The organism is Pseudomonas shirazica (assembly GCF_015168335.1).
Classification (GTDB): Bacteria; Pseudomonadota; Gammaproteobacteria; order Pseudomonadales; family Pseudomonadaceae; genus Aquipseudomonas; species Aquipseudomonas asiatica.
Genome location: NZ_CP063456.1, coordinates 742,501 through 1,653,536 on the forward strand (window position 1 = coordinate 742,501; position 911,036 = coordinate 1,653,536).

Annotated in this window: 817 protein-coding genes, 10 tRNA genes, 2 rRNA genes, 1 other RNA gene and 16 pseudogenes (2 of these 846 only partly in view); 464 read left to right on the plus strand and 382 right to left on the minus strand. The window is 63.1% G+C overall.

Annotated features, from left to right (window positions below):
- From IMX18_RS03375 to IMX18_RS03430, 13 genes and pseudogenes are all read left to right on the plus strand, one after another.
- A 23S ribosomal RNA gene (locus tag IMX18_RS03375) occupies window positions 1-2,177 on the plus strand; it begins 715 nt to the left of the window's first position.
- Window positions 2,178-2,308: 131 nt separating this feature from the next.
- Window positions 2,309-2,424: ribosomal RNA gene (gene rrf, locus IMX18_RS03380) — 5S ribosomal RNA — on the plus strand.
- A 363-nt stretch (window positions 2,425-2,787) separates the two neighbouring features.
- The gene (locus IMX18_RS03385; RefSeq protein ID WP_015271514.1) at window positions 2,788-4,431 is read left to right on the plus strand and encodes an acetolactate synthase large subunit; all 1,644 of its coding nucleotides are present in this window, start codon (window positions 2,788-2,790) and stop codon (window positions 4,429-4,431) included.
- 144 nt (window positions 4,432-4,575) lie between these two features.
- Window positions 4,576-4,929: pseudogene (locus IMX18_RS27895) on the plus strand (FAD-dependent oxidoreductase); the annotation flags it as partial.
- Window positions 4,922-5,254 (plus strand): annotated as a pseudogene (locus IMX18_RS28330) (FAD-dependent oxidoreductase); the annotation flags it as partial. The pseudogenes IMX18_RS27895 and IMX18_RS28330, both read left to right, overlap by 8 nt.
- A gap of 144 nt (window positions 5,255-5,398) precedes the next feature.
- A complete protein-coding gene (locus tag IMX18_RS03395; protein WP_054571840.1) occupies window positions 5,399-6,295 on the plus strand; it encodes a nitrilase family protein in 897 nt (298 codons plus the stop codon).
- A 10-nt stretch (window positions 6,296-6,305) separates the two neighbouring features.
- Window positions 6,306-7,460, plus strand: a complete 1,155-nt coding sequence (locus IMX18_RS03400) for a hypothetical protein (protein WP_015271512.1) — start codon at window positions 6,306-6,308, stop codon at window positions 7,458-7,460.
- Window positions 7,457-8,446: an asparaginase gene (locus IMX18_RS03405; RefSeq protein WP_015271511.1), complete on the plus strand. Its 990-nt coding sequence runs from the start codon at window positions 7,457-7,459 to the stop codon at window positions 8,444-8,446. The genes IMX18_RS03400 and IMX18_RS03405 overlap by 4 nt, the downstream gene beginning before the upstream one ends.
- Window positions 8,447-8,537: 91 nt before the next feature.
- A complete protein-coding gene (locus tag IMX18_RS03410; RefSeq protein WP_015271510.1) occupies window positions 8,538-9,089 on the plus strand; it encodes a UPF0149 family protein in 552 nt (183 codons plus the stop codon).
- A 5-nt stretch (window positions 9,090-9,094) separates the two neighbouring features.
- The gene (locus tag IMX18_RS03415) at window positions 9,095-9,652 is read left to right on the plus strand and encodes a UPF0149 family protein (protein WP_015271509.1); all 558 of its coding nucleotides are present in this window, start codon (window positions 9,095-9,097) and stop codon (window positions 9,650-9,652) included.
- Between the two features lie 279 nt (window positions 9,653-9,931).
- Complete coding sequence (locus IMX18_RS03420; protein WP_015271508.1) at window positions 9,932-10,561, plus strand: glutathione S-transferase family protein; 630 nt, start codon at window positions 9,932-9,934, stop codon at window positions 10,559-10,561.
- Window positions 10,562-10,588: 27 nt separating this feature from the next.
- Complete coding sequence (locus IMX18_RS03425; RefSeq protein ID WP_217190953.1) at window positions 10,589-12,625, plus strand: pyridoxamine 5'-phosphate oxidase family protein; 2,037 nt, start codon at window positions 10,589-10,591, stop codon at window positions 12,623-12,625.
- A 374-nt stretch (window positions 12,626-12,999) separates the two neighbouring features.
- Window positions 13,000-13,896, plus strand: a complete 897-nt coding sequence (locus IMX18_RS03430) for a LysR family transcriptional regulator (RefSeq protein WP_015271506.1) — start codon at window positions 13,000-13,002, stop codon at window positions 13,894-13,896.
- Window position 13,897: 1 nt separating this feature from the next.
- Here the strand turns inward: IMX18_RS03430 and IMX18_RS03435 are convergent, their stop codons facing one another.
- The 3 genes from IMX18_RS03435 to IMX18_RS03445 form a co-directional block, all read right to left on the minus strand.
- Window positions 13,898-14,488 carry a hypothetical protein gene (locus IMX18_RS03435; protein WP_170304005.1) on the minus strand — a complete coding sequence of 197 codons (591 nt, stop codon included), beginning with the start codon at window positions 14,486-14,488 and terminating at the stop codon, window positions 13,898-13,900.
- Between the two features lie 71 nt (window positions 14,489-14,559).
- On the minus strand, window positions 14,560-15,207 hold the full coding sequence (locus IMX18_RS03440; protein ID WP_223997998.1) for a hypothetical protein: 648 nt from the start codon (window positions 15,205-15,207) through the stop codon (window positions 14,560-14,562).
- Between the two features lie 79 nt (window positions 15,208-15,286).
- Window positions 15,287-15,487 carry a hypothetical protein gene (locus IMX18_RS03445; RefSeq protein WP_052329232.1) on the minus strand — a complete coding sequence of 67 codons (201 nt, stop codon included), beginning with the start codon at window positions 15,485-15,487 and terminating at the stop codon, window positions 15,287-15,289.
- A gap of 505 nt (window positions 15,488-15,992) precedes the next feature.
- On the opposite strand from IMX18_RS03445, the gene IMX18_RS03450 reads away from it, so the two are divergent.
- Both IMX18_RS03450 and IMX18_RS03455 read left to right on the plus strand, forming a co-directional pair.
- Window positions 15,993-16,448 (plus strand): hypothetical protein, encoded by a 456-nt coding sequence (locus tag IMX18_RS03450; RefSeq protein WP_015271502.1) that lies wholly within the window; start codon window positions 15,993-15,995, stop codon window positions 16,446-16,448.
- Between the two features lie 31 nt (window positions 16,449-16,479).
- The gene (locus tag IMX18_RS03455; protein WP_085721554.1) at window positions 16,480-16,941 is read left to right on the plus strand and encodes a hypothetical protein; all 462 of its coding nucleotides are present in this window, start codon (window positions 16,480-16,482) and stop codon (window positions 16,939-16,941) included.
- Between the two features lie 593 nt (window positions 16,942-17,534).
- Here IMX18_RS03455 and IMX18_RS27905 read toward each other — a convergent pair.
- The 3 genes from IMX18_RS27905 to IMX18_RS03470 form a co-directional block, all read right to left on the minus strand.
- The gene (locus IMX18_RS27905; RefSeq protein WP_224765897.1) at window positions 17,535-17,819 is read right to left on the minus strand and encodes a BRO-N domain-containing protein; all 285 of its coding nucleotides are present in this window, start codon (window positions 17,817-17,819) and stop codon (window positions 17,535-17,537) included.
- 199 nt (window positions 17,820-18,018) lie between these two features.
- Window positions 18,019-19,269 (minus strand): ribonucleotide-diphosphate reductase subunit beta, encoded by a 1,251-nt coding sequence (locus IMX18_RS03465; RefSeq protein ID WP_015271500.1) that lies wholly within the window; start codon window positions 19,267-19,269, stop codon window positions 18,019-18,021.
- A gap of 246 nt (window positions 19,270-19,515) precedes the next feature.
- On the minus strand, window positions 19,516-22,395 hold the full coding sequence (locus IMX18_RS03470; RefSeq protein WP_015271499.1) for a ribonucleoside-diphosphate reductase subunit alpha: 2,880 nt from the start codon (window positions 22,393-22,395) through the stop codon (window positions 19,516-19,518).
- Window positions 22,396-23,208: 813 nt separating this feature from the next.
- On the opposite strand from IMX18_RS03470, the gene IMX18_RS03475 reads away from it, so the two are divergent.
- A complete protein-coding gene (locus IMX18_RS03475) occupies window positions 23,209-23,907 on the plus strand; it encodes a response regulator (RefSeq protein ID WP_015271498.1) in 699 nt (232 codons plus the stop codon).
- A complete protein-coding gene (locus tag IMX18_RS03480; RefSeq protein ID WP_100413311.1) occupies window positions 23,904-25,511 on the plus strand; it encodes an ATP-binding protein in 1,608 nt (535 codons plus the stop codon). The genes IMX18_RS03475 and IMX18_RS03480 overlap by 4 nt, the downstream gene beginning before the upstream one ends.
- 3 nt (window positions 25,512-25,514) lie before the next feature.
- Here IMX18_RS03480 and IMX18_RS03485 read toward each other — a convergent pair whose 3' ends face one another.
- Together IMX18_RS03485 and IMX18_RS03490 are read right to left on the minus strand one after the other, a co-directional pair.
- Window positions 25,515-26,216 (minus strand): 4'-phosphopantetheinyl transferase family protein, encoded by a 702-nt coding sequence (locus IMX18_RS03485; RefSeq protein WP_015271496.1) that lies wholly within the window; start codon window positions 26,214-26,216, stop codon window positions 25,515-25,517.
- A gap of 178 nt (window positions 26,217-26,394) precedes the next feature.
- Window positions 26,395-27,186, minus strand: coding sequence for a dienelactone hydrolase family protein (locus IMX18_RS03490; RefSeq protein ID WP_015271495.1), 792 nt, complete (start codon window positions 27,184-27,186; stop codon window positions 26,395-26,397).
- A 129-nt stretch (window positions 27,187-27,315) separates the two neighbouring features.
- Here IMX18_RS03490 and IMX18_RS03495 point away from each other — a divergent pair, with 129 nt between their 5' ends.
- The 4 genes from IMX18_RS03495 to IMX18_RS03510 all read left to right on the plus strand — a co-directional run bounded on the left by IMX18_RS03495 (window position 27,316) and on the right by IMX18_RS03510 (window position 31,758).
- The gene (locus tag IMX18_RS03495; RefSeq protein ID WP_013973837.1) at window positions 27,316-27,921 is read left to right on the plus strand and encodes an outer membrane beta-barrel protein; all 606 of its coding nucleotides are present in this window, start codon (window positions 27,316-27,318) and stop codon (window positions 27,919-27,921) included.
- A 150-nt stretch (window positions 27,922-28,071) separates the two neighbouring features.
- Complete coding sequence (locus IMX18_RS03500) at window positions 28,072-28,749, plus strand: response regulator (protein WP_100413312.1); 678 nt, start codon at window positions 28,072-28,074, stop codon at window positions 28,747-28,749.
- A complete protein-coding gene (locus tag IMX18_RS03505) occupies window positions 28,746-30,092 on the plus strand; it encodes an ATP-binding protein (protein WP_015271494.1) in 1,347 nt (448 codons plus the stop codon). The genes IMX18_RS03500 and IMX18_RS03505 overlap by 4 nt, the downstream gene beginning before the upstream one ends.
- A 343-nt stretch (window positions 30,093-30,435) precedes the next feature.
- Complete coding sequence (locus tag IMX18_RS03510; RefSeq protein ID WP_015271493.1) at window positions 30,436-31,758, plus strand: dicarboxylate/amino acid:cation symporter; 1,323 nt, start codon at window positions 30,436-30,438, stop codon at window positions 31,756-31,758.
- 180 nt (window positions 31,759-31,938) lie between these two features.
- On the opposite strand, the gene tsaA is transcribed toward IMX18_RS03510, so the two are convergent.
- From tsaA to IMX18_RS03535, 5 genes are all read right to left on the minus strand, one after another.
- Window positions 31,939-32,631 (minus strand): tRNA (N6-threonylcarbamoyladenosine(37)-N6)-methyltransferase TrmO, encoded by a 693-nt coding sequence (gene tsaA, locus IMX18_RS03515; RefSeq protein ID WP_102084089.1) that lies wholly within the window; start codon window positions 32,629-32,631, stop codon window positions 31,939-31,941.
- A gap of 6 nt (window positions 32,632-32,637) precedes the next feature.
- Window positions 32,638-33,099, minus strand: coding sequence for a YehS family protein (locus IMX18_RS03520; RefSeq protein WP_015271491.1), 462 nt, complete (start codon window positions 33,097-33,099; stop codon window positions 32,638-32,640).
- A 48-nt stretch (window positions 33,100-33,147) separates the two neighbouring features.
- Entirely contained in the window at window positions 33,148-33,858 is a 711-nt protein-coding gene (locus IMX18_RS03525) for an rRNA pseudouridine synthase (RefSeq protein WP_015271490.1), read from the minus strand.
- Window positions 33,859-33,935: 77 nt separating this feature from the next.
- On the minus strand, window positions 33,936-34,388 hold the full coding sequence (locus tag IMX18_RS03530; RefSeq protein ID WP_015271489.1) for a GNAT family N-acetyltransferase: 453 nt from the start codon (window positions 34,386-34,388) through the stop codon (window positions 33,936-33,938).
- Window positions 34,348-34,749 (minus strand): hypothetical protein, encoded by a 402-nt coding sequence (locus tag IMX18_RS03535; protein WP_217190956.1) that lies wholly within the window; start codon window positions 34,747-34,749, stop codon window positions 34,348-34,350. Before IMX18_RS03535 ends, IMX18_RS03530 begins: the two co-directional genes overlap by 41 nt.
- On the opposite strand from IMX18_RS03535, the gene IMX18_RS03540 reads away from it, so the two are divergent.
- The 4 genes from IMX18_RS03540 to IMX18_RS03555 all read left to right on the plus strand — a co-directional run bounded on the left by IMX18_RS03540 (window position 34,642) and on the right by IMX18_RS03555 (window position 38,870).
- Window positions 34,642-35,307, plus strand: coding sequence for a hypothetical protein (locus IMX18_RS03540; RefSeq protein ID WP_225903935.1), 666 nt, complete (start codon window positions 34,642-34,644; stop codon window positions 35,305-35,307). The genes IMX18_RS03535 and IMX18_RS03540 overlap by 108 nt on opposite strands.
- A 197-nt stretch (window positions 35,308-35,504) precedes the next feature.
- The gene (locus IMX18_RS03545) at window positions 35,505-36,350 is read left to right on the plus strand and encodes a DUF6502 family protein (RefSeq protein WP_217190960.1); all 846 of its coding nucleotides are present in this window, start codon (window positions 35,505-35,507) and stop codon (window positions 36,348-36,350) included.
- Complete coding sequence (locus IMX18_RS03550; RefSeq protein WP_217190961.1) at window positions 36,347-38,065, plus strand: DUF5666 domain-containing protein; 1,719 nt, start codon at window positions 36,347-36,349, stop codon at window positions 38,063-38,065. The genes IMX18_RS03545 and IMX18_RS03550 overlap by 4 nt, the downstream gene beginning before the upstream one ends.
- A gap of 55 nt (window positions 38,066-38,120) precedes the next feature.
- Window positions 38,121-38,870, plus strand: a complete 750-nt coding sequence (locus IMX18_RS03555) for a hypothetical protein (RefSeq protein WP_039613960.1) — start codon at window positions 38,121-38,123, stop codon at window positions 38,868-38,870.
- Between the two features lie 71 nt (window positions 38,871-38,941).
- Here the strand turns inward: IMX18_RS03555 and rimO are convergent, their stop codons facing one another.
- Window positions 38,942-40,273: a 30S ribosomal protein S12 methylthiotransferase RimO gene (gene rimO / locus IMX18_RS03560; protein WP_013973825.1), complete on the minus strand. Its 1,332-nt coding sequence runs from the start codon at window positions 40,271-40,273 to the stop codon at window positions 38,942-38,944.
- A 235-nt stretch (window positions 40,274-40,508) separates the two neighbouring features.
- Between rimO and IMX18_RS03565 the strand changes: the two genes are divergently transcribed.
- Window positions 40,509-42,419 carry a potassium transporter Kup gene (locus IMX18_RS03565; RefSeq protein ID WP_100413315.1) on the plus strand — a complete coding sequence of 637 codons (1,911 nt, stop codon included), beginning with the start codon at window positions 40,509-40,511 and terminating at the stop codon, window positions 42,417-42,419.
- A gap of 108 nt (window positions 42,420-42,527) precedes the next feature.
- Here the strand turns inward: IMX18_RS03565 and IMX18_RS03570 are convergent, their stop codons facing one another.
- The 4 genes from IMX18_RS03570 to IMX18_RS03585 all read right to left on the minus strand — a co-directional run bounded on the left by IMX18_RS03570 (window position 42,528) and on the right by IMX18_RS03585 (window position 47,010).
- A complete protein-coding gene (locus IMX18_RS03570) occupies window positions 42,528-43,820 on the minus strand; it encodes a virulence factor family protein (RefSeq protein WP_015271483.1) in 1,293 nt (430 codons plus the stop codon).
- Complete coding sequence (mprF, locus tag IMX18_RS03575) at window positions 43,820-46,462, minus strand: bifunctional lysylphosphatidylglycerol flippase/synthetase MprF (protein WP_015271482.1); 2,643 nt, start codon at window positions 46,460-46,462, stop codon at window positions 43,820-43,822. Before mprF ends, IMX18_RS03570 begins: the two co-directional genes overlap by 1 nt.
- Window positions 46,463-46,723: 261 nt before the next feature.
- Window positions 46,724-46,800 (minus strand) — tRNA-Met (locus IMX18_RS03580).
- 133 nt (window positions 46,801-46,933) lie between these two features.
- Window positions 46,934-47,010, minus strand: a tRNA-Met gene (locus tag IMX18_RS03585).
- A 219-nt stretch (window positions 47,011-47,229) separates the two neighbouring features.
- On the opposite strand from IMX18_RS03585, the gene dinB reads away from it, so the two are divergent.
- A complete protein-coding gene (dinB, locus tag IMX18_RS03590; protein ID WP_161551482.1) occupies window positions 47,230-48,288 on the plus strand; it encodes a DNA polymerase IV in 1,059 nt (352 codons plus the stop codon).
- Between the two features lie 160 nt (window positions 48,289-48,448).
- On the opposite strand, the gene IMX18_RS03595 is transcribed toward dinB, so the two are convergent.
- The 3 genes from IMX18_RS03595 to IMX18_RS03605 form a co-directional block, all read right to left on the minus strand.
- Window positions 48,449-49,402, minus strand: a complete 954-nt coding sequence (locus IMX18_RS03595; protein ID WP_100413317.1) for a hypothetical protein — start codon at window positions 49,400-49,402, stop codon at window positions 48,449-48,451.
- A 20-nt stretch (window positions 49,403-49,422) separates the two neighbouring features.
- On the minus strand, window positions 49,423-51,138 hold the full coding sequence (locus tag IMX18_RS03600) for a proline--tRNA ligase (protein WP_015271479.1): 1,716 nt from the start codon (window positions 51,136-51,138) through the stop codon (window positions 49,423-49,425).
- Window positions 51,139-51,298: 160 nt separating this feature from the next.
- Complete coding sequence (locus tag IMX18_RS03605) at window positions 51,299-52,567, minus strand: OprD family porin (RefSeq protein ID WP_013973818.1); 1,269 nt, start codon at window positions 52,565-52,567, stop codon at window positions 51,299-51,301.
- 690 nt (window positions 52,568-53,257) lie between these two features.
- On the opposite strand from IMX18_RS03605, the gene IMX18_RS03610 reads away from it, so the two are divergent.
- Together IMX18_RS03610 and IMX18_RS03615 are read left to right on the plus strand one after the other, a co-directional pair.
- Window positions 53,258-53,677 carry an HIT family protein gene (locus tag IMX18_RS03610; protein ID WP_054571827.1) on the plus strand — a complete coding sequence of 140 codons (420 nt, stop codon included), beginning with the start codon at window positions 53,258-53,260 and terminating at the stop codon, window positions 53,675-53,677.
- 1 nt (window position 53,678) lies between these two features.
- The gene (locus tag IMX18_RS03615) at window positions 53,679-53,885 is read left to right on the plus strand and encodes a SlyX family protein (protein WP_015271477.1); all 207 of its coding nucleotides are present in this window, start codon (window positions 53,679-53,681) and stop codon (window positions 53,883-53,885) included.
- Window positions 53,886-53,979: 94 nt separating this feature from the next.
- On the opposite strand, the gene IMX18_RS28195 is transcribed toward IMX18_RS03615, so the two are convergent.
- Entirely contained in the window at window positions 53,980-54,573 is a 594-nt protein-coding gene (locus IMX18_RS28195; RefSeq protein ID WP_015271476.1) for a cold-shock protein, read from the minus strand.
- Between the two features lie 280 nt (window positions 54,574-54,853).
- Between IMX18_RS28195 and IMX18_RS03625 the strand changes: the two genes are divergently transcribed.
- The 18 genes from IMX18_RS03625 (at window position 54,854) to IMX18_RS03710 (ending at window position 68,573) form a co-directional block, all read left to right on the plus strand.
- A complete protein-coding gene (locus IMX18_RS03625; RefSeq protein WP_013973814.1) occupies window positions 54,854-55,327 on the plus strand; it encodes a Dps family protein in 474 nt (157 codons plus the stop codon).
- Between the two features lie 238 nt (window positions 55,328-55,565).
- On the plus strand, window positions 55,566-55,895 hold the full coding sequence (locus IMX18_RS03630; protein ID WP_015271475.1) for a ribbon-helix-helix domain-containing protein: 330 nt from the start codon (window positions 55,566-55,568) through the stop codon (window positions 55,893-55,895).
- 92 nt (window positions 55,896-55,987) lie between these two features.
- Window positions 55,988-56,209 carry an FmdB family zinc ribbon protein gene (locus tag IMX18_RS03635; RefSeq protein WP_003254776.1) on the plus strand — a complete coding sequence of 74 codons (222 nt, stop codon included), beginning with the start codon at window positions 55,988-55,990 and terminating at the stop codon, window positions 56,207-56,209.
- Window positions 56,210-56,304: 95 nt separating this feature from the next.
- Complete coding sequence (gene aspS / locus IMX18_RS03640) at window positions 56,305-58,080, plus strand: aspartate--tRNA ligase (protein WP_015271474.1); 1,776 nt, start codon at window positions 56,305-56,307, stop codon at window positions 58,078-58,080.
- A 114-nt stretch (window positions 58,081-58,194) separates the two neighbouring features.
- The gene (locus IMX18_RS03645) at window positions 58,195-58,941 is read left to right on the plus strand and encodes a YebC/PmpR family DNA-binding transcriptional regulator (RefSeq protein WP_013973810.1); all 747 of its coding nucleotides are present in this window, start codon (window positions 58,195-58,197) and stop codon (window positions 58,939-58,941) included.
- Between the two features lie 185 nt (window positions 58,942-59,126).
- Window positions 59,127-59,651, plus strand: coding sequence for a crossover junction endodeoxyribonuclease RuvC (gene ruvC / locus IMX18_RS03650; protein ID WP_004375291.1), 525 nt, complete (start codon window positions 59,127-59,129; stop codon window positions 59,649-59,651).
- Window positions 59,652-59,760: 109 nt separating this feature from the next.
- A complete protein-coding gene (ruvA, locus tag IMX18_RS03655) occupies window positions 59,761-60,378 on the plus strand; it encodes a Holliday junction branch migration protein RuvA (protein ID WP_015271473.1) in 618 nt (205 codons plus the stop codon).
- Window positions 60,375-61,421, plus strand: coding sequence for a Holliday junction branch migration DNA helicase RuvB (gene ruvB / locus IMX18_RS03660; protein ID WP_004375289.1), 1,047 nt, complete (start codon window positions 60,375-60,377; stop codon window positions 61,419-61,421). Before ruvA ends, ruvB begins: the two co-directional genes overlap by 4 nt.
- Before the next feature lie 125 nt (window positions 61,422-61,546).
- Window positions 61,547-61,999 carry a tol-pal system-associated acyl-CoA thioesterase gene (gene ybgC / locus IMX18_RS03665; protein WP_015271472.1) on the plus strand — a complete coding sequence of 151 codons (453 nt, stop codon included), beginning with the start codon at window positions 61,547-61,549 and terminating at the stop codon, window positions 61,997-61,999.
- A gap of 2 nt (window positions 62,000-62,001) precedes the next feature.
- Window positions 62,002-62,697, plus strand: coding sequence for a protein TolQ (tolQ, locus tag IMX18_RS03670; RefSeq protein ID WP_139657458.1), 696 nt, complete (start codon window positions 62,002-62,004; stop codon window positions 62,695-62,697).
- Between the two features lie 14 nt (window positions 62,698-62,711).
- A complete protein-coding gene (tolR, locus tag IMX18_RS03675; protein ID WP_003254760.1) occupies window positions 62,712-63,164 on the plus strand; it encodes a protein TolR in 453 nt (150 codons plus the stop codon).
- Window positions 63,164-64,270, plus strand: coding sequence for a cell envelope integrity protein TolA (gene tolA, locus IMX18_RS03680; RefSeq protein ID WP_013973804.1), 1,107 nt, complete (start codon window positions 63,164-63,166; stop codon window positions 64,268-64,270). Before tolR ends, tolA begins: the two co-directional genes overlap by 1 nt.
- Window positions 64,271-64,296: 26 nt before the next feature.
- Entirely contained in the window at window positions 64,297-65,568 is a 1,272-nt protein-coding gene (gene tolB, locus IMX18_RS03685) for a Tol-Pal system beta propeller repeat protein TolB (protein ID WP_043935851.1), read from the plus strand.
- Between the two features lie 55 nt (window positions 65,569-65,623).
- Window positions 65,624-66,124, plus strand: a complete 501-nt coding sequence (gene pal, locus IMX18_RS03690) for a peptidoglycan-associated lipoprotein Pal (protein WP_015271469.1) — start codon at window positions 65,624-65,626, stop codon at window positions 66,122-66,124.
- A 6-nt stretch (window positions 66,125-66,130) separates the two neighbouring features.
- Window positions 66,131-66,937, plus strand: coding sequence for a tol-pal system protein YbgF (gene ybgF / locus IMX18_RS03695; protein ID WP_061304911.1), 807 nt, complete (start codon window positions 66,131-66,133; stop codon window positions 66,935-66,937).
- A 160-nt stretch (window positions 66,938-67,097) separates the two neighbouring features.
- Window positions 67,098-67,745 (plus strand): 7-carboxy-7-deazaguanine synthase QueE, encoded by a 648-nt coding sequence (gene queE / locus IMX18_RS03700; protein WP_015271468.1) that lies wholly within the window; start codon window positions 67,098-67,100, stop codon window positions 67,743-67,745.
- Window positions 67,746-67,762: 17 nt separating this feature from the next.
- On the plus strand, window positions 67,763-68,437 hold the full coding sequence (gene queC / locus IMX18_RS03705; RefSeq protein ID WP_015271467.1) for a 7-cyano-7-deazaguanine synthase QueC: 675 nt from the start codon (window positions 67,763-67,765) through the stop codon (window positions 68,435-68,437).
- A gap of 60 nt (window positions 68,438-68,497) precedes the next feature.
- Window positions 68,498-68,573: transfer RNA gene (locus IMX18_RS03710), tRNA-Lys, on the plus strand.
- 234 nt (window positions 68,574-68,807) lie between these two features.
- Here IMX18_RS03710 and IMX18_RS03715 read toward each other — a convergent pair.
- From IMX18_RS03715 to IMX18_RS03725, 3 genes are all read right to left on the minus strand, one after another.
- On the minus strand, window positions 68,808-69,767 hold the full coding sequence (locus IMX18_RS03715) for a cation diffusion facilitator family transporter (protein ID WP_015271466.1): 960 nt from the start codon (window positions 69,765-69,767) through the stop codon (window positions 68,808-68,810).
- A 155-nt stretch (window positions 69,768-69,922) separates the two neighbouring features.
- Entirely contained in the window at window positions 69,923-71,986 is a 2,064-nt protein-coding gene (locus IMX18_RS28605) for a methyl-accepting chemotaxis protein (RefSeq protein WP_100413319.1), read from the minus strand.
- 66 nt (window positions 71,987-72,052) lie between these two features.
- Entirely contained in the window at window positions 72,053-73,405 is a 1,353-nt protein-coding gene (locus IMX18_RS03725) for an APC family permease (RefSeq protein ID WP_015271464.1), read from the minus strand.
- A 445-nt stretch (window positions 73,406-73,850) separates the two neighbouring features.
- Between IMX18_RS03725 and IMX18_RS03730 the strand changes: the two genes are divergently transcribed.
- On the plus strand, window positions 73,851-75,359 hold the full coding sequence (locus IMX18_RS03730; protein WP_217190964.1) for a YdgA family protein: 1,509 nt from the start codon (window positions 73,851-73,853) through the stop codon (window positions 75,357-75,359).
- Window positions 75,360-75,656: 297 nt separating this feature from the next.
- Entirely contained in the window at window positions 75,657-76,715 is a 1,059-nt protein-coding gene (gene nadA / locus IMX18_RS03735) for a quinolinate synthase NadA (protein ID WP_100413321.1), read from the plus strand.
- Window positions 76,716-76,833: 118 nt separating this feature from the next.
- On the opposite strand, the gene IMX18_RS03740 is transcribed toward nadA, so the two are convergent.
- Window positions 76,834-78,270, minus strand: a complete 1,437-nt coding sequence (locus IMX18_RS03740) for a M48 family metalloprotease (RefSeq protein WP_217190966.1) — start codon at window positions 78,268-78,270, stop codon at window positions 76,834-76,836.
- Window positions 78,271-78,392: 122 nt separating this feature from the next.
- On the opposite strand from IMX18_RS03740, the gene IMX18_RS03745 reads away from it, so the two are divergent.
- Both IMX18_RS03745 and IMX18_RS03750 read left to right on the plus strand, forming a co-directional pair.
- Window positions 78,393-78,632 carry a sulfurtransferase TusA family protein gene (locus tag IMX18_RS03745; protein WP_004375233.1) on the plus strand — a complete coding sequence of 80 codons (240 nt, stop codon included), beginning with the start codon at window positions 78,393-78,395 and terminating at the stop codon, window positions 78,630-78,632.
- Between the two features lie 19 nt (window positions 78,633-78,651).
- Window positions 78,652-79,722, plus strand: a complete 1,071-nt coding sequence (locus IMX18_RS03750; RefSeq protein ID WP_015271461.1) for an AI-2E family transporter — start codon at window positions 78,652-78,654, stop codon at window positions 79,720-79,722.
- 114 nt (window positions 79,723-79,836) lie between these two features.
- Here the strand turns inward: IMX18_RS03750 and IMX18_RS03755 are convergent, their stop codons facing one another.
- Both IMX18_RS03755 and IMX18_RS03760 read right to left on the minus strand, forming a co-directional pair.
- Entirely contained in the window at window positions 79,837-80,310 is a 474-nt protein-coding gene (locus IMX18_RS03755) for a peroxiredoxin (protein ID WP_004375231.1), read from the minus strand.
- Window positions 80,311-80,321: 11 nt separating this feature from the next.
- Entirely contained in the window at window positions 80,322-80,882 is a 561-nt protein-coding gene (locus tag IMX18_RS03760; protein ID WP_013973793.1) for a glycine cleavage system transcriptional repressor, read from the minus strand.
- A 259-nt stretch (window positions 80,883-81,141) separates the two neighbouring features.
- On the opposite strand from IMX18_RS03760, the gene dapA reads away from it, so the two are divergent.
- The 6 genes from dapA (at window position 81,142) to IMX18_RS03790 (ending at window position 85,934) form a co-directional block, all read left to right on the plus strand.
- Complete coding sequence (dapA, locus tag IMX18_RS03765; RefSeq protein ID WP_015271460.1) at window positions 81,142-82,029, plus strand: 4-hydroxy-tetrahydrodipicolinate synthase; 888 nt, start codon at window positions 81,142-81,144, stop codon at window positions 82,027-82,029.
- A 15-nt stretch (window positions 82,030-82,044) separates the two neighbouring features.
- Complete coding sequence (gene bamC / locus IMX18_RS03770; protein ID WP_004375223.1) at window positions 82,045-83,166, plus strand: outer membrane protein assembly factor BamC; 1,122 nt, start codon at window positions 82,045-82,047, stop codon at window positions 83,164-83,166.
- The gene (locus IMX18_RS03775; RefSeq protein ID WP_015271459.1) at window positions 83,167-83,925 is read left to right on the plus strand and encodes an MBL fold metallo-hydrolase; all 759 of its coding nucleotides are present in this window, start codon (window positions 83,167-83,169) and stop codon (window positions 83,923-83,925) included. It abuts the gene before it with no gap.
- Between the two features lie 30 nt (window positions 83,926-83,955).
- Window positions 83,956-84,666, plus strand: coding sequence for a phosphoribosylaminoimidazolesuccinocarboxamide synthase (gene purC, locus IMX18_RS03780; protein ID WP_004375217.1), 711 nt, complete (start codon window positions 83,956-83,958; stop codon window positions 84,664-84,666).
- 91 nt (window positions 84,667-84,757) lie between these two features.
- Window positions 84,758-84,847, plus strand: a tRNA-Ser gene (locus IMX18_RS03785).
- Between the two features lie 109 nt (window positions 84,848-84,956).
- The gene (locus IMX18_RS03790; RefSeq protein ID WP_217190968.1) at window positions 84,957-85,934 is read left to right on the plus strand and encodes an integrase; all 978 of its coding nucleotides are present in this window, start codon (window positions 84,957-84,959) and stop codon (window positions 85,932-85,934) included.
- Between the two features lie 289 nt (window positions 85,935-86,223).
- Here IMX18_RS03790 and IMX18_RS03795 read toward each other — a convergent pair whose 3' ends face one another.
- The 8 genes and pseudogenes from IMX18_RS03795 to IMX18_RS03830 form a co-directional block, all read right to left on the minus strand.
- Window positions 86,224-86,475 carry a helix-turn-helix transcriptional regulator gene (locus IMX18_RS03795; protein WP_161551452.1) on the minus strand — a complete coding sequence of 84 codons (252 nt, stop codon included), beginning with the start codon at window positions 86,473-86,475 and terminating at the stop codon, window positions 86,224-86,226.
- The gene (locus tag IMX18_RS03800) at window positions 86,472-86,879 is read right to left on the minus strand and encodes a hypothetical protein (protein ID WP_217190970.1); all 408 of its coding nucleotides are present in this window, start codon (window positions 86,877-86,879) and stop codon (window positions 86,472-86,474) included. Before IMX18_RS03800 ends, IMX18_RS03795 begins: the two co-directional genes overlap by 4 nt.
- A gap of 2 nt (window positions 86,880-86,881) precedes the next feature.
- The gene (locus IMX18_RS03805; RefSeq protein ID WP_217190972.1) at window positions 86,882-87,661 is read right to left on the minus strand and encodes a hypothetical protein; all 780 of its coding nucleotides are present in this window, start codon (window positions 87,659-87,661) and stop codon (window positions 86,882-86,884) included.
- Window positions 87,651-87,854, minus strand: a complete 204-nt coding sequence (locus IMX18_RS03810) for a hypothetical protein (protein ID WP_217190973.1) — start codon at window positions 87,852-87,854, stop codon at window positions 87,651-87,653. The genes IMX18_RS03805 and IMX18_RS03810 overlap by 11 nt, the downstream gene beginning before the upstream one ends.
- A 203-nt stretch (window positions 87,855-88,057) precedes the next feature.
- Window positions 88,058-88,237, minus strand: a pseudogene (csrA, locus tag IMX18_RS27915) (carbon storage regulator CsrA); the annotation flags it as partial.
- Between the two features lie 160 nt (window positions 88,238-88,397).
- Window positions 88,398-88,796 (minus strand): response regulator transcription factor, encoded by a 399-nt coding sequence (locus IMX18_RS03820; RefSeq protein WP_217190977.1) that lies wholly within the window; start codon window positions 88,794-88,796, stop codon window positions 88,398-88,400.
- Between the two features lie 139 nt (window positions 88,797-88,935).
- The gene (locus IMX18_RS03825; protein ID WP_225903918.1) at window positions 88,936-89,682 is read right to left on the minus strand and encodes a LexA family protein; all 747 of its coding nucleotides are present in this window, start codon (window positions 89,680-89,682) and stop codon (window positions 88,936-88,938) included.
- A gap of 513 nt (window positions 89,683-90,195) precedes the next feature.
- Window positions 90,196-90,681 (minus strand): hypothetical protein, encoded by a 486-nt coding sequence (locus IMX18_RS03830; RefSeq protein ID WP_217190979.1) that lies wholly within the window; start codon window positions 90,679-90,681, stop codon window positions 90,196-90,198.
- A gap of 179 nt (window positions 90,682-90,860) precedes the next feature.
- Here IMX18_RS03830 and IMX18_RS03835 point away from each other — a divergent pair, with 179 nt between their 5' ends.
- From IMX18_RS03835 to IMX18_RS04050, 44 genes are all read left to right on the plus strand, one after another.
- Window positions 90,861-91,193 carry a hypothetical protein gene (locus IMX18_RS03835; RefSeq protein WP_217190981.1) on the plus strand — a complete coding sequence of 111 codons (333 nt, stop codon included), beginning with the start codon at window positions 90,861-90,863 and terminating at the stop codon, window positions 91,191-91,193.
- Window positions 91,194-91,497: 304 nt separating this feature from the next.
- Window positions 91,498-91,794: a hypothetical protein gene (locus IMX18_RS03840; RefSeq protein ID WP_217190983.1), complete on the plus strand. Its 297-nt coding sequence runs from the start codon at window positions 91,498-91,500 to the stop codon at window positions 91,792-91,794.
- Window positions 91,791-92,573 carry an ORF6N domain-containing protein gene (locus IMX18_RS03845; protein WP_217190985.1) on the plus strand — a complete coding sequence of 261 codons (783 nt, stop codon included), beginning with the start codon at window positions 91,791-91,793 and terminating at the stop codon, window positions 92,571-92,573. Before IMX18_RS03840 ends, IMX18_RS03845 begins: the two co-directional genes overlap by 4 nt.
- Window positions 92,567-93,217 (plus strand): hypothetical protein, encoded by a 651-nt coding sequence (locus tag IMX18_RS03850; protein WP_217190986.1) that lies wholly within the window; start codon window positions 92,567-92,569, stop codon window positions 93,215-93,217. Before IMX18_RS03845 ends, IMX18_RS03850 begins: the two co-directional genes overlap by 7 nt.
- Window positions 93,214-93,441 carry a hypothetical protein gene (locus tag IMX18_RS03855; RefSeq protein ID WP_217190987.1) on the plus strand — a complete coding sequence of 76 codons (228 nt, stop codon included), beginning with the start codon at window positions 93,214-93,216 and terminating at the stop codon, window positions 93,439-93,441. Before IMX18_RS03850 ends, IMX18_RS03855 begins: the two co-directional genes overlap by 4 nt.
- Window positions 93,438-94,190: a helix-turn-helix domain-containing protein gene (locus tag IMX18_RS03860; RefSeq protein WP_225903919.1), complete on the plus strand. Its 753-nt coding sequence runs from the start codon at window positions 93,438-93,440 to the stop codon at window positions 94,188-94,190. The genes IMX18_RS03855 and IMX18_RS03860 overlap by 4 nt, the downstream gene beginning before the upstream one ends.
- Window positions 94,177-94,995 carry an ATP-binding protein gene (locus IMX18_RS03865; RefSeq protein ID WP_217190988.1) on the plus strand — a complete coding sequence of 273 codons (819 nt, stop codon included), beginning with the start codon at window positions 94,177-94,179 and terminating at the stop codon, window positions 94,993-94,995. The genes IMX18_RS03860 and IMX18_RS03865 overlap by 14 nt, the downstream gene beginning before the upstream one ends.
- The gene (locus IMX18_RS03870; RefSeq protein ID WP_217190989.1) at window positions 94,992-96,404 is read left to right on the plus strand and encodes a replicative DNA helicase; all 1,413 of its coding nucleotides are present in this window, start codon (window positions 94,992-94,994) and stop codon (window positions 96,402-96,404) included. The genes IMX18_RS03865 and IMX18_RS03870 overlap by 4 nt, the downstream gene beginning before the upstream one ends.
- The gene (locus IMX18_RS03875; RefSeq protein WP_217190990.1) at window positions 96,391-96,897 is read left to right on the plus strand and encodes a hypothetical protein; all 507 of its coding nucleotides are present in this window, start codon (window positions 96,391-96,393) and stop codon (window positions 96,895-96,897) included. Before IMX18_RS03870 ends, IMX18_RS03875 begins: the two co-directional genes overlap by 14 nt.
- Entirely contained in the window at window positions 96,894-97,451 is a 558-nt protein-coding gene (locus IMX18_RS03880; protein ID WP_217190992.1) for a hypothetical protein, read from the plus strand. Before IMX18_RS03875 ends, IMX18_RS03880 begins: the two co-directional genes overlap by 4 nt.
- Window positions 97,448-97,735 (plus strand): hypothetical protein, encoded by a 288-nt coding sequence (locus IMX18_RS03885; protein WP_217190993.1) that lies wholly within the window; start codon window positions 97,448-97,450, stop codon window positions 97,733-97,735. The genes IMX18_RS03880 and IMX18_RS03885 overlap by 4 nt, the downstream gene beginning before the upstream one ends.
- On the plus strand, window positions 97,732-98,121 hold the full coding sequence (locus IMX18_RS03890; protein ID WP_161551353.1) for an antiterminator Q family protein: 390 nt from the start codon (window positions 97,732-97,734) through the stop codon (window positions 98,119-98,121). Before IMX18_RS03885 ends, IMX18_RS03890 begins: the two co-directional genes overlap by 4 nt.
- 451 nt (window positions 98,122-98,572) lie before the next feature.
- A complete protein-coding gene (locus IMX18_RS03895) occupies window positions 98,573-99,238 on the plus strand; it encodes a hypothetical protein (protein ID WP_122048425.1) in 666 nt (221 codons plus the stop codon).
- A gap of 82 nt (window positions 99,239-99,320) precedes the next feature.
- Complete coding sequence (locus tag IMX18_RS03900; RefSeq protein WP_239688277.1) at window positions 99,321-99,599, plus strand: phage holin family protein; 279 nt, start codon at window positions 99,321-99,323, stop codon at window positions 99,597-99,599.
- Window positions 99,600-99,656: 57 nt separating this feature from the next.
- Window positions 99,657-99,947, plus strand: coding sequence for a hypothetical protein (locus IMX18_RS03905; RefSeq protein WP_217190994.1), 291 nt, complete (start codon window positions 99,657-99,659; stop codon window positions 99,945-99,947).
- Window positions 99,948-99,989: 42 nt separating this feature from the next.
- On the plus strand, window positions 99,990-100,148 hold the full coding sequence (locus IMX18_RS03910; protein ID WP_163002512.1) for a hypothetical protein: 159 nt from the start codon (window positions 99,990-99,992) through the stop codon (window positions 100,146-100,148).
- Window positions 100,148-100,486 carry an HNH endonuclease gene (locus IMX18_RS03915; RefSeq protein WP_122048424.1) on the plus strand — a complete coding sequence of 113 codons (339 nt, stop codon included), beginning with the start codon at window positions 100,148-100,150 and terminating at the stop codon, window positions 100,484-100,486. The genes IMX18_RS03910 and IMX18_RS03915 overlap by 1 nt, the downstream gene beginning before the upstream one ends.
- Before the next feature lie 158 nt (window positions 100,487-100,644).
- A complete protein-coding gene (locus IMX18_RS03920) occupies window positions 100,645-101,136 on the plus strand; it encodes a terminase small subunit (RefSeq protein ID WP_217190995.1) in 492 nt (163 codons plus the stop codon).
- Window positions 101,137-101,139: 3 nt separating this feature from the next.
- Window positions 101,140-102,819, plus strand: coding sequence for a terminase large subunit (locus IMX18_RS03925; RefSeq protein ID WP_085600385.1), 1,680 nt, complete (start codon window positions 101,140-101,142; stop codon window positions 102,817-102,819).
- Between the two features lie 2 nt (window positions 102,820-102,821).
- Window positions 102,822-104,036, plus strand: a complete 1,215-nt coding sequence (locus IMX18_RS03930) for a phage portal protein (RefSeq protein WP_217190996.1) — start codon at window positions 102,822-102,824, stop codon at window positions 104,034-104,036.
- Complete coding sequence (locus IMX18_RS03935) at window positions 104,023-104,664, plus strand: HK97 family phage prohead protease (protein WP_015271426.1); 642 nt, start codon at window positions 104,023-104,025, stop codon at window positions 104,662-104,664. The genes IMX18_RS03930 and IMX18_RS03935 overlap by 14 nt, the downstream gene beginning before the upstream one ends.
- The gene (locus tag IMX18_RS03940) at window positions 104,661-105,857 is read left to right on the plus strand and encodes a phage major capsid protein (RefSeq protein ID WP_085600389.1); all 1,197 of its coding nucleotides are present in this window, start codon (window positions 104,661-104,663) and stop codon (window positions 105,855-105,857) included. The genes IMX18_RS03935 and IMX18_RS03940 overlap by 4 nt, the downstream gene beginning before the upstream one ends.
- Window positions 105,858-105,906: 49 nt before the next feature.
- A complete protein-coding gene (locus tag IMX18_RS03945) occupies window positions 105,907-106,263 on the plus strand; it encodes a hypothetical protein (RefSeq protein ID WP_217190997.1) in 357 nt (118 codons plus the stop codon).
- Window positions 106,264-106,563: a head-tail connector protein gene (locus IMX18_RS03950; protein ID WP_085600393.1), complete on the plus strand. Its 300-nt coding sequence runs from the start codon at window positions 106,264-106,266 to the stop codon at window positions 106,561-106,563.
- Complete coding sequence (locus tag IMX18_RS03955) at window positions 106,563-106,889, plus strand: phage head closure protein (protein ID WP_217190999.1); 327 nt, start codon at window positions 106,563-106,565, stop codon at window positions 106,887-106,889. The genes IMX18_RS03950 and IMX18_RS03955 overlap by 1 nt, the downstream gene beginning before the upstream one ends.
- 8 nt (window positions 106,890-106,897) lie before the next feature.
- Window positions 106,898-107,074 carry a hypothetical protein gene (locus tag IMX18_RS03960; RefSeq protein ID WP_217191001.1) on the plus strand — a complete coding sequence of 59 codons (177 nt, stop codon included), beginning with the start codon at window positions 106,898-106,900 and terminating at the stop codon, window positions 107,072-107,074.
- Between the two features lie 3 nt (window positions 107,075-107,077).
- Entirely contained in the window at window positions 107,078-107,653 is a 576-nt protein-coding gene (locus tag IMX18_RS03965) for an HK97-gp10 family putative phage morphogenesis protein (protein WP_217191003.1), read from the plus strand.
- Window positions 107,646-108,032, plus strand: a complete 387-nt coding sequence (locus IMX18_RS03970; RefSeq protein ID WP_108479916.1) for a DUF3168 domain-containing protein — start codon at window positions 107,646-107,648, stop codon at window positions 108,030-108,032. Before IMX18_RS03965 ends, IMX18_RS03970 begins: the two co-directional genes overlap by 8 nt.
- A gap of 55 nt (window positions 108,033-108,087) precedes the next feature.
- The gene (locus tag IMX18_RS03975) at window positions 108,088-108,588 is read left to right on the plus strand and encodes a hypothetical protein (RefSeq protein WP_217191005.1); all 501 of its coding nucleotides are present in this window, start codon (window positions 108,088-108,090) and stop codon (window positions 108,586-108,588) included.
- Window positions 108,589-108,627: 39 nt separating this feature from the next.
- Window positions 108,628-108,957, plus strand: coding sequence for a hypothetical protein (locus IMX18_RS03980; RefSeq protein ID WP_085600403.1), 330 nt, complete (start codon window positions 108,628-108,630; stop codon window positions 108,955-108,957).
- A gap of 41 nt (window positions 108,958-108,998) precedes the next feature.
- Complete coding sequence (locus IMX18_RS03985) at window positions 108,999-109,208, plus strand: hypothetical protein (RefSeq protein ID WP_085600513.1); 210 nt, start codon at window positions 108,999-109,001, stop codon at window positions 109,206-109,208.
- 49 nt (window positions 109,209-109,257) lie between these two features.
- Window positions 109,258-109,515 carry a hypothetical protein gene (locus IMX18_RS03990; RefSeq protein ID WP_217191007.1) on the plus strand — a complete coding sequence of 86 codons (258 nt, stop codon included), beginning with the start codon at window positions 109,258-109,260 and terminating at the stop codon, window positions 109,513-109,515.
- Between the two features lie 61 nt (window positions 109,516-109,576).
- On the plus strand, window positions 109,577-112,831 hold the full coding sequence (locus tag IMX18_RS03995; RefSeq protein WP_217191009.1) for a phage tail tape measure protein: 3,255 nt from the start codon (window positions 109,577-109,579) through the stop codon (window positions 112,829-112,831).
- Between the two features lie 45 nt (window positions 112,832-112,876).
- Window positions 112,877-113,461, plus strand: coding sequence for a hypothetical protein (locus tag IMX18_RS04000; RefSeq protein ID WP_217191011.1), 585 nt, complete (start codon window positions 112,877-112,879; stop codon window positions 113,459-113,461).
- Window positions 113,461-114,066 (plus strand): hypothetical protein, encoded by a 606-nt coding sequence (locus IMX18_RS04005; protein ID WP_135002682.1) that lies wholly within the window; start codon window positions 113,461-113,463, stop codon window positions 114,064-114,066. Before IMX18_RS04000 ends, IMX18_RS04005 begins: the two co-directional genes overlap by 1 nt.
- Window positions 114,067-114,068: 2 nt before the next feature.
- Window positions 114,069-114,467 carry a DUF6950 family protein gene (locus IMX18_RS04010; protein WP_217191014.1) on the plus strand — a complete coding sequence of 133 codons (399 nt, stop codon included), beginning with the start codon at window positions 114,069-114,071 and terminating at the stop codon, window positions 114,465-114,467.
- Window positions 114,464-119,806, plus strand: coding sequence for a phage tail tip fiber protein (locus tag IMX18_RS28345; RefSeq protein ID WP_425355269.1), 5,343 nt, complete (start codon window positions 114,464-114,466; stop codon window positions 119,804-119,806). Before IMX18_RS04010 ends, IMX18_RS28345 begins: the two co-directional genes overlap by 4 nt.
- A complete protein-coding gene (locus tag IMX18_RS04020; protein WP_217191359.1) occupies window positions 119,806-120,861 on the plus strand; it encodes a hypothetical protein in 1,056 nt (351 codons plus the stop codon). The genes IMX18_RS28345 and IMX18_RS04020 overlap by 1 nt, the downstream gene beginning before the upstream one ends.
- A 9-nt stretch (window positions 120,862-120,870) precedes the next feature.
- A complete protein-coding gene (locus IMX18_RS04025) occupies window positions 120,871-121,452 on the plus strand; it encodes a hypothetical protein (protein ID WP_217191361.1) in 582 nt (193 codons plus the stop codon).
- A gap of 2 nt (window positions 121,453-121,454) precedes the next feature.
- The gene (locus tag IMX18_RS04030; RefSeq protein ID WP_217191363.1) at window positions 121,455-122,006 is read left to right on the plus strand and encodes a tail fiber assembly protein; all 552 of its coding nucleotides are present in this window, start codon (window positions 121,455-121,457) and stop codon (window positions 122,004-122,006) included.
- A gap of 56 nt (window positions 122,007-122,062) precedes the next feature.
- Entirely contained in the window at window positions 122,063-122,281 is a 219-nt protein-coding gene (locus IMX18_RS04035; RefSeq protein ID WP_217191366.1) for a hypothetical protein, read from the plus strand.
- Complete coding sequence (locus tag IMX18_RS04040) at window positions 122,278-122,724, plus strand: structural protein P5 (RefSeq protein WP_217191368.1); 447 nt, start codon at window positions 122,278-122,280, stop codon at window positions 122,722-122,724. The genes IMX18_RS04035 and IMX18_RS04040 overlap by 4 nt, the downstream gene beginning before the upstream one ends.
- Window positions 122,721-123,233: a DUF2514 family protein gene (locus IMX18_RS04045; protein ID WP_217191254.1), complete on the plus strand. Its 513-nt coding sequence runs from the start codon at window positions 122,721-122,723 to the stop codon at window positions 123,231-123,233. Before IMX18_RS04040 ends, IMX18_RS04045 begins: the two co-directional genes overlap by 4 nt.
- A 189-nt stretch (window positions 123,234-123,422) precedes the next feature.
- Window positions 123,423-123,635 carry a hypothetical protein gene (locus IMX18_RS04050; protein WP_217191253.1) on the plus strand — a complete coding sequence of 71 codons (213 nt, stop codon included), beginning with the start codon at window positions 123,423-123,425 and terminating at the stop codon, window positions 123,633-123,635.
- Window positions 123,636-123,668: 33 nt separating this feature from the next.
- Here the strand turns inward: IMX18_RS04050 and IMX18_RS04055 are convergent, their stop codons facing one another.
- The 4 genes and pseudogenes from IMX18_RS04055 to IMX18_RS04070 form a co-directional block, all read right to left on the minus strand.
- On the minus strand, window positions 123,669-124,121 hold the full coding sequence (locus IMX18_RS04055) for a hypothetical protein (protein ID WP_217191251.1): 453 nt from the start codon (window positions 124,119-124,121) through the stop codon (window positions 123,669-123,671).
- A gap of 423 nt (window positions 124,122-124,544) precedes the next feature.
- Window positions 124,545-124,625, minus strand: a pseudogene (locus tag IMX18_RS04060) (chloride channel protein); the annotation flags it as partial.
- Between the two features lie 38 nt (window positions 124,626-124,663).
- Window positions 124,664-126,025 (minus strand): Na+/H+ antiporter NhaA, encoded by a 1,362-nt coding sequence (gene nhaA, locus IMX18_RS04065; RefSeq protein ID WP_015271374.1) that lies wholly within the window; start codon window positions 126,023-126,025, stop codon window positions 124,664-124,666.
- A gap of 161 nt (window positions 126,026-126,186) precedes the next feature.
- Window positions 126,187-127,641: a TrkH family potassium uptake protein gene (locus tag IMX18_RS04070; RefSeq protein ID WP_217191249.1), complete on the minus strand. Its 1,455-nt coding sequence runs from the start codon at window positions 127,639-127,641 to the stop codon at window positions 126,187-126,189.
- A 219-nt stretch (window positions 127,642-127,860) separates the two neighbouring features.
- On the opposite strand from IMX18_RS04070, the gene IMX18_RS04075 reads away from it, so the two are divergent.
- Window positions 127,861-128,052 carry a YhfL family protein gene (locus tag IMX18_RS04075; protein ID WP_003254720.1) on the plus strand — a complete coding sequence of 64 codons (192 nt, stop codon included), beginning with the start codon at window positions 127,861-127,863 and terminating at the stop codon, window positions 128,050-128,052.
- A 152-nt stretch (window positions 128,053-128,204) separates the two neighbouring features.
- Here the strand turns inward: IMX18_RS04075 and IMX18_RS04080 are convergent, their stop codons facing one another.
- Window positions 128,205-129,257 carry a proline racemase family protein gene (locus tag IMX18_RS04080; RefSeq protein WP_015271372.1) on the minus strand — a complete coding sequence of 351 codons (1,053 nt, stop codon included), beginning with the start codon at window positions 129,255-129,257 and terminating at the stop codon, window positions 128,205-128,207.
- A gap of 404 nt (window positions 129,258-129,661) precedes the next feature.
- On the opposite strand from IMX18_RS04080, the gene mqo reads away from it, so the two are divergent.
- The 3 genes from mqo (at window position 129,662) to IMX18_RS04095 (ending at window position 132,805) form a co-directional block, all read left to right on the plus strand.
- The gene (gene mqo / locus IMX18_RS04085; protein ID WP_085721527.1) at window positions 129,662-131,299 is read left to right on the plus strand and encodes a malate dehydrogenase (quinone); all 1,638 of its coding nucleotides are present in this window, start codon (window positions 129,662-129,664) and stop codon (window positions 131,297-131,299) included.
- 244 nt (window positions 131,300-131,543) lie between these two features.
- Entirely contained in the window at window positions 131,544-132,188 is a 645-nt protein-coding gene (locus IMX18_RS04090; protein ID WP_085721526.1) for a hypothetical protein, read from the plus strand.
- Window positions 132,188-132,805, plus strand: a complete 618-nt coding sequence (locus tag IMX18_RS04095; RefSeq protein ID WP_054573752.1) for a helix-turn-helix transcriptional regulator — start codon at window positions 132,188-132,190, stop codon at window positions 132,803-132,805. Before IMX18_RS04090 ends, IMX18_RS04095 begins: the two co-directional genes overlap by 1 nt.
- Before the next feature lie 119 nt (window positions 132,806-132,924).
- Here IMX18_RS04095 and IMX18_RS04100 read toward each other — a convergent pair whose 3' ends face one another.
- Entirely contained in the window at window positions 132,925-133,260 is a 336-nt protein-coding gene (locus tag IMX18_RS04100; protein WP_003259528.1) for an ArsR/SmtB family transcription factor, read from the minus strand.
- Window positions 133,261-133,310: 50 nt separating this feature from the next.
- Between IMX18_RS04100 and xenA the strand changes: the two genes are divergently transcribed.
- Window positions 133,311-134,402 carry a xenobiotic reductase XenA gene (xenA, locus tag IMX18_RS04105; RefSeq protein WP_015271369.1) on the plus strand — a complete coding sequence of 364 codons (1,092 nt, stop codon included), beginning with the start codon at window positions 133,311-133,313 and terminating at the stop codon, window positions 134,400-134,402.
- Window positions 134,403-134,519: 117 nt separating this feature from the next.
- On the opposite strand, the gene IMX18_RS04110 is transcribed toward xenA, so the two are convergent.
- The 5 genes from IMX18_RS04110 to IMX18_RS04130 form a co-directional block, all read right to left on the minus strand.
- A complete protein-coding gene (locus tag IMX18_RS04110; RefSeq protein ID WP_217191246.1) occupies window positions 134,520-135,767 on the minus strand; it encodes an NAD(P)/FAD-dependent oxidoreductase in 1,248 nt (415 codons plus the stop codon).
- A 2-nt stretch (window positions 135,768-135,769) separates the two neighbouring features.
- On the minus strand, window positions 135,770-137,347 hold the full coding sequence (locus IMX18_RS04115; RefSeq protein ID WP_054573755.1) for an aldehyde dehydrogenase (NADP(+)): 1,578 nt from the start codon (window positions 137,345-137,347) through the stop codon (window positions 135,770-135,772).
- A 156-nt stretch (window positions 137,348-137,503) separates the two neighbouring features.
- Window positions 137,504-138,451, minus strand: coding sequence for a dihydrodipicolinate synthase family protein (locus IMX18_RS04120; protein WP_217191244.1), 948 nt, complete (start codon window positions 138,449-138,451; stop codon window positions 137,504-137,506).
- 45 nt (window positions 138,452-138,496) lie between these two features.
- Entirely contained in the window at window positions 138,497-139,423 is a 927-nt protein-coding gene (locus IMX18_RS04125; protein WP_137137664.1) for a 4-hydroxyproline epimerase, read from the minus strand.
- Window positions 139,424-139,570: 147 nt separating this feature from the next.
- Window positions 139,571-141,187 (minus strand): APC family permease, encoded by a 1,617-nt coding sequence (locus IMX18_RS04130; RefSeq protein ID WP_100413333.1) that lies wholly within the window; start codon window positions 141,185-141,187, stop codon window positions 139,571-139,573.
- A 380-nt stretch (window positions 141,188-141,567) separates the two neighbouring features.
- Here IMX18_RS04130 and IMX18_RS04135 point away from each other — a divergent pair, with 380 nt between their 5' ends.
- On the plus strand, window positions 141,568-142,350 hold the full coding sequence (locus tag IMX18_RS04135) for an AraC family transcriptional regulator (protein WP_015271364.1): 783 nt from the start codon (window positions 141,568-141,570) through the stop codon (window positions 142,348-142,350).
- On the opposite strand, the gene IMX18_RS04140 is transcribed toward IMX18_RS04135, so the two are convergent.
- Window positions 142,338-143,225: a LysR family transcriptional regulator gene (locus tag IMX18_RS04140; RefSeq protein WP_015271363.1), complete on the minus strand. Its 888-nt coding sequence runs from the start codon at window positions 143,223-143,225 to the stop codon at window positions 142,338-142,340. The two genes, IMX18_RS04135 and IMX18_RS04140, sit on opposite strands and share 13 nt — an antisense overlap.
- Window positions 143,226-143,365: 140 nt before the next feature.
- Between IMX18_RS04140 and moaB the strand changes: the two genes are divergently transcribed.
- Window positions 143,366-143,905, plus strand: coding sequence for a molybdenum cofactor biosynthesis protein B (moaB, locus tag IMX18_RS04145; RefSeq protein WP_003259533.1), 540 nt, complete (start codon window positions 143,366-143,368; stop codon window positions 143,903-143,905).
- A 130-nt stretch (window positions 143,906-144,035) separates the two neighbouring features.
- On the opposite strand, the gene IMX18_RS04150 is transcribed toward moaB, so the two are convergent.
- Window positions 144,036-144,935 (minus strand): bestrophin family protein, encoded by a 900-nt coding sequence (locus IMX18_RS04150; protein ID WP_015271362.1) that lies wholly within the window; start codon window positions 144,933-144,935, stop codon window positions 144,036-144,038.
- A 20-nt stretch (window positions 144,936-144,955) separates the two neighbouring features.
- Window positions 144,956-145,960 carry a GTP 3',8-cyclase MoaA gene (moaA, locus tag IMX18_RS04155; protein WP_015271361.1) on the minus strand — a complete coding sequence of 335 codons (1,005 nt, stop codon included), beginning with the start codon at window positions 145,958-145,960 and terminating at the stop codon, window positions 144,956-144,958.
- A 349-nt stretch (window positions 145,961-146,309) separates the two neighbouring features.
- Between moaA and IMX18_RS04160 the strand changes: the two genes are divergently transcribed.
- The gene (locus IMX18_RS04160) at window positions 146,310-148,640 is read left to right on the plus strand and encodes an FdhF/YdeP family oxidoreductase (RefSeq protein ID WP_054573757.1); all 2,331 of its coding nucleotides are present in this window, start codon (window positions 146,310-146,312) and stop codon (window positions 148,638-148,640) included.
- A 127-nt stretch (window positions 148,641-148,767) separates the two neighbouring features.
- Here IMX18_RS04160 and IMX18_RS04165 read toward each other — a convergent pair whose 3' ends face one another.
- A complete protein-coding gene (locus tag IMX18_RS04165; RefSeq protein ID WP_013973772.1) occupies window positions 148,768-149,229 on the minus strand; it encodes an Lrp/AsnC family transcriptional regulator in 462 nt (153 codons plus the stop codon).
- 92 nt (window positions 149,230-149,321) lie between these two features.
- Between IMX18_RS04165 and IMX18_RS04170 the strand changes: the two genes are divergently transcribed.
- Complete coding sequence (locus IMX18_RS04170; protein WP_015271358.1) at window positions 149,322-150,506, plus strand: trans-sulfuration enzyme family protein; 1,185 nt, start codon at window positions 149,322-149,324, stop codon at window positions 150,504-150,506.
- Window positions 150,507-150,652: 146 nt separating this feature from the next.
- Here IMX18_RS04170 and IMX18_RS04175 read toward each other — a convergent pair whose 3' ends face one another.
- Window positions 150,653-150,892: an HP1242/YdcH family protein gene (locus tag IMX18_RS04175; RefSeq protein WP_054573758.1), complete on the minus strand. Its 240-nt coding sequence runs from the start codon at window positions 150,890-150,892 to the stop codon at window positions 150,653-150,655.
- A gap of 117 nt (window positions 150,893-151,009) precedes the next feature.
- On the opposite strand from IMX18_RS04175, the gene IMX18_RS04180 reads away from it, so the two are divergent.
- The 5 genes from IMX18_RS04180 (at window position 151,010) to IMX18_RS04200 (ending at window position 155,759) form a co-directional block, all read left to right on the plus strand.
- On the plus strand, window positions 151,010-151,375 hold the full coding sequence (locus tag IMX18_RS04180) for a 5-carboxymethyl-2-hydroxymuconate Delta-isomerase (protein ID WP_085665276.1): 366 nt from the start codon (window positions 151,010-151,012) through the stop codon (window positions 151,373-151,375).
- Window positions 151,376-151,540: 165 nt separating this feature from the next.
- Window positions 151,541-153,178 carry a phosphoethanolamine transferase gene (locus tag IMX18_RS04185; RefSeq protein ID WP_054573760.1) on the plus strand — a complete coding sequence of 546 codons (1,638 nt, stop codon included), beginning with the start codon at window positions 151,541-151,543 and terminating at the stop codon, window positions 153,176-153,178.
- 222 nt (window positions 153,179-153,400) lie between these two features.
- Window positions 153,401-154,534 (plus strand): ribonuclease D, encoded by a 1,134-nt coding sequence (gene rnd / locus IMX18_RS04190; RefSeq protein ID WP_013973768.1) that lies wholly within the window; start codon window positions 153,401-153,403, stop codon window positions 154,532-154,534.
- Window positions 154,531-154,824: a YcgL domain-containing protein gene (locus IMX18_RS04195; RefSeq protein ID WP_015271354.1), complete on the plus strand. Its 294-nt coding sequence runs from the start codon at window positions 154,531-154,533 to the stop codon at window positions 154,822-154,824. The genes rnd and IMX18_RS04195 overlap by 4 nt, the downstream gene beginning before the upstream one ends.
- Window positions 154,825-154,826: 2 nt before the next feature.
- On the plus strand, window positions 154,827-155,759 hold the full coding sequence (locus tag IMX18_RS04200) for a D-2-hydroxyacid dehydrogenase (RefSeq protein WP_217191242.1): 933 nt from the start codon (window positions 154,827-154,829) through the stop codon (window positions 155,757-155,759).
- 116 nt (window positions 155,760-155,875) lie between these two features.
- On the opposite strand, the gene IMX18_RS04205 is transcribed toward IMX18_RS04200, so the two are convergent.
- The gene (locus IMX18_RS04205; protein WP_015271352.1) at window positions 155,876-156,469 is read right to left on the minus strand and encodes a nitroreductase family protein; all 594 of its coding nucleotides are present in this window, start codon (window positions 156,467-156,469) and stop codon (window positions 155,876-155,878) included.
- A 144-nt stretch (window positions 156,470-156,613) separates the two neighbouring features.
- Here IMX18_RS04205 and IMX18_RS04210 point away from each other — a divergent pair, with 144 nt between their 5' ends.
- Both IMX18_RS04210 and IMX18_RS04215 read left to right on the plus strand, forming a co-directional pair.
- Entirely contained in the window at window positions 156,614-157,063 is a 450-nt protein-coding gene (locus IMX18_RS04210; protein WP_015271351.1) for a YcgN family cysteine cluster protein, read from the plus strand.
- 41 nt (window positions 157,064-157,104) lie between these two features.
- Window positions 157,105-158,313, plus strand: a complete 1,209-nt coding sequence (locus IMX18_RS04215) for a hypothetical protein (RefSeq protein WP_015271350.1) — start codon at window positions 157,105-157,107, stop codon at window positions 158,311-158,313.
- A 159-nt stretch (window positions 158,314-158,472) separates the two neighbouring features.
- On the opposite strand, the gene IMX18_RS04220 is transcribed toward IMX18_RS04215, so the two are convergent.
- From IMX18_RS04220 to IMX18_RS04230, 3 genes are all read right to left on the minus strand, one after another.
- Window positions 158,473-158,814 carry a YgaP family membrane protein gene (locus tag IMX18_RS04220; RefSeq protein ID WP_015271349.1) on the minus strand — a complete coding sequence of 114 codons (342 nt, stop codon included), beginning with the start codon at window positions 158,812-158,814 and terminating at the stop codon, window positions 158,473-158,475.
- Between the two features lie 62 nt (window positions 158,815-158,876).
- Window positions 158,877-159,347 (minus strand): RNA methyltransferase, encoded by a 471-nt coding sequence (locus IMX18_RS04225; RefSeq protein ID WP_015271348.1) that lies wholly within the window; start codon window positions 159,345-159,347, stop codon window positions 158,877-158,879.
- Between the two features lie 73 nt (window positions 159,348-159,420).
- Window positions 159,421-159,792, minus strand: a complete 372-nt coding sequence (locus IMX18_RS04230; RefSeq protein ID WP_003259546.1) for a YajD family HNH nuclease — start codon at window positions 159,790-159,792, stop codon at window positions 159,421-159,423.
- Window positions 159,793-159,923: 131 nt separating this feature from the next.
- On the opposite strand from IMX18_RS04230, the gene IMX18_RS04235 reads away from it, so the two are divergent.
- On the plus strand, window positions 159,924-160,202 hold the full coding sequence (locus IMX18_RS04235) for a hypothetical protein (RefSeq protein ID WP_015271347.1): 279 nt from the start codon (window positions 159,924-159,926) through the stop codon (window positions 160,200-160,202).
- A 112-nt stretch (window positions 160,203-160,314) separates the two neighbouring features.
- Here IMX18_RS04235 and IMX18_RS04240 read toward each other — a convergent pair whose 3' ends face one another.
- A complete protein-coding gene (locus IMX18_RS04240; RefSeq protein ID WP_217191240.1) occupies window positions 160,315-162,357 on the minus strand; it encodes a S9 family peptidase in 2,043 nt (680 codons plus the stop codon).
- A 199-nt stretch (window positions 162,358-162,556) separates the two neighbouring features.
- Between IMX18_RS04240 and IMX18_RS04245 the strand changes: the two genes are divergently transcribed.
- The 3 genes from IMX18_RS04245 to IMX18_RS04255 are packed head-to-tail and all read left to right on the plus strand — an operon-like array spanning window position 162,557 to window position 164,382.
- Window positions 162,557-163,063, plus strand: a complete 507-nt coding sequence (locus IMX18_RS04245) for a hypothetical protein (protein ID WP_015271345.1) — start codon at window positions 162,557-162,559, stop codon at window positions 163,061-163,063.
- A gap of 14 nt (window positions 163,064-163,077) precedes the next feature.
- Window positions 163,078-163,851, plus strand: coding sequence for a class II glutamine amidotransferase (locus tag IMX18_RS04250; protein WP_013973756.1), 774 nt, complete (start codon window positions 163,078-163,080; stop codon window positions 163,849-163,851).
- Window positions 163,852-163,860: 9 nt separating this feature from the next.
- On the plus strand, window positions 163,861-164,382 hold the full coding sequence (locus IMX18_RS04255; RefSeq protein ID WP_023661383.1) for a DUF2937 family protein: 522 nt from the start codon (window positions 163,861-163,863) through the stop codon (window positions 164,380-164,382).
- A 134-nt stretch (window positions 164,383-164,516) separates the two neighbouring features.
- On the opposite strand, the gene IMX18_RS04260 is transcribed toward IMX18_RS04255, so the two are convergent.
- Complete coding sequence (locus IMX18_RS04260; RefSeq protein ID WP_217191238.1) at window positions 164,517-165,428, minus strand: LysR family transcriptional regulator; 912 nt, start codon at window positions 165,426-165,428, stop codon at window positions 164,517-164,519.
- 128 nt (window positions 165,429-165,556) lie between these two features.
- On the opposite strand from IMX18_RS04260, the gene IMX18_RS04265 reads away from it, so the two are divergent.
- The 4 genes from IMX18_RS04265 to IMX18_RS04280 are packed head-to-tail and all read left to right on the plus strand — an operon-like array spanning window position 165,557 to window position 169,229.
- The gene (locus IMX18_RS04265) at window positions 165,557-166,843 is read left to right on the plus strand and encodes an MFS transporter (RefSeq protein WP_013973753.1); all 1,287 of its coding nucleotides are present in this window, start codon (window positions 165,557-165,559) and stop codon (window positions 166,841-166,843) included.
- A 9-nt stretch (window positions 166,844-166,852) separates the two neighbouring features.
- Complete coding sequence (locus IMX18_RS04270; RefSeq protein ID WP_015271342.1) at window positions 166,853-167,632, plus strand: 5-oxoprolinase subunit PxpA; 780 nt, start codon at window positions 166,853-166,855, stop codon at window positions 167,630-167,632.
- On the plus strand, window positions 167,629-168,315 hold the full coding sequence (pxpB, locus tag IMX18_RS04275) for a 5-oxoprolinase subunit PxpB (RefSeq protein WP_015271341.1): 687 nt from the start codon (window positions 167,629-167,631) through the stop codon (window positions 168,313-168,315). The genes IMX18_RS04270 and pxpB overlap by 4 nt, the downstream gene beginning before the upstream one ends.
- Complete coding sequence (locus IMX18_RS04280) at window positions 168,312-169,229, plus strand: 5-oxoprolinase subunit C family protein (RefSeq protein ID WP_015271340.1); 918 nt, start codon at window positions 168,312-168,314, stop codon at window positions 169,227-169,229. The genes pxpB and IMX18_RS04280 overlap by 4 nt, the downstream gene beginning before the upstream one ends.
- 114 nt (window positions 169,230-169,343) lie before the next feature.
- On the opposite strand, the gene IMX18_RS04285 is transcribed toward IMX18_RS04280, so the two are convergent.
- From IMX18_RS04285 to IMX18_RS04295, 3 genes are all read right to left on the minus strand, one after another.
- A complete protein-coding gene (locus tag IMX18_RS04285) occupies window positions 169,344-170,522 on the minus strand; it encodes a vWA domain-containing protein (protein WP_013973749.1) in 1,179 nt (392 codons plus the stop codon).
- 13 nt (window positions 170,523-170,535) lie between these two features.
- Window positions 170,536-171,381, minus strand: coding sequence for an AAA family ATPase (locus tag IMX18_RS04290; RefSeq protein ID WP_015271339.1), 846 nt, complete (start codon window positions 171,379-171,381; stop codon window positions 170,536-170,538).
- A 228-nt stretch (window positions 171,382-171,609) separates the two neighbouring features.
- A complete protein-coding gene (locus IMX18_RS04295) occupies window positions 171,610-172,683 on the minus strand; it encodes a DUF748 domain-containing protein (protein ID WP_015271338.1) in 1,074 nt (357 codons plus the stop codon).
- Between the two features lie 134 nt (window positions 172,684-172,817).
- Here IMX18_RS04295 and cysK point away from each other — a divergent pair, with 134 nt between their 5' ends.
- Together cysK and IMX18_RS04305 are read left to right on the plus strand one after the other, a co-directional pair.
- The gene (gene cysK, locus IMX18_RS04300) at window positions 172,818-173,792 is read left to right on the plus strand and encodes a cysteine synthase A (protein ID WP_013973746.1); all 975 of its coding nucleotides are present in this window, start codon (window positions 172,818-172,820) and stop codon (window positions 173,790-173,792) included.
- Window positions 173,793-173,965: 173 nt separating this feature from the next.
- The gene (locus tag IMX18_RS04305; RefSeq protein WP_013973745.1) at window positions 173,966-174,901 is read left to right on the plus strand and encodes an aspartyl/asparaginyl beta-hydroxylase domain-containing protein; all 936 of its coding nucleotides are present in this window, start codon (window positions 173,966-173,968) and stop codon (window positions 174,899-174,901) included.
- A gap of 136 nt (window positions 174,902-175,037) precedes the next feature.
- On the opposite strand, the gene IMX18_RS04310 is transcribed toward IMX18_RS04305, so the two are convergent.
- The 3 genes from IMX18_RS04310 to azu form a co-directional block, all read right to left on the minus strand.
- Complete coding sequence (locus tag IMX18_RS04310) at window positions 175,038-176,195, minus strand: ATP-binding protein (protein WP_102083962.1); 1,158 nt, start codon at window positions 176,193-176,195, stop codon at window positions 175,038-175,040.
- Between the two features lie 154 nt (window positions 176,196-176,349).
- Window positions 176,350-178,002: a cyclic peptide export ABC transporter gene (locus tag IMX18_RS04315; protein ID WP_015271335.1), complete on the minus strand. Its 1,653-nt coding sequence runs from the start codon at window positions 178,000-178,002 to the stop codon at window positions 176,350-176,352.
- Window positions 178,003-178,036: 34 nt separating this feature from the next.
- Entirely contained in the window at window positions 178,037-178,486 is a 450-nt protein-coding gene (gene azu, locus IMX18_RS04320) for an azurin (RefSeq protein WP_085721507.1), read from the minus strand.
- A gap of 181 nt (window positions 178,487-178,667) precedes the next feature.
- Here azu and IMX18_RS04325 point away from each other — a divergent pair, with 181 nt between their 5' ends.
- Both IMX18_RS04325 and IMX18_RS04330 read left to right on the plus strand, forming a co-directional pair.
- Window positions 178,668-179,651, plus strand: coding sequence for a TauD/TfdA family dioxygenase (locus IMX18_RS04325; RefSeq protein WP_217191236.1), 984 nt, complete (start codon window positions 178,668-178,670; stop codon window positions 179,649-179,651).
- A gap of 644 nt (window positions 179,652-180,295) precedes the next feature.
- A complete protein-coding gene (locus tag IMX18_RS04330) occupies window positions 180,296-180,556 on the plus strand; it encodes a DUF3077 domain-containing protein (protein WP_015271332.1) in 261 nt (86 codons plus the stop codon).
- A gap of 178 nt (window positions 180,557-180,734) precedes the next feature.
- Here IMX18_RS04330 and IMX18_RS04335 read toward each other — a convergent pair whose 3' ends face one another.
- The 3 genes from IMX18_RS04335 to IMX18_RS04345 all read right to left on the minus strand — a co-directional run bounded on the left by IMX18_RS04335 (window position 180,735) and on the right by IMX18_RS04345 (window position 183,132).
- On the minus strand, window positions 180,735-181,103 hold the full coding sequence (locus IMX18_RS04335) for a hypothetical protein (protein ID WP_015271331.1): 369 nt from the start codon (window positions 181,101-181,103) through the stop codon (window positions 180,735-180,737).
- Window positions 181,104-181,346: 243 nt separating this feature from the next.
- The gene (locus IMX18_RS04340; RefSeq protein ID WP_054573777.1) at window positions 181,347-181,733 is read right to left on the minus strand and encodes a hypothetical protein; all 387 of its coding nucleotides are present in this window, start codon (window positions 181,731-181,733) and stop codon (window positions 181,347-181,349) included.
- Window positions 181,726-183,132, minus strand: a complete 1,407-nt coding sequence (locus IMX18_RS04345; protein ID WP_217191234.1) for a PAAR domain-containing protein — start codon at window positions 183,130-183,132, stop codon at window positions 181,726-181,728. Before IMX18_RS04345 ends, IMX18_RS04340 begins: the two co-directional genes overlap by 8 nt.
- A 476-nt stretch (window positions 183,133-183,608) precedes the next feature.
- On the opposite strand from IMX18_RS04345, the gene IMX18_RS04350 reads away from it, so the two are divergent.
- From IMX18_RS04350 to IMX18_RS04370, 5 genes and pseudogenes are all read left to right on the plus strand, one after another.
- Complete coding sequence (locus IMX18_RS04350) at window positions 183,609-190,073, plus strand: non-ribosomal peptide synthetase (RefSeq protein WP_217191231.1); 6,465 nt, start codon at window positions 183,609-183,611, stop codon at window positions 190,071-190,073.
- A 1-nt stretch (window position 190,074) separates the two neighbouring features.
- Window positions 190,075-197,928 carry a non-ribosomal peptide synthetase gene (locus IMX18_RS04355; protein WP_217191230.1) on the plus strand — a complete coding sequence of 2,618 codons (7,854 nt, stop codon included), beginning with the start codon at window positions 190,075-190,077 and terminating at the stop codon, window positions 197,926-197,928.
- 555 nt (window positions 197,929-198,483) lie between these two features.
- Window positions 198,484-201,222: pseudogene (locus IMX18_RS28350) on the plus strand (amino acid adenylation domain-containing protein); the annotation flags it as partial.
- Window positions 201,205-208,017, plus strand: a complete 6,813-nt coding sequence (locus IMX18_RS04365; RefSeq protein ID WP_425355284.1) for an amino acid adenylation domain-containing protein — start codon at window positions 201,205-201,207, stop codon at window positions 208,015-208,017. The pseudogene IMX18_RS28350 and the gene IMX18_RS04365, both read left to right, overlap by 18 nt.
- 22 nt (window positions 208,018-208,039) lie before the next feature.
- Window positions 208,040-216,637 (plus strand): non-ribosomal peptide synthetase, encoded by an 8,598-nt coding sequence (locus IMX18_RS04370; protein ID WP_223175414.1) that lies wholly within the window; start codon window positions 208,040-208,042, stop codon window positions 216,635-216,637.
- A gap of 157 nt (window positions 216,638-216,794) precedes the next feature.
- Here the strand turns inward: IMX18_RS04370 and IMX18_RS04375 are convergent, their stop codons facing one another.
- Together IMX18_RS04375 and pvdO are read right to left on the minus strand one after the other, a co-directional pair.
- Window positions 216,795-219,257, minus strand: a complete 2,463-nt coding sequence (locus IMX18_RS04375; protein WP_054573781.1) for a TonB-dependent siderophore receptor — start codon at window positions 219,255-219,257, stop codon at window positions 216,795-216,797.
- 126 nt (window positions 219,258-219,383) lie between these two features.
- The gene (pvdO, locus tag IMX18_RS04380; protein WP_015271324.1) at window positions 219,384-220,244 is read right to left on the minus strand and encodes a dihydropyoverdine dehydrogenase; all 861 of its coding nucleotides are present in this window, start codon (window positions 220,242-220,244) and stop codon (window positions 219,384-219,386) included.
- A gap of 388 nt (window positions 220,245-220,632) precedes the next feature.
- Here pvdO and IMX18_RS04385 point away from each other — a divergent pair, with 388 nt between their 5' ends.
- Together IMX18_RS04385 and IMX18_RS04390 are read left to right on the plus strand one after the other, a co-directional pair.
- The gene (locus tag IMX18_RS04385) at window positions 220,633-220,797 is read left to right on the plus strand and encodes a hypothetical protein (protein WP_170304001.1); all 165 of its coding nucleotides are present in this window, start codon (window positions 220,633-220,635) and stop codon (window positions 220,795-220,797) included.
- Between the two features lie 116 nt (window positions 220,798-220,913).
- Window positions 220,914-221,795, plus strand: a complete 882-nt coding sequence (locus IMX18_RS04390; RefSeq protein WP_041505660.1) for a DMT family transporter — start codon at window positions 220,914-220,916, stop codon at window positions 221,793-221,795.
- 3 nt (window positions 221,796-221,798) lie between these two features.
- Here IMX18_RS04390 and IMX18_RS04395 read toward each other — a convergent pair whose 3' ends face one another.
- Window positions 221,799-222,257 (minus strand): DUF4265 domain-containing protein, encoded by a 459-nt coding sequence (locus tag IMX18_RS04395; RefSeq protein WP_054573782.1) that lies wholly within the window; start codon window positions 222,255-222,257, stop codon window positions 221,799-221,801.
- A 13-nt stretch (window positions 222,258-222,270) separates the two neighbouring features.
- Complete coding sequence (locus tag IMX18_RS04400; RefSeq protein ID WP_223175415.1) at window positions 222,271-223,146, minus strand: DMT family transporter; 876 nt, start codon at window positions 223,144-223,146, stop codon at window positions 222,271-222,273.
- 248 nt (window positions 223,147-223,394) lie between these two features.
- Between IMX18_RS04400 and aceK the strand changes: the two genes are divergently transcribed.
- The gene (gene aceK, locus IMX18_RS04405) at window positions 223,395-225,110 is read left to right on the plus strand and encodes a bifunctional isocitrate dehydrogenase kinase/phosphatase (RefSeq protein ID WP_013973730.1); all 1,716 of its coding nucleotides are present in this window, start codon (window positions 223,395-223,397) and stop codon (window positions 225,108-225,110) included.
- Between the two features lie 128 nt (window positions 225,111-225,238).
- On the opposite strand, the gene IMX18_RS04410 is transcribed toward aceK, so the two are convergent.
- Window positions 225,239-226,099 (minus strand): DUF6279 family lipoprotein, encoded by an 861-nt coding sequence (locus IMX18_RS04410; RefSeq protein WP_015271320.1) that lies wholly within the window; start codon window positions 226,097-226,099, stop codon window positions 225,239-225,241.
- Between the two features lie 131 nt (window positions 226,100-226,230).
- On the opposite strand from IMX18_RS04410, the gene IMX18_RS04415 reads away from it, so the two are divergent.
- The gene (locus IMX18_RS04415) at window positions 226,231-227,067 is read left to right on the plus strand and encodes a CvfB family protein (protein WP_217190731.1); all 837 of its coding nucleotides are present in this window, start codon (window positions 226,231-226,233) and stop codon (window positions 227,065-227,067) included.
- Here IMX18_RS04415 and IMX18_RS04420 read toward each other — a convergent pair whose 3' ends face one another.
- On the minus strand, window positions 227,068-227,448 hold the full coding sequence (locus IMX18_RS04420) for a hypothetical protein (protein WP_013973727.1): 381 nt from the start codon (window positions 227,446-227,448) through the stop codon (window positions 227,068-227,070). It abuts the gene before it with no gap.
- A 186-nt stretch (window positions 227,449-227,634) separates the two neighbouring features.
- On the opposite strand from IMX18_RS04420, the gene IMX18_RS04425 reads away from it, so the two are divergent.
- The 3 genes from IMX18_RS04425 to def all read left to right on the plus strand — a co-directional run bounded on the left by IMX18_RS04425 (window position 227,635) and on the right by def (window position 229,466).
- Window positions 227,635-227,814 (plus strand): CsbD family protein, encoded by a 180-nt coding sequence (locus tag IMX18_RS04425; protein WP_015271319.1) that lies wholly within the window; start codon window positions 227,635-227,637, stop codon window positions 227,812-227,814.
- A 159-nt stretch (window positions 227,815-227,973) separates the two neighbouring features.
- A complete protein-coding gene (locus tag IMX18_RS04430; protein WP_013973725.1) occupies window positions 227,974-228,933 on the plus strand; it encodes a YihY/virulence factor BrkB family protein in 960 nt (319 codons plus the stop codon).
- Complete coding sequence (gene def / locus IMX18_RS04435) at window positions 228,930-229,466, plus strand: peptide deformylase (RefSeq protein WP_015271318.1); 537 nt, start codon at window positions 228,930-228,932, stop codon at window positions 229,464-229,466. The genes IMX18_RS04430 and def overlap by 4 nt, the downstream gene beginning before the upstream one ends.
- Here the strand turns inward: def and IMX18_RS04440 are convergent.
- Window positions 229,421-229,789 (minus strand): GNAT family N-acetyltransferase, encoded by a 369-nt coding sequence (locus IMX18_RS04440; RefSeq protein WP_015271317.1) that lies wholly within the window; start codon window positions 229,787-229,789, stop codon window positions 229,421-229,423. The genes def and IMX18_RS04440 overlap by 46 nt on opposite strands.
- Window positions 229,790-230,143: 354 nt before the next feature.
- Between IMX18_RS04440 and IMX18_RS04445 the strand changes: the two genes are divergently transcribed.
- The 7 genes from IMX18_RS04445 to IMX18_RS04475 all read left to right on the plus strand — a co-directional run bounded on the left by IMX18_RS04445 (window position 230,144) and on the right by IMX18_RS04475 (window position 233,840).
- Window positions 230,144-230,401, plus strand: a complete 258-nt coding sequence (locus tag IMX18_RS04445; protein ID WP_004375752.1) for a DUF2790 domain-containing protein — start codon at window positions 230,144-230,146, stop codon at window positions 230,399-230,401.
- 141 nt (window positions 230,402-230,542) lie between these two features.
- A complete protein-coding gene (locus IMX18_RS04450; protein ID WP_085721171.1) occupies window positions 230,543-230,797 on the plus strand; it encodes a type II toxin-antitoxin system HicA family toxin in 255 nt (84 codons plus the stop codon).
- On the plus strand, window positions 230,794-231,126 hold the full coding sequence (locus IMX18_RS04455; protein ID WP_015271315.1) for a type II toxin-antitoxin system HicB family antitoxin: 333 nt from the start codon (window positions 230,794-230,796) through the stop codon (window positions 231,124-231,126). The genes IMX18_RS04450 and IMX18_RS04455 overlap by 4 nt, the downstream gene beginning before the upstream one ends.
- A 154-nt stretch (window positions 231,127-231,280) precedes the next feature.
- A complete protein-coding gene (locus tag IMX18_RS04460; RefSeq protein WP_054573787.1) occupies window positions 231,281-231,706 on the plus strand; it encodes a YybH family protein in 426 nt (141 codons plus the stop codon).
- Window positions 231,707-231,750: 44 nt separating this feature from the next.
- Complete coding sequence (locus IMX18_RS04465; protein WP_013973721.1) at window positions 231,751-232,095, plus strand: YciI family protein; 345 nt, start codon at window positions 231,751-231,753, stop codon at window positions 232,093-232,095.
- 21 nt (window positions 232,096-232,116) lie between these two features.
- On the plus strand, window positions 232,117-232,602 hold the full coding sequence (locus IMX18_RS04470; protein WP_013973720.1) for an SRPBCC family protein: 486 nt from the start codon (window positions 232,117-232,119) through the stop codon (window positions 232,600-232,602).
- Window positions 232,602-233,840, plus strand: coding sequence for an RNA polymerase sigma factor (locus tag IMX18_RS04475; RefSeq protein ID WP_054573788.1), 1,239 nt, complete (start codon window positions 232,602-232,604; stop codon window positions 233,838-233,840). Before IMX18_RS04470 ends, IMX18_RS04475 begins: the two co-directional genes overlap by 1 nt.
- Window positions 233,841-233,966: 126 nt before the next feature.
- Here IMX18_RS04475 and IMX18_RS04480 read toward each other — a convergent pair whose 3' ends face one another.
- Complete coding sequence (locus IMX18_RS04480; protein WP_012273633.1) at window positions 233,967-234,437, minus strand: MaoC family dehydratase; 471 nt, start codon at window positions 234,435-234,437, stop codon at window positions 233,967-233,969.
- A gap of 34 nt (window positions 234,438-234,471) precedes the next feature.
- A complete protein-coding gene (locus IMX18_RS04485) occupies window positions 234,472-235,416 on the minus strand; it encodes an alpha/beta hydrolase (RefSeq protein ID WP_054573789.1) in 945 nt (314 codons plus the stop codon).
- Window positions 235,417-235,635: 219 nt separating this feature from the next.
- Here IMX18_RS04485 and fadD2 point away from each other — a divergent pair, with 219 nt between their 5' ends.
- Both fadD2 and fadD1 read left to right on the plus strand, forming a co-directional pair.
- Complete coding sequence (gene fadD2 / locus IMX18_RS04490) at window positions 235,636-237,324, plus strand: long-chain-fatty-acid--CoA ligase FadD2 (protein ID WP_054573790.1); 1,689 nt, start codon at window positions 235,636-235,638, stop codon at window positions 237,322-237,324.
- A gap of 359 nt (window positions 237,325-237,683) precedes the next feature.
- On the plus strand, window positions 237,684-239,381 hold the full coding sequence (fadD1, locus tag IMX18_RS04495; RefSeq protein ID WP_023663600.1) for a long-chain-fatty-acid--CoA ligase FadD1: 1,698 nt from the start codon (window positions 237,684-237,686) through the stop codon (window positions 239,379-239,381).
- A gap of 158 nt (window positions 239,382-239,539) precedes the next feature.
- Here the strand turns inward: fadD1 and IMX18_RS04500 are convergent, their stop codons facing one another.
- Both IMX18_RS04500 and IMX18_RS04505 read right to left on the minus strand, forming a co-directional pair.
- Window positions 239,540-240,847: an NAD(P)/FAD-dependent oxidoreductase gene (locus IMX18_RS04500; RefSeq protein ID WP_191472255.1), complete on the minus strand. Its 1,308-nt coding sequence runs from the start codon at window positions 240,845-240,847 to the stop codon at window positions 239,540-239,542.
- A 23-nt stretch (window positions 240,848-240,870) separates the two neighbouring features.
- Window positions 240,871-242,235 carry a glutamine synthetase family protein gene (locus IMX18_RS04505; RefSeq protein WP_015271307.1) on the minus strand — a complete coding sequence of 455 codons (1,365 nt, stop codon included), beginning with the start codon at window positions 242,233-242,235 and terminating at the stop codon, window positions 240,871-240,873.
- Between the two features lie 570 nt (window positions 242,236-242,805).
- Here IMX18_RS04505 and hrpA point away from each other — a divergent pair.
- A complete protein-coding gene (hrpA, locus tag IMX18_RS04510) occupies window positions 242,806-246,711 on the plus strand; it encodes an ATP-dependent RNA helicase HrpA (protein ID WP_047933722.1) in 3,906 nt (1,301 codons plus the stop codon).
- A gap of 157 nt (window positions 246,712-246,868) precedes the next feature.
- Window positions 246,869-247,990: a beta-ketoacyl-ACP synthase III gene (locus tag IMX18_RS04515; protein ID WP_015271305.1), complete on the plus strand. Its 1,122-nt coding sequence runs from the start codon at window positions 246,869-246,871 to the stop codon at window positions 247,988-247,990.
- A gap of 221 nt (window positions 247,991-248,211) precedes the next feature.
- On the opposite strand, the gene IMX18_RS04520 is transcribed toward IMX18_RS04515, so the two are convergent.
- Window positions 248,212-249,456, minus strand: coding sequence for a putative porin (locus tag IMX18_RS04520; RefSeq protein WP_015271304.1), 1,245 nt, complete (start codon window positions 249,454-249,456; stop codon window positions 248,212-248,214).
- 262 nt (window positions 249,457-249,718) lie between these two features.
- Between IMX18_RS04520 and IMX18_RS04525 the strand changes: the two genes are divergently transcribed.
- The gene (locus IMX18_RS04525) at window positions 249,719-250,846 is read left to right on the plus strand and encodes a GNAT family N-acetyltransferase (RefSeq protein ID WP_043936234.1); all 1,128 of its coding nucleotides are present in this window, start codon (window positions 249,719-249,721) and stop codon (window positions 250,844-250,846) included.
- 126 nt (window positions 250,847-250,972) lie between these two features.
- Here IMX18_RS04525 and IMX18_RS04530 read toward each other — a convergent pair whose 3' ends face one another.
- The 4 genes from IMX18_RS04530 to IMX18_RS04545 all read right to left on the minus strand — a co-directional run bounded on the left by IMX18_RS04530 (window position 250,973) and on the right by IMX18_RS04545 (window position 255,169).
- Window positions 250,973-252,805 (minus strand): ABC transporter ATP-binding protein, encoded by a 1,833-nt coding sequence (locus tag IMX18_RS04530; RefSeq protein ID WP_015271302.1) that lies wholly within the window; start codon window positions 252,803-252,805, stop codon window positions 250,973-250,975.
- Window positions 252,806-252,868: 63 nt separating this feature from the next.
- Window positions 252,869-253,426: a peptidylprolyl isomerase A gene (locus IMX18_RS04535; RefSeq protein ID WP_015271301.1), complete on the minus strand. Its 558-nt coding sequence runs from the start codon at window positions 253,424-253,426 to the stop codon at window positions 252,869-252,871.
- Entirely contained in the window at window positions 253,420-254,232 is an 813-nt protein-coding gene (locus IMX18_RS04540) for an alpha/beta fold hydrolase (RefSeq protein WP_013973707.1), read from the minus strand. Before IMX18_RS04540 ends, IMX18_RS04535 begins: the two co-directional genes overlap by 7 nt.
- 13 nt (window positions 254,233-254,245) lie before the next feature.
- Entirely contained in the window at window positions 254,246-255,169 is a 924-nt protein-coding gene (locus tag IMX18_RS04545) for a LysR family transcriptional regulator (protein ID WP_009683100.1), read from the minus strand.
- Window positions 255,170-255,217: 48 nt separating this feature from the next.
- On the opposite strand from IMX18_RS04545, the gene IMX18_RS04550 reads away from it, so the two are divergent.
- The 4 genes from IMX18_RS04550 (at window position 255,218) to IMX18_RS04565 (ending at window position 258,858) form a co-directional block, all read left to right on the plus strand.
- Entirely contained in the window at window positions 255,218-255,532 is a 315-nt protein-coding gene (locus IMX18_RS04550) for a hypothetical protein (RefSeq protein ID WP_012051530.1), read from the plus strand.
- A gap of 110 nt (window positions 255,533-255,642) precedes the next feature.
- Window positions 255,643-256,242 (plus strand): FMN-dependent NADH-azoreductase, encoded by a 600-nt coding sequence (locus tag IMX18_RS04555; RefSeq protein ID WP_013973705.1) that lies wholly within the window; start codon window positions 255,643-255,645, stop codon window positions 256,240-256,242.
- A gap of 285 nt (window positions 256,243-256,527) precedes the next feature.
- Entirely contained in the window at window positions 256,528-257,409 is an 882-nt protein-coding gene (locus IMX18_RS04560; RefSeq protein ID WP_015271300.1) for a carboxylate/amino acid/amine transporter, read from the plus strand.
- Between the two features lie 72 nt (window positions 257,410-257,481).
- The gene (locus IMX18_RS04565; RefSeq protein WP_043935828.1) at window positions 257,482-258,858 is read left to right on the plus strand and encodes a purine-cytosine permease family protein; all 1,377 of its coding nucleotides are present in this window, start codon (window positions 257,482-257,484) and stop codon (window positions 258,856-258,858) included.
- A gap of 144 nt (window positions 258,859-259,002) precedes the next feature.
- Here IMX18_RS04565 and IMX18_RS04570 read toward each other — a convergent pair whose 3' ends face one another.
- Window positions 259,003-260,304 carry a mechanosensitive ion channel family protein gene (locus tag IMX18_RS04570; protein ID WP_015271298.1) on the minus strand — a complete coding sequence of 434 codons (1,302 nt, stop codon included), beginning with the start codon at window positions 260,302-260,304 and terminating at the stop codon, window positions 259,003-259,005.
- A gap of 104 nt (window positions 260,305-260,408) precedes the next feature.
- On the opposite strand from IMX18_RS04570, the gene IMX18_RS04575 reads away from it, so the two are divergent.
- Complete coding sequence (locus IMX18_RS04575; RefSeq protein ID WP_191472259.1) at window positions 260,409-261,770, plus strand: DEAD/DEAH box helicase; 1,362 nt, start codon at window positions 260,409-260,411, stop codon at window positions 261,768-261,770.
- A 125-nt stretch (window positions 261,771-261,895) separates the two neighbouring features.
- Here IMX18_RS04575 and IMX18_RS04580 read toward each other — a convergent pair whose 3' ends face one another.
- A complete protein-coding gene (locus tag IMX18_RS04580; protein WP_191472261.1) occupies window positions 261,896-262,168 on the minus strand; it encodes a hypothetical protein in 273 nt (90 codons plus the stop codon).
- Between the two features lie 249 nt (window positions 262,169-262,417).
- Between IMX18_RS04580 and IMX18_RS04585 the strand changes: the two genes are divergently transcribed.
- The gene (locus IMX18_RS04585) at window positions 262,418-262,813 is read left to right on the plus strand and encodes a hypothetical protein (protein ID WP_013973698.1); all 396 of its coding nucleotides are present in this window, start codon (window positions 262,418-262,420) and stop codon (window positions 262,811-262,813) included.
- 107 nt (window positions 262,814-262,920) lie between these two features.
- A complete protein-coding gene (locus IMX18_RS04590; RefSeq protein WP_015271296.1) occupies window positions 262,921-263,847 on the plus strand; it encodes a DMT family transporter in 927 nt (308 codons plus the stop codon).
- A gap of 127 nt (window positions 263,848-263,974) precedes the next feature.
- Here the strand turns inward: IMX18_RS04590 and IMX18_RS04595 are convergent, their stop codons facing one another.
- Complete coding sequence (locus IMX18_RS04595; RefSeq protein WP_217190728.1) at window positions 263,975-265,147, minus strand: MFS transporter; 1,173 nt, start codon at window positions 265,145-265,147, stop codon at window positions 263,975-263,977.
- Window positions 265,148-265,253: 106 nt separating this feature from the next.
- Between IMX18_RS04595 and ptrR the strand changes: the two genes are divergently transcribed.
- Window positions 265,254-266,147, plus strand: a complete 894-nt coding sequence (gene ptrR, locus IMX18_RS04600; protein ID WP_217190726.1) for a putrescine utilization regulator PtrR — start codon at window positions 265,254-265,256, stop codon at window positions 266,145-266,147.
- A gap of 124 nt (window positions 266,148-266,271) precedes the next feature.
- A complete protein-coding gene (locus tag IMX18_RS28200; protein WP_009683677.1) occupies window positions 266,272-266,400 on the plus strand; it encodes a PA1414 family protein in 129 nt (42 codons plus the stop codon).
- A gap of 189 nt (window positions 266,401-266,589) precedes the next feature.
- Here the strand turns inward: IMX18_RS28200 and IMX18_RS04605 are convergent, their stop codons facing one another.
- Complete coding sequence (locus IMX18_RS04605) at window positions 266,590-267,969, minus strand: sodium:solute symporter family protein (protein WP_015271293.1); 1,380 nt, start codon at window positions 267,967-267,969, stop codon at window positions 266,590-266,592.
- Window positions 267,970-268,102: 133 nt separating this feature from the next.
- Window positions 268,103-269,053, minus strand: coding sequence for an agmatinase (speB, locus tag IMX18_RS04610; RefSeq protein ID WP_013973693.1), 951 nt, complete (start codon window positions 269,051-269,053; stop codon window positions 268,103-268,105).
- A 225-nt stretch (window positions 269,054-269,278) separates the two neighbouring features.
- Here speB and IMX18_RS04615 point away from each other — a divergent pair, with 225 nt between their 5' ends.
- The 4 genes and pseudogenes from IMX18_RS04615 to IMX18_RS04625 all read left to right on the plus strand — a co-directional run bounded on the left by IMX18_RS04615 (window position 269,279) and on the right by IMX18_RS04625 (window position 272,641).
- The gene (locus IMX18_RS04615) at window positions 269,279-270,172 is read left to right on the plus strand and encodes a LysR family transcriptional regulator (protein ID WP_013973692.1); all 894 of its coding nucleotides are present in this window, start codon (window positions 269,279-269,281) and stop codon (window positions 270,170-270,172) included.
- Window positions 270,173-270,317: 145 nt separating this feature from the next.
- A pseudogene (locus IMX18_RS28355) lies at window positions 270,318-270,620 on the plus strand (PAS domain-containing protein); the annotation flags it as partial.
- A 228-nt stretch (window positions 270,621-270,848) separates the two neighbouring features.
- Entirely contained in the window at window positions 270,849-271,877 is a 1,029-nt protein-coding gene (locus tag IMX18_RS04620) for a methyl-accepting chemotaxis protein (protein ID WP_371035233.1), read from the plus strand.
- A gap of 164 nt (window positions 271,878-272,041) precedes the next feature.
- Entirely contained in the window at window positions 272,042-272,641 is a 600-nt protein-coding gene (locus tag IMX18_RS04625) for a tRNA-uridine aminocarboxypropyltransferase (protein ID WP_015271291.1), read from the plus strand.
- Between the two features lie 128 nt (window positions 272,642-272,769).
- On the opposite strand, the gene IMX18_RS04630 is transcribed toward IMX18_RS04625, so the two are convergent.
- The 3 genes from IMX18_RS04630 to IMX18_RS04640 all read right to left on the minus strand — a co-directional run bounded on the left by IMX18_RS04630 (window position 272,770) and on the right by IMX18_RS04640 (window position 275,400).
- Entirely contained in the window at window positions 272,770-274,128 is a 1,359-nt protein-coding gene (locus IMX18_RS04630) for a TolC family outer membrane protein (RefSeq protein ID WP_003259075.1), read from the minus strand.
- Between the two features lie 311 nt (window positions 274,129-274,439).
- A complete protein-coding gene (locus IMX18_RS04635; protein WP_003259078.1) occupies window positions 274,440-274,805 on the minus strand; it encodes a YbaN family protein in 366 nt (121 codons plus the stop codon).
- 7 nt (window positions 274,806-274,812) lie between these two features.
- Entirely contained in the window at window positions 274,813-275,400 is a 588-nt protein-coding gene (locus IMX18_RS04640) for a YecA/YgfB family protein (RefSeq protein ID WP_013973687.1), read from the minus strand.
- Window positions 275,401-275,646: 246 nt separating this feature from the next.
- Here IMX18_RS04640 and recQ point away from each other — a divergent pair, with 246 nt between their 5' ends.
- Together recQ and IMX18_RS04650 are read left to right on the plus strand one after the other, a co-directional pair.
- Complete coding sequence (gene recQ, locus IMX18_RS04645) at window positions 275,647-277,794, plus strand: DNA helicase RecQ (RefSeq protein WP_039612594.1); 2,148 nt, start codon at window positions 275,647-275,649, stop codon at window positions 277,792-277,794.
- A gap of 150 nt (window positions 277,795-277,944) precedes the next feature.
- Window positions 277,945-278,382, plus strand: coding sequence for a MarR family transcriptional regulator (locus tag IMX18_RS04650; RefSeq protein WP_013973685.1), 438 nt, complete (start codon window positions 277,945-277,947; stop codon window positions 278,380-278,382).
- Between the two features lie 129 nt (window positions 278,383-278,511).
- Here the strand turns inward: IMX18_RS04650 and IMX18_RS04655 are convergent, their stop codons facing one another.
- On the minus strand, window positions 278,512-280,698 hold the full coding sequence (locus IMX18_RS04655; protein WP_013973684.1) for a patatin-like phospholipase family protein: 2,187 nt from the start codon (window positions 280,696-280,698) through the stop codon (window positions 278,512-278,514).
- A 67-nt stretch (window positions 280,699-280,765) separates the two neighbouring features.
- On the opposite strand from IMX18_RS04655, the gene IMX18_RS04660 reads away from it, so the two are divergent.
- Window positions 280,766-281,047 carry an Rdx family protein gene (locus tag IMX18_RS04660; protein WP_003259082.1) on the plus strand — a complete coding sequence of 94 codons (282 nt, stop codon included), beginning with the start codon at window positions 280,766-280,768 and terminating at the stop codon, window positions 281,045-281,047.
- A 1-nt stretch (window position 281,048) separates the two neighbouring features.
- Here the strand turns inward: IMX18_RS04660 and IMX18_RS04665 are convergent, their stop codons facing one another.
- Both IMX18_RS04665 and IMX18_RS04670 read right to left on the minus strand, forming a co-directional pair.
- Entirely contained in the window at window positions 281,049-281,939 is an 891-nt protein-coding gene (locus IMX18_RS04665) for a DMT family transporter (protein WP_054573795.1), read from the minus strand.
- A 174-nt stretch (window positions 281,940-282,113) separates the two neighbouring features.
- Window positions 282,114-282,887 (minus strand): helix-turn-helix transcriptional regulator, encoded by a 774-nt coding sequence (locus tag IMX18_RS04670; RefSeq protein ID WP_015271288.1) that lies wholly within the window; start codon window positions 282,885-282,887, stop codon window positions 282,114-282,116.
- A 131-nt stretch (window positions 282,888-283,018) separates the two neighbouring features.
- Here IMX18_RS04670 and IMX18_RS04675 point away from each other — a divergent pair, with 131 nt between their 5' ends.
- Entirely contained in the window at window positions 283,019-283,831 is an 813-nt protein-coding gene (locus IMX18_RS04675) for a UDP-2,3-diacylglucosamine diphosphatase (protein WP_015271287.1), read from the plus strand.
- A 41-nt stretch (window positions 283,832-283,872) separates the two neighbouring features.
- Here IMX18_RS04675 and IMX18_RS04680 read toward each other — a convergent pair whose 3' ends face one another.
- Entirely contained in the window at window positions 283,873-284,184 is a 312-nt protein-coding gene (locus IMX18_RS04680) for an Mpo1-like protein (RefSeq protein WP_015271286.1), read from the minus strand.
- A 153-nt stretch (window positions 284,185-284,337) separates the two neighbouring features.
- On the opposite strand from IMX18_RS04680, the gene IMX18_RS04685 reads away from it, so the two are divergent.
- Window positions 284,338-285,399, plus strand: a complete 1,062-nt coding sequence (locus IMX18_RS04685) for an AraC family transcriptional regulator (protein WP_015271285.1) — start codon at window positions 284,338-284,340, stop codon at window positions 285,397-285,399.
- Here the strand turns inward: IMX18_RS04685 and IMX18_RS04690 are convergent.
- Entirely contained in the window at window positions 285,356-286,810 is a 1,455-nt protein-coding gene (locus tag IMX18_RS04690) for a TrkH family potassium uptake protein (RefSeq protein ID WP_013973677.1), read from the minus strand. The two genes, IMX18_RS04685 and IMX18_RS04690, sit on opposite strands and share 44 nt — an antisense overlap.
- Window positions 286,811-286,912: 102 nt before the next feature.
- Between IMX18_RS04690 and IMX18_RS04695 the strand changes: the two genes are divergently transcribed.
- Window positions 286,913-287,470: a nitroreductase family protein gene (locus IMX18_RS04695; RefSeq protein ID WP_013973676.1), complete on the plus strand. Its 558-nt coding sequence runs from the start codon at window positions 286,913-286,915 to the stop codon at window positions 287,468-287,470.
- 148 nt (window positions 287,471-287,618) lie between these two features.
- On the opposite strand, the gene IMX18_RS04700 is transcribed toward IMX18_RS04695, so the two are convergent.
- The 5 genes from IMX18_RS04700 to IMX18_RS04720 all read right to left on the minus strand — a co-directional run bounded on the left by IMX18_RS04700 (window position 287,619) and on the right by IMX18_RS04720 (window position 291,314).
- Complete coding sequence (locus tag IMX18_RS04700; protein ID WP_054573796.1) at window positions 287,619-288,959, minus strand: sensor histidine kinase; 1,341 nt, start codon at window positions 288,957-288,959, stop codon at window positions 287,619-287,621.
- Window positions 288,960-289,019: 60 nt separating this feature from the next.
- Window positions 289,020-289,436 carry a Spy/CpxP family protein refolding chaperone gene (locus tag IMX18_RS04705; protein WP_013973674.1) on the minus strand — a complete coding sequence of 139 codons (417 nt, stop codon included), beginning with the start codon at window positions 289,434-289,436 and terminating at the stop codon, window positions 289,020-289,022.
- Between the two features lie 101 nt (window positions 289,437-289,537).
- Window positions 289,538-290,215, minus strand: coding sequence for a response regulator transcription factor (locus IMX18_RS04710; protein WP_013973673.1), 678 nt, complete (start codon window positions 290,213-290,215; stop codon window positions 289,538-289,540).
- A gap of 204 nt (window positions 290,216-290,419) precedes the next feature.
- On the minus strand, window positions 290,420-290,719 hold the full coding sequence (locus IMX18_RS04715; protein WP_015271283.1) for a YciI family protein: 300 nt from the start codon (window positions 290,717-290,719) through the stop codon (window positions 290,420-290,422).
- Between the two features lies 1 nt (window position 290,720).
- Complete coding sequence (locus tag IMX18_RS04720) at window positions 290,721-291,314, minus strand: septation protein A (protein WP_003259096.1); 594 nt, start codon at window positions 291,312-291,314, stop codon at window positions 290,721-290,723.
- Window positions 291,315-291,381: 67 nt separating this feature from the next.
- Here IMX18_RS04720 and IMX18_RS04725 point away from each other — a divergent pair, with 67 nt between their 5' ends.
- The 6 genes from IMX18_RS04725 to IMX18_RS04750 all read left to right on the plus strand — a co-directional run bounded on the left by IMX18_RS04725 (window position 291,382) and on the right by IMX18_RS04750 (window position 297,935).
- Complete coding sequence (locus IMX18_RS04725; RefSeq protein WP_217190723.1) at window positions 291,382-292,242, plus strand: PHP domain-containing protein; 861 nt, start codon at window positions 291,382-291,384, stop codon at window positions 292,240-292,242.
- 13 nt (window positions 292,243-292,255) lie between these two features.
- Window positions 292,256-292,885 (plus strand): L-threonylcarbamoyladenylate synthase, encoded by a 630-nt coding sequence (locus IMX18_RS04730; RefSeq protein WP_038408376.1) that lies wholly within the window; start codon window positions 292,256-292,258, stop codon window positions 292,883-292,885.
- Between the two features lie 125 nt (window positions 292,886-293,010).
- A complete protein-coding gene (locus tag IMX18_RS04735) occupies window positions 293,011-293,736 on the plus strand; it encodes a segregation and condensation protein A (protein WP_161551480.1) in 726 nt (241 codons plus the stop codon).
- A complete protein-coding gene (gene scpB / locus IMX18_RS04740; protein ID WP_191472264.1) occupies window positions 293,723-294,493 on the plus strand; it encodes an SMC-Scp complex subunit ScpB in 771 nt (256 codons plus the stop codon). The genes IMX18_RS04735 and scpB overlap by 14 nt, the downstream gene beginning before the upstream one ends.
- A 212-nt stretch (window positions 294,494-294,705) precedes the next feature.
- Entirely contained in the window at window positions 294,706-295,773 is a 1,068-nt protein-coding gene (gene rluB / locus IMX18_RS04745; protein WP_013973666.1) for a 23S rRNA pseudouridine(2605) synthase RluB, read from the plus strand.
- A gap of 743 nt (window positions 295,774-296,516) precedes the next feature.
- Complete coding sequence (locus tag IMX18_RS04750; RefSeq protein ID WP_161551429.1) at window positions 296,517-297,935, plus strand: amino acid permease; 1,419 nt, start codon at window positions 296,517-296,519, stop codon at window positions 297,933-297,935.
- 176 nt (window positions 297,936-298,111) lie between these two features.
- Here the strand turns inward: IMX18_RS04750 and IMX18_RS04755 are convergent, their stop codons facing one another.
- Window positions 298,112-298,996 carry a LysR substrate-binding domain-containing protein gene (locus IMX18_RS04755; RefSeq protein WP_015271277.1) on the minus strand — a complete coding sequence of 295 codons (885 nt, stop codon included), beginning with the start codon at window positions 298,994-298,996 and terminating at the stop codon, window positions 298,112-298,114.
- Window positions 298,997-299,148: 152 nt separating this feature from the next.
- Between IMX18_RS04755 and ydiJ the strand changes: the two genes are divergently transcribed.
- Window positions 299,149-302,169 (plus strand): D-2-hydroxyglutarate dehydrogenase YdiJ, encoded by a 3,021-nt coding sequence (gene ydiJ / locus IMX18_RS04760; RefSeq protein WP_054573799.1) that lies wholly within the window; start codon window positions 299,149-299,151, stop codon window positions 302,167-302,169.
- A 138-nt stretch (window positions 302,170-302,307) separates the two neighbouring features.
- On the opposite strand, the gene IMX18_RS04765 is transcribed toward ydiJ, so the two are convergent.
- The 4 genes from IMX18_RS04765 to phhA form a co-directional block, all read right to left on the minus strand.
- On the minus strand, window positions 302,308-303,504 hold the full coding sequence (locus tag IMX18_RS04765; RefSeq protein WP_015271275.1) for an MFS transporter: 1,197 nt from the start codon (window positions 303,502-303,504) through the stop codon (window positions 302,308-302,310).
- A 91-nt stretch (window positions 303,505-303,595) separates the two neighbouring features.
- Window positions 303,596-303,724: a hypothetical protein gene (locus IMX18_RS28205; RefSeq protein ID WP_015271274.1), complete on the minus strand. Its 129-nt coding sequence runs from the start codon at window positions 303,722-303,724 to the stop codon at window positions 303,596-303,598.
- 190 nt (window positions 303,725-303,914) lie between these two features.
- The gene (locus IMX18_RS04770; RefSeq protein WP_003254532.1) at window positions 303,915-304,271 is read right to left on the minus strand and encodes a 4a-hydroxytetrahydrobiopterin dehydratase; all 357 of its coding nucleotides are present in this window, start codon (window positions 304,269-304,271) and stop codon (window positions 303,915-303,917) included.
- Window positions 304,272-304,310: 39 nt separating this feature from the next.
- Window positions 304,311-305,099 carry a phenylalanine 4-monooxygenase gene (gene phhA, locus IMX18_RS04775; protein ID WP_003260109.1) on the minus strand — a complete coding sequence of 263 codons (789 nt, stop codon included), beginning with the start codon at window positions 305,097-305,099 and terminating at the stop codon, window positions 304,311-304,313.
- 256 nt (window positions 305,100-305,355) lie between these two features.
- On the opposite strand from phhA, the gene IMX18_RS04780 reads away from it, so the two are divergent.
- A complete protein-coding gene (locus IMX18_RS04780) occupies window positions 305,356-306,915 on the plus strand; it encodes a sigma-54-dependent phenylalanine hydroxylase transcriptional regulator PhhR (protein ID WP_025340129.1) in 1,560 nt (519 codons plus the stop codon).
- Between the two features lie 153 nt (window positions 306,916-307,068).
- Here IMX18_RS04780 and IMX18_RS04785 read toward each other — a convergent pair whose 3' ends face one another.
- Entirely contained in the window at window positions 307,069-307,323 is a 255-nt protein-coding gene (locus tag IMX18_RS04785; RefSeq protein WP_003260110.1) for a DUF2790 domain-containing protein, read from the minus strand.
- Window positions 307,324-307,721: 398 nt separating this feature from the next.
- On the opposite strand from IMX18_RS04785, the gene acs reads away from it, so the two are divergent.
- The 13 genes from acs to astE all read left to right on the plus strand — a co-directional run bounded on the left by acs (window position 307,722) and on the right by astE (window position 322,548).
- Window positions 307,722-309,683: an acetate--CoA ligase gene (acs, locus tag IMX18_RS04790; protein WP_015271271.1), complete on the plus strand. Its 1,962-nt coding sequence runs from the start codon at window positions 307,722-307,724 to the stop codon at window positions 309,681-309,683.
- A gap of 526 nt (window positions 309,684-310,209) precedes the next feature.
- Window positions 310,210-310,995: an ABC transporter substrate-binding protein gene (locus IMX18_RS04795; protein WP_015271270.1), complete on the plus strand. Its 786-nt coding sequence runs from the start codon at window positions 310,210-310,212 to the stop codon at window positions 310,993-310,995.
- 88 nt (window positions 310,996-311,083) lie between these two features.
- Entirely contained in the window at window positions 311,084-311,773 is a 690-nt protein-coding gene (locus IMX18_RS04800; RefSeq protein ID WP_003260113.1) for an ABC transporter permease, read from the plus strand.
- Window positions 311,770-312,468, plus strand: coding sequence for an ABC transporter permease (locus IMX18_RS04805; RefSeq protein ID WP_003260115.1), 699 nt, complete (start codon window positions 311,770-311,772; stop codon window positions 312,466-312,468). The genes IMX18_RS04800 and IMX18_RS04805 overlap by 4 nt, the downstream gene beginning before the upstream one ends.
- A 22-nt stretch (window positions 312,469-312,490) precedes the next feature.
- Window positions 312,491-313,255: an ABC transporter ATP-binding protein gene (locus tag IMX18_RS04810; protein ID WP_013973655.1), complete on the plus strand. Its 765-nt coding sequence runs from the start codon at window positions 312,491-312,493 to the stop codon at window positions 313,253-313,255.
- Between the two features lie 98 nt (window positions 313,256-313,353).
- Window positions 313,354-314,334, plus strand: a complete 981-nt coding sequence (argR, locus tag IMX18_RS04815; RefSeq protein WP_102083780.1) for a transcriptional regulator ArgR — start codon at window positions 313,354-313,356, stop codon at window positions 314,332-314,334.
- 559 nt (window positions 314,335-314,893) lie between these two features.
- Window positions 314,894-316,114 (plus strand): aspartate aminotransferase family protein, encoded by a 1,221-nt coding sequence (locus IMX18_RS04820; protein WP_100412927.1) that lies wholly within the window; start codon window positions 314,894-314,896, stop codon window positions 316,112-316,114.
- Between the two features lie 147 nt (window positions 316,115-316,261).
- Entirely contained in the window at window positions 316,262-317,281 is a 1,020-nt protein-coding gene (aruF, locus tag IMX18_RS04825) for an arginine/ornithine succinyltransferase subunit alpha (RefSeq protein ID WP_013973652.1), read from the plus strand.
- A gap of 78 nt (window positions 317,282-317,359) precedes the next feature.
- The gene (gene astA / locus IMX18_RS04830) at window positions 317,360-318,388 is read left to right on the plus strand and encodes an arginine N-succinyltransferase (protein WP_013973651.1); all 1,029 of its coding nucleotides are present in this window, start codon (window positions 317,360-317,362) and stop codon (window positions 318,386-318,388) included.
- Window positions 318,389-319,852 carry a succinylglutamate-semialdehyde dehydrogenase gene (gene astD, locus IMX18_RS04835; protein WP_039612610.1) on the plus strand — a complete coding sequence of 488 codons (1,464 nt, stop codon included), beginning with the start codon at window positions 318,389-318,391 and terminating at the stop codon, window positions 319,850-319,852. It abuts the gene before it with no gap.
- Window positions 319,853-319,875: 23 nt separating this feature from the next.
- The gene (gene astB, locus IMX18_RS04840) at window positions 319,876-321,225 is read left to right on the plus strand and encodes an N-succinylarginine dihydrolase (RefSeq protein WP_015271266.1); all 1,350 of its coding nucleotides are present in this window, start codon (window positions 319,876-319,878) and stop codon (window positions 321,223-321,225) included.
- Between the two features lie 14 nt (window positions 321,226-321,239).
- A complete protein-coding gene (locus IMX18_RS04845) occupies window positions 321,240-321,530 on the plus strand; it encodes a topoisomerase II (RefSeq protein ID WP_003256592.1) in 291 nt (96 codons plus the stop codon).
- A 10-nt stretch (window positions 321,531-321,540) separates the two neighbouring features.
- The gene (gene astE / locus IMX18_RS04850; RefSeq protein WP_217190721.1) at window positions 321,541-322,548 is read left to right on the plus strand and encodes a succinylglutamate desuccinylase; all 1,008 of its coding nucleotides are present in this window, start codon (window positions 321,541-321,543) and stop codon (window positions 322,546-322,548) included.
- 21 nt (window positions 322,549-322,569) lie between these two features.
- Here the strand turns inward: astE and IMX18_RS04855 are convergent, their stop codons facing one another.
- Window positions 322,570-323,850 (minus strand): M91 family zinc metallopeptidase, encoded by a 1,281-nt coding sequence (locus tag IMX18_RS04855; RefSeq protein ID WP_085721189.1) that lies wholly within the window; start codon window positions 323,848-323,850, stop codon window positions 322,570-322,572.
- Between the two features lie 265 nt (window positions 323,851-324,115).
- Between IMX18_RS04855 and alaS the strand changes: the two genes are divergently transcribed.
- The 7 genes from alaS (at window position 324,116) to mgtE (ending at window position 330,883) form a co-directional block, all read left to right on the plus strand.
- Complete coding sequence (gene alaS, locus IMX18_RS04860) at window positions 324,116-326,740, plus strand: alanine--tRNA ligase (RefSeq protein ID WP_015271263.1); 2,625 nt, start codon at window positions 324,116-324,118, stop codon at window positions 326,738-326,740.
- Window positions 326,741-326,824: 84 nt separating this feature from the next.
- Complete coding sequence (locus IMX18_RS04865) at window positions 326,825-328,060, plus strand: aspartate kinase (RefSeq protein ID WP_013973645.1); 1,236 nt, start codon at window positions 326,825-326,827, stop codon at window positions 328,058-328,060.
- A 166-nt stretch (window positions 328,061-328,226) separates the two neighbouring features.
- Window positions 328,227-328,415: a carbon storage regulator CsrA gene (gene csrA / locus IMX18_RS04870; RefSeq protein ID WP_003254503.1), complete on the plus strand. Its 189-nt coding sequence runs from the start codon at window positions 328,227-328,229 to the stop codon at window positions 328,413-328,415.
- Window positions 328,416-328,487: 72 nt separating this feature from the next.
- Window positions 328,488-328,578 (plus strand) — tRNA-Ser (locus IMX18_RS04875).
- Between the two features lie 106 nt (window positions 328,579-328,684).
- Window positions 328,685-328,761: transfer RNA gene (locus IMX18_RS04880), tRNA-Arg, on the plus strand.
- A 71-nt stretch (window positions 328,762-328,832) separates the two neighbouring features.
- Window positions 328,833-328,909, plus strand: a tRNA-Arg gene (locus IMX18_RS04885).
- Between the two features lie 531 nt (window positions 328,910-329,440).
- A complete protein-coding gene (gene mgtE / locus IMX18_RS04890; RefSeq protein WP_015271262.1) occupies window positions 329,441-330,883 on the plus strand; it encodes a magnesium transporter in 1,443 nt (480 codons plus the stop codon).
- 81 nt (window positions 330,884-330,964) lie between these two features.
- On the opposite strand, the gene IMX18_RS04895 is transcribed toward mgtE, so the two are convergent.
- Window positions 330,965-331,291, minus strand: a complete 327-nt coding sequence (locus IMX18_RS04895; protein ID WP_015271261.1) for an Arc family DNA-binding protein — start codon at window positions 331,289-331,291, stop codon at window positions 330,965-330,967.
- 345 nt (window positions 331,292-331,636) lie between these two features.
- Between IMX18_RS04895 and phnN the strand changes: the two genes are divergently transcribed.
- Window positions 331,637-332,230 (plus strand): phosphonate metabolism protein/1,5-bisphosphokinase (PRPP-forming) PhnN, encoded by a 594-nt coding sequence (phnN, locus tag IMX18_RS04900; RefSeq protein WP_054573231.1) that lies wholly within the window; start codon window positions 331,637-331,639, stop codon window positions 332,228-332,230.
- A gap of 111 nt (window positions 332,231-332,341) precedes the next feature.
- A tRNA-Arg gene (locus IMX18_RS04905) sits at window positions 332,342-332,418 on the plus strand.
- A 74-nt stretch (window positions 332,419-332,492) separates the two neighbouring features.
- Here IMX18_RS04905 and IMX18_RS04910 read toward each other — a convergent pair.
- Both IMX18_RS04910 and IMX18_RS04915 read right to left on the minus strand, forming a co-directional pair.
- Complete coding sequence (locus IMX18_RS04910; RefSeq protein ID WP_015271259.1) at window positions 332,493-332,819, minus strand: AzlD domain-containing protein; 327 nt, start codon at window positions 332,817-332,819, stop codon at window positions 332,493-332,495.
- Entirely contained in the window at window positions 332,816-333,550 is a 735-nt protein-coding gene (locus tag IMX18_RS04915) for an AzlC family ABC transporter permease (protein ID WP_217190719.1), read from the minus strand. Before IMX18_RS04915 ends, IMX18_RS04910 begins: the two co-directional genes overlap by 4 nt.
- 121 nt (window positions 333,551-333,671) lie before the next feature.
- Here IMX18_RS04915 and IMX18_RS04920 point away from each other — a divergent pair, with 121 nt between their 5' ends.
- Window positions 333,672-334,550 (plus strand): LysR family transcriptional regulator, encoded by an 879-nt coding sequence (locus IMX18_RS04920; protein WP_015271257.1) that lies wholly within the window; start codon window positions 333,672-333,674, stop codon window positions 334,548-334,550.
- Between the two features lie 93 nt (window positions 334,551-334,643).
- Window positions 334,644-335,642, plus strand: a complete 999-nt coding sequence (locus IMX18_RS04925; RefSeq protein ID WP_085721193.1) for a sensor domain-containing diguanylate cyclase — start codon at window positions 334,644-334,646, stop codon at window positions 335,640-335,642.
- A 179-nt stretch (window positions 335,643-335,821) separates the two neighbouring features.
- On the opposite strand, the gene lpdA (IMX18_RS04930) is transcribed toward IMX18_RS04925, so the two are convergent.
- From lpdA (IMX18_RS04930) to IMX18_RS04945, 4 genes are read right to left on the minus strand one after another with little or no spacing between them, the layout of a single operon-like run.
- Window positions 335,822-337,201 (minus strand): dihydrolipoyl dehydrogenase, encoded by a 1,380-nt coding sequence (lpdA, locus tag IMX18_RS04930; protein WP_217190717.1) that lies wholly within the window; start codon window positions 337,199-337,201, stop codon window positions 335,822-335,824.
- Between the two features lie 2 nt (window positions 337,202-337,203).
- Complete coding sequence (locus IMX18_RS04935; RefSeq protein ID WP_015271254.1) at window positions 337,204-338,490, minus strand: dihydrolipoamide acetyltransferase family protein; 1,287 nt, start codon at window positions 338,488-338,490, stop codon at window positions 337,204-337,206.
- Window positions 338,491-339,549 (minus strand): alpha-ketoacid dehydrogenase subunit beta, encoded by a 1,059-nt coding sequence (locus IMX18_RS04940; protein ID WP_015271253.1) that lies wholly within the window; start codon window positions 339,547-339,549, stop codon window positions 338,491-338,493.
- A 1-nt stretch (window position 339,550) separates the two neighbouring features.
- Window positions 339,551-340,783, minus strand: a complete 1,233-nt coding sequence (locus IMX18_RS04945; protein WP_013973636.1) for a 3-methyl-2-oxobutanoate dehydrogenase (2-methylpropanoyl-transferring) subunit alpha — start codon at window positions 340,781-340,783, stop codon at window positions 339,551-339,553.
- A 198-nt stretch (window positions 340,784-340,981) separates the two neighbouring features.
- Between IMX18_RS04945 and bkdR the strand changes: the two genes are divergently transcribed.
- Entirely contained in the window at window positions 340,982-341,467 is a 486-nt protein-coding gene (bkdR, locus tag IMX18_RS04950) for a Bkd operon transcriptional regulator BkdR (RefSeq protein WP_012273540.1), read from the plus strand.
- 24 nt (window positions 341,468-341,491) lie between these two features.
- Here the strand turns inward: bkdR and IMX18_RS04955 are convergent, their stop codons facing one another.
- Window positions 341,492-342,076 carry a hypothetical protein gene (locus IMX18_RS04955; RefSeq protein ID WP_102059496.1) on the minus strand — a complete coding sequence of 195 codons (585 nt, stop codon included), beginning with the start codon at window positions 342,074-342,076 and terminating at the stop codon, window positions 341,492-341,494.
- Window positions 342,077-342,326: 250 nt separating this feature from the next.
- Between IMX18_RS04955 and IMX18_RS04960 the strand changes: the two genes are divergently transcribed.
- Entirely contained in the window at window positions 342,327-343,667 is a 1,341-nt protein-coding gene (locus tag IMX18_RS04960; protein ID WP_015271251.1) for an MFS transporter, read from the plus strand.
- Between the two features lie 56 nt (window positions 343,668-343,723).
- On the opposite strand, the gene IMX18_RS04965 is transcribed toward IMX18_RS04960, so the two are convergent.
- From IMX18_RS04965 to flgA, 5 genes are all read right to left on the minus strand, one after another.
- Window positions 343,724-344,302, minus strand: a complete 579-nt coding sequence (locus IMX18_RS04965) for a hypothetical protein (RefSeq protein ID WP_015271250.1) — start codon at window positions 344,300-344,302, stop codon at window positions 343,724-343,726.
- A 119-nt stretch (window positions 344,303-344,421) separates the two neighbouring features.
- Window positions 344,422-345,165, minus strand: coding sequence for a flagellar brake protein (locus IMX18_RS04970; RefSeq protein ID WP_015271249.1), 744 nt, complete (start codon window positions 345,163-345,165; stop codon window positions 344,422-344,424).
- 79 nt (window positions 345,166-345,244) lie between these two features.
- Window positions 345,245-345,712, minus strand: coding sequence for a flagella synthesis protein FlgN (locus tag IMX18_RS04975; protein ID WP_015271248.1), 468 nt, complete (start codon window positions 345,710-345,712; stop codon window positions 345,245-345,247).
- A gap of 49 nt (window positions 345,713-345,761) precedes the next feature.
- Complete coding sequence (gene flgM, locus IMX18_RS04980; RefSeq protein WP_015271247.1) at window positions 345,762-346,076, minus strand: flagellar biosynthesis anti-sigma factor FlgM; 315 nt, start codon at window positions 346,074-346,076, stop codon at window positions 345,762-345,764.
- Window positions 346,077-346,240: 164 nt separating this feature from the next.
- On the minus strand, window positions 346,241-346,993 hold the full coding sequence (gene flgA, locus IMX18_RS04985) for a flagellar basal body P-ring formation chaperone FlgA (RefSeq protein WP_054572691.1): 753 nt from the start codon (window positions 346,991-346,993) through the stop codon (window positions 346,241-346,243).
- 77 nt (window positions 346,994-347,070) lie between these two features.
- Here flgA and IMX18_RS04990 point away from each other — a divergent pair, with 77 nt between their 5' ends.
- From IMX18_RS04990 to IMX18_RS05100, 23 genes are all read left to right on the plus strand, one after another.
- The gene (locus IMX18_RS04990) at window positions 347,071-348,000 is read left to right on the plus strand and encodes a chemotaxis protein CheV (RefSeq protein WP_039612677.1); all 930 of its coding nucleotides are present in this window, start codon (window positions 347,071-347,073) and stop codon (window positions 347,998-348,000) included.
- Between the two features lie 51 nt (window positions 348,001-348,051).
- A complete protein-coding gene (gene cheR / locus IMX18_RS04995) occupies window positions 348,052-348,879 on the plus strand; it encodes a protein-glutamate O-methyltransferase CheR (protein WP_015271244.1) in 828 nt (275 codons plus the stop codon).
- A gap of 521 nt (window positions 348,880-349,400) precedes the next feature.
- Window positions 349,401-349,811, plus strand: a complete 411-nt coding sequence (flgB, locus tag IMX18_RS05000) for a flagellar basal body rod protein FlgB (protein ID WP_015271243.1) — start codon at window positions 349,401-349,403, stop codon at window positions 349,809-349,811.
- A 2-nt stretch (window positions 349,812-349,813) separates the two neighbouring features.
- Window positions 349,814-350,257, plus strand: a complete 444-nt coding sequence (flgC, locus tag IMX18_RS05005; RefSeq protein ID WP_003257260.1) for a flagellar basal body rod protein FlgC — start codon at window positions 349,814-349,816, stop codon at window positions 350,255-350,257.
- Between the two features lie 15 nt (window positions 350,258-350,272).
- Entirely contained in the window at window positions 350,273-350,977 is a 705-nt protein-coding gene (flgD, locus tag IMX18_RS05010; protein WP_003257261.1) for a flagellar hook assembly protein FlgD, read from the plus strand.
- A 31-nt stretch (window positions 350,978-351,008) separates the two neighbouring features.
- The gene (gene flgE / locus IMX18_RS05015; RefSeq protein ID WP_015271242.1) at window positions 351,009-352,364 is read left to right on the plus strand and encodes a flagellar hook protein FlgE; all 1,356 of its coding nucleotides are present in this window, start codon (window positions 351,009-351,011) and stop codon (window positions 352,362-352,364) included.
- 72 nt (window positions 352,365-352,436) lie between these two features.
- Window positions 352,437-352,622, plus strand: coding sequence for a hypothetical protein (locus tag IMX18_RS05020; RefSeq protein ID WP_015271241.1), 186 nt, complete (start codon window positions 352,437-352,439; stop codon window positions 352,620-352,622).
- A 273-nt stretch (window positions 352,623-352,895) separates the two neighbouring features.
- On the plus strand, window positions 352,896-353,636 hold the full coding sequence (locus IMX18_RS05025) for a flagellar basal body rod protein FlgF (protein WP_015271240.1): 741 nt from the start codon (window positions 352,896-352,898) through the stop codon (window positions 353,634-353,636).
- Between the two features lie 47 nt (window positions 353,637-353,683).
- Window positions 353,684-354,469: a flagellar basal-body rod protein FlgG gene (gene flgG / locus IMX18_RS05030; RefSeq protein WP_015271239.1), complete on the plus strand. Its 786-nt coding sequence runs from the start codon at window positions 353,684-353,686 to the stop codon at window positions 354,467-354,469.
- A gap of 50 nt (window positions 354,470-354,519) precedes the next feature.
- On the plus strand, window positions 354,520-355,215 hold the full coding sequence (flgH, locus tag IMX18_RS05035; RefSeq protein WP_015271238.1) for a flagellar basal body L-ring protein FlgH: 696 nt from the start codon (window positions 354,520-354,522) through the stop codon (window positions 355,213-355,215).
- Window positions 355,216-355,227: 12 nt separating this feature from the next.
- Complete coding sequence (locus tag IMX18_RS05040; RefSeq protein WP_015271237.1) at window positions 355,228-356,337, plus strand: flagellar basal body P-ring protein FlgI; 1,110 nt, start codon at window positions 355,228-355,230, stop codon at window positions 356,335-356,337.
- Between the two features lie 11 nt (window positions 356,338-356,348).
- Complete coding sequence (gene flgJ / locus IMX18_RS05045; RefSeq protein WP_054573091.1) at window positions 356,349-357,503, plus strand: flagellar assembly peptidoglycan hydrolase FlgJ; 1,155 nt, start codon at window positions 356,349-356,351, stop codon at window positions 357,501-357,503.
- 12 nt (window positions 357,504-357,515) lie between these two features.
- The gene (gene flgK / locus IMX18_RS05050; RefSeq protein WP_054573092.1) at window positions 357,516-359,549 is read left to right on the plus strand and encodes a flagellar hook-associated protein FlgK; all 2,034 of its coding nucleotides are present in this window, start codon (window positions 357,516-357,518) and stop codon (window positions 359,547-359,549) included.
- 13 nt (window positions 359,550-359,562) lie between these two features.
- On the plus strand, window positions 359,563-361,146 hold the full coding sequence (locus IMX18_RS05055) for a flagellar hook-associated protein 3 (RefSeq protein WP_173895923.1): 1,584 nt from the start codon (window positions 359,563-359,565) through the stop codon (window positions 361,144-361,146).
- A gap of 76 nt (window positions 361,147-361,222) precedes the next feature.
- Window positions 361,223-364,789 carry a glycosyltransferase gene (locus IMX18_RS05060; protein ID WP_054573094.1) on the plus strand — a complete coding sequence of 1,189 codons (3,567 nt, stop codon included), beginning with the start codon at window positions 361,223-361,225 and terminating at the stop codon, window positions 364,787-364,789.
- 279 nt (window positions 364,790-365,068) lie between these two features.
- Window positions 365,069-365,842 (plus strand): glucose-1-phosphate cytidylyltransferase, encoded by a 774-nt coding sequence (gene rfbF / locus IMX18_RS05065; RefSeq protein WP_054573095.1) that lies wholly within the window; start codon window positions 365,069-365,071, stop codon window positions 365,840-365,842.
- Window positions 365,824-366,906 carry a CDP-glucose 4,6-dehydratase gene (gene rfbG / locus IMX18_RS05070; RefSeq protein ID WP_054573096.1) on the plus strand — a complete coding sequence of 361 codons (1,083 nt, stop codon included), beginning with the start codon at window positions 365,824-365,826 and terminating at the stop codon, window positions 366,904-366,906. The genes rfbF and rfbG overlap by 19 nt, the downstream gene beginning before the upstream one ends.
- The gene (locus IMX18_RS05075) at window positions 366,903-367,463 is read left to right on the plus strand and encodes a dTDP-4-dehydrorhamnose 3,5-epimerase family protein (protein WP_054573097.1); all 561 of its coding nucleotides are present in this window, start codon (window positions 366,903-366,905) and stop codon (window positions 367,461-367,463) included. Before rfbG ends, IMX18_RS05075 begins: the two co-directional genes overlap by 4 nt.
- Window positions 367,460-368,686, plus strand: a complete 1,227-nt coding sequence (locus IMX18_RS05080; RefSeq protein WP_054573098.1) for a class I SAM-dependent methyltransferase — start codon at window positions 367,460-367,462, stop codon at window positions 368,684-368,686. The genes IMX18_RS05075 and IMX18_RS05080 overlap by 4 nt, the downstream gene beginning before the upstream one ends.
- Window positions 368,683-369,561: an NAD-dependent epimerase/dehydratase family protein gene (locus tag IMX18_RS05085; RefSeq protein ID WP_054573099.1), complete on the plus strand. Its 879-nt coding sequence runs from the start codon at window positions 368,683-368,685 to the stop codon at window positions 369,559-369,561. Before IMX18_RS05080 ends, IMX18_RS05085 begins: the two co-directional genes overlap by 4 nt.
- A gap of 34 nt (window positions 369,562-369,595) precedes the next feature.
- The gene (locus IMX18_RS05090) at window positions 369,596-370,333 is read left to right on the plus strand and encodes a cephalosporin hydroxylase family protein (protein WP_054573100.1); all 738 of its coding nucleotides are present in this window, start codon (window positions 369,596-369,598) and stop codon (window positions 370,331-370,333) included.
- Between the two features lie 24 nt (window positions 370,334-370,357).
- Window positions 370,358-373,288, plus strand: a complete 2,931-nt coding sequence (locus IMX18_RS05095) for a glycosyltransferase family 2 protein (RefSeq protein WP_054573101.1) — start codon at window positions 370,358-370,360, stop codon at window positions 373,286-373,288.
- 264 nt (window positions 373,289-373,552) lie between these two features.
- Window positions 373,553-374,491 (plus strand): ketoacyl-ACP synthase III, encoded by a 939-nt coding sequence (locus IMX18_RS05100; protein WP_054573102.1) that lies wholly within the window; start codon window positions 373,553-373,555, stop codon window positions 374,489-374,491.
- Between the two features lie 57 nt (window positions 374,492-374,548).
- On the opposite strand, the gene IMX18_RS05105 is transcribed toward IMX18_RS05100, so the two are convergent.
- Together IMX18_RS05105 and IMX18_RS05110 are read right to left on the minus strand one after the other, a co-directional pair.
- Window positions 374,549-375,271 carry a TylF/MycF/NovP-related O-methyltransferase gene (locus IMX18_RS05105; RefSeq protein ID WP_054573103.1) on the minus strand — a complete coding sequence of 241 codons (723 nt, stop codon included), beginning with the start codon at window positions 375,269-375,271 and terminating at the stop codon, window positions 374,549-374,551.
- Entirely contained in the window at window positions 375,268-376,134 is an 867-nt protein-coding gene (locus IMX18_RS05110; RefSeq protein ID WP_054573104.1) for a 2OG-Fe(II) oxygenase family protein, read from the minus strand. The genes IMX18_RS05105 and IMX18_RS05110 overlap by 4 nt, the downstream gene beginning before the upstream one ends.
- A 412-nt stretch (window positions 376,135-376,546) precedes the next feature.
- Here IMX18_RS05110 and IMX18_RS05115 point away from each other — a divergent pair, with 412 nt between their 5' ends.
- The 40 genes from IMX18_RS05115 (at window position 376,547) to IMX18_RS05310 (ending at window position 415,260) form a co-directional block, all read left to right on the plus strand.
- On the plus strand, window positions 376,547-377,389 hold the full coding sequence (locus tag IMX18_RS05115; protein ID WP_054573105.1) for a flagellin domain-containing protein: 843 nt from the start codon (window positions 376,547-376,549) through the stop codon (window positions 377,387-377,389).
- A 69-nt stretch (window positions 377,390-377,458) separates the two neighbouring features.
- Window positions 377,459-377,821 carry a flagellar protein FlaG gene (locus tag IMX18_RS05120; protein WP_054573106.1) on the plus strand — a complete coding sequence of 121 codons (363 nt, stop codon included), beginning with the start codon at window positions 377,459-377,461 and terminating at the stop codon, window positions 377,819-377,821.
- Between the two features lie 77 nt (window positions 377,822-377,898).
- On the plus strand, window positions 377,899-379,317 hold the full coding sequence (fliD, locus tag IMX18_RS05125; protein ID WP_054573107.1) for a flagellar filament capping protein FliD: 1,419 nt from the start codon (window positions 377,899-377,901) through the stop codon (window positions 379,315-379,317).
- A gap of 133 nt (window positions 379,318-379,450) precedes the next feature.
- The gene (gene fliS, locus IMX18_RS05130; protein WP_054573108.1) at window positions 379,451-379,846 is read left to right on the plus strand and encodes a flagellar export chaperone FliS; all 396 of its coding nucleotides are present in this window, start codon (window positions 379,451-379,453) and stop codon (window positions 379,844-379,846) included.
- Between the two features lie 14 nt (window positions 379,847-379,860).
- On the plus strand, window positions 379,861-380,157 hold the full coding sequence (locus IMX18_RS05135) for a flagellar protein FliT (protein ID WP_191472267.1): 297 nt from the start codon (window positions 379,861-379,863) through the stop codon (window positions 380,155-380,157).
- 166 nt (window positions 380,158-380,323) lie between these two features.
- Entirely contained in the window at window positions 380,324-381,799 is a 1,476-nt protein-coding gene (fleQ, locus tag IMX18_RS05140) for a transcriptional regulator FleQ (protein ID WP_015271222.1), read from the plus strand.
- A gap of 521 nt (window positions 381,800-382,320) precedes the next feature.
- Window positions 382,321-383,538 (plus strand): sensor histidine kinase, encoded by a 1,218-nt coding sequence (locus IMX18_RS05145; protein WP_225903922.1) that lies wholly within the window; start codon window positions 382,321-382,323, stop codon window positions 383,536-383,538.
- Window positions 383,538-384,893: a sigma-54-dependent transcriptional regulator gene (locus IMX18_RS05150; RefSeq protein ID WP_047595711.1), complete on the plus strand. Its 1,356-nt coding sequence runs from the start codon at window positions 383,538-383,540 to the stop codon at window positions 384,891-384,893. The genes IMX18_RS05145 and IMX18_RS05150 overlap by 1 nt, the downstream gene beginning before the upstream one ends.
- A gap of 224 nt (window positions 384,894-385,117) precedes the next feature.
- Complete coding sequence (gene fliE / locus IMX18_RS05155) at window positions 385,118-385,450, plus strand: flagellar hook-basal body complex protein FliE (protein ID WP_013973606.1); 333 nt, start codon at window positions 385,118-385,120, stop codon at window positions 385,448-385,450.
- Between the two features lie 15 nt (window positions 385,451-385,465).
- Complete coding sequence (gene fliF / locus IMX18_RS05160; protein ID WP_015271219.1) at window positions 385,466-387,244, plus strand: flagellar basal-body MS-ring/collar protein FliF; 1,779 nt, start codon at window positions 385,466-385,468, stop codon at window positions 387,242-387,244.
- Window positions 387,237-388,256, plus strand: a complete 1,020-nt coding sequence (gene fliG, locus IMX18_RS05165; protein WP_003257289.1) for a flagellar motor switch protein FliG — start codon at window positions 387,237-387,239, stop codon at window positions 388,254-388,256. Before fliF ends, fliG begins: the two co-directional genes overlap by 8 nt.
- A 101-nt stretch (window positions 388,257-388,357) precedes the next feature.
- On the plus strand, window positions 388,358-389,152 hold the full coding sequence (gene fliH, locus IMX18_RS05170) for a flagellar assembly protein FliH (protein ID WP_015271218.1): 795 nt from the start codon (window positions 388,358-388,360) through the stop codon (window positions 389,150-389,152).
- Entirely contained in the window at window positions 389,142-390,500 is a 1,359-nt protein-coding gene (gene fliI / locus IMX18_RS05175) for a flagellar protein export ATPase FliI (protein ID WP_015271217.1), read from the plus strand. Before fliH ends, fliI begins: the two co-directional genes overlap by 11 nt.
- A gap of 6 nt (window positions 390,501-390,506) precedes the next feature.
- A complete protein-coding gene (gene fliJ, locus IMX18_RS05180) occupies window positions 390,507-390,959 on the plus strand; it encodes a flagellar export protein FliJ (RefSeq protein ID WP_015271216.1) in 453 nt (150 codons plus the stop codon).
- 244 nt (window positions 390,960-391,203) lie between these two features.
- Window positions 391,204-391,509, plus strand: a complete 306-nt coding sequence (locus IMX18_RS05185; RefSeq protein WP_015271215.1) for an STAS domain-containing protein — start codon at window positions 391,204-391,206, stop codon at window positions 391,507-391,509.
- A gap of 8 nt (window positions 391,510-391,517) precedes the next feature.
- On the plus strand, window positions 391,518-393,209 hold the full coding sequence (locus IMX18_RS05190; RefSeq protein WP_191472271.1) for a fused response regulator/phosphatase: 1,692 nt from the start codon (window positions 391,518-391,520) through the stop codon (window positions 393,207-393,209).
- A 48-nt stretch (window positions 393,210-393,257) separates the two neighbouring features.
- On the plus strand, window positions 393,258-393,605 hold the full coding sequence (locus IMX18_RS05195; RefSeq protein ID WP_043935791.1) for an Hpt domain-containing protein: 348 nt from the start codon (window positions 393,258-393,260) through the stop codon (window positions 393,603-393,605).
- Between the two features lie 72 nt (window positions 393,606-393,677).
- Window positions 393,678-394,940, plus strand: a complete 1,263-nt coding sequence (locus IMX18_RS05200) for a flagellar hook-length control protein FliK (RefSeq protein ID WP_137137638.1) — start codon at window positions 393,678-393,680, stop codon at window positions 394,938-394,940.
- Window positions 394,941-395,126: 186 nt separating this feature from the next.
- Window positions 395,127-395,624, plus strand: coding sequence for a flagellar basal body-associated protein FliL (gene fliL / locus IMX18_RS05205; protein WP_015271211.1), 498 nt, complete (start codon window positions 395,127-395,129; stop codon window positions 395,622-395,624).
- Window positions 395,625-395,633: 9 nt separating this feature from the next.
- The gene (gene fliM, locus IMX18_RS05210; protein ID WP_013973595.1) at window positions 395,634-396,602 is read left to right on the plus strand and encodes a flagellar motor switch protein FliM; all 969 of its coding nucleotides are present in this window, start codon (window positions 395,634-395,636) and stop codon (window positions 396,600-396,602) included.
- Window positions 396,603-396,649: 47 nt separating this feature from the next.
- On the plus strand, window positions 396,650-397,120 hold the full coding sequence (gene fliN, locus IMX18_RS05215; protein ID WP_003257291.1) for a flagellar motor switch protein FliN: 471 nt from the start codon (window positions 396,650-396,652) through the stop codon (window positions 397,118-397,120).
- Window positions 397,121-397,132: 12 nt separating this feature from the next.
- Window positions 397,133-397,567, plus strand: a complete 435-nt coding sequence (fliO, locus tag IMX18_RS05220; protein ID WP_043936227.1) for a flagellar biosynthetic protein FliO — start codon at window positions 397,133-397,135, stop codon at window positions 397,565-397,567.
- Entirely contained in the window at window positions 397,567-398,322 is a 756-nt protein-coding gene (fliP, locus tag IMX18_RS05225) for a flagellar type III secretion system pore protein FliP (protein WP_003257293.1), read from the plus strand. Before fliO ends, fliP begins: the two co-directional genes overlap by 1 nt.
- A 21-nt stretch (window positions 398,323-398,343) precedes the next feature.
- Window positions 398,344-398,613 (plus strand): flagellar biosynthesis protein FliQ, encoded by a 270-nt coding sequence (gene fliQ / locus IMX18_RS05230; RefSeq protein ID WP_003257294.1) that lies wholly within the window; start codon window positions 398,344-398,346, stop codon window positions 398,611-398,613.
- A gap of 7 nt (window positions 398,614-398,620) precedes the next feature.
- Complete coding sequence (fliR, locus tag IMX18_RS05235) at window positions 398,621-399,397, plus strand: flagellar biosynthetic protein FliR (protein ID WP_015271209.1); 777 nt, start codon at window positions 398,621-398,623, stop codon at window positions 399,395-399,397.
- Between the two features lie 2 nt (window positions 399,398-399,399).
- Entirely contained in the window at window positions 399,400-400,542 is a 1,143-nt protein-coding gene (flhB, locus tag IMX18_RS05240; protein ID WP_015271208.1) for a flagellar biosynthesis protein FlhB, read from the plus strand.
- Between the two features lie 462 nt (window positions 400,543-401,004).
- Window positions 401,005-403,134: a flagellar biosynthesis protein FlhA gene (flhA, locus tag IMX18_RS05245; protein WP_015271207.1), complete on the plus strand. Its 2,130-nt coding sequence runs from the start codon at window positions 401,005-401,007 to the stop codon at window positions 403,132-403,134.
- 11 nt (window positions 403,135-403,145) lie between these two features.
- The gene (gene flhF, locus IMX18_RS05250) at window positions 403,146-404,453 is read left to right on the plus strand and encodes a flagellar biosynthesis GTPase FlhF (protein WP_015271206.1); all 1,308 of its coding nucleotides are present in this window, start codon (window positions 403,146-403,148) and stop codon (window positions 404,451-404,453) included.
- 93 nt (window positions 404,454-404,546) lie between these two features.
- Window positions 404,547-405,380 (plus strand): flagellar synthesis regulator FleN, encoded by an 834-nt coding sequence (fleN, locus tag IMX18_RS05255; protein WP_003254408.1) that lies wholly within the window; start codon window positions 404,547-404,549, stop codon window positions 405,378-405,380.
- Window positions 405,377-406,117: an RNA polymerase sigma factor FliA gene (gene fliA, locus IMX18_RS05260; RefSeq protein ID WP_003257298.1), complete on the plus strand. Its 741-nt coding sequence runs from the start codon at window positions 405,377-405,379 to the stop codon at window positions 406,115-406,117. Before fleN ends, fliA begins: the two co-directional genes overlap by 4 nt.
- A gap of 103 nt (window positions 406,118-406,220) precedes the next feature.
- Complete coding sequence (locus tag IMX18_RS05265; protein ID WP_161551427.1) at window positions 406,221-406,595, plus strand: chemotaxis response regulator CheY; 375 nt, start codon at window positions 406,221-406,223, stop codon at window positions 406,593-406,595.
- Window positions 406,596-406,615: 20 nt separating this feature from the next.
- Complete coding sequence (locus IMX18_RS05270; protein WP_015271204.1) at window positions 406,616-407,404, plus strand: protein phosphatase CheZ; 789 nt, start codon at window positions 406,616-406,618, stop codon at window positions 407,402-407,404.
- A gap of 12 nt (window positions 407,405-407,416) precedes the next feature.
- Window positions 407,417-409,657 (plus strand): chemotaxis protein CheA, encoded by a 2,241-nt coding sequence (locus IMX18_RS05275; protein WP_054573506.1) that lies wholly within the window; start codon window positions 407,417-407,419, stop codon window positions 409,655-409,657.
- A gap of 46 nt (window positions 409,658-409,703) precedes the next feature.
- Window positions 409,704-410,843, plus strand: a complete 1,140-nt coding sequence (locus tag IMX18_RS05280) for a protein-glutamate methylesterase/protein-glutamine glutaminase (RefSeq protein WP_054573507.1) — start codon at window positions 409,704-409,706, stop codon at window positions 410,841-410,843.
- Window positions 410,843-411,583, plus strand: a complete 741-nt coding sequence (locus IMX18_RS05285) for a flagellar motor protein (protein WP_054573508.1) — start codon at window positions 410,843-410,845, stop codon at window positions 411,581-411,583. The genes IMX18_RS05280 and IMX18_RS05285 overlap by 1 nt, the downstream gene beginning before the upstream one ends.
- Window positions 411,584-411,586: 3 nt before the next feature.
- A complete protein-coding gene (motD, locus tag IMX18_RS05290; RefSeq protein ID WP_013973579.1) occupies window positions 411,587-412,444 on the plus strand; it encodes a flagellar motor protein MotD in 858 nt (285 codons plus the stop codon).
- 216 nt (window positions 412,445-412,660) lie between these two features.
- Window positions 412,661-413,449: a ParA family protein gene (locus tag IMX18_RS05295; protein ID WP_013973578.1), complete on the plus strand. Its 789-nt coding sequence runs from the start codon at window positions 412,661-412,663 to the stop codon at window positions 413,447-413,449.
- Entirely contained in the window at window positions 413,449-414,342 is an 894-nt protein-coding gene (locus tag IMX18_RS05300) for a CheW domain-containing protein (protein ID WP_015271200.1), read from the plus strand. The genes IMX18_RS05295 and IMX18_RS05300 overlap by 1 nt, the downstream gene beginning before the upstream one ends.
- Window positions 414,343-414,383: 41 nt before the next feature.
- Window positions 414,384-414,863, plus strand: a complete 480-nt coding sequence (locus tag IMX18_RS05305; RefSeq protein WP_003254393.1) for a chemotaxis protein CheW — start codon at window positions 414,384-414,386, stop codon at window positions 414,861-414,863.
- A gap of 1 nt (window position 414,864) precedes the next feature.
- Window positions 414,865-415,260, plus strand: coding sequence for a DUF2802 domain-containing protein (locus tag IMX18_RS05310; RefSeq protein ID WP_015271199.1), 396 nt, complete (start codon window positions 414,865-414,867; stop codon window positions 415,258-415,260).
- A 56-nt stretch (window positions 415,261-415,316) separates the two neighbouring features.
- On the opposite strand, the gene IMX18_RS05315 is transcribed toward IMX18_RS05310, so the two are convergent.
- Both IMX18_RS05315 and IMX18_RS05320 read right to left on the minus strand, forming a co-directional pair.
- Complete coding sequence (locus IMX18_RS05315) at window positions 415,317-418,181, minus strand: dermonecrotic toxin domain-containing protein (protein WP_217190715.1); 2,865 nt, start codon at window positions 418,179-418,181, stop codon at window positions 415,317-415,319.
- Entirely contained in the window at window positions 418,178-420,931 is a 2,754-nt protein-coding gene (locus tag IMX18_RS05320; protein WP_217190713.1) for a dermonecrotic toxin domain-containing protein, read from the minus strand. Before IMX18_RS05320 ends, IMX18_RS05315 begins: the two co-directional genes overlap by 4 nt.
- A 233-nt stretch (window positions 420,932-421,164) precedes the next feature.
- On the opposite strand from IMX18_RS05320, the gene IMX18_RS05325 reads away from it, so the two are divergent.
- The 6 genes from IMX18_RS05325 (at window position 421,165) to IMX18_RS05350 (ending at window position 426,323) form a co-directional block, all read left to right on the plus strand.
- Window positions 421,165-421,740 carry a GNAT family N-acetyltransferase gene (locus IMX18_RS05325; protein WP_100412950.1) on the plus strand — a complete coding sequence of 192 codons (576 nt, stop codon included), beginning with the start codon at window positions 421,165-421,167 and terminating at the stop codon, window positions 421,738-421,740.
- A 73-nt stretch (window positions 421,741-421,813) separates the two neighbouring features.
- Window positions 421,814-422,536, plus strand: coding sequence for an iron-containing redox enzyme family protein (locus IMX18_RS05330; protein ID WP_015271195.1), 723 nt, complete (start codon window positions 421,814-421,816; stop codon window positions 422,534-422,536).
- Window positions 422,537-422,559: 23 nt separating this feature from the next.
- Window positions 422,560-423,789: an MFS transporter gene (locus IMX18_RS05335; RefSeq protein WP_003257315.1), complete on the plus strand. Its 1,230-nt coding sequence runs from the start codon at window positions 422,560-422,562 to the stop codon at window positions 423,787-423,789.
- A gap of 50 nt (window positions 423,790-423,839) precedes the next feature.
- On the plus strand, window positions 423,840-425,105 hold the full coding sequence (locus tag IMX18_RS05340; RefSeq protein ID WP_054573513.1) for an aminotransferase class I/II-fold pyridoxal phosphate-dependent enzyme: 1,266 nt from the start codon (window positions 423,840-423,842) through the stop codon (window positions 425,103-425,105).
- Window positions 425,098-425,325, plus strand: coding sequence for a hypothetical protein (locus IMX18_RS05345; RefSeq protein WP_015271192.1), 228 nt, complete (start codon window positions 425,098-425,100; stop codon window positions 425,323-425,325). Before IMX18_RS05340 ends, IMX18_RS05345 begins: the two co-directional genes overlap by 8 nt.
- Before the next feature lie 71 nt (window positions 425,326-425,396).
- Window positions 425,397-426,323, plus strand: coding sequence for a dienelactone hydrolase family protein (locus tag IMX18_RS05350; protein WP_054573514.1), 927 nt, complete (start codon window positions 425,397-425,399; stop codon window positions 426,321-426,323).
- Window positions 426,324-426,335: 12 nt separating this feature from the next.
- On the opposite strand, the gene IMX18_RS05355 is transcribed toward IMX18_RS05350, so the two are convergent.
- The 3 genes from IMX18_RS05355 to fliK form a co-directional block, all read right to left on the minus strand.
- The gene (locus tag IMX18_RS05355; protein WP_015271190.1) at window positions 426,336-427,307 is read right to left on the minus strand and encodes a GlxA family transcriptional regulator; all 972 of its coding nucleotides are present in this window, start codon (window positions 427,305-427,307) and stop codon (window positions 426,336-426,338) included.
- 90 nt (window positions 427,308-427,397) lie between these two features.
- The gene (locus IMX18_RS05360; protein WP_015271189.1) at window positions 427,398-427,742 is read right to left on the minus strand and encodes an EscU/YscU/HrcU family type III secretion system export apparatus switch protein; all 345 of its coding nucleotides are present in this window, start codon (window positions 427,740-427,742) and stop codon (window positions 427,398-427,400) included.
- The gene (gene fliK / locus IMX18_RS05365; RefSeq protein ID WP_015271188.1) at window positions 427,739-429,295 is read right to left on the minus strand and encodes a flagellar hook-length control protein FliK; all 1,557 of its coding nucleotides are present in this window, start codon (window positions 429,293-429,295) and stop codon (window positions 427,739-427,741) included. The genes IMX18_RS05360 and fliK overlap by 4 nt, the downstream gene beginning before the upstream one ends.
- 266 nt (window positions 429,296-429,561) lie before the next feature.
- Between fliK and ccmA the strand changes: the two genes are divergently transcribed.
- The 16 genes from ccmA (at window position 429,562) to IMX18_RS05445 (ending at window position 441,956) form a co-directional block, all read left to right on the plus strand.
- Window positions 429,562-430,194 (plus strand): cytochrome c biogenesis heme-transporting ATPase CcmA, encoded by a 633-nt coding sequence (ccmA, locus tag IMX18_RS05370; RefSeq protein ID WP_013973564.1) that lies wholly within the window; start codon window positions 429,562-429,564, stop codon window positions 430,192-430,194.
- Window positions 430,182-430,859, plus strand: a complete 678-nt coding sequence (gene ccmB / locus IMX18_RS05375; protein WP_013973563.1) for a heme exporter protein CcmB — start codon at window positions 430,182-430,184, stop codon at window positions 430,857-430,859. Before ccmA ends, ccmB begins: the two co-directional genes overlap by 13 nt.
- Before the next feature lie 46 nt (window positions 430,860-430,905).
- Window positions 430,906-431,673, plus strand: coding sequence for a heme ABC transporter permease (locus IMX18_RS05380; RefSeq protein WP_012273476.1), 768 nt, complete (start codon window positions 430,906-430,908; stop codon window positions 431,671-431,673).
- The gene (gene ccmD / locus IMX18_RS05385; protein ID WP_003257324.1) at window positions 431,670-431,846 is read left to right on the plus strand and encodes a heme exporter protein CcmD; all 177 of its coding nucleotides are present in this window, start codon (window positions 431,670-431,672) and stop codon (window positions 431,844-431,846) included. The genes IMX18_RS05380 and ccmD overlap by 4 nt, the downstream gene beginning before the upstream one ends.
- Window positions 431,843-432,298 carry a cytochrome c maturation protein CcmE gene (gene ccmE / locus IMX18_RS05390; RefSeq protein ID WP_015271187.1) on the plus strand — a complete coding sequence of 152 codons (456 nt, stop codon included), beginning with the start codon at window positions 431,843-431,845 and terminating at the stop codon, window positions 432,296-432,298. The genes ccmD and ccmE overlap by 4 nt, the downstream gene beginning before the upstream one ends.
- Window positions 432,299-432,309: 11 nt before the next feature.
- Window positions 432,310-434,283, plus strand: a complete 1,974-nt coding sequence (locus tag IMX18_RS05395; protein WP_217190733.1) for a heme lyase CcmF/NrfE family subunit — start codon at window positions 432,310-432,312, stop codon at window positions 434,281-434,283.
- On the plus strand, window positions 434,280-434,816 hold the full coding sequence (locus IMX18_RS05400; RefSeq protein ID WP_015271185.1) for a DsbE family thiol:disulfide interchange protein: 537 nt from the start codon (window positions 434,280-434,282) through the stop codon (window positions 434,814-434,816). The genes IMX18_RS05395 and IMX18_RS05400 overlap by 4 nt, the downstream gene beginning before the upstream one ends.
- Entirely contained in the window at window positions 434,813-435,301 is a 489-nt protein-coding gene (locus IMX18_RS05405) for a cytochrome c-type biogenesis protein (RefSeq protein WP_003257333.1), read from the plus strand. Before IMX18_RS05400 ends, IMX18_RS05405 begins: the two co-directional genes overlap by 4 nt.
- A complete protein-coding gene (ccmI, locus tag IMX18_RS05410; RefSeq protein WP_015271184.1) occupies window positions 435,294-436,484 on the plus strand; it encodes a c-type cytochrome biogenesis protein CcmI in 1,191 nt (396 codons plus the stop codon). Before IMX18_RS05405 ends, ccmI begins: the two co-directional genes overlap by 8 nt.
- Window positions 436,485-436,496: 12 nt before the next feature.
- A complete protein-coding gene (locus IMX18_RS05415) occupies window positions 436,497-436,913 on the plus strand; it encodes a hypothetical protein (protein ID WP_013973557.1) in 417 nt (138 codons plus the stop codon).
- A gap of 630 nt (window positions 436,914-437,543) precedes the next feature.
- The gene (locus IMX18_RS05420) at window positions 437,544-437,726 is read left to right on the plus strand and encodes a hypothetical protein (RefSeq protein ID WP_217191039.1); all 183 of its coding nucleotides are present in this window, start codon (window positions 437,544-437,546) and stop codon (window positions 437,724-437,726) included.
- 54 nt (window positions 437,727-437,780) lie between these two features.
- A complete protein-coding gene (locus IMX18_RS05425; RefSeq protein ID WP_015271183.1) occupies window positions 437,781-438,719 on the plus strand; it encodes a 2-hydroxyacid dehydrogenase in 939 nt (312 codons plus the stop codon).
- 50 nt (window positions 438,720-438,769) lie between these two features.
- The gene (locus tag IMX18_RS05430) at window positions 438,770-439,558 is read left to right on the plus strand and encodes a PhzF family phenazine biosynthesis protein (protein WP_100413683.1); all 789 of its coding nucleotides are present in this window, start codon (window positions 438,770-438,772) and stop codon (window positions 439,556-439,558) included.
- Between the two features lie 174 nt (window positions 439,559-439,732).
- Complete coding sequence (locus IMX18_RS05435; protein WP_015271181.1) at window positions 439,733-440,140, plus strand: GFA family protein; 408 nt, start codon at window positions 439,733-439,735, stop codon at window positions 440,138-440,140.
- A gap of 112 nt (window positions 440,141-440,252) precedes the next feature.
- Window positions 440,253-440,591 (plus strand): FKBP-type peptidyl-prolyl cis-trans isomerase, encoded by a 339-nt coding sequence (locus IMX18_RS05440; RefSeq protein WP_003254365.1) that lies wholly within the window; start codon window positions 440,253-440,255, stop codon window positions 440,589-440,591.
- Between the two features lie 702 nt (window positions 440,592-441,293).
- A complete protein-coding gene (locus IMX18_RS05445) occupies window positions 441,294-441,956 on the plus strand; it encodes a hypothetical protein (protein ID WP_015271179.1) in 663 nt (220 codons plus the stop codon).
- A 77-nt stretch (window positions 441,957-442,033) separates the two neighbouring features.
- On the opposite strand, the gene IMX18_RS05450 is transcribed toward IMX18_RS05445, so the two are convergent.
- The 3 genes from IMX18_RS05450 to IMX18_RS05460 all read right to left on the minus strand — a co-directional run bounded on the left by IMX18_RS05450 (window position 442,034) and on the right by IMX18_RS05460 (window position 445,304).
- Window positions 442,034-442,762: an aspartate/glutamate racemase family protein gene (locus IMX18_RS05450; RefSeq protein ID WP_182328502.1), complete on the minus strand. Its 729-nt coding sequence runs from the start codon at window positions 442,760-442,762 to the stop codon at window positions 442,034-442,036.
- Between the two features lie 16 nt (window positions 442,763-442,778).
- Window positions 442,779-444,311: an NCS1 family nucleobase:cation symporter-1 gene (locus IMX18_RS05455; protein WP_039614451.1), complete on the minus strand. Its 1,533-nt coding sequence runs from the start codon at window positions 444,309-444,311 to the stop codon at window positions 442,779-442,781.
- 555 nt (window positions 444,312-444,866) lie between these two features.
- On the minus strand, window positions 444,867-445,304 hold the full coding sequence (locus IMX18_RS05460) for an Lrp/AsnC family transcriptional regulator (RefSeq protein WP_003260363.1): 438 nt from the start codon (window positions 445,302-445,304) through the stop codon (window positions 444,867-444,869).
- 134 nt (window positions 445,305-445,438) lie between these two features.
- Between IMX18_RS05460 and IMX18_RS05465 the strand changes: the two genes are divergently transcribed.
- Window positions 445,439-446,338: a DMT family transporter gene (locus IMX18_RS05465; RefSeq protein ID WP_217191037.1), complete on the plus strand. Its 900-nt coding sequence runs from the start codon at window positions 445,439-445,441 to the stop codon at window positions 446,336-446,338.
- A 246-nt stretch (window positions 446,339-446,584) separates the two neighbouring features.
- Window positions 446,585-447,511, plus strand: coding sequence for a class I SAM-dependent methyltransferase (locus IMX18_RS05470; RefSeq protein ID WP_043936224.1), 927 nt, complete (start codon window positions 446,585-446,587; stop codon window positions 447,509-447,511).
- A gap of 124 nt (window positions 447,512-447,635) precedes the next feature.
- Here the strand turns inward: IMX18_RS05470 and IMX18_RS05475 are convergent, their stop codons facing one another.
- Window positions 447,636-448,637 carry a sulfate ABC transporter substrate-binding protein gene (locus IMX18_RS05475; protein WP_015271174.1) on the minus strand — a complete coding sequence of 334 codons (1,002 nt, stop codon included), beginning with the start codon at window positions 448,635-448,637 and terminating at the stop codon, window positions 447,636-447,638.
- 216 nt (window positions 448,638-448,853) lie between these two features.
- On the minus strand, window positions 448,854-449,675 hold the full coding sequence (locus tag IMX18_RS05480) for an ion transporter (protein ID WP_054573077.1): 822 nt from the start codon (window positions 449,673-449,675) through the stop codon (window positions 448,854-448,856).
- A gap of 158 nt (window positions 449,676-449,833) precedes the next feature.
- On the opposite strand from IMX18_RS05480, the gene IMX18_RS05485 reads away from it, so the two are divergent.
- The gene (locus IMX18_RS05485; RefSeq protein ID WP_015271172.1) at window positions 449,834-450,655 is read left to right on the plus strand and encodes an RHS repeat-associated core domain-containing protein; all 822 of its coding nucleotides are present in this window, start codon (window positions 449,834-449,836) and stop codon (window positions 450,653-450,655) included.
- A 15-nt stretch (window positions 450,656-450,670) separates the two neighbouring features.
- Here IMX18_RS05485 and IMX18_RS05490 read toward each other — a convergent pair whose 3' ends face one another.
- The 6 genes from IMX18_RS05490 to gcl form a co-directional block, all read right to left on the minus strand.
- On the minus strand, window positions 450,671-451,546 hold the full coding sequence (locus tag IMX18_RS05490; protein ID WP_217191036.1) for an urea transporter: 876 nt from the start codon (window positions 451,544-451,546) through the stop codon (window positions 450,671-450,673).
- 212 nt (window positions 451,547-451,758) lie between these two features.
- A complete protein-coding gene (pyk, locus tag IMX18_RS05495; protein WP_013973542.1) occupies window positions 451,759-453,174 on the minus strand; it encodes a pyruvate kinase in 1,416 nt (471 codons plus the stop codon).
- Window positions 453,171-454,445, minus strand: coding sequence for a glycerate kinase type-2 family protein (locus IMX18_RS05500; RefSeq protein ID WP_015271169.1), 1,275 nt, complete (start codon window positions 454,443-454,445; stop codon window positions 453,171-453,173). Before IMX18_RS05500 ends, pyk begins: the two co-directional genes overlap by 4 nt.
- A gap of 258 nt (window positions 454,446-454,703) precedes the next feature.
- A complete protein-coding gene (locus IMX18_RS05505; RefSeq protein WP_003259509.1) occupies window positions 454,704-455,597 on the minus strand; it encodes a 2-hydroxy-3-oxopropionate reductase in 894 nt (297 codons plus the stop codon).
- Between the two features lie 181 nt (window positions 455,598-455,778).
- Entirely contained in the window at window positions 455,779-456,561 is a 783-nt protein-coding gene (hyi, locus tag IMX18_RS05510; protein WP_003259508.1) for a hydroxypyruvate isomerase, read from the minus strand.
- 68 nt (window positions 456,562-456,629) lie between these two features.
- Window positions 456,630-458,405, minus strand: coding sequence for a glyoxylate carboligase (gcl, locus tag IMX18_RS05515; protein WP_015271168.1), 1,776 nt, complete (start codon window positions 458,403-458,405; stop codon window positions 456,630-456,632).
- Between the two features lie 257 nt (window positions 458,406-458,662).
- On the opposite strand from gcl, the gene IMX18_RS05520 reads away from it, so the two are divergent.
- Window positions 458,663-459,103: a GlcG/HbpS family heme-binding protein gene (locus IMX18_RS05520; protein ID WP_013973539.1), complete on the plus strand. Its 441-nt coding sequence runs from the start codon at window positions 458,663-458,665 to the stop codon at window positions 459,101-459,103.
- 139 nt (window positions 459,104-459,242) lie between these two features.
- On the opposite strand, the gene IMX18_RS05525 is transcribed toward IMX18_RS05520, so the two are convergent.
- Window positions 459,243-459,854 (minus strand): TetR/AcrR family transcriptional regulator, encoded by a 612-nt coding sequence (locus IMX18_RS05525; protein WP_015271167.1) that lies wholly within the window; start codon window positions 459,852-459,854, stop codon window positions 459,243-459,245.
- A 132-nt stretch (window positions 459,855-459,986) separates the two neighbouring features.
- On the opposite strand from IMX18_RS05525, the gene IMX18_RS05530 reads away from it, so the two are divergent.
- Window positions 459,987-460,901: a DUF808 domain-containing protein gene (locus tag IMX18_RS05530; RefSeq protein ID WP_015271166.1), complete on the plus strand. Its 915-nt coding sequence runs from the start codon at window positions 459,987-459,989 to the stop codon at window positions 460,899-460,901.
- 137 nt (window positions 460,902-461,038) lie between these two features.
- On the opposite strand, the gene IMX18_RS05535 is transcribed toward IMX18_RS05530, so the two are convergent.
- The 7 genes from IMX18_RS05535 to puuE form a co-directional block, all read right to left on the minus strand.
- On the minus strand, window positions 461,039-461,821 hold the full coding sequence (locus IMX18_RS05535) for an outer membrane protein OmpK (protein WP_003259506.1): 783 nt from the start codon (window positions 461,819-461,821) through the stop codon (window positions 461,039-461,041).
- 351 nt (window positions 461,822-462,172) lie between these two features.
- Window positions 462,173-462,958 carry an outer membrane protein OmpK gene (locus IMX18_RS05540; protein WP_015271165.1) on the minus strand — a complete coding sequence of 262 codons (786 nt, stop codon included), beginning with the start codon at window positions 462,956-462,958 and terminating at the stop codon, window positions 462,173-462,175.
- Between the two features lie 140 nt (window positions 462,959-463,098).
- The gene (locus IMX18_RS05545; protein WP_013973535.1) at window positions 463,099-464,454 is read right to left on the minus strand and encodes a nucleobase:cation symporter-2 family protein; all 1,356 of its coding nucleotides are present in this window, start codon (window positions 464,452-464,454) and stop codon (window positions 463,099-463,101) included.
- Between the two features lie 225 nt (window positions 464,455-464,679).
- The gene (locus IMX18_RS05550; protein ID WP_217191034.1) at window positions 464,680-465,999 is read right to left on the minus strand and encodes a urate hydroxylase PuuD; all 1,320 of its coding nucleotides are present in this window, start codon (window positions 465,997-465,999) and stop codon (window positions 464,680-464,682) included.
- 59 nt (window positions 466,000-466,058) lie between these two features.
- Window positions 466,059-466,562: an ureidoglycolate lyase gene (locus IMX18_RS05555; protein WP_003259500.1), complete on the minus strand. Its 504-nt coding sequence runs from the start codon at window positions 466,560-466,562 to the stop codon at window positions 466,059-466,061.
- A 56-nt stretch (window positions 466,563-466,618) separates the two neighbouring features.
- On the minus strand, window positions 466,619-467,134 hold the full coding sequence (gene uraD / locus IMX18_RS05560) for a 2-oxo-4-hydroxy-4-carboxy-5-ureidoimidazoline decarboxylase (protein WP_013973532.1): 516 nt from the start codon (window positions 467,132-467,134) through the stop codon (window positions 466,619-466,621).
- Complete coding sequence (puuE, locus tag IMX18_RS05565) at window positions 467,134-468,060, minus strand: allantoinase PuuE (RefSeq protein ID WP_013973531.1); 927 nt, start codon at window positions 468,058-468,060, stop codon at window positions 467,134-467,136. The genes uraD and puuE overlap by 1 nt, the downstream gene beginning before the upstream one ends.
- A gap of 398 nt (window positions 468,061-468,458) precedes the next feature.
- On the opposite strand from puuE, the gene uraH reads away from it, so the two are divergent.
- A complete protein-coding gene (uraH, locus tag IMX18_RS05570) occupies window positions 468,459-468,812 on the plus strand; it encodes a hydroxyisourate hydrolase (RefSeq protein ID WP_003259496.1) in 354 nt (117 codons plus the stop codon).
- A gap of 179 nt (window positions 468,813-468,991) precedes the next feature.
- Window positions 468,992-469,234 (plus strand): annotated as a pseudogene (locus tag IMX18_RS27930) (RHS repeat-associated core domain-containing protein); the annotation flags it as partial.
- A 485-nt stretch (window positions 469,235-469,719) separates the two neighbouring features.
- Here IMX18_RS27930 and IMX18_RS05580 read toward each other — a convergent pair.
- Window positions 469,720-471,069 (minus strand): NCS2 family permease, encoded by a 1,350-nt coding sequence (locus IMX18_RS05580; RefSeq protein ID WP_013973528.1) that lies wholly within the window; start codon window positions 471,067-471,069, stop codon window positions 469,720-469,722.
- A gap of 282 nt (window positions 471,070-471,351) precedes the next feature.
- On the opposite strand from IMX18_RS05580, the gene IMX18_RS05585 reads away from it, so the two are divergent.
- Together IMX18_RS05585 and aqpZ are read left to right on the plus strand one after the other, a co-directional pair.
- Complete coding sequence (locus IMX18_RS05585; protein WP_015271161.1) at window positions 471,352-472,107, plus strand: GntR family transcriptional regulator; 756 nt, start codon at window positions 471,352-471,354, stop codon at window positions 472,105-472,107.
- A gap of 234 nt (window positions 472,108-472,341) precedes the next feature.
- Complete coding sequence (gene aqpZ, locus IMX18_RS05590) at window positions 472,342-473,040, plus strand: aquaporin Z (RefSeq protein ID WP_013973527.1); 699 nt, start codon at window positions 472,342-472,344, stop codon at window positions 473,038-473,040.
- Here the strand turns inward: aqpZ and guaD are convergent.
- The 4 genes from guaD to xdhA all read right to left on the minus strand — a co-directional run bounded on the left by guaD (window position 473,037) and on the right by xdhA (window position 479,215).
- Window positions 473,037-474,341, minus strand: a complete 1,305-nt coding sequence (gene guaD, locus IMX18_RS05595) for a guanine deaminase (protein WP_015271159.1) — start codon at window positions 474,339-474,341, stop codon at window positions 473,037-473,039. The two genes, aqpZ and guaD, sit on opposite strands and share 4 nt — an antisense overlap.
- A gap of 10 nt (window positions 474,342-474,351) precedes the next feature.
- Window positions 474,352-475,197: a xanthine dehydrogenase accessory protein XdhC gene (gene xdhC / locus IMX18_RS05600; protein WP_015271158.1), complete on the minus strand. Its 846-nt coding sequence runs from the start codon at window positions 475,195-475,197 to the stop codon at window positions 474,352-474,354.
- A 171-nt stretch (window positions 475,198-475,368) separates the two neighbouring features.
- A complete protein-coding gene (gene xdhB / locus IMX18_RS05605; RefSeq protein WP_015271157.1) occupies window positions 475,369-477,768 on the minus strand; it encodes a xanthine dehydrogenase molybdopterin binding subunit in 2,400 nt (799 codons plus the stop codon).
- Entirely contained in the window at window positions 477,761-479,215 is a 1,455-nt protein-coding gene (gene xdhA / locus IMX18_RS05610) for a xanthine dehydrogenase small subunit (protein WP_217191032.1), read from the minus strand. Before xdhA ends, xdhB begins: the two co-directional genes overlap by 8 nt.
- A 268-nt stretch (window positions 479,216-479,483) precedes the next feature.
- Here xdhA and IMX18_RS05615 point away from each other — a divergent pair, with 268 nt between their 5' ends.
- From IMX18_RS05615 to ffs, 5 genes are all read left to right on the plus strand, one after another.
- Window positions 479,484-480,143, plus strand: a complete 660-nt coding sequence (locus tag IMX18_RS05615) for a GntR family transcriptional regulator (RefSeq protein ID WP_015271155.1) — start codon at window positions 479,484-479,486, stop codon at window positions 480,141-480,143.
- A 3-nt stretch (window positions 480,144-480,146) separates the two neighbouring features.
- A complete protein-coding gene (smc, locus tag IMX18_RS05620; RefSeq protein WP_217191030.1) occupies window positions 480,147-483,635 on the plus strand; it encodes a chromosome segregation protein SMC in 3,489 nt (1,162 codons plus the stop codon).
- Window positions 483,636-483,840: 205 nt separating this feature from the next.
- Window positions 483,841-484,731, plus strand: coding sequence for a cell division protein ZipA (gene zipA / locus IMX18_RS05625; protein WP_015271153.1), 891 nt, complete (start codon window positions 483,841-483,843; stop codon window positions 484,729-484,731).
- Window positions 484,732-484,969: 238 nt separating this feature from the next.
- A complete protein-coding gene (gene ligA, locus IMX18_RS05630; protein ID WP_217191028.1) occupies window positions 484,970-487,300 on the plus strand; it encodes an NAD-dependent DNA ligase LigA in 2,331 nt (776 codons plus the stop codon).
- A 330-nt stretch (window positions 487,301-487,630) separates the two neighbouring features.
- An RNA gene (gene ffs, locus IMX18_RS05635) (signal recognition particle sRNA small type) lies at window positions 487,631-487,727 on the plus strand.
- Between the two features lie 154 nt (window positions 487,728-487,881).
- Here ffs and IMX18_RS05640 read toward each other — a convergent pair.
- The 3 genes from IMX18_RS05640 to IMX18_RS05650 all read right to left on the minus strand — a co-directional run bounded on the left by IMX18_RS05640 (window position 487,882) and on the right by IMX18_RS05650 (window position 489,530).
- The gene (locus IMX18_RS05640; RefSeq protein ID WP_223997978.1) at window positions 487,882-488,439 is read right to left on the minus strand and encodes a hypothetical protein; all 558 of its coding nucleotides are present in this window, start codon (window positions 488,437-488,439) and stop codon (window positions 487,882-487,884) included.
- 106 nt (window positions 488,440-488,545) lie between these two features.
- The gene (locus IMX18_RS05645) at window positions 488,546-488,971 is read right to left on the minus strand and encodes a hypothetical protein (protein WP_015271150.1); all 426 of its coding nucleotides are present in this window, start codon (window positions 488,969-488,971) and stop codon (window positions 488,546-488,548) included.
- Between the two features lie 124 nt (window positions 488,972-489,095).
- On the minus strand, window positions 489,096-489,530 hold the full coding sequence (locus IMX18_RS05650) for a helix-turn-helix domain-containing protein (protein ID WP_054572353.1): 435 nt from the start codon (window positions 489,528-489,530) through the stop codon (window positions 489,096-489,098).
- A gap of 82 nt (window positions 489,531-489,612) precedes the next feature.
- Between IMX18_RS05650 and IMX18_RS05655 the strand changes: the two genes are divergently transcribed.
- Both IMX18_RS05655 and IMX18_RS05660 read left to right on the plus strand, forming a co-directional pair.
- On the plus strand, window positions 489,613-490,101 hold the full coding sequence (locus tag IMX18_RS05655) for a DUF2938 domain-containing protein (RefSeq protein WP_015271148.1): 489 nt from the start codon (window positions 489,613-489,615) through the stop codon (window positions 490,099-490,101).
- Window positions 490,102-490,488: 387 nt separating this feature from the next.
- Window positions 490,489-490,764: a hypothetical protein gene (locus tag IMX18_RS05660; RefSeq protein WP_013973508.1), complete on the plus strand. Its 276-nt coding sequence runs from the start codon at window positions 490,489-490,491 to the stop codon at window positions 490,762-490,764.
- A gap of 181 nt (window positions 490,765-490,945) precedes the next feature.
- Here the strand turns inward: IMX18_RS05660 and IMX18_RS05665 are convergent, their stop codons facing one another.
- Window positions 490,946-491,713 (minus strand): substrate-binding periplasmic protein, encoded by a 768-nt coding sequence (locus IMX18_RS05665; protein ID WP_100413679.1) that lies wholly within the window; start codon window positions 491,711-491,713, stop codon window positions 490,946-490,948.
- 123 nt (window positions 491,714-491,836) lie between these two features.
- On the opposite strand from IMX18_RS05665, the gene dnaX reads away from it, so the two are divergent.
- The 3 genes from dnaX to recR all read left to right on the plus strand — a co-directional run bounded on the left by dnaX (window position 491,837) and on the right by recR (window position 495,202).
- The gene (gene dnaX / locus IMX18_RS05670; RefSeq protein ID WP_054572349.1) at window positions 491,837-493,909 is read left to right on the plus strand and encodes a DNA polymerase III subunit gamma/tau; all 2,073 of its coding nucleotides are present in this window, start codon (window positions 491,837-491,839) and stop codon (window positions 493,907-493,909) included.
- Between the two features lie 64 nt (window positions 493,910-493,973).
- On the plus strand, window positions 493,974-494,309 hold the full coding sequence (locus IMX18_RS05675; protein WP_003259671.1) for a YbaB/EbfC family nucleoid-associated protein: 336 nt from the start codon (window positions 493,974-493,976) through the stop codon (window positions 494,307-494,309).
- A gap of 290 nt (window positions 494,310-494,599) precedes the next feature.
- Complete coding sequence (gene recR, locus IMX18_RS05680) at window positions 494,600-495,202, plus strand: recombination mediator RecR (RefSeq protein ID WP_003259670.1); 603 nt, start codon at window positions 494,600-494,602, stop codon at window positions 495,200-495,202.
- A gap of 142 nt (window positions 495,203-495,344) precedes the next feature.
- Here the strand turns inward: recR and IMX18_RS05685 are convergent, their stop codons facing one another.
- From IMX18_RS05685 to ccoN (IMX18_RS05760), 16 genes are all read right to left on the minus strand, one after another.
- Complete coding sequence (locus IMX18_RS05685) at window positions 495,345-495,893, minus strand: adenine phosphoribosyltransferase (RefSeq protein WP_054573138.1); 549 nt, start codon at window positions 495,891-495,893, stop codon at window positions 495,345-495,347.
- A 55-nt stretch (window positions 495,894-495,948) separates the two neighbouring features.
- Window positions 495,949-496,683, minus strand: coding sequence for a Crp/Fnr family transcriptional regulator FnrA (gene fnrA, locus IMX18_RS05690; RefSeq protein WP_015271145.1), 735 nt, complete (start codon window positions 496,681-496,683; stop codon window positions 495,949-495,951).
- Between the two features lie 184 nt (window positions 496,684-496,867).
- Window positions 496,868-498,250 (minus strand): oxygen-independent coproporphyrinogen III oxidase, encoded by a 1,383-nt coding sequence (hemN, locus tag IMX18_RS05695; RefSeq protein WP_015271144.1) that lies wholly within the window; start codon window positions 498,248-498,250, stop codon window positions 496,868-496,870.
- 185 nt (window positions 498,251-498,435) lie between these two features.
- The gene (locus tag IMX18_RS05700) at window positions 498,436-499,119 is read right to left on the minus strand and encodes a sulfite exporter TauE/SafE family protein (protein ID WP_054572587.1); all 684 of its coding nucleotides are present in this window, start codon (window positions 499,117-499,119) and stop codon (window positions 498,436-498,438) included.
- The gene (gene ccoS / locus IMX18_RS05705; RefSeq protein WP_013973501.1) at window positions 499,112-499,327 is read right to left on the minus strand and encodes a cbb3-type cytochrome oxidase assembly protein CcoS; all 216 of its coding nucleotides are present in this window, start codon (window positions 499,325-499,327) and stop codon (window positions 499,112-499,114) included. Before ccoS ends, IMX18_RS05700 begins: the two co-directional genes overlap by 8 nt.
- Window positions 499,306-501,780 (minus strand): heavy metal translocating P-type ATPase, encoded by a 2,475-nt coding sequence (locus IMX18_RS05710; RefSeq protein ID WP_054572586.1) that lies wholly within the window; start codon window positions 501,778-501,780, stop codon window positions 499,306-499,308. The genes ccoS and IMX18_RS05710 overlap by 22 nt, the downstream gene beginning before the upstream one ends.
- A gap of 155 nt (window positions 501,781-501,935) precedes the next feature.
- Window positions 501,936-502,460, minus strand: coding sequence for a FixH family protein (locus tag IMX18_RS05715; RefSeq protein ID WP_054572585.1), 525 nt, complete (start codon window positions 502,458-502,460; stop codon window positions 501,936-501,938).
- A gap of 15 nt (window positions 502,461-502,475) precedes the next feature.
- Window positions 502,476-503,891, minus strand: a complete 1,416-nt coding sequence (gene ccoG, locus IMX18_RS05720) for a cytochrome c oxidase accessory protein CcoG (RefSeq protein WP_054572584.1) — start codon at window positions 503,889-503,891, stop codon at window positions 502,476-502,478.
- Window positions 503,892-504,150: 259 nt separating this feature from the next.
- Window positions 504,151-505,131, minus strand: a complete 981-nt coding sequence (gene ccoP, locus IMX18_RS05725) for a cytochrome-c oxidase, cbb3-type subunit III (RefSeq protein ID WP_015271139.1) — start codon at window positions 505,129-505,131, stop codon at window positions 504,151-504,153.
- Window positions 505,128-505,325: a CcoQ/FixQ family Cbb3-type cytochrome c oxidase assembly chaperone gene (locus IMX18_RS05730; protein ID WP_015271138.1), complete on the minus strand. Its 198-nt coding sequence runs from the start codon at window positions 505,323-505,325 to the stop codon at window positions 505,128-505,130. Before IMX18_RS05730 ends, ccoP (IMX18_RS05725) begins: the two co-directional genes overlap by 4 nt.
- Before the next feature lie 5 nt (window positions 505,326-505,330).
- Window positions 505,331-505,939: a cytochrome-c oxidase, cbb3-type subunit II gene (gene ccoO / locus IMX18_RS05735; protein WP_013973496.1), complete on the minus strand. Its 609-nt coding sequence runs from the start codon at window positions 505,937-505,939 to the stop codon at window positions 505,331-505,333.
- A complete protein-coding gene (ccoN, locus tag IMX18_RS05740; RefSeq protein ID WP_015271137.1) occupies window positions 505,939-507,381 on the minus strand; it encodes a cytochrome-c oxidase, cbb3-type subunit I in 1,443 nt (480 codons plus the stop codon). Before ccoN (IMX18_RS05740) ends, ccoO (IMX18_RS05735) begins: the two co-directional genes overlap by 1 nt.
- A gap of 460 nt (window positions 507,382-507,841) precedes the next feature.
- Window positions 507,842-508,783, minus strand: a complete 942-nt coding sequence (ccoP, locus tag IMX18_RS05745; protein WP_038410020.1) for a cytochrome-c oxidase, cbb3-type subunit III — start codon at window positions 508,781-508,783, stop codon at window positions 507,842-507,844.
- Window positions 508,780-508,974, minus strand: a complete 195-nt coding sequence (locus tag IMX18_RS05750) for a cbb3-type cytochrome oxidase subunit 3 (protein ID WP_015271135.1) — start codon at window positions 508,972-508,974, stop codon at window positions 508,780-508,782. The genes ccoP (IMX18_RS05745) and IMX18_RS05750 overlap by 4 nt, the downstream gene beginning before the upstream one ends.
- A gap of 5 nt (window positions 508,975-508,979) precedes the next feature.
- Window positions 508,980-509,588 carry a cytochrome-c oxidase, cbb3-type subunit II gene (gene ccoO, locus IMX18_RS05755; RefSeq protein WP_013973492.1) on the minus strand — a complete coding sequence of 203 codons (609 nt, stop codon included), beginning with the start codon at window positions 509,586-509,588 and terminating at the stop codon, window positions 508,980-508,982.
- 13 nt (window positions 509,589-509,601) lie between these two features.
- On the minus strand, window positions 509,602-511,026 hold the full coding sequence (gene ccoN / locus IMX18_RS05760; protein WP_013973491.1) for a cytochrome-c oxidase, cbb3-type subunit I: 1,425 nt from the start codon (window positions 511,024-511,026) through the stop codon (window positions 509,602-509,604).
- Window positions 511,027-511,076: 50 nt separating this feature from the next.
- Between ccoN (IMX18_RS05760) and IMX18_RS05765 the strand changes: the two genes are divergently transcribed.
- Window positions 511,077-511,769 carry an alpha/beta family hydrolase gene (locus tag IMX18_RS05765; protein ID WP_054572583.1) on the plus strand — a complete coding sequence of 231 codons (693 nt, stop codon included), beginning with the start codon at window positions 511,077-511,079 and terminating at the stop codon, window positions 511,767-511,769.
- 112 nt (window positions 511,770-511,881) lie between these two features.
- Here IMX18_RS05765 and ppnP read toward each other — a convergent pair whose 3' ends face one another.
- Together ppnP and IMX18_RS05775 are read right to left on the minus strand one after the other, a co-directional pair.
- Window positions 511,882-512,166: a pyrimidine/purine nucleoside phosphorylase gene (gene ppnP, locus IMX18_RS05770; protein WP_003259920.1), complete on the minus strand. Its 285-nt coding sequence runs from the start codon at window positions 512,164-512,166 to the stop codon at window positions 511,882-511,884.
- 74 nt (window positions 512,167-512,240) lie between these two features.
- On the minus strand, window positions 512,241-512,792 hold the full coding sequence (locus IMX18_RS05775; protein WP_003259919.1) for a 3'-5' exonuclease: 552 nt from the start codon (window positions 512,790-512,792) through the stop codon (window positions 512,241-512,243).
- Window positions 512,793-512,964: 172 nt separating this feature from the next.
- Between IMX18_RS05775 and IMX18_RS05780 the strand changes: the two genes are divergently transcribed.
- Window positions 512,965-513,765, plus strand: coding sequence for a substrate-binding periplasmic protein (locus IMX18_RS05780; protein WP_015271132.1), 801 nt, complete (start codon window positions 512,965-512,967; stop codon window positions 513,763-513,765).
- A 63-nt stretch (window positions 513,766-513,828) separates the two neighbouring features.
- On the plus strand, window positions 513,829-514,842 hold the full coding sequence (locus IMX18_RS05785; protein WP_217191027.1) for a GNAT family N-acetyltransferase: 1,014 nt from the start codon (window positions 513,829-513,831) through the stop codon (window positions 514,840-514,842).
- A 53-nt stretch (window positions 514,843-514,895) separates the two neighbouring features.
- Here the strand turns inward: IMX18_RS05785 and IMX18_RS05790 are convergent, their stop codons facing one another.
- Window positions 514,896-515,426 (minus strand): RNA polymerase factor sigma-70, encoded by a 531-nt coding sequence (locus tag IMX18_RS05790; RefSeq protein WP_015271130.1) that lies wholly within the window; start codon window positions 515,424-515,426, stop codon window positions 514,896-514,898.
- Between the two features lie 682 nt (window positions 515,427-516,108).
- On the opposite strand from IMX18_RS05790, the gene IMX18_RS05795 reads away from it, so the two are divergent.
- Window positions 516,109-529,062, plus strand: a complete 12,954-nt coding sequence (locus IMX18_RS05795) for a non-ribosomal peptide synthetase (RefSeq protein WP_217191025.1) — start codon at window positions 516,109-516,111, stop codon at window positions 529,060-529,062.
- A gap of 213 nt (window positions 529,063-529,275) precedes the next feature.
- Here IMX18_RS05795 and IMX18_RS05800 read toward each other — a convergent pair whose 3' ends face one another.
- The 5 genes from IMX18_RS05800 to dsbD form a co-directional block, all read right to left on the minus strand.
- Window positions 529,276-530,004, minus strand: a complete 729-nt coding sequence (locus tag IMX18_RS05800) for an ATP-binding cassette domain-containing protein (protein WP_015271128.1) — start codon at window positions 530,002-530,004, stop codon at window positions 529,276-529,278.
- Between the two features lies 1 nt (window position 530,005).
- Window positions 530,006-530,758, minus strand: coding sequence for an ABC transporter permease (locus IMX18_RS05805; RefSeq protein ID WP_043935785.1), 753 nt, complete (start codon window positions 530,756-530,758; stop codon window positions 530,006-530,008).
- A gap of 717 nt (window positions 530,759-531,475) precedes the next feature.
- Window positions 531,476-532,234, minus strand: a complete 759-nt coding sequence (dsbG, locus tag IMX18_RS05810) for a thiol:disulfide interchange protein DsbG (protein ID WP_100413674.1) — start codon at window positions 532,232-532,234, stop codon at window positions 531,476-531,478.
- Window position 532,235: 1 nt separating this feature from the next.
- Window positions 532,236-533,072, minus strand: coding sequence for a TlpA disulfide reductase family protein (locus IMX18_RS05815; protein WP_100413673.1), 837 nt, complete (start codon window positions 533,070-533,072; stop codon window positions 532,236-532,238).
- The gene (dsbD, locus tag IMX18_RS05820) at window positions 533,072-534,787 is read right to left on the minus strand and encodes a protein-disulfide reductase DsbD (protein ID WP_100413672.1); all 1,716 of its coding nucleotides are present in this window, start codon (window positions 534,785-534,787) and stop codon (window positions 533,072-533,074) included. The genes IMX18_RS05815 and dsbD overlap by 1 nt, the downstream gene beginning before the upstream one ends.
- A gap of 369 nt (window positions 534,788-535,156) precedes the next feature.
- Between dsbD and IMX18_RS05825 the strand changes: the two genes are divergently transcribed.
- The 5 genes from IMX18_RS05825 to IMX18_RS05845 are packed head-to-tail and all read left to right on the plus strand — an operon-like array spanning window position 535,157 to window position 541,269.
- Window positions 535,157-537,988, plus strand: a complete 2,832-nt coding sequence (locus IMX18_RS05825; RefSeq protein WP_217191022.1) for a xanthine dehydrogenase family protein molybdopterin-binding subunit — start codon at window positions 535,157-535,159, stop codon at window positions 537,986-537,988.
- The gene (locus tag IMX18_RS05830) at window positions 537,981-538,517 is read left to right on the plus strand and encodes a (2Fe-2S)-binding protein (protein WP_013973477.1); all 537 of its coding nucleotides are present in this window, start codon (window positions 537,981-537,983) and stop codon (window positions 538,515-538,517) included. The genes IMX18_RS05825 and IMX18_RS05830 overlap by 8 nt, the downstream gene beginning before the upstream one ends.
- A 2-nt stretch (window positions 538,518-538,519) precedes the next feature.
- Window positions 538,520-539,731, plus strand: a complete 1,212-nt coding sequence (locus tag IMX18_RS05835; RefSeq protein WP_015271122.1) for a cytochrome c — start codon at window positions 538,520-538,522, stop codon at window positions 539,729-539,731.
- A gap of 3 nt (window positions 539,732-539,734) precedes the next feature.
- Window positions 539,735-540,706, plus strand: a complete 972-nt coding sequence (locus tag IMX18_RS05840) for an XdhC family protein (RefSeq protein WP_015271121.1) — start codon at window positions 539,735-539,737, stop codon at window positions 540,704-540,706.
- Window positions 540,703-541,269, plus strand: a complete 567-nt coding sequence (locus IMX18_RS05845; RefSeq protein WP_015271120.1) for a nucleotidyltransferase family protein — start codon at window positions 540,703-540,705, stop codon at window positions 541,267-541,269. Before IMX18_RS05840 ends, IMX18_RS05845 begins: the two co-directional genes overlap by 4 nt.
- 16 nt (window positions 541,270-541,285) lie before the next feature.
- Here the strand turns inward: IMX18_RS05845 and IMX18_RS05850 are convergent, their stop codons facing one another.
- Genes IMX18_RS05850 through IMX18_RS05860 form a run of 3 tightly spaced genes read right to left on the minus strand, consistent with a single transcriptional unit; the run spans window position 541,286 to window position 543,912 of the window.
- On the minus strand, window positions 541,286-541,912 hold the full coding sequence (locus IMX18_RS05850; RefSeq protein WP_015271119.1) for a GAD-like domain-containing protein: 627 nt from the start codon (window positions 541,910-541,912) through the stop codon (window positions 541,286-541,288).
- 22 nt (window positions 541,913-541,934) lie between these two features.
- Window positions 541,935-542,546 carry a GAD-like domain-containing protein gene (locus tag IMX18_RS05855; protein WP_015271118.1) on the minus strand — a complete coding sequence of 204 codons (612 nt, stop codon included), beginning with the start codon at window positions 542,544-542,546 and terminating at the stop codon, window positions 541,935-541,937.
- A gap of 19 nt (window positions 542,547-542,565) precedes the next feature.
- Window positions 542,566-543,912 (minus strand): DUF6861 domain-containing protein, encoded by a 1,347-nt coding sequence (locus IMX18_RS05860; protein ID WP_085720457.1) that lies wholly within the window; start codon window positions 543,910-543,912, stop codon window positions 542,566-542,568.
- 297 nt (window positions 543,913-544,209) lie between these two features.
- Between IMX18_RS05860 and IMX18_RS05865 the strand changes: the two genes are divergently transcribed.
- From IMX18_RS05865 to IMX18_RS05875, 3 genes are all read left to right on the plus strand, one after another.
- Window positions 544,210-544,893, plus strand: coding sequence for a response regulator (locus tag IMX18_RS05865; RefSeq protein ID WP_015271116.1), 684 nt, complete (start codon window positions 544,210-544,212; stop codon window positions 544,891-544,893).
- Window positions 544,890-546,212 carry an ATP-binding protein gene (locus tag IMX18_RS05870; protein WP_015271115.1) on the plus strand — a complete coding sequence of 441 codons (1,323 nt, stop codon included), beginning with the start codon at window positions 544,890-544,892 and terminating at the stop codon, window positions 546,210-546,212. Before IMX18_RS05865 ends, IMX18_RS05870 begins: the two co-directional genes overlap by 4 nt.
- Window positions 546,213-546,429: 217 nt before the next feature.
- On the plus strand, window positions 546,430-547,821 hold the full coding sequence (locus tag IMX18_RS05875; RefSeq protein ID WP_015271114.1) for an aspartate aminotransferase family protein: 1,392 nt from the start codon (window positions 546,430-546,432) through the stop codon (window positions 547,819-547,821).
- Window positions 547,822-547,962: 141 nt separating this feature from the next.
- On the opposite strand, the gene IMX18_RS05880 is transcribed toward IMX18_RS05875, so the two are convergent.
- On the minus strand, window positions 547,963-549,084 hold the full coding sequence (locus tag IMX18_RS05880) for a cupin-like domain-containing protein (protein ID WP_217190193.1): 1,122 nt from the start codon (window positions 549,082-549,084) through the stop codon (window positions 547,963-547,965).
- A gap of 142 nt (window positions 549,085-549,226) precedes the next feature.
- Between IMX18_RS05880 and IMX18_RS05885 the strand changes: the two genes are divergently transcribed.
- Window positions 549,227-550,195: an alpha/beta hydrolase gene (locus tag IMX18_RS05885; protein WP_015271112.1), complete on the plus strand. Its 969-nt coding sequence runs from the start codon at window positions 549,227-549,229 to the stop codon at window positions 550,193-550,195.
- 133 nt (window positions 550,196-550,328) lie between these two features.
- On the opposite strand, the gene pvdN is transcribed toward IMX18_RS05885, so the two are convergent.
- Together pvdN and pvdM are read right to left on the minus strand one after the other, a co-directional pair.
- Window positions 550,329-551,615 carry a pyoverdine-tailoring periplasmic protein PvdN gene (pvdN, locus tag IMX18_RS05890; protein WP_217190191.1) on the minus strand — a complete coding sequence of 429 codons (1,287 nt, stop codon included), beginning with the start codon at window positions 551,613-551,615 and terminating at the stop codon, window positions 550,329-550,331.
- Window positions 551,616-551,632: 17 nt separating this feature from the next.
- On the minus strand, window positions 551,633-552,979 hold the full coding sequence (gene pvdM, locus IMX18_RS05895; RefSeq protein WP_054572527.1) for a pyoverdine-tailoring dipeptidase-like protein PvdM: 1,347 nt from the start codon (window positions 552,977-552,979) through the stop codon (window positions 551,633-551,635).
- A gap of 346 nt (window positions 552,980-553,325) precedes the next feature.
- Between pvdM and pvdP the strand changes: the two genes are divergently transcribed.
- Complete coding sequence (gene pvdP / locus IMX18_RS05900) at window positions 553,326-554,945, plus strand: pyoverdine maturation tyrosinase PvdP (RefSeq protein WP_015271109.1); 1,620 nt, start codon at window positions 553,326-553,328, stop codon at window positions 554,943-554,945.
- A gap of 136 nt (window positions 554,946-555,081) precedes the next feature.
- On the opposite strand, the gene IMX18_RS05905 is transcribed toward pvdP, so the two are convergent.
- The 3 genes from IMX18_RS05905 to IMX18_RS05915 are packed head-to-tail and all read right to left on the minus strand — an operon-like array spanning window position 555,082 to window position 559,641.
- The gene (locus IMX18_RS05905) at window positions 555,082-556,500 is read right to left on the minus strand and encodes an efflux transporter outer membrane subunit (RefSeq protein ID WP_015271108.1); all 1,419 of its coding nucleotides are present in this window, start codon (window positions 556,498-556,500) and stop codon (window positions 555,082-555,084) included.
- 3 nt (window positions 556,501-556,503) lie between these two features.
- Window positions 556,504-558,468, minus strand: a complete 1,965-nt coding sequence (locus IMX18_RS05910; RefSeq protein ID WP_015271107.1) for a MacB family efflux pump subunit — start codon at window positions 558,466-558,468, stop codon at window positions 556,504-556,506.
- Window positions 558,469-559,641 carry an efflux RND transporter periplasmic adaptor subunit gene (locus IMX18_RS05915; protein ID WP_015271106.1) on the minus strand — a complete coding sequence of 391 codons (1,173 nt, stop codon included), beginning with the start codon at window positions 559,639-559,641 and terminating at the stop codon, window positions 558,469-558,471.
- Between the two features lie 234 nt (window positions 559,642-559,875).
- On the opposite strand from IMX18_RS05915, the gene IMX18_RS05920 reads away from it, so the two are divergent.
- The 3 genes from IMX18_RS05920 to IMX18_RS05930 all read left to right on the plus strand — a co-directional run bounded on the left by IMX18_RS05920 (window position 559,876) and on the right by IMX18_RS05930 (window position 562,398).
- On the plus strand, window positions 559,876-560,352 hold the full coding sequence (locus IMX18_RS05920) for a sigma-70 family RNA polymerase sigma factor (protein ID WP_015271105.1): 477 nt from the start codon (window positions 559,876-559,878) through the stop codon (window positions 560,350-560,352).
- 168 nt (window positions 560,353-560,520) lie between these two features.
- On the plus strand, window positions 560,521-561,000 hold the full coding sequence (locus IMX18_RS05925; RefSeq protein WP_015271104.1) for a hypothetical protein: 480 nt from the start codon (window positions 560,521-560,523) through the stop codon (window positions 560,998-561,000).
- A 72-nt stretch (window positions 561,001-561,072) separates the two neighbouring features.
- Entirely contained in the window at window positions 561,073-562,398 is a 1,326-nt protein-coding gene (locus IMX18_RS05930) for an MFS transporter (RefSeq protein ID WP_217190189.1), read from the plus strand.
- A gap of 182 nt (window positions 562,399-562,580) precedes the next feature.
- On the opposite strand, the gene IMX18_RS05935 is transcribed toward IMX18_RS05930, so the two are convergent.
- Window positions 562,581-564,245 (minus strand): electron transfer flavoprotein-ubiquinone oxidoreductase, encoded by a 1,665-nt coding sequence (locus IMX18_RS05935; protein ID WP_015271102.1) that lies wholly within the window; start codon window positions 564,243-564,245, stop codon window positions 562,581-562,583.
- Window positions 564,246-564,801: 556 nt separating this feature from the next.
- Here IMX18_RS05935 and IMX18_RS05940 point away from each other — a divergent pair.
- The 9 genes from IMX18_RS05940 to IMX18_RS05980 all read left to right on the plus strand — a co-directional run bounded on the left by IMX18_RS05940 (window position 564,802) and on the right by IMX18_RS05980 (window position 571,863).
- On the plus strand, window positions 564,802-565,551 hold the full coding sequence (locus tag IMX18_RS05940) for an electron transfer flavoprotein subunit beta/FixA family protein (RefSeq protein WP_015271101.1): 750 nt from the start codon (window positions 564,802-564,804) through the stop codon (window positions 565,549-565,551).
- The gene (locus IMX18_RS05945; RefSeq protein WP_085691592.1) at window positions 565,552-566,481 is read left to right on the plus strand and encodes an electron transfer flavoprotein subunit alpha/FixB family protein; all 930 of its coding nucleotides are present in this window, start codon (window positions 565,552-565,554) and stop codon (window positions 566,479-566,481) included.
- A 77-nt stretch (window positions 566,482-566,558) separates the two neighbouring features.
- Window positions 566,559-567,380 (plus strand): substrate-binding periplasmic protein, encoded by an 822-nt coding sequence (locus IMX18_RS05950; RefSeq protein WP_191472291.1) that lies wholly within the window; start codon window positions 566,559-566,561, stop codon window positions 567,378-567,380.
- A 9-nt stretch (window positions 567,381-567,389) separates the two neighbouring features.
- Window positions 567,390-567,743, plus strand: a complete 354-nt coding sequence (locus IMX18_RS05955; protein ID WP_013973451.1) for a DUF4398 domain-containing protein — start codon at window positions 567,390-567,392, stop codon at window positions 567,741-567,743.
- Window positions 567,740-568,552, plus strand: a complete 813-nt coding sequence (locus IMX18_RS05960; protein WP_015271099.1) for an OmpA family protein — start codon at window positions 567,740-567,742, stop codon at window positions 568,550-568,552. Before IMX18_RS05955 ends, IMX18_RS05960 begins: the two co-directional genes overlap by 4 nt.
- 289 nt (window positions 568,553-568,841) lie before the next feature.
- A complete protein-coding gene (locus tag IMX18_RS05965; protein WP_013973449.1) occupies window positions 568,842-570,284 on the plus strand; it encodes an aminotransferase-like domain-containing protein in 1,443 nt (480 codons plus the stop codon).
- A 63-nt stretch (window positions 570,285-570,347) separates the two neighbouring features.
- A complete protein-coding gene (locus IMX18_RS05970) occupies window positions 570,348-570,839 on the plus strand; it encodes a hypothetical protein (protein WP_085720468.1) in 492 nt (163 codons plus the stop codon).
- Between the two features lie 130 nt (window positions 570,840-570,969).
- The gene (locus tag IMX18_RS05975) at window positions 570,970-571,224 is read left to right on the plus strand and encodes a YkgJ family cysteine cluster protein (protein ID WP_023661894.1); all 255 of its coding nucleotides are present in this window, start codon (window positions 570,970-570,972) and stop codon (window positions 571,222-571,224) included.
- A gap of 33 nt (window positions 571,225-571,257) precedes the next feature.
- Window positions 571,258-571,863, plus strand: a complete 606-nt coding sequence (locus IMX18_RS05980) for an START domain-containing protein (protein WP_061304243.1) — start codon at window positions 571,258-571,260, stop codon at window positions 571,861-571,863.
- Window positions 571,864-571,931: 68 nt separating this feature from the next.
- Here IMX18_RS05980 and gltA read toward each other — a convergent pair whose 3' ends face one another.
- Complete coding sequence (gene gltA, locus IMX18_RS05985; RefSeq protein WP_013973445.1) at window positions 571,932-573,221, minus strand: citrate synthase; 1,290 nt, start codon at window positions 573,219-573,221, stop codon at window positions 571,932-571,934.
- A 352-nt stretch (window positions 573,222-573,573) separates the two neighbouring features.
- On the opposite strand from gltA, the gene sdhC reads away from it, so the two are divergent.
- The 11 genes from sdhC to IMX18_RS06040 all read left to right on the plus strand — a co-directional run bounded on the left by sdhC (window position 573,574) and on the right by IMX18_RS06040 (window position 587,750).
- Window positions 573,574-573,960 (plus strand): succinate dehydrogenase, cytochrome b556 subunit, encoded by a 387-nt coding sequence (gene sdhC, locus IMX18_RS05990; protein WP_012315350.1) that lies wholly within the window; start codon window positions 573,574-573,576, stop codon window positions 573,958-573,960.
- Complete coding sequence (gene sdhD, locus IMX18_RS05995; protein ID WP_003254214.1) at window positions 573,954-574,322, plus strand: succinate dehydrogenase, hydrophobic membrane anchor protein; 369 nt, start codon at window positions 573,954-573,956, stop codon at window positions 574,320-574,322. The genes sdhC and sdhD overlap by 7 nt, the downstream gene beginning before the upstream one ends.
- Before the next feature lie 3 nt (window positions 574,323-574,325).
- Window positions 574,326-576,098, plus strand: a complete 1,773-nt coding sequence (sdhA, locus tag IMX18_RS06000; RefSeq protein ID WP_013973442.1) for a succinate dehydrogenase flavoprotein subunit — start codon at window positions 574,326-574,328, stop codon at window positions 576,096-576,098.
- An 11-nt stretch (window positions 576,099-576,109) separates the two neighbouring features.
- Window positions 576,110-576,814 (plus strand): succinate dehydrogenase iron-sulfur subunit, encoded by a 705-nt coding sequence (locus tag IMX18_RS06005; RefSeq protein WP_011534752.1) that lies wholly within the window; start codon window positions 576,110-576,112, stop codon window positions 576,812-576,814.
- Between the two features lie 245 nt (window positions 576,815-577,059).
- Window positions 577,060-579,891, plus strand: a complete 2,832-nt coding sequence (locus IMX18_RS06010; protein WP_013973441.1) for a 2-oxoglutarate dehydrogenase E1 component — start codon at window positions 577,060-577,062, stop codon at window positions 579,889-579,891.
- 42 nt (window positions 579,892-579,933) lie between these two features.
- The gene (gene odhB, locus IMX18_RS06015; protein ID WP_139657837.1) at window positions 579,934-581,154 is read left to right on the plus strand and encodes a 2-oxoglutarate dehydrogenase complex dihydrolipoyllysine-residue succinyltransferase; all 1,221 of its coding nucleotides are present in this window, start codon (window positions 579,934-579,936) and stop codon (window positions 581,152-581,154) included.
- A gap of 93 nt (window positions 581,155-581,247) precedes the next feature.
- Entirely contained in the window at window positions 581,248-582,684 is a 1,437-nt protein-coding gene (gene lpdA / locus IMX18_RS06020; RefSeq protein WP_013973439.1) for a dihydrolipoyl dehydrogenase, read from the plus strand.
- A 172-nt stretch (window positions 582,685-582,856) separates the two neighbouring features.
- On the plus strand, window positions 582,857-584,023 hold the full coding sequence (gene sucC, locus IMX18_RS06025; RefSeq protein ID WP_003254205.1) for an ADP-forming succinate--CoA ligase subunit beta: 1,167 nt from the start codon (window positions 582,857-582,859) through the stop codon (window positions 584,021-584,023).
- On the plus strand, window positions 584,023-584,907 hold the full coding sequence (sucD, locus tag IMX18_RS06030; protein WP_004376004.1) for a succinate--CoA ligase subunit alpha: 885 nt from the start codon (window positions 584,023-584,025) through the stop codon (window positions 584,905-584,907). The genes sucC and sucD overlap by 1 nt, the downstream gene beginning before the upstream one ends.
- 484 nt (window positions 584,908-585,391) lie before the next feature.
- Window positions 585,392-586,705 (plus strand): branched-chain amino acid transport system II carrier protein, encoded by a 1,314-nt coding sequence (gene brnQ / locus IMX18_RS06035; RefSeq protein WP_015271095.1) that lies wholly within the window; start codon window positions 585,392-585,394, stop codon window positions 586,703-586,705.
- Between the two features lie 295 nt (window positions 586,706-587,000).
- A complete protein-coding gene (locus IMX18_RS06040) occupies window positions 587,001-587,750 on the plus strand; it encodes a DUF599 domain-containing protein (RefSeq protein WP_015271094.1) in 750 nt (249 codons plus the stop codon).
- A gap of 67 nt (window positions 587,751-587,817) precedes the next feature.
- Here IMX18_RS06040 and IMX18_RS06045 read toward each other — a convergent pair whose 3' ends face one another.
- On the minus strand, window positions 587,818-588,111 hold the full coding sequence (locus tag IMX18_RS06045) for a hypothetical protein (protein ID WP_015271093.1): 294 nt from the start codon (window positions 588,109-588,111) through the stop codon (window positions 587,818-587,820).
- Between the two features lie 154 nt (window positions 588,112-588,265).
- Here IMX18_RS06045 and IMX18_RS06050 point away from each other — a divergent pair, with 154 nt between their 5' ends.
- The 4 genes from IMX18_RS06050 to IMX18_RS06065 all read left to right on the plus strand — a co-directional run bounded on the left by IMX18_RS06050 (window position 588,266) and on the right by IMX18_RS06065 (window position 592,002).
- Complete coding sequence (locus IMX18_RS06050) at window positions 588,266-588,742, plus strand: PaaI family thioesterase (RefSeq protein WP_004375991.1); 477 nt, start codon at window positions 588,266-588,268, stop codon at window positions 588,740-588,742.
- A complete protein-coding gene (locus IMX18_RS06055; protein ID WP_217190188.1) occupies window positions 588,739-589,221 on the plus strand; it encodes a PaaI family thioesterase in 483 nt (160 codons plus the stop codon). Before IMX18_RS06050 ends, IMX18_RS06055 begins: the two co-directional genes overlap by 4 nt.
- A 71-nt stretch (window positions 589,222-589,292) precedes the next feature.
- The gene (htpG, locus tag IMX18_RS06060; RefSeq protein WP_023661535.1) at window positions 589,293-591,197 is read left to right on the plus strand and encodes a molecular chaperone HtpG; all 1,905 of its coding nucleotides are present in this window, start codon (window positions 589,293-589,295) and stop codon (window positions 591,195-591,197) included.
- Between the two features lie 79 nt (window positions 591,198-591,276).
- A complete protein-coding gene (locus tag IMX18_RS06065) occupies window positions 591,277-592,002 on the plus strand; it encodes a dienelactone hydrolase family protein (protein WP_015271090.1) in 726 nt (241 codons plus the stop codon).
- 129 nt (window positions 592,003-592,131) lie between these two features.
- Here IMX18_RS06065 and IMX18_RS06070 read toward each other — a convergent pair whose 3' ends face one another.
- On the minus strand, window positions 592,132-592,995 hold the full coding sequence (locus IMX18_RS06070) for a pirin family protein (protein WP_015271089.1): 864 nt from the start codon (window positions 592,993-592,995) through the stop codon (window positions 592,132-592,134).
- Between the two features lie 117 nt (window positions 592,996-593,112).
- Between IMX18_RS06070 and IMX18_RS06075 the strand changes: the two genes are divergently transcribed.
- The gene (locus IMX18_RS06075) at window positions 593,113-594,117 is read left to right on the plus strand and encodes an amidohydrolase family protein (RefSeq protein ID WP_015271088.1); all 1,005 of its coding nucleotides are present in this window, start codon (window positions 593,113-593,115) and stop codon (window positions 594,115-594,117) included.
- 94 nt (window positions 594,118-594,211) lie between these two features.
- Here the strand turns inward: IMX18_RS06075 and fabB are convergent, their stop codons facing one another.
- From fabB to IMX18_RS06100, 5 genes are all read right to left on the minus strand, one after another.
- The gene (gene fabB / locus IMX18_RS06080) at window positions 594,212-595,432 is read right to left on the minus strand and encodes a beta-ketoacyl-ACP synthase I (protein ID WP_013973429.1); all 1,221 of its coding nucleotides are present in this window, start codon (window positions 595,430-595,432) and stop codon (window positions 594,212-594,214) included.
- 11 nt (window positions 595,433-595,443) lie between these two features.
- The gene (fabA, locus tag IMX18_RS06085; protein WP_003251509.1) at window positions 595,444-595,959 is read right to left on the minus strand and encodes a 3-hydroxyacyl-[acyl-carrier-protein] dehydratase FabA; all 516 of its coding nucleotides are present in this window, start codon (window positions 595,957-595,959) and stop codon (window positions 595,444-595,446) included.
- Window positions 595,960-596,166: 207 nt separating this feature from the next.
- Window positions 596,167-598,098, minus strand: coding sequence for an ATP-binding protein (locus IMX18_RS06090; RefSeq protein WP_217190187.1), 1,932 nt, complete (start codon window positions 598,096-598,098; stop codon window positions 596,167-596,169).
- Window positions 598,095-598,985, minus strand: a complete 891-nt coding sequence (locus tag IMX18_RS06095; RefSeq protein ID WP_015271086.1) for an ABC transporter substrate-binding protein — start codon at window positions 598,983-598,985, stop codon at window positions 598,095-598,097. Before IMX18_RS06095 ends, IMX18_RS06090 begins: the two co-directional genes overlap by 4 nt.
- Window positions 598,985-601,132 (minus strand): TonB-dependent receptor plug domain-containing protein, encoded by a 2,148-nt coding sequence (locus IMX18_RS06100; RefSeq protein WP_015271085.1) that lies wholly within the window; start codon window positions 601,130-601,132, stop codon window positions 598,985-598,987. Before IMX18_RS06100 ends, IMX18_RS06095 begins: the two co-directional genes overlap by 1 nt.
- Window positions 601,133-601,316: 184 nt before the next feature.
- Between IMX18_RS06100 and IMX18_RS06105 the strand changes: the two genes are divergently transcribed.
- From IMX18_RS06105 to IMX18_RS06165, 13 genes are all read left to right on the plus strand, one after another.
- Window positions 601,317-602,342 carry an NAD(P)H-dependent glycerol-3-phosphate dehydrogenase gene (locus IMX18_RS06105; protein WP_013973425.1) on the plus strand — a complete coding sequence of 342 codons (1,026 nt, stop codon included), beginning with the start codon at window positions 601,317-601,319 and terminating at the stop codon, window positions 602,340-602,342.
- A gap of 36 nt (window positions 602,343-602,378) precedes the next feature.
- On the plus strand, window positions 602,379-602,726 hold the full coding sequence (locus IMX18_RS06110) for a DUF4389 domain-containing protein (RefSeq protein WP_013973424.1): 348 nt from the start codon (window positions 602,379-602,381) through the stop codon (window positions 602,724-602,726).
- Window positions 602,723-603,181 (plus strand): phosphohistidine phosphatase SixA, encoded by a 459-nt coding sequence (gene sixA / locus IMX18_RS06115; protein WP_015271084.1) that lies wholly within the window; start codon window positions 602,723-602,725, stop codon window positions 603,179-603,181. The genes IMX18_RS06110 and sixA overlap by 4 nt, the downstream gene beginning before the upstream one ends.
- 235 nt (window positions 603,182-603,416) lie before the next feature.
- Complete coding sequence (locus IMX18_RS06120; protein ID WP_015271083.1) at window positions 603,417-604,205, plus strand: alpha/beta fold hydrolase; 789 nt, start codon at window positions 603,417-603,419, stop codon at window positions 604,203-604,205.
- Entirely contained in the window at window positions 604,202-605,056 is an 855-nt protein-coding gene (locus IMX18_RS06125; protein WP_015271082.1) for an alpha/beta hydrolase, read from the plus strand. Before IMX18_RS06120 ends, IMX18_RS06125 begins: the two co-directional genes overlap by 4 nt.
- A gap of 109 nt (window positions 605,057-605,165) precedes the next feature.
- On the plus strand, window positions 605,166-605,960 hold the full coding sequence (locus IMX18_RS06130; protein ID WP_054572520.1) for a DUF4892 domain-containing protein: 795 nt from the start codon (window positions 605,166-605,168) through the stop codon (window positions 605,958-605,960).
- 12 nt (window positions 605,961-605,972) lie between these two features.
- Entirely contained in the window at window positions 605,973-607,025 is a 1,053-nt protein-coding gene (locus IMX18_RS06135; RefSeq protein WP_015271080.1) for an AI-2E family transporter, read from the plus strand.
- 239 nt (window positions 607,026-607,264) lie between these two features.
- Window positions 607,265-607,354 carry a K(+)-transporting ATPase subunit F gene (kdpF, locus tag IMX18_RS06140; protein ID WP_003251485.1) on the plus strand — a complete coding sequence of 30 codons (90 nt, stop codon included), beginning with the start codon at window positions 607,265-607,267 and terminating at the stop codon, window positions 607,352-607,354.
- 9 nt (window positions 607,355-607,363) lie between these two features.
- Window positions 607,364-609,058: a potassium-transporting ATPase subunit KdpA gene (gene kdpA, locus IMX18_RS06145; RefSeq protein WP_015271079.1), complete on the plus strand. Its 1,695-nt coding sequence runs from the start codon at window positions 607,364-607,366 to the stop codon at window positions 609,056-609,058.
- A gap of 9 nt (window positions 609,059-609,067) precedes the next feature.
- The gene (kdpB, locus tag IMX18_RS06150; RefSeq protein ID WP_015271078.1) at window positions 609,068-611,122 is read left to right on the plus strand and encodes a potassium-transporting ATPase subunit KdpB; all 2,055 of its coding nucleotides are present in this window, start codon (window positions 609,068-609,070) and stop codon (window positions 611,120-611,122) included.
- A 10-nt stretch (window positions 611,123-611,132) separates the two neighbouring features.
- The gene (kdpC, locus tag IMX18_RS06155) at window positions 611,133-611,684 is read left to right on the plus strand and encodes a potassium-transporting ATPase subunit KdpC (RefSeq protein ID WP_015271077.1); all 552 of its coding nucleotides are present in this window, start codon (window positions 611,133-611,135) and stop codon (window positions 611,682-611,684) included.
- Window positions 611,685-611,846: 162 nt separating this feature from the next.
- Complete coding sequence (locus IMX18_RS06160; RefSeq protein WP_015271076.1) at window positions 611,847-614,501, plus strand: sensor histidine kinase; 2,655 nt, start codon at window positions 611,847-611,849, stop codon at window positions 614,499-614,501.
- Window positions 614,498-615,193 (plus strand): response regulator, encoded by a 696-nt coding sequence (locus IMX18_RS06165; RefSeq protein WP_013973414.1) that lies wholly within the window; start codon window positions 614,498-614,500, stop codon window positions 615,191-615,193. Before IMX18_RS06160 ends, IMX18_RS06165 begins: the two co-directional genes overlap by 4 nt.
- A 123-nt stretch (window positions 615,194-615,316) precedes the next feature.
- On the opposite strand, the gene IMX18_RS28245 is transcribed toward IMX18_RS06165, so the two are convergent.
- The 16 genes from IMX18_RS28245 to gloB all read right to left on the minus strand — a co-directional run bounded on the left by IMX18_RS28245 (window position 615,317) and on the right by gloB (window position 637,065).
- A complete protein-coding gene (locus IMX18_RS28245) occupies window positions 615,317-616,087 on the minus strand; it encodes a DUF6708 domain-containing protein (protein ID WP_311165642.1) in 771 nt (256 codons plus the stop codon).
- Window positions 616,087-619,269 (minus strand): T6SS effector BTH_I2691 family protein, encoded by a 3,183-nt coding sequence (locus tag IMX18_RS06170; protein WP_015271075.1) that lies wholly within the window; start codon window positions 619,267-619,269, stop codon window positions 616,087-616,089. The genes IMX18_RS28245 and IMX18_RS06170 overlap by 1 nt, the downstream gene beginning before the upstream one ends.
- Window positions 619,266-620,225, minus strand: a complete 960-nt coding sequence (locus tag IMX18_RS06175; RefSeq protein WP_217190186.1) for a hypothetical protein — start codon at window positions 620,223-620,225, stop codon at window positions 619,266-619,268. Before IMX18_RS06175 ends, IMX18_RS06170 begins: the two co-directional genes overlap by 4 nt.
- A gap of 122 nt (window positions 620,226-620,347) precedes the next feature.
- A complete protein-coding gene (locus IMX18_RS06180) occupies window positions 620,348-621,253 on the minus strand; it encodes a LysR family transcriptional regulator (protein ID WP_013973410.1) in 906 nt (301 codons plus the stop codon).
- Window positions 621,254-621,616: 363 nt separating this feature from the next.
- Complete coding sequence (locus IMX18_RS06185) at window positions 621,617-624,547, minus strand: aminotransferase (RefSeq protein WP_217190185.1); 2,931 nt, start codon at window positions 624,545-624,547, stop codon at window positions 621,617-621,619.
- A 214-nt stretch (window positions 624,548-624,761) separates the two neighbouring features.
- Window positions 624,762-625,337, minus strand: coding sequence for a PIN domain-containing protein (locus IMX18_RS06190; RefSeq protein WP_015271072.1), 576 nt, complete (start codon window positions 625,335-625,337; stop codon window positions 624,762-624,764).
- Window positions 625,334-625,801: a helix-turn-helix domain-containing protein gene (locus tag IMX18_RS06195; RefSeq protein WP_015271071.1), complete on the minus strand. Its 468-nt coding sequence runs from the start codon at window positions 625,799-625,801 to the stop codon at window positions 625,334-625,336. The genes IMX18_RS06190 and IMX18_RS06195 overlap by 4 nt, the downstream gene beginning before the upstream one ends.
- Window positions 625,802-625,982: 181 nt before the next feature.
- Complete coding sequence (locus tag IMX18_RS06200) at window positions 625,983-626,246, minus strand: DUF3077 domain-containing protein (RefSeq protein WP_015271070.1); 264 nt, start codon at window positions 626,244-626,246, stop codon at window positions 625,983-625,985.
- A 156-nt stretch (window positions 626,247-626,402) separates the two neighbouring features.
- Window positions 626,403-626,645 carry a hypothetical protein gene (locus tag IMX18_RS06205; RefSeq protein WP_015271069.1) on the minus strand — a complete coding sequence of 81 codons (243 nt, stop codon included), beginning with the start codon at window positions 626,643-626,645 and terminating at the stop codon, window positions 626,403-626,405.
- A gap of 457 nt (window positions 626,646-627,102) precedes the next feature.
- Window positions 627,103-628,716 (minus strand): ABC transporter ATP-binding protein, encoded by a 1,614-nt coding sequence (locus IMX18_RS06210; protein WP_085720482.1) that lies wholly within the window; start codon window positions 628,714-628,716, stop codon window positions 627,103-627,105.
- 1 nt (window position 628,717) lies between these two features.
- Complete coding sequence (locus tag IMX18_RS06215; RefSeq protein ID WP_013973404.1) at window positions 628,718-629,737, minus strand: ABC transporter permease; 1,020 nt, start codon at window positions 629,735-629,737, stop codon at window positions 628,718-628,720.
- A gap of 1 nt (window position 629,738) precedes the next feature.
- Entirely contained in the window at window positions 629,739-630,812 is a 1,074-nt protein-coding gene (locus tag IMX18_RS06220; protein ID WP_009686399.1) for a microcin C ABC transporter permease YejB, read from the minus strand.
- A 1-nt stretch (window position 630,813) separates the two neighbouring features.
- Window positions 630,814-632,649 carry an extracellular solute-binding protein gene (locus IMX18_RS06225; RefSeq protein ID WP_039613094.1) on the minus strand — a complete coding sequence of 612 codons (1,836 nt, stop codon included), beginning with the start codon at window positions 632,647-632,649 and terminating at the stop codon, window positions 630,814-630,816.
- Window positions 632,646-634,475: an extracellular solute-binding protein gene (locus IMX18_RS06230; RefSeq protein WP_217190184.1), complete on the minus strand. Its 1,830-nt coding sequence runs from the start codon at window positions 634,473-634,475 to the stop codon at window positions 632,646-632,648. The genes IMX18_RS06225 and IMX18_RS06230 overlap by 4 nt, the downstream gene beginning before the upstream one ends.
- A 279-nt stretch (window positions 634,476-634,754) precedes the next feature.
- Window positions 634,755-636,185: a lytic transglycosylase domain-containing protein gene (locus tag IMX18_RS06235; RefSeq protein ID WP_015271065.1), complete on the minus strand. Its 1,431-nt coding sequence runs from the start codon at window positions 636,183-636,185 to the stop codon at window positions 634,755-634,757.
- A 100-nt stretch (window positions 636,186-636,285) separates the two neighbouring features.
- Entirely contained in the window at window positions 636,286-637,065 is a 780-nt protein-coding gene (gene gloB, locus IMX18_RS06240) for a hydroxyacylglutathione hydrolase (RefSeq protein ID WP_015271064.1), read from the minus strand.
- Between the two features lie 85 nt (window positions 637,066-637,150).
- On the opposite strand from gloB, the gene IMX18_RS06245 reads away from it, so the two are divergent.
- The 4 genes from IMX18_RS06245 (at window position 637,151) to IMX18_RS06260 (ending at window position 641,710) form a co-directional block, all read left to right on the plus strand.
- A complete protein-coding gene (locus tag IMX18_RS06245; protein WP_013973399.1) occupies window positions 637,151-637,924 on the plus strand; it encodes a class I SAM-dependent methyltransferase in 774 nt (257 codons plus the stop codon).
- A gap of 13 nt (window positions 637,925-637,937) precedes the next feature.
- Window positions 637,938-638,384 (plus strand): ribonuclease HI, encoded by a 447-nt coding sequence (gene rnhA / locus IMX18_RS06250; RefSeq protein ID WP_003261021.1) that lies wholly within the window; start codon window positions 637,938-637,940, stop codon window positions 638,382-638,384.
- 51 nt (window positions 638,385-638,435) lie between these two features.
- Window positions 638,436-639,194 carry a DNA polymerase III subunit epsilon gene (gene dnaQ, locus IMX18_RS06255; RefSeq protein ID WP_015271063.1) on the plus strand — a complete coding sequence of 253 codons (759 nt, stop codon included), beginning with the start codon at window positions 638,436-638,438 and terminating at the stop codon, window positions 639,192-639,194.
- 266 nt (window positions 639,195-639,460) lie between these two features.
- A complete protein-coding gene (locus IMX18_RS06260) occupies window positions 639,461-641,710 on the plus strand; it encodes an Orn/Lys/Arg family decarboxylase (protein ID WP_015271062.1) in 2,250 nt (749 codons plus the stop codon).
- On the opposite strand, the gene IMX18_RS06265 is transcribed toward IMX18_RS06260, so the two are convergent.
- Complete coding sequence (locus IMX18_RS06265; RefSeq protein WP_015271061.1) at window positions 641,694-641,912, minus strand: hypothetical protein; 219 nt, start codon at window positions 641,910-641,912, stop codon at window positions 641,694-641,696. The two genes, IMX18_RS06260 and IMX18_RS06265, sit on opposite strands and share 17 nt — an antisense overlap.
- 157 nt (window positions 641,913-642,069) lie before the next feature.
- Between IMX18_RS06265 and chrR the strand changes: the two genes are divergently transcribed.
- Window positions 642,070-642,627 carry a class I chromate reductase ChrR gene (gene chrR / locus IMX18_RS06270; RefSeq protein ID WP_015271060.1) on the plus strand — a complete coding sequence of 186 codons (558 nt, stop codon included), beginning with the start codon at window positions 642,070-642,072 and terminating at the stop codon, window positions 642,625-642,627.
- Between the two features lie 142 nt (window positions 642,628-642,769).
- Here chrR and IMX18_RS06275 read toward each other — a convergent pair whose 3' ends face one another.
- Complete coding sequence (locus tag IMX18_RS06275; RefSeq protein WP_139657830.1) at window positions 642,770-644,836, minus strand: TonB-dependent receptor family protein; 2,067 nt, start codon at window positions 644,834-644,836, stop codon at window positions 642,770-642,772.
- 220 nt (window positions 644,837-645,056) lie between these two features.
- Here IMX18_RS06275 and IMX18_RS06280 point away from each other — a divergent pair, with 220 nt between their 5' ends.
- The 3 genes from IMX18_RS06280 to IMX18_RS06290 are packed head-to-tail and all read left to right on the plus strand — an operon-like array spanning window position 645,057 to window position 646,019.
- Window positions 645,057-645,305 carry a helix-turn-helix domain-containing protein gene (locus IMX18_RS06280; protein ID WP_003261017.1) on the plus strand — a complete coding sequence of 83 codons (249 nt, stop codon included), beginning with the start codon at window positions 645,057-645,059 and terminating at the stop codon, window positions 645,303-645,305.
- A gap of 11 nt (window positions 645,306-645,316) precedes the next feature.
- Window positions 645,317-645,664: a head completion/stabilization protein gene (locus tag IMX18_RS06285; RefSeq protein WP_023662584.1), complete on the plus strand. Its 348-nt coding sequence runs from the start codon at window positions 645,317-645,319 to the stop codon at window positions 645,662-645,664.
- Entirely contained in the window at window positions 645,657-646,019 is a 363-nt protein-coding gene (locus IMX18_RS06290; RefSeq protein WP_023662583.1) for a hypothetical protein, read from the plus strand. The genes IMX18_RS06285 and IMX18_RS06290 overlap by 8 nt, the downstream gene beginning before the upstream one ends.
- Here IMX18_RS06290 and IMX18_RS06295 read toward each other — a convergent pair.
- A complete protein-coding gene (locus IMX18_RS06295; RefSeq protein WP_003261013.1) occupies window positions 646,016-646,408 on the minus strand; it encodes a helix-turn-helix domain-containing protein in 393 nt (130 codons plus the stop codon). The two genes, IMX18_RS06290 and IMX18_RS06295, sit on opposite strands and share 4 nt — an antisense overlap.
- A 200-nt stretch (window positions 646,409-646,608) precedes the next feature.
- Here IMX18_RS06295 and IMX18_RS06300 point away from each other — a divergent pair, with 200 nt between their 5' ends.
- Window positions 646,609-646,872, plus strand: a complete 264-nt coding sequence (locus IMX18_RS06300) for an Ogr/Delta-like zinc finger protein (RefSeq protein WP_023662582.1) — start codon at window positions 646,609-646,611, stop codon at window positions 646,870-646,872.
- A gap of 78 nt (window positions 646,873-646,950) precedes the next feature.
- Here the strand turns inward: IMX18_RS06300 and nuoN are convergent, their stop codons facing one another.
- The 14 genes from nuoN to IMX18_RS06370 form a co-directional block, all read right to left on the minus strand.
- Complete coding sequence (gene nuoN, locus IMX18_RS06305; RefSeq protein WP_013973390.1) at window positions 646,951-648,420, minus strand: NADH-quinone oxidoreductase subunit NuoN; 1,470 nt, start codon at window positions 648,418-648,420, stop codon at window positions 646,951-646,953.
- Window positions 648,421-648,427: 7 nt separating this feature from the next.
- Window positions 648,428-649,960, minus strand: coding sequence for an NADH-quinone oxidoreductase subunit M (gene nuoM, locus IMX18_RS06310; protein WP_015271056.1), 1,533 nt, complete (start codon window positions 649,958-649,960; stop codon window positions 648,428-648,430).
- 49 nt (window positions 649,961-650,009) lie between these two features.
- Window positions 650,010-651,863 carry an NADH-quinone oxidoreductase subunit L gene (nuoL, locus tag IMX18_RS06315; protein WP_013973388.1) on the minus strand — a complete coding sequence of 618 codons (1,854 nt, stop codon included), beginning with the start codon at window positions 651,861-651,863 and terminating at the stop codon, window positions 650,010-650,012.
- Window positions 651,860-652,168 (minus strand): NADH-quinone oxidoreductase subunit NuoK, encoded by a 309-nt coding sequence (gene nuoK / locus IMX18_RS06320; RefSeq protein WP_003251446.1) that lies wholly within the window; start codon window positions 652,166-652,168, stop codon window positions 651,860-651,862. Before nuoK ends, nuoL begins: the two co-directional genes overlap by 4 nt.
- A gap of 3 nt (window positions 652,169-652,171) precedes the next feature.
- Entirely contained in the window at window positions 652,172-652,672 is a 501-nt protein-coding gene (nuoJ, locus tag IMX18_RS06325; protein ID WP_003261007.1) for an NADH-quinone oxidoreductase subunit J, read from the minus strand.
- 10 nt (window positions 652,673-652,682) lie between these two features.
- Window positions 652,683-653,231 carry an NADH-quinone oxidoreductase subunit NuoI gene (gene nuoI / locus IMX18_RS06330; RefSeq protein ID WP_003251442.1) on the minus strand — a complete coding sequence of 183 codons (549 nt, stop codon included), beginning with the start codon at window positions 653,229-653,231 and terminating at the stop codon, window positions 652,683-652,685.
- Between the two features lie 11 nt (window positions 653,232-653,242).
- Window positions 653,243-654,250, minus strand: coding sequence for an NADH-quinone oxidoreductase subunit NuoH (nuoH, locus tag IMX18_RS06335; protein WP_003251440.1), 1,008 nt, complete (start codon window positions 654,248-654,250; stop codon window positions 653,243-653,245).
- Window positions 654,247-656,961, minus strand: coding sequence for an NADH-quinone oxidoreductase subunit NuoG (nuoG, locus tag IMX18_RS06340; RefSeq protein WP_015271054.1), 2,715 nt, complete (start codon window positions 656,959-656,961; stop codon window positions 654,247-654,249). The genes nuoH and nuoG overlap by 4 nt, the downstream gene beginning before the upstream one ends.
- A 132-nt stretch (window positions 656,962-657,093) precedes the next feature.
- Window positions 657,094-658,473: an NADH-quinone oxidoreductase subunit NuoF gene (gene nuoF, locus IMX18_RS06345; protein ID WP_015271053.1), complete on the minus strand. Its 1,380-nt coding sequence runs from the start codon at window positions 658,471-658,473 to the stop codon at window positions 657,094-657,096.
- Window positions 658,470-658,967, minus strand: coding sequence for an NADH-quinone oxidoreductase subunit NuoE (nuoE, locus tag IMX18_RS06350; RefSeq protein ID WP_003251433.1), 498 nt, complete (start codon window positions 658,965-658,967; stop codon window positions 658,470-658,472). The genes nuoF and nuoE overlap by 4 nt, the downstream gene beginning before the upstream one ends.
- Before the next feature lie 2 nt (window positions 658,968-658,969).
- Window positions 658,970-660,751, minus strand: a complete 1,782-nt coding sequence (gene nuoC, locus IMX18_RS06355) for an NADH-quinone oxidoreductase subunit C/D (RefSeq protein WP_013973384.1) — start codon at window positions 660,749-660,751, stop codon at window positions 658,970-658,972.
- A gap of 78 nt (window positions 660,752-660,829) precedes the next feature.
- On the minus strand, window positions 660,830-661,507 hold the full coding sequence (locus IMX18_RS06360; RefSeq protein WP_003251429.1) for a NuoB/complex I 20 kDa subunit family protein: 678 nt from the start codon (window positions 661,505-661,507) through the stop codon (window positions 660,830-660,832).
- 9 nt (window positions 661,508-661,516) lie between these two features.
- Window positions 661,517-661,930 (minus strand): NADH-quinone oxidoreductase subunit A, encoded by a 414-nt coding sequence (locus IMX18_RS06365; RefSeq protein WP_003251427.1) that lies wholly within the window; start codon window positions 661,928-661,930, stop codon window positions 661,517-661,519.
- Between the two features lie 383 nt (window positions 661,931-662,313).
- Window positions 662,314-662,976 (minus strand): lysoplasmalogenase, encoded by a 663-nt coding sequence (locus tag IMX18_RS06370; RefSeq protein WP_217190182.1) that lies wholly within the window; start codon window positions 662,974-662,976, stop codon window positions 662,314-662,316.
- A gap of 740 nt (window positions 662,977-663,716) precedes the next feature.
- On the opposite strand from IMX18_RS06370, the gene IMX18_RS06375 reads away from it, so the two are divergent.
- Together IMX18_RS06375 and IMX18_RS06380 are read left to right on the plus strand one after the other, a co-directional pair.
- Window positions 663,717-663,959, plus strand: a complete 243-nt coding sequence (locus IMX18_RS06375) for a hypothetical protein (protein ID WP_015271051.1) — start codon at window positions 663,717-663,719, stop codon at window positions 663,957-663,959.
- A 156-nt stretch (window positions 663,960-664,115) separates the two neighbouring features.
- Complete coding sequence (locus IMX18_RS06380; RefSeq protein ID WP_015271050.1) at window positions 664,116-664,379, plus strand: DUF3077 domain-containing protein; 264 nt, start codon at window positions 664,116-664,118, stop codon at window positions 664,377-664,379.
- Between the two features lie 229 nt (window positions 664,380-664,608).
- Here IMX18_RS06380 and aceA read toward each other — a convergent pair whose 3' ends face one another.
- On the minus strand, window positions 664,609-665,934 hold the full coding sequence (gene aceA, locus IMX18_RS06385; protein ID WP_013973380.1) for an isocitrate lyase: 1,326 nt from the start codon (window positions 665,932-665,934) through the stop codon (window positions 664,609-664,611).
- A gap of 489 nt (window positions 665,935-666,423) precedes the next feature.
- Entirely contained in the window at window positions 666,424-667,188 is a 765-nt protein-coding gene (locus IMX18_RS06390) for a secretin N-terminal domain-containing protein (protein WP_013973379.1), read from the minus strand.
- Between the two features lie 134 nt (window positions 667,189-667,322).
- On the opposite strand from IMX18_RS06390, the gene IMX18_RS06395 reads away from it, so the two are divergent.
- The gene (locus IMX18_RS06395) at window positions 667,323-668,765 is read left to right on the plus strand and encodes a SulP family inorganic anion transporter (RefSeq protein WP_137137609.1); all 1,443 of its coding nucleotides are present in this window, start codon (window positions 667,323-667,325) and stop codon (window positions 668,763-668,765) included.
- Window positions 668,766-668,877: 112 nt separating this feature from the next.
- Here IMX18_RS06395 and fusA read toward each other — a convergent pair whose 3' ends face one another.
- Complete coding sequence (fusA, locus tag IMX18_RS06400; protein WP_013973378.1) at window positions 668,878-670,989, minus strand: elongation factor G; 2,112 nt, start codon at window positions 670,987-670,989, stop codon at window positions 668,878-668,880.
- Between the two features lie 73 nt (window positions 670,990-671,062).
- Window positions 671,063-671,488 carry a hypothetical protein gene (locus IMX18_RS06405; protein WP_015271047.1) on the minus strand — a complete coding sequence of 142 codons (426 nt, stop codon included), beginning with the start codon at window positions 671,486-671,488 and terminating at the stop codon, window positions 671,063-671,065.
- A 245-nt stretch (window positions 671,489-671,733) separates the two neighbouring features.
- Between IMX18_RS06405 and IMX18_RS06410 the strand changes: the two genes are divergently transcribed.
- Window positions 671,734-672,036, plus strand: coding sequence for a hypothetical protein (locus IMX18_RS06410; protein ID WP_100413759.1), 303 nt, complete (start codon window positions 671,734-671,736; stop codon window positions 672,034-672,036).
- 3 nt (window positions 672,037-672,039) lie between these two features.
- On the opposite strand, the gene IMX18_RS06415 is transcribed toward IMX18_RS06410, so the two are convergent.
- Complete coding sequence (locus IMX18_RS06415) at window positions 672,040-673,290, minus strand: 2-aminoadipate transaminase (RefSeq protein ID WP_100413760.1); 1,251 nt, start codon at window positions 673,288-673,290, stop codon at window positions 672,040-672,042.
- Between the two features lie 236 nt (window positions 673,291-673,526).
- Window positions 673,527-674,423: a transcriptional regulator GcvA gene (gene gcvA, locus IMX18_RS06420; RefSeq protein ID WP_015271044.1), complete on the minus strand. Its 897-nt coding sequence runs from the start codon at window positions 674,421-674,423 to the stop codon at window positions 673,527-673,529.
- Between the two features lie 255 nt (window positions 674,424-674,678).
- On the opposite strand from gcvA, the gene IMX18_RS06425 reads away from it, so the two are divergent.
- The 3 genes from IMX18_RS06425 (at window position 674,679) to IMX18_RS06435 (ending at window position 677,403) form a co-directional block, all read left to right on the plus strand.
- Window positions 674,679-676,061, plus strand: a complete 1,383-nt coding sequence (locus IMX18_RS06425; protein ID WP_054572495.1) for an amino acid permease — start codon at window positions 674,679-674,681, stop codon at window positions 676,059-676,061.
- Between the two features lie 61 nt (window positions 676,062-676,122).
- Window positions 676,123-676,620, plus strand: coding sequence for a PaaI family thioesterase (locus tag IMX18_RS06430; protein WP_015271042.1), 498 nt, complete (start codon window positions 676,123-676,125; stop codon window positions 676,618-676,620).
- 87 nt (window positions 676,621-676,707) lie between these two features.
- A complete protein-coding gene (locus IMX18_RS06435) occupies window positions 676,708-677,403 on the plus strand; it encodes a glutathione S-transferase N-terminal domain-containing protein (RefSeq protein ID WP_015271041.1) in 696 nt (231 codons plus the stop codon).
- 136 nt (window positions 677,404-677,539) lie between these two features.
- On the opposite strand, the gene IMX18_RS06440 is transcribed toward IMX18_RS06435, so the two are convergent.
- A complete protein-coding gene (locus IMX18_RS06440; protein WP_015271040.1) occupies window positions 677,540-679,156 on the minus strand; it encodes an inorganic phosphate transporter in 1,617 nt (538 codons plus the stop codon).
- 128 nt (window positions 679,157-679,284) lie between these two features.
- On the opposite strand from IMX18_RS06440, the gene IMX18_RS06445 reads away from it, so the two are divergent.
- The 8 genes from IMX18_RS06445 to IMX18_RS06480 all read left to right on the plus strand — a co-directional run bounded on the left by IMX18_RS06445 (window position 679,285) and on the right by IMX18_RS06480 (window position 686,187).
- Window positions 679,285-679,671 (plus strand): DUF488 domain-containing protein, encoded by a 387-nt coding sequence (locus tag IMX18_RS06445; RefSeq protein WP_015271039.1) that lies wholly within the window; start codon window positions 679,285-679,287, stop codon window positions 679,669-679,671.
- Window positions 679,672-679,813: 142 nt separating this feature from the next.
- On the plus strand, window positions 679,814-680,245 hold the full coding sequence (locus IMX18_RS06450; RefSeq protein WP_015271038.1) for a GNAT family N-acetyltransferase: 432 nt from the start codon (window positions 679,814-679,816) through the stop codon (window positions 680,243-680,245).
- 117 nt (window positions 680,246-680,362) lie between these two features.
- Complete coding sequence (locus IMX18_RS06455) at window positions 680,363-680,752, plus strand: helix-turn-helix domain-containing protein (RefSeq protein WP_054572496.1); 390 nt, start codon at window positions 680,363-680,365, stop codon at window positions 680,750-680,752.
- A gap of 63 nt (window positions 680,753-680,815) precedes the next feature.
- The gene (gacA, locus tag IMX18_RS06460; protein WP_015271036.1) at window positions 680,816-681,454 is read left to right on the plus strand and encodes a response regulator transcription factor GacA; all 639 of its coding nucleotides are present in this window, start codon (window positions 680,816-680,818) and stop codon (window positions 681,452-681,454) included.
- A gap of 6 nt (window positions 681,455-681,460) precedes the next feature.
- Window positions 681,461-683,284, plus strand: coding sequence for an excinuclease ABC subunit UvrC (uvrC, locus tag IMX18_RS06465; RefSeq protein WP_013973365.1), 1,824 nt, complete (start codon window positions 681,461-681,463; stop codon window positions 683,282-683,284).
- A 32-nt stretch (window positions 683,285-683,316) separates the two neighbouring features.
- Entirely contained in the window at window positions 683,317-683,877 is a 561-nt protein-coding gene (gene pgsA / locus IMX18_RS06470) for a CDP-diacylglycerol--glycerol-3-phosphate 3-phosphatidyltransferase (protein ID WP_039613116.1), read from the plus strand.
- A gap of 64 nt (window positions 683,878-683,941) precedes the next feature.
- Window positions 683,942-684,017: transfer RNA gene (locus tag IMX18_RS06475), tRNA-Gly, on the plus strand.
- A 226-nt stretch (window positions 684,018-684,243) separates the two neighbouring features.
- Window positions 684,244-686,187: a tyrosine-type recombinase/integrase gene (locus IMX18_RS06480; RefSeq protein ID WP_217190181.1), complete on the plus strand. Its 1,944-nt coding sequence runs from the start codon at window positions 684,244-684,246 to the stop codon at window positions 686,185-686,187.
- 66 nt (window positions 686,188-686,253) lie between these two features.
- Here the strand turns inward: IMX18_RS06480 and IMX18_RS06485 are convergent, their stop codons facing one another.
- On the minus strand, window positions 686,254-686,895 hold the full coding sequence (locus tag IMX18_RS06485) for a substrate-binding domain-containing protein (RefSeq protein ID WP_012614047.1): 642 nt from the start codon (window positions 686,893-686,895) through the stop codon (window positions 686,254-686,256).
- A gap of 89 nt (window positions 686,896-686,984) precedes the next feature.
- Here IMX18_RS06485 and IMX18_RS06490 point away from each other — a divergent pair, with 89 nt between their 5' ends.
- A complete protein-coding gene (locus IMX18_RS06490; protein WP_021205759.1) occupies window positions 686,985-687,293 on the plus strand; it encodes a helix-turn-helix domain-containing protein in 309 nt (102 codons plus the stop codon).
- A gap of 26 nt (window positions 687,294-687,319) precedes the next feature.
- Here the strand turns inward: IMX18_RS06490 and IMX18_RS06495 are convergent, their stop codons facing one another.
- Window positions 687,320-688,213: a LysR family transcriptional regulator gene (locus IMX18_RS06495; RefSeq protein ID WP_012614048.1), complete on the minus strand. Its 894-nt coding sequence runs from the start codon at window positions 688,211-688,213 to the stop codon at window positions 687,320-687,322.
- 320 nt (window positions 688,214-688,533) lie between these two features.
- Window positions 688,534-689,103, minus strand: a pseudogene (locus IMX18_RS06500) (4-hydroxyphenylpyruvate dioxygenase family protein); the annotation flags it as partial.
- Between the two features lie 25 nt (window positions 689,104-689,128).
- On the opposite strand from IMX18_RS06500, the gene IMX18_RS06505 reads away from it, so the two are divergent.
- A complete protein-coding gene (locus tag IMX18_RS06505; protein ID WP_017511446.1) occupies window positions 689,129-689,347 on the plus strand; it encodes an Lrp/AsnC ligand binding domain-containing protein in 219 nt (72 codons plus the stop codon).
- 100 nt (window positions 689,348-689,447) lie between these two features.
- Window positions 689,448-689,642 carry a heavy-metal-associated domain-containing protein gene (locus IMX18_RS06510; RefSeq protein ID WP_012614049.1) on the plus strand — a complete coding sequence of 65 codons (195 nt, stop codon included), beginning with the start codon at window positions 689,448-689,450 and terminating at the stop codon, window positions 689,640-689,642.
- A 74-nt stretch (window positions 689,643-689,716) separates the two neighbouring features.
- On the opposite strand, the gene IMX18_RS27935 is transcribed toward IMX18_RS06510, so the two are convergent.
- The 5 genes from IMX18_RS27935 to IMX18_RS06530 form a co-directional block, all read right to left on the minus strand.
- Window positions 689,717-690,085 carry a MauE/DoxX family redox-associated membrane protein gene (locus tag IMX18_RS27935; RefSeq protein ID WP_223656233.1) on the minus strand — a complete coding sequence of 123 codons (369 nt, stop codon included), beginning with the start codon at window positions 690,083-690,085 and terminating at the stop codon, window positions 689,717-689,719.
- 95 nt (window positions 690,086-690,180) lie between these two features.
- The gene (locus IMX18_RS27940; RefSeq protein WP_012614050.1) at window positions 690,181-690,453 is read right to left on the minus strand and encodes a glutaredoxin domain-containing protein; all 273 of its coding nucleotides are present in this window, start codon (window positions 690,451-690,453) and stop codon (window positions 690,181-690,183) included.
- A gap of 223 nt (window positions 690,454-690,676) precedes the next feature.
- A complete protein-coding gene (fdx, locus tag IMX18_RS06520) occupies window positions 690,677-691,015 on the minus strand; it encodes an ISC system 2Fe-2S type ferredoxin (RefSeq protein WP_012614051.1) in 339 nt (112 codons plus the stop codon).
- Between the two features lie 15 nt (window positions 691,016-691,030).
- Window positions 691,031-691,510, minus strand: a complete 480-nt coding sequence (cueR, locus tag IMX18_RS06525) for a Cu(I)-responsive transcriptional regulator (protein WP_012614052.1) — start codon at window positions 691,508-691,510, stop codon at window positions 691,031-691,033.
- Between the two features lie 15 nt (window positions 691,511-691,525).
- Complete coding sequence (locus IMX18_RS06530; RefSeq protein WP_017511447.1) at window positions 691,526-694,021, minus strand: heavy metal translocating P-type ATPase; 2,496 nt, start codon at window positions 694,019-694,021, stop codon at window positions 691,526-691,528.
- A gap of 379 nt (window positions 694,022-694,400) precedes the next feature.
- On the opposite strand from IMX18_RS06530, the gene IMX18_RS28360 reads away from it, so the two are divergent.
- The gene (locus IMX18_RS28360; protein ID WP_425355277.1) at window positions 694,401-694,613 is read left to right on the plus strand and encodes an ArsR/SmtB family transcription factor; all 213 of its coding nucleotides are present in this window, start codon (window positions 694,401-694,403) and stop codon (window positions 694,611-694,613) included.
- A 109-nt stretch (window positions 694,614-694,722) separates the two neighbouring features.
- Here the strand turns inward: IMX18_RS28360 and lpdA (IMX18_RS06540) are convergent, their stop codons facing one another.
- From lpdA (IMX18_RS06540) to IMX18_RS06565, 6 genes are all read right to left on the minus strand, one after another.
- Entirely contained in the window at window positions 694,723-696,150 is a 1,428-nt protein-coding gene (lpdA, locus tag IMX18_RS06540) for a dihydrolipoyl dehydrogenase (protein ID WP_015912827.1), read from the minus strand.
- Between the two features lie 105 nt (window positions 696,151-696,255).
- Window positions 696,256-696,654: a hypothetical protein gene (locus tag IMX18_RS06545; RefSeq protein WP_015912828.1), complete on the minus strand. Its 399-nt coding sequence runs from the start codon at window positions 696,652-696,654 to the stop codon at window positions 696,256-696,258.
- Window positions 696,655-696,707: 53 nt separating this feature from the next.
- Window positions 696,708-699,854, minus strand: coding sequence for an efflux RND transporter permease subunit (locus IMX18_RS06550; RefSeq protein WP_012614056.1), 3,147 nt, complete (start codon window positions 699,852-699,854; stop codon window positions 696,708-696,710).
- Between the two features lie 13 nt (window positions 699,855-699,867).
- Entirely contained in the window at window positions 699,868-700,983 is a 1,116-nt protein-coding gene (locus IMX18_RS06555) for an efflux RND transporter periplasmic adaptor subunit (protein WP_003821159.1), read from the minus strand.
- Complete coding sequence (locus IMX18_RS06560) at window positions 700,980-701,531, minus strand: hypothetical protein (RefSeq protein ID WP_015912829.1); 552 nt, start codon at window positions 701,529-701,531, stop codon at window positions 700,980-700,982. Before IMX18_RS06560 ends, IMX18_RS06555 begins: the two co-directional genes overlap by 4 nt.
- A gap of 34 nt (window positions 701,532-701,565) precedes the next feature.
- A complete protein-coding gene (locus tag IMX18_RS06565) occupies window positions 701,566-702,777 on the minus strand; it encodes a TolC family protein (protein ID WP_223656232.1) in 1,212 nt (403 codons plus the stop codon).
- Between the two features lie 399 nt (window positions 702,778-703,176).
- On the opposite strand from IMX18_RS06565, the gene IMX18_RS06570 reads away from it, so the two are divergent.
- The 13 genes and pseudogenes from IMX18_RS06570 (at window position 703,177) to IMX18_RS06625 (ending at window position 721,230) form a co-directional block, all read left to right on the plus strand.
- On the plus strand, window positions 703,177-703,434 hold the full coding sequence (locus tag IMX18_RS06570) for a metal-sensing transcriptional repressor (protein WP_003821156.1): 258 nt from the start codon (window positions 703,177-703,179) through the stop codon (window positions 703,432-703,434).
- Window positions 703,435-703,443: 9 nt separating this feature from the next.
- Complete coding sequence (locus IMX18_RS06575; protein WP_003821155.1) at window positions 703,444-704,754, plus strand: MFS transporter; 1,311 nt, start codon at window positions 703,444-703,446, stop codon at window positions 704,752-704,754.
- A 133-nt stretch (window positions 704,755-704,887) separates the two neighbouring features.
- On the plus strand, window positions 704,888-705,910 hold the full coding sequence (locus IMX18_RS06580) for a cation diffusion facilitator family transporter (protein ID WP_003821153.1): 1,023 nt from the start codon (window positions 704,888-704,890) through the stop codon (window positions 705,908-705,910).
- Window positions 705,911-705,953: 43 nt separating this feature from the next.
- Window positions 705,954-706,331, plus strand: a complete 378-nt coding sequence (locus IMX18_RS06585) for an ArsR/SmtB family transcription factor (protein WP_003821152.1) — start codon at window positions 705,954-705,956, stop codon at window positions 706,329-706,331.
- A 229-nt stretch (window positions 706,332-706,560) separates the two neighbouring features.
- Complete coding sequence (locus IMX18_RS06590) at window positions 706,561-707,130, plus strand: DUF4148 domain-containing protein (protein ID WP_034018378.1); 570 nt, start codon at window positions 706,561-706,563, stop codon at window positions 707,128-707,130.
- Between the two features lie 166 nt (window positions 707,131-707,296).
- Window positions 707,297-710,011 (plus strand): heavy metal translocating P-type ATPase, encoded by a 2,715-nt coding sequence (locus tag IMX18_RS06595; protein ID WP_012614060.1) that lies wholly within the window; start codon window positions 707,297-707,299, stop codon window positions 710,009-710,011.
- 111 nt (window positions 710,012-710,122) lie between these two features.
- A complete protein-coding gene (locus IMX18_RS06600; protein ID WP_003821145.1) occupies window positions 710,123-711,430 on the plus strand; it encodes an efflux RND transporter periplasmic adaptor subunit in 1,308 nt (435 codons plus the stop codon).
- Window positions 711,427-714,603, plus strand: a complete 3,177-nt coding sequence (locus IMX18_RS06605; RefSeq protein ID WP_012614062.1) for an efflux RND transporter permease subunit — start codon at window positions 711,427-711,429, stop codon at window positions 714,601-714,603. The genes IMX18_RS06600 and IMX18_RS06605 overlap by 4 nt, the downstream gene beginning before the upstream one ends.
- A gap of 20 nt (window positions 714,604-714,623) precedes the next feature.
- Window positions 714,624-716,129 (plus strand): efflux transporter outer membrane subunit, encoded by a 1,506-nt coding sequence (locus tag IMX18_RS06610; RefSeq protein WP_003821143.1) that lies wholly within the window; start codon window positions 714,624-714,626, stop codon window positions 716,127-716,129.
- A gap of 49 nt (window positions 716,130-716,178) precedes the next feature.
- Window positions 716,179-716,565, plus strand: coding sequence for a MerR family transcriptional regulator (locus IMX18_RS06615; protein ID WP_015912830.1), 387 nt, complete (start codon window positions 716,179-716,181; stop codon window positions 716,563-716,565).
- A gap of 79 nt (window positions 716,566-716,644) precedes the next feature.
- A complete protein-coding gene (locus IMX18_RS06620; RefSeq protein WP_049285238.1) occupies window positions 716,645-717,775 on the plus strand; it encodes an MFS transporter in 1,131 nt (376 codons plus the stop codon).
- Between the two features lie 14 nt (window positions 717,776-717,789).
- A pseudogene (locus tag IMX18_RS28365) lies at window positions 717,790-717,891 on the plus strand (hypothetical protein); the annotation flags it as partial.
- Between the two features lie 27 nt (window positions 717,892-717,918).
- The gene (locus tag IMX18_RS06625; RefSeq protein ID WP_233454300.1) at window positions 717,919-721,230 is read left to right on the plus strand and encodes a molybdopterin-dependent oxidoreductase; all 3,312 of its coding nucleotides are present in this window, start codon (window positions 717,919-717,921) and stop codon (window positions 721,228-721,230) included.
- 230 nt (window positions 721,231-721,460) lie between these two features.
- Here IMX18_RS06625 and IMX18_RS06630 read toward each other — a convergent pair.
- Window positions 721,461-722,490 (minus strand): IS630 family transposase gene (locus IMX18_RS06630; protein ID WP_161789755.1). Its coding sequence is split into 2 segments (ribosomal slippage): window positions 721,461-722,037 and window positions 722,036-722,490, totalling 1,032 coding nucleotides; the frame shifts between segments, so codons are not numbered across the junction.
- Between the two features lie 119 nt (window positions 722,491-722,609).
- On the opposite strand from IMX18_RS06630, the gene IMX18_RS06635 reads away from it, so the two are divergent.
- The 3 genes and pseudogenes from IMX18_RS06635 to IMX18_RS06645 all read left to right on the plus strand — a co-directional run bounded on the left by IMX18_RS06635 (window position 722,610) and on the right by IMX18_RS06645 (window position 726,372).
- Entirely contained in the window at window positions 722,610-723,842 is a 1,233-nt protein-coding gene (locus IMX18_RS06635; protein WP_121314803.1) for an efflux RND transporter periplasmic adaptor subunit, read from the plus strand.
- Window positions 723,839-725,572, plus strand: a pseudogene (locus IMX18_RS06640) (efflux RND transporter permease subunit); the annotation flags it as partial. The gene IMX18_RS06635 and the pseudogene IMX18_RS06640, both read left to right, overlap by 4 nt.
- Before the next feature lie 104 nt (window positions 725,573-725,676).
- A complete protein-coding gene (locus tag IMX18_RS06645) occupies window positions 725,677-726,372 on the plus strand; it encodes a FadR/GntR family transcriptional regulator (RefSeq protein ID WP_003821135.1) in 696 nt (231 codons plus the stop codon).
- 155 nt (window positions 726,373-726,527) lie between these two features.
- Here IMX18_RS06645 and IMX18_RS06650 read toward each other — a convergent pair whose 3' ends face one another.
- Window positions 726,528-726,938 (minus strand): hypothetical protein, encoded by a 411-nt coding sequence (locus IMX18_RS06650; RefSeq protein WP_012614065.1) that lies wholly within the window; start codon window positions 726,936-726,938, stop codon window positions 726,528-726,530.
- 180 nt (window positions 726,939-727,118) lie between these two features.
- Between IMX18_RS06650 and copM the strand changes: the two genes are divergently transcribed.
- From copM to kdsA, 3 genes are all read left to right on the plus strand, one after another.
- Complete coding sequence (gene copM, locus IMX18_RS06655) at window positions 727,119-727,820, plus strand: CopM family metallochaperone (RefSeq protein WP_003821133.1); 702 nt, start codon at window positions 727,119-727,121, stop codon at window positions 727,818-727,820.
- 10 nt (window positions 727,821-727,830) lie between these two features.
- Window positions 727,831-728,088: a glutaredoxin family protein gene (locus IMX18_RS06660; protein ID WP_003821132.1), complete on the plus strand. Its 258-nt coding sequence runs from the start codon at window positions 727,831-727,833 to the stop codon at window positions 728,086-728,088.
- A 174-nt stretch (window positions 728,089-728,262) separates the two neighbouring features.
- Window positions 728,263-729,135 carry a 3-deoxy-8-phosphooctulonate synthase gene (gene kdsA / locus IMX18_RS06665; protein WP_003821131.1) on the plus strand — a complete coding sequence of 291 codons (873 nt, stop codon included), beginning with the start codon at window positions 728,263-728,265 and terminating at the stop codon, window positions 729,133-729,135.
- A gap of 50 nt (window positions 729,136-729,185) precedes the next feature.
- Here the strand turns inward: kdsA and mobH are convergent, their stop codons facing one another.
- Entirely contained in the window at window positions 729,186-731,057 is a 1,872-nt protein-coding gene (gene mobH / locus IMX18_RS06670) for a MobH family relaxase (RefSeq protein WP_003821130.1), read from the minus strand.
- 316 nt (window positions 731,058-731,373) lie between these two features.
- On the opposite strand from mobH, the gene IMX18_RS06675 reads away from it, so the two are divergent.
- From IMX18_RS06675 to IMX18_RS06685, 3 genes are all read left to right on the plus strand, one after another.
- Entirely contained in the window at window positions 731,374-732,000 is a 627-nt protein-coding gene (locus IMX18_RS06675) for an integrase (protein ID WP_003821129.1), read from the plus strand.
- A 12-nt stretch (window positions 732,001-732,012) separates the two neighbouring features.
- Entirely contained in the window at window positions 732,013-732,645 is a 633-nt protein-coding gene (locus IMX18_RS06680; RefSeq protein WP_012614066.1) for an RES family NAD+ phosphorylase, read from the plus strand.
- Window positions 732,646-732,729: 84 nt separating this feature from the next.
- A complete protein-coding gene (locus IMX18_RS06685; RefSeq protein ID WP_003821127.1) occupies window positions 732,730-733,095 on the plus strand; it encodes a DUF3742 family protein in 366 nt (121 codons plus the stop codon).
- Between the two features lie 11 nt (window positions 733,096-733,106).
- On the opposite strand, the gene IMX18_RS06690 is transcribed toward IMX18_RS06685, so the two are convergent.
- The 16 genes from IMX18_RS06690 to IMX18_RS06765 form a co-directional block, all read right to left on the minus strand.
- Entirely contained in the window at window positions 733,107-734,627 is a 1,521-nt protein-coding gene (locus IMX18_RS06690) for a conjugal transfer protein TraG N-terminal domain-containing protein (protein ID WP_003821126.1), read from the minus strand.
- Window positions 734,628-734,642: 15 nt separating this feature from the next.
- Window positions 734,643-735,014, minus strand: coding sequence for a hypothetical protein (locus IMX18_RS06695; protein WP_003821125.1), 372 nt, complete (start codon window positions 735,012-735,014; stop codon window positions 734,643-734,645).
- Complete coding sequence (locus IMX18_RS06700; RefSeq protein ID WP_122048404.1) at window positions 735,011-736,408, minus strand: integrating conjugative element protein; 1,398 nt, start codon at window positions 736,406-736,408, stop codon at window positions 735,011-735,013. The genes IMX18_RS06695 and IMX18_RS06700 overlap by 4 nt, the downstream gene beginning before the upstream one ends.
- Window positions 736,409-736,417: 9 nt before the next feature.
- Window positions 736,418-737,344: a TIGR03756 family integrating conjugative element protein gene (locus IMX18_RS06705; protein ID WP_205301664.1), complete on the minus strand. Its 927-nt coding sequence runs from the start codon at window positions 737,342-737,344 to the stop codon at window positions 736,418-736,420.
- A 17-nt stretch (window positions 737,345-737,361) separates the two neighbouring features.
- Window positions 737,362-737,808, minus strand: a complete 447-nt coding sequence (locus IMX18_RS06710; RefSeq protein ID WP_003821119.1) for a TIGR03757 family integrating conjugative element protein — start codon at window positions 737,806-737,808, stop codon at window positions 737,362-737,364.
- Between the two features lie 162 nt (window positions 737,809-737,970).
- Window positions 737,971-738,465 (minus strand): JAB domain-containing protein, encoded by a 495-nt coding sequence (locus IMX18_RS06715; protein ID WP_003821118.1) that lies wholly within the window; start codon window positions 738,463-738,465, stop codon window positions 737,971-737,973.
- 182 nt (window positions 738,466-738,647) lie between these two features.
- Window positions 738,648-739,433 (minus strand): DsbA family protein, encoded by a 786-nt coding sequence (locus tag IMX18_RS06720; protein ID WP_012614069.1) that lies wholly within the window; start codon window positions 739,431-739,433, stop codon window positions 738,648-738,650.
- A gap of 13 nt (window positions 739,434-739,446) precedes the next feature.
- Entirely contained in the window at window positions 739,447-742,332 is a 2,886-nt protein-coding gene (locus IMX18_RS06725; protein WP_012614070.1) for a conjugative transfer ATPase, read from the minus strand.
- Entirely contained in the window at window positions 742,332-742,772 is a 441-nt protein-coding gene (locus IMX18_RS06730; RefSeq protein ID WP_003149753.1) for a TIGR03751 family conjugal transfer lipoprotein, read from the minus strand. The genes IMX18_RS06725 and IMX18_RS06730 overlap by 1 nt, the downstream gene beginning before the upstream one ends.
- The gene (locus IMX18_RS06735; RefSeq protein ID WP_004350605.1) at window positions 742,753-744,171 is read right to left on the minus strand and encodes a TIGR03752 family integrating conjugative element protein; all 1,419 of its coding nucleotides are present in this window, start codon (window positions 744,169-744,171) and stop codon (window positions 742,753-742,755) included. Before IMX18_RS06735 ends, IMX18_RS06730 begins: the two co-directional genes overlap by 20 nt.
- Window positions 744,161-745,072: a TIGR03749 family integrating conjugative element protein gene (locus tag IMX18_RS06740; RefSeq protein WP_004350604.1), complete on the minus strand. Its 912-nt coding sequence runs from the start codon at window positions 745,070-745,072 to the stop codon at window positions 744,161-744,163. Before IMX18_RS06740 ends, IMX18_RS06735 begins: the two co-directional genes overlap by 11 nt.
- Window positions 745,069-745,761, minus strand: a complete 693-nt coding sequence (locus IMX18_RS06745; RefSeq protein ID WP_012614071.1) for a PFL_4703 family integrating conjugative element protein — start codon at window positions 745,759-745,761, stop codon at window positions 745,069-745,071. Before IMX18_RS06745 ends, IMX18_RS06740 begins: the two co-directional genes overlap by 4 nt.
- Window positions 745,758-746,168 carry a TIGR03750 family conjugal transfer protein gene (locus IMX18_RS06750; RefSeq protein ID WP_003821108.1) on the minus strand — a complete coding sequence of 137 codons (411 nt, stop codon included), beginning with the start codon at window positions 746,166-746,168 and terminating at the stop codon, window positions 745,758-745,760. The genes IMX18_RS06745 and IMX18_RS06750 overlap by 4 nt, the downstream gene beginning before the upstream one ends.
- Before the next feature lie 12 nt (window positions 746,169-746,180).
- On the minus strand, window positions 746,181-746,540 hold the full coding sequence (locus IMX18_RS06755; protein WP_003153634.1) for a TIGR03745 family integrating conjugative element membrane protein: 360 nt from the start codon (window positions 746,538-746,540) through the stop codon (window positions 746,181-746,183).
- Window positions 746,541-746,556: 16 nt separating this feature from the next.
- Window positions 746,557-746,790, minus strand: coding sequence for a TIGR03758 family integrating conjugative element protein (locus IMX18_RS06760; protein WP_003050225.1), 234 nt, complete (start codon window positions 746,788-746,790; stop codon window positions 746,557-746,559).
- Window positions 746,787-747,170 (minus strand): integrative conjugative element protein, RAQPRD family, encoded by a 384-nt coding sequence (locus tag IMX18_RS06765; protein ID WP_003090167.1) that lies wholly within the window; start codon window positions 747,168-747,170, stop codon window positions 746,787-746,789. The genes IMX18_RS06760 and IMX18_RS06765 overlap by 4 nt, the downstream gene beginning before the upstream one ends.
- Window positions 747,171-747,373: 203 nt before the next feature.
- Between IMX18_RS06765 and IMX18_RS06770 the strand changes: the two genes are divergently transcribed.
- From IMX18_RS06770 to IMX18_RS06805, 8 genes are read left to right on the plus strand one after another with little or no spacing between them, the layout of a single operon-like run.
- Window positions 747,374-747,844: a helix-turn-helix domain-containing protein gene (locus IMX18_RS06770; RefSeq protein WP_003050245.1), complete on the plus strand. Its 471-nt coding sequence runs from the start codon at window positions 747,374-747,376 to the stop codon at window positions 747,842-747,844.
- The gene (locus IMX18_RS06775; RefSeq protein WP_003153636.1) at window positions 747,841-748,416 is read left to right on the plus strand and encodes a PIN domain-containing protein; all 576 of its coding nucleotides are present in this window, start codon (window positions 747,841-747,843) and stop codon (window positions 748,414-748,416) included. Before IMX18_RS06770 ends, IMX18_RS06775 begins: the two co-directional genes overlap by 4 nt.
- A 17-nt stretch (window positions 748,417-748,433) precedes the next feature.
- Window positions 748,434-749,348, plus strand: coding sequence for a CBASS system CD-NTase-associated protein Cap6 (gene cap6 / locus IMX18_RS06780; RefSeq protein WP_003050256.1), 915 nt, complete (start codon window positions 748,434-748,436; stop codon window positions 749,346-749,348).
- The gene (gene cap8 / locus IMX18_RS06785; RefSeq protein ID WP_003153638.1) at window positions 749,345-749,815 is read left to right on the plus strand and encodes a type III CBASS phage resistance system CD-NTase-associated protein Cap8; all 471 of its coding nucleotides are present in this window, start codon (window positions 749,345-749,347) and stop codon (window positions 749,813-749,815) included. Before cap6 ends, cap8 begins: the two co-directional genes overlap by 4 nt.
- Window positions 749,812-750,312, plus strand: coding sequence for a type III CBASS phage resistance system CD-NTase-associated protein Cap7 (gene cap7, locus IMX18_RS06790; RefSeq protein WP_003090159.1), 501 nt, complete (start codon window positions 749,812-749,814; stop codon window positions 750,310-750,312). Before cap8 ends, cap7 begins: the two co-directional genes overlap by 4 nt.
- On the plus strand, window positions 750,312-751,214 hold the full coding sequence (locus tag IMX18_RS06795; protein WP_003153640.1) for a CBASS oligonucleotide cyclase: 903 nt from the start codon (window positions 750,312-750,314) through the stop codon (window positions 751,212-751,214). The genes cap7 and IMX18_RS06795 overlap by 1 nt, the downstream gene beginning before the upstream one ends.
- A gap of 38 nt (window positions 751,215-751,252) precedes the next feature.
- Window positions 751,253-751,978 carry a CBASS effector endonuclease NucC gene (gene nucC, locus IMX18_RS06800; RefSeq protein WP_003050273.1) on the plus strand — a complete coding sequence of 242 codons (726 nt, stop codon included), beginning with the start codon at window positions 751,253-751,255 and terminating at the stop codon, window positions 751,976-751,978.
- Between the two features lie 9 nt (window positions 751,979-751,987).
- Window positions 751,988-754,612, plus strand: coding sequence for an AAA family ATPase (locus IMX18_RS06805; RefSeq protein WP_003153642.1), 2,625 nt, complete (start codon window positions 751,988-751,990; stop codon window positions 754,610-754,612).
- A 40-nt stretch (window positions 754,613-754,652) separates the two neighbouring features.
- Here IMX18_RS06805 and IMX18_RS06810 read toward each other — a convergent pair whose 3' ends face one another.
- The 25 genes and pseudogenes from IMX18_RS06810 to merT form a co-directional block, all read right to left on the minus strand.
- Complete coding sequence (locus IMX18_RS06810; RefSeq protein ID WP_003153644.1) at window positions 754,653-755,402, minus strand: TIGR03747 family integrating conjugative element membrane protein; 750 nt, start codon at window positions 755,400-755,402, stop codon at window positions 754,653-754,655.
- Window positions 755,399-757,588, minus strand: coding sequence for a type IV conjugative transfer system coupling protein TraD (traD, locus tag IMX18_RS06815; protein ID WP_004350569.1), 2,190 nt, complete (start codon window positions 757,586-757,588; stop codon window positions 755,399-755,401). The genes IMX18_RS06810 and traD overlap by 4 nt, the downstream gene beginning before the upstream one ends.
- 4 nt (window positions 757,589-757,592) lie before the next feature.
- Window positions 757,593-758,141 (minus strand): integrating conjugative element protein, encoded by a 549-nt coding sequence (locus IMX18_RS06820; RefSeq protein WP_003109779.1) that lies wholly within the window; start codon window positions 758,139-758,141, stop codon window positions 757,593-757,595.
- Entirely contained in the window at window positions 758,138-758,728 is a 591-nt protein-coding gene (locus tag IMX18_RS06825) for a transglycosylase SLT domain-containing protein (RefSeq protein WP_003109780.1), read from the minus strand. The genes IMX18_RS06820 and IMX18_RS06825 overlap by 4 nt, the downstream gene beginning before the upstream one ends.
- Window positions 758,710-759,447 carry a TIGR03759 family integrating conjugative element protein gene (locus IMX18_RS06830; protein ID WP_003098886.1) on the minus strand — a complete coding sequence of 246 codons (738 nt, stop codon included), beginning with the start codon at window positions 759,445-759,447 and terminating at the stop codon, window positions 758,710-758,712. Before IMX18_RS06830 ends, IMX18_RS06825 begins: the two co-directional genes overlap by 19 nt.
- Before the next feature lie 12 nt (window positions 759,448-759,459).
- Window positions 759,460-760,104 (minus strand): hypothetical protein, encoded by a 645-nt coding sequence (locus tag IMX18_RS06835; protein ID WP_003098888.1) that lies wholly within the window; start codon window positions 760,102-760,104, stop codon window positions 759,460-759,462.
- Entirely contained in the window at window positions 760,101-760,700 is a 600-nt protein-coding gene (pilL2, locus tag IMX18_RS06840; RefSeq protein ID WP_003098890.1) for a PFGI-1 class ICE element type IV pilus protein PilL2, read from the minus strand. The genes IMX18_RS06835 and pilL2 overlap by 4 nt, the downstream gene beginning before the upstream one ends.
- A 138-nt stretch (window positions 760,701-760,838) precedes the next feature.
- Window positions 760,839-763,118 (minus strand): helicase-related protein, encoded by a 2,280-nt coding sequence (locus IMX18_RS06845; RefSeq protein ID WP_004350563.1) that lies wholly within the window; start codon window positions 763,116-763,118, stop codon window positions 760,839-760,841.
- A 136-nt stretch (window positions 763,119-763,254) separates the two neighbouring features.
- Window positions 763,255-763,560, minus strand: coding sequence for a hypothetical protein (locus IMX18_RS06850; protein ID WP_003116817.1), 306 nt, complete (start codon window positions 763,558-763,560; stop codon window positions 763,255-763,257).
- 89 nt (window positions 763,561-763,649) lie between these two features.
- Window positions 763,650-763,970, minus strand: a complete 321-nt coding sequence (locus IMX18_RS06855) for a hypothetical protein (protein ID WP_003116818.1) — start codon at window positions 763,968-763,970, stop codon at window positions 763,650-763,652.
- A gap of 50 nt (window positions 763,971-764,020) precedes the next feature.
- Complete coding sequence (locus tag IMX18_RS06860) at window positions 764,021-765,130, minus strand: DUF6094 domain-containing protein (protein ID WP_217190180.1); 1,110 nt, start codon at window positions 765,128-765,130, stop codon at window positions 764,021-764,023.
- A 64-nt stretch (window positions 765,131-765,194) separates the two neighbouring features.
- Complete coding sequence (locus IMX18_RS06865) at window positions 765,195-765,842, minus strand: hypothetical protein (protein ID WP_003116820.1); 648 nt, start codon at window positions 765,840-765,842, stop codon at window positions 765,195-765,197.
- A gap of 76 nt (window positions 765,843-765,918) precedes the next feature.
- Complete coding sequence (locus tag IMX18_RS06870; RefSeq protein ID WP_003090124.1) at window positions 765,919-766,179, minus strand: hypothetical protein; 261 nt, start codon at window positions 766,177-766,179, stop codon at window positions 765,919-765,921.
- A 16-nt stretch (window positions 766,180-766,195) separates the two neighbouring features.
- The gene (locus tag IMX18_RS06875) at window positions 766,196-766,603 is read right to left on the minus strand and encodes a hypothetical protein (RefSeq protein ID WP_003116821.1); all 408 of its coding nucleotides are present in this window, start codon (window positions 766,601-766,603) and stop codon (window positions 766,196-766,198) included.
- 104 nt (window positions 766,604-766,707) lie between these two features.
- A complete protein-coding gene (locus tag IMX18_RS06880) occupies window positions 766,708-767,049 on the minus strand; it encodes a hypothetical protein (RefSeq protein ID WP_003116822.1) in 342 nt (113 codons plus the stop codon).
- Between the two features lie 94 nt (window positions 767,050-767,143).
- Complete coding sequence (locus IMX18_RS06885; RefSeq protein WP_003116823.1) at window positions 767,144-767,833, minus strand: DUF3275 family protein; 690 nt, start codon at window positions 767,831-767,833, stop codon at window positions 767,144-767,146.
- Between the two features lie 94 nt (window positions 767,834-767,927).
- Window positions 767,928-768,755 carry a DUF932 domain-containing protein gene (locus IMX18_RS06890; RefSeq protein WP_003116824.1) on the minus strand — a complete coding sequence of 276 codons (828 nt, stop codon included), beginning with the start codon at window positions 768,753-768,755 and terminating at the stop codon, window positions 767,928-767,930.
- A 145-nt stretch (window positions 768,756-768,900) separates the two neighbouring features.
- On the minus strand, window positions 768,901-769,806 hold the full coding sequence (locus tag IMX18_RS06895; protein WP_003116825.1) for a DUF3577 domain-containing protein: 906 nt from the start codon (window positions 769,804-769,806) through the stop codon (window positions 768,901-768,903).
- A 310-nt stretch (window positions 769,807-770,116) separates the two neighbouring features.
- A pseudogene (locus IMX18_RS28370) lies at window positions 770,117-770,567 on the minus strand (XF1762 family protein).
- Window positions 770,568-770,708: 141 nt separating this feature from the next.
- Window positions 770,709-770,993 carry a DUF3085 domain-containing protein gene (locus tag IMX18_RS06905; RefSeq protein ID WP_031629745.1) on the minus strand — a complete coding sequence of 95 codons (285 nt, stop codon included), beginning with the start codon at window positions 770,991-770,993 and terminating at the stop codon, window positions 770,709-770,711.
- Between the two features lie 45 nt (window positions 770,994-771,038).
- Window positions 771,039-771,557: pseudogene (locus tag IMX18_RS28375) on the minus strand (Tn3 family transposase); the annotation flags it as partial.
- Window positions 771,521-772,036: a Tn3 family transposase gene (locus tag IMX18_RS28380; protein WP_003098931.1), complete on the minus strand. Its 516-nt coding sequence runs from the start codon at window positions 772,034-772,036 to the stop codon at window positions 771,521-771,523. The gene IMX18_RS28380 and the pseudogene IMX18_RS28375, both read right to left, overlap by 37 nt.
- 18 nt (window positions 772,037-772,054) lie before the next feature.
- On the minus strand, window positions 772,055-773,743 hold the full coding sequence (gene merA, locus IMX18_RS06915) for a mercury(II) reductase (RefSeq protein WP_003098932.1): 1,689 nt from the start codon (window positions 773,741-773,743) through the stop codon (window positions 772,055-772,057).
- Window positions 773,744-773,753: 10 nt separating this feature from the next.
- Entirely contained in the window at window positions 773,754-774,041 is a 288-nt protein-coding gene (gene merP / locus IMX18_RS06920) for a mercury resistance system periplasmic binding protein MerP (protein ID WP_003116826.1), read from the minus strand.
- A 12-nt stretch (window positions 774,042-774,053) separates the two neighbouring features.
- A complete protein-coding gene (gene merT / locus IMX18_RS06925; protein WP_003116827.1) occupies window positions 774,054-774,404 on the minus strand; it encodes a mercuric ion transporter MerT in 351 nt (116 codons plus the stop codon).
- Window positions 774,405-774,475: 71 nt separating this feature from the next.
- On the opposite strand from merT, the gene merR reads away from it, so the two are divergent.
- Window positions 774,476-774,883: a mercury resistance transcriptional regulator MerR gene (merR, locus tag IMX18_RS06930; protein WP_003098939.1), complete on the plus strand. Its 408-nt coding sequence runs from the start codon at window positions 774,476-774,478 to the stop codon at window positions 774,881-774,883.
- Between the two features lie 261 nt (window positions 774,884-775,144).
- On the opposite strand, the gene IMX18_RS06940 is transcribed toward merR, so the two are convergent.
- The 10 genes and pseudogenes from IMX18_RS06940 to IMX18_RS28610 form a co-directional block, all read right to left on the minus strand.
- Entirely contained in the window at window positions 775,145-775,969 is an 825-nt protein-coding gene (locus IMX18_RS06940) for a hypothetical protein (RefSeq protein WP_003098941.1), read from the minus strand.
- A gap of 288 nt (window positions 775,970-776,257) precedes the next feature.
- On the minus strand, window positions 776,258-776,536 hold the full coding sequence (locus tag IMX18_RS06945; protein WP_003116828.1) for a hypothetical protein: 279 nt from the start codon (window positions 776,534-776,536) through the stop codon (window positions 776,258-776,260).
- Window positions 776,537-776,633: 97 nt separating this feature from the next.
- Window positions 776,634-777,371 (minus strand): DUF5983 family protein, encoded by a 738-nt coding sequence (locus tag IMX18_RS06950; protein ID WP_003116829.1) that lies wholly within the window; start codon window positions 777,369-777,371, stop codon window positions 776,634-776,636.
- Between the two features lie 83 nt (window positions 777,372-777,454).
- Window positions 777,455-778,141 (minus strand): hypothetical protein, encoded by a 687-nt coding sequence (locus IMX18_RS06955; protein ID WP_003116830.1) that lies wholly within the window; start codon window positions 778,139-778,141, stop codon window positions 777,455-777,457.
- Between the two features lie 182 nt (window positions 778,142-778,323).
- On the minus strand, window positions 778,324-778,716 hold the full coding sequence (locus tag IMX18_RS06960) for a hypothetical protein (RefSeq protein ID WP_003116832.1): 393 nt from the start codon (window positions 778,714-778,716) through the stop codon (window positions 778,324-778,326).
- A gap of 21 nt (window positions 778,717-778,737) precedes the next feature.
- Entirely contained in the window at window positions 778,738-778,950 is a 213-nt protein-coding gene (locus IMX18_RS06965) for a hypothetical protein (protein ID WP_003116833.1), read from the minus strand.
- 337 nt (window positions 778,951-779,287) lie between these two features.
- Complete coding sequence (locus IMX18_RS06970; protein ID WP_223656317.1) at window positions 779,288-779,593, minus strand: hypothetical protein; 306 nt, start codon at window positions 779,591-779,593, stop codon at window positions 779,288-779,290.
- 342 nt (window positions 779,594-779,935) lie between these two features.
- Window positions 779,936-780,436 carry a signal peptidase II gene (lspA, locus tag IMX18_RS06975; protein WP_003098955.1) on the minus strand — a complete coding sequence of 167 codons (501 nt, stop codon included), beginning with the start codon at window positions 780,434-780,436 and terminating at the stop codon, window positions 779,936-779,938.
- 3 nt (window positions 780,437-780,439) lie between these two features.
- Entirely contained in the window at window positions 780,440-783,028 is a 2,589-nt protein-coding gene (locus tag IMX18_RS06980) for a heavy metal translocating P-type ATPase (protein WP_134576282.1), read from the minus strand.
- A gap of 138 nt (window positions 783,029-783,166) precedes the next feature.
- Window positions 783,167-783,445 (minus strand): annotated as a pseudogene (locus IMX18_RS28610) (heavy-metal-associated domain-containing protein); the annotation flags it as partial.
- On the opposite strand from IMX18_RS28610, the gene cadR reads away from it, so the two are divergent.
- On the plus strand, window positions 783,444-783,842 hold the full coding sequence (gene cadR, locus IMX18_RS06985) for a Cd(II)/Pb(II)-responsive transcriptional regulator (RefSeq protein ID WP_003098965.1): 399 nt from the start codon (window positions 783,444-783,446) through the stop codon (window positions 783,840-783,842). The pseudogene IMX18_RS28610 and the gene cadR overlap by 2 nt on opposite strands.
- Window positions 783,843-783,909: 67 nt before the next feature.
- Here the strand turns inward: cadR and IMX18_RS28385 are convergent, their stop codons facing one another.
- Both IMX18_RS28385 and IMX18_RS27950 read right to left on the minus strand, forming a co-directional pair.
- Window positions 783,910-784,284 carry a DUF3703 domain-containing protein gene (locus IMX18_RS28385; protein WP_011516992.1) on the minus strand — a complete coding sequence of 125 codons (375 nt, stop codon included), beginning with the start codon at window positions 784,282-784,284 and terminating at the stop codon, window positions 783,910-783,912.
- 12 nt (window positions 784,285-784,296) lie between these two features.
- Complete coding sequence (locus IMX18_RS27950; RefSeq protein WP_014747696.1) at window positions 784,297-784,506, minus strand: sterol desaturase family protein; 210 nt, start codon at window positions 784,504-784,506, stop codon at window positions 784,297-784,299.
- Between the two features lie 411 nt (window positions 784,507-784,917).
- Between IMX18_RS27950 and IMX18_RS06995 the strand changes: the two genes are divergently transcribed.
- Window positions 784,918-785,553, plus strand: coding sequence for a cation efflux transmembrane domain-containing protein (locus tag IMX18_RS06995; protein WP_003098972.1), 636 nt, complete (start codon window positions 784,918-784,920; stop codon window positions 785,551-785,553).
- Window positions 785,554-786,276: 723 nt separating this feature from the next.
- Here the strand turns inward: IMX18_RS06995 and IMX18_RS07000 are convergent.
- From IMX18_RS07000 to IMX18_RS07050, 11 genes are all read right to left on the minus strand, one after another.
- Window positions 786,277-788,307, minus strand: a complete 2,031-nt coding sequence (locus tag IMX18_RS07000; RefSeq protein ID WP_003116834.1) for a DNA topoisomerase III — start codon at window positions 788,305-788,307, stop codon at window positions 786,277-786,279.
- A gap of 283 nt (window positions 788,308-788,590) precedes the next feature.
- Window positions 788,591-789,031: a single-stranded DNA-binding protein gene (locus IMX18_RS07005; RefSeq protein ID WP_003098976.1), complete on the minus strand. Its 441-nt coding sequence runs from the start codon at window positions 789,029-789,031 to the stop codon at window positions 788,591-788,593.
- Window positions 789,032-789,104: 73 nt separating this feature from the next.
- Window positions 789,105-789,632 carry a DUF3158 family protein gene (locus tag IMX18_RS07010; RefSeq protein WP_049323458.1) on the minus strand — a complete coding sequence of 176 codons (528 nt, stop codon included), beginning with the start codon at window positions 789,630-789,632 and terminating at the stop codon, window positions 789,105-789,107.
- The gene (locus tag IMX18_RS07015) at window positions 789,629-790,408 is read right to left on the minus strand and encodes a PFL_4669 family integrating conjugative element protein (protein WP_011871436.1); all 780 of its coding nucleotides are present in this window, start codon (window positions 790,406-790,408) and stop codon (window positions 789,629-789,631) included. Before IMX18_RS07015 ends, IMX18_RS07010 begins: the two co-directional genes overlap by 4 nt.
- A 331-nt stretch (window positions 790,409-790,739) precedes the next feature.
- The gene (locus IMX18_RS07020) at window positions 790,740-791,990 is read right to left on the minus strand and encodes an STY4528 family pathogenicity island replication protein (protein WP_011871435.1); all 1,251 of its coding nucleotides are present in this window, start codon (window positions 791,988-791,990) and stop codon (window positions 790,740-790,742) included.
- A gap of 3 nt (window positions 791,991-791,993) precedes the next feature.
- Complete coding sequence (locus tag IMX18_RS07025) at window positions 791,994-792,554, minus strand: DUF2857 domain-containing protein (RefSeq protein WP_009876573.1); 561 nt, start codon at window positions 792,552-792,554, stop codon at window positions 791,994-791,996.
- A gap of 15 nt (window positions 792,555-792,569) precedes the next feature.
- Entirely contained in the window at window positions 792,570-794,234 is a 1,665-nt protein-coding gene (locus tag IMX18_RS07030) for a ParB family protein (protein ID WP_009876572.1), read from the minus strand.
- The gene (locus tag IMX18_RS07035) at window positions 794,227-794,487 is read right to left on the minus strand and encodes a hypothetical protein (RefSeq protein WP_009876571.1); all 261 of its coding nucleotides are present in this window, start codon (window positions 794,485-794,487) and stop codon (window positions 794,227-794,229) included. Before IMX18_RS07035 ends, IMX18_RS07030 begins: the two co-directional genes overlap by 8 nt.
- On the minus strand, window positions 794,471-795,346 hold the full coding sequence (locus tag IMX18_RS07040) for a ParA family protein (RefSeq protein WP_011871433.1): 876 nt from the start codon (window positions 795,344-795,346) through the stop codon (window positions 794,471-794,473). The genes IMX18_RS07035 and IMX18_RS07040 overlap by 17 nt, the downstream gene beginning before the upstream one ends.
- 42 nt (window positions 795,347-795,388) lie before the next feature.
- Complete coding sequence (locus IMX18_RS07045) at window positions 795,389-795,601, minus strand: AlpA family transcriptional regulator (RefSeq protein WP_009876569.1); 213 nt, start codon at window positions 795,599-795,601, stop codon at window positions 795,389-795,391.
- A 118-nt stretch (window positions 795,602-795,719) separates the two neighbouring features.
- A complete protein-coding gene (locus IMX18_RS07050; protein ID WP_011871432.1) occupies window positions 795,720-796,466 on the minus strand; it encodes a hypothetical protein in 747 nt (248 codons plus the stop codon).
- Between the two features lie 725 nt (window positions 796,467-797,191).
- Between IMX18_RS07050 and IMX18_RS07055 the strand changes: the two genes are divergently transcribed.
- Genes IMX18_RS07055 through arsH form a run of 6 tightly spaced genes read left to right on the plus strand, consistent with a single transcriptional unit; the run spans window position 797,192 to window position 801,464 of the window.
- Window positions 797,192-797,515 carry an ArsR/SmtB family transcription factor gene (locus IMX18_RS07055; RefSeq protein ID WP_009876567.1) on the plus strand — a complete coding sequence of 108 codons (324 nt, stop codon included), beginning with the start codon at window positions 797,192-797,194 and terminating at the stop codon, window positions 797,513-797,515.
- A 4-nt stretch (window positions 797,516-797,519) separates the two neighbouring features.
- The gene (locus IMX18_RS07060) at window positions 797,520-798,014 is read left to right on the plus strand and encodes an arsenate reductase ArsC (RefSeq protein ID WP_009876566.1); all 495 of its coding nucleotides are present in this window, start codon (window positions 797,520-797,522) and stop codon (window positions 798,012-798,014) included.
- A gap of 58 nt (window positions 798,015-798,072) precedes the next feature.
- Window positions 798,073-799,095, plus strand: a complete 1,023-nt coding sequence (arsB, locus tag IMX18_RS07065; protein WP_009876565.1) for an ACR3 family arsenite efflux transporter — start codon at window positions 798,073-798,075, stop codon at window positions 799,093-799,095.
- Window positions 799,096-799,097: 2 nt separating this feature from the next.
- Window positions 799,098-800,330 carry an MFS transporter gene (locus IMX18_RS07070; RefSeq protein WP_009876564.1) on the plus strand — a complete coding sequence of 411 codons (1,233 nt, stop codon included), beginning with the start codon at window positions 799,098-799,100 and terminating at the stop codon, window positions 800,328-800,330.
- Entirely contained in the window at window positions 800,327-800,749 is a 423-nt protein-coding gene (arsC, locus tag IMX18_RS07075) for an arsenate reductase (glutaredoxin) (protein ID WP_009876563.1), read from the plus strand. Before IMX18_RS07070 ends, arsC begins: the two co-directional genes overlap by 4 nt.
- The gene (gene arsH / locus IMX18_RS07080) at window positions 800,727-801,464 is read left to right on the plus strand and encodes an arsenical resistance protein ArsH (protein WP_009876562.1); all 738 of its coding nucleotides are present in this window, start codon (window positions 800,727-800,729) and stop codon (window positions 801,462-801,464) included. The genes arsC and arsH overlap by 23 nt, the downstream gene beginning before the upstream one ends.
- A 563-nt stretch (window positions 801,465-802,027) precedes the next feature.
- Here arsH and IMX18_RS28210 read toward each other — a convergent pair.
- Window positions 802,028-802,334: pseudogene (locus IMX18_RS28210) on the minus strand (type VI secretion system Vgr family protein); the annotation flags it as partial.
- Between the two features lie 77 nt (window positions 802,335-802,411).
- Here IMX18_RS28210 and IMX18_RS28390 point away from each other — a divergent pair.
- Window positions 802,412-802,516, plus strand: a pseudogene (locus IMX18_RS28390) (IS5/IS1182 family transposase); the annotation flags it as partial.
- A 905-nt stretch (window positions 802,517-803,421) separates the two neighbouring features.
- On the opposite strand, the pseudogene IMX18_RS28615 reads toward IMX18_RS28390, so the two are convergent.
- The 5 genes and pseudogenes from IMX18_RS28615 to IMX18_RS07105 all read right to left on the minus strand — a co-directional run.
- Window positions 803,422-803,922, minus strand: a pseudogene (locus IMX18_RS28615) (type IV secretion protein Rhs); the annotation flags it as partial.
- Between the two features lie 103 nt (window positions 803,923-804,025).
- The gene (locus IMX18_RS07090) at window positions 804,026-805,615 is read right to left on the minus strand and encodes a methyl-accepting chemotaxis protein (protein WP_085720513.1); all 1,590 of its coding nucleotides are present in this window, start codon (window positions 805,613-805,615) and stop codon (window positions 804,026-804,028) included.
- Window positions 805,612-807,858, minus strand: a complete 2,247-nt coding sequence (locus tag IMX18_RS07095) for a putative bifunctional diguanylate cyclase/phosphodiesterase (protein WP_217190179.1) — start codon at window positions 807,856-807,858, stop codon at window positions 805,612-805,614. Before IMX18_RS07095 ends, IMX18_RS07090 begins: the two co-directional genes overlap by 4 nt.
- A 170-nt stretch (window positions 807,859-808,028) precedes the next feature.
- Window positions 808,029-808,340 carry a hypothetical protein gene (locus IMX18_RS07100; protein WP_015271022.1) on the minus strand — a complete coding sequence of 104 codons (312 nt, stop codon included), beginning with the start codon at window positions 808,338-808,340 and terminating at the stop codon, window positions 808,029-808,031.
- Window positions 808,341-808,502: 162 nt separating this feature from the next.
- Window positions 808,503-809,189, minus strand: coding sequence for a FadR/GntR family transcriptional regulator (locus tag IMX18_RS07105; RefSeq protein WP_013973356.1), 687 nt, complete (start codon window positions 809,187-809,189; stop codon window positions 808,503-808,505).
- A 262-nt stretch (window positions 809,190-809,451) separates the two neighbouring features.
- Between IMX18_RS07105 and IMX18_RS07110 the strand changes: the two genes are divergently transcribed.
- The 4 genes from IMX18_RS07110 to IMX18_RS07125 are packed head-to-tail and all read left to right on the plus strand — an operon-like array spanning window position 809,452 to window position 812,294.
- Window positions 809,452-810,237, plus strand: coding sequence for a transporter substrate-binding domain-containing protein (locus tag IMX18_RS07110; RefSeq protein WP_013973355.1), 786 nt, complete (start codon window positions 809,452-809,454; stop codon window positions 810,235-810,237).
- 22 nt (window positions 810,238-810,259) lie between these two features.
- A complete protein-coding gene (locus IMX18_RS07115; protein ID WP_003258372.1) occupies window positions 810,260-810,925 on the plus strand; it encodes an amino acid ABC transporter permease in 666 nt (221 codons plus the stop codon).
- Window positions 810,926-811,573 (plus strand): amino acid ABC transporter permease, encoded by a 648-nt coding sequence (locus tag IMX18_RS07120; RefSeq protein WP_013973354.1) that lies wholly within the window; start codon window positions 810,926-810,928, stop codon window positions 811,571-811,573.
- A complete protein-coding gene (locus IMX18_RS07125) occupies window positions 811,560-812,294 on the plus strand; it encodes an amino acid ABC transporter ATP-binding protein (RefSeq protein ID WP_015271020.1) in 735 nt (244 codons plus the stop codon). Before IMX18_RS07120 ends, IMX18_RS07125 begins: the two co-directional genes overlap by 14 nt.
- 167 nt (window positions 812,295-812,461) lie before the next feature.
- Here the strand turns inward: IMX18_RS07125 and IMX18_RS07130 are convergent, their stop codons facing one another.
- The 4 genes from IMX18_RS07130 to IMX18_RS07145 form a co-directional block, all read right to left on the minus strand.
- A complete protein-coding gene (locus tag IMX18_RS07130; RefSeq protein WP_015271019.1) occupies window positions 812,462-813,460 on the minus strand; it encodes a transketolase family protein in 999 nt (332 codons plus the stop codon).
- Window positions 813,457-814,305, minus strand: coding sequence for a transketolase (locus IMX18_RS07135; RefSeq protein ID WP_015271018.1), 849 nt, complete (start codon window positions 814,303-814,305; stop codon window positions 813,457-813,459). Before IMX18_RS07135 ends, IMX18_RS07130 begins: the two co-directional genes overlap by 4 nt.
- 23 nt (window positions 814,306-814,328) lie before the next feature.
- Entirely contained in the window at window positions 814,329-815,627 is a 1,299-nt protein-coding gene (locus IMX18_RS07140) for an MFS transporter (RefSeq protein WP_061304193.1), read from the minus strand.
- A 76-nt stretch (window positions 815,628-815,703) separates the two neighbouring features.
- Window positions 815,704-816,453, minus strand: coding sequence for an SDR family NAD(P)-dependent oxidoreductase (locus IMX18_RS07145; RefSeq protein WP_013973349.1), 750 nt, complete (start codon window positions 816,451-816,453; stop codon window positions 815,704-815,706).
- 198 nt (window positions 816,454-816,651) lie between these two features.
- Between IMX18_RS07145 and IMX18_RS07150 the strand changes: the two genes are divergently transcribed.
- Together IMX18_RS07150 and IMX18_RS07155 are read left to right on the plus strand one after the other, a co-directional pair.
- Window positions 816,652-817,572: a LysR substrate-binding domain-containing protein gene (locus tag IMX18_RS07150; RefSeq protein ID WP_217190178.1), complete on the plus strand. Its 921-nt coding sequence runs from the start codon at window positions 816,652-816,654 to the stop codon at window positions 817,570-817,572.
- Window positions 817,573-817,811: 239 nt separating this feature from the next.
- Entirely contained in the window at window positions 817,812-819,002 is a 1,191-nt protein-coding gene (locus IMX18_RS07155; RefSeq protein ID WP_217190177.1) for a Bcr/CflA family efflux MFS transporter, read from the plus strand.
- Window positions 819,003-819,055: 53 nt separating this feature from the next.
- Here the strand turns inward: IMX18_RS07155 and IMX18_RS07160 are convergent, their stop codons facing one another.
- Entirely contained in the window at window positions 819,056-819,571 is a 516-nt protein-coding gene (locus IMX18_RS07160; RefSeq protein ID WP_217190176.1) for a DUF4880 domain-containing protein, read from the minus strand.
- Between the two features lie 437 nt (window positions 819,572-820,008).
- A complete protein-coding gene (locus tag IMX18_RS07165; protein ID WP_100412906.1) occupies window positions 820,009-820,320 on the minus strand; it encodes a DUF6124 family protein in 312 nt (103 codons plus the stop codon).
- A gap of 130 nt (window positions 820,321-820,450) precedes the next feature.
- On the opposite strand from IMX18_RS07165, the gene IMX18_RS07170 reads away from it, so the two are divergent.
- On the plus strand, window positions 820,451-821,116 hold the full coding sequence (locus IMX18_RS07170; RefSeq protein WP_100412905.1) for a LexA family protein: 666 nt from the start codon (window positions 820,451-820,453) through the stop codon (window positions 821,114-821,116).
- A gap of 86 nt (window positions 821,117-821,202) precedes the next feature.
- On the plus strand, window positions 821,203-821,817 hold the full coding sequence (locus IMX18_RS07175; RefSeq protein ID WP_217190175.1) for a LexA family protein: 615 nt from the start codon (window positions 821,203-821,205) through the stop codon (window positions 821,815-821,817).
- Between the two features lie 396 nt (window positions 821,818-822,213).
- Here IMX18_RS07175 and IMX18_RS07180 read toward each other — a convergent pair whose 3' ends face one another.
- The 4 genes from IMX18_RS07180 to IMX18_RS07195 are packed head-to-tail and all read right to left on the minus strand — an operon-like array spanning window position 822,214 to window position 827,772.
- Window positions 822,214-824,166, minus strand: coding sequence for an acetyl/propionyl/methylcrotonyl-CoA carboxylase subunit alpha (locus tag IMX18_RS07180; RefSeq protein WP_217190174.1), 1,953 nt, complete (start codon window positions 824,164-824,166; stop codon window positions 822,214-822,216).
- Window positions 824,163-824,978, minus strand: coding sequence for a gamma-carboxygeranoyl-CoA hydratase (locus IMX18_RS07185; RefSeq protein WP_217190173.1), 816 nt, complete (start codon window positions 824,976-824,978; stop codon window positions 824,163-824,165). Before IMX18_RS07185 ends, IMX18_RS07180 begins: the two co-directional genes overlap by 4 nt.
- A gap of 3 nt (window positions 824,979-824,981) precedes the next feature.
- A complete protein-coding gene (locus IMX18_RS07190) occupies window positions 824,982-826,589 on the minus strand; it encodes a carboxyl transferase domain-containing protein (protein ID WP_013973340.1) in 1,608 nt (535 codons plus the stop codon).
- A 19-nt stretch (window positions 826,590-826,608) separates the two neighbouring features.
- Window positions 826,609-827,772: an isovaleryl-CoA dehydrogenase gene (locus IMX18_RS07195; RefSeq protein WP_013973339.1), complete on the minus strand. Its 1,164-nt coding sequence runs from the start codon at window positions 827,770-827,772 to the stop codon at window positions 826,609-826,611.
- Window positions 827,773-828,093: 321 nt separating this feature from the next.
- On the opposite strand from IMX18_RS07195, the gene IMX18_RS07200 reads away from it, so the two are divergent.
- The gene (locus tag IMX18_RS07200; RefSeq protein WP_139657822.1) at window positions 828,094-829,776 is read left to right on the plus strand and encodes an AMP-binding protein; all 1,683 of its coding nucleotides are present in this window, start codon (window positions 828,094-828,096) and stop codon (window positions 829,774-829,776) included.
- A 340-nt stretch (window positions 829,777-830,116) separates the two neighbouring features.
- On the opposite strand, the gene IMX18_RS07205 is transcribed toward IMX18_RS07200, so the two are convergent.
- Window positions 830,117-830,278 carry a hypothetical protein gene (locus tag IMX18_RS07205; protein WP_015271006.1) on the minus strand — a complete coding sequence of 54 codons (162 nt, stop codon included), beginning with the start codon at window positions 830,276-830,278 and terminating at the stop codon, window positions 830,117-830,119.
- Between the two features lie 140 nt (window positions 830,279-830,418).
- On the opposite strand from IMX18_RS07205, the gene IMX18_RS07210 reads away from it, so the two are divergent.
- From IMX18_RS07210 to glgB, 3 genes are read left to right on the plus strand one after another with little or no spacing between them, the layout of a single operon-like run.
- Window positions 830,419-832,437 carry an alpha-1,4-glucan--maltose-1-phosphate maltosyltransferase gene (locus tag IMX18_RS07210; protein WP_015271005.1) on the plus strand — a complete coding sequence of 673 codons (2,019 nt, stop codon included), beginning with the start codon at window positions 830,419-830,421 and terminating at the stop codon, window positions 832,435-832,437.
- A gap of 56 nt (window positions 832,438-832,493) precedes the next feature.
- Window positions 832,494-835,811 carry a maltose alpha-D-glucosyltransferase gene (treS, locus tag IMX18_RS07215; RefSeq protein WP_100412901.1) on the plus strand — a complete coding sequence of 1,106 codons (3,318 nt, stop codon included), beginning with the start codon at window positions 832,494-832,496 and terminating at the stop codon, window positions 835,809-835,811.
- Complete coding sequence (gene glgB, locus IMX18_RS07220) at window positions 835,812-838,022, plus strand: 1,4-alpha-glucan branching protein GlgB (RefSeq protein WP_217190171.1); 2,211 nt, start codon at window positions 835,812-835,814, stop codon at window positions 838,020-838,022.
- Window positions 838,023-838,139: 117 nt separating this feature from the next.
- Here the strand turns inward: glgB and IMX18_RS07225 are convergent, their stop codons facing one another.
- The 9 genes from IMX18_RS07225 to IMX18_RS07265 all read right to left on the minus strand — a co-directional run bounded on the left by IMX18_RS07225 (window position 838,140) and on the right by IMX18_RS07265 (window position 851,990).
- Window positions 838,140-839,216: an autotransporter domain-containing protein gene (locus IMX18_RS07225; protein WP_100412900.1), complete on the minus strand. Its 1,077-nt coding sequence runs from the start codon at window positions 839,214-839,216 to the stop codon at window positions 838,140-838,142.
- Window positions 839,217-839,516: 300 nt separating this feature from the next.
- Complete coding sequence (locus IMX18_RS07230) at window positions 839,517-840,326, minus strand: endonuclease/exonuclease/phosphatase family protein (protein ID WP_015271002.1); 810 nt, start codon at window positions 840,324-840,326, stop codon at window positions 839,517-839,519.
- A 178-nt stretch (window positions 840,327-840,504) separates the two neighbouring features.
- Complete coding sequence (glgX, locus tag IMX18_RS07235) at window positions 840,505-842,658, minus strand: glycogen debranching protein GlgX (RefSeq protein WP_191472312.1); 2,154 nt, start codon at window positions 842,656-842,658, stop codon at window positions 840,505-840,507.
- A gap of 153 nt (window positions 842,659-842,811) precedes the next feature.
- On the minus strand, window positions 842,812-843,060 hold the full coding sequence (locus IMX18_RS07240) for a DUF2934 domain-containing protein (protein ID WP_085720526.1): 249 nt from the start codon (window positions 843,058-843,060) through the stop codon (window positions 842,812-842,814).
- Window positions 843,061-843,074: 14 nt separating this feature from the next.
- Window positions 843,075-845,849, minus strand: coding sequence for a malto-oligosyltrehalose synthase (locus IMX18_RS07245; RefSeq protein ID WP_015270999.1), 2,775 nt, complete (start codon window positions 845,847-845,849; stop codon window positions 843,075-843,077).
- Window positions 845,846-847,915, minus strand: coding sequence for a 4-alpha-glucanotransferase (gene malQ, locus IMX18_RS07250; protein WP_085720528.1), 2,070 nt, complete (start codon window positions 847,913-847,915; stop codon window positions 845,846-845,848). The genes IMX18_RS07245 and malQ overlap by 4 nt, the downstream gene beginning before the upstream one ends.
- Entirely contained in the window at window positions 847,912-849,654 is a 1,743-nt protein-coding gene (treZ, locus tag IMX18_RS07255; RefSeq protein ID WP_100412897.1) for a malto-oligosyltrehalose trehalohydrolase, read from the minus strand. The genes malQ and treZ overlap by 4 nt, the downstream gene beginning before the upstream one ends.
- Window positions 849,655-849,668: 14 nt before the next feature.
- Window positions 849,669-851,228, minus strand: a complete 1,560-nt coding sequence (gene glgA, locus IMX18_RS07260) for a glycogen synthase GlgA (protein ID WP_217190170.1) — start codon at window positions 851,226-851,228, stop codon at window positions 849,669-849,671.
- A 594-nt stretch (window positions 851,229-851,822) separates the two neighbouring features.
- Window positions 851,823-851,990 carry a DUF6026 family protein gene (locus tag IMX18_RS07265; RefSeq protein WP_015270996.1) on the minus strand — a complete coding sequence of 56 codons (168 nt, stop codon included), beginning with the start codon at window positions 851,988-851,990 and terminating at the stop codon, window positions 851,823-851,825.
- 203 nt (window positions 851,991-852,193) lie between these two features.
- On the opposite strand from IMX18_RS07265, the gene gnd reads away from it, so the two are divergent.
- The 4 genes from gnd to IMX18_RS07285 all read left to right on the plus strand — a co-directional run bounded on the left by gnd (window position 852,194) and on the right by IMX18_RS07285 (window position 857,540).
- On the plus strand, window positions 852,194-853,177 hold the full coding sequence (gnd, locus tag IMX18_RS07270) for a phosphogluconate dehydrogenase (NAD(+)-dependent, decarboxylating) (protein WP_015270995.1): 984 nt from the start codon (window positions 852,194-852,196) through the stop codon (window positions 853,175-853,177).
- Window positions 853,174-854,679: a glucose-6-phosphate dehydrogenase gene (zwf, locus tag IMX18_RS07275; RefSeq protein WP_039613154.1), complete on the plus strand. Its 1,506-nt coding sequence runs from the start codon at window positions 853,174-853,176 to the stop codon at window positions 854,677-854,679. Before gnd ends, zwf begins: the two co-directional genes overlap by 4 nt.
- A gap of 144 nt (window positions 854,680-854,823) precedes the next feature.
- A complete protein-coding gene (locus IMX18_RS07280; protein ID WP_217190169.1) occupies window positions 854,824-856,620 on the plus strand; it encodes a glycoside hydrolase family 15 protein in 1,797 nt (598 codons plus the stop codon).
- A 299-nt stretch (window positions 856,621-856,919) separates the two neighbouring features.
- Window positions 856,920-857,540 carry a TetR/AcrR family transcriptional regulator gene (locus IMX18_RS07285; protein ID WP_015270992.1) on the plus strand — a complete coding sequence of 207 codons (621 nt, stop codon included), beginning with the start codon at window positions 856,920-856,922 and terminating at the stop codon, window positions 857,538-857,540.
- Between the two features lie 147 nt (window positions 857,541-857,687).
- On the opposite strand, the gene preA is transcribed toward IMX18_RS07285, so the two are convergent.
- The 3 genes from preA to hydA all read right to left on the minus strand — a co-directional run bounded on the left by preA (window position 857,688) and on the right by hydA (window position 861,935).
- Entirely contained in the window at window positions 857,688-858,962 is a 1,275-nt protein-coding gene (gene preA, locus IMX18_RS07290; protein ID WP_102083428.1) for an NAD-dependent dihydropyrimidine dehydrogenase subunit PreA, read from the minus strand.
- Complete coding sequence (locus tag IMX18_RS07295) at window positions 858,963-860,330, minus strand: NAD(P)-dependent oxidoreductase (protein ID WP_054573016.1); 1,368 nt, start codon at window positions 860,328-860,330, stop codon at window positions 858,963-858,965. It abuts the gene before it with no gap.
- Window positions 860,331-860,495: 165 nt separating this feature from the next.
- Complete coding sequence (gene hydA, locus IMX18_RS07300; RefSeq protein WP_217190168.1) at window positions 860,496-861,935, minus strand: dihydropyrimidinase; 1,440 nt, start codon at window positions 861,933-861,935, stop codon at window positions 860,496-860,498.
- 342 nt (window positions 861,936-862,277) lie between these two features.
- On the opposite strand from hydA, the gene IMX18_RS07305 reads away from it, so the two are divergent.
- A complete protein-coding gene (locus IMX18_RS07305; protein ID WP_085720534.1) occupies window positions 862,278-863,768 on the plus strand; it encodes an NCS1 family nucleobase:cation symporter-1 in 1,491 nt (496 codons plus the stop codon).
- 136 nt (window positions 863,769-863,904) lie between these two features.
- The gene (locus tag IMX18_RS07310) at window positions 863,905-865,188 is read left to right on the plus strand and encodes a Zn-dependent hydrolase (RefSeq protein WP_015270988.1); all 1,284 of its coding nucleotides are present in this window, start codon (window positions 863,905-863,907) and stop codon (window positions 865,186-865,188) included.
- A 141-nt stretch (window positions 865,189-865,329) separates the two neighbouring features.
- Here the strand turns inward: IMX18_RS07310 and IMX18_RS07315 are convergent, their stop codons facing one another.
- The 6 genes from IMX18_RS07315 to nhaB all read right to left on the minus strand — a co-directional run bounded on the left by IMX18_RS07315 (window position 865,330) and on the right by nhaB (window position 870,360).
- Complete coding sequence (locus tag IMX18_RS07315) at window positions 865,330-865,869, minus strand: P-loop NTPase family protein (protein ID WP_015270987.1); 540 nt, start codon at window positions 865,867-865,869, stop codon at window positions 865,330-865,332.
- A gap of 34 nt (window positions 865,870-865,903) precedes the next feature.
- On the minus strand, window positions 865,904-866,863 hold the full coding sequence (locus tag IMX18_RS07320) for a ribonuclease Z (RefSeq protein WP_217190167.1): 960 nt from the start codon (window positions 866,861-866,863) through the stop codon (window positions 865,904-865,906).
- Window positions 866,864-866,879: 16 nt separating this feature from the next.
- A complete protein-coding gene (locus tag IMX18_RS07325) occupies window positions 866,880-867,341 on the minus strand; it encodes an NUDIX hydrolase (RefSeq protein ID WP_411829478.1) in 462 nt (153 codons plus the stop codon).
- Between the two features lie 80 nt (window positions 867,342-867,421).
- Window positions 867,422-867,967 (minus strand): lipocalin family protein, encoded by a 546-nt coding sequence (locus tag IMX18_RS07330; RefSeq protein WP_015270984.1) that lies wholly within the window; start codon window positions 867,965-867,967, stop codon window positions 867,422-867,424.
- A gap of 80 nt (window positions 867,968-868,047) precedes the next feature.
- The gene (locus tag IMX18_RS07335) at window positions 868,048-868,662 is read right to left on the minus strand and encodes a dihydrofolate reductase family protein (protein ID WP_061304169.1); all 615 of its coding nucleotides are present in this window, start codon (window positions 868,660-868,662) and stop codon (window positions 868,048-868,050) included.
- 195 nt (window positions 868,663-868,857) lie between these two features.
- A complete protein-coding gene (gene nhaB / locus IMX18_RS07340; RefSeq protein WP_054573019.1) occupies window positions 868,858-870,360 on the minus strand; it encodes a sodium/proton antiporter NhaB in 1,503 nt (500 codons plus the stop codon).
- 150 nt (window positions 870,361-870,510) lie between these two features.
- Here nhaB and IMX18_RS07345 point away from each other — a divergent pair, with 150 nt between their 5' ends.
- Together IMX18_RS07345 and nudC are read left to right on the plus strand one after the other, a co-directional pair.
- Window positions 870,511-871,323, plus strand: coding sequence for a crotonase/enoyl-CoA hydratase family protein (locus IMX18_RS07345; protein ID WP_015270981.1), 813 nt, complete (start codon window positions 870,511-870,513; stop codon window positions 871,321-871,323).
- A 36-nt stretch (window positions 871,324-871,359) separates the two neighbouring features.
- A complete protein-coding gene (nudC, locus tag IMX18_RS07350; protein ID WP_217190166.1) occupies window positions 871,360-872,190 on the plus strand; it encodes an NAD(+) diphosphatase in 831 nt (276 codons plus the stop codon).
- Here the strand turns inward: nudC and IMX18_RS07355 are convergent.
- The 12 genes from IMX18_RS07355 to IMX18_RS07410 form a co-directional block, all read right to left on the minus strand.
- Window positions 872,158-872,937 carry a TSUP family transporter gene (locus IMX18_RS07355; protein WP_139657814.1) on the minus strand — a complete coding sequence of 260 codons (780 nt, stop codon included), beginning with the start codon at window positions 872,935-872,937 and terminating at the stop codon, window positions 872,158-872,160. The two genes, nudC and IMX18_RS07355, sit on opposite strands and share 33 nt — an antisense overlap.
- A gap of 128 nt (window positions 872,938-873,065) precedes the next feature.
- Window positions 873,066-873,971: an RHS repeat-associated core domain-containing protein gene (locus tag IMX18_RS07360; protein WP_015270978.1), complete on the minus strand. Its 906-nt coding sequence runs from the start codon at window positions 873,969-873,971 to the stop codon at window positions 873,066-873,068.
- 226 nt (window positions 873,972-874,197) lie between these two features.
- Window positions 874,198-875,028, minus strand: a complete 831-nt coding sequence (locus IMX18_RS07365) for an alpha/beta fold hydrolase (protein WP_015270977.1) — start codon at window positions 875,026-875,028, stop codon at window positions 874,198-874,200.
- Between the two features lie 80 nt (window positions 875,029-875,108).
- Window positions 875,109-876,398, minus strand: a complete 1,290-nt coding sequence (locus IMX18_RS07370; protein ID WP_015270976.1) for an NAD(P)/FAD-dependent oxidoreductase — start codon at window positions 876,396-876,398, stop codon at window positions 875,109-875,111.
- Window positions 876,399-876,631: 233 nt separating this feature from the next.
- Window positions 876,632-878,587 carry a DNA topoisomerase III gene (locus IMX18_RS07375; protein WP_015270975.1) on the minus strand — a complete coding sequence of 652 codons (1,956 nt, stop codon included), beginning with the start codon at window positions 878,585-878,587 and terminating at the stop codon, window positions 876,632-876,634.
- A 161-nt stretch (window positions 878,588-878,748) separates the two neighbouring features.
- Window positions 878,749-879,177, minus strand: coding sequence for a GNAT family N-acetyltransferase (locus IMX18_RS07380; protein ID WP_003258855.1), 429 nt, complete (start codon window positions 879,175-879,177; stop codon window positions 878,749-878,751).
- A complete protein-coding gene (locus IMX18_RS07385; protein WP_013973298.1) occupies window positions 879,170-880,336 on the minus strand; it encodes a ribosomal protein uL16 3-hydroxylase in 1,167 nt (388 codons plus the stop codon). The genes IMX18_RS07380 and IMX18_RS07385 overlap by 8 nt, the downstream gene beginning before the upstream one ends.
- A gap of 81 nt (window positions 880,337-880,417) precedes the next feature.
- Window positions 880,418-881,788 carry an adenylosuccinate lyase gene (purB, locus tag IMX18_RS07390; RefSeq protein WP_015270974.1) on the minus strand — a complete coding sequence of 457 codons (1,371 nt, stop codon included), beginning with the start codon at window positions 881,786-881,788 and terminating at the stop codon, window positions 880,418-880,420.
- A 237-nt stretch (window positions 881,789-882,025) separates the two neighbouring features.
- A complete protein-coding gene (gene hflD / locus IMX18_RS07395; RefSeq protein ID WP_015270973.1) occupies window positions 882,026-882,652 on the minus strand; it encodes a high frequency lysogenization protein HflD in 627 nt (208 codons plus the stop codon).
- The gene (gene mnmA, locus IMX18_RS07400) at window positions 882,649-883,773 is read right to left on the minus strand and encodes a tRNA 2-thiouridine(34) synthase MnmA (protein ID WP_015270972.1); all 1,125 of its coding nucleotides are present in this window, start codon (window positions 883,771-883,773) and stop codon (window positions 882,649-882,651) included. Before mnmA ends, hflD begins: the two co-directional genes overlap by 4 nt.
- A gap of 60 nt (window positions 883,774-883,833) precedes the next feature.
- On the minus strand, window positions 883,834-884,274 hold the full coding sequence (locus IMX18_RS07405) for an NUDIX hydrolase (RefSeq protein WP_015270971.1): 441 nt from the start codon (window positions 884,272-884,274) through the stop codon (window positions 883,834-883,836).
- 202 nt (window positions 884,275-884,476) lie between these two features.
- Complete coding sequence (locus IMX18_RS07410) at window positions 884,477-886,702, minus strand: NADP-dependent isocitrate dehydrogenase (RefSeq protein ID WP_013973293.1); 2,226 nt, start codon at window positions 886,700-886,702, stop codon at window positions 884,477-884,479.
- 427 nt (window positions 886,703-887,129) lie between these two features.
- On the opposite strand from IMX18_RS07410, the gene icd reads away from it, so the two are divergent.
- Window positions 887,130-888,386 carry an NADP-dependent isocitrate dehydrogenase gene (icd, locus tag IMX18_RS07415; RefSeq protein WP_013973292.1) on the plus strand — a complete coding sequence of 419 codons (1,257 nt, stop codon included), beginning with the start codon at window positions 887,130-887,132 and terminating at the stop codon, window positions 888,384-888,386.
- A gap of 74 nt (window positions 888,387-888,460) precedes the next feature.
- Here icd and cspD read toward each other — a convergent pair whose 3' ends face one another.
- A complete protein-coding gene (gene cspD / locus IMX18_RS07420) occupies window positions 888,461-888,721 on the minus strand; it encodes a cold shock domain-containing protein CspD (RefSeq protein ID WP_013973291.1) in 261 nt (86 codons plus the stop codon).
- Between the two features lie 229 nt (window positions 888,722-888,950).
- Here cspD and clpS point away from each other — a divergent pair, with 229 nt between their 5' ends.
- Both clpS and clpA read left to right on the plus strand, forming a co-directional pair.
- Window positions 888,951-889,313 carry an ATP-dependent Clp protease adapter ClpS gene (gene clpS / locus IMX18_RS07425; RefSeq protein WP_217190164.1) on the plus strand — a complete coding sequence of 121 codons (363 nt, stop codon included), beginning with the start codon at window positions 888,951-888,953 and terminating at the stop codon, window positions 889,311-889,313.
- A gap of 30 nt (window positions 889,314-889,343) precedes the next feature.
- Window positions 889,344-891,614, plus strand: coding sequence for an ATP-dependent Clp protease ATP-binding subunit ClpA (gene clpA, locus IMX18_RS07430; protein ID WP_013973289.1), 2,271 nt, complete (start codon window positions 889,344-889,346; stop codon window positions 891,612-891,614).
- A 171-nt stretch (window positions 891,615-891,785) separates the two neighbouring features.
- On the opposite strand, the gene infA is transcribed toward clpA, so the two are convergent.
- The 3 genes from infA to aat all read right to left on the minus strand — a co-directional run bounded on the left by infA (window position 891,786) and on the right by aat (window position 893,550).
- On the minus strand, window positions 891,786-892,004 hold the full coding sequence (gene infA, locus IMX18_RS07435) for a translation initiation factor IF-1 (RefSeq protein WP_002553999.1): 219 nt from the start codon (window positions 892,002-892,004) through the stop codon (window positions 891,786-891,788).
- A gap of 102 nt (window positions 892,005-892,106) precedes the next feature.
- Window positions 892,107-892,814, minus strand: a complete 708-nt coding sequence (locus tag IMX18_RS07440; RefSeq protein WP_013973288.1) for an arginyltransferase — start codon at window positions 892,812-892,814, stop codon at window positions 892,107-892,109.
- A 55-nt stretch (window positions 892,815-892,869) separates the two neighbouring features.
- On the minus strand, window positions 892,870-893,550 hold the full coding sequence (aat, locus tag IMX18_RS07445) for a leucyl/phenylalanyl-tRNA--protein transferase (RefSeq protein ID WP_015270969.1): 681 nt from the start codon (window positions 893,548-893,550) through the stop codon (window positions 892,870-892,872).
- Between the two features lie 385 nt (window positions 893,551-893,935).
- Here aat and IMX18_RS07450 point away from each other — a divergent pair, with 385 nt between their 5' ends.
- The 6 genes from IMX18_RS07450 (at window position 893,936) to cysG (ending at window position 901,595) form a co-directional block, all read left to right on the plus strand.
- Window positions 893,936-896,485, plus strand: a complete 2,550-nt coding sequence (locus IMX18_RS07450) for a DNA translocase FtsK (protein WP_411829477.1) — start codon at window positions 893,936-893,938, stop codon at window positions 896,483-896,485.
- Between the two features lie 62 nt (window positions 896,486-896,547).
- The gene (gene lolA / locus IMX18_RS07455) at window positions 896,548-897,183 is read left to right on the plus strand and encodes an outer membrane lipoprotein periplasmic chaperone LolA (RefSeq protein ID WP_015270967.1); all 636 of its coding nucleotides are present in this window, start codon (window positions 896,548-896,550) and stop codon (window positions 897,181-897,183) included.
- A 12-nt stretch (window positions 897,184-897,195) separates the two neighbouring features.
- Window positions 897,196-898,521, plus strand: coding sequence for a replication-associated recombination protein A (locus tag IMX18_RS07460; RefSeq protein WP_013973284.1), 1,326 nt, complete (start codon window positions 897,196-897,198; stop codon window positions 898,519-898,521).
- Window positions 898,518-898,892 carry a fluoride efflux transporter CrcB gene (gene crcB / locus IMX18_RS07465; protein WP_015270966.1) on the plus strand — a complete coding sequence of 125 codons (375 nt, stop codon included), beginning with the start codon at window positions 898,518-898,520 and terminating at the stop codon, window positions 898,890-898,892. Before IMX18_RS07460 ends, crcB begins: the two co-directional genes overlap by 4 nt.
- Before the next feature lie 30 nt (window positions 898,893-898,922).
- Window positions 898,923-900,203 carry a serine--tRNA ligase gene (gene serS / locus IMX18_RS07470; RefSeq protein WP_003258877.1) on the plus strand — a complete coding sequence of 427 codons (1,281 nt, stop codon included), beginning with the start codon at window positions 898,923-898,925 and terminating at the stop codon, window positions 900,201-900,203.
- Entirely contained in the window at window positions 900,204-901,595 is a 1,392-nt protein-coding gene (cysG, locus tag IMX18_RS07475; protein WP_013973282.1) for a siroheme synthase CysG, read from the plus strand.
- 116 nt (window positions 901,596-901,711) lie between these two features.
- Here cysG and IMX18_RS07480 read toward each other — a convergent pair whose 3' ends face one another.
- From IMX18_RS07480 to IMX18_RS07515, 8 genes are all read right to left on the minus strand, one after another.
- Entirely contained in the window at window positions 901,712-902,671 is a 960-nt protein-coding gene (locus IMX18_RS07480; protein WP_013973281.1) for a glutathione S-transferase family protein, read from the minus strand.
- A gap of 92 nt (window positions 902,672-902,763) precedes the next feature.
- Window positions 902,764-903,768, minus strand: coding sequence for a glycosyl transferase family protein (locus IMX18_RS07485; RefSeq protein WP_100412889.1), 1,005 nt, complete (start codon window positions 903,766-903,768; stop codon window positions 902,764-902,766).
- Entirely contained in the window at window positions 903,765-904,100 is a 336-nt protein-coding gene (locus IMX18_RS07490; protein WP_015270963.1) for a TusE/DsrC/DsvC family sulfur relay protein, read from the minus strand. Before IMX18_RS07490 ends, IMX18_RS07485 begins: the two co-directional genes overlap by 4 nt.
- Window positions 904,097-904,393, minus strand: a complete 297-nt coding sequence (gene tusB / locus IMX18_RS07495; RefSeq protein WP_015270962.1) for a sulfurtransferase complex subunit TusB — start codon at window positions 904,391-904,393, stop codon at window positions 904,097-904,099. The genes IMX18_RS07490 and tusB overlap by 4 nt, the downstream gene beginning before the upstream one ends.
- Window positions 904,393-904,752 (minus strand): sulfurtransferase complex subunit TusC, encoded by a 360-nt coding sequence (tusC, locus tag IMX18_RS07500; RefSeq protein WP_102083439.1) that lies wholly within the window; start codon window positions 904,750-904,752, stop codon window positions 904,393-904,395. Before tusC ends, tusB begins: the two co-directional genes overlap by 1 nt.
- Window position 904,753: 1 nt before the next feature.
- Complete coding sequence (tusD, locus tag IMX18_RS07505; protein ID WP_013973276.1) at window positions 904,754-905,146, minus strand: sulfurtransferase complex subunit TusD; 393 nt, start codon at window positions 905,144-905,146, stop codon at window positions 904,754-904,756.
- Between the two features lie 184 nt (window positions 905,147-905,330).
- The gene (locus IMX18_RS07510; RefSeq protein WP_217190162.1) at window positions 905,331-906,710 is read right to left on the minus strand and encodes a nucleobase:cation symporter-2 family protein; all 1,380 of its coding nucleotides are present in this window, start codon (window positions 906,708-906,710) and stop codon (window positions 905,331-905,333) included.
- A gap of 317 nt (window positions 906,711-907,027) precedes the next feature.
- A complete protein-coding gene (locus tag IMX18_RS07515) occupies window positions 907,028-907,699 on the minus strand; it encodes a Bax inhibitor-1/YccA family protein (RefSeq protein WP_003251184.1) in 672 nt (223 codons plus the stop codon).
- Between the two features lie 134 nt (window positions 907,700-907,833).
- On the opposite strand from IMX18_RS07515, the gene IMX18_RS07520 reads away from it, so the two are divergent.
- Window positions 907,834-907,921: transfer RNA gene (locus tag IMX18_RS07520), tRNA-Ser, on the plus strand.
- Window positions 907,922-908,268: 347 nt separating this feature from the next.
- Here the strand turns inward: IMX18_RS07520 and IMX18_RS07525 are convergent.
- The 3 genes from IMX18_RS07525 to IMX18_RS07535 form a co-directional block, all read right to left on the minus strand.
- Window positions 908,269-908,454: a hypothetical protein gene (locus IMX18_RS07525; protein WP_015270917.1), complete on the minus strand. Its 186-nt coding sequence runs from the start codon at window positions 908,452-908,454 to the stop codon at window positions 908,269-908,271.
- 320 nt (window positions 908,455-908,774) lie between these two features.
- The gene (locus tag IMX18_RS07530; protein ID WP_013973221.1) at window positions 908,775-908,975 is read right to left on the minus strand and encodes a hypothetical protein; all 201 of its coding nucleotides are present in this window, start codon (window positions 908,973-908,975) and stop codon (window positions 908,775-908,777) included.
- Between the two features lie 120 nt (window positions 908,976-909,095).
- Window positions 909,096-909,674 (minus strand): cysteine hydrolase family protein, encoded by a 579-nt coding sequence (locus tag IMX18_RS07535; protein WP_100412886.1) that lies wholly within the window; start codon window positions 909,672-909,674, stop codon window positions 909,096-909,098.
- A 275-nt stretch (window positions 909,675-909,949) separates the two neighbouring features.
- Between IMX18_RS07535 and IMX18_RS07540 the strand changes: the two genes are divergently transcribed.
- Window positions 909,950-910,285: a hypothetical protein gene (locus tag IMX18_RS07540; protein ID WP_137109024.1), complete on the plus strand. Its 336-nt coding sequence runs from the start codon at window positions 909,950-909,952 to the stop codon at window positions 910,283-910,285.
- 227 nt (window positions 910,286-910,512) lie between these two features.
- On the opposite strand, the gene IMX18_RS07545 is transcribed toward IMX18_RS07540, so the two are convergent.
- On the minus strand, window positions 910,513-911,036 hold the 3' portion of the coding sequence (locus IMX18_RS07545) for a LysR family transcriptional regulator (protein WP_100412884.1). 382 nt of this gene lie beyond the right edge of the window; only the last 524 of its 906 coding nucleotides appear in the window; the start codon falls outside the window, past its right edge — the gene reads right to left on this strand; it ends in the stop codon at window positions 910,513-910,515.

Genomic DNA, 911,036 nt, shown 5'->3' on the forward strand with positions numbered 1-911,036 from the left:
GGAGGACCGAACCGACTACCGTTGAAAAGTTAGCGGATGACCTGTGGATCGGAGTGAAAGGCTAATCAAGCTCGGAGATAGCTGGTTCTCCTCGAAAGCTATTTAGGTAGCGCCTCATGTATCACTCCAGGGGGTAGAGCACTGTTTCGGCTAGGGGGTCATCCCGACTTACCAAACCGATGCAAACTCCGAATACCTGGAAGTGCCGAGCATGGGAGACACACGGCGGGTGCTAACGTCCGTCGTGAAAAGGGAAACAACCCAGACCGTCAGCTAAGGTCCCAAAGTCATGGTTAAGTGGGAAACGATGTGGGAAGGCTTAGACAGCTAGGAGGTTGGCTTAGAAGCAGCCACCCTTTAAAGAAAGCGTAATAGCTCACTAGTCGAGTCGGCCTGCGCGGAAGATGTAACGGGGCTCAAACCATGCACCGAAGCTACGGGTGTCATCTTTGATGACGCGGTAGAGGAGCGTTCTGTAAGCCTGTGAAGGTGAGTTGAGAAGCTTGCTGGAGGTATCAGAAGTGCGAATGCTGACATGAGTAACGACAATGCGAGTGAAAAACTCGCACGCCGAAAGACCAAGGTTTCCTGCGCAACGTTAATCGACGCAGGGTTAGTCGGTCCCTAAGGCGAGGCTGAAAAGCGTAGTCGATGGAAAACAGGTTAATATTCCTGTACTTCCAGTTATTGCGATGGAGGGACGGAGAAGGTTAGGCCAGCCTGGCGTTGGTTGTCCAGGTTTAAGGTGGTAGGCTGAAATCTTAGGCAAATCCGGGATTTCAAGGCCGAGAGCTGATGACGAGTTGCCTTTAGGCGACGAAGTGGTTGATACCATGCTTCCAAGAAAAGCTCCTAAGCTTCAGATAACTGGGAACCGTACCCCAAACCGACACAGGTGGTTAGGTAGAGAATACCAAGGCGCTTGAGAGAACTCGGGTGAAGGAACTAGGCAAAATGGCACCGTAACTTCGGGAGAAGGTGCGCCGGCGAGGGTGAAGGACTTGCTCCGTAAGCCCATGCCGGTCGAAGATACCAGGCCGCTGCGACTGTTTATTAAAAACACAGCACTCTGCAAACACGAAAGTGGACGTATAGGGTGTGACGCCTGCCCGGTGCCGGAAGGTTAATTGATGGGGTTAGCGCAAGCGAAGCTCTTGATCGAAGCCCCGGTAAACGGCGGCCGTAACTATAACGGTCCTAAGGTAGCGAAATTCCTTGTCGGGTAAGTTCCGACCTGCACGAATGGCGTAACGATGGCGGCGCTGTCTCCACCCGAGACTCAGTGAAATTGAAATCGCTGTGAAGATGCAGTGTATCCGCGGCTAGACGGAAAGACCCCGTGAACCTTTACTATAGCTTTGCACTGGACTTTGAATTTGCTTGTGTAGGATAGGTGGGAGGCTTTGAAGTGGGGACGCCAGTTCTCATGGAGCCATCCTTGAAATACCACCCTGGCAACTTTGAGGTTCTAACTCAGGTCCGTTATCCGGATCGAGGACAGTGTATGGTGGGTAGTTTGACTGGGGCGGTCTCCTCCCAAAGAGTAACGGAGGAGTACGAAGGTGCGCTCAGACCGGTCGGAAATCGGTCGTAGAGTATAAAGGCAAAAGCGCGCTTGACTGCGAGACAAACACGTCGAGCAGGTACGAAAGTAGGTCTTAGTGATCCGGTGGTTCTGTATGGAAGGGCCATCGCTCAACGGATAAAAGGTACTCCGGGGATAACAGGCTGATACCGCCCAAGAGTTCATATCGACGGCGGTGTTTGGCACCTCGATGTCGGCTCATCACATCCTGGGGCTGAAGCCGGTCCCAAGGGTATGGCTGTTCGCCATTTAAAGTGGTACGCGAGCTGGGTTTAGAACGTCGTGAGACAGTTCGGTCCCTATCTGCCGTGGACGTTTGAGATTTGAGAGGGGCTGCTCCTAGTACGAGAGGACCGGAGTGGACGAACCTCTGGTGTTCCGGTTGTCACGCCAGTGGCATTGCCGGGTAGCTATGTTCGGAAGAGATAACCGCTGAAAGCATCTAAGCGGGAAACTTGCCTCAAGATGAGATCTCACTGGGATCTTGAATCCCCTGAAGGGCCGTCGAAGACTACGACGTTGATAGGTTGGGTGTGTAAGCGCTGTGAGGCGTTGAGCTAACCAATACTAATTGCCCGTGAGGCTTGACCATATAACACCCAAGCAATTTGCTAACGCAGATTGCGGTGGTGAAGACGAAGCAACCGAAAGTTCGCAACATCACAAATATCGCATATCCGAATTCGCTGGGCTGTCCATCTGGACATTCTGGCAACAGAATTTCTTGACGACCATAGAGCATTGGAACCACCTGATCCCATCCCGAACTCAGCAGTGAAACGATGCATCGCCGATGGTAGTGTGGGGTTTCCCCATGTGAGAGTAGGTCATCGTCAAGATTCATTTCGCAAAACCCCTATCTGCGCATGCAGGTAGGGGTTTTGTCTTTGTGGCGCAAAAATTCCCGGGCATACGCAGTCCCTGTGGGAGCGGGTTCACCCGCGAACACTGGCATAGCCGGTGCCATCCACCACGTCGCCCGCTTCGCGGCGGTTCGACGCCTCGACACGCCTGCTCCCACCCCGACCGCAAAATACCCAGGTTGCGACAATATTCCCGTCACATTCACGTGACTTTCCCGCATCCACCCTACGTCAAGACTTTGGTTCGGGGCACTCTTGGCCCCGGGCTGAGCGATGCCAGCGTACCGTGCTGCGCATTTCCGGACTTCCACCGTCCCATCACTTGAGGTAGCAAGCAAGATGGCCAAGGCCGCCGATGTCGTTGTGCAATGCCTGGAAAACGAAGGTGTCGAGTATGTATTCGGTATTCCCGGTGAAGAAAACCTCGATCTGCTGGAATCCCTGCGCAAGTCGAAGATCAAGCTGGTACTTACCCGTCACGAGCAGTCCGCAGGCTTCATGGCTGCCACCTATGGTCGCCTGACCGGTAAGACTGGCGTCAGCCTGTCGACCCTCGGCCCTGGCGCCACCAACCTGGTCACCGCCAGCGCCTACGCCTACCTGGGCGGCATGCCGATGATGATGATCACCGGCCAGAAGCCGATCAAGAAGTCCAAGCAGGGCCGTTTCCAGATCATCGACGTGTGCGGCATGATGGACCCCATCACCAAGTACACCCACCAGTTCGCCTCCGCCGACAACATCCCGGCCCGTATGCGCGAAGCCTTCCGCCTGGCCGAAGAGGAGAAGCCGGGTGCCGTGCACCTGGAGCTGCCGGAAGACATCGCCGCCGAGCAGACCGAAAGCCTGCCGATTCCGCCTAGCCTGAGCCGCCGCCCGCTGGCCGAGCACAAGGCCATCGAAGCCGCCGTGGAAAAACTGCAGAAAGCTCGCAACCCGATCCTGGTGATCGGCGCCGGCGCCAACCGCAAGATGACCGCCAAGGTCCTCAAGCAGCTGATCGACAAGACCGGCATCCCGTTCATCACCACCCAGATGGGCAAAGGTGTGGTCGACGAGCGCCACCCACGCTTCCTGGGCAACGCCGCACTGTCGTCGGGCGACTTCGTGCACCGCGCCGTCGAAGCCGCCGACCTGATCGTCAACATCGGCCACGACGTGATCGAGAAGCCACCGTTCTTCATGGTCCGTGGCGGCACCGAGGTCATCCACATCAACTTCCGCTCCGCCGAAGTTGATGCCGTGTACTTCCCGCAGGTGGAAGTGATCGGTGACATCGCCAACGCCGTGTGGCAGATCAGCGAAGCGCTGACAGAAACCACACACTGGGACTTCACCCGCCTGATGGCGATCCGTGAAGCGAACGAAACGCAGATCGCCGAAGGTGCCGACGACAACCGTTTCCCGGTCTATCCGCAGCGCCTTGTGGCCGACATCCGTCGCGTGCTCCCGTCCGAAGGCATCGTTGCCCTGGACAACGGCATCTACAAGATCTGGTTCGCCCGCAACTACAAGGCGCACAAGCCAAACACCGTACTGCTGGACAACGCCCTGGCGACCATGGGCGCCGGCCTTCCATCGGCCATGGCCGCGCATCTGGTACACCCGGACCGCCCGGTGATCTCGGTTTGCGGCGACGGCGGTTTCATGATGAACAGCCAGGAGCTGGAAACTGCGGTACGCCTGGGCATGCACATCACCGTGGTGATCCTGCGTGACGACGGCTACGGCATGATTCGCTGGAAGCAGGCCAACATGGGCTTCACCGATTTCGGCCTGGACTACGGCAACCCGGACTTCGTCAAGTACGCCGAAGCCTACGGTGCCAACGGCCACCGCGTGGAAAGCGCCGAAGGCCTGCTGCCGCTGCTGGAGCACTGCATCAAGACCCCTGGCGTGCACGTGATCGACTGCCCGGTCGATTACAGCGAGAACGACCGCATCCTCAATAGCGAGCTGCGTGAGCGCGCGCTGGCGGTGTAAGGTGTAACGGCTTTATTGACATCAACCCGGCCACCACAGATATCTCCCGATCCTGTGGTGGCCAGTTGGTGCTAATTAACAACCTCCTCACGCATCTCTTGATTGATCATTCTCATGTTCCCAACTCATTGAGAACACGAGACCATGACCATCGGCTCAACACACAACCATCCTGCTGATCTGGCTATCGAGCCATCCCTGTCCGTAAAGCCGTGGGCTGCGCGTTACCCTAACCCTCCTGATCTTTGCTTTGATTATCGCCGTCTACTCGAACAAGAGGGCGGAGTTGCATACGCCACTCAGCCGGATCACCGGATATGTATTGTCGGTGCTGGTGTTACCGGGCTAACTGCAGCCCGAGAATTGCTACGTTGCGGCTTTACCCGTATCACCTTGATCGAGCAGTCCCGACGTGTGGGTGGGCGTCACCTTACGCTGGTGAATAACGCAGGAAATCACAAGCAACCTGTAACCCCTTTTGAAATGGGGGAGCAACGTGGCTGAACCCATATCGCCTTATATCGATACCTGAAACATTCGCATACAGCGTTGGATGACTGATCGAAACGCGCTTGGCTGCGCAAAGTTGTATCGGGCTGGGACCTATTACGATGCAGTGAGCCTGATGAAGTACAACCGTGATCTGAGTGCCAGTTCAGGGTTGTATCTGGCTGGAGAGTCCTTCTCTGTTGACGCCGGCTGGACCGAGCCGTGTTTACGCACGGCGCTTGATGTGGTCATCAACCTATGCAACAGAACATCGGCATCGTTCAATGGTGGCTTTACCCTGAACCACTACCCACGTTATCAAGCTGGGAAATAGCTGCATCCGGGAGTTTTTGTGGGGAATTTCCTACTGGAACACTTCTCTTGTCCTTCGATCCCATAGGAACTCCCCGACTGTCACTCCCCCGCCCAACCCCGCTTTACTGGCGCCCTTCCAAAACAACCATAAAAGGAAGCCGCCATGTCTGAACACTGCACGCCCGTTAGCCCCGTACGTATCGCTGTCATCCAGTACGACCCTCAGGTCGGGCTGGAGCATTGCGATGGCAACCTGAGCAAGGGCCTGGCATTGGCCCGGTGCGCGGCGCGTGAAGGCGCCAACCTGATCGTGCTACCCGAGCTGGCCAACACCGGCTACACCTTCCACACGCGTGCAGAGGCCTATGCCCATGCCGAAACGCTGGAGGAGGGGCGCAGCCTGAAAGCCTGGGCGGATTTCGCCAAGGAGTACCAGGTATATCTGGCTGCGGGTTTTGCCGAACGCGAGGGACTGAAACTTTTCGACAGTGCCGCACTGTTCGGTCCGCAAGGCTTGCTCGGGCATTACCGCAAGGCGCACCTGTGGAACCAGGAAAAGCTCTGGTTCACCCCTGGTGACCTGGGCTTCCCAGTGTTCGAGACACCGATCGGCCGTATCGGCCTGCTGATCTGCTGGGATATCTGGTTCCCGGAAGTGCCGCGGCTGATGGCTGCGCAAGGCGCCGACATCATCTGCAGCCTGAACAACTGGGTATGGACGCCGCCACCGCTGTTCGATGAATCAGGGCGCTGCATGGCGTCCTACCTGACCATGACGGCGGCACACGCCAACAACGTCTATATCGCTGCCGCCAATCGCATAGGTAGCGAGCGGGGTGGTCGCTTCCTGGGCTGTTCACTGATTGCCGGTACCAATGGCTGGCCTATTGGCGAGGTGGCCAGTGCAGAGGAGGAGGGTATTCTCTACGCCGATGTCGACCTCAGCAGCGCCCGCTCGGCGCCGATCTGGAACAGCCTCAACGACTTGCCGCGGGACAGGCGCACCGATCTTTACGATGCGACGCTTGGCTATCGCCTTCATGCACCTATGCCCCGCTGAGGAGTTGCACATGAAAACGCAACTCTTCCCCAACCGGCAGCGTTCGTCGGTGTTGATCCTTGCCTGCCTGCTGGTGCTGCTGGCCGCCAGCCTCGTACAGGGCCAATGGCCGGACTACACGCAATTGGCAGCGACGCTTGATCAGCCGCTAAGCCGCTTGCGTTGGATAGTTGGTGATATCAGCGAAGTGGCCTTCTATAAGCACGAGTTGCCCGCCCTGGGCTTGCTACTGGGAGCTTGCCTGGCGCATTGGGCCCATGTGCATGGGTATCGCTGGCACGGCTTTGCCATCTGCTACGGCAGCGGACTATGGCCGTGGGTGTTCACCAGTTCACTGCTGGGCTTGTTGCTCAGTCACGCGTTGTGGGGATGGACCTTGGCCAGTGGCACCTGGCAACCAACCTTCGTTGCTTTCGTATCCTTGCCAGCAGCCATGGTGCTGTTGTTTGGTGCGGGTTGGCAGGTGACCATCACCGGCGCACTGCTGGGAGCGCTGTTGGTAACACCAGCCAGCCTGTTGATGGTCAACTACCTGTGCTATCCCCTGCAGTTGCCGGTGGTAGTCGGCAACGTAAGTGGCATGGCGCTGGCAAGCGTGATTGCGTTCATGCTGTGCTGGCGCTTTCCATCATGGGTACGGCCCAGCCACCCGACCGCCGCACCTGAATCCGATGCGGCCCAGCCCGACTTCGGTGTGGCCTGGACCTTGCGGCGTGTACTGGCCGATTTCAGCGAAGCGCCATTCTTCGGTAATGAACTGGCCAGCCTCGGGCTACTGTTGGGGGTGTTCCTGGCATACATGCTGGCCCCCGCTGCGCCAGTCTACGGTTCGCTGCTGCTGATACCGCTGGTTGCCGGGCAGGCGCTGGCATCACTGGTGGGAGTCGTGTTCTGGCGTCGCCAATGGCAGGCGCGAGGCTGGTACCCCACTTACATTCCCATCGTCTCTATCGTACCTGCCGCTGTGCTCACCCACGGTGGAGGCTGGCAAGTGGTCGTAGCCAGTGCAGTGCTGGGCGCGCTGGTAGCGCCACCGTTGGCAGTGGCCATCAGTCAGCGCTTGCCGGCCTACATGCATGGTTACATCGGCAATGTAGTGTCGATGGCCATCAGCACACTGGCGATCGTTCCGCTGGTCGGGCTGCTTGCTGGAGGTGGCGTATGAAAGCGCATGCAAACCTGCCCAAGTTGGCGATTGCCAGCCTTGGAGGGACGGTGAGCATGCGGGCAAGTGCGAGCGAATGGGGGGTGATGCCCAAGCTTGACTGCGATGAACAACTGGCCGAGTTGCCGCAACTGCGTGAGATGGCCCAGCTTGAAGCTGCCACTCTGGGTCTGCTCCCCAGTGCCTCGCTGGGCTTTGCGGCGATGCTCGAGGTGCTGGCCTGGGCCCGGGGCGAGGTGGCTCGCGGAGCACACGCGGTGATACTGACCCAAGGTACCGACAGCCTCGAGGAAACGGCGTATTTCCTCGATCTGCTCTGGCCGTTCGATGCGCCATTGGTAATGACCGGTGCCATGCGCGCGGCCAGCCAGCCGGGCAACGACGGCCCGGCCAACCTGCTGGCTGCGGCGCAGGTTGCACTGGCGCCGGGCAGCCGTGGGCGCGGCGTTCTGGTACTGATGAATGATCAGGTTCACTGTGCTGCAAGGGTTCGCAAGACGGCAAGCCTCGCGATGGCTGCATTCGAATCGCCCGGGTGTGGAGCGCTGGGCGATGTTGTGGAAGGTGCCGTGGAATATCGTCAGCCACCTGGCCCACGAGAGGTGCTGCCGTTACCGCATCGCACCGAGCACCGGGTTGCAATGCTGGAAGCGTGCCTGGACGCAGATACGGCGTTGTTGAAGGCTACAGCGGCACTGGGCTACGAGGGGCTGGTCATCGCCGGTTTTGGTGCCGGCCACGTTTCCAGTAGCTGGTCCGAAGTGCTTGGCCATCTCGCGCCTACCTTGCCAGTGATTGTTGCTACCCGCACAGGCAGTGGCCCAACAGCCACGGCCTCTTACGGTTTTGCCGGTGCCGAGATCGATCTGCAGAGCAAGGGGGTACATATGGCGGGGCAGTTGTGTCCGCGCAAGTGTCGCATTCTGCTATGGCTGTTGATCGGAACTGGCAGGCAGCAGCTGCTGCATGGCTGGTTGCCACGTTAAGCAATCTGCCCGCAAAGCTGTAAGCGCGGGCAGCCCTTCGGGCGTTGCTGTGCTAGGGTGCACACACTTTTGCTTCCCAGGATGTTCACCCATGCTCCCCGCACTCAGCGAAAAAGAACTCGACCGCCTCGAAGACCTGCTGATCACCTACGGCAATGACTACTCGGTACTCAACCTGGCCGAGCTCAATGGCTTTTTCACTGCACTGGCCAGCTCACCGACCACTGTCACCCCGGAACAGTGGCTGCCCTCGGTGGCTGGTGGCAAGGTGCCGAAATTCAAGAAGCCGGCGCATGAAGAGGCGTATACGGCATTGATGCTGCGCTATGCCAGCCAGGTGGCGGAGGAGTTGGGGGACGACGTCGATCACTTCGAGCCGCTGTTCGAGGAAAGTGAAGGCGAGGCAGGCACGGTAGTCGTGATGGAGGAATGGTGCTTCGGCTATATGCGCGGCACCCAGGTCGCTGGCTGGGCCGAGCTGCCGCCGGAGCAGGACCAACTGCTCAAGGCCATTTCGCTGCATGGGCTGGAGGACAACTTCGAGTTGCTGGACCAGATGAGCGAAGCGGATATCCAGGCCTGCGTGCCTCAGGTGACCGAGGCAGCACGCAGGCTTTACCGTTACCACCGGCTGCAGGATTGACCTCTATGAGTAACCCCATCACCGACCAGGAGTTGGACGAGCTGGGAGAGCTGCTTTTCAAGTATGGCAATGATGACGCGATACTTGATGTCAGTGAACTCGATGGCTTTGTGAATGCCCTATGCAGCTCGCCGCATATGCTGCCACCAAGTGAGTGGCTGCCGGAGGTTTCTGGCGGCAAATTGCCTCGGTTCAAAAGCAAGGCCCAGGCTCAGCGCTACACGGATTTGATCATCAAGTTTTACAATACCGTCGCGATCATGCTCAGCGAAGCCACGGATGAGCTGAATCTGTTCTTTGAGGTCAGAGATACTGCGCAGGGCGAAATTGTAGTGCTTGAAGAGTGGTGCTTCGGGTACATGCGGGGTGTTCGTTTGGGACGATGGACAGAATTACCTGCCCATCTTCAAAAATATCTCGACGCTATTGCCTTGCACGGTTCGGAGGAAAATTTTTCCGTCCTGGACAAGATGAGCCTCGAAGAACACCAAGCCACTGTGTCGTTGGTGGTAGATGCTGTGCATGTTCTTTACCTCTACCAACGGCAGCAGCGATTGGGCTGATTTCTCTGATTTAGCAGGGACCTGTGGGAGCGGCTTTAGCCGCGAACACCGGCGCAGCCGGTGCCAGGCACCGCGTTGGATTCTTCGCGGCTAAAGCCGTTCCCACGGGAGGGTGTAGTGCTTTTGGAGCGGGCTTGCCCGCGAGGAGGCCAGAAGCCTGAGTGCATTATTCCGCTCCGCGAAATTATGGTTTCCCCGCCACACGGATTCTGCTGCCAGCCGAACCGGTGCAGCATGTGCTCCACCAGCCCACCCCGGTGCTGATCAGGAGCCAAGCCAATGTCGAACCCGATCAAGCTTTACAACTTCCCCAAGTCCGGCCACGCCCATCGCATCGAGCTGATGCTTTCGCTGCTGAACCTGCCCACCGAGCTGGTGTTCGTCGACCTGGCCAAAGGCGCGCACAAGCAGCCGGACTTCCTGGCCCTCAACCCGTTCGGCCAGGTCCCGGTCATAGACGACAACGGCACGGTGATCGCCGACTCCAATGCCATCCTGGTGTACCTGGCCAAGAAGTACGACAACGGCACTTGGCTCCCCGAGGAGCCCGCTGCCGCCGCCCGCGTCCAGCGCTGGCTGTCGGTCGCTGCCGGTCCGTTGGCCTTCGGCCCTGCTGCCGCGCGTCTGGTCACGGTGTTCGGAGCCTCGTTCAACACCGACGAAGTGATTACCCGCGCCCATACCCTGCTGAAGGTGATCGACGCCGAGCTGGCCAAAACGCCCTTCCTGGCCGGTAGCACACCCACCATCGCCGATATCGCCAACTACTCCTACATCGCCCACGCACCGGAGGGCAATGTGTCGCTGGAGCCCTATGCCAACGTACGCAGCTGGCTGGCGCGGATCGAGGCGCTGCCGCGCTTCGTGCCCATGCCACGCACCGTGATCGGCCTGCAGACCAGCGCCTGATATCCCGCCACTGCGAGGAACGCCGCCATGCAACAGAACCCGGACCACCACTCCTCGCCCTGGCATGCGGGGGAGAAGACCCTGCAGGAAAAAGCCGGTGTCTCGGAGCGCATGGAGGCGTTCGGGCAGAAGGTCATTCGTGACTACATGCCCGACCAGCATCGTATTTTCTATCACCAGTTGCCGTTCATGGTCGCCGCCAGCGTGGACGCACTGGGGCGGCCCTGGGCAACGCTGCTGGAAGGGCCGGAAGGTTTCGTCAGCTCGCCGGACCCGCGCCAGCTGACGATCGACACTCAACTGCCAGCAGACGATCCCGCCACCCCGGGGCTGGCTGCCGGGCAGGCGGTCGGCCTGCTGGGGATCGAATTGCACACCCGCCGGCGCAACCGCCTCAACGGCCAGATCCACCAGGCCGGCGACGGGCAACTGCAGGTGACTGTGGAGCAGTCGTTCGGCAACTGCCCGCAGTACATCCAGCTGCGTGACTACACCCGTGTCGCGGAACCCGCCCAAGGGCGTGTCGATGCGACGACACTCGATGCCTCGGCTGTCAGCATGATCCAGGCAGCCGACACCTTCTTTGTCGCCAGCTATGTCGAGCATGTCGACGGCCAGCGTTCGGTGGATGTCTCTCACCGTGGCGGGCGGCCCGGGTTCATCAAGGTCGAAGGCAATCGCCTGACCATCCCCGACTATGCTGGCAACCTGCACTTCAACACCTTGGGCAACCTGCTGGTGAACCCGCAAGCAGGGTTGCTATTCATCGATTTCAGCAACGGCAACGTGTTGCAGCTATACGGGCATGTCGAGTTGCTGCTGGACAGCCCCGCCATCCAGGCGTTCGAAGGCGCCGAGCGCTTGTGGACGCTGGAGGTCGAGCAGGTGGTGCGGCGCCCGGCTGCCGTTTCCCTGCGTTGGGCCTTCAAGGAGTACGCCCCGACCAGCCTGATGACCGGCACCTGGGCCGAGGCCGACATACGTCTGCAGCAACGCCAGCGGCAGCGCCAATGGCATGCCTGGCGTGTGCTGCGGGTGGAGCAGGAAAGCCGTGAGATCCGCTCGTTCTACCTTGAGCCTCCTGCTGGCAGTGCGATGGCCTTTGCGCCCGGGCAGCATGTTCCGGTGCAAGTCCAGCTCGACGGTGAGGCGGCGCTGATCCGCACCTACAGCCTGTCCAGCGCGCCTTCCGACGGTTACCTGCGCATCAGCGTCAAAGCCCAGGGTCGGGCCTCGCGGCACCTGCATGAGCACGTCGTGGCAGGCGATGTGCTGAACGTGCGCTCGCCGATGGGCAGCTTCACGCTGGACCAGCAGAGTACGCGGCCGCTGGTGCTGATCGGCGCGGGTGTGGGTATCACGCCGTTACTGGCCATGCTGCGCGAGCAGTTGAGCAAGGGGCAGGCACGGCGCATTCATCTGTTCCATGGTGCGCGCAGCCTGGCCGACCTGCCGTTCCGTGAGGAGCTGGCAAGTTTGCGGCAACAGGCCGGCGGCCTGCTGCACGTGTACTGCGCCCTGAGCCAGCCGGAAGAGCATGCGCTGGCGGGGCGTGATTACGAGTTTGCCGGTCGGCTGGGTATCGAGCAGGTCAAGGCGACGCTGGCGCTGGACGACTACGATTTCTACCTGTGCGGCCCAGGCAGTTTTACCCAGGACCTGTATGAAGGGCTGCGTGGGCTGCATGTGCCGGATGCGCGGATTCATGCCGAAGCCTTTGGCCCGTCAACGCTCCGGCGGCACACCGACGATGACCAGCCCACCCTGCAACAGCCGCCCGCGGCCAGCGAGCCGGTGCCGGTGTACTTTGCGGCTTCGGCCAAGGAGGCGCGCTGGGCGCCTGGTAGCGGGACGCTGCTGGAGCTGGCCGAGGCTCGCGGATTGTCGCCGGAGTTCAGTTGCCGAGGTGGGTCGTGTGGTACCTGCAAGACACGGTTGGTCAGTGGCCGGGTGCATTACCCGAATCCGCCGGCGGAAATGCCGGAAAGTGGGACTGCGCTAATCTGTTGCGCGATACCGGCGCGGGTGGAGGAGGGAGGGCAGGCGTTGGTACTGGATATCTGATATGCCTTTACCGACTCATCGCCGGCAAGCCAGCTCTCATAGAACAACACATGACTCATTGGTTCGGCGAGGTTCTGTAGGAGCAGCCTTGTGCTGCGAAGAGGCCGGGGCTGACAAAGCCTGTCTACTGGCTGTACCGGCCTCTTCGCAGCACAAGGCTGCTCCTACAAAGGACGCGTCAGACGAGCGATATTGGTTCTCTGCGCGAAAGCGCAGCCCAAAGGGCTGGGCAATCTCCCACAGGTACTCCACCGTTGCCGAAACCTGTGGAGTACCTGTGAGAGCTGGCTTGCCGGCGATGAGGTCAGAACAGGCAACACAAAACGCCCAGATGAAAGATAATCCCGGCACTTCATAGCCTCCCAGGAACCCGCATGGACCAGATCCACCTGATGAAGGTGTTCGTCGCCGTAGGCGAGCTGGAAAGCTTCGCCGCCGCTGCCCGCCGTCTGGACATCTCCCCTGCCGCAGTCACCCGCGCCGTCAGCGCCCTGGAGGATCAGCTGGGGGTCAAACTGCTGCTGCGCACCACCCGCAGCGTACGCCTGACCGAAGCCGGTGGCCGCTATCTGGAAGACACCCGCCATATCCTCGCCAGCATCAACGAGGCCAACGAAGCCGCCGCCGGCATCAACGCCACGCCCAAGGGCGACCTGGCCGTCACCGCGCCCATCCTGTTCGGCAAGAAGTTCGTCATGCCGTGCATCGTCCACTACCTGCAGCAGTACCCCGAGGTTGACGTTTCCGCCTACTTCCTCGACCGCATCGTCAACATGGTCGAAGAGGGCATGGATGTGGCCGTTCGTATCGGCCCCTTGCCCGACTCCGGGCTCAAAGCACTGCGGGTGGGCAGGGTACGGCGCATGCTGTGCGCCTCTCCCGAGTACCTGGCGCGCCACGGCGTGCCGAAGCACCCGTCCGACCTGGCGGGGCATGCGGTGATCGGCACCACCAACCTGTCGCCGCGAGCCGGCTGGCGTTTCGGAGTAACCGATGAACCAACGTTGGTGCGCATGAAGCCTCGCTTGACGGTGACCAGCAATGACGGGGCAATCGCTGCCGCCAGCGGCGGGTTGGGCATTGCCCGCCTGCTGTCGTATCAGGTAGCGGATGAGGTGGCCAGTGGGCAGTTGCAGGTGATCCTTGCCGAATACGAAGAGGCGCCGTGGCCAATCCATATACTGCACCGGGAGAGCAAGTACGGTTCGGCCAAGGTCCGCGCCTTCATTGACATGCTGGCGCAGGCGCTGAGGGCTCGGCAGCTGGACTGATTCAACCGAGCAGGGTGAATGTAAAGCAACCTGGGCACTGCTGTTCCAGCCACTCCTTGGCGCGTTCGCTCAGGAAATACCCACGATAGACATCCCCTTTGAATAAATCGGCTTGCTCGTCGGCCTTGAGCACCTTGAGATACTGGCCGAGGTCGGCAGGGTCATGCTGCGGGTCCTTGAGCAGGTAGAGCTTGCCCACCACGAATGCCTGCCAGTACTCCGGCATACGTGCGGCAAGCTCAGGGTCATGGGGCAGGGAATCGATGATCCAGGTCGGCTCGCCTTCCAGATCGAGGTATTCGGTAATGGGTTTGCTGGTATCCCAGTGCAGCCAGTCGATGTGCACGATATGGGTCTTCTCCAGGTGCTCGTAACGCCCGACCCCCTTCAGCCCGCTTTTTTCCAGGGCTTCCTTGACCGGCTGGGTGAGCACCAGAGAACCCGAACGTATGTAGGCGGCCGGGGTATACGGGCCGGCGCGCTTGATGCTGTCTACATCGGTATCTTCGTCCCAGGCGATCATGCCCTGGACCAGTGCCGCGCCCCAGTCTCCCCAAGGCGTTGGCGCGTTGTCTAAATGGTAGATATTCATACCAGGCCCCGAGATCTTGCCGTTCGTGCCGTAGCTATGTTCATGGGCGGACCTTGATCCTGGCTGGTCATTCAGGCGAACTGAATGAAGAAGAAACCGGCGTCGTCGCCTTGCTTGCCACGGCGTGCCTGCATGTCCACGAACAGATAGCCGTTACCTTCGCCGAACAGCCCCGCATGCTGAGGGCTGGCTTCGGCCACGTCAGCATCTATCAGTTGCATCATGAACATGTAGCGCGTTGGTTCGTAGATCGGGTCCTGCAGCCAGCAGGGCCTACCGCTGGGTTTGCTCAGGCCGATCCCGCTGTCCTCATCCTGATGTTCCTCGTCATGCTCTTCGTCAGTCATTTCTTCGAAATCTATGAACGCTCGCTCCAGCAGCAAAGGGGGATTGGCGGGTTCCAGTGGCTGGCTGGCGAGTTCATGCAGGATGACCCGGGCAAAGCCGCTACTGAGGACGTTCAGCAGTTCGGCTTGTTGATTGACCGTATAGCGACGCTGGAGAGGGCGGCTGAAACTGCCATCCTGATGTTGCTCGACGGCGAGGAAAACCGTGATGGCCATGCCGGGTGGGACAAACATGGCCGGTTGGAAACGCTCGCTCAGGGTCAGGATGGGCGTCATCAACATGCCGGTTTCCGGGTTTTTCGGCCACAAGGAGAGGTCCTTGAGCAAAGCCGCGCCACCGATCTGGCCGAAGCCGCGATCTTGTTGGGACAAGAGGATTTTCTTCATGGCTGGTAACACCCTTTGCGCTTGCGGACGACTTGGCGTAGCGACTGGTAGTCCGCGATTTCGGTTACCACTCGAACAGCCCTACGAAGTTTTTCTGGTCCACAGGGCCGCTTGAGCAACTGGCGCCACGTGCCAGGATGGAAGGCTCGAGGCGGTTGCCCATCTGGCGAACAGCCTGGTACTGGCTATCGCAACGTCCGGGCAGCGACAGGGCTGGCTGCACATGGCTGACAATGATGATCTGCACACCATTGAACTGTTCCACGCGAGGCTTGCCTCCATCCCTATCCGGGCTGAATTGGCAGGGCCAGGGCATGTCCAGCTCTAGCAGTGATGCATCGGAGCTGCGCAGTGCGCAACGACCTTCGTGGTTCACAAGTGCAAGCTTGTGCCCGGCAAGGATAACTTCAGGCCCCGCATTCGATGACGGGGCGGGCGCATGCGCGCATGCATTCAGGGCGATTGCAGCCAGCAGCGTCGGCAGGGCTTTGGACACACGCTTCATTTCAGTTCCCCAGAACCGGCCTGCGGGAACAGCGCTGAAAGCAACGGCGATTCATTCACCAGAATTCGATCTCCTATCGGCCCTGGGGAGGGCGTGTGCCTGTGCGGAGTTGTTAATGTGCACAGGTGCGAAACTTACATAAAGTGCCAAAGTGATATCGCGCTGGCAGGCACTTCGAAGTCGGGTTTTATGGTTTATTCATTCGCAATTGTCAAGGTAAGCTAGCCGCGCTCTACGGTTTTCAAGGACGACAGCGCTCACTCATATGAATGGATCGAAGTTTCAAAAGGGTCAGGAACTGCAAAGATTTCTTTCCCGCTATTTCGGCGTTTTCATCGCCGAGTTCCAGCTGTCCTGCTTTGCCATTGGCGGCAGTGTTTCACTGGTGTTCTCCACCTGGCTGCGCAGCCCGGACCAGTCGCTGTCGGTACTGGCCCTGGCGCTGGCATGCACGGTGAGCGCCGCTTCGCATATCGCGCTGGTGCGTGGATACGCCTGGGGCCTGCGGGGGCTGATCGGCCTGAACGGGCTGGCCGTGTTGGCCGCGCTGCCGAGCTACGCTTACCGGCCGCACATGGGCGGCTACGTCTCGGTTTTGCTGTTCGGGCTGCTGGCCTTGCTGGTCATCAATACCCAGCGCTACCGGGAAATGCGCGTGCGCCTGGTGGGCTACCGGGACATTCGCAGGGCCAACCGCCAGGCGGCGAAAGCTGCCAAGTAACGTGTTTTCGCTGATGTAACGAGGCTTCTGGATGAATTTGCGCCGCATGCCTATCGGGTTCGCTGGTTTGCTGTTGCCATTGCTTGCTGCGTGCAACGGGCACAAGGTCGAGCGCGTGGTGGTTTATGAGAACAATGTCCATCACTGGCGCATCGAGCACGTGGTGGCGCAGAACTGGCCGGTGGGGCCTCGTCAGTACTACGAGGTGTTTCTCAAGGACCGCTTGCTGATCCTGCCTGCCAATGTCTTCAACGACGAGCGCGACATTAGTGAGTTCGTTGCTGCGGGCGGTTTCGACATCAGCAACTGGCGCAACGACACGGTCATCGTGGCGTTCGAGAACGTGCAAAAGCGCGAGGGCGGCAACGAGCATTTTATCCGCTCGCTGATGATCACCCCGGAGTACAAGGAAGGGGAGGTGATACTGACTGACATGGCGACCCATATGCAGATCGTGGTGCAGCGGGTGGAGCCGGTTGGGGAGGGGAAGTAGCAGGGCAGTGGTGTTATAGACAGGCAAATGAACTAGCTATGGATGTCACCGGCATTTGTGGGAGCGGGCAAGCCCGCGAAGCAGGCGACGCGGTGTATGGCACCGGCTGCGCCGGTGTTCGCGGCTAAAGCCGCTCCCACAGGTACAGCGTGAACCCGAAGCCAACGCAGTACCTGTGGGAGCGGGCAAGCCCGTGAAGCAGGCGGTGCGGTGCATGGTACCGGCTGCACCGGTGTTCGCGGCCACGGCCGCTCCCACAGGTACAGCGTGAGCTCGAAGCCAGCGCAGTACCTGTGGGAGCGGGTTCACCCGCGAAGAGGCCCGCCCAGGCAAACCAGCCGCTTAAACCCCATGCAACCGCAGCGCCCGCTGCGCACACTCCCGCCAACTCAACTTCGGCTTCTCTACCGGCGGCAGCTGTTGCACTTCCCCAGCCAGCACCACCGGCATATCCCGCATCCTCACCCAAGGCTCACTCTGCCAATACAACAACGTCGCGCTCCGCCCCCCAGGCCAGCACATCTGCCCCAGTCGCGGGACATCTTCCACCCCGTCTTCCTGCCGATCACGCAACACCGCCACCACCTCATGCGTCAGCCACCAACGCAGATGCCGGTTCTCCGGCACATGGTGATGGCCAACAAGGTATAGGCCCCGGATTCGCTGACCATCGTGGTTTCCTGGTACTTGCCATAGCGCAGCAACTGCACGGAGCGGTACTGATCCGGGTCGAGTTTGCGCATGCAGTGTTCGTCGTAGAAGTGACCACTCAGCCGGCCGAGTTCGTGGGCGCAAAACCAGGCTTGGGATTCGAGCCAGAGGGTGTGGAGGGGGCGGTTGTGGCGGGTGAATAGGGTAGGTGTATTGAAACTGTTCATCTTGGCCATCCTGATTTGGAGAGCCGCTGCTAACGGGAACGGAATACCGCTGCGTGAGCGTTCTTAAGCGCCAACAGACGTTATCGCGACGATACAAAAGTCACAATGAGAACCTTGTAGGAAGCTTCCTCTTCGGCATTTTTCCTGCCAATAAAAAAGGCTGCCAATCGGCAGCCTTCTCTATGCTTCGCCCGGACTATCAATCCCAGCTCAACGCCCCGCCAGTCTGATACTCGATCACACGCGTCTCAAAGAAGTTCTTCTCTTTCTTCAAGTCCATGATCTCGCTCATCCAAGGGAACGGGTTGGTAGTCCCTGGGTACTCTTCCTTCAGGCCAATCTGGGTCAGGCGACGGTTGGCGATGAACTTGAGGTAGTCTTCCATCATCGCTGCGTTCATGCCCAGCACGCCGCGAGGCATGGTGTCACGGGCGTATTCGATCTCCAGCTGGGTCCCTTGCAGGATCATCTGGGTCGCTTCTTCCTTCATCGCCGCGTCCCACAGGTGCGGGTTCTCGATCTTGATCTGGTTGATCACGTCGATACCGAAGTTCAGGTGCATCGACTCGTCACGCAGGATGTACTGGAACTGCTCGGCCACGCCGGTCATCTTGTTGCGGCGGCCCATGGACAGGATCTGGGTGAAGCCGCAGTAGAAGAAGATGCCTTCCAGTACGCAGTAGTAGGCGATCAGGTTGCGCAGCAGCTCTTTGTCGGTTTCGACGGTGCCGGTGTTGAATTCCGGGTCGGAGATGGCGCGGGTGTACTTCAGGCCCCAGGCGGCTTTCTTCGCTACCGACGGGATCTCGTGGTACATGTTGAAGATCTCGCCTTCATCCATGCCCAGCGACTCGATGCAGTACTGGTAGGCGTGGGTGTGGATCGCCTCTTCGAAGGCCTGGCGCAGGATGTACTGGCGGCACTCCGGGTTGGTGATCAGGCGGTACACGGCCAGGGCCAGGTTGTTGGCTACCAGCGAGTCGGCAGTGGAGAAGAAGCCGAGGTTGCGCATGACGATGCGACGCTCGTCTTCGGTCAGGCCGTCCATGCTCTTCCACAGGGCGATGTCGGCGGTCATGTTGACCTCTTGCGGCATCCAGTGGTTGGCGCAGCCGTCCAGGTACTTCTGCCAGGCCCAGTCGTACTTGAACGGTACCAGCTGGTTGAGGTCGGCGCGGCAGTTGATCATGCGCTTTTCGTCAACACGCACGCGGGCGCTGGAGCCTTCCAGCTCGGCCAGGCCTTCGGCGATGTCGAGGTCGTTCAGGGCAGCCTTGGCGCGCTTGACGGCGTCGGAGTCGTCGGCGGTGGCGGCACGGGCTTCCAGGGCGGCGGCACCACCGGCGCTGTCGAGCTTGTCGAGGGTGGCGGCGGCAGCGGCCTGCGCAGGGGTGTTGCCTTTGGCGGCTACTTCGCCGTCTTCTTTATCGAATTCGTCCCAACTCAGCATGGTGAGATGCTCCTGCTTGAGGGCCATCTATCAAGTATGGCCGGTGGATCTTGGTTGCGGTGCGGTGCACGCAAATCTGAGGTGCCCGAAAAGGGCTGGCCGCGGCTTTGCAGCCACGGCTTGTTGTGTCTTGCTGTGGAGAGGCGGCGGGAGTGCCGGCCTCATCGCGGGTGAACCCGCTCCCACAGGGTCCGCAGTGGTGCGGAAAACGCGTTGAGGCTTCCCGCAGGAAGCCTCGGCCTGGCCTTACTGGCAGGCTTCGCAATCCGGCTCGTCGATCGCGCAGGCCTTCGGCACTGGCGCAGGGCCGGCTGCCTGGACCGGGGCGCTGTCGCCACCGCTGGAAACGGCGTTGAGCTTGCCGGTGTTGATGGTCGACTTCTCGGTGCTGGTCGCGGCCAGGGCACGGAGGTAGTAGGTGGTCTTCAGACCACGGTACCAGGCCATGCGGTAGGTCACGTCCAGCTTCTTGCCCGAGGCGCCGGCGATGTACAGGTTCAGCGACTGGGCCTGGTCGATCCACTTCTGGCGACGCGAGGCGGCATCGACGATCCACTTGGTCTCGACTTCGAACGCGGTGGCGTACAGGTCCTTCAGCTCTTGCGGAATACGCTCGATCTGCTGCACCGAACCGTCGTAGTACTTCAGGTCGTTGATCATTACCGAGTCCCACAGGCCACGGGCCTTCAGGTCGCGGACCAGGTACGGGTTGATCACGGTGAACTCGCCCGACAGGTTCGATTTCACGTACAGGTTCTGGTAGGTCGGCTCGATGGACTGCGACACGCCGGTGATGTTGGCGATGGTCGCGGTCGGCGCGATGGCCATGATGTTCGAGTTACGAATACCTTTCTTGACGCGCTCGCGCACCGGGGCCCAGTCCAGGGACTCTTCCAGGTTGACGTCGATGTACTTGGCGCCACGGGCCTCGATCAGGATCTGTTGCGAATCCAGCGGCAGGATGCCCTTGGACCACAGCGAACCCTGGAAGGTCTCGTACGCACCGCGCTCGTCGGCCAGGTCGCAGGACGCCTGGATGGCGTAGAAGCTGACCGCTTCCATCGACTTGTCGGCGAACTCGACGGCAGCATCGGAGCCGTACGGAATGTGCTGCAGGTACAGCGCATCCTGGAAGCCCATGATGCCCAGGCCGACCGGGCGGTGCTTGAAGTTCGAGTTACGCGCTTGCGGCACCGAGTAGTAGTTGATGTCGATCACGTTGTCGAGCATGCGCACGGCGGTGTTCACGGTGCGTTGCAGTTTGGCGGTATCCAGCTTGCCGTCGACGATGTGGTTCGGCAGGTTGATCGAGCCCAGGTTGCAGACCGCGATCTCGTCCTTGTTGGTGTTCAGGGTGATCTCGGTGCACAGGTTCGAGCTGTGGACCACGCCCACGTGCTGCTGCGGCGAACGCAGGTTGCACGGGTCCTTGAAGGTCAGCCACGGGTGGCCGGTCTCGAACAGCATCGACAGCATCTTGCGCCACAGGTCTTTGGCCTGGATGGTCTTGAACACCTTGATCTTGTTGTACTCGGTCAGGGCTTCGTAGTACTCGTAGCGCTCTTCGAAGGCCTTGCCGGTCAGGTCGTGCAGGTCTGGCACTTCCGAAGGCGAGAACAGGGTCCACTTGCCGTCATCGAAGACACGCTTCATGAACAGGTCAGGGATCCAGTTGGCGGTGTTCATGTCGTGGGTACGACGACGGTCATCACCGGTGTTCTTGCGCAGCTCGATGAATTCTTCGATGTCCAGGTGCCAGGTTTCCAGGTAGGCACACACGGCGCCCTTGCGCTTGCCACCCTGGTTGACGGCAACGGCGGTGTCGTTGACCACTTTCAGGAACGGAACCACGCCCTGGGATTTGCCGTTGGTGCCCTTGATGTAGGAGCCCAGTGCACGCACAGGGGTCCAGTCGTTGCCCAGGCCACCGGCGAATTTCGACAGCATCGCGTTGTCGTGGATCGCGTGGTAGATGCCCGACAGGTCGTCCGGCACGGTGGTCAGGTAGCAGCTGGACAGCTGCGGGCGCAGGGTGCCGGCGTTGAACAGGGTCGGGGTCGAGGCCATGTAGTCGAAGGACGACAACAGGTTGTAGAACTCGATGGCACGGGCTTCTTTGTCTTTCTCTTCCAGCGCCAGGCCCATGGCCACACGCATGAAGAACACCTGTGGCAGCTCGAAGCGCACGCCATCCTTGTGGATGAAGTAGCGGTCGTACAGAGTCTGCAGGCCCAGGTAGGTGAATTGCTGGTCACGCTCGTGGTCGATGGCCTTGCCCAGGCGCTCCAGGTCGTAGCCTTTCAGGGCCGGGTCCAGCAGCTCGAACTCGACGCCTTTCTCGACATAGGCCGGCAGGGCCTTGGCGTACAGGTCGGCCATTTCGTGGTGGGTGGCGCTCTCGGCCACGTTCAGGAAGCCCAGGCCTTCGGCACGCAGGGTGTCCATCAGCAGGCGGGCGGTCACGAACGAGTAGTTCGGCTCGCGCTCTACCAGGGTACGGGCGGTCATCACCAGGGCAGTGTTGACGTCCTTGATGGCCACGCCGTCGTACAGGTTCTTCAGGGTATCGCGCTGGATCAGGTCGCCATCGACTTCGGCCAGGCCTTCGCAGGCTTCGCTGATGATGGTGTTCAGGCGGGCCATGTCGAGCGGCGCCAGGCTGCCGTCGGCCAGGGTGATGCGGATGGTCGGGTGCGGCTCGACCACGGACTCGGCGTTCACGCGGGTGGCACGCTCCTTGGCGCGCTGCTCGCGGTAGATCACGTAGTCACGGGCGACTTTCTGCTCGCCGGCGCGCATCAGGGCCAGTTCGACCTGGTCCTGGATTTCTTCGATGTGGATGGTGCCACCCGATGGCATGCGACGCTTGAACGTGGCGGTGACCTGCTCGGTCAGGCGCGCGACGGTGTCGTGGATGCGCGACGAAGCGGCGGCGGTGCCGCCTTCAACTGCGAGGAACGCCTTGGTGATGGCCACGGTGATCTTGTCGTCGGTGTAGGGGACGACAGTGCCGTTACGCTTGATCACGCGCAGTTGGCCGGGAGCGGTGGCGGCCAGATCCTGGTTGGAATCGGCGGCCTGCGGCACCTTGGCCTGCGGGTTCTCGCGAGTTGTGTCGGTTTGCATGGGTGGGTGTCTCCACAGTTTCTATATTGTTCAGGCGCCTTTTGGGCGCCCACCGTTCCGTCCACTTGCTCGATGGCCTGGCGGGGATGGGCAATGCATGCGCATCCGCCCGCGCGGGCGTACCAACTTCGGGACAGACTCAGGAAAAAGGGGCAATGGCTCGCCGCTCCCTGGCCGAAGTCAAAGGTTCTGGGCCGGGCCCAAAAACTGTTGCTGATGGATGCCAGGCCTGGCCTGCAACACCCATACCCGAACAAGGCCCTGGAGGGGCTTGCCTCGGTCGCCTCCGCAGGAGCGGTTTGGCTGCTGGAATCACTTGAAGTTCACCCGATAAATCGCTTGATTTTGCGGGTTGACTTTTGTGTGTGATTTTGCACGAAACCCTATATCTAGTGGTTCGCTGCGATCGGGATACAAGATAATGCGGTATCGGGGGCTTTGCAAGGCGAGCGCCTGTGGATAACTTGTGCGTACTTTGTGAGTGAATGGTGGGTATTCGCTGTAGGCCTTGTGCCAAGTGGTTTGCAGTATTTTTCTGCGTCTTGCAGCCCCGGGGCAGAATTTTTCGGGCGCGAACCCTATCACAAAAAACGGTTCAGTCGAGGGGCTGCGAGGCGGCTTGGCAGTGCCGGGGGTGGGACGTAGTATCCGAAGCAGATGTTGCCTTTTGGTTAAAGGGTTATGTTGCCTGCACCGACCCCTTCGCAGCACAAGGCTGCTCCTACCGGGGAGCGCCATACCTTGTAGGAGCAGCCTTGTGCTGCGAAGGGGCCGGTACAGGCAACAGAAGAACAACAAGATAAGGCACAAGCCATGGACCACCCCGCACCCCGCATCCTCATCGTCGAAGACGACCAGCGCCTGGCCGAGCTCACCGCCGAGTACCTGCAGGCCAACGGCTACGAAATCAGCGTCGAGGGCGATGGCGCCCGCGCCGCGCGGCGCATCGTCGACAGCCAGCCCGACCTGGTCATTCTCGACCTGATGCTGCCCGGCGAGGACGGCCTGAGCATCTGTCGCCGGGTGCGCAGCCAGTACCCCGGCCCAATCCTCATGCTGACCGCCCGCAGCGATGAACTCGACCAAGTCCAGGGCCTGGACCTTGGGGCCGATGACTATGTCTGCAAACCCGTACGCCCACGGCTCCTCCTTGCGCGTATCCAGGCACTGCTGCGCCGCAGCGAAGCACCGGACAGCAAGCGCCAGGACCTGGCCTTCGGCGCGCTGCGCATCGACAATCGCCTGCGCGAGGCGCGCCTGGGCGAACAGCTGATAGAGCTGACCGGCGCCGAATTCGACCTGCTCTGGCTGCTGGCCAGCAATGCCGGCCGGGTGCTGACGCGCGAGCAGATCTTCACCGCGCTACGGGGGGTCGGCTACGACGGGCAGGACCGCTCCATCGACATACGCATTTCCAAGATCCGCCCAAAGATCGGCGACGACCCGCTCCAGCCAAGGCTGATCAAGACACTTCGCAGCAAGGGCTACCTGTTCGTCGGCGAGGCCCCATGAACAATTCGATCTTCCTGCGTATCTATGGCGGCATGCTGGCCGTGCTGGTGCTGGTGGCCCTGCTCGGTGTACTCAGCCTGCACCTGGTCAACGAAGTGCGTGCCGCCCAGCACCGAGAAGGCCTGGCCCAGGGCACCTTCAGCCTGATGGCCGACAACCTGGCGCTGCAGAACGATACCGAGCGCAAGCGCTCGCTGCTGATCTGGGAGCGCCTGCTCGGCGTGCCACTGGCGCTGCAGCCCATGACCGCGCGCACACTCGATGGCGGTCAGCGGGCGCGCCTGTACCGCGGGCTGGTGGTGGTCGAGAAGACCGGCCCGCATGCGGCCGAGGTGCTACGCAAGGTCGGCCAGGAAGACCTGATGCTTGTGGCGCAGATCAAACAGATCAGCGAGCAACTGGCGCGGGCCACCCTCTATCTGCTGGCCGACGAACTGGTGCGCTACCCGGTGACCGAACAGCAGCAGCGCCTGGCACAGATCAAGAAAGAAAAGGGCTTCGGCTTTGGCGTGGCCTTGCAGCGCATCGAGCGGGTGAGCCTGGACGATGACCAGCGGCGCCGGGTCGAGGAGGGCGATACGGTCATGGCCCTGGGCAAGGATGGCGACTCGATCCGTGTGTTCGCCGGGCTGGCGGGTTCGCCCTGGGTGCTGGAAATCGGCCCGCTATACCAGCTCAACCCCTATCCGCCGCAGTTGCTGATCCTGATAACCTTTCTTGGTCTGTGCCTGATCGGCCTGGTGGTCTACCTGCTGGTACGCCAACTGGAGCGGCGCGTGTCGGGCCTGGAGATTGCCGCCACGCGCATCGCCCAAGGCAGCCTGGACACCCGCGTGCCGGCCGGCGGCGCCGACTCGGTGGGGCGTCTGGCCGCGGCCTTCAACGGCATGGCCGAGCACCTGCAGCGCTCGCTGACCATGCAACGCGAACTGGTGCGGGCGGTTTCCCACGAGCTGCGCACGCCAGTGGCACGTCTGCGCTTTGGCCTGGAGATGATCGAAAGTGCCACCACCGAGCAGGCCCGGGCCAAGCACCTGGCGGGCATGGATGGCGATATCCAGGACCTCGACAAGTTGGTCGACGAGATGCTCACCTACGCCCGCCTGGAGCAGGGCGCGCCGGCGCTGAAGTTCGAGCGGGTAGACCTGGATGCCTTGCTCGACCGGGTGATCGAAGAACTCGCGCCGTTGCGTGCCGAGGTAAGGGTGGTGCGCGGTGAGTGCCAGGGCGCCGATGGCGAAGGCGCCTGGGTCGAAGCTGAACCGCGCTACCTGCACCGGGCGCTGCAGAACCTGGTGGGCAACGCCATGCGTCACGCCGAGGCCGAGGTGCGCCTGAGCTACCAGTTGGGGCAGCAACGCTGCCGCATTGATGTGGAGGATGACGGCCCGGGGATCCCCGAGGGCGTCTGGGACCGTATCTTCACACCGTTCACCCGCCTCGACGACAGCCGTACCCGCGCTTCGGGCGGGCATGGCCTGGGCTTGTCGATCGTGCGGCGGATCATCTACTGGCACGCGGGGCGCGCCACAGTGGGGCGCAGCGCCGCGCTGGGTGGTGCCTGCTTCAGCCTGAACTGGCCACGGCAGCAGGCACCGCTGTGACGGTCAGACGCTGACCAGGCTGAGCAGGTGGCCGTCCTGCAGGCAGAACTGGCCCTGCAGTTCGGCGCCATGCCGCCACTGCGGCGACAGGTCGGTGAGCAGTCGCAGGCGGGCCAGGCCTTCGGCGGACCAGTCCAGTACTTCGGCATGCTCGAAGTAGAAGCGCTGGCGGGTCAGCGGATAGAGCGTCTTGAACAGGCTTTCCTTCAGCGAGAAGGTCAGGGTGACTGCAAGGCCTGGCTGGCGGCGGTCGAGGCGTTCGAGCTCGGGCGGGGTGAGGATTTCGCCCATCAGTCGCTCGGCACGCTGGTCATCCAGCAACGCTTCCTGATCCAGGCCCAGGCCCTGGCAACTGCCCTCGGCAGCAACCACGGCAGCAGCCCAGCCTTTACCGTGGGTGATCGAGCCGTGGATGCCGGCGGGCCAGATGGGTGAGCGGTCCTCGTGGGTGCCGGGCACGTAGTCACGGCCGTCCAGGCGCTGCAGCGCGGCGCGGGCACATACCCGGCCAGCCAGGTACTCGGCCTGACGCTTGGCCACCGAGCGCTGCAGGCTGGCGCCTGGCACGACGCCGGCGCGCTGGAAGTCGTCGGGTGCCAGGCGGGTGGGGTCGAAGTAGCAACTGACCAGCACTGCGCCGGGTAGGGGGCGGGGCAGGGGCCAGTGGTGCTGGAGCGGGGCGCAGCAGGCGGGGAGTGTGTTCATGGGGGGGTATTGTGCCAGCCGAGGCGACGGTGTGGGAGATCGGATCGCAGGGGCTGCTTTGCAGCCCAATCGCCGGCAAGCCAGCTCCCACAGGTACAGGGCACGGCCCAAGCTTTGCGCGGCCCCTGTGGGAACTGGCTTGCCGGCGATTGGGCCGCAAAGCGGCCCCTCGCGTTGTTTACTTGAACACCTTCTTGAAGAACGCCTGCATATCCGCCCACGATCTTTCATCCGCCGCCTTGTTGTAGCCGATATCCGGCCCGCCATGCTCGCCATGGCTCAGCCGGTCTGCATCCGGGTTGGTAAACCCATGCTTGGCCCCTTCGATACTGACAAACTCATAGTTGACCTTGGCTGCATCCATCTCGGCCTTGAATGCCTCCACCTGCTGCTGAGTAACCATGCTGTCTGCCGCGCCGTGCTCGACCAGGATCTCCGCGCGTACCACCCCAGGCCTGGCCGGGGTCTGGGTGGCCAGTGCGCCATGGAAGCTCACCACGCCGTCCAGCTTTTCGCCGCGGCGTGCGGCATCCAGTACCACCTTGCCGCCGAAGCAATAACCGACCGCCCCCAACTGGTGCTTGTTGGTGTTCGGCTGCAGTTTCAGTAGTTCAAGGCCGGCATCGAAGCGCCGCTCCGCGGCCTTGGGGTCTTTCATCGCTGCTGTCATGAATGCCTTGGCGTCGGCAGGGTGCTCGGTTTGCTTGCCGTCGCCATACATGTCGATGGCCAGGGCGTTGTAGCCCAGTGCTGCCAGGTCGCGGGCGCGGCGCTTGGCATAGTCGTTCAGCCCCCACCATTCATGCACCACGACAATGCCGGGGCGCTTGCCTTCGATGGCGTCGTCATAGGCGTAGTAGCCGACCAGGCGATTGCCGTCGGCGTCCTGGTAGGGGATCTCGCGGGTTTGTACCGCCGCTTGGGCGAGGGCGGCGCTGCACATCAGGGTCAAGGCCAGCAGGGCGCGCATGGTCACTACTCCTTGTTCTTCAAACGGTTCGTTCAGCCGGGGTTCAGCCAGGGTTCAGTCGCGGTTCAGGGTGCCCTGCTTACTCTAGCTTCCAGACCGAAACAGCGCACTCAACTGGAGTATCCAGCCATGAAAACCTTCAACACCCTGCTTGCCGCCATGGCCGTCTGCGCCGCTGGCATTACCACCGCACAGGCCGCTGACGACAACTTCGCCAGCCTGACCTACGGCCAGACCAGCGACAAGGTTCGCAAGTCCGGCCTGCTGCAGCGCAACACCGACCACCTCAACGCCGACGGCATCATCGGCAAGGACGACACCTGGGGCGTGCGAGTGGGCAAGATCAATGACCAGGGCCGCTACTACATGACTTACGACAATGTCTCGGGCGACCACAGCGGCCTGAAGCTGCGCCAGGAAAACCTGCTGGGCAGCTACGACCTGTTCCTGCCGGTGGGAGATACCACCAAGCTGTTCGGCGGCGGCAGCCTGGGCGTGACCAAGCTGACCCAGGACTCGCCGGGGGCCAGCCGGGATACCGACTACGGTTACGCCTATGGCCTGCAGGCCGGCGTGATCCAGGACATCACCGACAAGGCTTCGGTGGAACTGGGCTACCGTTACCTGCGTACCAATGCTGCTACCGAAGTGGGTGCGCACGGCGGGCCGAAGGACGGCACCCTGCGCCTGACCAGCAGCGCGCAGACCTACCTGGCTGCAAGCTACAAGTTCTGACGGGCGAGCCGGGTTATCCTGTACCGGCCCTTTCGCGGGCACGCCCGCTCCCACAGGTACTGCACGAGCCTTGGAGCCTGTGCGATCCCTGTGGGAGCGGGCGTGCCCGCGAAGAGGCCGGTACAGGCAATACATATCAAGGAGCTGCACATGAAACTGATGGTGGTCGAGGACGAAGCCCTGCTTCGCCATCACCTCTACACCCGCCTGGGCGAAGGCGGCCATGTGGTCGAGGCGGTCGCCGATGCCGAGGAGGCGCTTTACCAGGCCGGGCAATACCACTTCGACCTGGCCATCATCGACCTGGGCCTGCCCGGCATCAGCGGGCTGGAACTGATCACGCGCCTGCGCAGCCAGGACAAGACCTTCCCCATTCTCATCCTCACCGCCCGCGGCAACTGGCAGGACAAGGTCGAGGGCCTGGCCGCCGGTGCCGACGACTACCTGGTCAAGCCGTTCCAGTTCGAAGAACTCGAGGCACGCCTGAACGCCCTGCTGCGCCGCTCCAGCGGCTTCACCCAGTCGACCATTGCCGCCGGCCCGCTGGTGCTCGACCTCAACCGCAAGCAGGCGACGCTGGACGAGCAGCCCCTGGCCCTGACCGCCTACGAATACCGCATCCTCGAATACCTCATGCGCCATCACCAGCAGGTGGTGGCCAAGGACCGCCTGATGGAGCAGCTGTACCCAGGTGACGAGGAACGCGACCCCAATGTCATCGAAGTGCTGGTCGGCCGCTTGCGGCGCAAGCTCGAGGGCGAGCACGGCTTCAAACCGATCGACACTGTGCGCGGCCTGGGCTACCTGTTCACCGAGCGCTGCCGATGATCCGTTCGCTGCGGGTGCGCCTGATGCTGGCGGCCGCGGTGCTGGCGCTGCTGTTCATGCTGGCGTTGCTGCCGGCCTTGCAGAAGGCCTTCAGCCTGGCCCTGCAGGAGTCGATCGAACAACGCCTGGCCTCGGATGTGACCACGCTGATTTCCGCAGCGCGTATCGAACACGGCCAATTGCAGATGCCGACGCTGCTGCCGGACGAGCGCTACAACCTGCCGTACACCGGCTTGCTCGGCTATATCTTCGACCGCGACGGCAAGCTGGTCTGGCAGTCGCGGGCAACCGCCGCGCAAAACATCAACTACCGCCCACGCTACGACGGCCGCGGCAACGAATTCGCCCGCATTCACCAGGCCGACGGCGAAGAGTTCTTTGTGTACGACGTCGAGATCAAGCTGCTAGGTGGCCAGAGCGCCGCCTATAGCATCGTTGCCTTGCAACCTGTGCGCGAGTACCAGCACACCCTTGATGGCCTGCGCGAAAAGCTCTACCTGGGCTTTGGCGCGGCCTTGCTGGCGCTGCTGGTGCTGCTGTGGGCCGGTTTGACCTGGGGCTTGCGGTCGTTGCGCCGGCTCAGTCGCGAGCTGGACGACGTGGAGTCGGGAGTGCGGGATGGCCTGAGCGGCGAACACCCACGGGAGCTGCTGCGTCTGACCGGCTCGCTGAACCGCCTGTTGCGCAGCGAGCGCGAGCAGCGTCAGCGCTACCGTGATTCGCTCGATGACCTGGCGCACAGCCTGAAGACGCCGCTGGCGGTGTTGCAAGGGGTGGGCGAAAGCCTGCAGCAGCGTAGCGGCGAGCGCGAGCAGGCGCGCGTGCTGCAGAGCCAGATCGAGCGCATGAGCCAGCAGATCGACTACCAGTTGCAACGCGCCAGCCTGCGCAAGAGCGGCCTGGTACGCCACAGCGTGTTGCTGCGGCCGTTGCTCGAAAGCCTGTGCAGCACCTTGGCCAAGGTGTACCGGGACAAGCGGGTGGACGTGACCCTGCAACTGCCCGATGCGGCGCAGGTGCCGATGGAGCAGGGCGCGTTGCTGGAGCTGCTGGGCAACCTGCTGGAGAACGCCTACCGCCTGAGCTTGCGCCAGGTGCGCGTGAGCCTGGAGCAGGCGCCTGGGCAGTTGACCTTGTGCATCGAGGACGACGGGCCGGGGGTGCCGGCGGACCAGCGTGAGCGGATTCTGGAGCGTGGGGAGCGGCTGGACAGCCAGCACCCGGGGCAGGGGATCGGGCTGGCGGTGGTCAAGGATATCGTCGACAGCTATGACGCCGAGCTGAGCCTGGGGGATTCTCCTCTGGGGGGCGCTGCGTTCAGGATTACCTTCAACCTCGAGTGATTTGCTGGCTTGGCCGGCCTCTTCGCGGGTTTACCCGCGCCGGAACAGGCAAACCACAATGGGCGGATTCCCGCCAATGCCCCTGTACAAATCCCGCCACCGGGCGGAAATCCGCCAGCCTTCCTCAGGCAATTCGCCCCGTCGTTGGGCGTTTATCCCTCGCAAATACGGCACTTGCACCCTTCGTGGGCATTTTGGCACCACCCTTGCTATTGATCCTCGCAGAGGCCTGCCCAGGCAGCTCGAACACAACGACAAATCCCTCCGGGTGCAGGAGGGTTAGCGATTCAGGTGCCCCATCGCCCTGGGAAGGGTGAACCGGCACACTTGAGGAAAATTAGCCATGACGACACGTCAGCCGCTGTACAAATCACTGTATGTCCAGGTGTTGGTCGCCATCACCATCGGTATCCTGCTCGGCCACTACTATCCGGAGACGGGCGTCGCCCTCAAACCCTTGGGGGACGGCTTCGTCAAACTGATCAAGATGGTCATCGCCCCGATCATCTTCTGCACCGTGGTCAGCGGCATCGCCGGCATGCAGAGCATGAAGTCGGTCGGCAAGACTGGCGGCTACGCGCTGCTGTACTTCGAAATCGTCTCCACGGTCGCCCTGATCATCGGCCTCGTCGTTGTCAACGTGGTCAAGCCGGGCGCTGGCATGCACATCGATGTCAGCACCTTGAACGCCAGCAGCGTGGCTGCCTACGCCGCCGCCGGCGCGCAGCAGACCACTGTCGGCTTCCTGCTCAACGTCATCCCGAACACCGTGGTCGGCGCCTTCGCCAACGGCGACATCCTGCAAGTGCTGATGTTCTCCGTGCTGTTCGGCTTCGCCCTGCACCGCCTGGGCAGCTATGGCAAGCCGGTGCTGGACATGATCGACCGCTTCGCCCATGTCATGTTCAACATCATCAACATGATCATGAAACTGGCCCCGGTCGGTGCCTTCGGTGCAATGGCCTTCACCATCGGCCAGTACGGCGTTGGCTCGCTGGTGCAACTGGGCTACCTGATGGCCTGCTTCTACATCACCTGCCTGCTGTTCGTGCTGGTGGTGCTGGGCGGTATCTGCCGCGCCCACGGCTTCAGTGTCCTCAAGCTGATCCGCTACATCCGTGAAGAACTGCTGATCGTGCTGGGTACTTCGTCCTCGGAGTCGGCCCTGCCACGCATGCTAGCCAAGATGGAGCGCCTGGGTGCGAAGAAGTCGGTGGTTGGCCTGGTGATCCCGACCGGTTACTCGTTCAACCTCGATGGCACCTCGATCTACCTGACCATGGCTGCGGTGTTCATCGCCCAGGCCACTGACACCACCATGGACATCACTCACCAGATCACCTTGCTGCTGGTGCTGTTGGTGGCTTCCAAAGGTGCTGCCGGTGTTACCGGTTCGGGCTTCATCGTCCTGGCCGCCACCCTGTCGGCCGTTGGCCACCTGCCGGTTGCCGGCCTGGCGCTGATCCTCGGCATCGACCGCTTCATGTCCGAAGCCCGCGCGCTGACCAACCTGGTTGGCAACGCCGTTGCCACCGTGGTCGTGGCCAAGTGGGTGAAGGAAATGGACGACGACAAGCTGGCATCGGAGCTGGCCTCCGGTGGTGCGCCGCTGGTCGATACCCGTCCGACCGACGACCTGGGCGTGGCTGAAGGCCCGGCTCGTTGATCGCGGGATGGTGAAAAGAAAAAGGCGACCTCAGGGTCGCCTTTTTTGTGGGTGATTATTGTGCTTTCAGGCCCGGCCCTATCGCCGGCAAGCCAGCTCCCACAGGGCCACCACAGGCGTGAGCATTGTGAGGTCCCTGTGGGAGCTGGCTTGCCGGCGATAGGGCCGGGCCTGTGATCTTCAATCTTTCACCACCTCCAGCACCCGGATCACGTCCGGCTGCGGGTAATGCCACCTTACTTGCACATCCCAAAACTTCACCCCATACACCCGCTCGGCCGGTGGCACCTGGTAGGCCGGCCGTGGGTCCTGCGCCAGGCACTGCTCGATCAGCTCCACTAGCGGTTCACCCAGGCGCAGTGCATGTTCGCGGGCCTGGGGCAGGGCGTTGTCGCCCCACTGCACGGCGATCGCGGCAGGCGCTTGGCTGGCCATCTGGTTGCTGGCGCCAGGGATGCTATCGGCGTACGGCACATACGGTTTGATGTCCAGCACCGGCGTACCGTCGAGCAGGTCGATACCAGACAGCAGCAGGCGCCCTAGCTCCACGCCTTCCAGGCGCACCACCGACTGGCCGATGCCATTGGGCCGGTGAGTGGCGCGGGTGGCGAACACACCCATGCTCTTGTTGCCACCCAGGCGCGGTGGCCGCACCTTCAGGCGAGGTTTGTCTTCCAGTGCCTGGTGGAACAGGAACAGCAGCCAGACATGGCTGACCTGTTCCAGCCCCTCGACCGCATCGCCCTGGTCGAACGGCGGCAGCAGCTCGAGCACACCGCGTGCGGCGGGCGCCAGTTGCGGCTGGCGCGGGATGGCGAACTTCTCCTTGAAACAGGAGCGGATGATGCCGACCGGGGTAACCGAATGCTGCATGGCCAATCAGCCGCGCACGCGCAGGGTCAGGCCCTTGAGGAAGTTGCGCAGCAACTGGTCGCCGCACGGGCGGTAGTTGTCATGGCCGGCCTTGCGGAACAGTGCGCTGAGCTCGGGCTTGCTGACCGGGAAGTTGACCGACTTGAGGATGGCATGCAGGTCGTCTTCCTTGAGCTCGAAGGCCACCCGCAGCTTCTTGAGGATGAGGTTGTTGGTCACCGGCAGCTCGATCGGCTGCGGCGGGCGGCTGTCATCCTTGCCGCGGCGGTAGATCACCAGGCCGTCGAGAAAGTGCGCCATGACCCGTTCCGGGCAACGCACGAAGCCTTCCTCGTCTTCCTTCTTCAGGTAGGTGGCCAGCACCAGGGGATGCACGTCGAGGCCGGATAGCCCGATGATTTCGGCCATCTTGGCGTCATTCACCTTGAGCATGTAGCGCAGGCTGCGCAGGACGTCGTTGTGGTTCATTGTTGCAGAATCCTGTTCAGGTGCCGCACCTGCGGCGCGGCGTATTGCTTAGAAACGTTCGGTAGTGGCCAGGTAGCGCCACTGGCCCAGGGGCAGCTTGCCCATAGACACGCCGCCCAGGCGAATGCGGCGCATGCCTACCAGCTCCAGGCGCAGGTAGGCGCACAGCTCGGCGATCTGCCCGGGCTGCGGGTTTTTCAGGGCCATGCGCAGGTGGGTCTCGTTCTGCCAGCTGGCCTTGGCTTTAGGCAGCTCGCGGTCATTGCGGGTGGCACCGCGTGCCAGGCGTTCCAGCGCCTGGGGTGTGGTCTCGCCGCGCACTTCAACGATGAATTCCTGTTCCAGGCGGCGCAGGTCGGCTTCGATCTTGCGGGTTACCCGCCAGTCCTGGGTGAATACCTGCAGGCCGCTGGCACCGCGCTCCAGCGGCGCCACGCAGGCCTGCCGGGCAAAATGCCCGTGCAGTGCGCGCACGCCTTCGCGGTGGGTTTCGCTGAGGTTGCCCATGTTCATGCTGGCGCGGGCGGTTTCGCTGTCCACGTTGGCCGCCTGGTTCAGCAGCAGGGTTACTGGTTCCAGCGTTTCGGCACGGGCACCCGGCAGCAGTTCGACGCGCTGCTGCTCGACCTTGAACTGCGGTTGCTCGACCACCACGCCATCGACCGTGACCCAGCCGCCTTCGATATACAACTCGGCCTCGCGGCGGGAGCAGCCAAGCTGCTCGATAAGGCGTTTGGACAGGCGGACGGGTTCGGACATGACGGTAATTCGCAAAGGCAGGGAAAGACCTGCATTGTACCTGCCCGCGCGGCAGAGGGGCTGGGAATCTGTGTCATTTACGCCGTTTTGCGCAGGCGCATGTGCAGCAGCGGGTAGGGTTGCCCCAGGCCGTCGGTTTCCGAACGGCCGATCACCTCGAAGCCCTCATGCAGGTAGAAGCCCAGGGCTTGCGGGTTTTGTTCATTGACGTCCAGGCGCTCGGCATTCAGTTCGTCGATCGCATAGTGCAGCAGGCGCTTGCCAACCCCTTTGCCACGGTAGTCCGGTGCGACGAACAGCATGTCCACGCGCCCGTTGGCAACACCGGCGAAACCACAGATGCGTTGGCGGTCCTTGCAGCAGATCAGCATCACTGCGTCGAGGTAGCGAAGCAGCACATGGTCGCGCAGCAAGGCAATATAGCTATCCGGCAAGAAGTCGTGGGTGGCGCGTACCGATTCTTCCCACACCTGTACCAGTTCGCCGTAGTCACTCAAGCGCGGGGTTTGCAGCGTCAGTACCGAATGCATGCCGGTGTTCCTCCATGACGATAAGGCAAACATAGCAGGTCAACCACCGGTCGGCTTCTCCGTGCGCTGCTTGAATCTCGGGGTTTGGCGGTCTATTAATTTCCTGTGGGAAAAATTCCCACAAAATGAAAAGCAAGAACCTGACACAGGATTCCCGGCTTGATTTGGCGTTCTCACGGCGACGACCTGGAGACGAAATATGCAAATCCATGTGCTGTTCAAAAAAGCGATATTGGCGGCTGCCGTTGCTGGCGTGCTGTCGACTTCCATCGTTCTGGTCCCTGACTCGATTTCCAATGGCTCCAGCGCCTACGCCAAGGATGGTGGTGGTGGAGGCGGTCACGGAGGTGGTGGTGGCCATGGTGGTGGCCATGGTGGTGGCCATGGTGGTGGTGGTGGTGGCCATGGTGGTGGCCATGGTGGTGGTGGTGGCCATGGTGGCGGCGGCGGTGGTCACGGTGGCGGCGGTGGAGGCCACGGTGGTGGCGGTGGTGGTCACGGCGGTGGTGGTGGCGGCCATGGCGGTGGCGGTGGTGGTCACGGCGGTGGTGGTGGCGGCCATGGCGGTGAGGGCGGCGGTCGCGGCGCTGGTGGGGATGGAGATGGCCATGCCGGCAACAGTGGGCGCGGCCATGACGGCTCCTCGAACTCTGGGCGCAGCGGCAACCACGCTGAAGCGGGTGACGATCATGGCAATCACGTTGGCGGTGAGCCTGGGGACGATCACGGCAATCACGTTGGCGGTGAGCCCGGTGACGATCATGGCAATCACGTTGGCGGTGAGCCCGGGGACGATCATGGCAATCATGTTGGCGGTGAGCCTGGCGATGACCACGGCAATCACGTTGGTGGTGAACCTGGTGATGATCGTGGCGACCATCTGGGTGGCGAACCGGGTGATGACAACAGCAGGAGCTGACTGGCTCTGAACGGTCTCATGCAGCGCCCACGGGGCGGGCCTGTATGAGGCCAGGTTCGGATACACGGCAGCCCCACTGAACGCGAATGCAATGAGCGCCGACGACTATCCCTTATCTCGTCAGGGATATGGTCACAGTTGGTGTGGGATCTTTTCCCGCGTCGTATACTGGGTTCATCTGTCAAGGAATGCGCTCAATGCAATCGCCTACCATCCCCCCTTCGATGTTAAGCGCACTGCGGCGTGTCATGCGTCCTCTGGTGCGCCTGATGCTGCGCAAAGGGGTCACCTACACGATGTTCGCCGACCTGCTCAAGGAAGTGTTCGTCGATGTGGCCCATCGCGAGTTTCGCCTGGAAGGTACAGTGCCGACCGACAGCCGCATCAGCCTGCTCACGGGCGTGCATCGCAAGGATGTCCGGCGTTTGCGTAGCGAGGGGGGCACATCGCTCGCCGCGCTGCCGGCAAACATTACGTTAGGTGCACAGTTGGTCAATATGTGGACCACTGGCAAGCCGTTCTGCTCGGAGCCTGGCCAGGCGCTGCCGTTGCCGCGTCTGGCGAGCGTTGGCGGCGATCGTTCCTTCGATGCGCTGGTGGCGAAGATCAGCACCGACATCCGCGGGCGGGTGGTGCTGGATGAGTGGTTGCGCCTGGGTATCGTCCGGCTCGACGACCAGGACTGTGTCCACCTGGAAGCCCAGGCATTCGTGCCGCAGAAGGGCTTCGACGAAAAGGCCGCGTACTTTGGCCACAACCTGCATGACCATGCCTGCGCAGCAGTGCACAACCTGAGTGGGGACGGCCAGCCGTTCTTTGAACGCAGTGTGCACTACGACGCCTTGAGCCCGGCCAGCGTCGACCATTTGCGTGCAGCGGTGGACAAGGACGGCATGCAGATGCTGCTTGCCTTCAGCCGGCTCGCATCAGGCCTGGAAGATGCCAATGTGCCCAGCGCCGAGCAACGTCAGCGCATCACGGTAGGGCTTTATTTCTACACTGAAGCTACCGACCCCGATTTGTCGAAGACATCCGACCCATGACTTCCCTCGCGCGCTGCCTCAGTGTGGTCACACTGGTCCTGGGTTTCGGGCTGAACCTGGTGGCGCCTGCCGAAGTGGCCGCAGCACCGGTATGTGTCAGCCGTGACGAAGTGGGTATGGCGGGGGCGGCGGGCTTGCAGTTTCCCGGCGGTATTGGTGGTACCGGGGCCAGGACGGGCGGTGTCGGTGGTACCGGTGTACGCAGCGAAAACGGCGAAGTGGGTGGCACCGGTGCGCCGCTGCCGCAGCGTCCCGGCGGCACGGGCGGGACCGGTGCGGTGGCCGACGGTGTGGACGGTACCTTCATCGATCACGGTGGGGCAGGTGGTACCGGCGCACCGATCCTGCGCCCGGGTGGTACCGGTGGCACGGGCATCGTCGGCACCATTACCGGGTTCGCCTCGATCTGCGTCAATGGCCTGGAAGTGCACTTTGGCAAGGACGTACCGGTGAGTGAAAACGGTGCGCCTGCCAGTACCGCTCACCTGGCAATCGGCCAGGTTGTCGCGGTTGAGGCATTTGCCGGCAAACGCGGCCTGCAAGCAGGGCGCATCTCGATCCTCAACGTTTACGAAGGGCCGCTGACGGCACTGCCCAATGCATCGGCCCCCCTGCGGGTCATGGGCCAACCTGTGCGGCTAGCTGCAGGGGCGCGGGTGGCTGAAGGGTTGCGCCCGGGCGATCCGGTCAGGGTCAGTGGCCTGCGCGATGCTAGGGGCGAAGTGGTAGCCAGCCGTATCGAACGGGCGCCGGGGCTCAGGGAAGCCAGTGCCATCGGTGCGGTAGACCGTGCCGGCAGCCTCCAGGGGCTGAAGCTGGGAACCCGTGTGGCACCTGCGAGGGAAGTGCTGGTACGTGGGCAGTGGACCGGACGCCAGCTGGAAGTGGCGCAAACCCGCCCAGACCCGAGCCTGCCTTTTGCTGGCCGTGTGCAGACGGCGGTGATCGAGGGGCTGGTACAGCGCAGCCACGCTCAACAACTGGTGGTGGCAGGCATCAAGGTGACGCTGGGGCAGGGTACCGTGATCGTCGGCAAGCAGCCCGCGGCATTGGCGCTCGATCAACGTGTGCGGGTGAGCGGGGTCTTCAATGGCAAGCACGAGCTGCGGGCAACCCGCGTGGAGTTCGATGACGGCCGTGCCGACAACTCGGACAGGGGGCATTCGGGGCGTGGCAGCGGGCACGGCACCCGTGACGCTGAAGGTTCCAGCAATAGCGGGCACGGCGGACGAGATGCGACCAGTGATCGCATTGAAAGCAGTGATGACCACAGCGGGCACGGCGGTGTTGACGATTCCAGTGGTCGGGACGGTACTGAACGCGTGGACAAGTCCGGAAAGTCGGAACATGTCGACACCATGGAGCGACCCGAGAGCAGCAATAGCGGAAGCTCTGACCGGGTAGAGAAGGTCGAGCTCGAAAAGGTGGAAAAAATTGAAAAAGCAGAGAAGGTTGAAAAGGTAGAGAAAGTAGAAAAAGTAGAGAAGATCGAGAAAGCCGAGAAGCCCGAAAAGGTCGAGAAGATCGAAAAGCCTGAGAAAGTCGAGAAGGTCGAGAAGATCGAAAAGCCTGAGAAAGTCGAGAAGGTAGAAAAAGTTGAGAAGGTCGAGAAAGTAGAGAAGGTCGAGAAAGTAGAGAAGGTCGAAAAGGTCGAAAGACCCGAGACAGTAGAGAAAGCCGAAAAAGTGGAGCATCCAGAGCGATCCGGGCATTAGGCAACTAGGCTGGGTAAGTGCGATCACCCTTCCCGTCCGGGATACCGAGGTGCAGATGAGACCCACGCTCCCTCTTTTCGCCTGCTTGCTGTCATGCGCCAGCGCGTCGGTCCTGGGCGATACCTTCAGCGCCGCCATAGGTATGGACTATTCAAGTGGCGACTATGGCACGGGTACAACCTCGGAAATCTGGTACATCCCCGTGGTCGGCAAGTATGAAACCGGCCCAATGACCTACAAGGTCACTGTGCCCTGGCTGCGCATCACCAACCCTGAAGTGGGCCCGAATGGTGACCCCTTGCCCGGTGGCTGCCGGGATGTGGAAAGCGGGCTGGGAGACACGGTTGCCAGCGCCGGTTACGCCCTGCTCGACGGCAGTGACGGTGGCCTGATGCTGGACCTGATCGGCAAGGTCAAATTCCCCACTGCCGATGAAGACCAGTGCCTGGGCACCGGTGAATACGACTACACCGGCCAGGTCGACATCGCCAAGGCCTTTGGCCCGGTGACCGGTTTCGCGACCTTGGGCTGGAAGAAGTTCGGCGACCCGCCCGACAGTGATTTCGACGACCCGATATTTGCCAGTCTCGGCTTTGCCATGCCCGTGGCTGCAGGTACTTCGGCGGGTGCCTCCTACGACTGGCGGCAGAAAGTCGTTTCGACGGGGGCGCAGATCAAGGAACTTACCCTGTTCCTGACACACAAGCTCAACCAGCAGTGGAAAGTGCAACTCTATGCAGTCAAAGGCTTCTCGGATGCCAGCCCGGATGCAGAGGGCGGCCTGATGCTTTTTCACGCGTTCTGACGAAAAAGCCCCTGGCCCGGGAGTTCCTTGTGGGGAATGGCGGGGCAGGGGCTTTTCAGTTTGCTGCTGCGTTAGATGGGTTCAGCCCACATGTCGTATTCGTCGGCATCCACCACGCGGCAACGTACCTTGTCACCCGGCTTGAAGCCGTGGTCGCCATCGATGAACACGCTGCCGTCGATTTCCGGGGCATCGAAGAAGCTGCGGCCAACCGAACCTTGCTCTTCCACTTCATCGATCAACACGTCGATTTCCTTGCCGATACGCAGTTGCAGGCGGGCGGCGCTGATGGCCTGCTGGTGGGCCATGAAGCGGTCCCAGCGGTCCTGCTTGACGTCGTCCGGCACTTCTTCAAGGCCCAGGTCGTTGGCCGGGGCGCCTTCCACCGGCGAGTACTGGAAGCAGCCCACGCGGTCCAGCTGGGCTTCGGTCAGCCAGTCCAGCAGGTACTGGAAGTCTTCCTCGGTCTCGCCCGGGAAGCCGACGATGAAGGTGGAGCGAATCACCAGCTCCGGGCACTGCTCGCGCCAGTTCTTGATACGTGCCAGGGTGCGGTCTTCAAAGGCCGGGCGCTTCATGGCCTTGAGCACTTTCGGGCTGGCGTGCTGGAACGGGATATCCAGGTACGGCAGGATCTTGCCGGCGGCCATCAGCGGGATCACGTCGTCGACGTTCGGGTACGGGTACACGTAGTGCAGACGTACCCAGGCACCCAGGCTGCTCAGGGCTTCGCACAGCTCGAGCATGCGGGTCTTGACCGGGCGGCCGTTCCAGAAGTCGGTCTTGTACTTGACGTCGACGCCGTAGGCGCTGGTGTCCTGGGAAATCACCAGGATCTCCTTGACCCCGGCCTTGACCAGGCGCTCGGCCTCGCTCAGCACTTCGCCGACCGGGCGGCTGACCAGTTTGCCGCGCATCGACGGGATGATGCAGAAACTGCAGCTGTGGTTGCAGCCTTCGGAAATCTTCAGGTACGCATAATGGCGCGGGGTCAGCTTGACGCCCTGCGGCGGCACCAGGTCGATCAGCGGGTTGTGATCCTGGCGTGGCGGCACCACTTCGTGCACGGCGTTGACCACCTGCTCGTACTGCTGCGGGCCGGTGACCGACAGCACGCTCGGGTGCACGTCACGGATGCTGCCTTCCTCGACACCCATGCAGCCGGTGACGATGACCTTGCCGTTTTCCTTGATCGCTTCGCCGATCACTTCCAACGACTCGGCCTTGGCGCTGTCGATGAAGCCGCAGGTGTTGACCACCACTACGTCGGCGTCCTCGTAGGTGGGCACGACTTCATAGCCTTCCATGCGCAGCTGGGTCAGGATGCGCTCGGAATCGACCAGGGCTTTTGGGCAACCCAGGCTTACGAAACCTACCTTGGGGGTGGCGGGCGTGGTGGACATGACTAACCTCGGTATTGAATGCAGGTCGCCCGGCCGGAATCGGGGGCGATCTTGACGGGCGCTTTTGGCGCCTCTGATCAAAAAGTGCGCAATTCTAGCGAGCGCAGGGTCGCTTGACCAGCAGAAATGCGACGAACGCTGCGCTATGCTTCGCGCCATTGCGCCGGGGGTATCAGTATCACCTGGCGCATCGGGAATTTTACTGGCCTTGCAAGGCCGTCTGCGGGAGTGGTCGATGGTTCAGGCAAGCAGTCACGCCGAGGGCGGGCACGAGGGGAAGCATGGGGCGACGCGGTCGTTGAGCCTGCTCGTGGCGGCGGTCGGGGTGGTTTATGGCGATATCGGCACCAGCCCGTTGTATACCCTCAAGGAGGTCTTCAGCGGCGGGTACGGAGTGCCGGTCAACCATGACGGCGTGCTGGGGATCCTGTCGCTGATCCTGTGGTCGCTGCTATGGGTAGTGTCGTTCAAGTACGTGATGTTCATCCTGCGCGCCGACAACCAGGGCGAGGGCGGCACCATGGCGCTGACCGCGCTGGCGCGGCGGGCCACGGCGGCCTACCCGAGGTTGCGTACGTTGATGGTGGTGTGCGGGTTGATCGGCGCTTCGCTGTTCTATGGCGACAGCATGATCACGCCGGCGGTGTCGGTGCTGTCGGCGGTGGAAGGCATGGGCCTGGCGTTTGATGGTATCGATCACTGGGTTGTACCGATTTCGCTGGTGATCCTGGTGGCGCTGTTCCTGGTGCAGAAGCACGGCACCGAGAAGATCGGCAAGCTGTTCGGCCCGATCATGGTCACCTGGTTCCTGGCGCTGGGCTCGCTGGGCGTGTACGGCATATCGCAGAGCCCGGAAGTGCTCAAGGCCTTCAACCCGGCCTGGGCGGTCAACTTCTTCGTGGTTCACCCCGGCATGGGCGTTGCCATTCTCGGTGCGGTGGTCCTGGCGCTGACCGGTGCCGAGGCGCTGTACGCCGACATGGGCCACTTTGGCCGCAAGCCGATCGCTCGGGCTTGGTTTGCCCTGGTGCTGCCGGCGCTGGTGCTCAACTACTTTGGCCAGGGCGCGTTGCTGCTGCAGGACCCGGATGCTGCACGTAACCCGTTCTACCTGCTGGCGCCGGGCTGGGCACTGCTGCCGATGGTCGGCCTGGCTACCATGGCCACGGTGATCGCTTCGCAGGCGGTGATCTCGGGGGCGTTCTCCCTGACCCGCCAGGCCATCCAGCTGGGCTACATCCCACGCATGCAGATCCAGCACACTTCCAGCGATGAACAGGGGCAGATCTATATCGGTGCGATCAACTGGACACTGATGGTCGGCGTGGTACTGCTGGTGCTCGGTTTCGAGTCATCCGGTGCCCTGGCGGCGGCATACGGCGTGGCTGTGACTGGTACCATGCTGATGACCACCATCCTGGTTTCGGCGGTGATGCTGCTGCTTTGGAAGTGGCCACCGGTGCTGGCGGTGCCGATCCTGATGGGTTTCCTGTTGGTGGATGGGCTGTTCTTTGCCGCCAACGTGCCGAAGATCATCCAGGGCGGGGCCTTCCCGGTCTTGGCCGGCGCTGTGCTGTTCCTGTTGATGAGCACCTGGAAGCGTGGCAAGCAGATCCTGATGGAGCGCATCGACGAAGGCGCGCTGCCGCTGCAGCTGTTCATCAGCAGTATCCGCATTCAGCCACCGCACCGGGTCGAAGGCACGGCGGTGTTCCTCACGGCACGCTCCGATGCGGTGCCCCATGCGCTGTTGCACAACATGCTGCATAACCAGGTGCTGCACAGCCAGGTGGTGCTGTTGACGGTGGTCAGCGAGGACCGGCCACGCGTGCCGGAACAGGAACGCTTTGAAGTGGAGGCCTATGGCGATGGGTTCTTCCGCGTGTTGCTGCACTTCGGCTTCATGGACGAACCGGACGTGCCTGCGGCGTTGAAGCTGTGCCACCTGGAAGACCTGGACTTCAGCCCGATGCGCACCACCTTCTTCCTCAGCCGCGAGACCGTGATCGCCTCACGGCTGGAGGGGATGTCGCGCTGGCGGGGCAACCTGTTCGCGTTCCTGCTGAAGAATGCCAACGGCAACTTGCGCTTCTTCAACCTGCCGCTGAACCGGGTGATCGAGCTGGGGACCCAGGTCGAGATCTGAGGGGCAACACAGATTTCAAGGCAGTACCCGCTCCCATATGCGCATAGCTTTCAAAGCTTGCGCTGTACCTGTGGAAGCGGGTTTACCCGCGAATGGGCCGCAACCTTATCAGTTCTGCTCAGCCACACTCGACTTGCCCTGGCGCGTCTCGATCTCACCGATCAGGCGCTTGGCCAGTGCCGGGTAGTTTTCGTCGAAGTGGTGCCCCCCCGGCAGCTTCAGGCGTTCACCCACCGCAGTCTTGTCGGTGCAACCGCTCTCGTCGGTTTCTTCCACGCCATACACACACACCACCTTGGACGCCGGCAGTTTGGCCATTTCCGGCCCGGTTGGCGCTTCCTGGCCTTCCTTGCCCAGCCAGCCCTCGACTTCGATCTCGAAGCTGCCGCTGCGGGCAAAGGCCAGCAGCATCACCGCGTCGATACGCTGCTGGTCCTCGGCCGGCAGGCGGTTGTAGATCGCCGGCAGGACGTCGGCACCGAACGAATAACCGGTCAGCACGAAGCGCTTGGTGCCCCACTTCTGTCTGTAGTGCTGCATCAGCTCGGACAGGTCGGCGGCGCTTTGTTCCGGGGTCTTGTGTTGCCAGTAGTAGCGCAGCGTGTCGATGCCGACCACCGGGTAACCAAGCTTGGCCATTTCCCCGGCCACGTCGCGGTCCAGGTCTCGCCAGCCGCCATCACCGGAAAGGAACAGGGTGACCGTGTCGGTGGTCTGCCCGGCTGGCACCTCGACTACCGGAATGGCCAGGGCGTTGCCGTCGTGGCCGACCAGGGCCTGGGTCAGTTGGGCCTTGAGCACTTGTGGCAGGTGGATGTCGTAGTCACTGATGCTGGTTTCGGCATTGGCCTGGTCGCGCACGAAGGCGGCGCTGGCGTCATCCGGGTTGTCGTTCCAGGCGACGTTCCAGTGGCCGTGGGCGGCCGACTTCGGCAGCGCTGTCTGGCAGCCCGGCTGTTCCAGGCTGAAGCCCACGGAAATCGCCCGCGCCTTGTCGTTGTTCTGGCTGGCCAGCCAGCGCCAGGCCTGGGCGGCGCCAGGGCCGATACCGGCAACCAGGGTCGGCTTCTCCGGTAACTGGCCCAAGGCCTGGTCCAGGGCCTGTTGTTGTTTGCTGCAGTCATTGGGCGGCAGGATCACCTGCACCAGTTGCGCTTCGCCAGCCTGGGCCAGGTCCAGCAGCTGCCTGTCGGTCAGCGCCTGGTCCTGGGGTACGCCGATGGCCACCCGGGCCTTGGGGTGCACGGCTGGGGTCACACGGGTGATGCGGGTGTCATTGATGCTCAGTTGTTCCAGGCGTGCCTCGGGAGCCGGGCGCGTCCATAACCAGAATGCCAGCGCGCCTCCCAGGGCAGCCAACAGCAGGGGAACCAGCAGGTACAGCCAAAAGCGTCGGGTCATCAACGTTTCACCAATCCAGTCAGGCCGCCTGCGATCAGGGCGGCGGTGTCGGCCAGTGCCACCAGCGGGTCGAGCCCGGCCGGCACGGCCATGTAACGGGGTTCCCAGTCCGGTTGGAACTTGTCCTTGAAGCGTCGAAGCCCCTGGAAGTTGTACAACTGCTCGCCACGGCGGAACACCATCGAGCCCAGGCGCTGGGTCAAGGGCGCCCCACGCCGTGGCTGCAGGCCGGAAAGCGGCACCATGCCCAGGCTGAAGCGAGCGTAGTCATGGCTTTTGTAGTGCAAGATCAGCCCGATCATCATGAATTCCATGGTCAGCTTCGGGGCCTCGGGGTGCGCACGCATAAGGTCGAGGCTGGCCAGTTCCTTGCCATGGGTTTCCAGCAGGTTGGCGAAAGCCACCGGGCGGCCTTGGAAGCGGATCAGGGCAATGCGAAAATGCTGCAGGTATTCAGGGCTGAAGCGCCCCAGCGAGAAGCCTTTCTCGCGCACGTTCTTGCCGCCAAGCCAGGCGTCGGAAATTTCCTTCAGCTCTGCCAGCGGGGCATGCCCGGGTTCATGGATTTCCAGGCTCAGGCCGTCACGGCCGCCACGGTTCCAGGTGTAGCGCAGGTCCTTCATCTCCTTGCCCTTGGCTTCGAGGTCGAAGCGGCGCAAGTCGACCCGGGCTTCTTCACCCAGCTTCAGCGCGGTCAGGCCGATGTCCATGTAGAACGGCAGGTTCTCGGCGCGCACCTGATAGAACACCGGACGGGCATGGTGCAGGTCGCACAGGTCGCGGAACTGCCAGATCATCTCGGCGCGCTCCTGGGCCGGGCCGATCGGGTCGTACAGGGCCACCAAGCTGCGACCGCGACGGGCGTACATGAGGAAGGCGTTGTTGCCAGGGTGGAACAGCAGCGCCTTGTCACCGGTCAGCGCCAGGCCGCCATCTGGCTGGTCGGATGCCAGCAGAATGCGGTTGGCACGCAGCAGCTCTTCTTCGTCAGGCAAGTGGATCACCGGTGGTGCGGTACGCAGCAGCCAGGTCAGGGCCACGGCCGCCAGCAGCAAGGCGCTGCCCATGGCGGCGCGCAGGCCACGCGGGGCATCGGCATCGAGGGTGAACTGCCACCACAACTGATGGCTGTAGGGAACATCCTGGTAGGCGAACAGCAACAACCAAACCGATGCGCCGACCACACAGGCGCTGGCTACCAGAAACACCGGCGAGAACGGCAACTCGAGCAGGCGGCTGGGACGGTAGAAGGAACGGCGGAACAGAGCGAGCAGGGCGGCAGTGAGGGTCAGCAAGCAGGCCTCTTCCCAATCGAAGCCCTTGAGCAGCGACAGCAGGGCACCGACCAGCAACAGCACGGTGGTCAGCAGCCAGGCGGCGGACAGGCGCCGGCGCAGGCCTTGGGCCAGCAGCAGGCACAGCACGCCGATCAGGCTGGCGCCAAAATGCGAAGCATCGATCAGGCGGTGCGGAACCAGGAAACCCATGTGCTCCAGGCGGGTGTCGATTTCGGGCGTGGCACCGGAGAACAGCAGCACCACCCCGGACAGGAATACCAGGATCGAAAGGATCGGTGCAGCCAGCCCGGAAGCGGCCTTGATAGCCTGTTGCGCGAACAGCAGGCGCCGGGCCTCGTTGGCCAGTAGCAGCGCGCAGGCCAGCAGCAGCGGCAGCACCACGTAGATCAGCCGATACAGCAGCAGTGCCGCTGCCAGCGGCGCCGCGCCAAGTTGGTCGGCAAAAGCCGCCAGTAGTATGGCTTCGAATACCCCGACGCCGCCCGGGACGTGGCTGAGCACACCTGCGGCCAAGGCCAGCAGGTACACCAGGACAAAGGCACCGAACGGCGGTGCTTCGGGCAGCAGCAGATACAGCACGGTGGCGGCAGCGGCGACATCCAGTGCGGTGATCAGCAATTGCAGGGCAGCCAGGCGTGCGCCCGGCAGGCGCAGCGTGCGGCGGCCCAGTTGTACCAGCAGGTTGTTGGCCAGTGGTTGTTCAGCCAGGCGTCGGCGGTACAGGCCGAACATCAGCACGCTGCACACCAGCAACACCGCTATGGCGATACCCGCCAGCAAGCCTGGCGCCAAACCCAGTGCGGCCGAGGCCGCCGGCAGGTCGCTCAAGGTCGCCAAGGCGGCCAGGGGCGGTAGCGCGCAGCCCAGTGACAGGCTGGCAAAAACGGTCATCCGTGCAACTTCACCTGCGCCAACCCCTTGGCGCGCATACAGGCGATAGCGCACCGAACCGCCCGAAAGCATCGACAGGCCGATGGCGTTACCTATGGCAAAAGCGCTGAAGCCGCCCAGCACCAGGCTGCTCGCGGGCAGTTTCACGCCGGCATAGCGGCTGGCCGACCACTCGTAACCAAGCAGGATCACGAAACCGAGCACAGTTGCCAGCAAGGCGCCAAGTAACGACTGGGTAGGCACGCTGAGCATGGCATCGTGCAAGGCATAGATGTCCAACTCGCTCAACAGGTGGCGACAGGCGACCAAGGCCATGGTGAACAACACCAGTGTCACTACCAGGCCGATGGGCTGGCGGTAACGGCTCATGCGCTCCAGCAAGGGCAAACGTTGCGCGGCACCAGGCAGCGTTGTGGCAAGCGGCACCGGGGATTCGGGGTTGTGCGAAGTCATGGATTGCCCCGGGCATGCAGCGCGAGGTGAGGGAAAAGTGTGGCCAAGTGAAAGTCCCTTAGGAAAAACGTATCCAATGTTACTCCGGCCTCGAGCGCTTTCAGCGGCCTGGCAGGGTTAAAGATAGTTCATCCTGGGCACGACCTCTCAAGCCTGCGGGTTGGCTGGAGGACGGGAGAATCGGGGGCGACGAAAAGCAGGAGGGGAGAAACAACAAACCCCGCGCTGCTGTTACACAGGCGGGGTTTGTTCTGACGAATATGGTTGCGGGAGCCGGATTTGAACCGACGACCTTCGGGTTATGAGCCCGACGAGCTACCAGGCTGCTCCATCCCGCGTCAGTGGGGCGCATTCTACAGTTTTCAGAATGGGTGTCAAGCGCTAGTCGTTGATTTTTTTGAAATTTCTATCAGCGCATTATTTGACGCAAAGAAAAAGGCCACTGCGTGAACAGTGGCCTTTTCTCGAATCTGGTTGCGGGAGCCGGATTTGAACCGACGACCTTCGGGTTATGAGCCCGACGAGCTACCAGGCTGCTCCATCCCGCGCCTGTGAGATCGAATTCTACGGATTTACCCGTGGGTGTCAAGCTTTTTTCTGAAAAAACCTTTCCTGTTCAAACTCTTAGCGTCTGTATATGGCCCGCAGCTCAGGCGCGACGGGGCTTTCAGGCCGATTATCGAGCAATGTCGCGCACAGGCTGCATACCCGAGGGCGCATGCGATACTATCTGTATGAATTTACAGTGCTGACGGTCATCCATGTCCTTGCGCAAGATCATCCACGTCGACTGCGATTGCTTCTATGCCGCGATCGAAATGCGTGACGACCCGCGCCTGGCCGGGCGGCCCATGGCGGTGGGGGGCTCGGCCGACCGCCGTGGGGTGATCGCCACCTGCAACTATGAAGCGCGTGCCTACGGCGTGCGTTCGGCCATGTCGTCGCGGCACGCGCTGAAGCTGTGCCCGGACCTGCTGATCGTCAAGCCGCGCTTCGAGGCCTACCGTGAAGCCTCGCGGGAAATCCACACGATCTTCCGTGACTACACCGAACTGATCGAGCCGCTGTCGCTGGACGAGGCCTACCTGGATGTAAGTGACAGCCAGTGGTACTCGGGCAGCGCCACGCGCATTGCCGAGGATATCCGCCGCCGTGTCGCCCGCACCCTGCATATCACTGTCTCGGCCGGTGTGGCGCCAAACAAGTTCCTGGCCAAGATCGCCAGTGACTGGCGCAAGCCCAATGGCCTGTTCGTGATTACCCCGGGCGAAGTGGAGGCATTCGTCGCCGCCCTGCCGGTGGCCAGGTTGCACGGGGTGGGCAAGGTAACGGCAGACAAGCTGGCGCGGTTGGGTATCGAAACCTGCCTGGAGCTGCGCGAATGGTCGCGTCTGGCGCTGGTGCGCGAGTTCGGCAGCTTTGGCGAGCGTTTGTGGGGGCTGGCACGGGGTGTCGATGAGCGTGCCGTGCACAATGACAGTCGCCGGCAGTCGGTCAGCGTGGAAAACACCTACGACACCGACCTGCCGGACCTGGCCAGTTGCCTGGCACGGCTGCCCGAACTTCTGGAGAGCCTGAACGAGCGTATCGCCCGCATGGACAGCAGTTACCGGCCGGAAAAACCCTTCGTCAAGGTCAAGTTCCATGACTTCAGCCAGACCACCATGGAGCAGGCGGGGGCGGGCAGGGACCTGGAGAGTTATCGCCAGTTGCTGGGTCAGGCGTTTGCCCGTGGTGGCAAGCCGGTGCGCTTGCTTGGGGTAGGCGTGAGGTTGCGCGACTTGCGCGGGGCGCATGAGCAGCTGGAGCTGTTCCCGCCTCAGTAAATGGCCCGCCAATTTAACGCGGTCCCTGTAGGAGCGGCCTTGTGTCGCGATGGGCTGCGAAGCAGCCCCGGCAATTCATGCATCAAGGCTGAAATCATGGGGCTGCTTCGCAGCCCATCGCGACACAAGGCCGCTCCTACAAGGTATTGCGTGATGCGGGTTACTGCGCGCCCGGGTCGGCCACCAACCGGCCAGTGGCCTTGGTCAGCGACTGCAGAAACTCCTGCTGCAACTCCGGATCGTTGCGGGTCAGTTCGATCAGGCTCTGTTCCATTTCACTGGCTTCTTCTTCCAGGCCGAGTTCGGACAAGCGCTTGACCCGGTGAACCCATTGGCCGACATCGTCATCTTCGAGGTCATCGAAGATCAGTTCATGGGCTTCGAGCAGTTTGTTGCGCAGGGTGGCGCTGACCAGCAGGCTGGCATCGCCACGTACCGCGTTGTCCTCATCCTGCACCTGCAGGTGCAGGGTACCGATGTGGTTGAGGTTCTGCTCGGAGAACGGGCTGTCGAGCAGGTTCAGGCGCAGCACGCCGTTCCTGTCGGTGGTCAGCTCGTGGGTCATCTTGCCGGCTTTGACCTCGACCAGGCGTTCGCTCCAGGGCACGCTGGTAGATTCCTCGCGCTTGCCTTTCTGCACTTCGCTGATTCCGGCCAGGTTCTGCTGGGCACGGCCGTTGGACGGCACGTTCATGAACGGGTTGAGCCCGTCCACGCCGTAGCTGAGCCAGTCGTGGGTGATGCTTTCCGGGAGGTTGCCCAGGGCGAAGACATTGACCACGTTGGCACCCACGCCTGCCACCACGGCCACCGCACCCAGCGGGATCTCGTAGATCTCCCGCCAGGGTTGGTAAGGCGTGTAGCGGTCATAGCTGCGGGTGACTTCGAATTCGGTGACTTCGAAGCGCTTCTGCTCATGCACGCGCACACGTCGTTGCGGAAGCTCCATCACCTTCGGCTCGCCGACATCGATCTGCAGGGTGTGCTCGAGCAGTTTGCGCTCGACGCGCTCCTCATGGTCGCTGCGCTGGGACATCTGGTTGGCGCAGCCGCTGACGAGCAGAGCGCCGCACAGTGCGGCGCCCCCCAGGGGAAAGGTACTTCGCTTGAACATGATCACTCGTGCATTGGTTATCAGCGGCGAACGCGGGCCTGCAGGAAGGTCAGCACTTCATTGAGCGGCAACGCCTGGGCGTCCTGCTCGGTGCGGTGCTTGTACTCCAGGTTGCCTTCGGCCAGGCCGCGATCGCTGACGACGATGCGGTGCGGGATGCCGATCAGCTCCATGTCGGCAAACTTGATGCCTGGGCTGGTCTTCTTGTCACGGTCGTCCAGCAGCACTTCGTAACCGGCAGCAGTCAGCTCGGCGTACAGCTTGTCGGTCGCCTCGCGAACCACCTCGGTTTCGTAGCGCAGCGGTACCAGGGCGATCTGGAACGGGGCCAGGGCGTCGTTCCAGATGATGCCCTTTTCGTCGTAGCTCTGCTCGATGGCAGCTGCGACCACGCGGGACACACCGATGCCGTAGCAGCCCATGGACAGGGTTACCGGCTTGCCGTTCTCGCCCAGTACCTGGCACTTCAGCGCCTCGCTGTACTTGGTGCCGAGCTGGAAGATGTGGCCCACTTCGATGCCGCGCTTGATCACCAGGGTACCCTGGCCGTCCGGGCTCGGGTCGCCTTCGACCACGTTACGCAGGTCGGCGACCTGTGGAACCGGCAGGTCACGCTCCCAGTTCACACCGAAGTAGTGCTTGTCGTCGATGTTGGCGCCAATGCCGAAGTCGCTCATCAGGGCAACCGAGCGGTCAATGACGATTTCCAGCGGCAGGTTCAGCGGGCCGAGCGAGCCGGCGCCGGCACCAATGGCCTCGCGCAGTTCGGCGTCGGTGGCCATGACCAGCGGGTCGGCAACCTGTTCCAGCTTGGCCGCCTTGATTTCGTTGAGCTCATGGTCGCCACGCACGATCAGTGCTACCAGCTTGCCTTCTTCGGCACCGCGCACGATCAGGGTCTTGACGGTCTTCTCGATCGGCAGGCCGAAGTTTTCCACCAGCTGGGCGATGGTCTTGGCGTTTGGCGTGTCGACCAGGCGCAGCTCCTCGGTAGGGGCTGGGCGCACGGTTTCACGCGGGATGGCCTCTGCCTTCTCGATGTTGGCGGCGTAGTCGGAGCTGTCGCTGAAGATCACGTCGTCTTCGCCGGACTCGGCCAGTACGTGGAACTCGTGCGAATAGCTGCCACCGATGGAGCCGGTGTCGGCCTGCACCGGGCGGAAGTCCAGGCCCAGGCGGGTGAACACGTTGCTATACGCCTGGTGCATGCGGTCGTAGGTTTCCTGCAGGGAAGCCTGGTCGGCATGGAACGAGTAGGCGTCCTTCATGATGAACTCGCGACCGCGCATCAGGCCGAAGCGCGGGCGGATCTCGTCACGGAACTTGGTCTGGATCTGGTACATGTTGAGCGGCAGCTGTTTATAGCTGGACAGCTCGTTGCGGGCCAGGTCGGTGATCACTTCCTCGTGGGTCGGGCCGACGCAGAAGTCGCGCTGGTGCCGGTCCTTCAGGCGCAGCAGCTCGGGGCCATACTGTTCCCAGCGGCCGGATTCCTGCCACAGTTCGGCGGGCTGGATGCTGGGCATCAGCACTTCCAGGGCGCCGGCGGCGTTCATTTCCTCACGCACCACGGCCTCGACCTTGCGCATAACCCGCAAGCCCATCGGCAGCCAGGTGTACAGGCCAGAGGCCAGTTTGCGAATCATGCCGGCACGCAGCATGAGCTGATGGCTGATGACCACTGCGTCGGCAGGGGTTTCTTTCTGGGTGGCGAGCAAATATTGACTGGTGCGCATGGTGAGCCGTGTCGATTGCCTAAGACATTGAAATGACCCCGCATTGTACGGGGGCGAAACGAAGGCGTACAGGATGCCCCAGGGCGTGACGCTTGTCAGCCAAGAAAAAGCCCGGCGTGATCGCCGGGCTTTTTCAAGTGCGGGGCACTGCAAGCCAGGCTTACAGGATGCTCAGCGGGTACTCTACGATCAGGCGCAGTTCGTCGATCGATGGGGAATCGTAGTAGACGCCATCGGAAGAGCGATAGGTGGCTTGACGCACGCGGAAGCTCAGGTCTTTTGCCGGGCCGCTCTGCAGCACGTACTTGATGTCGACGTCGCGTTCCCATTCCTTGCCGTTGCTGGTGCCGGCGACGTTGGCGTCGGTACCGCGTACATAACGGGTCATGAAGGTCAGGCCCGGGATGCCGTATTCGGCGAAGTTCAGGTCGTAGCGAGCCTGCCAGGACTTCTCGTCTTCGGCGTTGAAGTCGGAACGGGCCACGGAGTTGGCCAGGAAGATGGTGCCGCCACCGTCGATGCCATAGCCGTAGTCGCCGTCGCCGGTGACTTTCTGGTAGGCCAGTGTGAAGGTGTGAGCGCCAATGTTGTAGGCGCCCGACAGGCTGAACGCGCGGTTGTCCAGCTTGTCGCCATCGAATGCGCGGTACTCGGCCGAGCCTTCGCTCTTGGTGTCATAGATGTTGAAGTCGAACACCAGGCCTTGTTTGTCCGAGATCGGCAGAGCCCAGTTGACGTTGGCGTAGTATTTGCGCCAGTAGTCTTCAACCTTCGAGTAGTACAGGCTGGTGCTGAGGTTGTCGGTGAAGGCGTAGGTACCACCTACCACGTTGGCTTCCTTCAGGCCGAAGCTGTCGCGGTTGGTCTGCTCCTGGGCGGTCAGGCTGGTGAAATGACCAGCGTGCAGGGTCAGGCCCTCGATCTCGTTGCTGGTGATCAGGGTGCCCTGGGCGATTTCAGGCAGCAGGCGGCTGTCGTCGGTGGCGAAGACCGGCAGAGCGGTGAACTGGTCACCCACTTTCAGCACGGTGTCGGAGATGCGGAATTTAACCGCGCCGCCGGCCTTGGAGTAGTCATCTTGCGAACGGCCGTCAGAGCCGGTAGGGAACAGGCCAGTACCGGCGCGGCCCTTGCCGCTGTCCAGTTTCAGGCCGAGCATGCCGATGGCATCGACACCCACACCCACGGTGCCCTGGGTGAAGCCGGACTCGAAGGTGCCGAGGAAGCCCAGGCCGGTTTCTTCACGACGGCTCTGGGTGCCGGCTGGGTTGTTACGGAAGTCACGGCTGAAGTACAGCATGCGGGTCTTGACGTTCAGCTTGCTGTCTTCGATGAAACCTTTGGACTCGTCCTGGGAAGAGGCCAATGCCAACTGCGAGGTCCCTGCCGCAACGGCCAGGGCGATCATGCTCCACTTCATCACGCGCATCGTGATTTGCTCCTTTGGTTTTTAGGAAGAGTACCGCTGCGTCCAAGTGTTCTAGTTATATGGGGCAGCTCTTTCTTGTTATGTCGGCGAAAATGTATAGCACGCTGACTGTTCTTGGCGATATGGGTATAAGCATCCTTTTCGGAACTTTTTCTCCATGTCGCTTTTAGGTAGTTCCATGTCGCAAATCACGCCCCGGTTTAAGGGTCGTCAACACCAGCGCTGCTTCTTTCACCGTAAAGAACCTGTAACTACCGATTCCGGTTGGGAAACTCCCTGGTAACCACTGTCGCTGTTGTTATTTGTCGCGTTCACCCGCCGATGCAGATGTCGTGCCGACTTGGCGTGAAAGGAATGCAACAAGCGTGCTCAAAATTCACAACGCTTCATGAAATTTTCACAAAACCTGCTACCGGGGGTCGGAAAGTGCCGTAAACACGGGGCGGGAGCCGCCTGATGCGGTAGCGCAGTCAAGAATCGTTAAAATTTGAAAAGCTGTCATGAAAGTCAATGTGTTACCGCAACTTGTTCATGCCGCGTCACCCGCGGGGTGACAAGTGTGGTGCGAGGGGTATCGGTAGCCTCATTTTGGTGCGAAAAGTAGCGCTGTGTTACCGGGAACGTGCAGGGTATCCTTGCAGGCCTGTTTTCCGCGTGAAGCGGGTTGGTTCTGCCTGAAGGAGATTTGCCGTGTTCGTCCTCGATTCGCGTTTGCAGCAGGATTCGCTGGTGCTGGGGGAGTTTGCGCTGTGCCAGTTGCTGCTGAGCAAGGATGCCAACTATCCATGGTTCATCCTGGTGCCCAAGCGCGCTGGCATCAGCGAAGTGTTCGAGCTCGATGCTGCAGAGCAGCAGCAGTTGTGGCAGGAAACCATCGGCCTGGCCGAAGCGCTGAAAGCCAGCTACAGCGCCGACAAGATGAACGTGGCTACCTTGGGTAATGTGGTCAGCCAGTTGCACATGCACGTGATCGTGCGCCAGCGCGACGACGCCGCCTGGCCGGCACCGGTGTGGGGCAAGTGCCCGGTGGCGGCCTACACCGACGACCAGGTGCAAGCCATCCGCCAGCGCCTGCGCGGGCTGCATCTCGCCGGTTACCAGGAGGCCTGATATGCCGCTTGAATCACGAGTGGTCGAACTGGAAACCCGCCTGGCGTTTCAGGATGACACCATCCAGGCATTGAATGACGTGGTGGTCGAGCAGGGCCGGGTGATCGAGCGGCTGCAGTTGCAGATGGCCGAGCTGATCAAACGCTACGAAGAGATGGTTGGCCAGTATGGCAGCGAAGGGGACGAGGCGCCGCCGCCTCATTATTGATACCTGAACCTGCTACACATATTCCGCTGGATGCACACAAACCTTGTGGGCGCGGCATGCTCGCTCCCACAAGGGATGGTTTCTGCAAACAGGATCAGCGGCGGGTTACCGCGACCACATCCTCGGCCTGCAGGCCCTTGTCGCGGTGCATCACGGAAAACTCCACGCGCTGGCCTTCCACCAGGATGCGGTGGCCTTCGCCACGAATGGCGCGAAAGTGCACGAAGATATCATCGCCCGAGTCGCGGGAGATGAAGCCGAAGCCTTTGGACGTGTTGAACCATTTCACGGTGCCGGTATCACGATTGCCGGCATCCTGCGCCGCGTGCTGGCTGGTGCGTGCCTTGCGGGGGCTGCGGGCAAAGCCCACGGCCAGGTGCACGGCCACGGCCAGCGCTGCGCAGACCAGTGCGGCCAGGTTGCCCATTTCCGGGCGGGCCAGCAGTGTCAGGGTCTGCAGCACCACAGCCACCACCAGCAGGGCGCAGGCCAGATGCTGCAGTTGCTGCCGCGCGCCGCGGTAGTACAGTGGCACGACGGGGGCCAGTACGAGGTTGAGCAGGCCGAGCAGGGCGAGGTAGACCGCGTCGGGTTGTTGCAGGAAGGGTAACGCATCGGTTTTCAGGCTGGGCATGAGCGATAGCAGCAAGGCTGCCACGCCCGTCACCAGATGGACGATTTTGAACATGGGGTTGGCTCACAGTTGATAAGGCCGATCACAGGAAGAGCTGGTAGCACGGTGCGCATGAGGTGTAGAGCGCGAACACGCGGCAGGCCAGCCTATGCACCCGGCAAATGGCAATCCGCACGGGTGGCACCATGCCTATTTAACAGTAAAGCCGCAGGCTACTCAAACCGCTGTCCCCGAGGGGCGATGTGTTGCGCCATGTCACATGCGGTGCAAACCAAGTGTTGCTACAGTGGTCGGCACCCGCTTGGGTCTCACGCCTTATGGAAAGGGGAACTTCATGGCAATTGATATCGGTATCAGTGAAGAAGATCGCAAGTCCATCGTCGATGGGCTGTCCCGCCTGTTGTCGGATACCTATGTGTTGTATCTGAAAACCCATAACTTCCACTGGAACGTCACCGGTCCGTCGTTCCGCACCCTGCACCTGATGTTCGAAGAGCAGTACAACGAACTGGCGCTGGCGGTCGACTCGATTGCCGAGCGCATCCGCGCCCTGGGCTTCCCGGCACCGGGGTCCTATGCATTTTATGCGCGGCACTCCTCGATCAAGGAGGAGGAAGGGGTGCCGCATGCCGACGAGATGATCCGCCAGCTGGTGCAGGGCCAGGAAGCCGTGGTGCGTACCGCGCGCAGCATCTTCCCGGTGGTGGACAAGGTCAGTGACGAGCCGACCGCCGACCTGCTGACCCAGCGCATGCAGGTGCACGAGAAGACCGCCTGGATGCTGCGGGTACTGCTCGACGGCAAGTAGATACCCAGCGCTGTACCGGCCCTTGTAGGAGCGGCCTTGTGTCGCGATGGGCTGCGAAGCAGCCCCACGGTTTGAGCGCATTGCACAAATTTCCGGGGCTGCTTCGCAGCCCATCGCGACACAAGGCCGCTCCTGCAGGTCCTGCGCAATTTTGTGCAGGAAGATTTTGCCGCTGCTTTAAGCTCGCCCAACAGCGCTTCATAGGCCACCTGGTACCTGTGACGAGGAAGTGTGGCGCATGACGCAAGCAAGCAAGCGTGTGGCTGGCCAGGGGCGTTGGCCGGGTAAACAGTGCATCGACCCGTTCAAGGCGGATTTCGACATGTTGCAGACCCAGCCCGTGTCACGCTCGGTGCGGCTCAACGGTTTTTCCACCTGCCTGCGGCTGGAGGCCGTCTACTGGGGTATCCTGGAGCGCATCGCCGCGGCCAACCGCTGCTCGGTCAGTGCGGTCCTGTCCTATGTGGACCGTGAGGTGCACCTGCGACAAGGCGGGGTGCGCAACTTCAGCGGGCTGATCCGGGTGATCTGCGTCGCCTGGCTGCTGGACCCGCCAAGTGTGCGCTGATCGCCTGGCGGGCTGCGCAGTGCTTGTTAACCATATATAATCCCGCTTTTTGCTGCCCCGGCAGCCAGCGTTGTGGTTGACGAGAGACACCCATGCCCCTTTATGACTATCAATGTGCATCCTGCGAGCACCGCATGGAAGTGCTGCAGAAGATCAGCGCCGCGCCGCTGACCGATTGCCCGGCCTGCCAGGCGCCGGCGCTGAAGAAGCTGCTGTCGGTGCCAGGCTTCCGCCTGAGCGGTAACGGTTGGTACGAAACCGACTTCAAGACCGGGGCGAAAAAGAATCTGGCAGGCGGCGACAAGGCCGACTGAGTTGAATGCTGTGACCGGGTCTTGCAGTATTAGCCCTCTCCGGGCGGCCAAGGCCTCCACCGAATACACGAATCACGAGAAGCGAAACCACCATCATGATGCGCAGCCATTATTGCGGCCAACTGAACGAGAGCCTGGACGGCCAGGAAGTCACCCTTTGCGGCTGGGTCCATCGTCGCCGCGACCACGGCGGGGTGATCTTCCTCGACATCCGTGACCGCGAAGGCATGGCCCAGGTCGTGTTCGACCCGGATCGCGCCGAAACCTTCGCCGCTGCCGACCGCGTGCGCAGCGAATACGTCGTGCAGATCACCGGCAAGGTCCGCAAGCGCCCTGAAGGTGCGGTGAATGCCAACATGGCTTCCGGTGCCATCGAGATCCTCGGCTACCAGCTGAACGTGCTCAACGAAGCGGAAACCCCACCGTTCCCGCTGAACGAATACTCCGACGTCGGCGAAGAAACCCGCCTGCGCTACCGTTTCATCGACCTGCGTCGCCCGGAAATGGCCGACAAGCTGCGCCTGCGTTCGCGTATCACCAGCAGCATCCGTCGCTTCCTCGACGAAAACGGCTTCCTTGACGTCGAGACGCCGATCCTGACCCGTGCCACCCCGGAAGGCGCGCGTGACTACCTGGTGCCCAGCCGTACTCATGCCGGCAGCTTCTTTGCCCTGCCGCAGTCGCCGCAGCTGTTCAAGCAGTTGCTGATGGTTGCCGGCTTCGATCGCTACTACCAGATCGCCAAGTGCTTCCGTGACGAAGACCTGCGTGCCGACCGCCAGCCGGAATTCACCCAGATCGACATCGAGACCAGCTTCCTCGATGAAAGCGAGATCATGGGCCTGACCGAGAGCATGATCCGCAAGCTGTTCAAGGAAGTGCTGGATCTGGAATTCGGCGAATTCCCGCACATGACCTTTGAAGAGGCCATGCGCCGCTACGGCTCCGACAAGCCGGACCTGCGTATTCCGCTGGAACTGGTCGACGTTGCCGACCAGCTCAAGGACGTCGACTTCAAGGTGTTCGCCGGCCCGGCCAACGATCCGAAGTGCCGCGTTACTGCCCTGCGCCTGCCGGGCGGTGCCAGCATGCCACGCAGCAAGATCGACGAGTACACCAAGTTCGTCGGCATCTACGGTGCCAAGGGTCTGGCCTACATCAAGGTCAACGAGCGTGCCAAGGGCGTCGAAGGCCTGCAGTCGCCGATCGTCAAGAACATCCCCGAGGCCAACCTCAACACCATCCTCGACCGCGTTGGCGCCGTTGACGGTGACATCGTGTTCTTCGGTGCCGACAAGTTCAAGGTGGTCAGCGAAGCCTTGGGCGCGCTGCGTATCCGCCTGGGCCATGACTTCGAGTTGCTGACCTGCGAGTGGGCACCGATGTGGGTGGTCGACTTCCCGATGTTCGAAGAGAACGAGGACGGCAGCTTCACCGCGCTGCACCACCCGTTCACCGCGCCGAAGTGCACCCCGGAAGAGCTCGAGGCCAACCCGGCCGCGGCCCTGTCCCGTGCCTACGACATGGTTCTGAACGGTACCGAGCTGGGTGGCGGTTCGATCCGTATCCACCGTAAAGAGATGCAGCAGGCCGTGTTCCGCCTGCTGGGCATCGAAGCGGCAGAACAGGAAGAGAAGTTCGGCTTCCTGCTCGACGCCCTGAAGTTCGGTGCACCGCCTCACGGTGGTCTGGCCTTCGGCCTGGACCGTCTGGTCATGCTGATGACCGGCGCCCAGTCGATCCGTGAAGTGATCGCCTTCCCGAAAACCCAGAGCGCCGCGTGCGTCATGACCCAGGCTCCTGGCATGGTCGACGCCAAGGCCCTGCGCGAGCTGCACATCCGACTGCGCGAACAGACCAAGGTCGAGTAAGCAGTCCCCGGGCGCATCCACATGGATGCGCCTTTGCGTTTCGGCGCAGGCAATTTCCCGTCCCGCCCCGTACAGGGGCGGGGCTGTTTGTGATTCAAAGGATTCGGAGTCGTTATGGCTGGTCATTCCAAGTGGGCGAACATCAAGCACCGCAAAGAGCGCCAGGATGCCAAAAGAGGCAAGATCTTCACCAAGTGGATCCGTGAGCTGACGGTCGCCGCCAAGCAGGGCGGTGCTGACCCGGCATCCAACCCGCGCCTGCGCCTGGCGCTGGACAAGGCCTTGGGCGCCAACATGAGCCGCGACATCATCGATCGTGCCGTGGCCCGTGGTGCCGGCACCAACGAAAGCGACAACGTCGAAGAGCTCAGTTACGAAGGTTACGGTCCGGGTGGCGTGGCGATCATGGTCGAGGCCATGACCGACAACCGCAACCGTACTGCCGCCGCCGTGCGTCATGCTTTCACCAAGTGTGGTGGCAACCTGGGCACCGACGGTTCGGTGGCCTACCTGTTCGAGCGCAAGGGGCAGATCAGCTTTGCTCCGGGCGTGGAAGAAGACGCGCTGATGGAAGCGGCGATGGAAGCCGATGCCGACGACGTGGTGGCCAACGACGACGGCTCGTTCGACGTGTTCACCTCGTTCAACAGCTTCTACGCCGTGCGCAATGCCCTGGAAGAGGCTGGCTTCAAGGCCGCTGACGCTGAAATCGTCATGCAGCCGACCACCAGCGCCGAACTCGACCAGGACGGTGCCGAGAAAGTACTCAAGCTGATCGACATGCTCGAAGACCTGGATGACGTGCAGAACGTCTACTCCAATGCCCAGATTTCCGATGAGATCATGGAAAACCTCGGCTAACGTGTCCTGGCGATCCATGCCAGTTCTTCAAGTTTGTCAGCGCCTGTACCGGCCCTTTCGCGGGTAAACCCGCTCCCACAGGTACTGCACCACATTCAGAGTCGGTGCAGTACCTGTGGGAGCGGGTTTACCCGCGAAAGGGCCGGTACAGTTTGCAGAGATGCATCAATTTTTCGACAGGCACTATGACTCTGATTCTTGGTATCGACCCCGGCTCGCGCATCACCGGCTATGGCGTGGTACGCCAGACCGCCCGTGGTTGCGAGTACGTGGCGTCGGGCTGCATTCGCACCGGCAGCGGCGAGCTGCACGAACGGTTGCAGATCGTTTTTCGTGGCGTGGGTGAAATCATCGCCCAGCACGGCCCGGTAACCATGGGCATCGAGCGGGTGTTCATGGCCCGTAACGCCGACTCGGCGCTCAAACTCGGCCAGGCCCGTGGCGCGGCCATCGTCGCAGCCGCCGAAGCCGGCCTGGAAATCGCCGAGTACAGCGCCACCCAGGTCAAGCAGGCGGTAGCCGGTACCGGTGGGGCGAACAAGGAGCAGGTGATGATGATGGTCATGCACCTGCTGAAACTGACGCAGAAGCCGCAGATCGACGCTTCCGACGCCCTGGCTATCGCCCTGTGCCACGCCCACACCCGTTCCAGCCTGGTGCCGCATGGCCTGGCCACGGCACGGCGGCGCGGCGGGCGCTTGCGTCTGTAGGCGCTTCATGCGCTGATACACATTTTGTTCGGGTGATGCGTTCACCCGCTGCATTTGCTGATAGGGTTGAGCGGTCTTTGACCGGCTCCCCGAGAGGAAGGATCGGAACGTGATTGGACGTTTGCGCGGCACCCTGGCGGAAAAACAGCCGCCGCACCTGATTATCGACGTCAACGGCGTAGGTTACGAACTGGAAGTTCCCATGACCACGCTGTACCGTCTGCCCAAGGTGGGCGAACCCGTAACCGTGCACACCCACCTGGTGGTGCGCGAGGATGCTCACCTGCTCTACGGTTTTGCCGAAAAGCGTGAGCGCGAGCTGTTCCGCGAGCTCATCCGCCTGAACGGCGTAGGGCCGAAGCTGGCCCTGGCGCTCATGTCCGGGCTGGAAGTGGACGAGCTGGTGCGCTGCGTGCAGGCCCAGGATACTTCGGCCCTGGTGCGCGTGCCCGGTGTCGGCAAGAAGACCGCCGAACGCCTGCTGGTCGAGCTCAAGGACCGCTTCAAGGCTTGGGAAACCTCCCCGGCCATGTTTACCCTGGTCTCCGACGGGCCGCTGCCGGTCGCCAGCGCATCCACAGCCGAAGCCGATGCCGTCAGCGCCCTGGTTTCGCTGGGCTACAAGCCGCAGGAAGCCAGCAAGGCAATCGCCGCGATCAAGGACAAGGCCGGCCTGAGCAGTGAGGAACTGATTCGTCGCAGCCTGAAAGGGATGATTACCAAGTGATCGAAGCCGACCGCCTGATCGCCGCCAGTGGCCGCGACCGTGAAGAAGTCCAGGACCGTGCGATTCGCCCGCTGCGGCTGGACGAGTACATCGGCCAGCCGGTGGTGCGCGAGCAGATGGCGCTGTTCATCCAGGCCGCCCGTGGCCGCAGCGAGTCGCTCGACCACACGCTGATCTTCGGCCCGCCCGGCCTGGGCAAGACCACCCTGGCCAACATCATCGCCCAGGAAATGGGCGTGTCGGTCAAGAGCACTTCGGGGCCTATCCTCGAGCGCCCGGGCGACCTCGCGGCCATGCTGACCAACCTCGAACCGCACGACGTGCTGTTCATCGACGAGATCCACCGGTTGTCACCGGTCGTCGAAGAGGTGCTGTACCCGGCGATGGAGGATTTCCAGCTCGACATCATGATCGGCGAAGGGCCTGCGGCCCGCTCGATCAAGCTGGACCTGCCGCCGTTTACCCTGGTCGGTGCCACCACCCGTGCCGGCATGCTCACCAACCCGCTGCGGGACCGCTTCGGTATCGTCCAGCGCCTGGAGTTCTACAGCGACAAGGACCTGGCCACCATCGTCAGCCGTTCGGCCGGCATCCTCGGCCTGGCCATCGAAGACCAGGGTGCCTACGAGATCGCCCGCCGGGCCCGCGGCACGCCACGTATCGCCAACCGCCTGCTGCGCCGCGTGCGCGACTACGCCGAGGTGCGCGGCAAGGGCCAGATCACCAAGGCCGTGGCCGACATGGCGCTCAATCTGCTGGATGTCGACGAGCGCGGTTTCGACCACTCCGACCGCCGCCTGCTGCTGACCATGATCGAGAAGTTCGACGGTGGCCCGGTCGGCGTGGACAACCTGGCGGCAGCCATCAGCGAAGAGCGTCACACCATCGAGGACGTGCTCGAGCCGTACCTCATCCAGCAAGGCTACATCATGCGCACGCCGCGCGGCCGCGTGGTCACCCGGCATGCCTACCTGCACTTTGGCCTGAACGTACCCGGGCGCCTGGGGGAGGGTGGGGATTTTTCCGAAACGGGCGATGAGTGACAGATCGAAAACAGCTTTTCGTGGTCCTACCGCTGGCATGCCGAGGGTGCGCTGGCAATAAGACATAAATGAAGAAAAAACAGTTGCCACAGCGGATTGGCAAGCTGAGGAGTAAGCACTAGAGTATGCGCGCGCAAAATGGCCTGGAACCGTTCGCACACCGTTGTCGTGTCTATTACGAGGATACCGATGCCGGTGGTGTGGTGTATTACGTCAATTACCTGAAATTCATGGAGCGCGCGCGTACCGAGCGGCTGCGGCACCTGGGCTTTTCCCAGGCGCAACTGGCCGAAGACAACCTGCTGTTCGTGGTCCACTCCAGCGAAGCGCGCTATCACGCGCCGGCGCGGCTGGACGACGAGCTTCGGGTTACCGCGCAAGTACTTGAACTCAATCGCGCCAGCCTGCGCTTCGTGCAGCAGGTCTGGCGGGAAAAGGATGAAACGCTGCTCTGCGAAGGGCAGTTCCTGGTGGCCGCCGTGCGCGCCGACACTTTCAAACCCCGAGCCATACCCCCGGAGTTGCGCGACGCGTTTGCGGCGGACGGCTCGGGTACTCAATCGAATGCAGGAGAATAAGCGTGGAAGCTAACGTCGTCGACCATACCTCCATGTGGAGTCTGGTCAGCAATGCCAGCGTGTTGGTACAGCTGGTAATGCTGACCTTGGTGGCCGCCTCGGTCACCTCATGGATCATGATCTTCCAGCGCAGCACCATGCTGCGCGCCGGTCGTCGTGCGCTGGATGCCTTCGAGGAGCGCTTCTGGTCGGGCATCGATCTGTCCAAGCTGTACCGTCAGGCAGGCAGCAACCCAGACCCGGATTCCGGTGTCGAGCAGGTCTTCCGTGCCGGCTTCAAGGAATTCTCGCGCCTGCGTCAGCAGCCGGGCGTCGACCCGGACGCAGTCATGGAGGGTGTTGCCCGAGCCATGCGCGTAGCCATCTCGCGTGAGGAAGAAAAGCTCGAGCAGAGTCTGCCGTTCCTGGCCACCGTCGGTTCGACCAGCCCGTACATCGGCCTGTTCGGTACCGTATGGGGCATCATGAACTCCTTCCGCGGCCTGGCCAGCGCCCAGCAGGCCACCCTGGCCACGGTCGCCCCGGGTATTGCCGAAGCGCTGATCGCCACCGCCATCGGCCTGTTCGCGGCAATTCCGGCGGTCATCGCCTACAACCGCTTCTCGGCGCGCAGCGAAGTGCTGATCGGCCGTTACTACACCTTCGCCGACGAGTTCCAGGCGATCCTGCACCGCAAAGTGCACACCAGCGAAGAGTAATCAGGTAGAAGCCCATGGCCCGAGTTCGCCACAAACGCAAGCCCGTCGCCGAGATGAACGTGGTGCCCTACATCGACGTGATGCTGGTACTGCTGGTCATCTTCATGGTGACGGCGCCCATGCTCAACCAGGGCGTCAAGGTAGACCTGCCCAAGGTTTCCAGTGAAGCCTTGCCGCAGGACAACAACGTCCAGATCCTCACCATCTCCATCAAGGCCGACAAGACCTACTACTGGAACCTCGGCAGCGAAGTCGATACCGACAAGCAGATGGACAAGGCCATGACCTTGCCAGCCATGACCGACGCGGTGACCAAGATCATTGCCGCCGGCCGTGACCAGGGCAAGCAGACCCAGGTGTTCATTCGTGGCGACAAGGCTGTCGACTATGGCGCGGTCATGGGTGCCATGGGCGGGTTGCAGAAGGCCGGTGTCGGTAACGTTGGCCTGATTACCGAGGCGCCCTGATGCAACAGCGAGAGCCATCCGCCTCGGAAAGCTACTTCTGGCCCAGTATCTGGGCCATCGGCCTGCATGTGCTGGTGTTCGCCCTGCTGTTCGTCAGTTTTGCCATGACGCCTGAGCTGCCGCCATCCAAGCCGATCGTCCAGGCTACCCTGTACCAGCTCAAGTCCAAGAGCCAGGCGACCACCCAGACCAATCAGAAGATTGCCGGGGAAGCGAAGAAAACCGCTTCGCGCCAGACCGAAGTCGAGCAGCTGGAACAGAAGAAGGTCGAGCAGGAGGCCGTGAAGGCCGCGGAACAAAAGAAAGCCGACGCTGCTCAAAAGGCCGAGGAGGCCCGCGAGGCCGCCGAAGCCAAGAAAGCCGAGGCAGCTGCCGAGGCCGCCAAGGCCGCCGAGGCCAAGAAGGCCGCCGAAGCCAAGAAGGCCGAAGAGGCGAAGAAGGCTGCCGAGAAGCAGCAGGCCGACATCGCCAAGAAGAAGGCCGAGGAAGAAAAGAAAAAAGCCGAAGAAGAGGCCAAGAAAGAGGCCGCTGAAGAGGCGAAGAAACAAGCCGCCGAGGACGCCAAGAAAAAGGCGGCCGAAGAGGCCAAGAAGAAAGCAGCCGAGGACGCCAAGAAGAAAGCGGTAGCCGAGGAAGCGAAGAAGAAGGCAGCTGAAGAGGCCAAGAAAAAGGCCGCTGCAGATGCCCAGAAGAAAAAGGCACAGGAAGCGGCCCGCAAGGCGGCGGAAGACAAGAAAGCCCAGGCCCTGGCCGAGCTGTTGTCCGACACCACCGAACGGCAGCAGGCGCTGGCCGACGAGCAGGGTGACCAGGTGGCCGGCGACTTCGACGACCTGATCCGCATGCGCGCGGCCGAGGGCTGGGCTCGTCCGCCTTCCGCGCGCAAGGGCATGACGGTGGTCCTGCAGATCAACATGTTGCCGGACGGTACCATCACCAGCGTCAGCGTGGCCCGGTCCAGTGGTGACGGCCCGTACGACAGCTCGGCGGTGGCAGCAGTGAAGAACATCGGTCGTCTGACCGAGATGCAGGGTATGAAGCCGAGCGATTTCAACCAATATCGTTCGTTCAAGATGACATTTACACCTGAGGATCTAGCGTTGTGATTAAACGTCTGAGAGGACTGCTGGTCATGCTGTGCTGCGTGGCAGGCATGGCCGTTGCAGAGGAAAAGAACATCCTGGTCACCAGCGGCAGCGACCGGGCCACGCCCATCGCGGTAGTGCCGTTCGGTCTGCAGGGCGGCAGCGTGCTGCCGGAAGACATGGCCGACATCATCGGCAACGACCTGCGCAACTCCGGCTACTACTCGCCGATTCCGCGGCAGAACATGATCAGCCAGCCGTCGCAGGCCAGCGAAGTGATCTTCCGTGACTGGAAAGCGCTGGGCGCGCAGTACGTGATGGTCGGCAGCATCGTGCCGTCGGGCGGTCGCCTGCAGGTGCAGTACGCACTGTTCAACGTCGCCACCGAGCAGCAAGTGCTGACCGGCAGCGTGGCGGGCAGCGTCGATCAGCTGCGCGACATGGCGCACTACATTTCCGACCAGTCGTTCGAGAAGCTCACCGGCATCAAGGGGGCGTTCTCCACCCGCATGCTGTACGTGACGGCCGAGCGCTTCTCTACCAACAACACCCGCTATACCCTGCAGCGCTCGGACTACGACGGTGCACGTGCGGTCACCCTGCTGCAATCGCGTGAACCGATCCTGTCGCCACGCTTTGCGCCGGATGGCAAGCGTATCGCCTATGTCTCCTTCGAGCAGAAGCGCCCACGCATCTTTGTCCAGCACATCGATACCGGTCGCCGTGAGCAGGTCACCAACTTCGAAGGCCTGAACGGCGCGCCAGCCTGGTCGCCGGACGGCTCGCGCCTGGCGTTCGTGCTGTCGAAGGACGGCAACCCGGACATCTACGTGATGAACGTGGCTTCGCGCCAGATCACCCGCGTCACCGCTGGCCCGGGCATCAACACCGAGCCGTTCTGGGGCAAGGATGGCAACACCCTTTACTTCACCTCCGACCGTGGCGGCAAGCCGCAAATCTACAAGCAGTCGATCGGTGGCGGTGGTGCCGAGCGTGTAACTTTCGTGGGTAACTACAACGCCAACCCGAAACTGTCGGCGGACGAAAAGACCCTGGTGATGATCCATCGCCAGCAGGGCTTCACCAACTTCAAAGTTGCGGCCCAGGATTTGCAACGCGGAAGTGTAAAGATTCTCTCGGAAACGAGTCTTGATGAGTCTCCCACTGTTGCGCCAAACGGCACCATGCTAATCTACGCCACCCGCCAGCAGGGCCGGGGAGTCTTGATGCTCGTGTCGCTTAATGGCCGCGTGAGGCTCCCACTTCCTACCGCTCAAGGCGAAGTCAGAGAACCGTCCTGGTCCCCTTACCTGAACTGATTGCGGCGTAATAATTTTTTGCTTAACACACTGGGGTTTCATTAGGAGTTTCACGATGGAAATGCTGAAGTTTGGTAAATTTGCTGCGCTGGCTCTGGCCATGGCCGTAGCTGTAGGTTGCTCCTCGAAGGGCGGTGACAACGCAGGCGAAGGCGCTGCTGTAGATCCGAACGCTGGCTACGGTGCCAACGCTGGCGCTGTTGACGGTTCCCTGAGCGAAGAAGCCGCCCTGCGCGCAATCACCACCTTCTACTTCGAATACGACAGCTCGGACCTGAAGCCAGAAGCCATGCGCGCTCTGGACGTTCACGCCAAGGACCTGAAAGCCAACGGCAACCGCGTTGTCCTGGAAGGCAACACCGACGAGCGCGGCACCCGCGAGTACAACATGGCTCTGGGTGAGCGTCGTGCCAAGGCCGTTCAGCGTTACCTGGTTCTGCAGGGCGTTTCCCCTGCTCAGCTGGAACTGGTCTCCTACGGTGAAGAGCGTCCGGTTGCCACTGGCAACGACGAGCAGTCCTGGGCTCAGAACCGTCGCGTAGAACTGCGTAAGTAAGTTCTCATGCGTATGTGCCGTCGTGTAGTAACCGTCCTCGCACTCAGCCTGCCGCTCGCGGCCTGGGCTGAGGTTCCTGTAGTTGATGACAACGCAGGCAGCTATCCGCCTGCGGGTTATGGCACGAGCGGCGCCTATGCCGGGTCAGGGGCTTCGGCCCCTGCCTCTGCACAGGGCCAGCTGTTCATGCAGCTGCAACAGATGCAGGATCAGCTTTCCCGCCAGCAAGGCATCATCGAAGAGCTGCAGAACGATGTGTCGCGCATGAAGCAGGAAAACCTGGAGCGTTACCAGGACCTGGACCGTCGCATCAACAGTGGCGCCGCACCTGCCGCGACCCCTGACAATTCCTCCGGTGGTGGTGCATCCAGTACCTCCCCCGATGCAGCAGCAGGTGCTGCTGCTCAACAACCGGCCGCCAGTAGCGAGCCCGGTGATCCGGCGAAAGAAAAGCTCTACTACGATGCCGCTTTCGACCTGATCAAGCAGAAAGACTTCGACAAGGCCAGCCAGGCGTTCAACGCCTTCCTGCGCAAGTACCCCAACAGCCAGTACGCCGGCAATGCCCAGTACTGGTTGGGGGAAGTGAACCTGGCCAAGGGCGACCTGCCGGCTGCCAGCCAGGCCTTCGCCCAAGTCAGCCAGAAGTATCCGAAGCACAGCAAGGTGCCGGATTCGCTGTACAAGCTGGCCGACGTCGAGCGCCGCATGGGCCACACCGACAAGGTCAAGGGTATCCTGCAGCAGGTCATTACCCAGTACCCTGGCACCTCGGCCGCGCAACTGGCCCAGCGTGACCTGCAAAAGCTCTAGGCAGTTACGTTTGAAAGAAACCCGCGCTTGTCGCGGGTTTTTTCGTTAGAATCAATGCCCTTTTTTCGTAAACACGCTGCTGCGGATAACGCTATGTCGAGTCCGCGACAGTGCCTGACGGAGGCGGGCAGCCTGTTTAGCTGTCACGCCCGTGGCGAGCATGCAAGACACATTACGCATCACCGAAGTCTTTTACTCCTTGCAGGGTGAAACGCGAACGGCTGGGTTGCCCACGGTATTCGTGCGCCTCACCGGTTGCCCCCTGCGCTGCCAGTACTGTGACAGTGCCTATGCCTTCAGTGGCGGCACCGTTCGCACCCTCGATTCGATCCTTGAGCAGGTCGCCGGCTTCAAGCCGCGCTACGTTTGCGTCACCGGCGGCGAGCCATTGGCCCAGCCCAACGCCTTGCCGCTGTTGCAGCGCCTGTGTGACGCCGGTTACGAAGTGTCGCTGGAAACCAGCGGCGCGCTGGATATTGCCGGCACCGACACCCGCGTCAGCCGCGTGGTCGACCTGAAGACCCCAGGCTCCGAAGAGTCGCACCGTAACCGCTACGAGAACATCGAGCAGCTGACCCGCAACGACCAGGTCAAGTTCGTCATCTGTTCCCGTGAGGACTATGACTGGGCGGTCTCCAAGCTGATCCAGTACAACCTGGCCGAGCGTGCCGGCGAGGTGTTGTTCTCGCCCAGCCACCACCAGGTGAACGCCAGCGAGCTGGCGGACTGGATCGTCGCCGACAACCTGCCCGTACGCTTCCAGCTGCAGCTGCACAAGCTGCTGTGGAACGACGAACCCGGACGTTGATTGAGGAGCAAGTACACATGACCGACAAACGCGCAGTAATCCTGCTGTCCGGCGGCCTGGACTCGGCCACCGTGGTCGCCATGGCCAAGGCCGAAGGCTACAGCTGCTACACCATGAGTTTCGACTACGGCCAGCGCCACCGCGCCGAACTGAACGCCGCCGCCCGCGTTGCCCGTGACTTGGGCGTGGTCGAGCACAAGGTGATTGGCCTGAACCTTGACGGCATCGGTGGCTCGGCATTGACCGACAGCAGCATCGACGTACCGGAAACCCCGGGTGAAGGCATCCCGGTCACCTACGTGCCGGCGCGCAACACTGTGTTCCTGTCCCTGGCCCTGGGCTGGGCAGAGGTGCTGGAAGCCCGCGACATCTTCATTGGTGTGAACGCCGTGGATTACTCCGGCTACCCCGATTGCCGCCCCGAGTTCGTCGAAGCCTTCGAACGCATGGCCAACCTGGCGACCAAAGCCGGCGTCGAAGGGCAGGGCTTCCGTATCCAGGCGCCCCTGCAGAACCTGAGCAAGGCGCAGATCGTGCAGGCCGGCATGGCTCGCGGTGTGGATTACAGCCTGACCGTTTCCTGCTACCAGGCTGATGATGACGGCCGTGCCTGCGGCAAATGCGACAGCTGCCGCCTGCGTGCCGACGGCTTCAAGGCAGCTGGTGTCGAAGACCCGACGCGGTACTTTTGAAAAAAGTTTGATGGGGTGTTGATTTCCCGTTAGAAATCAGTATTATACGCGCCATCCAACGGGTCGTTAGCTCAGTTGGTAGAGCAGTTGGCTTTTAACCAATTGGTCGTAGGTTCGAATCCTACACGACCCACCATATGCAGTACGTCAAAGCCCGCTACCGGCAACGGTGGCGGGCTTTTTCGTTTTCCGTTGGCCGAGTTTTATTGCTCGGTTTACGCGATTGCTTGTAGGAGCGGCCTTGCGTCGCGATCGGGCTGCGTAGCAGCCCCAGCAATTTGTGCGTTTTTGCTGAAGCCCTGGGGCTGCTGCGCAGCCCGATCGCGGCGCAAGGCCGCTCCTACAGGGGGCTGTGAAGACTCCAGATGTCTTACTCTGCCCACTCCGGATCCCCGGTAAACACCACCGTCAGCCAGCGGTCCGGCCCTTCACCACCCACGGCATCACCGATCTCGTTGCGCCACGCATCCCATTCATCGATGGTTTTCGCGGCCATGGCCTTCGGCACGATGAAATACAGTTCGATCTCCCGCGAGCGCCCGACCTTGGCCACATAGGCGCGGTACGACTGCAACCCATGGCGTGCGACGAAGGCCTTGGCGACTTCATCCACGTGCAGCTTGAGGTCGCCAGGGGTCACCAGGAAAATTTCCGACAGGGCCTGGCGCACCACCGACATCGGCAACGGCACGATCACCAGGCAGACCAGCGCCAGCACCGCCGGGTCGATATACGGCGACACCCACTCCAGCGATGTGCCTTGCACCGCATAGCCAAAGCAGAAGGCGATCAGCAGCGCGGCGGTGATGCTGGCCGACATCACCCAGCCCTTGACGTCCATGCGCACGAAGTCCGAGCCCAGCTTGCGGTTGGCGCGGGCCTCGACAACAGCGATGGTCACGCAGGCGATCACGGTCAGCACCGCGTAGACCATGGCGATGCCGAACTCCAGGTGGCGCCCGCCTTGCAGCAGGCTGCTGACGGCGTTGATCAGCGCATAGATGGCCACGCCGCTGAGCAGGATGCCGTTGAGCGCCAGCACCATCGGCTCCAGGTGCCAGAAGCCCATGGTGAAGCGCTCGCGCAACTTGCGTGACATCTGCACGCTGGTGGTATGCGCGGTAATCAGCCTGACCACCACCAGCGACAGCCCGCTCATGCTGGCATCGACCAGCGAATAGACGCCGTCGAACACGATGGAGAACGAGCCGGAGGCCAGGCCGAAGGCGATGCCGATCACGGCGATGAACAGGGTGACGGCGATCGAGGTGCGTAACAGGCCCTGTTCGCTGCTGATGTCGAAGAAGGTGGGGCGAGTCGGGTTTTGCATAGGTTGTGCTCGATAAAATCAATAATGCTGTATTGCCTGTTGGGGCCTCTTCGCGGGCTCGCCCGATCCCACAGGGTATGGCGCCACCCCGAAGGGCTGGGCATTTCCTGTGGGAGCGGGCATGCCCGCGAAGAAGGCGCACTGGCCCTGACAGGTTAGACGCGGAACTGCTCCATCAGCGCCTGCTGCTGGTTGGCCAGCCGGTTCAGGGCCTGGCTGATCCGCGCTGACTCATCGGCCTGGCCTGCCAGCGATTCGGTCACATCGCGAATGCCAGCCACATTGCGGTTCACCTCTTCGGCTACTGCGCTCTGCTCTTCAGCCGCCGAGGCAATCTGCAGGTTCATGTCGCTGATCACTGCCACTGCCTCGCCAATACGTTGTAGCGCCGGCAGCGCCTGTTCCATCCGCGCGGCGCTGTCCTGGGCCTGGCGCTGGCCTTCGTGCATGGCGCCCACCACATCCTGGGTGCCTTGCTGCAAGCCTTCGATGACCTGGCGAATTTCCTCCACCGACAACTGGGTACGCTGGGCCAGACCACGCACTTCATCTGCCACCACGGCAAAACCACGCCCGGCTTCGCCTGCACGGGCGGCTTCGATGGCGGCGTTGAGCGCCAGCAGGTTGGTCTGCTCGGCAATGGTGCGGATCACTTCCAGCACCGATCCGATCTGCCCGCTGCGGCCTTCCAGCGCGCGCGCCTCGTCCATGGCGGTGTTCATGCCAGCGGCCAGGCGGTCGATGCCCTGCCGGGTGCTGTCGATCAGCTGCAGGCCCTCGCGGCTGGCTTGGTCGGCAGCGCGTGCGGCCTGGGCCGCCTGCGAGGCGTTATGGGCGACATCCAGGGCGGTGGCGCTCATTTCATTGGCGGCGGTGGCCACCTGTTCGATTTCGCGGTGCTGTTGCTGCATGCCGGTGCTGGTCTGGCTGGCGATGGCTGCCGACTGGTCGGCGGTTCCGCGGGCTTCCTGCAGTGAGCCTTTGACCTGGGCTATGACTGGCTGCAGCTTGTCGAGAAAGCGGTTGAACCAACCGGTAAGCTGGCCCAGTTCGTCCTGGCGGGCATACTCCAGGCGGCGGGTAAGGTCGCCTTCGCCGCTGGCGATGTCTTCCAGGCGCGCGGCCACGGCCAGGATTGGCCGGGTCACCCCGCGTGCGGTCAGCCACACCAGCAGCAAACCGACTACCGCAGCGCCCAGACCAACCAGCAGGCTGGTGAGGTTGGCGCTGTGGTTGTGCGCATCCAGGCGCTGGTTGAGGGCGACGGCAGGCGCCTGCAGCACGCTTTCCGGCAGTTCCAGCAATACCTGCCAAGGGGCTGCATCAGGGATTGGCGTGAACGGGTGGGCAACACGCAGCAGGCCGTCGGCTACCGCCTTGTCCATCGGCTCGCCGAGCTTGCTGTCGTCGCGGCTGTTGCCGGCCAGCAAACCGGCCGCGCTGGCGATACTGACCTGGCCCTGGCCGTCGAACAGCTCCCGGCGGCCATCCACGCTCAACTGCTGCAGGTTGGCCAGGCCGATGTCCAGACCGACCACGCCGACCACCTTGCCGTGCTCCTGCAGCGGCAGGGCGATGCTGGTCATCAGTACCTGGCGGCCATTCACCTCGTCGAGATATGGCTCGAGCATGCAGGTTCTGGCGGTGTCCTGCGGGCAGGTCAGCCAGCGGTTCTTCGCCACGCCGTTGCTGCCGATGCTGGCGTCTCCGAGCATCGACTCCGGCATGGCTTCAAGCTCCAGGGTGCCGGGGCGGGGTTGTGACCAGTACAGCGAGAAGCGCCCGTTCTCATTGCTGCCCAATGCATCCTGGCCGAGGTACTGGCTGTCCGGGTCCAGGGCGTTGGGCTGGAACACCAGGTACAGGCCGATCACATCCGGGTTGCCCGCCAGGCTGGCACGGGCCTGGCGCGTCAGTTCGGCGCGCAGGTCGTTGCCGCCACGGGCCTTGAGCACCTGCACCAGGCGGGCAAAGCCATTGCCGTACTGGTAGGCGTCCATGAAATAGCGCTGGATGCGCAGGGCCTGGGTTTCGGCATGGGCCTGCAGGCGCAGGCGTGCGCTGCTGTCGAGCATTTCGGTATTGGCCTGGTTGACCAAAGCCGCGCTGCGCCGCGCCTGGGCCAGCGATGTGGTTACCAGCAGGGCGACGATGGCCAGCAGGCAGAGGCCGGCGAGCAGGGTGATCTTCCACTGGATGGAGAGGCGACGCAGCGGCATGAGGGCTTTCCTTTTCGAGCAAATGCAACGCCCGCGATCAGGCGCGGGCGTTGTCGGCAGCATGGGTCATTCAGCGATGTAGTTGGGTGGGGAGTCCCTGAAGGCTTTGGTCAGCCAGGCCAGGTACAGCAGGCCGAGCAGTGCCCAGACGCCACCGAACAGCAGCGAGTGTGCGTTCAGGTCCAGCCACAGCGAGACGATGATGCAGAAGCCGATGGTGGGTGCCACCAGGTATGTCAGCTGGTTGGCCAGGCCCTGGCGCTTGCCTTCGCGCAGGTAGCAGTGGTTGATCACCGACAGGTTGACGAAGCTGAACGCGACCAGCGCACCGAAGTTGATGATCGAGGTGGCGGTAACCAGGTCGAAGAAGATCGCCGACAGTGAAATCAGCCCCACCACCGCAATATTCAGCACTGGCGTCTTGTAACGCGAGTGCAGGCGGGCGAACAGGCTGGCCGGGATCACATTGTCGCGGCCCATCACGTACAGCAGGCGCGACACGCTGGTCTGCGAGGCCAGGCCCGAGGCGATGGTGTTGATCACGGTGCAGGCGATGAAGATCGACTGGAACAGCTTGCCGCCGACGTACAGGGCGATTTCCGGCAGTGCTGCTTCCTGGTCGTGGAAACGGGACATGGTCGGGAAGTAGGCCTGGATGAAGTACGACACGGTGATGAACACCAGGCCGCCAATCAGGGCGGTGAGGAAGATCGCGCGAGGGATGGTCTTGCCCGGGTCGCGGGTTTCTTCGGACAGGCAGGTCACCGCGTCGAAGCCGAGGAACGAGAAGCACAGGATGGTCGCACCGGCGGCCAGGGCGCTGAGCTGGGTCTGATTGTCGGCGAACGGCAGCAGGCTCCAGGCGGTACCTAGCCCTTCACCCTGGTCCAGGCCGCGCACGCACAGGTAGATGAACACGGCGATGATCGCCACCTGCACGGCCACGAACAGCAGGTTGAAGTGCGCCACCAGGTTCACGCTGCGCATGTTGATCAGGCTGATCAGGGTTACGAAGCCTGCCACCCACATCCATTCCGGTACTTCCGGGAACATGGCCGAAAGGTACAGCTTGGCCAGCAAGGCGTTGACCATTGGCAGCAGCAGGTAGTCCAGCAACGACGACCAGCCGACCAGAAAGCCGACGTGCGGGTTGATCGCGCGCTGGGTGTAGGTGTAGGCCGAGCCCGACTGCGGGAAGCGCCTTACCAGGGTGCCGTAGCTCACGGCGGTGAACAGGATCCCCGCCAGTGCCAGGATGTAGGCGCTGGGTACGTGGCCGGCAGTTATACCGGAAACGATGCCGAAGGTGTCGAACACGGTCATCGGGGTCAGGTAGGCCAGACCGATGATGATAACGTGCCAGAGACGCAGGGTTTTACGGAGTTGGCCGTTGCCGGAAGCGCTGTGGTCAGGCTGCATGCTGGCATGGCTCCTGCGGCTGGGCGTAAACGGCGGGCACGGTGTACTGCGCATGCGGCAAGGGCGAGCGGGTGGGCTCCATGTTGTTCACCTTTATTGTTGGAGCAGCGGGGGCGCGGGGGAGCGCGCAAAGTGGTGAAAATAAAAAACGATGGGTAGCTTAGTGTCAAGTTAAACATGACAAGATGTTGCTGGATTGAAATATTTATCGATTAAAGTGGGGTTTTGTTCGGTTTTTGCGCGTTTTTTTGCGGTTGTGATCAATTTTGGTGTTCGCAAAAATTAACGAATGCCCGTCTCCCTTGGCAGGTCTGTCAGGCGTTTCCCAAAAACCGGATTTCTCGAGCCTGGCCAGCGCCAGGGCTGGGCGGCAGTGGTACTCTTGGCGTCCTGTGTGGCCCTTGGCCGCCTACGAAGCCCATATGGACAGCAATCGGTTCTATTCATGAAGAAATCAGTTGGCATCCTTTCCGGCCTGGCTATCGCCATCGCCGTCGCAACCACCGCTGGCGCCTGGTACACCGGCAAGCAGCTGCCTGCGGAGCTGGACAACGCCCTGGTCCGCAGCAACGCGGAACTCAAGAAGGCCCTGGTGAGTACCGGTGGCAGCATGAGCATCGAACGGGTATCGCTGGAGCAGCATTTCTTCAGCAGTACCGCCCAGTACCGGCTCAAGGCCCGCGATATCAACCTGGGCGAAGGCGAAGTGGTGAGTTTCGACGTTGGCGTGACCGACCAGATCGAGCACGGCCCGTTCCCCTGGTCGCGGGTAAAGGCACTGAAGCTGATGCCGGTGCTGGCAGTCAGCAACAGCACGTTGCAGAAGGACGACGCCACCGCGCCGTGGTTCGCCGCAGCGGGCGAGCAGGCCCCGGTCAGCGCACAGACCAGCCTGGGCTACGACGGCAATGTGGTCAGCCAGGTGCACCTGGCCCCGGTCAAGCTCGACCAAGCGGATGGCAACAGCCTCGACTTCTCGGGCATGCAACTGCAAGTCGGTGGTGATCAGGAAGGCAAGGCCTCGAGCTTCCACGGCCAGGCCGATCGGTTCGTGATGAAACTGGTACGCGATGACCAGCCGCCTGCCACCTTCGAGCTCAATGGGCTGAAGGTCGGCGGCCAACTGGCGGCCACCGCGCACGAGGTCATCTACGTGGGCAACGTCGACCTGGCGCTGGCCGAAACCAAGGTCACCCTAGGGCCGAAACAGCAGGTGCTGGTGGTCAAGGGGCTGGAGCAGAACGCCCTGCAAACCCTTGAGGGCCCGGATACCGTGGGTGGCCGCGTGGAGTACAAGGTCGGGGATATCACCTGGGATGGCCGTGCGGTGGGCAAGGCGCAGATGGCGGTGAGCATCACGTCGGTCAACGCGCCGGCGCTACAGGCGTTGTCGACGTGGTACCAGGCGCATCTGCCGGAATTCGAGGCCGCAGCTGCCGCTGGCCAGCCGGTGCCGGAAATCCAGATGGACGATGAGGAGAAGGCAAGGTTCCAGGGCGAGCTGCAGAAACTGCTGGCTGCCAAGCCCCGGGTGGCGGTGGAAAACCTGTCGTTCAGGACTGCCAATGGTGAAAGCCGCTTCGACCTGTCGATGGGCTTCGCCGCCCCGGCCAGCTTCGACCTGCCGCCTGACCAGTTGAGCAAGCAACTGATCACCGAGGTGAAGAGCAAGCTGTCGTTGTCCAAGCCGATGATCGGTGACCTGGCAACCTTGCAGGCACTGCTGGATGGCCAGACCGACGCCCAGGCCATCGCCATGCAATCGAGCCAGGCCGGGGAAATGGTCGGCATGATGGCGCTGCAGAGCGGCATGGCCACCGTGCAGGGCAATGATGTGGTGAGCAGCCTGCACTATGCCGACGGCATGGTCGACTTCAACGGCAAGAAGATGACCGTGGAAGAGTTTGCCATGCTCATGGCGGCGCAGCTGGCGGCCCTGTCTCCGCAGGGCTGATCGGCTAGGCCTGTACCGGCCCTATCGCCGGCAAGCCGGCTCCCACAGGGATTGCACAAATGTTGCTGGCAGTAGTGATCCTGTGGGAGCTGGCTTGCCGGCGATAGGGCCAGCACAGGCAACACAAAAACCACTTTAGAATTCGCTGGATTGTCTGTAGCCTTCGGCCTCCGATAATAATCCGCGCCCGCAGAGGGCCGTGGCGGCCTTTGTGCCGTCCGGCACCCTTAGCCGATCTGTCAGGGCCGGGTGATACACTCGATTTGACGCGCGCACGCGCCTGCAGGTCCAGCGATCATGACCCAGATTTCCGAACGCCTGTTGGTTCAGGCCCACCTCGACGCCAAGCAGCCAAGCCCGCTGACAGCCGAGCAGGAGGCCGAATACCGTGCGGCCATCGCTGCCGAGCTCAAGGCCCAGAACGCCGTGCTGGTCGCCCACTATTACTGCGACCCGGTCATCCAGGCGCTGGCCGAAGAAACCGGCGGCTGCGTGTCCGACTCGCTGGAAATGGCCCGTTTCGGCAAGAACCACCCGGCCGAAACCGTGATCGTTGCCGGTGTGCGCTTCATGGGCGAGACGGCGAAAATCCTAACCCCGGAAAAGCGCGTGCTGATGCCCACCCTGGAGGCCACCTGTTCGCTCGATCTGGGCTGCCCGGTGGAAGAGTTCTCGGCCTTCTGTGACCAGCACCCCGAGCGCACCGTGGTGGTTTACGCCAACACTTCCGCAGCCGTGAAGGCCCGTGCCGACTGGGTGGTGACCTCGAGCTGCGCGCTGGAAATCGTCGAAAGCCTGATGGACAACGGCGAAACCATCATCTGGGGCCCGGACCAGCACCTGGGGCGTTACATCCAGAAGCAAACCGGTGCCGACATGCTGCTGTGGGACGGTGCCTGCATCGTTCACGAAGAGTTCAAGTCGCGCCAGTTGGCCGACATGAAGGCGCTGTATCCGGATGCGGCGATTCTGGTGCACCCCGAGTCGCCTGAAGCGGTGATCGAACTCGCCGACGCGGTGGGCTCCACCAGCCAGCTGATCAAGGCTGCCCAGACCCTGCCGAACAAGACCTTCATCGTCGCCACCGACCGCGGCATCTTCTACAAGATGCAGCAGCTGTGCCCGGACAAGGAGTTCGTCGAAGCCCCCACCGCCGGTAACGGCGCGGCATGCCGCAGTTGCGCGCACTGCCCGTGGATGGCGATGAACACCCTGGAGCGTGTGCTGGATTGCCTGCGTAATGGCACGAACGAGATCTTTGTCGACCCGGCGCTGGTGCCGAAGGCGATCAAACCGTTGAACCGGATGCTGGACTTTACCCAGGCAGCGCGCCTGAAGTTGTCCGGTAACGCCTGAGATTGCTGGGGCCGCTCTGCGGCCCATTCGCAGCACAAGGCTGCTCCTACAAGAGATCACATTCCCTTGTAGGAGCAGCCTTGTGCTGCGAATGGAGCGCGAAGCGCTCCCTCAATATTCAGCGCCCCATCATTTCCTGAACCATGCGCTGCTGCTCCATGATCTCGCGCTGGCGCTGGTCAATCTGTGCTGCCAGCGGGAAGTTCTCGCCCGACCTGCGCTTGGCGTAATCCAGCTGCTGGATCGCCTGGTCGAAATCGCCCACCAGGGTGAAGTACTCTGCCCGCGCCCGGTGCAAGCCAATGGTATTTCCCGAAAGGCCCCGCACTTCGGCCATGTCGTACCACACGTCCGGGTCATCCGGCCGGCTCTTCACCAGTTCGTTCAGCACCTTTTCCGCCTCGGCGGGCTTGTTCAGTTTCACCAGCAGATCGGCACGCACCTGCTTCAGCGGGTAGTTGCCCGGGTACAGCCCCTGCATGCGTTCAGCACGCTGCTGCGCATCCGCCAGGCGGTTGTTGGTGATGTCCAGGTCGATCTGCGCCAGGTTGTAGGTAATGTCGTTGGGCGCCTTGGCCAGCAGGGGCTTGAGCAGTTCACGCGCCTCGTTCAGCTGGCCGCCCTTGATCTGCGCCAGGGCCAGGCCGTAACGCGCGGCGTCCAGCTTGGGGTCTTCGTCCAGTTGGGCGCGGAAGCGTTTGGCCGCCAGCCCCGGGGTGCCTTCGTAGGTCAGCGCCAGCCGGGCACGGATCAGCTGGTAGCGCATGCTGTCCTCGACGCCGCCCTTGGGTGCCTGCTCGGCACGGTTGCGGGTGTCGGCGATACGCGACTCGGTTACCGGGTGAGTCAGCAGAAATTCCGGCGGCTTGGCGTCGTAGCGGTACTGCCGGGCCAGGCGCTCGAACATGGTCGGCATGTTGCGCGGGTCGTAGCCGGCCTTTTCCAGGTTCTGGATGCCGATACGGTCGGCTTCCTGTTCGTTCTGCCGCGAGAAGCGCCGCTGTTCCTGGATCGCCGCCGCCTGGGTGCCGGCGATCACACCGATACCGGCATCACCGCCGCCACCGGCCGCCAGCACGATACCGGCCAGCAGCGCCGCCATCATCGGCAGTTGCATGCGCTGCTGGGCCTCGACGCCGCGGGCGAAGTGGCGCTGCGACAAGTGCGCCAGTTCGTGGGCCAGTACCGAGGCGTACTCGCCTTCCGTCTGGGCGTTGAGGAACAGCCCGCCGTTTACCCCGACGATGCCGCCCGGGGCGGCAAAGGCGTTGAGCTCGCGGCTATCGATGAGGATGAATTCCAGGCGGCGGTCCTGCAGCTGGCTGGTTTCGGCCAGGCGATACACGCTGGTCTCGACGTAGTCCTTCAGCTGCGGGTCGTTGAGCTGGTTGACCTGGCCGCGCAGCAGGCTCAGCCAGGCACGGCCGAGCTGGTGCTCCTGTTGCGGCGAGACGATCGCGGAACTGGCATCACCCAGTGATGGCAGGTCGTCAGCATGGCCAGGAAGGGCCAACAGGCAGGCCAGCGTCAGCAGGGTAGGGCGCAGTAGATTCATGCATGAAGCTCGCGTCGGTCAAAGATACCTACTGTAGCGGGCTCACACGTTGGCGACCAGTGGCGCTATCCTAGCCGGCCAAATCCAGATACAGCCTGGCAATGCCTTTGGAGAGCCCCGCAATGAGTGAAACCCTGACCTGTGACGCCGAACTGGACGCCAGCGGGCTGAATTGCCCTTTGCCGCTGCTGAAGGCCAAGATGGAACTCAACCGCCTGGCCAGCGGCGCGGTGCTCAAGGTAATCGCCACCGACGCCGGCTCCCAGCGCGACTTCCGCACTTTTGCCCAGTTGGCCGGTCATACCCTGCTGCGGGAAACGGCCGAGGCCGGTACCTACACTTACTGGCTACGCAAGGCCTGAGTCTTTCCAAGGATCGTCAATGTTCAAAGTGCTTCGCGACTGGATGCAGCGCTACTTCTCCGATGAGGAAGCGGTGGTGCTGGCGGTCCTGTTGTTCCTGGCTTTTACTGCGGTACTCACCCTCGGTGGCATGCTTGCGCCGGTGCTGGCGGGCATGGTGCTGGCGTTTCTGATGCAGGGGCTGGTCAATGCCCTGGAGCGCTTGCGGGTACCCACCCGGTTGGCGGTGATGCTGGTGTTCGCCCTGTTCATGGGCGCGTTGGCGGTGTTCATGCTGGTGCTGGTGCCGCTGCTGTGGCACCAGTTGATCACCCTGTTCAACGAACTGCCGGGCATGCTCGGCAAGTGGCAGTCGCTGTTGTTGCTGTTGCCCGAGCGCTACCCGCACCTGGTGTCGGACGAGCAGGTGCTGCATGCCATCGAGTCGGTGCGCGGGGAAATCGGCAAGTTCGGCCAGTGGGCGCTGACCTTCTCGCTATCGAGCCTGCCGCTACTGGTCAACGCCATGATCTACCTGGTGCTGGTGCCGATCCTGGTGTTTTTCTTTCTCAAGGACCGCGAACTGATCGGCCGTTGGGTCAGCGGCTACCTGCCGCGTCAGCGCAGCCTGCTGAACCGGGTGGGCAGCGAGATGAACCGGCAGATCGCCAACTACATCCGCGGCAAGGGCATCGAGATCCTGATCTGCGGCATTGCCACCTACATCGCCTTCATCAGCCTGGGGCTCAACTACGCCGCGTTGCTGGCGCTGCTGGTGGGGCTGTCGGTGGTGGTGCCTTACGTGGGCGCGGTTGTGGTGACCGTGCCGGTGACGTTGATCGCATTGTTCCAGTGGGGCTGGGGTGACCAGTTCATCTACCTGATGACGGTGTACGCGATCATCCAGGCGCTGGACGGCAACGTGCTGGTGCCGCTGCTGTTCTCCGAGGCGGTGAGCCTGCACCCGGTGGCGATCATCTGCGCGGTGTTGCTGTTTGGCGGGTTGTGGGGGTTCTGGGGGATTTTCTTTGCCATCCCGCTGGCGACCTTGATCAAGGCCGTGCTGGATGCCTGGCCGCGGCAGGAGCCTAGTGTGTCACCGATGCTGTAATTTTGGGGCTGCTTTGCAGCCCATCGCGACACAAGGCCGCTCCTACAGGGATACGCGATTTCCTGTAGGAGCGGCCTTGTGTCGCGAAAGGGGCGCAAAGCGCCCCCAACGATCTCAAGCCTTGTTCAGGGCCTGGGCAGCAGCCAGTACTGCATCCACATGCCCGGGCACCTTCACCCCGCGCCATTCGTGGCGCAGCACACCGTCCTTGTCGATCAGGAAGGTGCTGCGGTCAACGCCCATATATTCCTTGCCATACAGCTTCTTCAGCTTGATCACATCGAACAGCTGGCACAGGGCTTCGTCCTTGTCGCTGATCAGCTCGAACGGGAAGCCTTGCTTGGCCTTGAAGTTCTCGTGCGACTTGATGCCATCGCGCGACACGCCGAACACCACGGTGTTGGCTGCGGCAAAGGCATCGTGCTGGTCACGAAAACCCTGGCCCTCGGTGGTGCAGCCCGGGGTACTGTCCTTCGGGTAGAAGTACACCACCACCTGCCGGCCCTTGAGCTCGGCCAGGCTGACGGTTTGCCCGCTGGTGGCCTGGGCCTGGAAGTCGGCAACGGGTTGGTCGAGTGCTACGGCCATGGTCGGTTTCCTTACATTGGGTTCTGTGGACGCCATGGCTCGATCAGCGCATCGAGGTTCAGGGCATCGGCAAAGTCCAGGAACTGGTCACGCAGCCAGCTGATCTGGGTGCCGGCCGGCAGAATCACGGTGAACTGGGCGTTGAGCATGCTGCTGCCGGTCTGCGGTGCCAGGTAGGTATCGCAGGTCATGGCTTCCAGCTCGACGCGGTGGTCGAGGAAGAACTGGCACAGCTCGTTGATGATGTCCGGCCGGTAGGCGGCGCTGACGTAGGCGACGTAGGGCAGGGCCTGCGGGCGCACTTCCTGGTCGGCGCTGCGCACCACGTCCAGGGTCAGGCCGTGCTTCTTGCCCAGGCCCGGCAGCATGGCTTCGAGGCGTGCCAGGGCGTCCCAGCTGCCACCAACCTGCAGTACCAGGGCGCTGGTCTCGCCGTGGCGGCTCAGGCGCGAGGTGACCACCGCGCAGCGGTTCTCGAACGCAGCGCGGCTGAGGACGTTGGCCAGTTCCATGGGGTTCGGGCCCAGGGCACTGATGACAAGGAATTGTTCGCGGACGGTGGGGGTGGACATGCAGCATTCCTAAAGCGATGAGCGGTCGGCACAGGACGGGCGAAAGCCTCCTGTCGGCAGGGCCCGGGGCTCGCATGCGAGGTCGTGGACGCTGGCGGGGAGCAAGGTCGACGGCCCGGCGGGCCGCGCTGCACCGATCAAAGCATCAAGGGTAGCGAAATAAGGCGCCGAGGGGAATGCTCCGCCCGCCTGCTTCGCTTGTGCAAGGCCGATGCCCCCAGTACCATTACCGCTCTCTTTTTCCGGCAGGAGCAGTTACATGATTGCGGGCAGTATGGTGGCATTGGTCACTCCCATGGATGCACAAGGGCGTCTTGACTGGGACAGCCTCGACAAACTTGTAGACTTCCACCTGGAAAACGGCACCCATGCGATCGTCGCTGTCGGCACCACCGGTGAGTCCGCCACGCTGGATGTCGAAGAACACATCCTGGTCATCAAGCACGTGGTTGAGCGCGTCAAGCGCAGCAGCCGCCGCATCCCGGTCATCGCCGGCACCGGTGCCAACTCCACTGCCGAAGCCGTGCACCTGACCCAGAACGCCAAGAGCGCTGGTGCCGACGCCTGCCTGCTGGTGGTTCCGTACTACAACAAGCCGACGCAAGAAGGCCTGTACCAGCACTTCAAGCACATCGCCGAAGCCGTCGACATCCCGCAGATTCTCTACAACGTACCCGGCCGCACCTCCTGCGACATGCAGGCCGATACCGTGATCCGCCTGTCGAAGGTCAAGAACATCATCGGCATCAAGGAAGCCACCGGCGACCTGGTACGCGCCAAGGCCATCCTCGATGGCGTCGACAAAGACTTCATCGTCATGTCCGGCGACGACCCGACCGCCGTCGAGCTGATCCTGATGGGCGGCAAGGGCAACATCTCCGTCACCGCCAACGTCGCCCCGCGCGAAATGGCCGACCTGTGCGAGGCCGCCCTTGAGGGCAATGCCGAGAAGGCCCGCGCAATCAACGAAAAACTCATGCCGCTGCACAAAGACCTGTTCTGCGAGTCCAACCCGATCCCGGTGAAATGGGCGCTCGTCGAAATGGGCCTGATGCACAAAGGCATTCGCCTGCCGCTGACCTGGCTGAGCGAAGGCTGCCACGAAAAAGTCCGTACTGCCTTGCGCCAGTCCGGCGTACTGGTTTAAGAGGAAGTACACCGCATGAAGCGACTGGCTGGTCTTTCCGCCCTTGCCCTGATCATTTCCAGCACCAGTGGGTGTGGCTGGCTGTGGGGCGAGGATGGCTATTTCCGCGACCGCGGCAGCGATTACCTGCAGGCGCGCCCGACTGCGCCGATGCAGCTGCCGCCGGACGCCAGCAACGTCAAGCGCCTTGACCCGCTGCTGCCGATCCCACGCAACGTCGCCGACGACAGCGCCACCGGCGAATTCGAGGTGCCTCGCCCGCAACCGATGACCGGTGGCGCCGCCCAGGTTACCGACTACAGCCTGCAGCGCAGCGGCAGCAGCCGTTGGGTGCTGGCCCAGCATTCGCCGGCCGAGGTATGGCCGGTGGCTCGCCAGTTCTTCGAGGACAATGGCTTCCGCATCGCCGAAGAGCGCCCGCAGACCGGTGAATTCAACACCACCTGGCAGCGTTTCGACGAACTGTCGGCTTCGCTCGGCCAGCGCCTGGCCAGCACTGCCAGCAGCGCTGACAGCGAAGTGCGCGTGCGTGTACGCATGGAGCCTGGCGTGCAGCGCAACACCTCCGAGGTGTATGTGGTCAGCGTCGAGCGCCCGGCTGGCAGCACTGCCGAGCCCGATTTCCCGTCCACCTCCAGCAACACCGGTGCCGATGCCCTGCTGGTCGACGAAATGCTTGCCAGCATGAATCGCAGCGCCGAGAAGGGCGGTTCGGTATCGCTGCTGGCCGCGCGCGATTTCGACGCGCCAAGCCGCGTCAGCCTGAGCGAAGACGGCAGTGGCAACCCGGTGCTGTACCTGGGCGCCGACCTGGACCGCGCCTGGTCCAGCGTGGGTCGTGCCCTGGAGCAGGGTGGCGAGTGGCGTGTCGAGGACATCAACCGCAGCCTTGGCCTGTACTACATCAACCTGTCTGAAAAGCCTGAAGACAAGCAGAACCAGCCTGGCTTCTTCGGCCGCATGTTCGGCAGCGAACCGACCAAGGAAGAGCGTGAAGCCCGTGCCGAGCGCTACCAGGTTCGCCTGAGCAAGGTGGGTGAGAGCGTGCAGGTCACGGTCGAGAAGAACATCAACACCGTGGCCCCGGCCGATGTCGCCCGCCGCGTGCTGAGCGCCATTCAGGACCACCTGGGCTAAGTGCGCTTCGCGGTACTCGGAAGCGGCAGCCAGGGAAACGGCACGCTGATCGCCAGTGGTGACACGTTCATCCTGGTCGATTGCGGGTTCTCCCTGCGCGAGACCGAGCGGCGCCTGGCGCTGCTCGGCGTGTCGGCAGCCCAGCTCAGTGCGGTACTGGTCACCCACGAACATGCCGACCACGTGCATGGGGTCGGCTTGCTGTCACGGCGCTACAATGTACCGGTCTACCTCAGCCAGGGGACCTTGCGCGGCATGCGCAAGCCGGTGGAGGTGGCCGGTTTTCTCGCTTGTGGCCAAAGCCTGCGTATCGGCAGCCTGGAAGTGACCGCGGCGCGGGTCGAGCACGACGCCTACGAGCCGCTGCAGTATGTGGTCAGTGACGGCCAGCGGCGCTTCGGCATGCTGACCGACCTGGGCTCGTACGACGCGCTGCTGCTGGAGCGTTACCAGGGCCTGGATGCGCTGCTGATCGAGGCCAACCACTGCCGCGACCTGCTGGCACGCGGTCACTACCCGGCCTTCCTGAAGCAGCGGGTGGGTGGCATGCAAGGACATTTGAACAATCACCAGGCCGCGCGCCTGGTGCACGAGTTGGGCTGGAGCAACCTGCAACACCTGGTGCTGGCCCACCTCAGCAGCAAGAACAACCTGCCACACTTGGCTCGCCAGTGCTTCGTCGATACCCTTGGGTGCGACCCGGACTGGCTCCAGGTGGCGAATCAGGAACACGGGCTCGACTGGCGCGAAATCGCCTAGCCCAACACCTCAAGCAAGCGGAGCCCAATCATGGAAAAACGCGACGAACTCTACCGCGGCAAGGCCAAATCGGTTTACAAGACCGACGACGCCGACCGCTTGATCCTGCTGTTCCGTAACGACACTTCGGCGTTCGACGGCAAGCGCATCGAACAGCTCGACCGCAAAGGCATGGTGAACAACAAGTTCAACGCCTTCATCATGCAGAAACTGGAAGAAGCCGGCGTGCCGACCCAGTTCGACAAACTGCTGGGCGACAATGAGTGCCTGGTGAAGAAGCTGGACATGATTCCGGTCGAGTGCGTGGTGCGCAACTACGCCGCCGGCAGCCTGGTCAAGCGCTTGGGCGTGGAGGAGGGCATCAAGCTGGAGCCGTCCACCTTCGAACTGTTCCTGAAGAACGACGAGAAGGGCGACCCCTTCATCAACGAATCCCACGTTGTCGCGTTTGGCTGGGGCACTGCCGAGCAGCTGGCCGAAATGAAAAAGCTGTCGCTGAAAGTCAACGAAGTGCTGAGCAAGCTGTTCGATGATGCCGGCCTGCTGCTGGTCGACTTCAAGCTGGAATTCGGCGTATTCCATGGCCAGATCGTGCTGGGCGACGAGTTCAGCCCGGACGGCTGCCGCCTGTGGGACAAAGAGACCCGCAAGAAGATGGACAAGGACCGCTTCCGTCAGGGCCTGGGCGACGTTATCGAAGCCTACGAAGAAGTTGCCAAGCGCCTGGGCGTGCCGCTGTAAGCGGCGCGTTCACGCAAGCGCCTGATACCACGCGATTTTTTTTAAAAAAAGGTTTGCGTTTTAAAAGAACGCTGGTATGATGCGCGGCATTGGAGAGATGCCGGAGTGGTCGAACGGGACGGATTCGAAATCCGTTGTACTGGCAACAGTACCTAGGGTTCAAATCCCTATCTCTCCGCCATATTAAAGGCCCCGAGCGCTGTATAGCCCTCGGGGCTTTTTCCGTTTGGGGGAATTTTGGGGGAATGGGGGAACGTGTAATTCCCCCAAGCGTTCGCTATCATTCCGCCATGGCCTACTACGAAAAGCGCGGTGACAGCTGGCGGGCCCAGATTCGCCGCAAAGGATACCCAACTCTTTCCGCCACCTTTGACACCAAGGCAGAAGCCCAGCGATGGGCCGCCGAGATCGAGGGTGATATGTCGCGTGCGCGCTTTGTCGACATGCGCGAGGCCGAGAGCACGACCCTGTCTGAGGCCCTGGACCGCTACCTGTCCGAGGTCACCTCGACCAAGAAAGGCGCCAAGCAGGAACAGGTCCGCATCAAGAAGTGGAAGGAGCACAAGTTGGCCAGCAAGGGACTCGCGGCGATCCGCTCGAGCGACATGGCCACCTACCGCGATGCTGAGCTCAAGGAAGGCAAGTCGACGGCGACAGTCCGCCTCGACCTGGCGGTGATCAGCCACCTCTACACAGTCGCCACCAAGGAGTGGGGCATTGAAGGGCTGACCAACCCGTGCCGGGCGATCCGGATGCCACGTGGCAGCAATGAAAGGGATCGGCGCCCAACTCCGGCGGAACTCACCGCCCTATACAAGGCGGCCGGCCAGATGAATGCCCAGCTGCCGGTGTTCATTGAGCTGGCGGTGGAGACGGCGATGCGCCGGTCTGAGCTGCTAATGCTGCGCCGCGACCAGGTGCGCGGCAAAGTGGCCTACTTGGAAGACACCAAGAACGGCGAGAGGCGCGCGGTGCCGCTGTCCTCCCGGGCGATCGCCCTGTTGGAGGGCCTGCCCACGCCGATCGGTGGCGGCCGGTACTTCAACCTGGCCCTCAACACGATCAGCAACTATTTCCCCCGCGCCTGCGAGGCTGCTGGGATCGAAGGCTTGCGCCTTCACGACCTGCGCCATGAGGCAACCAGTCGTTTCTTCGAGCGAGGCTTCACGATGATGGAAGTCGCGAGTATCACGGGGCACAAGACCCTGGCGATGCTCAAGCGCTACACGCACCTCAGCCCGCAAGACCTCGCCGAAAAGTTAGGGTGAGGTTATCATGCCGGCTCTTCAAGCAAGATTGATCAAGGAAGCTAAATGAGGCAGCTGCCCGAAGGTTTGCGCAGGATATGTGTCGTTTTAGGCATGTCGCTTTCAATCGGTTGGGTTTTACTTCTGGCAATAGGAACTCGCTTTTTCACTAGAGAGTGGCCGATTGCATTTGTCGTGACGATAGCAGTGACCCCCTTCCTATACGTAGCGCCGTTCCTGCTTTCCCATATTGCATGTTGGGTGAAAGAAGGCTTCAGCGAGGGGCGAAACAGTAATCAATAGGCCTATCTCATGCGACGCCGCGTAGGGTCGGCGGCGTTTGTCTTTGCCTACCCACCTTGGGCTTCTGGTGGGCGCCGTCCCGAACCTCTCGCAGGAACTTACGCACGTCCTCTTTCAGCCAGCAGTGCCGGTTGCCCATCTTAAAGCTCTTGGGCAGCCACGGCACGCCGCGGCGAATCCCTTCCCTGATTGACGCCTCGGTGCGGCCCAGCAGCTTGGCCAAGCCCTCTACCGTCAACACCTCAGTCTCTTCACTCATACCTTCCTCCCGGCCTGACGCGCCAGATTCTGGTTGTCACGCTGATCTGTCACGTCAGCTGCCTCCAACTCGGTAATCACAGAATTGATGCCTGCCACGTAACTGCCTGGTCGGCCCGCAGTTGCACCCGCCAACCGTTCAACTACCACCTCAACCGGCGAGCCTCTTAGAGACGCGACCAGCTCAATCGCCCACTTCCTCGCCTCTAGGTACATGAAGCGGTTTACGGGGCGGGCCGGAGGCGCCGCCAAGGCTGAGGCCTTGCTGGGCTGATCAGCACCCTGGGTCGACGGGATCTTTGCGGCAGACCTCGATACGACAGAGTTGATCTGCCCGCGACCCCGCTTGAGCCCCATCGATTCGAGGATTTCCTTCGCTGCCTGGCTGATATCCCGCTTGCTCATGGCTAAGCTCCTGCTGCGATGAGGTTTCGAGCGATGGACACCATGTCATCGTGCTCGATGCTCTCTGCATGTGCGGCGTAATCCAGAACTCGCAGTGCCTCGTCCTTGTTGCGCGGCTTGATCTCCGACAGCAGCCCTTGGACGAACCAGTCACGAGCTATGGCTTCGTGCATCCCATCTCCCCATTCGCCAACTGCATGACGTAGGACATACAGCCGGTCCCAGTAGGCAATCTCGTGCAGGCAGTCATCGAGCGTGTGCGGCATCAGCTTTGCGTGTTTGCGGAAGCGCTTGGCCACCTGAGCCTTGTCGTTCTCGAAGTAGCTTTTGAAGCCCTTGCAGCGTTTCAGGGCCATCTCGCAGAACTGCTCGGCAGGCGTATCTTCAAAGATCGTCTCGCCTTCGAAGCGGGCCTGAGCCTCGGATGCCAGGGAGGCTTTCTCCAGCGACCCCTTGGCCAGCCCTTCAAGGTCGGCAAAGCCGAACGAGAACATCACTGCGAAAGGGTTGCCACCACTGTTGCGATTCACATAGTCGACGTACCGCCGCTCGATCTCTTTGAGTGGCGTCTTGATCTGCTTGGCTGCATCCAGCGCAGTGGCGATCGGCCCAGCCTGGCCGGTCTTGATCACCTCGCGCAGCCACAAGACGGCATCCACTTCCTTATCGCCAGTGACGGCCTTCTGTTTTGGCAGTACCTGAACTGCTGGCGCGGTCTCCGCGCTTGGTCGGATCGGGGGCAGGGTGAAGAGGGCGCGATGCGCCAGATTGTCAGTGAGCATTGGGTGCCTCTCCAGATTCAGCAACGGCGCGCATGTGCAGCTTGATGCCGCAGGACTTGGCCAGGTCGGCCAGCTTGCCGACGGTGGTGTTGGGATCTTGCAGTGCCTCCCCGAAGCGGATCAGGCGCTCGCCCAGTTGGCCGAGGTCGTCCTGAAGGTGCGGCCGGGTACCTTGAGTCAGCATGTGCGTCATGGCTGCTGCTCCGGCACCACCTGCTGCCGCATGGCCTCAACCCCAGCCAGGAAGATCAGGTAGTCGGCATGGGTGCGGTCGTCGACGAAGCCGCTCACCGGGCCTTTCTCCAACTCGGCCTTGCTGGCGCCAATAGGATTGGCGGCAATGAACAGGTCGCGAGGATCTACTGATGCTGGCGCGGCCTCGGAACTTGGCGCGGTGGAGGGAAGATCGTCGCCCTGGGCACGAATGCGCTCGAAGATTTCCTGGCGATGCACAGACACGCCGGCTGGGGCTTCGACCCCGACGCGGGTTTGCATACCCTTCACGCCGAGAATGGTGACAGCGATGTCGCTGTTGATGCGGATGGTTTCGCCTACGCGGCGGGTCAAGATGAGCATGATCAAACTCCTGTGAGGGGAGGGCGGCCCCAGCCGCCCCTCCATATCACTGCGCAGTGCGCAGCTCGTTCCGAGGCACCCAGCCGTTGCGTGTTTTCACCATGCCACCGCCTCGGTTTAAACACCGGACAGCGCCCTCACCGAAGGCGCTCACCGCTGCTTAGGCCAGCGCTACCTGCTGCTCGATACGCCGTGCCACCGTGCGCAGCTCGACCCGGCGCTCGCCACCGTTACCGCCACGGCGCACGCGAAGCGCAAGGTCATCACCGATCATCGAGTGCAAGGCCAGCACCAGCGCCAAGGTAGTAGCTACCGGGCTTATCAGGCCTTTCTGCATGGCCACCGCAACGAGCTGCGCACGGCGAGTTACGCCCAATTTCGTGGTCGCGCTCAGCACGCGCTTTTTGATGGAGTCGGGCTGAACACCCAGTTCACGGGCCAGCTCCTTCGAGGTCTGACCGCAAGCAATCCCCAGGACACACTGCACCTCGCGCAGAGACAGTTCGCGACCAAGGAAGCCCTGCCAGTTGCCGAGAGTGATCGAGGTTGCGGTGGTCATGGTGAGTGCTCCTTGCGCTGAGTGATGGAAGGAATATGTACTAAAGGTTCACTTAAAGCAAGAACCAAAAGTACATATTTTTCCGGCGCGCACAAAAAAGCCCGCGTTTTGCGGGCTTGGGTGCAGCTAGACAGCTACCCTAGAGTACAGACCTTGGCCACTTCGCATCAACGACTCGGCCTACGAGCACCCACTCACCATCCATTTCGACAGTTGGGAACGATGGATTTAGAGGCTTAAGGAAGGCCCGACCGGAATCCCAAATGAACTGCTTGAAGGTGGCCTCGTTGGTGTCGATCATCTTGGCTACCACAAATTGGCTGCTCTCAACGTCGAAGCCTGGAGCCACCAGGATCACCATGCCCTCAGGGAATGACATCCCGCTTGGCGAGGTCATTGAGGGGCCTTTTACCTTGAGCCAAAACCCGTTTGGTCCGGCCCAGGCGTCCGATGGGTGAACCTCGCACAAGGCGACGTTCGAAATCTCTACCGCTTCCATTGGCATCCCGGCCTGAACCCAGCTTATTTCCGGGTATTCGTAATACCTGACAGGGCCGGGAGTCGGCTCGACGTTAGCGTCAAAGCCTGACGTTTCATCCGTCATTCCACCCTTGCCGTATTCCAGCCATTCCACCCGAACTTTAAGCGCAGTAGCTAATGCCAGCATTTTCGCGCCGCCAGGCATTGACTCTCCGTTCAGCCACTTGCTGGCTGCCTTTGGGGTAACGCCGATCATTTTGGAGATGCGCGCCCCTGAGCCCCAAGACGGAATGTCTCGGGCGGTGAGGGCTTGTTTGAGTCTGGCAGCGAATGCGCTGCGCAATTCTTCTATCTGAACCATTCGTTCAATATTGCATGGGGTTGCATGTACTTTCAGTTCCGACATAGTATGTACTCAAGGTTCATATTTTCGCCGGAGACCCCCATGCAATCCCTAAAGAAGGCCATTGATGCCGCAGGCGGTGTCGTAGCGGTAGCGCAAGCTTGCGAGAAGTCCCCGCGCGCCGTGTACAAGTGGCTTTCTGCAGGGCGATTGCCGCGGACCGAATACACCGGAGAGACCATTTACGCTCAGCGGATCTGCGATCTGGCGGCGGCGAATGGCACCCCCATTGAAATTGCCGCCTTGCTGGCAAGCGCGCTCCCTACCCTGACGCAAACGATACCCCCAACTGCCACTCAGCACAGCTCCACTGGGGGGGCTGGTAATTCGTACAGTGCCGAGGCGGCCCAATGAAATCGTGCGCATTGCTGGCGCTGGCTGGGCGCAAATCGGTGTTGTCGACCGAGCTATTCGTCCAGGCGGAGTACGACCTGGACGAAGTGTTCGTTGAGCTTTGGGGTAGCGGCGCGCTGATCGGCTACGCCCGCCTAGTGCGGCGGGAAAGCGCCAGCGAGTTCAGGGCTGGCCGCCCTGTAGCAACGTTTGAATTAGTGGAATTGCTTTCGGCGCATTCTCCATGCCCAGGTCCACTAGTTTCGTTATCAGCTGTTTTGTGGTCTCGCCGGGAGCTTCGCGCAGAGCTTTCAGAATGCCGCTTTTCTGCTCATCGGGAAGGTTCGATGCCTGGACTTTTGCCTCAATCAACTGGCGGAGGGTGTCCTCGTGAAGCTTGACCGTTACCGTCCCAAGGATCGCTCCAAGACCGCCATCGTCTTCAAGGAAATCGATACCCCTGGCTGTGATGGTGGCGTGGTGAATCGCTCTGGTGCCACCGAGATACTGACTGTCGAGAAGGGTAACCAGCCCATGCTCCCTCAGGTAGTAGAGATTGCTCTGGCAATCCTCTTCATTCCCAAGGCTCGTGACCTCGTCCGATTCGTTCGGATAGCAGTCCCTAAGATGCTCCAGCAGCTCGCGCTGCAATGTACGACTTATCTTCATTTGCCGGGCCTCCGTGGCCTTCGTTTCGAGTGGAATCAGAACGATATCACGGATTGGCCCGGCACCCTTTTGCGGCCTGGGTAAACCCCAGACAGCAAAAAGCCAGCTCGCGAGGCTGGCTCTTTTAACACCGTCCCCGGCAAGGGACTTTTTGAATCTTCGTTCTGTAGGAGGACGAGATGCACCCAAAAAATACCACCGCGCCATCACTGGCGCAACCCATCCTCACCGCCGAAATCGGCTTCTTTGAAGCGCCGATCGATAACCGAGGCGTTCAACTGCTCAGCGTCTCGGCTGGCGCGAACGCCGAAGACGCTCTGCGCGCGGCTCGCACGCTCGCTTCAGGATTGAGCCAGATATCCCGGCACATGCACGACAGCCTGAACATGGGTGAAACGGCCTACTGCGATGGCATGGCTACCCTCAGCTTCCTGGGGGAGACTGTCAGCGCGCTAGTTTGGGCGGTTGAAAAGAGTGTTGCCGTCGCTGCTGGCCGCGGGGGTGAGCAATGAGACCTCAAGCCGAAACTCTCTCGAGCCCGTTCGCTACCTATGGTCTGCACGATGTGCTGGAGGCCGCTGGCGATATTCCTGTGCACGAATCCTTGGGTGCTGCCACGGATCGCCTCGAAGCCGTTGTGGCTGGACTGCGTGAGCTGATGCAGGAGCCGGCCGTCACTCATCACGCCACGCTCGTCTTCTACGCGGCGGAATCAGCGCTGGCGCTTGTGTATGCAGCTCACGCCGGAGTCGACCCTCAGCAGGATGGCGCGCCACAAAATGCTGCCTCTCCAGTTCGTGGCGCGGGAGGTGCAGCATGCTGACCGTACGAACTGAACTGATGCCAGCGCTGGCTGCTGGTGTGATCGTGCAGGACGTGACTCTCTCCGCAGAAGATATCGCTAAGTTCAACGAGGCTCGTGAGGCCTTCCGAGCGATCAAAACTATCTACTGGTCAAAGGTCGTCCCTGGGCTCGGCGGCTTCGAGAACCCCGTAGTGTGCGAGCTTGAGCGCCTCATGGAGCGAGTCGTCTTCGACACGCGAAATTTCCTGTACCCGCACCGCAACGCAGCTGCCTTCCATGATGCAAAGGATGTGGGAGGTGCGGCATGAACCTGGTCACCATCCACAACACTCAGCTGCCTGTAGTCGAGTTTCGCGGCCAGCGCGTCGTGACACTTGCGATGATCGACCAGGTACATGAGCGGCCGGAGGGTACGGCGCGTCGCAACTTCAACGAGCATCGGGGCCGGTTTAGCCAAGAACGCCATTTCTTCGAAGTGACTGCGGACGATATTCGTACGCAGTCGATCGAGCAGGCATTCGCACCCAGGACTTCGAAGGGCGTCCTGATAACCGAGCGTGGCTATCTCATGCTGGTGAAGGCGTTCACCGATGACCTGGCATGGGAGGTTCAGGAGCAGCTGGTGGAGCGGTATTTCAGGCCAGCACCTGCGCTGGCTCCCGCGCTCCCCAGCGACTACATCACGGCCTTGGAGCACCTGCTGGCCTCGAAGCGTTCTGAGCAGTTGGCGCTGGAGCAGCGTGACCAAGCGATTGCCACCAAGGCGGAGATCGGCAGCCGGCGAGAAGCCACGGCCATGGCCACCGCATCAGCCGCTGTACGCAAGGTCATGCACTTGGAGAACGAACTTGGCAGGGGCTGTCAGCACGCCACTGTGGCGGCGGTGGAGAAGGCCGCCCGCCGAAGCTTCGGTAACCAGGGCTTCCGCCCGCTCAAGAACTGGTGCGACAGCCACGGGGTGTCCGCCCCGAAAGTCCAAGACTCTCGATTCGGCTGGGTTCGATCCTGGCCAGCTGCCGCCTGGGCGGCCGTCTATCAAATTGACCTAGCCGATCTGTTCGGCGCTGCTGGAGAACAACCATGCTGAAACTGAACGCTGCGAAAGTCCGCAAGATGGCCGAGATCTGCGAGAAGCCTGGGGTTTCCGAGAAGGTGAAGTTCATCTTGATCCAGCACGTAGCTCGCAACGCCGGCCAACACCGCAAGGAGATTTGGGCCGAGCGTCGTACGTTCAGTCGTCAGGCCGGGATCTTCGAAGTCGAAATGCCCGGCGCCCCGATGCAGATCGCAGAGCTCAAGCAGCGAGCTAATGACCATCGTCGGGAAGAGCTTAATCAGGTCGAGGGGCTCTTGGCCGGCATTGGAAACATGCTGCTGCATGACCGCGGCGAAGCCTTCGAAAAGATCGGGATTGGCACGCTGCTTGATCTGCTCGGCGTCAATCCTGTTCATCGCCATGGCTTGGATATCGGTGATTTAGATTGCGGCCTCGCAGATCTGATTTACGTCGAGCGCCTGGAAAACAGCGCAGATCGGAGCTCTGACCGTTGGGGGGAGGGCGGCCCACTGTTTGAGGCTTGCTTTGCCGCTGTATCCAATTGGCTGAGGACGGCACCCAAGGAAGACCTGCCTGATCTGTTCGGCCCGGGCTCACCCTTCGCCCGCGCCAAGCTTGTCCAGATCAATCCGCTGACGGATAGCGCGGGTCCCTCATCGGAGACTCTGCAATGACCAGGCCGTCTACCCCTCAGGCGCTCCAGCAGCGCGCTGGCGCAACGATCAACGCCGCGGCGTACCCGAGCTACGCAAACTTCCGGCACCTGCCGGAGGTGGAGCGTTGGGGCATTTACGAGCCGGCCAAGTCGGGATGGCTGACCAGGCAAGAACAAGGGCATGCGATGCCCGAATCCTACGACGCCTTCGTGCGCCGCATTACGGAGGAGCTTGATCTGTGAGCACCATCCTGATGACCGCCTGCTGGCCGCTCGAAATGAGCGCTGCCCAGAAGTCGGTCCTGATTTCCCTGGCGGATAACGCCAATGACGATGGCGTCTGCTGGCCGTCCATTGCCAGGATCTGCGAGCGCACTTGCCTGAAGGAGCGGGCCGTGCGTAACGCTATCCGGTGGCTGGAAAGTGTCAGCTTGCTGGTGGCGAAAGAGCGCGCCGGACGGTCGACCTACTACGTAGTAACCCCGGCATCTTATGCCCCCGGCATTAAATGCCCCCCGGCACCAGATGCCGCGGACCCCGGCACTACGTGCCCCACCCCCCGGCACCAGATGCCGGACACCCCGGCACCAGATGCCCCCAGAACCGTAATAGAACCCAAAGGTGAACCATCAAGGAACCGTAAGAGGGGAAATGACGGTTTCACGGTCGAGCAAATGCTTGAGCTGGCACCGCCTGATCTGACCGAGCAAACCGCCCGTGACTACTTCCAGTTCAGGAAGAAGAAGGGACCGCTCAATACGACGATCTGGAACACCGTGCTGAACGAGTTGGAGAAGTGCCGCCAGGCCGGTATCGACTCCGACAAGGCCCTGGCTGAAGCAATGACCGCTGGCTGGCAGGGCTTCAAGACCGAATGGCTCGTGAATCGACTCAAGCAGGACGCCTGGAGTGCCCCATCAACCGGGCCGCGCAGCGCAGTGCTGCAAGTACCTGCCCACCACCAGGAGATGTACCCTGATGACTACATCTAAATTCAGACCGGCGCCAGCCGAGCGTGCTGCAGGCATTGCCAAATGTGAAGCGCCTGGTCATGGCCAGTACGAGGCGAAGCAGGTCGAGCAGTTTGATGGCGGGTGGAAGGCGACTGAGTGCCCGCGCTGCCGCTGGGAGGCGCTGAACCTCCAGTGCGAAGCAAGCGTGCGAGACGCTGCGTACGCCGAGAGGGAAGCCGACGAGCTCAATCGCGACCTGTTCGCTACCGGCATCACACCGCGCTTCCGGGGCTGCACGTTCGACAGCTTCATCACCAGCGCCGAATCGGCCAAGGTCCGCGCGCAGTCTATTTGCCGGCGCTACGCCGAGGAGTTCGAAGGCCACTACCGGGCTGGGCGTGCACTGATGCTGCTGGGCGAGGTCGGGAACGGTAAAACTCACCTGGCCTGCGCCATCCTGCAGCACGTTGTTCGGGAGTATGGCGCCAAGGGCCTGATTGTAACTGCCGAGGCAATCATGCAGGCCGTGACGGACAGCTTCCGTAGCAATGCCGGGCCGTCGAAGTCCGACCTGCTGGCGGAGTTGGCCGCTGTCGACTTGCTGGTGATCGACGAGGTAGGCATGCACACGCCCCGCCCAGGCAAGGACTTCATGCCAAGCCTGTTGCACGAGGTCATCGACCGCCGCTACCAGCTTGTGCGCCCGACGATCCTGATCAGCAACCAGGACCGTGAGCAGCTACCAGCCTACATTGGGCCGCGAGCCATGGACCGCCTGCGCGAGAACGGCGGCCTGCTGGCGCCCTTCACCTGGTCGTCGGCGCGTGTCGGAGGGGTAGCATGATCAGCCCAGATTACGCGGCTTGTACACAGGATGTGTCACGGTTGCACAGCCCTGAGTCAGAACACGCCCTGATCGGCGCCATGATCCACCAGCCAGCGCTCATTGACGACGTGAAGCTTGAGGTCGGTGATTTCTACCAGTCCGACTGTGCCGAGCTGTTTGAGCTGCTGCTGGCGCTCAAGGCGAAGGGGCGGCAGATCGACGTGGTAACTCTGTCGGATGCCAGGCCGACCTTGGCAGACGGTCGTGGCACGTTGGCAGTGGCTGCTCACATCGCTCACAACACGCCGAGCGCGGCAAACTTCGCAGAGTACGCCCGAATCGTGAAGCAGCGGTCGGTGGCGCGCCGGGTAATCGCCGCTGCACACAGCATGTCGGAGCGCCTGAAGGATGGCGACTCACTGGACGAAGTGATGGCGCAGGGGCAGCAGGCCTGGATCGCCCTTGAGGCGGAAGGTCTGGATTCCCGCAAGCGGTACCGCTTCGTGGGCGAGATCCTGCCCGAGGCAATCGACGGGATTGATCGCCGGTTTAATCGTGAGGTGGTGCTGGGCTTCGACACCGGCCTGCCATCGCTCGACAAGTTCATTCCCGGCGTATGCCCTGGGCACATGGTCGTGATCGCTGGTGCCCCGGGTAGCGGCAAGACGACCCTGGGCCTGGGTATCGCAGAGCGAGTGGCGTTGGTGGCCAAGTCCACGTCGCTGGTGTTCAGCCTTGAGATGACGGACGTAGAGCTGACCAATCGCTCCCTGTCCTCGGTGGGCAGCGTACAGCTCAAGCACATCACCGAAGGCCATTCGATGGACGACGATGACTGGCCAGGCTTGACCGCTGCAGCCAACAAGCTCAATGGCGCACCGCTGATCTTCTGCGATGACGCCTCGCTGACGATGCGGGATATCCGGCAGATCTGCCGGACGGTCAAGCGCGAGCATGGCCTGGGTTCCGTCACCCTGGACTACATCGGTCTAGTCAACGGAGAGAGCAAGTCTGCCAGCAGGTACGAGCAGGTGACCGACATCAGCAAGTCGATCAAGCGCTTGGCGAAGGAGCTTGGCGTGCCGGTGATGGTGCTGGCGCAGTTGAACCGGGGCCCAAGCAATCGCGCCAACAAGCGCCCCACCAAGAGCGACTTGCGCGACTCAGGCCAGATCGAGGCCGACGCCGACGTGGTGGTGCTGGTTCACCGCGATAGCGAGTCGGAAGAAGGGCAATCGGGCGTCACCGAGCTGATCGTGGACAAGAACCGCCACGGCGAAACCGGTATCTGTCGAGTGCAGCACCAGGGTGCCTATCACCGGTTCGTCGAGCTGGTCGGGTATCAGCCGAGTAACGAGGAAGTCGAGATGGGCCGGCCATTTGCCCAACGTCACCGCACCAAAGGAGTTCAGTATGAAACTTTCTGATCTGTGGCCGGGCCACAAGCCGCCGGCGCGCACCCCAGCAAAACCAGTTGTCTCGGTGACCGTGACCAAGCGTGCCGGCGCTGAGCCGCCTGTTGCCAGTGGCAATACCCCTGCGCCGGCACCCAGCCCGCGCGGCCCCGTGGAGCTTCCGCCCACCCTGGTGGAGTGCGAGGAGCTGGAAGAAATCCTGGCCCGCGATGCCATCCGACTGGAGTGCCAGATCGGCGTGGCCGAAGGCAAGGCCAAGGCCGAGAAGCGATATGCCGATCCGGTCTGGTTCCACCGGGCCAAAGCCGCGCTGAAGCACATCAACCGCGACCGCCAGCGGCTCACGCAGCACATGAAGGCCCTGCGCATCGAGGCCAGGCGCAACTGTCCAGCCTGGCAGGCCCGCGACAAGGCCATCCTGCGCGAGCTGAACGCCCGGGTGCCGAAGGAGGTGTTCGACGAGTGCGTGCGGGTGGTGGACGAAGAACTGGAGGTGCTGCGATGAACCCGCTGAAACTGATTGCCCGGGTGCTGGCGCCTGTGCATGAGCAGCCAGGGTATCAGCCAGTTGTCACTGACGGGGTTGCCGTGCTCCCGCCAGGTTCGCAGGTGGTCAAGGTGAAGCAATACCCTGAAGCAGAGCGCATTGCCGCCTCGCTGCACGAGTATCCGGGCGATTGGGCTTGGGAGCACAAAGGACACACGCTCAAGCACTGCCCGACTGGCTTCGCGCTTTGGGTCGCCAACGAAGATTGGGGGCTTGGTGAGCGCGCGAACGGTGTAACTACGCGATTCTGCAAGGAGGAGCAGGCAATTGTGTGGCCTGCTGTGGAGACTTGGCTGGCTTCGCACAAAGTCGGTTTCTCTGGTCGCCTGCCCAAGGTGAGCATCACTTGCCGGAAGGGAACCTGGTGGTGCGTCGGTGAGGGGCATCCATGGGCCGGCGCCGGCGGATCACCAGCTGAGGCTTACCGGTCCTGGTCCCGAGCCGTATCAATCGAGGCGCGTGCCGATCAGCGCCCAAATGAAATCCTGCACGTATGGAGTGCCGCACTATGAGCAACGTAACTGCGGCATTGCCGCGCAAGAGTCTTACCGCCGTAGAGCGGGAGTTCCTGAGCAAGGGCAACCGCATGCTGCTAGACGTGCCTAACGGTCGACTGGCTTCGGCAGCGCTGATGGACATCGTGACCGACTGGCACGGCTCCCGGGCTACCCAGGGCTTCGAGCAATATGCAAAGGCCTGGATCATCCAGGGCGGCGCCAAGAACAAACACGCCGACAAGCTGCTGCGCGAGCTGTTCGGGCTGGACACCGACCCAGCGCCCCGGAGGGCTGCATGAAGAAACGAACCTACGTGGACAAGGCGCTGGGCGATACCGAGTACCTGCTGGAGCAGTGGGGCTGGTGGCGGATGAGTGAGATGGGTGTGCCCCGGTACGTGTCGCCGCTTTACGCGCTCATGCGTGACAACGTGCCTAGTGAAGGAGGTGCCCGGCAGCATGTGATCACTGACGACCTGGCCCTGATCATCGACGGCGCTGTGGCCAGGCTGACGAAGCGCAACCAGCAGATGGGGGATTTCGTGTGGGCCTACTACGGATCGAAGCACCCGGCCATGCGAGTTGGAAGGGAGGCGGGCATGTCCGAGCGCAAGGCGCGGGAGATCATCAAGGCCGGCGTTGCATGGATCGATTGTGCGCTCGAAGAAATTCGAGAGGCTGCGTAAAAAGTTCTATGCGGGCGGATAAACACCTGTTTTCATAGCAGCGTGTCCAGCTTGCAACGTCACGCGACACAGATGAACCCCGGCCATTGTGTCGGGGTTTTTGCTTTTCAGTTCAGCCTGACCCATTCTCACTATCCACAATGGAGGTGCGAAATGGATCAATCTACTAAAGACGCAATCGAGAGCATTTCTAACCAGGTTATCAGCGCTACTCGCGACAGGCGGGTTACCCACTCCACGGTGGAGCTCGGCAAGAGCAATCATGAGGAAATCAAGCAGGGCGTGGCTCGAGTACTGAGCGAGGCTTTCCCTGATTCACAGATAAGCGTGAGTGTATTTGGCGCGGGAACCCTAAGGGTCTCTATTACGCACCCCCAATAGCCGATCTGTCGGTTTGTTTTATGCAAGGGCTCGCCATTTCGGCGGGCCTTTTTCGTTCCAGGAGCACACTGTGAAATACACCGGCCTTCAAACCGCCGACAACGTCCCGGGTATTTCCGGTATGCGTCTTGACTTCAAGACTGGCGCTATTGAAATCACCAGTGGCCGGCTTCCAGATGAGTCGCAGATGGTCACCGTCACCGCAGGCGAATGGGTTGAGAGTGACATACCGGCCAATGCCATCGAGCGCTATCGGTTCATCGGTGACCAGGTGATGGCTATCCCCGCCGAGCATCGTGATAGTGCCGAGTTCACGACCGAAGACATGTCGTTCGACCGCGACGGTTCGGACATCCGCACCACGCTGACCTACCAACGTCTTGAGACTGATCAGGAAGCCGCGGAGCGGGTTTCCCGCCAGGTCGGGTCTGGTGTGGTCATTAATGATGCCGGCATGACGATCACTCGCAACGGCAAGGTCATCGCCAGACTGGGCTGCCGAATGGACGGCGAGCAGCCATTTGCTTTCAAGGGTGATCAGTTGTTCATCAACGAGGCAAGCATGGACTCAGCAGCCATTACTACCGAGGTGACTGCTCGGGCCTCTGCTGATGAAGCGTTGCGCACCCACATCGGCGGCCTCCCTATAGCTCCCAGCGACGGCCAGGTGGCTGACTTGATACGCCAAGTAATCCGCAAAGAGCTTCAGCTTGGCGGCATGCTGCACCGCCGCTGAATTCATTCACAAGCTCCCCGCAACGGGAGGAATCGAGATGGCCCATATGCCAGAGAAAGACCCATCCTTTTGGGTGCTTGTAGTGACAGCCCTGAGAGAGAACGGCCTGGCGATGGGCCTGACGTTCGCCTTGACCTGGTTACGGATCCAGTACGACGGCCAGGAAACGCGCCCTGTTCGCCAATTGATCGAGGCCACGCTCGGTGCGCTGATCGTGATGGTGGTAGGGCTGACCGTGAAGGAGTTCGGCTTGAGCATTGCCTGGTCGTTCGCCACCGCTGGCTTTGTCGGCGTGCTTGGGGTTGAGCAGGCTCGTCAGCTCGGCAGGCGCTGGGCTGAGCGTAAGGTCGACGGTCCATGACCCGCGCCACAAATTGACGATGCGCCGTTTCGTGGCGCGAACATCTGAGGTAATCCCATGACACTTGCTACCACCGTCACCAGTGCCAACATCTCACAGCCGACTCAGCCGCGCATGACGCCAGAGCAGTTCGCTTACTGGCTGAACGGCTTCGCTGAGCTGAATGGCGGCGAGCGCCCAACGGTCGAGCAGTGGAAGTCCATCACTGAGCACTTGCAGGCGGTCTTCGTGAAGGTGACCCCGCAGTATGGCCTTCAGATTGGTGGCGTTGCTCATGCCCAAGCCGTAACGAAGTTGACCAGCAGAGTCGCGGACCAAGGCCACGCTGTCGCTAGCCTTATCTGCTGACAGAGGCCCAGTGATCGGGAGCAAGATGGCAGGAGGTTGGTGATGGCTAGCGTTACCGCAACAATCGTTTGCCGCCAACGCTGGTGGCTGAAGTACTACCTGGCCGGCGTCCTGGTCATGACCCATATCACAGGCCGCGAGCCGGACCCTGGCCGTGTATTCCGATGGATAGAGCGCGGCATCAAGGTCGAGGTGCGCTGATGGCCAGGCTCAAGACACTGGGACCGCGCATCAAGGAAAGCGCAGGCTCGCGGGTCAAGGTGGTGAGCCCTGGCAGCTGGCGGAGTGGAATGACCAGCTCCCAGCGTGGCTACGACTACAAGTGGCAGAAGGCCCGAGAACAGTACCTGCGTGACAACCCGCTGTGCGCTTACTGCGCCCGGCAGGGGCGAACGGCAGCGGCCAGCGTCGTTGACCACATCGTGGCGCATCGAGGCGACAAGGATCTCTTCTGGAATCAGGCCAATTGGCAGCCGCTGTGCAAGCCCTGCCACGACTCGGTCAAGCAAGCCGAGGAGGCTGCTGGCCTGATGGGCTGACCGTCAGCGGAATGGCGCGCGGTCGCCCGAGGCACCTTCGAAGCACGTCAGTGGCGTGCTTCGAGGGTGGGGGGAGGTCAAAATACAGCGATTCTCACCTAGCTAGACCGCCACCGACCCCACGTACACATTTTTTCCCGTTTCAGGAAAAGTTAACCATGGCTTTAACCGACAAGAAGCGGCGGTTTGTTGACGCTTTGCTGTCGGGGGCCACAAATCGCGAATCAGCGATCGCTGCTGGGTATTCAGAGAAAACCGCGTCGCAAGCGGGCTCGAAGCTGGCTAAGGATGAGGACGTGCTGACCGAAGTCGGTCGTCGGCTCAAGCAGAAACAGGCTACCAGCTCTGAGGTTAAACCCGGGCGAAAAGTTAAAGGTGAGGATGTTGCGGAGGAGGAGCCGGCTGAGGTCGCGCTCACTCAAACAGATGACCCGCGTGTCTTCCTTACCGAGCTCATGAACGCAAATGGGGCGGATATGCGCATGCGCCTGGAAGCAGCCAAAACGCTGATGCCCTACGCGCATGGCAAGGTCGCCGATCAGGGCAAGAAAGAGCAGAAGGCCGAAGCCGCCAAAGAGGCAGGCAAAGGCAAGTATTCACAGGGCAAGCCGCCACCCGGCAAGCCGTCCCTCAGTATGGTCAAGGGGTAAGTCATGCAATGGACTACTGCCTGCCCGGACTGGTGGCGGCTATTGGCTGCCGGGGAGTCAATCATCCCGGAGCCACTGTTTCCGGATGAAGCGGAAGCCAGCCTTGAGGTGTTCAAGGGGCTGAAGATTGTCGACGCACCTGGCAGCCCCACGATTGAGGCGTCATGTGCGCCTTGGGTGTTGGCCTTCGCCGGCGCGGTGTTTGGGAGCTACAACAGCGAAACCGGCGAGCGCCTGATCCGGGAAGTGATGTTGTGCATCCCGAAGAAGAACAGTAAATCGACGATCGCTGCCGGCATCATGCTGACCGCGCTGATTCGGAACTGGCGGCTATCTGCAGAGTTCATCATCTTGGCCCCGACCAAGGAAATCGCCGACAACTCGTTCATCCCGGCCAAGGACATGGTCAACAACGATGAAGAGCTGAAAGCCCTGCTGCATGTGCAGCCGCATCTGCGGTTGATCACCCATCGCGAGACGGGAGCCACGTTGAAGGTGGTGGCGGCGGACAGCGATGTGGTGGGCGGCAAGAAAGCCGTTGGCGTGCTGATCGATGAAGCCTGGCTGTTCGGCAAGAATCCCAAGGCTGCGGACATGATACGCGAAGCCACGGGCGGTCTGCTGTCTCGTCCGGAAGGCTTCATCATCTGGCTGACGACTCAATCGAACGAACCGCCGGCTGGGGTGTTCAGGTCGAAACTGAACTATGCCCGCGGGGTACGAGATGGTCGCATCGACGACAACCGGTTCCTCCCGATCATCTACGAGTTCTCACAGGAGATGATCAAGAGCGGTGAGGCCCGGAAGCCTGAAAACTTCCACCTGGTCAACCCGAACATCAACTACTCCGTTGACCGGCCCACGCTGGAGCGCCTGCATATGCAGGCCGAGATCGATGGCGAGGCGGAGATGCGCGGCTTCCTGGCCAAGCACCTCAACATCGAGATCGGCCTTGCTCTGATGTCCGACAGCTGGGTCGGTGCCGCTTTCTGGGAGCCCCAGGCCAAGGAAGGCATGACGCTGGACGACTTGCTCGAGCAGTGCGAGGTCATCGACGTTGGCGTCGATGGCGGTGGCCTTGATGACTTGCTCGGCCTGGCGGTGATTGGCCGGGTACGAGAATCCCGCACCTGGTTGCACTGGGCGCACGCTTGGGCCCACCCCTCGGTGCTTGAACGCCGCAAGTCAGAAGCTCCCAGGCTCAGAGACTTGGAAGCGACCGGTGACCTGACCATCGTCGACAAGATCGGCGACGACGTTGATCAGCTGGCGGCCATCGTTTCGCGGATCAACCAGGCGGGATTGCTCGACAAGGTCGGACTTGACCCCGCCGGCATCGGTGCCGTGCTTGATGCGCTGGCTGATGTCGAGATTGATGAAGAGCAGGTGGTCGGCATCTCGCAGGGTTGGAAGCTCACCGGCGCGATCAAGACGACCGAGCGCCGGCTTGCAGAGGGCTCGTTCATCCACTGTGGACAGCCGCTCATGGCCTGGTCGTGCGGCAACGCCAAAGGTGTGCCCTCGGCCAACGCCTTCCTGATCACCAAGCAAGCATCGGGAACCGCAAAAATTGACCCGCTCATGGCGACCTTCAACGCAGTGTCGCTGATGGCCCTCAATCCCGAGGCCCGCGGCGGTCTCGACGACTACCTCAACCACGGCTTTTTCGGATTAGTAGGCTGACCATGGCATTCAAATGGTACAACCCCTCGACCTGGGGTTTCTTCGGCTACACCGACCCGACCACGGGCGACTATGTCGAGGTTGACCTTGAGGTCGGCGGCAAGCGCACCAAGGCGGGGGTGAGGGTCAGCGCCAAGACGGCGTTGTCGATCAGCATGGTCTGGTCCTGCGTCAAGATCCTTTCCGAATCGCTGAGCGGCTTGCCGCTCAAGCTGTATGAGGACAAGGACGGCAAGCGGGCGCTGGTTCCGGGTAATGACCGCTACGCCAAGCTGCTGCGTAAGCCAAACCCCTACATGACCATGCTGAACTTCCTCAAGTTCGTGGTCGTGAATATGGCCCTGCGTGGCAACGCCTTCGCGCTGATCGAACGCAACGTGAACAACGATGTGATCGGCATCGTTCCCTTAGACGGCAAGACGGTCACCATTGATACGGACGAAGACCTGCTCTACTGGGTAACTCCCAGCAAGGGTGATCGGTTCCCGGTATCGCCGGAGAACATGCTGCATTTCAAGCTGTTCAGCCTGGACGGCATCGTTGGTCTGTCGCCCATCGAGCATCAGGCGGAAACCATGGGGCTGGCCAAGGCCGGCCAGCAGTGGTCGGCGCGATTCATGCGCAAAGGTGGATTCACCGGCGGCTACGTGATCTACGAACAGTTCCTCACCAAGGCCCAGCAGGCCCAGGTGATGGAGAAATTCCCCGACGTTCGAAAGGCTGACGCCGACGACATCGGCAAGATGGCGATCCTTCAAGGTAACCCGAAGATCGTTCCGGCCGGCATTAGCCAGAAGGATGCGCAGTTCATCGAGTCGCAGCAGTTCCAGGAAGAAGCCCTGGCGGGCATCTACGGTGTGCCGCTGTGGCTGGCCAACCGCGCCGGCAAGACCTCGATCATGGGTTCGAACCTCGAACAGCAGCTCACCGGTTACATCACCTTCGGCCTCAAGCCCTTCATCGATGCGGTGGAGGACGAATTCAACGACAAGATTTTCACCGCCGTCTCGCGCTTTTCCGAGTTTGCGGTTGAGGGACTGTTGCGCGCCGATAGCGCTGGGCGGGCCACGTATTACGGAAGCGCGCTTGGCGGCTCCGGCGGGTCCGGCTGGATGACCATCAACGAAGTCCGCACCAAGGAAAACCTGCCTCCCCTGGAAGGCGACGAATACAACCGGGTCACCCGGTGGGAGATGCAAACAAATGGCGAACCTTGAAGTCCCGTTCGAGCTCAAGGCCGTAGACGAAGCCGGCAACTTCGAAGGCTACGCCGCGGTGTTCAACAACGTCGACCTGGGCGACGACGTAATCATGCCCGGCGCCTTCACCCGGGTGAAGGCCACCCGCAACGGCAAATTGAAGCTGGCCCTGTACCACGACCTGACCCGCCTGGTGGGGGCCGCCGACTACACCCAAGACGACCACGGCCTCCTGCTGAAGGGCCAGGTCAACCTCAATGTCAGCTACGCCCGCGACGCCTACGAGCTCATGAAGGCCGACATCCTCGACAGCATGTCGATCGGCTTCAACACCATCAAGGCAGATTTCGAGGACCGCGCAGGCCGGCGCGTGCGCCTCATCAAGGAGGCCGAACTCTGGGAGGCCTCCTTCGTACCGTTCGGCATGAACCCCGAGGCCCAGGTCCTCAGCGTCAAGTCGGACATCAGGCTTTTCGAGAAGGCCCTGCGCGAACGCATGGGTCTCTCGCAGAAGGAAGCGGCGGCAGTCGCCTCGCTCGGCTACACCGCGCTACGCCGTGACGGCGGGAGCGAGGCCACGGCGATCGTGGATGAGCTGAAAGAAATTCCCAACTTGTTCACCCAATATTTCGGAGTGTCGCCATGAGCGAAGTGAAAGAACTGAAGGATTCCCTGGAACTGCAACTGAAGACCGGCTTCGACGGCCTGCAGAAGAAGTACGATGCGGCCATGGATGAGGTACAAAAGGGCAACCAGGTCACGACTGACCTGAAAAAGCAGATCGAAGACCAGAAGGGCGAACTGCAGAAAGTCATCGACCAGGTCGTGGATCTGGAGCAGAAGGGCGTCAAACTGCGAGGCCAGCCCGGCGAGGGTAAGAGCTTCATCGACCTCATTCAGGGCGACGACGGTTATAAGTCTCTGAAAAAAGGTGGTGCTCTGGCTGAGCTCGACGTCACCAAGTCCGATCTGGCCAGCATGAAGGAAATGAAGGTCACCAGTGCGGGCATCGTGGCACCGCAGTTCGACCCGGTGATTCAGCCGGGTATCCGCCAAGAGCTGCGCATTCGCGACCTGCTGACCGCCGTGCCGGTCTCGGGGCAGAACTACACCTACTTCCGCGAAAACCTGCACACCCGTGGCGCCGCGCCGGTCGCCGAGGGCGGGCTGAAACCAACCAGCAACGTAACCTTCACCACCGAGACCGATCGCGTGAAGAAGATCGCGGTCTGGATGCCGGTCACCGATGAAGCGCTGGACGACGTCCCGCAGCTGTTCGCGTATCTCCAGCAGCTGCTGCGCTACGACCTCAAGCTCGAGGAGGAGGCTCAGATCCTCAAGGGCGACGGTACCGGCGAGAACCTCAATGGCCTGATGACCCAGGCCACCAACTACAACACTGCCCTCAGCAAGGCCGGTGACACCGCCATCGACCTGGTCCGCCGATCCATCTATCAGGTGCGCAAGCAGTCGCAGATGTCGGCTGATGGCGTGGTGATGACTGAACTGGACTGGATGAATATCGAGCTGCAGAAGGACGGCGAGAACCGTTACCTGTTCGCCAACCTGCAAGGTCTGGTCACCCCTATCCTCTGGGGTCGCCCGGTGATCACCTCGGACAGCATGGACGAGGGCGACGGCACCAACGGTGGCGAATTCCTGACCGCCAACTTCGCTCGTTCCACCACGCTTTTCGACCGCATGTCGTTCCTGTTCAAGATGGGCTTGATCAACGATCAGTTCATCAAGAACGAACGTGCTCTGCTGGTCGAGGAGCGCCTGGGCCTTGGCGTGCGCCGTAAGGAAGCCTTGGTGAAAGGGCGCTTCCCGACCGCCTAACCCCACCGAAGGCCGGCATATCGCCGGCCTCTTCATTTCTGGAGGCAGCATGAAAATCAAGATTCTGTGGGGTTTTGTCGGCAATGGCGCGCTGTTGGGCGGCACCTCGAACAAGATCAAAGCTGGTGAAACCTTCGATGAGGCAGATGACGAGTACGCCTACACCTTGATCGGCAAGGGCCTGGCCGTGGAAGTCGATGCCAGCGGCAAGCCCCGGGTGGCCAAACCGAAGGAAACCAAGCCTGCGGCGCCCAAGGAAGACAAGGCTGCTGCCGAGAAAGCTGCTGCTGAGAAAGCCGCAGCTGAAAAAGCGGAAGCTGAAAAGGAAGCCGCCGAAAAGGAAGCGGCCGAGAAAGCGGCTGCTGAGAAGGCTGCCGCAGAAAAAGCCGCAGCCGAGGCCAAGTAAATGCTCGAGCTGGCCACCGTGAAAATGCACCTGCGGGTCGACGGCAACGAGGAAGATGCCTTGATCGGCGGCTACGTTGCGGCGGCTAAGGCCCATGTCGAGCAGCACTGCGACCGCAAGCTGGTAGAGACCGACCCGGTTGAGCCTGAGGAAATGGGGTTGACCGGCGATGTCGAGCAGGCCGTCCTGCTGCTGGTCGGCCACTGGTACGCCAACCGCGAGGCCGTTGCTGTGGGCACCATCGCCACGGCCATGCCGCTCGCCGTCGAAAGGCTGCTCTGGTACAGGAAGCGCTTCTGATGAAAGCCGGACCTATGCGCCACCGTTGTCGGATCTTCAAGCCGCACCGCGAGCAGAACCGCTCCGGCGGCGCCACTGAAACCTGGGTGGAGGTGGGTGAGGTTTGGGCTGAAATCACCACTCCGACCGGCAGAGTTTCGCCCGTCGCTGAGCAGTTGCAGGCGGTGATCAGCGCCGAGATCCGCGTCCGGCCGCGCTCGGACATCGTCGCTGGCTGGCGACTGACCGAGAAACGCACTGGCATGACTTACCGGGTCGAGGCACCGCTGCTCAACAACGAACTGGACATGCTGCGGCTGCTGTGCTCCAGCGTCCCCAACCCATGAGGTGAACCATGAAAATTCAAGCACTGGGGCCACTGACCGGCGCCTCTGGCGAGCGCGAGAAGGGAGAGACCTTCGTCGTCGAAAAGGCCTATGGCGAAGGGCTGATTGCCCGCGGCTATGCCGTGGAAATCAAGGACGAAGCCACCCCCGACAAGCCAGCGAAGGCCGGCCAGGCCAAGGAGTAGGCCATGGCGCGCCGGTCCAGTATCCGCGGCGATATCCGGCTGCGCCGGACGCTGCGCAACATACACAAGACGATGGACAACGAACTGCAGCCGGCCATGGCCAAGGCGGCGGCGCGCGTGCTGGCCACTCAGCAGCAGCTGATCCCGAAAGACACTGGCGCTGCGTCGGCGGCCCTGCGGATCTACGTCGCCCCCAGCGGCCTGGATGCCCAGGTCGGTATCAGGGGCAAGCGGGACAACCGGCGATTCTTCTACCTGCGGTTCCTCGAGTACGGCACGAAGGGCTATTCCGGCAGCATGTACCAGCGAGCCGACCGCAACGCGGTTGGCGGTGTGCACACCAACAACCGCGACAAGTCGAAGCTGAAAGGGCGCCGCAATGCGCTCCGTCAGCGCGACACCAAGAACAAATCGGATGGGCAGCACTTCTTCGGTAAGTACCCGGACATACCGGCAAGGCCGGCTCACCCGTGGCTTCGGCCGTCTCTGGACGTAAACCGCGAGTACGTGATGGCCGACCTTGAGGAAGCCGTCCGACGCACGCTGCGCAAGGCGAGCCAGGGGGTAGGGAATGGCTGATCCATCGCTGGCTTTGCAGGAGGCTATCTTCGCCAGGCTTCAGGCCGAGGTCAGCTGCTCGATCTACGACGGTGCGCCGCTGAATGCGGCGATGCCGTACGTGTCGATCGACCGGGAGGTCTCAGTCAACAGCAGCCCGATCTCTGGCCGAAAACGCGAAACGCGCCTGCTTTACCTATCTGTCTGGTCCGACGCCGTGGGCCAGGCTGAGGTCAAGCGCATCAACGGCGAGGTCATCGCCGCCCTGGACGAGCGCCGCCTACCGCTGGAGGTGGGGCGTGCCGTTTCCGTCCGGGTCGAGCAGGCTGACGCCCAGCGCGATGCCGACGGTATCACTTACCAGGGCTCGATCACCGTCCGTGTGATTACCACCCACTGAACCACCCAACGGCCGCACCGCGGCTTTTATCCAATGTGCCTTTGGAGGAACCCCCATGGCCGACGACAACCTCAACACAGCCGCCGGCTGCCGCTTCTTCATCGGCGGCAAGACCGGTGCGGACACCGAAACCGAGTACAAGGCCGACACCTACGTTGAAGTGGGCGAGATCGAGGACCTGGGCGAGTTCGGTGACACCTTCAGCAGCGTGAACTTCACCTCGCTGAAAGACGGTCGCGTACGCAAATACAAAGGTACTGCCGACGCGGGCGACCTGACGATCACCGTCGGCCTGGACAACGGCGATGCAGGCCAGAACGCGGTCAAGACTGCCCACAAGGACCGCAGCAAGGGCGATTACAACATAAAGATCACCCTCAACGACGGCGACCCGGATGCTACCCCGGTGATCAACCCGACTACGTTCTACTTCCGCGGGAAGGTGATGAACAACACCGTGGCGCCTGGCGCAGCCGACAACGTGGTTCGCCGCAATATCTCGATCGGCATCAACTCCGACATCCTCGAGCTGCTGCCGGCACCGGTCACCCCATAACACCCGGGGCTTCGGCCCCGGCAACACAGGACCTGATCCATGAACAATACGTTGCACGGTACCGTCACCGTGAAGCTGGGTGACGAGGAATTCACCCTGCAGCCCACCCTCAAGGCCGTTCGCGCAATCGAGAACCGCTTTGGAGGTCTGCGCGGCGCCTCTCAGACGATAAACGCCCTGAGCGTGGAGGGTTGCGCGATCATCCTAGCCGCCGGTGCTGGCCTGGAAGGCAAGGCTGCCGAAGATGTGACCGAGAAGGTCTGGCAGGCGGGCGTGCTCGAAGTATCAACGCAGCTCAACGCCTACATCGTCGCGCTCTATAACCCTCGCGGCGTCGACAAGGGAAAGGATCAAGCCGGGACGGCGTGAGCGCCGTTGAAGACGGAAGTTACGTCGACCGGCTGTTCTCGATCGCTACAGGCTGGTTGGGGTGGTCACCCGATACCGCTTGGCGTACCCCACTGCCCGAGCTGTTCATGGCGATGGATGCCAGGATTGAGTGGGTGCAGATGACAAATCCCTTCGGCTCCGGCAAGGCGGGGCAGCAGCAGGAGAAGCCGAAACCTACTACGGTGGCGGAGAAGCTGCGGCAGGCGCTAACGGGCAGAAGGGCTGCTTGAGTTGAGCTCGGGAGTTATCCTATACCCGATTTGTTTTGGGGATGGATCCATGCAGCTACTTATCCTATTGGCGCTTCTAGTAATCATTGTCCTGATAGCTCCCTGGGTGATGGGGGTAATTGCGACTGTCGTAGTCGCCGGAGGAGCGGCTTTTTTTGTCTTCTGTCTCGGAGCTGCCCTCGTTCTTGGTATTGCAGCGCTTGTGCTGCGATACCTGGGCGACCCGGTAAAGCAACAAGAGCGCCTCGAAAAGAGAGCTAGGAAAGTTGCCGATGCCGCGAACCGAGCCAATAGAAGGACCGATTGATACCCGCATTCATTGTTCTTGAGCCCGGCGATGCCGGGCTTTTTATTGCCTGGAGATCGGCATGGCAGATTCAGACATCCAGGGGATGCTGGTCCGTATTGAAGCGACCACTGCTCAGCTTCGCTCTGAAATCGCAAGAGCTGAGTCCACTGTTGCTCAAGGTGCCACGGCGATAGACCGCGGCCTTGCTCGAATTGACGAGAGCTTTGATCGGGCAGGGGAAAGCGCTCAGAGCGCCGGCGCCCTGATCAAGAATGCTCTAGCCGTGGCGGTAGGCGCTGCCTCGGTCCGTTCCATTATCGATGTCGCCGACTCCTACTCACAGATGTCGGATCGAATGGGGCTGGCGACCTCCAGCGTCAATGAATACAACCTGGTGCAGGACAGGTTGCTAGACACGGCCAAACGCACTTATCGCCCCCTGAGTGAAGCCCAGGAACTGTACATCCGGACGGCAGACAGCCTGAAGTCCATGGGGTACAACACCAGCGAAGCGCTGGATGTGATGGACAGTTTCAGCTTCCTGCTTGTTACCAACTCTGCCAGTACTGACAAAGCAGCCTCTGCCATTGATGCATATTCCAAAGCGCTGCAGACCGGTAAGGTCGAGGCCGATGGTTGGCAGTCGATTCTGGCGGCAATGCCAACCATCGTAGACACCCTAGCAAAAGCGACCGGTAAGAGCGCTGAGCAGATCCGCTCTCTCGGGGCAGACGGCAAGCTTAGTCTAGATATCCTCACCGAAGGCTTGCAGAAGTCGGCACAGGCAAACGGTGAACTGGCTGACAGCATGGGTGTAGCGGTACGTGATGCACTGCAGAATCTCAGCAACGCCTTCACTGTTTATATAGGCCGCTTGAACGAGACCACTGATGGAACTGGGATTTTAGCTCAGGGTATCAGCGTCATCGGGGACAACTTCGAATCGCTGGCGAACATCGCTGGTGTTGTCGCTGTGGGTGCACTTGCGGGCTACGCTCGGAGCCTTGCCGGTAGTGCAGCAGCTTCGCTTGCAGCGACCAAAAGTGCTATCTCGGACGCCATCGCACGGAAGGCCCAGGCGACTGCTGTTTTGCTTGCCGCGCAGGCTGAGCAGCAAAAGGCTCAAACAGCAGTCTTTCTGGCCGAAAAAGAGGCCGTTGCTGCGCGTGGGACTGCTGTACAGACCCAGATGTCGCTGCAACTCGCTGAGGCGAGGATGCTTGAAACGCGAGCAACGAACGCAGTTGCGGCGGCTCAAGCAACTGTTAGTCGCGCCTCTCTGGGGGTCATGGGGGTTCTTGGAGGGCCCGCTGGTATAGCAGCCCTTGCAATCGGTGCCGCAACTGCCTTCCTCACTCTGCGTGACAACACCAGCGTCCTTGAGGAAAAGCTGGGCGATCTCAACGACCCAATTGACAAGCTGGTTGAGCGTTTCAACAAACTAAACCGTGCCACCCAGTCTGTTACCCTGCGCGAGCTGAAAGCTTCGATCGAGGATGCAGAGAGCGAGCTGACAACTGCCGCCGGATCGATTGCATTCGAGTTCCAGAGCAGCCTCACCAATGCAGGATTGGCGGGCGCGTCAGGGTTCATGGGCGGCATCGCGCCGCTGCCGGCCGAGTTCCAGGCGGCGATGGACATCGTGAAGAAAGCCTCCGCCGATCAGGCTGCCGGAATGGCTGTCGACTGGAAGGAGGTCGCTGATCGTATCAGGGAGGTTCCAGGCGTCACCGCAGAAATGGCCGATGCCCTGGAGGAAAGCGGCGGTGCGGCGACCGAGAAAGCAGAAGTAATCAATCGTCTCAAGCAGGCCATGGCTGAGCTGACGGGTGAGACTGATGCGAATACGAAGGCTGAAAGGCAGAACGCAGCGGCTCGGGCAGCAACAGCCCAGGAAACCCAGAAGTATCTCGATCAGCAACTGAAGCAGCTGGCCTCGGCGCAGGACAAGACCAACACTGATGCCGCGAAGCGCTACATCGCAGAGAGGGTTGACCTAACTGAAAGCGAGAAGGCAGCAATCCTTTCGGTTGCAGCGGCCAGGGACGCACAGAAGAAAGCTGACGACGATGCCACCAAGGCACGCCGAAAGGGCGCATCCGAAGCCGAGCAGTCCGCCAAAAAACAGCTAAAGGACTTCGAGTCCACCGAGGAAGGCTACAAGCGGCAAATTCAGCTGATCAACACTACCGGCGATAAGCAGAAGGATGCCACCGAGGTCGCCAAGCTGTCGTTCGAACTGCAGGAGGGTAAGCTTGGCAACCTGTCGAAGGCCCAGCAAAAACACCTGCTGGAACTGGCCGCCGAGCTCGATTCGCTCAACAAGATCAAGAAGGCCAACGAGGACGCCCTGAAACTCAGTGCGTTCAAGGCGGCTCAAGCCACCGGTACTCAGACTGCGGTCAACGGCTACGACCAGGACCTTGCCGGGGTCGGTAGAGGTGACAAAGCGCGCGATCGCATGCGGGCAGACCTGGCGCTACGCCAGAAGTACGTGGAAGACCTCAACTCCCTGAACGAGCAGCGCAACACCGGGCAGATCAGCCCGGAGCTCTACCAGCAGGAAACGCAGGTCCTCGCCGACGAGCTCAACAAGCGTCTCGCGGCCCAGCAGAACTATTTCCAGCGGGTCGATGAGGCGCAGTCGAGCTGGTCGAACGGTGCCACAGCAGCCCTGGAAAACTATCTCGACAGCGCCGCCGATGTAGCCGGCCAGACGCAGGAGCTGTTCACCAATGCGTTCAGCAACCTCGAAGACGGCATCGTCCAGTTCATCAAGACCGGCAAGGCGTCGTTCAAGGACTTCGCGGACGCGATCATTGAGGACCTGATTCGCATCCAGGTGCGCCAGGCGGCCGCTGGCTTCCTCAGTTCGGCGTTCGGCTTCCTGGGCGGCGGTGGGGCGGCGCTGGGGCAGGGCACCATGACCGGATTCAGCGAAGGCTCGTTCGTCGCGAACGCAAAGGGCGGGGTCTACGATTCGCCAAGCTTGTCGGCCTATTCCGGCGGGGTGTACGACAGCCCGCAGATGTTCGCCTTCGCCAAGGGGGCGGGCATCTTCGCTGAGGCCGGGCCTGAAGCAATTCTGCCGCTTCACCGGGGACCGGATGGCTCCCTTGGCGTCATGGCCGCTGGCGCTGGCGGAGGTGGCGGAGAGTCCTCGATTACCTTTGGCGGCATCACCCAGCACATCCAGGTGTCAGGGCAGGCCAACGCTGCCACCCTGGCCGATGTTCGGCGTGCCGCCGAGCAGGGGGCGCGGGATGGCTACGAGCTCATGCTGCGAGACTTCAAGACCAACGGCGCCGGGCGGCAGATGCTGCAGCGGCGGTAACTATGCTCGGCCCGCTTCGGCGGGCTTTCTTTTTGGAGTGACCCAATGGCGGAGGAATGGCCCGAGGACCTGGAGCCCACTGAGGTCACCTGGGGTGTCGTCTACAACAACCGTGGCTTCAGTTCTTCGCTGTCAAATTCGCAGCAGATCGTGGCTCAGCCTGGCTCCTACTGGAAATGCACCATGAATTTCGGCGTTCTGTATGAGGAGGACGAACGCGAACTGACCTCGCTGCTGGGCCGCCTGCACGGGATGTTCGGTACGGTGAACGTCCCATATCTCACCCGCACGCGCGCGGACAACATCGGCACGCCGACGGTGGCAGTCGCCAATGCCCAGGCCAGCGTCATGCAACTGCAAGGCATGCTGGCCAGCCGGCCGGTATTCAGTCGCGGCGATCTCATCACCATCAGCGGGGAGATGTTCGAGGTGGTGGAGCATGCCTCCTCCGACGCCGCTGGAAAAGCCGTGATTGCGGTGAACAAGCGCATCCGCAAGCTGATTCCGGTCGGCAGTGCGGTGGAGTACAAGAATCCCTACTGCGAGATGCGCCGCATGGATGACACCAACGAATGGACCACCCAGCCGGTGGTTTCGAACTCGACTCTGCAATTTCGAGAGGCATTCTGATGGCTACCGGTGTTTTTCCGTTCAGCCAGACAGTCGTCGACATCATCGCCAAGGGCAACTTCATGGCGGTATACGCCTGCCAGCTGGATTTCCCCGATGGGATGGTCTTCGCGCATACCGGTACCGGCGACCTGGTGATCGATGGCATCACCTATCAGGGCGTCGGCAGCTTCGGGGAGGTCGGCCAGTCGCAGGAGAGCAGCAACTCGGGTTCGCCCATGTCGGTGGACCTGACGCTCAACGGCCTGGACGCCCAGATCATCACTGAAACCTCGCTGAAGGGGTGCCGGGGGCGCAACGGCAAGCTGATGTTCGTGGTGTTCGACCAGGACGGCAGCTATGCCGCCGATATCCTGTTCAGCGGTCGCATGGACGCCGCCAAGTTTTCCTATGCGGGCAACGGCGAGGAGGGCAACAGCATCACGGTTCCCCTCATCGACCGCATGGCCGAGTGGAACCGGACCGGTACCGAGCGCTGGACCGACGAGAATCACCGGGCTCGCCGGCAGGACGACCGCTTCTTCTTCGCCATCGCCCAAATCGCCGACTGGCCCATCTACTGGGGCGCCTCCAAGGACGCACCGAAGTTCACCTACGAGACATAGCCATGCGAAAGCGCGATTGGACGACACAGCTTGCCAACACGATCAAGGCCGCCACCGAGCGGCCTTTTTCATGGGGCGAATTTGACTGCTGCCTGTTTGCAGCCGACTGCGCCGTGGCGGCGTGTGGTGTCGATCCTGCCGAAGCCTACCGGGGCCGGTACTCATCCGAGGCTGGCGCCAAGCGCTTGCTGAAGACAATGCACGGCTCCCTGGAGGGCGCCTGGGATGCCTGCTTTGCCCGCATCCAGCCTGGCTTGATCCAGCGGGGCGACATCGCCCTGTACGACGGCCCCAATGGCCGGGGCGTGGCGGTGTTCTGGGCGGATGAGTTCTGGTCGGTATCCCCCGACGGGGTGGGCCGCATCGAGTGTGAACCGTTGACGGTGTGGAGAGTTGAATGAGTTCAGCAGTCAAGAAGGTTGCCCAGGTTGCCGTCGGCGCCGCGATCGGCTTCGTCCAGGGCGGGCCGTGGGGCGCCTTGGCGGGTGCTGCGCTGGCGTTCTACGTCTCGTCGCAGCAGGACAAGCTCGATACCGGCTCGCTGCGCACCAGTGAGCCCTCCAGCCAGACCCTGCGCTCGTCCAAGGCGGCTGCTCGGTACGTGCTGGGCCGGGTGAGTACTGGTGGCGTTCTCGCTTGGGGGCAGGAGCAGGCCGGCGACCAGACTGACGGCGAATGGTTGCATATGGTCTACGTGCTGTCGGAGGGGGAGATCGATGGCTTGGAAGACATCTTCCTAGGGGAGGAGGTCGTTCAGGCTTACGGTGAGCACGCCTCCTATGAACTGGTCACCAACCCGACCCAGGTGAATGCCTTCCTGAAAGCCAACAGCCCGGACTGGCGCGACACCCAGATTGGCCGAGGCCTGTCTTTCGTCCGGCTGTCGTTCAAGTACAGCGCCGAGAAGTATCCCTCTGGCATTCCGGATGTGCGCTTCGTACTTCGCGGGCGCCGGGATATCTACGATCCTCGGACCGGGACCTCCGGTTACAGCGAAAACACCGCACTTCACATCCTCTGGTTCCTGCGCAACCGGTGCGGCGTGCCGGATGATGAGATCGTGTTCGCGAGTTTCGCCAACAGTGCCAGCGTGTGCGATGAGATGCTGGCCAACGCAGATGGCAGTACCTCGGCCCGATACCGCTCAGGCTGTGTCATCGGCGCCGATGAGTCGCGCACCCAGGTGATGCAGAAGCTGGAGGCGGCGTGCGGTGGCAAGCTGATCCGTGTCGGCGGCCGCTGGATGCTGCAGGTCGGGGCCTACTACGGCCCGTATGACTTCGAGATCACTGAGGACATGGTGATCGGCACCGTCACCGGCAGCACCGAGCCGACCAACGACTCGGCGATCAATACCGTGCGTGGTACTTTCGTGGACCCGGCGCAGGCCTGGGCCGAGACGGACTATCCGGAGGTATCGGTGAGTGAGTGGGTGGTGGCCGACGGCGGTGAGGCGGCAGAAACACTGTCGTTCTCCTACGTGAGCAACCCCTACCAGGCCCAGCGCCTGGCCAACATCGAACTGCGCCGCCGGCGTGCAGGCGGAACCTTGTCGATCCCCATGAACTTCATGGGCTACAACTGCCGCCCTGGCCGCTCGGTGAAGGTCAACCTGCCATCCCTGAATATCGTGGGCGAGTTCATCGTCACCGACTGGTCGATGAGCGCCGACAGTGGCTGCAACGTCTCGGTTGCCCAGAACGAACCGGCAATCTTCGACGACGCCGTAGGCCAGCCATACAATCCGATCGGCTTCATCAAGCTGCCGGCCGGCGGCCTGGGCAGTCCTACCGGACTCGCCTGGTCGACCGAGGACATTGCCGAGTCGGTACAGGGTACCCTGTCGTGGGCGGCGCCCTACGGCGTGGTCACGGGCTACGCCATTACAATTCGCCAAGGCGCGACCGCAGTCCAGGCCCAGCAGGTACCGGCTACGGCGCTCAAGCTGCCACTGTCGGGCCTGCCGTCTGGTAGTTACACCATGAGTGTGGCCGCTCTCGGTCCGCTGACCCGCTCCGGCGAGGCGAGCATCACGGTGAGCATCGACGGCCCGCCTATTCCAGAGTCGTGCGTGGTGCAGGCGACCATCGACACCATCACTCTGATCCCGGGCAACACACTGCATGGACTGAATGGAGGAACCTACGAGTACTTCTTCTCGACGAATCCGCAGGCAACCGAGGGTCAGTACCTGGGCCAAGGCCTGTCCCTGACCCACACCGGCCTGGCATTTGCCACCAATTATGCCTACTTCGTTCGCTCGAAGAATGCCTACGGGGTGAGCGCCTTCCTGAAAGTGGTGGCCTCTACATCGACTGATGTCGAGAACATGCTCGATGCGCTGAAGGACAAGATCGAGGGCGGCCAGTTGGCGCCCGCGCTGCGGGAAGAGATCGAACTGATTTCCGGTCCGCCGAGCACTCCTGGCTCGGTCAATGCGCGCATTCAGGACCTGGGCGAGCAGGTCGCCGAGGCTCAGCAGGACCTGCAGCAGCAAATTGACACGATCGCCGATCTGGCTGACTCGATGCCCTACAAGCCCGACCAGGCCTACACCGCTGGCCAGGGCGTGCTGGGCGAGGACGGCAAGCTATACCAGGCCAAGGTCGACGTGCCGGCCGGTAATCCGCCACCGAACGCCACCTTCTGGACCGATATCGGCCAGGCAGTGCAGACGGCCAATGGTCTGGCAGCACGCGTGACTACGGTAGAAACGAAGGTAACTGAACAGGACGGCAAGCTCGCTGCGGAGTCGACGCGCATTGATGGCGTGCAATCGAGCCTCGCTACCACCAACCAGAACGTCAATGCTGCCCAGCAGGCCGCCCAGGACGCGGCGACTTTGGCCGGTGGCAAAGGCAAGGTGATCGTGCAATCGGCTGCCCCGGCTGCTGCTGACCGCCTGGCGCAAAACCTGTGGATTGACACCACGGGCAACGCCAATACGCCGAAGCGCTGGAACGGCAGCGCCTGGTCGGCCGTGACGGACAAAGTGGCGACGGATGCTGCCGCCGCAGCGGCCAATGCGCTGTCGGTAGCACAGACCAAGGCGGACGCGACGGTCGTCGACAGCCTGTCTTCGAAGGTGAACCAGCAAGGTGACACTCTCACCTCACAGGGGCAGGCGCTCACTGGTGTGCAGAACAGCCTGACCACGACGAACCAGAACGTCACGGCTGCTCAGCAAGCGGCGCAAGCAGCCTCCGACGCCGCTGGGGCCAAGGGCAAGGTGTTGTATCAGTCGACCGCGCCGGCAGTGGCGGACCGTCTGGCCCAGAACCTCTGGATCGACACGACTAGCAATGCCAACACGCCCAAGCGCTGGAATGGCACGGCCTGGGTTGCCGTCACTGACAAGGTGGCAACCGACGCTGCTGCGGCTGCCCAGTTAGCTTTGGCCCAGGTCGCCACCAAGGCCGAGGCCTCGGCCCTGCAATCGCTGGACACCGAGGTCAAGAGCCATGGCGCCACCCTGACCAGCCAGGGCGCCGCGCTGACCCAGATCAGCAACCAGATCGGCAACGTCGGCGGGGACAACCTCCTGGCCAACTCCTCGTTCGAGGAACTGGCAACGGCGAGCCGTGCCAAGTACTGGAACGTTGGTGCCACCGCCACCGGCACGGTTACATCGATGGTGGATTCGCCTCTGGCGCAAAGCACCAAGGCCCAGCGCGTGGAGCATCCCGCTCTGCCTGCTGGCGGCTACGTCGATCTGGCGTACGGCGGCGACAACGTCTCAAGGCCGAAAGCCCGGCCAGGGGCCCAGTACGCACTGAGCGTGTTCGCCCGCGGCACTCCAGGCGTGGCGTTCCGGCAGTACCTGCAATTCAGGGATGCAGCCGGCGCTGTGCTGAGTGCCCCTGTGGCGATGCACACCCTGACTGCCGACTATGGGCGCTTCGTGTTGCTTGCCACAGCCCCTGCGGACACTGTGTCGGTGACCGTGTGGGCTGGCCGGATGTTGAACGGTGGGTCGACCACCATCTCAGCTTGGTCCGAGATGGACAACGTTCAGTTCCAGGAAGGTGCAGTGGCTACCGCCTATGCCCCCTCAACAGAGCAGTCTGCAGCAGTCCAGGCCGCAGCAACACAAGCCCTGCAAAACAGGGTCGAGCAAACCGAGGCGGGCCTGTCATCTCAGGGCGCAGCGATCACCAGCCTCGACAATAGCCTGACGACCACCAACCAGAACGTCACCGCCGCTCAGCAGGCCGCCCAGGCGGCAGCGACGGCCGCCGGTGCAAAGGGGGAGGTGATCTATGGTGCAGCCGCTCCGGCTGCCGACAAGCGTTTGGCACAAAACCTGTGGATCGACACCACGGGTAATGCCAACACGCCCAAGCGGTGGAACGGCTCGGCCTGGGTGGCGGTGACCGACAAGGTTGCCACGGACGCCGCTGCAGCGGCTGCCAGCGCGCTGACGCAGGTGGCCACCAAGGCCGAGGCCTCGGTGGTGCAGGCGCTGTCGACGACGGTTGGCCAGCAGGGCACAACCCTGACGAGTCAGGGCCAGTCCATCACCGAGCTGCGCAACACCATTGGTGGTATCGGTGCCGGCGGCCTCGATGCGGCACCAGGTGCAACGTGGCAGTTCGATACCAGCGTGGAGGGCTGGAGTGCGACGAACGCCACGCTCACCGCCGGTACCGGCAGCATGACGATTACAGCAACGGCAAACGACCCGAACCTGGTCAGCCCGATTGTCAGCATCAATGGCGCGCTCTACAGCCGGATCAAGGTGAAGATCACCCGGCGGGCCGGGGCGTCTACTGACTGGGACAGTTCGCTGTTCTATCAGACGGCTGGCCATGGCTTCTCTGGCAGCTACATCGCCAGAGCGGCGAACCCGAACATTGCGGTCGGGGAGAGTGCGATCGTCGAATGGGACATGGCCAACCTGTTTGCCGGCGGTAATGACTGGGTCACCAGCACCATTACTCGCCTGCGGATCGACATCGGCGCGCTGTCTGGCGGTGCGTTCGAGATCGACTGGATAGCGGTCGGCCGGTTGGGCCCCGGTGCTTCAGCTGCTGCACTGCAGCAGGTCAGCACGAATGTGACCCAGCAAGGCGAACAGCTGACGGCCCAAGCCAGCCGCCTGGACGGGCTGTATGTCCAAGTGAATCCGGAAATGGAAGGTGACAGCTCCGGTCTGGCTGGCGCCACGGGTGGCCTGGTGGGTGTCTGGACTGAGCAGTCGGCCCGGGTCGAGGACGGCATTGCGATGGGGCGCCAGGTCGAAACCGTCCAAGCGCAGATGGGCCAGACCAATGCCTCTGTACAGCAGGTCAGCGAGGTCATGGCTGACATCAATGGCAGGGTGTCGGCTCAAACCACGCTGAAGGTCGAGACAAACCAGGGCGGCCGCAAGGTCGTCTCGGGTATCGCGATCGGCAGCAATGGGGAGGAGGGCGAGATCCTGCTGATGGCCCAGCGGCTGGCGGTCATCGACAGCCTGAACGGGCAGACGATCCTGCCGTTCGTGGTCGAAGGCGGGCAGATCTTCATCAACCAGGCGGTGATCAATACCGCGTTCATCCAGCAAATTGTGGCCGGTATGACCATTCGATCTGCTGCGCTGAACGCCCAGGGCCTACCGCTACTGGAGATCAACTTTGCAGCGGGTACGTTCACGCTGAGGGGGCAGGATGCCAACGGTTCGACTCTGCTCAACAACGGAGGCCTCTATGTGTATGACGCAAATGGCATCGAGCGTACGGCAGTGGGGAGGCTTACCTGATGGCTGACCTATATGGGCTCCGGACGCGGGATGCGTCCGGGGTTACCACCCTCGACACCACCATCACCTCGGTGCGGTCGCTGAAAATGATACAGGTCGCTGGCAACGGAGCGTTCGATCAGTACATCTCCATTCCCGAGATCCAGGCGCAGTCGTTCGTGGTCGTGGATGCACTGTATGACGGAGGAGAAAACACAAGCAGCCCCCAAGCTTGGTACTCGACGGGGCAGCTGCAACTGCGGCAACCCTATACCCAGACCTGGCAGGTGATGATTCTGTCGATGGGTGGCGAGCCGTTCGCTGCTCCTGGTTCTTATGGCATCCGCGCTTCGAACAACAACATTCGAACGCAGATCGATTCAATCAATCAGGTGCTAACGGTTCGTTACAACGGCAGGTTCAACATAGGCTTCCAAGGACCTGGTAGCAAGAACCAGATTCAATGGGCAGATGTGAACTTTGCTGCGCCGATCACCACATATGAACGACCCATGGTCTTTCTGAATGCCGATGACTACATGATGGTCGGTAACTTTTCGGTGAAAGGTAGCCCGGGGAACTGGACCGGCTTCAGGCTGAAAGCCTGGAACAACCAAAGCGGACATGGGGAGGCTGCCCTGTATCCGATGATGATCAACTGGTTCTGCGCGAGTTACAGGGTGCCGGATGCAGCTCCGGGGCAATACGGGGCCTCAGTCCGGGACGCCGTGGGCAACCGGACCTTTGTCACCACCGCCAACCTGGCGCTGCTGAATGGCCAGCCGGCATCCAACTCCTTTGTTGTGGCGGGCGACCCTTTGACAGGAGGCGCGTGGTATGCGCCCAGCAATCAGATGCCTTGGACCGGTAGTTATCAAGACTATGTTCTAGCAAATGCATTGTTTTCTGTAACCAACATTGGACAAACAACCCAACCATTTCGCGCCAATTTTGGCGGTTTTCTGCCTGGAAACCGATCTGTGTTGCAGATGTATTGCGACAACGGATCGGGGATCAATCCGCTCACAGCCAACGGGCGAACGCTGTTCGCTTCTAGGCCGATGAAGCCGCTTTAAGGAATCTATATGGCAAAGCAAGTAATCAATCTCGGTGCCTCGCCAACTGGTACAGGTGGTGATGATCGCCGTTCAGCCTGGGTAAAGGCTAAAGCGAACTTCACGGAGCTGTACAACTGGATCGCCAACTTGTCTCAAGGCGATGACGTTGCCACCGCATTGCCGGCCGCGCTGCCAGTGGCAAAGGGGGGCACGGGCGCGACAACACAAGCCGCTGCACGTACCGCGCTCCAGCTGGGAACGGCAGCGACGCTTAACGTTGGCTTAGCCAGCGGAAACGTATTGCAGCACGGAGCATTTGGGCTTGGTTCAACTGCCGTCCCGATCGCGGCAAGCATGAACGTCTACCCAGCCGGTTTCTATTCGATCCAAGACCCAGACACGCAGTACGCGGCAAGCACTGGCGTCACCAGCGGATCGATGATTTGCATGGGTTTCCCCTTCCAAACCACTTATGGCTCTCAACTCTGGATGGGCTTCAACGGCAAGATTGGGTTCCGCTCTGGAAACTACGCCAGCGCGGCGTTCAACACGATCTACCACACCGGCAATACAACCCGCGCCGCTGACGGCACCCTGAAGGCGATCTGACCATGGCAAGAGCAGCACTCAACATTCTGGGCGACGGCTCAGTGCTCGATATCACATCGCTCGGCATGGCCGACATCACCGTCGATCATCCGGGGCCAGGTCAATACCTGGTATCCGGCACCCTCGGCATGTGTCCGCCGCCAGAGGGCTGGGGGTATGTGATCAACCAGATGGATGCAGGTGCATCGGTGGCTACTTCGTATGCCGACGGTGTGCTTCTGGTAAGCGTGGCCAAGGAGGGCGAGCCGGCCGACCTGCTGCACAGCATAACCCTGCATGTGTCAGTGGAAGACCTGCCTGCCGTCGAGCTTCCCGAGGTTCCGACACCTGGGCCGGTGGATCCTCTGGTGTTGGTGCAGGCAGAGATTGCCAGGCTGCGGGCCATCGCTGACTCCGCAGTTACCCCCTTACAGGACGCCGTAGACCTGGAAGAGGCAACTGCTGAAGAGGCTGCCCTGCTGAAGGAGTGGAAGCGGTACCGCGTTGCGCTCAATCGCCTGCCAGAGCAGGAAGGCTACCCCACAGACATCAGCTGGCCCGCGCTGCCGGCCTGATACATACCGAACCCATCGACCGCCGCCTGGCGGTTTTTTTTGCTTGGAGAAAACCTATGCCTTTCATCGTCATCGACCGTACCAACGCCCTGGGCCCGCTGCGCACTGTGGAGTACGCCACAGAAGCTGAGGCTGATGCAGCGGCACGCGAGCTGCTGAACGCTCAGCCTGGTAACGAAGTCCTCACCGCCCAGCTGATCAAGCGCTACTCCGCTCAGGTCAGCGTGACCGTTCAGGAGGCTGAAGCGCTGCCTGTCGAGGAGCCTGCCCAATGAGCACTCCCCGCGGTGTACGCAACAACAACCCCGGCAATATCGACTTCAACCCGCGCAATGCATGGCAGGGCCAGCTGGGCATGGAGGAGGGCGTGGCCAAACCGCGCTTCGCCAGGTTCGACCAGGCCGAGAATGGTATTCGTGCCCTGGGCAAGCTGCTGCTGAACTACCGGGGCAAGGATGGTATGCCCGGGGTTGGTCGCCCAGGCATCGACACCCCGCTGGAATTCATCAGCCGCTGGGCGCCGTCCAGCGAGAACAATACCCAGGCCTACGCCCAGGCCATCGCCAAGCGCCTGGGTGTTGGCGTGCGTGACTCTATCGACATCTCCAGGCCGCAGGTGCTGCGCGAGGCCGTGGTCGGCATCATCGTCCACGAGAACGGCGGCAACCCGTACAAGGCAGAGGTGATCGACGAAGGCATTCGGCGGGCGCTGGCATGACCAGGCTGGGTGCGGTACCAGCCTGGTGCTGGTGGCTGATCGCTCTGGTGCTGGTCGCTGGCGGGCAGCAGTACCGAGTTGTGCTTGCCGATGGAGAAGCCACAGAGGCACGCAAGGAACTGTCCGACTACCGCCTGGAGGTTTCCGAGCGGGACCGGCGCGCAGCCGCTCAGGCAAGAACCGAAGAACAGCGCCGCCAAACCGTGGCGGACGAGGAGGGCGAGAGTGCACGGAAGAAACTGGAACTGGCCCAAGGCCGCGCCGCTGCTGCTGAGCATGCTGCTGGTGGGCTGCGCGGGGAAATCGCCAGATTGCGGGATGGCCACCGAGCCACCTGCGATACCATCGCTGCCCAGCAGCGCCAGACAGGGGCCTCTGCCGTCGTGGTGCTCGGGGGATTGCTTGAAGAGTCTGACCGAATGGCGGGCAGCTGCGCAGCAGCGCTTGAGAGAAGCCGAATAGCTGGCCTGGCTTGCGAGGCTGTGGTTGAACGGATGAAGTGGCCGTAGATGACCCGCAGAAAAAACGAAGCCCCGGATGCTGGCGTCCGGGGCTTCTAGCTATCTTGGTCCCTATGAGTGGAAAGCTAGCGTGGCCAGATAATATCAGCCTGATGCCTTAGAGTCACCAGCAGACCCCGTTCTACATACTCCCAACCGGTCCTATACTCAGCCCATCAATGGACAGGGCATCGCATTTTGGACAAGCGCACCTTCATAGGGATGGTTGAGGCCGGCGAGCCGCTCATTCAGCAGGCCATCGACGCCATGCGGGAGTATCACCAGGCCCAGGATCGCGGCGCGCCAGCGGAGGAGATCGAGCGCTTGCGTGTACTGGCTGAGTCGCTGTTCCAGGTTGTGTCCGATTACCAGTTCATGGTGCTGGGCTATCAAACCCCTACGCGCAACTGACGATGCTGCGCGTAGGGCGGGGAAGATCGGCTTTCAGTCCCAGAGCTTGATTGTCGTGTCGTTTTCTTCATCAACCATAACCGAGAGGCGGTTGAGGAAATAGTCTGCAGTCAAGCAAAGTTCATTCTTGGTTTGGGTGGTTGCAATCCACGATCCGTCTGTGTCGGGCGCAAAGTAGATTTCTACGATGTCTAACCCCTTAGTTTTGACGACGTAATCGCCACCTTTCACCTGCGGGTCGAAGCGAATGGTCTTACCGAGGAACTGAACGATTAAACTGGCGTACCGTTTGTCCATCTCTTTGCTGACATCTTGCCACTCAACCGTTAGCTCTGGAACTCCCTGAGCCGCGTCCTCCAGCATGCTATAAAGCTTGGGCAGCTGGTCAGCAAAGCGCGAGCGCTGGGCTTCCTGTCTCGTCTCCTCACTAGCTTTTGCTGTTGTCCTAGCGTGCATTTTTGCTAGCAAATCTTCCTTAGCGCCCATCGTATTCATCCTGCTGGTTGGTGATGCTGAAATGCTATCTCATCGCCGAGCCATACACGAGTGCAACGTGCTGGGGGAATTATGGGGGAATAGATCCCCCGAATGGTGTGGAGTGTTGTTGCGTCACGCTTTGTTTAAGTTGCTGATTTTATTGATTTTTATGGTAGTTACTCAAAAAAATATGAGGCCTAAAACGGATTCGAAATCCGTTGTACTGGCAACAGTACCTAGGGTTCAAATCCCTATCTCTCCGCCATACACGAAGTAAACAAAGCCCCCGAAAACGTTAAAGTTTTCGGGGGCTTTGTCGTTTCTGGCCATTGGGTTAGGGCAAATTCAGGGCAGAAATTGAACATGCGAGGCCGTGTCCGGCACAGCTTTCGGCAAAGAGCACCGGCGTTGCTCGAACGTGTGGCTTGGTTACTCAATGGCAAACACCATACCGGCCAGAGGCGCGTTTAAGGCCGCCGCAATGCCCGCTGCGCCCCCGGCAAGTATCGAACCCCACTTGCGTGATAGAAGTGGATCGCCAGTCAGGCTTTCTAGGTCGTCGAACTTGCTTTGGTCATGGCAGATGCTTTACGGATGCTGTATGCACCCCAGGCCAGGCCAAGCAATGCTGCAATCACCGATGCCGAAAGCACGCCAAGTTTCGCCGCCCCCAGCGCGCCAGGATCGACGAAGGCGAGATTGGCAATGAAGATCGACATGGTGAAACCGATGCCGGCCAGCAGCCCGACCAAGGTGATGCTGCGCCAGCTCACCTCGGCGGGAAGCGCGCACCAGCCCAAGCGGACCATCAGCCAACTGACGCTGACGATGCCCAAGGGTTTGCCAACTACCAGAGCGACAGCGACGGCGATCATCACCCACTGCGGGGCCTCGGCTGACAAATCGACACCCGAAAGATTTACCCCGGCATTGGCCAAGGCAAACACCGGCATGATGCCGAAGGCTACCCAAGGGTGCAGGGTGCCTTGCATGCGCACCACTGGCGGCACCAGTTCGCGCTGGGCCAGGCGCAGGCGCTTCAACGGGTCCATGAGGTCGCTGGCATCGCGCTCGGGCGCCCTGGCGCGTCCCAGCAGCTCTCCGGTGAATCGGCTGATTGCATCCAGTGGTCGCTCGCGCATCGGCATTGCGACCACTGGCGTCATCAGGCCCAGCACAACGCCTGCGAGGGTGGGGTGGGCTCCGGTCAACAGGATGCCCAGCCAGGTGACAAAGCCGGGAATGATGTACGCGTAGGCCGAACCAACTCCGATCTTCTGCAGCCCGATCACCATCAGCAGGCCGATCAGCGCAACCCCGAAACCGCTGTAATCGAGGCCGCCCGAGTAGAAGAACGCGATGATCAGTACTGCGATGATGTCATCGATGATGGCCAGGGCCAGCAGAAACACGCGGACGTTGGACGGGATCGACTTGCCGAGCAGCGCCAGGACACCTACCGCAAAGGCGATATCCGTAGCCGTCGGTACGGCCCAGCCTTGTTGTTCCGCCGCAGCGTGACCAAAACCCAGGTAGAAGAGCGCGGGTACGGCTACACCGCCAATGGCGGCTGCCATGGGCAGCATGGCCTGCCGAAGGCTGGACAGTGCGCCCTCGTGGATCTCGCGACGGATCTCCATGCCCACGACAAGGAAGAAGATGGTCATCAAGCCATCATTGATCCAGAAATGCAGCGACTGTGAATAGATCAGCGAACCCACGCCGATCGTCAACGGTGTGTGCCAAAGGGCGTCGTAGCTTTCGGCAGCCGGGGAGTTGGCCCAGATAAGCGCAGCAATAGCTGCAACCAGTAGAACGATGCCGCTGACCGCTTCAATGTGCAGAAAGCGTTCAAGGTTGGCGAAGGCACGCTCGGCCAATTCCTGGGCGCGAGACAATTCCTTTTTTTGCATAGGCGCAAGTACTCCCGCATGGCGGCCCGACCTGCGCTGTTCTTTAACCTGCCCCACTGCACCGTGCAGCTGGCACCCGTTCGGTAGTCTACCGAACAACCGCTACTCAAGGCTATGACGTGACCGTGAATGAGCGCGAAGATGGGCGGGTAACCTCTGGCCTAGAATCGCCAGAAAGCTGGAGAGACGAGTACCAGTACGGTCAGGATTTCGAGCCGTCCAAGCAGCATGCCGACAGTCAGCAGCCATTTGGCAGCGTCCGATAACGAGGCGAAATTACCTGCAGGACCGATAAGCGTTCCCAGCCCCGGGCCGACGTTGCACACGGCGGTAGCGGCCCCGCTCAATGCCGTTGTCCAGTCGAGCCCTAGCAGCGAGAGGCCAAGGGCGATGACCGCGATGGTGACTGAGAAGAAGAACGAAAACGTCAGCAGTGAGCGCACGATCTCTTCATCGATCGGGTGCCCATTGTATTTCTTCGAGATTGTTGCCCTTGGATGGATCAACTGTTTCAGGCTGCTGACAAGCAAGGCCGCGGCCACCTGGAAACGGAATATCTTCAGGCCTCCAGCGGTAGACCCCGAGCAGCCACCGACGAACGTCAGGTAAAAGAACAGCATGATGGCGAAGCTGCCCCAGAGCGTGTAGTCGCCCACGGCAATGCCCGTGGTGGTCACCACGGAGGTGACGTTGACCGCCACGATACGGAACGCATCCCACCATGACAGATCGCTGTGCAAGCAGAGCCAGGTTCCGACCGTGAGCCAGATGAAGACGAGAAAGCCAATGAAACCGCGGACTTGATGGTCATCGAGCAGGATGCGCCGATGGCCACGCAGCGTGGCCACATACAGGGTGAAAGGGAGGCTGCCGAGGATCATGATGACAACGGCTACCCAATGCACCGCAGGCTGCACCCAGTGGCCCAGCGAGGCATCGGAGGTAGGGAAACCACCGGTTGAAATCAGTGCCATCGAATGATTGATGGCTTCGAACGGGGTCATGCCGGCAGCCCACAACGCCCATGTTCCCAAGACTGTCAGGCCCACATAGATGATCAGGATCATCTTGGCCGCAACATGCGAGCGGGGTGTCACTTTGTCTGACCAATCCGAAGATTCGGTCTGGAACAGGCGCATGCCACCTACGCGCAGCAGGGGCAGGATCGCGACAGCCATGCCGATAAAGCCGATGCCTCCCAGCCAGTGCAGCAAAGACCGCCAGACAAGCAACCCGGGCGATGCATTGTCCAGCCCGGTTAGTACCGTCGAGCCGGTGGTGGTGATCCCTGACATGGTTTCGAAGAACGCGTCCGTGTAACTGATGTGCCGGATGAACACCATCGGCAAGGCCGCAAATGCGCAAACGATGACCCAGCTTGCCGTTGTGAGCAGGTACATGTCCCTGGCGCGCAGTTGCGGTGCGCCGGGAGCGCCTCGGGCCACCATGACCAGGCCTGCGCAGAGCACGATAAGGCTTGACCAGACGAAAGCGCCGAGATCATCGCTGCGGTCGTACAGCAGCAGTGTCAGCATCGGGATTACCATGCTGACGGCCAAGGTGATCAGGAATACACCAATAATGAAGGCTATGAAGCGCAACGCTGGAAGCGGCATTAGTTGAGCTCGTGCGGACAATGCCGGCAGTATTGCCTGCCGTACAGCAATGTCGAGTAAAAAGCCGTAATGTCTTAGGACAGTTCATACAGAGCCACTCGATTGTTGCACAGGTGCAACTAGCCAGTGCACCTTGCTGCTTGGATCCAATGCCAGGGTTCTGTATCATCCCGCCGCCATCAGACGATGGCCGAAGATGATTCATTTAAAGGACTTAGTATGAAAAAGCTGTTCAAGGCTACTGTAGCCGTTGCTGTCGTTTCGGGTGTTGCCCTGCTGTCGGGTTGCACTGGCCAGGTTTACAACCAGCCAAAAAACTGCACCTACGACTACCTGTTCCACCCTTCGGTTTCCATCTCCAAGATCATCGGTGGCTGCGGCCCGATCGATAAACTGCCTCAGCAGCAGTAATCTTGGCGGTACCCTGATCGCGACGCTTGCGGCGTGATCCAAGGCCCCCGGTCATGTACATGGCCGGGGGTTTTTGTTTGTGGGCTCTTCAGATGAAGGTCTTGCCAGAAGGCCCGGCTCGCGGATACCAGTGCATTGAACGCTGCCTGGGCTCAGGCCCAGATATCACCGATGGTAAAGCCTTCGGGGAACGGGTCGTCGTGGTCGAGCACGAAGGTGTTCAGGCCGTAGATCCAGCTTTTGCCGGTGATGGTTGGTACCACGGCCTCGTTGCCGCCGATGCTGGTTTCATCGATCAGGCGGCCGGTGTAGATGTTGCCGAGCAGGCCCTGATGGCGGAAGTCCTGGAGCAATGGCAGCTCACCCTTGGCGTGCAGGGTGGCCATCTTCGCCGAGGTGCCGGTACCGCACGGGGAGCGGTCCAGCGCCCCGGTCCAGGTGGCCGGGTCGTCCCACGAGAACTCGCCGCAGGTCATGGTCACCGCGTTCTTCCAGTCGGCGTTGGGGTCTTCGCTGGGGCCGGACAGCTGCGAGATGGTGATGCCGATGCCGGGGTAGTCGGGGTGTGCCACCGGCAGTTGCTCGATAGCCGCCTGGCGGATCATCGACGATACCCGGGCGATTTCGGCGCCGTGCTGCGGGATCAGTTGCAGGCCTTTGAACTGGCGCACGTCGGCGATTACATAGAACATGCCGCCCCAGCCCACGTCCACGCGCACCTTGCCCAGGTGCGGTACGTCGATTTCGGCATCCAAGTGTGCGGCGAACGCCGGTACGTTCTGGAAGGTGACGGCCTTGACCTTGCCGCCCTCGCATCGGGCCTTGATACGGATCAGCCCGGCCGGGGCCTCCAGCACCAGCTCGGTGAGCGGCTCCTGCATCGGCAGCATGCCCATCTCCAAAAGCACGGTGGCCACCGAGATGGTATTGCTGCCGGACATCACCGGGTACTCGATCTGCTCCATGATGATGTAGCCGGCGTCGGCCTCGGGGTGGCTTGGCGGGACGATGATGTTGCAGCAGTGCGCCGGATAGCCGCGCGGTTCACGCAGCATCAGCTTGCGCAACTGATCGTCGTTGGTTTCGAGCCATTTCATCTTGGCGTGTACGCTGTCACCGGGGATGTGCGGTACGCCGCCTGTGATGACGCGCATGGGGATGCCGGCGTGGGTGTCGACGGCGTGGATGGTGCGTTTGAATGACATATGGGCGGCCCTGTTCTGATCGGATTGAGGCGGGGTCTGGGGCGCAGGATAAAGCGGTGGGGCGGGGCTGTAAGTCGAATAAATCCGATCGGGTGACCGGTTTTTTGAATGGCATTTGCGCAGGCCTGTGCCGGCCCTTTCGCGGGCAAGCCCGCTCCCACACGGGCGCACAGGCCTGAGACAACCCGCCACCTTGACTCCCGGGCCGGCAATTTGTTTGTGCTGGCATTTAAGTTACAATCGGAAAAACGATTCAGCCTTGTCGGTCAATTCGACAAAAGGCCGAGTCGTTTTCTGGTTCTCTGGCTGCTGAACAATGATCAACAACAAGCCTGCGCTGCAGAACATGCTTTACCTGGGCCAGCCACAGGCCCGCCCTCTGTTCTCCTGACTGGAATCGATCAATGTTCAAGAAAGCTGGCAAGACCTTGCTGGGTCTGGCTGTCGCTGCAAGCGTCATGCAAGCGCACGCCGCAGAAACCAAGAAAGTAGATGTGCTGCTGGTCGGCGGCGGCATCATGAGCTCGACCCTGGCCGTGTGGCTGCACGAGCTGGAGCCAAGCTGGTCGATGGAAATGGTCGAACGCCTGGATGGCGTGGCCGAAGAAAGCTCCAACGGCTGGAACAACGCCGGTACCGGCCACTCCGCGCTGGCCGAGCTGAACTACACCCCGGAAGACAAGGACGGCAACGTCAACATCGCCAAGGCCATCGAAATCAACGAGGCCTTCCAGATCTCCCGCCAGTTCTGGTCGTGGCAGGTCCGCCAGGGCGTGCTGAAGAACCCGCACTCGTTCATCAACACCACTCCGCACATGAGCTTCGTGTGGGGCGATGACAACATCAAGTTCCTGAAAAAGCGTTATGACGCGCTGCAGGCCAGCCCGCTGTTCCGCCCGATGCAGTACTCCGAGGACCACGCGCAGATCGCCAAGTGGGTCCCGCTGATGATGGAAGGTCGCGACCCGAACCAGAAGCTGGCCGTGACCTGGACGCCAATCGGTACGGACGTCAACTTCGGCGAGATCACCCGCCAGTTCGTCGGCCACCTGAAAACCCAGGAAAACTTCGACCTGAAGCTGTCCAGCGAAGTGCAGGACATCACCCGCAACAAGGACGGCTCGTGGCACGTTGAGTACAAGAACCTGAAGGACGGTAGCGAATCGGCTACCGACGCCAAGTTCCTGTTCATCGGTGCTGGTGGCGGCGCGCTGAAGCTGCTGCAGAAGTCGGGCATTCCTGAAGCCAAGGAATACGCAGGCTTCCCGGTGGGCGGCTCGTTCCTGGTGACCGAGAACCCGACCGTGGCCATGCAGCACATGGCCAAGGCCTACGGCATCGCCTCGACCGGTGCGCCACCCATGTCGGTTCCGCACCTGGACACCCGCGTGCTGGATGGCAAGCGCGTGATCCTGTTTGGCCCATTTGCCACCTTCTCGACCAAGTTCCTGAAGAACGGCTCGTACCTGGACCTGCTGAGCAGCACCACCACCCACAACGTGTGGCCGATGACCAAGGTCGGCATCGATCAGTACCCGCTGGTGGAATACCTCGCTGGCCAGTTGATGCTGTCTGACGACGACCGCTTCGAAGCCCTGCGTACCTACTTCCCGAACGCCAAGAAGGAAGACTGGCGCTTGTGGCAGGCCGGCCAGCGCGTGCAGATCATCAAGCGTGATGCCGAGAAGGGTGGCGTGCTGAAGCTGGGCACCGAGGTGGTCGCTTCGCAAGACCGCACCATTGCCGGCCTGCTGGGTGCATCGCCAGGTGCTTCGACTGCTGCACCGATCATGCTGAACGTGCTGGAAACCGTGTTCAAGGAGAAGGTCGCTACCCCAGAGTGGCAGGCCAAGATCAAGCAGATCGTGCCAAGCTACGGCACCAAGCTGAACGACTCGGCGGCGGCCACCCAGAAAGAGTGGAACTACACCGCTGAAGTGCTGCAGCTGGAGAAACCACCGGTGATCGACGAGAGCGTCGGCACTACGGTTGCACCTAGCCAGCCGGTTGAAAGCAAGCCTGAGAATGACATGGCACTGTAATCGGCCATTGTTGTGACAGAAGCCACGGGGGAGACCTCGTGGCTTTTTTGTTTCCTGTGTCCGGCCCCTTCGCAGCACAAGGCTGCTCCTACAGGCACGGCGCCGTAGCTGTAGGAGCAGCCTTGTGCTGCGAAGGGGCCAGCTCAGGAAACCACTGATCGGAAACCCAGCTCAGCCCCAATAAAAACATATTTTGATGCTTAAATTAATCTTGTCAGTCGATCCCCTCCAGGAGGGTGCCGTCATGAACATCAAGATTGCCGCCTTACTGCTGCTAGCCCTGTGCGCCCAGCCGGCATGGAGCCAAAGCTACTCCTACTCCAGCGAAACCCCTGCCGCCAAACCTGCCGAATCTGCTGCAATGACCACACGCATGGCCCTGCGCGACCTGTGGGTCGAGCACATCTTCTGGGTGCGCAACTATGCCGTGGCCAATCAAGCCGGCAATGCCAAGGAGGCCGAAGTCGCTGCCAAGGAAGTGGTCACCGACGCCACCAGGATCGCCAACAGTATTGCCCCGCTGTACGGCCAGCCTGCCGCCGATCAGTTGCTGAAGCTGCTGGCCGGCCACTGGGGCGCCATAAAGCACTACAGCGACGCCACCGTGGCCAAGGACAAAAAAGGCCAGCAAGCCGCGGTCAACGAGCTGAACAGCAATGCCAAGGCCATCGCCGCGTTTCTGGCCAAGGCCAACCCGAACCTGCCCGAGCCGACCCTGCTGACGCTGCTCAGCGCCCACGGTGGGCACCACGTGGCCCAGATCGACCAGTTGGCGGCCGCTGACTACGTAGGCGAGGCGCGCACCTGGGCGATGATGCGCGAGCATATCCTGACCCTTTCCGACGCTCTGGCTGCGGCGTTGGTCAAGCAGTTCCCGGACAAATTCTGATGCTCGAAGGCCTGGGCCGTACCCAACAGGACCTGCTCCATGCGTTGCTGCTCCAGCCGGCCGGCATGAGCATCGACGACCTGGCGCAGGCCCTGACAATCACCCGCACGGCGGTGCGCCAGCACCTGGCAGCGCTGGAGCGCGACGGCCTGGTCAAGCGTGGCGCTACCCGGCCCACCGGGCGACGCCCGGAGCAGCTGCACGAGCTGACCGAACAGGCCCGCGAACTGTTCCCGCGGCAGTACCCGTTGCTGGCCAACCTGCTGATTGCGGAAGTGGCCGGCTTGCTGGGGCAGGAGGCGTTGCTGGCGCTGATGCGCCAGCTGGGGCGCAAGCTGGCGGCGGACCTGGAGCACCAAGTGGTGGATGAGGCACGCATCGTCGAGCACATGAACAATGCCGGGTACGAGGCACAGGTGTTCTTCCGCTCGGGGGGCGAGCCGCAGATCGTTGCGCACAATTGCGTGTTCCATCACCTGGCCAAGGCGCACCCGGTGGTGTGCGAGCTGGACCTGGCGCTGATCGGGGCCTTGGGTGGGGCCGAGGTGAGCCATGAGGAGTGCATGCTCAGGGGAGGGCAGGTATGCCGGTTTGCCCTGGGCAAGAAAGAAGATTGATTTTGCCTGTTCTGGCCCTTTCGCGGGTAAACCCGCTCCCACAGAGATCGCACAGGTCTTGAAGACAGTGATTATCCTGTAGGAGCGGGTTTACCCGCGAAGAGGCCGGCACAGGAAAATCACTGTTGCCGCAGAATGCAGTCCAGCAGCCCGGGAAACCGCTCCCCCAGCATCTCGCTACGCAACGAATTCATGTGGGTAGTCCCCACATTGCGGGTATGCACCAACCCCGCATCACGCAGCACGCGAAAATGGTGGGACATGCTCGACTTCGGCCGGCCGCCGTCCAGCTCGCCACAGCTGGCTTCGGCCACGCCCGCCAGGTGGCGCACGATACCCAGGCGCACCGGGTCGCTCAGGGCATAGAGCAGGCGTTCCAGGGTGAGGTCTTCAGAATTGGGATGTTGATAGGCTCGCATGGTCGTCATGATAACGGGGCTATCATTAATTGCCATAGTTCGATTATGATCGAACTATCGTAATCAGATAGCCCGGGAGCTTGCCCATGTCCGCTTTGTTCGAACCGTATACCCTCAAGGACGTCACCCTGCGCAACCGCATTGCCATTCCACCGATGTGCCAATACATGGCCGAGGACGGCATGATCAACGACTGGCACCACGTGCATCTGGCCGGCCTGGCCCGTGGCGGTGCCGGCCTGCTGGTGGTCGAGGCCACTGCCGTGGCACCGGAAGGGCGCATCACCCCCGGTTGCGCCGGCATCTGGAGCGATGCCCACGCCCAGGCTTTCGTGCCGGTGGTGCAGGCAATCAAGGCCGCCGGTTCCGTGCCAGGTATCCAGATTGCCCACGCCGGGCGCAAGGCCAGCGCCAACCGCCCGTGGGAAGGTGACGACCACATTGCCGCCGACGACGCCCGCGGCTGGGAAACCATTGCCCCGTCCGCCATCGCCTTCGGCGCGCACCTGCCACAAGTGCCGCGCGAGATGACCCTGGACGACATTGCCCGGGTCAAACAGGACTTCGTCGATGCCGCCCGCCGTGCGCGCGATGCCGGTTTCGAGTGGATCGAGCTGCACTTTGCCCATGGTTACCTGGGCCAGAGTTTCTTCTCCGAGCACTCCAACAAGCGTACCGACGCCTACGGTGGCAGCTTCGACAACCGCAGCCGCTTCCTGCTGGAAACCCTGGCAGCGGTACGTGAGGTATGGCCAGAGAACCTGCCCCTGACCGCGCGTTTTGGTGTGCTGGAGTACGACGGCCGGGATGAGCAGACGCTGGAAGAGTCGATCGAACTGGCGCGCCGTTTCAAGGCTGGCGGCCTCGACCTGCTGAGCGTGAGTGTCGGCTTCACCATTCCCGACACCAATATCCCGTGGGGCCCGGCGTTCATGGGGCCGATTGCCGAGCGCGTGCGCCGTGAGGCGAAGCTGCCGGTGACCTCGGCGTGGGGTTTTGGTACGCCGCAACTGGCGGAAGCAGCGCTGCAAGCCAATCAGCTGGACCTGGTATCGGTAGGGCGTGCGCACCTGGCAGACCCGCACTGGGCTTACTTTGCGGCCAAGGAGTTGGGGGTGGAGAAAGCCTCCTGGACCTTGCCTGCACCGTATGCGCACTGGCTCGAGCGTTATCGCTGAGTGATACCGGGGCTGCTGCGCAGCCCTTTCGCGACACAAGGCCGCTCCTACAAGCGTACGCGGTCCCCTGTAGGAGCGGCCTTGTGTCGCGAAAGGGCCGCACAGCGGCCCCCGAATCTAGAACCGATCCAACCGGTAAGCCCCCATCTCCGGTCCACCGGCCCGCTCGGCCAACCGCCCCACCCATTCCGCTGTCACCGCCGCCTGGGTCAAACCCAGGTGCTGATGCCCGAACGCCAACAGCACCCGCCCATCACACACCCGGTCGATCACCGGTAACGAATCTGGCAACGAAGGCCGGAAGCCCATCCACGGCGTCGCTCCCTCAACACTCAGGTCCCTCCGGAACAACCCCTTGCTCAAGCGGTGCAACTGCCAAGCCCGCTGCATGCTCGGCGGCGCGTCCAGCCCGGCGAACTCCACCGTGCCGGCCAGGCGCAGGCCCTCGGCCATGGGCGTCATGATGAACTTGCGCTCCAGCGATGTGACTGCAAACGGCAAACGCTGATGCTCGCCAGGCAACATCAGGTGGTAGCCGCGCTCGGTGTCCAGTGGCACCCGCTTGCCGGTCAGTGCGGCGGTCAACCGCGCGGAATGCGCACCACAACTGATCAGCACCTGGCGGGCATCGAGCGTGCCCTGATCGCTGGCCAGGCTGACCCCGCCGCTGTGCAGCCGCCCGCCATCGACTTGTGCCTGGACAAAACGCACGCCATTGGCCTTGGCCGCTTCGAACAGTTCGCACACCACCCGGTAGGGGTCGATGAAGTGTCCGGTACGCGGGAAGAACAGCCCTCCCAGCAACGACGGGCTCAGTTGCGGCGCCGCCTCGCGCACAGTGTCGGCCGACCAGAAGTCCACCGCCACCGCTTGCTGTTGCATGCGCGTCCGCAAGGCCTCCAGGGCCTGGCGCGACTCCGGCCGCTCGAACACCAGCAGCGAGCCATCTTCCTGAAACAGTTCGCCGCGCCCGATCGAGCCTAGCAGCCGCTGCCAGGCACCCAGGCTGCCTTCGTTCAACGAGCGGATGCCGGCCACGCTGCGCTGGAACGGGCCAGGGCGCAGGTTGAGCAACAGGCGGATGAACCACGGCATGGCCTTGGGCAGGTACTTCCAGTCCAGGCGCAACGGGCCCATCGGGTCCAGCAACATGCGCGGCAGGCGTTTGAGAATCGACAGGTCGGCAATCGGGAATACCTGCTCGGTGGCCAGGTGCCCGGCGTTGCCGTAGGACGCGCCTCGACCGGGTGCCTGGCGGTCGACCAGGGTTACCCGGCGGCCTTTGCGGGCCAGTTGCAGGGCACAGGCGACGCCGACAATGCCGGCGCCGACCACGGCGATATCGGTTTCAGCGGATTCGACCATGCTCAGCCTTCCCGTTTACCGTCGAGCAGGCGCCGAAGCTGCAGCGGGTTGCCGTGTTTCAGTGCCTGCGGCAGCAGGGCATCGGGGAAGTCCTGGTAGCACACCGGGCGCAGGAAGCGCAGGATCGCCGCCGTGCCCACCGAAGTGGTGCGGGCATCGGAGGTGGCCGGGAACGGCCCGCCGTGGACCATCGCGTCGCATACCTCTACACCGGTCGGCCAGCTATTGACCAGGATGCGGCCAGCCTTGCGCTCGAGGGTCGGCAGCAGGGCGCGGGCGCTGTCGATGTCGGCATCGTCCAGTTGCAGGGTGGCGGTCAGTTGGCCTTCCAGATGCTCGGCCACCTGGCGCACTTGCTCATCGTTGGCGCAGGCCACCACCAGCGACGCCGCGCCGAAGACTTCGGCCTGCAAAGCCGGGTCGGCGAGGAACGCTTCGGCCTGGGTCACGAACAGCTGCGCCTGACACTGGTTGGGGCCTTGCCCGGCCTGGCCACTGGCGGCGGCCTGGGCATTGGCGTTTGCGGCCAGGGCGCCGACACCGGCCTGGTAGGCACTGAAGATGCCCGGGGTGAGCATGGTCTGCGCCGCAGCCTGGCGCACGTGTTCGCTGGCGGCGTCGATGAAACGCTGTAACGCCGGCCCTTGACGGGCAATCACCAGGCCGGGGTTGGTGCAGAACTGGCCGGCACCCTGGGTCAGCGAGGCGACGAAGCCTTGTGCCAGTGCCTCGGCGCGGGTCTGCAGGGCGGTGTCGAACAGGAACACCGGGTTGATCGAGCTCATTTCGGCGTACACCGGGATCGGCTCGGGGCGGGCCTGGGCCGCCTGGCACAGCGCAATGCCACCGCTGCGCGAGCCGGTAAAGCCAACGGCCTTGATGCGCGGGTCGCTGACCAGCGCAATGCCCACTTCACGACCGGAGCCGTACAACAGCGAAAACACACCGGCCGGCAAGCCGCACTGCTTCACGGCCTTTGCCACTGCCTGGCCGACCAGCTCGCTGGTGCCCGGGTGGGCGCCGTGGGCCTTGACCACCACCGGGCAACCGGCGGCCAGGGCCGAGGCGGTGTCGCCACCGGCCACCGAGAAGGCCAATGGGAAATTGCTGGCGCCGAATACCGCCACTGGCCCCAGGGCCACCTGGCGCTGGCGCAGGTCGGCACGCGGCAGGGGCTGGCGCTCAGGCAGGGCATTGTCGACCCGCACGTCCAGCCATTCGCCAGCCCGCACCACACGGGCGAAGGTGCGCAACTGGGTGCAGGTGCGGCCACGTTCGCCCTGGATGCGCGCCTTTGGCAGGCCGCTTTCGGCCACGGCGCGATCGATCAGGGCATCACCCAGCGCTTCGATCTGCGTGGCGATGGTTTCGAGGAATTGTGCCCGTTGCTCGAGCGAGGTTTCGCGGTAGGCGTCGAACGCCGCCCAGGCCAGGGCGCAGGCCTGGGCCACGTGTTCGCCGGTGCCGCCGAGGTAGGCCGGTTCCAGTGTCTGGCCGGTGGCCGGGTCGATGCCACGGATGGCTTCGCGGCTGCCGGTTACCGGCGTCTGGCCGATCAGCAGGTTGCCTGTGAGGGTCATGGAGCCTCCTTTGGAATCAATATCAAGAGAGAGCGCGGCCTTTGTAGGAGCGGGTTTACCCGCGAAGCAGGCGACTCGGTGCCTGGCACCGGCTTCGCCGGTGTTCGCGGGTGAACCCGCTCCCACAGGGCTGCGGCTCGGCCTGGAATCAGGTGATCAGGCCAGGTTCTGCTCAGCCGACCAGCTGGCGTACCAGCTGCGGAACAGCGCGTACTGCTGCTCGGCATAGTTGCGCTGGGCGTCGGTCAGCACGTCGGTCTCGTTGAAGTGCAGGCTGTATTCGCTGTCACCGTTCAGCACCATCAGGTGCTTGTAGTAGAGCACCAGGTCGCAGCCTTCATCGAACGACGACAGCACCGCCAGCGCCGCCTCCAGTTCACGCGCCAGGCGGCGGGCCTTGGCATCACCTTTGGCCGCCTGTTTGCTCAGGCTCACCAGGTGCAGCACCTCACGCGGCAGGGCGTTGCCGATGCCGGTGATGACACCGGTGGCGTTGCAGTTGACGAAACCATGTACCACCTGGGTGTCGACGCCGACCATCAGGGTCACGTCGTCATCCTTGGAGGTGATGTGCTCGGCGGCGTAGCGCAGGTCGGCGCCACCGCCGAACTCCTTGAAGCCGATCAGGTTGGGGAACTCGCTGCGCAGTTCGAAGAACAGGTCGGCGCGGGTGGCGAAGCCATAGTAGGGGCTGTTGTAGATCACCGCCGGCAGCTTCGGTGCGGCTGCCAGGATGGCCGAGAAGTGGTGCTTCTGGGCAATCAGCGAGGCGCCGCGGCTGAGCACGCGAGGGATGACCATGAGGCCGGCGGCACCAACCTTGGCCGCGTGGGCGGCGTGGGATACTGCTTCACGGGTGTTCACCGCGCCGGTGCCGACGATGGTCGGGATGCCGGCGGCCACCAGGCGCGCCACGCCTTCCTGGCGCTCTGCTTCGGTCAGCAGCGGCCAGTCGCCCATCGAGCCGCAGTACACCACGGCGCTCATACCGGCCTCGATCAGTTCGCGGCCCTTGCGCACCAGGGCGTCGAAGTCCGGCTTGCGCTCGGCGGTGCAGGGGGTCATCAGGGCGGGCATGGTGCCGGTGAAGATGTTGTTGGTCATTGTTGTCACTCCTCGCGATATTCGTTTTTTTGGAAAAAGCCGGGGTCAGATGCCCCAGGCGAACGGGTCCTGTTCGTCGATCAGCAGGGTGCTGTCGGCGGTCATGTAGGCGCGGCCGGTGATGAACGGGCGAATGCGTTCGCCGTCGCGCTCGTAGCGGCCCTGGAACTGGCTGCCGGTGATACTGGCCTGTACCCAGGTCTGGCCTTCGTCGAGCTTGCCGTCGGCGGCCAGGCAGGCCAGCTTGGCGCTGGTGCCCGTGCCGCAGGGCGAGCGGTCGTAGGCCTTGCCGGGGCACATCACGAAGTTGCGGCTGTCGGCGTTGGCGTCGTCGGCGAACAGTTCGACGTGGTCGATGGGGGCACCGTTTTCACCGGTGATGCCCTGGGCTTCGAGGGCCTTGAGCATCGCCCAGGTGTATTCGGTCAGCGCCTCGCGGTTGCCCAGCTCGATGCGCTGGCCGTGTTCGGAGACGAGGAAAAACCAGTTGCCACCCCAGGCGATGTCGCCGCGCACCGGACCATGGCCGGGCACGTCCACCAGCACTTGCTGGCGGTAGCGGTAGGACGGCACGTTGCCGACGGTGACGGCACCGTCTTCATGCAGGGTGGCGCTGACCTGGCCGATCGGGGTGTCGATCTTGTGCACGCCCGGTGCGATCAGGCCCAGGTGCTGCAACGAGGCGACCAGGCCGATGGTGCCGTGGCCGCACATGTTCAGGTAGCCAGCGTTGTTGAAGAAGATCACCCCGCACGTGGCGTCGGCCGATACCGGTGGGCAGTACAGTGCACCGACCAGCACATCGTTGCCGCGAGGCTCCAGTAGGCAGGCGCGGCGCCACTGGTCGTGCAGCTCGCGCAGTTCATCGCGCTGCTCGGCCATGCTGCGGCCATGCAGTTGCGGGAAGCCTTTCATCACCAGGCGGGTTGGTTCCCCGCCGGTGTGCGAGTCGATGACGTGAATCTGTTTCATGAGCTTGTCCATTCTTTGATCAGCCAAGTCTTGTGCTGTTTGTGCGGGCCTCATCGCCGGCAAGCCAGCTCCCACAGGTATTGCATCGGCCTCTTGGGCAGCGCGGCCCCTGTGGGAGCCGGCTTGCCGGCGATAGGGCAGTAGCCGTTACGGAGCCAGTGCAGCCGGGCGCTGGCCTACCAGAGGTTCATGGCTGGCTTCGCTTTCGTCCTCACCTTCCAGGCGCACCAGGTGGGCAGGCACGCCGGTGGCCGCGCCCCAGTAGTAGATGCCCAGCGCACAAGCGGCCACGACCACGGTGTCGAACGGGTGGCCGAGTACTTCCAGGCCGCCGAAGCTGCCCAGCCACGAAAGCAGGATGGTCACCGCGTAGAAGCCGATCAGCCATGCCGACGAGCGCACTTGCTGGGCCAGCGACAGGTGCTGCGTCGGCACGAAGCGGCCGCACAGTAGGTAAAGCACGAACATCACGATCTGCAGGGCCAGCAGCCACGACACGGTCTTCCAGCCCGACCAGTACACGATCAGCGCGGCGATGATGAATGACAGCGGGCCGAGCACGCCCATGCCCTTGACCCGGAACGGGCGCGGCATGTCGGGGGCGTTGCGGCGCAGGGCGGCGACGGTGACCGGGGCCACGGCGTAGCTCAGTACCAGGGCGGCGGAAACCACGTTGATCAGCGCTTCCCAGGACGGGAACGGCAGGGTCCAGAACACCGACAGGCCAAAGGTCAGCCACAGCGCCGGGCGCGGGATGCCGGACCCGGCGTCGATACGGGTGAAGTACTTGAAGAAGGTGCCGGTCTGCGCCCAGCCATAGACCACGCGCGGGGTGGCGTTCATGTAGATGTTGCCGCAGCCGCTGGGCGAGATCACCGCGTCGGCCACCACCAGATAGGCCAGCCAGCCCACACCCAGGGCCAGGGCGATGTCGCGATAGGGCAGGGCCAGTTCCTTGGTCACCGCGGCCCAGCCGTTGCTCAGCATTTCGGTCGGCACGCTGCCGAGGAAGGCCAGTTGCAGCAGGGCGTAGATCGCGGTGGACAGCAGTACCGAGAGGATCAGCGCGATGGGGATGGTGCGTTGCGGGTTCTTCACCTCGCTGGCCACCGAAATGATCGGCGTCAGGCCCAGGTAGGCGAAGATGATGCCACCGGCCGATACCGCCATTTCAACGCCGGACAGACCGAACGGGGCAAAGCCCTGGACCTCGAAGTTTTCCGGTTTGAAGAAGGTGAACAGCACGCCGATCACCAGCAGCGGCACGATGAACTTGAACACACTGACCAGGTTGTTGGCCTTGGCGAAGGTTTTCACGCTGCGGTAGTTGAGGAAGAAGAACAGCCCCAGCAGGGCGAACTGCACCAGCCAGCCGAGCACGGTCGGGTCGCTGGAGCCGGCCTTGGTCAGCCCGGGGAACCAGGCGGCGGCGTATTGACGCGAAGCGACCACTTCGATGGCGATCAGGCTGGAAAAGGCGATCAGGGTGATAAAGCCCATCAAGTAGCCCAGCAGCGGGCCGTGGGAGTACACCGGGTAGCGCACCACGCCCCCGGCACGCGGCAGGGCAGCACCCAGTTCGCAATAAACGATGCCCAGCAACAGCACGGCGAAGCCGCCAAGGAACCAGGACAGGATGCCGGCCGGGCCGGCGATGGCCGAGACGTGGCTGGCGGCGAACAGCCAGCCGGAGCCGAAGATGGCACCTAGGCCGATGAAGGTGAGGTCCAGCAATGACAACTGTTTTTTGAATTTGCCTGACATGGGTTCGCCTTTTTGTTGGTTATTGGATAGGCAGGTCTGATGTCACGAGATGCGGCTTTTTGGGCCGCGCTCTTGTAGGACTTGGGGCGGCTTGCGTGGGGCATAGAGTGGACCGATCGGGGCGGCGGTTCTTGATGGTTTTCTGCAGGGGGGATGACGAAATCGGCACAGTTGCAAAAAAGCAGTAGCTAGGTGCAGGGGGGTGGAATACGCTCTAGGCCATACTGGGCAAGGGTTTGAGAGATGCAGTGCTGGTGCCTGGCTCTTCGCAGCACAAGGCTGCTCCTACAGAGTCCGCACAAGTCTCGAAGGCAGCGCGCCCCTTGTAGGAGCAGCCTTGCGCTGCGAAGAGGCAGGCACAGCCAACAGAGAACCGACAGATGATCGACACCCCCCTGGCAACCCTGTACCAGTCCCTCGACCAGCACCGCCCCGCCAACCTCGAGGCCCTGCTCGCTGGTGTGTCCCTGCTGCTGCCGATCCTCGACGCCATCCCCAACGCCGCGATCTTCATCAAGGACCCGGCCGCCCGCTATGTGCTGGCCAACAACACCCTGGTCCAGCGCTGTGGCCTCAAGCGCCTGCAACCGCTGCTGGGCAAGACCAGCGCCGAAGTGTTCCCGGCACAGCTGGGCCCCGGCTACACCGAGCAGGACCGTCGCGTTCTCAAGGAGGGTTTGGTGCTGGAAGACCAGCTGGAGCTGCATCTTTACGGCAGCCGCGAGCCTGGCTGGTGCCTGACCCACAAGCGCCCGCTGTACAACCGTGCCGGCGAGATCATTGGCCTGGTCGGCATCTCGGTCGACTTGCAGTCAGCCGCCGACAGCCATCCCGCCTACCAGCGCCTGGCAGCGGTGGACGAGCATATCCGGCGGCATTTCCACCAGCCGATCAGCATGGGCGAGCTGACCCGTATCGCTGGCATTTCCGTGGCCCAGCTGGAGCGCTACTGCAAGCGGGTGTTCCACCTCACGCCACGGCAGATGATCCACAAGGCACGCCTGGAGCACGCCCACCGTTTGCTGCATTCGGAACTGCCGATCACTGAAGTGGCGATGTGCTGCGGCTATACCGACCACAGCGCCTTCAGCCGCCAGTTCAAGCAACTGACCGGCTTCACCCCGCGCCAGTACCGCCAGGCAACCAGCGCTCAGTTGGCCTGAAACAGCGCCCGCGCCTCATCGAAGCACTGCTCGGCAATTGCCGAACGCGGTTCGCTGCGGCGCAGCAGTAGGCCGACCGGGCTGTGGATGGCGGCGTCGGCCACCGGCAGGATGCGCAGGTGCTCGCTCAGGTCTTCCAGGCCGCAGTCCAGCGGCATGACCGCACAGCACATGCCGGTGTTGATGGCTTGGATCAGCTGGAAGCTCGAGTCGCTTTCCAGTACCGCATTCGGCTCAAGGCCACGGCTGCGGAAACTCAGGTCCAGCGACTGGCGGTAGTGCATGCCTTTGCTCAGCAGGCCCAGCGGAATGTCGCCCAGCTCGTCCCAGCGCAGGGTGTCGCTGGCGAACTGGAAGTGCCGGGTATCGTGCAGCAGGCCCATGGTGGTGGTGCCCAGTTCTATCACTTCGAAGAAGCTGGTGTTGACCTGGTCCAGGTAGCAGATGCCCAGGTCGAGCTGGTTGCGGCTGAGTCCGTCGATCACCTGTTCCGAGCTGAGCGAGCTGATCTGGAAGTGCAGTTCGGGGTATTTTTCACGCAGCGGCAGCAGCAGGTGCATGGGGTTGAAGCTGGCCAGCGGCACCGTGCCCAGGCGCAGGCTGCCGACCACCTGGCCGCGGCAACTGGCGGCTTCGGCCTGCAAGCCATCGTGCGCGGCGAGCAGGGTACGGGCCCAGGCCAGGATTCGCTCGCCCGCTTCGGTGAAACCTTCGAAGCGCTGGCCGCGCTTGACCAGTACCAGGTCCAGCTCGTCCTCCAGGTTGCGCAGGCGCATGGACAGCGTCGGCTGGGTGATATGGCACAGCGCCGCCGCCTGGCCGAAGTGGCGGGTCTGGTCGAGGGCGATGAGGAATTTGAGCTGCTTGATGTCCATGGAGGTGCCTGGTATCGGGTTATGCAGACCTTAACCCACGTCTGCGATAGATGTCATTGATGAGTCGGTACGCCATATCGATTGGACGCCCCCGGGCCATGCCTCTAGCGTGGCGGCAATGCCACTCGAGGAGCCGAACCGTGCGCGTCCAACCCGATGCGGTCTTCGTACCGCTCAACATCGCCGTGCTGACAGTCAGCGATACCCGTACCTACGACAACGACACTTCCGGTGAGCTGCTGGCCAGCCGCTCGGTGGAGATCGGCCACCGCCTGGTGGCGCGGGCGTTGCTCAAGGACGACCTTTACAAGATCCGCGCCCAGGTCGCCACCTGGATTGCCGACGAACAGGTGCAGGTGGTGCTGATCACCGGCGGTACCGGTTTTACCGGGCGTGACAGCACGCCGGAAGCGGTCGAGTGCTTGCTGGACAAGCGCATCGATGGCTTTGGCGAACTGTTCCGGGCCCTGTCGATTCTCGATATCGGCACCTCGACCGTGCAGAGCCGGGCGCTGGCCGGGCTGTCCAACCGCACGTTGGTGTGCTGCCTGCCGGGCTCCACCGGGGCCTGCCGTACGGCGTGGGAGGGCATCCTGGCGGAGCAGCTGGATGCGCGGCACCGGCCGTGCAACTTCGTCAAGCACCTGAAACCGATCGAGGCCTGTGCAAGCCGGGGCTGATCTTTCGTCTGTCCTGGCCTCTTCGCGGGCTTGCCCGCTCCCACAGGTACTCCACAGGTCTTGAGGGCAGTGGTGACCCTGTGGGAGCGGGCAAGCCCGCGAAGAGGCCAGGACAGGCAACAACAATTGCTCAGCTCAATACATGGTCCACCGGCAACAAAACCGGCGGTAGCTGTTGTTCCCCCAACCCCGCCAGCACATCGCGCTCCACGGTCCGCACCATGGCATCGGTCGGCAGGTCGTTCTCATCGCGCCCGAACGGGTCTTCCAGTTCGTTGCCAATCGCATCCAGCCCGAAGAACGTGTACCCCACGATGGTGGTGAACAGCGGCGCCAGCCAGCCCAGCGGCTCGGCCAGGGCAAACGGCAGCAGCAGGCAGAAGATGTAGATGGTGCGGTGCAGCAACAGCGTGTAGGGGAACGGCAACGGCGTGCCCTTGATCCGCTCGCAGGTAGCCTGCACTTCGGTCAGCCCCACCAGCCGCTGCTCCAGCAGGCTGTAGCGCCAGTCACTGATCTGCTGCTGTGTTGCCAGCCGCGAGCAGTGCCCGCCGATTTCGCGCAGGATGGCGTCGCACACGTTGTGCGGGCTGATCGCATCGGGCCGGGCCAGCCAGGGCCGGGCGGCGGCCAGTTCGTCCTCGCTGCGCAGCCGAGCATTCAGCGCATGGGCAAAGCCGCACAGGCTGCGCAACAGTTCGGCACGCAGGGTTTCGTCGGTAATCACCAGGCTTTCGCGCACGAACGAACGGGTTTCGATGATCAGCTTGCCCCAGGCCTTGCGCCCCTCCCACCAGCGGTCATAGCAGGCGTTGTTGCGAAAACTCATGAAAATCGACAGTGACAGGCCCAGCAAGGTGAACGGGGTGGCGCTGACCGGGTAGAAAAACGCCGGGAAATGCCGCTCGACCAACACGATCAGCGCGGCCAGCAGGGTGATCGTCAGGCAACGCAGGGCGATGCGCTTGACGATCGAACCCTTGAGGGTGAACAGCACACGCAGCACATCGGGGGTGGGGTGGACGATCATGGAAATCCAGAGACGGCTGCCTAGCCGCCGGTCATGTTCATGAAACGCAGGATCTGCACGTCGCCACCGACTTCGAAATGATGGCGGTAGGGCTTGAGGTGCAAGGAATCACGAATGGCCTTTTCCAGGCGTTCGGGGTTGCCGGGGTGGGCGCGCAGCACCTGCTTCAGGTCCACCGAGTGTTCATTGCCCAGGCACAGCAGCAGGCGGCCTTCGACGGTGAGTCGCACGCGGTTGCAGGTGGCGCAGAAGTTGTGGCTGTGTGGCGAAATGAAGCCGACCCGAGTATTGGCGGCTTCGGCCAGGCGCCAGTAGCGGGCGGGGCCCTGGGACGACTCGGTCGATTCGACCAATGTGAACTGCTCGGCCAGCAGCACACGTACTTCGTCACTGGAGCAGAACGACTCGCCGCGTTCATGTTCGCTGATCACGCCCAAGGGCATTTCTTCGATGAAGGTGATGTCCAGTTCGCGGTCGATGGCAAAGCGCACCAGGTCGACCAGTTCGTGGTCGTTGCGGCCTTTGAGGACTACGCAGTTGAGCTTGGTGCGCTTGAAACCGGCCTGGCGGGCGGCGTCGATGCCGGCGATCACCTGGTGCAGGTCGCCGGTGCGGGTCAGTTGCTTGAAGCGCTCGGCGTCCAGGCTGTCGAGGCTGATGTTCAGGCGCGTGACACCTGCGTCGAACAGCGGCTGGGCCAGGCGCCCGAGTTGCGAGCCGTTGCTGGTCAGGCACAACTCGCGCAGGCCGGGCAGGGCGGCGATCCGCCCGCACAGGTCGACGATGCCCTGGCGCACCAGCGGCTCGCCGCCGGTCAGGCGGATCTTGCGGGTACCAAGGGCGACGAAGCGCTCGGCCACCTGGAGCAGTTCCTCGAGGCTGAGGATTTGTTGGCGCGGCAGGAACTGCATGTCTTCGGCCATGCAGTACACGCAACGGAAGTCGCAGCGGTCGGTGACCGACATCCGCAGGTAGTCGATTTTCCGGTTGAAGCCGTCGATCAGGGCCCGGCTGTTCTGTTCCACGTTCGCGCTCGAATGGATTGGGACTCGATCCAAGCTATAACTTGGGCGCAGGGCCGTCAAATTGCTTTGTCCGACCGATTGATCGATGGCCTCTATCATGGCTGCAGGTCACGCATTTCAAAATGTTGACCGCGTCGCACCGTTCGCGGGCATGCCCGCTCCCACAGGGTTATCGCTGCTCTCGGGAACTGCACTGAACCTGTGGGAGCGGGCGCGCCCGCGAACGGGCTAACACCATTTCCGGCCCATGATCGAAACCGCCTATCACCCCGTAAGATCTTTCGATTGGACGGCTCTACCCCACGCTCCATAGGCTGAAAAAAAGCATCGAAGCGTGAGGATTCACCGCATGAGCCAGGACCAACATATCAGGGACTACAAAGGCGCCGCCGCCGGCTGGGGGGCGCTCAAGAGCGTGACCAAGAGCTGGCTGGGCAGCGACAATGCCTTCAAGAACCTGCGGGCCATGCTCAAGACCAACCAGAACGGCGGCTTCGACTGCCCCGGCTGCGCCTGGGGCGAGTCGCCGGAAAACGACATGGTCAAGTTCTGCGAGAACGGCGCCAAGGCGGTCAATTGGGAAGCCACCGGCCGCTCGGTGGACCCGGCATTCTTCGCCAGGTACAGCGTCAGTGCGCTGGCCGAGCAGACCGACTACTGGCTGGAGTACCAGGGCCGCCTGACCCACCCGATGCGCTACGACGCGGCCACCGACCACTATGTCGAAACCAGCTGGGAAGAAGCCTTTGCGCTGGTTGCCCAACACTTGCGCGCACTCGAATCGCCCGACCAGGCCGAGTTCTACACCTCGGGCCGGGCCAGCAACGAGGCGGCGTTCCTCTACCAGCTGTTCGTCCGCGCCTACGGCACCAACAACTTCCCCGACTGCTCGAACATGTGCCATGAAGCCAGCGGCGTGGGCATGTCGGAAACCCTCGGCGTGGGCAAGGGCACCGTGGTGTTCCACGATCTGGAACTGGCCGATGCCATCTTCGTCATCGGCCAGAACCCCGGCACCAACCACCCGCGCATGCTCGAACCGCTGCGTGAAGCGGTGAAGCGTGGTGCCCAGGTGGTCTGCTTCAACCCGCTCAAGGAGCGCGGCCTGGAGCGCTTCCAACACCCGCAGCACCCGTTCGAGATGCTCAGCAATGGCTCCGAACCAACCAACACGGCCTACTTCCGCCCGGCCCTGGGCGGCGACATGGCAGTGATGCGCGGCATTGCCAAGTACCTGCTGCAGTGGGAGCGCGAAGCCCAGGCCAATGGCGAACCGGCAGTGTTCGACCATGCCTTCATCGCCGAGCACACCAGTGGCATCGACGCATACCTGGAAACCGTGGATGCCACGCCCTGGGCGCACATCGTCGAGCAATCGGGCCTGACCCAGGCCGAGATCGAACTGGCCGCGCGCATGTACCGCAAGGCCGAACGGGTGATCATGTGCTGGGCCATGGGCGTCACCCAGCACCGCCACTCGGTGCCGACCGTTCAGGAAATCGTCAACCTGCAGCTGCTGCGCGGCAACGTCGGCAAGCCCGGCGCCGGCCTGTCACCGGTGCGTGGCCACAGCAACGTGCAGGGCGACCGCACCATGGGCATCGACGAGAAGCCCGGGGCGGCGCTGCTCGATGCCATCGAAAAACGCTTCCAGTTCCGCGTGCCGCGTGCCCACGGGCACAACGCCGTGCTGGCGATCAAGGCCATGGAAGAGGGGCGGGCCAAAGTGTTCATCGGCCTGGGCGGCAACTTTGCCCAGGCCACGCCGGATACGCCGCGCACCCATGCGGCCATGCGCAATTGCGCGCTGACCGTGCAGATTTCCACCAAGCTCAACCGCTCGCACCTGGTCACCGGCCGCGATGCGTTGATCCTGCCGTGCCTGGGCCGTACCGAAATCGACATGCAGGCCAGCGGGCCGCAAGGCGTGACCGTGGAGGACACCTTCAGCATGGTGCACATCTCCCACGGCCAGCTGCGCCCGCGCTCGCCGCACCTGCGCTCGGAGCCGTGGATCATCGCCGGCATGGCCCAGGCGACCCTGGGCAAGCAGCCGATCGACTGGGAGTACGCTGTTGCCGACTACGGCCGCATCCGCAGCATGATTGCCGATGTGATCCCCGGCTTTGCTGCTTTCAACGAGCGCCTGCAGCATCCGGGCGGCTTCCACCTGGGCAACAATGCCGCCGACCGTACCTGGCGCACGGCCACAGGCAAGGCGCGCTTCAGCCCGCACCAGCTGCCGGAGCAACTGGTGAATGCAAAGGTGCTGGCGCGCGGCGACAAGCCCGACCTGATCCTGCAGACCCTGCGCTCGCACGATCAGTACAACACCACCCTGTATGGCCTGGACGACCGTTATCGCGGGGTGTTCGGCCTGCGTGAAGTGGTGTTCGTCAACGAGGTGGACATCCGCCGTATGGGCTTCGAGCCGGGCGAGCATGTGGACCTGGTGTCGCTGTGGGAGGATGGCGTGGAGCGGCGGGTGTCGGGCTTCCGCCTGGTGGCGTATGACGTGCCCGAGGGGCAGGCGGCGGCGTACTACCCTGAGACCAACCCGCTGGTGCCGCTGGAAAGCTATGGCGAGGGGACCTATACCCCGACCTCGAAGTTCGTGGCGATCAAGGTCGAGAAAGCCAAGGCCGGCAACCGGATTGCGGCGGTGCTGGCCGCGGATTGACAGGTAGCCTGCAAGGGCCCTATCGCCGGCAAGCCAGTTCCCACAGGGACCGCACAGATTTCAGAACCTGTGACGTACCTGTGGGAGCTGGCTTGCCGGCGATAGGGCCGGTACTGCCATACAGGAATCAGGAACGGTTCACCGGGTAAGCCGTGGTGTATTTCATCTGCTCCATGGCAAAACTGGAAGTGATGTTCGACAGCCCATCAGTACTGGTGATCAGCTTTTTGTAAAACCGGTCGTACGCCGCAATATCCCCCACCACCACCCGCAGCATGTAATCCCAGTCTCCCGACATGCGGTAGAACTCCATCACTTCCTCGAACCCGGTCACGGTCGCGGCAAACTGCTCCAGCCAGGCGCTGTCGTGGCGCTGGGTCTTGAGCTGGACGAACACCGTCAGCCCCAGCCCCAGCCGTTCAGGGTCGAGCAAGGCGACACGGCCGACAATGTAGCCGTCTTCCTCCAGGCGCCTGACCCGCTTCCAGCACGGTGTGGTGGAGAGGTTGACGGCCTCGGCCAGGTCCTTGAGCGAGATCGAGGCGTCGCGCTGAAGCAGGGTGAGAATGTGCTGGTCGAAGCTGTCCATATCGCGCGTGGGCCGTGGAGAAAAATATTTCACAGATTACCCCAAGGCTAGAAGATTTGGGTTGTGCGATAGTGGCGACTTTCACTCTGCCAATGGGCCTGACCATGTCCGACAAGCCGCGCAATTTCGCCACCCGTACCATTCACGCCGGTGAGCAGTTCAGCGTCGCCGATAACGCTATTTTCCCGGCGATCGTCACCGCCAGCTCGTTCACCAAGCGCAGCCTGGACGACAAACCGGAATACTCCTACAGCCGTGTCGGCAACCCCACCCGGCATGCCTATGAAACCTGTGTCGCCGCCCTGGAAGAGGGCGTTGGCGCGGTCGCCTGCGCCTCGGGCGTGAACGCCACCGCCACCGTGCTGGAGCTGCTGCCCAAGGATGCCCACGTGGTGGTGATGAACGGCGTATACGGCGGTACCTTCCGCATCATGGAAGACTACCGCAGCCGCACCTCGGGCCTGACCACCACCTACGTCGACCTCAACGACCTCGAGGCGGTGGCCGCCGCCATCAAGCCGGAAACCCAGCTGATCTGGATCGAATCGCCGACCAACCCGTTGCTGCACCTGGTCGACATCAAGGCGGTGTGCGACCTGGCCAAGGCACGGGGCATCCTCACTTGCATCGACAACACCTTCTGCTCGCCGTGGAACCAGCGCCCGATCACCCTGGGCGTGGACCTGGTGATGCACTCGGCCAGCAAGTACATCGGCGGCCACTCCGACCTCACCGGTGGCGTGGTGGTAGCTGCCAATGATGCGCTGTTGGCGCGCCTGCGCCGCATCAGCATGGCGATTGGCGCGGTGCAGGGGCCGTTCGACTGCTACCTGGCCCTGCGCGGTCTGAAGACCCTGGATGTGCGCATGGAGCGCCAGTGTGCCAATGCCCTGCAGGTGGCGCGCTTCCTCGAAAGCCACGCGCAGATCGATCAGGTGTATTACCCGGGGTTGGAAAGTCACCCGCAACATGAGTTGTGCAAACGGCAGATGCGCAGTGGCGGGGCGGTGGTGGCGATGAAGGTCAAGGGCGACCGGGCTGCGCTAAACCGCTTGGTGGAGGCGCTGCAGATCTTCGTGCTGGCCGACTCGCTGGGCGGGGTGGAAAGCATGATCAACCACTCCTGGAGCATGTCGCACTGCTCGCTGAGCCCGGAGCAGAAGGGCGTGATGGGCATCAGCGAAAACCTGCTGCGGTTGTCGGTGGGGATCGAGGATTACCGCGACCTGGTCGAGGATCTGGATGGGGCATTGAAGGCTGCGGCTGCTGGCTCGTGATGATGCGGTTGTAGGAGCGGCCTTGTGTCGCGATGGGCTGCGCAGCAGCCCCAGAATCTATGTCTCTGTCGAGATTTTCGGGGCTGCTGCGCAGCCCATCGCGACACAAGGCCGCTCCTACAGGGGGCCGTGCAGGCCTGTGGTATCTATCTGGATTTGGGCGGATGAATGATCCGTTCGATCTTGTCCTTGATCAGCAAGCGCTCCTTGCGCAGGCGGTTGACGGTTTCGTCGTTGGTGCCGTTGCCTTCGGCAGCGACCACCTCTTTGTCTTTTGCGTTGTATTCCTTGTGCAGTGAGTGCAGCGTCTGGTCCTTGTCCATGAGCGCCTGGAATGCATCAGCGGTAACGTGCAGGTCAGCGAGCAGATCATGCGGAACTGGCATTTCTTCACCTCTGTCGGGGGTTGGCGGATGGTTCTGACCTTTGAGGATAGTCGTCTTTGCGCAGGTAGGGGACTGGGGTAGGCTGTCGCATCTCCCCCGTGACCCGGAACCTGCGCCATGCCTCACCTGAACCTGGAATACAGCGACAACCTGCGTGAGCTGAATGTCGACGTCCTGCTGCTGCGCCTGAACCATGCCCTGGTCGGCAGTGGCCAGTTCGCCGACGAGGCCGATATCAAAAGCCGCGCCGAAGCCTTCAAGCACTATCGGGTGGGCACCGCGCCCGGCGAGCGTGCCTTTGCCCATGTGCGCCTGGCCATCCTCAGCGGGCGCTCGCCCGAGGTGAAGACGCAACTGTCCACCAGCCTGCTCGACGTGTTGCGTGACGCCATCCCCGAGCAACCCGGGCTTGATATCCAGCTGTGCGTGGAAGTGCTGGACATCGACCGCGAGCCGTATGCCAAGGCACGCCTGCCAGGCTGAACAAGCGCTGAATGAACTTCTTTTAATGTAGAAAAGGCGCCTGCTCACGAATTTGTTGGCGTCTTTTTCACAAAATATTGATGGCACGCTTTCTAGAGTTCAGCCAAGTTTCCCCGGTGCCGCGCAGGCCCTCGGGCTGATAATCACTCTTGATTGCGAACACTGATGCTCAACTTCAAATCCCTGCGGACTGAATGGGTCACGCTGCTGGCCAGCCTTTACCTGCTGATAGGCTTCAATGTCTTCCTCTGGCAGCATCTCGAACAGGTCGTGCCGCCCGGTTTGCCGGGGCTTTGGCTGAGCCTGGCGTTTGCCGTGCTGATGCTGTTCGCGTTCAACCTTATCCTTACGTTGTTCGCCTTCCGTTATGTATTGAAGCCAATACTTATCGTGTTGTTCATGAGTGGCGCGGGTGTGGCTTACTTCATGAACCAGTACGGCGTACTCATTGACGCGGGCATGTTCCGCAATATTGCGGAAACCAACGTGGCGGAAGTGCGTGACCTGCTTTCGTTGAAGTTTGCCTTGTATATCCTGGGCCTCGGTGTGGTGCCTTCGCTGCTGTTGTGGAAGGCGCCGATCGCCTATCGCGCCTGGCACCGTGAACTGCTCGGCAAGCTGGTGGTTGGCAGTGCCTGCGTGGTGGCCCTGGGCTCGGTGGCACTGGTCAACTACCAGGGCCTTTCGTCGCTGTTTCGCAACCACCACGAACTGCGCCTGATGCTCACCCCCAGCAATATCGTGGGTGCCTCCATCGGTTATGTCAGCGAGCGCGTCGGTACCGCATCACGGCCCTTCCAGCATTACGGCGAAGATGCCAAGCGTGACGCTGCCTGGCAAAAGCATGAACGCAAGTCGCTGACTGTACTGGTGGTGGGTGAAAGTGCGCGGGCAGATCACTTCGGCGTGCTCGGCTACAACCGCGATACCACACCGAACCTTGCCAGGGAGCAGGGCCTGCTGGCGTTCTCCGATGTTCACTCCTGCGGCACGGAAACCGCCGTTTCGGTGCCCTGCATGTTCTCTGGCATGAAGCGCAAGGACTACGATGCCCGCGTGGCGAAGAACCGCGAAGGGTTGCTGGACATCCTCCAGCGGACCGGCCTGGCGGTGCAGTGGCGTGACAATCAATCGGGCTGCAAGGGTACCTGCGACCGCGTGCAATTCATCGATGTCAGCAAACTCAAGGACCCGCAGTTGTGCGCTGATGGTGAATGCCATGACCAGATCCTGCTGCAGGGCCTGGGTGAGCTGATCGACAACCTCGACAAGGACACCGTGCTGGTGCTGCACCAGATGGGCAGCCACGGGCCTGAATACTTCAAGCGCTACCCCGGCGCCGACCAGCGCTTTGCCCCGGTGTGCCAGAGCAACGCGCTGGACCAGTGCAGCGAACAGGAAATCGTCAACGGTTACGACAACACCCTGGCCTATACCGACAAGGTGCTGGCCTCGCTGATCGATACCCTGCGCAGCAAGCAGGACAAGGTCGACACGGCGATGATCTACCTGTCCGACCATGGCGAGTCGCTGGGTGAGTACAACCTGTTCCTGCACGGCACGCCTTACGCCATCGCCCCCGAGCAGCAGAAGCACGTGCCGTTGCTGACCTGGTTCTCCGACAGCTACAAGGAGGACTTCGGCGTCGACACCGACTGCCTGGCTAAGCTCAGCGATGCGCCGCTGTCGCAGGACAACCTGTTCCACTCGATGCTCGGCCTGTTGCAGGTGCGTACCGAGGTCTACCAGCAATCGCTGGACATGTTCGCCAGCTGCCGGCCGTGGCTGGCGGCCAAGCGCTGAGTCTGACTGCACACGGGCACTGTAGGAGCAGCCTTGTGCTGCGAAGGGGCCGGTACAGCCAATACAGCACCATGATCAGTGCACCGGCTCTTTCGCAGCACAAGGCTGCTCCTACAAAAAGGCGCCGGTGCAGCACCGTTTATCTATTCCAGGGATGGCGCAGGTTTCACCAGCAGTGCCCGCGCCGTATATACTGCGCGCCAATGTTAGTGGGAGAGCCTCGTGGCCATCGAAATACACTGGATCCGTGACGACCAGAGCCTGGCCGAACACTGCCGCGACTGGCACCAGCTGCCCTTTGTCGCCGTCGATACCGAATTCATGCGGGTCGACACCTTCTACCCGAAAGCCGGGCTGATCCAGATCGGCGATGGCCAGCGTGCCTTCCTGATCGACCCGTTGCTGATCGGCAACTGGCAACCCCTGGCCGAACTGCTGGATGACAGCGGTGTGGTCAAGGTACTGCACGCCTGCAGCGAAGACCTCGAAGTGCTGTTGCGCCTGACCGGCAAGCTGCCACAGCCGCTGTTCGACACCCAACTGGCGGCCGGTTATCTGAACCTGGGGTTCTCCATGGGTTATTCGCGCCTGGTGCAGGATGTGCTGGGTATCGACCTGCCCAAGGGCGAAACCCGCTCCGACTGGCTGCAGCGCCCGCTCTCGGAAACCCAGGTCAGCTATGCCGCTGAGGATGCCGTGCACTTGGCCGAGCTGTTCACCGTTTTGCGCCCGCGCCTGAGTGACGACAAGTACGCTTGGGTGCTGGAGGACGGCGCCGAGCTGGTGGCCGCATTGCGCCGCGAGGTCGAGCCCGAAAGCCTGTACCGCGACGTCAAGCTGGCCTGGAAGCTGGCCCCCCAGCAACTGGCAGTGCTGCGTGAGCTGTGTGCCTGGCGCGAGCGTGAAGCGCGCAACCGCGACGTACCGCGCAATCGCATCCTCAAGGAGCACTCGCTGTGGCCGATGGCCAAGAGCCAGCCGAGCAACCTGTCGGCGCTGGCCAAGATCGACGAGATGCATCCGCGCACCATTCGTCAGGACGGTGAGTTCCTCATCCAGCTGATCAAGCGTGCCGCCAGCCTGCCAGCCGAGCAATGGCCACAGGCCTTGCCCGAGCCCTTGCCGATCGAGGCCGCAGGTATCCTCAAGCAGCTGCGTGCCATCGGCCAGGCCGAAGGTGAGCGCCTGGGCATTGCCCCCGAGCTGATGCTGCGCAAAAAAGCCCTGGAAGCGCTGCTCAAGAGCGGCTACCCCAATGGCCCCTATCAATTGCCCGATTCGCTGCGCGGCTGGCGCCGTGAGCGCATGGGCCAGGCCCTGCTGGACAGCCTCGCAGGCGCCGGAGAGACCCGATGAAACGCATTTGCTCTATCTACAAGAGCCCCCGCAAGAACGAAATGTACCTGTACGTGCTCAAGGCCGACGGCCTGGAGCGCGTGCCCGAAGGCCTGCTGCCGTTCTTCGGCACCCCCGTGCACGCCTTCGACCTGGTGCTGACTCCCGAGCGCAAGCTGGCCCGCGAGGACATCGCCAAGGTGCTGGAAAACCTCGACAACCAGGGTTATCACCTGCAGATGCCGCCGCCGGAAGACGACTACATCGAGCACCTGCCCGAAGAGTTGCTGCGCCGTAACGACCCTGCCTGATCATGCGAGTACTGATTGCTGAGCATGATTATGCTCGATACGCCGAGATTTTGCGTGCAGCCGCGCCTGAGCTGGAAGTCCTGACCAGCGGCGACTCCGCCGAACTGGCACGCCAGGCGCCACAGTGCCCGGTGTGGCTGGGCCAGCCGGACCTGCTGGCAAGCCTGTTGCGCCAAGGCCACAAGCCGGGCTGGATGCAGTCCACCTGGGCCGGTATCACCCCGCTGCTGGCCGAGGGCCTGCCGCGCGACTATCGCCTGACCCGCGCCGTGGGCATCTTTGGCCAGGTGATGGCCGAGTACATGCTCACCTACATGCTCGGCCATGAGCGCGAGGTGCTGTCGCGGCTGGTCAGCCAGGTCGAGCGTCGTTGGGACGACCGCCCGGGGCGGACCCTGGAAGGGCGCAAGGTGCTGATCGTCGGCACTGGCGACATTGGCCAGCGGGTGGCCGAGTTCCTGCAGGCGTTTGGCGTGGTGCTGTATGGCGTTGCCAGCAGCGCCCGCGAGCAGGCGCCGTTCGTCGAGGTAGCGGCGCTGGCCGACCTGCCGCGCCTGGTGGGTCAGGTCGATTACGTACTCAACCTGCTGCCGGATACCCCGGCAACCCACGACCTGTATGATGCGGCACTGTTCAAGCGCTTCCAGCCCACGGCGCTGTTCATCAATGCCGGGCGCGGCGCTGCGGTGGTCGACGCTGACCTGGTCGAGGCACTGAAGGAAGGGCACCTGGCGGGGGCGGTGATCGATGTCTGCCGGCAGGAGCCGTTGCCCAGGCAACACCCGTTCTGGACGGCGTGGGGCTTGCTGCTGACCGGGCACAGCTCGGCACCCACCTCGCCGGCGGCGATGGTGCGGTTGTTTGTCGAGAATGTGCGGGCGTATGCGGCGGGGCAGGGGTTGCGAGGAGAAGTGGACTTCGCCCGGGGCTATTGATTTTGTAGTGCCTGTACCGGCCTCTTCGCAGCACAAGGCTGCTCCTACAGGTTTTTTTCACTGTGCTGTAGGAGCAGCCTTGTGCTGCGAAAGGGCCGGTACAGCCAATGCAAGGCTTACAGGCTGAAATCACCCTCGGCAGCCAGCTCGCTCAGTGGCTTGCGCGGGCTCGGGACTTCACGCGCCTGCAGCGCTTCGTTCAGGCTGGCCTTGTCGCCCAGCTTGCCGATCGCCACCATGGCATGCAGCACGTAGCCTTCAGGAACCTTCAACTCCTGACGCGCCAGTTCCTGGTCGAAACCGGCCATGCCATGGGTATGCCAGCCGCTGATGCTGGCTTGCAGGGCCAGGTGCCCCCAGGCGGAGCCGGTGTCGAAGGTGTGCCACAGCGCCGGTCTTTCTTCCGTGGCGCCCGGGGCGGCGTAGGTGGTCTTGGAAATCACCAGCACCAGCGCCGAAGCCTGTTGCGCCCAGCTGCGGTTGGCCGGCACCAGCAGGTTCAGGTAACGCTCCCAGTTCGGCGTGTCACGGCGGGCATAGAGGAAGCGCCAAGGTTGCGAGTTGTTCGCCGACGGCGCCCAGCGTGCAGCTTCGAGGAAGCTCAGCAAGGTTTCTTCGCTGATCGGCTCGGCGGTGAAGGCACGTGGCGACCAGCGGTTGATGAACTGCTCGTTGATGGCGTAATCGGCAATGCGGGGGTTGGCGCTCATGGCGGCTCCTGCAAAAGGGCGGTAAACGCGCACGCTACTGCGTCGCGTCGCGACTGACAAGCGGTCTGGCTTTGCCGAAGGCCAGGCTCTAGACTGGCGCCGCCGCGCGCCGTGGCCCCAAGATGAATGCAGGAAACCCGTGTCATGATCGCTGAAAACGCGCCGTTCTGGCAGCGCAAGACCCTCGAGCAACTCAGCCCGCAAGAGTGGGAGTCGCTGTGTGATGGTTGCGGCCTGTGCTGCCTGCAAAAGCTCGAGGACGAGGACGACAACAGCGTCTATTACACGCGCATCGCCTGCAAACTGCTGGATCTTCACACCTGTCAGTGCAGCGATTACCCCAACCGCTTCGCCCAGGTACCTGACTGCATCCAGCTCACCCCGGGCAAGGCCGACCAGTTCAAGTGGCTGCCGAGTACCTGCGGCTACCGCCTGGTCAGTGAGGGCAAGGACCTGCCGGCCTGGCACCACCTGGTCTGCGGTGATCGCCAGCAGGTCCATGAACAGCGCATTTCCCAGTCGGGGCGCATGCTCAGTGAACACGATGTGCACGAAGACGACTGGGAAGACCACCTGATCTTCCGCGCCAGCTGACCGGCGCGGCCCGCTGCCACGGGGAAACAAGGAGTTTCTGTATGCGTTGCCAGCTGTTGTTGCTGTTGGGCCTGATGGCCAGTTCGCCGGCCTGGGCGAAAAAGGTCGACCTCGACTATCAGGTGCGCCTGTTGCCAGCCAGTGGCCAGGCGGAGGTCCGCCTAACCTTGGCCGAAGGCAGTGCCGTGCGCAGTCTGGATTTCGACCTGGGCAAGGCTGGGGCCTACAGCGGCTTCCAGGCTGATGGCCAATGGCAGTTGCAGGGCCAGCGCGGCGTGTGGCAACCGGCGGCCGGCAAGACCAGCCTCAGCTACCGCGTGCAGCTGGACCAGAAACGCGGCAGCGGCGCCTATTCATCGCGCATCACCCCGCACTGGGCGCTGTTCCTGGGCGACCAGCTGGTGCCGCCTGCGCGCCTCGACCAGCAGGATGGCACCGAACTGGTGGCGCGGCTGGCGTTCGACCTGCCGGAGGGCTGGAAGAGCATTGAGACCTCCTGGCCGCGCATCGGCAAGGACAAGTTCCGCATCGACAACGTTTCGCGCCTGTTCGACCGCCCCACAGGCTGGATGCTCGCTGGCGACCTGGGCAGCCGCCGCGCCCGCCTGGGCGAAACCGAGGTCACCGTGGCCGCACCGGTGGGGCAGGGTATGCGGCGCATGGACAACCTGACCATGCTGACCTTTGTCTGGCCGCAATTGCAGGCGGTTTTCCCGCGCAACCCGCCGAAGCTGCTGTTGGTCGGCGCTCGCGACGGCATGTGGCGTGGGGCGACCGCCGCGCAGGGCTCGTTGTACCTGCACAGTGCCCGGCCGATGGTCAGCGAGAATGGCAGCAGCCCGTTGCTGCGCGAAGTGGTGCAACTGTTTGCGCAGATCCATGGGCGTGATGGCAGTGACTGGCTGGTGGAAAGCCTGAACGACTACTATGCCAGCGAGTTGCTGCGCCGCGCGGGCGGGGTGAGTGACGACCGTTACGAGGCTTGGCAGGCGCGCCTGAGTAAGCAGGGCGCCAAGGTCACCCGGCTCAAGGGCGAGCATGCCACCCCGGCGCAGGTGGCGCGCGGGGTGATGCTGTTGCAAGCGCTGGACAAGGAAATCCGCATCCACACTCAGGCCAAACGCTCGCTGGACGATGTGGCACGCGGGTTGATGCGCCTGCCCAGCGTCAGCACCGAAGACTTCGTGCAGATCAGCGAGAACGTGCTGGGGCGGCGCTCCGAGGTGTTGCAGAGCAAGGCGTTGCGCTAGGCCTCTCTATTGCCAGTGCTGACTCTTTCGCGGGCACGCCCCCACAGGTGCCGCGCAAGTTTCGAAGAGGTCGGCACAGGCCAGTGATGTTCCGACAGCCATGAGGTCCCTGTGGGAGCGGGCGTGCCCGCGAAAGGGCCGGCACAGGCAGTGCAAAACTCAACTGCCAGCCAACGGATCCTTCCCGGTTACCGTCACCCCCCGCGTCGCCGCCTCGGCACTGGCCTTCAACGCCTCCAGTTCCGCAGCACTGCGCTCGATGTCCGAACGCAAGCGGTGATACTCCTGCCGGTGCCGCTGCCACCAGGCCTTGGTCGCACAATGCCCGCTGAAGCCCCGAGCCAGTGCCAGGCCGCCAACTGCGATCTGCAACAACCCGACCAGGCCGCCGTGGCGTAGCCCCTTGCTGACCATCAACGCGCCGCCAGCCAGCGAGCTGGCGCGCTCCAGGCCATGAACGTTCTTGTCTTGCGATGTCGCTGCCGAATGGATATCAAGCATGGCAAGGTCTCCGTCTGAAGTGTATGCAGGTGACCTGTTGGCCGCCGCCATCGTTCAGTCGGCTATTTGAACCTGGGCCCCGAACGGGTATTCAGCCCCTTGGCCATGCGGTCATACAGGACCACATTCACCGTCGCTGCGAGGTTCATGCAGCCCTCGGTCGGAATGTAGATGGTCTCTTCGCACCATGCCCGCACATCGGCACTGAGGCTGCCGTCTTCCGGCCCGAAGATGTAGATGGCCCGGTCCGGGTGGGTGTATTCCGGCAATGGCCGCGCGCCCTCCACCAACTCCACGGCCACCGGCGTGCAGCCCAGCGGGATGATGCGCTGCAGGTCATCGATGCCGATCAGCGGGATGTCGTAGTGCACGCGCTTGGTGTCGGTGACGAAGTCACGCGCACGCTCGTAGCGTTTGCCGGTGTAGAACACCGAATTGACGCCGTAGCAACCCGCGGCGCGCATCACCGAGCCGACGTTTTCTGCCGACTTGGGGTTGAACAGGCCAATGCAGCTGTATCGTTTGTTTGCCACGTACCGGGGCCCTTCGCGAAAAAAAGCGCGATTATACGGGCTGCCCGGTAGCAGCGGGGTGGTGAATCGATGGTCAGTCTTTCTTCAGCATGCCCGCCAGCCCGGCGAACGGGTTGTGGGTGGCCTTGGCGATGCTCGGGGTGCTGGTGGAGCCTTCGCTGAAGTACTGCTGGTCGGTATAGCGCGAGTGCTCGTTGTCGTGGCAGTACAGGCACAGTAACTCCCAGTTGGAGCCGTCCTGCGGGTTGTTGTCGTGGTTGTGGTCGCGGTGGTGCACGGTCAGCTCGCTCAGGCGCTTGCCGGAGAACTCGCGGGCGCAGCGGCCGCAGACGTGCGGGTACATTTTCAGGGCCTTGTCGCGGTAGCCCATTTCCTTGTCGCGCTTGGCATCGGCCAGGATGCGGTCCAGGCGCGCGGTGGCGGCGGCGGAAGAGGTGGAGCTCATGGTGTTTCCTTTGTTCTGATCAGGCAAATGACGGTTATGCACTGAGTCTAGCGCGCTTGCGGGGCAGGCGGACAGGCGAAAGCTTTGATTTAGGCGTAGCCTGTAGGAAGGTTCCCGACAGGAGGTTGCTGATGTTTCGCGCGATCCTCGTTGTGCTGTTGTTGGCCGGCCTGCCCATGGCCGAAGCTGCCAGCACGCCACCCCGGTTGAGCACGCCGGTGCCCGGTGCACCGGGTACGCCTACGCCTACGCCATATCCGCAGATTACCCCGAGTACGCCGCCCAAGGCCTATGACAGCCAGCCGGGGGCGCCACTGTTACCGCCGATGCCGGTGCCCGGGCCACCGAAGGACCAGCCATTGCCGGGGTTGCGCCAAGACCCGCCGAAGCCGGCGGTGCAGGATGATTGAATTCAGCCGGCTGCCCCGGTTTTCTGTGGGAGCGCGCAGGATTCAGGGCATGCACGGTACCTGTAGGAGCGGCCTTGTGTCGCGAAAGGGGCGCAAAGCGCCCCCAGCTTTCTCAAACGATACCTAGCTCGCCGAAGACGAACGCGTACTCAAGGGCCACATCCTTGAGCCCCTGATACCGCCCGCTCATCCCGCCATGCCCAGCCCCCATCTCGGTCTTGAGCAGCAGCAGGTTGTCGTCGGTCTTGCGCGTGCGCAGCCGCGCCACCCACTTGGCCGCTTCCCAGTACTGCACGCGGCTGTCGTTGTAGCCCGCCACCACCAGCATCGCCGGGTAGGCCTGTTCCTTCACGTTCTCGTACGGTGCATAGGCCTTGATCCGCTCATACACCTCCGGCTCCTCAGGGTTGCCCCATTCGTCGTACTCGGTCACGGTCAGCGGCAGCTCGGGGTCGAGCATGGTGTTGAGCACGTCGACGAACGGCACTTCGGCAATCGCACAGCGGAACAGCTCGGGGCGCAGGTTGAGCACCGCGCCCATCAGCAGGCCACCGGCGCTGCCGCCACTGATGGCCAGGCGGTCGGCAGCCGTAACACCCTCGGCGATCAGGTGTTCGGCACAGGCGATGAAGTCGCTGAAGGTGTTGTGCTTGTGCTCCTGCTTGCCGGCGCGGTACCAGGCTTCGCCCAGTTCGCCACCACCACGCACATGGGCGATGGCAAAGGCCACGCCGCGCTCCAGCAGGCTCAGGCGCGCGTGCGAGAACCACGGGTCGAGGCTTTCGCCATAGGCGCCGTAGCCATACAGGTACAGCGGCACGGTCTGGCCCAGGTCCTGGCGGCGGCGCACCAGGCTGATCGGCACCCGGGTGCCGTCCGCTGCGGTAGCCCACAGGCGCTCGCTGACATAGTCGTCGGCATCGAACGGCCCCAGCACCGGGGTTTGCTTGAGCACCGCCTGGGCACCGCTGGCCAGCTCCAGCTGGCGTACCTGGGCTGGGCGGTTGAGTGCTTCGTAGCGCAGGCGCAGGCGTGGGCTGGCGAATTCCAGGCTGTCCTGCACGTACAGGCTGTAGGCCGCGTCGGGCAGTTCGACGCGGTAGGGTGCCAGGCCCTGCGGGCGTACCTCGATGATCGGCAGGCCGCCTTCGCGCAGGCTCAGGGTCAGCGCGCCGGCATTCAGGCTGAGGCCTTCGAGCATGATCGCGTCGCGGTGCGCTACCAGCACCTGCCATTGCTCACGGCTGGGCACTGGTGCGACCGGGGCGTGGTACAGGGCGAAGTTGATGCCGTCCTGGTTGGTGCGGATGAACCAGCGCCACTGGCCGTCGAGCTGGCCGTGGTCGGGGAAGTACTCGTGACCTTCGACCCGTGGCGCCAGGCAGGTGAACGGTGCCTGCGGGGTTTCCGCGTCAAGCACCCAGGCTTCGCTGGTGGTCTTGCTGTTGAGCAGCAGCACTAGCTGGCGTTCGGAGCTGGTGCGGTAGCAGTGCAGGAAGAAGCGCCCATCGGTCTCCTCGAACACGGTCTGCGCGCCGTCGTTGCCCAGGGTGTGGCGACGCAGGCGCCACGGGCGGTGGGTCTCGTCCAGTTCGGCGAAGAACAGCGTCTGGCTGTCGTTGGCCCAGGTCAGGCTGCCGTCGCAGTCGTCGAAGGGCAGGGAGGTGACGCTGCCACTGGCCAGGTCCTTCACGTACAGGGTGAAGATTTCGTCGCCACTGGTGTCCAGGCTGTAGGCCAGCAGGCGGTGGTCGGGGCTGACGTTGAACGCGCCGAGGGACAGGAAACCGCCATTGGCCAGGGCGTTGGGGTCGAGCAGCAGTTGTTCCTGGCTTTCATCGACCGTGTTGGAGTCGTCGGCCGGGCGCGGGCAGCGGTAGTGGCGCGGGTACTCGTCGCCTGCGGTGGTACGGGTGTAGTACAGGTAGGGGCCCCAGGGCGCCGGCAGCGACAGGTCGGTTTCCAGGATGCGGCCCTTGATCTCTTCGAACAGTTGTTCGCGCAGCGGCGCCTGGTCGGCCAGGCAGGCTTCCTGGTAGGCGTTCTCGGCCTGCAGGTAGGCGAGCACCTCGGGGGTGTCACGCTGTTGCAGCCAGGCGTACGGGTCGCTGGCCTGGGCCTGGTGGGCAATCGGGGGTTGGGGCTTGGTTGGCATTGAGGATCTCTTGATTGGGGTTGCCTGTGCCGGCCTCTTCGCGGGCTTGCCCGCTCCCACAGGTTCACCACAGATCTTGAAACTGTGCAGTGCCTGTGGGAGCGGGCAAGCCCGCGAAGAGGCCGGCACAGGCAAACGCTGTCTGCGCCCGGAAAAGTGTTTATCATAGGCATCTCTTTGCCTGGCTTGCACGAACACCATGACCGAGAACGACTACACCCTCGCCTGGGGCCTTTACGCTGTTGCCGCCCTGGGCTGCCTGATGGTGGGCTTCAAGCTCACCGGCTGGATGTGGCGCTGGCTGCGCGAACCGCTGCGGGTGGTGCTGGCGGTGCTGCTGCTGACCCCGACCATCGTCGACCCGGTCAAGGACAGCTTCGCCCCGGCGATTGCCATCACCGCCCTCGACGTCGCCTTCAAGGTCGGCAACAACGCCTGGCGCGCGGTTTCCGACTTCGCCATGTACGGCATGGGCGCGTTTTCCCTGTATTTCCTCTTCGTGCTGCTGCGCTTTCCGCTGGAGAAACGCGCCCGCGAGCGCCGCGCGCAGGCCGAGGCCGCTGCCCAGCGCCAGGCTGCCGAAGATGACCAGCTCGGCGCCCAGGCCCCGCTGGCCGCAGAGCGCCGCGACCGTTACCGTGATGCGCCACCCCCTGTCGCCCCAGCCGTCTCCCGCGGCAGCGGCCGGGTCGAGCCCCGTCTGTAAGCGGAGACACGCCTATGTGCGAACTGCTGGGCATGAGTGCCAACGTCCCCACCGATATCGTCTTCAGCTTCACCGGCCTGATGCAGCGCGGCGGCCGTACCGGCCCGCACCGTGACGGCTGGGGCATCGGCTTCTACGAAGGCCGTGGCCTGCGCCTGTTCCAGGACCCGGCCGCGAGCAGCGAGTCGGAAGTGGCCAACCTGGTGCAGCGTTACCCGATCAAGAGCGAAGTGGTCATCGGCCACATCCGCCAGGCCAACGTCGGCAAGGTGTGCCTGTCCAACACTCACCCGTTCGTACGGGAGATGTGGGGCCGCAACTGGTGCTTCGCGCACAATGGCCAGCTGGGCGACTTCAAGGGCCAGGCCAGTTTCTACCGGCCGGTGGGCGACACCGACAGCGAGGCGGCCTTCTGCGACCTGCTCAACCGCATCCGCAGCGCCTTCCCAGAGCCCGTGCCGGTGGAACAGCTGCTGCCGGTGCTGGTCGAAGCCTGTGCCGGCTACCGCGGCCAGGGCGTGTTCAACTGCATGCTCAGCGACGGCGACTGGCTGTTCTGCTTCTGTTCGACCAAGCTGGTGCACATTACTCGCCGGGCACCCTTTGGTGCGGCGCGGTTGAAGGATGTCGACCTGATCGTCGATTTTCACACCGAAACGACCCCTAATGACGTGGTCACGGTGATCGCCACCGAGGCCTTGACCGAGAACGAGACCTGGCAGCGCTACGAGCCGGGTCAGTGGGCCCTGTGGCGGCACGGCGAGTGCGTGGCGCACGGCCAGAGCTAAGGACGCGGCATGTTCAGAAGTTACCTGCGGTTGCTGCTGTTCACCTTCGGCCTGCTGGCCGGTATCCAGGTCCCGGGGCTGGTGAAGGACTACAGCCAGCGGGTCGAGGCGCACCTGTTCGAATCACGCGAGGCGCTCGACGGCTTCCGGCAGACCGCCGAACGCTTCTTCAATGGTGACCTGCAGGCGCTGCTGCGACATTACCGCAGCAGCGACGACCCAGTGTTCAACAGTGATGCCAACAGCATCGAAAGCCTGATGATCCGCAACGAACTGCTGGAAAACGAATGGCAGGCGCTGCAAGCGCCATGGGCGCAACGTACCTGGCACGTGCTGGTGCAGGCCGACCCGCAGTTGCGTGAAGAAACCCTCAATGGCTACAGCTACCAGATCCTGCTGGTGCCCGAGGCGGTTGGCTGGGGGCTTGGTGCAGGGTTTGTGCTGGCATTCGTGATCGAGAGCCTGTTGCTGGCGATTGGCTGGGTGATCCTGGGCGGGCGGCGTGGGGCGGTGAAAGAGAGCTGGCGCTGATTTTTGCAGTGCCTGTGCCGGCCCTTTCGCGGGCTTGCCCGCTCCCACATGATCATCACAGGCCTTGAGAGCCGTGCAGTACCTGTGGGAGCGGGCAAGCCCGCGAAGAGGCCAGCACAGACAAAGCCAATCAGTCAGACCAACACAATCCGCTGCTCACCCACATCCCGCGCATACCTCTCCAGCACCTGCCGGCAAACCCCGACCACTTCATCCACCAAGGCCACCCCGGTCTGCCAGGCCACTACCAGCTCCAGGCTCGGCGGCGGTTGCAGCCCCTGCAGCAATACCAGCTCACCCCGGCTCAACTCGGCATCCACCAGCGCCGGCGGCAACGCACCAATGCCAAAACCGTCACGCAACAGCCGGGTAATCGCCGCCACCGAGTTCACGCAGTTCAGCCGTGGCGTTTCGGCCCCCGCGCCCTGCAGCAGGCTCAGCACTTCCTGGTGCGGCCGCGAGTTCTTCGAGAAGGTGATGATGCGTTCCCGCCCAAGCTCGGCCAGCGAAGCATAGTCGCGGTGCTGGTGCGAGCCGGCGGCCACCACCCAACCCATGGGGTAGCGCGCCAGGTCCAGGCTGCGGATCGATTGCTCGCGCAGCAGGTCGGTCTGCAGGATCACGTCGAGAAAGCCCTTCTGCAATTGCTCGCGAAGGTTCAGCGCAGTGTCGGCCACCAGTTCGATCTCCACCTGCGGGTAACGCTCGGTCAGCTCCGCCACCAGTGCGCTCATCCAGGTGTGGATCACCGTGTCCATCACCCCGATACGGATGCGCCCGACCTTGGCCCGGTCGCTGTCCAGCGACTGCTTCATGGCCTTGGCGGTTTCCAGCATGCGCTCGGCATATTCCAGCACCTTGCCGCCTTCCGGGGTCAGGCTGACGCCACGTGAGTCGCGCAACAGCAGCTTCACGCCAAGGTCGGCCTCCAACGCGGCGATGCGGCTGGAAACCGAGGCCTGGGTAGTGAACAGCTTTTCCGCGGTCAGGCGGAAGCTCTTGAGCCGGGCGACCCAGACGAAGGTTTCGAGGAAGCGAAGGTTCATGATCAGTTTTTCTTGTTCCAGACCGGCGGTTTTTCTCGTTGGACGCAGGTGGCGCGGCCTCTGAACAATGGCAGCCAGGCCGCGACTCATTGTCGCCCATAAAACAATACCAACAAGCCGAGGCAAGCATGAACCCCACCGGCGTGCAGCAGCAGGTCAGTTCCCCATCTTCGTCCGGGCCTTTCGCCTGGTATCGCGACATCGACTCACAGCAGCGCCGCACCTTCTGGAGCTGCAAGATCGGCTATGGCCTGGACGGCATGGACACGCAGATGCTCAGCTTCGTCATCCCCACGCTGATCATGCTGTGGGGCATCACCACCACCGAAGCCGGGTTGATCCACACCAGTACCTTGATCGCCTCGGCCGTGGGTGGCTGGGTGGCCGGCATTCTCTCCGACCGCATTGGCCGCGTGCGCACCCTGCAACTGACGGTGCTGTGGTTTGCCTTCTTCACCTTCCTCTGCGGCTTCGCCCAGAACTACGAACAATTGCTGATCGCCCGTACCCTGATGGGCTTCGGCTTTGGCGGTGAGTGGACCGCCGGCGCGGTGCTGATCGGCGAGGTGATCCGCGCCCAGGACCGTGGCAAGGCGGTGGGCATGGTGCAGTCCGGCTGGGCGCTTGGCTGGGGCCTCACCGCCATCCTCTACGCGCTGCTGTTCTCCTGGCTGCCGGCAGAGCAGGCCTGGCGCGCGCTGTTCCTGCTGGGCCTGGTACCGGCGATCTTCGTGATCTTCGTCCGCCGCCTGGTCAAGGACCCCGAGGTATATCGCGAGGCCAAGGCGGTGGAAAACGCCGAGGCACCTGCGCAGTTCTACGAAATCTTTGCCCCGGGGATGCTCTGGACCACCGTGCGGGCTTCCCTGCTGACCACCGGCGCACTGGGCGGCTACTACGCCATTACCTCGTGGCTGCCGACCTTCCTCAAGAACGAGCGCGGCCTGAGCGTGCTGGGTACCGGTGGCTATCTGGCCATGGTGATCGTCGGCTCCTATGTCGGCTATGTGGTCAGTGCGTACCTGTCCGACCTGCTGGGGCGCAAGAAAAACTTCATCCTGTTCGCCGTGGGCTCGTTCGTCATCGTACTGCTGTACACGCAAATGCAGGTCAGCGACGGCGTGATGCTGTGGCTGGGCTTCCCGCTGGGCTTCTTCGCCTCGGGTATCTTCAGCGGCATGGGCGCGTTCCTCACCGAACTGTTCCCCACGCGTATCCGTGGTTCGGGGCAGGGCTTCTGCTACAACATCGGCAAGGTCATCGCGGCACTGTTCCCGCTGCTGATCGGCGTGCTCGGCCAGAAAGTACCGCTGGGCCTGGGTATCGGCGTGTTCTCCGCCGTGTCCTACGGGGTGGTGATCGTGGCGGCGCTGAGCCTGCCGGAAACCCGCGGCAAACAGCTGCAGGCGCGTTAAGGTAGGCATATGAACAACGACAACGGAGGCCGTGCAGTGGAACGCCTGCTACTCAATTGCGACATGGGCGAGAGCTTTGGCAGCTGGCGCATGGGCCTGGATGCCGAGGTCATGCCCTACATCGATTGCGCCAACATCGCCTGCGGTTACCACGCCGGTGACCCCGGCATCATGCGCCGGACCGTGGCCCTGGCACTGGAGCACGGGGTGACCATCGGCGCGCACCCGGCCTACCCGGACCTGGTCGGCTTCGGCCGCCGCTCCATGGCCTGCAGCCCGGAGGAAATCCGCGACCTGCTGCATTACCAGATCGGTGCGCTGGACGGTATCTGCAAAGTGTTGGGCGGCCGCGTGGCCTACGTGAAACCCCATGGTGCGCTGTACAACGACATGATGGCCGACCCGCTCAAGCTGCGCACCGTACTGGAGGCTGTGGCGGCCTATGGCGCAGAACTGCCGCTGATGCTGATGGCCACCGCCGACAACCGCGCCGCCCAGGCCCTGGGTGATGAGATTGGCGTGCCGCTGTGGTTCGAAGCATTCGCCGATCGCGCCTACACCGCCAGCGGCCATCTGGTGTCGCGTCGCCTGCCCGGCGCTGTGCACCACGACCCGGCGCTGGTGGTGGAGCAGGCCGTGCGCCTGGCCCGCGGCGATACGCTCGTCGCGGACGATGGCAGTGCACTGAGGCTTGCAGCCAGTACCCTGTGCGTACACGGTGACAACGACAGTTCGGTGGCGGCTGTGCGGCAGATTCGCCAGGCTCTCGATGCCCTGGAGTCGCGATGAAACCCCGTATTGAAGTCGTGGCCATCGACAGCCTGATGGTGCGCCTGTTCGATGGTATCGACGAGGGCAACATGCCGTGGATGCTTGCCGCCAGCCAGCGCTTGCACGCGACGTTCGGCAAGCACTTGCTGGACCTGGTGCCGTCCTACACCACGCTGATGGTGCAGTTCGACCTGCCACCGGGTGAGGCGAGGGCACTGATCATCCGTGCGCTGGAGGGCTTGCAGCCAGACACGGGCAGCGGTGGCCGCCGCCATGAGATCCCGGTGTGGTACGACGCCAGCGTCGGCCCGGAGCTGCCGGTGTTGGCGGCCCGCAGTGGCTTGAGTGAAGCAGAGGTGGTCCGCTTGCACAGCGAGCGCGAGTACCCGGTGTTCGCCCTGGGTTTCGCCCCCGGTTTCGGCTTCATGGGCCTGGTGGACGAACGCCTGGCCAGCCCGCGCCTTAGCACCCCGCGCAAGCGCGTGGCGGCCGGCAGCGTCGGCATTGCCGAGCGCCAGACGGCGGCCTATCCAGCGGTATCGCCGGGTGGCTGGAACCTGATCGGGCGTACCCCGGTGCGCCTGTTCGACCATGAACGCGAGGGCTACAGCCTGTTGCAACCCGGTGACCGGGTGCGCTTCGTGCCGGTTTCGCGCAGCAACTTCGTGGCGTTGGGCGGTGATGTGGAGGCACAAGCATGAAGCAGTTGAAGATCGAGGCCAGTACTCCGCTGTGCCAATTACAGGATGCTGGGCGTTTTGGCGTACGCCATTTGGGCGTGACCCAGGGCGGGGCGCTGGACTGGGTGGCGATGCACTGGGCCAACTGGCTGCTGGGCAACCCGTTGGCGGCGCCGGTGGTCGAGGTGGCGCTAGGTGGTTTCTGTGTGGTCGCCGAGCAGGATTGTGTGCTGGCCCTGGCCGGTGCCGACCTGGATGCGCGTGTCGATGATCAGCCGCTGGCGCCCTGGCGCAGCTTTGCGTTGGTCAAGGGCCAGCGGTTGACCCTGAAGCAGCCGAAGCAGGGCGTGCGAGCGTATCTGGCGGCGCCTGGCGGGTTCCTCGGCGAGGATGTGCTGGGCAGTTGTGCCACCGTTGTGCGGGAAGAACTTGGCGGTATCGATGGTCAGGGTTCTGCGCTTGGCAAAGGCCACGTTCTGGCATTCTCAGGCACTTCGCCGACCCTGCGGGAGGTACCCGAAGCGCTGCGGCCACAGTACCCACAAAAGCCTGTGCTTGACCTGGTGATCGGCGCACAGATCGGTGACTTCAGCGGTACCAGCCTGTTCGAGGCGTTCAACCGCGAGTGGACGCTGGACAGCCGTGCCGACCGCATGGGCATCCGCCTGCTGGGGCCGCAGCTGGTCTACCAGGGCGCGCCGATGATTTCCGAGGGGATTCCGCTGGGGGCGGTGCAGGTGCCGCCTGATGGGCAACCGATCGTGTTGCTCAATGACCGGCAGACCATTGGCGGTTATCCGCGGCTGGGGGCATTGACGCCGCTGGCGCTGGCGCAACTGGCGCAGTGCATGCCGGGCGCGGTGGTGCGGTTCCGGGCGGTGGTGCAGGATGAGGCGTGGCGGGAGCAGCAGGCTTACCTGGACCGTTGGCGATAAGGCAGCCGGCCTCTTCGCGGGTAAACCCGCTCCTACAGGTACGGCGCAAGCCGGGAGGCCTGTGCGGGACCTGTAGGAGCGGGTTTACCCGCGAAAGAGCCGGCACTGGCAAAATCACTTGGACAGGTAACGCATCCCTTCCTCCAACCCCTGCAAGGTCAGCGGGTACATCTTGTCTTCGATCAAGTCCCGCACCAGGTGGGTCGATGCGGTGTAGTCCCAGGCCTGCTTCGGGTACGGGTTGATCCAGATGATCTTCCTGAATTTCTCCATGAAACGCTGCATCCACACATAACCGGCTTCTTCGTTCCAGTGCTCCACGCTGCCACCCGGCTGGGTAATCTCGTAGGGCGCCATGGCCGCATCGCCAACGAACACAACCTTGTAGTCATCGCCGTACTTGTGCAGCAGGTCGAAGGTGGAATAGCGCTCCGAGGTGCGGCGCAGGTTGTTTTTCCACACCGACTCGTACACGAAGTTGTGGAAGTAGTAGTACTCCAGGTGCTTGAACTCGGTCTTGCACGCCGAGAACAGTTCTTCGCAGACCTTGACGTGGGCGTCCATCGAGCCACCGATGTCGAACAGCAACAGCAGCTTCACCGTGTTGCGCCGCTCGGGGCGCATCTGGATGTTCAGCAGCCCGGCATCCCGCGCGGTGTGGTCGATGGTGCCGTCGATGTCCAGCTCTTCGGCGGCGCCTTCACGGGCGAACTTGCGCAGCCGGCGCAAAGCCAGCTTGATGTTGCGCGTGCCCAGCTCCACCTGGTCGTCCAGGTTCTTGTATTCGCGCTGGTCCCACACCTTCACCGCCTTGCCCTGGCGTTTGCCGGCCTCGCCCACGCGTATGCCCTCGGGGTTGAAGCCACCGGAGCCGAAGGGGCTGGTGCCGCCGGTGCCGATCCACTTGTTGCCGCCGGCGTGACGCTCCTTCTGCTCTTCGAGGCGCTTCTTGAACTCCTCGATCAGCTTGTCCAGGCCACCCAGCGACTGGATCTGCGCGCGTTCCTCGTCGGTCAGCGAACGCTCGAATTCCTTGCGCAGCCAGTCTTCGGGGATCAACGCTTCGATGTGCCGGTCGAGGTTCTCCAGGCCCTTGAAGTAGGCGGCGAAGGCGCGGTCGAACTTGTCGAAGTGGCGCTCGTCCTTCACCAGGATGGCGCGGGCGAGGTAGTAGAACTCGTCCATGTCGGCGAACACCACGCGCTTTTGCAGGGCCTGGTGCAGGTCGAGCAGTTCGCGTACCGACACCGGCACCTTGGCCGCGCGCATTTCATTGAACAGGTTGAGCAGCATGGCCCGGCTCCTGTCAGCGGTTGCCGCGCCGGCTCATGAAGGCCAGGCGCTCGAGCAGTTGTACGTCCTGCTCGTTCTTCACCAGCGCGCCGGCCAGCGGTGGAATGGCCTTGGTCGGGTCGCGTTCGCGCAGCACCGCTTCACCGATGTTGTCGGCCATCAGCAGCTTGAGCCAATCGACCAGTTCGGAGGTGGACGGCTTTTTCTTCAGGCCTGGTACCTTGCGCACGTCGAAGAACACGTCCAGCGCCTCGCTGACCAGCGACTGGCTGATGTTCGGGTAGTGCACGTCGACGATCTGCTGCAGGGTGGCGCGGTCGGGGAAGGCGATGTAGTGGAAGAAGCAGCGGCGCAGGAATGCGTCCGGCAGCTCCTTTTCGTTGTTGGAGGTGATGATGATGATCGGGCGCTGTCTGGCCTTGATGGTCTCGTCGATTTCGTAGACGTAGAACTCCATCTTGTCGAGCTCTTGCAACAGGTCGTTGGGGAACTCGATGTCAGCCTTGTCGATTTCGTCGATCAGCAGGATGACCCGCTCCTCTGCCTCGAAGGCCTCCCACAACTTGCCTTTTTTCAGGTAATTGCGCACATCGTGGACCTTGTCCACGCCCAGCTGCGAGTCCCGCAGGCGGCTGACCGCGTCGTACTCGTAGAGGCCCTGGTGGGCCTTGGTGGTGGACTTGATGTGCCAGGTGATCAGGCGCGCACCGAACGAGGCCGCCAACTGCTCGGCAAGCATGGTCTTGCCGGTGCCGGGTTCGCCCTTGACCAGCAAGGGGCGTTCGAGGGTGATGGCCGCGTTTACCGCCAGTTTCAGGTCGTCTGTGGCGACGTAGTCGCGGGTGCCTTCGAACTTCATGGGTCTGTCCTCTGAGGGTAGCTTGCTCTGGCCCTATCGCCGGCAAGCCAGCTCCCACAGGTACAGCACAGGTCTTGAGAACTGTGGGGATCCTGTGGGAGCTGGCTTGCCGGCGATAGGGCCGGAACAGGCAGCACATATTTTGATTTGTCTCCGACTATAACGCGGGGTTCGCCGACTGGAAACGCAGACCAGGTATTCAGTCCCTGAATGCCCCGTCACTCGATCCTAGTCGGAATCCGGCGCATCACGCTCATACCGCGCATTGAACGCCTCGATGAACCCGTTGCGCAGTATTTGCAGAAACGCCTCGAAGGCGCTGATATCCTGTTTGTGCACGCTGCCGCTGAGCTCTACCCGGGTCGCGAACTGGTTCTTCGGCTGGTTCTTCAATACCGTCTCGGTCGCACCTACCAGCGCTTCCCAGACCGAGCGGAAGAAGCCTTTGTCCTTCTCCTGCACATCCTGCTGCCAGTCGAACACATCCACATCCCGCAACAGTGGCTTGATGTACCCGTTCAATCGCCCGTTGGTCGCCTCGGCCTCTATCACCACATCGCCGTGCCCGGCATTGAAATCGAACTTGCCGTAGGCGCTGGCGAAGTCATTGAGCTTGCGCAGCTCGATACCCTTGGCGCGCAGGCGGAACTCGAAGTCGTCGAAATCGCTGAACGGGTCGAAGGTGGCGCGACTTTCCACCTTGGCATCGCCTACGATCAGCGCCGTGCCATCGAAGCTGGCATCACGTCGGCCCTTTTCGTCACGAATGTTGGTGAGGTTGCGAATACTGGCATCGAGCTGAGTGGCCTTGAGGTTGACTGGTGGTTTGGAGTTGAAGTTGCGGAAAGTCAGCACGCCGTTGTCGATGCGAACCTCGTTCAGGGTGATCGGCAGCAGTTTTTCCAGTTGCTGGCGCCAGTCGGTGCCCTGACCGGTCTGCGAGTTCTGTTTGTTGCCGCCATCGACGAAGTTGAGTTCCGGCCGGTCGAATATTACTTCGGCAACCACTGCGCGGTCGTACCAAAGGGCGTGCCAGCTCACCGACAGGTCGATCAGCGGTGCATCGAGAAACGGTACCGGCACCTTGCCGGTGGTCTTGACGATCTTCAGCCCGTTGATCTGGTATGCACCGCGCCACCAGGCCAGGTCCACATCGGCCACCTGGCCACGGTAGTCGCCCATGTCGGCCAGTTTGTCATTGAGGTAGTCGCGCACCAGATAGGGCAGGGCCAGGTGCAGCGCCAGCAACAGCACGATCAGGCTGGCCAGGCCGATCAACGGCCAGCGATAACGGGCTCTCATCGAAGTGTCTCCAACGCAGGATATGCGGTTGACCGCAACGAGTCCGCGTGAGTTCGAACAGGCTTTACGGGCCACCGGTGCGGGCTTACCCTTGAGGTCTTTCCCTGCTTTTTTTCATGCCAAGGACCCCTGCCATGAGCCGTATCTTTGCAGACAACGCCCACTCCATCGGTAACACGCCGCTGGTGCAGATCAACCGCATTGCCCCGCGCGGCGTGACCATCCTGGCCAAGATCGAAGGGCGTAACCCGGGCTATTCGGTCAAATGCCGCATCGGCGCGAACATGGTCTGGGACGCCGAAAGCAGCGGCAAGCTCAAGCCGGGCATGACCATCGTCGAACCGACCTCGGGCAACACCGGCATCGGCCTGGCCTTCGTCGCCGCAGCCCGTGGCTACAAACTGATGCTGACCATGCCCGCATCCATGAGCCTGGAGCGCCGCAAGGTGCTGAAGGCTCTGGGCGCCGAGCTGGTGCTGACCGACCCGGCCAAGGGCATGAAGGGCGCCATCGAGAAGGCCAATGAAATCGTCGCCTCCGACCCGGCCCAGTACTTCCTGCCGGGCCAGTTCGAAAACCCGGCCAACCCGGCGATCCACGAAAAAACCACCGGCCCGGAAATCTGGAACGACACCGACGGCGCGGTCGACGTGCTGGTGGCGGGCGTTGGCACCGGCGGCACCATCACCGGTGTTTCGCGCTACATCAAGCATACGCAGGGCAAGGCGATCCTGTCGGTGGCGGTGGAACCAGTGGCATCGCCGCTGATCAGCCAGACCCTGGCCGGCGAAGAGCTCAAGCCCAGCCCGCACAAGATCCAGGGCATCGGCGCAGGCTTCGTACCGAAAAACCTCGACCTGTCGATCGTCGATCAGGTGGAAACGGTGACCGACGAAGAGTCCAAGGCCATGGCCATCCGCCTGATGCAGGAAGAGGGCATCCTCTGTGGCATTTCCTGTGGTGCGGCGATGGCGGCGGCCGTGCGCCTGGCCGAAAAGCCGGAAATGCAGGGTAAGACCATCGTCGTGATTTTGCCGGACTCCGGCGAGCGCTACCTGTCGAGCATGCTGTTCAGCGACATGTTCAGCGAGCAGGAAAACCAGCAGTAATCGGCCTTGCCGCTGATCCGGCGCAACGTTCGGCGGCTTGGTTTATTGCAAAATCTTCATGATTGAGTTGCTGCCCGGGCTGTTTTTACCCCGGCGGCATCAGTTTATGATGGCAGGATGATTTATCGGAGAGCAGGGCGCGCAGCCCTGTTTCTTCCTCAAGGAGTGAAAGCATGACCTTTTCCTTTGCAGCCAAGGCGGGTGTCTTGCTGGTGTTTTTTGGCAGCGTGCTGTTCGTGCACCTGCGCGGCAAGGCTCGCTTGCCGGTGTTGCGCCAGTTCGTCAACCATTCGGCGCTGTTCGCCCCTTATAACAGCCTGATGTACCTGTTTTCCGGCGTGCCGTCCAAACCCTACCTGGACCGCCAGCGCTTCCCCGAGCTGGACGTGCTGAAGGACAACTGGCAGGAAATCCGCGAAGAGGCCATGCGCCTGTTCGACGAGGGTTACATCCGCGCCGCGGAGAAGGATAACGACGCCGGCTTCGGTTCGTTCTTCAAGAAAGGCTGGAAGCGCTTTTACCTGAAGTGGTACGACAAACCGTTGCCTTCTGCCGAAACCCTGTGCCCGCGCACCGTCGAGCTGGTCAGCAGCATCCCCAACGTCAAGGGTGCGATGTTCGCCCTGCTGCCCGGCGGCAGCCACCTGAACCCGCACCGCGACCCGTTCGCCGGCTCCCTGCGCTACCACCTGGGCCTGTCCACCCCCAACTCCGATGCTTGCCGCATCTACGTCGATGGCGAGGAATATGCCTGGCGTGACGGTGAGGATGTGATGTTCGATGAAACCTACGTGCACTGGGTCAAGAACGAGACCGACGTTACCCGGGTGATCCTGTTCTGCGACATCGAACGCCCGCTGAGCAGCCCGCTGATGACTCGCATCAACCGCAAGGTCAGCGCCTTCCTCGGCCGTGCCACCGCGCCGCAGAACACTGATGACGAGCGCGTTGGCGGGATCAACCAGGCCTACGCCTGGAGCAAGCGCTTCAGCAACCGGATCAGTAGCCAGGTCAAGCAGTTCAAGCGCGCCAACCCCAAGGCCTACCGCGTGCTGCGGCCGGTGCTGGCGGCGGTGGTGGTGTACCTGTTGTATCACTGGTTGTTCTGATTTCTGCCTGTTGGGGCTGCCTTGCAGCCCATCGCGACACAAGGCCGCTCCTACAGGTGATTGCGTACTCCTGTAGGAGCGGCCTTGTGTCGCGATAGGGGCGCAAAGCGCCCCCGGCGTCCTCTCAGAAAACCACTCAGGCAAGACCTTCCAGCAAACCGTCCGCTCGCACGATATCGACTATCACCTGTTCATCTACCGCGTACACCCCCCGCGATGCTTTCCACACCAGGTTCTTGTCCTGCAAGGCGATGAGCGCTTGCTGCACCCCCGGTACCTCGGCCTTCACTTCGCTCGCATCCACGCCAGCCTGTTCCATCGCTTTGGCGTAAAGTGCCAGGGTCGGGGCCTCGAACGGCGCGTAGTCGTTCCCCTTTGCGCACATGACACGTAGAACCGCAGCCTGGATAGGCGTGAGGCTGTGGATCACCTTTTTCAGGTTTGCGTTCAAGTCATTGGCTTGTGCCTGAACAAGCTCTCTGAAGCGTGCCGGAATGGCCTCGGGTTCAATGCCGAAGTCGAAGCGGATTTCATCCGCGGCCGCACCCAATAGCTCTGGGCGATAGCCGCTTTCCTTGAAGAGCTGAAACACCTCCGTTGAATCGAGTGCGCATGGCAGGTCGATATTGGCGCACAGCCAGTCGATGAAGTCCTGGTCCAGGGTCGGGAACTGCACCATGGAGGCGCCGAAGAACGCCTGGTCCTTGCTGTTGCGCAGCATGGCCAGCTTGTCCCGGTTTGAACCGGTGCAGACGATGCGCAAGCCATGGTGCTTCGAACTGTTGAGTTCGTCTCTGGCTGCCTTGAGGGCGAACAGCGCCGCTATTCCTTGCTCGGTCGTGATTGCATGCTGTGCTTCGTCGATGATCAGCACGATGATCTTGCGGGACTCATCGGAGAGCGCCGCCAGGGCGGTGGTCAGGTCGACATCTTGCCCCAGCCCGATCTTGTCCACGCTGAAATTCAGGCCGCCGACAGTGACCTTCTCCATGCCAGATGACTTTGCCAGCCGCGTGATGAAGCCTTCGTTACGCCCGACCGCCTCACGCACCGCTTCTACGATGACTTGCCCGGGATCTTTGGTCAGGTCTTTCCACAGATCGGCATACAGCACAATGGCCCCGGCTGTTTCGAGGGCCGGGCGCAGGTCTTCGCGGGCAAAGGTGGATTTCCCGGTACGTCGTGGCGCAGCGAGAAACACACCAGAGCTTGCTGCGCTGCCCACGGCGACTTGCAGGATCAATTTCGACAGGCGGGACGCAAGCGCCGGGCGGTGATAGACAGTTTCAGGCATCTCGGCCCCTCCGTTTCAATTTATAGTCGATTATAGATGGATTATAGAGGCATTATAGATCTGAGAGGCGCGGTGTTTATAGGGAATTATAGACAGACTATAGAACGATTATAGATTGTGGTGGATGAGGGGCGCGCAGCCCCCCTTTGCTGCCTCAAGCCGGCTCCAACGCCTCCACCACTTTCCCCCGGCTAAGGTGCACCACCTTGTCCGCCGTATCGAAATACCGGTCATCATGCGAAATCACGATGATGGTCTTGCCCAAACGCTTCAGGTCCGGCAGCAGCTCGGTGTAGAACACCCGGCGGAAGGTCGGGTCCTGGTCCGCCGCCCATTCGTCGAACACCAGCACCGGTCGCCCGTCCAGCCAGGCATTGACCAGTGCCAGGCGCTTGCGCTGGCCGGTCGACAGGTCGGTGGTGGTAAAGGCACCGTCGCGTACGCTCACCTTGTGGGCGATCTCCAGCCGCTCGAGGTAGCGCGTGGCATCACTGGGCAGGCTGTGTTCATGCTCGGGCAGGTCGTCGAACAGGTAGTAGTCGGCGAACACCGTGGTGAACAGCTGGCGATAGTCATCCAGCCCCTCCGGGCCGACGGCCTTGCCGTTCAGGCGCACTTCGCCGCGTTGCGGGGTGTATAGGCCGAGCAGCAGCTTGATCAGCGAAGTCTTGCCGCAGCCGTTCTCGCCGACGATGAACAGGATCTCGCCCGGTTCGATGCTCAGGTTCACCGGCCCCACGCGGAACGGCTCGTTGCCGTCCACCGGCGGGTAGGCGTACTCGACGTTGTGCAGTTCCAGGTGCGCGCTGGCCGGGGCGGTGCGCTTGACCGGCGGCTCCAGCAGCAGGTGCGGCTCGGGCGAGGAGAAGCGCTCGGACAGGTCGGCAATGCGGCGGAACGCCACCTGGGCGCGGCCGAGGATCGGCAGGTTGCCGATCAAGGTTTCCAGCGGGCCTTTCATGTACAGCAGCACCAGCACGAAGCCGCTCATCACCGCCGGGTCGTTGCTCGGCCATAGCGATTGCAGGGCCAGGGTCAGGCCGATGACCACGAAGAACAGCATCGACCCCAGGCTCTTGGCCGCGACGAAGATGTTGATGGCGCGGATATGGGTGTTGGCGATGAAGTCGGCGGTGCCCTGGATGTTACGGGTCAGCATGGCGTGGCGGCGGCGGCGGTCGATGCGCAGCTCCTTGGCGCCCTCGGCGATGGCCGAGTAGTGCTTCTGCAGGTTGTCTTCGGCATCGCGGGCGGCGTTGAAGCCGGCCACGCCTTTCTGCCTGGCCACGTACTGGATGCCACTGCCAATGCCGATGGCCGCCAGGGTGATGAGGAAGATCGGCCACGACAGCCAGGCCAGGTAGGCCATGCAGCCAGTCACGGTGGTGAGCGAGATGGCCAGCGGGGCGAAGGCGAAGGCAAAGTCGCTGATGGTGTCGACGTCGCGGGTCAGCACCGGGATCAGGCGGTGGGTGCGGTAGCGCTCGATCTGCTCGATCGGCGCCGACAGCACCTTGGCGCCGAGGTCCTTGCGCAGCCTGGCGATGACTTTCTGCCCAACGTAGTTGGTGCCGCTGTCGGCCGCCACGCTGCTGACCAGGGCCAGCACGCACAGGCCGGCGAAGGCCAGGATCACGCCCTGGCTCATGCCGCCAGCGGCATGCAGGCCCTGGTTGACGGTGGCCAGCAGGGCGGTCACGGCCAGTCCGCCGAGCATGCCCAGCAGCACCGAGACGATTACCGCCGGGCGGTAGGGTTTCAGCAGGCCCAGCAATTCGCGGATGGCCCCGGGGGAGGAGGTTTTCATGAAGCGTGATCTCGCTGGTGAGGTGGGGGCGGGGTCAGCTGCCGAGGGTCAGGGAGCCTTTCATCAAGGTGCCGTGGAACGGGAACGAGCAGTAGAAGCTGTACGCGGTACCTGCCTTCAGTGATCGGGTGTCGAGGCTGACGCTGTCTGTTTCACCGCCGCCGATCAGGCGGGTGTGGGCGATCACCCGGGTGTCGCCGGGCTTCACGTAGTCCAGTGCCTCGCCGGCTTTCTGGCCGTCGTCGAGCACGCCTTGCATGTCGGCCTGGGTACTCAGCACCCAGTTGTGGCCCATCACGTTCTTCGGCATGTCGCCAGGGTGGGTGAGCGTGACGGTGAACACGGCGCAGGCCTTGGGCACGGTGATGGCGGCCTTGTCGAAGGTCATCTGGTCGGTGCCATGGATTTCCACGGCGCATGGCTGCGCCGACCAGGCGGCAGGGGCCACGGCGAGCAGGGCGAGGAGCAGAAGCTGGCGAGTCATGTACGGTTCCTGGGCGATAGAAGGGTGCACATCGTTCAGACGAACCGGCGCGCGCCGGCTTTACCTGTGTGTGCGGCCCAGGTGAATTTCCCCATCGCCCGCTCGTTCATTCAGTCAGGCGCCGACATGGCGCACATCCCGATTTCGCCGCCTATGCGGCCCTGGCCTGAGGTGACCGGACATGAGTGAACTGCTGAGCTTTGCGATCGAACCCCTGGACGCTGCACGCGGCAACCTGCCACTGCTGGTGCGCGCGCCGGAGCCGGGCATCGACCTGCTGGAAGCCTTTGCCGAGTTGCAGCCGCTGGTGGACCGGCACCTGCTGCAGGCTGGCGGCATCCTGTTTCGCGGCTTCGAGGTGGGTGGTGCCGAAGCTTTCCGCCAGTTCGCTGCTTCTTTCGGTCACCCGCTGCTCAACTACGAGTTTGGCTCCACCCCGCGCAGCAACGTGACCAAGGGCGTGTACACCTCCACCGAGTACCCGGCGCACCAGAGCATCCCCCTGCACAACGAGCAGGCCTACACCCTGGAATGGCCGATGAAAATCTGGTTCTACAGCGTGATCCCCGCCGAGACCGGTGGCGAGACGCCGATTGCCGACAGCCGCGAGGTGTACCGGCGCATGCCGGCGCGCATTCGTGAGCGGCTGGTGGAGAAGGGGCTGATGTACGTGCGCAACTACGGCAACGGCCTTGATGTGGAATGGTCGCAGGTGTTCAACACTGAAGACCCGCGCCAGGTCGAGGCCTATTGCCGGGCGCATGCCATCGAGTGCATCTGGAAGGATGACGGCGAATTGCGCACCCGCCAGCGCTGCCAGGTGGTGGCGCGCCACCCGGTGACTGGGGAGGATGTGTGGTTCAACCAGGCGCACCTGTTCCATGTGTCGAACCTGCAGCCAGAGGTGCGCGAGTCGTTGATGGACATCGTCGAGGAAGGGGATTTGCCGCGTAACGTGTATTACGGCGACGGTACGACCATCGAGGATTCACTGCTCGATGAAGTGCGCGGGGTGCTGGACGAATGCACCATCAGCTTTCCGTGGCAGGCAAACGATGTGCTGATGCTGGACAACATGCTTGCGGCGCATGCGCGGTCGCCGTTTACCGGCAAGCGCAAGGTAGTGGTGGCGATGGCGCAGGGGCATAGGGAGGTGTTGGGCTGACAGGTGTTCGCCATGACAGGTTCAGCGCCTATGAGATCGAGCGCCGCCCGCGCGGCGCATCGCGAGCGAAGCTCGCTCCTACATTTGTTTCGGGCCAGTATTGCCTGTGCCAGCGCGCGCGGCCGCCTTGTTTGTCCCACACGATATCCAGTCGAACGCCAAGGGGCCGCGCGCCAATGCCTCAGGAATAATTGGCCCGAAACAGATGTAGGAGCGAGCTTCGCTCGCGATGCGCCGCGCGGGCGGCGCTCGATCTCATAGGCGCTGAACCTGTCATGGCGAACACCTGTCAGCCCTGACGCATTCTCAAGACATGCCCCCAGCAACCTACAAAAATCCCAGACTCTTCCTACGCCTCGGGACTGGCAACTCCACCCCCTGCGAAATACCCTACAACCTCTGTCGACACGCGTCTGATTGTTCCTGCAAATCCCGCACTCTAGGCTTTGCCTGTCGCTGACGGTTCAGCGATCGGGTGTGGAAACCTGGCAAGACATATGATGATTGTTGACACGACAGCTGTACGCGGGAGGCTTTCGGGCCTACCGGGTTCATCATATGCCTGGTTTTCCACCCCGTGTGCAGCTGTCACCCCAATGTGTGGAAACGGACGGGTGGCACATAACTCATATGATGACCATTCCATGACCGACGAAACCAAAACCACCCCCGGTGTCACCTACTTCTACCAAGGCGAAGGCCAAACCCATCCGCTGTTCCGTATCGCTGAGGGCATCCCCTGCCGCAGCGCCCGGGAGCAAGCCTCGGAGTTGATGGGCTATGCACGCGACTTGTCACTGACCGGTTTGATGGACGGCGATCAGCAGATGCTCTGGGCTTCGCATTACTTTGCAGCCATGGCCAAGGCGCTGCTGGATGATGCCGAGTTGGGTTTGCTGCGCTGATCCTTGTATTGACTGGGCTGGCCCTTTCGCGGCTAAAGCCGCTCCTACAGGGATTGTGCATGCCTCAGGTTAAGCAGAATGCCGCAGGGTATGCACAACTCCTGTGGGAGCGGGCGTGCCCGCGAACACCGGCGCAGCCGGTGCCATACAATCAGTGGCAAACCGACCTTTACGTCATTTAGTGGTTGGCATAATGAGAAATTAGTGCAAGTAGAGCGGCGGAGGGCGACCAGCTGATAATTATCCATAGCCCGTTTGCCCAAGTAATTTGAGCGTTCCGCAGACCTGTTGGGTCACCTTCATAAGCGTTGGCTGCTTGCTGAATTTGCACCAGCGCTACCAAGGTTAAAGTCACAGACGTGACCAGAAGCGCGAGCGGCAGCATGAACATGTTATAGAGCGATTGGCTTTCCTCCGGCTGGTCGGGTGCCCAGAATTGCCAGCTCACGAAGAGCAGGTAAGGTACCCAATATCTCAATGTCACTCCAAGCGCTGTACCTTCGACGGTCAGATCCAATTCTTTGCTATAGGTGATTGCTCTTTTCATTAGGGGGTAAATCAAGAAAGAGCCAAACACGCCGCAGAGCAACGGGATTAGAGCGAACCCGCTTTGTCCTCGGATAAGTCTCCAGTGGCAATAGCTCCAATAGGGTATATAAAGGCCCCAGGTTAAGCAGGTCATGGTGATCAGCTTCGATGTAGAGACTACGTGAAGTCGGTGTTTTTGAATGCGCCGGTTTGCTTGAGGTTCGGTGTTATATGAAAGATTTGAGTTCATCTGTTTTGTCTCTCAGTCTAGCAGTTTCATCAGGTAATAGATGGCTATCCAAGCGATGCCGATGGTGTTTAGTGATGATGCAATAAGAATTTTTCTTCTTAACTTCTCAGGGAATTGTAAATGGTCTTGCTCATCCAATAGCCCGCTGCGAATGCTTGAGGCGGGGGACCCAATGGCGCCAGCGATTACAGAAATAACTAGAATTCTGGAACCTATTTTTTTCTCTCCCCACATGCCGGTCGCAAATGGAAGGCACGCGCTCCGTTGGAGTGCTGAAGTCATTTCTTTATATTGGCGAGAGCACGCAATGTGAAGGTCAGATACAAGCCCGATTAAGGCGAGGCAGATAGGAGTGCCTAACAGAAATAGTCTTAGTTTTACGTCAAGGTAATCAATCATCTCCAAAGACCTCGAAGACTAATTCTCCGAACTCCTCACCCGCTTCCATACCACCGATGCTGCCGGCCAAGGCGCCTCCACCAGTGATCACTATTCCGCATGCTACGGCGTAGGGTCCGACTCTCCAGCAAACCTTCGCAGAGATTCTGCCCGCAATTTTTCCTGCCAACCAGCCACCAGCTAAGCCACCGGAGAAATTACCTGCCTCAGAAACGCTGACTTTTTTACAGGCATTTGTGTTGCCCTCTTTGCACACCTCTGAAATTTTCAGGGCAGATCCGCCACCGCCAATAGTAATGCCAACACGCCCTCCGGCTTTTAAATATTTAGCCAGCTTGGCCAGCTTGTCTAAGTGTGTCGAGTAGCCAGGGATATGTGTCGGTCCTCCCGCTTTGCTCCAGTGGTGCACCAAGCTTCTCGAAGAAATTCCCAAGTCCCGGCGCAGACTTTCATAGTTTCCGAGATTGAGGTGTTTTTTTAGAAGGGTCGCATTCAAGTTTGCACTCAATTGCGTGAACAGCTTTTGACGTTCTGCAAAGAACTCAGGGTGCCGAAGATGTCCGTGCTTGACGAATTGGACTTTATGGAGCTCTTCGATTTTTTTCAAAATGGTGCTGAGTTCATCCAGCGACTTGGCAACCATCGCCTCGCTCACCCCCATCGCCAGGCTCACATCGCTGAGCAACGCAGCAATCTCGGCTTGATGGCGCATCATGAATTCCGCCTCTTCGGGCGTCAGTTCCGCCAGTGCTTCACGAGCTTGTTTTGCTGCACTCATCGCAGACAGTTCTTCCCGAGTGCACACCGGGCGCCTCAAACCATCGCCAATGACAAAGATCTCGCCCGCCTTGAACCCCTGCTGATAGGTCGGGTTCAGCCGCTCCAGAATCGACCGAGGCAGGTTGGCCTGCGGCGCGCCCAGTTCTGCCAGGATTTCCTGATACGTCATGCAGCGCGGAACGATGTAGAAACCGGGCTCCATGCCTTGAGGGGTGGGCGAGGGCTGAACCACCTCAGGCTGATAGGTACTTCTTGCCGGGTTACCCGTCCGGGCCTGTGCTGGTGCCTCACGAACAGGCTCAGATGCGGGTGCCCCGCGCGAAGCCGGAGGTGCGTACCCACTTGCAACCAGGCGATTGCTGCCCTGTGGGCACCCGCATTGCACCAGTGCTCCGTCCAGAGCCGTGGGAATACCATCCTGCCGCCAGCGGACTTCGCCCTCGACGATGGTGCCCGTTTGTCCACATAGCGGGCAGGGTGTGGTCGGGTCGCCTTGAAGTAGCCAGTTGCTGCCATGCACACGGCCCCTCGCTTGGCTGGCAATGCAGATGGCGCCTGTGGTGGTTTCGTCGCCGTCCAGGCCTTGGTATCGGCCGAAGATGTTCATGCGCATGCTCATGGCTCGCCTCTTTTTCAGGTGGAAGCCAGGAACCTAGCAGGCGGTTGGCGGGTATTTTCGGGGTGGCGGGGGTTTAGGAAGAGTCCTACAAGGGATAGAGATTTGGACTACGTTATTTTATTGATGGCAATGCCGGTCTCTTAGCGGGCATGCCCGCTCCATAGAACAACACATAAGTCATTGATTTAGCGGGGCTCTGTGGGAGCGGGCGCGCCCGCGAACACCGGCGTAGCCGGTGCCATACACCGCGTTAGGCCCTTCGCGGGCGCGCCCGCTCCCACAGTGAATGTGACACCCTCTCGAACCTTGTTCCCTATGTGACTGTGCAACCCGAAGATCTGGGCAATCTCCCAGCGCGGTCGGTGTGGGAGCTGGCTTGCCGGCGATCACCGGCGCAGCCGGTGCCATACACACTAAATCACCCCCCCACACCTTCGTCTGACAGTTACCGCTCGACTGCCAGGACACCGCTCGACATGAATGCCGACCAAACGCTCAAGCTCGCCCGCCGCTTCATCGAACTCAGCCCCGACAAGCGCCGCCTGTTCCTCAAGGCGCTGCAGGGCGAGGGCATGGATTTTTCCGTGCTGCCGATTGCGCCCGGGGTAGAGGTGGCCGAGCGTGACCAGCTGTCGTACGCCCAGCGGCGCATGTGGTTCCTCTGGCAGCTCGACCCGCAAGGCGCGGCGTATAACCTGCCCATGGCCGTGCGCCTGAATGGCTCGCTGGATCTGGCCGCCCTGCAGCACGCCTTCGATGCCCTGGTGGCCCGCCACGAAACCCTGCGCACCCGCTTCGTCGCCGACGGCGATGACGTGCGCCAGCAGGTCGAGGCCAGCGCCGCCCCGTTGCAGCTGCACCAGGATGCCCTGGCCGGCCTGGACGAGGGCGCCCGTCAGGCCGCCATCGAAACCATCGCCGAAGCCGAAGCCCTGGCCCCCTTCGACCTGGCCAGTGGCCCGCTGTTGCGGGTGCGCCTGCTGCAACTGGCGGCACAGGAGCACATCCTGCTGTTCACCCTGCACCACATCGTCGCCGACGGCTGGTCGATGAACGTGCTGATCGACGAATTCCTGCACCTGTACGACGCCGCCGTGGCCGGCAGCGAAGCCCACCTGGAACCGCTGCCGATCCAGTACCGCGACTACGCCCTGTGGCAGCGCAGCTGGCTCCAGGCCGGTGAGCAGGAGCGCCAGCTGGCCTACTGGCAGGCGCGCCTGGGCGATGACCATTCGCCGCTGGAGCTGCCACTGGACCGCAGCCGCGAGGGCCGCCCCAGCTATCGTGGCGCGCGTCACGAGTTCCCCATCGCCGCAGATGTCGTCGAACGGCTGCGCGGTCTGGCACGCAAGCATAACGTCACCCTGTTCATGGTCCTGCTGGCCGCCTTCAAGCTGCTACTGCAGCGCTACAGCGGCCAGTCGGCGATCCGTGTCGGCGTGCCCATCGCCAACCGCAACCGCGCCGAAAGCCAAGGGCTGATCGGTTGCTTCATCAATACCCAGGTATTGCACACCGAAATCGACCCGCTGCTGGATATCACCGGCCTGCTCCAGCGCGTGCGCGAAACCGCCCTAGGCGCTCAAAGCCACCAGGACCTGCCGTTCGAGCAACTGGTCGAAGCCCTGGACCTGCCGCGCAGCAGCGAGAGCCCGCTGTTCCGTGTGCTGTTCAACCACCAGGCGCAGGTGGCGGATGTGCAAGCCATCGAGACCCGCTCCGGCCTGAGCCTGGCGCCAGTCGTGCTGGCAAAGCACAGCGCCCGCTTCGACCTGGCGCTGGATACCCATGAGCGAGCGGGGCAGCTGCATGCAGCGTTCACCTATGCGACCGACGTGTTCGATACGGCCACCGTCGAAGCCCTTGGCGAGCAGTGGCTAGCCCTGGTGCAGGCATTGGCCGACGAAGCGGCTGGCGCAGTTGGCGAGTTGCCATTGCCAGGCCTGGCCCCTGCCATTGGCGCGCCTGCGCAGGCTGACGCAACGCTGCTGGTTCACCAGCGCTTTGCCGCCGCCGCCAGCCGCCACCCCGAGCGCACGGCGGTGATGGCTGCGGGCGAGCAGGCCAGCTTCGCCGAACTCGATGCCCGCGCCGAAGCCATTGCAGGCCGGCTGGTGGAAGCCGGAGCAGGGCCGGACACACTGGTCGGCGTGCTGGCCGACCGCAGTGTCGGCATGCTCGCCAGTATCCTCGGCGTGCTCAAGGCCGGTGGCGCCTATCTGCCACTGGAGCCCAAGCAGCCGGCCGAACGCTTGGCCTACATGCTTGCCGACAGCGGCACGCGCCTGGTACTGGCGCCCGGCAATTGGCAAGCCGAACTGCCCGAACGCGTGCAGCGCCTGGACTGGGCGCAAACAGGCAACGGCAGCGCCGCCCGCAGCGCCCCGGCGCCGGCCAACCTGGCCTACGTGATCTACACCTCCGGCACCACCGGCCAGCCGAAGGGCGTGGCGATCAGCCACGGCGCCCTGGCCAACTACGTCGAAGGCATCGCCGCACGTTTGCCGGTCGAGCGTATCCGCAGCATGGCCCAGGTCTCGACCCCGGCTGCCGACCTTGGCCACACCATGCTGTTCGGCGCCTTGTGCGGCGGCCACACCCTACATTTGCTGCTACGCGAGCAGGTGCTGGATGCCGAAGGCTTCGCCGCCTACCTGACCGAACACCAGGTAGACGCGCTGAAGATCGTACCGTCGCACCTGGAGGCCATGTTGGTGGCTGGCCGCTCGGCGCTGCCGGCACAGTGGCTGGTGCTCGGCGGCGAGGCCATCAGCCCGAGCCTGCTGGGCAAGGTCCGCAACCTGGCCCCGGCGCTCAAGGTGTTCAACCACTACGGCCCGACCGAAACCACCGTCGGTGTGCTGGTCGCCGAACTGAACGGGCAGGCCAGCCTCGGCCAGCCACTGGCCAACACCCGCGTCGCGGTGCTCGACCGCTGCCTGCAACCCCTGCCGGCCAAAGCCAAGGGCGAGCTGTACATCGGTGGCGCCGGCCTGGCCCGTGGCTACCTGAACCGCCCGGCACTCACCGCCGAGCGCTTCGTTCCCGACCCGAGCGGCCACGGCCAGCGCCTGTACCGCAGCGGTGACTGGGTTCGCCAAGGCAGCGACCTGCAGTTCGCCGGGCGCATGGATGGCCAGGTCAAGGTCCGTGGCTATCGCGTGGAACTGGCCGAAATCGAAAACCAGCTGCGTGCCCTGAGCGGTGTCGCCAATGCCCTGGTGCGTGTGCATGGCCAGGGGCCGCAACTGCAACTGGCTGCCTGGCTGGTGCCCAGCCAGATGCCGGCCGACAGCCTGGCTTGGCAGGAATCGATCCGCGCCAGCCTCAAGAGCCTGCTGCCCGAGCACATGGTGCCGACCCACCTGGTGGTGCTGGAGCACCTGCCGGTCACGGTCAACGGTAAGGTCGATGTCAAGGCACTGCCGGAACCCGCCGCCACCCAGGTGGCCTATCAAGCGCCGCAGACCCCGCTGCAAACGCAATTGGCACAGATCTGGGCGCAAGTCCTGCAAGTACCGCAGGTAGGCCTGGGCGACAACTTCTTTGCCCTTGGCGGCCATTCGCTGCTGGCCACCCAGGCGGTATCGCGGATACGCAAGCAATTGGGGGTGGATATTCCGCTGCGCAGCCTGTTCGACACCGTCGACCTGCAGGCCTTTGCCCAGGCAGTGGCCGAAGGCGAGCAGGGCGCAGGCCTGGACATCGAGATCCTCGATCGCCAGCAACCCCTGCCGGTGTCCCGCTCGCAAAACCGCCAGTGGCTGTTCTGGAAGCTCAACCCCGAAAGCCTGGCCTACAACACGCCGATGGCCGTGCGCATGCAGGGCCACCTCGACCACTGCGCCGTGCAGGCTGCGCTGGATGCCTTGGTAACCCGCCACGAATCGTTGCGCACTGTTTTCGTCGAGGCCGACGGCCTGCCTTGGCAGCGCATCCTGCCGGCTGCCACGGTACCGATCGGTTTCGAAGACCTCAGCGGCCAGGACCACGCCGCGCAGATGCGCAAGCTGGAAGCTGAAGCCTTCGTCCCGTTCGACCTGGAGCACGGCCCGCTGCTGCGCGCACGCTTGTTCAGGGTGCATGCGCAGGAGCACCTGCTGTCGCTGACCTTGCACCATATCGTCTCCGATGGCTGGTCGATGAGCCTGCTGGTGCGCGAGTTCGCCGCCGCCTACAACGCCGCCGCCACGGGTCAGGCGCAAGCCGTCGAGCCGCTGCCGGTGCAGTACGCCGACTTCGCCGCCTGGCAGCGCAAGTGGCTGGCCGAGGGGCAGATGCAGGCGCAGATCGACTACTGGAAGGCCCGCCTGGAAGACGACTTCGAAGTGCTGGAACTGCCTGCCGACCGCATTCGCCCGCAGGTCAAAAGCTACCAGGGCAGCCGCTTCGACGTGCGCCTGCCACAGGCCCTCACCGAGCGCCTGCGGGCACTGGCGGTGGCATCCAACGCCACATTGTTCCATGTGTTCCTGGCGGCCTATGCCATCGTGCTGTCGCGCTACAGCCGCAAGGGCACGCTCAACATTGGCGTGCCGGTCACCAACCGCAACCGCCTGGAGCTTGAGGGGCTGATCGGCTTCTTCATCAACGTGGTCGTGGCTCGTATCCGTGTCGATGGCAGCCAGCCGTTCTCGCAGCTGCTGGCGGCGATCAAGGAGACCACCCTGCAGGCCCAGGCCAACAAGGATGTGCCGTTCCTCGAAGTAGCCGAGGCGCTGTATCCGGAGCGTGACCAGGGTGTGAACCCGATCTTCCAGGTGCTGTACAACCACCTGCGCGACCTCGGCGAGCAGGTGTCCAGCGATGCCCTGCACGGCCTGCAGGTCAAGGAAGTGGACCTGTTGGAGCCGGGCGCGCAGTACGACATATCGCTCAACACCCTGGAGCGCTCCGATGGCGTGACGGCCTCGTTCAACTATTGCACCGACCTGTTCGATGCCGCGCGTATCGAGCGCATGGCCGGGCATTGGCAAGCACTGCTGGAAGCCATCTGCGCCGAACCACAATGCTGCATTGCCGAGCTGGACTTCCTTGGCAGTAGCGAACGCCAGCAGCTGACCCACGGCTGGAACCCGGCGCCCCAGGCTGGCAGCGGCTTGTGTGCGCACCAGCTGCTGGCGCGACAGGCCCACGAGCGGCCGGATGCGCTGGCGCTGATCTTCGACGACCAGCAGATGACCTACGCCGAACTGGACCGCAGCAGCAACCAGCTGGCTCACCGCCTTCGGGCGCTGGGTGTGGGGCCGGACTGCCTGGTTGGCGTGGCTGTCGAGCGCGGCCTGGGCATGGCCCTGGCGCTGATCGCCATTCACAAGGCGGGTGGCGCCTATGTGCCGCTGGACCCGGACTACCCGCAAGAACGCCTGGCCTACATGGTCGAGGACAGCAATATCGGCCTGCTGCTGGCCGATGCGCCCTCGCGTGAGCGCCTGCAATTGGGCAAGCAACTGCCCTGCGTGGTACTGGAGCCGGGCACCGAGTGGCTGCAAGCCTGGCCCGCCGAACCGCTGGCCAACCTGGCGGCACCGCACAACCTCGCCTACGTCATCTACACCTCCGGCTCCACCGGCATGCCCAAGGGCGTGGCCATCGACCACCAGGCCCTGTCGCTGTTCTGCCAGGTGGCCGGCGACTATTCGCGCCTCACCCCGAGCGATCGCGTGCTGCAGTTCGCCACCATCAGCTTCGATGGCTTCATCGAGCAGTTCTTCCCGCCGCTGGCCCAGGGCGCCTGTGTGGTGCTGCGCGACCTGCGGCTGTGGGACACCGCCACCCTGCTGGACGAGATCAACCGCCACGGCGTGACTGTGGCCGACCTGCCGGCGGCCTACTGGCGCCTGCTGGCGCTGGAGCGCCGCGCCCCCGAGGCCTATGGCCGGCTGAAGCAGATTCACGTGGGGGGAGAAGCGGTGCCGGAAGATGCCCTGCGCGCCTGGCTGGCCGATGGCCCGCCAGCAGTGCGCCTGCTGAACACCTACGGCCCGACCGAAGCCACCGTGGTCGCCACCACCTACGATTGTTCGCAGATGACCGTGGAGCAGATCAGCCTGGGCGGCGTACCGATCGGCCGTGCCTTGCCGGGGCGTACCCTGCATGCTCTGGACGATGGCCTGGCGCCGACACCGGTGGGCGTGCCCGGCGAGCTGTTCATCGGCGGGGCAGGGTGCCTGGCGCGCGGTTATCACCAGCGGCCGTCACTCACCGCCGAGCGTTTCATCCCCGACCCGTTCGACCCGGTTGGCGGTGGCCGTCTGTACCGCACCGGCGACCTCGGCTGCTACGACGAAAACGGCCAGCTGGCCTATCGCGGCCGGGTCGACCACCAAGTGAAGGTGCGCGGCTTCCGTATCGAGCTGGGCGAGATCGAGCAATACCTGCGGGCGCACCCGGACGTTCGCGAAGCCACCGTGCTGGCCATCGACCTGCCCAGTGGCAAGCAGCTGTGCGCCTATGCGGTGCCCGCCGAAGGTTACCGCGGCGATCTGCGCCAGGCCCTGAAGCAGTACCTCAAGGCCAGGCTGCCGGACTACATGATCCCGGCCTACCTGGTGACCCTGCCGAGCATGCCGCTGACCCCCAGCGGCAAACTCGACCGCAAGGCCCTGCCACTGCCAGACCCGAACCAGCCACAGCATGAATATCAGGCGCCGCAGACCGAGCGGCAGCAGCAGCTGGCGAACATCTGGGCACAGTTGCTGAACGTTGCCCGGGTCGGCCTGAGCGACAACTTCTTCGAGCTGGGCGGCCACTCCTTGCTGGCGGCCCAGGCAGTGTCGCGGATCAACGTCGAGCTTGGGCTGGACATACCCCTGCGGCTGATCTTCAGCCACCCCGAACTACGAGCGTTCGCCCAGGCACTGGACGAGCAGGGCCTGTCGCTCTCCGACGATGGCCTGAGCGATATCGAACACATGATGAATGCATTCACAGAGGCCTGACATGGAACTCACTGCCGCACAACGTATCGCCCAACGTTTCGTTGGCCTCCCTGTGGAGCAACGCCAGCAGATCCTGGAAAAGATGCAGGCCACCGGCCAGAGCTTCCGCCTGCTGCCCATCGTGCCCGCGCGCCAGGGCCTGGCGCGTATTCCGCTGTCGTACGCCCAGCAACGCCTGCTGTTTCTCTGGCAGCTGGAGCCCGACAGCCCAGCCTACAACGTGCCGATGGCGGTACGCCTGAAGGGCGCGCTGGACCAGGCAGTGCTGCAGCAGGCGCTGGATGCGCTGGTGCAACGCCACGAATCGCTGCGCACGCGCTTTGCCTCGGAGGAGGGCGAGTTCTACCAGGAAATCCTCGAGCACTGCCCGCTGGCGCTGGAATTGCTGATGCTCGACGGTGCCGTCGATGAGACAGCGCTGAGCGTGGCCGTGGACGCCGCCCTCAAGCAGCCCTTCGACCTGCTGAGTGGCCCGCTGCTGCGGGTGACCCTGCTGCGCGTGGCCGCCGATCACCACGTGCTGGCGCTGAGCATGCACCACATCATCTCCGACGGCTGGTCCAGCGATGTGCTGGTGCAGGAATTCATCCAGCTGTACAGCGCCCTGGCCGAAGGCCGGCAGGCCGAGTTGCCGGCCTTGCCGATCCAGTACGCCGACTACGCCATCTGGCAGCGCGCCTGGCTCGAGGCAGGTGAAGCGCAGCGCCAACTGGCCTACTGGCAGGCCCAGTTGGGCGGCGAGCAGCCGGTGCTGAGCCTGCCGCTGGACTTCGAGCGCCCGGCCACGCCCAGCCAGCGTGGCGCGGTGGTGCGTGTGGACATCGGCGCCGAACAGGCCGAGGCCCTGCGCAGCCAGGCGCGCAAGGGTGGCCACACGTTGTTCGTGTTGGTACTGGCGGCCATGGCGGTGGTGCTGTCGCGCTACAGCGGCCAGGCCGACATCCGCATCGGCGCCCCGAACGCCGGGCGCAACCGCAAGGAGCTGGAAGGCCTGATCGGCTTCTTCATCAACACCCAGGTGCTGCGCGTGCAGGTGGACGAGCGCGCCACCTTCGCCGCACTGCTGGAGCAGGTAAAAGACGTGATCGGCGGCGCCCAGTCGCATCAGGAGCTGCCGTTCGAGCACCTGGTCGATGCCTTGCTGCCCGAGCGCAACCTGGCCCACAACCCGCTGTTCCAGTTCAAGATCAACCAGCACGTGGCCGCCAGCGATGCAGGGCGCAAGCGCCTGGGCGCGCTGGAGGTGGAAGGCTTTGCCCGTGACGGCGGCGATGCCCGCTTCGACCTGGCGTTCGACTTCTCGGACAAGGCCGACGGCATCGAAGGCTATTTCACCTACGCCACCGACCTGTTCGAGCAGGCCACCATCGAACGCATGGCCGCTTCGCTGCGCCAGGTGCTGGATGCGCTGATCCGTGACCCGCAGCAGGCGATCGTCGACAGCCCGCAAGTGGCGACGCTGCTGCCGGCGGCCACGCAGGCCTACCCGCACGGCAACTTCCTCGCTTTGTGGCGCCAGGCAATGGCGCAAGGCCAGGCCCACGGCGGTGTGCGTGCTGGTGACCGGTTCATGACCCAGGCCGGGCTGGAGGCGGCGTCCAACCGCCTGGCCGACTACCTGCGCCAGCACGGCGTCGGTGCCGGCAGCATCGTTGCCCTGTGCCTGCCGCGCTCCATCGAGTGGGTCGGCGCCTTGCTCGCAGTGCTCAAGACCGGCGCCGCCTACCTGCCGCTGGACGCCCAGCAACCGCCGGAGCGCCTGCAGCAACTGATTGCCGACAGTGGCGCCGCCGTACTCCTGCATGAGCCGGGCGACCAGCGCTTCGCCGGCCTGGACGGCGTGCAGCGGATTGCCTGCGATCACACCGCCTGGGCAACCTGCAGCGACAGCCCGGTCGAGGTGGCCATCGCCGCCGAGCAACCGGCCTATCTGATCTACACCTCGGGCTCGACCGGCCAGCCGAAAGGCGTGGTGGTCAGCCACGGGGCGCTGGCCAGCTACACCCAGGCGGTGCTGGAGCGCCTGCAACTGCCGGCCGCGGCGAGCATGGCGATGGTGTCCACCACCGCGGCCGACCTGGGCCACACCGTGCTGTTCGGTGCCTTGGCCTCGGGCCGCCTGCTGCACTTGTTGCCACAGGAACTGGCGTTCGACCCGGATGGCTTCGCCAGCTACATGGCGCAGCACCAGGTCGGCGTGCTCAAGCTGGTGCCGAGCCACCTGCAAGGTTTGCTGCAAGCGGCCCGCGCCGCCGATGTGCTGCCCGCCGAGGCATTGATCCTGGGTGGTGAGGCATGCAGCTGGGGCCTGTTGGAAAAAATCCGCGAACTGCGCCCGGCCTGCCGGGTCATCAACCACTACGGCCCGACCGAAACCACTGTCGGCGTGCTCACCTTCGAGCCGGGGCAGCCGCTGCCAGGTTGCCGCACGGTGCCGGTCGGGCGCCCGCTGGGCAACGCCTGCGCCCAGGTGCTGGATGGCTACCTCAACCCGTTGGCGGCGCAGGTGCCCGGTGAGCTTTACCTGGGCGGGCAGGGTGTCGCTCAGGGCTACCTGGGCCAGCCCGCATTGACCGCCGAACGCTTCGTGCCGACCGAGGGTGGTGCCCGCCTGTACCGCACCGGCGACCGCGCGCGGCTGACTGCCGATGGCCTGGTCGAGTTCATCGGCCGTGCCGACGACCAGGTGAAGATCCGCGGCTATCGCGTGGAGCCAGGTGAAGTCGGCCGGGTGCTGGCCGGCCTGCCTGGTGTCAACGAGGCCGTGGTACTGGCCTTGCCATTGGAGGGCGATGCCGAGCGCTTGCAGCTGGTGGCCTACGGGGTGGCCGATGCAGGCGTGACCGTGCAGCAACTGCAGGCGCAATTGCAGGCACGCCTGCCGGACTACATGGTGCCGGCGCACATACTGCTGCTGGAGCGCCTGCCACTGACCGCCAATGGCAAGCTCGACAAGCGCGCCTTGCTGGCACCGGGCGCGGTCAGCCGTGGCTATGTGGCGCCGCAAGGCGATATCGAGGAGAAGCTGGCTGCAGTGTGGGCCGATGTGCTCAAGCTGGAGCAGGTCGGCAGCACCGACAACTTCTTCGAACTGGGCGGCGACTCGATCCTCAGCCTGCAGATCATCGCCCGGGCCAAACGCCAGGGCATCCGGATCACCCCCAAGCAGCTGTTCGAACAACAAACCATCGCCCAGCTGGCCCAGGTAGCCAAGCGCATCGAGGCCAAGCAAGCGGTTGCGGCCGCAGCCATGGACACCGCCACCAGCGGCGAGTTGGCATTGCTGCCGGCCCAGGCGCGTTTCTTCGAGATGGAGATCGCCCAGCCGGCGCATTGGAACCAGTCGGTGCTGCTCAAGCCGGCCAGCCCGGTGCAGGTGCAACACCTGCAGGCAGCCCTGCGCGCCGTGGTCGAGCAGCATGATGCCCTGCGCCTGCGCTTCAGCCGTGGCGAAAGCCAGTGGCAGGCGCGCTTCCAGCCGCTGGACAATGCGCCACTGCTGCACCAGCGCAACCTGGCAGCACTGAGTGAACTGGACGCCGCCGGCAACCAGGTGCAGGCCAGCCTGGACCTGGAGCACGGGCCGCTGCTGCGTGCCGAACTGTTCGATTTCGCCGATGGCCAGCAGCGCCTGCTGCTGGTGGTCCATCACCTGGTGGTCGACGGTGTGTCGTGGCGGGTGTTGCTGGAAGACCTGCAAGCGGCCTACCGGCAATTGCTGAACGGCCAGGCCGTGAGCCTGCCCGCCAAGACCACCTCGGTGAAGACCTGGGCCGAGCGCCTGGCCAGCCATGCCGGCAGCCCCGCATTGCAAGCACAGCGCGACTACTGGCTGCAGGCGCTGGCCGGCGACCACGCCGAACTGCCGCGTGACAACCCGCTGGGCAGCCTGGCCAACACCCATGCCCGTACCGCCGCCACACGGCTGGATGCCGAGCGCACCGCCAAACTGCTGAAACAGGCCCCGGCGGCCTACCGCACGCAGATCAACGACCTGCTGCTGACCGCGCTGGCGCGCACCCTGTGCCAGTGGAGCGCACAGGACAACGTGCAGGTACTGCTGGAAGGCCATGGCCGCGAAGACCTGTTCGACGACCTCGACCTCAGCCGCACCGTGGGCTGGTTCACCAGCCTGTTCCCGGTGCGTCTCACACCCGGCCAGGACCTTGGCCAGTCGATCAAGGCGATCAAGGAACAACTGCGCGGCGTGCCGGACAAAGGCCTCGGCTACGGCCTGCTGCGTTACTTCGGCGATGCTGAAGTGCGTGACCAGCTCGAGCGTGCCGCCCAGGCTCGTGTCACCTTCAACTACCTGGGCCAGTTCGATGCCAGCTTCGATGCCGAGGCCGGCGCCCTGTTCACCCCGAGTGGGGAAAGCGCAGGCCGTACCCAATGTGCCGGCGCGCAGCTGGGCAACTGGCTGAGCATCACCGGCCAGGTGTACGGCGGCGAGCTGTTCCTGGAGTGGACCTACAGCGCCGACGTTCATCACCCGGCCACCATCGAGAAGCTGGCCCAGGCCTACGGGCAGGCCTTGGCAGAGCTGGTCGAGCACTGCTGCGATGCGCGGCACCAGGGCGTGACGCCGTCGGACTTCCCGCTGGCCGCGCTGACCCAGGCGCAACTGGACAGCCTGCCGCTGGAGGCCGGGCAGATCGCCGATGTGTACCCGCTGTCACCCATGCAGCAGGGCATGTTGTTCCACACCCTTTACGACCAGCAGGCCGGTAACTACATCAACCAGCTGCGCGTGGATGTGGAGGGGCTGGATGTGCAGCGGTTCCGTCAGGCCTGGCAGGCCACGCTCGATGCCCACGACATCCTGCGCAGCGGTTTCATCCTGCAAGGCGAACTGGAGCAAGCCGTACAGGTGGTTCGCAAGGCCGTCGAACTGCCATGCAGCGAGCATGACTGGCGTGGCCAGCCGGCGTTGGAGCAGGCATTGCAGACCCTGGCCGAGGGTGAGCGCCAGCGCGGTTTCGACCTTGCTGCCGCGCCGCTGCTGCGCCTGGTACTGGTACGCACGGGCGATACCCGCCACCACCTGATCTACACCAACCACCACATCCTGATGGACGGCTGGAGCACCTCGCGCCTGTTGGGCGAAGTGCTGCAGCGCTATGCCGGCCTGGCGCCGCAGGCCCAGGCCACGCACTACCGCGACTACATCGCCTGGCTGCAGGGCCAGGACGCGGCCGTTGCCGAAGCCTTCTGGAAAGCCCAGCTTGCCGCCCTGGACGAGCCGACCCGCCTGGCCCTGGCCATCGCCGGCAGTGCAGGCACAAGCGGTAGCGGTCATGGCGACCACCGCCTGGCCTTCGACCCTGAGCAGACCGCACGCATCGAAGCCTTCGCCCGGGCCAACCGGGTCACGGTCAACACCCTGGTGCAATCGGCCTGGCTGCTGCTGTTGCAGCGCTGCACCGGCCAGGCCAGCGTGTGCTTCGGTGCCACTGTCGCCGGCCGCCCGGCAGACTTGCCGGGGGTAGAGGAACAGATCGGCCTGTTCATCAACACCTTGCCAGTGATCGGCGCCCCGCGTGCCGAGCAGACCGTGGCCGAGTGGATCGGCCTGGTGCAGGCCGGCAACCTGGCCGTGCGCGAGTTCGAGCACACCCCGCTGTACGATGTTCAGCGCTGGGCGGGGCAGGGCGGTGACGCCTTGTTCGACAGCATCCTGGTGTTCGAGAACTACCCGGTGGCCGAGGCGCTGCAACAGGGCGCGCCCGGTGGCCTGCGCTTCGGCGATGTGGCCGTGCAGGAGCAGACCAACTACCCGCTGACCCTGGTGGTGGAACTGGGCACCACGCTGTCGATGCAGTACAGCCATGACCGTGCGCTGTGGAGCGACGAGAGCATTGGCCGCCTGGCTGGCTACTTTGCCAACCTGCTGCAGGCGCTGGTGGAGAATGCTGACGCGGTGGTTGGCGAGCTGCCAATGCTGGGCCTGCCAGAACAGCGACAGATGGTCGAAGGCTGGAACGAAACCCAGGCGACCTACCCGGACGAGCGCAGCATTCACCAGCTGATCGAAGCCCAGGTGTTCGCCACCCCGGATGCCCCGGCGCTGACCTTTGGCCAGCAGACCCTGAGCTATGCCGAGCTCAACCGCCGTAGCAACCGGCTGGCGCACAAGCTGCGCGAGCAGGGCGTGGGGCCGGATGTGCTGGTGGGCATCGCCATGGAGCGCAGCCTGGAGATGGTCATCGGTTTGCTCGGCATCGTGAAGGCCGGCGGCGCGTATGTGCCGCTGGACCCGGAATACCCCCAGGATCGCCTGAGCTACATGTTCGAGGACAGCGGCATCGCCTTGCTGCTGACCCAGTCGCACCTGCATGAAGCCCTGCCGATCCCGGCCGGCCTGCGCAGCCTGGACCTGGATACCGAGAACTTCGACGGCTACAGCGATGCCAACCCGAATGTCGACGTGGCCCCGCTGAACCTCGCCTACGTGATCTACACCTCCGGCTCCACCGGTCGCCCGAAAGGTGCTGGCAACAGCCATCAGGCGCTGGTCAACCGCCTGTGGTGGATGCAGAAGGCGTACGGCCTGGACGCCAGCGACAGCGTGCTGCAGAAAACCCCGTTCAGCTTCGACGTGTCGGTGTGGGAGTTCTTCTGGCCGCTGCTGACCGGGGCACGCCTGGTCATGGCCCAGCCGGGCGCGCACCGCGACCCGCAGCTGCTGGTCGAAACCATCAACCACCACGGCATCAGCACGCTGCACTTCGTGCCGTCGATGTTGCAGGCGTTCATGACCCACGAAGCGGTCGAAAGCTGCGTCAGCCTCAAGCGCGTGGTGTGCAGCGGTGAAGCGTTGCCGGCCGAACTGGCCCGCCAAACCCTGCAACGCCTGCCGGCGGCGGGCCTGTACAACCTGTACGGCCCGACCGAGGCGGCGATCGACGTGACCCACTGGACCTGCCAGCCGGACGAAAGCATCAGCGTGCCGATCGGCCAGCCGATCGACAACCTCAAGACCCACATCCTCGAAGGCAGCCTGCAACCGGCGGTGCGCGGCAGTGCCGGCGAGCTGTACCTCGGTGGTGTCGGCCTGGCCCGTGGTTACCACCAACGCCCGGCGCTGACCGCCGAACGCTTCGTGCCGGACCCGTTCAGCGACAACGGCGGTCGCCTGTACCGCACCGGCGACCTGGCGCGCTACCGCGTCGATGGCGTGATCGACTACGCCGGGCGCATCGACCACCAGGTGAAGATCCGCGGCCTGCGCATCGAGCTGGGCGAGATCGAGGCGCGTCTATTGGAGCTGCCGAGTGTGCAGGAAGCCGTGGTGCTGGCCCAGGACGGGCCAAGCGGCAAGCAGCTGGTGGGCTATGTGGTGCCTGCCGACAGCACGCAAGACGAAGGCGCGTTGCGCGACAGCCTGCGCGAGGCGCTGAAGGCCGGCCTGCCGGACTACATGGTGCCGGCGCACCTGCTGCTGCTCGGCAAGCTGCCGGTGACGCCGAACGGCAAGCTGGACCGCAAGGCCCTGCCGCAGGCGGATGCCAGCCAGTCTCAGGGTGAATACATCGCCCCGCAGAGCGCGCTGGAGCAGCAGATCGCGGCGATCTGGGCGGATGTGCTGAAGCTGGAGACGGTCGGCCTGGGTGACAACTTCTTCGAGATTGGCGGGCACTCCTTGCTGGCCACCTCGGTGATCGTGCGCATCCAGGAGCAGGTGGGGGTAGTGGCCGAATTGAAAGAACTATTCGAGTTCCCGGTGCTGGCTGACTTCAGTCGTCAACTGGAAGCCAGGACGCCCCTGGTCGATTCCACCCAGGACCAGTTGGCCAGATCCCTGGCGCTGCTCGATAGCCTGAGCATGGAAGAGCTCGATGAACTGATTTCCTGACCTGATGTGATCTGTGCATGTGGGTAAACCCTTTCCCATAGATATGAGGCATTCCTTCAGCTGGTGGGGTCCCTGTGGGAGTGGGCATGCCCGCGAAGCAGGCGACGCGGTGGATGGCACCGGCTGCGCCGGTGTTCGCGGGCGCGCCCGCTCCCACAGGTACAGCGCAGGTTTCCGAGTCCCACAGGGGCCCTGCCAATTCAATGAGTTATGTGCAGTGCCATGGGAAGTGGGTTCGGTGCAGGTTTCAGGGTCACGCTGTACCTGCACCGGGCGCTGCCTCCACCGAATTTCCATCTAAATCCATGCCACCACTCAACCGTCTAACTACGGAGGAAATTGATGAGCTGATTTCTTAGGAGATTCCCTGTGCAAGAGCTGCTCGATACGGTCGTATCGTTGTCCACCCAAAAACGTAAGGCGTTGGCAGCCTTGCTCAAGAAACAAGGCGTGAACCTGTACGGTGTCACGCCGATCTTCCCGAGGGATCCTGCAGAGCCGGTGCTGCTTTCCTACGCTCAGCAGCGCCTGTGGATACTGTCGCAATTGGGCGAGGTGGGCAGCGCGTACAACCTCTCGTCCGTCTTGCGTTTCAAAGGCCACCTGGATACCCAAGCCCTGCAGCGCAGTTTCGAGGCCCTGATCAAGCGCCACGAAACGCTGCGTACCACCTTCCGCCTGGAACGGGAACAGGCGGTTCAGGTGATCCACCCACATGTCCCTTTCGAACTGGCCGTTGAAGTGCTGGTGCAGGCCGATGACAGCTACCTGCGTCAGCGTGTCGAGGCCGAAGCCCACCTGCCTTTCGACCTGCAGCAGGGCCCGCTGTTGCGTGTGCGCCTGTTGCGCCTGGCAGCAGACGAACATGTGCTGGTGCTGACCCTGCACCACATCGTCTCCGACGGTTGGTCGATGCCGGTAATGGTCAACGAGCTGGTGCAGCTCTACCACGGCTACAGCCAGGGCCAACCCGTGGAGTTGCCGACACTGCCGGTGCAGTACGCCGATTACGCCACCTGGCAGCGCAACTGGATGGAGGCCGGCGAGCAGGAAAAGCAACTGGCCTACTGGACCGCGCAACTGGGAGAGGAGCAGCCCGTGCTGGCGCTGCCCACCGACCGCCCGCGGCCCGCCGTGAGCAGTCATCAGGGCGCACGGATAAAGGTCGCGTTGGACCAGCAACTGGCCGGGGCGCTCAAGCAGCTGGCCCAGCAGCAGGGCGTGACGCCGTTCATGCTGTTGCTGGCCAGCTTCCAGACGCTGCTGCACCGCTACAGCGGCCAGCCAGATATCCGCGTCGGTGTACCGGTTGCCAACCGCAACCGGGTCGAGACCGAGCGCCTGATCGGCTTTTTCGTCAACACCCAGGTGCTACGGGCCGAGTTCGACCTGCAGATGACCTTCATTGACCTGCTGCAGCAGGTGAAGCAACGCGCACTGGGCGCCCAGGCCCATCAGGACCTGCCGTTCGAGCAGTTGGTCGAGGCCTTGCAGGTCGAGCGTAACCTGGGCCACAGCCCGCTGTTCCAGGTGATGTTCAACCACCAGACCCAGGCCAAGGGTGAACGTGTTGGTTTGCAAGGGCTGCAGATGGAAGAGCTGGTCTGGGACAACCATACCGCCAAGTTCGACCTGGCCCTGGATACCTTCGAGCACGAGCAAGGCATTGGCGCGGCACTGACCTACGCCACCGACCTGTTCGACGCCGCGACGATCGAGGGCATGGCCCGGCATTGGCTGAACCTGCTGCAGGGGATCGTATGTGAACCTGGGCAGCGGGTTGCCGACCTGCCGCTGCTGGACGAGCCTGAACGGCACATCATCATGCGCGGCTGGAACGCCACCGAAGCGGACTACCCGGCAGGGCAAAGCATCCATCAGCTCATCGAAGCCCAGGTCCTCGCCACCCCGGACGCCCCGGCGCTGGCCTTTGGCGAGCAGACCCTGAGCTATGCCGAGCTCAACCGCCGTAGCAACCAGCTGGCGCACAAGCTGCGCGAGCAGGGCGTGGGGCCGGATGTGCTGGTGGGCATCGCCATGGAGCGCAGCCTGGAGATGGTCATCGGTTTGCTCGGCATCGTGAAGGCCGGCGGCGCGTATGTGCCGCTGGACCCGGAATACCCCCAGGATCGCCTGAGCTACATGTTCGAGGACAGCGGCATCGCCTTGCTGCTGACCCAGTCGCACCTGCATGAAGCCCTGCCGATCCCGGCCGGCCTGCGCAGCCTGGACCTGGACACCGAGAACTTAGATGGCTACAGCGATGCCAACGCGAACATCGACGTGGCCCCGCTGAACCTCGCCTACGTGATCTACACCTCCGGCTCCACCGGTCGCCCGAAAGGTGCTGGCAACAGCCATCAGGCGCTGGTCAACCGCCTGTGCTGGATGCAGAAGGCCTACGGCCTGGACGCCAGCGACAGCGTGCTGCAGAAAACCCCGTTCAGCTTCGACGTGTCGGTGTGGGAGTTCTTCTGGCCGCTGATGACCGGCGCGCGCCTGGTCATGGCCCAGCCCGGCGCGCACCGCGACCCGCAGTTGTTGGTCGAAACCATCAACCACCACGGCATCAGCACGCTGCACTTCGTGCCGTCGATGCTGCAGGCGTTCATGACCCACGAAGCGGTCGAAAGCTGCGTCAGCCTCAAGCGCGTGGTGTGCAGCGGTGAAGCGTTGCCGGCCGAGTTGGCCCGCCAAACCCTGCAACGCCTGCCGGCGGCGGGCCTGTACAACCTGTACGGCCCGACCGAGGCGGCGATCGACGTGACCCACTGGACCTGCCAGCCGGACGAAAGCATCAGCGTGCCGATCGGCCAGCCGATCGACAACCTCAAGACCCATATCCTCGAAGGCAGCCTGCAACCGGCGGTGCGCGGCAGTGCCGGCGAGCTGTACCTCGGCGGTGTCGGCCTGGCCCGTGGTTACCACCAACGCCCGGCGCTGACCGCCGAACGCTTCGTGCCGGACCCGTTCAGCGACAATGGCGGGCGCCTGTACCGCACCGGCGACCTGGCGCGCTACCGCGCCGATGGGGTGATCGACTACGCCGGGCGCATCGACCACCAGGTGAAGATCCGCGGCCTGCGCATCGAACTGGGCGAGATCGAGGCGCGTCTATTGGAGCTGCCGAGTGTGCAGGAAGCCGTGGTGCTGGCCCAGGACGGGCCAAGCGGCAAGCAGCTGGTGGGCTATGTGGTGCCAGCCGACAGCAGGCAAGACGAAGGCGCATTGCGCGACAGCCTGCGCGAGGCGCTGAAGGCCGGCCTGCCGGACTACATGGTGCCGGCGCACCTGCTGCTGCTCGGCAAGCTGCCGGTGACGCCGAACGGCAAGCTGGACCGCAAGGCCCTGCCGCAGGCGGATGCCAGCCAGTCTCAGGGTGAATACATCGCCCCGCAGAGCGCGCTGGAGCAGCAGATCGCGGCGATCTGGGCCGATGTGCTGAAGCTGGAGAGGGTTGGCCTCGACGACCATTTCTTCATGCAGGGAGGGCACTCTCTGCTGGCAGTTTCGGTGATTGCCCGCATTCGTCAGCACCTGGGGCTGGACGTGCAGTTGCTTACCCTGTTCGAGGCTCCGGTGTTGAGGGACTTTGCCAAACGTGTCGAGCACGGTGAACGGGCACAGGCTGCTGTCATCGAATGCGTGAGCAGGGCTCAGCCACTAGCGCTTTCCTACGCCCAGCAACGGCAGTGGTTCTTGTGGCAATGGGCACCGCACAGCGCCACCTACAACATTCCGGCCGCACTGAAGCTGGCCGGGGCACTGGATGTCGCCGCCCTGCAACAGGCTTTCGGCGCCTTGATCGAGCGTCACGAAACCCTGCGTACCACCTTCCGCCTGGATGGCGAGCACGCAGTGCAGGTCATTCATGATCAAGTGCCGTTCGAGCTGGCCATCGAGGAGCAGGCGCACGCCGACGAGGCCGCTGTGCGGGCCTGGGTCGAAGCCGAAGCAGGGAAACCGTTCGACCTCGAGCAGGGGCCGCTGCTGCGGGCCAGGCTGCTGGGCCTGGCGGCGGACCAGCATGTATTGGTGCTGACCCTGCACCATATCGTCGCTGACGGCTGGTCGATGCCGGTGCTGGTCGAAGAGCTGGTGCAACTGTATGCGGGCTACAGCCAAGGCCAGGTGCCGACGCTGCCGGTCCTGCCGATTCAGTACGCGGACTTTGCCGTTTGGCAGCGCAACTGGATGGAGGCCGGCGAGCAGGCGCGGCAGCTGGCCTACTGGACCGAACAATTGGGTGATGAGCAACCGGTGCTGGAGTTGCCGTTGGACCATCCGCGCCCGGCTGTACCGAGCCACCAAGGCGCGCGTTGGCCGATTGAGTTGGGCGATGAGCTGGCGGCCAACCTCAAGCGCGTTGCCCAGCAGCAGGGCGTGACGCCGTTCATGCTGCTGCTGGCCAGCTTCCAGACCCTGCTGCATCGCTACTCGGGCCAGGCCGACATCCGTGTTGGTGTGCCCACGGCCAACCGCAACCGGGTCGAGACCGAGCGCCTGATCGGCTTCTTCGTCAACACCCAGGTACTGCGGGCCGAGTTCGATGTGCAACTGACGTTCAGCGAGCTGCTGCAACAGGTACGCCAGCGCACGTTGGGCGCGCAGGCCCACCAGGACCTGCCATTCGAGCAACTGGTCGAAGCCTTGCAGCCTGAGCGCAACCTTGGGCACAACCCGTTGTTCCAGGTGCTGTACAACCACCAGACCGAGCTCAAGGGCAGCCAGCACCGCTTGCCGGGCCTGGAAATGTCCGGCTTGGAGTGGAGCACGAATACAGCCAAGTTCGACCTGTCTCTGGACACATTCGAGCACGAAAAGGGCATCGGGGCTTCGTTGACGTACGCCACCGACCTGTTCGACGCCAGCACCATCGAGCGCATGGCGCGGCATTGGCTCAACCTGCTGGAAGCTATCGTGCGCCAACCGGGCCAGCGCATCAGCGAGCTGCCGTTGCTGGGCGAGGACGAGCAGCAGGCCGTGCTGCGTGACTGGAACCGCAACACCGCCGCCTTCCCGGATGAACGCAGCATCCATGAGCTCATCGAGGCCCAGGTGGCCACCGCCCCCGACGCCCCGGCAGTTACCTTCGGCGAGCAGACCCTGAGCTACGACGAACTGAACCGCCGGGCCAACCAGCTGGCGCACAAGCTGATCGAGCGCGGCGTTGGCCCGGATGTGCTGGTGGGCATCGCCATGGAGCGCAGCCTGGACATGGTGGTCGGCCTGCTGGGCATTCTCAAGGCCGGTGGTGCCTATGTGCCGCTGGACCCGGAATACCCGGAAGATCGCCTCAGCTACATGTTCGCCGACAGCGGCATCACTTTATTACTGACCCAGTCGCACCTGCGTGAAGCCCTGCCGATCCCGCTTGGCCTGCACAGCCTGGATCTGGATGTCGAAGACCTGACCGGCTACAGCGATGCCAATCCGAATATCGACGTAGCCCCGCAGAACCTGGCCTACGTGATCTACACCTCCGGCTCCACCGGCAAGCCCAAGGGCACGCTGCTGCCGCACCAGAACGTGGTCCGGTTGTTCGCGGCGACCCAGGACTGGTTCCGCTTCGATGCCAGTGACGTGTGGACGGTGTTCCACTCCTACGCCTTCGACTTCTCGGTGTGGGAGCTGTTCGGCGCGCTGTTGTATGGCGGCCGGGCGGTGATGGTGGCCAAGGACGTGGCGCGTTCCACCGAGGACTTCCATGCACTGCTGCAGCGCGAGCAGGTGACGGTGCTGAACCAGACGCCGTCGGCGTTCCGCCAGTTGATCCCGGTGGCCTGCGCGGCAGCGCGTCAGGGGCAGGGCCTGGCCCTGCGGCATGTGGTGTTCGGCGGCGAAGCGCTGGATGTGAGCAGCCTCGAGCCCTGGTTCGAGGTGTTCGGCGACCAGCAGCCACGGCTGATCAACATGTACGGCATCACCGAAACCACGGTGCACGTGACCTACCGGCCGATCACCCAGGCCGACCTGGCCAAGGGCGCGAGCAGCCCGATCGGCGAGGTGATCCCGGACCTGTCGTGGTACCTGCTGGATGCCGCGCTGAACCCGGTGGTCCCGGGCAGCCACGGCGAGCTGGTGATCGGCCAGGCGGGCCTGGCGCGGGGGTATCACGGGCGCCCGGGGCTGACCGCAGAGCGCTTCGTGCCGAACCCGTTCGACAGCCAGGGTGGCCGCCTGTACCGCTCGGGCGACCTGGCCCGCTACGGCGGCGCGGGGGTGGTGGAGTACCTGGGGCGGATCGACCATCAAGTGAAGATTCGAGGTTTTCGCATCGAACTGGGCGAAATCGAGGCGCGGCTGCAGGCGCAGGCCAGCGTGGCCCAGGGCGTGGTACTGGCCCAGGACGGCCCGGGCGGCAAGCAGCTGGTGGGTTATGTGGTGCCTGCCGATGCGGTCGTGATGGCCAGCACCGAGGCCCAGGCTGCCGAGCGCGAGGCGCTGCGCACTGCGCTGAAGGCGAGCCTGCCGGACTACATGGTGCCGGCCCACCTGCTATTCCTGGCCAAACTGCCCTTGACCGCCAACGGCAAGCTGGACCGCCGTGCATTGCCGCAACCGGACGCCAGTCTGCTGCAAGCGGCATACGTGGCCCCGCAGAGTGAACTGGAACAACAGATCGCGGCAATCTGGGCCGATGTGCTGAAGCTTGAGCGGGTGGGCCTGGGCGACAACTTCTTTGAACTGGGTGGGCATTCCTTGCTTGCCGTCCAGGTGATCTCCCGGGTACGTCAGAGCCTGGGCGTGGAGCTGCAGTTGCGTGCGCTGTTCGAAACGTCGAGCCTGGCCGACTTCGCCAGGCTTGCAGCGCAAGGTGAGCAGGCTTGCTCTGCCGTCATTGCACGGGTTTCCCGGAAGCAGCCGCTGGCGCTTTCCTACGCCCAGCAACGACAGTGGTTCCTGTGGCAATGGGCACCGCACAGCGCCACCTACAACATTCCGGCCGCACTGAAGCTGGCCGGGGCGCTGGATGTCGCCGCCCTGCAACAGGCTTTCGGCGCCTTGATCGAGCGTCACGAAACCCTGCGTACCACCTTCCGCCTGGATGGCGAGCAGGCAGTGCAGGTCATTCATGATCAAGTGCCGTTCGAGCTGGCCATCGAGGAGCAGGCGCACGCCGACGAGGCCGCTGTGCGGGCCTGGGTCGAAGCCGAAGCAGGGAAACCGTTCGACCTGGAGCAGGGGCCGCTGCTGCGGGCCAGGCTGCTGGGCCTGGCGGCGGACCAGCACGTGCTGGTGCTGACCCTGCACCATATCGTCGCCGATGGCTGGTCGATGCCGGTGCTGGTCGAAGAGCTGGTGCAACTGTATGCGGGCTACAGCCAAGGCCAGGCGCCGACGCTGCCGGTCCTGCCGATTCAGTACGCGGACTTTGCCGTTTGGCAGCGCAACTGGATGGAGGCCGGCGAGCAGGCGCGGCAGCTGGCCTACTGGACCGAACAATTGGGTGATGAGCAACCGGTGCTGGAGCTGCCGTTGGATCATCCGCGCCCGGCTGTACCGAGCCATCAAGGCGCGCGTTGGCCGATTGAGTTGGGCAATGAGCTGGCGGCCAACCTCAAGCGCGTTGCCCAGCAGCAGAACGTGACGCCGTTCATGCTGTTGCTGGCCAGCTTCCAGACCTTGCTGCATCGCTACTCGGGCCAGGCCGACATCCGTGTTGGTGTGCCCACGGCCAACCGCAACCGGGTCGAGACCGAGCGCCTGATCGGCTTCTTCGTCAACACCCAGGTGCTGCGTGCCGAGTTCGATATGCAGCTGACGTTCGGCGAGCTGCTGCAACAGGTCAAGCAACGTGTTCTGGGCGCGCAGGCCCACCAGGACCTGCCATTCGAGCAACTGGTCGAAGCCTTGCAGCCTGAGCGCAACCTTGGGCACAACCCGTTGTTCCAGGTGCTGTACAACCACCAGACCGAGCTCAAGGGCAGCCAGCACCGCTTGCCGGGCCTGGAAATGTCCGGCCTGGACTGGAGCACTCACACCGCCAAGTTCGACCTGAGCCTGGATACCTACGAAGACGGGCAGGGGATCGGTGCGGCACTGATCTATGCCACCGACCTGTTCGATGCCAGCACCATCGAGCGCATGGCGCGGCACTGGGTCAACCTGCTCGAAGCCATTGTGCACCAACCGGGCCAGCGCATCAGCGAGCTGCCGTTGCTGGGCGAGGACGAGCAGCAGGCTGTGCTGCGTGACTGGAACCGCAACACCGTCGCCTTCCCGGATGAGCGAACCATTCATGAGCTGATCGAGGCCAAGGTGGTCGCCGCCCCCGAAGCCCCGGCAGTCACCTTCGGCGAGCAGACCCTGAGCTACGGCGAACTGAACCGCCGGGCCAACCGGCTGGCGCACAAGCTGATCGAGCGTGGCGTTGGCCCGGATGTGCTGGTGGGCATCGCCATGGAGCGCAGCCTGGAAATGGTGGTCGGCCTGCTGGGCATTCTCAAGGCCGGCGGTGCCTATGTGCCGCTGGACCCGGAATACCCGGAAGATCGCCTCAGCTACATGTTCGCCGACAGCGGCATCACTTTATTACTGACCCAGGCACACCTGCGTGAGGTGCTGCCAATTCCAGTCGCCATCGAGTGCCTGGAGCTGGATGAGCTAGCTCTGGCCAGCTACAGCGGCGCCAACCCCGGGGTTACGGTAGCCCCGCAGAACCTGGCCTACGTGATCTACACCTCCGGCTCCACCGGCAAGCCCAAGGGCACGCTGCTGCCGCACCAGAACGTGGTCCGCCTGTTCGCGGCGACGCAGGCGTGGTTCCGCTTCGATGCCAGTGACGTGTGGACGGTGTTCCACTCCTACGCCTTCGACTTCTCGGTATGGGAGCTGTTCGGCGCGCTGTTGTATGGCGGCCGGGCGGTGATGGTGGCCAAGGACGTGGCGCGCTCCACCGAGGACTTCCATGCGCTGCTGCAGCGCGAGCAGGTGACGGTGCTGAACCAGACGCCGTCGGCGTTCCGCCAGTTGATCCCGGTGGCCTGCGCGTCAGCGCGGCAGGGGCAGGGCCTGGCCTTGCGGCACGTGGTGTTCGGCGGTGAAGCGCTGGACGTGAGCAGCCTCGCCCCCTGGTTCGAAGCGTTTGGTGACCAGCAGCCACGGCTGATCAACATGTACGGCATCACCGAAACCACGGTGCATGTGACCTACCGGCCGATCACCCAGGCCGATTTGGCCAAGGGCGCGAGCAGCCCGATCGGCGAGGTGATCCCGGACTTGTCGTGGTACCTGCTGGATGCCGCGCTGAACCCGGTGGCCCCGGGCAGCCATGGCGAACTGGTGATCGGCCAGGCCGGCCTGGCGCGGGGTTATCACGGGCGCCCGGGACTGACTGCCGAGCGCTTCGTGCCGAACCCGTTCGACAGCCAGGGTGGCCGCCTGTACCGCTCGGGCGACCTGGCCCGCTACGGCGGCGCGGGGGTGGTGGAGTATCTGGGGCGGATCGACCATCAGGTGAAGATTCGAGGTTTTCGCATCGAACTGGGCGAAATCGAGGCGCGGCTGCAGGCGCAAGCCAGCGTGGCCCAGGGCGTGGTACTGGCCCAGGACGGCCCGGGCGGCAAGCAGCTGGTGGGTTATGTGGTGCCTGCCGATGAGGCCGTGATGGCCAGCACCGAGGCCCAGGCTGCCGAGCGCGAGGCGCTGCGCACTGCGCTGAAGGCGAACCTGCCGGACTACATGGTGCCGGCTCACCTGCTGTTCCTGGCCAAACTGCCGTTGACCGCCAACGGCAAGCTGGACCGCCGTGCGCTGCCGCAACCGGATGCCAGCCAGTTGCAGCGCGCGTACCACGCGCCACAAAGCGAACTGGAACAACGGATCGCGGCGATCTGGGCCGATGTGCTGAAACTGGAGCGGGTAGGCCTGGGCGACAACTTCTTCGAACTGGGTGGGCACTCCTTGCTGGCTACCCAGGTCATGGCACGGCTACAGGTCGAGCTTGGCACGAGCCTGCCCCTGGCGTTGTTGTTCCAGGCGCAAACGCTGCAGGACTACGCAGCAATGATCAATAGCTTGAATACCCATAGCGATGCAGACCTGGATGAACTCCAGGACTTCATGAGCGAGCTTGAGGCAGTCTGAAATGCAAACGGATAACAGAAACATGGCCCTGGTGCAGCGCTTCATCGGCCTGCCGCTGCCACAGCGCAAACTCTTCCTCGAGAAACTGGCGGCGAAGGGCATGAGCCTGGCCCAGTTGCCGATCCCCGAGGTGCGCGGTGAGCATCCGTTGCCGGCGCTTTCATACGCCCAGCAACGGCAGTGGTTCCTGTGGCAATGGGAGCCTGCCAGTGCCACCTACAACATCCCGGCTGCCTTGAAATTCAAGGGGAATCTGGATACCACAGCTCTGCAACTGGCCTTCGCGGCCTTGATCGAGCGACATGAAACGCTGCGTACCACGTTCCGTCGCGACGGTGAGCAGGCGGTGCAGGTCATTCATGGCCAGCTGCCGTTCGAGCTGGTCATCGAAGAGCAGGCAAACGCCGACGAGGCCGCTGTGCGGGCCTGGGTCGAGACCGAGGCAGGGCAACCGTTCGACCTGGAGCAGGGGCCGCTGCTGCGGGCCCGGTTGCTGCGCCTGGCGGCGGACCAGCACGTGCTGGTGCTGACCCTGCACCATATCGTCGCCGACGGCTGGTCGATGCCAGTGATGGTCAATGAGCTGGTGCAGTTCTATCAAGGTTTCAGCCAGGGCCAGGTAACGCAACTGCCGGCCCTGCCGATCCAGTATGCCGACTATGCCATTTGGCAGCGTAGCTGGATGGAAGCCGGCGAGCAGGCGCGGCAGCTGGCCTACTGGACCGAACAATTGGGTGATGAGCAACCGGTGCTGGAGCTGCCGCTGGACCATCCGCGCCCGGCCATGCCGAGCCACAGAGGGGCACGGTTGCCGATCGTGCTGGGCGATGGGCTGGCCAACAACCTGAAAAGGGTTGCCCAGCAGCAGGGCGTGACGCCGTTCATGCTGCTGCTGGCCAGCTTCCAGACCCTGCTGCATCGCTACTCGGGCCAGGCTGATATCCGCGTTGGGGTACCGATTGCCAACCGTAACCGGGTCGAGACCGAGCGCTTGATCGGCTTCTTCGTCAACACCCAGGTGCTGCGTGCCGAGTTCGATGTGCAACTGACGTTCAGCGAGCTGCTGCAACAGGTCAGGCAACGTGCCCTGGGTGCCCAGGCCCATCAGGACCTGCCGTTCGAACAGCTGGTCGATGCGCTGCAACCGGAGCGCAACCTGAGCCACAATCCGCTGTTCCAGGTGTTGTACAACCATCAGACCCAGGCCAAGGGCGAGCCCCGACGTATAGCGGGGCTGGAGATGGAGGAGTTGGCCTGGGACAACCACACCGCCAAGTTCGACCTGGCTTTGGACACCTCCGAGCATGAAAAGGGCATCGGGGCTTCGTTGACGTACGCCACCGACCTGTTCGACGCCAGCACCATCGAGCGCATGGCGCGGCATTGGCTCAACCTGCTGGAAGCTATCGTGCGCCAGCCCGGGCAACGCATCAGTGAGCTGCCATTGCTGGGCGAGGACGAGCAGCAGGCCGTGCTGCGTGACTGGAACCGCAACACCGTCGCCTTCCCGGATGAGCGAACCATTCATGAGCTGATCGAGGCCCAAGTGGTCGCCGCCCCCGAAGCCCCGGCAGTCACCTTCGGCGAGCAGACCCTGAGCTATGGCGAACTGAACCGCCGGGCCAACCAGCTGGCGCACAAGCTGATCGAGCGCGGCGTTGGCCCTGATGTGCTGGTAGGCATCGCCATGGAGCGCAGCCTGGACATGGTGGTCGGCCTGCTGGGCATTCTCAAGGCCGGTGGTGCCTATGTGCCGCTGGACCCGGAGTACCCGGAAGACCGCCTCAGCTACATGTTTGCCGACAGTGGCATCGCCTTGCTGCTGACCCAGTCGCACCTGCGCAAAGCCCTGCCGATCCCGGTTGGCCTGCACAGCCTGGATCTGGATGTCGAAGACCTGACCGGCTACAGCGATGCCAACCCGAATATCGAAGTAGCCCCGCAGAACCTGGCCTACGTGATCTACACCTCCGGCTCCACCGGCAAGCCCAAGGGTACGCTGCTGCCGCACCAGAACGTGGTCCGGCTGTTCGCGGCGACCCAGGACTGGTTCCGTTTCGATGCCAGTGACGTGTGGACGGTGTTCCACTCCTATGCCTTCGACTTCTCGGTATGGGAGCTGTTCGGCGCGCTGTTGTATGGCGGCCGGGCGGTGATGGTGGCCAAGGACGTGGCGCGTTCCACCGAGGACTTCCATGCGCTGCTGCAGCGCGAGCGGGTAACGGTGCTGAACCAGACGCCGTCGGCGTTCCGCCAGTTGATCCCGGTGGCCTGCGCGGCAGCGCGTCAGGGGCAGGGCCTGGCCCTGCGGCATGTGGTGTTCGGCGGCGAAGCGCTGGATGTGAGCAGCCTCGAGCCCTGGTTCGAGGTGTTCGGCGACCAGCAGCCACGGCTGATCAACATGTACGGCATCACCGAAACCACGGTGCACGTGACCTACCGGCCGATCACCCAGGCCGACCTGGCCAAGGGCGCGAGCAGCCCGATCGGCGAGGTGATCCCGGACCTGTCGTGGTACCTGCTGGATGCCGCGCTGAACCCGGTGGTCCCGGGCAGCCACGGCGAGCTGGTGATCGGCCAGGCGGGCCTGGCGCGGGGGTATCACGGGCGCCCGGGGCTGACCGCCGAGCGCTTCGTGCCGAACCCGTTCGACAGCCAGGGTGGCCGCCTGTACCGCTCGGGCGACCTGGCCCGCTACGGCGGCGCGGGGGTGGTGGAGTACCTGGGGCGGATCGACCATCAAGTGAAGATTCGAGGTTTTCGCATCGAACTGGGCGAAATCGAGGCGCGGCTGCAGGCGCAGGCCAGCGTGGCCCAGGGCGTGGTACTGGCCCAGGACGGCCCGGGCGGCAAGCAGCTGGTGGGTTATGTGGTGCCTGCCGATGCGGTCGTGATGGCCAGCACCGAGGCCCAGGCTGCCGAGCGCGAGGCGCTGCGCACTGCGCTGAAGGCGAGCCTGCCGGACTACATGGTGCCGGCCCACCTGCTATTCCTGGCCAAACTGCCCTTGACCGCCAACGGCAAGCTGGACCGCCGTGCGCTGCCGCAACCGGACGCCAGCCTGCTGCAAGCGGCATATGTGGCCCCGCAGAGCGAACTGGAACAACAGATCGCGGCGATCTGGGCCGATGTGCTGAAACTGGAGCGCGTAGGCCTGGACGACAACTTCTTCGAACTGGGTGGCGATTCCATCGTTTCCCTGCAGGTCGTGGGCAAGGCCCGCCAGGCCGGCGTGCAGTTCACCCCCAAGCAACTGTTCCAGCATCAGACCGTACAAGGCCTGGCCACGGTGGCGCGGCGTGTTGTCGAAGGTATTGGCGAGCAAGGGCCGATCACGGGCAGCACACCGCTGACACCGATTCAGCAATGGTTCTTCGAGGCCGACATTGGCGAGCGTGGGCATTGGAACCAGTCGATTCTGCTGACACCCAGCGAACCCCTGCAAGCGGACCGCCTGCACGATGCGTTGCTGGCACTGGTCGCCCATCATGATGCACTGCGCCTGGGCTTCGAGCAGCAGGAGGGGGTCTGGCAAGCCGAGTACAAGCCACAGCGGCAGGCGCGGATACTCTGGGAGCATGCGTGCGCGGACGAGGAGGCGTTGGCCGCACTTGCTGAACAGGCCCAACGCAGCCTGAACCTGCAGCAAGGCTTGCTGGTCCGTGCGCTGCTGGCCAGCCTGCCCGATGGCAGCCAGCGTCTGCTGCTGGTCATTCATCACCTGGCGGTAGATGGCGTGTCGTGGCGCCTGTTGCTGGAGGACCTGCAACAGGCCTATCAGGCCCTGGGCAACCGACAGCCGCTGCAATTGCCAGCCAAGACCAGCGCCTACAAGACCTGGGCGCAGCACCTGCAGGCCTATGCCCAGAGCGAGGCGCTGCAAGCGGAACTTGCCTACTGGCAAGCGCAGTTGCAAGGCACCAGCGACCACCTGCCGTGCGCCAATGCGCTGGGCGGCAACCAGCAGCAGCACGCTGCGTCGGTCAGTACGAGGCTGGGCCGCGAAGCCACCTGGCAGTTGTTGCACGATGCCCCTGCGGCCTATCGCACGCAGATCAATGACCTGTTGCTGACAGCCCTGGCTCGGGTGATCGCCCGCTGGACCGAGCGGCCGGAGGTGCTGGTCAGGCTGGAAGGCCATGGGCGGGAAGACCTGTTCGATGACATTGACCTGAGCCGCACGGTGGGCTGGTTCACCAGCATGTACCCAGTGAAGCTGAGCCCGCTGGGCGGGATCGCCGAATCGATCAAGGCGGTCAAGGAGCAGCTGCGGGCTGTGCCGAACAAAGGCCTTGGCTATGGCGCGCTGAAGTACATGGGGCCGGCTGGTGCGCGTGAGGCCCTGGCTGCGTTGCCTCAGGGCGAGATCGTGTTCAACTACCTCGGGCAGTTCGACGGTAGCTTCGACGAGCAGTCGGGCTTGTTCGCACCCGCGCGCGAATACGGCGGTGCGGCCAAACCAGCCGATGCGCCACTCGATAGCCAGATCGCCCTGAACGGCCAGGTATACGGCGGCGAGCTGAAACTTGGCTGGACCTTCAGTGCGCAGCGCTACGACACAGCGGTCATGCAAAAGTTGGCAGATGACTATGCCGCAGAGCTTGGCGCGCTGATCGCTCATTGCTGCGAGCCGGGCAACCGTGGTGTTACGCCTTCGGACTTCCCACTGGCCGCGCTGCGCCAACAACAGCTGGATGAGCTGCCGGCAGTTGCACGGCAGGTTGCCGATATCTACCCGCTGTCGCCGATGCAGCAGGGCATGCTGTTCCATTCGCTGCAGGGGCCTGAAGGCGCGCTTTACATAAACCAGACTTCGGTGGAAGTCAAAGGCCTGGAAATCGAACGGTTCGTGGCAGCCTGGCAGCAGGTGATCGACTGCCACGATATCCTGCGCAGTGCCTTCTGGTCGGCGCCCCACTTGGCCGAACCTTTGCAGCTTGTCTACCGCAAGGTCGAATTGCCGGTGGTCGTGCATGACTGGCGCGATCGTCCGGTAAGTGCGCAGATGCTGCAGGCGCTGGCCGAGGCCGATGCCGCACAAGGCCTGGACCTGAGTGTCGCACCGTTGATGCGCCTGACCCTGGTGCGGCTGGACGACGAACGTTTGCACCTGCTGTGGACCCGTCATCACATACTGATGGACGGCTGGAGTACCTCGCGGCTGCTTGGCGAGGTGTTGCAGACTTACCATGGCCACCCTGCGCGAGCGCCGGCAGGGCGGTTTGGCGATTACATCCGCTGGCTTGCCGGGCAGCCCAAGGCGGCGCTGGAGCAGTTCTGGCGCGGCAAGCTGCAAGAGCTGGAAAGCCCCACCTGGCTGGCGGACAGCCTGGCGGCTCGCCCCGCGGCAGACCTGCAGGGGCACGCCGCGCTGTACCTGCGTTGGGATGCCTCGCGTACCCGGCAACTGCGCGAGCAGGCCCAGCGCTTGCGCATCACCCCAAACACCTTGATCCAAGCGACCTGGCTGCTGCTGCTTCAGCGCTATACCGGGCAAGCCACGGTGTGCTTCGGCGCCACCGTGGCGGGCCGGCCAGCCGGCTTGCCCGGTGCCGACGAAATGCTGGGTTTGTTCATCAACACCTTGCCGGTGGTGCAGACGCCCCAACCGCAGCAGCGGATTGTCGACTGGCTGCAGCAACTGCAGGCCTGCAACCTGGAACTGCGCGACCACGAACATGCAGCCTTGGCCGATGTGCAACGCTGGGCAGGGCAGGCAGGGCAAGCGTTGTTCGACAGCATCGTGGTGTTCGAGAACTACCCGGTGGACGAGCGCCTGCAGGAAGGTGGTGGTGGCTCGCTGCAGTTCGGTGAGGTGAGCAACCGCGACGTGACCAACTACGCCATGGACCTGGCGGTGCATCTGGGCGAGACGCTCTCTGTCGAGTTCCTCTACTTGCGCAACCGCTTCACGGAGCAAGCCACCGACAGCATTCGTGGCAGTTTCGAACGGCTGCTCGAGGGCATGCTCGACAACCCTCACGCCACCGTGGGCAGCCTGGACATGCTGACCCCGGCGCAAGCGCAGCAGGCCCAGGCTCGCAACGGCTTGCAGCCATGCGAGCAGGCCATGCCAAGGCTGGCCGAGCTGATTGCCGGGCATGCCCAGGCGCGGCCAGAGGCAATTGCGGTGGCCTGTGGCGAGCGACAGTTGAGCTATGCCCAACTGGATGAGCGTGCCAACCGCCTGGCACACCACCTGATTGCCTTGGGGGCGCGCCCGGAGGTTACGGTCGGCATCGCCCTGGAACGCTCGGTGGAGGTGATCGTGGCATTCCTGGCGGTGATGAAAACCGGCGCCGCCTATGTGCCGCTGGATATCGACTACCCGCAGGATCGCTTGCAGTGGATTGTCGAGGATTCGGCCATGCACCTGCTGGTGACCAGCAGCGGCTTGCGCCAGCGTTTTGCCGGGGTGGAGCACTGCGTGGAGCTGGACCTTCTGGCTATCGCCAGCTTGCCGTCCGATGCCCCTCAGGTGATGGTGCACGACACCAACCTGGCGTACCTGATCTATACCTCTGGTTCCACCGGCAAGCCCAAGGGCGTGGCGGTCAGTCACGGGCAGATCGGCATGCACTGCCAGGCAATCGCCCGCCTTTACGAAATGGATGACAGCACTCGCGAGCTGTTGTTCATGTCGTTCGCTTTCGACGGTGCCCAGGAGCGTTGGCTGTCGACCTTGTCGTCAGGCGGCTGCCTGGTGGTGCGCGGTAGCCAGCTGTGGACTGCCGAGCAAACCTGGCAGGTACTGCATGCCGAGCGCATCGACATTGCCTGCTTCCCACCGGCGTATCTGCAGCAACTGGCCGAGTTCGCGCAAACCCGGCAGGAAGCCGCACCGCCGGTGCGCATCTATTGCTTTGGCGGTGACGCGGTGCCCGATGCACTGTTCGAACTGGTCAAGCGGACCTTGCGCCCGCAGTTCCTGACCAATGGCTACGGGCCTACCGAAACGGTCGTGACCCCCCTGTTGTGGAAAGTATCGGCACAGCAGTCATGCCAGGCGGTGTATGCGCCGATCGGTGAGCGGGTTGGCCAGCGCACGCTGCATGTGCTGGACCAGGGCCTGAACCCGGTGCCCGATGGCGTGGCCGGGGAGCTCTACATTGGTGGCGAGGGTGTGGCGCGCGGGTATCACCAGCGTCCGTCCCTGACCGCCGAGCGCTTTGTCGCCGACCCGTTTGCCCAGGGCGGGCGGCTGTACCGCACCGGTGACCGGGTGCGTCGTCGTGCGGATGGCGTGATCGATTTCATCGGCCGCCTGGACAACCAGTTGAAGGTTCGCGGTTTCCGTATCGAACCTGGGGAAGTCGAAGCACGGCTGCGTAATCTGGCGGATGTGCGGGATGCTGTGGTGGTGGCCAGGGAGGGCGCTACCGGCAAGCAATTGGTGGCGTATCTGGTCACCGGCAATGGGGTGACTTCCGCTACGCCATTGCGTGACGCCTTGCGTGCCGACCTGCCGGACTACATGGTGCCGACCCAGTGGGTATTGCTGCCGGCGTTTCCACTCACGCCCAATGGCAAGATCGATCGCAATGCGCTGCCGGCCCCGGAGTTGGCCGGGCGCCCGGTGCGGGTGGCTCCGCGTGATGACACGGAGAAGGCGCTGGCGGCCATCTGGCGGGAAGTGCTGGAGGTGGATGAAGTTGGTGTCGATGACAACTTCTTCGAGTTGGGGGGCGATTCGCTGCGCGTGCTGAAGATGCTGTCGAAGGTACGAGCACGGCCCGACCTGTCGATCGAGCTGAAACTGCGCGATGTCATTGCCAGGCCAACCATTGGCGAGCTTTCCGGCTATACCGATGGCGACGTCGCCCTTGATCCGCTGCTGCTGCTCAACAGCCGGGTAACCGGGGCCAAGCCTCTGTTCTGCCTGCATGCAGGCTTTGGCACGGTGTTCGACTACGAGCCGCTGGCGCGCCGGCTGGAAGGGCATTGCAGCGTCTACGGCGTGCAATGCCGCATGCTGCTCGATCGCAACTGGCAGGATGATTCGTTGCAGGCCATGGCGATCGACTATGCCCAGTACATTCGCCAGAAGCAGCCCGAAGGGCCATACCAGCTTGCCGGCTGGTCGCTGGGTGGCACGCTGGCGGTGCTGGTGGCCCAGGAGCTGGAAGCCCAGGGCCAGCAAGTATGGTTGCTTGGCCTGGTCGACAGTTTTATCCCAACCGGTGCGCCGGCGACGCCGGCAGCGGACTGGAGTGCCGACCTTGGCAGCTTCCTGAGTGTGCTGCTGGGGCTGGCAAAAGAGCAGTTGGTACTGCCTGCGGTTGCGGCGGGCAGTGGTGTGCCGCTGCTTGAGCGGCTGATCGAAGAGGCACGCTCGGGGCTGCAGGTAGCGTCGGCCTTCGCCAGTGTCGAAAGCGCTGAACTGGCCCACACCTTTGCCGTGGCGATGCGGCTCAAGGCGTTGTCGGAACGGTTGCCGGCATTGCCGGCAACCCGCGCCGCTGCCTTGTGCTGGTGGGCAGGTGACCATGGCCAACGCTTCGCGGTTCACGGGAGCGGTGAGAACCACGCGGTTGCAGCGGGTCACTATGACATCCTCAAGCATCGGGAAGTGATCGAGGGGCTCGCGGCCAGGCTGGTGGCGGAGCCGGTCATGGGTTGACCCGGCAGGGCCGGCTGAATGACCTGTGGGGCCCACGTTCAACGTGGGCCCCACAGGTTTTTTCATGTCGGCAGTGTCGCCACCGAGACGAAAAAAAGCGGCGTCATCCTGTGTGGATGACGCCGCTTCGATTACAACGGTACAGGTGGCTGTCGGCCTAGAAGTCGTAGCGCAGGCTCATGGTGGCATTACGCGGGTCACCGTAATGGCCAACACTGCCGCCGATACCCGAGTAGTACTTCTCGTCGAAGATATTGTTCAGGTTCAAGGTGGCGGCCAGATGGTCGGTGACCTGATAGCGCGCCATCAGGCTGGCAACCGTGTAGTCATCCTGGGTGGCTCGGGCTTTGAGGCTGTTGTAGTAGAGCGACATGCTGGAGTTCCAGGACACCCCGCCACCCACGGTCAGCCTGTTCCAGTCACCCTGGAAGCGATAGGTGTTCCAGAAGCGGAAGGTGTCCATGGAATATTGCGTCAGCTGGCGCACGCCATCGGCGTCTTCCGTGCGGGCATGGCTGTAACTGGTCATGACTTGCCAACCAGGCAAGACCTCACCCGACAACTCCAGGTCGATACCCTTGGTCTCGGTACCCTTTGCGCCCTTGTAGGCTTGTTGGTCGAGCGTGCCTTGCACGATCTCACCGCTGTCCTCCACCGCCAGGTTGTCACGCTTGACCAGGAACAGTGCCGTACTGGCGTTCAGACGCCCGTCGTAGAACGCCCCTTTCCAGCCCACTTCGTAGTTGCTGCCTATGACAGGGCCAATGACCGAACCGTTACGATCGAGGTTGGACTGTGGCTTGAAGATATCGGTATAGCTGGCATACACCGATTGCTCGGGGGTCAGGTCATAGATGATGCCCGCGTACGGTGTTACTTCACCCCGCTCGTGCATCTTCACGTCCGGCGATCCGAACGAGGTAGGCCAGTAGTAATAGTCGTAGTCATAGTCGGAGGTGCGCGCGCCTACGATTACGTTCAGGTCATCCATCAGGTTGAACTTGAATGCCGCGTAGGTGCCGCGCTGGCTGCTCTTGATGTTGAGAATTTCCCCAAGTGCGCCAGTCTCGGTTGGCCGAGGCAGGTAGTTGTCCCAGTCATAGAAGTTGACGGTTGTGGTGCCGACGTCATAACCGGTGTGATCGTTCTTGTAATCCTGGTAGTTGAAGCCGGTGATGAACTCGTGAGTACGCCCGAACAGGGAAAAAGGCCCTTGCAGTGTCAGGTCCAGGCCACGCTGGGTCTGGTCGGCTTCAGCGTTGTAACGCAGCATTCGCGCAGCGCCGGTTTCTTCATTGATCCACGCTCGGCCCGAAGAGGTCTGATAAGAGCCGTTGTAGTTATCGCGATTGGAATCCATGTAGTTCGCGGCCAGCTTGATTTGCCAGTCATTGGCGAAGGTATGCTCGGCGGCCATGAAATAGTTGGTGGTTTCCAGCTCGTCGTACATCCAGCGGGCGCCGGAACTGGTAGAGCGGGAAAAGTTGGTCTGCTTGCCGTTGGTGAACAACAGCGGTACACCCGGTGAACCGGTGGCTTTGAACTTCTGGTAGTCGACGCCGAAACGTACCAAGGTGTCGTCGTTCAGGTCCGCTTCGAGAACGCCGTAGAGGATGTCTTTGTCTTCCTTGTACCAGTCGCGAAAGCTGCCGCTTTTCTGCTTGGCCGCCACCATGCGCCCGCGCAGGTTGCCACCCTCGGTCAAGGGGCCGGAAACATCGACTTCGCTGCGGTAGGAGTCCCAGGAGCCGACAGTGCCCTGGATATGCGACTGGAATTCGCGGGTCGGGCGTTTGCGAATGAGGTTGACCACGCCGCCGGGTTCACCCGCGCCGGTCATCAGGCCGGTGGCGCCGCGGACGATTTCGACGCGGTCGTAAAGGGTCATGTCCAGCAACGTGCTGGGCATGTTGCGGGTCTGGTTTTCCTGGGTGGTGGTCACGCCGTCAAGCTGGTAGGTGTTGATGGCACTGCCGCGGGAATAGATGTTGTAGCGCAGGCCACCGTCCTGGGACATGGTGATGCCGGGGGTCTGGTTGAGCACCTGGGTCACGCTGTTGAGCTGCTGGTCGTCCATGCGCTGGCGGGTGATCACGCTGATCGACTGGGGCGTTTCACGGATCGACAGGTTCATCTTGGTGGCGGTGTTGGTCACACCGGTGGTGTAGGAGCCCGTGCCTTCGGTAGTGGCACCAAGGCCCACGCTATTGACGTTGGTCGCCGAAAGCTCGACCTGGCCGGCCTGTGCGCCCGAACTGGCCGTCACCGTCACGGTGTTGCCATCGATCTGGTAACGCAGCCCGGTGCCTTGCAGCAATGTTCGCAACGAAGACTGCAGGTCATGCCGGCCCTTGAGGGCCGTGGAGCGCAGCCCACTGATGTCCTCCGGGCTGTACAGCAACTGGGTATCGGTCTGCCTGGCCAGTGCCTGCAACGCCGAGTTCATCGACTGCGCAGGAATATCCAGGGTCCACTCCTGTGCCTGCACCTGGGTAACCATCGCAGCGGATATCGCCAGGCCCAGGCTGATGCGTGTGAGCGCGCGCTGGGGACGAAGGGAATGACGGATCAGTAATGCTTTGGCAAGCGGGTTGAGCGGGCCGGGGAGGGACTTGGACATCTATTGCGGTCTCGTTGGCAGAGGGTTTTTTTCTATGTCAGCTATATGACGCAGCACCTGTGAAAAACCGGAACGATTCTTATTGGCGATTTTTTTGGGCGATGCTGCGTTAACCGCGTCACAACTTCACAGTTCGCGTGCTACGCGAAAGCCGAGGAAGTCACCGCGGGTGGTCTTGAGGCGGTCGTTGCGGTTGGCCGAGCGGGAGAAGATCGGGGGCTCGCCCCAGTCGTTGCCGCGCATGTGCGCGCGGATGCACTTGGGGTCCTGGATCCAGGCACTGCCGTCGGTGGGGGCGCCTTCGTAGCTGTCGTGGTAGCAGTCGGCGACCCATTCGTAGACGTTGCCGTGCATGTCGTACAGGCCGAAGGCATTGGGCGGGTAGCTGCCCACCGGGGCGGTGAAGGTGTAACCGTCCTTGGGTCCATAGGTATTGGCGTGTTTGCTGATCTCGTATTTGCCCGGTTCGTCGAAGGGGAAGGGGAACGGGCCGCTGGAACCGGCACGTGCGGCATATTCGCGTTCGGCTTCGCTGACCATGCGGTATGGCTTGCCGGTGGTTTCAGCCAGCCATCGGGTGTAGGCCTGTACTTCGTCGTAGTCGATGCATACCGCCGGCTGGCGGGGACCTTGCTTGTAGCTGGGCTTGCTGGCTTCGCACCAGCGGTCGGGGCGGTCGTCGCCGCTCTTGATGACGGTGCCGGTGGCCTTGATATAGGCGTCCAGTTCGCCGGCGGTGACCTGATAGCGGCTCATCGCGAAGGGCTTGGCGAAGGTCACGGTGTGCAGCGGGCCCTCGTCGGGCTGGCGGCCGACTTCGTCGTCAGGGGCCCCCATCACGTAGCTGCCGGCGGGCAGCACGACCATTTCGGGGCAGTCCTTGCAGTCTTTGAACACGTCGCCGGGCTTGGCGGCGTGGGCGTAGGCGCTGACCAGCAGCAGGCAGGTGATCTGGGCTGGCCGGTAGAGCCAGGCGGATACGTTCATCGGTGGTCCTCGAAACGGGTGAATGCGGGCTGCGTTTCGCATTCAGACGAATCGGGGTGGTGAGAAATTAACCAATACACACGCGCCCCCTTACCAGCCAGTTAACGTCACTGGGGCTGCTGCGCAGCCCATCGCCGGCAAGCCAGGCTCCCACAAGGACTGCGAAAATCTTGAGTTCTGCGCCGTACTTGTGGGAGCCCGGCTTGCCGGCGATGGGCCGCAAAGCGGCCCCGGCAATATCGGCGTGGATGCAAAGAACTGGGGCCGCTTCGCGCCCCCTCGCGACACAAGGCCGCTCCTACACGGGATTGTGGCCGGCGGGGTAGTTGCCAGCCAGGAAACACCGGGCTATAGTCCAGCCCACTGTTCTTTTCCCGAAGACCTGTTCATGCCAGCCAGCCCATCCACCACAAGCTTTGCCATCGCGCCAGTCGCGGGCATGGTCGTGCGTGGCTGCCAGCAGCCGGCGATGATCAGTCACTATCCACCACCACCTGTCAGTGGCGTTGTAGGCGGCGTAGCTCCGCCTCCTTGCGTGGTCGTGCTGGGCTGATCGGCTTCTGGCCGCATCCCTTCGCACACGCAACCTACTGAACACGGTCGGCGACTTCCCACGCTGAAGCGCACGCCGTCCGTCTGGCTTATTCGCCTTGAATCAGGTGGCAATACATGTCTGTCTTTAGCAAAGCATCCGTGGCCTCGGCGGCCACTACCAGCCTGTTCGTCCTGCTGTGGAGCAGCGGGGCGATCGTCTCCAAGCTCGGCCTGGCGCATGCCAGCCCGTTTGCCTTCCTGCTGTTGCGCTCGGCGCTGGCCCTGGCCGGGCTGCTGCTGATCGGCCCGTTGCTGGGGCTGCGCTGGCCGCGTAGTCGCGGGGCCATCCTGCGGGCCCTGGGCACCGGCTGTGTGCTGCTCGGCGCCTACCAGATCTTCTACCTGCTGGCGCTCGATACCCATGTCACCCCCGGCATCATGGCCACGGTGATGGGGGTACAACCGATCCTGACCGTGGTGCTGATGGAGCGCCAGCGCTCCTGGAGCCGCTTGTTCGGCCTCGGGTTGGGGCTTGGCGGGTTGATCATGGTGGTCTACCAGGGCATCAACCTGGGCGGGGTATCGTTGGCGGGGATGTTGTTCGCCTTGCTGGCGCTGGCCAGCATGACCTTCGGCTCGATCCTGCAGAAGCGCATCACCGACAACCCCATGGGCACGCTGCCGCTGCAGTACCTGGCCGGCTTTGCCATGTGCGCGCTGTTCGCGCCGCTGCAGCCGCTGCATGTGGAGTGGACTGGCGGTTTCGTCGGCGCGCTGCTGTGGATGGGGCTGGTGGTCTCGCTGCTGGCGACCCTGCTGCTTTACCGGCTGATCGCCAAGGGTAACCTGGTCAATGTCACCAGCCTGTTCTACCTGGTGCCGGCAGTGACCGCGGTGATGGACCTGCTGATCTTCGGTAACCGCCTGGCGCCGCTCAGCCTGCTGGGCATGGGGCTGATCGTGGTGGGCCTGCTGTTCGTGTTCCGCAAGCCCGCCGCGCGCCTGGCCGAGGCGTAGGCCCTAGCGGAACTCTTCGGGGATGGCGTGGCGCAGTACGCCTTCCTCGAAGTCCAGCAGGCCGGCTTCGCGCTGGGTGAGCAGGTAGTAGAGCAAGGTGTCGAGCGAGCGCTGCGACGGGACCTCGACCGCAAGCATCTTCACCGCCTGCTCGGTTTCGCAGTTGCAGCCGAAATCGAGCAAGGCCGCGCGTACCTGGCCCAGGGTTTCCGGGGGCTTGACGATCACCCGGAACACCGAGCTGCCGCTGCTGCGGCGCAGTTCGGCGAACCAGGTTTCGCCGGCTTCCTCACGGGTGCCGATCACGTCGCCCGGGGCGATGCCGTAGACATGGAAGGGAATGTTGTCGACGGCATAGCCGCCTTCCACGGCCTTGGCCCACAGGCCCTCGACCGAGGCTGGTGGGTAGCCGTTTTCGTCCTGCTCCAGGCGGAACAGGACCTTCTTGTACGCGTCGTTCATTGTGTACCCCGCTTCAGCTGCGGGCCGGACGCAGCACCAGCCACAATGCCACGCCAATCAGCAGACCGCCGTACAGGTGCGCCATCGACAGCGGCTCGTCCAGCAGCCATGCCCCCCACAATACGCCGAATACCGGGATCAGGAAGGTCACGGTACTGGCCTTGACCGGGCCGATCTCCTCCAGCAGGCGGAAGTACAGGATGTAGGCGAACGCTGTGCACAGCAGGCCCAGGCCGAGCAGCGACAGCCACACCTGCCAGCCGCCCCAGCTGGCGTGTGGCTGGCTCAGCGCGCTCCAGGCGAACAGCGGGCTCAGCATCAGGGTGGCGCCGAGCATGCTGCCCAGTGCCGACAGGCGGCTGTCCAGGCCGCTGACCCAGCGGCGGGCGAGGAAGCCGGCAAAGCCGTAGCAGGTGGTGGCCGCCAGGCAGGCGAGGGCGCCTTGCAGCAGGGCCAGGTCCAGGGCCACCGGGCCGGCACCGCTGAGGATGCCGACGCCGAACAGGCCGAGGAAGATGCCGCAGAGCTTGGCCAGGGTCATCGGTTCGCGGAAGAACAGCACGCCGACCAGCACACCCATCAGCGGCGTGGTGGCGTTGAAGATTGCCGAGTAGCCGGCGGGCAGCACCTGGGCGGCCACGGAGTAGAACGTGGCGGGAATACCGGAATTGATCATGCCCAGCACCAGGCAGGCCCCGAGCTTGCCCTGGAAGTCCCAGCGCACGCGGGCGGCAGCGAGCAGTGCAACCAGGCCCAGGCAGGCGATGGACACGCGGAAGAACGCCGTCGGCACCGTGCCCAGTTCGGGGGCGATGATGCGCATGAACAGGAAGCTCGCCCCCCAGACGGCGGCAAGGGTCAGCAGGCGGGCTAGGGCGATGGGGCTCACAACGGTCTCCGGAGGCAGGGCAGGGGCGCGAGTGTACGCCAGGGGGGTTGGGGATTCTTGTGCTTTTTTGCGGTGTAAACCTGTGCCGGCCTCTTCGCGGGCACGCCCGCTCCCACAGGTTCTCTGCAATGCTCGGCCCTGTGGTAATCCTGTGGGAGCGGGCGTGCCCGCGAAGAGGCCGGCACAGGCTCCGCAAAAACCAAGAGGCGACTAAGCTCTGTAACTCAACACCGCACCGAGGTCCTCGCATGCCCCAGCCCTGGCCCGCTGTCGAAATCGCCCGGACGATCCTTGCCGGCTTCGACGACTACCGCGACCACTTCCAGCGCATCACCCTCGGTGCCCGCCAGCGCTTCGAGCAGGCGCGCTGGCAGGATATCCAGCGTGCCGCCGCCGCCCGTATCAATCTCTATGAAGAGAAGGTCGCCGAGGTCAACGGCTGGCTGCGCCAGAGCTTTGCCGAGGACGTGCTGCTGGATGTGGAGCAATGGCCGTTGGTGAAGAACGCCTATATCCACCTGATCGACCCAAGGCTGGACGACGAGCTGTCCGAGACCTGGTACAACTCGCTGTTCTGCAGCCTGTTCAGCCACGACCTGATCAGCGACGGCTGCATGTTCATCCACACCACCCGACCGTCCATGCGCAGCCGTGAGCGCGCCGCGCAAACCCGTACCTATCGGCCTGACGGTGGGCTCAAGGGCCTGCTGCGGGCGGTGTTCAGCGATTACCCGTTCGATGTGCCGTACGGCGACCTGGAGGGCGACCTGGTGCGCCTGGAGGATCAGTTGCGCGACTGCCTGCCGGACTGGGTATGCAAGGATCCGACCTTGGCGTTGGAGCTGTTTGTGCCGGTGCTTTACCGCAACAAGGGTGCATACCTGGTCGGCCGTCTGTTCAACAGCGATGAGCAATGGCCGCTGGTAATCCCGCTGCTGCACCGCGAAGGGCACGGTATCGAGGCCGATGCGCTGATCACCGACGAGGCCGAGGTGTCGATCATCTTTTCCTTCACCCGCTCGTACTTCATGGTCGATGTGCCGGTGCCTGCGGAGTTCGTCAACTTCCTCAAACGCATCTTGCCGGGCAAGCACATTGCCGAGCTGTATACCTCCATCGGTTTCTACAAGCATGGCAAGTCGGAGTTCTACCGGGCGCTGATCAACCACCTGGCCAGCAGCGACGACCGCTTCGTCATGGCGCCCGGGGTGCGCGGCATGGTCATGAGCGTGTTCACCCTGCCGGGCTTCAACACCGTGTTCAAGATCATCAAGGACCGTTTTTCACCGTCGAAGACGGTCGACCGTGCCACGGTGATAGACAAGTACCGGCTGGTGAAAAGCGTCGACCGCGTCGGGCGCATGGCCGATACCCAGGAGTTCGCCGATTTTCGATTCCCGCGTAGCAAGTTCGAGCCGGAGTGCCTGGCCGAACTGCTGGAGGTGGCGCCATCGACCGTGGCGCTGGAGGGTGACACGGTGCTGATCCGCCACTGCTGGACCGAGCGGCGCATGACGCCGCTGAACCTGTACCTGGAACACGCCAGCGAGGGCCAGGTGCTGGAGGCCCTGGAGGATTACGGCCTGGCCATCAAGCAGCTGGCGGCGGCGAATATCTTCCCTGGCGACATGCTGCTGAAGAACTTTGGCGTAACCCGCCATGGCCGGGTGGTGTTCTATGACTATGACGAGATCAGCTTCCTGACCGAGGTGAACTTCCGCCATATCCCGCCGCCGCGTTACCCGGAGGACGAGATGTCGGGCGAGCCGTGGTACTCGATCGGGCCGCATGACGTGTTCCCCGAGGAGTTTCCGCCGTTCCTGTTTGCCGATATCGGCCAGCGGCGCTTGTTCAGCCGCCTGCATGGGGAGTTGTACGACGCGGATTACTGGAAGGGGCTGCAGGCGGCGATTCGTGACGGGAAGGTGATCGATGTGTTTCCGTATAGGCGCAAGGGGCGGTGACTGTGCTTTAGCAGGCCCGGCCTCTTCGCGGGCTTGCCCGCTCCCACAGGTACATCACAGCTCTCGAGGGCAGTGGGTTCCTGTGGGAGCGGGCAAGCCCGCGAAGAGGCCGGGCCTGCTTTTCCCAATTACCCCTTCAAACACTTCAATTCACTGAAATCGGTACGCACCTTGCTCAACCGTTCCAGCAGGTACCGCCGCTGCTGCGGGGTACTCTGGTGCACCAGGTCCACCAGCAAGCTGCGCGCCTGCTGCTCGGTATTCTGATACGCCGCCCGGTACTCCGGCGTCCACAAACTCTCCTTGCGCTGCAACAGCGTTGCCAGGCGCGGCTCGAAGCTGGCGTCGTTGCGCTGGTTCATCGCCAGCAGCAATTGCTGCTGCCAGTGCGCGCGGTTGGCGATCCATTCGCGGTTCTGGTCGCCCAGCGCCTGGGACCAGGCCTGCACGCGCTGCTTCTGTACCGCGGTCAGCTCGCCAAACCACGGCGTCAGGCGTTTCTCCATGCGTTCGGTACGGCGGGCGATCTGCTTGTCCAACGGCGTATCCACATACTTCTTCTGCCGTTCGCTGATGTCTTCGCGGAACGCCTCGCGCATCTCCGCCACCTGGGCATCGCTCATGCCGCGCAGCAGCTCGGTGGCCGAAGGGGTGATTTCCTCGGCTACCCGGCCAATCGCCTCGCGGGCTTCGCGGGTACGCTGCTGCAGGGATTGGTCGGTCACCTGGTCGTCGGCGACCATGCCGCGTACCCGGTCCAGCCAGTCGAGGTAACCAGGCAGCTGGGTCTTGCAATGCCAGGCCAGGTGCTCCCGCAGGCGGTCGTCAAGCATGGCCTTCTGCTCGCTGTTCATGGCCAGGTAGTCGCCCAGCGACCACGGCACCAGGCGGTCGAGGTTGCGGTAGGCCAGGTCGATACGGCTGCAGGCGGCCAGGGCCAGGGCGCAGCCGATGGCGACGAGCAGGGCTTTGGACAGGCGTAGCGGCATGGGCTGCTCCTTGCGGGTGCTTGCCCGTCGGTAGACGCAAGAGGAACGCTGACGGTTCCACTGCATCAGCGGTCGGGCGGCGCGCTGGCTTCAGGTGTAGAATAGCCGCCTTGTCTTGAGGAACATCGGAAATGGCTCTGCTTGGGCGTTACAACAGTTTGCAAATCGTGAAACACGTGGACTTCGGCCTGTACCTGAACGGCGGCGCCGACGGCGAGATCCTGCTGCCCGGGCGCTACATCCCGAAAAACGCCGAAACCGAAGTGGATGACTGGCTGAACGTGTTCATCTACCTGGACAGCGAAGACCAGCTGATCGCCACCACCGAGAAGCCCAAGGTGCAGGTTGGCGAGTTCGCCAGCCTCAAGGTCAAGGATATCAACGGTGCCGGCATCTTCCTCGACTGGGGCCTGTCCAAGGACCTGCTGATGCCGTACTCGGAAGAGGCGCGGCCGCTGAAAATCGGCGACTACTGCGTGGTACACGTGTATCTCGACAAGCGCACCCGCCGCATCACCGCCACCTCACGCCTGGACCGCTACCTGGACCGTACCCCGGCGGACTACCAGGTGGGCCAGCCGGTCGAGCTGCTGGTGGCCGGCGAGACACCGATGGGATTCAAGGCGATCATCAACAACCGCCACTGGGGCCTGATCCACAAGAACGAGGTGTTCAAGTTCCTGCGCTCGGGCATGCACGAGAAGGGCTTTATCAAGGAAGTGCGCGCGGACGGCAAGATCGCCTTGAGCCTGCAACCGGTGGGTGCTGCCCTGGCCGACAGCCTGCAGGAGCAGATCATGGCGCGCCTGGAGGCCGAAGGTGGGGTGCTGGGGGTGTGCGACAAGAGCGACCCGGCGCTGATCAGCAAGCTGTTCAACGTCAGCAAGGGCAACTTCAAGAAGGCCATTGGCGGGCTGTTCAAGCAGGGCCGCATCGTCATCCATGACGATCGCATCGAAAAGGCCTGATCAGGCCTGCACGAAGGTACGGAAGTCCAGCTGCTCGCCACCCGGTCGGGTGTCGCGCAGCAGCGAGTCGCGGTCGGCGCTGAGGGCCAGGCTGATGGTCGAGCGGCGCTTGCCGGGGTTGCGCACTTCCATCTGTTCCTGGTGAGCGCGCAGGAAGTTGGTCGGCACCTTCAGGTGCTGCAGCTCGTCGCTTTCCGGGGTGTGCAGCAGCAGGTTGACCCAGTCGGGCTGGCCCTTGCGCAGCAGCGCCACCGGCACCTCGAACCACCACAGGTTGCGCTTGCGGTCGAGGATGGCGAACAGGGTGTTGCTGCTGGTCAGCACCGGGCGGGCCAGTGCTTCGTTACGCCGGGCGATGGCGGCGGGTTTGTCGAGTTTCATGCAGGTTCCTGCGGGTTGACGCTATGAAGGCCTGCATTGTGAGGGGTGGCGGGTAGCGGAGCAAGGTTTGCCAACCGCCTTGCCGCTCGGTTCGAAGGCGAAAAAACTGTTGGAACGCTTGGCGAAGGCGTCGGGTCCACCGACTGTCGGCACGGTCCACGTGCCCCCAATTGCAGGAGTTTTGCCATGAGCGGTACCAAAGACAAAGCGAAAGGCTTGGCCAACGAAGCGATCGGCAACGTCAAGCAGGGTGTCGGCAAAGTGACCGACAACGAGCGGCTGCGGGCCGAGGGTGAAGCGCAGGAGCTCAAGGGCGAGGGGCAACAGATCAAGGGCAATGTGAAGGACGCGGTGAAAAAACCTTGATGTGACTGGCCTGTCCCGGCCTTTTCGCGGGCGTGCCCGCGAAGAGGCCGCTACTGGCGTAAGCAAATTCTTGCAGCATGGCCGGGATCAGCACAGCAGCGGCATGGTCTATTAGACTTACCCGTGGTACCCACGAATCAAGCGGCGAAAGGAGACGCTATGATTTTCCCCGACCTGCGCGGCCTGCCCCTGCACCGCGTGCTGGTACGCACCGTCAAGGAATTCCTCGACGACGAGATGTCGACCTACGCTTCCGCATTGGCCTACCAGATGCTGTTCTCGTTGTTCCCGTTCCTGCTGTTCCTGATCGCCCTGATCGGTTTCCTGCACCTGCCGGACTTCTTCTCCTGGCTGCGCCTGCAATCGGAACTGGTGCTGCCACCCCAGGCGCTGGAGCAGGTCAACCCGGTGATCGACCAGTTGCAGCAGTCCAAGGGCGGGCTGCTGTCAGTAGGTATCGTAATTGCCTTGTGGACCGCATCGGCTGGTGTGCGCCTGATGATGAGCGCGATGAACGCCGCCTACGATGTGCCCGAGGGCCGCCCGGTGTGGAAGCGCATTCCGTTGTCGATCATCTATACCGTGGGCATTGCCGGCATGTTGCTGGTGGCAGCGGCGCTGATGGTGCTGGGCCCGCAGGTGATGGAGTGGATTGCCGCCCAGGTAGGCATGCAGGAGGTGATCGTCACGGTGTGGACCATCCTGCGCTGGCCGGCGATCATCATCCTGATGATGGTGGCGGTGGCGCTGATCTACTACGTGATGCCCGATGTGAAGCAGCAGTTCCGCTTCATCACCCCGGGTTCGGTGCTGGCGGTGGTGGTGTGGATCTTGGCGTCGCTGGGCTTTGCCTACTACGTGAAGACCTTTGCCGACTACAACGCGATGTACGGCAGTATCGGTGCAATCATCGTGCTATTGCTGTATTTCTATATCTCCGCTGCCGTTTTGCTGCTGGGCGCGGAGATGAACGCAGTGATCGAGCACATGTCGAGCGAGGGCAAGAACCCTGGCGAAAAGGACGTCGATGAGCACAAACCCCGCGAAACCATTACCGTGCTGGGCCATGAGCACCCCGTTCCGAGCGAGCACCAATCTTCAGAGCCGAACCCCAGATGATCCGTGACATTCTCAAGATGGGCGACGAACGCCTGCTGCGCATCGCCCCGCCAGTGCCCGAGCACATGATCGGCAGCGCCGAACTGCAGCAACTGATCGACGACATGTTCGAAACCATGCGCCATGTGGGCGGTGTCGGCCTGGCCGCACCGCAGATCGGCATAGACCTGCAACTGGTGATCTTCGGCTTCGAGCGCAGCGAGCGTTACCCGGATGCCGAACCGGTGCCGCAGACTATCCTGCTCAACCCGGTCATCACGCCCACATCCAGCGAGATCGAGGACGGTTGGGAAGGCTGCCTGTCGGTGCCCGGCCTGCGCGGTGTGGTACCGCGTTTCAAGCACATCTGCTATGAAGGCATCGACCCCCAGGGCAACCCGATCAACCGTTTTGCCGACGGCTTCCATGCGCGGGTGGTGCAGCATGAATGCGACCACTTGATCGGCCGGCTTTACCCGTCACGCATCCAGGACTTTTCCCGGTTCGGCTACACCGAGGTGCTGTTCCCCGGGCTCGACGCCAGCGACGACTGACCTCGTTGCAGTGCCACCAGGCGTTTGCTGCGCTGGTAGCGCTGCAGGCGGCCAGCCAGGGTTTCCGGCAGTTGCAGAGCCATGTCGAAGCCCAGGCGCTGGTAGAAGGGCGCAAGGTCCGGGTGGCAGAACAGCCAGGTGGGCCCGCCAGCCTGCGCCAGCGCCGCCTCGACCAACCGCCCGGCCACGCCCTGGCTGCGCCGCTGCGGGTCGACGAACAACCCGGTCAGCCACAAGCCATCGCCCACCGGGCTCAGGCTCAAGCCTGCGATGATGCCGGGGCCCCGCGCCACCCACAGCTCAGCATCGCCCGCAGCACGCATGCGTGAGCCGTGCTGGCGGTAAAAGTGGTCCAGCAGCCGGCGTTCCGGGGCCGAAAGTTTCGAACAGTACAAATTTTCAGAAATTGCGCGCCCTGCCCTGAAAGGTGGCCAGAGGCTCTGGCCCGATGTTTTGCGGTGAATTTGTCGCAGATTGTTGCATATCTGGCAAGGGTGAATGTCCGAGTTCGGGGTTCAACTATTCCAGGCCGGGAGTAGACTTTTAGCCATCCCCACTGGCAGTACGAAGCGGGATCGGTACTTCGTGCCATCTTCACCGCAGATGGCAACTTCTCCGCGCCGGGCACGGCTATAGAAGTCAATCGATCAGCTTGAATGCTCAAAAGGCAAACTCACATGAAACCATTACTGATTCTTGCATTGGTCGGTATGTCCTCGTTCGCCCTCGCCGATGAGGCCAGACCCGTCTCCAGCGAGCCCGTCGCCCAGCAGTACGACTACTCCATGAACCTGGACATCAAGCGGGTGATCAACCTGTCGACCATCCCCAACGTCTGCGAAGTGGTACCTGCGACCATGACCTACGAAGACCACCAGGGCCAGGTGCACACCATCCAGTACCGAGCCATGGGTGAGGGGTGCCAGCAGGGTTGATCGGGCTCTTGCCTGGTGTTGATGGCCCTTTCGCCGGCTTGCTGGTGACGGGGCCATCAACCGTCTTGCAGTTCGAGCAACAGAAAAATCCTGAATGAATATCGAGGAAAAAGTGCTATCTTAATTTGATAGCATTTTTCGATGAACACTCGATACCGCAAAGTCCTCGACGCAATTTTCCGAACGCCGACCACGGCGTCGTTGGCTTTCTCCGAGATCGAGGCATTGGTACTCCATCTGGGCGGTGAGGTGCTGGAGCGGCAAGGCTCCAGGGTCAAGCTGGTGCTGGGTGGCCAATGCTGGAGATGCCATCGGCCTCATCCAGGCAAGGAAGCCAAGCGGTATCAGATTGAAGAAGCCCGTGAATTCCTCTCGCGGGCAGGAGTCAGGATATGAGTTGCATGCGCTACAAAGGCTACGCCGCCCGTATCGAGTACGACGCGCGTGACGATATCTTCGTCGGCCGTGTGCTTGGTATGCGTGACATCATCAGTTTTCACGCAAGCTCGGTGCCCGAGCTGCATGAGGCGTTTCGCGATGCGCTGGAAGATTACCTGGCCGATTGTGCAGAGCAGGGCATTGCGCCGGAAAAGCCTGCCTCGGGCAAAGTAATGCTGCGTATCCGGCCCGAAGTTCATGCTGCCGCGAGTGTTGCTGCCCGTGCCGCCGGCAAAAGCCTCAACCAGTGGGCCGACGAGGTCTTCGAACAAGCCGCAATGGCCTGACCAAGCCTGCTTTCGTTACTCGCGGGTATTCTGCAATTACTCATGCAGAATAGTTTCCGTTGCCTGTCGATTCCTCCAGTTCCCGTTCGACCAATAGGTGAGAGCACGTTGCCCCCCGTGCCCAATCACCCATGACCTGTCGGAGGAACCCCCGATGAGCACCGCAGCCGAAACCGAGATACGCCAATTGATCGAGCGCTGGATGCAGGCCGTGCGCGATCGCGACATCCCCAACATCATCGCTCCCTATGCCGACGACATCGTCGCCTTCGATGCCATCCAGGCCCTGCAGTTCAAGGGCAAGGCAACCTACCAGGCGCACTGGGAAATGTGCATGGGCATGTGCCCCGGCCCCATGGTTTTCGAATACGCCGAACTCACCGTGCATGCCGCTGGCGACCTGGCCCTGGCCCACTGGCTTAACCGCTGCGGCCCCGCGGACAACGAAAGCCAGTGCGGCTTCATGCGCGCCACCGTGGGCTATCGTCGTCAAGGTGGCCAGTGGCAGGTAATCCACGAACACTGGTCGGCGCCATTCGACATGGAAACCCAGAAAGCCCTGTTCGATCTCAAGCCCTGAGCCGTTATCGCCAAACGCACTTTGCCAATGCCCTGGAGGCGACCATGAAATACCTGTGCCTGGTCTATTGTGACGAGGGGCTGCTGCACAGCCTGCCCGACAGCCCGGAAGACGCCGAATGCATGGCGTATGCCGAATCCATCCAAGGCTCCGGGCGAATGCTGGCGGCCGAGGCGCTGAAGCCGGTGCAGACCGCCACCACAGTGCGCATGCGCAACGGGCACATGAGCCTGACCGACGGCCCGTTCGCCGAGACCAAGGAGCAGTTGGCGGGCTTCTACCTGGTGGAAGCCCGCGACCTGAACGAGGCGCTGAACATCGCCAAGGGCATCCCCGCCGCGCGGGTCGGCAGTGTCGAGGTGCGACCGGTGCGCGAACTGCAACCCTGACAGCAATGGAGACTTCCCAGCATGAGCCTGGCACACCCCGCGCAAGTGCAGCACGAGCTGTCCATCAGTCGCCTGATCGACGCACCGCCGTCCAAGGTGTTCCGCGCCTGGACCGACCCTCAGTGGCTGATGCAATGGTGGGGGCCGCACGGCATGACCACCCCGGAATGTGAGATGCAGTTGTGGATCGGTGGCCTGTTCCGCACCGTGATGCGGGCGCCGGATGGCAGCGATTACCCGAACCAGGGCGTATTCCTGGAGATTGCTGCTCCGCGACGGCTGGTGTTCACCGATGCCTTCGGCCCAGGCTGGGTGCCTTCGGACAAGGCGTTCATGACTGCCGTGATCAGTTTTGACGAGGAGCAAGGCAAAACCCGCTACACCGCCCGCGCCTGGCACTGGAATGCCGCCGACTGCCGCGCCCATGAGGAAATGGGCTTCCACCAGGGCTGGGGAGAAAGCCTGGACCGCCTGGTGGAGGTAGTGACCCAGCGGATGCCCGACTGATGACGGCACTGGCGCAGGTGCGCGCCGAGGTCGAGGCGGTCTACCGAAACGAGTCACGGCGCATCCTGGCGACGCTGATCCGCCTGTTGGGTGATTTCGACCTGGCCGAGGAGGCCATGCACGATGCCTTCTTCATCGCAGTCGAACGCTGGCAGCGCGACGGTATTCCCGATAACCCGCGGGCGTGGCTGGTGTCCACTGGCCGCTTCAAGGCCATCGATGTGCTGCGTCGGCGCGCCCGGTTCGACCGTTCCCAGGCGGACCTGAGCATGCTGCTCGACGGCCAGGCGCAGGACCCCAGCGAAGAAGAGCTGCTGGCCGACGACCGCTTGCGGCTGATCTTCACCTGCTGCCACCCGGCCTTGTCCGCCGATGCCCAGGTGCCGCTGACCCTGCGTGAAGTCTGCGACCTGACCACCGAGCAGATCGCCCGTGCTTTCCTGCAGAGCCCGGCCACCATCGCGCAGCGTATCGTGCGCGCCAAGGCCAAGATCCGCGATGCCGGCATCCCTTATCAGGTGCCGGAGCTGAACGAACTGCCCGAGCGCCTGGAGAGTGTGCTGCGGGTGATCTACCTGGTGTTCAACGAGGGCTATTCGGCGTCGTCGGGCGAGGCGCTGTTGCAGCAGGAGCTGAGCGATGAAGCCATACGCCTGGCGCGGCTGCTGGTGCAGTTGCTGCCCGACCCGGAGGCGGTCGGCCTGCTGGCCTTGATGTTGCTGCAGGCATCCCGGCAGCGGGCGCGTACCGATGGCCGGGGCAATCTGGTATTGCTCGAGCAGCAGGATCGTAGCCTGTGGGACCGGCAACGCATTGCCGAAGGTTGCGAACTGGTGCGCCAGGCCCTGCAAAGCCGGGCGTTCGGTGCTTATACCGTGCAGGCGGCGATTGCCGCGGTGCATGCCGAAGCGGCGACAGCCGAAGCGACCGACTGGGCGGAGATCGTCGGGCTGTATGACGTGCTGCAGCGGCATTGGCCGTCAGCTGTGGTTGAACTGAACAGGGCCGTGGCGCTGGCGAAGCGGGATGGGCCTGAGGTTGGCCTGCGGGAGGTCGAAGGGATTCTGGCGCGGGGAGAGTTGCTGGACTATCACCTGGCGCATGCGACGCGGGGTGAGCTGCATTACCAGCTGGGGCATGTAGAAGAGGCCCGGGCGGCCTGGCTGCAGGCGCTGGCGTTGACCCGGCAGGAGCCGGAGCGCAGGCATATCGAGCGGCGGTTGCAAGCGATTGAATGATGTTGGCTGGACTGGCCTCTTCGCGGGCACGCCCGCTCCCACAGGTTTTCCACTGGGTTGAAGGCTATGCAATCCCTGTGGGAGCGGGCGTGCCCGCGAAGAGGCCGGTACTGCCTACATCACTTTTCAGCTAGCCACAAAATTCGGCGGCGACACCAGCTCGACGGTCTGCTGCTTGCGCGGTGCCAGGATCTCGGCCTCGCCCTGAACCACCAGCTCATCGTTCTGGTTGTAGACATTGGTGGCGATACGTACCTTGAACTTGGGCAGCTTCTCCAGGATTTCCAGGCGTACGGTTAGGGTATCGCCAATCTTCACCGGCTTCTGGAAGCTCATCTGCTGGCCCAGGTAGATGGTGCCAGGGCCAGGCAGGGTGCAGGCCACTGCAGCACTGATCAGCGCGCCGCTGAACATGCCGTGGGCAATGCGCTCGCGGAACATGCTCTTGGCAGCGAACTCGGCGTCCAGGTGTACCGGGTTGTGGTCACCGGACATCGCGGCGAACAACTGGATGTCGCGTTCTTCGACGGACTTCTTGTACTCGGCCTTCTGGCCGACTTCGAGGGCTTCGTAAGGCGTGTTGGTGACCTGGGACATCGGGGCTTCCTTAAGCGGTAGGCGAGGGCGGCTATCATTCACTGCGCACAGGGCGGCCAAGAGCCAGCGCCTGTTCAAGCCAGACGAGAATATCGGCGGTGACCTCGTTACGGTTGGTTTCGTTGAGTACTTCGTGCCGCGCCTCAGGATAGACGCGCAGCTGTACATGTCGATTGCCGGTCGCGCGCAGGGCGTCGGCCAGATGGGTGAGACGCTTGCCGGCACTGACCGGATCACATTCACCACCGATCACCAGCAGCGGCAGGTTCGGATCGATCTGCGCGAGGTTACTCGGCTGGCTGATCTGCGCCAAGCCTTGCAGCAGGTCAAGCCACAATTGGTTGCTGCAGCGAAAGCCGCAGAGCGGGTCGTTGACATACAGGTCGACCTGCGCCGGGTCGCGGCTGAGCCAGTCGAACGCCGTGCGGTTGGGCTTGAAGGCCTTGTTGAACGAGCCGAACGACAACCATTCTATGAGCGCGCTCTTTCCCAGCGGCCCTTGGCGCCAGGCCTCCAGCCGGGCAATCAGGCGCGCCACACGGTAGAGCGCTGCCGGCTGGTAGTTGGAGCCACTGAGGATCGCCCCATGCAGGCTGCCACTGTGGTGCAGCAGGTAGGCCTGGGCGATGTAGCTGCCCATGCTGTGGCCGAACAGGAACAGCGGTGTGCACGGGAATTGCTGACCGATGTGCTGGGCCAGCAGCCCGATGTCGTTGACCACGGCATTCCAGCCATGATGGCGGGCGAACAGGCCGAGGCTGCCCAGCTCGGCCGTGCGTCCATGGCCGCGCTGGTCGGGGGCGAACAGGGCGAAACCGGCCTCGCTCAAGGCATGGCCCAGGTGCTGGTAGCGCCCGGCGTGCTCGGCCATGCCGTGGGCCAGCAGCACCACGGCTTTTACCGGTGTGGCCGGCAACCATTGGTGCACATACAGGCTGCAGTGCTCGCTGGCGGGTAACCAGAAGGCGTCGTGAGGCATGGCGGGTCCTTGTGCGCACAGGTACCCGAACAGTGTATGCACAACCGACCGGATTGCAGGAAGGGCACAAATAAGATTCACAATGTTAATGGCGGCACTTGGCGTATATGCCACCTTGGGCTTACCTGCTAACGTCGGATCAACGCCTTTTCGCTTTCGGGCGGGCAGGTGAAAGGATTACAGGACTCACAGCAGGTCCAGGCAGAGGAACAATAATAAATGCAAGCCGACTTCTGGAATGACAAGCGCCCGGCGGGCGTGCCTTCCACCATCGACATCAATGCCTACACCTCGGTCGTCGAGGTGTTCGAGCGCTCCTGCAAACGCTTCGCCGACCGCCCGGCCTTCAGCAATTTGGGCGTAACCCTGACCTACGCGGACCTGGAACGCCATTCGGCGGCCTTCGCCGCCTGGCTACAGCAGCACACCGACCTCAAGCCGGGCGACCGCATCGCGGTGCAGATGCCCAATGTGCTGCAATACCCTATCGCTGTGTTCGGTGCCCTGCGCGCTGGCCTGATCGTGGTCAACACCAACCCGCTGTACACAGAGCGCGAGATGCGCCATCAGTTCAAGGACAGCGGCGCGCGTGCGCTGGTGTACCTGAACATGTTCGGCAAGCGCGTGCAGGAGGTATTGCCCGATACCGGCATCGAGTACCTGATCGAGGCGAGGATGGGCGACCTGCTGCCCACCGCCAAGGGCTGGCTGGTCAACACCGTGGTCGACAAGGTCAAGAAGATGGTGCCGGCCTACCAGCTGCCCCAGGCGGTGTCGTTCAAGCAGGTGCTGCGCCAGGGCCGCGAGCTGCCTCACAAGCCGGTGCCGCTCAGCCTGGACGACACTGCCGTGCTGCAATACACCGGTGGCACCACCGGCCTGGCCAAGGGCGCCATGCTCACCCACGGCAACCTGGTGGCCAACATGCTGCAGGTGCTGGCCTGCTTCTCGCAGCACGGGCCGGACGGGCAGAAGCTGATCAAGGACGGCCAGGAAGTGATGATCGCGCCGCTGCCGCTGTACCACATCTATGCCTTTACCGCGAACTGCATGTGCATGATGGTCACCGGCAACCACAACGTTCTGATCACCAACCCGCGGGATATTTCCGGCTTCATCAAGGAGCTGGGCAAATGGCGTTTCTCCGCCTTGCTGGGCCTGAACACGCTGTTCGTCGCACTGATGGACCACCCGGGCTTCCGCCAGCTCGACTTTTCGGCGCTGAAGGTCACCAACTCCGGCGGCACCGCACTGGTGAAGGCCACCGCAGAGCGCTGGGAGGCGCTTACCGGTTGCCGCATCGTCGAAGGCTACGGTCTGACCGAAACCTCGCCGGTGGCCAGCACCAACCCCTATGGCCAGCTGGCGCGTCTGGGTACGGTGGGCATCCCGGTGGCGGGCACCGCCTTCAAGGTGATCGACGATGACGGCAACGAGCTGCCGCTGGGCGAGCGGGGCGAGCTGTGCATCAAGGGCCCGCAGGTGATGAAAGGCTACTGGCAGCAGCCCGAGGCCACGGCCCAGGCCCTGGATGCGGAGGGCTGGTTCAAGACCGGCGACATCGCGGTGATCGACCCGGACGGCTTCACCCGAATCGTCGACCGCAAGAAGGACATGATCATCGTATCGGGTTTCAACGTGTACCCCAACGAGATCGAGGATGTGGTGATGGGCCATCCCAAGGTCGCCAACTGCGCGGCCATCGGCGTACCGGACGAGCGCTCCGGCGAGGCGGTGAAGCTGTTCGTTGTGCCGCGCGAGGGCGGGCTGAGCGTGGATGAGCTGAAGGCCTACTGCAAGGCCAACTTCACCGGCTACAAGGTGCCCAAGCACATCGTGCTGCGCGAGTCGTTGCCGATGACGCCGGTGGGCAAGATCCTGCGGCGGGAGCTGCGCGACATAGCTTGATACCGGGGTTGGCTTCTTCGCGGGCTTGCCCGCTCCCACAGGTACTGCACAGCATTCGAGAACTGTGAGGTCCCTGTGGGAGCGGGCAAGCCCGCGAATGCCGTGAAACCGCTCTAACAGGCTATTTATAGCCCGATGTGCGACATTTTGGATAATTACTCTAAAAATGACCTGTATTGTTCATTGAGTCATTTTTGTGACCGTGAGGCCTGTTTTGGCCTCTAGGCGACCCCAGGCAAAGCTGTTACTCTCGGCCCGCTTTCAGATGATCCGGTTTGCAACGAGCCGTCATCCCATATCAATAATAAGCGCATCGACGCGTGAATCGAACTTCGCTGTTGCTGAAGGAGTGGGCTTCCATGATCGAAAATTTTTGGAAGGATAAGTACCCAGCCGGGATTACGGCGGAAATCAATCCTGACGAATTCCCCAATATCCAGGCGGTACTCAAGCAATCCTGCCAACGCTTTGCCGACAAACCGGCCTTTAGCAACCTGGGCAAGACTATCACTTATGGCGAGCTGTATGCGCTGTCGGGAGCGTTTGCCGCCTGGTTGCAGCAGCATACCGACCTCAAGCCGGGTGACCGCATTGCCGTGCAGCTGCCCAACGTACTGCAATACCCGGTGGCGGTATTCGGTGCCATGCGTGCCGGGCTGATCGTGGTCAACACCAACCCGCTGTACACCGCACGGGAAATGGAACACCAGTTCAACGACTCCGGCGCCAAGGCTTTGGTGTGCCTGGCCAACATGGCCCACCTGGCCGAGAAGGTGGTGCCCAAGACCCAGGTCAGGCACGTCATCGTCACCGAAGTGGCCGACCTGCTGCCGCCGCTCAAGCGCCTGCTGATCAACAGCGTGATCAAGTACGTGAAGAAGATGGTGCCGGCCTACAACCTGCCGCGTGCCGTACGCTTCAACGACGCTCTGGCGCAGGGCAAGGGCCAGCCGGTGACCGAGGCCAACCCGCAGGCTAACGACGTGGCGGTGCTGCAGTACACCGGTGGCACCACCGGCGTGGCCAAGGGCGCGATGCTTACCCACCGCAACCTTGTGGCCAACATGCTGCAGTGCCGGGCGCTGATGGGCTCCAACCTGCACGAAGGCTGCGAAATCCTCATCACCCCGCTGCCGCTGTACCACATCTACGCCTTTACCTTCCATTGCATGGCAATGATGCTGATCGGCAACCACAACGTGCTGATCAGCAACCCGCGTGACCTGCCAGCCATGGTCAAGGAACTGGGCAAGTGGAAGTTCAGCGGCTTCGTCGGCCTCAACACTCTGTTCGTTGCCTTGTGCAACAACGAGGCGTTCCGTGCCCTGGACTTCTCGGCGCTGAAGATCACCCTCTCCGGTGGCATGGCCCTGCAACTGAGCGTGGCCGAGCGCTGGAAGGCCGTGACCGGCTGCGCCATCTGCGAAGGCTATGGCATGACCGAGACCAGCCCGGTGGCTGCGGTGAACCCGGCGGAGGCCAACCAGGTCGGCACCATCGGTATTCCGGTGCCGTCCACCCTGTGCAAGGTCATCGACGACAACGGCAACGAGCTGCCGCTGGGCGAGGTGGGCGAGTTGTGCGTCAAGGGCCCGCAGGTGATGAAGGGCTACTGGCAGCGTGAGGAGGCCACTGCCGAGATTCTCGACAGCGATGGCTGGCTGAAGACCGGCGACATCGCCGTGATCCAGCCAGATGGTTACATGCGCATCGTCGACCGCAAGAAGGACATGATCCTGGTCTCGGGCTTCAACGTTTACCCCAACGAGCTGGAAGATGTGCTGGCGGCCCTGCCGGGCGTGCTGCAGTGCGCGGCCATCGGCGTGCCGGACGAGAAGTCCGGTGAAGTGATCAAGGTGTTCATCGTGGTCAAGCCGGGCATGACCCTGACCAAGGAACAGGTGATGGAGCACATGCGCGCCAACGTCACCGGCTACAAGGTCCCGCGCCAGATCGAGTTCCGCGACGCGCTGCCGACCACCAACGTTGGCAAGATCCTGCGCCGCGAACTGCGCGATGAAGAGCTGAAGAAACAGGGCTTGAAGAAGATCGCCTGACGCCCAGCCAGCGCGGTCTGTGTAGGAGCGGCCTTGTGTCGCGATCGGGTCGCGAAGCGGCCCCAGGTTTTCAGCCGTGATGCTGAAATTGCTGGGGCCGCTTCGCGGCCCGATCGCGACACGAGGCCGCTCCTACAGAGGTTGCGCAGGCCTCAGGTTCAGCGCAGTTTCTCCAGCATCTGGTAGTACCACATCCCCGCCGCCAGCAGCGGGTTGCCCAGCAAGTCCCCCATCGGCACCCGCACATGCTTGCACTGGGCGAAGGTGTCGAACTTCTCCAGCGTCCCGGTCAACGCCTCGGCCATGATCTCGCCCATGATGTGGCTGGTGGCAATGCCGTGCCCCGAATAACCCTGGCAATACCAAACGTTGTCCGACAGCTTGCCCAGCTGCGGGATGCGGTTGACCACGATGCCCATGGCGCAGCTCCACTGGAATTCGATCGGCACACCTTTCAACGCCGGGAAGGTGCGCTCGATGCACGGGCGCAGTTCGCCTTCGATATCCCGTGAATCACGGCCGGAATAGTTGGCGCCACCGCCGAACAGCAGGCGCTTGTCGGCGGTCAGCCGGTAGTAGTCGAGGACGAAGCGGCAGTCGTACACCGCCAGGTCCTGCGGGTTGATCTGTTCGGCCAGTTCCCCCAGCGGTGCGGTGGTGACGATGCCGCCCATGGCCGGGAAGATCTTGCCCTTGAGTTGGCGCTTTTCCAGTTTGTGGTACACATCGCCGGCCAGCATCACCTGGCGCGCCTCGACCCGCCCGTGGGCAGTGACCACCGCCGGGCGCGGGCCGTGGACGATGTCCAGCACTTCGGAGTTTTCGAAAATCAGCGCCCCCAGGCCATGGGCAGCACGGGCCTCGCCCAGGCACAGGTTGAGCGGGTGCAGGTGCAGGTTGCGCAGGTTTTTCAGCGCGCCCAGGTACAGCGGGCTTTGCAGGTGCTCGGCCATGCCATCGCGGTCCAGCAGTTGTACCTGCTCGCCCATGCCGCGCCGCCGGGCCTCGGCTTCGAATGCGCGCAGCTCGTCCATGTGCGAGGGCTTCATGGCCGCGTGCAGGTGGCCGCGCTTGAGGTCGCAGTCGATGTTGTAGCGTGCCACGCGCTGCTCGATCACCTGGTGCCCGCGCCAGCGCAAGTGCCAGATGAAGTCATCGACCTCGGTACCGAGGCGGTTGCGCATCTGCGAGCGCATGGCTTCGTCGCCCGACAGGCTGCCGGTGACCTGGCCGCCGTTGCGCCCGCTGGCACCCCAGCCGATGCGGTTGGTTTCGACGATGGCCACCTTCAGGCCACGCTCGGCCAGCTCCACCGCCGTGGCCACGCCGGTGAAGCCGCCGCCGATGATCGCCACATCCACCTGTACCGTGCCCTTGAGCTGCGGGTACTCGGTGTGGTCGTTGAGGGTGGCGCTGTAGTAGGACGGCGCGCGTTGCGCCGGCCCTTTGTTCAATGCTGCATTCATGGGTGTTCCTTGTTATCCGGGGATCAGGCCTGGTGCAGATACCAGCGCCAGTCCTGCTCACTGACTTCGGCCATGAACTGGCGGTACTCGGCGCGCTTGACCTTCAGGTATACGCCAAGGAAGTCCTCGCCCAGTGCTTCGCGAGCCCAGCTCGAATGCTGCAGGGCGTCGAGGGCAGTCAGCCAGTCGGTGGGCAGGTGTTCGGTGGCCTGGGCATAGCCATTGCCTTCCACCGGTGCCCCCGGGTCCAGCTGTTGGCGAATGCCCCAGTGGCTGGCGGCAAGGATCGCCGCAGCGGCCAGGTAGGGGTTGGCATCGGCGCCGCAGATGCGGTGCTCCACGTGCCGGCTGTTGGCCGGACCGCCCGGTATGCGCAGGCTCACGGTGCGGTTGTCGACGCCCCAGGTTGGCGCCAGCGGGGCATAGCTGTTGGCCTGGAAGCGGCGGAACGAGTTGGCGTTGGGGCAGAACAGCAGCAGCGAGTCGCGCAGGTGTCGCAGCATGCCTGCCACGGCCTGGCGCAGCAGCGGGGTACCGGCTTTGTCTTCACTGGCGAACAGGTTGTTGCCGGCGCTGTCGGCCAGGCTCAGGTGCATGTGCATGCCGGTGCCGGCCAGTTGCGCGAACGGCTTGGCCATGAAGCAGGCCTGCATGCCATGGGCATGGGCAATGCCTTTGACCAGGCGCTTGTAGCGCACGGCCTGGTCCATCGCCTGCAGAGCGTCGCCGTGCTCGAGGGTGATTTCCACCTGGCCGGGGGCGTATTCCGAAATCGCCGTGCGCGCCGGGATGCCCTGGGCCTTGCAGGCGGCGTAGAGGTCGGCAAGGAACGGCTCGATCTGCTCCAGTTCGCGCAGGCCATACACCTGGGTGGTGCGTGGGCGGCCGCCGTCATTGTCCAGTGCCGGTTGCGGGCGGCCCTGGGCATCAGGTTGCTGGTCCAGCAGGTAGAACTCCAGCTCGCAGGCCATCACCGGATGGTAGCCGTCGGCCTTCAACGCCTCGATGGTACGCAGCAGCACATGGCGCGGGTCGGCGATGCTGGCCGGCAGGCCCTCGTTCGGGTGCATGCTCACCTGCACCGCGGCGGTCGGCACCCGGCGCCAGGGCAGGCGCACCAGGCTGCCTTCAAGCGGGTAGGCGCGGCAGTCGATATCGCCCACGTCCCACACCAGGCCGGAGTTTTCCACGTCGTCGCCGTTCAGGGTCAGGCCGAGAATGGTGCTGGGCAGCGGCCGGCCGGTCTGGTACACGGCCAACAGTTCGTCGCGGTGCAGCAGCTTGCCGCGCGGCACGCCATTGGCGTCGAGGATGAACAGTTCGAACAGTTCGATATCGGGGTTGTCGGCCAGAAAACGGCTGGCGTGCTCTACAGGTGCAAAGTTCATGATGGATTCGCTCACGGGGCGCACGGGCCACCGCGCATGCAGGCGGCCCGGCTGAGTCAAGCGGCCAGACGACGGCCGGGTTTGGTCACAAAGGCGTGAGCGAGAAATCCGGTGGGCGTGCGTGACGGCAGTGCCACAGGGCCCAGAAGGCGAGGATGATGTGGACCAGCGGATTCTCACCGGCACGGCGCCGGGCCTTCGCTTGCGAAGGGCGGGACGACGGTGGGGCGATGGGCTGGACGGGAGTCATGCCTTTGATACTCACATGCGGCGTAAGGTTGATTAAAGCAGTGAATGGCAACCTTTACATAAGCCCTTGCTAAACTTTCCGCCGCCGTGCGATCCCTGTAGGAGCGGCCTTGTGTCGCGATGGGCTGCGGCAGCAGCCCCAGGATCTTCGCTCCAGCACAAATTGCCGGGGCTGCTGCCGCAGCCCATCGCGACACAAGGCCGCTCCTACAGGGGCAGCGCCAGCCTGGACAGCAAAGCAGGCCCAAATCTGCGACAATCGCGCATCCTTCGAATGCCGATCATGAAAAAGCAGGCCCACCTGCATCACTAAAAAGCCCCATGACTGACCACGCCATCGACAAACTGCTGCAAAACCTCGACCACGCCATGATCGCCGACCGCCATCGCCTGCGCCGGCAATTGCACGAACTGCGCAAGCGCCCCGACGAGGCGAAGCTGGCGCAGTGGGTGGAAAAGGTCCAGGCGTCCTGCGCCCAGGTCACCGCGCGCCAGCAGAGCGTGCCGACCGTGCGCTACGACGACAGCCTGCCAATCGCTGCCAAGCGTGACGAAATCAAGAAGGCCCTGGCCGAGCACCAGGTGCTGGTGATCGCCGGCGAAACCGGCTCGGGCAAGACCACCCAGTTGCCGAAGATCTGTCTCGAACTGGGCCGTGGCAGCCATGGCCTGATCGCCCACACCCAGCCTCGCCGGATCGCCGCCCGCAGCGTTGCCGCGCGGGTCGCCGAAGAGCTGGGCACGCCGCTGGGCGGGCTGGTCGGCTACCAGGTGCGCTTCGAGGACCAGAGCGACGCCAACACCCTGGTCAAGCTGATGACCGACGGCATTCTGCTGGCCGAAACCCAGCACGACCGTTTCCTCGAGCGCTACGACACGATCATCGTCGACGAGGCCCACGAGCGCAGCCTGAACATCGACTTCCTGCTCGGCTACCTGAAGACCCTGCTGCACCGCCGCCCGGACCTGAAGCTGATCATCACCTCGGCGACCATCGACCTGGAGCGCTTCTCCAAACACTTCGACGGCGCGCCGATCATCGAGGTGTCCGGGCGTACCTTCCCGGTGGAAACCTGGTACCGCCCGCTGACCAGCGAGCAGGACGAGGAGGGCAACCAGATCGAGGACGACCTCACCGTCGACCAGGCCATCCTCGCCACGCTGGATGAGTTGGCGCACCACGAGCGGAGTGAGGGCAAGGGCCCCGGCGATGTGCTGATCTTTCTGCCGGGCGAGCGCGAGATCCGTGATGCCGCCGAGATCTTGCGCAAGGCGCAACTGCGCCACACCGAGATCCTGCCGTTGTACGCGCGCCTGTCGCCGGCCGAGCAGCAGCGCATCTTCCAGCCACACACCGGGCGCCGTGTGGTGCTGGCCACCAACGTTGCGGAAACCTCGCTGACCGTGCCGGGCATCCGCTACGTGATCGACACCGGTACCGCGCGCATCAGCCGCTACAGCTACCGCGCCAAGGTGCAGCGCCTGCCCATCGAGGCTGTGTCGCAGGCCAGTGCCAACCAGCGCAAGGGTCGCTGTGGCCGGGTCGAGCCGGGTATCTGCGTTCGCCTGTACAGCGAAGAGGATTTCAACAGCCGGCCGGCGTTCACCGACCCGGAGATCCTGCGCACCAACCTGGCGGCAGTGATCCTGCAGATGCTGCACCTGCGCCTGGGCGCAATCGACGCCTTCCCGTTCATCGAGCCGCCGGATGGCAAGGCCATCAGCGATGGTTTCAACCTGCTGCAGGAGCTGTCGGCGGTCAACCGCGAAAACCAGCTGACGCCGATCGGTCGCCAACTGGCGCGCCTGCCGATCGACCCGCGGCTGGGCCGCATGCTGCTCGAAGGCGCCCGCCTGGGCAGCCTGCAGGAAGTGCTGATCGTCACCAGTGCGCTGTCGGTGCAAGACCCGCGCGAACGCCCGCCAGAGCGCCAGCAGGCCGCCGATCAGGCGCACGCACAATGGAAGGACGTGGATTCCGACTTCGCCGCGTTGGTCAACCTGTGGCGTGGCTTCGAGGAACAGCGCCAGGCGCTGACCGCCAACCCGCTGCGCAACTGGTGCCGCAAAAACTTCCTGAACTACCTGCGCCTGCGCGAATGGCGCGATGCCCATCGCCAGCTGGCGCTGATCTGCCGTGACCTGCAGTTGACGGTAAACAAGGACCCGTCCGACTACCCGAAAATGCACAAGGCCATTCTCAGTGGCCTGCTCAGCCAGATCGGCCAGAAGACCGAAGAGGGCGACTACCAGGGCGCCCGTCAGCGGCGCTTCTGGGTGCACCCGTCGTCGGGCCTGGGGCGCAAGCGCCCGCAGTGGGTGATGGCGGCCGAACTGGTCGAAACCACCAAGCTGTACGCACGCATGGTGGCCAGGATCGAGCCGGACTGGATCGAGCCGTTGGCCGGCCACCTGGTCAAGAAGAACCACTTCGAACCGCATTGGGAGAAGAAGCGCGGGCAGGTGGTGGCCTACGAGCAGATCACTCTGTACGGCCTGATCCTGGTCGGCCGTCGGCCGGTGCATTTCGGCCCGATCGACCCGGTCACATCGCGCGAGCTGTTCATCCGCGAAGGCCTGGTGGGTGGCGAAATCCAGTCGCGGGCCAAGTGCCTGGCGGCCAACAAGCGCCTGCTGGAGGAGCTCGACGAGCTGGAGGCCAAGGCCCGCCGCCGTGACATCCTGGCCGACGAAGAGACGCTGTATGCCTTCTACGAAGCGCGTCTGCCGGCGGAAATCCACCAGACGGCGACCTTCGACAGCTGGTACCGCATGGGCAGCCAGAAGGACGCCAACCTGCTGATCATGCGCGAGGAAGACGTGCTGGCCCGCGAGGCCAGCGAAGTCACCGCCGCGCAGTACCCCGACAGCTTGCAGGTGGGCGAGCTGCGCCTGCCGCTGAGTTACCACTTCGAGCCCGGGCACCCCCGCGATGGCGTGACCGTGCGGGTACCAGCGCCGCTGCTGCCGAGCTTGCCGGGCGAGCGCCTGGAATGGCTTGTGCCCGGCCTGCTGGAAGCCAAGTGCGTGGCGCTGGTGCGCAACCTGCCCAAGGCGCTGCGCAAGAACTTTGTGCCGGTGCCGGACTTCGTCAAGGCCTCTCTGGCGCGCATGACCTTCGGCCAGGGCGCATTGCCGCAGGCCCTGGGCCAGGAACTGCTGCGCATGACCGGCGCCCGTGTGCCCGACGAGGCATGGGACGAGTCGGTCAACCTGGTCGAAGGCCACCTGCGCATGAACATCGAGGTTGTCGATGGCCAGGGCAAGTTTCTGGGTGAAGGCCGCGACCTGGCCGAGCTGACCGCACGCTTTGCTGCAGCCAGCCAGGCAGCGTTGGCCGTGCCGCGTGACGCCAAGAGCGAGCAGCCGGTGCAGGCCAAGGCTTTCAGCGAGGTTAAGCAGACCGCGCAGCAGAAAATTGCCGGCCTGTCGATGACCGTGTACCCGGCACTGGTGGAAGAGGGCGGCACCGTGCGCGAAGGGCGTTTCTCGACCCAGGCCGAGGCCGAGTTCCAGCACCGCCGCGCTTTGCAGCGCCTGTTGCTGCAGCAGTTGGCCGAACCGGCCAAGTACCTGCGCGGCAAGCTGCCGGGGCTGACCGAGCTGGGCCTGCTGTACCGTGAAATGGGCCGGGTCGAGGCGCTGGTCGAGGACATTCTGCTGGCCAGCCTGGACAGCTGCATCCTTGAAGGCGAACAGCCGCTGCCACGCGATGGTGCGGCCCTGGCTGGCCTGGCCGAGCGCAAGCGCGGCAGCTGGGCCGAGCATGCCGAGCGCCTGGCACGGCAGACCCTGGAAGTGCTGAAGCTGTGGCATGGGCTGCAGAAGCGCTTCAAGGGCAAGATCGACCTGAGCCAGGCAGTGGCGCTTAACGACATCAAGCAACAGCTCGGCAACCTGGTGTACCCAGGCTTCGTGCGTGAAACCCCCGGGGCCTGGTTCAAGGAGCTGCCGCGTTACCTCAAGGCGGTGGAACTGCGCCTGGAGAAGCTGGGTTCGCAGGTGCAGAAGGACCGGGTGTGGAGCGGTGAGCTGGCCAACCTGTGGGCGCAGTACAAGGCACGTGCCGACAAGCATGCCCAGGAAGGCAAGCGTGATGAGCAACTGACGGTGTACCGCTGGTGGCTGGAGGAATATCGGGTTTCGCTGTTTGCCCAGCAGTTGGGGACCAAGGTGCCGATTTCCGACAAGCGATTGAGCAAGCAATGGAGCCAGGTGGAAGGCTAAACTTCCACAGTTGTGGCAATATTGATGCAATTTGGGGCCGCTTTGCGGCCCTTCGCGGGCGCAGCCCTCGCCTTTAAATTGGCACTAAAGTGCCATTAACCTGTCATGTTTCCCAGCCAGCGCCCCGTGGCGATGGCCTTTGACCAGAGGAACGACCGTGCATAACGTCGTGATCAGCGGCACCGGCCTGTACACCCCGGCCCAGAGCATTTCCAACGAAGAACTGGTGGCGTCCTTCAACACCTGGTCGCAGCAGTTCAACCAGGACAACGCCGCCGCCATCGAGCGCGGTGAAGTCGAGGCGGCGCCGCTGTCCGATGCGGCGTTCATCGAAAAGGCCTCGGGCATCAAGAGCCGCTTCGTCATGGACAAGGCCGGCATTCTCGACCCGCAGCGCATGAAACCGCGTCTGCCCGAGCGCTCCAACGACGAACCTTCGGTGCTCTGCGAAATGGCCGTGGCCGCCGCCCGCCAGGCCCTGGAGCGCGCCGGTCGCACGGCGGCCGATGTCGACGGGGTGATCGTCGCCTGCTCCAACCTGCAGCGCCCGTACCCGGCCATTGCCATCGAAGTGCAGCAGGCGCTGGGCATCCAGGGCTTTGCCTTCGACATGAACGTGGCCTGCTCGTCGGCCACTTTCGGCATCCAGACCGCCGCCAACAGCGTGGCCCTGGGCCAGGCGCGCGCGGTGCTGATGGTCAACCCGGAGGTGTGCACTGGCCACCTGAACTTCCGTGACCGCGACAGCCATTTCATCTTTGGTGATGCTGCCACTGCGGTATTGCTCGAGCGTGCCGACAAGGCCACCTCGGCGCACCAGTTCGACATCGTCAGCAGCAAGCTGTGGACCGAGTTCTCCAACAACATCCGTAACAACTTCGGCTTCCTCAACCGCGCGGCGGAAGAGGGCGAGGGCGCGGCGGACAAGCTGTTCATCCAGGAAGGCCGCAAGGTGTTCCGCGAGGTGTGCCCGAAGGTGGCCGAGCTGATCGGTGAGCACCTGCAGGAAAACGGGCTGCAACCAAGCGATGTGAAACGCTTCTGGCTGCACCAGGCCAACCTCAGCATGAACCACCTGATCGTCAAGAAGCTGCTGGGGCGTGAAGTGGCCGAAGAGGATGCACCGGTGATTCTCGATCGCTATGCCAACACCAGTTCGGCGGGGTCGGTGATTGCCTTCCACCTGTACCAGGACGACTTGGCCAAGGGCTCGCTGGGGGTGTTGAGCTCGTTTGGTGCGGGGTATTCGATTGGTAGCGTGATCCTGCGCAAGCGCTGATTGCTTCGAAATATCGGGGCCGCTTTGCGGCCCATTCGCAGCACAAGGCTGCTCCTACAGGAGAACGCGCCGGTTGCAGGGTTCGCATTCCCCTGTAGGAGCAGCCTTGTGCTGCGAATGGGCTGCATGGCAGCCCCCTGCAATTTCACAGACAAAAAAAGCGGGAAACGCCGGATGGGGTCGGCATTTCCCGCTTCAGGTGAAGCAGTGCAGGGTTTCGCTTAGAACTTGGCTTCCAGGTCTACCTGCAGGGTATCTACATCGGCATCGCTGTTGGGCAACTGCGACAGGTCGGTCTTGGCCATCAGGTAGGCAGCGCCCAGGGAGAAGTTCTTGTCGATTTCATATCCGACCTTGAACTTGTGCCCGCGCGAACCGGTAAAGCCGTTGCCAAAGTCAGAGTCGGTGAACAGGCTGACCACGGCGTTACGCTGCACGTCGCGGTAGTTGTAGTCCAGGCTCCAGGCGCCGACCTTGGTTTTCAGGCCCGCCAACCAGGCCTGGTCTTCGCCATCGGTGCTCTCGGTGTTTTTCACATACTGACCGTAAGCAGAGAGCGGGATGGCAAAGCCGGTGAAGTCCAGCTGGCCGAAGCCTTCCACGAGGTTGAACTCGTTGGTGGTGTTGCCGAACGACTGCAGGATGGTGGCTTCCTTGTCGTTGTCGTAGCCATAGATACTGGCACCTACGGTCAGCTTGAGCACGTCTGCCGGGGCGAATTTGGCGCCCAACTGGCCGTGATAGACCTGTGCGTCATGCTTGTATTGCACGCCGTCGCCATCGACGTTGTCCTTGAGGGTGTACTGACCGGCGCTGGCGAACACCTCGGCCCCGCCCAGGTCGGTCTTGTAGGTGGCTGCCACGCCTTCCGGGTTGATGTCGCTGTCCCAGATGATGTCGCCCATGCTCACCCATGGCTGCGCCATCTTGCCGCCAATCAGGTGCAGGTTGGGAACTGCAGTCGGGTGCCAGTCGAGGTAGGCCTGGTCGACCCACAGCGACTTCTTGTCGAAGTAGTTGTCGAAGCTCTGGTTGGTCGAACGGCGGTCGGCACTGCTGCCGGTGGCGATACGGATGCCCGCGTCGACCTGCGGGTTGATTTCGCTGTAGAAGCCGACACGGGCACGCACGCGCTGGCGGTCCTGGTTGCCGCTGCTGCTGTTCGGGTCGTCGACGTTGACGTCTTCGTAACGCAGGCGCACATCACCCTTGACCTGGGTCTTGGCGGCCCATGCCACTTTCTGTTCAAAGGAGCTCATCCGTTCGGACTGAGCTTTCTGAGCGGCCTTTTCCTTGGTTTCTTGAGCCAGGTCCGCCTGCAGTTCGTTGTACTGCGCCTGGTTGATCGAGCCATTGGCGCGGAGCATTTCGAGCAGCTTGGCGTCGACAGCTGCACTGGCCGGAGTACTCAGAGCCAGCATCATGCCGGTGAGGCTCACTCCGGTAAGTGTAGAAACAAGACGCATAAGGTTCTCCCTGTTGAATAAGATGGGGAGGCTCAAGCGCCCGCCCCTGTGTTGGCATGTCTTCGGAAAGGGCCTGAATAGACAGGTTCTGGGGTTCCGGAAAACAGGCGCAAGTATTGCGGGGGCGAATGACAGATTAATGTCGAATTGGTGGCACTGCGGTTAAGTAATTGAGAATAAAAGGATCTGTCCCGGCTATCGTGATTTGAGTGGCGGGCCTTCCTTGGGGATACTGGGTACCTTGAAACAGCGAGCCGAAACCGTGACCAGCCTGTACAGCCTTGCTCATTTGCGTGATCTTCCGGCGGCCACCTGGGATGCCCTGGTGCCCGCTGGCCAACCGTTTCTACGCCATGCGTTTCTCAGCGCCATGGAGGACAGCGGCAGCGTGGCGCGCAACACCGGCTGGGCCGCCGAGCACCTGGTGCTGGAACGTGACGGGCGGGTACGGGCGCTGCTGCCGGCGTACCGCAAATGGCACTCGTTTGGCGAGTACGTGTTCGACCATGGCTGGGCCGATGCCTGTGAGCGGGCCGGCATTGCCTACTACCCCAAGCTGCTCGGTGCCGTGCCGTTCAGCCCGGTCAGCGGCCCGCGCCTGCTCGCCGCCGACCCAGCCGATGGCCTGCTGGTGCTGCAGGCTTTGCCGGAGTACCTGGCCAAGGGCGGGCTGTCTGGCGCGCACATCAATTTCACCGAGCCGGCGCTGGACGAGCAGCTGGCCGGCCTGCCGGGCTGGATGGAGCGCCTGGGCTGCCAGTTTCATTGGCGCAACCATGGCTATCGTGACTTTCAGGATTTTCTCGACAGCCTGAGTTCGCGCAAGCGCAAGCAGATGCGCAAGGAGCGTGAACAGGTGGCCGGGCACGGTATCGAGTTCCGCTGGTACCGTGGAGATGAACTGGATGAGGCGCAGTGGGATTTCGTCTATCGCTGCTACGCCAATACCTACGCGGTGCGCCGCCGTGCGCCCTACCTGACACGCGAGTTCTTCAGCCTGCTTGCCGAGCGCATGCCCGAAGCGTTGCGCGTGGTGATGGCGCGGCAGGGTGGCCGTGATGTGGCCATGGCCCTGAGCCTGGTGGGGGGCGACAGCCTGTTTGGCCGTTATTGGGGGTGCCTGGACGAGTTCGACCGGCTGCACTTCGAAACCTGTTTCTACCAGGGCATGGACTTTGCCATTGCCGAAGGGCTGCAGCGTTTCGATGCCGGGGCACAGGGGGAGCACAAGCTGATTCGAGGGTTCGAGCCGGTGCTGACGCGGTCGTGGCACTACCTGCTGCACCCGGGGCTGCGGCGGGCGGTGGAGGATTTTCTGGCGCAGGAACGGGAAGGGGTGCGGGCGTATGCCGAGGAGGCCAGGGGGATGTTGCCCTATCGTCGGGACTGATCCATTCATATTGCCTGTGCCGGCCTCTTCGCGGGCTTGCCCGCTCCCACAGGTACGGCACAGTTTTCAAGGCATGTGGTGATCCTGTGGGAGCGGGCGAGCCCGCGAAGAGGCCGGCACAGGAAATCAGTCGACCCCGACAAACCCCCCGGTCTGGTGATGCCACAACCGGGCATACAAGCCTTGCTGCTCCAGCAGTTCACTGTGGCTGCCACTCTCGACAATCCGCCCTTTGTCCAGCACTACCAGCCGGTCCATCCGGGCGATGGTGGAAAGCCGGTGGGCAATCGCGATCACCGTCTTGCCCTGCATCAGCGTCTCCAGGCTTTCCTGGATTGCTGCCTCTACCTCCGAGTCCAGCGCCGAAGTGGCCTCGTCCATGATCAGGATCGGTGCATTCTTCAGCAGCACCCGGGCAATGGCGATGCGCTGGCGCTGGCCACCCGACAGCTTGACTCCGCGCTCGCCCACATGGGCATCGAAACCGGTGCGCCCCTGAGCGTCCGACAGCTGCGGGATGAACTCGTCGGCGCGGGCCCGGCGCACCGCTTCATGAAGCGCGGCCTCGCTGGCATCGGGGCGGCCATACAGCAGGTTGTCACGGATCGAGCGGTGCAGCAGCGAGGTGTCCTGGGTGATCATGCCGATCTGCGCGCGCAGGCTGGCCTGGCTTACCTCGGCAATGTCCTGGCCGTCGATGAGAATGCGCCCGCCCTGCACGTCATACAGCCGCAGCAGCAGGTTGACCAGGGTCGACTTGCCTGCCCCCGACGGGCCGATCAGGCCGATCTTCTCGCCCGGGCGTATGTCCAGGCTGAGCCCTTCGATCACGTTGGCGGCCTTGCCGTAATGGAAGTCCACATCATCGAAACGCACCGCACCGCGGCTGACCTTGAGCGCCGGTGCGTTGGGCCGGTCGGTGACGGTGACCGGCTGGGCGATGGTCTGCAGGCCGTCCTGGACCATGCCGATGTTCTCGAAGATGCCGTTGACCACCCACATGATCCAGCCCGACATGTTGACGATGCGGATCACCAGGCCGGTGGCCAGGGCGATGGCGCCGACGGTGATCAGCGACTGGCTCCACAGCCACAGCGCCAGGCCTGTGGTGGCGACCACCAGCAGGCCATTTAGGGTGGTGATGACCACGTCCATGCTGGTGACCACGCGCGCGGCCAGCTGGGTTTTCTCTGTCTGTTCGCGGATCGCTTCGCGCGCGTACTGCTGCTCGAAGTCGGTGTGGGCGAACAGCTTGAGGGTGGCGATGTTGGTGTAGCCGTCGACGATGCGGCCCATCAGCTTGGAGCGGGCATCGGAGGAAATCACCGAACGCTCCTTCACCCGGGGGACGAAGTAGAACAGCGCGGCGATGTAGCCGGCGATCCATAGCAGCAGCGGCAGCATCAGGCGCCAGTCGGCCTCGGCGAACAGCACCAGCGAGGTGATGGCGTAGATCAGCACGTGCCATAGCGCATCCACCGCCTGCACCGCAGAGTCTCGCAGTGAGTTGCCGGTCTGCATGATGCGCTGGGCGATGCGCCCGGCGAAGTCGCTCTGGAAGAAGTTCAGGCTCTGCTTGAGTACATAGGTGTGGTTCTGCCAGCGGATCAGGCTGGTCATGCCGGGGTTGATGGTCTGGTGCACCAGCAGGTCGTGCAGGCCGAAGAACACCGGGCGCAGCAGCAGGATCACCACCAGCATCCAGATCAGTTCGCCGCTGTGTTCGCTGAAGAAACTGGCATTGGGCGTGCCCTGTGCCAGGTCGATGATGCGGCTGAGGTAGCTGAACATCGCCACCTCGATCAGCGAGGCGACCAGGCCCACCACCAGCAGGGCGACAAAACTTGGCCACACCTGGCGCAGGTAGTACAGGTAGAACGGCCAGACCTGGCCGGGTGGCGACTCGCTGGGCGCGTCGCGGAAGATATCGATCAACTGCTCGAAACGGCGGTACAGCATGGGTGACGACACTCCTGTTTCATCCGACCCTCAGGCGGTTTCACGTCCCTGTGAAGCCTGCGGTCAGTCGATGCGTTTGGCCGACTTGATGTAGACCGGATCGGCCGGTACATCGCGCATGCCTTTCTTGATGGTGGTCGGCGAATTGACGATCTGGTCGACCACTTCCATGCCCTTGGTCACCTTGCCGAATACGGCATAGCCACGGTCACGCCCAGGGTTGAGGAAGTCGTTGTCGGCCACGTTGATGAAGAACTGGCTGGTGGCCGAGTCCGGGTCCTGGGTACGGGCCATGGACAGCGTGCCACGGGTATTCTGCAGGCCGTTGCCGGCTTCGTTGGTGATCGGGGCTCGGGTGTTCTTCTGCACCATCTGGTCGGTGAAGCCGCCGCCCTGGACCATGAAGCCCGGGATTACACGGTGGAAGATGGTGTTGTTGTAGAAGCCGCTGTCGACGTATTCGAGGAAGTTCTTGGTACTGATCGGTGCCTTCTCGGCATTCAGCTCGATTTCGACCTGGCCGAAGCTGGTGTCCAGCAGTACGTGCGGGGTCTTGTCGGAGGCCATGACGCTGGTGGCGAAGGCGACCGAGCAGGCGGTGAGCAGGAGTTTTTTCAGCATGGGCTCAAAGATCCTTGAGAGGTGGAAGCGGCTGCAAGGAACTGCAGCAGGGTCTGGTTGAAGACCTCGGGTTGGTCGAGGGGTGTAGCGTGCCGGGAATCGTCGATGACCACCAGCCTGGCGTGAGGCATCAGGGCGACGTAGCGTTCTTTCAGTTGTATCGGGGTGTAATCCTGGTCGGCGGCGATCACCAGGGTAGGACAGTGAACCTGGCCGATGCGTTCCTGCACGCCCCAGTCGACGATGGCGTCGAAACTCTTGAGGTACGCACGCTTGTCGTTGCGTGCCCAGCGCTGGGCCATCTTGTGCCGCAGTTCGGCCTGCTGCGGTTTGGGAAACAGCCGCTCGGCCAGGCCCTTGCCGACCGTTTCGACACTGAGCAGGCGCGCCAGGCCCCAGCGCTTGAGCCACCATACCCAGTCACTGCGAGTGCGGCGCTTGACCTCGGGGGCGCTGTTGACGATGCACAGGCTGCGCAGCCACTGCGGGTGGTCGACAGCGAACTGGAAGGCGACCATGCCACCCATGGACAGGCCGACGATGTGCACGGGGCCGGTGTGCAGGTGTTCGAGCAGGGCCAGCAGGTCGGCACTGAAGGTGGCGATCTGGTAGCCGTCGCGTGGCTTGTCGGAGCGGCCGTGGCCGCGGATGTCCATGAGGATTACCCGGTAGTGGCGGCTGAGCACCGGCACCTGCAGCTCCCAGTCCTGGCAGCTGGAGCCCAGGCCATGGAGCAATACCAGGGGTTCGCCCTGGCCGTATTCCTCGTAATGCAGTGTGCATCCTTCGTGTTCGAAATAGGCCATGGGCGCGGTCCTCTCAGGCTTGCGGGGGGGCAGCGAAGGGCACGTCCAGTGGCGCGGTGTCGAAATTGCGCAGCAGGTCGATGAGAATCTGCGTAGCCGGGCCCAAGGTCTTCTCTTTGCTCGAATAAAGGTAGAACAGTGGGTGGCGGCTGCCACCCTGATCCAGCGGCAACGGCTTGAGCACGCCTTCGCGTAGCTCACGCTCGATCATGTGGCGGGGCAGCCAGGCAAAGCCCAGGCCGCTGCTGACGAAGGTAGCAGCAGTGCCCAGGCTACCGACGGTCCAGCGTTGCTCGGCACCCAGCCAGCCGACATCGCGCGGCTGGGCGCGGCCGGAGTCGCGGATTACCACCTGCAACTGGCTTTCCAGGTCCTGGAAGGTAAGTTCGCGGCCCAGGCGGTGCAGGCTGTGTTCGGGGTGGGCGACAGCGACGAACTCTACCGCGCTCAGTTCGGCGCCCAGGTAGCCGCCGATGCTGTAGCTGCTGATGGCCAGGTCGGCGATGCCTTCGTGCATCACTTCCTCGACGCCAGACAGCACTTCTTCACGCAGGCGCACCCGGCAGCCACGGCTCTGCGGCATGAACGCGGCCAGGGCGCGGACCAGGCGGGCACTGGGGTAGGCGGCATCGACCACCAGGCGTACCTCGGCTTCCCAGCCCTGCTCCATGTGGTGGGCAAGGTCTTCGAGCTGGCTGGCCTGTTTGACCAGGTGGCGCGAACGGCGCAGCAGCACACTGCCGGCCTCGGTGAGCACCGCCTTGCGGCCGTCGATACGCAGCAGCGGCACGCCCAGTTGCTCCTGCATGCGGGCCACGGTGTAACTGACCGATGACTGCGAGCGGTGCAGTGCCTCGGCGGCCTGGGCAAACCCGCCGTGATCGACCACTGCCTGCAGGGTTCGCCACTGGTCAAGGGTTACGCGCGGCGCTTTCATCTTTCGCTCCTGTTGTCCTAAGCTGCGCTCTTTCAAGGAGAGCGGCCCATGAAGAAATGTTGTGCGGCAATACTGATGTGCCTGCCCCTCGGGGCCATGGCTTATCCCATCGACGTTGAGAAGGAACTGACCGGGGTAAAGCTCGACTACACCGCCTATGACACGGCTTATGACATTGGCGCCATCACCCTCAACAACTATGGGCAGGTACCGGCCGCGTGCAAGGTGACCTTCCGCAATGGCCCCGAGGCACCAAGGGTGCGCCGGGTGAACGTACCGGCCGGTAAAAGCGTCGATGTCACTGCCAAGTTCAACCGACAGATCATCAAACTTCGGATCGCCTTGAACTGCAGTGCAGAATAAACTGATAAATCGATAGATTGAACCCATTTTTTACGCTTTTTTATCGATAGGTCAACCCGTAATCTCACCTCCATCGAATCGCAACCCTTTTTGCCGATGGAGGCACCCCAATGTCCCGCGTACTGATCATCGAAAGCAGCGCCCGCCAGCAGGATTCCGTTTCCCGTCAGCTGACCCGTGATTTCATCCAGCAGTGGCAGGCCGCCCACCCGGCCGATCAGATCAGTGTGCGCGACCTGGCCGTGAACCCGGTGCCGCACCTGGACGCCAACCTTCTGGGTGGCTGGATGAAGCCCGAAGAACAGCGCAGTGCGGCGGAACTGGACGCCTTGGCCCGCTCCAACGAACTAACCGATGAACTGCTCGCCGCCGACGTGCTGGTGATGGCCGCGCCGATGTACAACTTCACCATCCCCAGCACCCTGAAGGCCTGGCTGGACCATGTGCTGCGTGCCGGCATCACCTTCAAGTACACCCCCACCGGCCCGCAGGGCTTGCTGACCGGCAAGCGCGCCATCGTCCTGACTGCCCGTGGCGGCATCCACGCCGGTGCCACCAGCGACCACCAGGAACCGTACCTGCGCCAGGTAATGGCCTTCATCGGCATCCACGATGTCGACTTCATCCATGCCGAAGGCCTGAACATGAGCGCTGACTTCCACGAGAAGGGCGTCAACCAGGCCAAGGCCAAGCTGGCGGCGGTGGCCTGAGGCTTAGCGAATTCCCAACCCTGACACCTGTTGTTGCTCCTTTGGGTGTACCTGCCCGGCCTGCATGGCCGGGCTTTTTTATGCCAGAAATTTTGTAGGTGCCTGTGCCGGCCTCTTCGCGGGCTTGCCCGCTCCCACATGTACACCGCAGGTCTCAGGTACTGTGATATCCCTGTGGGAGCGGGCAAGCCTGCGAAGAGGCCGGCACAGCCCTTACATTCCTCATGGTTGAACTCATTTGCCGCAACCCGCTAAGGTCGCGGCCTTGATCCACGAGAGGCAACCATGGGCTACCTGATAATCGTCGCGCTGATCCAGGCGTTTTCCTTCAGCCTGATCGGCGAGTACCTGGCCGGGCACGTCGACAGCTACTTTGCCGTGCTCGCGCGCGTGGTGCTGGCTGGCCTGGTGTTCCTGCCGCTGACCCGCTGGCGCCAGGTCGAGCCGCGCTTCATGCGCTCGATGCTGCTGATCGGCGCGCTGCAGTACGGCATCACCTACGTCTGCCTGTACCTGAGCTTTCGCGTGCTCACCGTGCCGGAGGTGCTGCTGTTCACCATTCTCACGCCGTTGCACGTGACGCTGATCGAAGACGCCATGAACCGGCGCTTCAACCCCTGGGCCCTGGTGGCAGCGCTAGTGGCGGTGGCCGGTGCTGCAGTGATCCGCTTCGATACCATCAGCGGCGAGTTCTTCATCGGCTTCCTGCTGCTGCAACTGGCCAACTTCACCTATGCCGCCGGGCAGGTGCTTTATCGCCACCTGGTCGCACGCCACCCCAGCGACCTGCCGCACTACAAGCGCTTTGGCTACTTCTACCTGGGCGCGTTGATCGTGGTATTGCCGGCCTTCCTGCTGTTTGGCAACGCCCAGCACCTGCCGACCACCGATGTGCAGTGGCTGGTGCTGCTGTTCCTGGGCCTGTGCCCGACGGCGCTGGGGCTGTACTGGTGGAACAAGGGCGCATGCATGGTTTCGGGCGGGACGCTGGCGGTGATGAACAACCTGCATGTGCCGGTAGGGTTGCTGCTCAATCTGCTGATCTGGAACCAGGACGAGCCATTGGGCAGGCTGTTCATCGGCGCGGCGGTGATCCTGGCGTCGGTGTGGATGAGCCGCCTGGGTACCCTGACGTTATCAAGCAAGCCATGGCGCAGTCAGCTATGACGCGTTCGTTACTGAACCCAAATTCCGCCGGTCCCTACCCGATAATCAGGGAAACAAAATCGGGAGACCGGCGTGAAGCTAGAAACGCGAAGTATCGAATTTGTCCCACACGCAGAGCGTTATGGCACGCCTAAACGATTGTTCACTATCTGGTTCAGCTCCAACTTCCAGATAACCGCGCTGATGGTCGGCACCCTGGGCATTGCATCGGGGCTAAGCCTTGGCTGGACCTTGTTGGGCCTGCTGGTCGGCAACCTCATCGGTACCGTGTTCATGGCCGCGCACTCTGCCCAGGGGCCTCACCTGGGCGTGCCACAGATGATCCAGAGCCGGGCCCAGTTCGGTGTCCATGGTGCCGCGCTCCCTCTGCTGGTGATGGTCATGGCCGCAGTCCTGTTCCTCGCCGCCAGCGGCGTGCTGATGCGCAATGCCTTGCAGGCGCTGGTGCCCATGAGCGATGACCAGGCGATCGTGGTGGTCGGCTTGCTGACCTTTGTCATCGGCTTTGTCGGCTACGAGCTGATCCACCGCCTGGGCGCGTGGATGAGCCTGTTGTCCACACTGGTTTTTGCCGGCGCCCTGGTGCTGATCCTGCTGCACCCCGGCGACATGGCAACCACGACGGCAGTGAGTACCGGCTTCTCGTTCACCGCCTTCAACCTGATCGTGGCCCAGTCGGCCTCCTGGACGCTGGGGTATGGCCCCTATGTAGCCGATTACTCGCGCTACCTGCCGGCCAACGTCAACCCACGCGCCACGTTCTGGGCCACCTATTGCGGTTGTGCGCTGGGCTCCTTCGCCATGATGGCACTGGGCGCGCTGGTGGCAGTGGCATTGCCGTCGGCACTGGGGCATGACCCGGCCACAGCCATTGCCGCGTTGTTCGGCCCGTGGGCGCCGTTGGCGCTGGCGGTGATAGCGCTGGGGGTGATCCAGTACAACGTGCTGTGTCTGTACAGCGCCTACATGTCGTCGGTCACCATCTTTGGTGCCTTCAAGACCATCCGGCGCGTGACCGCGACGGCCAAGGCCTTGGTAATGGCTGGCCTGACCGCAGCGGCAACGCTGATCGCCATCGCCACCCAATACAATTTCGATACGTTCTTTGCCGACATCCTGATCGGCCAGCTGTACCTGTTGATCCCATGGAGCGCCATCAACCTGGTGGATTACTACTGGGTATGCCGAGGCCACTATGATGTGGGGGCGCTGTATGACTCCAAGGGGCGTTATGGCTGCTTCAATCGTCGAAGCCTGGCGGTGTACGCCGTGTCGATCATCGGTACCATCCCGTTCATGAAGCTGTCGTTCTACACGGGCTTCGTGGCCGAGTGGCTGGGGGCGGACATCAGTTGGGCGATGGGGTTGATCCTGGCCGGTGCGCTGTACTGCATGGTCCATGGGCGCGAGAGCAACCGGCTTTCGACAACCATGAATGCGCACCCCTGACTCGGCCCTGACACGGAAAGGGGCCGCTTTGCGGCCCATCGCCGGCAAGCCAGCTCCCACAGGCACCGCGCAAAATTCGAGACGTGTGCAGTACCTGTGGGAGCTGGCTTGCCGGCGATGGGCTGCGAAGCAGCCCCGGCAATCTCAAGCCTCGCTCATGTCTTCCAGCCGACGCGGCACAGGCTCTTGCGATACACGCCCGCTCAACCCCACCCGCATGTCGTTGCCACTTGGCTGCTGATACAGGCTCAAGCCAAACTCCGGCAACACCGCCAGCAGATAATCGAAGATATCCCCCTGAATCCGCTCGTAATCGGCCCACACGGTGGTGGTGGTAAAGCAGTAGATCTCCAGCGGCACGCCCTCGGCGGTGGTCTGCATCTGCCGCACCATGCAGGTCATGTTCGGGTGCACGTTGGGGTGGTTCTTCAGGTAGGCCAGGGCGAACGCCCGGAAGGTGCCGATGTTGGTCAGCTTGCGGCGGTTGGCCGACAGCTCGGCCACTGGCCCCAGGGCTTCGTTCCAGCTTTGCAGTTCCTGGCGCTTGCCCGCCAGATAGTCGCGCAGAAGGCTGACCTGGCTCAGGCGCTGTTCTTCCTCGCGAGTCAGGAACCGCACGCCAGCCGCGTCGATGAACAGGCTGCGCTTGATGCGTCGGCCACCGGACTGCTGCATGCCGCGGTAGTTGCGGAACGACTCGCTCATCAGGCGCCAGGTGGGGATGGAGACAATGGTCTTGTCGAAGTTCTGCACCTTCACCGTGTGCAGGGTGATGTCCACCACATCGCCATCGGCACCCACCTGGGGCATTTCGATCCAGTCGCCCACGTGCAGCATGTCGTTGCTGGTCAGCTGCACACTGGCGACGAACGACAGCAGGGTGTCCTTGTACACCAACAGCAGCACCGCCGACATGGCGCCCAGGCCCGACAGCAGCAACAGCGGCGAGCGGTCGATCAGGGTGGCGACGATGACGATGGAGGCGAAGATCCACAGCATCATCTTGGCCAGTTGCACGTAACCCTTGATCGAGCGGGTGCGGGCGTGTTCGGTGCGGGCGTAGATGTCGAGCAGGGCATCCAGCAGGCACGACAGCGCCATGGTCATGAACAGCAGGGTAAAGGCCAGGGCGACATTGCCGAGGAAGTGCTGGGCAGTGTCGGACAGCTCGGGCACCAGTTTCAGGCCGAACTGCAGCACCAGTGACGGCGTGGTCTGTGCCAGGCGGTGGAAAACCTTGTTGTTGCGCAGGTCGTCCAGCCACTTCAGCGCTGGCTGGCGGGCCAGCAGGCGGGCGCCGTGCAACACCAGGAAGCGTGCCAGGCGGCCGATGACCAGGGAAATGAGCAGCAGCACCGCCAGGCCGATGGCCGCGTGCAGCATCGGATGTTGGTCAAGGGTGCCCCACAGGTCGAGGGAGTCGCGCCAGATTCGTTGGATATCCATGGGCTTGCGTACAGTCTTTGTTGCCAAACGAAGCGCCATTAGAGCGCGGATGGCGACAAAGTTGCCAAAAGAAATTCGGCTAAGGCGGCAGAAAACGTTACCCTATGCAACTGAATTTTCCGCACTTGCCTGAGGTTACCTCCGTGTTCTCCCAATTCGCCCTGCACGAACGCCTGCTTAAAGCCGTGGCCGAGCTTAACTTTGTCGAGCCAACCCCGGTGCAGGCCGCGGCCATCCCCCTGGCCCTGCAAGGGCGTGACCTGCGCGTGACCGCGCAGACCGGCAGCGGCAAGACCGCGGCCTTCGTGCTGCCGTTGCTCAACCGCCTGGTCGACCTGCGCGAACGCCGCGTCGAGATCCGCGCGCTGATCCTGCTGCCGACCCGTGAGCTGGCCCAGCAGACCCTCAAGCAGGTACAGCTGTTCTCGCAGTTCACCTACATCAAGTCGGGCCTGGTTACCGGCGGTGAAGACTTCAAGGAACAGGCCGCCATGCTGCGCAAGGTGCCGGACGTGCTGATCGGCACCCCGGGCCGCCTGCTCGAGCAGCTCAATGCCGGCAACCTCGACCTGTCCCACGTACAGGTGCTGATCCTCGACGAAGCCGACCGCATGCTCGACATGGGCTTCGCCGAGGACATGGAGCGCCTGTGCAAGGAGTGCGAGAACCGCCAGCAGACCCTGCTGTTCTCCGCCACCACCGGTGGTGCGGCCCTGCGCGACATCATCGGCAAGGTGCTGAAAGACCCAGAGCACCTGATGCTCAACAGCGTCTCGCAGCTGGCCGAAGGCACCCGCCAGCAGATCATCACCGCCGACCACGACCAGCACAAAGAGCAGATCGTGCAGTGGCTGCTGGCCAACGAAACCTTCGACAAGGCGATCATCTTCACCAACACCCGCGCCTTGGCCGACCGCATCTACGGCCACCTGGTGGCCAAGGACGTGAAGGCCTTCGTGCTGCACGGCGAGAAGGACCAGAAGGACCGCAAGCTGGCCCTGGACCGCTTCAAGCAGGGCAGCTCCAAGGTGCTTGTGGCTACCGACGTTGCGGCCCGTGGCCTGGACATCGACGGCCTGGACCTGGTGATCAACTTCGACATGCCGCGCAGCGGTGACGAGTACGTGCACCGCGTGGGCCGTACCGGCCGTGCCGGTAGCGAAGGCCTGGCGATCTCGCTGATCACCCACAACGACTGGAACCTGATGTCGAGCATCGAGCGCTACCTCAAGCAGCAGTTCGAACGCCGGGTGATCAAGGAAGTGAAGGGCACCTACAACGGGCCCAAGAAGGTCAAGGCCTCGGGCAAGGCGGCTGGCAGCAAGAAGAAAAAGGTCGAGAAGAAGACCGGTGACAAGAAGGCGGCCGCCAAACGCAAGCCAACCGCCAAGCCGAAGGCCAATGCACCGCTGGCCAGCGCCGACGGCCTGGCGCCGCTGAAGAAGCGCAAGCCTGCGGCTGAGTAACCTTCAGTAGCGCTGTTGGTTTCTTCGCGGGCACGCCCGCTCCCACAGGATAATCACAGATATCGAAGGCTGTGTTATCCCTGTGGGAGCGGGCGTGCCCGCGAAGGGGCCAGCACAGGCGACCTCTATTCAGTCTTTTTCTCCGCCTCTTTCAACTCCTTGATCCGCTTGTCGATCAGCTGACACTTGTCGGGCAAATCCTTGCTAGCCGTGCCCAGCTCCATCCCTTGAAGCTCGTCATTGATCTCCTTGGCCTTCTGCGGGTTCTGCTCGGTCAACTGGGTGACCAACCCGGCCAGCTCTTCGCGTTTCTGCGTTGCTTCTTCCGGTGTGCAGGCCCAGGCGGGCAGGGCGCAGGACAGGGCAGTGGCACAGGCAATGGGCAGCAGCAGTTTCATCCTTCTACCTCCGGCGGTGGTGATGCCCGGTGGAGGCATGTGCCTGGCCGTTAGTTCAGCGCCTTCGACCGGTGGCACTTCATGGTCAGCCTGTCCCCAGTTGGGCAACTGACCTGGCCTTGTGAGCCAGTTGCTGCGCCAGTACATGCAAGCACATCAACGCCAGCGCTGAGATATTTCGGAACGCCGGGCAACCTCGGCAGGTCCCAACCTGTGTACACCTTCCGTCCACAGCAGGAGCCCGTAGCCATGAGCATCGCCTACGACTGGGACCTGATCGAGCGTTTGCTGCACGAGGTGCAGAACGGCGCCGGTCACAGCTTCACGCCACGCCCCTATGCCGAGCAGCACGCTGCGGCACTGGCTGCCAAGGGGGAGCCGGTGGGCGACCTGGACCACCTGAAAACCCGTGCCTGCGAGTACGAGAGGCTGTTGTTCGAGCGTGGTTTCATCGAAACCCGACCCGAAGAAGATGGCGGCAATGGCGAGAATTTCGTGCTGACCGAACGAGGCTCGCGGTTGATGAGCCTGATCGACAGCAGCATCCCCGGCTTCGAGCACCCGCGCCAGGTGCTGGACGAGCAGGAGGATGCGCTGGATGAAACCACCTTCGAGCAGGTGTCGGCGAAGGCACAGATCGCCTGAGGTCGTTTTGAGGCTGGCAAGGGCGGCCATGGAAACCCGATAATCGGTAGTTCCTGAATAACTGCCGAGCCCTCGCCCATGCCAATGACCACCGCAGAGGCCCGCTCATGAGCGCGGCCCGCAAGAACCCTGATGCCTTTGCCTTTCAGGTGATGCTGGGGCTGTGCCTGATCTGGGGCTGCCAGCAGGTCCTGATCAAGACTGCTGCCATCGATATCGCGCCGGTGATGCAGGCGGCCCTGCGCAACGGCATCGCCGCCGTCCTGGTGGGCCTGATGCTGTGCTGGCGCGGGGGCTGGGAGCAGGTCGGCAGCACCTGGCGTGCCGGGGTGGTGGCGGGCGGGTTGTTCGGCCTGGAGTTCCTGTTCATTGCCGAGGGGCTGAAGCTGACCTCGGCGGCGCACATGTCGGTGTTCCTCTATACCGCGCCGGTGTTCACCGCGTTGGGCCTGCATTTCAGGCTGCCCAGCGAACGCCTGCGGCTGCTGCAATGGCTTGGGATCCTGTTGGCCTTCGGCGGTATTGCCATGGCGTTTGCCGGCGGCATGTCGTTCGAGCACATGGATGGCCGCACCCTGCTGGGGGATGCCTTTGGCGTGATCGCCGGGCTGGCCTGGGGGGCGACCACGGTGGTGGTGCGCTGCTCGCGGCTGTCGGAAGCACCAGCGACCCTGACCCTGTTCTATCAGCTGGCGGTGGGCTTTGCCGGGTTGCTGCTGATTGCCTTGCTCAGCGGCCAGATCGGCGCGGTGACGCTGACGCCGCTGGCGATGGGCAGCGTGCTGTTCCAGGGGATTGTGGTGTCGTTCATCAGCTACCTGACCTGGTTCTGGTTGCTGCGCAAATACCTGGCGTCGAACCTGGCAGTGTTCTCGTTCATCACCCCGCTGTTCGGGGTGACCTTTGGCGTTTTGTTGCTGGATGAGCCGCTTAGCCTGAACTTTGTGGTTGGTGCGTTGATGGTGCTGCTGGGGGTGGTGCTGGTGAGTGCCGAGCCTTGGGTCAAGCAGCAATTGCGGCGGATTGTGGGATGATCGATAACCTGTACCGGCCTCTTCGCGGGCTTGCCCGCTCCCACAGGTACTGCACAGGTCTTGAAGATTTTGCGGCCCCTGTGGGAGCGGGCGAGCCCGCGAAGAGGCCGGCACAGACAGTCACGATTCAGGATGCAGCCTTGGCCTGACAGGCGTTGCCCTGCTGTGCAGAGCTGCCAAACAGCACCAGCCCCCCAGCCACCACCAACCCACCCGCGGCCACCATCAGCGCGGGCTGCAACCCGCCGCTGTAATGGCTGCTGACCGCTGCCAGCAGCGGCCCGCTCAACTGCCCCAGGGCAAAGCAGGCTGTCAGCAGCCCGGCATTGCGCTGCGTGGCATGCGGCGCCAGCTCCCGCGAACGTTGCATCACCAGTTGCATGCAGGCCAGGAATGGCCCGCCACAAAGCACCACGCCCAACGCCAGCCCGACACCTCCGCCCATCAGGCAGGCCAGCACACCCAGCCCCTGCAGCCACAGGGTGGCGGTGAGCCAGGTCGCGGTTCGGCCGCCACGCCGCATGCTCACGAGCAGAACCCCCAGCGCCGCCGCCATGCCGAATGCCGGCCAGAACAGGTCTGCGAGCCACTGCCCGTGGAACTGCTGGTTGGCCATCTGCGACAGGAAGGTGGCCGGCAGGATGTAACCTACGCCATACAGCGCATATACCAGCCCCAGGCGGCCGATGCCGACACGGCGGGTCGGGCCTAGGTGTGCAGCGGGCGATACCGGCGCGGCTTGCAGCGCCCTGGGCAGCCAAGGCCGCACCGCCAGCAGCATCACCAGCGCGGCCACGGCATAGATCAGCCACAGTGCTGCCGAGCCAAGCCCCCACAAATGCGCCACCAGCGCCAGCAAACCAGTCAGCGCAATGCCCAGGCCGGGTCCCGCGAACACCAGGGCACCCAGGCGCTGGCGGTTGTCGGCATTGGCCACCTGTTGGCTGAGGCTGGTGATCATCACCAGCACCCAGGCGCTGGCCACGCCGGTGCCGAAGCGCAGCAGCAGGTGGCTCCAGAACCCGTCTGCGGCCCATGAGGCCAGGGTCAGCAGCACGCACAGCCACAGCCCGCCGTGCAGGCGCAGGCGCACCTGGCCCGGCGAGCGGGCGAACATGGCATCTACCGCGCCGATGAGGTAACCCAGGTAGTTGGCCGCTGCCACCAGCCCGGCGACCGTCAGGTCGAACTGGCCTTCGGCGATCAGTTGCGGCAGCTGCGGGGTCAGGGCGAAACGGCCGATGCCCATGGCCATCATCAGCGCCACGGCGCTGGCCAGCAGTTGAATGAGTGGCGACATGACAAGTCTCCTGCACGGATGTAAGCGATGGCTGGCAGGTTAGGGCGGTTTCTTTTTCAATAAAATTGAATAATGATGATCAAGTTGTTCTGTTTTGGAGAATACCGTGGAATTCAGCCAACTGCGTATCTTCCAGGCCGTGGCCGAGGAAGGTTCGGTCACCCGCGCCGCAGAGCGCCTGCATCGGGTGCCGTCGAACCTGTCGACGCGCTTGCGCCAGCTTGAAGAGCAACTGGGTGCCGAGCTGTTCCTGCGCGAGCGCCAGCGCCTGCAGCTGTCGCCCGCGGGCAAGGTGCTGCTGGATTACGCCAACCGCATGTCAGCCTTGCGCGACGAGGCGCTGGCCGCCGTGCGGGGCGGCCAACCGGCCGGGGACTTCGTGCTGGGGACCATGTACAGCACGGCGGCGACCCATTTGCCGGGGTTGCTGGCGCGTTATCACCAGGCCTACCCGGCGGTTAACTTGCAGGTGCGTGCGGCGCCCAGTGGCGAGTTGCTGGAAGGCCTGCTCAACCACACCTTGGCCGCGGCCCTGGTGGACGGGCCACCGAGCCTGGCCGGGCTGGATGGCGTGCCGCTTTGCGATGAGCAGTTGGTGCTGATCACCAGCCCCGAGCACCCTGCGGTACACACTGCCAAGGATGTGGCCGGCAAGGCGGTGTTCACCTTCCGCCAGGGCTGCTCGTACCGTATGCGCCTGGAGGCCTGGTATGCCCATGCCCATACGCCCATGGGCAGGGTGATGGAGATCGAGTCGTACCAGAGTATGCTGGCCTGCGTGATCGCTGGCGCGGGTGTGGCGATGATGGCCAGGTCGATGCTCGACAGCCTGCCCGGGCGCGACCGGGTGCGGGTGCACCAGCTGCAGGCACCGTTCGATCAGGCGGTCACTTGGTTGATGTGGCGCCAGGGCATGCGCGGGGCAAATTTGCAGGCCTGGATCGACCTGCAACAAAGCGAAACGATTAACCAGTCGTCGGAATGCGCCGTTACGGCTTGATCCGTATCAAAATGGCCCGTATCTGTAGCTTTAGAGGCATGCGTAATACAGGACATAGGGCTATGATCTGTATGAAACATCGCAGGATTGAATTGCCGTGAGGCTGACCCGTCAAGGGGGCATTATGAATAAACCACTGTCCAACTGGCTCCATGACCTGGCTGTCGCCTTGGGGCTGATTCCACCACCCTTGCAGCCGGTGCCGATCCCGACTGATGAAGAGCAGCGCAAACGCCAACCGCGTCGTCGCTGATACAGACAAAGGCCGCTGCACCTGGGTGGGTGCAGCGGCCTTTTAGTGTCTGCCAGTTGTGTGTTGCCTGTACCGGCCTCTTCGCCGGCTTGCCCGCTCCCACAGGTACCCCACAGCACTCGAGGCCTGTGATATTCCTGTAGGAGCGGGTTTACCCGCGAAAGGGCCAGTAAAGGCAGCCGGGACCTATCAGGCCAGCTTAACCGCCGCCACCGATTTACGCGATATCAGGCTGACCACCACAAAGCTCACCAGACCAACCGCCAGGCTGTAGTAGATCGGCGTATTGGCCTCCAGCCCATCCTTGAACATGAACAGCAGCGCGGTGGCAAAGCCCAGCGACATGCTGGCGATAGCCCCGGCGGTGGTAGCGCGCTTCCAGAAAATCGCCCCGATCAGCGGGATCAGCATACCGCCGACCAGCAGGTTGTAGGCCAGGGTCAGGGCGTTGATCACATCGTTCACCACCAGGGCAATGCCCAGCACCACCAGGCCGGTGAGCAGGGTGAACAGGCGGCTGACGCCCAGGCTCGACGCCTTGCCGCCACGCAGTTTGGGCAGCAGGTCTTCGGTCAGGGTGGTGGACGCAGCCAGCAGGCCGGCGCTGGCGGTGGACATCATGGCGGCTAGCGCCGCTGCCATCAGCAGGCCACGGATGCCATCGGGCAGCGTGGTCTTGATCATCTCGGCAAAGGCATTGTTCGGGTTGGCCAGGTCGGGCATCAGCACATGCGCAGCCATGCCGATCGCGGCGCAGGCCAGGCCGTACAGTATGCAGTACACACCGGCGGTGGTGCCGGCACGCTGGCAGACCTTCTCGTCACGGGCAGTGAACACCCGCTGCCAGATGTCCTGGCCGATGAGGATGCCGAAGAAGTAGATCAGGAAGTAGGTGATGATGGTGTCCCAGCCAATGGTGGTCAGCTGGAAGCTGGCCGCCGGCAGCTTGGCCACCAGGGTGTCCCAGCCACCGGCCTTGTACAGGCACACAGGCAGCAGGATGAACATCAGGCCGACGGTCTTGATCACGAACTGGACGATGTCGGTCAGCGTCAGCGACCACATGCCGCCAATGGTCGAGTACAGCACCACCACACCACCGCCCAGCAGCAGCGAGGCCCAGAACGGCAGGTCGAGCAGCACCTGCAGTACGGTGGCCATGGCCAGGGTCGAGGTGACGCCGATCATCAGTGCGTAGGCCAGCATGATCACGGCGCTGGCCTGGCGTGCGGCCGGGTTGTAGCGCTGTTCCAGCACCTGGGTCACGGTGAAGATGCGCAGACGCAGCAAGGGTTTGGCCAGCAACAGGTTGAGGGCGATGATGCCCAGGCCCAGGGCTGCGCACAGCCAGAAGCCGGAGATGCCGTGGACGTAGCCCAGGCGTACGGTGCCGACGGTGGAAGCGCCACCGAGTACGGTGGTGGCCATGGTGCCCATGTACAGGACCGGGCCGAGGTTGCGCCCGGCCACCAGGTAGTCCTCATGGGTTTTCGCGCGCCGCATGCCGTACCAGCCAAGCCCGAGCATGCCGGCGGTATAGATCATTACAACAATGATGTCCAAGGCCATTGGGGGTCTCCCGATTATCTTTATTATGGCGAGATCGACCACGCGGGCGGGTTCACGGCGCCCGGCGGTCTTGTCGTGTTGTTGGCGGGCCTCTGTGGCCCTCCCTCATGGCTCCTGCCGGGGTATAGCGGTATTAACGACGCACTACGCCCGGTAGCACGCAGAGCATCTCGAACAGCAGGTTGGCACCGAGCAGCGAGGTGTTGCCGGTGGTGTCGTAAGGCGGGGAGACTTCGACGAGGTCACAGCCGATCAGGTCCAGGCCGTGGCAGCCGCGAATGATCTCCATCGCCTGGATGGTGGTCAAGCCGCCGATTTCCGGGGTACCGGTGCCGGGAGCCCAGGCCGGGTCGATGCCATCGATGTCGAACGACAGGTACACCGGGCCACCGCCGACCTTTTCGCGCACTTCGGCCATCAGCGGTTCCAGCGACTTGTGCCAGCACTCTTCGGCCTGGACTACACGGAAGCCCTGACGGCGGCTCCAGTTGAAGTCATCGGCGGTGTAGCCCTGGGCGCGCAGGCCGATCTGCACCACGCGCTCGCAATCGAGCAGGCCTTCTTCCACGGCACGGCGGAAGGTGGTGCCGTGGGCGATCTTCTCGCCGAACATGTGGTCGTTGACGTCGGCGTGGGCATCGATGTGCACCAGGCCGATCTTGCCGTGCTTCTTGTGCAGCGCGCGCAGGATCGGCAGGGTGATGGTGTGGTCGCCACCCAGGGTCAGCGGGATGATGTTGTGCTCGAGGATCTCGTCATACGCTTCTTCGATGATGCGCACGGCGTCCAGCAGGTTGAAGGTGTTGATCGCCACGTCACCGATGTCGGCCACCGACAGCGAGTCGAACGGTGCAGCTCCCGTGGCCATGTTGTACGGGCGGATCATCACCGATTCGGCGCGGATCTGACGCGGGCCGAAACGGGTGCCGGAGCGCAGCGAAGTACCGATGTCCAGTGGCACGCCGATGAAGGCGGCGTCCAGGCCTTGGGCACTTTGCAGGTGGGGGAGACGGAGCATGGTGGCGATGCCGCCGAAACGCGGCATTTCGTTGCCGCCCAGTGGTTGGTGGAGGATCTTGTCCACGGTGGGCCTCATCAGTCGGTCGATTGTTCTGTTTGTTCGAACCTGTGCCGCCGCGCGCCTTCCAGGTGTGGTCTTGCCGGCGGGCAGGGACATTTCGGCCAAGTCTGCTGAAGGTAGTGCCGGGGAAAAATCGCTACCGGCAAATACTTAGTTCAGGAATTTCTGAACTAAAGGCGGCAGAGCGGTTAGACTGCGCGCTAATACCCCCTGCGGAACCGTTGCACCATGGCCTCGACCTTGCCCGACCTGAAACTGCTGCGCATCTTCGTCAGCGTGGTGCGCCACCAGGGCTTTGCCAATGCCCAGCGCGAGCTGAACCTGTCGACCTCGGCCATCAGCACCTACATGAGCCAGCTGGAAGGTGCCCTGGGGATCGTGCTGTGCCACCGTGGCCGTGGCGGCTTCAGCCTGACCAGCAAGGGCGAGCTGTTCCACCAGGAAACCCTGCGCCTGCTGGCCGAGCTGGACGGCTTCGAACAGTACGCCGCCGCCCTCAAGGGCGAGTTGCGTGGCACCCTCAACCTGGGGGTGATCGATTCCACGGTCGGTGACAGGGCCTTGCCGCTGGCCGAAGCCATTGGCGCCTACAGCCAGGAACACCCGGCGGTGCACCTGCACTTGTCGGTATCCAGCCCTTACGAGCTGCAACTGGGCGTGCAGGACAACCGTCTGGACCTGGCGATCGGGGCGTTCTCCTCGCGCATGAGCGGGCTGCTCTACCAGCCGCTGTACCGTGAGCAGCACTGGCTGTACTGCAGCAGCCGCCACCCGTTGTATGCCGAACGGCGCATCCCCGAGCAGGTGGTGACCCAGCAGCGCATGGTCGGGCGTGGTTACTGGAGCCAGGCCGAACTGGCCCGGCATGGCTTCAAGCACAGCGCGGCGACGGTGGAGAGCATGGAGGCGCAGTTGATCCTGATCCTGTCCGGGGCCTACATCGGCTACCTGCCCGAGCACTATGCCCAGGCCTGGGTCGACAAGGGCGACTTGCGCGTGCTGTCGCCGTCGACCTTCGGCTACCAGGCACCGTTCTCGCTGATCATTCGCCGCGGGCGCAGCCGTGAGCCATTGATCCAGACCTTCCGCGACCTCCTCAAAAGCCAGCTCAACGTGGGCTGAAGCCCGGCATATGCTGTATTTCGTCGGCACCCGTTAAATTGTTGGTGCTGTCGACCGACAACATAATGGCGTCCTGCTATATATCAAATTTGCGTGTGCTGCTGTCTACCTCCCTTTCATCCTGCAAGGATTGCCCAAGATGCGCATGAATTTGCCCGTCACTGAGCACGAAAGAACCTTTCCCAACGATCAACGCCTGATTTCCACCACTGACCTCAACAGCCGCATCACTTACTGCAACGACGCTTTCGTGGCGATCAGCGGGTTCACCTACGACGAGCTGGTCGGCCAACCCCACAACCTGGTGCGCCACCCGGACATGCCGCCGGCAGTGTTCGGCCACATGTGGGAAACCATCAAGCAAGGCAAACCGTGGATGGGGGTCGTCAAGAACCGGGCGAAGAACGGTGATTACTACTGGGTCAGCGCCTACGTCACGGCCATCTACGAGCAGGGCCGCATCAGTGGCTACGAGTCGGTGCGCTCGGTGCCCACTCGCGAGCAGATCCGTCGCGCCGAGGCGTTGTATGCGCGCCTGCGGGCCGGCCGCACACCGGTGCCGTGGGCGGCCCGCCTGCTGCATGGCCTGGGCCACGGTTGGCCATTGATAGGTGCGGGACTGCTGTCGGCGGCGGGCTACCTGTGGCTACCGCCCTACGCGGCGCTCGGGGTGCTGATGGCCAGCCTGCTGCTGGCCTGGTATCTGGTCGAGCACCGGCAGAACCAGGCGGTCCGGCGCACGCTGGCCGAGCATCCCAAGGCCTTCACCAGCCCACTGGTGGCACTGACCTACAGTGATAACCCAGGCCTGCAGGGCCAGCTGGATCTTGCCATCATCAGTGAAGAAGCACGCCTGCAAACGGCCTTGACCCGCCTGGTGGATGCCGGGGTCGGGGTGAAGTCGCGGGCAGCGCAGTCGTCCGATTTGTCCGATGCCCAGGCACAGATGCTCGACCGCCAGCGCAACGAGACCGACCAGTCCGCCGCCGCCATCGCGCAGATGGCGGCGACCATCCAGCAGGTTACCCACAACGTGCAGAGCACGGCGCACGCAGCGGGCGATGCCGACCAGCTGGCGCAACAGGGCAGCGAGCTGGCGATGCAGAGCCTGCAAGCCATGGGCAGCATGAGCAATGCGGTCAACGACATCGGCCAGGCGGTCAATGCCCTGGCTGAGCAGACCCAGTCGATCGGCAGCGTGGTCGATGTGATTACCTCGATCGCCGAGCAGACCAACCTGCTGGCGCTCAACGCAGCCATCGAGGCGGCGCGTGCCGGCGAACAGGGGCGCGGGTTTGCCGTGGTGGCCGACGAGGTGCGTTCGCTGGCCCAGCGCACCCGTGCCTCGACCGAGGAGATCCACCAGATCATCGCCTCGTTGCGCGCCGGGGCAGCGCGCGCGGTCAGCACCGCCAGCCGCGGCGAGCAGATCTCGCGGGACAGCGTGCACAGCGTCGAGGCGGTGCAGGCAGCGTTGAGCGGGATTGCCCAGGCGGTCAGCCGCATCACCGGCATGAGCCAGCAGATGGCGACGGCGTCGGAGCAGCAGAGCCATGTGGCCGAGGACATCAACCAGCAGATCGTGCGCATAGCCCACCTATGCGACCAGAGTGCCGGGCAGGCCAGGCAGGGCGCGGAAATCAGCCAGGACCTGGAGCGCATGGCGGAATACCTGCATAGCCTGGCAGAGCGGTTCAACCGTTGAGATCGCCGGGGCCGCTTTGCGGCCCTTTCGCCGGCAAGCCAGCTCCCACAGGTATCGCACAAGGCTCAGGCCTGTGGTGATCCTGTGGGAGCTGGCCTGCCGGAGAAAGGCCCGCAAAGCGGGCCCCGGTTCTGTGGCAAACTGTTCCCGCCAAGGAGAACCCCATGCCCAGACCCCGCTGCGAGCGCTGCCAGCGCCCGCTCGACCATTGCCTCTGCCCACTGATCCCCGCGCTCGACAGCCGTACCCGCGTCATCCTGCTGCAGCACCCCAGTGAAACCGCCCATGCCCTGAATACCGCCCGCCTGGCCGCCCTTGGCCTGAACAACGCCGAGTTGCGGGTAGGCGAGGTATTCGATGACCTGAACGAATTGCTGGCGACCCCCGGTTACCGGCCGGCCCTGCTGTTCCCGGGCGACGACGCCCAGAGGTTGGTGGCCTATGGCAAGACGGACGACAAACCCTTGCTGTTGATCGTACCCGACGGCACCTGGCGCAAGGCACGCAAGCTGTTGTACCTGAACCCATTGCTGGAGGCGTTGCCGCGAGTGACGCTGGGGGCTGTCGCGCCTTCACGCTACCGCTTGCGCAAGGCGCCGGAGGCGGGGGCGTTGTCGACTATCGAGGCGGTGGTGGGGGCGCTCAATGCGCTTGAGCAACCGGCCTGTTTCGATGCATTGCTGGCGCCGTTCGAGGCATTGATCGAAGGGCAGATCAGGGCCATGGGCGAGGAGACGTTCCGGCGCAACCATGGCAGCGAGTAGGGGCTGGGGGCTGCCTTGCAGCCCATTCGCAGCACAAGGCTGCTCCTACAGGAAAGCGCGCAACATCTGTAGGAGCAGCCTTGAGCTGCGAATGGGCCGCAAAGCGGCCCCGGCTATCTCGAACCCGATCAACGCATATCAGGCAAACGTGCCTCGGTGCGTACTTCGGTGGTAGCCAGCGCTTCCGGTGGCAGCGAAATACGTTGCTTGGTCAACAGCTCGCCCATGGTCGCCAGCACGCGGTAGCGCGAGAACTCCTCGGTATAACGCACCTCGGTGTAGCGGCGGTCGGCGTTGTACAGCTCGTTTTCACTGTCGAGCACGTCGAGCAGGGTACGTTGGCCCAGGCCGAACTGGTCCTGGTAGGCGGCACGCACGCGCTTGGTGGTCTCGGCGTATTCACGCGCAGTCGGCAGCTGCTTGCTGGCGTTGTTCATGGCGTTCCACGCCAGGCTCAGGTTTTCGGTCAGCTCACGCAGGGCGTTATTGCGGATGTCCAGGGCCTGGTTGATCTTGTGCGCGTCGGACTGCAGGCGAGCCTTGTCGCTGCCGCCGCGGAACAGGTTGTAGTTCATCTCCACGCCGGCTTGCCAGTCGTTGTTGTTGTGGCCTTTCTCGCCACCGGTGTTGTTGTTGGCACCGGTAGCCAGAATGGCGTCGAAGCGTGGGTAGAAGGTCGACTTGGCCACTTCGTATTGCTGCTCGGCAGCATTGACGTCAGCCTGGGCAGACTTGATGTACGGGTTGTTCTGACGCATGCCGTCGCGGGCTTCATCGAGGGTGCCAGGCACCTCGCCCTTGATGGACTGCGGGCTTTCCAGCTCGTCCGGCATGCGGCCGACGACGCTGAAGAAGTTGGCTTCGGCATCGGCCAGGTCGACTTCGGCGGTGTCCAGGTTGTTTTCCGCCAGGGCGCGACGTGCGCGGGACTGGTCAAGGTCGGCGGTGCTGCCGACGCCGCGCTCGTTGCGCAGGCCGATCTGGTCGTTGACGCGCAGGTGGGCTTGCAGGTTGTTCCTGGCCAGGGTCACCAGTTCACGGCGTTTGAGCACTTCCAGGTACACCTCGACTGCACGCAGAGCGACATCCTGGGCAACGGCCTGGGTGTAGTAGGCGCGGGAGGTGGAGACCGCTTCGGTGCGGCCCACTTCATTCGAGGTGTTGAAGCCGTCGAAGATCATCTGCCGCAGGCGCAGCTCGGACTGGGTGTAGTTGAGGGTTTCCTTGTTGTGGTTGCCCTCGGCACGCGTCGTGGTGTTGTCAGAACGCTGGCGGCCATAGCCTGCGACCAGATCCACGGAAGGGTAATAGCCACCACGCGCAAACTTAACATCTTCATCGGCAGACAGCTTGCTGTTGCGGTTGGAGCTGACCTGCGGGTGGTAGTCCACGGCGCTCTGGACAGCCTCGGTGATCGACATCGCCTGTACGTTGGCACTCGCCAGGGCCAACAGTAATGCACTGGTGATGGGGTTCAAAACGCGCATGGTACATCTCCCTGATCCTGGAATTGATCCTGCTATTCGCCAAAAAAATGACGATAAAGTTATTTCATATAGTGTTGCAGGTTTTTAATAACACAGCTAAGTACATTCAACGCGATAGACAAGAAGATTTATTCATATCAAATTGCCATAACCTAATTAAATCATCTAACAGGTTCGCAGGTGAACCTTGGAAATGGCGGCGTAAAACTCCATTAAGGCCAATGAATACAGGGCTTTAACCGAGTTCCAGAATCATTTCAGATAAGGGAAGCACGAATTAGGCGAAAGTGATATTTGGCGACAGAATATTGTCACTTTGGCTTGTGCAGGGTTTTCTGGCTGAGGATATACAGGCTTACCAGGACGGCACTGGACAACATGAAGATGCGTGCCCAGAACAGGGGCACCAGATAGCACGACAGGCCGATGCTGGCCCACATCAGGCCGATGGCGTAGACCTTGCCCTTGAGGGGGATACCTTCACCACTGAGGTAGTCACGGATCCATGGCCCGAGCTTGGGGTGATGAACCAGCCAGTGGTGAAAGCGCGGCGAACTGCGGGCAAAGCAGGCAGCCGCCAATAGCAGGAACGGGGTGGTGGGCAATACCGGCAGGAATATCCCCAACACCCCCAACGCGACGCTGAGCCAGCCGGTGGCCAGCAGCAGGTAGCGCACAGGCGACTTAGTGGTGACGTGGCTTGAGCAGTGCCGGCTTTTCGTCAGGGGCATGCAGCAGCAGGAACAGCGCCGTCAGTGCTTCGGGGATCTGTACGATCATGTCGTCCTGCAGGTTGGCGTTGCTGGCGATGTCGGCGAACTCCGGTTGCTCGTCGAACAGGCCCGAGCCGACCATGATCGGCAGCAGCATCTCGCTGACTTCTTCCTCGGCGTTTTCGAACCAGGCCTCTTCACGCAGGAATACGCCTTCCATGAAGCCGATGCACCAGCCGCGCAGGTCGGAATCGTCCGGCTCTTCGGTCAGGTCGAGGTCGCACGGCAGCTCGAATTCATCGTCGCTGGCCAGCTGGCGGGCGATGTGTGCCTTGAGCGCTACCAGGGTGGCCTCGATCTCGGTGCGCTGAGCGTCGCTGGCGTAGTGCGGCTCTTCGGCGAACAGGGCGTCGATCCATTCGCGCTCGGGCACTTCCTCGGCATTGATCGACAGGGCGGTGAGGTAGCCGTGGGCGGCGACATAGTCCAGCGCTTCTTCGTGCAGCTCGTCGGCGTCGAGGAAGGCTTGCAGGCGGGTCAGTTGCTCGGCGAAGGACATTACAGGGCTACCTTGGGGAATAAACGATAACGAATTCTAGCACCTTGCGACGGCAGCGGGGTAAAGGGAACGTCTATCGCCGTGGTGCCCTGCGCGGGGCGGTGCTGCGGTATACTCCGCGATTTTTCATCCAGGGGCAGGATTTGCCGGCCGCCTGGCAAAAACCGCTTACGCATTTGGCGTGTGCGGGGCGGGTTTTTCGTCCAGCCTGTATCCGGGATGGTACGGCGATTTGTGGAGTTGCACATGCTCGAACAGGCTCAGCGCGTTCTCAAGGACGTCTTTGGCTACGACAGTTTCCGCGGGCGCCAGGCAGCGATCATCGACTGCGTGGCTAATGGCGGCGATGCCCTGGTGCTGATGCCCACCGGCGGCGGCAAGTCGTTGTGTTTCCAGGTGCCGGGGCTGCTGCGTCCGGGCCTGACAGTGGTGGTCTCGCCACTGATCGCGCTGATGGACGACCAGGTCGCCACGCTCGACGAACTGGGTGTGCCGGCTGCCGCGCTGAACTCCACGCTGACCCCCGAGCAGCAGCGTGACCTGGCCGGGCGCCTGCGCCGTGGCGAAGTGAAGATGCTGTACCTGGCACCGGAACGCCTGGTGCAGCCGCGCATGCTCGACTTCCTGCGTGATCTGGATATCTCGCTGTTCGCCATCGACGAGGCCCACTGCGTGTCGCAATGGGGCCACGATTTCCGCCCCGAATACCTGCAACTGGGCCAGTTGGCCGAGCTGTTCCCGCATGTGCCGCGCATAGCGCTGACCGCCACCGCCGACATGCGCACCCGTGAAGAGATCGTCCAGCGCCTGCACCTGCAAGGCGCCGAACGCTTCCTGTCGAGTTTCGACCGGCCCAACATCTTCTACCGCATCGTGCCCAAGGAGGCGCCGCGCAAGCAGCTGATGGCCTTCCTCGGCGAACGCCGCGGCAACGCCGGTATCGTTTATTGCCTGTCACGCAAGAAGGTCGACGAAACCGCTGCCTTCCTCTGTGACCAGGGCTTCCCGGCGCTGCCGTATCATGCCGGCCTGGCAGCCGAGACGCGCGCGGCCAACCAGCACCGTTTCCTCAACGAGGAAGGCCTGATCATGGTCGCCACCATTGCCTTCGGCATGGGCATCGACAAGCCGAACGTGCGTTTTGTTGCCCACCTTGACCTGCCCAAGTCGCTCGAGGCGTACTACCAGGAGACCGGCCGTGCCGGCCGTGACGGGCTGCCGTCCGATGCCTGGATGGCCTACGGGCTGCAGGACATGGTCATGCTCAAGCAGATGCTGCAGAACTCCGAAGGGGACGAGCGCCACAAGCGCATCGAGCAGCACAAGCTCGATGCCATGCTGGCCCTGTGCGAAGAAACCCGCTGCCGCCGCCAGTCACTGCTGGCCTATTTCGACGAAACCCTCGAGCAACCGTGCGGGCACTGTGACAACTGTGTCGACCAGGTGCAGACCTGGGATGCCACCGAGCCTGCCCGCCAGGCGCTGTCGGCGGTGTTCCGCACCGGCCAGCGCTACGGCGTCGGGCACCTGGTCGACGTGCTGCTGGGCAAGGACACCGAAAAGGTGCGCAATTTCGGCCACGAAAAACTCTCGGTTTTTGGCGTCGGCAAGGGGCTGGCCGAGGTCGAGTGGCGTTCGCTGTTCCGTCAGCTGGTGGCGCGCGGCCTGGTCGACATCGACCTGGAAGGCTACGGTGGCCTGCGCCTGTCCGACAGCTGCCGGCCGCTGCTGCGGGGCGAGGTGACCTTGCAGCTGCGCCGTGACCTCAAGCCGCAGACCACCGCCAGGACGTCGTCGTCCAGTGGCGGCAGCCCGGCCAGCCAGCTGGTGCGTGCCGAAGAGCGCGAGCTGTGGGAAGCACTGCGTACCCTGCGGCGCAAGCTGGCCGAGGAGCACAGCGTGCCGCCCTATGTCATCTTCCCCGACTCGACGCTGCTGGAGATGCTGCGCAGCCAGCCGGTCAGCCTCAGCGACATGGCCCAGGTCAGCGGCGTGGGTGCGCGCAAGCTGGAGCGTTATGGCCAGGCCTTCCTCGAGGTGCTGAACAATAGCGGTGGCACCGACGAAGCACCGAAAGTGGTGCTCGACCTGCGCCACGAACTGGTCAGCCTGGCACGCGCCGGCATGACCCCGGCGCAGATCGCCGGCCAGCTCAACTGCAGCGAGAAGAACGTCTACAGCCTGCTGGCCGAGGCGCTGGGCCGCCAGGAACTGAGCCTCGAGCAGGCCCTGGACCTGCCGGAAGACCTGTTGATGGAAGTGCAGGATGCCTTCCTCGATGGCGAGGGCGAGCTGCCACCGGTGTCTGCGATCGTGCCGCTGTTCGGGGGGCGGGTGCCGGAGGGCGTGCTGTACTGCGTGCGGGCTGCGCTGGCGGCCGAGTTCGAGCTGTAAGTGGTGACAGGATCGGAGGCAGAACTGCCATCTGCTGACCTTTGTCATGTTTTTTGACGATTATCGAATATTCCAGGGTGCCCGAGCCTTGCCTCGTGGGGCGGGCCATGGTTAGCTGCCTAATAATTAGATCTATTCAATGAGTTGCTTATGCCCCTGACCGACAACCAACACCGCTTCGGCATGCAGCTGGCCCAGATGTCCCGGGGTTGGCGTGCCGAGCTGGACCGCCGCCTGGCCGGGCTCAACCTGTCACAGGCACGTTGGCTGGTGTTGCTGCACCTGGCCCGTTTCGAAGAGGCCCCGACCCAGCGTGAGCTGGCCCAGAGCGTGGGCGTCGAAGGCCCGACCCTGGCGCGCCTGCTCGATAGCCTGGAAGCGCAGGGGCTGGTACGCCGGCAGGCGGTGCTGGAGGACCGACGGGCGAAGAAAATTGTGCTGTGCCCGCCGGCCAAGCCGCTGATCGACCAGATCGAGACCATTGCCAATCAACTGCGGGTAGAGCTGTTCACCGGGGTGGATGAGGCGGAGCTGCAGGTGTGCATGCGGGTGCATGCCAAGATCCTGGCCAACCTGGAGAAATCCTGATCAACCTGCACCCGCGATCGTTGTAGGAGCAGCCTTGTGCTGCGAAGAGGTCATTCCAGGCACAGAACATCTTCTGTCAAACCTGCCTCTTCGCAGCACAAGGCTGCTCCTACAGGTTCAGTGCAGGCCCTAGAAGGTATGCCCAAGGTTCAGGTACACCGCCTGCTCATGCGCACTGTTGGCACCATAAGTGAAGTTCAAGGGCCCCAGCGGCGTCTCCAGCCCCAGGAAGATGCTCGCCGCATTGATGTACCCACTGTCGAACTCGTTGTCGTTGTTCCACGCCCGCCCTCGCTCCAGCGACCCGCCGATGTACAGCGGGAAGTCCAGCGGTACGTAGGCCCGTGGCGTCAGGCGGCGGTAGTAGACCATGCGCATCAGGCTCACGTTCTGCCCCGACACCGAGTCCTGGCGAAAGCCTGACAGCTCCCGCGCGCCACCCAGCACGAAGCTCGACGTCACCACCTCGGTATCATCCAGCGTGCGCCCGTAGCGCCCGCCCAGAACGAAGGTGTTCGGCCCGCTGCTGATGGCCTTGTCCAGGTTGAACATCCACTGCCGGTAATCCTGGTCAGAATCCAGAGACTGGTCATACTTGCGCAAGGTCAGGCCGATATCCTCGCCGCTGTGCGGGAAGTACACATTGTCCAGGGTGTCGAACGAGTACTTCAGCTCGTAGAAACCTTCGTTGAAACTGACCTTGGGCAGGTCCTGGTCGCCGATGCGCACCTCGGCCTCGCCCCAGGCCTTGCCCACGCCCAGGCGCACTTCACCGTTGGTACCGATCTGCCGCCCCACGTTAAGGCCAAAACCGTAACGCTCCAGGCGGTACTCGGCTACCGGGTCGTTGTCCAGGGTGGCTTCGATGTTCTGCGAGCTGAAGTCCAGGTACGGTGCGATGAAATAGCGCGAGCCCACGTCCAGCGGCTGGTAGAACTCGCTGTACAACTCCTGCTGGTCGCCGATCTGGCCACGGGTCAGCCATTCGGCGCCGAGGCTGTTGATGCCGTTTACCCGGTAGCTGGCGCCCAGATTGAAGGCGCTGTCGCCGCGCAGGTCGTCCGACAGGTTCAGGCCCAGGCGCAGGTAGTCGGTGCCACCGCGTCGGCCCCGGGCGTTGATCACCAGGGTGTTGTCGTCGCCCTTGTGCACCACGCGGTACTGCACCCGGTCGAAGTAGTCCAGTCCGTACAGCGTGCCCATGTCGGTCTGCAGGCGGCCTAGCTCCAGCGGCGCACCGATCGGCTGGCGGATGTACGAGCGGATGACCTCGTCGCTGACCTTGGAGTCGTTCTCGATCCTGATCGCGGTTATCGTTGGCGTGCGCTGGCGTGGCGAGCGGGCCACGGCCAGGCTGCTGTCACCTTCGGGCTGGCGCAGGGCGACAAGGCGCGGGTCGAGCAGGCGGGTGGCGCGGTAGCCGGCCTCGATCATTTCCCTGGCGCGGCCAAAGTCGGTGACGCCAAAGGCGGTCAGCGGTGGCTGGATGAGAATGTCGTCGCGGTGCAGGCTGGCCAGTTGTTCTTCCGAGTTGCGCCGGGTCATCAGGGTGATCGACTGATTGAGCACGTCGACCACCGTGGCCAGCTGCTTGCGGTCACGCAGCGGCGTGCCGATGTCGACCACGATGGCCAGGTCCACACCCATTTCGCGGGCGACGTCCACCGGGATGTTGTCGACCATGCCGCCGTCCACCAGCAGCCGGCCGTCCAGCTCGACCGGGGCGAACACCGCCGGGATCGACATGCTGGCGCGGATCACCTGGGGCAGGTGGCCACGGCGGAACACCACCTTTTCGCCACTGGCAATGTCGGTGGCCACGGCGCGGAAGGGGATTGGCAGCTTGTCGAAGTCACGGGTGTCGGCGGTGTGCGCCAGCTTGCTTTCCAGCAGCAGCGCCAGGTTCTGGCCCTGGATCACCCCCAGCGGCAGGCCCAGGCTGCCGTCGTCGCGAAAGCTGAGCTTCTGTTTGACCAGAAAGTCGCGGTCATCCTGCTTGCGCCGGAACGGCACGTCCTTGCGCGGCGGGGCATCGGACAGCGCCTGTTGCCAGTCGAGGGTGGTGGCAAGCTTTTCCAGCTCTTCGACGCTGTAGCCAGAGGCATACAGGCCGCCTATCACCGCCCCCATGCTGGTGCCTGCGATAGCGTCGATGCGTACCCCCTGTTCCTCCAGGGCCTTGAGCACACCGATATGGGCCAGGCCGCGGGCCGCGCCCCCCGACAGCACCAGGCCAACCTTGGGCCTGGCCGGTTCGGCGGCGAATGCTGTGAAGGAGGAGAGGGTGAGCAGGAAACAGAACAGCAAACGGCGCATCGTGAGTCTCAAACCGTGGGCTAAAGACGGCTAGTATAAGCGGCCCCTCATCTGGAGATGCCTCACCATGGCCGACAGCAAACCGGAAATTGTCATCACGTATTGCACCCAGTGCCAATGGCTGCTGAGGGCCGCCTGGTTGGCCCAGGAACTGCTCAGCACCTTTGCCGACGACCTCGGCCGAGTGGCCCTGGAGCCTGGCACCGGCGGTATCTTCCGTATTACCTGCAATGGCGTGCAGATCTGGGAGCGCAAAGCCGACGGTGGCTTCCCCGAAGCCAAGGTGCTGAAGCAGCGGGTGCGCGACCAGATCGACCCGCAGCGTGACCTGGGTCACAACGACCGCTGAATCAGGCGCTTTCGGCCAGTGGCCGCTGCCTGGGCGGTTGTTCGGCGGCCAGGCGGCTGGAAAGCACGATGGCGAAGATGATCAGTGCACCGCCCAGCAGCATGCGCAGGGTGGGGGTTTCGGCGAACACCACCCAGGCCACGGCGATGCCGTAGACCGGCTCCATGCCGAACACCACGGCGGCGGTGCGCGCCTTGATCACCGACAGGCTGGCGACGAACAGGCTGTGCGCCACGCCGGTGCAGAAGATGCCGAGCAGGGCGATCCACAGCCAGTCCATGGTAGTTACGCCGGCCAGGTCCGGCGCCGCGAACGGCAGCAGGCACAGGCCCACTACCAGGTTCTGCCACAGCGCCGCCTGCACTGCAGGCAGGCGGCCGGAGCCTGCGCGGTTGGTGAGTGACAGCAGGGAGAACAGCAGCCCCGACAGCAATGACCAGAGCAGGCCACCGGTGGCTTCACTCGCCAGGTCGAATGCCGGCGTGACCAGTACCAGGCCGATGCTGACCAGCAGTACCAGCAAAGCCTCATTGCGGCGGATGCGTTCGCGGAACAGCAGGCCCTCGAGGATCACGGTAAAGGCCGGGAAGCTGGCGAAACCGAGGGTGGCGATGGCCACGCCGGCAACCTTTACCGCGATGAAGAAGCTGACCCAGTGGCCGGCCAGCAGCACGCCACCGAGCAGCAGGCGGCGAGTGTCCTGGCCGCTCAGGCGTTGCCAGCCCGGGCCGGCCAGGCTGGCGAACAGGGCCAGGGCGAGCACGGCGAAGGCGGCGCGGCCGAAGACGATGATCGCCGGGCTGGCGCTGGTGGCCAGTTTGCCGAAGACGCCGGTGAGGCCGAAGAACAGCGCGCCGATGTGCAGGGCGCCGAGGGCGGTGCGGTGGTTCATGGGTGGTCCTTGCTCAAGATCTCTACTGGCTGTGCCGGCCTCTTCGCGGGTAAACCCGCACAGCTACTGCACCGCTTTCGAAGCCTTTGCAGTGCCTGTGGGAGCGGGTTTACCCGCGAAAGGGCCGGCACAGGCCAAGTGTATAGGCTCAGGAGAATGCATTCTGTCGCAAGGCTAGTGTGGTTTGTCGCCAGACTCTCGCCGCAAAGCCAGCGGCGTACACCCGAACGCCCGCAACATCGCCGCCGAAAACGCACTTTGCGAGCTGTACCCCACCTGCGCCGCAATCTCCCCCATCGGTAGCAAGGTCTGCATCACCAGCCGTCGCGCCTTGAGCAAGCGCCGCTGGCGAATGTAGTCCATCGGCGTCATCCCGCATTCCGCAGTAAAGCGCGCATGCAGGCGGGCGCTGGACAACCCGGCGATGCGCGCCAGGTCAGCCACTTGCAGCGGGTAGGCGGCATGCCGCTCGATATGTGCGTCGAAGGCGGCATAGGGCAGACGCTGGCTGGCTGTGACGCTGGCGGCCGCCGTGGGGTTGAGGCTGGCCAGCAGCAGCGCTGCCCCTTGTCGGGCAATCAGCGGGTCGTGCATGGGGCTGGTCGCCAGCCAGTCCACCAACTGTTGCTGGCGCTCATCCAGGCCCAGGGCGGCGGGGCGGTCGAGCAGGCGGCGGCTGGCATCTGCATGTTCGCCCAGTTGCTCGCGCAACCAATGGTCCCCTGGTACATCCAGCACCAGGCAATCGCTGCCGCCATCGCTGGCGCAGGTGTGATGGGCGCCCGCCGGTACCACGATCAACCCCTGTCGATCGATCCCGGCGCCATGTCCCTGCACCTCGAAGTCCAGACGACCGCGCAGGCCGAACACCAGTTGCGGGTGTTCGTGGCTGTGGGCGATCAGGCTGTCGCGGTAATGGCGCAGCGAGAGGATCGGGCCGGCGGTCATGGGGAGAGGCGTCCTCGCAGGGCAGAGGCGCATTGTGCCTCATTCCTCGCGGTCCATCACTCGTAACGGTTTTGCCACCGATCTGTCATTCGCGCCTGCCAGTCTCCAGCAAACTGCGTCGGAGCCTGCCCATGACCCATGCCGAACTGTCACGTCCCTCGCGCAAGCAACGCGTGCGTACCCTGTGGATTTCCGATGTGCACCTGGGCACCCGCGACTGCCAGGCCGAACACCTGTCGCAGTTCCTCAAGGGCTACCAGGCCAACCGTATCTACCTGGTGGGCGATATCATCGATGGCTGGAAGCTGCGCGGTGGTATCTACTGGCCTCAAGCCCACACCAACGTGATTCGCCGCCTGTTGACCATGAGCAAGCGGGGCACCGAGGTGATCTACGTCACCGGCAACCATGACGAATTCCTGCGCCGTTACTCCAGGCTGATACTCGGCAACATCCAACTGGTGGACGAGGCCGAGCACCTTACCGCCGATGGCCGCCGCCTGCTGGTGATCCATGGCGACCAGTTCGACGTGATTACCCGTTACCACCGCTGGCTGGCGTTCCTCGGTGACCGTGCCTACGAATTCACCCTGGTGCTCAACCGCTGGCTCAACCGCTGGCGTGCCCGCTATGGATACGGCTATTGGTCGCTGTCGGCGTACCTGAAGCACAAGGTCAAAGGCGCGGTGAACTTCATCAGCGACTTCGAGGATGCCATTGCCCACGAGTGCACCCGTCGCGGTTTTCATGGGGTGGTGTGCGGGCATATCCACCATGCCGAGATTCGCCAGGTGGGGGAAGTGGAGTACCTCAATTGCGGGGATTGGGTGGAGTCGTGCACGGCGCTGATCGAGCATTGGGATGGCACGATCGAGCTGTACCGGTTGGCCGAGGCACAGGCGCGGGAGGCGCAAGCAGCGGCGGCGGTGCGCGAACCGGCGTAGGGCTTGAGGGCCCTGGGGGCCGCAAAGCAGCCCCAAAAGATCTACAGGCTGATCTTGCCCAGCAGGATATCCCTGAACATCACGAAATCCCCGATCAGGCTATACAGCGGATGGGTAAAGGTTGCAGGCCGGTTCTTTTCGAAAAAGAAATGCCCGACCCAGGCAAAGCCGTAGCCGAACACGGGCAAGGCCAGCAGCAACAACCATTTGCCACTGCCGATGGTGTAGGCCAGCAGGGCTATCACCAGGCTGGTGCCGACGAAGTGCAGGCGGCGGCAGGTGGGGTTGCTGTGCTCCCCCAGGTAGTAAGGGTAGAACTCGGCAAAACTGCGAAACTGCGCTGTGCGGTTCATGACAGTGCTCCGGGATTAACACTTCTGGACAAGATGCACGGCGTGGAGCCTGATTCGAGTCTAGAGTGACTGGCGAAGCCTATCAGTGACAATAGGCGCCAATTGAATATCCTTGGGGTTCACCGCAGGAGCGGTCAGCATAAGAAGCCTGTCATGAGCGAAAGAACCACGTCAGCCAGCTGGGCATCAGGGATCGTGAAGGCACTCGAACTGGAAGGGCTGGACTGCCGGGCCATGTTCAAGCAGCTGGGGCTGGATTTCGCTGCCCTCGACGACCCCGACGCGCGCTTCCCCCAGGACTCCATGACCCGGCTGTGGCAACTGGCGGTAGAGCTGTCGGGCAACGAGGCCATAGGCCTGAACATGGCGCGGGTGGTGCGCCCGGCATCGTTCCATGTGGTGGGTTATGCGTTGATGTCCAGCCGCACCCTGGCCGAAGGCTTCGAGCGCCTGGTGCGTTACCAGCGCATCATTGCCGAAAGCTCCGACCTCAGCTTCGTCCTCGGCCCCGAGGGCTATTCGCTGATCCTGACCGTACACGGCGACCACTTGCCACCGACCCGGCACAGCGCCGAAGCATCGCTGGCCTGTGCGCTGGCGCTGTGCAGCTGGCTGAGCGGTCGCCCGGTGCAACCGCGCCGGGTGCTGGTGCAAGGGCCGCAGCCAAAGAATATCGAACCCTACAAGGTGGCGTTCCATTCGCCGCTGGTGTTCGGTGCGCCGCACGATGCGTTGGTGTTCGAGCGCGCCGACATGGAGGCACCGCTGCCCACCGCCAATGAAGCCATGGCGATACTGCATGACCGTTTTGCCGGCGAATACCTGGCGCGTTTCTCGGAAAGCCGGGTCACCCACCGGGTGCGCCAGGTACTGTGCCGCATCCTGCCGCAGGGCGAACCCAAGCGCGAAACCCTGGCCCAGGCCCTGCACCTGTCGCAGCGCACCTTGCAGCGGCGGCTGCAGGAGGAGGGCACCAGCTTCCAGACCCTGCTTGACGACACCCGCCGCGAACTGGCCGAACAGTACCTGGCGCAGCCGGGCATGACCCTGCTGGAAACCGCTTACCTGCTGGGTTTTGCCGACCCCAGCAATTTCTACCGTGCGTTTCGCCGCTGGTTCCATGTCACGCCCAGTGAGTACCGCGCCCGCCTGGGCGCCGAGCCGGAGGTGGTCAATGGCGCCAGAACGCCGGCATGCACAACACTAGCACGGTGATGATTTCCAATCGGCCGAGCAACATGCCGCTGGCGAGAATCCACTTGGCAGCATCCGGCAGCGTGGCGTAGTTGCCCGATGGGCCGATCACTTCACCCAGGCCCGGCCCCACACCCGAAACCGTACCCGCAGCGCCGGTCAGGGCAGTCATCCAGTCCACGCCAAGCAAAGACAGCAGCAGCGCCATGACGCAGATGGTGATGGCGAAGAAGAACGAGAAGGTCAGGATCGAACGCACGATTTCTTCGTCAAGGCGGTGGCCGTTGTACTTCTGCTTGATCACCGCACGTGGGTGGATCAGCTGATTGAGGCTGGCCTTGAGCAGGATGTAGGCGACCTGGAAGCGGAAGATCTTGATACCACCAGCCGTCGAGCCGGAGCAGCCACCGACGAAGCCCAGGTAGAAGAACAGCATCAGCGAGAAGTTGCCCCACAGGCTGTAGTCACCCAGGGCGAAGCCGGTGGTGGTGACCACCGAGGTCACGTTCAGCGCCACGTGGCGCAGGGCGTCGAGCCAGTGCAGGTTGGTGGTGGCCCAGTACCAGGTGCCGAGCACCAGCCAGGTAACCACCAGCATGCCCAGCAAACCCTGCACCTGCTGGTCGCGGATCAGTGCCTTGCGGTTGCCGCGCAGGGTCGCCACGTAAAGGGTGAAGGGCAGGCTGCCGAGGATCATCACCACAACCGCGACCCAGTGCACGGCCGGGATATCCCACTTGGCCAGCGACTGGTCGGAGGTGGAAAACCCGCCAGTGGAAATCGCCGACATGGCGTGGTTGATCGCATCGAACGGGCTCATGCCAGCCCACCAGAAGCCCAGCGCGCCCAGGATCGAGAAGCCGACGTATACCCCCACGATCGACTTGGCGACCATGTGCGAGCGCGGCATTACCTTCTCCGAACGGTCGGATGATTCGGTCTGGAACAGGCGCATGCCACCGATGCGCAGCAGCGGCAGGATCGCTACCGCCATGCCGATGAAGCCGATGCCGCCTAGCCAGTGCAGCATCGACCGCCACATCAGGATGCCCGGTGACATGTTGTCCAGCCCGCTGAGCACGGTGGCGCCGGTGGCGGTGATGCCCGACATGCTCTCGAAGAAGGCGTCGGTGTAGCTGATGTGCTGGGTCAGCAGGAACGGCAGGGCGGCGAACACGCACACCACCAACCAGCTGCTGACGGTCAGCAGGTACATGTCGCGCGGGCGCAGGTGCACATGCTCGGGGCGACCCTGAAGCACCAGGGCCAGGCCGGCGATGAAGGTGATCAGGCTCGACCAGAGGAACGACGGCATGTCACGGGTGCGTTCGAAGATCACCAGGGTCGCCATGGGCACGGCCATGCTGACGGCGAGGGTAATCAGGAAGATGCCGATGATGAAACCAATGATCCTTAAGGTCGGCAACGCCATGTGATCTGCTCTGACTCTAAACGGAAGGGCGCCATTCTACCTATGGGTCTGGTGATGTAAACGCTAGAATGGCCGCACATTTACCTGCCAGGAGGGTAGCCGATGGAGGCTCTCGACGCATTGCTCAACCGTGTTTCCGTGCCACGCCTGACCGACCCGGCGCCCAATGCCGCCCAGCGCGAGGCGCTGTTCCAGGCCGCCCTGCGCGCCCCGGACCACGGCCAGCTGCGGCCGTGGCGCTTTCTCACCATCGAAGGCCAGGGCCGCGAGAAGCTGGGTGAGCTGTTCGCCGAAGCGCTGCAGCACAAGGGGGATGCCACCCAGGCTGCCCTGGACAAGGCCCGCGCCATGCCCCTGCGGGCGCCGTTGCTGATCGTGGTGATTGCCAAGCTGCAGGACCACTTCAAGGTGCCCAAGTCCGAGCAGCGGCTGGCGGCGGGCTGTGCCGCGCACGGCATCCTGATTGCGGCGCATGCGCAAGGTATCGGTGCGGTATGGCGCACCGGGGACATGGCTTTCGATGCCCATGTGCACAAGGGCCTGGGGCTGGCTGCGAACGAGGAGCTGATCGGTTACCTGTATGTGGGTACGCCGCTGACCGAGCCGCGCACCGCGCCGATTCTGGAAACTGCTGATTTCGTCAGTGCCTGGGGTGAATAGCGCGGCCTGGGGCTGATTGCCGTATCAAGGCATCCGGCCCTTTCGCGGGTAAACCCGCTCTCACAGGTGTGGCGCAAGTTTCAGGCCTTGCACGGTTACCTGTGGGAGCGGGTTTACCCGCGAAGAGGCCGGGAGCATTTACATCAAATCAACTGCCTGTCGCTTCAGTCACAGGCAACTCCAGCCGCGCCACGAAGCCCCCCTGTGGATGGTTCTCCAGTACCAGGCTGCCACCGTGTCGCTCCGCCGCCTTGCGTGCAATCGCCAGCCCCAGCCCATGTCCCGGCGCATCCTGCCCCGGCGCACGGAAGAACGGTTCCCCCAACTGCGCAAGGTGCTCCGCCGCCGCCCCCGGCCCATGGTCACGCACGCTGATCAGGATACGGTCCTGCTCGCGCGCGGCGCTGACTTCGATCGGCTGGCCCTGCGGGTTGAAGCGCAGGGCATTGCGCAGCAGGTTGTCCACGGCACGCTCGATCAGCGTTGGCCAACCTTGCAAGGTCAACCCCGGCTGAGCCTCCAGGCGCACATCCTGCTCTGGTGCGCTGAGCTGGGCATCCTTGCGCACGCTGCCGAGCAGGGCGTTGAGGTCCACCGGCTCGGCATGGGCCTGTTCGGCATCGACCCGCGCCAAGGCGAGAATTTCGCTTATCAGGTCTTCCAGGCGGTCGCATTCGCGGGTCAGGCGTGGCCACAGCGCTTCACGCTGCTCAGGTTCGGCGCGCTCGGCCAAGGCCAGGGCAATACGCAGCCTGGCCAGCGGTGAACGCAATTCATGGGACACATCGCGCAGCAACTGGCGCTGGCTGCCGATGGTGCTTTGCAGGCGCGCGCCCATCTTGTTGAAGTCCTTGGCCAGCACGCCGAATTCGTCACGCCGCGCCGCCAGCTGCGCCAGGCTGTTCTGCTGGTAGGTGGTCTGGCCCAGGTCATGCACGGCGCTGCGCAGACGGCTGAGCGGGCGGGTGATGGACAGGGTCACCAGCAGGCTGAACAGGGTCAGCACCACCAGGGCAATGCCCAGCGCACTGAGCGGCCACAGCAGGCTTTCGCGGTGCCAGGCATCCAGCGCCGGGTGGGGGATGCGGTAGATCAGCAGGTACGTCTGGCCGGTGTCGGGGCTGGTGTATTCCTCGGTCAACCGGCGCCACGGCAGGCGCCGCTGGTCATTGTGCTGGCGTGCCTCGAAGGCCGCCGCACGGCGCGGGAAGGTGCCGGGCACCACGGCTTCGCCACTGTCGTCGAGCACCTGCACGTCGATCTTGTAGCGGTCCTTGCGCCGTTCCAGGAAATGCTGTGCCGAAGCCAGGCCTTCCTGTTCGTAATGCTTGGCCCACTTGCTGGCCAGGGTATTCAGGCCCGGGTGGCGGCTGAGGATCCAGGCGTCCTGGTTGAGCATGTGGCCCAGCAGGATCGACAGGCCCGCAACCAGGGTGATGGCCAGCCAGAAACTGGCCAGGATGCGCCAGAACAGTGAACGCAAGTGCACCTCCTGCAAACAAGAAAAGCCCGGCTCGCACTGAGGCGGGCCGGGCATCGGGCGGACAGCTTACTGGGCCTTGTTGCCTTTTTCAGCTTTCCAGGCCTGGAACTCCTGCCACTCGGCTTTCTGTGCGGCGCGTTCCTTCTGCAGTTCGTCGAACTTCTTCTGCTGCTCAGGCTTGAGCAGGGCGCGGACCGCGCTGTCGGTCTTGTCGCGGTTGGCCTGCAGTTCGTCCTTCATCGCCTTCTGGTCGGCGGCCGGCAGTTTGGACAGGTAGCGCTCGGTAATGTCGCGGCGCTGTTTCATCTGCTCGCCCATCAGCTTGCCGATCTGCTGGCGCTGGTCACGGCTCAGGTCCAGCTGGTGGAAAGGCGCATCACCGCGATGATGTGGGCCGTCGTGGCGCATGCCGCCTTCAGGCATGGCCATGGCCACGGTCGGCAGGGCGGCGGCGAACATCAGGGCGATAAGGGTCTTGCGCATGGTGTCTCTCCTTTCATGGGCCGGTGGTTACCGGATGAGCACAGTCTAGGGAGATCACCGTCAAGCGCGGTCAGCGGATGGTAAAGGCTCGGTAAAGATGTTCAGAGGCAGTAGTAATAGCCACGGCTGCGCAGGGCGACGATGCGTGGCCGGCCATCGGCGTGGGGGCCGATCTTCTTGCGCAGGTTACTGACGTGCATGTCCAGGCTGCGGTCGTACAGGGTCAGCTTGCGGCCCAGGCTGATCTGCGCCAGTTCCTGCTTGTCCAGCGGCTCGCCGGGTTGGCGCAGCAGCGCTTCCAGAATGCGGCTTTCGGACAGGGTCAGGGTCATTTCACGGCCATCGATGCTGGCCACGCCACGGGCAGGGCTGTAGACCAGGTCGCCCAGCTCCACCTGGCTGGTGGTGGCGGTGGGGTGGCTGCGGCGCAGCACGGCACGCAGGCGAGCGGTGAGTTCACGCGGGTCGCAAGGTTTGGCCAGGTAGTCGTCGGCGCCCAGTTCCAGGCCGAGAATGCGGTCCAGCGGCTCGCCGCGGGCCGAGAGCATCAGTACCGGCAGTTCGGCATGCTCGCTGCGCAACTGCTTGAGCAGTTCCAGGCCACTGCCGTCGGGCAGCATCACGTCCAGCACCACGGCCGCCGGGGCATGCGTGGCCAAGGCCTGGCGTGCGCTCTGGCCATCGTGGCAGGCGCGCACGGTAAACCCTTCCTGGGTCAGCCAGCTGCCGAGCAGCTCGCACAGCTCCTGGTCATCATCTATCAGTAACAGCTCGCTCATGACTCACTCAATTCAACCATTGACGGCGGCTATTCGGCCCGCCAGTGGCAAAGATACCGCAGACTGATGGCAACAGTATAACTGGTGGTACCGCGTGGCCTTCTTCGCGGGTAAACCCGCTCCTACAGGAGCAGTGCAAGCTTGAAGCCTGCGCCGTCTCTGTGGGAGCGGGTTTATCCGCGAAGAAGCACACGCGGTCTCAGATCAAGGCAGCACTTGCTTGAACGGCTTGACCACCACCTTGTCGTACACGCCCGCGGCAATGTAGGGGTCGGCATCGGCCCAGGCTTGCGCCGCGGCGAGGGAGTCGAACTCGGCAACGATCAGGCTACCGCTGAAACCCGCTTCGCCAGGGTCGTTGCTGTCGATGGCCGGGTGCGGGCCGGCCAGTACCACGCGGCCCTCGGCCTTCAGCTGCTGCAGGCGTTCGATGTGCGCCGGGCGGGCAGCCAGGCGCTTTTCCAGGGAGTTTGCGACGTCGCTGGCGATGATGGCGTAGAGCATGTCAATCCTTGGGTTTGGAGGTAGAAGGGTCGTCGTGCAGGTGGCGCGACAGGTACACGCCCTGCGCTACCAGGAACATCACGGTCATGCCCAGGCTGCCGAACACCTTGAAGTCGACCCAGAAGTCCTGGAAGGTGAAGGCGACGAACAGGTTGGCCGCGCCACAGAACAGGAAGAAGCCGATCCAGGCCAGGTTCAGGCGGGTCCAGATGGCATCGGGCAGGCTCAGGGCGTGGCCCATGATGCGCTTGATCAGCACCCGGTCGCCGATGAAGTGGCTGCCGGCGAAGCCCAGGGCGAACAGCCAGTTCACCACCGGTGCCTTCCACTTGAGGAAGGTTTCGCTGTGGAAGGTCAGGGTCAGGCCGCCGAACACCAGGCAGGCCACCAGGGTGAGCCACTGGCCCTTTTCCAGCTTGCGCTGGCGCAGGAACAGCGCGCCGTAGACCACCAGCGAGCTGATGATCAGCATGGCCGTGGCGCTGTAGATGCCGCCGAATTCGAAGCTGTGGCCGGCGACTTCCATGGGGCGCGGGTCGAGCTTGTAGACGATGAAGAACAGCAGCAGCGGGATGAAATCGATGAATTGTTTCACAATGGCAGCCAGAATCGGGATGTGACGGCATAATAACAAACATCGATTCCAGCGAAAGCGCTCCTCCATGAATGTTGATCTGCACTGTCACAGCACGGCCTCCGACGGCGCCCTGTCGCCTTCGACACTGGTCGCCCGGGCCCATGAGTATGGGGTGCAAACGCTGGCACTGACCGACCATGACACCATCGAAGGCCTGCCCGAGGCGCGCCAGGCGTGCCGCGACAAGGGCATGCACTGGGTCAGCGGGGTGGAGCTGTCGTGCACCTGGGGTGGCGCTACCATCCATGTGCTGGGCTATGACTTCCCGCTCGACGCACCGCCCCTGCTGGCGGCGATCGAAGCGCTGCACCGTGGCCGCTGGCTGCGCGCCGAAGAAATCGACAAACGGCTGGCGGCCAAGGGCATGCCCGGTACCCTCGACGGCGCTCGCGCCGTGCAGCACGAACTGGGCGATAGCGGCAACGCCCCGGCGCGCCCGCATTTTGCCGAGTACCTGGTGCGTGCCGGGCACGTCAAGGATCGCAGCGAGGCGTTTCGCAAATGGCTGGGCGCCGGCAAGCTGGGGGACGTCAAGCAGCACTGGCCGACCCTTGATGAAACCGTCGCGACCCTGCGCCAGTCCAACGCTTGGGTGAGCCTGGCGCATCCCATGCACTACGATCTGACCCGCAGCAAGCGCAGAAGACTGATTGCCGACTATATTCAGGCAGGCGGGCAGGCGCTTGAAGTGGTCAACGGGATGATGCCTGCCGAGCAGGTGGGCACCATGTCCATCCTCACCCGTGAGTTCGGCCTGCTGGCAAGCGCTGGCAGTGACTTCCACGGCCCCGGCACCTGGGGCGAGATCGGTGCCTACCGGCCTTTGCCCGAGGACCTGCCACCTCTGTGGCGCCGATTCAGCCATGAACAGCCTTTGGCGGTATGAACAGGACGACTACGTGAGCCAATTTTTCCAGATTCATCCGGAGAACCCGCAGCAGCGCCTGATCAAGCAGGCCGTCGAGATTATCCGCAAGGGCGGTGTGGTGGTGTACCCGACGGATTCGGCCTATGCACTGGGTTGCCAGATGGGTGACAAGGCGGCCATCGAACGGGTGCGGCGCCTGCGCGGGCTGGACAAGACGCACAACTTCACTCTGATGTGCTGCGACATGTCGCAGCTGGGTTTGTACGCCAAGGTCGACACCGGCACCTTCCGGCTGCTCAAGGCACATGTGCCGGGGCCTTACACGTTCATCCTCAACGGCACGCGCGAAGTGCCGCGCCTGCTGTTGCACGATAAACGGCGCACCATCGGGCTACGGGTGCCGGCCCATGCCATTACCCTGGCCCTGCTGGCCGAACTGGGCGAGCCGTTGATGAGTGTGAGCCTGATCCTGCCAGGCGACACCGAGCCGATGACCGACCCTTACGAGATCCGCGAGCGCCTGGAGCACCATGTCGACCTTGTGATCGACGGCGGTTTCGGTGACCTCAAGGCATCGACCATCATCGACCTGTCCGGTGATGAACCGGAACTGGTCCGTGAAGGCTGCGGCGACCCCACGCCGTTCCTGGTCAACGCGTGAGCCAGGTGGAAACGCCCGAGGCACCGGCCGAGCAGGCCGAAACGCCTCGGCAGCTGCAGTTGGCACTGGTCTATGGCGAAGCCCTGACCGAACTGCCACTGGACCTGTACATCCCGCCGGACGCTCTGGAAGTCATCCTCGAAGCCTTCGAAGGCCCGCTGGACCTGTTGCTGTACCTGATCCGCAAGCAGAACATCGACATCCTCGACATTCCGGTGGCGGAAATCACCCGCCAGTACATGGGCTACGTGGAGCTGATGAAGAGCGTGCGCCTGGAGCTGGCCGCCGAATACCTGGTGATGGCTGCCATGCTCGCCGAGATCAAGTCGCGCATGTTGCTGCCGCGCTCGGCCGAGGTCGAGGAGGAGGAGGGTGACCCGCGCGCCGAACTGATTCGCCGGCTGCAGGAGTACGAGCGCTTCAAGGCTGCCGCCGAAGGTATCGATGAATTGCCACGGGTCGGCCGCGAGGTGGTGGTGCCGCGCCTGGAGGCGCCACAGGCCAAGGTGCGCAAGCTGCTGCCCCAGGTCAGTCTGGAAGAGCTGCTGGTGTCGATGGCCGAGGTGATGCGCCGCAACGACCTGTTCGAAAGCCATCAGATCACCCGCGAGACCTTGTCCACCCGCGAACGCATGAGCCAGGTGCTGGAACGCCTGAAGGGTGGCGGTTTCGTGCCGTTCGTCGAGCTGTTCGCCGCCGAGGAGGGCAAGCTGGGCGTAGTGGTGACGTTCATGGCGATTCTCGAGCTGGTGAAGGAATCGCTGATCGAACTGGTGCAGAATGAACCCTTCGCCGCCATCCACGTGCGGCTTCGCCCGGCGCTTGTTGAAGACCCTGATGAACCTGAATGAACCCCGCGACCTCGCGTCGCTGATCGAGGCTTTCCTGCTGGCTTCGGGCAAGCCGCAATCCCTGGAGCGTCTGTACGAACTGTTCGAGGAAGCCGAGCGACCGGAGCCCAAGGTCTTCAGGCTGGCGCTGGAGCTGCTGGGCAAATCGTGCAACGGCCGCGCCTTCGAGCTCAAGGAGGTGGCCAGCGGTTACCGCCTGCAGATTCGCGAGGACTTTGCGCCGTGGGTCGGGCGCCTGTGGGAAGAACGCCCGCAGCGCTACTCGCGCGCGCTGCTGGAAACCCTGGCCCTGATCGCCTACCGCCAGCCCATCACCCGTGGCGAAATCGAAGATGTGCGCGGCGTGGCGGTGAACAGCAACATCATCAAGACCCTGATGGAGCGCGAGTGGATCCGCGTGGTCGGCTACCGCGAAGTGCCCGGGCGGCCGGCGATGTTCGCCACTACCAAGGGGTTTCTCGACCATTTCAACCTCAAGAGCCTGGACGAGCTGCCGGCCTTGGCCGAGCTGCGGGAGATGGAGCCCGAGCCGCTGCTCGACCCGGATGATGCGCCAGTGCCGGCGCACCTGCAGGCATTGGCGGATGCCAGCCTTGGGGAAGAGGAAGAGGTTGCCGAGCCGAAGGAGGAGACCAGCTTCCGTAGCCTGCTGGTGGAGCTGGATGCCATGGAAGAGGGGCTGAAGACCGATTTCGATGATTTGCGCGAGGAAGAGCCTGAGGCCTCGGTGGAAGAAGAGGGCAAGTCACTGCCCTGATTCCTTTGTTGCCTGTACCGGCCCTTTCGCGGGCGTGCCCGCGAAAGGGCCGGCCATGCCAATACATAACCATTAGGCAGAAACCCCTCGCAAAGCCCACAAAACCCTCTACCCTCCAGTGCGTTCCCACGCCGAACCGCGTATGATGCGCGGCCTTTTGGCGCGTTCGTCGCCAGAACCCTTATTTCATTCCTACACCGGGAGGTGCCCAGATGAGTGAGCAAGACCTGCAAGATACCGAGATCACCCCTCCATCCGGCGAAAAGCTGCAGAAAGTGCTGGCGCGCATTGGCGTTGGCTCGCGCCGTGACGTCGAGGCCTGGATCAGCCAGGGCCGCATCAAGGTCAACGGCGTCGAGGCCACCCTCGGCCAGCGCGTCGACCTGCACGACGCCATTGCCGTGGATGGCAAGCTGATCAAGCGCGAAGAGGCCGCCGAGGCCACCCGCCGGGTGATCATGTACAACAAGCCCGATGGCGAAATCTGCACCCGTGACGACCCGGAGGGCCGCCCGACTGTGTTCGACCGCCTGCCACGTCCGAAAGAAGGCCGCTGGATCAACATCGGCCGCCTCGATATCAACACCACCGGCCTGCTGCTGTTCACCACCGACGGTGAACTGGCCAACCGCCTGATGCACCCGTCCTACGAGATGGACCGTGAGTACGCGGTACGTGTGCGTGGTGAGGTCGACGACGAGATGATCGAGCGCCTGAAGGCTGGCGTGATGCTGGAAGATGGCCCGGCCAAGTTCACCGACATCCAGAAAGCACCCGGTGGCGAAGGCTTCAACCACTGGTACCACTGCGTGGTGATGGAAGGCCGTAACCGTGAAGTGCGTCGCCTGTGGGAGTCCCAGGGCATGGTGGTCAGCCGCCTGAAGCGCGTGCGTTTCGGCCCGGTGTTCCTCAACTCCGACCTGCCGATGGGCCGCTGGCGTGAAATGACCCAGGGCGAAATCGACATCCTCGCTGCTGAAGTGGGCCTGCAGCCGGTGGCGCTGCCAGCCATGAAGCTCAAGGCCAAGGACAAGATGGAGCGCCTGCAGCGCAAATCGACCCGCCCGCTGGGCCGTGGCGAGCGCGTGCGCAGCCTGCGCCCGGCCCACGAAGGTGCTGCTGCCGGCGAACGCCCGGCGCGCCAGGCGCGTGAAGAGGCCCCGCGCAAGACCGGCCGTGGCAGCACCGTGGCCGAACGCCCGAGCGAGATGCGCAAGCGTCCGGCCAAGCCTGAAGGTGACAAGCCGGCAGGGCGTGGCCGCGGCAAACCGCGTGGCTGATTGGCCTTTGCGTTGAAATAGAACCAGCCTTCGGGCTGGTTTTTTTATGGCTGTGAGAATTTGCGGCTGCTGCGCAGCCCATCGCGACACAAGGCCGCTCCTACAGGGCCGCGCAATATTTGAAATTGACGCGGTCCATGTAGGAGCGGCCTTGTGTCGCGATGGGCCGCAAAGCGGCCCCAAGATATTGAACAAAAAGAATTTTCGGACGACTGGCAAGTTCCCGAACCACCCTGTAAAGAAAATTGTACGAATGTAGTCGGTTTCAGCCCGGATTTCAGATTAGGTCGAATCGTGTAAACAAACCTTGCCGCCGACTCCCCATCAAAACAGCCAGCCAAGCCCCGCACACCCTTGCCCAAAGCCCCGCCCCACGGTGTTATAGCCGCCATTGCCGTGTGCAAAAGCCTGTCCACAGAGCCAGGCTGACAAAACAACAAATGGAGGCGCCATGTACGCCGATCACTTCGCCTTTCAAGGCCCACACCACAGGATCGCTGCGTTTTTTCCCGAGGAAACGATGCAACGCGTTGACGCCTGCGCGTTTGCAGGGGTATACAGTGCGCCGCGTTTTACCTGTGACTCCTTTGCGTACCGCGCACTCTTGATCACGCCTGGTTGACCCGCTCCGGCGGCCCCTGAGGTCAGGAAACCCAAGGTAACCACCTTGCCCATTCCGCTGCGCCACGAGCGCGGTGGGTCCGATTCCGTCACAGATAAAAACAATGCAGGTGACTTCGTTCATGAGTGGACAAAACATGCATTCAGGCGAGCTCAAGCGGGGCCTGAAGAACCGCCATATCCAGTTGATCGCCCTCGGCGGTGCGATTGGTACCGGCCTGTTCCTCGGCTCGGCAGGCGTGATGAAATCCGCTGGCCCGTCGATGATCCTTGGCTACGCCATCTGCGGCTTCATCGCCTTCATGATCATGCGCCAGCTCGGCGAAATGATCGTCGAAGAGCCGGTGGCCGGCTCGTTCAGCCATTTCGCCCACACCTACTGGGGTGGTTTCGCCGGCTTCCTGTCGGGCTGGAACTGCTGGGTGCTGTACATCCTGGTGGGCATGTCGGAGCTTTCGGCGGTCGGCAAGTATGTCCACTACTGGTGGCCGGAGATCCCCACCTGGGTCACAGCGGCAGCGTTCTTCGTGCTGATCAACGCCATCAACCTGATGAACGTGAAGTTCTTCGGTGAGGCCGAATTCTGGTTTGCCATCATCAAGGTGGTGGCCATCGTCAGCATGATCGGCCTGGGTGCCTACCTGCTGACCAGCGGCAGCGGCGGCCCGGAAGCAACCGTGGCCAACCTGTGGTCGCACGGCGGCTTCTTCCCGAACGGTGTCAGCGGGCTGGTGATGGCCCTGGCCTTCATCATGTTCTCCTTCGGTGGCCTGGAAATGCTCGGCTTCACCGCAGCCGAGGCCGACAAGCCGAAGACCGTGATCCCCAAGGCGATCAACCAGGTCATCTACCGTATCCTGATCTTCTATGTCGGTGCCCTGGTGGTGCTGCTGTCGCTGACCCCATGGGACAACCTGGTCGCCAGCATCGATGCCTCCGGTGGCAGCTATGGCAGCAGCCCATTCGTGCAGGTGTTCTCGCTGCTGGGCAGTGACGTGGCCGCGCACCTGCTGAACTTCGTGGTCCTGACTGCAGCGCTGTCGGTGTACAACAGCGGCACCTACTGCAACGCCCGCATGCTGCTGGGCATGGCCGAACAAGGTGACGCTCCGGCGTCGCTGGCCAAGGTCGACAGCCGCGGTGTGCCGGTGCGCTCGATCCTGGCGTCGGCAGGCGTGACGCTGATCGCGGTGCTGCTCAACTACCTGATGCCGCAAAACGCGCTGGAGCTGCTGATGTCGCTGGTGGTGGCTACCCTGGTGATCAACTGGGCGATGATCAGTTACTCGCACCTGAAGTTCCGCCAGCACCTGGACCGCACTGGCCAGAAGCCGCTGTTCAAGGCGCTGTGGTACCCCTATGGCAACTACATCTGCCTGGCGTTCGTGGTGCTGATTCTGGGCATCATGGCGATGATCCCGGGTATCCAGGTTTCCGTGTATGCGATCCCGGTGTGGCTGTTCGCCATGTTCGTGGTCTACATGGTCAAGCCGCGTCGCAAGGCGCAGGCCCTTGGGGCTGCTGGTAGCGTGGCCAAGTAAGGCGCTGCAGGTAGCGTACAAAAGACCCGAAGTCAGGAACTGGCTTCGGGTTTTTTATTGCCTGTAACGGCCTCTTCGCGGGTAAACCCGCTCCCGCAGGGACATCACCTGACCTGAAAGCAGCGCTATACCTGTGGGAGCGGGTTTACCCGCGAAGAGGCCGGCACAGGCAAGAATCAGATCTGCTCCAGCAACCAACTGCGAAACGCCCGCAGCGACGGCAACGCCTCATTGCGCGGCGGGTAGATCAGGTAATAACTGCGCTGGCTGGCAAATGCCACCCCTGGGCTGTAGAGCTCACCCTTGGCCAGTTCTTCCTCCACCAGTATGCGCGGCACCAGGCCGATGCCGATCCCGGCCCGTACCGCCTGGATCAGGTGCGAGGTCAGCTCGAAGCTCGGCCCCAGGCGCATCGCCCGGTGCGCCAGGCCATGGTGCGAGAACCACTCGCCCCAGGCATGCGGGTTGTTGGCCACATTCAGCAGCACCTCTTCAGTGATGCGTGCAGGGCTCCAGCCTTGGCTGTCCGCACCAGCCTCAGGCGGCAATATCACCACCAGTTCCTCGGCATGCAGGCGATGGCAGATCAACCCCGGCAGGTCGTGGCTGGCCACGCCGATGGCGGCATCGATCTCGCTGGTGTCGAAGTTGATGGCTTCGATGCGTGAATGTATGTGCACCAGCATGCCCGGGTGTGCGCTGTAGAAGGCATGCAACCGCGGCAGCAGCCATTTCGAACCGAAGGTGGGCAGGGTGGCCAGGCGCAAGGTGCCTACCCCCGACTGGTAGGCCAACGCCTGCAAGGTGGCGCTGCGGATGCGCCCCAGTGCTTCGCTGAGCTCGCGCTGGTACAGGCGGCCGACATCGGTCAGCTGCACCTGGCGCCCCTCGCGGCGGAACAGGGTCAGGCCCAGTTGCTGCTCCAGCGCCTGCACCTGGCGGCTGACCGCGCTCTGGGTGAGCGACAGCTCGGCGGCGGCTCGGGTGTAGCTTTCATGCCGGGCGGCAGCCTCAAAAGCCAGTAGCAGCGACATGGACGGGGTGAGATGGCGGTAATTCATTCATGAAAGTCATTAATAGCGGCAGGATTATCCGTTTGCCCCTGAAGCGAAACTACAGGAACATTGGCCTGCACGTCACCTCCGCATGTCATCACCCATGCCGGAACGACAGGAATCCCGTGAATTAGCCAATATCAAGAGGCCATCCTTCGATGATCGCCCAGCTGCCGACCGTTGCCCCGAGCGCCAACTACCCCGAATTCCTCGAAGCCCTGCGCAACAGCGGCTTCCGTGGCCAGATCAGTGCCGACTACGGCACCCGCACGGTGCTGGCCACCGACAACTCGATCTACCAGCGCTTGCCACAGGCGGCGGTGTTCCCGCTGGACGCCGACGATGTGGCGCGGGTCGCCACGCTGATGGCCGAGGGGCGCTTCCAGCAGGTCAAGCTGACCCCACGCGGTGGTGGTACCGGCACCAACGGGCAGTCGCTGACCGACGGTATCGTCGTCGACCTGTCGCGGCACATGAACAAGATCCTCGAAATCAACGTCGAGGAACGCTGGGTGCGGGTGCAGGCCGGTACTGTCAAGGACCAGCTCAACGCTGCGCTCAAGCCGCACGGGCTGTTCTTCGCCCCCGAGCTGTCCACCTCCAACCGTGCCACTGTCGGCGGCATGATCAACACCGATGCCAGTGGCCAGGGCAGTTGCACCTATGGCAAGACCCGCGACCACGTACTGGAGCTGCACAGCGTGCTGCTCGGTGGCGAGCGCCTGCACAGCCTGCCGATCGACGATGCTGCGCTGGAACAGGCCTGTGCCGCGCCCGGCCGGGTCGGCGAGGTGTACCGCATGGCGCGGGAGATCCAGGAAACCCAGGCCGATCTCATCGAAGCCACTTTCCCCAAGCTCAACCGTTGCCTGACCGGTTATGACCTGGCCCACCTGCGCGACGAGCAGGGCCGCTTCAACCTCAACAGCGTGCTGTGCGGTGCCGAGGGCTCGCTGGGCTATGTGGTCGAAGCCAAGCTCAATGTGCTGCCGATCCCCAAGTACGCCGTGCTGGTCAACGTGCGCTACACCAGCTTCATGGATGCACTGCGTGATGCCAACGCGCTGATGGCGCACAAGCCGCTGTCGATCGAGACCGTCGACTCCAAGGTGCTGATGCTGGCGATGAAGGATATCGTCTGGCACAGCGTCGCCGAATACTTTCCGGCAGACCCCGAGCGCCCGACCCTGGGCATCAACCTGGTGGAGTTCTGCGGCGACGAGCCGGCCGAGGTCAATGCCAAGGTGCAAGCGTTCATTCAGCACCTGCAGAGCGACACCAGCGTCGAGCGCCTGGGCCATACCCTGGCCGAGGGTGCCGAGGCGGTGACCCGCGTCTACACCATGCGTAAACGTTCGGTGGGCCTGCTGGGCAACGTCGAGGGCGAAGTACGCCCGCAACCGTTCGTGGAAGACACCGCGGTACCGCCGGAGCAACTGGCCGACTACATCGCCGACTTCCGTGCACTGCTCGATGGCTACGGCCTGGCCTATGGCATGTTCGGCCACGTCGATGCCGGCGTGCTGCACGTGCGCCCGGCGCTGGACATGAAGGACCCGGCCCAGGCCGCATTGGTCAAGCCGATTTCCGACGCCGTGGCGGCGCTGACCAAAAGCTATGGCGGCTTGCTGTGGGGCGAGCACGGCAAGGGCCTGCGTTCTGAATACGTGCCGGAGTACTTCGGCGAGCTGTACCCGGCGCTGCAGCGCCTGAAAGGCGCCTTCGACCCACACAACCAGCTCAACCCGGGCAAGATCTGCACCCCGTTGGGCAGTGCCGAAGGCCTGACCCCGGTCGATGGCGTAACCCTGCGCGGCGATCTCGACCGCACCATCGACGAACGCGTGTGGCAGGACTTCCCTAGCGCCGTGCACTGCAACGGCAACGGCGCCTGCTACAACTACGACCCCAACGACGCCATGTGCCCGTCGTGGAAGGCCACCCGCGAGCGCCAGCACTCACCCAAGGGCCGTGCCTCGCTGATGCGCGAATGGCTGCGCCTGCAGGGCGAGGCCAACATCGACGTGCTGGCGGCGGCACGCAACAAGGTGTCGTGGCTCAAGGGCCTGCCGGCACGCCTGCGCAACAACCGCGCGCGCAGCCAGGGCCAGGAAGACTTCTCTCATGAGGTGTACGACGCCATGGCCGGCTGCCTGGCGTGCAAGTCGTGCGCCGGTCAGTGCCCGATCAAGGTCAACGTGCCGGACTTTCGCTCGCGCTTCCTCGAGCTGTACCACGGCCGCTACCAGCGCCCGCTGCGTGACTACCTGATCGGTTCGCTGGAGTTCACCATCCCGTACCTGGCCCACGCGCCAGGGCTGTACAACGCGGTGATGGGCTCGAAGTGGGTGAGCAAGCTGCTGGCCGACAAGGTCGGCATGGTCGACAGCCCGCTGATCAGTCGCTTCAACTTCCAGGCTACCCTGACCCGCTGTCGCGTCGGCGTGGCCAGCGTGCCGGCACTGCGTGAGCTGACCCCGGCCCAGCGCGAGCGCAGCATCGTGCTGGTGCAGGATGCATTTACCCGTTACTTCGAGACACCGCTGCTGTCGGCCTTCATCGACCTGGCGCACCGCCTGGGCCACCGGGTGTTCCTGGCGCCGTACAGTGCAAACGGCAAGCCACTCCACGTTCAGGGCTTCCTCGGTGCGTTTGCCAAGGCGGCTGTCCGTAATGCGACCCAGCTCAAGGCCCTGGCTGACTGCGGCGTGCCGCTGGTGGGCCTGGACCCGGCGATGACCCTGGTGTATCGCCAGGAGTACCAGAAAGTGCCGGGCCTGGATGGCTGCCCGCAGGTGCTGTTGCCGCAGGAGTGGTTGATGGACGTGCTGCCGGAGCAGGCACCGACTGCGCCGGGCAATTTCCGCCTGATGGCGCACTGCACCGAGAAGACCAACGTGCCGGCCAGCACCAAGCAGTGGGAGCAGGTGTTCGCCCGTCTGGGCCTGAAGCTGGTGACCGAGGCGACTGGTTGCTGCGGTATGTCTGGTACCTATGGGCACGAGGCGCGCAATCAGGATACCTCGCGGACCATCTTCGAGCAGTCGTGGGCGACCAAGCTGGACAAGGAAGGCGAGCCGCTGGCGACAGGCTACTCGTGCCGCAGCCAGGTCAAGCGCATGACCGAGCGGCAGATGCGCCACCCGCTGGAAGTGGTGCTGCAGTACGCCAAGCGCTGACCATCAGGGCCTCGGGGCTGCCTTGCAGCCCCCTGGTTTACGCCGTCCCTGTAGGAGCAGCCTTGCGCTGCGAAGAGGCTGGTAGAGCCAATAGGTTTTCTTCGGCAGTAATGGCCTCTTCGCAGCACAAGGCTGCTCCTACAAGTCCCGTGCATGCCTTGAAGATGATGCCTGCCGATACAGATACAGGCTCAATACCAGCCCGCAAGCCGCCGCTGCTGCCGCAAACAGGAACATCGAAGCAAACCCGAACCCCGCCGCCACCGCGCCCACCAGCGGCCCGGTCACCCCCAGCGACAAATCGATGAACAGCGAATAAGCCCCCACCGCCGCCCCGCGGTTGGCCGCCGACACCTGGTTCACCGCCTCCACCCCCAGTGCCGGGAACACCAGCGAGAAGCCGAACCCGCTCAGTGCGGACCCCGCCAACGCCAGTTCGGCGCTGGGCGCCAGCCACAGCATCAGCAGCCCGAGTGTTTCCACCGACAGGCAGGCGATCGCCACCCGGAACCCGCCAAGCCGGTTGATCAGGTTGCCGAACAGTAGTCGCGCACTGATGAAGCTGGCGCCGAACAGGCTCAGCGTCAGTGCCGCATTGGCCCAGCCACGGCTGGCGTAATACAAGGTGATGAAGGTGGCGATGGTGCCAAAGCCGATCGAGCCCAGGGCAAGTCCCGAGCCGTGCGGGAACACCTTGCCCAGCACCCGCAGGAACGGCAGGCGCACGCCACTGACGATCGGTGCGGCCTGTTTGGGCCAGGCCAGCAGCAACCCGAGCGCACACAGCAGGATGATGCTCACGCCCATGCTCCACAGGCCCAGGCTCTTGACCATCAGCACGCCCAACGGAGCGCCGATGGCCAGCGCGCCATAGCTGGCGATGCCGTTCCAGGAAATGACCTTGGCCGTGTTTTCAGCACCTACGCGGCCAATGCCCCAGCCAATGGAACCGGAGCCCACCAGGCTTTCCGCACTGCCGAGTACCAGGCGGCCGACCAGCAGGCAGGCGAGGCTCAGCCAGGGGAGGTGGGTGAGGAAGGCGCAGGCCAGCATGAAAACCCCGCTGAGGCCGCAGCCGGCCAGGCCATACATGACCGCCTTCTTGCTGCCGTGGTTGTCGATGATGCGGCTGGCGGTGGGGCGGCTGAGCAGGGTGGCCAGGTACTGCACGCTGATCACCAGGCCCGCGACCACGGCACTGAAGCCCAGGTCGTTGTGCACATAGCCGGGCAATACGGCCAGCGGGATGCCGATGTTCAGGTAGCCGATGAAGGTGAAGAGGACGATGGAGACGACTTGCAGGGTGACCGCAAGGGGGCGCGGTGAGTGGGGCATGAGGGCCTACGTGGGTTCTGGACGGTGTGAAAACGTGATGACGGGGGTAGCCCGCAGGTCAGCCGTTTTCACACAGTCGGGGGATGCGCGGTTATTCCTGGTCAGCGCTTGATTGATCGTCACCATCCTGCTCGACGGCAGCTGCCGGTTCGGCGTGAACGGTCACGGTTGGCTCTTCTGGGTTCAGGCTTGGGAAGGGAAGATTCGGGATTTCATGCATCTCGTCGTTCCTCGCAAGTGTGAGTGAAAAGTCTGCGCCAGGCGCGTTTGAAGCTTCGCAAAGCTGGGGCAGGATACACAAGTCTGGATGACAGTTTGGATTTTTTGGCGGTCGCTTGTCGGTTTTGCGGGCGAACAGCGGACATGTTTTCCATAAAAAATGGGGCCATCGGGCCCCATTCTTTCAGTGCTTACTTGCGGCCTTCAGCCGTCTCCGCCACCTTGTCGGTGCGTGCGCACATGATGAAGTCATTGCGGTGCAGGCCTTTGATCGAGTGGCTCCACCAGGTCACGGTGACCTTGCCCCACTCGGTCAGCAGGCCCGGGTGGTGGCCTTCGGCCTCGGCGATCTCGCCCACGGCATTGGTGAACGCCAGGGCGTGCTTGAAGTTCTTGAACAGGAACACACGTTCCAGCTCCATGTGGCCGTCACGTACTTCGATGTTCCAGTCCGGGATTTCGCGAATCAGCTCGGCCAGCTCTTCGTCGGTGACCTTTGGTGCGTCGGCGCGGCAGGCTTCGCAATGGGCTTGGTTCAAGGCATTCATGTGGTGTTTTCCGGTTCGAGTTGTTATCGGCAAGGTCGCTCAGGCAGCGACCTTGGGTGGAAACTTCGGTGCGTGCAGGCCCAGCTGCATGGCTTTGTGAACCATGCCCATGATGTCTTCGTGGGCCAGGTCGAACAGACGCTTCATGTTCGGTAGCACGAAATACAACGGCTGCAGGATGTCGATGCGGTACGGTGTGCGCATGGCCTCGATCGGGTCGAAGGCCTGGTGCTCGGGCTCGCCAGACAGACTGTAGACGGTCTCCTTTGGCGACGAGAGGATGCCGCCGCCATAGATCTTGCGGCCCTGCGCGGTTTCCATCAGGCCGAACTCGATAGTCATCCAGTACAGGCGCGCCAGGTACACGCGTTGTTCCTTGGTCGCGGCCAGGCCGAGCTTGCCGTAGGTATGGGTGAATTCGGCGAACCAAGGGTTGGTCAGCAGCGGGCAGTGGCCGAAGATCTCGTGGAAGATATCGGGCTCTTGCAGGTAGTCCAGCTCTTCCGGGGTACGGATGAAGGTGGCTACCGGGAAGCGCTTGCTGGCCAGCAGTTCGAAGAAGGTCTGGAAGGGGATCAGCGCCGGGACCCGAGCAACCTGCCAACCGGTGGTGGCGCCCAGCACCTTGTTGATCTCGCCCAGTTGCGGAATACGGTCATGGGGCAGCTTGAGCTGGTCGATGCCGTCCAGGTATTCCTGGCACGCGCGGCCTTCGATCACTTTCAGCTGACGGGTGATCAGGGTGTTCCATACCGCATGCTCTTGCTGCGGGTAATCGATAAAACCATGCGCATCGGGCTCGCGTGCCACGTATTGCGTCTGTTTCATGTGGCTCTCCTGGTGAGGGCTTTTCTTGTTATGTGCAGGACATGCCTAATGAATATCCCTTCGCTGGCCACTTTGCACGGGGTGGGCCAGTGGGCGGGACCGGCATTCGGCGATGTTTTCGTAACGATAATTTTACAAAAAGGCGTAGGTGTCGGAAAATCCGAGGCATCTGGCTGAAGCTTCGGCTGTTTTTGTCAGCTTATCTTTACGACTTTTCCGCGCGGTGTTGAAAAACATTGGCGCTTCGAGAGCCCTCATGCGTATCAAAGTGCATTGCCAGAACCGTATTGGCATCCTGCGCGACATCCTCAACCTGCTGGTGGAGTACGGCATCAACGTGCTGCGCGGCGAGGTGGGCGGTGACCATGGCAACGCCATCTACCTGCATTGCCCGAACCTGATCAATCTGCAGTTCCAGGCGCTGCGGCCGAAGTTCGAGGCGATTGCCGGGGTATTCGGTGTCAAGCGCGTGGGGCTGATGCCCAGCGAGCGCCGACACATGGAGCTGAATGCGTTGCTGGGTGCGCTGGACTTTCCGGTACTGTCGATCGACATGGGCGGCAGCATCGTCGCCGCCAACCGTGCCGCTGCGCAGCTGCTGGGGGTGCGGGTGGACGAGGTGCCGGGCATGCCGCTGGCGCGCTATGTGGAGGACTTCGACCTGCCAGAGCTGGTGCGCGCCAACAAGTCGCGCATCAACGGCCTGCGCATCAAGGTCAAGGGCGATGTGTTCCTGGCCGATATCGCGCCGCTGCAGTCCGAGCACGACGACAGCGAGGCGCTGGCCGGCGCGGTGCTGACCCTGCACCGCGCCGACCGTATCGGTGAGCGCATCTATAACGTGCGCAAGCAGGAGCTGCGCGGTTTCGACAGTATCTTCCAGAGCTCGCGGGTAATGGCTGCGGTGGTGCGCGAGGCGCGGCGCATGGCGCCGCTGGACGCGCCTTTGCTGATCGAGGGCGAGACCGGCACCGGCAAGGAGTTGCTGGCGCGTGCCTGCCACCTGGCAAGCCCGCGCGGCCAGTCGCCGTTGATGGCGCTCAACTGCGCCGGGTTGCCCGAGTCGATGGCCGAGACCGAGCTGTTCGGCTACGGCCCTGGGGCATTCGAAGGGGCGCGGGCCGAGGGCAAGCTGGGGCTGCTGGAGCTGACCGCCGGTGGCACGCTGTTTCTCGACGGGGTAGGGGAGATGAGCCCACGCTTGCAGGTGAAGCTGCTGCGTTTTCTGCAAGATGGCTGCTTCCGCCGCGTAGGCAGCGATGAAGAGGTGTACCTGGATGTGCGAGTGATCTGCGCGACCCAGGTGGATTTGTCCGAATTGTGTGCCCGGGGCGAGTTTCGTCAGGACCTGTATCACCGGCTCAATGTGTTGTCGCTGCACATTCCACCATTGCGCGAATGCATGGATGGCCTGGAAGGGCTGGTGCAGCACTTTCTCGACCAGGCCAGCCGGCAGATCGGCTGCGCCATGCCGCGCCTGGCGCCAGCGGCGATGGACAAACTCGGCCAGTACCATTGGCCGGGTAATGTAAGGCAGTTGGAAAACGTGTTGTTCCAGGCGGTTTCGTTATGCGAAGGCGGCGTGGTTAAAAGTGAACATATACGTTTGCCGGATTACGGCGTGCGCCAACCGCTGGGTGAATTTTCGCTGGATGGGGATCTTTCGCAGATTGTCGGACGTTTTGAAAAAGCGGTACTGGAAAGTTTGATGGGGGAATTCCCGAGTAGTCGGGCTTTAGGTAAAAGACTGGGTGTTTCGCATACGACTATTGCCAACAAGTTGAGGGATTATTCACTTGGCAAGTCTGCAGATTAATCCGCCTTTATAAAGGGCGGGGCTGCTGCGCAGTCCTTTCGCGACACAAGGCCGCTCCTACAGGGACTGCGCAATGTTTGAAGCCTGCGCAGTACCTGTAGGAGCGGCCTTGTGTCGCGAAAGGGGCCCGCAGGGCCCCCAATTCACAAGGTATCAGCCGTTCGAGCAGCCGTTCCCCATCACGCGGTATTCGAGAATGTGCTTCTGGCCCTTGGAGTCCTCGTAGGTCATGCGGGCTGGCACGACTTCGCACACATTGGGCACTTCGCTCATGGAAATGACGCGGGCAATGTCCAGGTGCTGCGAGTAACTGTACTGTTCAACCGGAATCTGCTCGGCATCTTTGGCTTCGCCGGCCATCGCCGCGCCGCAAAGACTGCCAAGTACCAATACCAGTAAAGCTTTCATTTTCAATTTACCTGTCTAAGGTCGTGAGGGGGCACGCGGCGCTTATGGCGCCGCGAGTATTGCTAGTTTTAACTATCAGGTTTGGAGGGGGATTAACGCTTGCCTTCGTGGGGGCTGTTACCAGTTGTTAATCGCCTTGCCGTTGCTGGCGAGGTGAATTTTATGGCTGGGGCCAAGGCCGAAACAGTGGGTCTTTTGATAAAGTGTTTTGACAGAATCTGTAACAATCCTCTGGCAAACCGCGCCCGTAATTTCTCGCCTGGGCTGTAAGGTGCGTGCCAGAGCGCTTTGTCTGAACGGGCGTACCAAATTACTACCAACGTCGAATGGCTTTTGTCGCTCTGGTACAGTTACAAACGGTTCCATACAAAAACAACTATTACACCGAGGTAACACAGATGAGTGCGGCTCCACTGTATCCCGTTCGTCCCGAGGTTGCGGCCACCACCCTGACCGACGAGGCCACCTACAAGGCCATGTACCAGCAATCGGTGATCAACCCGGACGGCTTCTGGCGCGAGCAGGCCCAGCGCATCGACTGGATCAAGCCGTTCACCAAGGTCAAGCAGACCTCCTTCGACGACCATCACGTCGATATCAAATGGTTCGCCGACGGCACTCTGAACGTTTCCTCCAACTGCCTGGACCGCCACCTCGAAGAGCGCGGTGACCAGTTGGCCATCATCTGGGAAGGCGACGACCCTTCCGAACACCGCAACATCACCTACCGCGAACTGCACGAGCAGGTCTGCAAGTTCGCCAACGCCCTGCGTGGCCAGGATGTGCACCGGGGTGACGTGGTCACCATCTATATGCCGATGATCCCCGAGGCCGTGGTCGCCATGCTGGCCTGTGCCCGTATCGGTGCGATTCACTCGGTGGTGTTCGGCGGCTTCTCGCCCGAGGCGCTGGCCGGTCGTATCATCGACTGCAAGTCCAAGGTCGTGATTACCGCCGACGAAGGCGTACGCGGTGGCCGGCGTACCCCGCTCAAGGCCAACGTCGACCTGGCGCTGACCAACCCTGAAACCAACAGCGTGCAGAAGATCATCGTGTGCAAGCGCACCGGTGGCGACATTGCCTGGCACCAGCACCGCGACATCTGGTACGAAGACCTGATGAAAGTCGCCTCCAGCCATTGCGCGCCGAAAGAGATGGGTGCCGAGGAAGCGCTGTTCATCCTTTATACCTCCGGCTCCACCGGCAAGCCGAAGGGCGTGCTGCACACCACCGGTGGCTACCTGGTGTACGCCGCGCTCACCCATGAGCGCGTGTTCGACTATCGCCCGGGCGAGGTGTACTGGTGCACCGCCGACGTGGGTTGGGTCACCGGCCACAGCTACATCGTCTACGGCCCGCTGGCCAACGGCGCTACTACCTTGCTGTTCGAAGGCGTGCCGAACTACCCCGACATCACGCGCGTGTCGAAGATCGTCGACAAGCACAAGGTCAACATCCTGTACACCGCGCCAACCGCCATCCGCGCGATGATGGCCGAAGGGCAGGCTGCTGTTGAAGGTGCCGATGGCTCCAGCCTGCGCCTGCTGGGCTCGGTGGGTGAGCCGATCAACCCTGAAGCCTGGAACTGGTACTACAAGACCGTGGGCAAGGAGCGTTGCCCGATCGTCGACACCTGGTGGCAGACCGAGACCGGCGGCATCCTGATCAGCCCGCTGCCGGGCGCCACCGGCCTCAAGCCGGGCTCGGCAACCCGCCCATTCTTCGGCGTGGTGCCGGCGCTGGTGGACAACCTGGGCAACCTGATCGAGGGCGCTGCCGAAGGCAACCTGGTGATCCTCGATTCCTGGCCGGGCCAGTCGCGTTCGCTGTACGGAGACCACGACCGTTTCGTCGATACCTACTTCAAGACCTTCCGTGGCATGTACTTCACCGGCGACGGTGCGCGCCGCGACGAGGATGGCTACTACTGGATCACCGGTCGCGTGGATGACGTGCTGAACGTCTCCGGTCACCGCATGGGTACTGCCGAGATCGAAAGTGCCATGGTGGCGCATGCGAAAGTGGCCGAGGCCGCGGTGGTAGGTGTGCCACACGACATCAAGGGGCAGGGCATCTATGTGTATGTCACCCTCAATGCCGGTATCGAGGCCAGCGAGCAGTTGCGCCTGGAGCTGAAGAACTGGGTGCGCAAGGAAATCGGCCCGATCGCCTCGCCGGATGTGATCCAGTGGGCGCCGGGGCTGCCGAAGACCCGGTCGGGCAAGATCATGCGCCGCATCCTGCGCAAGATTGCCACGGGTGAGTACGATGCCCTGGGCGATATCTCGACCCTGGCCGACCCGGGTGTGGTGCAACACCTGATCGATACCCACAAGGCCATGAGCTTGGCTTCGGCCTGATAGCCGCGTCGCACATTTTGTAGGGGGCTGTGGGAGCGCCTACAGGAGCTGTGCCGCCAACAAGAACCCCGCCCGGGCAACCGGCGGGGTTTTTGCTTTACTGTTACCCGACATTCATCGGTAACTGTTCTGTCACCGGCGTCGCACAATATCGGGGCACCAGGAAACAAATCCGGCCTGTTTCGGTGCGTTTTCGCAGCCTTTTTTGCGACACGGCACGCTGCACTTGCCGTAATACAAGGCTTTGCCAATAATAGGCCCGGGAATTGCTAGTACTATAGGTTCTATTTCTTGCGCTCTTGCATATTTTGCAATGGCTGTCAACATCGCCCGTTGCCGTTTCAAGCGCTTCTGTAAGTAGTTGTCGCTTTGAAGAAATATCGACTACCGGGCTGTCGTTAAAATGCCACTCACTCGCTCGTGGTCTGCGGCCTTGGTCGAACCCTGCGCGGCTCGCGTTGTACCCATTCGCATATCGGGCAGCCGTTACCTGCCTTGTATTGCCCTGTACCGATGGAGTTACCTGATGAAGAAGCTCGCACTGCTTGGCGCCCTGGCGCTGTCCGTGTTTTCCCTGGTGTCGCAGGCCGATGAAAAACCGCTGAAAATCGGCATCGAAGCCGCCTACCCACCCTTCGCCTTCAAGCAGCCAGACGGCAGCATTGCCGGTTTTGACTACGACATCGGCAACGCTCTGTGCGAAGAGATGAAGACCAAGTGCACCTGGGTCGAGCAGGAGTTCGACGGCCTGATCCCGGCGCTGAAAGTGCGCAAGATCGACGCCATCCTGTCGTCCATGTCGATCACCGAAGACCGCAAGAAATCGGTCGACTTCACCAAGCGCTACTACCTGACCCCGGCGCGCCTGGTGATGAAGGAAGGTACCGCCGTCAGCGACAGCCTGGATGAGCTCAAGGGCAAGAAGATTGGTGTGCAGCGCGGTTCGATCCACGACCGCTTCGCCAAGGAAGTACTGGGCGCCAAAGGTGCCACCGTGGTTCCTTACGGCACCCAGAACGAAATCTACCTGGACGTGGCGGCTGGCCGCCTCGATGGCACCGTGGCCGACGCCACCCTGCTGGAAGATGGCTTCCTCAAGACCGGCGCCGGCAAGGGCTTCGCCTTCGTAGGGCCGTCCTTCACCGACGCCAAGTACTTCGGCGACGGCATCGGCATTGCCGTGCGCAAAGGTGACAAGGCCAACGTCGACCGCATCAACGCGGCCATCGACGCCATTCGTGCCAACGGCAAGTACAAAGAAATCGAGAAGAAGTACTTCAACTTCGATATCTACGGTCCAGACTCGAAATAAGACGTCGAGTTTCACCTGTGCAATGGTGCAAACAGCAGAGGCTCTGAGGTTTGCACCATTTTTCATTCTCTAGGTCGAGGACCTCATCATGTTGAAAGGCTACGGGGCAGTCATCCTCGACGGGGCGTGGCTGACGCTTCAGCTCGCCCTGTCGTCGATGGCCCTGGCCATCGTGCTCGGCCTGATCGGTGTGGCACTGCGCTTGTCGCCGGTGCGCTGGCTGGCCTGGCTGGGCGATCTGTATTCCACGGTGATTCGTGGTATTCCGGACCTGGTACTGATCCTGCTGATCTTCTACGGCGGGCAGGACATCATCAACCGGGTTGCGCCGCTGCTCGGTTATGAAGACTACATCGACCTGAATCCGCTGATCGCGGGTATCGGTACCCTGGGCTTCATCTTTGGTGCCTACCTGTCGGAAACCTTCCGCGGTGCGTTCCTTGGTATTCCGAAAGGCCAGGCCGAAGCCGGCGTGGCGTATGGCATGAGCAACCGCCAGGTGTTCTTCCGCATCCAGGTGCCGCAAATGATTCGCCTGGCGATCCCGGGCTTCACCAACAACTGGCTGGTGCTGACCAAGGCCACCGCGCTGATTTCGGTAGTGGGCCTGCAGGACATGATGTTCAAGGCCAAGCAGGCGGCCGATGCCACCCGCGAGCCTTTCACCTTCTTCCTGGCGGTGGCGGCCCTGTACCTGGTGCTGACCAGCATCTCGCTGCTGGCCCTGAAGTATCTCGAGCGCCGCTACTCGGTTGGCGTCAAGGTGGCTGAACTATGATCTTCGACTACAACGTCGTCTGGGAGGCACTGCCGATGTATTTCGGCGGCCTGCTGACCACCCTCAAGCTGCTGGCGATTTCGCTGTTCTTCGGGCTGCTGGCGGCCATTCCGCTGGGCCTGATGCGGGTGTCCAAGCAGCCAGCGGTCAATCTCGTGGCGTGGCTTTACACCTACGTGATCCGCGGCACGCCGATGCTGGTGCAGCTGTTCCTGATCTACTACGGCCTGGCGCAGTTCGAGGCGGTGCGCGAAAGCTTCCTGTGGCCGCTGTTGTCCAGCGCTACCTTCTGCGCCTGCCTGGCGTTCGGCATCAACACCAGTGCCTACACCGCCGAAATCATCGCCGGCAGCCTCAAGGCCACGCCGCATGGCGAAATCGAGGCGGCCAAGGCCATGGGCATGTCGCGCATGAAGATGTACCGGCGCATCCTGCTGCCGTCGGCCCTGCGCCGGGCGCTGCCGCAGTACAGCAACGAAGTGATCATGATGCTGCAGACCACCAGCCTGGCGTCGATCGTTACCCTGATCGACATCACTGGCGCTGCGCGCACGGTCAATGCCCAGTACTACCTGCCTTTCGAGGCCTATATCACGGCGGGCGTGTTCTACCTGTGCCTGACCTTCATCCTGGTGCGCCTGTTCAAGATGGCCGAACGCCGCTGGCTCGGCTACCTGGCGCCGCGCAAGCACTGACCGCTTTGTGAGAATCGACAGCATGTACAAACTCGAAGTCCAAGACCTGCACAAGCGCTACGGCAGCCATGAAGTGCTCAAGGGCGTGTCCCTGTCGGCCAAGGCAGGCGATGTCATCAGCATCATCGGCTCCAGCGGTTCGGGCAAGTCGACCTTCCTGCGCTGCATCAACCTGCTGGAGCAACCGCACGCCGGCAAGATCCTGCTCAACAACGAAGAGTTGAAGCTGGTACCGGGCAAGGATGGTGCGCTCAAGGCAGCCGACCCGCGTCAGCTGCAGCGCATGCGCTCGCGCCTGTCGATGGTTTTCCAGCACTTCAACCTGTGGTCGCACATGACCGCGCTGGAAAACATCATCGAAGCGCCGGTGCATGTGCTGGGCGTGAACCGCAAGGAAGCCCTGGAAAAGGCCGAGCACTACCTGGCCAAGGTCGGAGTCGCCCACCGCAAGGACGCCTTCCCGGGGCACATGTCCGGCGGCGAGCAGCAGCGTGTGGCAATTGCCCGGGCGCTGGCCATGGAGCCGGAGGTCATGCTGTTCGACGAGCCGACCTCGGCGCTGGACCCGGAACTGGTGGGCGATGTGCTCAAGGTGATGCAGTCGCTGGCCCAGGAAGGCCGCACCATGGTGGTGGTGACCCACGAAATGGGCTTTGCCCGTGAGGTTTCCAACCAGCTGGTGTTCCTGCACAAGGGCCTGGTGGAAGAAACCGGCTGCCCGCGCGAAGTGCTGGCCAACCCGCAGTCGGAGCGCCTGAAGCAGTTCCTCTCCGGCAGCCTGAAGTAAAAGCTGCATTTTTGCACCAGAATAGGGCATGCTGCGCGGCGAGCGCAGCCTGACCCGGCGCACAGACTCGAACGACCTCAGGTTTCGGACCGCACCCTATGACCACCCAGCGAATCGGTTTTCTCATTTGGCCCAGCACCCGGCCCTTGACCCTGGCGCTGGCCGAGGAAGTGTTGCAGGTGGCGCAGCGGGTGCACCCGGAGGTGGTCTACGATCTGGTCTTTCTGCAGGCGGAGTCGGCGCAAGAGGGTAGCTGGCGTTTGCCGGGCGAGCCGTGGAACGGTCGCCTGGAGGGGTGTCACAAGCTGTTCCTGTTGGCTGACGAGCAGCCGCCGGCGGTGGGGGCTGCGTTGTCTACGGCGCTCAAGCAGTTGGCGCGCAGTGGCTGCATGATTGGCGGCCTGTCGGCCGGGGTCTACCCTCTGGCGATGCTGGGCCTGCTCGACGGTTACCGGGCTGCGGTGCACTGGCGCTGGCAGGATGATTTTGCCGAGCGCTTCCCCAAGGTTATCGCCACCAGTCACCTGTTCGACTGGGACCGCGATCGCCTGACCGCTTGTGGCGGCATGGCCGTGACCGACCTGCTGCTGGCAGTGTTGGCCCGTGATCACGGGGCGGAGCTGGCCGGGGCGGTGTCGGAGGAACTGGTGGTCGAGCGCATTCGCGAGGGTGGCGAGCGCCAGCGTATTCCGCTGCAGAACCGCCTGGGCTCCAGCCACCCCAAGCTGACCCAGGCGGTGCTGCTGATGGAAGCCAACATCGAAGAGCCGCTGACCACCGACGAAATTGCCCAGCACGTGTGCGTGTCGCGCCGGCAGCTGGAGCGCATCTTCAAGCAGTACCTGAACCGTGTGCCGAGCCAGTATTACCTGGAGCTGCGGCTGAACAAGGCGCGGCAGATGCTGATGCAGACCAGCAAGTCGATCATCCAGATCGGGCTGTCCTGCGGCTTCTCCTCGGGGCCGCATTTTTCCAGCGCCTACCGCAACTTCTTTGGCGCAACGCCGCGGGAGGATCGCAACCAGCGGCGTAGCAGCAGCCCGTTCGAACTGAGCTCGGCGCCTGCCGAAAAAGGCTGATATTTCGAGGGGGTTTGGGGCGTATGCCTTGGTTTTGATGGTGCGGCGGAAATCGAGCGCCGCCCACGCGGCGCTTCGCGGGACAAGCCCGCTCCCACATTTGTTGCAACTTGCCGAACCTGTCAGGCCATTGTTGTCAGCCTTGTTGCCTTGACGCGGTTTCCCGGCTGGCGCTACCGCCGTCTCGCCAGTCTCAAACTCTCCGCCAAAGCTGGCAACGCCTTTCCCACAGGCATGGCCACGTTGCAACAAATGTGGGAGCGGGCTTGTCCCGCGAAGCGCCGCGCGGGCGGCGCTCGGTCTCACAGGCGCCGCCCCCGTTTCGCCGAACCTCCCTGGCCCCTCACAAACCTTCGTGTACACCCGTTCACCCAGCCCCCTCTCTCCCGTACACTGCGCGATTGCGACAGTGTTTGTCGCATTGCCGAAAGCCTTGTCAAAACTGGGTTTTGCGCTGTAACAAGTTGTCGCTTGGCCGCAAGGACAGGCGCGGATCAGTCCTTACAATCCCCCCATCGCTCGCCACTTCCAGGCCAGCGTTCCTCTTCAGGAGACTCAGATGTCCGTTGAGCAAGCCCCGGTGCAACGTGCCGATTTCGACCAGGTCATGGTCCCCAACTATTCTCCGGCGGCCTTCATTCCTGTGCGAGGCGAGGGCTCCCGTGTCTGGGACCAGTCGGGTCGCGAATTGATCGATTTTGCCGGTGGCATCGCGGTCAACGCCCTGGGCCACTGCCACCCGGCACTGGTCAAGGCCCTGACCGAGCAGGCCAATACCCTCTGGCACGTATCCAACGTGTTCACCAACGAGCCGGCCCTGCGCCTGGCCCGCAAGCTGGTGGACGCCACCTTTGCCGACCGTGCGTTCTTCTGCAACTCCGGCGCTGAGTCCAACGAGGCCGCCTTCAAGCTGGCCCGTCGTGTTGCCCACGACCGCTTCGGCCCGGAAAAGCACGAAATCATCGCCACCGTGAACAGCTTCCACGGCCGTACCCTGTTCACCGTAAGCGTCGGTGGCCAGCCGAAGTACTCCGATGGTTTCGGCCCGAAGATCACCGGCATCAGCCATGTGCCGTACAACGACCTGGAAGCGCTGAAGGCACAGATTTCCGACAAGACCTGCGCCGTGGTGATCGAGCCGATCCAGGGCGAGAGCGGCGTGGTGCCGGCCGACAAGGCCTACCTGGAAGGCGCGCGCAAACTGTGTGACGAGCACAACGCCCTGCTGATCTTCGACGAAGTGCAGACCGGCGTTGGCCGTACCGGTTCGCTGTATGCCTACCAGCACTACGGCGTTACCCCGGACATCCTGACCAGCGCCAAGAGCCTGGGCGGTGGTTTCCCGATCGGTGCCATGCTGACCACCACCGAACTGGCCAAGCACTTGGCCGTCGGCACCCACGGCACCACCTACGGCGGCAACCCGCTGGGCTGCGCCGTCGCCTGCGCGGTGCTGGACGTGGTCAACACCCCGGAAACCCTGGCCGGTATCAAGGCCAAGCATGAGCGCTTCAAGGGCCGCCTGGAGCAGATCGGCCAGAAGTACAACCTGTTCAGCCAGGTGCGTGGCGTTGGCCTGCTGCTGGGCTGCGTGCTGACCGAGGCCTGGAAAGGCAAGGCCAAGGACGTGCTCAACGCCGCCGAGAAAGAAGGCGTGATGGTGCTGCAGGCCGGCCCGGATGTGGTCCGCTTCGCGCCAAGCCTGGTAGTTGAAGACGCCGACATCGACGAAGGCCTGGACCGCTTCGAGCGCGCCGTGGCCACCCTGACCAAGGGCTGATCCGCCCGCGGTCCCTTTGCCGGCCACGGTGCAGGCTCAGCCCGAGTCTGTACCGGGCCGGTGATACCCGATTCCAGTGCAGGTGCCAGTGCATCTGCCGTTTTTCCGTGCCGCCGTGAGCGGCCCGTATTCCAAAGGAGTGACACCATGCTGGTGATGCGCCCCGCGCAAATGGCTGATCTGAACGAAGTGCAGCGCATGGCTGCAGACAGCCCCATTGGTGTCACCTCGCTGCCGGACGACACCGCTCGCCTGGGCGACAAGATCGCCGCATCCGAGACTTCCTTCGCCGCCGAGGTCAGCTTCAACGGTGAAGAAAGCTACTTCTTCGTGCTCGAGGACAGCGAAACCGGCAAGCTGGCCGGTTGCTCGGCCATCGTCGCTTCAGCGGGCTACTCCGAGCCGTTCTACAGCTTTCGTAACGAGACCTTCGTGCACGCCTCGCGCGAGCTGAAGATCCACAACAAGATCCATGTGCTGTCGCTGTGCCATGACCTGACCGGCAACAGCCTGCTGACCAGCTTCTATGTGCTGCCGGAACTGGTGAACAGTGGCTGGGCCGAGCTCAATTCGCGTGGCCGCCTGCTGTTCATGGCCGCTCACCCGGAGCGTTTCGCCGACTCGGTGGTGACCGAGATCGTCGGCTACAGCGACGAGCAGGGCGAATCGCCGTTCTGGGATGCCATCGGTCGCAACTTCTTCGACCTCAACTACGCCGACGCCGAGCGCCTGTGCGGCCTGAAGAGCCGCACCTTCCTCGCCGAACTGATGCCGCACTACCCGATCTACGTGCCGCTGCTGCCTGACCTGGCTCAGGAAGCCATGGGCCAGGTGCACCCGCGGGCGCAGATTACCTTCGACATCCTCATGCGCGAAGGCTTCGAGACCGAGCACTACATCGACATCTTCGACGGTGGCCCGACCCTGCATGCGCGTACCTCGGGTATCCGCTCGATCGCCCAGAGCCGGGTTGTGCCGGTGAGGCTCGAGGAAGCCCCGGTCAAGGGCGGGCGCCCGTACCTGGTGTGCAACGGCCAGTTGCAGGACTACCGCGCGGTGCTGCTGGACCTGGACTGGGTGCCCGGCAAGCCGGTCAGCCTGAGCCCGGCAGCCGCCGAGGCGCTGGGGGTGGGCGAGGGTGCCAGCGTGCGCCTGGTTGCGGTCTGAGGTCTGGCAACAGACGTTTCGGGATTGATGCGTTAGAAGAGTTTCGCGCCGGCCGCCGCCGCCGCAAAAGGAGATAGCATGATCGTTCGTCCTGTACGCAGCAGCGATTTGCCTGCGTTGATCGAATTGGCACGCAGCACCGGTACCACCGGGCTGACCACGCTGCCGGCCAACGAAGAGCGCCTGGGGCATCGCGTTGGCTGGGCGGAGAAGAGCTTCCGCGGCGAAGCCGAGCGTGGCGACACCGACTACCTGTTCGTGCTGGAAAACGACGAAGGCATGGTGGTGGGCATCAGTGCCATCGCCGGTGCCGTCGGCCTGCGCGAGCCCTGGTACAACTATCGGGTCGGGCTGACCGTCAGCGCCTCGCAGGAGCTGAAGATTTACCGCGAAATCCCCACCTTGTTCCTGGCCAACGACCTGACCGGCAACTCCGAGCTGTGCTCGCTGTTCCTGCGCAGCGACTACCGCTCCGGCCTCAACGGCCGCCTGCTGTCGCGGGCGCGCATGCTGTTCATCGCCGAGTTCCCCGAGCTGTTCGGCAAGAAGATCATCGCCGAAATGCGCGGCATGTCCGACGAGCAGGGCCGCTCGCCGTTCTGGGAAAGCCTGGGCCGGCACTTCTTCAAGATGGAGTTCAGCCAGGCCGACTACCTCACCGGCGTGGGCAACAAGTCGTTCATTGCCGAACTCATGCCGAAGTTCCCGCTGTACACCTGCTTCCTGTCCGAGGCGGCGCGCAACGTGATCGGCCGCGTGCACAAGGACACCGAGCCGGCGCTGGCCATGCTCAAGCAGGAAGGCTTCAACTACCAGGGCTACGTCGACATCTTCGACGCCGGCCCCGCCATCGAGTGCGACACCTCCAGGATCCGCGCCGTGCGCGAGAGCCAGACCCTGGTGCTGGCGGTGGGCACGCCGGGCGATGACGCGACGCCTTACATCATCCACAACCGCAAGCGCGACGACTGCCGCATCACGGCCGCACCTGCGCGGCTGGCTGCCGGTACCCTGGTGGTCGACCCCTTGACCGCCAAGCGCCTGCGCATGGGCGCCGGCGACAACGTGCGCGCCGTGCCGCTGTCGGCAAGCCGGGAGGCCCAGTAAATGACCACGCATTACATCGCAGGCAATTGGCAGGTTGGCCAGGGCGAAACCCTGCAGTCGCTCAACCCGGTGACGCAAGCCGTCGTCTGGCAGGGGCAGGGCGCTGACGCCAGCCAGGTGGGTGCCGCCGTGCAGGCTGCGCGTCAGGCCTTCCCGGCCTGGGCGCAATTGAGCCTGGAGGCGCGTATCGATGTGCTGGAGAAGTTCGCCGCGCAACTGAAAGCGCATGCCGAAGCCATGGCCCAGTGCATCGGCGAGGAAACCGGCAAGCCCCTGTGGGAGTCGGCGACCGAAGTCACCAGCATGATCAACAAGGTCGCGATCTCGGTGCAGAGCTACCGCGAGCGCACCGGCGAGAAGAGCGGCCCGCTGGCCGATGCCACGGCCGTGCTGCGGCACAAGCCCCATGGCGTGGTGGCGGTGTTCGGCCCGTACAACTTCCCTGGTCACCTGCCCAACGGCCATATCGTGCCAGCGCTGCTGGCTGGCAACTGCGTGGTGTTCAAGCCCAGTGAGCTGACGCCCAAGGTGGCCGAACTGACCGTCAATTGCTGGATTGCCGCCGGGCTGCCGGCGGGTGTGCTCAACCTGGTGCAGGGTGCGCGCGAAACGGGTGTGGCGCTGGCCGCCAACCCAGGTATCGATGGCTTGTTCTTCACTGGCTCCAGCCGCACCGGGAACCTGCTGCACCAGCAGTTCGCCGGCCGCCCGGACAAGATCCTGGCCCTGGAAATGGGCGGTAACAACCCGCTGGTGGTGGACGAGGTCAAGGACCTCGATGCGGCGGTGTACACCATTATCCAGTCGGCGTTCATTTCCGCCGGCCAGCGCTGCACCTGCGCCCGTCGTCTGCTGGTGCCGCAAGGCGCTTGGGGTGATGCGCTGATCGCGCGCCTGGTCGAGGTGAGCAGATCCATCACGGTCGGGGCGTTCGACCAGCAGCCGGCGCCGTTCATGGGTTCGGTGATCTCGCTGCAGGCGGCGCGGGCGCTGATTGCGGCCCAGGCCGAATTGGTCGCCAAGGGCGCCGTGAAGCTGCTGGAAATGACCCAGCCACAGGCCGATGCGGCACTGCTGACCCCGGGCATTGTCGATGTCACCGCTGTGGCCGAGCGCCCGGACGAAGAGTTCTTCGGCCCGCTGCTACAGGTGATCCGCTATGCCGACTTCGATGCCGCCATCGATGAGGCCAACAACACCCAGTACGGCCTGGCCGCCGGCTTGCTGTCCGACTCCCACGCCCGTTACCAGTACTTCTGGCTGCGCAGCCGCGCCGGCATCGTCAACTGGAACAAGCAACTGACCGGTGCCGCCAGCAGTGCGCCGTTCGGCGGCGTGGGTGCCAGTGGCAACCACCGCGCCAGCGCCTACTACGCAGCGGACTACTGCGCTTACCCCGTGGCTTCGCTGGAGACCGCCAGCCTTGCCTTGCCGGCAACCTTGACGCCGGGCGTCACCCTATAACAACAGGTCACGGAGCCTAGCCGATGAAATCCTACGAAGTGAATTTTGATGGCCTGGTGGGGCCTACCCACAACTATGGCGGCCTGTCCTACGGCAACGTGGCTTCGCAGAGCAACAGCCAGCAGGGTTCCAACCCGCGCGAAGCCGCGCGCCAGGGCCTGGCGAAGATGAAAGCGCTGGCCGACATGGGCTTCAAGCAGGGCGTGCTGGCGCCGCAGGAGCGCCCGGACGTGGCTGCACTGCGCCGCCTGGGCTTCAGCGGCAGCGATGCCGAAGTGATCCAGCGTGCCGCCAAGGAGGCCATGCCATTGCTGGTGGCCAGTTGCTCGGCTTCGAGCATGTGGGTGGCCAACGCCGCCACGGTCAGCCCCAGTGCCGACACTGCCGATGGCCGCGTGCATTTCACTGCTGCCAACCTCAACTGCAAGTACCACCGCAGCATCGAGCACCCGACCACCAGCCGCGTGCTGGGGGCCATGTTCAGCAACGACAAGCACTTTGCCCACCACGCGGCACTGCCTGCCGTGGCACAGTTCGGTGACGAGGGGGCGGCCAACCACACGCGCTTCTGCCGTACCTATGGCGAGGCCGGCGTGGAGTTCTTCGTCTACGGCCGCAGCGCCTTCGACAGCCGCTACCCGGCGCCGCAGAAGTACCCGGCCCGGCAGACCCTGGAAGCCTCCCAGGCCGTGGCCCGGCTGCATGGTCTGGGCGATGACGGCGTGGTCTACGCTCAACAGAACCCGGCGGTGATCGACCAGGGCGTGTTCCACAACGATGTGATTGCGGTGGGCAACGGCGAGGTGCTGTTCTACCACGAGGACGCTTTCCTTGAGACGGACGCGGTACTTGGCCAGCTGCGAGCTAAACTGGCCAGCAAGGGTGGCAACTTCCAGGCCATCTGCGTGCCGCGGGCGGCGGTGACGGTAGAGGACGCAGTGCGTTCATACCTGTTCAACAGCCAGTTGCTCAGCCGCGACGACGGCTCCATGCTGCTGGTGGTGCCGGAAGAGTGCCGCAACAACGAGCGGGTCTGGGCCTATCTGGGCCAGTTGACCAGCCAGGGCGGCCCGGTGCGGGAGGTGAAAGTGTTCGACCTCAAGCAGAGCATGCAGAACGGCGGTGGGCCGGCTTGCCTGCGTTTGCGCGTGGCGTTGAAGGAAACGGAACTGGCAGCGGTCAACCAAGGCGTTATCATGACCGCCTCGCTGTACGACACCCTGTTGCAGTGGGTCGACAAGCATTACCGCGATCGCCTTGGCGAGGCGGACCTGGCCGACCCGCAATTGCTGGTGGAATGCCGTACGGCACTGGACGAATTGACCCAGATCCTGAAGTTGGGCTCGGTGTATCCGTTCCAACGCCAACCTTGAAGAGAGACTTTGCAATGACCGACGCCCTGCGCCTTATCCTGGAAGATGAAGACGGCACCCAGCTGGAAACTTCCTGCACCCGCTTTGCCGTTGTCTGGCAAGGCAAGGAAGTGTGGATTCAGCAGGATGGTCGTGGCCAGCTGCTGATCGGCGTGGATGTCGAGGAAGACGACACCGAGTACGCCAACCTGCTGCTGCGCCCGATGGCCACCAACCTGGTCAGCCTGCAGCTGGAAATGGAACCGGCGGAGGTCGGCGAAGACGACGATCACGTCCATGGCCCCGATTGCGGCCACCACCACTAAGGAAGTACCTATGCTCGCCCTTGGCAAATTGCTTGAGCTGACCCTCACCGATCACGAACCGGCCGAGAAGACCCAAGTGACACCCAAGGGCGCGCGTTTGCGCTGGCTGGGGGAGGGCGCGCTCGAAGTGCGCCCGGCCGAAAACGAGGATTGCGGGCTGGACTTGCTGCTGTCCGCCGGCATCCACGGCAACGAAACGGCGCCGATCGAGTTGCTCGAGCGGCTGCTGCATGGCGTGGCCAACGGCAAGATCAAACCCAAGGCCCGGGTGCTTTTCCTGTTTGGCAACCCCGCAGCGATCCGCAAGGGCGAGCGCTTCATCGAGCAGGACATCAACCGCCTGTTCAACGGCCGCCACGAGCTGTCCAGTGGCTTCGAGGCATTGCGTGCCGCCGAGCTGGAACAGTTCGCCCGGGTGTTCTTCAGCAAGACGGGGCGCAGCCGCCTGCACTACGACCTGCATACCGCCATCCGCGGCTCGAAGATCGAGCAGTTCGCCTTGTACCCTTATAAAGAGGGGCGCAAGCATTCCCGTCGCGAGCTGGCACGCCTGGCGGCGGCGGGCATGGAGGCGGTGTTGTTGCAGAGCAAGTCTTCCATCACTTTCAGCGCCTTCACCTATGAGCAGTTGGAGGCCGAAGCCTTCACCCTGGAGTTGGGCAAGGCCCGCCCGTTCGGCCAGAACGAGGAGGTCAACCTCGACAAGCTGGAGGAGCGGCTGATCAGCATCATCGAAAACACCGAGCCCGAAGGCGAAGGCTCGCTGGATGGCCTGCAGCTGTTCAGCGTTTCCCGCGAGATCATCAAGCACAGCGACAGCTTCCACCTGCACCTGCCTGCGGACATCGAGAACTTCTCCGAGCTGAGCAAGGGCTACTTGCTGGCCGAGGACCTGGCCGAGACGCGTTGGGTGGTCGAGGAGGAGGGCGCGCGCATCATCTTCCCCAACCCCAAGGTCAAGAATGGCCTCAGGGCGGGGATTCTGATCGTTCCCGACTCCGGCCAGCGATTAGGCTGAGCTGGCCCCGATAGCCTGGGTTCATGGCTGTGTGCGCAGCTCCAGTTGCAACGCCTGACGCAGCCCGTTTTCAGTGAAGGCGGGTGGGTTGGTGTTCAGGGCGGTGCTGCCGCCGAATGTGAACCTGCAATCGGTGGGCAAGCCGATGCTCTGTAGCAGCAGGTTGTCCACCGGATAGGCGCCGTTTTTGCCTTGAACCTCGGTCTGGCCCGGAAAGACGGTGCCTGACATCGAGTTCCAGCCTTGGCACAGGCAGCGGTACAGGTCGAGCAGTGGCAGTTGCGCAGCGGTCGACCAGCCTGGGTTGTATGCCAGTGTGCCGCCGCTGTATCCCCAGCTACTCTGGTTTTCGTCGATGATGAAGTGGCCTTCGTCTTCATCTTCTTCGTGGTCGCTGGGTGTATAGGTCGTGAATTGGTGTCTGGCTGCTTCGATCACGCTGATCGGGGCTCCGGACTGCCCGGCCTTTTTATCCAGGGCCGCCAGTAGCGCCTGGCCACAGGGTAGTTTGCGCAGCAGTTCCAGCGCATCCTCTGCCGCTTGGCTGAATTGGTCGCTACCCGTCACTCGCACGCCGATATTGCCCAGGGCCTGATGTTCGGCCATCACGGGCCGGGCCAGTCGTGCATCGTTTTCGGCATTGCGGTAGAACTCGACCCTGGATGACTCGCGGCCAAGCAGGCGGTGCCCCGTGGCGTTGACAACCGCGTCGCCCTTGTCGATGAGTACCGGGCCGCTACCGACCACAATCTGGTGCGTGCCGGTATGGGCGTCGATGTGGACGATACCTGCGCCGGTCTCGATCCTGTTGCCGGTCCCTATCATGTCGATCAGCACCGTCTTCTTCACCTCCGGGGCTATGACCACGTGGTGATTGCCATCGGTGAGGCGAATGGCAATGGCTTGGGCGGTATGCGCGGGGACCATGAATACCGCATCGTTGATGGTCACTTCCAGCAGGCATTCGCGCGGGGCGATACGTACGCGCTTTTGCTGTTCATTCGCGCGCAGCGCACGCGGGGCCACGTTGAAGACCAGCAACTCGCTGTTCGGGGTGCTGCGGCGATAGCGCCGCCCCAATGGATAGGCGCGTTCGAGGGTGATTCGCACATTTTCGTCGGCCTGGATGTACTTGACCTCGGTCTGCTGCCGAGGGTTGTCTTCGTTATTGTCGAAGGCGGTTTGCGAGTGGCCGGGTTCCCGGGCGTCGATGTAGTAGATCGGTCTCGGGTTGGCCTGCATGATGCCGTGGGGTAGCGGATGCGGGTCCGAGTGGAGTTTGGATATGTTCAGCTCAGGCATGGAGTGCTCCGGCAGCGAGGGTGGGCCGGCAGGATCCCGTTCCACTGCCCGGGTCAGGTGTTGCTTATGTACCGCATGGGTGGGCCCGCAGGTCTGCTTTTCCGCCCTGGTCGTGCTAATGAACGGCTTTTCATCCGCCGATTGCTGTTCTGGTGTACAAACACACTGTATCTCCCGTTCAGGCTGGATATAATGGCGCCCTTTGCCGTCGTTTCGTCGATTCGACGTATTAGCCCAAACGGCCGCCGTTTCCGTGGAAGAACCTATGAAAAGCGCAGAAATCCGTGAAGCCTTCCTTCGCTTCTTCGAAGAGCAGGGACATACCCGAGTCGCCTCCAGTTCGCTGATCCCGAACAACGACCCGACCCTGCTGTTCACCAATGCCGGCATGAACCAGTTCAAGGACTGCTTCCTCGGTGCGGAGAAGCGTGCCTACACGCGTGCCGTCAGTAGCCAGAAGTGCGTGCGCGCAGGTGGCAAGCACAACGACCTGGAAAACGTCGGTTACACCGCGCGTCACCACACCTTCTTCGAAATGCTGGGCAACTTCAGCTTCGGTGACTACTTCAAGCGCGACGCGATCACTTTCGCCTGGACCTTCCTGACTTCGGAAAAATGGCTGAACCTGCCCAAGGAAAAGCTCTGGGTCACCGTCTACGCCACTGACGACGAAGCCTACGATATCTGGACCAAGGAAGTCGGCGTGCCGGCCGAGCGCATGGTGCGCATCGGCGACAACAAGGGCGCCCCGTACGCTTCCGACAACTTCTGGACCATGGGCGACACCGGCCCATGCGGCCCGTGCACCGAGATCTTCTACGACCACGGCCCGGACATCTGGGGCGGCCCACCCGGCTCGCCGGAAGAAGACGGCGATCGCTACATCGAGATCTGGAACAACGTCTTCATGCAGTTCAACCGCACCGCCGACGGCGTGCTGCACCCGCTGCCAGCGCCGTCTGTGGACACCGGCATGGGCCTGGAGCGCGTCAGCGCCGTGCTGCAGCACGTGCACTCGAACTACGAGATCGACCTGTTCCAGAACCTGCTGTCGGCCGCGGCCAAGGCCATCGGTTGCAGCAATGAGGGCCAGGCCTCGCTGAAAGTGGTCGCCGACCACATCCGTTCGTGCGGCTTCCTGATCGCCGACGGCGTGCTGCCGTCCAACGAAGGCCGTGGCTACGTGCTGCGCCGCATCATTCGCCGCGCCTGCCGCCACGGTAACAAGCTGGGCGCCAAAGGCAGCTTCTTCTACCAGATCGTTGCCGCGCTGGTCGCTGAAATGGGCGAGGCCTTCCCGGAACTGAACAGCCAGCAGGCGCACATCGAGCGCGTGCTCAAGGCTGAAGAAGAACAGTTCGCCAAGACCCTGGAGCAGGGCCTGCGCATCCTTGAGCAGGACCTGGCCCAGCTCGAGGGTGATGTGGTGCCGGGCGACGTGGTGTTCAAGCTGTACGACACCTACGGCTTCCCGATGGACCTGACCGCCGACATCGCCCGTGAGCGCGAGCTGACCATCGACGAAGCCGGTTTCGAGCGCGAGATGGACGCCCAGCGTGAACGTGCCCGTTCCGCCAGCGCCTTCGGCATGGACTACAACAGCCTGGTCAAGGTCGACAGCGCCACCGAGTTCCTCGGCTACGAGGCCACCGAAGGCCAGGGCAAGATCATCGCCCTGTACAAGGACGGCCAGGCCGTCGACCAGCTGGGTGAAGGCGAGCAGGGCGTGGTCGTGCTCGACCGCACGCCGTTCTACGCCGAATCCGGTGGCCAGGTGGGCGACACCGGCTACCTGCAGGCTGGCGCTGCGCGCTTCGACGTGCGCGACACCACCAAGACCGGTGGTGCCTTCCTGCACCACGGCGTGGTTGCCAGCGGTGCGCTGGTGATCGGCTCCCCGGTCGAGGCCAAGGTCGATGCCGACGTGCAGCACGCCACCTCGCTGAACCACTCCGCCACCCACCTGCTGCACGAAGCGCTGCGCCAGGTACTGGGCGAACACGTACAGCAGAAAGGCTCGCTGGTCGACAGCCAGCGCCTGCGTTTCGACTTCAGCCACTTCGAGGCGGTGAAACCGGAGCAGATCAAGGCCCTGGAAGACATCGTCAACCGTGAAGTGCGCAAGAACACTGCGGTGGAAACCGAACTGACCGACATCGAAACCGCCAAGGCCAAGGGTGCCATGGCGCTGTTCGGCGAGAAGTACGGCGACACCGTGCGTGTGCTGAGCATGGGCGGCGATTTCTCGGTGGAGCTGTGCGGCGGTATCCACGCCAAGCGCACCGGTGACATCAGCCTGTTCAAGATCATCAGCGAAGGCGGCGTGGCCTCTGGCGTGCGCCGTATCGAAGCGGTCACCGGCGCTGCTGCGCTGGCCTACCTGAACGCTGCCGAAGAGCAGGTCAAGGAAGCCGCGCAGCTGGTGAAGGGTAACCGCGACAACCTGATCGACAAGCTGTCGGCTGTGCTCGAGCGCAACCGCCAGCTGGAGAAGCAGCTGGAACAGCTGCAGGCCAAGGCCGCCAGCGCCGCCGGGGATGATCTCTCCAACGCGGCCGTTGAGGTCAAGGGCGCCAAGGTGCTCGCCGCCCGCCTGGATGGACAGGACGGCAAGGCACTGCTGGCGCTGGTCGATCAGCTGAAGAACAAGCTCGGCCACGCAGTGATCCTGCTGGGCAGCGAGCATGAGGGCAAGGTTGTGCTGGTGGCCGGCGTGACCAAGGACCTCTCCAGCCAACTCAAGGCTGGCGATCTGATGAAACAAGCCGCTGCGGCGGTGGGTGGCAAGGGCGGTGGTCGTCCGGACATGGCTCAGGGTGGCGGCGTCGACGTCGCCGCACTGGACCAGGCCCTGGCGCTGGCCGTGCCATTCGCAGAGCAGGGACTTTGAGATGAGGGGGCCGGCGGTCTAGTCGCCGGCCTCTTCATGTTGGATTGTTTTTTGGGGCCCTGTATGGGCTGAGGCACCATTGAAATGGCGTTGATCGTACAGAAATTTGGCGGCACCTCTGTCGGTTCCATCGAGCGGATCGAGCAGGTAGCCGATAAGGTCAAGAAACACCGTGAAGCGGGCGACGACCTGGTGGTTGTGCTGTCGGCAATGAGCGGTGAAACCAATCGCCTGATCGACCTGGCCAAGCAGATCACCGATCAGCCGGTTCCGCGTGAGCTGGACGTGATCGTGTCGACCGGTGAGCAGGTCACCATTGCCTTGCTGACCATGGCCTTGATCAAGCGCGGTGTGCCAGCGGTGTCCTACACCGGCAACCAGGTGCGCATTCTCACCGACAGCGCACACAACAAGGCGCGCATCCTGCAGATCGACGACCAGAAGATTCGTGCCGACCTCAAGGAAGGCCGCGTGGTCGTGGTAGCAGGCTTCCAGGGCGTCGACGAGCACGGCAGCATCACCACGCTTGGCCGTGGCGGCTCCGACACCACGGGTGTGGCCCTGGCGGCTGCGCTGAAGGCTGACGAGTGCCAGATCTACACCGACGTCGATGGCGTCTACACCACCGACCCGCGTGTTGTGCCGCAGGCCCAGCGCCTGGAGAAGATCACCTTCGAAGAGATGCTGGAAATGGCCAGCCTCGGTTCCAAGGTGCTGCAGATCCGTTCGGTGGAGTTCGCCGGCAAGTACAACGTTCCGCTGCGCGTGCTGCACAGCTTCAAGGAGGGTCCGGGTACCCTCATTACCATTGATGAAGAGGAATCCATGGAACAGCCGATCATTTCCGGTATCGCCTTCAACCGTGATGAAGCCAAGCTGACCATTCGCGGCGTGCCGGACACCCCGGGCGTGGCCTTCAAGATCCTCGGCCCGATCAGTGCCTCGAACATCGAGGTCGACATGATCGTGCAGAACGTTGCCCACGATAACACCACCGACTTCACCTTCACCGTGCACCGCAACGAGTACGAGAAGGCGCAGAGCGTGCTGGAAAACACTGCCCGCGAAATCGGTGCCCGTGAAGTGATCGGCGACACCAAGATCGCCAAGGTCTCGATCGTCGGCGTCGGCATGCGTTCGCACGCCGGTGTTGCCAGCCGCATGTTCGAAGCCCTGGCCAAGGAGAGCATCAACATCCAGATGATCTCCACCTCCGAGATCAAGGTTTCGGTCGTGATCGAAGAGAAGTACCTGGAGCTGGCCGTACGCGCGCTGCACACCGCGTTCGAGCTCGACGCCCCGGCACGACAGAGCGAGTAATACGCTGCCTGGAAGGGCGCGGCTTGCCGCGCCCTTCGCGTTTCTGCTCGCCACGCAGGCCCGTCCTGCCCTGTGTGGCGATCAACCAGGCCCAGGTCGTCGTCCACGACCAGGCCGCGACACCCAAGACTGTTACCCCCTGAATGTTTTGCGTAAGGAGAAAGCTATGTTGATTCTGACTCGTCGGTGCGCCGAGAGCCTGATCATTGGAGACGGCGAGATCACCGTGACGGTGCTCGGCGTAAAAGGCAACCAGGTGCGTATTGGCGTCAGCGCCCCGAAAGAAGTGGCTGTACACCGCGAGGAAATCTACCTGCGGATCAAGAAAGAGAAGGACGAGGAGCCAAGCCTTTAATTTTTTTGAAGTTTTTTTCAAAAAAAGGGTTGCAAACGAGGAAGAGCCTGTTTAATATTCGCCTCGTGTTGCGGTGAGGTGGCCGAGTGGCCGAAGGCGCTCCCCTGCTAAGGGAGTATACCTCATAAGGGTATCGGGGGTTCGAATCCCCCCTTCACCGCCATTATTCGCTTAGAGCGCTGCAAACGGTAAGAACGCTAAGTAGTTGATTTTAAACGAAAAAGTTCTTGCAAAAATGTTTCAGCGACCTATAATGCGCGGCAAGACACGGACTCATAGCTCAGCTGGATAGAGTACTCGGCTACGAACCGAGCGGTCGGAGGTTCGAATCCTCCTGAGTCCGCCACTTTTGAAGTGGCTTTGCTTGCAAGGCTGCTTCAATCAACCAGTGGTAATCTGGTCTAAAAATACCACCACGGACTCATAGCTCAGCTGGATAGAGTACTCGGCTACGAACCGAGCGGTCGGAGGTTCGAATCCTCCTGAGTCCGCCACACCAAATCAAGAAGCCCGCTCAGTTGAGCGGGCTTTTTGTTTTTCTACGCCAATGAATTGTTGCTGATGTCGATCTACGCTCTTCTGTAATGATTGTGGTGTAGCTTGGGGTCGCCATGCGGCCCATCGCCGGCAAGCCAGCTCCCACAGGTATCGCGCTGCTCTCTGGACTGTGTTGTCCCTGTGGGAGCTGGCTTGCCGGCGAAAGGGCTGCAAAGCAGCCCCGAATTCGATCAGGTATCGCATACACATCCAGGCACACAACAAATGTGCTTTAACCGCCAGACCCACCGTCGCACTGATAGCTTCGAGCGTTGTCCCAGCTTTATCACGCAAACGATTGTTCTGGCCAAAAATTTTAAGCGATCTGACAGCTTTAGCAGTGTATGATTGCGCCCGTCAGCCCCGCCGGGGCTTGTGGAAAACCACCATGGACTTACCCAGTAGTTACTCGCTAACAAGATTCATACAGAAAGATCTGACCGATTGATTCTCCCGGCGTGCTCCGCTGCTGGGAGTGGAGTTCGCCTATGACTGAAGTAGAAGTAAAAAAAGCGCAGGAAAGCCTGCAGGACCGCCTGGCCCAGGTGGTCGAACTGCTGCAGCGCCAGCGCGTGGTAGAAGACCTGACCCACCGTCAGGAAGGCGCCCACCACGACCTGGTGGAAAACCTGGTCCACCGCCAGAACCTCGTCGAGCTGCAGCGCAAACTCGACGACCTGCACCCCGCCGACATCGCCTACATACTCGAAGCATTGCCCCTGGAAGACCGCCTGACGGTCTGGCAGCTGGTGCGCTCGGATCGCGATGGCGACATCCTGCTGGAAGTGTCCGACGCCGTGCGGCAATCGCTGATCGCCGACATGGACGATCACGAGCTGCTCGCCGCCGCCAAGGAAATGGACGCCGACGAGCTGGCCGACCTGGCTCCAGAGCTGCCGCGTGACGTTGTTCACGAGCTGATGGAAACCCTCGATGCACAGCAACGCGAGCGCGTGCGTTCGGCGCTTAGCTACGACGAGGAGCAGGTTGGTGCGCTGATGGACTTCGAGATGGTCACCATCCGCGAAGACGTCAGCCTGGAAGTGGTGTTGCGCTACCTTCGCCGCCTGAAAGAGCTGCCGAACCACACCGACAAACTCTTCGTGGTCGACTATGACGGCATTCTCAAGGGCGTATTGCCGATCAAGCGCCTGCTGGTCAACGACCCGGAGAAGAAGGTGGCGGAGGTCATGGCGACCGATCCGGTCTCCTTCCACCCCGAGGAAGATGCCTATGATGCGGCGCAGGCCTTCGAGCGTTACGACCTGGTATCTGCGCCAGTTGTGGACAAGAACGAACGCCTGATCGGCCGCTTGACCATCGACGAAATGGTCGACCTGATTCGTGAGGAAAGCGAAAGCGAAGTGCTGAACATGGCCGGTTTGCGCGAGGAAGAAGACATCTTCGCCTCGGTCTGGCGTTCGCTGCGCAACCGCTGGGCCTGGTTGGCCATCAACCTGATTACCGCTTTCGTTGCCTCGCGAGTGATCGGCCTGTTCGAAGGTTCGATCGAGAAACTGGTGGCCCTGGCCGCACTGATGCCGATCGTGGCAGGCATTGGCGGCAACTCCGGTAACCAGACCATCACCATGATCGTGCGTGCCATGGCGCTGGACCAGGTGTCACCGGGCAACACCAGCCGCCTGATGCGCAAGGAGCTGGCGGTATCGCTGCTCAACGGCCTGATCTGGGGCGGGGTGATCGGTGCGGTGGCGTTCTGGTTGTATGGCAGCTGGTCGTTGGGCCTGGTGATGACTGCGGCGATGACCTTGAACCTGCTGTTGGCGGCCTTGATGGGGGTGTTGATTCCGATGACCCTGACACGCCTGGGGCGCGACCCGGCGATGGGCTCCAGCGTGATGATTACCGCGGTGACCGACAGTGGTGGGTTCTTCATCTTCCTCGGGCTGGCGACAGTGTTTCTGCTGTAACCCGCGGATCGCGTCTCTTGCAGGGACACCACCTACAAAAAAGCCAGCTTACGCTGGCTTTTTTGTGTTCGGCTGCAAACCTCAGGAGGCGTCGGCAGCCATTTCCACATCGTGAGCGATGAGGGCCACCAGCGCGTTCTGCTGGCGGTGCGACAGTTGGCGGAAGCGTTGCAGCAACTCGCGTTCATGCAGGGACAGTTCGGGGCTGTCCAGGCGCATGCTCAAATCGTCACCCAGCGCACCTTCCTGGATAAGGCTCTGTTCCAGGCGCGCGATGATTTCGGAGTTCATGCTGCGGTGATGGTTGCGCGCTACCTCGGCAATGCGCTCACGCATCCCGTCGGGCAGGCGGACGACGAACTTGTCAGCGGTGCGGCTCGAATAAATAGCCTGTTTCATTGGGCGCATATAAATTGACCGGATTTTGGTTCAGGGGAAGCGGTTCTCAAATTGGCCGCACGGGGTGGTAGTACGACCGTGGCGACGACGAAATGTTCAACCGTCTGTGAAAAATGGATGCTCATCTTGCCTCATGGTCGCCGTTTCCTTGGCGTCAATTCTGTGACAAATAGTGAGCCGGATAAAGGCTTTGTGCCAGTACCAATTATCAGAAATGAGTACTGGTTTGAAAAGTTTTACATGCACCGGCTTGCCCAATCGTCAGACTCTTGCCGTCAAAAACTGGTAAAACGCAGCAAAAGGCTGGGAATTTCCCTAGAATGTGCGGGTTTTCCTCCATAGAGCATAGTGGCTATGCAACATGATGCAAGCGACCGCCAATCAGGCACAGGCCGGTTGATATATCTGGTAGGACCGTCGGGTTCCGGGAAAGATTCCCTGATTGACGCTTCCCGTCAGCGGCTTTCAGCCGCCGGGGTGGAAATCGCTCGTCGCGTCATTACCCGTTCGGCTGAAGCCAAGGGCGAAGCCGCCCATGGCGTAACGGCCGAACAGTTCGAAGCAATGCGAGCACAGGGCGCGTTCGCCATGCATTGGCGCGCCAATGGCCTGGATTACGGCATTCCACTGCAGGTGGATCAGTGGCTGGCGGCGGGCAGGTCGGTGCTGGTGAATGGTTCGCGGGCTTATCTCGCCGAGGCGCGCCGGCGCTACCCGAACTTGTTGGCAGTGCTGGTGGAGGTCAGGCACGGAGTGCTGCGCGAGCGCCTGTTGGCCCGCGGCCGGGAAAGCGCAGAGGAAATCGAGCAGCGCCTGGCACGTAATGCACGCTTGCAGGCGCTGGCTGATCCGTCGCTGCATGTGCTGGACAACTCCACCACTTTGGAAACCGCAGTCGCGGCATTGTTCACGCTGCTGCATGATGAAGGTGTGCTGCCGCAGGTGTAGCATTGGCAGAAAAGGATTACGCGAAAAAGCCCGCTTTAGGCATGACAAACGCCAGCATGCTGGTTAACATGCTGGCCGTCCTGCTGTGCAGCGTTCGCTGCCGGCACTTGCGTCTCAGTAGCTCAATTGGATAGAGCATCCCCCTCCTAAGGGGAAGGTTGCAGGTTCAATTCCTGCCTGGGACGCCATTTCCTTTCGTTCCCTTACCGCGTCCACCCGGTGTTGGTGACGCGAAATCGGGAAGCCTTGAAGCTGCGTATTCCTACATCCCCAGATGCTTCAAGGCCCACAGCACTCCCATGCCTACAATCAGCGTCAGCATCGTGCTGCGCGTACGCCACGCCACCAGCGCGGCCAGTATCGCCGCTGGTATCTGCGGGTTCATCCAGTCGAACCCCGCCTGCCGGTCGGGGAATACCACGGCCGGCAGTACCAATGCGGCCAACACGCTGGCTGGCACATACGCCAGGGCGCGGCGAAACAGTGGGGGGATGCGCAACACCGTGTGCAACTCGATGAACGACAGGCGGATGGCGAAGGTGCCTAGGCCGATCAGAATGAAGGTCATCCACTGGGTCGTTTCGCTCATGATGCTTCCTGCTCGGTATTGGCTTCTGCCGCAGTTTGCTGTGTTTGCCAGTTCTCGATGGCCAGCCCGGCGATGATGCCGCCCAGCGCGCCAGCCAGCAGGCCGAGGTTGTAGGGCAGGTCGACGGCCAGTACGGCGAGCACACCGCCGGTCAGCGCTGTGCCAAGCGTGGCTGCATTGCGAATGCCGGGTATCAACAGGGCCAGGAACGACAAGGGAATGGCAAAGCCGAGCGACCAGTCTTCAGGAATGCTCGCGCCCAGGTACATGCCCGCCAGCACCGAGAGGTTCCAGCCAAAGAACATGGTGATTGCCGTACCGGCATAGTAGGGGTAGGCATACTGTCCCAGCCCGCCCGTGCCCATCTTCAGCATGCACAGGGCGAAGGACTGGTCCGACAGCATGTACGCCATCGGCCACTTGCGGCGGCGGGGCAACTGGCCCAGGTGCGGGGCCAGGCTGGCGCTGTACATCAGGAAGCGCAGGTTGATCACCAGCGCGGTGACTACCATGGTCACCGGCAGGGCTGCGCTTTGCATCAACTGCATCACCACCATCTGCGCCGAACCGGAGTAGAACAGCAAGGTCATGCCGATGGCATCGGTTGGCGACAGGCCCATGCCGATCGCCGTGACCCCGGTGATCAGGCCGAAGGGTACTATGCCGGAGGTCAATGGCAGGGCGCTGTGGGCACCTTGCCTGAACGCTTGGGGCGCGCTTGGATACGGCATTTGAAATCCTTGAAAGTGTGCAGGCGGTACAAGGGCGGCACGTCCACGTTAATGCGCGCGACAGTTGGCCACAACGTCAGATTTCTGAAATAGTAGGCCTAAAAAAAATAGGCCTGAAACCGTGTACCTCGACACCCCTACCCGGCACTCGCTGCAGCTCAATGCCTTGCGTGCCTTCGAAGCGTCAGCCCGCCTGGGCGGTTTTGCCCGTGCCGCACTCGAACTGAAGGTGACACCGGGGGCCATCGCCGCCCTGGTCAAGACCCTGGAGAACGAATACGGCGCGGCCTTGTTCGAGCGCCATGCCAAAGGCGTACGGCTGACGCCCTTGGGCGAAAGCGTGAAAGGCCAGTTCACCGAGGCATTCGACGCCGTGGAAGCCGCTGCGCGCGCACTGCGCCGCCTGGCGGCACCGCAGCGGGTGCATATCGTCACATCGCCTGCTCTGGCGCAGTTGTGGATCGGGCCACGCCTGCCGGAACTGACCCGCTTGCTGGCACCCATCGAGATCTCGGTGACTGCGGTGGATGAGCCGCCCAACCTGAAGCGCAGCCCGTTCGACCTGTGCCTGTTCTACACCGAAAAGCCCGAGCGCTGGCAACGCAGGATAGCCACGGAAGAAATCCTGCCCGTGTGCGTGCCGGCCCTGGCCACCAGCATCACCAAGCCCGAGGACCTTGCCGACGCCCGTTGCATCGCTGACGTGGGCTGGAACGACTGGGCGGTGTGGACGGGGGCGGTGATGCCCGGGCACAAGTTCGTTGCCCGTGGGCCGGGTTTTTCCCTGTACTCGATCGCCCTGCAGCAAGCCTTGCTGGCCGCCGGGGTGCTGATAGGGCGCAAAAGCCTGGTGCAGCGCTACCTGGACAGCGGTGAACTGGTCGCCCCCATCGACCGCGCTGTGCCACTGGGTGTGACCATCGCCGCATGGCGGCTGCCGGGTGCCAAGGGCAACCAGGTGGTTGCCGCGGTGGAGGAGGCGCTGTTGCATCTGGCTTGAGCGTCCTCGATCCATGCCTGCTTTCACAGCGCCGCAAAAACAGGGCGTCGGGGCTATTCTGTTCGGGTGCGCCAGCCGTCAGGGAGAGCGTCAATGAGTCAGGAAACCCGGCCGGTACCTGCCGGCTTCAGTGAGCAGCAGTTGCGTACGTTGTTCGATCTTATCAGCGATGGTATCTGGGACTGGAATGCCAATACCGGCTACGTCTATCGCAACCCGGGCTGGTACGCCATGCTTGGCTACCCCAGCCACTCCATGGCCAACTCGGTGCTCACCTGGGAAAGCGTGATCCACCCGGAGGACTACCCACGGGTGATGGCGCATTTCGAGGCGTACATCAACCAGCGTAACGAGCACTATCTGGTCGAATACCGCTGCCGTTGCCAGGATGGCAGCTATCTGTGGATAGAAGACAGCGGTTACATCATCGCCCATAACGAGGACGGCTCGGTGGCGCGCATGCTTGGTGCCCACCGCAACATTGACGCCAACAAGCGCCTGGTGGCGCAACTGCAGCAGAGGAACCAGTCGCTGGAAAGCCAGGTGGCCGAACGCACTCGCGAGCTGTCCTGGGTGAACCAGCAGTTGCAGCGGCAGCTGGACGAAAACCGCGAGCTGGCCGAGCGTGATGCGTTGACCCGCATTGCCAATCGCTATCGGCTGGAGAAGGCGTTACAACTGGAGTGCGAGCGTGCCCAGCGCTTTCGCCAGCCGTTGTCGCTGATAGCCATGGATCTGGATGACTTCAAACCGATCAATGACCGCTATGGCCATGCCCATGGCGATGCGGCGCTGTTGCGGGTGGTCGACGTCCTGCGTGCCTGCCTGCGGGAGCAGGACCTGCTGGCGCGCTGGGGTGGGGACGAGTTCGTCATCGTATTGCCGCAGGAGTCGCTGGGCGAGGCACTGGAGGTGGCTGCACGCTTGCGCCAGGCGATGGCGCAGATAGAGCCGGTGGGCGATTGCCGGCTGACCATGAGCTACGGTGTGGTGCAACGGGAGGAAGGGGAGGACCAGCATGCACTGCTGGCGCGTGCCGACAAGGCGCTGTACCGGGCCAAGGGGAGCGGCAAGAACGCCATTGCCGAGTAGCCTGTGCCGGCCTCTTCGCGGGTAAACCCGCTCCCACAGGTGCGCCACTGCTCTCACGGGCAGTGATGTCCCTGTGGGAGCGGGTTTACCCGCGAAGAGGCCGGCACTGACTCGCCCCTGAAAAAAGACCCGCAACGCCAGGGGCGCTGCGGGCCAAATCGGCCTCGGCCGCTTCAGTGTCAGATATGCAGGGCGTGGCCCAGCGCGCGCAGCGCCGCTTCCTGTACCGCCTCACCCAGTGTCGGGTGGGCATGAATGGTGCCGGCCACATCTTCCAGGCACGCGCCCATTTCCAGCGACTGGGCAAACGCCGTCGACAACTCGGAAACCGCCACGCCAACCGCCTGCCAACCCAGGATCAGGTGGTTGTCACGGCGCGCCACCACCCGCACGAAACCGCTTTTCGATTCCAGGCTCATGGCCCGGCCATTGGCGGCGAACGGGAACTGCGCGACGATGTAGTCCAGCCCTTGCTGGCTGGCTTGCTCCGGGGTCTTGCCGACCACCACCACTTCCGGGTCGGTGAAACACACCGCGGCGATCGCGCTGGGTTCGAAACGGCGCGCCTTGCCGGCGATGATCTCGGCGACCATCTCGCCCTGGGCCATGGCCCGGTGCGCCAGCATCGGTTCGCCGGCCACGTCGCCGATGGCCCAGACGTTGCGCATGCTGGTCTGGCAGCGCTCGTCGATGGCGACGGCGGCGCCGTTCATCTTCAGGTCCAGGCACTCCAGGTTGAAACCTTGCGTGCGTGGCCGGCGGCCCACGGCCACCAGCACCTGGTCGGCTTCCAGGCGCAGTTGGCCGCCCTGGCCATCACGGGCCAGCAGGCAGCCGCCTTCGTAACCTTCGACGCTATGCCCCAGGTGCAGGGTGATGCCCAGCTTCTTCAGCGATTCGGCCACCGGGGCGGTCAGCTCGCTGTCGTAGGTTGGCAGGATGCGCTCGCGCGCCTCCACCACGCTGACCCGGGCGCCCAGCTTGCGGTAGGCGATGCCGAGCTCGAGGCCGATGTAGCCGCCGCCCACCACTACCAGGTGCTGCGGCAGGGTTTTCGGCGCCAGGGCTTCGGTCGAGGAAATGATCGGCCCGCCCAGCGGCAGCATTGGCAGTTCGATGCTGCTGGAGCCAGTGGCCAGCAACAGGTGCTCGCACTGGATACGCTGGCCATCGACCTCGACCTGCTTGCCGTCGAGCACCTTCGCCCAGCCATGGATCACCTTGACTCCGTGCTTTTTCAGCAGGGCTGCGACGCCGGTGGTCAGGCGGTCGACGATGCCGTCCTTCCAGGCCACGCTCTGGCCGATGTCCAGGCGCGGCGAGGCGACGCTGATGCCCAGCTCCGACGGGCCGGCAAAGCGCGAGGTCTGGTGGAACTGCTCGGCCACGTGGATCAGCGCCTTGGACGGGATGCAGCCGATGTTCAGGCAGGTACCGCCCAGTGCCTGGCCTTCCACCAGCACGGTGGGGATGCCCAGTTGCCCGGCGCGGATGGCAGCCACGTAGCCGCCAGGGCCACCGCCGATGATCAACAGGGTAGTCTGGATAGTCTGTTGCATGCTCACTCCACGAACAGGCAGGCGGGTTGTTCGAGCAGGCCGCGCACGGCCTGGATGAACAGCGCGGCGTCCATGCCATCGACCACGCGGTGGTCGAACGAGCTGGACAGGTTCATCATCTTGCGCACGACGATCTGGCCGTCGATCACCACAGGCCGCTCGACCATGCGGTTGACGCCGACGATCGCCACTTCCGGGGTGTTGACCACCGGCGTGCTGACGATGCCTCCCAGTGCGCCCAGGCTGGTCAGGGTGATGGTCGAACCGGACAGCTCATCGCGGCTTGCCTTGTTGTTGCGAGCAGCGTTGGCCAGGCGCGAGATCTCGCCGGCATTGCTCCACAGGCTGCCAGCTTCGGCATGGCGCAGTACCGGTACCATCAGGCCGTTGTCACCCTGGGTGGCGATGCCCACATGCACCGCGCCATGGCGGGTGATGACCTGGGCTTCGTCGTCATAGGTGGCGTTGATCTGCGGGAAGTCGCGCAGTGCCACGACCAGGGCGCGCACCAGGAACGGCAGCAGGGTCAGCTTGCCGCGGCTGTCGCCGTGCTTGCTGTTGAGCTGCTGGCGCAAGGCTTCCAGGGCGGTGACGTCGATTTCTTCCACATAGCTGAAGTGCGCGACGCGGCGCTTGGCGTCCTGCATGCGCTGGGCGATCTTGCGGCGCAGGCCTATCACCGGTACCTGCTCGCTGTCGGTGCGCTTGGCATAGCCGCTCGGCGCTTGCCCGCCAGCGCTGTGCGGCTTGCTCATGAAGGCGTCGAGGTCTTCGTGCAGGATGCGCCCGGCCGGGCCGCTGCCATGCACGTAACGCAGTTCGATACCGGCATCCAGGGCACGCTTGCGCACCGCCGGCGAGGCCAGCGGCTTGTCGCCTGGCTGGCGCGGCACGATCGGGGCTGCTTCGTGGTTGACAGGCGCCTGGCAAGCGGCCGGTCTTGCTTCCTTCTGCGGCTCTGGCTTGGCGGCTACCGGGGCCGCGGGGGCCTCGACCTGTTCGGGCTTTTGCACATCCTTGGTGGGCACATCCACATGGTTGCCGCTGCCTTCCACTTCGATGCGGATCAGCTCGCTGCCGACCGCCATCACTTCACCGGGCTGCCCACCCAGGGCAAGCACCTTGCCGCTGACCGGCGAAGGGATTTCCACGGTGGCCTTGTCGGTCATGACGTCGGCCACCACCTGGTCTTCGGCGATCATGTCGCCGACCTTGACGAACCACTCGACCAACTCGACCTGCGCGATGCCTTCGCCAATGTCAGGCATCTTGATGACGTGCGTGCCCATTCAGACCTCCATGACCTTTTTCAATGCCGCACCTACCCGCGAAGGCCCTGGGAAGTAAGCCCATTCCTGTGCGTGGGGGTAGGGGGTGTCCCAACCGGTGACGCGCTCGATCGGCGCCTCCAGGTGGTGGAAGCAGTGTTCCTGTACCAGCGACACCAGTTCGGCGCCGAAGCCGCAGGTGCGGGTAGCTTCGTGTACCACCACGCAGCGGCCGGTCTTTTTCACCGACTCGACGATGGTCTCCAGGTCCAGCGGCCACAGGCTGCGCAGGTCGATCACCTCGGCGTCGACGCCGGTTTCTTCGGCGGCCACCTGGGCCACGTACACCGTGGTGCCGTAGGTCAGCACGGTCACGTCATTGCCGGGGCGGGTAATGGCTGCCTTGTCCAGCGGCACGCTGTAGTAGCCATCGGGTACGGCGCTTTGCGGGTGCTTCGACCAGGGGGTGACAGGGCGGTCGTGGTGGCCGTCGAACGGGCCGTTGTACAGGCGCTTGGGTTCCAGGAAGATCACCGGGTCATCGCATTCGATCGAGGCGATCAGCAGGCCCTTGGCGTCATACGGGTTGGACGGCATGACAGTGCGCAGGCCGCACACCTGGGTGAACATCGCTTCCGGGCTCTGGCTGTGGGTCTGGCCACCATAGATCCCGCCACCGCAGGGCATGCGCAGGGTCAACGGGGCGATGAACTCGCCGGCCGAGCGGTAACGCAGGCGCGCCATCTCGGAAACGATCTGGTCGGAGGCCGGGTAGAAGTAGTCGGCGAACTGGATTTCCACCACCGGGCGCAGGCCATAGGCACCCATGCCCACGGCGGTGCCGACGATGCCGCTCTCGGAGATCGGCGCGTCGAACACACGGGACTTGCCGTACTTGTTCTGCAGGCCTTCGGTGCAGCGGAACACGCCGCCGAAGTAACCGACGTCCTGGCCGTAGATCACCACATTGTCGTCGCGCTCGAGCATGACATCCATGGCCGAGCGCAGGGCCTGGATCATGGTCATGGTAGTGGTGGCCATGGCGGTTTCCGGGTTGATGCTGTTGTTGTGGTCGTTCATCTCAAACCCCCAGTTCCTGGCGTTGACGGCGCAGGTGGTCGGGCATTTCCTTGTACACGTCCTCGAACATCGAGGCTGCACTCGGGATGTGACCGTTGGCCAGCGTGCCGTACTGCTCGGCTTCCTTCTGCGCGGCGATCACCGCGGCTTCCAGTTCGGCAGTGGTGGCCTGGTGTTCTTCCTCGGACCAGTGGCCGATCTTGATCAGGTGCTGCTTCAGGCGGGCGATCGGGTCGCCAAGCGGGAAGTGGCTCCAGTCATCGGCCGGGCGGTACTTGGACGGGTCGTCCGAGGTCGAGTGCGGGCCTGCACGGTAGGTGACCCACTCGATCAGGCTCGGGCCCAGGCCACGGCGGGCGCGTTCGGCGGCCCAGCGCGAGGCAGCGTACACGGCGACGAAGTCGTTGCCATCGACCCGCAGCGAGGCAATGCCGCAACCCACGCCACGGCCGGCGAAGGTGGTCGACTCGCCACCGGCGATGGCCTGGAAGGTGGAGATCGCCCACTGGTTGTTGACCACGTTGAGGATCACCGGGGCGCGGTACACGTGGGCAAAGGTGAGGGCGGTGTGGAAGTCCGACTCGGCGGTTGCGCCGTCGCCGATCCACGCCGAGGCGATCTTGGTATCGCCCTTGATCGCCGAGGCCATGGCCCAGCCGACCGCCTGCACGAACTGGGTCGCCAGGTTACCGCTGATGGTGAAGAAACCGGCCTCGCGCACCGAATACATGATCGGCAACTGGCGGCCCTTGAGCGGGTCGCGCTCGTTGGACAGCAACTGGCAGATCATCTCGACCAGCGACACGTCGCGGGCCATCAGGATGCTTTGCTGGCGGTAGGTGGGGAAGCACATGTCGGTGCGGTTCAGCGCCAGGGCCTGGCCGCTGCCGATGGCTTCTTCACCCAGGCTCTGCATGTAGAAGGACATCTTCTTCTGGCGCTGGGCGACCACCATGCGGCTGTCGAAAATCCGCGTCTTGAGCATGGCGCGCATGCCCTGGCGGAGAACCTGCGGGTCGATGTCTTCGGCCCACGGGCCTTGTGCATCGCCTTGCTCGTCGAGCACGCGGATAAGGCTGTAGGACAGGTCGGCGGTGTCGGCAGCGTCGACATCGACTGGGGGTTTACGGGCTTGACCTGCATCGTTCAGGCGCAGGTAGGAGAAATCGGTCTGGCAGCCTGGCCGGCCGGTAGGCTCGGGCACATGCAAACGCAGGGGGGCGTACTCGTTCATGCTTTTTACGCTCGCTCGGGTATTTGTTTTTGTGAGCTCTGAAGCGGCCGCCGCTGAGTACCGGCTTGTGACTGGTAGGTCAGCGTCCCCTACATCTTAGTGGTCCGGCAGGAGAATTTTTCTCTCAAGTTGGTTGCCTTTGCCGAGCAGGGCAGATAAACATTCCGCATAAACACAAAAAACCGGTGATTTTGTCTCATGCGCAAACTCGATCGTACCGATATCGGCATTCTCAACAGCCTGCAGGAAAATGCCCGCATCACCAACGCCGAACTGGCCCGCTCGGTGAACCTGTCTCCCACGCCCTGCTTCAACCGGGTTCGGGCCATGGAGGAGTTGGGGGTGATCCGCCAGCAGGTGACCTTGCTGTCACCCGAGGCGTTGGGGCTGGATGTGAACGTGTTCATCCATGTGAGCCTGGAAAAACAGGTCGAGCAGTCGTTGCATCGATTCGAGGAAGAGATTGCCGAACGGCCCGAGGTGATGGAGTGCTACCTGATGACCGGCGATCCGGACTACCTGTTGCGGGTACTGCTGCCCAGCATCCAGGCGCTGGAACGGTTCCTGGATTACCTGACGCGGTTGCCAGGGGTGGCCAACATCCGTTCCAGTTTTGCCTTGAAGCAGGTGCGCTACAAGACGGCCTTGCCGCTGCCGGCCAATGGCATGACCTTGCGGGAGTAGCCGTCCGAGTACTGCACTTGCTGGTCAGGTCAGCTGAATATCGCGCAGGAAGAATTCGAGCACGTCACCGGTACGCTCGCCGGCGTTGAGGTAGTACTGGCGGCCCAGGTCAAGTACCGGGACATTGTCCGAGAGCGACTCCGCAACACGGTAGCCGTTCATGTCCCGCAGGTAGAAGGGAACCAAGCCGGCGCTCTCCACTGTGCCGTCCCATGGCTGGAGCGTTTCGATTTTCCAGTAGGGCCGGGTACGTAGCAGGTTGTACGGATGTGGGGCGTTGAGCACATCCCGGACCCGCCCGGCCACATGCGTACCATACAGGCCTAGCCAGCCATTGGAACTGCTTTCAAGCCTGGCGCCAATATAGGCCCAGTGTTCTGCGCAGGTAATGTAGTAGTGCGTGCGGTCTTCACGGTGCTCGATGAATTCGAAATGGAATGCAAGTCGTTGGAATTCATCCGCACTGCGTGGCACGCTCCTGCGCGCGGCAGTCGTGCACAGCCAGCCGTCTTCATCCAGGCCAAGCACTGGGTGTACGTTGTTGTCTGCAACAACGATCTGGCCACGGTGGACGTTATGAAGTGTAGCGGTGAAATTGGCCCTTATCATGTAAGTCTCCGATGATTGTTGAGGCGGTAGCCCAGGCTAAGGCACTGCCTGTCGACTTGGGACATGGATGCGTTTCAGCCAACGGAAGAGGGTGCCTGTCAGCCTGCTGTACAGGCCTGATCGCGACATGACCTGCACCGGACGCGCCCCGGCAACAGCATTTTAATCGCCACCGCACTCATTCCCTGGCATTTGCCCTTATGCTTGTCTGCAACCCATCGCCACCTGACCCGGGAGCCGCAAGGGACTTATGCGAAATATCTGGAAGCCGTTTCAGTCGTTGTATTTCGCCGCGCTGATGATGTTGATCGGCTCGGGCCTGCTCAGTACCTACCTGGCCCTGCGCCTGGCAGCCGATCATGTCGACAGCCTGTGGGTGGGTGCCTTGATGGCGGCCAACTACTTTGGCCTGGCGGTCGGCGGCAAGGTCGGCCACCGGTTGATTGGTCGGGTAGGGCACATTCGCGCCTACGCCACTTGCGCTGGCATCGTCGGTGCGGCGGTGCTCGGCCATGGTTTGACCAGCTGGTTGCCGGCCTGGGTCGGGCTGCGGATGATCGTCGGCCTGGGGATGATGTGCCAGTACATGGTCATCGAAAGCTGGCTGAACGAGCAGGCCGATGTGAAGCACCGCGGCGCGGTGTTCAGCGGCTACATGATCGCCTCTTACCTGGGCCTGGTGCTCGGCCAGCTGATCCTGGTGGTGCACCCACAGCTTGGCCTGGAGCTGCTGATGCTGGTGGCCATGTGTTTCACCCTGTGCCTGGTGCCGGTGGCCATGACCCGGCGCATTCACCCCGCACCGTTGCGCCCGGCACCGATGGAGCCGAAGTTCTTCATCAAGCGGGTGCCGCAGTCGCTCAGCACGGTGCTGGGTTCGGGGCTTATCGTCGGCTCGTTCTATGGTCTGGCGCCTTTGTATGCCTCCAGTCAGGGCATGACTACCGAGCAGGTCGGTCTGTTCATGGGTAGCTGCATTTTTGCCGGCCTGCTGGTGCAGTGGCCGCTGGGCTGGTTGTCTGACCGCTACGATCGGGCGGTGCTGATCCGCAGCGTGGCCGTGGGGCTTGCGCTGGCCTCGGCGCCACTGGCGATGCTGCCCAGCGTTCCGCTGGAGTTGCTGTTCGGCATAGGCTTCGTGATTTCGTTGCTGCAGTTCTGCCTGTACCCGCTGGCGGTGGCGTTTTCCAACGACCATGTGGAAAGCGAGCGGCGGGTGTCGCTGACCGCGATGCTGCTGGTGACCTACGGTGTGGGCGCGTGTATCGGGCCGCTGGCGGCAGGCGTGCTGATGAAGGTGCTGGGCCCGCAGATGCTGTATGCCTTCTTCGTGTTCTTTGCCCTGGTGCTGGTGTGGCGCATTCGGCCGAAGGCGGTCACCGGGCTGCACCAGGTGCAGGATGCGCCTTTGGGCCACGTTGCGATGCCGGCTGCCGGTTCGCCACTGTCGGCGGCGCTGGACCCACGGGTGGATGAGCAGACGGTACAGGAGGTGATGCAGGCACCGGTGGCGGCGGAGGATACCGAAGACGAGCCCCGCCAGAATGAGGAGCAGGGCAAGCCCCAGGCCGAGATCAACTCTGCGGTCTGACGGCCTGTTGGCCTGCCCCTCGAAGGGTGCCGGTCATGTCCGGTGCCCCTGGCGAGTCAGGCTGGCTTTATGTTCTTCAGGTTGAAGACCAGTATCTCGCCCTCTTTGGTACTGGCATTGAGGAACCAGTAATGGCGCTTGACCTTGTCCCGGGTATAGGTGGACCTGGCCAGCGCCACCCGGTAACCGTTCAGGTCACGCAGGTAGAAGGGCACTTCTTCGGCTGTTTCCAGGCGGCCGTCCCAGGGGCTGAGCGTTTCGATCTTCCATTGCCCTTTGCCCTCTATGGCCTCATAGAAAGCCTCTGCGAGATTGGCGTTGCCGATGATCCGGCCAACGATATGCGTCGCATAAAAGCCTACCCAGCCATTGCGGTTGCGCTCCAGGCTCGAACCAAAATATTCCCAGGTCTCGGCGCCGTTGATCGCATAGTGCGTTCGCTCGCCCTGGTGCTTCAGGAAACGGAACGCGAAAGTGATGGGCTTGAAGCTCGGGCTGTCCCCGCGCTGGTGCTCTGTGCATAGCCAGCCATCCTGATCGAGGGAGAATAGGGGGTGAACGTACAGCGGGGTGTCGACCACTCCCACCTGGCCATGCTGGCAGTGGAGTTCGGCGGTGAAATTGGCTTGGATCATTGTGGGCTCCTCGGCGGTCGCTTGGGTACAAGTACACTAAGCAGCCGCGGAGCCATAGGTAACCTGGAAGCGCACCACGCCCAGGTGCTGTGCGCTACACCCGCACAGTGGGCCTGCACTCAATAATCGTCTTTGTCGAAGCGCCGTGCCTCACGCTGCAGCTGGTAGACAAAGCTCTCGACCTTGCGCTGCGCCTGCCCGGTAAGGTTATGGAAGCGCACGCCGGCAAAGGTGGTGTTGATCCGCTCTTCATAGTGCAGGTGGCGCAGCTCGACCATGGTATCGACCAGGCCCAGCGGGTTGGCCGCCTTGAACCGCTCGTACACCTGGCCCAGTTGCAGGCGATCCTCGACATTGCCCTCGAACCGCAGTTTGCAGCCGGTGGCTGAGATGTCCAGCAGCTTGCCACGCAGGGCGCCGTTGCCCTTGAGGTGGGTGCCATCGAGGATGATATCGACCAGCTGCGACAGCTTCAGCGCGGCGCGGAAGGCATTGCGGCGCTGGTGGTAGGTCATTTCCAGGGGCATGGCGCCGCGGTAGCAGCGGTGACCGTCGACTTCGCTGATCTTCAACTCGTGGTTGCAGTCCCAGGCGATGCGCACACCATCGTGGAAGCCTTCGACGCGGAAGTGTTCGCCGTTCTCGATGAACTTCTCACCGTCGCGCGGGATCATTTCGTCCAGCGCCAGGGTATTGCTTTCACGGTCCACGTGCACCACGTAGCTCTGGAAGCGCTGGCTGCGGTCGTGGAAGGTGATGATCAGGGGGTCGTGGCTTTCCTGCAGCTGCCGCAAGTTGGCCGCAATCTCCAAAGGGGTGTTCAGCACCTTTGGCGGCTGCGGGGCATCGGATTCATTGAACACGGCTTATCGTTCTCCAGGCAAAAGCGACACACGCAATTAACGGCATTTTGCCAGTATGTTCCGTGCCTTGATAGAAAAATCACACTTGGCTGAGCGCCCGTGGCTTGGCCAGCGGCGAGGTGCTGCCGCGGCTGTCGTAGAGCGACGGAGAATCGCCGCCCATGAGGATCCGGATCTGGTTGTTGGTGACGTGCTGCTGCACCTGGATGATCCGGCCATTGGTCTCGTTGAGCTGCTGGCAGGCTTGCATCAGCTGGCTGATCACATCGAGTTGCTGCAGCAGCAGTTCACCGTTCGGCGATTGTGCCGCCACGGCCTCCACTCCGGCGCGATCAGGGCTCAGGCCAAGGCTGGCAAGCAGGTTGTTGCGCCGCAGGCCTTGCTGCTCCAGCAGCACAATCAAAGACTGCTTGCGGGCCAGGATATTCTCCAGTGGCGCCATGTCGCGGCCATGCAGGGCGACCGCTTCCTTTTGCAGAAGGTCCAGCAGTTCCTGCATAGGGGCAATGTCATCTTCGATCAGTTGCAGCAAGGTGGTGTCGTGCATGGCTAACTCTTGGCTTTTCTAGCGTCCGTGAAGTCAGCGCGCCGAACGGTCAGCGCTGGGCTTCGAAATCGAGCAGTTTGCTGGCGACCCGGCCGGCATCGACCTGGTAGCTGCCGTCGGCGATCGCCTGTTTCAACTGGGCCACACGGGCACTGTTGACCACCGGCTCGTCGCGCAGCTTGTCGCTGATCTTCTGCAACTGCTGGGCCTCTTGGCTGAGGTGTACCGCTTCTCCGCTGGCGCTGGTGGCGGTTGCCGCTTCCTGGCTGGCTGCCGGTTTTTCGGCGCTGCCGGACGCGGTGTTGCCGCGCACGCCGCCCGTGACGGACGGAGAGTTATTCAAACGACTGAAGTCGATGACCATGATCAGAAACCTCTGGGTATTTGGACGCTTGCCTTGTTTTCGGCCAACCCGAAAGAAACTTTAGGCACAAATGCATAGCCGCCTGTCAGCAAGCTCGCGAACCCGTTTTCTGACACAGTTTAGGAAAAGCGGTTCCTCACCGCCAGCGCAAATCAGTGGGCTGGCTACATACTTACCTCGACCTGCCCAGGGCCGGTCACCCTGGCCTTGATCACCCGTTTGGAATTGAGGTTGCGCACCCGGATCTGTTCGCTCAGGCCACCCTTGCTCAGGGCTTCTCCGGGCATGCGCACACTCAGGCTGCCACTGCGGGCGATGATCACCACGTGGTCACCCTTGCGCACCACCTCGGCCTGTTCCAGGTGTTGCGGGGTGAGTACCTGGTCGATCACCGTGGGGCGCAGCATCTTCATGCCCACCGCCTGTTCCAGTTCGGTCAGGAAGCCTTGGCCCAGGGTGCCGACATCCCGCTCGCGCAGGGCCACATCGCCTTCGCCCACCACGTTGTCGCGCTTGAGCGGCCGGGTCACCACCACCACGTCGCGGAACAGCCGCACGGTGGCCGGCACGAACACGGTCCAGGGCGCTGAGCCTTCGCAGCGTACCTTCACCGTGACGCGGCCCAATGGCTGAGCCGGGCTTTCCAGCGAGGCGTCCAGCTGCTGGCTGCACAGCGGCATACGCAGGCGCGGGTCCAGCGGATTGACCTGGATCTCGTAACGGCCGGCGGTCTGGGTGGTGGCCAGATAATCTTCGACGCTGAATTCAAGAAACCCTTGAGTGACACCGATAAGCTGTTCAGGCAAGGTAAACGCGTCCGCTACCGTGCGAACGCCGGGCACCAGAAGGCACAGCATGGCCAGCGAGCCAGTCAGCAGGCGCGTCAATCGTCGGGAAAATGTCGTTTTCGTGTACATGGCGCTCAAAAAAGCAAAGCCCGTGCCGACTCGCTACCTGAGTTGCAACGAAAGGCTGAAACATAAAGGAGTCTGGCATGGCAGGTGTTATGGATTCGGTCAACCAGCGCACGCAGCTGGTGGGGCAGAATCGCCTGGAATTGCTGCTGTTCCGCCTCAATGGCGAGCAGCTTTACGGCATCAACGTATTCAAGGTCAGGGAAGTGCTGCAATGCCCTGCGCTGACCCTGCTGCCCAAGGCGCACCCGGTGGTGCGTGGTGTTGCCAATATTCGCGGGGCGACCATCCCGATCCTCGACCTGTCGATGGCCACCGGGTTGCGGCCGCTGCAGGAAGACACGCGCAACAGTTTCGTGATCATCACCGAGTACAACACCAAGACCCAAGGTTTCCTGGTGCATTCGGTGGAGCGGATCGTCAACATGAACTGGGAAGAGATCCATCCGCCACCCAAGGGCACCGGCCGCGACCACTACCTGACCGCGGTCACCCGGGTGGACAACCGCATGGTCGAGATCATCGATGTGGAGAAGGTGCTGGCCGAAGTGGCGCCGTCCTCCGAGTCGGTGTCGGCCGGTGTGATTGATGCCGAGGTGCAGGACAAGGCCGTGCTGCTTCGGGTGCTCACCGTCGACGATTCGTCGGTGGCGCGCAAGCAGGTCAGCCGCTGCCTGCAGACCGTGGGGGTCGAGGTGGTGGCGCTCAATGACGGTCGTCAGGCCCTGAACTACCTGCGCCAGCTGGTGGATGAGGGCAAGAAGCCGGAAGAAGAGTTCCTGATGATGATCTCGGACATTGAAATGCCGGAAATGGACGGCTATACGCTAACGGCGGAGATCCGCAGCGATCCGCGCATGCAAAAATTGCACATCTGCCTGCATACTTCGCTTTCCGGGGTGTTCAACCAGGCGATGGTCAAGAAGGTCGGTGCTGATGACTTCCTGGCCAAGTTCAAGCCGGACGACCTGGCCCAGCGGGTGGTCGACCGGATCAAGGCAACGCATTGAAGCAGCCGGGGGCAGGCCCCCGGCACCAGTGATTTAAAAGAGGCGGCAGTAGTGTCTACGGGTAATTTGGATTTCGAACAGTTCCGGGTCTTCCTGGAGAAAGCCTGTGGCATCCTGCTGGGCGAGAATAAGCAGTACCTGGTCTCCAGCCGTCTCAACAAGCTGATGGAGCAACAGGGCATCAAGAGCCTGGGCGAGCTGGTGCAGCGCATCCAGGCCCAGCCGCGCGGCGGCTTGCGCGAGCAAGTGGTCGATGCCATGACCACCAACGAGACCCTGTGGTTTCGCGATACCTATCCGTTCGAGGTGCTGAAAAACAAGGTCATCCCCGAGTTCATCCGCAACAACCCCGGCCAGCGCCTGCGCATGTGGTCGGCGGCCTGTTCGTCGGGGCAGGAACCGTATTCCATCTCGATGGCCATCGACGAGTTCGAGCGTAGCAACCTCGGCCAGTTGAAGATGGGCGCGCAGATCGTTGCCACCGACCTGTCCGGCACCATGCTGACCAACTGCAAGACCGGCGAGTACGACAGCCTGGCGATTGCCCGTGGCTTGTCCCAGGAGCGCCTGCAGCGCTACTTCGACACCAAGGGGCCGGGGCGCTGGGCGGTCAAGCCGGCGATTCGCAGCCGCGTCGAGTTCCGCTCGTTCAACCTGCTCGACAGCTATGCCAGCCTGGGCAAGTTCGATGTGGTGTTCTGCCGTAACGTGCTGATCTATTTCTCGGCGCAGGTGAAGAAGGACATCCTGTTGCGTATCCACAGTACCTTGAAACCGGGTGGGTATCTGTTCCTCGGGGCTTCCGAGGCGCTGAACGGGTTGCCGGACCATTATCAGATGGTGCAGTGCAGTCCGGGGATCATCTACCAGGCGAAGTAGGGGCGGGGTCAAGGTTTGTTGCGTCTGTGAGATCGAGCGCCGCCCGCGCGGCGCTTCGCGGGACAAGCCCGCTCCCACATTTGTTGCAGCGTGCCAAACCTGTCAGGCCATGGTTGTCAGCCTTGTTGCCTTGACGCGGTTTCCGGGCTGGCGCTACAGCCGTCTCGCCAGTCTCAAACACTTCACCAAGGCGGGCAACGCCTATCTCACAGGCATGGCCACGTTGCAACAAATGTGGGGGCGGGCTTGTCCCGCGAAGCGCCGCGCGGGCGGCGCTCGATCTCATAGGCGCAACACCTCTATCGCAAAACACTGACGTCAATTTTTTGTTTTGCCGCTTTTGCCGCCCAGCAATTGCCGCTTTCGCGCCCGAAGGCGGAAGGCCTTTGCCGCTTTTCTGGCATCACTCTGACAGCACCTTGCCCTGCAAGCCCGTATTTCCGGGCTTTCTGTTGGTTGGCACAGCCCTTGCTATACCTTGCCCAACGATATTCCGGTCAACCTCCGAAGGTTTCCCCGACATGAGCATCAGCTTCGACAAGGCGCTTGGTATTCACGAAAAGGCCCTGGGCTTCCGCGCCCAGCGTGCCGAAGTGCTGGCCAACAACATCGCCAACGCCGACACGCCCAACTACAAGGCGCGCGACATGGACTTTGCCTCGGTGCTCGCTGCCGAGAGCGACAAGCAGCAGAGTGGCGGCCGTTTCAGCCTCGATCGTACCAACAGCCGCCATATCGAGGCCGAGGGCCTGGCCATGGCCGACGATACCCTCAAGTACCGCACACCAACGCAGCCGTCGATCGACCAGAACACCGTGGACGCGCAGATCGAGCAATCGAACTACACCGAAAACGCCGTCGGCTTCCAGGCCAGCTTCACCTTGCTCAACAGTAAATTCAAAGGGCTGGTTTCGGCCCTGCGGGGAGAATGATCATGTCCCTTTCCAGCGTCTTCAACATTGCCGGTAGCGGCATGAGTGCGCAGAACACGCGCCTGAACACCGTTGCTTCCAACATCGCCAACGCCGAGACCGTGTCTTCGAGCATCGATCAGACCTACCGCGCCCGCCACCCGGTGTTCGCCACCACCTTCCAGGACGCACAGGCCGGCGGCAGCCAGTCGCTGTTCGAAGACCAGGGCGAAGCAGGGCAGGGCGTGCAGGTAAAAGGCATCGTCGAGGATCAGAGCAATCTGGAGGCCCGTTACGAGCCCAACCACCCGGCGGCGAACAAGGACGGCTACGTCTACTACCCGAACGTCAACGTGGTTGAAGAGATGGCTGACATGATCTCCGCCAGCCGCGCGTTCCAGACCAACGCCGAGCTGATGAATACGGCCAAGGCCATGATGCAGAAGGTCCTGACCCTCGGTCAGTGATAAGGAAACCAGAGCATGGCAATCGATACCAACGGTGTGAACCTCAACGACGTGCTCGCGGCGTCGGGTGTAGGCACCAGCACCAAGAAGACCACGGACACCGCATCCAAGACCGGCAACGACTCGCTCGGCAAGGACGCGTTCCTGCAGTTGCTGGTCACCCAGATGCAGCACCAGAACCCGCTGGACCCACAGGACAACGGTGAGTTCGTTGCCCAGTTGGCGCAGTTCAGCAGCCTGGAAGGCATTACCTCGCTGAACGAATCGGTCAACTCCATCACCAGCGCCATGGCCTCGTCCCAGGCCCTGCAGGCGTCGTCGCTGGTCGGGCGTTCGGTGGTAGTGCAGAACGACAAGGCCGTGGTCGACACCGCAGAAAGCTTCAATGCGCAGTTCGTCGTGCCGCAAGCCATCGGCGAAGCGAAGATCACCATCAAGGACAAGGACGGCAATACCGTCAAGACCATCGAGCTGGGCGAGCAGAAAGCCGGTTACGCCGATTTCATCTGGGACGGTACCAACAGCAGTGGTGAGAAAGTCGATCCTGGTACTTACACCTTCACTGCCACCACCACGGTGGATGGCAAGTCGGTGCAGATGAACACGCTGTTGCCAGCCAAGGTGACCAGCGTCAGTTTCAGTGCCGCCGGCGAAATGGTGCTCAACCTCGCCGGTGTTGGCAAAGTGTCCCTCTCCGACGTGCAAACCATCGGTATCTAAGGCCCGCTAGAGCGGCAAAAGGAGCGAATTCATGTCTTTCAATATCGGCCTTAGCGGTCTGTACGCAGCAAACAAGCAACTGGATGTCACCGGCAACAACATCGCCAACGTCAACACCAATGGCTTCAAGTCGTCGCGTGCCGAGTTCGCCGATGTCTATGCAGGTTCCAACCGCCTGGGTGTTGGCAAGAACCAGGTGGGTAACGGCGTGCGCCTGGCAGCGGTTTCCCAGCAGTTCACCCAGGGTGACGTCAACACCACCGGCAACGTGCTGGATATGGGGATCCAGGGGCAGGGCTTCTTCGTGCTGTCCGATAACGGCTCGCGCGTGTACACCCGTGCGGGTGCTTTCCAGGCCAGCAAGGACAACTTCGTGGTTACCTCGGACGGCCTGCGCCTGCAGGGCTATGCCGCCGACTCGACTGGCAAGATCCAGAAGGGCGTGCTGACCGATTTGCAGATCGATACGTCGGCGCTGCAGCCAAAGGCAACATCGCTGATCGACCAGGGCATCAACCTGAATTCTTCGGCCGCCGACATCCCGTTGGAAGTGGACGATGGCACTGGCGTGATGGTGCCGAACCTGCCGTTCGATCCTTCCGATCAGACGACTTACACCAAGTCTTTCCCGACCAAGGTGTACGACAGCCAGGGTAACGAGCACACCATGGAGCAGTTCTATCGCAAGACTGGCACCAATGAGTGGACCATGTACACCCTGGTCGATGGGCGCAACCCGTTTTCCCCATCCTCCACCGTGCCGCTGACTGGCACCATCAGCTTCAATAGCGATGGCTCGGTCAAGAGCATGACTGCGGACAATACCGGGCACCCGGCGGGCTCGTCGTTCACCGTGACCAACAATACCTTCACCATGACTGGCTGGGTGCCGGCGGTGGAGGATTCTGCGGGTAACTGGATCTCCAATGGCGCGGTAGGCAATGCCGATGGCATGCGCCTGGCGATGAACAGCACCACTTCCTACAACACCGAGACCGCGCGCATGTCGCAGTCTCAGGACGGCTACGCGACCGGTATCCTGTCGAGCCTGAGCATCGACTCGACGGGTGTGCTGTTCGCCAGCTTCAGCAACCAGCAATCCCGCGCCATTGGCCAGGTGGCCCTGGCCAGCTTCGCCAACGAGCAGGGCCTGCAGCAGATTGGTGGTACCCGCTGGACCGAAACCTACACCTCCGGCATCCCAGGCATCGATGCACCGAAGACAGGTACCCTGGGCAGCGTCGAGTCCAACGCGCTGGAAGGCTCGAACGTGAACCTGACTCAGGAATTGGTCGAGCTGATCAAGGCGCAGAGCAACTACCAGGCGAACGCCAAGACTATCTCCACTGAAAGCACCATCATGCAGACCGTCATCCAGATGGCCTGATGGTTGCTGGCTGAGTGTATGTGGGCGAACCCCTTTGTCATGAAGGGGGTCGTCGTCTTTGCCGGAGGGGTCATGAAAAGGCTGGTTGTCACATTGGTCGCTGCTTTCTGCCTGTACCAGGCCCAGGCCGGTACCGCGCCCTGGTGGCGCTGGGAAAGCCAGGTGGACGGGCGCCTGGTCTGCTCGCAATGGCCGCCGGGGGATGGCTGGAAGAAGTTCGCCGGCCCCTACAGCAACGGCGCTTGCCGCGAGCCTTGAATAAACCTGTACTGGCCTCTTCGCGGGTAAACCCGCTCCACAGGTGTCGCGCTGTGCCTGTGGGAGCGGGTTCACCCGCGAAGAGGCCGGTACAGGTTTGCCGTCATCGGCAACCAAGCGCCGGATAACCGGCGTCCAACACGTCGACTGCCCCCTCGAAAGCCCGTATCCACGGGCTTTTTCATGATTTCGCAAAGTTGGTTCGGAACTTGCTTTCTAGCTCGCATAGCAACGGCGAGCGGCAAACGACCGCCAGTGCAATGGAGGATGACTGTGGACAAGATGCTTTACGTGGCCATGACCGGCGCGAGCCAGAATGCGCTGGCCCAGAAGGCGCACGCCAACAACCTGGCGAACATTTCCACCAACGGTTTCCAGCGAGACCTGGAGCAGGCCCGCTCGATGCCGGTGTTCGGCGACAGCTTTCCGTCGCGCGCCTTTGCCATGACCGAGCGCCCGGCCACCGACTTCAGCGAAGGTCCGATGGTGGAAACCGGCCGCGATCTGGATGTGACGGTGACCGGCAAGGGCTTCATCGCCGTGCAGGCGCCCGATGGCAGTGAAGCCTACGTACGCACCGGCAGCCTGAACATCGATGCCCTTGGTGTGCTGCGTGCCGGCAACGGCATGCCGGTGATCGGCAACGGCGGCCCGATTGCGATTCCGCCAGAGCAGAAGGTCGAAGTCGGCGCCGATGGCACCATCAGCATCCGCTCCATGGGGGAAGACCCGCGCGTGATGGCCGAAGTCGACCGCATCAAGCTGGTCAACCCCGATACCAAAGGCCTGACCAAGGGCCTGGATGGCCTGATCCATACCCGCGACGGCCAGCCGGCAGACGCCGACGTCAACGTGCGGGTGGTGTCGGGCTTCCTGGAAGGCAGCAATGTCAACGCCGTGGAAGAAATGACCTCGGTGCTGGCGCTGTCCCGTCAATTCGAACTGCACGTGAAGATGATGAACGCGGCCAAGGAAGGCGACGAAGCCATGGCGCGTGTTTTGCAAATCGGCTAATCACTTTTGAACGAGTGCCGTAAAACAGGCGCACGAGGAGAACTTACATGCTTCCGGCTCTTTGGGTCGCTAAAACCGGCCTGTCCGCCCAGGACACCAACCTGACGGTCATCTCCAACAACCTGGCCAACGTCTCGACCACCGGCTTCAAGCGTGATCGCGCCGAGTTCCAGGACTTGCTGTACCAGATCAAACGCCAGCCGGGCGCGCAGTCCACCCAGGACAGCGAGCTGCCTTCCGGCCTGCAGGTCGGTACTGGTGTGCGCATCGTCGGCACCCAGAAGAACTTCCAGACCGGCAGCCTGCAAACCACGGAAAACCCGCTGGACATGGCGGTCAACGGCCGTGGTTTCTTCCAGGTATTGCAGCCGGACGGCACCGTTTCGTATACCCGTGACGGTACCTTCCACCTGAACTCCGACGGCCAGATCGTCACCGCCAACGGTTTCGCCCTGGAACCTGCCATCGTCGTGCCGAACGACGCGCAGACCTTCACCGTCGGCCAGGACGGCACCGTGTCTATCACCACCGCCGGCAACCCGGCTGCGCAGGTGATCGGCAACATCCAGACCGCCGACTTCATCAACCCGGCCGGCCTGCAGGCGATTGGCGACAACCTGTTCCTCGAAACCGCCGCCAGTGGCGCGCCGCAAGTCGGCACCCCGGGCCTGAACGGTTTCGGCACCACCCTGCAGCAGACCCTGGAAAACTCCAACGTCAGCACCGTGGAAGAGCTGGTGAACATGATCACTACCCAGCGTGCCTACGAGATGAACTCCAAGGTCATTTCCACGGCTGACCAGATGCTGTCGTTCGTTACTCAACAGCTCTGAAGCAGGCAGCTCTAACCCCGTCACTCCGTTGCACCCGTGAGGTAAGCGTCATGAATCGTCTGTTGTCCGTTTTCGCCCTGGGGGGGGCGGTGTTGCTGGCAGGTTGCGTCGCGCCGACGCCCAAGCCCAACGACCCGTACTACGCGCCGGTACTGCCGCGCACCCCGTTGCCGGCAGCGGCCAACAACGGTTCGATCTACCAGGCCGGCTTCGAGCAGAACCTGTACAGCGACCGCAAGGCGTTCCGGGTGGGTGACATCATCACCATCACCCTCAACGAGCGCACATCGGCCAGCAAGAACGCCGGCTCGCAGATCCAGAAAAACAGCAACGCCAACATCGGCCTGACATCGTTGTTCGGCACTACGCCGAACACCAACAACCCGTTCGGCAGTGGTGACCTGTCGCTGGAGGCCGGCTACAGCGGCGAGCGCGCCACCAAGGGCGACAGCAAGGCCACTCAGGGCAACACCCTGACCGGTTCCATCACCGTGACCGTGGCCGAAGTGCTGCCCAACGGCATCATCGCCGTGCGCGGCGAGAAATGGCTGACCCTGAACACCGGCGAAGAGCTGGTGCGCATCGCCGGCATGATCCGCGCCGACGACATCGCCACCGACAACACCGTGCCGTCCACTCGCGTGGCCGACGCGCGCATCACCTATTCCGGTACCGGCTCGTTCGCCGATGCCAGCCAGCCCGGGTGGCTGGACCGCTTCTTCATCAGCCCGCTTTGGCCTTTCTGAGTACGGATGACCATGTTCAACGTGAGGCAGCTGATTGCCGCAACCCTGCTCCTGTCCTGTGCCTTCGGCGCCCAGGCCGAGCGCCTGAAGGACATCGCCAGCATTTCTGGCGTGCGCTCCAACCAGCTGATCGGTTACGGCCTGGTGGTGGGGCTCAATGGCACGGGTGACCAGACCACCCAGACGCCGTTCACCCTGCAGACCTTCAACAACATGCTGTCGCAGTTCGGCATCAAGGTGCCGGCCGGCTCCGGCAACGTACAGTTGAAAAACGTTGCGGCAGTGTCGGTGCATGCCGACCTGCCGGCGTTCGCCAAGCCAGGCCAGGTGGTGGACATTACCGTGTCCTCGATCGGTAACTCCAAGAGCCTGCGCGGCGGCAGCCTGCTGATGACCCCGCTCAAGGGTATCGACGGCAACGTCTATGCCGTGGCCCAGGGTAACCTGGTGGTGGGCGGCTTCGATGCCGAGGGCCGTGACGGTTCGAAGATCACCGTCAACGTTCCGTCGGCCGGTCGTATCCCTGGCGGTGCTACCGTCGAGCGTGCAGTGCCGAGCGGCTTCAACCAGGGCAACAGCCTGACCCTGAACCTCAACCGCCCCGACTTCACCACTGCCAAGCGCATCGTCGACAAGGTCAACGACCTGCTCGGCCCGGGCGTGGCCCAGGCCGTGGACGGCGGTTCGGTACGGGTCACTGCGCCGATGGACCCGAGCCAGCGCGTGGACTACCTGTCGATCCTCGAGAACCTCGAGATCGACCCGGGCCAGGCGGTCGCCAAGGTCATCATCAACTCGCGCACCGGCACCATCGTCATTGGCCAGAACGTCAAGGTGTCGCCGGCCGCGGTGACCCACGGCAGCCTGACCGTGACCATTACCGAAGACCCGATCGTCAGCCAGCCGGGGCCGTTCTCCAATGGGCAGACCGCCGTGGTGCCGCGCTCGCGGGTCAACGCCGAGCAGGAAGCCAAGCCGATGTTCAAGTTCGGCCCGGGCACCACGCTGGATGAAATCGTCCGTGCGGTGAACCAGGTGGGCGCAGCGCCCAGCGACCTGATGGCCATCCTCGAAGCCCTGAAACAGGCCGGCGCCCTGCAGGCCGACCTGATCGTGATCTGAGGACGGCGCGGATGAACAGCAAAAGCCTGGTTTCCGGCAGCGCCGACAGCGGCGCCTACACCGACCTCAACCGCCTGAGCTCGCTCAAGCATGGCGATCGCGACAGCGACGCCAACGTGCGCAAGGTGGCCCAGGAGTTCGAGTCGCTGTTCATCAGCGAAATGCTCAAGGCCTCGCGCAAGGCCAGCGACGTGCTGGCCGACGACAACCCGATGAACACCGAAACGGTGAAGCAGTACCGCGACATGTACGACCAGCAACTGGCCGTGAGCATGTCTCGCGAAGGCGGCGGTATCGGGCTGCAGGACGTACTGGTGCGCCAGCTGTCGAAGAACAAGGGCACGCCGGCCAACACCAGCCCGTTTCCGCGCATCGAGGGCAATGCCCCGACGCTGTGGGGCAACAAGGTGGCCGAGCCCGTGCATGCCGCCCAGTCGACCGCCACCCGCAACGACGTCGCCGCGCTCAATTCGCGACGCCTGGCGCTGCCGAGCAAGCTCACCGACCGCCTGATGGCCGGCATCGTGCCGTCGGCGGCCAGCACCAATACCGCAGCCGTGCAGGCCCGTGACGGCCAGCAAGTGGCCAAGGCCTTCGCCGTGCCGGACAACGGCCTGCGCATCCTCGGGCGCGCCGTGGCCCAGCCACCGCTGGCACCGAAAAAGGCCTTTGCCGACAGCGACGAGTTCGTCGCCACCATGCTGCCGATGGCCGAGCAGGCGGCCAAGCGCATCGGTATCGACCCACGCTACCTGGTGGCGCAGGCCGCCCTGGAAACCGGCTGGGGCAAATCGGTCATGCGCAACACCGATGGCAGCAGCAGCCACAACCTGTTCGGCATCAAGGCAACCGGCAACTGGGAAGGTGGCGAGGCGCGGGCGATCACCAGCGAGTTCCGCGATGGCCAGTTCGTCAAGGAGACGGCGGCGTTCCGCTCCTACGATTCCTACCAGGACAGCTTCCACGACCTGGTCAGCCTGCTGCAGAACAATTCGCGCTATCAAGATGCGGTGAAGGCCGCCGATAAACCAGAGCAGTTCGTGCAAGAGTTGCAAAAGGCCGGGTACGCCACCGACCCGAATTACGCCAGCAAGATCTCGCAGATCGCAAGACAGATGAAGTCGTACGAGCACTACGCAATGCTCGGTACCGCAACGAAACTTTAAGGGCATGGAACCATGGCGAGTCTGATCAACATTGGTATGTCGGGGCTTGGCGCCGCGCAATCGGGGATGTACACCCTCGGTAACAACATCGCCAACGCCGATGTCGAAAGCTACTCGCGCCAGCAGAACGTGCAGAAGACCAAGGGCGGGCAACAAGTCGGCCAGGTGTTCATCGGCAGCGGTACTACCCTGGCGGATGTGCGCCGGGTCTATAACGCGTTCCTCGAGAACCAGCTGCGCAGCACCACCTCGCTGAGCAGCGATGCCACCTCGTACCTGAACCAGATCACGCCGCTGGATACCGCCCTTTCGAGCAGCGACACCGGTATCACCGCTGCACTGAAAAGCTTCTTCAGTGCGATGCAGGATGCTGCGGCCAAGCCGAGCGAGGACGCCTCGCGCCAACTGCTGCTGACCAGCGCGCAGTCCCTGGCCAAGCGCTTCAATACCCTGTCGGCGCAGCTCAACCAGCAGAACAGCGACATCAATGCCAACATGGCGTCGATCGCTGACAAGGTCAACGCCCTGACCCAGTCGATTGCCGACCTCAACGGCCAGATCTCCAAGATGACGGCCGTCAATGGCCAGCCCAACGACCTGCTCGACCAGCGCGACGGTGCGGTGCGCGAATTGTCGGCGCTGATCGGTGCCGACGTTGTAGAGCAGAAGAACGGCAACTACGACATCTACCTGAAGAACGGCCAGGCCCTGGTGCTGGGCAACACCACCCAGACCATCGGCGTGCAGCCGAGCGCCACCGACCCGACCCGCATGAGCCTGATCCTCAATCGCGGCTCGACCAAGATGGACATCACCAGCACCACTACCGGTGGTGAACTTGGCGGCCTGATCCGCTACCGCAAGGATACCCTCGACCCGGCGCTCAACGAGCTCGGTCGCGTGGCCCTGGTAGTAGCCGATGCGATCAACAGCCAGCTGGCCCAGGGCATCGACAAGAACGGTGACTTCGGTGCCACCCTGTTCGGCGATATCAACAGCGCCGCTGCCATCAGCCAGCGCAGTGTCGCCAAGACCGGCAACAGCACCGGCTCCGGCAACCTCGATGTGACCATCAAGGACACCGGCAAGCTGAGCACCAGCGATTACCAGGTGACCTTCACCAGCGCCACTGGCTACAGCGTGCGCAAGTTGCCGGAAGGCACCGACATGGGCAGTTTCGACCTCACCGACACGCCGCCTCCGGTGATCGACGGGTTCACCCTGTCGCTCAATGGTGGCGGCCTGAGTGCTGGCGACAGCTTCAAGATCACCCCGACCCGCAATGCCGCCGCAGGCATCGACACTGTCCTGACCGACCCGAAGCGCCTGGCCTTGGCTTCGCCGCTGACCGCCACCAGTGGATCGGGCAACAAAGGTACCGGCGTCATCACCCAGCCGACGCTGACCTCGGAAATGGACATCTACGATGCCGCCCAGCGTTCGCAATTGCAGACTGGCCTGAAGTATTCGACCCCGGTCAAGCTGGTGTTCGGCGATGACACCAGTTCGCCCCAGGCCTACAAGATGTACGACGCCAAGGGCACCGAAATCGGCAGTGGCACCATCGTGCCGGGGCAGGAGAACAAGTTGCAGCTGTCGGTGCCGATGGTCGATGGCAGCGGCAATTCGCTGGGTGGCAATTTCACCTTCGAGATGAGCGTTTCCGGCGCGCCGAAGAACGGCGACAGCTATACCGTGGCGCTGAGCGGCGCAGGTTCGGCGGACAACCGCAACGCCTTGTCGGTGATCGACCTGCAGACCAAGTCCACGGTCGAGGTTGGCGCCAACGGCAAGGGCATCAGCTTCACCGATGCCTACGCCAAGCTGGTCTCCAATGTTGGCGGCAAGGCCGGCCAGGCGCAGATGGACAGCGATGCCACCACTGCCCTGCATGCCTCGGCAGTGGAAAGCCGCAACGGCCTGTCGGGTGTGTCGATCGATGAAGAGACCGGCAACCTGGTCAAGTTCCAGCAGTACTACACCGCGTCGTCGCAGATCATCAAGGCGGCCCAGGAAACCTTCGCCACCCTGATCAACAGTCTTTAAGGAGCCGTAGATCGTGAGCGTACGCATCTCTACTTCGCAGTTCTACAACACCAACCAGGCCAACTACCAGAGCAACTTCGCCAAGACGGTGAAGAGCCAGCAGGAGGCAAGCGATGGCATTCGCGTGCGTTCGGCCAAGGATGACCCGGTGGGTGCGGCGCGTCTGCTGCAACTGGAACAACAGCAGAACATGCTGAAGCAGTACAGCGGCAACATCGTCAACGTACGTAACGCCCTGGGCACTGCCGAAAGCACCCTGAACTCCATCGGCACCATCCTGCAGCGGGTCAACGAGCTGGCGGTGAGCTCTGGCAACGGTACGTTCACCGATGCCGACCGCAAGGCCAACGCCGACGAACTGGCGTCGCTGGAAGACCAGCTGTTCTCGTTGATGAACAGCAAGGACGAGAACGGCAAGTACATCTTCTCCGGTTCCAAGGGCGATACCCCGCCTTACGCGCGCAATGCCGATGGCACCTACAGCTACCAGGGCGACCAGGGCAAGCTCAACCTGCAGGTGGGTGACATGCTCAGCCTGGCGGCCAATGAAACCGGCTACGACGCCTTCGAGCAGGCGCTCAACACCAGCCGTAGCCAGACCAGCCTGACCGCGCCGGCCACCGACGATGGCCGCGTCAGCCTGTCCAACGGCCAGGTCTCCGGCAACAGCCTGTACAACGATCGCTTCCGCAGTGGCGAGCCATACACCATCGAATTCCTCAGCAGCACCGAATACAAGATCACCGATGTCGACGGCAATGACGTCACGCTCGAGGCCAGCCAGGGCGGCAAGTTCGACCCCAATGGCGACAACACCAGCATCAGCTTCCGCGGTGTCGATCTGCGCCTGGACATCACCTTCAAGGATGGCGACAAGGGTAATGAAGATGCTGCTATCGCAGGGCATACGTTCAACCTGAGCTCCAAGGCCGATGAGGTTTCCGGCACCCGCAGCCCTGGCAATACCTCCTCCGAGCAGGTGACGGGCGCGACCATCACCGATCAGGCTGCCTACAAGGCCGCTTTCCCGTCAGGGGGGGGCGTGCTCAAGTTCACCAGCAGCTCGACGTTCGAGCTGTATGCAACTCCGGTTACTGCCAATAGCCGCCCTATAGCGTCTGGGGCGCTCGGCGGGGCGAGTGGCACTACCGCGACAGCGGCTGGCGTCAGTTTCGAATTGTCGGGCGCGCCAAGTGCGGGCGATTTGTTTGCGGTCAAGGTCGATACCCACCAGACCCAGAACCCGCTGGACACCATCAGCAAGCTGCGTACCGCATTGACCACGCCGATGGATAATGATCCGGTTGCTCGACAGAACTTCCTGGCTTCGCTGGATTCGGCCGTGGGTAACATTACCAGCGCTATCAATCAGGTTTCGTCGTCCGTCAGCGCCATCGGTGGCCGTGGACAGGCGCTGGACGTTCAGTCGGAGACCAACGAGGCGCTGAGTACCGAGAACATCAAGACTCAGAGCTCGATCCGTGAAAGCGACCCGGCAGAAGTGATGCTGCGCCTGCAGATGCAGACCAACATGCTGCAAGCTTCGCTGCAAGCGTATGCGAAAGTCGCCGGGCTTTCGCTGGTCAACTACATCTGATTCTTTCCCCTCCTGTTTCAACTTCGCTGTGTCAGTGTGCCCGCTCTGACGCAGCCCCTTTTCTCAAGGCTCCAACGTGAACGAACAACCCCTCGTCAGCATCCTCATTCCTGCCTACAGCGCGCGCTTTTTCGCCGTGGCGTTGCAGAGCGCGGTGGGGCAATCCTACGAGAACCTCGAGGTCCTGGTCTGTGATGACAGTGAAGGGGATGAGATCGAAACGATCGTGCGTTGCGTTGAAGAGCAGAGCGGTAGGGCGGTGCGTTATGTTCGTAACGAGCGTCGCCTCGGGTTTGTCGGCAATCTGGTCCAAGCTGTGCAGATGGCATCTGGCGAGCTGGTCAAGGTGTTGTGTGACGATGACCGGCTGATGCCGCTATGCGTGGCGCGCCAGGCAAAGTGTCTGGCAGATGATAGCGAGGTCAGCTTGGTTCTCGCTCAGCGCATGTTCGTCGACGAGAACAGCTATGTGCTGCCGATGCGCTTGGCCAATGCCCGGTTTGTTGACACCGACAGCCTGTTCAATGGCAACGACATATTGTCGATCCTGAACGATAGCCCGGCTAATTTCCTCGGCAACTTCTCCTCAGCGATGATGCGGCGTGAGCAGGTCTTGAGCTTCTTGTGCGCATTGACGCAGGATGAGCAGGGGTTCGTGGCATTGCTGGATATGGTGCTCTTCTGCTGTTTGATGCGCACCGGGCAGTTGATGCTGCTCGGCGATGTCCTGGTGATTGAACGCCTGCATGCCCAGCGCTTGAGCAAACAGTCAGCGGTGAGGGCATCGCTCGTGCGCGAATGGGGCTGGCTGCGTCAGATGCTGGAGCAGCGTGGTGGCGAGCAAGCCCCGGCGCAAGGGTGGGTACGTTATCGGGCACTGTCGGACACCTCGCTCATGCCGGGTCAATGGCGCGAGATGAATCTGGTGTTGCTGTTGGGCAACTGGCAGCAGACCATGCGTTGCCGTATCGGTAGTGACAGTGAAAGTTACGCCGAGCTTTACCAGGCCTGGGTGGATGAGCGTCAACTGAGTGCTGCACAGCTCAAGCAGCTGCCCCGTACCTTCGAGTCCTGGCCCCGCAAACCCCGAGTTGCCGTAGTGATACTGGATCTGGCCGGTAGCCTGGATGAGCTCAGTCAGACTGTGTACAGCGTTCAGGCGCAGTGCTACGCAGCCCAGGATTGCGTTGTGTTATCTGATGTCAAAGGCTGTGTGTGGTCGGGGGTTGCTCAGCATGCGCTGGAGGGGGACTGGGTCGGCCAGATCAATCGAGTCGTAGCCGCTTTGCCTGAAAGCGATTGGGTCTACCTGTTGCATGCGGGTGACAGGCTTGTCGACGCCGCGTTGCTGTTGCTGGCGGAGCGCATCGCCGTCATGCCGGGGTTGGGCTGTATCTACAGCGATGAAGATACTTGGGTGGATGGCGCGCTCTGCGAGCCGATTTTCAAACCTGCTTTCAACATCGACCTGATGCGTAGCTATCCGTACGTCGGGCGTACTCTAGCTTTCGATCGAGCAGCGTTCGCTACGCTGGGCGGCCTAGATTCACGTTTTGCAGACCTGGCGGCGCATGATCTGCTCTGGCGGTTGGTGGAGGCCAAAGGCCCTCAGGCAGTTGAGCATATTGCCGAGATTCAGGTGCATTCGACCCTCGGATTTGCGCAGTGGCTGTCGCAAGATTCGGTAATTGCCCAGAGCGAGCCCGTGCTTCACGAGCACTTGAATCGTCTGGGTGTCGCTCACCAGATACGCCACGATGAAGTGCCTGTACTTAACCGAGTCGACTATCTGCACACCGAGCAGCCACTCGTCACGCTTGTGCTGCCCTGTAACCAGCCGTTTCAGATAGTTCAGCGCTGCGTCATGTCGGTGCTGGAGCAGACCACGTATTCGCGCTATGAATTGGTACTGGTCGCGGCTGATGATATCGAGCCCGCTGCAGGCAACTGGCTTCATGCAATGGCCGAGGTGGGCGGCGCGATACTTCGGGTATTGCGTTTGAGTGGGGCTGCCGATGTCGGGCGGATGATCAACGAAGCCGCTAAGACAGCGCGCGGCGATTACCTGCTGATGCTTTCATCGGGGCTGCAAGTCCGCGAGAGCCAATGGCTAGGTGAGTTGCTCAACCATGCTCAGCGTCCAGAGGTGGCAATCGTGGGCGCCAAAGTGGTGGATGTGCATGACAGAGTCGTTCACGCAGGCCTGGTTCTAGGCGGCAGTGGTGGCGTAGGGCTGGTATGTGCGGGTGAAGAAGGACAAAGTCGAGGCTATTTGCAACGTCTGCAGGTCACTCAGAACTGGAGTGCGGTGGCAGGTGACTGTCTGATTGTGCGCAAGTCAGTTTTTGACGCATTAGATGGTCTGGATCTCACCCAGTTTTCCGCAGGGTTGGGTGAAGTCGATCTGTGCCTGCGCGCGAGAAGCCTGGGTTATCTGGTCGTCTGGACGCCCTATGCGTGTTTGTATGCGATTGGAGCAGCCTCTGGCGAGCCTCACGCAAACGCGACGTTCGAGCAGCAGTCGGTCTTTTTCGAGCGTTGGCGTTCGTTGGTCGTGCGCGATCCCGCATATAATCCTAACCTGGGGCTGGGGCGTGTCAATTTCGACCTGGATGCCAGCCAGCAAGGCAGTTGGGACCCGTTCTGCGCGCGGACGCTGCCTTCGGTGCTCGCTTTACCTGTGAACGCCTCGGCAGTTGGCGCGTATAGGGTCACCGAACCGTTCGCCCGTCTGGAGGCTGGCGGGCGTATTGTCGGACGGGTTTCGTACGAGTCCCCGGATACCGTCCAACTCGCCCGCATGAATCCCGATATCATCGTGGTGCAGTTGCGGCATAACGAAAACTCGGTCAGCGACCTTGAACGGCTGGCCAGGTTTTCCAGTGCGCGGCGTATCTACGAGATCGACGACTATGTGCTCAAGGCGCCGAAGAAGAACAAGCATGCCCGTAACAAGCCGGCAGATATCGAGCAGCACCTGCGCCGCGCAATCGGGTTGTGTGATCGTGTCGTCGTTACCACCCAGGCGCTGGCAGATGCGCTGGGCTCGATGCACAGTGATTTCCGCGTAGTCCCGAACATGCTCGACCCGGAGGTCTGGTGCGCTTTCAAGTGCGAGAGGGCAACGGCCTCGAAACCACGTGTGGGTTGGGGTGGCGGCACCAGTCATTCGGGTGACCTGGAAATCATTGCTGAAACAGTTCGGCTTTTGGCGGATGAGGTTCATTGGGTGTTCTTCGGCATGTGCCCAGATGAGCTTCGCCCGTACGTGCATGAGTTTCATCCACCGGTAGCCTTGGCCAACTATCCGGCCAAGCTTGCCAGCCTGAATCTGGATCTGGCCCTGGCCCCGCTGGAGTTCCATATCTTCAACGACTGCAAGAGCAACCTGCGCTTGCTGGAATACGGCGCCTGTGGTTACCCGGTTATCTGTACCGATACCGAGGCGTACCGCGGTTATTTGCCTTGCACGCGGGTGTATGGCAACAGCACCAAGGAATGGGTCGAAGCGATTCGCTCGCATCTCGCAGACCCGGCCTCCAGTTATCGCATGGGGGATGAGTTGCGCGAGGCGGTGATGCGTGATTTCGTTTTGCGCGATGACAACCTGCGCCATTGGGAGTGGGGCTGGTTGGCGGATTGATACGGCTTTCTGGTCACCGTGATAGCGCTCTGTGTATTGTGATAAGGCTGCCTTATGGCCCTTTCGGTTTGCTGCTCTGTTAAACGTCAGTGTGTCGTTGCGGGCAGTCATCTTTCATGGCCGGCGCCGCTGCCGGAAAGGCCTGCGTTGTCTACCACATCGGATTAAAAAACTGTTGGCCCTTTAAGCGGGTTGGCGCATTTCCTGCAAATACCCATCGATATCGCCATAAATCCTTCACCCGGGCGGACCTGGGGCGCGAAGCACATGAGGAAATCGATGAAGGCAGTCATTCTGGCGGGTGGGCTCGGCACGCGTATCAGCGAAGAGTCACACCTCAAGCCCAAACCGATGATCGAGATCGGTGGCAAGCCAATTCTTTGGCACATCATGAAGCAGTATTCGGCGCACGGCATCCACGACTTCGTGATCTGCCTCGGCTACAAGGGGTACGCGATCAAGGACTTCTTCGCCAACTACTTCCTGCATACCTCCGACGTCACATTCGACATGCGTGCCAACCGTATGGATGTGCATCAGAACTACAGCGAGCCATGGCGTGTGACGTTGGTGGATACTGGTGACGATACCATGACCGGTGGCCGCTTGCGTCGTGTTGCCAGATACCTGGAAGACGAGGAGTCGTTTTGCTTCACCTATGGTGATGGCGTCTCTGATCTGAACATCGGTGCGTTGGTTGACTTCCATCTCGGTCACGGCAAACTCGCCACTGTCACAGCGGTACAGCCGCCAGGTCGATACGGAGCACTGGAGCGCGAGGGCGACCGGGTGCGAGGTTTCAGCGAGAAACCGCGCGGTGATGGAGGTTGGATCAATGGTGGCTTCTTCGTGCTCTCTCCCAAGGTCATCCCCTATATTGTCGGTGATGCTATGCCGTGGGAGGCCGAACCGTTGGCCACCCTGGCCCAGCAAGGCCAGCTGATGTCGTTCGAGCACGACGGCTTCTGGCACCCCATGGATACCTTGCGCGACAAGAACCACCTCGAACAGTTGTGGAGCAGCGGGGAGGCGCCATGGAAACAGTGGGCTTGAGTCCCGCGTTCTGGGCCGGTAAGCGCGTCCTGGTCACTGGTCACACTGGTTTCAAGGGCAGCTGGCTGGTGCTCTGGCTGCAGAGCCTGGGCGCTCAGGTCACCGGTTTCGCCCTCGACCCATCGACCGAGCCGAACCTGTTCGATCTGGCACGGGTTGGCGAGGGCATCGATGATCGCCGTGGTGATGTGCGTGATCTTGGCGTTCTGCTGGAACTGGTCGCCGAAGTGCAGCCGGAAATTGTCTTGCACCTGGCAGCCCAGCCGCTGGTGCGTGAAGGGTACCGCGACCCGTTGGGCACCTATTCGAGCAATGTCATGGGGACCCTCAATCTGCTAGAGGCCGTGCGGCAGGTAGGCGGCGTGCGCGCCTGCGTGGTGGTGACCACCGACAAGGTCTACGCCAACCAGGAGTGGGTCTGGTCGTACCGCGAGAACGAAGCGCTCGGTGGTCATGATCCGTACAGCAGCAGCAAGGCCTGCTGCGAGATTCTTGCACAGTCCTACGCGGCGTCATTCTTCCCTGCCGAGCGGTACGCCGACCATGGCCTGAGCCTGGCAACCGCACGCGCCGGCAATGTGCTGGGCGGAGGAGACTTCTCGCCCGATCGGCTGATCCCCGACGTGCTCAAGGCGTGGTCTGCTGACGAGCAGGTGACGCTGCGTTTCCCCCAGGCGGTGCGCCCTTGGCAGCATGCCCTGGAGCCGCTGGCCGGATACCTGCTGCTGGCCGCCAGCCTATACGAGCAGGGCCAGCGCTATGCAGGTGCATGGAACTTCGGCCCGGGTGACGACGACATGCGCAGTGTCGGTGAGGTGGTCCAGTTGCTGGCTGGGCAGTGGCCTCTGGCCCCAGGGGTCAAGGTCGAGACGAGCGACCTGCACGAAGCCGGGCTGCTACGCCTGGACAGCTCTCGAGCCCGCCAGCTGCTTGGCTGGCGACCACGCTGGACGCTCAACGAATGCCTGGAGCGAACCCTAGGCTGGCACCTGGCCTGGCGTAAGGGTATGGACATGCGTGCAGTCTGTCTGACCCAGTTGAGCTTGTATCAGGAGTCGTTGTGAGCGAGTACACCTTGCACCCCTTGCCATTGCAGGGCCTAGCCCGCGTCGATCATCGCCGCCATGAGGATGCCCGTGGTGCATTCTCGCGGCTTTACTGCGAAGGCAGCCTGGAGCGTTTCGGAGCGCCGTTCCACATCCGCCAGATCAACTGCTCGCTGACTCGCGGGCGCGGTAGCGTGCGCGGTTTGCATTATCAGGTCGGGCCGCAGCCGGAGAGCAAGTACATCACCTGCCTGCAGGGTGAAGTGTGGGACGTGGTGGTTGACCTGCGTGCCGATTCGCCGACCTTCCTGCAATGGCATGCCGAGCACCTCAAGGCCGGTGAGGGCAATAGCTTGCTGGTACCTGCCGGTTTCGCCCACGGTTTCCAGGCGCTGAGCGACGATGCCGAGCTGCTTTACCTGCACAGCGCCGACTATGCCCCGGAGCATGAGGGTGGTCTGTCGGTGCTTGACCCGCGCTTGGCCATCGCCTGGCCGTTGCCCGTGATCAACCTCTCGGCCCGGGATGAAATGCATCCTTGGCTGGACAGCCGCTTTACCGGAGTGACCGTATGAATTGCCGTGGTTGTGGCAGCGCCCTGCACCTGCCGTTGATCGATCTGGGCACAGCGCCGCCTTCCAACGCCTACCTGCGTGCCGAGCAACTGGCCGGGGCTGAACAGTGGGTACCGTTGAAGGTGTCAGTGTGCGAGCAATGCTGGCTGGTACAGACCGAGGATTATACCCGCGCCGAGCAGCTGTTCGATGCGGACTATGCCTACTTCAGTTCCTATTCCAGTTCCTGGCTGGGCCATGCCGAAGCCTATGTGGCTGGTATGGCCGAGCGCTTCGCGCTGAGCGCCGACAGCCGTGTGGTGGAGATCGCTGCCAACGATGGCTACTTGTTGCAGTACGTCGCCCGGCGCGGTATTCCCTGCCTGGGGGTCGAGCCGACCCGCAGCACTGCCGATGCGGCGCGTGCCAAAGGACTGGAGATCCGCGAAGTGTTCTTCGGTCGCGACGTGGCGACGCAACTGGTGGCCGAAGGCTGGAGTGCCGACCTGATGGCGGCCAACAACGTGCTCGCCCATGTGCCGGACATCAATGACTTCCTCGGTGGCTTCGCCACCTTGCTTAAGCCGACCGGCGTGGCCACGTTCGAATTCCCGCATTTGCTGTCGCTGATCGCCGAGCACCAGTTCGATACGCTTTATCACGAGCACTATTCCTATTTGTCGCTTACGGCGGTGCAGATCCTCTGCCAGCGCAACGGCCTGGAAATATTCGACGTGCAGGAGCTGCCGACTCACGGTGGTTCACTGCGGGTGTTCGTGCAACGCACTGATGGCCAGCGCCGTACGGTGGAGCCGGCCGTCACCGGCCTGCTGGCGCTGGAGAACGACGTGGGCGTGCGCAGCGCTGGCTTCTACTCCACCTTGGCGCCTGCCGCCGAGCGTATCAAGCTGCAGCTGCTGCGTTTCCTGCTCGACGCCAAGGCTGCTGGCAAGCGCGTGGTGGGTTACGGCGCTGCCGCCAAGGGCAACACCTTACTCAACTATGCCGGGGTCAAGGCTGACCTGTTGGCCTGGGTGGCCGACACCAGCCCGCACAAGCAGGGCAAGTTCCTGCCTGGTAGCCGCATTCCGATAGTGGCGCCCGAGCGCCTGGCCGAGGAACAGCCGGACTATGTGCTGGTGCTGCCGTGGAATCTGCTGCACGAAATCAGCGAGCAGCAGGCCGGCATCCGTGAGTGGGGCGGGCAGTTCGTCATCGCCGTCCCCGAGTTGACCGTGCTATGACCGCATTGCATGTACTGGTAACCGGCGCCACTGGTTTCGTTGGCCGCCATCTGGTGGCCGAACTGCTGGCCCGCGGTTGTCGCGTGCGCGCCTTGGCGCGTGACGTCGAGCGCGCACGGGGCATGGCGTGGTTCGACCAAGTGGAGTTCGTTGCCGGTGACCTGCAGTTGGCCGACGCCGCAGCGGTGGCCAGTTGGGTCGATGGTATCGACGCCCTTGCTCACCTGGCCTGGCCGGGACTGCCCAACTACCAGGCGCTGTTCCATCTGGAGCAGAACCTGATGGCCGACTACCGCTTCATCAAGCACGCGGTCGAGGCTGGTGTACGACAGGTGCTGGTCACCGGCACCTGCTTCGAGTACGGGATGCAGAGCGGCCCGCTGGACGAACAATGTCCGGCGCGCCCGACCAACCCCTATGGCTTGGCTAAGCACAGCCTGCACCAGTTCCTCCAGGCATTGCAGTTGCATCGGCCATTCACTCTGCAATGGGCGCGACTGTTCTACCTGTATGGTCAGGGGCAGAACCCCAACAGCCTGCTGGCAGGGCTCGATCGAGCCATTGATAGCAGCGAGGCATCGTTCGCCATGTCCGGTGGCGAGCAGTTGCGCGACTTTCAGCCGATTACCGATGCCGCCCGCCAGTTGGCTGGTGTGTTGCACTGTCGCGAATTCTCAGGGGTGGTCAATTGCGCCAGTGGTCAGCCGGTTGCAGTGCGCAGTCTGGTCGAGCAGCGTCTGCGTGAGCGAGGAGCCAGCCTGAGCCTGAATCTTGGTTATTACCCTTATCCAACCCATGAGCCGATGGCGTTCTGGGCGGTGACCGATCGTTTGCAGCGCATGCTGCAATCCACTATCGAGCCCTTGCACCGCTGACGCTGTCGGGCCAACACTTTTCAAGAGGCTGCAAATGAGCGACAAAACGCCACTACAGGTATTCGCCGAAGAATGCCAGGCCGAGATCCGTGCCCAAGGCAACGATGCGGCGCTGGGCGAACTGGCCCAGGTCTTCTACAACGAATCGGCCAAGCACAAATACACCTACCACTTCAGCTGGATGGGCCGCCCGATCATCCAGCTGCCCCAGGACATGGTTGCCATGCAGGAGCTGATCTGGAAACTCAAGCCTGACTTGATCATCGAATGTGGCATCGCTCATGGCGGTTCGATCATCTATTACGCGTCGATGATGGAGTTGGTGGGGCATGGTGAGGTCCTTGGCATCGATCGCGATATCCGTCCACATAATCGCGAAGCCATCGAAAGTCACCCAATGTTCAAGCGTATCAGCATGATCGAAGGCTCCAGCATCGACCCGGCCGTTGTCGAGCGGGTGCGGATGCTGGCCGAGGGCAAGAAGGTCATCGTCGTGCTCGATTCCAACCACACCCACGACCACGTGCTGGCCGAACTGCGCGCCTACGCGCCGTTAGTGTCGCAAGACTGCTACTGCGTGGTGATGGATACGGTGGTCGAGGACATGCCTGCCGATGCCTTCCCTGATCGGCCATGGGGTGTTGGCGACAACCCGCGCACTGCTGTGTGGGCTTACCTGAAGGAAACCGAGGACTTCGTCATCGATGCCGAAATCCACGACAAGCTGCTGATCACCGTGGCGCGTGATGGCTACCTGCGCCGAGTGCGCTGAACCAACCAACAGGCAGAAGCAGATATGCAAGCACATGTACAGCACCGGGGCGACGCATCGCTCAAGGATCGCCTCACATTGGTGTTGCTTACCCACAACCGCCCAGATTTTTTGCGCCGGGCCTTGTGCTACTACCGCAACTACCCGGCCAGCATCCTGGTGCTGGATTCGTCGCTGAAGGCTGACGATGAAATTGCTCGCGATTACCCAGATGTCGATTACCGCCATCTACCGCAGTTTTCTTACACTGCATTGCTGGAAAAGCTGGCTTTCGGGGTCAAGCAGGTCGTCACGCCGTTCATGCTCTTCATTGCGGTCGACGACTTCCTGCTGCATGACAGCATAACCCGCTCGGTGGAGTTCCTTGAGCAGCACTCTGATTACGGTCTTTGCCATGGTTACGGGATGATGTATGTGCCCGGTGGCGCGCAGGTCGAGTACTACAAACGTGATAATCGGGTGCAGGAAGACTACTGTTCGCAAGATCCAGAGCAGCGCTTGCTGGAGTTCATGGGCCAGTTCCTCCCGCCTTTTTACGCCGTTACCCGCACTGACCTGTTGCAGCAGTGGTATGAGCTGCTGCCGTTGGGCACCAGCTTCGAATGGCAGGAAATCGGCCACGCTTTCTACCTGCTGGCCAATGCCAAGGCTCGAATTCTGCCGATTCCCTTTGCGGTTCGAGAGGGCAACTATGGCGGTTCTGAGCATGGCACCAACGTACTCACGGTGCTTGCCTTGCAGGACGAGAAGTCACGCCAGGGGCGTGAAGTCTTTGCAGAGTTTCTTGCATCGATTCCTACCGAGTTGAGCAGCAGGGGCGCCGCTGCGGTCAAGCAGATCGCCCTCGAAAGCTTCAAGAGCATGGCCGACGGGTTGCTGACGGGGCGTGCGCTACAAGCTTGCCCGATTGTTCGCTCCGAATGGCAGCGACCGATGTACGAACCTAAACGAATCTTTGGCGAGCAGCAGTTCGTGGAACTTCCGTTCTACAACAAGGCGTTCTTCGACTTGCTGACCGAGATCGAATTCCATATCCATGCCATGCCGGCCGGGCGTCATCAGCTCACCGAACTGGAATCGATCCTGCAAAGGCAATGGCGTTTGCTCCAGGCGCGTGCCAGTGATGATACCACTGCCCTGCGCACTCGCCTCTGGGAGGCGCTTGTCATCAACCCGTTCAACCGGACGGTGGTCGAGCGCCTGTTGATGCAACTGGAGCAGGACGACCAAGCCCAGGCCGAAGCGGAGCAATTACGTGACTGGTTGTGCCGGTTGGAGTCGCTTCCTGGCTTCGACAACGAGGTGTTGTTAAGCAGTATGTCCTCGGGGCGGCTGCTTAATTGGCTCAAGGCTCGTGAGCCAGGCGACGAGTTGGTACGCCAGGCTGCCAAGCGTCTGGACAAGCATCATGGCGGTCCGAGCTTTGGCATTTTATTGCTCGATCTGCAAGCCGACATCGTCAAGCTCCAGGCTACCTTCGACAGTCTCATGAACGGCTACTCGCGCGCCTTCAAGGTGGTTGTATTGACCACCGGAGAGCTGCCGTCGGTGACAAAGCCGCAGCAGACTGTGCATTTCATCAAGGTTACCGAGCAGGATCATGTTCAACGCATGAACGAGGCGGCCAGGCAACTGGGCACTGACTGGATCATGCTGGCCGAAAGTGGTGATCAGTTCACCGCCGGCGGCCTGATGCGTGCTGGGCTCGAGTTGCTAGGCGTCGAAGGGGTGCGTGCCGTGGCGATGGACGAATTGCAGGAACAGGCCAACGGCTTGCTGAGCGATGTCATGCGTCCAGGCATCAACTTGGATCTGCTGCAGAGCGTGCCTGGGCTGATGGCTCGGCACTGGCTGGTGCGTCGCGACCTGTGGTTGGAGGCAGGTGGGTTCGACGCGCGTTACCCGCAGGCGCTGGAGTTCGATCTGTTACTGCGCTTGATCGGCAAAGGAGGTATGGCGGGCCTTGCCCACCTGGCGGAGCCACTGTTGCTCTGCTCTGCGCCTGACAATAGCCGGCACGATCAAGAGCGTGCCGTGCTGGTACAGCATGTGGCCCAGCGGGGGTATGCGGTGTCGGTCGGGTCGGTCCGTCCGGGAACGTTGGCCGTTGACTATCGGCATGAGGCGCGGCCGATGGTTTCGATCATCGTGCACTGCCAGGACAACTTCACAGCGTTGCAAGCGTGCCTGCTCAGCCTGTTGCAGCGCACCCGCTATCAGCAGCATGAAATTCTCGTTGCTGACAATGCCAGCCAGTCGCCCGAGCTGTGCGATTGGCTGGCTAGCTTGCAGTTAGGAGGGAGCCGGTTGCGGGTGGTCCGTAGCGAGCGCGCCCTAGCGCCGGTTGCGATGCTCAATCTGGCCATTCAGCAGGCGCAGGGCGAGTATCTGGTGCTGCTGGACAGCGAGCTCGAGGTGCTTAACGCCAACTGGCTGGAAGGTATGCTCAATCACGCCCAGCGTCCGGAAGTGGGTGTAGTGGGTGGCAAGTTGCTGAACCCCGAGGGACGGGTGGTCGAGGCTGGGCTTGTGCTGGCAGGGCAGGCGGGTGTACGTGCCGCGTTCGTCGGCGAATCCAGGGATTCGCCTGGTTACATGCAGCGCCTTCAGGTGGAACACGGTGTTTCGGCGGTGTCGGGTTGTATCATGCTACGTGCGGAACTGTTGCACGCTGTCGGTGGGCTCGAAGAGCAGTCACCGAATCTGCGCGCCGCGCACGTCGACCTGTGCCTGCAAGCAGTGGCGGCGGGCCTATTGATAGTGTGGACACCACAGGCCCAGGCCGTACGGCATGTTCTGGTGGGCGACGATGCGATGGCCTGCCCACACATGCGTGAGCGCTGGGCGCACGCATTGGCTCAGGACACTTGCTATAACGCCAACCATAGTCTGGACGGCAAGCTATTCAGCCTTGATCTGGATGGCCGGGTTGATTGGCAGGCGTTGATCGCCTGACATCTGTTGCGGAACTACGCCAAGCCATGACCGCCTCGCGGCGGTTATGGCTTTTTTGTGGGCGCAGCCGCACCGGTTTGTCGATTCGACAAAAAGAGCGTGACTTGAGAGTCAGAACGCGCATCTTCACTGTATATTGTCGAAACCGGGAACCGCCGCGCCGCTCCGAACAAATTGTCAGGGATCGGAAACCACCGCATCGCCTGGCGTTTTGCCGTTTGGTTCCGTGGCGGGTATTTCGCTGTTACTGAATTGGGAAGCCATATGATTGGCATTAAAAGTATCGCCAGTTACGTGCCGACTGACGGCGTGGACAACTACGCCCAGGGCGCGAAATTCGGCAAGGACCAGGATTTTATCTTCGGCAAGATCGGTTCGACCTTTTTGCCGCGCAAGGATGCTGCCCAGGAAACGTCCGACCTCTGCGTAGAGGCCGCGAAAAACCTGTTCGCTGTCAATCCATCCCTGGACCCGGCATCCATCGATGTGGTGATCGTGGTCACTCAGAACGGTGATGCCGAAGGTTTGCCGCATACGGCGGCGATCGTACAGCACAAGCTCGGCCTGTCGACAGCGGTTGCCGCTTTTGACATCTCGCTGGGCTGTTCGGGTTATGTCTACGGCCTTTATGCGATGAAAGGCTTCATGGAGGCCGCAGGCCTGAGAAACGGCTTGTTGATCACCGCCGACCCCTATTCGAAGATCGTCGACCCGGAGGATCGCAACACCACCATGTTGTTTGGTGATGCCGCCACGGCCACTTGGATGGGTGAGGGTGCCGCCTGGCAGTTGGGCAGGTCGTTGTTCGGCAGCGATGGTGCCGGTGCCGAGCACCTACGTACCACCGACGGCAAGTTCTTCATGAATGGTCGCCAGGTTTACAACTTCGCCTTGGTCAAGGTGCCTGCACACCTGCAGCAGTTGCTCGAAGCCAGCAAGTTGCAGGCTGACGATATCGATCTGTACTGCTTGCATCAGGGGAGCGCCGCGATCGTCGACGCGGTGTCGTCGCGCTTTGTCGAGGGCGAATATAAGCAGAAGTTCGTCAAGGATATGGTGGAAACCGGCAACACGGTGTCGTCAAGCATTCCACTACTGCTCGAAAAGCACGTGCTCGGTTCGCAGCACAGGCGCGTGGCGCTCAGCGGCTTTGGTGTGGGGCTGTCTTGGGGGTCGGCGATCCTCGAAAGGGCGCCTGAGTAAGATTGTGCCGATGGATCGTCCGATGCCACTGCAAGGCATCGGACGATTGTTGCGGTATCAGACGCGGAAATAGCCCACGGTTGAATCGAACGGGAGACGCTTGAGTTCGATTTTGTTCAGATCCAGCACGTCGCGCAATGCGGCGGTCTCGCCGGGGAAGTTACGGTAGGCGACTTCGTCGAGTACTACGATCGCACCTTTTGGCATGTAAGGCAGGAAGGTTTCCAAGGCTACTTTGGTCGAAGCATACAGGTCGGTGTCAAGAATCAGCATCGCCACCACGAGGTCGGGGCGGGTCTTGACGAAGGCAGGTACGGTCTCGAGGATGTCGCCTTTGATGATCTCGCAGCGCGGAATGCGATTGACCGGGCGCACCAGGTCATTAGTGTCGATCATTTCCTGAAGAATCGAGTCATCGGTGTCGGAGAACATCGTTTCGTTGATGTCCGTCGGATCATTCTCTTTGTCGATGCTGGCAAATCCTTGGAAAGTATCGAAACCAATGATCGAGCGATTGATTGCATACGGTTCCAGAATCATTGACAGGTGCATGTAGAGCATCAATGAGTTGCCCTTGTAGACGCCGCATTCGACGATTGCGCCGGGTACGTCCTGCACCATCTTGAACAGCTCCATGCGCGATAGCGCGGCTGTCACGGTGATTCGGTTGGCAAACACGAACGGTGCATCGGCAACGTACTGCGCGTCTACCTTGCTCAGCACGGTGGCGCGTTTTTCGTTGTACTCAACTTCCGCAGCAGTCAGGCGGCGCTTTGTCATGGGTTGACTCCCTGGAATCTGGAAAAATCTTTGGCGTGGAAAAGGTCTTTAAAACCGGCGTGGGCGTCGATGCAACCATTGTCTACGTTGGGTGCGCCGCGCTTGTTGATCAGATCTTGCAAGTGAATCAGGCGGAAATCGACACTGAAACGCACTTGATCGGTGGTGTTGGCCACGGTGCCATGCAAGTGGGAGCCACTGAATATCAGCATCTCGCCGCTGTTGCTGGCAATGCGCAGCTCCGAGCGGTCATCAATTTCTTCCAAGGGAACCGGGTGCACGCGGTTTTCCTGCGTGATGTTTTCCTTGGCTTTGAAGCGTTGTTCGGTGATCCAGTGCTCCAGGCTCCAGCCGTCGGATGAGTTGTTCACCGGGCGGTTGAAGTAGGCAGGGTTGATCATCATGGTTTGCTCGGGCTTGAGCGAGTACAGCGGCATCCAGGTATTGATCTGGCAGTCGACATTGCCGTACCAGGTGTCCCGGTGGGGTTTGTAGGCATAACTGACGCCTGCATGCAGGTAATCGTAATGTGGCACTACCCGTACGCGTGGCACATCGAACAAGTATTCGCCTGGATCGGCCCCGATTTCCAGAATGAACGCCTGGATCAGCGCCTTGGCTTCTCCGCCATTGGTGAAATGGCGTTTGAGGGCGGTTACCCGCTCAACGAAACTTTCCACCGGCATCATTTTATGCAGCGATTGGTGATCGGTTTCTCCATCGAACGCTTGAGTGATAGAGGCCCGGGCAAGGGCGCACAGGTCGTATGCACTGCGCAGGGATGTGTCGAGAAAAATGTCGCCCTGGTAAATGTCATCTCGCAGCGCCGGCCTGTTCTTCGTCTGGTTTACGTATAAATTCATGGCTGATCAGCTCTTGGAGGGGGCCAGAAGGTATCGAGCCTTTATTGCGCGGCTCTATTTGGGTCCTGGCTGCCAGGCGCGGGCTTTCGCGTGCTGACAGCGGAGAGTGAAATTGGGATCGGCCGCGTGGCGGGCAACTTTAGAGTATGTTGACCATTTTCACAGGGAGGTGGAGTGAGGCGTCAATTGTCACGGTTGATGCTATCTCTGAGGTGATGCTCCACGCGTGCGAAGATTTTTTGGCGTCAACGTATTGATTTTCTTGGGCTGGCAGGTGGCCAGTAAAATTTTTTAAAAAAAACCTCAAGCAACGCGCCCTGACGACGATAACCATGACGAAGGTTCTCTGTGCCACACCCGGCGAATTGCCAAGGCCGGAAGCCGTAGTACCCAATCCAACGAGGAATTCGTCATGGCTTTGACCGTTAACACCAACACCACCTCTCTGGGTGTTCAGAAAAACCTGAACCGTGCTACCGATGCACTGAGCACCTCGATGACCCGCCTGTCTTCCGGCCTGAAAATCAACAGCGCCAAGGACGACGCCGCCGGCCTGCAAATTGCCACTCGTATGACCTCGCAGATTCGCGGTCAGACCATGGCTATCAAGAACGCCAACGACGGTATCTCCATCGCCCAGACCGCTGAAGGTGCGATGCAAGAGCAGACCAACATCCTGCAGCGCATGCGTGAACTGGCCATCCAGGCCAACAACGCTTCGAACAGCGACAAGGACCGTGATGCTCTGAACACTGAGTTCGCCTCGATGTCCGACGAGCTGACTCGTATCGCCAACAGCACCCAGCTGAACGGCAAGAACCTGCTCAACACCACTGCCACCTTGAGCTTCCAGGTTGGTTCCAACACTGGTACTGAAAACCAGATCTCCATCAAGCTGGCTAACCTGACTGCTTCCGCCCTGGGTGTTAACTCGGGTGCTATCGCGATTTCTGGTGCTGACAGCACCATCAGTGCTAACTTCAGCGCTGCTGTGAACGCTATCGACTCCGCTCTGCAAACCATCAACAGCACCCGTGCTGATCTGGGTGCTGCCCAGAACCGTCTGACCAGCACCATCAACAACCTGCAGAACATCAACGAGAACGCCGAAGCCGCTCGTGGCCGTGTACAGGACACCGACTTTGCTGCTGAAACTGCCCAGCTGACCAAGCAGCAGACTCTGCAGCAAGCTTCGACCTCGGTTCTGGCTCAGGCCAACCAGCTGCCGTCGGCAGTACTGAAGCTGCTGGGCTAATCTGCCTAGTCGCTGGCGGGGAAGTGCATGCGTGGCGCTTCCCCGCCTTTTCATCGTGAGGTGGTGGGCATGGACATGAGTGCCAAGCTGAACCTGAGTTACCCGGTCGCACGTTCGGTTGAGCAGGTTGCCGAAAAGCCGGTTACCCGGGCAGTTGAAGCTGCAGTACCCAGTGAAGACGACAAGAAAGACTCGCTGGCGGCGAAGGATGCCGAAAAGGTCAAGAATGCCGTCTCTGAAATCGAAAAATTTTTGAAAGCGTCACAGCGCAATCTGGAGTTCTCCACGGACGAAGAATCCGGCAAGATCGTGGTCAAAGTCATCGCCAGCGACAGTGGTGAGTTGATTCGCCAATTGCCCTCGGAAGAGGCGTTGCGAATTGCCCGCAGCCTGAGTGATGCCAACAGTGTTCTGTTCGACGCCAAGGTTTGACTGGCGGCGAGTACCAATGAAGTAAAGCATGTCGGCCCCGCAGGAGTGGGCTGGCGGTTAACGAGAGGGAGAACAGCATGGCAAGCCCAATCGCCTCCAGTACTGGCCTCGGGTCCGGTCTGGACATCGGTTCGATCGTCAAGGTCCTGGTCCAGTCCGACACTGCCGCCAAGCAGGCGCAGATTACCCGGCAGACCAGTAACAACAGTGCGATGATCTCCGGAATCGGGTCGCTGCGTAGTGCCCTCACGGCCTTCCAGACTGCCATGACCAAGCTCAACGACAAGACCGCGCCGTCGTTCAATGCCTATGCGGCTACTTCGGCCAATGACAAGGTCGTCAAGGTCACCTCGGGCAACACCGCAGTCGCCGGTAGTTACGACATTCAGGTAGCAAAGCTGGCAACAGGTTCGAAAGTGGCTAGCCAGGCGTTTGTCGAAGGTGCCTCCAAAGCGATTGCCGCGGGAACCCTGACGATCGAACAAGGTGATCCCGCAGTTGGCGGCACGGCCTACACGATCGAGGTCGGCGCTGGCGCCACGCTACAAAGCGTGCGCGACCAGATCAACAAGGAAATGAGTGCCAACGGCATCAGTGCCAACATCATTACAGGTGAGGATGGCGCTCGTCTGGTGTTGACGTCCTCAAAGACTGGCGCGGGCAATGATCTCTCATTGAAGGGGGATGTCGATCAGACTGAGCTGAATATTGTCGGCACCCAGAAGATGGTAGGGACGGGGGCAGGCTATATTACCGATATAGCTCAGGACGCCGAGCTGACGATCGATGGCCTGAAGATCACCAGCGCCACCAATACCATTAGTGATTCGATCAGTGGTTTGAGCCTGGAGTTGATCAGTGAGAGCGCGGCGGCAACCAAGGTCACCGTAGCGGCCAACAATGATGGCCTGAAGACCTCCATCCAAAGTTTTGTCGATGCCTACAACACGCTGCAGAAGGCTATTACGTCGCTGACTTCGACCAGCCGTGATGACGATGACAACCTGGTGCTGGGACCTCTGACCAACGACCCTACCACCCGGTCGCTGTTGGGTGATATTCGTAAGGTGCTTTCCGAAGTGGGGGCAGGCGATCAGCTGACCACTCTGAGTCAGTTAGGTATCAACACACAAAAAGACGGCACTCTGGAGTTCAACAGCACCAAATTCGCCGCAGCGATGAATGACAAGAAGTTGGGAGCGGAAGTGCAGGAGTTGTTCACCGGCACGAATGGCATTTTCGAGCGGATGAACAAGGCCATTGACCCGTACAATGCCACTGATGGTAGTTTGGCTAGCCGTAATAGCGCATTGAGCAACGTTGCCAAGAACTTGAGTGAGCAGCAGGCTGCCCTCGATCGGCGCACCGACTCGTTGACCGAATCACTGACCAAGAAATACGTGGCCTTGGACACTGCCCTAGGCAAGATGAAAGCCCAGGCCGACCAGATCACGTCGATCTTCGAGGCGATCAACGCGCAGGCCAAGAAGTCCTGATTCTTTCCGTGTGACAAAAGCCCGGCAGCGTTTGCCAGACGCGCCGGGCTTTTCGTTTTAACCCTAAAGTTTTTTGACGTGGCGGCGATACACAGGGTAGACGCAACCTTTTTCGCAGCAACGAGGCAGATCCATGAACCCGATGTTGGCCCTTCGGCAATACCAGAAAGTCAACGGCGTGGCACAGACATCCGAAGCCAGTCCGCACCGCCTGGTGCAGATGCTCATGCAGGGCGGCCTTGATCGCATGGCGCAGGCGAAGGGCGCGATCGCGCGCAATGATATAGCCCAGAAGGGTATCCTCATCGGCAAGGCCATCGACATCATCGGCGGCCTGCGTGAAGGCCTGGATCTGGAAAACCATGCCGACACCCTGGCCGATCTGGACAACCTGTATACCTACATGAGTCGTCGCTTGATCGAAGCCAATGCAAAAAATGACCCGGAGATCATCGACGAAGTGGCGCGCCTGCTGATCACCATCAAGGAAGGTTGGGACGCGATCGGCGACCCGTCGGCGGCTTCCTAAGCCAGGAGGATGACATGAGCGAGGTTATCGCCCGTATAGAGCACACCCGAGAAGCCTTGCTGGCGGCGCTGGCTGATCGCGACTGGGGTACAGTTGGCGAGCTCGACCTGGAATGCCGGCTGTGTGTCGACGATGTGCTTGCCGAGGCTCATGAAAACGAAGCGGAAGTACGTGGTAGCCTTGAGCAGTTGTTGGCCGTATACCGTCAACTAATCGATGTTGCAAGTGGCGAACGTCAATCCTTGGTGGATGAAATGACGAAAATCCGTCAGGCGAAGAACGCGGCAAAGGTATACCATTTGTTCACCTGACCACAGATGTTGCCAAAAGCCATGCGCCATTAATTTGACTGGCTGGTGTTTTTTGACTTTACTAGTGGCTGTTTTCGAATTTCAGACGTCCGAACACTGACCATTCAGTCGGAATGATGTCGAGCACGCCCTCGGGCGCCGATATGACTAGGGAAGTTGCTATTGCATGTGGCGTGAAACCAAGATTCTGCTGATCGACGACGACAGCGCACGCCGCCGCGACCTGGCGGTGGTGCTTAACTTCCTCGGCGAAGAAAACCTCGCTTGCTCCAGCCAGGACTGGCAGCAAGTGGTCGAGCCGTTGTCTTCGAGTCGCGAAGTGCTGTGCGTGCTTATTGGCACTGTAAATGCCCCGGGCAGTGTGCTTGGGCTCGTTAAGACAGTGACTGGGTGGGATGAGTTCCTTCCGGTTCTGCTTTTAGGTGAAATTTCTTCTGCGGAGTTCCCGGAAGACCTTCGCCGCCGGGTGCTTTCCAACCTGGAAATGCCGCCAAGCTACAGCCAGCTGCTGGATTCGCTGCACCGTGCCCAGGTCTATCGCGAGATGTACGACCAGGCGCGCGAGCGTGGTCGCCAGCGCGAACCCAACCTGTTCCGCAGCCTGGTCGGCACCAGCCGTGCCATTCAGCACGTGCGGCAGATGATGCAGCAAGTGGCCGATACCGATGCCAGCGTGCTGATCCTGGGTGAGTCCGGCACCGGCAAGGAAGTGGTCGCGCGCAACCTGCACTACCATTCCAAACGCCGCGAGGCGCCGTTCGTGCCGGTCAACTGCGGCGCGATCCCGGCCGAGTTGCTGGAAAGCGAACTGTTCGGCCACGAGAAGGGCGCCTTTACCGGGGCGATCACCAGCCGTGCCGGGCGCTTCGAGCTGGCCAACGGCGGTACCCTGTTCCTTGACGAAATCGGCGACATGCCGTTGCCGATGCAGGTCAAGCTGTTGCGCGTGTTGCAGGAGCGTACCTTCGAGCGCGTGGGCAGCAACAAGACCCAGAGCATCGATGTGCGCATCATTGCCGCGACCCACAAGAACCTCGAGACCATGATCGAGGAGGGTACGTTCCGCGAAGACCTGTACTACCGCCTGAACGTGTTCCCTATCGAGATGGCGCCGCTGCGTGAGCGGGTGGAAGACATCCCGCTGCTGATGAACGAGCTGATCTCGCGTATGGAGCACGAGAAGCGCGGGTCCATCCGCTTCAACTCCGCGTCGATCATGTCGCTGTGTCGCCACGGCTGGCCGGGTAACGTGCGCGAGCTGGCCAACCTGGTCGAGCGTATGGCGATCATGCACCCGTACGGGGTGATTGGCGTTTCCGAGCTGCCGAAGAAATTCCGTTACGTCGATGACGAAGACGAGCAGATGGTCGACAGCCTGCGCAGCGACCTGGAAGAGCGCGTGGCGATCAATGGCCATACGCCGAACTTCAGCAACCACGCCATGCTGCCACCTGAAGGCCTGGACCTGAAGGACTATCTGGGCAGCCTGGAGCAGGGCCTGATCCAGCAAGCGCTGGACGATGCCAACGGTATCGTTGCGCGTGCGGCTGAACGTTTGCGCATTCGCCGCACCACCTTGGTCGAGAAGATGCGCAAGTATGGCATGAGCCGCCAGGGCGGCGAGGAACAGGCGGAGGATTGACGGCTGGGGCGGGGTGTTCGGCTTGGCGTTGATGGTGTCTGTTAGGTCGAGCGCCGCCCGCGCGGCGCTTCGCGGGACAAGCCCGCTCCCACATTTGTTGCAACGTGCCGAACCTGTCAGGCCATGGTTGTCAGCCTTGTTGCCTTGACGCGGTTTCCCGGCTGGCGCTACCGCCGTCTCTCCAGTCTCAAACTCTCCGCCAAAGCGGGCAACGCCTCTCCCACAGGCATGGCCACGTTGCAACAAATGTGGGAGCGGGCTTGTCCCGCGAAGCGCCGCGCGGGCGGCGCTCGGTCTCACAGGCGCAGAAAGTGTCAAGGCGAATACCCGCGAAGCGCCGCGCGGGCGGCGCTCGATTTCACAGGCGCAGAAAGTGTCAAGGCGTATATACCCGCGGCGGCGCACGATATGCGCCCCACCAAAATCTCAAACCCTGCATTAAACCCCATCTCCGGCACGGCTATTGCTACACCGCTGGCAACACACCGTTTTTATGACGGTCAGCCATGCGAGAGAGCAACATGCCCCAGGCCGCCCACATAACCCTAGCCCCCGATCCGCAGGGGCAGCCCCCGATCGAGCAGGACAGCCGCCAGGGTGTCGAGCAGGCCTTCGCCCTGTTCAATCAGGTCTCGAGCCAGCTGAGCCAGTCCTATAGCCTGCTGGAAGCCCGGGTCAGCGAACTCAAGGGCGAGCTGGCGGTGGTCAGCGCCCAGCGCATCGATGAACTGAGCGAAAAGGAACGCCTGGCCAACCGCCTGCAGAACCTGCTGGACCTGCTGCCCGGCGGGGTGATCGTGATCGATGGCCAGGGCCTGGTACGCGAAGCCAACCCGGCCGCCTGCGAATTGCTCGGCGAGCCGCTGGTCGGCCAGCTGTGGCGCCAGGTGATCGCTCGCAGCTTTGCCCCGCGCAAGGATGACGGTCACGAAGTCTCGCTGCGCGACGGCCGCCGTCTGTCCATTGCCACTCGCTCGCTGGATGCCGAACCTGGCCAGTTGGTGTTGCTCAACGACCTGACCGAAACCCGTCGCCTGCAAGACCAGCTGGCTCGCCACGAGCGCCTGTCTTCGCTGGGGCGCATGGTCGCCTCGCTGGCGCACCAGATCCGCACGCCACTGTCGGCGGCGATGCTCTACGCCAGCCACCTGGCTGATCCCGAACAAGACCTGAGCGCGGAAACCCGCCAGCGCTTTGCCGGGACCCTGAAAGAGCGCCTGCACGAATTGGAACACCAGGTGCGCGACATGCTGGTATTCGCTCGGGGCGAGCTGCCGCTGAATGATCGAGTCACGCCAAAAGCCTTGTTCCAGGCCCTGCAGCAGGCTGCCCAGGCGCATGTGCAAGGGCACGCCGTGCGCTGGCAGTGCGACAGCCACCTGGGTGAGCTGCTGTGCAACCGCGACACCCTGGTTGGTGCATTGCTCAACCTGATCGAAAATGCGCTGCAAGCCAGCGACGGCCCGGCGCGACTGAAGGTGCACCTGTTCCGTCGCGAGCGCAGCCTGCACCTGTGTGTAAGCGACGCCGGCAGTGGCATCGATGGCGACCTGCTCGGCCGCCTGGGCGAGCCGTTCCTGACCACCAAGGCCACTGGCACCGGCCTGGGCCTGGCCGTGGTCAAGGCCGTGGTGCGCGCGCACCAAGGTGCGCTGCGCCTGCGCTCCAGGGTTGGCCGTGGCACCTGTGTGCGGGTGGAGCTGCCGTTGATCGACGGGCAGCTGGCGGAGGGCATGTAATGACGATCAAGGTGCTGCTGGTCGAGGACGACCGCGTATTGCGCCAGGCGCTGGGCGATACCCTGGAAATCGGCGGCTTCGCCTATCAGGCGGTGGGCAGTGCCGAAGAAGCGCTGGAAGCGGTGCTGGAGGAGGCCTTCAGCCTGGTAGTCAGCGATGTGAACATGCCAGGCATGGATGGGCACCAACTGCTGGCCCAGCTGCGCCGCCAGCAACCGCAACTGCCCGTGTTGCTGATGACTGCGCATGCCGCGGTGGAGCGTGCCGTCGAGGCGATGCGCCAAGGCGCCGCCGACTATCTGGTCAAGCCGTTCGAGCCCAAGGCGTTGCTCAGCCTGGTCGAGCGGCATGCCGCCGGGCGCGTGGCTGAAGAAGAAGGCCCGGTGGCCTGCGAACCAGCCAGTCGACAGTTGCTGGAGCTGGCCGCGCGGGTGGCGCGCAGTGACTCGACCGTGCTGATTTCGGGCGAGTCCGGCACCGGCAAGGAAGTGCTGGCGCGCTTCATTCATCAGCAATCGTCGCGGGCGGCGCAGCCCTTCGTGGCGATCAATTGTGCTGCCATCCCCGACAACATGCTCGAGGCCACGCTGTTCGGCCACGAAAAGGGTGCCTTCACTGGCGCCATTGCCGCCCAGGCCGGCAAGTTCGAGCAGGCCGAGGGTGGCACCTTGCTGCTTGATGAGATCTCGGAGATGCCGATGGCCTTGCAGGCCAAGCTGCTGCGGGTGTTGCAGGAGCGCGAGGTGGAGCGGGTGGGTGGGCGCAAGCCGATCAGCCTGGATATCCGTGTGCTGGCTACTACCAACCGTGACCTGGCTGGCGAAGTGGCGGCCGGGCGTTTCCGTGAAGACCTCTACTACCGCCTTTCGGTGTTCCCCCTGGCCTGGCGCCCACTGCGCGAACGCCCGGGTGACATCCTGCAACTGGCCGAGCGCCTGTTGGCGCGTCACGTGGCCAAGATGAAGCACGCCCCGGTGCACCTGTCGCCCCAGGCCCGGGCCTGCCTGCAGGCGTATGCCTGGCCGGGCAACGTACGCGAACTGGACAACGCCCTGCAGCGGGCGCTGATCCTGCAGCAGGGCGGGGTGATCGAGGCGGCGGATTTTTGTCTGGCAGGCGCCATTCCATTGTCAGCCGGCATCGAGCCATCACCCGAGGTGGTGGCCGAGCCTGGCGGGCTGGGCGATGACATGCGTCGTCATGAGTACCAGATGATCATCGACACCCTGCGCGCCGAGCGCGGCCGCCGCAAAGAGGCGGCCGAACGCCTGGGGATCAGCCCGCGTACCTTGCGCTACAAGCTGGCGCAGATGCGCGATGCCGGGTTTGACGTCGAGGCCAGCCTGTTCGGCTGACAAAAACCTCAGAGCTTGCGCAGCCTTTGTAGGAGCAGCCTTGTGCTGCGAAGAGGCCAGCAAGGCAGAAGGTGGTCTGTTGCATCAAAGGCCCCTTTCGCAGCACAAGGCTGCTCCTACAGTGAACCAAGGTGCGCGTGCCAAGGCTGGCACCTTTGTTGCTTTAGGTTGGCTATCCGCCGCATCACTGTCAAAAAAATGCGGCCGCAGGAGAGAGAAGGGTCATGAGCCAAGGTGTTGAATTCAATCGTCTGATGCTGGACATGCGGGCCATGCAGGCCGATGCCATGTCGCTGCCCAAGGTGGCCGCCGCTCCCGAGCTGGCACCGGGGCAGAGTACCTTTGCCGACATGCTCGGCCAGGCCATCGGCAAGGTGCATGAGACTCAGCAGGCTTCGACCCAGCTGGCCAACGCCTTCGAGATCGGCAAGAGTGGTGTCGACCTGACCGATGTGATGATCGCTTCGCAAAAGGCCAGCGTGTCGATGCAGGCCCTGACCCAGGTACGCAACAAGCTGGTCCAGGCGTACCAGGACATCATGCAGATGCCGGTTTGAGGACGGACGTAAACCATGGCTGAAGCAGTCGTCGACAACGCCCCTGCCAAGAGCGGCCCGCCCGCGGCCAAGCCGCCGCTGTTCGGCATGGCGTTTCTGGAAAATATCGCGCAGATGCCCATGCTGCGTCAGATCGGCCTTCTGGTCGGCCTGGCCGCCAGCGTGGCGATCGGCTTTGCCGTGGTACTGTGGTCGCAACAACCTGATTACCGTCCGCTGTACGGCAGCCTGGCGGGCATGGACACCAAGCAGGTCATGGATACCCTGGCCGCTGCCGACATCCCCTACAACGTCGAGCCCAACTCCGGGGCTCTGCTGGTCAAGGCCGACGACCTCTCCCGTGCGCGCCTGAAACTGGCGGCCGCCGGCGTGGCGCCAAGCGATGGCAACGTCGGTTTCGAATTGCTCGACAAGGAGCAGGGCCTGGGCACCAGCCAGTTCATGGAAGCCACCCGTTACCGTCGCAGCCTGGAAGGCGAGCTGGCGCGTACCGTGTCCAGCCTGAACAACGTCAAGGGCGCGCGCGTGCACCTGGCCATCCCGAAAAGCTCGGTGTTCGTGCGTGACGAACGCAAGCCCAGCGCCTCGGTACTGGTCGAGTTGTACCCGGGCCGTGCCCTGGAAGCCGGGCAGGTGATGGCCATCGTCAACCTGGTCGCCACCAGCGTGCCGGAACTGGACAAGTCCCAGGTCACCGTGGTCGATCAGAAGGGCAACCTGCTGTCCGAGCAGATCCAGGACACCGCCCTGACCCAGGCAGGCAAGCAGTTCGACTACAGCCGCCGGGTAGAAAGCATGCTCACCCAGCGGGTACACAACATCCTGCAGCCGGTGCTGGGCAATGACCGCTACAAGGCCGAAGTGTCTGCCGACCTCGACTTCAGTGCGGTCGAGTCCACCTCCGAGCAGTTCAACCCCGACCAGCCGGCACTGCGCAGCGAGCAGTCGGTCGACGAACAGCGTGCCAGCAGCCAGGGGCCGCAAGGTGTCCCCGGCGCACTGAGCAACCAGCCGCCAGGCCCGGCCTCGGCACCGCAGACCACCGGTGGTGCCGCTACCCCGGCCGCGGCCATCCAGCCTGGCCAGCCGCTGGTGGATGCCAACGGCCAGCAGATCATGGACCCGGCCACCGGCCAGCCGATGCTCGCGCCGTACCCGTCGGACAAGCGCCAGCAAAGTACCAAGAACTTCGAGCTGGACCGCTCCATCAGCCACACCCGCCAGCAGCAGGGGCGCATGACCCGCCTGTCGGTGGCGGTGGTGGTGGACGACCAGGTCAAGATCGACCCGGCCACCGGCGACGCCACCCGTGCGCCATGGGGCGCCGAGGACCTGGCACGCTTCACTCGCCTGGTACAGGACGCGGTCGGCTTCGATGCCAGCCGTGGCGACAGTGTGACGGTGATCAACGTGCCGTTCGCCGCCGACCGTGGCGAAGAGATCGCCGATATCGCCTTCTACCAGCAGCCGTGGTTCTGGGACATCGTCAAGCAAGTGCTGGGCGTGGTGTTCATCCTGGTGCTGGTGTTCGGTGTGCTGCGCCCGGTGCTGAACAACATTACAGGGGGCGGCAAGCAGGCTGCCTCGGATAGCGACATGGAGCTGGGCGGCATGATGGGTCTGGATGGCGAACTGGCCAACGACCGCGTCACTCTGGGTGGCCCGACAAGCATTCTGCTGCCTAGCCCGAACGAGGGTTACGAGGCACAGCTCAACGCAATCAAAGGCCTGGTGGCCGAAGACCCGGGCCGCGTTGCCCAGGTCGTGAAAGAGTGGATCAACGCCGATGAGTGATAACCGAGCCGTTACCGCCAAGCTGAGCCGCGTCGACAAGGCGGCGATCCTCCTGCTTTCGCTGGGCGAGACCGATGCCGCCCAGGTGCTGCGGCACATGGGGCCCAAGGAAGTGCAGCGTGTGGGTGTGGCCATGGCGCAGATGGGCAATGTGCACCGTGAACAGGTCGAACAGGTGATGAGCGAGTTCGTCGAAATCGTCGGCGACCAGACCAGCCTGGGCGTGGGCTCCGATGCCTATATCCGCAAGATGCTCAATCAGGCCCTGGGCGAGGACAAGGCCAACGGCCTGGTCGACCGCATCCTGCTCGGTGGCAACACCAGCGGCCTGGACAGCCTGAAGTGGATGGAGCCGCGCGCCGTTGCCGACGTGATCCGCTACGAGCACCCGCAGATCCAGGCCATCGTGGTTGCCTACCTCGACCCCGACCAGGCTGGCGAAGTGCTGAGCAACTTCGACCATAAGGTGCGCCTGGACATCGTCCTGCGCGTGTCGTCGCTGAACACCGTGCAGCCGGCGGCGCTGAAGGAGCTGAACCAGATCCTCGAGAAGCAGTTCTCGGGCAACTCCAACGCGGCGCGTACCACCTTGGGTGGCATCAAGCGCGCCGCCGACATCATGAACTTCCTCGACAGCTCGGTGGAAGGTGCACTGATGGACGCGATCCGCGAAATCGACAGCGACCTGTCGGAGCAGATCGAAGACCTGATGTTCGTCTTCAACAACCTGGCCGATGTCGACGACCGTGGCATCCAGGCACTGCTGCGCGAAGTCTCGTCCGATGTGCTGGTGGTGTCGCTCAAGGGCGCCGACGAGCGGGTCAAGGACAAGATCTTCAAGAACATGTCCAAACGTGCCTCGGAGCTGTTGCGCGACGACCTGGAGGCCAAGGGGCCGGTACGGGTCAGCGATGTGGAAACGGCGCAGAAGGAAATCCTCACCATCGCCCGCCGCATGGCCGAGGCCGGCGAGATCGTGCTCGGCGGCAAGGGCGCCGAGGAAATGATCTGAGGTATTCGCGATCTGAAGGCCGACGCCGCCCCTTGTGGGAGCGGGTAAACCCGCTTCCATAAGGACCGTGTCGGCTGAACATGGTTTGAGAACATGACAGCATGCCCACCAAAGAACATCACCCCAGCGACCTGATCCGCGCCCGCGACCTCGAGGGCGTGGACGTATGGGCGCTGCCCAGCTTCGACCCGGAACCCGAGCCTGAGCCCGAACCGGAGCCGGAACCCGAGGTAGTCGAGGAAGAAGTCGAGGAAGTGCCGCTGGAAGAAGTCCAGCCGCTGACCCTGGAAGAACTCGAGGCCATCCGCCAGGAAGCCTACAACGAAGGCTTTGCCACCGGTGAGCGCGAGGGCTTCCATAGCACCCAGCTCAAGGTCCGCCAGGAAGCCGAAGAGGCCCTGAAGACCAAGCTGGAAAGCCTCGACCGGCTGATGACCAACCTGATGGAACCGATCGCCGAGCAGGACACGCAGATCGAGAAGGCACTGGTCCACCTGGTCGCTCACATGACCCGCCAGGTAATCGGTCGCGAACTGCGGAGTGATTCCAGCCAGATCACCCAGGTACTGCGCGAAGCGCTCAAGCTGCTGCCCATGGGCGCTGACAATATCCGCATCCATCTCAACCCGCAGGATTTCGAGCTGGCCAAGGCCCTGCGCGAGCGCCATGAGGAAAGCTGGCGGCTGCTAGAAGACAGCGCGCTGCTGCCGGGCGGCTGCCGTATCGAGACCGCGCACAGCCGCATCGACGCGACCATGGAAACCCGCATCGAGAAAGCCGTGGCGCAACTGTTCGATCAGTTGCACGACCATTCGCTGCACCCGGCAGCGCCGGACATGTCGGTAGACCTGGACAGCCTGCCAGAGCGTGCCGTGGGTAGCCCGGATGCATCTTGAACGCACCAGCTTCGGCAAACGCCTGGGCAGTTATGCCGAGGCCATCGAACTGCCGGCCCAGCCCATCGTCGAAGGCCGCCTGCTGCGCATGGTTGGCCTCACCCTGGAAGCCGAAGGCCTGCGCGCTGCAGTCGGCAGCCGCTGCCTGGTAATCAACGACGACAGCTACCACCCGGTGCAGGTGGAGGCCGAAGTCATGGGCTTTGCCGGGCCCAAGGTATTCCTCATGCCGGTCGGCAGCATTGTCGGCATCGCCCCCGGCGCGCGGGTGGTGCCGCTGGATGACAGCGGCCGCCTGCCCATGGGCATGAGCATGCTCGGCAGGGTGCTCGACGGCGCCGGTCGCGCGCTGGATGGCAAGGGCGGGATGAAGGCCGAGGACTGGGTGCCGATGGACGGCCCGGTGATCAACCCGTTGAACCGCGACCCCATCAGCAAGCCGCTGGACGTGGGAATTCGCAGCATCAATGGCCTGCTCACGGTCGGTCGCGGCCAGCGCTTGGGCCTGTTCGCCGGTACCGGTGTGGGCAAGTCGGTGTTGCTGGGCATGATGACCCGCTTCACCGAAGCCGAAATCATCGTCGTCGGCCTGATCGGCGAGCGGGGTCGCGAGGTCAAGGAATTCATCGAGCATATCCTGGGTGAGGAAGGCCTCAAGCGCTCGGTGGTGGTCGCTTCGCCCGCCGACGATGCGCCGCTGATGCGTCTGCGCGCCGCCATGTACTGCACACGTATTGCTGAGTACTTCCGCGACAAGGGCAAGAACGTGCTGTTGCTGATGGACTCGCTGACCCGTTTCGCCCAGGCCCAGCGTGAAATCGCCCTGGCCATCGGCGAGCCGCCGGCCACCCGGGGTTACCCGCCGTCGGTGTTCGCCAAGCTGCCCAAGCTGGTGGAGCGGGCCGGCAACGGCGAGCCAGGTGGTGGTTCGATCACCGCGTTCTATACCGTGTTGTCCGAGGGCGACGACCAGCAGGACCCGATTGCCGACGCGGCGCGTGGTGTGCTCGATGGCCACTTCGTGCTGTCGCGGCGGTTGGCCGAGGAAGGCCATTACCCGGCTATCGACATCGAAGCCTCGATCAGTCGGGTCATGCCTCAGGTGGTCGATGCCGACCATTTGCGCCAGGCGCAAAAGTTCAAGCAGCTGTGGTCGCGCCTGTCGCAAAGCCGTGACCTGATCAGTGTGGGGGCCTACGTGGCGGGTGGCGACCCGGAAACCGATCTGGCCATTGCCCTGCAGTCGAAGCTGGTGGAGTTTTTGCGCCAGGGCCTGCGCGAGAGCGTGGGCATGGCGCAAAGCCGCGAACAGTTGGGGGCGATCTTTGCGCCCCCGGCGGGCGGTTGATAGGCCATGGCGCTGCCCGGACGTGCCGCGCGCCTGGCGCCGGTGGTGGACATGGCCGAAGAGGCCGAGCGCCAGGCGGCCCAGCGCCTTGGGCAGTTCCAGCAGCAGGTGGCCGCGGCCCAGGCCAAGCTTGCCGAGCTCGAGCGGTTTCGCGAGGATTACCAGTTGCAGTGGATCAACCGCGGCGGGCAGGGGGTAAACGGTAGCTGGCTGGTCAATTACCAGCGCTTCCTCGGGCAGCTGGAAACGGCCATGACCCAGCAGCGCCAGAGCCTGGTCTGGCACCAGAACAACCTCAACAACGCCCGAGGCACCTGGCAGCAGGCCTATGCCCGGGTGGAAGGCCTGCGCAAGCTGGTACAGCGCTATCTGGAGGAAGCCCGGCGGGCCGAAGACAAGCGCGAGCAGCGCTTGCTTGACGAGCTGTCACAACGCCTGCCGCGGCAGAATCACCTTTAAGCTGCCCATTGGGCTTGCGCGGTACCCTGTAGGAGCGGCCTTGTGTCGCGAAAGGGGCGCGCAGCGGCCCCAGGATTTCAGCTTCGCAGCAAATATCGCCGGGGCCGCTCTGCGGCCCTTTCGCGACACAAGGCCGCTCCTACACTGGGTGCACCGCATATGGGAATGGCATGCTTGCCACCCCCGGCATCGCCTGCTAAACCTTTAAGGAGTTGCATCCGCCATCATCGAAGGAATCGCTAGCATGGCAGTCGAGACGGATTTTTCGCAGGACGGGAAAAAGCTGACAATAAAGATCAAGGGGCGCTTCGATTTCGGCAAGCACCAGGAATTTCGCGACGCCTACGAACGCCAGCCCAACCGGCCAGATTCGGTGGTCGTCGACCTGAAGGACACTACCTACCTCGACAGTTCCGCGCTCGGCATGCTGCTGTTGCTACGTGACCATGCGGGCGGCGATGAGTCGGATGTGCGTGTGGTGCATGCCAGCTCCGACGTGCGCAAGATCCTCGCCATCTCCAATTTCGAAAAGCTCTTCGATATCAGTTGAGCGCCGACATGCCGGCCGAACAGGCGTTGACCGTGCTGGTGGCTGAAGACGGTGCCGCCGACCGCCTGCTGCTGGCGCAGATCGTGCGCCGTCAAGGTCATCAGGTACTTACCGCGGAAAACGGCGAGCAGGCGGTGGCGTTGTTCGTCGAGCGGCGCCCGCAACTGGTGCTGCTGGATGCGCTGATGCCGGTGATGGACGGCTTCGAGGCGGCGCGGCAGATCAAGGCCCTGGCCGGCGAAGCGCTGGTGCCGATCATTTTCCTGACTTCATTGAACGAGGAGGAAGGCCTGGTGCGCTGCCTGGAGGCAGGGGGCGACGACTTCATGGCCAAGCCCTACAGTGCGGTGATTCTCGGCGCCAAGATCCGCGCCATGGACCGCCTGCGCCGGCTGCAGGCCACCGTGATGGAGCAGCGTGACCAGATTGCCCGGCACCACCACCACCTGCTCAACGAGCAGCGGGTTGCCAAGGCGGTGTTCGACAAGGTGGCCCATTCCGGCTGCCTTGCCGCGCCCAACATCCGCTACCTGCAATCGCCGTATGCGCTGTTCAATGGCGACCTGATGCTGGCCGCGTTCACTCCGTCCGGTGACATGCGAGTGCTTCTCGGCGATTTTACCGGCCACGGCCTGCCAGCGGCGGTAGGGGCGATGCCGCTGGCTGAAGTGTTCTACGGCATGACTGCCAAGGGCTACGGCATGGCGCAGGTCCTGCGCGAGATGAACGCCAAGCTCAAGCGCATCCTGCCGGTGGACATGTTCTGTTGTGCGCTGCTGCTCAACCTGAGCATGCAGCGCGGTTCGGTGGAGGTGTGGAATGGCGGCATGCCTGATGGCTATCGCCTGGCAGTAGATGGCCAGGTGCTGTCGGCGCTGGGTTCGCGGCACCTGCCGCTGGGCATCCTGAACGCCGAGCGTTTCGATGACAGTACCGAAGTGTTGCCGATGGCGCCGGGTGAACGCCTGCTGCTGCTGTCGGACGGCGTGCTCGACACGGCCGACGACCAGGAGCGCCTGTTCGGTGTGCAGCGCCTGCACAGGGTGCTGGCCGACAACCGTGACCCGGCGCGGCTGTTCGACGAAGTGATGCAGGCTCTGGAGCGCTTTGGCGGGCGCCCGCGCGATGACATCAGTCTGTGCGACATTCGTATGTTCAGTGCCGAGGAGCGGGTGCCGGCGCCGATGATCTACTCTGATAGCGGTCGTTCCAGCCCGCTGGACTGGTCGCTGGGGTTCGAAGTGCGGGGCGAGAGCCTCAAGCGCTTCAACCCGGTGCCGTATCTGGTGCAGTTGTTGCAAGAGATTCACGGCCTGCGTGCGCGCACCGGCAACCTGCACAGTGTGCTCAGCGAGCTGTATTCAAACGCCCTGGAGCATGGCGTGCTGGGTCTGGACTCGCAGCTCAAGCGCGATAGACAAGGCTTTGCCGACTATTATCAGGAACGCGCCCGGCGCCTTGGGGTGCTGACCGACGGTTACGTGCGCATCGATTTCAAGGTTGAACCGCATGCCGACGGCGGGCGTCTGATGATCGAGGTCCGTGACAGTGGTGCCGGGTTCGATGTGCAGCGCGTGCTGTCGCGGCCCACGCTGGAGCAGGGGCTGAGTGGGCGTGGCCTGAATTTGGTAAGGCGGCTGGCCAGCAGCGCTTGCTGGAGTGAGGGCGGGCGTTGCGCGCATGTGGAGTTCGTCTGGTGAGCCACGGGTTGGCTCGGGCATAATCTGGCTTGATCAAGGAGTGAACAAGTGACTGACATGCATATTGACCATAAGGTACTCAGCGACCTGCGTGAGGTCATGGAAGATGGCTACCTGCAGTTGGTGCAAACCTTTCTTGACGACTCCGAACGGCGCCTGGGCCAGCTGCATGCGGCCAAAAGTGCCGAAGAGCTCGGTTCTGCGGCCCACAGTTTCAAGGGCAGCAGCAGCAACATGGGCGCGATTGCATTGGCCAGCCTGTGTCAGCAACTGGAGGAGCGCGCGCGGCGGCCTCCGCTGTATGGCATCGAGGACCTGATCAACCGCATCGACCTGGAGTTCGTCGAGGTGCAGCGCTTCTACCGAGGTGAGCAGCAACGCATTTCGGCAGGTTGATACACGACTTGGCGCGAGTCTTGCCTGTCTCTGGCTGGATGATTTTTTTGTTTCTGGCGCGGAGACCGCTCGATGCCTGTCGCACCCAACCCATTGTTGCAAGGCAACGCCATTGCCAACACCTCGCGTTCTGCCGCCGCACAGGCCGACAAGCCGCTGCAGGCGCCGGGCGACAAGGGCGACGGCTTTGGCCAGGTGATGGCCCGGCAGGGCCGCGACAAGGCCGCGGGGCAGGACGACAAGGTCGCTCAGGCCAAGCCCAAGGACAAGCTTGAAGCGGCACAGGGCGGCAAGAAAGGCGCTGCCGACAAACCCGCGGTTGCCGATGACGGCAAACAATTGCCAGCCGACGACCAGGCCCAGGCCGACACCGGCTTGCGCGATGCCAGCCTGGTGGCCGGCCAGGTAACCGACGCCCAGCCTGGCGCTCAGCTGATCCAGGCGCAGGCCGAGGCGGTGGCGCCGGTGTTGCAGGCCGCCGCAGCGCAGGTCACCGCCGAGCTGCCCGAGGAGCCGGCCGCCGAGGAAGCCTTCGATCCCGACGCCGACCCTCTGGCCAACCTGCCGACCTTGCGCCTGGCGCTGGAGCAAAGTGCCCAGGCCAAGGGGGCGACCTCGGCACATGCCCTGGATCCTTCGCAGGCTCAGGGCGAGGAGGGTCAGGCCGCCGTCAATACCTTGGCGAATCTGGTCGAGAATGCCGAGGGTGAAACGGGCGAGCCTGGCGACAAGGCCTTTGCTGCCTTGCTCGAAGATGGTCTGAAGGACACCAAGGGCGCTGGCAGCGATACGCGCATCGACGATTTCGCCAACCGCCTGGCCAGCCTGACCCAGGCCGCGACGGCCAAGACCGCCAATGCCGTGCCGGCCAACGCCAGCCCGTTGCACCAACCGCTGCCGATGAACCAGAACGCTTGGGCCGAGGGCTTGGTCAACCGGGTCATGTACCTGTCCAGCCAGAACCTCAAGTCGGCGGATATCCAGCTGGAGCCGGCGGAACTGGGCCGTCTGGACATTCGCGTCAATGTTGCGACGGACCAGTCGACCCAGGTCACCTTCATCAGCGGCCACGCCGGCGTGCGTGACGCCCTCGACAGCCAGGTGCACCGGCTGCGCGAGCTGTTCGCCCAGCAGGGGCTGGCACAGCCGGATGTCAACGTGGCCGACCAGTCGCGCGGGCAGCAGCAACAGCAGCAGGGGCAGGCGCAGGGCAGCAACCTGTCCGGGGTGGCGGCGCGCCGGGCCGAGCAGGGCGGGGCAGAGGCAGTCGATAGCGCCCGGCCTGTGGAGCAGCAGGTGGTTGTTGGCGACAGTGCGGTCGATTATTACGCCTGATATTTCTTTTTTCCGAACCGACCTCTTCGCAGCACAAGGCTGCTCCTACAAAGAAATGCGTTCCCTGTAGGAGCAGCCTTGTGCTGCGAAGAGGTCGGTTCAGGCATTCCAGTTCCATTCTGGCATAACACTTGCTCAAGCCAAGCCATCCTCCCTTGAACCCCCGATGGACGACGGATTATTGGCATGGCGAAGAGCGAAGCAGTCAAAGACCCCGCCACTAAAGGCAAACTCAAGCTGATCCTGCTGGCAGTAGTGGGCCTGTTGCTGGCGATCGGCCTTTCGGTGGGCGCTACCTGGTTCATCATGCACAAGAGCGAGCCAGCCCCAGCCGCCGACCCTGCAGCCAGCAACGTCAAGCCAGCGGCCATCTACGAAGCATTGGCCCCGGCCTTCGTGGTCAACTTCAACCAGAACGGTCGCCAGCGCTACATGCAGGTGAGCATCACCCTGCAAGCGCGCAACCAGGCCGACCTGGATGCGCTCAAGGTGCACATGCCGGTCATCCGCAACAACCTGGTGATGATGTTCTCCGGGCAAGGCTTCGACACCCTGGCCGGTAGCCCGGTGGGACAGGAAATGCTGCGCCAGAAGGCCACTGCAGTGGTCCAGGAAGTGGCGCAGAAGGAAGTCGGCAAGCCGGTCGTCGACCAGTTGCTGTTCACCAATTTCGTATTGCAGTAGGAGTCCGCAATGGCCGTACAGGACCTGCTGTCCCAGGATGAAATCGATGCCCTGTTGCATGGCGTCGACGACGGGCTGGTGCAGACCGAGAGTGCATCCGAGCCTGGCAGCATCAAAAGCTACGACCTGACCAGTCAGGACCGTATCGTGCGGGGTCGCATGCCGACCCTGGAAATGATCAACGAGCGCTTCGCCCGTTACACCCGTATCAGCATGTTCAACCTGCTGCGCCGCTCCGCCGACGTGGCGGTGGGTGGCGTGCAGGTGATGAAGTTCGGTGAATACGTGCACTCGCTGTACGTGCCGACCAGCCTCAACCTGGTCAAGATCAAGCCGCTGCGCGGCACTTCGCTGTTCATCCTCGATGCCAAGCTGGTGTTCAAGCTGGTGGACAACTTCTTCGGCGGCGATGGCCGCCATGCCAAGATCGAAGGCCGCGAGTTCACCCCCACTGAATTGCGCGTGGTGCGCATGGTGCTGGACCAGTGCTTCGTCGACCTCAAGGAAGCCTGGCAGGCAATCATGCCGGTCACCTTCGAGTACATGAACTCCGAGGTCAACCCGGCCATGGCCAACATCGTCGGCCCCAGCGAGGCGGTGGTGGTGTCCACCTTCCACATCGAGCTGGACGGCGGTGGCGGCGACCTGCACGTGACCATGCCGTACTCGATGATCGAGCCGGTGCGGGAAATGCTCGACGCCGGTTTCCAGTCCGACCTGGACGACCAGGACGAGCGCTGGGTCAAGGCCCTGCGCGAGGACGTGCTGGACGTGGCCGTGCCGCTGACCGCCACCGTAGCCCGGCGCCAGCTGAAGCTGCGCGACATCCTGCATATGCAGCCTGGCGACGTGATCCCGGTGGAGCTGCCCGAGCACCTGGTGCTGCGTGCCAACGGCGTGCCGTCGTTCAAGGCGCGCCTGGGTTCGCACAAGGGCAACCTGGCGCTGCAGATCATCGACCCGATCGAACGCCGCTGACGGCGTGCCGGTCGCACATAACGAATTGAATGCCTGTCGAGGAAACCATGGCTAACGAAAACGAGATCACCTCCGCAGAGGACCAGGCACTGGCCGATGAATGGGCTGCGGCACTGGAAGAAACCGGTGCAGCCGGCCAGGCCGATATCGATGCACTGCTGGGTGGTGACACCGGAAGCAGCACCGGCGGCGCGGGCCGCCTGCCGATGGAGGAGTTCGCCAGCTCGCCGAAGCCGAACGAAAACGTCAGCCTCGAAGGCCCTAACCTGGACGTGATCCTGGATATCCCGGTGAACATTTCCATGGAAGTGGGCAGCACCGAGATCAACATCCGCAACCTGCTGCAGCTCAACCAGGGCTCGGTGATCGAGCTCGACCGCCTGGCCGGCGAACCGCTTGACGTGCTGGTCAACGGCACGCTGATCGCCCATGGCGAGGTGGTGGTGGTCAACGAGAAGTTCGGCATCCGCCTGACCGACGTGATCAGCCCCAGCGAACGTATCAAGAAGCTGCGCTGAGTGAAGGGCACGATGCGCGCCATCGCGGCGGCTGCCGCGCTGCTCGCCAGCCAGGCTTGCCTGGCAGCGGCCACGCCGGCGGCAACCCCGGCAACCGCGCCTGGCAGCCTGGGTGGGCAGCTGGCGCAGATGGTCTTCGGCCTGCTGCTGGTGGTCGGCCTGATCTTCTTCCTGGCCTGGTTGCTGCGGCGCATGCAAAGCACGGCGGTAAAGGGCGGGCAGGTGATCGAGATCGTCGGCAGCCGGGCCATCGGCCCGCGTGATCGGCTGCTGCTGGTGCAAGTGGGCAAGGAGCAGATCCTGATTGGCCATACCCCTGGCAGCATCGAGGCCCTGCATGTGCTGGCCGAACCCGTGGAAGTGCCTGAAAACGCCCGCCAGGCGACGCCGGAGTTTGCCCAGCGGCTGATGGAGCTGATGGGCAAGGACCCTAAGGACAAGAAGTGATGAGTGGCGCGCTGCGTGTGTTGTTGACTCTGGCGCTGCTGCTGGCTGCGCCGCTGGCCCTGGGTGCCGACCCGCTGTCGATCCCGGCCATTACCCTGTCCAATACCGCGGACGGGCAGCAGGAATATTCGGTCAGCCTGCAGATCCTGCTGATCATGACAGCGCTCAGCTTCATCCCGGCGTTCGTCATCCTGATGACCAGCTTCACCCGCATCATCATCGTGTTCTCGATCCTGCGTCAGGCCCTGGGCCTGCAGCAGACGCCGTCGAACCAGCTGCTGACCGGCATGGCGCTGTTCCTGACCATGTTCATCATGGCGCCGGTGTTCGACCGGGTGAACCAGGACGCCCTGCAGCCGTACTTGAAGGAGCAGATGACCGCCCAGCAGGCCATCGACAAGGCCCAAGGGCCGCTCAAGGACTTCATGCTGGCACAAACCCGGCAAAGCGACCTCGACCTGTTCATGCGCCTGTCCAAGCGTACCGACATCGCCGGCCCGGACCAGGTGCCGCTGACGATCCTGGTGCCGGCGTTCGTGACATCCGAGCTGAAGACCGCGTTCCAGATCGGTTTCATGATCTTCATCCCGTTCCTGATCATCGACATGGTGGTAGCCAGCGTGCTGATGGCCATGGGCATGATGATGCTGTCGCCGCTGATCATCTCGCTGCCGTTCAAGATCATGCTGTTCGTGCTGGTCGATGGCTGGGCGCTGATCATGGGTACCCTGGCCAGCAGTTTCGGCGGCGTCTGACGCCGTCAAGGAGAGCCGCCGATGACACCTGAAGTCGCTGTCGACCTGTTCCGTGATGCCTTGTGGCTGACCACCCTGATGGTCGCCATACTGGTGGTGCCCAGCCTGCTGGTGGGCCTGGTGGTGGCCATGTTCCAGGCCGCCACCCAGATCAACGAACAGACCTTGAGTTTCCTGCCGCGCCTGCTTGTAATGCTGGTCACGCTGATCATCGCCGGGCCGTGGCTGGTGCAGAAGTTCATGGAGTACTTCACCAGTCTCTATACCAACATTCCTCAGCTGATCGGTTGACGCGCCGATGCTGGAGCTGACCGACACGCAGATCGGCACCTGGGTCGCGACCTTCATCCTGCCGTTGTTCCGGGTGACGGCGGTGCTGATGACCATGCCGATCTTCGGCACCCGTATGCTGCCGGCGCGGGTGCGCCTGTACGTGGCAGTGGCCATCACGGTGGTGATCGTCCCGGCCCTGCCGCCCTTGCCCGAGTTCGACCCGTTGAGCCTGCGCGGCCTGCTGCTGTGTGCCGAGCAGGTCATCGTCGGGGCGTTGTTCGGGTTGTCGTTGCAGTTGCTGTTCCAGGCTTTCGTGATCGCAGGCCAGATCGTCGCGGTGCAGATGGGTATGGCCTTCGCATCGATGGTCGACCCGGCCAACGGCGTCAACGTCGCGGTGATCAGCCAGTTCATGACCATGCTGGTGAGTGTGCTGTTCCTGCTGATGAACGGCCATCTGGTGGCGTTCGAGGTACTGACCGAAAGCTTCACCACCTTGCCGGTAGGCAACGCGCTGGTGGTCAATCAGTTCTGGGAGCTGGCGGGGCGCCTGGGTTGGGTATTCGGTGCCGGCCTGCTGCTGATCCTGCCGGCTATCGCCGCGCTGCTGGTGGTGAACATCGCTTTTGGCGTAATGACGCGTGCCGCGCCGCAGTTGAACATTTTCTCCATCGGTTTTCCGCTGACCCTGGTCATGGGCATGTTCATTTTCTGGGTCGGCCTGGCCGACATACTTTCCCATTACCAGGCATTGGCCAGCGAAGCGCTGCAATGGCTGCGTGATCTGGCAAGGGCGCGCTGAGCATGGCGGAAAGCGAAAGCGGTCAGGACAAGACAGAAGAACCCACCGACAAGCGCAAGCGCGATGCCCGCGAGAAAGGCGAGATCGCGCGTTCCAAGGAGCTGAACACGGTGGCGGTGACCTTGGCCGGCGCCGGTGGCCTGCTGGCGTTCGGCGGCCACCTGGCCGAGACACTGCTGGCGATCATGCGCATGAACTTCAGCCTGACCCGCGACTTCATCGTCGATGAACGTGCCATGGGTGCCTTCCTGCTGGCCTCGGGCAAGATGGCCATCTGGGCGGTGCAGCCGATCTTGATCCTGTTGTTCGTGATTTCCTTCGTCGCGCCGATAGTCCTGGGCGGTTTCCTGTTCTCCGGTAGCCTGCTGCAGCCGAAATTCAGCCGCATGAATCCCCTGTCGGGGATCAAGCGCATGTTCTCGATGAACGCCTTGACCGAGCTATTGAAGGCGCTCGCCAAGTTTTTCGTGATCCTGGTCGTGGCGGTGGTGGTGCTGGTCAACGACCGCCAGGCGCTGCTTGCGATCGCCAATGAGCCGTTGGAGCAGGCGATCATCCATAGCCTGCAGGTGGTGGGCTGGAGTGCGTTGTGGATGTCGGCCGGGCTGCTGTTGATTGCGGCGGCGGACGTGCCGTTCCAGCTGTGGCAGACGCACAACAAGCTGAAGATGACCAAGCAGGAAATCAAGGACGAATACAAGGACAGCGAAGGCAAGCCCGAGGTCAAGCAGCGTATTCGCCAGCTTCAGCGTGAGGCTTCGCAGCGGCGCATGATGGCGGCTGTGCCCGAAGCCGACGTGATCATCACCAACCCGACGCATTATGCGGTGGCCTTGCAATACGACCCTGAGAAAGGCGGGGCAGCGCCGTTGCTGCTGGCCAAGGGGACGGATTTCATTGCCCTTAAGATTCGCGAGATTGGGGTGGAGCACAAGGTCCAGATCCTCGAATCGCCGGCGTTGGCGCGGGCGATCTACTACTCCACCGAGCTCGAGCAGGAAATCCCTGCCGGGCTTTACCTGGCGGTGGCGCAGGTGCTGGCCTATGTGTTCCAGATCCGCCAGTACAGGGCGGGCAAGGGCAAGCGGCCAGAGCCGCTGAAGGACGACCTGCCGATTCCGCCGGACCTGCGTCGCGACAGTTGACCGGTGTTCGCCATGCCATTTCAGCGCCTGTGAAATCGAGCGCCGCCCACGCGGCGCTTCGCGGGGCAAGCCCGCTCCCACATTTGTTGCAACGTGCCAAACCTGTCAGGCCATGGTTGCCTGCCTTGGTGGGATGACTGGATTTCTGAGTTGGCATTGCTGCTGCATCACCTATCTCAAGCCCTGCACCCCGGCTGACAACACCTCTCCCACAGGCATGGCCACGTTGCAACAAATGTGGGAGCGGGCTTGTCCCGCGAAGCGCCGCGCGGGCGGCGCTCGATTTCATAGGCGCAGAAAGCGTCAAGGCGAACACCCGCGAAGCGCCGCGCGGGCGGCGCTCGATCTCGCAGGCGATAAAACCCTCAGGGTGAACACCATCGAGCAAAGTTGGAAAGCTTCTTGCAATGCCAGCGCCAGGCGCCCCCTGTGCGTCAAAGTTTTGCATCAAGAGGACTCGCGGTGGATCGCACTCAGTTAATCAGCAACGCCCGTAACAACCTGGCCGGGCTCGGTCGGGGCAACCTGGGTGTGCCGCTGTTGCTGCTGGTGATGTTGGCAATGATGATGTTGCCGATACCGCCGTTCCTGCTCGATGTGTTCTTCACTTTCAACATCGCCCTGTCGATCGTGGTCCTGCTGGTCTGCGTCTACGCCCTGCGCCCGCTCGACTTCGCCGCGTTCCCCACCATCCTGCTGGTGGCCACGCTGTTGCGCCTGGCCCTGAACGTGGCCTCCACCCGGGTTGTGATGCTGCATGGCCAGGAGGGGCACGGCGCCGCCGGCAAGGTGATCCAGGCCTTCGGCGAGGTGGTGATCGGCGGTAACTACGTGGTCGGTGCCGTGGTGTTCGCCATCCTCATGATCATCAACTTCGTGGTGGTGACCAAGGGTGCCGGGCGTATCTCGGAAGTGAGCGCGCGTTTCACCCTCGACGCCATGCCCGGCAAGCAGATGGCCATCGACGCCGACCTCAACGCCGGCCTGATCGACCAGGCCCAGGCCAAGCACCGTCGTGCCGAAGTGGCGCAGGAGGCGGAGTTCTACGGTTCGATGGACGGTGCCAGCAAGTTCGTCCGCGGTGACGCCATCGCCGGCCTGCTGATCCTGTTCATCAACCTGATCGGCGGCATGCTGATCGGCATGCTGCAGCACGGCATGAGCTTTGGCGATGCCGGCAAGGTGTACGCCTTGCTGACCATCGGTGACGGTTTGGTGGCGCAATTGCCATCACTGCTGCTGTCGACCGCTGCCGCGATCATGGTTACCCGCGCCTCGGGCTCCGAGGACATGGGCAAGCTGATCAACCGGCAGATGTTCGATTCGCCCAAGGCCCTGGCGGTGTCCGGCGCGCTGATGATCGTTATGGGCCTGGTGCCGGGCATGCCGCACGTGGCCTTCCTCAGCCTTGGCCTGCTGGCCGGGGGTGGCGCGTACCTGGTGTGGAAGAAACAGCAGAAGGCCAAAGCGCAGGCGCTGCAGGAAGCGCAGCGCCAGCAGGACCTGCTGCCATCGCCACAACGCGCGCTGGAAACCAAGGAGCTGGGCTGGGACGACGTCACACCGATCGACATGATTGGCCTGGAGGTCGGCTACCGGCTGATCCCGCTGGTCGATCGCAACCAGGGTGGCCAGTTGCTGGCGCGGATCAAGGGTGTGCGCAAGAAGCTGTCGCAAGACCTGGGCTTCCTCATGCCCACCGTGCACATCCGCGACAACCTTGACCTGCAGCCCAGCGCCTATCGCCTGACCCTGATGGGGGTGATCCTGGCCGAAGCCGAGATCTACCCGGATCGCGAACTGGCAATCAACCCGGGGCAGGTGTTCGGTACCCTCAACGGCATTGCCGCGCGTGACCCGGCGTTTGGCCTTGAAGCCGTGTGGATCGATGTCGGCCAGCGCTCCCAGGCGCAGTCGCTGGGCTACACCGTGGTCGACGCCAGTACCGTGGTGGCCACCCACCTGAACCAGATTCTGCAGAAGCACTGCCACGAGCTGATCGGCCATGAAGAGGTCCAGCAACTGCTGCAGGTGTTGGCCAAGGCATCGCCTAAACTTGCAGAAGAGCTGGTGCCGGGTGTCATTTCGTTGTCGGGCCTGCTCAAGGTGCTGCAGGCGCTGTTATCGGAACAGGTACCCGTACGCGATATCCGCAGTATCGCCGAGGCGATCGCGAACAACGCCGGCAAGAGTCAAGATACCGCCGCGCTGGTGGCGGCGGTGCGCGTCGGATTGTGTCGCGCCATCGTGCAAAGCATTGTCGGCGTTGAGTCGGAGCTGCCAGTGATTACCCTGGAGCCAAGGTTGGAACAGATTTTGCTCAATAGTCTGCAAAGGGCCGGGCAAGGTCAGGAAGACGGTGTTCTTCTGGAGCCGAGCATGGCCGAGAAGCTGCAGCGTTCGCTGATCGAGGCGGCCCAGCGCCAGGAAATGCAGGGCCAGCCGGCCATCCTCCTGGTCGCCGGCCCGATCCGCGCCATGCTGTCGCGTTTCGGCCGCCTGGCTGTACCGAATTTGCATGTTCTGGCGTATCAGGAAATACCGGACAACAAGCAAGTCACCATCATTGCCACCGTGGGCCCTAACGGCTGAGGTAGGGGATAATGCAAGTTAAGCGATTTTTCGCCGCCGATATGCGTCAGGCCATGAAACTGGTCCGTGATGAGCTGGGCGCCGATGCCGCCATCATCGGCAACCGTCGCATCGCCGGCGGTGTCGAGCTGACGGCCGCGCTGGACTACAAGCTGTCCGCCCTGGCCCCCCGTGTGCCCAACGCCGAACTGGAAGAAGAGCTGCGCAAGACCCATACGCGCATCGCCACTGCCCAGGCCGAGCTGGGCCACCGCCAGGATAGCAGCGACAACAACCGCCAATTGTTCGCCGGGCAGTCGCTGACCGCCGCCGAGCCGTTGATCGAACCGCATGTCGATGTTCCCGAGGCTGCTGCAGCGCCTGCGTCGGCGCCGGTCGACCCGCGCCTGTTCGATGCCATGCGCTCCGAGCTGTCGGGCCTGCGCGAGCTGCTGGAAGTGCAGCTCGGCTCGCTGGCCTGGAACCAGCTGCAAGGCAGCAAGCCGCAGCAGGCCACCGTCTGGCGCCGGCTGCAGCGTATCGGCCTGTCCGGGCCGATCGCCCGTGAGCTGCTGGACCTGACTGCCGAGATCGACGAGCCACGCCAGGCCTGGCGCATGTTGCTTGCGCATCTGGCGCGGATGATCGAAATCCCCGAGGTCGAGCCGATCGAAGAGGGTGGGGTGATTGCCATGGTCGGCCCGGCCGGCATGGGCAAGACCACCACCCTGGCCAAGCTGGCCGCCCGCTACGTGCTCAAGTACGGCGCGCAGAACCTGGCGCTGGTGAGCATGGACAGCTTCCGCATTGGCGCCCAGGAGCAGCTCAAGACCCTGGGCCGCATCCTCAACGTGCCGGTGACCTACGTCGACCCGGGCCAGTCGCTTGCTGCGGCGCTGGAGCCGCTGCTGCGCAAGCGCGTGGTGCTGATCGATACCGCCGGCCTGCAGGCCAGCGACCCGGCCCTGCGCATGCAACTGGATACCCTGGCCGGGCGTGGCATTGCCGCGAAGAACTACCTGGTGCTGGCCACCACCAGCCAGAAGCAGGTGCTGACCGCCGCCTACCACAGCTACAAGCGCTGCGGCCTGGCCGGTTGCATCCTGACCAAACTCGATGAAACGGCGAGCCTTGGCGATGTGCTGAGCCTTGCCATCAGTCATGAACTGCCAGTGGCCTACCTGACCGACGGGCCGCGCATTCCTGACGACCTGCACCTGCCTCGGGGGCACCAGTTGGTCTCCCGCGCGGTCAATGTGCAGCAGCAGGACGAGCCCAGCGAAGAGGCCATGGCCGATATGTTCGCTGATCTCTATCACAACCCACGGCGAGCGGGTTGATGATGAAATGTGTGCAAGGTAGCTATGCCAAGGGGTACGCAGAATTGCCCTACGTGTGGCCTGAGTCCCAGCGAGACAAGGTAAAGAACAGACATGGGTAGCATGCATCCCGTACAGGTGATCGCCGTGACCGGTGGCAAAGGTGGCGTCGGCAAGACTAACGTTTCAGTGAACCTGTCCCTGGCGCTGGCCGAGCTTGGCCGCAGGGTCATGCTGCTCGACGCCGACCTGGGCCTGGCCAATGTCGACGTGCTGCTGGGCCTTACCCCCAAGCGGACCCTGGCCGATGTCATCGAAGGGCGCTGCGAGCTGCGCGACGTGATGTTGCAGGGCCCCGGTGGTGTGCGCATCGTGCCGGCTGCCTCGGGCACGCAGAGCATGGTGCACCTGGCCCCGGCCCAGCATGCCGGGCTGATCCAGGCGTTCAGCGAAATCGGCGACAACCTCGACGTGCTGGTGATCGACACTGCGGCCGGTATCGGTGATTCGGTGGTCAGCTTCGTCCGCGCCGCCCAGGAAGTGCTGCTGGTGGTATGCGATGAACCCACCTCGATCACCGATGCCTACGCCCTGATCAAGCTGCTCAATCGCGACTACGGCATGAACCGTTTCCGCGTGCTGGCCAACATGGCGCAGAGCCCGCAGGAAGGCCGTAACCTGTTCGCCAAGCTGACCAAGGTCACCGACCGTTTCCTCGACGTTGCCCTGCAGTATGTGGGCGCTGTGCCGTATGACGAGTGTGTGCGCAAGGCGGTGCAGAAGCAGCGTGCCGTGTACGAAGCCTTCCCACGCTCCAAATGCGCGCTGGCCTTCAAGGCGATAGCCCAGAAGGTCGACAGCTGGCCGCTGCCGGCCAACCCGCGTGGCCATCTGGAGTTCTTTGTCGAGCGTCTGGTGCAACCCACCAGCGCGGGTCCAGTGCTATGAACGCCAGCGGTTTCAAGATGTACAGCCGAGCGTCGAAAGACGCCCAGTACGAGCTGATCGAACGCTACGCCCCGCTGGTCAAGCGCATCGCCTACCACCTGCTGGCGCGGCTGCCGGCCAACGTGCAGGTCGAGGACCTGATCCAGGCCGGCATGATCGGCCTGCTGGAAGTGGCCAACAAGTACGACGCCAGCAAGGGCGCCAGCTTTGAAACCTACGCCGGCATCCGCATCCGCGGGGCCATGCTGGACGAAGTGCGCAAGGGCGACTGGGCACCGCGTTCGGTGCACCGCAACACCCGCATGGTCAGCGACGCGATGCGTGCGGTTGAAGCCAGAACCGGCCGTGACGCTAAAGATCATGAAGTTGCTGCCGAACTCCAATTGAGTCTCGATGATTACTACGGGATCTTGAACGATACCCTGGGCAGCCGCCTGTTCAGCTTCGACGACCTGTTGCAGGACGGCGAGCACGAAGGGCTGCATGAGGATGGCGCCAGTGGCCAGGTAGAACCTGCGCGCGGCCTGGAGGACGAGCGCTTCCAGGCCGCCCTGACCGAGGCCATCTCCAACCTGCCGGAGCGTGAGCGCCTGGTGCTGGCGCTGTACTACGACGAAGAGCTGAACCTCAAGGAAATCGGTGAGGTGCTGGGGGTCAGCGAGTCGCGGGTCAGCCAGTTGCACAGCCAGTGTGCCGCGCGCCTGCGCAGCCGCCTGGGGGAATGGCGGGCGCGTTGAGCCCGCTGTCGTTGCAGTCGTTTTCTACGTTGTACCGAATTGTGAATGCGCGCTCGGGGCCGAGCGCGTTTGAGACTGCTTGGAGGTCTACTTGAACAAAGACATGAAAATCCTCATCGTTGACGACTTTTCGACGATGCGGCGGATCATCAAGAACCTGTTGCGTGACCTGGGCTTCACCAACACCGAAGAAGCCGATGACGGCACCACGGCGCTGCCGATGCTGGAGAACGGCCACTACGACTTCCTGGTGACCGACTGGAACATGCCTGGCATGTCCGGCATCGACCTGCTGCGCAAGGTGCGTGCCCACGATCGCCTGAAAACCATGCCGGTGCTGATGGTGACCGCCGAAGCCAAGCGCGACCAGATCATCGAAGCGGCCCAGGCCGGCGTCAATGGCTACGTGGTCAAGCCGTTCACCGCCCAGGTGCTCAAAGAAAAGATCGAGAAGATCTTCGAACGCGTCAACGGCTGAGTCACGTCAGGGGGCGCGCCATGGATTCATCACAAACGTCTTTGGGCGAGTTCGAATCGACCCTGAAGAAGCATGCCCAGGAGCTGGTCGAAAGCCTGGAGCGGGGCCGTTTCGGCGAGGCGGTGCAGCTGATTCACGAGCTGAACCAGACCCGCGACCGCGGCCTGTACCAGGAAGTCGGCAAGCTGACCCGCGAGCTGCACAGTGCCATTGTCAGTTTCCAGATCGACCCGACCATGCCGCAGGCCGAGGAGGTGTCGCAGATAACCGACGCCACCGAGCGCCTGTCGTACGTCGTCAGGCTCACCGAGGGCGCGGCCAATCGCACCATGGACCTGGTCGAGGAAAGCACCCCGGTGCTCAACGACCTGGCCAGCGAGGCCCAGGCACTGAGCACCGACTGGCAGCGTTTCATGCGCCGCGAAGTGGCTGCGCCGGAGTTCCGTGACCTGGTCAAGCGCGTCGACAGTTTCCTGACGCACAGCGCCGAAGGTAACCGCAAGGTCGCCGGCCACCTCAACGACATTCTGCTGGCCCAGGACTATCAGGACCTGACCGGCCAGGTGATCAAGCGCGTCACCACGTTGGTCACCGAGGTGGAAAGCAACCTGCTCAAACTGGTGCTGATGGCCAGCCAGGTCGACCGCTTTGCGGGCATCCAGCATGACCACGATCAACTGCGTGCAGAAAAAGATCGAGAAAAACATCCGACTCGGGGTGAAGGTCCGCAGATTCATGCCGATAAGCGTGAAGACGTCGTGTCCGGTCAGGACGATGTCGATGATCTGCTGTCCAGCCTGGGTTTTTAAGGAGCACGTTTGATGAGCTTCGGCGCCGATGAAGAAATCCTCCAGGATTTCCTGGTAGAAGCCGGCGAAATTCTTGAGCAACTGTCCGAGCAACTGGTCGAGCTGGAAAGCCGGCCCGACGATGCCGACCTGCTCAATGCGATCTTTCGCGGTTTCCACACTGTAAAAGGGGGCGCCGGCTTCCTTCAGCTGAACGAGCTGGTGGAGTGCTGCCATATCGCCGAGAACGTGTTCGACGTCCTGCGCAAAGGTGAGCGCCGGGTCGACGCGGAACTGATGGATGTGGTGCTCGAGGCACTGGACACGGTCAACAGCATGTTTGGCCAGGTGCGCGAGCGCGCCGAAGTGACCCCGGCTACCCCCGAGCTTTTGGCGGCGCTGTCGCGCCTGGCCGAGCCGGGGGGCGCCGTGGCCGTTGAAGCGCCTGCCGCCGCGGCACCGGCACCGGTTGCCGAAGCGCCTGCCGAGGAGCAGGACATCACCGACAGCGAGTTCGAACAGCTGCTCGATTCGCTCGATGCGGTCAAGGCGCAAGCTGCGGCCGACGAGCAGATGCAGGGCGAGACCGTGAGCGGTGAAGGTGACGAAATCACCGACGCCGAGTTCGAGTCGCTGCTCGACCAGTTGCACGGCAAAGGCCAGTTCAGCGCCGAAGTTGCCGCGCAGCCGGTTGCCGGCGCGCCGGAACCGGCCAGCGACGAAATTACCGACGCCGAATTCGAATCGCTGCTGGACCAGTTGCATGGCAAGGGCACCTTCCAGGCCGATGCCTTGCCCGCTGCCAAGGCGCTGGCGCCTGCTGCAACTGACACCAGTGCAGCCAGCGATGAAATCAGCGAGCACGAGTTCGAGGCGCTGCTGGACCAGTTGCACGGCAAAGGCAAGTTCGGCGGCGACGTGGCCGCCGTCGAAGCCCCGGCTGCAACCAAGGTGCAAGCGCCAGCTGCGGCCAAGGCCGACAGCCAGCCTGTGGCCAAGCCAGCAGCAGCTACTACTCCGGCACCGGCGCCGGCGCCTGCCAGCAAACCTGCCGCAGCACCCCGCGCCCCGGCCCCGGCCGCCGACAAGCATGGCGCCAGCGAAGCGGAAACCACCGTGCGGGTCGATACCGCGCGCCTGGACGAGATCATGAACATGGTCGGCGAGCTGGTGCTGGTGCGTAACCGTCTGGTGCGCCTGGGCCTTAACAGCGGTGACGAGGCCATGTCCAAGGCCGTGTCCAACCTCGACGTGGTTACCGCCGACCTGCAGACCGCGGTGATGAAAACCCGCATGCAGCCGATCAAGAAAGTCTTCGGCCGCTTCCCGCGCCTGGTGCGTGACCTGGCCCGCCAGCTCAAGAAAGAAATCAACCTGGAGCTGGTCGGCGAAGAGACCGACCTCGACAAGAACCTGGTCGAGGCCCTGGCCGACCCGTTGGTGCACCTGGTGCGCAACGCCGTCGACCATGGCGTGGAGATGCCCGAGGAGCGTGAAGCCTCCGGCAAGGCGCGTACCGGCCGCGTGGTGCTGTCGGCCGAGCAGGAAGGCGACCACATCCTGCTGTCGATCTCCGACGACGGCAAGGGCATGGACCCCAACATCCTGCGCGCCAAGGCCGTGGAAAAGGGCCTGATGGACAAGGATGCCGCCGATCGCCTGAGCGAGTCGGACTGCTACAACCTGATCTTCGCCCCAGGCTTCTCGACCAAGACCGAGATTTCCGACGTGTCCGGCCGCGGTGTGGGCATGGACGTGGTGAAGACCAAGATCTCCCAGCTCAACGGCTCGATCAACATCTTCTCGGCCAAGGGCCAGGGTTCGAAGATCGTCATCAAGGTGCCGCTGACCCTGGCGATCATGCCCACCTTGATGGTGATGCTGGGCAACCAGGCGTTTGCCTTCCCGCTGGTCAACGTCAACGAGATCTTCCACCTCGACCTGTCGCGCACCAACGTGGTCGACGGCCAGGAAGTGGTGATCGTACGCGACAAGGCGCTGCCGTTGTTCTACCTCAAGCGCTGGCTGGTCCAGGGCCAGGTGCACGAAGAGCAGCACGAGGGCCACGTGGTGATCCTGTCGGTCGGCACCCAGCGCATCGGCTTTGTCGTCGATCAACTGGTTGGCCAGGAAGAAGTGGTAATCAAGCCGCTGGGCAAGATGCTGCAGGGCACCCCGGGCATGTCCGGGGCCACCATCACCGGCGACGGTCGCATCGCGTTGATTCTCGACGTCCCGAGCATGCTCAAGCGTTACGCCGCGCGGCGTATTTGATTTCGGTGGCGCACCCTGGCGGGTTGCGCCGCCTAATGGAGTGTTTATGGCAGTCAAGGTCCTGGTGGTGGATGATTCCGGTTTCTTCCGCCGCCGCGTCTCGGAAATCCTCTCGGCGGATCCGACGATCCAGGTAGTGGGTACCGCGACCAACGGCAAGGAAGCAATCGACCAGGCGCTGGCGCTGAAGCCCGATGTCATCACCATGGACTACGAAATGCCCATGATGGACGGCATCACCGCGGTGCGGCACATCATGCAGCGCTGCCCGACGCCGGTGTTGATGTTCTCGTCGCTGACCCATGAAGGCGCCCGTGTCACCCTCGATGCGCTGGATGCCGGTGCGGTGGATTACCTGCCGAAGAACTTCGAGGACATCTCGCGCAACCCCGACAAGGTCAAGCAACTGCTGTGCGAGAAGGTGCATACCATTTCCCGCAGCAACCGCCGTTTTGGCAGCTACGCCAGCCATGCGCCGGTTGCCGCACCCGTACCCGCGCCGGCAGGCAGCGGTCACGCTGCTGCCAGCAGTTTCGCCAGCCCGGCAGCGGTGCGCACGCCTGCGCCTGCCCGTGCAGCGGCCCCGGCAGCGGCGCCAGCGCATTCGCCGGCACCCAAGCGCAAGCCATACAAACTGGTGGCCATCGGTACCTCCACGGGCGGCCCGGTCGCCCTGCAGCGGGTGCTGACCCAGCTGCCGGCCAACTTCCCGGCGCCGATCGTACTGATCCAGCACATGCCGGCGGCATTCACCAAGGCCTTTGCCGAGCGCCTGGACAAGCTGTGCCGCATCAGCGTCAAGGAAGCCGAGGACGGCGACATGCTGCGCCCGGGCCTGGCCCTGCTGGCCCCAGGTGGCAAGCAGATGATGATCGACGGCCGTGGCACAGTGAAGATCCTGCCCGGTGACGAGCGCCTGAACTACAAGCCGTGCGTGGACATCACCTTCGGCTCGGCGGCCAAGTCGTATGGCGACAAGGTGCTGTCGGTGGTGCTTACCGGCATGGGCGCCGATGGTCGTGAAGGGGCGCGCCTGCTCAAGCAGGGCGGCAGCACGGTCTGGGCCCAGGATGAAGCCAGCTGCGTGATCTATGGCATGCCCATGGCTATCGTCAAGGCCAACCTGGCCGACGCGGTGTACAGCCTGGACGAAATCGGCAAGCACCTGGTGGAGGCGTGCGTCTGATGGACGTGCTCAGCCTGATCGGCCTGATCCTCGCGTTTGTCGCCATCGTCGGTGGCAACTTCCTCGAAGGCGGCCATGTCGGCGCCCTGGTCAATGGCCCGGCGGCACTGATCGTGCTGGGCGGCACCCTGGCGGCGGCCTTGCTGCAGTCGCCGCTGTCGTCGTTCAAGCGTGCCTTGCAGATTTTGCGCTGGATCCTGTTTCCGCCACGGGTCGACCTGGCGGGCGGGGTAGACCGCGTCGTCAACTGGAGCCTGACCGCGCGCAAGGAAGGCCTGCTGGGCCTGGAAGGGGTGGCCGACAGCGAGCCAGACCCTTATGCGCGCAAGGGCCTGCAACTGCTGGTGGATGGTGCCGAGCCGGAGGCCATCCGCAGCATCCTCGAAGTCGACTTCCTGACCCAGGAAAGCCGTGATATCCAGGCCGCCAAGGTGTTCGAGAGCATGGGCGGCTACGCGCCGACCATCGGCATCATCGGTGCGGTGATGGGCCTGATTCACGTGATGGGCAACCTGGCCGACCCGTCGCAGTTGGGCAACGGCATTGCCGTGGCCTTCGTCGCGACCATCTACGGGGTGGCCAGCGCCAACCTGGTGCTGCTGCCGGTCGCCAACAAGCTCAAGGCCATCGTCATGCGCCAGTCGCGCTACCGCGAGATGCTGCTAGAGGGCCTGCTGTCGATTGCCGAGGGTGAGAACCCGCGCTCGATCGAGCTGAAGCTGCAAGGCTTCATGGAGTAACCCATGCGTCGCCGTCGTCATACCGAGGAGCACGAAAACCACGAACGCTGGCTGGTGTCGTACGCCGACTTCATTACCCTGCTGTTCGCCTTTTTCGTGGTGATGTACTCGATTTCCTCGATCAACGAGGGCAAGTACAAGGTCATTTCCCAGGCCTTGCTCGGGGTGTTCAACGACCCCGAGCGCAGCATGAAGCCGATCCCCATCGGTGAAGAGCGGCCGCTGAGCGTGCGCCCGGCCGAGCCGTTGGTGAAGGACAGCGAGCAGACCGATGCGGGCCTTGGGGCGACCAGTATCGACCCACTGAAAACCATCAGCGATGACGTGCGCGATGCCTTTGGCGACCTGATCAAAAGCGACCAGATGACTGTGCGCGGCAATGAGCTGTGGATCGAGATCGAGCTCAATTCCTCGTTGCTGTTCGGCAGTGGCGATGCCATGCCCAGCGACAAGGCATTTGCGATCATCGAGAAGGTGGCCGGCATTCTCAAGCCGTTCGCCAACCCGGTGCACGTCGAAGGCTTTACCGACAACCTGCCAATCCGCACTGCGCAGTACCCGACCAACTGGGAGCTGTCTTCGGCTCGGGCGGCAAGCATCGTGCGCCTGCTGGCCATGGAGGGGGTCAACCCGGCACGCATGGCCTCGGTCGGCTATGGCGAGTACCAGCCGGTTGCCAGCAACGACACTGCCGAAGGCCGTGCGCGCAATCGCCGCGTGGTGCTGGTGATTTCGCGCAACCTCGAAGTGCGCCGCAGCCTGACTGGCTCGGGCAGTGCCAATGCCACGCCGGATGCTGCATTGCGCCGGGCTGGCACACAAAGTGCACCGGCAACGCCAGCAACGGTGGCGGGGCAGTGATTCGTCAATTCCCCGACGCTGCCAAGTAGTTGAATGTAGCGCGGTCCTCTGTGGGAGCGGGTTCACCCGCGAAGAAGGTGACACGGTGCATGGCACCGGCTGCGCCGGTGTTCGCGGGTAAACCCGCTCCCACAGGGATCGCGCCAGCTTTCCGATGTTGAGCAAGACAGTTGCCCCAGCAGTGTCCCTGCCAAATCAATAGATAGAGTTTGCTTGATGAGAGTCTGGGCAGTAGCCAATCAAAAAGGTGGCGTCGGCAAGACCACCACTACCATCGCCCTGGCCGGCCTGCTGGCCGAGGCCGGCAAGCGTGTGGTCGTCGTCGACCTCGACCCGCACGGCTCGATGACCAGCTATTTCGGGCACAACCCCGATGCCCTGGAGCACAGCTGCTACGACCTGTTCCTGCACAAGGGCGCGGTGCCCGAGGGCCTGCCCGGGCAACTGCTGCTGCCCACCAGTGACGAACGCATCTCGCTGTTGCCGTCGAGTACCGCGCTGGCGGTGCTGGAGCGCCAGTCACCGGGGCAGAACGGCCTGGGCCTGGTGATCGCCAAGAGTCTGGCGCAGCTGTGGCAGGATTTCGACTATGCCCTGATCGACAGCCCACCCTTGCTCGGTGTGCTGATGGTCAATGCCCTGGCAGCCAGCCAGCAGCTGGTGATTCCGGTGCAAACCGAATTTCTCGCGGTAAAGGGCCTGGAGCGCATGGTCGGGACCCTGGCCATGGTCAACCGCTCGCGCAAGCAGGCGCTGCCGTACCAGATCGTGCCGACCTTGTTCGACCGCCGCACCCAGGCCTCGCTGGCCACGCTCAAGCTGCTGCGTGACACCTACGGCCAGCATGTGTGGCAGGGCTACATCCCGGTGGATACGCGCCTGCGCGATGCCAGCCGCAAGGGCGTCACGCCCTCGCAATTCGACAGCAAGAGCCGCGGGCTGGTTGCCTACAGGGCGCTGCTCAAGCACCTGCTGACCTACAAGACTGCGGCGCAGGTGGCCTGATGACCCAGACCCGGCAAACCAGTACCCGGCCACAGATGGCCCTGCAGTCGTACCTCGACGGCCTGCTGCAGGACGCCACCGAAGCCGAAGACCTGTTCGAGGCGCCAGCGGCGGCGGACGAGTTCGCCGAAGCGGTGCGCGAAGAGCAGGTGCGTGATGCCTTGCAGCAAGCCAGGCCGGCGTCAGCCGAAGCAACCGTCAGCCCCGCACCACGGCCGTTCGCCGAGCCCAGGCTGGCGGTGCTGCCACAGGTGATGCCGGTGGAGGCACCGGTAGTGACGGTGGTCGAGCGGGCGGTGGTGGCCGAGGCCAGCATCCCGGTGCTGGTCGAGGAGCAGACCGTGGAGCCGGCAGTGCCGCTGGTGGACGTACACCTGCCGGCGCCGCAGGTACCCGTGCCCCCGGCCACGGTCGATGGCCGCCCGGCCTGGGCCGCCGAGCCGTTCGAATGCCTGCTGTTCGACGTGGCGGGCCTGACCCTGGCGGTGCCGCTGGTGTGCCTGGGCTCGATCTACACCCTGGCCGGCCAGGAACTGACACCACTATTCGGCCAGCCGGATTGGTTTCTCGGCATCCTGACCTGCCAGGCCGGCAACCTGAAGGTGTTGGACACCGCGCGCTGGGTGATGCCCGATCGCTACCGCGATGATTTTCGCCAGGGCCTGCAGTACGTGATTTCCGTGCAGGGCTACGAATGGGGGCTGGCCGTACACCAGGTCAGCCGCTCGCTGCGCCTGGACCCGTCCGAGATCAAGTGGCGCAGCCAGCGTGGCCAGCGCCCGTGGCTGGCCGGCACGGTTATTGAACACATGTGTGCGCTGCTCGACGTCGCTGCACTGGCCGAGCTGATCGCCAGTGGTGCGGTCAAGCAGATGCACGCCAAACAGAAATGACACCGAACACACCGCCTGTGGCGGATTTTGAGGGTAGGGGAATGAAAAAGTCGTCTGCACAAGGTTCCGAAGATCCGATCCTGCAATGGGTTACCTTCCGTCTGGACAATGAGTCCTACGGCATCAACGTGATGCAGGTGCAGGAAGTGTTGCGCTACACCGAGATCGCCCCGGTGCCGGGTGCACCAAGCTACGTGCTGGGCATCATCAACCTGCGCGGCAACGTGGTGACCGTGATCGACACTCGCCAGCGCTTTGGCCTTATGCCGACTGAAGTCACCGACAACACCCGTATCGTCATCATCGAGGCCGACAAGCAAGTGGTCGGTATCCTGGTCGACAGCGTGGCCGAGGTGGTCTACCTGCGCCAGTCCGAGATCGAGACTGCACCGAACGTGGGTAACGAAGAGTCGGCCAAGTTCATCCAGGGCGTGTGCAACAAGAACGGCGAACTGCTGATCCTGGTCGAACTGGACAAGATGATGACCGAGGAAGAGTGGTCCGAGCTGGAGAACATCTGAGTTGATCCTAGAGGTTGCTGTCATCTTCCTGGCGCTGGTCTGGGCGCTGAGCCTGTGGTTTTTCCTCAACTACAGCAAGCGCCAGCGCGAGCTGGCTGCGCAGCAGGCAGCGGGTGACGCGCTGCGTGACCAGCGCATCAAGGACCTGGCCAAGCGCCTGGACGATTACCAGAACGGTACCGTGCGCATGGGCGAGGCGCTGCATGACTTGCGCGTGGCGGTTGCGCCGCTGCCCGACAAGATCCAGCAACTGGAGCAGCGCGACCCGCACAACGTCACCTTCACCCAAGCGGCCAAGCTGGTGGGCATGGGCGCCAGCGTGGCCGAGCTGACCGAAAGCTGCGGCCTGACCCAGGCCGAGGCAGAACTGATGAGCAAGCTGCATCGCGGCAACTGATTGCCATGAGTCTTGTGCGGCCCCAGGCACAGCGGCCGCGCAAGCCCGACCGGCCGTCAGTAACCCTGAGCGTTCCCTGCCATTGCGACCTCTTCCAGGGGTAGCAACCGCAGCTCTGCACGCCGTTGTGCTGCTTCATCCAGCAGCGCGTCGTAGTTCAGGGTGTGCATGTTTGCCAGGTCCGCCACCTGCCTGAAGGTGTAGAGCTCAGGTAGACGTTGGTCGATTACATGGTTGAGCACCGCGGGCCCGGTCAGCGTGTTGAGCCTTTCGGTATAGGCCTGGAATGCCGCCGCATGCTGCCGCGGCGGTTTGGGAGCCTCGTAGAACGCCTGGCCCTCCGGGGTGAGGTAACGGCCCAGGATCTCGTCCGAAATGGCGTTCAGCACCGGATTGCCAGCACGGCTGCCAATCATGCTGGTGTTGTAGCTGGTATACATGCCCAATTGCGCATTGCACACCGGGCTCCTCAACAGCAGCCCGTCGAGGGGCGTGGTGAGCGGTACGCTGTCGATCTTTGCCCGTAACTGCCCGGTTGCGTCCGGCTCGACCAACAGATGGTCGTCAATATCCAGGTAGATGCCGCCTTCGCTATGCAGGATGCGGTAGCGCAAAATATCGGAGGCCGAGGAGAAGTTGCTGGCCACACCGCCATTTCCTTCCAGCGCAGCCTGGTACTGGTCGAAGTATTCACTTGCCGCGAATTGATGATAGAAAGTCTGCTGCTCCAGTACTGCAACCTTCAATCCCCTGTCGATGCGGGGCTGCAGCAGGGTCATGTTACGTTCGAATGCCTGAGGGTTGGCGTTGGAGAGGTAGAGTTTGAGCGTGAAATCGCTGTTGCGTAGTGCCTGCACGTTGTTGTCGAGCGCGGCCAGGTAATCACCGGCGATCGTCCTGTCACCCAGCCAGATGTGAAATACCTGCCTGGGGACGGGTATGCCTGGTGCAGTCCCCAGCGCATCGAGGTCGATGGGCAGCTGCAGATCGATACCCAGTGCCCGCAGCGTGCGCGAGCGCGATGCCGGGCTGATTTCCCGCAACGGGTCCGTATCGGGCAGCAGTCGGCTGATCGAGGGCTGCAGCGGATCGGCGCTGGCCACATAGTGCTGGGCGCCGCGTGTGCCGTTGGGGTACTTGAGCACGAAACTGTCCTGTCGGGCGTCGTAGTACAGCGGGTGTGGGCCATTCCCCGCATCGCCGATCAGTTCGTCACCTGTGCCGAATGCCTTGCGCCGCGTTACGCAGCGGGCAACGTGTGAGTCTGCGCCGGGCAAGGTGGTGGCTACTTGGTCACCCGCTACTGCCAAGTCCTGGAAATAGGGTGTCATCGCAGGCCCGGGCCAGCGTGGCGGCGAGACCGGGCTCAGCGGGTAGCCTATGCGGCCATTGAGCCTCACCGGTTTGATGAAGCCAATGGGGCGTTGGCCGAACAGCGCCTTGCTCGCCTTGACCCCGCGCGCCAGCCCCGGGGCTGCGTTCAGCAGGCCGAACACGGCCTGCTCCGCGCCTTCGAGCTGTTGGTTCACATCCTTGCCGTGCAGCGCCTGGTCCAGGCCTACTGTAAATTGGGCCACCCCGGCCACGGCAGCCAGGGGTAGCAGTCCGGGAACCACCAGCAGAAACGGTGTGGCCAGGTTCATGGTCAGGTAGAAATAGCTGCGCCATGCGGCCTTGGTCACTTCACTGTCGCGCGTGATCAGGAAGTCGGCGTCGGATTGGCTGCGTTGACGTTGTGCCACCGTCAATGCATCGAACAGGTTGTATTCGATGCGTGGGCTGGAGGTGTCTGCCTTGTAGTTGATCAGGGTGTGCGGGTTCCAAACCCTGGCCAGGCGATACACGCTGGTTGCAGGCAGGATGATCTGGCGGGGCGGGAAATCGGCCATGCCCTGAAGTACCCGACGCAACCCCGAGCGGCCAATCCTGTCCGGAATATCGCAGGCCCTGAAGTGGGCAAGCAGGGCTGCCCGTTTGTCGGCGTCGCGGCACTGCCTGGCAAGCCACGCACGCATGGCGCCTGGGTTGGCGAACTCATGCAACGGCGCCGCATTGCCCGGTATGTACAGCAAGGTCAGGCGGCTGCGCATATCGCTCAGGCAGAGGATGTCGCTCGATGGGTAGCCATTGATGTTCAGCAGCCTGGCCTCTACCCCGTTGTCACTGAGGTTGGCGCCGTGGTGCCAGCGTTCCACGCCTGCCGCCCGCCACGCCAGGCTGCGCCCCTGTTCACTGAGTTTGCCCCGCAATGCTTGCCTGTTGCAGGCAGCGAGGAATGCGATGCACGCGCTGACGCTGTACTGGCTGGCGGCATGGGCCCAGAAGTCATCGAGCTGGCGTTTGAATACACCCTGGAAGTCGAGTTGCCAGATGAAGGACTGGAAGGTCGTGGCGTCGAACTGCACATAAGTGCTGGCGTCGTAGCGCATGGGTGCGGTCTGGCGGAAAAGGCCATGGAATTCGGTGTGCACATCGATGTCGTGGTCCAGGCCACTTCCTGGCAATTCATCGACGATCGTCACCTGGCCATTGCTGAAGGCCTGGGCCCAGGGCGCTCGACCGTGTGGCAGGGAAAGCTCTGGCAGTACACCTAGCAGGTCGACGGTGGCCGTCCCGCCTCTTAGCAGCAGCTGCGCGGTTTGCTCGGCAACCTTGGAGTAGCCGCTTTGCTGCCAGTTGCCAAGCAGCGCTTCGGTCAGGCTCATTTGTTGGACGATCTTGGCCAGCCAGCCCCGCTTGGAAACGAATTTGCAATGCAAGGTCACTGCAAGCGTGTTGTCGGGTTCCACGTCCAGCCGCTGCTGGCTGGCCCATTCGCGGATGGCTGCACTGGCACTGCGGTCAGGCCGAGGCACGGAACCCAGCATTGCCTTGACGTAGTCTTGGCCGGCTGCGCCGACCACAGGTTGGCGCGGGTTCATGTTCGGCTCCAGGAATGGTTGCCACCGACAGTGGCGAAGCGGTTCAGGGGCAGGAGCGTACGCACCGAATCGCGCATGCGTGGCAGATCGACGAACCGGTAGGCATTGATGCGCGGCATCCCATAAAGATTGGTGAGCTGGCGCAGGATGCGCAGGCTCGGCAGTTGCCGATCGACCACGTCGCTGAGCAGGGCAGGGCCGGTGAGGTAGCTCAGGAGGCTGGCATACTCATAGAAATTCCCCGGGTCTTCAGCCAGGCTGGGCTTGCTGTCGTAGAAGTCGCGATTGAGCTGGTAGCGTGCGTACATCTCTTCGGAAATGGCCTCCAGGGTGGGGTTGCCGGGGTGGCTGCCGATAAGGCTGGAGTTGTAGAGGCTGTTCATGCTCATCTTTTCATTGGACATGGGCGGTACCAGCAGCAGCCCATTGGCGTCCGTGCTCAAATCGACCTGATCGATGGGTTCACCGGCGGCACCTACCGGTTGGCCGTCGATGATCAATGAGTATTCGCCTGGCGCGAGCAAGGTGTCATCGACATCCATGTACAGGCCACCTTCGTGGTGCAGCATCGGGTAGCGCAGCACATCGCATGCCGATGCATAGTTGCGGGCAACGCCGCCGTTGCCATCCAGGGCAGCGTCGTACTGCGCGTAGTACCTGCTTTGGCGGAAAGCCCTGAAGAAGGCCTGCTCTTCCAAGGGCAGCACCTGCAAACCCGGGGCATGACTGGCCAGCAGCTCCAGGTTTTCGGCATAGGCCTGCCGGGCAGTGCTGGAAAGGAACAACCGCATGCTGTATTCGCTACCTTGCAACCGCGCTGCGTTCTGGCCCAAGTTGGCCAGCAGCTCCGGGCCGATGATCTGGTCACCGACCCACAGGCAGGAGATGTGCTTGGGTATTGGCCAACTGCCTGGCGCTCTGGCCGGCACCTGTAGCGGCAATGGCAGGTCCACGCCCAGCGCCCGCAGGGTACGACTGCGCATCGCATGGGTAACCACGCGCCCTTGTGGTGCGGGGCGCAGGTTCCGGCTGCCGGGTACCGCCACGAAGCCGACAGGGTCGACCTGGTTCAGGTCTTCGGCCCGAATGAATACGTCCCGCTCCATGTCGTAGATCACCCTGGCGTTGTAGCCATCGATGTTCGCTGCCAGGGTGTCTGGCTCACCATCGTACTGGGGTGTACGAATGACGGCGTCGGCAACTGCCTGGTCAGCGTCCTCCAGTGGCTCTATCGGGTCGGTGATATGGAAGTAGCTTGCGCCCTCGGGCTCCGGGAAGCGCGGTGGCGAGAGCGGGCTCAGGGGGTAGCCGATCTGTTCATTCAGCCGCGTCGGCGGCGCGAAACCTTCGACCTTGAATTCGAACAACGCCTGGGCCCTTGCGGCAGCGCCTGCCGCCAGGGGCAAGGCGTTGAACAGGCCCCAGGTGATGTTGCCGATGCCTTCCTGCTGCTGCTGAAGTGACTTGCCGTTGATTGCCTGGTCGAGCCCCAGGCCAAGCTGGGCGATACCGCCGACGGCCAGCAGCGGCCCCAGGCCGGGTACTACCAGGCACAGTGGCGCCAGCAGGTTGAGCGTAGTGGCCAGGTAGCCACGCCACCTGGCCTTGATGACTTCGCTGTCAGCCGTGATCAGAAACGCGGCATCGTCGTAGCTGCGCTGACGCTGGCGCTCGGCCAGTGCCTGGAACAGGTCGCCCTTGATTTTGGGGTTGTACTTGGCTGGTCGATAATTGACATAGGTCTGCGGCGGCCAGGTGCCGTCGTCGTTGAAATAGCCGTGTTCGGGCGGCAGCAGGTGCCGTTCAGGGTAGGCGCCCAGCCCCTCCATGGCAGTGTCCAGGCCGCTGAAGTCGAGGCCTTGCGGACAATCTGCCAGGCGAAAGTGCTGTTTCAGGGCCTGGCGCCTGGTCGGGTCTTTGCATTGTTCACCGACCCAGGCCTTCAATTCTCGTTCGCTGCTGAACGTCAGCAACGGTGAGCTGTTGCCAGGTACGTACAGCACCGTCAGGTCGGTGGCGGGGTCGTTCAGGTACAGCAGGTCGGTCGCTGCATAGCCGTAGATGCTCAACGTGCTGCGTCGCAGCCTGTTGCGCCGTGGCATCAGCCCGGCCGCTTGCCAGACCAGTTGCCGTGCAGGTTCGCTGAGGCTGCCCTCGCTGACCTGTCTGTTGCAGGCTGCGATGAAGTTGAGCTTCAGCGCCAGCCTGTGACTGTGCAGATGGTCACGCCAGTAGACATCCAGCGCCGCCTTGAAAGGCTGCTGGAAGTCCAGGTTGTTGATGAACTGCTGGAAGGCTTCGGCGCTTACCGGCAAATGGGTGGAAGCGTCGTAGCGTTGCGCGGTAGTGCGCCGGAACAGTCCGTTGAATACCTCGAAGGGTGCCCCGTAGTGATTGAAGGCGGGGGCCGGGAGGGTGTCCACCAACCGTATCGGACCTGCGGGTAACGCACCGGCCCATGGTGCTTGCAGCAGCTTGCCGAACACGTCACTGGCCGACTCGCCCTGCCAGTTGCCCAGCAGTGCCTGGGTCAGGCTGGTGCGCTGGCTGATCGCGGCCAGCTGGCCACCTGCGCCATCCGAACAGTAGTGGAGGGTAACGACGTCGAGCTGGTCCGGGTCCAGGTCATGGCCTTGCTGCGCAAGCCATTGGCGGATGGCGCGGTTGGCCTCACGATCGGGGCGGGGCACATGGCCAAGGTGGTCTATAACGTAATGCGTGCCCATCACGTTGATGCGGGTCGAATGCATGGGGGGTATACCTTGCGCTGAGATGAGGTCGGCAAGGTTGAAACAGGGGCGCGGGAAAACGGTGGTAGATATTTCGGTACAGGACCTGACCGGTCTCATCGCACCTGGCCTCGGTCGCTGATGGCATTTTGCATGTATGTCACTATCCTTCCGTTTCCTGTCCGGTTCCCTTCTTACCCGGGGTCTTACTTAAACGTTTAAATCCCTGCCTGTACGCACAAGGGATTTACGCAATGAACACCCTCTCTTCAAAGCAGTTGGCCCCCGGCGAACCACAGTTGCAGTGGTTGCGCCAGGCTGACAGCCATACCGCGCCAGCCATCATGCAACTCATCAACAGCACGGTTGGCGATGGCGGTGTTCTGGGTTACGAGCACGAGATGTCTGCCGGGCAGAGCGTCGAATTCACGGCCTCGCTGCAAGAGCGCATCCGTGGCGGCGATACCCACGTCCTGCTCGGCAAGGCAATGGCAGGGCCGGCATGCCTGGTCATCCTTTCGCGCAGCAGCATGCCGAACTGCCGGCATATTGCCGACCTTAGCAAGGGCGTGGTGCATCCGGCCTATCGCGGGTCCGGCCTGGTGGCACGGGCTTTCTGCGAAGTCGTGCGCTTGTGCCAGGCCCAAGGTATCGAGCTGTTGACCCTGGATGTGCGCGAGGGCACTCGTGCACACCGGTTATGGCAATCCTTCGGGTTTCAGACCTACGGCGTGCTTGACGACTACGCGCGGGTCGATGGCGTGAAGCATCGCGGCCATTACATGGCCCAGACCGTGGAAAGCCTTGCGCTGCGACTCAACCTGCACTGAATTGCCCTTCATTGACCCCGCCTGCGGTCATCCCCGTCAACGGCAACTGCTCATTCACCCAAGGAACGCCCCAATGGCCTTATCTACTGCAGATTTTCGCGATCAGTTGGAGCAGAAACTGCACCACCATCTGACCTTGTCCCACCCGATATTCGAGGAATTGCTTGCGCCTGAGGGCAACCGGCTGCTGCTGCGCAAGGTCGCGCTGCAAGGCTACCAGCTCACCAAGTATTTCCTGACTTATGTCGAGCACTTGTTCTTTCATTGCCCGCTGCCCGCCCACAAGCGGGCATTGATCACCAATTGCTTCGAAGAAGAAACCGGCCGGCTTTCGCGCACCGATAACCATGTCGTGCTCATGCAGAACTTCCTGCGGGCGCTCGGTATCACCGATGCCGAGCGTGATGCCGAGCAACCGCTGCCAGCCACCCGGGAGTTGATCGATTTCCGCCTGCAGGCGGTACGGGACCCGGCGCGTTATCACATTGGTGCAGCAGCAGTGATGATCGCCAGCGAGGGGCAGAACCTCGAGACCGTCGCTGGAGATGCACGGCACGTGTTGCTGGGGCGAGCCTATGGCCTGACCGAACAGGACCTGCTGTTCTTCTCGGTGCACCAGAAGGAAGACGTGGGCCACGTCAATGAAGGCTTGGACCTTGTCTCGCAGTTGTGCACCACCGCGCAGATGCAGGAAGAGGCGTTGCAGGCGGTAGACCACACCTGCCGGCTGTTCTACGCAATGTACGAAAACATGTACCAAGCCTATTGCCGAGCTCCGCAAGCCGAGGCGGTGTAATGCCCACACGATAAGGATTGGCCATGAAACAGAAATTCAGCTCTACCTTGATCGTCTCGGTGCTGGTAGTCGGCTTCGTGGTGATGTTTCTGTCCAGCGCATTGAAAGGGTTGTACCAAGTCTACTTCGTCGACCTGGCCTCGCACTTTGGCGAGGGGCGCGCAGCCTTGGCCACCGCAGGATCGCTGTTCGTCCTGACCATTGGCCTGGTGTCGCCCGTGGTGGGGTGGCTGAGCGACCGGGTTGGCCCCTTGAGCACGGTGGCCCTTGGCAGTCTCAGCGGCGGGGTGGTGCTGCTGGGCGTGACCTTCGCCGGCACGCACCTGCTGGTGTTCACCCTGGTGTATGGCCTGCTTGGAGCCTTTGCCCTTGCGGCGATGACCTATGTACCCATGGGTATTCTGGTCGATCGCCTGGTCGCCGAACGGTTCAAGGCCTTCGCTTTCGCATTCGTCACCAACGGCACGTCCATCGGCTTCATCGTGCTGTCGCCGTTGTGGATCATGCTGCAGCAGAGCGTGCCCTGGCAGTCGGTGTTCTCTTGGGTTGGCCTGATCTTCCTGGTGCCTTTGAGCCTGGCGCTGTATTGGGTATCCCGCACCGTGCCGCTGAAGCCCGACCCGCAGGCGGCAAAGGTCAGGCATCCGGTGATGTTTCTGCTGCGTGACCCGCGCTTCTTCGTGCTGGCGCTCAGTTTCGCCAGTTGTGGTGCCACCATGGCGTTCATCGATGTTCATCTGGTGTCGTTCTGGCAGGGTGAGGCGCTGCCCAGTTCGGTGCAGGCCAGCGGCCTGAGCCTGCTGGGTGTGCTGGAACTGGTCAGCGGCCTGCTGGCGGGTTGGTTGGCCACCCGCTACAACAAGGGCCTGCTGCTGATGATGTTCTACCTGCTGCGAACCGCTGCGGTCATCGTGCTGCTGACCACGCCCGGGCCCCTCGGAACGTACGTGTTCGCTGTGCTGTTTGGCGCCAGTTACCTCGGAACGGTGGTGCTCACGTCTGCCTTCTGCTTCGCGCTGTATGGCGCCGAAATCAAAGGCAAGGTGTTTGGGATGCTGTTCCTGGTACACCAACTTGGCGCTTTGGTAGCCACGCAGCTGGGCGCACTGGATTTCGACCGGCATCAAAGCTACCAGCTGACCTTGGCCGGCCTGGCCACGGCCACGGCGGTGGCTGCCCTGGCATCCTTGTGGCTGGTAGCGGTTCGCCCTTCAAGCGAAACCCTGGCCACTCAACTCGCCGAACCTGAATAGTCCACCGATCAATTGCGCATTGTTCAATGCAAACAAGGAGGCGCATAACCATGCAATCGACCGTGATTGGCCTGGATGATTTCAACGCAACTGATTTCAATGCAACCAGGGCGTTGCATGCTCACCGGGCCAGCGACCTGTCCGATGTGTTCTGTGAGCCGTTGGCCATGACGTCCGCCTATACCTTCGCTTCAGCCAAAGAGGCATGCGAGCGCTTCAGCGGCCAGCAGCAAGGCAATGTATACAGCCGGTTCACCAACCCGACCGTCCAAGCGTTTGAAAGCCGTGTGGCAGCGCTCGAACGCGCTGAAAGCGCAGTGGCGTTCGCTTCTGGTATGGGCGCTTTCACCGCGCTTTGTCACGCCTTTCTCCAGCAAGGCGACAACATCGTCTGCAGCCGGGACGTGTTCGGCACTACGGTCAATGCCTTCAGCTACTACATGGCCCGCTTCGGGATCGAGGCCCGATTCGTCGATTTGACAGACCTGGCGCAGTGGAAGTCAGCAATTGACGGCAGGACCCGCCTGGTGGTGTTGGAGTCGCCATCCAACCCGCTGCTGAAAATCGGTGATATCCGCGCCATAAGCATGCTGGCACATGAAAAAGGGGCATTGCTGGTGGTGGACAACACCTTGCTGACCCCTGTTTTTCAGCGGCCACACACACTGGGAGCGGACCTGGTCATCCACTCCGCTGGCAAGTACATGGATGGCCAGGGGCGTGCATTGGCGGGCGTCGTGACCGGTTCGCAAAGCCTCCTGCAGGTGTTGCGGGGTGTTCTGCGTACCTTGGGCATTTCTTGCAGCCCGTTCAACGCCTGGCTGCTGCTCAAAAGCCTGGAAACCCTCGAAGTCAGAATGATGCGGGCGCAGGAGAGCGCCTTTGAGCTGGCACGCTGGCTTATGGATCAGGACCTGGTGACTGAAGTCCATTACACCGGCCTTGAACACCACCCCCAGCATGCATTGGCATGCCGCCAGCAGGACGGCCATGGCGGGCTATTGGCTTTCGAGATCGTCGGGGGCCAGGCCGCAGCCTGGCAATGGATTGACGAACTGCGTTGTGTGGCGCGCTGTACCAACATCGGCGACACCCGCAGCATGGTCACGCATCCGGCCACAACCACACACGGGCGGTTGGACGCACAGGCACGCCAACAGGCGGGTATCACGGATGGTTTGATCAGGTTGTGTGTCGGCCTGGAGCGTGTTGACGATATCAAGGCCGACCTGCAACAGGCCTTCCGGGCCGTGTCCTCGCAAAGGTCCATGGCAGCGACGGCCGGCCGTCCCTGGAACGCGGTGTTCAATGGCTGAACTGCTCGCTTCAGGATTCGGCATCGGCGTGTTCGCCGTGGGGGTGCAGATCCTTGCATTGATCGCGGTATATGGCACGGCCTGCGCGAAGGAAGTGCGTTTTTATGCCGTGGCTTTTGTGCTGGCGAGTTGCGTGATGACAGGCATGGCGATGCTCGACCCGTTGGCATTCACCCAATGGCATGTCGATGGCCTGGCAGTAATGACGATGTGCGGCTGATGCCAGGCGCCGCCAATTTTCGATAACGGGTGAAGGTTCAACACCCGCTCATGACGTTCAGGGGTAACCAGATGTTCAAAGTAATGGCCATCAGCTTGGTGCTGGGCTGTGCGCTTCCGTTCGCAGCGGCCCGGGCTGAGGTCGCCGCCACCGATAGCGGCACCGTTGCCACTGTCAGCAAACGATTGGTTTCTTTCTATAGTCAGCCACTGCCATCCGCTGGCAAGGCGATACCGATTCGGGTTCCGGCTGTGTTGTCGCTGCCGGCCAACGGTGCGGGCCCGGTACCGGCGGTGATCATCCTGCATGGCTCGGCGGGCATGGATTCGCGCGGCCCGTTGCATGGCGGCGACCTCAATGCCCGCGGCATCGCTACGCTGGAGTTGGATATGTGGGGCGCGCGCAGGCTTGCGGGCGGTGCACAAGGGCGGCCACCACGTGTGCACGATACCCTGCCGGACCTGGCAGGCGCCCTGGCTTACCTGGCCAAGCAACCCGGTGTCGATGACAAACGCGTGGGCGTGCTCGGGTTTTCCTGGGGTGGCGTACAGGCCATGCTCGCCGCCTCTGCTCCCATCAATGACGAACTGGAGAAAGCCTCAGGTGTTCGTCCCATCTCGATGGCCGCGTTCTACCCCGTGTGTTGGGGTTACAACCGTGTGCCAGGTTATACCTTCAAGCATCTGGCCCCGGCGCGCTTGCTGGTGCTGGTGGGCGAAAACGACCAGTACGACGATGACCCGCGTGCCTGTTCGTCGTTGATTTCAAACCTGCCCAGCGAAGACCAGGCGCGGGCGCAGGTGCTGGTGTACCCCGGCGCAGAGCACGGCTTCAATGGGTTGGAGGCTGCACAGGAGTATCAGGACCCGTTCCTGCACCGTGGCCAGGGAGGCGTGGGGCGTTCGGCACCTGACCCGGCAGCGCGCGACGCTTCGCGCCGGGCCGTGGTGGAGTTCTTCACCGAAAGCTTCGCCCCGACTGCGATAAGCGAGCGGTAGCAGCACAAAGATCTAGGCGCCCTCGTTAGCCAGAGCATGGCGAAACTGCAGTGGCGGCTGCGGCATTTCCTGGCGCCATGCCAGGCGAAAGGCATGGCTGCTGCCGTAGCCGCAACGCTCGGCGATCTGTTCCACGTTGAGATGGCTGCCGCGCAAAAGCTCACGGGCCAGGTCGATGCGTTGGGCGCGCAGGTAGTTCTGCAGCGTTTGGCCGGTATTATCGCGGAACAGCCGCGCCAGGTGCCGGTAGCTCACATTGAACTGGCTGGCCAGTTGTTCGAAGCTGAAGTTGGTACCCAGGTGTGCATCCATGTAGTCCTGGGCTGCATGCACCAACGGGTGGATGTGGTTGCGCGCCAGGTCTGCCGCGCGCAGTTGCACATCTTCGCCGGCGCGGCGACGGTAGATGACCAGTTCCTGCGCCACCTGGTTGGCTACTACCTTGCCAAATTGCAGGCTGACGATGTGCAGCGCCAGGTCGGTTCCGCTGGACACGCCTGCCGAGGTGAACACGCCATCATCCTCGACGAACAGGCGGTTCTCCAGCACCTTGGCTGCTGGGTAGCGCGTTCGCAGCAAGTCGACGTAACGATGGTGCGTGGTGCATTGCCGGCCATCCAGCAAGCCAGCTTCGCCCAGCAGAAACGCACCGGTGCATATGGAGCACAGTTGTATATCCGGCGTTTGCCTGACCACCTGCGCCAGCCACCGGGCTGTGGCGGTCAATATCGCGGTATCGGCGGGTGTCGCAGAGAGCTTGTTGCCCACCACGAACAGCAAGTCCTGCGGTGCCAGCCGGTCAGGCAACTGGTGCAGGCCACTCAGTGTCACGCCCTGAAAACTGCTGACTTGTTGTCTGGCGGCTATGCAACGTACGTTGACCGGAGCCAGCTGGAGTTCTTCAAGGCTCGCCATGATTTGTAACGGGCCGCCGAGATCAAGGATGTGGGTGCCCGGAAGCAGCAAGAACCAGATGGTACGCATTACAGTATTCCTTACATCGCCAAGCGCCTGACCTTGAGCGGCACGTTACCAATATGGCGCAAAAAGGCAATTTGCATGAATACCAGGTGGTCAGGTGCCTTCGCCTTCTGGCAGCAGCCTTCCCAGGAGCGGTGGCACAGGCCCTGGGGCGGCAGGTTCGTCATCGAAGCCCGCGGGCACCTTGCCCCGCAGGTGCCAGGCAAAGGCGATGATTTCGGCGATGGTCAGATACAGCGCCTCCGGTATCTGGTCCCCCAGCTCCAGGCGCGCCAGCAGACGCACCAGCTCGGCATTTTCGTAGATCGGCACCTCGTGTTCCCGGGCCAATGCCAGGATGGCCTCGGCCAGCGCATCGTCACCCTTGGCGGTGAGGGTCGGAGCTTGCTGCCCGTCGTAGAACAGGGCAATCGCCTGGCGTGCAGGTTGGTGCGTCATGCGTTCTCATCCACCCAACGTTGTTCTACCCGCGTACGCGGGCCTTGTGGTGGGATACCAGGATGGCATTCCAGATCACCCACATCCAGGCCCCGCGCCAACAGGCGTTCGCGCAAGCTGCCGAGCTGGCTGTCGATCAGCCGGGCTGTCGCCTCGCGTTCCGCCCAAAGCTGGCCACCCAGGCGGCCTTGGCTCAGTTGTGCCTGGACCTGCACCGGGCCAAGGGGCGAGAGGTCGAAAGCCAGCTCGATACGCCACAGGGCTTGCAGCGGGTCGGCTGACTCCTGCTGGCGGTCGGCCTGCTGTTGTGGCGTTTCCTCGCGCTGCAGCTTGACCTGCAACGGGATGAACTCCTGGCCGTGACGGATCGGCACTTCGGTTTGCCAGGTGGTCTGCAGGTTGCCGTTTTCCAGGGTACCGGTTTGTTGCAGGCTGCTCATGGCATGGCTTTGCAGGCGCGATACGGCAGCGGCGGCCAGGCGTAGCAATTGTTGCAGGTCGCCTTCGTCCTCCATGGCCTTGAGCAGGCGCGACGGCAGCGGGAATGCGCCCGGCTGCGGCTTGGGGCTGACCCGTTCGAGCATGCCCAGCGCGCTGCGGGCCAGGACCGGCATGGTAACGGCCAGGCTGGCGGGCGCCAGGTTGGGCGCCCCGGGTACGCTTGCCGGCGTGATGGTGATCAGCCGCAGCAAGTGGGCCTTGAGGTCGGTGGCGACGCTGGCCGGGAAACCGCCCAGCAGTTTGGCTTCGAGAAAGGCACCGCTGTTGTTCAGGGCCTGCGCCACTGCCTTGGCATCACCCAGTTGCCGGGCTTCTGGCAGGCTCGCCAGCAGGCGTTCGGCGCTGGCTCGCAATTCGCCATCGGCGCCCGGGTCGCGGGCCACCTGTTGCAGGGCATTGAGCAGGCCGGGCAGCGAAGCCTGGCGGTTTTGTTGGGTCAGCAGCTGCTGGGCAATGCTGAGCTGGTCCTGGCGGCCGCTGAGCGGTACGAAACGCAGCGACTGGTCGCCCTGCACCAGCGCGCTGAGCAGGCTGCCAACGGCCAGCGGGCGCGGGCTGTCCACGCTCAGGGTAGCGCCGGCCTGGGCGCTGTTGAGCAGGCTGACCAGCGCCCGGTAGACGGCTGGCTGGCCGGGCGCCTGGGCCAGCGCCTGGTTGGTCAGGACCTTGCCCTGCAGCAGGGTGCCGACCGGCACTTTGCTGGTGTCCAGGCGGGTGAGGGTGGCGACCTGGCTGGCGCTGGCCTGCTGCAGCATGATCGCCAGGCGGTTGCTTTCAGTCTGGCTGACCGTGACCTGGCTGCCCTGGGGCAGGGGCTGGCTGGCGCTGGCTTGCAGCTGGGTCTGGGTGCCGTTGGCCTGCATCAGCCGCAGCACCAGCTGAAAATCCTGGCCCACCTGGCGCAACGACATGACTTCGGCCTGGGCGGTCTCGCCGGGGGCCATCAAGCCGGGTTGCGGTTGTGTCAGGCGCAGCAGTTCGCCGGTCATGCCCGCCTTGATGGCCTGGGGGCTGATTGCGGTTTGTGCGCCGAGACTATTGATTTCAGTCATGATTGTATACAACCTGTCGAACCCGCCCTCTTGGCAGCGCGGCGGCGCGTGTAATAATGCCGACCGTCCGTCGTTGCCAGTATAACGGCAGCGAGGGGGGCGACTTGAGATACAGGGCTCCAGGGCCGTGTCGCCTGCTTCGCGGGTGAACCCGCTCCTACAAGGGGTTGCGCAGCTTTCAAGCCTTGCGTGAAACCTTGTGGGAGCGGGCGTGCCCGCGAAGCAGGCGACACCGCTCCGGAGCCCTACAAAGATAAGGCGAAACCGTGACCCTTCACCTCCAAGCCGCGGGCCTGGCCTGCGAGCGCGACTGGCGCCTGCTGTTCGAGCACCTCGCTTTCGAGCTGCGGCCCGGCGACATGCTGCAGATCAGCGGCCCCAACGGCAGCGGCAAGACCAGCCTGCTGCGCTTGCTGGCCGGCCTGATGCAGCCGACGGCCGGGCAGATCCTGCTGGGTGGCAAGCCACTGGCCGAGCAGCGCCACGCCCTGGCCAGCATCCTGTTGTGGATCGGCCATGCAGCGGGCATCAAGGACCTGCTCACCGCCGAGGAGAACCTCACCTGGCTGTGCGCCCTGCACCAGCCGGCCAGCCGCGAGGCGATCTGGGCGGCACTGGCGGCCGTCGGCCTGCGTGGTTTCGAAGACGTGCCCTGCCACACCCTGTCTGCCGGCCAGCAGCGCCGCGTGGCCCTGGCCCGGCTGTACCTGGCCAGCCCGCCGCTGTGGATCCTCGACGAACCCTTCACCGCCCTCGACAAGCAGGGCGTGGCGCAGCTCGAGGCGCACCTGGCGGCCCACTGCGAGCAGGGCGGCACGGTAGTGCTGACCACCCACCACACGCTGGAACGCAAGCCCTCCGGTTACCGTGAACTGAACCTGGGGCAATGGGCGGCATGAGCGTATTCATCCTGTTGTTGCGCCGCGAAGCGCGCCTGCTGTTCCGCCGCCCGGCCGAGCTGGCCAACCCGTTGGTATTCTTCGCCATCGTGGTTGCGCTGTTCCCGCTGGCAGTCGGCCCGGAAAGCCAATTGTTGCAAACCTTGTCGCCAGGCTTGGTCTGGGTGGCGGCACTGCTGGCGGTGCTGTTGTCGCTGGACGGCCTGTTCCGCAGCGATTTCGAGGACGGCTCGCTGGAACAGTGGGTGCTGTCGCCGCACCCGTTGGCGCTGCTGGTGCTGGCCAAGGTGCTGGCACACTGGATCTTTTCCGGGCTGGCGCTGGTATTGTTGGCGCCGCTGCTGGCGCTGATGCTGGGGCTGCCTAGCCATTGCCTGCCGGTGCTGCTCGGTTCGCTGCTGCTGGGTACGCCCGTGCTGAGCCTTTTGGGCGCGGTGGGCGCGGCGCTGACAGTCGGTCTGAAACGCGGCGGTTTGCTGCTGGCATTGCTGATTCTGCCGTTGTATATCCCTGTATTGATCCTGGGCAGTGGTGCGTTGCAAGCGGCGTTGCAGAATATGCCGGCAACCGGCCACCTGCTCTGGCTCGCCAGCCTGACGGCCCTGGCCGTGACCCTGGCACCCTTTGCGATAGCGGCCGGCCTGAAGATCAGCGTCGGCGAATAACGAGTCCCGGGCTTTCAAGCCCGGCCAATACCCTGGATGTACCCTGATGAAAATAAGCTGGACGTGGTTCCACAAGCTGGGCTCCCCCAAATGGTTCTATGCCATCAGCGGCCGCATGCTGCCGTGGCTTGCCGGCGCTGCCGTGCTCCTGCTGCTGGTCGGCATCACCTGGGGCCTGGCCTTCGCTCCCCAGGACTACCAGCAAGGCAACAGCTTCCGCATCATCTACATCCACGTACCGGCGGCGATGCTGGCGCAGTCCTGCTACGTGCTGCTGGCAGTGGCCGGGGTGGTGGGGCTGGTGTGGAAGATGAAACTGGCCGACGTCGCCTTGCAATGCGCCGCCCCCATTGGCGCCTGGATGACCGCCGTGGCGCTGGTCACCGGGGCCATCTGGGGCAAGCCCACCTGGGGAAGCTGGTGGGTCTGGGATGCCCGGCTGACGTCCATGCTCATCCTGTTGTTCCTGTACTTCGGCATTATTGCGCTGGGCCAGGCAATCAGTAATCGTGACAGTGCAGCCAAGGCCTGTGCGGTACTGGCGATCGTCGGCGTGGTGAACATCCCGATCATCAAGTACTCGGTGGAGTGGTGGAACACCCTGCACCAGGGCGCCACCTTCACCCTCACCGAAAAGCCGGCGATGCCCGCAGAAATGTGGTTGCCGCTGCTGTGCACGGCGCTGGGCTTCTACTGCTTCTTCGGCGCGGTGCTGTTGCTGCGCATGCGCCTTGAAGTACTCAAGCGCGAAGCGCGCGCCAGTTGGGTCAAGGATGAAGTATTGAACAGCCTGGGGCGGAGGGCCGCACAATGAGTTTCGCCACCTTCGGTGACTTTCTCGCCATGGGCCACCATGGCCTGTACGTGTGGACGGCCTATGGCATCTGCCTGGCGGTGCTGGCGCTGAATGTCGCCACGCCCGTGCTGGCCCGCCGTCGCTACCTGCAAGATGAGGCGCGCCGTTTGCGCCGGGAGAACAACCAGTGAATCCGCAGCGCAAGAAACGCCTGTTGCTCATCGTCGGCCTGCTGGTCGGCGTCGGGGTTGCCGTCGGCTTTGCCTTGAGCGCATTGCAGCAAAACATCAACCTGTTCTACACCCCGACCCAGATCGCCAACGGCGAAGCGCCGCTGGACACCCGCATCCGCGCCGGCGGCATGGTCGAGAAAGGTTCGGTACAGCGTTCGTCCGATTCGCTGGACGTGCGCTTCGTGGTCACCGACTTCAACAAGTCGGTGCCGATCACCTACCGTGGCATCCTCCCCGACCTGTTCCGCGAAGGGCAGGGCATCGTCGCCCTCGGCAAGCTCAACGCCGATGGCGTGGTGGTGGCCGATGAAGTACTGGCCAAGCACGACGAGAAGTACATGCCGCCCGAGGTTACCAAGGCCCTGAAGGAAAGCGGCCAGGCCGCCACCGGCGGGGAGGCCAGGCCATGAACGCGGCGCTGGTGATCCCCGAACTCGGCCAGCTGGCGATGATCCTGGCCATCTGCTTTGCTGCCGTGCAGGCCAGCGTGCCGCTGCTCGGCGCCTGGCGTGGCGACAGCCTGTGGATGAGCCTGGCGCGACCGGCTGCCTGGGGGCAGTTCGCCTTTCTGGCCTTTGCCTTCGCCTGCCTGACCCATGCCTTCATGACCGACAACTTCTCGGTCGCCTATGTGGCCAGCAACTCCAACAGCGCCTTGCCCTGGTACTACAAGTTCAGTGCCGTGTGGGGGGCGCACGAAGGTTCGCTGCTGCTGTGGGCGCTGATCCTCGGCGGCTGGACCTTCGCCGTGTCTGTGTTCTCGCGGCAGTTGCCGCAGGTGATGCTGGCCCGCGTGCTTGCGGTAATGGGCATGATCAGCGTGGGCTTCCTGAGCTTCCTGATCATCACTTCCAACCCCTTCCAGCGCCTGCTGCCGCAGGTGCCGACCGATGGCCGCGACCTCAACCCGCTGTTGCAGGACTTTGGCCTGATCGTCCACCCGCCGATGCTGTACATGGGCTACGTCGGGTTCTCGGTGGCCTTCGCCTTCGCCATCGCCGCCTTGCTCGGTGGCCGCCTGGACGCCGCCTGGGCGCGCTGGTCGCGGCCCTGGACCATCGTTGCCTGGGCCTTCCTCGGTGTCGGCATTACCCTGGGTTCGTGGTGGGCCTACTATGAACTTGGCTGGGGTGGCTGGTGGTTCTGGGACCCGGTGGAAAACGCCTCGTTCATGCCTTGGCTGGTGGGTACGGCGCTGATCCACTCGCTGGCGGTGACCGAAAAGCGCGGGGTATTCAAGAGCTGGACCGTGCTGCTGGCGATTGCCGCGTTCTCGCTGAGCCTGCTGGGTACCTTCCTGGTGCGCTCCGGTGTCCTGACCTCGGTGCATGCGTTTGCCGCCGACCCGTCGCGGGGCATTTTCATCCTGATCTTCCTGCTGTTCGTGGTCGGTGGTTCGCTCACTCTGTTCGCCCTGCGCGCACCGGTGGTCAAGAGCCAGGTCGGCTTTGCCCTGTGGTCGCGCGAGACGCTGCTGCTGGCCAACAACCTGGTGCTGGTAGTGGCGGCCTCGATGATTCTGCTCGGCACCCTCTACCCGCTGGTGCTCGATGCGTTGACCGGTGCCAAGCTGTCGGTCGGCCCACCGTATTTCGATGCCTTGTTCCTGCCGCTGATGGCACTGCTGATGGTGGTGCTGGGCGTGGGCGTGGTGGTGCGCTGGAAAGACACCCCCGGCAAATGGCTGGCCAGCATGATGACCCCGGTGCTGCTCGGCAGCGCCATCCTCGCGCCGGTGGCAGGCTTTATCGTCGACGACTTCGACTGGCCGACCCTGACCGCCTTCGCCCTGGCCGCCTGGGTGGTGCTTGGCGGGCTGCGCGACATTCTCGACAAGACCCGTCACAAAGGCCTGCTCAAGGGCCTGCCTGGCCTGGGTCGCAGCTACTGGGGCATGCAGCTGGCGCACCTGGGCCTGGCGGTGTGCGCGCTGGGCGTGGTGCTGTCGAGCAACAACAGCGCTGAACGCGACCTGCGCATGGCACCGGGCGAGAGCGTGGAGCTGGGCGGTTACCACTTCCTGTTCCAGGGGGGCCGGCACTTCGAAGGGCCGAACTTCATCTCCGACAAGGGCACCGTGGTGGTCAGCCGCGATGGCCGTGAAGTGACCACCCTGCACCCGGAGAAGCGCCTGTACACCGTGCAGCAGTCGATGATGACCGAAGCCGGCATCGACGCCGGCTTTACCCGCGACCTGTACGTTGCCCTCGGCGAGCCGCTGGAGAACGGCGCCTGGGCAGTACGCGTGCATATCAAGCCTTACGTCCGCTGGATCTGGCTGGGCGGTCTGCTGACCGGCCTGGGCGGGTTGCTGGCGGCCCTCGACCGGCGCTATCGCGTCAAGGTCAAGACCCGGGTGCGTGATGCCCTGGGCGTGTCTGGAGCAGCTGCATGAAGCGTTGGATCATGGTAGTCCCCCTGGCGGTATTCCTGCTGGTGGCGGTGTTCCTCTACAAAGGGCTGTTCCTCAAGCCCGACGAGCTGCCCTCGGCAATGATCGGCAAGCCGTTCCCGGCGTTTTCCCTGGCCTCGACCCAGGGCGACCGTACCCTGACCGAGGCCGACTTGCGGGGCCGCCCGGCACTGGTCAACGTGTGGGCCACCTGGTGCCCGTCGTGCAAGGTAGAGCACCCGTACCTGAACCAGCTGGCCCAGCAGGGTGTGGTGATCCACGGCGTCAACTACAAGGACGACAATGCGGCGGCCCTGAAGTGGCTGGCCGAGTTCCACAACCCGTACCAGCTGGACATTCGTGACGAGCAGGGCAGCCTGGGCCTGGACCTGGGCGTGTATGGCGCGCCGGAAACCTTCCTGATCGATGCCAAGGGCATCATCCGCTACAAGCACGTGGGCGTGGTCGATGCCACGGTCTGGCGTGAGCAGCTGGCGCCGCTGTACCAGGGCCTGGTCGATGAGGCCAGGCCATGAAGCGGGGGCTGGCAGCTGCGGTGCTGGGGCTCTTCATGGGGTTGAGCCTGGCAGGCGTGGCCAAGGCGGCCATCGACACCTACCAGTTCCGCGACGATGCCGAGCGTGAGCGCTACCAGCAGCTGACCAAAGAGCTGCGCTGCCCCAAGTGCCAGAACCAGGACATCGCCGACTCCAACGCGCCGATTGCCGCCGACCTGCGTCGGGAAATCTTCCGCATGCTCGGCGAGGGCAAGAGCAACCAGCAGATCGTCGACTTCATGGTCGACCGCTATGGCGACTTCGTGCGCTACAAGCCGGCGCTCAGCGGGCGTACCTGGCTGCTGTGGTTCGGCCCGGGGATTTTGCTGGCTGGTGGTTTCGTGGTGCTGGCGCTGATCGTGCGCCGGCGCCGCAGTGCGGCCGTGCAGGGCGCCAATGAGTTGTCCGCCGAAGAACGCGAGCGTCTCGCCAAATTGCTGGAAAAAGAACAGACCCATGATTGAATTCTGGCTCAGCGCGGGCCTGCTGCTGCTCGCTGCCCTCAGCTTCCTGCTGATCCCGATCCTGCGTGGCCGTGGCCGCCAGCAGGAAGAAGACCGCACCGCCCTGAACGTGGCCCTGTACCAGGAACGCGTCGCCGAACTGGCTGCCCAGCAGGCCGCCGGCGTGCTCGATGAGGCGCAAATGGCCAAAGGCCGTGACGAGGCCGCCCGTGAGCTGCTGGCGGATACCGAAGGTGCCGAGGCCCCGCGCCAGGGGCACCTGGGCAAGGCCCTGCCGTTGCTGGCGGCGCTGCTGGTGCCGCTGCTGGCATTGGGGCTGTACCTGCATTTCGGCGCGGCCGACAAGGTTGAGCTGACCCAGGAGTTTGCCGAAGCGCCCAAATCGATGGAAGAAATGACTGCCCGCCTGGAGCGGGTGGTGCAGGCCCAGCCGGATTCGGCCGAGGCCGTGTACTTCCTGGGCCGAGCCTACATGGCCGAGCAGCGCCCCGCCGATGCCGCGCGTACATTCGAGCGCGCCGTGGCCCTGGCCGGTCGCCAGCCCGAATTGCTCGGGCAATGGGCACAGGCGCTGTACTTCGCTGCCGACAAGAAATGGAGCCCGCAGCTGCAGGCGCTGACTGACGAGGCGCTGAAAGCCGACCCCAACGAAGTGACCAGCCTGGGCCTGCGTGGTATCGCTGCCTTCGAGGGCGAGCGTTACCAGGAAGCCATCGATTACTGGAAGCGCCTGCTGGCGCAACTGCCGGAAGGCGATACCTCGCGTGCGGCGCTACAGGGCGGTATCGACCGCGCTGCCGAGCGCCTGGGCGGTTCGCCGGGGCAGGCTGCGGCGCCCGTGGCGGCTCGCTTGAAGGTGCGCGTGGAACTGGCTGCGGCGTTGAAGGACAAGGTCAAGCCGGACGACACGGTATTCATCTTCGCCCGCGCCAGCAATGGCCCACCCATGCCGCTGGCGGCCAAGCGGGTGACCGTGGCGCAGTTGCCGATCGAGGTGGAACTGTCCGATGCTGACGCCATGATGCCGCAGATGAAACTGTCGGACTTTGCCGAAGTCCAACTCGTTGCACGTGTATCACGCGCTGGCCAGCCAACCCATGGCGAGTGGATTGGCCAGGGCACGCCATTGCCCAGCGCCACCCAGGCCATCCAGCACCTGACCATCGACAGCCCCGACCCGTAAGAGAGCAATGCCATGCACAGCATCGTCCGCCTGACCCTGATCACCCTGGCCCTGGGTTTGTCTGCGTGTACGGTGCATGAGCCGTACGAGCAGCCCGAACCACCGATCGAGCGCCTGCCGCCGCCGGGGCCGGCGGTCAAGCCCTTGCCGGACAGGCAGCCGGCCCCCGCGCCGAGCAAGCCTGCGGCCACGCCCAAGCCGATGCCACGCACCTCGGCCAGCTTCGCGCCGCCGCCTGGCGGGGCGAGCCATTGGGACCCGAAGCTGGGTGTGTATGTGCTGGAGAAGAAGCCCAATACCTTCTACCGCCAGCGGACCTACTACCGCTTCAACAACGGCTGGAGCTGGTCGCTGAGCCCGGATGGACCGTGGCAGGAGACTGACAGCAGCGGTGTGCCGGGTGGTCTGGGGCGTGCGTTCGCCCAATAATTGCAAGGTTGCCGTTGCCGTTGCCGTTGCCGTTGCTTTTGCTTTTGCTTTTAAGCGCGCGGTAGTCCAGGCGCCGCCGATTGCGACTTCAGGAGGCCGAGCGAAGGGACTGCGGAGGGAGGTGACGGGCATGGATGCCCGTCAAGCGCTGAGGCCCCATGGATGGGGCCTGCAGCGCGTACTCCCGGGAGCAGGCCCGTAGCGAGGGAACCCCGGAGCGCAGCGTAGGGGCCGGATGATAGGAGCCAGCGTTTTTTGGTTACTTTTTGTCGCGTTTGACAAAAAGTGACCCGCCGTAAGGGCGGAAAGGTGAATAAGCGCCACCTTCGAAAATGAATGTTAACCTTGTTGTTGATGCCCACGCTTGAAAGCGGCGAGCGAAGAGCGAAGAGCGGAAAAGTACTGGTCTTGATCTCGCGCATAGTCCATTTACGATGGCGACGCATACTCACCTTTTCGCCCTTACGGCGAGTCACTTTTTGCCAAACGCGGCAAAAAGTAACCAAAAAACGCTGCGCTCCCATCATCCGGCCCCTCCGCTGCGCTCCGGGGTTCCCTCGCGCCGGTCTTGCTCCCGGGAGTACGCGCTGCAGGCCCCATCCATGGGGCCTCAGCGCTTGACGGGCATCCATGCCCGTCACCTCCCTCCGCAAGACCTCTGCTCGGCCTCCTGAAGTCGCGAAGATCAAGATCAAGATCAAGATCAAGATCAAGAGCAAGAGCAAGAGCAAGAGCAAGAGCAAGAGCAAGAGCAGAGCAGAGCAGAGCAGAGCTAAGCAGAACAGTGCAGTTTCACCTCTTTATTTCGGTTGACTGTACTGGCCGGTGACTCCGCATAATGTCGCCTCGAACTGACCCGGAGGTGGCATGCACAAGACAGTCCTGGTGCTGGTGGAAACCGTCGATGATTACCTGCCCATGCTGGAGCAGGCCGGCTACCGTTTGATCCGTGCCCCTTCGCCGCAACTGCGGGCCGAGGCCATCCAGCGCCATGCCCATGAAGTAGATGCTGTGCTCACCCGCGGCCCGCTGGGCCTGACTGCCAGCGAAATCGACACGCTGTCCAAACTGCAGATCATCTGCGTGATCGGTGCTGGCTACGAACAGGTTGACCTGGCCGCGGCCGCTGCGCGCGGCATCACTGTCACCAACGGCGCCGGGGCCAATGCCGAAGCGGTCGCCGACCACACCCTCGCCCTGCTGCTGGCGCTGTTGCGCGACATTCCCCGCGCCGATGCCAGTACCCGCCGGGGCGAATGGAACCGGGTGATCAGCCCCTCGGTGAGTGGCAAGCGCCTTGGCATTCTCGGCCTTGGTGCGGTGGGCCTGGCCATCGCCAGGCGCGCCCATCTGGGCTTCGCCATGCCCGTCAGCTACCACAGCCGCACGCCGCGCCAGGATGTGCCCTACACCTGGTACGACAGCCCGCAGCACCTGGCCGACGCCGTCGACATCCTGGTGGTGGCAACCCCCGGGGGAGCCAACACTCGTCACCTGGTCGATGCACAGGTGCTCGAGGCCCTGGGGGCCGAGGGCTACCTGGTGAATATCGCCCGAGCCAGCGTGGTCGACACCCAGGCCCTGGTGGCCGCGCTGCAGCATGGCCAGCTGGCTGGTGCGGCACTGGATGTGTTCGACGACGAGCCGGCTGTACCCGATGCCCTCAAGGCCCTTGGCAACACCGTGCTCACCCCCCACGTGGCCGGCCAGTCGCCGGAGGCGGCGCGCGATACGGTGACCCTGGTGCTGCGCAACCTGCAGGCGTTCTTTGCCGGCGAAGCCGTATTGACTCCGGTACGCCAGTAACCCTTTTCATACATCTGCCTGGCAGCGATCGGGCAACAAGGAGTGTGTGCATGCAACTTGAAATCTTCCAGGTCGATGCGTTTTCCGCCGAGCCGTTCGGGGGCAACCCGGCGGCAGTGATCCCACTGCAAAGCTGGCTGCCGGACGACGTGCTGCAGCGCATTGCCGAAGAGAACAACCTCTCGGAAACCGCCTACTTCGTGCGCAACGGCGAAACCTTCGACCTGCGCTGGTTCACCCCGACCGTGGAAGTCGACCTGTGCGGCCATGCCACCCTGGCCTCGGCCTATGTGCTGTTCGAACAGCTGGGCGAGCAGGCGCAGGTGCTGCGTTTCAACACCCGCAGTGGCGAGCTGCGGGTCAGCCGCAACGCTGACGGGCTGCTGGCCATGGACTTCCCGGCCAAGCAGCCGGTCGCCGTGGACATGCTGCCGGGCCTGTTGCAGGCGCTGGGCCTGGGCCAGGCACAGGCGCTGTACCGCAGTGACGACTATGTGGTGGTGATCGATGACGCCCTGTTGCTCGACACCCTGAAGCCGGATTTCGTTGCGCTGTTGGCCTTCGATGTGCGCGGTATCGCCGTTACCGCGGCAGGCCGTGGCTTTGATTTCGTCACCCGCTGGTTCGGCCCGCGGGTCGGCGTGAACGAAGACCCGGTGACTGGCTCGGCGCACACCTCGCTGGCGCCGATATGGGCCGAGCGTCTGGGTAGGAACGTGCTGAGCTGCGAGCAGGGTGGGGCGCGCAAAGGGCAGCTGCAGTGCGAAGTGCCGGGTAACGGCCGGGTGATCATCAGCGGGCGTGCGGCGTTGTACCTGCGCGGTACGGTGTACATCTGACCTTGGGCAACTGTCTTGTGCTGCCTGTGCCGGCCTCATCGCCGGCAAGCCAGCTCCCACAGGTACTGCACTGGCCTGAGAACGGCGCGGTCGGGGTGGGAGCCGGCTTGCCGGCGATGAGACCGGTACAGGCATCTATACTTGCTGGCCCATCTTCCGCTCAAGGAGCCAGCCATGGCCCTGGAAAAACACGGCACCTGCCTGTGCGGCGCCACCCGGCTCAAGGTCACCGTCGACAATACCCATATCAGCGCCTGCCACTGCAGCATGTGCCGCAAATGGACCGGCGGCCCATTGCTGGTGGTGCATTGCAGCCAGCCACCGGTGATTGAAGGGCGCGCGCCCAGCATCTATGAGTCTTCCGATTGGGCCCAGCGCGGCTTCTGCGGCCAGTGCGGCACGCACCTGTACTACCGGCTCAAGGCCAATGACTTCCACGCCGTGCCGGTCGGCCTGCTCGACGGCGACCAGGAATGGCATTTCGACTTGCAGATCTTCGTCGAACAGAAACCCGCCTGGTATTGCTTCGCCAACCAGACCAAGGAACTGACTGGCCAGGAAGCCTTCGAGCAGCTCGGCTGATTCAGGCGGCGTGCTGTGATCGATGCGCCAGCACGAAACGCCACGCGAACTTGCCAAACCGTTGCATTCCTGAGAAAAGGGCGGCTTTGTTTCCAGCGTTGGAGTATGCCCCGTGAGCCAAGAACTGCAGATCATCGACCTTGTGGAGGGGGATGGCAAAGCCGCCGTCAAAGGCGCCCTGATCACCACCCAGTACACCGGCTGGCTGGCCGACGGCAGCGAGTTCGACTCGTCCTGGTCGCGCGGCAAGCCGTTCCAGTGCGTGATCGGCACTGGTCGGGTAATCAAGGGGTGGGATCAAGGCCTGATGGGTATGCGCGTTGGCGGCAAGCGCAAGTTGCTGGTACCGGCGCACCTGGGCTATGGCGAACGCAGCGTGGGGGCGATTCCGCCGAATTCGGATTTGACCTTCGAGATCGAATTGCTGGAAGTGCTGACACGGGATGATTGAGGAAAAGGACTACACGCGCTGTCGGCCAGTGTCTGATTGAGGTGCCTCCCGGGTACGGCTAACCTTGCAGACTCACTGAGTGAAGAGGGTAGCCTATCCATGAAATCGCATTTTTCCTCACGGGTGGTACGCAAAGCGAACGCGCTGTTGGTGGCATCAGGCGCGCGAATGGAAATCTCGTTACCACGCGAACTGGCGAGTGTGGTTACCAACTCCCGAAAGACCCGTTCGGAACTGAAGGCAGCATTCGAGGCTGCGTATTCCCGCCTGCGCAAAGGGTAAGAGCCATATGGTCGGGTGTGGCACAAAGTCTCGTGGGCTCGATTCTCTTCGTGTTCTTGCTGGGCTTTCTGGTGTTCTTCACCTGGAGTCTGAATCAAGGCCCAAAGCAGGTTATCGAGCAGGTATTTGATGTAACCATTCTCGACTCTGTCTCTATGGAACAAGCAGCCGGGCCACCGTAACGGTAATCAGCGAGAGCAACGAGTAACGAACGGACACATTTCAGCAACACCCATCCTCTAATCTAAGCCTTGCCTAGGGAACGGCATCCACCTCCAGGGAGGAACCAAACGGGTTCAGGGCACTCTCACCCTCACTCGTTGCCAAGGATGGCATTCACTACAAGGATGCCCCGCGGTGCTGTTGGCGGGGTGATGTGGCGGGTCTACCCGATTCTTTCTGCCACATGGGCCTGTTTTGATGAAGTTGCCAACATTCTTCCGCCGTCGTCGTCACTGGTTGCTGAGCCTGACGCTTACAGCCATAGCCGTACCGCTGGCGCTGGAAGCAGTCGAAAGCCGGGCGCAACCGGTGGATGGCACCCAGACCCTTGTGTTCCTGCGCCACGCCGAGAAGCCGGGCGAGGGGCTGGGCCAGTTGAACTGCCAGGGCCTCAACCGTGCGCTGGACCTGGCTACCCTGCTCCCCGAGCGCTTTGGCAAGGCCGACTACGTGTTCGCTGCCAACCCCTCGCGGCATGTCGAGGAAGGCAGCAAGGACCAAAGCTACAGCTACATTCGCCCGCTGATGACCATCAGCCCCAGCGCCATTCGCCTGGGCCTGCCGGTAAACATCGACTATGGCGCCAACGACACCGACGCGCTGGCCGAAGAGCTGCTGCGCGACAAGTACCGTAACGCGACCGTGTACACCGCCTGGTCGCATGGCTACCTCCCTGACCTGATCAATGCCGTGGCTGGCAAGGCCCTCGGTGAAAAGCGGGTGATCACCGAGGACTGGAGCGGCGACGACTTCGACACCCTCTACGTCCTGACCCTGACCTGGCACGACGGCAAGGCCAGCCTGCTCAGCCGCAACGTGCGTCAGGGCCTGAATGATGGTGCGCATAGTTGCCCGACCTGATCCGCTGGTGATGGTTTGCCTATACCGGCCTCTTCGCGGGCAAGCCCGCGAAAGGGCCTGCACAGGCAAATAGAAGGTTAGCGCCCGAACCGCACCGGCCAACCCACCACTTTCTTCACCCGTGGCGTGGCATAGGTACGGACCTTGGAGGTACTCAAGCCCATGCGCACCAGCGATTCGGCCATGGTCACCGCCGCACTCACACCATCCACCACCGGCACGCCGGTGCGCTGGCGGATCTGCTCGTCCAAACCGGCCATGCCGCCGCAACCCAGGCAGATCACCTCGGCCTTGTCGTCACGCACGGCGCGTTCTGCCTGCTCGACAATCGCCTCCACCGCGCGCTGCGGGTCGGCTTCCAGCTCCAGCACTGCCAGCCCGCTGGCGCGTACAGATGCGCAGCGGTCATACAGGCCGGAGAGCTTCAGGCGGTCTTCGATCAGCGGCACGGTGCGGTCCAGGGTGGTCACCACCGAGTAGGCATGGCCCAGGTACATCGCCGTGCTGGCGGCTGCATCGGTGATGTCCACCACCGGTACGTTCAGCAGTTCCTGCAAGCCTTCGCGGCCATGTTCGCCGTAACCCGCCTGTATCACGGCATCATAAGGGCCTTCGTAGGCCAGCACTCGGTCCATCACCGCGATGGCGGCCAGGTAGCTTTCGAAGTTGCCCTCCACCGACTCGGCACCGAACCATGGGGTGAGGCCGATGATTTCCGTGCCGGGCGCTGCCACCGCACGGGCCTGTTCGGCAATGGCTTCGGTGATGGCTTCGGTGGTGTTGACGTTGGCGATCAGAATGCGCATGGGTAGTCCTCCCTGGTCAATGGCTGCTGTGGTCCACGGCGATGCATTCGCCGCTGACGTCCTGGTATTGGTGTTTGCGTGGGGCGATCAGCAGGTAAAGTGCGGCGGCGATGCCGGCACCGATCAGCCAGGAGAATGGCGCCACGCCATGGAAGTTGGGCACCAGGGCCAGGACGATGGCCAGCAGGGCGGCCGGCACGAAGGCGGCCACGGCGCGCAGGTTGATGCCCTTGGTGTAGTGGTAGGCGCCAGCCGGGTCTTCGCTGTACAGCTGCGGCACGTTGATGCAGCCTTTGCGCAGCAACCAGTAGTCGGACATGATCACCCCGTACAGCGGGCCGAGCAGGGCACCCAGGCCGGACAGGAAGTACACGATCACCAGTGGGCTGTTGTACAGGTTCCACGGCAGGATCAGCACCGCCAGGGTGGCGCTGATCAGCCCGGCGCGGCGGAAGTTCAGGTGACGCGGTGCCAGGTTGCTGAGGACGAAGGCCGGGGCGACGAAGTTGGCCATGATGTTCACCGCCACCGTCACGATCAGGAAGGCCAGGCAGCCCAGTACCAGGAACGCTGTACTTGGGATGGCCGCGACGATCTGGGTCGGGCTGTCGATGATCTGGCCGTTGATCTGGAACTGCGCGCCGCACAGCACCACGGTGATCACGGCGAACACCAGGATGTTCACCGGCAGGCCCCAGAAGTTGCCGACGCGGATGGTCTTGCGGCATGGCGAGGAGCGGGCGAAGTCACAGAAGTTCAGCACCAGGGTGCCGTAGATCGCCAGCCACAGCGCGCCGCCGGCAAATATGTTGCGCCACATCTCGTAGCCGGTCAGCGGTTCGGCCACCGACCAGGCGATGCGGGCGTCGGCCTTGAAGTACATGAACACCGCCAGGGCGGCGACGGTCAGCAGTATCACCGGGCCGGCAAAGGCCTCGTAGCGGCGCACCATCTCCATGCCATAGGCCAGGATCACCAGCTGCACCAGCCATATCGACACGAAACACACCCAGCCCAGGCTCGACAGGCCGAGGATGCTGTCGTGGTCGTAGGCTGCCATTTGCGGCCATACAGCGGTGAGCAGCACGCGCAGCACCACCGAAGCCAGGTAGGTCTGGATGCCGAACCAGGCGATGGCGATGACCGCACGAATCAACGCCGGAATCTGCGCACCATGGATGCCGAAGGCGATGCGGCTGATGACCGGGAATGGTACGCCGGTCTTCTGCCCCATGTAGCCGGACAGGTTCATGAAGAAGTACACCAGCGCCGCGCCGATGGCCAGCGACAGCAGGATCTGCCAGCCACCCAGGCCGAGGGCGAACAAGCCCATGGCGAACGAGTAGTTGGCGATGTTGTGCACATCATTGGTCCACAGCGCAAAGATGCTGTAGCCGCCCCAGCGGCGACCTTCGATGCGCGTCGGCGCGAGGTCGCGGTTATGCAGGCGCGGGCTCAGGGCGAGTTCCGGCTGGCTGCCGGCGAGAGTGGACGCGGGGTGGGTGCTGGCGACGGATAGTTCAGGGGCAAGGTCGAAGCTGGTACTCATTCCGGCGGGCTCCTGATGCACGTGGACTGCGATGAGCGGGCATGCGCACGGGCTCGCCATCTCGTCGGTGCAGCGTTGGCATCTCAGGGTTTGGGGCGCGGCGGCCGATGTTGAGTCGGCGTCGCGGGTTCTTGTGTATTTATGTTTTGCTTGGTTTGTATACAAAACACGAACACACAAAAGCGAGTTCCATGCCAAGGAAAAAGCAAACTTCAGTTGGCCATCATTTTGAACTTACCTTGTTGAGTTGTAAGTTCATGAAATGAAGAGAGTATAAGTTGACCAAATGAACAGATTTAAATTTCCCGAAGGTAATTTTGTTGATCGTTTGGTCAGAATAATTTGTGGGAAGTGTGTAACCTATTGGGGCGCAATCTTGAAAAGTGCACACAAAAACGGCACTTAAGGTGACATTCTTGTGTACAAAAATTGGTCAACTTTTTCCTGTGCTGGCCTCTTCGCGGGTAAACCCGCACACAAGTACCCCGTAGCATTCAGGTCGGTCGAAATCCTGTGGGAGCGGGTTTACCCGCGAAGAGGCCCGCACAGGCAGATTCAATCCATCGGCGGCAACCGCCGCTTGACCGGTGTCTTCTTGATGATCGCCGTATTGGTTTCGGCCACCGTATAGAGGCGGTCGAGCAGGGTGTCCAGTTGCTCCATCGAGCGAACATGCAGGCGGGCAATGAAGCAGTCTTCGCCAATTACCTTGTCGCACTCGGTGAATTCGGGAATGGCGATGATCTGCCGTTCCACCTCCTGCAGCTTCCCGGGTAGCGGGCGGATGCGCACGATGGCCTGCAGTTGGTAGCCAAAGGCGCGTGGGTCGACCTCTACGGTGTAACCGCGCAACACGCCGCGTTCCTCCAGGCGACGCAGGCGTTCGCTGACGCTGGGTGAAGACAGCCCGCTGATCTGCGCCAGGGCCTTGAGCGAGCGGCGCGAGTCTTCCATCAGCGCGTTGATCAGCAGTTGGTCGATGGCATCGGTCATGGTCACCTCAATCAGGTTATTCGCGTTATTTGCCTTGATAGTAAAGGCAAACTGGCCAATCTTCCTTCGTTATGCGCTGGAAGGCTCGCCGACAACCTTTGCATACTGTTGCCATCGTCAACAGGAGGTTTGAGATGGACAGTTCATTGCGTCGTGGCTCGCTGGAAATGGTTGCCGCCATGCTGATTTCCGGGACCATCGGCTGGTTCGTGCTGGTATCTGGCCAGCCGGTGCTGGAGGTGGTGTTCTGGCGTTGCGTGTTCGGTGCCGTGACCTTGCTGGCGATTTGCGCGGGGTTCGGCTTTCTGCGGCCTGGCGCGATAAGCCGTACGGCGTTCCTGTTGGCGATTGCCAGCGGTTTGGCCATTGTCGGCAACTGGGTGTTGCTGTTCGCCTCCTACTCGCGGGCATCGATTGCCATCGGCACGGCGGTGTACAACGTGCAGCCGTTCATGCTGGTGGGGCTGGCGGCGGTGTTCCTGGGCGAGAAGATCACCCTGGCCAAGGTCACCTGGCTGAGCGTGGCGTTCCTCGGCATGCTGGCCATCGTCAGTGCCCATGGCGCGGGGCAGGGTGGCGGCGAGGACTATTTGCTGGGCATTGCGCTGGCGCTGGGGGCGGCCTTCCTGTATGCCATCGCGGCGTTGATCATCAAACGCCTGAGTGGCACGCCACCGCACCTGATCGCGCTGATCCAGGTGGCCACGGGTGCGCTGTTGCTGGCGCCGTGGGTCAAGCTTGGCGGGTTGCCGGGTGAAGTGCCGGCGCTGGCCAGCCTGGTGACCTTGGGCATGGTGCACACCGGCTTGATGTACGTGTTGCTGTACAGCGCCATCCAGCGCTTGCCCACGGCGTTGACCGGGGCGCTGTCGTTCATCTACCCGATTGCGGCGATTCTGGTGGACTGGGTGGCGTTCGGGCACCGGCTGGCACCGTTGCAGTGGCTGGGGGTGGCGTTGATCCTGCTGGCGGCGGCGGGGATGCAGCAGGGGTGGTGGTTCCGGCCCAGGACGATAGCGGTCAAGGGCCATTGAGGCCGCTTTGCGGCCTATCGCCGGCAAGCCAGCTCCCACTTCGACCGCATCGGGCTCAAGCCATGCGCAGTACCTATAGGAGCCTGGCTTGTCGGCGATGAGGCCAGTACAGGCAGTACAAGTTGCTCCCAGGTAATGCACAGTTCTCAAAGCTTGCGCAGGACCTGTGGGAGCTGGCTTGCCGGCGATAGGGCGCGAAGCGCCCTCTGGAGGTAGAATGCCGCTTTTGCCAGCTTGCGACCCATGATGACTTCGCCGATCCAGACTCTGGAGCAACACCTGCTCGCCGCCCTCGACCCTGCCCCGCAGGAAACCCGCCGCCTGTTCCACGGCCGCGGCCGCTGCTGGGCGGGCCTGGAGCAGGTCACCGTGGACTGGCTGCAAGGCGTGCTGTCGGTCGCCCTGTTCCGTGAGCCGCCTGACGGCCAGCTAGCCGAACTGGAATCCATGCTGCTCACGCTCGCCGAGCGTCCACAGTGGACTGGTCAAGCCATCCTTCTCCAGCATCGCTACCTGCCCGACAGCCCGGGCCAGTGGCTGCTGGGCGAACCGTGCCAGCAGCGCGAGGTGGTCGAGGATGGGCTGGCCTACCTGCTGGACCTGGGCGTGCGGCAGAACAATGGCCTGTTCCTCGACATGCGCTATGGTCGGCGCTGGGTTCGCGAGCAGGCGGCGGGCAAGCGCGTGCTGAACCTGTTTGCCTACACCTGCGGTTTCTCGGTGGCGGCGATTGCCGGTGGCGCCCAGCAGGTGGTTAACCTGGACATGGCCAAGTCGGCGTTGTCCCGGGGCCGCGACAACCACCGCCTCAATGGCCACGATGCGTCGCGGGTGGCCTACCTGGGGCACGAGCTGTTCAAGTCGTGGGGCAAGGTGCGCAAGTACGGGCCTTACGACCTGATCATCATCGACCCACCGACCTTCCAGCGCGGCAGTTTTGTGCTGACCCAGGATTACGCGAAGATTCTGCGGCGCTTGCCGGAGTTGTTGAGCGAGGGCGGGACGGTGCTGGCATGCGTGAACGACCCGGGCATCGGGCCAGAGTTTCTGATCGAGGGGATGGCGGAGCAGGCGCCGTCGCTGGCATTTGTCGAGCGGCTGGAGAACCCGCCGGAGTTTCCTGACGTGGACCCGGCGGGGGGCTTGAAGGCCCTGGTATTCCGCCAGGTCTGATGTTGCCTGTACCGGCCCTATCGCCGGCAAGCCAGCTCCCACAGGTACTGCACAGGTCTTGAGTACTGTGGAGTCCCTGTGGGAGCTGGCTTGCCGGCGATAGGGCCGGACCTGCATGCATCAATTACTGATTGTTGGTGTAGATCTGGTCAAACACCCCACCATCATTGAAGTGGGTCTTCTGCACGGTGCGCCAGTCACCAAAGGTCTTCTCCACCGACAGGAAGTCCACTTTCGGGAAGCGGTCGGTGTACTTGGCCAGTACCGTCGCATCACGCGGGCGCAGGTAGTTCTGTGCGGCGATTTCCTGTGCGGCTGGCGACCACAGGTACTTCAGGTATTCCTCGGCCGCTGCCTGGGTGCCTTTCTTCGCCACCACCTTGTCGACCACGCTGACCGGCGGCTCGGCTTCGGCCGACACGCTCGGGTAGACCACTTCGAACTGGTCGCGGCCGAACTCGCGGGCGATCATCTCGGCTTCGTTCTCGAAGGTCACCAGCACGTCGCCGATCTGGTTGGTCATGAAGGTGGTGGTGGCGGCGCGGCCACCGGTGTCCAATACCGGCGCCTGCTTGAACAGCTTGCCGACAAAGTCCTTGGCCTTGTTTTCATCACCGCCTTGCTTGAGCACATAGCCCCAGGCCGACAGGTAGGTGTAGCGGCCGTTACCCGAGGTCTTGGGGTTGGGTACGATCACCTGTACGCCATCCTTGAGCAGGTCGGGCCAGTCTTTCAGCGCCTTGGGGTTACCCTTGCGCACGATGAACACAGTGGCCGAGGTGAACGGCGCGCTGTTGTTCGGCAGGCGGGTTACCCAGTTGTCCGGCACCAGCTTGCCGTTGTCGGCCAGGGCGTTGATGTCGGTGGCCATGTTCATGGTGATGACATCGGCCGGCAGGCCATCGATCACCGCTCGCGCCTGCTTGCTCGAGCCGCCGAAGGACATCTGCACGTTGACCTTCTCGTTGTGCTCGGCTTCCCAGTGCTTCTGGAAGGCCGGGTTGTAGTCCTTGTAGAAGTCGCGCATCACGTCGTAGGAAACGTTGAGCAGGGTGGGGGCAGCCTGGGCGAAATTGCCCAGGGCAAGGCCTGCGGCGAGCAGCGAGGCGGTGAAGAGTTTTTTCACGTTGCTTCCTTGTTATCGAGAAGGTGTTGGCAGTTTGCCTGCGACTATAGCGGGTGGGTTTGTGGGGGTTAAAGAACAAAAAACACTTTGGTTATGCTTCTGCCTGTGCCGGCCCTTTCGCGGGTAAACCCGCTCCTACAGAGACAGCGCAGGGTTCGGGCCTGTGGTGATCCTGTGCGGGCGGGCTTGCCGGCGACAGGGCCGGAACAGGCGGAATCATTGTTTGGGAAACAGCACATTCCCGCACCGCGAACAGAACGCCGCGCCATGCTCATGGCTTTTCTTGCTGCAAGTCGGGCAATCATGCTGCAGCTGCTCCCCGCGCATGGCATTGGCCAGCTCGGCGGTAAAGATCCCGGTCGGCACGGCAATGATCGAATAACCGGTAATCATCACCAGCGACGACAGCACCTGCCCCAGCGGGGTCTTCGGCACGATGTCGCCAAAGCCTACCGTGGTCAGGGTAACGATGGCCCAGTAGATACCCTTGGGAATGCTGGTAAAGCCATGCTCAGGCCCTTCGATCACATACATCAAGGTGCCGAACACCGTCACCAGGGTCGATACCGTCACCAGGAACACGATGATCTTCTGCTTGCTGCCGCGCAGCGCCTCCATCAGGTAATGGGCCTGCTTGAGGTACGGGCTGAGCTTGAGCACACGGAAGATCCGCAGCATCCGTATCACGCGGATGATCAGCAGGTACTGGGCGTCGCTGTAGTACAGCGCGATGATCCCCGGCACGATCGCCAGCAGATCGACCAGGCCATAAAAGCTGAATGCGTAGCGCAAAGGCTTGGGCGAGCAGTACAGGCGGGTGAGGTACTCGGCCAGGAAGATCGCGGTAAAGCCCCACTCGACACCCGCCAGCAGGCCGGCGTAGCCCTGGTGCACTTCGTCGATGCTGTCGAGGATGACGGTAACCAGGCTGGCCAGGATGATCAGCAGGAGGATCTTGTCGAAGCGCCGGCCGGCTACGGTGTCGGTCTGGAAGACCATTATGTAGAGGCGTTCACGCAGGGATTGTGGGGTGGACATGGGCTCGGGTTCCGCGGGTAAAAAATGCCAAGCCTAGAGGGTCTTGGTAAGTAACGGGAGTGGGGGCACATGGCAGACCTGATAGAACTGATAGTTTTCCTCAGTTACGCCAGTGGGCATCATTGGGCGCAAAATCGATCGAGTATGGAGCGAACACTATGTCCGATGTCCCGCTTTCGCTGCTGAGTCCGGGCAAGACAACTCTGCTGCAGGTTGATGAGGTTGGTAGTATCGTCGCCGAGCGAGGCTCGCGCCAAGGGGAATGGTCTTTTCTGCCCTACGGACAGCTTTCCTCGCAGCAGGCTGTCGGCGCACTGCGGTTCGTGGGGCAGTGGTTCGACCCAGTAGTACAGGGTTACTTCCTGGGCAACGGGCTCAGGTTGTATATCCCGGCCATCATGCGGTTCCTGAGCCCTGACAGCCTGAGCCCATTCGCTGCGGGCGGAGTCAATTGCTATGTGTACTGTTCTGGCGATCCCGTTAATTTTCGCGACCCTTCTGGCCGTGCCAGGACTGGCCTTACCAAGCTGTTGAAAGATTTAAAGCTGCCGAAGCGGCCGCTACGGGGCTATCTTAAACCGCTGGGTCGACCCGAGAATTTCGAGCAGAAACGTATCGTATTTCGAGCCACGAAGAATGCCGATTTCGAACAATTCGTGTTCAAAGGGGCGGCGAAGATCACCGGTGAAAAACTAGACGCCAATTATTCCGGCATGAACAGTTTCCTGGGCACCGAGCATTTTTATCGCTTCGGCGAGTTGTATATCCCGGAGCGGACTGTTCCCCCCGAAGCAGTCAAGGGGCTCAAGAGGGCTGGTTTTGAATTGATCCGGTTCGATCTTGACGGCTACTTGAGCACCTTTTACACAGGAGCATCGAGCGACGAATCCGAGGGCGAAGACAATCCCCATCCCCCTCGGAACAGCAACCTTTACGTCGCCGACCCGGTCGCAGCAGGGGCCGGGATCAGACGCTCGTAGCAGAATGAGTAAACTTCAGCTATGTAGCGTCAAGTCTTGATTCGATGAATGTTGTTTCAACCGAGCCAGTCCGACGCCAAGGATCCAGCAGGCGACGACGAAGGGCGCGGTCAGGCCGGGCACCGGTAGCAGCTTGAACAGCGGTTGCAGCAGCAGGGCCAGGGCGATGGCCAGCAGCGTCACCCACGGCTTCTCACCTTGCCTGCTGAACGCCAGTGCTGCCAGTGCAGCGTTGAAGCCATACAGGCCCAGCCAGGCGGCTTGCGCCTGGTCGGCGAACAGTGCCACGCCGCCGCCGATGGCCGAGCCGATCACCGCCCACATTGCGGTATAAGGGTTTGCGATGAATATGCCGATGACGATCAGCAGACCGGCCAGGGGCTGGTCGAGCAGGAAGATCTGGCCCACGCCGCGCGCCAACGCGTACAGCGGGTCGGCTTCGACGAAGCCGCTGGGCGAGGGGCTGGCGATCAGCAATACGGCCCAGCCCAGCAGCACGAAGGGTGCGGTGTAGGCGATCAGCAGCTTGCCGCCACGCTTGCGCCACTGGTGGGTGATGATGCTGGACAGGCCGCCAGCGGCGATGATCAGTGGCGGCAGGATGACCGACCAGGGCAGCACGGCGCTGATCAGGATGCCGATGAGCACGCCGTTGTAGCTGTACAGGCCTGCCTGGCGGTCGGCGCGGTCGTAGCCGCGAGCCTGGGCGGTGAGCAGGCCGGCCAGGGCGCCGAGCAGGGCGCCACCGACCAGGCCGGGGGCGGTCAGCAGGATGGCCAGCAGGCAGCACAGGCCGCACAGAGGGTTGCGCAGCAGCAGCACCTGGCTGAAGCCGTTGAGTAACGCCGTGGCCCAGTCAGGGCACGGGTTGACGAAATTTTTGGTGTACATCGGGGCAGTCAGTGAGGTTGATGGGGCGCGGTGGGCCTCTTTGGGCCTCGGGTTTTCCGCAGTTGTGGTGTTTCTGTGTACGAGGAGGGCTTTGCCCTCCATTCGCAGCACAAGGCTGCTCCTACAAAGGGACCGCGCAGCGGGAGGTTTTCGCGGTCCCTTTGTAGGAGCAGCCTTGTGCTGCGAATGGGGCGCAAGGCGCCCCCGAAATCTCAGATCAAGGTCTCGATCCGCAGCGTGTTAGTCGACCCTGGTTTGCCGAAAGGCACACCGGCGGTGATCAGTAGCGTGTCGCCACGGCTGGCCATGCCTTGTGCCTGGGCAATCTCCAGTGCGGTGGATACAACCTCGTCCACCTGGCGCAGGCGGTCGTTGACTACCGAGTGCACGCCCCACGCCACGCTCAGGCGACGCGCGGTGGCCAGGTTCGGGGTGAGGTTGAGGATCGGTGCCCGTGGCCGCTCGCGTGCCGCGCGCAGGGTCGAGGCGCCCGACTCGCTGTAGTTGACCAGCACCGCCACCGGCAGAATGCCGCTGATACGGCGGATGGCGCAGCTGATGGCGTCCGATACGGTGGCCTCGGCCTTCGGCCGGCCAACGTCGAGCTGGGCCTGGTAGTCCGGGCCGTTCTCCACCTGGCGGATGATCTTGCTCATCATCTGCACGGCTTCCAGCGGGTACTCACCCGAGGCAGTCTCGGCCGACAGCATCACCGCATCGGCACCTTCGGCCACGGCGTTGGCCACGTCGGTGACTTCGGCGCGGGTCGGCGCTGGCGAGAAGCGCATGGATTCGAGCATCTGGGTGGCCACCACCACCGGTTTGCCCAGTTGGCGGCAGGTGCCGATGATGCGTTTCTGGATTTGCGGCACGCTTTCGGCCGGCACTTCCACGCCCAGGTCGCCACGGGCCACCATGATCGCATCCGCAAGCTCCGCGATGGCTTGCAGCTGTTCGACTGCCGATGGCTTTTCGATCTTCGCCATCAGGTAGGCACGGTCACCGATCAGCTGGCGTGCTTCGGTGATGTCTTCGGGGCGCTGTACGAACGACAGGGCCACCCAGTCCACGCCCAGCTCCAGGCCGAAGGCCAGGTCGCGGCGGTCTTTCTCGGTGAGCGGGGAGAGGTCGAGCACCGCTTGCGGCACGTTGACACCCTTGCGATCGGACAGCTCTCCACCGGCCAGCACTTCGGTGTCGATGGCGTCGCTGTGCTTGGCGGTGACGCGCAGGCGCAGCTTGCCGTCGTCCAGCAGCAGGTCCATGCCCGGCTCGAGGGCGGCGATGATCTCGGGGTGCGGCAGGTTGACCCGGCGGCTGTCGCCCGGGGTGTTGTCCAGGTCCAGGCGCAGGGCCTGGCCGCGTTGCAGCTGCACCTTGCCGTCGGCAAAGCGGCCGACGCGCAGCTTCGGCCCTTGCAGGTCCATGAGGATACCCAGTGGGTAGTTCAGTTGCTGCTCGACTTCGCGGATCCACTGGTAGCGCAGGGCGTGGTCGGCATGCTCGCCGTGGCTGAAGTTGAGGCGGAAGATATTCACCCCGGCTTCTACCAGTTGGCGGATGTCGTCGATGCCTTTGATCGCAGGGCCGAGGGTGGCGAGGATCTTTACTTTTTTATCAGGCGTCATGATTGGGCAGTCTCGAGGATCAGGATGGCGCGGAAGTCGTTGACGTTGGTGCGGGTCGGCTCGGTGACGATCAGCGCATCCAGGGCGGCGAAATAGCCGTAGCCGTTGTTGTTGTCCAGCTCGTCGCTGGCCGACAGGCCCAAGGCTTCGGCGCGGGCGTAGCTGGCCGGGGTCATGAAGGCGCCGGCGTTTTCTTCCGAGCCATCGATACCGTCGGTGTCACCGGCCAGGGCGTACACGCCCGGCAGGCCTTTCAGGCTTTCGGTGAGGCTGAGCAGGAACTCGGCATTGCGCCCGCCACGGCCATTGCCGCGCACGGTCACGGTGGTTTCGCCGCCGGACAGGATCACGCAGGGCGCTTTCAGCGGCTGGCCGTGCTGGACGATCTGCCGGGCGATACCGGCGTGCACCTTGGCCACTTCGCGTGATTCGCCTTCCAGGTCGCCGAGGATCAGCGGGCTGAACCCGGCCTGGCGGGCTTTGACCGCGGCGGCTTCGAGCGACTGCTGGGGCTTGGCGATCAGCTGGAAGTGGCTGCGGGCCAGGGCCGGGTCGTCGGCCTTGACGGTTTCCGAGGCGGGGTTGTTGAGCCAGTCGATAACGGCCTTGGGCGCTTCGATGTTGTAGCGCTTGAGGATGGCCAGGGCATCGGCCGAGGTGCTCGGGTCGGCCACGGTAGGGCCGGAGGCGATCACCGTGGCGAGGTCGCCCGGGACATCGGAAATGGCATAGGTGTACACCGTGGCCGGCCAGCAGGCCTTGGCCAGGCGGCCGCCCTTGATCGCCGAGAGGTGCTTGCGCACGCAGTTCATCTCGCCGATGGTGGCGCCGGATTTCAGCAGTGCCTTGTTGATCTGCTGCTTGTCGGCCAGGGTCAGGCCTTCGGCGGGCAGGGCCAGCAGTGCTGAGCCACCGCCGGACAGCAGGAAGATGACGCGGTCGTCTTCACTGAGGTTGCTGACCAGTTCCAGCACGCGTTTTGCCACAGCCAGGCCGGCGGCATCGGGGACCGGGTGGGCGGCTTCGACCACCTCGATCTTCTGGCAGTTGGCACCGTGACCGTACCGTGTGACAACAAGCCCGGAGACTTCGCCCTGCCAGCACTTCTCGACCACTTCGGCCATGGCGGCTGCGGCCTTGCCGGCACCGATGACGATGACCCGGCCGCTGCGGTCGGCGGGCAGGTAGGGTTCGAGGACTTGACGAGGGTGGGCGGCGGCGATGGCTGTGTCGAACAGCTCGCGGAGAAGTTTTTGCGGATCGACCGACATGGCAGGCTCCCAATTATTGTTGTTCTGCAGAATCAAAAACGCCCCTGGAACTGCCTCCGTGCAGGCCGAACCAGGGGCGGGTGTTGCTCGGTGCCACCCTTGAAGCTGTGGTCGCAGGTTCAAAGGTGTTGGATCTGAGATTTTGGGGGCGCTTTGCGCCCCTTTCGCGACACAAGGCCGCTCCTACAGGGGACCGCGATCCGTTGTAGGAGCGGCCTTGCGTCGCGAAAGGGCTGCGCAGCAGCCCCCGGATCTAGATCATTTGTCGTCGCGGATCGAGAAGTTGGCCATGTGCTCCAGGCCTTTGATCAGCGCCGAGTGGTCCCAGTTGCCGCCGCCCAGGGCCTGGCAGGTGTTGAACACTTGCTGTGCATTGGAGGTGTTGGGCAGGTTGATGCCCAGTTCCTTGGCGCCTTGCAGGGCCAGGTTCAGGTCCTTCTGGTGCAGGTTGATGCGGAAACCTGGGTCGAAGGTGCCCTTGATCATGCGCTCGGCGTGCACTTCGAGGATCTTCGACGAGGCGAAGCCGCCCATCAGGGCTTCACGTACCTTGGCCGGGTCGGCACCATTCTTGGCGGCGAACAGCAGGGCTTCGGCAACGGCCTGGATGTTCAGGGCAACGATGATCTGGTTGGCCACCTTGGCGGTCTGGCCGTCGCCATTGCCACCGACGCGGGTGATGTTCTTGCCCATGGCTTCGAACAGCGGCAGGGTGCGCTCGAAGGCTTTCGGGCAGCCACCGACCATGATGCTCAGGGTCGCGGCCTTGGCACCGACTTCGCCGCCGGACACCGGGGCATCCAGGTAGGCAGCGCCGGTAGCCTTGATCTTCTCGGCGAAGGCTTTGGTAGCGGTAGGGGAGATCGAGCTCATGTCGATCACGACCTTGTTCGGGCCCACGCCTTCGGCCACGCCGTTGTCACCGAACAGGACGCTCTCGACCTGCGGGGTGTCGGGGACCATGACGATGATGAACTCGGCTTCCTGGGCAACTTCCTTCGGGTTGGCCAGGGCCACGGCACCGGCGGCGATCAGGTCGGCCGGGGCAGCGTCGTGGTGGGTGGAAATGAAGATGCTGTGACCTGCTTTCTGCAGGTTCTGAGCCATGGGCTTGCCCATGATGCCGGTGCCGATGAAACCGATTTTAGCCATGAGAGATTACCTCGTTGTATTTGTTGAATCTCGATGGAGCAGGCTGCACAGGCCCCCTTGTTGGACACAAAACTCTGTGGGAGCGGGTTTACCCGCGAAAGCGGCAGTGAAGCCGACATCGCATTCGCGGATGAACCCGCTCCCACAGGGTCAGGCATGTGTCATGGGACCCCGCTCAGCCTTAGATTGCGTTATGGGTCTTCAGCCAGCCCAGGCCCGCTTCGGTGGTGGTCAGCGGCTTGTACTCCGCGCCCACCCAGCCCTGGTAGCCGATGCGGTCCAGGTGCTCGAACAGGAAGCGATAGTTGATCTCGCCGGTGCCTGGCTCGTTGCGGCCGGGGTTGTCGGCCAGCTGGATGTGGTTGATCAGTTTCAGGTTGGCTTCCATGGTACGAGCCAGGTCACCTTCCATGATCTGCATGTGGTAGATGTCGTACTGCAGGAACAGGTTGTCGCTGCCAACCTCGGCCTGGATCTCCAGGGCCTGCTTGGTGGTGTTCAGGTAGAAGCCGGGGATGTCGCGGGTGTTGATCATTTCCATGACCAGGCGGATCCCGGCGGCTTTCAGCTTGTCGGCGGCGTAGCGCAGGTTTTCCACGAAGGTCTTGCGCACGGTGGCGCAGTCCGGGCCTTGTGGGCGAATGCCGGCCAGGGCGTTGACCTGGGTGTTGCCCAGCACCTTGGCGTATTCGATGGCCTTGTCGACACCGGCGCGGAATTCCTCGACGCGGTCAGGGTGGCAGGTGATACCGCGCTCACCCTTGGCCCAATCGCCCGCCGGCAGGTTGAACAGCACCTGGGTCAGGCCGTTGGCGTCCAGCTGCTGCTTGATCTCGGCAGCGCTGAAGTCGTACGGGAAGAGGTATTCGACGCCGCTGAAACCAGCATCGGCGGCAGCCTTGAAGCGGGCCAGGAAGTCCTGTTCGGTGAACAGCATGGACAGGTTGGCAGCGAAGCGAGGCATGTTGTGTCTCCTTGCGATGAAGGCCCCCGGCGCCCTCAGGTAGGGGCCGGCACGGGGGCGTCAGGCGATCAGTCCAGCAGCGAGATGGCGGTTGGCGCGTCGTTGCCGACCAGGGCCAGGTCTTCGAACTCGTTGACCGCGTTGATCTCGGTGCCCATGGAAATGTTGGTCACACGTTCGAGAATCACTTCGACCACCACCGGCACGCGGAACTCTTCGGCCATCTTCTGTGCCTTGAGCAGGGCAGGGGCGATCTCGGCCGGCTCGAATACACGGATGGCCTTGCAGCCCAGACCTTCGACCACGGCGACATGGTCGACACCGTAGGTGGCGGCGTCGGTCGAGTTGATGTTCTCGAACGCCAGTTGTACACAGTAATCCATGTCGAAGCCACGTTGCGCCTGACGGATCAGGCCCAGGTAGGCGTTGTTCACCAGTACGTGCACGTACGGCAGGTTGAACTGTGCGCCCACCGCCAGCTCTTCGATCATGAACTGGAAGTCGTAGTCACCCGACAGCGCGACCACCTTGCGCTTCGGATCGGCCTTGACCACACCGAGGGCGGCAGGGATGGTCCAGCCCAGCGGGCCGGCCTGGCCGCAGTTGATCCAGTGGCGTGGCTTGTACACGTGCAGGAACTGCGCACCGGCGATCTGCGACAGACCGATGGTGCTGACGTAGCAGGTGTCCTTGCCGAATACCTGGTTCATTTCTTCGTAGACGCGCTGCGGCTTGACCGGCACGTTGTCGAAGTGGGTCTTGCGCTGCAGGGTTGCCTTGCGCTCCTGGCAGTCTTCCAGCCAGGCCTTGCGGCACTTCAGCTTGCCAGCGGCTTTCCACTCGCGGGCCACTTCGAGGAATACGTCCAGTGCCTTGCCGGCGTCGGAAACGATACCCAGGTCCGGGGTGAACACGCGGCCGATCTGGGTCGGCTCGATGTCCACGTGCACGAACTTGCGGCCTTCGGTGTAGACGTCGACGGAACCAGTGTGGCGGTTGGCCCAGCGGTTACCGATACCGAACACCAGGTCGGATTTCAGCAGGGTGGCGTTGCCGTAGCGGTGCGAAGTCTGCAGGCCGACCATGCCGACCATCTGTGCGTGGTCGTCCGGGATGGTGCCCCAGCCCATCAGGGTCGGGATTACCGGTACACCGGTCAGTTCGGCAAACTCGACCAGCTTGTCGCTGGCGTCGGCGTTGATGATGCCGCCACCGGCTACCAGCAGCGGGCGCTCGGCGTCATTGAGCAGGGCCAGGGCTTTTTCGGCCTGTACGCGGGTGGCGGACGGCTTGTGCACTGGCAGCGGTTCGTAGGCGTCGATGTCGAATTCGATTTCGGCCATCTGCACGTCGAACGGCAGGTCGATCAGTACCGGGCCTGGGCGGCCGGTGCGCATTTCATAGAAGGCCTTCTGGAAGGCGTAAGGCACCTGGCCTGGCTCCAGAACGGTGGTGGCCCACTTGGTGACCGGCTTGACGATGTTGGTGATGTCGACAGCCTGGAAATCTTCCTTGTGCAGGCGGGCACGTGGGGCCTGGCCGGTGATGCAGAGGATCGGGATGGAGTCGGCGGAGGCACTGTACAGGCCGGTGACCATGTCGGTGCCGGCTGGGCCGGAGGTGCCGATGCACACGCCGATGTTGCCCGGGTTGGCACGGGTGTAACCCTCGGCCATGTGCGAGGCGCCTTCGACGTGACGAGCGAGGACGTGATCGATGCCACCGACTTTCTTCAGGGCCGAGTACAACGGGTTGATGGCAGCCCCCGGGATGCCGAACGCGGTATCTACACCTTCACGGCGCATGACCAGAACGGCTGCATCGATTGCTCTCATTTTGCTCATGGTTTGTGCCTCATCGATTTTGTAATTGTATACAACTTGCTTTGTGCCAGAGTGTATTCACGGCTGGCCGCTCAGGTCAACGGGTTTTCGTCGGACGAGGCCGCTTTCGTTCAAGCGCCCGTGAAAACGGGCGTTTGCAATCTCGCATACGATCGTTTCAATTTATTGTATACAAAAAAAGATTCAGTTGTGTTCTATTGGCTTATCGGTTTTTCACCTGCCCTCAGGGCTTCTCACAACAAGAAGAGGACCTTTCCATGAACGCTTTGAACCTGAAAGTCGCGGTCAGCCTGGTGAATGCCGCGCTGGCGGCGGGCCGCAAGATCAACGCCGCGCCACTGACCGTGGCGGTGCTGGATGCCGGCGGCCACTTGCTGGCGCTGCAGCGCGAGGATGGCGCCAGCCTGATCCGGCCGGAGGTGGCTACCGGCAAGGCCTGGGGGGCGATTGCCCTGGGCAAGGGGTCGCGCCTGCTGGCGCTGGACGCGCAGCAGCGGCCGGCATTTTTTGCCGCGCTGAACGGGTTGGGCGAGCGACCGGTGGTGCCGGCGCCGGGTGGTGTGCTGGTGCGTGATCAGGACGGCAAGGTGTTGGGTGCGGTAGGGATCAGCGGGGATACGTCGGATATCGACGAGCAGTGCGCGATCAGTGCGATCGAGGAGGTGGGGTTGAAGGCGGATGCCGGGGTAGCGGCGTAAGGCTGAAGATGGCTGGGGCCGCTTTGCGGCCCTTTCGCGACACAAGGCCGCTCCTACAAGGGATCGCAGGTAGTACGCGATCCCTTGTAGGAGCGGCCTTGTGTCGCGAAAGGGCTGCAAGGCAGCCCCACTGGCCCTGTCAGGCTAGCTCAGGCTCACACCCCTTGAGCACCATGCGGATGATGGTCTCCGCCGCCGCGTCATAGTCGCTGTCGGCCAGCTTGGCCTTGCCGGTCACGGCAGAGATCTGCCAGTCGAAATCGGCATAGGTCTGGGTCGCTGCCCAGATGCTGAACATCAGGTGATGCGCATCCACATGGGCGATTTGCCCGCGGTCGATCCAGCGCTGGATGCACTCGATGTTATGTCGCGCCTGCTCGTTCAGCTGCGCTACCTGGTTCGGCGACAGGTGCGGGGCACCGTGCATGATCTCGCTGGCGAACACCTTGGACGCATGCGGCAGGTCGCGCGAAATGCGGATCTTCGAGCGGATGTACGCACTCAGCACTTCCTTCGGGTCACCGTCGGCATTGAACGGGGTCGACGCCTGCATGATCGGCGCGATGATACTTTCCAGGACCTCGCGGTAGAGGTTGTCCTTGGATTTGAAGTAGTAATACACGTTCGGCTTGGGCAGGCCGGCCTTGGCCGCGATATCGCTGGTCTTGGTGGCGGCGAAGCCCTTGTCGGCGAATTCCTCGCTGGCCGCGCGCAGGATCAGTTCCTTGTTGCGCTCGCGAATGGTGCTCATGGTCAGGGATCTTCCTCGTGTCTGGCCACCTCTAAGAGGGATCGGGCATGGTAGCACCGGGCTCGACGGGCGCTCAAGGCAGCGGCTTTGGGCTAGAATCCTGGGCACTCACTCTTCTGGATGCAGGCAAACATGGCAGGAAGCAGTCTACTGGTACTGATCGACGACATCGCCACTGTGCTCGATGACGTCTCGGTGATGACCAAGGTGGCGGCGAAAAAGACCGCAGGCGTGCTGGGCGATGACCTGGCGCTGAATGCCCAGCAGGTCACCGGGGTACGTGCCGAGCGCGAGATCCCTGTGGTGTGGGCAGTAGCCAAGGGCTCGATGGTGAACAAGGCCATCCTGGTGCCGGCGGCGCTGCTGATCAGTGCGTTCATTCCCTGGGCGGTGACGCCGTTGCTGATGCTGGGCGGTGCCTACCTTTGCTTCGAGGGCTTCGAGAAGCTGGCGCACAAGTTCCTGCACAGCAAGGCCGAGACTGACGCCGAGCACGAAGCGCTCAAGGAGGCGGTGGCCGATGCCAATGTCGACCTGGTGGCGTTCGAGAAAGCCAAGATCAAGGGCGCTGTACGTACCGACTTCATCCTGTCGGCAGAAATCATCGCCATCACCCTGGGCATCGTTGCCGACTCGCCGTTGACCCAGCAGATCGTCGTGCTGTCGGGTATTGCGGTGGTCATGACCATCGGCGTGTACGGGCTGGTGGGCGGTATCGTCAAGCTCGATGACCTGGGGCTGTGGATGACCCGCAAGGCATCACGCCTGGCCAGGGCGGTGGGTAACGGCATTCTGCGTGCCGCGCCATACATGATGAAGAGCCTGTCGGTGATCGGCACGGCGGCCATGTTCCTGGTTGGTGGCGGGATCCTGGTGCATGGCATCGCACCTCTGCATCATGCGATCGAGGCATTTAGCGAAGGGCGTGGCGGGGCGTTGACCGTGGCACTGCTGAACGGCGGTGTTGGGGTTGTGGCCGGTGCGGTGGTGCTGGCCGTGGTGGGCATTGCGGGGAAATTGTGGCGGGCGGTTCGGCCGGCCACCTGATTTGCATGGCCGGGGCTTTGCCCCGGTTCGCGGGCAAGCCCGCTCCCACAGGGAATACACAGTTTCCGAAACCTGTGCCGTACCTGTAGGAGCGGCCTTGTGCCGCGAGGGGCTGTGCAGCAGCCCCTATGCTCCGATCAGAAGTGAACCTTGAGCAGGAAGCTCATGGTGTTCTGGTCGGTGGTGAAGGCATCGGAATCCTTGATGCCGTACTTGTTCTTCCAGTAGTCGTACTCCACACCCACATACAGCTGCTTCTCGCCCAGGTGCAAGGCCTTGCCCAGGTCATACTTGATCTGCGGGTTGAAGTGCAGGTTGGCCTGGTAGGTGCCGCGGCGGTTCTCGTCGTTGTCCACCACCCAGTCCATGAAGCCGTCGATCAGCACATCGGACGAACCGACCGGAATGGTGTACGACCACACCGGGGTGATCTGCCACACGTTGTCGCCGGCGCGGCTGCCGTCGGTGGTGCGGTTGTAGAAGTTCAGCTGGAAGTAGTCGAAGCCTGGGATGTCCAGGTCGAAGCCAGGGCCGATTAGGTAAGACTCGGTATCACCTTCACCGAACTCGTAGGTCATCGCCAGCAGTACGTCCTTGACCGGGCCAAACCCGATCTTCTGGTCGAAGATCTTGCCGAACGACAGGCGCGGGCTGATTTCGCCGTAGTAGGTGTTCGGGCCGTTGCCCTCATCTTTCTGGCCTTGGTAGAAGATCTTGTCGACAAAGATGAAGTTATCGCCGTACTTCCAGCCATCAGCGTGCTCGAAGGTCACGGTTTGCTGGATCGACGGGTTGACCTTGAAGTTCTTGCCCCACAGGTAGGTCAGGCTGTTGTTCTGCCATTGCAGCAGGTCGCCGCCGAAGGTGGTGCCACAGGCCAGCAGGCCGCCGGCGAGGATCAGGCTGTTGATGGTACGCATTGCGAATGTCGCTCCCTTGATTGATCTGTTGTCAGCGCTCGTTATTGGCGCTTTTTGTCTTTTGAGTCAGCTTTTTTCGATAGGCCACAGCTGTTTGGCAAGGGTTGAGCCAACTTTCCTGGGCTGGCAAAACCTTCCTGCTCGACTTCGTTCTGAACGGATGAAAAGGGTCTTTCAGGCTGGCAACACGTTGGCCAACCGCCCGTATTCATTGACTGAGCGGTCAGTAAACGCAGGCAGAATCCGTTCTGCCCTGATCGAGGGGGCGCGCAGATTACTGGCTTGCGCGCCTTGCCTCAAGTGCTCCGTCCTGGAGCAGAGTGGAACAAACTTGTGCGTTTGGTCAGTTTTCTAGAAGTGCACTTTGATCAGCGCACTGGCGACACTCTGGTTGCTTTCCAGATTGCCGCGGCTGTCGATGCCGTACTTGTCCTTCCAGTAGCTGTACTCAAAGCCCACGTACAGCTGCTTGGCGCCCAGGTTCAGCGCTTTGCCCAGGTCGTACTTCACCTGCGGGTTGAAGTGCAGGTTGGCGTGGTAGGTGCCACGGCGGGTCTGGTCATTGTCGGTGACCCAGTCCATGTAGCCGTCGATCAGAATGTCGGACCTGCCCACGGGGATGGTGTAGGACCAGCCGGGGGTGATCTGCCAGACGTTGTCACCCGGGCGGCTGCCCTCGGTGTTGCGCACGTAGAAATTCAGGGTGAAATAGTTGAAGCCGGGGACGTTCAGGTCGAAACCTGGGCCGATCAGGTAGGCCTCGTTGTCGCCTTCGCCGCGCTCGTAGGTCATTGCCAGCAGTACGTCCTTGATCGGGCCGAAGGCCAGCTTCTTGTCAAAGATCTTGCCGAATGACAGGCGTGGGCTGAACTCGCCGTAGTAGGTGGTGACGCCTTTGCTGGCGTCGGCCTTGCCGTTGTAGAAGATCTTGTCGACGAACATGAAGGTGTCGCCGTACTTCCATTTGTTGGCGTGCTCGAACGTGATGGTCTGCTGGATATCAGGGTTGACCTTGAAGTCCTTGCCGTACAGGTAGGTCAGGCTTTCGCCGTGCCATTGCAGCCATTCGCCTGCATGCGAGGGGAGGGTGGCCAGCAGGCTGCTGCCCAGCAACAGGGACGTGGTGATGCGCTTCATGTTGTGATTCCCGGACTTATTGTTTTTGTTGGCGGTTTATTTGGCGCGCAGGCGCCCCGGGCGGCCCATTCCGGCGGGCCGACGGTGTTGCGTTTACTGCCTGTGTGAATGCGGGGCGGCCATGCGCCGCCCCGTCTGGCTCAATGTTGGTGACAGGCTTCGTTGTGCACCGCGCGGTCGGCACCACCAAGGATGTTGAACAGCACGTTCAACACCAGGGCACTAACCGTGGCCATGGCGATGCCACTGTGGGTGATGGGCTCCATCCACTGGGGCATCTGGGCGAAGAACTCCGGACGTACCACGGGGATCAACCCGAAGCCGACGCTCACTGCAACCAGCAGCTGGTTGCGACGGTCGCCGATGTCCGCCTCCTGGAGAATCTTGATCCCGGTGGCGGTGACCATGCCGAACATGGCGATGGACGCGCCGCCCAGTACCGCAGGCGGGATCGAGGCGATCAGGAAGGCCGCCTTGGGCAGCAGGCTGAGCAGGATCAGCAGTGCACCGGCCACGATGGTGACATAGCGGCAGCGCACCCCGGTCATCTGCACCAGGCCGATGTTCTGGGCGAACGAGGAGTGGGTGAAGGTGTTGAAGAAGCCGGCGATGAACGACGCACCGGCATCGCACAGCAGGCCGCGACGCAGCATCCCTGGGGTAACTTCACGATCGGTCACCTTGCCCAGGGCCAGGAACATGCCGGTGGACTCGACGAAGATGATCACCACCACCAGGCACATGGACAGGATCGGCGCCAGGCTGAAGGTCGGCATGCCGAAGTGCAGTGGGGTCACCACTTGCAGCCACGGTGCGTCGTTCAGGCCCGACAGGTCGACCATGCCGATGGAGCCGGCCAGGATGTAGCCCAGGCCCATGCCCACCAGCACCGACACGTTGACCCAGAAACCGCGCATGAAGCGGTTGATCAGCAGGATTACCGCCAGTACCAGGCCGGCCACCAGCAGGTAGATCGGCGAGCCGAAGGTATCTGCCTGTTGGCCACCACCGGCCCAGTTGACTGCCACCGGGAACAGCGACAGGCCAATCGAGGTGATCACCGTGCCGGTAACCAGGGGTGGGAAGAAGCGTACGACCTTGGACATGAACGGCGCGATCAGCATGCCGAAGAACCCGGCGGCAATGGTCGCGCCGAAGATCCCCTGCAGGCCCACCCCTGGCATGCCGGCCATGGCCACCATGCTGCCGACGGCAGCGAAACTGGCACCCATCATCACCGGCATGCGGATGCCCACCGGGCCGATACCGAAGGACTGGATGATGGTGGCGACGCCAGCGACCAGCAGGTCGGCGTTGATCAGGAAAGCGACTTCTTCACGGGACAACCCGGCGGCCTGGCCGATGATCAACGGCACGGCGATCGCGCCGCCGTACATCAGCAGAACGTGTTGCAGGCCAACCAGGATCAGTTGGAACAGGGGCAAGGGCTCGCGCGGCGGCGCAACAGGGATGTACGCCTTGCGTGACTCGGACATGCAGCACCTCGAGTTTTGTTTTTATTCTCGGATCCAAGCGCCGGGCTCAGGCGGCAGGCCCGGTGGAGGCAGCCTGGGGTTCCCGCTAGAGGTCGAACGCTCGATGCTTGCTTGTTGCGTAATACATGAAGCCTGAGGCTGGCTTTGCCGGCCTCTTCGCGGGCACGCCCGCTCCCACAGGGGGAGGTGATCCCCCTTGGGAACGGGTTGCCTGGCGAGGTGCTATCAGTTGACCGGGGCGCCTTTGGCGATCCAGTCACCGACGAGCTTGCGCTCTTCGGTGGTCATCTGGGTGATGTTGCCCAGCGGCATGATCTGGCTGGCGACCGCTTGCGCCTGGATGCGCGCGGCCTGGGCCTGGATCTGCTGCGGGGTGTCGAACATCACGCCGGCAGGGGCGGCGCTGAACAGTGGGCTGGTCGGCTTGGACGAGTGGCACACGGTGCAGCGTTCCTGGATGACATTGTGGATCTTGTCGAAGCTCTCGCCGCCAGCCTGGGCGTTGGCCTGGGCAGGGGCTTCGGCCGGCGCTGCGGCAGCCTTGGCGGCGTCTTCGGCGCGTTGCTCGGCGGCGGTCTTGCCACCTACAGCGGTCGCGGGCAGTGGCTGGTACTCGACCTTCGCCGCGGCTTGCTCAGGGCTGACGGCCATCGGTTTCGGACCGGTGACATAGGCCAGGCAGATCATCGCCAGGGCGCCGACCGGCAGGGTCCAGGCGTACTTGTTGCTGTCGTGGCGGGTGTTGAAGTAGTGGCGGATCAGGACCGCGGCTACTGCGATACCGGCCAGGATCAGCCAGTTGTACTGGCTACCGTAGGTGCTCGGGAAGTGGTTGCTGATCATGATGAACAGCACCGGCAGGGTGAAGTAGTTGTTGTGTCGCGAGCGCAGGAGGCCCTTGGCCGGCAGTACCGGGTCTGGGGTCTGGTTGTTCTCGATCGCCGCAACCAGCTGGCGCTGGGCCGGCATGATGATGCGGAACACGTTGCCGACCATGATGGTGCCGATGATCGCGCCGGTGTGCAGGTACGCACCACGGCCGCTGAACACCAGGCTGAAGCCCCAGCATGCCGCGATGATCAGCACGAACAGTACTGCACCGAGCAGCGCTGGCTTCTTGCCCAGGGGCGAGTCGCACAGGAAGTCGTAGATGAACCAGCCGGCGATCAGCGAGCCGATACCGATGGCCACGCCTTCGGCACCGCTCAAGGTGCTGCCGGGGGCCAGCAGGTACAGGGTCGGGTTCCAGTAGAACACCACGCACAGCAGCGCAATACCGGACATCCAGGTGAAGTAGGCCTCCCATTTGAACCAGTGCAGGTTCTCGGGCATTTTCGGGGGGGCGAGCTTGTATTTCTCCAGGTGGTAAATACCACCGCCGTGAATTGCCCAGAGATCACCCGACAACCCATCGCGCGGGTTGCTTCGGTTCAGGTGGTTCTCCAGCCAGACGAAGTAGAACGATGCACCGATCCAGGCGACACCGGTGATCATGTGAACCCAGCGAATGCTCAGGTTCAGCCATTCGTGAAGGTGTGCTTCCACAGTATGTACCTCTTGCCGGTCACCCGCTCGGGCAATGCCCTTGAATGACCGACCTTTTCTTATTGGTGGGGATTGAGGACCAGCATCTGTTCCTCGGTGAAGTAATGCTCGTCGCAGTTGTTGCCGGAACCACTGCGATCAACCACCAGGAAGTCATCCCGCTTTTCGATCGTCAGCACCGGGTGGTGCCAGACGCCGCGATGGTAATTAACGCCCTGCCTGCCATTACTGCGGAAGGCTCGGACCAAACCTGATACAGGTGCATCGCCAACTGGCGCGACCACGATCAGAAAGGGGTTGCCGAGCAGCGGGATGAAAGCCTGGCTGCCCAGCGGATGGCGTTCCAGCATGCGCACGGTCAGCGGCATGTCCAGCGCGTCGGCGCGGAAGATGCTGATGATCGCCTTGTCTTCAGGCTCGGCGGTTTCGACCGTGGCGAGCTTGTGGAAGCGCATGGTCGAGCCGTTGTTGATCATGAAGTGGTCGCTGCCGTCGGTTTCGATCACGTCTCCGAAGGGGGCGAAGGCTTCTTTGGTCAGGGGCTCGATCATCAGGGTGCGCATGCGGATATCTCTTCTATGTTCGTTGTTCTGGATAAGGCTCAAGCGTTGCGGCGGCTTTACAGCTGCAGCAGGCGGAACAGGGCGATCAGGTTGATCTGCGCCAGGGCTTCCTTGAATTCGGCATCGGCATCGTTGTGGATGCGTTTTTCGAAGGAGGCGAGGATCTGGTGCCGGTTGCTGCCTTTTACCGCCATGATGAACGGGAACTGGAACTTGGCCTTGTAGGCGTCGTTCAGTTCGGTGAAACGGGCGAACTCTTCGGCGGTGCACTGGTGAATACCGGCGCCGGCCTGCTCGTTGGTGCTCGATTCGGTCAGCTCGCCCTGGATGGCGGCCTTGCCGGCCAGGTCCGGGTGAGCGTTGATCAGCGCCAACTGGTCGGCGTGGTTGGCGCTGAGCAGGATGTCGCTCATGCGCTGGTGCAGCGCCTCGATCTCGTCCAGTTCGCCCAGTTGGCCCAGGTCATAGGCTTTTTCGGCTACCCACGGCGAGTGCTCGTAGATGTCGGCGAAGGCCTTGACGAAGGCGTCGCGGTCCAGGGCGGATGGCTTGAGGGTCTTGAAGGCGGTCATCAGGCGTTCTCTTTCTTGTACGGGTGGGTGGCGTGCCAGTGGCGGGCGATGTCCACGCGACGGGCGAACCAGACCTGGTCATGGCTTTTTGCGTAATCGACGAAGCGCTTCAGTGCGGCCAGGCGCGCCGGGCGGCCGACCAGGCGGCAGTGCAGGCCGATGGACAGCATTTTCGGTGCTTCGGCGCCCTCGGCGTACAGCACATCGAAGGCGTCCTTCAGGTACTGGAAGAACTGCTCGCCGCAGTTGAAGCCCTGTACCTGGGTGAAGCGCATGTCGTTGGTGTCGAGGGTGTAGGGGATCACCAGGTGCGGCTTGCCGGTAGGGTTGTTCGGCTCCCAGTAGGGCAGGTCGTCGTCGTAGGTGTCGCTGTCATACAGGAAGCCGCCTTCCTCCATCACCAGGCGACGGGTGTTCGGGCCGGTGCGGCCGGTGTACCAGCCCAGCGGGCGCTCGCCGGTGATTTCGGTGAGGATGCGGATGGCTTCGAGCATGTGCTCGCGCTCCTGGGCCTCGTCCATGTACTGGTAGTCGATCCAGCGGTAGCCGTGGCTGCAGATTTCATGACCGGCCTCGGCCATCGCACGGATCACGTCGGGGTGGCGCTGGGCGGCCATGGCCACGGCGAAGATGGTCAACGGCACGCCGCTGTCCTTGAACAGCTTCAGCAGGCGCCACACGCCGGCACGGCTGCCGTACTCGTACAGCGATTCCATGCTCATGTTGCGCACGCCCTGCAGTGGCTGGGCGGCGACCATTTCCGAGAGGAACGCTTCGGACTCCTTGTCACCGTGCAGGATGTTGCGTTCGCCACCTTCCTCGTAGTTGAGGACGAAAGACAGCGCGATGCGAGCGTTGCCCGGCCATTGCGGGTGAGGAGGGTTGTTGCCGTAACCGATCAGGTCGCGAGGGTAGTCAGCGCTCACTGCAGTCTTCCTTCTTGTGCGTTTGTGCGGGGGTGGGCGGACCGCGTCGGGATGTCGCACCACCGGATGGGCTGATTGTATACAACTTCTGAAATCTTTTGTAAGCCTGTTTTTCCGCATTTCTTCCCTTTTGTCGCCTCGCAGCGACCTGGAAAAACAGTGCAAGAAACCTGCCTGATTGGTCAGCTAATGACGTTGGTGTCGTTACCAGGCCTGTCTTTGCGATCGGTGGGTCGCTCAGGGGCAAGATTCGCTGCGGGCGACAGATGGATTGAAAAAATTGTGTACAATCTTTGTTCGGAATGTCTTAATGACGTCATTCCCGCCTGCCGCAGGCGCTATGCTGGTGCGACGGCTGAGTATTTTTTGCCCACAGATTGAACAAGAGGCGACAAGCAATGGGACGTTTGACCACACACGTACTGGATGCCGCGCATGGCTGCCCGGGCAGCTCGATCAAGGTCGAGCTGTACCGTGTCGAAGGCCAGCAGCTTGAGCTGGTGAACACCGCCCTGACCAACAGCGATGGCCGCGTCGATGCGCCGCTGCTGCAGGGTGACGACTACCGTACCGGCGTCTACCAGCTGCAGTTCAGCGCTGGTGACTACTACCGCGCTCGCGGTGTACAGCTGCCGGCCCAGGCGTTCCTGGACGTTGTCGTGCTGCGCTTTGGCATCGACGAGCAGCAGGAGCACTACCACGTGCCGCTGCTGATCTCGCCGTACAGCTATTCGACCTATCGTGGAAGCTAGTTGGTCGCTAGAAGAATCTTCGTAGGTCCTTTGGCCCGCTCTCACACTGGCGGGCTTTTTTTCGTCTGCGTTTTTTATATCAGGTCAAATCACTCACATTTCTGCCAGTACTCTCTTTTTGGTTCATCTGGGATGATCAGCTACCAAGTTGAGGAGCCAGCCTGATGGACACAAAAAATGCGTATGCGCCCTATGGCTACCATCTGCCTGATCAGGGTGTACTCGGCTTCAACGGTGAACAACTGGACCCAGTCACCGAGCATTACCACTTGGGTAATGGTTATCGAGCATTCATTCCCTCTTTGATGCGGTTCAACAGCCCGGACAGCTTGAGTCCGTTCGATCAAGGTGGTTTGAACGCGTATGCCTACTGCCAGGGCGACCCAGTGAATTACCAGGATCCAAGCGGTCATAGCCTTTGGAAAAGGCTGATGGGGGTTGCAAAGCCGCCCAAGCGAGTAGAGGTTCTGGCTGCAGTTGCTAACAAGGGGGTATTTACAAAACTGGTAGGCTGGCACGGGACGAGCCGAAAAAATATTCCTTCATTGGCTAAGGGGCTATCGCCAGTGTATTCAGAGCCTCATAGGCAAGCCCAAGGGCAAGGCTTCTATGTCGCGCCAACCCCTGAACACGCCAAAACATACGCTAATGCCTACGACGATGGTGTTGTCCTGCCGGTACTCGTGCGCAAGGATCTTAATCTGGTCCCCGGTGTAGGTTATAAAAAGGATGTATTTGATGTAGTAGCGATCTTGCCGGCGGCATTTGAGGTTGTAAGCGTGCGGGAAACCGTTCCTTCAGGCGTGACGCCAGCTGAACTCCCTCGAACGGGCATCTTCGCGAAAAAACCAGCACCGGCTAAATAAAAGAGAAGGGCGCCGGAGCGCCCTTTTTGGATGTGGAGGGTTCAGAGGAACACGAACTTGGCAATGAAGATTGCGCACAGCACCCACAGGCTGGCGGAGATTTCCTTGTACTTGCCGGTACCTGCCTTCAATGCCACATAGCTGATGAAGCCCAGGGCAATACCATCAGCGACCGAGAAAGTCAGCGGCATCATGATCACCGTGACGATCGCCGGAATGCTGTCGGTGGCCTCGTCCCAGTGGATATGCGCCATGCTGCCCATCATCAGCATTGCCACGTAGATCAGTGCGCCCGCGGTGGCATAGGCCGGAATCATTCCGGCCAATGGCGCGAAGAACATGGCGGCAATGAACAGCAGGCCGACCACCACCGCCGTCAGGCCGGTACGGCCACCAGCGGCCACACCGGCAGCACTTTCCACATAACTGGTCACCGGCGGCACACCGACCACGGCACCGAACACACTCGAAGCGCTGTCAGCCTTCAGCGCCTTCGACAAGTTCTCGATACGCCCGTCCGGTGCCACCAGGTTGGCTCGCTGCGCCACGCCCATTAGCGTGCCGGCGGTGTCGAACATGTGCACGAACAGGAACGCCAGCACCACGCTGATCATGCTGACGTTGAACACGCCAGCCACGTCCATGGCCATCCAGGTCGGCGCCAGGCTCGGCGGCATCGACATCACCCCGCCAAACTTGACCAGCCCTAGACCCCAGCCGGCCAGGGTGACACCGATGATGCTGATCAGGATCGCGCCGAACACCCGCTTGTAGCTGAGGATGGCGATCAGCAGGAAGCACACCGCCGCCAGCAGCGGCCCTGGCTCATGCAGCGAGCCCAGCTTGATCAGCGTGGCGGGGCTGTCGACGATGATGCCTGCCGTCTTCAGGCCGATCAGCCCGAGAAACAATCCGACGCCGGCCCCCATGGCATGGCGCAGGCTGACCGGGATGCTGTTGAGCAACCATTCGCGCACTTTCGACAAGGTCAGGAACATGAACAGCACACCCGAGACGAATACTGCGCCCAGTGCCGTTTCCCAGTTGTAGCCCATGGTGCCGACCACGGTGTAGGTGAAGAAGGCGTTGAGCCCCATGCCCGGCGCCAGGCCCACCGGCCAGTTGGCGTACAGGCCCATCAGCAGGCAGCCCAGCGCGGCGGCGATGCAGGTGGCGACGAAGGCGGCACCGTGGTCGATGCCTGCGTCGGCCATGATGTTGGGGTTGACGAAGATGATGTAGGCCATGGTGATGAAGGTGGTCACGCCGGCGATCATTTCGGTTCTGACGGTGCTGCCGTGTTGCTTGAGTTTGAAAATCCGCTCCAGCCAGCTCGTTTCGAGCGGTGGAGCAAGATCCAGCGTAGGGGCTTCGGATTTGCGGCTTTCCACAGCGAGTACTCCTCAAGTCTTTCTTGTTGTTCTGGAACCATGGGCCTGCGCAATGCACTTGGCGGCTCCGCGAGGGAAGGCAGACGTCTGACCGGTTTGTTGACTTATGGGTCAAGAAGTTGCTCGGTGGATTATGCTTTTGTGTACAAATAAAGCAAATAATGTTTTATCTTTTGTGTGCGCAATACGTCGTACAACGGCTATATAGGTAAAAGGCCACCTGCAGAAACGGCTCAGCCTGTGTACAATGGCGCCATACTTTCCTTCGTGCCTCGAGAGCCCATGAACGAACAGCTGCAACCTCTGAAGAAACCTGCGCGTACCGGCAAGGCTGGCCGCAGTGGTACCCAGGACGACATCGTCTACGCGCATATTTTCGAGGCGATCCTCGAGCAGCGTCTGGCACCGGGTACCAAGTTGAGCGAGGAAGCGCTGGGCGAGATCTTCGGCGTCAGCCGCACCATCATTCGCCGCGCGTTGTCGCGGCTGGCCCATGAAAGCGTGGTGCTGTTGCGGCCGAACCGCGGCGCAGTGGTGGCCAGCCCTACGGTGGAAGAAGCCCGTCAGGTGTTCTTCTCCAGGCGCATGGTCGAACGGGCCATTACCGAACTGGCCGTGCAGCACGCTACCCTCGAGCAGCTCAACGAGCTGCGGCAGATGGTGCGGGAGGAGCGCGACAGCTTCTCGCGTGGTGACCGTGGTGCCGGCATTCGTCTTTCCGGCGAATTCCACCTCAAGCTGGCCGAGGCTGCGGGCAATGCGCCGCTGGTCAGCTTCCAGCGCAGCCTGGTGTCGCAGACTTCGTTGATCATCGCCCAGTACGAAAGCGGCAACCGCTCGCATTGCTCGTATGACGAGCACATGCAGCTGATCGATGCCATCGAGGCGCGCGATGCCGAGCAGGCGGTGAGCCTGATGATGCACCACATGGACCACATCGACAGCAAGCTGAACCTGGACGAGGAGAGTGCCTCGGACGACCTGCACGCGGTGTTCTCGCACTTGCTGAAAAAGCCCAAGGTTTCTGCCAAGGGTTGATCGTTTGCCTGGTTGACTGAAGGGGGCTGCTTTGCAGCCCATTCGCAGCACAAGGCTGCTCCTACAGGCATCGCATAACCCCTGTAGGAGCAGCCTTGTGCTGCAAATGGGGCGCGAAGCGGCCCAGCCATTTCTGGCCATTAGCCTGGTGTCTGCTAAATTCTTGTGAGCAAACCTTCATCAAGCAGTTGGGCTTGCGCATTCGTTGCGTTCAACTTCTTGAGGAATGGACTCATGAGCATGTCCCTCGGTAAACGCATGGGGGCCGAGCTGGTCGGCACCTTCTGGCTGGTGCTTGGCGGCTGCGGCAGTGCGGTACTCGCCGCCAGCTCCCCCATCGGCATCGGTGTACTTGGCGTCGCCTTCGCCTTCGGCCTCACCGTGCTGACCATGGCCTTCGCCATCGGCCATATCTCCGGCTGTCACCTCAACCCCGCGGTGTCGTTCGGGCTGGTGGTGGGCGGGCGCTTTCCGGCCAAAGAGCTGCTGCCCTACGTGATCGCCCAGGTGATCGGCGCCATTCTGGCGGCAGGTGTGATCTACCTCATCGCCAGCGGCAAGTCAGGTTTCGAGCTGTCTGCGGGATTGGCTTCGAACGGCTACGCCGACCACTCGCCTGGCGGCTACACGCTCGGGGCGGGCTTTGTCAGTGAAGTGGTGATGACGGCGATGTTCCTGGTGGTGATCATGGGCGCTACCGACGCCCGGGCGCCGGCGGGGTTTGCGCCGATCGCCATCGGTTTGGCTTTGACCCTGATCCACCTGATCTCGATCCCGGTGACCAATACCTCGGTCAACCCCGCGCGTAGCACGGGGCCGGCCTTGTTCGTCGGTGGCTGGGCCCTGCAACAGCTGTGGCTGTTCTGGGTGGCGCCGCTGATTGGTGCTGCGATCGGCGGCGCACTGTACCGGGGTCTGGCAAAAGAACCTTAGCGCTGGTGCACGCAACGCCCAGCGGCGTAGGTTTCACGCACGGTGCGGTCGTCGCCGAGGGTGGTCAGCACGAACAGGGTTTCCTCGATGCTGTTGGACTGCTGAATGCGGTAGTCCAGCAGTGGCGTGGCCTTGTAGTCCAGTACCACGAAGTCGGCATCGTTGCCCGGGCGCAGGCTGCCGATGCGGTCGTCCAGGCGCAGCGCGCGGGCGCCGCCGAGGGTGGCCAGGTACAGTGACTTGTACGGGTGCAGGCGTGCGCCCTGCAGTTGCATCACCTTGTACGCCTCGTTCAGGGTGTTGAGCAGCGAGAAGCTGGTGCCGGCGCCAACGTCAGTGCCCAGGCCCACATTGACCTTGAAGCGCTCGGCCTGGGGCAGGTTGAACAGGCCGCTGCCGAGGAACAGGTTGGAGGTGGGGCAGAAGGCCACCGCCGAGCCGGTTTCGGCCAGGCGCTGGCATTCGTCATCGCACAGGTGCACGCCATGGGCGAATACCGAGCGTTCGCCCAGCAGCTCGAAGTGGTCGTATACGTCCAGGTAACCCTTCTGCTCGGGGAACAGCGACTTGACCCAATCGATTTCCTTGAGGTTTTCCGACAGGTGCGTGTGCATGTACACGCCCGGGTGTTCCTTGAGCAGTTGGCCCGCCAGCGCCAGCTGTTCAGGCGTACTGGTCGGGGCGAAGCGCGGGGTGACTGCATAATGCAGGCGGCCCTTGCCGTGCCAGCGCTCGATCAGTGCCTTGCTTTCGGTATAGCCGGACTCTGCGGTATCGGTCAGGTAGTCCGGGGCGTTGCGGTCCATCATCACCTTGCCGGCGATCAGGCGCAGGTCCAGGCGTTCGGCTTCTTCGAACAGGGCATTGACCGATTCCGGGTGCACACTGCCGAACACCAGGGCGGTGGTGGTGCCGTTGCGCAGCAGTTCCTTGAGGAAGATCTTGGCCACCTGGTCGGCGTGGCCCTTGTCGGCGAACTGCTTTTCGCAGGGGAAGGTGTAGGTGTTCAGCCAGTCCAGCAGCTGCTCGCCGTAGGAGCCGATCATGCCGGTCTGCGGGAAATGGATATGGGTGTCGATGAAGCCTGGGGTGATCAATGCGTCCTGGTAGTGCTCGACCGGGATATCGGCGTCCAGGGTCGGCAACAGTTCGGCGGCGTGGCCTACGGCGCTGATGCGGCCATTGTCGACCACCAGCAGGCCGTCCTCGAAGTATTCATGGGAAGCCTCCAGGCCCACCTCGGCCGGGTCGGCGATGCTGTGCAGGATGGCGGCACGGTAGGCTTTGCGGGTAACGGTCATAACACACTCGTCAAATGGCTTGGCTGCGCCGGGAGGGCGGCAGCAACTGGGCAATGGGGCCGGCATTGGCGGCAGCGTCGTGCTGGCCGAAGCAGGCGTTGTAGGTGGCGATGATTTCACCGGCGATGGACACGGCGATCTCGATGGGCAGCTTGCCCTTGACCTCGGCCAGGCCCATCGGGCAGCGCATGCGCGCCATCACGGCCTCGTCATAGCCGCGCTCGCGCAGGCGGTGTTCGAACTTGACCCGTTTGGTCTTCGAGCCGATCAGGCCGAACCAGGTGAAGTCGTTGCGCTTGAGAATGGCGGCGGTCAATTCCAGGTCGAGCTGGTGGTTGTGGGTCATGACGATGCAGTAGCAGCCTGGCGGCAGCTCTGCCACTTCGTCGACCGGATCCTCGCTGACCACCTTGGTCACCCCGTCGGGGATCAGGGCGGGGAATTCCTGCTCGCGCGAATCGATCCAGCGCACCCGGCAGGGCAGCGCGGCGAGCAAGGGTACCAGAGCCCGGCCGACATGGCCCGCGCCGAACACCGCGATCTGCGCCTGCACCGCGGCCATGGGCTCGAACAGCAGCACAGTGACGCCGCCGCAGCACTGGCCAAGGCTGGCACCGAGGCTGAAGCGCTCCAGATGCGGGGTGGTGCGGTGCTCTTCGAGCATTTGCCGGGCGATGTGCAGGGCCTTGTATTCCAGGTGGCCGCCGCCGATGGTGTCGAACAGGCCGCTGGCGCTGACGACCATTTTCGAGCCGGCATTGCGCGGGGTCGAGCCGCGCTCCTCGATGATGGTAACCAGCACGCAGGCTTCGCCACGGGACTGGTGGTCGGCGAGGGCGTTGATCCATTGGTGCATGATGCAGATCCTCTTCAGGACAACGCGGTCCGCTTTGTGTAGGAGCGGCCTTGTGTCGCGAAAGGGCTGCGCAGCAGCCCCAGAAATCCATGTTGCTGTACAGTTTTTTGGGGCCGCTGCGCGGCCCTTTCGCGACACAAGGCCGCTCCTACAAAAAGCGGGCCGGCGGAGTTACTGGGTGACGGTTTCCAGCTCCGGCTCGGCAGGTTGCGCTGCAGCCACCGCCTTGCGCATCTGCTCGCAACCCCACAACACCCGCTCCGGCGTCGCCGGTGCATCCACCTGTGGCTGCACGCGGTAGTCGGCGATGCTGGCCACGGCGTCCTTGATCGCGCACCAGGCGGCGATGCCGAGCATGAACGGCGGTTCGCCCACGGCCTTGGAGTGGAACACGGTGTCCTCAGGGTTCTTGCGGTTTTCCACCAGCTTTACCCGCAAATCCAGCGGCATGTCCGCCACTGCCGGGATCTTGTAGCTGGCCGGGCCGTTGGTCATCAGCTTGCCCTTGGCGTTCCACACCAGTTCTTCGGTGGTCAGCCAGCCCATGCCCTGGATGAAGCCGCCTTCCACCTGGCCGATGTCGATGGCCGGGTTCAGCGAATCACCCACATCGTGCAGGATGTCGGCGCGCAGCATCTTGTATTCGCCGGTCAGGGTGTCGACCACCACCTCCACGCAGGCGGCGCCGAAGGCGAAGTAGTAGAACGGCCGGCCACGTGCCTGGCTGCGGTCGTAGTAGATCTTCGGCGTGCGGTAGAAACCGGTGCTGGACAGCGACACTTGGGCAAAATAGGCCTGCTGCACCAGCTGCTCGAAGCTGACGATCTGGTCGCGCACGCGCACATGGCCGTTGCGGAACTCGACGTCTTCCTCGGTCACCTGGTAGTGCCGCGCGGCGAACTCGGTCAGGCGCTTCTTGAGGATCTCCGCAGCGTTCTGCGCTGCCTTGCCGTTCAGGTCGGCACCACTGGAGGCAGCGGTCGGTGAGGTGTTGGGCACCTTGTCAGTATTGGTGGCGGTGATCTGGATACGGCTGAAATCGACCTGGAAGATCTGCGCCACCACCTGTGCCACCTTGGTGTTCAGGCCCTGGCCCATCTCGGTGCCACCGTGGTTCAGGTGGATGCTGCCGTCGGTGTAGATATGGATCAGCGCACCGGCCTGGTTGAGGAAGGTGGCGGTGAACGAAATACCGAACTTGACCGGGGTCAGCGCCAGGCCCTTCTTCAGGATCGGGCTGTTGGCGTTGAAGCGGCGGATCGACTCGCGGCGCTCGGCATAGTCACTGCTGGCTTCCAGTTCGGCGGTCATCTCTTCGAGCATGTTGTGCTCGACGGTCTGGTAGTAGTGGGTGACGTTGCGCTCGGTCTTGCCGTAGTAGTTGGCCTTGCGCACCGCCAGCGGGTCGCGGCCCAGGTGGCGGGCGATGTGGTCCATCACCTGCTCGATGGCGACCATCCCCTGCGGGCCGCCGAAGCCGCGGTAGGCGGTGTTGGAGGCGGTGTTGGTCTTGCAGCGGTGGCCGTGCACGGTGGCATCGCCCAGGTAGTAGGCATTGTCGGAGTGGAACATGGCGCGGTCGACGATCGAACCGGACAGGTCGGGCGAGTAGCCGCAGTTGCCGGCCAGGTCGAAGTTGATGCCGTGCAGGCGCCCGTCGTCGTCGAAGCCCACGTCGTACTCGACGTAGAACGGGTGGCGTTTGCCGGTCATGGTCATGTCTTCGACCCGTGGCAGGCGCATCTTGGTCGGCTGGCCGGTCAGGCGCGCCACCACGGCGCACAGGCACGCCGGGCTGGCGGCCTGGGTTTCCTTGCCACCAAAACCGCCACCCATGCGGCGCATGTCCAGCACCACCTTGTTCATTGGCACGTCGAGTACTTCGGCGACCAGTTTCTGCACTTCGGTGGGGTTTTGCGTGGAGCAGTAGACGATCATGCCGCCGTCTTCGGTGGGCATCACCGAGGAAATCTGCGTTTCCAGGTAGAAGTGCTCCTGGCCACCGATGTGCAGGGTGCCCTGGATGCGGTGCGGTGCACTGGCCAGGGCAGCGGCGGAATCGCCACGCTGGTGGGTGTGGCTGTCGAGCACGAAGTGCTTCTTGCGCAATGCCTCGACCACATCCAGCACCGGTTCCAGGTCTTCATACTCGACGATGGCGGCCATGGCCGCACGGCGTGCGGTGTCGAGGTCGCGGGCGGCCACGGCGAGCACCGGCTGGCCGAAGAACTCGACCTTGTCGATGGCCAGCAGCGGGTCGCCGGCCACCACCGGGCCGATGTCCTTGAGGCCAGGGATGTCTTCGTGGGTGATGGCGATACGCACGCCCTCGAAGGCATAGCACGGCGTGGTGTCGATGCGCAGGATGCGCGCGTGGGCGCGGTCGGCGGTGCGCGCATAGACGTGCAGCTGGTTGGGGAATTCCAGGCGGTCGTCGATATACACCGCCTCGCCGGACACATGCTTGTCGGCGCTGTCATGCTTGACGCTGCGGCCGACCCCGGTGGTCAGGTCCTGGCTGAACAGTTCGGCCATCTCGGCCTGGCTCTTGGCTACGTGATGGTTAGACATAAGCGGTCACCCGGGTTTCGATGTACGGCGTTTGCTGTTCGATGAAGTACTTGCGCAGCAGGTTCTGGGCGGTCAGCAGGCGGTATTCCTTGCTGGCGCGGAAGTCGCTGAGCGGGGTGAAGTCTTCCGCCAGGGCCTGGCAGGCGCGCTCGATGGCAGCCTGGTTCCACGGCTTGCCGCGTAGCGCTGCTTCGCAGGCACGGGCCCGTTTGGGGATTGCCGCCATGCCGCCGAAGGCGATGCGCGCACCGCTGACCACGCCGTCTTCGATGCTCAGGTTGAAGGCGCCGCACACGGCAGAAATGTCATCGTCCAGGCGCTTGGACACTTTATAGGCGCGGAACGCCCAATCGCTGGTGGCGCGCGGCACGATGATTTTCTCGATGAACTCGCTGTCCTGGCGGGCGGTGATGCGGTAGTCGATGAAGTAGTCTTCCAGTGGCATCACCCGCTGGCGCTCGCCCTGGCGCAGGACGATCTGCGCATCCAGGGCAATCAGCAGGGGTGGCGAGTCACCGATTGGCGAAGCGTTGCCGATATTGCCGCCCAGGGTGCCCTGGTTGCGGATCTGCAGCGAGGCGAAGCGGTGCAGCAGGGCACCGAAGTCCGGGTATTCCTCGTTCAGCGCACCGTAGCAGTCGGTGAGCGGTGTGGCGGCGCCGATTTCCAGGTGGCTGGCGGTTTTCTCGATGCGCTTGAGCTCGGCCACATGGCCTACGTAGATCATCACCGGCAAGGTCTTGTGAAACTGGGTGACTTCCAGTGCCAGGTCGGTACCGCCGGCCAGCAGCCGCGCTTCGGGGTGCGAGCTGTACAGGTCGGCCAGGTCGGCCACGGTCAGTGGCACCAGGCAGCGCTTGTCGCCACTGTTCAGTTCGCCGGTCTGGGTTGGGGCAATGGCCTTGAGGCGGCTGATGGTCTGTGCCTGCTGGGCATCGAACTGGTCGCGGCAGGGCTGGCGGCAGCTCTGTTCGGCGGCGTCGAGGATCGGCCGGTAGCCGGTGCAGCGGCACAGGTTGCCGGCCAGGGCTTCCTGGGCCTGGTGCAGGTCGGGGCCGCTGCTGTTCTTCTGCAGGGCGAACAGCGACATGACGAAGCCGGGTGTACAGAAGCCGCACTGCGAGCCATGGCAATCGGCCATGGCCTGTTGCACGCTGTGCAGCTGGCCCTGGTGCTTGAGACCCTCGACGCTGATCAGTTGCTTGCCGTGCAGCGACGAGACGAAGGTCAGGCACGAGTTGAGGCTACGGTAGCGGATGCTGTCGTTGCCCTGGTCGTCCTGGGTCAGCTCGCCGACCACCACGGTGCAGGCACCGCAGTCACCACTGGCGCAGCCCTCCTTGGTGCCAGGTTTGCCCAGGTGCTCGCGCAGGTACTGCAGCACCGTCATGTTCGGGTCCAGGGCATGCTCACTACGCAGCTCCTGGTTTACGAGAAACTGGATCACGGGGATGGCCTCGCAATGGTTTTATTGTTGTTGGGCGGACTCTAAGCAAGAGCTGTCCAGCTGGTCAATATTTTTCTGACTCAAAGGTCAAGAAATTGCTCATGTCCAAGCCCGGCCGCACACATTGCCCATATTCCAAGCATAGATCGCGCCGGGCGTGTGGTTGCCTTGCAGGTCAAATAAACCGCCAGGCCCCTCTGCGCGATTACCGGCCAAGTACGCTACAATCCGCTCCTTGTGCCCAGTTCAATGATTTTGAAGGAAAACCATGACGTTCAAGGCCCCGGACAGCCTCTCCGAGCAGATTGCCGATTACCTGGCCGAACGCATCATCCGTGGCGAGCTGGCGCCAGGCGAGCGTATCCAGGAGCAGAAGGTCACCCAGGCACTCAACGTCAGCCGCGGCTCGGTGCGCGAGGCGCTGCTGATCCTCGAACGCCGCCACCTGGTGGCGATCCTGCCGCGCCGGGGTGCCCATGTGACCGAGCTCGACGAGCGCAGTGTGCGCAGCCTGTGTGCACTGATGGGCGAGTTCTACATCCTGCTGGGTAACGCGGTTGCGCAAAAATGGCGCACCGATGCCGACCTGCGCCCGTTCCTGGAGATCCAGCAGCGCCTGCAGCGAGCCCATGACCAGCTGGACATCAAGGCCTTCGTCGCCGACAGCTTCGCGGTCATGCGGGCGGCCTATCCGTTCGCTGACAACCCTTTCCTGCAGGAAACCGTGGAAAACCTGCAGCCGGCGATGAGCCGTGCCTACTACCTGTCGCTGGACCAGCGCCAGGCCAACATGATCGATTACCTGGACCTGTTCGCCCGCCTGCTCGACGCCGTGATCGCCCGTGACCTGCCGCGCATTCGCGAGGTGCTCACCGCCTATGGCCAGCGCAGCTGCGAACTGGTGCTGGCGGCGTTGGCCCGAGGCTGACCGATGCGCCTGAAGTGCATTCGCCTGGCCGGGTTCAAGTCGTTCGTCGACCCGACCACGGTCAACTTCCCCAGCAACATGGCGGCCGTGGTCGGCCCCAACGGCTGTGGCAAGTCCAACATCATCGATGCCGTGCGCTGGGTGATGGGCGAAAGTTCGGCGAAGAACCTGCGCGGCGAGTCGATGACCGATGTCATCTTCAACGGCTCCAGTGGCCGCAAGCCGGTCAGCCAGGCCAGCATCGAGCTGGTGTTCGACAACAGCGAAACCACCCTGGTCGGCGAATACGCCGCCTACGCCGAGATCTCGATCCGCCGCAAGGTCACCCGCGACGGGCAGAACAGCTACTACCTCAACGGTACCAAGTGCCGCCGGCGCGATATCACCGACATCTTCCTCGGCACCGGCCTGGGGCCTCGCAGCTACTCGATCATCGAGCAAGGCATGATCTCCAAGCTGATCGAGGCCAAGCCCGAGGAGCTGCGCAACTTCATCGAGGAAGCCGCCGGTATTTCCAAGTACAAGGAACGCCGCCGGGAAACCGAGAGCCGCATCCGCCGCACCCAGGAAAACCTGGCGCGCCTGACCGACCTGCGCGAAGAGCTGGAACGCCAGCTGGAGCGCCTGCACCGCCAGGCCCAGGCAGCCGAGAAGTACCGGGAATACAAAGCCCAGGAACGCCAGTTGAAGGCGCGCCTGTCGGCCTTGCGCTGGCGTGATCTGGACGAACGGGTGCGCCAGCGCGAGGCGGTGATCGGCGACCAGGATGTGTCCCATGAGGCGCTGGTGGCCGAGCAGCGCAATGCCGATGCCAGCATCGAGCGCTTGCGCGATGGCCATCACGAATTGTCCGAGCGCTTCAACCAGGTGCAGGGCCGCTTCTACTCGGTGGCCGGTGACATCGCCCGGGTCGAGCAGAGCATCCAGCACGGCCAGCAGCGCCTGCGCCAGTTGCAGGATGACTTCAAGGAAGCCGAGCGCACGCGCCTGGAGACCGAGTCGCACCTCGGGCACGACCGCACCCTGCTGGCTACCTTGGGCGAAGAGCTGGCAATGCTCGAACCCGAGCAGGAAATGACCCTGGCCGCTGCCGAAGAAGCCGCCGCTGCCCTTGAAGAGGCCGAGCTGGGCATGCACGGCTGGCAGGAACAGTGGGACAGCTTCAACAGCCGTTCCGCCGAGCCGCGCCGCCAGGCCGAAGTGCAGCAGGCGCGTCTGCAGCAGCTGGAAGCCAGCCTGGAACGCCAGGCCGAGCGCCAACGCAAGCTGGGCGAGGAGCGCGAGCTGCTGGGCAGCGACCCGCAGGATGCGGCCATGCTCGAACTGGCCGAGCAGCTGGCCAGTAGCGAAATGTTGCTGGAAGAGTTGCAGTTGTCCGAAGAGCAGGTGGTCGAGCGCCTGGAAGGCGCGCGTGAACAACTGCAGCAGGCCACCCAGGCCCAACAGCAGGCGCAGGGCGACCTGCAACGCCTGGGCGGCCGCCTGGCCTCGCTCGAAGCCTTGCAGCAGGCTACCCTGGAGCCGGGTGCAGGTGCTGCGGACTGGCTGCAGGGCCAAGGCCTGGCGCAACGGCCGCGGCTGGCTGAAGGGTTGCGGGTTGAGCCGGGCTGGGAGCTTGCGGTAGAAACCGTGCTTGGCGCCGACCTGCAGGCTGTACTGGTGGACGACCTCGGTAACCTCGATTTTGCCGGCCTGGAGCAGGGCGAGTTGCGCTTGCTGCTGGCGAGCGGTACCGGCTCGTCGCTGCCTGGTAGCCTGCTGGAAAAGGTCGAAGGCCGTGTCGACCTGTCGCCCTGGCTAGGCCACGTCAAACCCGTGGAAGACCTTGCCCAGGCGCTGGCACAGCGCGCGTCGCTCGGTGAAGGCCAGAGCCTGGTCAGCCGCGATGGCTACTGGGTTGGCCGACACTTCCTGCGGGTGCGCCGTGGCGGCGAAGCCGAAGGCGGCGTGCTGGCACGCGGCCAGGAGATCGAGCGCCTCGGCCAGGAGCAACTGGAGCAGGAAGCGGCGCTGGAGCAGTTGGAACAGCAACTGCAGGCCCTGCGCGAGCAGCAGCTGGACCTTGAAGAACAGCGTGAACAACTGCGCCGTCGCACCCAGGAAGAAAGCCGCCTGCATGGCGAGCTGAAGGCCAACCTGTCGGCTGGCCGCGCACGTGCCGAGCAGGTCGAACTGCGCCGCCGGCGCCTGCAGGAAGAGCTGGCCGAACTGGAAGAACAGCGCGCTCTGGAACATGAGCAACTGGGCGAAGCCCGCCTGCTGCTGCAGGAGGCCCTGGAGCTGATGGCCCAGGACACCGAGCAGCGCGAGCAGTTGATGGCCCGCCGCGACACTTTGCGCGAAAGCCTCGATCGCGTGCGCCAGGAGGCCCGCCAGCACAAGGATCACGCCCACCAGCTGGCTGTCCGCCTGGGCTCGCTGCGTGCCCAGCACGACTCCACCCGGCAGGCACTGGAGCGCCTGGAGCAGCAGGCCGCGCGCCTGATCGAGCGCCAGGAGCAACTGAGCCTGAACCTGGAAGAGGGCGAGGCCCCGCAGGAAGAACTGCGCCTGAAGCTGGAAGAGCTGTTGGAGCAGCGCATGAGCGTCGACGAGGAAATGCGCCAGGCCCGCCTGCACATGGACGAAGCCGACCGCGAACTGCGTGACGCCGAAAAGCGTCGTACCCAGGCCGAGCAGCAGGCCCAATTGCTGCGTGGCCAGCTGGAGCAGCTGCGCCTGGAGTGCCAAGGCCTGGATGTGCGGCGCAAGACCTTGCAGGAGCAGTTGCTGGCCGATGGCTACGACCTGCAAGGTGTGCTCGCCACTCTCGAGGCCGAGGCCAGCGAGCAGGGTACCGAACAGGAGCTGGAGCAGCTCGAGGCGCGTATCCAGCGCCTGGGGGCGATCAACCTGGCGGCCATCGAAGAGTACGAGCAGCAGTCCGAGCGCAAGCGCTACCTGGACGCCCAGGACGCCGACCTGGTCGAAGCCCTGGAGACCCTGGAAAACGTCATTCGCAAGATCGACAAGGAAACCCGCAACCGCTTCAAGGATACCTTTGATCAGATAAATGCCGGATTACAGGCACTTTTCCCAAAAGTTTTCGGTGGTGGCAGCGCTTATCTGGAACTGACGGGCGAAGATCTACTCGATACAGGGGTAACGATCATGGCGCGGCCACCGGGCAAGAAGAACAGCACCATCCATCTGCTGTCCGGCGGCGAGAAGGCACTGACCGCATTGGCGCTGGTGTTTGCCATCTTCAAGTTGAACCCCGCACCGTTCTGCATGCTCGACGAAGTCGACGCGCCGCTGGACGATGCCAACGTCGGGCGCTACGCCCGTCTGGTCAAGGAAATGAGTGAAAGCGTGCAGTTCATTTACATCACCCATAACAAGATTGCCATGGAGATGGCGGATCAGTTGATGGGGGTGACCATGCATGAACCGGGCTGTTCACGTCTGGTTGCCGTCGACGTGGAGGAGGCCATGGCCATGGTCGATGCCTGATGCTCGACGATAAGGGCATATTCCGTAGCGAAATGCCCCCGCCATGTGCGACAGACGGTGTAAAGTTGTCTTTGGTCGTGCTAGCTTAATGTCACTCGTTTTTTGCGTGGGTAAAACGCCTGTCAGAACATAGAGTTGGCGCCACGTGTTAAAGGGCTTTGAACCCTTTGTTTTCAAGCATATTTTTATAGAGGCACGGGATTACATGGAAATCGGTCTGCGCGAGTGGCTGATCGTCATCGGCATCATTGTCATTGCCGGGATTCTTTTCGACGGCTGGCGCCGCATGCGCGGCGGGAAAGGCAAGTTGAAATTCCGTCTGGATCGCAGTTATTCCAACCTGCCGGACGAAGAGGGCAATGCCGAAGTGCTTGGCCCGTCGCGGGTGCTGGATACCCACAAGGAGCCTGAGCTGGACGAAAGCGACCTGCCGTCGCTCAGTGCTTCTGCGCGTGATCGCGAGCGCGAGCCCAAGCCGGCCAAGGCTGCCAAGCGCGGCAAGCGCGCCACCGCTGCTGCGGATGCACAGCAGGGCGACCTGAACCTCAGCGCCGAGCCACGCGAGCCCGACCTGTTTGCCGACAGCGATGACGACTTTGCCGCGGAAAATACCCGCAGCAACGGTGCTGCGCCTGCCAGCAGCAGCGTCAAGGAGCTGCCGCCGGCCGAGGAAGTGCTGGTGATCAGTGTCATCTCCCGCGACGAGGGTGGCTTCAAGGGCCCGGCGCTGCTGCAGAACATTCTGGAAAGCGGCCTGCGCTTCGGCGAAATGGACATCTTCCACCGTCACGAGAGCATGGCCGGTCACGGCGAGGTGCTGTTCTCCATGGCCAACGCCGTCAAGCCCGGCGTGTTCGACCTGGACGACATCGACCACTTCAGCACCCGCGCGGTGAGCTTCTTCCTCGGCCTGCCGGGCCCGCGTCATCCGAAGCAGGCCTTCGACGTGATGGTGGCTGCGGCACGCAAGCTGGCGCACGAACTGAACGGTGAGCTCAAGGACGACCAGCGCAGCGTGCTGACCGCCCAGACCATCGAGCACTATCGCCAGCGCATCGTCGAGTTCGAGCGCCGTGCGCTGACCCAGAAGCGCTGACAGATCCAGACGAAAGAGCAGCCTCAGGGCGTGCTGGTCGGTTCGGGTGTTGTTATCGCCTGTTCCGGCCCCTTCGCGGGTAAACCCGCTCCTACAGGGACACCACAGCCCTTGAGGTTTGTGGTGTCCCTGTAGGAGCGGGTTTACCCGCGAAGAGGCCGGCACAGGCAATAAATACCTCAAACCCCCGGCACCACCCCCAGGCTGCTCTTTTGCTTTGCAAGAGAAGACAAATTCCATGACCGCCGAAACCCGTATCCACGAACTGCGTGCCGAGCTCGACCAGCACAACTACCGCTACTACGTGCTCGATGAGCCCAGTGTGCCCGATGCCGAATACGACCGCCTGTTCAACGAGCTCAAGGCGCTTGAAGCCGAATACCCGCACCTGGTAACCCCCGACTCGCCCACCCAGCGCGTCGGTGGCGCAGCCCTGGCCGCGTTCAGCCAGGTCCGCCACGAAGTGCCCATGCTCAGCCTGGGCAACGCTTTCGAAGAAGCCGACCTGCGTGAGTTCGGCCGCCGCGTGGTAGACGGCCTCGACCAGCCCGGTGCGGTCGACTACAGCTGCGAGCCCAAGCTCGACGGCCTGGCCGTGAGCTTGCTGTACCGCGACGGTCTGCTCGTACAGGGCGCCACCCGTGGCGACGGCACCACCGGCGAAGACATCAGTGCCAACGTACGCACCGTGCGCAACATCCCGCTCAGGCTGCAAGGCGAGGGATGGCCTGCGGTGCTGGAGGTGCGCGGCGAGGTGTACATGAGCAAGGCCGGTTTCGACCGGCTCAACGCCGCCCAGGCCGAAGCCGGTGGCAAGACTTTCGCCAACCCGCGCAACGCCGCAGCCGGCAGCCTGCGTCAGCTGGACTCGAAAATCACCGCCAGCCGGCCGTTGGAGTTCTGTTGCTATGGCGTCGGCCAGGTGTCTGCGAGCATTGGCGACAGCCACATCGGCATCCTCGAACAGCTCAAGGCGTGGGGGTTGCCGATCAGCCGCGAACTCAAGCATGCCGCCGGTATCGAAGAATGCCTGGCCTACTACCGCGACATCGGCGAGCGACGCAACAGCCTGCCCTACGAAATCGACGGCGTGGTGTTCAAGGTCAACAGCCTGGCCGCCCAGCGCGAACTGGGCTTCCGTGCTCGTGAGCCGCGCTGGGCGATTGCCCACAAGTTCCCGGCCATGGAGGAGCTGACCGAGGTGCTGGATGTCGAGTTCCAGGTCGGCCGCACCGGCGCGGTAACGCCCGTGGCACGCCTTAAGCCGGTCAAGGTGGCCGGTGTGACCGTGTCCAACGCCACCCTGCACAACATGGACGAAATCGCCCGCCTGGGCCTGCGCATTGGCGACACGGTGATCATCCGCCGCGCCGGTGACGTGATTCCGCAGGTGATGCAGGTGGTGCTGGAGCGCCGCCCGGAAGATGCGCGCCCGGTGCAGGTGCCGAGTGAGTGCCCGGTATGCGGCTCGCAGGTCGAGCGTACCCAGTTGGTCAAGCGTAGCAAGGGCAAGGAAACCACCAGCGAGGGGGCGGTGTACCGCTGCGTCGGTCGCCTGGCCTGTGGCGCCCAGCTCAAGCAGGCAATCATCCACTACGTGTCGCGCCGCGCCATGGACATCGACGGCCTGGGCGAGAAGAGCGTCGAGCAACTGGTGGACGAAGGCCTGATCGGCTCGCCGGCCGACCTGTACAAGCTGGAATTCGACCAGGTCGTCGGCCTGGAAGGCTTTGCCGAAGTGTCCAGCAAGAAGCTGCTGGATGCCATCGAAGCCAGCAAGCGCCCGGGCCTGGCGCGCTTCATCTACGCCCTGGGTATCCCGGACGTAGGCGAGGAGACCGCGAAGGTGCTGGCCCGCTCGCTGGGCAGCCTGGCGCGCGTGCAGCAAGCGCTGCCGCAGGTGCTCACCTACCTGCCGGACATCGGCCTGGAGGTGGCGTACGAGATCCACAACTTCTTCGAGGACGAGCACAACCGCAAGGTCATCAAGCAGCTGCTCGACAGCGGCATGCAACTGCAGGACGAAGGCGAGCTGGCTGCCGAATTCGCCGCCAGCACCACCCTGGCCGGCATGATCGCCAAACTCGACATCGCCTCCGTTGGCCCGACCGGTGCCGAGAAGCTGGTGGCCAAGCTAGACAGCCTGGACAAGATCATCGCCGCCGACGGTATCGACCTGCGTCAGGCCCTGGCGGCCAAGCAGGCCGAAGCCGTGCGCGAGTTCTTCAAGGATGAAGCCAACCAGAAGCTGGCCCGGGACATCGAGGCACAGTTGCTGGCGTTCGGCATGCACTGGAGCAGCGAGAAGAAAGTGGCCGAAGGCTTGCCGCTGGCTGGCCAGACCTGGGTGCTGACCGGCACCCTGGAGCGCATGAGCCGCGACATCGCCAAGGAAAAGCTGGAAAGCCTGGGGGCCAAGGTGGCGGGTTCGGTATCCGGCAAGACCCACTGCGTGGTGGCGGGGCCGGGGGCGGGGTCCAAGCTGGCCAAGGCCAGTGAGTTGGGCGTGAAGGTGCTTGATGAAGATGCCTTCGTCACCTTCCTGGGCGAGCAGGGCATCGCTGTCTAGCAGGCCAATGGCAGATGTTGCTGCTTGCACAGTCCTTGTGGGAGCGGGCATGCCCGCGAACACGGGCGAAGCCCGTGCCATCCACCGCGGCGCCTGCTTCGCGGCGGTTCGACGCCTCGGCACGCCCGCTCCCACAAGTCCTGCGCTGGTCTTGCTGTCAGCGCTAACCCTGTAGGAGCGGGTTCACCCGCGAATTGGCAGCTCCAGGCCACCCCGGCCCGGACAAGTCATTGAGAAATGATGACTTTTTCTCCTCCAGAGGTTGTATCTGCCCCCAAGACCGGTACAATGGCGCCACTCGCTGTTCAGCGAGCCTTGTAGTGGTGGCCCCATCGGTCCCCCCGCATTGATTACCCGTTAACCTGGTCAGGCCCGGAAGGGAGCAGCCATAGCGGGAACATCGAGTGCCGGGGTGTGGCTGGTGGGGCCGCCTCCATTTCAGGTCCTTGAATTCTCAAGGATTTCTCGCTTTACCCAACTTCGCTCTGGTTTGGCCGCCAGTCCTGCCGCGACCGCGCCGATGCAGCGGAGTAGGCGCTGTCGTCCTACCCGCATCGAAAGCCGCTATCAGCAGGCGTTCATTACTTCAAAGAAACCTGTCTGGTCTCAAGTTTGAGTTCCTTCAGGCGCTTCAGCAGCGTGTTGATATTTGTGCGTGCCGAACCTTCATTGGCCAGGCGCAGGCGCTTGATCGCGATAACGGAGTCGCCAACGCCAGCGGTAAAGGGCGTCCTGATGATCTCTCGGAAAATTACGGTGTTTGTAGCGGACTCGGTCAACGTATATTCAGCCTCGCAGGTAACTTCGAAGTCCAGGCCAAAAATGGGTTGGTCGACGCGTAGCAGGTTGGCGCGCAGGGTGTAGGCGGCTGGTGCTTCGCCAAGCAGGTCAGCACTGGCAAGTGATTGTTTGAGTGCAGCGCCAAAGTCCGGGCCGTCGATTTCCGAAGTCCAGAGCGGGTTGGTGGCGTCTCCGCCATTTACTTCGGTTACCTGAATATTGCGATGCAGGCGTTGATCGTAAAACTGCGCATCGGTCTGGTCGGATGCCACGGACATTCCGGAGATTTGAGCAGGCGAAGCGCACCCTGTGCAAAGGGCAATAAATACCGAGACCAGAAACACACGGAAGTAGGTCACTTTAATAATCCTTGAGTGAGATGCCGGTAGTGCAAGACGAAAGCCATACATCGTGTATGGCTTCAACTATTGAAAGGCCGAGCGTCGCGCTGTGCGGCAGATGCCTTTACAGGTTGTATTTCTCATCGATTCTGCGTTTGTCGAGCGTGTAGCGCTTGAGGTCGATCGAGTCGGATTCCAGCTTGGCATCGAGTTCGTCCATGTCGTGCTTTTTCAGCGTTGCAACATGGGCTTTGGTGGCTTGGTAGTTGATCATCTCTGCAGCGTCATGCCCACTCACCGGGTCCCACAGAATGGAAAGCGGCCAGAACAGCAGGTTCACCACGCCAAAGCCATATGCACGACCATAGAACGAGCCGCCACCTGGAAGCAGGCCAAGGCCGGCAGCAAGCCCTGGGCTTTTTTCTTCAACCGCGAGGTTTCTGGCGCGATAGCTGGCAAGTTCCGACTCTTGGGCCGAATTGAGGCCGGTAGCACAACCAGTGGTCAGCGCTATCAGTGCGGCAGCGGTCAGATTTCGAATTGTGGACATGCAACATTTCCTGAGTGTGAGTACTGTTCTCGGCGCACGGCTGGGCGCGGAGGCGCGTAACTCTACACTGAGCAATGGCGTTTTGATATCATATTGCCATTACTCTATTCAGATGATGAAGCATTCAGATGGTGGTTTTATCCTGGGCGCTTAAAGGTAGCTGTTGAACTGCTCTGTTTTTTCCATGCCCAGCCGCCGACAGCTTCATCAGCCGCTGGAATTTCGGGCATTCCAGGTGATCTTCCTCAGGGCACTGCGCCGCATGCCGCAAGCCCTTGCTCATTGCCTGCAAGCGCCTGATTCGTGCGTCCAGTTCGTCGGCCTTGGCGATCAGCATCTGCCGGTCGACCTGCAGGTCCACCAGCATCGCCCCCACTTCATCCAGCGAAAACCCCGCAGCCTGGCCCAGGGCGATCAGCGCCAGCCGGTCTGCAACATCGGCTGCGAACTGCCGCCGCTGGCCAGGCCCGGCGAGTGACTTGAGCAGGCCTTTCTTCTCGTAGTAGCGCAGCGTCGAGGCGGGTACGCCTGTGCGCTTGGCGACGTCGGCAATGTCCATTTCGGGCCCTTGACTTGAAGTTGACTTCAACTTCTATGCTGCGCGGCATGGTGATGACCGTCAATCTTGGAGGGCTTGTTCAATGACCTTTACTGCGATGTTTTCCGCTGCCTTGCCGATTGGTATCGGTGCCACGATGGTGATGGACTTGTGGGGGCTGCTGCTTAGGCGAATGGGTGTCGCCACGCTGAACTTCGCCATGGTCGGGCGTTGGGCGGGGCATTTGCTGCACGGGCGTGTGCGGCACCAGGCGATTGCCAAGGCGGAACCGGTGCGGCATGAGCTGGCGTTGGGGTGGGGGATTCATTACGCCATCGGCGTGCTGTTCGCGATGCTGCTGGTCATGATCGTGGGGGAGGGCTGGTTGCTGGCACCGACATTGTTGCCCGCGCTGGTTGTCGGTGTGGTGACGGTGGTGGCGCCTTTGTGTTTCATGCAGCCGGCGATGGGTGCGGGGTTCTTTGCGTCGAGGACGCCGACGCCTGTGCGCAACTGCCTGAAGAGCCTGGCCACGCATTTTGTGTTTGGCGTGGGGATGTTCTTGAGTGCGGGTTTGGTTGCGGCTGTGTGAGAGCGGCGAGGTGCAGGGCCTGAGGGGTGCGACACATTCCTCAAGACGAGCAGTCGGTAGCAATAATGCGATCTGCTTTCAGGATGCTTCCTACAGCTGTCAGGGCAATTTCCCGCTTTTGCTGTAGGAGGTGTCGAAATATCCTACGCACTCCGTCGACTCCCATCTGATTGTCCCGGGAATCACCGCCCACTAGGCTTTTGCGGTCGCTGTCGGTTCAGCGATCGGGTGTGGAAGCCTGGGGTGTGGTGGCTGTCGTCATGACAGTTGTACGTGGGAGGCCTCCGGCCTGCCGGGCTCACCATACCCCTGGTCTTCCACCCCGCGTACAACTGTCGCCCTACGTGTGGAAGCGAAAGGGTGTTCTCAGCCCGGTATGGTGAACCCATGAAAAAACTGGTCCCCGATCCACCCCACGTTTTCGAGCTTCCCCAAGGTAAATCCCTTTCCCGCGCCATCAGCGAAGGCATCGTGCCGATGGAGTTCGCGTTGATGAATGTCACCCACTACCTGATGTTTGCCTATAGCGACAGCCGGCGTGCGCTGGAGCGTATCCAGGACGAGGAGACGCGGCAGTTGCTGGAGCACGGGTTGCGGGCCATGCAGATTGCCTGGGGGCAGGCGGATGCTGTGGCACTGGCAGTTGAGCGTAGAAGCCAGTGAAGTCGGCCTTGGAGTAAGTAGAGATAGCAGGGATATCAATTAACCCTGTGGGAGCGGGTTGACCCGCGAAGAACGCGACGCGATGGATGGCACCGGCTTTGCCGGTGTTCGCGGGTGAACCCGCTCCCACAGCGGTCGTGCAAGCTTCGGGCGGGTTTGTCTTTCATCAGGTATGCGTGGCTCAGGGGCGAGCCACAGACATGGGTTCTTGGTTGGCCATCCCCCCATACCGCTGCACCATCCGCTCGATCTCCCCCGACTGCTTCATTCGCACCAGCGCCCGCAGCAGCTCTTGGGTCGGTATCGCCGGGTCATTGCGTACCATGCACCCCAGGTCCTGTTCTTCCAGTACTGCCAGCGCCTGCAATTGCTGTTCGGTGGGCAGGCCCTGGTTGAACCACTGCAACGACAGCTGGTTGCTTACCGCATGCCGATAGCGCCCGGCTTGCAGCTTCTGCAGCACCAGCAACTGGCTGCGGCTGTCCTCGCGGTGCAGGCGGCCCTGGTCGAGCAGCGGTTGCAAGGTCGAATAGGTGTAGCCAAGCACTGTGCCGATGGTCTGGGCAGGCAGTTGTTCCGGGGGCAGCGGAGTACTGTCGCCAGCGCGGCCTACCAGCAGGTCTCGCTGGTGCAGCAGTGGAATGCTCCAGACAAAATCCCCTGGCCGGTCATTGAACCACTGGGTGCTGACATAGCAGCGCACATCGATATCACCGCTGTTCATCGCCTCCTGCAGGCGCAGGCGGGCCATGACGTGGTATTCAGGGCGGATGCCCACTTCCTTGGCCAAGGCCTGCATCAGGTCGTACAGCATGCCTTCCACCGGCTGGTCGCCTTCGATGCGCACCAGCGGCATGCTCCAGCTCTCGGCGACAGAAAAACGCACCACGGGCTGTTCAGCCTGGTTATAGGTGCTCCACAGCAGCAACAGGGCCAGCAGTCTTCGCAAAGGCAATCCTCCCTGGATGGCGCGCCAGTTTCAAAGTTTAGACGACTTGCGCAGGGTGCAATTTTGCCCCCGCTCCGCTAGCATTAGCGATCTTCCGCTCGATCAGGCTGCGATGGTTTTTCGATGAGTTATCAGGTTCTTGCACGTAAATGGCGTCCGCGCTCGTTCCGCGAAATGGTCGGCCAGACCCATGTGCTCAAGGCCTTGATCAATGCCTTGGACAACCAGCGCCTGCACCATGCCTATCTGTTCACTGGTACCCGGGGTGTGGGCAAGACCACCATTGCCCGTATCATCGCCAAGTGCCTGAACTGCGAAACCGGCATCACCTCCACGCCCTGCGGCACCTGCTCGGTGTGCCGGGAGATCGACGAAGGCCGTTTCGTCGACCTGATCGAGATCGACGCCGCCAGCCGCACCAAGGTCGAGGACACCCGCGAACTGCTCGATAACGTGCAGTACGCGCCGAGCCGTGGGCGCTTCAAGGTCTACCTGATCGACGAAGTGCACATGCTCTCGACTCACTCGTTCAACGCCTTGCTCAAGACGCTGGAAGAGCCACCGCCCTACGTCAAGTTCATCCTCGCCACCACTGACCCGCAGAAACTGCCGGCCACCATCCTGTCGCGCTGTCTGCAGTTCTCGCTGAAGAACATGAGCCCGGAGCGGGTGGTCGAGCACCTCAGCCATGTTCTGGCCGCCGAGAACGTGCCGTTCGAGCCGGATGCCCTGTGGCTGCTGGGGCGCGCGGCCGATGGTTCGATGCGCGACGCCATGAGCCTGACCGACCAGGCCATCGCCTTTGGCGAAGGCAAGGTGCTGGCCGCCGATGTGCGGGCCATGCTCGGCAGCCTTGATCATGGCCAAGTCTACGGGGTGCTGCAGGCGCTGCTCGAAGGCGATGCCCGGGCCTTGCTCGAGGCCGTGCGCAACCTGGCCGAGCAGGGGCCGGACTGGGGTGGCGTGCTGGCCGAGATGCTCAATGTGCTGCACCGCGTGGCCATTGCCCAGGCGCTGCCGGAAGCGGTGGACAACGGCCAGGGCGACCGTGAGCGGGTGCTGGCACTGGCCTCGGCATTGCCAGCCGAGGACGTGCAGTTCTATTACCAGATGGGCCTGATCGGCCGCCGTGACCTGCCACTTGCGCCGGACCCGCGCGGCGGTTTCGAAATGGTCCTGCTGCGCATGCTGGCGTTCCGCCCCGCCGACACCGACGACGCGCCGAAGCCGGTACTAAAGCCAATGGGGATCAGCCAGGCCACAGCTGATCCTGCAACACCGGTGGCAGCGCCGGCGGTTGCCGTGGCGCCGCCGGCCGCTGCTGTCGTGGCGCCGGTTGCACCGGTTGCCGAGCAACAAGTGCAGGCGCCCGCACCGGTCGAACCAGCGCCACAGCCGGTTGTCGAGCCTGTGGTGGCAGCTGAGCCTGCCCCGGTCAGTGAACCTGAGCCAGCACCAGAACCCGTGGCAGAGGTGGTTGACCTGCCATGGGAAGAGCCTGCGCCAACGCCCGCACCGGTAGTGGCCGAGCCTGCGCCGGCTCCTGCACCGGCCGCTGCGCCCACGCCGGCACCTGCCGCCCCGGCGCACGACGACGAGCCACCCTTCGACCCGTCCGCCTATGCCGCCGTGGGCATGGATCGCGACGACGAACCGCCCCTGGACGAGGACTATTACGGCGGCGAAAGCGACCCGGTCGGCTTCAGCTACCTGGACGAACTGGCCGAACACGTCCAGGAAGAAGCACCCAAGCCGGCAGCCGAACCGCTGCCCGCAGCCAAGCCGGCCACCGGCCTGGCCCTGCAATGGCTGGAATTATTCCCACAGTTGCCTGTATCCGGGATGACAGGCAACATCGCGGCAAACTGTACGTTGATTGCCGTCGATGGCGACGACTGGCTGCTGCACCTGGACCCTGGCCAGGGGGCGCTGTTCAACGCCACCCAGCAACGGCGCCTTAACGAAGCGCTCAACCAGCACCTGGGGCGCACGCTGAACCTGCGCATCGAGTTGATCCTGCCCGAGCAGGAAACCCCGGCCCAGGCGGCGGCGCGCAAACGCGCCGAGCGCCAGCAGGACGCAGTCACCTCGATCGAGCAGGATCCGTTGATCCAGCAGATGATCAAGTTGTTCGGCGCCAAGGTGCGGCAGGATACTATTGAGCCTGTAGAAGCCCTGGTTAATCAGGGCCAGTAACGGATAACCATGCGGCCGGCCCGGTGCCGGGCCGCATCACATGACCCAATCGAGGTATACCCCCATGATGAAAGGTGGCATGGCCGGCCTGATGAAGCAGGCCCAGCAGATGCAGGAAAAGATGCAGAAGATGCAGGAAGAGCTGGCCAACGCCGAAGTCACCGGCCAGTCCGGTGGTGGCCTGGTGAGCGTGGTGATGACCGGTCGTCACGACGTCAAGCGTGTCAGCATCGACCAGAGCCTGATGTCGACTGATGAAGACGACAAGGAAGTGCTGGAAGACCTGATCGCCGCGGCACTGAACGACGCGGTGCGCAAGGTCGAGCAGAACAGCCAGGACAAGATGGGCAGCATGACCGCCGGCATGCAGCTGCCGCCGGGCTTCAAGATGCCGTTCTAAGGGTATTTGCGTTACCGAAAACCGCCGCTGATGACAGCGGCGGTTTTTTTGTGCGTTCCTTCAGCCTGCGCGGTCTTTGTAGGAGCGGCCTTGTGTCGCGAAAGGGCTGCGCAGCAGCCCCGGCAATCCATGCTGCGAAGCTGATAACCTGGGGCCGCTTCGCGCCCCATCGCGACACAAGGCCGCTCCTACAGGGACCGCGCAAGCCTTGCGATGTGCGCATGGCTGATTTGACGCCACTGCCCCCGCTGGGTATAAACCGCCTCTTATTGATTTGTCAGGCCTTTCCCATGAGCTTCAGCCCTCTCATCCGCCAACTGATCGATGCCCTGCGTATTCTCCCGGGTGTCGGCCAGAAAACCGCCCAGCGCATGGCCCTGCAATTGCTCGAACGTGACCGCAGCGGCGGCCTGCGCCTGGCACAGGCCTTGACCCAGGCCATGGAAGGGGTTGGGCATTGCCGTCAGTGCCGTACCCTGACCGAGCAGGAGCTGTGCCCGCAATGCGCCGACACGCGCCGTGACGATACCCAGTTGTGTGTAGTCGAAGGGCCGACCGATGTGTATGCAGTGGAGCAGACCGGCTACCGTGGTCGCTACTTCGTGCTCAAGGGCCACTTGTCGCCGCTGGACGGGCTGGGGCCCGAGGCGATCGGGATTCCGCAGCTGATGGCGCGGATCGAGGAGCAGGGCACCTTCACCGAGGTGATCCTGGCGACCAACCCGACGGTGGAAGGGGAGGCGACGGCGCATTACATTGCCCAGTTGCTGAGCGAGAAGGGCCTGGTGGCGTCGCGGATTGCCCATGGCGTGCCGCTGGGCGGCGAGCTGGAGCTGGTGGATGGTGGGACCTTGGCCCATGCGTTTGCGGGGCGTCGGCCGATTTCGCTCTGATCCAGAATTGTTGGGGCCGCTTTGCGGCCCATTCGCGGCACAAGGCCGCTCCTACAGGCACCGCGCAATATCCAGGTATTCGCGGTCCCTGTAGGAGCGGCCTTGTGCCGCGAATGGGCTGCAAAGCAGCCCAAAACCCAACTCAGTACTCGCTGAGCGAAAACTCGGTCAGGCAGAAGGTCGGCACACCCGCAGCCTGCAAGCGGCGCGACCCCTCCAGCTCCGGCAGATCGATGATCGCCGCCGCCTCGAACACCTGCGCACCGGTCCGGCGCACCAGGTTGGCCGCTGCCAGCAGCGTACCGCCCGTAGCAATCAGGTCATCGAAGATCAACACCGAATCCCCTTCGCACAGGCTGTCGGCATGCACTTCCAGGAAGGCTTCGCCGTACTCGGTCTGGTAACCCTCGCTCAGCACATCAGCCGGCAGCTTGCCCTGCTTGCGGAACAGGATCAGCGGCTTGTTCAGTTGGTGCGCGATGATCGAGCCGATCAGAAAGCCCCGGGCATCCATGGCACCGATGTGGCTGAACTCGGCTTCGACGTAGCGCTCGATGAACTGGTCGGCTACATAGCGCAGCCCGCGCGGCGACTGGAACAGCGGGGTGATATCGCGGAAGATCACGCCCGGTTTGGGGAAGTCCACTACCGGGCGGATCAGGGCTTTGAGGTCGAAGGCGTCGCTGTGCATTGTTGCGGGTATCCTGGGAAAACGAATGCCCAAGTATACCCGCTAAACGCCGGCCTCAGGCCTCCATTGCGCCGCCGGCCAGCGCGCACAGCTGGATCGGGTCGAGAATGTGCACTTCCTTGCCTTCGGCACGGATCAGGCCATTCTGCTGGAAGCGGGTGAACACCCGTGACACGGTTTCCACCGCCAGGCCCAGGTAGTTGCCGATTTCGTTGCGCGACATGCTCAGGCGGAACTGGTTGGCCGAATAGCCGCGGGCGCGGAAGCGTGCCGACAGGTTGACCAGGAAGGTGGCAATGCGCTCGTCGGCGGTCTTTTTCGACAGCAGCAGCATCATCTGCTGGTCGTCGCGGATTTCCCGGCTCATTACCCGCATCAGTTGGCGGCGTAGCTGCGGTAGCTGCACCGACAGCTCGTCGAGGCGTTCGAACGGGATTTCGCACACCGAGGTAGTTTCCTGGGCCTGGGCCGACACCGGGTAGGCTTCGGTGTCCATGCCCGACAGGCCGACCAGCTCGCTGGGCAGGTGGAAGCCGGTGATCTGCTCTTCGCCGCTGTCGCTGAGGCTGAAGGTTTTCAGCGCGCCGGAACGTACCGCGTAGACCGAGCCGAAATTGTCGCCCTGGCGGAACAGAAACTCGCCTTTTTTCAACGGCCGCCCACGTTTGACGATTTCATCCAGTGCATCCATGTCTTCCAGGTTGAGCGACAGAGGCAGGCACAGGGGGGCCAGGCTGCAGTCCTTGCAATGGGCCTGGTTGTGTGGGCGCAGTTTGACTGGCTCGGACATTTTCATTCGATCCTTGTGGGAAAGCACACATAAGACGTAAGGGTAACTCACGGCATAGGTTGTAGGCCAGCGTGCGCTGTTGTGGTGCGAGCTGGCCCGGCCCCGGCGGGTGTGCGCCGGGGCCTTCGCTGTGCCCATGGTGTGCCTGGCAAGGAACTTTGTCCATGCGGTTGAACGACTCGGTTCAGATCACCCGCGAGAAGCGCTGGCGGTTGTGCATCGCCAGGTAGGCGTCGAACACCATGCATACCGAGCGCGCCAGCAGGCGGCCGGCCGGCAGGATGCGGATGCCTTTGTCATCCAGGCGGATCAGGCCGTCGCGCTGCAAGGTCAGCAGTTCTGGCCAGAGGTCGTTGAAGTAGCCGCGAAAATCAATGGTGAATGCCTGTTCGATCGGCTCGAAATCGAGCTCGAAATGGCAGATCAGTTGCTGGATCACTGCACGGCGGATGCGGTCGTCGTGGTTGCACAGCAGGCCGCGCTGGGTGGCCAACTGGGCGTTGGACAGGCTGTCCTGGTAGGTGTTGAGGTCGCTGCTGTTCTGGCAGTACAGGTCGCCGATCTGGCTGATGGCCGACACGCCCAGGCCGATCAGGTCGCAGTGCCCATGGGTGGTGTAGCCCTGGAAGTTGCGCTGCAGGGTGCCTTCTTCCTGGGCGATGGCCAGCTCGTCGTCGGGCAGGGCGAAGTGGTCCATGCCGATGTAGCGGTAGCCGGCGGCGGTCAGCTGGTCGATGGTGGCGTGCAGCATCTCCAGCTTGGCGGCCGCGCTGGGCAGGTCATTGCTGTCGATGCGCCGTTGCGGCATGAAGCGTTCGGGCAGGTGGGCGTAGTTGAACACCGACAGGCGGTCGGGTTGCAGGCGGATCACTTCTTCGACAGTGCGGGCAAAGCCTTCCGGGGTTTGCTTGGGCAGGCCGTAGATCAGGTCGAGGTTGATCGAGCGGAACTGCAGGGTGCGCGCGGCTTCGATCAGGGTGCGGGTCTGCTCCAGGCTCTGCAGGCGGTTGACCGCGCGCTGCACGGCTGGGTCGAGGTCCTGCACGCCCAGGCTGACGCGGTTGAAGCCCAGTTCGCGGAGCAGGCCCATGGTCGACCAGTCGGCTTCGCGCGGGTCGATCTCGATGCCGTAGTCACCGGAGTCGTCGTCCAGCAGGTGGAAGTGCTGGCGCAGGGTGGCCATCAGCTGGCGCAGTTCCACATGGCTGAGGAAGGTTGGCGTGCCGCCGCCGAAGTGCAACTGCTCGACACGCTGCTTGGGATCGAGGTGGCAGGCGATCAGCTGGATTTCCTGCTCCAGGCGCTGCAGGTAGGGCGCAGCGCGGGCGCGGTCCTTGGTGATGACCTTGTTGCAGGCGCAGTAGTAGCAGATGTTGGCGCAGAACGGCACGTGCACGTACAGCGACAGCGGGCGCACGGCCCGACGGCTCTCGCGCAGGGCGTGGAGCAGGTCGAACGAGCCCACTTCGCTGTGCAGTTGCACGGCGGTCGGGTAGGAGGTGTAGCGTGGCCCGGCCAGGTCGTAGCGGCGGATCAGGTCGGTATCCCAACGTAGGTCGTCGAGCATGAGGGTGGTCCCCGGAAAGAGCAGCAGTGCCCCGGAGTCTATGGCCGTCTGTAGGAATCTGTGTTGATTTGTATCAAGAGCATAGGGGCTGCTCTGCAGCCCTTCGCGGGCTTGCCCGCTCCCACAGGGGTACACATGATCCTGTGGGAGCGGGCAAGCCCGCGAAGGGCCGCAAAGCGGCCCCCTCAATGCCCCATCAACCAGTGTTGATGCGGCCCCGGCATGGTCCAGATACCAAACAGCATCACCAGCACCCCGCCAGCCACCCGCACACTGCGCCGTTTCAACAACCTGTTTACTCGCTCAGCCGCCAGCCCCGTGGCCAGTAGCACCGGCCAGGTCCCCACGCCGAACACCAGCATCAGCGCCGCGCTGTACCCGGCATTGCCCTGACTGGCCGCCCACAGCAGGGTGCTGTATACCAGGCCGCATGGTAGCCACCCCCATAGCGCCCCCAGCAACAACGCCCGAGGCACGCTGGACACCGGCAGCAAGCGCGACGCCGCTGGCTGAATATGCCGCCACAGTCCCCGGCCCAGCGCCTCGATGCGGGTCAGCCCGCTCCACCAGCCTGCCAGGTACAGCCCCATGGCGATCAACAGCAGCGCCGCCACCACCCGCAGTGCCAGCGCCGCCGGGCTGCTGGCCACGGCCCAGCCGGCCAGGCCCAGCAGCAGGCCGGCACAGGCATAACTGAGAATGCGGCCAAGGTTGTACGCGAGCAGCAGGCGCATGCGCCGCCCACGTTGTTCAGGCGGGATGGCAAGGGTCAGCGCGCCCATCAGGCCGCCGCACATGCCCAGGCAGTGGCCGCCGCCGAGCAAACCGAGGATCAACGCCGAGCCCAGCAGGGGCAGCAGGTCAGGCACGGGGCGGGTTTTCCTTGTCGGTGTCGGCCTTGCTGTCGTCAGGTTTCACCGCCGCCTGATGGCGCGGGTCCTGGTCGTCGAACAGGATGCTGTGGGCAGGGCTTTCCAGGTCGTCGTACTGGCCGCTGTCCACCGCCCAGAAGAAGATGTACACGGCCACGCCGACCAGCAGCAGGGCCGCCGGGATCATGACATAGAGGGCGGGCATGGCGACTTCCTCCCAGGCAGGGGCGCTTCGGTCGATGGCAAACCCGATGCCGGGGGCAGGCGGGTCAGGCGCAGGGCATTGAGCACCACGATCAGCGAACTGACCGACATGCCGATGGCTGCCCATACCGGGGTGATCCAGCCGAGCGCGGCGAACGGCAACATCAGGCCATTATACAGGGTCGCCCACAGCAGGTTCTCGAGGATGTTGCGGCGGGTGCGGCGGGATAGCTCGAAGGCCTGTACCAGCGCCTGCAAACGATTGGACAGAAGCACGGCGTCGGCGCTGGTCTTGGCCAGGTCGGTGGCGCTGCCCATGGCGATGCTGATGTCCGCGGCGGCCAGTACCGGCACGTCGTTGACCCCGTCACCCAGCATCAGCACCTTGCGCCCGGCCGCCTGCAGCGCCTTCAGCCGGTCCAGTTTGTCGTCCGGGCGCAGCCCGCCGATGGCCTGGTCGATGCCCAGCTGCGCGGCCACTTCGGCAACCATCGGCGAGCTGTCGCCCGACAGCAGCAGCGTGCGCCAGCCACGGGCCTTGCAGGCCGCCAGCAGGGCAGGGGCATCGTCGCGCAGGCGGTCGTCCAGGCCGAACCAGGCCAGCGGGCCCTGGCGGTCGCCCAGCAGCAGCCACTGGCCGCGCGGCTCTGGCACTCCGGGGATTTCCGCGCCGCTCAGGGCGCAGACGAAGGTGGCCTGGCCAATGCGCAGGCGCTGGCCTTCGACCAACCCTTCCAGGCCCAGGCCCGGTACGGTCTGCACCTCGTCAGCAGGCGTGGCGGTGCGGCCGAAGGCACGGGCGATGGGGTGTTCGGAGCGGTTCTCCAGCGCTGCGGCCAGGGCCAGGCAGCGGTCGGCGGGCAGGCTGCCGAGCGGTCGAATGCTGCGCAAGGTCAGGCGGCCTTCGGTCAGCGTGCCGGTCTTGTCGAAAATCACCGTGTCGATCTGGTTCAGGCCTTCCAGCACATGGCCACGGGTCACCAGCAGGCCGAGCTTGTGCAACGTGCCAGTGGCTGCGGTAAGCGCCGTTGGCGTGGCCAGGGACAGCGCGCAGGGGCAGGTCGCTACCAGCATGGCCAGCACGATCCAGAACGCCCGCGCCGGGTCCAGGTGCCACCACCACAGGCCGATGGCCGCGGCGGCCAGCAGCGAGAACAGCAGGAACCACTGCGAGGCCCGGTCGGCGATTTCGGCCAGGCGTGGTTTTTCGGTCTGGGCGCGTTCCAGCAGGCGGACGATGGCCGACAACCGCGAGTCGTGGCCGAGGGCTTCGACTTCCACGTTCAGGGTGCTTTCGACGTTCAGGGTACCGCCGGTGACCCGCTCGCCGACCCGCCGTGGTTGCGGCAGGTATTCACCGGTCAGCAACGATTCATCGACGCTGGAGCGGCCTTCGACGATGCGCCCGTCGGCGGGGATTACCGCGCCTGGCAGCACCTGCACTGTGTCACCGCGCTGCAGTTCGCTGAGCAGGATGCGTTCGCTGCGGCCGACGGCGTCCAGGCGCAGGCACGAGGCCGGCAGCAGGTTGACCAGCTGCGCGGTGGCCGCGGCGGTGCGTTCGCGGGCGCGGCGCTCCAGGTAACGGCCAGTTAGCAGGAACAGCGCGAACATGCCCACGGTGTCGAAATACAGCTCGCCGCTGCCGGTGATGGCGGTCCAGATACCGGCGCCGAACGCCAGGCCAATGGCCAGCGACACCGAAACGTCCATGGTCAGGTGGCGGGTACGCAGGTCGCGTGCCGCGCCTTTGAAGAACGGTGCGCAGCTGTAGAACACGATGGGGATGGTGAGAAACAGCGCCACCCAGCGCAGAATGGTGTGCAGCTCGGGCGACAGGTCGATGTTGAATTCCGGCCAGGTGGCCATGGTTGCCATCATCGCCTGGAACCACAGCAGCCCGGCCACGCCCAGGCGGCGCAGGGCGCTGCGGTTCTCGCGGGCCAGTTGCTCGGCGGCCTGGTCGGGCTGATAGGGGTGGGCGGCGTAGCCGATCTGGCGCAGCTCTGCGAGCAGGCGCGAGAGCGGCAGTTGCTTGTCATCCCAGTTCAGCAGCAGGCGGTGGTTGGACAGGTTCAGGCGCGCCTCGGCGACGCCGGGCAGGTTGCGCAGGTGCTTTTCGATCAGCCAGCCGCAGGCGGCGCAGCTGATGCCTTCGACCAGCAGGGTGGTCTCGGCCAGGTCGCCAGCATGGCGAACGAAGGTTTGCTGAACGTCGCTGCGGTCGTAGAGGGCCAGTTCGTCCTGTAGCTGCCTGGGCAGGGCCTCGGGGTTGGCGCTGTTGTCGCTGCGGTGCTGGTAGTAGTGTTCCAGGCCACCGGCGACGATCGACTCGGCCACTGCCTGGCAGCCGGGGCAGCAGAACTGCCGGGACTCACCGAGGACCACGGCGTTGAAGCGGCTGCCGGCGGGGACGGGCATTGCGCAGTGGTAGCAGGGGGTGGGCTGGGTCATCACATCATTGCCTTACACAAATCGGCCGGCTGGCGCGCATCCCTGTAGGAGCGGCCTTGTGTCGCGAAAGGGCCGCGAAGCGGCCCCGGGACTTCAGCAGCGGTGCATGAATCGCTGGGGCTGCGCTGCAGCCCTTTCGCGACACAAGGCCGCTCCTACAGGTGCTCGGCGCCTTGAATGGCTTCGTCACCCAGTTGCAAAGTGACACCATGCTCCACTTTCTCTTCCTCGAACAAGCGCCAAACCTGGCCACCTTCGCTACCCAGCAGCTCAACGAAGCGCCGCCCGTCAACCTTGTCCTCCAGCTGCCCCACATAGCGCCCAGCCTCGACCCGGCTCAACAGCACCTTGCGGTCTTTCTCCGGCTGGGTTGGCGAGATCAGGTTCAGCTCCAGGCTCTGCGGGTCGCTGTTGCCGGCCAGGCGCACGTCCACTTCGCCGGTCAGCTCGTCCAGGTGCACGCCGGCCTTCAGGCCCAGCGTCTGCGCCAGCAGTTCTCGGTCCAGCGAGCGGTTGATGCCCTTGCCAGCCTCGTAGTAGTTGTCGTTCACCAGGTTGTCCGGGTTGTGCACGGCGATGCTGACCATGGTCAGGCTCAGGCACACCGAGGTGGCGAGAATGCCGATGATGATCCAGGGCCAGAGGTGCTTGTACCAGGGGCTGGCGGCGGTGGCAGGCATTGTGGGTTATCTCTCTTAGCGGATCTGTGGGCCGATGAAGCGGCTCTTGGCTTCAACCTGGGCGTCGCTGTCATCGGCGCTCTTGAGGATGAAGGTAATTTCGTTGGTGGTCGATGGCAGTTTCTCGGGCGCGATCGACAGCTGCACCGGCAGGCTGACGATATCACCAGCGTCCACGCGGATCTCGCGCTGGCCTTCAAGCTTCAGGTCCGGCAGGCCGGTGGCGTCCAGCACGTAGACGTGGTCACGCTGGTCCTTGTTCATCACCTTCAGGCTATACACGTTCTCGATCCGGCCCTGGGCGTTCTCGCGGTACAGCACGCGGTCCTTGCTGACGTCGAAACCGACCAGCGAACGGGTGGCGAAGGCGGTGGCCAGGCCGACCATCATCACCAGCAGTACCACGGCATAGCCGATCAGGCGCGGGCGCAGCATGTGGGTCTTCTGCCCGGACAGGTTGTGCTCGGTGGTGTAGCTGATCAGCCCCCTTGGGTAATTCATCTTGTCCATGATGTTGTCACAGGCATCGATGCACGCGGCGCAGCCGATGCACTCGATCTGCAGGCCGTCACGGATATCGATGCCGGTGGGGCAGACCTGCACGCACATGGTGCAGTCGATGCAGTCGCCCAGGCCGGCGGCCTTGTAGTCCAGGTCCTTTTTGCGCGGGCCGCGGGTTTCGCCACGACGCGGGTCGTAGGAAACGATCAGCGTGTCCTTGTCGAACATCACACTCTGGAAGCGCGCGTAGGGGCACATGTACACGCACACCTGCTCGCGCAGCCAGCCGGCGTTGCCGTAGGTGGCGAGGGTGAAGAAGCCGACCCAGAAGTAGGCCCAGCCGTCGGCCTGGCCGGTAAAGAATTCGATGGCCAGTTCACGGATCGGCGAGAAATAGCCGACGAAGGTCATGCCGGTGACGAAACCGATCAGCAGCCACAGGCTGTGCTTGGCGAACTTGCGCAGGAACTTGTTGCCGCTCATGGGGGCTTTGTCGAGCTTCATGCGCTGGTTGCGGTCGCCCTCGGTGACCTTCTCGCACCACATGAAAATCCATGTCCACACGCTTTGCGGGCAGGTGTAGCCGCACCACACCCGGCCGGCGAACACGGTGATGAAGAACAGGCCGAAGGCGGCAACGATGAGGATGCCCGAGAGCAATATGAAGTCTTGCGGCCAGATGGTGGCGCCGAAGATGTAGAACTTGCGTTCGGGCAGGTTCCACCACACGGCCTGGTGGCCGCCCCAGTTCAACCACACCGTGCCGAAGTACAGCATGAACAGCACAGCCCCGCCGACCATGCGCAGGCGTCGGAACAGGCCGGTGAAAGCGCGGGTGTAGATCTTTTCCCGGGAGGCGTAGAGGTCGACGGAATCCTTCCCTTTGTTGGCAGGCGGGGTGACATCATGTACCGGAATTTGCTTGCTCATCATCAAGTCCCACGGCAGTGGAGAAGTGCCGCAGCCAGTGCATGCCGGCCGCAGTCTCGCGCAATCTGCTAGCGCTCTGCGGCCCATGATACGCCGCTGATGGCAGTATGGGGCTGCACTGCGACCTTTAGTCGCGTTGGGTTCGTGGTATGAATCGTGTTATGGCAGGTGTCAATTGATCCAGGTCATGGGGCCTGCAACAAATGTGTTTTCAGTACCGGCCTCTTCGCGGGTTTACCCGCGAAGAGGCCAGGCCTGCTTACTCGGCCTTGGCCGGTGCCTGGTCCTGCTGCGACAGGCTATACACATAAGCCGCCAGCAAGTGCACCTTGTCATTCCCTTGCAGCTGCTCCTGGGCCGGCATCTGCCCCTGGCGACCGTAGCGGATGGTCTGTTGCAACTGGGCAAAGCTCGAGCCGTAGATGAACGCCTGCGGATGGGTCAGGTTCGGCGCGCCCATGGCTGGCGTGCCCTTGCCCTCGGGGCCGTGGCAGGCCACGCAGTTGGCGGCGAAGATCTTCTGACCGTTTTCGGCATCGGCTTTCACGCCCTCTGGCAGGGTGCGGCCATCGAGCTTGCTGACCACGAACGCAGCCACGTCGGCCACGCCCTGCTCGCCGATCACTTCGGCCCAGGCCGGCATCACGCCGTGGCGGCCGCCCATGATGGTTGCCTTGATGGTGTCCGGCTCGCCGCCCCAGCGCCAGTCGTTGTCGGTAAGATTGGGGAAACCATAGGCACCCTTGGCGTCGGAGCCGTGGCATACCGAGCAGTTGGAGGCGAACAGCCGCGCGCCCATCTTCAGGGCCTGCGGGTCCTTGGCCACCTCGGTGATGGGCATGGCGGCGAACTTGGCGAAGATCGGCCCGAAGCGGGCGTCGGCCTTGGCCATTTCCTTTTCCCACTCGTGCACGCCGGTCCAGCCCGGCTGGCCGTTGGAAAACTCGGTCTGCTTGTCGTTATCCAGGTATGAGTAGCCCGGCAGGACGCCTTTCCAGTTGCCCAGGCCCGGGTACAGCACCAGGTAGCCGAGGGCGAAGATGATGGTGCCGACGAACAGCCAGAACCACCATTTCGGCAGTGGGTTGTCGTACTCCTCGATGCCATCGAAGGCATGCCCGACGGTTTCGTCGGTGACCTCTTCGCGCTGGCCCTTGCGGGTCGACAGCAGCAGCCAGGTCAACGAGAAGATGGTGCCCAGGGTCAGGACGGTAACGTACAGACTCCAGAAGGTTGTCATTGTTTTTTGCTCCCAGAAGCTTTTGCGTGCTCTTGCTCGACGTGGCGGCAGGCCTCGGGGTCATCCGCGAAGGGCAGTTGGGTCGCTTCGTCGAAGTCCTTCTTGCGCCGTGGGTTGAACACCCACAGCGCCAGGCCCACGAAGGCCACCATCACCACGACGGTGCCCAGGCCGCGAATCATCCCGATATCCATCAGCGTCACCGTTTGCTCTTGATGATGGTGCCAAGACCCTGCAGGTACGCGACGATGGCGTCCATTTCGGTCTTGCCCTTGACCGCGTCGCGGGCCCCGGCGATGTCGGCGTCGGTGTATGGCACGCCGAGGGTGCGCAGCACTTCCATCTTCTTCGCGGTGTCCTTGCCGTCGAGCTTGTGCTCGACCAGCCACGGGTACGACGGCATCTTCGATTCCGGTACCACGTTGCGCGGGTTGTACAGGTGCGCACGGTGCCAGTCATCGGAGTAGCGGCCACCGACCCGCGCCAGGTCCGGCCCGGTACGCTTGGAGCCCCACAGGAACGGGTGGTCCCACACGCTCTCGCCGGCCACCGAGTAATGGCCGTAGCGCTCGGTTTCGGCACGGAACGGGCGGATCATCTGCGAGTGGCAGCCCACGCAGCCTTCGCGGATGTAGATATCGCGGCCTTCAAGCTCCAGCGCGGTGCGCGGCTTCATGCCTTCCACGGGTTTGTTGGTGACGTCCTGGAAAAACAGCGGGACGATCTGGGTCAGGCCACCGACGCTCACGGCGATGACCATGAAGAAGGCCAGCAGGCCTATGTTCTTCTCGACGGCTTCATGCTTCATCAGTGCGCTCCCACGACGACGATCTTGGCGGCTTCCTCAGCCTGTGCCGGGTTGGCGGCACGTACGGTACGGAACACGTTGTAGGCCATCAGCAGCATGCCGGTGGCGAAGAACGCACCGCCCAGGGCGCGGACGATATAGCCAGGGTGGCTGGCCTGCAGGGCTTCGACGAAGGAGTAGGTGAGGGTGCCGTCATCGTTGATGGCGCGCCACATCAGGCCCTGGGTGATGCCGTTTACCCACATCGAGGCGATGTACAGCACGGTACCAATGGTAGCCAGCCAGAAGTGCGCGTTGATCAGGCCGACGCTGTGCATCTGCTCGCGGCCATACAGGCGCGGGATCATGTGGTACACGGCGCCGATCGAGATCATCGCTACCCAGCCGAGGGCGCCGGCGTGAACGTGGCCGATGGTCCAGTCGGTGTAGTGCGACAGCGAGTTCACGGTCTTGATGGCCATCATCGGGCCTTCGAAGGTGGACATGCCGTAGAACGCCAGCGACACCACCAGGAAGCGCAGGATCGGGTCGGTGCGCAGTTTGTGCCAGGCACCGGACAGGGTCATCATGCCGTTGATCATGCCGCCCCAGCTTGGCGCCAGCAGGATGATCGACATCACCATGCCCAGCGACTGCGCCCAGTCTGGCAGGGCGGTGTAGTGCAGGTGGTGCGGGCCGGCCCAGATGTACAGGGTGATCAGCGCCCAGAAGTGCACGATAGACAGACGATACGAGTAGATCGGGCGTTCGGCCTGCTTCGGTACAAAGTAGTACATCATCCCCAGGAAGCCGGTGGTGAGGAAGAAGCCCACGGCGTTGTGGCCGTACCACCACTGGATCATCGCGTCTGTGGCGCCGGAGTAGGCCGAGTACGACTTGAACAGGCTTACCGGCAGCGAGATGTGGTTGACGATGTGCAGCATCGCGGTAACCACGATGAAGGCGCCGTAGAACCAGTTGCCGACATAGATGTGCTTGGTCTTGCGCTTGACGATGGTGCCGAAGAACACCAACCCGTAGGTGACCCAGACGATGGCCAGCAGGATCGCCAGCGGCCACTCGAGCTCGGCGTACTCCTTGGTGGTGGTGTAGCCCATCGGCAGGGTGATCAGCGCCCCGACGATCACCGCCTGCCAACCCCAGAAGGTGAAGGCGGCCATGCTGTCGGAGATCAGCCGGGTCTGGCAGGTGCGCTGCACCACGTAGTAGCTCGTGCCGAACAGCGCACAGCCCCCGAAGGCGAAGATCACCAGGTTGGTGTGCAGCGGGCGCAGGCGGCCGAAGCTGGTCCAGGGCAGGTCCAGGTTCAGTTGCGGCCATACCAGCTGCGAGGCGATGAAGACGCCGAGGCCCATGCCAAGGATCCCCCAGACCACCGTCATGATGGCGAACTGGCGGACGACCTTATAGTTATAAGCAGTCGGACTGATTGCTGTGCTCATTGCTAAGGTTCCACGGTTTTGATGTTCTTGTTGGTCGAAAAATCGGCGCCAGTATTGATAACCACCGGGGTTACTGCAACGCAACTTTGGTACGCCGACCCGTGCCCGAGCCCGTTCACTGATGTCCCGCAGCGATCGGGTCTGGACGATTGTACACAAATAAATATTTGTAATGTGTACCGTTTTTCGCCTTTTTCTGATCGATCGGTCAAGCTTTTTATCGGGACGGCGACAGGCTACGCGCCGCGTCTGCTTCGGTCCTTTCGGAGCGAGGCCCACTGAGGCAACAAGCTTAGTTCTGTTCGGAGGGGGTGCAAGGGAGGGTAGAGCGGGGGCAAGGTGGGAATGGGGCTGCTTTGCAGCCCGTCGCGACACAAGGCCGCTCCTACAGGAAGTACGCAATCCCTTGTAGGAGCGGCCTTGTGTCGCGATAGGGCCGCAAAGCGGCCCCTGGGCGGTATTACTTGGCAGTCACGGTTTCAGCAGCACCATCCTGCGACAGGCTATACACATACGCCGCCAGCAGGTGCACCTTGTCGTTGCCCTGGATCTCCGCCTGCGCCGGCATCTGACCCTGGCGACCATAGCGAATGGTCTGCTGCAGCTGGGCAAAGCTCGAACCGTAGATGAACGCCTGCGGGTGAGTCAGGTCTGGCGCGCCCATGGCCGGGGTGCCTTTGCCTTCAGGTCCGTGGCAGGCCACGCAGTTGCCGGCAAAGATCTCCTTGCCCTTGGCGGCGTCAGCCTTGACCCCTTCCGGCAGGCTGCGGCCATCGAGGTTGGTGAGCACGAACGCGGCCACATCCGCCACGCCCTGCTCGCCGATCACTTCGGCCCAGGCCGGCATCACGCCGTGACGACCGTTCATGATCGACGCCTTGATGGTTTCCGCTTCGCCGCCCCAGCGCCAGTCCTTGTCGGTGAGGTTGGGGAAGCCATAGGCACCCTTGGCGTCCGAGCCGTGGCACACCGAGCAGTTGGAGGCGAACAGGCGGCTGCCCATTTTCAGCGCCTGCGGGTCCTTGGCCACTTCTTCCACGGGCATGGCGGCGTACTTGGCAAAGATCGGGCCGAATCTTGCGTCAGCCTTCTCCATCTCCTTCTGCCATTCGTTGGCGCCAGTCCAGCCATTTTCATAGCCCGGCAGAATGCCCTTCCAGTTGCCCAGGCCCGGATAGAGGATCAGGTAGCCGACTGAGAACACCAGGGTGCCGACGAACAGCCAGAACCACCACTTGGGCAGCGGGTTGTCGTATTCCTCGATGCCGTCGAAGCTGTGGCCCATGGTCTGGTCGGTGGTGTTGTTGCTCTGGCCCTTGCGGGTGGCGAGCAGCAGCCAGGTCAGGCCAATCAGGCTACCGATGGTCAGTACGCAGATGTACGTACTCCAGAAGGTGGTCATTGCCCGTTACTCCTTTTTGCAGCAGGTTTCTGTCCGGCAGAGGGCAGGCGGTCGTCGACGAAGGGCAGCAGGCGCGCTTCGGCGAAATCACGGTCGCGGCGGCGGTTGAATACCCACAGGGTGAGGCCGATGAAGGCGATCATCACCACCAGTGTGCCCAGGCCGCGGATCATGCCGATGTCCATTCCCATCGCATTCACCTCTTGTTCTTGATCGCGGTGCCTAGCACCTGCAGGTAGGCGACCAGGGCATCCATTTCGGTCTTGCCCTTGACCGCGTCGCGAGCCCCGGCGATGTCATCGTCGGTGTACGGCACGCCCAGGGTGCGCAGGGTGCGCATCTTGGTGTCGGTATGGCTGTTGTCGACCTGCTGGGCGACCAGCCATGGGTACGACGGCATCTTCGACTCCGGTACCACGTTGCGCGGGTTGTACAGGTGCGCACGGTGCCAGTCGTCCGAGTAGCGGCCACCGACCCGGGCCAGGTCCGGCCCGGTGCGCTTGGAGCCCCACAGGAACGGATGGTCCCACACGCTTTCACCAGCCACCGAGTAGTGGCCATAGCGCTCGGTTTCGGCGCGGAACGGGCGGATCATCTGCGAATGGCAGCCCACGCAGCCTTCGCGGATGTAGATATCGCGGCCTTCCAGCTGCAGTGCGGTGTAGGGCTTCATGCCTTCCACCGGCTTGTTGGTGACGTCCTGGAAGAACAACGGGACGATCTGGGTCAGGCCGCCGATGCTGACGGCGAACACCATCAGCAGGGCCAGCAGGCCGACGTTTTTCTCGATGACTTCATGTTTCATCAGGCAGGTCTCCTCAAGCCAGCTGGGCGTTCGCAGGGGCGACATCGAGCGCCGGCGAACGCACGGTGCGCCAGGTGTTCCAGGCCATCAGGAACATGCCGCTGAGGAAGATCGCACCGCCGACGAAGCGCACGATGAAGCCTGGGTGGCTGGCCACCAGGGTTTCCACGAACGAGTAGGTGAGCGTGCCGTCGCTGTTGACCGCGCGCCACATCAGGCCTTGGGCGATGCCGTTGACCCACATCGAGGCGATGTACAGCACGGTGCCGATGGTGGCCAGCCAGAAGTGCGCGTTGATCAGGCCGATGCTGTACATGCGCTCCTTGCCGAACACTTTCGGGATGGTGTGGTACAGCGCGCCGATCGAGATCATCGCCACCCAGCCGAGGGCGCCGGCGTGCACGTGGCCGATGGTCCAGTCGGTGTAGTGGGACAGGGCGTTGACCGTCTTGATGGCCATCATCGGGCCTTCGAAGGTGGACATGCCGTAGAACGCCAGCGACACCACCAGGAAACGCAGGATCGGGTCGCTGCGCAGTTTGTGCCAGGCGCCGGACAGGGTCATCATGCCGTTGATCATGCCGCCCCAGCTTGGTGCCAGCAGGATCAGCGACATCACCATGCCCAGCGACTGCGCCCAGTCGGGCAGGGCGGTGTAGTGCAGGTGGTGCGGGCCGGCCCAGATGTACAGGGTGATCAGCGCCCAGAAGTGCACGATCGACAGGCGATAGGAATACACCGGGCGTTCGGCCTGCTTGGGCACGTAGTAGTACATCATCCCCAGGAAGCCTGCGGTCAGGAAGAAGCCCACGGCGTTGTGGCCATACCACCACTGCACCATGGCATCGGTGGCACCGGCATAGACCGAGTAGGACTTGGTCAGGCTGACCGGCAGTTCCAGGTTGTTGACGACGTGCAGCATCGCCACGGTGAGGATGAAGCCGCCGAAGAACCAGTTACCGACGTAGATGTGCTTGGTGTTGCGCTTCATCAGCGTGCCGAAGAACACGATGGCGTAGCTCACCCAGACGATGGTGATCAGGATGTCGATCGGCCATTCCAGTTCGGCGTATTCCTTGGAGCTGGTGTAACCCAGCGGCAGGCTGATGGCCGCCAGCAGGATCACCAGTTGCCAGCCCCAGAAGGTGAACGCGGCCAGGCCCGGTGCGAACAGGGTGGTCTGGCAGGTACGTTGCACCGAATAATAGGAGGTGGCGAACAGCGCACAGCCGCCGAAGGCGAAGATCACCGCATTGGTATGCAGGGGGCGCAGGCGGCCGAAGCTGGTCCAGGGGAGGTCGAAGTTGAGGGAGGGCCAGGCGAGCTGGGCGGCGATGAAGACGCCGAGCCCCATCCCGACGATTCCCCACACCACCGTCATGATGGCGAATTGGCGGACCACCTTGTAGTTATAGGCGGTACTGCTGGTTGTGTTCATGTATGGGTTCCCATCCACGGTTATTTGGCAGGCTTTACAGCGAGGCAAGCATGATTAATGGGCAAAGTGCCGGTATTGACGGGGATCAATGGGCGAAGGTCGGAAATGTCCCAGGCTTGCGCTGCGATCCCCCGCACGTTCGGGGCAAGGACGGCTACAAGGGCTGCCTGATCCTGGCTCATGGCGCAGGTGCGCCGATGGACAGCGGGTTCATGGACGAAATGGCGCAAAGGCTTGCGGCGCTTGGGGTAGCGGTAGTGCGCTTCGAGTTCCCGTACATGGCCGAGCGCAGGGTTGCCGGCGGCAAGCGGCCGCCGAACCCGCAGAGGGTGTTGCTGGAATGCTGGCGCGAGGTGTACCGGCAGGTGCGACCTTTGGTCGCGGGCAAATTGGCAGTGGGTGGCAAATCCATGGGCGGGCGCATGGCCAGCCTGCTGGCCGATGAACTGGAAGCGGATGCACTGGTGTGCCTGGGCTATCCGTTCTATGCGGTGGGCAAACCGGAAAAGCCACGGGTCGAGCACCTGGCCGAATTGAAGACGCCGACGTTGATCGTGCAGGGCGAGCGGGATGCACTGGGTAACCGCGAGGCGGTGGCAGGGTATGCGTTATCGCCGGCGATCGAGGTGAGCTGGCTGGTGGCGGGGGACCATGACCTGAAGCCGCTGAAGGCCTCGGGGTTCAGCCATGAGCAGCACTTGCAGGCGGCGGCTGAGAAGGTTGCGGCATTCCTGTCGCAATAGTGCTGGATTCTTCGCGGGCTTGCCCGCTCCCACGGGTTCACTACAGGTCTGAAACTTGTGCAGCACCTGTGGGAGCGGGTTTACCCGCGAAGAGGCCGGACCAGGCTGACGCTTAGTCGCGGTACTCGCACAGGTAGGCGGTATCCACCTTCACCTGCAGCTGGAACTTGCTGTCAGCCGGCACGTTGAACTTGTCGCCCGCCTTGAAGGTTTCCCAGTTGTCGCTACCTGGCAGCTTCACGGTCAGCGCACCCGAAACCACGTGCATGATCTCGCGCTTGGCAGTGCCGAACTCGTATTCGCCCGGGGCCATCACACCGACAGTGGCCGGGCCTTCTTCGCCCGCGAATGCGATCGACTTGACGGTGCCGTTGAAGTACTCGTTGACCTGGAACATGGGCGACTCCTGAAAAGGGGGGATGAAAAAGGGCTGGCCAGTATGCCCAAGCCCACCGGCTCCGTCATCTGCTTTCAGGTAGCGTCTGCCGGCAGGCTCAACGGCAGCAGCCGCGCGGTATTGCGCGCATCTTCCAGGGCCCGGTGCTGCTGCCCGCAAAAGTGCATGCCGGCCAGCTGCAGTGCACCGTTCAGCCCAGCGGGGCGCTGCAGGTGGCGGGCCTTGGCGAAGCGTTGCTTGAGGTTGATGTGCGGCAGGGTCCGCAGCAGGCTGTCCAGCCCATGCTGCTGCCACTCCTGGTGCAACTGCTGGCGGTCGTAGTCGCCCCAGCTGACCCAGGCCTGAAGCTGCCCGCGGTGGTGCCCGAGCCAGCGCTCGAAGCTTGCCCATACCTCGCGGAACGACGCGGCACTGTCCACGCTGGCCTGGCTGATGTGGGTCAGCTCACGGCAGAACGGGGTCAGCTGCGGCCGCCGCCGAGGCTTCACGAAGCGCTGGAAGTGGTCGACCTCGCGGCCATCGCGGGTAACCAGGCTTGCGCCGATTTCAATGACTTCCATCTCTGTGACCGGCCACCCACCATCGTCGGTGGTGGCTTCCAGGTCGATCACCAACCAGTGGCCCATACCAGGCTCCCTTGCAGATCCTGCTAGAGCGTAGCGAAACTCCGGGCATCCGGCATCCCCTGGCAGTTTGCCCGCAGCTTTGGCGCAAAGGGCCACTAACCGGCAGTTGTGTCCGGCCCGGAAAACGCCTAGCTTAGGCGGACCCCGGCATGAACCGTGATGAGTGTCCGTCTTGACTCCAGCGACCGGCCTGAAGGCCCTGTCTTCCCTGATGCTGCTGGCCGTGTTCTGGCTGGCGGTGCCGGCATGGGCGGCAAGTACCGTTGAAGTGAAGATTGGCGCGGCGCATTTTCCGCCCTACACCGTGCGCCCGGAGCAGGGTGCCGACACCGGTCTTCTGCCGCAGTTGGTCGACGCGCTCAACCGCGCGCAGCAGCACTACCGCTTCGTTCTGGTACCCACGTCCATTCAGAGGCGTTTCGGCGACTTCCAGCAAGGCCGTACCGACATGGCCATTTTCGAGAACCCGCAATGGGGCTGGCAGCAGATTCCCCACAAGACCGTGGACATGGGCCTGGAAGACGCCGAGGTGTTCGTCGCTCGCCAAGCCAATGGCGGTGACCCGCATTACTTCGACGACTTGAACGGCAAGCGCCTGGCGTTGTTCAATGGCTATCACTATGCGTTCGCCGGCTTCAACTCCGACCCCGAATACCTGCGCACCGCCTACAACGCGACCCTGACCTACTCCCACGACAGCAACCTGCTGATGGTGCAGGCAGGCCGCGCCGACATCGCCCTGGTCACGCGTTCCTACCTCAGCGATTTCCTGGCACGCAACCCGGCCAGCCGGGAGCGGTTGGTGCCCTCGCAACGCATTGACCAGGTCTACCATCACTACGCCTTGTTGCGCCCGGGGGCGCCCATCGGCGAGCAGTCGTTCGCGGCGCTGCTGCGGGCCCTGCGCGACAGTGGCGAGCTGGCGCGCATCTTCGAGCCCTACCGCATCACGGTAGCGGCCCCGCGCGACTAAATTCCCGTGATGCGGCAACGTTCTCAGCAGTGAGCCTTTCTTTCATTGCCGCGAGTCAAGCCCATGCCGTTCGATGCCGCATCACAGCCCCAGTCAGCGCCACGCTGGCGCAGCCTCAGTGCCGAGGAGGGGGACAGCTGGCTGAGCCTGTCCCTCGAAGGCCGCTCGTTGATCCAGTTGCGCCTGGAGATGGGTGCTACTCTGCATGTCCACCTCGAGCGGCTGTGCCCCGAGCGCCCCTATGTGGCCTTGTGGGCCGCCTGTTATTGGCTGCTGGCCCGCGATGCGGCCTGCCAGCGTCTTGCCTGGCACCTGCCCGAGCCGTTGCCTCAGGCATTGACCAGTGGCCTGCTGCTGGCCGGCGAGCAGCCTGGCCAATACCTGTGCGAGCGGGCGCTGTTCTGGCAGCTGCCACAGCCGTGGCTGGGCGAGTCGGCCAGCGTGGCCTACCCACAGCAGATGCAGATCAGCAACGGCAAGCGCCACCCACGCCGCGCGCCCAAGCCTCGTGGCGAGGTGTACCGGCGCTTCGATACGCGCCTGGGCAGTTGGGTATCGCTGCGTACCTTGGAGATCGAGCATGACCTGGAGCGCTTCAACCGCTGGCAGAACAACCCGCGGGTGGAGGCGTTCTGGCAGGAGGGTGGCACCCTTGCGCAGCATCGCGAATACCTGGGCAAGCTCGAGGCCGATCCGCATGCCCTGACGCTGATCGGTTGCTTCGATGACCAGCCGTTTGCCTACTTCGAGGCGTACTGGGCCAAGGAAGACCGCATTGCGCCGTTCTACCCGGCCGATGACTACGACCGTGGCATCCATATGCTGGTGGGGGAGGAGAGCCACCGCGGGCCGCACAAGGTGGCCAGCTGGCTATCGGCGCTGGTGCACTACCTGTTCCTGGATGACCCGCGCACCCAGCGGGTGGTGGCCGAGCCGCGTGCCGACAACGGCAAGATGATCGGCTACATGCACGACCAGTGCTTCCATTGCGACAAGGAGTTCGACTTCCCGCACAAGCGTGCGGCGTTGATGATTCTGGGGCGGGAACGGTTTTTCGATCGTTGCAAACTGGCTTGATATCGGGGTGGCTTCTTCGCGGGCGTGCCCGCGAAGAAGCAGACTCTGCCTAATCAGGCCTGCCGACTGGCCGTCTTGCGGCAATGCACCAGCGCATCGCGGATCATGAAGTTGACCAGCGTCGGCGACACTCCCAGCTCCTTGGCAATGTCCTTCTGCGGCACGCCATGCAGGCGGTACATCTCGAAGGCATAGCGGGTGCGCTGGGGCAGTTCGTTCAGCGCCTCGGCAATGTCATCCAGCGCGGCAAGGTTGATGTGGGTGGCTTCGGGGGAGGCGTTTTGCACGACTACGTTAAGGCCTTCCTCCTCGCTGCCGGAGTACTTCAACTCCATCGCCTGCTTGCGATAGTGGTCGATGGCCAGGTTGCGCACGATCTGGAACAGGTAGCTCAGCTGCGCCTTGAACGACGATGTGATCTGCGGGGCGGCGCTGAGCCGGAAAAAGGCGTCCTGCACCACATCTTCGGCGCGCGATCGACAGCCGGTAATGCGGGCAGCGATCTTGACCAGAATGCTGCGGTTGTCGACGAAGGCCTGCAGTAATGGTGAATCGCACTTACTTGTGGATAGTTGTTCCGCCATGGAAATCACCTTGTCACAGAGGGGAAAGGACGCACCCAAATTTGGGAAGCTTCCTACGACGGGCGACAAGCTATTCAGAATGATAATGATTGTCAAATGCGAAATGTAATTAGTTTCATGTGATTTCAGTTCTAAGGTGTGAGGGTGGCTAGGTGCATGTCAGGGCATTTTCAGCGCCTGTGAGATCGAGCGCCGCCCGCGCGGCGCTTCGCGGGGCAAGCCCGCTCCCACATTTGTTGCAACGTGCCGAACCTGACAGGCCATGGTTGCCAGCCTTGTTGGGCTGGCTGGATTCCTGAGTTGGCATTGCTGTCGCCCCACTTGTCTCAAGCCTTGTACCAAAGCTGACAACGCCTCTCCCACAGGCATGGCCACGTTGCAACAAATGTGAGCGGGCTTGTCCCGCGAAGCGCCGCGCGGGCGGCGCTCGATCTCACAGGCGCAGAAAGTGTCAAGGTGAATACTCGCGAAGCGCCGCGCGGGCGGCGCTCGATCTCCCAGGCGCAACATCTCTCAAGGCAAACCCCCGGCAACCCTCACGCCCCCCCCAAAGCCTCACCACCGCTAATTTCTCCCCCCGCCCATCCGTTCCCCTGTGTACACCTCAGGCCGCCACATGCCGCTGCGCCCACGTTCGCGCAGCAGCCGGCCCGACCCAACCAGACACTGGCAGGAACACCCCATGACGGACGCCTTCGAACTCCCGCTCTCGCTGGTCCAGGCCCTGGCGCAACGCGCCGCGCAGACCCCGGACAAAGTCGCCTTGCGCTTTCTGGCCGACGCTCCCGGCGAGCAGGCCGTGCTCAGCTACCGGGACCTCGACCAGCGCGCACGCACCATCGCTGCTGCCTTGCAAAGCCGGGCCGGTTTCGGCGACCGCGCAGTGCTGTTGTTCCCCAGCGGGCCAGACTATGTGGCGGCGTTCTTCGGCTGCTTGTATGCCGGCGTGATTGCGGTGCCGGCCTACCCGCCGGAGTCCGCGCGCCAGCACCACCACCAGCGCTTGCTGTCGATCATCGACGACGCAGAGCCGCGCCTGCTGCTGACCGTCGCGGCCCTGCGCGACAGCCTGCAGGGCCTGGAGGCCCTGACAGCGGCCAACGCCCCCGAGCTGCTGGCGGTGGATGGCCTGGACCCGGCACTGGCTGCAAACTGGCGCGAACCCGCGCTCAAGGGTGATGACATCGCCTTCCTGCAATACACCTCCGGCTCCACAGCACTGCCCAAGGGCGTGCAGGTCAGCCATGGCAACCTGGTGGCCAACGAACAACTGATCCGCCAAGGCTTTGGCATCGACCTCAACCCAGACGATGTGATCGTCAGCTGGCTGCCGCTGTACCACGACATGGGCCTGATCGGCGGCCTGCTGCAGCCGATCTTCAGCGGCGTGCCCTGTGTGCTGATGTCGCCGGGCTACTTCCTGGCCCGGCCGCTGCGCTGGTTGCAGGCCATCAGCGAATACGGCGGCACCATCAGCGGCGGCCCCGACTTTGCCTACCGGTTGTGCAGCGAGCGGGTCAGCGAGGCCTCCCTGGCCGGGCTCGACCTAAGCCGCTGGCGGGTGGCCTATTCTGGCTCCGAGCCGATCCGCCAGGACAGCCTGGCGGCCTTTGCCGACAAGTTCCAGGCCTGCGGCTTCGACCCGCAGAGCTTCTTCGCCAGCTACGGCCTGGCCGAGGCGACCCTGTTCGTCAGCGGTAGTCGCCGTGGCCAGGGCATCGCCGCGCTGGAGCTGGACGCCGAAGCCTTCGCCGCCAACCGTGCGGAGCCTGGCAAGGGCAGTGTGCTGATGAGCTGTGGCTACCCGCAGCCCGGGCATGCCGTGCGCATTGTCGAACCACAACGCCTGCAGGTGCTGGACGACAACCAGGTGGGCGAGATCTGGGCCGCCGGCCCGAGCATCGCCCTGGGCTACTGGCGCAACCCCGAGGCCAGCGCCCGCACCTTCGTCGACATGGACGGCCAGACCTGGCTGCGTACCGGTGACCTGGGCTTCATGCGCGAAGGCGAAGTGTTCGTCACCGGCCGCCTGAAGGACATGCTCATCGTGCGCGGGCAGAACCTGTACCCGCAGGACCTGGAAAAAACCCTCGAGCGCGAAGTGGATGTGCTGCGAAAAGGCCGGGTGGCAGTGTTCGCCGTCGAGCAGCAAGGCGAGGAGGGCATTGGCGTGGCGGTGGAAATCAGCCGCAACGTGCAGAAGGCGATCAAGCCCCAGGAGCTGATCAAGACCCTGCGCCAGGTGATCGCCGACGCCTGCCGCCAGGCACCGGCCGTGGTCCTGCTGCTGAACCCGGGTGCGCTGCCCAAGACCTCCAGCGGCAAGCTGCAGCGTTCGGCCTGCCGCCTGCGCATGGACGATGGCAGCCTGGACTGCTACGCCCGCTTCCCTGAGGTGAACGAGCCCGTTGCTTCAGTGGGCGCAGGCGATGAACTGCAGGCGCGCATCGCCGATGTGTGGCGCGACATTCTCAAGGTCGAGGCGGTGGCGGCAGACGACCACTTCCTGCTGCTGGGCGGCAACTCGATCGCCGCCACCCACGCCACCGCACGCCTGGCCGATGAACTGGGCATCGAGCTGGGCCTGCGCACCCTGTTCGAAGCGCCGATACTGGCTGACTACGCCAAGGCCGTGGCCGCGATCATCTCCGAAGGCGGTGGCCGGGTCGGTGCCATCGCTACACTGGAACGCACCCAGGCGCTGCCCCAGTCGCTGGCGCAAAACCGCCTGTGGTTGCTGTGGCAGTTGGACCCGCAGTCGGCGGCCTACAACATTCCGGCCGGCCTGCAGTTGCGCGGTGAGCTGGACGAAAACGCCCTGGAAACAGCCTTCCAGGCGCTGGTTGCGCGCCATGAATCGCTGCGCACCCTGTTTGCCGAAGAGAACGGCCAGGCCCTGCAGCGCATCCAGGCGCAGCAGCCGTTCGACCTTCGCCGCCTGGACCTCGAAGGCCAGGCCGCCGAACAGGTCGCCGCCCAACGTGAAACCGAAGCTCGCCAGCCGTTCGATCTGACCCGGGGGCCGTTGCTGCGGGTGACCCTGGCGCGCCTGGACGATGAACACCATCAACTATGGGTGACCCTGCACCATATCGTCGCCGACGGCTGGTCGCTGAACATCCTGCTCGACGAATTCGCCAAACTGTACGCCGCCCACTGCCAGGGCCTTGAGGCCAACCTGGCACCGCTGACCCTGGGTTATGCCGACTACGGCACCTGGCAGCGACAGTGGCTGGCCGCAGGCGAAGCCGAGCGTCAGCTGCAGTACTGGCAGGCGCGTCTGGGGGATGATCTGCCGGTGCTCGACCTGTGCACCGACCACCCGCGCACCAGCCAGCGCGGCCACCGCGCCGCCCGCTTCAACCTCAAGGTACCGGCCAGGCTCACCGAAGCGCTCAAGGGCCTGGCCCGCGAACAGCAGGCCAGCCTGTTCATGGTACTGCTGGCCGGCTGGCAGGCGCTGTTGCACCGCTACAGTGGCCAGGCCGATATCCGTGTCGGCGTGCCCAACGCCAACCGCCCGCGCCTGGAAACCCAAGGCATGGTCGGCTTCTTCATCAACACCCAGGTGCTGCGTGCGCAGCTCGACGGCCGCCTGCCGTTCGACCAGTTGCTGGCCCAGGTGCGCCAGGCCACCCTGGATGCCCAGGCCAACCAGGACCTGCCGTTCGAGCAACTGCTCGAAGCCCTGCCCGAGGCTCGCGAGCAAGGCCTGTTCCAGGTCATGTTCAACCACCAGCAACGTGACCTGTCTGCGCTGCGCCGCCTGCCGGGCCTGCTGGCCGAAGAGCTGCCGTGGCACAGTCGCGAAGCCAAGTTCGACTTGCAGCTGCACAGTGAAGAAGACCACCAGGGCCGCCTGAGCCTGGCCTTCGACTATGCCGCCGAATTGTTCGATGCCAGTACCGTCAAGCGCCTGGCCCAGCACCTGTTGGCCCTGCTCGAGCAGGTGTGTGCCGGGCCGCAGCGGGCGCTGGGCGAGGTGCAACTGCTCGACGAGCCTGGCCGCGCGCAACTGCTGAGCTGGGGCGAGGCACCCGCTGCGCCGCCGCAGCGCCTGCTGGTCGAGCAGCTCAATGAACAGGCACGCCTGACCCCGCAGCGCACCGCCCTGGTGTGGGACGGTGGCAGCCTGGATTACGCAGAGTTGCACCAGCAAGCCAACCGTCTGGCCCACTACCTGCGTGACAAAGGCGTGGGCCCAGACACTTGCGTGGCCATCGCCATCGAGCGTTCGCCGCAGCTGCTGGTGGGCCTGCTGGCCATTCTCAAGGCCGGTGGTGCCTATGTGCCGCTGGACATCGATTACCCGGCCGAGCGCCTGGCCTACATGCTCGCCGACTGCAACGCTGGCCTGTTGCTGAGCCACAGCAGCCTGCTGGGCAAGCTGCCACAGGTTGATGGCGTCAGCGCCATCGCCCTCGACCAGCTGCACCTGGACAGCTGGCCAAGCCATGCCCCCGGGTTGCATCTGCATGGCGACAACCTGGCCTATGTGATCTACACCTCCGGCTCCACCGGCCAGCCCAAGGGCGTGGGCAATACCCACGCGGCACTGGCCGAGCGCCTGCAATGGATGCAGGCCAGTTATGTGCTGGACGACAGCGACGTGCTGATGCAGAAGGCGCCGATCAGCTTCGACGTTTCGGTGTGGGAATGCTTCTGGCCACTGGTGACCGGTTGCAAGCTGGTGCTCGCCGGCCCTGGCGAGCACCGCGACCCGCAGCGCATCGCCGCGTTGGTGCAGGCCCATGGCGTGACCACGCTGCACTTCGTGCCGCCGCTGTTGCAGGTGTTCGTCCAGGAGCCGCAGGCGGGTGCCTGCGGCAGCCTGCGCCGGCTGTTCTCCGGTGGCGAAGCGCTGTCCGCGGCACTGCGTGACCGCGTGCTGCAGGTGCTGCCACAGGTGCAGTTGCACAACCGCTATGGCCCGACCGAAACCGCCATCAACGTCACCCACTGGCACTGCCAGGCCACCGATGGCGAACGCTCGCCGATCGGCCGCCCGCTGGGCAATGTGCTGTGCCGTGTGCTGGACGACGAGCTGGAACTGTCCGCCCCCGGTGTGCCGGGCGAGCTGTACCTCGGCGGTGCAGGCCTGGCCCGTGGCTACCTGGGCCGCCCGGGCCTCACCGCCGAGCGCTTCGTGCCCCGGGCCGACGGCAATGGCGAGCGCCTGTACCGCAGTGGCGACCGCGCCCGCTGGCAGGTGCAGACCGCGGCGCTGGAATACCTTGGCCGCCTCGACCAGCAGGTCAAGGTGCGTGGCTTCCGTGTCGAACCCGAGGAAGTCCAGGCCTGCCTGCTGGCGCAAGCGGGGGTCGAACAGGCGCTGGTGCTGATTCACAAGGATGCCGTAGGTGCGCAACTGGTCGGCTACTACAGTGGCAGCGCCCAGCCTGATGCATTGCTGACGGTGCTGGCTGAACAACTACCGGCCTACATGGTGCCGGCACAACTCATCCCGCTGGCGCAGATGCCACTGGGCCCCAGCGGCAAGGTCGACCGCAAGGCATTGCCGGCCCCGGTGTGGCAGCAGCGGCAGCACGTCAAGCCGCAAACCGAGTTGCAGCAGCAGGTCGCCGCCATCTGGCGCGAGGTGCTGAACTTGCCGCGCATCGGCCTGCAGGACGACTTCTTCGCCCTCGGCGGCCATTCGCTGCTGGCCACTCAAATTGTCTCGCGCACGCGCCAGGCCTGCGATGTCGAGCTGCCGCTCAAGGCCCTGTTCGACGCCAGCGAGCTGGGCGCCTTCTGTGCCGAGATCACGCGTATTCGTGCTGCCGGTGAGCGCAACCTGCAAGGTTCAATCGCCCGCGTCGACCGCCGCCAGGCGGTGCCGCTGTCGTACTCGCAGCAGCGCATGTGGTTCCTCTGGCAAATGGAGCCGGGCAGCCCGGCGTACAACGTCGGCGGCATGGCGCGCTTGCGCGGCACCCTGCATGTGGATGCCTTCGAGCGAGCGCTGCAGGCGCTGGTGGTGCGCCACGAAACCCTGCGCACCACCTTCCCCAGCATCGATGGCGTGCCGTATCAGTGCGTGGCCGAAGACAGCAGCCTGCACCTCGACTGGCAGGACTTCAGCGCCTTGCCCGCCGATGCCCGCCAACAACGCCTGCAACAACTGGCCGACGACCAGGCGCACCAGCCGTTCGACCTGGAGCGCGGCCCGCTGCTGCGTGCCTGCCTGGTCAAAGCCGAAGAGCGCGAGCACTTCTTCGTGCTGACCCTGCACCATATCGTCACCGAAGGCTGGGCCATGGACATCTTCGCCCGCGAACTGGGCGAGCTGTACGAGGCCTTCGTCGATGACCGCGAATCGCCGCTGGCGCCGCTGTCGGTGCAGTACCTGGACTACAGCGTGTGGCAACGGCAATGGCTGGAAAGCGGCGAGGGCGCCCGCCAGCTGGCCTACTGGCAGGCCCGCCTGGGCGATGAACACCCGGTACTGGCGCTGCCTGCCGACCGCCCGCGCCCGGCAGTGCAGAGCCACCGTGGCGAGCTGTACCGCTTCGAGCTCGACCCGGCGCTGGTCTCCCGCGTGCATGCCTTCAACAGCCAGCGCGGCCTGACCCTGTTCATGACCATGACTGCCACCCTGGCCGCCTTGCTGCACCGCTACAGCGGCCAGCGTGACTTGCGCATTGGCGCGCCGGTGGCCAACCGCATCCGCCCGGAAAGCGAAGGGCTGATTGGCGCGTTCCTCAACACCCAGGTGCTGCGTTGCGAGCTGGACGGCCAGATGAGCGCCGCACAGTTGCTGGAGCAGGTACGCCAGGTTGCCATCGAAGGCCAGTCGCACCAGGACCTGCCGTTCGATCAGCTGGTGGAAGCCCTGCAGCCACCGCGCAGCAGCGCCTACAACCCGCTGTTCCAGGTGATGTGCAACGTTCAGCGCTGGGCCTTCCAGCAAAGCCGCCAGCTTGCCGGCATGCAGGTGGATTACCTGGTCAACGACGCCAGCGCCACCAAGTTCGACCTGTACCTGGAGGTGACCGATCTCGACGGCCGCCTGGGTTGCTGCCTGACCTACAGCCGTGACCTGTTCGACGAACCACGCATCGCGCGCATGGCCGAGCATTGGCAGCAATTGCTGGTGGGCCTGCTCGACAACCCGCAACAGCGCTTGTGCGAGCTGCCGATGCTGAGCAGCGCCGAGCAGCAGTTGCTGGCTGGCCAGTTGCAGGGCGAGCAGGGTCTCGCTCTCGACCAGACCGTGCACGGCCTGTTCGCCGCCCAGGCTGCGCGCACGCCACTCGCTGGCGCGTTGACTTTCGCCGGCCGGCACATGACCTATGCCGAACTCGACCAGCAGGCCAACCGCCTGGCCCGCGCCCTGCGCGAGCGTGGCGTCGGTCCGCAGGTGCGTGTGGGCCTGGCGCTGGAGCGTTCGCTGGAAATGGTCGTCGGCCTGTTGGCCATCCTCAAGGCCGGTGGCGCCTACGTGCCGCTCGACCCCGAATACCCGCTCGACCGCCTGCGCTACATGATCGAAGACAGCCGCATCGGCCTGCTGCTCAGCCAGCGCACGCTGCTGCAAACCCTGGGGCAGCTGCCCGAAGGCGTGGTGCGCTGGAGCCTGGAAGACGACAGCGCCAGCCTGTCAGCCTACAGCTATGCGCCGCTGGACAACCTCAACCTGCCGCAGCACCAGGCCTACCTGATCTACACCTCCGGTTCCACCGGCAAGCCCAAGGGCGTGGTAGTCAGCCACGGCGAGTTCGCCATGCATTGCCAGGCGGTGATCGACGCGTTCGGTATGCGCGGCGATGACTGCGAGCTGCACTTCTATTCGATCAATTTCGACGCCGCCAGCGAACGCCTGTGGGTGCCGCTGCTGTGTGGCGCCCGCGTGGTACTGCGTGCCCAGGGGCAGTGGGGCGCCGAAGACATCTGCCAGCTGGTGCGTGAGCAGCAGGTTAGCATTCTTGGCTTCACGCCAAGCTACGGCAGCCAGTTGGCGCAGTACCTGGCCGGGCAGGGCGAGCAGTTGCCAGTGCGCCTGGTCATTACCGGTGGTGAAGCGCTGACCGGCGAACACCTGCAGCGCATCCGCCAGTCCTTCGCGCCGCAGCAGTTCTTCAACGCCTACGGGCCGACCGAAACCGTGGTCATGCCGCTGGCCTGCCTGGCACCACAGACGCTGCCGGCGGAGCTGGGCAGCGTACCGATCGGTCGCGTCATCGGTAGCCGCACGGCCTACATCCTCGACGAAGACCTTGCCCTGTTGCCGCAAGGCGGTATTGGCGAGCTGTATGTCGGCGGTGCCGGCCTGGCCCAGGGTTACCACGACCGCCCGGGCCTAAGCGCCGAGCGCTTCGTCGCCGACCCGTTCGGCAGCGAAGGCGGGCGCCTGTATCGCACCGGCGACCTGGTGCGCCTGGGCAGCGATGGCCTGGTCGAGTACGTCGGCCGCGCCGACCAGCAGGTGAAGATTCGCGGGTTCCGTATCGAGCTGGGCGAAATCGAAAGCCGCCTGCAGGCGCATGCCGATGTCGACGAAGCTGTGGTGCTGGCCCTCGACCTGCCGGGCGGCAAGCAACTGGTGGGTTACCTGGTGTGCAGGCAGGCCGCTGCCGACAGCGAGGTCCAGGGCATGCTGCGCGACGCGGTGAAAGCCGATGCCCGCCAGCACCTGCCGGATTACATGGTGCCGGCGCACCTGGTGCTGCTCGACAGCCTGCCGCTGATGGGCAACGGCAAGCTCGACCGCCGTGCGCTGCCGCTGCCGGACCTGGAACAGGCACGCCAGCAGTACCAGGCGCCTGGCAACGAGGTGGAAGCGCAACTGGCGCAGATCTGGCGCGACGTGCTCAACGTTGCCCGGGTCGGCGTGCAGGACAACTTCTTCGAGCTGGGCGGCGACTCGATCCTGTCGATCCAGGTAGTCAGCCGGGCCCGCCAGGCCGGCTTGCAGTTCACTCCGCGCGACCTGTTCCAGCATCAGACCATCCAGACCCTGGCCGCCATCGTTCAGCGCAGCGAAGCCGCCAGCAGCATCGAACAGGGCCTGCGCCAGGGCCAGGCCGGCCTCACGCCGATCCAGCACTGGTTCTTCGACAGTAAAGTGCCACAGCCGCAGCACTGGAACCAGGCTGTTCTGCTGGAGGCACGCAAGCCGCTGGATGAGGGGGTACTGAAGCGAGCCTTGGCCGACCTGGTGCAGCACCACGACAGCCTGCGCCTGCGCTTCAGTCAGGCCCAGGGCCGCTGGCAGGCTGAATATGCTTCGCTTGCCACCGGGCAATTGCTGTGGACAGCCACGGTCGCCGACTTCGCCGATTGCCAACCGCTGTACACCGATTTGCAACGCAGCCTCGACCTGGAACAGGGCCCACTGTTGCGCGCCTTGCTGGTTAATGACGGGCAGGGCGGCCAGCGCCTGTTGCTGGCTATCCATCACCTGGTGGTCGATGGCGTGTCGTGGCGCGTGCTGCTGGAAGACCTTCAGGCGCTGTACCGAGGCCAGCCGCTGCCGGCCAAGACCCACGCCATGGGCGACTGGGCCGCACGCCTGGCCATCTATGCCGGCAGTGATTCGCTGCGCGACGAGCTGGGCTGGTGGCAAGGCCAGTTGGGCGGCGTGCGCCGCGAACTGCCATGCGATCACCCGCAGGGCGGCAACCTGCACTGCCATGCCCGTACCCTGGCCATCGGCCTGGATGTGGAGCAGACCCGGCAGTTGCTGCAGCAGGCCCCGGCGGCCTATCACACCCAGGTAAACGACCTGCTGCTGACCGCGCTGGCGCGTGCCCTGTGCCGCTGGAGCGGCGACGAAGAAGTGCTGGTACAGCTTGAAGGCCATGGCCGTGACGGGCTGTTCGAAGATATGGACCTGACCCGCAGCGTCGGCTGGTTCACCAACGCCTACCCGCTGAGCCTGCGCCCGCTGCCAGGCGAGGACGATGCAGCGCGGGCAGGCTCGATCAAGCGCATCAAGGAGCAACTGCGCCAGGTGCCGCATAAAGGGCTGGGTTATGGCGTGCTGCGCTACCTGGCCGATACGGCAGTGCGTGAGCAGATGGCGGCCCTGCCGCAGGCACGCATCACCTTCAACTACCTGGGCCAGTTCGACCAGCAGTTCGACAGCACAGCCCTGTTCCAGCCGCTGGACGCCGCGGCCGGCCTGGCCCACGACCTCGATGCACCGCTGCCCAACTGGCTGAGTGTCGATGGCCAGGTGTATGGCGGTGCCCTGCAACTGCGCTGGACCTTCAGTGCCGAACGCTACGACGAGCGGACCATCGCCTGCCTGGCCGAGGCCTATCGTCAGGAGCTGCTGGCGCTGGTCGAGCATTGCCTGGCTGATGGCAACGGCAGTTTCACGCCATCGGACTTCCCGCTGGCGCACCTGACCCAGGCGCAGATCGACGCGCTGCCGGTACCGGCCGCGCAGATCGAGGACGTCTACCCGCTGACGCCGATGCAGGAGGGCATGCTGTTGCACACCCTGCTGGAGCCGGGCACCGGCCTTTACTACATGCAGGACCGCTACCGCATCAACAGCGCGCTCGACCCCGAACGCTTCGCCCAGGCGTGGCAGGCGGTGGTGGCACGCCACGAGGCGCTACGCGCATCGTTCAGCTGGAACACCGGCGAGGCGATGCTGCAGATCATCCACAAACCGGGCAACATGCCGGTGGACTATCAGGACTGGCGTGGCCTCGACGACGACGCCCAGGAGCAGCGCCTGCAGGCCCTGCACAAGCAGGAACGCGAGGCTGGTTTCGCGCTGCTCAGCGAGGCGCCGTTCCACCTGCGCCTGGTGCGTGTGGCCGACGAGCGCTACTGGTTCATGATGAGCAACCACCACATCCTCATCGATGCCTGGTGCCGTTCGCTGCTGATGAACGATTTCTTCGAGATCTACCAGGCCCTCGGCGAGGGGCGCCAGGCCCGCTTGCCGGTGCCACCGCGCTACCGCGACTACATCGGCTGGCTGCAACGCCAGGGCCTGGACGACGCGCGAGCCTGGTGGCAGGCCAACCTGGCCGGCTTCGAACGCGCTACCACCATCCCCAGCGACCGCCCGCTGCGCCACGACCATGCCGGTAGCGGCATGATCGTCGGCGACTGTTACACCCGCCTGGCGGTGAGCGACGGTGTGCGCCTGCGCGAACTGGCCCAGGCCCACCAGCTCACCGTCAACACCTTCGCCCAGGCGGCCTGGGCACTGGTGCTGGCGCGCTACAGTGGCGACCGCGACGTGGCCTTTGGCGTGACCGTGGCCGGGCGCCCGGTGAGCATGCCGCAGATGCAGCGTACCGTCGGCCTGTTCATCAACAGCGTCGCCCTGCGCGTGCAATTGCCGGTGGCGGGTGAGCGCTGCAGCGTGCGGCAGTGGCTGCAAGGCCTGCTGGAGCACAACATGGAGCTGCGCGAGCATGAGTACCTGCCGCTGGTGGCCATCCAGGAATGCAGCGAACTGCCCAAGGGCCAGCCGCTGTTCGACAGCCTGTTCGTGTTCGAGAACGCGCCGGTGGAAACCGCCGTGCTCGACCACGCCCAGCACCTGAATGCCAGCTCCGACTCGGGCCGTACCCACACCAACTTCCCGCTGACCGCAGTGTGCTACCCGGGCGATGACCTTGGCCTGCACCTGTCGTTCGACCAGCGCTATTTCGACTACCCGACCGTCGAGCGCCTGCTGGCCGAGTTCAAGCGCCTGCTGCTGGCGCTGGTGCAAGGCTTTGAAGGGGAGATGAGCGCACTGCCGTTGCTGGGTGCGGAAGAGCAGCGCTTCCTGCTGGAAGACTGCAACCGCACCGCGCGCGCCTATCCGTTGGAACAGAGTTACATCGCGCAGTTCGAGGCGCAGGTGGCCGCGCATCCGCAACGTACCGTGGCCCGCTGCCTGGACGCGTCCTACGACTACGCCGGCTTGAACCTGGCGGCCAACCGTCTGGGCCATGCCTTGATCGCGGCGGGTGTGAACGTGGACCAGCCGGTGGCACTGCTGGCCGAGCGTGGGCTACCGCTGCTGGGCATGATCGTCGGCAGCTTCAAGGCCGGCGCCGGCTACCTGCCACTGGACCCGGGCCTGCCGGCGGCGCGTCTGCAAAGCATCATCCAGCTCAGCCGTACACCCGTGCTGGTGTGCAGCGCGGCCTGTGCCGGGCAAGGGCGGCAGTTGCTGGACCAGCTTGCGTTGGCGGCACGGCCGCAGCTGCTGGTCTGGGAAGACATCCAGGCCAGCCCGGTGGCCAGCCACAACCCCGGCATTCACAGCGGGCCGGATAACCTCGCCTATGTGATCTACACCTCAGGCTCCACCGGCCTGCCGAAGGGGGTGATGGTCGAGCAGCGCGGCATGCTCAACAACCAGTTGAGCAAGGTGCCGTACCTGGCGCTCGGCGAGCAGGACGTGATCGCCCAGACGGCCTCGCAGAGCTTCGACATTTCGGTGTGGCAGTTCCTTGCCGCGCCGCTGTTCGGCGCCAGGGTGGAGATCGTGCCGAATGCCATCGCCCATGACCCGCAGGGCCTGCTGGCGCATGTGCAGGCCACCGGCATCAGCGTGCTGGAGAGCGTGCCGTCGCTGATCCAGGGCATGTTGGCCAACGACCACCAGGCCCTCGATGGCCTGCGCTGGATGCTGCCGACCGGCGAGGCCATGCCTCCGGAGCTGGCGGCGCAGTGGTTGCAGCGCTACCCGCAGATCGGCCTGGTCAACGCCTACGGCCCGGCGGAGTGCTCCGATGACGTGGCGTTCTTCCGCGTCGATGCCGCCTCGACCCGTGGCAGTTACTTGCCGATCGGCACGCCGACCGACAACAACCGCCTGTACCTGTACGGCGAGGACCAGGCACTGGTGCCACTGGGTGCGACAGGTGAGTTGTGCGTGGCCGGCACCGGCGTGGGCCGTGGCTATGTCGGCGACCCGGTGCGCACAGCGCTGGCGTTCATTCCCCATCCTCATGGTGCACCGGGCGAACGCCTGTATCGCACTGGCGACCTGGCGCGGCAGCGCCTGGACGGGGTGCTGGAGTATGTCGGGCGCATCGACCATCAGGTGAAGATTCGCGGCTACCGCATCGAACTGGGCGAAATCGAAGCCCGCCTGCACGAACAGCCGGAAATCCGCGACGCTGCCGTTGGCGTGCAGGAGGGCGTCAATGGCAAGCACCTGGTGGGTTACCTGGTGGCGCATCAGGGCGTTGCAGCCGACGCTGCGTTGCTGGAACAGCTCAAGCAGCGCCTGCGTGCCGAGTTGCCGGAGTACATGGTGCCACTGCACTGGGGCTGGTTCGACAGCCTGCCGCACAACGCCAACGGCAAGCTCGACCGCAAGGCCCTGCCAGCCATCGACGTCGGTGGCCAGCACAGCCAGGCCTACCAGGCGCCGCGCAATGAGCTGGAAGAGGTACTGGCCGGTATCTGGGCGGATGTGCTCAAGGCCGAGCGGGTCGGGGTGCACGACAACTTCTTCGAGCTGGGCGGGCATTCGCTGCTGGCCACGCAAATCGCCTCGCGGGTGCAGAAGCAGCTGCAACTGAACGTGCCGCTGCGGGCGATGTTCGAGTGCAGCACGGTGGAGGAACTGGCGGTGTATGTGCGGGGGCTGCAGGGCAGTGTGCTGGATGACGATAAAGTCGACCGGCTCAGTGACCTTATGGCTGAGCTGGAGGGGTTGTGACCTGAGCAGGTGAGGCCTGCACCGCCCCTGGATTGGTGCACAAAAGTTGAAATTGCTGGGGCCGCTATGCGGCCCTTTCGCGACACAAGGCCGCTCCTACAGATACGGCGTTGTTTCGAGGTTTGGCGCTGCACCTGTGAGCGGGCATGCCCGCGAACACCGGCGCAGCCGGTGCCATACCTGCAACCCCACCTTTCCCATGGTTCTTCGCCGTCATGATGCGGCCCCGATTTTTTCCTGCGACATCGACGCATTGATGAATGCTTCATCATAAGAGTTCGCATGGTAGCGAGCGAGAAACTCATGAGCATTCTCAAATGGCTCGAGGTGTTGATGAGCGAGCATGTAGAAACGATGGCAGTTTGTGGCAATTTCCTCGGTATAGTGAGATGAAATCAAAACACTAGCCCCGTTTTTGCACGCGTTTTTTATACCTAGCCATATGTGGTGTCTGAATTCTGGGTCTACCCCCGCAGTAGGCTCGTCGAGGATGATCAGGTCACTGCCCATGAGCAGTAGCGTCAGTGTGACAAAGCTCCGGACTTCGCCATAGCTGCAAGTAGATGCCTTCTTCTTGTAGATTTCAGCATACCGTTTCGACAGGGAATGTGACCATTCAGAGAGGCGTGAAAGCACCTCGCAGTGATCCGGTGCTGATCTGGAGTTTAACTGTGTAATCAGTTGGTAGACTTCGCTCATCCTGAGCAAGGGCGGTGGTGTCAGTACTTGAGTCAGATAAGCCTGCTGTCTGGATGAATTTATGATTGTGCCGTTGCTTGGTTTTCTGATGTTGCAGATCAGGTCGAAAAGCGTGGTCTTTCCTGCTCCGTTACTGCCCAGTACGCCTACGGCCTCTCCTTTTTTCAACTGTAACGTGATGTTTTGTAAAAGAGGGCTGCTGTTGTATGAGAAGTCCAGGTTTTTGATGGTGAGAAGGTGCATTTTAATAGCGGCTCCATATGGGGTGGATTCTGAATAGCTTTCCTGTTGCATAGAGCCCCGCTGTTGAAATGGCAAAAGCTGTCAGAAAACTAATAGTGAGTGGTATCTCTCCGGTAATTATTCTTGTGCTCAGGTGCAAGGGGTTGATCAACGTTGACCAGTGGGTCAGTTCGTCTTGTGTGGTGCCCAAATAGCCGGAAAGTAACATCAGGAATGAAAGTAGCGAAAATAGCGTCCCGGCTGTGCTGAATTTGATGGGCATCGCTGCAATTGCCAAGCCGATGCAGGCGAATATCAGGTAACTCGTATAGAACGCGGCTGTAAGGTACAGGAATTCTGATGGCGAGTAGGATCCGTATAGAGGCTTGGAGATGAAGTAGAAAAAGCTGGAGTACACGACACTGACCAATGTGTAGCTGACGGCGTGCGATGTGAGGAAAAGTGCAATTGCCTCGCGTTGGTAAATGAATGACCGGACGAAGCCACTTTCTCGTCGTCCGATTAGATAAAAGCCGAGGCCGAAGAAGGCAACGTTTGCAGCGATGTAGGCGTAGAACCACGCAGCAGAGGATATATAGAGAGTGTCTGGTGGCGCTGCAAGGGAACGGCTTTGCCTCAGTAGTATGAACATCAAGCAAGGCGCCGCCGCTGTCCACAGCAACGCAGTGGGTTCTCGCAGGTGTTCCAGGATCAACACCTTGGTGATCATGAGGATCTGTTTTCTTCGCGTTATGGGGTATGGCTTTTTGTTCATTTTTCTCGCCTTTAGTGTCTTCGCGAATGCAGGGGGTAAGGGTTTTATATTCAGGCTGCATGTACGTCAAGTTTGATGGGGGCAATGTGTTGGCTGGGGTGTAATCTAGTTGTTTGAATTGCAGTTGGTATTGTGAGATGTATCTGAGGGGTATGTCTGATCGCGATCTGTTCACTGGTCATGGGAGTGAAAAAGACGTCTGTTTTTTGTAAGGCGGATCTGAAATTGTTGTGGGATTGTTATATGTTTTATCGCCGGGCGTTGTTTTCCGATGATCGGTTCGGAAAAGTGTTTGTCGCCTTAGGTGGTATAACTTAGTGTTGCCAAATGTGAACTTGGCCATTGGCTGGCATCTGGGCCGATGTGCTCGAGGACGAGCTGGAGGGGTTGTGACCAGAACAAGTGAGGTCTGCATCGCCCCTTGTAGGAGCGGCCTTGTGTCGCGAAAGGGCTGCACAGCAGCCCCAGCAATTTCAGCTTTTATGCAGCAATTTGGGGGCCGCTATGCGGCCCTTTCGCGACACAAGGCCGCTCCTACAGATACGGCGTTGTTTTCGAGGTTTGGCGCTGTACCTGTGGGAGCGGGCATGCCCGCGAACACCGGCGCAGCCGGTGACATAACACCGCGTTGAGTTCTTCGCGGGCTTGCCCGCTCCCACAGGGCCGCCACAGCCTTGTGCTACGAATGGGCTGCAAGGCAGCCCCGGCGATTTCACATCAGCGCTTGCCGAGAATCTTCCCAAGCAACTCCGGCCGCGGCGCGCCTTGCTGGCTCTGCAGGTTGCCCTGCTCATCCTGATAGAAGATCGCCGGGGTCGCCTGCAAGCCCATTTCTTCCATCAGCGCCATGTTCGCCGCCAGCTTTTGCTGCACCGCCTCCGGCACCTGCTCCAGTGCCTTCAACTTGCTGGCCTTGCCGGCCTTTTCATGTTCCTCCAGTGCCTTGGCCGGGTCTTTCGCCGCCAGCAGCGCCGCCGACTTGCCCGGGCTGTCCTCGCGGATGATGCCGACCATGATATGGCGCAACTGCACCTTGCCAGACTCCACCCATGGCCGCGCCTGTTCCCAGAACATGTTGCAGTACGGGCAGTTGGGGTCGCTGAACAGGTACACCTTGCGCGGTGCATCGTCCTTGCCGTCGGCGATCCAGGAGGTTTTCTCCATCTTCGCCCAGATTTCCTTGCTCATCGGCGCATACACCAGCTTTTTCAGCGGCTCGGCACTGAGGTCGTTGCCCTTTTCGTCGAACAGGCTGCCGACCAGTACATGCTTGCCGTCAGGGGTGAGGTACAGCGCCAGGCCGTTGTTCTGGTACTCGGCGGCATACCCGCGCAGGCCGTTGGGGGCGTCGAAGCTGCCTTTGATCACGGCGCCCTTGGCTTGTAGTTGCGCAATCGCCTTGGGCAACTCTTCGGCCTGTAGGGCGGGGGCAGCTAGCAGAGCCAGGGACAGGGGCAGCAGTGCAGTCAGTCGCATGTCAGTTTCCTTGTGCGGCAGGGGCGGGCGCGGTGGCCCGGTCGAAAGGCTCCAGGGCGTGGCGCAGGCTGGCTCGGGACAGCTCGCCCAGATGGCTGCCGACCAGGCGCCCGTCGGCGTCGTAGAACAGGGTGGTGGGCAGGGCCATGGAGCCGACGCGCTGGGCCAACAGGCCGGTGCCGTCGAACAGCACGTGGGTCAGGCTCAGGCCGGTGGTGGCGAGGAAGGTGCTGACGTTTTCCGGGGTCTCGCCCTGGTTGACGAACAGGAAGGTCACGTGCGGGTAAGCGCTTTGCGCCTGTTGCAGCACCGGCATTTCGCGTCGGCAGGGTGGGCACCAGGTGGCCCAGATGTTGATGACCAGCGGTTTGCCGCGGTAGCTGTGCAACGCCACGGATTGGCCGTTGGCCTTGCGCAGGCTCAAATCGGGCAGTTCGGTGCCCTTGCTGTACAGGTGGCCCCCGAGGCTGGCCAGGCCCCAGAACAGCGCGCCGCTGAACAGCGCCCAGCCCAGCGGGCGGCGCAGGCCCGGATGGCGCCAGCCCTGCCACAGGGCGCCGAGCACGATGCCGGCAAGGCCCGACCAGAACAGGAAGCCGCCATCACGGATATCGATGATCTGCAGCAGATCGTCCTGGTACATCGGCCAGTAGGCCAGCACGAAGCCGGCGCGTGCGCACAGCAGGCCGATCAGGAACAGGTTGAACAGTGCCGATTCCGGGCTCTCGCCGCCACGCCGGGCGACCCACCAGCCGACCATGCTGGCGATCACCAGGGCGGTGAGCATCAGCAGGTGGTTGAGGGCCATGGTCAGTGGCCCGAGGGTTACGGTCAGCATCAGCCTTGGCTCCTGGTCTGGGTCCAGTGTTGCAGGAAGGCGGCCGCATCCACTTCACCGGTGATGCGCCGCGCGCGGCGTTCGTCGCCTTCCGGGCCGACCCAGATGATGCTGGGCGGGCCGGGTACCTGGTAGCGCTGCAGCAAGGCCTGGCTGGCCGGGGTGTCGGCGGTCACGTCCAGGCGCAGCAGGTGCACACCGGCCAGGCCGGCCTGCACGTCGCTGCGGGCGAACACCTGTTTCTCCATGACCTTGCACGACACGCACCAGTCGGCATAGTAGTCGAGCATCACCCACTGGCCACGGGCCTTGGCCGTATCCAGTTCGCGTTGCAGGTCTTCGGGGCGGCTGACGGTGACGAAAGCGTCCTCGATGTGCTGGCCGGTGGCCGGCGCAGCGCCGCCACCGGCGAACGGGCGCAGCGGCTGCCAGAGGTCGTCGCCACCAGCCGCCGCACCCACCAGCAGCAGGCCGCCCCACAGGGCTCCCAGCAGTGGCAAGGCGCGCAACGCCGGCAACCGCTGCAGGGCCGGCCAGGCAGCCCAGGCCAGGGCAATCAGCAAGGCGCCGCTCAGGGCCAGCAGCAATGCTGCGGGCAGCAGGCTGCGCAAGGTGTATAGCGCCATGCCCAGGAACACGAAGCCGAACACGCCCTTGACCCGGTTCATCCAGGCGCCCGGGCGGGGCAGGTAGCGGTTGCCCAGGGTTACCAGCAACAGCAGCGGCACGCCCATGCCCAGGCCGAGGCTGAACAGCACCAGCGCCCCCTGCAGCACGTCGCCGCTCTGGGCGATGTACAGCAGCGCGCCGGCCAACGGCGCGGTCATGCACGGGCCCATCAGCAGGCCGGACAGCGCGCCCAGCAGCGCCGCGCCATACAGGTTGCCACCACGGGTGCCTTGCCCGGCGCGGTCGAGGCGGTCACGCACGGCGGCGGGCAGTTGCAGTTCGAAGGCGCCGAACATCGGCAGGGCCAGCAGCACGAACAGCCCCGCCAGGCTGCCCAGCAGCCAGGGTTGCTGCAGCCAGGCCTGCAGGCTGGCACCCAGCAGTGCGGCGACCACGCCCAGGGCGGCATACACCAGGGCCATGCTCAGTACATAGACCCCGGCCAGTATCCAGCCGCGCCGGGCGCTGGCGCCATTGCCCAGCACCAGCCCGGCGAGGATCGGCAGCATCGGCAGCGAGCAGGGGGTAAAGGCCAGCAACAGGCCCAGGCCGAAGAACGCGAGCAGGCTCCAGGCCAGGTGGCCTTTTTGCAGGTCGCTGGCCAGGGCCTGGTCACTGGCTTGTTCGACCGCCGGCGCCACACTGCCACCCAGGTCGACCAACGTGGTTTGCGGGGGGTAGCACAGGCCGGCGTCGGCACAGCCCTGCCAGCCCAGGCGCAGCTGGCCCTGGGCATCGGCCGGGAGCAGCAGTTCGAGCTGGTCGCGGTACACCGCACTGTCGCCGAAGAACTCGTCGTGGTGGTTGAGAGCGGCCGGCAGTTGCGGGTGCTGTTCGGCAGGCAGGCCGTCGAACTTCAGCCGTTTCTGATACAGGTAGTAGCCAGGCTGGATCTGGAAGAACAGGCGCATCTGGCCGTCGGCCTGGCGGTCGTGGGTAAGCACGAAGGCCTGGTTGACCGGCAGGAAGTCCGGTTTGACATCGAACGGGTTGGCCTGCAATGGGCCGGCCAGCAGTAGTGTCAGGAAGAGCAGGAGGACGCGCATGTCTTCGCCTTGGCAATACGTTGAAAGGGGTCATGCTGGCTTGGGTCGATTAACCCAAGGTTAACTCTGGTTTTTGGTCAGGGGGGGCGCATCAGGGCTTGCAGGTGTTTGCCGTGGGATTGTCTGCGCCTGGGAGATCGAGCGCCGCGCGGGCGGCGCTCGGTCTCCCAAGCGCCGAAGATCCTAAGACGAACGCCTACCAGCCCCAGAGCAAATTCCGCCCCAGATCCCAGACATGTCGCGACATATTGTCGGCTTGACTTTGCCTGCGCCAACACAATTGCTGTAAAGTTGACGTACAGGTCAGCTTTTCAGGCTAGTACCAGAATCAAAAAAAGGGCAGACCCCCTGCTGCCCAGAGGATCAAGCATGTCCAACCGTGATATTTCCCGGCGCGCCTTCCTGCAAGGCGGCCTGATCGCTGGTGTCGGCGTGACCATGGCGCCGCTTGGCAGCCAGGCATTCGCCGCGCTGATGGAGGAACGCGTCACCACCTCGCCGCAGAAGTGGATGAACCATGATGGCAAGGCACGTTTCCGTAACGATGCCTTGTCCAAGGTGTGCGGCGACAAGGTGTTCGCTCGCGACATCCGTGCCAAGGACATGCCCGGCTGGCCCGCACAGCAGGGCCATGCGCTGCTGCTCAAGGCGACCAAGGCCGATCGTATCTATGCCGGCCATGACCTCAGCCTGCTTGGCGCCGACCTGCAGCCGGACCGCATCGTCACCGCTGCCGACCTGGAAAAGGACGGCATCGCCTGGCCCGAGGCCCACTCGCCCGACCCGCTGCTGCCGCCCGGCAAGGTGCCTATGTTCATCGGCCACCCGGTGGCGATCCTGATCTGGCACGACTTCGAGCGCTTCCGTCAGGCCAAGCGCAAGCTGCAGTTCAATGACCAGGCGATCCGCTATGGCGCCCAGGCGCCGCTGTACCAGCGCGACCCCTACGGCAGCTTCCGCTTCGTGCGCGTGGGCGGTGCCACACCGTTCGACGACGATGAATTCTCCAGCCTGAAGAATTCCATGCTGTTCCCTACCATCCTCAACCGCAAGCCGGTGTGGTCGAAGCAGCCCAACCAGCATGGCGACCTGACCGAGCAGGGCCTGTTCTACGCCAAGCGCATGGCCGAGCAGCTGGACAACCCGCCCGAGGACTGGCTGGTGTTCGACGAGCGCTACAAGACGCCGTCCATCGAGCCGGCCGCCCTGGAGCCGGACAACGGCAACGGCTGGTACGACCCGGCCAGCGGCACGCTGCACTTTGTGGTGGCGACCCAGTGCCCGTTCGAAGTGGCGCAGGAATGCGTGCACATGATCAAGCCGTCGCGCTTCGCCCTGAACACGCTGAACATGCACCCGGGCTATACCGTGGGCTACGGCTCGAAAGACAACAACATCTTCGTCTTCTACGCCGCCGTGGCCGCGCTGTATGGCGCCGGTGTGCCGATCCGCCTGGCCAACGACCGCTACGAGCAGTTTCAGAGCGGTATCAAGCGCCATGCCTTCGATATCCGCTACCAGTTGGCGGTGGACAAGAAGGACAACAGCTTCAGGATCTTCCGCGCCGACATGACTTGTGACGGCGGCGGGCGTATCAACTACAGCCCCTCGGTGGCGGCGGTCGGCGCCACGGCGGCGCAGTCGATCTACTACATGCCGCAGAATGATCTGTCGGTCACTGCCTATCATTCCCGTGGCGTCGAGGCCGGCTCCATGCGTGGCTACGGCACCCTGCAGACCATGGCCGCCACCGAAATGATGGTGGATGAGATCGCCGGGCGCCTGGGCGTCGATGCCATCGACCTGCGCCGCGCCAACGCGCTGAAGTCGGGCATGAAGAACACCCAGGGCGCGGTCCCGGCCGGCGCCCTGCGCCTGTACGAGATTCTCGACAAGGCCGCCGTGCACGACTGGTGGCGCAACCGCGACACGCGCAAGCAGCAGATGGATGCCAAGGACCCGGACCACTGGTATGGCGTGGGCTTTGCCATCTGCCAGAAAGACTTCGGCACCGGCTCCGAAGCCCCCATGGCCAGCATCGAGTTCAGCCGCGACGGGCGCATCAGCCTGCGCCACATCGGCACCGAGCTGGGTACCGGCATGTCCACCTCCCAGGCCCTGGTTGTCAGCGATTTCCTCGGCCGCTCGGCCGACGAGGTGAAGACCGCGGTCACCGAATGGCCGGAGCTGAAGCTGACCACCAGCGGCAACCCGTACCTGATCAGCCAGCCCGAGCAGGACGCCGCGCTGCGCAACCCGCGCTGGGTCGGCAAGCTTGCTTCGCCGTCGTCGGCGACCAACTCGGCCTTCTACTTCAGCCATGCCACCCGCGAAGCGGCACGCGTGCTGTTCAACCACGGTCTGTGGCCGGCGGCCATGGCCATCTGGCGCCAGGGCCCGTACGGCGGCCAGGCCAACCCGCTGGTGGTGCGCCGCGAGAATGCGGTATGGGTCAACGGCGAGCTGACCGGCAACGGCCTGTCACCTATCCCGTTCGCCCAGCTGGCCCAAAAGGCCCATGAAATGGGCCTGGTCACCGGCGTCAGCGTGCACGGCTTCAACCGCTGGAGCTGGGCCGAGGCCGACTTCGTCATCGATGGCGTGCGCGAACGCTTCCCGCTCGATGCGGTGGCAGTCAAATACGGCGATGGCGCGGTGAGCGCCAAGAAGGCGCAGATGAGCAGCCACGGCTACCACCTGCTCGACCGGCAGAACGCCGCCTACCCCGACACCCAGCTGAACAACGCCATGGTCACCTACTACAGCCCGGTGGCGACCATTGTCGAAGTCAAGGTGAACAAGGGCACTCACGAAGTGCAGGTACTCAACCATCACAGCTGGGTCGAGTGCGGCCGGGTGCTTGTGCCGGAACTGGTCAAGGGCCAGCTCGAGGGCGGTATCGCCATGGGCATCGGCCATGCCTTGACCGAAGAAATGCCGTTGTACGAGGGCGGGCCCGGGGAGGGCGACTGGAACTTCAACCGCTACCGCCTGCCGCATGCGCGCGACGTGGCGGTCTGGCAGCAGACCAGTGAAATCCTACCGCCGCTGTCACCGACCGACCCGTCCAAGGGCATTGCCGAGGTGGTGATGATCCCGGTCGTGGGGGCCATCGGCAATGCTGTCGCGCATGCCATCGGCAAGCGCGTTCGCGATCTTCCCATCACCCCAGCCCGTATCAAGGAGGCCCTCAATGGCTAACCGTCCACTGCAACTGACCCTCAATGGTCAACCGGTCGGCCCGGTCGAGGTCCCCGACGACCTGGCGATGATCGACTACCTGCACGAACACCAGAACCTCACCGGCTCGCGCCTGGGCTGCGGCCAGGGCATCTGCCACGCCTGCGTGGTGATCGTCGACAACCCCGACGGCACCAGCGAGGAGGTGCGTACTTGCATTACCGGCGCGCATTACTTCGAGGGCAAGAAGGTCCGCACCATCGAGGGCCATGCCAAACAGGACGAGGCCGGCAACCTCACGCTGAACCCGATCCAGCAGAAGTTCGTCGACCTGTTCGCCTTCCAGTGCAGCTACTGCGCGCCGGGCTTCGTCAATGCCGCCACGGTGCTGGTGGAAACCGCCCAGCGCCAGCCGCTGAAGAAGAGCGAGGTGGAGGATCGCATCGAGGCGAGCCTGGGCCACCACATCTGCCGTTGCACCGGCTACGTGCGTTACTACGACGCCACCCGTACGGTGCTCAACGACCTCGGCCTGGTCAAGGAGGGTTGAGCATGGGTCTTGTTCGTAGCGCAATGGCGCTGGCTCTCGGGCTTGCCGTTACCTCGCTTGCCCAGGCAGCCGACCAGGCGCAGGTCAAGCGCGGTGAATACCTGGCCCGCGCGGCTGACTGCATGGCCTGCCACACCGCTGAAGGCGGTGCGCCGTATGCTGGCGGCCTGCCGATCCATTCGCCGTTCGGCACCATTTACGGCAGCAACATCACCCCGGACAAGCAGTACGGCATCGGCAACTACAGCGCCGACGAATTCTTCGCCGCGGTAACCGAGGGCAAGCGCAAGGACGGCGCCAACCTCTACCCGGCGATGCCGTACACCTCGTACCACCTGATCAAGCGCGAAGATTCGGACGCGATCCTCGCCTACCTGATGACCGTGCCGCCAATCAACCGCCCGGCACCGCAGACTGCGTTGCGCTTTCCGTTCAACGTGCGCCAGGGGCTGAGCGGCTGGAACATGCTGTACGGTAAAAGCGTGCAGTTGCAGCCGACCGAGGGCAAAAGCCCGGCCTGGCAGCGTGGGCAGTACATGGTCGAAGTCATGGGCCATTGCGGCGAGTGCCATACCCCGCGCAACCCGATCGGTGCGTTGCAGCAAGACCAGCGCCTGAGCGGCGGCCTGCTGGGTGGCTACCTGGCCCCGAGCCTGCTGGCCCAGGACCTGGCCGAGCGCGGCTGGACCCAGCCGGACCTGACCACCTTCCTCAAGCACGGCATCAGTGCTCAGGGCAGCATGTTCAACGAAATGTTCCCGGTGGTGCACCACAGCACCCAGCACCTGGAGGATGCCGACCTGGCGGCCATGGCCACCTACCTGCTGGGCGACCAGCCACCGTCGGCCAAGGCCATTCAGGCGGTGGCACTGGAGCAGATGAGCGACAGCGCCAGGCGCGGCCGCCAGCAGTACCTGAACGTCTGCGCCGGCTGCCATGGGGTGGACGGCGAGGGCAAGCCGCACATCGCCGTGGCCATGCGCGGCAACACGGTGCTACGCCAGGCCGACTCGCGCAACCTGGTCAAGGTGGTCCTCGAAGGCATTCGTGAACAGCAGTTCACCGGCTTCGAGCGCATGCAGCCGATGCCGGGCTTTGCCGACAAGCTCGATGACCAGCAGGTGGCGGATATGGTCAACTACCTGCGCCAGGCCTGGGGTGGATTGCCCGGTGACCTGAGCGTACAGCAGCTCGCCGAGCTGAAGGCGGAGTAAAGGGTGCAGCATCTCGATCTACAGGTGGTCCGCCAGGCGTTGCAGTGGTCGTGCGGCGGCCAGCGGGTGTGGTTGTGCACGGTACTCGCCACCTACGGCTCGGCGCCCCGTGCGCCGGGTTCGCTGCTGGCGGTGAACACCAGCGGGCAGTGGCTGGGTTCGCTGTCCGGTGGTTGCGTCGAGGACGACTTTCTCGAGCGCGTGGGCCGGGGGGAGTTTCCCGAGCCGGTGGCCATCGTGCGTTATGGCGATGGCAGCGACTCGCGTTCGAGTATCCGCCTGCCGTGTGGCGGCGTGCTGGAAGTGCTGGTGGAGAACCTGCCGGCCGAATGCGAGGTACAGGCGCACCTGCGTGAGCTGGAAAGCGCATTGCAGGGCCAGCGCCGTGTGCTGCGTGAAGTGAGCCTGCCCGAGGGCAGGCGCCTGCTTGCCGATGACCACAGCCAGGGGCCGCGTGTGCAGCGTGAAAGTGCCTGTGTACGCTTGCGTGTGGGGGCCGCCCAGCGCCTGCTGCTGGCCGGGTACTCCAGCGTCGCGCATTTCTGTGCCGAGTTCGGCAAGGGCATGGGCTTTGAAGTCATCCTCTGCGAGCCGCGTGACGAAGTGCTCGACGGCGTGCGGCTGGATGGCATCGAGGTGCGTCGCGAGCTGCCATCGGAGTTCATCGCCCATGGCGGTTGCCATGCCGACACCGCGGTGGTGGCGCTGACCCACGACCCGAAGATCGATGACCTGGCCATGCTCGAAGCGGTGCGCACCGAGGCGTTCTATATCGGTGTGATGGGCTCCCGGGTGACCTCCGACAAGCGCCGCGAACGCCTGCGGCGGATCGGTGGCCTGGGCGAGGTCGAACTGGGCCGCATCCACGCCCCGATCGGCCTCAACCTGGGCAGCAAGACCCCGGCCGAGATCGCTTTGGCGGTGCTGGCCGATATCCTTCGCGTGCGCAATGGTATCGAGCGGGTGGCGCTGTGAGTGTGGTTGCACTGATATTGGCTGCTGGCAGCAGCGTGCGTTTCGGGGCTGACAAGCGTCGGGCGCTGTTGGTTGATGGTCGCAGCTTGCTGGTGCACAGCGTGGAGCGGGCCTGTGCAGTGTTCGACGATGTGCGGGTGGTGTTGCGCGAGGGGGAGCGGGGCGTGGATCTGGGGCTGCCTGCGGGGTGCCGGGTCATCTCCAGCCCGGACTTCGCATTGGGCATGGGCCATAGCCTGGCGGCCGGCGCCGCCTCGCTGGCCGACAGTGAGGCGCAGGCAGTAGCGATTCTGTTGGGTGACATGCCCTGGCTGGAGCAGGCAACCCTTGCCCGGCTGGCTTCCAGGGCCAGCGCGTCGACCATCGTGTTGCCTTGCCATGAAGGGCAGCAAGGGCACCCTGTGCTGTTCGGGCGCGATTTCTGGCCGGCGCTTGCGCGCCTGACCGGCGATGAAGGGGCGCGTTCGGTGGTCAAGGCCAACCCGGCGAGTTGTGTCAGGGTAGAAGTGCCGGATACCGGTGTGCTGCTGGATGTCGACAAGCCTGATGCGGTGCACCGGTGAACGCACTTGTCAGGGCCTATTCATCTTCTTCGTCAGCCAGCTCATAGGGTTGAAGCTCGCTCAGTTGGGCGAGCAGTACCAGATGCTCGACTGCTTTGAGCTTTTCAAGCCGCTCGAGGCTGTCTGACCCTCCCAGCATCAAGGCAGGAACAAAGCCATACATTTCGTCTGCGGCCAACGTGCCGAGCCGTTCCCTGGCGGGTTCGAACAGGTCGTCGAAATAGATGCATTCGGTCATCAGCCACATGAGCAGGCCGTGGATCTTGTTGTCCCGCTCTTCGTCGCCTGAGCTGTGGGCGCCATCGAGGTAACGGGAATGGTACGCCGCAATGGTCAGCACCGAGCCGGTGTTCTCACCCCACAGGTACAGGTCGCCAAAAGCGCTACGGGCGATGAGGTGATAAGTGTCGCGTGCTTCGAAGTGCGTGCCTGACAGCCAATACGCTACTACGTCTTCGTAATCCTGAGGGTTTACCAGCCAGAACAGACCACCGCCGTAGCCGCACCAGCCGTGCTCTTGCCAGTAATCCAGGAGACGATTGGGGAGTTTGCCTTGGTAATGATCGAGGGCAGAGGGCGGTACTGGTTGGTGGCCGACGGGGTCGCCGAAGGTTTCGAGGAAGATGCTGAAGATGACGTCCATTTGATTAAGTCCGTTTTAGTGTTTAGAAGTCGGAGAAGCTGTAGGGTACCAGTGCCGAAAGTTGTGAAAGCATAATCAAGTGTTCAATTGTTTTTACTTTTTTAATTCGCTCCAGTCTTGCTTTTCCGCCGAAGACGAGTGCGGGGACGAAACCATACATTTCATCGTGATTGAGTGGGCCTAGATTGTTTCTTGACGGTTCGAATAAATCCTCGAAGTCATTGCTGTCCTTTTTAACCTGTAGAAAGAAAGATTGAACGTGCCTGTCAATGTTTGCTATTCGGCGGTTGTTGCCGCAATAGTGTGAGATATGGCTCGCAATGCATAGTGAGAAACCGGTTCTCTCTCCGTATAAGTAGAGGTCGCCAAACGCCCCGCGCGCGATCACATGGTAGGTGTCATGTTCGGCCAGGGACGTACCGTCAATCCAAGATGCAACGACGCCTTCATACTCTTGGGGGTCGACGGTCCAAAAAATACCATCACCATATCCACACCAGCCATGTGTCGTCCAATGTTCCAATAATTTCTTCGGCAGCTTTCTCCTGTAACGCTCGATGGTTGAAGGAGGAACCTCTTGCTTGTGAATAGGTGGTCCAATTGTATCGATAAAGACGGAATAGACGTCATCCATCATTTGGCTCCATATCAATCTAGCACTTGATCAGTTTGATGTTCATGAAGGAGGCATCTCCGCCTGATTTCAATGCTTCTTCGGCAGCTTGCTGTATACCCTTGATCTTGCTTTTCCACTGTGGGCCAATGGTGGAGTTGACTTGTTTGTCACCGAAATCGGCAATGACATCTCTTCCTCCAGCGGTCAGGTCCGGGTTGTGCAATGCCGCGAGCGTTGCCATCGTCTCCTTCGCTAATTTTGCAGCCGTCCTTTGGGCTTCACGTGGGCTCAAATCGTCTGGCAAGTCGTCCAGTATCCGTTGCTCTAACTTGTCTTGCATCTGTTTACGAGCTTTGCGCGCTACAATTGGGTTTCGCTTTACGGGATTGGCAACGTTTTCTAAAAACTCCTCAACCGTCAGCCGATTCAACCCATCCTGCTGCCCCTTCAACTGCCGTTCAAACTCGCCATGCTTGGCGGGTGGCAATTTGTCGGCCTTGAAGCACGCCACGGTATGCAACGGCATGCTACCGGGCTTCCCTGTCGAGGGCTCCTTGTCTTTCCCTGCCGGCCGATCAGGCTGCATCGGTTGCGGCTCACCCACCGCCCCCTTGCGCCGCTCCGGCACCTGCAGGTCCGGCCGTTTCTTCAACCCCTCTTCATGCTTGAGCATCCATTGCCCCAGCCGCGCACCTTTGCGGCTGGCCGCCATCTCCTGCGCGAGCACCCGGGCATCACCGCGGCCGCGGGTGAGGTACGACACGATCGCCCCCAACAACAGCAGCACGACTTCCACGTGGGCTTGGGCAATCTGATGCGTCGCCCGGGATATCGCATAGGGGTCGTCCCGGCAGAGCGGGCCCGTGCCTTCATTGCCGCAGGTGCCTTCCCAGGCGAAGCGAATGCCGTCGACGTAGTACTCGCCGATACGCGGCAAGCCCTCGATGAAGAACTCGGCGATGGAAGCCAGCCCTAGCGCGCCGAGGATCCAGCCACTGACCTTGAGGCCCATGGCCGCGCCCGCGCCGGCAAACGGAATGGTTCCGGCGCCGCCGGCGAATGCGCCAACCCCCGCGCCAAGCAGGCCACCGGTAATGGTGCTGCCGGCGACGATCATCGCCATCTGCCGCACGACCATCAGCAGTTCGTCGACGATGCTGTTGATGTCGAGGTCGGCGAAGCGCTGGCGCAGCATGTGCGCCGCCTGCCATTCGGCGTGGTAGAAGGCGGTGCGGACGGCTTCTATCCGGCGCAGGTTGAGGCCTAGCGAGGCGACCTCTTCATTGAGGCTGGTGCGGAACTGGCCACCGCTTTGGTAGCCCACCATGGCGATGACACGTGACTCGATCTCGTGCCAGGAGGGCACGAGGTAATCCAGGTACATGAGGTGTCTCCCTGACAGCGTGTGCAGGGGGAAATCCCATCATGGATTCGGATCCGAAGTTTCTGAGCCAGTTGTAGGAAAATGCGACTTCGTTTCCGGCGTGTTCGGCGGAGTTAGGCTGTCGGGGTGGGCCTTGGGTGGGGCTTTAAATGTTTGTCGCTCCCGGGAGCGTGTGGCAGTTGCGCGGTGCTCGTTGCCGCAGGCGCCATACATCCCCAATCCCCCACAAAAGGTCCATAATCCCCCCTTAATCCGCCCAAGGTGCAATGCCAGCTACACCATTCCGGGAGCCCCACCATGCACGTTCTGCTCTGCGAGGACGACGACCTGATCGCCGCCGGCATCTGCGCCGGCCTTACCGCCCAGGGCCTGACCGTGGACCGTGTGGGCAACGCCGCCGATGCACGGGCGATGCTGCAGGCCGCGCAGTTCGACGTGATGATCCTCGACCTTGGCCTGCCCGACGAAGACGGCCTGAAGCTGTTGCGCCGCCTGCGCGAGAAAGGCGAGACGCTGCCAGTGCTGGTGCTCACTGCCCGAGATGCGGTCACCGACCGGGTCGATGGCCTGCAGGCCGGCGCCGACGATTACCTGCTCAAGCCGTTCGACCTGCGCGAGCTGGCTGCTCGCCTGCACACCCTGCTGCGGAGGGTGGCCGGGCGGGCGGTGAATGTGATCGAACACGGCCCGCTGCGCTATGACCCGAGCAGCTGCGAGGCAACCCTGGCCGGCCAGCCGGTCGACCTGTCCCGGCGTGAACAGGCATTGCTCCAGGCGCTGCTGCAGAACCCCGGGCGGGTGCTGTCCAGCGAGCAGCTCAAAGACTGCGTGTACGGCTTCAGCGACGAAGTCGAGAGCAATGCCCTGAACGTGCATATCCACCATCTGCGGCGCAAGCTGGGCAACGGCATCGTCGAGACCGTGCGCGGCCTGGGCTACCGGCTGGGCCCGGCGCAGGCGCCGGAGCAGGCCGCATCATGAGCCTGCGGGTACGCCTGAGCCTGATCCTGGGCAGCGCCTTCGTGATCATCTGGGCGCTGGCCGCCGCGTGGATGCTGCGCGACCTGCGCCAGCAGATGATGTTCTCCCTCGACCAGCGCCTGGTGGCTTCGGCGCGCATGGTCGCCGGGCTGATCGACCAGCTGCCGCAGCCGCTGACTGCCAAGGGTGGGGAGGCGCACTTTTCCGCCGACCAGTTCAGCGTGCCGGACGGCATGGCTTGCCAGGTCAGCTCGCTGCGTGGCGAGATTCTCGCCAGCAACCACAAGCACGATGGCGTCATGGACGATGAACGCAGTGGTTTCCGAGACCAGACTATCGACGACGCGCTGTGGCGCACCTTTACCTACAACCATGGCGATGTGCGCATTACTACCGCCGACCGGCACATGGAGCGCGAGGCACTGAACCAGTCGATCCTGCTGGCGGCCTCGGCGCCGGTGCTGATGGCCCTGCTTGGCAGCCTGGGGTTGTTGTGGATCGGCCTGGGCAAGGGCCTGGAGCCGCTCAACCGCATGCGCGATGCCCTGCGCCGCCGGCGCGCGGACAGCGTCGAGCCGCTGCAGGTGGCGGGCATGCCCAGCGAACTGCAACCGTTGCTGGAAACCCAGAACCAGCTGTTCCTGCGCATTGCCCAGACCATCGAGCGTGAGCGGCGCCTGACCGACGATGCCGCGCATGAACTGCGCAGCCCGCTGACGGCGATCAAGACCCACCTGCAGGTGGCACGGATGACCGATGGCGCCGTGCGCGAGCAGGCGCTGGAGCATGCCGAGCAGGGCGCCGACCGCATGCACCGCACGCTGGAGCAGTTGCTGATGCTGGCGCGGGTGGAAGGCAGCCTGTCGTTCGAGGATGGCGTGCAGTGCAGCGCCGAGCAGGTGGCCCGGCAGGCGGTGCAGGATGCCGGCGGCGGTGACAACCGGCGCATCGTGTTGCGTTTGCCTGACGCCGCTACGCAGATCTACCTGGGCATGCCTGCGCCGTTGGCGGTGGCGGCGCTGCGCAACCTGCTGGACAACGCCTTGCGCCATGGCGGCGACGAGGCGGTGGAGCTTGAGGTGCAGATGGCTGACGGCCAGGTGGGCTTCATGGTGCGGGACCATGGGCCGGGGATTGCCGAGGCGGACCTTGAGCACCTGACCGAGCGCTTCTGGCGTAACGGGCAGAGTGGTGGATGCGGGCTGGGGCTGGCGATCGTACAGGCGATCGTGCAGCGTTGTGCCGGTAGCCTGAAGTTCGACAGCCGCAGTGATGGGTTGCGGGTGTTGTTGCAGGTGCCGGCGCGCTCGGGGAATTGATTTTTATTGCCTGTGCCGGCCTCTTCGCGGGTAAACCCGCTTCCACAGGTACTGCATCAACCCTGAGATCTGTGCCAATCCTGTGGGAGCGGGTTTACCCGCGAAGAGGCCGGGCCTGCTTTCAAAAATCCCACAGCAACCGCTAAATCCTCCCCGCACTCAAGCGTTTTCCAAGCGACGAACACCCGCACTTTCGCTTGCTTGCGAGGATTCACCCATGTCCACCGCTTCCTGCCTTGCCCAGGTCCCGCCGGCCAGCGCGCCGCGTGCCTTGTACGAGTTCACCGATTCACCCTTGCTGCAACGCCAGCAACAACAGGAGTCCAACGCCCGCAGCTACCCGCGGCGCATCCCCCTGGCACTCAAGCGCGCCCGTGGCATCCATGTGGAGGATGTCGAAGGCCGCCAGTTCATCGACTGCCTGGCCGGCGCCGGCACTCTGGCGCTGGGCCACAACCACCCGGTGGTGGTCGAGGCGATCCAGCGGGTACTGGCCGATGAACTGCCACTGCACACCCTGGACCTGACCACGCCGGTCAAGGACCGCTTCGTCCAGGACCTGTTCGGCGTGCTGCCCGAGGCGTTACGCCGTGAAGCCAAGGTCCAGTTCTGCGGCCCGACCGGTACCGATGCGGTGGAAGCAGCGCTGAAGCTGGTGCGCAGCGCCACCGGCCGCAGCACCGTGCTGGCCTTCCAGGGCGCCTACCATGGCATGAGCCAGGGGGCGCTGAGCCTGATGGGCAGCCATGGGCCGAAGCAGCCGTTGGGGGCCTTGCTCGGCAACGGTGTGCAGTTCATGCCGTACCCCTACGACTACCGTTGCCCGTTCGGCTTGGGCGGCGAAGCCGGGGTCAGGGCCAACCTGCATTACCTGGAAACCCTGCTGCTCGACCCGGAAAGCGGCGTGCCGCTGCCAGCGGCGGTGATCCTCGAGGTGGTGCAGGGCGAGGGCGGGGTGATTCCGGCCGATATCGAGTGGCTCAAGGGTGTACGCCGTATCACCGAGCAGGCCGGCGTGGCGTTGATCGTCGATGAGATCCAGAGCGGTTTCGCCCGTACCGGGCGCATGTTCGCCTTCGAGCATGCCGGCATCATCCCGGATGTGGTCACCTTGTCCAAGGCCATTGGCGGCAGCCTGCCGCTGGCGGTGGTGGTGTACCGCGACTGGCTGGACACCTGGAAGCCGGGCGCCCACGCCGGCACTTTCCGTGGTAACCAGATGGCCATGGCGGCGGGCTCGGCAGTGATCGATTACCTGGTCGAGCATCGCCTGGCAGAGCATGCCGAGGCCATGGGCCAGCGCCTGCGCCAGCACCTGCAGCAGTTGCAGCGGGATTATCCGCAGTTGGGTGATATTCGCGGGCGTGGCCTGATGCTTGGGGTGGAACTGGTGGATCCGCAAGGCCACAGGGATGCGCTTGGGCATCCGGCGGCCAACCGTGAGTTGGCGGCGAAGGTGCAGCGCGAGTGCCTCAAGCGCGGGCTGATCCTGGAGCTCGGTGGGCGGCATGGGGCGGTGGTGCGCTTCCTGCCGCCGTTGATCATCAGTGGCGAGCAGATCGATGAGGTCGCGCAGCGCTTTGCCGAGGCGTTGATCGCGGCGGTCTGATCGATTGCCTGGGCCGCTGCGCGGCCCTATCGCCGGCAAGCCGGCTCCCACAGGGACTGCGCCGACCGGAAGGCTTGCGCTGTACCTGTGGGAGCCGGCTTGCCGGCGATAGGGGCGCAAAGCGCCCCCTGGCAATCCCGGCTACCAGCCGCGCCCGGAATTCACCCAGAAGTTCACCGACAGCGAGGTGGTCACAGACTCCACCTGGTGGAACCACCCTTCGGGCAGGAACAACAGGTCACCGGCCTGCAGCACCACGCGCAGGAACGGCACCTCGCGCGCCGCCGGGAAGCGCTGGTAGTCCGGGGCGTCGGGGTTGAAGTCGCAGCCGTCCAGGCCGCCCTTGGGGCTGGTCGACCAGGTACCCAGGGCCGGGCGATGGTGCGGCGCGGCAAGGATGAACGACTTTTGCCCCCATACCTGTGCGAACAGGTTGTCGGTGTCGTCGCGGTGCAATGGCGTCAGTGTGCCCTTGGGACCGATCCAGATGCGCGGCGCAATGAACTTCTCGCGGGCGAAGTACTGCGGGTAGCGAATCAGCGTCAGCAGCTTTTCCGGCACGATGTTGTTGCCCATGTAGGCCGGGGTTTCGCCGGGTTTGGCAGGGGTGTCCAGCGAGGCGATGAAGTCGGCCATGGAAGTGGAACGGAAGTCGCGGTCGGTGGAGAAGGTCTTCTTCACGTAGTCGCCGTGCCGGGTGATGCCCTGCAGTTCGGCGAAATGCTCCAGCGAAGCTTCGCGGCCCATGGTGAACAGCGGCCAGTCCTGCAGGGCATCGCTGATGACCACCGGCGTGCCGTGCGCCAGGTATTCGCCCTGGAAGCGCGCCAGCGGCATGTCGGCGCGGGCAATGCGTGCCACCTCGCGCTGCACCGGTTGCGCGGCCGACACCCGTTCGCTGAGGCGTGCCGGTGTCGGGTAGCGTTGGTTCATCGACACCTTGGTCGCCGGCGCGCCGCGCCGGGCGTTGCTGATGATCTGCGGCAGCAGGGTGGCCAGGCCCATGTTGCCGCTGATCTTCAGCCGGGCGCTGGCGAACAACTCTTCGACGTTGGCGGTGCCACCCATGATGCAGATGAAGTCACGCTCGGCCACCTCGATGGTGACGTCCGGGGCGCTGTGCCGGCCGGCACCGGTGCGGCTGCTGTCGCGCACCTCCGACCAGAAGGCCCGGTCCTGGCCGAAGACGAACTGGAAAACGCCTTCGATGCCGACGGCATGGGCGTTGGCGAACAGTTTGCTGAGGATGCTCTGAAGGTCCACGGTATGCCTCTGGCGGTCTTTCGTTGTGCAGGGATAACGAGTGCTTGCACCAACGATTTAGCCGTCTGGGTGGGTAATTTTCCGGGTTGCTGCTACGTCCCGTAGGGAGGCTCGAGTCACATTGTTCACCCAAGGAACCCACATGGCACTGCACCCTGATCTGGCGGCATTTCTGGAACTGGTCGAATTTGGCCGGCTGACGGGCAGGAGCCTGCCCATGCACGCGATGGACGTGGCCCAGGCCCGTGCCGAGTTCGAAGGCAGCTCGCAGGTACTCGACCCGAGCCCGCCCGGCAACGTCAGGGCCAGCGAGTTGCAGATTACCGCGCGCGACGGTGCCCGTCTGGCTGCTCGTCTGTACCGCCAGGGCGATGCTGGTGCTGCCTTGCAGCCAGTGATCCTGTACCTGCATGGCGGCGGCTATGTGGTCGGCAGCCTCGATTCACATGACTCGGTGTGCCGTCGCCTGGCGGCCCTGGGCGAGTTCGCGGTGCTGGCGGCGGACTACCGGCTGGCGCCGGAGCAGCAGTTCCCGAAAGCCCTGCACGATGTACTGGACGCCGCCAACTGGCTCGCTGAGCAGGCGGCCTCGCTGGGCCTGGACAACCGCCGGGTGGTGCTGGCAGGGGACAGCGTGGGTGCCAGCCTGGCGGCGGTGCTGGCCATTACGGCAGTGGAGCAGCCCGAGGCGCTGGCGTTCAAGCCGCTGGCACAGTTGCTGTTCTACCCGGTGACCGATATCTCCTGCTGGCGTGAGTCCCATCGCGAGCATGCCGAGGGTTACCTGCTGGAGACACCTACCCTGGAGTGGTTCTACCAGCACTATGCGCCGCAGCGCGAGCAGCGCCTTGACTGGCGGGTATCGCCGTTGCTGTCGACGCTGCGCGAGCCATTGGCGCCGGCTTGCCTGTTCGTGGCTGAATATGACCCGTTGCATGATGAGGGCGTGGCCTATCGTGACTGGCTGGTGGCGGGTGGGACGGCGGTGACCTTTGCCCGGGTGGAGGGGTTGACCCATGACTTCTTGCGCATGTCGGGGATTGTGGGGCAGGTGGAGGGGATTTACCGGGATGTCGGGGAGTGGTTGAAGCGGGTCGGTGGCCAGTCCTGACTTGAGCTCGCCGGGGGCGCGTTGCGCCCCTATCGCCGGCAAGCCGGCTCCCACAGGCACCGCACATGACTTGAAGTCGGTGCGGTCGGGGTGGGAGCTGGCTTGCCGGCGATAGGGCCGGTACTGGCAACCATCAAGCGCGCAGGTAGCGCTTCAGAATATCCACCAATCGCTCGATCTCCGCCTCGGTATTCAACAGCCCAGGCGCCGTCCGCACCACCGGCCCGACATCCCGGGACACCGCATCGACCACGATGCGCTGGCTGTTGAGATACCGGGCCACCTCGTCAGCATCCTGCCCCGTGACCCGGAAGAAGGTGAACCCCGCCGAATACTGCGTGCTGCGCGGTGTCACCAGCTCGACCCCCGGCAGCGCCTCAAGCCGCTGCCTGAGATAGCCATTAAGCCCATGAATCCGCGCCTGCACCGCCGCCTTGCCCAGCTGCAGGTGCAGCTCGAACGCCTTGCCCAAGGCCCAGCGGTGCTCGAACGCGTGGTAACCCCCGGGCGTCATCACCGTGGCAAAGTCCTCGTTTTCGGAAAACGTGGCAATGGTCGGGTTCAGTTGCTTCAGTTCGGTGGACGCCGCGCAGATGATCCCCGTACCTCTCGGCCCGAACATCCACTTGTGCGTGCCGGCGATGAAGTAGTCGCAGTTGAGATCTGCAAAGCGCATGTCTTCGACGCCAAAGCCATGCACACCGTCGATCACGTAGATGATCTGGTCCTGCTCGTCACGCTGGCGATTGACCTCGCGCACCAGCGCGCCGATCTCGCCCACGGGCAGTTTGACGCCACTGCCCGAGTGCACCCAGGTCATGCCCAGTACTCGTGTTTTCGGCCCGATGGCTGCGGCGATGGTGGTCAGTACCTGGTCGCTGTTGACCTTGGCGGGGTCGTCGAACAGGCGTAACCGGTGCACCGGTGTGCCATCGCGCGTGGTGCGAAAGCCCATGGTATGGCGGGCGGCCGAATGCTCGTGCACGGTGGTGAGAATTTCCTGCCCCGGGGCAATCTTCAGCCCGCCATAGATCAGCCCCAGGCCTTCGGTGGTGCTGCCGGTCAGGGCAATTTGCCGGGGCGTCACTTCGAGGTAGCGGGCTGCCCATTCACGCACGGCGGCCTCGTGCTTCCACTCCGATTGGCTGTCCCAGTCGACCATGCGGGCCGGGTGGTGGTCGAAGCGGGCGCGTAGCGCCTCGATGGCTTCGCGCACGGGCCGTGGGTGCGAGGTGATCAGGAAGTTGGCAAAGTGCGCGTACGCCGGGTCCAGCTCGAACAGGTTGCGAAACCCGGCCCAGTCGCTGGCGGTTGCAGGCTGCGCAGCCGCCGCTTGGGCGGCAGGCAGCAGTGGGCCTGTGAGGGGCAGGGCGGCCGCAAGCAGGCCGGCCTGCTTGAGAAAGGTGCGACGATCGTTCATCAAATGGCTCGCAAGGGTCAGGGGGATGAGGTGGCGACAGGATGCGCGGCGCGCTGCACCTGCTCCCACACCCGCAGGAAGTTGCCGCCCCAGAGCTTGGCGATATCTGCTTCGGAGTAGCCGCGGCTGATCAGTTCAGCGGTGACGTTGCGTGCTTCACTGGCGTTTTGCCAACCGTCGATGCCACCGCCTTCGTTGAAGTCCGAGCTCAGGCCGACATGATCGATGCCGATCTTGCGCACGGTGTAGTCGATGGCGTCGCCATAGTCCTTGAGCGTGGCCGGCGGCTCCTCTTCGAGAATGCCGTACAGCGCGTTGGCGTACTGGCCGACCTTCTGCTCGGGCCAGCCGGCGATCACCGGGTCACCTGGCATCAGTGCGTAGTCGAGGTTGGCCAATGGCGGCAGGTCGTAGCGGGCGCGCAGGGCGTTGAGTTTGTCCTGGGTCTTGCTGCTCAAGGGCTTGAGGTAGGTGGAGAAGGCCACCAGCTGGACCACGCCGCCGCTGTCCTTGATCAGTTGCAGCTCCTTGTCGGAAAGGTTGCGCCTGATGTCGACCATCGCCCGTGGCACCGAGTGCGAGGCCACCACCGGCGCGCGGCTGAGGGCAACGGCCTGGGCCAGCGCCTTGCTGGACATTTGCGACACATCGATGATCACGCCCAGGTCGTTCAGCCGCTGCACGGCGCGCTTGCCGACCGGCGACAGGCCGTCCAGGGCATCGGCGGTGTCATTGAAGAACGGCAGCGGACGCGAGGAGTCGGCCCAGCTGTTGTTGCCCACATAGCTGAAGCCGAACATGCGCACGCCGCGCGCGGCCCAGCGGTCGAGCTGGTCGATGTCATCGCCCAGCGCATAGGCGTTGAGCATGCTGAGGAACACCGCGAACTTGCCTTCGCCGTGCAGGCGCCGCATGTCTTGCGGGGTATAGGCAATACCCACCTGCTGCGGGAAGTCGCGGACCATGGCGGTGATGGCGTTGTAGCGCACCTCCTGGGTGTGGCGGGCGGCTTCGACGAAACCTGGGGTCGGGCGGTGCGGGCCGCCGTCTCCGGTCCAGGACTCTGGCCAGGCGAAGATGGTCAGGGCCGCGCCGGACAAACGCCCGCGTGCGGCCTTGGCCAGGTCGAAGCGGCCATCGCCATCCTTGTCGGCCTCACTGCCTTCGGTGCCGAAGGTCAGCGGCAGGGTGACGTGGCTGTCGAACGAGATGATGCGTTCCTGCAGGTCGTTGGCCTGGCGGGTCACCTCCCTGGAATAGCCAGCGGGTGTGGCGAAGTAGTGCCAGGCGGCAAACCCGGCACCAGCGGCAACCGCCGCGGCCAGGCTGATAAACAGGGCTTTCTTCCAGCGTGGAGTCGTCATCTTGGTCTCAGTAGGTTCACCGTCGAGGGATGGGCACAGAGGCCGCCGCTACCTGCAGTGAACGAGCTTGCACCCGGGAAATTTAGCCGCTATCAGGTCGCTGGCGCAGGGCCCTGTAGGAGCGGCCTTGTGTCGCGATAGGGGTGCGCAGCGCCCCCAGGATCTTCGCACCTCTGCAAAATTGCCGGGGCCGCCTTGCGGCCCTTTCGCGACACAAGGCCGCTCCTACATTGACCGAGTTGCCCTCAGGGGCGGGGGTGGCAAGCCGCTAAATTTCGCCTGCCGTGCAACGTTCTAGCCTTGGACGGGCCGTGCTCCATGGCCGCAATGAATGCACAGGTATGCAATGACGATTTCCCGACGCGGTTTCATCGCCGGTGTGGCACTGACGGGTGTGGTGGTGCCCGGTGCGCTGGGGGCGCTGTATGTGCAGCGCCAGCGTGCCGCCGAGGAATTCCCGGAAACCCCTGGCGAGGCCGTCGTCGAGTTGGCCGATACCCGCCTGCAGCAGTTGGGCGATACCCTGCGCGGCATCTGGCGCTGGACGCTGCTGGGCAAGGATGCGGGGCTGGACGGCCTACCCACGAGTGAACTGGAGCTGTTCCTGGATGTGGCAACCAGCGGACGCGCCCTGCGCGGCTACCTGGATACTCCCGAGCGCCTGCGTGGGCAGGATGAGCCGCGCTACCGCGTGATAGGCGACCTGCTGGCGGACAAACCGGGCACCCTACGCTGGCGCCTGTTTTCGGCCCAGGCCCGCTATGAATGCCATATCGTGCTCGACGAGGTCTGGGGCCGGTTCGGCAACGCCGGGCCGGCCACCCTCAACGGGCGCATTGCACGCCTGGACCGCGCGCTGACTTTGCCTGTGGAGGACAACCAGTTCCTGGCCTTGAAGCGCACCTTCCCCGAGGCGCGCGAGCGTACCCCGCTGAACCCGCAGTTGTTGGCCTGGCTGACCACCCCGGAGCATCGCCTGTTCCACCAGCTGTGGCACTCGTCGCGGGACAAATGGCACAAGCTGGGCAAGGACAAGCAGGGCGCCCTTCGTGGCCTGGGCTGGCAGCCCGGGCCACGTGATCGCGAGCGTGACGCGCGGGGCCGGCACAAGGACCGCAACGGCTCGGGAGAAGACTTTTTATTCATGCACCGGCACATGCTTGGCAGGGCCCGTGCCTTGCAGGACTTGCCGTCATGGACGCGCTTCCCGCTGCCGCAGCCGGAACTGGAGCGCGACCGGGCCGGGTTCGCCCGCTACTTCGACAACCATGACGGCAATGCCCTGCCGCCCACCTGGCTGGCTAGCGGTGATGCGGAATACACCCAGTGGGTGCGCGACATCAAGACGCCGGATACCTTCCATGGCAACTTCCAGGTCTGGGAGTCACGCTACACCGACCCGGAGTACCTGAGCACCTTGACCCTGGGCCAGTTCGGTTCGGAAGTGGAGCTGGGCCTGCACGACTGGCTGCACATGCGCTGGGCGTCGGTACCGCGCGACCCGTCAAACGGTATGCCGGTGCCGACGGCGCGTACGCCGGATGATTTTGCCGAACGCTGGTTCGCAGAACAGAACGATTTTCTCGGTGACCCGTTTTCATCTCATGTGAACCCGGTGTTCTGGCACTTTCATGGCTGGATCGACGACCGCATCGAGGACTGGTTCCACGCCCATGAGCGGCTGCACCCAGGCGAGGTACGGCGCCTGGAAGTCAATGGCGTACCATGGTTTGCGCCAGGGCGCTGGGTGGAGGTGGCCGACCCGTGGCTGGGGCCGGATACCCATGGTTGCTCGACGGTGCCGGGTTTGCGGCCCGGGCGCAGTGTAGAGATGGACCCGGAGACCATGAAGCTGGCGTTGCGCATCATCTACAGCGATGACGACCTGCTCGACAAGCTGCGGCCCAAGGTACCGCAGCGGCCGTGGTATGCGCGCAACCTGAAGGTGGCGCAGCGCTCGCGTTGAAGCCCCCGAGGCTTGCGCCGCCTTTTTGTAGGAGCGGCCTTGTGTCGCGATGGGCTGCGCAGCAGCCCCCGGATTTCAGCGTTGATGCGGATAATGCCGGGGCCGCCTTGCGGCCCATCGCGACACAAGGCCGCTCCTACAACGGGGCGCGCAGGTGTTCTAGTTGCCAGCCACCCCCCAATGCCTTGTACAACGCCACGCTACCCTGCAACCGGGCCAGGCGCAGTTGGGCCTGCTGGTCCTGCGCCGCATACAAGGTGCGCTGAGTCTCCAGCACGCTCAACAGCGTCTCCGCTCCTGCGCCATAACGCTGCTGCGCCAGGTCGAATGCCAGGCGCGCCTGCGCCACTTCTTCATCCTGCCACTGCCGCTGGCGGTCCACGCCCTGGATCGCATTGAGCGCCTTTTCGACATCGGCAAAACCGGCCAGGATGCTGCTGCGGTAGGTCTCCAGCAACTCTGCCTGTTCAGCCTCGGCCAGTTCACGCGCGGCGCGCAGGCGGCCGTTGTTGAAGACCGGCGCGACCAGGCCGCTGGTGAGGGTGTAGTAGGAGCTGTCGAACAAATGGGCAAAGGTATTGGCGCCAGCTCCCAGGTTGGCCCCGAGGGTGAGCTTGGGCAGCATGGCGGCGCGGGCGACCTGCACATTGGCGCTGGCGGCGGCGAGCCGAGCTTCTGCTGCGGCAATGTCCGGGCGGCGGGTGAGCAGCTCGCTGGGCACGCCGCTGCCAATGGCGGGCCATTGCAGGGTGTTGATCGCGTCCTGGCTAGTGGGCAGCGACTGCACCGGGTCGCCGAGCAGGGTTGCCAGGGTGACCCGGCTGTCTTGCCACTTCTGTTCCAGTAACGGCAACTGACGTTGCTGCGCGGCCACCAGACTGCGCTGCTGGGCCAGTTCCAGGCGCGTGGCGGAACCGCTGCGCTGGCGTGCTTCGACCAGGCCCAGCACGTCCTTGGCATTGCGCAGGTTGAGGCGGGCAATGCGCAACTGTTCCTGCAAAGCCAGGCCCTGCAGGTAACTGTCGGCCACCGCGCTGACCAGGGTCAGCTCCACGGTCTGGCGGTCGAAGCGGCTGGCATCCAGGCTGCGCAGGGCGCTGTCACGGGTCGCTCGCAGGCCACCCCAGAAGTCGATTTCGTAGCTGGCGCTGAGCTGCATGTCGAACGAGGTGCTGGTGGGTTCGCCGCGGCTGACATCCAGCTGGTCGTAGCCGTCACCGTGCAGCAGGCGTTGGCGGCTACCATCCAGGCCCAGCTTCAGCTCCGGTAGCAGCGGCGCGCCGGCGATGACTGCGCGGGCCTGGGCCTGGCGTACCCGTGCCGTGGCAGCAGCCAGGTCGTGGGCATTGTGCAGGGCGTGCTGCACCAGGCGGTCGAGTTCGCGGCTGGCGAAGGCTTGCCACCACTGCGTCGTTGGCAGTTGGGCCGAGGGTGATGCGGCCTCGCCTTGCCAGGCAGATGGCGCGGCAATACCGCTGGCGGGTGTTTGCGGCGTGCTGCAGGCGGCGAGGCATACGCACAGGGGCAACAGGCTGATGCGGCTAGGCAGAGTCATGGGTTATTCGCTGGTAAGGGCTTTGACCGGGTCGAGGCGAGCGGCCTTGCGCGCTGGCATGAAGCCGAACACGATGCCGGTGACGACAGCACAGGCGAAGGCGCCGAGCATGGCAGGCAGGGCAAAGGCCACCGCCACTTCGGCCAGCATCAGGCCGCCACCTATGGCCAGGGCCAGGACGATGCCGGCCAGGCCGCCGACCATCGACAGCATCACCGCCTCGCTGAGGAATTGCCGCAGGATGTCGCGCTGGCGCGCGCCGGTGGCCATGCGGATACCGATTTCACGGGTGCGCTCGCGCACGGTCATCAACATGATGTTCATCACGCCGATGCCGCCCACCAGCAGCGAGATCGCGGCGATCGCCCCCAGCATCAGCGACAGGCTGTTCTGCGTGCGCGCTTCGGCCTGGATCAGCGCCGCGTCATTGGCCAGCTCGAAGTCCTGGCGGCCGTTGTGGCGCTGGCGCAGCAGCTTGTCGATGGCCGCTTCGGCCTCGTTGACACGCGTGGAGTCCAGGGCGGCAACGGCGATGTAGTCCGGGTCACGCTGGCCGAACAGGCGGATGGCTGCGGCGGAGTAGGGCACCACGATGCGCCCGTCGCTGTCCTGGTCGCCAGAGCTGGCGCCCTTGCCGGCCAGGATACCGACCACCTGGAACGGCACATTGCCGATCAACAGGTACTGCCCCAGCGGGTCGCGCCCAGGGTCGAGCATCTTTTCCCGCACTTTCTGGCCGATCACCGCCACCGCGGCAGCGTTGGCTTCATCGGCATCGCTGTAGAAGCTGCCTTGCACCGCCGGCCAGTTGAAAATTTCGGGGAACCCGGTGTTGTTGCCACCCACATAGAACCGCTGGCTGTTGTTGCCGTGGCGCACCATCATCTTTTCGCCGATCACCGGCATCACGTGCTTGACCTGTGGCAGTTGGCCGATGGCGGCGACATCGTCGAGGGTGATGGTGCCAGCCTGCTCGCCCAGGCTCGCCGGCTTGCCGTTCAGGTAGAGGATGTTCGAGCCGAAGGCTGCCATCTGCGCCATGACCTGGCGCTTGCTGCCTTCGCCCACTGCCAGCATCACCACCACCGAGGCCACGCCGATGACGATCCCCAGCAGGGTCAGGGCGGTGCGGAAGCGGTTGACCCACATCACCCGCCAGGCCGCCTGCAGGGCTTCGAACAATTCACCTTTCCATGCCCCGTGCAAGGTTGCGCCATGGTCCAGGCGCTGGCGCAGCTGGTCGGCCTGTAGCCCGCGACTGTTTTCGACCATGGGCTTGTCGGCGGCCGAATCGCTGATGATCAGGCCGTCGCGAATTTCGATCACGCGCTGCGCCCGCGCCGCGACATTGCGGTCATGGGTGATCAGGATGATCACGTGGCCCTGGCTGGCCAGCTCGTCGAGCAACGCCATCACTTCGGTGCCGCTGTGGCTGTCGAGGGCGCCGGTGGGTTCGTCGGCGAGGATGATATGGCCACCGTTCATCAACGCCCGGGCAATCGACACCCGTTGTTGCTGGCCGCCAGACAACTGGTGCGGGCGGTTGCCAGTGCGGCTGGCCAGGCCCAGGCGGCCGAGCAGGGCGCTGGCACGGGCGTGGCGTTCGTTGGCGGCGATGCCGGCATAGGTGGCCGGCATTTCGACGTTTTCCTGGGCCGAGCCCGAGGGGATCAGATGGTAGCCCTGGAACACGAAGCCGAACGCCTCGCGGCGCAGCCAGGCCAGTTCATCGCTGCCCAGTTCGGCCACATCCTTGCCGGCGAAGCGGTAGCTGCCGGAAGTGGGGCGGTCGAGGCAGCCGAGGATATTCATCAAGGTCGATTTGCCGGAGCCAGAGGCGCCGACGATGGCGACGAACTCGCCGGGATGGATGCGCAAGCTGATGCCATGAAGGATATCGACCTTGGGCGTTTCGATGCCGCCGTAGGATTTACGGATGTCGACCAGCTCGATCAGGGGTGTGCTCATTCAACCTCCGCTGACGCCAGGGGCGCCTATCACCAGGCGTTCGCCTTCGTTGAGGCCGTCCAGCACCTGCACGCGCAGGCGGTCGCTTAGGCCGGTGCGTACCTGGCGCTGTTCCACCTTGCCGTCGCGGGTCAGCACATGCGCCAGGCGCAGGCCATCGCCGTCGTCCAGCGCGGCCAGTGGTACGGTCAGCACCTGGCTGGCTTTGCCGGCGACAAAGAACACCTGCGTGGTCATCTCGGCCATCAGGGCGCCGTCCGGGTTGTCGACATCCAGCAGCACGCTGTACTGCACCACCTGGCTGCCGGCACTGCCATTGCTGACGCTGGCCGGGCTGCCGCCGCCCTGGCTGGCCTGCTCCAGTGGCTTGGGCGGGATCGGCAGCACTTGCCGCACGGTGCTGGTCCAGCGGCGCTTGCCGCCGGCCAGGGTGGTGAAGTAGGCGGTCATGCCCGGGGTGACCTTGCCGATGTCGGCCTCCGACACCTGGGCCCACACGGTCATCGGCGAGAGCTTGGCGATGCGCAGGATCAACGGGGTTTGTTGTTGGGCATTGAGGGTTTGCCCCTCACGGGCGTCCACCGCCACTACCGTGCCGTCCATCGGCGCGTAGATGCGCGTGTAGCCCAGCTCGGCCTCGTCGCTGCGCAGGCTGGCCTGGGCCTGGCGGATCTGCGCCTGGAACATGTCGATGCGCGCCTGGGTGACCTTCAGCTGTGCGGCGGCCGTTTGCACGTCCTCGTCACGGGTGGCACCAGCGGTGGCCAGCTCCCGTTGGCGTTTGAGCTGCTGCCGGGCCAGTTGGAACTGAGCGCGTTGTTCGGCCAGCTGGGCCTTGAGGTTGTCGATCGAGTAGCGGCCGGCATCCAGCCGGGCCTGCTGGGTAGAAGGGTCGATCTCGACCAGCAGCTGGCCTTTGCGCACCGTGTCGCCGACCTCCACATGCAGGGTGTGGATCTGCCCCGATGCCTGGGCACCGACGTCCACGTAGCGCCTTGGTTGCAGGGTGCCCAGTGCGGTAACGCTGCTTTCGATGTCGGCGCGGGTCACGGCAACCGTGCTGATTGGCTGTGCACCGTAGGGCAGGGCCTTCCAGGCCAGCAGGCTGCCCAGGCCGAGCAGGCCCAGGCCGCTGAGCAGGAGCCGGCGACGGGTGTTGGTTAAAGGTCTCATGCAGACATCCAGGCGAGTGGGTGCCAGATAGACGAAAGCAGCAGGAGGGGATTTAGCGAATATTGAGTAGGGGCTGACAGGTGTATGGCGACGGGCGCTAGATCGCCCATGACATACCCTTGTTGCTGAGAATAATTATAATTTGTAAGATCGCACGTTGACATCACTCGGTCCCGCGTTGCTGCCTGAAAGGGCTTTCTGGCATAGGCTGGCAGGACGATCTCAGGTAACGTCGTGGAACATTACTATCGCGAACTGGTGGGTTTCCTTTCTTCGCGCCTGGGCAGTCGTCAGGCCGCCGAAGACGTAGCGCATGATGCCTACCTGCGAGTGCTGGAGCGCACCGACGCCGAGCGCATCGAGCACCCGCGTGCTTTCCTTTACCGCACCGCGCTCAACCTGGTTGTCGACCGCCACCGCCGGCACCAGGTGCGCCAGGCCGAGCCACTGGAGGTGCTGGACAACGACGAGCGCTGGCACACCCCGGCGCCGACCCATGACATGCAGCTCGACCAGCGCCTGGCGCTTATGCAGCGTGCCCTGGATGAGCTGAGCAAGGTCTGCCGCGACTGCTTCCTGCTGCGCAAGCTCGAAGGCTTGTCACACCACCAGATTGCCGAGCACCTGGGTATTTCCCGCAGCCTGGTGGAAAAGCACATCGTCAACGCCATGAAGCACTGTCGTGTGCGCATGCGCGAGTGGGAATCCTGATCGCCGGGTTGAAGGCGGATGAAAATTCCGTCAGTCGATCACTTGATTTCCACGGTTTTCCCGACTTCTATCAAAGAAGACCCTTGCCAGGCGTAGCCTAGGCAGCAGCCGTTACTGGCGCAGTATGGTCATGGAGCCTAACCATTTCCCAACTGCCCAGGTCCCACCATGGCCAACAAGACCCTGCGCATCCTCATCGCCGATGCACACCCCTGCCAGCGCCTGCAACTGGAGCGGCTGCTCAACGGCCTGGGCTACTACCGGATAGCGCCAGTGGAAAGCTTCGAGGAGCTGCAGCGCCTGGTGCTGAGTGCCTTGCAGCCTTTCCACCTGTTATTGGGCAATATCGAGCTGGCCAGCCATGTCGGGGTCGATCTGGCGCGCTTCTGTCGCGTCAGCACGCAGATCCAGCATGCCCTGCTTTATCACTCCAACCAGTTGCAAGTGCCGTTGGTGCCGCAGACCGAGCGCCAGGCCGTCAGCATGAGCTTGCCCCAGGTGCCCGACAACGAGGCACTGGAGGCATTCATGGCGATCATCGATTCGCCGCTGCAGGTCGGCAGGCTACCGCTGCCGGGCGCCATGCCGGCTGCCACGGCGCGGCCACGGCCGAAGGCCAATTTCGTCAATACCATGTTCAACCGCTAAAGCCGCAGCGGGCGGGGCAAGGGGGCAGCTATTTGCTATCCTCTTGCCCTTTGCCGATTTGCGGACCCTGCCATGACTGCCATCGATACCGCTCGCCCGCCACGGTTCAGCCGCGGCGACCACCGGACCCTGGGCCTGGCGGCGTTGGGCGGCGCGCTGGAGATCTACGATTTCATCATCTTCGTATTCTTTGCGCTGACCCTAAGCCAGTTGTTCTTCCCGCCCGAGATGCCCGAGTGGCTGCGCCTGCTGCAAAGCTTCGGAATCTTTGTCACCGGCTACCTGGCGCGGCCGCTGGGCGGCATCCTTATGGCGCACTTCGCCGACCACCTGGGACGCAAGCGGGTCTTCAGCCTGAGCATCCTGATGATGGCCCTGCCGTGCCTGTTGATCGGGGTGATGCCGACCTACGCCGACATCGGCTACGCTGCACCGCTGATCCTGCTGGCACTGCGTATTTTGCAGGGCGCGGCGGTGGGCGGCGAGGTGCCGAGTGCCTGGACCTTCGTCGCCGAGCACGCGCCAGCCGGGCGGCGCGGTTATGCCCTGGGCTTCCTGCAGGCCGGCTTGACCTTTGGCTATCTGCTGGGGGCACTGACCGCGACCTTGCTGGCGCAAGTGTTCACCCCGCAAGAAATCCTCGACTACGCCTGGCGCTACCCGTTCCTGCTCGGCGGGGTATTCGGCGTGATCGGCGTGTGGCTGCGTCGTTGGCTCAGCGAAACACCGGTGTTCCTTGCCCTGCGCGCGCGCCAGGAGCAGCCGGTGAGCTTCCCGCTGCGGCGGGTGCTGGGCGAACACCGCCGGGCTTTGATCCCGGCGGCGCTGCTGACCTGCGTGCTGACTTCCGCCGTGGTGGTGCTGGTGGTGATTACCCCGACAGTGATGCAGCAGCGCTTCGGCATGAGTGCCGGGCACACCTTTGCCCTTAGCAGCGTGGGCATCGTCTTCCTCAACATCGGCTGCGTGCTCGCCGGGCTGCTGGTCGACCGTGCAGGCGCCTGGCGCGCGCTGATGCTCTACAGCCTGTTGCTGCCGGTGGGCATCGGTGCGTTGTATGCCAGCCTGGTGGGGCAATGGGGCATGACCTGGCTGGCCTATGCGCTGGCGGGCCTGTCCTGCGGCGTGGTGGGCGTGGTGCCGTCAGTGATGGTCGGGTTGTTCCCGGCCGAGATCCGCGTGTCGGGCATCTCCTTCACCTATAACGTGGCCTACGCGCTTTGGGCCAGCACCACGCCGCTGGCGCTGATTGCGCTGATGCCGTGGAGCCCGTGGGTGTGTGTCGGCTTTTGTCTTGCCATGGGCACGGTGGGGTTGCTGACGGCCTTGTACTTCGGGCGTCGGGAACCATTGGCGTTCGCGGCAGAGCCGATGCCGGTAATGTGTGGTGAAAAATAGTTTTCTGTTGTTTGTTCTGGCCTCATCGCCGGCAAGCCGGCTCCCACAGGGATAGCGCATGGCTCGAGGTCGATGCGGTCGAGGTGGGAGCTGGCTTGCCGGCGATGAGGCCGGTACAGGTAAAACAAAAAGCCCCCGGCTCGTGAGAACCGGGGGCTTTTTGTTAGTGCAGGGCAGGGGCCTTACATGTTCGGGTAGTTCGGCCCGCCAGCGCCTTCAGGGGTGACCCAGGTGATGTTCTGGGCCGGGTCCTTGATGTCGCAGGTCTTGCAATGCACGCAGTTCTGCGCGTTGATCTGGAAGCGCTTGCTGCCGTCTTCCTGGGTGACAACCTCGTACACGCCTGCCGGGCAGTAGCGCTGGGCCGGCTCGTCGTACAGCGGCAGGTTGCTCGCGATCGGCACGTTCGGGTCGGTCAGCTTCAGGTGGCAGGGCTGTTCCTCTTCGTGGTTGGTGCTGGAGAGGAATACCGAGCTGAGCTTGTCGAAGCTGAGCTTGCCGTCCGGTTTCGGGTAATCGATCTTCTGCGACTCGGCCGCCAGCTTCAGGCAGGCGTAGTCCGGCTTGGTGTCGTGCAGGGTGAACGGCAGCTTGCCGCCGAACCAGTTCTGGTCCACATAGTTGAATGCCGCGCCCAGCAGCGGGCCGAACTTGTGCATGGCCGGGCCGAAGTTGCGGCTGGCGAACAGCTCCTCGTACAGCCAGCTGGCCTTGAAGGCGCTGACGTAACCGTTGAGCTGGTCACCGCCTTCGCTGCCGGCGATCAGTGCATCAGCCACCGCTTCGGCGGCGAGCATGCCGGACTTCATTGCGGTGTGGCTGCCCTTGATCTTGGCGAAGTTCAGGGTGCCCAGGTCGCAGCCGATCAGCGCGCCGCCGTTGAAGACCATTTTCGGCAGCGAGTTGAAGCCGCCCTTGCAGATGGCACGGGCGCCGTAGCTGATGCGCTTGCCGCCTTCGAGGTATTGCGCCATCACCGGGTGGTGCTTGAGACGCTGGAACTCGTCGAACGGCGACAGGTACGGGTTGGCGTAGGACAGGTCGACGATCAGGCCGACCACCACCTGGTTGTTTTCCAGGTGATAGAGGAACGAACCACCAGTGTTGTCCTTGGCCATGACGTCCAGCGGCCAGCCAGCGGTGTGCACCACCAGGCCCTGCTCGTGCTTGGCCGGGTCGATTTCCCAGATTTCCTTCAGGCCGATGCCGTAGTGCTGGACGTCGGCTTCGCTATCCAGGTTGAAGCGCTTGATCAGCTGCTTGCCGATGTGGCCACGGCAACCTTCGGCGAACAGGGTGTACTTGCCACGCAGCTCCATGCCAGGGGTGTACATGCCGTCTTTCGGGTTGCCTTCACGGTCCACACCCATGTCGCCGGTGACAATGCCGCGCACCACTCCGTTTTCATCGAACAGCGCTTCCTGGGCGGCGAAGCCCGGGTAGACTTCCACGCCCAGGTTCTCGGCCTGCTGGGCCAGCCAGCGGCACAGGTTGCCCAGGGAGATGATGTAGTTACCCTGGTTGTGCATGGTCTTGGGCACGAACAGGTCAGGCACCTTGGTCGAACTGCCTGCATCCTTGAGTACGTAGATGTCGTCACGCTTCACTTCGGTGTTCAGCGGCGCGCCGAGCTCTTTCCAGTCGGGGAACAGCTCGTTCAGGGCGCGGGGTTCGAACACCGCGCCGGAGAGGATGTGGGCGCCGACTTCAGAGCCTTTTTCCACCACGCAGACGCTGATTTCGCTACCGGCTTCGGCGGCCTTCTGCTTCAGGCGGCAGGCGGCGGACAGGCCCGCCGGGCCGGCGCCGACGATGACCACGTCGAATTCCATGTATTCGCGTTCCACTGGTTCTCTCCTACTCATCAAGGCTCGTGCTGTTGCTTTGTCTTATTGGGTGCGCGGGGCATTCGCAGCGGTTCTACGCAACGGCGGAACTGTAGCTGGGCAAATGACGGACTACACCGTTTTGTCTTGGCCGCGCATTATATCTACACCACTTGGCGGGTCCAATACAAACGTTTGTTTGAATTTGCCGCAGGCCAGTAAAATCACAGGAACGCGGCTGGAGGGTGACCGATTTGCCGTATTGACCGGATTGGGTGTTACGGTCAAGATACGAGCGGTTTTACGTTCGCCGTAGGCTTGCAGCCGGGCGCAGGTACACCTCTAAAGACCAGGTGTGGAGCAGGGTTTTGCGGCCTTTGGCCGGTTTGTAGTGGAGTTTACACGCCACGACAGAAAATGACCCGTGAGTATTTGTCGCAAGAGTCCGGACAAGACTGTTCGGTCACTGTGAAGTTACCGCCTCCCGGTACGTTTTTAGAGGTGCCCTTGTACCCACGCGCATCGCAGGGCTCTGCCCCTGGCGACTATCTATTCACCGGAGAGTAACGAGGAATCCATGAAGGTTCTTGTAGCTGTCAAACGAGTGGTCGACTACAACGTCAAGGTTCGCGTCAAGGCGGACAACTCCGGCGTCGACCTTGCTAACGTCAAGATGTCCATGAACCCCTTCTGCGAAATCGCCGTGGAAGAAGCCGTACGCCTGAAGGAAAAGGGCGTCGCGTCCGAGATCGTCGTCGTTTCCGTCGGCCCGGCCACTGCCCAGGAGCAACTGCGTACCGCCCTGGCCCTGGGTGCCGACCGTGCCATCCTGGTCGAAGCCGCTGACGAACTGAATTCCCTGGCTGTGGCCAAGGCGCTGAAAGCCGTTGTCGACAAAGAGCAGCCGCAGCTGGTCATCCTCGGCAAGCAGGCTATCGACAGCGACAACAACCAGACTGGCCAGATGCTGGCTGCGCTGACCGGCTTCGCCCAAGGCACCTTCGCCTCCAAGGTCGAAGTGGCTGGCGACAAGCTGAACGTCACCCGTGAAATCGACGGCGGCCTGCAGACCGTTGCACTGAACCTGCCGGCCATCGTCACTACCGACCTGCGCCTGAACGAGCCACGCTACGCGTCGCTGCCGAACATCATGAAGGCCAAGAAGAAGCCGCTGGAGACCGTTACTCCAGATGCGCTGGGCGTTTCCCTCGCCTCCACCAACAAGACCCTGAAGGTTGAAGCCCCGGCTGCCCGCAGCGCTGGCATCAAGGTCAAATCGGTGGCCGAACTGGTCGAGAAGCTGAAGAACGAAGCGAAGGTAATCTAAATGACTATCCTGGTTGTCGCTGAATACGAAAACGGTGCCGTAGCCCCGGCCACCCTGAACACTGTTGCCGCTGCCGCCAAGATCGGTGGTGATGTGCACGTGCTGGTCGCTGGCCAGAACGTGGGCGGCGTTGCCGAGTCCGCAGCCAAGATCGCTGGCGTGGCCAAGGTGCTGGTTGCCGATAACGCTGCCTACGCCCACGCCCTGCCAGAAAACGTTGCGCCGCTGATCGTCGAGCTGGCCAAGGGCTACAGCCACGTGCTGGCTCCGGCCACCACCAACGGCAAGAACATCCTGCCGCGCGTTGCCGCGCTGCTGGACGTGGACCAGATCTCCGAGATCATCTCGGTCGAGTCCGCCGACACCTTCAAGCGCCCGATCTATGCCGGTAACGCCATTGCCACCGTGCAATCGAGCGCTGCCATCAAGGTCATCACCGTGCGTACCACCGGCTTCGACGCCGTGGCCGCCGAAGGTGGTTCGGCTGCCATCGAAGCCGTCGGCGCCGCGCACAACGCCGGCATCTCGGCCTTCGTTGGTGAAGAGCTGGCCAAGTCCGACCGCCCAGAGCTGACCGCTGCCAAGATCGTCGTTTCCGGCGGCCGTGGCATGGGCAACGGTGACAACTTCAAGCACCTGTACAGCCTGGCCGACAAGCTCGGCGCTGCCGTCGGTGCTTCGCGCGCCGCGGTCGACGCCGGCTTCGTGCCGAACGACATGCAGGTCGGCCAGACCGGCAAGATCGTCGCGCCGCAGCTGTACATCGCCGTCGGTATCTCCGGCGCGATCCAGCACCTGGCCGGCATGAAGGACTCCAAGGTGATCGTGGCGATCAACAAGGACGAAGAAGCGCCGATCTTCCAGGTAGCCGACTACGGCCTGGTCGCTGACCTGTTCGAAGCGGTTCCGGAGCTGGAAAAGCTGGTCTGATCCGCCTGCTTCACTTATAAAGAACCCGGCCCTTGTACAGGGGCCGGGTTTTTTTTGGTCTGTACAAGGAGTGAGCAATGGTGCTGCGTAAAGCAGGCGGGGTGCTGGCATGCCTGGCGGTGCTGGTTTCGCCGCTGGCCATGGCGGCGGGCAAGTGTGAACGCCTGGTGGCAACCGGCAGCCCTGATTCACCGCCCTATTCATGGCAGGACCCCAACGACCCGAAACACCTGATCGGCGCCAACGTCGACCTGCTGCGCCAGGTGGCTGGCGAGCTGGGTGTGAAAGTGGAGGTGCTGAGCGCCGGCCGTCGTGACCAGGCGCTGGAAGAAGTACGTAGCGGGCGGATAGACCTGCTGCTCGACACCCCCATGCAGGTGGAGCAACTGACCGCGCTGGACTACATCCATCCACCCCTGCAGCTCAACGAATACCTGGTGTGGACGCGCCACGACGCCACACTGACCTTCGAGGGCCCGGCTGACCTGGCCCAGTACCAAGGCAGTTTGTCCGAGCGCGCGCGGCTGACCCCGGCCTTTACCGCTTTCGCCAAGGCCCAGCTGAAGCTGGTGCCGGCACAGAACCTGACCCAGGCATTCCAGAAGCTGGTGCTCGGCCAGGTGGATTATGTGCTCGCTGGCCGCTATTCGGGCATCGCCATGGCCCAGAGCCTGGGCATGAGCAATGACCTGATCGCCCGCGGCCTGCCGGTGGATCGGCCGGGCCTGTACCTGGCGCTGTCGCACAATTCGGCCTGCAATGACAGCTGGCTGCGTGGGCAATTGGCGAAAAAACTGACAGAATTGCCGATCTCCGGAGCATCCGAGGCCGTGCTGCAACGTAATGTCGAGCGCTGGAAAGCGCAGCTGCAGGTGCCGTCGGACGCCCCCAAACACTAGGAAGATTGCGTGAGAACCCAACCACTAATCCTTGCCCTGGCCGTGCTCGGCCTGGCTGGCTGCGCCAACGATCCGGCCCCTAACGAGCAGATGCGCATCTCCGAACAGGCACTGGAGCAGGCCAGGGCCGTCGGTGCCACCGAGCAGGTCGATGCGCTCAAGCTGGCTGAAGACAAGCTGGCCCGGGCCAAGACCAACATGCTCACCGAAGACTACCGCGATGCGCGCATGCGTGCCGAGCAGGCCGAGCTGGATGCGCGCCTGGCCGAGGCCCAGGTACTGAACCAGAAGAGCGAAGAGCAACTGCAACTGCTGCAGTCGCGGGTCCAGCGCCTGCGCAAACAGTTGGAGGTGCAGCCATGATCCGTCGCATGCCATTGGCCGCGCTGGCAGTGCTGGCGCTGGCGGCAGGTTTGCAAGGTTGCGCCAGCCAGCGCAGCAGCGCAGCGCTGGATGATGCCACTGCAGCTTTCCAGAAGGTCAAGGATGATTCCAATGTGCTGCGCAGCGCGCCGCGCGACGTGATTCGCGCAGGCGAGTCGCTGGCCCGTGCCGAGCGCCTGTCCAGCTACATCGGCACCGGTGCCGACGTGCGCCATTACGCCTACCTGAGCCAGCGCTACAGCGAAATTGCCAGTGAGCATGCCAAGCTGGCGTTGAACCAGGAGCGCCAGGCCAAGCTCGACCTGGAGCGCCAGCGCCTGCAGCTGGCCCTGCGCGAGGCCAAGCTGGCCAGTGTTCAGCAGCAGGGCAAGTGGGTCGAATCGCAGATCGCCGCGCTGGCCTCGGAGCAGGCCGACCGTGGTCTGGTGATGACCCTGGGGGACGTGCTGTTCGACACCGGCCGCGCCGACCTGAAGAACTCAGCCAGCCGTACCGTGCTCAAGCTGGTGCAGTTCCTCCAGCTCAACCCGCGCCGGGTGGTTCGGATCGAGGGCTATACCGACAGCACCGGCCCGGCCGAGGACAACCTGAAGCTGTCCCGTGACCGGGCGCAAGCCGTGGCCGACATGCTGGTAGACCTGGGTATCGACGAGAAGCGCCTGCAGGTCGAGGGGTATGGCGACCAGTACCCGATCGAGGCCAATGCCTCGGAGCGCGGCAGGGCGCAGAACCGCCGGGTGGAGATCGTGTTCTCCGATGACAAGGGCAAGCTGGCGCCAGCACGCTGAATCATGTGAAAGGGGCCGCTTTGCGGCCCATTGCAGGCAAGCCAGCTCCCACAGGTGATGAACAGGGCTTGAGGTCAATGCATCAAGGTGGGAGCTGGCTTGCCGGCGATGGGCTGCGAAGCAGCCCCGCTTTTCGTCGGGCTACCCGGGCTTGATCGTTTCCATGGCTGTCACGCAACTGTATTGTTGACTATCCTGCGATCTGTCCCAGTACACTTTGCAACTGTTACGGTATCCTCTACCGTCAGACACAAGAACAACGAGCCCGTCCGCGCGTCGAGAGCCAGCCATGACCAACCTGCTGTTGTACCAGCGTATCGCCCAGCAACTGGCCGATGACATCCGTCGTGGTGTCTACCAGCCAGGCGAGCGGGTGCCCTCCGTGCGCAAGATGAGCGCCCAGCTCAATGTCAGCCATGCCACGGTGCTGCAGGCCTATGCCAATCTCGAGGACCAGGGGCTGATTCGTGCGCGGCCGCAGTCCGGCTACTACGTGCACCAGACCCCGGCCCTGACCGCGCAGACCCCGGACATCGCCCGCGTGGAGCGCCCCGGCCTGGTCACCCGCGCCAGTATCATCCAGCAGGTACTGACCGAGGCTCGCCGTGATGGCGTGTTCCCGTTCGGCGCCGCTGTGCCGCATGTCGACTACCTGCCGGTCCGTGCATTGCACCAGCAGATTGCCAAGGTGACGCGCTTCCACAGCCCGCGTGCCTTCAGCTACATGTTCAGCCCCGGCTTCGAGCCGCTGCGCCGGCAGATCGCCATTCGCATGCGTGATGCCGGCGTCCTGGTCGACCCGCGTGAAGTGATCGTGACCCATGGCTGTGTCGATGCGCTGCAGATGTCGCTGCGCGTGCTGACTCGTCCAGGCGACCTGATCGCGGCCGAATCGCCCACCTATTACGGTCTGCTGCAACTGGCCGACCTGCTGGGCCTGAAGGTGATCGAGATCCCCAGCGACCCGTCCACCGGCATCAGCCTCGAGGCGCTGCAACTGGCCGCCAACCAGTGGTCGATCAAGGCCCTGGTCCTGACCGCGCGCCTCAGCAATCCGCTGGGTGGTACTGTCCCGGAAGAGCGGCAGAAGCAGTTGCTGCGCCTGGCGTCGGACTTCGATATCCAGATCGTCGAGGATGACATCTATGGCGAGCTGATGTTCGAGCAAGGCAAGACCAAGGCGCTCAAGGCATTCGACCGCCTGGACCGAGTAATCTATTGCTCGAGTTTTTCCAAGACCCTGTCCCCTGGTGTTCGAGTTGGCTGGATGATCGCCGGGCGCTATCAGGACGAGATCCAGCGCCTGCAAACCTTCACCACCCACTCGGCCTGCAGCGTGACGCAGATGGGTGTGGCGGCCTACCTGGAGAATGGCGGCTACGACCGGCACCTGCGTTACATCCGCCAGGAGTACCGCAAGAACCTCAGTGCCTACCAGCTGGCGGTGCAGCAACACTTCCCCGAGGGTACCCAGATGACCCGGCCGACGGGCGGTTTCATCCTTTGGGTGAGCCTGCCGGGGCGGGTCAACACCCAGGAGCTGCATGTGCGTGCGCTGGAGCAGGGCATCAGTATTGCGCCGGGGCTGATCTTCAGTAACACCGAGCAATTCAACCACTGCATCCGCCTTAATTGCGGTATACCGTGGAACAAGGAAGCCGAGCGCGCGGTGATCACCCTCGGTTTGCTGGCCCAGCAATTGTGCCGGGAGCCAGCGGCAGCATTTTTATAGGCTTGCCACGCGCCTGTGGAACAGGGAGCATACGCACTTTTCCTGCCAGTCTGTCCATTTGCCATGAATGCTCTGCGCCGTTTTGCCCTGATCTTGTGCCTTGTACCGCTCTGCAGCCTGGCTGGTGTTGCCCAGGCTGCGCAGCCGGCAGGCCAGGCGCAGGCGGCCAAGTCGGTGCAGAAAGCCAAGCCGGTGCAGAAGGCCGGAGCCAGGCCAGCGCACAAGCAACCAGCAAAAAAAGCCGGTAACAGCAAGGCCAGGCCGGCGCGCAAGCAGGTGAGCAAGGAGGTTGCCAAGCCGCTACCCAAGGCAAAGCTCGACCTCAGCCTGCCGGCCGAGATGGTCGATAACCTTGAGCCAAATGTGGGCAGCCTGTCGCCGATACAGCGTCGCAAACCTCTACTGCCTCCCATGTTCACTGAAAAGCCGGAGACCAGCGACAGCCCGTTCCAGCTCAATGGCCGGTTGATCAGCAATGAAATGCAGCTGCAGCTACGCAATGACAGCCGTCGGGAAGTGGAAGGGGCGGCCATCGATTTCGAGTACCGCCAGTAGCTGGCGAACTGACTGCCGGGTCACAGCAGATTTCATCGTGCCAGCAATTTCAAACGCCTGTTTGAGCGGTTACTATCCAGGGACGTTCGTCCCGTTTTGTTCCAGGGAGTCCTTATTTTGGTGAATAGCCATGAACTGTCGTGAGGGCTGTGGTGCCTGCTGCATCGCCCCGTCCATCACCTCTGCGATGCCGCGCATGCCCAATGGCAAGCCGGCTGGCGAGCGCTGCCTGCACCTGACTGTCGACAACCTCTGCGACTTGTTCGGCAAGCCCGAACGGCCTGCGGTGTGTGGTGGTTTCAAGGCGGATGTCGAGGTGTGTGGCAGTGATCGTGATGAGGCCATAAGGATTCTCGGCTGGTGGGAACAGATAACGGCGGCGTGACAGGCTGGATCTTCGAAAACAAGGATAAACATGATGAGATCGTTCAAGCGTATTGCTCTGCTGTGTGGCATGGGTGTTCTGCTGTCGCCTGCGGCCTGGGCCGAAAACTGGCAGGTAGCCAAGGACGAGGAGGGGATCAAGGTTTCCCTCAGCGAAGTGGCTGGTTCCAAGTACAAGGCCTATCAAGGCGTTACCGTGATCAAGGCGCCGCTGGCCAAGGTGCAGGCCTTGCAAGAGGATGTGGTCGGGGCCTGTGCCTGGATTCACGAATGCAAGTTGCAGAAGTTGCTCAAGCACGAAGGTGACCAGAGCTGGACCTACACCCAGTTCAATACGCCATGGCCGGTGACGCCGCGGGACTCGGTGTTGCATGTGACTACTGTGAAGGAGGCTGATGGCAGCCTGGTGCGCAACCTGAAGGAAGAGCCGACCTATATCCCGGAAGAGAAGGGCTTTGTGCGGGTGGCGAAGGTCGAAGGCTTCTGGAAGCTGGTGCCCAAGGGCGACAGCACGGAAGTGACCTATCAGGTGCACACCGAGCCGGGTGGCAGCGTGCCGGCGATGGTGGCCAACAAGTTCGTGGTGGATGCGCCGTTCAATACCCTGAAAGGGTTGCGGGAGCGGGCGGAGAAAAACTGAGGCATTGTGTCGAGCAGAAATAAAAAAGGCTGCCCGAGGGCAGCCTTTTTGCGTTCGGCTAGGGAAGCTTACTTGCGGTCCTGCAGCGCAACGATGTCGCGCTTCTGCTCGCCGGTGTACAGCTGGCGCGGGCGGCCGATCTTGTACGGGCTGGAGAGCATTTCTTTCCAGTGCGAGATCCAGCCCACGGTACGTGCCAGGGCGAAGATCACGGTGAACATGCTGGTCGGAATGCCGATTGCCTTGAGGATGATCCCCGAGTAGAAGTCGACGTTCGGGTACAGCGAGCGCTCGATGAAGTACGGATCGGTCAGGGCGATCTCTTCCAGGCGCATGGCCAGTTCCAGCTGCGGGTCGTTCTTGATGCCCAGCTCGCGCAGGACTTCGTCGCAGGTCTGCTTCATCACGGTGGCGCGCGGGTCGCGGTTTTTGTACACGCGGTGACCGAAGCCCATGAGCTTGAACGGGTCGTTCTTGTCCTTGGCCTTGGCGATGAACTTGTCGATGTTCGAGACATCGCCGATTTCATCGAGCATGGTCAGTACCGCTTCGTTCGCACCGCCATGGGCCGGGCCCCAAAGTGCGGCGATACCGGCGGCGATACAGGCGAACGGGTTGGCACCCGACGAACCGGCCAGACGAACGGTGGAAGTGGAGGCGTTCTGCTCGTGGTCGGCGTGGAGGATGAAGATCCGGTCCATCGCCTTGGCCAGCACCGGGCTGATCGGTTTGATCTCGCACGGGGTGTTGAACATCATGTGCAGGAAGTTTTCCGCGTACGACAGGTCGTTGCGCGGGTACATCATCGGCTGGCCCATGGAGTACTTGTAAACCATCGCGGCCAGGGTCGGCATCTTGGCGACCAGGCGCACCGCGGAAATCTCGCGGTGTTGCGGGTTATTGATGTCCAGGGAGTCGTGATAGAACGCCGACAGGGCGCCAACCACGCCGCACATCACCGCCATCGGGTGGGCGTCGCGGCGGAAGCCGTTGAAGAAGGACTTCAGCTGCTCGTGAACCATGGTGTGGTTCTTCACGGTGCTGACGAACTGGGCCTTCTGCTCGGCATTCGGCAGTTCGCCGTTGAGCAGCAGGTAGCAGGTTTCGAGGTAGTCGGACTTTTCGGCGAGCTGCTCGATCGGGTAGCCGCGGTGCAGCAGGATACCTTTGTCGCCGTCAATGTAGGTGATCTTCGACTCGCACGAGGCAGTCGCCATGAAACCAGGGTCGAAGGTGAAGTGACCAGTGGCCCCCAACCCGCGGACGTCGATTACATCAGGACCAACGGTGCCGGTTAAAATGGGCAGCTCGACGGGGGCAGCGCCCTCGATGACCAACTGCGCTTTTTTGTCAGCCATGTGGCCTCCTATTAATGCTTGAAATCATCAGACAGACCCCCCACGCAGGGCCCGCACCACTATAGAGGGATAAATTCAGATGTCAATTTGCCTAAAGGCTTGTTGAAACAGGCATTGAGGCCTGATTTTTCGCGAAATTCTCGCCCATTTACGCCTTTTGTGCGCTAAAGGCAATGCGCTATTTGGGCTACCCCGTCACGTTGTCATAAGCAGCCTAACTGTCTATACTCGCAACCCGACCGCCAGGGGCTTGCAAGCCCGAACTGCTGGGGGTCGCCGTTCCCTGGGTGGTGGGTACCTGACCAGTACACTTACCAACAACTTTGCCCTGATTCGCTAGGGGCTCTTCAGTGTGAAAAAAGCCGTGAAAAGCCAACGACCTGTAAACCTAGACCTAAGGACCATCAAGCTCCCCGTCACTGCGTACACGTCCATCCTGCATCGTATCTCCGGCGTCATCCTGTTCCTCGGCCTTGCCATCATGCTTTATGCACTGGGCAAGTCGCTGGGTTCCGAGGAAGGCTTTGGTGAGGTGAAGGCGTGTCTGACCAGCCCGCTGGCCAAATTCGTGACCTGGGGCCTGCTGTCCGCCCTGCTTTATCACCTCGTGGCAGGTGTTCGTCACCTGATCATGGACATGGGCATCGGTGAGACGCTGGAAGGCGGCAAGCTGGGCTCGAAAATCGTGATCGTCATCTCCGTGGTGCTGATCGTTCTGGTGGGAGTTTGGGTATGGTAACCAATGTCACGAACCTGTCGCGTTCGGGCCTCTATGACTGGATGGCGCAGCGCGTTTCTGCGGTCGTTCTCGCGGCTTACTTCCTCTTCCTGATCGGCTACGTGGTCGCCCACCCAGGCATCGACTACACCCAGTGGCATGGTCTGTTCTCCAACAACGCGATGCGGATCTTCAGTCTGCTGGCCCTCGTTGCCCTGGGCGCTCACGCCTGGGTCGGCATGTGGACCATTGCGACCGACTACCTGACGCCTATGTCGTTCGGCAAGTCGGCTACTGCGATTCGTTTCCTGTTCCAGGCGGTATGCGGCGTTGCGATGTTCGCTTACTTCGTCTGGGGTGTGCAGATTCTCTGGGGTATCTGATCCATGGCTAGCATTCCAACCATTTCCTTCGACGCCATCATCATCGGTGGCGGCGGCGCCGGCATGCGCGCTGCGCTGCAGCTGGCTCAAGGCGGCCACAAGACTGCCGTAGTCACCAAGGTCTTCCCGACCCGTTCGCACACTGTATCCGCCCAGGGCGGCATCACCTGCGCCATCGCTTCGGCCGACCCGAACGACGACTGGCGCTGGCACATGTACGATACCGTCAAGGGCTCCGACTACATCGGTGACCAGGACGCTATCGAATACATGTGTCAGGAAGGCCCGGCTGCGGTCTTCGAGCTGGACCACATGGGCCTGCCGTTCTCGCGTACCGAAACCGGTCGCATCTACCAGCGTCCGTTCGGTGGCCAGTCCAAGGACTTCGGCAAGGGTGGCCAGGCTGCCCGTACCTGCGCCGCTTCCGACCGTACCGGTCACGCGCTGCTGCACACCCTGTACCAGGGCAACCTGAAAGCCGGCACCACCTTCCTCAACGAGTACTACGCAGTTGACCTGGTGAAGAACCAGGACGGCGCATTCGTTGGCGTGATCGCGATCTGCATCGAAACCGGCGAGACCCTGTACATCAAGTCCAAGGCCACCGTGCTGGCAACTGGCGGTGCCGGCCGTATCTACGCCTCCACCACCAACGCCCTGATCAACACCGGTGACGGCGTGGGCATGGCCCTGCGTGCCGGCGTGCCGGTGCAGGACATCGAAATGTGGCAGTTCCACCCGACCGGCATCGCCGGCGCCGGTGTACTGGTCACCGAAGGTTGCCGCGGTGAGGGTGGCTACCTGATCAACGCCCACGGCGAGCGCTTCATGGAGCGTTACGCGCCGAACGCGAAAGACCTGGCCGGCCGCGACGTGGTCGCTCGTTCCATGGTCAAGGAAATCATCGCCGGCAACGGCGTGGGCCCGAACAAGGACCACGTACTGCTGAAGCTGGACCACCTGGGCGAGGAAGTGCTGCACAGCCGCCTGCCAGGTATCTGCGAGCTGTCCAAGACCTTCGCCCACGTCGACCCTGTGGTCGCGCCGGTACCGGTCATCCCGACCTGCCACTACATGATGGGCGGCGTTGCCACCAACATTCATGGCCAGGCCATTACCATGGACGCCGAAGGCAACGATCACATCATCCCGGGCCTGTTCGCCGTAGGTGAAGTGGCGTGCGTATCTGTTCACGGTGCCAACCGCCTGGGCGGCAACTCGCTGCTCGACCTGGTGGTGTTCGGCCGTGCTGCCGGCCTGCACCTGGAGAAGGCGCTGACCGAAGGCGTGGAATACCGCGACGCCAGCGACACCGACGTCGATGTTGCCCTGAACCGCCTGAACAAGCTGAACGAGCGCACCACTGGTGAAGACGTTGCCAGCCTGAAGCGCGAGCTGCAGAGCTGCATGCAGAACTACTTCGGTGTATTCCGTACTGGCGAATACATGCAGAAGGGTATCGAGCAGCTGGCCGGTCTGCGTGACCGTATCGCCAACGTCAAGATCAACGACAAGTCCCAGGCCTTCAACACCGCGCGTATCGAAGCGCTGGAGCTGCAGAACCTGCTGGAAGTCGCCGAAGCTACCGCCATCGCGGCAGAAGCCCGTAAAGAGTCCCGCGGCGCTCACGCCCGTGAAGACTACGAAGACCGTGACGACGAAAACTGGCTGTGCCACACCCTGTACTACCCGGGTGAGAAGCGCGTCGCCAAGCGTGGCGTCAACTTTGCGCCGAAGACTGTTCCAGCCTTCGAACCAAAAGTCCGGACTTACTAAGGGTGGCCGCTATGTTGCAAGTCGAAGTTTATCGTTATAACCCGGACACCGATTCGGCGCCGAAAATGCAGACCTTCCAGGTCGATACCGGCGGCAAGGATCTGATGGTTCTGGACGTGCTGGCACTGATCAAGGAACAGGACGAAGGTTTCTCCTATCGTCGCTCGTGCCGTGAAGGCGTTTGCGGTTCCGATGGCATGAACATCAACGGCAAGAACGGCCTGGCCTGCATCACCCCGTTGTCGGCGGTGGTGAAGGGCAACAAGCTGATTCTGCGTCCGCTGCCGGGCCTGCCGGTCATTCGTGACCTGGTCGTCGACATGAGCATCTTCTACAAGCAGTACGAGAAGGTGAAGCCGTTCCTGCAGAACGACACCCCGGCACCGGCCATCGAGCGCCTGCAGTCGCCGGAAGACCGCGACAAGCTGGACGGCCTGTACGAGTGCATCCTGTGCGCTTGCTGTTCGACCTCCTGCCCGTCGTTCTGGTGGAACCCGGACAAGTTCCTGGGCCCCGCCGCACTGCTGCAGGCCTATCGCTTCCTGGCCGACAGCCGTGACACCAAGACCCAGGAGCGCCTGGCGTCCCTGGATGACCCGTTCAGCGTGTTCCGCTGCCGCGGGATCATGAACTGCGTCAACGTTTGCCCGAAAGGTCTGAACCCGACCAAGGCAATCGGCCACGTACGTAACATGCTGCTGCAAAGCGGCACCTGATACAAAGAGTTGTACCTGCAGTAAGCCGAGGTGCGGGTGGTGAGCCCGCACTGAGGTAAAACCCGAACAAGGGCCCACAAAGCCTGCGTTCATTACCTATGAAGATATGAGACCAGCAGGGGCTTCCGGGCTGGTACCCGGAAAATCAGCAGGATCCAAGTGGCGTGGTTCAGTCGCTGTATTCGGACTTTTCCAGGTTTGCTGTGGCTCTCGCCGATCAGTCCCCTAACCGAGGGTGACCAAGCATGCAAGAAAGCGTGATGCAGCGCATGTGGGAAAGCGCCCACCTTTCAGGTGGTAACGCTGCATATGTGGAAGAGCTTTATGAGCTCTACCTGCACGACCCTAACGCTGTGCCAGAAGAGTGGCGCACCTACTTCCAGAAGTTGCCCGCCGACGGCAGCACCGCTACCGATGTATCGCACTCGACAATCCGCGACCATTTCGTACTGCTGGCAAAGAACCAGCGCCGCGCCCAACCGGTATCCGCCGGGAGCGTGAGCAGTGAACACGAGAAGAAGCAGGTTGAAGTTCTGCGACTGATCCAGGCCTATCGTATGCGCGGCCATCAGGCTGCCAAGCTCGACCCGTTGGGGTTGTGGCAGCGTCCTGCGCCCGTAGACCTGTCGATCAATCACTACGGCTTGACCAATGCCGATCTTGATACGACCTTCCGTGCCGGCGACCTGTTCATCGGCAAAGAGGAGGCGAGCCTACGCGAGATCTTCGAGGCGCTCCAGAAGACATATTGTCGCACCATTGGCGCCGAGTTCACCCATATCGTCGATTCCGAGCAGCGCAGCTGGTTCCAGCAGCGTCTGGAAAGCGTGCGCGGCCGTCCGGAGTTTTCCGCTGACGTGCAGGCCCACCTGCTCGAGCGCGTGACCGCCGGTGAAGGCCTTGAGAAATATCTGGGCACCAAGTACCCAGGCACCAAGCGTTTCGGCCTCGAGGGCGGCGAAAGCCTGATCCCGATGCTGGACGAGATGATCCAGCGCTCCGGTTCCTACGGCACCAAGGAAGTCGTGATCGGCATGGCCCACCGTGGCCGCCTGAACGTTCTGGTCAACACCTTCGGCAAGAACCCGCGCGAGCTGTTCGACGAGTTCGAAGGCAAGAAGATGAACGAGCTGGGCTCCGGTGACGTCAAGTACCACCAGGGCTTCTCCTCGAACGTGATGACCCCGGGTGGCGAAGTGCACCTGGCCATGGCGTTCAACCCGTCCCACCTGGAAATCGTCTCGCCAGTGGTCGAGGGTTCGGTGCGCGCCCGTCAGGACCGCCGCAACGACACCGTTGGCGACAAGGTACTGCCGATCTCGATCCACGGCGACGCAGCATTCGCCGGCCAGGGCGTGGTCATGGAAACCTTCCAGATGTCGCAGACCCGCGGTTTCAAGACCGGCGGCACCGTGCACATCGTGATCAACAACCAGGTTGGTTTCACCATCAGCAACCCGCTGGACGCGCGCTCCACCGAGTACGCCACCGACGTTGCCAAGATGATCCAGGCACCGATCCTGCACGTGAACGGCGACGACCCGGAAGCCGTGCTGTTCGTGACCCAGCTGGCCATCGACTACCGCATGCAGTTCAAGCGTGACGTGGTCATCGACCTGGTCTGCTACCGCCGCCGCGGCCACAACGAGGCCGACGAGCCGAACGGCACCCAGCCTTTGATGTACCAGCAGATCAGCAAGCAGCGCACCACGCGTGAACTTTACGCTGAGGCACTGATCCAGGCCGGCCGCATCGATGCCGAGCGCGCCCAGGCCAAGATCGACGAGTACCGCAACGCGCTGGACAACGGCCTGCACGTGGTGAAGAGCCTGGTCAAGGAGCCGAACCGCGAGCTGTTCGTCGACTGGCGTCCGTACCTGGGCCATGCCTGGACCGCGCGTCACGATACCCGCTTCGACCTCAAGACCCTGCAGGAACTGTCGGCCAAGCTGCTGGAGATCCCGGAAGGTTTCGTCGTCCAGCGCCAGGTCGCCAAGATCTACGAAGACCGCCAGAAGATGCAGGCCGGTGGCTTGCCGATCAACTGGGGTTATGCAGAGACCATGGCCTACGCCACCCTGCAGTTCGAAGGTCACCCGATCCGCATGACCGGCCAGGACATCGGCCGTGGCACCTTCTCGCACCGTCACGCGGTGCTGCACAACCAGAAGGACGCCAGCACCTACGTACCGCTGAAGAACCTGTTCCCGGGCCAGCCTCAGTTCGAACTGTACGACTCCTTCCTGTCGGAAGAAGCGGTACTGGCCTTCGAATACGGCTACTCGACCACCACGCCGAACGCGCTGGTGATCTGGGAAGCCCAGTTCGGTGACTTCGCCAACGGTGCGCAAGTGGTGATCGACCAGTTCATCACCAGCGGCGAGCACAAGTGGGGCCGTCTGTGCGGTCTGACCATGCTGCTGCCACACGGTTATGAAGGGCAGGGCCCGGAGCACTCCTCCGCGCGCCTGGAGCGTTACCTGCAGCTGTGCGCCGAGCACAACATCCAGGTCTGCGTACCGACCACCCCGGCCCAGATCTACCACCTGCTGCGTCGCCAGGTCATCCGTCCGCTGCGCAAGCCGCTGATCGTGCTGACGCCGAAGTCCCTGCTGCGCCACAAGCTGGCCATCTCGACCCTGGAAGACCTGGCAGAAGGCTCGTTCCAGACCGTGATCCCGGAAATCGACAGCCTCGATCCGGCCAAGGTCGAACGCCTGGTCCTGTGCGGCGGCAAGGTTTACTACGACCTGCTGGAAAAACGCCGTGCCGAAGGCCGCGAAGACATCGCCATCGTGCGTATCGAGCAGCTGTATCCGTTCCCTGAGGACGACCTGGTCGAAATCCTGGCGCCTTACACCAACCTCAAGCATGCGGTCTGGTGTCAGGAAGAGCCGATGAACCAGGGCGCCTGGTACAGCAGCCAGCACCACATGCGCCGTATCCTGGGCCGCCACAACAAGGCACTGGTCCTGGAATACGCCGGCCGCGACGCTTCCGCCGCGCCAGCCTGTGGTTACGCATCGAAGCACGCCGAACAGCAGGAAAAACTGCTGCAAGATGCCTTCACTGTTTAATGCCTTCGCGCACCTGAAACCGAATTTAAGGAAACACAGATAATGGCTATCGAGATCAAAGCCCCAACCTTCCCGGAATCGGTTGCCGATGGCACCGTTGCCACCTGGCACAAGCAGCCGGGCGATGCCGTCAAGCGTGACGAGCTGATCGTCGACATCGAGACCGACAAGGTCGTCCTGGAAGTACTGGCCACCGCCGACGGCGTGCTGGGCGCCATCGTCAAGGGCGAGGGCGACACCGTCCTGTCCGACGAAGTACTGGGTTCGATCGTTGAAGGCGGTGCTGCCGCCGCTGCACCAGCTGTCGCCCCGGCCGCTGCTGCCCCGGCTGCCGCTGCTGCCGACGCTGGCGAAGAAGACCCGGTTGCCGCCCCGGCCGCGCGCAAGCTGGCTGAAGAGAACGGCATCGACCTGGCTACCGTTGCCGGCACCGGCAAAGGCGGTCGCATCACCAAGGAAGACGTCGTCGCTGCCGTCGCCAACAAGAAGTCGGCGCCTGCTGCAGCTGCCAAGCCTGCCGCCGCTGCCGCTGCTGCCCCGGTTGTCGTTGCCGCTGGCGACCGCACCGAGAAGCGCGTGCCGATGACCCGCCTGCGCGCCAAGATCGCCGAGCGTCTGGTCGAAGCCCAGTCGAGCATGGCCATGCTGACCACCTTCAACGAAGTCGACATGACCGAAGTCATGGCCCTGCGTTCGAAGTACAAGGACCTGTTCGAGAAGACCCACAACGGCGTGCGCCTGGGCTTCATGTCGTTCTTCGTCAAGGCTGCCACCGAAGCCCTGAAGCGCTTCCCGGCTGTCAACGCCTCGATCGATGGCAACGACATCGTCTACCACGGCTACGCCGACGTCGGCGTTGCCGTGTCCAGCGATCGTGGCCTGGTGGTGCCGGTACTGCGTAACGCCGAGTCGATGAGCCTGGCGGAAATCGAGAACGGCATCGCCACCTTCGGCAAGAAGGCTCGTGATGGCAAGCTGGCCATCGAAGAGATGACTGGCGGCACCTTCACCATCACCAACGGTGGTACCTTCGGTTCGATGATGTCGACCCCGATCGTCAACCCGCCGCAGGCCGCCATTCTCGGCATGCACAACATCATCCAGCGCCCGATGGCCATCAATGGTCAGGTTGTGATTCGCCCGATGATGTACCTGGCGCTGTCGTACGATCACCGCCTGATCGACGGCAAGGAAGCGGTAACCTTCCTGGTCACCATCAAGAACCTGCTGGAAGATCCGTCTCGCCTGCTGCTGGACATCTAACCCTCTGGCTGCGTACCGTGCCGGCCCTGGCTTCGCAGGAAGCCATGCCGCGCGGTCCGCGGCTTGTAGCTTGTAGCTGATAAGGAATCTTTTATGACCCAGAAATTCGACGTAGTGGTGATTGGTGCAGGTCCTGGCGGCTATGTTGCTGCCATCAAGGCCGCACAACTTGGTCTGAAGACTGCCTGTATCGAGAAGTACACCGACGCCGAGGGCAAGCTGGCCCTGGGCGGCACCTGCCTGAACGTAGGTTGCATTCCTTCCAAGGCGCTGCTGGACAGCTCCTGGAAGTACAAGGAAGCCAAAGAGAGCTTCAACGTCCACGGTATCTCCACTGGCGAAGTGAAGATGGACGTCGCCGCGATGGTTGGCCGCAAGGCTGGCATCGTCAAGAACCTGACCGGTGGCGTTGCCACCCTGTTCAAGGCCAACGGCGTTACTTCCATCCAGGGCCACGGCAAGCTGCTGGCCGGCAAGAAAGTCGAAGTCACCAAGGCTGACGGCACCACCGAAGTCATCGAAGCCGAGAACGTGATCCTGGCTTCCGGCTCGCGCCCGATCGACATTCCACCGGCTCCGGTCGACCAGAACGTCATCGTCGACTCCACCGGCGCCCTGGAATTCCAGGCCGTGCCGAAGCGCCTGGGCGTTATCGGAGCTGGCGTGATCGGCCTGGAACTGGGCTCGGTATGGGCTCGCCTGGGTGCTGAAGTCACCGTTCTGGAAGCCTTGGACACCTTCCTGATGGCTGCCGACACCGCCGTGTCGAAAGAAGCCCAGAAGACCCTGACCAAGCAAGGCCTGGACATCAAGCTGGGTGCGCGCGTCACCGGCTCGAAAGTCAACGGCAACGAAGTCGAAGTGACCTACACCGACGCCAACGGCGAGCAGAAGATCACCTTCGACAAGCTGATCGTCGCGGTTGGCCGTCGCCCGGTGACCACCGACCTGCTGGCTGCCGACAGCGGTGTGACCATCGATGAGCGTGGCTACATCTTCGTCGACGACTACTGCGCTACCAGCGTGCCTGGCGTGTACGCCATCGGTGACGTGGTGCGCGGCATGATGCTGGCCCACAAGGCCTCGGAAGAGGGCATCATGGTGGTCGAGCGCATCAAGGGCCACAAGGCCCAGATGAACTACGACCTGATTCCGTCGGTCATCTACACCCACCCGGAAATCGCGTGGGTCGGCAAGACCGAACAGGCCTTGAAGGCCGAGGGCGTTGAGGTTAACGTGGGCACCTTCCCGTTCGCGGCCAGCGGCCGTGCGATGGCTGCCAACGACACCGGTGGTTTCGTCAAGGTCATCGCCGATGCCAAGACCGACCGCGTCCTGGGTGTGCACGTGATTGGCCCATCGGCTGCCGAACTGGTGCAGCAGGGCGCAATCGCAATGGAATTCGGCACCAGTGCCGAGGATCTGGGCATGATGGTCTTCAGCCATCCGACCCTGTCCGAAGCGTTGCATGAAGCAGCGCTGGCAGTGAATGGCGGCGCCATTCACGTGGCCAACCGTAAGAAGCGTTAATTATAAGAAACCACGGCGGGCTGCCCGTCGTGAGTCTTGCGTGCATGACTCACCGCGGAAAGTCCGCCGGACCGGATCACACGGGAAAACCCGGGGTCAACGGTCACAGGTGGTGCGGCGCCAGTGATGGCGCAGCGCCGAAGCGCAGTACCTAACGAAGACGGTAAAAAGCATGAATCTTCACGAGTATCAGGGTAAGCAGCTGTTCGCTGAGTACGGCCTGCCAGTTTCCAAGGGTTTCGCTGTCGATACCCCTGAGCAAGCTGCAGAAGCCTGCGACAAGATCGGCGGGAACGAGTGGGTGGTAAAAGCCCAGGTTCACGCGGGTGGTCGCGGTAAGGCGGGCGGCGTCAAGCTGGTTCGCAGCAAAGAAGACGCCAAGGCGTTCGCTGCACAGTGGTTGGGCAAGAATCTGGTTACCTACCAGACCGATGCCAACGGTCAACCCGTCTCCAAGATTCTGGTCGAATCCTGCACTGACATCGCCAAAGAGCTGTACCTGGGCGCTGTAGTCGATCGTTCGAGCCGCCGTATCGTGTTCATGGCTTCCACCGAAGGTGGCGTGGACATCGAGAAAGTCGCTCACGAAACGCCTGAGAAGATCCTCAAGGCCACCATCGACCCGCTGGTCGGCGCTCAGCCGTTCCAGGGTCGCGAGCTGGCATTCCAGCTGGGCCTGGAAGGCAAGCAAGTTCAACAGTTCGCCAAGATCTTCGTTGGTCTGGCCAAGCTGTTCAAGGATCACGACCTGGCCCTGCTGGAAGTGAACCCGCTGGTGATCAAGGCCGACGGCGACCTGCACTGCCTCGATGCCAAGATCAACATCGACGCCAACGCCATGTACCGTCAGCCGAAGCTGAAAACCTTCCACGACCCGTCGCAGGACGACGCCCGTGAAGCCCACGCTGCCAAGTTCGAACTGAACTACGTTGCCCTCGAAGGCAACATCGGCTGCATGGTCAACGGTGCCGGCCTGGCCATGGGTACCATGGACATCGTCAACCTGCACGGCGGCAAGCCGGCCAACTTCCTCGACGTTGGCGGTGGTGCTACCAAAGAGCGCGTTACCGAAGCGTTCAAGATCATTCTGTCCGACAGCAATGTCGCGGCCGTTCTGGTCAACATCTTCGGCGGCATCGTTCGCTGCGACATGATTGCCGAAGGCATCATCGGTGCAGTGAAAGAAGTCGGCGTGAAAGTTCCGGTTGTCGTTCGCCTTGAAGGCAACAACGCCGAACTGGGCGCTAAAGTACTGGCAGAAAGCGGTTTGAACATCATTGCGGCAACCAGCCTGACCGACGCTGCTCAACAAGTTGTCAAAGCTGCGGAGGGCAAGTAATGAGCGTCCTGATCAATAAAGACACCAAAGTCATCTGCCAGGGCTTCACTGGCTCGCAGGGTACTTTCCACTCCGAACAGGCCATCGCCTACGGCACCAAGATGGTCGGCGGCGTAACCCCAGGCAAGGGTGGCACCACCCACCTGGGCCTGCCAGTGTTCAACACTGTGAAAGAAGCTGTGGAAGCTACCGGCGCCGACGCTTCGGTGATCTACGTTCCGGCTCCTTTCTGCAAGGACTCGATCCTGGAAGCTGCCTTCGGCGGCATCAAGCTGATCGTGTGCATCACCGAAGGCATTCCTACCCTGGACATGCTGGATGCCAAGGTCAAGTGCGACGAGCTGGGCGTGACCCTGATCGGCCCTAACTGCCCAGGTGTCATCACCCCGGGCGAGTGCAAGATCGGCATCATGCCTGGCCACATCCACCTGCCAGGCAAGGTCGGTATCGTTTCGCGTTCCGGCACCCTGACCTACGAAGCTGTGAAGCAGACCACCGACGCCGGCTTCGGCCAGTCGACCTGCGTCGGCATCGGCGGTGACCCGATCCCGGGCTCCAACTTCATCGACATCCTGAAGCTGTTCCAGGAAGACCCGAAGACCGAAGCGATCGTCATGATCGGTGAGATCGGCGGTTCGGCTGAAGAAGAAGCTGCGGCCTACATCAAGGCCAACGTCACCAAGCCTGTCGTTTCCTACATCGCTGGTGTTACCGCACCTGCGGGCAAGCGCATGGGCCACGCTGGCGCCATCATCTCCGGCGGCAAGGGTACTGCGGACGAGAAGTTCGCGGCCCTGCAGGACGCTGGTGTGAAGACCGTGCGTTCCCTGGCTGACATCGGCAAGGCCCTGGCCGAGCTGACTGGCTGGGAAGTCAAGAAGTAATACTGCTACACCCCCCACGCGCACAGAGGCCACCTTCGGGTGGCCTTTGTCGTTTCTGGGGCTTGGGTAATCCTGCACTGGCCCTATCGCCGGCAAGCCAGCTCCCACAGGAGATCACCACAGGCCCTGATTGTGAAGGTCTCCTGTGGGAGCTGGCTTGCCGGCGATAGGGCCAGTGCAAACTGCGAAGAACTTTCGATGGGTTTGATAGGGATTTTCACGCAGACAAACTTCCCAATATCGGGATAATTCTCGCTGTCCTCGGTTGCACAGACGACAAACATGTACGCACATCGGACAAGCAGCACTGTGCCAGTGCGTTTGACTGACAAAACAGTTACATTACGCGCTCACTCTGTGCCCGTACCCCAAAAGGGAACGACACGCTAAACGGGTCTGGCCTATCAAGCCGGGCAGCATTTCCCCTCATCCAAAGGGAAATCCCCTCTCGAATCCCGATTTCAGCAGTGTGGTACTACCTTAAATGAAAGTTCTCAAAGGCCAGGATATCCTGGCGCTTGGCTTTATGACGTTTGCGCTTTTCGTGGGCGCTGGCAACATCATCTTCCCGCCTATCGTCGGTCTGCAGTCTGGCCCGCACGTATGGATGGCGGCCCTTGGCTTCCTGGTTACCGCCGTGGGCCTGCCGGTCATCACCGTGGTCGCCCTGGCCAAGGTCGGCGGCGGCATGGATGCCCTGAGCAGCCCGATCGGCAAGTTCTTCGGTGGCCTGCTGGCGGCCGTGTGCTACCTGTCGGTCGGCCCGCTGTTCGCCACCCCGCGCACCGCGACCGTATCGTTCGAAGTGGGCGTTGCGCCGCTGACCGGCGAAAGCCCGCTGGCGCTGTTCATCTACAGCCTGGTGTACTTCCTCGTGGTACTGGCCGTGTCGATGTACCCGGGCAAGCTGCTCGACACCGTGGGCCGCTTCCTGGCGCCGCTGAAGATCATCGCCCTGGCGGTGCTGGGCATCGCCGCCTTCGCGCTGCCTGCCGGCACCATTGGTGAAGCGCAGCCGGCCTATGCCGCCGCAGCGTTCTCCAAGGGCTTCTCCGATGGTTACCTGACCATGGACACCCTGGGTGCCCTGGTGTTCGGTATCGTCATCGTCAACGCCATCCGCTCGCGCGGTGTCGAGTCGCCGAAACTGATCACCCGCTATGCCATCATTGCCGGCCTGATCGCAGGCGTCGGTCTGGCCCTGGTGTATATCAGCCTGTTCCGACTGGGTGCAACCAGCCACGAGATCGCGGCTGACGCTACCAACGGTGCGGCGGTACTGCATGCCTACGTGCAGCATACCTTCGGTTCGCTGGGCAGCGGTTTCCTCGCCGTGCTGATCGCGCTGGCCTGCCTGGTGACCGCCGTTGGCCTGACCTGTGCTTGCGCCGAGTACTTCAGCCAGATCCTTCCGCTGTCGTACCGCGCTCTGGTGGTGATTCTGGCGGGCTTCTCGCTGTTGATCTCCAATCTCGGCCTGACCAAGCTGATCATGTTCTCGATCCCGGTGCTTACGGCGATCTACCCGCCGTGCATCGTGGTGGTCGGGCTGAGCTTCGTGAAGGACCTGTGGAACTCGCCGACCCGCATCCTGGCACCAGTGATGCTGGTATCGCTGCTGTTCGGCATGGTCGATGCGATCAAGGGCAGCAGCATTGCCCACGTGCTGCCGGACTTCATGGCTCACCTGCCGCTGAGCGACCAGGGCCTGGCCTGGCTGGTGCCTTCGGTGGTGACCCTGGTTGGCGCCGTGGCCTGCGACCGCATGCTCGGCAAGCCGCGCGAAGCGCTGGCCTGATAGTCGAAGCCTGAGGGCGGCACCGGCCACAAGCCGAAGGGTGCTCGCCAAGGGTGGAAACTCAAGAGCCCCGTATCCGAAAGGATGCGGGGCTTTTTCTTTGCCTGCACTGGCCTCTTCGCAGCACAAGGCTGCTCCTACAAGTGCAGTGCCGTACCTGTAGGAGCAGCCTTGTGCTGCGAAGAGGCCAGAACAGGCAGTGCGGATTTCTGGGTGGATGTGTGCCTTTTACCGCTTGCCAGCGTCGAAATCCGGTCCCTATCCTTCAGGTATCTGGCCCTCCCGGGAACCGTGCATGAACTTCATCCAAAGCAACTTCAACAATCTTTTGGCCATCATCTGGTTCGCCCTGTGCTGGGGCGGTTACACCCGTTATGCCATCTGGAAGGGCCGCGACACCGCGTGCCTGGCCAGCGTGCTGCACCTGTACCGCGAAGACTGGATGCGCCGCATGCTGCTGCGCGACAACCGCATTGCCGATGCGAGCGTGATCGGCAACCTCGAGCGCAACGCCTCGTTCTTCGCCTCCAGCACCCTGATCATCCTCGCCGGTATCCTCACCGTGCTCGGGGCTTCCGACCGGGCGCTGTCGCTGCTGGCCGATCTGCCGCTGGTGCAGCAGACCTCCCAGGGCATGTCGGAGATCAAGCTGCTGTGCCTGGCCATGGTCTTCGTCTATGCCTTTTTCACCTTCAGCTGGTGCATGCGCCAATACAACTTCGCGGCAGTACTGGTGGGGTCGGCGCCGATGATCGGTGAACGGCTGGTCAATGAGCTTGAACGCAAGGCATTCGCCTCGCGGGCGGCGCGGGTGCTGTCGCTTGCCGCCAACCAGTTCAACCTGGGCCTGCGTTCCTATTACTTCGGCATGGCCATGTTGAGCTGGTTCATCAGCCCATGGTTATTCATGGTCATGAGTGTCGGGGTGGTGCTGATTCTGTACCGCCGCGAGTTCCATTCGGATGTATTGGATGTGATGGTGTTCACACCTACCGAAAGTGTTTCGATCGAACCCGCCAAGGAAAACACCGCTCCTGGTACCTGAAACGTTTAATCCATAAGTTTCAGGCACAAAAAAACCCGACAATGTCGGGTTTTTTTGTTTTAGCCGATTACTGCTTGGCAGGTTCGGCTGGAGCAGCTGGGGTAGCTGGAGCGGCTTCCGGAGCCGGAGTAGCCGGAGCGGCTTCTTCGGCGGCCTTCTGCTCGGCTTCGGCCTGATCTTTGGCGGCTTCGGCGTTTTCCTTGGCAGCCTCGTTCATTTTATCCTGAGCTTCGCCCGCTTTTTCCTGGGCTTGCTCGGCGTGTTGCTGTGCGTCCTGGGCTTTGTCTTCGCTCGCTTTATCGCAAGCGGCCAGGCCCATGGCAGCGGCCAGCATCAGAGCAAAAGCAAAAGGTTTACGCATGGGGGTGTTTCTCCTTGGTGGAATAAGTGACTTGTTCCTTCGAGTGCAACTACGCGGAATAAGTTCCGCGAAGATTACACATATATAACGTCCCGTTCTATATAGACTTTTTAACGATTTTATGCCGCTGCGGCAATGCGCAGGGAAACAGCCAATGAGTGATTCAACCTTGATGGCCATGGCCGAGCGTTTTCTCTCGGCCCTGAAACATTGTCAGTTGTTGCAAATGCGTGTGGTGCAAACCAATGCCGATGGCATGACCCTGGTGCTGCCCTGGTCTGCGGCCATTGTCGGCAACCCGCAGACCGGCGCCGTGCATGGCGGCGCGCTGACCACGCTGATGGACACCACCTGCGGCATGGCCACGCTGTGCGTGCTGCCGCGCTTCGAAGTGTGCCCGACACTGGACCTGCGCATCGACTATATGCATCCGGCCAAGGCCGGCAAAGACATCTACGGCCATGCCCAATGCTACCGGGTCACCCGCGATGTGATCTTCACCCGTGGCACGGCCTACCAGGATGACCCCGCTCAGCCTATCTGCCAGGTGGTGGGCACGTTCATGCGCCTGGGCCAGGAGATCAAGGGTGGCATCCGCTTCGGCAACAGCCTGAAGGAGGGCGGAGCATGATTCCGCACAATGTTCGCCAACAGCTCAACGCTGCTCATGCGGTGGGAGACTATCGGCCCTTGCTGGCGCTGATCCCCTATGGCGGCCTGATCGGCATTGAATGCGAGCGTCAGGGCGATGAACTGCTGTTCCGCCTGCCGGCCAACCAGGACAACATCGGCAACCCGCTGCTGCCGGCCATCCACGGCGGGGTGATCGCGGGCTTCATGGAACTGTCGGCAGCGCTGTACCTGCTGATCTTCAGCGAGAGCGCAAGCATTCCGAAGATCATCGACTTTTCCATCGATTACCTGCGCGCCGGGCACTTTCGCGATACCTACGCCCAATGCCAGCTTTGGCGCCAGGGCCGGCGGGTGACCAATGTGGCCATCACCGCCTGGCAGGGGGACAGGCAGTCGCCGATCGCCACGGCTCGGGCCCATTTCAAGATCGAACCGGAAAAGCCCTTGAAATCATCCGGGCAGCCCCCATCTGCATGACATCCGCCGCTAAACGCTGGCCAACCTGGCCGCCAGGCGTCAACTGCCATCAGATCGGAGTTTTGAAGACCATGAGTGTGGAGACTCAAAAAGAAACGCTGGGCTTCCAGACCGAGGTAAAGCAGCTGCTGCACCTCATGATCCATTCCCTGTATTCGAACAAGGAGATCTTCCTGCGTGAATTGATCTCCAACGCCTCCGACGCCGCCGACAAGCTGCGTTTCGAGGCCCTGGCCAAGCCAGAGCTGTTCGAAGGCGACGCCGACCTGAAGATTCGCCTGAGCTTCGACAAGGACGCCGGTACCGTGACCCTCGAGGACAACGGCATCGGCATGAGCCGCGAAGACGTCATCGCCCACCTGGGTACCATCGCCAAGTCCGGCACTGCCGACTTCATGAAGAACCTCACCGGTGACCAGAAGAAGGACTCGCACCTGATCGGTCAGTTCGGTGTGGGCTTCTACTCCGCGTTCATCGTTGCCGACAAGGTCGACGTGTACAGCCGCCGTGCCGGCCAGCCGGCCGCTGAAGGCGTGCACTGGTCGTCGAAGGGCGAAGGTGAGTTTGAAGTCGCCACCATCGACAAGCCACAGCGCGGCACCCGCATCGTCCTGCACCTGAAGAAGGGCGAGCAGGAGTTCGCCGATGGCTGGCGCCTGCGCAATGTGGTCAAGAAGTACTCCGACCACATCGCCATGCCGATCCAGCTGCTGAAAGAGCAAGCTACCGCCGAAGGCGAAGAGCAGCCGGCCGAAGAGTGGGAAACCGTCAACCGTGCCAGCGCCCTGTGGACCCGTCCGCGTACCGAAATCAAGGACGAGGAATATCAGGAGTTCTACAAGCACATCGGCCATGACTTCGAAAACCCGCTGGCCTGGAGCCACAACAAGGTAGAAGGCAAGCTCGAATACAACTCGCTGCTGTACGTGCCCGCCCGCGCGCCGTTCGACCTGTACCAGCGCGAAGCGCCACGCGGCCTGAAGCTGTACGTGCAGCGCGTGTTCATCATGGACCAGGCCGAATCGTTCCTGCCGCTGTACCTGCGCTTCATCAAGGGTGTGGTCGACTCCAACGACCTGTCGCTGAACGTGTCGCGTGAAATCCTGCAGAAAGACCCGATCATCGACTCGATGAAGACCGCGCTGACCAAGCGCGTGCTGGACATGCTGGAGAAGCTGGCGAAGAACGAGCCCGAGCAGTACAAGGGCTTCTGGAAGAACTTCGGTCAGGTGCTGAAGGAAGGCCCGGCCGAAGACTTCGCCAACAAGGAAAAGATCGCCGGCCTGCTGCGCTTCGCTTCCACCCAGGACGACAGCGGCGAGCAGAGCGTCGCCCTGGCCGACTACTTGGCTCGCGTCAAGGAAGGCCAGGACAAGATCTACTACCTCACCGGCGAGTCGTACGCGCAGGTCAAGAACAGCCCGCACCTGGAAGTCTTCCGCAAGAAAGGCATCGAAGTGCTGCTGCTGACCGACCGTATCGACGAGTGGCTGATGAGCTACCTGAACGAGTTCGACGGCAAGGCCTTTGTCGACGTCGCCCGTGGCGACCTGGACCTGGGCAAGCTGGACTCGGAAGAAGACAAGAAGGCCCAGGAAGAAGTCGCCAAGGACAAGGAAGGCCTGGTCGAGCGCCTGAAGGGCGCGCTGGGTGACAGCGTGGCCGAAGTGCGCGTATCGCACCGCCTGACCGACTCGCCGGCGATCCTGGCCATCGGTGAGCAGGACCTGGGCCTGCAGATGCGCCAGATCCTCGAAGCCAGCGGGCAGAAGGTGCCGGAGTCCAAGCCGATCTTCGAGTTCAACCCGACCCACCCGCTGATCGAGAAGCTGGACAACGAGCAGAGCGAAGACCGCTTCGCCGAGCTGTCGCACATCCTGTTCGATCAGGCAGCCCTCGCGGCCGGTGACAGCTTGAAGGACCCGGCGGCTTACGTTCGTCGCCTGAACAAGCTGCTGGTCGAACTGTCTGCTTGAGTTGATGCATAGGAAAGCCCGCTTCGGCGGGCTTTTTTCATGGCGAGCATATTGATGACGAGTGCCAAAGGAGTGCTTGATGAGCAAAGTAATCGTCGAATCGCTGGTCTATCACCTGTCCGGCAAGGCGTATGAAAGCCGCCTGGTATACGAGCCGGGCGCGCTGGGGCGGCCAGGTCTGGTGATGGCGCCGAACTGGATGGGTATTGGCGAAGGTGCCGAGCGCATCGCCAAGGAAGTGGCCGAGAAGGGCTATGTAGTGCTGATTGCCGACCTGTACGGGCAATCGGTGCGTCCGTCCAATGCCGACGAGGCCGGCGCGGCGATGATGCCGTTGAAGAATGACCGAGGCGAGCTGCGCAAGCGCATGCAGGAAGCCCTGGCGCAACTGTTGGGGCAGTCGAAGGCGCTGCTGGAACCGGGCAAGGTCGGCACGTTTGGTTTCTGCTTTGGTGGCTGCTGTGCACTGGAGCTGGCCCGTACTGGCGCCGATTTGCGTGCGGCGGTGTCGTTCCATGGCACCCTGGATACCCCGAACCCGGAAGATGCCAAGCGCATCAAGGGCTCGGTGCTGGTGCTGCACGGCGCTTCCGATCCACTGGTGCCGAAGGAGCAGTTGCCGGCGTTCGAGGAGGAGATGAACGCGGCCAAGGTTGACTGGCAATTGCTGAGCTATGGCGGCGCGGTGCACTCGTTTACCGACCCGAGTGCCAATGTGCCGGGCAAGATGCAGTATGATCGGCGTACCTCGGAGCGGGCGTTCCGCTCGATGCATAACCTGCTGACCGAAGTGTTCCAGCGCTGATGGCGCATTGGGGCTGCTGCGCAGCCCTTCGCGGGCTTGCCCGCTCCCACAGGTACGGAACTGCCCGTAAGTGCAACGCCGTCCCAGTGGGAGCGGGCAAGCCCGCGAAGGGTCGCAAAGCGGCCCCAATTACCGCGGCAACTCGATTCTGGAGGTTTCCCCCGGCACCACCGGCCATTCCCCAGCAGCCCACTTGGCCCGGGCCTGTTCGATCAGCTCCACATCACTGGCGACAAAGTTCCAGTTCATCCGCCGCGGCCCATCCAGTGGTGCGCCACCAATCAGCACCAGCTGGCACTCACCCTCCGCATACAGCGTCACCTCTTTACCCTCGGGCAGGACCACCAGGCTGCAGGGTTCCACATCCTCATCGTTCATCACCAGCTCACCATCGAGCAGGTACAGCGCCCGCTGCGCATGCTCGTTCGGCACCAATAGCGTGGTTGCCGGTTGCATCTGTACATGCGCGTACAGGGTAGGGGAGAGCACCGGCACCGGCGATTCCAGGCAGAACCCGCTGCCGGCGATCATGCAGATGCGTACTCCCAGGCTGTCGCTGACCGGCAGGCTCGCCGCCGGGTGATGGCTGTAGCTTGCCGGGCCTTGTTCCTGCTCGCGTGGCGATGCCAGCCATACCTGCAGCCCGTGCAGGCGTGAGCCATGGGCCAGGGCATCTTCAGGAGTACGCTCGACATGGGCCACACCGCTGCCTGCGGTCATCCAGCTGACGTCGCCCGGCAGCACCCGCTGCACCGAGCCGAGGCTGTCCTTGTGCAGGATTGCCCCTTCGAACAGGTAGGTAAGGGTCGACAGGCCGATATGCGGGTGCTGGCGGATGTCCATACCATGCCCCGGGGCATAGTCGGTTTCGAGCATGTGGTCGAAAAACACGAACGGGCCGACGCTGCGACACTGGGCCGATGGCAGCGGGCGCAGGATCGGCTGGCCCTCGACCGATTCGGCACGTGGGCGGATGACCAGGGGGCTGCTCATGGGAAGGCTCCAGGCAAGGTGGAAATGCCCCAAGCATAGCGGTTTGCCCGCCCCGGCTGAACCGTCTCGTAGGCCGGCCGGTCTAGAGATCTGATACCCGGAAAAGGAAGCTTCATCATGATCGTGAGAGCGTTGGCCTGCGTGCTGTTATCCACCTGGCTGTGCCAAGCGGCGCAGGCACGCGACTACCGCTACAGTGATGCCCACCTGCACTACGTCGACTTCTTCCAGGAAAGCGAAGGCATGCCTGCGCTGATCAAGGCCATGGATGCCGCCGGTATCGAGCAGTCGATGATTTCCGGCGTCCCGGTGGCCAAGAAGTGGCATGAAGACGAGCCCAAGCGCCCACGCTATTACGCTGGGGATGACGCCGAAGCCTACTGGTACAGCGCCACCGATACCTACGTGGCGGCGGCGCTACAGCAACTGCCCGACGAGCAGCGCAAGCGCTTTCATCCGTTCCTGGCGGGCTTCAATCCGGTGGACAAGAACGCCGCCAGCCATATCGAGCGCATGCTCGATCTGCATCCGGGGCTGTGGCAGGGCATTGGCGAGGTGTTCACCCGCCACGATGACCTGACTGCTCTGACCAGCGGTGACACGCCGCGCGCCAACAACGAAGCCATGGCGCGTATCTACCACCTGGCGGCCGAGCGCGACCTGCCGGTGCTGCTGCATTCCAACATCACCTCCAAGCGCGAGCGCAACCCGCTGTACCTGGCGGAGATCGAACAGCCGCTGCGCAATCACCCGCACACGCGGTTCATCTGGGCGCATGCAGGCAGCAGCATGGAGATTCACCGGCACCAGACGCAGATGGACTTTCTGCTGCCGGTGCTGACGCGGTTGCTGGAGGATTACCCGAACCTGTATGTCGATTTGTCGTGGAGCGTGCTGAAACCCTATCTGCTGGATGACCGGGGTGTGCCGCGCAAGGCGTGGCTGGCACTGGTCGAGAGGTTCCCGGAACGGTTCATGCTGGGTTCGGATGTGGTGGGGCGGTTTGGCAGCCTTGGGGAGCAGATGCATGGGTTCAGGCCGTTTCTGGACGCATTGCCGGAACAAGTTGCCAACAAGGTGGCCAGGGAGAATTTTCTGGCTGTACTGCCCAGGCGGAAATAAGGGTTTTCCTGTGCCGGCGATAGGGCCGGTACAGGCAATACAAATGAAAACGCCCCGAATCAGTCGGGGCGTTTTCGTTTACCGCAGCAGCGTCTTACTTGCCTTCCCAGCGCTTGAGCACCAGGGTGGCGTTGGTGCCGCCGAAGCCGAAGCTGTTGCTCATGACCGTGTCGATCTTGGCGTTTTCTTCGGTCTTGCGCAGGATCGGCAGGTCGGCGACTTCCGGGTCCAGCTCGTCGATGTTGGCGGAGCCGGCGATGAAGTTGTTTTCCATCATCAGCAGGCAGTAGATCGCCTCGTGTACGCCGGCAGCGCCCAGCGAGTGGCCCGACAGGCTCTTGGTCGAGCTGATCTTCGGCGCCTTGTCGCCGAACACGGCGCGAACGCCCTTGATCTCGGCAACGTCACCGACCGGGGTCGAGGTGCCGTGGGTGTTCAGGTAATCGATCGGAGTGTCGACGGTCGACAGCGCCTGCTGCATGCAGCGGATAGCACCTTCGCCGCTCGGGGCAACCATGTCGTAGCCGTCGGAAGTGGCGCCGTAGCCGACGATTTCCGCGTAGATCTTGGCGCCACGGGCCAGGGCGTGTTCCAGCTCCTCGACCACCACCATGCCGCCACCGCCAGCGATGACGAAGCCATCACGGTCGGCGTCGTAGGCGCGCGAGGCCTGTTCCGGGGTTTCGTTGCGCTTGGTCGACAGGGCGCCCATGGCATCGAACAGGAACGACTGGCTCCAGTGCTCTTCTTCACCGCCACCGGCGAAGACGATGTCCTGCTTGCCCCACTGGATCTGCTCCAGGGCGGTGCCGATGCAGTGTGCCGAAGTGGCGCAGGCCGAGGAGATCGAGTAGTTGATGCCCTTGATCTTGAACGGGGTGGCCAGGCACGCCGAAACGGTGCTGCCCATGGTGCGGGTAACGCGGTACGGGCCGACGCGCTTGACGCCTTTCTCACGCAGGGTGTCCAGCGCTTCCATCTGGTTCAGGGTCGAGGCGCCGCCGGAGCCCGCCACCAGGCCGGTACGCGGGTTGGAAACCTGCTCTTCGGTCAGGCCGGCGTCCTTGATCGCATCCTGCATCGCCAGGTAGGCGTAGGCAGCAGCGTGGCCGACGAAGCGGTAGACCTTGCGGTCGATCAGTTCTTCGAGGTTGAGGTCGATGGACCCGGAAACCTGGCTACGCAGCCCCATTTCCTTGTATTCCGGGTTGTAACGGATACCCGGACGGCTGTTGCGCAGGTTTTCGGTGACGGTAGCTTTGTCATTGCCCAGGCACGATACGATGCCCAGACCAGTGATAACGACGCGGCGCATGCGAATAACCCTTAGAAATTGTCAGTGGAGGTGAACACGCCGACCCGCAGGCCTTCGGCAGTGTAGATCTCGCGGCCGTCGACGCTGACCGAGCCATCGGCGATGGCCATGTTCAGCTTGCCCTTCAGGACGCGCTTGATGTGAATGTTGTAAGTGACTTTCTTGGCTTCCGGCAGTACCTGGCCGAAGAACTTCACCTCGCCCGAACCCAGGGCGCGCCCGCGGCCTGGCAGGCCCTGCCAGCCGAGGAAGAAACCTACCAGCTGCCACATGGCATCAAGCCCCAGGCAGCCCGGCATTACCGGGTCGCCTTCGAAGTGGCAGGCGAAGAACCACAGGTCCGGATTGATATCCAGCTCGGCGACCAATTCACCTTTGCCGTACTTGCCGCCTTCTTCGCTGATATGGGTGATGCGATCGACCATCAGCATGTTCGGCGCGGGCAGTTGCGCATTACCTGGGCCGAACAGCTCACCGCGACTGCAGCGCAGCAGGTCTTCCCGAGTAAAGGCGTGTTGTTTGGTCATGCGAGCTCCTCAATAACCCCCTGCGGCAGGGGATGAATCTTCCCGGCCGGCCCGATACGCATCGCGTTCGGGGCGGCAGCCTACAGGTAGACTATTGCGTTGTGGTGAAAGTCACAGTGCACCCGGTGAAAGAAGTACAGGTGTGCACTGAAACGTCTATTTTCAGGTCCGATGAAGGTCCTGTCCAGTGTTTAAGACTGCCGCACTTTAGCATTTATCGCCAGTCGCGGTTGTCTGACCGGGTAGCCAGCGCTGCAGCACGCGCTGCAGTTCAGTGCGGCGCAAGGGTTTGCTCAGGTAGTCGTCCATGCCGGCCGCCATGCAACGCTCGCGGTCGCCCTGCAAGGCGTTGGCGGTCAGGGCGATGATCGGTAGCCTGGCGCCGTTGGGCAGCTGGCGGATACGCCGGGTGGCTTCATAGCCGTCCAGGTGCGGCAGGCGGCAGTCCATCAGCACGGCGGCAAAACGCTGCTGGCTGACCCGTTCGACCGCCTCCAGGCCGTCCTCGGCCGTGCATACCGCCAGCCCCAGGCTACGCAGCATGGCCTCGATGACACTTTGGTTGACCGGATTGTCCTCTACCAGCAGCACCTGATCATTGTCGGCCACCGCCGGTGGCGCAGCGCTTGGTTGCGTCAGCGAGAGCGGGGCAGGGCTGGCCAGGGCCAGAGGCATCTCCAGGGTAAAGGTCGAGCCCAGGCCCTCACGGCTTTCGCCACGCAGCTTGCCGCCCATGCGTTCGGCCAGGGTGCGGGCGATCGACAGTCCCAGCCCGGTGCCGCCATAGCGGCGGGAAATCGAGCTGTCGGCCTGCTGGAAGGCGACGAACATCATTTCCAGGCGTTCGTTGTCGATGCCGATACCGGTGTCGCGCACACTGCAGGTCAGCCAGATCAGTTGGCGGTCCAGCACCTGCCAGCGCGCCTCGACCTGAACCTGGCCGCGTTCGGTGAATTTCAGCGCGTTGCCGACCAGGTTCAGCAGGATCTGGCGGATGCGCGTGGGGTCGCCGTTCACCTGCAGCTGCTCGATACCCGCCGGCATTTGCAGGTGCAGGGCAAGGCCGCGCTGTTGGGCGCTGTGCTGGAACGACTGGACGCTGCTGGTGATCAGTTCGCCCAGGTTGAAGTCGATGTGTTCCAGTTGCAGCGCGGCGCGTTCGATGCGCGAGAAGTCGAGGATGTCATTGATGACCTTGAGCAGGTGCCCGGTGGATTCGCTGGTCACCGCGGTGTACTCGGCCTGCTCGCTGTTCAGCTGCGTGGTTTCCAGCAACTGCAGCATGCCCAGTACGCCATTCATCGGCGTGCGCAGTTCGTGGCTCATCATCGCCAGGAAATCCGATTTGGTGCGGTTGGCCTGTTCGGCCTCCTCGCGGGCCTGGATAAGCTCGGCAATCGCCTGCTTCTGTTCATTGCTGGCCTGCGCCAGGCCATGGGCCAGGTTATTGATGTGGCGTGCCAGATGGCCCAGTTCGCTGTCATCGACCACCGGCAACAGGGTGTGGTACTCGCCCTGCTGGATGGCCTTGACCGCGTGCCCCATGTCGCTGATCGGCTTGGCGAGGCTAAGGGCCAGGCGGCGCGCCAGCAGGAAAGTGAACAGCAGGGCGAACAGCGCGAGGATACCGGCCTTGATCACGATTTCCTGCTGGCGCTGGCTGAAGGCGTCATCGGACATGCCGACGATGACCCTGCCCAGGTAATCGTCGCCAATGGCCGGGCTGGTGGCCTTGCCCTGTTGCAGGAAGTCGCTGTCCAGGCGGATCTGCTGCAGGCGGATGGGCGCCTGGAACACTTCGACGCGCTGCGCGCGGTTGGCGCTTTCGTCGGACTGCTCCACATAAACCAGTATGTGGTTGCGGCTGTCCTGCACCTCGAGGAAGCGCACGTGGGGGATGCTGAGCGTGGCGCGCATCAGGCCCTCGAGCACTTCGTTGTTGCCCGAGATCACCCCGTATTCCGAGGCTGGCGCCAACTGGTTGGCGATCAGTTGCCCGGTGTGGTTCAGTTCCTGGCGCAGGTCCTGGATACGCACGAAGGTGAAGAAGCTGATCAGCAGCAAGGTCAGCAGCAGGGCAGGGCCGAGGCTGATGATCTGGGTGCGGGTGTGAATGTCCCAGCTCAGGCGCTTGCTCATGGGGTGGGTTCTCCTTCGGCCAGGGCCTTGGCGGCGGCGTTCGGATCGATCGGTTCAAGGCCCAGGGCGCGCGCCACCTGCTGGTTGCCGCTGACGCCGAAGCGTACCGGGTACAGGCTGCGTGGCCAGCGCGCCGGTGGCTGGTCGAGCAACTGGTCGAGCACAGCCAGCCAATCGTCCTGGTCGCTGAAGGTGCTGGCCAGGGCGCCGGCGCGGACGAACCCGGCGTTCGGGCCGATCAGCGCCATCTGCCGGCCATAGCTGCTCAACAGCAGGTTTTTCGCAGTCTTGGAGTTGTACAGGTCGGCATCGTCCAGGCCCAGCAGCACGTCACTGTTGGCCAACAAGTGTTGCAAAGGGCGGCTGTCGCGCGGGTCGGGCCAGTCCTGGGCAATGATCTCCAGGCCCAGCGGGCGGGCGGCGTGGCGCAGCTCTTCGAGCAGAAAGCTGCTGTGCTCACCGTACAGCACACCAATGCGCTGGGCCTGCGGCAGCAGGTAGCGCGCCAGGCGCAACTGCCGGCCCAGCGGCGGATCGCTCCACAGCAGCGTGAGGAACGCGGGCCGCGACTTTCCCAGGCGCTGTTCAGCCTGCACCCGGCTGACCCTCATGGCCAGTGCCGGCGGGCCGGCAGTTTCCCCGAGGCGCCATTCCAGTGCGGCGTTGTCCAGCAGGATCAGGCGCTGGTCAGCCTTGAGCTTGCCCGGGGGTGGCAGGTCGGCGGTGGTCTGGAAATGTACATGGTCGTGCGGCCGGCGGCTTTCCAGCGCGGCGACGAAACTGCGAATGCCAGGCTGGTCTTCCGCGCCTACCAACAGGATTTCGCTGGCGAACAGTGGCCCCATCGGCCACAGGCACAACAGCAACAGGCGCAGCAGCAGGGCCATCAGAACTCCAGCTCCGCGCTGATGCTCAGGCGGTGGCGGCTGTCGTAGCGGTTCTGAATTGCCGTGGTCGGCTCATCGTCCAGGCGCTGTTGCCACAGCGCCGCCAGCTCCAGGTTGCTGCCATGCACCCGGAAACGTTTGGCCAGGCGCAGGTCCAGGCGCTCGTAGCGATACTGGTTGAGTGCATCGTCACCGTAATAGAACAGCGCGCTCGACCAACCGGCACCCCACTCGCGCATCCATCCGGCCGAGCCGCTGTTGCGCGCGCTGAGGCGGCGGTCGGCGGGGTTGCTGGCCCAGGCATCCACGTAGGCGTAGGTCACCCGCAGGCGGTCGCGCAGGGTCGGGCGCCAGTCCAGTTGCGCCTCGCTGCCGCTGAAACGGGCCTTGTTGGCATTGCTGGCGATGTACTGGTTGTTCTTCAGGGGCTCGCTGATCATGCCGGTGATCTCGTCATAGAACAGCTTCACATCCATGTTCAGGTCGATGTCGCTGAAGTAGCCGTTGTAGCCGAGTTCGCGCGAGCGCATGCGTTCCTGGTCGAGGTCGCCCGGGCCGCGGGTCTTGACGAAGTATTCGCCGTTTTGCAGGCCAAAAGCGTTGGGGGTCAGGTTCTTGACCGTGTAGCTCCAGTTGACGTTGTTCTCGAACATGTCTGGCGAGCGCACTGCCTCGGAATACACTGCACGCAGGCCATGGCGCGGGGTGATCAGGTAGTTGACCGCCACGCGTGGGGTCAGCGAGCTGCCGGACAGGCGCGAGTCCTCGAACATGGCACCACCCTGCAGGATCCAGTGTTCGTCGGCGCGCCACTCCAGCTGGCCGAACAGGCGCCAGGTCTGGTCGTCGATGCTGCCATTGAAGTAGGTCTGCGAGTCGGCACGATCATAGCGGTAGTTCATGCCGCTGAGCAGGCGCAGGCTGTCGGTCAGGCTCAGGGTGTCCTGGATTTCCAGGTCGTAGCGGGTTTCGCGGGTGCTCTGGTCGACGTCGCCGCAGACCTGCTGGTTGCCACCGTTCGCCCATTGCTGCTGGACCTTCTCCAGAAGCCCTCTCATGACGGGATCGTTGGTCGAAAGTGGCGCGCCGGTAGCAATGCCGCGTGCCACTTTTTCGGCGAAATCGGGGTTCATTTGCCAGAGCTGGGTCAATTCCGGGCTGAACGACTGCAAAGCGTCACAGGCACGCCACACCTGCTGACGGTCGAAATGTTGGGCAGAGCCTTGGATATACAGGCTGTGCTCAGAACTGAAGTCCTTGGTCCAGCGCAATGAGCCGGCGTAGTCCTTGGCACTGACGTCAGCGTTGTTACCGGCTTCGTATTTGGCGAACACCGGCTGGTAGGTATAAGGCCGCTGGTTGCTGCCTTCCTTCGCAGCAAGTTGCCATTCCAGGGTCTGGTCGTGTGCCAGGCTGTGGCTGGCGTTGATATTGAAGCGGGTCAGCCGGCGGCTGTCGCGGTAGTCCTGGCCGAACTGGTTCTCGTCGAAGCCATCGTCCTGCTGGCCTGACAGCGACAGGCGCATGTCGCCACTCTCCCAACCGAAGCCGTGGCTGGCGTAGAAATCGTTGATGCCGTCCTGGCCGCGGGTCATCTTCAGCCGCGTGCCATGGCTGTCGGCAGGGTTGCGGGTAAGGATGTTGACCACCGCCATCAGCGCGTTGGCGCCATAGCTGACCGTGTTGGGGCCGCGGAACACCTCGATGCGCTCGATATCCTCCATGGCCAGGGGGATGTCGCTCCAGTCCACCGTGGCCAGGCCGGCGCGGTACACCGAACGGCCATCGATCAGCACCTGCATGCGTCGGGCATCGTTGACGTTGCTGCCGTGGTAGTTGACCGTGGGTTGGTTGCCGGCGTTGTAGCCCACCATCATGCCCGGCACCAGGCGCAGCAGCTCGGGGATGTCACGGGCACCGCTGGCCCGGATCAGCTCGCTGTCGAGCACGGTCATGCTGCCCGGTACTGCGGCGGGGGATTGTTTCAGGCGCGTGGCGGTCAGAACCTGCGGCAGGTCCGTGTTGTCGATGAACAGGTCATCGGCCACGGCCGGGCCGCCGAGCAGGGCAGTCAGTATGAGCAGGCGCGGGTACGAGGGCGTGCCAGGGAACACAAAGCGGCCTTGTATCAGGATTGAAACAGGCATGGTAACTGACCGTGGGGGTTTTGCCAGTGATCTGCTTGCCAGTGAAGCCCGATCTAAGGACATGCACGGTACCTGTAGGAGCAGCCTTGCGCTGCGAAAGGGCCGGTACTGACACTGGTTCTGTAGCAGGCGAGCCGTATAATGGCTGGGTCGCCACTTAACTTTTGGCTTTAACGGATTGGATATGACTGAACAGCAACCTGTTGCAGTTCTGGGAGGCGGCAGCTTCGGCACCGCCGTGGCGAACCTGCTGGCAGAAAACGGTGTGCCGGTGCGCCAATGGATGCGCGATCCGGAACAGGCCGAGGCCATGCGGGTCAATCGCGAGAATCCCCGCTACCTCAAGGGCATCCGCTTGCACGACGGCGTCGAGCCGGTCAGCGACCTGCTGGCCACACTGCAGGCCAGCGAGCTGATTTTCGTCGCCCTGCCATCGAGCGCCTTGCGTAGCGTGCTGGCTCCGCATGCCGAGTTGCTGCGCGGCAAGGGCCTGGTCAGCCTGACCAAGGGCATCGAAGCGCAAAGCTTCAAGCTGATGAGCCAGATCCTCGAGGAAATCGCCCCCGAGGCGCGCATCGGCGTGCTGTCCGGCCCCAACCTGGCCCGTGAAATCGCCGAACATGCGCTGACCGCCACGGTGGTCGCCAGCGAGGACGAAAAACTGTGCCAGCAGGTGCAGGCCGTGCTGCATGGGCGTACCTTCCGCGTCTACGCCAGTGCCGACCGCTTTGGCGTCGAGCTGGGCGGGGCGCTGAAGAACGTCTACGCCATCATTGCTGGCATGGCGGTGGCCCTGGGCATGGGCGAGAACACCAAGAGCATGCTGATTACCCGCGCCCTGGCCGAGATGACCCGCTTCGCCGTCAGCCAGGGGGCCAACCCCATGACTTTCCTCGGCCTGGCCGGTGTCGGTGACCTGATCGTCACCTGCTCCTCGCCAAAGAGCCGCAACTACCAGGTCGGCCACGCGCTGGGCCAGGGCCTGAGCCTGGAGCAGGCGGTCAGCCGCCTGGGCGAAGTAGCCGAAGGCGTCAACACCCTCAAGGTGCTCAAGGCCAAGGCGCAGGAAGTGCAGGTATACATGCCGCTGGTGGCAGGCCTGCATGCCATCCTGTTCGAAGGCCGCACGCTGAACCAGGTGATCGAGCACCTGATGCGTGCCGAGCCGAAGACCGATGTCGATTTCATTTCCATCAGCGGTTTCAACTGAGCCTTCAGCGGCTCTGACAACAGCAAGGAGCAACACATGAACGATACGCCCGAACGCGCCCAGCGCGAGTCGATCATCCTGCGGGCCCTGTGGATGCTGGTGTTCCTGGTGGTCTGGCAGCTGGCCGAGCTGCTGCTCGGTGGCCTGGTGCTGGTACAATTGATCTACCGCCTGGTGTACGGCGCCCCCAGCGCCAGCCTGATGAACTTCGGTGACAGCCTGAGCCAGTACCTGGCGCAGATCGGCCGCTTCGGCAGCTTCCACAGCGACCAGAAGCCCTGGCCGTTCGCCGACTGGCCGGCACCGCGTGCCCCGGAAGGCGAGGCGCCGCATGCGGTGGCCCCGGCCCCGCACCCGGTGCGTGACGAGGAGCCCAAACTGTGAAGCTGTGGGTTCTGCGCCACGGCGAAGCGGAGCCGCGCGCCAACAGCGATGCCGAGCGCCGGCTGACCGCCCATGGTCGCGAACAGGTGCTGCATAGCGCCGCCCGCCTGCTGGGCCAGCCGCTGCAGGCGATCATCGCCAGCCCTTACGTACGCGCCCAGCAAACGGCTGCCCTGGTGCATGACACCCTGGGCTTCGCCGAACCGGTGCGCACCGTGCCCTGGCTGACGCCTGACAGTGATGTGCAGCAGGTTATCGGTGAAATCGAGCGCCTGGGCCTGGAGCATGTGCTGCTGGTCAGCCACCAGCCGCTGGTGGGTACCTTGGTAGGGGCGTTGCAGCATGGCCACCAGCAGCAACCAGCGGGCATGAGCACTGCAAGCCTGGCGGAGCTGGAAGGGGACTGGCCGCTGGCTGGGTTGATGACCCTTCGGGCGATCAACTCGCCGGCCTGAGTTCTCAGGCTATCTAGGTTTCCTGTAGGAGCAGCCTTGTGCTGCGAAGAGGCCAGTAGGGCAATAGCTCTTCTCCGGCAGTTATGGCCTCTTCGCAGCACAAGGCTGCTCCTGCAGGCAGTGCCCGCGCCCACAAGCCTGACCTGATAGCCCTCGCCGATGACCTTTCCGGACGTTGCCGAACCGCCCCGCGATACCGACAATGGGCCATCATCTCGCATCCGGACCCGGCGCCATGTCGCAGCAGATCTTCTTCGCCCATGCCAACGGTTTCCCGTCGGCCACCTACGGCAAGCTGTTCGCCGCCCTGGCACCGGACTACCAGGTGCAGCACCTGGCCCAGCACGGCCACGATCCGCGTTTTCCGGTGGACGACAACTGGCAGAGCCTGGTCGATGAACTGCTGCACCACCTGGCTCGGCAAGACCAGCCAGTATGGGGCGTCGGCCATTCGCTGGGCGGCGTGTTGCACCTGCACGCAGCCTTGCGCTGCCCCGAGTATTATCGCGGCGTGGTGATGCTCGACTCTCCGGTGCTCACCCGCGCCGACCAGTGGCTGCTGCGCACCGCCAAGCGCTTCGGCTTCATTGACCGTATCACCCCGGCTGGCCGCACCCTGGGGCGCCGCGAAACCTTCAATGACCGCGACAGTGCCCGGGACTATTTCGCCGGCAAGTCACTGTTCCGCCATTTCGACCCCGACTGCCTCGATGCCTACATAGAGCACGGCCTGCAGGCGATGGAGCAGGGGCTGCAGTTGCGCTTCGACCCGGCCACGGAAATCAGCATCTACCGCAGCATCCCGCATACCAGCCCTGCGCCCGCGCGGCAATTGCAGGTGCCGCTGGCCATGGTCCGCGGCGAGCGCAGCAACGTCATTCGCCGCCACCACACGCTGGCCGTGCGTGGCATGCCCAGGGGCGAATACCACAGCGTGCCGGGTGGGCACATGTTCCCGCTGGAGCGGCCAACCGACACCGCCAGCCTGATCAAGGGCCTGTTCGACCGCTGGAGCCAGGCATGAGCGCGCAGGTCGAGGAAATCCGACTGAGTCTGGGCCATATCGAACTGGCGGCGCACCTGTTCGGCCCGGAGCAGGGGCTGCCGGTGATCGCCCTGCATGGCTGGCTGGATAACGCCAACAGCTTCGCCCGCCTGGCGCCGCAGCTGAAAGGCCTGCGCATCGTCGCCCTGGACCTGGCCGGGCATGGTTACTCCGAGCACCGGCCGCTCGGTGCCGGCTATGCTCTGGCCGACTACGCCCATGACGTGCTGCGGGTGGCCGAGCAGCTGGGTTGGCAACGTTTTGCTCTGCTGGGCCATTCGCTGGGGGCAATCATTTCCGTGCAACTGGCTGGCGCGCTGCCGGATCGGGTCAGCCATCTGGCCCTGATTGACGGCGTCATCCCGCCGACCGGCGCCGAGCAGGATGCCGGTGAGCGGCTGGGCATGGCACTGCAGGCCCAGTTGCGCCTGGATGGCAAGCGCAAGTCGGTATACACCACACTGGAGCAGGGCGTGCAGGCACGCATGAAAGGCATGGTCGCAGTCAGCCGTGAGGCGGCCGAGCTGTTGGCCCAGCGTGGCCTGATGCCGGTGCCCGGCGGTTACAGCTGGCGCAGCGACAGCCGCCTGACCCTGCCTTCGCCAGTGCGCCTGAGCGAGGCCCAGGCCATGGCCTATGTGCACCGGGTGAGTTGCCCGACGCGCCTGGTCGTGGCCGCCGACGGCATGCTGGCGCGCCACACCGGGTTGCTGGAGCAGCTACCCTTTGAGCAGGTGACGCTGCCCGGTGGCCATCACCTGCACCTGAACGATGAGCAGGGCGCGGCCCTTGTCGCAGACTGTTTCAATCGCTTCTTTGGCTTTGCTTGACTTGCATCGGACAAGTGTCGAGGCTTGGCGGGTTGAACAGGGAGACAACCATGCAACTGCCAGACATCCTGGAGCTTCATCTCGGCGCTGAGCGCCGTCTGGTTCGCCAATGAGCGCGCCTGTTGCCATCCGTAATGCCTTCGCGGCCTGCCTGGTGTTCGCCAGCCCCGTTTTGTGGGCCGGCAGCCTGCCGGTACCGGTGGACGCCAAGGTGGTCGACCAGCGCCCGGCCGTGGAGCAGGAGCGCGTCTACCCCATGGGCCCACTGCGCAAGATCAGCGGCCGCCTGAGGGTCGAGGACAAGGTCGAAAGCCGTGGCCAGGTCAGCTCGGTAACCTACGAACTGCCGGTCGAGCGTACTGCTCGCGAAGTCTTCACCAGCGCTCGCGAAGCACTGCAGCGCGACGGCGGCTACCCGCTGTTCTGGTGCCAGGGCCGCGATTGCGGCGAGGCCAGCCTGTGGGCCAATGATGTGTTCGGCAATGCCCGCCTCAACGGCGGCGACGAGCAGCAGGCGTTCATCCTGCTGCGCCGCTCGGCGGAGCAGGCCGACACCCTGGTCGCGCTGTACAGTGTCACCCGCGGCAACCGCCGCGCCTACTTGCACGTGGAAGAGTTCGTCGCCGGCAGCCCGCTGGGCGAACTGCTGCCGACCGCCGCCACGGTGCTGCGCGAAATGCGCGACACCGGCAAGCTCGACTACCCTGACCTGGCCGCGCCGCAAGACGCCTGGGCGAACCTGCTGGCCCGCAGCCTGAACCTCGACAGCACCCTGCGTGCCAGCCTCAGTGGGGCCCAGGCTGAAGCCTGGCGCGAGGCGCTGGTCAAGGCGGGCGTGCGCAATGGCCGCCTCGAAGTCGGTAGTGCACCTACCGACGGCCTGCACCTTGAACTGATCCGTTGAACGGGCACCACCATGGCTAACAATGACCGCTTGCTGGTCCAGATTCTGCTACTGGCGCTGCTGGGTGCCGGCCTGTGGGTAATGGCACCTTTCATTTCAGCGCTGTTGTGGGGAGCCATCCTGGCCTTTGCCAGCTGGCCCTTGATGCGCTTGCTGACGCGAGCGCTGGGCGGGCGCGAAACCCTGGCGGCAAGCCTGCTGACCACTGCCTGGATCCTGATCGTGGCGCTGCCGCTGGTGTGGCTGGGGTTCAACCTGGCCGATCATATTCGCGACGCGACGGCGTTCGTGCGTGACGTGCAGGTGGACGGCCTGCCCGACGCTCCGGCGTGGCTGGGTGGCATCCCGGTGGTTGGCGAGCGCCTGGTCAGCTGGTGGCAATCGCTGGACCAGCAGGGCGCGGCCTTGCTGGCCTCGGTCAAGCCGCACCTGGGGCAGGTGGGCAACTGGTTGCTGGCGCGCAGCGCGCAGATCGGCAGCGGCGTGCTGGAACTGACCCTTAGCCTGGTGTTCGTGTTCTTCTTCTACCGCGATGGCCCGCGCTTGTCGGCGTTCGTCCTGCGCTTGCTGCACCGCCTGATGGGCGACCGTGCCGAGTACTACCTGGAGCTGGTCGCCGGTACGGTGCAGCGGGTGGTCAACGGGGTGATCGGTACGGCCGCAGCGCAGGGCGTGCTGGCGTTGATCGGCTTCCTGATTGCCGGTGTGCCCGGGGCCATTGTGCTGGGCCTGGTGACCTTCATGCTCAGCCTGATCCCCATGGGCCCGCCACTGGCATGGATTCCGGCCACCGGCTGGCTGGTATGGAAAGGCGAATACGGCATGGCGGTGTTCCTGGGAGCCTGGGGCACCTTCATCATCAGTGGCGTGGACAACGTACTCAAACCGTACCTGATCAGCCGTGGCGGCAACCTGCCGTTGGTGATCGTGCTTCTGGGCGTGTTCGGCGGCCTGATCGCCTTTGGCTTCATTGGCCTGTTCATCGGGCCGACCTTGCTGGCGGTCGGCTACAGCCTGCTGCTGGACTGGAGCCGCAACGCCGTCCCGCAGCCGCCTCAGCAGTAAACCTGTACTGGCCTCTTCGCGGGTGAACCCGCTCCCACAAGGATCTCCACAGCCCGGGAGAGCGGTGCGGTCCCTGTAGTAGCGGGTTTACCCGCGAAGAGGCCGGTTCAGGCAACCTCAACTCCCGATCTTTACGCCTTCTTTATCGCCATCCCCACCTCCCAGTCTCGCCCCTTTACGCCCCTCGCTCGGACAATTTCCCCAAAGCGGCCCAAGCCGCACCACGGGGAGAACCACACATGAACATGCTCGACGGGCTGTCACTGCTGCTGGCAGTGGCATTGGCGTTTTATCTGCTGGTGGCGCTGCTGCGCGCCGATCGCAGCTAGGGAGTGGCCATGCACAGTTACGATTTCGCCTTGCTGTTGGCATTTTTCGCCATCGTGCTGCTACCGGCACCCTGGCTCGGGCGGTTCTACTTCAAGGTCATGGAAGGCCAGCGGACCTGGCTGTCGCCCGTGCTGGGCCCGGTCGAGCAAGCCTGCTACCGGCTGGCGGGCGTGCGCGCCAGCCAGGAACAGAACTGGCAGCAGTACACCCTGGCCCTGCTGGCCTTCAACCTGGCCGGGTTCCTGCTGCTGTTCGCCGTGCTGCTGTTGCAGGGCTACCTGCCATTCAACCCGCAGCATCTGCCCGGCCAGGAATGGTCGCTGGCGTTCAACACCGCGGTCAGCTTCGTCACCAACACCAACTGGCAGGCCTACAGTGGTGAAGCGTCGGTCAGCTACCTGAGCCAGATGCTCGGCCTGACCGTGCAGAACTTCGTCAGCGCCGCCACCGGCCTGGCCGTGCTGGTCGCCCTGTGCCGCGGCATCGCACGGCGCAGCGCCACGACGCTGGGCAACTTCTGGGTCGACATGACCCGCGCCACCCTCTACGGCCTGCTGCCGCTGTGCCTGCTGCTGGCGTTGCTGCTGGTATGGCAGGGCGTACCGCAAACCTTGGCCGACTACGCTCATGCGCTCACCCTGCAGGGCACCGAGCAGACCATCCCGCTGGGCCCGGCCGCCAGCCAGATCGCCATCAAGCAATTGGGTACCAACGGCGGTGGCTTCTTCGGAGTCAACTCGGCGCACCCGTTCGAAAACCCCACGGCCTGGAGCAACCTGTTCGAGGTGGCTTCGATCATCCTCATTCCGGTGGCGCTGGTGTTCACCTTTGGCCACTACGTGAAGGACCTGCGCCAGAGCCGCGCCATCCTCGCCTGCATGCTTGCGCTGTTCCTGATCGGCGGCAGCACGGCGTTGTGGTCCGAGTACCAGCCCAACCCGGCCCTCGAGAGCGCGCAGGTACAGCAAAGCGCCCCGATGGAGGGCAAGGAAACCCGCTTCGGCACCACCGGTTCGGTGCTGTGGACAGTGACTACCACCTCTGCCTCCAACGGTTCGGTCAATGCCATGCACGACAGCCTCAACCCGCTGACCGGCATGGTGGCAATGGTCAACATGATGGTCGGTGAGGTGATCTTCGGCGGCGTCGGTGCAGGGCTTTACGGCATGCTGCTGTTCGTGCTGATCGCGGTGTTCCTGGCCGGGCTGATGATCGGCCGCACCCCGGAATACCTGGGCAAGAAACTGCAGGCCCGCGAGGTGCAGTTGCTGGTGGCGACCCTGCTGGTGATGCCGGTCGGCGTGTTGGTGCTCGGCGCCATTGCCGCCAGCCTGCCAGGCCCGGCAGGTGCAGTCAGCAACCCGGGTGCGCATGGCTTCAGCCAGCTGCTGTATGCCTACACCTCGGGCACGGCCAACAACGGCTCGGCCTTTGCCGGCTTTGGTGCCAACACGGTGTACCACAACCTGATGATCGGCCTGGCCATGCTCATCGGCCGCTTCGGCTACATCCTGCCGGTACTGGCGCTGGCTGGCAGCCTGGCGGCGAAGAAAAGCGCGCCCCAGGGGCTTAACAGCTTCCCCACCCATGGCCCGCTGTTCACCAGCCTGCTGCTGGTCACCATCCTGCTGGTCGGTGGCCTGACCTTCCTGCCGACCCTGGCCCTTGGGCCGATCGCCGAACATTTGAGTCTGGGTTTTTGAGGACCGACCATGAACATGCCCATTGCTGAAGTAAAAGCCCGGCAAAGTGCCAAGGATCAGACCCGTTTCGCCGCATTGTGGCGCCCGGCGCTGGTGCAGGCATTCGTCAAGCTCGACCCGCGCCAACTCAAGCGCTCGCCGGTGATGCTGGTGGTCGCCCTGACTGCGGTACTGACCACCGTCCTGTGTTTCGCTCCCGGCAGCGGTGTGAGTACCGGTGTGGCCGTGCAGATCGCCCTGTGGCTGTGGTTCACCGTGCTGTTCGCCAACTTTGCCGAGGCTCTGGCCGAAGGCCGTGGCAAGGCCCGAGCCGACAGCCTCAAGGCTGGCAGCCAAGGGCTTACCGCGCAGCGTCGCAAGCGCGATGGCAGCTACGAAACCGTAGCGGCCAGCGCGCTGCGCAAGGACGATGTGGTGCGCGTGGTAGCTGGTGAAATGATTCCCGGTGACGGCGAGGTGCTTGAAGGTATCGCTGCGGTCAACGAGGCCGCCATTACCGGCGAGTCCGCGCCGGTGATCCGCGAGTCCGGCGGCGATCGCTCAGCGGTGACCGGCAATACCCGGCTGGTCTCAGACTGGTTGTTGATCCGCATCACCAGCAACCCGGGCGAATCGACCCTCGACCGCATGATTGCCCTGGTCGAAGGCGCCAAGCGGCAGAAGACGCCCAACGAGATCGCCCTCGACATCCTGCTGATCGGCCTGACCCTGATCTTCCTGATCGTGGTGGTGACCCTGCAGCCGTTCGCCCACTTTGTCGGTGGCAGCCTGCCGCTGATCTTTCTCGCCGCATTACTGGTAACGCTGATCCCCACCACCATCGGCGGCCTGCTGTCGGCCATCGGCATTGCCGGCATGGACCGGCTGGTGCGGCTGAACGTCATCGCCCGCTCGGGCCGGGCGGTGGAGGCGGCCGGTGACGTGCACACGCTGATGCTCGACAAGACTGGCACCATTACCTTCGGCAACCGCCGCTGCAGTGCGCTGCACGCGGCACCGGGCATCACTGCCCGCGAGCTGGGGGAGGGCGCCTTGCTGGCCTCGCTGGCGGACGACACCGCCGAGGGCAAGTCGATCGTCGAATATCTGCGCCAGCTGCGTGATTTTGTCGAACCGTCCGCCGGCCAGTTCGAGGCCGTGGCTTTCAGCGCCGAGACGCGCCTGTCGGGGATCGACTTTCAGCAACACCGCTACCGCAAGGGCGCTGTCGATGCCGTACTGGCGTTCGTCGGCATGCAACGCCTGGAAATGCCACCGGCACTGGCCCGTGAAGTGGAGCGTATTGCCCAGAGCGGCGGTACACCGCTGCTGGTGTGCCTGGACAAGCGCCTGCTTGGCGTGATCCACCTCAAGGATGTGGTCAAACCCGGCATTCGCGAGCGCTTTGCCGAGCTGCGCAAGCTCGGCATTCGCACGGTGATGGTGACCGGCGACAACCCGCTGACCGCCGCCGCCATCGCTGCCGAGGCCGGCGTGGATGACGTGCTGGCCGAGGCCACGCCAGAGAAGAAGCTGGCGCGCATCCGCCAGGAGCAGAACGACGGCCGCCTGGTGGCCATGTGCGGCGATGGCGCCAACGACGCCCCGGCACTGGCCCAGGCTGACGTGGGCATGGCCATGAACGACGGTACCCAGGCCGCGCGCGAGGCGGCCAACATGGTCGACCTGGACAGCGACCCGACCAAGTTGCTGGATGTGGTGCAGGTCGGCAAGGAGCTGCTGGTGACCCGTGGCGCGTTGACCACTTTCTCCATCGCCAACGATGTGGCCAAGTACTTCGCCATCCTGCCGGCGCTGTTCGCCGCCATCTACCCGCAGCTGGGCGTGCTCAACCTGATGCACCTGGCCAGCCCGCAGAGTGCGATTCTGTCGGCCATCGTATTCAACGCGCTGATCATCATCGTGCTGATCCCGCTGGCGCTGCGCGGCGTGCGGGTGCAGGCGGCCAGTGCGGCGCACCTGCTGCGGCGCAACCTGCTGATCTACGGGCTGGGTGGCATTGTCGTGCCGTTTGCCGGGATCAAGCTGATCGACCTGCTGCTCAATGCTCTGCACCTGGTCTGAGGAGGCCACCATGAATGCTTATGTACGCCCGGCATTGAGCCTGGCCCTGTTGATGACCTTGGTGACCGGCGCGCTGTATCCGCTGGCGGTGACCGGTATTGCCCAGGTGATTTTCCCCAGCCAGGCCAATGGCAGCCTGGTGCGCGATGACCAGGGCCAGGTACGTGGCTCGGCGCTGATCGCCCAGGATTTCCAGGGCGATGGCTGGTTCCACGCGCGGCCATCGGCAGGCGCCTACGCCACCGTGGCCAGCAGCGCCAGCAACCTGTCGCCGAGCAACCCGGCGCTGGCCGAGCGGGTCAAGGGCGATGCGGCTGCGTTGTACCAGGCGCAGCAGGGGCCGGTGCCCCAGGCGCTGCTCACCACCTCGGGCAGCGGCCTCGACCCGCACCTGCCTCCGGAGGCCGTGGCCTACCAGATCCCTCGGGTGGCCGCGGCACGGCAGTTGCCGGTGGAGCGCTTGCAAGGCTTGCTGGAAGAGGCCACCCTCCACCCATTGATCGGCCCGCCGGTGGTCAATGTGCTGGCCTTGAACCAGGCACTTGAGCATCTGGGCCACTGATATGGGGGCCGCTTTGCGGCCCTTCGCGGGCTTGCCCGCTCCCATAGGTACAGCGCAGCTTCCGAGTATTGCGATCACCCTGTGGGAGCGGGCAAGCCCGCGAAGGCCTGCGAAGCAGGCCCAAAAGAGGCTGCAGGACGCCGCCACACCAAAGGATGAAAGATGAGTGACTCCGCCCGCGCAGACGCGCTGTTGGCTACCCTCCCGCGAAGCGGCCGGGGGCGGTTGAAGGTGTTCCTTGGCGCCGCCCCCGGCGTCGGCAAGACCTTCGCCATGCTCCAGGCTGCCCACGCCCAGCAACGCCAGGGCGTGCAGGTGCTGGCCGGGGTGGTTGAAACCCATGGCCGTGCCGAAACCGAGGTATTGCTCGCTGGCCTTCAGCAACAGCCCCTGCTGCGCAGCCAGTACCGCGGCGTCACCCTCGAGGAAATGGACCTCGACGGCCTTCTCAAGGCCGCGCCGGCCCTGGTGCTGGTCGACGAACTGGCCCACACCAATGTGCCCGGCAGCCGCCACGCCAAACGCTGGCAGGACGTACAGGAACTGCTGGCCGCCGGCATCGATGTGTACACCACGGTCAACGTCCAGCACCTGGAAAGCCTCAACGACAAGGTCCGCGACATTACTGGCGTGCAAGTGCGCGAAACCCTTCCGGACTGGGTGCTGCAGGAAGCCTTCGAGCTGGTGCTGATCGACCTGCCACCCCGCGAGCTGCTCGAACGTCTGCGCGAAGGCAAGGTGTACGTGCCCGAGCAGGCGCGGGCCGCCATTGATGCGTTCTTCTCGCAAACCAACCTTACCGCCCTGCGCGAGCTGGCCATGCAGACCGCTGCCGCCCAGGTGGATGCCGACCTTGCCCACGGCTATCGCCAGCGCGGCCAGGAAGCCCCGGCCCTGCGTGGGCGCTTGCTGGTGGGCGTGGATGGCGACGACCAGGCGGAACGTTTGGTGCGCCATGCCAGCCGCGTGGCGCAACGCCGCCACCTGCCCTGGAGCCTGGTGCACGTGGACAACGGCCGCCTGCGCGACGAAACCGCACGCCAGCGCCTGCAAGCTGCCCAGCAACTGGCCGAACGCCTCGGCGGGGAGGTGGTACTGCTGCGTGCCGGCGAAGTGGTGCGCACACTGATCCAGCATGCCGCCGAACGGCGGGCCAGCCTGGTGTTGGTCGGGCAGTCCCGCGACCGCCTGCGCCGGCGCCTGTTCGGTGCCGGTGTGGCCGCGCGGCTGCTGCGCGAAAGCCACGGCCTGGAAATCAACGTGCTGGACCGCGACGCGCAGCCGCAAGCGCCGCGTTCGGCGGTACGGCGGGTGTGGGTCTGGCGCCATTACCTGCTGGCGCTGCTGGCCACGGTCATGGCCGCAGGCCTGGCCTGGGCGGTGTCGAGTGTGCTGGCGCTGCCCAACATATCGCTGGTGTTCCTGGCCGCGGTGTTGCTGGTGGCAGTGCGCAGCAGCCTGGGGCCTGCGCTGGCCTGCGCGGTGCTGTCGTTCCTGACCTACGACTTCCTGTTCATCCCGCCCAACCTGTCGTTCAGGATCCAGCGCGAAGAAGACGTGCTGACCCTGGTGTTCTTCCTGTTGATGGCCGCGCTCACCGGCAACCTGGCCGCCCGCCAGCGCCGCCAGTTGCAGGCGCTGCGCGAGACCCAGGCGCAGACCAGCCAGTTGCTCGACCTGTCGCGCCGGCTGACCGTGGCCACCGACCGCCAGGCGGTGTTCAACGCCGCCGGCCAGCACCTGGACGGTTGGCAGGACATGCAGGTGTGCCTGCTGGAGCGCAATGTCGAAGGCCAGTTGCAGGTGGTCAGCGGCGAAGCCCATGCTTTCAGCGATAACGAACGCGCCGCTGCAGAATGGGCCTGGCAGCACGGCCAGGCCGCCGGTCATGGCAGCGACACCCTGCCCAATGGCCGCTGGTGGTGGTGGCCACTGGCGGTGGATGAGCAGCCCCTGGCATTGCTTGGTGTGCGCTCACGCTCCGGCCAGCCTCTCAGCGACCCGCGCCGGCGCCTGCTCACCGCCCTTGGCCAACCACTGGCCCAGGCCCTGGCCCGCGCCCGGCTGGCCGAACAACTGGAGGCCGCGCGGCTGCATGGCGAAACCGAGCAGCTGCGCAGCGCCTTGCTGGCGTCCGTTTCCCATGACTTGCGTACCCCGCTGACCGCCATGCGCGGTAGCATCGACAGCCTGCTGGCGCTGGGCGAGGCGATCCCCGCCGCCGACCGCCGCGAACTGCTGGAGGGCACCCGCAACGAGGCCGAACGCCTCGACCGCTACATCCAGAACCTGCTCGACATGACCCGCCTGGGCCACGGCGGCCTCAAGCTGGCCCGCGACTGGGTGGCGCCTGCCGACATCGTCGGCAGTGCACTCAACCGCCTGCGCGCGGTGCTGGCGCCGCTGCGGGTACACACCGACGTGCCGGCCGAGCTGCCGTTGCTGTTCGTGCATGCGGCGTTGATCGAGCAGGCGCTGGTCAACGTGCTGGAAAATGCCGCGCGCTTCTCGCCAGCCAATGGCCGGCTGGAGCTGCAGGTGTCGGTGCAGGACGCCCGGTTGTGCTTTGCCGTCAGCGACCAGGGCCCCGGTATTCCCGTGGAAGACCGCGAGAAGATCTTCGACATGTTCTACACCGCCGCTCGCGGTGACCGCGGCGGGCAGGGCACCGGCCTGGGCCTGGCGATCTGCCAGGGCATGATCGGCGCCCATGGCGGCCAGATCCTCGTGGGCGAAGGCATCGATGGCCAGGGCACCAGCATCACTTTATGCTTGCCGCTGCCCCCTCAACCTGAAACCGAAAGCGAAACCCCATGAGTCAGTCCGCCACCCTCCTGGTCATCGACGATGAACCGCAGATCCGCAAGTTCCTGCGCATCAGCCTGGCCTCGCAAGGCTACAAGGTGCTCGAGGCCGCCACCGGCGCGGAAGGGTTGGCCCAGGCGGCGCTGGGCAAGCCGGACCTGGTGGTACTCGACCTGGGCCTGCCGGACATGGACGGCCAGCAGGTACTGCGTGACCTGCGCGAATGGAGCGCGGTGCCGGTGCTGGTGTTGTCGGTGCGCGCGAGTGAAGTGCAGAAGGTCGATGCGCTGGATGGTGGAGCCAACGACTATGTGACCAAGCCGTTCGGCATCCAGGAGTTTCTGGCGCGGGTGCGTGCCTTGCTGCGCCAGGTGCCGCAGGCCGGTGGCTCGGAAGTGGCGGCCAGCTTTGGGCCGCTGATGGTGGACTTTGCCTTTCGCCGGGTGACCCTGGATGGCGTGGAAGTGGCGCTGACCCGCAAGGAGTATGCGTTGCTGGCGCAACTGGCCGGGCACCCGGGGCGGGTGATTACCCAGCAGCAACTGCTCAAGGATATCTGGGGGCCTACCCATGTGGATGACACCCATTACCTGCGGATAGTGGTCGGGCATCTGCGGCAGAAGTTGGGAGATGACCCCACGGCGCCGCGGTTCATCATCACCGAGCCAGGGGTGGGATACAGGTTGGTGGCGCCCACCATGTAATCCCTGTGGGAGCGGGCGTGCCCGCTCCCACAGGGTCCCTGCTAATTCAATGAGTTATGTGCAGTTCTATGAGAGCTGGCATGCCGGCGATGGGGCCAACGCAAGCAGCGCAACACAGTAAGTTCAGGGGGCGGTTCTCGACTCCAGATCCATTTCCGCTGGCCACTCTACTCGGGGTGCCAGGCGCAGGGCGAACTCACACCAGAGCACATCGTTGTGATCCTTGGGTTCCCCGGGTGGTGGCAGGGCTGAGGGGCCTTCCTGCATGTAGGTGCAGATGTAGGCCCAGGCATGCTGGTCGGCCCCCATCGTAACCAGAGGAAAACGGTCGATGACATTGTTTGTGCCTGGTGCAACGATGGAGAGTGTGACACCCCATTTGAAAATTAACCCACCGTTTGGCAGTGCGCCGGCCTGGGACCAGCGCTCGGCGCGGACTTGGGACCAGTCGTAGCAAACTGTTTCTACTTTCCAGTTCGTGAAGGGGTTCCACCAGCAGTACTTGAAATTGTATGCATACAATTTTTTACGTACTCGGTTGAAGCGAAGGGGTTCATCTCGGGGTGGGGATATGCTTACTCGAAGGCAAAATACGGATGCCCATACTCCGCATGCAAGTATTAATATATCAATTAGCACGGATTCGAAGTCTCTCCGTTCTAAGTTGGAGTTTATGAAACTGAACAGAGGGGTGGTGATGGCGATAGTTGGAAGCGAAAGGAAAGCCATTACTTCTCTTGCCCAACCGAGGGGTCTGGGTACTTCAAGGTAGATAAGATCCTGATGGTTAGGGGATTGATTGCCCAGGCTGGCTTCGATCGCAATGGGAATGTCAGGATGGGGTAGGTCCTCTATCCATCCTGTACATGGCGGGTTAAGGTGCGGGCGGGCCATTAGAATAGACTCCTTAGCGAGGATAGATTGTTTTCTCTCATTGTCACTTTTGCATAACCTGACATGTCATGCTTGTTGGGCCAATAAGTGAGCGTTAGCTCAATAGCTTTTGTACAATGGTTTTCCAGTAGTGGAATTGAAGTGCTGATGTGCAGGGTCTTATCGGTGGTTTTAAAAATTATTCGTTCGCTGACGCTTTCAGGGCTAGCAAAGATTTTTTTGGTTTCTTCGGGCACGTATTCGACTACTTTTGGATGTGAACTATTACCAGAGAGATAAAAAGGCAGTCGATTTTGCCCTGCTGGGTATACAGTCAGTTGCCATTTGTACTGTGCGTCTTCAGTACTGAAATTTGGCAAGCTTATGTACAAATCGAGATAAAAGCCTGCCGCGACAGCAGCGTCATCGCTGATGAAGGCTTTTGTTTGGTCTGGCGTGTGCGTACTGTGAGTTGGTTGAAATCTTGTCTCAATTGAAGCCTGCGCTTGAACTCCCAAGGCTGCCGCGTTCAGTGAGCCAATTGCGGTATCCAGATCTTGTGGATTCATCCAGCGCCGATGTTCCTCTGGTGTTCCCCATCTACTATGTCGGGACCAAAGCTCTAATAGTGAAGATTCTTGATTTTTGGCATCCATCGCCAGCGTATAGGCTGCCAGACCAAGGATGATCGTAAAGCCTAAGGGGCCGAGTAGCGAACTTGCGAATAATGCCGAGTAAATACCAGAGACAGTGGAAACTGTAGCAAGCACGGCCGCGCGAGCGTACTGGTTTGCAGAGGTGCTGTCCCCTTGGTTATTAGTTCTGGCGAGCGCATTCACGTATTGCACTGCATCCATGGCATTGGCGAGTGCAGTGATGGCGCCGCCATACTTGGCTAGGTTCTTTCCTAGTGAAGCTATGGTTACCGTTCCGGGCCACGGTATCTTCGGTCGTACAAGTGTGACAGCAAGGCCTGCCACTTCGACACTCACTCCCAACAACCCAAGCGATGAAGACCAGATCGCCGCAAGCGCCTCTGGATTGTTCTGATGTGTTTCTTGCAACGCCCGATAGTTCTTGCCCAGACTATCCTGCTGGAACCATATGCCCCCCAAGGCAAGCATCAGCTTCACACTTCCACTGCTCGCTGCAGCATCCCGCAGGCTGCGCATCGCATCGCTTGCCACGCTTTGCGCGGCCGTAGAACTGATCTTCAAACCACCCGTAACCTGCGCACGCAGCGTACCCGCACCAATCGCAACATTGCGTACCAGCGCCCCGACGCCGCCGGCTGCACCCTCGCGCAACTGCACCAGCCGCGCCTGCAGGCTCTCGGCGCTTTCGAGCGTCCAGAGCATCACCTCGATCATCTGGCTACGGTTACCCGCTGCCGCAATATTGATCGCCCCACTCAGCACCATGGCCCGCACCTTGCGGCCCAGGGGATCACGGAACTGCTTGTCTACCTGCTGCAGAAACGCATCGGTCCGCGCTTCCAGGGCTTCATTGAGCAGGCTCATGTATTCGCCCACTGTCAGCGACACCCGCAGCGGCGTTACCTGCTGCCCGGCGAACAGTGCAAACGCCGAGCGATGCACATGACCGATCAGGGTCTTGGTCCGTTCACTCAGGTGCTGGCTGAGCGCATTCCCTGCGCTGTTGGTCGCGGCCAGCAACTGGCCAACGGCATCCTGTATCGGCTTGATCATCAGCAGTTGGCCATCGGCGGTACCGGCGATGCCCTTGATGATGTCGTACACCTTGCCGAAGTCGTCCCCGGACAGCGCCCTGGCCACCTGCTGCATCAGCTTCTGATTCTTGGCCAGCAGTGCCTGGTACAACAGGCTGCGGTCGTCTTCCAGCAGCTGCTGCCAGATATGCTGGGTGATCCCGAGCGGCTGACCCTCCTGCGGCAAGGTTTCAGTGGGCCCGCCGGCCAGGCAGGCGGCCATCATCTGGATGAAGTACTCCACCGAAACGGGGGAGGTCGCGTCATAGTCGTAGTAGCCGATCTGCTGAAAAGCCCGCTTGGCATAGTGCCGCGCATACAGATCGCCAACCTGGTCGATCATCGACTGCCAGTTTTTCAGTTCGCGGTCGTAATCGGCCTGGAACGCGGCGCGGGCGCTTTCGTCGTAACGCTCTTCCAGCCGCTCGCGGGCGTCCTGCTGCTTGCGCGCGGTGTTGCGTTCGGTCTGCGCGTCGATGTCCACCGGCGGCAGATACGCCTTGGCCGCGATCGGGCTGTCGTTCCACTGCTCGATCTGCCGGGCTTCCCGCTGCGCGTCCTCGGCACCTTGCACGGCAGCCATGGCCGCGTGCAATTCGCGGATGCCCAGTAGTGCTTGCGAGGTGAAGTATTCGAAGTGCCGCTGCGGCTGCGCCCGCCATTCCTGCAGGGCCTGCACCCAGCCAGTGCGTTGCGCGTTGAGCTCCATGACCATGCCGACCGGGTCGGGCAGCGTCAGCGCCAGCACGCCATTGGGCAGTTGTTCCTGCTGGATGACATTGCGCACATGCGTGCGGGTTTCATGCCAGCGGCCCAGGCGGCTGTAAAAGCCATGGACGCTGGTAAACCTGGCAGAAGAAAAGGTCGAGAACTCCAGCACCTGTTCCAGGCCGAAGCGAAAGCTGTCGGTCATGGCGATGCCGAGGCTGGCAGGGTCGTTGCGTGCGGTGTTCAGGTCCACCTCGACGAAGCGGGCGAGGGTGCCCGGGTCACTGTCGGCGATGCCTTGCCGATAGCGGTCGAGTACCGAACGGGGCCAGGGGTCGTTGGCGAAGGCGATCCAGGCCTTGCGGTAGAGCAGGGTATCGATGTTGATGAACGAGGCAATCACATCGTGGCCTTCGGTGGCGCATACCTTGGGTAACGACCTGGGTGGCCCAAAGGGCATCTGCGACACCGGGAAGCGCCGCAAGGTACCTTCCGCCGCCACCTCGTAGGCCTGCCAGATTTCCTGGTCGAGCAGTACGTAGACATAACCTTGGCGCAGGAGGCGCAATTGGTCGGTGTGCATCGGGTGGAAGATGATTTCGCTGTCGTCTGCCAGGCGATAGGGGCGCCCTGTGTCCGGGCGTGGGGCGTAGGCCTCGCGCAGCAGTAGAATCGGCAGGCCGGAGCGTTCGCAGGCATTGCAGGTGCCGTAGGTGTTGGGGATCTCTTCCTGCATGGCGATGTGGATGGCTTTGCTGATGCTCATGGGTAACTCCTTGCCTTCGGCAGGCCGGCGACGATGTGCGACCAGGTGCAGTCGTCGTAGCTGGCGAAGCGGTCCGCCAGGCGCTGCTCGCCGGCCGCGGCCCTTTCCACCTCGTGCTGGATGGTCGGGTGCTGAAGGAGCAGTGGGTGAATCATGAGCATGTGCAGGCACATGCACTGGATATCGGCACGGTCGCGCAGGCCTTGCCTGAAGGCCTTGAGGATCAGGTTCATGGCATGGGTGGGTGCGTTTTCCGGCAGGCCTGATGAACCTGGGAAGTGCCAGGGTGCATGGGGATGCTGCACGGCACTCAGGCGATGCCAGGCACCGAGCAGTTGAATGATCTGCGGTGCGACGTGCTGGGTCGCCCTTACGGCCTCGGGGACGGCCAGTTCGCCAGCCATGGGTTCTCGCTCGAATACCTCGCAACTGCCAGAACCATCGGGATGTAGCCAGCTGCGAACAGGCCCGAGGACTTCGCCTGCGTTTTTCAGGGTCGCGCGTAGCAGCGCCAGCCGCACGGGTTCGAACCAGGCGGTGATACCGTGCGGTTCTGGTTGGTGCAGCACCTGACACTGTTGGCTGATGTGCTGGGCGATGAGGTCGGCGGGTTGATCGCTGATCAGCCAGCCACACACGTGGTGCCAGGTAGCTGCCGATTCACGAGCGGCGCAGGTCGCGCTTAATAGGGCAAGGGCTGTGGGCGCATCGCCGGGTTCGGCGAGCCGCACCAGAGCTGGCCAGCACTCGGGATCCTGCACCAGGCGGCTGCAGTCGATGCGCGTTACGGCATCACTACCCAGCGCTTCGCTGAGGGCAGCGATGGCCAGCGGGTGCTCAGGCGGGCAGCCGGCGAATGGCTCCAGTAAAAGGTAGAGGGCTTCTTCTGGTTGGCGCTGCTGGTTGGCGAAGTGATCGACCGACTGCACGTAGCCCTGCGTGGACTGGCTCGACATGAGAAGTTCCTTTTCTTCTTGATGGCGAGCAGAAACCTAACGGGGAATCAATGCTGCAGGTAGTTATCGGCTTCCTAACCAGCTGTAGGATTTTTCGCTGTCGGACGAGGCAGTCGTATCGCTCAGGACCTCGGGGATTCTGTTTCAAAGCATTGGCGCATCACGTCAAGGTAACGCCGCGCGCCCAGGCCCAACGGGCGCGACTTGACCCAGATGATGTCCACCCACAAGCGCAATCGGCTGGCCATGTTGTCGAAACGCACCTCCGCCAGCGCGCCCGAAGCAATCAACGGCTCGACCAAAGGCTGCGGCAGGTAGGCCCAACCAAGGCCCGATTGCACCAGGTCCAGCGTGGCCAGGTAGCTGTCGGTCAGCCAGATGCGCCGCGACAGCACCATGCGTGGGTCCGACCCGGTGGCCTTGCCCGACGCCACGATGATCTGCCGCTGTTCGGCGAAAGTCTCTTCCGGCAACGGCGTGCCGCTGTTCTGCCCGGCCGGATGGCGGGGGGAGGCGACGGCCACCAGCAACTGGCTGCCGGCCTCCAGGAATGACTCGCGCTCGTCGATGCCAGGCCTTTCGAAGACCAGTGCCAGTTGCACGCTACCGTCATGCAGCAGGCGGATGGCTTCGGCCTGGGTGGCCGAGCGTACTTCGATTTCCAGGCTGGGAAATTCCTGGGCGAGGGTTTCCAGCGGCTGGCTCCAGCGGCCGGTCTGCAGCTCGGGGGCCATGGCGATAGTCAGGCGCTTTTCCAGCCCCTTGTGCAGTTGCAGGGCTTGGGCATCGAGCAGGTTGAGCTGGCAGATCACCTGCCTGGCCTGGGGCTCCAGGGCCAGGGCGGCGCTGGTTGGCAAGGCTTTGCGCGTGGCCCGGTCGAACAGCACCAGGTCCAGCTCCGCCTCCAGCTGGGCGATGGCCATGCTCACGGCCGAAGGCACACGCCCCAGCTTGCGCGCGGCGGCAGAGAACGAGCCTGCCTCCAGCACCGCGAGGAAGATTGCCAGGGAGTCGCTGGTAAAGGCCATTGTCAGTAAACCTGATGACGGGGAATTTCTATGGAAGAAAATTATGGGGCTTTTGTTTGAGAATGCGCCAGGGCGCAGAGTGGTTCGCCGGGGGATTGTCAGCGCCTGTGAGATCGAGCGCCGCCCGCGCGGCGCTTCGCAGCACAATGCTGCTCCTACATTTGTTTCGGGCCAATAAATCCTGAGGCGAGGGCGCGCGGCCCCTTGGTGTCCACCTCGATATCGTGTCGGGCAAACAAGGCGGTCGCGTGCACTGGTACAGGCGTTACTGGCCCGAAACAGATGTAGGAGCAGCCTTGTGCTGCGAAGCGCCGCGCGGGCGGCGCTCGATCTCACGGTCGCTGAAAAACCAAAGCCAAGCACCTACAGCCCTTCACCCAGCACCCGATCAATGCTGTCGACAAAGTAGTCCACGCTCGCCCGGGTGGTGCACATCGGCGGCTTGATCTTGAGGATGTTCAGGTAATCACCGGTCGGCTGCATGAAGATGCCCAGGTCACGCAGGCGGTTGCACAGGGCCATGGTTTCCTCGGTTGCCGGTTCCAGCGTTGCGCGGTCGCGCACCAGTTCCAGCCCCAGGTAGAAGCCCGAACCATGCGCCGCGCCGGCCAGCGGGTGCTTGTCGACCAGTGCCTGCAGGCGCGCCTTGAAATAGCGCCCGGTATCGCGCGCGTTGTCCCACAGGCCTTCTTCCTGCATCACATCCAGCACCGCCATGCCGATGCGGCAGCTGACCGGGCTGCCGCCGGCCGAGGAGAAGAAGTAGCCCTCGGCCTCCAGCGCTTCGGCGATCTCGCGACGGGTGATGACTACGCCCAGTGGCTGGCCGTTGCCCATGCCCTTGGCCATGGTGATGATGTCGGGCACCACGCCCTGTTCCTCGAAGCCCCAGAAGTACTCGCCCAGGCGGCCATAGCCGACCTGCACCTCGTCGGCGATGCACACACCGCCCCGGGCGCGGACCTTGGCATAGGCCTCGCGCAGGTAACCGGCCGGCAACGAAATACCACCGGCATTGCCGTACACCGGTTCGCAGATGATGCCCGCCAACTGGCGGCCACGGGCGTCGAGGTCGGCCAGCTTGGCGTCGACGTCACGCAGGTAGTGGGTGGCGCTGTCGGCGCCACGGAAGCGGCCGCGGAAGGTGTTCGGCGCCTCGACCGGGTGCACCCAGTCCGGGCGGGTTTCCAGGGCCTGCGGGTTGTCGGCGATGGAAGTGGAGATGGCATCGGTGGCCACCGACCAGCCGTGGTAGGCCTCCAGCACGCTGAGCAGGTCGCGCCCGCCGCTGTAGGCCCAGGCCAGGCGAATCGCCAGGTCGTTGGCTTCGGTACCGCTGTTGACCATGAACACCCGGTCGAAGCCTTCGGGTGCCAACTCCAGCAGGCGTTCGGAGAACTCGGTGATGGCCGCATAGTGGAAGCGCGAGTTGGTGTTCAGCAGCGACCACTGCCGTGCCGACTCGGCGACCATGCGCGGGTGGCCGTGGCCCAGCACTGCGACGTTGTTGAGCATGTCGAGGTACGAGCGGCCCTGCATGTCGATCAGGTAGTTGCGCCAACCGCGTTCGATGTGAGGCGGTTGCGCGTAGTAGTGCTTCTGCGAGCGGGCGAAGCTGGCGTCGCGGCGGGCCAGCAGGGCCTGCGGGTCGGGCAGCGGCTCGGCATTGCAGTCGAAGCCCAGCAACGCAGCTGGCGACGGGCACAGGGCCAGCCAGGCGGTTGCCTGGGATGGGGTGGCGAAGAACGGCGGCTGGATGCCGCTATCCAGGCACAGTTGCACGCTGAGGAAGCCACAACTGCTGCCCAGCGACTGGCCTTTTTCCACGGCCTGGCCATCTGCAGGCGCGTCTTCCAGGCCTTGCAGCCACAACGCCCAGTGCGCGCTGCGCAGGCAGCCACGGCCGTCGCCATGGCGCTGCCAGGTGCCGGCATCTGGCGCTTGCACCAGGCTGCCGTTGGGTACATGCAGCTCGACGCCCAGGGCACAGGTGGCAGGCTCTTCGGGGCGATCGATATGGGTTTGCGACAGGCGATACTGCCCGTGCAGGCTGCAGGCCGGGGCCTGTTGCGTGGTCAGCAGGTGCTGGTCGAAGCCCGGTTGCTCCCAGTTGCCCGCCTCGCAATGCACGCTGAGCACGCCCAGATCGACGCGCGTCACTGCCTGCCGACCCAGTTCAGGGAGCAGAAGGGCGCAGCCGCTCAGGTCCGGCGTGGCTGGCTGCAGGCCCGCAGCTTGCAGGATGGCCGCTTCCATCAACGCGAAAGGTACGGCGGTGGCAGTGTCGAAGATTTCCCATTCATGGGCGATGTTGTCGCGGGTGTACTGGTTGCCGGGGTCGACGGTGAGTTGCTGTTCGCTGCTCAGCACCAGCACGGCAGCGCGGTTGAGCACCAGTGGCCACAGCGCCCGCAGTTCGGCTTCGCTCAGCGGGTTGAGCGCCTGGTAGGCACGCACGGCCGGCAGGATGCGCAGCGGGTCGCCCTCGGCGTGGTGCAACAATGCGGCGCAGGTCACCGACAGGTCGGCGATGCGCCATGTGCGCAACAGGTCGCCGAAATCGATCACCCCTTGCAACTGCCACTGGCGCTCGACATCGCGGGCCCAGACGGCATTGTCGTCGGTGATGTCCAGGTGCACGGCCTGGCTTGGCAGCTGGTCGACCAGCGGCGCCAGGTGCTCGGCGGCCAGCTGGGTGGCCCGTTCGATACGGGCGCGTTGCTCGGCGTTGCCCAGCACGGGCAGCAGGTGCTGGATCAGTGCCTGGGCATGTTGCGGGTCCCATTGCAGGGTGCGCGCCAGGCCCGGGTGGTCGAAAGTGGCCAGGGCCTTGTCCAGCCGCGCGCAGAGCCCGCCGAGTTCGGCCATCAGGCGTGGCTCCATGTGCTTGAGGCGGGTCAGTGGCTGGCCTTCGATGTAGTCGAGCAGGCGCATGCGCAGCGGTTGCCCGTCTATTTCCAACGCCAGCAGCATCTGGCCATCGCTAGCCGGGCGCACGGCGGGCACAGGCAAGCCCTGTTCGCGCAGGTAGGCCAGGGCGGCGTGCTGGGCCTCCAGTTCCACCTGGGCGTAGCTGCCGTGGCAGGCCTTGAGCACGAAACGGCCTTGTGGAGCGTCTACTCGGAAGTTCAGGTCCTGTTGGCTGCCCAATGCCGAGAGGTTGCCGGCAATGCCGTAGTGCGTTTGCAGCACGGCATGTGCCTGGGCTTCGCCGAGCGCAGGGCTGGGCAGGCCGGAGCGCTGGATCAGCGTGGTCAGGGCAGGGGAGGCGGGCTGGTGTTGTGGGCTGGACATGGGGCTCTACCGTTGCTGCTGGGGTTGACGGTGGAGAATTTATGTCCGATCTGGCTGATGATGGAAGACGATTGTTGTCAGAAAATTTGATAATTGGATTCGCTGCCCGGAGCAGTGGTTGCCAGCTATCACCTGTCTAGCGGGCGTATGCTTCCACTGTGGGAGCGGTCTTACCAAACACCCTTCAGACCAAGAAAGCGTCTGAGTAGCATGTTCAGAGGAGGAATTTGAATTCTGAAAGCAACTTCACCGACTCGGGAAGCTTTTGCTGAAGCAGTCTGTCGAGATACTGCTGCACGCTGTGAGGTGGGTTTTTCAAGGACATTCGCTGCCGCTGGGCAGCCTCAAGTACTGCTGCCTTGTCCAGGTCCCACAGGTCGGCGATGAAGTCATCCGGGTGTAAGGGCTCGATATCGAAAACGTCGAGAGCCGTTTCGGGGAAATCCTTCAGGTTGAAGGTGACGATGACGGAAGCGTTGCACTTGATTGCAGCAGCGAGGACATGTCGATCATCCTTATCTGGCAAGTCCAGCCCTTCTACCAGCGACTCGTAGTCAGTTACGAGTGCGTCAGGTACAGCAGCGTCCATTCGCCGTGACGTCCGATCTACTTGCTCGAGGGTGAGGTCAGGCCGGTTGAGCAATAAATTGCGTTTCCACTCGTCATGAATCTTCGTTGACCAACGTGCTCGGTAAATACCTGTCAATGCAAGGTTCATCAGGAAATCACGGAGTGGGGCAGGATAAAGAACGTTCGCGTCGTAAATGGCCGTGAAGGGCGAGTGCTTCATTCGTACCCCATCCGTAACTCCTGGGCTTCGGCTGCCAGCGCGTCCATTGCGGCACGGCTTACCTCGTCACGTTTGTCCTTGTAGGCAACCAGGTCGGAGAATTTGACCCGACGATGGCGACCCGTTTTTGTGTGAGGAATCACAGATTCGTCTAGCAGTTTTACCAAGTACGGCCGAGAGACGTTGAGTAGGTCTGCTGCCTCTTGGGTAGTCAATTCGGCGTGGATTGGAACGACTTTGACCGAGTTCCCCAGAGCCAGCTCGCTGAGAATCTCGCCAAACAGACGCAGCGCGAAGGTAGGTACTTCAACAACCTGGCGCTGATTCTCTTCATTGAGCAGCTCAATCCGTTGGGTATCTGATTTTGTCGAGAGGAAGGCTGCTAGCGTTCGGCTCGATTCGACTGCCACGGCAATCTCTTTCTCATCGGGAAGCATCTTGCGAGAGAGGTCGGCGGTGGTCATGGGCATCTCCAGTGGGATATCGATCGTGGCGCTGCTGCGACGGTGCAACAGCCTAACCGAGTTATATTCGAAATATTCGAAAATCGCAATAAACGAAACGATACCTCATGATGGCTGGGTGCCTGGGTAGCGTGACTTTCCTTCGAGGCGTCACAACATTCGGTCCCAGGCATTCCCGGCATCAGCGCATCATGCCCAGCTCGGCGTCATCCATGAGGGCCTTGGCCATCGCACTCAGGTAGTGGGCAGCCCAGATCATCATCGGTTTTTCATCCATCAGGCCGGTGATGGTCAGTTCGCGTACATAGCCCATCAGCTCCGAAGATTGCTCGCGGGCATCGCGACAGGGAATGCCGGGCTCTATGCGGAACAGTGGGTGGGTGCCGTGTTCGCCTTGGTAGAACGTGGTTTTACCGACAGTGAATTGGGTGTCTTCTTTGGTCATTTTTGAATTCCCTCAAAATTCTCGACTGCCCGGACGGGCCCTTTCGCGGGTGAACCCGCTCCCACAGGTACTGCATCTACCTCAAGGCCTGTGGAGATACTGTGGGAGCGGGTTTACCCGCGAAGAGGCCAGCCCAGACAACGCAACACTAAAGCCTCAGTGCAAAGTCCGAGGCTCAGCGGGCATCTGCACCTTAACCAGTGCCGACTCAAGCAAAGTCCGAAGAGCCTCCAGCTCATGCATCGAGGTCATCATCAGGATCGAAGCCGGCGATTTGGGCTGCAGTAGCAAGGCCTGATGCACCACAGTGGCCGCGCATAGCGCGTAGTCGGTGGCCTGGATCAGGGTGTCTTCGAGGGAATGGGTGTTGTGGGGTGGATCGGGGACAATGTTCAGCATCGTGATTAACCATTGGCTGTGCGGCCACCTGTCTGCTGTCAAACAGTCGGGTGGCAGCTGTACGTGGGTTGACAGACCGGCGGTAAATCACGCAAAAGTTCCGGCGCACGCAAGCGTGCCCACACGCACAGCCACCATGAAGCGGAGACTGCCTGCGTGAATTAACCGTCACAGCCTGTCAAAGCTGTATCGCTGATCTTCAGCGACCAACCGAGACTAGAGCTCAGCCAGAGCAGCCGCAACGGAAAACACGCGGCAGGAGTATGTTTGGGAAATGGCCTACAGGGAAGGGGTTAAATCTGACATGGCAGGTGTTCTGCGCCCGATTGCGTCAGGGCGGGAGGTGACCGGTTTGATTTCTGTGGTGGCGCTCGGTCTCACAGGCGCAGAAAGTGTCAAGACGAACACCCGCGAAGCGCCGCGCGGGCGGCGCTCGATCTTGAGGACTCTACAAAACTTAAGGCGAACCTGCCTCAACTTCCAAGAACGCCGCCTCCAGCAACTGCCGGGTATACGGATGCTGCGGCGCATGGAAGATCGCCTGTGCATCCCCTTGCTCCACCACATGCCCATGCTTGATCACCATCAACTGGTGGCTCAACGCCTTGACCACCGCCAGGTCATGGCTGATGAACAGGTAGGTCAGGTTGTATTTCTGCTGCAGATTGCGCAGCAATTCCACTACCTGCCGCTGCACCGTGCGGTCCAGCGCCGACGTAGGTTCATCCAGCAGGATCAGCGCCGGCTTCAATACCAACGCCCGGGCAATGGCAATGCGCTGGCGCTGCCCACCGGAAAACTCGTGCGGATAGCGATGCCGTGTGCGTGGGTCCAGCCCGACTTCCTCCAGGGCCGCAATAATCGCTGCTTCCTGTTCCTGCGCCGTGCCAATGCGGTGAATGCGCAACCCTTCACCGACGATATCCTCCACGCACATGCGTGGGCTCAGGCTGCCGAACGGGTCCTGGAACACTACCTGCATCTCGCGCCGCAACGGGCGCACGGCCTTCTGGTTCAGCCCTTCCAGGTTCTGCCCATGAAAGCGAATGCCGCCCTGGCTGGAGATCAGCCGCAAGATCGCCAGGCCCAAAGTCGACTTGCCCGACCCGGACTCGCCGACAATCCCCAGCGTCTGCCCTTGCGGCAAGCTGAAGTTGATCCCGTCCACCGCCTTCACATGGTCGACCGTGCGCCGTAGCAGGCCCTTCTTGATCGGGAACCACACCTTGAGGTCATCCACCTCCAGCAATGGCGCGCCCACCGGGTTGTGCGCCGGCAGCCCGCTGGGTTCGGCATTGATCAGCATCTGCGTGTAGTGGTGCTGCGGTGCGCTGAACAACCTGGCGCATTCGGCCTGCTCGACAATCTGCCCGTGCTGCATCACGCACACACGGTGGGCGATGCGTCGCACCAGGTTCAGGTCATGGCTGATCAGCAGCAGGGCCATGCCCAGACGCGCCTGCAGTTCCTTGAGCAGTTCGAGAATCTTCAACTGCACAGTCACGTCCAGCGCCGTGGTTGGCTCATCCGCAATCAGCAGTTCCGGCTCGTTGGCCAGGGCCATGGCGATCATCACCCGCTGGCGCTGCCCGCCCGACAGCTCATGGGGCAAGGCCTTCAGGCGCTTGCGTGGCTCGGGAATGCCGACCATCTCCAACAGCTCCAGGGTGCGCGCCGTGGCCTCCTTGCCGGTCAGGCCCTTGTGCAGCAGGAGGATTTCGTTGATCTGCTTCTCGATGCAGTGCAACGGGTTCAGCGAGGTCATCGGCTCCTGGAAGATCATTGCAATGCGGTTGCCGCGAATGCGCTGCATGGTCTTCTCGTTCTGCTGCAGCAGGTCCTTGCCCTCGTAGCGGATGCTGCCGCTGGGGTGGCGGGCCAGGGGGTAGGGCAGCAGGCGCAGGAGCGAGTGCGCGGTGACCGATTTGCCCGAGCCACTCTCGCCCACCAGTGCCAGCGTCTCACCCTTGCGGATGTCGAAGCTGATGCCGTTCACAACGCGGTGGGCCTGGTCACCGGTGACGAACTCCACCGCCAGGTCGCGCACTTCGATCAGGTTCTGTTCACTCATGTCACTTCCTCGGGTCGAAGGCATCGCGGGCGGATTCGCCGATGAATACCAGCAGGCTCAGCATCAGCGCCAGCACGGCGAAGGCGCTGATGCCCAGCCATGGGGCCTGCAGGTTGGACTTGCCCTGGGCCACCAGTTCGCCCAGCGATGGTGCGCCCGGCGGCAGGCCGAAACCGAGGAAGTCCAGGGCGGTGAGGGTGCCGATGGCGCCGGTGAGAATGAATGGCATGAAGGTCATGGTCGAGATCATGGCGTTGGGCAGGATGTGCCGGTACATGATCGCGCCGTTGCGCATCCCCAACGCGCGAGCAGCGCGTACGTATTCCAGGTTGCGCCCGCGCAGGAACTCGGCGCGTACCACATCCACCAGGCTCATCCACGAGAACAGCAGCATGATGCCCAGCAACCACCAGAAGTTGGGTTGCACGAAACTGGCGAGGATGATCAGCAGGTACAGCACCGGCAGGCCCGACCAGACTTCCAGGAAACGTTGCCCGGCCAGGTCGACCCAGCCGCCATAGAAGCCCTGCAAGGCGCCGGCGATCACGCCGACGATGGAGCTGAGCAGGGTCAGCGTCAGGGCGAACAGCACGGAAATGCGGAAGCCGTAGATCACCCGTGCCAGCACGTCGCGGCCCTGGTCATCGGTGCCCAGCCAGTTGTCCGCCGACGGTGGGGCCGGGGCGGGTACGCGCAGGTCGTAGTTGATGCTCTGGTAGCTGAACGGGATCGGTGCCCACAGCACGAAGCTGTCTTTCTTCTCCAGCAGTTCGCGGATGTACGGGCTCTTGTAGTTGGCTTCCAGCGGGAATTCGCCGCCGAAGGTGGTTTCCGGGTAGCGCTTGAATGCAGGGAAGTACCATTCGCCGTCGTAGCGCACGGCAATCGGCTTGTCGTTGGCGATCAGTTCGGCGCCCAGGCTCAGGCCGAACAGGATCAGGAACAGCCACAGCGACCACCAGCCACGGCGGTTGGCCTTGAAGCGCTCGAAGCGCCGGCGGTTGAGGGGGGACAAGGCCATGTCAGTGCTCCCGGCTGGCGAAGTCGATGCGTGGATCGACCAGGGTGTAGGTCAGGTCGCCGATCAGTTTCACCACCAGCCCCAGCAGGGTGAAGATGAACAGGGTGCCGAAGACCACCGGGTAGTCACGGTTGATGGCCGCCTCGAAACTCATCAGGCCGAGGCCGTCGAGGCTGAAGATCACTTCGATCAGCAAGGAACCGGTGAAGAAGATGCCGATGAACGCCGAAGGGAAACCGGCAATCACCAGCAGCATGGCATTACGGAACACATGGCCGTAGAGCACCCGTGGTCGGCTCAGGCCCTTGGCCTTGGCGGTGACCACGTATTGCTTGTTGATCTCGTCGAGGAAGCTGTTCTTGGTCAGCAAGGTCATGGTGGCGAAGTTGCCGATGACCAGCGCGGTGATCGGCAGCACCAGGTGCCAGAAGTAGTCCAGCACCTTGCCGGTGGTGCTCAGCTCGTCGAAGTTGTTGGAGGTGAGGCCGCGCAGCGGGAACCAGTCGAAGTAGCTGCCGCCGGCGAACAGCACGATCAGCAGGATGGCGAACAGGAACGCCGGGATGGCATAGCCGACGATGATCGCCGAACTGGTCCACACGTCGAAATGGCTGCCGTGGCGCACGGCCTTGGCGATGCCCAGCGGGATCGACACCAGGTACATGATCAGCGTGCTCCACAGCCCCAGCGAAATTGACACAGGCATCTTCTCGATGATCAGGTCGATGACCTTGGCATCGCGGAAGAAGCTGTCGCCGAAGTCCAGCCGGGCGTAGTTCTTGATCATGATCCACAGGCGCTCGGGCGGCGACTTGTCGAAGCCGTACATGCGTTCGATCTCGGCGATCAGTGCAGGGTCCAGGCCCTGGGCTCCACGGTAGTTGGAGCCGGCCACGGACACTTCGGCACCGCCACCGGCAATGCGGCTGGTGGCGCCTTCGAAACCTTCGAGCTTGGCGATCATCTGCTCGACCGGGCCGCCGGGGGCGGCCTGGACGATGATGAAGTTGATGATCAGGATGCCGAACAGGGTCGGGATGATCAGCAGCAGGCGGCGCAGGATGTAGGCCAGCATGTTATTCGGCCTCGTCCGCAGTGGTTTCGCTGACGGCCGGGGTTACGCCGGGCTTGATCCACCAGGTGTCGATGCCGATGTCGTACTTGGGCGAGACGTCCGGGTGGCCGATGTGGTTCCAGTAGGCCACGCGCCAGGTCTTGATGTGCCAGTTGGGGATCACGTAGTAGCCCCACAGCAGCACGCGGTCGAGGGCCCGGCAGTGGTCGATCAGGCTCTGCCGCGAATCGGCATTGATCAGCTGTTCCACCAGTTGGTCGATGGCAGGGTCGCGCAAGCCGATGAAGTTGCGGCTGCCGGGGTTGTCGGCGGCGGCACTGGACCAGAACTCGCGCTGCTCGTTACCCGGCGAGTTGGACTGCGGGTAGCCACCGACGATCATGTCGTAGTCGCGCGAGCGCAGGCGGGTGATGTACTGGGACACGTCGACCCGGCGGATGTTCAGGTCGATGCCAAGGTCGGCGAGGTTGCGCTTGAACGGCAGCAGGATGCGTTCGAACTCGGTCTGTGCCAGCAGGAACTCGATGCTCACCGGCTTGCCTTGGGCGTCGACCATCTTGTCGTCGACGATTTTCCAGCCGGCTTCCTGCAGCAGCTTGTAGGCCTGGCGCTGCTGCTCGCGGATCATGCCGCTGCCGTCACTGACCGGGTTGCGGAAGGCTTCGCTGAATACCTGCTCGGGGACCTTGCCACGTAGCGGTTCGAGGATTTTCAGTTCGCTGGGGCTGGGCAGGCCGCGGGCGGCCATTTCCGAGTTTTCGAAGTAGCTGCCGGTGCGGGTGTAGGCGCCGTTGAACAGCTGCTTGTTGGTCCACTCGTAGTCCAGCAGCAGGCTCAGCGCCTGGCGCACGCGCACGTCCTGGAACACCGGTCGGCGGATGTTGAAGATGAAGCCCTGCATGCCCGTGGGGTTGCCGTTGGGCAACTCTTCCTTGATCAGGCGGCCATCGCGCACGGCGGGTACGTTGTAGGCGGTGGCCCAGTTCTTCGCGCTGACTTCCAGCGCATAGTCGAACGCACCGGCCTTGAGTGCTTCCAGGGCGACAGTGGTGTCGCGGTAGGAGTCGAAGGTCATCACGTCGAAGTTGTAGAAGCCGCGGTTGATCGGCAGGTCCTTGGCCCAGTAGTCCTTGACCCGCTCGTAGCGCACCGAGCGCCCGGCCTTGACCTCGGCAACCTTGTAAGGGCCGCTGCCAAGCGGGATTTCCAGGTTGCCGCGGTTGAACTCGCGGCTTTCGTACCAGTGCTTGGGCAGTACCGGCAGCTGGCCGAGAATCAGCGGCAGCTCGCGGTTGTTCTTGTGCTTGAAGGTGAACAGCACCGTCAGCGGGTCTTCGGCGACTACTTCAGCGACGTCGGCATAGTACTGGCGGTACAGCGGCGCGCCGTCCTTGATCAGGGCATTGAAGGTGAACACCACGTCGTCGGCGCGCATCGGGTGGCCGTCGTGGAAGCGTGCCTCGGGGCGCAGGTAGAAGCGCACCCAGCTGTTGTCCGGAGCCTTTTCGATCTTGCCGGCCACCAGGCCGTACTCGGTGAACGGCTCGTCCTGGCTCTGGCGCATCAGGGTGTCGTAGATGCTGCCGATGTTCTCGGCCGGAACGCCCTTGTTGATGAACGGGTTGAGGCTGTCGAAACCGCCGAAGCTGGACTGGCGGAAGGTGCCACCCTTGGGTGCGTCAGGGTTGACGTAGGCAAAGTGCTTGAAGTCGGCGGGGTATTTTGGGGGCTCGTCGTACAGGGTGAGCGCGTGTTGCGGTGCGGCCAGGGCGGGAAGGCTCAGGCAGGCAAGCAACAGGCTGCCGGCCAACCGGCGCAGTCGGTGCGTTGGCGTCATTGGGCTTTCTCCGAAGTCTTGATCCACCAGCTGTTCAGCCCAAGGGTGTAGGGCGGCGTGGTGACGAAGGCGAACCGGTTGCGGTAGGCCAGGCGATGATTGTCGAGGTACCAGTTGGGGATCATGTAGTACTGCCATGAGAGCACGCGGTCCAGGGCGCGGGCGGCGGCGACCTGGTCATCGCGGGTGCGGGCGGCCAGCAGGGTGTCGAGCAGATGGTCGACCACCGGGTCCTTGACCCCAGCATAGTTCTTGCTGCCCTTGGTGGTTGCCTGGCTGGAGTGGAAGTACAGCCACTGTTCGAGGCCCGGGCTCAGGGTCTGGTTCAGGGTCATCAGAATCATGTCGAAATCGAACTGGTCCAGGCGTTGTTTGTACTGGGCGCGGTCCACGGTACGCAAGCGCGCATCGATGCCGATGCTGGCCAGGTTTTCGACATAAGGTTGCAGGATGCGTTCAAGGTTGGGGTTTACCAGCAGCAGTTCCATGCGCAGCTGCTGGCCCTTGCTGTCGACCAGACGTTGGCCGTTCAGCTTCCAGCCGGCCTCGGCGAGCAGGCCGAGGGCCTGGCGCAGGGTCTGGCGGTTGATGCCACGGCCATCGGTATGGCTGACCTTGTAAGGTTCGCTGAACAGGCTGGCCGGCAACTGGTCACGAAACGGTGCCAGCAACAGCCATTCCTTGCCGGTGGGCAGGCCGGTGGCGGCGAATTCGCTGTTGGGATAGTAGCTGGTCGAGCGGCGGTAGGCGCCGCTGAACAGCGCGCGGTTGGTCCACTCGAAGTCGAGCATCAGCCCCAGCGCCTGGCGTACCCGTGGGTCGCTGAAGGTGGCCCGGCGGCTGTTCATGAACAGGCCCTGGGTTTGCGTGGGGATGCGGTGCGGGATCTGCGCCTTGATCACCTCGCCCCGGCGCACGGCCGGGAAGTTGTAGCCGTTGGCCCAGTTCTTCGCCTGGTGCTCGATATAGATGTCGAACTCGCCGGCCTTGAATGCTTCGAAGGCGACCGTGGCGTCGCGGTAGAACTCGTATTCCACGCGGTTGAAGTTGTACTTGCCACGGTTCACCGCCAGGTCCTTGCCCCAGTAGTTCTTTACCCGTTCGAACACCAACCGGCGCCCAGGCTGGACCTGGGTGATGCGGTAGGGGCCGCTGCCCAGTGGAGGCTCGAAGGTGGTGGCCTTGAAGTCACGCTTTTGCCAGTAGTGCTTGGGCAGCAACGGCATTTCGCCCAGGCGCAGGATCAGCAGCGGGTTGCCGGCGCGCTTGAACACGAAGCGGATGCGCAGCGGGCCAAGGATGTCCACCCGCTGCACTTCCTGCAGGTTGGTGCGGTAGATCGGGTGGCCATCCTTGAGCAGCGTGCGGTAAGAGAAGGCCACGTCTGCCGAGGTGATCGGCTTGCCGTCATGCCAGCGGGCCTCCGGGCGCAGGTTGAACACCACCCAGCTGCGGTCCTCGCTGTACTCCACCGAGCGGGCGATCAGGCCGTAGCTGGAGGTCGGTTCGTCGCCGGACGGGTCGTACTGGCCGGTGCCGACCATCAGCGGCTCGTTCAGCTCGCTGATGCCGTACTGCTGGAAATTGGGCGTGGTAATCGGGCTCGACCCCTTGAAGGTGTAGGGGTTGAGGGTGTCGAAGGTTCCGAAAGCCATCGCCCGCAAGGTGCCGCCCTTGGGCGCTTGCGGGTTGACCCAGTCGAAATGGGTGAATGTGGCTGGGTACTTGAGCGTGCCGAACTGCGCGTATCCGTGGCTTTCGCTCACCATCGCGGCTGCGGGAAAGCTCAAGGCCAGGCTGAGAGACAGCAGGAGGGGACGTATCAAGTCGGCATCCGATCCAGAGGCGTTGGGCTTTGATCGGGGTACAGTAACAGCTTGGTGGGGTTGGAAAAAGAGAGGTTTTGAAGGTGGGGTTGGCGGGCGTGCCTGCTTCTGTCCAATGGGAATGACGCGGTAGCTGTAGGAGCGGCCCTGTGTCGCGATCGGGCTGCGTAGCAGCCCCAGCGATATCGGCATCACCTCCAATAATCTGGGGCTGCTGCGCAGCCCGATCGCGACACAAGGCCGCTCCTACAGCCACCGCGTCAATGCGGTAGGCGGGGATCAATGCGAGAGGTAGACGGTCAGGGTCTGGCCTGGCTTCAGGGCATGGCCGCTGCGCGGGTTCCAGCGCTTGAGGTGTTTCATTTCCACGTTGAAGCGCTTGGCCACCAGGTACAGCGAATCGCCTTTGCGTACCTTGTACTGCGTGGAGCGCTGCCCGGAGGCGGCTACCCGATTGCCAGCAGCGCTCGGCGCGCTGCCGCCGCGCAGGGCCAGGACCTGGCCAGCGCGCACGTTGTTGCCGGAGAGACGGTTCCAGCGCTTGATGTCCTTGACCGAAACGCGGTTGGCCTTGGCGATGGCGCCCAGGTTGTCGCCGCGCTTGACCCGGTAGCTGCGCGCCGCCACTGGGGCCTTGGCTTCGGCCACGGCGCGGGCGAACACGGCCTTGTTCGGCTGCAGGCTGACCAGCTGCTCGGGTTTGAGGTTGGACAGGCTGTCGCTCAGCAGCTGCGCCTTGGCAGTGGGTACCAGCAGCTGCTGCGGGCCGTCCACGGTCATGCGCTTCTTGAATGCCGGGTTGAGCTGGATCAGCTCGTCCTCGTCGATGTTGGCGAAGGCCGCTACCCGTGACAGGTCCAGGCGGTCGTTGACGGCCACCGCCTCGAAGTAGGGTTCGTTGGCGATCGGGTTCAGGTTCACGCCATAGGCTTGCGGCGTGAGTACCACCTGCGACAGGGCCAACAGCTTGGGCACGTAGTCGCGGGTTTCCTGCGGCAGCGGCAGGTTCCAGTAGTCGGTGGGCAGGCCGAGCCGCTCGTTGCGCTCGATGGCTCGGCTGACCGTGCCTTCGCCGGCGTTGTAGGCAGCCAGGGCCAGCAACCAGTCGCCGTTGAACATGTCGTGCAGGCGGCTGAGGTAGTCCAGTGCGGCGTTGGTCGAGGCGGTCACGTCGCGACGGCCATCGTAGAAGTTGGTCTGGCGCAGGTTGAAGTGACGACCGGTGGACGGAATGAACTGCCACATGCCCGCGGCATGGGCGCGCGAGTAGGCCATCGGGTTGTAGGCGCTTTCGATGGCTGGCAGCAGGGCCAGCTCCAGCGGCATGTCGCGTTCTTCGAGGCGCTCGACGATGTAGTGCAGGTAGAGGCTGCCACGCTCACCGGCGCTTTCGATGAAGCTTGGATTGCTGGCGAACCACAGGCGCTGCTGCTCGATGCGCGGGTTGACGTCGATGTTGTCCTGCAGGGCGAAGCCCTGGCGCATGCGTTCCCACACGTCCTGTGGTGCCTGTTCGGCCGGCTTTACCAGCAGCGGTGAAGGCTTGTGCTTGATCCGCGCCTGGTAGTTGTGCGCGCGAACGCTATCGGATTCGTCGAGCTGACGGGTGCTCTGGCAGCCCACCAAGGTGGCGGCCAGGGCCAGCGCACTGATTTGGGCCAGGCGCGTCAGGGCGACGGAATGAGAGGTTCTGCGGCTACGTGAAGACATCGGCTGACACAGGTTTCCGGGCGAAAAATTTCGGCGATTCTAGGAACCGCTCCGGGCCTGGTCAACCTTTGACCATCGCTTGCGATATATCTTGAGGTTATCAGAAGGTGTCCTTCCAAGACCTCAAGGCAGCAAAAACAGCGACATGCGAGGGGTTTGAATGTCCCTTCCATTCGTCTGCTTTTTGTTTAACTAATGTTTCAGAGGTGCGCAGGAAGGGGTTGGTCAGGCGCTCCAGACCGATCGTTGATGGCAATGTGATGCGATTTTCGGCACGCAAACGGGTAACGTCCTCGAACCGCTGCTGAACGTGCGGGTTCTCGGGTTCCACCGCCTTGGCGAAACGCAGGTTGCTCATGGTGTATTCGTGGGCGCAGTACACCTCGGTCTGCTCTGGCAGGGCTGCCAGGCGGGCGAGGGCTGGCTGCATCTGTTCGGGAGTGCCTTCGAACATGCGCCCGCAACCGGCGGCGAACAGCGTGTCGCCACTGAACAGCACCGGCGTTGCCGGCTGGTCGCTGAACAAGGCGATATGCCCCAGCGTATGGCCGGGCACGGCCAGCACCTGGAAGGTCACGTCCAGCACGGTCACCTGGTCACCTTCGTCCAGCGCCAGGTCACGGCAGGGAATGCGCTCGTGGGCCGGGCCACAGACCCGGGCGCCGGTCAGCTGCTTGAGCCTTTCCACGCCGCCGACGTGGTCGTTGTGGTGGTGGGTGACCAGGATGTCACTCAGCACCCAGCCGGTGTTGGCCGACAGCCAGCGTTCCACTGGGCCGGCGTCACCCGGATCGACCACCGCGCAGCGGCGTTTGGCAGTATCCTGTAACAACCAGATGTAGTTGTCGGAGAAAGCGGGGAGAGCATCGATCTGTATCATGGTGCGGATCCGATTCGCCTAGCGTGGCACATGAAGGCATCTTATCCGCGATGGCGCGGTGCGAGAACCTTCGAGGGAGAGCGCAATGACCGACCAAGCCTTTGCCCAGGCCGACCCGGACTGGGTCAAGCTGATCAGCCTGGCCCGTGAGTGGTTCAACGGCCCACTCGGCCAACTGATGCTCAGGGAGGAGGAAAAACTGCTGGAAGAAGAGCTCGGGCGCTTCTTCGGGGGTTACCTTGTGCACTACGGGCCCTGCGCCGAGCCACCGCCCAGCGCGCCCCAGGTGCAGCGCAACGTGCGCCTCGGTGCACCGCTGCCGGGGGTGGAGATTGTTTGCGAGGAGCAGGCCTGGCCGCTGAGCGAGCACGCCGCCGACGTGGTGGTGCTGCAGCATGGCCTGGATTTCTGCCTTTCGCCTCACGGCCTGCTGCGCGAGGCGGCCAGCGCGGTGCGCCCTGGCGGGCACCTGCTGATCGTCGGGATCAACCCCTGGAGCAGCTGGGGCATGCGCCATTTCTTCAGCCACGGCGCCCTGCGCAAGGCCCGTTGCATCTCGCCGTCACGGGTGGGCGACTGGCTCAACCTGCTGGGCTTCGCGCTGGAGAAACGCCGCTTCGGGTGCTATCGTCCGCCGCTTGCCTCACCGGCCTGGCAGCAGCGCCTGGCGGGCTGGGAACGGGTGGCTGGCGGCTGGCAGAGTTCCGGTGGCGGGGTGTACCTGCTGGTAGCGCGCAAGATGGTGGTGGGCCTGCGGCCGTTGCGCCAGGAGCGTCGCGAGCCGATGGGCAAGCTGCTGCCGCTGCCACTTGCCAAGGTCAACCGCACGGCGGCCAACCCGGATACTGAAAAGCACTGAACATGAGTGGTACATGAGCGAAAGCGTCGAGATGTTTACCGATGGTGCCTGCAAGGGCAACCCTGGCCCTGGCGGCTGGGGCGTCCTTATGATCTACAAGGGCGTCGAGAAGGAACTGTGGGGCGGCGAACGCGAAACCACCAACAACCGCATGGAACTGATGGCCGCGATCCAGGGCTTGATGGCGCTGAAGCGCGAATGCGAAGTGGTGCTGACCACCGACTCGCAGTACGTGATGAAGGGCATCAACGAATGGATGACCAACTGGAAGAAGCGCGGCTGGAAAACCGCGGCCAAGGAGCCGGTGAAGAACGCCGACCTGTGGCAGCAGCTGGATGAGCAGGTCAACCGCCACAAGGTGACCTGGAAGTGGGTGCGCGGGCATATCGGCCACCCCGGCAACGAACGCGCCGACCAGCTGGCCAACCGTGGGGTCGATGAGGTGCGCGCCAAGCGTTGAGCTGGGGTACAATTCCGGCCTTTGTAACTGATGCAAGTTGGAGCGCCCCGCGTGGAGCAGCAGCAAGATAAACGGTTCGTCATTCTCGATACCGAAACCACGGGTATGCCGGTCAGCGAAGGCCACCGGATCATCGAGATCGGCTGTGTCGAGGTCATCGGCCGGCGCCTGACCGGGCGGCACTTCCACGTCTACCTGCAGCCAGACCGCGAGAGTGACGAGGGCGCCATCAACGTCCACGGCATCACCGATGCCTTCCTGGTCGGCAAGCCACGCTTTGGCGATGTCGCAGAGGAGTTCTTCGAGTTCATCCAGGGCGCCACGCTGGTCATCCACAACGCGGCGTTCGACGTTGGCTTCATCAACAACGAATTTGCCTTGCTGGGCCAGCAGGACCGCGCGGACATTTCGCAGCACTGCACCATCCTCGACACCCTGCTGCTGGCGCGCGCGCGCCACCCGGGGCAGCGCAACAGCCTGGATGCCCTGTGCAAACGCTACGATATCGACAACTCGGGCCGTGAGCTGCACGGCGCATTGCTCGACTCGGAATTGCTGGCTGACGTCTACCTGGCAATGACCGGTGGCCAGACCAGCCTGTCGCTGGCCGCGCATGGGGCAGAAGCCGAGGATGAAGGGTCGGGTGCTGGTGGCAGCGAGATTCGCCGTATTAGCGGGCGTGTGCCAGGGCGAGTGATCATGGCCAGTGCCGAAGAGCTGGAAGCGCATGCCGAGCGCCTGGCGGCCATTGCCAAGTCGGCGGGTGGGCCATCCATGTGGCAGGCTCTGACCGAGACACCTGCTGGCTGATCTTTCGCCTGCTCCGGCCCTTTCGCGGGTGAACCCGCTCCCACAGGTTCATCACAAGTTCCGAAGCCGGTGATGTACCTGTAGGAGCAGCCTTGTGCTGCGAAGAGGCCGTTAGGGCAACAGATCTTCTTCAGCAGAAATGGCCTCTTCGCAGCACAAGGCTGCTCCTACAGATCCTGCGCATGTCTTGAAGGCGATACCGGTCCTGATCACACAGGTTCTACTACCCTGAAATAGACGCCATGTCCTTCGGAGGTAGCCACCTGATGTACAAGGACCTCAAGTTCCCCATCCTCATCGTGCACCGCGCCATCAAGGTTGACAGCGTCGCTGGCGAGCGTGTGCGGGGCATCGCCGAGGAACTGCGCCAGGACGGCTTTGCCGTCCTCGCCGCCGCCGACCATGCCGAGGCCTGCCTGGTCGCTGCCACCCACCATGGCCTGGCCTGCATGCTGATTGCCGCCGAGGGCGTCGGCGAGAATACCCACCTGCTGCAGAACATGGCCGAGCTGATCCGCCTGGCCCGCCTGCGCGCCCCCAGCCTGCCGATTTTCGCCCTGGGCGAACAAGTAACCCTGGAAAACGCCCCCGCCGAAGCCATGAGCGAGCTCAACCAGTTGCGGGGCATCCTCTACCTGTTCGAAGACACCGTGCCGTTTCTTGCGCGCCAGGTGGCGCGTGCCGCACATATCTACCTGGACGGCCTGCTGCCGCCGTTCTTCAAGGCCCTGGTGCAGCACACCGCGCAGTCCAATTATTCCTGGCACACCCCGGGCCACGGCGGCGGCGTGGCCTATCGCAAAAGCCCAGTGGGCCAGGCCTTTCACCAGTTCTTCGGGGAAAACACCCTACGCTCGGACCTGTCCGTTTCCGTGCCGGAGCTGGGCTCGCTGCTCGATCACACCGGCCCCTTGGCCGAAGCCGAAGCCAGGGCTGCGCGCAACTTTGGCGCCGACCACACCTTTTTCGTCATCAACGGCACCTCCACGGCCAACAAGATCGTCTGGCACGCCATGGTCGGCCGCGACGACCTGGTGCTGGTGGACCGCAACTGCCACAAGTCGGTGGTGCATGCGATCATCATGACCGGTGCCATTCCCCTCTATCTGTGCCCCGAGCGCAACGAACTCGGTATCATCGGCCCGATCCCGCTCAGCGAGTTCAGCCCCGAGGCGATCCAGGCGAAGATCCAGGCCAACCCTCTTGCTCGCGATCGCGGGCAGCGCATCAAGCTGGCGGTGGTGACCAACTCCACCTACGACGGCCTGTGCTATCACGCCGGGCTGATCAAGCAGACCCTGGGCGCCAGTGTCGAGGTGCTGCACTTCGACGAGGCCTGGTTCGCCTATGCGGCATTCCACGAGTTCTTTACCGGGCGCTATGCCATGGGCACGGCCTGCGCGGCAGACAGCCCGCTGGTGTTCAGCACCCATTCCACCCACAAGCTGCTGGCCGCGTTCAGCCAGGCCTCGATGATTCATGTGCAGGACGGGGCCAGGCGCCAGCTGGACCGTGACCGCTTCAACGAAGCGTTCATGATGCACATCTCGACCTCGCCGCAGTACAGCATCCTCGCTTCGCTGGACGTGGCATCGACCATGATGGAAGGGCCGGCCGGGCGTTCGCTGCTGCAAGAAATGTTCGACGAGGCGCTGAGCTTTCGCCGTGCCCTGGCCAACCTGCGCGAGCACATCGCCGCCGACGACTGGTGGTTCAGCATCTGGCAGCCGCCGAGCGCCGAAGGCATCCACCGCCTGGCCGCGCAGGACTGGCTGCTGCAGCCGGGGGCGGAGTGGCACGGCTTTGGCGAAGTGGCGGACGACTATGTGCTGCTCGACCCGCTGAAGGTGACCCTGGTGATGCCGGGCCTGAGCGCGGGCGGTGCACTGGGCGAGCATGGCATCCCGGCGGCAGTGGTCAGCAAGTTTCTCTGGGAGCGGGGGCTGGTGGTAGAGAAAACCGGCCTGTACAGCTTCCTGGTGCTGTTCTCCATGGGCATCACCAAGGGCAAGTGGAGCACCTTGCTCACCGAGTTGCTGGAGTTCAAGCGCCACTATGACGGCAATACCGCCCTGAGCAACTGCCTGCCGAGCGTGGTGGCTGCCGATGCCTCGCGCTATCAGGGCATGGGCCTGCGCGACCTGTGCGACCAGTTGCATGGCTGCTACCGCGCCAATGCCACGGCCAAGCAACTGAAACGGTTGTTCACGCGCTTGCCGGAGGTAGCCGTGAGCCCGGCCCGGGCCTATGACCAGATGGTGCGCGGTGAGGTGGAGGCAGTGCCGATCGAGGCGCTGCTGGGGCGGGTGGCGGCAGTGATGCTGGTGCCGTACCCGCCTGGTATTCCGTTGATCATGCCGGGGGAGCGGTTTACCGAGGCGACCCGCTCGATAGTCGATTACCTGGCCTTCGCCCGGGCGTTCAACCAGGGCTTCCCAGGTTTCGTCGCCGACGTGCACGGCCTGCAGAATGAAAGCGGCCGCTACACGGTGGACTGCATCAAGGAATGCGAATGATCTCGACGCCGCTGCGCGCCAGTTCGAAGCGGTTTTCACCCAGATGGTTGACCTTGTCGCCGATGGCCAGGCGATAGGTGGTGATGGGCGCGCCCAGCGTGCTGCCGTCGGTTTGCAGGGTCGACTCCTGGAACTCGTGCACGGGGTAGATGCGGCCTTCGGCGTCACGGGCGTGGAATTGGTCGACCATTACTGCTGCCATTTGGGTGGAAACCTCTGAATTACGTGGGAAATGTCTGCAGGCATAGACCGTGTAACAGCGTCGGAAGTTTTCGCCCCGTGGAAAAAAAACCAAGGCGCCGAGGAACGGTCATCTATAACTACAACGTCCCTTTACCCAGCAGAGGTTGGAAATTGCCATGAGCCAGGTGTATTCGGTAGCGGTGGTCGTCGGTAGCTTGCGCAAGGACTCCTACAACCGCAAGGTCGCCCGCGCACTCTCGGAGCTGGCGCCGTCCAGCCTTGCCCTGAAGATCGTGGAGATTGGTGATCTGCCGTTGTACAACGAGGATATCGAGGCCGACGCGCCGGACGCGTGGAAGCGTTTTCGCGACGAGATCCGCCGCAGTGATGCGGTGTTGTTCGTTACCCCGGAGTACAACCGCTCGGTGCCTGGCGGCCTGAAGAATGCCATCGATGTAGGCTCGCGGCCCTACGGGCAAAGCGCCTGGAGTGGCAAGCCGGCGGCGGTGGCCAGTGTGTCGCCGGGGGCCATTGGTGGCTTCGGCGCCAACCATGCCGTGCGCCAGTCGCTGGTGTTTCTGGACATGCCGTGCATGCAGATGCCCGAGGCCTACATTGGCGGCGCGGCTAGCCTGTTCGAGGATTCGGGCAAGCTCAATGACAAGACCCGGCCGTTCTTGCAGGCGTTTATCGACAAGTTCGCTTCCTGGGTGAAGTTGAACAGGGCGGTTTGATTCGCGATCGTTGAATGGACGGTCTCTTTGTAGGAGCAGCCTTGTGCTGCGAAGAGGCCGGTACAAATCACACATCAATAGGATCTGTACCGGCCTCTTCGCAGCACAAGGCTGCTCCTACAGAAGCGGAGCGCGGCATGTTCTAGCGGAAGCTGTAGGAAACCCCGGCATACACGCCAAAGCCTTCGCCTGGCGTCGAACGGGCCTCATCCTTTCCGGCATCGTTGTAGCCAGGTGTCACCGTCGCCGCATAACGCTTGTTGGTCAGGTTGCGCAGGTCCAGCCAGGTCTGCCAGTCCTGCTTCGGTGAATCCCAGCCCAGGCGTGCGCCGAGCAAGGCATATTCATCGGCGTGGTAACTGTTGGCGTAGTCCACCTGCACCTTCGACGCCATCTGCGTGTTCACCCCGGCGTAGAAACCGCTCGGCCAGTCATAGCGCAACTCGGCCTGGTAGTAGTGCATGGGGATGCCCGGCAGGCGGTTATCGCCGAACTTGTCGTCATCGCGGTAGTGGAAGTCACTGAAGGTGTAGGCCTGGCGCAAACTCAGCCTGCCAGTACCGGCGCGTTCCCACAGGGTACTGTCGAGGCCGGCTTCCACGCCCTGATGCACGGTGGCGCTGGCGTTGAATTCCTTGGCCGGAGCGCCTTGCACGATCTCAACCGCCAGCAATTCATGGCGAACCTGCGAGTAGTACCACGCCAGGTCCCAATGCCCCAATGCCGATTCGCCGCGTGCACCCATTTCCAGTGTGGTGGCCGTCTGGTTTTGCATCTCGATCGGTTGGTTGGCTGTGGGCGCACTCCAGATCAGGGCCCAGGGATGGGGTGGTTCGACCGAGCGGCTCAGGTTGCCGTACACCTGCAAGTCCGGGCTGATGTCATAGCGCAGCCCCAGGCGTGGTGCATAGTCCCAGTCATGCTGGCTCACTTTGCCGCCCCCGGCAGGGTGGTAAGTGACATCACTTTCACGGCGGGTATAGATCATCGCCAGGCCAGTGGTCAGCCACAGGTTCGGTACCAGCTCCAGGTCATTGCCCACATGCAGCACGGTGTCCGAGCCCTGGTAGGTGAAGTCACGGATGCGCTCACCGAACACGTCGCCATTACGGGTGAACTGTGAAGCACCGCTGTTGGGCAGGTGTTTGGTGGTGCGCCAGCCGACAGTGGTCTTGCTCTCGTGGCCGAACAAAGTGTCACGGCGGAAGTAGTTCAAGGTGCCGCTCACATCGGTATAGGCCACCTTCAGGCGCATCGGGCCTTCGCGCAGGTCCATCGGGTAGTCGTGGTAGACCAGGCCGGCTTCCAGGCGCGCATCGTCGTCGAGGTAGAAGGTGGTCTTGTTGCCCACCCAGGTGCTGCCCGGTTGCGGGCGGCTGTCGTCGCGGGCCAGGTAGGCCGGGTTGGCCGCGCGTGGGTGATGCTTGATCTGCTCCTTGGTCAGGCGCCCGGCCAACTCGTTCTCGGTTTCCCGGTAGCGCAGGTAGAAGCGGGTTTCCAGGTTCGGGTTGAAGCGGTAGCCGACATTGGCCGCCACACCCTTGGCACTGCCGCTGCTGTGCGCCTGGTAGCCGTCATATTCCGAATCGGTCAGGGCCACGTAGTAGTCGAGGTTGCCCAGTACCTGCCCCGAGCTGATGTGCCGATGCCGGTAGCCGCGGCTGCCGACTTCGTAGCGCACCTGCAGCGGCGCGGCGTCGTAGCCGGTGTGGGTGACGTAGTTGATCGCACCGCCCAGGGCGAGGGAACCCTGGTCGAAGCCGTTGGCGCCGCGCAGCACTTCGGCACGGCTAAGCCACAGCGGCTCGAACAGCTCGTAGGGCGTGCCGCCCGGGCCGGTCAGGGGCAGGCCATCGAACATCGTGTACACCCCGGAACCGTGGGCCCCCGGTGCGCGGTTGATGCCCGAACCGCGGATCGACAGTTTGATGCCATCGTTGCCCGCCGATTGGGCGAATACCCCGGGCTGGTAGGCCAGTACATCCTGGTTGCTGGCAACCCGGCCTTGTCCCACGCGCTGCATGTCCACCAGGTTGCTTGCGCCCGGCACTTCGTGCAGGCGTTCGCTGGCTGCAGTCAGGTCGTTCTGCTCCTCATCGGTGATCAGCACCTGGCCCAACTCGACCGGAGGTGCCGCCAGGGCGGGCTGGGAGGCAGCGAAAGCAGCCAGCAGGCCGAGGCAGGATGGTGGGGGCAAAACGCAACGCATTGTACGACTCCAGGCGAAAGGCGAATGGACAACGGCGTTGAGACGAGCGAAATGCCGCTTGGAGCACGAGGAAAGTCGACAAATATCGCGCAACCTTCGTCAGACGGTTTTGTACGAAAGTTCTTTACAAGCCGCAGCGATGGAGCTGGGCGACCCGCGCTTCGTAAGGTGATTGCAGACCGGCAGCGATGCCTCGCTCAATCACCCGTGGAGTTCAAACATGACTGACAACGCACGACATTCGCAGCAACCCCTGGCGGACGCCCCGGTTCGCCTGACGCCACGTGAACGGCAAGTGCTGTTGTGGTGTGCCTACGGAAAGAGCTCGTGGGAGATTGGCCAGATCCTGGAATGCAAGGAATCGACGGTGAACTTCCATGTGTCGAACATCCTGCGCAAATTCGATGTGCCCACACGGGTGGCTGCAGTGATCAAGGCCATCCGTTACGGCATGCTGGCCGAGCAGTGAGGGGATGAAGCATGGGCAACGATCCTCGGTTACGGCGTTATGCCGATTGCCATGACCCCTTCTGGCCACGGGTAGACCTGGACAGGCTGCGTGAGCGCCTGAACCTGAAGCGGCCTGTCAGTGAGGCTGTGCTGGAAGTGGCCGCACGCTGCGCTGCCATCGACGCGGCACGCGAATTCGCGCGCTGGCGCGCGGTGTTGCGAGAGCGGGGCTACAAGCGCCTCGAGGATGTGGCCGGGCATGACCACGGGCGTGCATTGCAGGTGTGCTACATCCGCTTTGTCGAAGCCGCGGTCATGCGTAACCTGGGCTCGACCGCCTACCTGCCCGCCGCACACCGAGGGGCTGCCCATGACTGAAAAATCTGTTGTCGACAGCCTGGCCCCGGCGCTGGTGGAGTTGCTGGGCGTGGATGGCAATGTCCTGTTCGCCGCGCTGCTGGGGGCTTTGTTGGTGAGCGCGGCGCGTGACCGGTTGATCACCAACAAGGCCAGGCGCCTGACGCTGGGCAAGAAACTCTTGCTGGTGTTCGTGACCGTGGGGGTTGGCCACCTGTTCGAGCCGCTGGTTTCGTCACTGGTGCCCTTGCTGAGCCGTGGCATGGCGGGGTTCGTGGCTGCCGTGGTGGTGATCCCCATCAGCCTCAAGGTGATGGTCTGGCTGGATACGCTGGACCCGCGCGAACTCATCCAGCGCTGGCGCCGCCGGGGCTAGCCGCTGGCGGCATTGGGCGAGCGACTGGTCAGCGCGCTCAATTGCCGCTCCAGCTGCTGGATGCGTTGCTTGTCCTGAACCAGCAGGAGAACGGCTTGGCGATCGGCAAGCGACAGGGTGCGCAGGCGCGCGAGCATGTCCTGTTCCCAGCCTTCGTCGTCCAGGCCTGCGCGATGTCGTTCGGGTTCACCCAGCAGAAGCCAGTCCAGTGAGCATGCATACTGCCTGGCGATGTCTATGCAAAGTGAGTAAGGAATGCTGTCGCGCACCTTCCAGCTGCTCAATGTCTGCGGGCTGATCGAGAGCGCTCTGGACAGCTCGGCGTCAGATTCCGTAGCGGTCAGAAGCTTCAGCCTGGTCAGCACCGAAGCAAGTACGTGGGTACTCATAACTAATATCCATGACTGGTTTAATGATATTCCATGGGCTTAAACTACTCGTTATGAATACAGCCCTGCGTTTTAAGGAGCATTCCTGCAATGAGAAGCATCAAACTGAAGAATACACCTATATATGCAGCCAATACTGACAAAACCGGACGACTATTCTCACAGAAGGTAAGCCCGAACAATGCTTGCAGGTACTTGCCGTGAGTACATACAAGCTGGTTTGCCCGCATTGCCACAGCCGGATGCGTATACGCACCAGTGAAGGGCGTCATATTTTCCTGCGGATCGCCTATTTGCAATGCACCAACGAGGCCTGTGGCTGGTCGGTGCGTGCCGAGTTCGAGATGACCCATGAGCTCTCGCCCAGCGGCATGCCCAACCCGGAAGTGTACCTGCCTTCGGCCAACGGTGATTTACGCAAGGCAGCGCTGCCGGGGGCCGTCCAGGACAATCCTGGTGAATAAGCCTTCATGCTCACGGATAAAAGCGTGCAGATAAAAAAACACCCCGCATAAGCGGGGTGTCTTGTTTTGCCGGGGCGATCAGCCGATCAGTTGCAGGCCGGCTTGCTGGACCATTTCCAGCAGCGGTTGCGGGTACACACCCAGCACGAAGGCGAGAATGGCGATGGCCAGCAGCATGACGCCGCCGGTGCGCTGTTCCCATTTCAGCGGGGCGTCGTGGCGACGCAGGTTCGGCTCGACCAGGTACAGGGTGACCATGACGCGCAGGTAGTAGTAGACGCCGATGGCGCTACCGATCACCAGGGCACCGACCAGCCACCACAGGTGCGACTCGACGCCAGTGGCAATGATGTAGAACTTGCCGATGAAGCCGGCGGTCAGCGGGATACCCGCCAGCGACAGCATCATCACGGTCAGTACCGCAGTCAGGTACGGACGGCGCCAGAACAGGCCGCGGTACTCGTACAGTGCATCGGCGTCACGGCCGCCGTAAGGCGAGGACATCAGGGTGATGACACCGAAGGCGCCCAGGCTGGTGATCACGTAGGTGACCAGGTACACGCCCATGGCTTCCAGGGCCAGGCCCTTGCTGGCGACCAGGGCGATGACCAGGTAACCGAAGTGGGCGATGGACGAGTAACCGAGCAGGCGCTTGAGGTTGCTCTGGGTCAGTGCCAGCAGGTTGCCGATCAGGATCGAGGCCACGGCAATCACCGCCAGTACGGTGCTCAGCGCGCCGCTGCTGGCAGCAGGGGAGAGCATGAACAGACGCACGACAACGGCGAACACCGCAACCTTGCTGGCGGTTGCCAGGAAGGCGGCGACCGGTGCCGGGGCGCCTTCGTACACGTCCGGGGTCCACAGGTGGAACGGTACCAGCGACAGTTTGAAGGCCAGGCCGACCAGCATCATGCCCAGGCCCAGCTGGGCCACCAGGCTTGGCATGCTGGTGGCGGCCAGGGCCTTGCCGATCTGGTCGAAGCTCAGGCTGCCGGCGTCGGCGTACAGCAAGGCCATGCCGAACAGCAGGAAGGCCGAGCCTGCGGCCGACAGCACCATGTACTTGATGCCGGCTTCCAGCGAGCGCTTGTTGAAGAAGGCATACGCCACCAGGCCATAGACCGGTACCGACAGCAGCTCCAGGCCGATGAACAGGCCGGCCAGGTGGTTGGCGCTGACCAGCACCAGGCCACCGAGGGCCGACATCAGCAGCAGCAGGTACAGTTCTTCACGGTTGCCCGGGAAACCCTTGGAGCCTTCGCCGAGGTAGGCGTGGGCAAGGGTGACGCAGGCCAGCGTCGCCACCAGGATGATCGCCATGTACAGGCAGGCGAACTTGTCGATGGTGATCAGCGGGGTGACCGCCAGCGGCGCAACCTTCAGCGCCGGCAGGATCGACAGCAGGGCCAGGTTGAGGCCCACGGTGGACAGCAGGAAGGTCTGCGAGTGGTTGCGCTTCCAGGCGATCGCCAGCATCACCACCACCGTGGTGATGGTGGTGATCAGCATCGGCGCCAATGCGATGAAGTGTTGAGTGGTGAATTCCATAGCGCTCTTACCGGGCCGAAGCGAGTTGAGTGAAAGCGGAACCGAGCCACTGCTGCACACCACTCATGGTGGCGGCAGAGGTGTCGAGGAACGGCTGCGGATACACGCCCAGCAGGATCAGCAGTACCGCCAGACCCAGGACCATGATCAGTTCGCGTCCGTCCATGCCGGCCAGCACGGTGTCGGTCTTGGCCGGGCCGAAGTAGGCGCGGTGGATCATGATCAGCGAGTACACCGAACCGAACACCAGGCCAGTGGTGGCGATCACGGTGATCCAAGGCACGCTGGCGAAGCTGCCGATCAGGATCAGGAACTCGCCGACGAAGTTGCCTGTACCGGGCAGGCCCAGGGAGGCGGCGGCGAAGAACAGGCTGATGGCCGGCAGGTAGGCGATGCGGTGCCACAGGCCACCCATCTGGCGCATGTCACGGGTGTGCAAGCGCTCGTACAGCTGGCCGGCCAGGATGAACAGCGCGGCAGCGGACAGGCCGTGGGCCAGCATCTGGATCACCGCGCCTTGCAGGGCCTGCTGGCTGCCGGAATAGATACCGATCAGCACGAAGCCCATGTGCGAGACGCTGGAGAAGGCGACCAGGCGCTTGATGTCGGTTTGCGCAAAGGCCAGGAAGGCACCGTAGAAGATACCGATCAGGCCCAGGGTCATGGCGATTGGCGCAAACTCGGCCGAAGCGTTCGGGAACAGCGGCAGGGCGAAGCGCAGCAGGCCGTAGGCCGCAGTCTTCAGCAAGATACCGGCCAGGTCCACGGAACCTGCGGTCGGTGCCTGGGCGTGAGCGTCAGGCAGCCAGGAGTGGAACGGCACCACCGGCAGCTTCACCGCGAAGGCGATGAAGAAGCCCAGCATCAGCAGGTATTCGGTACCGGCTGGCAGTTCGGCCTTGAGCAGGTCGCTGTAGTTGAAGGTGATCACGCCGGTGTTGGTGTAGTTGACCAGCACCAGGCCGAGGATCGCCACCAGCATGATCAGGCCGCTGGCCTGGGTGAAGATGAAGAACTTGGTCGCCGCGTAGATCCGGGTCTTCTTGCCGTCCGACGAGCTGTGACCCCAGAGCGCGATGAGGAAGTACATCGGCACCAGCATCATTTCCCAGAAGAAGAAGAACAGGAACAGGTCCAGGGCCAGGAACACACCGACCACGCCGCCAAGGATCCACATCAGGTTGAGGTGGAAGAAGCCGACGTGACGCTGGATCTCTTTCCAGGAACACAGTACCGACAGCACACCGAGCAGGCCGGTGAGCAGGATCATCAGCAGCGACAGGCCGTCGAGGGCCAGGTGGATGCTGATGCCGAAACGCTGGATCCACTGGACTTTGTATTCCAGGGCCCAGGCAGGCTCGGCGCCCGGAGCGGGTGCCAGGGTGTAGTCGCCGTTACCCCACAGCCACAGGCCGATGCCGAGCAGAAGGGACATGGTCAGCAGCGCGATCCAGCGCGGCAGGGTGGCGCCGAAGCGCTCACCCAGCCAGCACAGGAAGCCGCCGATGAAGGGGATCAGGATCAGCCAAGGCAAAATCATGACGGGTTCGTTTCCTTTTGCAGGGTCGCAAGGTTCGCAAGGTTCATGGTCATACCGCGGCCACTACCACAGCGCCGAGTACCAGCACTGCGCCAACGGCGATCGAAGCGGTGTACCAGCGCAGCTGGCCGGTCTCGGTCTTGCTCATGGCGACGTGGCCGCCGCGAGCCAGGCGAGGAATCAGGCCTATGCTGCGGTCAACCGGATCCTTGCGCAGGATGTGGCTGATCAGCAGGTAAGGTTTGACGAACAGCTTGTCGTAGATCCAGTCGAAGCCCCAGGCGGCGAACCACCAGGCCGACAGGACACGACCGATACCGCTGTTGGCGACGGCGCTGACGAAGCGGCGCTTGCCCAGGAACAGCAGGGCCGACAGCAGGATACCGGCGATGGCGATGGCGCCCGAAGTGATCTCCAGCGCGTGCTTGGCTTCGCCACCGGCGTGGCCGGCGCTTTCAGGCAGCACACCTGCCAGCGGCGGGGTGATCCAGGCGCCGACGAAGGTCGACAGCACGATCAGCACGCCCAGCGGCAGCCAGTGGCTGATGCCGTGGCCAGCGTGGGCTTCGGTCTTGGCTTCGCCGTGGAAGGCGATGAAGATCAGGCGGAAGGTGTACAGCGAGGTCATGAACGCACCGACCAGGCCGGCGTACAGCAGGCCGGTGTTGCCGCTGGCGAAGGCTTCCCAGAGGATCTCGTCCTTGGAGTAGAAGCCCACGGTCACGATCGGCAGGGCAGCCAGGGCAGCGCCACCGACCACGAAGCTGGCGTAGGCCAGCGGCAGTTTCTTCCACAGGCCGCCCATCTTGAAGATGTCCTGCTCGTGGTGGCAGGCAACGATCACCGCACCGGAGGCAAGGAACAGCAGGGCCTTGAAGAAGGCGTGGGTCATCAGGTGGAAGATCGCCGCGTCCCAGGCGCCAACGCCCAGGGCCAGGAACATGTAGCCGATCTGGCTCATGGTCGAGTAGGCGAGGATACGCTTGATGTCGGTCTGCACCAGCGCGGCGAAGCCGGCCAGTACCAGGGTCACGCCACCGACCACCCCTACCAGGTGCAGGATGTCCGGCGCCAGCAGGAACAGGCCGTTGGTACGGGCGATCAGGTACACGCCCGCGGTCACCATGGTTGCCGCGTGGATCAGCGCGGAGACCGGAGTAGGGCCGGCCATCGCGTCGGCCAGCCAGGTCTGCAGTGGCAGCTGGGCCGATTTACCGACCGCACCACCCAGCAGCATCAGGGTTGCCAGCACCATCCAGGTGTCGCCAGCCTGGAACTTCTGCGGTGCCAGCACCAGCAGTTCCTGCACGTTCAGGGTACCCAGCTGGACGAACAGGATGAACAGGCCGATGGCCATGAACACGTCGCCGATACGGGTGACGATGAATGCCTTGAGTGCCGCGTTACCGTTGTTGCGGTTGCTGTAGTAGAAACCGATCAACAGGTACGAGCACAGGCCCACGCCTTCCCAGCCGAAGTAGATGAACAGCAGGTTGTCGCCCAGCACCAGGAACAGCATGCTGGCGATGAACAGGTTGGTGTACGCGAAGAAGCGCGAGTAACCGGCTTCGCCACGCATGTACCAGGAAGCGAACAGGTGGATCAGGAAGCCGACACCGGTGACAACGCCGAGCATGGTGACCGACAGGCCGTCCAGGTACAGGGTGAAGTTCGGCGCGAAGCCGTCCACCGACATCCACTGCCACAGCAGCTGGCTGTACGCGCCGCCTTCAGGCGGGGCGACATTGAATTGCCAGATGACGTAGGCGGCGGTGGCGGCCGAAAGGCCTACCGAGCCGACGCCGATCAGGGCGGACAGGTTCTCCGAGAACCGCCCGCGCGAGAACGACAGCAGCAGGAAGCCGACGAGGGGGAAGACGAAAGTCAGGAAGAGAAGGTTCATCCGCGCATCTCACTGGCAGCATCGATGTCGAGAGTGTGGAAGCGGCGATACAGCTGCAGCAGGATGGCCAGGCCAATACTGGCCTCGGCGGCTGCCAGGCTGATCACCAGAATGAACATCACCTGGCCATCGGGCTGGACCCAACGGGCACCGGCGACGACGAACGCCAGGGCAGAGGCGTTCATCATGACTTCCAGGCTCATGAGCACGAAGAGGATGTTGCGGCGGACCATCAGGCCAACCAGACCTAAGCAGAACAGGATGCCGGCGACCGCCAGACCATGCTCGAGAGGGATAGCACCCATGATTTACTCCTTCGCCTCGTTGCGGCCCAGGTGGAAGGCGGTGACGGCCGCGGCCAGCAGCAGCATCGAAGCCAGTTCGACCACCAGCAGGTAAGGGCCGAACAGGCTGATGCCGACTTCTTTCGGGCCCACGGTGGTACCGCTGATGCCGGCGCCGCTCGGGGTGACGAACAGCACGTACAGCAGCTCCAGCAGCAGCAGGGCGGCGAGGATCACCGGCCCGGCCCAGATACCGGGCTTGAGCCAGCCCCGTTCCTGGGCGACCGAAGCCGGCCCGAGGTTGAGCATCATCACCACGAACACGAACAGCACCATGATGGCGCCGGCGTAGGCGATCACTTCCAGGGCGCCGGCGAACGGCGCACCCAGGGCGAAGAAGATCATGGCCACGGAAATCAGCGAAATGATCAGGTAAAGCAAGGCGTGCACGGGGTTGGTGCCGGTCACCACCCGAAGGGTGGAGACCACGGCGATCCCGGATGCGAAGTAGAAAGCGAATTCCATCTTTCTGTCCTTATGGGAGCAAGCTCTTCACGTTGATCGGCTCGGCTTCGTTCTGTGCAGAGCCCTTCGGCTTGCCAGCGATTGCCATGCCGGCAACACGGTAGAAGTTGTAGTCAGGGTTCTTGCCGGGGCCGGAGATCAGCAGATCTTCTTTCTCGTACACCAGGTCCTGACGCTTGAACTCGGCCATTTCGAAATCCGGAGTCAGCTGGATCGCGGTGGTCGGGCACGCTTCTTCACACAGGCCACAGAAGATGCAGCGCGAGAAGTTGATGCGGAAGAACTCCGGATACCAGCGACCGTCCTCGGTCTCGGCCTTCTGCAGCGAGATGCAGCCGACCGGGCAGGCCACCGCGCAGAGGTTGCACGCTACGCAGCGCTCCTCGCCATCGGGGTCGCGGGTAAGGACGATGCGGCCGCGGTAGCGCGGCGGCAGGTACACGGGTTCTTCGGGGTACTGCAGGGTGTCGCGCTTGCGGAACCCGTGGGAGAACACCATTGCCAGGCTGCGCAGCTGGGTGCCGGTGCCCTTAACGATGTCGCCGATATACTTGAACATGGGTCAAATCCTCACTGGGCCGCGACGGCTGGCGTGTTGTAGAGCACGATCGCAGCGGTCACCAGCAAATTGATCAGGGTCAGCGGCAGGCAGAACTTCCAGCTGAAGTCCATCACCTGGTCATAGCGTGGGCGCGGGATCGATGCGCGCAGCAGGATGAACAGCATGATGAAGAACGCGGTCTTCAGCGCGAACCACAGGAACGACAGTTGCGGCAGGATGCCGAACGGGCCGTGCCAGCCGCCGAAGAACAGGGTTACCAGCAGCGCCGAGATGAGGATGATGCCGATGTACTCACCGACGAAGAACATGCCCCATTTCATGCCGGCATACTCGATGTGGTAGCCGTCGGCCAGTTCCTGTTCCGCTTCGGGTTGGTCGAACGGGTGACGGTGAGTCACGGCGACGCCAGCGATGAAGAAGGTACAGAAGCCGAAGAACTGCGGAATGATGAACCACAGGTTCTGGGCCTGGTATTCAACGATGTCGCGCATGTTGAACGAACCCACCTGCACCACCACGCCCATCAGCGCCAGGCCCAGGAACACTTCGTACGACACGGTCTGTGCCGAGGCGCGCAAGCTGCCCAGCAGGGCGTACTTGTTGTTCGACGACCAGCCGGCGAACAGCACCGCGTAGACCGACAGGCCGGCCATGGCGAAGAAGAACAGCAGGCCGATGTTCAGGTCGGCGACGCCCCAGGTCGGGGTGATCGGGATGACCACGAAGGCGATCAGCAGGGCGCTCATGGCCACTACCGGTGCCAGGGTGAAGATCACGCGGTCGACGAAGGGCGGGTTCCAGTCTTCCTTGAAGAACATCTTCAGCATGTCGGCAGCGATCTGGAACATGCCGAACGGGCCGACGCGGTTCGGACCGTAACGGTCCTGCCACCAGCCCAGCAGGCGGCGCTCGACGAAGCTGAGCAGCGCGCCGCAGACCACCACCGCCAGCAGGACCACGATGGCCCGCAGCACGGTCAGGATCACATCGATCACTTCGGGGGTGAACCAGCTCATTGTGCTGCCTCCTGCAGACCTTCGACGGATGCACCGAAGATGGCAGGCGGAATGCCGGCCAGGCCTTTCGGCAACGCGACCAGGCCAGCGCCCAGCTCTTCATTGATACGCAGCGGCAGGCGCAGAGCCACACCGGCAACGTTCAGGCTCAGCAGGGCACCGTCGTTGACGCCCAGGCGGTCGGCTTCGGACTTGGCCAGGGCCACGTAGGCTGCCGGGATGCGCTCTTGTACCGGTGCGGCGCGCGAGGAGCTTTCTTCGCTGCCGAACAGGTGGAAGAACGGCACGGCAGTCCAGGTACCACGGGCCGGGTTGAAGGCGCCCGGAATGGTATTGAACCAGTGCAGGCGGTCGCCTTGCGGTTCGATCAGGCGTACGCCCGGGTCACCTGCACGCAGGTGGCCACCGACCTCGTCCTGGAACTTGTTCCAGGCTTGCGGCGAGTTCCAGCCCGGCGACCAGGCGAACGGCACTTGCTGACGCGGTTCGGCCGAACCCGAGTAGCCTTCCATGGAGAAGGCGAACGCGGTGTCCTTGTCTTGCGGAGTACGCGGCTCGTGCACGCTGATGTTGGCGCGCATGGCGGTACGGCCGGAGTAGCGCAGCGGCTCACGGGCCAGTTTCATGCCCTTGATGCGGAACGCGGCGCTTGGCGCGGCGTTGACGATACCGGCCAGTTGCGGGGCGGCTTCGGCGCAGGCGCTGGTGACGTGATCCAGCTGGGTCCAGTCGACCGGCTTGTTCAGCAGGGTGGCACGCAGGGCGTGCATCCAGCGCCAGCCTTCGTGGATCTGGATGCTGCTGTCCAGGTATTGCGGGTCGAAGACCTGGAAGAAGCGCTGGGCGCGGCCTTCCTGGCTGACCAGGGTACCGTCGCCTTCGGCGAACGAGGCGGCCGGCAGCACCAGGTGGGCGCGGTCGACAGTCGGGGTTTTCGAGTGGTCGGCAACGATCACTACCTTGGCCGCGGCCAGGGCTGCATCGACCTTGGCGGCCGGTACGCGGGCGTACAGGTCGTTTTCCAGCACGACGATGGCGTCGGCCTTGCCGCTGATGACCGCGTCCAGCGCGGCATCGACCGACTCGCCACCGAGCATGGCCAGGCCGAGGCTGTTGGCTTCAGGCACCACCAGGCTCAGCGAGCCGTTCTTCTCGCGCAGCTTCAGCGCCTTGGCGATGTTGGCGGCGGCTTCGATCAGCGCGGGGTCGGCCAGCGAGGTACCGGCTACGACCAGTGGGCGCTTGGCCGCGACCAGGGCGTCGGCGATGCGCTGGGCCAGGGCTTTCGCTTCGGCGTCCAGGCCTTCGACGGCAGGGGCGCTCGGGTCGATGGCGTGGGCCACGGCGAAACCGATGCGGGCCAGGTCGGCCGGGGCGGCGTGCACGCATTCTTCGGCGACGTCGTCCAGCTTGGTTTCAGCCAGCGAAGCGATGAACAGCGGGTACAGCGCGTGCTGGCCGATATTCTTCACGGCGGCGTCGAGCCACGGCTGCACCTTCATCGCTTCGGCCATGGCCTCGGCCTTGCCCTTGGTGGCCTGGCGCACGGCCAGGGCGACGCGGGCAGCGGTCTGGGTCAGGTCTTCACCGAGCACGAACACGGCGTCGTGGTCTTCGATGTCGCGCAGGGTCGGGACCGGCAGCGGGCTGTTGTTCAGCACGTTCAGGGCCAGGCGTACGCGGGCCAGTTCGCCGGCTTCCATACCCGAGTAGAAGTACTCGGCACCGACCAGCTCACGCAGGCCGTAGTTGCTTTCCAGGCTGGCGCGTGGCGAGCCGATACCGACGATGGTACGTCCGCGCAGCAGGTCGGCGGCCTTGTCCAGGGCGGCGTCCAGGCCAAGCTTGGTGCCGTCGGCCAGGTGTGGCTGGCGTGGGCGATCCTTGCGGTTGACGTAGCCATAGCCGAAGCGGCCACGGTCGCACAGGAAGTACTGGTTTACCGAGCCGTTGAAGCGGTTTTCCACCCGACGCAGTTCGCCGTAGCGCTCGCCCGGGCTGATGTTGCAGCCGCTGGAGCAGCCGTGGCAGATGCTCGGGGCAAACTGCATGTCCCACTTGCGGTTGTAGCGCTCGGAGTGGGTCTTGTCGGTGAACACGCCGGTCGGGCAGACCTCGGTCAGGTTGCCGGAGAATTCGCTTTCCAGCACGCCGTCTTCGACGCGGCCGAAGTACACGTTGTCGTGGGCGCCGTAAACGCCCAGGTCGGTACCACCGGCATAGTCCTTGTAGTAGCGCACGCAGCGGTAGCAGGCGATGCAGCGGTTCATCTCATGGGCGATGAACGGGCCGAGGTCCTGGTTCTGGTGGGTACGCTTGGTGAAACGGTAGCGGCGCTCGTTGTGGCCGGTCATTACCGTCATGTCCTGCAGGTGGCAGTGACCGCCTTCCTCGCACACCGGGCAGTCGTGCGGGTGGTTGGTCATCAGCCATTCGACGACGCTGGCGCGGAACGCCTTGGACTCTTCATCGTCGATGGAGATCCAGGTGCCGTCGGAGGCAGGGGTCATGCAGGACATGACGATACGACCGCGGGTGTCGTTCTCGTCGGTGTACTGCTTGACCGCGCACTGCCGGCAGGCGCCAACGCTACCAAGCGCCGGGTGCCAGCAGAAATAAGGGATGTCGAGGCCGAGCGACAGACAGGCCTGTAACAGGTTGTCTGCACCGTTGACTTCGAGCGCTTTGCCGTCTACGTGGATAGTGGCCATTGTTCAAAGTTCTTCGTTGGCCCGCGTGAGCGGGCGTGGCTAATGGAAATCGGTGAGCTTGCGACACGCCACGATTTCTCGGGCCTGCCGGCAAGCTGGCGAGTGGCACGGACCACCCGCCTAATCATCTTGTTATGCGCCGACCACGATCGGCCCGGCCTGGATTGGCTTGGCCAGGTCGGGGCGCAGGGCATCGCCAGCCGCAGCTGGAGCGACACCGGCCTCGAACTCGGACCGGAAGTATTTGATGGCACTGCCCAGCGGCTCGACGGCACCTGGTGCGTGAGCACAGAAGGTACGGCCAGGGCCGAGGAAGTTGACCAGGCCCAGCAGCGTCTCGATGTCTTCGGCGCGGCCCTGGCCTTTCTCCAGTGCGCGCAGCATCTTCACGCTCCATGGCAGGCCGTCACGGCATGGGGTGCACCAGCCGCACGATTCGCGGGCGAAGAACTCTTCCATGTTGCGCAGCAGCGAAACCATGTTGATGCTGTCGTCCACCGCCATTGCCAGACCGGTACCCATACGGGTGCCGACCTTGGCGATGCCGCCGGCGTACATCTGCGCGTCGAGGTGCTCGGGCAGCAGGAAGCCGGTACCGGCGCCACCTGGCTGCCAGCACTTGAGCTTGAAGCCGTCGCGCATGCCGCCGGCGTAGTCTTCGAACAGTTCGCGGGCGGTGACGCCGAAAGGCAGTTCCCACAGGCCCGGGTTCTTCACCTTGCCGGAGAAGCCCATCAGCTTGGTGCCGTGGTCTTCGCTGCCTTCACGGGCCAGCGACTTGTACCAGTCGTTGCCGTTGGCGACGATGGCCGGGACGTTGCACAGGGTTTCGACGTTGTTCACGCAAGTCGGCTTGCCCCACACGCCCACGGCGGCAGGGAAGGGCGGCTTGGAGCGCGGGTTGGCGCGGCGGCCTTCCAGCGAGTTGATCAGTGCGGTTTCTTCACCGCAGATGTAGCGGCCGGCACCGGTGTGCACGAACAGCTCGAAATCGAAACCGCTGCCGAGGATGTTCTTGCCCAGCAGGCCGGCGGCCTTGGCTTCCTCGATGGCGCGGTTCAGGTTCTTCGCTGCGGTGGTGTATTCGCCACGCAGGAAGATGTAGCCACGGTAGGCCTTCAGGGCGCGGGCGCTGATCAGCATGCCCTCTACCAGTAGATGGGGCTGTTGCTCCATCAGCATGCGGTCTTTCCAGGTGTTCGGTTCCATTTCGTCCGCGTTGCACAGCAGGTAGCGGATGTTCATGGATTCGTCTTTGGGCATCAGGCCCCACTTCACGCCAGTGGGGAAGCCTGCACCACCGCGCCCCTTGAGGCCGGAGTCCTTGACGCTTTGCACGATGTCGTCGGCCGACATCTGCGCCAGCGCCTTGCGGGCGGCAGCGTAGCCGTTCTTCGATTCGTACTCGGCAAGCCAGACCGGCTCGCCGTCGTCACGCAGGCGCCAGGTCAGCGGGTGGGTTTCGGCCGTGCGCGCGATGCGGTTGGCCGGGCCGAAGGAAGTAATGGTCATACGTAACCCTCCAGCAATTTGGAAACACCAGCCGGCTGCACGTCACCGAAGGTGTCGTCGTCGATCATCAGCGCCGGGGCCTTGTCGCAGTTGCCCAGGCAGCATACCGGCAGCAGGGTGAAGCGGCCGTCGGCGGTGGTCTGGCCCAGGCCGATGCCCAGTTCGCTTTGAATCTGGCTGACCACGGATTCATGGCCGCCGATGTAGCAGACCATGCTGTCGCACACGCGGATGATGTGGCGGCCGACCGGCTGACGGAAGATCTGGCTGTAGAAGGTGGCGACACCTTCGACGTCGCTGGCCGGGATGCCCAGTACTTCGCCGATGGCGTGGATGGCGCCGTCCGGCACCCAGCCACGTTCCTTCTGGACGATCTTCAGGGCTTCGATGGACGCCGCGCGCGGGTCCTCGTAGTGATGCATTTCGTGCTCGATGGCCGAGCGCTCGGTTTCGCTCAGGGCGAAACGGTCTGTCTGGATAAGCGTGCTGTTCATGCTTAGCGGTCCACGTCAGCCATAACGAAGTCGATACTGCCCAGGTACGCAATGAGGTCGGCGACCATGCTGCCTTTGATCACCGAAGGGATCTGCTGCAGGTGCGGGTAGCTCGGGGTACGGATCCGGGTGCGGTAGCTCATGGTGCCGCCATCGCTCGTCAGGTAGTAACTGTTGATGCCCTTGGTCGCCTCGATCATCTGGAACGACTCGTTGGCCGGCATGACCGGGCCCCACGAGACTTGCAGGAAGTGCGTGATCAGGGTTTCGATGTGCTGCAGGGTGCGCTCTTTCGGCGGCGGCGTGGTCAGCGGGTGATCCGCCTTGTACGGGCCTTCCGGCATGTTGCGCAGGCACTGGTCGATGATGCGGATACTCTGGCGCATCTCCTCGACACGGACCATGCAGCGATCGTAGGCATCGCCGTTGTGGGCCAGCGGTACTTCGAACTCGAAGTTCTCGTAGCCGGAGTAGGGGCGGGCTTTACGCAGGTCGAAGTCGCAACCGGTGGCACGCAGGCCGGCACCGGTGGTACCCCAGGCCAGGGCTTCCTTGGTGTTGTACGCGGCAACGCCGATGGTACGGCCCTTGAGGATGCTGTTCTGCAGGGCGGCCTTTTCGTACTCGTCGAGGCGCTTGGGCAGCCATTCGACGAAGTCCTTGACCAGCTTGTCCCAGCCGCGCGGCAGGTCGTGGGCAACGCCACCGATGCGGTACCAGGCCGGGTGCAGGCGGAAACCGGTGATCGCTTCGATCACGGTGTACGCGCGCTGGCGGTCGGTGAAGGTGAAGAACACCGGGGTCATGGCGCCGACGTCCTGGATGTAGGTACCCAGGAACAGCAGGTGGCTGGTGATACGGAAGAACTCGGCCAGCATCACGCGGATGGTGTCGACCTTCTGTGGCACCTTGATGCCGGCCAGCTTCTCGACCGCGAGCACGTACGGCAGGTTGTTCATTACCCCGCCGAGGTAGTCGATACGGTCGGTGTAGGGGATGAAGCTGTGCCAGGACTGGCGTTCGGCCATTTTTTCGGCGCCACGGTGGTGGTAGCCAATGTCCGGTACGCAGTCGACGATCTCTTCACCGTCCAGCTGCAGGACGATACGGAAGGCACCGTGCGCGGAAGGGTGGTTGGGGCCGAGGTTGAGGAACATGTAGTCCTCGTTGGCGCCCTGGCGCTTCATGCCCCAGGCTTCAGGGTTGAAGCGTGCCGATTCCTCTTCAAGCTGCTGCTTGGCCAGGGTCAGGCTGTAGGGATCGAACTCGGTAGCGCGGGCCGGGTAGTCCTTGCGCAGCGGGTGGCCTTCCCAGGTGGGCGGCATCATGATGCGGCTGAGGTGCGGGTGGCCGGCAAAGTCGATGCCGAACATGTCCCAGACTTCGCGCTCGTACCAGTTGGCGTTCGGCCAGATACCGGTCACGGTCGGCAGGTTCAGGTCGCCTTCGCTGAGCGACACCTTGATCATCACATCGCTGTTACGCTCGATCGACAGCAGGTGGTAGAACACGCTGAAGTCGGCGGCTGGCAGGCCGCGGCGCTGGGTGCGCAGGCGCTCGTCGACGCCGTGCAGGTCGTACAGCATGCTGTACGGTTTGGCTACGCCGCGCAGGAAGCTCAGCACTTCCTTGAGCTGCTCGCGCTTGACCCACAGCACGGGCATGCCGGTGCGGGTTTCCTGGGCGACGAATGCTTCGGCGCCAAAACGGTTGTGCAGTTCGACGACCACATCCTGGTCGTCAGCCTTGTAGGGCGGAATGAAAATAGCGTTGTCCGCTGTCATGGTCTCGGTCGCTTTGGGTCAACGTTAAGAATGAAGCCAGGCCGCCGGCTCCAGGGGAGCGGGCGGCAGGTCGCTGGATCAGACTTCGTCGGGGCTGCGCAGGTTGGTTACTGCAATGCGCTGCTCACGACGCAGGTCTTTCTGGGCTGGCATCTCGGCACGGTAAATACCTTGATCACCAACAACCCAGGAAAGCGGGCGTCGTTCTTGGCCGATCGACTCCTGCAGCAGCATCAAGCCTTGCAGGAAAGCCTCAGGGCGTGGCGGGCAGCCGGGCACATAGACGTCCACGGGGAGGAACTTGTCGACCCCCTGAACGACCGAGTAGATGTCGTACATGCCGCCGGAGTTGGCGCACGAACCCATGGAAATTACCCATTTCGGCTCGAGCATCTGCTCGTACAGGCGCTGGATGATCGGCGCCATTTTGACGAAGCAGGTACCGGCGATGACCATGAAGTCGGCCTGACGCGGCGATGCCCGGATGACTTCGGCGCCGAAGCGGGCGATGTCGTGGGGTGCCGTGAAGGCCGTGGTCATTTCCACGTAGCAGCAGGACAGGCCGAAGTTGTACGGCCAGAGGGAGTTCTTGCGACCCCAGTTGACCGCGCCACGCAGCACATCTTCAAGCTTGCCCATGAAGATGTTCTTGTGGACCTGGTCCTCCAGCAGTTGATCAGTGACGGTTTCCCGTTCACCGACCGGGTACTGCTCGTTGGGCGCATCCGGATCGATTCTGGTGAGATTGTATTGCATGCCAAAGCCTCATTGTTTCAGCTTCGCTTGCCGCTTGCGGCGACCTTCGGGAGCCCAATCAAGTGCCCCGACGCGCCATAGGTAGACAAGACCAGCCAACAGAATTGCTATGAAAACGAGTGCTTCGACGAATCCGGTCCAGCCGCTTTCGCGGACGGACACAGACCATGCAAAGAGAAAGAGGGCTTCGATATCGAAGATCACGAACAGCATCGCGACCAGATAGAATTTGGCGGACAGGCGCAGGCGGGCGCTGCCGACGGGTAGCATGCCGGATTCGAAGGGTTCGTTCTTGGCGCGGCCCCAGGCCTTGCTACCGAGCAGGCTGGAAAGGCCGAGCATGAAGGCGCACAGGCCGACGACACCCAGGAGGAAGATGGCAAAGCCCCAGTTGTGGGCGATGAGTCCTGCCGAATCGGACATGCTAGAGATCCTTATACAGAGACCCAGCTCTGCAGTCTGAAATAAGTGTAGAGCGGCGACCTGGTGTCGCACATGCAGTGACCAAATGTCGCAGCTGAATCAATCGCGCTGATTTTATGGGTAAACCCCGTGCAAGTAAAATTTCTGTAGCAAATTTATTCGTAGGATTAAGTACAAAAGCCGCTTGTAACTGGCTGAAAGCCTTGAGATTCGGGCATTGCGTGCGGTTTTGTTAATTATGTTTCCTGCGAATGGTAACGAATTGCAAGTTTCGAAATGATAATTAATATCATTTGATCTGATGTCTGATATTTCCGTTGTTCTGTGTCTTGTAAAGTTCATCTGGCGATTCCCCCTACTTGCAAATGCAAAAAACGCCTGTTCTAGCAGCTTCTGACGCCGCTTGCCCCGCCCTGGGTCAATACTTTACCGATTGAGCGATGACTGGCTGATGAAGCGATCGCCCATTGGCCGAGCCAGTAGGTGAGGATGATCAGGTACGGCGCGGCGGCGAACGGGCTGACGAAGCGGTCGATACCGATCAGGCTGTCGGAAAGCACGAACAGGCAGGCGCCGAGCGCGGCGAGCCCGCCACAGGCCAGGGCGCGCCAGAGCATGGCGCTGATGGCCAAGGCGTAGAGCGCGACCGGGATCAGTAGTGGGCCGAGGCCGCGGCTGGCCAGTACGCCGAGCAGAGTGATGCCGGTGATGCCGCTCAGCAGCAGTGCGGGCAGGGCTGGGCGCAGGGTCTGGCTGCAATAGGCGCGCAGGTAGGCCAGGTGGGCGCAGAGGAAGGCAGCAAGGCCGAACACGAACAGGTCGGCGGGGATGGCCAGCAGGATGTCGCCGAGTACCGAGAGTGCCAGGCCGAGGGTGATCCACTGGCGATAAGGTGTGGCAGGGGTGCTGCGCAGCCAGGCGATCAGGGTCAGTACCGGGATCGGTTTGGCCAGGAGGGCGAGCAAGGTGTTGTCGCAGGCCAGTGCATATATATAGAGGGCGGCGGCGGCCAAGGCGAGAATCATCAGGTGGCTTGGGCGAGGCATGGGCGGTCCTTGCGGCTGGGCTGCCTCAAGCATAGACCTGATCGTGGGTTTTGCCGGTGATGCCTTTGGATTGTGTTGGGGCTGCCATGGGCTTGATGAAAGGAATGTGGCGCCTGTGAGACCGAGCGCCGCCCGCGCGGCGCTTCGCGGGACAAGCCCGCTCCCACATTTGTTGCAACGTGCCGAACCTGTCAGGCCATGGTTGTCAGCCTGGTTGCCCTGGCCTGATTTCTCGACTGGAACTGCTGCCGTCCCATCTGTCTCAAGTCATGCGCCAAGGCGGACAACGCCTCTCCCACAGGCATGGCCACGTTGCAACAAATGCGGGCTTGTCCCGCGAAGCGCCGCGCGGGCGGCGCTCGATCTATGCAACACCGCAAAAACCAAGGCAGGCACCTCGCCGCCCTGACGCAACCGGGCGCAGAACACCTGAGATGTCGGATTTAACCCCTTCCATGTAGGCCATTTCCCAAACATACTCTTGCCGCCTTTTTTCCGTTGCGGCTGCTGTGGCAGCGCTCTAGTCTCGGCGTGCCGTTGCACATCAACGACACGGCTTTGACAGGCCGGAATTGAAAGAAGGTGCACTCGCTTTGCCTCAATGGCGGCTGTGCGTGTGGGCACGCTCGCGTGCGCCGGTCTTTCTTTCTTTCCACCGGTCTGTCAACCCGCGCATAGCTGCCACCCAACCGTTTGACAGCGGGCGGATGGTAGCCAAACAGGAAAGAAAGGAGCGAGTCATGCTGAAAGTTGTCCCCGATCCACCCCACAACCCCCATTCCCTCGAAGACACCCTGATCCAGGCCACCGACTACGCACTGTGCGCGGCGACCGTGGTGCATCAGGCCTTGCTGGTGCAGCCCAAATCACCGGCGTCGATCCTGATGATGACCTCGATGCATGAGCTTGAGGCGCTGCGGGCTTTGCTTGAGTCGGCATTGATCCAGGTGCAGATGCCCGCTGAGCCTCGGACTTTGCACTGAGGCTTGAGTGATGTGTTGTCTGGGCGGGCCTCTTCGCGGGTGAACCCGCTCCCACAGGATCACCACAGTCTTCAAGGCTTGCACAGTCCCTGTGGGAGCGGGTTTACCCGCGAAAGGGCCCGTCCAGGCAGTCGAGAATTTTCAGGGGATTCAAAAATGACCACAGAAGACACCCAATTCACTGTCGGCAAGACCACGTTCTACCAAGGCGAAAACGGCACCCACCCACTGTTCCGCATCGAGTCAGGCATTCCCTGTCGTGACGCCCGCGAGCAGTCTTCGGAATTGATGGGTTACGTGCGCGAACTGACCATCACCGGCCTGATGGATGAGAAACCGATGATGATCTGGGCCGCCCACTATCTGAGCGCGATGGCCAAGGCGCTGATGGATGATGCGGAGCTGGGCATGAAGCACTGAGGTATTGCAGGGCTTCGCGATTGCTTTGTAGGAGCGGCCTTGTGTCGCGAAAGGGCCGCAGAGCGGCCCCAGGATTTAAGCATCGAGGCAAAAAATGCTGGGGCTGCTTTGCAGCCCTTTCGCGACACAAGGCCGCTCCTACAGGTTCCGTGTATTTCTGGGTACAGACCCAAAAGAAAGGCCCGGGGCTTTAACAAGCCTCGGGCCTTTCTTCAACAGCAACCCACTATCAGTGGAACTGCTCTTCCTCGGTCGAACCGGTCAGTGCAGTCACCGACGATGCGCCACCCTGAATCACGGTGGTCATGTCGTCGAAGTAGCCAGTGCCCACTTCCTGCTGGTGCGCCACGAAGGTGTAGCCTTTGTTGGCGTCAGCGAATTCCTGCTCCTGCAGCTTCACGTAGGCGGTCATGTCGTTGCGGGCGTAGTCGTGCGCCAGGTTGAACATGCCGTGCCACATGTTGTGGATGCCGGCCAGGGTGATGAACTGGTGCTTGTAGCCCATTGCCGACAGCTCGCGCTGGAACTTGGCGATGGTCGCGTCGTCCAGGTTCTTCTTCCAGTTGAAGGAAGGCGAGCAGTTGTACGACAGGATCTGGTCCGGATACTCCTTCTTGATCGCTTCGGCGAAGCGGCGGGCTTCGTCCAGGTCCGGCTTGGCGGTTTCGCACCAGATCAGGTCGGCGTACGGCGCGTAGGCCAGGCCGCGGGCGATGGCCTGGTCGAGGCCGGCGCGTACCTTGTAGAAGCCTTCACGGGTGCGCTCGCCAATCACGAACGGCTGGTCGTACGGGTCGCAGTCGCTGGTCAGCAGGTCGGCGGCGTTGGCGTCGGTACGGGCCAGGATGATGGTCGGCACGCCCGATACGTCAGCTGCCAGGCGCGCTGCCACCAGCTTTTGCACGGCTTCCTGGGTCGGTACCAGTACCTTGCCACCCATGTGGCCGCATTTTTTCACCGAGGCCAGCTGGTCTTCGAAGTGCACACCGGCGGCGCCTGCTTCGATCATGTTCTTCATCAGCTCGTAGGCGTTCAGTACGCCACCGAAACCGGCTTCGGCGTCGGCCACGATCGGTGCGAAGTAGTCGATGTAGCCATCGTCACCCGGGTTCTTGCCGGCTTTCCACTGGATCTGGTCGGCGCGGCGGAAGGCGTTGTTGATGCGCTTGACCACGGTCGGTACCGAGTCGACCGGGTACAGCGACTGGTCAGGGTACATGGACTCGGCCGAGTTGTTGTCGGCGGCAACCTGCCAGCCGGACAGATAGATGGCCTGGATGCCGGCCTTGACCTGCTGCACTGCCTGGCCGCCGGTCAGGGCGCCCATGCAGTTGACGAAATCTTTTTCTGGGCGGAAGGACGGGTGGGCACCTTCGGTGACCAACTTCCACAGTTTTTCTGCACCCAGGCGGGCCAGGGTGTGCTCCGGCTGCAGGGAGCCACGCAGGCGAACGACATCAGCGGCGGTGTAGGTACGGGTCACGCCTTTCCAGCGCGGGTTCTCGGCCCAGTCTTTCTCGAGGGCTGCAATTTGCTGTTCGCGTGTCAGTGCCATGGAAATAAACCTCGTCGCATCGATCTTGGGGTAATTGTGCTGATGCTCGGAGCAGATCAGGAGCTGGCGGCTGTCCTGTTCGCAGGAGTGCGGCGGCGAACGCGAAGGCTCGAAGGGGAAGGGTGTGCAGGCCAGGCGAAAGGATGCTCCGGCAGGTTGGCTCGTGGTTGCCTTGCTGCGGTGCTACGCGATTGCCAGTACTGCGGTGATGCGCTTCCGTCCCTCGGGACAACTTCTTCGTTGCAGTCGCAATCCCGTCGAACCGCCTTGTGGGCCGTATAGACACGAGACGCCTCCAGGGGTGGGAGGAGCGCGCCTCGAAGGCCCTTGCCAGGGCCCCTGATTAGCGGGAGCGAGGCCATCATGCCCTTGGGAAAAAGACCCTGTCAAATGTTTTGTAGTGGTTTTTTTCACTTACTACATCTTTGGTCTAATGCGACTTGGCAGTCAGTTTCAAGGCCTTTGGTCGAGGCCTTGAATTGCCTGGGATCAGTCGAGAAGGTCGACTTTGACGCGCAAAGTCATGTTTTCACCCCGTTGGGTGCTGTAACTGTGGCTTGAGGCGCTACGGTCGGCTTGGCTCTGCTGGTTGTAGCCGGCCAGGGTGATCCATTCTCCGAGCTTGCCGGTGATTGTCGTGTCGGTGCTTTGCACTTTCACTACATCAGCACGTTCCTGGCTGATACGGTCATTATTGGTGCTTATTTGCAGACGAACCGTATCGCCACTCAAGCTGGGGGTGACGTAGAAACCCTGGGTCACGTTGCGGTATTCGGTGTTGCTCTGGATGCGCCCGTAGCCGTCGGTGCTGGTACTGGTGATCGGGATGCTCTGGCCAATCTGGATCAGCGCCGGCTGGCCTTCGCTGGCCTGAATCTGCTGCATGCCGCCGTCACGGTTGCTGGTGCCATAGTGGATGACGCGCGCGTTGCCACGGTTGTCCTGGAAGTTGCTGTCGTTGTTGTCGACGCTGATCAGCAGGCGCTTGGGTGCGGTATCCAGTTGTTGCAGCAGGGTGCGCAGGTCGTCGATGCGTTCGGGGCTGGCGTTGACGATCAGCTTGTTCTCGAAGGCGCTGACTGTGCCGTCCTTGCCGATGAATGCCTGGGCGGCGGGCAGCAGTTCGGCGCTGCTGCGGTGTTGTAGCGGCAATACCTCGGTGGCAGCTTGGGCAGTGAGGCTGGCGGCCAGCAGCAAGGCGGCGAATAGGGGGCGTAGCGGCATGTCCATGATCTCCGCAGGTGGAATGTTCATGATGGCAAATTTGCCCGGCTTCTGCTGGTTTCACGTTACAGAACCCCTTGAGCGGTGGCCGCTGTCAGACAAATTCCGTAACATCGCGCCCCTTGTTTTTGTACCGTCCGCCCGGACCGCCTCACAGGATGCCCATGAAACCCGCCCGACTTCGCGCCGACGTGCTCGCCGGCCTGACCACCTCGTTCGCCTTGGTGCCCGAGTGCATCGCCTTTGCCCTGGTGGCTCACCTGAACCCGCTGATGGGCCTGTATGGCGCCTTCATCATCTGCACCCTGACGGCGCTTTTCGGTGGTCGACCGGGGATGATTTCCGGGGCCGCCGGCTCGATGGCGGTGGTGATCGTTGCGCTGGTGGTGCAGCACGGTGCGCAGTACCTGCTGGCCACGGTTTTGCTGGGCGGCGTAGTGATGATGCTGTTCGGCTTGCTGCGCCTGGGCAAGCTGGTGCGGTTGGTGCCGTACCCGGTGATGCTCGGTTTCGTCAACGGCCTGGCGATCGTTATCGCCTTGGCCCAACTGGAACACTTCAAGGAGGGCGGGCACTGGCTCAGCGGTACGCCGCTGTACCTGATGATTGGACTGGTGGCGCTGACCATGGCGGTGGTCTACGTGCTGCCGAAGTTGACCCGTACGATGCCGCCAGCGCTGGTGGCGATCCTTGGCGTTGGTTTGCTGGTGTACCTGCTTGGCCTGCCCACACGCACCCTGGGCGATATGGCGCGCATCGCCGGTGGCCTGCCGCAGCTGGCCCTGCCGGAGGTGCCGTGGAACCTCGAGACCCTCAAGATCATCGCCCCCTATGCGGTGCTGATGGCCATGGTCGGGCTGCTTGAGACCCTGCTTACGCTCAACCTGACCGATGAAATCACCGAGAGCCGTGGCTACCCGGACCGCGAGTGCGTGGCGCTGGGCGCGGCCAACATGGTTTCCGGCCTGTGCGGTGGCATGGGTGGTTGCGCGATGATCGGCCAGACCATGATCAACCTCAGCTCCAATGGCCGTGGTCGGCTATCGGGGGTGGTGGCCGGGGTTATGGTCTTGTTGTTCGTGTTGTTCCTGTCGCCGTTGATCGAGCGTATTCCGCTGGCGGCGCTGGTCGGGGTGATGTTCGTGGTGGCGCAGCAGACCTTTGCCTGGGCGTCTTTGCGGGTGCTGCACAAAGTGCCGCTGAGCGATGTGCTGGCGATCATTGCGGTGACCGTGGTCACGGTGTTCACCGACCTGGCCGTGGCGGTGCTGTTCGGCATCGTCATCGCGGCGGTGAACTTTGCCTGGCAGCATGCGCGGGAGCTGTATGCCGACAGCCATGAGGATGCAGAGGAGGGCAAGCATTACCAGGTGCATGGCACGCTGTTCTTTGCCTCTACTACGGTGTTCCTGAACCAGTTCGACCCGGCTAACGACCCGGACAAGGTGACCCTGGATTGCCAGCATTTGAGCTTTGTCGATTATTCGGCGATTGCGGCGTTGAAGACCTTGCGGGAGCGGTATGCGAGGGCGGGCAAGCAGTTGCGGGTGGTGCATCTGTCCGAGCGCTGCAAGAAGCTGCTGAAGCGGGCTGGGGAGCAGCACTGAGAAGGGTTGGTGCGTGTGCTGGCCTCTTCGCGGCTAAAGCCGCTCCTACAGGGGGTATGCATTCCCTGTGGGAGCGGCTTTAGCCGCGAAGAGGCCAGCACAGGCGAACGAATCACTCCCCGCGGTTCTTCTTGACGATGGCATCGGCAATGCTCGCCGGTGCCTCGGCATAACGGGTGAACTCCATCGAGAAGCTGGCCCGGCCCTGGGTCATGGAGCGCATCGAGGTGGCGTAGCCGAACATCTCGCCCAGCGGCACCTCGGCACGGATCACCTTGCCGGCCGGCGTTTCATCACCGTCCTGGATCATCCCGCGGCGCCGGCTCAGGTCGCCGAGGATGTCACCCTGGTACTCCTCCGGGGTCACCACTTCCACCTTCATCACCGGCTCCAGCAACACCGCCCCACCTTTCTGCGACAGCTGCTTGGTGGCCATCGAGGCGGCGATCTTGTAGGCCATTTCGTTCGAGTCGACATCGTGGTACGAGCCGTCGAACACCGCCGCCTTCAGGTTGATCAGCGGGTAGCCGGCCAGCACGCCGTTCTTCATCTGCTCCTCGATGCCTTTCTGGATAGCCGGGATGTATTCGCGTGGGACCACGCCGCCAACGATCTCGTTGATGAACTCCAGGCCTTCCTTGCCCTCGTCGCCGGGGGCGAAGCGGATCCAGCAGTGGCCGTACTGGCCCCGGCCGCCGGACTGGCGGACGAAGCGGCCCTCGATCTCGCAGGTGTTGCGTATTTTCTCTCGGTAGGCCACCTGTGGCTTGCCGATGTTGGCTTCGACGTTGAACTCGCGGCGCATGCGGTCGACGATGATGTCCAGGTGCAACTCGCCCATGCCCGAGATAATGGTCTGGCCGGTCTCCTCGTCGGTGCGCACGCGAAATGACGGGTCCTCCTGGGCGAGCTTGCCCAGGGCGATGCCCATTTTTTCCTGGTCGGCCTTGGTCTTTGGCTCCACCGCCACGGAAATTACCGGGTCGGGGAAGTCCATGCGCTCGAGGATGATCGGCTTGTCCATGTCGCACAGGGTGTCGCCGGTGGTCACGTCCTTCATGCCGATCAGCGCGGCGATGTCGCCGGCGCACACATCCTTGATTTCAGCCCGCTGGTTGGCATGCATCTGCACCATGCGGCCGATGCGTTCCTTCTTGCCCTTGACCGAGTTGAGCACCGCGTTGCCGGAGCTGAGCACGCCGGAGTAGACCCGGGCGAAGGTCAGGGTGCCGACGAACGGGTCGGTGGCAATCTTGAATGCCAGGGCCGAGAACGGCTCGCTGTCGTCGGCGTGTCGCTCCAGGTGCTTTTCTTCGTCATCCGGGTCGGTGCCCTTGATGGCCGGGATCTCCGACGGGGCGGGCAGGTAGTCGATGACCGCGTCGAGCATCAGCGGCACGCCCTTGTTCTTGAACGACGAGCCGAGGATGGTCGGCACGATTTCGTTGGCGATGGTGCGTTGGCGCAGTGCGGCCTTGATTTCGTCGACGCTCAGTTCCTGACCTTCGAGAAACTTCATGGTGAGCTCGTCATTGGCCTCGGCCGCTGCCTCGACCATGTGCGCGCGCCACTCGTCGGCCAGTGCCTGCAGCTCGGCAGGGATGTCTTCTTCGCGGTAGCTGGTGCCCTGGTCGGCATCGTTCCAGTAGATGGCCTTCATCTTCACCAGGTCGATCTGGCCGATGAAGTTCTCTTCACTGCCGATGGCCAGCTGGATCGGCACCGGGTGGTGGCCCAGGCGCTGGTCGATCTGCTTGACCACGCGCAGGAAGTCGGCGCCCTGGCGGTCCATCTTGTTGATGTAGGCCAGGCGGGGCACGTGGTACTTGTTGGCCTGGCGCCATACGGTCTCGGACTGCGGTTCGACCCCGTCCGCGCCGCTGAACACCACTACCGCGCCATCGAGCACGCGCAGCGAGCGCTCCACCTCGATGGTGAAGTCGACGTGGCCCGGGGTGTCAATGATGTTGAAGCGATACTTGTGGGCGAACTGCTTGGTCGAGCCCTGCCAGAAGGCAGTGGTCGCCGCCGAGGTGATGGTGATACCGCGCTCCTGCTCCTGGGCCATCCAGTCCATGGTCGCGGCACCATCGTGCACTTCGCCCATCTTGTGGTTGACCCCGGTGTAGAACAGGATCCGCTCGGTGGTCGTGGTCTTGCCGGCGTCCACGTGGGCGACGATACCGATATTGCGGTACAGCTCGATGGGCGTTGTACGGGCCATGGCGGACTACCTGCGGATGAGCGGATTCTCCCACGGTAGCAGAACGGGAGAATCCTGCTTTACCGCCGGGCCGTCAGTCGGCCTGGGCTTGCAGCTGCCACTGGCCATCCACTTCGCGGGCCAGGCCGCTGGCTGGCAGCAGGGCCAGCAGGCGCGTGTGCAGGGCGGCTTCGGTGAAGGTCTTGAGAGTGGCCAGGTCCAGTGCGCCGACCAGGTTGAGATCGGCCTTGGTGTACGAAAGCCAGGCCTTTTTCAGGGCCTGGGCGACGTCGCTGCCGGAGGTGCTGGCAAAGCGGCGGTGCCATTGGCGACCGTCGAAGGTGAAGGTGTGGGCGTGGCTGTAGGTGCCTTGGTCGCCCCCTTCGGTGCAGCGATGGCAACGGCACGGGCCTTCGCCGAAGGCGTTGCGCAGGTAGCTGTTGAAGTCCACCACGGGCTTGAGGGACAGGCGTTTGTCGACTTCGAACAGGTCGGCGATCAGGGGTTCTTCGGCGCTCACTCGGGATCCTCGTGTGGTGTGGCGTGCATCGGCGGGCACCCTAACAGATCGGGGCATTCAGATCACCTTTTGCAGGCCCGGCCTCTTCGCGGGCTCGCCCGCTCCCACAGGTGCTGTGCACAACCTGAGCAACATGCGATCCCTGTGGGAGCGGGCGTGCCCGCGAAGAGGCCAGTAGAGACAATGGAGATCACCTGCCGTACTCTACGCGCCCATACGCCTACACACCCACAGAGGTAACCCGCTTGAGCACCAAGTACCCGTACATCGCCACCATCACCATCAGCGCCGAAGACCGTGGCGGCGACGCCGAGGCCTCGGAAAACCCCAATATGCGCGTTGGCCTGGAAGCGGTGACCGAAACGCTGAAGAAGGTGCATTTCGTCGGTACGCTCGCAGCCCCCGAAAAGAACGCCACGCACATCTGCGTGACCCTGGAGAACGGCCTGACCTACTACGGCCCGATCGTCAACGGGCACGCCGAACTCGAAGGCGGCTGGATTGCCTTCGAGTCCGACATGCTCACTCCCGCAGAGCTGGGCTTGTAAGTATCAGTTCAGCTCGGCCAGGCACTGCTCGAGGATATCCAGGCCTTCCTCGAGCACTTCGGCTTCGATGGTCAGCGGTGCCAGCAGGCGGATGATGTGCCGCGCCTTGCCGCTGGGCATCAGCAACAGGCCCTTGGCCCGCGCCGCTTCCATCACCTTGGCCAGTTGCGCCGGTGCCGGGCTGCCGTCGGCATTGACGAACTCGATCCCCCGCATCGCGCCGACGCCGGTGAGGCGGCCGATGAACGGGCTCAGTCCCGAGGCCTTCCAATGCTCGAAGCGGCGCACGATTGCCTGCTCCTGGCGCTCACCCCAGGTAGCGACGTTCTCGTCGGTCATCTGCGCCAGGCTGGCCAGGGCCGCTGCGCAGGCGATCGGGTTGCCTGAGTAGGTGCCACCCAGGCCGCCCTTGGGCAGCGCTGCCATCACCTCCTTGCGCCCGACCACCGCACCCAGCGGCATGCCGCCGGCAATGCTCTTGGCCAACAGCAGCAGGTCGGGCTCGATGCCCAGACGCGGGAAGGCGAAGCGCTGGCCGGTGCGGCCGAAGCCCGACTGGATCTCGTCGATGATGATCAGGATGCCGTGCTCGTCGCAGAAGCGGCGCAGGGCCTGGGCGAAGGCTGGGTCAAGGGCGAGGAAGCCGCCTTCGCCCTGCACCGGCTCGAAGATGAACGCCGCCACGTCTTCCACTGCCAGCTCGACGCTGAACAGGCGGTCCATGGCCTTGAGGGCCTGTTCGCAGGTAACCCCGGTGTCGGCGCTGGGGTAGGGCAGGTGGTACACCGGCCCCGGCAATTCACCGACCCGCTGCTTGTACGGGGCGACCTTGCCGTTGAGGTTCAGGGTGGCCAGGGTGCGACCGTGGAAGCCGCCGTCGAAGGCGATGATGGCGCGTTTGCCGGTGGCACCGCGGGCCACTTTCAGGGCGTTTTCCGCAGCTTCCGCGCCGCTGTTGGTGAGCATGCCGGCCAATGGGTAGCTGACCGGTACGAACTGGCTCAGTTGCTCCATCAGCGCCAGGTATGGGCCATGGGGGGCTGCGTTGAAGGCGTAGTGGGTAAGGCGAGCGGCCTGGGCCTGGATCGCCTCGACCACGGCCGGGTTGCAGTGGCCCAGGTTGAGTACACCGATACCGCCGACGAAGTCGATGTAACGTTTGCCGTCGGTGTCCCAGACTTCGGCATTGCGGCCATGGGAAAGTGTGATCGGGTGAACGATGGCAATGGATTGGCTGATACTTTCCTGATTCATGGGCACGCGGACCTTTGTTCGAATTTCTTATTATCCAAGCGTGTTGGCAGGTTATTCCGCAAACGAATTATTCGATTGCGGTCATTCCCTGGATTCTTGAACTAGCTGGTTTTTGTATCTGCCATTCCGGCCCTATCGCCGGCAAGCCAGCTCCCACAGGTACGGCACAGGTCTTGATGGCTGTGGAGTACTTGTGGGAGCTGGCTTGCCGGCGATAGGGCCAGTGCAGGAAGTAATCAATCCCCCTCGGCCACCCGCTCCCGAATCCACTGCACGAAGGCCCTGACCTTGGGCACTTCGGCCGCATGCTCGGCATGGGCGATGAAGTGCCGGCCATTGCTCGCCACCGGGTGGTCCCAGGCCACCACCAGCTTGCCCTCGCTCAACTCTTCGGCCACCAGGTAGCGCGGGATCAGGGCGATGCCGCAGCCGGCAATGGCCGCGCGGATGCACAGGTAGAACGTGTCGAAGCGGGGGCCGTGGTAGCTGTTCTGGCTATGCAGCCCCAGCCCCAGGAACCATTCATGCCAGGCCTCCGGGCGCGACACGCACTGCAACAGGCGGTGTTCGGTCAGCGCCTGGGCGCTGTCGAACCGGTGGTTGGCCAGCAGCTGCGGGCTGCACACCGGCACCACTTCCTCGCTGAACAGTTCGATGCAGGTTGCCCCGGGCCAGGTGCCCTGGCCGAAGAAAAACGCAATGTCGGCCTTGGCCTGCACCAGGTCGAACGGCTCCAGCTCATTGCGGATATCCAGGTGAATGCGCGGGTAGCGGTCGCCAAAACCCTTCAGCCGGGGTACCAGCCAGCGCGCGCCGAAGGTGGGCTGGGTGGCGATGCGCAGCACTTCGGTCTCGTCGCCGTAGCTGAGGATGTAGCGGCTGGAAATGTCGATCTGGGTGAGGATCTTGTTCACTTCGGTGAGGTACAGCGCGCCAGCCGGGGTCAGGTGCAGGCGCCGGCGAATGCGCTGGAACAGCGAGTGCGACAGCATGTCCTCAAGCTGCGCCACCTGCTTGCTGACGGCGCTCTGGGTCAGGTGCAGTTCCTGGGCCGCGCGGGTGAAGCTGAGGTGGCGGGCGGCCGCTTCGAAGCACTGAAGGGCGGTGGTCGAAGGCATCAGGCGTTTGGACATGACGGGCAAATACCGAGCAAAAAAGGAAGGAGTTCATTCCATAACGGAATCATGTGTTTCGAAAAGGTCGTTTGTTGACCTCGGCCTATAGATTAATACTGACCTGGATCAACGATTACAACCGGTCGTGCGAAGAGGAGGTCAGTACCCGCTTCCGGCATCTGCAAAACAACAAAAACGAACATCAGAAATTTATAAGAATTCTGCTCCAGTCTTCAGCCGCCCCGCTGCGGCCGACCCATTCGAGGGTTCTTCATGGCTTCGCCAAACAACAACAAACAGCGCTCCCTGCAGCACGGCCTGACGTCCCGTCAGGTATCCATGATCTCCATCGCCGGCATCATCGGCGCCGGCCTGTTCATCGGTTCCTCCAACGCCATCGCCACCGCCGGCCCGGCCATCCTCATCTCCTACGCCATGACTGGCCTGCTGGTCTTGCTGGTGATGCGCATGCTGGGTGAAATGGCCATCGCCAACCCCAACAGCGGCTCGTTTTCCACCTATGCCTCCGAAGCCATCGGCCCTTGGGCGGGCTTTACCATCGGCTGGCTGTACTGGTGGTTCTGGGTACTGATCATTCCGGTCGAGGCCATTGCCGGCGCCGACATCCTGCATGCCTACTTCCCTGGCGTGCCGTCGTGGCTGTTCGCCTTCCTGATCATGCTGGTGCTGTCGGGTACCAACCTGATCAGCGTGAAGAACTTCGGTGCCTTCGAGTACTGGTTCGCGCTGGTCAAGGTGGTGGCGATCATCGCCTTCATCGTGGTCTGCAGCCTGGCGGTATTCGGCGTCTGGCCGCTGGCCGAGGTGTCCGGGGTCAGCCGGTTGTGGGACAACGGCGGCTTCATGCCCAACGGTTTCGGCACCGTGCTCGGTGGCGTGCTGATCACCATCTTCTCGTTCTTCGGCGCCGAAATCGTCACCATTGCCGCTGACGAAACCGCCAACCCGAAAGACAAGATCCGCCGCGCTACCAACCTTGTTGTGTACCGCATCGCCATCTTCTACCTGGCGTCGATCTTCCTTGTGGTGTCGCTTGTGGCGTGGAACGACCCGGGCCTCAAAGCGGTAGGTTCGTTCCAGCGCGTGCTGGAAGTGCTGAACGTGCCGGGCGCCAAGCTGCTGGTGGATATCGTGGTGCTGGTGGCCGTGACCAGCTGCATGAACTCGGGCCTGTACACTGCGTCGCGCATGCTCTATTCGCTGGGCGCCCGTGGCCAGGCGCTGAGCGTTACCAAGCGTATCTCCGGCTCGGGCGTACCGACCGTGGCGGTCATCTTCTCGACCCTGGCCGGCTTTGCCGGGTGCTTCGTCAACTATGTGTTCCCGGGCAAGGTATTCGGCTTCCTGCTGTCCACCACCGGCGCCATCGCCTTGCTGGTGTACCTGGTGATTGCCGTTTCGCAGCTGCGCATGCGGGCCCGTGCCGAGCGCGAAGGGCGGCCGCTGGAGCTGAAGATGTGGCTGTTCCCATGGCTGACCTGGCTGGTGATCGGCACCATCGTCATGGTGCTGGGCTACATGCTGTTCAGCGATGCCTACCGCTACGAGACGCTGATGACCGCCGGGGTGACCGCGTTCATCCTGCTGGTTTCGCTGACCCAGCGGCGCGCCAGGGTGGTTGCCCAGACGGCCTGATGTTTCTGTTTTAATGTGGGGGCGTTGCGCGCCCCCCCATATCAATAAGCACAGGAAGCGTATGAACGACCACTCCCTTTCCCTCCAGGCCCTCGCCGCACCCGACGGCACTTGCTACGGCTGCGGTTGTTCCCACCCCAGCGGCCTGCACCTGCAAAGCCATTGGGACGCCGACGGCATCCACCTGGTGTGCCGGCACGCGCCCGACAGCACCTTCATCGGCTGGCCCGGCCTGGTCTATGGCGGGCTGCTGGCGATGCTGGTCGACTGCCACTCCAACTGGACGGCAATGGCTTACCACTACCGCAACGAAGGTCGCGAAGCGGGCAGCCTGCCGCGCATCGACTGTGTCACTGGCAGCCTTGGCCTGAACTACCTCAAGCCCACGCCCATGGGTGTCGAATTGTTGCTCAAGGCGCGTGTGGAAGGTGAGGTAGGGCGCAAGACCCGGGTGCTCTGCGAAGTCTGGGCCGACGATGTGCTGACAGTGACTGCCGACTCGGTGTTCGTTCGCGTCGATACCGAAAAGCTCAAGCTCAAGGCCCACGGCCAGGCCTGAGCCGCCGGTGCTGATGAGTGGTCGGTGATGGTCAGCGGCCGGGGATGTCTCTAGAGTGAGAGGTTCATTCCCCAGGCAAGGTTGATCATGACCGATCTCAGTGCTTTCCCCATTACCCGCAAGTGGCCCGCCAGACACCCCGAGCGCCTGCAGCTGTATTCGTTGCCGACGCCCAACGGCGTCAAGGTGTCGATCATGCTCGAAGAGATCGGCCTGGCCTATGAGCCGCACAAGGTCAGCTTCGACAACGATGACCAGCTGAGCCCCGAGTTCATCTCGCTCAGCGCCAACAACAAGATCCCCGCCATCCTCGACCCCAATGGCCCTGGCGGCCGGCCGCTGCCGCTGTTCGAGTCGGGGGCGATCCTGCAGTACCTGGCAGAGAAGAGCGGCCAGTTGCTCAGCCAGGACCCGGCCCAGCGTTACCAGACCTTGCAGTGGCTGATGTTCCAGATGGGTGGCATCGGGCCGATGTTTGGCCAGGTCGGATTCTTCCATTTCTTTGCTGGCAAGGAATACGAGGACAAGCGCCCGCGGGACCGTTATGTCAACGAGTCCAAGCGCCTGCTCGGTGTTCTGGACCGGCATCTGAAAGGCCGGGAATGGATGGTCGACGAGTACAGCATTGCCGATATCGCGATTTTCCCGTGGGTGCGTAACCTGGTTGAGCGTTACAACGCCAGAGATTTGGTAGGCTTCGATCAGTTCAAGGAAGTGCAGCGGGTGCTGGCGGCGTTCCTCGAGCGGCCGGCCGTGCAACGCGGGCTGAAAATTCCAGGTTGAGGTTGGCTGTAAGGGCCCTATCGCCGGCAAGCCGGCTCCCACAGGTAATGAATGCACAGGGCTTGAGGTCTGTGGTGTTCCTGTGGGAGCTGGCTTGCCGGCGATAGGGCCAGTGAAGGCGAAACTGTTTTCAGGCTCAGAAAATGTGGTGCAGCAGCCAGTACAGGCTGCCGGCCAACAGCATTGCTGCCGGCAAGGTCAGCACCCAGGCCATCAGCAGGTTGACCAGCGTGCGCTTCTGAATCCCCGACCCGTTGGCCACCATGGTCCCGGCCACCCCGGAACTCAGCACATGGGTAGTCGACACCGGCAACCCGAACATGTCCGCCGCACCAATGGTACACATTGCCACCACTTCGGCCGAAGCCCCCTGGGCATAGCTGAGGTGGGTCTTGCCGATCTTCTCGCCTACCGTCACCACGATGCGCCGCCAGCCGACCATGGTGCCCAGCCCCAGTGCGATGGCCACGGCCACTTTCACCCACAGCGGGATGTAGCGGGTGGCATCATCCAGCTGGGTCTTGAACAGCAGCACCTGGCTGCGTGTACCTGCATCGAATACCACCAGCTGGTTCTTCTCGATCAGGCGGATGGCTTCGCTGGTCAGGTACATGTCGTTGCGCACGTTGGCCATGGCTTCGGCCGGTACCCGCTTGAGCGAGCCATAACCTTTGACCTCTTCGCCGATCATGCCGGTCAGCGCCGCCAGCGCCGGTATCAGTTGCGGGTTGGCCCTGGGCTCGGCAATGAACGTGGTCAGCACCTGGCGTGGGTCGGCCGGTGCTGCTTGCGGGGCGCCGCGCACCAGTGCCTGGCGGGTTACCTCGGCGACCGCGGAAAACTGCAGGGCCTGTTCATTGGGCATGGTCTTGTTCAATGCGTAAGCCATCGGCAGGGTGCCAACCAGGATCAGCATGATCAGGCCCATGCCTTTCTGGCCGTCGTTGGAGCCGTGAGCAAAGGACACCCCGGTGCAGGTCAGGATCAGTACGCCGCGGATCCACCACGGTGGCGGTCTCTGGCCTTCCGGCGCCTGGTACAGCGCCTTGCGCTTGACCAGCGCGCGCAGTGCCAGCAGCAAGAGGGCGGCACAGGCAAAGCCGAGCAGTGGCGAGAACAGCAGGGCATAACCGACCTTGCTGGCCTGGGCCCAGTCCACGCCACTGGTGCCGTCGCGCCCATGCATCAGGGCATTGGCCACGCCCACGCCGATGATCGAACCGATCAGGGTGTGCGAGGATGAGGCCGGCAGGCCCAGCCACCAGGTGCCGAGGTTCCAGATGATCGCTGCCAGCAGCAGGGCGAAGACCATGGCGAAACCGGCCGAGGAGCCGACCTGCAGAATCAGCTCCACCGGCAGCAGGGCGATGATGCCGAACGCCACCGCGCCACTGGAAAGCAGCACGCCGAGGAAGTTGCACAGCCCGGACCAGACCACGGCGACGGGGGCAGGCAACGAGTGGGTGTAGATGACGGTGGCCACTGCGTTGGCGGTGTCATGGAAGCCATTGACGAACTCGAAGCCCAGGGCAATCAGCAACGCCAGGCCCAGCAGCAGGAATGGTGTGACTGTGGTGATTACCGTGCCGCTGGCCGTCACATCCTGTTTAAGGCTCCAGGCGGTGTAGGCAATGCCGGCCAGCAACAGGCCGAAGAACAACACCAGGGTGGCACGCCCGGGCTTGTGGGCAAGTTGCGGGCGGGCATCGCGTTCGGCCAGTTGCGGCAGACTGGCCAGTGAAGGGGTTGCCATGATGGCTCCGGTTGGGGTGTGGCAAGGGTGCCGAAGGCCTTGAGCATAGAAACAATTCGTAACCCGGCCGTGACCTCGATCAATGATTTATCTAGGCTCAAGACGGACGGTAGTGGCAGGAGAAACCCATGATTCGCTGCAAGCGTGTCTACGATGCGGTTGAGCAAGACGACGGTCAGCGCGTGCTGGTCGATCGTCTGTGGCCGCGTAACAAGCGCAAGGAAGACCTGCACGGGCAGTGGTTGCGCGAAGTTGCACCCTCGGATGAGTTGCGCAAGGCGTTTCACCAGGGTGAAGTGGATTTCGCGGGCTTCACCCAGCGTTACCAGCAAGAGCTGGCGGCCCACCCCGAGCACTGGTACCCGCTGCTGGACCTGGCCGGAAAGGGCACGCTGACATTGCTTTATGCGGGCAAGGATACCGAGCACAACAATGCCCGGGTGTTGGCTGAATGGCTGGAGGACGAACTGGACCGGCGTGGGCCCGGCAGTTCGCCCGTGTGCTACGCCCAATGATTGGTGTTCGTTGTACTGGCCCTATCGCCGGCAAGCCAGCTCCCACAGGTACTGCGCTGCCTTCAAGGCTATCGCTGTACCTGTGGGAGCTGGCTTGCCGGCGATAGGGCCGGGCCTGGCAAACCGAAGAGTATGAAATGTGATGTCACTGAAACTGACCCCCGCCAACGACACCCACCGCACCTTCGCCCGCGACCTCACGCGCCGCGCCATGCTGCCGTACTACCGCGAATATGACCTGCTGTGGCTAGAGGAAGCCTTCGACGAAGCCTGGGGCTGGCGCGAGCAGTGGCTGGTGACCGAAGGCGACGCGGTACTCGGCTTCTGCAGCCTCAGCCAGGACCGCCAGGCGCTGTTCATCCGCGAGTTGCACCTGTTACCCGAGCACCGTCGGCGTGGAGTCGGCAGCTGGGTGCTGGAGCAGTTGGCACTGTGGGCCCGCCAGCGGCACCTGCCGCTGCTGCGGCTGATGGTGTTTCGCAGCAACCCGGCGCGCGTGCTCTACCAGCGCCACGGCTTCGTCGAAATGGGTGAGGACGAATGCTTTGTGCGCATGCAGCGCACGATCGACTAATAGCTCAATGATGGCTTGTCGCGACTGGTGAGCATCGGCATAGTGAACTCAGGCGTTCACGGCTGCCTGCAGGTGGGTAGGCCGTACATGAGTGTGATCAGGGATAAGGAGCCCCCCATGAATGGAATCGGTCCGCGGCTGCGGGAAGAGCGTGAGCGTCTGGGGATGACCCAGCGCGTGTTTGGCGATATCGGTGGGGTCGAACCCAATGCCCAGGGCAAATACGAGAGTGGTGAACGCTCGCCGCGGGTCGATTACCTGGCGGCATTGGCAACCCGGGGCGTGGATGCACTCTATGTGCTCAGCGGTATCCGCACCCCGGCACCGCTCGAGGGGCTGAGCGCCGATGAGTCCGGTTTGCTGGGGGCTTTCCGGCAGTTGTCGTTCGACGATCAGGCGGCACTCTGGCACTTGTTGCGGCGTTTGACCAACAACGACAAATCCCGGCAGACAGTGAGGCCGCTTACGGTTGAACGTCAGGGGTTTCTTACGGAAGGAATGCGTTAGGTCCGCCGTGAAAAATTTTGTTAAGGTGGCGGGATCCAATCGCCCTGCTGACGAGGTGTGTGCTTGATTAGGGTCTTAGTGGTCGACGATCACGATCTGGTACGAACCGGTATTACACGCATGCTGGCCGACATCGATGGCCTGCAGGTGGTGGGTGAGGGCGATTCGGGCGAGTCGGCACTCAGGCTGGCCCGTGAACTGAAGCCGGATGTGGTGCTGATGGATGTGAAAATGCCCGGCATCGGCGGCCTGGAGGCCACCCGCAAGCTGCTGCGCAGCCACCCGGACATCAAGGTGGTTGCCGTGACCGTGTGCGAGGAAGACCCGTTCCCCACGCGCCTGTTGCAGGCCGGCGCTGCTGGCTACCTGACCAAGGGCGCCGGCCTTGACGAAATGGTCCAGGCCATCCGCCTGGCCTTCGCCGGCCAGCGCTACATCAGCCCGCAGATTGCCCAGCAGATGGCGCTGAAGCCATTCCAGCCACAGGGCTCGCCGTTCGATGCCTTGTCGGAGCGGGAAATCCAGATTGCCCTGATGATCGTCGGCTGCCAGAAAGTGCAGATCATCTCCGACAAGTTGTGCCTCTCGCCCAAGACCGTCAATACTTACCGTTATCGGATCTTTGAAAAACTCTCGGTCACCAGCGACGTCGAACTGACCTTGCTGGCCGTTCGCCACGGCATGGTCGACGCAAGCCTGTAAAACCTCATGTCCCAAGTTTTCGATGCCAGCGCATTCCTGGCTACCTGCAGTGGTCGCCCGGGCGTCTACCGGATGTTCGACGGCGAAGCCCGGCTGCTTTATGTGGGCAAGGCCAAGAACCTCAAGAAGCGCCTGGCCAGCTATTTCCGCAAGACCGGCCTGGCGCCCAAGACCGCCGCGCTGGTGGCCCGCATCGCCCAGGTCGAAACCACCATCACCGCCAACGAAACCGAGGCGCTGCTGCTGGAGCAGAACCTGATCAAGGAGTGGCGGCCGCCGTACAACATCCTGCTGCGCGATGACAAATCCTACCCCTACGTGTTCCTTTCCGACGGCGAGTTTCCGCGGCTGGGCATTCACCGTGGGGCAAAGAAGGCCAAGGGCCGCTACTTTGGCCCGTACCCCAGCGCAGGCGCCATTCGCGAAAGCCTCAGCCTGCTGCAAAAGGCCTTTTCGGTGCGCCAGTGCGAAGACAGCTACTACGCCAACCGCACCCGGCCATGCCTGCAGTACCAGATCAAACGCTGCAAAGGGCCCTGCACGGGCCTGGTGACCGCCGAGGAATATGCCGAGGACGTGCGCCACTCGGTGATGTTCCTCGAAGGGCGTAGCCAGCAACTGGGCAACGAGCTCAATGCCGAGATGGAGAAGGCCGCCATGGCCCTCAATTTCGAGAAGGCCGCCGAGCTGCGCGATCAGATCGCCTTGCTGCGCCGCGTCCAGGACCAGCAGTACATCGAAGGCGGCAGCGGCGACGTCGACGTTATCGCCGCCTTCGTCAACCCCGGTGGCGCCTGCGTGCACCTGATCAGCGTGCGTGGCGGGCGGGTGCTGGGCAGCAAGAACTTCTTCCCGCAGGTGGGCATCGAGGAGGAGGTGGCCGAAGTGATGGCCGCTTTCCTCTCCCAGTATTACCTGGGCAATGCCGAGCGCGAATTGCCGGGCGAACTGATCGTCAACGTGGTGCACGAAGACTTCGCCGCCATCAGCGAAGCCCTGCAGACCCTGCGCGGCCGCGAGTTGACCATCAGCCACCGGGTACGCGGTACCCGCGCCCGCTGGCAGCAGCTGGCGGTGACCAACGCCGAGCAGGCGCTCAATGCGCGCCTGGCCAACCGCCAGCACATGGCCGCACGTTTCGAGGCCCTGGCCGAGGTGCTGGGCCTGGACGAGGTGCCGCAGCGCCTGGAGTGCTACGACATCAGCCATTCCAGCGGCGAAGCCACCGTGGCCAGCTGCGTGGTGTTCGGCCCCGAAGGCCCGCTCAAGTCCGACTACCGCCGCTTCAACATCGAAGGCGTCACCGCTGGTGACGACTACGCCGCCATGCACCAGGCCCTGACCCGCCGATACGGGCGCATCAAGGATGGCGAGGGCAAGCTGCCCGACGTGCTGCTGGTGGACGGCGGCAAAGGCCAGCTGAACATGGCCCGTGACGTGATGCAGGAGCTTGGCTTCAGCGACCTGACCCTGCTTGGCGTGGCCAAGGGCGTGACGCGCAAGGCCGGTTTCGAAACCCTGTACCTGAACGACGTGCACCATGAGTTCACCCTCAAGGGCGACTCACCGGCCTTGCACCTGATCCAGCAGATCCGCGACGAGGCCCACCGTTTCGCCATCACCGGCCACCGCGCCCGCCGCGGCAAGGCCCGCCGGGTGTCCAGCCTGGAGGATGTGGCCGGGGTAGGGCCCAAGCGCCGGCGCGACCTGCTGAAACATTTCGGCGGCCTGCAGGAGCTCAACCGCGCCAGTGTCGATGAAATCGCCAAAGCACCCGGCATCAGTAAAAAGCTTGCCGAGTCGATTTATGCCAGCCTGCATAGCGAGTAGAATGCGGGCTCAACTTGCGGCCAGTCGTACCGATGAATATTCCAAACCTGCTCACCGTTCTACGCGTCCTGCTCATCCCGATCTTCATCCTGCTGTTCTATATGCCCTACCACTGGAGCTACATGGCCGCCAGCAGCGTGTTCGCCGTTGCCGCCGCCACCGACTGGCTGGACGGCTACCTGGCGCGCCGCCTGCAGCAGAGCACGCCGTTCGGTGCCTTCCTCGACCCTGTGGCCGACAAGCTGATGGTGGCGGTGGCCCTGGTGCTGCTGGTGCAGACCCACGCCAACTTCTGGCTGACCCTGCCGGCCGCGGTGATCATCGGCCGCGAGATCGTGGTTTCGGCGCTGCGCGAGTGGATGGCCGAGCTGGGCGCGCGCGCGCATGTGGCGGTGTCCAACCTTGGCAAGTGGAAAACCGCGGCGCAGATGCTGGCGCTGGTGATCCTGCTGGGCAACCCGCCAGCGGTGACCTTCTGGGTAATCCTCGGCTACGCGCTGCTGCTGGTGGCGGCGGGGCTGACACTGTGGTCGATGGTGCACTACCTGCTGGCCGCCTGGCCGCACCTGCGCGAAGGCTCTGAGCAGAAATAAAAGTTTTTTTGAATCAAGGGGTTGACGCTGTTTTAGAAATCGCTAGAATGGCACCCATCACGACGCGGGAATAGCTCAGTTGGTAGAGCACGACCTTGCCAAGGTCGGGGTCGCGAGTTCGAGTCTCGTTTCCCGCTCCAGATAGTGATCTACAGACTTCTACTGACGTCTGTAAGTCGTTGAAAAGAGGGGCTTTGGCCCCTTTTTTCATTCCAGCGAGCGCCACGGAAATCCACCCACAGCTACCGTTTTTGAGTGACCAATTGAGGCACAAGAATACGGTTGGGACGGCTACCGGATAGTTGCTGGGGCTGAGCGGGAACCATGACGAGCATTAGGCCTAAGTCATAACTTAGGAGCCTCGAAATGGCACTCTCTGATCTGACAGTCCGGCAGGCAAGAACCACCGGCAAGCGCTACACCCTCTCCGATAACGACTGCCTGGGCCTGATGGTCTCTGCCGCAGGCGGCAAGTCGTGGATCTTCCGATACTACTGGCTGGGCAAGCAAAAGCGCATGTCCCTGGGTGGCTATCCCGCCCTCAGTCTGCGCGAGGCCCGCGCCGAGCGGGACAAGGCTCAGGTTCTGCTCGCCAAGGGCATTGATCCCCAAATCGAACGCGACCAGCGCCGGCACGCGGCCAAGCTGGCGGGCGAATACACCTTCAAGAACGTCTTCGATGCTTGGGTCGAGCATCGCCGCAAGGAACTCAAGGAAGGCCGTCAGAGCACGCTTTCGCAGATCCTGCGCATCTTCAACAAGGACGTGCTGCCTACCCTGGGGAAGATGTCGATCTACGACATTCGACGGCCCCAGCTCGTGGGCGTCGTGGCGGCGATCGAGAAACGCAAGGCGTTCACCACCGCCGAGAAGGTCCGCACCTGGTTCAACCAGATGTTCCGCTATGCCCTGGTCATCGCCGAAGGGCTGGAAGTCAATCCGGCCGCGGACCTGGACGTGGTGGCCGAGCCCAAGCCCCCGGTGGCCCACAACCCCTATCTGCACCTGCCCGAGCTGCCCGAGTTCCTTCAGAAGCTCCGGCGCTACAACCCCCGGGGCTGGCAGACCCAGCTTGGCGTCCGGCTGCTGTTCCTGACGGGGGTGCGCACGGGCGAGTTGCGCCTGGCCGAGCCTGAGCAATTCGACCTCGACCGCGGCTTGTGGATCATCCCGCCGCAGGTCGTCAAGCAACTCCAGGACGAAATGCGCAAGGCCGGCAAGCGGCCGCAGGACGTGCCGCCCTACATCGTGCCCCTGTCCCTGCAGGCCATCGAGATCGTGCGCTATCTCCTGGGCGTGATGCGTTCAGCGCAGAAGTACCTGCTGTCGCATCGCAGCGAACTCAAGAAGCGCATCAGCGAGAACACCCTCAACAAGGCCGTGCAGCTCATGGGCTACGAGGGGCGCCTGACCGGCCACGGCATCCGCGGCACCATCTCGACCGCGCTCAACGAGATCGGATACCCGAAGATTTGGGTGGACGCTCAGCTTTCGCACTCCGACCCCAACAAGGTGAGTTCGGCCTACAACCACGCCAAGTACGTGGAGCCTCGGCGTCGCATGATGCAGGACTGGGCAGACCGTCTTGACCTGCTCGAACAGGGTGAAGTCGAAGCCGCGAGCGCGCATCTGACCATCCGTATCGACGGGGTGCCGGCAATGGCGGAAGTGGAGGAAGTGGTGGGCGCGGTCTCCACGACTGCTGAGCCTGTTGTCCCCGGCGTGCCGCCCGTGGTGGCCACGCCTATCGTCGTGACCCCCAACAGCGGCGGAATCATGTTCCAGCGGCTGTCGCAGGTGCCGCCGCCTCCGGTGCATGCCCCGGAGCCGGAAGTCTCCGCGATCCAGCGCGAGCGCGAGGAAATGCTGGCCATCTACGAGTCGCCGAACAATCTGCCGGTCCCGCTGTTCGGCAAGCTGGCCGGGAAGTCCAAGGACCAGATCAACCGCGAGCTGAAGGCGGGCAAGCTGCTGTCGATCAGCCTGGGCAACCGGGGGCAGCGGGTTCCCGACTGGCAACTGGTGCCGCTCAAGCACAAGCTGGCCCAAGTGCTCATGAACCAATGCCCGCACGCCGATTCGTGGGACCTGTACCGCATGCTGACCCAGCCTCACCCCGACCTGGGTGATCGTGCGGCCATTGATGCGGTCACGCCAACGAACGTGCCCGCAATCATCCGGGTTCTCATGGGCGACTACCAGCACCATGCGGATGTGCCCGAGGCCGTTGCCCCGCGGCCCATCCCCGAGGACGTGCGGCAGAGCGTCCGCCGACTGGTGGACAGCGCAGCGGTGCTTGAAGGGGTCTAGTCCGGTCTAGTCCCATGCTGCAACCTATGGCCGGGATGAGACGGCTCCGGCCTATAGGAGTGCCTGCTACAGGGCGCCTGCCTCGGCGATCTGCAGCGCCCTGCGCTCGAAACGCTTGGCAGCAGAATCTGCTTGCGCGTGGGGCCGTTGGAGGTACGTCACGATCTCATAGGGGCCATCGGCGAGCGGTCGCATGCTTACCCCCCATTGATGGGCACGCTCGATGCGCGATTGCGCGCATACGCCGATGCCGTAGCCGGCTGAAACCCACAGCGCCATCATCTCGAATGAAGTTGCAGGCAGGATGTTCTCTTGGTCCACTGGCATCAGGGAGGCCAACCTCTCGTCCAGCAAGGGACAAGCCTCCGCCTGCCAGCGATAGATTGGATAGTCCTGAAGATCGGAGATGGTGAGCTTCGCCTGATCAACCAAACGGAACCGCGGTGGTATCGCGACGGCCATGCTTTCGCACCACAGCCTCCGGCTACTCGTCAGGTGATCCCCCGCACTGCTAAGAGATAGCCCCGCGTCGTAGCGGCCCTCATGCAGGCCCGTTACCAGCTCTTGATCCGAAACTTCACGCACGGCGATCGCGACACCCGGCTCGTGCGCTCGCTGCAGTGCAAGCAGCGCCGACAGCCGTGAAGACGGCACACCTGGCGCTATGGCGAGTGTGAAATTCGGGGACGGTCTGATGGCGTTGTGCATGGATGCCCCCAAGAGGCAACGGGATCGAAAAGAGCAGCCGACATCATACTCAAGAGATATCTTTAACGTGGTTAAAGATCAGTGATTCCATGACGCTTCTGCGAATGCAGAAGCGCACTATTCGGCCTGGACGGCCCGCCGGAGTAACCACCTATGAGTCCGCACCGGCGTTGGCGTTCGGGCAAGCGGTGCGAGCCGCTCGCCTGGCTCAGGGGATTGCTCAGGATGAGTTCGCGGGCTTGGCGGGGATCGCGCGCTCGCACATGGGCAAGATTGAGCGCGGCGAGCACATGCCGACACTCGCTCTCATTCTAAAAATTTCCCTGGCTCTCAAGATCAGCTCGGCCGAACTGATGACGGCCACGGAGCGCAACCTCTACCTTCAGGGCGATGCGTGACGCCGGATGTGGCGCAGGCGTCGTAGCTAATCGCTCTTTGGCGAACGCAAACGCTCGATGAAGCGCTCTACGGGTGCGGATAGTCCGCTACCGCCTTCGGGCCGAAGCAGGTAGGTGATGATGACGGCCGAATCGAGCGCCAACGGCCGGATCACCACGTCGGGACGTTGACACGCCGCGATTCGGGTCGCCGTTGCGAAGCCGATGCCGTAACCAGCTCCGACCAATGTGAGCATCATGTCCAGCGACGAGACATGCTCAACGATGGTGGACTCGCGCTCCAGGGGATGTAGCAGCCGGGTCAATTCGCGGCAGTAGCCCTCGCAAAGCTGCGGATCGCACATCACCAGCGGGTAACTCACGAGTTCACGTAGCGACACTTCCTTGTGGGCCAGCAACGGGTGCCGGATCGGCACGGTCACCACCAGCGGGTCCTGCCAGATGGGCTCCGTCACCAGTCCGTCGCCGACGTCCGCGGTGTGTGCGAAACCGATCGCGAAGTCGCCGGATCGCAGTCCCCGCAACTGTTCCGCCAGGGTGACCTCGGAGAGCCGTATTTCGATCTCCGGCTCCTCCTGGCGGCACAGGGCAAGAAGTGCAGACAGCCGCGGGTCGATGGCGCCATCGGAGATGGCGATGCGCACGCTGCCTCTTAGGCCTGCGGCGATCGCCCTGACGTTTTCTCGTGCCTGCTCCAGGTTGGTGAACAGCCTGCGAATGTCCTGAAGGAAGGTGGTGCCCGCTGGCGTCAACCGCGTTCCCCGCCGATCGCGGTCAAAGAGCAGCACCCCCAGTTCGTCTTCCAATTCCTTGATCGTGCGGGACAGCGGCGGCTGCTCGATGTGCAAGCGCTCCGCAGCACGGGTGAAATGCAGCTCTTCGGCGAGAGCCACGAAGCAGCGCAAATGACGAAGTTCCATGGGCACGTCCTTCAGCAATCCTGGTCATTGGGTTGGCCACGGCGCATTGCTGCCGAAGTGCGCTTAGAGGGGGCGACGTAGTGCTGGGTCCCTCTTCAGGGCGAGGAAAAAGGCCATCGGTGTATCTGAATAAGAATACATATGTTCATGTATTAACTCAAGTCAAGGGCGGTAGCAACTGTTTCGGAACGTGACGCCGAAGCCAACCCGCTCAATGCTTGAGCGGCTAAGGCAGTACTGACGCCAAAGTAGCGCGAGCCCACAGAGGGGCTCGCGAGATGTAGGACTGAAGGCGCTCTGCCTTCATGGAAAGGCCCAAATCAGGCCGGGTTGATTTCCAACGAGCCACGGTTGATCTGGTCGCGTTCCATCGACTCGAACAAGGCACCGAAGTTTCCTTCGCCGAAGCCCTCGCGGTAGTTGCCCTTGCGCTCGATGAACTCGAAGAACACCGGGCCAAGCAGCGGCTCGGAGAATATCTGCAGCAGCAGGCGGGGCTGGCCGCCTTCGGTCGTGCCGTCGAGCAGAATGCCGCGCGCCTGCAACTCGGGTACGGGCTGGCCATGGCCGGGCAGGCGCTTTTCCAAGTTTGCGTAATAGATGTCGTTGGGGGCGGTCAGCAGCGGGATACCGGCCATCTGCACGCGGTCGAGCGCATCGAGTAGGTTGTCGCACAGCAGGGCGATGTGCTGGATGCCCTCGCCGCTGAACTGCATCAAGAATTCCTCAATCTGGCCGCCGCCCTGGCGTGCTTCCTCGTTCAGCGGGATGCGGATCAGGCCGTCCGGCGCGCTCATCGCCTTGGAGGCTAGGCCGGTGTACTCGCCGTTGATGTCGAAGTAGCGGATCTCTTGGAAGTTGAAGAACTTCGTGTAGAAGTCGGCCCAGTACTCCGACTCGCACAAGCGCAATCCCATGGACGTGTTCCGCGCGTCTGTCCAGAACTGGCCAGAGGTTGTGGAGTGCCATGCGCTGACCGGCGACATGGACTATCTGCTGCGGGTGGTCGTCATGGACATGGCTCACTACTCCCGCTTCGTGCTCGACACGCTGCTCAAGCACCCCAGCGTGCAGGACTGCAAGACCAGCTTCGTGCTGGATCGCGTAAAGAGCACCACGGCCTTGCCCCTATGAGCATTCGGCCGGTTGGTGTGGCGGGGATGCAAATAGCGATTGACCTTCCAACGGTGGCAAGGAGCACACTTCAAACACCCCAACCCGAAAGGAGTTTTCCATGCAATTCCATCTCGAAGACATGACCTGCGGCGGCTGCGCCCGCACTGTGACGAAAACGATCCAAATGATCGACCCCAACGCCAAGATCGTCACGGACCCGCCGACCCGCCGTGTCGAGGTCCAGACCTCGGCCTCGCAAGAGCAGATCGCCGCGGCCCTGAGCGAAGCTGGCTTCCCGCCGCGCGCGCAGTAACACCGCATCGTGGCCGGCATGCACACAGGACGGCCGATGCGAGCACGTGCGCTGCGCCGTACCTGGCGCGGCGCTCAGTGCATCCCAAGGTAGGCCGACCTTGGCCACAGGGCCATCGCCACCATCATCAGGTTCTCGGTCAGGGACACGAAGCCCAGCGGCACGTTGCTGTCCCCGCCCACGCAGGCGCACTTGAGTTCCCGGCGATCGACATAGACCGCCTTGAAAACCGACACGGCCCCGACGGTCCCGATGAACAGCGCCAACGGAATCGACACCCACATCCCCACGCCCGCGACCATCTGGACGCCTGCGATGGCCTCCGCGAACGGGTAGAAATAGGCATACCGAACCCAGCGCTTGGCCAGCAGGTCGTCGCGAAGCCGTCCACGTCCTTGAGCTTCTGCAGCGCCAGGAGGCACATGGCAAAGGCCACGAACCACTCTGCCGCCTGAATGCTCTAGACTTGGCCGAAGGCCGCCCAGCTCGCCGCCAGCGCCATTGCGGCCGCCGTGGCGAACAGCGCGATCACAGGGGTCTAGGTCACGGCGTTCTTGTCCTTCACGGACATGCCGAAGAATTTGCGTAGGTCGTCGTAGCCGCCCACGCGCCGCCCGTTTATGAAGACCTGGGGCGTGGTCTCGATGCCATGCTCCTTCTTGAACGCATCCGTCTGCTCGCGGCTTGCCAAGTGTTTGTCCTCGACCTCGTAGCCCTTGCGGTTGAGCAGATCGAGCGACTTCAGCCCGTAGGGGCAGGTATGGCCGGGCATGACCATTCGGTAGAGCGTGGCTAGCTTGGGCGCAGACATGCAGGACTTCTCCTGTGGGACTTTCCATGGGCCGGCCGTCACGGATTTAAGGACGTTGATGACCTTTCCAGCCTAACCGACGACCGTGCAAAGGGAGTGTAGACACCTGGCTCGCGGGTTGGTCTGGCCCACGGGTTGGTTATCTGGCGGCAATGCCGTCAGTCCTCCATCTGCCAGAGCAACCCTGCCGCAGGCCGGTGCGCCTGAGGCAGCACGCAGGCTCCTAGTGGTTCTCCTTGGCATGGTTGATCGTGTACTTGGGGATCTCGACGGTCAGGTCTTCGGTCGCAACGATGGCCTGGCAGCTCAGCCGCGACTGCGCCTCCAGTCCCCAGGCCCGGTCGAGCAGATCGTCCTCGCATTCCTCGACTTCGTTTAGAGAATCGAACCCCTTGCGCACGATGCAGTGACAGGTCGTGCAGGCACAGCTCATGTCGCAGGCATGCTCGATCTCGATGCCGTTGTCCAGCAGGGCCTCGCAGATCGAAGTGCCTGCTGGCACGTTCAGTTCGGCTCCCTCAGGCGCCAGTTCAGGATGGGGCAAGACGGTGATTTTGGGCATATCTCTCCTGGCTGCTCAGTGCGCACACGGCTTTTTTCCTGCTGCGTTGGCTCGCGCGCGGCGCGGCACTGCGCCAGTGCGCGCTTCGGGCTTGTTGTCACTGATATCGGGCTGCTCCAGCGTGTGCAGGATCGGGCAGTCGGGCCGTTCGTCGCCGGCGCAACACCGGATCAGCGCCTTGAGCGTCGCGGCCATCTCCAGCATGCTCTCGATGCGCCGGTCCAACTCGTCGATGTGTTGCTGGGCCAGACGCTTTACATCAGCACTCTGGCGCGACTTGTCATTCCACAGTCCCAGCAAGTCCGTGATCTCGGCCACCGAGAAGCCGAGGTCGCGCGAACGCCGGATGAAATGCAACCGGTGAACGTCGTCCTGGGTATAGGCGCGGTAGCCCGAATCGGTGCGGTCAGCCGGAGGGATCAGACCGATTTGCTCGTAGTAGCGGATCATTTTGGCCGAGACCTTCGAGGCCTTGGATGCTTCACCGATGTTCATGGTGTTCCTCCTTTCTCAATGAGCGGTATCCGCCGCCAGCGGCGGCTGGAAGCGGCGCAGGCGCAGCGCGTTGCCGAGCACGAACACGCTGGACAGCGCCATCGCGCCAGCCGCGAAGATCGGCGACAACAGCACACCGTATGCGGGGTACAGGACGCCAGCGGCCACCGGGATCAGGGCCGTGTTGTAGCCAAACGCCCAGAACAGGTTCTGGCGGATGTTGCCGATGGTCGCCTTGGACAGCGCGATGGCGTTGGGCACGCCCTGCAGGTTGCCCGACATCAGCACTACGTCGGCCGACTCCACCGCCACGTCGGTGCCGGTGCCGATGGCCAGGCCCACGTCGGCCTCGGCCAGCGCCGGGGCGTCGTTGATGCCGTCGCCCACGTAGGCGATCTGGCCGTGGCTGGCTTTCAGCCGGCGCACGGCTTCGACCTTGCCCTCGGGCAGCACTTCGGCCACCACCTCGTCGATGCCCAGTTGCTTGGCGATGGCCTGCGCGGTACGCGCGTTGTCGCCGGTGATCATCGCCACCTTCAGGCCGAGCTGGTGCAACGCGGCAATGGCCGCGGGCGTGCTGGACTTGATCGGATCGGCCACCGCGATGATGGCGGCCAGCCGGCCGTCGATCGCGGCGTACAGCGGTGACTTGCCCTCGTTGCCCAGGCGCTCGGCCGTGCGAGCGAAGCTGCCCACGTCCAACCCCAGCTCACGCATGAAGCGATCGGCACCGACCTCGACACGCGCGCCGTCCACGGTGGCGCGCACGCCCATGCCCGTGACCGAATCGAAGTCTGTCATCGTCGGCAGCGCGATGCCACCTTCCACGGCCGACTCGACGATGGCGCGTGCGATCGGATGCTCCGAGCGCGATTCGACAGCGGCGACCTTCGCCAGCACCTGGTTGCGGTCAAAGCCGTCGGCAATCTCCAGGTCGGTCAGGACCGGGCGGCCCTCGGTCAGCGTGCCGGTCTTGTCCACGGCCACCACCTTGGCGTCCTTGAGCAGTTGCAGGGCTTCACCCTTGCGGAACAGCACGCCCATCTCGGCGCCCCGGCCCGTGCCGACCATGATGGAGGTCGGCGTCGCCAAACCCATGGCGCAAGGGCAGGCAATGATCAGCACCGCCACGGCATTGACCAGCGCGAAGGACAGCGCGGGCGACGGGCCGAACACCAGCCAGACCAGGAAGGTCAGCACCGCGGCCAGCATGACGGCGGGCACGAACCACAGCGTCACCTTGTCCACCACGGCCTGGATCGGCAGCTTGGAACCTTGCGCCTGCTCGACCATGCGGATGATCTGCGCCAGCATGGTCTGACCGCCCACGGCGGTGGCACGCAGCGTCAGCGCACCCTTCTGGTTGACGGTGCCGCCGACCACGGTGCTGCCTTCCGCCTTTTCGACGGGAATCGGCTCGCCGGTGATCATCGACTCGTCCACGAAGCTGCGGCCCTCGGTCACTTCACCATCGACCGGCACGCGCTCGCCGGGGCGCACTTCCACGATGTCGCCCTGCGCCACGTCGTTGATCGGGATGTCCACGATGCGGCCGTCGCGCAGCACGTGCGCCTCCTTGGCCTGCAGGCCGATCAGGCGCTTGATGGCCTCGGAGGTGCGGCCCTTGGCCCGTGCCTCAAGAAAGCGGCCCAGCAGGATCAGCGCCACGATGACGGCTGCCGCCTCGTAGTACACGTTCACCGTGCCGGCCGGCAGCAGACTGGGCGCGAACGTGGCGACCATCGAATAACCGAAGGCCGCGGCCGTGCCGACCGCGACCAGCGAGTTCATGTCGGGACCCAGGCGGAACAGCGCCGGGAAGCCCTTCTCATAGAAGCGCCAGCCCGGAATGGCGAGCACCAGCAGGGTCAGCACGAACTGCAGATACCAGCTCTGCTGGATGCCAATGGTGGAAGCCACCCACTCGTGCATGCCGGGAATCATGTGCGAGCCCATTTCGAGCACGAACACAGGCAGCGCCAGCACGGCGGCCAGGGTCAGGTCGCGCTTGAGTTCGGCGCGCTCGGCGTCCTTTTTCTCGGCAGCTTCCTCGTCGGCCTGCATGCCTGTATCGACCGGGCTGGCCTCGTAGCCGACCTTATCGACAGCAGCAATCAGATCCTGCACGGATGCTACGCCACGCACGGTAGCGCGCTCGGTCGCCAGATTGACCACAGCCTCAGTGACGCCCGGCACCGCCTTGAGCGCCTTCTCGACGCGGCCCACGCACGAAGCGCAGGTCATGCCTCCGATCGCCAGCTCGATGGTGCCCTGAGGCACGTCGTACCCTACCTTCTCGATCGCCTGGATCAGCGCCATGCGATCGACAGGACGGTTCAGGCGAATGTCCGCTCGCTCGGTGGCGAGATTGACAGACACGCTTGCCACGCCCTCGACCTTGGCAAGGGCGGCCTCGACTCGGCCGACACAGCTTGCGCAGGTCATGCCCTCGATGGGCAGGCTGATTGCCGCTGCTTGGGCGCCAGCACTACTCGTTGTTGCCATGCTCATGGTGTGCTTCCCATAGTTGAAATTCGACATGGAGGGAGCTTAGGGTTTACCATCGTGGGAAGGTCAAGCGCTTTTTCGGATGCTGTCAGGTTTCAGAAATGACCCGGTGCACGGGGAACGGAGGCCTTGCCTGCCAGGCTCGCACTGGTTCTTTGCTGCGCGCGCCTAAGCGGCCGCTGCCTTGTTAATTCTGAAGGGCGAAAACAGCCATTCGAGGTTAGGAAATATTTTAAAAATGAATACAAGTAAGCCATTCAGTACCCCACCGAAGGGTCCCAGCGCCGATTTGGAATCGCTGTCACAGAATGACGTGACCATCTTGGCTGAGACATTCCGCCTCCTGGGTGACCCGTCCCGGCTGAGAATCATGCTGTGCTGCATGAAAGGCTCTTCCTCGGTCGGGGACATCGCTGAAACCCTCGAACTCTCGCAGTCGCTGGTGAGCCACCACCTGCGGCTGCTGCGCGGTGCTCGCCTGGTCAAGGGCGTGCGCCAAGCCAAACAGATCTTCTATGAGGTGGCGGACAAGCACGTGAACCAGGTGCTGCTGGATATGGCCACCCACATCGCGGAAGACCACAACGACGAGTAACTGTTGGGCATAGCATGCCGTTGCGGCGTGGCCTACGTTCCATGGCGATATGCGCCCCACCGCCCGCAGCTGCGTTCGGTGAGGTGGTTTGGATGCCGCTTCCGATCAATCAGAAGTTGAGCGCGCGCTTGTCCACGGCCAGCGAGGCCTCTTTGAACGTCTCGGAGAGGGTCGGATGGGCAAAGCAGATGCGGGCGATGTCTTCGCTGCTGGCCTTGAACGCCATGGCGATCACGGCCTCGGCCACCAGTTCACTGGCCTGCGGGCCGACCACATGCACGCCGAGTATCTCATCAGTGGCAGGATCGGCGATCACCTTGACGAGGCCCGGCGTGTCGCCCAGCGCACGCGCGCGGCCATTGGCCATGAACGGGAAGGAACCGATTCGATAGGCGGTGCCCTGCTCTTTGAGCTGCTGCTCGGTGCGGCCTACCCAGGCAATCTCTGGGCTGGTGTAGATGACGTTGGGGATCGTATTGAAATCGACGTGACCGTGCTGGCCGGCAATGCGCTCGGCCACTGCGACACCTTCCTCTTCCGCCTTGTGCGCCAACATCGGGCCACGCACCACGTCACCGATGGCCCAGATGCCGGGCACACTGGTGCGGCATTCATCGTCCACCAGCACGGCGCCGCGCTCATCCAGTTGGAGTCCCACGGCGGCCGGATTCAGGCCTTCGGTGTTGGGCACACGGCCGATAGCCACGATCACTTTGTCTGCCTGCAAGGACTGCGTCTGGCCCTGGCTGTCGGTGTAGTGAATAGTCACGCCAGCCTCGGTTGCATTGACTTCGCGAACCTTCGCACCTAGTTCGATCTTCAGGCCTTGCTTGTCGAACGCCTTCTTCGCCTCCTTGGCGATGGCTTGGTCGACGATTGGCAGGAAGCTGGGCAAGCCTTCGAGGATCGTGACATCCGCCCCCAGGCGGCGCCAAACGGAGCCCAGCTCCAGGCCGATCACGCCGGCACCGATGACGGCCAACCGATCGGGCACGGCCGCGATGTCCAGCGCGCCGTCGTTGGAGAGCACGACCCGCTCATCGAACGGTAGGTTGGGGAGTGGCCGCACGTTGGAGCCTGTGGCAACGATGATCTGCTTGCCCACCAAGGTAACAGCCTCATCGGCGGCGACGCTCACCTCGAAGCCACCATCGACAGTCCTGGTGAAAGACGCCAGGCCGTTGAAAAACTGGACCTTGTTTTTGCGGAACAGATAAAGGATGCCTTCGTTGCTGGACTTCACGACCTGATTCTTACGTTCCAACATCGTGGTCACATCCATGCGCAGATCACCCGTGGAGATGCCGTGCGTGCCAAAGTGGTGCTTGGCTTGTTCAAAGTTCTCTGACGACTGCAGTAGCGCTTTCGAAGGGATACAACCGATGTTGTTGCAGGTGCCGCCAGGTGCTGGCTTTCCGTCCTTGTTCTTCCAGGCATCTACACAAGCGACCTTCATGCCTAATTGGGCAGCGCGAATGGCCGCGATGTATCCGCCTGGGCCGGCACCGATAACAATGACGTCGAAATGCATTTCCATGATTTACATCTCCAAAGTTTTTGAGGAAATAGTGAGCGCCTATGTCGCGCCTTTTGTCAGGTGGTCGCCAGATTACAGCTCGTTCCCTGACGATCACGTTGAACACTACGGCAGAACGAACCGGGCGCTCGCGGTATTGCCCCCACGTTCGACTTGGACGACGGCCTTCGTGCCCTTGGCTGCGGCGAAGGTCCCGCTGCCTTCGAGGCGGCTTCCGTCCGCGGCAGGCGTGAGTTGCACCTCCTGCTTTTGTGAGCCGGTCAACAGTGTGAGCTTGGCTTTGGTGTTGCTTACATTGACCTGCTTGCCGTGGTCGCGCAGGTAGAGTTGCGCTGCTGCGGGCTGAACGACCAACTCGTAGTCCACGTCCCGGACTTCGGTCACGACGCCACCATGCAGCGGCTTGTGGTCATGCGCGTGGTCATGGTCGCCTGCGGCGAAGGCGGTGACGGATGCCAGGGCGAGGGCGGTGCCGGCCGTGAGGGAACGAAATCGAACAGACATGAAAGCTCCTATAGGGTTACGGTGGTTGAAATCGGGTGACAGAAGGCGTTGCATCAGAATGCCTCCGCGTCGCGGTCGTCCAGCAGGCGTTCGGCAGGCTTGCGGCCGAACAGCCAGAACATGGCGGGTGTAAGGAAGGTGTCTAGCAGCGTGGAGCTGACCAGCCCCGAGAAGATCACCACCGCGACGGGGTGCAGGATCTCAGTACCGGGTCGGGACGCCTCGAACAGCAGCGGGGCCAGCGCGAAGGCCGTGACCAGCGCGGTCATCAGAACCGGGGAAAGCCGTTCGAGCGAGCCACGCACGATCATCTTCTGGTCGAAGTCCTCGCCCTCCATGCGCATGAGGTTGAGGTAGTGGCTCACCTTCAGGATGCCGTTGCGCACAGAAATACCCGCGAGCGTGATGAAGCCGACCAGGGCGGCCACGGACAACGGCTGGCCAGACAGCCACAGCCCCAACACGGCGCCGACCAGGGCCAATGGAATGTTCACCATGATGAGCGCTGATAGGACGACCGACTTGTAGCGCGTGTACAACACCACGAACATGAGCGTCAGGGAGACGATGGACAGCAGGCCCACCAGTCGCGAGGCTTCCTCTTGTGCCTGGAACTGGCCGCCCAGCGTGATGAAGTAGCCTTCGGGCAAGCGCACTTCTTGGACGACGCTGCGTATGTCGGCCACTACTTCGGACAGCGGCCGTCCCTGAGCGTTGGCCGACAAAACTATGCGTCGACGGCCATCGTCGCGGCTGACCTGGTTGGGGCCGTCGCTGTCTTCGATGGTGGCAAGGCGCGACAACGGGACCCGACCCATGGGCGTGTCGATGAGGATGCGGCTCAAGCCCTCAATCGACCGCGCCTGCTCGGGCAGGCGAACCACCAGCGCGAAGCGGCGGTTGCCCTCGATGACCTCGGTGATCTTTTCGCCTTCGACCAGGCTTTGCAGCGTGGACAGAATTTGCGGTGCGGCCACGCCGTAGCGTCCCGCCGCCGCATAATCCACGCGGATTTTGATCTGCGGCGCTAGGACCTGCTTTTCGATCTCCAGGTCAGCAAGCCCCGGAATTCCGGCCAGCTTGGCGCGCAGCAGATCCGCCTGCCCGCGCAGGACGTCCAGGTCCTCGCCGAACACCTTGATGGCGATCTGCGAGCGCACCCCCGACAACATGTGGTCGATGCGGTGCGAGATCGGCTGGCCAATGCCGATGGAGCCGGGCAAGTGAGCCAGACGCGAACGGATGTCGGCGGTGATCTCCTCCATGGAGCGCTTTAGCTCCGAGGCGGGCAGCAGGCCCACGTCCAGCTCGCTGACATGCACGCCTTCGGCATGCTCGTCCAGCTCGGCCCGTCCGCTGCGCCGGCCCACGTGCTGCACCTCTGGCACCTGCGCGACCAGCAGCTCGGCTTGCTGGGCAAGCGCCGAAGATTCGGCCAGCGTCACACCGGGATTCAGGCGCAGGCCCACCAGCAACGTTCCTTCATTGAACGGGGGCAGGAACGTGGTCGGGAAGAATGGCACCGCGGCGACAGCCAGTGTGACAGCCACAGCGGCCATGCCAAGGGCGGCACGCGGCCGCTGCAAGACCCGCTGCAGGCCGCCCTGATAGCGCGTCTTCAACCAGGCTAGAAGCCGAGTGTCGCCATGGTCCAGCGTCCTCATCTTGGGCAGCAGGTAGTACGAAAGCACCGGAGTGACCGTCACAGAGACCAGCAGCGAGGCCAGCGTGGAGACGATGAAGGCGATGCCCAGCGGCACGAACAAGCGCCCCTCCATCCCCGGCAGCGCGAACAGGGGCAGGAACACCAGCACAATGATCATCGTGGCGTAGAGAATCGCCGAGCGAACCTCCATCGAGGCCCTGGCAACGATGACCAGGGGCGTCAGCCGGTTCTCAGGGTGGCGGGTGCGGTCCTCCTTGAGCCGCCGCATGATGTTCTCCACATCGACCACAGCATCGTCCACGAGACCGCCGATGGCGATCGCCAGCCCACCGAGCGTCATGGTGTTGATTGATAGGCCGAAATAGTGGAACACCAGCCCGGTCACGAAGATCGAGGCAGGAATCGCGGTCAACGCGATCACCAGGGGGCGCAAAGTGCCCAGGAAGAAGAACAGGATCACCGCCACGAAGACCGATGCGCCGATGAGCTTGCCTTGCAGCGTGCTGATGGACGCCTCGATGAAGTTGGCTTGTCGGAAGGTCACCTGTGGCTCGGCCATGCCAGCCGGCAGTGAGCCCTTCATGTCCGCCAACGCTGACTCGATCGAGCGGGTCAGTGCAATCGTATCGGCCGTGGGCTGCTTTTGGATGCCCAGGATCACGGCTGGCAGGCCCTCGAAGCCCGCATCGCCGCGCTTGATGGCTGGCGCAAACTGAACATCGGCGACCTGGTGGAGCAGGATGGGTTGGCCCGCACGCACCGCGAGAGGCAGGTTACGCAGGTCGTCGAGTCGGGACGTGCGGCCCAGGTTGCGGATCAGGTACTCGCGGCCATTGATCTCCAGGAAGCCGCCGGAAGTGTTCGCGGAGAAGCCCTTGAGAGCCGCATCCAGATCGGACGCAGTCACGCCCAGCTCTGACATTCGCGTGGTGTTGGGCTGGACCTGGAACTGACGGACCTCGCCTCCGATCGGGATGACTTGGGCAACACCAGGTATGGCCATCAGCCGGGGGCGTAGCACCCAGTCCGCGTACTCGCGAGTGTCCATGGCCGACAGCGGCGGGGCTGCGTTCTTCTGCCCTGAGGGCTTGGCACCGATGGGGATTGCAATCTGCATGATCTCGCCCATCACTGAGCTGATTGGCCCCATAGTGGGCGTCACGCCCGGGGCTAGCCCTTCCTCCATGGACGTCAGGCGTTCGGAGACCATCTGGCGCGCCCGGAAGATGTCGGTCTTCCAGTCAAATGTCACGTAGATGAAGGAAAGCCCGGCGCTGGAGACCGAGCGCACGCTTTCGACGCTGGGCAGGCCGTTCATGGCCGTTTCGAGCGGGAACGTGATGAGTTGCTCGACTTCTTCGGCAGCCATGCCGCCAGCCTCCGTCATGAGAGTGACGGTCGGCTTGTTGAGATCGGGAAAGACATCTACCGGCGTGCGCGTCAGGGTGAACGCGCCATACGCCATCAGCACCAGCGCCCCGATGATGACCAGGAGCCGGTTTCGTAAGCTATTTTCGAGAAGCCACTTGAACATGGAATGGTGCCCCTCAACGAACTTGATTGATCAGGGACGCGCCCTCGACAACCACGCGGTCGCCGTCCGCCAGGCCCGAAGTGACAGCGATGGATGCACCATCCAAAGGAGTGATGTTCACGACACGCGGCTCGAAGCGCTCGGCCTGGTCTTTGACCCAGACGATGTTCTGGTTGGCAGGGTTCTTCATCAGCGCACCGGAAGGCACGCGGTAGCCAGGTACCGTCGTCGCCTCTTGCACGAAGACCACCACCGGCATACCGACCGCCAAGCGCGAGAGGCTTTCGCTGGTGCCCTTGAACAGCATGGGCAGGGCCTGCTCGCGCAGGCTGCTGGCGGCACCGACGAAGCTCAGCGGCACCTTCTGACCGCCTACTGCGAGTGCAGCACCGGCCAGGTTCTGTGCCATTGCCGGATCGTAGGCAAGCGCCTCGATGCGCAGTTGGGTCGGATCGACCACCTCAAACACCAGTTCGCGCGCATCCACGACCTGCCCGGCAACTGCGGGGCTGGATGCGATGACGCCGCTGACTGGGGCCTTCAGTACGTCCCTGCCGGCGAGGCCCCCGCTCAAGGCGCGGGCGCGTTCGGTCAGGCTGTTCACTTCGCTTTCGGCTGCTTCGATCTCCTTGCGGGGCACGGTCTCCGACAGCTCGCGCAGCCGGGCCAAGCGCTTCTGCGCGAGCGCTTGGCCCGCACGCAGCTCGGCAACCTGGGCCATCTGGCCTGAGCGCTCCAGCACACCGCTGGCCGGTTCGATGTAAGCCAGCACCTGGCCCTTGCGCACGGATTGGCCGATCTGCGGCAGACCATCCGGCCCGGGCACCAGCCGGCCCATTACCATTGCCTGGACCTTGCCGCCTGTCGTCGGGTCCATGATTACTTTGCCAGCCAGTTCATGGCTGCGGGCCAAGGGCTCCTGCTTGATCAGCTGGGTGCGTACACCGATCTGACGTTGCGACGGTTTCGGAAGAAACACGCTGCCATCAGGCTGGCGCTGGGGGCCATTGGAAGACGCAGCCGGCGCTTCGTCGCCGTGGTCATGGCCGTCGTGAGCGAACGCGGGAGCAGCCAGAGCCAATGCAGCCGCCATGGCCGTCGTCATTAGGAAACGGAAGTTGCGCTTCATGCTGCACCTCGCAGTGCACCGTTGGTGCGTGTACGTCTGCGCAGCGCCCACGCTAGGACACCGACGCCGAGGACTGCGGCACCGCCACCTAGTACGACCACACGGCCGGATGCGACGGCATGCTCGTGTTCGGCGTCTTCGCTATGAACATCGAGAACGCCCGTCAACAGGTCCGATTGGCCCTGCGCAGTAATAGTGGCCATGATTGAGGTCTCGCCATCGGATAGCGGCTCAGTCAGATCGGCCTCGAACTCTCCAACCCCGTGTGAGCTGACCTTTACCTGTTGACCACCCAGCTCGAGGGTCAGCTCGCCATCGGTCACCGGCCGGTTGTCGGCAGCATGGTCGAGGTAGAGTGTGAGACGCTGGCCGTTCAGCACACCCACCAGTTCGAAGTCATCGGAAACTGCGGCAAAGCGCGGAAGCGCGGCCGCTGCGGGGGCAGGAGCGGCTTCGCCATGGTCATGGCCGTCGCCGGCCCACGTTGCGCTACTGCCAAGCAGGAGGCTGGACAAGGCAGCTGCACGCCAGAAAGAGGATTGCGACATTTCTAAGGTTCCAGGATGGTTGAGCGCGCGCCGATCAGCGCGTGCCGGAGATGTCAGTGAAAGTCTCGGTCGGCTGCGGCAGCGTGCCTTGTGCCTGCAACAGGGACGAGATGGCCGCGGCATGCTCCACCTTGGCGAGCAGCGCCGCGCGCTCGGCCTCGGTGGCCTCCTGCTCGATGCGAAGGCGTGTCGGCATGTCCGTCTCGCCCATCGCGAACGACTTTTGGTAGAAGGTGCGCGTTTGTTGGGCTAGTCGCTGGCGCTCCGAAGCGGCCTGCATCTGGGTGCTGGTTGCCAGTTCGCGCGATTGGGCAGTTCGAATTTCCGAGAGTAGCCGGGTGCGCTGGGCCGCGAGTGCCGACTCAGCCTCCAGTGCCTGCGCATTGGCGCTGGACAATTGCTCGGTATGACGGCTACCCGTACCGAAGGGAATGCGCACACCCACCGTGATCGTCTGGTTGTAGCGTTCGCCGTAGCCGCCCCGATCCCGCGTGGTCGCCAGGGTCAGTTCGGGGTTGGCGTACTTCTGATGGGACACCAGTTCCGCAGAGCGGCGGGCCGCCAGCGCCTTGTGCTGCAGTTCCAGCAGCGCAGGGTGGTTACCCAACAACGCGCCGGACGGCTGTGCCGATGCCGGTTGAACTCGGACACCTGACTGCTCCGGCTGCGCGGAATCGGCCTGCGACGGGATACTCTCGATGCCGGTCAGTGCCAACAACGCCTCGCGCTGCGTGATTTCTTCGGCCTGAGCAATGGCCAGGGCACTACGAGCCGACGCCAAGGCGCCATCGGCCTGGTTTCTGTCGGCTTGCGCCAGGTCGCCCGCGCGAACTCGGCGAGCCACATCTTGCGCCAACTCGTCCGCGCTGCGGGTGCGATCCTGCGCCGCCACCAATTCGGCCTGGGCACGCTGCCATGCCCACCATGCCTGGCGAACCTGTCCGGCCGTGCGTAGCTTGGCGGCCAGCATCCGGCTGGATAGCGCGAGGCTTTCCGCGTCCGCCCAGCGTGCCGACGAGGCGCGCTCACCAGGCATCCAAAGGGGAATAGCCACCCCGACTTCATATTCGCGCTGTCCGTTGCGGTTGTTGAACCGATCAGTTTTGGTGGAGGCTTCCAGCGCCATCGGACCTGCCACCCAACTGCCGGCCGTCTCTTGGCGTGCTTGGGCGGCCTGCTGCCAGGCGCCTTCTCCAGCGGCTTCTGGCTGCCGCTGCCAAGCTGACTCCCACAATTGGGCGACCATGTGGCTGTCTGGTCTGGATGGGACGTGAGGGGCGGCTACTGGCTGGGCTAGCACGGTGCCGGCCCAAAGCGTGGATACCGCCCATATCCATCCCTTGCGTATGTCTTTGCGAAGCATTCAATTCTCCATCGGTGTTGCATCAGTACTTACCCCCGGCTGGGTGTTCTCTTTCCGAGCAAGTGCTTGTCGTTGAAAAGCCACTGTTCACTGGCTTAGATATGAACAATTGTATATCTATTCATATGAATGGGAAAGAAAACCTTACATCCTTTGAGCACCAATCGCCTTAGAGAGGGCGTCGGGCGCAAGACATCGAGAGGCGAGGTGGGGCTAATCCACTGCGCAAACAGCTATGCAGACTCCTTGAGCATATCCCCCGGGGGGGGATATGATTGCTGCATGAAAGAGATGCACAAGCACACCAGCCACCCAGATCTCGTGAAACGGCTCAAGCGCGCCGAGGGTCATCTGCGACACGTCATCGGGATGATCGAAGGAGAAGAAACCTGCCTGGACATCGCTCGCCAGCTCGCTGCGGTGGAGAGCGCCGTCACAGCGGCCAAGCGCGTCCTGATCCATGACCACATCGACCACTGCCTATCTCATGATGAGGACTCCGTTCTAGCCGAAATGAAGGCGCTAACCAGACTGCTCTGAGGTCTCTCGATGCTCTCCGTCCTAAAGAACCGCACCTACCGCCACCTGTTCACCGCGCAGGTGATCGCACTCGTCGGCACAGGCCTGATGACGGTAGCGCTCGGCCTACTTGCCTACGAGCTGGCCGGGGCCGATGCAGGTGCGGTGCTCGGGTCGGCGCTGGCTATCAAGATGCTGGCCTATGTGGGAGTCGCTCCAGTCGCACAGGCCTTCGCCGACCAGTTCCCGCGACGGTCATTGCTCGTAGCGCTGGACCTGGTACGAGCGGTTGTCGCGATCTGTTTGCCCTTTGTCACCGAGGTCTGGCAGATCTATCTGCTGATCTTTGTCCTGCAAGCGGCATCCGCCGGCTTCACGCCGACTTTCCAAGCCACTATCCCGGACATCCTTCCCGATGAAGAGGACTACACGAAGGCGCTGTCGCTGTCCCGGCTGGCCTATGACCTGGAAAGCCTGATTTCCCCGATGCTGGCTGCTGCGCTGCTGACCGTCATCAGCTTTCACAACCTGTTCGCGGGAACAGTGCTCGGTTTCCTCGTTTCAGCCGCGCTCGTGGTCAGCGTGCGGTTGCCCACAACTATTCCCGGACCGCGCCGCGGCATTTGGGATCGCACGACCCGCGGCACACGCATCTATCTCGCTACGCCACGCCTGCGGGGCCTGCTGGCGATCAGCTTGGCCGTCTCGGCGGCGGGCGCCATGGTGATCGTGAACACGGTGGTTCTCGTGAAGGCGCGCTTTGGCCTAGGCGAGGTCGAAGTGGCGTCGGCACTGGCGGCATTCGGAGGCGGTTCGATGGTGGCAGCCTTCGTTCTGCCATCCTTACTGGAAAAGGTGGCCGACCGAACCGCGATGCTCACCGGCGCTACCGTACTGGTCGTGGGCACGGGGATCGGCGCACTGCTGCCGAGCTATGCATTGTTGCTGCCGCTGTGGTTGATCATCGGCTTTGGCTACAGCGTGGCGCAAACGCCATCCGGCCGTCTTCTGCGCCGCTCGGCCCATGCCGAGGACCGTCCTGCGATCTTCGCGGCACACTTCGCGCTGTCGCACGCCTGTTGGCTCATCTGCTACCCACTTGCCGGCCGCTTCGGCGCGGTCATGGGCTTGCCATCGACCTTCATTGTCATGTCCCTGGTCGGCTTGGCCGGCGTGGCGCTGACGCTCTGGCTGTGGCCGGCCAGCGACCCTTCTGACGTGGCGCATGACCACCCCAGCTTGCCGCCGGATCACCCTCATTTACGCACACACGCAGACCAAGGCAGGCACCATCACCAGCTGATTCTGGATGACCTGCACCGTATCTGGCCGAAAGGATAGGCACATTTTCTCGTTGCGGCATCACAACGCATGGCTTCGGAGGCTGAGAAGGGTGAGCGAAAATATATCACATGAACACATATTCATGTGTTATATTTCGCCATAGTCAAACACTCAACCAGCAGAGGCGCCCATGTCCCAATCCAATGCACATGACCATGGTCACGACCATGATCACGACCACACCCCCACAGTGACGAGCGCCAACGAGCGCAAGGTTCTGGTTTCCTTCTTCCTGATCTTCGGCTTCATGCTCGTGGAAGCTGTCGGCGGCGTGCTGTCGGGCTCGCTAGCCCTACTTGCCGATGCTGGCCACATGCTGACCGACGCCGTGGCACTTGCCCTGGCTTACGCTGCCTTCCGATTCGGTCGCCGCGCAGCCGACAGCAAACGCACATTCGGTTACCTGCGCTTCGAGGTCATCGCCGGCTTCCTGAACGCCGTGACCCTGTTCGCGATCGTCGCATGGATCGCCTACGAGGCGTGGGAGCGGCTGCAGGCGCCGCCCGTCATCCTCGCCGGCCCGATGATGATCGTCGCCGTGCTCGGCTTACTGATCAACGTCCTCGTGCTGTGGATCATGACCCGCGGCGAAACCGATCACGTCAATGTGAAAGGTGCCATCCTCCACGTGATGGGTGACCTGCTCGGCTCTGTCGGCGCCATCGTTGCAGCGATCGTCATCTACTTCACCGGCTGGACTCCGATCGACCCCATCCTGTCGGTTCTAGTAGCGGCGTTGATTCTGCGCAGCGCCTGGAAGCTCCTGGCCAAGTCGATCCATATCCTGTTGGAGGGTGCGCCAGAGGACGCTTCGCCGGAAAAGGTGGAACAAGGCCTGATGAGCACTGTGCCCGGCCTGGCGGCTGTCAGCCATGTTCACGTGTGGCAACTCACTTCCGGTCGCACGATGGCCACGCTACACGTTCGACCCAACGTGGACGAGGAGGCGCGAGCTGTGGTCAAGCGCGTCGAGGCGGTGCTGCGAGAGCAGTTCAGCATCGAACACGCCACAGTCGGAATCGACTGGAACTCGGAGGCTGACGAGAACATCTGCAGCCTGCAACCCACGACAGGCCGTCAGGACCACAGCGGCCACGACCACAGTGAGCACAATCATGACCATGACCACTCCGCTCCCGGTCACAAGCATTGAGGCCGTGCTAGACGGTTCGCAGTTCACTTGAGGGTTTGAATCCATGACATCCCGCAAAACCACCAGCGCCGCTATTGTGCAATGTTCGACCTCTAACCACGGCACGACCACTGATGTCCTCGCACTATCGCAAAGTGACGTCGCTGTTCTGGCAGAGACCTTCCGCCTGCTGGGCGACCAATCGCGATTGAAAATCCTGTTGCAGTGCATGCGCGGATCGGTCGCAGTGGGCGACATTGCTGGCTCGCTAGACCTGTCGCAGTCCTTGGTCAGCCATCACCTGCGCCTGTTGCGCGGCGCGCGCCTCGTGCGCGGCGAGCGCCAAGCCAAGCACATCTTCTACGGCATTGCCGACCAGCACGTCAGCCAGGTACTCCAGGACATGGCGGTTCACATTTCGGAGGACAGACACGACGATTGACTGAACATGTGAGTGCGCGCCGGCCTACGCCTTCAAGGGGTAGGCTTTTTTTGGCTATTAATCTAGAGAGACACCGGCGCGCCTTGCTGAATGCCTAGAAGACCCCAAGCAAAAAGCACTCTAAAAATAAACACTTGAACATATCTTCATGTGTGTTATTATTTGTCTACGGGGTATCCGAAAGGCGTAAGGACCACGCCATTATTTTTAACGTCAAGGAGTATTGACCATGTCCAAGAAAATTCGCTTTGCTGTTCTGCTTTCCGCACTTTTTGCTGCTGGAGTAAACGCTCAACCGTTCGCCGCAGATATGACACGGCAACAGGTCCAGGAGGATCTGGCTGCTTGGAGGCAATCTGGGTTGGAAGCGTTGTCTCGCGGCGAAAGCGGCCCGGATACGTTCAGCCCTCAATACCAGGCTGCCTTTCAGCGCTACTTGCAATTGACCCAAGGTGATATGTATCAGGCGCCCTCAGCAGGAAAGACTCGTGCTGAAGTGATGGCTGATTTGGAACTGTGGAAAATCTCCGGCATGCACGCGTTCACCTCGCGCGGAATCACCACCGCTTCGCACACCCAAGCCTACCAACAAGCCTACGAGAGCTATCTCCAGCTCAAGCTGGTTGCGGCTTACAAGGCTCCGGTGGCATTGACTCGTGCTCAAGTAAAGAGTGATTTGGCAGATTGGCAGGTTGCGGGAATGGCTGGATTCTGGGCTGGTGAGCAGACGCCTGATACCTATAGTGATGCCTACCGCACCGCATTTGAAACCTACCAGATGCTGCGCAACAAAAAATGACTTAATGGCAGCTGCATAAAGCAGCGGTCGGATGGTTCAGCCAGAAAGAGATTCTTTCTTTTTTTTGAATAAACATACAAACAAGTGTTCATTTGTTTGCATAACATTCCGATCGCTGATTTGTGCGTCCTGCCACGGCGATTACTCAGAGAACCAGGAGATTGATATGTCTTTGGAAACATTGGACGGCACAGGAGCGCAGGACGAACAACTGGGCTTTCGGGTCGAAGGTATGGATTGCGCCAGTTGCGTCGGCAAGATTGAAACAGCGCTTGGTCGAATTGATGGCGTATCAAATGTACAGGTTAATTTTACAAATGAGACGCTGACGTTGACGCGCAGCACAAGTAGCCGAAATACTGCACGCGACATTGCCAAGAAAATCCGGTCCCTGGGCTTCGACGTGCAGGCACTGCCCGCGTCCGAAATGTCCGCAGCACCTGCACCGTGCCATGCGGCCCACGCGCATGACCACGCCGGCTGCGGCGGCCACCATGACCATGGGCATGCCCACGACCACGGGCACGATCATTCGCACGGCAAAGCGTGCGGTGATGACCATGGGCATGGCCATGCTCACGGCCATGCCCATGCCCATGACCACGGTCACGATCACGGGGCCTGCAGCGGGCATGACCATGCGCCGGCCTCTGCCTCCCGTGGAGCACCCAGCACGCCCCCCAACGTGTCCATGCGCGTCGAGGGCATGGACTGCGCCAGTTGCGTCGGCAAGATCGAAACGGCGCTCGCTCGCATGGATGGCGTGTCCGATGCCCGCATAAACTTCACCGCAGAAACGCTGGAATTGACGCTCGCGTCTGGCGGCCCCACGCAGCTCGGCCACATCGAGAAGACCATCAAGAGCCTGGGCTTCGGCGTCTCCGACGTGCGCCGCCATGATGGCTCAGCACCCGCGGCCCCAGCAGCAGCATCGACGGCGCGCCATCAGCGCTGGTGGCAGACGAAGAAAGGCAAGCACGTGCTGGGCCTGGGCGGCCTGATGGGCTCGGCCTACGCGATCGCGCAGTTCGTTCCTGGCTACGCTGAATGGATCTTCGCCGCTGCGGTGATCGCGGGCGTGCTGCCGTTCGCTCGCAAAGCCTTCGCGCTGGCTGTGTCAGGCTCGCCGTTCTCTATCGAAACGCTGATGGTCGTCGCCTCGCTGGGCGCGCTCGTGATAGGCGAGGCCGAGGAAGCTGCTGCCGTGGTGTTCCTGTTCGCGATCGGCGAGCTGCTGGAAAGCGTGGCCGCCGGCCGCGCGCGCGCCGGCATCAAGGCGCTGGCCTCCCTGGTGCCTAAGACGGCGGTACTGCTCGATGCCGCGGGCGGGCAGCGCGAAGTGCCCGCCGCTTCCCTGCGCGTGAGCGACCGCGTGCTGGTGCGCCCTGGTGACCGGGTGCCTGCGGACGGCAAGATCCTCCGCGGTGAAAGCAGCCTGGACGAGTCGCCTATCACCGGCGAGTCCGTACCGCGTCAAAAGGCTATCGGTGCCGACGTGTTCGCCGGCTCCATCAACGTCGATGGCGTGCTCGAAGTACAAGTCGAGAAGACGGCATCGGACAACACCATTTCTCGCATCATCCAACTGGTGGAGCAGGCGCAGTCCTCCAAGGCGCCCACGGCTCGCTTCATCGAAAAGTTCAGCCGCTACTACACCCCTGCCGTCATGGCCATCGCGGCGTTGATCGTGGTGGTTCCGCCACTTGCCATGGGTGGCGACTGGGGTACCTGGCTGTACCGCGGCCTCGCACTGCTGTTGATTGCCTGCCCATGTGCGCTGGTGCTCTCCACACCGGCGGCCATCGCCTCGGGCCTTGCGGTGGCCACGCGACGGGGCCTGCTGATCAAGGGTGGCAACGCGTTGGAAACCATCGGCCGCGTGCGCGCCATTGCCTTCGACAAGACTGGCACGCTGACCGAGGGCAAGCCGCGCATCACCGAGGTCCTGCCCTTCGGGCTGTTCAAGCATCAACAGGTCCTTGCGCTTGCCGCCGCTGTCGAGTCCGGCTCAAACCATCCCTTGGCGAAGGCCATTGTCGCCCATGCCAAGAGCCTGGACGTGGCGATTCCCCAGGCCACGGGCGCATCGGCCATTGCCGGCAAGGCGGTGCGCGCCACCGTGAACGGCAGTGCGCTCGCTGTCGGATCGCCCGCCCATGCGGAACAGACGGCCACGCTGACAGCCGCGCACCGCAGGGAAATCGACAAGCTGGAGGATGGCGGCAAGACCGTGGTGGTCCTGTTCGACGAAGCCAGCAAGAACGTTCTGGGCCTGCTGGCCCTGCGCGACGAGCCCCGCCGCGACGCGCGCGAAGGCGTGGCCCAGCTCAACGCCATGGGCGTGCGCTCGGTCATGCTGACCGGCGACAACCGCCGCACCGCGCAGGCGATCGCCGGCAAGCTGGGCATCGAGTGGGAGGCCGAGCTGCTGCCGCAGGACAAGCTGCGCTTGGTCAACGAGATGAAGCGTGATGCCAAGGTGGCGATGGTCGGCGACGGCATCAACGACGCGCCGGCCCTGGCGACCGCCGACGTGGGTATCGCCATGGGCGGCGGCACGGACGTGGCGCTGGAAACCGCCGATGCCGCGCTGCTCAAGAGCCGCGTCACGGACGTGGCCCACCTGGTGGCCCTGTCGCGGGCGACGATGGCCAACATTCACCAAAACGTCGTATTCGCCATTGGCCTCAAGGGCTTGTTCCTGGTCACCACCGTGTTGGGTATCACCGGCTTGTGGGTTGCCGTGCTGGCCGACACCGGCGCCACGGCCCTGGTCACGCTGAACGCACTGCGCCTGCTGCGCTTCAAGGGCGCGCCGGAGGCCAACCACGGCGACGACGCCGGGCGTCCCACCACCTTGTCCGTGCCGTCTGCCCGCTGAGGCAACAAGAGGGCTTGACCTTGCCGTCGTTGTAACGCCTAGCCTCCACACAAATGTCTGCAGAGCGCTTCGGAAGGGCCGGAGTCCTGCATCCAAGAAAGGGTCACTTCCATGCGTAAAAAAATCAGAATCATTGTGGTGGCAGGCGTCATCGCAGCCGTCGGGGGGATAGCGATCGCTGCCCGCGACGCCAAGGACGAGGGCAAGGCCGCGGCGCCCCCGGCGGGCGCGCCGATGGCGCCGCAGGTGCCCGTGGCCGAGGTCATTACCCGCACGGTCGCGCCATCGGCCGAGTACACCGGCTTCCTGGCCGCGCCCAAGACCGTCGAGCTGCGCTCGCGGGTCGGCGGCGCCGTCGATGCGGTGAGCGTTCCCGAAGGTAGCCTCGTGCGCAAGGGCCAACTGCTGTTCCAGATCGACCCGAGGCCGTTCCAGGTTGCGCTCGACACGGCCGTGGCGCAACTGCGTCAGGCCGAGGTGCTGGCCAGCCAGGCCCAGGCCGACTTTGACCGCGCCGAGCGCCTGGTGGCGACCGGCGCCGTCGCGCGCAAGACCTATGACGATGCCGCCTCCGCACGCAACGCGCGCCAGGCTCAGGTGCAGGCGGCTAAGGCCGCCGTTGCTGCGGCTCAGCTGGACCTGTCCTACGCCCGCGTCACTGCGCCCATCGCCGGGCGCGTCGACCGCGTGCTCGTGACCGAGGGCAACTTGGTCAGCGGTGGCGGCGCCGGCGCGGCCACGCTGCTGACCACGATCGTATCCATCGACCCGTTGCACGTGTACTTCGACATTGATGAGGCCACCTATCTCAACGTCGTCAGCCGCTCGCGGCCCGCTGCGGGCGCCGGTAGCAAGGCTTCGCTGCCCGTGCAGGTCGGGCTGACCACGGACAAGGGTTTCCCGCACAGGGGCGCGCTCGACTTCGTGGGCAACACCATTGACCGAAGCACCGGCACGATCCGCGCGCGCGCCGTTGTGCCCAACCCGGATGGGCGCATGGCACCCGGCATGTTCGCCCGGGCCAAGCTGTCCACCGGCGCGGCGCGCGAGGCCGTCCTGATCGACGATCAGGCCGTGGGCACCGACCAAGGGCGCAACTACGTGCTGGTCGTGGGCGAGAACAACCAGGCCCAGTACCGGCCCATCGAACTGGGGCCGGTGGTGGACGGGCTGCGCGTCATCAACGGCGGCCTGCAGGCCGGTGAGAAGATCATCATCAAGGGCCTCGTGCGCCCCGGCATGGCGGTCACGCCGCGCATGGTGCCCATGCAGGCGCCCGCGGCACCGGCCGCCGGCGCGACCGGCGCGACCAAGGCTGCGGCAAACGCTCCGGCTCCCGCTGCGGCGCCTGCCAAGGCCGGTGGCGCGGACCCCGCCAAGGCTGACGGCGCGGCCGGCTCGGCGGAGGCCCGCAAATGAATTTCCCCCGCTTCTTCATCAACCGGCCGATCTTCGCCATCGTCCTGTCGGTGCTGATGCTGATCGCGGGCGCGATCAGCTATTTCCAGCTCCCCCTGAGCGAGTACCCCCAGGTCACGCCGCCGACGGTGCAGGTCACCGCCAGCTATCCCGGCGCCAACCCGCAGGTGATCGCCGACACCGTGGCATCGCCGCTGGAGCAGGCGGTCAACGGCGTGGAAGGCATGATGTACATGCAGTCCCAGATGTCCACGGACGGGCGGATGGTGCTGACCATCTCGTTCGAGCAGCACATCGACCCCGACGTCGCGCAGATCCAGGTGCAGAACCGCGTCTCACGCGCGCTGCCCCGGTTGCCGCCCGAGGTCCAGCGCATCGGCGTGGTCACCGACAAGACCGCGCCCGATATTCTCATGGTGGTGCATATGCTCTCGCCGGGGGACCGCTACGACCCGCTGTACGTGTCCAACTACGCGATGCTCAACGTGCGCGACGAACTGGCGCGCCTGCCGGGCATCGCCAACGTGATCATCGGCGGTGAAGGCGAGTACGCAATGCGCGTCTGGCTCGACCCCGAGAAGGTCGCATCGCGGGGCATGACCGCCAGCGATGTGGTCGCCGCCATCCGCGAGCAGAACGTGCAGGTCGCAGCCGGCTCGATCGGCCAGCAGCCGAATGCGTCGGCCGCCTTCCAGGTCAGCGTCAATGCGCTGGGGCGCCTGACCACCGAAGAGCAGTTCGGCGACATCGTGATCAAGGCCGGCGCCAACGGCCAGGTGACCCGCCTGCGCGACGTCGCACGCCTGGAACTGGGCTCGGACAACTACACCATGCGCGGCCAGCTCGACGGCGAGAACGCGGTCGGCCTGCAAATCCTGATGACGCCCGGCTCCAATGCCCTGGACACGTCCAGCGCGGTGCGCGCGACGATGGAGCGGCTGCAGGCCAAGTTCCCCGAAGGCATCGAGTACAAGATCGCCTACGACCCCACAGTCTTCGTGCGCGCCTCGCTCCAGTCCGTCGCCGTCACGCTGCTGGAGGCCATCCTCCTGGTGGTGATCGTGGTGGTGCTGTTCCTGCAATCTTGGCGCGCGTCGATCATTCCACTGATCGCCGTGCCGGTCTCGCTGGTCGGCACGTTCGCGGTGATGCACATGTTCGGCTTCTCGCTGAACACGCTGTCGCTGTTTGGCCTCGTGCTCTCCATCGGCATCGTGGTGGATGACGCCATCGTGGTGGTGGAGAACGTGGAGCGCCACATGGCGCTGGGCGAATCGCCCAAGGATGCGGCGCGCAAGGCGATGGATGAAGTGACTGGCCCGATCCTGGCCATCACCTCGGTGCTGGCAGCGGTCTTCATCCCCTCGGCGTTCCTGTCGGGGCTGCAGGGCGAGTTCTATCGCCAGTTCGCGCTGACCATCGCGTTCTCGACCATCCTGTCGGCGATCAACTCGCTTACGCTGTCGCCAGCGCTGGCCGCCATCCTGCTCAAGCCGCACCACGGCGCGGCCAAGCCCGATCGTCTCACGCGCATCATCGACGGCGTGTTCGGCGGCTTCTTCCGCCGCTTCAACCGCTTCTTCGATCGCGCCTCGAATTCCTACGTCGGGGGCGTGCGCCGCGCGGTGCGCGGCAGCGCCATCGTGCTGCTGCTCTACGTCGGCTTCCTGGGCCTGACCTGGCTGGGCTTCCACAAGGTGCCTGCGGGCTTCGTGCCGGCCCAGGACAAGTACTATCTCGTGGGCATCGCCCAGCTTCCGACCGGCGCCTCGCTGGATCGCACCGAGGCGGTCGTCAAGGAGATGACCAAGATCGCACTGGCTGAGCCGGGCGTCGAGAGCGTGGTGGCCTTCCCGGGCCTGTCGGTCAATGGACCGGTGAACCAGCCGAACACCGCGCTGATGTTCGCCATGCTCAAGCCCTTCGATGAGCGCAAGGACCCGTCGCTGTCGGCCTTCGCCATCCAGGGCAAGCTCATGGGCAAGTTCAGCCAGATCCCGGACGGCTTCGTTGGCATCTTCCCGCCGCCGCCGGTGCCGGGCCTGGGTTCGATGGGCGGCTTCAAGCTGCAGATCGAGGACCGGGCGGGCCTGGGTCCCGAGGCGCTTGCGCAGGCACAGGGCCAGATCATGGGCAAGGCCATGCAGGCGCCCGAGCTGGCGAACATGCTCGCCAGCTTCCAGACCAATGCGCCGCAGTTGCAGGTGGACATCGACCGGGTGAAGGCCAAGTCGCAGGGCGTATCGCTGACCGAGGTGTTCGACACCCTGCAGGTCAACCTTGGCTCGCTCTACGTCAACGACTTCAACCGCTTCGGTCGCACCTACCGGGTCATGGCCCAGGCCGATGCGCAGTTCCGCATGCAGGCTGAGGACATAGGCATGCTCAAGGTGCGCAATGCAGCGGGCGACATGATCCCGCTGAGCGCGATCGCGACCATCGAGCGCAGTTCCGGCCCCGACCGGGTGATGCATTACAACGGCTTTCCCTCGGCCGACATCAGCGGCGGGCCAGCGCCGGGCTACTCGTCCGGCCAGGCCACCGCCGCGATTGAGAAGATCGTGAGCGAATCGCTGCCGGACGGTATGACCTACGAATGGACGGACCTGACTTTCCAGGAAAAACGGGTTGGCAACACGGCGATCTACATCTTCGCGCTGGCGGTGCTGCTCGCCTTCCTGTTCCTGGCGGCCCAGTACAACAGTTGGTCGCTGCCGTTCGCTGTGCTGCTGATTGCACCCATGGCGCTGCTCTCGGCGATCGCCGGCGTCTGGCTCTCTGGGGGCGACAACAACATCTTCACGCAGATCGGTTTCGTGGTGCTGGTCGGCCTGGCTGCCAAGAACGCGATCCTGATCGTGGAGTTCGCCCGCGCGAAGGAAAGCGAAGGGGCCGATCCGCTGGCAGCCGTGCTCGAAGCCGCGCGCTTGCGGCTGCGCCCGATCTTGATGACGTCGTTCGCCTTCATCGCTGGCGTGGTGCCGCTGGTGCTGGCCAGCGGTGCGGGCGCCGAGATGCGCCACGCCATGGGCATCGCGGTGTTCGCCGGCATGCTGGGCGTGACGGTATTCGGCCTGGTGCTGACGCCGGTGTTCTACGTTGTGGTGCGCAAGCTGGCGCTGCGCCGCGAAGCGCGCCATGCCCGTGGCGGCATGACCGACCAGCACGCATGACGGCCAGGAGGACATACGACATGAAAACATCTTTCGCATTCACACGACCCGCCAGGACGCTGGCGCCGCTCGCCCTCGCGGCGGCGCTGGCTGGCTGCTCCATGGCACCGAAGTATGACCGGCCCGCAGCGCCGATCGACACGGCCTATCCCTCGGGCGCGGCCTATGTGGAACTGGCGGCCGCGACGCCCGACGACGCGATCACGGCCGAGATCGGTTGGCGGGACTTCTTCCGCGACCCGCTGCTGCAGCAGTTGATCGGCATTTCGCTGGAGAACAACCGCGACATGCACAAAGCCGCGCTCAACGTGGAGGCGGCTCAGGCGCTGTACCGTATCCAGCGTGCCGAGATGCTGCCGAACCTGGGCGTTTCCGCCCGCGGCGCGTCAGAGCGCGTACCGGCCGACCTCAGTACCACGGGGCAAAGCGACGTGCTCCGGCGCTACGACGTGGCCGGGGTGACGGCCGCCTGGGAGCTGGACCTGTGGGGCCGCATCCGCAGCCTCAACGACCGGGCGCTGGCGTCCTACCTGGCCCTCGACGAGACCCGCATCGCCACGCAGATGAGCCTGGTGTCCGAGGTGGCCAGCGCCTACCTCACGCTGCGCGCCGACCAGGAACTGCTGCGCCTGACGAGCGACACCCTCGCCACACAGAAGCGCTCCTATGACCTGACCACCCAACTGGTGGAAGCGGGAAATTCCACGCAGCTCGACCTGCGCCGCGCGGAGATCGCGCTGCGCACCGCCGAGGCCAACCGCGCCGCCTACACGCGGCAGGCGGCCAAGGACCGCAACGCGCTGGTGCTGCTGCTGGGCCAGCCGCTGACGCCGGAGCTGTCCCGGCAGCTTGACGAGGCCGTGGCGCTGCCGGACGACATCGTGCCGACCGACCTGCCGAGCGGCCTGCCGTCCGAACTGCTCGCGCGTCGGCCGGACATCCGCGCCGCCGAGCAGATGCTGATCGGCGCCAACGCCAACATCGGCGCGGCGCGGGCCGCGTTCTTCCCGACGATTAGCCTCACGGGCTCGGCGGGCACGGCCAGCGCTTCGCTGGACGGCCTGTTCGATTCGGGCTCGCGGGCCTGGAGCTTCCTGCCGCAGATCACGCTGCCCATCTTCCGCGGCGGCGCGTTGCGAGCCAATCTGGACGTGGCACAGGTACAAAAGAGGATCGAAATCGCCAACTACGAGAAGTCTATCCAGGCGGCCTTTGCTGAGGTGGCTGACGGCTTGGCGGGCAAGCGCACGCTTGATGAGCAGATCCGCTCGGAGCAGCTCCTGGTAGCGGCTAGCCAGAAAGCCTACCAACTAGCCGAGCAACGCTTCCAGGAAGGCGTGGACGACAACCTCACCTTGCTCGATGCGCAACGCACACAGTACGGTGCGCAGCAGACCCTGGTGCGCACGCGCCTGACGCGGCTGAACAACCTCATCCACCTCTACAAGGCGCTGGGTGGCGGCTGGACTGAGCACACGGTGCAATCGGGCGCCACCGGGCAACCATCCGCCCGGTCGCCGGGATAAGGGCTATGCGCAACGGCGGCGTTCCCCATCGTTGCGCACGGAGAACCGGATGAGGATCGGTGAACTTGCGCGCTTGACGGGCACCCCCCCGGAGAACATTCGGTTCTACGAGCGGGAGGGCCTGTTGCAAGCCCCGGAGCGGTCACGCAACAACTATCGGCGCTATGGCCCGGCCCATGTCGAACGGCTTCACCTGATTCGCAACTACCGTGCCTCGGGAATCGGCCTGGATGACGTGCGCCGCCTACTGGGTTGGGCACATGAGGGGTTCCTGGAACCTGAGCTGCTAAGGCAGGCTGTCCAAGGCCATCTCGCCTGTGTTGAGGAACGCATGGAGCAACTGATCCAGGTGAAAGAGCACCTGCTCGCATTGGCCCTGCACGGTGCTGCTTCCGCCGGGGCTTCCGAGGATGGACCGGCTCGCGATGGTTCGTGAGCATCGCATGTCCATATAACTGAATATATATTCATGCGTGTAATATTTCCGGCCAGACAAACGAATAAGAAAGACGCCCATGACCGACCAGAGCATCACGCGCCGAAACATCGGCGTTCTCACCGCCGCGCAGGCGCTCGGCGGCGCCAGCGCGCCCATCGTGATGTCGCTGGGTGGGCTGGTCGGCCAGCAGCTTGCCAAGAATTCGGCCTGGATCACCTTGCCCGTGAGTCTGTTCGGCCTGGGTCTTGCCATCGGCACCTTGCCTGCCGCCTTCATCATGCGGCACCATGGCCGCCGCAACGGATACGTGGTGGGGGTCGGCTTCGGCGTGGCCTCGGGCCTGATCGCCGCGTTGGGCATCATGCTGGCCTCGTTCTGGATCTTCTGCGCCGGCACCTTCCTGGCGGGCTTCTACGGCGCGTATGTGCAGAGCTACCGCTTCGCAGCCGCCGACACCGCCGAGGACGCGCTTAAGGCCAAGGCCATTTCCTGGGTCATGGTGGGCGGTCTCGCGGGCGCCATCATCGGGCCGCAGTTGGTGATCTTCACGCGCGATGCGGTAGCGGGCACGCCCTACGTTGGCAGCTTCCTCAGCCAGGCGCTGCTGCCGCTGATCGCCTTGCCGATCCTGCTGATGCTGCGCACGCCGAGCCAGACCCAGGCCGAAGCAGTCGCCGATAGCGGTCGGACGGTGCTGCAGCTCTTGGCGATGCCGCGCTATCTGCTGGCCGTGGCTGCGGGCGTGGTGTCCTATGGGGTGATGGCGTTCGTGATGACGGCCGCGCCGGTGGCGATGGTCAACCACGGGCATTCGGTGGACAACGCCGCCCTAGGAATACAGTGGCACCTGCTGGCGATGTTCGGGCCGAGCTTCTTCACCGGGCGACTGATGGTGCGCTACGGCAAGGAGCGCGTGACCGCCGTCGGCATGGTGCTGCTCGCCGCCTCCGGGGTGGTGGCCCTGGGCGGGCTCGGCCTGTCCCACTTCTGGGGCTCGCTGGCGCTGTTGGGCATCGGCTGGAATTTGAGTTTCATCGGCGCCACGGCGATGGTCACCGACTGCCACACCCCGGCCGAGCGGGGCAAGGCGCAGGGCATGAACGACTTCTTCGTCTTCGCCGCCACGGCGGCCGTGGTGGAAAATCGCATGTCGCGCGCAACGAAGCACAGGCCGTCGGCAATTTTAAAGAATATTAACTGTTTTTAGTAGTGAGGTTTCCAATGTCAGATATTATTCCCGGATATTGCACACTTTGCCGTTCGCGGTGTGGGACGCTGAGTGAAGTAGCAAATGACCACCTGATCAAGGTACGGGCTAACCCTGAACACCCTAATGGTAAGGCCATGTGTATGAAGGGGAAAGCGGCACCTGAGCTGGTGGACAGCGCAAATAGAATTCTGTACCCGATGAAGAGAACTCATCCTAAAGGTGCAGAGGATCCGGGCTGGCAACGTATAAGTTGGGAAGAGGCTATGTCAACGATAGCCGGACAACTGGAAAAATTTAAACGAGAGGATGGAGCTGAATCTGTCGCTTTCGGCTTTACGAGCCCAAGCGGTACCCCCCTCAGTGATGCAATTGAATGGTTAGAGCGATTTGTTCGTATCTATGGCAGCCCAAATACCAGCTATGGAACTGAGATATGTAACTGGCATAAAGACGTTGCACATCGATGGACCTTTGGCTGCGGCATTCCTGTTGCTGATTATTCCCATGCCGATCTTATTCTTCTTTGGGGGCATAACCCCGCGAATACTTGGCTTGCCCAGGCTAGTGCGATTGGTACTGGTCGAAATAACGGCGCAAAACTGATTGTCGTGGATCCTCGCCCGACACCCTTAGCGAAAGAAGCAAATGCCTGGCTTGATGTCAATCCTGGAACTGACGGTGCATTAGCTTTGGGGTTAAGCCATCTCCTGGTAGAACGAAACCTGTTTAATCATGAGTTTGTTCGAAACTGGACTAATGGTCCTTTGTTGGTTCGAAATGATAATGGTTATTTTCTTCGGGAAAAAGATATTAACCCACTTGCCATCAGTAATCGCTATACAGTTTGGGACGAACACAACCAGCAAGTCACATTTATCGATTCCGAGACTCGAACTGAAGAAACGCTGATGCCTACAGCTGCACTTGAGGGCAATGTTGAAGTCGCAATAGCTGATGGTGCAAAAATTTCCTGCCAAACGGCGTTTTCATCTTTTAAAGATATGTTGGCTAATTATGACCCAGAAAACGTAAGCCGTATCACCGGGGTATCTGTTGCGTCAATTGAAGCCGCTGCGAGTTTGATTGCCGGGGCCAAGAAAATCGCCTACCACAGTTGGTCTGGAGTGGCTCAACACACTAATGCCACCCAAACAGAACGTGCGATTGCGACACTGTATGCTTTAACCGGTTGTTTCGATCAGGAAGGATGTAATCGAATCTATGCCAGCCACCCGGTAAATGTGGTTAATTCACCGACATTGATGCCTAAATCACAATGGGATAAAGCATTAGGCCTTGAAGAAAGGCCTATCGGGCCGCCTTCACAAGGTTGGGTTCATTCTCAGGATATCTGGCATTCAGTATTAGAAGGTACACCCTATAAAATTCGCGGGTTAATTGGCTTTGGTGCCAACATATTACTTTCACAAAGTGATACTTCTCTCGGACAACAGGCGCTTGAGGCGCTTGAGTTTTATGCCCATGTAGATTTGTTTGAAACGCCTACATCAAAGTATGCTGATATCCTTCTGCCAGTTAACACTGCCTGGGAGCGCGAAGGCCTAAGAACCGGGTTTGAAAGTAGTGCTGCTGCTCAGGACCACATTCAGTTGAGAAAAAAAATGGTCTCTCCGCGCGGTGAAAGCCGTTCCGACCTTGAGATTGTTTTCGATCTTGCATGCCGGTTAGGAATGAATGAAGCGTTCTTCGACGGCAATATTGAGGCAGCCTGGAATTATCAACTAGAACCATTAGGTTTGACTGTTGAGATGCTCAGAAATAAGCCAGAAGGTTACGATATCCCGCTTGAGCATAAAGTCAGAAAATATGCTTTCAGAGACCCAAATAGTGGATATCTGGCAGGTTTCAATACAGAAACAAAACGTGCAGAGTTTTACTCTGAGATCCTTCATCACTATGGTTACAATCCTTTACCTGAGTATGTACAGCCGCAAGAATACCAGCGCAACGATCCTGATTATCCATTAATGCTGACATCCGTTAAAAGCGGATTCTTCTGTCATAGCCAACATCGAAGCCTGACTAGCCTACGAAAAAAAGCACCTTATCCAACGGTAGACATTTCGGCAACTCTGGCTGACGAAGAAGGTATCAAGACGGGGGATTGGGTAGAAATTGAAACGAGAGCAGGTCTTGCTCGATTTAGAGCAAAAGTGGAAGCCAAACTCTCTCATGAAACTGTAATTGCTGAGTTTGGGTGGTGGCAGGCTTGTCCTGATTTTGGCAAACCTTCATACCCGGTTAAAGGTGAGTACAGTAGCAATTACAATAGTTTAATCAGCGGTGATAGCTATGATCCAGTCAGCGGTGCTTTACCTTTGCGTTCATTCCGCTGCCGCATTCGCCGCTTGAATGATTTTGAGCTGATAAGGCGCCCCTGGGAAGGTCGTAAAACATTCAAAGTCATTGAACTGAAAAAAGAAGCAGATAATGTTACGACAATTACCTTCCAATCGAACAGTGAAGGCTACTTACCTGATTATGAACCGGGCCAGCATATCACTGTTAGCTGTTGTCCGATGAGCGATTCTGAAGAGATCGTTACCCGGGCGTATTCGCTGACAGGCCCTGCGTTTGTTCATGACCGTAAAACCTATTCCATTTCTGTCCGTCATCAGAAAGCGACTGATGAGAAAGGTGAGTATGTTGAAGGAATAATGTCATCCTACATAAACACGCATTTGCAGATAGGCAAGGATGTTGAACTTACCCCTCCTGGGGGGAATTTCATTGTCCCGCTCAATGCCGTCCAGCCTGTCGTAATCTTTGCTGGCGGTATTGGAATTACTCCATTCATTTCCTATCTGGAGTCTATTAACCCCCAAGCGGAAGGTCCGGAGATCTGGCTTTTCTATGCTAATCAAAATAGTAGGCTACATGCGTTTAAGAAAAGAATTGCGGAGCTAAATGCGTCTATTGACAGGCTTAAAGTAATTAATATCTACAATCAGCCCCTCGACTGTGATATTCCAGGATTGGATTATGATAGAGCTGGTTACGTTGGTGCGGGAGATGTCGAGGCATATCTTATTGAGAATAATGCTCGTTATTACATGTGTGGTCCGCAGCCTATGATGGATGCGATATCGCGAGGGCTTCAGGAGAGAGGTGTACCTGCATTTGCTATTTTCTACGAGATATTTCGTTCTCCAGCAAAAATAAATAATGATCCCTCATTACGTCATAAAGTCATTTTTGCAAAATCAGGAAGAACAGAGATTTGGACCACGGATAAAGGTACTCTACTTAATTTTGGGGAAAAGCTTGGGATTCAAATGCCTAGTGGTTGTCGTGTTGGACAATGTGAAAGCTGTTCAACTAGGGTGATTGCAGGGAACGTACAGCATCTGAATGGTGTGGAGCCCTCTGATGAGGGGGCATGTTTGACATGTCAGTGCATTCCTGCCGGTGATATCACGATTGATGCTTGAGGTAAGTACTAGCTATTAGCATCCTTTACATCAGGCCATTTCAGTGGCCTGATTTTTTCTATGAATAACATTATGTTTTAAACAATTTTCAATTTTTTGTACGAATTCACCTCAATAGCCGATTTAATCAATTTTATCAGTGCGATCTTTCTAAGTTTTTATCATCCTCCCCCTTGACCTTCCAGTTACTACAAGCTTTAGCCTGTAAGAAATTATACCAATTGCATTAATTAATTGACCAACTTTATCCACTCTCTCCAACAGAGATTTTTGACTCGTTCAACATCCGCAATGAATGTATTCCAAGCGCGAGAGACCTGTTCCACTATTTCTTCGTAACCTCGAAATACGCGGTTTGATAAGCAACGTTGCCGTAACCATTGCCATACTTGCTCCATCGGGTTCAGCTCCGGAGAATAAGGTGGGAGTTTTAACAGACTGACATTGGTAAATGGGCTGGCCGTATCGATCGTATGCCAGCCCGCGCCATCCATTACAACAACGGCATGACGCCCAGGCTCTGTCGCTTCACTTATTAATTTCAGATGCTGCTTCATCACCTCTTTATTCACAAGAGGGCTGATAAGCGCCTGAGTATTACCATTGCTCGGACACACCGCCCCAAAGACATAGCCATAATCGAATTGCTGTTGCTTTACTACTCTTGGCCTGCTGCCCTTGGCTGCCCATATTCTGGACGTCTGATTTTGCTGACCGAATCGTGCTTCGTCTTGAAACCAGACGTCAACGCGATCCAGAGGAAGATGACCGGGAGTGTGAAGGATCGTTTCCAGCAGGAAATTTTTTAAAAGTGTCCTGGGTTTGTTGTGATTGTTTAGGGTGTTTAGAGCGACTGGTTATCCAACTGAAACCGAGCGCATCCATGATGCGGTATACGTTTCGCAACTGATAATCGATTTGGAAGGTGTCGCTAATGTATTGTCGTACATCCTGTGCAATCAAACGCCCCCCCTCCTTTTTAACCGCATTTTCTTTGATAAAATGTGCGATCTGTTCTCGCTGGGAGACGGAGAGCTGACAGGGTCTACCCGGACTAGGTTTGGATTGCAGACCTTCAAGTCCGTGCGCCAGATAGTTGGATACCCAGGTATTAACACTGCCTCTGGCAACCCCAAGGTAAGTTGCTATCTGGGTTCGTGTTTCCCCATTCTTGAAATGATACAAAGCTAGATAGCGGGTTCGCAGTTGCCCGTTGGAGGTTTGCTTTGCTAATTGTTTAAAGTCGTCGGCTGTATGCATATCAAAATCACTCGAATATGAATACCACTATTAGATCAAACTTTTAAGACAATTGGTATTACTACAGACGCCAACTTCGGACTGGCCGAAGAGTTTTGGTGAATGAAAGGATCGTTATGATGAAAATGAAAGTTGGGATATTGCTGATGGCAGTTGCAGTGACAGCCAATACAGAAGTGGTACTTGCAAATGATGATGCAAGCGAAACGCAAAAAAAAACTGCAAATGCGCCTGCAGGTCCACAGGTACCCGTGGCTGTTGCCGTATCACGGAATATTATACCTTCTGCTGAATTTACCGGTTCTTTAGCGGCTATTAAAACAGTGGAGCTACGCCCCAGGGTAGGAGGGGCAATCGAATCTGTTACGGTGCCGGAGGGAAGTCTGGTTCAGAAAGGACAGATGTTATTTCAAATCGATCCGCGGCCCTACCAGGTTGTGCTTGATAGTGCACAAGCGCAATTACGACAGGCAGAAGCTCAGGCGTTCCAGGCAAGCCGCAATTACGAGCGTATTAGCCGTCTGGTAAACGGAGGTGCTGTTTCGCGTAAAGACTATGATGATGCATCTTCTGAGAAAAATGCCCGCGTTGCACAGGTTCAGGTATCGAAGGCTGCAGTCGAAGCAGCAAAGCTGGATTTGTCATACTCGCGTGTGACTGCGCCAATTGATGGCCGTATCGATCGGATTTTAGTAACTGAAGGTAACTTGGTTAGCAGCAGCCAGGGGGGGGGCGCGACTCTATTGACAACAATCGTTTCGTCCGACCCTTTATATGTTTATTTTGATATTGATGAAGCGACATATCTCAATACTGTCAGTAAGGCTCGGCCTGATGTTGTCGGACGTAGCAACGAAAAATTACCCGTACATATAGGTCTGGCAAATGAGAAGGGGTATCCGCACGGGGGGGCGCTTGATTTTGTTGGCAACCAAATTGATCGTAATACCGGCACTGTTCGTGTCCGGGCTATTATCCCGAATGCTGATGGTCTTCTTACTCCTGGAGCATTTGCCAGAGTTCAGTTAGGCACTGGTAGTGAGCAAAAAGTAATTTTGGTAAACGATCAAGCCGTAGGCACAGATCAGGGCAATAAGTATGTCCTTGTTGTTGATGCCAATAATAAGGCGCAGTATCGCCCGATAGTGTTGGGGCCAATGGTCGATGGATTACGTGTTATCAGCGACGGTCTGAAGGCCGGGGAAAAAATTATCATAAAAGGGCTCGTACGACCGGGGATGGCCGTTACGCCAGACATCGTATCGATGCAAACGCTGTTGAGCGTACCTGAGAGGCAGCCTGAAGGTGCATCTAAAAAATCGAATGGCAAAAATGAGGGAGGTAGTAAATGAAATTTCCTCATTTCTTCATCCAGCGCCCCATATTTGCAATTGTCTTATCAGTTTTTATGCTGATAGCGGGTTCTTTAGCGTTTTTTCAACTTCCTCTCAGTGAATATCCGTCCGTAACACCGCCAACCGTTCAGGTAACGGCAAGCTACCCCGGAGCAAACCCCAATGTAATAGCAGATACTGTTGCCGCCCCGCTTGAGCAAGCCATCAATGGGGTTGAAGGCATGCTTTACATGAGTTCTCAAACTGCTTCTGACGGCCGAATGATTTTAACCATCTCTTTCAGACAGGGAACTGACCCCGATATTGCGCAAATTCAGGTTCAGAATCGGGTATCACGGGCTTTGCCTCGGCTACCAACGGAAGTCCAGCAAATAGGGGTTGTGACTGAAAAAACCTCGCCGGATATTCTTATGGTGGTGCATTTGTTCTCTCCTGATGAGCGTTATGATCCACTTTATGTTTCTAACTATGCAATGTTAAACGTACGTGATGAGCTTTCACGCTTACCAGGTGTCGCAAGCATAGCGCTGGGAGGTGAAGGGGAATATGCCATGCGAGTATGGTTAGATCCTAATAAAGTGGCTTCCAGAGGGTTAACATCAAGTGATGTCACTGCTGCGATTAAAGAACAAAACGTTCAGGTAGCGGCTGGCTCTGTCGGACAGCAACCTAATGCATCGTCATCATTCCAGGTCACTGTGAATGCCTTAGGGCGCCTAACTACTGAGGAACAGTTCGGCGATATAGTTATTAAAACCGGAGATGACGGACAAATTACGCGCTTGCGTGATGTGGCTCGTCTTGAACTCGGTTCAGATAACTACTCCATGAGGAGTTTACTAAATAATAAAAATGCAGTGGGTATGCAGATTGTTATGACCCCGGGCGCCAATGCACTTGAGGTGTCTGCATCGGTAAGGTCAACAATGGAACGCCTGAAAGTAAGGTTTCCGGAAGGTATTCAGTACAGTATCGCTTATGATCCGACCGTGTTTGTTAGTGCTTCCCTGAAATCTGTCACGACGACTTTATTAGAGGCCACAATATTAGTTGTGCTGGTCGTGATGCTATTTTTGCAAACATGGAGAGCATCAATCATCCCATTGATCGCAGTGCCTATTTCATTAGTGGGTACGTTTGCATTAATGGATGTATTTGGGTTCTCACTCAATACGCTATCTTTATTTGGTCTGGTTCTTTCAATTGGTATTGTTGTTGATGATGCAATCGTTGTGGTTGAGAACGTTGAGCGCCATATTGCAAAAGGACTCTCACCAAAAGACGCCGCAAGAAAAGCAATGGACGAGGTAACGGGGCCAATTCTGGCTATTACCTCAGTACTGGCAGCTGTGTTTATTCCATCAGCATTCCTCTCGGGGCTTCAGGGCGAATTCTATCGTCAATTTGCATTGACGATTGCTATCTCAACGATTTTATCGGCTATCAACTCCTTAACATTGTCTCCGGCATTAGCTTCCGTACTACTGAAACCACATCAAGGTATAGAGAAGCAAGATTTGTTGACTCGTGTAATGGATCGTTTTTTCGGATCTTTTTTCCGTCGTTTTAACCGTTTCTTTGATAGCCTGTCGAATTCCTATGTTGGGACGATTCGACGTATCGTTCGCGGAAGTACAATTGTACTCATTCTGTATGCTGGTTTTCTGGCACTGACCTTCCTGGGCTTCAAACAGGTTCCTGGTGGTTTTGTGCCTGCTCAGGATAAATATTGCTCTTTTGTCAAATACATAGAATCATCCTATGTATAAGGCCTGAGTTGCTACAATCGAGGTCCGATGGGCTCCCGTCTCTACGTCATTTGAGAACCGCGATGAATAACCGCTTCACACTCCCACAGGCGCCGCGGCGTTCGCTCGTCGATTCGACGATTGAGCTGATCCGCGGCCAGATCGAGGGAGGCGCCTGGAAGGTCGGCGAGCGCATCCCCAGGGAGCAGGAACTGGCCGAGATGCTGGAGGTTGGCCGCAACACGGTGCGGGAAGCCATTCGCGTGCTCTCGCACGGCCAGGTCCTGGAAGTCCGCCAGGGTGATGGCACCTACGTGCGAACCAATATCGATCCGGCCGAGGTCATGCGCCGTGTCGGGCGTTCCGGCTTGCGAGAGCACTTCGCGTTGCGCTGCATGCTGGAAACCGAGGCGGCCAGGTTGGCCGCGGTGCATCGGTCCAAGGCGGACGTTGGGCTGCTGCGCCGACTGTTGAAGGCCCGCGGCGAGCAGGAGCAACACGCATCGAGCGCGGCCTTTGCCGAGGCCGATACGGCTTTCCACTGCGCGATCGCCGGGATGTGCGGCAACGGCGCGCTGGCTGAGCTGTACCGCTACTTCGCGAACTCGGTCCGCATGAACACGCTGACTGCGCTGAAGGACAAGGAACTGCCCGAGCCGGGTCTCGCGACCCATGAGGCGATCGTGGATGCTATCGAGCGCCAGGATGGAGAAGCAGCTGCGGCGGCTGTGCGGAACGTGGTCGCTCCGCTGATTGCGGCACTTGAGAAATCGGGTTGATCCGAGCGCGACTCCCGCGCTGGCAATGCCGCTTTCCATCGAGCAGCCGGTCGCCGGCCCCGTTGATCGGAACGCGGGTTGTTTCCCGGAGAGCACGCGGTAGCCGGTCCTCATGGATAGGCCCTTGGTGCGCTACAGCGACCGGACGGTGCTGTTCATATCGAATCTTCGACGCGACCACCCGCCAGGACATACCGGGCCAGCGCCTCGGCATCGGCGTGGGTGGCCCGGGTGGACTGCGGTGTACCGAAAGCCTGGACGAGCTTTGGCAGCATGGCCTCCAACTGGGCTCGCTTATCCGAATCCGGTTCGACGTGGATGAGCGCGAGCAATGTGCCGCCAAGCGTCTCCTTGTGAGTCTTCAGCCAGACGCCGCGCTGAGCGCGATCGTCGAGAGTCTCTTCTGGCCCTCCCGCGACGTAGATAAGCACGAAGGGCTTTCCGCAGGCGACGAGTTCATCCATTTCCGCGCACCAGGCGCTGCTGTATCCGTTGTAGATGCTTGCGCCGTCGAAGCGGACGATGGGGAAATCGCTGGTGTCGTGAACTTTCGGTTGCTGGGACATGATCCTGGACTCTCGCTATTAACGTCCTAACATCCTACCTTTGTTGAGAATTACTTGCAACTGAAATGGGCATGGGCACACCGCCGTGCAGCGCCAAGTGACGGGCGAAATAAGGGCTTGACCTTCCAACAATGGGAGGCCCTACAGTGAACCCATCAACCTCATTCAAGGAGTTTTTTCATGAAGGTCAACAAGTTCAGCCTCTTGTTCATTGCGGGCGCCGTCGTGGTCGCCGCCGGCCTGATGGCCGTCCAGAAGAAGGTGGTCGTCCCGTCGGGTGAAGCGATGCAGGCCAGTGCGGGCGGAGGTCACCAAGGGCACGCGATGCCCTCCAGCGCCTCGGCCAATGACAGTCCTTCCACGACCGCGTATCGCGCCGTGAACGACCAGATGCACGCCGGGATGGGAGCGCAGTTCACTGGCAACGCCGACGTCGATTTCATGCGTGGCATGATCCCGCACCACCAGGGCGCGATCGACATGGCCAAGGTGGCGCTGCAGTACGGCAAGGACCCGGAGGTTCACAAGCTGGCCCAGGAGGTCATCACCGTGCAGGAAGGCGAGATCGCCATGATGAACAAGTGGCTGGGCGACAACGGCCAGCAGGCGGCGGCCGGCAGCTCGGGCGATGCCTCGACGGCCGCCTACCGTGCCGGCAACGACCGCATGCATGCGGACATGATGATCGACTTCAGCGGCGACGCCGATGTGGACTTCATGCGCGGCATGATCCCGCACCACCAGGGTGCGATCGACATGGCCAAGGTGGCGCTGCAGTACGGCAAGAACCCGGAGGTCCGCAAGTTGGCTCAGGAGGTCATCTCCGCGCAGGAAGGCGAGATCGCCATGATGAAGAGTTGGCTTGTCGCTCGGGGCAAGTGAAGGCACGACCATGAACCAAGCCAACACCCCGCGCATCCTCATCTATAGCACTCCAACTTGCCCGGACTGCCGGGCACTAAAGGAGTGGTTGTCCCAGCAGGGCATCGCGTTTGAAGAGCGCGACCTGACCGACCCGAAGATTTCCGCGGAGGCCAAGTCACGAACCGGCGTGCGCGTGGCCCCGATCACGATCGTCGGCGACGAGGTCTTCTATGGCACCTTCGCGAGCCAGAAGCCGAGGCTGATGAAGGCGCTCGGTCTTCAGTGAGCCGCTGAAGGAAGACCGTGGTCACGGGCGGAGTCGCCGGTGCGGACCCCGGTCGGACCCTGTAAGCGCTGTTGTGGACGCGTCTGCACGCAAAGCTCAAGACCGTGAGGCATTCTTCGCCGACGACGCTCGGCGCTTTCGCCTGCGGTCGTTGACATCACGAGAGGAATTTTTATGCGATCGACATCATCAGCCACCTCCCTGCACGTCGCCATTTCCGAGGGCATCACAGTCGCCAACGACCTGCCGTTCGTGCTGTTCGGCGGCATCAACGTCATCGAGGATCTCGATACGACCCTGGCTGCGGCTGAGCACTTCGCGGAGGTGACGCGCAAGCTGGGGATACCCTTCGTTTTCAAGGCGTCGTTCGACAAGGCCAATCGCTCGTCGATCCATTCTTTCCGAGGTGTCGGCCTGGAGGAAGGGCTGCGGGTCCTCGATGCGGTCAAGTCGCGGTTCGGATGCCCAGTCTTGACCGACGTGCATGAGGTTGAGCAGGCCATGCAGGTCGCTGCCGTTGCCGACGTACTGCAAGTTCCGGCCTTCCTGGCCCGGCAGACCGATCTGGTGGCCGCCATTGCCCGCACCGGTCGGGTAGTGAATGTCAAGAAGCCGCAGTTCCTCAGCCCGGGCCAGATCAGGCATGTCGTCCACAAACTGCACGAGGCTGGCAACCCGCGCGTCCTGCTGTGCGAGCGTGGCACGCAGTTCGGCTACGACAATCTCGTCGTGGACATGTTGGGCTTCCGCGAAATGAGCGTTGCCAGCAGTGGCCTGCCACTGGTGTTCGACGTAACCCATAGCCTGCAGCGGCGAGAAGCGGATGCGTTGGCTTCGGGTGGGCGTCGCCAACAGTTGCCCGAACTCGCGCGGGCCGGCATGGCGGTCGGCATTGGCGGTTTGTTCCTCGAAGCACACGCCGACCCGGCGCATGCACGTTGTGACGGACCCAGCGCTCTGCCACTGGACACGCTCGAACCGCTGCTGCGGCAGGTCAAGGCGGTGGACCAACTCGTCAAGTCGTTCGAGCCTCTTCGGATCGACTGAAGCTTGCCACCCGTTCAAACAGAACGTGTGGCACTTCCCCTCTTAGTCGGCTATTTGAGCGACAGATAAGGATTGTTCGGTGGAACGGCATCGAATATGTGCGATGGGTCTTCGAGCAAATAGCCATGCACCTGGCGCGTTTTGCGCGGTCCCATGACCTCGCACGTCCTGATGTTCAGACCCGATGGCTGTTTCCTGTGGAGTCCGAGTTTTTCAAAGCGCTTCTGCACCCACTGCCAGTCCTGCAGGGCCGCGTCCTTCGCAAGCGGCCCAATGGTTGGATGCTCTTGTGCGTAGCGCTGGAAAACACCAGGGCTGATCAGGTAAACCGTGTCGGACACGGTATGTACCAGGGCCTTGGCGTCATTGATGATGAGCTTGCGGGTCTGGACGGCCTGTTTCAGCCAGGCCATGAAATGCTCGCCCGATGGCCGCCCGGTAAATGAGGCGAAATCGTGCGGCGCAGGCGCGGCGGTCGGCGCCGAAGGACCTGGGGCCGATGCGGGAGGGTCGAGCGGCACCGCTGCATCGTCGGCACCCTCTGGCGGGGCTTCGACGGACTGCTCCGGCTCAGGCGTTGTCTCGAACATCGCCAGCATGCTTTCCAGTGGGTCGGCCGGATTGCGCTGCGTGCTGGGAGGTATGGCGTGACTTCCGCCCGACTGATCTGGACGGCTGCTTGCTGCGGGCTCCTTCTCCGTTGCCACCGCTGCTCCAGGTAGCAATGCAGCGTCGGGTGCGGACGGGCGCGGCCCGTCCTCGGCCTCGCCGGCGTTGTCCACGGTCACGGTTCCCGCAAATGGGCTGGGTCGCTCCGAGGGCTCCCAGATCAGCGCCGGGGCCAGGCGCAGGAGCGTGAAGGCATGGGACCAGCCACTCTCACTGGTAATAGTTGCGCGCCAGATGGCCTTGCCGGAGGCGGTGGGCTGCAACATGGCATGATCCTGTAGCACGTTGAACACGGCCGTGTTGTTCGCGGGGATGCCATCGACCCCCTGGGACAGCAGGTGCGCGCGCAGCTTGTCCGAGACTGTCTTGCTCACCAGCCACAGCGCGTCCTCGGTGAGCCAGCCATCGGAGGCCTCCGGCTGGTTCAGTTTCAGCTCTTCCTTGAGCAGGTAGCGCAGCCCGTTGACCAGCTTGCGTTGGAGCGAGTGCTTGGGCGCGGCCATGGCGCGCGCGGGATCGCCGCCCAGCTCCTGGGCGACGGAGGCGCGGTCGGCCTGCACGACAAGCTCGCCCAGAACCCCGGCGTGCTCGTACTGCCCAGCCAAGACGTAGAGCAGCGGCGCCCACAAGGATGGATAGCCACTGAGCCAGTCCAGCAGATCGCGATTGAGCAATTGCTGGTACAGCAAGCCTGTCGCGGCGCTATGAAGCCGGTACTCGCGGTCGTCGCGGTAGCGGAAGCGGTACGGTTGGCGCAGCGGGCCGTGCCATGGGTGCCAGGTGCTGCCGTCGGCCAGCTCGACGTGCAGATCGACGGCCACCTTGCCGATGTCATGGAGCAGTGCGGCATAGGCGACGGCCGCAGTCCAGGCTTCGGCCTGCGCCGCCTGGTCTTCGGGGCTGGCCCCGATGGGCAGCAGATGGGACTGCCGCAGCTTTAGGCTGTAGGCGACGATTTCGAGGCCATGGTCGAGCATGCCGCCCGGGTAGGCATGGTGATGCGCTTCGGAAGCCGGGAAGGCCTGGACCAGCTCGGCGTAGCGCTCCAGCGGCGCGCGGTACAGGGAGGCGAACTGCTTGCGCGAAAGCGAGGTGCGCTGCCAGATGTGTTCCAGCAGCTTCTGCCGGCGCGGGGTGGCGAGCAACGATGCGGCCGACTCCGGCCGCATCAACCCTTTCGGGAGGTCGGTGGCGGGTGCTGGCGACGGCGCGGCAGCGACCGGGGGCCGTTTTCGCTGGAACAGGGAGAGCATGTCGGTGTCCTGATGGCGGGCCGGGCGGGAGGCCTTTTGGCCTTTTCAAGGTAGGGCCTTTCCCCTTGCACCCCATTCCCTTGCCGTTTCGACCCTTTGGCCTTTAACCGTTTCGGTATAGCGGGGCCTGGGCTGCGGCTCCAGCGTCAATGCGGAACCCGCACGAATGGATTAGACGGCGACCTGGCGCTGGGCCCCGGCCTATGCTGCCGGGGCGCTACACCGCCAGGTAGGCTCCCACCCGGGCGACTAAGTTGACAAATGCGACAAAGGAGACTAGAGTGAATCCTGTCTCAAACCTACCTGGGAGCTGACCATGCCCACTGCGATCGAATTCATTGCCGACCGGCTGCCGCGAGTCACGGTGGAGGATGTGCGACGCTTCGCCGATACCGTCGAAATCCGGGATGCACCGGCGTTCGCGGCTGAGTTGCAGGCGTTCATCCACGAGCGCGTGGAGGCGGTGACGCTGCCCGCCAACCTGGAAGGTGAAACGGTGGCGCAGGCCTTGCAGCGCAAGGCGGCCGCGTTGCGCTCCGACACGCGCTGGACACCGGCTGAAACCGATGTCCAGCGAGGCCGCGCCTTGCTGCTGGAAGCCTTCAACCAGCCGGACAACCTGCCGCCTGCCGAGTTCGCCAAGCTGGCGGACAAGTCGCGCCAGCAAATCTACAAGGACATCCTCGCCCGTCGGCTGCTGGCGCTGAACGTGGGGCCGCGCGGCCAGAAGCTGCCCGACTGGCAGCTCGACCCGGTGAAGCAGCAGTTGACCCAAACCGTGCTCCAGGAGGTCGAGGGCATCGACCACTGGACGATCTACCGCGCGCTGTCCGAACCCCTCGAAGGCCTGGGTGGTCGCTCGCCCGTGGATGCGGTGACGCATGGCACGATCGATGACGTGGCCGAGGCCGTGTTCAACGTGCTGGGCGTCCAGGTGCATTGAAGCGAGACCGCCATGAGCCACGAGCTGCCTTCGTTCCTGATCGATGCCGGTGAACTGCTCCAGCATGTGAGCCGCGTCGTCTATCGGGGCAGCCCGCTGTACTATGGCCGCAGCAGCACGAATCGCTACGATGACCCAGCGGGGGCCTACGGCGTGCTCTACCTGGGGCGCGACCTGCCCACGGCGCTGATGGAGTCGGTGTTTCACAAGCACCAGTGGCTTGCGGACACGCAACGCTCGATCGCGCTGAAAGAAGTCCAAGCCCGGATGGTGCGCGCAGTAGGCGTGATGGACGACGTGTTTCTGGCCGATCTCACGGCGCAGGGCGTCATGGCGGGCTACTTCGGCCTGAACCTGGAGCAGTTGGCCAGCCGCGACTACACGCACACGCAGCGGGTGTCCGCCCAGGTGCATGCGATGCTCGGAGATGATGGCCAGGCGCTGTTCGACGGGGTGCTCTATCCGTCGCGCAACAACTATCCCGCCAAGAGCATCGCCCTGTTCGAGCGTGCGGGAGCGAAGGTTGGCGTCATCGAGGACATCGACCTGGTGGACCATGTGGACTGGCCGCGTTTCGTTGTTACCTACCGCATCGGCGTTGAACCCGACCCCGGCCCGGTGGGGCCGGATGACGAAGCGTCCTGAAGCAGCAAGAAAACACATTGAAGCCGCAAACCGAATGAAGTGGAGCAAACTGGAATAGGCATTCCTCAACAGCAGGAGACGACCATGAACACGACGACCCGCACCAGCACCGCAGAACGCCTCGGCCGCGCCTTTGGCCGCGGATGGCGTGCCTATGCGCGACGCGAACGGCGGGCGTCGAACTGGTTGGTGTCCAAGGGCATGCCGCGAGCTGGCGCTACCGCGCTCGTGTGGGTAGCCAAGCTGGCTGTACTGGGGGTGCTGCTCTACGTTGCGTTTTGGTTTGCACTCGTGATGCTGGGCGTTGCGGCGGCGGGATGGGCTGCTGCTGCAAATACTTCGGATGAGGACGAGTGGCCTTTCACCGACCTCACCGAGCTGCGCAAGACGCCGGGCTACGATCCCAACCTGTACAACGACACGTCGCACGAGTTGTACACCGACGACTGACCGGCCTCGCGCTATTTCAGTTTTCCTCCGGTGAGCGCCCCGGCACCCTTGCCGCCAGCTTGGCCGGCGCTCTTGCTGCCATCGGAAAGTCCCTGGATGACGTGCCCGGCCCGAATCCCAACCCAGGTAAGGCTCGCCAGCCAGAATCCCGGCAGAACCAGGAACATCGTGCCCATGACGAACATCAGGAGCATGTCGCCGAAGGCGTTGTTCAACCCTACCAGCGGGTCAAAGTTGGTGTGCGGCCGGTTCCAGCCAAAGCCCCAGCCATAAAGCGCGTCCAGAATCGTTGAATCGATCCAGCGTGCGAGCTGGAACCAGAAGTCCGTGAAGAACAGCGCGAACTGCACGACGCTGACGGTGACGACCGTCTTCAGGTCGTAGGTGCCCACAACCAGCACGAGCGGGATGCAGATGACCAGCGCCATCTTCAGTAAGGCGAGGATCATGGGCAGGGATTGGCGCACGACATCCATGGCAGGAAACGCGGCAATCGCGCCGACTGCCATCCCCACGTCGCCCGTGGCGCGCGTCACGATGTTCGGCAGGGTCTTGTCGATCTGGCCGCCGTAGTCCGTATAGACGCTGCCCTGGTTCAGTTTCTGCTGCCGCGGTGACGCGATGGCGCGGATCACCGAATCGTCCACCTCGGCCCGGCTGAGGAACCCGGCCCAGCCCGCCAGGCGATTCAGCAGGGTCGGGTCCACTTGCCCCAGCAGCCGCGCGCGCAGGCCGTTGCTGCCGTCTGACCACCACTGCCTGCAGGTCGGGTAGCCGCCACCATTGGCAACCTGCGCGAGGCCTGCATCGCGGGTGTCGTCATAGGGCCATGCCTCGCGCGCCGTGCTGGAGCGGTAGCTGTCGTAGTAGCCACCCGTGTCCGTGAAAAAGCGCGAGCCGATCCAGGTTACGTCGTGCATCTGCTGCTCATCGAGATCCGGGCGCTGCATGAACAATTTGGCCCGCGCAGGCCCATAGCAATCCCGCGAGAAGTCCGCGACCTCCTGAGCCAGTACCGGGTCGTCAATGCGGGTCGCGTCGATCTCCATCCTCATCTGCCGCAGGTCCGTACCGCACGGGATCGCCGCTACCGAGGCGCTCGTGACGGCGCGCGAGAGCGCGTGCATGAAAGCCCACCAGACCGGCACCTTCGCCGACTGGTTGTTGATGGTGCTGAAGGACTGCGACCAGCCGGTTTCCGTGGGCTGCGGCACGCTGACCTGGCACTGCGCCGAGCGCGAGCTGTCGTACTGGATGGTGCTGAGGTCCACGTCGATGAACGGAATGCCCGCGAACATCACCACCACGATCGCGACGAACACCCGGTTCTCGATACGGGCGGCACTCAGAACGCCTTTGTTGCCCTCGTCAGCGCCTTCCGCGCGGGCCTTCAGCCACTCCTGCACGACGATGGCGACGAAAGGCAGCGCGAACACCCCGCTGGACACCAGCACGGCCCAGATACCGTTGTTGACGATCCAGGACACGAGGGTGAGGTAGTACTCCAGATAGTCGGTCGTGAAGAGCGTCATGGCCCCGATCTCCCCTCAAGCGGCCTGCATCAACAGGCTGGCTTCCAGCGCGACGATGGCGACGACGCCGGCGACCTCGGTACGGATCAGCCGGCGCCGCGCCTGCCCATCTGTCCCGCTTTGGTCTTCGCGGGCCAGCACCCGGCGGCGCATCCAGAACCATCCATAGGCCGTTGCCGCGTACACGCACAGCCGCCAGATGAAGAAATACCCTGCGGAGGCCGCCAGCCACCGTTCCCAGCCTGCAACGCTGCCGACCAGGTTGATGCCCGCGACGTTCGCCCCCACTGCGGCGGCAACGATAAGCACCAGCCACAGCAGCGTCTTCGCCGCGCGCCGGCTGAACAACCAGCGCAGCGGCCGCCAGGCCATGCGCGCCGGGCTCATGGCCGACTCCCCGGATTGCCCTTCTGGAGCTGGTCGAGACGGTCCGGCACAGGATCGCCCTCGTAGATGCCGCGCGAACCGGCCGCGCGCGCGCCGTGGCGCTGGATGATCGCCATGGGCGAGTTGTTCGCCAGTTCGCGCCGCAGCTCCAGTTCGGTCTTGAGGTTGCGAATCTCACGGTCGAGCGTGTCGCTCTCGTGGTTCACCGCCTCCACGGCAAGTTCGTTCGCCGCGACGTTGGGCTCCTTCTTGCCCGTGAGCAGCGTGCGCTGCAGCAGCAGCGCTTTCTCCAGCACGGATGCCAGCGCGACCTCGGACGCGAGGCGCTGCGACAGCAGGTGCTGGTCGGGCTCGTCGCGCAGCGCCTCGATCACGCCGCGCGTGATCGGCAGCGACGCACTGCCAGCTTCGCGCAGGTTCTCCGGCGTCGTGTTCTTGGCCTTGGTTACCAGGTCCTGGAGCGCCTGCAGCTTGGCGTCGTACTCCTCCTGGATCAGCGGCGTGAGCCCGACGCCCGGCGTCGTCTCGGTCTTGGTGCAGGTATCGCACGTGCGCTGCTCCTTCTCGCCGAGCACGCGCGTGGCCCACTCGACGGCAGCCTGCGGCGAGGTCCAGGTCTGGCACGAGAGACTGCTGCAACTGGCCGGCGCAATGGACGAGGTGTCGGTCACGCCGCGGCCGTTGACCAGGTTGTAGCCAGCGCGGGTGACATCGCCGACGACCTTGATCGCGGGCTGGCCGGAGCCGCCCGCGTTGCTGCCCCCGACCCACGGCACGCCGTCATTGCCGCGGCGCGTCTCGGCCTGCTCGATGGCCGAGACCGCATCCGTGCTCGACACGGCATCGCGCAGCGCCAGCCCTTCGGCCATCTGGCTCCAGCCGAGTTGGCCGCCCGCCGTTTCGGCCATCTTCTCGGCCATGGCACGGCACGTCAGCTTGCTGCGGTCGAAATCCAGCCGCGCCTGCAGCACGCCATTGGTGAGCAGGTTGTACAGACCGGGATCGGCCCGCTGGATGATCAGTGCGGGCAACGATGCCACCGCACTGGTGGCACTCTGGATCACCGACGACATGATTTGCTGGAAGCCGTTGGTAATGCCGTTAAGTTGGTTCTTCAACGTGGTCTGGATGCTCATGTCGCCGCAGATCAAGTTGCTGTTCCAACCCACGCCGACACCGATGGAGCGCATGCCGGCTGCACGTCCCATCGACACGGCGTTGCCGCCACCGATCGAGTACATGACGTCATCGCCGATGACGCTGCCGCTGGTCTGGTATCCCAGTTGACCCCAGGCCACGCCGCTGCCCAGCGCGAGCGCGCCGGCCAGTGCCAGGACGATCTCCGTGCGACGTACCCGGCGGGAGAACGGATTGAATGCAGGACGGAACTTCATGGCACCCCCTCAGAGGAAATCGACGCTGCCCAGGAACACCTGGCCCCGGCGCTCGCAGCAGGCATACGGCCGCCACAGCGCCCATGCGTAGTCGCCTTGCTGGGCCTGGGTAAGGAAGCCGCTGCGCGGGAAGACCGTGCAGGACGAGGACAGGACGGGCGTGAGTTCTTGCCACTTGCCGGTCGAGGCATCGCCCTCCATCAGCGCGCCGGCCGGCCAGTAGCCGTCACGGGAGTTGGCAAGCAACGGCTGATAGACGTGGATCTGCCCGCGGCGCGTGACCACATCGCCCGCACGCTGGGCCACCACTGCGCCGGCCTTGAAGTCGTCGGTCTGGTGCAGGAAGCCGCCACGGGGATACACGTTGCCCCAGAGATTCATCGTGGTACGGGCACCGACTTCGCGCCGGCCCGGAATCAGCGCTTCCGGGTAGGCCATCTCGGGCACGTTGTAGCGCCAGGCCAGCGTATCCAGGGTGCTGAGCAAGTACGGCATAAACGCCGTGCCCGCGCCCTCACAGAAGTAGCCTGACGAAGAGACGAACTGGTTGAACACCTCTGCGCCGGGGTGACCGATGACATCCGCGTTCTTGAATTTGGCGAGGCTGTTTTCGTGATCCTCGTTCGTCGTTCCGTCGCCGCCAGCTTGGGCGGACGGGTTGGGCGTGCTCATTGCCTGGACTTCGACCCAGGGGTTTTCTCCGGTATTCGAGTACGACGACACCACTGCATCGGGGATGTAGTGGCGCACCTTGATCGACGTGCGCACGGTGCAGCCCGTCCATGTGCAGTAGAGCCAGTAGCAGATGCCGACGACGCGGTATTCGAGGCAATCGGGCGATGCCACCGAGCCGATGATGGTCGCTGTATTGAGGGCGTAGCTGCCCGTGGCGCTGAGCAGCAGCAACGAAGCCACGCCAGCGCGCAGGCGGCGCATCAGGTCGAATGGTCGGGTCACGGCTGGGTCCTCCGGTGCTGCTCGATGCGCGCGACAGCGCGAGCCACATCCGGCTCGCCATAGACCACATAGCGCCTGTCCACCACCACGGCCGGGAGGCTGGTGATGCCGAGGCTCCATGCGTCGGTAACGCCTTGGTATGCGGAAGCGATGCGTCGCTGCAGATCGGCACCGCCGCCATTCAGCCGGCGCTTGACGATGGCCGTCGCCTGTTCGGGGTCGGTGGGCAGTCCCGCGGAAAGCTCCGCTTCAATCCTGTGGGCTTCGTCCAGCTCGATCAGCCGCTCGCCGCCCATGGTCTTGACCGGGTGGCGGCTGTCGGTGACGACCACCACGTCGGCGGCGAAGGTGGCCGGGCTGAAAACGGCCAGGGCTGCCGGCAGCGCCACGGCCCGGCCGAGGGTTCGCCAGCCCGGCGCGAACCTGGAAAGGGATGCTGTCATGTCGCGTGCCCTTGAAGTTGATCAGAGCAGTAGTCAAACGCGAAGCCGACGCGGCCCCAACAAACAATGCGCATCGCGCACTGCCCGCATACCTGCTTGTCTCGCGCCCATGAAAAAGCGGAGGCCGAAGCCTCCGCGTGGATCAGGGAGCCGATGCCGTCGCTACAGCAGGCCGGATTCCGCGAACGAGTACGGCGTGCCCTGGCCGACGATGAGGTGATCCAGCACCCTCACGTCGATCAGCGACAACGCGGCCCTCAGCGTTTGGGTCAACGCACGGTCCGCGCTCGACGGCTCCGTGCAGCCCGAAGGGTGTTGGTGAGAAAAAATGACCGCTGCCGCATTCAGTTCCAAGGCACGCTGCACGATCGGACGCGCATGCACCGAGGTCGAATGGATCGTGCCTCTGAACATCGGCTCGTAGGCCAGCACCTCGTGCATGCTGTTGAGGAACACGATGGCGAAGACTTCATTGGGCTCGGCGGCCAGTTTCAGGCGCAGGTAGTCCTTGACGGCGGCAGGCCTCTCCAGGGATGGCCCCTTCTTGAAGACCCGCTGCTCCAGCAGCGCGATGGCTTGCCGGATGATCCAGTCATCGGATTGGGACATGGGGGCAAAACGTGGCTCCACGCAGGAGTCGTTGGCGACGAGAGACATGGCGGACCTCCAGAAAGTGAGCGGAGGGCGCCACCCTGGGAGGGCAAGCCCTCCTGGGGATGGAAACAGCGGAACAAGGTGCATCCATCACCGCGCGGCGGTGATTGTTCGCGGCCAGGATGCGAAAGCGAACGGGTAGCGGTCAGCGCGGCGAGCCGCGCCGTAGCCTTCAAGACCGAGGGCTACCTGGGCATGTCGCCGACAACGTCGGCAGGCATTTCGGATGTGGGGGTGGCGGGCGAACCCGGCGCGTCGCTGGCCATTTCCCCGGCCGCCAGCAGGTCCATGGCCGAGAGCAAGGCATCGCCCTCGATCGGCCCCTGCAACAGGATGGCCTGGCCCGTCTGGCGATCGAGCAGTCGCAGCGACGGCGTGGCGGTCACGCCGCTCTTGGTGGCTTCCGCGGCCTGCGCGCGGATGGCCACGTTGGGGCGCTCGCTAGCCATGCACTGTTCGATGGCTGACGTTGTTTCGGGGTAACGCAAGCCATCGGGCAAGCCCTGGCCGTCGCTGCGCGTGTGGGCATAGACCCATTCGACCGCCTGCCAGAACGCCGCATGCCCGCCCGCTTCGGCGGCGCACTCGGCCAGACGTGCCTCGGCCGACGCGGCAGGCTCGTGCGCGGCCAGCGGCTGGTGATGCCATTGCAGCGCCACGTCGGTGTTGTTGCCGACCCAGCGCTTGAGCTGCGGGAAATACTCCCGGCAGAACGGGCATTCCAGGTCGGCATAGAGCGTCAGCGTGAAACGGCCTTCCGGGTTGCCCATCTGCCAGGGTGGCCCAGCGACCTGCGCCGTGCTGACCGGCGCGCGCGACGGCGCTGAGGATTCGCCGGGCGTCCGGGACACCAGCCAGATCAGCAGCAGCGCGACCAGCGCAGCAGCCAATACCCAGGGCCAGCGAGGCCGCCAGCGGCGACGGCGGAACGCCTGGACCTGCATCGGAATGGAAGGACGTTTCTGTTCCATGGCGTTCTCCGGTTTACGACAGTTCCAGGGCCGGCGACTCGATGCCGCGGGCCTGGTCGATCTTCTCGGCCACCTTGAAAGCCGCTTCCAGTTCGGTGCAGCCGTACTGCTGCATGAGCTGGTAGCGTTCGGCCTTCTCCTCGGGTTCTGTCTGCGCGAGGGCGAGGTACAGGGACGGCGGCACGGCGCGGAACAGCACTTCCATGCTCTTGGAGAGGATGACGCCTTCGGTGAATTTCCCCGCTTCCTTGCGCGCCGAAAGCATCAGCGCCTTCTGCGCGGGCGAGAGTTCGCGGAACCGCGCGATCTTCTCAACTTCATCGGGCGGCATGCTGAGACAGATCCACCACTCGATCATGTTGAGCATGGGCTCCGCGGCGCGCGGCAGGTCGTCGATGTTCTGCGTCGCGAGCCAGAACCAGGCCCCCAATTTCCTCCACATCTTTGTAATTTTCACGACGTAGGGCGCGAGCAGCGGGTTCTTCGTGATGATGTGGCCTTCGTCGGTGACGTTGATGATCGGGCGTCCCAGGTATTGGTCGCGCTCGGCGATGTTGTTCACCGTGCTGATCAGGCTGATGTAAGCGATGGAGAGCTGCGCGTTGTAGCCCTCGCGGGCGTATGTCGCGAGGTCAACCAAGGTGATGTCGGCTTCGGGCCACGGCGTGCCGTCGCGGTCGAACATTTCGCCGTCCGTGCCTTGACAGAACATGTCCATCGCATCCGCCATCTCCAGCAGCCGCACGCGGCGCATTTCGGGCAGCGTCGGGTCCTGGCCGCGGGCGCGCAACGCGTTGCGCACGTCGCGCGTAAGCACCGTGCGTTTGTCGGCCACGCAGTGCTCGGCGGCGTCGAGGATGCACTGACGGATCAGCGAGCGGTCAGCCCGCGTCATCCGGGCTTCCTCCTTGTCCTCTCCGCCCGTGATCATCAGCCGCGCCGTGATCTCCAGTTCGCCGAGCACGTCGCGCTGCTCGTCCGCCTCCATGGCCGAGGCATCTGGTGGCGGGTCTTCATCCAGCGCGTCGGCGTCGAGCGTCTGCACGTCGCTGGGCGTCTCGATCAGCCGACGCGCGTCTGCGAATGGCGCGAGGCTGATGCCCGAACCTGGGGCCAGCTTGACCCGGTTTACCGTCAGCCCGAGCATGCGTGCGAAGTCGCTGAACAGGCCGAAGCTGTTGCCAGCCTCCACGATGAACAGCCGCGGTCGGTAGATGGCCGTGACCTGATTCAAGAGGTTGTTGAGCGTGGCGCTCTTGCCGGAGCCGGTGGGGCCGAACAGGAACAGATGGGCGTTCATCTGCCGATCCAGGCGGCTGAGCGGGTCGAAGGTGATCGGCCCGCCACCGCGGTTGAACATCGTGATGCCCGGGTGCCCCGTACCTTGAGCGCGGCCCCACACCGGCGACAGGTTCGCCGCGTGCTGAGCGAACATCAGTTGGGTGTACCACTTGCGCCGATCCTGGCCGGGGTTGTAGCAGCATGGCAGCCACCGCAAGTAGCTGTTGAGCGGCGCCACCTCGTCGTCCTCGCGCACCGGCTGCAAGCCAGCATTGAGCATCACGTTCGCCAGGTCCAGGCCGCGCCGGTCCAGTTCCGCTTCGTCGCGTCCGCGCAGGTAGAATGCCAGCGTCCCCCGGTAGAGCTTGTGTGCGCTGCCGATGAGGGAGCGGGCTTCCTGCACGTCCTTCAACGTCTGCTCCGACGCCAGCGTCTCGCCCACGGCCTTCTTCGCCAGGTGGTTGAGATCCGCTTCCAGGACATCCTGCGGCGTGGCGACCATCGTGAGACACAGCAAGGTGTCTTCCGGCATCTGGTCGAACAGCGTGTTGATGGCATCCCCTTTGCGGGTCTCGCCGGTCAGGTGTCCGGTGCCGGGCGGCATGCGCAGCCGGTCGGTGATCAGCACGCGGTGCGGCATGCCGTCGAAATACCAGGTGCCGTGCTCCACGTCGGAGCGTGGCTGGCCGAAGAACAGCCGCTGGCTGAAATCCCGCCCGCTCGCCAGCTCGATTTCGCCGGCCTCGCTTTCTTCGGTGCTGTCGGGGTAGCGCGCCAGCGCGTAGAAGCGCTCCCGGTCCTCTGCACTCGGTCCAAGCATCGCCGGGCGCGGATTGAACCACCGCAGCAGCCAGTCGTGGACGTCGGCTGCGACCATGCGCCGTGCCTGGATGCCGGCGTTCGCCAGGCCGCCGCACAGGCGGTCGCAGACGATGTTCAGCATCTGCTCGGGCGTCTGGCCGCGGCGGCTTGCCTGCCCAGTTGCACGGCGATAGATCACCATGCGCACCCGCCGCGTCTGGCCGCGCCAGCGCAGCCGCGTGACCACCGTGTCCTCGAACAGGCCGCCGGGCTTGGCCACAGCGCGCAGGTGGTGGCCGAAGAAGCGCAAGTAGAACTCGGTGAACGCCGAGCCGCGCGCACGTGGCTGCACGTAATCGCGCAAGGTCTGCATGTACTGGTCGAAGCTCGGTTCGTCCTGGGCATAGAGCTGGAGCACCCACGGGTTCTCGTCCAGTTCATCGAAACTGTCCTGAAGCGCGTTTTCCAGGGCGTCGCGGGCATGCGCGAGCCAGCCGGGTTCCCGGCCTTCGGTGCCCAGCGGCACCAGTTCGTAGAACGCCGCCACCGATTGGCCATCCTCCAGGAGCATCGATTTCGACCCGGGCAAGAACTCCACCCAGGGCAGCAGTTCCACGAAGGACGGCGCAACGTCGTACAGCGCCTGCTCGTCGGCCACGGTCGCTGGCTTGCGGCCGTGGACTGCCGAACCGGGTTCGGGGATGCCGGCCTGGCGCAAGGCCTCGACGTGGCGCTGCCAGCTGTCCGGCTGCTCATCGCTAGCCGGGCTACTGGAGCCGGCGCCGGCCAGCTTCGGCCATGGGAGTTTCCACCGCATCAGTAGTCCTCCACGCGCTCGCCCGGCATCGCGTACTGGATGCGCTGGTAGAGCGGGAAGACGGTCGTGTAGCCGGGCACCGGCACGGGATCGGTGCCGGCCAGATGCGGGTACACGTACATCACGAGATCGGGATTGGGCAGGCGCTGGAACTGGCGGTGGACCTCATTGCGCGCGGTGCGCGTGTAGCGCATCTGCTCGACAGGTGCGGCCTGCACGTCGGCGTCGGTCAGGGGCCGACGCAGGCTCTGGCGCGCATCGAGCAGCTGGCGGCCGGCGTTCCGTCCGGCTGCGCCACCGCCGTCGCCGGCCTCCTGCTGCCAGATGTCCATCATCGTGCGGTCACCGTGGGTCAGCAGCTTTTCCTTGCTGGTGGCGCAGCCGCCGAGCACCGCGACGGCGAGGGCCAGCACCAGGCCCTTAATCGAGTTCGAGAGCATGGCTTTCTCCTGCGCGGTGATCGACCTTGCGGCCTTCGGGATCGAAGTCGATGGCGAGCGGTTTTTCGAGGTGGACGGCGACCTTGGCGCCGGGCTGCACATAGACGGCGGCGAACGCCTGGCCGTAGAGCTTGTTGACCCAGGCCGACATGTCCCGGACACCGCCCGCGAGAATCTGGCCGACCGCTTCCTGGCCGGTGATGCCCACGGTGCCGATGGAGCCGTCCGAGCCGACATAGGACATGCGGCCGCTGTCGCTCTCGATGAGCGAGGCCACGCCGGCACCGGCCGCGGTGATCAGGGCCTGCGAGCCGAGGTACTGCTGGGCGTTGCTGCGCCGCTCGCCGCTGACGCAGGGGATGCCGTGCGGGTCGCTGATCCAGCCCAAGCCGTCGCGTTGCTGGTTGTTCTGCTGGTTGCCCTCGCGGTCTTCGGGGATCGTGCGGATCGTGCCGTCGTTGAAGACGAACGTGATGCTGCGCACCTGGCCGCGCACGCACGAAAGCGTCCAGTCGCCCGATGCGGTGCCGCTGAACACGGCGCCGGCCACGTCGGGAATGTCGATGCCATTGGCGGTCAGGTTGTCCGGCCCGACCAGGACTTTGAACGGATAGGGATCGTTGACCGTGCCGTCGATCGGCACGCGGCCGATCAGCGCGGTCATGGCGACCGAACCCATGAGCGTGGAGTTGGTCGGCACGGTATAGACCGGCTTGGCACTCTTGACCCCAGAGGCGCGGGCGCCCGCGTTGGCCACGGTTTCCGCGGTGGTTTCGAGCGTGCTCTGCGCCGGGCCGAAGCTCGTGGGGAAGCTCATTCCGCCGCTCGCGCCACGACCGCCGTTGCGCCCCTCGGCGGGCTTTGCGTCGTCCGGCTCGACCCACCGCACGCCGCCCTCCATGCCGGCCTCGTCGCCGCCCTGCAGCCCCAGGCCCACGGGCAGGTCCGCATGGCCGCCGCCGCGCCCGCCGATGCTGTCCAGGCGCCGCTGCAGGTCGGCGAGCAGCCCTTCGGTCTGCTGGCGCGCGCTGGCCGCCTGCTCCTGGTCGCGGCGCAGGTTGGACCGCTCGGATTCGAGCGCCGAGTTGATGCGCTGGTCGATGGAGTTCTCGCGCTGGCGCAGTCGCTGGTTCTCTTCACGCTGCGACTTGTTGTCCGAGAGCGCGGTCTGAAGCTCGGTGCGCAACTGCTTCACTTGGGCAACGAGCGTCGCCACGGTGTCGCGCGGGGTGTCGCCTTCGATGCCCAGCGCCTTCATTTCCTCGGGCGTGAGCTGGGCGCCGTTGTCCGCCGCGGGTGGCGCCGTGCTGCCTCCACCCGAGAACAGCCGGATACCGACGAACAGCACCAGGATGGCGACAGGGATCATCAGCCACTTGAGCAGGCCGTTACTGCGCATGGCGGGCCTCCTTGGCGTTCTCGTCGCCGTCCGGCTGCGGCAGATGCACGGCAGGGTCGAAGCGGTGAATCGCCGGCAGCAGCGACTGCGCGAGGCCGCGGCCGCCCGTGACCAGGTAGAGGACGGTCGTGTCCTCGGGCGTGCCGCGCGGGCCCAGCGCCTCGTGCTGGAAGGTGGCGGTGAGGAAATCGCCTTGCAGCACGCGCGGGTCGAGCGCGACCCAGTCGGCGCCGGTGTTGGTAAGGCGCACGGCAGTCACCCATTGGTCTTCCAGGCGCCACGACGCGAGCGCGACCGCGCGCACCGGCAGCGTTGGCATCAGTGTGTCCAGGTCGAGGTCGCGGGGCAGGTTGACCCGCATGACGCCCGGAAGCGGCTCGACGGTGCGCAGCGGTGCGTAGAGGTTCTGCGCGGCGAAGCGCGTCAGCACGACAGGGACCGGAGTTTCGCGCCGCGCGGTCCGCGCACCTGCCTGGCCCTGGGCGCGTGCCGGGGCCTCGGCACTGTCGGCCTGCTCGCCATAGCGTCCCGGTGCGCTGTCACCCTCGACGATGCGCACCGGCTCCAGCTCGGCTTCCCCGTCCTTGGGCGGTTCGGCTGCGATGTCCAGCAGGATCAGCGCGCCCGTGTCGGCGTCCTGCAGTTGCAACCGCGTGGGCTCGATCGGCTCGCTGGCGCGCAGGTACACCGCGCCACCCGCACTCTGCACGCGCAGGCGTTCGCCCACGCCCGCGGGCACGCCCACGCGCACGTTCCGGTCGATGAACACGATGCGTTCCTGACCGACCTTCAGCGGCACTGCCAGTGGCATGCGTTCCCAACGCAGGATCTCCACCGCCTGGGCGACGGGTGCCGCGGCCACGGCCAGTAGCCCCAGCAGCGCGAGTACAGGATGCTTCATGGGGTGTTTCCTCCTTGAGGCGCTTGCGGAGACAGGCCACTCGACGCCGGGCGCGCCGGCTCCGGTGCACTGATGCGCTGGGGCGCGCCTTCGTAGCAGTCCAGCGCCAGGCCGAACGGGTTGCGGGCGGGATCGACGTCCACCCGCGTGACCTTGATCGGATAACGCACCAGGGCGCGCTTGACCTGCTCGGCGCCGTAGTACTCGTCCGCCGTGATGTCCAGCGTCACCACCCAGTCGCGATCGGACACGGTGCGCACGCGCGCCGTGGGGTCGTCGCCATAGCCGCGGCCGGGAATCTCGTAGATGCCGCGCACGCGCTGGCGTAGCTCGCCGGTGGAGCGGCGGTAGTCGTAGTCCGCGCGAAGGAAGGCCTGGCAGGACGGGGTGAGGTACGGCGAGAGCGTGTGGAGGTTGCGCGAGTAGTCTTCTTCGCCATTGGTCGGCCAGCGGTTCAGCGTCTGGAACACGTAGAACGTGAACGCATAGACCGATTCGGGCGGCACTTCCCACCACTTGCGGGTACTGCCAGAGCGCAGGTCGGGCGGGACGTGGATGGTCAGGTCGCGCGGCGCGCTCCACCAGCCGCCGCCCATGACCAGGGCGACAATGACCAGCGCGCCCGCGCCCAGGCGCAAGGTCTTGATGTGCGCCTGCAGGTGGGTGATCTCGTTCTTGAAGCGGCTCATCGTGCCCCCCTTGCAACGGACCTTCGGGTGGACCAGAAGCCGGAGCGCGAGATCAGCACGTGGCCGCCTACCCATCCCGCCATCAGTGGATGGCGCGTGGCGATGCGCCATTGCAGTTGCCGGTACAGCCAGGTGTCGGGGCGCCCGCGCTTGAGCCGGCGCAGGATGCCGCCGCCGATGAAGACGCCCAGGGCCACGCCCAGGACGACGAACGTCGGCGCGATGGCGATCGTGCGGAACACCCAGGACAGCGGCGCGCCGACCAGCAGGCCGGCGGCGCCGGACAGGCCGCAGCAGATCCACAGTTCGTCGGCGGTGAGGCCGCGCACGACAACAGGGTGGCGGTTGAGCCGATGCGGAAGGAACGTGACCGTCCCGTCCGCACGGACGTGCTGCTGCTCGGACATACCGGCCTCGCCTTACAGGATGCCGGTGGCTTCGGTGAGCAGCCAGATGCCGATCACGAGCAGCACGGCACCGATCGCGACGGTGAGGCCAAACTGGCCCCAGGTCTTGCGGCCGGTGTGGATTTCCGCGTAGGTGCCGTAGGCGTGGTAGCAGACGCCGATGAACATCGACGCCACGACCAGGAGGGCTACGAGCATGATGATGTCGTAGCCGTAGTTCCTGATCGTTTCCATGATGCCGTTGCCGGTGCCGCGGGTCGGGTTCTCCAACTGCGGCAGGCCTTGCGCGAACGACAGCGCGGGCAGCGCGGCGGCGCCCAGGGCCATGGCGGCGCGCTGGGCGAGACGGGAAGTGAGGATGCGGTTGTGCATGGTCGGGCCTTTCAGGTCAGGACAGAAGGAAGAAACTCAGGACGAGGTACATCGCGACGAAGCGGATGCAGACGCCGAGGAACTGGCGCTGGTTGAGGCGGCTCTCGGACCACCCCACGTAGGCCGTTCGGATGGCCCAGACGCCCCACACGAGCAGGACCGCGAACACGACGCCGACCAGGACGGTCGCCATTGCGGAAGGCGCGATGCCGCTGTTGGCTTGAAATGCCGAGACCTGGGCGCCGTTCATTGCTTGCCCCCCGCAGTCGTCGCCGGCAGCGGCTCGGCCGCCCGCTCGGTGCGGTAGTCGCCGGCCAGTTCGGAGGGGTCGCGCGGCTGAGCGCGCGATGGCGTCAGGTGAAACTGGATGCCGGCGCGAACGCGCGCCAGGTCAGCCAGCAGCCGCGGGTAGTCGAAGTGGTAGCGCTCGCCCGGCTGGATGGGGGCATGCGCGGCGCTGTCCGCGACGGTGCGCTCCAGCGCGTCGAGCTGGCGCAGTGCGGCGACCAGCTCCTGGCGCTGTGCCGGAGACTCGGCCAAGGCCATCTGGGACTGACCCAGCAGGAGGGCCGTCACGAGAAAAGTGGGCACGCCGCGATGCGCGGCGCGCAGCCAGATCGAAGCCACCATCGCGCCATTCCTGTGTGATCAGCAATGGGGTGATCGTGGAGATCAGGGCTGTTTTAGGCCGCAAACAATAGGAACTGGCGGACGACCGGATTGGGCATACCGCGAGCGAACCTACAAAAGCCCGGGTGGAGTTTCGATTATTGCGTTTTTCGAGTGTTTCGAATATGATCGGCTCTGCAACCGTTTTCGCTTAGGAGCTACCCATGACCACCGCCACTGCCCAATCCAAGATGACCCTTCCCGCCGCGGGAGAGGTTAAGGCAGCCGTCCAGGGTCAACGTGCCTTGGCGGCTTACCTCGCAACCCAGTTCGAGACGCAGCACATCCAGATCTTTGATGACCACAAACAGGCTCATCAGGTGGAACTGCCTACCTCGGCTTTACGCCTGCTGGTCGACATCCTGGCCGAGTTGGCCGATGGCAATGCAGTAAAGGTGGTGCCCGTCCATGCAGAGCTGACGACCCAAGAGGCGGCGGACTTGCTCAACGTGTCCCGTCCCCATTTCGTCAAGCTGCTAGAAGATGGGGTGTTGGCATTTCATCGCACCGGCAAGCACCGCAGGGTGAGGTTCGCCGATCTGATGCAGTACAAGGAAGCGCGCGAGCGCGCCAGTGAGCAGGCGATGGCCGAACTCGCTCAGCAGTCGCAAGAGTTGGGAATGGGATACGAATGAGGCATTCCCCATTCACCGCCGTCTACGACGCGTGCGTTCTATATCCCGCGCCACTGCGGGATTTCCTGATGTGGCTCGGCCTGTCTGGCCGCTTCCGGGCGCGGTGGAGCCAAGCCATTCATGAGGAGTGGAAACGCAATCTGTTGATCAACCGCCCCGATCTCACCCGGGTTCAGGTCGACAGGACGTCGGATCTCATGGACAGGGCCATTCCGGACGGCTTGGTGGAGGGCTACGAAGCGCTCGTGGCAGGCCTGACATTACCCGATCCGAACGATCGGCACGTCCTGGCTGCGGCGATTCGCTGCGGTGCGAGCGTGATTGTGACGTTCAACGAACGTGATTTCCCGAACGATCTGCTGGCTCCGTACGGCATCGAATCGCAGCACCCCGATGAGTTTGTGGACAACCTGCTGGATCTGGATGCGGCCGCCGTAGTGTCGGCTGCGCAGCGCCAGCGTGCCCAACTCAAGCATCCGCCGATCGATGTGGACCGCTATCTCGAAATCCTGCTGCGCCAAGGCCTTGTGCAAACGACCAAGGTGCTGGCGACCTATCGCACCATTCTCTGACCCGCCGAGAGCCACGGATGACCAAGAATCCTTCATCAGACGCCACTTTGCCGAAAGGCATCCATCGAAGCTGGAAGCTGCCGGATAAGTCGCTGGGTGACTTGTGGGATTCGATCGTGATGGACGAAGCCATCAAAAAACAGTTGCTGTCACAAGCGATCGTCAACTTCACGGTGCGCCCCAAGGTGGAGCGCACGGTACTCCCCCTGCACGGCGTGATCTTGTTGGTCGGCCCGCCGGGGACTGGGAAGACCTCCTTGGCACGGGGCTTGGCGCATCGTGTGGCCGAATCTTTTTCTTCTGCGAAGTTTCGATTGCTGGAAGTGGAGCCTCACACGCTGACGAGCTCTGCAATGGGAAAGACTCAACGCGCCGTGGCAGACCTGTTCTCGCAATCGATCGCAGAATCCGCAGCGGCGGGCCCGACGATCGTCCTTCTGGACGAGGTCGAAACGCTTGCGGCTGATCGAGCGAAGCTCAGCCTGGAAGCCAACCCGGTTGATGTGCACCGGGCCACCGACGCGGTGTTGGTGCAGTTGGACATGTTGGCCGAACGCAACCCGCATCTGCTGTTCGTGGCCACCAGCAACTTCCCACAGGCCGTCGACAGTGCCTTCCTATCTCGTTGCGACATGGTGATGGAGGTGCCACTGCCCGGCAAGGATGCCTGCAAGCAGATCCTAGTGGACTGCCTGAATGGCCTGGCAAAGACATTTCCGGGGATTGGCAAGCTTTCCTCGGCTCACCAGTTCGACGCGTGCGCTGGCGAGTGCGTCGGATTGGATGGTCGGGCCATTCGCAAGGTCGTAGCCAACGCCCTCGCGGCCGACCCGCAAGTGGCTATCGATCCGAACAAGCTTTCCGTAGAGCACTTGCGCAGTGCGATACGACAGGCAAAGCAAATGCGCCTTCAAGGAGGGAAGCAAAAATGACCACCGTTGTCAGCCGGACGTTTCGCAGCTCGCCGCACCGCGATGCGTTGCAGACATGGGATGCCATTGTCGAACTGCTCACTCAGGGCAAGGACGGCACGGCTCGCTCTGAACTCAGGGCCGTGACGGGCGTGGCCGCCAGCTTGATCGCCGACCAGGCACCCAAGAGCGCGCCCATCGTTGCGACATGCGATGGACCACGGACCAGGATCTACTGCCTCTTCGACGAAGACGCGATCTATGGTGATGATGCCAACGAAGAAGTCTTGGGGTTCGAGCCGTTGAAGGGAGACTGGGGAGTCTCGCTGCCGTGTCCGAAGGAGCAGCTCGGCTGGGTGCAAAGCGCGCTCAAAAAGCACAGTTCTCGCATCATTGCACGGGACTTGAGCCAAGGAATTGCCACGCAGGCGCAGGCCGATGCTGGGCAAGCGCTGTCGCTCGACCTCGGAGGTTTCCTCAAGTCATGAGCACCGTCGCCACCTACTCGTACACGCACTCGGTTACCTATGTGACCGACAACATCCTCAAGAGCTTGAAAGACATCATCCTGCTCAGTGGGCTGGACCCTGAGCACTTTGCGGATCGCTGGGAGAGCAATACCCGAGCCATCAAGACGTGGCTCGGGACCGGTGATCTGCGCAAGGTGATTCTGGAGATCTACAACCCGGCAACCGACAAGCTCGTGACCCGATGGGATATCGACATCGTGTATGGGTGGTCCGATGGCGACGGCAGCTTCTGGACAGATACCGAGCAGTTGAAGTACGCGATCAAGAAAGCTGGGCTGCTGCCATCGCAGGCCAAGTACAAGTTAATGCTCGATACAAAGCCAGGGCGACCTGATGTGGAGGGATGGAGCAAAGGAAGTTATCGCTCGACGGATGGAATGGTCAAGCAGAGCCTAGGCTCGACTGTCGAACACAGCGGCCTGGCGGGTCAGGCCGGATATTGGAGGCAACGCTGATGCTGTCGATCGATGAAGCTTTTCGCAAGTTCAAGTCGCGTCTGGAACTCAACGAACGCGAACAGAAGAATGCCTCGCAACGCCAGAACGAAGTGCGGGACTACCTGCAGACCAAGTTCGGCATTGCGCGCAGCTTCCTGACCGGTTCCTATGCTCGATACACGAAGACGAAGCCGCTCAAGGATATCGACATCTTCTTCGTGCTGAAGGACTCGGAGAAGCATTACCACGGCAAGGCCGCATCGGTAGTGCTGGATGATTTCCACTCTGCATTGGTGGAGAAATACGGTTCGGCGGCCGTGCGCAAACAGGCGCGCTCGATCAACGTGGATTTCGGTGTTCACATCGACGCGGAGGACAACACGGACTACCGGGTGGTCAGCGTGGATGCGGTGCCCGCATTCGATACCGGCGACCAGTATGAGATCCCCGATACGGCGTCCGGAAAGTGGATCAAGACGGACCCGGAGATCCATAAGGACAAGGCGACCGCAGCGCACCAAGCCTATGGCAATGAGTGGAAAGGTCTCGTGCGCATGGTGAAGTACTGGAACAACAATCCCAAGCACGGCGATCTGAAGCCGGTGAAGCCCTCGTTCCTGATCGAGGTAATGGCCCTTGAGTGTCTTTACGGCGGCTGGGGAGGATCGTTCGATCGCGAGATCCAGTCGTTCTTTGCCACGCTTGCCGATCGAGTTCATGACGAGTGGCCGGATCCCGCCGGACTTGGCCCGGCGATCAGCAACGATATGGATGCCGCGCGCAAGCAGCGCGCGCAGCAGCTGCTGTTCCAGGCGAGCCAAGACGCAAGCATCGCCATCGACCACGCGCGTCGTGGTCGCAATATCGAAGCGCTTCGCGCCTGGCGCGCACTGTTTGGCCCCAAGTTCCCACTGTCCTGATTCCATCGGCTTCCATACACGTCCCATCGAGGTACAGCATGTCCCAGTGGTCGCTTTCCCAGCTCCTGTCGTCCCTGCATGAGGACATCCAGCAGCGCTTGTCCGTAGTACGCAAGACCTTCGGTCACCCGGGTACGAAGGGGGATGCGAGCGAGAACGTCTGGATCGACATGCTGGATACCTATCTGCCCAAACGGTACCAGGCGGCCAAGGCGCATGTGGTGGACAGCCTGGGGAACTTCAGCCAGCAGATCGATGTGGTGGTGTTTGATCGGCAATATTCGCCTTTTATCTTCACCTACGAGAACGAGACGATCATTCCAGCCGAAAGCGTGTACGCCGTTTTCGAGGCCAAGCAGACGGCTGACGCGGGGCTTGTGGCCTATGCCCAGGAGAAGGTCGCCAGTGTGCGCAGGCTGCACCGCACGAGCCTGCCGATCCCGCACGCTGGCGGGACCTACCCAGCGAAGCCGTTGATTCCGATTCTGGGTGGCTTGCTCACCTTCGAGAGCGAATGGAGTCCTGCATTGGGTCCATCCATGGACAAGGCGCTGAACGCAAACCTCACCGAGGGGCGTCTGGACATCGGATGCGTTGCCGCCCACGGGCACTTTTTCTATGACCAAGCCAGCGGCGCGTACAGCTACACCAACGAAAACAAGCCGGCGACCGCGTTTCTTTTCAAGCTGATCGCGCAGCTTCAGTTCAGTGGAACGGTCCCCATGATCGATGTGGAGGCTTACGGTCAGTGGTTGACCAAGTGAGGGGGCGCTGTGGCAAGCATACGTTCGGAGTACCACCGGTTCCTGGCGCACTTGGCGCAGCGGCACGTGCACGACGACGTGCGCCGGCTGGCGCACCTGGTGCTCGATCACCTGCAGCCACTGGCCGAGGTCGGTGCTGCACGCCGGGGGCGCTCCACGCGCTTGGCGCCGCTGGCCATCGCGCATCTGGCGCAGATGCCTGTCGCCTACGACGGGGACGCGCGCGGCCCCGAAAACGGGCCGGCGCTCGGGCGACTGCACCAGCTCGAAGTCGGGCCGTTTCGAGGATTCATGCGGCAGGAGACGTTCGACCTCAGCCATGACATCACCTTGGTCTACGGTGCCAACGGCACCGGCAAGAGCAGCTTCTGCGAAGCCTTGGAAGTGGCGATGCTCGGTTCGATCAGCGAAGCGCAGGCCAAGCGGGTCGACCAGCGGACGTACTGCAACAACGCTCGCCTGCGCCGCCACGTCGCGCCAGTCCTGTCGTCTACGGCGGCGGGCGAAGCGCAGGCCGTCCAGCCCGACGAAGCTGAGTATCGCTTCTGCTTCATCGAGAAGAACCGCCTCGACGATTTCGCCCGAATCGCCGCGCGGACCCCGAGCGATCAGCGCCAGCTCATCGCCACCCTGTTCGGCGTGGACCAGTTCAGCGAGTTCGTGCGCGGCTTCAACCCCTCGCTCGATCAGGACCTGATGCTTGCCGGCGTGCAGGCGGCGCAGCTGGCGCAGCGTCGCCTGCGGTTGGCGAACTCCGAACAGACCATCGCCGCCTACCCGCAGAAGATCGCAGCGGTCGAGGGCCTGGAACAAGCTTTGGCGCAGCGCATGTCACCTGGCGCGACCTATCAAGCCTGCGTGGACTGGCTGCTGGGTACGCCGCAGCAGCAAGGACGGCTACCGTATGTCCAGGCTCAGCTGGACGCCAACCCGCCTGCCATTCACGAGGTGACCCAGGCCCGCCTGCAAGCGTTGCTGGCAGAGGCCTACCGCGTCCAGGGACTGTGGCAAGCGTCTTCCGCGCAACTCGCGGCCCGCGCGGGCGAGGTGTCGTACGCGAAGCTCTACGAGGCCGTGCAAGCGTTGGCGGACGGGGCGACCGCGTGTCCGGCATGTGGAACCGGACTGGCCGCTGTGGCACAGGACCCGTTCGCCAGGGCGCGAATGGGCCTGGAGCAGCTCGCGCAACTGGCCGTCCTGCAGCAGCAAGAGGCCGGGCATCGGACGCAGTTGAGCGAGGCGGTCCGAGCGCTGTGGGACGAAATGCGCCGCGTGGTGGCGGCGGCTGGGGTCGCTTGTCCTGCCGAATCGCAGGCCGCGGGCCTGCCACTGCTGCCTCCCACGTCGGCGGGCAATTGGCTCGGCGGCTGGGTGAATGGGGACCAGCGCGCCTGGCAAGCCCTCTTACGGATCGCACAGATCATCGAAGGCTTCGACGCGCAGGCGCGCGACGTGCATGCCCAGCGCGGCGCGATGGCCCAGGAGCGGGACCGCCTGCAACAGCATCAGCTGGAGATCGAACGGCTGCGGACCATGCGCACGACTGCGGATCAGGAGCTGGCGGCCGCCCGCCAAACCGTGGCCCAATTCGACGACGCGAACCGCGGCCTGATCCAGGCGGCCACGGACGAAATGCCGGTGGTGGTGCACCATCAGCGGGTCAAGGCCGCCTACGACGGCTTCCTACCCGAGATTCAGGCATACCTGACCGCTCTGCCGGGGGTTCTGCTACAGGGGCTGGGAGACCAAGCCCGCCATCTCTACAACGCATTCAACCGGGCCGATCCGCCCGGCGATCTGCTGCACGCGCTGTGGTTGCCCGTGGCCGAGAACGGCAAGATCGAGGTGGAGTTCGCCGGCGAGCCGGGCGTGCGCTACGACGCGTTGATCGTCTTCAGCGAAGGGCACATCAAATGCTTGGGTCTGGCGATTCTGCTTGCCAAGAACCTCGCGCAGGGCTGCCCCGTGGTCATCTTCGATGACGTCGTCAATGCGATAGACGACGACCATCGCGATGGCATCTGGCGTACCTTCTTCGAGGACGGTTTGCTCCACGGCAAGCAGGTTATCCTCACCTCGCACGCAGAGGAGTTCCTGCACCGCATCCAGCAGGAGTTGGGCGTGCGCCGCGCCGCGGCCATCAAGCGCTACAAGTTTCTCCCGCATCAGGGAGAGCACGAACTGCGGGTCGACAGCGACCCGCCAGCGAAGAACTATGTTCTTCTGGCCCAGCAGGCGTTGGCGGCTGACGAGAAACGCGAGGCACTGCGCCAGGCCCGGCCGGCGCTGGAGAGTCTGACGGACCGCCTGTGGACGTGGCTGGGTCGGCGGGCGGACGGCCGGATCGACATCAAGCTGAGCGGGCCCCGCGCGCCTTGGGAGCTGAACAATAAATGCACCAAGTTGCGGTCGGCCGTCGAGCGTATCGCGGCGCAACATGCGGGTGCGCCGGATGCCGTAGGGGCGTTGGTCAGGCTGCTCAATGTCAGCGGTACGAGTATTGAATGGGGTTACCTCAATAGCGGTGTGCACGACGCTCAGCGCGATCATGAGTTCGATCGGGCGACGGTAAGAACGGTCGTCGAGGCGGTTACGGCGTTGGATGCTGCTCTTGATACCCTGCAGAACCGATGAACGGCACACGGCTTTGCAGAGCAGTGCCGCCCGTGTCACCTCATAAGTACTTCTTGAAGCTGCCTGCGGTCAGGCTGACTGCCATCCCCAGCAACGCCGCGCTGGGCAGCAGGATGACCAGAGGATGCACCGCTATGGGCAGTGCGAGATAGGTGACCCAAGGCAGCACGGCCAACGGCATCAGGCTGGCCTTCGCGCGGTGGTAGATGAAGCCGGATTCGCGGCCCGCGCCGAACCGGCGCACATCCCGTCGCACCAGGCCGTCGATCAGGCCGACGAATGCTGCAGTGAGGATCAGCGGCAGCGTGAGTACCAGGACCAGCAGGCGCACCAGGAAGGTGAGCGTCGTGAAGGCCGCAGCGATCAGGTAGCTTTCGGCCCAGACATAGACTTGGCTGATGTAGTAGCGGAAGTTGCGGCTCTGCCCGTGGCTGGCCGCGCGGGCGCGCTCGGCGGTCTGGCTCATGCGCTCCAGCAACCCCGAGCGCACGAACACCCACTCGTACCCGGTATCCACCAGCTCGTGCGCCGTGCGCCCGGGCTCCTGCACCACCACGCTGCGCGTGAAGTGGTTGGACAGGTGCCCGAGTTCGTACTGCAGCATCTGCTGGGAGTGGCGCCAGCCCTGGTCCTTCCAGAACAGGTGCATGCCGACGCACTCCACCACGATCGAGAACAGCAGCGAGCCGATGAGCACCCCGAGCAGCCGGAACGGCAAGGTGATGGTGCCGACGATCAGCCCCTGGCGCTGGTTCTGCTCCCGCTGCGCGGTCGAGGCGGCATCCTTCATGGTGCGGCCTCGCCGGTGCTGTCGTCGGCGCCGGTGGCCACCGCGTCAGGCTCGGCTGGAGCGGCGTCATCCAGCAGGTCGTCGGGCAAGGCTGCATGCGGCAAGGCTGCGGAACTGGTGAACTCCCACCACTGCGTGGCCTCGCTGTAGCTCTGGCGCATATACCCGGCCAGTTGCTGCAAGTCCGTCGGCATCACTTCATCGGGGTCTGGCGCCGGAAGCGGCATGCGCACCTTCCAAAGCTGGCCGCCCTGCAGCAGCGCGAAGCATTGGCCCTTGGGCAGACCGACGACGTGTGACGGCTCGATCATCGGCACGCTGGCCATGCTGATGCGGTCCTGGGTGTTCGACGTGAAGTCCGTCGCGCCGCGGATGTCTGAGCTGTCCGTCGCGCCCGAGACGATGGTGGTCGTATAGACCTCGACCTTCGGCAACTGCCTCGTCAGCAGTTCCGCGGTGGCCGTCTCGCGCACGCGCAACATGAATAAATTGTTGAAATTCCCGATCACTTGGCCGGCCTTCGCGCGGTTGCCGATGCGGGCCTCGATGTCCGAAAGCGTTTGCGTGTAGGCGGTGACTTGCAGGCCCGCGCCACCGCCCTTGTTGATGAGCGGAATGAACTCGTCACCCATCAATTCATTGAACTCGTCCGCATGCACGTTGATCGGCACGCGCGCACCAGCCGATGCGCCCGGCAGGCCATCGTCGATTCCGTGCTTGTAGATGTGCCCAGCCACCGAGACGAGATCGCTGAACATCGAGTTGCCGACCGCTGCGGCGACCTCCGCATCGGACAGCGCGTCCAAGCCGACATAGACGACGGCGCGCTTCCTGATCACCTGCATCCAGTCGAAGATCGGGCGCGGGTCGGCCAGGTCGGAGTAGTTCGGCGCCAGGAGCTGGGCGATCTTGCCGCTCGTGAGCTTTTCCAGCAGCGGCAGCAGCGATGCAACGATCTTGTCGAAGTAGGTCTTGTCGTAGCGCACCGCCGAGCGCAGGCCATCGAGCACAGGGTCGTAGTTGCGCGCCTGGGAGAGGTATTGCTCCAGCGCCACCACACGCTTCTCGCGCCCGATCATGTTCCTTGGGATGTTCTTCTCGTTGAGCTTGGCCTCGATCTGGACGATCACCTCCCAGGCCTTGGGCTCCGTCTTGGCAAAGTAGTGCTGGGCGTACTCAATGAACAGCGCGTCGATGTTGATGACGTGGCGCTGGATCAGCATGTAGTCCGGGCGCTGCCCCAGTTCCACCAGGGCGCGGGCGATGATGTTCACGAAGCGCCATGCGAACTCGCGGAACGCCGCGCTGTTGCCTTCGCCGGAGAGCTGCCCCGCGATGCGTGTCGCCACTTCCGAGATCCGACCGAAGCGGCCCACGGCGTTGTAGCGGGCGCTGATTTCCGGCCAGCCCAAGTGGAAGATGTAGAACTCGCCTTCGCGGCCAGCGCGCTGGGCTTCGACGTACATCCGTTTCAAGAGATCGGCATCCCCCTTGGGGTCGATGACGATGACGACCTCATGCTCGCCGGCAGCATTCCTGCGACGGATGTCCTGCGTGACGAACAACTCGGCCAGGCGCGTCTTGCCCACCCGCGTGGTGCCCAGCACCAGCGAGTGCCCGACGCGCTCGCCCAGCGGCAGGCTGACGTCCACTTCGTCGGGCTCGATGCCGTGCAGCCTTGGCAGGCCGCCGACAGGCGGCAACGGGCGCACGGGGTTGAAAGGCGCGTCCCAGCCGGTGAGCTTCGGCAGGCGCGAGAGCGGCAATGGCGCGAACTCCAGCCGTTCCTCCAGGCGCCTGGTCAGCCGGTAGGCCGGCGTCGGCTCGACGTAGCGGCGGAACTCGGGCCGGTACGTCTGCATCAGCCGATGCGTGTGCTTCTGCTCCCAGAGAAAGCCGCGCCCCACGAATAGGCGCTGCTGGCTGACCGGCACGTCCTTGCTGGTCATCACGTAACGCGGCAGACGGCGGATGTTGCGCCGGTAGCGCAGGATGATGCGGGCATCGCGGTAGCGGATCGCGCCGTAGGCGCCGAACGCCAAGGCGCTGCCGATGCCCATGGCCGGGCTCAGCGCGAGCGACCATGGGGCCACCAGGCACAGAAACGCGGCGCCTGCACACGCCGCGACGGTGTATAGCTCCACCGCTGGGCGTAGCAGAACCTCGACCGGCTGTTTGCCCGACATGGCTTCATTGCTCGATGCCGGTGGCCGTGATCAGCGCCGGGTAGTGCCGCAGGCCCAGGCGATCGGCCAGGTCGTCGCCGGCCACGGGCGCGAGCGGCACGCCCGGCACCAGGGCGCGCAGCCGCGCCAGGCCCTGCGCGGTCTCGACGTTGACGACCAGGCCGACCGCGCCACGTTCGCGCAAAGCGGCGGCGCGGCGCTGCAACCAGGCCCGGGAAGCCTCGTCGTCGCCGATGACCACGAACGGCCGCAGGCCGGGCGCTTCGATCACCCGTCGCGCGACGGTGCCGGGCGTGAGCTTGGCGCTGCGCACCGGCAGCATCGCGGCTTCGTCCGCCCGTGTGGCAGGAACCTGGGGCGTCGGGATGGACGGCCGCGCCGGTGCGTTGGCGCGCGGCTGGAGATTCAGGGCTTCGTAGTACGGCAATGCCGACGTGCCGCCACGGTCCTCGACAACGATCAGTGGCTCGCCGGCACGCGAGGCCAGCGGCAGGCCTGACAGCAGCATGAGTAGGCCCGTGAACGCGAGATGGGCGGGATGGGGTTTCGTCATGGGGAGGTCTCCTGGCGCGCCGCGAGGACCGCGGCGGCTGGTCGCGTGCCCTGCACGCGGGCAAGGTGGCGCGACACGCTGCGCCGATAGCGGGCGGCGGGCTCGCCGCCTGCGGGGCGGTGGTAGCGGCCGATCGCCAGCAGCCAGTCCTCGCCGGGGGTGTGCTGCTCCTTCAGGATCTCGGCGGCAACGGCCAGGTTGCGATACGGATCCAGCAGGTCGCACGCGCCGGTAAAGCGGTGCTTGTGGTAGCCGAGGTTGATCTGGCCCAGGCCCGCATCAATGCGCGTGTGCGGCGTGGCGCGCATCGCCTGCTGCAGGCCAGCGCAGGCGTCGGCGCGCGTGGCGAAGCGGCGCGACTGGCCGGCGACGTTGAGGGACCACGGCCACGGCACCAGGCGCCCGTTGCGCCGGATGCCGCTCTCCTGCAAGGCCACGGCGTAGAGCACGGTCGAGGGGATGCCTGCGCGCTGGGCGGCAAGCTGGTAAGCCGGTGGCGGAACCTCCTGGGCCAGGGCGGCAACGGCATACAGGCCGGCAGTGAGCACCAGTGCGCGCAGGGGCATGGCTACGGCTGGCGCTGCCATTGGCCGTTCACTTCGCGCACGGCGGCGGGCAGATCGCCGGGCAGGCCCAGTGACAGCCAGCGGCCGCCGTCGTGGTTGAGCGTGATGCTGCCGGCGCGCACGCGCGCCGGGTCGATCTGCGCGCGCTTGGCCCAGTCGCGGATGCGCGCGTCATCCTGGCGGCTGCCCACCATGTACAGGTCGAACTCCGCGCCCGAGGATTGCAGGCGCTGCACGAGCTGTCCGCAGGCTGCGCAGCCGTCCTTGACGAACACCGCCATGCGGCCGCTGCCGCGCAAGGGACTGCTGGATGGGCCGGCGCCCGGCTTGTCGTCGGGCAGGTTCACGCGCTGCATCCCCGGATTCAGGCGCTGCCAGGCCTCGTCGTAGGCGCGCTGGTAGGCGAGCAGCTTCTCGACGCGGCGCGCTTCCACCTGCACCTGCAGTTCCGCATAGCGGCGCCGTTCTTCGTCCGTGCGAGCTTCGATGCCCAGGGCGGACAGCGGGTCCAGGTTGGGCGAGTAGATACCCAGCGGCCCATCCATCAGCTCGCGGTAGCGTGCCCATTCTTGTGGCTGCAAGCCCCATTCGGTTGCCACCCGGTCGTCCAGCACGCGGGCGGCCAGCGGGCGCTCCTGGCTCTGTGCGTTGCGCGCCGAGGTCGTTGCGGGCTGCTGCGCCCAGGCGGGCCATTGCGACGACGCCACCAGGACCGCGAAAAGGAGGATCGACGGCTTCATGGGGTGCTCCGGTCAGGGAATCGCCACGCGGCGGGTCTGGTTGCCGGCCTGGAACACTGCGGTGTTGCCCTCGATCGCCTGCAGGCGCCACGGGCCGACCGCATCCCCGGGCAGCAGCACCTGAAGTTGGGCGGGCGTGAAGTCCCCGATGCTCGGCGCGACGGACACGCTGCGCTGGCCGGCGCGCAGTTCGGCGCCGACGACGCGGAATGGCAGCGGCGGCAGCTCGGTCTTGGAGGCGGCGGACGTGCGCGATGCGCGCCGCTGGGCGGGTGCGGTGGCACGCGCGGCGGCTTGGCGCGCCTTGATCTGCTCGACCTCCGCGCGCAGCGCCTGGAGGTCGTCGGCCGCTGCGTAGCCACTGAGAGATTTCTCGACCTGGGCCGCGCGTGCTTCCAGAATCTGGCGGGTGTCTTTGAGGTCAGCGTCCGTCGCGACGGCCGGGCGCTGCTGGATGGCCTCGATCGTCTCGGCCAAGCCAGTTGCCTGCGCTTCCAGGCGTTGCAGGCGGGAATCCAGCCGCTCCTGGTCGGCCTGGTCGCTGAGGGCCTGGTAGCCCAGGGCCGCCAAGACGCTGAGGAAGATCAACCAGAGCCACATCAGGCTCTGCACCACCACGGCGGCGGTCGATCGCTGGGCAGGTTGCGGGGCGTTCATGGCTGGCCTCCCGAAACCATGGGTGCCAGCGGGAACGTCTGCACCGCCTCGGTGGCGGGTGGCTCGGATGGGGACTCGGCGACCGCGCGATCGCCGGGCCGCTCGAAGCAGATTTGCCGTGCGCGGTCATCCGCGTGCAGTTCCCAGGCCGGGCCAGCCAGCGTGAGCAGCGCATCGCGCAAGGTCATGGGGCCGAGGTGCAGGTGTACCGCCGGCAACGGCAGCGCGTACAGCTCGATCACGGCATGCGCGGTCTGGCACAGGCCATAGCCGCTGCGTTTGAGCACGTGCCGAAGCCCATCCCCGACCGTGGCGCGGGCATCCTCGGGCATGGACACGTCGATGGTCTGCAACAACAGGTCGCGCTGCGCCGCCATGGGTGCCAGTTCGACCAGTGTGTAGCGGGCGTAGCGCACGACCGGGATGTACTCGGAAGCCTCGGGTTCAGGCGCGGCCAAGACTTCCGCGATGGTGTCGGGCGCGACCGGCGCAGTCGTCGTCGCGCAGCCACCGGCCAGCACCGACCACAGCAGGCCGAGAAATCCCGCCAGAAGGCGGCGTTCGGGATAGTGAAACCACGGTGGAGAGGGGCACATAGCTCGGCGTCCTGAAACATCCAGCCCTCACCATCGCCGCTCAGGCCGCGAGCGGCAGCAAACAATGCGAACCAGGCAGCGTCCGATTTACCGGGAGCGGCAAAAAAAACGGCCCCGAAGGGCCGTAAGTGGAACGTGTCATGCGGCGACAAGCTGCCGGGCCAGTGCGACCTCGACGGAATCACCGTCCTGGTTCAGGACATCGAGCCCGGATTCGGGCACGTCGCCCGAGGTGGACTGCGAGACCATGATCTTCTTGGCCATCAGCTCCAGGCAGGTCATCTGCGAGGAACCGGCGTAGCCGAGGTAGATCACACGCACGGGCTGCTTCTGCCCGATGCGCCAGGAGCGGCGTGCCGCCTGCTGGAGCGAGTACACGTTGTAGCCCGACTGCATGAACACGATCGTCGGGAACTCCAACAGGTCCAGCCCCGTCTTGACCAACTCGGGGTTGGTGATGAGCACGTCGATGCCACGGTCCAGTTGCTCGGCGATCCAGTCTTCGCGGCGGCTGGCATCCACGCTCGCGCGCAGCACCGCCACCTTGAAGCCTTCCTGCTCCAGCAACACCTTCAGGCGCGACGTGGTGTCGCGCGTGCCGGTATAGACCGTGTAGGCCAGGACCTTGCGGCCCTGCGCCTTCTCCTCTTTGCAGATGTCGATCAGCTCACGCTCCTTGGGGCTGATCTCGAACTCGTTGAACTGAGCCGGGACAAACGCCAAGGTGTTGCGCGTGCGCGGATGCACCACGGTCTCCGACCGGAAGCAGCAATCCGGCCAGGCCAGCAGCACGTTGAGGACCACACCCAGCAAGGTCGTATCGCGTCGCGCCAGAGCCTGTTTCAGCTCCGCGGTCAGCCGACCCGCCAGATCGCGGTAGGCCGCGGCTTGCGCCGTGTCCATCGCGACTTCACGGAACTCCTCGTCATACGGCGGCAGGACGTTGCCACCGATGTCCTTGAGCTTGAGAAAGATCGTGAACGGCAGGATGCAGCGCAGCACGCCCTTGGGGCCAAACCCCGGGGCCTTGACCGTGCGCACCGATACCTTGGTGCCCTTGGCCGTCTTGTGCGCCGTGCCGGTGCTCTCGGAGTAGATGTCCTTCAACACCCCGTGATCGCGCATGAACGCCATCGCAGCCGAGGTCATGCTGCCGCTCGTGGTCGGGCGGTAGCCGTCTTCGATCATCCGCCCCGGAAGGGCTCGGAACAGCAGGTGGAACAGGTCGTCCCCGTAGCCGCCCATCAACGTGCCGGTCAGCAGCAAGGTCTTGCGAGCCTTCGCCGCCAGCACGCCCATGGCCTGGCCCTGGGCACTGCCCCCGTTCTTGTACTCATGTGCCTCATCGGCGATGAGCAGGTCGAACGTGCCTTGCGGCAGGTAGCGTTTGATGAACTCGGACGGCTGATAGCCGCCCTCGCCAAAGCCGAACTCCATGTTGGCCATCGCACGTTCCATGCGCGTGGCCTGACGGTCGGAAAACACCAGCTCGCCGTTGCCATCCATGAGGTTGATGAACTCATGGATGTTGTCGCCGAGCATCGACGCCAGGAACCCGTCACCGAACTTTTGCATCAGCTTCTGCGCGGTGACCTCTCCGATGGTCGGTATGCGCTTTAAGGCTTTGAGCACGGCCGAGGACTGGTCGCTGCCGGACAGACTGCGCGGGCGGATCAGTGTCCACAGGGGCGCGGCGCAGTGGCCGCACTTCCTGCGGCACTCCTCGGCTTGGAGCGCGATCGGGTTGACCGGCTCGCCGTCGAGGTCGGTGATGACCGTGCCGCAGTCCGGGCAGGCCGCCACGTCGCCGTGGCGGGTGCGCCGCGTGGTGAAGACAGGCTTCCAGTGAAAGCCCATCCGCATCCTGACGCGCCCCAGGACGAAGAACTCCTGGCCCGTGGGCTGCACGCCCAACTGCTCGCGCAGCTTGATGAGCTTGACGAGCGTATCCGGCCCGTTGAGTACCCACACCTTGGCACCGGCCACCGTCTCCTGGATCTCGCGCCGCCACTTGTAAACCAGGTGGGGCGGCGACAGCACCAGAGTGCGGCGATAGCCTTCGGCGTTGAGCACGGCGGCCGTGGCAATGCCGACGGTCGTCTTGCCGCAGCCCATCTCGCCATTGACGATCGCAGCACGTTCGCCACGGTCGATCAGCAGCTCGGCGGCGGCGTGGACGACTTCGGCCTGGGCTGGGAACAGCTTGCGCTTGAGGCTGGCGACCACCAGTTGCCGGTGCGCCTGCGGTTGGCCGGTATAGACCGGCGGATTAGCGCTGTTGAGGGCGTCGAGTAGTTCGTCGCCGAACTCGCCGACAAAATCCTGAAGGCTCAGGGTCAGAGGGGAAGATTCCGCGTCGAGCAGTTCGCCCTGTACGGGCGCGGATTCAGCGGCAGTGGTTTCGAGATCGAGGGACATGGTGATGCTCCAAAGAAAAATGGGGCATGCACCACCCCCAGCGGGGCAATGGCATGCCCCGTGGTGGGAAGAGAATCGACGCGTGGCTGAGGGTGGTTGAAGGTGCTGGCCTGGGCGGCCCGCAGGTGAACCGTGCTCAGTCTTCGGACGGAAGCACGATGACGGTTGCGCAGCGCTGCGAATCGGTGACGATGCGAATGGCGAGCCCCGGATGGATCACGTAGTGCGATTCCAGCGACGCGCCCGATTGAAGCGCGCTGCTGTTCGTCTGCCATTGCTGGATGTTGACGTCGCCCCAGTCGCCACGGGTGTGGCGCCTGAAGTACGGGATCGGGTCCAGGCGACCCGCGCGGACCAGGCGGTCTACACCTCTGCTGAAGATGAGCGCCCCGATGGGGAACGCCAGCCGCTGGCAGTAGGTTTCGATGCGATGCGATGCCATGGGCTCCTCCTTGATGAGTCATTGAGCCACGACACCCCTGCCGGAGTGAAGTGGCTCCGTCAGGTGGATGAGGATGACGATGTGGGGCCTCAGATCAGGTCCCGCTCTTCGGGAAGCTGGACCACCGTGGTCTGGTGGTCCTCGCTGGTCTTGACGATCAGCGCCAGGTCCGGCGTGATCCTGAACTGCGAGATCATTAGGTTGTCCTGTTGGATCGCCACGTCGTTGGCTTGGCGTGTGGCCTCATCGATCTCGCCCCAGTCCCCGCGCACATGGCGCTGGACATAGGCCAAGGGGTCGATCAGGCCTCGCCGGGCCAGCCAATGCACCTTCTCGCTCAACTTCAACGTACTCGGTGCGAACAACGGTTGCTTGTGCGGCGCAGGCCGCTTGAACGGATTGGGGATCATGGTGTTTCTCCTTCGAGTTGGTACAGCAGGACGGCAGCGCGTCCGGTGGATCAGCGAATGGTCAACACCTCGCCCCGTGTCGCGGAGCCAGGTGTCATGTCCCACGCGCGGATGACGGGAACGAACTTGTCGGTGAGGATGCGGGTCTCGGCGATGGAGCCGTCTTCGCGTTCGGTGAACTCCCGCTGGAGCGTCTTGTCCTTGTGGGTGTCACCTTTGACGACGAGCACGCGCCCGGTCTTGGAGCGCACAACCCCCGAGATCGTACCCGCGGCCAGAGCCAGGGCGAGATGCCAGCGGGACAAGGCCCGCGCCGGTGGACGCAGCGATTGCTGCGCAGCCCCCAGGTGCGTGTCCTGCGATGGCCACAAGCCTTGCAGCCTGCCAACCTCATCGGCGAACTGCTCGGGCTCCATCGTCACGCGGAAGAAATGCTCTGGCTCGGCCGGGCTGGCGGGGACGATGTACGGCAGGAACGGCCACTCGCTCGGCAGTTCCTCGGCTTCGACTTCGCCTTGCCCTACCTGCAACAGCAGATTGCGCACGGCCTTGACGCCATCGGGCACCTGCTCGCGCTGGCGCACCCGGCGTCCGAAGATCACCACCTGCTTGAACTGCGTCTCCACCGCTCGGTAGATGCGCAGGTCCGTGTAGTGGCGCGTCAGCCAGCCGACCAACTCCGCGTCGAGCACGTAGCCGGGGACGATGAAAACCAGCACGCCGCCGTATTGCAGCAGCGAGAGCGTGCGCTGGTAGAACAGCTTTTCAAGGCGGGCACGGCCCTGGCCCTGATAGCCGATGTTGCCGTTGACGTCCTTGGACAGGTCCCCATACGGCGGGTTGAGCCAGAGCAGCCCGAAGGACTGCTTGGAGACCATCGTGTCCATCAGGTCCGCGTGCAGGCAGTGATCGACCAGGCCGCGGGCATGGCGCGCCCGCTCCGCGTCGAACTCGACGGCGAACGCCTTTGCCTGCTCGCGCCCGAGGGCATGGGCGGCTTCGGCGATCGCCACGCCTTCGCCGGCGCAGGGATCGAGGATGCACATCGGCCCGTCGCTGGGCATCAGTGCGTTGAGCGCTCTTTCGAGCGTGGGTTCGTCGGTCGGGAAATATCCGTTCTTGACGAAATTGCGGGCGAGCCGCGGGAACATGAGGGCCATGGAAGTCTCCTGGTTGGCGGGGATGAAACACGGAAGTACGCCAAGGCGTGCCTCCGAGGGTGGGTCAAGCCGCTACCGCTTCCGGCGTCCAAATCTTGGCCGGATACGGATAGGCGGTGAGCGCGTCGCTGCGGATCAGGGAGCCGAGCGCCAGGGTCAGCGCCGGCACGTCGATGGCGAGCCGATGGCCTTCCAGCGGCCCGAGGGCGAACGGAAGGCGGGCCAGCATCTCGCGGGTTTGCAGCAGTTCCAGCACGGTCTCGCGCCAGTGATCGAGCAGCGGCAACGGGCAGGTGTCCCGCACCAGCATCCACAGGCGGTCAAGCCTGTGGGCGCTGTCGCGTGGCAGCAGTGCCAATGCGCTGGCGTTGGCCTTGTCGGGCTTGACGCAGCGCCGGTCGAACAGCCACACGTTGGACAGCGAGCCGAACAGCGTCCGCCGGTACGCGCGCGTGATGCGCTTTTCCAGGCGATCGACGTTGCCGATGAATACCGGGACGCTGCCGCCCTGGTCGGTGATGACGTGGAACTGGTCCAGTCCCTGCTCGTCGCGCCCGAGGGTCAGGCGAGCGAGGAACTGCTGGACGGCGGTGTCCCGCGCCCAGATGGACAGGAAGATCAGGTTGCCCTGGTCATCGCCGACGCAGGCGTCGGCCATCACGTCCGGGCATTCGTCGATGCGGTACAGCGTGGAAGAAGTGTTTGCGGGCATGGTGGTGTCCTCGGATGAACGGGAACAGCACCGCCCGCTGGGGCAAGTACTGCCCCAGGGGGTGGAAGAAAACCGCTCAGTCCGGCTCGAACTGCCGGGTGTGCGGGTTGAAGTGAAGCGGCTCGTCCGCCGAAGTGATCGGCGTGAAGCCTTCCAGGTAGATGTTGTTGAGGTACTGGTCGCGGTAGGTCAGTGCCTGCCGTGCCTGGTCCTCGGTGAGGCCGTTGTCGATGAAGTACGCCAGCATTTCCTCGTCGGAGGACACTTCGTCGTTGGACAAACTCCCTTCAACGAGTGCCAGCAACGAGGGCGGAAGCGTTGCCAGGATCGGGTCCATGTCGGTTCCTCCTGGCTCAGGCCATCGACGCCGCGGCGGATGCCGCGGATGCCGTGGGTGTGCGCCGCCGGGCGTGGTAGGCGCGAACGCCTGCACGCCAGTCGGCGGACTGCTCCGGTGCGAGGTCCAGATAGGACAGCGGGCACGTGTAGTAGTACGGGTGCATGGACTCGTCCAAGGACTTGTAGCCCCACTGGCCGCCGCTTCGTTCAAGCAGATCGCAGCGGATGTAGCGCAGGGACTGGCCCGGTGCGAGATCACGATGCACGCCTTCGACCTTGGCGGTCACTTCGGCGACGGACCACAGCACGTTGCCGCGCAGGGTGTGAGCGATGACCTTGACGCTGGCGCGCTCGGTCTCTTGCGGTGCGATCAGTTCCGCGATCAGTTCGGACCGCGATTGGTTTGAGAAATACCAGCCCATGAGAGGCCTCCTCGAAAAGTTGAGCTGAAGGCCTCCCCGTGGGGAAGAACCCCCAGCGGGTGATGGAATGCCGCATCTGCGGCGAAGGAACCTATGCGTCGCCCTCAATCCCAGTCGTCATCGTCTCGATCACAACCGGCCGGGCAGTAGCCGAACTCGATCCCGTGCGAGCAATAGCCATGCTCCGCATTCCAGTCCTGGGTTTCCTGCCGTTCGGCAGGTGTTGCGTAGTCCCATTCCTGGGCCGCGATTTCGAGAGCCTGAGCACGTTGCTCATCCGGCAAACGATTGGCCTGTGCGTCGATCGCCGAACTGAAGAGCGTCACGTAGTGGTCGTAGGACAAGCCGCAACCGCGCTGGGCGTGTGCGGCGGCCGCTTTGCAAAGGTCCCGCCACGCGGGTTCATCCAGCGTTGAACGCGGGGTATCGCAAGCGATGGTGGACATGATGGAGACCTCCAGAAAATGGCCAGGGCCTCCCCCGCATGGGAAAGGAACCCCGGCGGGTGGATGAAGAACACCGCGCATGCGGCGTCTGCGATCACGCAGGTTTTGGTTCGGCCTGGCGGCTCCACTCCTGCGTCTTGAAGTCCAGCGCGTAGCCCAGCTCGCCCAGGCGGGCGATCTGCGCGCGCAGGGTGCGGCGGTCGATGGTCGAATCCAGTTTCACGGACTCGCCCAGCGGCCACAGCAGGCCGAAGAGCGCGGCGTCACCGTCTTCGGTGCTGCCGGGGGCAGCGGCCGTAGCAGGCGGTGGCGCATCCACGCCGAAGGGCGTGGTATCGACCAGCGGGTCCGCGGACGCCTGCACGGGTGCGGGCTTGGCGGGCCTGGACGCTTTGGTGGGCTTGGCCGGCGTTGCCGCAGGCTGCGCCCCTTGCTCTTCATCGAGCGGATCGACGTCCTGGGTGGCGAAGCTGCGGGCTTCGTCGCGGCTGAGTTTGTCGATGCCGTTGAGCGTCATGCCGTCGAGGCTGGCACGGATCTCGAACCGCATGCCGCCGCCGACCGGATAGGACTTCGGGAAGATGTACCTGATGATGAATTCCCCGTCGTACTTGCCTTCGGGGTACTGCTCCAGCTCCGGGTCTTTGACCTCGAAAGTACCGAGGTGCGTCGCGAGGCGGCCAACCGTGAACGGGCCGTTCTTGCCGCGGATGGTACGCAGCGTGAGCTGGCCGGGGACGACGATGGGCGCAACAGATTTCTCGGAAGCCGATGGGGTTGCCATGATGGTTCTCCTGATGATGAATGACGGGCCGCCGACGGCACCCGGTGGATGAGAGGAAATGGCCTCGCCCGAGGTGGGCGAGGTCCGCGTGGCATCACGCCTTGAGCTGGCGCATGCCTTCGGCCAGCAGCCACAACGCCCGGTTCAGGCGCAGGTTCTGGTCGATGCCTTGCACCGGACGGGTGCGCTGATTGCGGCCGTTGGCCGTGCGTCCGTTCAGGCCCCCTTTGACTAGGTTCTCCTGGACGCGGTTGAAGACGGCCCACAGGTCGTTCTTGCGGTCGTCCCATCGCCGAGGGGCCAGCAGTTGGCTCTCGGTGACAGGCGTGGACTTGGCCGGATCGTCGTACTTGAGTGCGAGCGCAGAGTTCGCAAAGACCTCCGCTTCGCCCTCATCGAGGGTGATGGTGCGCATCGCATCGCGCGCGTTATGCACGCGCTCGAAACCTTCGAGGACTCCGTAGGCACCTTCGATCACCTGGCTGGCCACGTCGCCCTTGTGGGGAACGCGGATGTCTGCGGTGGTGTCACCGCAAACCAGGCCGTTGTGGCAGACGAACCGGAACATGCCGGCGAGCATCTGATAGCTGCTCGTGCCGTCATGGCTGTTGAGCAGGATGATCTCGTTCGCCTCGTCGCCGTTGATCTGGCTTGCATGGCGAAGTCGGATGAGGTGCTTCGTGTACTCGCGCCGGTCTTCGTTGCGCACGCGCGTCTGACACACCATGAAGGGCTCGAAGCCCTCCTGGCGCAGCTTGGTCAGCACGGTCGAGGTCGGTATGTAGGCATACCGATCGGACCGGCTCCCATGTGGAGCGTCGGCGAAGATCGACGGAACGACGGCACGAATGCGGTCGTCCGAGAGTGGGCGATCAGAGCGCAGGATCGGGGATTGCGGAGCAAAGCGGGATACCAGAGACATGGCTGATCTCCTTTGAGAAATTCGACAACCGCGTGGCCGTGAGACCACGCGGAACTCGGGGGATGAAATGCGCAAGCACGCGTCCTGGGGACGCGGCGTACGTGGGGAGGAAAAGCGACAAGGCCCCGTGAGAGGCCGTGCCGGATCAGAACGAAGCAGCCAATGCCGGCTCCTGCTCCTGGACTTGCGCCTCGGGCTCGCGCTCGGCGGGCTCGGTGGCCGTGTCGATGGCATCGTCGGCTTCGGACGCGGATGCGTCTTCGGCCGGCGGCGCCTCGGCTTGCGCCTGGCTCGTCGGATAGACCTGGGTGCCGTCGATCTTGATGAGACCGATGTGGACCAGCGTCGATTCCAGGCTGGCGGCCGGTTCCCCGGCGTGCTCACCCTTGGTGCGGATGTACGGATCGATCTTCATGTCGTTCAGACGGAAGGCGATCAGCACCTTGCGGTCACCCTCGACGGCCTGAACGCACCGGCGAACCAGGTGCTCGGCTTCCGGGGTGGCGACGATGGTGTCGAAGTACCGATACTCCGGTTCATCGACAGGCCCGGCCAGTGCCGCGACGGTGCAAGAGAGGAACGAGTCGCCAGCTTTTGGGGTGACGTCCTTCACACGATTGAGATAGCCGATGCCGCGGGTGATCAACTCGTGCTGCTCGATCGAAGCCAGTTCGGCCCGGTCGATCAGTTCGGCCTTGAGCAGTCGCGCCTTGAGGGACGCGGCGGCCTGACCCTTCTGCTCACCCTTGTCGCGGATGTACACATCGCCCCACAGGTCACCGAGGCGAAAGCGCACCAGCGGGCGCTGCTTGGGATCGTCAACGCCGATGTAGCGCTGAACGAGCTTCTTGGCCTCGGCACCCGAGACCTTGACGTCGAAGTAGCGGTAGCTGGGGTCCCGGGCGGGGCCGACCAGCGCGGCGATGGTGCATGCCAGGAAAGGCTGCGCACGGCGGCCGCCCCGGACGGGCACTTCACGGACACGCTGGATGTAGCCGATGCCCGAGGTGTGGAGGTCGAAATACGATTTCTCGTTGGACGTGGTGTTCATGGTGAATCTCCATTGGGATGAAGCGGAGACACACCGGCCCACGCATGCGGGGAAGGTGCGTGACCCCGCGGTGGGTTGATAAGGCGAAAGCATCCGCCACCAGAGGCTGGTGGCCGCTCGCGGAAGGATGCGGTGCGAGCTGGCTCGGTCACGCAGTGGGAACTGCGCCGCAACCTCGAAGACCGATGGTTGCCTGGCATGTCGCTGACGACGTCAGCAGGCATGGGGCCAGCATGGCGGGGCCTCGCGCGCGCGGCAGCAATCAATCGGCACCCGGGCGCTTCCCTTTGTCCGCGCCACCCGGCGCCTGTCACAGGCACTTGGCGCCGCGCAGGTGCTCGGGGGTATCGGCGCGCGGACGGCCGGGACGGCTCCAGGCGCCGCCACCGCGCGCGCCGATCAGCCGCCAGCCGGCGGCGCGCAGGCTGGCGCCACCTTCGTCGGGCATGGTGTAGGTGAGCAGGCGTATGTAGCCCAGCGCCCTTGCCGCCTGCCAGGCCGCGCCGTAGAGCTTGCTGCAGGCGCTGGGTGTGCCGTCGGTGCACAGCCGCGTGACTTCCAGCGTCCAGGTGCCGCGCGACCGGGCGGCCGACAATGGCCACGCCGTGGATCAGGTCGCTGTCGCTCAGCGTGACGGCCAGGGCGAACTTCGCGCCCTGGACCGGGCGGTGGTGGCGATGGTGCGACAGAACGAATGCATTGGCCGTGCGCAGCGACACCGGTAGGAGGTGCAGCCTCGGCGAGGTCGATGGCGTGTTCATGCGGTTGTCTCCGGTGGCATGCCGGCGTTGTGGCCGGCGGGGCGTGCCTCGGCGGCTGGAGACAAACGCGCACGCGCGGCGATGGCGGCGGTGCGAACAAAAGAAGGCCCCCGATGCGGGGGCTGCGAGGCGGTTGCCGCGTCAGGCGGGAGGCACCACTGCTAAGGACAGGTGCGTGGCGGTGGCGGAAAGCACGAGATCGTCCGCCGAGTGCTGGAGGCGCGTGAACAGGCCGTCCTTCGGGTCGAAATACTCCGCGAAGTCATCGCCGCCCAGCTCGCGGCCGGCGAGGTGCCACCAGTCATCGAACGGGTCGGTGTCCGGGTTGCATCCGACGGCGTAGGCGAGCAGTGCCTGGCGCCCATCCGGGCGACGCTCCCCACGCTCGGCGAGGAAGTACACGCCCTGATCCTTGACCAGGACAATGCGGCACTGATTGGGGACGTCTCAGAAAACGGAAAAAATCGTACGCTAAGCCGGTTGCAGCGGTCGTAGCGGCCTGAACTTGCCCGCGCCGATCTTGGCGCTGCTGCGCCAGAGGTAATCGCCGGTCAGGTTGATGTGCTCCCAGCCCAGCGGCGACAGGTACTGCAACAGGGCGTCATCGACAGTCTGGCCGTGACCGCGTAAGGCGTTTGAGGCCCGTTCCAGATAGACCGTGTTCCACAACACTATGGCCGCCGTCACCAGGTTGAGGCCGCTGGCCCGGTAGCGCTGCTGCTCGAAACTGCGGTCGCGGATTTCGCCCAGCCGGTTGAAGAACACGGCGCGGGCTAGCGCGTTGCGGGCTTCGCCCTTGTTCAGTCCGGCATGCACGCGGCGGCGCAGCTCGACGCTTTGCAGCCAGTCCAGGATGAACAGCGTTCGCTCGATGCGGCCCAGCTCGCGCAGCGCCACGGCCAGGCCGTTCTGGCGCGGGTAGCTGCCGAGTTTCCTGAGCATCAGCGAGGCCGTCACCGTGCCCTGCTTGATCGAGGTGGCCAGCCGCACCTTGGCGTTGATCGCCTTGCCGGACGCCTGGAACTGCTGCTGATGCTTGTGCTTGGCAGCGTTGAACAGCTTGCCCAGGATGCGGTCGTGCAGGTCGATGATTTCGTCGGTGACGGTGGCCATGCCCTCGATGGCGAGCGCACCAGGGTCGCGTAGCGGCGCTGTGCCTCGAACTTGGCCAGATCGGCGGGCGTCATCTGGCCGCCTTCGCGGGCGATCTTGAGCAGGCGGTTCTGGTGCACCGACCGCTCGATGCCGGAAGGCAGGTCGAGCGCCTGCCAGGCTTTGAGGCGCTCGATGTGTTCGAGTATGTGGCGCGAGTTCGGCTTGACGGGCGACTGGCGCAGCCAGGCCAGCCAGGTCGTCTTGCCGTTGTCGTGGCGCTTGAGCAGATCGTCGAGGCGGTGCCGGTGGGTGGCCGACAGGGGATCGGACAAGGCCGCGTAGATGCGGCGGTTGGCGCGGCTGTAGGCGTTCATCGAACACCTCCCTTTTCCTCATCCGGCGCAACAGGACAGTTGCTTCACGTCCTTGTTGAAGGTCTGCGCCGCGAGCTTCAGTCCCTCGACCATGGTCAGGTAGGGGAACAACTGGTCGGCCAGCTCCTGCACGGTCATCCGGTGGCGGATCGCCAGCGCGGCCGTCTGGATCAGTTCGCCCGCTTCCGGCGCGACCGCCTGTACGCCGATCAGCCGCCCTGAGCCAGCTTCCGCCACCAGCTTGATGAAGCCGCGCGTGTCGAAGTTGGCGAGCGCCCTCGGCACGTTGTCGAGCGTCAGCAGCCGGCTGTCGGTCTCGATGCCGTCGTGGTGCGCTTCCGCCTCGCTGTAGCCCACGGTCGCCACCTGCGGATCGGTGAACACCACCGCCGGCATCGCCGTCAGGTCCAGCGCCGCGTCGCCGCCGGTCATGTTGATCGCGGCGCGCGTGCCGGCCGCCGCCGCCACATAGACGAACTGCGGCTGGTCGGTGCAGTCGCCGGCAGCAAAGATGTGCGGTGCGCTCGTGCGCATGGCGCGGTCGATGACGATGGCTCCCTGCGCATTGACTTCGACGCCTGCCGCTTCAAGGTTCAGGCTGCGCGTGTTCGGCGCGCGACCGGTGGCGACCAGCAGCTTGTCGGCGCGCACTTCCCCCTGCCCGGTGGTGAGCACGAATTCCCCGCCCGCATAGGCAACGTGGCTCGCCTGGGTGTGGTCCAGCACCTCGATGCCCTCGGCGCGGAAGGCGTCTGTTACGGCTTCCCCGATGGCCGGGTCTTCTCGGAAGAACAGCGTGCTGCGCGCCAGGATCGTGACCTGGCTGCCCAGCCGGGCGAAGGCTTGCGCCAACTCGACCGCCACCACGGAGGAACCAATCACGGCCAGCCGCTCGGGGAGCGAGCTGCTTTCCAGCGCCTCGGTGGAGGTCCAGTGGGGTGTGTCCGCAAGGCCCGGGATTGGCGGAAGCGCCGGGCTCGCGCCGGTGGCAATCAGGCAGCGGTCGAAGTTCACCTCGTGCGTGCCGCCGTCAGCGGTCGCCACGGTCAGCGTGCGCGTGTCCCTGAACCGGGCCTCGCCGCGCAGCACGGTGATGGCCGGAGTGCTTGCCAGGATGCCTTCGTACTTGGCATGGCGCAGCTCCTCGACGCGGCCTTGTTGCTGGGCCAGCAGCCGCTCGCGCAGTACAGCGGGCGCTGCGGCCGGCAGGCCAGCATCGAACGGGCTTTCGCGGCGCAGGTGGACGATGTGCGCGGCGCGGATCATGATCTTGGACGGCACGCAGCCGACATTGACGCAGGTGCCGCCGATGGTGCCGCGCTCGATCAGCGTGACGCGGGCGCCTTGCTCCACGGCCTTCAAGGCAGCCGCCATCGCCGCGCCGCCGCTGCCTATCACAGCCACGTGCAGCGCTTGTTCACCGCCAACATGCTTCGTTTCGCCACCGAGCCAGCCCAGCGCCTTGTCTAGCAGGCCGGCAGGCTTGTTCGGCGTGTCGGTAAGCCGTGCGCGATAGCCGAGCGTGGCCACTGCGGCAACCAGCGGGGCCACGCTCACGCCTGCATCCGCCTCGATTTCGGCCTGCCGCTGCGGATAGGACACCGAGGCCGCGCGCACGCCGGGCACGTTCGTCAAAGCCTGCTGGACGTGCTCGGCGCACGACGTGCAGGTCATGCCTTCGATGTGGAGGGTGATCGCCTCGGCCATGATTACGCCCTCACTGCTTGACGCTGGACGGGTAACCCGCGTTTGCGGTGGCCTTGGTCAAGGCGTCGGCATTGGTCTTGGCCTCGTCGAAGGTGACGACGGCCTCCCGCTTCTCGAAGCTGACTTCGGCCTTCTCGACGCCGGCGACCTTGGACAGAGCCGTCTTGACCGTGATCGGGCACGCGGCGCAGGTCATGCCGGGCACCGACAGGGTGACGGTCTTGGTGGCAGCCCAGGCGGGCGCGCTTAGAGCGGCGGCCAGGGCGATGAGGGTGGTGAGGGTGGTGAGTTTCTTCATGGTGATCTCCTTTCAGTAGAACAGCGGCAGGACGTAGGGAAACGCGAGGGCAACCAGAACCAGGGCGGCCACGATCCAGAAGATCACCTTGTAGGCAGTCCGCACTTGGGGCACGGCGCAAACGTCGCCGGGCTTGCAGGCATGGGCTGGTCGGAAGATGCTGCGCCAGGCGAAGAACAGCGCGATGAGCGCTGCGCCGATGAAGATCGGCCGATACGGCTCCAGCACGGTCAGGTTGCCGATCCACGCGCCAGAGAAGCCGAGCGCGACCAGGACAAGGGGGCCGAGGCAGCAGGCCGAGGCGAGGACGGCCGCGACGCCGCCGGTCGCCAGTGCGCCGCAGCCGTTCTTGGGTTCCGACATAAGGTTCTCCTTCCGGGACTTCGCTTGATGCTGTAACGTTACTTCCGTAGTCAACTACGGAGTCAAGCGCCATGGAGAACGCTCAAGAGAATCTGACCATCGGGGCCTTCGCCAAGGCAGCCCGGGTCAACGTGGAGACGATCCGCTTCTATCAGCTCAAGGGCTTGCTACCCCAGCCGGAGCGGCCCTACGGTCGCATCCGCCGCTACGGGCAGGCGGACGTGGCGCGGGTGAAGTTCGTGAAGTCAGCCCAGCGCCTGGGATTCAGCCTGGATGAAGTCGGCCAGCTCCTGAAACTGGAGGACGGCACCCATTGCAGCGAGGCGGCCGAACTGGCTGCTCACCGGCTGGCCGATGTGCGCGCACGCATGGCGGACCTCACGCGGATGGAAGAGGCCCTGTCGACGCTAGTGAGAGAGTGCAACGCGCACCATGGCAATGTTTCCTGCCCGTTGATCGCAGCTTTGCATTGCTGCTAAAGGGCCCACTTCGGCTCTTAGCGTACGATTTTTTTCCGTTTTCTGAGACGACCCCTGATTGGCGATGGCTTCGGTCAGCACGGGGCGCAGGTCAGCGCCTTTGAATCGCAGTGACATGGATGAAATCTCCTGTGTGGAAGAATGAGAAAGGCCTCCATCCGATGGGATGAAGGGCCTGTAGTGCACGCGGCCGGAACGGCTGGAACGCCGTGGCGGATGCCTCGGGTCAGCCGCAGGACCGCCCGGTTTCGCTGCGGGGCGTCATGCCGGGACGGCCTGGCGCTTGCGGGCCGCTTTCGCGTCGAGGATGCTCACGTCGATCTGGCGCCAGCGCCCGTCGTCGATGAGCCTCTCCAGCACTTCGCCGAGCATGTCGAAATACACCTCGTCGTGCCGATCGACCAGTTCGACCGATTCACCGTTCTGACGGTGCAGTTCCACCACGTAGGTGTCTCCGCCGCGGTCGTAGAGGATCGTCACCCGGCCCTCGAACTTCGCGGTCGAGACCGTGAAGCTGATCGCCGGCGGGGTCTCGATGATCTTGGAGGGCGTGGGATCGACCCAGGTGAAGTCGCGGGCACCGGCATCCACCAGCATGTGGGTGATGCGCCGGAAGCGATCGGGGGCCGGCATCTCCTCCAACTGCTCGATGAGCTGGCCCAACTCCATGCACTGCGGCGTGGGAATGGGCAGCTTGGCCGGCGCCGAGCCGAGGATGTGCCTCGTGATGGTGTACGGCGTGCCGTCCGAAGTCTCCTCGGTGATGACCTCCGGCGTGTCCGCGCGCAGTCCGTCGAAGCGACGACGGGCATAGGGTTGGACATGCACCTTGGCGCCTTCGGCAGGAACCGTGGTCACCAGGCTGGGATCGAGCACCGCGAACTCGGAAGGCTTGAGCTTGACGACGATGGCATCGTCGGTCGCGGCGACCACCTTGCCGTCGAAGGGTTGGGGGTCGATGGCGAAGCCCAGCGTTGAGGACAGCGGCTGATCATCGAACACGCGGTACTTGAACGACCGCACGTTGCGGGGCACATGGCCTGCGACCAGCGAAGGCATCATGGATTTGATGAGGGAACGATCCATGGGGAAACTCCTTGAGGAAAAACAAGGGATTCCCCGCCCGCAAGGGAGAGGTCCCTTGTGGGTGGCGTGGATGGACGCGGTAGGTCCGTAGGAAGAAACGACCAGCACGGTTTCCCGCGCTTGCAGCCTCGAAGGTCTCGACTGCCTGGGCATGTGCCGGCAACGCCGACGAACATGGGGCAAGCATGGCCCTGGGGCGGTCTGCCTGCCCGCAGGAAACGGCACCGCACCACAACCGTTTTCCTGTGCTGCGGGCAAGAAAAAGCCCCTCGAAAGGGGCTGGAGGAATCAGGCTTGGTACACGAAGTAGTGCTCGCGCTGACGCGGAAAGAACACGTGTTTCCACGTGTCGCCGCTTGTGTTGCCACCGTCGAAGACGACCATTTCGTAGTCGTCCACGTCGGTGTCCACCAGGTCGGCGCTGGCGATATGGCGCATGTGCAGCGTGCCGCTCATGCGCTCGAATACCAGGATCTGGCCGATGGCATCTTCCTGGCTCATGGCGTTGACGCAGGCTCCGAGTTGGTGCTCGAAGTCGGATGCGGGTGTGATGAGGTCGGGGAACATGGGATCGCTCCTGTGAAAGTGCGCCGGCCCGGCTCTCTGGCGGGAGACCGGGCCGGCATGCGGTGAGGACAAGGAAGGCCGGGGATGTGTGTGGCAGCTATTCGCCGGCCAGCGATAGGCCCGGCAACACGGGTGCGTCGGCATCGAGGATGAGGATGCGCACGTCGGCCTGGCCGGCCAGTTCAAGGATCTGTGCCAGCTCGTCCGGCATGCCCTTGCTGCGGTGCTCCTGCCGAAGCTGCTCGGCGGCGATCCCCTCGACGTCCTGCAGGTGCTGGTCCGTCCAGGGCGTGGAGATCAGCTTGACGCCGATCGCCGGGCTGTAGGGAATCCGGAACGCGATGAACAAAAAGGCCTCCGGCGTCGCGAGGTCAGCCAGGTTGGCCAGGTACTGGCCGGTTTCGCGGCTGATGTGCGCGCTGCTGATTTCCCAGCACCGGCTGTAGTAGCCGGTCTCGAAGCTCAACCGCTGCACGACTTCCCGTGCGGCCTCGGCCGAATAGGTGTCGCCAATGTGGACGGGGCGGCCGTCGAAGTCGTCGCCGTGGATCGCGTACACCACGGCACCCACCATGCCTTCGCCGCTGCCCCCTTCAGCCGCGTCGCATTCGGCGATCAGTGCGGCGCCGACAGGTTCGGTGCCAGTCCTGACCACCGCGAAGTCGCTGGTGATGATGCAAGGAGAAGAAACCAGCGCCGCGTCGCAGAGGTGCTGCTGGCTCGGGTGGATGTTTCGCCAAACATGCGGGCTTCCGTCCTCGTAGCTGATGGACAGCGTGCGGACGATTTTCAGATTCCAGTAGCCGCGTAGAAAGGGATTGGGATTCTGGGACATGGGATTTCTCCAACAGAATAATGATGGAGCAAATCCCCGCCACCGGGAATTGACCCCGGTGGGTGGAAAGAAAGGAAACAGCGTCAGGTGACGCTGATCGTTGGCGTTTGGGCCAATCGCTCGGCGACGCGCCGGCGCAAATTCATGCGGAATGGCTCGTCGCTGACGCCCGCCAGCAGATTGATGGTCTCCAGCGCGATCAGGGCCGAAGCCTCTTCGATGTCGGCGGCCACAATGGTCTTGCGCAATTGGTCGCCGAGCTGGAGGGCCTGGGAGGAGGAGCTGATGAAGCGGACCTCGCGGCTCAGGTAGCAGCCGTTGCCGCCGAACTCGAACAGCCGCGGCTTGCTGCAGTACCAGCAGCCCTCGAACTGGATGGCGGTCAGGTGGTGCCCGTCATCGAACCGGGTGGCGATCAGAAACAATGCGTCGAGATCGGCGGTGTCCTCGAACGAATGACGGTCGATCAAGTTCCCCAGCTCTTCGTCCTCATCGGCACGGAAGTGCACGGCGAGCAGTTCGAGCAGCGGCGGGATCGACAGCCCTTCGTCGTCCGGCATCGGAATACCGAGTTGCGTGGCCAGGTCTTCCAGGCCATCGAGCACGTCCGGCCATTGCGGATTGGTGGTCTCGGCGATCTGGGCGATGTAGGCCTGCCCGTTGCCGGGGTGGCTCTCGTCCAGCGCGAAGGCGCCGAACAGCGCCTGGATGACGGGCGTCACACGGTCGAGCACGAGAACGCCGGTGGCTTCGTAGTAGTTGTTGGCCATGAAGGCTCCTTTCGATGAATGAACGGAGCCAGCCCTTGCGGACGATGGCATCCGCAGGGGAAACCGCCTGATGCCGGATGGCGCTGGGCGGGGAGAAAACGCGAGGGACATGGCCTCGAACGAGGCGCATGTCCCTCATGGGGTCCCGTGAACGCAGTGATGAAGGTGTGCCAGGGACCGGCTCACCAACCGCTGTAGTTCAGCAGCAGGTCGGCGATCACCTGGCGACGTTGCAGATCGAGACCATCGAAGTCCGACAGTCCTTGGAAGTGGCAGCGCTTGAGCATGGCACCGCCCTCGCGCGCGTTGTAGAAGCTGAACATGGCGGACAGGAACATGCGTTCCCCGCTGCTCAGGACGCCGAGTGCGTCGTTGGCACGCAGCATGTCGGGACGCAGATCCCACTTGCTCTTTGCCTGGTTCAGGCCTTCGCGCGTGCCGTCGCCAAACCATTGCGGGCCTGCGATCTCGACGCCGCGCTTCCAGACCTCGAAGAAGGCTTGGGGCGCGGCGGCGAAATGCTGCTCTTCCCGCATGATCTGATCGACGACTTCCTGGGGCAAAAGCTGGTTCATGACGTGGTTCCTCCAGTTGGATCAGGGTGTGGCGAGCTGGGACCAGCCGCCTCTTTCGAGGGCACGTTGAGCCGCGGCATAGCTGCGGAAGTACTGGCAGGATTCCCGCGAAACGGGACCTTCTGTATCGCGCGTGCCGATGTAGTGGCCGGCGGCGCTATGCAGGATTTCGAGCGGCAGGAACTTGCCGCAATGGATCAAGGCCAACTGGCCGAAAGAGGCTTGCTGGGACATGGACGGGCTCCTTGGAAAAAGCGGGGCCTCGTCCCTCACGGGATGGCAGCTCCCGCACGCGGTTGAGAAAAAAGCATCGGCGTCACGGGTGACGCGCGTCCGCAGACTCGATGCGATGGCGGACTGGCGGGTAGCGCGGAAAGAATCCGCGGCAGCCTGGAAACTCTGGCTGCTGGCATGGTGCTGACGAATCAGCGACACATGCGGGCAGCTTCATGCGCGAGGCGAGCCGCGTCAGCCGGAAATCGGCATTTGCAACAGCCCCGATTGGCGAACGCGGAAAAAAGAAAGCCCCGCAATAAGTGCGGGGCTGTCAGGAGGATGAGGCGAAACTGGGTCAGCGAGGCCTGTCGCCCAGTACATGCTGCTTCCACAGGGCGAATGCCTCGTCCGGTCCCAGCTCTGCGAGGATGACGATGGGCTGGCCCCGACGGGCACGCAGCGATGCGAAATACGCTGGCCGGTCGGCGATGGCGTTGAGCTTGATGCCCTTTAGGAACAGCAACTGGCGGGGGCGAACTTTGGTGGTAACGCAGGCATGATTGCGCTTGTTTGGGGCAAAAGGGCCAGCGAAGCGGGCGGACACGGCCAGAAAACCGCGACGAACTACTTGTACTTGCCAGGCGAGGCGAACGGGTGACATCAGCATATCGCTATGCGGTAAAGAAGACCGTCCTAAAGCTTGCAGGATCCCGGCATAGCTTCATCATCACCTCTCCGTGACGGCTCATTGGAACGAAAAAGGCCAGCATCGCCGTGATGGACTTTCATAATTGCCAGGTCAACTGGCTTGCGTGCTGTTTATTCACAGCAAGGCATTGCGACGTCGTTGCAGCAATCGCCGCCATCGCAACAGGGCGTTGCAGCAAAAGCGGCGGTGGGCGCTAGCATGAGGGCCAAGCCGCGGCCGCTCATGCTGGGGGCCGTTCTCTTCAGATTGGTGTCCTGCACCGTGTGCATTGCGAATTTCCGGATCGTCCCAATGTCACTGGGACTCCTTTGTGGCGGCCGGGTTCTCCACGCTCATGAACGACTGGGCCACCAGCGCGATCGCCCCGCCCACGATGGCCATGTCAGCGATGTTGAAGGCGGGCCAGTGCCAGCCGTGCAGGTGAAAGTCGATGTAGTCGATAACGTGCCCGCGCGTGGCGCGGTCGAACGCGTTGCCCAATGCGCCGCCCAGAATGAGGCTGTACGAAAGGCCTTCCGTTTTGCGCAGCGGCCGGGAGAGCAGCCATGCGAGCCATGCCGATATTGCGAACGCGATCGCCAGAAAAAACCACCGCTGCCAGCCGCCCGCGCCAGCAAGGAAGCTGAACGCCGCGCCGGGATTGAGAGCGTGAACTAGGTTGAAGAATGACGCCACCTCGTGCGACCAACCCAAGGGAGTTGTCGCGTCAATGTAGCTCTTAGCTGCCTGATCGCCGGCGAATATAACGATCGCGAGTGAGTACCACTGCGTCTTGCGAAGAGATGGTTCATCCATTGTTCATGCCGCCTTGAACTTCAGGAGGCGCAGCCCATTGACGACAACCAAAAGACTTGCCCCCATGTCAGCGAACACAGCCATCCACATGGTGGCATGCCCTGTGAACGTCAACGCAAGGAACACCGCCTTGATGCCAAGGGCCAGAACGATGTTCTGCGTGAGGATCGCCGCAGTGCTACGCGACAGCCGGATGAAGGCGGGGATCTTGCGCAGGTCGTCGTCCATCAGGGCGACGTCGGCTGTTTCGATCGCGGTGTCGGTGCCGGCCGCGCCCATGGCGAAGCCGATGTCGGCACGGGCGAGCGCGGGCGAATCGTTGATGCCGTCGCCCACCATGCCCACCTGGCCCTCGCCGCCGACCAGGCTTTCGATGGTCTTGAGCTTGTCTTCGGGCAGTTGGTCACCACGGGCTTCAGAGATTCCGACCTGGGCAGCGATGGCCGCGGCCGTGTGCTGGTTGTCCCCCGTCAGCATCAGCGTGCGCACACCCAGCGCCTGCAGGTCGGCCACCGCCTCACGGCTGGTTTCCTTCACGGTGTCGGCCACTGCAAAAATGCCGAGCACGGTCGCATCGTCCATCAGCAGGATCGCTGTCTTGCCTTGGCGCTCCAGGGTCTCCAGCCGAGCCTGGAGCGTCGCTTCGCTCAGGCCCAGCTCCTGGGCGAGCCTGTGGTTGCCCATGTGCAACATGCGCCCGGCGACGCGGCCGCGCACGCCGCGGCCAGGCAGCGCCGCGAAGTCGTCGACCTCGTGCAGCGCGATGCCGTCACGGTTCGCCTTGCGGGCGATGGCCTGAGACACAGGATGGTCCGAGCGTGCCGCGAGGCTTGCGGCCCAGGCGGCAACTTCCTGCGCCTCGCCGATCAGCGGCACGAAGTCGGTCTGCTCGGGCTTGCCATGTGTGAGTGTGCCGGTCTTGTCCAGGGCCAACGCCTTGAGCTTGCGCCCGCCCTCCAGGTAGACGCCACCCTTGATCAGGATGCCGCGTCGGGCGGCAGCGGCCAAGCCGCTGACGATGGTGACCGGCGTGGAGATGACCAGAGCGCAGGGGCAGGCGATCACCAGCAGTACCAGGGCCTTGTAGACCCAGTCAAACCATGCGCCGCCGAAGGCGAGCGGCGGCACGACGGCAACCAGCACGGACACCGCGAACACCGCCGGCGTGTAGACGCGGGCGAACTGGTCGACGAAGCGCTGCGTGGGCGCACGGCTGCCCTGCGCGGACTCCACGGCATGGATGATGCGCGCGAGCGTCGAGTCGCTGGCGCCTGCGGTCACCTTGTATTCGAAAGAGCCGGTCTCATTGATGGTTCCGGCGAAGACCTGGTCACCTTCGGCCTTCTCGACGGGCAGGCTCTCGCCGGTGATGGGCGCCTGGTTGATGGCCGATCGACCCGAGGTGATCAGGCCGTCCAGTGCGATGCGCTCGCCAGGACGCACGCGGACCACCGCGCCCTTTGCGACCTCCTTGGCCGGCAGCTCTGTCCATGAGCCATCGGCCTGCCGCACGGTCGCGGTCTCGGGCGCCAAGTCCATCAGCCCCCGAATGGCGTTGCGGGCGCGGTCCAGCGACTTCGCCTCGATCACTTCCGCCAACGCGAACAGGAACATGACCATGGCGGCCTCCGGCCAGTGGCCGATCGCCATGCCGCCGGTGACCGCGATGGCCATCAGGGCGTTCATGTTCAGGTTGAGGTTCTTCAGCGCGATCCAGCCCTTCTTGTAGGTGCTGAGGCCGCCGGTGAAGATCGAAACCAGTGCCAGCACGATCACGGCCCAATGATTGCCGTCGTTGACCCAGTACACGCCTTCGGCGGCCACCGCCGCAACGCCCGAAACCGCCATCGGCCACCAATTGGTCTTGTGCGCGGCCACCGGGGCATCGCGCGGCTCATCAGTCCTCTGGACCTCGGCTTCCATGCCCAGCGATTCGATGGCTTCGACTGCCGGCTTGATCGCGTCGGGTGTGTGCCGAACCGTGAGCGTGCGCTGCATCAGGTTGAAATCCATTCCCTGCACGCCCGGCATGCCTTGCAGCTTGCCGCGGATCAGACTTTCCTCGGTCGGACAGTCCATCTTCGCGATGCGAAGTACCGTGGTGGCTGTCTGCATGTCCTGCCGCGCAGCCTGCATTCCAATGGAAGCAAGCGCCTTCTCGATCGGCGCTGAGGTCGCCAGCGTGTGCTGGACTCCCAGCACACGCTGCATCAGATTGAAGTCGAGCGCGGTCACACCCGGCAGCTTGCCCAGCCGGTCGCGGATCAGCGCTTCTTCCGTCGGGCAATCCATGTTCTCGATCCGGTACGTCACCCGCTCGCCGATCGGCGGCGCGGAAACGGCAGCGGTTGGTTGCTGCTGCAGGGCCGAGGATGGGATCACAGCCGCGGCTTCGATCGGCCCCGTGTGGCCGAAGGTCTGCTCCTTGGCGCGCATGCCGATCGAGGCCAGGACCTGCTCCATCTGCGCGCGTGCCTGAGCGAGGTGTTTCACCGACAGGGTGCGCTCAGCGAGGTCGAAGTCGAGGTCCTGAATTCCCTCGACTGCCCCGAGGTGCGAGCGGATGAGTTTCTCCTCGCTCGGGCAGTCCATGTTCTCGATGCGGTAGGTGGTCGACACGGCGGCGTCTCGGACAGCCTGAGCCTTCATGCCCACCGAATTCAGCGCTTGCTCCAAGGCATCGGCCGAGACTTCGCGGTGCGAAATGGTCAACAAACGCTGCGGAAGATCGAACAGGAGCCGCTCGACACCGGGCATGCCCTCCAGCGTTCGCCGCACCAGTGCTTCCTCATTGCGGCAATCCATGTTGCTCACGTGGAAAACGGTGGTTTCAGTGCTGGCCTGCTCACTGGCGCACGCCGTCTGTTGGCCATTGCCGCCGGAGCAGGCGCATGGGCTGGAAGGTTCTTTGTTCATAGATCGCTCTTCATTGACAAGGTTTTCCCCGGATGCCATCATTAGAAAACCTCTAGTAGATATAGAGTCAAGTTTTTTATAGGAAGCAACCATGATGCGGATCGGTGAACTGGGCAAGAAGGCAGATTGCTTGGTGCAGACCGTGCGCTTTTACGAGTCAGAAGGCTTGCTGCCCGAGCCTGCACGTAGCGAGGGCAACTTCAGGCTCTATGACGAAGTCCATTTGCAGCGCTTGCTGTTCATCCGCCGCTGCCGGGCGAAGGACATGACGCTGGATGAGATCCGTCAACTGCTGAACTTACGGGATCGGCCAGAGTTGGGCTGCGGCGAGGTGAACGCGCTGGTCGACGCTCATATCGCGCAAGTGCGGACCAAGATGAAGGAATTGCGCGCCTTGGAGCGCGAGTTAATGGATCTGCGACGCTCCTGCGATAGCGCCCGAACCTCGCGCGAGTGCGGCATTCTCAACAGCTTGGCCGAGCCCGCCTGAAGCTCGAGCGTGTCATCGGTGCTGGAAGTGATCGGGTCCAGTTCTGAGAGCCACGTGCCGCGCTCCATCATGCGAAAGCGCGCGATTCTGACGTTTTGAGACGGCGTGCGACCGAGGGCGTGGCCCACAGGAGCCAGCGCGAGCCGGACGACCTGCGCGCCGCAATCTCCGCCACCTTACGGGTTCTCCAGGCCAGACCGAGCATCGCGGCGTGGCTGCGCAGGTGCAGGTGCAGGCCAAGGTAGCAGTGCGCCACGACGCGGCCCGACTCATGGGCACGCCACGCAACTCGCGATCGCTTCGCAAGAAGCCGCAAGGCCCGACTCGCGCAAGAATGCGACGTGGGCAAGATCGTATAGCCAGCAGCGCAAGCGTTTGCCGCTGCTGGCCGGCTCCGGAAGGGATAGACAAGCTGCGGGCCGTAGTCCATTGGAAAGTCCATCTTTCTTGAGTGTCACTCTTTGGCGCCCAGCGTGTGCTTTTGCGACCGGAAAGCGCTGAACAAGTGGCCCCCGGGCATCCAGAAATCGCCGTAGTTGACTTGGGCGTCTTCGTGCTCACGCTTGTGATGCCAGCGATGGGCTTCAGCCACCCCGATCAACAATCCCAACGGCCCGACCCGGTATCCCAGATTGGAGTGCTGGAAGGCCAGATGCACGACCAAGAAGCCGAGCCATGCGCCGACGGCCAACCACAGCTTGGAACGCCGCTACTGGCTCAACGGGGAGTGGAAAGGCCGCCCGCCCTCTAGCAAGGCGGCACAAGCGAGCGCGACGATCACTGTGAGTAGCTCCGTCGGAAAAGACGGCCGGCCGGTCGCGAGCTCGCCGAAGAGCACAACCGCAGTGGCGCCACGGATCAGTGGATAGCAGCCATACCGGATGACAGTCGCAATGAAGGGGGCGCATTGGTGCTCATCTGTTCTGTCCTAAAGCTCTGACTGGATTGGAAAACCTTCTAGCTACGGTAGAGTCAAGGGCGTCCGGGAAGACCCTGTGGCAAGTTCGTTGCATCTGCGCCTTGACTCTCCAGCCGCTACAGGCTTCAGCATCCATCGATTTGGAAGGAACAATGCATGGCTGAAAACCACAGAAATCACGAAAACGACGAGTTGGGCCGCCTAGATGCGAGCGATGCGAAGGACCGAAAGATTCTTCTGACTGTGTTGCTGATCAACCTGACGCAGTCCGCCGCCGGCATTGCCCTTGGCATCTGGGCTGGCTCTACGGCGCTGATGGGCGCCGGGTTGGACAACCTCGCCGATGCGTCGGTCTATGCGGTTAGCCTGTATGCCGTCGGTCGTGCGGCAACGGTCAAGGTGGGCGCGGCCCGCTTGTCGGGTTTCTTGCTAATCGGCCTGGCCGCGCTGCTGCTGTTGGAAGTCCTACGCCGCTTCGCTGGAGGGGAAGAGCCTGTCGGCCCAGCCATGATGGCCATGGCCGCGCTGAACGCGGCTTTGAACCTAGTGTGCCTCAGACTACTGCGCCGCCATCGCGGGGAAGATGTGAACTTCAAGGCGTCAGCGATCTTTACCAGCAACGACTCCATCGTCAATGGTGCGATTGTGCTGTCCGGGGTGCTGGTGATGGGGTTCGGGTCGAACATCCCGGATCTGGTGCTGGGCGTCATCGTGGCCGCAATCGCAGCGAATGGGGGGCGGGAAATCCTGCGCGAAGCATCGGAAACAGCTCGCCGTAAGGCGGGCACATAAGGCATGTTTTCGCCCAGTTCATCCCGAGGTTTACCTCTGCAAAAGAGGTAGTCCAGCCTTTGGGCTACGGCCTCGGCTGCAGCCGAGCGTACCATTGGCGATGGCCGCGCGATAGGCGGGCATGCCGTTCTCGACCTCCGTCTGCCGTACAGCAGCGGTGCGCAAGGTTGAGGGTGCATGTCGTCTCTCCTGTTCGTGTGGCCCAGGCCAATGGCCGGGCCGGGACGTTGATGGGCAGGAGAATGGCGCCGAAGGCCCAACGGCCTTCGGCTCGGGAGAAAAGAGGAACCACCCGTGGGCTGATTGGCAGGCCCGGTCGTCGCTAGAACCGTCTGCTCATCAAGCAATCACACCCGGCCCATGTCGTGGCTGGGGCCGGCATCGTCTGGCGCACATCCGCGCACAAAGGGAGCCCGTTTTTGCACCGGCGGGCACCGGCACCGATTACCGCTGACCACGAAGGGTCTCCCGGTGGCTCGTGCAGCCTGGCAAGCCACCGGGAGACCCTTCGCAGAGGGCGGAAGAAACGCAGATCAACAGAACGCGCGTGGTGCGGCTCGCAGAGAAGCTACCTTCAGGTCCCGCGGCCGGGGACGGCTGGGCGGGACGCGCACACGGATCAAGAAGGCGTTGCGCGCTGGGCGTCCCGCAGGGCATGCGGCGGAGTGCGGGACAGGGGCCACGCCGCCGAAGGCGGGCACGGCTCACGGGGAACGGGGGCGGTCAGGAGCCTTTGCGGCCGCTACGGCGCGGGCGCGAGGCGCCGCGCTTGGAGCTGCCGGATTCGACTGGCAGCGTGCCTTTGCAGTCCGGGTAGCGGCTGCACGACCAGAACGGGCCGCTCTTGCCGCTGCGCTGGCGCGTGGGTGCGCCGCACTGCGGGCATGCCGGCCCTTGGGGAACCTTGATGGACAGGGAGGCGCTGCCGTACTGCGCAATCAACTGCGAAATCCACGCGGCCTGCTTGCCGATGAACACGTCCAGGGTGAGCTGTCCGGCCTCGATCATGTCGAGCGCCTGTTCCCAGACGGCGGTGGTGCCAGGGTCGGCAATCGCCGCAGGCACGGCATCGATCAAAGTGAAAGCCGCATCCGAGGCGCGGATGGCGCGCCCCTTCTTCACGAGGTAGCCGCGAGCGATCAGGCCGCCGATGATGTTGGCCCGCGTCGCTTCGGTGCCGATGCCAACCGTATCCTTGAGCTTCTGCTTCAGGCGGGGATCGGACACCAGCTTGGCGACGCCTTTCATGGACTTGACCAACTCGCCTTGCGTGTACGGTTTGGGCGGCAGCGTCTTGAGTGCCTTGAGATCGACGTCGGCCACCTGGCATGCCAGGCCCTCATACAGTTTCGGCAGCGCGGGCAGCACCTGGGCGCGGACCGCAGTATCGCCCTCGCCATCACCGTCTTCGGCCTGCGGCTCGGCGAGCACCTGGCGCCAACCCGGGATGACAACCTGCTTGCCCGTGGCCGCCAGGTTCTGCCCCCCGCACGAAAACTTGGCCACAGTGCGGTCGAACTCGTGGTGAGGGAGGAACTGCGCCAGGTAATGCGACCGGATGAGCCTGTACACGGCCAGTTCCTTCTCGCTCATGGCGGAGAGCTTCGCCGGTTCGAGCGTCGGGATGATGCCGTGGTGCGCCGTGACCTTGCCATCGTTCCAGGCGCGCGAGCGCTGCGAGCGGTCGAGCTGGCCCATGATCGAGCGCAGCGAGGGATCGGTCTTGAGCAGGCTGTCGAGAACGGTGGGCACTTCGGCAAACATGCTCTCGGGCAGGTAGCCGGAGTCCGAGCGGGGGTACGTCGTGGCCTTGTGCGTCTCGTACAGGGCTTGGGCAATCTCCAAGGTTTCCTGCACGTCCAGCCCAAGCTGCTTGGAACACACTTCCTGCAAGGTGCCCAGGTCGAACGGCAGCGGCGGGCCTTCGCGGACACGCTCAGTCTCCACCGACACGACGTGGGCACTGCCCGCAGCGCGGATCTGCTGCATGGTCTGCTGTGCGACCGGCTGCCGCAGGCAGCGGCCTGCGTCGTCGGTGCACGCATCGGGTGGAACCCATTGCGCGGCGAAAGTCGAACCGCCTGCGAACAGGGACACGGCGATGGCCCAGTATGGTACGGACACGAAGCGCGCGATCTCGCGGTCGCGGTCCACAACGAGCTTGAGCGTCGGGGTCTGTACGCGGCCGACCGACAGCACGCCGTCGTAACCCGCCTGTCGCCCCAGCACCGTGAACAGCCGGCTCAGGTTCATGCCCACGAGCCAATCCGCACGGGAGCGCGCCAGCGCCGAGTGGTACATCGAAAGCGTCTCGGCCGAAGGCCGCAGCTTGCCCAGTGCCGCCCGAATGGACGCATCGTTGAGCGCCGACAGCCACAGGCGTTCGATGGGGCCGCGGTAGCCGCAAAGCTCCACGATCTCGCGGGCGATCAATTCGCCCTCGCGGTCGGCATCGGTGGCGATAACCAGGTGAGTCGCCTTCGCCAAGAGCGCCTTGACGACCTTGAATTGCGTGGCGGTCTTCGGTTTGACCTCGACCCGCCAGTGCTGGGGAATGATGGGCAACTGCTCAACGGACCATCGTTTGAGCTGCTCGTCGTAGGCCTCGGGCGGCGCCGCCTCCACGAGATGGCCGATGCACCAGGTGACCGTGACGCCGGAACCGTTGAGGCAGCCTTCACCGCGCTGCGTGGCGCCGAGAATCCGGCCAATGTCTTTGCCCTGGGAGGGCTTCTCGCACAAGAACAGCCGCATATCCGTCCATCCCGATTCCTGTTGTTCATGGAGTTGCTGGGATCGAGGATGCCGAGCGCAGCCCCTGGCAGCAGCAAACAAGCCGCATGCGGCAGCGACCGCTTTCACGCCGATGAAATGGCGAGTGCGGGGAAGGTGCGTGGCCGGAAGTGTGCGGGCCGAGAGCCGCGATTTCCGGGAGCGCGCGTGGAACTCGGTGGACGTTGGTGGAGCTATCCCCTGGGGATAATTCGCAGCGCATGGAGGGCGGCGAAGCACTGCGGCAGCCGCCCTCCATGCCCGATCACTTCCTGCGCTTGGTCTCTTTCGGCGCCGTCGATTCCTGGGTGGCCTGGGGCTTCGGCTCTGCCTCCTGTGGCTTCGGGCTGAGGGCCACAGACTCGATGCGGTACGGCAGGATGCCGACACTGCGCGCGTTGACCTGCCAAGTCTCACGCGGCTGATCTTCGTTGTCCGTCCAGGGGTCGCGCTCCATGCGGCCGACGACCAGCACCCGCATGCCCTTCTGGTAGAGCTGCTGCCAGCGGTCGGCGTCGTGGTGCCAGAGTTCCACCGGCGCCCAGAAGCCGCCGCGGTCCTCGAACTCGCCGCCCTTGGTGGGGACGGGGTTGTCGAAGTACACGTTCAGCCGGAGCAACCGGCGAGGATCGTCGTTGCCATTGGGGAATTCGCGGTACTCGGGAGGCGATCCGATGTTGCCCTCGCCGATGAATTGTGTGCTCATGTTGGAATCTCCGTGGTGGTTGAAATACCCGTGCCTCGTTGGGCTCGGGCGCGTGCTCGGATGGCAGGCGCAATCACCGATCGCGCACTGCGGCAGGAACGGACGCGAGCCGGCGCAGGTAGGTGTTGTCCGCCTGCGCGGCCTTGCTGGCGCATTCCTGTGCTTGCCTGCCCAGGGTGTGCAGCAGGCTGATCTGCATGTTCAGCATGACGCGCTGCAGTTCGATCTCGTGCAGGTCGTGCAGCAGGTTGACCGGCGTGCTGGGGCTCGCCATCAGCTCCTGCCACAACGCCACGCCCATGGCCGATCGATCGTGCTTGCGCCAGCGAAGAAAGGTCGTGCCTGCGCCAGTGGTCTGCTGGGCCAGCTCGACGGGAAGCAGGTGGAAGGGATGCCCGCACGCCTGTGGCAGCACCTGTCGCTGCGCCAGGGCAATCAACTCGTCGCGCATGGCGAAGCACTGGCTGGCCCAGGCCTCGAAGTCCCCTTTACCTTTAAAAGGCTTTAAAAGGCCTTTTAGAGAGGCCGCGTGTTCCAGCCGCATGAAGGCTGGCTGTTCCAGACCACGGAAGTAGCGAGGTTCGCGGTTCGGGTCGCTCATGCCTGTTCGTCCTCGCCGGTGCTGGCCTCGGCCGGATCGGCGGCAGTGCCTTCGTCGCTGGGAGGTGCGGCTGCGGCAGCGCTATCACTGCGCTGTTGCAGGCCGCGGCGCACGACGGGCGGCGCAAACTTCGAGCGGCGAGCGCCTTCGAGCACGTCCTGCGGCAAGTCGCCGAACTTCTCCAGCGCCGCCCGCGCTGCGGCGTTCTTGGCCGCGAAGTCGTCGCGGGTGCATCCCGAGTAGCGGTACTGCTGGGCCAGGCTGAACAGGCTGCGCAGCGTGTGAGCGCCTTCGTTGAGCCACCGCTCCAATGTCGAGCGATCGATCAGCGCGGTGTGATGGGCGAGGATCAGCTTGCGGGCGATGTCGTCATAGTCGGCCAGGAGATAGACCGCGGCAAAGCCGAGCTGCGCGTTCACGAACAAGGGGAGCTTCACCGGTTGCACGTTGAGGTTCTCGCCCAGGCTCAACGCCGCTGGCACGCCGGCCAATGCCTGGTCCACCTGCTCGCGCAGCGATTGCAACGTGGTCTTGGCCTGGTCGAGCTTTTCCTCGATGCGCAACATCCACCAGTCGCTGTACGGGTCATCCTGTTCCGAGCCGCGCTTCATCTTGTTCATCACGGCGATGTAGCCGTTCAGGCCGACGATGCCGGGTCGCCCCTCGGCGGCGGCGCGGCCATGCCAGATGCGCGATGCGTGGTGGGTGTGAAGCGTCAGCGACATCGCGCTGCGCAAAGAGCCGAGATTGAGTTGCAGAGGTTCGTTGGTTGCCATGGTGTCCGCTCGCTTGGGAAAAGGAGCGGTCAGGATCGGCATGCAGCGGAAGGCAGTCAGTCAACAAACCGAAATGAACTGGTCCCCGGTTGTCGTGGTGGTGGCGGCCCGCAATGCGAGCTATCCCCAGGGGATAGCTCCATCAAACGCCACAGAGCGCTGCTCGCGCAGATGGTGGGTGCGCTCAGGAACCGGACGCCACTGCAGCACCGTGGACAGAAGCACCCAGCCTGTGTCTTTCGGTGTTACGCCTTGCATCACATCTATCCCCAGGGGATAGCTCTACTGACGGCCACGGGCGTCTGCTTCACGCCCTTGTCGCTCGTCGCGCTCAGCTACTGCGCAGAAGGTCGCGCAGCCGGTCGATGTGCTGCCGGGCTACCTCGGGCGGAACTACATTGCGCGGTGGCTCAGGCGGTGCATCTCGTGCAGGGGCAGGTGGCGGTGCTGACCCAGCTTGCCTGGCCCATGCGTTGAACTCGCCACGGATGGCACGTTGGATGATGCCGAACAGGTAGCCTGCCGGGTTGCGGATGGTGCTGCCACGACAGCGATCCGCCCATTCGTCCAGCACGGCCTGGCGTAGCGGGGCATCGACCTGCTGCAATGCCACCATGGCGCCGGCCTGCTGTTCATCTTTCAAGCCGAGAAAGCGATCAGGCAGACGAACTCCCGGCATCGCGCGCGCCTGCCCACGCTCACGCGCGGTAGTACGTACTTCATTAATACGACTACTACGTACAGTACGGTCCTGTTTCGGATTCCGAAGAGCGCCGTCTGCTGCGTGTTTTGGCCCTGCTTCGGAATCCGAAGAGGGCCGATCAGAATTCCGAAGAAGGCTCGGCGCCCCTTCTTCGGAATCGTGAACCGTGTCCTCCTGTGGATAACTCTCCTGCGACCCAATGCCTTGGCTTGCGAGGCGTTCGGCAAGGACCTGCAGCCGCGAGGGCAGCATGCGGCCAGACAGCAGCGGGTCTTCGGCGATCTCATTGAGCGTGTGCAAGCCCACGACCTGAACGGCCCTGGCCGAATGGCCCAGGGCTTGGCTGACGAGCTGCAGGTAGTCCGGGTCGAGCTGCATCGCCTCGAACGGGGTCAGGGGCTCATCGTGCAGGACGTAGAGGTTGCCGAGGATGCGCCCGGTCTTGGGGTCGCGCCTGCGGCGCACGAGACTCAACCAGCGCGTCAGGCGCAACAGCGTCAGCGCCCGTGCCACGGTCTCGTGGGAGGCCTGTCCGGCGCAGGGCATTGACGCGAGCCACGGGCGAAGTTGCTCATACGTCGGAAACGCCGTGACGCCATCCTCGTTGAGCATCATCCGGAAGACTTGCCAGGCATTGCGTTCCAGCGGCGTCAGGCGTCGGTCGAGGAACAGCCGTCGCGGCACGCTCTCGTGCCGATTTCCACTGAACAGGAAACCGTCGCCGGTTGCAGACACAGGAGACGTCGCGGATGCGAAGGCGGGAGCCGGTGCTAGTGGGCGAGGTTTCGGTGCAAGGTCTTTCAGCGCGCTGTCGAACAGATCAGCGAGGGCGACCGGACCTTGGCGTGGTGCTCGTGGTGCAGCGTCGTCCACGGCCATGATTCAACCCAGTCCCTGATCGATCCAGTTCTTGATCGCAGCCCAGACCACCGACAGCGGCAGCTCCATGCCTTCGGCGAGGTCCATTGCCGCATCAAGAACCGAGGTCTCATCCTCCAGCTCGACGTTCCTGCTGCTGGTCACGACCTTCCAGCGCCGCCACAGCTCGGTGTCCTGCTCCTCGTCCAGAACCGGATGGCGCCCCTTGCGTTTGGGCAGGCCGAGAACTTCGCGCCGAAGTGCGACTTCCTGATGTGTCAGCCCGTAGAAGCGGCTCACCATTTCGGTACTGGCACCCAGGCGCAGCATGCGATCGACGGTGGCGATCTCCTTCTCCACGTCCTGCGCCTGTTTGAGCAATCGCCGGAGCACTTCCCGGTTCACCGAGACAGAGCACCAGGAGACGTTGGCATTGGCCAGCACGCTGATCAGCGCCGGATGCTTGAGCGCATCCAGCTCTTCCTCGCCGAACCCCATCGCCTTGCAGCGACGCAGTTGCCCGTTTCGTAGGTCGTAGAGTGCCTGCGCGATGACGGCCTGGTTGAGTGGGTTCGGTGCGGACATGCAGGCCTCCCTCGCTCAGATCCCAGAACCGACAGCGCCGGCTTCCAGATCCAGCAGGCGCCGGGCCAGCCGCAGCAGACGAAACAGCTTGACCAGCGCGGTGTCGCTCAATCGCCGGGCCCCGCCGTCACGACGTTGACCCTGGCCGTGCAACAGCGCTGGCAGGTCTGTGATGAGTTGCCCGCTGTCCAAGCCGACGCCGGCTGGCTGCTGACCGGCCAGGGAAACCAGTAGTGCGAGCACGGCGCGTGCGAGCGGCGACGAAGCCTGGGCTGGGGCACGACACGTGAACCCGATGCCATCAGAACGATCCTCGACACACGCGTCCAGGTCGGCCTCGCCCGCGATCTCGCGCGCGAACTGCGCGATGTGGATGCGCAGGCGGTCGGGTGTGTCGAGGCCAGGGTCGATATACCAGATGTCCGAGATGGGATAGAGGCCACCGGCCTGCACGGGAATCGACTGCAAGACGTTGGCCGAGAAGTCGGGCGGCAGCGCATCGCCCAACTGGTCGGCGACCATGCGCTGGATGGACTGGAGCCGCTCCGTCGTGGGTGCCGGAGAGATGATGTGCTCGTCAAGCAGACCGCCATTCGCTGCCGCAGGGCTGGCTGCGGATGCCTCGCTCGGGGCCCCATCGTCCCGGGGCCTTGTCGGCGCGTCGGCAGAGTGGCCCGCAGAAGGTGCAGTTGTAGTGGGGGGCGGTGCCGGTTCGATCGGCGGCCGTGCGATGGCCCCAGGCTCGGGCAATGCCGGCGGCGCCGATGGCGGGGTTGGGTCGCTGACCAGGGCGCGGTGGCGGCTCTCGGATTCGGTCAGGTCCAAGGCGAGCACGTCGTAGTCGATGCCCAGCAGCTCGGACATCTGACCGATCAACTCGTCCTGCACACGCGGCGGCGAGAACTCGTCGGGCTGGACATCAAATTGCGACAGCGCCTCCAGAAAGAAGCTGTCGAAGTCCAGCGGCAGGGAGCGGCCTTTGGCATAGTGCTCCCACGTGCGTTCGCTGGCTTTGCGCATGACCGACAGCCGCTCGACCTGGTGGCGGCCGAGGCCCCCGTATAGGACGGTCGGGATCGCGGGCAGCAGGTAGCGCACCGCGTCAGCCATGCGGCTGATGTGCGACTGCTGGACTGGGAAGCCGTCGGCGGCCAGGCGGCGGGCCAGCTCGGACTGGCTCAGGGTGGTGCCGCTTTCAGCCTCATAGAACTCGCGGGCTTTCTCGACGCCCAGGGCGCGCTCGATGAACGTGAGGCCGCCGCGTAGTTCGTTCTCGGCGAGGTGCCCGGTCAGGGCGACGATCTCTCCGCGCGCAGGCCACGGCCGGAACAGGCACGATATGCGGAAGAAGCGTTCGTCCTTGGTCTCCGCCCAGAGTTCACGCAGGATCGCCAGCCTGGTGTTGCCGCCGTTGCGGATGATGTAGTGCGCCTCGCCAGGACGGCGTGTGATCGCTGGCGCCGCGTCCAGGCCGCGCTCTCGGATGGAGGCCTTGATTTCATCGTAGGCCGAGTTGCGCTTTTTGCGGGGGTCGTGGTCGTAGGGCCGCAACTGGTCCAGCGTCACGACCATCGGCGTGTCGGCGATCGGGTCGCTCAAGGCCGTGGCCGATGGCCCACTGCGCTCGAACCCGGCGGCAAGCAGCTTGCCGGCCATGTCCTGGGAGGTCATCTCAGCCATGACCACATCCCTCGGCGTTGACGGCCCGGGCCATGCGGGCCTCGCGCTCGGCGCGGCGGATCTGTGCACGGGCGTTGAGATCCGCCCGGTAGTCGCTCGCTGTTGAGCTGGTGTAGATGGCGGCGCAGCCGGCCTTGGTGAACTTGAGGTGTCCGCCCCGTGTGCGCTTGACGTGCCAGCCTTCGCTCACCGCAAACTCAATCAGGGCGCGCAGCCGTTTGTGGCCGCGGGCCAGTTCATGTGCGTTCGCCATGTGACCTCCCGGTTTCAATGGAACGAGGAGGACGGCCGGACACGAGGGCAAATCTGTCTTGCCACTGTGGGAACAGTTCGCCGGCGAGCGCGCGCATGGTGTCGAGCGCGGCGGGCGCAACTCTGCCCGGCGGCTGGCGATGCTCGACGCGATGCACCGGCAGGCCGCGGGTTGCGGCGCGCGGATAGGCCTCGATGGCCGGCACGTCGGTGCCCAGCACGCATATGCCGGCATGGTCCTGGAACAGGTCGCGCAGCGCCTGCTGGATCATCCGTGCATTCGCGGACACGGGGTGGACGCGATTGATGAGCAGGTGCAGGGATGGCGGTTCGATGCCGAGGTGCCGGTATGGCGCGATGTCCTCCAGCAACTGCATGGTGCCGCGTCGCAGTTCGCGGGCAGCGAGAATTTCCGGGGTCACGGGCGACAGCGCCAGGTCAGAGGCGAGCACCGCCATCTCCAACAGCACCGAGCGTGCACCCTGGGTGTCGATCAGCACCAGGTCATAAAGCGGCGCCAGCGCCGGCAGCAGGTGCCGCAGTCTCAGGCGTCCGTCTGGCGCGTGCAGTAGCAACGTGTTCAGTTCACCCCGGTGATCGTTCGAGAGCACCAGGTCCAGGCCCGCGATGATGGTGCGGGACACCAACTGATCGAGGGCGCGTTCGTTGAACGCCAGCAACTCATAGATACCGCCGGCAGCGCGGTGTGCCAGCTCGTAATAGGACGACAAGGTCGGCTGCACGTCGAGATCGAGCAGCAGCACACGCAGCCCCGCGTCCGCGGCGAGGCCGCCGAGGTTGGCGGCCGTAGTCGTCTTGCCTACGCCGCCTTTCGTTGAAATTATGGATACGACCTGCATGGCGCTCTCCGTTTGGCGATGGGAAAATCGAGGGGGAGCGGGTCAGGTCCGGTTGTTGAGGCGTTCGGCGATCCACTGGTCGATCTCGACCGAATCCCAGCCCACGGCGCGCACGCCCAGGCGCAACGCCTGCGGAAACTGGCGCTTCTTCATCAGGTTGTAGATGTGGGCGCGTTTGAAGCCGGACTTCGCTTCAACTTCATCGAGCCGCAGGATGCGGCGCTCGTGCGGTGGCAGTACAGGTATTTGCGACATGGCGGTCACTCCTGAACGCTCAGTAGCGTTTGTTGGCGTGACCTCTATTCAATAGACATGGCTGCGGAAAAACATTGCAAATGCAATCTCCGCGACTGCACATACAAGATGGAAGAATTCACGCGGCTGCGCTACGGACATTCTTCCTGGCATTGGCGAACTTGCCGTTCAAGGTTCGCTCCGTGATGCCCATGGTGCCGCCATAGTGGGCGAGCAATGCGGTGACGATGGCCTCCTGCGTCTTGAAGCTGGAGTACGGCACGCCGGATGGGGATTGGCTCAGCATCAGCGTCAGCATGCCGCCGATGATGTTCAGGTATGTAGTTTCCGCCCGATCACTGATCACGCACTGCTTGGGAGCCAGCAGTACGGCGGACTGCTTTAGCAAGACTTCGTGTTGCTGTTGCAGTTCGCGCATCTCGCGTCGGCTATGGTCCAGCGCGGCCTGCAGAGCCAGCCGTTCCAGCAGGATTGCCTGTCCTGTCTCGATGGTGATGAAGGGATGCACCATGCGCTCGCCGCGACTGAACAGAAATCCCGGCCGATGCTCGGGATAGTGGGTGCGCATCCACCGCTTCAGATCGACATGGCGGACGGTCAGATCGAGTGAACTCACCAGATCTGGGTCATTAAGTGTGATCCCGTTCTTGCCGAAGGGTAGTTCGGCGTTGAGGATACCGTCGTAGATGCGTTCCGAGTACAGCCGACACTCGTTCCATCGCGGGCAGTCCAACATCTGCGGCAGACAACGCGGTGATGCGATCGATGCGACGATCACCGCTTCGTACCGCAACAACCCAGCCCACCGTATGGCAGCTTCGATGGGACGATAGAACACCTTTGATAGTGGTGGCTCCTTGTGCATGTTTTCGTCTCCTTTCGGAAGCGCTACATCACCGGCTCCTTCTTGCCCCACCAAGGGGCTGTTTTTTCGTTATGCCTGTGGCTGATGCCTGGGGCGATGCCCTGGAACATGGACGGAAGAGATCATGGCACCCGTCACAGGTGGTTCTCTCTTGCTCGATATGCAAGAATTGACCAGTTGCCGGTCCGTCGAGTAATAAGGAAGAAGCACGCTCGACAATTGCGCTCACGGTGCCAGCGTCATGGGGTGCGTCAAGCACATCAAGACCGATTCGATATGGTCTGATATCCCCACGGTTTCACAAGGCGCAGGGGATTGCATCCGCTGCTCCACGTCCAGAGGGACCTGGAGAAATCCGCGCATGTCATGCTTGTTTCGGCATCCTGATATATCGACATAGCATCTTGCGGCGAAGCATTTTGCTTGGTTCAATCCAACGCACTTTGCGTTCACGCGCCTGCGGTGTGGGCCAAACATGGTCACATCGCATCAGGATGCAGTGCAGTTCTATCGCCCGCTAGGCATCCTGCCTTCCCTTGAACTAGTCCGTGGTGCGAGAAGGCATCCGCCGCTCTTGATAGAAGCATCTTGCTGCCGCGATGACTTTGATGGGCGTGATGCGCGGAACATAGTCCAAGAACTCGACGGCGGTATGCCGCGAAGCCATGAATGACTTGCCCGCTGATTCTTATCCATTAATTCAATAATTGTTGTACTATCGAATCATGAACGAAGATCAAGCCGTTTCCGCCCTGAGCGCCTTGGCGCACACCCAGCGCCTGCGTGTGTTCCGCGCCCTGGTCGTCGCCGGCCCGGAAGGACTCACGCCCAGCGTGCTGGCCGACCAGCTCGACGTGGCCCGCAACACCTTGTCCTTCCATCTGAAGGAACTGGCCCACGCCGGCCTCGTCAGCATCGAGCAGCAAGGCCGCAACCTGATCTATCGCGCCGAATACGACCACATGAACGGCCTGATCGGCTACCTGACCGAGCATTGCTGCCAAGGCGGAGTGTGCGAGGTTTCCGAATCCACCCGCTGCGACTGCTGACGCCATGACCGACACGATCTACAACGCATTGTTCATTTGCACGGGTAATTCCGCCCGCTCCATCCTTGCCGAAGGCATGCTCAACGAGCTGGGCAAGGGCCGCTTCCACGCTTATTCGGCGGGCAGTCACCCCAAGGGCGAGGTTCATCCGCTGGCACTTGCCACGCTGGAGCGGCTGCACCTGCCGACGACCGGCTACCGCAGCAAGAGCTGGGACGAGTTCGTGGCACCGGGTGCGCCGGTGTTCGACTTCATCTTTACAGTTTGCGACAACGCTGCTGGGGAGGCTTGCCCGCTGTGGCCGGGCAAGCCGGTGTCGGCGCATTGGGGCGTCCCTGATCCGGCAGCCGTCGAGGGCACTGAGGAGCAACAGCGCAAAGCGTTCCTCGACGCCGCGATCACGCTGCGCCGACGCATTGAACTGTTCCTGTCGCTGCCGCTCCAGCGCCTGGACGCCATGTCGTTGCAGCGCGAGCTGCGCGACATCGGCCGCCAGTAAGGGCGGCGCGATGACTACAGAAACCGAAGCGGCCGGTCACGCGCCGGCCGCATCTGCCATGAGCAGCTTCGAGCGCTATCTGACCCTGTGGGTGCTGCTGTGCATCGTTGCCGGCATCGCGCTGGGCCAGTTCGCGCCGGGCGCGTTCCAGGCCATTGGCCAGCTGGAAGTCGCCCAGGTCAACCTGCCGGTGGGCTTGCTGATCTGGGTGATGATCGTGCCGATGCTGCTGAAGGTGGACTTCGGCGCACTCGGCCAGGTCAGGCGACACTGGCGCGGCATCGGCGTCACGCTGTTTGTGAACTGGGCGGTCAAGCCGTTTTCGATGGCGCTGCTGGCGTGGATCTTCATCCGCCATGTCTTCGCACAGTGGCTGCCGGCCGGGCAGCTGGACAGCTACATCGCCGGGCTGATCCTGCTGGCCGCCGCGCCCTGCACGGCGATGGTGTTCGTGTGGAGCCGGCTGACCGGCGGCGATCCGGTGTTCACGCTGTCGCAGGTGGCGCTGAACGACACCATCATGGTGTTCGCCTTCGCGCCCGTCGTCGGCCTCCTGCTGGGCCTGTCGTCGATCATCGTGCCATGGGCCACGCTACTGGTGTCGGTCGCGCTCTACATCGTCATTCCTGTCATCCTCGCGCAGCTCTGGCGCCGGGCGCTGCTGCGCCGGGGTCAGGTTGCGTTCGACCGGGCGCTGGAACGTATTGGCCCGCTGTCGATCGCCGCGCTGCTACTGACGCTGGTGCTACTGTTCGCCTTTCAGGGAGAGGCCATTATCCGGCAACCGCTGGTGATCGCCATGCTGGCGGTGCCGATCCTGATCCAGGTGTTCTTCAATTCCGGGCTGGCGTACTGGCTCAACCGCAAGGTAGGCGAGAAGCACAGCATCGCCGGCCCCTCGGCACTGATCGGCGCGAGCAACTTCTTCGAGCTGGCCGTGGCCGCCGCCATCAGTCTGTTCGGCTTCCACTCGGGCGCGGCGCTGGCCACCGTGGTTGGCGTGCTGATCGAGGTGCCGGTGATGCTGCTGGTGGTGCGCGTGGTCAACCGCTCGCGCGGCTGGTACGAGCGCCAAGCGTAATCATGGACAACACCATCCCGCGCTCTCGCGGCTGGCTGATTCCCTCGCTCGGACTGACGCAGATCGTCGCGTGGGGGTCGATGTTCTACGCCTACGGCGTCCTGATGCAGCCCATGCAGGACGAACTCGGCCTGTCCAAGCCCGCCATCGTCGGGGCTTATTCGGTGGCCTTGCTGATCTCGGGACTGCTTTCGACCGCGGCCGGCAGCATCATCGACCGCATCGGTGGACGTCTGCTGATGGGAAGCGGCGCCTTGCTGGCCGCCGTCATGCTCGCGTGCCTCTCGCGGGTACACAACGCGACGGAGCTTTACCTCGTGTGGGCCGGTATCGGCGTGGCCATGAGCGCGACCTTGTACCAGCCGGCCTTCGCGGTCATCACGCAGGTCCATGGCAGCAACTATCGCCGGGCGATCACGCACCTGACGTTGTTCGGCGGTTTCGCCAGCACGGTATTCTGGCCGCTGACGCAAACGCTGTTGCAACACGTCGGCTGGCGCGAGGTCTGGTTGATCTATGCGGCCGCGAACCTGCTGATCTGCCTGCCCATCCATGCCAGCCTGCCAAAGGGACGCGGCCCGGCACACGGCACACCCCCAGCGCGGACGGAAACCCGATCCCGCAATCTCACCGCGGTCATGCGCGAACCGGTGTTCTATCTCGTCACGGCGGCTGTGACGCTGAATGCACTGGTGTTCGCGGCGATGTCGCTGCACATGATCCCAGTCTTGCAGGCACATGGCATCTCTGCCGCAAATGCGGCCTGGGTCGGTGCGCTGATCGGGCCAATGCAGGTACTCGGCCGTGTGGTGCAAGCCACGGTCGGCAAGCGGGCCAGCACGCGCCAGGTCGGCATGGCGGCCATCAGTCTGCTGCCGCTGTCATTGCTCCTGCTCTTTGCTTCCGAGCAGTGGCTGCCGGTGTATGTCGTGTTTGCCGCGCTCTACGGCATCGGCAATGGCGTCATGACGATCGTACGAGGCGCCTTGCCCGCCGAGCTGTACGGTCGGGCCGCTTATGGCGCCATCAGCGGCGCGATGGCGACACCCGTGCAGATCGCAGTGGCCGCCGGCCCCTTCGTGGCCTCGCTGCTGTATTCCGCCGGCAACGGCTATCCCGGCACGCTGCTGGCCCTGACCGGCATCAGCGCGGCGGGCGCGATCCTGTTCGGCTATGTGATCAGGCATCTGCGCCAGCAATCCATGCTTCTCTCGAACGAAGGCACCTCGACATGAGCCACATCACGATCTACCACAATCCCGATTGCGGCACGTCACGCAACGTCCTCAGCCTGATTCGCAACAGCGGCGAGGAACCGGCTGTCATCGAATATCTGAAGACACCGCCCGACCGCGACATGCTGAAGGCGCTGATCGCCGCGATGGGCATCCCGGTACGCGCGGTGCTGCGCGAGAAAGGCACGCCGTATGCGGAACTCGGCCTGGGAGATCAGAAGTGGAGCGACGAGCAATTGATCGACTTCATGCTCCAACATCCGATCCTCATCAACCGACCTATCGTGGTCACGCCGCTGGGCACGCGCCTGTGCCGCCCGTCGGAAACAGTGCTCGACATCCTGCCGCAACCGCAGCGCGGCGCGTTCAACAAGGAAGACGGCGAGCCGGTAGTGGATGTGGAGGGCCGTCGTGTCTGAATCCCGTCTCGACCTGCCGAACATCGACGCCGCATTGCTCCAGCCGCCGGACATGGAACGGCTACTGGCACCCGAACGTTCCACCCATGCGCCACGCTTCCTGCTGCTCTACGGCTCGCTGCGCGAACGCTCGTTTAGCCGACTGGCCGCCGAAGAGGCAGCCCGCGTGCTGCGGGCGTTGGGCGGCGAGACGCGGCTGTTCAACCCGTCGGGCCTGCCGCTGGTGGATGACGCGACCGAGGATCATCCCAAGGTCAGGGAACTGCGCGAACTCGCGCAGTGGGCCGAGGGTATGGTGTGGAGTTCGCCGGAGCGCCATGGCGCGATGTCCGGCCTGATGAAAACGCAGATCGACTGGATTCCGCTGTCAGTCGGCGCGGTGCGTCCGACTCAGGGCAAGACGCTGGCAGTGATGCAGGTGTCGGGCGGCTCGCAATCTTTCAATGCTGTCAATCAGATGCGCGTGCTGGGCCGCTGGATGCGGATGCTGACCGTCCCCAACCAGTCCTCGGTCGCCAAGGCGTATCAAGAATTCGATGAAGCGGGACGCATGAAACCGTCGGCCTACTACGACCGCATTGTGGACGTGATGGAGGAACTGATGAAGTTCACGCTGCTCACGCGCGATGCGTCGCCGTATCTGGTGGACAGGTATAGCGAGCGCAAGGAAAGCGCCGAGGCGTTGACCAAGCGCATGCAGCAGGCGGTAATCTGATAACCCCTGATTCCATTCGCCTATCGCCGCACGACGGCCTTGGCCACTGGAGGCCCCATTGCATCGCGACAGCATCGTAGGGCGGTGCGACTGCGAAAAGAGCAGTCCTTGGACTTCAATGGAAGTCGTTGGATGAACTTTGTTGCCGAGGGCGAAAAACAAGGCTATAATTGAGTTCTTCACTGATCACCACAGTGAAGAAAGTGATTGGGAAACAGAGACTTAGCGCTCTAGTGCATGACTCGTTTCCCGCTCCAAATATAGATTTACAGGGTTCTTTGGAAGTCTGTAAATCATTGAAAAAAGACGCTTCGGCGTCTTTTTTCGTTTCAGTCAGATCCATCAGGATCCATGGGCATTCGGGCCTTTCCAGGCTTTGTACGAAATCCCAAATAACCCAATCACCGCCCCGAACGCTGAAACTTTGCAGAATTCCCCGGCATCGACGGAAAGGCATTCTGTGATGGCTAAGCGTTACGAATACTCGGACGAGGTGTGGGGTGTGGTCTCCGAGCTCTTCATCAAGCCCTAGCAGCTACCGGCCTAGCCTTAGGATACCCGCCCCAACAGGAGCTAAACTCGTTGTTCTGGCTTTCACGGTCCCAGGGAAAGCTGACCTTTACTCGGCCCCACTCATCGCAATAGATCTCTTCTCCCTTCGGGCCGACCACGGTAGCTATGTGCGGACCGTCAACGCGTAGTTTTGGCAGTGGGGCAGGGCGCCATTCGGTCCGGCCGGGGACCAGCACGGCCGTCTGTTAGTAGCGCGTGCTTACATCTGCGCCGGCGGCTTCTTCCTGCAGGCTGGTGAGTTGTTTGCCTTTGTGTGCAACCGGGTTCACCCGCCAATACGTTGAGGTCGTCACTTGGTAGCCTGTCGCCGCTTTGCTATGAAACCTAGAGTTGACCGTCGCTATCTTCGTAGAACCCTTCGTCGTCATACTCGGTCTCGCTATCGCCGCTTGGCCAAGAATACGACGCAACTGACGACATTGTTTGCGCTGTCGAATCTGTCGATGGCGCGTCGGCAGTTATTGAGCGCTGTAGGGTGAGGTGCGCCTGTGGTACCCGCGAACCAGGGCAAAGCCTTGGCTTTGAGGCAATTGACGTCAGAGAAATCGGCGCTAAAGCTACTACGTTGGGTCTGGGTCAATACCTCAGCAATCAGGTTGTCTCTGTTGTCATAGCGGTAACTCTTCTCCAGCAACGGCAGCACTTCAACCGAAGCATCGCGATAGTGAATGGCCTTGCTGCTCAGTCGCCCGCTCTGGTCATAGCGGGTACGTGTGATCAGGCTTCCCTGGGTGCGCAATACTTCGTCGTGCGCCGCATCGCGCTCGAAGTCACTGATGACCCGGCCGTTCAGGTTGATCTGATGAAGGTGCCCACTGCCGTAGTGCAGGTAGTTCAGTTGACGCTGGTCAGGCAGTGTCAACGTCTGCAGATTGCCCAGTTCGTCATAGCGGTATTGCAGCAGCCCGGCACTGTTGGTTTCGCTGAGCAACTGCCCGTTCGCGTCATAGGTGTAATCAAGCTGCTGTTGCTCACCCTGGTTGTCCGTGAACGTGATGGACAACAGGTTGTCGGCGGTGTCGTAGCTGTAGTCGGTGATGCCATCCTCGGTGCGTTTGCTCAGCAGACGGCCAACGGCATCACGTTGGAAATCATGGCGAATCGAAGTGGCCCGTGTCGGCGGGGCGTTGCCGGAGAGGGGTGGCTGTTCGTATGAAGAGGGGACATGGGTTAGGCTGGTGACACCGTCGAGTGTGTCGTACTCGTATATCCGGCCACTTCCATCCAGATCTTGTTGTGCCACCAGGCGGTCAAGTTTGTCCCAGCCAAACGTGTAGGACTCTTCATTCTCGTTGGTGAGTTGCAGCAGGCGACCATAGGCGTCGTAGCGAAACTTCACGCTGTACCCCATGGCATCGGTGCGTTTTACCAGGCGGCCGCTGCGGTCATAGCGAAACTGCAAGATCTTTTGCGCGGGATCGATGTAGCGCGTCAGCTGGCCGGCGGTATCAACTTCGTAGCGGTCGATACGACCATCGGGTCGTTCGCTTTCTATGAGATAGCCGCGAGCGTCATAGCGGAAGTGGGTCTGCTCTCCGCGGGCATTGATGCTTTCGCTCAGGCGGCCATGCAAGTCGTAGTGGTACAGCGTCTGGTTGTTGCTGCAGTCGCGATAGCTGAGCAACTGGCCACGGGTGTTCCAACCCAGGTGCTTGGTCTTTTCGAGGGCATCGGTTACGCGGGTAACACGTCCTTCCGGGTTGTATTGATACTGTGTGCTCCGGCCCAGTGGGTCCTGCTCCCACAGCAAATTGCCATGAGCATCGTAGCCGTAGCGCCGGGTACGTCCTGCTCCGTCTGTGACCTGAACGGGCAAAGCCCAGTGGCGCAGATACAGGCTTAACGCGCAGAAAGCCTTCAACCCTATAACCCAAGAGCCTTTCAAAGGTTTCCAGTTGCCACGAGGGTTGTTGCAGAAGTCGCCCAAGCTGGGGCCGACCACGCAGGCCGGCTTGTGAGGGTTGGCTTGGGAGTACGGTGCGAACCGGTCACCCATTGCGCTGGCGCCCCCAAAGTTGCGCCGACAGCAGTTGAAGGCGCTCGGCCAGCTTGGCGACATGGGCTGCTGTGGTTCGACTCTGGTTGCTGGCGAGCACGCTTTTCTGGGTGGTTTGACTGATATCGGCCAGGTTGCACTGGATGCTGTCACCCACCGCGCTCTGCTCCTCTACGGCGGCAGCGATCTGCACGCTCATGCCGCTTATTTCATCTACGCGCTGGGTGATCCCGTCCAGCGCCCGGGCAGCCAGCAGTGCCTGTTCGACACTGACACCGGCCTTGCTGTGACTGCGCTGCATCGCAAGCACGGCATCCCCCGTGGAACGCCGCAGGGTGTCGATGGTGCCCTGGATGTGAGCAGTGGATTGCTGAGTCCGCGAAGCCAACCCGCGCACCTCGTCGGCGACCACCGCAAAACCCCGGCCCGCCTCTCCAGCGCGGGCAGCCTCGATGGCGGCGTTGAGGGCAAGCAGGTTGGTCTGTTCGGCGATGCTTTGAATGACCTCGAGTACGCGGTCAATTTCATTGCCATGCTGTTCCAGTTGATGAATCACCATGCTGGTCTGTTGCACTTCGCTGGCGAGGCTATCAATGTGCTGGCGGGTCTGCTCGACCAGTTGGTGGCCGCGGTCGGATTCCTGGTTGGCCAGGTTCGCGGCGCTGGCGGTGAGCTGAGCGTTGCGCGCCACTTCCTGCACACTGCTGGCCATCTGGGTTATTGCGCTGGCAACCTGGGCAGTTTCCCCCTGCTGGCGGAGGGTCGCGCAATTGTTGTTGTCCACTGCAGACAGAAGCTCTTCGGCTTCCTTGCTCAACTGGCGGGACGAATCGGCAATGCGTCCGACTATTGCCCGGGTCTCGGCTTCGAGCATTTGCAGGGTGAAATCGATCTGGCCAAACTGGTCGCGGCGGCCGCTGTAGAGAATCTGGCTCAGCGGATTGTCGGCGATATTCCTGGCTTTTCGGGCAAGGGCGTCGAGGGGGCGCAGGCTGAAGCGCAACACGCCGCCAAGCAGCAAGCTCGATAGCGTCATGGAGAAAGCGGCATGGCTCCAGGACAACGCACCCAGCAAGCCCAAGGCAGCAAAGCACAGCAGGTTCACGCCAGTGCTGGCAAGTGCCAGACGCATGCCGACGGACAGCCGTGACATACGCAGGCAGTTGGTCTTTTTACCACTACGCAACTGTGCATAGAGATGTTCAGCAGCCTCCACCAGCGCTTTGGCCGGTAGCGTGCGAACCGATTGGTATTCTACTGTTTCGCCATTGCGCTGCATCGGCGTGACGTAGGCGCTGACCCAGTAGTGGTCACCGTTCTTGCAGCGATTTTTTACCAGCCCCATCCACGAGCGCCCATCCTTGAGTGTCTGCCACATATGCGCAAAAGCTTCTGGCGGCATGTCCGGGTGGCGCACGATGTTGTGATTGACGCCGAGCAATTCGGATTCACTGAATCCGCTGATGTTGATGAAGTCGGGATTGACGTAAGTGATGGCGCCCTTTGGGTTGGTTGTTGAAAGAATGTTCGCGTTTGCGCTGAATTCGACGGCACGACCACTGACCGGAAGATTGGTTTTCATTGTTTTTCTCCTGAACTGACAGGTACGCGCCGCGTAACTGCGCTTCCTTCGAAACGGTCTTCTGTGCTGAGCAGGTGTTGTATCTGAGCGGCGGGTTGTGGCCGGCTGAACCAGTAGCCTTGGGCGTAGTGGCAGCCTTCACCGACCACGAATTCGAGTTGCGCCGAACTCTCGATGCCTTCGGCCACTACTTCCAGGCCGAGGCTACGGCCGAGAACGATGATCGCCTGGCTGATCGCGCTCTGTTTGTTCTCGTAAGGAACGCCGGTGATGAAGCTCTTGTCGAGCTTGAGGATGTGCAGCGGAAAGCGCGTGAGGTAGCCGAGCGAGGAGTAACCCGTGCCAAAATCGTCCAGCGCCAGCAGAACACCAAGGCTGGTCAGCTCATGCAGACAGGCCAGCGTGTCCATGTCGTCATGCATCAGTTGGCTTTCGGTGATCTCCAGGATCAGGCTGGCGGGAGGCAGGCCGCTTTCTTGCAGGATATCGATCAGCCGGAGGGTGAAGTCGGCTTGTTGCAATTGCGTGCTGGAAATGTTCACCGAGCAGCGCAGGCGCTCATGCCCGGCCAGTTGCCAGGCCCGGGCCTGCTGACAGGCCTGGCGCAGTACCCATTCGCCGACGCGGATGATCTCTCCCGATTCCTCCAGCGCAGGGATGAACTCCAGTGGCGAGATCAGACGTTCGCCATGGCGCCACCGCAACAGCGCTTCGACCCCGTTCACCAGAGGTGTCCCTTGGTCCAGGTGATAGATCGGTTGGTAGTACAGTTCGAATTCATTCTGTTGCAGTGCCTGGCCTAGCGCGGATTCCAGTTCCAGATGCTGCTGCGCGGTATCTTGCAATGTTTCGTCGTAGTGGGCGTACCGCGCCTTGCCGGCAGACTTGGCTCGGTAGAGGGCAAGGTCGGCAGCCTGCAGCACATCCAGGGCTTTGCCATTGTCGTGCAACGGAGCGATGCCGATGCTGGCGCTGACCACCAGGGTTCGACCGTCCATGTGCAGCGGTTGGTGCAGGTTGTCGAGGATGCGTTGGGATATCTGCTCGGCGTCGCGGTCGCAGGTGAGGTCGTGAAGCAAAACGATGAATTCGTCTCCGCCGAAGCGGAACAGTTGGTCAGTGGGGCGCAGCGACTCTTTCAAGCGCCTTGCCACTTCCACCAGCACGCGATCACCGACGTTGTGGCCGAGGCTATCGTTGATCAACTTGAAGCGGTCCAGATCGATGAACAGCAGCGCTTCGTAGTCACCGCCCTTGCGCTGCTTCCTGAAGGTCTTCTGCATTTGCTCGTCAAGCCGGATGCGGTTGGCCAGGCCGGTCAACGGGTCATGCTGGGCGGTATGCTGGAGGCGCTGCTCGGCATCCTTGCGTGCACTGATATCAGACTGCGAGCCAGCCATGCGTAGCTCGCCAGGGTTGGTCATTTCGGCGACCCCCCGCACGAGGACCCAGATGTAGTCGCCGTTGTGCTTGCGGATACGGTACTCGTGGTGAACGGATGATGTCTGCCCTTGAAGATGGGCATCGATGGCATGGCGAAAATCCGGCAGGTCGTCCGGGTGCACGCGACCGAACCAACTGGAACTGCTCTCGCCGATGCTGTCGCGGCTGAGACCGAGCATGCTGGCCCAACGCTCTGAAACGTAAAGCCGGTCCTGATCGACATGCCAGTCCCACAGCCCGTCGTTGGCACCGCGCAGCGCGCGGGCGAAGCGAGCCTCACTATCTTCCAGCGCCTTGTGCTGAGCCGCACTGTAGGTATCGATGGCCAGCGTCATGTCGAAGAACACCGCCTTCAACAGGCTTGAATAGAGCGTGGCATCCGGGCTGTCGCCGAACACGCTTTCAAGCATGTCGTCGAGGTAAAGCCGATAGCTGCCGAGATACCACTTCAGCTCCAGCCCGATCTGCTGATGGATTACACCGATGCGCAGGCGGCCGTTGACGTAGGTTTCATCGTAGGGGCCGCTCCACAAGCGCTGGTAATACTCAGCCTGGCTCTGCTTCAAACGGGCGGTGACTTCCGGCGTGCGAAGCAACGCGGACGGCGTGGAAAATTCCGCCAGGTGACGGTACAGATGGTCGACGAAAGCTTGCTGGGACGGGGCCATGTACTGAGCTGCTACGCCTAGTCGTCTGGCATCTTCGGCGCTCCAGTCGAGAAAGCGAAAGCGTTCGACAATCTCCGCATGGTCGAGACGGATACGCTTGAGTAATTCCTCGAGGTCTTTTGTCACCTTCATTCACATCCCCCGGTGTTGGAGAAGATTCCTTTTTGCTGAACAAAAAAAAGCGCCGTGGCAACAAGTTCTGCTCAAGAACTTGTTGCCACGGCGCTTCGTCTTTCAGGCCTATTATCCTGCTCGGCAAAGCCGGTTCCCGCAGGGCGGAACCTGGTGATGGCACATTCACATCACTGGGGATCTTCCGACAATTTATCCAGCAATGCAACCAGGCGTCGCCGCAGCAGCCCCAGTTCGCGGGATTTGAAGGCGTGTCGGGTCTGTTCGAGAACCTCGGTGGCATCCAGCAAGGCAGCCTGTATCTGCCCAGCCGAGCCCAACTGGGTTTCACCGAGCCAGCGGCAAAGCGGGGCGACGCTGCAATTGCCAGGCGTACTCAGCACCTCGCAATCGGGTGCTACAGGCGCCAACAACTGGCGCAATTGATCGGCCAGTTCAAGATTGTTGCAGATAATTCTGGTTGCCGGGTTGGACTCGCTCATCAAACTGCATTCCCATATGTTTGGTGTGCTGTTTACAACACCGCCTATGGCGTTTGATTGATTCAGGTCAATGCTGAAACCTTTCCACTTACCCTGTGAGCGTGATGTTGCTGTGTGCTGTCATGCACGGCAGGCCTGGTATTCCGGTGTTTGGCGGACTAGTCAACATGGGAACACCACGTTCGTGCGCGATGCCGCGTTGCGGATATGCTCCTGCATTGCACGCTGTGCTCCGGCCTGGTTGCCACGGGCAAGCTGGCGCAGGATCTTGCGGTGTTCCTGCCAGGTCTCCATGGCGCGTTCAGGGCGAATGAAAGGCAGCTTCTGGCTCTCCAGGAAAATGTCCTGGCTGGTGGTGATCACCTGCAGCATGGCGTGGTTGCCACTCGCTTCCAGCAGGCGGCGGTGAAAGGCGAAGTCCAGGCGCGCTGCGGCCTCGAAATTGCCGGCGCGCAGCTCCTGGCGCATCGACTCGACATTGGCTTCGAGCGCATCGATGTCCGCTGCCGTCAGGTACAGCGCCGCCAAGCCGGCGGCGAACCCTTCGAGTGCATAGCGCAGTTGGAAGGTATCGACGGCGGATACCTGTTCGGCATAGGGCCAGGAGAAGCCGGTGGCGGATGGCGGCGCCTGGACGAATACCCCCTTGCCCGGTTGTACGCTCACCAGCCCCAAGGCGCTCAAGGAGGACAGCGCCTCGCGCAGGGAGGCGCGGCTTACACCCAACTGCTCTGCCAGGTCACGTTGGGAGGGCAGGGCATCACCGGGCTGGTAGTCGCCTTCCTGGATCAGTTTGCGGATAGCCTGCAAGGCGATTTCCGGAACTGCGCGGGGGAGTGTGTCGAGCATCTGTTCAGACCAGCTGGCAAGGGGTCTGCGCTTTTTAAAGGCTTTACCGGTTGCCTGGCAAGTATCGCCCCATGCTGACGCAGCGGGGCAGGTGGCTGCACGAAAGGGGGGCGATGGCAGAGGGTAGGCGCTAGCTGTTCAGACCAGTAAGACCGCGCGATGCCAAGGGGCGAAAGCGTATTCCGGGGTTGCCGGGCAACACTGGCACGGCCTGTGCTTTTCGGGCTAGGCAACTTCTTCGCATGCACCCGAGGCATTTTCCATGAAAAACATCCGTTCCTTGCTTCTGGCCGCCCTGGTTTGTGGCGGCGTCATGAGCGTTTCCCACGCCCAGGCCGATGCGCTGGCCGACATCACTGCCCGGGGCGTGCTCAAGGTAGCCGTACCCCAGGACTTCCCTCCCTTCGGCTCGGTGGGGCCGGACCTCAAACCTCGCGGCCTGGACATCGACACCGCGCAGCTACTGGCTGACAGGCTCGGCGTCAAGCTGGCGCTGACCCCGGTCAACAGCACCAACCGCATTCCGTTCCTCACTACCGGCAAGGTCGACCTGGTGATTTCCAGCCTGGGCAAGAACCCGGAGCGGGAAGCGGTGATCGATTTTTCCCGCCCCTACGCACCGTTCTACCTGGCAGTGTTCGGGCCGGCCGAGACGTCGATCGACAATATCGGTGCCGTTGCCGGCAAGACCATCAGTGTCACGCGTGGCTCGATCGAGGACATGGAGTTATCCGCGGTCGCCCCTCAGGGTGCGGTCATCAAGCGCTTCGAGGACAACAACTCGACCATCGCCGCCTACCTGTCGGGCCAGGTCGAGCTGATCGCCAGCGGCAGCGTGGTAATGGCTGTCATTGCCGAGAAGAACCCGAACAAGGTGCCGGTCATGAAGGTCAAGCTCAAGGACTCGCCAGTGTACGTGGGGCTGGCCAAGCAGGAGCCGGCCTTGCTCGAGAAGGTCAACGCCACTCTGAATGCGGCCAAGGCCGACGGCAGCCTCGACCGCAATGCCGAAAAGTGGCTGAAGCAGCCATTGCCGGCCGACCTTTGAACGGCCCTGGAGTCGCCGACCCATGGCCTATCAATTTGACTTTTCCCCTGTGCTGGCCCAAGGCGGCCTGCTGCTCGAAGGGGCTGTGTTCACGCTAGAGCTGACGTTGATCGGCACCCTGTTCGGGGTGGCTATCGGTGTGCTTGGTGCGGTGGTGCGCGCCTGGCGACTACGGCCGTTCGATGCGCTGTTCGGCCTTTACGTGGAACTGATCCGCAACACGCCCTTCATCGTCCAGTTGTTCTTCATCTTCTTCGGCCTGCCCTCGCTTGGCGTTCGGTTGACGGAATGGCAGGCGGCGGTACTGGCCATGGTGATCAACCTTGGGGCCTATTCCACCGAAATCATTCGGGCGGGTATCCAGGCCATTCCCAGAGGGCAACTGGAGGCTGCGGCGGCATTGGCCATGAGTCGTTTCGAGGCTTTTCGCCATGTGGTGCTGCAACCTGCACTGGCCAAGGTCTGGCCGGCCCTGTCGAGCCAGATCGTGATCGTAATGCTCGGGTCGGCGGTGTGCTCGCAGATCGCCACAGAAGAACTGTCGTTCGCCGCCAACTTCATCCAGTCGCGCAACTTCCGGGCTTTCGAGACATACCTGCTGACCACGGCTCTGTACCTGGTCATGGCTATCCTGGTGCGCCAACTGCTGGCATGGATCGGCCGGCGCGCTTTGACGGGGAGACGCTGAATGGATTTCACCTTGTGGGACATCGTGCGCAACCTGCTCGCAGGTTTGCAATGGACCTTGCTGCTGTCGCTGGTGGCGTTCGTCTGCGGTGGTATTGCCGGGCTGTTGCTGCTGTTGGCGCGAATCTCCGATAGCCGGATGCTGCGTGGCGCGGCCAGGAGCTACATCGAGCTGTTCCAGGGGACGCCGCTGCTGATGCAGCTGTTCATGGTGTTTTTCGGCATCGCCCTGTTCGGCATCGATGTTTCGGCCTGGATGGCGGCGGCCATCGCCTTGACGTTGTTCACCAGTGCCTTTCTCGCCGAGATCTGGCGAGGCTGCGTCGAGTCCATACCACATGGCCAGTGGGAGGCCTCCGGCAGCCTGGCCATGAGCCGTCTGGAGCAGTTGCGCCACGTGATCCTGCCCCAGGCCCTGCGCATTGCCGTCGCGCCGACCGTCGGGTTCTCGGTGCAGGTGGTCAAGGGCACGGCGGTGACCTCGATCATCGGTTTCACCGAGCTGACCAAGACCGGCGGCATGTTGGCCAACGCCACTTTCGAACCGTTCCTGATCTACGGTCTGGTGGCCGTGGGTTACTTCGTCCTTTGCTACCCGCTCTCGCTGAGCGCCCGTTACCTGGAGAGGAGGCTGCATGCCCCTGCTTAGAGTGTCCGCATTGCACAAGTACTACGGCGACAATCATGTGCTCAAGGGTGTCGACCTGGCGATCGAGGAGGGCGAGGTGGTCGCCATCATCGGCCGTAGCGGTTCCGGCAAGAGTACCTTCCTGCGTACCCTCAACGGCCTGGAGTCGATCAGCGATGGGGTGATCGAGGTGGATGGCGAATACCTGGATGCCGGCCGCGCCGACTTGCGCTCGCTGCGGCAGAAGGTTGGCATGGTGTTCCAGCAGTTCAACCTCTTCCCTCACCTGACAGTGGGCCAGAACGTGATGCTTGCACCCCAGGTGGTGAAGAAGGCCGGCAAGGCCGAGGCCCGCCAGTTGGCCGAGCAGATGCTCGCCAGGGTTGGACTGGGTGACAAGTTCGACGCCTACCCGGACCGCCTTTCCGGCGGCCAGCAGCAGCGGGTGGCGATTGCCCGGGCGCTTGCCATGTCGCCAAAGGTGTTGCTGTGCGACGAGATCACCTCGGCGCTCGACCCCGAGTTGGTCAACGAAGTGCTCGGTGTGGTGCGCCAACTGGCCAGTGAAGGCATGACCCTGATCATGGTCACCCACGAAATGCGTTTTGCCCGGGAAGTCGGTGACAAGCTGGTCTTCATGCATCAAGGCAAGGTCCACGAGACTGGCCATCCACGCGAGGTTTTTGCGGCGCCCCGAACAGCTGAGCTGGCGAATTTCATCGGTAGCGTGGCAGGAGGTTAGGTAGCGTCTGCAGGTTTCGTCGCCCCAAGAAAAATGCTCCGTATCGAATGTTACGGAGCATTTCTCATCATTGCCTGGATCCCAAGGGCTGCGGTGTGCCTCTGCCATGGGCCAGGTATCCATCACGCTTGCATCCGCCGCGCTTCAGGTTTGACCCACGGCTACGGTCAAAGCCATGCCTTGATCTGCCTCGACACAGCGTCAGTGGAGATCCCGTATCGGTCATGCAAAGTCGGCAGTGCCCCTGCATCAAGAAACGCATCCGGTAGCGCGATCTGGCGGAAGGTTGGTGTGACCCCGTTGCGCAGCAGTACGCCGGCCACAGCTTCCCCCAGGCCCCCTATGATCGAGTGGTTTTCCGCAGTGACCACCAGGCGACCAGGCTTGCGTGCCTCGGCGAGGATGGTCTGCTCATCGAGCGGTTTGATGGTGGGTACATGCAGCACCGATACATCCACACCGTCCTTTTGCAATTGCTCGGCAGCCTCCAGCGCGCGCATGGTCATGAGGCCGCTGGCAATCAACAGCACATCCCGGCCACCGCGCAGCACCTGTGCCTTGCCCAGCTGGAACTGGTAATCGTAGCGATCGAGCACCAAGGGTACGTTGCCGCGCAGCAGCCTCATGTAGACCGGCCCCTGATGGGCGGCGATCGCTGGCACAGCCTGCTCGATCTCCAGCGCATCACAGGGGTCGACGATCATCAGGTTGGGCATCGCCCGGAAGATGGCCAGGTCATCCGTGGCCTGGTGGCTAGGACCATAACCGGTGGTCAGGCCAGGCAGCCCGCAGACGATCTTGACGTTGAGGTTCTCTTCTGCGATTGCCATGCAGATGAAGTCGTAGGCCCGACGGGAAGCGAACACCGCATAGGTGGTGGCAAAGGGGGTCATGCCTTCCCGTGCCATGCCGGCAGCGGCGCTCATCAGCAACTGTTCGGCCATGCCCATTTGATAGAAGCGCTCGGGGTGGGCTTTGGCGAAGATGTGCAGGTCGGTGTACTTGGACAGGTCGGCACTTAGGCCAACTATATCCTGACGTTGCTCGGCAAGGCTTGCCAGGGCATGGCCGAACGGGGCAGGGCGGGTCGGCTGGCCGTCGGCGGCAATCGAGGCGATCATGGCCGAGGTGGTCAGGCGTTTCTTGGGTGAGTTCACAGTGCTCATGCTTGGCTCCCGGCGTCCAGCGCTTTCAGGGCGAGGTCCCATTCGTTTTCATCGACGCGAATGAAGTGCGTCTTGTCGCGGTTTTCCAGGAAAGGCACGCCTTTGCCCATGCGGGTATCGCAGATGATCACGCGCGGTTGCGCCCCGGCGTGGGCACGGGCCTGGTCGAAGGCGCCGACCAGCGCATCCAGGTCATTGCCGTCCACGCGTTGAACGAACCAGCCAAAGGCTTGCCAGCGGTCGACGATTGGCTCGAAGGCCAGTACTTCGCTGGAATGGCCATCCGCCTGCTGGTTGTTCACATCGATGATGGCGATCAGGTTGTCCAGGCGCCAATGGCTGGCCGACATGGCCGCCTCCCAGGTCGAGCCCTCGTTGAGCTCGCCATCGGACAGCAGGTTGTACACCCAGCTGTCCGACCCCTTGCGTTTGAGCCCGAGGCAGGCGCCGACGGCGATGCCCAAGCCGTGGCCGAGCGAGCCACCGGTGATCTCCATGCCTGGGGTATAGGCAGCCATACCAGACATGGGCAAGCGGCTATCGTCGCTACCGTAGGTTTCAAGCTCATACTCTGGGATTACGCCGGCCTCGATCAGTGCGGCATAGAGGGCAATCGCGTAGTGCCCGATGGACAGGTAGAAACGGTCGCGCTGCTCCCATTCGGGGTTGCCGGGGTCGAGGCGCAGCGCATGGAAATACGCGACCGCCAGCAGGTCGGCGGCGCCCAGCGCCTGGCCGACATAGCCCTGGCCCTGGACTTGCCCCATGCGCAATGCGTGGCGGCGGATATTGCGAGCGCGCACAGCCAGCGGCAGCGCCTCGGTGTAGGTAGGCACAGCAGTCATTGAAGTGACTCCTTTTTATCGAATCAACGATTGACCAGATGGGCCGGTACTCGCGACACCAGGAAGGCGCCAAACATGAGTACCGCCGTGATGAGATACATGCCGATGGCATTGCTGCCCAAGGTGGTAGTGACCCAGCCGATCAGGTAGGGCGAGCAGAAGCCGGCGAGGTTGGCGAAACTGTTCACCGCCGCGATGCCTGCCGCCGCCGATACACCTCCCAACAGCGTGGTGGGCAGCATCCAGAACAGTGAAGAGGCGGATAGCACTCCAGCCGCAGCGAGGCACAGGCTGAGGATCGACAACGTCAGGTTGCTGCCCAGTGCTGCGGCGAGGCTCAGGCCCAGTGCACCGATCAACATGGGGATCGCCAGGTGCCAGCGGCGTTCACGGTTACGGTCGCCGCTGCGCCCGGCCCACAGCATCGCGACGATGGCACACAGGTACGGCAGGCTGGTCAGCAGGCCGATGTGCAAAGGTTCGCTGACGCCGGCATTGCGTACCAGTGTGGGTAGCCAGAACGTGATTGCGTACTGGCCCATCACTACGCAGAAGTAGATGCCCGCCAGCAACCAGAGCCGACGGTCGCGGATGAAGTCGGCCACCGAGCCGTGGTTTACCTTGTGTTGTTCGTCTTCAGCCAGTTCCTTGCGCACCAGGGCTTTTTCTTCGTCGCTCAACCAGTGTGCCTGATCGACGCCATCCTTCAGGTAGCTCAGCACCAGAACGCCCACCAGTACCGTGGGGATGGCTTCGAGCAGGAACATCCACTGCCAGCCCGCCCAGCCGTGAACGCCGGCAAAGCGCTCCATGATCCAACCCGACAAGGGGCCGCCGATCATGCCCGACAGCGGAATCGCGATGAACCACAGCGCGGTCATCTTCGCTCGGCGGTAAGACGGGAACCAATAGGTCAGGTACAGCAGAAGCCCCGGTGCCAGGCCTGCTTCGGCGATCCCCAGCAAAAAGCGCAGGGTATAGAATTGCCAGGCTGTCTCCACCAGGGCGAACATCGCCGAGATGATGCCCCAGGTGATCATGATGCGAGCGATCCAGCGTCGAGCGCCCACTTTGTGCAGAATGATGTTGCTGGGCACCTCGCAGAGAAAGTAGCCAATGAAGAACATGCCGGCGCCCAGCCCGTAGACCGCTTCGGAAAGGGCCAGGTCGTCCATCATCTGCAGCTTCGCAAAGCCGACATTGACCCTGTCCAGATAGGCGCACAGGTAGCAGAGCATGAGAAAAGGCATCAGTCGCCAGGCCGTTTTACGGTAGGCACTGCTGCGTGCGGCGGATACCGCATCGAGCGCTAATGTGGTCATTCGTTCTGATCTCTTGTTGTTATCGAACGCGTGGCCTGCGCCGGGCTCGGGTGCAGGTCACGATTACACCGGGTGCTCAGTGGATCAGCATCCCGCCGTTGACATCCAGGGTAATGCCCGTCAGGTAGCTGGAAAGGTCACTGGCCAGGAACAAGGCCGCATTGGCGACATCGCGCGCCTCGCCCAGGCGGCCCAAGGGGATGCCTTCGATGATGGCGTGGCGGCGCTCATCCTGCATGAGGCCACCGGTGATGTCAGTGTGAATCAGGCCTGGTGTGATCGAGTTGACGCGAATATTGTCCGGCCCCAGCTCGCGGGCCATCGCCTTGCCCAATCCAAGCACGCCAGCCTTCGCTGCGCTGTAGTGAGGGCCACCGAAAATGCCGCCACCACGCTGGGCAGAAACCGAAGACATACAGATGATGCTGCCGGCGCGTTGCGCCCGCATGGTTGGGATCACCGCCTGGGACATCAACAATGTGCCACGCAGGTTCACGTTGAGAATCCGGTCATAGTCAGCCCCGGTGATTTCCAGGGTTTTCACCGGCTGGGTGATGCCGGCATTGTTTACCAGCACGTCGATCCGACCGAATTGCGCGAGCACTTGAGCGATGGCATCACGCACTTGTGCTTCATCGGCAACGTTGGCAGCCACGCCGAGGTGGCCTTCCCCCAGGGAAGCGGCAGCCTCGGTCGCGGCGGAGGCGTCCAGGTCCAGGATCGCGACTTTGGCGCCCTGAGCGGCAAACGCCTGGGCTGTTGCGCGGCCGATGCCGCGGGCAGAGGCCGCGCCAGTGATCACGGCAAATTTTCCTGTTAACAGCATCGAAGGTGCTCCAGATGGTTGTTGTTGTGAGCGGCGGTTCCAGGCAGAACCGATAGGCACAGCTTCGTCCCGGACAGCACCCCGAGCAACGCTGCCTCCTTCACCCGGTGCTGAAAAAAATTCAGCCCTCGACTTGTGCCTTGGGCTTACAGGAAGGTAAAAGCCTTGGTATCGCTTCGAATCCTTCAGGAAATGGTCATGAGCCTGGACATCCTCAGAAAATCGCCTCAGATCCCTTCCCTGAAAGCAATTCAGGCCTTCGAGCAAGTCGCTCGCTTCGCCAACGTTGCACGGGCCGCAGAGCAGTTGAACCTCACGCCCTCTGCGGTGAGCCACCAGATCGCTAACCTGGAAGCCTTGATCGGTCGTCCATTGTTCATTCGCGAGGCGCGCGGTGTTGCATTGACCCCGGCCGGAGAGCAGTACCTGCGCGAGGTATCAGGCATATTGCAAAGCCTGGCTACGGCCACCGAGCGCGCCGGCAACTCGGTGGGCTTCGATTGCTTGCGGCTTCATTCCGCGCCCAGCTTCGGCCTGCTCTGGTTGCTGCCGCGCCTGGACCATTTTCGTAACAGTCATCCGCAGATCCAGATCAACCTGTCGTGCTCCTACGAGTCGCTGCACTTCGGCCGCCATCAGATCGATCTGGATATCCGTCATGGCTACCCCAACTGGCCCAGCCTGGAAGTGCGTACCATCCGGCATGAACGTGCAACTGTGCTGGCCTCGCCACAGCTTCTTGAGCGTACGCCTATCAAGCAGCCGGGCGATCTGCTGGGGCAGAACCTGATCCTGTCGGAAGCCGCATTGGTGCAATGGCCCCAATGGTTCGCACAGCAAGGCGTGGCGTTGCCACAAACCCCCTACGCCCTGAGCTTCGATCGCTCCTACATGAGCCTGGAGGCCGCCAGCCACGGGTATGGGGTGGCCTTGGAGAGTTCCCTGCTGGCGCAGGACTATATTGCCCGAGGCGAGTTGGTACCGGTATTTACAGAAGACCTGGCGACGCCCGTCAGTGCCCACCACCTGGTCTTTCCACGAGGCCATGCTGAAGCTCCCAGGGTTCGCCAGTTCCTTGAATGGGTGCAGGGCCAGCTCGGTCATGACTTCAATTACTGAGAGCAGTTTGCACAACAGATCAACTGCGCTAGGGGCCGGCTATCGAGTCAGCAGAAGGCTGGATAGCACCAGAACTCAACGGTAATAAGCAACAAGGGAAAAGCCCTACAACGCTATCGGAAGTTTCGCTGCCCGGTTCGGGTTGTACATCTTCAGGGTGTCGCTACCATCAGGGCTCGGCGCTTTCATGGAGTTTCCAGTGACTACTTCCGGCAATACAAGAAGGCGGGGTTGGTAGCGTGAATCAGCCCTTGGGTTCGCTCAGTAGCTTTCTGCGCTCGGCCTTGCTGATTCTGTTGTGTCTATTGGGCGTATTCCCTCTGGATGTGATCCTGCCATCATTCCCAGCGCTCGCAGGCGAGTTTCACGTCGAGCCACAGCAGATAGCTTACTCGGTGAGCTTCTTTGCGTTTGGTGTCGCCTTGGCGCAAATCGTGATCGGGCCATTGTCGGATGGCATGGGGCGCAAGCGGTTGTTGCTCGCTGGGTTGGGAGTGTCCATTGCAGGGGCAGTGGGTTGTGTACTTTCAACCCGCTATGAGACGTTCATGGCGTTCCGTTTGCTGCAGGCCTTGGGTTGCGGGAGTTTCGTGCTGGGCCAGGCGCTCGTGCAGGATCTGTACAGTGGTAGGCAGCGCAATGCCATGCGTATCCTGCTGACCAGCGCAAGTGGGCTGTTCATCTCGTTGTCACCGGTCGCAGGCGCTTTTCTCCAACAATCCTTTGGCTGGAAGGGCAGCTTTACGGTATTCGCTTTCATCGCCGTGATCGTTTCATGCCTGTCATATGCATTGCTGCAGGATACGCCTGCATCGCGAGGCCGTACTTCGGGCATGCGCAGCTATTGGGTCATGCTGCGTGATACGACCTATCTTGCGCACTCCCTGTTGTCCAGCCTCGCGTTTGCCTGCCATTTTTCCTTCATCGTTGTCGCGCCATTGGCGTTGATGGACAGCCTGGGGCTGACGCCATATCAATTCTCGGTGGTATTTATCGCCTATGGGCTTGCGTATATCGCTGGCGGAGTAGCCGCGACCTACTTGAACAATCGCGTAACCCCGCAGTTTCAGATCAAGACGGGATTCCTGCTGATTGCTGCCGGGGGCATCACACTGGTGATCTGGGAACAGGTAGCGGGATTGACGGTGGCGGGGCTGCTGCTGCCGATGATCATTTGCACGACCGGGACAACGCTGGTGCGTCCGGCTGCAACGACCCAGGCCTTGGCGCGTTACCCGCAGCAGGCCGGTGCGGCAGCGTCGCTGAATACGACATTGTTGTTCGCAGGTGGTGGTTTGGCCGGCAGTCTTGTTGCTGGCGTCGAAAGCGAGCTGCCGATGAGCCTGGGGCTTCTGTTCCTGGGTGTCAGTTTGTGCGGATGGCTACTACTTGCATGCCTGACGGAAACGCTGACCAGCACTCGAACTTGATAACGACCGAGCCATCCGCGGTGGAAACGATAACGGTGTAGCGCAGGTGTTGATCAGGCCCAGAAACCAAACAGCACCAACGCCGCCACGCCAAGCCCGACCGCAACTGAACAGCCGCCCAACGACAGCGCCGCCCGACCTTGCCGGTACCAACCATCCTGGCCCAGTTGCCGTGCCGGTGCCAACAGGCTGCGCCAGTGCATTTCCGTGTCATGAAACGCCTGCAAGTTCGCCATGTCCGCATCCAGCCAACGGCGAAAATCGATCCGCTCGCACGCCGTCACCTGTGGGCTCTGCAAGCGCACATACCATTGCCCGGCAACACTCGCCAGCACATCCCGGCGCGAGCGACCGGCCTGCAGTGCCTGGTCCATGTGCCGCTCGATGCTCGCTAATGGCAGATCGAGGCGGGCGGCGATGCTGGCGAAGTCCAGTTGGTCGAGGCGGTTGAGCAGGAATACTTGTTGCACACGCCGTGGCAGGCGTCTCAGGGCGTGCAGCAGGGCGTCGTCGGCATGATGTTCGGCAGCAGGGTTTGGGTGCTCAAGGGGCAGCAGCAGACGGGTCATGGACAGCTCCTTGCTCTATGGAGGGGGAGGGATGGGGGCATCTTCCGTGATGCGTGATCAGCGTAGGTGAAACGAGATTGATTCTCAAGTGCTGATTCCGCAAAGTTTTGTAATGAGCGTTCACGCCCTGAAACACCTTTGCTATCATGCGCGCCATCACGATCTTCATTAGCCTGAAGAGCCAAAAAAAAGACCCAGCAAAAAGCTGGGTCAAAAACCGTGATTAGCCTGATGAGGAGATAATCTGAGAGCGACCTAAGCTCCAGGTTATCCAGCAGATCTCGCGATCAGCTGAGTGCAATAATAATCGTTATCATTTGCCAGTCAAATGAATTTTCGGTAATCCGGTAAAAAAGTTTTACCGGTGCGCTTCCTTGTCCCGGCAATCGGGGCCTTCGCCGTTACCCGGCCATCACGTTCTCTCCCTTCTTTCTTGCTTACAAACCCGATTCCACGGTGCGTTTGTGCTCGAGCAGTGCGCGCGCCATGTCCATCATGTGCATCAGGGCAAAGGTCAGTTCGCGCTGGCTGCCGTGCTGGTGGGTGGCGGTTTCCTGCGCGGTGGCGGCGGCGCAGCGCAGCAGGGCGATGGCGTGCTCCTGGGCCTGGTCGGTGGTTACGCCCTCGTGCAGGGTCCAGATCCTGTTCTCCAGGGTGGGGCGCGGCGGGTTGGGGTTGAGGTAGTAGTCGAGGGCGCGGCGGGCGGCTTCGCTGTCGAGATCTGTTTCGTCGTTTTTCGGTGGTTTCATCCTGATACCTGCTAACACCAGTAGGGAAAGGGTTCAGGTCGATACTAATACCTAAAGTATTTTTGTGCTTTCCGATAAATAATACTGAATGTTTATTGAGCGCTAGAAGGCAGTCCGTATCGTGCCAGCGATGAATATGGATAAATGGATTGCCCTCGTCCGTGACCGGATGGAGGAGCTAGGGCTCACTCAAGAGCAGCTTGCCGAGCGCGTTGGCGTGTCTCAAGGCAGCGTGGGGCATTGGGTGAACAAGCGGCGGCAGCCGAAGATCGAGTCGATGAACCGCACGTTCGTCGAGATTGGCATGCCCCATTACAACGTCAGCCTACAGTTGCGCATTGTTGGTCAGGTTGGCGAGGAGCGCGGCATTTACGAGGTCGATGACTCCGATGATGACCTGGACCTCATGCAATACATCGTGTGCTTCCGCTACCCGGTGCTGGGCTGGGATGAGCTAGGTATCGCAGAGGGGGAGGAGCCAGGTGTGTTCGAGCAGACGGATTACCTGGCCCAAGGCAAGGCGTTCTGGCTGACTGTCGAGAATGATGCGATGAGTGCCGCCAGTGGCCGCAGTGTGCCGCAGGGCATGCGGATGTTGGTGGACCCTGGGCTAGATGCCGAGCCAGGGCGTCTGGTTATCGCTCGTCAGCCGGGCAAACCGGCGATTTTCCGTGAGTTGGCAGAGGAAGGTGGGCAACGGTACCTGAAGGCACTCAACAGCAACTACCCGGCGCTGTTGTGTGAGGAAGGCTGCGAGTTTCTGGGGGTGGTAGTGCGAGTGCATGGCTCCTTCTAGATTGCCGGGGCTGCTGCGCAGCCCTTTCGCGACACAAGGCCGCTCCTACAGGGATGGCGCAAGTCTTGGAGCCGCAGTATCCGCTCATGGAAAACTGGATCGCATTTCTCAAGCGCTACAAGCGTGAACACAACCTCAGCCAGCTCAAGCTGGCCGAACGCCTGGGGATGACACCGGGCGGCGTAGGGCATTGGTTGCGCGGTACACGACGGCCGACACTGGAGACCATCAACGAAAAGCTCGAGAAGCTTGGGTTGGTGTCTCTTGAGGCCCAAGTCATGGTGGTCGAGCGTGGCATTGCGTCTGAAGCCTCAGGGTGTAGTGCGAGCTATCGTTTCCCCGTGCTGAGCTGGGCCGATTTGCAGGGGCCTTTGCCTGAGGCGAGCAAATCCCATGAGCAGACAGACTATATGCCCGCCGGCAATGCCTTCTGGCTGGTGGTGGAAAACGACTCGATGAATGCCGCCAGTGGCAGGAGCGTGCCTGAGGGTATGCGTGTGCTGGTGGATACTGGCCTGCCGGCAGAGCCAGGCCGGTTGGTGATTGCGCGGCAGCCCTGGCGGCGAGCAGTGTTGCGGCAGTTGGTCGAGGAGGGCGGAGACAGGATGCTCAAACCGCTGAATACCCGCTATCCGACAGTCCTGTGTGAAGACGGCTGCGAATTTCTGGGTGTGGTCGTGCGGGGGCACGGGGTCTTTTGATCGGGGTTGGCGGGTGCAAGGCATGGGTGTTGCGGCGCCCTGTCGATCGAGCGCCGCCCGCGTGGCGCTTCGCGGGTATTCGCCTTGACACATTCTGCGCCTGTGAGATCGAGCGCCGCCCGCGCGGCGCTTCGCGGGGCAAGCCCGCTCCCACATTTGTTGCAACGTGGCCATGCCTGTGGGAGAGGCGTTGCCAGCCTTGGTGCAAGGCTTGAGACAAGTGGAGCGGCAGTAGTGCCAACCCAGAACTACAGCCATGCCACCAAGGCTGACAACCATGGCCTGTCAGGTTCGGCACGTTGCAACAAATGTGGGAGCGGGCTTGCCCCGCGAAGCGCCGCGCGGGCGGCGCTCGATCTCACAGGCGCAAAAAAGCCCAAGCCAAGCGCCCCAAACTCACTCCGCCAGTTCGACCAGCACCGTCCCTTCGCTGACCATATCCCCTTCCTGGCAGAACAACGCCTTCACAGTGCCGCCATGCGGCGCGCGAATGCTGTGCTCCATCTTCATGGCCTCCAGCACTACCAGCGCCGTACCTGCTTCCACCACCTGCCCAGGCTCCACCAGCACCCGCACGATGCTGCCGTTCATGGGCGCGCCCAGGCCGCCTTGGTGGCTGTGGCTGGCCTCGGCCTCGGCGATCGGGTCGAAGGCTTCGATGGCATGCATCTCGCCGTCCCAGTGCAAGTACAGCGTGCCACCGCGGCGGATCGCCAGATGCTGGCGACGCACGCCAGCCTGGTCATGTACCAACTGCTCGCCCAGCAACTGCCAGGTAGACGCAGCGCTGCGCTCCAGGGCAACTGCCTGGTCCTGCCCGCCACTGACCAGGTGCAGGCTGCTGCGCGCCGGCAGGCCCAGGCGCAGGCCGTTGCGCTCGGCCCACGGCGAACTGCGGTCGTCCTCCCGCTGGTGTGCGGCCTGGCCCTGCAACCAGGCCTCGGCCGCGGCTTCCCAGAAGCCTGCCGGCAGCGCTTGCGGCGCGGGCAGCAAAACTTCCTGGTGACGCGGAATGAAGCCGGTATCCAGTTCCGCTGCAGCAAACGCCGGGTGGGCGAGAATGCGCCGCAGGAAGGCGATGTTGGTCTTCAACCCGCCAATGGCAAACTCGTCGAGCATGGCCAGCAAGCGCAGGCGCGCCTGCTCGCGGTCTTCGCCCCAGGCGATCAGCTTGCCCAGCATCGGGTCGTAGAACGGCGACACTACATCACCTTCGCTGACCCCGCTGTCCACCCGTCGCCCTTCGCCGGCCGCCGCCTCGCGGTACAGCGCCAGCTTGCCGGTCGCGGGCAGGAATTCGTTGGCCGGGTCCTCGGCATACAGGCGCACTTCGATGGCATGGCCGATCAGCGGCACCTGTTCCTGGGTGATCGGCAGGGCCTCGCCGCAGGCCACGCGAATCTGCCAGGCCACCAGATCAAGCCCGGTAATGGCCTCGGTGACCGGGTGCTCCACCTGCAGGCGGGTGTTCATCTCCATGAAGAAGAACTCGCCACGGGCATCGAGCAGGAACTCCACGGTGCCGGCGCCCACGTAGCCGATGGCCTGGGCCGCGCGTACCGCCGCCTCACCCATGGCCCGGCGCAATTCGGCTGACAGGCCTGGCGCAGGGGCTTCTTCCACCACCTTCTGGTGGCGGCGCTGTATCGAGCAGTCGCGCTCGTTGAGGTACAGGCAGTTGCCGTGCTGGTCGGCGAATACCTGGATTTCTACGTGGCGTGGCTTGAGCACGTACTTTTCCACCAGCATGCGCGCATCGCCGAACGACGACTGCGCCTCACGCTGGGCCGAGGCCAGGGCGTCGGCCAGCTGGCTTTCTTCCTCGACCACTTTCATGCCCTTGCCACCGCCGCCGGCGCTGGCCTTGAGCAGCACCGGGTAGCCGATGCGTTCGGCGGCGGCGCGGAAGGTGTCCAGGTCCTGGGCTTCGCCGTGGTAGCCCGGCACCAGTGGCACGCCAGCGGCTTCCATCAGTGCCTTGGCCGCCGACTTGCTGCCCATGGCGTCGATGGCGCTGGCCGGTGGGCCGAGGAAGATCAACCCGGCCTCTTCGATGGCACGGGCGAAGCCTGCGTTCTCGGACAGGAAGCCATAGCCCGGGTGGATGGCCTGGGCGCCGCTGGCCTTGGCGGCGGCCAGCAGCTTGTCGACCAGCAGGTAGCTTTCGGCAGCCTTGGTGCCGCCGAGGTCGACGCGGATATCGGCTTCGCGGCTGTGTCGGGCATCACGGTCGGTGGCGCTGTGCACGGCCACGGTGGTCAGGCCCATGGCCTTGGCGGTGCGCATCACCCGGCAGGCGATTTCGCCGCGGTTGGCGACCAGCAGGGTGGTCAAAGCGGGGCGGCTCATGGGCGCGGCTCCTTCTTGTCATCGATTTGCCAGGCGGGGCGGCGTTTTTCCAGGAAGGCGCGCAGGCCCTCCTGGCCTTCGGCGCTGACGCGGATGCGGGCGATGGTGTTTTCGCAGTAGCGGCGCAGGGCCGGGCTGAGTTCACCGTCGTCCACTTCACGCAGCAGGTCCTTGGTGGCGCGTAGCGCTTGCGGGCTGTTCTGCAGCAGGTTGCTCACCCAGGCTTCGACCTGGGCGTCCAGTTCGCTGGCCGGGTAAACCTCGGCCAGCAGGCCCAGCTCGCGGGCCCGTACGCCGCTGAAACGCTCGGCGGTGAGGGCATAGCGGTGCGCGGCACGCTCGCCGATGGCCTTGACCACGAACGGGCTGATCACTGCCGGGGCCAGGCCGATGCGCACTTCCGACAGGCACAGCTGAGCGTCTTCGGCACCGATGGCCATGTCGCAGCAACTGATCAGGCCCAGCGCGCCGCCAAAGGCCGCGCCTTGCACCACGGCCAGGGTCGGCGCCTTGAGGCGGTGCAGGGCGTACATCAGCTCGCCCAGCTCGCGGGCATCATCCAGGTTGGTGTTGAAGTCCAGCTGCGCCGACTGCTGCATCCAGGCCAGATCGGCGCCGGCGCTGAAGTGCCGGCCGCGGCCGCGCAGCAGCACGAAGCGCAGGCTGGCGTCCTCGGCCAACTGGTCGAGGGCGACGATCAGCTCGCGGATCATCAAGGCGTTGAAGGCGTTGTTCTTGTCCTCGCGGCTCAGCCACAGGGTGGCGAAGCCGCGCGGGTCGCGGATCACTTCGAGGGTGCTGAAATCGCTCATGGGTCACATCCGGAAAATGCCGAAGCGGCTCTGTTCGATCGGTGCGTTCAGCGCGGCGGACAACGCCAGGCCGAGCACGTCGCGGGTCTGTGCCGGGTCGATGACACCGTCGTCCCACAGGCGGGCGCTGGAGTAGTAGGGGTGGCCCTGGTGCTCGTACTGGTCAAGGATCGGCTGCTTGAGCCTGGCTTCGTCTTCGGCGCTGAACGGGTGGCCACTGCGCTCGCTCTGTTCGCGCTTGACCTGGGCCAGCACACCGGCGGCCTGTTCGGCCCCCATCACGCCAATCCGCGCGTTGGGCCACATCCACAGGAAGCGCGGGTCGTAGGCACGGCCGCACATGCCGTAGTTGCCGGCGCCGAAGCTGCCGCCAATGATCACCGTGAACTTTGGCACCTGAGCGCAGGCCACGGCAGTGACCAGCTTGGCGCCGTGTTTGGCGATGCCGCCTTCTTCGTACTTCTTGCCGACCATGAAGCCGGTGATGTTCTGCAGGAACAGCAGCGGGATGCCGCGCTGGCAGGCCAGTTCGATGAAGTGCGCGCCTTTTTGCGCGGCCTCGGCGAACAGGATGCCGTTGTTGGCGAGGATCGCCACCGGGTAGCCGTGCAGGTGGGCGAAGCCGCACACCAGGGTGGTACCGAACAGCGCCTTGAACTCGTCGAACACCGAGCCATCGACCAGGCGCGCGATCACCTCGCGCACGTCGAACGGTTGCTTGGCGTCGGCCGGCACCACGCCATACAGCTCATCGGCGGCGTACAGCGGTGCCACCGGGGCCAGGCGCTGCAGCTTGCCCAGCTTGTGCCAGTTGAGGTTGGCCACGCTGCGTCGGGCCAGGGCCAGGGCGTGTTCGTCGTTGTCGGCATAGTGGTCGGCCACGCCGCTGGTGCGGCAGTGCACATCGGCACCGCCGAGGTCTTCGGCGCTCACCACTTCACCGGTGGCCGCCTTCACCAGTGGCGGGCCGGCGAGGAAGATGGTCGCCTGCTGGCGCACCATGATCGCTTCGTCGGCCATCGCGGGCACGTAGGCACCGCCGGCGGTGCACGAACCCATCACCACGGCGATCTGCGGAATGCCCAGTGCGCTCATGTTGGCCTGGTTGAAGAAGATCCGCCCAAAGTGCTCACGGTCGGGGAACACTTCGTCCTGGCGTGGCAGGTTGGCGCCGCCGGAGTCCACCAGGTAGATGCACGGCAGGCGGTTCTGCAGGGCGATGGTCTGCGCACGCAGGTGCTTCTTCACCGTCAGCGGGTAGTAGGAACCGCCTTTGACCGTGGCGTCATTGGCCACGATCATGCATTCCACGCCTTCGACGCGGCCGATGCCGGCGATCACGCCCGCAGCGGGCACGTCTTCGCCATACACCTCATGGGCAGCCAGTTGGCCGATTTCGAGGAACGGCGAGCCCGGGTCCAGCAGGCGGTCGATACGCTCGCGTGGCAGCAGCTTGCCACGTGAAGTGTGCCGCTCCTGAGCCTTGGGCCCACCGCCCTGGGCCACTTGGGCGAGCAGGCCGCGCAGGGCCTGGACCTGTTCGAGCATGGCCGCGCTGTTGCCGGCGAACTCCGCCGAACGCGGGTTGATCTGGGTGTGCAAGGTAGCCATGTGCGCCCGTCCCTTGTGCTCAGCGGGTTTCGTTGAACAGTTCGCGGCCGATCAGCATCCGGCGGATTTCGCTGGTGCCGGCACCGATCTCGTACAGCTTGGCGTCGCGCAGCAGGCGGCCTGCCGGGAATTCGTTGATATAGCCGTTGCCGCCGAGAATCTGGATCGCCTCCAGGGCCATTTGCGTGGCGCGCTCGGCGGTGTACAGGATCACCCCGGCGGCGTCCTTGCGGGTGGTCTCGCCACGGTCGCAGGCTTGGGCCACGGCATACAGGTAGGCGCGGCTGGCGTTGAGCTGGGTGTACATGTCGGCGATCTTGCCCTGGATCAGCTGGAACTCGCCGATGCTCTGGCCGAACTGCTTGCGGTCGTGAATGTAGGGCACTACCAGGTCCATGCAGCTTTGCATGATGCCGGTCGGGCCGCCGGACAGCACCACGCGCTCGTAGTCCAGGCCGCTCATCAGCACGCGCACGCCACCGTTGAGCTGGCCGAGGATGTTTTCTTCCGGCACTTCGACGCCGTCGAAGAACAGCTCGCAGGTGTTGGAGCCACGCATGCCCAGCTTGTCGAACTTGTTGCTGCGGCTGAAGCCTTTCCAGTCACGCTCGACGATGAACGCGGTGATGCCGTGCGCGCCCTTTTCCAGGTCGGTCTTGGCGTAGATCACGTAGGTGTTGGCGTCCGGGCCGTTGGTGATCCAGGTCTTGCTGCCGTTGAGCACGTAGTGGTCGCCGCGCTTTTCCGCGCGCAGCTTCATCGACACCACGTCGGAACCGGCGTTGGGCTCGCTCATGGCCAGGGCGCCGATGTGCTCGCCGCTGATCAGCTTGGGCAGGTACTTGAGCTTCTGCTCGTGGCTGCCGTTGCGGTTGATCTGGTTGACGCAGAGGTTGGAGTGGGCACCGTAGGACAGGGCCACCGAGGCCGAGCCACGGCTGATTTCTTCCATCGAAACCACGTGGGCCAGGTAGCCCAGGCCGGCACCGCCGTATTCTTCCGGCACGGTGATGCCCAGCAGGCCCATGTCGCCGAACTTGCGCCACATGTCGGCAGGGAACAGGTTGTCGTGGTCGATTTGCGCGGCGCGTGGGGCCAGTTCGGCGGCGACGAAGGTGCGCACCTGGTCGCGGAGCATGTCGATGGTTTCGCCCAGGGCGAAGTTCAGGGTGGGGTAATGCATGCTGGGGGCACCTTCTTGTTCTTGAAATTGGGTAACACCGTAGCTCAAGGGCTATCCACCGGCCCTGTGGGAGCGGGTTTACCCGCGAATGCGTCAGCAGGGCCACCGTCATTGCCTGGATGATCGCATTCGCGGGTAAACCCGCTCCCACAGGGTCGGTGATACGCCGACAAACCCGATGTCGTTTTCACCTTTACGTTAACGTAAACCTGCATGCGCTCACTGTCAATCGACTCATCACCTTTACGTAAACGTAAATCTGCGCCAGAGTATTCCCGCTTGCTTCAGTCGTGCCCAGAACAACCACAAGAAGGGACACCCATGAGTCAACCAAGCTATACCCGCGGTCGCCAGGACCAAGCCTTGCTGACCCAGACCATCGGCCAGGCCTTCGACGCCACCGTGGCCCGTTGTGCCGACGGCGAGGCCCTGGTGTCGCGCCATCAGGGCCTGCGCTACAGCTGGCGGCAACTGGCCGAGCAGGTCGAGGTGCATGCTCGTGCCCTGATGGCCCTGGGCGTGAACACCGGCGATCGGGTCGGCATCTGGTCGCCCAACTGCGCCCAGTGGTGCATCCTGCAGCTGGCCAGCGCCAAGGTCGGTGCCATCCTGGTCAACATCAACCCGGCCTACCGCGTGGGCGAGCTGGAATACGTGCTGCGCCAGTCCGGTTGCCGCTGGCTGGTGTGTGCCGATGCCTTCAAGACGTCCGACTATCACGCCATGGTCCAGGAGCTGGCACCGGAGCTGGCCAGCGCCGTCCCCGGTGAAATGGCCAGTGAACGCCTGCCGGACCTGCGCGGTGTGGTCAGCCTGGCTGCCAAGCCGCCCGCTGGCTTCCTGCCTTGGCAAGCGCTGGCCGAACGGGCAGGGCATACCTCGACCGAGGCCTATGCGGCGCGCCAGCAAGGCCTGCAGTTCGACCAGCCGGTGAACATCCAGTACACCTCTGGCACCACAGGCGCTCCCAAGGGTGCCACGCTCAGCCACTACAACATCCTCAACAACGGCTTCATGGTCGGCGAAAGCCTGGGCCTGACCGCACGCGACCGCATGGTGATCCCGGTGCCGCTGTACCACTGCTTCGGCATGGTCATGGCCAACCTCGGCTGCATCACCCATGGCAGCACCATGATCTACCCCAACGACGCCTTCGACGCCGAGCTCACCCTGCGCGCCGTGGCCGAAGAGCGCGCCAGCATTCTCTATGGCGTGCCGACCATGTTCATCGCCATGCTCGACCACCCCGCGCGCGGGCAAATGGACCTGTCGACCTTGCGCAGCGGCATCATGGCCGGCGCTACCTGCCCGATCGAGGTGATGCGCCGGGTCATCGACCAGATGCACATGGCCGAAGTACAGATCGCCTACGGCATGACCGAAACCAGCCCGGTGTCACTGCAGACCGGCCCGGACGACGACCTGGAGCTACGCGTGACCACCGTCGGCCGCACCCAGCCGCAGCTGGAGAACAAGCTGGTGGACGCCGACGGCTGCATCGTCCCGCGCGGCGAGATCGGCGAGCTGTGCACCCGCGGCTACAGCGTGATGCTCGGCTACTGGGACAACCCCCAGGCCACGGCAGATGCCATCGACCCGGCCGGCTGGATGCATTCTGGCGACCTGGCGGTGATGGACGAGCACGGCTACGTGCGCATTGTCGGGCGCAACAAGGACATGATCATTCGCGGCGGCGAGAACATCTACCCGCGTGAACTGGAAGAGTTCTTCTACACCCACCCGGCGGTGGCCGATGCGCAGGTGATCGGCATCCCGTGCAGCCGTTATGGCGAGGAGATCGTCGCCTGGATCAAGCTGCACCCGGGGCACAGTGCCACGGTCGAAGAGTTACAGGGCTGGTGCAAGGCGCGCATCGCACACTTCAAGGTGCCACGGCATATCCGGTTCGTTGACGAATACCCGATGACGGTGACGGGCAAGGTGCAGAAGTTCCGCATGCGGGAGATCAGTGTGGCGGAGATATCGGCTTTAACTGCTGGTTGATGTATTGATGCTGCCGGCCCTTTCGCGGGTAAACCCGCTCCTGCAGGTACAGCGCCGCGTTCGAAATCGGCGCGGTCCCTGTGGGAGATTGCCCAGTCCTTTGGGCTGCGCTTTCGCGCAGAGAACCAATATCGCTCGTCTGACGCGTCCTTTGTAGGAGCAGCCTTGTGCTGCGAAGAGGCCGGTACAGCCAATAGACAGGCTTTATCAGCCCCGGCCTCTTCGCAGCACAAGGCTGCTCCTACAGGACCTCGCCGAACCAGTGAGTCATGTGTTGTTCTATGGGAGCGGGTTCACCCGCGAAAGGGCCGGTCCTGCCTGCGTAGATCCTGGTCTACCCTTAAGCCTTCACCGGTGGTTCCTGGCTCGGCGGGTCGCCCACTGTCGGCGGCACGGTCGGTTTGATCGGCAGCTCGTCCGGCTCTTCCTCCGGCACGGGCGGCGGCAGGCTCGGGTCGTCGATGTTGGGATCGGGAGTCTCCGGTGGAATGGGAATGTTCATGGCCTGACCTCGCTTGGGTAATTGAAGAGGTGCTGCAGGCTTCGACCCCTCGCAGCTGCCGTTCGCTCAATTTTTTTGAACCCCACGCCTGTGCCCGGCTCTGAACCCTTATCGCCACCAGCCTGAGGGAGCAAGGTCCGATGTCACGAAACGAGCCCTTCGAAAGCGTGCCCATGGCCAACGATCACCCGGACCAGGCCATCAGCCTGTCCCAGGCGCTGCTGGCGCCGCGCATCGTGATCGAAGACACCCAACCCGTGCTCGAGGCCGGCACTTTCGCCGCCAAGGCCATCAGTGGCCAGCCGGTGGCGGTCAGCAGCAAGGTCTACAGCGACGGCCACGACCGCCTGGCCGTGATGCTCAACTGGCGCCAGGCCCACAGCCGGCGCTGGCATTGCGTGCCCATGCACTCGCCGGGCAACGACCTGTGGCTGGCCGAATTCACCCCCACTGAACTGGGCCCGCACCTGTTCAGCATCGAGGCCTGGATCGACCCGTTCGCTACCTACTGCCACGACCTGGAGAAGAAGTACCACGCCGGTGTCGAGGTCAGGTTGGAGCTGGAGGAAGGCCGATTGATGCTGGGCAAGGGCGTCGAGCTGTGCAACGGCGCCCTGCGCGAGGAGCTCCAGGCGTTGCAGCAGCGCCTGCCCACGCTGAATGCCGACGATCAGGTGGCACTGTTTCTCGACCCCGCTACCGCCCGCCTGATGAGCGACGCCGAGCACCGCAGCTACCTGGCCCGCAGCCGCGAATTCCCCGTTGATGTCGACCGCCCGGCCGCGCAGTTCGCCAGCTGGTACGAGCTGTTCCCGCGTTCGGTCACCGACAGCCCCGAACGCCACGGCACGTTCAACGATGTGCACGAGCGCCTGCCGATGATCCGCGACATGGGCTTCGACGTACTGTATTTTCCGCCGATCCATCCCATCGGCATGCAGCACCGCAAGGGCCGCAACAACGCCCTCACCGCTGAGCCCGGCGACCCGGGCAGCCCGTATGCCATCGGCAGCGCGGAAGGTGGTCACGAGGCGATTCACCCACAACTGGGCAGCCGCGACGACTTCCGCCGCCTGGTGGCCGCGGCGGCCGAGCATGGCCTGGAAATCGCCCTCGACTTCGCGATCCAGTGCTCCCAGGACCACCCCTGGCTCAAGGAGCACCCCGGCTGGTTCAGCTGGCGACCGGATGGCACCATCCGCTATGCCGAGAACCCGCCGAAGAAATACCAGGACATCGTCAACGTCGATTTTTACGCGCCCGAGGCCGTACCCTCGCTGTGGCTGGCTTTGCGTGACGTAGTGGTCGGCTGGGTCGAGGAGGGTGTCAAGACCTTCCGCGTCGACAACCCGCACACCAAACCACTGCCATTCTGGCAATGGCTGATCGCCAATGTGCGCAGCCGGCACCCGGAGGTCATCTTCCTCGCCGAAGCCTTCACCAAACCGGCGATGATGGCCCGCCTGGGCAAGGTCGGGTACGCGCAGAGCTATACCTACTTCACCTGGCGCAATCACAAACAGGAACTGCGCGAGTACTTCGAGCAGCTCAACCAGCCGCCATGGAGCCAGTGCTACCGGCCCAACTTCTTCGTCAACACGCCCGACATCAACCCGTACTTCCTGCATACCTCCGGCCGTGCCGGCTTCCTCATACGCGCTGCACTGGCCACCATGGGGTCGGGGCTGTGGGGCATGTATTCGGGCTTCGAACTGTGCGAAGGCACACCGCTGCCGGGCAAGGAGGAGTATCTGGATTCGGAGAAGTACGAAATCCGCCCACGCGATTTCAGCCAACCCGGCAACATCATTGCCGAGATCGCCCAGCTCAACCGCATCCGCCGGCAGAACCGCGCCTTGCAGACCCACCTGGGCGTGGCGTTCTTCAACTGCTGGAACGACAACATCCTGTACTTCGCCAAGCGCACGCCCGAGCGCGACAACTACATTCTGGTGGCAATCAGCCTCGACCCGCACAACGCCCAGGAGGCGCATTTCGAGCTGCCGCTGTGGGAGCTGGGGCTGGATGACAACGCCGAAACCCATGGTGAGGACTTGATGACCGGACATCGCTGGTCGTGGTACGGCAAGACCCAATGGATGCGCATCGAACCCTGGCATCTGCCTTTCGGTATCTGGCGCATCGAAAAGGCCCGCTAACGGTGGTTCGCGCTCCTACAGGGGCCAGAGCAACCAGAAATTGAAAGGAGTCGCACATGGCCAAGCGTTCCCGCCCGGCAGCCTTCATTGACGACCCGCTGTGGTACAAGGACGCCGTCATCTACCAGCTGCACATCAAGTCGTTTTTCGATTCGAACAACGACGGCATCGGCGACTTCGCCGGCCTGATCAGCAAGCTCGACTACATTGCCGAGCTGGGCGTCAATACCCTGTGGCTGCTGCCTTTCTATCCCTCGCCACGCCGCGACGACGGCTACGACATCGCCGAATACAAGGCCGTGCACCCCGACTACGGCAACCTGGCCGATGCCCGCCGCTTCATCGCCGAGGCGCACAAACGCGGCCTGCGGGTAATCACCGAGTTGGTCATCAACCACACCAGCGACCAGCACCCCTGGTTCCAGCGCGCCCGCCATGCCAAGCGCGGCAGCAAGGCACGGGACTTCTACGTGTGGTCGGATGATGACCAGAAGTACGACGGCACGCGCATCATCTTCCTCGACACCGAGAAGTCCAACTGGACCTGGGACCCGGTCGCCGGCCAGTACTTCTGGCACCGCTTCTACTCGCACCAGCCCGACCTCAACTTCGACAACCCGCAAGTGCTCAAGGCTGTGATCAAGGTGATGCGCTTCTGGCTCGACCTGGGTGTGGATGGCCTGCGCCTGGACGCCATCCCCTACCTGATCGAGCGCGACGGCACCAACAACGAGAACCTTGCCGAAACCCACGACGTGCTCAAGGCGATCCGCGCCGAAATCGACGCCAACTACCCCGACCGCATGTTGCTTGCCGAGGCCAACCAATGGCCCGAGGACACCCGCCCGTACTTCGGCGAAGGCGAGGGCGACGAATGCCACATGGCCTTCCACTTCCCGTTGATGCCGCGCATGTACATGGCCCTGGCCATGGAAGACCGTTTCCCGATCACCGACATCCTGCGCCAGACTCCGGAAATCCCCGCCAACTGCCAATGGGCGATCTTCCTGCGCAACCACGATGAGCTGACCCTGGAAATGGTTACCGACCGCGAGCGCGACTACTTGTGGAACTACTACGCCGAAGACCGCCGCGCCCGCATCAACCTGGGCATCCGCCGCCGCCTCGCTCCGCTGCTGCAGCGCGACCGCCGGCGCATCGAACTGCTCACCAGCCTGCTGCTGTCGATGCCCGGCACGCCCACCCTGTATTACGGCGACGAACTGGGCATGGGCGACAACATCTACCTGGGCGACCGCGACGGCGTGCGCACGCCCATGCAATGGTCGCCGGACCGCAACGGCGGTTTCTCCCGTGCAGACCCGCAGCGCCTGGTACTGCCGCCGATCATGGACCCGCTGTATGGTTACCAGACCGTCAACGTCGAAGCCCAGGCCAACGACCCGCATTCGCTGCTGAACTGGACCCGGCGCATGCTGGCGGTGCGCAAGCAGCAGAAGGCCTTCGGCCGCGGCAGCCTGCGCACCCTCACGCCGAACAACCGGCGCATCCTCGCCTACTTGCGCGAGTACACCGACGCCGATGGCAACACTGAAGTCATCCTGTGCGTGGCCAACGTTTCCCGCGCCGCCCAGGCAGCTGAACTGGAATTGTCACAATACGCCGACAAAGTACCGGTGGAGATGCTCGGCGGCAGCGCCTTCCCGCCAATCGGGCAACTGCCGTTCCTGCTGACATTGCCACCCTACGCCTTCTACTGGTTCCTGCTGGCCAGCCACGACCGCATGCCCAGCTGGCACATCCAGGCCACCGAGGGGTTACCCGAATTGACCACACTGGTATTGCGCAAGCGCATGGAAGAACTGCTGGAGGCCCCCTCCAGCGATACCCTGCAAAGCGCCATCCTGCCGCAGTACCTGCCCAAGCGGCGCTGGTTCGCCGGCAAGGAAGGGCCGATCGACCAGGTGCGCCTGTGCTACGGCGTGCGTTTCGGCACTACCACCACGCCGGTGCTGCTCGGTGAAATCGAAGTGCTCAGCGAGGGTATGGCTACCCGCTACCAGCTGCCGTTCGGCCTGCTGCCTGAAGAGCAGATCAGTACCGCACTGCCGCAGCAGCTGGCCCTGGCGCGGGTGCGCCGTGCCCATCAGGTTGGCCTGATCACCGATGCCTTCGTCCTCGAGCCATTCATCCGCGCGGTGCTGCGTGCCTGTGAGGGCGGCATGCATCTGCCTTGTGGCAACGGCGAGGGCGAGCTGCGCTTCGAAAGCACGCAGCAGTTGGCGAGCCTGGCGTTGAACGACGAAAGCAGCGTGCGCTACCTCAGCGCCGAGCAGTCCAACAGCTCGGTGGTGATTGGCGACCAGGTGGTGCTCAAGCTGATTCGCCGGGTCAACCCGGGTGTGCACCCCGAGCTGGAAATGAGTGCCTACCTGACCGCCGCAGGCTTTGCCAACATTTCGCCGCTGCTGGCCTGGGTCAGCCGGGTGGACGAGCAGGGCGCGCCACACCTGCTGATGATCGCCCAGGGCTACCTGAGCAACCAGGGTGACGCCTGGGCCTGGACCCAGAACACCCTGGAACGGGCCATCCGCGACCAGATGGAGCCTTCCAGCCTCGACGCCGATGCGCACACCGATGCACTGGCCGAACTCACCGGCTTTGCCGCCTTGCTCGGCCAGCGCCTGGGCGAGATGCACCTGCTGCTGGCCGCACCGACCAACGACGAGGCCTTCCAGCCGCGCCCGAGCGATGCCGACGACAGCGAACGCTGGAGTGCGCAGATCAGCGCCGAACTCACCCATGCCCTCGACCTGCTGGCCCAGTACCGCGACAGCCTCGACAGCGAAAGCCAGGCGCTGGTCGACGACTTGCAGCAACAGCGCGACGGCCTGGCCCAGCACATCGCCAACCTGACCCGCCAGGCCCAGGGCGGCCTGTTGATGCGCGTGCACGGCGACCTGCACCTGGGCCAGGTGCTGGTGGTCCAGGGCGACGCCTACCTCATCGATTTCGAAGGTGAACCGGCCCGGCCGCTGCAAGAGCGTCGGGCAAAACACAGCCCGTACAAGGATGTCAGCGGCGTGCTGCGATCCTTCGACTATGCTGCTGCCATGATCTTGCGCAGCGCGTCTGCGGTCGACCTTTCCGACCCGGCGCGCCAAGCCCGGCAACGGGTTGCCAGGCAGTACCTGCACCAGTCGCGGCATGCCTTTGTCGAAGCCTATGGCCTGGCCACCGCGGCCATGCCTCACGCCTGGCAACAGGCCGAGGGCGAGCGTGCTGCACTGGAGCTGTTCTGCCTGGAAAAAGCCGCCTACGAAATTACATACGAAGCCGAGAACCGTCCGAGCTGGCTGGCCGTGCCTTTGCATGGCCTGCATGGACTGATCAGTACCTGGGGAGAGTCATAGATGAATGCAACCACGCGTGAAAACGGCGGCCTTCGGCAACGGGACCTCGACGCCCTGGCCCGCGCCGAGCACGCCGATCCATTTGCGGTACTCGGCCCCCATGGCGACGGCGCCGGCGGGCAGGTAGTCCGCGCCTTCCTGCCCAACGCCCTGAATGTGCGCATCCTGGCCCGGCATGACGGGCGCATCCTCGCCGAAATGGAGCAGGGCAGCCTGCCGGGGCTGTTCATCGCGCACCTCGATGAGGCACACCCGTACCTGCTGCAGATCGGCTGGGCCGGTGGCGAGCAGGTCACCGAAGACCCCTACAGCTTCGGCCCGCAACTGGGCGACATGGACCTGTACCTGTTCGCCGAAGGCAACCATCGCGACCTGTCCGGGCGCTTCGGCGCCCAACCCATCCAGGTCGATGGCGTCGATGGCGTGTGTTTCTCGGTGTGGGCACCGAACGCCCGGCGGGTGTCGGTGGTGGGTGACTTCAACAACTGGGATGGCCGCCGCCACCCCATGCGCCTGCGCCACAGCGCCGGGGTGTGGGAGCTGTTCGTGCCGCGCCTGGGCGTGGGCGAAACCTACAAGTTCGAGGTGCTTGGCAAGGACGGCATACTGCCCCTGAAGGCCGACCCGCTGGCGCGCGCCACCGAACTGCCGCCGAGCACCGCATCCAAGGTGGCAGGGGCGCTCAGCCACGACTGGCAAGACCACGACTGGATGGCGCAACGCGCGCAACGCCATGCCTACAGCGCGCCGCTGTCGATCTACGAACTGCACCCGGGGTCGTGGCGCTGCGAGCTGGATGAAGCGGGCGAGGTCGGGCGCTATTACAACTGGCGCGAGCTGGCCGAGCGCCTGGTGCCGTACGTTCAGGAGCTGGGCTTCACCCACATCGAACTGCTGCCGATCATGGAGCACCCGTTCGGCGGCTCCTGGGGTTACCAGCCGTTGTCGCTGTTCGCGCCCACATCGCGCTACGGCAGCGCCGAGGACTTCGCCGCCTTCATCGACGCCTGCCATCAAGGGGGCATTGGTGTACTGCTGGACTGGGTACCGGCGCATTTCCCCACCGACGAACACGGCCTGGCGCGTTTCGACGGCACCGCCCTGTACGAATACGACAACCCCCTGGAGGGCTACCACCAGGACTGGAACACGCTGATCTACAACCTTGGCCGCAACGAAGTGCGCGGCTTCATGATGGCTTCGGCGCTGCACTGGCTGAAGCACTTCCACATCGATGGCCTGCGTGTCGATGCAGTGGCCTCGATGCTGTACCGCGACTATTCGCGCAAGGCCGGCGAATGGGTGCCCAACCGCCACGGCGGGCGCGAGAACCTGGAAGCCATCGACTTCATCCGCCACCTCAATGGCGTGGCGGCCCATGAGGCCCCGGGCGCGCTGATCATCGCCGAGGAGTCCACCGCCTGGCCCGGCGTCAGCCAGCCGACCCAGCAGGGCGGCCTGGGCTTTGCCTACAAGTGGAACATGGGCTGGATGCACGACACCTTGCATTACATTCAGAACGACCCGGTGCACCGCACTTATCATCACAACGAGATGAGCTTCGGGCTGATCTATGCCTATTCCGAGCACTTCATCCTGCCCATCTCCCACGACGAAGTGGTGCACGGCAAGCATTCGCTGATCGACAAGATGCCCGGCGACCGCTGGCAGAAGTTCGCCAACCTGCGTGCCTACCTCACCTTCATGTGGGCGCATCCGGGCAAGAAGCTGCTGTTCATGGGCTGCGAGTTCGGCCAGTGGCGTGAGTGGGACCACGATGGCGAGCTGGACTGGTACCTGCTGCAGTACCCTGAGCACCAGGGTGTACAGCGCCTGGTAGGTGACCTCAACCGCCTGTACCGCGAGGTGCCGGCGTTGCACGAGCAGGATTGCCAGCCGCAGGGGTTCCAGTGGCTGATTGGTGACGATGCGCAGAACAGCGTGTATGCCTGGCTGCGCTGGAGCAGCAGTGGCGAGCCAGTGCTGGTGGTGGCCAACTTCACGCCGGTGCCGCGCGAGGGGTATCGCATTGGCGTGCCGTTCGGCGAACGCTGGCAGGAGCTGTTGAACAGTGATGCAGAGCTGTATGCCGGGTCCAATGTCGGCAACCTGGGGGTCGTGCAAAGTGACGAGATTGCCAGCCATGGGCAGCCGCAGTCGCTGGTCCTGAACCTGCCGCCGCTGGGTGTGCTGGTGATGAAGCCGGTCTGATCTTCTGCCTGTACTGGCCTCTTCGCGGGCATGCCCGCTCCCACAGGTACGGCGCCCGCCTCTGGCCCTGTGCTATCCCTGTGGGAGCGGGCGTGCCCGCGAAAGGGCCGACCCTGCCTACCACCGCATCCGCACCCCAAGGCTGCCAATCAACCCGTTCAGATCATTGTCGTCGACGTCACTGCTGTAATCGGCACTGACAAACAGCGCCACCGTGGGTGTCACCCGCGCCACCAGCCCCAACCCCAGTTCCACCGTGGTCGAGTAGCGCGAGCTGGAGATCTTGTCGACCTGGTCCAGCTTCACCTCATCGGCATTGCTGAAGTCATACCACACGTTGGTCCGCACATAGGGTTCGATCGGCATGCCGCGTACTTCATAACGCCCGGACAGCCTGGCACCGACCCGACCGCTCCAGCTCGGCTGGCTGTCGAAGGCCTGCAAGGTCTCTTCCTGCGCCCGGCTGCCGGGGAAGAACTGCTGGTTGATCAACTGCGCCTGCGGCTCGATCACCCAGCCGCCACCCAGGCCGATGGGGATGCCGCCTTCCAGCGAGAAGGTCATCGCGTGGCCGCTGTCGTCCAGTCGCTGGCCGTTCTCGCCACGGCCATTGACGTCGATGCGCGAACCCATGGCCACGGCATCCAGGTGCCAGCCCTGTTCATGGGTCATGCTCCAGTACACCCCCAGGCTTTCACCGCTGAGGTTCACGGCGTTGCGTTGCTTGTCGCCCAACAGCTGACGCATGCCGTTGAAGTTGGTCTGCAGGTTGTTTTGCCCCACGAAGATCCCCGCGCGGTGCACATTGCCCGCTGCAGTTTCACGCACGAACAGGTCCGGGCCGATCATCAGTTGCTGGCTGGGGGCCTCCAGCTGGTCCGGAGGCTGCACGCCACTGCGCGCGGTGGTGGGGAAGAACTGCGCCCACTGGCTGGCGACCAGGTCTGGTGCAGGCTGCCCATGGCGTTCGCTCATCTTTTGCGAGAACGCGTTCAAGGTACCGATACTCAAGCCACTGGCGCTGACCGGGTCGAGCGTAAGCTGTGGTACTGCCGGTTGTTGCAGGAAGCCGGGCGAGGTCGGGTCGTCCTGCAGTTCATACGCGATAGTTTCCACCGGGGTTGCCAGAAGCAGCGACGTGGAAACCGCGTAGAAAATGCTTTCGAAGCGCAAGGGGCTCGAGGTGCTTTTCATGGCGGATCTCCTCTGTTTTTGTGTTACAGCCCTAGGACCTGGCCTGTTGTCACGAGCTGTACGGCAAAAACAGTGGGCGACCCAAACCAGCACGCCTGGCTTTCTGCAGCGCGCACGAAGGCGCGAGCTAGAGGCCCTGCGCGAGATCATTACTGCTTGATATGTTCAGCTAAGGAGAAGGCGCCGCTTGCGTCAAGAAAGCGTGAAGGAAGTGTTCAGGTTCCGTGGCTTTGTTCAACTTGTTGAATCACAAGATAATTCGGCTAGGTATAGCCAGGTTCGCTATTTGCCGTGCTGCGGCTATGAAGAATGATTGCTAAGCCTGACTTCGACCGACAACGGCAGGTGGTCCGACAGGTGCGACCAAGGTTTGTGCCCCAGAATTCGCGGCCCATGGCTTTCGGCGTTGCGCAGGTAGACACGGTCCAGGCGCAACAGCGGCAGCCGCGCAGGATAGGTGCGGGCCAGGTGGCCATGGTGGCGTTCGAAGGCCTCGTGCAGGTCACGCTGCAGGCCCAAGGTGCGGTTGCCGTGGGATTTCCAGTCGTTGAAGTCGCCAGCGATGATCACCGGGGCGTCGGCGGGCAAGGATTCGAGCAGCTTGCGCAGCAGTTGCAGCTGCTTCTGGCGGTGGCTTTCCAGTAACGACAGATGCACGCAGATGGCATGCACCTGATGCTGGCCAGGCACGTCGAGGACGCAGTGCAGCAGGCCACGTCGTTCGGGGCCGGTGATCGACACGTCGAGGTTGCGATGTTCGATGATCGGGTATTTGGACAGCAGCGCGTTGCCGTGGTGGCCGTCAGGATAGACCGCGTTGCGCCCGTAGGCGAAGTCGCTCCACATGCTGTCGGCGAGGAACTCGTACTGCGAGGTCTGCGGCCAGCCGGGGTAGCGCGCGGCGTGGCGGTCGTGGCTGCCGAGCACCTCCTGGAGAAAGACGATGTCGGCCTGGGTGCTGCGCACCGCCTCGCGCAGTTCCGGCAGGATGAAGCGCCGGTTGAAGGCGGTGAAGCCCTTGTGGGTATTCACCGTCAGCACCCGCAACCGCTTCACGGCTGGGGCCTGGTTGACACTGGCGAAACCTTTACTGCCGGCTTCGGGGTTCACGGTTACTCCTCGGTCAACGGGTTTGCGCGGATCCTTGTAGGAGCGGCCTTGTGTCGCGATCGGGCCGCGCAGCGGCCCCGTTTGTCAGCACCAAGGCAAGAATAGCTGGGGCCGCTGTGCGGCCCGATCGCGACACAAGGCCGCTCCTACACAAGGGACACATACCAGCGTTTCAGGTTCACTCCTCATCACGCTGCAACACCATCAGCAGCAACGACCGCCCCTTCACCTCGAAGGTGCTGTCGAAGTGCAGATGCTGCCCCTTGCGCAGCTCTGGCCGGTCGGTGTCGACCAGGCAGCTCCAGTAATCCCCCTCGGGCACGGTCGGCAGCTTGAACGGCACGATGTCATGGTGGGCATTGACGATCAGCAGCACGGTGGCCTCGGCGCCTGGCCTGGCAATGCCGCTGACCTGGGCACGGCCATCGATCAGCATGCCCAGGCAACGCCCGTGCGGGTCTTCCCATTGCTCCACGCTCATCTCGTTGCCATCCGGTGCCAGCCAAGTCACATCCTTGACGCCGATCGCTTCATTGTAGTCGCCCACCAGGAAGCGCGAGCGGCGCAGTACCGGGTAGGCCAGGCGCAGGCGGGTCAGGCGCTTGACGAAGGCCAGCAGCTCTTCGCCCTCCTGGTCCAGGTCCCAGTTCACCCAGCCGATTTCGCTGTCCTGGCAATAGGCATTGTTGTTGCCGTGCTGGGTACGGCTGAACTCATCGCCGGCGACGATCATCGGCGTGCCCTGGGCCAGCAGCAGGGTAGCGAAGTAGTTGCGCATCTGGCGCATGCGCAGGGCATTCACGGCCGGGTCGTCGGTTGGCCCCTCGACACCGCAGTTCCATGACAGGTTGTTATCGGTGCCGTCCTGGTTGTTCTCGTCGTTGTCCTCGTTGTGCTTGTGGTTGTACGACACCAGGTCGCGCAAGGTGAAACCATCGTGGGCGGTGACGAAGTTGACCGAGGCATAGGGACGCCGGCCACGGTTGTTGAACATGTCCCCCGAGGCTGTCATGCGCGAGGCAAAGTCGGCCAGTTGGCCTTCGTCGCCTTTCCAGAAGGCGCGCACGGTGTCGCGGAAGCGGTCGTTCCACTCTGCCCAGCCCGGGGCAAAGTTGCCCACCTGGTAGCCGCCCGGGCCGCAGTCCCAGGGCTCGGCAATCAGCTTCACCTGGCTCAGCATCGGGTCCTGGCGGCAGGCGACGAGGAAGCCGTGGCGTTCGCTGTAGCCGTCGTGGTAGCGGCCAAGGATGGTCGCCAGGTCGAAGCGGAAGCCGTCCACGTGCATTTCGCCGGCCCAGTAGCGCAGCGAGTCGGTGACCAGCTGCAGCACGCAGGGGTGGCTCAGGTCCAGGGTGTTGCCGGTGCCGGAATCGTTGATGTAGTAACGCTTGTCGTCCGGCATCAGGCGGTAGTAGGAGGCGTTGTCGATACCGCGCATCGACAGCGTGGGGCCGCGCTCGTTGCCTTCGGCGGTGTGGTTGTAGACCACATCCAGGATCACCTCCAGCCCGGCGTCGTGCAGGTGCGCGACCATTTCCTTGAACTCGGCGATCTTGCCGCTGGCCAGGTAACGCGGGTGGGGCGCGAAGAAGGCGATGCTGTTGTAGCCCCAGTAGTTGTTCAGGCCCTTGTCCAGCAGGTGCTGGTCGTTGACGAAGGCGTGAATCGGCAGCAACTCGATGCTGGAAACGCCCAGCTCCTTGATGTGCTTGAGCAACTCGTCATTGGCCAGGCCGGCGAAGGTGCCGCGCAGTTTTTCCGGCACCGCCGGGTGGCGCATGCTGATGCCACGGGTGTGGGCCTCATAAATGATCGTACGCTCCCAGGGGATCTGCACGCGCTGGTCGCGGCCCCAGGTGAATGCAGGGTCGATCACCTTGCACTTGGGCACGAAGGGCGCGCTGTCGCGCTCGTCGAACGACAGGTCACCGTCGGGGTGGCCGATGGTGTAGCCGAACAGTGCTTCGGACCATTGCAGGCTGCCGACCAGTTGCTTGGCATACGGGTCGATCAGCAGTTTATTGGGGTTGAAGCGGTGGCCGTTGTCCGGCTCGTAGGGGCCGTGCACGCGGTAGCCGTAGACCAGCCCTGGGTGAGCGTCAGGCAGGTAGCCGTGGTAGATCTCGTCGGTGTATTCGGGGAGCTCGATGCGTTCGATTTCGTGCTCGCCGGTGGAGTCGAACAGGCACAGCTCGACCTTGGTGGCATTGGCCGAGAACAGGGCAAAGTTGACCCCAAGGCCATCCCAGGTGGCGCCGAGGGGGAAGGGCAGGCCTTCGCGGATACGCGACGGGGCTACCGAGCGGGTTTTCTTCGGGGTGCGGGGGCTCATGGCGGTCCTCTGTGGCCGTGGTGGGGGAGGGAGCTGCGTAGGCCTGTACCGGCCTCTTCGCGGGTGAACCCGCTCCCACAGGTACACCGTCATCCTCAGGCCTGGCGCTATCCCTGTAGGAGCGGGGTCACCCGCTAAGAGGCCAGTACAGGCTCAACCGGCAGCCGGCTTTTTCACCGCCCGGGTTTTCTTCACTGCCACGGCCTTCTCGACCGGTTCAGCCGCTACCTTGGGCTTGGCCGGGGCCCGTTTGCGCGGCGCCACCTTGGGTGCCAGTGCCTCGGCTTCGGCCAGCTTGCGAGCCATGTCCCAATGGCGGTCTTCCTGGCCGACGGGCTTACCCTCGGACTCCCAGATCTGGTAGGCAAATTCGCGGATACGTTTTTCATCAACACTCATCATGACGCTCCTGATGTTCAAGATTGTTGTATCAGCAGGTTGACCGGAAACTCCGCCAGCACGGCGCTCAACATCAGCTCCCTGCAAGAGCTGACCGCAGCACTGGGGAAAAGTCCCGTCGAGTTGGCAGGCGACAAGGCAAACGGCAGGTTTACCCGGGTGTCGTCCCAGTTCTGTGCCGGGATCAGGGGTATCGGTGCACCTGCAAGCAAGGTACTGGCCAGGCGTGGCGCGATGATGACGGCCCGTTCGCCCTCGCCAAGGCGAGCGAACGCGATCACCTTGTCGGAATGCCGACCCTGCACGGTCAGGGGCAGGTAGGCGCCACGTCGGAACAGCTCGGCATGGGCCTGGCGGCAGTCCAGCACCCGGGCGATCAGCGCCTGCTTGAGGCGGCCATCGCGCCAGTGTTCCAGCAGCTCGGCAACCGGCGTTGCATCGTCCAGGGTGCGACGCCGGCACGCGTAGTCCACGGCGCGCCGGTTATCCGGGTCGACCAGGCTGAAATCCCAGTATTCGTTGCCCTGGTACAGGTCCGGTACGCCCGGCGTGGTCATGCGCAGCAGGGCCTGGACCAGGCCGTTGAGGGCACCGGGGCAGGCCAGCAGGTGCGCGGCGTCGGCCAGCGACTTGCGCAGCTGCTGGTTCTCGCCGTCCAGCAGCAGGCCATCGATGTAGCGGGCACAGGCGCTTTCGTAGGCTTCGTTCGGCGCGCTCCAGCTGCTGCGCAGCTTGGCCTCGCGCAGGGCTTTCTGCTGCCACTGGCGAATGCGTTCGGCGTACTGGCCAAGGGTGTTGTCATCGTGCAGGTCGAGGTCCAGCGGCCAGCTGCCCAGCAACGTCTGCAACAGCATCAGCTCGTCGCCGGGGCTGGGCGCCGGGCCGTCATCCAGTTGCGTGCGCAATGGCGTGGCCAGTTCGCGCCAGTGTTCCATGCGGCTGGCCAGCCACGGGCCGCGCTCGCTGAGCACGGCCAGGCGCGCACGGGTGTCTTCGCCGCGCTTGTGGTCATGGGTGGCGCTTGCCAGCAGGTTGTCGGGGAAGTCGCGCAGGCGCCGCTGGGCCTCGTTGTGGAAGTGCTCGAGCGGGGCGCTGAAACGCTCGGCGTCGAAGCCCACATCGTTGCGCGACAGCAGCCGCGCGCTGCGGTAGAAGGCGGTGTCTTCCACGGCCTTGGCGGCGCTGGGCGCGGTCAGTTGCTGGAAGCGCACGCAGGCGTGGCGCAGCTGCTTGCGCGCCCGGCCTGCTGGCAGGCGGCGCCAGGCTTGCCCGCCCAGCCATTGCTGCAGGTGCTCGAGCAGTGGCCAGTCGGCTTCGCCGAGGTCGAGGCGGGCGTTGGCCAGGGCCTGCTGGAAAAACCCTTCGTCTTCTGCCGGGCGCCCGCAGGCATTGAAGTAGGTGCGGTACACCGGGTAATGCGCCACCAGCGCCTGCAAGGCACGGCGGATCGCGCCCAGGGTCAGGTCGCGGGTCATCAGGTCGTTGCGCGCCACCTGCAACAGTGCCTGGGCCACCGACTCGCAGTCGCCGGCCAGGCTGGCATTGAGTACCAGGTGGCGGGCCTGACGCACTTCTTCGGGGAAGTCGGGGCGTTCGCTCACATTGGCCCACAGCTCGGTCAGCGCTGCTTCGCCCGCCGGGTCGTGCTGCAGCAGCGAAACCTGGTTCATGAATTCATAGCCGGTAGTGCCGTCGGTAAGCCAGTCGCGGTGCAGGTGCTCGTTGGCGCCGAGGATCTTCTCCACGTAGATCGGGAAATGCCCCAGGGCGGCGTTCAACGGCCGCCGTGCCAGCAGGCCATCTACCCGCCGGCGCAGCTTGCGGCAGTAACCGCGCGGGTCGGCCAGGCCGTCGATATGGTCGATGCGCAGGCCGTCCACCAGGCCGCGCTCGATCAGTTCGAACAGCTTGGCGTGGGTGGCCTCGAACACCACCGCGCGTTCCACCCGCAGGCCGCCCAGCTCGTTGATGTCGAAGAAGCGCCGCCAGTTGATGTCGTCGGCGGCTGTACGCCAGCTGGCCAGGCGGTAGGTCTGGCGTTCCAGCAGCAGGTGCAGGCGCTTGAAGCCATTCTCGCTGCGGCTGTCGAACGCCACCAGAGCCGATTCGAGGTCAGCGCCTTCGCCCGCCAGGCGCGCCAGTTCAGCTTGCAGGGGCAGGGCGTCGGCCAGCGGCGTGGCCGATGCGTTCAACGCGGTGAAGCGTTCGGCCAGGGCCTTGAGCGCCGGCTCCGGGCTGAGGGCGAGAATCCAGCCATAGTCGACCGGGCAGATCGGGAAGCGATGTTGGTAATGGGCGACCTGCAGCAGCCCATGGTGCTTGTCGAACTCGAGCGGTATCTCGCCATTTTTCAGCGCCACGCCATAGTCGCTGGCGAGGAACGGCAACAGCAACTGGCCGGCCAGCAGTGGGTCGCTGGAGTGCCACTGGATGTCGAAGAACTCTGCATACGGGCTGCGCCGACCCCAGGCCAGCAGGCTCTGCCACCAGGGGTTGTCGGCACCGCCCACGGCCATGTGGTTGGACACCGTGTCGAGGATCAGCCCCATGCCGTGCTGACGCAGGGCGGCGACCAGCCGTTGCAGCGCCGCTTCGCCGCCCAGCTCGGGGTTGACGCAGGTCGGGTCGACCACGTCGTAGCCATGGCGCGAGCCGGCGCGGGCCTTGAGGATGGGCGAGGCATACAGGTGGCTGATGCCCAACTGGGCGAAGTACGGCACCAACGGCACGGCGTGATCGAGGGTGAAGTCACTGTGAAACTGCAGGCGCAGGGTCGCGGTCAGCGCTTTCATCGGTCACGCTCCCAAGCCTGTTCGCGGGCCTGGGCCAGCAGTTCCAGGCGCCGCGCAGCGTCTTCGTCGTCGAGCAGTTCACGTACCGGCCGGGCAAAGCGTCGGCGCCAGTTGGGGTGGCCGGCGGTGGTGCCCGGCAGGTTGGGTTGCTCGTCGCAACCCAGCAGGTCTTCCAGCGGCACCAGCACCAGCGGTGCGCGGGTGTGGCCAACGTAACGGATGGCAGCGTCGATCAGCGCGTCGTTGTTCGGCAGCGTGCCGTAGTTGGCCTCCAGGGTGCGGCGCAAACCATCGTGCTCCTTCTGCCGCTCGTGGCGCCAGTGCAGTTCGGTGGCAGCATCGATCAGTTGCAGGCGGTGGCTCCAGTCGATGTCGCGGTTTTCCAGCCAGCCGGCCAGCGGCGCCAGGTCATGGGTGCCGGTGGTGGCCAGGGCGTTATCCGGCCAGTCGAGAATCGGCTTGAAATGGCCGGGCTGGGTCTGCTCGAAGGGCAGCACGCGCATGCCCAGCACGGCCTTGGCCGCCAGTTGCTCGCGCAGGCCGTCCGGCACGGTGCCCAGGTCTTCGCCGAGGATGATTGCCTGGTGGCGCACCGACTCCAGGGCCAGCAGGCGTAACAGATCTTCCAGCGGGTAGTTGAGGTAGGCGCCTTCGCTGGGCTTGGCCCCCTGCGGGATCAGCCACAGCCGGCGCAGGCCCATGACATGGTCGATGCGCAGGCCGCCGGCGTGGGCGAGGTTGGCCCGGAGCATTTCGATGAAAGCGCGGTAGCCGTTGCGCTTGAGCCCTTCAGGCGAGAAGGCGCAGATGCCCCAGTCCTGGCCGGCACGGTTGAGGATGTCAGGCGGTGCACCCACCTTCAGGCCTGCCAGCAGCTCGTCCTGGCGGCTCCAGGCCTGGCTGCCGGCACCGTCGGCGCCCACCGCCAGGTCAGCGATCAGGCCGACCGCCATGCCGTTGCCGCGCGCTGCTTCCTGGGCGCGTTGCAGGCCCCGTTCGGTCAGCCATTGGCAGAAGGCATGGAACTCGACCTTGGCCGGGTAGGCGTTGGCGAAGGCCTCCACTTCCGGGTGGTATGGGTCGTGCCAGGCCTTGGGCCAGTGGCGCCAGTCGGCGCCCAGGCCATGCTCCACGGCTTGCGCCTGCAGCACTTCGAAGCGGCAATGGTGTTCCAGCGCCTGGCCACCGGCTTTGCGGAAGCTGTCGAAGTCCTTGCGTAGCGGGTGGTCGCCCTGGCTGAAGCCCTGGTACAGGGCTTCGAGCAGGCGCTGTCGGGCGCTGGCGGCACGCGGCCAGTCTACCAGCGGGCCTTGCTCAAGGTCTTCGAGCTGTTGCTCCAGGCCGCAGGCTTCGATGGCCACGCGCACCTCCCGCTCGCCCAGCAGCGCGGCTGGGCTGGCGTACAGGGTATTGAGCAGCAGGCGGCTGGAGGGCGAGTAGGGGCTGTAGTGCGTCTGGTCGATGGCCAACAGGGCGTGGATCGGGCTGATGGCCAAGGCATCGGCGCCGCGTTCGGCAGCCGCGCGGGCCAGTTGTTCCAAGGCCAGGCAGTCGCCATAGCCGCCATCGCCGGGGCGGCGCAAGCTGTACAGCTGCACCGCCAGGCCCCAGCAGCGCGGTGGCGGCTGTTGCACCCGGTCTTCAAGGCTGTGGCAGCGCAGCGGGGCCACGGCCACGGTGAAGCGGCGGCTGTCGATTTCCACCTGGTGGTAGCCGATGGGCAGCGCACCGGGCAGGCGGGCCTGGTCGTCAAGGCTGAGGGTGAGGGCGCTGTGGTCCTCCAGTGTGCAGTGCGCAACGCTGGCGGCGCTGAAGTAGCGCGCCAGTGCCAATGGCTGGCCTAGGTCGGCGGTCAGCAGCGGCGGCAGGTGCTCACTGTCTTCGGCAGCGTCCACGGCGCGCAGGCTGGCGGCGATGGCGGCGTCATCGTTGGCAGGGTGGCCAAGACCTTCAAGTATGTTGCGCAGTACCTCGTCGCTGACACGCTGGGGCCGGGCATTGGCGTCGATCCAGTCGCGGCTCAGCCCGACGCGGCTCGCCAGACGGTGCAGGGCGGTTTCGCTCATGGGCGCTCCTGGGCAGGGGGAAGCAGGCTGACCACGCAGCTGTATGCGGCCAGATGGGTATCGGGGTGCCGGGTGTCGCTGCTGTCGAACAGGCGGTTGGCCGGCGCGGGCAACTCGACCACCTGCGGGGTGGCGGCCAGGTTCAGGTCGATGCGCAGGGTGGTGCCATTGCCCAGGCACCAGCGTGCGGTCAGGGCCTTGTCGCCGTGTACTTCGGCACCCAGCGCGCGGCTGCCGGGCAGGTGCGGGATCACATGGCGGCGGCGCAGTTCGAGCAGGTGCTGGTACAGGCCGTGCCAGCCGGCGATCACTTCCCCGGCTTGCGGGCGGGAGGCCTCGAAGGTCTGTTCGGCGTTGGGGTCGGGGATGCGTTGGCGCTGCTCGGGGTCGGCGAAGGCGGCGAAATGGGCGAACTCGCCGCGCCGGCCTTCGCGCACGGCGTCGGCCAGCTGGTCATGGAAGTCGGTGAAGAACAGGAACGGCCGGCAGCTGCCATCGTCGTCGCCCATGAACAGCAGCGGAATCATCGGCGCCAGCAGCAACAGCCCGGTGGCCGCCCGCAGCGCCTGCGGTGGGCACAGACGGGTCAGGCGCTCGCCCAGGGCGCGGTTGCCGACCTGGTCATGGTTCTGCAGGAACAGCACGAAAGCGCTGGGTGGCAGGTGCGCGCTGGGCTCGCCGCGGGGCGTGCCATGGCGGTTGGCCTGGCCCTGGAACACGAAACCTTCGGCAAGGCAGCGGGCCAGCTGGTCGATGGGGCGCTGCTGGTAGTCGGCGTAGTAGCCTTCGGTTTCGCCGGTCAGCAGCACATGCAGGGCATTGTGGCCGTCGTCGTTCCACTGGGCATCGAAGCCTTGCTCCAGCAGGAAGGCCTGGTTGTGTTCGTTCTCCAGTACCAGCCATACGTGGCGGCCAGGTTCCACCGCAGCGCGTACCCTTTGCGCCAGCTCGACCAGAAAGTCGGGCTGGTCGATGGCGTGCACGGCATCCAGGCGCAGGCCGTCAAAGCGGTAGTCGCACAGCCACATCAGGGCGTTCTGGATGAAGAACTCGCGCACCTGCGGGCGACGGAAGTCGATGGCTGCGCCCCAGGGGGTCTGCCGGTCTTCGCGGAAGAACGGGCTGGCGTACTGGTGCAGGTAATTGCCGTCAGGGCCGAAGTGGTTGTACACCACATCGACCAGCACCATCAGCCCGTGGCCATGTGCCTGGTCGACCAGCGCACACAGCTGCTCGGGGCTGCCATAGGTGTTTTGCGGCGCATAGGGCAACACGCCGTCGTAACCCCAATTGCGCTCGCCGGGGAACTGCCCCAGCGGCATCAGTTCGACGGCACTGATGCCCAGTTCGGCCAGCCGCGGCAGTTGCCGGGCGACCCCGGCGTAGCCGTCGAGCAGGCCGACATGCAGCTCCTGTATGACCGCCTCGTGCCAGGGCCGGCCTTGCCAGGGGTGTCGCCAGGCATAGCTGGCCACATTCACCACCTGGCTCGGCCCCTGCACGCCATCGGGCTGATAGCGCGAGGCCGGGTCGGCCACCTTCAGTGCACCGTCGATACGGTAGTGGTAAAGGTCACCGGCCTGGCACGGGGCCACGCCGGTGAACCAGCCATCATCGTCGGGCAACAGCTCGATGGCCGGCTGCTGCTCCAGTTCCACGCTCACGCTGCGCGCATCCGGGGCCCAGAGGGCGAAGCGCGCCGACGTGGCGTCCAGCAGGTGTGCGCCATGCCTGTGCATCTTCAACTCCCCGTTCAGTAGTGGCTGTGCTGCGCCTGCTTGACCAGGTCCTCGTACAGACGTGCATAGGGCTCCACGGCCTGGCACCAGTTGAACGGTTGGGTCATCGACAGGCAGCGCATGGCATTCAGCAGGTCCTTCTTGCCATATACATAGAAGGCGCGGCTGAGTGCCTCGCGATAGCTCTCGACGGTGGACTCGTTGAACAGGAAGCCGGTAACGCCGCACTCGATGGTGTCGGCCAGGCCACCGGTCTTGCGCGCTACCGGCAGCGAGCCGAAGCGCTGTGCGTACATCTGGCTGAGGCCGCATGGCTCGTAGCGAGACGGCATCAGCAGGAAGTCGCTGCCGGCGAACATGCGCCGGGCATCGGTTTCGTTGAAGCCGATGCGCACGCCGATACGGCCCGGGTGGCGTAGCGCCAGTTCGCGCATGGCCTGCTCTTCTTCCGGCTCGCCGCGGCCGATGATCGCGATCTGCCCGCCTTGCTCGACGATGTAGTCGGCCACACCCAGGGTCAGGTCCAGGCCTTTCTGGTAGACCAGGCGCGAAACCACTGCGAACAAGGGCCCTTCAGAGGGCTGCAGTTGGAACAGCGCGCGTACTTCCTGGGCATTGCGCGCCTTGCCTTCCCAGTCGTTGATGCTGAAGTTGTGCTGCAGGTGCTTGTCGGTGGCCGAGTCCCAGCTTTCGTCGATGCCGTTGGGAATGCCGCCGAGCAGGCCTTGCTGGGCCTTGCTGGCGAGGAAACCGTCCAGGCCGCAGCCAAATTCCGGGGTAGTGATTTCCCGGGCATAGGTGGCGCTGACCGTGGTGATGTGGCTGGCGTAGGCCAAGCCGGCCTTGAGGAACGACAGCTTGCCGTAGAACTCCATGCCTTCCTGCTGCATGGCGTGTTCGGGGATTGCCAGTTCCGGGCTGCAGCCGCGGCTGTACACACCTTGGTAGGCCAGGTTGTGGATGGTGAACAGGGTTGGCGTGCTCAGCCCGCGCCAGTGCATGTAGGCCGGTGCCAGGCCGGCGGGCCAGTCGTGGGCGTGCACCACTTCGGGCTTCCAGTGGATCCTGCCTTCGCCGGCGGCGATTTCGGCGGCGGCCAGGCCCAGGCGGGCGAAGCGGATGTGGTTGTCGGGCCAGTCGCGGCCGTTGTTGGCACCATAGGGAGTGCCGTCACGCTGGTACAGCTCGGGGCAGATCAGCACATAGATGACCAGGCCGTCGGCCATGTCCATGCGCCCGATCTTGCACGGCGGCAGTGCGGCGTGGCCACCCAGTTCACCGACGATGTGGATGGGGTTGTCGCTTTCCATCACCTGCCGGTAGCCGGGGATCAGCACCCGCACATCGTGCAGGTGCGCCAGGGCACGGGGCAGGGCTGCGGACACGTCTCCCAGGCCACCGGTTTTCACCAGGTCGGCGATTTCCGAGGTCACGAACAAAATCTTGCGCTTGTTGCGGTTGTGCTGGCGCTGGGCGCCGGGTGCCTTGCCTGTCGTGGCGAAGTCCGGGGTGAGCGGTTCGCGGTTGTCCGGGTTGAATGAATCTACGTGAGGCTCGACAGCGGCACTGATCATACTTCTCTCCGTCCCTATGCTTGGCCGGGTGCTGGCACCCGTGGCGATGTTTCGTGTTGGTTCTCTCTGATTCTGGATTCTGCGTAGTGCGTTCCATGCCCCAGGGTCGTGCACGCAGGCACGGCGCGATCGGCATTCCGGCCGAAGGCGATTGGGCTGGTGGGGTATGTGGGCCGATGCTGGGAAGTCCCTTTGCGTTTGGCCTACTTAGTTCCTGACCTGCCCGCGTTCCGGAAAGTTCGACTTTTTTTCGTCACTCTTCCGTTGAGCAAATGGCGGGCCGAAACCCGAGTGTAGGAGAGAAATAGATGAAAAGGTGACCCGCTGGTCACTATTGTCATGCCGCGGAATAGACGCAAACGTTGGCGTTTGTGACCGGATGTGAAAAGGTGCGGGCGGGGGTATGGGGATGGTGCGCCAAATTGTGGCTTTCAGGTGCTGATGCACCAGAGTGGGGCGCAAGGCAGATGTTGGATTCTTTCGCAGTCTTCGTGGGAGCGGGCGTGCCCGCGAAGAGGCCGGGCCTGGAAAAGAGGAATCAGAGAGAGACAAGCAGGGTGGGAGCCGTTCAGCTCCCACGAGAAGAAGGTACAATCAGAGGCTGACAGCTTTGTCTTCAGCGCGTTGTTGCGCCAGCAGCAGGTTCAGTTGGGCGACCTGCTGGCGCAGCTGGTCACGTTCGTCCTTCAGTTTACGCAGCTCATCACGGCGCACGGAGACATAGAGGGTCTGGGTTGGGGTTGCAGGCATCAAAGTACCCATGGACACACCTCGCGGTTTTGGCTGGTGACAAGTCAAAGCGTAGACGCTTCACGCGGGCGCATTCTGAATTCTTTCGCAGGTCTTGGGAACTTTTTTGTTTATCGTGGTCCCGCCGTTCGTCGCTGAACCCTCGAGCGGTACGCTGGACTAACCTGAAAAGCTGGATTGTGTTGTCATTTATTTCGAAAGGGGAGCATCGGCTCATGCAACTGGGAATCATCGGGCTGGGCCGCATGGGCGGCAATATCGCAAGGCGCCTGATGCGCGCCGGCCACCGTACTGTGGTGCATGACCGCAACCGTGAGGCCATCACCGGTCTGGAGGGCGAGGGCGCCCAGGGTGCGCACGACCTCGGTGCGCTGGTACAGAAGCTGAAAGCGCCGCGCGCGGTGTGGGTCATGTTGCCCGCCGGCGAGCCCACCGAGCAGACCATCGCCCAACTGGCCGAACTGCTGGAGCCGGGCGATGCGATCATCGACGGCGGCAACACCTTCTACAAGGACGACATGCGCCGCGCCGCCGAACTGGCCAAGCGCGGGCTGCATTACCTGGATGTCGGCACCTCGGGCGGTGTGTGGGGCCTGGACCGTGGCTACTGCATGATGATCGGTGGCGAAAAGGAAGTGTTCGAGCGCCTGGAGCCGCTGTTCAAGGCGCTGGCCCCGGGCGTGGGTGACATCCCGCGTACCCATGGCCGCAGCGGCGAGCACCAGCGTGCCGAGCACGGCTACATCCATGCCGGCCCACCCGGTGCCGGGCACTACGTGAAAATGGTGCACAACGGCATCGAATACGGCCTGATGCAGGCATACGCCGAAGGCTTCGACCTGCTGCGCAGCAAGGGCGGCAACGAACTGCCGGAAGACCAGCGTTTCGACCTGAACGTGGCCGAAATCGCCGAAGTGTGGCGGCGTGGCAGCGTGGTTACCTCGTGGCTGCTCGACCTCACTGCCGATGCGCTGGTGGCCGACCCGCAGCTGTCGCAATTCAGTGGCTCGGTGTCCGACAGTGGTGAGGGCCGCTGGACCATCGACGCCGCCGTCGAGCAGGCGGTGCCGGTGCCGGTGCTGTCCAGCGCGCTGTTCGCCCGCTTCCGCTCGCGCCAGCAGCAAGGCACCTATGGTGACAAGATTCTCTCGGCCATGCGCCTGGGCTTCGGTGGCCACGTCGAGAAAAAAGCCGAATGACCAAACAGAGCATTCCGGCTGCTCCGCCATGCACCCTGTTCCTGTTCGGCGCCAATGGCGACCTGGTAAAGCGCCTGCTGATGCCGGCGCTTTACAACCTCAGCCGTGACGGTCTGCTGGACCGCAACCTGCGCATTGTTGGCGTCGACCATAACCCGGCCACTGCCGAGGAATTCGCCGAACGCCTGCACGCGTTCATGGTCGAGCGTGACAAAGGCGGCGAGGGCACGGCCAAGTGCCTGGATGAGAAGCTCTGGGCACGCCTGGCCAAGCGCCTGGATTACCAGACCGGCGATTTCCTCGACCCGGCCACCTACCAGGCCCTCGCCAAGCGCATCGACACGACCCGCCATGGCAACGCCATCTTCTACCTGGCGACCTCGCCGCGGTTCTTCCCCGAGGTGGCGCAGCGCCTGGGGCAGGCCGGGCTGCTCGACGAATCGGCCGGCGGCTTTCGCCGGGTCGTGGTGGAAAAGCCCTTTGGCACCGACCTGGCCAGCGCCGAGGCGCTCAACGCCTGCCTGCTGAAGGTGATGGGCGAGCGGCAGATCTACCGCATCGACCATTACCTGGGCAAAGAGACGGTGCAGAACATCCTGGTCAGCCGGTTCTCCAACGGCTTGTTCGAATCGTTCTGGAACAACCACTACATCGACCATGTGCAGATCACCGCCGCGGAAACCGTCGGCGTCGAGACCCGTGGTGCGTTCTATGACAGCACCGGGGCGCTGCGCGACATGGTGCCCAACCACCTGTTCCAGTTGCTGGCGATGGTGGCCATGGAACCCCCGGCCGCGTTCGCCGCCGATGCCGTGCGCAGCGAAAAGGCCAAGGTGGTCGGCGCCATCCGCCCATGGTCGGCAAAGATGGCCCTGAAAAATTCCGTGCGTGGCCAGTACGGTGCCGGCAAACAGGGGCGCAAGCAGTTGCCTGGCTACCGCCACGAGCCCAACGTCGCGGCGGATAGCCAGACCGAGACCTATGTGGCGCTCAAGGTGATGATCGACAACTGGCGCTGGGCCGGCGTGCCGTTCTACCTGCGTACTGGCAAGCGCATGAGCGTGCGTGATACCGAAATCGCCATCTGCTTCAAGCCTGCGCCCTATGCGCAGTTCCGCGAGTCGGAGCTGGAGCGGCCCAAGCCCAATTACCTGAAGATCCAGATCCAGCCCAACGAAGGCATGTGGTTCGACCTGCAGGCCAAGCGCCCCGGGCCGGAGCTGGTGATGGAGAATGTCGAGCTGGGCTTTGCCTACAAGGACTTCTTCAAGATGACCCCGGCGACCGGCTACGAAACGCTGATCTACGATTGCCTGACCGGTGACCAGACCTTGTTCCAGCGGGCTGACAACATCGAGAACGGCTGGCGCGCGGTGCAGCCGTTCCTCGATGCCTGGGCCCAGGGCGGCGAGGTGCATGAGTACCCGGCCGGTGAAGACGGGCCCGAGGCCGGCAATGAATTGCTGGCGCGGGACAAGCGCGAGTGGCATCGCTTGGGGTGAGTTTTTTGTAGAGCCTGTGCCGGCCCTTTCGCGGGCACGCCCGCTCCCACAGGTATTGCACCGCCTTCACGGGCTGTGGTGCACCTGTGGGAGCGGGCGTGCCCGCGAAGAGGCCGTCACAGGCAAACACACAAAGGAGCCCCAATGCCTGCCCACATCGAAGACTATGCCCTGCTGGGCAACTGCCGCAGCGCCGCCCTGGTCAGCCGCGATGGCTCGCTCGACTGGCTGTGCCTGCCACGCTTCGACGCCCCCGCGGTATTCGCCGCCCTGCTGGGCAACGAAGAAAACGGCCGCTGGCGCCTGGCCCCCTGCGACCCGGTCGAATACAGTAGCCGCCAATATGTGGACGACACCTTGGTGCTGGAAACCACCTGGGTCACCGCCACCGGCCGCGCCCGTGTGCTCGACTTCATGCCGCTGGGCGAGGTCAACTCGCTGGTGCGTATCGTCGAGGGCCTCGCAGGCGAAACCAACTTCGAGATGGACCTGGTGATGCGCTTCGACTATGGCCGCAGCGTGCCCTGGGTAGAACGGCTGGACCCGCTGACCCTCAGCGCCGTCGCCGGCCCCGACCGGCTGATCCTGTGCAGCACCGTCCCCCCGCATGCCCGTGACCAGCACACGGTCGCCCGCTTTCGCGTTGGCGCGGGCGAACGCCAGGTGTTCAGCCTGCGCCACCAGCCCTCGCACCTGCCGGTGCAGCCCGGCTGTGATATCGACCAAGCGCTGGCGCAGACCATCGACCAATGGCGGGCCTTCGCCGCCCGCTGCCCACAGGTGGGCCCATATTCCGCCCTGGTGCGCCGTTCGCTGCTGACCCTCAAGGCCATGACCTACGCGCCCACCGGCGGCATCGTTGCCGCCGTCACCACCTCGCTGCCCGAGCGCATCGGCCACGAGCGCAACTGGGACTACCGCTTCTGTTGGCTGCGCGACGCGACCATGACCCTGCTGGCCTTCATGAACCTCGGCTACTTCGACGAAGCCCAGGCCTGGCGGGAATGGCTGTTGCGCTCGGTGGCTGGCAACCCCGAGCAGATGCAGATCATGTATGGGCTGGCCGGTGAGCGCGACCTGCAGGAATACACCTTGCCGTGGCTGGCCGGCTACGAGCACTCGCAACCGGTGCGGGTGGGCAACGCAGCGTCAGGGCAGATGCAACTGGACATCTACGGCGAACTCGCCGATGCCATGACCCAGGCAATAAAGGGGGGCTTGCCCCGCCATCCACGTAGCGCCGCCATCTCACGTCTGATCCTGCCTTACGTCGAGCGCATCTGGCGCCAGCCGGACGAGGGCATCTGGGAAGTGCGCGGCGGCCGGCAGCAGTTCGTGCACTCCAAGGTCATGGCCTGGGTTGCCTTCGACCGTGCCGCAGGGCTGGCCGACACCACCGAGGAAGGCCGCGAGCGTGGGCAGCACTACCGCCAGGTGGCTGACGAGATTCGTCGTGAAGTATGCGCGCGGGGTCTGGACCCCAGCGGCCGTTTTTTCGTCCAGGCCTATGGCTCGACCGAGATGGACGCCAGTTTGTTGCAGATTGCCCTGACCGGCTTCCTGCCGGCTGATGACCCACGCTTTTTGCGCACGCTTGAACAGGTCGAACAGCGCCTGATGAAAAACGGTCTTCTGCTGCGCTATGACAGCGACAGCTGTAGCGATGGCCTGACTCCAGGGGAGGGCACCTTCCTGGTGTGTTCGTTCTGGCTGGCCGACGTATATGTTCTGCTAGGTCGCCAGGCAGAAGCGCAGGCACTGTACGAACGCCTGACCGGCCTGTGCAACGACGTTGGCCTGCTGGCCGAACAGTACGACCCCGCGGGCCAGCGCATGCTTGGCAACTTCCCCCAGGCGTTCAGCCATATCGGCATCATCAACACCGCACTGAACCTGCACCGCGCACAGTGCCCGGTGCGTGATCGGGCGAGCTGTAGCTAAGTCAGGTGGCGGTCTCCCCCTGTAGGAGCGGCCTTGTGTCGCGATCGGGCTGCAAAGCAGCCCCGGCAATTCATGCAGTGAGGCTGAAATCCCGGGGGCGCTACGCACCCCTTTCGCGACACAAGGCCGCTCCTACAGGGATTGCGCCGGCTTGGAGTAAGCGGAGTAGACTAGGGCATACCCCTTCGGCACGGAGCACACATGGGCATTCGCGGTACTGATCGGCAGATCGACAACATCGAGTTCAATTTCATCTACCCAGACGGTTATGAGCTGGCGGTGTGGACGGCCCAAGCCTGATGGCCAATCACAAGATCGAAATCCGCCGGCGCAATATCGAGAAGATCCTGCAGGCGGCGGAAAAGGTGTTCGCCGAGAAGGGCTACGGCGCCACGTCGATGGGTGATATCGCCGAGCAGGCCGAGCTGCCGCGTTCCAACCTGCATTATTACTTCAGCACCAAGGACGATCTGTTCCGCGCAGTGCTGCAGGACCTGCTGGATGTGTGGAAGCAGGACGCGCTGTGCTTCGAGAACTTCGACGACCCGCGCGTGGTGCTGACCAGTTACATCCGGGCGAAGATGGGCCACTCGCGCTCGCGGCCGCTGGGCTCGAAGATCTGGGCCGAAGAGATGCTGCATGGGGCGCCGGTGCTGGGGGTGAACCTGGATGAAAGCCTGGTGCCCTGGGCCAAGTTGAAGGAAGCCAAGATCCGCCGCTGGGTGGAGGAGGGGCGCATCCTGCCGGTGGAGCCGTCGGCACTTTTGTACATGATCTGGGCCTCGACCCAGCACTATGCCGACTTTGGTTACCAGGTGACGTTGCTCAATGGCGGGGAGGCGTTGTCGGACATGGCCTTTGAAAATGCCGTGCAGACGGTGACCAGCGTGATCTTGCGGGGGATCGGGCTGGAGCCTTGAGGTCGGTGTACGCTGAGCGATTGGGGCCGCTTTGCGGCCCTTCGCGGGCACGCCCGCTCCCACAGGTGTTTCGCTGCCCTCCCAAGCGGCGCGATCCCTGTGGGAGCGGGCGTGCCCGCGAAGGGCTGCAAGGCAGCCCCAATTGCCTCAACTGGCCTCGCGGTAGGGATTACGCGGGTCCTGCGTCCAGTTCAGGTACGGCTTGCCGGTATCCTGGGCCACCATCTCGATGCAGCTCTCCACCGGGCAGGTGATCTGGCACAGGTTGCAGCCCACGCATTCCTCTTCGATCACGCTGTAGATATGCGTCCCGTCAGCCTGCAACGTACTGGCAATCGCCTGGTGCGAAGTGTCCTCACAGGCAATGTGGCAGCGCCCGCAGCCAATGCATGCTTGCTGGTCGATGTGCGCCACCGACTTGTAGTTCATGTCCAGGTACTTCCAGTCGGTGGTATGCCCCACCGCCTGGCCGCGGAACGCTTCGATGTTGGGGTGCCCGTGCTGGTCCATCCAGCGCGCCAGGCCGTCCTTCATGTCCTCGACGATGCGGAAGCCGTGCAGCATCGCTGCCGTGCACACCTGTACAGCGCCACTGCCCAGGGCCATGAACTCGGCTGCGTCACGCCAACTGCCTATGCCGCCAATACCACAGATGGGCAAGCCGAGCGTTTGCGGGTCGCGGGCGATTTCCGCGACCATGTTCAGGGCAATCGGCTTCACCGCCGAACCGCAATAACCACCATGGGTGCTCTGGTCGCCAACGATGGGGTGGGCGACCATGCGATCGAGGTCGACGCTGGTGATCGAGTTGATGGTATTGATCAACGACACCGCATCCGCCCCGCCACGGTGCGCGGCGCGGGCCGACTGGCGGATATCGGTGATGTTCGGCGTGAGTTTGACGATCACCGGCAGCGAGCAGTACGTCTTGCACCAGCGGGTGACCATTTCCACGTAATCCGGCACCTGGCCGACCGCCGCGCCCATGCCGCGCTCCGGCATGCCGTGCGGACAGCCGAAATTCAGTTCGATGCCATCGGCCCCGGTGGCTTCCACCAGCGGCAGTATGAACTTCCACGAGTCTTCCACGCAGGGCACCATCAGCGACACGATCAGTGCGCGGTCGGGCCAGTCCTTCTTCACCTGGGTGATTTCGCGCAGGTTGATGTCCAGTGAGCGGTCGGTGATGAGCTCGATGTTGTTGATGCCCTGCACCTGGCGGTTGGGGCCGTAATGCGCCGAGTAGCGCGACGACACGTTGACTGCCGCCGGGTCTTCACCGAGTGTTTTCCACACTACGCCACCCCAGCCGGCCTCGAAGGCGCGGACCACGTTGTAGGCCTTGTCGGTTGGCGGAGCGGAGGCCAGCCAGAAGGGGTTGGGTGCCTTGATGCCGGCAAATTCGATGGACAGGTCGGCCATTTACGCAGCCTCCACGTTGAGCATGAGTTGGGCATGGATGGCTTCGGCGGCCAGCTTGCCGTGTTGCACGGCCTGGACGGTAAGGTCCTGGCCCAGGGCGGTGCAGTCGCCGCCGGCATAGACGCCCGGCAGGCTGGTCTGCATCGTTTCGTCGACGCGGATGCGCTCGCCGTCGCGCGCCAGTTGTGCGGCCACCGGGTCGACGAGGCTGGCGTCGTCGAAGCGTTGGCCGATGGCCTTGAAGATGGCATCGGCAGCCAGTTCGAAGGTTTCGCCGGTGTCGCGCAGGCGGCCGTCTGCCAGCTCGGTGCGGGCAAAGCGCATACCGCGCACCTTGCCGCTGTCGTCCAGCAACACGGCATCGGGGCGGGCCCAGGTATGCAGGCGCACCTGGTTGGCCTTGGCGATATCCTGCTCGTGGCCGGTGGCGCCCATGTCGGCATGGCCACGGCGGTACACCAGGTTTACGTCGCGGGCACCCAAGCGGCTCATCTGCACGGCCATGTCGATGGCGGTGTTACCGGCGCCGATCACCAGGCAGCGGTCGGCGAGGGGCAACTGGCTCAGGTCGTCGGCCTGGCGCAGTTCGCGGATGTAGGCGGTGGCGGCGAGCAGGCCGGGGGCTTCTTCATCAGGCAGGCCGAGCTGGCGCACGGCATTCAGGCCCAGGCCGAGGAACACTGCGTCGAACTGGTCGCGCAGCTCGCCCAGGCCAAAGTTGCTGCCCAGGCGCTGGCCATGGCGGATCTCGATGCCGCCGATGCCGAGCAGGAATTCCACCTCACGCTGGGCATAGTCGTCCACCAGCTTGTAGCGGGCGATGCCGTACTCGTTGAGGCCACCGGCCTTGTCGCTGGCCTCGAACACCACCACATCATGCCCGTGCATGGCCAGGCGGTGGGCACACGACAGCCCGGCAGGGCCGGCACCGACCACGGCGATGCGCTTGCCGGTGGCCGGCGAGCGTTGGAACGGGTGCTCGGTGAAGTGGGCGTTGTCCAGAGCATAGCGCTGCAGCTGGCCGATCAGCACCGGTGCGCATTCCTGCGCGTTGTTGCGCACGCAGGCTTGCTGGCAAAGGATTTCGGTGGGGCAGACGCGGGCGCAACTGCCGCCGAGGATGTTGGCCGAGAGGATGCGCTCGGCGGCGCCTTGCAGGTTTTCGTCGCTGATGCGGTGGATGAACGACGGGATGTCGATGTCACTGGGGCAAGCGTTGACGCAGGGGGCGTCATAGCAATACAGGCAGCGTGCGCTTTCGACGGCGGCCTGGCGGGCGGTGAGGGGTGGGGCCAGGTCGCTGAAGCGCTCGGCCAGCTGGTCGGCGCCGGCCCGTGGGCGCGGCAAGTGGTTCAGGGCGTCGATCACGGTTGTAGCCTCTCTATTTTTTATGGATGCAGGCGACAAGCATTGCGGTGGTTTCTGGGGCCGCTGCGCGCCCCATCGCGACACAAGGCCGCTCCTACAAGGAACCGCGCACTCCTGTAGGAGCGGCCTTGTGTCGCGATGGGCTGCGCAGCAGCCCCAATGGCTTCAGCGCTGTACGGGCGTCGGCCGCTGCACTTCGGCCCTGCGCCCCAGCACCTCGTACACCGACGGATACGCCGGCCGTTCCACATACCGCCCCGCGCCTTTTTCCGCACGCAGGTCGCCATCGGCCCAGAGCACCTTGCCCTGGCTGATGGTATGGCTGGGGATGCCGCGCACGGTACGGCCTTCGAAGATGTTGAAGTCCACCTGCTGGTGGTGGGTCTTGGCCGAGATGGTGCGCGTGCCTTGCGGGTCCCACAGCACCAGGTCGGCGTCGGCACCAACACGAATGGCACCCTTGCGAGGGAAGAGGTTGAAGATTTTCGCGGTGTTGGTGGAGGTCAGCGCAACGAACTCATGCATCGACAGGCGCCCGTTGTTGACCCCTGCATCCCACAGCACCGCCAAGCGGTCCTCGATGCCGGCAGTGCCGTTGGGGATACGGCTGAAATCGTCGCGCCCCATGGCTTTCTGCTCGGCGCAGAAGCAGCAGTGGTCGGTGGCGGTGGTGTGCAGGTTGCCCGATTGCAGCCCACGCCACAGCGCCTCCTGGTGTTCACGCGGACGGAACGGGGGACTCATCACGTAGCCTGCGGCGGTGGCCCAGTCAGGGTCACGGTAGACGCTGTCATCCAGCAGCAGATGGCCGGGCAGGACTTCGCCGTAGACCGGCTGGCCCTTGCCTCTGGCATAGGCGATTTCATCCAGCGCTTCGCGGCTGGAAACGTGCACCAGATACAGTGGTGTGCCCAGCGTCTCGGCAATGCGGATGGCTCGGCTGGCCGCTTCACCCTCGACCTGGGATGGGCGTGACAGCGGGTGGGCTTCCGGCCCGGTCAGGCCCTGGGCCAGCAGTTTTTTCTGCAGGTGGTACACCAGCTCGCCGTTCTCGGCATGCACGGTGGGCACTGCACCCAGTTGCAGGCAGCGCTCGAAGCTGGCCACCAGGGTGTCGTCGGCGGCCATGATCGCATTCTTGTAGGCCATGAAGTGCTTGAAGCTGTTCACCCCATGTTTGGCCACCAGTTCGCCCATCTCTTCGGCTACCTGCTCGCTCCACCAGGTAATGGCGACATGGAAGCCGTAGTCGCTGGCGCTTTTCTGCGCCCAGCCGCGCCAGGTGTGGAAGGCCTCAAGCAACGACTGCTGCGGGTTGGGGATGACGAAGTCGATGATCGAAGTGGTGCCACCGGCCAGGCCCGCGGCGGTGCCGCTGAAGAAATCCTCGCTGGCCACCGTGCCCATGAACGGCAGCTGCATGTGGGTGTGCGGGTCGATGCCGCCGGGCATCAGGTACTGGCCACTGCCGTCGAGGATCTGGCAGTCGGTGGGCGGTTCGAGGTTTTGCCCAATGGCACGGATCAGGCCATCGGCACACAGGACATCAGCGGGGTAACTCTCTTCGTGGGTGACCACGGTGGCGCCACGGATCAACAGGGACATGCCGTTTTCCTCGCAGGCTGACCGGTCTGGGCCGGTTCTTGGAGTTTTCTTGATGCAGGGCGGGCAGGGCGGTTAATCCTGTCAGGCCTGACAAGATTCGAGGCTAGATGCTGATCCGGGATTCAGCAAGAAAATTTTCCCATTAATTTTGTGGTTTTTAAGTGATTGAAATTAATGGGTTAATTTAATTATTGGTGCTGACTGCGTAGCTTTCTGATGCTTTGACTTACTTGACAAGATGAAAATCTGGTCGAGATTTTCAAGCACATGAACCGTGAGTACTCCGGCCATCGCATCAGCCCGATGGGCAACAACTAGAAGAAAATCTGGAGAAAGCCCCCCATGCAGCAGAGCAGATCGGAAGTGGTCGAGCGCGATGGCCTGTTCGAGCTGTCCGAAGGTAGCGATGTCCTCGACAGCCCGCGCTACAACCACGACATCGCCCCGACCAAGGTGCACCAGCGCACCTGGAACAAATGGCACATCACCGCCCTGTGGGTGGGCATGTCCATCTGCGTGCCCACCTACACCCTCGGTGGCGTGCTGACCGCCTACTTCGGCCTCAGCGTTGGCGAGGCCTTGCTGGCTATTCTGCTGGCCAACCTGATCGTGCTGATCCCGCTCACCCTCAACGCCTTCCCTGGCACCAAGTATGGCATTCCGTTCCCGGTGCTGCTGCGTTCGTCGTTCGGCATACTCGGCTCAAACGTGCCATGCCTGATCCGGGCGGTGGTCGCCTGTGGCTGGTTCGGCATCCAGACCATGTTCGGTGGCCTGGCCATCCACCTGTTCCTTGGCTCGGTGTTCGACGGCTGGAAGGCCCTGGGCGGCACCGGCGAGGTGATCGGCTTCATGATCTTCTGGTGCCTGAACCTGTGGGTGGTGCTGCGTGGCGCCGAGTCGATCAAGTGGCTCGAAACGCTGTCGGCACCGCTGCTGGTGGCCGTGGGTGTCGGCCTGCTGTTCTGGGCCGTGCCGCACATGTCGATGACCGAATTGCTGGCCCAGCCGCCCAAGCGCCCGGAAGGGGCGAACATGCTCGGCTACTTCTGCGCCGGGCTTACCGCCATGGTCGGTTTCTGGGCCACGCTATCGCTGAACATCCCCGACTTCAGCCGCTATGCCCGCAGCCAGAAGGACCAGATTCTCGGGCAGATCTTCGGCTTGCCGCTGACCATGTTCCTGTTTGCTGCGCTGGGCGTGGTGCTGACCGCAGCCTCGGCATCGCTGGTTGGCGAGACCGTGTCCGACCCGGTCAGCCTGATCGGCAAGATCCACAGCCCGTTCTGGGTGGCCCTGGCCATGGCGCTGATCGTGATCGCCACGCTGTCGACCAATACTGCAGCGAACATCGTGTCGCCGACCAACGACTTCCAGAACATCGCCCCACGCCTGATCGGGCGCAGCCGCGCGGTGTGGCTGACCGGCTTCATCGGCCTGGCGCTGATGGGCCATGAGCTGCTGAAGAAGCTGGGCTGGATCGTCTCCGACCTGAGCCTGGAGAGCGTGTATTCCAACTGGCTGCTGGGCTATTCGAGCCTGCTAGGGCCGATCGCCGGGATCATGGTGGTGGACTACTTCCTGATCCGCCGGCAGGAGCTGGACCTGGCCGGGCTGTACCGTGACGACGTGTACCCGGCATGGAACTGGGCCGGTTTTGCCGCCTTTGCGTTGCCGGTGGCGCTGACCGTCATGGCGATTGGCAACAGCAGTTTCAGCTGGTTCTACGACTACGGTTGGTTCACCGGTTCGCTGCTGGGTGGGGCGCTGTATTACCTCTTGGCCCGTGTGGTCGCGCGCAGCCCGGCGCGGGTGGCCAAGCCCTTGCCGTGAGACCGCGCTGGCTTCTTCGCGGGCTCGCCCGCTCCCACAGGTACTGCACGGTTTTCCAGACCTGTGGTGATCCTGTGGGAGCGGGCATGCCCGCGAAGAGGCGGCACAGACAACAAAAAGCCTGAAGGAGAAACCCGTGACCCCAGTCAAAGAGATCCTGAAGACCACCGCCCACCACATCGACAGCACCCGCCTGTGGCAGTCCCTGATGGACCTGGCCCGCCTCGGTGCCACCGCCAAGGGCGGCGTGTGCCGCCTGGCCCTGACCGACCTCGACCGTCAGGCCCGCGACCTGTTCGTGCAGTGGTGCGAGGCCGCCGGTTGCACGGTCACCATCGACGCCGTCGGCAACATCTTCGCCCGTCGCCCTGGGCGTAACCCCAAGCTGCCCCCGGTGATGACCGGCAGCCATATCGACACCCAGCCCACCGGTGGCAAGTTCGACGGTTGCTTCGGGGTGATGGCCGGGCTGGAGGTAATTCGTACCCTCAACGATCTCGGCGTGGAAACCGAAGCACCGCTGGAAGTGGTGGTGTGGACCAACGAGGAAGGCTCGCGCTTTGCGCCGTGCATGATGGGCTCCGGGGTGTTCGCCGGCAAGTTCACGCTGGAGGAAACCCTGGCCAAGCGCGACGCCCAGGGTGTCAGTGTTGGTGAGGCGTTGAACGCCATCGGCTACGCCGGCCCGCGCGCCGTATCAGGCCACCCGGTGGGTGCCTACTTCGAAGCGCATATCGAGCAGGGCCCGATCCTCGAAGATCAGGCCAAGACCATCGGCGTGGTGCTGGGTGCGCTGGGTCAGAAGTGGTTCGACCTGACCTTGCGCGGTGTCGAGGCCCACGCCGGCCCTACGCCCATGCACCTGCGCAAGGACGCCCTGGTCGGCGCGGCGGCAGTGGTGGAGGCAGTCAACCGCACCGCCCTCGGCCACCAGCCCCATGCCTGTGGGACGGTGGGGTGCCTGCAGGCCTACCCGGGCTCGCGCAACGTGATCCCGGGCGAAGTGCGCATGACCCTGGATTTCCGCCACCTGGAGGGTGAGCAGCTGAATGCGATGATTGCCGATGTGCGTGCGGTGATCGAGGCGACCTGTGCCAGGCATGGCCTGAGCCACGAATTGGTGCCTACGGCTGATTTCCCGGCGTTGTACTTCGACAATGCCTGTGTCGATGCCGTGCGCAAATCGGCGCAGGCGCTGGGCCTGCCGCACATGGACATCGTCAGCGGCGCGGGGCACGACGCGATCTTCCTGGCCGAACTGGGGCCGGCGGGGATGATATTCGTGCCGTGCGAGAACGGTATCAGCCATAACGAGATCGAGAACGCCACGCCCGAGGACCTGGCTGCGGGCTGCGCAGTGTTGCTGCGCGCGATGCTGGCGGCGTCGGAGGCGATTGCCAGTGGCCGATTGGCGGCCTAGCGCCGTCAGTATCAGGAGTACGCGCTTTTTGTAGGAGCGGCCTTGTGTCGCGATCGGGCTGCGCAGCAGCCCCAGGATCTTGAAGTAGACGCGGACATCGCCGGGGCCGCTTTGCGGCCCTTTCGCGACACAAGGCCGCTCCTACAGGGGCCGCGCTGCCGGGGCGGGTTGGGTAAGATCTGCCAGACACGCCGCAATCTGCCGTTCACCTCGCAAATGCACCACCGGCACTTGCGGCCCTGTGGCCTGGCGGCTCGCCTCGATCCCCGGCCGATACCCCCGATCGAACGTCCATACGAACTTCAAAAAGGTCAGAAACGCCCGGTCCAGCCGCTCGGTACATCCCGCCGGCAGGTCCGGTCGGGGCTTGTTCAGCACACTGCGCAGGATCACCCGCTTGAGGCAGGTCAGTCTCGGCGTATCCAGCCAGATGACAAGGTCGGCCCGCGGCAGACGCAGGTCGAACGTGCGGCGGGCATAATTGCCCTCGCATACCCAAGCCTCCCCAGCCACCGCATTGCGCACGCGGGTACGGAAGGTCTCGGCATCCGGCTCGACCCAGCCGGTCTCCCAGAACAACGTATCGAGGTGCACCACCGGCACGCCCAAGCGTGCGCCTATCTGCCGGGCCAGGGTCGATTTGCCACTGCCGGCGTTGCCCAGAATCACGATGCGTTGCATGGCCAAGTCCTTTTGGAAAACCGGCCATGCTAAATCATCCGGCCGGTTCGAGACAGCCATCGCGCCCGATGTGATAGCGCTGCAGGTCCTGCGCCAGGGTAAGCTGCCCGCTGTAGTGGGCGAGGGCTTCGTCGCGCACGTTGTCGATGCTCGGGCTGCGCCGTGGGTCGTTCTGGTAGCGGGCGCTGAAGTGCGTCAGCACCAGATTGCGCACGCCCGCCGCTTCGGCAAAGCGCGCCACTGCAGCCGCGGTGCTGTGGCCGAAGGTGACCCCCGTGCGCTCGACCACCGCCTGGGTGAACGTGGCCTCGTGCACCAGCACGTCCGCGCCCCTGGCGGCGTCGGCCAACAGCTCGGGGTTGTCGTTGTCGCCGCACACGATCACCCGCCGCGGCGGGCGCGAAGGGCGCAGGTAATCCTTGCCGTGCAGCCGCCGCCCGCCATGTTGCACCGTCAAACCCTTGGCCAGCTCGCCCCACAGCGGGCCGCGGGGGATACCTTCGGCTTCCAGGCGCGGGATGTTCAGTCGCGGTTCGGGGTTGAGCTCGGTGAACACGAAGCCGACGCTCGGCACTCGGTGCGACAAATGCACGCTGGTCACTTCCAGGGCGTCACTGCGCCATTCCACCAGCTCTTCCACGGCCAGCAGGCGCAGTTCGAACGGCAGGAAGGTATCGCTGGCCACCAGCCCCTGGCGCACCCAGTCGTGCAGGGCGGCGGGCAGGACAAGGTCCAGCGGCTGGGTGCGCCCGCTCATGCCGGCGCTGGCCAGCAGGCCCGGCAGGCCGAAGCAATGGTCGCCGTGCACGTGGGTAATGAAGATGGCGCGCAGGTCGCGGATCGACAGCGGTGTGTGCAGCAGCCGGTGCTGGGTGCCTTCGCCACAGTCGACAAGGTACCACTGGTTGCCACTGGCCTCGATCACTGCGGTACCGCTCACATTGCGTGCCTTGGTCGGCACGCCGGCGGAGGTGCCCAGGAACAGCAGGTCCATGGTCTGGCTCCTTGTTTCAGCCCAGCAGCGACAGGTCGCGCAGCAACGTCTGCAGCCCTTGCGGTACCAGCGCGCCGATGCGCGCCAGGTCGGCGCTGTCGCACCAGCGGGCACGGAATGGGCTGCTGTCGGACTCCTGGCCGTCCAGCCAGGCTTGCTGGTACAGGCTGGCGTCGTCGAAGCGTGCATCGTACACCTGCACAATCTCATGCCCTGGCTTGCCGGCATAGGTGAACAGGTTCTCCAGGGTGCCGAGCAGGCGCACGTCGCTGATCGGCTGGCGCAGTTCTTCGTCGATTTCCCGGGCGATGGCATCGCGGCCCAGTTCACCGAACTCTATGCCGCCACCCAGCGGCCGGCACAGGGTCTGGCGGGTGGCCGGGTCGTTGAACACGTTCACCAGGATCTTGCCTTGGTGATGGAACACGCAGAGGGCGAGAAAACGGATACGGTGTGCTGGCAGCGGCTTGGTACTCAACGGGCTCGTTCCTTCGAGGTGACATGGGGCGCACACCTTAGCCGGATTGCCGCATGTCGTCGATGGCCCCCAGGTCTTGCCTACTCGGCCTGCCGCCAGATGAGCTTGCTGGTGTCATAGCCTTGCTCCCGGGCAATTGTCAGCAGTTGCTCGCGTAGCTGGTCGGTGACCGCGGGCGTGCGCGAAAGCAGCCACAGGTATTCGCGATTCGGGTGGCCGACCAAGGCTACGCGGTAGTCCTGGTCGTGGTACAGCACCCAGTACTCGCCTTTGGTCAGGCCGGGCGCGAGGCGGCTGAACCAGTTGTCGAAGCGCACCCAGAGCTTGTCGGTGCTGCCCGGTTGCTGGGCTTCGGCGATGCCCTTGGCCTGGTTCCACTGGCCGTCCTTTTCCTGGCAGCGGTTGGTCACGTCGAGGCGACCATCCTCTCGCAGGCCATACTGCGCCTCGGACTGCACGCAGTTGCGCTGGAAGAACATCGGCAGCCGGGCGAGTTCGTACCAGGTGCCCTGGTAACGTTGCAGGTCGACCTGCTGGGTACGCGGCGGTGCCGGGTGATCGTTGCCGGCGCAGCCGAGCAGGGCCAAGGTCATGCAGGAAAGCAGCAACGTGGTGCGTAGCGCCATGGTGAACCTCCTTGATACGGACGGGGCTTACTTGGGTTTCGATGCGAGCGAGAGGCAAAAGTTGTACAGGATTATGCCTTTCAGAACGAACCGGTCTGCACTTCACCTGCACGCACGTAACGGGCGATGAGCACGCCCGTGGGCGAAACCTGCGAATGCTGCAGTGTGAAGGCCGCCGCTGCTGCATCATCGCCGAACAGGCGCTTGCCGTGGCCGAGCAGCAGCGGGTGAATCAGCAGTTGCAGTTCATCGACCAGGCCCGTCGCCAGCAGTTGCTGCACCAGCTCGCTGCTGCCCTGGGTCAGCAGGTTGGCGCCGTCCTGTTGTTTCAGCGCGTGGACCGCTGCGGTGATGTCTGCGCCCAGTGCATGGCTGTTGTGCCAGTCGAGGGTTGCGGGGGTGTGGGTGGCCACGTGCTTGGGCACGTTGTTGAACAGGTTGGCGATGGAGAAGTCTTCCGAGCTGCCTTTTACCTTTGGCCAGTAGTCGGCGAAGATGTCGTAGGTGCGCCGGCCCAACAGCAGTTCGAAAGGCTGGCTGAACAGGGCTTGCATGGCTTGGCCGAAGACTTCCTCGGCGTAAGGTACGATCCAGCCGCCGTAAGTGAAGCCGCCGCTGGTGTCTTCCTGCGGACCACCTGGGGCCTGCATGACACCGTCGAGGCTGATGAAGGCGGCTACGATGAGTTTGCGCATGGGGACTCTCCTGTTGGCAGCCGGGGTGGCTGGGGGCATGGGATAGTCGAATGGCGGCGGACAGAATCGACAACGCAAACCTGTGCCGGCCCTTTCGCGGGCATGCCCGCTCCCACAGGATCACCACAGCTCCAGAAAGCGGTGCAGTGCCTGTAGGAGCAGCCTTGTGCTGCGAAGAGGCCGGTGCAGGCTACCTCAAAGCCAGTAGGTCACCGCCCACCACCCCAGCCCACCCATCACTACGGTATAGGGCAAGGCCATCCACACCATTCGCCCATACGACAGCCGGATCAGCGGCGCAATCGCCGAAGTCAGCAGGAACAGGAACGCCGCCTGCCCATTCGGCGTCGCCACGCTCGGCAGGTTGGTGCCGGTGTTGATCGCCACCGCCAGCGTCTCGAAATGCTCACGGCTCATGCTGCCATTGAGGAACGCCTGCTTCACCTCGGTGATGTAGATGGTGGCAACGAACACGTTGTCGCTGATCGCCGACAGCAGGCCGTTGGCCAGGTACAGCATGCCCGGTTGCTGCTCGGCCGGCAGCGCCAGCACCCAGGCAATCAACGGGCTGAACAGTTGCTGTTGATGAATCACCGCCACCACCGCGAAGAACACCACCAGCAAAGCGGTGAACGGCATGGCGTCCTGGAAGGCGCGGCCCAGGCGGTGTTCGTCGGTAATGCCGGTGAATGCCGTGATCAGCACGATCACCATCAGGCCGATCAGGCCGACCTCGGCAACGTGCAGCCCCAGGCAGAAGATCAGGATCAGTGCAGCGAACCCTTGCACCCACAGCGCGATGCGCTGGGCAGTCGTGCGTGCAGCATCGTCCTCGGCGGCATAGGCGGCCAACACCTGGTGCACTGGCTCGGGCATCAGCGTGCCATAGCCGAACAGACGCAGCTTCTCCAGCAGCACGCAGGTCAGCAGGCCGGCGCCCAGCACCGGCACCGACACCGGTGCCACCTTCAGGAAGAAATCGGCAAAGTGCCAGCCCATTTCGTGGCCGATCAGCAGGTTCTGTGGTTCGCCCACCAGCGTGCACACGCCGCCCAGGGCGGTGCCCACCGCACCATGCATCAGCAGGCTGCGCAGGAATGCGCGGAACTGGTCGAGGTCTTCACGATGCAACTGTGCGACCTGCTGGTCGCTGTCCAGAGCACTGTCTTCGCGCGGATTGGCCCCGGAGGCGACGCGGTGGTACACCGCATAGAAACCGACCGCGGCGCTGATGATCACGGCGGTCACGGTCAGTGCATCGAGAAACGCCGAGAGGAATGCCGACAGCACGCAGAACAGCAACGCCAGGATCGCCTTCGAACGCACCCCCAGCAGGATGCGCGAGAACAGGAACAGCAGCAGTTCCTTCATGAAGTGGATGCCCGCGACCATGAACATCAGCAGCAGGATCACCGGGAAGTTGTGCTGCAGCTCTTCGTACAGGGCTTGCGGGGTGGTCATCTGCAACAGCAGGGCTTCGACCAGCAGCAGGCCGCCAGGCATGAGCGGGTAGCACTTCAGGGCCATGCCCAGGGTGAAGATGAATTCGAGCACCAGTGCCCAGCCGGCAGCGACCGGGCCGACGGCCATCAGCAGCAGTGGGTTGAGCACCAGGAACAGGCAGATGACTGCCTTGTACCAAAGCGGCGATTGGCCCAGAAAGCTGTGGGCGAGGGCGCCGGTCAGGGAGCGCGACATGAATTTGTATCCTTATGATTCGGCGATGGCGCACGGTGCCGGATCAGCGCCTCTTAGGCAAGGCGTATAGTCCCGTTTTTGGCACAAGTGCGGTCATCGGGCTGGGTTAACATCCGTGCCATGAACCCTTTATCCGCAGGAGTGCCGCCCGTGACCGAGTACAGCGCATTCAAGGTCGAACTGACCAACAGCATCGCCCACGTTCAGATCAACCGCCCGGACAAGCGCAATGCGATGAACGCTGCCTTCTGGGAGGAGATCATCGACATCTTCCAGTGGGTCGACGACACCGATGCAGTGCGAGCGGTAGTGATCAGCGGTGCCGGCAAGCATTTTTCCGCCGGTATCGACCTGATGATGCTGGCTTCGCTGGCCGGGCAGATGGGCAAGGACGTGGGTCGTAACGCGCGCTTCCTGCGCAGTACCATCCTGCGCCTGCAGGCGTCGTTCAATGCCGTGGACAAATGCCGCAAGCCGGTACTGGCCGCGGTGCAGGGTTACTGCATTGGCGGCGCCATCGACCTCATCTCGGCTTGCGACATGCGCTACTGCAGCAGCGACGCGCAGTTCTCGATCAAGGAAATCGACATGGGCATGGCCGCCGATGTCGGCACACTGCAACGTTTGCCTCGTATCATCGGTGACGGCATGATGCGTGAGCTGGCTTACACGGGGCGCAATGTCGAGGCAGAAGAGGCGCTGCGCATCGGCTTGGTCAACCGGGTTTATGATGATCAGGCTGCGCTGATGGACGGGGTCTTTGCCATCGCTGGCGAGATTGCCGCAAAATCGCCGATCGCCGTGGCCGGCACCAAGGAAATGCTCAGCTACATGCGTGACCATCGCATCGATGATGGCCTGGAGTACATCGCCACCTGGAACGCCGCGATGCTGCAGTCCGAAGACCTGCGCGTGGCGGTGGCGGCGCACATGAGCAAACAGAAACCGACGTTCGCCGACTGATCAGGCCGGGGGACGCGAAGTAAGGGAACCCCCGACATGTCAGCACGCTGGACTACCGCAGTACTCGACCCGCAGATCACCGGGGGGCTGGCCGTGGCCCGCAGCCCGGAAGGGTTCCTGGTGGACGACAACGGCGCGCTGTTCCCTCGCGACTGGCTCAAGCGCCAGGACCTCGACGTACTGTGCGAGCACGGCATCGGCCACTTCGACGGCCAGCCGGTCTTCCTGCTGGAGCTGCGCAGCGCTACCGAGGTGCCCGGCTGCGCCTGGTGCGGCCTGCGTGCATTCATGCTCGAGGGTGATTTCGACACCTACAAAGTGCTGGGCTATGCCGCGCAGATCGGCACCTGGGCCCGCGAGCACCGCTTCTGCGGCAGCTGCGGCCAGGCAATGACGCAGATTCGCTGGGAGCGGGCGATGTACTGCCAGCCTTGCGACCTGCGCAGCTACCCGCGCATTTCACCGAGCATGATCGTACTGGTGACACGTGGCGACGAAATCCTGCTGGCGCGTTCGCCACGCTTCGTCACCGGGGTGTACAGCACCCTGGCAGGCTTCGCCGAGCCGGGCGAGTCGGCCGAGGACTGCCTGGTGCGCGAAGTGCGTGAGGAGGTAGCGGTGGAAGTAAGGAACATCCAGTACGTCGGCAGCCAGTGCTGGCCGTTCCCGCACTCGATGATGCTGGGCTTCCATGCCGAGTATGCCAGCGGCGATATCGTCATGCAGCCGGACGAGATCGAGGATGCCAAGTGGTTCAGCGTCCACGACCTGCCGCCGCTGCCGGCCGGGCGGTCGATTGCCCGGTATCTGATCGACCTGTATGTTGCGCGCCGTTTAGGCTTGGCCGAACCAGTGCTGCCACGCTAGACGCACGGTCAGTGCCAGCACCACGGTGATGAACACTGGGCGGATGAACTTGCTGCCGCCACTGATCGCCGTGCGTGCGCCGAAGAAGGCGCCAACCATCACCGACATGCCCATGCACAGGCCGACGATGTAGTCCACCTGCCCGGAAATGATGAACACCGTCAGCGCTGCGATGTTGCTGACGAAATTCATGCTGCGCGCCACGCCGCTGGCACGGACCAGGTCGATGGGGTACAGCAGCAGGGTGCTGACCGTCCAGAACGCCCCGGTGCCCGGGCCGGCCACGCCGTCATAGAAACCCAAGGTAAAGCCTTGCGGCATTTGCCATTTCTTCTTGATGGGTGCATCGGCATCGAGCGGCGCCTTGGGCGTGCCACCGAACAGCAGATAGACGCCACAGGCGAAGACAATCACCGGCAGCATCTTGTTCAGCCATTCGGCCGGCATGTAGTGGGCGATCACTGCACCGAGCAAAGCGCCGACCAAGGTGGCGAACAATGCCGGGCGCCACTGCGCCGGGTGGAACAGTTTGCGCCTGTAGTAGGTGAAGCTGGCGGTGGCCGAGCCGAAGGTAGAGCTGAGCTTGTTGGTGCCCAGTACCAGGTGCGGCGGCATGCCCGCGGTGAGTAACGCCGGGGTGGTGAGCAGGCCGCCACCGCCGGCGATGGCATCGATGAAACCGGCGACGAAGGCGACCAGGGCCAGGATCAGCAGGGTGAGGGGTTCTACGGTGAGTTCGAAGGGCATGGGAGGCTTCAGGCTGGAGGGTCGGTTTGCGGCTAATGGAGAAATAAACGGGCATGATAATCCCACGTCCCCAAGGCTGACAGTGTTTCCGGCCGCTTACTTGTTTCAAACCGACCCTGCAGGGGTATCTAGGTACCACGTATCGCTGATCTGGCAGTTGTAGGGCGTGATGCCTCAGGTGACGCAGGTGACAACTGACTGCTCGAATTCATTGTAGTGGTTTCATGTGACGCCAAGTTGCTCAGTAGGGTTCTGTACTCAAGGATTTTTGCCTCTAGGGCTATGTAATTAAGCTGCTCGTCCATGTATAGGTATTTTTCGTAGTTAAAGTCATGAGTGATGGGGCCTTCAATGTTGCCATGCTTTAAGCGCCAGTTGCGGACTGCTGTATCCTTGAGATCGCTGAGCATGGCATCACCCTTCGGAAGCTTGTAAATCGCCTTGAGGGTTTTTATGGTTACGTTCTCGTCATCAATGACAGCGGAATACTTTTCGAGATTCGGATTCTCGGTAATTGCTTCCCTTGCTTTATTGATGTAATGGATTCTGGGTTTTACAAACTTATCCTTTACGTTATTCCACATTGTCCTGGCGCGACGCAACATATGCCCTGAAGGGTCGTGATGGTTCACGGGGTCTCCCAAGCAATAGGCGTAGGCGTTATGTGTGTGTTTCTTAAACGGGCTGAGGCTGTCCGCTGAGTAAAATCGCGCCAGTCTAGTACTAAAGGCACGATAGCCGTTTCCAAGGAGGTAGCAGTTTGTGACGCTATCGTAGCGTTGTCCGGTGAAGCCCATCATATGAGCTGTGGAGCTGTATCCGTAAGCGGTGTAGGCCAGGTTGTGAATGCCTTCGCGATGAGAACGGTTGATTATGGAACTCTGAGAGTCTGCCGCCAGTAGTAGTGTCTCGGTCGAGCGTTGCGCTAGAGAAAGGTTTGAGATTGAAAAGACTGTGACGGAACGATCGCTGCCGATCTCCAAGGACAGTTGGCCATTCTTGTAGAATAAACGCTGCTTCCAGTTCTGTGCCATGGTCAGCCTGCTGGTGCGAGAAGTACTGAATTTAAATTACCTTCATGCAAAATAGACAGGCGCGCAACTGGCAGTTTTGCCAGTTGCATACACTCATGAAATAGGTATGTTGACAGTGCCGGCCCTTTCGCGGGCTCGCCCGCTCCCACAGGTTATATGTATATCTCAAGATGCAGTACCTGTGGGAGCGGGCGTGCCCGCGAAGAGGCCGGTGCAGGCGACTACATCAGCTACGTATGAACGCCAGCAAATCCGCATTGATCACATCGGCATGGGTGGTCGGCATGCCATGCGGGTAGCCTTTGTAAGTCTTCAACGCGCCATTGGGCAGCAGCTTCGCCGACAGCACTCCGGAGTTCTCATACGGCACGATCTGGTCATCATCGCCGTGCATCACCAGCACAGGTTGCTGGATGCCCTTCAGGTCCTCGGTAAAATCGGTCTGGGAAAATGCCACGATGCCATCGTAATGGGCCTTGGCGCTGCCGATCATGCCCTGGCGCCACCAGTTGCCGATGATGCCTTCGCTGGCTTCTGCACCGGGGCGGTTGTAGCCGTAGAACGGCCCGGCCGGCACATCGCGGTAGAACTGCGCACGGTTGCTGGCGACCTGGGCCTGGAAACCGTCGAACACCGATTTGGGCAGGCCACCGGGGTTACCGGGAGTCTGCACCATCAATGGCGGTACGGCGGCAATCAACACGGCCTTGAGCACCTTGTCTTCAGGGTGCCGGGCCATGTAGCGCACCACCTCACCGCCACCGGTCGAGTGGCCGACATGCACGGCGCCCTGGATGCCCAGGTGAGCGACGACCGCCGCCACATCGTCGGCGTAATGGTCCATGTCGTGGCCGTCCCATACCTGGCTGGAGCGGCCATGGCCGCGGCGGTCGTGGGCGACCACGCGATAACCCTGGGCGAGGAAGAACAACATCTGCGCATCCCAGTCGTCGGCGCTGAGAGGCCAGCCGTGATGGAAGTGGATAACCGGTGCATCGCGCGGGCCCCAGTCCTTGTAGAAGATCTGTACGCCGTCCTTTGTAGTTACATAGCTCATGGTCGGGTCTCCTGTGTGCAGGAAGTGAAGGGAGCTATTGAGAATAGGAGAGATTTCTGCGCAGTAAGCGCCGGCCGTCTTCAGATACGATCGCGCATCCTGTACCAGGCCTTGGCGGCGGCTTCCAGCGGTGCGGCCAGCAGGTCGCCGCCGGGGAAGCGGCCGTTGTCGATGCCTTGGTACAGCGTCAGCAGGTCGTCGTCACCGAGGATGGCGTCGCTCACGGCCCGGGCTGCGGCCAGGGTCGGCAGCACGCCATGGCCGGAGAAGCCCTGCAGCCAGTAGCGCTGGCCCTCGCGGCCGACATCCGGGGTGCGCTGGATGCTGCAGTCGATATGGCCGCCCCAGGCATAGTCGATGACCACCCCGGCCAGCTGCGGGAACACCCGCTCCAGGTAGGGGCGGGTGGCGCTGGCGACATCTTTGGGAATACCGCCCAGGTAGGTGCAGCCGCCGCCGAACAGCAGGCGATGGTCCGGGGTAATGCGGAAATAGTCGGGCACGAACTGGTTGTCGATCACGCAGCTATTGCGCGGCAGCAATGATCGGGCGAAATCGGCGTCGAGCGGCGCGGTGGCGACCTGGTAGGAACCGACCGGCAACAGGCGACGCGACAGGTTACGGTCGAGGCGGTCGATGTAGGCGTTGCAGGCTAGCACTAACACCTGGCAGCGTACTTCGCCGCGGTCGGTACGGGCGACATAGCCGTCGCCAGCTCGCTGGTAGCTGAGCACCTGGCTCTGTTCGTAGATACGCCCACCGGCCGCCTCGATGGTACTGGCCAGGCCCTGGGCCAGCTTCAGCGGGTTGAGGTGGGCGCCTTTGGCGTCGTATAGCGCGGCCTGGTAGCGCGGGCTGTCGATCCATTGAGGCAGCTCGTCGCGGCCGATCAGGCGCAGGGCGTCGTAGCCCCATTTGTGTTCGGCCTCATGCAGGGCTTCTTCCAGCATCTTCACCCGGCGCGGCAGCACGGCGGTCCACAGGCTGCCCAGCCGGTAGTCGATGTCGAAGCCATGGCGCTCGGGCAGTTTGCGCATTTCATCGGCGGCCCAGCACATGCTGGCCCACAGGCGTTGGGTGCGTTCGGTGCCCAAGGCCTTTTCCAGCGGCGGCATGTCGCACGACCAGCCGAGCAGTGCCTGGCCGCCGTTGCGGCCGGACGCGGCCCAGGCCACGCGGCTGGCTTCCAGCAGCGTTACACGCTTGCCGGCCTGGGTCAGGCGCAAGGCGGTGTGCAGGCCGCTGAAGCCGGCGCCAATGATCAGGACTTCGGTGTCGTGGCTGCCTTGCAGGGTAGGGTGCAGGGGAATGCTGGCGGGGTAGGTCTGGGCGTAGTAGCTGGCGACGTGCTGGGCGGATTGTTTGAACATGCAGGGGTCTCATGAAATTTGCTTTAATTATTTTCATGAAAATTTAGCATTAAAAATTCATGGCGCCAGTATGTTGGTCAGGTTTTGTGGTTTGTCTGAATTCTCTGTATTCCTGGCCTGGCCCTATCGCCGGCAAGCCAGCTCCCACAAGTCCTACGCAGGTTTTGAAAGCTGTGTGGTACCTGTGGGAGCTGGCTTGCCAGCGATAGGGCTGTAATGACAGTGCAAAAGCCTCAGGTTGAAGCTTTTCTCTTGGGCTGCCGCGGCTTGCTGGCAGCCTTGCTTCCAGCCGCTTTACTCTTCCCACTCCCTCTACGCTTTTTCTTCCACGGCGGCGCAGCCCCGGCTGCCGGCCCGCTGATGGTCATGCGCATGCCGCTGCACCGTTCGACCAGCTTGCCCATCCATGCCGACTGCCGGGCGACGAACTCTTCCAGCGTCATCTCGCCACTCTGCACCATGTCCAGCGCCTGCTCCCAGATAGCTGTGGTACCAGGGTCGGCAATGGCGCGAGGTACGGCGTCGATCAGGCTGAAGGCCGCAGGGGTGGCGGACAGCGCCTTGCCGTTCTTCACCAGGTAGCCGCGGTCAAGCAGGCCCTGGATGATGCTGGCGCGGGTGGCTTCGGTGCCGATACCGGTGGTTTCCTTCAGCTTCTGCTTCAACCGCGGGTCGTCCACCAGCTTGGCCACGTTCTTCATTGCCTTGATCAGGTCGCCTTCGGTAAACGGCTTGGGCGGCTGGGTCCACAGGTCTTTCAGTTGCAGGCCCTGCACCGTGCAGTCCTGGCCTTCGCGCAGCGCCGGCAGCACCTGGGCCGGTGGTGCCTCGCGGCCCTTGGCCGGGGTCAGCGCCTCGGGCAGCGCACGGCGCCAGCCTGGTTCGACTATCTGCTTGCCTACGGCACGCAGGGCATGGCCAGCGCAGTCGAAGTCGGCCTGGGTACGGTCGTACTCGTGATTGGGCAGGAACTGCGCCAGGTAGCGGGCGCGGATCAGGGTGTACACCGCCTTGTGCTTGGCTGGCAGGCGCGACGGGTCGCTGGCAGCGGCAGTGGGGATGATGCCGTGGTGGGCGCTGACCTTGGCGTCGTTCCACGCCCGTGAGCGGCGTTGCGGCTCCAGGTAGGGCTGCAGCGGCGCCAGGCTGGCATCGGAACGTTGCAGGGCGGCGAGGATGGCTGGCGCTTCGGCGTGCTGGCTTTGCGGCAGGTAGCCGCAGTCGCTGCGCGGGTAGGTGATCAGCTTGTGGGTCTCGTACAGGGCCTGGGCGATGTCGAGGGTTTCCTGGGCGCCGAGGCCGAACTTTTTCGAGCACAGCTCCTGCAGGGTGCCAAGGTCGAAGGGCAGGGGTGCCGCTTCACGCACGCGTTCGGTGGTCACCTTCACGGCCCGGGCAGTACCCGCATTGCCGATGTCGGCGGCAGCCTGCTGCGCCAGGGCCTGGTTCAGGCAGCGGCCCTGGTCGTCGCAGGCGTCATCGGGGGCGCGCCACTGGGCGTTGAAGCCAAAGCCTGCGTGTTCGAGCTGCACGTCGATGGCCCAGAACGGTACCGGCACAAAGTCGGCGATGCTGCGGTCGCGGTCGACCACCAGGCGCAGGGTGGGCGTTTGCACCCGGCCCACCGGCAGCACGCCCTGATAGCCCGACTGGCGGCCCAGCAGGGTGAACAGCCGGCTCATGTTCATGCCGATCAGCCAGTCTGCGCGCGAACGGCCCAACGCCGAGTGGTACAGGTTGAAGGTTTCGTGGCCCGGCAGCAGCCGCGCCAGGGCCTTGCGAATGGAGGCGTCGTCCAGTGCCGACAGCCACAGGCGCTGCACCGGGCCGCGGTAGCGGCAATGCTCGACCAGTTCGCGGGCGATCATTTCGCCTTCGCGGTCGGCGTCGGTGGCGATCACCAGTTCGCGTGCTTCGCCGAGCAGGCGCTTGACTGCCTTGAACTGGCTGGCGGTCTTGGGCTTGACCAGCATTTTCCACTTTTCCGGGATGATCGGCAGGTCGGCCAGGTTCCAGCGCTTGTAGCGTTCGTCGTAGCTGTCGGGCGGGGCGGTTTCCAGCAGGTGGCCGATGCACCAAGTCACGCAGACGTCGGTGCCTTGCCAGCAGCCATCGCCCTTGCGGTTGGCGCCGAGCACTTTGGCGATGTCTTTTGCCTGGGAGGGTTTTTCGCAGAGGAACAGGCGCATGGCCGGAGACGCTTCATCGGGGGTGATGGGCGATAGGATGCGCAAGCGAGGGCGCGGAGGCAAGTTTTATCTGGATGGATGTACAGCTTTTTGTCAGGGGAGATGTATTTTGCTGTGCCGGCCTCTTCGCGGGCAAAACCGCGAAGAGGCCGGTACAGGGATCAGGCGCGCGAGTCGCGCACCATGTCCACGTGCGGGATGCCGGCTTCGAGGAACTCTTCGCTGACTACGCGAAAGCCCAGCCGCTCGTAGAACGGCGTGGCGTGCACCTGGGCGCTGAGCATCTGCTGTTTAAGGTCGCGGTTCTGTGCTTCGACAATCACCGCGTTCATCAGCGCGTCACCCACTTTCAGCCCGCGCCAGTCCTTCAGCACCGAGACCCGGCCGATGGTGCCGTCAGGCAGCAGGCGCGCTGTGCCGATCGGGTAGTCGCCTTCCAGGGCCAGGAAGTGCGCGGCGGTCGGGTCATCCGAATCCCACTCCAGTTCTGGTGGAACGTGCTGTTCGGCAATGAACACCGCTTCGCGGATGCGGCGGATGTCGGCGTTGTCCTTGTGCCAGTCGGCGAGGCGCACACGAATCTTATTCATTGGCGAATCCCAGGCTTCCTTGTTTGACCAGCTGCTGTACCAGCATAAGGCCATCTTCATCCTGCAGCCATTCGCCCAGGTTGTCGATGTGCAGGGCGTCGGCCGCGCAAACCAGCTTCAGCAGCTCGCGCAGTTTGCCCGGTAGCGGGCAGCTGCGGCCGCTGGCGAACAGAAGCAGGTCTTCTTCGAATTCCGACCAGGCCAGACGCGCGCTCGGGTTGCGGATCAGGATGGCGCCTTGTTCCAGGGCATCGATCAGTTCTTCCTCGGACAGCTCTTCACCGACGATCTGCTCGGGGTAGCGCGGCTCGGTCATGAACTGGCCGAACCAGGTCAGCAGCAGGTCCTTGTCGCCCATGTGCTTGTCGAGCAGCGCCTTGAGGCGGTCGAGGGCATCGTGCTGGATCTGGTGCGGGTCACTGACCGGCTGGGCGTCGGCGTCGCTGTAGCGTTCTTCATCGGGCAGGAACTGGCCGAGGAAATCGGTGAAGTGGGTCAGCACTTCGGCGGCGCTTGGCGCGCGGAAGCCTACCGAGTAGGTCAGGCAGTCGTCCACGGCCACGCCGTAGTGGGCCAGGCGTGGTGGCAGGTAGAGCATGTCGCCCGGCTCCAGGGTCCACTCATCGCTCTGCTCGAAATCGGCGAGGATGCGCAGGTCGGCGTGCTCCAGCAGCGAGCTGTCGCTGCTGCACATCTGGCCGATTTTCCAGTTGCGCTGGCCGTGGCCCTGCAGCAGGAAAACGTCGTAGTTGTCAAAGTGCGGGCCGACGCTGCCACCAGGGGCGGCGAAGCTGATCATCACGTCATCGATGCGCCAGCTGGGCAGGAAGCGGAAGTTTTCCAGCAGTTCGGCTACTTCCGGGACGAACTGGTCCACGGCCTGCACCAGCAGGGTCCAGTCCTTTTCCGGCAGCTCGGCGAAGGTGTCTTCGGTGAACGGGCCGCGGCGCAGCTCCCACGGGTGCGCGCCGTGCTCGAGCACGATACGCGACTCTACTTCCTCTTCCAGGGCCAGGCCGGCCAGCTCGTCGGGGTCGATCGGGCTGATGAAGTCCGGGAATGCCTGGCGCACCAGCAGCGGCTTCTTCTGCCAGTAGTCGCGCATGAATTCGCGGGCCGAGATGCCGCCGAGCAGCTGCAGTGGAGTATCAGGATTCATGTTCAACCTATTGAAAAAATGTAATTTTCGTCCGGGAATAAAAACGCCCGGCCAGGCCGGGCGTTGAACGCGACGGTCAGCTTAGATGCGTTTGGCCTGTGCTGCCGCGTTGCCGATGTAGGTAGCAGGGGTCAGCTGCTTGAGCTCGGCCTTGGCTTCGGCTGGCATGTCCAGGCTGTCGATGAAGGTCAGCAGCGCTTCCGGGGTGATGCCCTTGCCACGGGTCAGCTCCTTGAGCTTCTCGTAGGGGTTTTCGATGTTGAAGCGGCGCATCACGGTCTGGATCGGCTCGGCCAGCACTTCCCAGCAGGCGTCCAGATCGGCGGCAATGCGGGCTTCGTTGACTTCCAGCTTGCCGATGCCTTTCAGGCTGGCTTCGTAGGCGATGACGCTGTGGGCAAAGCCCACGCCCAGGTTGCGCAGCACGGTAGAGTCGGTCAGGTCACGCTGCCAGCGCGAGATCGGCAGCTTGCTGGCCAGGTGCTGGAACAGCGCGTTGGCGATACCCAGGTTGCCTTCGGAGTTTTCGAAGTCGATCGGGTTGACCTTGTGCGGCATGGTCGACGAGCCGATTTCGCCGGCAACGGTCTTCTGCTTGAAGTAGCCCAGCGAGATGTAGCCCCACACATCGCGATCGAAGTCGATCAGGATGGTGTTGAAGCGGGCGATGGCGTCGAACAGCTCGGCGATGTAGTCGTGCGGCTCGATCTGGGTGGTGTACGGGTTGAACTGCAGGCCCAGCTCGTCTTCGATGAAGGCGCGGGCGTTCTGCTCCCAGTCGATCTGCGAGTAGGCCGACAGGTGGGCGTTGTAGTTGCCCACGGCGCCGTTGATCTTGCCCAGCAACGGCACGGCGGCAACCTGGGCGATCTGGCGCTCCAGGCGGTACACGACGTTGGCCAGTTCTTTACCCAGGGTGGTCGGCGAAGCCGGCTGGCCGTGGGTGCGCGACAGCATGGGCACGTCGGCGTGGGCGTGAGCCAGGGCGCGGATGGCGTCGGCGATCTGGCGCATCAGCGGCAGCAGCACTTCGTCACGGCCGGCGCGCAGCATCAGGGCGTGGGACAGGTTGTTGATGTCCTCGCTGGTGCAGGCGAAGTGGATGAACTCGCTGACCTTGGCCAGCTCAGGCAGCTTGGCGGCCTGCTCCTTGAGGAGGTATTCGATCGCCTTGACGTCGTGGTTGGTGGTGCGCTCGATTTCCTTGACGCGTTCGGCGTGCTCGAGCTTGAAGTCGGTGGCCAGGCTGTCCAGCAGGGCGTTGGCTTCGGCGGAGAACGCCGGCACTTCGCCGATCTGCGGGTGGGCGGCCAGGCGCTGCAGCCAGCGCACTTCGACCAGGGCGCGGAAACGGATCAGGCCGAATTCGCTGAAAATGGGGCGCAAGGCCTGGGTTTTGCCGGCATAACGGCCGTCTACAGGGGAAACCGCAGTGAGCGAAGAAAGCTGCATGGGGTGTTCTCGGACAGTCAGGCTTTTGGAAGGGCGCATATCATACATGAATTTCGCGCCCGAGTCGGGTGGCTGACCAAAGGTCGGGCCATAAATCAGCTGTGGCATTGTGCATTGCCTGTTCTGGCCCTATCGCCGGCAAGCCAGCTCCCACAGGTACTGCACCGGTCTTGAGCACAGTGCATATCCTGTGGGAGCTGGCTGGCCGGCGATGAGGCCGGAACTGTCAAACCCCTGTCAGGAGGGGCTGCGCATCATGTCGTACAGTTCGTTCAACAGCTTGCGCCGGCTGAATACCAGCTGCCAGCGGTGCCCGCCCAGCTGGCGCCACAGGCGTGCGGCGCGGATGCCGGCCAGCAACAGGGCGCGGATTTTCGAGGCATTGCTGGCCTGCTGCAGGAAGCGCATGTCGCCATGCACCTGGATGCGCTGGCGCAAGGTGCTCAGGGTGTCCTGGTACAAGGCTCCGCTGGAAGCGATGACGTTTTCATGAACCAGGCCAAAATGCTCGGCCTGGGACTGGATTTGCGGCAGGCGGTTGCCGATGGTGTCGAGCAGGTCGCCGCGCTTGTTCAACTGGCGTTCAAGGCCCAGCATCGACAGGGCGTAGCGCAGTGGCTCGCGCTGCAGGCTGCTGGGGTCGCGCTCCAGCGCACCGACCAGCGCGCGATAGCCGTCGCGCAGGTTCAGGTCGTCCCCGCCGAACACCTCCAGGGTGTCCTTGGGGTCACGGACCAGCAGGCTGCCCAGCATGCAGCCGATGTTGGCCTCGCTGGCCTGGCCGGTGCGGGCGATGCGGTCGACCAGTACGGCGGCCTGGAACACACCGCCCAACGCAATCAGCTGCTCCTGCAGGTTGCTCATGCGCGCGGGCTCCACGGCTCGGCGGCTTCGATCACGCCGCCGCCCAGGCACACTTCGCCGTCGTAGAACACCACCGACTGGCCCGGGGTAACGGCGCGTTGCGGTTCGTCGAACACTGCGCGGTAGCCGCTTTCGGTCAGCTCCAGGGTGCACTGCTGGTCGCTCTGGCGGTATCGCACCTTGGCGGTGAGCTGGCGCGGGCTGCTGAGGTCGACCGGGTTGACCCAGAAAATTTCCGAAGCGAGCAGGGCGCGGGAGAACAACCACGGGTGTTCATTGCCCTGGCCGACCACCAGCACGTTGCGGGTCAGGTCCTTGTGCAGCACGTACCACGGCTCGTCACCGGCGTCCTTCAGGCCGCCAATGCCCAGGCCCTGGCGCTGGCCGATTGTGTGGTACATCAGGCCGTGGTGGAGGCCGATCACTTCACCGTCGGTTGTCTCGATGTTGCCCGGCTGGGCCGGCAGGTATTGCTTGAGGAAGTCGCTGAAGCGGCGCTCGCCGATGAAGCAGATGCCGGTGGAATCCTTTTTCTTGGCGGTGGCCAGGCCGTGCTTTTCGGCAATGGCGCGTACTTCGGGCTTTTCCAGCTCGCCAACCGGGAACAGGGTGCGGGCGATTTCCTTGCCGCCGACGGCGTGCAGGAAGTAGCTCTGGTCCTTGTTCGGGTCCAGGCCCTTGAGCAGCTCGGTGAGTTCACCGGTGTCGCGGCGGCGCACGTAGTGGCCGGTGGCGATCAGGTCGGCACCCAGCGACAGGGCGTAGTCGAGGAACGCCTTGAACTTGATTTCGCGGTTGCAGAGGATGTCCGGGTTGGGCGTGCGGCCGGCCTTGTACTCTTCGAGGAAGTGCTCGAACACGTTGTCCCAGTATTCGGCGGCGAAGTTGGCGGTGTGCAGCTTGATGCCGATGCGGTCGCACACGGCCTGGGCGTCGGCCAGGTCTTCACGGGCGGTGCAGTATTCGGTGCCGTCGTCTTCTTCCCAGTTCTTCATGAACAGCCCTTCCACCTGGTAGCCCTGCTCCATGAGCAGAAGGGCGGAGACGGAAGAGTCCACGCCGCCGGACATGCCGACGATGACGCGGGTCTTGGCGGGGTCTTTGAGTGCTGGGCTGGTCATGGGTACCGGTGTGTATCAAAGGGGGAAAAACGCCAATTCTATCAAACCTGCGGCGGCGCGTCAGTCGCGCAGCAGGTCGAGGCTGTGCAAGGGGCCTTTGAGGTAATCGTCGAGGCAGCGTGGCACCAGTTCGCTGCGCCAGCGGGCGGGGTTGGCCAGCAGTTCGTCGCGGGTCAGCCACACGGCGCGGACGATGTCGCTGTCCAGCGCCAGGTCGGCGTGATGGCGCACGGGGCGGGCGGCGAAGCAGATGCGCTGGTAGGTCACGCCGTTGCTTGGGGCGGTGTACAGGTAGATGCCGACCAAGCCGGTGAGCTCGACTTCCCAGGCGGTTTCTTCGAGGGTTTCGCGCAGGGCAGCCTGGGGCAGGGTCTCGTTGGGTTCGAGGTGGCCGGCGGGCTGGTTGAAGACGTGCTGGTTGGCTTTGAACTCTTCGACGAAAAGGAACTTGCCTTCGTGTTCGACGATGGTGGCGACGGTGATGTGGGGTTGCCAGGTCATTTGTATGTCCCTTCAGATTGGTGGGGCCGCTTTGCGGCCCATCGCCGGCAAGCCAGCTCCCACAGGTGCAGTGCAAGCTTGAGGCATTCACAATACCTGTGGGAGCTGGCTTGCCGGCGATGGGTTGCAGAGCAACCCCATTTCCCAGAAAGCACAAACCCCGGTGCGTGGCCGGGGTTTGTGCTGTTACTTCAAGCGAACCTTACAGGGCGGCAATGGCGCTGTTCAGGGTCTGGCTTGGGCGCATCACCTTGGCGGTCAGCTCGGCATCCGGAGCGTAGTAGCCACCGATGTCGGCCGGCTTGCCCTGGACGGCGTTGAGCTCGGCGACGATGGTCTCCTCGTTCTCGGTCAGGGTCTTGGCCAGTGGTGCGAAGCGTGCCTGCAGGGCAGCGTCGTCGTTCTGCGCAGCCAGGGCCTGGGCCCAGTACAGGGTCAGGTAGAAGTGGCTGCCGCGGTTGTCGATACCGCCAACTTTGCGCGAAGGCGACTTGTTGGTGTCGAGGAACTTGCCGGTGGCCTGGTCCAGGGTATTGGCCAGCACTTTGGCGCGCGGGTTGTCGTAGGTGTTGCCCAGGTGCTCCAGGGAAGCGGCCAGGGCCAGGAATTCACCCAGCGAGTCCCAACGCAGGAAGTTCTCTTCCACCAGCTGCTGCACGTGCTTCGGTGCCGAACCGCCGGCGCCGGTTTCGAACAGGCCACCGCCGTTCATCAGTGGCACGATCGACAGCATCTTGGCGCTGGTGCCCAGTTCCATGATCGGGAACAGGTCGGTCAGGTAGTCGCGCAGCACGTTGCCGGTCACCGAGATGGTGTCCTTGCCTTCGCGGATGCGGGCCAGGGAGAACTTGATGGCGTCGACCGGTGCCAGGATGCGGATGTCCAGGCCGGTGGTGTCGTGATCCTTCAGGTACTTCTGCACCTTCTCGATCATCACGCCGTCGTGGGCGCGGGCCGGGTCCAGCCAGAACACTGCAGGGGTGTTGCTCAGGCGGGCACGGTTGACGGCCAGCTTGACCCAGTCCTGGATCGGCGCGTCCTTGACCTGGCACATGCGGAAGATGTCACCGGCTTCGACGTTCTGCTCGAGAACGACCTGGCCTTTGCTGTCGACCACGCGCACGACGCCGTCAGCCTTGATCTGGAAGGTCTTGTCGTGGGAACCGTATTCTTCGGCCTTCTGCGCCATCAGGCCGACGTTCGGTACGCTGCCCATGGTGGTCGGGTCGAAGGCGCCGTTGGCCTTGCAGTCTTCGATGGTGGCCTGGTAGATGCCGGCGTAGCAGCGGTCCGGGATGATCGCCTTGGCATCCTGCAGTTCGCCGGCGGCGTTCCACATCTTGCCCGAGTCACGGATCATGGCCGGCATCGAGGCGTCGACGATGACGTCGCTCGGCACGTGCAGGTTGGTGATGCCTTTGTCGGAGTTGACCATGGCCAGAGCCGGACGCTGGGCGTACAGGGCCTGGATGTCGGCTTCGATCTCGGCCTGCTTCTCGGCTGGCAGGTCCTTGATGCGGGCATACAGGTCGCCGATGCCGTTGTTGGCGTTGAAGCCAACTTCAGCCAGGGCGGCGGCATGCTTGGCCAGCACGTCGTTGTAGAACTCTTCGACGATGACGCCGAACATGATCGGGTCGGAGACCTTCATCATGGTGGCTTTCAGGTGTACCGACAGCAGCACGCCGGAGGCCTTGGCATCGGCGATCTGCTCGGCAATGAAGGCTTTCAGGGCCTTGCGGCTCATGGTGGCGCAGTCGATGACTTCGGCAGCTTTTACCGCAGTCTTTTCTTTCAGTACGGTGGTGTTGCCGTCTTTGCCGACCAGCTCGATGCGCAGGCTGTCGTCAGCTTCGATCAATGCGGCTTTCTCGCTGCCGTAGAAGTCGCCCTGGGTCATGTGGGCAACGTGCGACTTGGAGTCGGCAGCCCAGGCGCCCATCTTGTGTGGGTGCTTGCGGGCGTAGTTCTTGACCGACAGCGGCGCGCGGCGGTCGGAGTTGCCTTCGCGCAGGACCGGGTTCACGGCGGAACCTTTGATGCGGTCGTAGCGGGCGCGGGATTCTTTCTCTTCCGCGGTGGCCGGCTCGTCGGCGTAGTCAGGGATGTTGAAGCCCTTGCCTTGCAGTTCCTTGATCGCGGCTTTCAGCTGCGGTACCGAGGCGCTGATGTTCGGCAGCTTGATGATGTTGGCTTCAGGGGTGGTAGCCAGCTGGCCCAGTTCCGCCAGGTGATCGCCTACTTGCTTCTCTGCGCCCAGTTGCTCCGGGAAGGCGGCGAGGATGCGGCCAGCCAGGGAGATGTCGCGGGTTTCGACGGCGATGTCAGCCGAAGCGGTGAAGGCTTCGATGATTGGCAGCAGCGAGTAAGTGGCGAGGGCGGGGGCTTCGTCGGTGAAGGTATAGATGATCTTGGAACGGGTGGGCATGCGGGTTAACTCTCTGTGTGCTGAGCGTGCTCGAGTCTCGTGGTGCGCAGGGTAGGCGCATCGCCCTGGCAGCGCCATGAGCGGAAAGTCGAGAGGCTGCGAGCGGTGATGGTGGATGCATCAGTCGAGCGTCAAGTGCTGAGCTGCGGTAACAACCCAGGCTTTATGGCCAGGCTTTGTGTCCATTCATGGCCAAGGGCGGTCCGCATTTTTCCAAGGGATCGCCCCGATGACCCTTCGGTCGCGGCGGAGTATACCAAACCATTCGGGCTAATCAGCAAGGCCAAGTGATATCGGCCCATTTATAAGACCAAAGACTAAGCGGCAATGTGGCGGGTTGTCGCATGCCTTGCAGGTCGGCAGATGTGGTTTAGGCTCAGTGGATCGCATGATGTCCAATCACACCCGACAGCGGAGTAGTGCAAGCATGGGATACCAGAAAATCAAGGTTCCGACCGACGGCACCAAGATCACCGTCAATGCCGACCATTCGCTCAACGTTCCTGACAATCCGATCATTCCTTATATCGAGGGCGACGGGATTGGCGTCGATGTCTCGCCGGTAATGATCAAGGTGGTCGACGCCGCCGTGCAGAAGGCCTACGGCGGCAAACGCAAGATCGCCTGGATGGAAGTGTACGCCGGCGAGAAAGCCACCCAGGTGTACGACCAGGACACCTGGCTCCCCCAGGAAACCCTCGATGCCGTACGTGATTACGTGGTGTCGATCAAAGGGCCGCTGACCACCCCGGTGGGCGGTGGCATCCGGTCGCTCAACGTGGCCTTGCGCCAGCAGCTGGACTTGTACGTGTGCCTGCGCCCGGTGCTGTGGTTCCAGGGCGTGCCCAGCCCGGTGAAGAAGCCAGGCGATGTGGACATGGTGATCTTCCGTGAGAACTCCGAGGACATCTATGCCGGCATCGAGTGGAAGGCCGGCTCGCCAGAGGCGAACAAGGTGATCAAGTTCCTCAAGGAGGAAATGGGCGTTACCAAGATCCGCTTCGACCAGGACTGTGGCATTGGCGTCAAGCCGGTGTCTCGCGAGGGCACCAAGCGCTTGGTGCGCAAGGCCCTGCAGTACGTGGTGGATAACGACCGCGAGTCGCTGACCCTGGTGCACAAGGGCAACATCATGAAGTTCACCGAGGGTGCCTTCAAGGACTGGGGTTATGAAGTGGCGCGCGACGAGTTCGGGGCCGAGTTGCTCGATGGTGGCCCATGGATGAAGTTCAAGAACCCCAAGAGTGGGCGCGAGGTCATCGTCAAGGACGCCATCGCCGACGCCATGCTGCAGCAGATCCTGCTGCGCCCGGCCGAGTACGACGTGATCGCCACCCTCAACCTCAACGGTGACTACCTGTCCGATGCCCTGGCGGCGGAAGTGGGTGGTATCGGCATTGCGCCGGGTGCCAACCTGTCCGACACCGTGGCCATGTTCGAGGCCACCCACGGCACCGCGCCCAAGTATGCCGGGCAGGACAAGGTCAACCCGGGTTCGGTGATCCTGTCGGCGGAGATGATGCTGCGGCACATGGGCTGGACCGAGGCGGCAGACCTGATCATCAAGGGTACCAACGGCGCGATTGCCGCCAAGACCGTGACCTATGACTTCGAGCGCCTGATGGACGGCGCCACACTGGTGAGCAGTTCAGGCTTTGGCGATGAAATGATCAAGCATATGTAGGGCAATGGAAAACCGGCCGCTTCCATTAAAGAAGCGGCCGGCTTTGTTCGTATACCGGCAGGCGGCTCAGCAGATCAGGCGTCGGCAGTGCTGCCGGCTGGCCGTGCGCTGGTCGGCGCAGGCGCGGCAGTGGAAGCGCTGCAGATCTTGACTGCGTGCAGGCCTTTGGGGCCTTGGATAATCTCGAAACTCACGGCCTGGCCGGCCTTGAGCGTCTTGTATCCGTCCATCTGGATGGCTGAGTAATGAGCGAACAAGTCTTCATCCTTGCCCTCTTCATTGATGAATCCGTAGCCCTTGGCATTGTTGAACCACTTGACTTTACCGCTTGCCATCCCTATGTCCCTCTGCAAAGGACTCCATCACTGGAGTATCATCCACTCATCCGCATACGAACCATGCGAAAAATCTGGTTGACTGCGCGGATCTTTATCGACCACGGTGGGTTCTTATTGGTTGTAACACCGTTTTGCCGATAGTCAAGGTCGCCCGGCGCCTGCGCTGGCCGTGCCCTTCGCAGTCAACCCACAACCTTAACCTGTCGCTCATGATGAAATTCTTTCCATGCATGCACCTAGTGAGATTCGACTAACATTCAATCAGGATCGCCCGCAATCGAATGAGGACGACGGCTCAAGTCTTGCAGTTCAGGAAACCAAGCCGATCCTGCAGGCGCCACCTATGTACAAGGTGGTTTTGTTCAACGATGACTACACGCCGATGGATTTCGTCGTCGAAGTGCTCGAGACGTTCTTCAATCTGAACCGCGAGCTGGCGACCAAGATCATGCTGACCGTCCATACCGAAGGGCGGGCAGTGTGCGGATTGTTTACCCGTGACATCGCCGAAACAAAGGCTATGCAGGTCAACCAATACGCCAGGGAAAGCCAGCATCCGCTACTCTGTGAAATCGAGAAGGACGGTTAATCGCCGACCACTTGGGTATGAGGTGAAGCTATGTTAAACCGCGAGCTCGAAGTCACCCTCAATCTTGCCTTCAAGGAGGCTCGTTCGAAGCGTCATGAGTTCATGACCGTCGAACATCTGCTGCTGGCACTCCTTGACAATGAGGCTGCCGCGACCGTTCTGCGCGCCTGTGGCGCCAATCTCGACAAACTCAAGCACGACCTGCAAGAGTTCATCGATTCCACCACACCCCTGATTCCGGTCAACGACGAAGATCGTGAAACCCAGCCGACCCTGGGCTTCCAGCGTGTACTGCAGCGTGCCGTGTTCCACGTGCAAAGCTCCGGCAAGCGTGAAGTCACTGGCGCCAACGTGCTGGTTGCGATCTTCAGCGAACAGGAAAGCCAGGCCGTGTTCCTGCTCAAGCAGCAGAGCGTGGCCCGCATCGACGTGGTCAACTACATCGCCCATGGCATCTCCAAGGTGCCGGGCCATGGTTCGCATTCCGAAAGCGACCAGGAAATGCAGGACGAAGAGGGCGGCGATACCGCCTCTTCGAGCAACCCGCTGGATGCCTATGCCAGCAACCTGAACGAGCTGGCCCGTGCCGGCCGTATCGACCCGCTGGTAGGCCGCGAGCAGGAAGTGGAGCGCGTGGCGCAAATCCTTGCCCGTCGGCGCAAGAACAACCCGCTGCTGGTGGGTGAGGCAGGCGTGGGCAAGACCGCCATCGCCGAAGGCCTGGCCAAGCGCATCGTCGATGGCCAGGTGCCCGACCTGCTGGCGCAGAGCGTGGTGTATTCCCTCGACCTCGGCGCACTGCTGGCTGGTACCAAATACCGTGGCGATTTCGAGAAGCGTTTCAAGGCGCTGCTCGGCGAACTGCGCAAACGCCCGCAGGCGATCCTGTTCATCGATGAAATCCACACCATCATTGGTGCTGGCGCGGCGTCGGGCGGGGTGATGGATGCGTCCAACTTGCTCAAGCCACTGCTGTCGTCGGGTGAAATCCGTTGCATCGGTTCGACCACCTTCCAGGAGTTCCGTGGCATCTTCGAGAAGGACCGTGCCCTGGCACGGCGCTTCCAGAAGGTTGATGTCAGCGAGCCGTCGGTCGAAGACACCGTGGGCATCCTGCGTGGCTTGAAAGGGCGCTTCGAAAGCCACCACAACATCGAGTACAGCGACGAAGCCTTGCGCGCCGCCGCTGAACTGGCCTCGCGCTACATCAATGACCGGCACATGCCGGACAAGGCCATCGACGTGATCGACGAAGCCGGTGCCTACCAGCGCCTGCAGCCGGAGGCCAACCGCGTCAAGCGCATCGACGTGCCGCAGGTCGAAGACATCGTCGCCAAGATTGCGCGCATTCCGCCGAAGCACGTCACCAGTTCCGACAAGGAACTGCTGCGCAACCTCGAGCGTGACCTGAAGTTGACCGTATTTGGTCAGGACCAGGCGATCGATTCGCTGGCCACCGCTATCAAGCTGTCCCGCGCCGGCCTCAAGTCGCCGGACAAGCCTGTCGGTTCGTTCCTGTTCGCCGGCCCGACCGGCGTCGGCAAGACCGAAGCAGCACGGCAGCTGGCCAAGGCGCTGGGGGTTGAGCTGGTGCGCTTCGACATGTCCGAGTACATGGAGCGCCACACCGTGTCGCGCCTGATCGGTGCGCCTCCTGGCTATGTTGGCTTCGATCAGGGTGGTTTGCTGACCGAGGCGATCACCAAGCAACCGCACTGCGTATTGCTGCTCGACGAAATCGAGAAGGCCCACCCGGAAGTCTTCAACCTGCTGCTGCAGGTGATGGACCACGGCACCCTGACCGACAACAACGGGCGCAAGGCCGACTTCCGCAACGTGATCCTGATCATGACCACCAACGCTGGCGCTGAAACCGCCGCGCGGGCCTCGATCGGCTTTACCCATCAGGACCATGCGTCCGATGCCATGGAAGTCATCCGCAAGAGCTTCACGCCGGAGTTCCGCAACCGCCTGGACACCATCATCCAGTTCGGCCGCCTGAGCCACGAGACGATCAAGAGCATCGTCGACAAGTTCCTTATCGAACTGCAGGCGCAGCTGGAAGACAAGCGTGTGCTGCTGGAGGTCAGCGATGATGCGCGCGGTTGGCTGGCGGCCTCGGGCTATGACGTGCAGATGGGTGCGCGGCCGATGGCGCGGTTGATCCAGGACAAGATCAAGCGGCCGCTGGCCGAGGAGATCCTGTTTGGCGAACTGGCCGAGCATGGTGGCGTGGTGCACGTCGACCTGCGCGATGGCGAGCTGGTGTTCGACTTCGAGACCACGGCTGAGGTTGCGTGACAGCGGGGGCCGCGTTGCGGCCCATTCGCAGCACAAGGCTGCTCCTACAGGGAATGCACGCTCCCCTTGTAGGAGCGGCCTTGTGCTGCGAGCGGGTTGCAAAGCAGCCCCCTGCAATCTGACAGGCACAAAAAAGCCCGGCACATGGCCGGGCTTTTTCATGGCTAGAGCTTAGCGCGCACGGTAGGTGATGCGGCCCTTGCTCAGGTCGTAGGGCGTCAGTTCGACGCGGACCTTGTCGCCAGTGAGAATACGGATGTAGTTCTTGCGCATCTTTCCGGAGATGTGCGCGGTTACGACGTGCCCGTTTTCCAACTCCACGCGGAACATGGTGTTGGGCAGGGTGTCGACGACAGTACCTTCCATTTCGAAGCTGTCTTCTTTCGACATGCAGTAGAGCCCTCGGATCCAGTGTTGGCCCGACGCATAACCGCACCGGGCAAAAAAGTGGCGTGGATTATGCCCGAAAACTGTGTGTCAAGCCAATGCCTTTCAGTTGAGGGTGACCCAGCGCTGGTTTATCAGCAATTCGATAGGTCGATACTGTGTCTTGTAGTTCATTTTCTTGCAGTTCTTGATCCAGTAACCCAGGTAAACCGCTTCCAGGTCCTGGCGCAGGGCTTCGGTAATCTGCCAGAGAATGGCAAAGCGGCCCAGGCTCCGGCGCTCTTCGTCCGGCTCGTAGAAGGTGTACACAGCCGACAGGCCGTTGGGCAGCAGGTCGCACACCGCCACCGCCATCAAGCGGCCTTCCAGGCGGAACTCATAGAACCAGCAGAACGGCAGGTCGCGCACCAGGAAGGTGGAGAACTGATCGCGGCTGGGCGGGTACATGTCACCGTCGGCATGGCGCGTTTCGATATAGCGCCGGTACAGCTCGAAGTACTCTTCCTTGAACGCCGGGCGTGCGGCGGTCACGGTCAGGTCGGCGTTGCGCTTGAGGATGCGCCGTTGCTGGCGGTTTGGGATGAAGCGCGCCGCCGGGATGCGTGCCGGCACGCAGGCATTGCAGTTCTGGCAGTGCGGGCGGTACAGGTGGTCGCCACTGCGGCGGAAGCCCATTTCCGACAAATCGGCGTACACGTGCACGTCCATCGGCTGGCTGGGGTCGAGGAACAGCGTGGTTGCCTGTTCGTCGGGCAGGTAGCTGCAGGAGTGGGGTTGAGTGGCATAGAACTTCAACCGCGCCAACTCTGTCATGATCAACCCCCTCGGTGAGACTTTGTTTAAGTGTAAGCCAGCTACGGGAACTCGCCTAGGGAAGCCATGTGGCGCTGTTGGGCTGGTCGAGGTGGCGTGCCAGGTAGTCGGCAAACTCGGCGCGGCTGATGGCGTGGGCTCCCAGGCTGTGCAAATGGTTGGTTGGCATCTGGCAGTCGATGAGGACGAAACCGGCCTGGCGCAGGTGGTTGACCAAAGTCACGAAGCCGACCTTGGAAGCGTTGTCGGCGCGGCTGAACATCGATTCACCGAAGAACAGCTGGCCCATGGCCAAGCCATACAGACCACCGACCAGCTCGCCGTCCTGGCGCACCTCCACCGAATGGGCGATGCCGCGTCGGTGCAGCTCGCAGTAGGCGGCACGCATGGTGTCGGTGATCCAGGTGCCGTCGGCGTAGTCACGTGGCGCGGCGCAGGCGGCGATCACCGCGGGGAAGTCTGTGTCGAAGCTGACCTGGTAACGGCCCTGGCGCATCAGCTTGGCCAGCGAGCGCGACACGTGCAGCTGGTCCGGGAGCAGCACCGTGCGCGGGTCGGGTGACCACCAGAGGATCGGCTGGCCGTCCTGATACCACGGGAAGCAGCCATGGCGGTAGGCCTGCACCAGACGCTCGGGGCTCAGGTCGCCGCCGGCAGCGAGCAGGCCGTTGGGATCATGCAGGGCCTTTTCCAGAGGCGGGAAGGTCAGCGAGTCGCGGGTCAGCCAGGTGAGCATGGTCTATCGTGCGGTGGGGGAGGGGAGAGGGCAGCATGGCGCGGGTGAAAAGCAGGGTCAATCTCTTTGGCTTCTTCGCGGGCGCGCCCGCTCCCACAGGCCATGTGCAGGCTCTGAAGCCTGCGGGGTACCTGTGGGGGCGGGCAAGCCCGCGAAGAGGCCGGCACAGGTGATGAAAATAGGCAATTTCCTACACATTCATGAAACCGCAGGCACCATCCGCTACATTTGCTGTCACACCTGTGCAAAAACACAGCATAAGCCTTTGTCACAAAAGAAAATGCATGCTCAAATTGCAGCTATATGAAAGTCGCCCCCGGCCAAACTCCCATCTGGCGTGCCGCCATGGCGGCTGGCGGGCAGTAATGTTAAAAGTAGTGGTTCATTGGCCGCACCGTCGGCCGATCACTATTGGACGCGCAGCACGCGCAGGAATAGACGCGTTTTGAAGAAATCCACCGCAACTCCAGCTCCCTTGCCCGTCCCTCTGTGGCGGCAGCAGCTGCATTATCGCCTCAAGGAAGGTGCGTTGATCGCTGTCGGCGCCCTGTGCCTGTACCTGTGGATGGCGCTGCTGACCTACGATACGTCGGACCCGGGCTTCAGCCACACCAGCAACGTCGACCAGGTGCAGAACGCCGCCGGGCGTGCCGGTGCCTACTTCGCCGACATCCTGTTCATGGTACTGGGGTACTTCGCCTACATCTTCCCGCTGCTGCTGGCGATAAAGACTTGGCAGATCTTCCGCGAACGCCACCAGCCCTGGGACTGGAGCGGCTGGCTGTTCTCCTGGCGGCTGATCGGCCTGGTGTTTCTGGTGCTGTCTGGTGCGGCGCTGGCCCATATCCATTTCCACCCGCCTGCGAGCATGCCGTTCTCCGCCGGTGGTGCATTGGGCGAGAGCCTCGGCGACCTGGCGCGCAACCTGCTGAACGTGCAGGGCAGCACGCTGATGTTCATTGCCCTGTTCCTGTTCGGCCTGACCGTGTTCACCGACCTGTCGTGGTTCAAGGTGATGGACCTGACCGGCAAGATCACCCTCGACCTGTTCGAGCTGGTGCAGGGCGCCGCCAACCGTTGGTGGGAAGCGCGCAACGAGCGCAAGCGCCTGGAGGCGCAGCTGCGTGAGGATGAACCGGTGGTCAAGGCCGCGCCAATGACCGCCGACAAGCGCGAACCGGCCAAGCCGGCGCTGCGCGAGCGCATTTTCAAGCGTGAAGAAGCACCTGCCCAGCCGGTCGAACCACGTGAGCCAACCCTGTCGCGCGAGCCTGTGGTGCCACGTGAGTCGCCGGCACCTCGTGAGCCGGTAATCTCTCGCGAACCACCTGCCGCGGCCCCGATGATCGTGCCGCCGACACCCGCCAGGGCGCCGGAGCCGAGCAAGCGGGTGATGAAGGAGAGGCAGGCGCCGCTGTTCGTCGACAGCGCGGTGGAAGGCACCTTGCCGTCGATCTCCATCCTCGACCCGGCCGAACAGAAGAAGATCGAGTACTCGCCGGAATCCCTGGCCGGTGTCGGCCAGCTGCTGGAAATCAAACTCAAGGAATTCGGCGTGGAAGTGGCGGTGGACTCGATCCACCCGGGCCCGGTGATTACCCGTTACGAAATCCAGCCGGCCGCCGGTGTGAAGGTCAGCCGTATCGCCAACCTGGCCAAGGACCTGGCGCGTTCGCTGGCAGTGACCAGTGTGCGTGTGGTCGAGGTCATCCCCGGCAAGACCACCGTGGGTATCGAGATCCCCAACGAGAACCGGCAGATGGTGCGTTTCTCCGAAGTGCTGGCCACGCCGCAGTACGACGAGCAGAAATCGCCGGTCACCCTGGCCCTGGGCCACGACATCGGCGGCAAGCCGGTGATCACCGACCTGGCCAAGATGCCGCACTTGCTGGTGGCCGGTACTACCGGTTCCGGTAAGTCGGTGGGTGTGAACGCGATGATCCTGTCGATCCTGTTCAAGTCCAGCCCGGAAGACGCGCGGCTGATCATGATCGACCCGAAAATGCTCGAACTGTCGATCTACGAGGGCATCCCGCACCTGCTGTGCCCGGTGGTCACCGACATGAAGGACGCCGCCAACGCCTTGCGCTGGAGCGTGGCCGAGATGGAGCGGCGCTACAAGCTGATGGCGGCCATGGGCGTGCGTAACCTGGCCGGCTTCAACCGCAAGATCAAGGACGCCCAGGAAGCCGGCGAGATCATCCATGACCCGCTGTACCGCCGCGAGAGCATGGACGACGAGCCGCCTGCGCTGAAAACCCTGCCGACCATCGTGGTGGTGGTCGACGAATTCGCCGACATGATGATGATCGTCGGCAAGAAGGTCGAAGAGCTGATCGCCCGTATCGCCCAGAAGGCGCGGGCCGCCGGTATCCACCTGATCCTCGCCACCCAGCGCCCGTCGGTGGACGTGATTACCGGCCTGATCAAGGCCAACATCCCGACCCGCATGGCGTTCCAGGTGTCGAGCAAGATCGACTCGCGGACCATCATCGACCAGGGTGGTGCCGAGCAGCTGCTGGGCCACGGTGACATGCTGTACATGCCGCCGGGCACCAGCCTGCCGATTCGCGTGCACGGCGCGTTCGTCTCCGACGACGAGGTGCACCGCGTGGTCGAAGCGTGGAAGCTGCGCGGCGCCCCGGACTACAACGACGACATCCTCAACGGCGTCGAGGAGGCCGGCAGCGGCTTCGAAGGCGGCGGTGGTGGTGGCGATGGCGAAGATTCGGAAAGCGACGCCCTGTATGATGAGGCCGTGCAGTTCGTGCTGGAAAGCCGCCGCGCGTCCATCTCGGCCGTGCAGCGCAAACTGAAGATCGGCTACAACCGCGCCGCCCGCATGATCGAAGCCATGGAAATGGCCGGCGTGGTCACCCCCATGAACAGCAACGGCTCGCGGGAAGTGATAGCCCCGGGCGGCCCGCGCGACTGACGAACACCTTGCCGTGCGCCAACGGTGGCGCCCGGCCTTTTCAATGCTCGATGAGGACTCCCATGCGCGCGATTCGCATGCTGTTGGTTTCTGCCCTGGCCGCGGCTTCTGTGTCGGCCACCGTATCGGCTTATGCCGGTGAGCAAGACGTACAACGCCTGACCCAATTGCTGGAAAAGTCGCAGACCATCGAGGCCAACTTCTCCCAGCTGACCCTGGACGCCGGCGGCACCAGCCTGCAGGAAACCTCCGGCAAGATGACCGTCAAGCGCCCTGGCCTGTTCTACTGGCACACCGATGCGCCGCAGGAGCAGGTGGTGGTATCCGACGGCAAGAACGTCACCCTGTGGGACCCGGACCTGGAGCAGGCAACCATCAAGAAACTCGACCAGCGCCTGAACCAGACCCCGGCGCTGCTGCTGTCCGGTGACGTGTCGAAGATCAGCCAGAGCTTCGACATCAGCTCGAAGGAGCAGGGCGAAGTGATGGACTTCACCCTCAAGCCGAAGACCAAGGACACCCTGTTCGACTCGCTGCGCGTGTCGTTCCGCAAGGGCCTGATCAACGACATGCAACTGATCGACAGTGTCGGCCAGCGCACCAACATCCTGTTCAATGGCGTGAAAGCCAACCAGGCTGTGCCGGACAGCAAGTTCAAGTTCGACATCCCCAAAGGCGCGGACGTCATCAAGGAGTAACCAGAGCTCGCCATGGACCTGTTTCGAAGCGAACCCGTCGCCCAGCCCCTGGCTGCTCGTCTGCGCCCGTCCAACCTGGACGAGTACGTCGGCCAGGAGCACCTGCTGGCGCGCGGCAAACCGCTGCGCGAAGCGCTGGAGCAGGGTGCGCTGCACTCGATGATCTTCTGGGGGCCGCCGGGCGTGGGCAAGACCACCCTCGCGCGGCTGCTGGCGCAGTTCTGCGATGCGCACTTCGAAACGGTGTCGGCGGTATTGGCCGGGGTGAAGGAGATTCGCCAGGCGGTCGAGGTGGCCAAGCAGCAGGCTGGCCAGTACGGCCGCCGAACCATCCTGTTCGTCGACGAAGTGCACCGCTTCAACAAGTCGCAGCAGGATGCCTTCCTGCCCTATGTGGAAGACGGCACCCTGCTGTTCATTGGCGCCACCACCGAAAACCCGTCGTTCGAGCTGAACAACGCATTGTTGTCGCGGGCGCGGGTGTATGTGCTCAAGAGCCTGGACGAGGCGGCGCTGCGCAAGCTGGTCAACCGCGCGTTGACTGAAGAGCGCGGCCTGGGCAAGCGCAACCTGCGGGTTGGCGACGACGCCTTCAAGATGCTGATGGCCGCCGCCGACGGCGATGGCCGGCGCATGCTCAACTTCCTGGAAAACGCCTCGGACCTGGCTGAAGACGGCAGCGAGATCGATGTCGAGATGTTGCAGAGCCTGCTCGGCGACAGCCGCCGCCGCTTCGACAAGGGTGGCGAGGCGTTCTACGACCAGATTTCCGCGCTGCACAAGTCAGTGCGTGGCTCCAACCCCGATGGCGCCCTGTACTGGTTCGCGCGCATGCTCGATGGCGGCTGCGATCCGCTGTACATTGCCCGCCGCGTGGTGCGCATGGCCAGCGAAGACATCGGCAACGCCGACCCGCGCGCGCTCAGCCTGTGCCTGGCGGCTTGGGATGTGCAAGAGCGTCTGGGCAGCCCCGAGGGCGAACTGGCGGTAGCCCAGGCCATCACCTACCTTGCCTGTGCGCCGAAGAGCAACGCGGTGTACATGGGCTTCAAGACCGCCCTGCGCGAGGCCGCCGAGCATGGCTCGCTGGAAGTGCCGTTGCACCTGCGCAACGCCCCGACCAAGCTGATGAAGCAACTGGGCTACGGCGACGAGTACCGCTATGCCCACGATGAACCCGACGCCTATGCCGCCGGCGAAGACTACTTCCCCGAGGAACTCGAGCCGCGCCAGTACTACCAGCCGGTGCCCCGTGGCCTGGAACTGAAGATTGGCGAGAAGCTGCGCCACCTGGCCGACCTTGACCGCAACAGCCCCCGCCAGCGGAGAAAGCCGTGATTGCACTGATTGCCGCCGTCAGCGCTGGCGGTATTGCCGGTACCTTGTTGCGCTTTGCCACCACCAACTGGGTGTCTGCCCACTGGCCACGGCACTTCTATCTCGGTACGCTGGCGGTCAACCTGGTTGGCTGCCTGCTGATCGGCCTGCTTTATGGTCTGTTCCTGCACAAGCCGATCGTGCCGGTCGAGCTGCGCGCCGGGCTGATCGTCGGCTTCCTCGGCGGCCTGACGACTTTTTCCTCCTTTTCGCTGGATACCGTACGCCTGCTGGAAAGCGGGCAAGTGCCCCTGGCTTTGGGCTATACCGGTATCAGCGTGGTGGGCGGGCTGCTCGCGACCTGGGCCGGCCTGTCCCTGACCCGATTCTGAACCAACACCTACACATAACGAGAGAACGATATGCTCGATTCCAAACTGTTACGCGGCCAACTTCAGGAAGTGGCGGATCGCCTGGCCTCCCGTGGCTTCAGCCTGGATGTCGCGCGCATCGAATCACTGGAAGAGCGCCGCAAGGCGGTGCAGACCCGCACCGAGCAGCTGCAGGCCGAGCGTAACGCCCGTTCCAAGTCCATCGGCCAGGCCAAGGCCAAGGGCGAAGATATTGCGCCGCTGATGGCTGACGTCGAGCGCATGGCCAACGAACTGGCTGCCGGCAAGACTGAACTGGACGGCATCCAGGCCGAACTGGATGGCATCCTGCTGACCATCCCCAACCTGCCGGACGCCAGCGTACCGGTTGGTGCCAGCGAAGACGACAACGTCGAGGTGCGCCGTTGGGGTACGCCGAAGGCTTTCGACTTCGAAATCAAGGACCATGTCGCGCTCGGCGAAGTCAGCGGTGGCCTGGACTTCGAAGCTGCCGCCAAGCTGTCTGGCGCGCGTTTTGCCGTGCTGCGTGGTCCAGTTGCCCGCCTGCACCGCGCCCTGGCGCAGTTCATGATCAACCTGCACACCGGCGAGCACGGTTACGAGGAGCACTACACCCCGTACCTGGTCCAGGCCCCGGCCCTGCAGGGTACCGGCCAGCTGCCGAAGTTCGAGGAAGACCTGTTCAAGATCAGCCGCGAAGGCGAGGCCGACTTCTACCTTATCCCGACCGCCGAAGTGTCGCTGACCAACCTGGTGGCCGGTGAAATCCTCGATGCCAAGCAGCTGCCACTGAAGCTGGTTGCCCACACCCCGTGCTTCCGCAGCGAAGCCGGTGCTTCCGGCCGTGACACCCGCGGCATGATCCGCCAGCACCAGTTCGACAAGGTCGAGATGGTGCAGGTGGTCGAGCCGTCCAAGTCGATGGAAGCCCTGGAAGGCCTGACTGCCAACGCCGAGCGCGTGCTGCAGCTGCTGGAGCTGCCGTACCGCGTGCTGGCCCTGTGCACCGGCGACATGGGCTTTGGCGCGGTGAAGACCTACGACCTGGAAGTGTGGGTACCAAGCCAGGACAAGTACCGCGAAATCAGCTCGTGTTCCAACTGCGGCGATTTCCAGGCGCGCCGCATGCAGGCCCGCTGGCGCAACCCGGAAACCGGCAAGCCAGAGCTGGTGCATACCCTCAACGGGTCCGGCCTGGCCGTAGGCCGTACCTTGGTTGCCGTACTGGAAAACTACCAGCAGGCCGACGGTTCCATCCGTGTGCCGGAAGTGCTGAAGCCTTACATGGGCGGCGTCGAGGTCATCCGCTAAATGGATTACCTGCCGCTGTTCCACAAGCTGCAGGGCGGCCGCGTGCTGGTCGTTGGCGGCGGTGAGATCGCTTTGCGCAAAGCGCGCCTGCTGGCCGACGCCGGCGCCGCGCTGCGCGTGGTTGCACCGGATGTCGACGGCCAGTTGGCCGCGCTGGCCCGGGAAGGTGGCGGCGAGGTGCTGGTGCGCGGCTATCAGGCAGCCGACCTGGTCGGTTGCCGGCTGGTGATTGCGGCCACCGACGACCCGGGGCTCAATGCCCAGGTGTCGGCGGATGCGCAGGCACTCAGCCTGCCGGTCAACGTGGTGGATGCGCCGGCCCTGTGCACGGTGATCTTCCCGGCGATCGTCGACCGTTCGCCGTTGGTGGTTGCGGTGTCCAGTGGCGGTGATGCTCCGGTGCTGGCGCGTTTGATTCGCGCCAAGCTGGAGGCCTGGATCCCGTCCGCCTACGGCGAACTGGCCGGCCTGGCCGCACGCTTCCGCGACAAGGTCAAGGCCTTGTACCCGGACGTCAACCAGCGCCGAGGCTTCTGGGAAACCGTGTTCCAAGGGCCTATTGCCGAGCGTCAGCTGGCCGGGCAGGGCGCCGAGGCCGAGCGCCTGTTGCAGGCGATGGTCGACGGTGCACCGGTGCAGCAGGGCGGTGAGGTGTACCTGGTGGGGGCTGGCCCGGGCGATCCGGACTTGCTGACCTTCCGCGCCTTGCGCCTGATGCAGCAGGCCGACGTGGTGCTGTACGACCGCCTGGTGGCACCGGCGATTATCGAGATGTGCCGACGTGATGCCGAGCGTATCTACGTGGGCAAGCGTCGCGCCGACCATGCCGTGCCACAGGACCAGATCAACCGCCTTCTGGTCGACCTGGCCCGGCAGGGCAAGCGTGTGTTGCGCCTGAAGGGCGGCGACCCGTTCATCTTCGGGCGGGGCGGCGAAGAGATCGAAGAGCTGGCCGAGCACGGCATCCCGTTCCAGGTGGTGCCGGGCATTACCGCAGCCAGCGGTTGTTCCGCCTATGGCGGGATTCCGCTGACTCACCGCGACTATGCCCAATCGGTGCGTTTCGTGACCGGGCACCTGAAGGATGGCACCAGCAATCTGCCGTGGCATGACCTGGTAGCGCCGGCGCAGACCCTGGTGTTCTACATGGGCTTGGTGGGGTTGCCGACCATCTGTGCCGAGCTGATTCGCCATGGCCGCGCGGCCAGTACCCCTGCGGCGCTGGTGCAGCAGGGGACTACGCGTAATCAGCGGGTGTTCACCGGCACCCTGGCGGACTTGCCGGACCTGGTGGCGCAGCATGAAGTGCATGCGCCGACCCTGGTGATTGTCGGGGAAGTGGTGCAGTTGCGTGACAAGCTGGCCTGGTTCGAAGGTTCGCAGAATAGCTGAAATCGTTGGGGCCGCTTTGCGGCCCATCGCGACACAAGGCCGCTCCTACAGGAGACAGCGATCCCCTGTAGGAGCGGCCTTGTGTCGCGATGGGCTGCAAAGCAGCCCCAGCAATCTCAAGCCTGCCAAATCCCCTTGCCTGCCAACCGCTCCCGATCATGCGGCAGGTTGAAGTCCTGCAGCGGCCCCTTGGGCACGATCCCGTTCGGGTTGATGGTCTTGTGGCTCATGTAGTAGTGCTTCTGGATATGCTCCATGTCCACTGTGCCCGCCACCCCCGGCCACTGGTACAGTTCACGCAGCCAGTTCGACAGGTTGTGATAGTCGCTCAGGCGGCGCAGGTTGCACTTGAAGTGCCCGTGGTACACGGCATCGAAGCGCACCAGGGTGGTGAACAGGCGCACATCGGCCTCGGTCAGGTATTCCCCGGCCAGGTAGCGGTTGCGGCTCAGCAAGTCTTCCAGGTAGTCCAGTTCGTTGAACACTTCGTCAAACGCAGCCTCGTAGGCTTCCTGCGTAGTGGCAAAGCCTGCGCGATATACGCCATTGTTCACCGCCGGGTAGATGCGCTCGTTCAGCGCCTCGATGGTCGGGCGCAGCGGCTCTGGGTACAGGTCCAGTGTATTGCCGGTCAGTTCGTTGAACGCGCTGTTGAAGATGCGGATGATCTCCGACGACTCATTGTTGACGATGCGTTTCTCTTTCTTGTCCCACAGCACCGGTACAGTCACGCGGCCAGTGTAGTGCGGGTCATCCTGGGTGTAGCGCTGGTGCAGGTACTGCAGCGCGTCGAGGTGGTCGCCGCTGGAACCTTGCTGCTGGTCGAAAGTCCAGCCATGGTCCTGCATCAGCCAGCTGACCACCGACACGTCGATCAGTGGCTCCAGGCCCTTGAGGGCACGGAAGATCAGGGTGCGGTGTGCCCATGGGCAGGCCAGCGAGACGTACAGGTGGTAACGGCCAGCTTCGGGAGCGGGCAGCTGATTGCGGCGTTGGGCGTTTTCGCGTTTGAACGTGCCGTCCTTGCCGTTTTCATACCACTGGTCATGCCAGCGGCCGTCGATCAAAAGGCCCATGGTGAGCTCCTCGGAACAAAGTTGTTTGTCGTTGGAGCCCAGTCTAGGGGAAATCGTTCGAATAACTAGCGCAAAGAATGCCCCGTTAGTATCTAGTTATTCGATTGGTTCCGTGCGGTCCAGTAACCACGTGCGGTGGCGAAAGCCTGCTCACGGTCCTGGCCAAGGCCGCGCAGGGCCAAGGCCATGGTCGCGACCACGGCCATTTCACCGTAGCTGTCCTCGGCCTCGCCGCGCCAGACCACCAGCAATTGCTCGGGCTGCAGGCTTGGCGGCTTCACGTGGCGGCGTTCGCTCAGCGCTGGCCATTCCTCGTCCCAGGCTTCGCCGGTGGTGGTGCCGTATAGATGGCTGATGACATCGGGGTTGACCTCAATCTCGCCGCCATCACCCTTGATTACCACGGCATGGTCGCCCAGCAGGCGGCTGGCCTCGCGGTGTACTGCCTGGTAGCCGGGGTGGAAGATGCTCTGCAGGCCACAACGCGCAGCCAGCGGGTTGAGCACCCGGGCCAGCGAATGGATGGGCGAACGCAGGCCCAGGGTGTTGCGCAGGTCGATCATGCGCTGCAACTGCGGCGCCCAGTCCTGCAGCGGGAAGAAGGCCAGGCGTTGCTGGTCCAGGGTCCGGCTGACCGCAGCCCAGTCACGGCACAACGGAATTTCCAGCAAGGACAGCAACTGCTCGGTGTACATGCGCCCGGCGGTATGCGCACCGCCACCGTGCATCAGGATGCGCACGCCATTGTTGGCCAGGCATTTGGCAGCCAGCAGGTACCAGGGTAGGTGGCGCTTCTTGCCGGCGTAGGTGGGCCAGTCCAGGTCCACGGCGATGCGCGGCGACTGCAAGTGGGCGCGCAGGGCCTCGGTGAAGCCGGCCAGTTCTTCGGCGCTTTCTTCCTTGTGCCGCAGCAGCATGAGGAAGGCACCGAGCTGGGCATCTTCGACCTTGCCTTCCAGCAGCAGAGTCATGGCCGTGCGGGCTTCTTCACGGGTCAGGCCACGCGCGCCGCGCTTGCCTTTGCCAAGAATGCGCACGAACTCGGCGAACGGGTGTTCGGCAGGGGTTTCCAGGGTAAGCGGGCGAGGTTCTGTCATATGCAGTTGGTCGGCTTGGGCAGGCCCGCCAGCTTGGCGGCCAGTTTGGCGGGAGTGCCGTTGAACAGGCGGTTGAGGTGCGGGCTGTTGCCCTTGTCCGGGCCCAGTTTGAGGGCCGTGTACTTGATCAGCGGGCGCGTGGCCGGGGACAGCTGGTATTCCTGGTAGAACTGGCGCAGCAGTTCGAGGATTTCCCAGTGGTCCTCCGTCAAAGGGATGCCCTCGCGCGCGGCCAAAGCCTCGGCGGCGGCATGCGACCAGTCTTGCAGGTCGACCAGGAAGCCGTCCTTGTCCAGGGCGATCGCCTGATCGCCAACGTTGAGGGTATTCATAGCCAGCTATTGACCTTGTCGTAATGCAGCGATAGTTCGACGAACCCGGCGTAGTCCACGGCCTTGGCCAGTTCGTTGGCGACCGCGCGGGCCTGCACGTCTTCTTCCAGGGCGAACAGGCGCTGGGCCAGGCCGGCGGCTTGCAGCCGGCGGTGCGGTTCGCTGCCGCTGTGCAGGGCATATACAGCATCGCCGCACAGCAGCAGGGCGTCGTCGGCGCCGAGCAGGCGAAGGCAACTGGCCAGGCGTTCGTCGCCAAACGGTGAGTGGGCAATTACATGCAGGGTCGTCATCAGAGCGTTACCACCTGGTCGAAACGGGCGATCAGTGCGGTCAGGGCCGCGTCGTCCAGCACTTGCACCGGCAGCGCCAGATTGTCGGCTGCCAGGCCGCGGCGAGTGAGGCTGTGGCTGCAGGCGAACAGTTCCTCGACGCCGAACATTGGCAGCGCCTGCAAGTTGGCGGCCAGGTTCTTCTGTTGCACGACGGTGGGCTGCTGGTCTGCGGCGAGCTGGAGCACGCCGTCATCGAGGAACAGCATGCCCAGCGGCAGATCAAACGCGCCGCCAGCCAGGGCGATGTCCAGTGCTTCACGGGCCGATGGGCCGTTCCAGGGCGCCTGGCGGCTGATGATCAACAAGGATTTGGCCATTTCAGTCGCCTCCGAAGCAGACAAGGCGATCGGCAACTTGCGCCGCCTCATGCAGCTGGCCAAGCCCCGACAGCTCCCAAGGCTTGGGCAGGTTCACGGCCGGGCGCTGGTAGCGGTTGGCCTCGGCCTCGTCGAGCACGCCACGGCGCAGGGCGGCGGCGATGCACACCACTGCGTCCAGCTGGTTGGCTGCAATGAAGGCGCGCCATTGGCCGGCAACATCCAGCTCGTCCTGGGGGGCGACCACGTTGGCCGAGGCACTGTGTACCCCGTCCTGGTAGAAGAACAGCCGGGCAATCTCATGCCCGCCGGCCAGCACCGCCTCGGCGTAGCGCAGGGCGCGCCGCGAGGAGGGCGCATGGGCCGGGGAGAACACCGCGATAGCGAATTTCATGGATAACTCATGCAAAAGGAATGGTGCCATGATAAAGCAAAAAAGCCCGCGCCCGCTTGTGCATGGCGGGGCGGGCTTTCTGTCTTGCACCAATCTTCAGGTTTACGCGGCCTCGTGTAGGAGCGGCCTTGCGTCGCGATGGGCTGCATAGCAGCCCCATGGCCCTGACAGAAGGACTCCAGGCTCAAGCCTGTTCCTTGCTCTCCGGCAAGAACCAGTTCAACACCAGGGCACAGATACCCCCGGTAGCCACGCCCGACTCCAGCACATTGCGAATCGCCGCCGGCATGTGCGCCAGGAACTCCGGCACCTGCGCCACGCCCAGGCCGAGGGCCAGGGATACAGCGATGATCAGCAGGGCACGACGGTCCAGGCGAGTGCTGGCGAGGATATTGATCCCCGAAGCCGCAACCGCCCCGAACATGACCATGGCCGCACCGCCCAGCACCGGCTCCGGCACCGCCTGGATCACCCCGGCAACGCTCGGGAACAGCCCCAGCAGCACCAGCATCACGGCAATCCACATGCCGATATGGCGGCTGGCGATCCCTGTCAGCTGAATCACGCCATTGTTCTGGGCAAAGATCGAGCTCGGGAAGGTGTTGAACAAACCGGCCAGCAGCGAGTTGGCCCCGTTGACCAGCACACCGCCCTTGATCCGCTGCATCCACACCGGCCCTTCGACCGGCTGGCGCGACACCTTGCTGGTGGCGGTGACGTCACCGATGGCTTCCAGCGAAGTTACCAAGTAGATCACCAGCATCGGGATGAACAGTGCCCAGGAGAAGCCCAGGCCGAAGTGCAGCGGCGTCGGCACCTGGAACAGCGCGGCTTCGTGCATGCCGTTGAAATCCAGGCGGCCCAGGTAGCCGGCTAGCGCATAACCGACCGCCAGGGCGATAATGATGGCGCAGCTGCGCATCCACACCACCGGGATGCGGTTGAGGATGACGATGATCGCCAGCACCACGCCCGACAGCAGCAGGTTCTCGCCATTGGCGAAGGTGCCATTGGCCATGGCGCCGAAGCCACCACCCATGCTGATCAGGCCGACCTTGATCAGGGTCAGGCCGATCATCAGCACCACGATGCCGGTTACCAGCGGGGTAATCAGGCGTTTGACGAAGGGCAGGATGCGCGACACGCCCATCTCGACGAACGAGCCGGCGATTACCACGCCAAAGATGGCCGCCATCACGCCTTCTACCGGCGTACCTTGCTTGACCATCAGCGCCCCGCCGGCAATCAGCGGGCCGACGAAGTTGAAGCTGGTGCCCTGGACGATCAGCAGCCCGGCACCGAATGGCCCGAAGCGCTTGCACTGGACGAAAGTGGCGATACCCGAGATTACCAGTGACATGGAGACGATCAGGTTGGTATCTCGTGCCGAAACACCCAGAGCCTGGCAAATCAGCAGGCCAGGGGTGACGATCGGCACGATGATCGCCAATAGGTGCTGCAGTGCTGCCAGCAGGCCGATCAACAGCCGTGGCTTGTCCTCCAGACCAAGCACCAGTTCATTGGCAGGCGCCGCCGCGCCTGGGCTGTGTTCGTGTGAGCTCATTGCGAAAAGCTGCCCCGGAAGAAAAAAGGAGCGCATTCTACGGGGTGATGGCGAATTGGGGTAGAGAAAAGCACGATGGCGGCATGATCGACGACCATTCGCCCGGTTATCTGACTTTATGGTCAATTATTGGGCGCTTTTTCCCAGGAGTCGAACCTGTGGGAGCGGGCGTGCCCGCGAAGAATGCGACTCGGTATATGGCACCGGCTTCGCCGGTGTTCGCGGGCTCGCCCGCTCCCACAAGGCTCCAGCTAAATCGATGAGTTGAGCGCCCATAAAAAAGCCCGCCGAAGCGGGCTTTCTCTTGCCGATATCAATCAGTCATCACGACCCATGATGCCAAACAGCTGCAGCAGGCTGACAAACAGGTTGTAGATCGACACATATAGGCTGATGGTCGCCATGATGTAGTTACGCTCGCCACCGTGAATGATCGCGCTGGTCTGGAACAGGATGCAGACCGACGAGAACAGCACGAAGCCAGCGCTGATCGCCAGTTGCAGGCCGCTGATCTGGAAGAAGAAGCTGGCCACGACAGCACCCAGCAGGACAAAGAAGCCCGCAGTGATGAAGCCGCTGAGGAAGCTCATATCCTTGCGGGTAATCAGCACATAAGCCGACAGGCCGCCGAACACCAGGGCAGTCATGGCAAATGCCGAGCTGACCACCTCGGCGCCACCGGCCATGCCCAGGTAGCGGTTGAGGATAGGGCCGAGGATAAAGCCCATGAAGCCGGTGAGCGCGAAGGTGGATACCAGGCCCCAGGCCGAATCACGCAGTTTGTTGGTAAGGAAGAACAGCCCGTAGAAGCCGATCAGTACCACGAACACGTTCGGGTAGCCGACGCGCATCTGCTGGGCCACGAAGGCCATGACACCGCTGAAGGCGAGCGTGAGCGCCAGCAGGCTGTACGTGTTGCGCAGGACCTTGCTGATCTCCTGCTGCTCGACCTGCTGGCCGTGGTGTACGGCGTAATCCTGTTCGCGCATGGCGACACTCCTTGGTAAACCTGTGGTTTTCAAACGTTCAGATGCTAGGAGTCTATCAGAGCTCCCGCAACCCGCGACACAGAGAGTTTGACAGCTTGTTTCATTACGGTATTATGGCGGCCGCAAAACGAGCTGGAAGCGTGGCCGAGTGGTTTAAGGCAACGGTCTTGAAAACCGTCGATGGGCAACTATCCTAGAGTTCGAATCTCTACGCTTCCGCCATATTCGAAGCCCTGATTATTCAGGGCTTTTTGCGTTTCTGGGGCATAGGAAACCATCCACGGGACCATCCGTGGGTATCGTTTGTTTAGGCGCTTCCGATACTTCTTGCTTGGTCGGTTTCGCCAAGGCTCCAACTTAACTGGCTTCATCCCATTCTTACAGGCACGAAAAAGCCCGCCGAGGCGGGCTCCTCGCTTGCTACTGAGCGCTAGCCGCAGCCTCTCAAGCCAAATTGCATTACTGACAACTGCGCGGAAATCGGATCCGTAGGCTGGACCCAACCTTGCTCCACATCAGTAGCCTGCAGGCGTTTGATGCAGGCGTGGTCATGCCCGCTCCCGCAGGTTTTATTGCAGGGTCACTGGCTTCATGTCATCCGGTAATTGACGAATAGCTGCCTCTATCCGCTCGATCGGTGCCGCAAGTTCGTCCGCCTCCTTGTCCTTGCCCTCCCTTCTCAGGCGGTCACGCTCAAGGCGCAGGTTAAGCAAATTCTTCTGTAGTTTCAGGGCCGAGGTATTGAACGGATCCATGCTTTTCTCATGCTGTAGGCTTCCGTGCCGCTGTAGGAAAACTGGACCGTAGCAGTTCGAATTTGCTGGAGAAACTGATGTTTCATACAGGCAAATCCCACTACATAGATTCTTCCTACATTGCGCGGTAAAAGATCCTACAGTCAGCGTTTCAAATCATGTCTTTCAAACCCTCCTGAGCCCGCATGGTAGGTGGCGATGATAGGTGTTTGGCAATGCAGGCCCTCAAGGCGGATTGATCCAGAGGCTGCAGTGCTTTTCGAAACCTTATGTAGCAATTGCCGCCCCGCGCGCTACAGGTGGTCCGCATCCATCACCGCCTAGGTGAATGTCTGAGGCGCTTCCTGCGGCAAGTTGTTAAGCGGGTCGAAGTCATCCGCCGCTGTAGCGGCTGGCTGGGGCTGCTGTGCTGCAGCCGTGGTGATGTCCGCCGTCAGCAGGCCAGGTGGCAGCAGGGTACAGGCGAGCAGTGTACGGCTGAAACGGTGTGGCAGGGTGGTGGTCGAGTGGCGGGTAGACATCGGGCATCTGCGCCCATCCGCTTCGCCAAGAGCAGGTGTAGATGGTGCGCCCGCTCAATGGCTGGGTCTGGTGTCGCCGCCATGGCAATGACGAGTTGGCTGGTTGCCTGCGCAGAAGCTTCAGCGGTTGACCTGAAGCGAGTCACCGATCAGAACCTGCTCCGTGCGCAGGATGCGCGCGTAATCCAGAGCCAGGTTGCTCAACGACAGCGCATGTACATCCTCCGCCGGCCAAAGCCGGCCTTGCAGGTCGTGCTGGTCAAAGGTGAAGCAGGCATCTTCCACCACCACCACATCGAAACCGAGATTGCCCGCCGAGCGTGCGGTGGCTTCCACGGAGTTGTTGGTAATCACCCCGGCGATGACCAGTGCGTTGATGCTGCGCGCATGCAGCCAGCGCTCCAGGCCGGAGTTGGCGAAGGCATCGGGCACATGTTTGTCGAACACGGTTTCGCTGGCCAGTGGGGTAAATGCGGGCTGGAATTCGCAACCGGACTGGCCCGGCCAGAACACCGAGTCTACCGAGCGGGACAGGTGGCGCACATGGATCACCGGGCGTCCTGACCGACGCCACGCAGCCAGCAGATCGCCTATACGCAGTTCGGCCTCAGGGTTGTTGCGCCGGCCCAGGCGCGGGTGGTGGATACCAATCTGAAGGTCGATCAACAACAAGGCAGCGTTGGTCGCGAAAGCGGTCATGAAGGGATGGCACTCCTGGCAGGTTCGAGCGCTTGACCCTAGCACAGCGTGGATGACTGCAAAAATTGCTGTCACGCGTAAGGGCCAGATGCGCCGCTCTTGTGGGAGATGGCCCAGCTCTTTGGGCTGCGCTGTCGCGTAGATAACTGAAATTGCAAGCAATCCGCGTACCCGGTGGGAGCGGCTTTGGCCGCGAAGAATCCAACGCGGTGCATGGCACCGGCTGCGCCGGTGTTCGCGGCTGAAGCCGCTCCCACAGGGCCCCTGCTAATTCAATGAGTTATGTGCAGTTCTATGGGAGCGGCGCCTTGTGTCGCGAAAGGGGTGCGCAACGGCCTCAGGTTTTCGATGCATCCCTCAAGATTGCCGGGGCCGCCCTGCGGCCCTTTCGCGACGCAAAGCCGCTCCCACAAAAGAACCGGTGCCTCACATCTGATCCGCTTTTTTTCCATAAAGCTGAATCTGTAACGGTATCAGCCCAAGCCCGACAATATGCCCATTCCCGCATCACACTTGTAGAGGTTCCAATGGGCAAGCTCGCGCTATTCCTGGGTGGTTTTCTGCTGCTGACCATTCTGATCGGTATCCTTGGCACCATTCCGCCAAGCTGACGTTCACCACACCTATCCCTCGCGGCCTGCCTGTCCTTCGGGCGGGCCCATTCCTCTTCATTGTTGGCCGATTCACCCTACCGATTTGTACGATAAGTCATTCTTTGCACTGGGAAAACTGTCCACAAAAAACGTGGGTAGGTCTGTGGATAAAGTTCTGCAAGCCAAGCCTGTGGCGGGCTCTGTCAAATTGAGCAGAAATTGAACAGCCGTTTCAGGGCGTTGTTTCAGTAGGCCAGGCCGGCGCGGCGCAGGGCTGCCAGCAGGTCGCGTACCCGCGCCGGCAGCTCGCCGGCGGGGTACACGGCATGCATCTGCGGGTCCCGGCCGTTGCTGGAGGTCAGGCGGTACTGCGGGCATACCCGCACCAGCCGCCCGGCCTTGACCTGCGCTTCGCCGACCCAGGCGGCCAGGCGGGCGATACCGGCGCCGGCCAAGGTGCTGTGGTACACCGCGTCGCCTGAGTCCAGGCGCAGCCTGGGCCTGGGGCGCAGGCTGGTGATCTGGCCGTCGCGGCAGAAGTGCCAGGCCTTGAGGATGCGCGGGGCGGTGTGCAGGATCAGCGCGTGGCCCTCGAGGTCCTCGGGTTGTTGTGGCGTGCCGGCCAGTGCCAGGTATTCAGGGCTTGCATACAGGTGACGCTGGTAATCCCACAGCGGGTAGCCGATCAGCTCGCTCGACTGTGGGAAGGCACCGCGCACCACGAAGTCGAACTTGCCTCGCAGCGGGTCCAAGGCCCCGTCGCTGTACT

Bases quoted from the DNA above. Each gene is read 5' to 3' on its own strand.
- IMX18_RS04865 (WP_013973645.1), top strand. From the start codon at position 326,825: ATGGCGTTGATCGTACAGAAATTTGGCGGCACCTCTGTCGGTTCCATC.
- aceA (WP_013973380.1), bottom strand. From the start codon at position 665,934: ATGGCACTGACACGCGAACAGCAAATTGCAGCCCTCGAGAAAGACTGG.
- IMX18_RS06605 (WP_012614062.1), top strand. From the start codon at position 711,427: ATGAATTTCCCCCGCTTCTTCATCAACCGGCCGATCTTCGCCATCGTC.
- IMX18_RS06415 (WP_100413760.1), bottom strand. From the start codon at position 673,290: ATGAATCAGGAAAGTATCAGCCAATCCATTGCCATCGTTCACCCGATC.
- IMX18_RS04585 (WP_013973698.1), top strand. From the start codon at position 262,418: ATGAGCATCGCCTACGACTGGGACCTGATCGAGCGTTTGCTGCACGAG.
- IMX18_RS04975 (WP_015271248.1), bottom strand. From the start codon at position 345,712: ATGCACGACACCACCTTGCTGCAACTGATCGAAGATGACATTGCCCCT.
- ruvC (WP_004375291.1), top strand. From the start codon at position 59,127: ATGACTCTGATTCTTGGTATCGACCCCGGCTCGCGCATCACCGGCTAT.
- IMX18_RS04185 (WP_054573760.1), top strand. From the start codon at position 151,541: ATGCTCAACTTCAAATCCCTGCGGACTGAATGGGTCACGCTGCTGGCC.
- IMX18_RS04070 (WP_217191249.1), bottom strand. From the start codon at position 127,641: ATGCCGCTTCCAGCGTTGCGCTTCATAGCCTTCATTATTGGTGTATTC.
- ybgC (WP_015271472.1), top strand. From the start codon at position 61,547: ATGCGCGCGCAAAATGGCCTGGAACCGTTCGCACACCGTTGTCGTGTC.
- IMX18_RS07050 (WP_011871432.1), bottom strand. From the start codon at position 796,466: ATGCACAAGGAGCCACCACTATCAAAGGTGTTCTATCGTCCCATCGAA.
- IMX18_RS03495 (WP_013973837.1), top strand. From the start codon at position 27,316: ATGAAAACCTTCAACACCCTGCTTGCCGCCATGGCCGTCTGCGCCGCT.
- IMX18_RS05910 (WP_015271107.1), bottom strand. From the start codon at position 558,468: ATGAGCACACCCCTGATCGAGCTGGTCGACATCCGTAAATCCTACGGC.
- IMX18_RS05975 (WP_023661894.1), top strand. From the start codon at position 570,970: ATGAACTGTCGTGAGGGCTGTGGTGCCTGCTGCATCGCCCCGTCCATC.
- IMX18_RS04210 (WP_015271351.1), top strand. From the start codon at position 156,614: ATGATCGCTGAAAACGCGCCGTTCTGGCAGCGCAAGACCCTCGAGCAA.
- IMX18_RS07165 (WP_100412906.1), bottom strand. From the start codon at position 820,320: ATGAAACCACCGAAAAACGACGAAACAGATCTCGACAGCGAAGCCGCC.
- IMX18_RS06260 (WP_015271062.1), top strand. From the start codon at position 639,461: ATGTACAAGGACCTCAAGTTCCCCATCCTCATCGTGCACCGCGCCATC.
- IMX18_RS05645 (WP_015271150.1), bottom strand. From the start codon at position 488,971: ATGTCCACAATTCGAAATCTGACCGCTGCCGCACTGATAGCGCTGACC.
- IMX18_RS03825 (WP_225903918.1), bottom strand. From the start codon at position 89,682: ATGTCGGAACTGAAAGTACATGCAACCCCATGCAATATTGAACGAATG.
- smc (WP_217191030.1), top strand. From the start codon at position 480,147: ATGCGCCTGAAGTGCATTCGCCTGGCCGGGTTCAAGTCGTTCGTCGAC.
- IMX18_RS03485 (WP_015271496.1), bottom strand. From the start codon at position 26,216: ATGAACACACTCCCCGCCTGCTGCGCCCCGCTCCAGCACCACTGGCCC.
- IMX18_RS03960 (WP_217191001.1), top strand. From the start codon at position 106,898: ATGAAAATTCAAGCACTGGGGCCACTGACCGGCGCCTCTGGCGAGCGC.
- IMX18_RS06370 (WP_217190182.1), bottom strand. From the start codon at position 662,976: ATGCCTCGCCCAAGCCACCTGATGATTCTCGCCTTGGCCGCCGCCGCC.
- IMX18_RS04460 (WP_054573787.1), top strand. From the start codon at position 231,281: ATGAGCACCGCAGCCGAAACCGAGATACGCCAATTGATCGAGCGCTGG.
- IMX18_RS04255 (WP_023661383.1), top strand. From the start codon at position 163,861: ATGTTCAGAAGTTACCTGCGGTTGCTGCTGTTCACCTTCGGCCTGCTG.
- IMX18_RS06290 (WP_023662583.1), top strand. From the start codon at position 645,657: ATGACTGAAAAATCTGTTGTCGACAGCCTGGCCCCGGCGCTGGTGGAG.
- IMX18_RS05275 (WP_054573506.1), top strand. From the start codon at position 407,417: ATGAGCTTCGGCGCCGATGAAGAAATCCTCCAGGATTTCCTGGTAGAA.
- IMX18_RS07135 (WP_015271018.1), bottom strand. From the start codon at position 814,305: ATGACTGCTGTGCCTACCTACACCGAGGCGCTGCCGCTGGCTGTGCGC.
- IMX18_RS05870 (WP_015271115.1), top strand. From the start codon at position 544,890: ATGAGCCTGCGGGTACGCCTGAGCCTGATCCTGGGCAGCGCCTTCGTG.
- tolA (WP_013973804.1), top strand. From the start codon at position 63,164: ATGCAACAGCGAGAGCCATCCGCCTCGGAAAGCTACTTCTGGCCCAGT.
- IMX18_RS06425 (WP_054572495.1), top strand. From the start codon at position 674,679: ATGGCTTCGCCAAACAACAACAAACAGCGCTCCCTGCAGCACGGCCTG.
- nhaA (WP_015271374.1), bottom strand. From the start codon at position 126,025: ATGCAAAAAAAGGAATTGTCTCGCGCCCAGGAATTGGCCGAGCGTGCC.
- nhaB (WP_054573019.1), bottom strand. From the start codon at position 870,360: ATGTCGCGCTCCCTGACCGGCGCCCTCGCCCACAGCTTTCTGGGCCAA.
- IMX18_RS05420 (WP_217191039.1), top strand. From the start codon at position 437,544: ATGCCCGTCACCTCCCTCCGCAAGACCTCTGCTCGGCCTCCTGAAGTC.
- IMX18_RS04940 (WP_015271253.1), bottom strand. From the start codon at position 339,549: ATGAACGACCACAACAACAGCATCAACCCGGAAACCGCCATGGCCACC.
- IMX18_RS06725 (WP_012614070.1), bottom strand. From the start codon at position 742,332: ATGCGGTGGAAACTCCCATGGCCGAAGCTGGCCGGCGCCGGCTCCAGT.
- IMX18_RS07370 (WP_015270976.1), bottom strand. From the start codon at position 876,398: ATGTTCAAACAATCCGCCCAGCACGTCGCCAGCTACTACGCCCAGACC.
- IMX18_RS06495 (WP_012614048.1), bottom strand. From the start codon at position 688,213: ATGGAACTTCGTCATTTGCGCTGCTTCGTGGCTCTCGCCGAAGAGCTG.
- nuoM (WP_015271056.1), bottom strand. From the start codon at position 649,960: ATGATTTTGCCTTGGCTGATCCTGATCCCCTTCATCGGCGGCTTCCTG.
- IMX18_RS06130 (WP_054572520.1), top strand. From the start codon at position 605,166: ATGAGCGCGCCTGTTGCCATCCGTAATGCCTTCGCGGCCTGCCTGGTG.
- IMX18_RS06610 (WP_003821143.1), top strand. From the start codon at position 714,624: ATGAAAACATCTTTCGCATTCACACGACCCGCCAGGACGCTGGCGCCG.
- IMX18_RS04310 (WP_102083962.1), bottom strand. From the start codon at position 176,195: ATGCCTGAAACTGTCTATCACCGCCCGGCGCTTGCGTCCCGCCTGTCG.
- IMX18_RS05655 (WP_015271148.1), top strand. From the start codon at position 489,613: ATGACCTTTACTGCGATGTTTTCCGCTGCCTTGCCGATTGGTATCGGT.
- IMX18_RS04430 (WP_013973725.1), top strand. From the start codon at position 227,974: ATGATTTTCCCCGACCTGCGCGGCCTGCCCCTGCACCGCGTGCTGGTA.
- pal (WP_015271469.1), top strand. From the start codon at position 65,624: ATGGAAATGCTGAAGTTTGGTAAATTTGCTGCGCTGGCTCTGGCCATG.
- guaD (WP_015271159.1), bottom strand. From the start codon at position 474,341: ATGACCGTTACCCGCAAAGCCTACCGTGCCGCCATCCTGCACAGCATC.
- IMX18_RS03915 (WP_122048424.1), top strand. From the start codon at position 100,148: ATGGCCAGGCTCAAGACACTGGGACCGCGCATCAAGGAAAGCGCAGGC.
- lpdA (WP_015912827.1), bottom strand. From the start codon at position 696,150: ATGGAAATGCATTTCGACGTCATTGTTATCGGTGCCGGCCCAGGCGGA.
- IMX18_RS04135 (WP_015271364.1), top strand. From the start codon at position 141,568: ATGATCGACACCCCCCTGGCAACCCTGTACCAGTCCCTCGACCAGCAC.
- IMX18_RS04450 (WP_085721171.1), top strand. From the start codon at position 230,543: ATGAACACTCGATACCGCAAAGTCCTCGACGCAATTTTCCGAACGCCG.
- IMX18_RS07525 (WP_015270917.1), bottom strand. From the start codon at position 908,454: ATGGATCCGTTCAATACCTCGGCCCTGAAACTACAGAAGAATTTGCTT.
- IMX18_RS06120 (WP_015271083.1), top strand. From the start codon at position 603,417: ATGTCGCAGCAGATCTTCTTCGCCCATGCCAACGGTTTCCCGTCGGCC.
- flgC (WP_003257260.1), top strand. From the start codon at position 349,814: ATGTCCCTTTCCAGCGTCTTCAACATTGCCGGTAGCGGCATGAGTGCG.
- IMX18_RS04795 (WP_015271270.1), top strand. From the start codon at position 310,210: ATGAAGAAGCTCGCACTGCTTGGCGCCCTGGCGCTGTCCGTGTTTTCC.
- IMX18_RS03545 (WP_217190960.1), top strand. From the start codon at position 35,505: ATGCAATCGCCTACCATCCCCCCTTCGATGTTAAGCGCACTGCGGCGT.
- IMX18_RS04390 (WP_041505660.1), top strand. From the start codon at position 220,914: ATGTCTGTCTTTAGCAAAGCATCCGTGGCCTCGGCGGCCACTACCAGC.
- IMX18_RS07530 (WP_013973221.1), bottom strand. From the start codon at position 908,975: ATGTCTACCCGCCACTCGACCACCACCCTGCCACACCGTTTCAGCCGT.
- IMX18_RS03930 (WP_217190996.1), top strand. From the start codon at position 102,822: ATGGCATTCAAATGGTACAACCCCTCGACCTGGGGTTTCTTCGGCTAC.
- IMX18_RS03530 (WP_015271489.1), bottom strand. From the start codon at position 34,388: ATGCATTCGGTACTGACGCTGCAAACCCCGCGCTTGAGTGACTACGGC.
- icd (WP_013973292.1), top strand. From the start codon at position 887,130: ATGGGATACCAGAAAATCAAGGTTCCGACCGACGGCACCAAGATCACC.
- IMX18_RS05360 (WP_015271189.1), bottom strand. From the start codon at position 427,742: ATGACGCACCAACCTGCACGCCAGGCGATTGCCCTGTTCTACGACGGG.
- aqpZ (WP_013973527.1), top strand. From the start codon at position 472,342: ATGAGCATGTCCCTCGGTAAACGCATGGGGGCCGAGCTGGTCGGCACC.
- serS (WP_003258877.1), top strand. From the start codon at position 898,923: ATGCTCGATTCCAAACTGTTACGCGGCCAACTTCAGGAAGTGGCGGAT.
- IMX18_RS06050 (WP_004375991.1), top strand. From the start codon at position 588,266: ATGAGTGATTCAACCTTGATGGCCATGGCCGAGCGTTTTCTCTCGGCC.
- IMX18_RS04640 (WP_013973687.1), bottom strand. From the start codon at position 275,400: ATGTCCTTCGCCGAGCAACTGACCCGCCTGCAAGCCTTCCTCGACGCC.
- IMX18_RS03465 (WP_015271500.1), bottom strand. From the start codon at position 19,269: ATGCTGAGTTGGGACGAATTCGATAAAGAAGACGGCGAAGTAGCCGCC.
- IMX18_RS06275 (WP_139657830.1), bottom strand. From the start codon at position 644,836: ATGCGTTGCGTTTTGCCCCCACCATCCTGCCTCGGCCTGCTGGCTGCT.
- IMX18_RS07515 (WP_003251184.1), bottom strand. From the start codon at position 907,699: ATGCGCGAACAGGATTACGCCGTACACCACGGCCAGCAGGTCGAGCAG.
- pyk (WP_013973542.1), bottom strand. From the start codon at position 453,174: ATGACGCCTGATAAAAAAGTAAAGATCCTCGCCACCCTCGGCCCTGCG.
- IMX18_RS06595 (WP_012614060.1), top strand. From the start codon at position 707,297: ATGTCTTTGGAAACATTGGACGGCACAGGAGCGCAGGACGAACAACTG.
- IMX18_RS28360 (WP_425355277.1), top strand. From the start codon at position 694,401: ATGAAAGGCTCTTCCTCGGTCGGGGACATCGCTGAAACCCTCGAACTC.
- IMX18_RS03725 (WP_015271464.1), bottom strand. From the start codon at position 73,405: ATGCAGCCTGACCACAGCGCTTCCGGCAACGGCCAACTCCGTAAAACC.
- flgD (WP_003257261.1), top strand. From the start codon at position 350,273: ATGGCAATCGATACCAACGGTGTGAACCTCAACGACGTGCTCGCGGCG.
- IMX18_RS06700 (WP_122048404.1), bottom strand. From the start codon at position 736,408: ATGAAGTTCCGTCCTGCATTCAATCCGTTCTCCCGCCGGGTACGTCGC.
- IMX18_RS03555 (WP_039613960.1), top strand. From the start codon at position 38,121: ATGAGACCCACGCTCCCTCTTTTCGCCTGCTTGCTGTCATGCGCCAGC.
- IMX18_RS06580 (WP_003821153.1), top strand. From the start codon at position 704,888: ATGTCCCAATCCAATGCACATGACCATGGTCACGACCATGATCACGAC.
- IMX18_RS05110 (WP_054573104.1), bottom strand. From the start codon at position 376,134: ATGAATTTATACGTAAACCAGACGAAGAACAGGCCGGCGCTGCGAGAT.
- IMX18_RS06695 (WP_003821125.1), bottom strand. From the start codon at position 735,014: ATGAGCCCGGCGCGCATGGCCTGGCGGCCGCTGCGCTGGTTGTTCAGC.
- IMX18_RS04395 (WP_054573782.1), bottom strand. From the start codon at position 222,257: ATGAACGACGCGTACAAGAAGGTCCTGTTCCGCCTGGAGCAGGACGAA.
- nudC (WP_217190166.1), top strand. From the start codon at position 871,360: ATGTCAGCACGCTGGACTACCGCAGTACTCGACCCGCAGATCACCGGG.
- IMX18_RS04655 (WP_013973684.1), bottom strand. From the start codon at position 280,698: ATGCGCCGTTTGCTGTTCTGTTTCCTGCTCACCCTCTCCTCCTTCACA.
- recR (WP_003259670.1), top strand. From the start codon at position 494,600: ATGAGCTTCAGCCCTCTCATCCGCCAACTGATCGATGCCCTGCGTATT.
- IMX18_RS03935 (WP_015271426.1), top strand. From the start codon at position 104,023: ATGGCGAACCTTGAAGTCCCGTTCGAGCTCAAGGCCGTAGACGAAGCC.
- flgG (WP_015271239.1), top strand. From the start codon at position 353,684: ATGCTTCCGGCTCTTTGGGTCGCTAAAACCGGCCTGTCCGCCCAGGAC.
- IMX18_RS07285 (WP_015270992.1), top strand. From the start codon at position 856,920: ATGGCCAATCACAAGATCGAAATCCGCCGGCGCAATATCGAGAAGATC.
- IMX18_RS06490 (WP_021205759.1), top strand. From the start codon at position 686,985: ATGACGCTTCTGCGAATGCAGAAGCGCACTATTCGGCCTGGACGGCCC.
- fliS (WP_054573108.1), top strand. From the start codon at position 379,451: ATGAACCCGATGTTGGCCCTTCGGCAATACCAGAAAGTCAACGGCGTG.
- bkdR (WP_012273540.1), top strand. From the start codon at position 340,982: ATGCGCAAACTCGATCGTACCGATATCGGCATTCTCAACAGCCTGCAG.
- IMX18_RS03945 (WP_217190997.1), top strand. From the start codon at position 105,907: ATGAAAATCAAGATTCTGTGGGGTTTTGTCGGCAATGGCGCGCTGTTG.
- fliR (WP_015271209.1), top strand. From the start codon at position 398,621: ATGCTGGAGCTGACCGACACGCAGATCGGCACCTGGGTCGCGACCTTC.
- IMX18_RS06620 (WP_049285238.1), top strand. From the start codon at position 716,645: ATGACCGACCAGAGCATCACGCGCCGAAACATCGGCGTTCTCACCGCC.
- IMX18_RS06360 (WP_003251429.1), bottom strand. From the start codon at position 661,507: ATGCAATACAATCTCACCAGAATCGATCCGGATGCGCCCAACGAGCAG.
- IMX18_RS03980 (WP_085600403.1), top strand. From the start codon at position 108,628: ATGAACAATACGTTGCACGGTACCGTCACCGTGAAGCTGGGTGACGAG.
- IMX18_RS07410 (WP_013973293.1), bottom strand. From the start codon at position 886,702: ATGCCCACCCGTTCCAAGATCATCTATACCTTCACCGACGAAGCCCCC.
- IMX18_RS03965 (WP_217191003.1), top strand. From the start codon at position 107,078: ATGGCGCGCCGGTCCAGTATCCGCGGCGATATCCGGCTGCGCCGGACG.
- IMX18_RS06265 (WP_015271061.1), bottom strand. From the start codon at position 641,912: ATGGCAGCAGTAATGGTCGACCAATTCCACGCCCGTGACGCCGAAGGC.
- IMX18_RS05675 (WP_003259671.1), top strand. From the start codon at position 493,974: ATGATGAAAGGTGGCATGGCCGGCCTGATGAAGCAGGCCCAGCAGATG.
- IMX18_RS04595 (WP_217190728.1), bottom strand. From the start codon at position 265,147: ATGTCGCCACTCATTCAACTGCTGGCCAGCGCCGTGGCGCTGATGATG.
- IMX18_RS07440 (WP_013973288.1), bottom strand. From the start codon at position 892,814: ATGACAGAGTTGGCGCGGTTGAAGTTCTATGCCACTCAACCCCACTCC.
- IMX18_RS03870 (WP_217190989.1), top strand. From the start codon at position 94,992: ATGATCAGCCCAGATTACGCGGCTTGTACACAGGATGTGTCACGGTTG.
- fliP (WP_003257293.1), top strand. From the start codon at position 397,567: ATGAGTGGCGCGCTGCGTGTGTTGTTGACTCTGGCGCTGCTGCTGGCT.
- merP (WP_003116826.1), bottom strand. From the start codon at position 774,041: ATGAAGAAACTCACCACCCTCACCACCCTCATCGCCCTGGCCGCCGCT.
- IMX18_RS06590 (WP_034018378.1), top strand. From the start codon at position 706,561: ATGTCCAAGAAAATTCGCTTTGCTGTTCTGCTTTCCGCACTTTTTGCT.
- hrpA (WP_047933722.1), top strand. From the start codon at position 242,806: ATGACTGACCACGCCATCGACAAACTGCTGCAAAACCTCGACCACGCC.
- IMX18_RS06245 (WP_013973399.1), top strand. From the start codon at position 637,151: ATGACCGACCAAGCCTTTGCCCAGGCCGACCCGGACTGGGTCAAGCTG.
- IMX18_RS06675 (WP_003821129.1), top strand. From the start codon at position 731,374: ATGCCCACTGCGATCGAATTCATTGCCGACCGGCTGCCGCGAGTCACG.
- IMX18_RS04195 (WP_015271354.1), top strand. From the start codon at position 154,531: ATGAAACGCATTTGCTCTATCTACAAGAGCCCCCGCAAGAACGAAATG.
- IMX18_RS07315 (WP_015270987.1), bottom strand. From the start codon at position 865,869: ATGCAACGCATCGTGATTCTGGGCAACGCCGGCAGTGGCAAATCGACC.
- IMX18_RS06200 (WP_015271070.1), bottom strand. From the start codon at position 626,246: ATGACCAAAGAAGACACCCAATTCACTGTCGGTAAAACCACGTTCTAC.
- IMX18_RS04780 (WP_025340129.1), top strand. From the start codon at position 305,356: ATGCGTATCAAAGTGCATTGCCAGAACCGTATTGGCATCCTGCGCGAC.
- IMX18_RS03745 (WP_004375233.1), top strand. From the start codon at position 78,393: ATGAGTGAAACCCTGACCTGTGACGCCGAACTGGACGCCAGCGGGCTG.
- IMX18_RS06880 (WP_003116822.1), bottom strand. From the start codon at position 767,049: ATGTCCACCATCGCTTGCGATACCCCGCGTTCAACGCTGGATGAACCC.
- IMX18_RS28345 (WP_425355269.1), top strand. From the start codon at position 114,464: ATGAGTTCAGCAGTCAAGAAGGTTGCCCAGGTTGCCGTCGGCGCCGCG.
- IMX18_RS05980 (WP_061304243.1), top strand. From the start codon at position 571,258: ATGAGATCGTTCAAGCGTATTGCTCTGCTGTGTGGCATGGGTGTTCTG.
- IMX18_RS05190 (WP_191472271.1), top strand. From the start codon at position 391,518: ATGCCGGCCGAACAGGCGTTGACCGTGCTGGTGGCTGAAGACGGTGCC.
- IMX18_RS03905 (WP_217190994.1), top strand. From the start codon at position 99,657: ATGACACTTGCTACCACCGTCACCAGTGCCAACATCTCACAGCCGACT.
- IMX18_RS05855 (WP_015271118.1), bottom strand. From the start codon at position 542,546: ATGGATGACGTCTATTCCGTCTTTATCGATACAATTGGACCACCTATT.
- nuoH (WP_003251440.1), bottom strand. From the start codon at position 654,250: ATGAGCTGGTTCACCCCCGAAGTGATCGATGTGATCCTGACCGTGCTG.
- hemN (WP_015271144.1), bottom strand. From the start codon at position 498,250: ATGCTCGACGACCTACGTTGGGATACCGACCTGATCCGCCGCTACGAC.
- IMX18_RS04615 (WP_013973692.1), top strand. From the start codon at position 269,279: ATGGCCTCGACCTTGCCCGACCTGAAACTGCTGCGCATCTTCGTCAGC.
- IMX18_RS06685 (WP_003821127.1), top strand. From the start codon at position 732,730: ATGAACACGACGACCCGCACCAGCACCGCAGAACGCCTCGGCCGCGCC.
- hydA (WP_217190168.1), bottom strand. From the start codon at position 861,935: ATGTCCCTGTTGATCCGTGGCGCCACCGTGGTCACCCACGAAGAGAGT.
- nuoE (WP_003251433.1), bottom strand. From the start codon at position 658,967: ATGAACAGCACGCTTATCCAGACAGACCGTTTCGCCCTGAGCGAAACC.
- tsaA (WP_102084089.1), bottom strand. From the start codon at position 32,631: ATGCAGCATTCGGTTACCCCGGTCGGCATCATCCGCTCCTGTTTCAAG.
- IMX18_RS05850 (WP_015271119.1), bottom strand. From the start codon at position 541,912: ATGGACGTCATCTTCAGCATCTTCCTCGAAACCTTCGGCGACCCCGTC.
- sucC (WP_003254205.1), top strand. From the start codon at position 582,857: ATGAATCTTCACGAGTATCAGGGTAAGCAGCTGTTCGCTGAGTACGGC.
- zwf (WP_039613154.1), top strand. From the start codon at position 853,174: ATGACCAAACAGAGCATTCCGGCTGCTCCGCCATGCACCCTGTTCCTG.
- IMX18_RS04420 (WP_013973727.1), bottom strand. From the start codon at position 227,448: ATGAAACTCGACAAACCCGCCGCCATCGCCCGGCGTAACGAAGCACTG.
- IMX18_RS03755 (WP_004375231.1), bottom strand. From the start codon at position 80,310: ATGGCCGTAGCACTCGACCAACCCGTTGCCGACTTCCAGGCCCAGGCC.
- IMX18_RS07535 (WP_100412886.1), bottom strand. From the start codon at position 909,674: ATGACCGCTTTCGCGACCAACGCTGCCTTGTTGTTGATCGACCTTCAG.
- IMX18_RS06545 (WP_015912828.1), bottom strand. From the start codon at position 696,654: ATGTCTGTTCGATTTCGTTCCCTCACGGCCGGCACCGCCCTCGCCCTG.
- xdhB (WP_015271157.1), bottom strand. From the start codon at position 477,768: ATGTCTAACCATCACGTAGCCAAGAGCCAGGCCGAGATGGCCGAACTG.
- nuoK (WP_003251446.1), bottom strand. From the start codon at position 652,168: ATGGGTGCTATCCCTCTCGAGCATGGTCTGGCGGTCGCCGGCATCCTG.
- IMX18_RS03875 (WP_217190990.1), top strand. From the start codon at position 96,391: ATGAAACTTTCTGATCTGTGGCCGGGCCACAAGCCGCCGGCGCGCACC.
- IMX18_RS06550 (WP_012614056.1), bottom strand. From the start codon at position 699,854: ATGTTCAAGTGGCTTCTCGAAAATAGCTTACGAAACCGGCTCCTGGTC.
- pilL2 (WP_003098890.1), bottom strand. From the start codon at position 760,700: ATGTGCCCCTCTCCACCGTGGTTTCACTATCCCGAACGCCGCCTTCTG.
- IMX18_RS28205 (WP_015271274.1), bottom strand. From the start codon at position 303,724: ATGCATGAAATCCCGAATCTTCCCTTCCCAAGCCTGAACCCAGAAGAG.
- IMX18_RS06750 (WP_003821108.1), bottom strand. From the start codon at position 746,168: ATGTCCGAGCAGCAGCACGTCCGTGCGGACGGGACGGTCACGTTCCTT.
- IMX18_RS05100 (WP_054573102.1), top strand. From the start codon at position 373,553: ATGATTGGCATTAAAAGTATCGCCAGTTACGTGCCGACTGACGGCGTG.
- IMX18_RS03635 (WP_003254776.1), top strand. From the start codon at position 55,988: ATGCCCCTTTATGACTATCAATGTGCATCCTGCGAGCACCGCATGGAA.
- IMX18_RS04690 (WP_013973677.1), bottom strand. From the start codon at position 286,810: ATGGCGTTGCCGACCTTAAGGATCATTGGTTTCATCATCGGCATCTTC.
- fliJ (WP_015271216.1), top strand. From the start codon at position 390,507: ATGGCGCTGCCCGGACGTGCCGCGCGCCTGGCGCCGGTGGTGGACATG.
- mgtE (WP_015271262.1), top strand. From the start codon at position 329,441: ATGACTGAAGTAGAAGTAAAAAAAGCGCAGGAAAGCCTGCAGGACCGC.
- fliD (WP_054573107.1), top strand. From the start codon at position 377,899: ATGGCAAGCCCAATCGCCTCCAGTACTGGCCTCGGGTCCGGTCTGGAC.
- sdhA (WP_013973442.1), top strand. From the start codon at position 574,326: ATGGCTAGCATTCCAACCATTTCCTTCGACGCCATCATCATCGGTGGC.
- IMX18_RS06830 (WP_003098886.1), bottom strand. From the start codon at position 759,447: ATGAAGCCGTCGATCCTCCTTTTCGCGGTCCTGGTGGCGTCGTCGCAA.
- astD (WP_039612610.1), top strand. From the start codon at position 318,389: ATGACCACGCATTACATCGCAGGCAATTGGCAGGTTGGCCAGGGCGAA.
- IMX18_RS05930 (WP_217190189.1), top strand. From the start codon at position 561,073: ATGACTGCCATCGATACCGCTCGCCCGCCACGGTTCAGCCGCGGCGAC.
- IMX18_RS03550 (WP_217190961.1), top strand. From the start codon at position 36,347: ATGACTTCCCTCGCGCGCTGCCTCAGTGTGGTCACACTGGTCCTGGGT.
- IMX18_RS07060 (WP_009876566.1), top strand. From the start codon at position 797,520: ATGACCGACACGATCTACAACGCATTGTTCATTTGCACGGGTAATTCC.
- IMX18_RS07030 (WP_009876572.1), bottom strand. From the start codon at position 794,234: ATGGCTGAGATGACCTCCCAGGACATGGCCGGCAAGCTGCTTGCCGCC.
- IMX18_RS05120 (WP_054573106.1), top strand. From the start codon at position 377,459: ATGGACATGAGTGCCAAGCTGAACCTGAGTTACCCGGTCGCACGTTCG.
- IMX18_RS06065 (WP_015271090.1), top strand. From the start codon at position 591,277: ATGAGCAAAGTAATCGTCGAATCGCTGGTCTATCACCTGTCCGGCAAG.
- IMX18_RS04315 (WP_015271335.1), bottom strand. From the start codon at position 178,002: ATGAAAACCTCCTCCCCCGGGGCCATCCGCGAATTGCTGGGCCTGCTG.
- IMX18_RS06125 (WP_015271082.1), top strand. From the start codon at position 604,202: ATGAGCGCGCAGGTCGAGGAAATCCGACTGAGTCTGGGCCATATCGAA.
- IMX18_RS04800 (WP_003260113.1), top strand. From the start codon at position 311,084: ATGTTGAAAGGCTACGGGGCAGTCATCCTCGACGGGGCGTGGCTGACG.
- nuoG (WP_015271054.1), bottom strand. From the start codon at position 656,961: ATGGCCACTATCCACGTAGACGGCAAAGCGCTCGAAGTCAACGGTGCA.
- IMX18_RS06680 (WP_012614066.1), top strand. From the start codon at position 732,013: ATGAGCCACGAGCTGCCTTCGTTCCTGATCGATGCCGGTGAACTGCTC.
- IMX18_RS05135 (WP_191472267.1), top strand. From the start codon at position 379,861: ATGAGCGAGGTTATCGCCCGTATAGAGCACACCCGAGAAGCCTTGCTG.
- IMX18_RS06295 (WP_003261013.1), bottom strand. From the start codon at position 646,408: ATGAGTACCCACGTACTTGCTTCGGTGCTGACCAGGCTGAAGCTTCTG.
- IMX18_RS06235 (WP_015271065.1), bottom strand. From the start codon at position 636,185: ATGTCTTCACGTAGCCGCAGAACCTCTCATTCCGTCGCCCTGACGCGC.
- IMX18_RS04935 (WP_015271254.1), bottom strand. From the start codon at position 338,490: ATGGGCACGCACGTCATCAAGATGCCTGACATTGGCGAAGGCATCGCG.
- ccmD (WP_003257324.1), top strand. From the start codon at position 431,670: ATGAGTTTCGCCACCTTCGGTGACTTTCTCGCCATGGGCCACCATGGC.
- IMX18_RS05795 (WP_217191025.1), top strand. From the start codon at position 516,109: ATGACGGACGCCTTCGAACTCCCGCTCTCGCTGGTCCAGGCCCTGGCG.
- IMX18_RS05615 (WP_015271155.1), top strand. From the start codon at position 479,484: ATGACGTTCAAGGCCCCGGACAGCCTCTCCGAGCAGATTGCCGATTAC.
- IMX18_RS04280 (WP_015271340.1), top strand. From the start codon at position 168,312: ATGAAGCAGTTGAAGATCGAGGCCAGTACTCCGCTGTGCCAATTACAG.
- ybgF (WP_061304911.1), top strand. From the start codon at position 66,131: ATGCGTATGTGCCGTCGTGTAGTAACCGTCCTCGCACTCAGCCTGCCG.
- nuoF (WP_015271053.1), bottom strand. From the start codon at position 658,473: ATGACCATTACTTCCTTCGGCCCGGCCAACCGCATCGCGCGCACGGCC.
- IMX18_RS05800 (WP_015271128.1), bottom strand. From the start codon at position 530,004: ATGCACCTTCTCACCATCAAAAACCTGGACTTCTCATACAACAGCAGC.
- IMX18_RS05835 (WP_015271122.1), top strand. From the start codon at position 538,520: ATGGGTCTTGTTCGTAGCGCAATGGCGCTGGCTCTCGGGCTTGCCGTT.
- nuoC (WP_013973384.1), bottom strand. From the start codon at position 660,751: ATGACAGCGGACAACGCTATTTTCATTCCGCCCTACAAGGCTGACGAC.
- glgB (WP_217190171.1), top strand. From the start codon at position 835,812: ATGAATGCAACCACGCGTGAAAACGGCGGCCTTCGGCAACGGGACCTC.
- flgK (WP_054573092.1), top strand. From the start codon at position 357,516: ATGGCGAGTCTGATCAACATTGGTATGTCGGGGCTTGGCGCCGCGCAA.
- IMX18_RS04385 (WP_170304001.1), top strand. From the start codon at position 220,633: ATGCCAGCCAGCCCATCCACCACAAGCTTTGCCATCGCGCCAGTCGCG.
- IMX18_RS07020 (WP_011871435.1), bottom strand. From the start codon at position 791,990: ATGGCCGTGGACGACGCTGCACCACGAGCACCACGCCAAGGTCCGGTC.
- IMX18_RS06715 (WP_003821118.1), bottom strand. From the start codon at position 738,465: ATGTCTCTCGTCGCCAACGACTCCTGCGTGGAGCCACGTTTTGCCCCC.
- IMX18_RS06860 (WP_217190180.1), bottom strand. From the start codon at position 765,130: ATGGCCCTCATGTTCCCGCGGCTCGCCCGCAATTTCGTCAAGAACGGA.
- IMX18_RS06100 (WP_015271085.1), bottom strand. From the start codon at position 601,132: ATGCCTGTTTCAATCCTGATACAAGGCCGCTTTGTGTTCCCTGGCACG.
- IMX18_RS03820 (WP_217190977.1), bottom strand. From the start codon at position 88,796: ATGACCACCGCAACCTCGATCACTCTCGGCAACTGGCAGGGCTTCCTT.
- pvdN (WP_217190191.1), bottom strand. From the start codon at position 551,615: ATGAACGATCGTCGCACCTTTCTCAAGCAGGCCGGCCTGCTTGCGGCC.
- IMX18_RS05265 (WP_161551427.1), top strand. From the start codon at position 406,221: ATGAAAATCCTCATCGTTGACGACTTTTCGACGATGCGGCGGATCATC.
- IMX18_RS04425 (WP_015271319.1), top strand. From the start codon at position 227,635: ATGAGCGGTACCAAAGACAAAGCGAAAGGCTTGGCCAACGAAGCGATC.
- IMX18_RS06195 (WP_015271071.1), bottom strand. From the start codon at position 625,801: ATGACCACCGCCGACCTCTCTCGCAAGATGCTTCCCGATGAGAAAGAG.
- flgH (WP_015271238.1), top strand. From the start codon at position 354,520: ATGAATCGTCTGTTGTCCGTTTTCGCCCTGGGGGGGGCGGTGTTGCTG.
- IMX18_RS06485 (WP_012614047.1), bottom strand. From the start codon at position 686,895: ATGCACAACGCCATCAGACCGTCCCCGAATTTCACACTCGCCATAGCG.
- IMX18_RS04895 (WP_015271261.1), bottom strand. From the start codon at position 331,291: ATGCGCCCAATGAAACAGGCTATTTATTCGAGCCGCACCGCTGACAAG.
- IMX18_RS06440 (WP_015271040.1), bottom strand. From the start codon at position 679,156: ATGGCAACCCCTTCACTGGCCAGTCTGCCGCAACTGGCCGAACGCGAT.
- IMX18_RS07110 (WP_013973355.1), top strand. From the start codon at position 809,452: ATGAAAAACATCCGTTCCTTGCTTCTGGCCGCCCTGGTTTGTGGCGGC.
- IMX18_RS05460 (WP_003260363.1), bottom strand. From the start codon at position 445,304: ATGACCGATGCCATCGACCAACTGCTGATCAACGCGCTGATGGAAGAC.
- IMX18_RS05860 (WP_085720457.1), bottom strand. From the start codon at position 543,912: ATGTACCTGGATTACCTCGTGCCCTCCTGGCACGAGATCGAGTCACGT.
- IMX18_RS04535 (WP_015271301.1), bottom strand. From the start codon at position 253,426: ATGCTGAAAAAACTCCTGCTCACCGCCTGCTCGGTCGCCTTCGCCACC.
- IMX18_RS05090 (WP_054573100.1), top strand. From the start codon at position 369,596: ATGAGCGACAAAACGCCACTACAGGTATTCGCCGAAGAATGCCAGGCC.
- IMX18_RS05750 (WP_015271135.1), bottom strand. From the start codon at position 508,974: ATGGGAATGGACATCGGCATGATCCGCGGCCTGGGCACACTGGTGGTG.
- IMX18_RS04045 (WP_217191254.1), top strand. From the start codon at position 122,721: ATGACCAGGCTGGGTGCGGTACCAGCCTGGTGCTGGTGGCTGATCGCT.
- IMX18_RS07070 (WP_009876564.1), top strand. From the start codon at position 799,098: ATGGACAACACCATCCCGCGCTCTCGCGGCTGGCTGATTCCCTCGCTC.
- IMX18_RS05520 (WP_013973539.1), top strand. From the start codon at position 458,663: ATGAACGCTTTGAACCTGAAAGTCGCGGTCAGCCTGGTGAATGCCGCG.
- IMX18_RS04580 (WP_191472261.1), bottom strand. From the start codon at position 262,168: ATGAAACTGCTGCTGCCCATTGCCTGTGCCACTGCCCTGTCCTGCGCC.
- IMX18_RS03385 (WP_015271514.1), top strand. From the start codon at position 2,788: ATGGCCAAGGCCGCCGATGTCGTTGTGCAATGCCTGGAAAACGAAGGT.
- IMX18_RS06945 (WP_003116828.1), bottom strand. From the start codon at position 776,536: ATGTTCCCCGACCTCATCACACCCGCATCCGACTTCGAGCACCAACTC.
- fliN (WP_003257291.1), top strand. From the start codon at position 396,650: ATGGCTAACGAAAACGAGATCACCTCCGCAGAGGACCAGGCACTGGCC.
- IMX18_RS03805 (WP_217190972.1), bottom strand. From the start codon at position 87,661: ATGCTCACTGACAATCTGGCGCATCGCGCCCTCTTCACCCTGCCCCCG.
- IMX18_RS04630 (WP_003259075.1), bottom strand. From the start codon at position 274,128: ATGCGCGTTTTGAACCCCATCACCAGTGCATTACTGTTGGCCCTGGCG.
- IMX18_RS04245 (WP_015271345.1), top strand. From the start codon at position 162,557: ATGACCGAGAACGACTACACCCTCGCCTGGGGCCTTTACGCTGTTGCC.
- IMX18_RS04605 (WP_015271293.1), bottom strand. From the start codon at position 267,969: ATGGCCTTGGACATCATTGTTGTAATGATCTATACCGCCGGCATGCTC.
- IMX18_RS07000 (WP_003116834.1), bottom strand. From the start codon at position 788,307: ATGCGGCTGTTCTTGTGCGAGAAGCCCTCCCAGGGCAAAGACATTGGC.
- ccoO (WP_013973496.1), bottom strand. From the start codon at position 505,939: ATGAAGCATGAAGCCGTCGAGAAGAACATAGGCCTGCTGGCCTTCTTC.
- IMX18_RS06010 (WP_013973441.1), top strand. From the start codon at position 577,060: ATGCAAGAAAGCGTGATGCAGCGCATGTGGGAAAGCGCCCACCTTTCA.
- IMX18_RS04415 (WP_217190731.1), top strand. From the start codon at position 226,231: ATGGCTCTGCTTGGGCGTTACAACAGTTTGCAAATCGTGAAACACGTG.
- IMX18_RS04660 (WP_003259082.1), top strand. From the start codon at position 280,766: ATGGCCGACAGCAAACCGGAAATTGTCATCACGTATTGCACCCAGTGC.
- IMX18_RS06455 (WP_054572496.1), top strand. From the start codon at position 680,363: ATGAATGGAATCGGTCCGCGGCTGCGGGAAGAGCGTGAGCGTCTGGGG.
- acs (WP_015271271.1), top strand. From the start codon at position 307,722: ATGAGTGCGGCTCCACTGTATCCCGTTCGTCCCGAGGTTGCGGCCACC.
- IMX18_RS05345 (WP_015271192.1), top strand. From the start codon at position 425,098: ATGGCTGAACTGCTCGCTTCAGGATTCGGCATCGGCGTGTTCGCCGTG.
- IMX18_RS05535 (WP_003259506.1), bottom strand. From the start codon at position 461,821: ATGCGTACCATCAACAGCCTGATCCTCGCCGGCGGCCTGCTGGCCTGT.
- IMX18_RS06660 (WP_003821132.1), top strand. From the start codon at position 727,831: ATGAACCAAGCCAACACCCCGCGCATCCTCATCTATAGCACTCCAACT.
- IMX18_RS03630 (WP_015271475.1), top strand. From the start codon at position 55,566: ATGACGCAAGCAAGCAAGCGTGTGGCTGGCCAGGGGCGTTGGCCGGGT.
- IMX18_RS03760 (WP_013973793.1), bottom strand. From the start codon at position 80,882: ATGTCCACCCCCACCGTCCGCGAACAATTCCTTGTCATCAGTGCCCTG.
- IMX18_RS06755 (WP_003153634.1), bottom strand. From the start codon at position 746,540: ATGCACAACCGCATCCTCACTTCCCGTCTCGCCCAGCGCGCCGCCATG.
- IMX18_RS05455 (WP_039614451.1), bottom strand. From the start codon at position 444,311: ATGAGTACCAGCTTCGACCTTGCCCCTGAACTATCCGTCGCCAGCACC.
- IMX18_RS05145 (WP_225903922.1), top strand. From the start codon at position 382,321: ATGCCCCAGGCCGCCCACATAACCCTAGCCCCCGATCCGCAGGGGCAG.
- IMX18_RS05200 (WP_137137638.1), top strand. From the start codon at position 393,678: ATGCCTGTCGCACCCAACCCATTGTTGCAAGGCAACGCCATTGCCAAC.
- azu (WP_085721507.1), bottom strand. From the start codon at position 178,486: ATGACTCGCCAGCTTCTGCTCCTCGCCCTGCTCGCCGTGGCCCCTGCC.
- IMX18_RS04485 (WP_054573789.1), bottom strand. From the start codon at position 235,416: ATGCCTCACGACGCCTTCTGGTTACCCGCCAGCGAGCACTGCAGCCTG.
- IMX18_RS06705 (WP_205301664.1), bottom strand. From the start codon at position 737,344: ATGCGCCGCCTGCGCGCTGGCGTGGCTTCGTTGCTGCTGCTCAGCGCC.
- tusD (WP_013973276.1), bottom strand. From the start codon at position 905,146: ATGAAATTCGCTATCGCGGTGTTCTCCCCGGCCCATGCGCCCTCCTCG.
- IMX18_RS04345 (WP_217191234.1), bottom strand. From the start codon at position 183,132: ATGAGCATGCGCATGAACATCTTCGGCCGATACCAAGGCCTGGACGGC.
- IMX18_RS03975 (WP_217191005.1), top strand. From the start codon at position 108,088: ATGGCCGACGACAACCTCAACACAGCCGCCGGCTGCCGCTTCTTCATC.
- IMX18_RS03490 (WP_015271495.1), bottom strand. From the start codon at position 27,186: ATGCGCGCCCTGCTGGCCTTGACCCTGATGTGCAGCGCCGCCCTCGCC.
- IMX18_RS04200 (WP_217191242.1), top strand. From the start codon at position 154,827: ATGCGAGTACTGATTGCTGAGCATGATTATGCTCGATACGCCGAGATT.
- IMX18_RS04810 (WP_013973655.1), top strand. From the start codon at position 312,491: ATGTACAAACTCGAAGTCCAAGACCTGCACAAGCGCTACGGCAGCCAT.
- IMX18_RS05305 (WP_003254393.1), top strand. From the start codon at position 414,384: ATGAAAAAGTCGTCTGCACAAGGTTCCGAAGATCCGATCCTGCAATGG.
- IMX18_RS03570 (WP_015271483.1), bottom strand. From the start codon at position 43,820: ATGACCCGACGCTTTTGGCTGTACCTGCTGGTTCCCCTGCTGTTGGCT.
- IMX18_RS06205 (WP_015271069.1), bottom strand. From the start codon at position 626,645: ATGCTGAACATTGTCCCCGATCCACCCCACAACACCCATTCCCTCGAA.
- IMX18_RS07180 (WP_217190174.1), bottom strand. From the start codon at position 824,166: ATGAGCCGCCCCGCTTTGACCACCCTGCTGGTCGCCAACCGCGGCGAA.
- IMX18_RS06070 (WP_015271089.1), bottom strand. From the start codon at position 592,995: ATGAGCAGCCCCCTGGTCATCCGCCCACGTGCCGAATCGGTCGAGGGC.
- IMX18_RS05020 (WP_015271241.1), top strand. From the start codon at position 352,437: ATGAAAAGGCTGGTTGTCACATTGGTCGCTGCTTTCTGCCTGTACCAG.
- IMX18_RS06365 (WP_003251427.1), bottom strand. From the start codon at position 661,930: ATGTCCGATTCGGCAGGACTCATCGCCCACAACTGGGGCTTTGCCATC.
- lpdA (WP_013973439.1), top strand. From the start codon at position 581,248: ATGACCCAGAAATTCGACGTAGTGGTGATTGGTGCAGGTCCTGGCGGC.
- flhF (WP_015271206.1), top strand. From the start codon at position 403,146: ATGCAAGTTAAGCGATTTTTCGCCGCCGATATGCGTCAGGCCATGAAA.
- dsbD (WP_100413672.1), bottom strand. From the start codon at position 534,787: ATGCGCGTCCTCCTGCTCTTCCTGACACTACTGCTGGCCGGCCCATTG.
- IMX18_RS07170 (WP_100412905.1), top strand. From the start codon at position 820,451: ATGAATATGGATAAATGGATTGCCCTCGTCCGTGACCGGATGGAGGAG.
- IMX18_RS05540 (WP_015271165.1), bottom strand. From the start codon at position 462,958: ATGAAGCGCATCACCACGTCCCTGTTGCTGGGCAGCAGCCTGCTGGCC.
- IMX18_RS07115 (WP_003258372.1), top strand. From the start codon at position 810,260: ATGGCCTATCAATTTGACTTTTCCCCTGTGCTGGCCCAAGGCGGCCTG.
- IMX18_RS05380 (WP_012273476.1), top strand. From the start codon at position 430,906: ATGAAAATAAGCTGGACGTGGTTCCACAAGCTGGGCTCCCCCAAATGG.
- IMX18_RS06450 (WP_015271038.1), top strand. From the start codon at position 679,814: ATGTCACTGAAACTGACCCCCGCCAACGACACCCACCGCACCTTCGCC.
- IMX18_RS05765 (WP_054572583.1), top strand. From the start codon at position 511,077: ATGATTAATGGGCAAAGTGCCGGTATTGACGGGGATCAATGGGCGAAG.
- IMX18_RS03420 (WP_015271508.1), top strand. From the start codon at position 9,932: ATGTCGAACCCGATCAAGCTTTACAACTTCCCCAAGTCCGGCCACGCC.
- IMX18_RS06885 (WP_003116823.1), bottom strand. From the start codon at position 767,833: ATGGCAACCCCATCGGCTTCCGAGAAATCTGTTGCGCCCATCGTCGTC.
- IMX18_RS06215 (WP_013973404.1), bottom strand. From the start codon at position 629,737: ATGGCCTTGTCCCCCCTCAACCGCCGGCGCTTCGAGCGCTTCAAGGCC.
- pgsA (WP_039613116.1), top strand. From the start codon at position 683,317: ATGAATATTCCAAACCTGCTCACCGTTCTACGCGTCCTGCTCATCCCG.
- IMX18_RS06565 (WP_223656232.1), bottom strand. From the start codon at position 702,777: ATGGTCGCCCAATTGTGGGAGTCAGCTTGGCAGCGGCAGCCAGAAGCC.
- IMX18_RS03995 (WP_217191009.1), top strand. From the start codon at position 109,577: ATGGCAGATTCAGACATCCAGGGGATGCTGGTCCGTATTGAAGCGACC.
- lspA (WP_003098955.1), bottom strand. From the start codon at position 780,436: ATGGATGAACCATCTCTTCGCAAGACGCAGTGGTACTCACTCGCGATC.
- pvdO (WP_015271324.1), bottom strand. From the start codon at position 220,244: ATGAACGTATCCGCCTGGCTCTACCGGCCAGCCCAGATCACCTGCCTG.
- ccoN (WP_013973491.1), bottom strand. From the start codon at position 511,026: ATGAACACAACCAGCAGTACCGCCTATAACTACAAGGTGGTCCGCCAA.
- IMX18_RS04530 (WP_015271302.1), bottom strand. From the start codon at position 252,805: ATGCTGTACCGCCGTTTCGAGCAGTTGATCGATATCTTCCGCGACGCG.
- IMX18_RS07205 (WP_015271006.1), bottom strand. From the start codon at position 830,278: ATGAACATTCCCATTCCACCGGAGACTCCCGATCCCAACATCGACGAC.
- ccmI (WP_015271184.1), top strand. From the start codon at position 435,294: ATGATTGAATTCTGGCTCAGCGCGGGCCTGCTGCTGCTCGCTGCCCTC.
- IMX18_RS03830 (WP_217190979.1), bottom strand. From the start codon at position 90,681: ATGAAGATAAGTCGTACATTGCAGCGCGAGCTGCTGGAGCATCTTAGG.
- IMX18_RS06745 (WP_012614071.1), bottom strand. From the start codon at position 745,761: ATGAGCCGCTTCAAGAACGAGATCACCCACCTGCAGGCGCACATCAAG.
- brnQ (WP_015271095.1), top strand. From the start codon at position 585,392: ATGAAAGTTCTCAAAGGCCAGGATATCCTGGCGCTTGGCTTTATGACG.
- IMX18_RS05775 (WP_003259919.1), bottom strand. From the start codon at position 512,792: ATGGGCCACTGGTTGGTGATCGACCTGGAAGCCACCACCGACGATGGT.
- lolA (WP_015270967.1), top strand. From the start codon at position 896,548: ATGCGCGCGATTCGCATGCTGTTGGTTTCTGCCCTGGCCGCGGCTTCT.
- IMX18_RS07105 (WP_013973356.1), bottom strand. From the start codon at position 809,189: ATGCTCGACACACTCCCCCGCGCAGTTCCGGAAATCGCCTTGCAGGCT.
- IMX18_RS07380 (WP_003258855.1), bottom strand. From the start codon at position 879,177: ATGAATAAGATTCGTGTGCGCCTCGCCGACTGGCACAAGGACAACGCC.
- IMX18_RS04960 (WP_015271251.1), top strand. From the start codon at position 342,327: ATGCGAAATATCTGGAAGCCGTTTCAGTCGTTGTATTTCGCCGCGCTG.
- IMX18_RS05525 (WP_015271167.1), bottom strand. From the start codon at position 459,854: ATGAGCACCATTCGCGAGCGCAACAAGGAACTGATCCTGCGCGCGGCC.
- IMX18_RS04575 (WP_191472259.1), top strand. From the start codon at position 260,409: ATGCAACTGAATTTTCCGCACTTGCCTGAGGTTACCTCCGTGTTCTCC.
- IMX18_RS04100 (WP_003259528.1), bottom strand. From the start codon at position 133,260: ATGGCAATTAATGATAGCCCCGTTATCATGACGACCATGCGAGCCTAT.
- IMX18_RS04680 (WP_015271286.1), bottom strand. From the start codon at position 284,184: ATGAACCGCACAGCGCAGTTTCGCAGTTTTGCCGAGTTCTACCCTTAC.
- IMX18_RS05285 (WP_054573508.1), top strand. From the start codon at position 410,843: ATGGACGTGCTCAGCCTGATCGGCCTGATCCTCGCGTTTGTCGCCATC.
- hflD (WP_015270973.1), bottom strand. From the start codon at position 882,652: ATGAGCAACCTGCAGGAGCAGCTGATTGCGTTGGGCGGTGTGTTCCAG.
- IMX18_RS07375 (WP_015270975.1), bottom strand. From the start codon at position 878,587: ATGCGCCTGTTCCTCTGCGAAAAACCCTCCCAGGCAAAAGACATCGCC.
- dnaX (WP_054572349.1), top strand. From the start codon at position 491,837: ATGAGTTATCAGGTTCTTGCACGTAAATGGCGTCCGCGCTCGTTCCGC.
- IMX18_RS04120 (WP_217191244.1), bottom strand. From the start codon at position 138,451: ATGACCAACAACATCTTCACCGGCACCATGCCCGCCCTGATGACCCCC.
- IMX18_RS05710 (WP_054572586.1), bottom strand. From the start codon at position 501,780: ATGACCCAGCCCACCCCCTGCTACCACTGCGCAATGCCCGTCCCCGCC.
- IMX18_RS05150 (WP_047595711.1), top strand. From the start codon at position 383,538: ATGACGATCAAGGTGCTGCTGGTCGAGGACGACCGCGTATTGCGCCAG.
- IMX18_RS06875 (WP_003116821.1), bottom strand. From the start codon at position 766,603: ATGGGCTGGTATTTCTCAAACCAATCGCGGTCCGAACTGATCGCGGAA.
- IMX18_RS06650 (WP_012614065.1), bottom strand. From the start codon at position 726,938: ATGTCCCAGCAACCGAAAGTTCACGACACCAGCGATTTCCCCATCGTC.
- fleQ (WP_015271222.1), top strand. From the start codon at position 380,324: ATGTGGCGTGAAACCAAGATTCTGCTGATCGACGACGACAGCGCACGC.
- gloB (WP_015271064.1), bottom strand. From the start codon at position 637,065: ATGATACAGATCGATGCTCTCCCCGCTTTCTCCGACAACTACATCTGG.
- IMX18_RS03595 (WP_100413317.1), bottom strand. From the start codon at position 49,402: ATGTTCAAGCGAAGTACCTTTCCCCTGGGGGGCGCCGCACTGTGCGGC.
- IMX18_RS28245 (WP_311165642.1), bottom strand. From the start codon at position 616,087: ATGGCCCGCCCGCACCTTAACCCGCCATGTACAGGATGGATAGAGGAC.
- IMX18_RS06090 (WP_217190187.1), bottom strand. From the start codon at position 598,098: ATGAGCAAGCGCCTGAGCTGGGACATTCACACCCGCACCCAGATCATC.
- IMX18_RS06850 (WP_003116817.1), bottom strand. From the start codon at position 763,560: ATGGCATCGCATCGCATCGAAACCTACTGCCAGCGGCTGGCGTTCCCC.
- fliE (WP_013973606.1), top strand. From the start codon at position 385,118: ATGAGCCAAGGTGTTGAATTCAATCGTCTGATGCTGGACATGCGGGCC.
- IMX18_RS06285 (WP_023662584.1), top strand. From the start codon at position 645,317: ATGGGCAACGATCCTCGGTTACGGCGTTATGCCGATTGCCATGACCCC.
- IMX18_RS07190 (WP_013973340.1), bottom strand. From the start codon at position 826,589: ATGGCTACCTTGCACACCCAGATCAACCCGCGTTCGGCGGAGTTCGCC.
- astA (WP_013973651.1), top strand. From the start codon at position 317,360: ATGATCGTTCGTCCTGTACGCAGCAGCGATTTGCCTGCGTTGATCGAA.
- IMX18_RS04440 (WP_015271317.1), bottom strand. From the start codon at position 229,789: ATGCGTGCTGCGGGCGATGCTGAGCTGTGGGTGGCGCGGGGCCCCGGC.
- IMX18_RS05650 (WP_054572353.1), bottom strand. From the start codon at position 489,530: ATGGACATTGCCGACGTCGCCAAGCGCACAGGCGTACCCGCCTCGACG.
- IMX18_RS03470 (WP_015271499.1), bottom strand. From the start codon at position 22,395: ATGCAAACCGACACAACTCGCGAGAACCCGCAGGCCAAGGTGCCGCAG.
- IMX18_RS03405 (WP_015271511.1), top strand. From the start codon at position 7,457: ATGAAAGCGCATGCAAACCTGCCCAAGTTGGCGATTGCCAGCCTTGGA.
- IMX18_RS07405 (WP_015270971.1), bottom strand. From the start codon at position 884,274: ATGACCTGGCAACCCCACATCACCGTCGCCACCATCGTCGAACACGAA.
- IMX18_RS05280 (WP_054573507.1), top strand. From the start codon at position 409,704: ATGGCAGTCAAGGTCCTGGTGGTGGATGATTCCGGTTTCTTCCGCCGC.
- IMX18_RS03715 (WP_015271466.1), bottom strand. From the start codon at position 69,767: ATGCAAAACCCGACTCGCCCCACCTTCTTCGACATCAGCAGCGAACAG.
- nuoL (WP_013973388.1), bottom strand. From the start codon at position 651,863: ATGAACCTTCTCTTCCTGACTTTCGTCTTCCCCCTCGTCGGCTTCCTG.
- IMX18_RS05925 (WP_015271104.1), top strand. From the start codon at position 560,521: ATGGCCAACAAGACCCTGCGCATCCTCATCGCCGATGCACACCCCTGC.
- IMX18_RS04270 (WP_015271342.1), top strand. From the start codon at position 166,853: ATGAACAACGACAACGGAGGCCGTGCAGTGGAACGCCTGCTACTCAAT.
- IMX18_RS05830 (WP_013973477.1), top strand. From the start codon at position 537,981: ATGGCTAACCGTCCACTGCAACTGACCCTCAATGGTCAACCGGTCGGC.
- IMX18_RS04785 (WP_003260110.1), bottom strand. From the start codon at position 307,323: ATGAAAGCTTTACTGGTATTGGTACTTGGCAGTCTTTGCGGCGCGGCG.
- IMX18_RS05085 (WP_054573099.1), top strand. From the start codon at position 368,683: ATGACCGCATTGCATGTACTGGTAACCGGCGCCACTGGTTTCGTTGGC.
- fadD2 (WP_054573790.1), top strand. From the start codon at position 235,636: ATGCAAGCCGACTTCTGGAATGACAAGCGCCCGGCGGGCGTGCCTTCC.
- IMX18_RS05960 (WP_015271099.1), top strand. From the start codon at position 567,740: ATGATCCGTCGCATGCCATTGGCCGCGCTGGCAGTGCTGGCGCTGGCG.
- IMX18_RS07355 (WP_139657814.1), bottom strand. From the start codon at position 872,937: ATGCCCTTCGAACTCACCGTAGAACCCCTCACCCTGCTGATCCTGGCC.
- IMX18_RS05405 (WP_003257333.1), top strand. From the start codon at position 434,813: ATGAAGCGGGGGCTGGCAGCTGCGGTGCTGGGGCTCTTCATGGGGTTG.
- IMX18_RS06175 (WP_217190186.1), bottom strand. From the start codon at position 620,225: ATGTCGAGCCAGTCCACGCAGGGCTACGTGCAGTCGGTCGATCACTTC.
- IMX18_RS04290 (WP_015271339.1), bottom strand. From the start codon at position 171,381: ATGAAGTTCGAAGGCACCCGCGACTACGTCGCCACAGACGACCTGAAA.
- IMX18_RS05805 (WP_043935785.1), bottom strand. From the start codon at position 530,758: ATGAACAAAAAGCCATACCCCATAACGCGAAGAAAACAGATCCTCATG.
- IMX18_RS06210 (WP_085720482.1), bottom strand. From the start codon at position 628,716: ATGAGTGAACAGAACCTGATCGAAGTGCGCGACCTGGCGGTGGAGTTC.
- IMX18_RS04340 (WP_054573777.1), bottom strand. From the start codon at position 181,733: ATGATTGATTACCTTGACGTAAAACTAAGACTATTTCTGTTAGGCACT.
- purB (WP_015270974.1), bottom strand. From the start codon at position 881,788: ATGCAGCTTTCTTCGCTCACTGCGGTTTCCCCTGTAGACGGCCGTTAT.
- IMX18_RS03455 (WP_085721554.1), top strand. From the start codon at position 16,480: ATGAATTTGCGCCGCATGCCTATCGGGTTCGCTGGTTTGCTGTTGCCA.
- IMX18_RS04140 (WP_015271363.1), bottom strand. From the start codon at position 143,225: ATGGACATCAAGCAGCTCAAATTCCTCATCGCCCTCGACCAGACCCGC.
- IMX18_RS04545 (WP_009683100.1), bottom strand. From the start codon at position 255,169: ATGAAAGCGCCGCGCGTAACCCTTGACCAGTGGCGAACCCTGCAGGCA.
- IMX18_RS07200 (WP_139657822.1), top strand. From the start codon at position 828,094: ATGAGTCAACCAAGCTATACCCGCGGTCGCCAGGACCAAGCCTTGCTG.
- fliH (WP_015271218.1), top strand. From the start codon at position 388,358: ATGCCCACCAAAGAACATCACCCCAGCGACCTGATCCGCGCCCGCGAC.
- IMX18_RS07280 (WP_217190169.1), top strand. From the start codon at position 854,824: ATGCCTGCCCACATCGAAGACTATGCCCTGCTGGGCAACTGCCGCAGC.
- IMX18_RS06185 (WP_217190185.1), bottom strand. From the start codon at position 624,547: ATGTCCAGCCCACAACACCAGCCCGCCTCCCCTGCCCTGACCACGCTG.
- IMX18_RS04715 (WP_015271283.1), bottom strand. From the start codon at position 290,719: ATGCTCTACGCCATCATCGCCAGCGACGTCGCAAACTCCCTGGAAAAG.
- IMX18_RS05785 (WP_217191027.1), top strand. From the start codon at position 513,829: ATGCCGTTCGATGCCGCATCACAGCCCCAGTCAGCGCCACGCTGGCGC.
- kdpB (WP_015271078.1), top strand. From the start codon at position 609,068: ATGAACATGCCCATTGCTGAAGTAAAAGCCCGGCAAAGTGCCAAGGAT.
- ccoP (WP_038410020.1), bottom strand. From the start codon at position 508,783: ATGACCACCTTCTGGAGTACGTACATCTGCGTACTGACCATCGGTAGC.
- IMX18_RS05940 (WP_015271101.1), top strand. From the start codon at position 564,802: ATGAAGGTTCTTGTAGCTGTCAAACGAGTGGTCGACTACAACGTCAAG.
- uvrC (WP_013973365.1), top strand. From the start codon at position 681,461: ATGTCCCAAGTTTTCGATGCCAGCGCATTCCTGGCTACCTGCAGTGGT.
- aruF (WP_013973652.1), top strand. From the start codon at position 316,262: ATGCTGGTGATGCGCCCCGCGCAAATGGCTGATCTGAACGAAGTGCAG.
- IMX18_RS03500 (WP_100413312.1), top strand. From the start codon at position 28,072: ATGAAACTGATGGTGGTCGAGGACGAAGCCCTGCTTCGCCATCACCTC.
- nuoI (WP_003251442.1), bottom strand. From the start codon at position 653,231: ATGTTCAAGTATATCGGCGACATCGTTAAGGGCACCGGCACCCAGCTG.
- IMX18_RS06770 (WP_003050245.1), top strand. From the start codon at position 747,374: ATGACCACCGCCACTGCCCAATCCAAGATGACCCTTCCCGCCGCGGGA.
- clpA (WP_013973289.1), top strand. From the start codon at position 889,344: ATGTTAAACCGCGAGCTCGAAGTCACCCTCAATCTTGCCTTCAAGGAG.
- IMX18_RS04305 (WP_013973745.1), top strand. From the start codon at position 173,966: ATGACCTTTTCCTTTGCAGCCAAGGCGGGTGTCTTGCTGGTGTTTTTT.
- IMX18_RS05790 (WP_015271130.1), bottom strand. From the start codon at position 515,426: ATGGCGGAACAACTATCCACAAGTAAGTGCGATTCACCATTACTGCAG.
- IMX18_RS04945 (WP_013973636.1), bottom strand. From the start codon at position 340,783: ATGAACGAGTACGCCCCCCTGCGTTTGCATGTGCCCGAGCCTACCGGC.
- fliO (WP_043936227.1), top strand. From the start codon at position 397,133: ATGCGCGCCATCGCGGCGGCTGCCGCGCTGCTCGCCAGCCAGGCTTGC.
- IMX18_RS05865 (WP_015271116.1), top strand. From the start codon at position 544,210: ATGCACGTTCTGCTCTGCGAGGACGACGACCTGATCGCCGCCGGCATC.
- flgA (WP_054572691.1), bottom strand. From the start codon at position 346,993: ATGTACACGAAAACGACATTTTCCCGACGATTGACGCGCCTGCTGACT.
- IMX18_RS04620 (WP_371035233.1), top strand. From the start codon at position 270,849: ATGGCCAGCCTGCTGCTGGCCTGGTATCTGGTCGAGCACCGGCAGAAC.
- IMX18_RS04765 (WP_015271275.1), bottom strand. From the start codon at position 303,504: ATGCCCCACTCACCGCGCCCCCTTGCGGTCACCCTGCAAGTCGTCTCC.
- IMX18_RS07240 (WP_085720526.1), bottom strand. From the start codon at position 843,060: ATGATGAGTGTTGATGAAAAACGTATCCGCGAATTTGCCTACCAGATC.
- IMX18_RS04675 (WP_015271287.1), top strand. From the start codon at position 283,019: ATGACCCATGCCGAACTGTCACGTCCCTCGCGCAAGCAACGCGTGCGT.
- infA (WP_002553999.1), bottom strand. From the start codon at position 892,004: ATGTCGAAAGAAGACAGCTTCGAAATGGAAGGTACTGTCGTCGACACC.
- IMX18_RS07025 (WP_009876573.1), bottom strand. From the start codon at position 792,554: ATGTCCGCACCGAACCCACTCAACCAGGCCGTCATCGCGCAGGCACTC.
- IMX18_RS04175 (WP_054573758.1), bottom strand. From the start codon at position 150,892: ATGCCAGTTCCGCATGATCTGCTCGCTGACCTGCACGTTACCGCTGAT.
- IMX18_RS05450 (WP_182328502.1), bottom strand. From the start codon at position 442,762: ATGCGCATTCTGATCGCCAACGTCAACACCACCGAAGCCATCACCGAA.
- IMX18_RS04955 (WP_102059496.1), bottom strand. From the start codon at position 342,076: ATGATAAGGGCCAATTTCACCGCTACACTTCATAACGTCCACCGTGGC.
- fliG (WP_003257289.1), top strand. From the start codon at position 387,237: ATGAGTGATAACCGAGCCGTTACCGCCAAGCTGAGCCGCGTCGACAAG.
- cadR (WP_003098965.1), top strand. From the start codon at position 783,444: ATGATGCGGATCGGTGAACTGGGCAAGAAGGCAGATTGCTTGGTGCAG.
- IMX18_RS04455 (WP_015271315.1), top strand. From the start codon at position 230,794: ATGAGTTGCATGCGCTACAAAGGCTACGCCGCCCGTATCGAGTACGAC.
- IMX18_RS06180 (WP_013973410.1), bottom strand. From the start codon at position 621,253: ATGGCCTTTACCAGCGACTCCCTGGCAATCTTCCTCGCGGTGCTGGAG.
- copM (WP_003821133.1), top strand. From the start codon at position 727,119: ATGAAGGTCAACAAGTTCAGCCTCTTGTTCATTGCGGGCGCCGTCGTG.
- IMX18_RS04990 (WP_039612677.1), top strand. From the start codon at position 347,071: ATGGCAGGTGTTATGGATTCGGTCAACCAGCGCACGCAGCTGGTGGGG.
- IMX18_RS04520 (WP_015271304.1), bottom strand. From the start codon at position 249,456: ATGCGTCTTGTTTCTACACTTACCGGAGTGAGCCTCACCGGCATGATG.
- IMX18_RS07365 (WP_015270977.1), bottom strand. From the start codon at position 875,028: ATGAGCTATGTAACTACAAAGGACGGCGTACAGATCTTCTACAAGGAC.
- IMX18_RS03615 (WP_015271477.1), top strand. From the start codon at position 53,679: ATGCCGCTTGAATCACGAGTGGTCGAACTGGAAACCCGCCTGGCGTTT.
- IMX18_RS05685 (WP_054573138.1), bottom strand. From the start codon at position 495,893: ATGCACAGCGACGCCTTCGACCTCAAAGCCCTGATCCGCCCGGTAGTG.
- IMX18_RS04410 (WP_015271320.1), bottom strand. From the start codon at position 226,099: ATGCCGCTACGCCTGTCCAAAGCCCTGCTCGTCGCCATCGGCTGCGCC.
- IMX18_RS03600 (WP_015271479.1), bottom strand. From the start codon at position 51,138: ATGCGCACCAGTCAATATTTGCTCGCCACCCAGAAAGAAACCCCTGCC.
- IMX18_RS06005 (WP_011534752.1), top strand. From the start codon at position 576,110: ATGTTGCAAGTCGAAGTTTATCGTTATAACCCGGACACCGATTCGGCG.
- IMX18_RS06135 (WP_015271080.1), top strand. From the start codon at position 605,973: ATGGCTAACAATGACCGCTTGCTGGTCCAGATTCTGCTACTGGCGCTG.
- IMX18_RS05080 (WP_054573098.1), top strand. From the start codon at position 367,460: ATGAATTGCCGTGGTTGTGGCAGCGCCCTGCACCTGCCGTTGATCGAT.
- cap8 (WP_003153638.1), top strand. From the start codon at position 749,345: ATGACCACCGTTGTCAGCCGGACGTTTCGCAGCTCGCCGCACCGCGAT.
- IMX18_RS06895 (WP_003116825.1), bottom strand. From the start codon at position 769,806: ATGAACACCACGTCCAACGAGAAATCGTATTTCGACCTCCACACCTCG.
- IMX18_RS04115 (WP_054573755.1), bottom strand. From the start codon at position 137,347: ATGACCCTCACAGGCAACCTGCTGATCGGCCAGACGCCGGTAACCGGC.
- pvdP (WP_015271109.1), top strand. From the start codon at position 553,326: ATGACGATTTCCCGACGCGGTTTCATCGCCGGTGTGGCACTGACGGGT.
- IMX18_RS04500 (WP_191472255.1), bottom strand. From the start codon at position 240,847: ATGAATGCAGCATTGAACAAAGGGCCGGCGCAACGCGCGCCGTCCTAC.
- IMX18_RS03535 (WP_217190956.1), bottom strand. From the start codon at position 34,749: ATGGCCACCACCACCTCCGTGACCGCCTCCACCACCACCATCCTTGGC.
- IMX18_RS06625 (WP_233454300.1), top strand. From the start codon at position 717,919: ATGAAGGGGAAAGCGGCACCTGAGCTGGTGGACAGCGCAAATAGAATT.
- IMX18_RS05500 (WP_015271169.1), bottom strand. From the start codon at position 454,445: ATGTCGGTCGATCCGCAAAAACTTCTCCGCGAGCTGTTCGACACAGCC.
- ccoG (WP_054572584.1), bottom strand. From the start codon at position 503,891: ATGAGCAAGCAAATTCCGGTACATGATGTCACCCCGCCTGCCAACAAA.
- IMX18_RS05270 (WP_015271204.1), top strand. From the start codon at position 406,616: ATGGATTCATCACAAACGTCTTTGGGCGAGTTCGAATCGACCCTGAAG.
- aat (WP_015270969.1), bottom strand. From the start codon at position 893,550: ATGCTCACCTGGCTGACCCGCGACTCGCTGACCTTCCCGCCTCTGGAA.
- zipA (WP_015271153.1), top strand. From the start codon at position 483,841: ATGGAAATCGGTCTGCGCGAGTGGCTGATCGTCATCGGCATCATTGTC.
- IMX18_RS03625 (WP_013973814.1), top strand. From the start codon at position 54,854: ATGGCAATTGATATCGGTATCAGTGAAGAAGATCGCAAGTCCATCGTC.
- IMX18_RS05965 (WP_013973449.1), top strand. From the start codon at position 568,842: ATGACCAACCTGCTGTTGTACCAGCGTATCGCCCAGCAACTGGCCGAT.
- chrR (WP_015271060.1), top strand. From the start codon at position 642,070: ATGAGCCAGGTGTATTCGGTAGCGGTGGTCGTCGGTAGCTTGCGCAAG.
- IMX18_RS03855 (WP_217190987.1), top strand. From the start codon at position 93,214: ATGACCAGGCCGTCTACCCCTCAGGCGCTCCAGCAGCGCGCTGGCGCA.
- IMX18_RS04130 (WP_100413333.1), bottom strand. From the start codon at position 141,187: ATGTCAGGCAAATTCAAAAAACAGTTGTCATTGCTGGACCTCACCTTC.
- IMX18_RS07490 (WP_015270963.1), bottom strand. From the start codon at position 904,100: ATGAATACCCTCAACGTTGGCGATCAGGCGATCGCCCTGGACAAGGAC.
- IMX18_RS05315 (WP_217190715.1), bottom strand. From the start codon at position 418,181: ATGAACCCGCGCCAACCTGTGGTCGGCGCAGCCGGCCAAGACTACGTC.
- IMX18_RS04915 (WP_217190719.1), bottom strand. From the start codon at position 333,550: ATGCCGTATCCAAGCGCGCCCCAAGCGTTCAGGCAAGGTGCCCACAGC.
- IMX18_RS06380 (WP_015271050.1), top strand. From the start codon at position 664,116: ATGACCACAGAAGACACCCAATTCACTGTCGGCAAGACCACGTTCTAC.
- odhB (WP_139657837.1), top strand. From the start codon at position 579,934: ATGGCTATCGAGATCAAAGCCCCAACCTTCCCGGAATCGGTTGCCGAT.
- IMX18_RS04075 (WP_003254720.1), top strand. From the start codon at position 127,861: ATGAAAAAGCTGTTCAAGGCTACTGTAGCCGTTGCTGTCGTTTCGGGT.
- uraH (WP_003259496.1), top strand. From the start codon at position 468,459: ATGGGACGTTTGACCACACACGTACTGGATGCCGCGCATGGCTGCCCG.
- IMX18_RS05585 (WP_015271161.1), top strand. From the start codon at position 471,352: ATGAACGAACAGCTGCAACCTCTGAAGAAACCTGCGCGTACCGGCAAG.
- IMX18_RS04020 (WP_217191359.1), top strand. From the start codon at position 119,806: ATGGCTGACCTATATGGGCTCCGGACGCGGGATGCGTCCGGGGTTACC.
- ligA (WP_217191028.1), top strand. From the start codon at position 484,970: ATGACCGCCGAAACCCGTATCCACGAACTGCGTGCCGAGCTCGACCAG.
- IMX18_RS07130 (WP_015271019.1), bottom strand. From the start codon at position 813,460: ATGAGCACTGTGAACTCACCCAAGAAACGCCTGACCACCTCGGCCATG.
- lpdA (WP_217190717.1), bottom strand. From the start codon at position 337,201: ATGCAACAGACTATCCAGACTACCCTGTTGATCATCGGCGGTGGCCCT.
- IMX18_RS27940 (WP_012614050.1), bottom strand. From the start codon at position 690,453: ATGTCTGCGCCCAAGCTAGCCACGCTCTACCGAATGGTCATGCCCGGC.
- fliA (WP_003257298.1), top strand. From the start codon at position 405,377: ATGAACGCCAGCGGTTTCAAGATGTACAGCCGAGCGTCGAAAGACGCC.
- IMX18_RS04650 (WP_013973685.1), top strand. From the start codon at position 277,945: ATGCCCCTGACCGACAACCAACACCGCTTCGGCATGCAGCTGGCCCAG.
- IMX18_RS06965 (WP_003116833.1), bottom strand. From the start codon at position 778,950: ATGTCCCAGCAAGCCTCTTTCGGCCAGTTGGCCTTGATCCATTGCGGC.
- IMX18_RS06865 (WP_003116820.1), bottom strand. From the start codon at position 765,842: ATGCCCGCAAACACTTCTTCCACGCTGTACCGCATCGACGAATGCCCG.
- IMX18_RS05875 (WP_015271114.1), top strand. From the start codon at position 546,430: ATGTCCACCGCTTCCTGCCTTGCCCAGGTCCCGCCGGCCAGCGCGCCG.
- IMX18_RS06760 (WP_003050225.1), bottom strand. From the start codon at position 746,790: ATGAACGGCGCCCAGGTCTCGGCATTTCAAGCCAACAGCGGCATCGCG.
- merR (WP_003098939.1), top strand. From the start codon at position 774,476: ATGGAGAACGCTCAAGAGAATCTGACCATCGGGGCCTTCGCCAAGGCA.
- alaS (WP_015271263.1), top strand. From the start codon at position 324,116: ATGAAAAGCGCAGAAATCCGTGAAGCCTTCCTTCGCTTCTTCGAAGAG.
- IMX18_RS03920 (WP_217190995.1), top strand. From the start codon at position 100,645: ATGGCTTTAACCGACAAGAAGCGGCGGTTTGTTGACGCTTTGCTGTCG.
- fleN (WP_003254408.1), top strand. From the start codon at position 404,547: ATGGGTAGCATGCATCCCGTACAGGTGATCGCCGTGACCGGTGGCAAA.
- queC (WP_015271467.1), top strand. From the start codon at position 67,763: ATGACCGACAAACGCGCAGTAATCCTGCTGTCCGGCGGCCTGGACTCG.
- IMX18_RS03835 (WP_217190981.1), top strand. From the start codon at position 90,861: ATGCACCCAAAAAATACCACCGCGCCATCACTGGCGCAACCCATCCTC.
- ppnP (WP_003259920.1), bottom strand. From the start codon at position 512,166: ATGTTCCAGGTCAACGAGTACTTCAACGGCACCGTCAAGTCGATCGCA.
- ccoN (WP_015271137.1), bottom strand. From the start codon at position 507,381: ATGAGCACAGCAATCAGTCCGACTGCTTATAACTATAAGGTCGTCCGC.
- IMX18_RS03950 (WP_085600393.1), top strand. From the start codon at position 106,264: ATGCTCGAGCTGGCCACCGTGAAAATGCACCTGCGGGTCGACGGCAAC.
- IMX18_RS05340 (WP_054573513.1), top strand. From the start codon at position 423,840: ATGCAATCGACCGTGATTGGCCTGGATGATTTCAACGCAACTGATTTC.
- IMX18_RS05490 (WP_217191036.1), bottom strand. From the start codon at position 451,546: ATGTACACCAAAAATTTCGTCAACCCGTGCCCTGACTGGGCCACGGCG.
- fliK (WP_015271188.1), bottom strand. From the start codon at position 429,295: ATGACTGAAATCAATAGTCTCGGCGCACAAACCGCAATCAGCCCCCAG.
- IMX18_RS03750 (WP_015271461.1), top strand. From the start codon at position 78,652: ATGTTCAAAGTGCTTCGCGACTGGATGCAGCGCTACTTCTCCGATGAG.
- pvdM (WP_054572527.1), bottom strand. From the start codon at position 552,979: ATGACGACTCCACGCTGGAAGAAAGCCCTGTTTATCAGCCTGGCCGCG.
- IMX18_RS04820 (WP_100412927.1), top strand. From the start codon at position 314,894: ATGTCCGTTGAGCAAGCCCCGGTGCAACGTGCCGATTTCGACCAGGTC.
- IMX18_RS05945 (WP_085691592.1), top strand. From the start codon at position 565,552: ATGACTATCCTGGTTGTCGCTGAATACGAAAACGGTGCCGTAGCCCCG.
- IMX18_RS04235 (WP_015271347.1), top strand. From the start codon at position 159,924: ATGTTTCGCGCGATCCTCGTTGTGCTGTTGTTGGCCGGCCTGCCCATG.
- IMX18_RS03850 (WP_217190986.1), top strand. From the start codon at position 92,567: ATGCTGAAACTGAACGCTGCGAAAGTCCGCAAGATGGCCGAGATCTGC.
- IMX18_RS06690 (WP_003821126.1), bottom strand. From the start codon at position 734,627: ATGACGCTCTTCACGACCGACTATCTGGAGTACTACCTCACCCTCGTG.
- IMX18_RS05970 (WP_085720468.1), top strand. From the start codon at position 570,348: ATGAATGCTCTGCGCCGTTTTGCCCTGATCTTGTGCCTTGTACCGCTC.
- IMX18_RS04325 (WP_217191236.1), top strand. From the start codon at position 178,668: ATGAGTGAACTGCTGAGCTTTGCGATCGAACCCCTGGACGCTGCACGC.
- IMX18_RS06575 (WP_003821155.1), top strand. From the start codon at position 703,444: ATGCTCTCCGTCCTAAAGAACCGCACCTACCGCCACCTGTTCACCGCG.
- IMX18_RS07335 (WP_061304169.1), bottom strand. From the start codon at position 868,662: ATGCGCAAACTCATCGTAGCCGCCTTCATCAGCCTCGACGGTGTCATG.
- IMX18_RS06110 (WP_013973424.1), top strand. From the start codon at position 602,379: ATGAACGATACGCCCGAACGCGCCCAGCGCGAGTCGATCATCCTGCGG.
- IMX18_RS03910 (WP_163002512.1), top strand. From the start codon at position 99,990: ATGGCTAGCGTTACCGCAACAATCGTTTGCCGCCAACGCTGGTGGCTG.
- IMX18_RS04165 (WP_013973772.1), bottom strand. From the start codon at position 149,229: ATGGACAGCTTCGACCAGCACATTCTCACCCTGCTTCAGCGCGACGCC.
- IMX18_RS06160 (WP_015271076.1), top strand. From the start codon at position 611,847: ATGAGTGACTCCGCCCGCGCAGACGCGCTGTTGGCTACCCTCCCGCGA.
- rfbF (WP_054573095.1), top strand. From the start codon at position 365,069: ATGAAGGCAGTCATTCTGGCGGGTGGGCTCGGCACGCGTATCAGCGAA.
- IMX18_RS07040 (WP_011871433.1), bottom strand. From the start codon at position 795,346: ATGCAGGTCGTATCCATAATTTCAACGAAAGGCGGCGTAGGCAAGACG.
- IMX18_RS05545 (WP_013973535.1), bottom strand. From the start codon at position 464,454: ATGTCCGAGTCACGCAAGGCGTACATCCCTGTTGCGCCGCCGCGCGAG.
- merT (WP_003116827.1), bottom strand. From the start codon at position 774,404: ATGTCGGAACCCAAGAACGGCTGCGGCGCACTGGCGACCGGCGGCGTC.
- IMX18_RS07120 (WP_013973354.1), top strand. From the start codon at position 810,926: ATGGATTTCACCTTGTGGGACATCGTGCGCAACCTGCTCGCAGGTTTG.
- IMX18_RS07055 (WP_009876567.1), top strand. From the start codon at position 797,192: ATGAACGAAGATCAAGCCGTTTCCGCCCTGAGCGCCTTGGCGCACACC.
- IMX18_RS03730 (WP_217190964.1), top strand. From the start codon at position 73,851: ATGAAGAAATCAGTTGGCATCCTTTCCGGCCTGGCTATCGCCATCGCC.
- IMX18_RS05115 (WP_054573105.1), top strand. From the start codon at position 376,547: ATGGCTTTGACCGTTAACACCAACACCACCTCTCTGGGTGTTCAGAAA.
- malQ (WP_085720528.1), bottom strand. From the start codon at position 847,915: ATGAGCGAAACCGCCCTGCACCGTCTGGCGAGCCGCGTCGGGCTGAGC.
- xenA (WP_015271369.1), top strand. From the start codon at position 133,311: ATGTCCGCTTTGTTCGAACCGTATACCCTCAAGGACGTCACCCTGCGC.
- IMX18_RS06740 (WP_004350604.1), bottom strand. From the start codon at position 745,072: ATGAAGCATCCTGTACTCGCGCTGCTGGGGCTACTGGCCGTGGCCGCG.
- tusB (WP_015270962.1), bottom strand. From the start codon at position 904,393: ATGACGACCCTGCATGTAATTGCCCACTCACCGTTTGGCGACGAACGC.
- IMX18_RS05430 (WP_100413683.1), top strand. From the start codon at position 438,770: ATGCAACTTGAAATCTTCCAGGTCGATGCGTTTTCCGCCGAGCCGTTC.
- IMX18_RS06165 (WP_013973414.1), top strand. From the start codon at position 614,498: ATGAGTCAGTCCGCCACCCTCCTGGTCATCGACGATGAACCGCAGATC.
- IMX18_RS04205 (WP_015271352.1), bottom strand. From the start codon at position 156,469: ATGAGCGCCAACCCCCGCATTGCCGATTACGCCATCAACGAGCAGTTC.
- IMX18_RS03480 (WP_100413311.1), top strand. From the start codon at position 23,904: ATGAACAATTCGATCTTCCTGCGTATCTATGGCGGCATGCTGGCCGTG.
- IMX18_RS06635 (WP_121314803.1), top strand. From the start codon at position 722,610: ATGAAAATGAAAGTTGGGATATTGCTGATGGCAGTTGCAGTGACAGCC.
- IMX18_RS03510 (WP_015271493.1), top strand. From the start codon at position 30,436: ATGACGACACGTCAGCCGCTGTACAAATCACTGTATGTCCAGGTGTTG.
- IMX18_RS04540 (WP_013973707.1), bottom strand. From the start codon at position 254,232: ATGGCCTATTTCGAACACGAAGGATGCACACTGCATTACGAGGAATAC.
- IMX18_RS05885 (WP_015271112.1), top strand. From the start codon at position 549,227: ATGGCACTGCACCCTGATCTGGCGGCATTTCTGGAACTGGTCGAATTT.
- IMX18_RS07540 (WP_137109024.1), top strand. From the start codon at position 909,950: ATGAGTTATGTGCAGTTCTATGGGAGCGGCGCCTTGTGTCGCGAAAGG.
- glgX (WP_191472312.1), bottom strand. From the start codon at position 842,658: ATGAGCCCCCGCACCCCGAAGAAAACCCGCTCGGTAGCCCCGTCGCGT.
- IMX18_RS05320 (WP_217190713.1), bottom strand. From the start codon at position 420,931: ATGCATTCGACCCGCATCAACGTGATGGGCACGCATTACGTTATAGAC.
- IMX18_RS03425 (WP_217190953.1), top strand. From the start codon at position 10,589: ATGCAACAGAACCCGGACCACCACTCCTCGCCCTGGCATGCGGGGGAG.
- fusA (WP_013973378.1), bottom strand. From the start codon at position 670,989: ATGGCCCGTACAACGCCCATCGAGCTGTACCGCAATATCGGTATCGTC.
- mprF (WP_015271482.1), bottom strand. From the start codon at position 46,462: ATGACTTCGCACAACCCCGAATCCCCGGTGCCGCTTGCCACAACGCTG.
- IMX18_RS06995 (WP_003098972.1), top strand. From the start codon at position 784,918: ATGGCTGAAAACCACAGAAATCACGAAAACGACGAGTTGGGCCGCCTA.
- IMX18_RS07035 (WP_009876571.1), bottom strand. From the start codon at position 794,487: ATGGCGAACGCACATGAACTGGCCCGCGGCCACAAACGGCTGCGCGCC.
- IMX18_RS05435 (WP_015271181.1), top strand. From the start codon at position 439,733: ATGGCCCTGGAAAAACACGGCACCTGCCTGTGCGGCGCCACCCGGCTC.
- cueR (WP_012614052.1), bottom strand. From the start codon at position 691,510: ATGAACATCGGTGAAGCATCCAAGGCCTCGAAGGTCTCGGCCAAAATG.
- kdpA (WP_015271079.1), top strand. From the start codon at position 607,364: ATGCACAGTTACGATTTCGCCTTGCTGTTGGCATTTTTCGCCATCGTG.
- IMX18_RS06075 (WP_015271088.1), top strand. From the start codon at position 593,113: ATGATCGTGAGAGCGTTGGCCTGCGTGCTGTTATCCACCTGGCTGTGC.
- IMX18_RS06600 (WP_003821145.1), top strand. From the start codon at position 710,123: ATGCGTAAAAAAATCAGAATCATTGTGGTGGCAGGCGTCATCGCAGCC.
- IMX18_RS28385 (WP_011516992.1), bottom strand. From the start codon at position 784,284: ATGGACTTTCCAATGGACTACGGCCCGCAGCTTGTCTATCCCTTCCGG.
- IMX18_RS04230 (WP_003259546.1), bottom strand. From the start codon at position 159,792: ATGAGCTCCACCTCTTCCGCCGCCGCCACCGCGCGCCTGGACCGCATC.
- IMX18_RS07245 (WP_015270999.1), bottom strand. From the start codon at position 845,849: ATGAAAGCGCTGACCGCGACCCTGCGCCTGCAGTTTCACAGTGACTTC.
- IMX18_RS04805 (WP_003260115.1), top strand. From the start codon at position 311,770: ATGATCTTCGACTACAACGTCGTCTGGGAGGCACTGCCGATGTATTTC.
- IMX18_RS04010 (WP_217191014.1), top strand. From the start codon at position 114,069: ATGCGAAAGCGCGATTGGACGACACAGCTTGCCAACACGATCAAGGCC.
- IMX18_RS03475 (WP_015271498.1), top strand. From the start codon at position 23,209: ATGGACCACCCCGCACCCCGCATCCTCATCGTCGAAGACGACCAGCGC.
- IMX18_RS06055 (WP_217190188.1), top strand. From the start codon at position 588,739: ATGATTCCGCACAATGTTCGCCAACAGCTCAACGCTGCTCATGCGGTG.
- flgE (WP_015271242.1), top strand. From the start codon at position 351,009: ATGTCTTTCAATATCGGCCTTAGCGGTCTGTACGCAGCAAACAAGCAA.
- IMX18_RS04090 (WP_085721526.1), top strand. From the start codon at position 131,544: ATGAACATCAAGATTGCCGCCTTACTGCTGCTAGCCCTGTGCGCCCAG.
- queE (WP_015271468.1), top strand. From the start codon at position 67,098: ATGCAAGACACATTACGCATCACCGAAGTCTTTTACTCCTTGCAGGGT.
- IMX18_RS06570 (WP_003821156.1), top strand. From the start codon at position 703,177: ATGAAAGAGATGCACAAGCACACCAGCCACCCAGATCTCGTGAAACGG.
- cysK (WP_013973746.1), top strand. From the start codon at position 172,818: ATGAGCCGTATCTTTGCAGACAACGCCCACTCCATCGGTAACACGCCG.
- IMX18_RS03840 (WP_217190983.1), top strand. From the start codon at position 91,498: ATGCTGACCGTACGAACTGAACTGATGCCAGCGCTGGCTGCTGGTGTG.
- flhB (WP_015271208.1), top strand. From the start codon at position 399,400: ATGGCGGAAAGCGAAAGCGGTCAGGACAAGACAGAAGAACCCACCGAC.
- kdpC (WP_015271077.1), top strand. From the start codon at position 611,133: ATGAATGCTTATGTACGCCCGGCATTGAGCCTGGCCCTGTTGATGACC.
- IMX18_RS04005 (WP_135002682.1), top strand. From the start codon at position 113,461: ATGGCTACCGGTGTTTTTCCGTTCAGCCAGACAGTCGTCGACATCATC.
- fliI (WP_015271217.1), top strand. From the start codon at position 389,142: ATGCATCTTGAACGCACCAGCTTCGGCAAACGCCTGGGCAGTTATGCC.
- IMX18_RS06775 (WP_003153636.1), top strand. From the start codon at position 747,841: ATGAGGCATTCCCCATTCACCGCCGTCTACGACGCGTGCGTTCTATAT.
- IMX18_RS06730 (WP_003149753.1), bottom strand. From the start codon at position 742,772: ATGCTCTCGAACTCGATTAAGGGCCTGGTGCTGGCCCTCGCCGTCGCG.
- sucD (WP_004376004.1), top strand. From the start codon at position 584,023: ATGAGCGTCCTGATCAATAAAGACACCAAAGTCATCTGCCAGGGCTTC.
- merA (WP_003098932.1), bottom strand. From the start codon at position 773,743: ATGGCCGAGGCGATCACCCTCCACATCGAAGGCATGACCTGCACGTCG.
- ydiJ (WP_054573799.1), top strand. From the start codon at position 299,149: ATGATCGCCCAGCTGCCGACCGTTGCCCCGAGCGCCAACTACCCCGAA.
- IMX18_RS04040 (WP_217191368.1), top strand. From the start codon at position 122,278: ATGAGCACTCCCCGCGGTGTACGCAACAACAACCCCGGCAATATCGAC.
- IMX18_RS07125 (WP_015271020.1), top strand. From the start codon at position 811,560: ATGCCCCTGCTTAGAGTGTCCGCATTGCACAAGTACTACGGCGACAAT.
- IMX18_RS06480 (WP_217190181.1), top strand. From the start codon at position 684,244: ATGGCACTCTCTGATCTGACAGTCCGGCAGGCAAGAACCACCGGCAAG.
- cap6 (WP_003050256.1), top strand. From the start codon at position 748,434: ATGACCAAGAATCCTTCATCAGACGCCACTTTGCCGAAAGGCATCCAT.
- IMX18_RS03845 (WP_217190985.1), top strand. From the start codon at position 91,791: ATGAACCTGGTCACCATCCACAACACTCAGCTGCCTGTAGTCGAGTTT.
- IMX18_RS06825 (WP_003109780.1), bottom strand. From the start codon at position 758,728: ATGGCAGCGCCAGCCGTAGCCATGCCCCTGCGCGCACTGGTGCTCACT.
- IMX18_RS06555 (WP_003821159.1), bottom strand. From the start codon at position 700,983: ATGAAGCGCAACTTCCGTTTCCTAATGACGACGGCCATGGCGGCTGCA.
- nadA (WP_100413321.1), top strand. From the start codon at position 75,657: ATGACCCAGATTTCCGAACGCCTGTTGGTTCAGGCCCACCTCGACGCC.
- nucC (WP_003050273.1), top strand. From the start codon at position 751,253: ATGTCCCAGTGGTCGCTTTCCCAGCTCCTGTCGTCCCTGCATGAGGAC.
- IMX18_RS28195 (WP_015271476.1), bottom strand. From the start codon at position 54,573: ATGTTCAAAATCGTCCATCTGGTGACGGGCGTGGCAGCCTTGCTGCTA.
- IMX18_RS06190 (WP_015271072.1), bottom strand. From the start codon at position 625,337: ATGAAGCACTCGCCCTTCACGGCCATTTACGACGCGAACGTTCTTTAT.
- mqo (WP_085721527.1), top strand. From the start codon at position 129,662: ATGTTCAAGAAAGCTGGCAAGACCTTGCTGGGTCTGGCTGTCGCTGCA.
- flgJ (WP_054573091.1), top strand. From the start codon at position 356,349: ATGAACAGCAAAAGCCTGGTTTCCGGCAGCGCCGACAGCGGCGCCTAC.
- IMX18_RS04000 (WP_217191011.1), top strand. From the start codon at position 112,877: ATGGCGGAGGAATGGCCCGAGGACCTGGAGCCCACTGAGGTCACCTGG.
- fliM (WP_013973595.1), top strand. From the start codon at position 395,634: ATGGCCGTACAGGACCTGCTGTCCCAGGATGAAATCGATGCCCTGTTG.
- htpG (WP_023661535.1), top strand. From the start codon at position 589,293: ATGAGTGTGGAGACTCAAAAAGAAACGCTGGGCTTCCAGACCGAGGTA.
- IMX18_RS06950 (WP_003116829.1), bottom strand. From the start codon at position 777,371: ATGTCCCAGAATCCCAATCCCTTTCTACGCGGCTACTGGAATCTGAAA.
- IMX18_RS06765 (WP_003090167.1), bottom strand. From the start codon at position 747,170: ATGGTGGCTTCGATCTGGCTGCGCGCCGCGCATCGCGGCGTGCCCACT.
- IMX18_RS06040 (WP_015271094.1), top strand. From the start codon at position 587,001: ATGAACTTCATCCAAAGCAACTTCAACAATCTTTTGGCCATCATCTGG.
- cysG (WP_013973282.1), top strand. From the start codon at position 900,204: ATGGATTACCTGCCGCTGTTCCACAAGCTGCAGGGCGGCCGCGTGCTG.
- IMX18_RS03890 (WP_161551353.1), top strand. From the start codon at position 97,732: ATGAAGAAACGAACCTACGTGGACAAGGCGCTGGGCGATACCGAGTAC.
- IMX18_RS07175 (WP_217190175.1), top strand. From the start codon at position 821,203: ATGGAAAACTGGATCGCATTTCTCAAGCGCTACAAGCGTGAACACAAC.
- IMX18_RS05505 (WP_003259509.1), bottom strand. From the start codon at position 455,597: ATGGCTAAAATCGGTTTCATCGGCACCGGCATCATGGGCAAGCCCATG.
- IMX18_RS03795 (WP_161551452.1), bottom strand. From the start codon at position 86,475: ATGAGTGAAGAGACTGAGGTGTTGACGGTAGAGGGCTTGGCCAAGCTG.
- arsH (WP_009876562.1), top strand. From the start codon at position 800,727: ATGTGGAGGGCCGTCGTGTCTGAATCCCGTCTCGACCTGCCGAACATC.
- IMX18_RS05355 (WP_015271190.1), bottom strand. From the start codon at position 427,307: ATGCGTACCATCTGGTTCTTGCTGCTTCCGGGCACCCACATCCTTGAT.
- treZ (WP_100412897.1), bottom strand. From the start codon at position 849,654: ATGCACAGGCATGGCGCACACCTGCTGGACGCCACGTCGGCGCGCTTC.
- fliQ (WP_003257294.1), top strand. From the start codon at position 398,344: ATGACACCTGAAGTCGCTGTCGACCTGTTCCGTGATGCCTTGTGGCTG.
- IMX18_RS04590 (WP_015271296.1), top strand. From the start codon at position 262,921: ATGAGCGCGGCCCGCAAGAACCCTGATGCCTTTGCCTTTCAGGTGATG.
- IMX18_RS05470 (WP_043936224.1), top strand. From the start codon at position 446,585: ATGACTTCGCCGATCCAGACTCTGGAGCAACACCTGCTCGCCGCCCTC.
- ccoP (WP_015271139.1), bottom strand. From the start codon at position 505,131: ATGACAACCTTCTGGAGTCTGTACGTTACCGTCCTGACCCTGGGCACC.
- IMX18_RS04265 (WP_013973753.1), top strand. From the start codon at position 165,557: ATGAACCCCACCGGCGTGCAGCAGCAGGTCAGTTCCCCATCTTCGTCC.
- IMX18_RS07385 (WP_013973298.1), bottom strand. From the start codon at position 880,336: ATGAATCCTGATACTCCACTGCAGCTGCTCGGCGGCATCTCGGCCCGC.
- IMX18_RS07150 (WP_217190178.1), top strand. From the start codon at position 816,652: ATGAGCCTGGACATCCTCAGAAAATCGCCTCAGATCCCTTCCCTGAAA.
- IMX18_RS04470 (WP_013973720.1), top strand. From the start codon at position 232,117: ATGAGCCTGGCACACCCCGCGCAAGTGCAGCACGAGCTGTCCATCAGT.
- IMX18_RS04910 (WP_015271259.1), bottom strand. From the start codon at position 332,819: ATGAGCGAAACGACCCAGTGGATGACCTTCATTCTGATCGGCCTAGGC.
- IMX18_RS03645 (WP_013973810.1), top strand. From the start codon at position 58,195: ATGGCTGGTCATTCCAAGTGGGCGAACATCAAGCACCGCAAAGAGCGC.
- fabA (WP_003251509.1), bottom strand. From the start codon at position 595,959: ATGACCAAACAACACGCCTTTACTCGGGAAGACCTGCTGCGCTGCAGT.
- IMX18_RS04705 (WP_013973674.1), bottom strand. From the start codon at position 289,436: ATGCGCAAGACCCTTATCGCCCTGATGTTCGCCGCCGCCCTGCCGACC.
- IMX18_RS05335 (WP_003257315.1), top strand. From the start codon at position 422,560: ATGAAACAGAAATTCAGCTCTACCTTGATCGTCTCGGTGCTGGTAGTC.
- IMX18_RS04480 (WP_012273633.1), bottom strand. From the start codon at position 234,437: ATGTCCCAGGTCACCAACACGCCTTACGAAGCCCTCGAAGTCGGCCAG.
- IMX18_RS07210 (WP_015271005.1), top strand. From the start codon at position 830,419: ATGTCACGAAACGAGCCCTTCGAAAGCGTGCCCATGGCCAACGATCAC.
- IMX18_RS06045 (WP_015271093.1), bottom strand. From the start codon at position 588,111: ATGCGTAAACCTTTTGCTTTTGCTCTGATGCTGGCCGCTGCCATGGGC.
- IMX18_RS06645 (WP_003821135.1), top strand. From the start codon at position 725,677: ATGAATAACCGCTTCACACTCCCACAGGCGCCGCGGCGTTCGCTCGTC.
- dsbG (WP_100413674.1), bottom strand. From the start codon at position 532,234: ATGCGACTGACTGCACTGCTGCCCCTGTCCCTGGCTCTGCTAGCTGCC.
- IMX18_RS06980 (WP_134576282.1), bottom strand. From the start codon at position 783,028: ATGGACTGCCCGAGCGAGGAGAAACTCATCCGCTCGCACCTCGGGGCA.
- IMX18_RS04685 (WP_015271285.1), top strand. From the start codon at position 284,338: ATGAGCGAAAGAACCACGTCAGCCAGCTGGGCATCAGGGATCGTGAAG.
- IMX18_RS05330 (WP_015271195.1), top strand. From the start codon at position 421,814: ATGGCCTTATCTACTGCAGATTTTCGCGATCAGTTGGAGCAGAAACTG.
- IMX18_RS06970 (WP_223656317.1), bottom strand. From the start codon at position 779,593: ATGTCACCCGTTCGCCTCGCCTGGCAAGTACAAGTAGTTCGTCGCGGT.
- IMX18_RS06585 (WP_003821152.1), top strand. From the start codon at position 705,954: ATGACATCCCGCAAAACCACCAGCGCCGCTATTGTGCAATGTTCGACC.
- IMX18_RS07510 (WP_217190162.1), bottom strand. From the start codon at position 906,710: ATGAGCTCACACGAACACAGCCCAGGCGCGGCGGCGCCTGCCAATGAA.
- aceK (WP_013973730.1), top strand. From the start codon at position 223,395: ATGCCCCAGCCCTGGCCCGCTGTCGAAATCGCCCGGACGATCCTTGCC.
- IMX18_RS05950 (WP_191472291.1), top strand. From the start codon at position 566,559: ATGGTGCTGCGTAAAGCAGGCGGGGTGCTGGCATGCCTGGCGGTGCTG.
- IMX18_RS03940 (WP_085600389.1), top strand. From the start codon at position 104,661: ATGAGCGAAGTGAAAGAACTGAAGGATTCCCTGGAACTGCAACTGAAG.
- IMX18_RS06890 (WP_003116824.1), bottom strand. From the start codon at position 768,755: ATGTCTCTGGTATCCCGCTTTGCTCCGCAATCCCCGATCCTGCGCTCT.
- fabB (WP_013973429.1), bottom strand. From the start codon at position 595,432: ATGCGCCGCGTCGTTATCACTGGTCTGGGCATCGTATCGTGCCTGGGC.
- IMX18_RS06615 (WP_015912830.1), top strand. From the start codon at position 716,179: ATGAGGATCGGTGAACTTGCGCGCTTGACGGGCACCCCCCCGGAGAAC.
- IMX18_RS03970 (WP_108479916.1), top strand. From the start codon at position 107,646: ATGGCTGATCCATCGCTGGCTTTGCAGGAGGCTATCTTCGCCAGGCTT.
- IMX18_RS03415 (WP_015271509.1), top strand. From the start codon at position 9,095: ATGAGTAACCCCATCACCGACCAGGAGTTGGACGAGCTGGGAGAGCTG.
- IMX18_RS04150 (WP_015271362.1), bottom strand. From the start codon at position 144,935: ATGATCGTCCACCCCACCCCCGATGTGCTGCGTGTGCTGTTCACCCTC.
- IMX18_RS04355 (WP_217191230.1), top strand. From the start codon at position 190,075: ATGGAACTCACTGCCGCACAACGTATCGCCCAACGTTTCGTTGGCCTC.
- IMX18_RS04330 (WP_015271332.1), top strand. From the start codon at position 180,296: ATGACCGACGAAACCAAAACCACCCCCGGTGTCACCTACTTCTACCAA.
- IMX18_RS04080 (WP_015271372.1), bottom strand. From the start codon at position 129,257: ATGTCATTCAAACGCACCATCCACGCCGTCGACACCCACGCCGGCATC.
- IMX18_RS04025 (WP_217191361.1), top strand. From the start codon at position 120,871: ATGGCAAAGCAAGTAATCAATCTCGGTGCCTCGCCAACTGGTACAGGT.
- fliF (WP_015271219.1), top strand. From the start codon at position 385,466: ATGGCTGAAGCAGTCGTCGACAACGCCCCTGCCAAGAGCGGCCCGCCC.
- tolB (WP_043935851.1), top strand. From the start codon at position 64,297: ATGCTGTGCTGCGTGGCAGGCATGGCCGTTGCAGAGGAAAAGAACATC.
- IMX18_RS05530 (WP_015271166.1), top strand. From the start codon at position 459,987: ATGGCAGGAAGCAGTCTACTGGTACTGATCGACGACATCGCCACTGTG.
- IMX18_RS07485 (WP_100412889.1), bottom strand. From the start codon at position 903,768: ATGACAGAACCTCGCCCGCTTACCCTGGAAACCCCTGCCGAACACCCG.
- pxpB (WP_015271341.1), top strand. From the start codon at position 167,629: ATGAAACCCCGTATTGAAGTCGTGGCCATCGACAGCCTGATGGTGCGC.
- IMX18_RS06530 (WP_017511447.1), bottom strand. From the start codon at position 694,021: ATGAGCATGGCAACAACGAGTAGTGCTGGCGCCCAAGCAGCGGCAATC.
- IMX18_RS03885 (WP_217190993.1), top strand. From the start codon at position 97,448: ATGAGCAACGTAACTGCGGCATTGCCGCGCAAGAGTCTTACCGCCGTA.
- IMX18_RS06710 (WP_003821119.1), bottom strand. From the start codon at position 737,808: ATGACAGCATCCCTTTCCAGGTTCGCGCCGGGCTGGCGAACCCTCGGC.
- IMX18_RS06170 (WP_015271075.1), bottom strand. From the start codon at position 619,269: ATGAGCATCAGCAAAGCCATCCACATCGCCATGCAGGAAGAGATCCCC.
- IMX18_RS07225 (WP_100412900.1), bottom strand. From the start codon at position 839,216: ATGAAAAGCACCTCGAGCCCCTTGCGCTTCGAAAGCATTTTCTACGCG.
- IMX18_RS03810 (WP_217190973.1), bottom strand. From the start codon at position 87,854: ATGACGCACATGCTGACTCAAGGTACCCGGCCGCACCTTCAGGACGAC.
- IMX18_RS06435 (WP_015271041.1), top strand. From the start codon at position 676,708: ATGACCGATCTCAGTGCTTTCCCCATTACCCGCAAGTGGCCCGCCAGA.
- IMX18_RS06835 (WP_003098888.1), bottom strand. From the start codon at position 760,104: ATGAACGCCCCGCAACCTGCCCAGCGATCGACCGCCGCCGTGGTGGTG.
- traD (WP_004350569.1), bottom strand. From the start codon at position 757,588: ATGTCGGGCAAACAGCCGGTCGAGGTTCTGCTACGCCCAGCGGTGGAG.
- IMX18_RS05185 (WP_015271215.1), top strand. From the start codon at position 391,204: ATGGCAGTCGAGACGGATTTTTCGCAGGACGGGAAAAAGCTGACAATA.
- phnN (WP_054573231.1), top strand. From the start codon at position 331,637: ATGCAACATGATGCAAGCGACCGCCAATCAGGCACAGGCCGGTTGATA.
- IMX18_RS06510 (WP_012614049.1), top strand. From the start codon at position 689,448: ATGCAATTCCATCTCGAAGACATGACCTGCGGCGGCTGCGCCCGCACT.
- kdsA (WP_003821131.1), top strand. From the start codon at position 728,263: ATGCGATCGACATCATCAGCCACCTCCCTGCACGTCGCCATTTCCGAG.
- cspD (WP_013973291.1), bottom strand. From the start codon at position 888,721: ATGGCAAGCGGTAAAGTCAAGTGGTTCAACAATGCCAAGGGCTACGGA.
- glgA (WP_217190170.1), bottom strand. From the start codon at position 851,228: ATGATCAGTGCCGCTGTCGAGCCTCACGTAGATTCATTCAACCCGGAC.
- IMX18_RS06395 (WP_137137609.1), top strand. From the start codon at position 667,323: ATGAAACCCGCCCGACTTCGCGCCGACGTGCTCGCCGGCCTGACCACC.
- IMX18_RS06220 (WP_009686399.1), bottom strand. From the start codon at position 630,812: ATGCTGGCCTACATCCTGCGCCGCCTGCTGCTGATCATCCCGACCCTG.
- IMX18_RS03955 (WP_217190999.1), top strand. From the start codon at position 106,563: ATGAAAGCCGGACCTATGCGCCACCGTTGTCGGATCTTCAAGCCGCAC.
- IMX18_RS04845 (WP_003256592.1), top strand. From the start codon at position 321,240: ATGACCGACGCCCTGCGCCTTATCCTGGAAGATGAAGACGGCACCCAG.
- sdhD (WP_003254214.1), top strand. From the start codon at position 573,954: ATGGTAACCAATGTCACGAACCTGTCGCGTTCGGGCCTCTATGACTGG.
- rluB (WP_013973666.1), top strand. From the start codon at position 294,706: ATGAGTGAGCAAGACCTGCAAGATACCGAGATCACCCCTCCATCCGGC.
- fadD1 (WP_023663600.1), top strand. From the start codon at position 237,684: ATGATCGAAAATTTTTGGAAGGATAAGTACCCAGCCGGGATTACGGCG.
- IMX18_RS05350 (WP_054573514.1), top strand. From the start codon at position 425,397: ATGTTCAAAGTAATGGCCATCAGCTTGGTGCTGGGCTGTGCGCTTCCG.
- argR (WP_102083780.1), top strand. From the start codon at position 313,354: ATGACCACCCAGCGAATCGGTTTTCTCATTTGGCCCAGCACCCGGCCC.
- IMX18_RS04180 (WP_085665276.1), top strand. From the start codon at position 151,010: ATGCCTCACCTGAACCTGGAATACAGCGACAACCTGCGTGAGCTGAAT.
- IMX18_RS04260 (WP_217191238.1), bottom strand. From the start codon at position 165,428: ATGAACCTTCGCTTCCTCGAAACCTTCGTCTGGGTCGCCCGGCTCAAG.
- IMX18_RS03430 (WP_015271506.1), top strand. From the start codon at position 13,000: ATGGACCAGATCCACCTGATGAAGGTGTTCGTCGCCGTAGGCGAGCTG.
- IMX18_RS04125 (WP_137137664.1), bottom strand. From the start codon at position 139,423: ATGAAACAGATTCACGTCATCGACTCGCACACCGGCGGGGAACCAACC.
- IMX18_RS03505 (WP_015271494.1), top strand. From the start codon at position 28,746: ATGATCCGTTCGCTGCGGGTGCGCCTGATGCTGGCGGCCGCGGTGCTG.
- IMX18_RS07330 (WP_015270984.1), bottom strand. From the start codon at position 867,967: ATGGCGCTACGCACCACGTTGCTGCTTTCCTGCATGACCTTGGCCCTG.
- mnmA (WP_015270972.1), bottom strand. From the start codon at position 883,773: ATGACCAGCCCAGCACTCAAAGACCCCGCCAAGACCCGCGTCATCGTC.
- IMX18_RS07265 (WP_015270996.1), bottom strand. From the start codon at position 851,990: ATGGGTACTTTGATGCCTGCAACCCCAACCCAGACCCTCTATGTCTCC.
- IMX18_RS03525 (WP_015271490.1), bottom strand. From the start codon at position 33,858: ATGTCCGAACCCGTCCGCCTGTCCAAACGCCTTATCGAGCAGCTTGGC.
- recQ (WP_039612594.1), top strand. From the start codon at position 275,647: ATGCTCGAACAGGCTCAGCGCGTTCTCAAGGACGTCTTTGGCTACGAC.
- IMX18_RS03800 (WP_217190970.1), bottom strand. From the start codon at position 86,879: ATGAGCAAGCGGGATATCAGCCAGGCAGCGAAGGAAATCCTCGAATCG.
- IMX18_RS04035 (WP_217191366.1), top strand. From the start codon at position 122,063: ATGCCTTTCATCGTCATCGACCGTACCAACGCCCTGGGCCCGCTGCGC.
- IMX18_RS05715 (WP_054572585.1), bottom strand. From the start codon at position 502,460: ATGCCTGCCACCGCCGCCAGCCCCTGGTACAAGCACCTCTGGCCCTGG.
- IMX18_RS03880 (WP_217190992.1), top strand. From the start codon at position 96,894: ATGAACCCGCTGAAACTGATTGCCCGGGTGCTGGCGCCTGTGCATGAG.
- IMX18_RS04465 (WP_013973721.1), top strand. From the start codon at position 231,751: ATGAAATACCTGTGCCTGGTCTATTGTGACGAGGGGCTGCTGCACAGC.
- IMX18_RS27905 (WP_224765897.1), bottom strand. From the start codon at position 17,819: ATGAACAGTTTCAATACACCTACCCTATTCACCCGCCACAACCGCCCC.
- IMX18_RS07010 (WP_049323458.1), bottom strand. From the start codon at position 789,632: ATGAGCGACCCGAACCGCGAACCTCGCTACTTCCGTGGTCTGGAACAG.
- arsC (WP_009876563.1), top strand. From the start codon at position 800,327: ATGAGCCACATCACGATCTACCACAATCCCGATTGCGGCACGTCACGC.
- IMX18_RS05660 (WP_013973508.1), top strand. From the start codon at position 490,489: ATGAAAAAACTGGTCCCCGATCCACCCCACGTTTTCGAGCTTCCCCAA.
- IMX18_RS07145 (WP_013973349.1), bottom strand. From the start codon at position 816,453: ATGCTGTTAACAGGAAAATTTGCCGTGATCACTGGCGCGGCCTCTGCC.
- IMX18_RS06560 (WP_015912829.1), bottom strand. From the start codon at position 701,531: ATGTCGCAATCCTCTTTCTGGCGTGCAGCTGCCTTGTCCAGCCTCCTG.
- IMX18_RS03865 (WP_217190988.1), top strand. From the start codon at position 94,177: ATGACTACATCTAAATTCAGACCGGCGCCAGCCGAGCGTGCTGCAGGC.
- IMX18_RS28200 (WP_009683677.1), top strand. From the start codon at position 266,272: ATGAATAAACCACTGTCCAACTGGCTCCATGACCTGGCTGTCGCCTTG.
- cap7 (WP_003090159.1), top strand. From the start codon at position 749,812: ATGAGCACCGTCGCCACCTACTCGTACACGCACTCGGTTACCTATGTG.
- IMX18_RS05465 (WP_217191037.1), top strand. From the start codon at position 445,439: ATGGACAGTTCATTGCGTCGTGGCTCGCTGGAAATGGTTGCCGCCATG.
- scpB (WP_191472264.1), top strand. From the start codon at position 293,723: ATGAACCTGAATGAACCCCGCGACCTCGCGTCGCTGATCGAGGCTTTC.
- nuoN (WP_013973390.1), bottom strand. From the start codon at position 648,420: ATGGAATTCACCACTCAACACTTCATCGCATTGGCGCCGATGCTGATC.
- IMX18_RS04365 (WP_425355284.1), top strand. From the start codon at position 201,205: ATGGTGCCGGCGCACCTGCTGCTGCTCGGCAAGCTGCCGGTGACGCCG.
- ccoO (WP_013973492.1), bottom strand. From the start codon at position 509,588: ATGAAACATGAAGTCATCGAGAAAAACGTCGGCCTGCTGGCCCTGCTG.
- flgM (WP_015271247.1), bottom strand. From the start codon at position 346,076: ATGGTCATCGACTTCAGTCGTTTGAATAACTCTCCGTCCGTCACGGGC.
- IMX18_RS06845 (WP_004350563.1), bottom strand. From the start codon at position 763,118: ATGTCCCTCGATCTCGAAACCACTGCCGCTGAATCCGCGCCCGTACAG.
- IMX18_RS05105 (WP_054573103.1), bottom strand. From the start codon at position 375,271: ATGACAAAGCGCCGCCTGACTGCTGCGGAAGTTGAGTACAACGAAAAA.
- astE (WP_217190721.1), top strand. From the start codon at position 321,541: ATGCTCGCCCTTGGCAAATTGCTTGAGCTGACCCTCACCGATCACGAA.
- IMX18_RS05425 (WP_015271183.1), top strand. From the start codon at position 437,781: ATGCACAAGACAGTCCTGGTGCTGGTGGAAACCGTCGATGATTACCTG.
- IMX18_RS07140 (WP_061304193.1), bottom strand. From the start codon at position 815,627: ATGACCACATTAGCGCTCGATGCGGTATCCGCCGCACGCAGCAGTGCC.
- IMX18_RS07100 (WP_015271022.1), bottom strand. From the start codon at position 808,340: ATGAGCGAGTCCAACCCGGCAACCAGAATTATCTGCAACAATCTTGAA.
- uraD (WP_013973532.1), bottom strand. From the start codon at position 467,134: ATGACCGCCTTCAAGACCCTCAAGCCATCCGCCCTGGACCGCGACGCC.
- IMX18_RS07095 (WP_217190179.1), bottom strand. From the start codon at position 807,858: ATGAAGGTGACAAAAGACCTCGAGGAATTACTCAAGCGTATCCGTCTC.
- def (WP_015271318.1), top strand. From the start codon at position 228,930: ATGATCCGTGACATTCTCAAGATGGGCGACGAACGCCTGCTGCGCATC.
- IMX18_RS04570 (WP_015271298.1), bottom strand. From the start codon at position 260,304: ATGGATATCCAACGAATCTGGCGCGACTCCCTCGACCTGTGGGGCACC.
- IMX18_RS03925 (WP_085600385.1), top strand. From the start codon at position 101,140: ATGCAATGGACTACTGCCTGCCCGGACTGGTGGCGGCTATTGGCTGCC.
- IMX18_RS05825 (WP_217191022.1), top strand. From the start codon at position 535,157: ATGTCCAACCGTGATATTTCCCGGCGCGCCTTCCTGCAAGGCGGCCTG.
- IMX18_RS05445 (WP_015271179.1), top strand. From the start codon at position 441,294: ATGAAGTTGCCAACATTCTTCCGCCGTCGTCGTCACTGGTTGCTGAGC.
- IMX18_RS06940 (WP_003098941.1), bottom strand. From the start codon at position 775,969: ATGGATCGTTCCCTCATCAAATCCATGATGCCTTCGCTGGTCGCAGGC.
- IMX18_RS04370 (WP_223175414.1), top strand. From the start codon at position 208,040: ATGGCCCTGGTGCAGCGCTTCATCGGCCTGCCGCTGCCACAGCGCAAA.
- tolR (WP_003254760.1), top strand. From the start codon at position 62,712: ATGGCCCGAGTTCGCCACAAACGCAAGCCCGTCGCCGAGATGAACGTG.
- IMX18_RS03520 (WP_015271491.1), bottom strand. From the start codon at position 33,099: ATGAACCACAACGACGTCCTGCGCAGCCTGCGCTACATGCTCAAGGTG.
- IMX18_RS06505 (WP_017511446.1), top strand. From the start codon at position 689,129: ATGGACGTGTTCCGCGCGTCTGTCCAGAACTGGCCAGAGGTTGTGGAG.
- IMX18_RS04215 (WP_015271350.1), top strand. From the start codon at position 157,105: ATGCGTTGCCAGCTGTTGTTGCTGTTGGGCCTGATGGCCAGTTCGCCG.
- IMX18_RS05905 (WP_015271108.1), bottom strand. From the start codon at position 556,500: ATGACTCTGCCTAGCCGCATCAGCCTGTTGCCCCTGTGCGTATGCCTC.
- kdpF (WP_003251485.1), top strand. From the start codon at position 607,265: ATGAACATGCTCGACGGGCTGTCACTGCTGCTGGCAGTGGCATTGGCG.
- IMX18_RS05815 (WP_100413673.1), bottom strand. From the start codon at position 533,072: ATGCTGACCGTAACCCTCGGGCCACTGACCATGGCCCTCAACCACCTG.
- IMX18_RS05485 (WP_015271172.1), top strand. From the start codon at position 449,834: ATGTCCGATGTCCCGCTTTCGCTGCTGAGTCCGGGCAAGACAACTCTG.
- IMX18_RS04095 (WP_054573752.1), top strand. From the start codon at position 132,188: ATGCTCGAAGGCCTGGGCCGTACCCAACAGGACCTGCTCCATGCGTTG.
- IMX18_RS05730 (WP_015271138.1), bottom strand. From the start codon at position 505,325: ATGGATATCGGGATGATTCGCGGCCTGGGCACCGTCGTGGTGATGGTG.
- IMX18_RS03990 (WP_217191007.1), top strand. From the start codon at position 109,258: ATGCAGCTACTTATCCTATTGGCGCTTCTAGTAATCATTGTCCTGATA.
- nuoJ (WP_003261007.1), bottom strand. From the start codon at position 652,672: ATGGAATTCGCTTTCTACTTCGCATCCGGGATCGCCGTGGTCTCCACC.
- IMX18_RS06280 (WP_003261017.1), top strand. From the start codon at position 645,057: ATGACTGACAACGCACGACATTCGCAGCAACCCCTGGCGGACGCCCCG.
- IMX18_RS06735 (WP_004350605.1), bottom strand. From the start codon at position 744,171: ATGCGCAGTAACGGCCTGCTCAAGTGGCTGATGATCCCTGTCGCCATC.
- purC (WP_004375217.1), top strand. From the start codon at position 83,956: ATGGAAAAACGCGACGAACTCTACCGCGGCAAGGCCAAATCGGTTTAC.
- IMX18_RS06095 (WP_015271086.1), bottom strand. From the start codon at position 598,985: ATGGCCCTGCTGCTGCGCCTGTTGCTGTTGTGCCTGTGGCCGATGGGG.
- IMX18_RS06870 (WP_003090124.1), bottom strand. From the start codon at position 766,179: ATGGACCCGATCCTGGCAACGCTTCCGCCCTCGTTGCTGGCACTCGTT.
- IMX18_RS03410 (WP_015271510.1), top strand. From the start codon at position 8,538: ATGCTCCCCGCACTCAGCGAAAAAGAACTCGACCGCCTCGAAGACCTG.
- IMX18_RS04755 (WP_015271277.1), bottom strand. From the start codon at position 298,996: ATGAATTACCGCCATCTCACCCCGTCCATGTCGCTGCTACTGGCTTTT.
- csrA (WP_003254503.1), top strand. From the start codon at position 328,227: ATGTTGATTCTGACTCGTCGGTGCGCCGAGAGCCTGATCATTGGAGAC.
- phhA (WP_003260109.1), bottom strand. From the start codon at position 305,099: ATGAAACAGACGCAATACGTGGCACGCGAGCCCGATGCGCATGGTTTT.
- IMX18_RS04855 (WP_085721189.1), bottom strand. From the start codon at position 323,850: ATGCCTGAGCTGAACATATCCAAACTCCACTCGGACCCGCATCCGCTA.
- IMX18_RS06795 (WP_003153640.1), top strand. From the start codon at position 750,312: ATGCTGTCGATCGATGAAGCTTTTCGCAAGTTCAAGTCGCGTCTGGAA.
- IMX18_RS04335 (WP_015271331.1), bottom strand. From the start codon at position 181,103: ATGAAAAGAGCAATCACCTATAGCAAAGAATTGGATCTGACCGTCGAA.
- tusC (WP_102083439.1), bottom strand. From the start codon at position 904,752: ATGGCCAAATCCTTGTTGATCATCAGCCGCCAGGCGCCCTGGAACGGC.
- IMX18_RS04505 (WP_015271307.1), bottom strand. From the start codon at position 242,235: ATGAACTTTGCACCTGTAGAGCACGCCAGCCGTTTTCTGGCCGACAAC.
- IMX18_RS07460 (WP_013973284.1), top strand. From the start codon at position 897,196: ATGGACCTGTTTCGAAGCGAACCCGTCGCCCAGCCCCTGGCTGCTCGT.
- gnd (WP_015270995.1), top strand. From the start codon at position 852,194: ATGCAACTGGGAATCATCGGGCTGGGCCGCATGGGCGGCAATATCGCA.
- rfbG (WP_054573096.1), top strand. From the start codon at position 365,824: ATGGAAACAGTGGGCTTGAGTCCCGCGTTCTGGGCCGGTAAGCGCGTC.
- IMX18_RS04285 (WP_013973749.1), bottom strand. From the start codon at position 170,522: ATGCTGCTCAACCTGTTCAATGAAATGCGCGCGGCCAAGGTGCCGGTG.
- IMX18_RS03450 (WP_015271502.1), top strand. From the start codon at position 15,993: ATGAATGGATCGAAGTTTCAAAAGGGTCAGGAACTGCAAAGATTTCTT.
- IMX18_RS03740 (WP_217190966.1), bottom strand. From the start codon at position 78,270: ATGAATCTACTGCGCCCTACCCTGCTGACGCTGGCCTGCCTGTTGGCC.
- IMX18_RS04170 (WP_015271358.1), top strand. From the start codon at position 149,322: ATGGGCCTGACCATGTCCGACAAGCCGCGCAATTTCGCCACCCGTACC.
- fnrA (WP_015271145.1), bottom strand. From the start codon at position 496,683: ATGTCCGAGCCAGTCAAACTGCGCCCACACAACCAGGCCCATTGCAAG.
- IMX18_RS28605 (WP_100413319.1), bottom strand. From the start codon at position 71,986: ATGCCGCTGCGTCGCCTCTCCATCCAGTGGAAGATCACCCTGCTCGCC.
- IMX18_RS07480 (WP_013973281.1), bottom strand. From the start codon at position 902,671: ATGGGCCTTTTGATCGACGGCCGCTGGCATGACCAGTGGTATGAAAAC.
- IMX18_RS07320 (WP_217190167.1), bottom strand. From the start codon at position 866,863: ATGGACCTGCTGTTCCTGGGCACCTCCGCCGGCGTGCCGACCAAGGCA.
- IMX18_RS03400 (WP_015271512.1), top strand. From the start codon at position 6,306: ATGAAAACGCAACTCTTCCCCAACCGGCAGCGTTCGTCGGTGTTGATC.
- IMX18_RS03435 (WP_170304005.1), bottom strand. From the start codon at position 14,488: ATGAATATCTACCATTTAGACAACGCGCCAACGCCTTGGGGAGACTGG.
- IMX18_RS07160 (WP_217190176.1), bottom strand. From the start codon at position 819,571: ATGACCCGTCTGCTGCTGCCCCTTGAGCACCCAAACCCTGCTGCCGAA.
- IMX18_RS07305 (WP_085720534.1), top strand. From the start codon at position 862,278: ATGCAGCAGAGCAGATCGGAAGTGGTCGAGCGCGATGGCCTGTTCGAG.
- IMX18_RS05095 (WP_054573101.1), top strand. From the start codon at position 370,358: ATGCAAGCACATGTACAGCACCGGGGCGACGCATCGCTCAAGGATCGC.
- flgB (WP_015271243.1), top strand. From the start codon at position 349,401: ATGAGCATCAGCTTCGACAAGGCGCTTGGTATTCACGAAAAGGCCCTG.
- IMX18_RS05555 (WP_003259500.1), bottom strand. From the start codon at position 466,562: ATGCGCACCCTGATGATCGAGCCCCTGACCAAAGAAGCCTTCGCCCCC.
- IMX18_RS07045 (WP_009876569.1), bottom strand. From the start codon at position 795,601: ATGTCGCAAATACCTGTACTGCCACCGCACGAGCGCCGCATCCTGCGG.
- IMX18_RS05415 (WP_013973557.1), top strand. From the start codon at position 436,497: ATGCACAGCATCGTCCGCCTGACCCTGATCACCCTGGCCCTGGGTTTG.
- IMX18_RS04055 (WP_217191251.1), bottom strand. From the start codon at position 124,121: ATGGGCGCTAAGGAAGATTTGCTAGCAAAAATGCACGCTAGGACAACA.
- treS (WP_100412901.1), top strand. From the start codon at position 832,494: ATGGCCAAGCGTTCCCGCCCGGCAGCCTTCATTGACGACCCGCTGTGG.
- aspS (WP_015271474.1), top strand. From the start codon at position 56,305: ATGATGCGCAGCCATTATTGCGGCCAACTGAACGAGAGCCTGGACGGC.
- IMX18_RS04750 (WP_161551429.1), top strand. From the start codon at position 296,517: ATGAGTGGACAAAACATGCATTCAGGCGAGCTCAAGCGGGGCCTGAAG.
- ccoS (WP_013973501.1), bottom strand. From the start codon at position 499,327: ATGCCCGCCCTCTATGTCATGATCCCGGCGGCCCTGCTGCTGGTCGGC.
- dapA (WP_015271460.1), top strand. From the start codon at position 81,142: ATGATTGCGGGCAGTATGGTGGCATTGGTCACTCCCATGGATGCACAA.
- IMX18_RS04250 (WP_013973756.1), top strand. From the start codon at position 163,078: ATGTGCGAACTGCTGGGCATGAGTGCCAACGTCCCCACCGATATCGTC.
- gltA (WP_013973445.1), bottom strand. From the start codon at position 573,221: ATGGCTGACAAAAAAGCGCAGTTGGTCATCGAGGGCGCTGCCCCCGTC.
- bamC (WP_004375223.1), top strand. From the start codon at position 82,045: ATGAAGCGACTGGCTGGTCTTTCCGCCCTTGCCCTGATCATTTCCAGC.
- IMX18_RS07005 (WP_003098976.1), bottom strand. From the start codon at position 789,031: ATGAGCACACAATTCATCGGCGAGGGCAACATCGGATCGCCTCCCGAG.
- IMX18_RS04350 (WP_217191231.1), top strand. From the start codon at position 183,609: ATGAATGCCGACCAAACGCTCAAGCTCGCCCGCCGCTTCATCGAACTC.
- ccmB (WP_013973563.1), top strand. From the start codon at position 430,182: ATGGGCGGCATGAGCGTATTCATCCTGTTGTTGCGCCGCGAAGCGCGC.
- IMX18_RS04375 (WP_054573781.1), bottom strand. From the start codon at position 219,257: ATGTCCAAGTCCCTCCCCGGCCCGCTCAACCCGCTTGCCAAAGCATTA.
- IMX18_RS04445 (WP_004375752.1), top strand. From the start codon at position 230,144: ATGAAACCATTACTGATTCTTGCATTGGTCGGTATGTCCTCGTTCGCC.
- IMX18_RS03395 (WP_054571840.1), top strand. From the start codon at position 5,399: ATGTCTGAACACTGCACGCCCGTTAGCCCCGTACGTATCGCTGTCATC.
- IMX18_RS06855 (WP_003116818.1), bottom strand. From the start codon at position 763,970: ATGATCCCCAATCCGTTCAAGCGGCCTGCGCCGCACAAGCAACCGTTG.
- IMX18_RS07195 (WP_013973339.1), bottom strand. From the start codon at position 827,772: ATGCATTACCCCACCCTGAACTTCGCCCTGGGCGAAACCATCGACATG.
- mobH (WP_003821130.1), bottom strand. From the start codon at position 731,057: ATGCTCTCCCTGTTCCAGCGAAAACGGCCCCCGGTCGCTGCCGCGCCG.
- IMX18_RS04475 (WP_054573788.1), top strand. From the start codon at position 232,602: ATGACGGCACTGGCGCAGGTGCGCGCCGAGGTCGAGGCGGTCTACCGA.
- IMX18_RS04295 (WP_015271338.1), bottom strand. From the start codon at position 172,683: ATGAGAGCCCGTTATCGCTGGCCGTTGATCGGCCTGGCCAGCCTGATC.
- IMX18_RS04670 (WP_015271288.1), bottom strand. From the start codon at position 282,887: ATGACCGCCGGCCCGATCCTCTCGCTGCGCCATTACCGCGACAGCCTG.
- IMX18_RS04030 (WP_217191363.1), top strand. From the start codon at position 121,455: ATGGCAAGAGCAGCACTCAACATTCTGGGCGACGGCTCAGTGCTCGAT.
- IMX18_RS06430 (WP_015271042.1), top strand. From the start codon at position 676,123: ATGAACGACCACTCCCTTTCCCTCCAGGCCCTCGCCGCACCCGACGGC.
- IMX18_RS04665 (WP_054573795.1), bottom strand. From the start codon at position 281,939: ATGAACCACCGCACCGCCCTCGGCGCCCTGCACATCGGCGCGCTGTTC.
- IMX18_RS04560 (WP_015271300.1), top strand. From the start codon at position 256,528: ATGGGCTACCTGATAATCGTCGCGCTGATCCAGGCGTTTTCCTTCAGC.
- gcvA (WP_015271044.1), bottom strand. From the start codon at position 674,423: ATGTCCAAACGCCTGATGCCTTCGACCACCGCCCTTCAGTGCTTCGAA.
- IMX18_RS06225 (WP_039613094.1), bottom strand. From the start codon at position 632,649: ATGACGCCAACGCACCGACTGCGCCGGTTGGCCGGCAGCCTGTTGCTT.
- IMX18_RS07360 (WP_015270978.1), bottom strand. From the start codon at position 873,971: ATGGCACAGAACTGGAAGCAGCGTTTATTCTACAAGAATGGCCAACTG.
- fliL (WP_015271211.1), top strand. From the start codon at position 395,127: ATGGCGAAGAGCGAAGCAGTCAAAGACCCCGCCACTAAAGGCAAACTC.
- IMX18_RS06955 (WP_003116830.1), bottom strand. From the start codon at position 778,141: ATGGCCAACAACTACTACGAAGCCACCGGCGTTCTCGTGCTCGACCGT.
- preA (WP_102083428.1), bottom strand. From the start codon at position 858,962: ATGGCCGACCTGTCCATCGAATTTGCCGGCATCAAGGCACCCAACCCC.
- arsB (WP_009876565.1), top strand. From the start codon at position 798,073: ATGAGCAGCTTCGAGCGCTATCTGACCCTGTGGGTGCTGCTGTGCATC.
- IMX18_RS06960 (WP_003116832.1), bottom strand. From the start codon at position 778,716: ATGAACCAGCTTTTGCCCCAGGAAGTCGTCGATCAGATCATGCGGGAA.
- astB (WP_015271266.1), top strand. From the start codon at position 319,876: ATGAAATCCTACGAAGTGAATTTTGATGGCCTGGTGGGGCCTACCCAC.
- hyi (WP_003259508.1), bottom strand. From the start codon at position 456,561: ATGCCTCGCTTCGCTGCCAACCTGTCCATGCTGTTCACCGAACAGGAC.
- IMX18_RS28380 (WP_003098931.1), bottom strand. From the start codon at position 772,036: ATGAACGCCTACAGCCGCGCCAACCGCCGCATCTACGCGGCCTTGTCC.
- IMX18_RS05325 (WP_100412950.1), top strand. From the start codon at position 421,165: ATGAACACCCTCTCTTCAAAGCAGTTGGCCCCCGGCGAACCACAGTTG.
- IMX18_RS07015 (WP_011871436.1), bottom strand. From the start codon at position 790,408: ATGGCAACCAACGAACCTCTGCAACTCAATCTCGGCTCTTTGCGCAGC.
- IMX18_RS06445 (WP_015271039.1), top strand. From the start codon at position 679,285: ATGATTCGCTGCAAGCGTGTCTACGATGCGGTTGAGCAAGACGACGGT.
- IMX18_RS04110 (WP_217191246.1), bottom strand. From the start codon at position 135,767: ATGGTCGAATCCGCTGAAACCGATATCGCCGTGGTCGGCGCCGGCATT.
- IMX18_RS04240 (WP_217191240.1), bottom strand. From the start codon at position 162,357: ATGCCAACCAAGCCCCAACCCCCGATTGCCCACCAGGCCCAGGCCAGC.
- IMX18_RS06820 (WP_003109779.1), bottom strand. From the start codon at position 758,141: ATGACGAAACCCCATCCCGCCCATCTCGCGTTCACGGGCCTACTCATG.
- IMX18_RS05300 (WP_015271200.1), top strand. From the start codon at position 413,449: ATGACCCAGACCCGGCAAACCAGTACCCGGCCACAGATGGCCCTGCAG.
- IMX18_RS05480 (WP_054573077.1), bottom strand. From the start codon at position 449,675: ATGTCCACCCCACAATCCCTGCGTGAACGCCTCTACATAATGGTCTTC.
- IMX18_RS04710 (WP_013973673.1), bottom strand. From the start codon at position 290,215: ATGAGCGAGCTGTTACTGATAGATGATGACCAGGAGCTGTGCGAGCTG.
- IMX18_RS05295 (WP_013973578.1), top strand. From the start codon at position 412,661: ATGAGAGTCTGGGCAGTAGCCAATCAAAAAGGTGGCGTCGGCAAGACC.
- IMX18_RS05400 (WP_015271185.1), top strand. From the start codon at position 434,280: ATGAAGCGTTGGATCATGGTAGTCCCCCTGGCGGTATTCCTGCTGGTG.
- rnhA (WP_003261021.1), top strand. From the start codon at position 637,938: ATGAGCGAAAGCGTCGAGATGTTTACCGATGGTGCCTGCAAGGGCAAC.
- IMX18_RS04160 (WP_054573757.1), top strand. From the start codon at position 146,310: ATGAGCCAGGACCAACATATCAGGGACTACAAAGGCGCCGCCGCCGGC.
- IMX18_RS06375 (WP_015271051.1), top strand. From the start codon at position 663,717: ATGCTGAAAGTTGTCCCCGATCCACCCCACAACCCCCATTCCCTCGAA.
- IMX18_RS03790 (WP_217190968.1), top strand. From the start codon at position 84,957: ATGGCCTACTACGAAAAGCGCGGTGACAGCTGGCGGGCCCAGATTCGC.
- IMX18_RS04770 (WP_003254532.1), bottom strand. From the start codon at position 304,271: ATGAATGCCTTGAACCAAGCCCATTGCGAAGCCTGCCGCGCCGACGCA.
- IMX18_RS07090 (WP_085720513.1), bottom strand. From the start codon at position 805,615: ATGAAAACCAATCTTCCGGTCAGTGGTCGTGCCGTCGAATTCAGCGCA.
- IMX18_RS05040 (WP_015271237.1), top strand. From the start codon at position 355,228: ATGTTCAACGTGAGGCAGCTGATTGCCGCAACCCTGCTCCTGTCCTGT.
- IMX18_RS04220 (WP_015271349.1), bottom strand. From the start codon at position 158,814: ATGCTTGATATCCATTCGGCAGCGACATCGCAAGACAAGAACGTTCAT.
- IMX18_RS04725 (WP_217190723.1), top strand. From the start codon at position 291,382: ATGAATGTTGATCTGCACTGTCACAGCACGGCCTCCGACGGCGCCCTG.
- IMX18_RS03605 (WP_013973818.1), bottom strand. From the start codon at position 52,567: ATGCGCGTGATGAAGTGGAGCATGATCGCCCTGGCCGTTGCGGCAGGG.
- IMX18_RS06810 (WP_003153644.1), bottom strand. From the start codon at position 755,402: ATGAAGGATGCCGCCTCGACCGCGCAGCGGGAGCAGAACCAGCGCCAG.
- gcl (WP_015271168.1), bottom strand. From the start codon at position 458,405: ATGAGCAAAATGAGAGCAATCGATGCAGCCGTTCTGGTCATGCGCCGT.
- IMX18_RS04555 (WP_013973705.1), top strand. From the start codon at position 255,643: ATGTCCCGCGTACTGATCATCGAAAGCAGCGCCCGCCAGCAGGATTCC.
- IMX18_RS05915 (WP_015271106.1), bottom strand. From the start codon at position 559,641: ATGAGACCTTTAACCAACACCCGTCGCCGGCTCCTGCTCAGCGGCCTG.
- IMX18_RS06105 (WP_013973425.1), top strand. From the start codon at position 601,317: ATGACTGAACAGCAACCTGTTGCAGTTCTGGGAGGCGGCAGCTTCGGC.
- IMX18_RS04925 (WP_085721193.1), top strand. From the start codon at position 334,644: ATGAGTCAGGAAACCCGGCCGGTACCTGCCGGCTTCAGTGAGCAGCAG.
- IMX18_RS04625 (WP_015271291.1), top strand. From the start codon at position 272,042: ATGCCCAGACCCCGCTGCGAGCGCTGCCAGCGCCCGCTCGACCATTGC.
- motD (WP_013973579.1), top strand. From the start codon at position 411,587: ATGCGTCGCCGTCGTCATACCGAGGAGCACGAAAACCACGAACGCTGG.
- rimO (WP_013973825.1), bottom strand. From the start codon at position 40,273: ATGTCCACCACGCCCGCCACCCCCAAGGTAGGTTTCGTAAGCCTGGGT.
- clpS (WP_217190164.1), top strand. From the start codon at position 888,951: ATGCATGCACCTAGTGAGATTCGACTAACATTCAATCAGGATCGCCCG.
- IMX18_RS03565 (WP_100413315.1), top strand. From the start codon at position 40,509: ATGGTTCAGGCAAGCAGTCACGCCGAGGGCGGGCACGAGGGGAAGCAT.
- fdx (WP_012614051.1), bottom strand. From the start codon at position 691,015: ATGCCCAAAATCACCGTCTTGCCCCATCCTGAACTGGCGCCTGAGGGA.
- IMX18_RS06720 (WP_012614069.1), bottom strand. From the start codon at position 739,433: ATGGAACAGAAACGTCCTTCCATTCCGATGCAGGTCCAGGCGTTCCGC.
- IMX18_RS04550 (WP_012051530.1), top strand. From the start codon at position 255,218: ATGAAGAAATGTTGTGCGGCAATACTGATGTGCCTGCCCCTCGGGGCC.
- IMX18_RS04965 (WP_015271250.1), bottom strand. From the start codon at position 344,302: ATGATCCAAGCCAATTTCACCGCCGAACTCCACTGCCAGCATGGCCAG.
- IMX18_RS07185 (WP_217190173.1), bottom strand. From the start codon at position 824,978: ATGAGCGATTTCAGCACCCTCGAAGTGATCCGCGACCCGCGCGGCTTC.
- IMX18_RS04695 (WP_013973676.1), top strand. From the start codon at position 286,913: ATGGAGGCTCTCGACGCATTGCTCAACCGTGTTTCCGTGCCACGCCTG.
- IMX18_RS06390 (WP_013973379.1), bottom strand. From the start codon at position 667,188: ATGAACATTCCACCTGCGGAGATCATGGACATGCCGCTACGCCCCCTA.
- xdhC (WP_015271158.1), bottom strand. From the start codon at position 475,197: ATGCACCAATGGATCAACGCCCTCGCCGACCACCAGTCCCGTGGCGAA.